Annotated in this window: 786 protein-coding genes, 2 tRNA genes, 20 pseudogenes and 1 riboswitch (2 of these 809 cut by a window edge); of the genes and pseudogenes, 459 read left to right on the top strand and 349 right to left on the bottom strand. The window is 67.0% G+C overall.

The genetic code is table 11. The features are described from left to right. Both WS66_RS10745 and WS66_RS10740 read right to left on the bottom strand, forming a co-directional pair. Positions 1-722 carry the 5' portion of a LysR family transcriptional regulator gene (locus tag WS66_RS10745; protein ID WP_108064670.1) on the bottom strand. It extends 205 nt beyond the left edge of the window, so the window shows 722 of its 927 coding nt (coding positions 1-722); it begins with the start codon at positions 720-722; its stop codon lies off the left edge, out of view. A gap of 205 nt (positions 723-927) precedes the next feature. Continuing rightward, positions 928-1,842, bottom strand: a complete 915-nt coding sequence (locus tag WS66_RS10740; RefSeq protein ID WP_059601206.1) for an NAD(P)/FAD-dependent oxidoreductase — start codon at positions 1,840-1,842, stop codon at positions 928-930. 143 nt (positions 1,843-1,985) lie between these two features. Between WS66_RS10740 and WS66_RS10735 the strand changes: the two genes are divergently transcribed. The 4 genes from WS66_RS10735 to WS66_RS10720 all read left to right on the top strand — a co-directional run bounded on the left by WS66_RS10735 (position 1,986) and on the right by WS66_RS10720 (position 7,895). Then, positions 1,986-2,426, top strand: coding sequence for an RrF2 family transcriptional regulator (locus WS66_RS10735; protein WP_059601208.1), 441 nt, complete (start codon positions 1,986-1,988; stop codon positions 2,424-2,426). A 269-nt stretch (positions 2,427-2,695) separates the two neighbouring features. Continuing rightward, positions 2,696-3,271, top strand: a complete 576-nt coding sequence (locus WS66_RS10730) for a DUF2760 domain-containing protein (protein WP_059601210.1) — start codon at positions 2,696-2,698, stop codon at positions 3,269-3,271. After that, positions 3,268-5,109: an Hsp70 family protein gene (locus WS66_RS10725; RefSeq protein WP_059601212.1), complete on the top strand. Its 1,842-nt coding sequence runs from the start codon at positions 3,268-3,270 to the stop codon at positions 5,107-5,109. The genes WS66_RS10730 and WS66_RS10725 overlap by 4 nt, the downstream gene beginning before the upstream one ends. A 5-nt stretch (positions 5,110-5,114) precedes the next feature. After that, on the top strand, positions 5,115-7,895 hold the full coding sequence (locus WS66_RS10720) for an Hsp70 family protein (protein ID WP_059601214.1): 2,781 nt from the start codon (positions 5,115-5,117) through the stop codon (positions 7,893-7,895). Between the two features lie 152 nt (positions 7,896-8,047). Here the strand turns inward: WS66_RS10720 and ctlX are convergent, their stop codons facing one another. Further along, on the bottom strand, positions 8,048-9,049 hold the full coding sequence (gene ctlX / locus WS66_RS10715) for a citrulline utilization hydrolase CtlX (protein ID WP_059601216.1): 1,002 nt from the start codon (positions 9,047-9,049) through the stop codon (positions 8,048-8,050). A gap of 59 nt (positions 9,050-9,108) precedes the next feature. After that, entirely contained in the window at positions 9,109-10,188 is a 1,080-nt protein-coding gene (locus WS66_RS10710; RefSeq protein ID WP_059601218.1) for an ornithine cyclodeaminase, read from the bottom strand. 295 nt (positions 10,189-10,483) lie between these two features. On the opposite strand from WS66_RS10710, the gene WS66_RS10705 reads away from it, so the two are divergent. Continuing rightward, positions 10,484-10,915: an Lrp/AsnC family transcriptional regulator gene (locus WS66_RS10705; protein WP_059601220.1), complete on the top strand. Its 432-nt coding sequence runs from the start codon at positions 10,484-10,486 to the stop codon at positions 10,913-10,915. Between the two features lie 217 nt (positions 10,916-11,132). Here the strand turns inward: WS66_RS10705 and WS66_RS10700 are convergent, their stop codons facing one another. Beyond that, positions 11,133-12,554, bottom strand: coding sequence for a sensor histidine kinase (locus tag WS66_RS10700; protein WP_059601222.1), 1,422 nt, complete (start codon positions 12,552-12,554; stop codon positions 11,133-11,135). After that, a complete protein-coding gene (locus tag WS66_RS10695) occupies positions 12,541-13,206 on the bottom strand; it encodes a response regulator transcription factor (RefSeq protein WP_059601224.1) in 666 nt (221 codons plus the stop codon). Before WS66_RS10695 ends, WS66_RS10700 begins: the two co-directional genes overlap by 14 nt. A 236-nt stretch (positions 13,207-13,442) precedes the next feature. Here WS66_RS10695 and WS66_RS10690 point away from each other — a divergent pair, with 236 nt between their 5' ends. Both WS66_RS10690 and WS66_RS10685 read left to right on the top strand, forming a co-directional pair. Next, the gene (locus WS66_RS10690) at positions 13,443-14,459 is read left to right on the top strand and encodes an ABC transporter substrate-binding protein (RefSeq protein ID WP_059601225.1); all 1,017 of its coding nucleotides are present in this window, start codon (positions 13,443-13,445) and stop codon (positions 14,457-14,459) included. A 113-nt stretch (positions 14,460-14,572) separates the two neighbouring features. Beyond that, the gene (locus WS66_RS10685; protein ID WP_059601227.1) at positions 14,573-15,892 is read left to right on the top strand and encodes an MFS transporter; all 1,320 of its coding nucleotides are present in this window, start codon (positions 14,573-14,575) and stop codon (positions 15,890-15,892) included. A 150-nt stretch (positions 15,893-16,042) separates the two neighbouring features. Here WS66_RS10685 and WS66_RS10680 read toward each other — a convergent pair whose 3' ends face one another. Continuing rightward, the gene (locus WS66_RS10680) at positions 16,043-17,839 is read right to left on the bottom strand and encodes a sensor histidine kinase (protein ID WP_059601229.1); all 1,797 of its coding nucleotides are present in this window, start codon (positions 17,837-17,839) and stop codon (positions 16,043-16,045) included. Further along, positions 17,836-18,483 (bottom strand): response regulator, encoded by a 648-nt coding sequence (locus WS66_RS10675; protein ID WP_059601231.1) that lies wholly within the window; start codon positions 18,481-18,483, stop codon positions 17,836-17,838. Before WS66_RS10675 ends, WS66_RS10680 begins: the two co-directional genes overlap by 4 nt. 282 nt (positions 18,484-18,765) lie before the next feature. Here WS66_RS10675 and WS66_RS10670 point away from each other — a divergent pair, with 282 nt between their 5' ends. Both WS66_RS10670 and WS66_RS10665 read left to right on the top strand, forming a co-directional pair. Beyond that, positions 18,766-19,218, top strand: a complete 453-nt coding sequence (locus WS66_RS10670) for a hypothetical protein (protein ID WP_059601233.1) — start codon at positions 18,766-18,768, stop codon at positions 19,216-19,218. Positions 19,219-19,320: 102 nt separating this feature from the next. Continuing rightward, on the top strand, positions 19,321-21,339 hold the full coding sequence (locus WS66_RS10665) for an LssY C-terminal domain-containing protein (RefSeq protein ID WP_059601235.1): 2,019 nt from the start codon (positions 19,321-19,323) through the stop codon (positions 21,337-21,339). 179 nt (positions 21,340-21,518) lie between these two features. Here WS66_RS10665 and WS66_RS10660 read toward each other — a convergent pair whose 3' ends face one another. Genes WS66_RS10660 through WS66_RS10650 form a run of 3 tightly spaced genes read right to left on the bottom strand, consistent with a single transcriptional unit; the run spans position 21,519 to position 25,931 of the window. Then, on the bottom strand, positions 21,519-23,999 hold the full coding sequence (locus WS66_RS10660; RefSeq protein ID WP_059601237.1) for a flavin-containing monooxygenase: 2,481 nt from the start codon (positions 23,997-23,999) through the stop codon (positions 21,519-21,521). Continuing rightward, a complete protein-coding gene (locus tag WS66_RS10655; RefSeq protein ID WP_059601239.1) occupies positions 23,986-25,713 on the bottom strand; it encodes a GMC family oxidoreductase in 1,728 nt (575 codons plus the stop codon). Before WS66_RS10655 ends, WS66_RS10660 begins: the two co-directional genes overlap by 14 nt. Before the next feature lie 26 nt (positions 25,714-25,739). After that, entirely contained in the window at positions 25,740-25,931 is a 192-nt protein-coding gene (locus tag WS66_RS10650; RefSeq protein ID WP_059601241.1) for a hypothetical protein, read from the bottom strand. A gap of 144 nt (positions 25,932-26,075) precedes the next feature. Between WS66_RS10650 and WS66_RS10645 the strand changes: the two genes are divergently transcribed. After that, on the top strand, positions 26,076-27,119 hold the full coding sequence (locus WS66_RS10645) for an AraC family transcriptional regulator (protein ID WP_059601243.1): 1,044 nt from the start codon (positions 26,076-26,078) through the stop codon (positions 27,117-27,119). Between the two features lie 76 nt (positions 27,120-27,195). After that, positions 27,196-27,705 carry a GNAT family N-acetyltransferase gene (locus WS66_RS10640; RefSeq protein WP_059601246.1) on the top strand — a complete coding sequence of 170 codons (510 nt, stop codon included), beginning with the start codon at positions 27,196-27,198 and terminating at the stop codon, positions 27,703-27,705. An 8-nt stretch (positions 27,706-27,713) separates the two neighbouring features. On the opposite strand, the gene WS66_RS10635 is transcribed toward WS66_RS10640, so the two are convergent. Both WS66_RS10635 and WS66_RS34665 read right to left on the bottom strand, forming a co-directional pair. Further along, positions 27,714-28,667, bottom strand: coding sequence for a hypothetical protein (locus WS66_RS10635; protein ID WP_059601248.1), 954 nt, complete (start codon positions 28,665-28,667; stop codon positions 27,714-27,716). A gap of 58 nt (positions 28,668-28,725) precedes the next feature. After that, a complete protein-coding gene (locus WS66_RS34665; RefSeq protein WP_006752127.1) occupies positions 28,726-28,848 on the bottom strand; it encodes a hypothetical protein in 123 nt (40 codons plus the stop codon). A gap of 191 nt (positions 28,849-29,039) precedes the next feature. Between WS66_RS34665 and WS66_RS33620 the strand changes: the two genes are divergently transcribed. Together WS66_RS33620 and WS66_RS10630 are read left to right on the top strand one after the other, a co-directional pair. Beyond that, the gene (locus WS66_RS33620; protein WP_151049956.1) at positions 29,040-29,273 is read left to right on the top strand and encodes a hypothetical protein; all 234 of its coding nucleotides are present in this window, start codon (positions 29,040-29,042) and stop codon (positions 29,271-29,273) included. Between the two features lie 77 nt (positions 29,274-29,350). After that, a complete protein-coding gene (locus WS66_RS10630) occupies positions 29,351-30,598 on the top strand; it encodes a YbfB/YjiJ family MFS transporter (RefSeq protein ID WP_059601250.1) in 1,248 nt (415 codons plus the stop codon). 45 nt (positions 30,599-30,643) lie between these two features. Here WS66_RS10630 and hpaC read toward each other — a convergent pair whose 3' ends face one another. Then, positions 30,644-31,189, bottom strand: a complete 546-nt coding sequence (hpaC, locus tag WS66_RS10625) for a 4-hydroxyphenylacetate 3-monooxygenase, reductase component (RefSeq protein WP_059601253.1) — start codon at positions 31,187-31,189, stop codon at positions 30,644-30,646. 331 nt (positions 31,190-31,520) lie between these two features. Here hpaC and WS66_RS10620 point away from each other — a divergent pair, with 331 nt between their 5' ends. Beyond that, positions 31,521-32,153, top strand: coding sequence for a response regulator transcription factor (locus WS66_RS10620; RefSeq protein WP_059601815.1), 633 nt, complete (start codon positions 31,521-31,523; stop codon positions 32,151-32,153). A 33-nt stretch (positions 32,154-32,186) separates the two neighbouring features. Here WS66_RS10620 and WS66_RS10615 read toward each other — a convergent pair whose 3' ends face one another. The 5 genes from WS66_RS10615 to WS66_RS10595 all read right to left on the bottom strand — a co-directional run bounded on the left by WS66_RS10615 (position 32,187) and on the right by WS66_RS10595 (position 36,320). Beyond that, a complete protein-coding gene (locus tag WS66_RS10615) occupies positions 32,187-32,930 on the bottom strand; it encodes an SDR family NAD(P)-dependent oxidoreductase (RefSeq protein WP_059601256.1) in 744 nt (247 codons plus the stop codon). A 56-nt stretch (positions 32,931-32,986) separates the two neighbouring features. After that, a complete protein-coding gene (locus WS66_RS10610; protein WP_059601258.1) occupies positions 32,987-34,111 on the bottom strand; it encodes an amidase in 1,125 nt (374 codons plus the stop codon). Positions 34,112-34,143: 32 nt separating this feature from the next. Next, positions 34,144-34,677: a nuclear transport factor 2 family protein gene (locus WS66_RS10605; RefSeq protein ID WP_059601260.1), complete on the bottom strand. Its 534-nt coding sequence runs from the start codon at positions 34,675-34,677 to the stop codon at positions 34,144-34,146. An 8-nt stretch (positions 34,678-34,685) separates the two neighbouring features. Beyond that, entirely contained in the window at positions 34,686-35,063 is a 378-nt protein-coding gene (locus WS66_RS10600; protein ID WP_059601262.1) for a hypothetical protein, read from the bottom strand. Between the two features lie 63 nt (positions 35,064-35,126). Continuing rightward, positions 35,127-36,320, bottom strand: coding sequence for an acyl-CoA dehydrogenase family protein (locus WS66_RS10595; protein ID WP_059601265.1), 1,194 nt, complete (start codon positions 36,318-36,320; stop codon positions 35,127-35,129). Between the two features lie 140 nt (positions 36,321-36,460). On the opposite strand from WS66_RS10595, the gene WS66_RS10590 reads away from it, so the two are divergent. Then, on the top strand, positions 36,461-38,014 hold the full coding sequence (locus tag WS66_RS10590) for an ATP-binding protein (protein ID WP_059601266.1): 1,554 nt from the start codon (positions 36,461-36,463) through the stop codon (positions 38,012-38,014). A gap of 62 nt (positions 38,015-38,076) precedes the next feature. Here WS66_RS10590 and WS66_RS10585 read toward each other — a convergent pair whose 3' ends face one another. From WS66_RS10585 to WS66_RS10575, 3 genes are all read right to left on the bottom strand, one after another. Beyond that, positions 38,077-38,463: a tautomerase family protein gene (locus tag WS66_RS10585; RefSeq protein ID WP_059601269.1), complete on the bottom strand. Its 387-nt coding sequence runs from the start codon at positions 38,461-38,463 to the stop codon at positions 38,077-38,079. A 65-nt stretch (positions 38,464-38,528) separates the two neighbouring features. Continuing rightward, complete coding sequence (locus WS66_RS10580; RefSeq protein WP_059601272.1) at positions 38,529-39,032, bottom strand: aromatic-ring-hydroxylating dioxygenase subunit beta; 504 nt, start codon at positions 39,030-39,032, stop codon at positions 38,529-38,531. Continuing rightward, a complete protein-coding gene (locus WS66_RS10575; protein ID WP_059601275.1) occupies positions 39,029-40,312 on the bottom strand; it encodes an aromatic ring-hydroxylating oxygenase subunit alpha in 1,284 nt (427 codons plus the stop codon). The genes WS66_RS10580 and WS66_RS10575 overlap by 4 nt, the downstream gene beginning before the upstream one ends. Before the next feature lie 324 nt (positions 40,313-40,636). On the opposite strand from WS66_RS10575, the gene WS66_RS10570 reads away from it, so the two are divergent. The 6 genes from WS66_RS10570 (at position 40,637) to WS66_RS10545 (ending at position 46,486) form a co-directional block, all read left to right on the top strand. Then, positions 40,637-41,971, top strand: a complete 1,335-nt coding sequence (locus WS66_RS10570) for an MFS transporter (protein WP_059601277.1) — start codon at positions 40,637-40,639, stop codon at positions 41,969-41,971. A gap of 49 nt (positions 41,972-42,020) precedes the next feature. Then, complete coding sequence (locus tag WS66_RS10565) at positions 42,021-43,214, top strand: acyl-CoA dehydrogenase family protein (protein ID WP_082728915.1); 1,194 nt, start codon at positions 42,021-42,023, stop codon at positions 43,212-43,214. A gap of 37 nt (positions 43,215-43,251) precedes the next feature. Then, positions 43,252-43,779, top strand: coding sequence for a flavin reductase (locus WS66_RS10560; RefSeq protein WP_059601279.1), 528 nt, complete (start codon positions 43,252-43,254; stop codon positions 43,777-43,779). Positions 43,780-43,782: 3 nt separating this feature from the next. Next, the gene (locus WS66_RS10555) at positions 43,783-44,493 is read left to right on the top strand and encodes a hypothetical protein (RefSeq protein ID WP_059601281.1); all 711 of its coding nucleotides are present in this window, start codon (positions 43,783-43,785) and stop codon (positions 44,491-44,493) included. 67 nt (positions 44,494-44,560) lie between these two features. Beyond that, positions 44,561-45,481, top strand: a complete 921-nt coding sequence (locus tag WS66_RS10550) for a LysR family transcriptional regulator (protein WP_059601283.1) — start codon at positions 44,561-44,563, stop codon at positions 45,479-45,481. An 87-nt stretch (positions 45,482-45,568) separates the two neighbouring features. Then, complete coding sequence (locus WS66_RS10545; protein WP_059601285.1) at positions 45,569-46,486, top strand: LysR family transcriptional regulator; 918 nt, start codon at positions 45,569-45,571, stop codon at positions 46,484-46,486. A 53-nt stretch (positions 46,487-46,539) separates the two neighbouring features. Here the strand turns inward: WS66_RS10545 and WS66_RS10540 are convergent, their stop codons facing one another. Both WS66_RS10540 and WS66_RS10535 read right to left on the bottom strand, forming a co-directional pair. Next, complete coding sequence (locus tag WS66_RS10540; protein WP_059601287.1) at positions 46,540-47,523, bottom strand: PDR/VanB family oxidoreductase; 984 nt, start codon at positions 47,521-47,523, stop codon at positions 46,540-46,542. A 159-nt stretch (positions 47,524-47,682) separates the two neighbouring features. After that, complete coding sequence (locus tag WS66_RS10535; RefSeq protein WP_059601289.1) at positions 47,683-49,080, bottom strand: spinster family MFS transporter; 1,398 nt, start codon at positions 49,078-49,080, stop codon at positions 47,683-47,685. 410 nt (positions 49,081-49,490) lie between these two features. On the opposite strand from WS66_RS10535, the gene WS66_RS10530 reads away from it, so the two are divergent. Further along, positions 49,491-50,621, top strand: coding sequence for a porin (locus WS66_RS10530; RefSeq protein WP_059601291.1), 1,131 nt, complete (start codon positions 49,491-49,493; stop codon positions 50,619-50,621). Between the two features lie 32 nt (positions 50,622-50,653). Here WS66_RS10530 and WS66_RS10525 read toward each other — a convergent pair whose 3' ends face one another. Together WS66_RS10525 and WS66_RS10520 are read right to left on the bottom strand one after the other, a co-directional pair. Next, complete coding sequence (locus tag WS66_RS10525; protein ID WP_059601293.1) at positions 50,654-51,685, bottom strand: LysR family transcriptional regulator; 1,032 nt, start codon at positions 51,683-51,685, stop codon at positions 50,654-50,656. Beyond that, entirely contained in the window at positions 51,682-52,656 is a 975-nt protein-coding gene (locus WS66_RS10520; RefSeq protein WP_059601295.1) for an AraC family transcriptional regulator, read from the bottom strand. Before WS66_RS10520 ends, WS66_RS10525 begins: the two co-directional genes overlap by 4 nt. Before the next feature lie 149 nt (positions 52,657-52,805). Here WS66_RS10520 and WS66_RS10515 point away from each other — a divergent pair, with 149 nt between their 5' ends. Together WS66_RS10515 and WS66_RS10510 are read left to right on the top strand one after the other, a co-directional pair. Beyond that, positions 52,806-53,912, top strand: coding sequence for an NAD/NADP-dependent octopine/nopaline dehydrogenase family protein (locus WS66_RS10515; RefSeq protein ID WP_059601298.1), 1,107 nt, complete (start codon positions 52,806-52,808; stop codon positions 53,910-53,912). Then, positions 53,909-54,919 carry a 3-hydroxybutyryl-CoA dehydrogenase gene (locus WS66_RS10510; RefSeq protein WP_059601300.1) on the top strand — a complete coding sequence of 337 codons (1,011 nt, stop codon included), beginning with the start codon at positions 53,909-53,911 and terminating at the stop codon, positions 54,917-54,919. The genes WS66_RS10515 and WS66_RS10510 overlap by 4 nt, the downstream gene beginning before the upstream one ends. A gap of 134 nt (positions 54,920-55,053) precedes the next feature. Here WS66_RS10510 and WS66_RS10505 read toward each other — a convergent pair whose 3' ends face one another. From WS66_RS10505 to WS66_RS10470, 8 genes are all read right to left on the bottom strand, one after another. Beyond that, positions 55,054-56,391 (bottom strand): MFS transporter, encoded by a 1,338-nt coding sequence (locus tag WS66_RS10505; RefSeq protein ID WP_059601302.1) that lies wholly within the window; start codon positions 56,389-56,391, stop codon positions 55,054-55,056. Between the two features lie 172 nt (positions 56,392-56,563). Next, the gene (locus WS66_RS10500) at positions 56,564-57,610 is read right to left on the bottom strand and encodes an ABC transporter substrate-binding protein (RefSeq protein ID WP_059601304.1); all 1,047 of its coding nucleotides are present in this window, start codon (positions 57,608-57,610) and stop codon (positions 56,564-56,566) included. Further along, positions 57,607-58,758: an NAD(P)/FAD-dependent oxidoreductase gene (locus WS66_RS10495; RefSeq protein WP_059601306.1), complete on the bottom strand. Its 1,152-nt coding sequence runs from the start codon at positions 58,756-58,758 to the stop codon at positions 57,607-57,609. Before WS66_RS10495 ends, WS66_RS10500 begins: the two co-directional genes overlap by 4 nt. Then, positions 58,751-60,190, bottom strand: a complete 1,440-nt coding sequence (locus WS66_RS10490; RefSeq protein WP_059601308.1) for an FAD/NAD(P)-dependent oxidoreductase — start codon at positions 60,188-60,190, stop codon at positions 58,751-58,753. Before WS66_RS10490 ends, WS66_RS10495 begins: the two co-directional genes overlap by 8 nt. After that, positions 60,187-60,534 carry a (2Fe-2S)-binding protein gene (locus WS66_RS10485; RefSeq protein WP_059601310.1) on the bottom strand — a complete coding sequence of 116 codons (348 nt, stop codon included), beginning with the start codon at positions 60,532-60,534 and terminating at the stop codon, positions 60,187-60,189. Before WS66_RS10485 ends, WS66_RS10490 begins: the two co-directional genes overlap by 4 nt. Continuing rightward, on the bottom strand, positions 60,534-61,328 hold the full coding sequence (locus WS66_RS10480) for an ABC transporter permease (protein ID WP_059601312.1): 795 nt from the start codon (positions 61,326-61,328) through the stop codon (positions 60,534-60,536). Before WS66_RS10480 ends, WS66_RS10485 begins: the two co-directional genes overlap by 1 nt. Continuing rightward, the gene (locus WS66_RS10475) at positions 61,325-62,314 is read right to left on the bottom strand and encodes an ABC transporter permease (protein WP_059601314.1); all 990 of its coding nucleotides are present in this window, start codon (positions 62,312-62,314) and stop codon (positions 61,325-61,327) included. The genes WS66_RS10480 and WS66_RS10475 overlap by 4 nt, the downstream gene beginning before the upstream one ends. Then, entirely contained in the window at positions 62,315-63,397 is a 1,083-nt protein-coding gene (locus tag WS66_RS10470) for an ABC transporter ATP-binding protein (protein ID WP_059601316.1), read from the bottom strand. Between the two features lie 294 nt (positions 63,398-63,691). Here WS66_RS10470 and WS66_RS10460 point away from each other — a divergent pair, with 294 nt between their 5' ends. The 6 genes from WS66_RS10460 (at position 63,692) to WS66_RS10435 (ending at position 69,870) form a co-directional block, all read left to right on the top strand. Next, positions 63,692-64,600, top strand: coding sequence for an IclR family transcriptional regulator (locus WS66_RS10460; protein ID WP_059601318.1), 909 nt, complete (start codon positions 63,692-63,694; stop codon positions 64,598-64,600). Between the two features lie 327 nt (positions 64,601-64,927). Next, positions 64,928-66,043, top strand: coding sequence for a porin (locus tag WS66_RS10455; RefSeq protein ID WP_059601819.1), 1,116 nt, complete (start codon positions 64,928-64,930; stop codon positions 66,041-66,043). A 39-nt stretch (positions 66,044-66,082) separates the two neighbouring features. Then, positions 66,083-66,304, top strand: coding sequence for a DUF3311 domain-containing protein (locus WS66_RS10450; RefSeq protein ID WP_059601320.1), 222 nt, complete (start codon positions 66,083-66,085; stop codon positions 66,302-66,304). After that, positions 66,301-67,779 carry a sodium:solute symporter family protein gene (locus WS66_RS10445; protein ID WP_059601323.1) on the top strand — a complete coding sequence of 493 codons (1,479 nt, stop codon included), beginning with the start codon at positions 66,301-66,303 and terminating at the stop codon, positions 67,777-67,779. Before WS66_RS10450 ends, WS66_RS10445 begins: the two co-directional genes overlap by 4 nt. Before the next feature lie 103 nt (positions 67,780-67,882). Further along, complete coding sequence (locus tag WS66_RS10440) at positions 67,883-69,355, top strand: amidohydrolase family protein (RefSeq protein WP_059601325.1); 1,473 nt, start codon at positions 67,883-67,885, stop codon at positions 69,353-69,355. A gap of 131 nt (positions 69,356-69,486) precedes the next feature. Beyond that, positions 69,487-69,870 (top strand): hypothetical protein, encoded by a 384-nt coding sequence (locus WS66_RS10435; protein ID WP_059601327.1) that lies wholly within the window; start codon positions 69,487-69,489, stop codon positions 69,868-69,870. A 107-nt stretch (positions 69,871-69,977) separates the two neighbouring features. Here WS66_RS10435 and WS66_RS10430 read toward each other — a convergent pair whose 3' ends face one another. The 4 genes from WS66_RS10430 to WS66_RS10410 form a co-directional block, all read right to left on the bottom strand. Then, positions 69,978-71,540 carry a methyl-accepting chemotaxis protein gene (locus WS66_RS10430; protein WP_059601330.1) on the bottom strand — a complete coding sequence of 521 codons (1,563 nt, stop codon included), beginning with the start codon at positions 71,538-71,540 and terminating at the stop codon, positions 69,978-69,980. A 526-nt stretch (positions 71,541-72,066) separates the two neighbouring features. After that, entirely contained in the window at positions 72,067-72,837 is a 771-nt protein-coding gene (locus tag WS66_RS10420; protein WP_059601335.1) for an ABC transporter substrate-binding protein, read from the bottom strand. Between the two features lie 151 nt (positions 72,838-72,988). After that, positions 72,989-74,218: a cyanate transporter gene (locus WS66_RS10415; protein WP_059601337.1), complete on the bottom strand. Its 1,230-nt coding sequence runs from the start codon at positions 74,216-74,218 to the stop codon at positions 72,989-72,991. Between the two features lie 249 nt (positions 74,219-74,467). Then, positions 74,468-75,337, bottom strand: coding sequence for a helix-turn-helix transcriptional regulator (locus WS66_RS10410; protein ID WP_059601339.1), 870 nt, complete (start codon positions 75,335-75,337; stop codon positions 74,468-74,470). A 94-nt stretch (positions 75,338-75,431) separates the two neighbouring features. Here WS66_RS10410 and WS66_RS10405 point away from each other — a divergent pair, with 94 nt between their 5' ends. Then, positions 75,432-76,325, top strand: a complete 894-nt coding sequence (locus tag WS66_RS10405; protein WP_059601341.1) for an SDR family oxidoreductase — start codon at positions 75,432-75,434, stop codon at positions 76,323-76,325. Positions 76,326-76,626: 301 nt separating this feature from the next. Here WS66_RS10405 and WS66_RS10395 read toward each other — a convergent pair whose 3' ends face one another. From WS66_RS10395 to WS66_RS10385, 3 genes are all read right to left on the bottom strand, one after another. Further along, complete coding sequence (locus tag WS66_RS10395) at positions 76,627-78,003, bottom strand: FAD-containing oxidoreductase (RefSeq protein ID WP_059601343.1); 1,377 nt, start codon at positions 78,001-78,003, stop codon at positions 76,627-76,629. A gap of 161 nt (positions 78,004-78,164) precedes the next feature. Further along, the gene (locus WS66_RS10390; RefSeq protein WP_059601345.1) at positions 78,165-78,740 is read right to left on the bottom strand and encodes a hypothetical protein; all 576 of its coding nucleotides are present in this window, start codon (positions 78,738-78,740) and stop codon (positions 78,165-78,167) included. Next, positions 78,740-79,204, bottom strand: a complete 465-nt coding sequence (locus WS66_RS10385; RefSeq protein ID WP_059601347.1) for a GNAT family N-acetyltransferase — start codon at positions 79,202-79,204, stop codon at positions 78,740-78,742. The genes WS66_RS10390 and WS66_RS10385 overlap by 1 nt, the downstream gene beginning before the upstream one ends. Before the next feature lie 152 nt (positions 79,205-79,356). Between WS66_RS10385 and WS66_RS10380 the strand changes: the two genes are divergently transcribed. Continuing rightward, positions 79,357-79,995 (top strand): LysE family translocator, encoded by a 639-nt coding sequence (locus WS66_RS10380; protein ID WP_059601350.1) that lies wholly within the window; start codon positions 79,357-79,359, stop codon positions 79,993-79,995. Positions 79,996-80,133: 138 nt separating this feature from the next. On the opposite strand, the gene WS66_RS10375 is transcribed toward WS66_RS10380, so the two are convergent. Further along, the gene (locus WS66_RS10375) at positions 80,134-81,345 is read right to left on the bottom strand and encodes a hypothetical protein (RefSeq protein ID WP_059601352.1); all 1,212 of its coding nucleotides are present in this window, start codon (positions 81,343-81,345) and stop codon (positions 80,134-80,136) included. Positions 81,346-81,804: 459 nt separating this feature from the next. On the opposite strand from WS66_RS10375, the gene WS66_RS10370 reads away from it, so the two are divergent. The 4 genes from WS66_RS10370 to WS66_RS10355 are packed head-to-tail and all read left to right on the top strand — an operon-like array spanning position 81,805 to position 86,886. Next, the gene (locus WS66_RS10370; protein ID WP_059601354.1) at positions 81,805-82,548 is read left to right on the top strand and encodes a DUF3348 domain-containing protein; all 744 of its coding nucleotides are present in this window, start codon (positions 81,805-81,807) and stop codon (positions 82,546-82,548) included. A gap of 10 nt (positions 82,549-82,558) precedes the next feature. After that, on the top strand, positions 82,559-85,606 hold the full coding sequence (locus tag WS66_RS10365; RefSeq protein ID WP_108064648.1) for a DUF802 domain-containing protein: 3,048 nt from the start codon (positions 82,559-82,561) through the stop codon (positions 85,604-85,606). A gap of 3 nt (positions 85,607-85,609) precedes the next feature. Continuing rightward, positions 85,610-86,254 (top strand): OmpA family protein, encoded by a 645-nt coding sequence (locus WS66_RS10360; RefSeq protein ID WP_059601358.1) that lies wholly within the window; start codon positions 85,610-85,612, stop codon positions 86,252-86,254. Continuing rightward, positions 86,251-86,886, top strand: coding sequence for a DUF2894 domain-containing protein (locus WS66_RS10355; RefSeq protein WP_059601360.1), 636 nt, complete (start codon positions 86,251-86,253; stop codon positions 86,884-86,886). Before WS66_RS10360 ends, WS66_RS10355 begins: the two co-directional genes overlap by 4 nt. 29 nt (positions 86,887-86,915) lie before the next feature. Here WS66_RS10355 and WS66_RS10350 read toward each other — a convergent pair whose 3' ends face one another. The 4 genes from WS66_RS10350 to WS66_RS34765 form a co-directional block, all read right to left on the bottom strand. Beyond that, positions 86,916-87,488, bottom strand: coding sequence for an NADPH-dependent FMN reductase (locus WS66_RS10350; protein ID WP_059601362.1), 573 nt, complete (start codon positions 87,486-87,488; stop codon positions 86,916-86,918). Between the two features lie 54 nt (positions 87,489-87,542). Beyond that, positions 87,543-88,220: a histone acetyltransferase gene (locus WS66_RS10345; RefSeq protein ID WP_179955242.1), complete on the bottom strand. Its 678-nt coding sequence runs from the start codon at positions 88,218-88,220 to the stop codon at positions 87,543-87,545. Between the two features lie 523 nt (positions 88,221-88,743). Beyond that, on the bottom strand, positions 88,744-90,027 hold the full coding sequence (locus WS66_RS10340) for an isoprenylcysteine carboxylmethyltransferase family protein (RefSeq protein ID WP_059601366.1): 1,284 nt from the start codon (positions 90,025-90,027) through the stop codon (positions 88,744-88,746). Positions 90,028-90,147: 120 nt separating this feature from the next. Then, a complete protein-coding gene (locus tag WS66_RS34765; RefSeq protein ID WP_059601368.1) occupies positions 90,148-91,380 on the bottom strand; it encodes a collagen-like triple helix repeat-containing protein in 1,233 nt (410 codons plus the stop codon). On the opposite strand from WS66_RS34765, the gene WS66_RS34760 reads away from it, so the two are divergent. Together WS66_RS34760 and WS66_RS10330 are read left to right on the top strand one after the other, a co-directional pair. Next, a complete protein-coding gene (locus WS66_RS34760) occupies positions 91,325-92,182 on the top strand; it encodes a hypothetical protein (protein WP_335672038.1) in 858 nt (285 codons plus the stop codon). The genes WS66_RS34765 and WS66_RS34760 overlap by 56 nt on opposite strands. Positions 92,183-92,560: 378 nt before the next feature. Next, positions 92,561-92,959 carry a carboxymuconolactone decarboxylase family protein gene (locus WS66_RS10330; protein ID WP_059601370.1) on the top strand — a complete coding sequence of 133 codons (399 nt, stop codon included), beginning with the start codon at positions 92,561-92,563 and terminating at the stop codon, positions 92,957-92,959. A gap of 40 nt (positions 92,960-92,999) precedes the next feature. Here the strand turns inward: WS66_RS10330 and WS66_RS10325 are convergent, their stop codons facing one another. The 3 genes from WS66_RS10325 to WS66_RS10315 are packed head-to-tail and all read right to left on the bottom strand — an operon-like array spanning position 93,000 to position 96,455. Continuing rightward, a complete protein-coding gene (locus WS66_RS10325; RefSeq protein ID WP_059601372.1) occupies positions 93,000-93,986 on the bottom strand; it encodes an alpha/beta fold hydrolase in 987 nt (328 codons plus the stop codon). Between the two features lie 7 nt (positions 93,987-93,993). Continuing rightward, positions 93,994-95,556 (bottom strand): flavin-containing monooxygenase, encoded by a 1,563-nt coding sequence (locus WS66_RS10320; RefSeq protein WP_059601374.1) that lies wholly within the window; start codon positions 95,554-95,556, stop codon positions 93,994-93,996. Then, positions 95,553-96,455, bottom strand: coding sequence for an SDR family NAD(P)-dependent oxidoreductase (locus WS66_RS10315; RefSeq protein ID WP_059601377.1), 903 nt, complete (start codon positions 96,453-96,455; stop codon positions 95,553-95,555). The genes WS66_RS10320 and WS66_RS10315 overlap by 4 nt, the downstream gene beginning before the upstream one ends. 88 nt (positions 96,456-96,543) lie before the next feature. On the opposite strand from WS66_RS10315, the gene WS66_RS10310 reads away from it, so the two are divergent. Continuing rightward, positions 96,544-97,200: a TetR/AcrR family transcriptional regulator gene (locus WS66_RS10310; protein WP_059601379.1), complete on the top strand. Its 657-nt coding sequence runs from the start codon at positions 96,544-96,546 to the stop codon at positions 97,198-97,200. Positions 97,201-97,263: 63 nt separating this feature from the next. On the opposite strand, the gene WS66_RS10305 is transcribed toward WS66_RS10310, so the two are convergent. Then, positions 97,264-98,208: a LysR family transcriptional regulator gene (locus WS66_RS10305; protein WP_059601381.1), complete on the bottom strand. Its 945-nt coding sequence runs from the start codon at positions 98,206-98,208 to the stop codon at positions 97,264-97,266. Positions 98,209-98,334: 126 nt separating this feature from the next. On the opposite strand from WS66_RS10305, the gene WS66_RS10300 reads away from it, so the two are divergent. From WS66_RS10300 to WS66_RS10250, 11 genes are all read left to right on the top strand, one after another. Next, entirely contained in the window at positions 98,335-98,979 is a 645-nt protein-coding gene (locus WS66_RS10300; RefSeq protein ID WP_059601383.1) for a glutathione S-transferase family protein, read from the top strand. A 31-nt stretch (positions 98,980-99,010) separates the two neighbouring features. After that, on the top strand, positions 99,011-101,092 hold the full coding sequence (locus WS66_RS10295; protein ID WP_059601823.1) for a pyridoxamine 5'-phosphate oxidase family protein: 2,082 nt from the start codon (positions 99,011-99,013) through the stop codon (positions 101,090-101,092). Positions 101,093-101,216: 124 nt separating this feature from the next. Beyond that, positions 101,217-101,420, top strand: coding sequence for a DUF2970 domain-containing protein (locus WS66_RS10290; protein ID WP_021164122.1), 204 nt, complete (start codon positions 101,217-101,219; stop codon positions 101,418-101,420). A 619-nt stretch (positions 101,421-102,039) separates the two neighbouring features. Continuing rightward, positions 102,040-104,271: a TonB-dependent siderophore receptor gene (locus tag WS66_RS10285; RefSeq protein ID WP_059601385.1), complete on the top strand. Its 2,232-nt coding sequence runs from the start codon at positions 102,040-102,042 to the stop codon at positions 104,269-104,271. Between the two features lie 59 nt (positions 104,272-104,330). After that, positions 104,331-104,942 (top strand): nicotinamide riboside transporter PnuC, encoded by a 612-nt coding sequence (pnuC, locus tag WS66_RS10280; RefSeq protein ID WP_059531890.1) that lies wholly within the window; start codon positions 104,331-104,333, stop codon positions 104,940-104,942. A gap of 36 nt (positions 104,943-104,978) precedes the next feature. Beyond that, positions 104,979-106,187 carry a phosphotransferase enzyme family protein gene (locus WS66_RS10275; RefSeq protein WP_059601387.1) on the top strand — a complete coding sequence of 403 codons (1,209 nt, stop codon included), beginning with the start codon at positions 104,979-104,981 and terminating at the stop codon, positions 106,185-106,187. A 243-nt stretch (positions 106,188-106,430) separates the two neighbouring features. Continuing rightward, entirely contained in the window at positions 106,431-107,741 is a 1,311-nt protein-coding gene (locus WS66_RS10270) for a TolC family protein (RefSeq protein WP_059601389.1), read from the top strand. A 26-nt stretch (positions 107,742-107,767) separates the two neighbouring features. Then, positions 107,768-109,237 (top strand): efflux RND transporter periplasmic adaptor subunit, encoded by a 1,470-nt coding sequence (locus tag WS66_RS10265; RefSeq protein WP_059601391.1) that lies wholly within the window; start codon positions 107,768-107,770, stop codon positions 109,235-109,237. Between the two features lie 56 nt (positions 109,238-109,293). Continuing rightward, positions 109,294-112,506 (top strand): efflux RND transporter permease subunit, encoded by a 3,213-nt coding sequence (locus WS66_RS10260; protein WP_059601393.1) that lies wholly within the window; start codon positions 109,294-109,296, stop codon positions 112,504-112,506. Then, positions 112,506-113,189, top strand: a complete 684-nt coding sequence (gene irlR, locus WS66_RS10255; protein ID WP_059601395.1) for a heavy metal response regulator transcription factor IrlR — start codon at positions 112,506-112,508, stop codon at positions 113,187-113,189. The genes WS66_RS10260 and irlR overlap by 1 nt, the downstream gene beginning before the upstream one ends. Then, positions 113,186-114,613 (top strand): heavy metal sensor histidine kinase, encoded by a 1,428-nt coding sequence (locus WS66_RS10250; protein ID WP_059601397.1) that lies wholly within the window; start codon positions 113,186-113,188, stop codon positions 114,611-114,613. Before irlR ends, WS66_RS10250 begins: the two co-directional genes overlap by 4 nt. A 94-nt stretch (positions 114,614-114,707) precedes the next feature. Here the strand turns inward: WS66_RS10250 and WS66_RS10245 are convergent, their stop codons facing one another. Further along, a complete protein-coding gene (locus WS66_RS10245) occupies positions 114,708-114,992 on the bottom strand; it encodes a DUF4148 domain-containing protein (RefSeq protein WP_059601399.1) in 285 nt (94 codons plus the stop codon). 383 nt (positions 114,993-115,375) lie between these two features. On the opposite strand from WS66_RS10245, the gene WS66_RS34360 reads away from it, so the two are divergent. Beyond that, entirely contained in the window at positions 115,376-115,534 is a 159-nt protein-coding gene (locus WS66_RS34360) for a hypothetical protein (RefSeq protein WP_236872890.1), read from the top strand. A 204-nt stretch (positions 115,535-115,738) separates the two neighbouring features. Here WS66_RS34360 and WS66_RS10235 read toward each other — a convergent pair. Continuing rightward, positions 115,739-116,029 (bottom strand): annotated as a pseudogene (locus WS66_RS10235) (porin); the annotation flags it as partial. Between the two features lie 101 nt (positions 116,030-116,130). On the opposite strand from WS66_RS10235, the gene WS66_RS10230 reads away from it, so the two are divergent. Beyond that, a complete protein-coding gene (locus WS66_RS10230) occupies positions 116,131-116,475 on the top strand; it encodes a DUF4148 domain-containing protein (protein WP_236872936.1) in 345 nt (114 codons plus the stop codon). Between the two features lie 33 nt (positions 116,476-116,508). Next, the gene (locus WS66_RS10225) at positions 116,509-117,006 is read left to right on the top strand and encodes a hypothetical protein (protein WP_236872889.1); all 498 of its coding nucleotides are present in this window, start codon (positions 116,509-116,511) and stop codon (positions 117,004-117,006) included. Positions 117,007-117,016: 10 nt separating this feature from the next. On the opposite strand, the gene WS66_RS10220 is transcribed toward WS66_RS10225, so the two are convergent. Both WS66_RS10220 and WS66_RS10215 read right to left on the bottom strand, forming a co-directional pair. Continuing rightward, entirely contained in the window at positions 117,017-117,742 is a 726-nt protein-coding gene (locus tag WS66_RS10220) for a ZIP family metal transporter (RefSeq protein WP_059601409.1), read from the bottom strand. 154 nt (positions 117,743-117,896) lie between these two features. Next, positions 117,897-119,192, bottom strand: coding sequence for an O-acetylhomoserine aminocarboxypropyltransferase/cysteine synthase family protein (locus tag WS66_RS10215; protein WP_059450495.1), 1,296 nt, complete (start codon positions 119,190-119,192; stop codon positions 117,897-117,899). Between the two features lie 133 nt (positions 119,193-119,325). On the opposite strand from WS66_RS10215, the gene WS66_RS10210 reads away from it, so the two are divergent. Beyond that, entirely contained in the window at positions 119,326-119,994 is a 669-nt protein-coding gene (locus tag WS66_RS10210) for an O-methyltransferase (RefSeq protein WP_059601411.1), read from the top strand. A gap of 108 nt (positions 119,995-120,102) precedes the next feature. On the opposite strand, the gene WS66_RS10205 is transcribed toward WS66_RS10210, so the two are convergent. The 3 genes from WS66_RS10205 to WS66_RS10195 form a co-directional block, all read right to left on the bottom strand. Then, positions 120,103-120,918 carry a nucleotidyltransferase domain-containing protein gene (locus WS66_RS10205; RefSeq protein ID WP_059601413.1) on the bottom strand — a complete coding sequence of 272 codons (816 nt, stop codon included), beginning with the start codon at positions 120,916-120,918 and terminating at the stop codon, positions 120,103-120,105. A gap of 56 nt (positions 120,919-120,974) precedes the next feature. Continuing rightward, a complete protein-coding gene (locus WS66_RS10200) occupies positions 120,975-122,198 on the bottom strand; it encodes an RtcB family protein (RefSeq protein WP_059601825.1) in 1,224 nt (407 codons plus the stop codon). A 62-nt stretch (positions 122,199-122,260) separates the two neighbouring features. Beyond that, positions 122,261-123,400 carry a slipin family protein gene (locus WS66_RS10195; RefSeq protein WP_059601827.1) on the bottom strand — a complete coding sequence of 380 codons (1,140 nt, stop codon included), beginning with the start codon at positions 123,398-123,400 and terminating at the stop codon, positions 122,261-122,263. A 668-nt stretch (positions 123,401-124,068) separates the two neighbouring features. Between WS66_RS10195 and rtcR the strand changes: the two genes are divergently transcribed. Continuing rightward, complete coding sequence (rtcR, locus tag WS66_RS10190) at positions 124,069-125,685, top strand: RNA repair transcriptional activator RtcR (RefSeq protein ID WP_059601414.1); 1,617 nt, start codon at positions 124,069-124,071, stop codon at positions 125,683-125,685. 84 nt (positions 125,686-125,769) lie between these two features. Here the strand turns inward: rtcR and WS66_RS10185 are convergent, their stop codons facing one another. Together WS66_RS10185 and WS66_RS10180 are read right to left on the bottom strand one after the other, a co-directional pair. Then, positions 125,770-126,396 (bottom strand): LysE family translocator, encoded by a 627-nt coding sequence (locus tag WS66_RS10185; RefSeq protein WP_059601416.1) that lies wholly within the window; start codon positions 126,394-126,396, stop codon positions 125,770-125,772. Positions 126,397-126,525: 129 nt separating this feature from the next. After that, positions 126,526-127,434: a LysR substrate-binding domain-containing protein gene (locus tag WS66_RS10180; RefSeq protein ID WP_059601419.1), complete on the bottom strand. Its 909-nt coding sequence runs from the start codon at positions 127,432-127,434 to the stop codon at positions 126,526-126,528. Positions 127,435-127,541: 107 nt separating this feature from the next. Here WS66_RS10180 and WS66_RS10175 point away from each other — a divergent pair, with 107 nt between their 5' ends. From WS66_RS10175 to WS66_RS10165, 3 genes and pseudogenes are all read left to right on the top strand, one after another. Continuing rightward, on the top strand, positions 127,542-128,624 hold the full coding sequence (locus WS66_RS10175; RefSeq protein WP_059601421.1) for a tartrate dehydrogenase: 1,083 nt from the start codon (positions 127,542-127,544) through the stop codon (positions 128,622-128,624). Between the two features lie 195 nt (positions 128,625-128,819). Further along, positions 128,820-130,127, top strand: a pseudogene (locus WS66_RS10170) (MFS transporter); the annotation flags it as partial. Positions 130,128-130,239: 112 nt separating this feature from the next. Continuing rightward, positions 130,240-130,605: a nuclear transport factor 2 family protein gene (locus WS66_RS10165; RefSeq protein WP_059601423.1), complete on the top strand. Its 366-nt coding sequence runs from the start codon at positions 130,240-130,242 to the stop codon at positions 130,603-130,605. A 35-nt stretch (positions 130,606-130,640) separates the two neighbouring features. Here the strand turns inward: WS66_RS10165 and WS66_RS10160 are convergent, their stop codons facing one another. Next, positions 130,641-131,153, bottom strand: a complete 513-nt coding sequence (locus WS66_RS10160) for a shikimate kinase (RefSeq protein ID WP_059601829.1) — start codon at positions 131,151-131,153, stop codon at positions 130,641-130,643. A gap of 325 nt (positions 131,154-131,478) precedes the next feature. Here WS66_RS10160 and WS66_RS10155 point away from each other — a divergent pair, with 325 nt between their 5' ends. Further along, complete coding sequence (locus tag WS66_RS10155; protein ID WP_059601424.1) at positions 131,479-132,285, top strand: hypothetical protein; 807 nt, start codon at positions 131,479-131,481, stop codon at positions 132,283-132,285. 131 nt (positions 132,286-132,416) lie between these two features. Here WS66_RS10155 and argG read toward each other — a convergent pair whose 3' ends face one another. The 3 genes from argG to WS66_RS10140 all read right to left on the bottom strand — a co-directional run bounded on the left by argG (position 132,417) and on the right by WS66_RS10140 (position 136,845). Beyond that, positions 132,417-133,754 (bottom strand): argininosuccinate synthase, encoded by a 1,338-nt coding sequence (argG, locus tag WS66_RS10150; RefSeq protein WP_059601426.1) that lies wholly within the window; start codon positions 133,752-133,754, stop codon positions 132,417-132,419. Positions 133,755-134,083: 329 nt separating this feature from the next. Beyond that, the gene (locus WS66_RS10145; protein ID WP_059601429.1) at positions 134,084-135,154 is read right to left on the bottom strand and encodes an FUSC family protein; all 1,071 of its coding nucleotides are present in this window, start codon (positions 135,152-135,154) and stop codon (positions 134,084-134,086) included. A gap of 158 nt (positions 135,155-135,312) precedes the next feature. Continuing rightward, the gene (locus WS66_RS10140) at positions 135,313-136,845 is read right to left on the bottom strand and encodes a GGDEF domain-containing protein (protein WP_059601432.1); all 1,533 of its coding nucleotides are present in this window, start codon (positions 136,843-136,845) and stop codon (positions 135,313-135,315) included. 597 nt (positions 136,846-137,442) lie between these two features. Here WS66_RS10140 and WS66_RS10135 point away from each other — a divergent pair. The 4 genes from WS66_RS10135 to WS66_RS10120 all read left to right on the top strand — a co-directional run bounded on the left by WS66_RS10135 (position 137,443) and on the right by WS66_RS10120 (position 141,586). Continuing rightward, entirely contained in the window at positions 137,443-138,978 is a 1,536-nt protein-coding gene (locus tag WS66_RS10135; RefSeq protein WP_059601434.1) for an amino acid permease, read from the top strand. Between the two features lie 264 nt (positions 138,979-139,242). Next, positions 139,243-139,488, top strand: coding sequence for a DUF3717 domain-containing protein (locus tag WS66_RS10130; protein ID WP_006761486.1), 246 nt, complete (start codon positions 139,243-139,245; stop codon positions 139,486-139,488). A 240-nt stretch (positions 139,489-139,728) separates the two neighbouring features. Continuing rightward, positions 139,729-140,646, top strand: coding sequence for a LysR family transcriptional regulator (locus WS66_RS10125; RefSeq protein ID WP_059601436.1), 918 nt, complete (start codon positions 139,729-139,731; stop codon positions 140,644-140,646). 112 nt (positions 140,647-140,758) lie between these two features. Beyond that, a complete protein-coding gene (locus tag WS66_RS10120) occupies positions 140,759-141,586 on the top strand; it encodes an alpha/beta fold hydrolase (RefSeq protein ID WP_059601831.1) in 828 nt (275 codons plus the stop codon). Between the two features lie 51 nt (positions 141,587-141,637). On the opposite strand, the gene WS66_RS10115 is transcribed toward WS66_RS10120, so the two are convergent. Both WS66_RS10115 and WS66_RS10110 read right to left on the bottom strand, forming a co-directional pair. Beyond that, on the bottom strand, positions 141,638-141,991 hold the full coding sequence (locus tag WS66_RS10115; RefSeq protein ID WP_059601439.1) for a hypothetical protein: 354 nt from the start codon (positions 141,989-141,991) through the stop codon (positions 141,638-141,640). 376 nt (positions 141,992-142,367) lie between these two features. Continuing rightward, positions 142,368-142,988, bottom strand: coding sequence for a TetR/AcrR family transcriptional regulator (locus tag WS66_RS10110; protein ID WP_059601441.1), 621 nt, complete (start codon positions 142,986-142,988; stop codon positions 142,368-142,370). A gap of 94 nt (positions 142,989-143,082) precedes the next feature. Here WS66_RS10110 and WS66_RS10105 point away from each other — a divergent pair, with 94 nt between their 5' ends. Next, a complete protein-coding gene (locus tag WS66_RS10105) occupies positions 143,083-144,324 on the top strand; it encodes a glycosyltransferase (protein WP_059601444.1) in 1,242 nt (413 codons plus the stop codon). Between the two features lie 16 nt (positions 144,325-144,340). Here WS66_RS10105 and hutC read toward each other — a convergent pair whose 3' ends face one another. After that, positions 144,341-145,036, bottom strand: a complete 696-nt coding sequence (hutC, locus tag WS66_RS10100; protein ID WP_059466626.1) for a histidine utilization repressor — start codon at positions 145,034-145,036, stop codon at positions 144,341-144,343. Positions 145,037-145,531: 495 nt separating this feature from the next. On the opposite strand from hutC, the gene WS66_RS10095 reads away from it, so the two are divergent. The 7 genes from WS66_RS10095 (at position 145,532) to WS66_RS10070 (ending at position 150,152) form a co-directional block, all read left to right on the top strand. Next, complete coding sequence (locus tag WS66_RS10095) at positions 145,532-146,305, top strand: ABC transporter substrate-binding protein (RefSeq protein ID WP_059601446.1); 774 nt, start codon at positions 145,532-145,534, stop codon at positions 146,303-146,305. A 178-nt stretch (positions 146,306-146,483) separates the two neighbouring features. After that, positions 146,484-147,173 (top strand): ABC transporter permease, encoded by a 690-nt coding sequence (locus WS66_RS10090; protein WP_059601448.1) that lies wholly within the window; start codon positions 146,484-146,486, stop codon positions 147,171-147,173. Further along, the gene (locus WS66_RS10085; RefSeq protein WP_059601450.1) at positions 147,170-147,883 is read left to right on the top strand and encodes an ABC transporter permease; all 714 of its coding nucleotides are present in this window, start codon (positions 147,170-147,172) and stop codon (positions 147,881-147,883) included. The genes WS66_RS10090 and WS66_RS10085 overlap by 4 nt, the downstream gene beginning before the upstream one ends. 33 nt (positions 147,884-147,916) lie before the next feature. Further along, positions 147,917-148,684 (top strand): ABC transporter ATP-binding protein, encoded by a 768-nt coding sequence (locus WS66_RS10080; RefSeq protein WP_059601452.1) that lies wholly within the window; start codon positions 147,917-147,919, stop codon positions 148,682-148,684. Positions 148,685-148,754: 70 nt separating this feature from the next. Next, entirely contained in the window at positions 148,755-149,189 is a 435-nt protein-coding gene (locus WS66_RS10075) for a cupin domain-containing protein (protein ID WP_059601454.1), read from the top strand. Between the two features lie 290 nt (positions 149,190-149,479). Further along, positions 149,480-149,617, top strand: coding sequence for an HHHH-motif protein (locus tag WS66_RS34050; RefSeq protein WP_174908495.1), 138 nt, complete (start codon positions 149,480-149,482; stop codon positions 149,615-149,617). Positions 149,618-149,684: 67 nt separating this feature from the next. Beyond that, a complete protein-coding gene (locus WS66_RS10070; RefSeq protein WP_059503738.1) occupies positions 149,685-150,152 on the top strand; it encodes a DUF3761 domain-containing protein in 468 nt (155 codons plus the stop codon). Between the two features lie 124 nt (positions 150,153-150,276). Here the strand turns inward: WS66_RS10070 and WS66_RS10065 are convergent, their stop codons facing one another. Next, complete coding sequence (locus tag WS66_RS10065; protein ID WP_059601456.1) at positions 150,277-151,635, bottom strand: polyhydroxyalkanoate depolymerase; 1,359 nt, start codon at positions 151,633-151,635, stop codon at positions 150,277-150,279. Positions 151,636-151,935: 300 nt separating this feature from the next. On the opposite strand from WS66_RS10065, the gene WS66_RS10060 reads away from it, so the two are divergent. Beyond that, positions 151,936-152,598, top strand: coding sequence for a glutathione S-transferase family protein (locus tag WS66_RS10060; protein WP_059601833.1), 663 nt, complete (start codon positions 151,936-151,938; stop codon positions 152,596-152,598). Positions 152,599-152,642: 44 nt separating this feature from the next. Here the strand turns inward: WS66_RS10060 and WS66_RS10055 are convergent, their stop codons facing one another. The 4 genes from WS66_RS10055 to WS66_RS33615 form a co-directional block, all read right to left on the bottom strand. Then, positions 152,643-153,611: a hypothetical protein gene (locus WS66_RS10055; RefSeq protein ID WP_059601458.1), complete on the bottom strand. Its 969-nt coding sequence runs from the start codon at positions 153,609-153,611 to the stop codon at positions 152,643-152,645. A gap of 106 nt (positions 153,612-153,717) precedes the next feature. Beyond that, entirely contained in the window at positions 153,718-155,361 is a 1,644-nt protein-coding gene (locus tag WS66_RS10050) for a DUF2334 domain-containing protein (protein WP_059601460.1), read from the bottom strand. 12 nt (positions 155,362-155,373) lie between these two features. Further along, on the bottom strand, positions 155,374-155,634 hold the full coding sequence (locus tag WS66_RS10045; RefSeq protein WP_236872888.1) for a hypothetical protein: 261 nt from the start codon (positions 155,632-155,634) through the stop codon (positions 155,374-155,376). Between the two features lie 283 nt (positions 155,635-155,917). Next, positions 155,918-156,055, bottom strand: a complete 138-nt coding sequence (locus WS66_RS33615; protein ID WP_159086537.1) for a hypothetical protein — start codon at positions 156,053-156,055, stop codon at positions 155,918-155,920. A 591-nt stretch (positions 156,056-156,646) separates the two neighbouring features. Between WS66_RS33615 and WS66_RS10040 the strand changes: the two genes are divergently transcribed. Continuing rightward, positions 156,647-158,605: a glycosyl transferase family protein gene (locus tag WS66_RS10040; protein WP_059601462.1), complete on the top strand. Its 1,959-nt coding sequence runs from the start codon at positions 156,647-156,649 to the stop codon at positions 158,603-158,605. Further along, a complete protein-coding gene (locus tag WS66_RS10035; protein ID WP_059601464.1) occupies positions 158,602-160,296 on the top strand; it encodes a bacteriophage N4 adsorption protein A in 1,695 nt (564 codons plus the stop codon). The genes WS66_RS10040 and WS66_RS10035 overlap by 4 nt, the downstream gene beginning before the upstream one ends. A gap of 41 nt (positions 160,297-160,337) precedes the next feature. Here WS66_RS10035 and WS66_RS10030 read toward each other — a convergent pair whose 3' ends face one another. Then, complete coding sequence (locus tag WS66_RS10030; protein WP_236872887.1) at positions 160,338-161,240, bottom strand: hypothetical protein; 903 nt, start codon at positions 161,238-161,240, stop codon at positions 160,338-160,340. Positions 161,241-161,785: 545 nt separating this feature from the next. Here WS66_RS10030 and WS66_RS10025 point away from each other — a divergent pair. From WS66_RS10025 to WS66_RS10005, 5 genes are all read left to right on the top strand, one after another. Continuing rightward, positions 161,786-163,033: a Crp/Fnr family transcriptional regulator gene (locus tag WS66_RS10025; RefSeq protein WP_059601468.1), complete on the top strand. Its 1,248-nt coding sequence runs from the start codon at positions 161,786-161,788 to the stop codon at positions 163,031-163,033. A gap of 23 nt (positions 163,034-163,056) precedes the next feature. Then, positions 163,057-163,821, top strand: a complete 765-nt coding sequence (locus WS66_RS10020; protein WP_059601470.1) for a flagellar motor protein — start codon at positions 163,057-163,059, stop codon at positions 163,819-163,821. 18 nt (positions 163,822-163,839) lie between these two features. Continuing rightward, positions 163,840-164,517, top strand: a complete 678-nt coding sequence (locus tag WS66_RS10015; RefSeq protein WP_059601473.1) for an OmpA/MotB family protein — start codon at positions 163,840-163,842, stop codon at positions 164,515-164,517. 149 nt (positions 164,518-164,666) lie between these two features. Then, positions 164,667-166,529 (top strand): methyl-accepting chemotaxis protein, encoded by a 1,863-nt coding sequence (locus tag WS66_RS10010; RefSeq protein ID WP_059601475.1) that lies wholly within the window; start codon positions 164,667-164,669, stop codon positions 166,527-166,529. A 100-nt stretch (positions 166,530-166,629) separates the two neighbouring features. Further along, a complete protein-coding gene (locus WS66_RS10005) occupies positions 166,630-167,418 on the top strand; it encodes a hypothetical protein (RefSeq protein ID WP_059601478.1) in 789 nt (262 codons plus the stop codon). Between the two features lie 126 nt (positions 167,419-167,544). Here WS66_RS10005 and wecB read toward each other — a convergent pair whose 3' ends face one another. Next, positions 167,545-168,762, bottom strand: a complete 1,218-nt coding sequence (gene wecB, locus WS66_RS10000) for a non-hydrolyzing UDP-N-acetylglucosamine 2-epimerase (RefSeq protein WP_059601481.1) — start codon at positions 168,760-168,762, stop codon at positions 167,545-167,547. A gap of 956 nt (positions 168,763-169,718) precedes the next feature. On the opposite strand from wecB, the gene WS66_RS33610 reads away from it, so the two are divergent. From WS66_RS33610 to glmS (WS66_RS09990), 3 genes are all read left to right on the top strand, one after another. After that, positions 169,719-169,949, top strand: a complete 231-nt coding sequence (locus WS66_RS33610; RefSeq protein ID WP_159086536.1) for a hypothetical protein — start codon at positions 169,719-169,721, stop codon at positions 169,947-169,949. Positions 169,950-170,169: 220 nt separating this feature from the next. After that, the gene (locus tag WS66_RS09995; protein ID WP_059601484.1) at positions 170,170-171,258 is read left to right on the top strand and encodes a hypothetical protein; all 1,089 of its coding nucleotides are present in this window, start codon (positions 170,170-170,172) and stop codon (positions 171,256-171,258) included. A gap of 47 nt (positions 171,259-171,305) precedes the next feature. Continuing rightward, positions 171,306-173,123 carry a glutamine--fructose-6-phosphate transaminase (isomerizing) gene (gene glmS, locus WS66_RS09990; protein WP_059601487.1) on the top strand — a complete coding sequence of 606 codons (1,818 nt, stop codon included), beginning with the start codon at positions 171,306-171,308 and terminating at the stop codon, positions 173,121-173,123. 678 nt (positions 173,124-173,801) lie between these two features. Here the strand turns inward: glmS (WS66_RS09990) and WS66_RS09985 are convergent. Genes WS66_RS09985 through WS66_RS09975 form a run of 3 tightly spaced genes read right to left on the bottom strand, consistent with a single transcriptional unit; the run spans position 173,802 to position 175,815 of the window. After that, positions 173,802-174,299, bottom strand: a complete 498-nt coding sequence (locus WS66_RS09985) for a TPM domain-containing protein (protein WP_059601490.1) — start codon at positions 174,297-174,299, stop codon at positions 173,802-173,804. A 2-nt stretch (positions 174,300-174,301) separates the two neighbouring features. Next, positions 174,302-175,156 carry a TPM domain-containing protein gene (locus WS66_RS09980; protein WP_059601493.1) on the bottom strand — a complete coding sequence of 285 codons (855 nt, stop codon included), beginning with the start codon at positions 175,154-175,156 and terminating at the stop codon, positions 174,302-174,304. Beyond that, entirely contained in the window at positions 175,153-175,815 is a 663-nt protein-coding gene (locus tag WS66_RS09975) for a LemA family protein (RefSeq protein WP_059601494.1), read from the bottom strand. Before WS66_RS09975 ends, WS66_RS09980 begins: the two co-directional genes overlap by 4 nt. A 265-nt stretch (positions 175,816-176,080) precedes the next feature. On the opposite strand from WS66_RS09975, the gene WS66_RS09970 reads away from it, so the two are divergent. After that, positions 176,081-176,506 (top strand): hypothetical protein, encoded by a 426-nt coding sequence (locus WS66_RS09970; protein ID WP_059601496.1) that lies wholly within the window; start codon positions 176,081-176,083, stop codon positions 176,504-176,506. Positions 176,507-176,652: 146 nt separating this feature from the next. Next, positions 176,653-179,100 carry a heavy metal translocating P-type ATPase gene (locus WS66_RS09965; RefSeq protein ID WP_082728917.1) on the top strand — a complete coding sequence of 816 codons (2,448 nt, stop codon included), beginning with the start codon at positions 176,653-176,655 and terminating at the stop codon, positions 179,098-179,100. A gap of 336 nt (positions 179,101-179,436) precedes the next feature. On the opposite strand, the gene WS66_RS09960 is transcribed toward WS66_RS09965, so the two are convergent. Next, positions 179,437-180,414, bottom strand: a complete 978-nt coding sequence (locus tag WS66_RS09960; RefSeq protein WP_059601501.1) for a hypothetical protein — start codon at positions 180,412-180,414, stop codon at positions 179,437-179,439. A 345-nt stretch (positions 180,415-180,759) separates the two neighbouring features. Here WS66_RS09960 and WS66_RS09955 point away from each other — a divergent pair, with 345 nt between their 5' ends. Next, positions 180,760-181,170: a TIGR02594 family protein gene (locus WS66_RS09955; RefSeq protein ID WP_059532397.1), complete on the top strand. Its 411-nt coding sequence runs from the start codon at positions 180,760-180,762 to the stop codon at positions 181,168-181,170. A gap of 63 nt (positions 181,171-181,233) precedes the next feature. Here the strand turns inward: WS66_RS09955 and WS66_RS09950 are convergent, their stop codons facing one another. The 5 genes from WS66_RS09950 to WS66_RS09930 form a co-directional block, all read right to left on the bottom strand. Next, on the bottom strand, positions 181,234-182,682 hold the full coding sequence (locus tag WS66_RS09950) for an efflux transporter outer membrane subunit (protein ID WP_059601504.1): 1,449 nt from the start codon (positions 182,680-182,682) through the stop codon (positions 181,234-181,236). A gap of 16 nt (positions 182,683-182,698) precedes the next feature. Next, the gene (locus tag WS66_RS09945) at positions 182,699-184,273 is read right to left on the bottom strand and encodes a DHA2 family efflux MFS transporter permease subunit (protein WP_059601505.1); all 1,575 of its coding nucleotides are present in this window, start codon (positions 184,271-184,273) and stop codon (positions 182,699-182,701) included. A gap of 13 nt (positions 184,274-184,286) precedes the next feature. After that, complete coding sequence (locus WS66_RS09940; RefSeq protein WP_059601508.1) at positions 184,287-185,378, bottom strand: HlyD family secretion protein; 1,092 nt, start codon at positions 185,376-185,378, stop codon at positions 184,287-184,289. 64 nt (positions 185,379-185,442) lie between these two features. Next, positions 185,443-185,874, bottom strand: coding sequence for a MarR family winged helix-turn-helix transcriptional regulator (locus WS66_RS09935; protein ID WP_059601511.1), 432 nt, complete (start codon positions 185,872-185,874; stop codon positions 185,443-185,445). A 107-nt stretch (positions 185,875-185,981) separates the two neighbouring features. Then, positions 185,982-186,902 (bottom strand): LysR family transcriptional regulator, encoded by a 921-nt coding sequence (locus WS66_RS09930; protein ID WP_059601513.1) that lies wholly within the window; start codon positions 186,900-186,902, stop codon positions 185,982-185,984. A 110-nt stretch (positions 186,903-187,012) separates the two neighbouring features. Between WS66_RS09930 and WS66_RS09925 the strand changes: the two genes are divergently transcribed. The 3 genes from WS66_RS09925 to WS66_RS09915 all read left to right on the top strand — a co-directional run bounded on the left by WS66_RS09925 (position 187,013) and on the right by WS66_RS09915 (position 189,198). Beyond that, complete coding sequence (locus WS66_RS09925; protein ID WP_059601516.1) at positions 187,013-187,441, top strand: MarR family winged helix-turn-helix transcriptional regulator; 429 nt, start codon at positions 187,013-187,015, stop codon at positions 187,439-187,441. A 67-nt stretch (positions 187,442-187,508) separates the two neighbouring features. Then, the gene (locus WS66_RS09920; RefSeq protein WP_059601519.1) at positions 187,509-188,756 is read left to right on the top strand and encodes an aconitase X; all 1,248 of its coding nucleotides are present in this window, start codon (positions 187,509-187,511) and stop codon (positions 188,754-188,756) included. Continuing rightward, positions 188,749-189,198: an aconitase X swivel domain-containing protein gene (locus tag WS66_RS09915; RefSeq protein WP_059601521.1), complete on the top strand. Its 450-nt coding sequence runs from the start codon at positions 188,749-188,751 to the stop codon at positions 189,196-189,198. Before WS66_RS09920 ends, WS66_RS09915 begins: the two co-directional genes overlap by 8 nt. 274 nt (positions 189,199-189,472) lie before the next feature. Here the strand turns inward: WS66_RS09915 and WS66_RS09910 are convergent, their stop codons facing one another. Further along, complete coding sequence (locus tag WS66_RS09910) at positions 189,473-190,555, bottom strand: AraC family transcriptional regulator (protein ID WP_059601524.1); 1,083 nt, start codon at positions 190,553-190,555, stop codon at positions 189,473-189,475. Positions 190,556-190,630: 75 nt separating this feature from the next. Here WS66_RS09910 and WS66_RS09905 point away from each other — a divergent pair, with 75 nt between their 5' ends. Next, positions 190,631-192,664: an NADPH-dependent 2,4-dienoyl-CoA reductase gene (locus tag WS66_RS09905; RefSeq protein ID WP_059601526.1), complete on the top strand. Its 2,034-nt coding sequence runs from the start codon at positions 190,631-190,633 to the stop codon at positions 192,662-192,664. A 199-nt stretch (positions 192,665-192,863) separates the two neighbouring features. Here WS66_RS09905 and WS66_RS09900 read toward each other — a convergent pair whose 3' ends face one another. Together WS66_RS09900 and WS66_RS09895 are read right to left on the bottom strand one after the other, a co-directional pair. Next, entirely contained in the window at positions 192,864-193,268 is a 405-nt protein-coding gene (locus WS66_RS09900; protein WP_059601528.1) for a DUF2471 family protein, read from the bottom strand. A 186-nt stretch (positions 193,269-193,454) separates the two neighbouring features. After that, the gene (locus WS66_RS09895) at positions 193,455-194,348 is read right to left on the bottom strand and encodes a LysR family transcriptional regulator (RefSeq protein ID WP_059601530.1); all 894 of its coding nucleotides are present in this window, start codon (positions 194,346-194,348) and stop codon (positions 193,455-193,457) included. Positions 194,349-194,434: 86 nt separating this feature from the next. Between WS66_RS09895 and WS66_RS09890 the strand changes: the two genes are divergently transcribed. Then, entirely contained in the window at positions 194,435-195,220 is a 786-nt protein-coding gene (locus WS66_RS09890; protein WP_059601532.1) for an NAD(P)H-dependent oxidoreductase, read from the top strand. Between the two features lie 10 nt (positions 195,221-195,230). Here WS66_RS09890 and tssE read toward each other — a convergent pair whose 3' ends face one another. The 6 genes from tssE to tssK form a co-directional block, all read right to left on the bottom strand. Next, a complete protein-coding gene (gene tssE, locus WS66_RS09885; RefSeq protein ID WP_059601837.1) occupies positions 195,231-195,653 on the bottom strand; it encodes a type VI secretion system baseplate subunit TssE in 423 nt (140 codons plus the stop codon). Then, the gene (tssH, locus tag WS66_RS09880; RefSeq protein ID WP_059601534.1) at positions 195,653-198,373 is read right to left on the bottom strand and encodes a type VI secretion system ATPase TssH; all 2,721 of its coding nucleotides are present in this window, start codon (positions 198,371-198,373) and stop codon (positions 195,653-195,655) included. Before tssH ends, tssE begins: the two co-directional genes overlap by 1 nt. A gap of 94 nt (positions 198,374-198,467) precedes the next feature. Then, positions 198,468-198,953 carry an Hcp family type VI secretion system effector gene (locus WS66_RS09875; RefSeq protein ID WP_059601536.1) on the bottom strand — a complete coding sequence of 162 codons (486 nt, stop codon included), beginning with the start codon at positions 198,951-198,953 and terminating at the stop codon, positions 198,468-198,470. A gap of 94 nt (positions 198,954-199,047) precedes the next feature. After that, positions 199,048-200,826 (bottom strand): OmpA family protein, encoded by a 1,779-nt coding sequence (locus WS66_RS09870; RefSeq protein WP_059601537.1) that lies wholly within the window; start codon positions 200,824-200,826, stop codon positions 199,048-199,050. Continuing rightward, the gene (locus tag WS66_RS09865) at positions 200,823-201,578 is read right to left on the bottom strand and encodes a DotU family type IV/VI secretion system protein (RefSeq protein WP_059601839.1); all 756 of its coding nucleotides are present in this window, start codon (positions 201,576-201,578) and stop codon (positions 200,823-200,825) included. The genes WS66_RS09870 and WS66_RS09865 overlap by 4 nt, the downstream gene beginning before the upstream one ends. Beyond that, a complete protein-coding gene (gene tssK / locus WS66_RS09860; RefSeq protein WP_059601538.1) occupies positions 201,578-202,927 on the bottom strand; it encodes a type VI secretion system baseplate subunit TssK in 1,350 nt (449 codons plus the stop codon). Before tssK ends, WS66_RS09865 begins: the two co-directional genes overlap by 1 nt. Positions 202,928-203,505: 578 nt before the next feature. Here tssK and tssB point away from each other — a divergent pair. The 16 genes from tssB (at position 203,506) to tssJ (ending at position 225,173) form a co-directional block, all read left to right on the top strand. Further along, positions 203,506-204,018 (top strand): type VI secretion system contractile sheath small subunit, encoded by a 513-nt coding sequence (tssB, locus tag WS66_RS09855; RefSeq protein ID WP_059601540.1) that lies wholly within the window; start codon positions 203,506-203,508, stop codon positions 204,016-204,018. Positions 204,019-204,091: 73 nt separating this feature from the next. Beyond that, on the top strand, positions 204,092-205,642 hold the full coding sequence (tssC, locus tag WS66_RS09850) for a type VI secretion system contractile sheath large subunit (protein WP_059601841.1): 1,551 nt from the start codon (positions 204,092-204,094) through the stop codon (positions 205,640-205,642). A gap of 79 nt (positions 205,643-205,721) precedes the next feature. Next, positions 205,722-208,073 (top strand): type VI secretion system Vgr family protein, encoded by a 2,352-nt coding sequence (locus WS66_RS09845; protein WP_059601542.1) that lies wholly within the window; start codon positions 205,722-205,724, stop codon positions 208,071-208,073. 20 nt (positions 208,074-208,093) lie between these two features. Further along, positions 208,094-209,065, top strand: coding sequence for a DUF4123 domain-containing protein (locus WS66_RS09840; protein WP_236872886.1), 972 nt, complete (start codon positions 208,094-208,096; stop codon positions 209,063-209,065). After that, positions 209,058-209,822, top strand: a complete 765-nt coding sequence (locus WS66_RS09835; protein WP_059601843.1) for a DUF3304 domain-containing protein — start codon at positions 209,058-209,060, stop codon at positions 209,820-209,822. Before WS66_RS09840 ends, WS66_RS09835 begins: the two co-directional genes overlap by 8 nt. Before the next feature lie 118 nt (positions 209,823-209,940). Then, a complete protein-coding gene (locus tag WS66_RS09830) occupies positions 209,941-210,705 on the top strand; it encodes a DUF3304 domain-containing protein (protein WP_059601546.1) in 765 nt (254 codons plus the stop codon). Positions 210,706-210,823: 118 nt separating this feature from the next. Further along, positions 210,824-211,588, top strand: coding sequence for a hypothetical protein (locus WS66_RS09825; RefSeq protein WP_179955241.1), 765 nt, complete (start codon positions 210,824-210,826; stop codon positions 211,586-211,588). Between the two features lie 118 nt (positions 211,589-211,706). Beyond that, on the top strand, positions 211,707-212,498 hold the full coding sequence (locus WS66_RS09820; RefSeq protein WP_179955240.1) for a DUF3304 domain-containing protein: 792 nt from the start codon (positions 211,707-211,709) through the stop codon (positions 212,496-212,498). Beyond that, on the top strand, positions 212,491-214,728 hold the full coding sequence (locus WS66_RS09815; protein WP_059601552.1) for a DUF2235 domain-containing protein: 2,238 nt from the start codon (positions 212,491-212,493) through the stop codon (positions 214,726-214,728). The genes WS66_RS09820 and WS66_RS09815 overlap by 8 nt, the downstream gene beginning before the upstream one ends. A 65-nt stretch (positions 214,729-214,793) precedes the next feature. Beyond that, entirely contained in the window at positions 214,794-215,051 is a 258-nt protein-coding gene (locus WS66_RS09810) for a PAAR domain-containing protein (RefSeq protein WP_082728919.1), read from the top strand. A gap of 3 nt (positions 215,052-215,054) precedes the next feature. Continuing rightward, positions 215,055-216,356 carry a hypothetical protein gene (locus tag WS66_RS09805; protein ID WP_059601554.1) on the top strand — a complete coding sequence of 434 codons (1,302 nt, stop codon included), beginning with the start codon at positions 215,055-215,057 and terminating at the stop codon, positions 216,354-216,356. Next, positions 216,334-220,122: an ImcF-related family protein gene (locus tag WS66_RS09800; RefSeq protein ID WP_059601556.1), complete on the top strand. Its 3,789-nt coding sequence runs from the start codon at positions 216,334-216,336 to the stop codon at positions 220,120-220,122. Before WS66_RS09805 ends, WS66_RS09800 begins: the two co-directional genes overlap by 23 nt. Positions 220,123-220,130: 8 nt before the next feature. Further along, positions 220,131-221,714: a type VI secretion system protein TssA gene (gene tssA, locus WS66_RS09795; RefSeq protein WP_059601558.1), complete on the top strand. Its 1,584-nt coding sequence runs from the start codon at positions 220,131-220,133 to the stop codon at positions 221,712-221,714. A 9-nt stretch (positions 221,715-221,723) separates the two neighbouring features. Continuing rightward, on the top strand, positions 221,724-223,538 hold the full coding sequence (gene tssF / locus WS66_RS09790; RefSeq protein ID WP_059601560.1) for a type VI secretion system baseplate subunit TssF: 1,815 nt from the start codon (positions 221,724-221,726) through the stop codon (positions 223,536-223,538). Beyond that, positions 223,502-224,641 carry a type VI secretion system baseplate subunit TssG gene (gene tssG, locus WS66_RS09785; protein ID WP_108064645.1) on the top strand — a complete coding sequence of 380 codons (1,140 nt, stop codon included), beginning with the start codon at positions 223,502-223,504 and terminating at the stop codon, positions 224,639-224,641. The genes tssF and tssG overlap by 37 nt, the downstream gene beginning before the upstream one ends. A gap of 13 nt (positions 224,642-224,654) precedes the next feature. Further along, a complete protein-coding gene (tssJ, locus tag WS66_RS09780) occupies positions 224,655-225,173 on the top strand; it encodes a type VI secretion system lipoprotein TssJ (protein ID WP_059601562.1) in 519 nt (172 codons plus the stop codon). A gap of 95 nt (positions 225,174-225,268) precedes the next feature. Here the strand turns inward: tssJ and catC are convergent, their stop codons facing one another. From catC to WS66_RS09765, 3 genes are read right to left on the bottom strand one after another with little or no spacing between them, the layout of a single operon-like run. Next, positions 225,269-225,559 carry a muconolactone Delta-isomerase gene (gene catC, locus WS66_RS09775; protein ID WP_059601564.1) on the bottom strand — a complete coding sequence of 97 codons (291 nt, stop codon included), beginning with the start codon at positions 225,557-225,559 and terminating at the stop codon, positions 225,269-225,271. Positions 225,560-225,602: 43 nt separating this feature from the next. Then, positions 225,603-226,505 (bottom strand): catechol 1,2-dioxygenase, encoded by a 903-nt coding sequence (gene catA / locus WS66_RS09770; protein ID WP_059601566.1) that lies wholly within the window; start codon positions 226,503-226,505, stop codon positions 225,603-225,605. Positions 226,506-226,541: 36 nt separating this feature from the next. Beyond that, positions 226,542-227,675: a muconate/chloromuconate family cycloisomerase gene (locus tag WS66_RS09765; RefSeq protein WP_059601568.1), complete on the bottom strand. Its 1,134-nt coding sequence runs from the start codon at positions 227,673-227,675 to the stop codon at positions 226,542-226,544. A 91-nt stretch (positions 227,676-227,766) separates the two neighbouring features. Here WS66_RS09765 and WS66_RS09760 point away from each other — a divergent pair, with 91 nt between their 5' ends. Beyond that, positions 227,767-228,657, top strand: coding sequence for a LysR family transcriptional regulator (locus WS66_RS09760; RefSeq protein ID WP_059601570.1), 891 nt, complete (start codon positions 227,767-227,769; stop codon positions 228,655-228,657). A gap of 172 nt (positions 228,658-228,829) precedes the next feature. Here WS66_RS09760 and andR read toward each other — a convergent pair whose 3' ends face one another. Beyond that, positions 228,830-229,786 carry an anthranilate 1,2-dioxygenase regulatory protein AndR gene (andR, locus tag WS66_RS09755; RefSeq protein WP_059601572.1) on the bottom strand — a complete coding sequence of 319 codons (957 nt, stop codon included), beginning with the start codon at positions 229,784-229,786 and terminating at the stop codon, positions 228,830-228,832. A gap of 212 nt (positions 229,787-229,998) precedes the next feature. Here andR and andAc point away from each other — a divergent pair, with 212 nt between their 5' ends. From andAc to WS66_RS09665, 16 genes are all read left to right on the top strand, one after another. Further along, a complete protein-coding gene (gene andAc, locus WS66_RS09750; protein WP_059601575.1) occupies positions 229,999-231,288 on the top strand; it encodes an anthranilate 1,2-dioxygenase large subunit AndAc in 1,290 nt (429 codons plus the stop codon). Continuing rightward, entirely contained in the window at positions 231,285-231,773 is a 489-nt protein-coding gene (andAd, locus tag WS66_RS09745) for an anthranilate 1,2-dioxygenase small subunit AndAd (protein WP_059601577.1), read from the top strand. Before andAc ends, andAd begins: the two co-directional genes overlap by 4 nt. Before the next feature lie 16 nt (positions 231,774-231,789). After that, positions 231,790-232,116: an anthranilate 1,2-dioxygenase ferredoxin subunit AndAb gene (gene andAb, locus WS66_RS09740; protein ID WP_039344765.1), complete on the top strand. Its 327-nt coding sequence runs from the start codon at positions 231,790-231,792 to the stop codon at positions 232,114-232,116. Continuing rightward, the gene (gene andAa / locus WS66_RS09735; RefSeq protein WP_059601579.1) at positions 232,106-233,326 is read left to right on the top strand and encodes an anthranilate 1,2-dioxygenase system ferredoxin--NAD(+) reductase; all 1,221 of its coding nucleotides are present in this window, start codon (positions 232,106-232,108) and stop codon (positions 233,324-233,326) included. Before andAb ends, andAa begins: the two co-directional genes overlap by 11 nt. Positions 233,327-233,490: 164 nt before the next feature. Continuing rightward, entirely contained in the window at positions 233,491-234,777 is a 1,287-nt protein-coding gene (locus WS66_RS09730) for a DUF445 domain-containing protein (RefSeq protein WP_059601581.1), read from the top strand. Positions 234,778-235,219: 442 nt separating this feature from the next. Beyond that, a complete protein-coding gene (locus WS66_RS09720; protein ID WP_059601583.1) occupies positions 235,220-236,860 on the top strand; it encodes an acetolactate synthase large subunit in 1,641 nt (546 codons plus the stop codon). Between the two features lie 29 nt (positions 236,861-236,889). Next, positions 236,890-238,323 (top strand): aldehyde dehydrogenase family protein, encoded by a 1,434-nt coding sequence (locus WS66_RS09715; RefSeq protein ID WP_059601585.1) that lies wholly within the window; start codon positions 236,890-236,892, stop codon positions 238,321-238,323. Positions 238,324-238,568: 245 nt separating this feature from the next. After that, positions 238,569-240,152 carry a Na+/H+ antiporter gene (locus WS66_RS09710; protein WP_059601587.1) on the top strand — a complete coding sequence of 528 codons (1,584 nt, stop codon included), beginning with the start codon at positions 238,569-238,571 and terminating at the stop codon, positions 240,150-240,152. Between the two features lie 470 nt (positions 240,153-240,622). After that, a complete protein-coding gene (locus tag WS66_RS09705) occupies positions 240,623-241,756 on the top strand; it encodes a hybrid sensor histidine kinase/response regulator (protein WP_059601589.1) in 1,134 nt (377 codons plus the stop codon). A 120-nt stretch (positions 241,757-241,876) separates the two neighbouring features. Continuing rightward, complete coding sequence (locus tag WS66_RS09695; protein WP_059601590.1) at positions 241,877-243,553, top strand: methyl-accepting chemotaxis protein; 1,677 nt, start codon at positions 241,877-241,879, stop codon at positions 243,551-243,553. Next, a complete protein-coding gene (locus WS66_RS09690) occupies positions 243,553-244,062 on the top strand; it encodes a chemotaxis protein CheW (RefSeq protein WP_239007130.1) in 510 nt (169 codons plus the stop codon). Before WS66_RS09695 ends, WS66_RS09690 begins: the two co-directional genes overlap by 1 nt. Next, positions 244,059-245,474, top strand: coding sequence for a CheR family methyltransferase (locus WS66_RS09685; protein ID WP_059601594.1), 1,416 nt, complete (start codon positions 244,059-244,061; stop codon positions 245,472-245,474). The genes WS66_RS09690 and WS66_RS09685 overlap by 4 nt, the downstream gene beginning before the upstream one ends. A 45-nt stretch (positions 245,475-245,519) precedes the next feature. Continuing rightward, entirely contained in the window at positions 245,520-246,224 is a 705-nt protein-coding gene (locus WS66_RS09680; RefSeq protein WP_059601596.1) for a chemotaxis protein CheW, read from the top strand. Beyond that, positions 246,221-248,536: a hybrid sensor histidine kinase/response regulator gene (locus WS66_RS09675; protein WP_059601599.1), complete on the top strand. Its 2,316-nt coding sequence runs from the start codon at positions 246,221-246,223 to the stop codon at positions 248,534-248,536. Before WS66_RS09680 ends, WS66_RS09675 begins: the two co-directional genes overlap by 4 nt. Further along, on the top strand, positions 248,533-249,552 hold the full coding sequence (locus tag WS66_RS09670; RefSeq protein ID WP_059601601.1) for a chemotaxis response regulator protein-glutamate methylesterase: 1,020 nt from the start codon (positions 248,533-248,535) through the stop codon (positions 249,550-249,552). The genes WS66_RS09675 and WS66_RS09670 overlap by 4 nt, the downstream gene beginning before the upstream one ends. 60 nt (positions 249,553-249,612) lie before the next feature. Then, a riboswitch (Fluoride riboswitch) is annotated at positions 249,613-249,715 on the top strand. Between the two features lie 79 nt (positions 249,716-249,794). Beyond that, a complete protein-coding gene (locus WS66_RS09665) occupies positions 249,795-251,036 on the top strand; it encodes a voltage-gated chloride channel family protein (protein WP_059601603.1) in 1,242 nt (413 codons plus the stop codon). Between the two features lie 87 nt (positions 251,037-251,123). On the opposite strand, the gene WS66_RS09660 is transcribed toward WS66_RS09665, so the two are convergent. Together WS66_RS09660 and WS66_RS09655 are read right to left on the bottom strand one after the other, a co-directional pair. Further along, positions 251,124-251,837, bottom strand: coding sequence for a riboflavin synthase (locus WS66_RS09660; protein ID WP_059601605.1), 714 nt, complete (start codon positions 251,835-251,837; stop codon positions 251,124-251,126). A 116-nt stretch (positions 251,838-251,953) separates the two neighbouring features. Continuing rightward, positions 251,954-253,816, bottom strand: coding sequence for an ABC transporter ATP-binding protein (locus WS66_RS09655; RefSeq protein ID WP_059601607.1), 1,863 nt, complete (start codon positions 253,814-253,816; stop codon positions 251,954-251,956). Positions 253,817-254,300: 484 nt separating this feature from the next. Between WS66_RS09655 and WS66_RS09645 the strand changes: the two genes are divergently transcribed. After that, entirely contained in the window at positions 254,301-255,182 is an 882-nt protein-coding gene (locus WS66_RS09645) for a Dyp-type peroxidase (protein ID WP_059601609.1), read from the top strand. Between the two features lie 101 nt (positions 255,183-255,283). On the opposite strand, the gene WS66_RS09640 is transcribed toward WS66_RS09645, so the two are convergent. Both WS66_RS09640 and WS66_RS09635 read right to left on the bottom strand, forming a co-directional pair. Further along, positions 255,284-255,685: an OsmC family protein gene (locus tag WS66_RS09640; protein ID WP_059466564.1), complete on the bottom strand. Its 402-nt coding sequence runs from the start codon at positions 255,683-255,685 to the stop codon at positions 255,284-255,286. 118 nt (positions 255,686-255,803) lie between these two features. Continuing rightward, positions 255,804-256,724: a LysR family transcriptional regulator gene (locus WS66_RS09635; RefSeq protein ID WP_059601611.1), complete on the bottom strand. Its 921-nt coding sequence runs from the start codon at positions 256,722-256,724 to the stop codon at positions 255,804-255,806. Between the two features lie 467 nt (positions 256,725-257,191). Between WS66_RS09635 and WS66_RS09625 the strand changes: the two genes are divergently transcribed. The 6 genes from WS66_RS09625 (at position 257,192) to WS66_RS09600 (ending at position 263,129) form a co-directional block, all read left to right on the top strand. Further along, positions 257,192-258,253: a helix-turn-helix domain-containing protein gene (locus WS66_RS09625; protein WP_059601615.1), complete on the top strand. Its 1,062-nt coding sequence runs from the start codon at positions 257,192-257,194 to the stop codon at positions 258,251-258,253. Beyond that, positions 258,202-259,518, top strand: coding sequence for an Nramp family divalent metal transporter (locus WS66_RS09620; RefSeq protein WP_059601616.1), 1,317 nt, complete (start codon positions 258,202-258,204; stop codon positions 259,516-259,518). Before WS66_RS09625 ends, WS66_RS09620 begins: the two co-directional genes overlap by 52 nt. Before the next feature lie 80 nt (positions 259,519-259,598). After that, positions 259,599-260,186, top strand: a complete 588-nt coding sequence (locus WS66_RS09615) for a phosphatase PAP2 family protein (RefSeq protein WP_059601618.1) — start codon at positions 259,599-259,601, stop codon at positions 260,184-260,186. 433 nt (positions 260,187-260,619) lie between these two features. Beyond that, positions 260,620-261,408: an SDR family oxidoreductase gene (locus tag WS66_RS09610; RefSeq protein ID WP_059601620.1), complete on the top strand. Its 789-nt coding sequence runs from the start codon at positions 260,620-260,622 to the stop codon at positions 261,406-261,408. Between the two features lie 34 nt (positions 261,409-261,442). Next, positions 261,443-262,459 (top strand): NADP-dependent oxidoreductase, encoded by a 1,017-nt coding sequence (locus WS66_RS09605; RefSeq protein ID WP_059601622.1) that lies wholly within the window; start codon positions 261,443-261,445, stop codon positions 262,457-262,459. A gap of 166 nt (positions 262,460-262,625) precedes the next feature. Then, a complete protein-coding gene (locus WS66_RS09600) occupies positions 262,626-263,129 on the top strand; it encodes a hypothetical protein (protein WP_059601624.1) in 504 nt (167 codons plus the stop codon). 9 nt (positions 263,130-263,138) lie between these two features. Here WS66_RS09600 and WS66_RS09595 read toward each other — a convergent pair whose 3' ends face one another. The 3 genes from WS66_RS09595 to WS66_RS09585 form a co-directional block, all read right to left on the bottom strand. Then, a complete protein-coding gene (locus WS66_RS09595) occupies positions 263,139-264,191 on the bottom strand; it encodes an AI-2E family transporter (protein WP_059601625.1) in 1,053 nt (350 codons plus the stop codon). Positions 264,192-264,422: 231 nt separating this feature from the next. Next, entirely contained in the window at positions 264,423-265,007 is a 585-nt protein-coding gene (locus tag WS66_RS09590) for a BPSL1445 family SYLF domain-containing lipoprotein (RefSeq protein ID WP_059601628.1), read from the bottom strand. Positions 265,008-265,058: 51 nt separating this feature from the next. Continuing rightward, positions 265,059-265,445, bottom strand: a complete 387-nt coding sequence (locus tag WS66_RS09585; RefSeq protein ID WP_059531622.1) for a DUF883 family protein — start codon at positions 265,443-265,445, stop codon at positions 265,059-265,061. On the opposite strand from WS66_RS09585, the gene WS66_RS33605 reads away from it, so the two are divergent. From WS66_RS33605 to WS66_RS09540, 9 genes are all read left to right on the top strand, one after another. Further along, complete coding sequence (locus tag WS66_RS33605) at positions 265,444-265,653, top strand: hypothetical protein (RefSeq protein ID WP_159086535.1); 210 nt, start codon at positions 265,444-265,446, stop codon at positions 265,651-265,653. The genes WS66_RS09585 and WS66_RS33605 overlap by 2 nt on opposite strands. A 456-nt stretch (positions 265,654-266,109) precedes the next feature. Beyond that, positions 266,110-266,463, top strand: a complete 354-nt coding sequence (locus WS66_RS09580; RefSeq protein ID WP_059466554.1) for a YciI family protein — start codon at positions 266,110-266,112, stop codon at positions 266,461-266,463. A gap of 124 nt (positions 266,464-266,587) precedes the next feature. After that, complete coding sequence (locus tag WS66_RS09575; protein ID WP_059466553.1) at positions 266,588-267,007, top strand: YciI family protein; 420 nt, start codon at positions 266,588-266,590, stop codon at positions 267,005-267,007. Positions 267,008-267,042: 35 nt separating this feature from the next. After that, positions 267,043-267,459: a VOC family protein gene (locus WS66_RS09570; RefSeq protein WP_059601629.1), complete on the top strand. Its 417-nt coding sequence runs from the start codon at positions 267,043-267,045 to the stop codon at positions 267,457-267,459. Then, positions 267,456-268,724: an RNA polymerase sigma factor gene (locus WS66_RS09565; protein ID WP_059601631.1), complete on the top strand. Its 1,269-nt coding sequence runs from the start codon at positions 267,456-267,458 to the stop codon at positions 268,722-268,724. Before WS66_RS09570 ends, WS66_RS09565 begins: the two co-directional genes overlap by 4 nt. 283 nt (positions 268,725-269,007) lie before the next feature. Next, positions 269,008-269,430, top strand: a complete 423-nt coding sequence (locus tag WS66_RS09560; protein ID WP_059466550.1) for a rubrerythrin family protein — start codon at positions 269,008-269,010, stop codon at positions 269,428-269,430. Positions 269,431-269,552: 122 nt separating this feature from the next. Continuing rightward, a complete protein-coding gene (locus WS66_RS09555) occupies positions 269,553-270,890 on the top strand; it encodes a heterodisulfide reductase-related iron-sulfur binding cluster (protein WP_059601848.1) in 1,338 nt (445 codons plus the stop codon). Positions 270,891-270,934: 44 nt separating this feature from the next. Continuing rightward, positions 270,935-271,516: a DUF3501 family protein gene (locus WS66_RS09550; RefSeq protein ID WP_059601633.1), complete on the top strand. Its 582-nt coding sequence runs from the start codon at positions 270,935-270,937 to the stop codon at positions 271,514-271,516. A gap of 732 nt (positions 271,517-272,248) precedes the next feature. Continuing rightward, entirely contained in the window at positions 272,249-273,190 is a 942-nt protein-coding gene (locus WS66_RS09540) for a transposase (protein WP_059601634.1), read from the top strand. 121 nt (positions 273,191-273,311) lie between these two features. On the opposite strand, the gene WS66_RS09535 is transcribed toward WS66_RS09540, so the two are convergent. Next, positions 273,312-274,838: a mannose-1-phosphate guanylyltransferase/mannose-6-phosphate isomerase gene (locus WS66_RS09535; protein WP_059601636.1), complete on the bottom strand. Its 1,527-nt coding sequence runs from the start codon at positions 274,836-274,838 to the stop codon at positions 273,312-273,314. Positions 274,839-275,265: 427 nt separating this feature from the next. On the opposite strand from WS66_RS09535, the gene WS66_RS09530 reads away from it, so the two are divergent. The 10 genes from WS66_RS09530 to WS66_RS09485 all read left to right on the top strand — a co-directional run bounded on the left by WS66_RS09530 (position 275,266) and on the right by WS66_RS09485 (position 288,084). Next, on the top strand, positions 275,266-276,639 hold the full coding sequence (locus WS66_RS09530; RefSeq protein ID WP_059601850.1) for an undecaprenyl-phosphate glucose phosphotransferase: 1,374 nt from the start codon (positions 275,266-275,268) through the stop codon (positions 276,637-276,639). 71 nt (positions 276,640-276,710) lie between these two features. Continuing rightward, entirely contained in the window at positions 276,711-278,126 is a 1,416-nt protein-coding gene (locus WS66_RS09525; RefSeq protein ID WP_059531601.1) for a UDP-glucose dehydrogenase family protein, read from the top strand. Positions 278,127-278,166: 40 nt separating this feature from the next. Beyond that, complete coding sequence (locus WS66_RS09520) at positions 278,167-278,610, top strand: low molecular weight protein-tyrosine-phosphatase (RefSeq protein WP_059531598.1); 444 nt, start codon at positions 278,167-278,169, stop codon at positions 278,608-278,610. Further along, positions 278,604-279,782 carry a polysaccharide biosynthesis/export family protein gene (locus WS66_RS09515; protein ID WP_059601638.1) on the top strand — a complete coding sequence of 393 codons (1,179 nt, stop codon included), beginning with the start codon at positions 278,604-278,606 and terminating at the stop codon, positions 279,780-279,782. The genes WS66_RS09520 and WS66_RS09515 overlap by 7 nt, the downstream gene beginning before the upstream one ends. Positions 279,783-279,832: 50 nt before the next feature. After that, complete coding sequence (locus WS66_RS09510) at positions 279,833-282,058, top strand: polysaccharide biosynthesis tyrosine autokinase (RefSeq protein ID WP_059601639.1); 2,226 nt, start codon at positions 279,833-279,835, stop codon at positions 282,056-282,058. A gap of 62 nt (positions 282,059-282,120) precedes the next feature. Continuing rightward, positions 282,121-283,080: a glycosyltransferase family 2 protein gene (locus WS66_RS09505; protein WP_059601641.1), complete on the top strand. Its 960-nt coding sequence runs from the start codon at positions 282,121-282,123 to the stop codon at positions 283,078-283,080. Positions 283,081-283,123: 43 nt separating this feature from the next. Further along, complete coding sequence (locus WS66_RS09500; RefSeq protein WP_059601642.1) at positions 283,124-284,260, top strand: glycosyltransferase family 4 protein; 1,137 nt, start codon at positions 283,124-283,126, stop codon at positions 284,258-284,260. Positions 284,261-284,270: 10 nt separating this feature from the next. Continuing rightward, entirely contained in the window at positions 284,271-285,737 is a 1,467-nt protein-coding gene (locus tag WS66_RS09495) for an O-antigen ligase family protein (protein WP_059601644.1), read from the top strand. Beyond that, positions 285,734-286,918, top strand: coding sequence for a glycosyltransferase family 4 protein (locus tag WS66_RS09490; RefSeq protein ID WP_059601646.1), 1,185 nt, complete (start codon positions 285,734-285,736; stop codon positions 286,916-286,918). The genes WS66_RS09495 and WS66_RS09490 overlap by 4 nt, the downstream gene beginning before the upstream one ends. After that, on the top strand, positions 286,918-288,084 hold the full coding sequence (locus WS66_RS09485) for a glycosyltransferase family 4 protein (RefSeq protein WP_059601648.1): 1,167 nt from the start codon (positions 286,918-286,920) through the stop codon (positions 288,082-288,084). The genes WS66_RS09490 and WS66_RS09485 overlap by 1 nt, the downstream gene beginning before the upstream one ends. A gap of 151 nt (positions 288,085-288,235) precedes the next feature. On the opposite strand, the gene WS66_RS09480 is transcribed toward WS66_RS09485, so the two are convergent. After that, entirely contained in the window at positions 288,236-289,468 is a 1,233-nt protein-coding gene (locus WS66_RS09480; protein ID WP_059601650.1) for an MFS transporter, read from the bottom strand. Positions 289,469-289,624: 156 nt separating this feature from the next. On the opposite strand from WS66_RS09480, the gene WS66_RS09475 reads away from it, so the two are divergent. Beyond that, the gene (locus tag WS66_RS09475; protein ID WP_059532386.1) at positions 289,625-290,095 is read left to right on the top strand and encodes a winged helix-turn-helix transcriptional regulator; all 471 of its coding nucleotides are present in this window, start codon (positions 289,625-289,627) and stop codon (positions 290,093-290,095) included. Positions 290,096-290,188: 93 nt separating this feature from the next. Here the strand turns inward: WS66_RS09475 and WS66_RS09470 are convergent, their stop codons facing one another. From WS66_RS09470 to WS66_RS09460, 3 genes are all read right to left on the bottom strand, one after another. Continuing rightward, positions 290,189-291,646, bottom strand: coding sequence for an MFS transporter (locus WS66_RS09470; protein WP_059601652.1), 1,458 nt, complete (start codon positions 291,644-291,646; stop codon positions 290,189-290,191). A gap of 171 nt (positions 291,647-291,817) precedes the next feature. Next, on the bottom strand, positions 291,818-292,585 hold the full coding sequence (locus WS66_RS09465; RefSeq protein WP_059601655.1) for an AraC family transcriptional regulator: 768 nt from the start codon (positions 292,583-292,585) through the stop codon (positions 291,818-291,820). Positions 292,586-292,611: 26 nt separating this feature from the next. Next, the gene (locus WS66_RS09460) at positions 292,612-292,953 is read right to left on the bottom strand and encodes an FKBP-type peptidyl-prolyl cis-trans isomerase (RefSeq protein WP_059601657.1); all 342 of its coding nucleotides are present in this window, start codon (positions 292,951-292,953) and stop codon (positions 292,612-292,614) included. A 581-nt stretch (positions 292,954-293,534) separates the two neighbouring features. Between WS66_RS09460 and WS66_RS09455 the strand changes: the two genes are divergently transcribed. From WS66_RS09455 to WS66_RS33600, 3 genes are all read left to right on the top strand, one after another. Then, entirely contained in the window at positions 293,535-294,452 is a 918-nt protein-coding gene (locus tag WS66_RS09455) for a metal-dependent hydrolase (protein WP_059601852.1), read from the top strand. A 438-nt stretch (positions 294,453-294,890) separates the two neighbouring features. Further along, positions 294,891-296,354 (top strand): sigma-54 dependent transcriptional regulator, encoded by a 1,464-nt coding sequence (locus WS66_RS09450; RefSeq protein WP_059601659.1) that lies wholly within the window; start codon positions 294,891-294,893, stop codon positions 296,352-296,354. A 61-nt stretch (positions 296,355-296,415) separates the two neighbouring features. After that, complete coding sequence (locus WS66_RS33600) at positions 296,416-296,889, top strand: hypothetical protein (protein WP_159086534.1); 474 nt, start codon at positions 296,416-296,418, stop codon at positions 296,887-296,889. Positions 296,890-297,333: 444 nt separating this feature from the next. Here WS66_RS33600 and WS66_RS09440 read toward each other — a convergent pair whose 3' ends face one another. Next, entirely contained in the window at positions 297,334-298,116 is a 783-nt protein-coding gene (locus WS66_RS09440) for an ABC transporter substrate-binding protein (RefSeq protein ID WP_059601661.1), read from the bottom strand. Positions 298,117-298,350: 234 nt separating this feature from the next. Here WS66_RS09440 and WS66_RS09435 point away from each other — a divergent pair, with 234 nt between their 5' ends. Both WS66_RS09435 and WS66_RS09430 read left to right on the top strand, forming a co-directional pair. Next, a complete protein-coding gene (locus WS66_RS09435) occupies positions 298,351-298,770 on the top strand; it encodes an MbcA/ParS/Xre antitoxin family protein (RefSeq protein WP_059601665.1) in 420 nt (139 codons plus the stop codon). A gap of 2 nt (positions 298,771-298,772) precedes the next feature. Then, the gene (locus tag WS66_RS09430) at positions 298,773-299,471 is read left to right on the top strand and encodes an RES family NAD+ phosphorylase (RefSeq protein ID WP_059601667.1); all 699 of its coding nucleotides are present in this window, start codon (positions 298,773-298,775) and stop codon (positions 299,469-299,471) included. 64 nt (positions 299,472-299,535) lie between these two features. On the opposite strand, the gene WS66_RS09425 is transcribed toward WS66_RS09430, so the two are convergent. Continuing rightward, a complete protein-coding gene (locus tag WS66_RS09425; RefSeq protein ID WP_059601669.1) occupies positions 299,536-300,261 on the bottom strand; it encodes a metallophosphoesterase in 726 nt (241 codons plus the stop codon). 136 nt (positions 300,262-300,397) lie between these two features. Between WS66_RS09425 and WS66_RS09420 the strand changes: the two genes are divergently transcribed. Further along, positions 300,398-301,051: a DUF1345 domain-containing protein gene (locus tag WS66_RS09420; RefSeq protein WP_059601672.1), complete on the top strand. Its 654-nt coding sequence runs from the start codon at positions 300,398-300,400 to the stop codon at positions 301,049-301,051. Positions 301,052-301,180: 129 nt separating this feature from the next. On the opposite strand, the gene WS66_RS09415 is transcribed toward WS66_RS09420, so the two are convergent. After that, on the bottom strand, positions 301,181-301,891 hold the full coding sequence (locus WS66_RS09415) for a class I SAM-dependent methyltransferase (RefSeq protein ID WP_059601674.1): 711 nt from the start codon (positions 301,889-301,891) through the stop codon (positions 301,181-301,183). A gap of 302 nt (positions 301,892-302,193) precedes the next feature. Between WS66_RS09415 and WS66_RS09410 the strand changes: the two genes are divergently transcribed. After that, positions 302,194-303,843: a DUF3459 domain-containing protein gene (locus tag WS66_RS09410; RefSeq protein WP_059601854.1), complete on the top strand. Its 1,650-nt coding sequence runs from the start codon at positions 302,194-302,196 to the stop codon at positions 303,841-303,843. Between the two features lie 39 nt (positions 303,844-303,882). Here the strand turns inward: WS66_RS09410 and WS66_RS09405 are convergent, their stop codons facing one another. The 5 genes from WS66_RS09405 to WS66_RS09385 form a co-directional block, all read right to left on the bottom strand. Next, on the bottom strand, positions 303,883-304,467 hold the full coding sequence (locus tag WS66_RS09405) for a thiamine phosphate synthase (protein WP_059601676.1): 585 nt from the start codon (positions 304,465-304,467) through the stop codon (positions 303,883-303,885). A 22-nt stretch (positions 304,468-304,489) separates the two neighbouring features. Beyond that, on the bottom strand, positions 304,490-305,830 hold the full coding sequence (locus tag WS66_RS09400; RefSeq protein WP_059601678.1) for a hemolysin family protein: 1,341 nt from the start codon (positions 305,828-305,830) through the stop codon (positions 304,490-304,492). Positions 305,831-305,906: 76 nt separating this feature from the next. Beyond that, the gene (locus WS66_RS09395; protein WP_059601680.1) at positions 305,907-306,686 is read right to left on the bottom strand and encodes a sensor histidine kinase; all 780 of its coding nucleotides are present in this window, start codon (positions 306,684-306,686) and stop codon (positions 305,907-305,909) included. A 67-nt stretch (positions 306,687-306,753) separates the two neighbouring features. Further along, on the bottom strand, positions 306,754-307,677 hold the full coding sequence (locus tag WS66_RS09390; RefSeq protein ID WP_059601682.1) for a DMT family transporter: 924 nt from the start codon (positions 307,675-307,677) through the stop codon (positions 306,754-306,756). A 41-nt stretch (positions 307,678-307,718) separates the two neighbouring features. Beyond that, positions 307,719-308,576, bottom strand: a complete 858-nt coding sequence (locus WS66_RS09385) for a LysR family transcriptional regulator (RefSeq protein WP_059601684.1) — start codon at positions 308,574-308,576, stop codon at positions 307,719-307,721. Positions 308,577-308,680: 104 nt separating this feature from the next. Here WS66_RS09385 and WS66_RS09380 point away from each other — a divergent pair, with 104 nt between their 5' ends. The 3 genes from WS66_RS09380 to WS66_RS09370 all read left to right on the top strand — a co-directional run bounded on the left by WS66_RS09380 (position 308,681) and on the right by WS66_RS09370 (position 311,729). Continuing rightward, on the top strand, positions 308,681-309,064 hold the full coding sequence (locus tag WS66_RS09380) for a tautomerase family protein (RefSeq protein WP_059601687.1): 384 nt from the start codon (positions 308,681-308,683) through the stop codon (positions 309,062-309,064). A gap of 139 nt (positions 309,065-309,203) precedes the next feature. Continuing rightward, positions 309,204-310,835, top strand: coding sequence for a CHAD domain-containing protein (locus WS66_RS09375; protein ID WP_059601689.1), 1,632 nt, complete (start codon positions 309,204-309,206; stop codon positions 310,833-310,835). Positions 310,836-310,883: 48 nt separating this feature from the next. Further along, a complete protein-coding gene (locus WS66_RS09370; protein ID WP_059601691.1) occupies positions 310,884-311,729 on the top strand; it encodes a TOBE domain-containing protein in 846 nt (281 codons plus the stop codon). 173 nt (positions 311,730-311,902) lie between these two features. Here WS66_RS09370 and WS66_RS09365 read toward each other — a convergent pair whose 3' ends face one another. The 4 genes from WS66_RS09365 to WS66_RS09350 all read right to left on the bottom strand — a co-directional run bounded on the left by WS66_RS09365 (position 311,903) and on the right by WS66_RS09350 (position 315,032). Then, complete coding sequence (locus WS66_RS09365; protein WP_059601693.1) at positions 311,903-312,604, bottom strand: sulfate/molybdate ABC transporter ATP-binding protein; 702 nt, start codon at positions 312,602-312,604, stop codon at positions 311,903-311,905. 106 nt (positions 312,605-312,710) lie between these two features. Then, positions 312,711-313,388 carry a molybdate ABC transporter permease subunit gene (gene modB / locus WS66_RS09360; protein ID WP_059601856.1) on the bottom strand — a complete coding sequence of 226 codons (678 nt, stop codon included), beginning with the start codon at positions 313,386-313,388 and terminating at the stop codon, positions 312,711-312,713. A gap of 10 nt (positions 313,389-313,398) precedes the next feature. After that, positions 313,399-314,196: a molybdate ABC transporter substrate-binding protein gene (gene modA / locus WS66_RS09355; protein ID WP_059601695.1), complete on the bottom strand. Its 798-nt coding sequence runs from the start codon at positions 314,194-314,196 to the stop codon at positions 313,399-313,401. 140 nt (positions 314,197-314,336) lie between these two features. Then, positions 314,337-315,032, bottom strand: a complete 696-nt coding sequence (locus WS66_RS09350; protein ID WP_059601697.1) for a phosphatase PAP2 family protein — start codon at positions 315,030-315,032, stop codon at positions 314,337-314,339. A 249-nt stretch (positions 315,033-315,281) separates the two neighbouring features. On the opposite strand from WS66_RS09350, the gene WS66_RS09345 reads away from it, so the two are divergent. Next, complete coding sequence (locus tag WS66_RS09345; protein ID WP_059601699.1) at positions 315,282-316,391, top strand: extracellular catalytic domain type 1 short-chain-length polyhydroxyalkanoate depolymerase; 1,110 nt, start codon at positions 315,282-315,284, stop codon at positions 316,389-316,391. An 81-nt stretch (positions 316,392-316,472) separates the two neighbouring features. After that, positions 316,473-316,649: a DUF3563 family protein gene (locus WS66_RS09340; protein ID WP_069228557.1), complete on the top strand. Its 177-nt coding sequence runs from the start codon at positions 316,473-316,475 to the stop codon at positions 316,647-316,649. 108 nt (positions 316,650-316,757) lie between these two features. On the opposite strand, the gene WS66_RS09335 is transcribed toward WS66_RS09340, so the two are convergent. The 5 genes from WS66_RS09335 to WS66_RS09315 all read right to left on the bottom strand — a co-directional run bounded on the left by WS66_RS09335 (position 316,758) and on the right by WS66_RS09315 (position 320,228). After that, positions 316,758-317,177 carry an organic hydroperoxide resistance protein gene (locus tag WS66_RS09335; protein WP_031399791.1) on the bottom strand — a complete coding sequence of 140 codons (420 nt, stop codon included), beginning with the start codon at positions 317,175-317,177 and terminating at the stop codon, positions 316,758-316,760. Between the two features lie 153 nt (positions 317,178-317,330). Next, the gene (locus tag WS66_RS09330) at positions 317,331-317,783 is read right to left on the bottom strand and encodes a MarR family winged helix-turn-helix transcriptional regulator (RefSeq protein WP_059601701.1); all 453 of its coding nucleotides are present in this window, start codon (positions 317,781-317,783) and stop codon (positions 317,331-317,333) included. Between the two features lie 140 nt (positions 317,784-317,923). Next, complete coding sequence (locus WS66_RS09325) at positions 317,924-318,733, bottom strand: BPSS1780 family membrane protein (RefSeq protein WP_059466514.1); 810 nt, start codon at positions 318,731-318,733, stop codon at positions 317,924-317,926. Continuing rightward, positions 318,724-319,722, bottom strand: coding sequence for a homoserine kinase (locus WS66_RS09320; RefSeq protein WP_059601704.1), 999 nt, complete (start codon positions 319,720-319,722; stop codon positions 318,724-318,726). Before WS66_RS09320 ends, WS66_RS09325 begins: the two co-directional genes overlap by 10 nt. 107 nt (positions 319,723-319,829) lie before the next feature. Next, positions 319,830-320,228 (bottom strand): hypothetical protein, encoded by a 399-nt coding sequence (locus tag WS66_RS09315; RefSeq protein ID WP_059601706.1) that lies wholly within the window; start codon positions 320,226-320,228, stop codon positions 319,830-319,832. A 140-nt stretch (positions 320,229-320,368) separates the two neighbouring features. Between WS66_RS09315 and WS66_RS09310 the strand changes: the two genes are divergently transcribed. After that, positions 320,369-321,895 carry an AMP nucleosidase gene (locus tag WS66_RS09310; RefSeq protein ID WP_059601858.1) on the top strand — a complete coding sequence of 509 codons (1,527 nt, stop codon included), beginning with the start codon at positions 320,369-320,371 and terminating at the stop codon, positions 321,893-321,895. Positions 321,896-322,141: 246 nt separating this feature from the next. Continuing rightward, positions 322,142-322,441 (top strand): helix-turn-helix domain-containing protein, encoded by a 300-nt coding sequence (locus WS66_RS09300; RefSeq protein ID WP_059601860.1) that lies wholly within the window; start codon positions 322,142-322,144, stop codon positions 322,439-322,441. A gap of 144 nt (positions 322,442-322,585) precedes the next feature. Here WS66_RS09300 and WS66_RS09295 read toward each other — a convergent pair whose 3' ends face one another. Continuing rightward, the gene (locus tag WS66_RS09295; RefSeq protein WP_059601708.1) at positions 322,586-323,437 is read right to left on the bottom strand and encodes a LysR substrate-binding domain-containing protein; all 852 of its coding nucleotides are present in this window, start codon (positions 323,435-323,437) and stop codon (positions 322,586-322,588) included. 113 nt (positions 323,438-323,550) lie between these two features. Between WS66_RS09295 and WS66_RS09290 the strand changes: the two genes are divergently transcribed. After that, the gene (locus WS66_RS09290; protein ID WP_059601710.1) at positions 323,551-324,207 is read left to right on the top strand and encodes an FMN-dependent NADH-azoreductase; all 657 of its coding nucleotides are present in this window, start codon (positions 323,551-323,553) and stop codon (positions 324,205-324,207) included. A 154-nt stretch (positions 324,208-324,361) separates the two neighbouring features. Here the strand turns inward: WS66_RS09290 and WS66_RS09285 are convergent, their stop codons facing one another. Beyond that, a complete protein-coding gene (locus tag WS66_RS09285) occupies positions 324,362-324,652 on the bottom strand; it encodes a hypothetical protein (RefSeq protein WP_059601712.1) in 291 nt (96 codons plus the stop codon). A gap of 390 nt (positions 324,653-325,042) precedes the next feature. Further along, positions 325,043-325,801 (bottom strand): TIGR00730 family Rossman fold protein, encoded by a 759-nt coding sequence (locus WS66_RS09280; RefSeq protein WP_059601715.1) that lies wholly within the window; start codon positions 325,799-325,801, stop codon positions 325,043-325,045. A 1-nt stretch (position 325,802) separates the two neighbouring features. Here WS66_RS09280 and polA point away from each other — a divergent pair, with 1 nt between their 5' ends. The 3 genes from polA to WS66_RS09265 all read left to right on the top strand — a co-directional run bounded on the left by polA (position 325,803) and on the right by WS66_RS09265 (position 331,460). Continuing rightward, positions 325,803-328,556 (top strand): DNA polymerase I, encoded by a 2,754-nt coding sequence (gene polA, locus WS66_RS09275; RefSeq protein WP_059601717.1) that lies wholly within the window; start codon positions 325,803-325,805, stop codon positions 328,554-328,556. 279 nt (positions 328,557-328,835) lie between these two features. Beyond that, positions 328,836-330,170: an NAD(P)/FAD-dependent oxidoreductase gene (locus tag WS66_RS09270; protein ID WP_059601719.1), complete on the top strand. Its 1,335-nt coding sequence runs from the start codon at positions 328,836-328,838 to the stop codon at positions 330,168-330,170. 414 nt (positions 330,171-330,584) lie between these two features. Beyond that, complete coding sequence (locus tag WS66_RS09265; protein ID WP_059601721.1) at positions 330,585-331,460, top strand: dienelactone hydrolase family protein; 876 nt, start codon at positions 330,585-330,587, stop codon at positions 331,458-331,460. 49 nt (positions 331,461-331,509) lie between these two features. Here the strand turns inward: WS66_RS09265 and WS66_RS09260 are convergent, their stop codons facing one another. Beyond that, entirely contained in the window at positions 331,510-332,379 is an 870-nt protein-coding gene (locus WS66_RS09260; RefSeq protein ID WP_059601723.1) for a sulfurtransferase, read from the bottom strand. 115 nt (positions 332,380-332,494) lie between these two features. Continuing rightward, complete coding sequence (locus tag WS66_RS09255; RefSeq protein ID WP_059601725.1) at positions 332,495-333,601, bottom strand: aromatic ring-hydroxylating oxygenase subunit alpha; 1,107 nt, start codon at positions 333,599-333,601, stop codon at positions 332,495-332,497. Positions 333,602-333,872: 271 nt separating this feature from the next. Here WS66_RS09255 and WS66_RS09250 point away from each other — a divergent pair, with 271 nt between their 5' ends. From WS66_RS09250 to folE2, 4 genes are all read left to right on the top strand, one after another. After that, positions 333,873-334,166, top strand: coding sequence for an exodeoxyribonuclease VII small subunit (locus tag WS66_RS09250; RefSeq protein ID WP_006479428.1), 294 nt, complete (start codon positions 333,873-333,875; stop codon positions 334,164-334,166). Beyond that, a complete protein-coding gene (locus tag WS66_RS09245; protein ID WP_059601727.1) occupies positions 334,163-335,047 on the top strand; it encodes a polyprenyl synthetase family protein in 885 nt (294 codons plus the stop codon). The genes WS66_RS09250 and WS66_RS09245 overlap by 4 nt, the downstream gene beginning before the upstream one ends. Before the next feature lie 80 nt (positions 335,048-335,127). After that, positions 335,128-337,032, top strand: coding sequence for a 1-deoxy-D-xylulose-5-phosphate synthase (gene dxs, locus WS66_RS09240; RefSeq protein WP_059601729.1), 1,905 nt, complete (start codon positions 335,128-335,130; stop codon positions 337,030-337,032). Positions 337,033-337,186: 154 nt separating this feature from the next. Beyond that, positions 337,187-337,996 (top strand): GTP cyclohydrolase FolE2, encoded by an 810-nt coding sequence (gene folE2 / locus WS66_RS09235; protein WP_059601731.1) that lies wholly within the window; start codon positions 337,187-337,189, stop codon positions 337,994-337,996. A gap of 92 nt (positions 337,997-338,088) precedes the next feature. Here the strand turns inward: folE2 and tsaD are convergent, their stop codons facing one another. Continuing rightward, positions 338,089-339,129, bottom strand: coding sequence for a tRNA (adenosine(37)-N6)-threonylcarbamoyltransferase complex transferase subunit TsaD (gene tsaD / locus WS66_RS09230; protein ID WP_059503574.1), 1,041 nt, complete (start codon positions 339,127-339,129; stop codon positions 338,089-338,091). A gap of 131 nt (positions 339,130-339,260) precedes the next feature. On the opposite strand from tsaD, the gene WS66_RS09225 reads away from it, so the two are divergent. From WS66_RS09225 to WS66_RS09190, 7 genes are all read left to right on the top strand, one after another. Continuing rightward, positions 339,261-340,481, top strand: coding sequence for an NAD(P)/FAD-dependent oxidoreductase (locus WS66_RS09225; RefSeq protein ID WP_059601733.1), 1,221 nt, complete (start codon positions 339,261-339,263; stop codon positions 340,479-340,481). 106 nt (positions 340,482-340,587) lie between these two features. Beyond that, the gene (gene rpsU / locus WS66_RS09220; protein ID WP_006479415.1) at positions 340,588-340,800 is read left to right on the top strand and encodes a 30S ribosomal protein S21; all 213 of its coding nucleotides are present in this window, start codon (positions 340,588-340,590) and stop codon (positions 340,798-340,800) included. A gap of 185 nt (positions 340,801-340,985) precedes the next feature. Beyond that, positions 340,986-341,432, top strand: a complete 447-nt coding sequence (locus WS66_RS09215; protein ID WP_059524656.1) for a GatB/YqeY domain-containing protein — start codon at positions 340,986-340,988, stop codon at positions 341,430-341,432. A gap of 72 nt (positions 341,433-341,504) precedes the next feature. Beyond that, positions 341,505-343,376, top strand: coding sequence for a DNA primase (dnaG, locus tag WS66_RS09210; RefSeq protein ID WP_059601735.1), 1,872 nt, complete (start codon positions 341,505-341,507; stop codon positions 343,374-343,376). An 88-nt stretch (positions 343,377-343,464) separates the two neighbouring features. Next, positions 343,465-345,882, top strand: a complete 2,418-nt coding sequence (gene rpoD, locus WS66_RS09205) for an RNA polymerase sigma factor RpoD (RefSeq protein WP_082728921.1) — start codon at positions 343,465-343,467, stop codon at positions 345,880-345,882. Positions 345,883-346,020: 138 nt separating this feature from the next. Next, a tRNA-Ile gene (locus tag WS66_RS09200) sits at positions 346,021-346,099 on the top strand. A gap of 313 nt (positions 346,100-346,412) precedes the next feature. Then, on the top strand, positions 346,413-347,963 hold the full coding sequence (locus tag WS66_RS09190) for a phospholipase D family protein (protein ID WP_059601739.1): 1,551 nt from the start codon (positions 346,413-346,415) through the stop codon (positions 347,961-347,963). Between the two features lie 139 nt (positions 347,964-348,102). Here the strand turns inward: WS66_RS09190 and WS66_RS09185 are convergent, their stop codons facing one another. The 4 genes from WS66_RS09185 to WS66_RS09170 all read right to left on the bottom strand — a co-directional run bounded on the left by WS66_RS09185 (position 348,103) and on the right by WS66_RS09170 (position 354,750). Next, on the bottom strand, positions 348,103-349,938 hold the full coding sequence (locus WS66_RS09185; protein ID WP_059601741.1) for a S53 family peptidase: 1,836 nt from the start codon (positions 349,936-349,938) through the stop codon (positions 348,103-348,105). A gap of 642 nt (positions 349,939-350,580) precedes the next feature. Continuing rightward, positions 350,581-350,982 carry a hypothetical protein gene (locus WS66_RS33595; RefSeq protein WP_159086533.1) on the bottom strand — a complete coding sequence of 134 codons (402 nt, stop codon included), beginning with the start codon at positions 350,980-350,982 and terminating at the stop codon, positions 350,581-350,583. A 153-nt stretch (positions 350,983-351,135) separates the two neighbouring features. After that, the gene (locus WS66_RS09175) at positions 351,136-353,580 is read right to left on the bottom strand and encodes a mechanosensitive ion channel family protein (RefSeq protein WP_059601745.1); all 2,445 of its coding nucleotides are present in this window, start codon (positions 353,578-353,580) and stop codon (positions 351,136-351,138) included. 210 nt (positions 353,581-353,790) lie between these two features. Then, positions 353,791-354,750, bottom strand: coding sequence for an LLM class oxidoreductase (locus tag WS66_RS09170; RefSeq protein ID WP_059601862.1), 960 nt, complete (start codon positions 354,748-354,750; stop codon positions 353,791-353,793). A 1,260-nt stretch (positions 354,751-356,010) separates the two neighbouring features. Between WS66_RS09170 and WS66_RS09155 the strand changes: the two genes are divergently transcribed. Both WS66_RS09155 and WS66_RS09150 read left to right on the top strand, forming a co-directional pair. Beyond that, positions 356,011-356,907 (top strand): NAD-dependent protein deacetylase, encoded by an 897-nt coding sequence (locus tag WS66_RS09155; RefSeq protein WP_059601749.1) that lies wholly within the window; start codon positions 356,011-356,013, stop codon positions 356,905-356,907. Beyond that, positions 356,904-357,545 (top strand): DUF938 domain-containing protein, encoded by a 642-nt coding sequence (locus WS66_RS09150; protein ID WP_059601751.1) that lies wholly within the window; start codon positions 356,904-356,906, stop codon positions 357,543-357,545. Before WS66_RS09155 ends, WS66_RS09150 begins: the two co-directional genes overlap by 4 nt. Positions 357,546-357,560: 15 nt before the next feature. Here WS66_RS09150 and WS66_RS34355 read toward each other — a convergent pair. Continuing rightward, a pseudogene (locus WS66_RS34355) lies at positions 357,561-357,635 on the bottom strand (6-phosphogluconate dehydrogenase); the annotation flags it as partial. Between the two features lie 6 nt (positions 357,636-357,641). Here WS66_RS34355 and gndA point away from each other — a divergent pair. Together gndA and WS66_RS09135 are read left to right on the top strand one after the other, a co-directional pair. Continuing rightward, positions 357,642-359,054 carry an NADP-dependent phosphogluconate dehydrogenase gene (gene gndA, locus WS66_RS09140; protein ID WP_059601753.1) on the top strand — a complete coding sequence of 471 codons (1,413 nt, stop codon included), beginning with the start codon at positions 357,642-357,644 and terminating at the stop codon, positions 359,052-359,054. Positions 359,055-359,254: 200 nt separating this feature from the next. Then, positions 359,255-359,599, top strand: coding sequence for a DUF4148 domain-containing protein (locus WS66_RS09135; protein ID WP_059601755.1), 345 nt, complete (start codon positions 359,255-359,257; stop codon positions 359,597-359,599). A 114-nt stretch (positions 359,600-359,713) separates the two neighbouring features. On the opposite strand, the gene WS66_RS09130 is transcribed toward WS66_RS09135, so the two are convergent. Further along, positions 359,714-360,034, bottom strand: a complete 321-nt coding sequence (locus tag WS66_RS09130; RefSeq protein ID WP_006760526.1) for a hypothetical protein — start codon at positions 360,032-360,034, stop codon at positions 359,714-359,716. A 425-nt stretch (positions 360,035-360,459) separates the two neighbouring features. Between WS66_RS09130 and WS66_RS09125 the strand changes: the two genes are divergently transcribed. Next, positions 360,460-361,194, top strand: coding sequence for a peptidoglycan DD-metalloendopeptidase family protein (locus tag WS66_RS09125; protein ID WP_059601757.1), 735 nt, complete (start codon positions 360,460-360,462; stop codon positions 361,192-361,194). Between the two features lie 48 nt (positions 361,195-361,242). Here the strand turns inward: WS66_RS09125 and WS66_RS09120 are convergent, their stop codons facing one another. After that, the gene (locus WS66_RS09120) at positions 361,243-361,881 is read right to left on the bottom strand and encodes a Pr6Pr family membrane protein (protein WP_059601863.1); all 639 of its coding nucleotides are present in this window, start codon (positions 361,879-361,881) and stop codon (positions 361,243-361,245) included. Positions 361,882-362,112: 231 nt separating this feature from the next. On the opposite strand from WS66_RS09120, the gene WS66_RS09115 reads away from it, so the two are divergent. The 5 genes from WS66_RS09115 (at position 362,113) to WS66_RS09090 (ending at position 367,748) form a co-directional block, all read left to right on the top strand. Then, positions 362,113-362,649 carry a cytochrome b gene (locus WS66_RS09115; protein ID WP_059601759.1) on the top strand — a complete coding sequence of 179 codons (537 nt, stop codon included), beginning with the start codon at positions 362,113-362,115 and terminating at the stop codon, positions 362,647-362,649. A 156-nt stretch (positions 362,650-362,805) separates the two neighbouring features. Continuing rightward, positions 362,806-363,174 carry a DUF2946 domain-containing protein gene (locus WS66_RS09110; protein WP_059601761.1) on the top strand — a complete coding sequence of 123 codons (369 nt, stop codon included), beginning with the start codon at positions 362,806-362,808 and terminating at the stop codon, positions 363,172-363,174. Between the two features lie 83 nt (positions 363,175-363,257). Continuing rightward, positions 363,258-365,384 (top strand): TonB-dependent copper receptor, encoded by a 2,127-nt coding sequence (locus tag WS66_RS09100; RefSeq protein WP_059601763.1) that lies wholly within the window; start codon positions 363,258-363,260, stop codon positions 365,382-365,384. Between the two features lie 231 nt (positions 365,385-365,615). Beyond that, positions 365,616-366,710 (top strand): triacylglycerol lipase, encoded by a 1,095-nt coding sequence (locus tag WS66_RS09095; protein ID WP_059601765.1) that lies wholly within the window; start codon positions 365,616-365,618, stop codon positions 366,708-366,710. A gap of 3 nt (positions 366,711-366,713) precedes the next feature. Then, positions 366,714-367,748, top strand: a complete 1,035-nt coding sequence (locus WS66_RS09090) for a lipase secretion chaperone (RefSeq protein ID WP_059601767.1) — start codon at positions 366,714-366,716, stop codon at positions 367,746-367,748. 9 nt (positions 367,749-367,757) lie between these two features. Here the strand turns inward: WS66_RS09090 and pdxR (WS66_RS09085) are convergent, their stop codons facing one another. After that, the gene (gene pdxR / locus WS66_RS09085; protein ID WP_059601769.1) at positions 367,758-369,278 is read right to left on the bottom strand and encodes a MocR-like pyridoxine biosynthesis transcription factor PdxR; all 1,521 of its coding nucleotides are present in this window, start codon (positions 369,276-369,278) and stop codon (positions 367,758-367,760) included. A gap of 107 nt (positions 369,279-369,385) precedes the next feature. Between pdxR (WS66_RS09085) and WS66_RS09080 the strand changes: the two genes are divergently transcribed. The 5 genes from WS66_RS09080 (at position 369,386) to WS66_RS09060 (ending at position 375,513) form a co-directional block, all read left to right on the top strand. After that, positions 369,386-370,477 carry an ABC transporter ATP-binding protein gene (locus WS66_RS09080; RefSeq protein WP_059601771.1) on the top strand — a complete coding sequence of 364 codons (1,092 nt, stop codon included), beginning with the start codon at positions 369,386-369,388 and terminating at the stop codon, positions 370,475-370,477. Positions 370,478-370,555: 78 nt separating this feature from the next. Beyond that, positions 370,556-371,602 carry an ABC transporter substrate-binding protein gene (locus WS66_RS09075; RefSeq protein ID WP_059601773.1) on the top strand — a complete coding sequence of 349 codons (1,047 nt, stop codon included), beginning with the start codon at positions 370,556-370,558 and terminating at the stop codon, positions 371,600-371,602. A gap of 102 nt (positions 371,603-371,704) precedes the next feature. Further along, entirely contained in the window at positions 371,705-372,961 is a 1,257-nt protein-coding gene (locus tag WS66_RS09070) for an ABC transporter permease (RefSeq protein ID WP_059601865.1), read from the top strand. A 45-nt stretch (positions 372,962-373,006) separates the two neighbouring features. Next, positions 373,007-373,843, top strand: coding sequence for an ABC transporter permease (locus tag WS66_RS09065; protein ID WP_044845306.1), 837 nt, complete (start codon positions 373,007-373,009; stop codon positions 373,841-373,843). A gap of 242 nt (positions 373,844-374,085) precedes the next feature. Continuing rightward, positions 374,086-375,513 carry an MFS transporter gene (locus tag WS66_RS09060; RefSeq protein WP_082728922.1) on the top strand — a complete coding sequence of 476 codons (1,428 nt, stop codon included), beginning with the start codon at positions 374,086-374,088 and terminating at the stop codon, positions 375,511-375,513. A gap of 82 nt (positions 375,514-375,595) precedes the next feature. Here WS66_RS09060 and WS66_RS09055 read toward each other — a convergent pair whose 3' ends face one another. Then, a complete protein-coding gene (locus WS66_RS09055; RefSeq protein ID WP_059601777.1) occupies positions 375,596-377,335 on the bottom strand; it encodes a S53 family peptidase in 1,740 nt (579 codons plus the stop codon). A gap of 700 nt (positions 377,336-378,035) precedes the next feature. On the opposite strand from WS66_RS09055, the gene WS66_RS09045 reads away from it, so the two are divergent. The 3 genes from WS66_RS09045 to WS66_RS09035 are packed head-to-tail and all read left to right on the top strand — an operon-like array spanning position 378,036 to position 379,218. After that, positions 378,036-378,359: an ArsR/SmtB family transcription factor gene (locus tag WS66_RS09045; RefSeq protein ID WP_059601779.1), complete on the top strand. Its 324-nt coding sequence runs from the start codon at positions 378,036-378,038 to the stop codon at positions 378,357-378,359. Then, a complete protein-coding gene (locus tag WS66_RS09040; protein WP_059601781.1) occupies positions 378,359-378,790 on the top strand; it encodes an SRPBCC family protein in 432 nt (143 codons plus the stop codon). Before WS66_RS09045 ends, WS66_RS09040 begins: the two co-directional genes overlap by 1 nt. Continuing rightward, on the top strand, positions 378,787-379,218 hold the full coding sequence (locus WS66_RS09035; protein ID WP_059601785.1) for a DUF1801 domain-containing protein: 432 nt from the start codon (positions 378,787-378,789) through the stop codon (positions 379,216-379,218). Before WS66_RS09040 ends, WS66_RS09035 begins: the two co-directional genes overlap by 4 nt. A 122-nt stretch (positions 379,219-379,340) precedes the next feature. Here the strand turns inward: WS66_RS09035 and acnA are convergent, their stop codons facing one another. The 5 genes from acnA to WS66_RS09010 form a co-directional block, all read right to left on the bottom strand. Beyond that, on the bottom strand, positions 379,341-382,058 hold the full coding sequence (acnA, locus tag WS66_RS09030; RefSeq protein ID WP_059601787.1) for an aconitate hydratase AcnA: 2,718 nt from the start codon (positions 382,056-382,058) through the stop codon (positions 379,341-379,343). A 336-nt stretch (positions 382,059-382,394) separates the two neighbouring features. After that, entirely contained in the window at positions 382,395-383,846 is a 1,452-nt protein-coding gene (locus WS66_RS09025) for a bifunctional 2-methylcitrate dehydratase/aconitate hydratase (protein ID WP_059601788.1), read from the bottom strand. Between the two features lie 22 nt (positions 383,847-383,868). Further along, positions 383,869-384,378 (bottom strand): hypothetical protein, encoded by a 510-nt coding sequence (locus WS66_RS09020; RefSeq protein ID WP_059601789.1) that lies wholly within the window; start codon positions 384,376-384,378, stop codon positions 383,869-383,871. Between the two features lie 223 nt (positions 384,379-384,601). Beyond that, positions 384,602-385,606 (bottom strand): HpcH/HpaI aldolase/citrate lyase family protein, encoded by a 1,005-nt coding sequence (locus WS66_RS09015; RefSeq protein WP_059601791.1) that lies wholly within the window; start codon positions 385,604-385,606, stop codon positions 384,602-384,604. A gap of 184 nt (positions 385,607-385,790) precedes the next feature. Beyond that, on the bottom strand, positions 385,791-386,777 hold the full coding sequence (locus WS66_RS09010; protein WP_044843799.1) for a malate dehydrogenase: 987 nt from the start codon (positions 386,775-386,777) through the stop codon (positions 385,791-385,793). A gap of 288 nt (positions 386,778-387,065) precedes the next feature. Here WS66_RS09010 and WS66_RS09005 point away from each other — a divergent pair, with 288 nt between their 5' ends. The 7 genes from WS66_RS09005 (at position 387,066) to gltA (ending at position 392,990) form a co-directional block, all read left to right on the top strand. Next, positions 387,066-387,890 (top strand): GntR family transcriptional regulator, encoded by an 825-nt coding sequence (locus WS66_RS09005; protein WP_082728923.1) that lies wholly within the window; start codon positions 387,066-387,068, stop codon positions 387,888-387,890. A 170-nt stretch (positions 387,891-388,060) separates the two neighbouring features. Further along, the gene (sdhC, locus tag WS66_RS09000; protein ID WP_059601793.1) at positions 388,061-388,477 is read left to right on the top strand and encodes a succinate dehydrogenase, cytochrome b556 subunit; all 417 of its coding nucleotides are present in this window, start codon (positions 388,061-388,063) and stop codon (positions 388,475-388,477) included. Positions 388,478-388,481: 4 nt separating this feature from the next. After that, positions 388,482-388,850: a succinate dehydrogenase, hydrophobic membrane anchor protein gene (sdhD, locus tag WS66_RS08995; protein ID WP_006399546.1), complete on the top strand. Its 369-nt coding sequence runs from the start codon at positions 388,482-388,484 to the stop codon at positions 388,848-388,850. 3 nt (positions 388,851-388,853) lie between these two features. After that, positions 388,854-390,629, top strand: a complete 1,776-nt coding sequence (gene sdhA / locus WS66_RS08990) for a succinate dehydrogenase flavoprotein subunit (RefSeq protein WP_108064642.1) — start codon at positions 388,854-388,856, stop codon at positions 390,627-390,629. Positions 390,630-390,650: 21 nt separating this feature from the next. After that, complete coding sequence (locus WS66_RS08985) at positions 390,651-391,352, top strand: succinate dehydrogenase iron-sulfur subunit (RefSeq protein ID WP_011658352.1); 702 nt, start codon at positions 390,651-390,653, stop codon at positions 391,350-391,352. A 10-nt stretch (positions 391,353-391,362) separates the two neighbouring features. Then, complete coding sequence (locus WS66_RS08980; protein WP_011355742.1) at positions 391,363-391,635, top strand: FAD assembly factor SdhE; 273 nt, start codon at positions 391,363-391,365, stop codon at positions 391,633-391,635. Between the two features lie 53 nt (positions 391,636-391,688). Further along, positions 391,689-392,990, top strand: coding sequence for a citrate synthase (gene gltA, locus WS66_RS08975; RefSeq protein WP_050011289.1), 1,302 nt, complete (start codon positions 391,689-391,691; stop codon positions 392,988-392,990). Between the two features lie 91 nt (positions 392,991-393,081). On the opposite strand, the gene WS66_RS08970 is transcribed toward gltA, so the two are convergent. Next, positions 393,082-394,047, bottom strand: a complete 966-nt coding sequence (locus WS66_RS08970) for a helix-turn-helix domain-containing protein (RefSeq protein ID WP_059599558.1) — start codon at positions 394,045-394,047, stop codon at positions 393,082-393,084. A 72-nt stretch (positions 394,048-394,119) separates the two neighbouring features. Here WS66_RS08970 and WS66_RS08965 point away from each other — a divergent pair, with 72 nt between their 5' ends. The 6 genes from WS66_RS08965 (at position 394,120) to iaaH (ending at position 400,601) form a co-directional block, all read left to right on the top strand. Continuing rightward, on the top strand, positions 394,120-394,509 hold the full coding sequence (locus tag WS66_RS08965) for a VOC family protein (RefSeq protein WP_059599567.1): 390 nt from the start codon (positions 394,120-394,122) through the stop codon (positions 394,507-394,509). 112 nt (positions 394,510-394,621) lie between these two features. After that, positions 394,622-395,875: a DUF1479 domain-containing protein gene (locus tag WS66_RS08960; protein ID WP_059599557.1), complete on the top strand. Its 1,254-nt coding sequence runs from the start codon at positions 394,622-394,624 to the stop codon at positions 395,873-395,875. A gap of 228 nt (positions 395,876-396,103) precedes the next feature. Then, complete coding sequence (locus tag WS66_RS08955; protein ID WP_059599566.1) at positions 396,104-396,862, top strand: dimethylarginine dimethylaminohydrolase family protein; 759 nt, start codon at positions 396,104-396,106, stop codon at positions 396,860-396,862. Positions 396,863-396,963: 101 nt separating this feature from the next. Then, positions 396,964-397,428 carry an Lrp/AsnC family transcriptional regulator gene (locus WS66_RS08950; protein WP_059599556.1) on the top strand — a complete coding sequence of 155 codons (465 nt, stop codon included), beginning with the start codon at positions 396,964-396,966 and terminating at the stop codon, positions 397,426-397,428. A 111-nt stretch (positions 397,429-397,539) separates the two neighbouring features. After that, positions 397,540-399,057: an amino acid permease gene (locus WS66_RS08945; RefSeq protein ID WP_059599555.1), complete on the top strand. Its 1,518-nt coding sequence runs from the start codon at positions 397,540-397,542 to the stop codon at positions 399,055-399,057. Between the two features lie 122 nt (positions 399,058-399,179). Further along, positions 399,180-400,601, top strand: coding sequence for an indoleacetamide hydrolase (gene iaaH / locus WS66_RS08940; RefSeq protein ID WP_059599554.1), 1,422 nt, complete (start codon positions 399,180-399,182; stop codon positions 400,599-400,601). A gap of 32 nt (positions 400,602-400,633) precedes the next feature. Here iaaH and WS66_RS08935 read toward each other — a convergent pair whose 3' ends face one another. Continuing rightward, entirely contained in the window at positions 400,634-401,539 is a 906-nt protein-coding gene (locus WS66_RS08935) for a LysR family transcriptional regulator (RefSeq protein ID WP_059599553.1), read from the bottom strand. A 138-nt stretch (positions 401,540-401,677) separates the two neighbouring features. Between WS66_RS08935 and WS66_RS08930 the strand changes: the two genes are divergently transcribed. The 4 genes and pseudogenes from WS66_RS08930 to WS66_RS08915 all read left to right on the top strand — a co-directional run bounded on the left by WS66_RS08930 (position 401,678) and on the right by WS66_RS08915 (position 404,513). Next, positions 401,678-403,060 carry an MFS transporter gene (locus WS66_RS08930; protein ID WP_059599552.1) on the top strand — a complete coding sequence of 461 codons (1,383 nt, stop codon included), beginning with the start codon at positions 401,678-401,680 and terminating at the stop codon, positions 403,058-403,060. 8 nt (positions 403,061-403,068) lie between these two features. Then, entirely contained in the window at positions 403,069-403,467 is a 399-nt protein-coding gene (locus tag WS66_RS08925; protein WP_059599551.1) for a hypothetical protein, read from the top strand. Between the two features lie 156 nt (positions 403,468-403,623). Next, positions 403,624-404,175 (top strand): annotated as a pseudogene (locus WS66_RS08920) (Rieske 2Fe-2S domain-containing protein); the annotation flags it as partial. 56 nt (positions 404,176-404,231) lie between these two features. Further along, positions 404,232-404,513: an FAD-dependent oxidoreductase gene (locus tag WS66_RS08915; RefSeq protein WP_269467500.1), complete on the top strand. Its 282-nt coding sequence runs from the start codon at positions 404,232-404,234 to the stop codon at positions 404,511-404,513. A 14-nt stretch (positions 404,514-404,527) separates the two neighbouring features. On the opposite strand, the gene WS66_RS08910 is transcribed toward WS66_RS08915, so the two are convergent. Next, a complete protein-coding gene (locus tag WS66_RS08910) occupies positions 404,528-405,253 on the bottom strand; it encodes a glutathione S-transferase (protein WP_059599565.1) in 726 nt (241 codons plus the stop codon). 127 nt (positions 405,254-405,380) lie between these two features. Then, positions 405,381-405,713, bottom strand: a complete 333-nt coding sequence (locus tag WS66_RS08905; protein ID WP_059599549.1) for a cupin domain-containing protein — start codon at positions 405,711-405,713, stop codon at positions 405,381-405,383. A gap of 274 nt (positions 405,714-405,987) precedes the next feature. Here WS66_RS08905 and leuC point away from each other — a divergent pair, with 274 nt between their 5' ends. The 18 genes from leuC (at position 405,988) to WS66_RS08815 (ending at position 424,686) form a co-directional block, all read left to right on the top strand. Beyond that, on the top strand, positions 405,988-407,397 hold the full coding sequence (gene leuC / locus WS66_RS08900) for a 3-isopropylmalate dehydratase large subunit (protein WP_057923944.1): 1,410 nt from the start codon (positions 405,988-405,990) through the stop codon (positions 407,395-407,397). Between the two features lie 3 nt (positions 407,398-407,400). Continuing rightward, positions 407,401-407,547 (top strand): entericidin A/B family lipoprotein, encoded by a 147-nt coding sequence (locus tag WS66_RS08895; protein ID WP_059450800.1) that lies wholly within the window; start codon positions 407,401-407,403, stop codon positions 407,545-407,547. Between the two features lie 65 nt (positions 407,548-407,612). Next, positions 407,613-408,263 carry a 3-isopropylmalate dehydratase small subunit gene (gene leuD, locus WS66_RS08890; RefSeq protein WP_059599548.1) on the top strand — a complete coding sequence of 217 codons (651 nt, stop codon included), beginning with the start codon at positions 407,613-407,615 and terminating at the stop codon, positions 408,261-408,263. 77 nt (positions 408,264-408,340) lie between these two features. Then, the gene (leuB, locus tag WS66_RS08885) at positions 408,341-409,408 is read left to right on the top strand and encodes a 3-isopropylmalate dehydrogenase (protein ID WP_059524744.1); all 1,068 of its coding nucleotides are present in this window, start codon (positions 408,341-408,343) and stop codon (positions 409,406-409,408) included. A 120-nt stretch (positions 409,409-409,528) separates the two neighbouring features. Further along, complete coding sequence (locus tag WS66_RS34350; protein WP_039319027.1) at positions 409,529-409,648, top strand: hypothetical protein; 120 nt, start codon at positions 409,529-409,531, stop codon at positions 409,646-409,648. A gap of 82 nt (positions 409,649-409,730) precedes the next feature. Beyond that, positions 409,731-410,852: an aspartate-semialdehyde dehydrogenase gene (gene asd, locus WS66_RS08875; RefSeq protein WP_059466419.1), complete on the top strand. Its 1,122-nt coding sequence runs from the start codon at positions 409,731-409,733 to the stop codon at positions 410,850-410,852. Positions 410,853-411,365: 513 nt separating this feature from the next. After that, positions 411,366-413,429 carry a FimV/HubP family polar landmark protein gene (locus WS66_RS08870; RefSeq protein WP_059599547.1) on the top strand — a complete coding sequence of 688 codons (2,064 nt, stop codon included), beginning with the start codon at positions 411,366-411,368 and terminating at the stop codon, positions 413,427-413,429. Further along, positions 413,429-414,241: a tRNA pseudouridine(38-40) synthase TruA gene (gene truA / locus WS66_RS08865; RefSeq protein WP_059599546.1), complete on the top strand. Its 813-nt coding sequence runs from the start codon at positions 413,429-413,431 to the stop codon at positions 414,239-414,241. Before WS66_RS08870 ends, truA begins: the two co-directional genes overlap by 1 nt. Then, the gene (locus WS66_RS08860) at positions 414,238-414,939 is read left to right on the top strand and encodes a phosphoribosylanthranilate isomerase (protein WP_059599545.1); all 702 of its coding nucleotides are present in this window, start codon (positions 414,238-414,240) and stop codon (positions 414,937-414,939) included. The genes truA and WS66_RS08860 overlap by 4 nt, the downstream gene beginning before the upstream one ends. Positions 414,940-414,994: 55 nt before the next feature. Continuing rightward, complete coding sequence (trpB, locus tag WS66_RS08855; RefSeq protein ID WP_059599544.1) at positions 414,995-416,188, top strand: tryptophan synthase subunit beta; 1,194 nt, start codon at positions 414,995-414,997, stop codon at positions 416,186-416,188. 9 nt (positions 416,189-416,197) lie between these two features. Next, a complete protein-coding gene (locus WS66_RS08850) occupies positions 416,198-417,049 on the top strand; it encodes a DNA-methyltransferase (RefSeq protein ID WP_059599543.1) in 852 nt (283 codons plus the stop codon). Positions 417,050-417,137: 88 nt separating this feature from the next. Further along, complete coding sequence (gene trpA, locus WS66_RS08845) at positions 417,138-417,953, top strand: tryptophan synthase subunit alpha (RefSeq protein ID WP_059599542.1); 816 nt, start codon at positions 417,138-417,140, stop codon at positions 417,951-417,953. Positions 417,954-418,017: 64 nt separating this feature from the next. After that, positions 418,018-418,890, top strand: a complete 873-nt coding sequence (gene accD / locus WS66_RS08840) for an acetyl-CoA carboxylase, carboxyltransferase subunit beta (protein ID WP_044843820.1) — start codon at positions 418,018-418,020, stop codon at positions 418,888-418,890. Between the two features lie 100 nt (positions 418,891-418,990). After that, on the top strand, positions 418,991-420,301 hold the full coding sequence (gene folC / locus WS66_RS08835) for a bifunctional tetrahydrofolate synthase/dihydrofolate synthase (protein ID WP_059599541.1): 1,311 nt from the start codon (positions 418,991-418,993) through the stop codon (positions 420,299-420,301). A 29-nt stretch (positions 420,302-420,330) separates the two neighbouring features. After that, the gene (locus WS66_RS08830) at positions 420,331-421,152 is read left to right on the top strand and encodes an SPOR domain-containing protein (RefSeq protein ID WP_059599540.1); all 822 of its coding nucleotides are present in this window, start codon (positions 420,331-420,333) and stop codon (positions 421,150-421,152) included. 6 nt (positions 421,153-421,158) lie between these two features. Continuing rightward, positions 421,159-421,653 (top strand): CvpA family protein, encoded by a 495-nt coding sequence (locus tag WS66_RS08825; RefSeq protein ID WP_059524763.1) that lies wholly within the window; start codon positions 421,159-421,161, stop codon positions 421,651-421,653. A gap of 51 nt (positions 421,654-421,704) precedes the next feature. Continuing rightward, the gene (purF, locus tag WS66_RS08820) at positions 421,705-423,237 is read left to right on the top strand and encodes an amidophosphoribosyltransferase (RefSeq protein ID WP_059599539.1); all 1,533 of its coding nucleotides are present in this window, start codon (positions 421,705-421,707) and stop codon (positions 423,235-423,237) included. A gap of 258 nt (positions 423,238-423,495) precedes the next feature. Further along, positions 423,496-424,686, top strand: a complete 1,191-nt coding sequence (locus WS66_RS08815; protein WP_059599564.1) for an O-succinylhomoserine sulfhydrylase — start codon at positions 423,496-423,498, stop codon at positions 424,684-424,686. Between the two features lie 96 nt (positions 424,687-424,782). On the opposite strand, the gene WS66_RS08810 is transcribed toward WS66_RS08815, so the two are convergent. From WS66_RS08810 to WS66_RS08800, 3 genes are read right to left on the bottom strand one after another with little or no spacing between them, the layout of a single operon-like run. Beyond that, positions 424,783-425,757, bottom strand: coding sequence for an NAD-dependent epimerase/dehydratase family protein (locus WS66_RS08810; protein ID WP_059599538.1), 975 nt, complete (start codon positions 425,755-425,757; stop codon positions 424,783-424,785). Continuing rightward, the gene (gmd, locus tag WS66_RS08805) at positions 425,744-426,790 is read right to left on the bottom strand and encodes a GDP-mannose 4,6-dehydratase (protein WP_059599537.1); all 1,047 of its coding nucleotides are present in this window, start codon (positions 426,788-426,790) and stop codon (positions 425,744-425,746) included. The genes WS66_RS08810 and gmd overlap by 14 nt, the downstream gene beginning before the upstream one ends. 35 nt (positions 426,791-426,825) lie before the next feature. Beyond that, entirely contained in the window at positions 426,826-427,890 is a 1,065-nt protein-coding gene (locus tag WS66_RS08800) for an acyltransferase family protein (RefSeq protein ID WP_059599536.1), read from the bottom strand. Positions 427,891-428,382: 492 nt separating this feature from the next. Between WS66_RS08800 and WS66_RS08795 the strand changes: the two genes are divergently transcribed. Genes WS66_RS08795 through WS66_RS08785 form a run of 3 tightly spaced genes read left to right on the top strand, consistent with a single transcriptional unit; the run spans position 428,383 to position 434,547 of the window. Further along, entirely contained in the window at positions 428,383-430,575 is a 2,193-nt protein-coding gene (locus tag WS66_RS08795) for a hypothetical protein (RefSeq protein ID WP_059599535.1), read from the top strand. A gap of 43 nt (positions 430,576-430,618) precedes the next feature. Continuing rightward, positions 430,619-432,085 carry a flippase gene (locus tag WS66_RS08790; RefSeq protein WP_059599534.1) on the top strand — a complete coding sequence of 489 codons (1,467 nt, stop codon included), beginning with the start codon at positions 430,619-430,621 and terminating at the stop codon, positions 432,083-432,085. Beyond that, a complete protein-coding gene (locus WS66_RS08785) occupies positions 432,082-434,547 on the top strand; it encodes a glycosyltransferase family 4 protein (protein WP_059599533.1) in 2,466 nt (821 codons plus the stop codon). Before WS66_RS08790 ends, WS66_RS08785 begins: the two co-directional genes overlap by 4 nt. Positions 434,548-434,965: 418 nt before the next feature. Here WS66_RS08785 and WS66_RS08780 read toward each other — a convergent pair whose 3' ends face one another. Further along, positions 434,966-436,141: an acyltransferase family protein gene (locus WS66_RS08780; RefSeq protein ID WP_059599532.1), complete on the bottom strand. Its 1,176-nt coding sequence runs from the start codon at positions 436,139-436,141 to the stop codon at positions 434,966-434,968. A gap of 213 nt (positions 436,142-436,354) precedes the next feature. Here WS66_RS08780 and WS66_RS34040 point away from each other — a divergent pair, with 213 nt between their 5' ends. Together WS66_RS34040 and galU are read left to right on the top strand one after the other, a co-directional pair. After that, positions 436,355-436,498, top strand: a complete 144-nt coding sequence (locus WS66_RS34040; protein ID WP_006479318.1) for a hypothetical protein — start codon at positions 436,355-436,357, stop codon at positions 436,496-436,498. Positions 436,499-436,726: 228 nt separating this feature from the next. After that, complete coding sequence (gene galU, locus WS66_RS08775; RefSeq protein WP_047901323.1) at positions 436,727-437,614, top strand: UTP--glucose-1-phosphate uridylyltransferase GalU; 888 nt, start codon at positions 436,727-436,729, stop codon at positions 437,612-437,614. 325 nt (positions 437,615-437,939) lie between these two features. Here the strand turns inward: galU and WS66_RS08770 are convergent, their stop codons facing one another. Then, the gene (locus WS66_RS08770; protein WP_059599531.1) at positions 437,940-439,058 is read right to left on the bottom strand and encodes an acyltransferase family protein; all 1,119 of its coding nucleotides are present in this window, start codon (positions 439,056-439,058) and stop codon (positions 437,940-437,942) included. A gap of 311 nt (positions 439,059-439,369) precedes the next feature. On the opposite strand from WS66_RS08770, the gene WS66_RS08760 reads away from it, so the two are divergent. Beyond that, positions 439,370-439,819 carry an HU family DNA-binding protein gene (locus tag WS66_RS08760; protein ID WP_011548077.1) on the top strand — a complete coding sequence of 150 codons (450 nt, stop codon included), beginning with the start codon at positions 439,370-439,372 and terminating at the stop codon, positions 439,817-439,819. A 231-nt stretch (positions 439,820-440,050) separates the two neighbouring features. After that, on the top strand, positions 440,051-440,338 hold the full coding sequence (locus WS66_RS08755) for an aminoglycoside adenylyltransferase domain-containing protein (RefSeq protein WP_442859287.1): 288 nt from the start codon (positions 440,051-440,053) through the stop codon (positions 440,336-440,338). Positions 440,339-440,642: 304 nt separating this feature from the next. Here the strand turns inward: WS66_RS08755 and WS66_RS08750 are convergent, their stop codons facing one another. The 3 genes from WS66_RS08750 to WS66_RS08740 all read right to left on the bottom strand — a co-directional run bounded on the left by WS66_RS08750 (position 440,643) and on the right by WS66_RS08740 (position 444,086). Next, positions 440,643-441,116 (bottom strand): VOC family protein, encoded by a 474-nt coding sequence (locus tag WS66_RS08750; protein ID WP_059599529.1) that lies wholly within the window; start codon positions 441,114-441,116, stop codon positions 440,643-440,645. A gap of 467 nt (positions 441,117-441,583) precedes the next feature. Next, complete coding sequence (locus WS66_RS08745; RefSeq protein ID WP_059599528.1) at positions 441,584-442,741, bottom strand: porin; 1,158 nt, start codon at positions 442,739-442,741, stop codon at positions 441,584-441,586. A gap of 424 nt (positions 442,742-443,165) precedes the next feature. Next, positions 443,166-444,086 (bottom strand): YihY/virulence factor BrkB family protein, encoded by a 921-nt coding sequence (locus tag WS66_RS08740; protein WP_059599527.1) that lies wholly within the window; start codon positions 444,084-444,086, stop codon positions 443,166-443,168. A gap of 140 nt (positions 444,087-444,226) precedes the next feature. Between WS66_RS08740 and fdnG the strand changes: the two genes are divergently transcribed. The 7 genes from fdnG (at position 444,227) to WS66_RS08705 (ending at position 453,448) form a co-directional block, all read left to right on the top strand. Continuing rightward, positions 444,227-447,298 (top strand): formate dehydrogenase-N subunit alpha, encoded by a 3,072-nt coding sequence (gene fdnG, locus WS66_RS08735; protein WP_082728843.1) that lies wholly within the window; start codon positions 444,227-444,229, stop codon positions 447,296-447,298. A 10-nt stretch (positions 447,299-447,308) separates the two neighbouring features. Next, positions 447,309-448,223 carry a formate dehydrogenase subunit beta gene (gene fdxH / locus WS66_RS08730; RefSeq protein WP_059599524.1) on the top strand — a complete coding sequence of 305 codons (915 nt, stop codon included), beginning with the start codon at positions 447,309-447,311 and terminating at the stop codon, positions 448,221-448,223. Further along, positions 448,220-448,846 carry a formate dehydrogenase subunit gamma gene (locus tag WS66_RS08725; protein WP_059599523.1) on the top strand — a complete coding sequence of 209 codons (627 nt, stop codon included), beginning with the start codon at positions 448,220-448,222 and terminating at the stop codon, positions 448,844-448,846. Before fdxH ends, WS66_RS08725 begins: the two co-directional genes overlap by 4 nt. Before the next feature lie 107 nt (positions 448,847-448,953). Continuing rightward, positions 448,954-449,889, top strand: a complete 936-nt coding sequence (gene fdhE, locus WS66_RS08720) for a formate dehydrogenase accessory protein FdhE (protein ID WP_179955238.1) — start codon at positions 448,954-448,956, stop codon at positions 449,887-449,889. Positions 449,890-449,962: 73 nt separating this feature from the next. After that, positions 449,963-451,402: an L-seryl-tRNA(Sec) selenium transferase gene (gene selA / locus WS66_RS08715; RefSeq protein ID WP_059599521.1), complete on the top strand. Its 1,440-nt coding sequence runs from the start codon at positions 449,963-449,965 to the stop codon at positions 451,400-451,402. Then, positions 451,399-453,324: a selenocysteine-specific translation elongation factor gene (selB, locus tag WS66_RS08710; RefSeq protein WP_059599520.1), complete on the top strand. Its 1,926-nt coding sequence runs from the start codon at positions 451,399-451,401 to the stop codon at positions 453,322-453,324. Before selA ends, selB begins: the two co-directional genes overlap by 4 nt. Before the next feature lie 28 nt (positions 453,325-453,352). Beyond that, positions 453,353-453,448: transfer RNA gene (locus tag WS66_RS08705), tRNA-Sec, on the top strand. An 88-nt stretch (positions 453,449-453,536) separates the two neighbouring features. On the opposite strand, the gene WS66_RS08700 is transcribed toward WS66_RS08705, so the two are convergent. The 3 genes from WS66_RS08700 to WS66_RS08690 all read right to left on the bottom strand — a co-directional run bounded on the left by WS66_RS08700 (position 453,537) and on the right by WS66_RS08690 (position 456,073). Continuing rightward, complete coding sequence (locus tag WS66_RS08700) at positions 453,537-454,304, bottom strand: tyrosine-type recombinase/integrase (protein WP_082728842.1); 768 nt, start codon at positions 454,302-454,304, stop codon at positions 453,537-453,539. 204 nt (positions 454,305-454,508) lie between these two features. Beyond that, on the bottom strand, positions 454,509-455,711 hold the full coding sequence (locus tag WS66_RS08695; RefSeq protein ID WP_059599519.1) for an MFS transporter: 1,203 nt from the start codon (positions 455,709-455,711) through the stop codon (positions 454,509-454,511). Further along, complete coding sequence (locus WS66_RS08690; protein WP_047851969.1) at positions 455,708-456,073, bottom strand: RidA family protein; 366 nt, start codon at positions 456,071-456,073, stop codon at positions 455,708-455,710. The genes WS66_RS08695 and WS66_RS08690 overlap by 4 nt, the downstream gene beginning before the upstream one ends. A 133-nt stretch (positions 456,074-456,206) precedes the next feature. On the opposite strand from WS66_RS08690, the gene WS66_RS08685 reads away from it, so the two are divergent. After that, positions 456,207-457,022: a TrmB family transcriptional regulator gene (locus tag WS66_RS08685; RefSeq protein ID WP_059599563.1), complete on the top strand. Its 816-nt coding sequence runs from the start codon at positions 456,207-456,209 to the stop codon at positions 457,020-457,022. A 216-nt stretch (positions 457,023-457,238) separates the two neighbouring features. Next, positions 457,239-457,565 (top strand): Dabb family protein, encoded by a 327-nt coding sequence (locus WS66_RS08680; protein WP_082728841.1) that lies wholly within the window; start codon positions 457,239-457,241, stop codon positions 457,563-457,565. A 402-nt stretch (positions 457,566-457,967) separates the two neighbouring features. Here the strand turns inward: WS66_RS08680 and WS66_RS08675 are convergent, their stop codons facing one another. Then, entirely contained in the window at positions 457,968-458,759 is a 792-nt protein-coding gene (locus WS66_RS08675) for a DNA-binding transcriptional regulator (protein WP_059599518.1), read from the bottom strand. Between the two features lie 192 nt (positions 458,760-458,951). Here WS66_RS08675 and WS66_RS08670 point away from each other — a divergent pair, with 192 nt between their 5' ends. The 7 genes from WS66_RS08670 to WS66_RS08640 all read left to right on the top strand — a co-directional run bounded on the left by WS66_RS08670 (position 458,952) and on the right by WS66_RS08640 (position 466,871). Further along, a complete protein-coding gene (locus WS66_RS08670) occupies positions 458,952-460,808 on the top strand; it encodes a bifunctional 3-(3-hydroxy-phenyl)propionate/3-hydroxycinnamic acid hydroxylase (protein WP_059599517.1) in 1,857 nt (618 codons plus the stop codon). Between the two features lie 2 nt (positions 460,809-460,810). Further along, complete coding sequence (locus tag WS66_RS08665) at positions 460,811-461,770, top strand: 3-carboxyethylcatechol 2,3-dioxygenase (protein WP_059599516.1); 960 nt, start codon at positions 460,811-460,813, stop codon at positions 461,768-461,770. Between the two features lie 20 nt (positions 461,771-461,790). Beyond that, positions 461,791-462,594 carry a 2-keto-4-pentenoate hydratase gene (locus tag WS66_RS08660; protein ID WP_059599562.1) on the top strand — a complete coding sequence of 268 codons (804 nt, stop codon included), beginning with the start codon at positions 461,791-461,793 and terminating at the stop codon, positions 462,592-462,594. Positions 462,595-462,607: 13 nt separating this feature from the next. Continuing rightward, positions 462,608-463,549 (top strand): acetaldehyde dehydrogenase (acetylating), encoded by a 942-nt coding sequence (locus WS66_RS08655; protein ID WP_059599515.1) that lies wholly within the window; start codon positions 462,608-462,610, stop codon positions 463,547-463,549. A 13-nt stretch (positions 463,550-463,562) separates the two neighbouring features. Further along, positions 463,563-464,582, top strand: a complete 1,020-nt coding sequence (gene dmpG / locus WS66_RS08650) for a 4-hydroxy-2-oxovalerate aldolase (RefSeq protein WP_059599514.1) — start codon at positions 463,563-463,565, stop codon at positions 464,580-464,582. An 89-nt stretch (positions 464,583-464,671) separates the two neighbouring features. Then, on the top strand, positions 464,672-465,928 hold the full coding sequence (gene mhpT / locus WS66_RS08645; protein WP_059599513.1) for a 3-(3-hydroxy-phenyl)propionate transporter MhpT: 1,257 nt from the start codon (positions 464,672-464,674) through the stop codon (positions 465,926-465,928). Between the two features lie 67 nt (positions 465,929-465,995). After that, on the top strand, positions 465,996-466,871 hold the full coding sequence (locus WS66_RS08640; RefSeq protein WP_059599512.1) for an alpha/beta fold hydrolase: 876 nt from the start codon (positions 465,996-465,998) through the stop codon (positions 466,869-466,871). 269 nt (positions 466,872-467,140) lie between these two features. Here the strand turns inward: WS66_RS08640 and hcaR are convergent, their stop codons facing one another. After that, positions 467,141-468,178, bottom strand: a complete 1,038-nt coding sequence (gene hcaR / locus WS66_RS08635) for a DNA-binding transcriptional regulator HcaR (RefSeq protein ID WP_236872885.1) — start codon at positions 468,176-468,178, stop codon at positions 467,141-467,143. Between hcaR and hcaE the strand changes: the two genes are divergently transcribed. From hcaE to WS66_RS08595, 8 genes and pseudogenes are all read left to right on the top strand, one after another. Then, positions 468,159-469,514 (top strand): 3-phenylpropionate/cinnamic acid dioxygenase subunit alpha, encoded by a 1,356-nt coding sequence (gene hcaE, locus WS66_RS08630; protein WP_059599510.1) that lies wholly within the window; start codon positions 468,159-468,161, stop codon positions 469,512-469,514. The two genes, hcaR and hcaE, sit on opposite strands and share 20 nt — an antisense overlap. Next, positions 469,511-470,053 carry a 3-phenylpropionate/cinnamic acid dioxygenase subunit beta gene (gene hcaF / locus WS66_RS08625; RefSeq protein WP_059599509.1) on the top strand — a complete coding sequence of 181 codons (543 nt, stop codon included), beginning with the start codon at positions 469,511-469,513 and terminating at the stop codon, positions 470,051-470,053. The genes hcaE and hcaF overlap by 4 nt, the downstream gene beginning before the upstream one ends. Before the next feature lie 2 nt (positions 470,054-470,055). Next, a complete protein-coding gene (gene hcaC / locus WS66_RS08620) occupies positions 470,056-470,376 on the top strand; it encodes a 3-phenylpropionate/cinnamic acid dioxygenase ferredoxin subunit (protein WP_059599508.1) in 321 nt (106 codons plus the stop codon). Beyond that, a complete protein-coding gene (hcaB, locus tag WS66_RS08615; protein ID WP_059599507.1) occupies positions 470,373-471,194 on the top strand; it encodes a 3-phenylpropionate-dihydrodiol/cinnamic acid-dihydrodiol dehydrogenase in 822 nt (273 codons plus the stop codon). The genes hcaC and hcaB overlap by 4 nt, the downstream gene beginning before the upstream one ends. Beyond that, positions 471,160-472,428 carry a 3-phenylpropionate/cinnamic acid dioxygenase ferredoxin--NAD(+) reductase subunit gene (gene hcaD / locus WS66_RS08610; RefSeq protein WP_236872884.1) on the top strand — a complete coding sequence of 423 codons (1,269 nt, stop codon included), beginning with the start codon at positions 471,160-471,162 and terminating at the stop codon, positions 472,426-472,428. The genes hcaB and hcaD overlap by 35 nt, the downstream gene beginning before the upstream one ends. A 1,096-nt stretch (positions 472,429-473,524) precedes the next feature. Continuing rightward, positions 473,525-473,695: pseudogene (locus tag WS66_RS08605) on the top strand (zinc-binding dehydrogenase); the annotation flags it as partial. Between the two features lie 141 nt (positions 473,696-473,836). Continuing rightward, the gene (locus WS66_RS08600; protein WP_159086531.1) at positions 473,837-474,292 is read left to right on the top strand and encodes a hypothetical protein; all 456 of its coding nucleotides are present in this window, start codon (positions 473,837-473,839) and stop codon (positions 474,290-474,292) included. A gap of 407 nt (positions 474,293-474,699) precedes the next feature. After that, complete coding sequence (locus WS66_RS08595) at positions 474,700-475,011, top strand: hypothetical protein (RefSeq protein WP_059599560.1); 312 nt, start codon at positions 474,700-474,702, stop codon at positions 475,009-475,011. Between the two features lie 120 nt (positions 475,012-475,131). On the opposite strand, the gene WS66_RS08590 is transcribed toward WS66_RS08595, so the two are convergent. Both WS66_RS08590 and WS66_RS08585 read right to left on the bottom strand, forming a co-directional pair. Further along, positions 475,132-475,506: a DUF3564 family protein gene (locus WS66_RS08590; RefSeq protein WP_059599504.1), complete on the bottom strand. Its 375-nt coding sequence runs from the start codon at positions 475,504-475,506 to the stop codon at positions 475,132-475,134. Positions 475,507-475,576: 70 nt separating this feature from the next. Further along, positions 475,577-475,906 carry a c-type cytochrome gene (locus WS66_RS08585; RefSeq protein ID WP_442859286.1) on the bottom strand — a complete coding sequence of 110 codons (330 nt, stop codon included), beginning with the start codon at positions 475,904-475,906 and terminating at the stop codon, positions 475,577-475,579. Between the two features lie 231 nt (positions 475,907-476,137). Here WS66_RS08585 and WS66_RS08580 point away from each other — a divergent pair, with 231 nt between their 5' ends. After that, the gene (locus tag WS66_RS08580; RefSeq protein WP_059599502.1) at positions 476,138-476,359 is read left to right on the top strand and encodes a DUF3562 domain-containing protein; all 222 of its coding nucleotides are present in this window, start codon (positions 476,138-476,140) and stop codon (positions 476,357-476,359) included. Positions 476,360-476,373: 14 nt separating this feature from the next. Here WS66_RS08580 and WS66_RS08575 read toward each other — a convergent pair whose 3' ends face one another. Together WS66_RS08575 and WS66_RS34345 are read right to left on the bottom strand one after the other, a co-directional pair. Continuing rightward, positions 476,374-477,156, bottom strand: a complete 783-nt coding sequence (locus WS66_RS08575) for a helix-turn-helix domain-containing protein (RefSeq protein WP_108064667.1) — start codon at positions 477,154-477,156, stop codon at positions 476,374-476,376. A 401-nt stretch (positions 477,157-477,557) separates the two neighbouring features. Next, complete coding sequence (locus WS66_RS34345; RefSeq protein WP_236872883.1) at positions 477,558-477,902, bottom strand: oleate hydratase; 345 nt, start codon at positions 477,900-477,902, stop codon at positions 477,558-477,560. Positions 477,903-477,992: 90 nt separating this feature from the next. Here WS66_RS34345 and WS66_RS08565 point away from each other — a divergent pair, with 90 nt between their 5' ends. Next, positions 477,993-478,712, top strand: coding sequence for a Bax inhibitor-1/YccA family protein (locus WS66_RS08565; protein ID WP_059599500.1), 720 nt, complete (start codon positions 477,993-477,995; stop codon positions 478,710-478,712). 114 nt (positions 478,713-478,826) lie between these two features. On the opposite strand, the gene WS66_RS08560 is transcribed toward WS66_RS08565, so the two are convergent. After that, positions 478,827-479,006, bottom strand: coding sequence for a hypothetical protein (locus WS66_RS08560; protein ID WP_059599499.1), 180 nt, complete (start codon positions 479,004-479,006; stop codon positions 478,827-478,829). A 334-nt stretch (positions 479,007-479,340) separates the two neighbouring features. On the opposite strand from WS66_RS08560, the gene WS66_RS08555 reads away from it, so the two are divergent. The 4 genes and pseudogenes from WS66_RS08555 to mgtA all read left to right on the top strand — a co-directional run bounded on the left by WS66_RS08555 (position 479,341) and on the right by mgtA (position 483,666). After that, positions 479,341-479,994, top strand: a complete 654-nt coding sequence (locus WS66_RS08555) for a response regulator (protein WP_059599498.1) — start codon at positions 479,341-479,343, stop codon at positions 479,992-479,994. 471 nt (positions 479,995-480,465) lie between these two features. Continuing rightward, positions 480,466-480,687, top strand: coding sequence for a hypothetical protein (locus tag WS66_RS08550; protein ID WP_059599497.1), 222 nt, complete (start codon positions 480,466-480,468; stop codon positions 480,685-480,687). 129 nt (positions 480,688-480,816) lie between these two features. Continuing rightward, a pseudogene (locus WS66_RS34340) lies at positions 480,817-480,927 on the top strand (Crp/Fnr family transcriptional regulator); the annotation flags it as partial. Between the two features lie 201 nt (positions 480,928-481,128). Beyond that, the gene (mgtA, locus tag WS66_RS08540; protein WP_059599496.1) at positions 481,129-483,666 is read left to right on the top strand and encodes a magnesium-translocating P-type ATPase; all 2,538 of its coding nucleotides are present in this window, start codon (positions 481,129-481,131) and stop codon (positions 483,664-483,666) included. A 313-nt stretch (positions 483,667-483,979) separates the two neighbouring features. Here mgtA and WS66_RS08530 read toward each other — a convergent pair whose 3' ends face one another. Next, positions 483,980-484,183, bottom strand: coding sequence for a hypothetical protein (locus tag WS66_RS08530; RefSeq protein ID WP_082728838.1), 204 nt, complete (start codon positions 484,181-484,183; stop codon positions 483,980-483,982). Between the two features lie 368 nt (positions 484,184-484,551). Here WS66_RS08530 and WS66_RS08525 point away from each other — a divergent pair, with 368 nt between their 5' ends. The 6 genes and pseudogenes from WS66_RS08525 to WS66_RS08500 all read left to right on the top strand — a co-directional run bounded on the left by WS66_RS08525 (position 484,552) and on the right by WS66_RS08500 (position 496,135). Beyond that, complete coding sequence (locus WS66_RS08525; RefSeq protein WP_059599494.1) at positions 484,552-485,004, top strand: type II toxin-antitoxin system HicB family antitoxin; 453 nt, start codon at positions 484,552-484,554, stop codon at positions 485,002-485,004. Between the two features lie 61 nt (positions 485,005-485,065). Then, positions 485,066-489,073, top strand: a pseudogene (locus tag WS66_RS08520) (glycosyl transferase); the annotation flags it as partial. Between the two features lie 27 nt (positions 489,074-489,100). Beyond that, positions 489,101-489,858 (top strand): IS5 family transposase gene (locus WS66_RS08515; protein WP_108064602.1). Its coding sequence is split into 2 segments (ribosomal slippage): positions 489,101-489,416 and positions 489,416-489,858, totalling 759 coding nucleotides; the frame shifts between segments, so codons are not numbered across the junction. 87 nt (positions 489,859-489,945) lie between these two features. After that, the gene (locus WS66_RS08510) at positions 489,946-494,487 is read left to right on the top strand and encodes a GH36-type glycosyl hydrolase domain-containing protein (protein ID WP_236872933.1); all 4,542 of its coding nucleotides are present in this window, start codon (positions 489,946-489,948) and stop codon (positions 494,485-494,487) included. 92 nt (positions 494,488-494,579) lie between these two features. Continuing rightward, positions 494,580-494,867: a glycine zipper 2TM domain-containing protein gene (locus WS66_RS34755; RefSeq protein ID WP_335672033.1), complete on the top strand. Its 288-nt coding sequence runs from the start codon at positions 494,580-494,582 to the stop codon at positions 494,865-494,867. Between the two features lie 86 nt (positions 494,868-494,953). Next, positions 494,954-496,135: a DesA family fatty acid desaturase gene (locus tag WS66_RS08500; RefSeq protein WP_059598740.1), complete on the top strand. Its 1,182-nt coding sequence runs from the start codon at positions 494,954-494,956 to the stop codon at positions 496,133-496,135. A 66-nt stretch (positions 496,136-496,201) separates the two neighbouring features. Here WS66_RS08500 and WS66_RS08495 read toward each other — a convergent pair whose 3' ends face one another. After that, positions 496,202-496,381, bottom strand: a complete 180-nt coding sequence (locus WS66_RS08495) for a hypothetical protein (protein ID WP_082728782.1) — start codon at positions 496,379-496,381, stop codon at positions 496,202-496,204. A gap of 413 nt (positions 496,382-496,794) precedes the next feature. After that, the gene (locus WS66_RS08490) at positions 496,795-497,574 is read right to left on the bottom strand and encodes a PRC-barrel domain-containing protein (protein WP_059598813.1); all 780 of its coding nucleotides are present in this window, start codon (positions 497,572-497,574) and stop codon (positions 496,795-496,797) included. A gap of 686 nt (positions 497,575-498,260) precedes the next feature. Between WS66_RS08490 and WS66_RS34750 the strand changes: the two genes are divergently transcribed. Further along, positions 498,261-498,443, top strand: a complete 183-nt coding sequence (locus tag WS66_RS34750) for a hypothetical protein (protein WP_082728783.1) — start codon at positions 498,261-498,263, stop codon at positions 498,441-498,443. Positions 498,444-498,594: 151 nt separating this feature from the next. On the opposite strand, the gene WS66_RS08480 is transcribed toward WS66_RS34750, so the two are convergent. The 4 genes from WS66_RS08480 to WS66_RS08465 all read right to left on the bottom strand — a co-directional run bounded on the left by WS66_RS08480 (position 498,595) and on the right by WS66_RS08465 (position 501,630). Next, positions 498,595-499,314: a Crp/Fnr family transcriptional regulator gene (locus WS66_RS08480; protein ID WP_059598741.1), complete on the bottom strand. Its 720-nt coding sequence runs from the start codon at positions 499,312-499,314 to the stop codon at positions 498,595-498,597. Between the two features lie 557 nt (positions 499,315-499,871). After that, on the bottom strand, positions 499,872-500,144 hold the full coding sequence (locus tag WS66_RS08475; RefSeq protein ID WP_059598742.1) for a hypothetical protein: 273 nt from the start codon (positions 500,142-500,144) through the stop codon (positions 499,872-499,874). A gap of 62 nt (positions 500,145-500,206) precedes the next feature. Further along, complete coding sequence (locus WS66_RS08470) at positions 500,207-500,404, bottom strand: hypothetical protein (RefSeq protein ID WP_059598814.1); 198 nt, start codon at positions 500,402-500,404, stop codon at positions 500,207-500,209. A gap of 689 nt (positions 500,405-501,093) precedes the next feature. Next, positions 501,094-501,630, bottom strand: a complete 537-nt coding sequence (locus tag WS66_RS08465) for a papain-like cysteine protease family protein (protein ID WP_082728784.1) — start codon at positions 501,628-501,630, stop codon at positions 501,094-501,096. 84 nt (positions 501,631-501,714) lie between these two features. On the opposite strand from WS66_RS08465, the gene WS66_RS08460 reads away from it, so the two are divergent. Beyond that, a complete protein-coding gene (locus tag WS66_RS08460; RefSeq protein ID WP_159086530.1) occupies positions 501,715-502,221 on the top strand; it encodes a hypothetical protein in 507 nt (168 codons plus the stop codon). Positions 502,222-502,479: 258 nt separating this feature from the next. Here the strand turns inward: WS66_RS08460 and WS66_RS08455 are convergent, their stop codons facing one another. Continuing rightward, positions 502,480-503,637 carry a DUF4382 domain-containing protein gene (locus WS66_RS08455; protein ID WP_059598745.1) on the bottom strand — a complete coding sequence of 386 codons (1,158 nt, stop codon included), beginning with the start codon at positions 503,635-503,637 and terminating at the stop codon, positions 502,480-502,482. A 336-nt stretch (positions 503,638-503,973) separates the two neighbouring features. Between WS66_RS08455 and WS66_RS08450 the strand changes: the two genes are divergently transcribed. Continuing rightward, positions 503,974-504,186 carry a hypothetical protein gene (locus WS66_RS08450; RefSeq protein ID WP_059598746.1) on the top strand — a complete coding sequence of 71 codons (213 nt, stop codon included), beginning with the start codon at positions 503,974-503,976 and terminating at the stop codon, positions 504,184-504,186. A 48-nt stretch (positions 504,187-504,234) separates the two neighbouring features. On the opposite strand, the gene WS66_RS08445 is transcribed toward WS66_RS08450, so the two are convergent. The 3 genes from WS66_RS08445 to WS66_RS08435 all read right to left on the bottom strand — a co-directional run bounded on the left by WS66_RS08445 (position 504,235) and on the right by WS66_RS08435 (position 506,533). Beyond that, complete coding sequence (locus tag WS66_RS08445; protein ID WP_059598747.1) at positions 504,235-504,537, bottom strand: hypothetical protein; 303 nt, start codon at positions 504,535-504,537, stop codon at positions 504,235-504,237. A gap of 86 nt (positions 504,538-504,623) precedes the next feature. Next, positions 504,624-505,046 carry an NUDIX hydrolase gene (locus WS66_RS08440; protein WP_059598748.1) on the bottom strand — a complete coding sequence of 141 codons (423 nt, stop codon included), beginning with the start codon at positions 505,044-505,046 and terminating at the stop codon, positions 504,624-504,626. Between the two features lie 98 nt (positions 505,047-505,144). Next, positions 505,145-506,533 carry a nucleobase:cation symporter-2 family protein gene (locus tag WS66_RS08435; protein ID WP_059598749.1) on the bottom strand — a complete coding sequence of 463 codons (1,389 nt, stop codon included), beginning with the start codon at positions 506,531-506,533 and terminating at the stop codon, positions 505,145-505,147. A gap of 107 nt (positions 506,534-506,640) precedes the next feature. On the opposite strand from WS66_RS08435, the gene WS66_RS08425 reads away from it, so the two are divergent. Then, a complete protein-coding gene (locus WS66_RS08425) occupies positions 506,641-507,042 on the top strand; it encodes an SDR family oxidoreductase (RefSeq protein WP_236872881.1) in 402 nt (133 codons plus the stop codon). A 31-nt stretch (positions 507,043-507,073) separates the two neighbouring features. Here WS66_RS08425 and WS66_RS08420 read toward each other — a convergent pair whose 3' ends face one another. After that, entirely contained in the window at positions 507,074-508,051 is a 978-nt protein-coding gene (locus WS66_RS08420) for a LysR family transcriptional regulator (protein WP_059598815.1), read from the bottom strand. A gap of 133 nt (positions 508,052-508,184) precedes the next feature. Here WS66_RS08420 and WS66_RS08415 point away from each other — a divergent pair, with 133 nt between their 5' ends. The 5 genes from WS66_RS08415 (at position 508,185) to WS66_RS08395 (ending at position 511,673) form a co-directional block, all read left to right on the top strand. Further along, on the top strand, positions 508,185-508,901 hold the full coding sequence (locus tag WS66_RS08415; RefSeq protein ID WP_059598750.1) for an SDR family oxidoreductase: 717 nt from the start codon (positions 508,185-508,187) through the stop codon (positions 508,899-508,901). Positions 508,902-509,179: 278 nt separating this feature from the next. After that, positions 509,180-509,515, top strand: coding sequence for a putative quinol monooxygenase (locus WS66_RS08410; protein WP_059598751.1), 336 nt, complete (start codon positions 509,180-509,182; stop codon positions 509,513-509,515). Further along, complete coding sequence (locus tag WS66_RS08405; protein WP_059598752.1) at positions 509,512-510,669, top strand: iron-containing alcohol dehydrogenase; 1,158 nt, start codon at positions 509,512-509,514, stop codon at positions 510,667-510,669. The genes WS66_RS08410 and WS66_RS08405 overlap by 4 nt, the downstream gene beginning before the upstream one ends. Positions 510,670-510,753: 84 nt before the next feature. Further along, entirely contained in the window at positions 510,754-511,032 is a 279-nt protein-coding gene (locus tag WS66_RS34330) for a hypothetical protein (protein WP_236872880.1), read from the top strand. A gap of 56 nt (positions 511,033-511,088) precedes the next feature. Next, on the top strand, positions 511,089-511,673 hold the full coding sequence (locus WS66_RS08395; RefSeq protein WP_059598754.1) for a putative glycolipid-binding domain-containing protein: 585 nt from the start codon (positions 511,089-511,091) through the stop codon (positions 511,671-511,673). Between the two features lie 12 nt (positions 511,674-511,685). On the opposite strand, the gene WS66_RS08390 is transcribed toward WS66_RS08395, so the two are convergent. Together WS66_RS08390 and WS66_RS08385 are read right to left on the bottom strand one after the other, a co-directional pair. Next, entirely contained in the window at positions 511,686-512,678 is a 993-nt protein-coding gene (locus WS66_RS08390; RefSeq protein WP_059598755.1) for a sulfonate ABC transporter substrate-binding protein, read from the bottom strand. A gap of 211 nt (positions 512,679-512,889) precedes the next feature. Then, positions 512,890-513,297, bottom strand: a complete 408-nt coding sequence (locus WS66_RS08385) for a DUF427 domain-containing protein (protein WP_059598756.1) — start codon at positions 513,295-513,297, stop codon at positions 512,890-512,892. 393 nt (positions 513,298-513,690) lie between these two features. On the opposite strand from WS66_RS08385, the pseudogene WS66_RS08380 reads away from it, so the two are divergent. From WS66_RS08380 to WS66_RS08320, 13 genes and pseudogenes are all read left to right on the top strand, one after another. Next, a pseudogene (locus tag WS66_RS08380) lies at positions 513,691-514,679 on the top strand (ABC transporter substrate-binding protein); the annotation flags it as partial. 620 nt (positions 514,680-515,299) lie between these two features. Beyond that, positions 515,300-515,482: a Flp family type IVb pilin gene (locus WS66_RS08375; protein ID WP_044843866.1), complete on the top strand. Its 183-nt coding sequence runs from the start codon at positions 515,300-515,302 to the stop codon at positions 515,480-515,482. A gap of 88 nt (positions 515,483-515,570) precedes the next feature. Further along, positions 515,571-516,050 (top strand): A24 family peptidase, encoded by a 480-nt coding sequence (locus tag WS66_RS08370; protein WP_059598759.1) that lies wholly within the window; start codon positions 515,571-515,573, stop codon positions 516,048-516,050. Between the two features lie 20 nt (positions 516,051-516,070). After that, a complete protein-coding gene (gene cpaB / locus WS66_RS08365) occupies positions 516,071-517,111 on the top strand; it encodes a Flp pilus assembly protein CpaB (RefSeq protein WP_059598760.1) in 1,041 nt (346 codons plus the stop codon). A gap of 54 nt (positions 517,112-517,165) precedes the next feature. Beyond that, complete coding sequence (locus WS66_RS08360; protein WP_059598761.1) at positions 517,166-518,548, top strand: type II and III secretion system protein family protein; 1,383 nt, start codon at positions 517,166-517,168, stop codon at positions 518,546-518,548. Positions 518,549-518,562: 14 nt separating this feature from the next. Next, on the top strand, positions 518,563-518,946 hold the full coding sequence (locus WS66_RS08355) for a CpaD family pilus assembly lipoprotein (RefSeq protein ID WP_059598762.1): 384 nt from the start codon (positions 518,563-518,565) through the stop codon (positions 518,944-518,946). 22 nt (positions 518,947-518,968) lie between these two features. After that, on the top strand, positions 518,969-520,192 hold the full coding sequence (locus WS66_RS08350) for an AAA family ATPase (protein WP_059598817.1): 1,224 nt from the start codon (positions 518,969-518,971) through the stop codon (positions 520,190-520,192). After that, the gene (locus tag WS66_RS08345) at positions 520,189-521,625 is read left to right on the top strand and encodes a CpaF family protein (RefSeq protein WP_059598816.1); all 1,437 of its coding nucleotides are present in this window, start codon (positions 520,189-520,191) and stop codon (positions 521,623-521,625) included. The genes WS66_RS08350 and WS66_RS08345 overlap by 4 nt, the downstream gene beginning before the upstream one ends. Then, positions 521,622-522,599: a type II secretion system F family protein gene (locus tag WS66_RS08340; RefSeq protein WP_059598763.1), complete on the top strand. Its 978-nt coding sequence runs from the start codon at positions 521,622-521,624 to the stop codon at positions 522,597-522,599. The genes WS66_RS08345 and WS66_RS08340 overlap by 4 nt, the downstream gene beginning before the upstream one ends. Further along, the gene (locus WS66_RS08335) at positions 522,596-523,540 is read left to right on the top strand and encodes a type II secretion system F family protein (protein WP_059598764.1); all 945 of its coding nucleotides are present in this window, start codon (positions 522,596-522,598) and stop codon (positions 523,538-523,540) included. Before WS66_RS08340 ends, WS66_RS08335 begins: the two co-directional genes overlap by 4 nt. Next, positions 523,537-524,394: a tetratricopeptide repeat protein gene (locus WS66_RS08330; protein ID WP_059598765.1), complete on the top strand. Its 858-nt coding sequence runs from the start codon at positions 523,537-523,539 to the stop codon at positions 524,392-524,394. The genes WS66_RS08335 and WS66_RS08330 overlap by 4 nt, the downstream gene beginning before the upstream one ends. Beyond that, a complete protein-coding gene (locus WS66_RS08325) occupies positions 524,391-524,819 on the top strand; it encodes a TadE/TadG family type IV pilus assembly protein (protein ID WP_059598766.1) in 429 nt (142 codons plus the stop codon). The genes WS66_RS08330 and WS66_RS08325 overlap by 4 nt, the downstream gene beginning before the upstream one ends. Continuing rightward, positions 524,812-525,852, top strand: a complete 1,041-nt coding sequence (locus WS66_RS08320; RefSeq protein ID WP_059598767.1) for a TadG family pilus assembly protein — start codon at positions 524,812-524,814, stop codon at positions 525,850-525,852. The genes WS66_RS08325 and WS66_RS08320 overlap by 8 nt, the downstream gene beginning before the upstream one ends. On the opposite strand, the gene WS66_RS08315 is transcribed toward WS66_RS08320, so the two are convergent. Together WS66_RS08315 and WS66_RS08310 are read right to left on the bottom strand one after the other, a co-directional pair. Then, a complete protein-coding gene (locus tag WS66_RS08315; protein ID WP_059598768.1) occupies positions 525,816-527,078 on the bottom strand; it encodes a glycosyltransferase family 87 protein in 1,263 nt (420 codons plus the stop codon). The genes WS66_RS08320 and WS66_RS08315 overlap by 37 nt on opposite strands. 16 nt (positions 527,079-527,094) lie before the next feature. Continuing rightward, positions 527,095-528,171, bottom strand: a complete 1,077-nt coding sequence (locus WS66_RS08310) for a glycosyltransferase family 2 protein (protein ID WP_059598769.1) — start codon at positions 528,169-528,171, stop codon at positions 527,095-527,097. Between the two features lie 287 nt (positions 528,172-528,458). Here WS66_RS08310 and WS66_RS08305 point away from each other — a divergent pair, with 287 nt between their 5' ends. After that, positions 528,459-528,833, top strand: a complete 375-nt coding sequence (locus WS66_RS08305; RefSeq protein ID WP_059598818.1) for a phage protein NinX family protein — start codon at positions 528,459-528,461, stop codon at positions 528,831-528,833. Between the two features lie 16 nt (positions 528,834-528,849). Here the strand turns inward: WS66_RS08305 and WS66_RS08300 are convergent, their stop codons facing one another. Beyond that, complete coding sequence (locus WS66_RS08300; protein ID WP_059598819.1) at positions 528,850-529,839, bottom strand: ABC transporter substrate-binding protein; 990 nt, start codon at positions 529,837-529,839, stop codon at positions 528,850-528,852. A gap of 151 nt (positions 529,840-529,990) precedes the next feature. Here WS66_RS08300 and WS66_RS08295 point away from each other — a divergent pair. Next, a pseudogene (locus WS66_RS08295) lies at positions 529,991-530,209 on the top strand (MFS transporter); the annotation flags it as partial. A gap of 64 nt (positions 530,210-530,273) precedes the next feature. On the opposite strand, the gene WS66_RS08290 reads toward WS66_RS08295, so the two are convergent. From WS66_RS08290 to WS66_RS08280, 3 genes are read right to left on the bottom strand one after another with little or no spacing between them, the layout of a single operon-like run. Then, entirely contained in the window at positions 530,274-531,452 is a 1,179-nt protein-coding gene (locus tag WS66_RS08290) for a LysR family transcriptional regulator (RefSeq protein ID WP_059598771.1), read from the bottom strand. A 24-nt stretch (positions 531,453-531,476) separates the two neighbouring features. Next, the gene (locus WS66_RS08285) at positions 531,477-532,205 is read right to left on the bottom strand and encodes an aspartate/glutamate racemase family protein (RefSeq protein WP_059598772.1); all 729 of its coding nucleotides are present in this window, start codon (positions 532,203-532,205) and stop codon (positions 531,477-531,479) included. A 22-nt stretch (positions 532,206-532,227) separates the two neighbouring features. Next, on the bottom strand, positions 532,228-533,760 hold the full coding sequence (locus WS66_RS08280; RefSeq protein ID WP_108064637.1) for an NCS1 family nucleobase:cation symporter-1: 1,533 nt from the start codon (positions 533,758-533,760) through the stop codon (positions 532,228-532,230). A 237-nt stretch (positions 533,761-533,997) separates the two neighbouring features. On the opposite strand from WS66_RS08280, the gene WS66_RS33585 reads away from it, so the two are divergent. Both WS66_RS33585 and WS66_RS08265 read left to right on the top strand, forming a co-directional pair. Continuing rightward, a complete protein-coding gene (locus WS66_RS33585; RefSeq protein WP_082728785.1) occupies positions 533,998-534,252 on the top strand; it encodes a hypothetical protein in 255 nt (84 codons plus the stop codon). Positions 534,253-534,446: 194 nt separating this feature from the next. Continuing rightward, the gene (locus tag WS66_RS08265; RefSeq protein ID WP_059598773.1) at positions 534,447-534,995 is read left to right on the top strand and encodes a DUF3005 domain-containing protein; all 549 of its coding nucleotides are present in this window, start codon (positions 534,447-534,449) and stop codon (positions 534,993-534,995) included. Positions 534,996-535,046: 51 nt separating this feature from the next. On the opposite strand, the gene WS66_RS08260 is transcribed toward WS66_RS08265, so the two are convergent. Together WS66_RS08260 and WS66_RS08255 are read right to left on the bottom strand one after the other, a co-directional pair. Further along, the gene (locus WS66_RS08260) at positions 535,047-535,811 is read right to left on the bottom strand and encodes a DUF4397 domain-containing protein (RefSeq protein ID WP_059598774.1); all 765 of its coding nucleotides are present in this window, start codon (positions 535,809-535,811) and stop codon (positions 535,047-535,049) included. Positions 535,812-536,221: 410 nt separating this feature from the next. Then, complete coding sequence (locus tag WS66_RS08255) at positions 536,222-537,529, bottom strand: MFS transporter (protein WP_059598775.1); 1,308 nt, start codon at positions 537,527-537,529, stop codon at positions 536,222-536,224. A gap of 548 nt (positions 537,530-538,077) precedes the next feature. Here WS66_RS08255 and WS66_RS08250 point away from each other — a divergent pair. Beyond that, positions 538,078-538,524, top strand: coding sequence for a MarR family winged helix-turn-helix transcriptional regulator (locus WS66_RS08250; RefSeq protein ID WP_059598821.1), 447 nt, complete (start codon positions 538,078-538,080; stop codon positions 538,522-538,524). A 36-nt stretch (positions 538,525-538,560) separates the two neighbouring features. On the opposite strand, the gene WS66_RS08245 is transcribed toward WS66_RS08250, so the two are convergent. The 5 genes from WS66_RS08245 to WS66_RS08225 all read right to left on the bottom strand — a co-directional run bounded on the left by WS66_RS08245 (position 538,561) and on the right by WS66_RS08225 (position 544,407). After that, the gene (locus tag WS66_RS08245; RefSeq protein ID WP_059598776.1) at positions 538,561-540,840 is read right to left on the bottom strand and encodes a xanthine dehydrogenase family protein molybdopterin-binding subunit; all 2,280 of its coding nucleotides are present in this window, start codon (positions 540,838-540,840) and stop codon (positions 538,561-538,563) included. Positions 540,841-541,042: 202 nt separating this feature from the next. After that, positions 541,043-541,690 (bottom strand): isochorismatase family protein, encoded by a 648-nt coding sequence (locus WS66_RS08240; RefSeq protein WP_059598777.1) that lies wholly within the window; start codon positions 541,688-541,690, stop codon positions 541,043-541,045. Between the two features lie 19 nt (positions 541,691-541,709). Further along, positions 541,710-542,750 (bottom strand): hypothetical protein, encoded by a 1,041-nt coding sequence (locus WS66_RS08235; protein WP_059598778.1) that lies wholly within the window; start codon positions 542,748-542,750, stop codon positions 541,710-541,712. A 47-nt stretch (positions 542,751-542,797) separates the two neighbouring features. Next, positions 542,798-543,628 (bottom strand): alpha/beta fold hydrolase, encoded by an 831-nt coding sequence (locus tag WS66_RS08230; protein WP_059598779.1) that lies wholly within the window; start codon positions 543,626-543,628, stop codon positions 542,798-542,800. A 26-nt stretch (positions 543,629-543,654) separates the two neighbouring features. Further along, positions 543,655-544,407, bottom strand: coding sequence for a maleate cis-trans isomerase family protein (locus tag WS66_RS08225; RefSeq protein ID WP_059598780.1), 753 nt, complete (start codon positions 544,405-544,407; stop codon positions 543,655-543,657). A gap of 298 nt (positions 544,408-544,705) precedes the next feature. On the opposite strand from WS66_RS08225, the gene WS66_RS08220 reads away from it, so the two are divergent. The 4 genes from WS66_RS08220 to WS66_RS08205 all read left to right on the top strand — a co-directional run bounded on the left by WS66_RS08220 (position 544,706) and on the right by WS66_RS08205 (position 549,567). Next, positions 544,706-545,869 carry an FAD-dependent monooxygenase gene (locus WS66_RS08220; protein ID WP_059598781.1) on the top strand — a complete coding sequence of 388 codons (1,164 nt, stop codon included), beginning with the start codon at positions 544,706-544,708 and terminating at the stop codon, positions 545,867-545,869. Positions 545,870-546,088: 219 nt separating this feature from the next. After that, a complete protein-coding gene (locus WS66_RS08215; protein WP_059598822.1) occupies positions 546,089-546,595 on the top strand; it encodes a (2Fe-2S)-binding protein in 507 nt (168 codons plus the stop codon). Beyond that, positions 546,585-549,020, top strand: coding sequence for a c-type cytochrome (locus WS66_RS08210; protein ID WP_059598782.1), 2,436 nt, complete (start codon positions 546,585-546,587; stop codon positions 549,018-549,020). The genes WS66_RS08215 and WS66_RS08210 overlap by 11 nt, the downstream gene beginning before the upstream one ends. A 214-nt stretch (positions 549,021-549,234) precedes the next feature. Continuing rightward, positions 549,235-549,567: a hypothetical protein gene (locus WS66_RS08205; protein WP_059524879.1), complete on the top strand. Its 333-nt coding sequence runs from the start codon at positions 549,235-549,237 to the stop codon at positions 549,565-549,567. A gap of 112 nt (positions 549,568-549,679) precedes the next feature. Here WS66_RS08205 and mmsB read toward each other — a convergent pair whose 3' ends face one another. The 3 genes from mmsB to WS66_RS08190 form a co-directional block, all read right to left on the bottom strand. Further along, the gene (mmsB, locus tag WS66_RS08200; protein ID WP_059598783.1) at positions 549,680-550,570 is read right to left on the bottom strand and encodes a 3-hydroxyisobutyrate dehydrogenase; all 891 of its coding nucleotides are present in this window, start codon (positions 550,568-550,570) and stop codon (positions 549,680-549,682) included. A 309-nt stretch (positions 550,571-550,879) separates the two neighbouring features. Beyond that, a complete protein-coding gene (locus WS66_RS08195) occupies positions 550,880-552,406 on the bottom strand; it encodes a CoA-acylating methylmalonate-semialdehyde dehydrogenase (protein ID WP_059598784.1) in 1,527 nt (508 codons plus the stop codon). A 125-nt stretch (positions 552,407-552,531) separates the two neighbouring features. Beyond that, positions 552,532-553,851: an MFS transporter gene (locus WS66_RS08190; RefSeq protein ID WP_059598785.1), complete on the bottom strand. Its 1,320-nt coding sequence runs from the start codon at positions 553,849-553,851 to the stop codon at positions 552,532-552,534. 156 nt (positions 553,852-554,007) lie between these two features. Between WS66_RS08190 and WS66_RS08185 the strand changes: the two genes are divergently transcribed. Next, entirely contained in the window at positions 554,008-554,961 is a 954-nt protein-coding gene (locus WS66_RS08185) for a LysR family transcriptional regulator (RefSeq protein WP_059598786.1), read from the top strand. A 122-nt stretch (positions 554,962-555,083) separates the two neighbouring features. Here WS66_RS08185 and WS66_RS08180 read toward each other — a convergent pair whose 3' ends face one another. Then, the gene (locus tag WS66_RS08180) at positions 555,084-555,806 is read right to left on the bottom strand and encodes a haloacid dehalogenase type II (RefSeq protein ID WP_059598787.1); all 723 of its coding nucleotides are present in this window, start codon (positions 555,804-555,806) and stop codon (positions 555,084-555,086) included. Between the two features lie 303 nt (positions 555,807-556,109). Beyond that, positions 556,110-556,748, bottom strand: coding sequence for a hydrolase (locus tag WS66_RS08175; protein ID WP_059598788.1), 639 nt, complete (start codon positions 556,746-556,748; stop codon positions 556,110-556,112). 234 nt (positions 556,749-556,982) lie between these two features. Between WS66_RS08175 and WS66_RS08170 the strand changes: the two genes are divergently transcribed. Both WS66_RS08170 and WS66_RS08165 read left to right on the top strand, forming a co-directional pair. Continuing rightward, positions 556,983-557,876 carry a LysR substrate-binding domain-containing protein gene (locus tag WS66_RS08170; protein WP_059598789.1) on the top strand — a complete coding sequence of 298 codons (894 nt, stop codon included), beginning with the start codon at positions 556,983-556,985 and terminating at the stop codon, positions 557,874-557,876. 243 nt (positions 557,877-558,119) lie between these two features. Continuing rightward, positions 558,120-560,369 (top strand): putative bifunctional diguanylate cyclase/phosphodiesterase, encoded by a 2,250-nt coding sequence (locus tag WS66_RS08165; protein ID WP_059598790.1) that lies wholly within the window; start codon positions 558,120-558,122, stop codon positions 560,367-560,369. A 4-nt stretch (positions 560,370-560,373) separates the two neighbouring features. Here WS66_RS08165 and WS66_RS08160 read toward each other — a convergent pair whose 3' ends face one another. From WS66_RS08160 to WS66_RS08150, 3 genes are all read right to left on the bottom strand, one after another. Further along, positions 560,374-561,474, bottom strand: coding sequence for a diguanylate cyclase (locus WS66_RS08160; protein ID WP_059598791.1), 1,101 nt, complete (start codon positions 561,472-561,474; stop codon positions 560,374-560,376). A gap of 55 nt (positions 561,475-561,529) precedes the next feature. After that, on the bottom strand, positions 561,530-562,534 hold the full coding sequence (locus WS66_RS08155) for a chemotaxis response regulator protein-glutamate methylesterase (RefSeq protein ID WP_059598792.1): 1,005 nt from the start codon (positions 562,532-562,534) through the stop codon (positions 561,530-561,532). A 394-nt stretch (positions 562,535-562,928) separates the two neighbouring features. Continuing rightward, the gene (locus tag WS66_RS08150; RefSeq protein ID WP_039357299.1) at positions 562,929-563,153 is read right to left on the bottom strand and encodes a hypothetical protein; all 225 of its coding nucleotides are present in this window, start codon (positions 563,151-563,153) and stop codon (positions 562,929-562,931) included. Between the two features lie 352 nt (positions 563,154-563,505). Between WS66_RS08150 and WS66_RS08145 the strand changes: the two genes are divergently transcribed. The 4 genes from WS66_RS08145 to WS66_RS08130 all read left to right on the top strand — a co-directional run bounded on the left by WS66_RS08145 (position 563,506) and on the right by WS66_RS08130 (position 566,647). Next, entirely contained in the window at positions 563,506-564,195 is a 690-nt protein-coding gene (locus WS66_RS08145; RefSeq protein WP_059598793.1) for a DUF969 domain-containing protein, read from the top strand. Continuing rightward, positions 564,192-565,142 carry a DUF979 domain-containing protein gene (locus WS66_RS08140; RefSeq protein WP_059598794.1) on the top strand — a complete coding sequence of 317 codons (951 nt, stop codon included), beginning with the start codon at positions 564,192-564,194 and terminating at the stop codon, positions 565,140-565,142. Before WS66_RS08145 ends, WS66_RS08140 begins: the two co-directional genes overlap by 4 nt. Positions 565,143-565,185: 43 nt before the next feature. Beyond that, positions 565,186-566,208 (top strand): DUF2891 domain-containing protein, encoded by a 1,023-nt coding sequence (locus tag WS66_RS08135; RefSeq protein ID WP_059598823.1) that lies wholly within the window; start codon positions 565,186-565,188, stop codon positions 566,206-566,208. Between the two features lie 115 nt (positions 566,209-566,323). Then, positions 566,324-566,647 carry a hypothetical protein gene (locus tag WS66_RS08130; protein ID WP_059598795.1) on the top strand — a complete coding sequence of 108 codons (324 nt, stop codon included), beginning with the start codon at positions 566,324-566,326 and terminating at the stop codon, positions 566,645-566,647. A 31-nt stretch (positions 566,648-566,678) separates the two neighbouring features. On the opposite strand, the gene WS66_RS08125 is transcribed toward WS66_RS08130, so the two are convergent. After that, the gene (locus WS66_RS08125) at positions 566,679-567,503 is read right to left on the bottom strand and encodes an IclR family transcriptional regulator (RefSeq protein ID WP_059598796.1); all 825 of its coding nucleotides are present in this window, start codon (positions 567,501-567,503) and stop codon (positions 566,679-566,681) included. Positions 567,504-567,687: 184 nt separating this feature from the next. Between WS66_RS08125 and WS66_RS08120 the strand changes: the two genes are divergently transcribed. The 7 genes from WS66_RS08120 (at position 567,688) to WS66_RS08085 (ending at position 579,193) form a co-directional block, all read left to right on the top strand. After that, on the top strand, positions 567,688-569,343 hold the full coding sequence (locus WS66_RS08120) for a GMC family oxidoreductase (protein ID WP_059598797.1): 1,656 nt from the start codon (positions 567,688-567,690) through the stop codon (positions 569,341-569,343). Between the two features lie 128 nt (positions 569,344-569,471). Then, the gene (locus WS66_RS08115; RefSeq protein WP_059598798.1) at positions 569,472-570,776 is read left to right on the top strand and encodes an MFS transporter; all 1,305 of its coding nucleotides are present in this window, start codon (positions 569,472-569,474) and stop codon (positions 570,774-570,776) included. A gap of 488 nt (positions 570,777-571,264) precedes the next feature. After that, entirely contained in the window at positions 571,265-572,680 is a 1,416-nt protein-coding gene (locus tag WS66_RS08110) for an NAD(P)/FAD-dependent oxidoreductase (protein WP_059598824.1), read from the top strand. Between the two features lie 180 nt (positions 572,681-572,860). Next, a complete protein-coding gene (locus WS66_RS08100; protein WP_059598799.1) occupies positions 572,861-574,282 on the top strand; it encodes an amino acid permease in 1,422 nt (473 codons plus the stop codon). Positions 574,283-574,506: 224 nt separating this feature from the next. Then, positions 574,507-577,443 (top strand): molybdopterin oxidoreductase family protein, encoded by a 2,937-nt coding sequence (locus WS66_RS08095; RefSeq protein ID WP_059598800.1) that lies wholly within the window; start codon positions 574,507-574,509, stop codon positions 577,441-577,443. Between the two features lie 16 nt (positions 577,444-577,459). Continuing rightward, positions 577,460-578,206 (top strand): 4Fe-4S dicluster domain-containing protein, encoded by a 747-nt coding sequence (locus tag WS66_RS08090; RefSeq protein WP_059598801.1) that lies wholly within the window; start codon positions 577,460-577,462, stop codon positions 578,204-578,206. Positions 578,207-578,245: 39 nt separating this feature from the next. Next, positions 578,246-579,193 carry a dimethyl sulfoxide reductase anchor subunit family protein gene (locus WS66_RS08085; RefSeq protein ID WP_059598802.1) on the top strand — a complete coding sequence of 316 codons (948 nt, stop codon included), beginning with the start codon at positions 578,246-578,248 and terminating at the stop codon, positions 579,191-579,193. A gap of 32 nt (positions 579,194-579,225) precedes the next feature. Here WS66_RS08085 and WS66_RS08080 read toward each other — a convergent pair whose 3' ends face one another. After that, a complete protein-coding gene (locus WS66_RS08080) occupies positions 579,226-579,978 on the bottom strand; it encodes an IclR family transcriptional regulator (protein ID WP_059598803.1) in 753 nt (250 codons plus the stop codon). A gap of 186 nt (positions 579,979-580,164) precedes the next feature. On the opposite strand from WS66_RS08080, the gene WS66_RS08075 reads away from it, so the two are divergent. Together WS66_RS08075 and WS66_RS08070 are read left to right on the top strand one after the other, a co-directional pair. Then, positions 580,165-581,154 (top strand): AAA family ATPase, encoded by a 990-nt coding sequence (locus WS66_RS08075; RefSeq protein WP_059598804.1) that lies wholly within the window; start codon positions 580,165-580,167, stop codon positions 581,152-581,154. Then, complete coding sequence (locus WS66_RS08070) at positions 581,151-582,872, top strand: cobaltochelatase CobT-related protein (protein ID WP_059598805.1); 1,722 nt, start codon at positions 581,151-581,153, stop codon at positions 582,870-582,872. The genes WS66_RS08075 and WS66_RS08070 overlap by 4 nt, the downstream gene beginning before the upstream one ends. A 97-nt stretch (positions 582,873-582,969) precedes the next feature. Here the strand turns inward: WS66_RS08070 and WS66_RS08065 are convergent, their stop codons facing one another. The 5 genes from WS66_RS08065 to pdxR (WS66_RS08045) all read right to left on the bottom strand — a co-directional run bounded on the left by WS66_RS08065 (position 582,970) and on the right by pdxR (WS66_RS08045) (position 588,965). Beyond that, complete coding sequence (locus tag WS66_RS08065; RefSeq protein ID WP_059598806.1) at positions 582,970-583,737, bottom strand: sulfite exporter TauE/SafE family protein; 768 nt, start codon at positions 583,735-583,737, stop codon at positions 582,970-582,972. Further along, the gene (gene pta, locus WS66_RS08060; RefSeq protein WP_059598807.1) at positions 583,734-584,768 is read right to left on the bottom strand and encodes a phosphate acetyltransferase; all 1,035 of its coding nucleotides are present in this window, start codon (positions 584,766-584,768) and stop codon (positions 583,734-583,736) included. The genes WS66_RS08065 and pta overlap by 4 nt, the downstream gene beginning before the upstream one ends. A gap of 129 nt (positions 584,769-584,897) precedes the next feature. Continuing rightward, positions 584,898-586,715 (bottom strand): sulfoacetaldehyde acetyltransferase, encoded by a 1,818-nt coding sequence (xsc, locus tag WS66_RS08055; protein WP_059598808.1) that lies wholly within the window; start codon positions 586,713-586,715, stop codon positions 584,898-584,900. Between the two features lie 170 nt (positions 586,716-586,885). Beyond that, complete coding sequence (locus tag WS66_RS08050) at positions 586,886-587,284, bottom strand: nuclear transport factor 2 family protein (RefSeq protein WP_059598809.1); 399 nt, start codon at positions 587,282-587,284, stop codon at positions 586,886-586,888. A 154-nt stretch (positions 587,285-587,438) separates the two neighbouring features. Further along, on the bottom strand, positions 587,439-588,965 hold the full coding sequence (gene pdxR / locus WS66_RS08045) for a MocR-like pyridoxine biosynthesis transcription factor PdxR (RefSeq protein WP_059598810.1): 1,527 nt from the start codon (positions 588,963-588,965) through the stop codon (positions 587,439-587,441). A 271-nt stretch (positions 588,966-589,236) separates the two neighbouring features. On the opposite strand from pdxR (WS66_RS08045), the gene WS66_RS08040 reads away from it, so the two are divergent. After that, positions 589,237-589,593 carry a GNAT family N-acetyltransferase gene (locus WS66_RS08040; RefSeq protein ID WP_059598811.1) on the top strand — a complete coding sequence of 119 codons (357 nt, stop codon included), beginning with the start codon at positions 589,237-589,239 and terminating at the stop codon, positions 589,591-589,593. 44 nt (positions 589,594-589,637) lie between these two features. After that, positions 589,638-591,092: a phosphonoacetaldehyde dehydrogenase gene (gene phnY, locus WS66_RS08035; protein ID WP_108064666.1), complete on the top strand. Its 1,455-nt coding sequence runs from the start codon at positions 589,638-589,640 to the stop codon at positions 591,090-591,092. A gap of 45 nt (positions 591,093-591,137) precedes the next feature. Here the strand turns inward: phnY and WS66_RS08030 are convergent, their stop codons facing one another. After that, positions 591,138-593,375, bottom strand: coding sequence for a TonB-dependent receptor (locus WS66_RS08030; RefSeq protein WP_059607771.1), 2,238 nt, complete (start codon positions 593,373-593,375; stop codon positions 591,138-591,140). A 323-nt stretch (positions 593,376-593,698) separates the two neighbouring features. On the opposite strand from WS66_RS08030, the gene WS66_RS08025 reads away from it, so the two are divergent. Then, complete coding sequence (locus WS66_RS08025; RefSeq protein ID WP_059607772.1) at positions 593,699-594,763, top strand: asparaginase; 1,065 nt, start codon at positions 593,699-593,701, stop codon at positions 594,761-594,763. A gap of 81 nt (positions 594,764-594,844) precedes the next feature. On the opposite strand, the gene WS66_RS08020 is transcribed toward WS66_RS08025, so the two are convergent. Beyond that, positions 594,845-595,819, bottom strand: a complete 975-nt coding sequence (locus tag WS66_RS08020; protein ID WP_059607773.1) for a LysR family transcriptional regulator — start codon at positions 595,817-595,819, stop codon at positions 594,845-594,847. Positions 595,820-595,973: 154 nt separating this feature from the next. On the opposite strand from WS66_RS08020, the gene aspA reads away from it, so the two are divergent. Beyond that, positions 595,974-597,380, top strand: coding sequence for an aspartate ammonia-lyase (gene aspA, locus WS66_RS08015; RefSeq protein ID WP_059607774.1), 1,407 nt, complete (start codon positions 595,974-595,976; stop codon positions 597,378-597,380). A gap of 113 nt (positions 597,381-597,493) precedes the next feature. Continuing rightward, the gene (locus tag WS66_RS08010; protein ID WP_059607775.1) at positions 597,494-598,999 is read left to right on the top strand and encodes an amino acid permease; all 1,506 of its coding nucleotides are present in this window, start codon (positions 597,494-597,496) and stop codon (positions 598,997-598,999) included. Between the two features lie 33 nt (positions 599,000-599,032). On the opposite strand, the gene WS66_RS08005 is transcribed toward WS66_RS08010, so the two are convergent. Next, a complete protein-coding gene (locus WS66_RS08005; protein ID WP_059607776.1) occupies positions 599,033-599,722 on the bottom strand; it encodes an alpha/beta hydrolase in 690 nt (229 codons plus the stop codon). A gap of 488 nt (positions 599,723-600,210) precedes the next feature. Here WS66_RS08005 and WS66_RS07995 point away from each other — a divergent pair, with 488 nt between their 5' ends. The 6 genes from WS66_RS07995 (at position 600,211) to WS66_RS07970 (ending at position 606,349) form a co-directional block, all read left to right on the top strand. Next, positions 600,211-602,604: an MCP four helix bundle domain-containing protein gene (locus WS66_RS07995; protein ID WP_059607777.1), complete on the top strand. Its 2,394-nt coding sequence runs from the start codon at positions 600,211-600,213 to the stop codon at positions 602,602-602,604. Positions 602,605-602,606: 2 nt separating this feature from the next. Then, the gene (locus tag WS66_RS07990) at positions 602,607-603,347 is read left to right on the top strand and encodes a methyl-accepting chemotaxis protein (protein ID WP_082729066.1); all 741 of its coding nucleotides are present in this window, start codon (positions 602,607-602,609) and stop codon (positions 603,345-603,347) included. Beyond that, a complete protein-coding gene (locus WS66_RS07985; protein ID WP_059607778.1) occupies positions 603,344-603,928 on the top strand; it encodes a hypothetical protein in 585 nt (194 codons plus the stop codon). Before WS66_RS07990 ends, WS66_RS07985 begins: the two co-directional genes overlap by 4 nt. 22 nt (positions 603,929-603,950) lie before the next feature. Further along, positions 603,951-604,919: a chemotaxis protein CheX gene (locus WS66_RS07980; RefSeq protein ID WP_059607779.1), complete on the top strand. Its 969-nt coding sequence runs from the start codon at positions 603,951-603,953 to the stop codon at positions 604,917-604,919. Between the two features lie 41 nt (positions 604,920-604,960). Continuing rightward, entirely contained in the window at positions 604,961-605,326 is a 366-nt protein-coding gene (locus WS66_RS07975) for a response regulator (protein WP_059607780.1), read from the top strand. Positions 605,327-605,554: 228 nt separating this feature from the next. Beyond that, a complete protein-coding gene (locus tag WS66_RS07970) occupies positions 605,555-606,349 on the top strand; it encodes an enoyl-CoA hydratase (protein WP_059607781.1) in 795 nt (264 codons plus the stop codon). A 168-nt stretch (positions 606,350-606,517) separates the two neighbouring features. Here WS66_RS07970 and alr read toward each other — a convergent pair whose 3' ends face one another. Continuing rightward, positions 606,518-607,639 carry an alanine racemase gene (alr, locus tag WS66_RS07965; protein ID WP_059607782.1) on the bottom strand — a complete coding sequence of 374 codons (1,122 nt, stop codon included), beginning with the start codon at positions 607,637-607,639 and terminating at the stop codon, positions 606,518-606,520. A 303-nt stretch (positions 607,640-607,942) separates the two neighbouring features. Here alr and WS66_RS07955 point away from each other — a divergent pair, with 303 nt between their 5' ends. From WS66_RS07955 to WS66_RS07920, 8 genes are all read left to right on the top strand, one after another. Beyond that, complete coding sequence (locus tag WS66_RS07955) at positions 607,943-608,314, top strand: MAPEG family protein (protein ID WP_059607783.1); 372 nt, start codon at positions 607,943-607,945, stop codon at positions 608,312-608,314. Positions 608,315-608,987: 673 nt separating this feature from the next. Next, a complete protein-coding gene (gene glnH, locus WS66_RS07950; protein WP_059607784.1) occupies positions 608,988-609,740 on the top strand; it encodes a glutamine ABC transporter substrate-binding protein GlnH in 753 nt (250 codons plus the stop codon). A 67-nt stretch (positions 609,741-609,807) separates the two neighbouring features. Further along, on the top strand, positions 609,808-610,464 hold the full coding sequence (glnP, locus tag WS66_RS07945) for a glutamine ABC transporter permease GlnP (protein WP_059607785.1): 657 nt from the start codon (positions 609,808-609,810) through the stop codon (positions 610,462-610,464). Further along, entirely contained in the window at positions 610,461-611,189 is a 729-nt protein-coding gene (gene glnQ, locus WS66_RS07940; protein ID WP_059237091.1) for a glutamine ABC transporter ATP-binding protein GlnQ, read from the top strand. Before glnP ends, glnQ begins: the two co-directional genes overlap by 4 nt. Positions 611,190-611,209: 20 nt before the next feature. Next, positions 611,210-612,259 carry a C45 family autoproteolytic acyltransferase/hydolase gene (locus WS66_RS07935; RefSeq protein WP_059607786.1) on the top strand — a complete coding sequence of 350 codons (1,050 nt, stop codon included), beginning with the start codon at positions 611,210-611,212 and terminating at the stop codon, positions 612,257-612,259. A gap of 15 nt (positions 612,260-612,274) precedes the next feature. Beyond that, positions 612,275-613,609 (top strand): aspartate aminotransferase family protein, encoded by a 1,335-nt coding sequence (locus WS66_RS07930; RefSeq protein ID WP_059607787.1) that lies wholly within the window; start codon positions 612,275-612,277, stop codon positions 613,607-613,609. Positions 613,610-613,634: 25 nt separating this feature from the next. Beyond that, on the top strand, positions 613,635-614,189 hold the full coding sequence (locus WS66_RS07925) for a carboxymuconolactone decarboxylase family protein (RefSeq protein WP_059607788.1): 555 nt from the start codon (positions 613,635-613,637) through the stop codon (positions 614,187-614,189). A gap of 423 nt (positions 614,190-614,612) precedes the next feature. Continuing rightward, positions 614,613-615,425, top strand: a complete 813-nt coding sequence (locus tag WS66_RS07920; RefSeq protein WP_059607789.1) for a hypothetical protein — start codon at positions 614,613-614,615, stop codon at positions 615,423-615,425. Between the two features lie 114 nt (positions 615,426-615,539). On the opposite strand, the gene ahpF is transcribed toward WS66_RS07920, so the two are convergent. Next, positions 615,540-617,138 carry an alkyl hydroperoxide reductase subunit F gene (ahpF, locus tag WS66_RS07915; protein WP_059607790.1) on the bottom strand — a complete coding sequence of 533 codons (1,599 nt, stop codon included), beginning with the start codon at positions 617,136-617,138 and terminating at the stop codon, positions 615,540-615,542. 125 nt (positions 617,139-617,263) lie between these two features. Next, complete coding sequence (gene ahpC / locus WS66_RS07910) at positions 617,264-617,827, bottom strand: alkyl hydroperoxide reductase subunit C (protein WP_059607791.1); 564 nt, start codon at positions 617,825-617,827, stop codon at positions 617,264-617,266. A gap of 320 nt (positions 617,828-618,147) precedes the next feature. On the opposite strand from ahpC, the gene WS66_RS07905 reads away from it, so the two are divergent. From WS66_RS07905 to WS66_RS07895, 3 genes are read left to right on the top strand one after another with little or no spacing between them, the layout of a single operon-like run. Then, positions 618,148-619,104 (top strand): ABC transporter substrate-binding protein, encoded by a 957-nt coding sequence (locus WS66_RS07905; RefSeq protein WP_059607792.1) that lies wholly within the window; start codon positions 618,148-618,150, stop codon positions 619,102-619,104. Position 619,105: 1 nt separating this feature from the next. Further along, positions 619,106-620,410 (top strand): dicarboxylate/amino acid:cation symporter, encoded by a 1,305-nt coding sequence (locus tag WS66_RS07900; protein ID WP_059607793.1) that lies wholly within the window; start codon positions 619,106-619,108, stop codon positions 620,408-620,410. Between the two features lie 10 nt (positions 620,411-620,420). Continuing rightward, positions 620,421-621,122, top strand: coding sequence for an aspartate/glutamate racemase family protein (locus WS66_RS07895; RefSeq protein WP_059607794.1), 702 nt, complete (start codon positions 620,421-620,423; stop codon positions 621,120-621,122). Between the two features lie 215 nt (positions 621,123-621,337). Here WS66_RS07895 and WS66_RS07890 read toward each other — a convergent pair whose 3' ends face one another. Further along, on the bottom strand, positions 621,338-622,231 hold the full coding sequence (locus WS66_RS07890) for a LysR substrate-binding domain-containing protein (RefSeq protein ID WP_059607795.1): 894 nt from the start codon (positions 622,229-622,231) through the stop codon (positions 621,338-621,340). A gap of 177 nt (positions 622,232-622,408) precedes the next feature. Between WS66_RS07890 and WS66_RS07885 the strand changes: the two genes are divergently transcribed. Genes WS66_RS07885 through WS66_RS07875 form a run of 3 tightly spaced genes read left to right on the top strand, consistent with a single transcriptional unit; the run spans position 622,409 to position 625,381 of the window. Further along, complete coding sequence (locus WS66_RS07885) at positions 622,409-623,575, top strand: branched-chain amino acid ABC transporter substrate-binding protein (protein WP_059607796.1); 1,167 nt, start codon at positions 622,409-622,411, stop codon at positions 623,573-623,575. Positions 623,576-623,592: 17 nt separating this feature from the next. Further along, on the top strand, positions 623,593-624,132 hold the full coding sequence (locus WS66_RS07880; RefSeq protein WP_059607797.1) for an L-2-amino-thiazoline-4-carboxylic acid hydrolase: 540 nt from the start codon (positions 623,593-623,595) through the stop codon (positions 624,130-624,132). Further along, on the top strand, positions 624,125-625,381 hold the full coding sequence (locus tag WS66_RS07875) for a Zn-dependent hydrolase (RefSeq protein ID WP_059607798.1): 1,257 nt from the start codon (positions 624,125-624,127) through the stop codon (positions 625,379-625,381). Before WS66_RS07880 ends, WS66_RS07875 begins: the two co-directional genes overlap by 8 nt. Before the next feature lie 21 nt (positions 625,382-625,402). On the opposite strand, the gene WS66_RS07870 is transcribed toward WS66_RS07875, so the two are convergent. From WS66_RS07870 to WS66_RS07825, 10 genes are all read right to left on the bottom strand, one after another. Next, positions 625,403-626,239, bottom strand: coding sequence for a c-type cytochrome (locus WS66_RS07870; protein WP_059607799.1), 837 nt, complete (start codon positions 626,237-626,239; stop codon positions 625,403-625,405). A 261-nt stretch (positions 626,240-626,500) separates the two neighbouring features. Beyond that, complete coding sequence (locus tag WS66_RS07865; RefSeq protein ID WP_082729067.1) at positions 626,501-627,799, bottom strand: hypothetical protein; 1,299 nt, start codon at positions 627,797-627,799, stop codon at positions 626,501-626,503. Continuing rightward, entirely contained in the window at positions 627,799-629,622 is a 1,824-nt protein-coding gene (gene glmS, locus WS66_RS07860) for a glutamine--fructose-6-phosphate transaminase (isomerizing) (RefSeq protein ID WP_059607800.1), read from the bottom strand. Before glmS (WS66_RS07860) ends, WS66_RS07865 begins: the two co-directional genes overlap by 1 nt. 118 nt (positions 629,623-629,740) lie before the next feature. After that, a complete protein-coding gene (locus WS66_RS07855) occupies positions 629,741-630,229 on the bottom strand; it encodes a hypothetical protein (RefSeq protein ID WP_059607801.1) in 489 nt (162 codons plus the stop codon). Next, the gene (gene pgaC / locus WS66_RS07850) at positions 630,207-631,478 is read right to left on the bottom strand and encodes a poly-beta-1,6-N-acetyl-D-glucosamine synthase (RefSeq protein ID WP_059607802.1); all 1,272 of its coding nucleotides are present in this window, start codon (positions 631,476-631,478) and stop codon (positions 630,207-630,209) included. The genes WS66_RS07855 and pgaC overlap by 23 nt, the downstream gene beginning before the upstream one ends. Further along, positions 631,475-633,568 (bottom strand): poly-beta-1,6-N-acetyl-D-glucosamine N-deacetylase PgaB, encoded by a 2,094-nt coding sequence (gene pgaB, locus WS66_RS07845; protein ID WP_059607803.1) that lies wholly within the window; start codon positions 633,566-633,568, stop codon positions 631,475-631,477. The genes pgaC and pgaB overlap by 4 nt, the downstream gene beginning before the upstream one ends. Before the next feature lie 14 nt (positions 633,569-633,582). Next, on the bottom strand, positions 633,583-636,390 hold the full coding sequence (gene pgaA, locus WS66_RS07840) for a poly-beta-1,6 N-acetyl-D-glucosamine export porin PgaA (protein ID WP_059607804.1): 2,808 nt from the start codon (positions 636,388-636,390) through the stop codon (positions 633,583-633,585). 55 nt (positions 636,391-636,445) lie between these two features. Next, a complete protein-coding gene (locus tag WS66_RS07835) occupies positions 636,446-637,183 on the bottom strand; it encodes a hypothetical protein (RefSeq protein ID WP_059607805.1) in 738 nt (245 codons plus the stop codon). A 75-nt stretch (positions 637,184-637,258) separates the two neighbouring features. Next, complete coding sequence (locus tag WS66_RS07830; protein WP_059607854.1) at positions 637,259-637,681, bottom strand: hypothetical protein; 423 nt, start codon at positions 637,679-637,681, stop codon at positions 637,259-637,261. Between the two features lie 644 nt (positions 637,682-638,325). Then, positions 638,326-639,321, bottom strand: coding sequence for a LysR substrate-binding domain-containing protein (locus WS66_RS07825; RefSeq protein ID WP_059607806.1), 996 nt, complete (start codon positions 639,319-639,321; stop codon positions 638,326-638,328). A 793-nt stretch (positions 639,322-640,114) separates the two neighbouring features. Between WS66_RS07825 and WS66_RS07820 the strand changes: the two genes are divergently transcribed. The 7 genes from WS66_RS07820 to WS66_RS07790 all read left to right on the top strand — a co-directional run bounded on the left by WS66_RS07820 (position 640,115) and on the right by WS66_RS07790 (position 651,361). Then, positions 640,115-641,530 carry a circularly permuted type 2 ATP-grasp protein gene (locus tag WS66_RS07820; RefSeq protein ID WP_059607807.1) on the top strand — a complete coding sequence of 472 codons (1,416 nt, stop codon included), beginning with the start codon at positions 640,115-640,117 and terminating at the stop codon, positions 641,528-641,530. A gap of 64 nt (positions 641,531-641,594) precedes the next feature. Next, positions 641,595-642,536: an alpha-E domain-containing protein gene (locus WS66_RS07815; protein WP_059607808.1), complete on the top strand. Its 942-nt coding sequence runs from the start codon at positions 641,595-641,597 to the stop codon at positions 642,534-642,536. An 8-nt stretch (positions 642,537-642,544) separates the two neighbouring features. Continuing rightward, positions 642,545-643,519: a transglutaminase family protein gene (locus WS66_RS07810; RefSeq protein WP_059607809.1), complete on the top strand. Its 975-nt coding sequence runs from the start codon at positions 642,545-642,547 to the stop codon at positions 643,517-643,519. Positions 643,520-643,612: 93 nt separating this feature from the next. After that, a complete protein-coding gene (locus WS66_RS07805; protein ID WP_059607810.1) occupies positions 643,613-647,047 on the top strand; it encodes a transglutaminase family protein in 3,435 nt (1,144 codons plus the stop codon). 203 nt (positions 647,048-647,250) lie between these two features. Then, positions 647,251-649,857 (top strand): circularly permuted type 2 ATP-grasp protein, encoded by a 2,607-nt coding sequence (locus WS66_RS07800; protein ID WP_059607855.1) that lies wholly within the window; start codon positions 647,251-647,253, stop codon positions 649,855-649,857. Further along, complete coding sequence (locus WS66_RS07795) at positions 649,851-650,891, top strand: transglutaminase family protein (RefSeq protein ID WP_059607811.1); 1,041 nt, start codon at positions 649,851-649,853, stop codon at positions 650,889-650,891. The genes WS66_RS07800 and WS66_RS07795 overlap by 7 nt, the downstream gene beginning before the upstream one ends. A gap of 197 nt (positions 650,892-651,088) precedes the next feature. Then, positions 651,089-651,361 carry a hypothetical protein gene (locus WS66_RS07790; protein WP_059607812.1) on the top strand — a complete coding sequence of 91 codons (273 nt, stop codon included), beginning with the start codon at positions 651,089-651,091 and terminating at the stop codon, positions 651,359-651,361. A gap of 59 nt (positions 651,362-651,420) precedes the next feature. Here WS66_RS07790 and pip read toward each other — a convergent pair whose 3' ends face one another. Further along, positions 651,421-652,353: a prolyl aminopeptidase gene (gene pip / locus WS66_RS07785; RefSeq protein WP_059607813.1), complete on the bottom strand. Its 933-nt coding sequence runs from the start codon at positions 652,351-652,353 to the stop codon at positions 651,421-651,423. Positions 652,354-652,707: 354 nt separating this feature from the next. Between pip and WS66_RS07780 the strand changes: the two genes are divergently transcribed. Next, positions 652,708-653,859, top strand: a complete 1,152-nt coding sequence (locus tag WS66_RS07780) for an acyltransferase family protein (RefSeq protein WP_059607814.1) — start codon at positions 652,708-652,710, stop codon at positions 653,857-653,859. Positions 653,860-653,887: 28 nt separating this feature from the next. On the opposite strand, the gene WS66_RS07775 is transcribed toward WS66_RS07780, so the two are convergent. Further along, on the bottom strand, positions 653,888-654,703 hold the full coding sequence (locus WS66_RS07775; RefSeq protein WP_059607815.1) for a hypothetical protein: 816 nt from the start codon (positions 654,701-654,703) through the stop codon (positions 653,888-653,890). A 402-nt stretch (positions 654,704-655,105) separates the two neighbouring features. Between WS66_RS07775 and WS66_RS07770 the strand changes: the two genes are divergently transcribed. Together WS66_RS07770 and WS66_RS07765 are read left to right on the top strand one after the other, a co-directional pair. Next, positions 655,106-656,587 (top strand): SulP family inorganic anion transporter, encoded by a 1,482-nt coding sequence (locus WS66_RS07770; RefSeq protein WP_059607816.1) that lies wholly within the window; start codon positions 655,106-655,108, stop codon positions 656,585-656,587. 477 nt (positions 656,588-657,064) lie between these two features. Further along, positions 657,065-657,448 (top strand): hypothetical protein, encoded by a 384-nt coding sequence (locus WS66_RS07765; RefSeq protein ID WP_059607817.1) that lies wholly within the window; start codon positions 657,065-657,067, stop codon positions 657,446-657,448. A 39-nt stretch (positions 657,449-657,487) separates the two neighbouring features. Here WS66_RS07765 and WS66_RS07760 read toward each other — a convergent pair whose 3' ends face one another. The 8 genes from WS66_RS07760 to WS66_RS07725 all read right to left on the bottom strand — a co-directional run bounded on the left by WS66_RS07760 (position 657,488) and on the right by WS66_RS07725 (position 667,705). Next, on the bottom strand, positions 657,488-660,001 hold the full coding sequence (locus WS66_RS07760) for an EAL domain-containing protein (RefSeq protein WP_059607818.1): 2,514 nt from the start codon (positions 659,999-660,001) through the stop codon (positions 657,488-657,490). Between the two features lie 413 nt (positions 660,002-660,414). Beyond that, positions 660,415-661,479 (bottom strand): 2-aminoethylphosphonate aminotransferase, encoded by a 1,065-nt coding sequence (locus tag WS66_RS07755; RefSeq protein WP_059607819.1) that lies wholly within the window; start codon positions 661,477-661,479, stop codon positions 660,415-660,417. Continuing rightward, entirely contained in the window at positions 661,479-662,660 is a 1,182-nt protein-coding gene (aepY, locus tag WS66_RS07750; protein ID WP_059607820.1) for a phosphonopyruvate decarboxylase, read from the bottom strand. Before aepY ends, WS66_RS07755 begins: the two co-directional genes overlap by 1 nt. Then, complete coding sequence (gene aepX, locus WS66_RS07745; protein ID WP_059607821.1) at positions 662,657-664,342, bottom strand: phosphoenolpyruvate mutase; 1,686 nt, start codon at positions 664,340-664,342, stop codon at positions 662,657-662,659. Before aepX ends, aepY begins: the two co-directional genes overlap by 4 nt. Continuing rightward, complete coding sequence (locus WS66_RS07740) at positions 664,339-665,106, bottom strand: phosphocholine cytidylyltransferase family protein (RefSeq protein WP_059607822.1); 768 nt, start codon at positions 665,104-665,106, stop codon at positions 664,339-664,341. Before WS66_RS07740 ends, aepX begins: the two co-directional genes overlap by 4 nt. A 36-nt stretch (positions 665,107-665,142) precedes the next feature. After that, positions 665,143-666,144, bottom strand: coding sequence for an HpnL family protein (locus tag WS66_RS07735; protein ID WP_059607823.1), 1,002 nt, complete (start codon positions 666,142-666,144; stop codon positions 665,143-665,145). Then, complete coding sequence (locus WS66_RS07730) at positions 666,141-666,950, bottom strand: HalD/BesD family halogenase (RefSeq protein WP_059607824.1); 810 nt, start codon at positions 666,948-666,950, stop codon at positions 666,141-666,143. Before WS66_RS07730 ends, WS66_RS07735 begins: the two co-directional genes overlap by 4 nt. Continuing rightward, positions 666,947-667,705, bottom strand: coding sequence for a CDP-alcohol phosphatidyltransferase family protein (locus tag WS66_RS07725; RefSeq protein ID WP_059607825.1), 759 nt, complete (start codon positions 667,703-667,705; stop codon positions 666,947-666,949). The genes WS66_RS07730 and WS66_RS07725 overlap by 4 nt, the downstream gene beginning before the upstream one ends. Positions 667,706-668,340: 635 nt before the next feature. Between WS66_RS07725 and WS66_RS07720 the strand changes: the two genes are divergently transcribed. Beyond that, entirely contained in the window at positions 668,341-669,855 is a 1,515-nt protein-coding gene (locus WS66_RS07720; RefSeq protein WP_059607826.1) for an acetyl-CoA hydrolase/transferase family protein, read from the top strand. A gap of 37 nt (positions 669,856-669,892) precedes the next feature. On the opposite strand, the gene WS66_RS07715 is transcribed toward WS66_RS07720, so the two are convergent. Further along, positions 669,893-671,425, bottom strand: a complete 1,533-nt coding sequence (locus WS66_RS07715; protein ID WP_059607827.1) for an MDR family MFS transporter — start codon at positions 671,423-671,425, stop codon at positions 669,893-669,895. 135 nt (positions 671,426-671,560) lie between these two features. Here WS66_RS07715 and WS66_RS07710 point away from each other — a divergent pair, with 135 nt between their 5' ends. Beyond that, positions 671,561-672,001, top strand: coding sequence for a MarR family winged helix-turn-helix transcriptional regulator (locus WS66_RS07710; protein ID WP_059466290.1), 441 nt, complete (start codon positions 671,561-671,563; stop codon positions 671,999-672,001). Between the two features lie 172 nt (positions 672,002-672,173). Continuing rightward, positions 672,174-672,599 (top strand): helix-turn-helix domain-containing protein, encoded by a 426-nt coding sequence (locus tag WS66_RS07705; RefSeq protein ID WP_059607828.1) that lies wholly within the window; start codon positions 672,174-672,176, stop codon positions 672,597-672,599. Positions 672,600-672,686: 87 nt separating this feature from the next. Here WS66_RS07705 and WS66_RS07700 read toward each other — a convergent pair whose 3' ends face one another. Together WS66_RS07700 and WS66_RS07695 are read right to left on the bottom strand one after the other, a co-directional pair. Continuing rightward, positions 672,687-673,565 carry a helix-hairpin-helix domain-containing protein gene (locus tag WS66_RS07700; protein WP_059607829.1) on the bottom strand — a complete coding sequence of 293 codons (879 nt, stop codon included), beginning with the start codon at positions 673,563-673,565 and terminating at the stop codon, positions 672,687-672,689. A 186-nt stretch (positions 673,566-673,751) separates the two neighbouring features. Further along, positions 673,752-675,314 carry a sigma-70 family RNA polymerase sigma factor gene (locus WS66_RS07695; protein ID WP_059607830.1) on the bottom strand — a complete coding sequence of 521 codons (1,563 nt, stop codon included), beginning with the start codon at positions 675,312-675,314 and terminating at the stop codon, positions 673,752-673,754. Between the two features lie 309 nt (positions 675,315-675,623). Between WS66_RS07695 and WS66_RS07690 the strand changes: the two genes are divergently transcribed. Then, positions 675,624-676,049 (top strand): hypothetical protein, encoded by a 426-nt coding sequence (locus tag WS66_RS07690; RefSeq protein WP_082729063.1) that lies wholly within the window; start codon positions 675,624-675,626, stop codon positions 676,047-676,049. Positions 676,050-676,082: 33 nt separating this feature from the next. Beyond that, a complete protein-coding gene (locus tag WS66_RS07685; RefSeq protein ID WP_059607856.1) occupies positions 676,083-676,907 on the top strand; it encodes an SH3 domain-containing protein in 825 nt (274 codons plus the stop codon). Positions 676,908-677,023: 116 nt separating this feature from the next. On the opposite strand, the gene ilvD is transcribed toward WS66_RS07685, so the two are convergent. The 5 genes from ilvD to WS66_RS34660 all read right to left on the bottom strand — a co-directional run bounded on the left by ilvD (position 677,024) and on the right by WS66_RS34660 (position 683,813). Next, complete coding sequence (gene ilvD, locus WS66_RS07680; protein WP_059607831.1) at positions 677,024-678,883, bottom strand: dihydroxy-acid dehydratase; 1,860 nt, start codon at positions 678,881-678,883, stop codon at positions 677,024-677,026. Between the two features lie 265 nt (positions 678,884-679,148). After that, positions 679,149-680,171: an Ldh family oxidoreductase gene (locus WS66_RS07675; RefSeq protein WP_059607832.1), complete on the bottom strand. Its 1,023-nt coding sequence runs from the start codon at positions 680,169-680,171 to the stop codon at positions 679,149-679,151. Beyond that, the gene (locus tag WS66_RS07670; RefSeq protein WP_059607833.1) at positions 680,164-681,756 is read right to left on the bottom strand and encodes an aldehyde dehydrogenase (NADP(+)); all 1,593 of its coding nucleotides are present in this window, start codon (positions 681,754-681,756) and stop codon (positions 680,164-680,166) included. The genes WS66_RS07675 and WS66_RS07670 overlap by 8 nt, the downstream gene beginning before the upstream one ends. A 71-nt stretch (positions 681,757-681,827) precedes the next feature. Continuing rightward, positions 681,828-683,453 carry an APC family permease gene (locus WS66_RS07665; RefSeq protein ID WP_059607834.1) on the bottom strand — a complete coding sequence of 542 codons (1,626 nt, stop codon included), beginning with the start codon at positions 683,451-683,453 and terminating at the stop codon, positions 681,828-681,830. 237 nt (positions 683,454-683,690) lie between these two features. Continuing rightward, complete coding sequence (locus WS66_RS34660) at positions 683,691-683,813, bottom strand: hypothetical protein (protein WP_257792068.1); 123 nt, start codon at positions 683,811-683,813, stop codon at positions 683,691-683,693. 248 nt (positions 683,814-684,061) lie between these two features. Between WS66_RS34660 and WS66_RS07655 the strand changes: the two genes are divergently transcribed. From WS66_RS07655 to WS66_RS07640, 4 genes are read left to right on the top strand one after another with little or no spacing between them, the layout of a single operon-like run. Next, on the top strand, positions 684,062-684,994 hold the full coding sequence (locus WS66_RS07655; protein WP_059607857.1) for a 4-hydroxyproline epimerase: 933 nt from the start codon (positions 684,062-684,064) through the stop codon (positions 684,992-684,994). After that, positions 684,991-686,121 (top strand): NAD(P)/FAD-dependent oxidoreductase, encoded by a 1,131-nt coding sequence (locus WS66_RS07650; RefSeq protein ID WP_059607837.1) that lies wholly within the window; start codon positions 684,991-684,993, stop codon positions 686,119-686,121. The genes WS66_RS07655 and WS66_RS07650 overlap by 4 nt, the downstream gene beginning before the upstream one ends. Further along, entirely contained in the window at positions 686,118-686,351 is a 234-nt protein-coding gene (locus WS66_RS07645) for a 2Fe-2S iron-sulfur cluster-binding protein (RefSeq protein WP_011658575.1), read from the top strand. Before WS66_RS07650 ends, WS66_RS07645 begins: the two co-directional genes overlap by 4 nt. Beyond that, positions 686,348-687,616: an NAD(P)/FAD-dependent oxidoreductase gene (locus WS66_RS07640; protein WP_059607838.1), complete on the top strand. Its 1,269-nt coding sequence runs from the start codon at positions 686,348-686,350 to the stop codon at positions 687,614-687,616. The genes WS66_RS07645 and WS66_RS07640 overlap by 4 nt, the downstream gene beginning before the upstream one ends. 46 nt (positions 687,617-687,662) lie before the next feature. Here the strand turns inward: WS66_RS07640 and WS66_RS07635 are convergent, their stop codons facing one another. Next, entirely contained in the window at positions 687,663-688,607 is a 945-nt protein-coding gene (locus WS66_RS07635; RefSeq protein WP_059607839.1) for a LysR substrate-binding domain-containing protein, read from the bottom strand. A gap of 164 nt (positions 688,608-688,771) precedes the next feature. Here WS66_RS07635 and gtdA point away from each other — a divergent pair, with 164 nt between their 5' ends. From gtdA to WS66_RS07595, 8 genes are all read left to right on the top strand, one after another. Further along, entirely contained in the window at positions 688,772-689,818 is a 1,047-nt protein-coding gene (gtdA, locus tag WS66_RS07630) for a gentisate 1,2-dioxygenase (RefSeq protein WP_059607840.1), read from the top strand. A gap of 108 nt (positions 689,819-689,926) precedes the next feature. Further along, the gene (locus WS66_RS07625; RefSeq protein WP_059607841.1) at positions 689,927-690,625 is read left to right on the top strand and encodes a fumarylacetoacetate hydrolase family protein; all 699 of its coding nucleotides are present in this window, start codon (positions 689,927-689,929) and stop codon (positions 690,623-690,625) included. A 34-nt stretch (positions 690,626-690,659) separates the two neighbouring features. Beyond that, the gene (gene maiA / locus WS66_RS07620; protein ID WP_059607842.1) at positions 690,660-691,301 is read left to right on the top strand and encodes a maleylacetoacetate isomerase; all 642 of its coding nucleotides are present in this window, start codon (positions 690,660-690,662) and stop codon (positions 691,299-691,301) included. Positions 691,302-691,320: 19 nt separating this feature from the next. Next, entirely contained in the window at positions 691,321-692,529 is a 1,209-nt protein-coding gene (locus WS66_RS07615) for a 3-hydroxybenzoate 6-monooxygenase (RefSeq protein WP_059607843.1), read from the top strand. A gap of 76 nt (positions 692,530-692,605) precedes the next feature. After that, positions 692,606-693,967: an MFS transporter gene (locus tag WS66_RS07610; protein WP_059607844.1), complete on the top strand. Its 1,362-nt coding sequence runs from the start codon at positions 692,606-692,608 to the stop codon at positions 693,965-693,967. 121 nt (positions 693,968-694,088) lie between these two features. Then, positions 694,089-694,439: an ArsR/SmtB family transcription factor gene (locus tag WS66_RS07605; RefSeq protein WP_059607845.1), complete on the top strand. Its 351-nt coding sequence runs from the start codon at positions 694,089-694,091 to the stop codon at positions 694,437-694,439. After that, positions 694,429-694,863 carry a YeeE/YedE family protein gene (locus WS66_RS07600; protein WP_059607846.1) on the top strand — a complete coding sequence of 145 codons (435 nt, stop codon included), beginning with the start codon at positions 694,429-694,431 and terminating at the stop codon, positions 694,861-694,863. The genes WS66_RS07605 and WS66_RS07600 overlap by 11 nt, the downstream gene beginning before the upstream one ends. Before the next feature lies 1 nt (position 694,864). After that, positions 694,865-695,287, top strand: a complete 423-nt coding sequence (locus WS66_RS07595) for a DUF6691 family protein (protein ID WP_059607847.1) — start codon at positions 694,865-694,867, stop codon at positions 695,285-695,287. Positions 695,288-695,427: 140 nt separating this feature from the next. Here WS66_RS07595 and WS66_RS07590 read toward each other — a convergent pair whose 3' ends face one another. Continuing rightward, positions 695,428-695,778 carry a hypothetical protein gene (locus tag WS66_RS07590; protein WP_059607848.1) on the bottom strand — a complete coding sequence of 117 codons (351 nt, stop codon included), beginning with the start codon at positions 695,776-695,778 and terminating at the stop codon, positions 695,428-695,430. A 194-nt stretch (positions 695,779-695,972) separates the two neighbouring features. On the opposite strand from WS66_RS07590, the gene WS66_RS07585 reads away from it, so the two are divergent. Then, positions 695,973-697,466, top strand: a complete 1,494-nt coding sequence (locus WS66_RS07585; protein WP_059607849.1) for an aminotransferase-like domain-containing protein — start codon at positions 695,973-695,975, stop codon at positions 697,464-697,466. Positions 697,467-697,610: 144 nt separating this feature from the next. Here the strand turns inward: WS66_RS07585 and WS66_RS07580 are convergent, their stop codons facing one another. The 3 genes from WS66_RS07580 to WS66_RS07565 form a co-directional block, all read right to left on the bottom strand. Further along, the gene (locus WS66_RS07580) at positions 697,611-697,886 is read right to left on the bottom strand and encodes a hypothetical protein (protein ID WP_057928306.1); all 276 of its coding nucleotides are present in this window, start codon (positions 697,884-697,886) and stop codon (positions 697,611-697,613) included. Between the two features lie 299 nt (positions 697,887-698,185). After that, the gene (locus tag WS66_RS07575; protein ID WP_059607850.1) at positions 698,186-698,374 is read right to left on the bottom strand and encodes a helix-turn-helix transcriptional regulator; all 189 of its coding nucleotides are present in this window, start codon (positions 698,372-698,374) and stop codon (positions 698,186-698,188) included. Between the two features lie 428 nt (positions 698,375-698,802). Further along, positions 698,803-699,435 carry a type VI secretion system amidase effector protein Tae4 gene (locus WS66_RS07565; RefSeq protein ID WP_082729065.1) on the bottom strand — a complete coding sequence of 211 codons (633 nt, stop codon included), beginning with the start codon at positions 699,433-699,435 and terminating at the stop codon, positions 698,803-698,805. Between the two features lie 57 nt (positions 699,436-699,492). Here WS66_RS07565 and WS66_RS07560 point away from each other — a divergent pair, with 57 nt between their 5' ends. Beyond that, positions 699,493-700,743 carry an IS256 family transposase gene (locus WS66_RS07560; protein ID WP_059600046.1) on the top strand — a complete coding sequence of 417 codons (1,251 nt, stop codon included), beginning with the start codon at positions 699,493-699,495 and terminating at the stop codon, positions 700,741-700,743. 47 nt (positions 700,744-700,790) lie between these two features. Here the strand turns inward: WS66_RS07560 and WS66_RS07555 are convergent, their stop codons facing one another. The 4 genes from WS66_RS07555 to WS66_RS07545 all read right to left on the bottom strand — a co-directional run bounded on the left by WS66_RS07555 (position 700,791) and on the right by WS66_RS07545 (position 704,944). After that, positions 700,791-701,348 carry a PAAR domain-containing protein gene (locus WS66_RS07555; protein ID WP_059598870.1) on the bottom strand — a complete coding sequence of 186 codons (558 nt, stop codon included), beginning with the start codon at positions 701,346-701,348 and terminating at the stop codon, positions 700,791-700,793. Positions 701,349-701,650: 302 nt separating this feature from the next. After that, the gene (locus WS66_RS33580; protein WP_159086529.1) at positions 701,651-701,803 is read right to left on the bottom strand and encodes a hypothetical protein; all 153 of its coding nucleotides are present in this window, start codon (positions 701,801-701,803) and stop codon (positions 701,651-701,653) included. A 181-nt stretch (positions 701,804-701,984) separates the two neighbouring features. Next, entirely contained in the window at positions 701,985-703,310 is a 1,326-nt protein-coding gene (locus tag WS66_RS07550; RefSeq protein ID WP_236872931.1) for a cytochrome-c peroxidase, read from the bottom strand. Positions 703,311-703,480: 170 nt separating this feature from the next. Next, positions 703,481-704,944 (bottom strand): metallophosphoesterase family protein, encoded by a 1,464-nt coding sequence (locus tag WS66_RS07545; protein ID WP_059598871.1) that lies wholly within the window; start codon positions 704,942-704,944, stop codon positions 703,481-703,483. A gap of 181 nt (positions 704,945-705,125) precedes the next feature. Between WS66_RS07545 and WS66_RS07540 the strand changes: the two genes are divergently transcribed. After that, on the top strand, positions 705,126-705,974 hold the full coding sequence (locus WS66_RS07540) for a class I SAM-dependent methyltransferase (RefSeq protein ID WP_059598872.1): 849 nt from the start codon (positions 705,126-705,128) through the stop codon (positions 705,972-705,974). 90 nt (positions 705,975-706,064) lie between these two features. Here the strand turns inward: WS66_RS07540 and WS66_RS07535 are convergent, their stop codons facing one another. From WS66_RS07535 to WS66_RS07515, 5 genes are all read right to left on the bottom strand, one after another. Next, positions 706,065-706,376: a hypothetical protein gene (locus WS66_RS07535; protein ID WP_059598873.1), complete on the bottom strand. Its 312-nt coding sequence runs from the start codon at positions 706,374-706,376 to the stop codon at positions 706,065-706,067. Positions 706,377-706,434: 58 nt separating this feature from the next. Then, positions 706,435-708,456 carry a BCCT family transporter gene (locus WS66_RS07530; RefSeq protein WP_059598874.1) on the bottom strand — a complete coding sequence of 674 codons (2,022 nt, stop codon included), beginning with the start codon at positions 708,454-708,456 and terminating at the stop codon, positions 706,435-706,437. A 283-nt stretch (positions 708,457-708,739) separates the two neighbouring features. Further along, entirely contained in the window at positions 708,740-709,927 is a 1,188-nt protein-coding gene (locus tag WS66_RS07525; RefSeq protein WP_059598875.1) for a porin, read from the bottom strand. A 120-nt stretch (positions 709,928-710,047) separates the two neighbouring features. Further along, on the bottom strand, positions 710,048-712,468 hold the full coding sequence (locus tag WS66_RS07520; protein WP_059598876.1) for a glycoside hydrolase family 31 protein: 2,421 nt from the start codon (positions 712,466-712,468) through the stop codon (positions 710,048-710,050). Between the two features lie 27 nt (positions 712,469-712,495). Further along, positions 712,496-713,767: an MFS transporter gene (locus WS66_RS07515; RefSeq protein ID WP_059598877.1), complete on the bottom strand. Its 1,272-nt coding sequence runs from the start codon at positions 713,765-713,767 to the stop codon at positions 712,496-712,498. 451 nt (positions 713,768-714,218) lie between these two features. Between WS66_RS07515 and WS66_RS07510 the strand changes: the two genes are divergently transcribed. The 9 genes from WS66_RS07510 (at position 714,219) to WS66_RS07470 (ending at position 724,587) form a co-directional block, all read left to right on the top strand. After that, a complete protein-coding gene (locus tag WS66_RS07510) occupies positions 714,219-715,169 on the top strand; it encodes a MurR/RpiR family transcriptional regulator (RefSeq protein WP_059598878.1) in 951 nt (316 codons plus the stop codon). Next, positions 715,166-716,152, top strand: a complete 987-nt coding sequence (locus tag WS66_RS07505) for an isoaspartyl peptidase/L-asparaginase family protein (protein WP_059598879.1) — start codon at positions 715,166-715,168, stop codon at positions 716,150-716,152. Before WS66_RS07510 ends, WS66_RS07505 begins: the two co-directional genes overlap by 4 nt. Positions 716,153-716,179: 27 nt before the next feature. Next, positions 716,180-718,093: a dipeptide ABC transporter ATP-binding protein gene (locus tag WS66_RS07500; RefSeq protein WP_059598880.1), complete on the top strand. Its 1,914-nt coding sequence runs from the start codon at positions 716,180-716,182 to the stop codon at positions 718,091-718,093. A gap of 129 nt (positions 718,094-718,222) precedes the next feature. Further along, positions 718,223-719,785, top strand: a complete 1,563-nt coding sequence (gsiB, locus tag WS66_RS07495) for a glutathione ABC transporter substrate-binding protein GsiB (protein ID WP_059598881.1) — start codon at positions 718,223-718,225, stop codon at positions 719,783-719,785. 67 nt (positions 719,786-719,852) lie between these two features. After that, the gene (gene gsiC / locus WS66_RS07490) at positions 719,853-720,773 is read left to right on the top strand and encodes a glutathione ABC transporter permease GsiC (protein ID WP_057928296.1); all 921 of its coding nucleotides are present in this window, start codon (positions 719,853-719,855) and stop codon (positions 720,771-720,773) included. A gap of 7 nt (positions 720,774-720,780) precedes the next feature. Then, entirely contained in the window at positions 720,781-721,674 is an 894-nt protein-coding gene (gene gsiD / locus WS66_RS07485; RefSeq protein WP_059598882.1) for a glutathione ABC transporter permease GsiD, read from the top strand. Next, the gene (locus tag WS66_RS07480; protein ID WP_059598883.1) at positions 721,674-722,756 is read left to right on the top strand and encodes a DmpA family aminopeptidase; all 1,083 of its coding nucleotides are present in this window, start codon (positions 721,674-721,676) and stop codon (positions 722,754-722,756) included. Before gsiD ends, WS66_RS07480 begins: the two co-directional genes overlap by 1 nt. After that, on the top strand, positions 722,753-723,580 hold the full coding sequence (locus WS66_RS07475; protein ID WP_059598884.1) for a M55 family metallopeptidase: 828 nt from the start codon (positions 722,753-722,755) through the stop codon (positions 723,578-723,580). The genes WS66_RS07480 and WS66_RS07475 overlap by 4 nt, the downstream gene beginning before the upstream one ends. 227 nt (positions 723,581-723,807) lie before the next feature. Further along, the gene (locus WS66_RS07470; RefSeq protein ID WP_059598885.1) at positions 723,808-724,587 is read left to right on the top strand and encodes an AraC family transcriptional regulator; all 780 of its coding nucleotides are present in this window, start codon (positions 723,808-723,810) and stop codon (positions 724,585-724,587) included. A gap of 463 nt (positions 724,588-725,050) precedes the next feature. On the opposite strand, the gene pcaG is transcribed toward WS66_RS07470, so the two are convergent. The 3 genes and pseudogenes from pcaG to WS66_RS34870 form a co-directional block, all read right to left on the bottom strand. After that, a complete protein-coding gene (gene pcaG / locus WS66_RS07465) occupies positions 725,051-725,644 on the bottom strand; it encodes a protocatechuate 3,4-dioxygenase subunit alpha (protein WP_059598886.1) in 594 nt (197 codons plus the stop codon). A 3-nt stretch (positions 725,645-725,647) separates the two neighbouring features. Further along, positions 725,648-726,355, bottom strand: coding sequence for a protocatechuate 3,4-dioxygenase subunit beta (gene pcaH, locus WS66_RS07460; protein WP_059525082.1), 708 nt, complete (start codon positions 726,353-726,355; stop codon positions 725,648-725,650). A 291-nt stretch (positions 726,356-726,646) separates the two neighbouring features. Beyond that, positions 726,647-726,946, bottom strand: a pseudogene (locus WS66_RS34870) (YiiX/YebB-like N1pC/P60 family cysteine hydrolase); the annotation flags it as partial. A gap of 126 nt (positions 726,947-727,072) precedes the next feature. On the opposite strand from WS66_RS34870, the gene pcaQ reads away from it, so the two are divergent. The 3 genes from pcaQ to WS66_RS07435 all read left to right on the top strand — a co-directional run bounded on the left by pcaQ (position 727,073) and on the right by WS66_RS07435 (position 728,920). Further along, entirely contained in the window at positions 727,073-728,059 is a 987-nt protein-coding gene (gene pcaQ / locus WS66_RS07445; RefSeq protein WP_059598887.1) for a pca operon transcription factor PcaQ, read from the top strand. 134 nt (positions 728,060-728,193) lie between these two features. After that, complete coding sequence (locus WS66_RS07440) at positions 728,194-728,553, top strand: type II toxin-antitoxin system RelE/ParE family toxin (RefSeq protein ID WP_059598893.1); 360 nt, start codon at positions 728,194-728,196, stop codon at positions 728,551-728,553. A 70-nt stretch (positions 728,554-728,623) separates the two neighbouring features. Then, entirely contained in the window at positions 728,624-728,920 is a 297-nt protein-coding gene (locus WS66_RS07435; RefSeq protein ID WP_059598888.1) for an XRE family transcriptional regulator, read from the top strand. Positions 728,921-729,004: 84 nt separating this feature from the next. On the opposite strand, the gene WS66_RS07430 is transcribed toward WS66_RS07435, so the two are convergent. The 4 genes from WS66_RS07430 to WS66_RS07415 all read right to left on the bottom strand — a co-directional run bounded on the left by WS66_RS07430 (position 729,005) and on the right by WS66_RS07415 (position 736,342). Next, entirely contained in the window at positions 729,005-730,279 is a 1,275-nt protein-coding gene (locus WS66_RS07430) for an APC family permease (RefSeq protein WP_059598889.1), read from the bottom strand. 131 nt (positions 730,280-730,410) lie between these two features. Further along, entirely contained in the window at positions 730,411-734,910 is a 4,500-nt protein-coding gene (locus tag WS66_RS07425) for a DEAD/DEAH box helicase (RefSeq protein WP_059598890.1), read from the bottom strand. Positions 734,911-735,353: 443 nt separating this feature from the next. Next, positions 735,354-735,569, bottom strand: a complete 216-nt coding sequence (locus WS66_RS07420; RefSeq protein WP_218928980.1) for a PAAR domain-containing protein — start codon at positions 735,567-735,569, stop codon at positions 735,354-735,356. Positions 735,570-735,778: 209 nt separating this feature from the next. Then, positions 735,779-736,342 (bottom strand): DUF6708 domain-containing protein, encoded by a 564-nt coding sequence (locus tag WS66_RS07415; RefSeq protein ID WP_059598891.1) that lies wholly within the window; start codon positions 736,340-736,342, stop codon positions 735,779-735,781. 143 nt (positions 736,343-736,485) lie between these two features. On the opposite strand from WS66_RS07415, the gene WS66_RS07410 reads away from it, so the two are divergent. Next, positions 736,486-737,577, top strand: a complete 1,092-nt coding sequence (locus WS66_RS07410; protein WP_108064618.1) for an IS630 family transposase — start codon at positions 736,486-736,488, stop codon at positions 737,575-737,577. A 323-nt stretch (positions 737,578-737,900) separates the two neighbouring features. Here WS66_RS07410 and WS66_RS07405 read toward each other — a convergent pair whose 3' ends face one another. The 7 genes from WS66_RS07405 to WS66_RS07375 form a co-directional block, all read right to left on the bottom strand. Next, positions 737,901-738,872: a DUF6708 domain-containing protein gene (locus WS66_RS07405; protein WP_159086528.1), complete on the bottom strand. Its 972-nt coding sequence runs from the start codon at positions 738,870-738,872 to the stop codon at positions 737,901-737,903. An 8-nt stretch (positions 738,873-738,880) separates the two neighbouring features. Beyond that, entirely contained in the window at positions 738,881-739,852 is a 972-nt protein-coding gene (locus tag WS66_RS07400; protein WP_159086527.1) for a DUF6708 domain-containing protein, read from the bottom strand. Positions 739,853-739,860: 8 nt separating this feature from the next. After that, entirely contained in the window at positions 739,861-740,820 is a 960-nt protein-coding gene (locus WS66_RS07395) for a DUF6708 domain-containing protein (RefSeq protein WP_159086526.1), read from the bottom strand. Further along, complete coding sequence (locus tag WS66_RS07390) at positions 740,817-743,618, bottom strand: toxin VasX (RefSeq protein ID WP_059599247.1); 2,802 nt, start codon at positions 743,616-743,618, stop codon at positions 740,817-740,819. Before WS66_RS07390 ends, WS66_RS07395 begins: the two co-directional genes overlap by 4 nt. A 12-nt stretch (positions 743,619-743,630) precedes the next feature. Further along, a complete protein-coding gene (locus WS66_RS07385; RefSeq protein WP_159086525.1) occupies positions 743,631-744,557 on the bottom strand; it encodes a DUF4123 domain-containing protein in 927 nt (308 codons plus the stop codon). Then, entirely contained in the window at positions 744,557-746,677 is a 2,121-nt protein-coding gene (locus WS66_RS07380) for a type VI secretion system Vgr family protein (protein ID WP_059599249.1), read from the bottom strand. Before WS66_RS07380 ends, WS66_RS07385 begins: the two co-directional genes overlap by 1 nt. 438 nt (positions 746,678-747,115) lie before the next feature. Beyond that, positions 747,116-747,640 (bottom strand): metal-dependent hydrolase, encoded by a 525-nt coding sequence (locus WS66_RS07375; RefSeq protein ID WP_059599250.1) that lies wholly within the window; start codon positions 747,638-747,640, stop codon positions 747,116-747,118. Between the two features lie 397 nt (positions 747,641-748,037). On the opposite strand from WS66_RS07375, the gene ggt reads away from it, so the two are divergent. Further along, the gene (gene ggt, locus WS66_RS07370; RefSeq protein ID WP_059599251.1) at positions 748,038-749,759 is read left to right on the top strand and encodes a gamma-glutamyltransferase; all 1,722 of its coding nucleotides are present in this window, start codon (positions 748,038-748,040) and stop codon (positions 749,757-749,759) included. A 74-nt stretch (positions 749,760-749,833) separates the two neighbouring features. Here ggt and WS66_RS07365 read toward each other — a convergent pair. Beyond that, positions 749,834-750,193, bottom strand: a pseudogene (locus WS66_RS07365) (TolC family protein); the annotation flags it as partial. Between the two features lie 216 nt (positions 750,194-750,409). On the opposite strand from WS66_RS07365, the gene ppk2 reads away from it, so the two are divergent. After that, positions 750,410-751,360 (top strand): polyphosphate kinase 2, encoded by a 951-nt coding sequence (gene ppk2 / locus WS66_RS07360; protein ID WP_059599253.1) that lies wholly within the window; start codon positions 750,410-750,412, stop codon positions 751,358-751,360. 94 nt (positions 751,361-751,454) lie between these two features. On the opposite strand, the gene WS66_RS07355 is transcribed toward ppk2, so the two are convergent. Next, positions 751,455-752,060: an IMPACT family protein gene (locus WS66_RS07355; protein WP_239007376.1), complete on the bottom strand. Its 606-nt coding sequence runs from the start codon at positions 752,058-752,060 to the stop codon at positions 751,455-751,457. Between the two features lie 183 nt (positions 752,061-752,243). Between WS66_RS07355 and WS66_RS07350 the strand changes: the two are divergent. Beyond that, positions 752,244-752,522: pseudogene (locus WS66_RS07350) on the top strand (DUF4865 family protein); the annotation flags it as partial. 273 nt (positions 752,523-752,795) lie between these two features. Here the strand turns inward: WS66_RS07350 and WS66_RS07345 are convergent. Both WS66_RS07345 and WS66_RS07340 read right to left on the bottom strand, forming a co-directional pair. Further along, the gene (locus tag WS66_RS07345; RefSeq protein WP_059599325.1) at positions 752,796-754,997 is read right to left on the bottom strand and encodes a glycoside hydrolase family 3 C-terminal domain-containing protein; all 2,202 of its coding nucleotides are present in this window, start codon (positions 754,995-754,997) and stop codon (positions 752,796-752,798) included. Between the two features lie 498 nt (positions 754,998-755,495). After that, a complete protein-coding gene (locus WS66_RS07340) occupies positions 755,496-756,755 on the bottom strand; it encodes an oligosaccharide flippase family protein (RefSeq protein WP_059599254.1) in 1,260 nt (419 codons plus the stop codon). A 579-nt stretch (positions 756,756-757,334) separates the two neighbouring features. On the opposite strand from WS66_RS07340, the gene WS66_RS07335 reads away from it, so the two are divergent. Further along, positions 757,335-759,191: an alpha/beta hydrolase gene (locus tag WS66_RS07335; RefSeq protein WP_059599326.1), complete on the top strand. Its 1,857-nt coding sequence runs from the start codon at positions 757,335-757,337 to the stop codon at positions 759,189-759,191. A 161-nt stretch (positions 759,192-759,352) separates the two neighbouring features. Here the strand turns inward: WS66_RS07335 and WS66_RS07330 are convergent, their stop codons facing one another. Continuing rightward, on the bottom strand, positions 759,353-759,841 hold the full coding sequence (locus WS66_RS07330; RefSeq protein ID WP_236872878.1) for a hypothetical protein: 489 nt from the start codon (positions 759,839-759,841) through the stop codon (positions 759,353-759,355). Between the two features lie 58 nt (positions 759,842-759,899). Between WS66_RS07330 and WS66_RS07325 the strand changes: the two genes are divergently transcribed. From WS66_RS07325 to WS66_RS07310, 4 genes are all read left to right on the top strand, one after another. Then, positions 759,900-761,126, top strand: coding sequence for a polysaccharide biosynthesis/export family protein (locus WS66_RS07325; RefSeq protein ID WP_059599256.1), 1,227 nt, complete (start codon positions 759,900-759,902; stop codon positions 761,124-761,126). Between the two features lie 58 nt (positions 761,127-761,184). Further along, positions 761,185-763,458 carry a polysaccharide biosynthesis tyrosine autokinase gene (locus WS66_RS07320; RefSeq protein WP_059599257.1) on the top strand — a complete coding sequence of 758 codons (2,274 nt, stop codon included), beginning with the start codon at positions 761,185-761,187 and terminating at the stop codon, positions 763,456-763,458. Beyond that, positions 763,455-764,795: an oligosaccharide repeat unit polymerase gene (locus tag WS66_RS07315; protein WP_059599258.1), complete on the top strand. Its 1,341-nt coding sequence runs from the start codon at positions 763,455-763,457 to the stop codon at positions 764,793-764,795. The genes WS66_RS07320 and WS66_RS07315 overlap by 4 nt, the downstream gene beginning before the upstream one ends. Before the next feature lie 87 nt (positions 764,796-764,882). Next, complete coding sequence (locus tag WS66_RS07310) at positions 764,883-766,052, top strand: acyltransferase family protein (protein ID WP_059599259.1); 1,170 nt, start codon at positions 764,883-764,885, stop codon at positions 766,050-766,052. A gap of 140 nt (positions 766,053-766,192) precedes the next feature. On the opposite strand, the gene WS66_RS07305 is transcribed toward WS66_RS07310, so the two are convergent. The 3 genes from WS66_RS07305 to WS66_RS07295 all read right to left on the bottom strand — a co-directional run bounded on the left by WS66_RS07305 (position 766,193) and on the right by WS66_RS07295 (position 769,957). Further along, positions 766,193-767,272 (bottom strand): glycosyltransferase family 4 protein, encoded by a 1,080-nt coding sequence (locus WS66_RS07305; RefSeq protein ID WP_059599260.1) that lies wholly within the window; start codon positions 767,270-767,272, stop codon positions 766,193-766,195. A gap of 27 nt (positions 767,273-767,299) precedes the next feature. Next, a complete protein-coding gene (locus tag WS66_RS07300) occupies positions 767,300-768,448 on the bottom strand; it encodes a glycosyltransferase (RefSeq protein ID WP_059599327.1) in 1,149 nt (382 codons plus the stop codon). Positions 768,449-768,907: 459 nt separating this feature from the next. Then, positions 768,908-769,957 carry a glycosyltransferase family 2 protein gene (locus WS66_RS07295; RefSeq protein WP_059599261.1) on the bottom strand — a complete coding sequence of 350 codons (1,050 nt, stop codon included), beginning with the start codon at positions 769,955-769,957 and terminating at the stop codon, positions 768,908-768,910. A 428-nt stretch (positions 769,958-770,385) separates the two neighbouring features. Between WS66_RS07295 and WS66_RS07290 the strand changes: the two genes are divergently transcribed. Beyond that, positions 770,386-771,675, top strand: coding sequence for a right-handed parallel beta-helix repeat-containing protein (locus WS66_RS07290; protein ID WP_059599262.1), 1,290 nt, complete (start codon positions 770,386-770,388; stop codon positions 771,673-771,675). A gap of 114 nt (positions 771,676-771,789) precedes the next feature. Here WS66_RS07290 and WS66_RS07285 read toward each other — a convergent pair whose 3' ends face one another. After that, a complete protein-coding gene (locus WS66_RS07285; RefSeq protein WP_059599263.1) occupies positions 771,790-773,364 on the bottom strand; it encodes a mannose-1-phosphate guanylyltransferase/mannose-6-phosphate isomerase in 1,575 nt (524 codons plus the stop codon). After that, positions 773,361-773,945, bottom strand: coding sequence for a drug:proton antiporter (locus WS66_RS07280; RefSeq protein WP_059599328.1), 585 nt, complete (start codon positions 773,943-773,945; stop codon positions 773,361-773,363). Before WS66_RS07280 ends, WS66_RS07285 begins: the two co-directional genes overlap by 4 nt. A gap of 1,299 nt (positions 773,946-775,244) precedes the next feature. Here WS66_RS07280 and WS66_RS07265 point away from each other — a divergent pair. Further along, the gene (locus WS66_RS07265; protein ID WP_059599264.1) at positions 775,245-776,636 is read left to right on the top strand and encodes a sigma-54 dependent transcriptional regulator; all 1,392 of its coding nucleotides are present in this window, start codon (positions 775,245-775,247) and stop codon (positions 776,634-776,636) included. Positions 776,637-776,667: 31 nt separating this feature from the next. Here WS66_RS07265 and WS66_RS07260 read toward each other — a convergent pair whose 3' ends face one another. The 6 genes from WS66_RS07260 to WS66_RS07235 all read right to left on the bottom strand — a co-directional run bounded on the left by WS66_RS07260 (position 776,668) and on the right by WS66_RS07235 (position 783,554). Continuing rightward, positions 776,668-779,139: a glycoside hydrolase family 2 protein gene (locus WS66_RS07260; RefSeq protein WP_236872877.1), complete on the bottom strand. Its 2,472-nt coding sequence runs from the start codon at positions 779,137-779,139 to the stop codon at positions 776,668-776,670. After that, positions 779,139-780,194 carry a DUF1839 family protein gene (locus WS66_RS07255; protein ID WP_059599266.1) on the bottom strand — a complete coding sequence of 352 codons (1,056 nt, stop codon included), beginning with the start codon at positions 780,192-780,194 and terminating at the stop codon, positions 779,139-779,141. The genes WS66_RS07260 and WS66_RS07255 overlap by 1 nt, the downstream gene beginning before the upstream one ends. Continuing rightward, positions 780,191-781,162, bottom strand: coding sequence for an amino acid--[acyl-carrier-protein] ligase (locus WS66_RS07250; protein ID WP_059599267.1), 972 nt, complete (start codon positions 781,160-781,162; stop codon positions 780,191-780,193). Before WS66_RS07250 ends, WS66_RS07255 begins: the two co-directional genes overlap by 4 nt. After that, a complete protein-coding gene (locus tag WS66_RS07245; protein WP_059599268.1) occupies positions 781,159-782,355 on the bottom strand; it encodes an acyl-CoA dehydrogenase family protein in 1,197 nt (398 codons plus the stop codon). The genes WS66_RS07250 and WS66_RS07245 overlap by 4 nt, the downstream gene beginning before the upstream one ends. Further along, entirely contained in the window at positions 782,352-782,603 is a 252-nt protein-coding gene (locus tag WS66_RS07240; protein ID WP_059599329.1) for an acyl carrier protein, read from the bottom strand. The genes WS66_RS07245 and WS66_RS07240 overlap by 4 nt, the downstream gene beginning before the upstream one ends. A gap of 168 nt (positions 782,604-782,771) precedes the next feature. Next, a complete protein-coding gene (locus WS66_RS07235; protein WP_179955235.1) occupies positions 782,772-783,554 on the bottom strand; it encodes a Crp/Fnr family transcriptional regulator in 783 nt (260 codons plus the stop codon). Between the two features lie 915 nt (positions 783,555-784,469). On the opposite strand from WS66_RS07235, the gene WS66_RS07230 reads away from it, so the two are divergent. After that, positions 784,470-785,252, top strand: a complete 783-nt coding sequence (locus tag WS66_RS07230; protein WP_059599269.1) for a Crp/Fnr family transcriptional regulator — start codon at positions 784,470-784,472, stop codon at positions 785,250-785,252. A gap of 32 nt (positions 785,253-785,284) precedes the next feature. Continuing rightward, positions 785,285-786,676, top strand: a complete 1,392-nt coding sequence (locus WS66_RS07225) for an undecaprenyl-phosphate glucose phosphotransferase (protein ID WP_059599331.1) — start codon at positions 785,285-785,287, stop codon at positions 786,674-786,676. Positions 786,677-786,758: 82 nt separating this feature from the next. Here WS66_RS07225 and WS66_RS34030 read toward each other — a convergent pair whose 3' ends face one another. Then, on the bottom strand, positions 786,759-786,932 hold the full coding sequence (locus WS66_RS34030) for a hypothetical protein (protein ID WP_170296460.1): 174 nt from the start codon (positions 786,930-786,932) through the stop codon (positions 786,759-786,761). A 343-nt stretch (positions 786,933-787,275) separates the two neighbouring features. Here WS66_RS34030 and WS66_RS07215 point away from each other — a divergent pair, with 343 nt between their 5' ends. Together WS66_RS07215 and polX are read left to right on the top strand one after the other, a co-directional pair. Next, the gene (locus WS66_RS07215) at positions 787,276-787,668 is read left to right on the top strand and encodes a TraR/DksA family transcriptional regulator (RefSeq protein ID WP_059599271.1); all 393 of its coding nucleotides are present in this window, start codon (positions 787,276-787,278) and stop codon (positions 787,666-787,668) included. Between the two features lie 169 nt (positions 787,669-787,837). Then, positions 787,838-789,604 carry a DNA polymerase/3'-5' exonuclease PolX gene (gene polX, locus WS66_RS07210; protein ID WP_059599272.1) on the top strand — a complete coding sequence of 589 codons (1,767 nt, stop codon included), beginning with the start codon at positions 787,838-787,840 and terminating at the stop codon, positions 789,602-789,604. Between the two features lie 15 nt (positions 789,605-789,619). On the opposite strand, the gene ald is transcribed toward polX, so the two are convergent. Then, positions 789,620-790,735 (bottom strand): alanine dehydrogenase, encoded by a 1,116-nt coding sequence (gene ald, locus WS66_RS07205; RefSeq protein WP_059599332.1) that lies wholly within the window; start codon positions 790,733-790,735, stop codon positions 789,620-789,622. Between the two features lie 323 nt (positions 790,736-791,058). Here ald and WS66_RS07200 point away from each other — a divergent pair, with 323 nt between their 5' ends. Beyond that, entirely contained in the window at positions 791,059-791,472 is a 414-nt protein-coding gene (locus WS66_RS07200) for a DUF3995 domain-containing protein (RefSeq protein ID WP_059599273.1), read from the top strand. 234 nt (positions 791,473-791,706) lie between these two features. On the opposite strand, the gene WS66_RS07195 is transcribed toward WS66_RS07200, so the two are convergent. Further along, a complete protein-coding gene (locus tag WS66_RS07195; RefSeq protein WP_059599274.1) occupies positions 791,707-792,066 on the bottom strand; it encodes a hypothetical protein in 360 nt (119 codons plus the stop codon). A gap of 6 nt (positions 792,067-792,072) precedes the next feature. On the opposite strand from WS66_RS07195, the gene WS66_RS07190 reads away from it, so the two are divergent. From WS66_RS07190 to WS66_RS07175, 4 genes are all read left to right on the top strand, one after another. Next, complete coding sequence (locus WS66_RS07190) at positions 792,073-792,810, top strand: gluconate 2-dehydrogenase subunit 3 family protein (RefSeq protein WP_059599275.1); 738 nt, start codon at positions 792,073-792,075, stop codon at positions 792,808-792,810. After that, positions 792,810-794,588: a GMC family oxidoreductase gene (locus WS66_RS07185; protein WP_059599276.1), complete on the top strand. Its 1,779-nt coding sequence runs from the start codon at positions 792,810-792,812 to the stop codon at positions 794,586-794,588. The genes WS66_RS07190 and WS66_RS07185 overlap by 1 nt, the downstream gene beginning before the upstream one ends. After that, the gene (locus WS66_RS07180; RefSeq protein ID WP_059599277.1) at positions 794,585-796,009 is read left to right on the top strand and encodes a cytochrome c; all 1,425 of its coding nucleotides are present in this window, start codon (positions 794,585-794,587) and stop codon (positions 796,007-796,009) included. Before WS66_RS07185 ends, WS66_RS07180 begins: the two co-directional genes overlap by 4 nt. A 211-nt stretch (positions 796,010-796,220) precedes the next feature. Continuing rightward, entirely contained in the window at positions 796,221-797,942 is a 1,722-nt protein-coding gene (locus WS66_RS07175) for a cation:proton antiporter domain-containing protein (protein WP_059599278.1), read from the top strand. Positions 797,943-798,072: 130 nt separating this feature from the next. Here the strand turns inward: WS66_RS07175 and WS66_RS07170 are convergent, their stop codons facing one another. Together WS66_RS07170 and WS66_RS07165 are read right to left on the bottom strand one after the other, a co-directional pair. Further along, positions 798,073-799,965, bottom strand: a complete 1,893-nt coding sequence (locus WS66_RS07170) for a peptidoglycan D,D-transpeptidase FtsI family protein (protein ID WP_059599279.1) — start codon at positions 799,963-799,965, stop codon at positions 798,073-798,075. A 377-nt stretch (positions 799,966-800,342) separates the two neighbouring features. Then, entirely contained in the window at positions 800,343-800,690 is a 348-nt protein-coding gene (locus tag WS66_RS07165; RefSeq protein ID WP_059599280.1) for a DUF3564 family protein, read from the bottom strand. Positions 800,691-801,338: 648 nt separating this feature from the next. Between WS66_RS07165 and WS66_RS07160 the strand changes: the two genes are divergently transcribed. Then, entirely contained in the window at positions 801,339-802,538 is a 1,200-nt protein-coding gene (locus tag WS66_RS07160) for an SDR family oxidoreductase (protein ID WP_059599281.1), read from the top strand. Positions 802,539-802,616: 78 nt separating this feature from the next. Here WS66_RS07160 and hpaR read toward each other — a convergent pair whose 3' ends face one another. Beyond that, positions 802,617-803,057 (bottom strand): homoprotocatechuate degradation operon regulator HpaR, encoded by a 441-nt coding sequence (gene hpaR, locus WS66_RS07155; protein ID WP_059599282.1) that lies wholly within the window; start codon positions 803,055-803,057, stop codon positions 802,617-802,619. A 160-nt stretch (positions 803,058-803,217) separates the two neighbouring features. On the opposite strand from hpaR, the gene WS66_RS07150 reads away from it, so the two are divergent. The 7 genes from WS66_RS07150 (at position 803,218) to hpaI (ending at position 809,134) form a co-directional block, all read left to right on the top strand. Next, positions 803,218-803,907 carry a fumarylacetoacetate hydrolase family protein gene (locus tag WS66_RS07150; RefSeq protein ID WP_059599283.1) on the top strand — a complete coding sequence of 230 codons (690 nt, stop codon included), beginning with the start codon at positions 803,218-803,220 and terminating at the stop codon, positions 803,905-803,907. Continuing rightward, positions 803,904-804,668 (top strand): fumarylacetoacetate hydrolase family protein, encoded by a 765-nt coding sequence (locus tag WS66_RS07145; RefSeq protein ID WP_059599284.1) that lies wholly within the window; start codon positions 803,904-803,906, stop codon positions 804,666-804,668. Before WS66_RS07150 ends, WS66_RS07145 begins: the two co-directional genes overlap by 4 nt. 26 nt (positions 804,669-804,694) lie before the next feature. Continuing rightward, complete coding sequence (gene hpaE / locus WS66_RS07140) at positions 804,695-806,158, top strand: 5-carboxymethyl-2-hydroxymuconate semialdehyde dehydrogenase (RefSeq protein WP_059599285.1); 1,464 nt, start codon at positions 804,695-804,697, stop codon at positions 806,156-806,158. Between the two features lie 64 nt (positions 806,159-806,222). Further along, positions 806,223-807,071 (top strand): 3,4-dihydroxyphenylacetate 2,3-dioxygenase, encoded by an 849-nt coding sequence (gene hpaD, locus WS66_RS07135; protein ID WP_059599286.1) that lies wholly within the window; start codon positions 806,223-806,225, stop codon positions 807,069-807,071. Between the two features lie 29 nt (positions 807,072-807,100). Continuing rightward, the gene (locus tag WS66_RS07130; RefSeq protein ID WP_059599287.1) at positions 807,101-807,493 is read left to right on the top strand and encodes a 5-carboxymethyl-2-hydroxymuconate Delta-isomerase; all 393 of its coding nucleotides are present in this window, start codon (positions 807,101-807,103) and stop codon (positions 807,491-807,493) included. 20 nt (positions 807,494-807,513) lie between these two features. Beyond that, positions 807,514-808,317, top strand: a complete 804-nt coding sequence (hpaH, locus tag WS66_RS07125; protein WP_059599288.1) for a 2-oxo-hept-4-ene-1,7-dioate hydratase — start codon at positions 807,514-807,516, stop codon at positions 808,315-808,317. 10 nt (positions 808,318-808,327) lie between these two features. After that, a complete protein-coding gene (gene hpaI, locus WS66_RS07120) occupies positions 808,328-809,134 on the top strand; it encodes a 4-hydroxy-2-oxoheptanedioate aldolase (protein ID WP_059599289.1) in 807 nt (268 codons plus the stop codon). Between the two features lie 80 nt (positions 809,135-809,214). On the opposite strand, the gene WS66_RS07115 is transcribed toward hpaI, so the two are convergent. After that, positions 809,215-810,006: an AraC family transcriptional regulator gene (locus WS66_RS07115; protein WP_059599290.1), complete on the bottom strand. Its 792-nt coding sequence runs from the start codon at positions 810,004-810,006 to the stop codon at positions 809,215-809,217. 95 nt (positions 810,007-810,101) lie between these two features. Here WS66_RS07115 and WS66_RS07110 point away from each other — a divergent pair, with 95 nt between their 5' ends. Both WS66_RS07110 and WS66_RS34315 read left to right on the top strand, forming a co-directional pair. Further along, the gene (locus WS66_RS07110; RefSeq protein WP_059599291.1) at positions 810,102-810,353 is read left to right on the top strand and encodes a hypothetical protein; all 252 of its coding nucleotides are present in this window, start codon (positions 810,102-810,104) and stop codon (positions 810,351-810,353) included. A 96-nt stretch (positions 810,354-810,449) separates the two neighbouring features. Then, positions 810,450-810,583 (top strand): annotated as a pseudogene (locus WS66_RS34315) (quinone oxidoreductase family protein); the annotation flags it as partial. Between the two features lie 75 nt (positions 810,584-810,658). Here the strand turns inward: WS66_RS34315 and WS66_RS07100 are convergent. The 4 genes from WS66_RS07100 to WS66_RS07085 all read right to left on the bottom strand — a co-directional run bounded on the left by WS66_RS07100 (position 810,659) and on the right by WS66_RS07085 (position 815,912). Further along, entirely contained in the window at positions 810,659-811,732 is a 1,074-nt protein-coding gene (locus WS66_RS07100; RefSeq protein WP_059599292.1) for a porin, read from the bottom strand. A gap of 138 nt (positions 811,733-811,870) precedes the next feature. Continuing rightward, a complete protein-coding gene (locus tag WS66_RS07095; RefSeq protein WP_059599293.1) occupies positions 811,871-812,938 on the bottom strand; it encodes an ABC transporter ATP-binding protein in 1,068 nt (355 codons plus the stop codon). Then, entirely contained in the window at positions 812,931-814,703 is a 1,773-nt protein-coding gene (locus WS66_RS07090; RefSeq protein ID WP_059599294.1) for an ABC transporter permease, read from the bottom strand. The genes WS66_RS07095 and WS66_RS07090 overlap by 8 nt, the downstream gene beginning before the upstream one ends. A gap of 108 nt (positions 814,704-814,811) precedes the next feature. Continuing rightward, complete coding sequence (locus tag WS66_RS07085; RefSeq protein WP_059599295.1) at positions 814,812-815,912, bottom strand: ABC transporter substrate-binding protein; 1,101 nt, start codon at positions 815,910-815,912, stop codon at positions 814,812-814,814. A 125-nt stretch (positions 815,913-816,037) separates the two neighbouring features. Between WS66_RS07085 and WS66_RS07080 the strand changes: the two genes are divergently transcribed. Both WS66_RS07080 and WS66_RS07075 read left to right on the top strand, forming a co-directional pair. Next, positions 816,038-816,712, top strand: a complete 675-nt coding sequence (locus WS66_RS07080; RefSeq protein ID WP_059599296.1) for a response regulator — start codon at positions 816,038-816,040, stop codon at positions 816,710-816,712. A 127-nt stretch (positions 816,713-816,839) separates the two neighbouring features. After that, the gene (locus tag WS66_RS07075) at positions 816,840-818,237 is read left to right on the top strand and encodes a sensor histidine kinase N-terminal domain-containing protein (protein ID WP_442859292.1); all 1,398 of its coding nucleotides are present in this window, start codon (positions 816,840-816,842) and stop codon (positions 818,235-818,237) included. Positions 818,238-818,325: 88 nt separating this feature from the next. On the opposite strand, the gene WS66_RS07070 is transcribed toward WS66_RS07075, so the two are convergent. The 7 genes and pseudogenes from WS66_RS07070 to WS66_RS07040 form a co-directional block, all read right to left on the bottom strand. Next, the gene (locus tag WS66_RS07070) at positions 818,326-819,192 is read right to left on the bottom strand and encodes an MOSC domain-containing protein (protein ID WP_059599297.1); all 867 of its coding nucleotides are present in this window, start codon (positions 819,190-819,192) and stop codon (positions 818,326-818,328) included. Between the two features lie 97 nt (positions 819,193-819,289). Further along, entirely contained in the window at positions 819,290-820,249 is a 960-nt protein-coding gene (locus WS66_RS07065; RefSeq protein WP_059599298.1) for an ABC transporter substrate-binding protein, read from the bottom strand. A 38-nt stretch (positions 820,250-820,287) separates the two neighbouring features. Continuing rightward, positions 820,288-821,471: pseudogene (locus WS66_RS07060) on the bottom strand (c-type cytochrome). 50 nt (positions 821,472-821,521) lie between these two features. Continuing rightward, positions 821,522-822,320: pseudogene (locus tag WS66_RS07055) on the bottom strand (ABC transporter ATP-binding protein). Continuing rightward, positions 822,260-823,024 (bottom strand): annotated as a pseudogene (locus WS66_RS07050) (ABC transporter substrate-binding protein); the annotation flags it as partial. The pseudogenes WS66_RS07055 and WS66_RS07050, both read right to left, overlap by 61 nt. A 36-nt stretch (positions 823,025-823,060) precedes the next feature. Continuing rightward, complete coding sequence (locus WS66_RS07045; RefSeq protein ID WP_059599299.1) at positions 823,061-823,906, bottom strand: class II aldolase/adducin family protein; 846 nt, start codon at positions 823,904-823,906, stop codon at positions 823,061-823,063. 20 nt (positions 823,907-823,926) lie between these two features. Next, the gene (locus WS66_RS07040) at positions 823,927-825,012 is read right to left on the bottom strand and encodes an LLM class flavin-dependent oxidoreductase (RefSeq protein ID WP_059599300.1); all 1,086 of its coding nucleotides are present in this window, start codon (positions 825,010-825,012) and stop codon (positions 823,927-823,929) included. Positions 825,013-825,439: 427 nt separating this feature from the next. Between WS66_RS07040 and WS66_RS07035 the strand changes: the two are divergent. Next, positions 825,440-826,760 (top strand): annotated as a pseudogene (locus WS66_RS07035) (acyl-CoA dehydrogenase family protein). 67 nt (positions 826,761-826,827) lie between these two features. Here WS66_RS07035 and WS66_RS07030 read toward each other — a convergent pair. Further along, a pseudogene (locus tag WS66_RS07030) lies at positions 826,828-827,807 on the bottom strand (LysR family transcriptional regulator). Positions 827,808-827,824: 17 nt separating this feature from the next. Here WS66_RS07030 and WS66_RS07025 point away from each other — a divergent pair. Beyond that, positions 827,825-828,391, top strand: coding sequence for a cysteine dioxygenase (locus WS66_RS07025; protein WP_059599302.1), 567 nt, complete (start codon positions 827,825-827,827; stop codon positions 828,389-828,391). Positions 828,392-828,500: 109 nt separating this feature from the next. Then, positions 828,501-830,126, top strand: coding sequence for a rhodanese-related sulfurtransferase (locus WS66_RS07020; protein ID WP_059599303.1), 1,626 nt, complete (start codon positions 828,501-828,503; stop codon positions 830,124-830,126). 92 nt (positions 830,127-830,218) lie between these two features. On the opposite strand, the gene WS66_RS07015 is transcribed toward WS66_RS07020, so the two are convergent. Next, entirely contained in the window at positions 830,219-831,364 is a 1,146-nt protein-coding gene (locus WS66_RS07015; protein WP_059599304.1) for a glycerophosphodiester phosphodiesterase, read from the bottom strand. 373 nt (positions 831,365-831,737) lie between these two features. On the opposite strand from WS66_RS07015, the gene WS66_RS07010 reads away from it, so the two are divergent. After that, positions 831,738-832,802 (top strand): phytoene/squalene synthase family protein, encoded by a 1,065-nt coding sequence (locus WS66_RS07010; protein ID WP_059599305.1) that lies wholly within the window; start codon positions 831,738-831,740, stop codon positions 832,800-832,802. A gap of 489 nt (positions 832,803-833,291) precedes the next feature. Next, the gene (locus tag WS66_RS07000; RefSeq protein WP_059599306.1) at positions 833,292-834,512 is read left to right on the top strand and encodes a porin; all 1,221 of its coding nucleotides are present in this window, start codon (positions 833,292-833,294) and stop codon (positions 834,510-834,512) included. Between the two features lie 119 nt (positions 834,513-834,631). Here WS66_RS07000 and WS66_RS06995 read toward each other — a convergent pair whose 3' ends face one another. The 8 genes from WS66_RS06995 to pdxR (WS66_RS06960) all read right to left on the bottom strand — a co-directional run bounded on the left by WS66_RS06995 (position 834,632) and on the right by pdxR (WS66_RS06960) (position 842,647). After that, positions 834,632-836,122 carry an efflux transporter outer membrane subunit gene (locus WS66_RS06995; RefSeq protein ID WP_059599307.1) on the bottom strand — a complete coding sequence of 497 codons (1,491 nt, stop codon included), beginning with the start codon at positions 836,120-836,122 and terminating at the stop codon, positions 834,632-834,634. A gap of 10 nt (positions 836,123-836,132) precedes the next feature. After that, the gene (locus tag WS66_RS06990; RefSeq protein ID WP_059599308.1) at positions 836,133-837,287 is read right to left on the bottom strand and encodes an ABC transporter permease; all 1,155 of its coding nucleotides are present in this window, start codon (positions 837,285-837,287) and stop codon (positions 836,133-836,135) included. Beyond that, positions 837,284-838,243, bottom strand: coding sequence for an ABC transporter ATP-binding protein (locus WS66_RS06985; RefSeq protein ID WP_059599309.1), 960 nt, complete (start codon positions 838,241-838,243; stop codon positions 837,284-837,286). Before WS66_RS06985 ends, WS66_RS06990 begins: the two co-directional genes overlap by 4 nt. Then, a complete protein-coding gene (locus tag WS66_RS06980; RefSeq protein WP_108064630.1) occupies positions 838,240-839,205 on the bottom strand; it encodes an HlyD family secretion protein in 966 nt (321 codons plus the stop codon). Before WS66_RS06980 ends, WS66_RS06985 begins: the two co-directional genes overlap by 4 nt. Next, positions 839,202-839,903: a TetR/AcrR family transcriptional regulator gene (locus tag WS66_RS06975; RefSeq protein WP_059599310.1), complete on the bottom strand. Its 702-nt coding sequence runs from the start codon at positions 839,901-839,903 to the stop codon at positions 839,202-839,204. The genes WS66_RS06980 and WS66_RS06975 overlap by 4 nt, the downstream gene beginning before the upstream one ends. A 294-nt stretch (positions 839,904-840,197) precedes the next feature. Continuing rightward, complete coding sequence (locus tag WS66_RS06970) at positions 840,198-840,620, bottom strand: cupin domain-containing protein (RefSeq protein ID WP_059599311.1); 423 nt, start codon at positions 840,618-840,620, stop codon at positions 840,198-840,200. Positions 840,621-840,633: 13 nt separating this feature from the next. Continuing rightward, positions 840,634-841,071 (bottom strand): carboxymuconolactone decarboxylase family protein, encoded by a 438-nt coding sequence (locus WS66_RS06965; RefSeq protein WP_059599312.1) that lies wholly within the window; start codon positions 841,069-841,071, stop codon positions 840,634-840,636. 94 nt (positions 841,072-841,165) lie between these two features. Next, positions 841,166-842,647 (bottom strand): MocR-like pyridoxine biosynthesis transcription factor PdxR, encoded by a 1,482-nt coding sequence (gene pdxR, locus WS66_RS06960; RefSeq protein WP_059599313.1) that lies wholly within the window; start codon positions 842,645-842,647, stop codon positions 841,166-841,168. Between the two features lie 160 nt (positions 842,648-842,807). On the opposite strand from pdxR (WS66_RS06960), the gene WS66_RS06955 reads away from it, so the two are divergent. Together WS66_RS06955 and WS66_RS06950 are read left to right on the top strand one after the other, a co-directional pair. After that, positions 842,808-843,725: a LysR family transcriptional regulator gene (locus WS66_RS06955; protein ID WP_059599314.1), complete on the top strand. Its 918-nt coding sequence runs from the start codon at positions 842,808-842,810 to the stop codon at positions 843,723-843,725. Positions 843,726-843,871: 146 nt separating this feature from the next. Beyond that, the gene (locus WS66_RS06950; protein ID WP_059599315.1) at positions 843,872-844,621 is read left to right on the top strand and encodes an SDR family oxidoreductase; all 750 of its coding nucleotides are present in this window, start codon (positions 843,872-843,874) and stop codon (positions 844,619-844,621) included. Between the two features lie 71 nt (positions 844,622-844,692). Here the strand turns inward: WS66_RS06950 and WS66_RS06945 are convergent, their stop codons facing one another. Further along, entirely contained in the window at positions 844,693-846,348 is a 1,656-nt protein-coding gene (locus WS66_RS06945) for a glycoside hydrolase family 32 protein (RefSeq protein WP_059599316.1), read from the bottom strand. 167 nt (positions 846,349-846,515) lie between these two features. Beyond that, a complete protein-coding gene (locus WS66_RS06940) occupies positions 846,516-848,102 on the bottom strand; it encodes a glycoside hydrolase family 68 protein (RefSeq protein WP_059599317.1) in 1,587 nt (528 codons plus the stop codon). 168 nt (positions 848,103-848,270) lie between these two features. Here WS66_RS06940 and WS66_RS06935 point away from each other — a divergent pair, with 168 nt between their 5' ends. From WS66_RS06935 to WS66_RS06915, 5 genes are all read left to right on the top strand, one after another. After that, positions 848,271-849,305 carry a substrate-binding domain-containing protein gene (locus tag WS66_RS06935; protein ID WP_059599318.1) on the top strand — a complete coding sequence of 345 codons (1,035 nt, stop codon included), beginning with the start codon at positions 848,271-848,273 and terminating at the stop codon, positions 849,303-849,305. Between the two features lie 411 nt (positions 849,306-849,716). Further along, positions 849,717-850,403, top strand: coding sequence for a type 1 glutamine amidotransferase domain-containing protein (locus WS66_RS06930; protein ID WP_059599335.1), 687 nt, complete (start codon positions 849,717-849,719; stop codon positions 850,401-850,403). A 143-nt stretch (positions 850,404-850,546) separates the two neighbouring features. Continuing rightward, on the top strand, positions 850,547-851,656 hold the full coding sequence (locus WS66_RS06925) for an NADH:flavin oxidoreductase/NADH oxidase (RefSeq protein ID WP_059599319.1): 1,110 nt from the start codon (positions 850,547-850,549) through the stop codon (positions 851,654-851,656). A 161-nt stretch (positions 851,657-851,817) separates the two neighbouring features. Beyond that, a complete protein-coding gene (locus WS66_RS06920) occupies positions 851,818-852,888 on the top strand; it encodes an AI-2E family transporter (RefSeq protein ID WP_059599320.1) in 1,071 nt (356 codons plus the stop codon). A 221-nt stretch (positions 852,889-853,109) separates the two neighbouring features. Then, complete coding sequence (locus WS66_RS06915) at positions 853,110-853,484, top strand: hypothetical protein (RefSeq protein ID WP_059599321.1); 375 nt, start codon at positions 853,110-853,112, stop codon at positions 853,482-853,484. Positions 853,485-853,523: 39 nt separating this feature from the next. On the opposite strand, the gene WS66_RS06910 is transcribed toward WS66_RS06915, so the two are convergent. After that, complete coding sequence (locus WS66_RS06910) at positions 853,524-854,318, bottom strand: SDR family NAD(P)-dependent oxidoreductase (RefSeq protein ID WP_059599322.1); 795 nt, start codon at positions 854,316-854,318, stop codon at positions 853,524-853,526. Between the two features lie 160 nt (positions 854,319-854,478). On the opposite strand from WS66_RS06910, the gene WS66_RS06905 reads away from it, so the two are divergent. Next, complete coding sequence (locus WS66_RS06905) at positions 854,479-855,327, top strand: AraC family transcriptional regulator (protein ID WP_059599323.1); 849 nt, start codon at positions 854,479-854,481, stop codon at positions 855,325-855,327. Between the two features lie 296 nt (positions 855,328-855,623). On the opposite strand, the gene WS66_RS06895 is transcribed toward WS66_RS06905, so the two are convergent. The 7 genes from WS66_RS06895 to WS66_RS06865 all read right to left on the bottom strand — a co-directional run bounded on the left by WS66_RS06895 (position 855,624) and on the right by WS66_RS06865 (position 865,520). Further along, positions 855,624-856,229 carry a LysE family translocator gene (locus WS66_RS06895; RefSeq protein ID WP_059599463.1) on the bottom strand — a complete coding sequence of 202 codons (606 nt, stop codon included), beginning with the start codon at positions 856,227-856,229 and terminating at the stop codon, positions 855,624-855,626. Positions 856,230-856,324: 95 nt separating this feature from the next. Further along, positions 856,325-857,773 carry a heavy metal sensor histidine kinase gene (locus tag WS66_RS06890; RefSeq protein WP_059599381.1) on the bottom strand — a complete coding sequence of 483 codons (1,449 nt, stop codon included), beginning with the start codon at positions 857,771-857,773 and terminating at the stop codon, positions 856,325-856,327. After that, positions 857,770-858,465, bottom strand: coding sequence for a heavy metal response regulator transcription factor (locus tag WS66_RS06885; RefSeq protein WP_059599382.1), 696 nt, complete (start codon positions 858,463-858,465; stop codon positions 857,770-857,772). Before WS66_RS06885 ends, WS66_RS06890 begins: the two co-directional genes overlap by 4 nt. Before the next feature lie 21 nt (positions 858,466-858,486). Then, positions 858,487-859,992, bottom strand: coding sequence for an efflux transporter outer membrane subunit (locus WS66_RS06880; RefSeq protein WP_059599464.1), 1,506 nt, complete (start codon positions 859,990-859,992; stop codon positions 858,487-858,489). 5 nt (positions 859,993-859,997) lie between these two features. After that, on the bottom strand, positions 859,998-861,230 hold the full coding sequence (locus WS66_RS06875; protein ID WP_059599383.1) for an efflux RND transporter periplasmic adaptor subunit: 1,233 nt from the start codon (positions 861,228-861,230) through the stop codon (positions 859,998-860,000). Between the two features lie 33 nt (positions 861,231-861,263). After that, positions 861,264-864,512 carry an efflux RND transporter permease subunit gene (locus tag WS66_RS06870; RefSeq protein ID WP_059599384.1) on the bottom strand — a complete coding sequence of 1,083 codons (3,249 nt, stop codon included), beginning with the start codon at positions 864,510-864,512 and terminating at the stop codon, positions 861,264-861,266. 228 nt (positions 864,513-864,740) lie between these two features. Further along, positions 864,741-865,520: a Crp/Fnr family transcriptional regulator gene (locus WS66_RS06865; RefSeq protein WP_059599385.1), complete on the bottom strand. Its 780-nt coding sequence runs from the start codon at positions 865,518-865,520 to the stop codon at positions 864,741-864,743. A 168-nt stretch (positions 865,521-865,688) separates the two neighbouring features. On the opposite strand from WS66_RS06865, the gene WS66_RS06860 reads away from it, so the two are divergent. Next, positions 865,689-867,341, top strand: a complete 1,653-nt coding sequence (locus WS66_RS06860) for an acyl-CoA synthetase (RefSeq protein WP_059599465.1) — start codon at positions 865,689-865,691, stop codon at positions 867,339-867,341. 39 nt (positions 867,342-867,380) lie between these two features. Here WS66_RS06860 and WS66_RS06855 read toward each other — a convergent pair whose 3' ends face one another. From WS66_RS06855 to WS66_RS06840, 4 genes are all read right to left on the bottom strand, one after another. Continuing rightward, the gene (locus WS66_RS06855) at positions 867,381-869,363 is read right to left on the bottom strand and encodes a methyl-accepting chemotaxis protein (RefSeq protein ID WP_059599386.1); all 1,983 of its coding nucleotides are present in this window, start codon (positions 869,361-869,363) and stop codon (positions 867,381-867,383) included. A 139-nt stretch (positions 869,364-869,502) separates the two neighbouring features. Beyond that, entirely contained in the window at positions 869,503-869,934 is a 432-nt protein-coding gene (locus WS66_RS06850) for a YqaA family protein (RefSeq protein ID WP_059599387.1), read from the bottom strand. Between the two features lie 37 nt (positions 869,935-869,971). Next, positions 869,972-871,147 carry a voltage-gated potassium channel protein gene (kch, locus tag WS66_RS06845; protein ID WP_059599388.1) on the bottom strand — a complete coding sequence of 392 codons (1,176 nt, stop codon included), beginning with the start codon at positions 871,145-871,147 and terminating at the stop codon, positions 869,972-869,974. Between the two features lie 124 nt (positions 871,148-871,271). Beyond that, positions 871,272-871,919, bottom strand: a complete 648-nt coding sequence (locus WS66_RS06840) for a LysE family translocator (RefSeq protein WP_059599389.1) — start codon at positions 871,917-871,919, stop codon at positions 871,272-871,274. 285 nt (positions 871,920-872,204) lie between these two features. Between WS66_RS06840 and WS66_RS06835 the strand changes: the two genes are divergently transcribed. Continuing rightward, complete coding sequence (locus WS66_RS06835) at positions 872,205-872,687, top strand: Lrp/AsnC family transcriptional regulator (protein ID WP_006755380.1); 483 nt, start codon at positions 872,205-872,207, stop codon at positions 872,685-872,687. Between the two features lie 273 nt (positions 872,688-872,960). Here WS66_RS06835 and WS66_RS34025 read toward each other — a convergent pair whose 3' ends face one another. Next, positions 872,961-873,104, bottom strand: a complete 144-nt coding sequence (locus WS66_RS34025) for a hypothetical protein (RefSeq protein WP_179955234.1) — start codon at positions 873,102-873,104, stop codon at positions 872,961-872,963. A gap of 244 nt (positions 873,105-873,348) precedes the next feature. Continuing rightward, entirely contained in the window at positions 873,349-875,001 is a 1,653-nt protein-coding gene (locus WS66_RS06830; protein ID WP_059599390.1) for an IclR family transcriptional regulator, read from the bottom strand. A gap of 177 nt (positions 875,002-875,178) precedes the next feature. Between WS66_RS06830 and WS66_RS06825 the strand changes: the two genes are divergently transcribed. The 3 genes and pseudogenes from WS66_RS06825 to WS66_RS34865 all read left to right on the top strand — a co-directional run. Further along, positions 875,179-876,138: an MBL fold metallo-hydrolase gene (locus WS66_RS06825; RefSeq protein ID WP_059599391.1), complete on the top strand. Its 960-nt coding sequence runs from the start codon at positions 875,179-875,181 to the stop codon at positions 876,136-876,138. Between the two features lie 182 nt (positions 876,139-876,320). Further along, positions 876,321-877,688 (top strand): MFS transporter, encoded by a 1,368-nt coding sequence (locus WS66_RS06820; protein ID WP_059599392.1) that lies wholly within the window; start codon positions 876,321-876,323, stop codon positions 877,686-877,688. A 209-nt stretch (positions 877,689-877,897) separates the two neighbouring features. Continuing rightward, positions 877,898-878,116: pseudogene (locus tag WS66_RS34865) on the top strand (MFS transporter); the annotation flags it as partial. A gap of 26 nt (positions 878,117-878,142) precedes the next feature. On the opposite strand, the gene WS66_RS06810 reads toward WS66_RS34865, so the two are convergent. Together WS66_RS06810 and WS66_RS06805 are read right to left on the bottom strand one after the other, a co-directional pair. Beyond that, positions 878,143-879,921, bottom strand: coding sequence for a sensor domain-containing diguanylate cyclase (locus WS66_RS06810; RefSeq protein WP_059599394.1), 1,779 nt, complete (start codon positions 879,919-879,921; stop codon positions 878,143-878,145). Positions 879,922-880,191: 270 nt separating this feature from the next. Beyond that, positions 880,192-880,992 carry an SDR family NAD(P)-dependent oxidoreductase gene (locus WS66_RS06805; RefSeq protein ID WP_059599395.1) on the bottom strand — a complete coding sequence of 267 codons (801 nt, stop codon included), beginning with the start codon at positions 880,990-880,992 and terminating at the stop codon, positions 880,192-880,194. Positions 880,993-881,132: 140 nt separating this feature from the next. Between WS66_RS06805 and WS66_RS06800 the strand changes: the two genes are divergently transcribed. Together WS66_RS06800 and WS66_RS06795 are read left to right on the top strand one after the other, a co-directional pair. Next, positions 881,133-882,092: a GlxA family transcriptional regulator gene (locus WS66_RS06800; RefSeq protein ID WP_059599396.1), complete on the top strand. Its 960-nt coding sequence runs from the start codon at positions 881,133-881,135 to the stop codon at positions 882,090-882,092. A 76-nt stretch (positions 882,093-882,168) separates the two neighbouring features. Continuing rightward, on the top strand, positions 882,169-883,317 hold the full coding sequence (locus WS66_RS06795; protein WP_059599397.1) for an epoxide hydrolase family protein: 1,149 nt from the start codon (positions 882,169-882,171) through the stop codon (positions 883,315-883,317). 102 nt (positions 883,318-883,419) lie between these two features. Here the strand turns inward: WS66_RS06795 and WS66_RS06790 are convergent, their stop codons facing one another. Both WS66_RS06790 and WS66_RS06785 read right to left on the bottom strand, forming a co-directional pair. Beyond that, the gene (locus WS66_RS06790; protein ID WP_059599398.1) at positions 883,420-883,911 is read right to left on the bottom strand and encodes a 2,4'-dihydroxyacetophenone dioxygenase family protein; all 492 of its coding nucleotides are present in this window, start codon (positions 883,909-883,911) and stop codon (positions 883,420-883,422) included. Positions 883,912-884,012: 101 nt separating this feature from the next. After that, positions 884,013-884,969: a LysR family transcriptional regulator gene (locus tag WS66_RS06785; protein WP_059599399.1), complete on the bottom strand. Its 957-nt coding sequence runs from the start codon at positions 884,967-884,969 to the stop codon at positions 884,013-884,015. Between the two features lie 105 nt (positions 884,970-885,074). Here WS66_RS06785 and WS66_RS06780 point away from each other — a divergent pair, with 105 nt between their 5' ends. Both WS66_RS06780 and WS66_RS06775 read left to right on the top strand, forming a co-directional pair. Next, positions 885,075-886,433 carry an aspartate aminotransferase family protein gene (locus WS66_RS06780; RefSeq protein WP_059599400.1) on the top strand — a complete coding sequence of 453 codons (1,359 nt, stop codon included), beginning with the start codon at positions 885,075-885,077 and terminating at the stop codon, positions 886,431-886,433. 49 nt (positions 886,434-886,482) lie between these two features. Continuing rightward, entirely contained in the window at positions 886,483-888,000 is a 1,518-nt protein-coding gene (locus WS66_RS06775) for a CoA-acylating methylmalonate-semialdehyde dehydrogenase (protein WP_059599401.1), read from the top strand. A gap of 132 nt (positions 888,001-888,132) precedes the next feature. On the opposite strand, the gene WS66_RS06770 is transcribed toward WS66_RS06775, so the two are convergent. From WS66_RS06770 to WS66_RS06760, 3 genes are all read right to left on the bottom strand, one after another. Next, a complete protein-coding gene (locus tag WS66_RS06770) occupies positions 888,133-888,507 on the bottom strand; it encodes a COG4315 family predicted lipoprotein (RefSeq protein ID WP_059599466.1) in 375 nt (124 codons plus the stop codon). A 342-nt stretch (positions 888,508-888,849) separates the two neighbouring features. After that, on the bottom strand, positions 888,850-889,782 hold the full coding sequence (locus tag WS66_RS06765; protein WP_059599467.1) for an AEC family transporter: 933 nt from the start codon (positions 889,780-889,782) through the stop codon (positions 888,850-888,852). Between the two features lie 164 nt (positions 889,783-889,946). Continuing rightward, positions 889,947-890,831 (bottom strand): LysR substrate-binding domain-containing protein, encoded by an 885-nt coding sequence (locus WS66_RS06760; RefSeq protein WP_059599402.1) that lies wholly within the window; start codon positions 890,829-890,831, stop codon positions 889,947-889,949. A gap of 397 nt (positions 890,832-891,228) precedes the next feature. Here WS66_RS06760 and WS66_RS06750 point away from each other — a divergent pair, with 397 nt between their 5' ends. After that, a complete protein-coding gene (locus WS66_RS06750; RefSeq protein ID WP_059599404.1) occupies positions 891,229-891,606 on the top strand; it encodes a nuclear transport factor 2 family protein in 378 nt (125 codons plus the stop codon). Between the two features lie 27 nt (positions 891,607-891,633). Beyond that, positions 891,634-891,930: pseudogene (locus WS66_RS06745) on the top strand (cytochrome P450); the annotation flags it as partial. 16 nt (positions 891,931-891,946) lie between these two features. Here the strand turns inward: WS66_RS06745 and WS66_RS06740 are convergent. Further along, a complete protein-coding gene (locus WS66_RS06740; protein WP_059599406.1) occupies positions 891,947-892,747 on the bottom strand; it encodes a helix-turn-helix transcriptional regulator in 801 nt (266 codons plus the stop codon). A 132-nt stretch (positions 892,748-892,879) separates the two neighbouring features. Here WS66_RS06740 and WS66_RS06735 point away from each other — a divergent pair, with 132 nt between their 5' ends. Both WS66_RS06735 and WS66_RS06730 read left to right on the top strand, forming a co-directional pair. Further along, a complete protein-coding gene (locus WS66_RS06735) occupies positions 892,880-894,286 on the top strand; it encodes an APC family permease (RefSeq protein WP_059599407.1) in 1,407 nt (468 codons plus the stop codon). Positions 894,287-894,331: 45 nt separating this feature from the next. Further along, positions 894,332-895,441: a DmpA family aminopeptidase gene (locus WS66_RS06730; protein ID WP_059599408.1), complete on the top strand. Its 1,110-nt coding sequence runs from the start codon at positions 894,332-894,334 to the stop codon at positions 895,439-895,441. Positions 895,442-895,570: 129 nt separating this feature from the next. Here the strand turns inward: WS66_RS06730 and WS66_RS06725 are convergent, their stop codons facing one another. After that, a complete protein-coding gene (locus WS66_RS06725) occupies positions 895,571-895,783 on the bottom strand; it encodes a hypothetical protein (protein WP_059599409.1) in 213 nt (70 codons plus the stop codon). A gap of 157 nt (positions 895,784-895,940) precedes the next feature. Then, positions 895,941-898,124: an FUSC family protein gene (locus tag WS66_RS06720; RefSeq protein ID WP_059599410.1), complete on the bottom strand. Its 2,184-nt coding sequence runs from the start codon at positions 898,122-898,124 to the stop codon at positions 895,941-895,943. 191 nt (positions 898,125-898,315) lie between these two features. Here WS66_RS06720 and WS66_RS06715 point away from each other — a divergent pair, with 191 nt between their 5' ends. Next, positions 898,316-899,263 (top strand): LysR family transcriptional regulator, encoded by a 948-nt coding sequence (locus tag WS66_RS06715; protein ID WP_059599411.1) that lies wholly within the window; start codon positions 898,316-898,318, stop codon positions 899,261-899,263. Positions 899,264-899,403: 140 nt separating this feature from the next. On the opposite strand, the gene WS66_RS06710 is transcribed toward WS66_RS06715, so the two are convergent. From WS66_RS06710 to WS66_RS33575, 3 genes are all read right to left on the bottom strand, one after another. After that, positions 899,404-899,706: a DUF4148 domain-containing protein gene (locus WS66_RS06710; protein ID WP_059599468.1), complete on the bottom strand. Its 303-nt coding sequence runs from the start codon at positions 899,704-899,706 to the stop codon at positions 899,404-899,406. Between the two features lie 222 nt (positions 899,707-899,928). Next, entirely contained in the window at positions 899,929-901,071 is a 1,143-nt protein-coding gene (locus WS66_RS06705) for a porin (RefSeq protein ID WP_059599412.1), read from the bottom strand. Between the two features lie 117 nt (positions 901,072-901,188). After that, entirely contained in the window at positions 901,189-901,377 is a 189-nt protein-coding gene (locus tag WS66_RS33575) for a hypothetical protein (RefSeq protein WP_159086524.1), read from the bottom strand. 3 nt (positions 901,378-901,380) lie between these two features. Here WS66_RS33575 and WS66_RS06700 point away from each other — a divergent pair, with 3 nt between their 5' ends. The 4 genes from WS66_RS06700 (at position 901,381) to WS66_RS06685 (ending at position 905,629) form a co-directional block, all read left to right on the top strand. After that, positions 901,381-901,845, top strand: coding sequence for a VOC family protein (locus tag WS66_RS06700; protein WP_059599469.1), 465 nt, complete (start codon positions 901,381-901,383; stop codon positions 901,843-901,845). A 71-nt stretch (positions 901,846-901,916) separates the two neighbouring features. Then, the gene (gene codA, locus WS66_RS06695; protein WP_059599413.1) at positions 901,917-903,158 is read left to right on the top strand and encodes a cytosine deaminase; all 1,242 of its coding nucleotides are present in this window, start codon (positions 901,917-901,919) and stop codon (positions 903,156-903,158) included. A 178-nt stretch (positions 903,159-903,336) separates the two neighbouring features. Then, positions 903,337-904,671 carry a chloride channel protein gene (locus WS66_RS06690; protein WP_059599414.1) on the top strand — a complete coding sequence of 445 codons (1,335 nt, stop codon included), beginning with the start codon at positions 903,337-903,339 and terminating at the stop codon, positions 904,669-904,671. A 226-nt stretch (positions 904,672-904,897) separates the two neighbouring features. Beyond that, entirely contained in the window at positions 904,898-905,629 is a 732-nt protein-coding gene (locus WS66_RS06685; RefSeq protein ID WP_059599415.1) for a class I SAM-dependent methyltransferase, read from the top strand. Positions 905,630-905,653: 24 nt separating this feature from the next. Here the strand turns inward: WS66_RS06685 and WS66_RS06680 are convergent, their stop codons facing one another. Further along, positions 905,654-907,072 carry a cytochrome-c peroxidase gene (locus tag WS66_RS06680; RefSeq protein WP_059599416.1) on the bottom strand — a complete coding sequence of 473 codons (1,419 nt, stop codon included), beginning with the start codon at positions 907,070-907,072 and terminating at the stop codon, positions 905,654-905,656. Between the two features lie 101 nt (positions 907,073-907,173). Then, positions 907,174-908,847, bottom strand: coding sequence for a phospholipase C (locus WS66_RS06675; protein WP_059599417.1), 1,674 nt, complete (start codon positions 908,845-908,847; stop codon positions 907,174-907,176). Positions 908,848-909,194: 347 nt separating this feature from the next. On the opposite strand from WS66_RS06675, the gene WS66_RS06670 reads away from it, so the two are divergent. Continuing rightward, on the top strand, positions 909,195-910,106 hold the full coding sequence (locus tag WS66_RS06670) for an EamA family transporter (RefSeq protein WP_059599418.1): 912 nt from the start codon (positions 909,195-909,197) through the stop codon (positions 910,104-910,106). A 48-nt stretch (positions 910,107-910,154) separates the two neighbouring features. On the opposite strand, the gene WS66_RS06665 is transcribed toward WS66_RS06670, so the two are convergent. Continuing rightward, complete coding sequence (locus WS66_RS06665) at positions 910,155-910,628, bottom strand: Lrp/AsnC family transcriptional regulator (protein ID WP_006479071.1); 474 nt, start codon at positions 910,626-910,628, stop codon at positions 910,155-910,157. Positions 910,629-910,947: 319 nt separating this feature from the next. Between WS66_RS06665 and WS66_RS06660 the strand changes: the two genes are divergently transcribed. The 6 genes from WS66_RS06660 (at position 910,948) to WS66_RS06635 (ending at position 915,295) form a co-directional block, all read left to right on the top strand. Next, positions 910,948-912,333, top strand: a complete 1,386-nt coding sequence (locus WS66_RS06660) for an amino acid permease (protein ID WP_059599419.1) — start codon at positions 910,948-910,950, stop codon at positions 912,331-912,333. Between the two features lie 43 nt (positions 912,334-912,376). Beyond that, positions 912,377-913,579 (top strand): amino acid aminotransferase, encoded by a 1,203-nt coding sequence (locus tag WS66_RS06655; protein WP_059599420.1) that lies wholly within the window; start codon positions 912,377-912,379, stop codon positions 913,577-913,579. 130 nt (positions 913,580-913,709) lie between these two features. Continuing rightward, positions 913,710-914,108, top strand: coding sequence for a DUF488 domain-containing protein (locus WS66_RS06650; protein WP_059599421.1), 399 nt, complete (start codon positions 913,710-913,712; stop codon positions 914,106-914,108). A 116-nt stretch (positions 914,109-914,224) separates the two neighbouring features. Continuing rightward, the gene (locus WS66_RS06645) at positions 914,225-914,515 is read left to right on the top strand and encodes a DUF1488 domain-containing protein (RefSeq protein ID WP_059599422.1); all 291 of its coding nucleotides are present in this window, start codon (positions 914,225-914,227) and stop codon (positions 914,513-914,515) included. Between the two features lie 16 nt (positions 914,516-914,531). Continuing rightward, positions 914,532-914,771, top strand: a complete 240-nt coding sequence (locus tag WS66_RS06640; RefSeq protein ID WP_059599423.1) for a hypothetical protein — start codon at positions 914,532-914,534, stop codon at positions 914,769-914,771. 170 nt (positions 914,772-914,941) lie between these two features. Further along, complete coding sequence (locus WS66_RS06635; protein WP_059599424.1) at positions 914,942-915,295, top strand: hypothetical protein; 354 nt, start codon at positions 914,942-914,944, stop codon at positions 915,293-915,295. A gap of 18 nt (positions 915,296-915,313) precedes the next feature. Here WS66_RS06635 and WS66_RS06630 read toward each other — a convergent pair whose 3' ends face one another. Continuing rightward, entirely contained in the window at positions 915,314-916,093 is a 780-nt protein-coding gene (locus WS66_RS06630; protein WP_059599425.1) for a helix-turn-helix domain-containing protein, read from the bottom strand. A 17-nt stretch (positions 916,094-916,110) separates the two neighbouring features. Beyond that, positions 916,111-916,262, bottom strand: partial view of a response regulator transcription factor gene (locus tag WS66_RS06625; protein ID WP_059599426.1) — the end only. It continues 256 nt past the right edge of the window; 152 of the gene's 408 nt are visible here — the last part of the coding sequence; the start codon falls outside the window, past its right edge — the gene reads right to left on this strand; the stop codon is at positions 916,111-916,113.

Here is a 916,262-nt window from a genome sequence, read left to right as displayed (position 1 = left end):
AGCCCGGCCAGTGCCCAGTCGGTGATGACGGTGCCGTCGTTCGACGAAAGCGCGCCCGTGACGCGAATCACCGCCGATCGCCTGGATTCGCCCTTGCCATCGCCGGCTTGCGAGAAGCGCCAGCGCGGAACGTCCTCGTCGTTTTCGCGCAGGCACAGGCAGTCGTAGCGGGCGAGATCGGACGGATGGTCCAGTTCGTTGATGCGCCGCGCGTAACCGGGGCTCGCGCACAGGAAGCGCTCGTTGGGCGCGAGCGGATGGCCGATCCACGACGACGACTTCAGGCTGCCGACATGGACGACCACGTCGGCCCCCGACGCGCTGGTCAGCGGACTCTCCGACAGGTGCAGCGAGATTTCGAGCTTCGGATGCGCGCGTTGGACGTCACGCACGATCCGCGCGACGTACTTGCGCCCGAAGCCGAACGGCGCGACGACGCGCAGCGTGCCCTGCACGTCGCCGTGATCGCCGGAAATGTTGGCCGGCAGTGCCTCGACGCGCTCGAGAATCCCGACGGCTTCCTGGTACAGCCGCTGACCCTCGTCGGTCAATGCGATCCCTTTCGGCCGCCGCACGGCGAGCCGGACATTGAGTCGCGCCTCCATCCGCTGCAGGCGGATCGTGACCGCGGGCGGGGTGAGGTCGAGCAGGCGCGCGGCGGATGCCAACGAGTGCGACGCGCCGATCGCGCGCACGAGTCGAAGATCGTCGAGGTCGAGCATTTCGTGTCTTTTAATGCTGATGTTGCCGAGCATTAAACACCACATCGCATGATGAATCCATCGACGCATGTTCGGATATCGACAAGCGTTTGTGAGGATCGACGTGCGGGAATGCCTGCCCGGCGAACGGGGTTGGCGTTGACCGGGCCATCGCGCAGGGAAAGCGGGATGACGCTGCGTCACCCCGCACGCCGCTTCGTTCACTTCACGCGTCGAGCCCGAAAATCAACGACCGATGCGCGCCCACGCCGGCCGCGACGCCGGATGCCGACGCGAACGTCGCATTCGTCATCAGGCTCGACGCATCGCCGGCCGCGAACACACCGGGAACGCTCGTCTGCTTCCACGTATCGACGCGAATCGCCGTGCCCAGCGGCCCGTCGTCGAACGCACAGCCGAGCTGTCGGGCGAGATCGCTCGCCATCTCCGTGCGCGCGCCGATGAACAACGCATCGATCGGCACGACTTTCCCGTCGGCGAGACGCAGCGCGTCGATCCGCGGCGCTTCGCCGAGGATCTCGACGGCCGGCGACCGTTCGATACGCACGCCTCGCGCGGCGAGCAATGCGGCTTCCTCCTCGTTCGCTTCGACTACGCGTTGCGTGAACCACGTCGTCGGTCCCCAGTCCGGAATCAGGATCGCCTGATGCACGGAAAGCGGATGCGTCGCCAGCACGCCGAGTTGCCGGCCCGACACCTCGTAGCCATGGCAATACGGACAATGCAGCACGCTGACGCCCCAGCGTTCCGCGAGCCCCGGCAGCGCGGGCAGTTCGTCGCGGATGCCGGTCGCGAGGATCAGCCGCTCGGCGCTTGCACGGCTGCCGTCCGCCAGTGTCACGTGAAAGCGGCCGTTCGCATCGCGCTCGGCGGTGCGCGCCTCGCCGGCGATCCGCTGCAGGGTCGGATAGGTCGCGAGTTGCGCGGCGGCTTCCGCGACGATCTGCGCAGGCGGCTTGCCGTCCTGCCCGAAAAATCCGTGCGCATGTTCGGCAAAACGATTACGCGGCCGCCCGGCATCGATCACGAGCACGCGGCGCCGCGCGCGTGCGAGCTGCATCGCGGCCGACAGCCCGGCAAAGCTGCCGCCGATCACGATCACTTCATGATGGCTCTGCATGTGTTCACTCCTTTCCTGAATCCGTATCAAGCGAAGAACGTGCTCCGATGGCGGCCAACTCATGAAACACGAGAAGTTGCATGATAGGCCGATGGTATCATTCATGCAACTTCATAAGTTTCGAGAGTGGGAGCCAACCGTCCGTGAGAACCGATAGCCGTTTGTCGCGCATGCTGCATGCGCTGATCCACATGGACCAGGCCGACGGCCCGCTGACGTCGGAGGCGATCGCGGCGATGCTGTGCACGAATCCGGTCGTCGTGCGGCGATTGCTCGGCGGGCTGCGCGACTGCGGCTACGTGCAGTCGGAGAAAGGGCACGGCGGCGGGTGGGCGCTCAGCGTCGCGCTCGACGACATCACGCTGCTCGACGTCTATCGCGCGGTGGGCGAGCCGCCGGTATTTTCCGATCTGGTGGCCGAGGATGCACCCGAATGCCTGGTCGAACAGGCGGTCAACGCGCATCTGTCGGCCACGCTGAAGGAGGCCGAAGCGGTGCTGCTTGCGCGCTTCGGGGAGGTCACGCTCGGCATGCTGTCGCGCGATTTCGAGGCGAAGGCGGCGCGCCGCCGCAAGCCGCGCTGACGCGCCGCAACATCGCGACCGTCACCCGACCGCCACTCTATAGCCGGCAGTCCGACGCATCCGGCGCGGCGCGAAACCCGCGCGCCGCCGCGTTCTGTCCCCCAACTTCTGCCCGGTTTGCCCGCCACAGGGCAAAATACGGGTTTTCCGCACCCGAGAGGGCGCGCCCGAATCATGAGCCAGGCGGTGGCAGTGCGCAATCGCACGCCGCCACCGGGCGCCCAGGCAAGATGCTCGCCGTGTCGCGAGCCCACAGGAGTCCAGACCCCATGCCCGAATCCAACCTGTCCTTCTTCGGCCGGCTGTCGCTGGCCGTCGGCACGTTCTTCTCCGTGCTCGGCAACCGCGAGTTCGCGGCCGGCGTGCTGCGCGTACGCGACGGCGCCCCGGCGCCGGCTGCGCCGGCCCCCGCCGCGGCTCCGGCGCCCGCGCCTGTGAAGGCCCCGGCCCCCGAGTTGCGCGAAGCGAGCCCGCAAGCCGCGCTGCAACTGCTCGGCCTGTTGCAGCGCGATGCGCGCTTCATCGACTTCGTCGAGGAAGACATCGCCGGCTACGCCGACGCCGACATCGGCGCCGCCGCACGCCTCGTGCACGACGGCTGCCGCGCTGCGCTGCGCGAGCACTTCACGATCGTGCCGGTGCGCGATGAAGCCGAAGGCAGCCGCGTGACGCTGCCGGCCGGCTTCGACGCGACGGCCGTGCGCGTGACGGGCAACGTGGTCGGTTCCGCGCCGTTCACGGGTACGGTCAGCCATCGCGGCTGGCGCGTGGCCGACGTGCGCCTGCCGAAGCTGACGGGCAGTCACGACGCATCGGTGGTTGCACCGGCGGAGGTGGAACTGTGAGCGATCCGCGCTATTCGATCGGTATCGACCTCGGTACGACCCATTGCGCGTTGTCGTACGTCGACAGCGCCGCGAGCGACGGCGAAAACATCACGCAGCAGGTGCTGCCGATCGCGCAGCTGACCGCGCCCGGCGCGCTGGAGTCGCGCGACCTGCTGCCGTCGTTCCTCTATCTTCCGCATGAAAGCGAGCTGACGCAGGGCGACCTGACGCTGCCGTGGACGGCCTCGCGCGGCTTCGCGGTCGGCGAAATGGCGCGCACGCGCGGCGCGGGCACGCCAATCCGCCTCGTCTCGAGCGCGAAGAGCTGGCTGTGCCACCCGGGCGTCGACCGCCGCGCGGCGATTCTGCCGAGCGATGCGCCGCCCGAGGTGTCGCGCGTGTCGCCGCTGGAAAGCTCGATCCGCTACCTGACGCACCTGCGCGAAGCGTGGGACCACACGCATCCGGATGCGCCGTTCGTCGATCAGGACGTGACGGTGACGATCCCCGCTTCGTTCGACCCGGCCGCGCGCGAACTGACGGCCGAGGCCGCGCGCGCCGCCGGCTACACGCGGATGACGCTGCTCGAGGAGCCGCAGGCGGCGCTCTACAGCTGGATCCAGAAGAGCGAAGGCGGCTGGCGCAAGCAGGTGCAGGTCGGCGACCTGATCCTGTGCGTGGACGTCGGCGGCGGCACGACCGACCTGTCGCTGATCGCGGTGGTCGAGCGCGAAGGCAACCTGGAACTGCATCGCGTGGCGGTCGGCGAGCACATCCTGCTCGGCGGCGACAACATGGACCTCGCGCTCGCGCACGTGGTCGCGCGCAAGCTCGCGCAGCAGGGCACGCAGGCCGATCCGTGGCAACTGCGTGCGCTGACCTACGCATGCCGCTCCGCGAAGGAAACGCTGCTGTCCGACCCGACGACCGATGCGGTGCCGCTTGTCGTGCCGAGTCGCGGCTCGAAGCTGATCGGCGGCTCGATCCGCACGGAACTGACGCGCGCTGAACTCACGCAGACGATCCTCGAAGGCTTCTTCCCGCAGGTCGATGCGGCCGCGCGCCCGGTGAGCCGCGCGCGCGTCGGCCTGACGCAACTCGGCCTGCCGTATGCGCAGGACGCGGGCATCACGCGCCATCTCGCGGCGTTCCTCGGCCGCCAGGTCGCGGCGCTCGACACGCTCGAAGGCGTGCAGCGCACGCTGCCGCAAGGCGCGACGTTCCTGCATCCGACGGCCGTGCTGTTCAACGGCGGCGTGTTCAAGTCGACGCTGCTCACGCAACGCGTGCTCGATACGCTCAACAGCTGGCTCGCCGCCGAAGGCGCACCGCCCGCACGCCTGCTCGAAGGCGCCGATCTCGATCTGGCGGTCGCGCGCGGCGCGGCTTACTACGGTTACGTGAAGCGCGGCCGTGGCGTGCGCATTCGCGGCGGCACGGCGCGTGCGTACTACGTCGCGATCGAGTCGGCGATGCCCGCGGTGCCGGGGCTGGAGCCGCCGGTGCAAGCGCTGTGCGTCGCGCCGTTCGGGATGGAGGAAGGCTCCGACGCGGCGCTGCCGCCGCAGGAGTTCGGCCTCGTCGTCGGCGAGCCGGTGCAGTTCCGCTTCTTCGGTTCGTCGGTGCGCCGCCAGGACCAGGTCGGCACGCTGCTCGACTACTGGTCGCCGGAAGAACTTCAGGAACTCGAGGAAATCCAGGCGACGTTGCCCGCCGAAGGGCGCACGGTCGGCGAGATCGTGCCCGTGAAGCTGCATGCGCGCGTGACCGAAGCCGGCACGCTCGAACTCGAGGCGATCCCGAGCGGCACGGACGAGCGCTGGAAGGTCGAGTTCGACGTGCGCGGCGCCGCCTGAGCACGATGAAGCGCTATACGGTCGGCATCGACCTCGGCACGAGCAACACGGTCGTCGCGTACGTCGAAGCCGGCTCCGACGCGATCCGCGTGTTCGACGTCGAGCAACTGGTCGGCCCCGGCGCGGTGGCCGCGCAGCCGCTGCTGCCGTCGGTCCGCTATCACCCGGCGGCCGGTGAGCTCGCGGCGGACGCGCTGAGGTTGCCGTGGCAGGCGGCCGGCGCGCGCGACGCGGCCGCCCGTTCGGGTGGCGGCCGTGACGGCGCCGCTGGTGACGCGCTGCCGCCCGTGATCGGCCGCTATGCGCGCACGCTCGGCGCGCAGGTGCCGGGCCGGCTCGTGACGAGCGCGAAGAGCTGGCTGTCGCACGCATCGGTCGACCGGCTCGCCGCGATCCTGCCATGGGGCGCGGCCGACGGCGTCGACAAGGTGTCGCCGGTCGACGCGAGCGCGAGCTATCTCGCGCACGTGCGCGACGCGTGGGATGCCCGTTTTCCCGATGCGCCGCTCGCGAAGCAGGACGTGATCCTGACGGTGCCCGCGTCGTTCGACGACGGCGCGCGCGCGTTGACGGTCGAGGCCGCGCGGCGCGCGAAGCTGCCCGCGCTGCGGCTGCTGGAAGAGCCGCAGGCCGCGTTCTACGACTGGCTGTACGGCCAGCGCGAAACGCTGCGCGACACGTTCGCCGACGCGCGGCGCGTGCTGATCTGCGACGTCGGCGGCGGCACGACCGATCTCACGCTCGTCGATGTCGCACCGGGCGACGGCGGCGAGCCGACCTTTACGCGCGTCGGCGTCGGCAATCACCTGATGCTCGGCGGCGACAACATGGACCTCGCGCTTGCGCGCCTGGTCGAAACGCGGCTGACCGAGCCCGGTACGCGGCTGTCGGCCGCGAGCCTGTCGCAGCTCGTCGAGCGTTGCCGTGCCGCGAAGGAGCGGCTGCTCGGCGACGATGCACCGGCGTCCGTCACCGTCACGCTGCTCGGCGCGGGCAGCAAGCTCGTCGGCGGTGCACGTTCGGCCGAACTGACACGGCAGGAAGTCGAACAGATCGTCGTCGACGGTTTCTTTCCGCAGGTCGAGGCCGGCGAACTGCCGCGCCGCGCGCGGGCGGCGATCGTCGAATTCGGGTTGCCGTATGCGAGCGACCCTGCCGTCACGCGGCACGTCGCCGCGTTCCTGAACCGTCACGCGGAAGGCCCGCTGCCCGACACGCTGCTGCTCAACGGCGGCGTGTTCCGTGCGGGCGCGCTCGCCGGCCGTCTCGCGCAGACGCTCGGCGCGTGGCGCGGCGCGCCGCTCGACGTACTGCACAACGCGCATCCGGACGTGGCCGTCGCGCGCGGCGCGGTGGCGTATGGCCTCGCGCGCGCCGGGCACGCGCCGCGCATCGGCGGCGGTTCCGCGCGCAGCTATTTCCTCGTGCTGGACGACGGTGCCGGCGACGCAGCCGCGCGCGGCGTCTGCCTGCTGCCGCGCGGAGCGGAAGAGGGCCGCGAGATCCGGCTGGAGGATCGTACCTTCGCGCTGCAGCTCGGGCAGCCGGTGCGTTTCCACCTCGTGTCGACGGTGGCCGACACCGCGTACCGTCCCGGCGATCTCGTCGCACTCGATGGCGGCGATTTCGTGCGGCTGCCGCCGATCGCGACGGTCGTCGAGCGGCAGGCGGGCAGCGATGCGCGCGAAACGCCGGTGAAGCTCACCGCGTCGCTGACCGAGGTCGGCACGCTCGAAATGCACTGCATCGCGACCGACGACGCGGCACGCCGCTGGCGGCTCGAATTCCAGTTGCGCGGCGACGCGCCGGCGCACGGCGGCGACGATGCATCCGCGCGGCATCCGCGTCTCGACCAGGCCATCGAACTGATCGAGCGCTCGTTCGGCAGCAAGGCCGCGGACGTCACGCCGAAGGACACGCGCCGGTTGCGCGCGCAGCTCGAACAGGTGCTCGGCCCGCGCGAAGAGTGGGACGTCGCGCTCGCGCGCGAACTGTTCGACGCGCTGCTTGCGCGGGCGCGGCGCCGCCGTCGCTCGGCCGATCACGAACGCGCGTGGCTGAACCTCGCCGGTTATTGCCTGCGCCCGGGCTTCGGCCATCCGCTCGACGCATGGCGCATCGAGCAGCTGTGGCCGCTGTTCGACGACGGCATTCAATACGTGAACGACGGGCAGGTGTGGTCCGAGTGGTGGACGCTGTGGCGGCGCGTGGCCGGCGGCCTCGACGACGATGCGCAGACGCAGGTGCGCGACGCGATCGCGTTCCTCGAACCGTCCGACGACAAGCGGCGCAAGCTGCCGTTCGATCCGGGCAAGGTCGGCCCGGCCGACATGACGCGGCTGTCCGCGTCGCTCGAACGATTGCCCGTCGAGCGCAAGGTCGAGCTGGCCGAGCGCCTGATCGCGCAATTGCAGAAGCCGGCCGAGCGTGCGCTGTGTGCGTGGGCGCTCGGGCGCATCGGTGCGCGCCGGCCGTTCTACGGCAGCGCGCATAGCGTCGTGCCTGCGGAAGTCGTCAATGGCTGGCTCGACGCGCTGTTCGCGCTCGACTGGAAGCAGGTCGAGCCGGCCGCGTTCGCGGCCGCGCAGATTGCCCGGATGACGGGCGACCGTTCACGCGACCTGCCGGACGATACGCGCGACGCGGTGATCAAGCGTCTGTCGGCCGCGAATGTGTCGGCCGCATGGATCGACATGGTGCGCGAAGCGATCGCGTTCGACGAAGCCGACACGGCGCGCGTGTTCGGCGAAACGCTGCCGGCCGGGTTGAAGCTGCTGGCCGGGTGAGTGGCGCGATGTGCTCCGGTATCGTTCGGATACCGGAGCATTTCGCGGCGTTGCCGATGCGGGGTGACGCGCGCCGATTCAATGCCCTTCGAACAAAAAACGGCTGCCGTTGCATTGCATCGGCAGCCGTTTGCGCTTTGTGAGCCTGTCGGTCAGATAGGCGGCGTCGTCTCGCGTGGCAATGCGGCCGACTCCGCGGCGATCGCATCCCGCGCCGCCGCCCGCCGCGCGAGATGAATCCCCGCGAGCATGCAGCGCACCGATCCGCCGGCCAGTTCGATCGTCGGCACGTCGAGCGGCAGCAGCCGCGCGGAGCGCTCGATCACCGCACGCTGGTCAGGTGTGAGGCAATCGAACGCACGTCGTGACAGCGCAAGCACACGCCCGTTGCTTCCCGACAATTCCAGCGTATTGCCTGCGAAGTTCGCGATCTGCGACTGATCGAGTGCGATCACCGCACGTCCCGTTTCGGTCAGGCGTTGCGCGATCTCGACGCGGCGCCGGCCGTCGGCGATCAGGTCGAGGCCGACCATCGCGAACTCCGTCGCGACGCTCATCATCACGTTCGTGTGATAGATCGGGCGCCCGTCGGCGTCGGCCGTATCGAAGCAGATCGGCTCGAAATTGAAATGCGTGCAGAAGCGTTCGAGCGCGACCGGATCGGCACGGCGCGACCGTGCGGTATAGGCGATCCGCGCGACGTGGTCGAGCACCATCGCGCCGGTGCCTTCCAGGAACACGTCGTCGTATTCGAGACCCGAATAGTCGATCACGTCCTGCACGCGATACTCGGCCTTCAGCATCTCGACGATGTCCGCACGCCGCTCGCGGCGGCGGTTCGGGCTGTGCATCGGATACAGCGCGACGTGGCCGCCCGGATGCGTCGAGAACCAGTTGTTCGGGAACACGGAATCGGGCGTGTCGCGCTCGCCGTGGTCGTCGAACACGTGCACGCGCACGCCCGCATCGGCGAGCGTCTGCGCGGCGGCCGTGACTTCGTCGCGTGCGGCGGCGGACACCGACGACGTGTCGGTCGAGCCGCCGCCGGTCGTGCGCTGGAACGCGTTGTCGGCCGCGGTCTGCGGGTTCGGCAGGAAACGGTGCGGCCGGATCATCACGACGGCGGCCGGCGCCTGGATCGATACGAGATTCATGGAAGGCAGGAGCGAAAGGCAGGGAACCGGGCAGCGCACGGGCCGCCCGGCGATGACGGTCAGCGCGCGAATGCGGCGACGGCTTCGGTGACGAACGCCGCGTGACCCTGCGCGATCGCGGCCGGGTCTTCGATCAGCGCGAACAGGTTCTTCGGGTCGACGGCCGGCGGAATCAGCGCGATCTCGACACCGGCGTTGTGCTGCTGCGCGAGCGCGTACAGGTAGCGCAGCGCCGAGTAGTCCTCGAGCGCGAAGCCGACCGAGTCGAACACGGTGACTTCGTCCGCGCGTTCGCGGCCGGTCGTTTCGCGTTGCAGCACGCGCCACAGTTCGGTGACGGGGAAGTCGGCCGGCATCTGCTGGATCTCGCCTTCGATGCGCGACTGCGGCTCGAATTCGACGAACACGCGGCCCGCCTGCAGCACGCCCGCTTCAAGCTCGGTCTTGCCGGGGCAATCGCCGCCGACCGCGTTCAGGTGCATGCCGGGCTCGATCATGTCGGCCGTGACGATCGTCGCGTACGCCTTGTCGGCGGTGACGGTCGTCACGATGTCGGCGCCGCGCACGGCGTCGGCGGTCGATGCGGCGCGCACGACGCGCAATTCAGGGTATGCGGCGAGGTTCTGCACGAGCTTGTCGGTCGCGAGCGGATCGACGTCGAACACGCGGATTTCGTCGATGCCGAGCAGCGTGTGGAACGCGATCGCCTGGAATTCGCTCTGCGCGCCGTTGCCGATCAGTGCCATCGTGCGCGAGTCGGGCCGTGCGAGACCCTGCGCGGCGAGCACCGACGTGGCGGCCGTGCGCAGCGCGGTCGTCAGCGTGAGTTCGGCGAGCAGCAGCGGGTAGCCGGTATCGACTTCGGCGAGCGCGCCGAATGCCATCACCGTGTGCATCCCGCGCGTCGCGTTGACGGGGTGGCCATTCACATATTTGAACGCGAACAGCGACGCGTTCGCGACGGGCATCAGTTCGATCACGCCGTCGCGCGAGTGGCATGCGACGCGCGGCGACTTGTCGAAATCGGCCCACTGCAGGTAATCGGCGCGCAGCGTGTCGACGAGTTCGCGCAGGAACGTCGTGACGCCGGTTTTGGCGATCAGGCGGGCGGTGGCGGGAACGTCGAGGAAGCGGGTCATCGGTCTGTCTCCATTGTCTTTGCCGGTACGGGTGTCCTGGCATTCCGGTCGACCGGGCGATGCTTCGGTGCGGGCGCGGGCTTGCTGAAAAGCGGCGGCACGGCGTATTCGGCCGGTCGATGGAGTCATTATTTCCGGGAGTCGAGCCAACAAAAAGACGGCAAAAGTGGCAGATTTATCGATAGACTTGTCAAAATGCCAGCCATGTCCGGCAGTTTGACAGGTTCGCGCTGGTCGGAATGCGCAGCCTCCGGCACGCTGGCGGCCGGTTCACGCTCAACAGGAAGGCCCCGTCATGATCACGCTCGACGACGTCGACCGGCAGCTGATCGCGCTGCTGCGCGACAACGCGCGACTGCCCGTCGTCACCCTGGCGAAGGAGTTGCGCGTCGCGCGCGCGACCGTGCAGAACCGGCTGACGCGGCTGGAGAAAAACGGCGTGATCGTCGGATATACGGTGCGGCTCAAGCCGGCGGCCGAACGGCACCGGATCCGCGCGCTGATGTCGATCGCGGTGCAGGGCAATCGCGGCGCCGAGGTGGTGAAGGTGCTGCGCGGGCATCCGAATGTCGCGTCGATCCACAGCACCAACGGCCGCTGGGATCTCGTCGCCGAGCTGCATGCCGATTCGCTCGAGCATTTCGATCGCGTGCTCGGCGCGATCCGGCTGATCGACGGCATCGCGAGTACCGAGACGAGCATTCTGCTGTCGACGCACAAGGCGTAGCTATCCAGTTGCATTGCTATTGCTGAAGTTGCGATGCTGCGGATGTCAGGAAACGCGCCGACGTCGACACGTTGTGGTGGCCGTTCTGCGACCGCCAGTATGGACCGGCTGGTGCGCGACATGAGGGGCACAATGCCGACGACGATCGCGACAGCGACGACTGAGCGTCAGTCGCCATGTGGCGTTCGATCGGTCGTGCGTCAGATCCTACGGTAACCTAAGCTTTGCCTGCGCGCTGCGTCGCCGCCCTCGGAAACGTCATCACCACCGCGAACCCGCCGGCGTCCGGAAACGCGAACCCGATGCGCCCGCCGTGCGCTTTCATGACTTCCTGCACGATCGCGAGCCCGAGCCCCGACCCGGTTCGACGCTCGCTGCCGTCCGGCGCGATCCGCACGAACGGCTGCAATGCCGCCTCCCAATGCTCGCGCGGAATCCCCCGCCCGTTGTCGGTGACGGTCAGCGTCACCGCTTGATCCGCGTTGCCCGCGCTGGCGACCGACACGACGATATCGTCTGCATGTCCATGCAGCAGCGCGTTGTGCAGCACGTTCGACAACGCTTCTTGCAGGCTGATCGCATCGCCGTCGATCCACGCATGCGGGGCGTCGCTCGCGAACGCGACGGCCACATCGCGCGTGTCCGCGAGCGGAATCGTGCGGCCGAGCACGTCCTTCGCAAGCGCGACGAGTTCGACGGGTTGCAGCGGCACGACCTCGGTGCGATGAATCACCATCGCATGATTGAGCAACTGCCCCGTGAGGCGGCCGACGTCCGCGCTGGTCGCGCGCAGCGCGTCGAGCCGTGCCGCATGGCGCGCGGGATCGGATTCCCCGTCGAGTAATTCGATCTGCGCGTCGAGCCGCGCGAGCGGTGTGCGCATCTGATGCGCGGCGTCGGCAATGAAGCGCTGCATTGCGTTGATGCGCTCGGCCAGGCGGTGTATCAACCCGTTGATCGAGCCGATGATCGCGTCGATCTCGCTCGGGGTGTCGACGGCCACGGGCCGCAGGTCGGCCGGGTCGCGCGCGGCGATGAGCGTGCCGATCTGCGCGAGCGGGCGCAGGCCGCGCCGGATCGCGAGGCCGCTCGCGCCGATCGCGAGCACGCTCATCAGCAGGATCAGCGTCCACACCTTGATGCTCATGTCGTTCGTGAGCTGCTGGCGCGCGTTGGTGGTTTGCGCAACGGTCACGAGCGCCCAGCCGGGCGTGCTTTCCTCGGGCATGTAGCGCGCGATGGTCGCCGTGCGGATCCGGTGCCCCTGGTAGACGGCGTTCGCGAACGCGGGGCCCTGTTTCGCGGCGGCGAGCGTCGCGGGGCTCGCGAGATCGTTGTAGCCGGCCACGACGACACCGCGCGAATCGACGACCTTGTAGTAGACGAGGTCGTAGCGCGACAGCGTCGACAGCGCGGCGACGGGCGGGTTCAGCGCGAGCACGCCGCCTTGCACGTAGAGGTTCTCCGCGACCTGGATCGACGCGCCGGCGAGCAACTGGTCGTACGCGCGTTCGGCCGCGACGCCCGCGTAGTAGCGCGCGATCACCGCGAGCGCGAGCGCGCCGGTCGCGACGACGAGCGCGATGAACAGCAGCGTGCGCCCGAACAGGGTCTTCGGGAACCAGTCAATGCGCGGCAATCTGATACCCCATCCCGCGCGCGGTGCGGATCTCGACCGAGCTGCCCTGCAGCTTCCTGCGCACGCGTGTCACGTACTGCTCGACCGCGTTCACGGTCGGCTCGTTGCCGAAGCTGAACAGCTGGTTCAGCAGTTCGTCCTTGGAGAAGATCCGCTGCGGGCGGCTTGCGAGAATCTCGAGCAGCGCGAATTCCTGGCGCGACAGCGACAGCGGCTGGCCGTCGAGTTCGGCAAGCCGGCTGCTGCGGTCGATCACGAGGCCGCCGAGCGTCAGCACGTCATTCGCATGGCCGCTGTTGCGGCGCAGCAGCGCTTGCACGCGCGCATCGAGCTCGCGGTAGTCGAACGGCTTCACGAGATAGTCGTCGGCGCCGAGGCCCAGGCCGCTCACTCGGTCGTCGATCGCGGAACGCGCGGTAACGAGCAGCACCGGCGTCGTGCTGCCCGACGCGCGCAGGTTGCGCAGCACCGAGAAGCCGTCGAGGCCGGGCAGGTTCGCATCGAGCACGACGAGGTCGAAGCGCTCGACGCGCAGCAATCCGTTCGCGGTCGAGCCGTCGGTTTCGAGATCGACGGCGTGGCCGAGCCGCGCGAGGCGGCTGCGGATCGCCGCGCCGATTTCGGCATCGTCCTCCACGACGAGAATGCGCATGGTGCCGTTTGCAGGTAGATGAGTTAGGGGTTTTCCCGGGGCCGGGATGTCAGCATTTTCTCAGACTCGCTCGATAACCTGTGTTCAGCCGGAACGAGCGATCACGGCATTAATACCAGAGGAGACGGCAACATGCAGCATGTCACGGGCACGACGAAGGCGCGGCCGAATGCACGGCGAAACCTGACGCGGGCTGCCGCGTCGTCGCTTGCCGCCCGCGGTACGCAGGCGTGCGCATGACGACGTCGCCCCGCCGCCGCGCGTTGCTCGCCGCCGGCCTCGGCATGCTTGCCGCACCGTCGCTGGTGCGCGCGAAGCCGCGCACGGTGCGGATATCGAAAGGCTACGGCGTGCTGTACCTGCCGCTGCTCGTGATGGAGAAGCAGCGCTTGTTCGAGCAGCACGCGGCGCGGCACGGCGTGCGCGAGGTCGCGGTCGACTGGGTGCTGCTCGACGGCGGCAATTCCGTCAACGACGCGATGATGGCCGGCACGCTCGATTTCGCGGGCGCCGGCGCGCCGGGCTTCATCGAGCTGTGGGCGCGGGCACGGGGGATTCCGAACGTCGAGGTGATCGGCATCAGCGGATTGTCCACGACGTCGCTGTCGCTCAATGCGAATCGGCCGGGTCTTGCGTCGTTGCGCGACTTCACGCCGTCCGACCGGATCGCCGTACCGGGCATCCGCACGTCGCTGTCGGCGGTCGTGCTGCAGATGGTCGCGAGCCGCCAGCTCGGCGCGAAGCATTTCGCGCAACTCGATTCGATCACCGTGAACCTGCCGCATCCGCAAGCGATGCAGGCGCTGATCCGCCGCGAGAACGGCGTCACGGCGCACTTCACGTCACCGCCGTTCTCGACCCTCGAGTTGCGGCAGCCGGGCATTCATCGCGTCGTGAATTCGGTCGACGTGCTCGGCCCGCTGACGCTCGACGTCGTGTTCGCGCCGAAGCGGCTCGTCGATACGGAACCCGCGCTGGCCTCGGCATTTCTCGGCGCGCTCGACGAAGCGAACCGCCTGATCGCGCAGGACCCGCGCGCGGCGGCCGCGCTGTATGCGGCCTCGTCGGGTGTCGGCGTGTCGCACGACGACGTGATGCAGATGCTCGCCGCGCCGGACACGCGATTCTCGGTGCGGCCGAACCAGCTGATGGACTACGTCGAATTCCTGTATCTCGCCGGCACGATCAAGGCGAAGCCGCGCGCATGGCACGAGATGTTCGCGCCGATGCTCGACGACTACCGGACCGGCTGATCGCCGCCGTCCGTCGCCGGACCCCGATTTCATCGAACACCCCCGCGCCCGCGCGTGCATCGCGCGCGGCGCCGATTCAACCGACAAGCAACCGATTCACGGAGGAGCCCGCAGTGAATACCACCGAAACCCTGGACCCCGCGTCCGCCGAAGAGCAGCGCATCATGTCGAAGATGGCGCGGCGCCTGCTGCCCATCCTCGTCGTGATGTTCCTGATCGCGTTCATCGACCGGCAGAACGTCGGCTTCGCGAAATTGCAGATGGTGCACAGCCTCGGGATGACCGAGGCCGCGTTCGGTCTCGCGTCGTCGCTGTTCTTCATCGGCTACCTGCTGTTCGAGGTGCCGAGCACGCTCGCGCTGCATCGCTATGGCGCACGCGTGTGGCTTGCGCGGATCATGCTGACGTGGGGCCTCATCACCGTGCTGATGGGCTTCACGACGTCGATGCCCGCGTTCTGTTCGCTGCGCTTCCTGCTCGGGATCGCGGAGGCCGGCTTCTATCCGGGCGTGATCTATTACCTGACGCTGTGGTTTCCGCAGAGCTACCGCGCGAAGGTGCTCGGCATCTTCACGCTGGGCAGCGCGCTCGCGAACATGCTCGGCTCGCTGGTCGGCGGCGTGCTGCTGGGCCTGAACGGCGTGTGGGGGCTCGCGGGCTGGCAGTGGGTGTTCGTGGCGACGGGCATCCCGGCGGTGATCGTCGCGATCGTCGTGTTTCGCGTGCTGCCGGCGTCGTTCCGCGATGCGCCGTTCCTCGACGAACGCGAGAAGCAGATCGTCGCGGCCGCGCTCGAACGCGAGAAGCCGGCGCAGGCCGAGCATGCTCAGCCGTGGAAGGCGCTACTCGATCCGCGCGTGATGCTGTTCGCGGCGACCTACATGCTGATGTCGACGTCGTTGTACGGCGTCACGTACTGGCTGCCGACGATCGTCAAGTCGTTCGGCGTGTCGAGCAGCACGAACGGCTTGTTGAGCATGCTGCCGTGGGCGCTCGCGGTATTGCTGCTGCTGTGGCTGCCGTCGAAGCTGCGCCGCGCGAAGAGCATCCTGCGCACGATCGCGATCGTCGCGGCGCTCGGTGCGCTCGGCTTCCTGCTGAGCCTCGTGCTGCCGTCGACGCCGCTGCGCTTCATCGCGCTCGTGCTCGGCGGTGCGTGCATTCCGCTGCTGTATCCCTGCTTCTGGTCGATGCCGCCGCGCTACTTCACCGGCGCGCGTGCTGCGGCAAGCGTCGCGGCGATCAACTCGATCGGCAACCTCGGCGGCTTCTTCAGCCAGAACCTGATGCCGTTCGCGGGCAAGGTGACGGGCACCGCGTTCGGCCCGATGATCGTGCCGATCGTGTGCCTCGCGCTGCTCGGGATCGGCGCGCTGGTCGCGTGGTCGCGATCGGAGCGGGCGATGTCCAGATCCAACCTGGGACGATGCTGAAAGCCGCACGCGCGGCGATGGAGACCGATCAGGCGAATGGCAGCGCTCGACGAAAACGTTCGAACAACTCACCATCCTGACCGTTCGTCACCAGCGGGAAAGGACGACGACTGACCCCCGCAGCGGCATTCCGCCGCTGCATCCTCACCCTTACCCCTGCGTCCGCGACGCCCCCGGTGCTTCATGCGCGATCGCCACATGCGCCGACGCCACCGGGATGTCCACCTCCACCGTCGTTCCCTCGCCGAGCGTCGTATCGATCCGCAGCGTCCCGCCGACGAGATACGCGCGCTCGCGCAAACCGACCAGCCCGAACGATCCCGACTTGCGCGGCGCACCGGGATCGAATCCCGCACCGTCGTCTCGAATCGTCAGCGTGATCGTCTCGTCACGATAAACGAGCGCCACGGTCGCGCTCGACGCGGCCGCGTGCCGCGCGACGTTCGCGAGCGCTTCCTGCGCGATGCGGAACACGGCCGTCGCATACGGTTCGTCGAGGTGCAATTCGCCCGGCTCGACGTGCAGCGCGCACGCCATGCCGTGTCGGTGCCGGAAATCCTCCACGAGCCATTGCATCGCGGCCGCAAACCCGAGGTCGTCGAGCATCAGCGGGCGCAGGTCCGACGCGATGCGCCGCGTGGCCGTTACCGCGCCGCGGGCGAGCGCATGCATCGCCGCGATCTTGCGCGCCAGCGTCGCATCGTCCTGCGGCACGCGGTCGAGCAGCCATTCGAGATCGTTCTTCAGCGTCGCGAGGGTCTGCGCGAGTTCGTCGTGCAGTTCGCGTGCGATGCGGCGCTGTTCGGCCTCGCGTGCGCTCGCGCTGATCGCCGCGATCTCGCGCAGCTCCTCGCGCGACGCCTGCAGCGCCCGCTCCGCGCGCACGCGCTCCTCGACTTCGCGCCGCAGGTCACGGTTCGACGCGCTCAACTGCGCGGTGCGGGCTGCGACACGCTGCTCGAGCCGTTCGTTCGCCTCGTTGAGCTGCGCGCTCTTCTGCACGACGAGCAGGTGCTGATAGCGCGCGCCGGCCAGCGCGCGCACCGTCTGCGCATGCAGCCGGCCGTTCTCGAACAGCAGCGCGAACAGCACGACGCCGGACGCGACGAGCCCGTAGGTCCGCCCGGCGTAGAAGCCGAGGTCGAAGCGTCCGTGGTTCAGCATCGACGACAGCGCGATGTCGAACAGCCATGCGACGAGCACGATCATCACCCACAGGTCGAGCACGGAATGATGGCGCCGCTGCCGCCACATCAGCACGAGCGCGGCAAGATTCAGCGCCCAGACGACCGCGATCGCGTTCGTCATCGTCGAGGCCATCCGGTTGCCCTGCATGATGCGGGGCAGCAGGTCGTGGCCGGCGGTCGCGAGCAGTGCGAGCGCGCCGGTCGCGCCGGCCGTCAGGACGATGCAAAGCAGGAGCGGAATCGCCGCGCGGCGCTGCTCGAGCGACGGCGGATGCGCGCGCGGGGCCGCGCGCAGCAGCGCGTATGCGGCGACTGCCAGCGGAAAGCCACCGTGCCAGAACAGATAAAGCCACGCGGTGGTCTGTTCACCCGCGCCGAGCAGGCCCGTCGGCGCGAACAGCCCCGGAAAGGTCAGCATGTGCGTGCCGGCCATGAAGCCCGTGAACAGGTAGCCGCCGGCGAGCGCGAGCAGCGATTTCTCGCGCAGGATCGCGTACTGGCCGAGCAGCAGGCCGGCCGTCACCATGTCGTTGACGACGATCGCCGACTGGTACACGGGGATGAAGCCCGACACGTGGGCAAGCGGCATGCCGGCGAACGGCGCGAGGGCGATGAAGATCATGGCCGACACGACGACTGTCGCAATCGCGAGCCGCCGCTCCCGCCGGTCGGGCGGCAGCGACGACATGAACAGGCGCGACGGCTCCGACGTGTCGTCGTCATCGGCCGCGGCCGGGCGGAAGCGCAATGCGGGCATCATGCGTCGTCGATGCCGAGATCGAGATCGTGGCGCATCGCGTAGCGCACCAGCGCGGCTTCGTGCGGCAGCTCCATCTTCTCGAGGATGCGCGTCTTGTAGGTGCTGACCGTCTTCGCGCTCAGCGTGAGGTCCGCCGCGATCCGCGTGACCGTCTGGCCCGCGACGATGCGGCGCATCACGTCGAGTTCGCGCTCGGACAACCGCTCGTGCGGCAGGATTTGGGATGGCGCCCGCATCGTGCGCGCGAGGCTTTCGGCCGCCGACGCGCTCACGTACACGCCGCCGGCCGCGACCTTGGTGACGGCCTGGACGAGTTCGGCGGTCGCGCTGTCCTTCGTCAGGTAGCCGGTCGCGCCGGCCTTGAACGTGCGCGCCGCGTACTGCGTTTCCGCATGCATCGTCAGCACCAGCATGCGCAGCGATGGCACCTGCGTCTTGACTAGCCGGATCAGCTCGATACCGGTCGGCGCGGGCATCGACAGGTCGAGCAGCAGCACGTCGGCGGCGCAACGCTCGGCCAGCGCGAGCGTGGCCGCGCCGTCGCTCGCCTCGCCGACGATCTCGAAACCGCCGGCCGTTTCCAGGATGTGACGCAGTCCGTCTCGCATGACTGCGTGATCGTCAGCCAGAATTACCCTGATCATCTAGCGGCCCTCTTTTGGATGACGCGGCGGCGGTTCTTCCGATCAATATATGCCGCCGAATCGGGAAGTGGTGCTCCCGCGGGACATTTTTGAGACATCTGGGGGTCGAATGTGTCTTGAAGCGAAATAATCGTCGTGAAATGGCTCGGGCGGTAGGGGCAGACGGGGAGGGTATTCCCGAGGAATCGTCACGGCCGGGCAGACGGCGTGCCTCGCGGCCCACCCTGATTCAGGGATAAACTGGTGCCCGATTGCATCGTCCAGACCCGAGGAGCCGCCACGATGATCGATCTTGCCGACATCCTGCCGTCCGCGTTGCCCGCCGCCGTCGCGTGGGCCGACGCGCAGGCGGCTCACGGGCTCGTGCGGGGCGTGCCGCTGACGCCCGCGCAGGCCGACGACGCGCGTACCGTGGGCGTCGCGCAACCGGAGCGAATCCGCGTCGTGGTCGCCGACCGGCTGCCGTTCCCCGACACGCCGGCGCTGGGCGCGATCGCGCGCGACACCGGTCTGCTGTCGCCGGGGACGATCGGCCTCACGCTCGGCCATGCGGTGTTCGTGCTGCGCGGCCACGATACGCGACGCCTGCTCACGCACGAATTCCGCCATGTGCATCAGTACGAGGAAGCCGGGTCGATCGGCGCGTTTCTCGCGCGTTATCTGCACGAGATCGCGACCGTCGGCTACCACGACGCGCCGCTCGAGGCCGACGCGCGGCAGCACGAGTTCGACTGACGCCGCCAGCCGGCGCGAACGCGCACACACGCCTATGAACCTTCCTCACGCCATCGCCGGCCCGATGCGGACCCGTCGCGCCGCCACGCCGCGCGGCCCGCGATGAGCGACACGATCCACGCGTGGCTCAGTGCGATTGGCGCGCACCCGGCGCTGGTGCTGGCGATCGTGTTCGCCACGGCCTGTGCCGAGGCGATCGCGTTGATCGGCACGGTCGTGCCGGCCGGTGCCGTGATGTTCGCGGCCGGCACGCTGATTGGCGCGGGCGCGCTCGACGGCTGGACGGTCGTCGGCGTCGCGGCCGCCGGCGCGATCGTCGGCGACGGGATCAGCTACGAGCTCGGACGCCACTACCGCGGTGCAATCCGGAATGGATGGGTCCGGCTGGGCTACGCGGATGCGTATGCGCGCGGCGAGCAGTTCGTGCTGCGCCACGGCACGAAGAGCATCGTGCTCGCGCGCTTCCTGGCGCCAGTGCGCGCGGTCGTGCCGGTGGTCGTGGGGTGCGCGACGCTGCCGCGCCGGTCATTCTATCCGGTCAACGTCGTGTCGGCGCTGATCTGGGCGCCGGTGCACATCGCGCCGGGCATCCTGTTCGGCGCGTCGGCGCTGCTGGCCGCGGCGATCAGCGTGCGGGTCGCCGCGATTCTGCTGGTGGTCGCCGCGCTGGTCGCGCTCGTGTGGATCGGCGTGCGTGTCGCGCTGCGGCGCGGCTGGCCGCTGCTGCACCACGCGCTCGTCGCGGCCATGTACGCGTGCATACGCCGCTGGCCGCGGTTCGGCGCGCGGGTGCACGACATGTTCGTGCGCGTGCGCCGGCTGCCGGGCGCGGTGCCTGTGTTCGCGCTGCTGTTCGTCGGCTGCGTGTGGCTGTTTGCCGGCATCGTTCAGGACGTCGTCGCGAACGATCCGCTGATGCACGCCGACATCGCGCTGTATGCGTTCCTGCAGAACCTGCGCACGCCGCCCGTGGATGCCGCGATGCGCGCGCTCGCGGTGCTGCACGGGCGCGATACCGGGCTGATCGTCGCGGCCGCGTTTCTCGTCTGGCTGATGATCCATCGCTGCTGGGTGACGTCCGCATGGTGGCTCGCGACGGTCGGCATCGCGGTCGTGCTCGTGCCGGCGTTTGGCGCCGGCTTGCCCGGCACGATGCCCGCGAACCTGCCGCCCGGCGCGTTGCACGTGCCGCTGCCCGACGCCGATGCGGCGTTCGCGATGCTCGCGAGCAGCGGCATCGGCTGGGTGCTCACGCGCGACCGGCCGGCGCTGTGGCGCATCCCGGTCGTGACGGCGGTCGTGCTGTGGATCGTGCTCGGTGGTTTCGCGCGACTGTACGTCGGCGATACGTGGTTGTCGGGCTTGCTCGGCGGCTGGAGCCTCGGGCTCGCGTGGTTCGCGATGCTGGCGGGCGCCTATTCGTACTGGCGCGTGCGCGAGCACGTGCAGCCGCGGGGCGCACTCGTCGCGGTGCTCGTCGTGCTCGCGACGACCGGCGTCTGGACCGTGCCCGCGCAATGGCAGCTCGATCGGGCGGCGCGTCCGCACGTGGGCGACGTCGTCGCGATGACCGTCGATCAGTGGCTGCGGGGCGGGTGGCAGCGCGTGCCGACGCGGCGCTCCGAGATCGGCGGCGATCGCGAGGAATATCTGCCGCTGCAATGGTGCGCGACGTCGGACACGCTCGATCGCCATCTGTCGCTGGCCGGCTGGCAGCGCGCGACGCCGTGGTCGCCCGCCACGACACTGCGCTGGCTGCTGCCGCAGGCGCCGGCCGATGCGCTGCCCGTGCTGCCGCGCTACACGCATGGCCAAAGCACGCGCCGGGTGTTCGTGCGTGTCGATCCGGCCCGTCCGGACAGCCGCCTCGTACTGCGGCTGTGGCGTTATCCGTATGTGCTGCAGGACGCGCTCGGCACGCGGCCGCTGTGGTACGGCGCGCTGTATCGCGAGACGCTGCATCGGCCCGCGCGACTGATGACGATCGTGCGCACGACGACCGTCGACGATGCGGCGACGATCGCGCAGGCGCTGAAGATCGAGCCGACGATCGAACAGCCGCCTGCGGGGATGAGCGCGGCGCCGGCCGCGATGCTGCTCGTGTGGATGGTGCAGCCTTGAAGCGCGTGCGGCGCATCGGGCGTGCGCCGGTTGCGCGGGGACGACGGACAGGTGCAGGCCGACCGTCTTGAGTGCCGCGAGCAGAAGTCGATCGGCTTGCCCCACGCAACGGGCATGTCCATGTGCACGCCGGCCGTGTATTCGCCAGGCGTGAAGCACTTGCCGGCAACGCCGGAACTTCACGGCGTCGTCGCCGTCGCCGCTACCCGCTGCGCAGCAAACCCTGCCAGCGTGCGCAACGCGTCCCGCGCCGAGCGCAGGTAAAACGCCTGCAGATGAAATACGTGCCAGCGCGCGGTATGGATCTCGAGCCGGCACGGCACGCCGCAGGCGAGCGCATGCGTCGCGAGTCGCTGCGCATCCGACAGCAGCACTTCCTGATCGCCGGCCTGCACCAGCATCGGCGGCAAGCCGCGCAGATCGGTGTCGAGCGGGCCGCGCGCCGCAGCCGAGCCTGCGCCGTGATACCAGCGCAACCCCTGCTCGAGCCAGCCGCGCCGGATCATCGGATCGTCGTGGCGGCGCGATGCGAGCGTCTCGCCACCCAGCGTCGGGTCGGTCACGGGCGAGATCAGCAGCAGCGCGGCCGCGGCCGGCTCGCCGCGCTCGCGCAGCGCGATGGCCAGTGCCAGCGCGAGCGCGCCGCCGGCCGAATCGCCCGCAATCACGATCCGGTGCGGCGCGTAGCCCTGCACGCGCAACGCGTCGTATGCGGCCAGCGCGTCGTTCAACGCCGCCGGGCTCGGATGCTCGGGCGCGAGCCGATAGTCGGGTACCCACACCGGCAGGCCGGCTTCGGCCGCGAGCCGGGTCGTCACGCCACGATGGGTATGGGGGCCGCCGAGACAGAACGCGCCGCCGTGCAGGTAGAGGATCGCGCCGCCCGCGTCGCCGTGCTTCGGCGCGATCACTTCGACCGGCACGCCGGCGGCGGACGTCCGGTAGCGCAGCGTGCCGCTCGCACCCGGCATCAGCGGCGACAGCAACGCGACGACGCGGCGCTGCATGCGCGCGCCGAACGGCGGCCCGATCAGCGGCCGGAACGCGACGCGCAGGAAACCGCGCAACGACGCGGCGGCAAGCGCTTCCACGCGGCCGGCGGGCGGCGCGATAACGGTGCCGTGCGTCGGCGTGACGGCGTCGTGTGCCGGCGTGGCGGTGTCGGGCAGCGGCTGCGTGAAGCGGTACGCGGACAGTCCTGTGAAGCGCGTGATCCATCGATAGGTCAGCGTGAAGCCGGGCCAGTTCGTGCTGTTGTGGCCGGACGCATCGACGTACCAGCTCTTGCAGCCGCTCCACACCGAGCCGTCGAGCCGCTGCTGCACGTGCGTGTTGTAGCGTCGGTAGCGGCGCGGATCGACGTCGATCGCGCGTGCGCCGTCGCGCCGCAGCGCGCGCACGCAGCGCATCACGTGCGCGATCTGGCTTTCGAGCATGTAGACGATCGAGTTGTGGCCGAGGTTGGTGTTCGGGCCGTACAGCATGAAGAAGTTCGGGAAGCCCGGCACCGTGAGCCCGAGATACGCCTGCGCGCCGCGTCGCCAGGCGTCGTTCAGGTCGAGGCCGTCGCGGCCGGTGATGCGCATCGGCGACAGGAACGCGGTCGCCGCGAAACCGGTGCCGTAGACGATCGCGTCGACCGGATGATGCACGCCGTCGTCGGTCTCGATGCCGGTCTCGGTCACGCGCCGGATGCGCTGCGTGACGAGCTCGACATTGTCGCGGTCGATCGCGGCGAGGTAGTCGCTCGACAGCAGGATCCGCTTGCAGCCGATCGGATAGTCGGGCGTCAGCCGTTCGCGCAGCGCAGGGTCGCGCACGTCGCGCGCGAGCAGCTTGAGAAACGGCCGGCCGACCGCGACATCCATCAGCCCGTGCAGCCGCGTGAACGCGATCGCACGCGATTCGTAGCGCACGTAGATCGACGCGCGATGCAGCTTCATTGTCCACGGCAGCCGGCGGAACAGCGCCCGCTCCCACGGACGATACGCGCGGTCCGGACGCGGCATCACGTAGGCCGGCGAACGCTGGAACACGACGAGGCGCTCGACGTCGCCGGCGATCGCGGGCACGAACTGGATCGCCGATGCGCCGGTGCCGACCACGGCGACGCGCTTGCCCGCGAGCGGATAGTCGTGATCCCAGTGCGCGGAGTGGAAAGCGCGGCCGCGAAACGTGTCGATGCCGGGCAGGTCGGGCATCGCCGGGCGGCTCAATTGTCCCGTGCCGCTGACGAGCATGGCGGTGCTGAGCGTCGTGCCGTCGGCGAGCGTGACGTGCCACAACCCACGGGCCTCGTCATACTGCGCGCGCTGGACGTCGGCGCCGAAACGCAGATGGCGCGCGAGGCCGTACTTGCGCGCGCAATGCTGCAAGTACGCATGGATTTCTGGCTGCGGCGCGAATACGCGCGACCAGTCCGGGTTGGGCTCGAACGAGAACGAGTACAGATGCGAGGGCACGTCGCACGCGGCGCCCGGGTAGCGGTTGTCGCGCCACACGCCGCCGACGTCGTGCGAGCGTTCGACGATCACGAAGTCGCGAATGCCGGCGTGTTGCAGTGCGATTGCCATGCCGATGCCGGCGAAGCCGGCGCCGATGATGATCGCCGACAGCGGCGCGGCCGGTTCGGCGCAACGGGAGGCTTCAGGCGACGACATGGCGGGTCTCCTCGGTATGAATCGCATCGTGCGAATCACACGATGCAGGAACGGCGTCGCGATGCGCTGGCGCAAGCGCCGCTTCGCATTCCACGTTGGCGGATGATCGTGCCGGCACGCGCCGCACGTCTCGAATCAGGTCGACGGCCTTCTCGGCGATCATGATCGTCGGCGCATTGGTATTGCCGCCGATCAGCGTCGGCATGACGGACGCATCGACGATGCGCAGCCCCGTGACGCCATGCACGCGCAATTGCGGATCGACGACCGCGAGCGCGTCGTGTCCCATCCGGCACGTGCCGACCGGGTGATACACGGTGTCGGTGCGCCGGCGCAGCACGTCGCGGATCTCGTCGTCGGTCGTCACGTTCGCGGTGAACATGTCGCGCGTGATCCATTCGGCGAGCGCCGGTGCTTCCATCAGCGTGCGCGTGAGCCGGAAGCCGGCGACCATGTCGTCGAGGTCGCGCGGATCGTCGAAGAACGCGGGGTCGATGCGCGGCGCGGCGAGCGGATCGGCGCTGCGCAGCGTGACCGAGCCGCGGCTGCGCGGCCGCAGCAGGCACACGTGGCACGACAGCCCGTGACCGGCATGCAGCCGGCGCGCATGATCGTCGACGAGCGCGACGACGAAGTGCAACTGGATGTCGGGTGCATCGAGGCCGGGCCGCGTCTTGAGGAAGCCGCCGCCTTCCGCGAAATTCGACGTCAGCATCCCGCGCCGTTCGCGGCGAAAACGCGCGAACTCGCGCAGCATGCGCAGGCCGCCGCGCGCGGACACGCCCATCGTGTCGACGCCGCGCACGCGGTAGCCGAGGATGAAGTCCGGATGATCCTGCAGGTTGCGGCCGACGCCGGGCAGGTCGGTGCGCACCGGAATGCCGAGCCGCTGCAGTTCGCGGGCCGGACCGACGCCCGACAGCATCAGCAGCTGCGGCGTCTGCAGCGCGCCCGCCGCAAGCACGATTTCGCGCCGCGCGCGCAGCGTGCGAACCTCGCCGCCCTGCCGTACCTCGACACCCGTCGCGCGCGTGCCATCGAACAGGATGCGCAGCACCTGCGCGTGCGTTTCGACCGTCAGGTTGTCGCGGCGGCCGATGTGCGGCAGCAGGTATGCGCGCGCTGCGCTCCACCGCTCGCCGTGCTTCTGCGTGACCTGGTACAGGCCGACGCCTTCCTGTTGCGCGCCGTTGAAGTCGTCGGTGAGCGGCAGGCCGGCCTGTCGCGCCGCTTCCAGGTAGCGCGCATGGAACGGGTTGCCGGTGCGCAGGTCGCTGACCCACAACGGGCCGTCGCGGCCGTGAAAGGCGTCGTCGAAGCGCTCGTTGTGCTCGCTCAGGCGGAAGTACGGCAGCACGTCGTCGTAGGACCAGCCTTCGTTGCCGAGCGCGGCCCAGCCGTCGTAATCGACGCGATGGCCGCGAATGTAGACCATTGCGTTGATCGCGGACGAACCGCCGAGCGCCTTGCCGCGCGGCTGATAGCCGATGCGCCCGCCGAGCCCCGGCTGCGGCACCGTGTCAAAGGCCCAGTTGTTCACGCGGGTCGGCAGCATCACGACCGCGCCGGTCGGCGCGTTGACGATCGCGTTGTCGCCGCGGCCGCCGGCCTCGAGCATGCAGACGGTGACGGCCGGGTCCTCGGTGAGGCGCCCCGCGACGACGCAGCCGCCCGAACCGCCGCCGACGACGATGTAATCGAACGTTGTGCTCATGAAATCGTCTCCCGATGGTCGATGGTTCACGCGCTGCACGCCTGCGCGTGCAGCGGCGGGTCGAAGCGCCTGTCGGACGGCGCGCTGCGGCTGCGGCGCCCGGTGTCGTTGCGGGACTCGTGCCGCGCGCGCGAGCGTGGTCCGCGATGCCAGCGGTCGAATGCGTTGCGCGGGAGTTCGAAGCGGGCGGCGAGGTCGGATGGGCGACTCGGTCGCATGGTGTCTCCTCCGGGGGGCGTTGGCGTCGTTCACGCGACGACTGATGACGCCGATGGTGCGGGCCGCATGGGAAAACACCAATGCTGCTTCGGGACAATTGTTTTAGTATTTGGGCCAAGTCGGCGCTTCGAGGGTTTCTCCGCATGAGCTTCTGGGACTTCACCCGGAGTCCGGCCAGCGCGCGGCTGCTGGTCGATTTCGGCGACGAACGCGGCGTGCCGCGCACGAAGTTGCTGGCCGGCACGGGCCTCGTGGACGCGCAGCTCGACGATCCGAAGGTCGAGGTGACGGCCGCGCAGGAACTGCGGTTGACCGGCAACCTGCTGCGCGCGCTCGGGCGCGCGCCGGGCCTCGGGTTCGAGGTCGGACAGCGCTATCACTTCTCCGCGTACGGCGTGTGGGGCTACGGGCTGATCGCGAGCGCGACCGCGCGCGACGCGCTGGCGCTCGCGATGCGCTTCCTGCCCCTCACGTATGCGTTCACGGTGATCACGTACCGCGAGGAGCCGGAGACGGGGGTGCTGAATTTCGGCGCGCCCGAGCTCGATGCCAGCCTGAGCCGGTTCCTCGTCGAGCGCGACATGGCGGCCGCGGCCGTGCTGCTGCAGGAGATCGGCGGGGGCGATTTCGCGTTGTCGCGCTTCACGATGCAGGCTGCTCGTGCGACGAGCGCGTCCGCTTCCACGCCCGTGCTGCGCATCGCCGGCGTCGAGCCTGCGTTCGGCGCGCGCGCGAACAGCCTTGCATTCGATCGCGCGTTTCTCGATCGGCCGCTGCCGCATGCGAACCCGCTGACGGTTTCGATGTGCGAGCAGATGTGCAGCCAGTTGGTCGACGCGCGGCGCGCGCGGGTCGGCACGTCGGAGATGGTGCGGCAATATTTGACGGCGGCGCCCGGTAACGTGCCGTTCTCGCTCGAGGACATGGCGCGGCTGATGAGCACGAGCCCGCGCACGCTGAAGCGCCGTCTGCAGGAAGAGGGCACGACGTTCCGGGTGCTGCTCGCGCAGGCGCGCGGCGTGATGGCCGAGACGCTGCTCGGCGATGCGCACTTGTCGCTGACGGAGGTGGCCGAGCGGCTCGGCTTCAGCGACCTGTCGAGTTTCTCGCAGGCGTTCAAGCGCTGGTATGGTGTCCCGCCGGGCGCTTATCGCAGCGGCCTGTTGCGCGACGGCGGCCCGCAATGACGCTCCGACGCCGTGTCGCGCCACGCGCGTCGGCTCGCACGCGCGCATTCCCCGATCCCTTCACGAGAGAACCCGCATGATCACGCTTCGCCCGATGACCGAAGACGATTTCCCCCGCTTCTGGCCCACGTACCACGCGATCGTCACCGCGCAGGAGACCTATGCATTCGATCCTGCGGCGACGCGGGAGGCCGCTCGCGCGCAGTGGCTCGACGCGCCGCTCTGCACGTGGGTCGCCGAGGAGGATGGCGTGCTGCTCGGCTCGTACTACCTGAAGGTGAACGCGGCCGGGCCCGGCAATCACGTGTGCAACTGCGGGTATATGGTTGGCGAGGCCGCGCGCGGCAAGGGCGTTGCCCGCCTGATGTGCGAGCACTCGCAGCAGGTGGCGCGCGAACGCGGCTTTCTTGCAATGCAGTTCAATTCGGTGGTCGCGACCAACGAGGTGGCGGTGGCGCTGTGGCAGAAGCTCGGCTTCGAGATCGTCGGCCGCTTGCCGCGCGCGTATCGCCACGCGCGGCTCGGCTTCGTCGATTGCCTGGTGATGTACAAGTGGCTCGGCGACACGGCGGCCGCCGAGGCCTGATTCGACAGTCAGACGGCGAACGCGCCGTCGAACACGATCCGCTCGTCGAACGCGAGCGTGCCGCGCGCGAAGATCAGGTCGAGGTGGTGGCTGCCGTTCGCGCCGCCGCCGAGGCCGAGATGCAGCCCCGGATGGCGTTCCTCGAACCCGGCGTTGCGGCCATACAGCGCACGGATGCCCAGATTCGTGCCGATGCCGAATTCTTCGATGCGCCGGTGATTGTCATGCCGGTCGAGGTACGACGCGAAGTCGCGGCGGAAGCCCGCGTCGTCGCTGTCGAAATCGACGATCAGGCTGTCTTCGACGTGCAGCGTCGCGAGCCGCTCCGTCACGCGGTACTTGATCGCGAACGGCACGGTGCCGAGGAACGTGCCGCTGAATACGATCGAGCCGTGCAGGTCGGTGACGTGCGTCGCGATCTTGCCGGGCACGACGTCGAGATTGCCCATCCCGTCCACGCTCGTCCATTTCTGGTCCGGTGAAAGCGAGCCGGTCAGCGTGTTGCCGGCTTCGTCGATGAAGCGGATCCGCGATGCGCGCGCGGCCGCTTCGATCAGCCGGCCGTTGCGGGCGGCGATGTCATCGAGCGATTCCGCGAACGCTTCGTCGAGATGTGGGCCGTAATCCTTGAACAGTACCGACTTGCTCCAGTGCTCGACGATCGCGGGACGGATCGCGGCCAGGAACGGCGGGCCGCTCGGCGAGGGTGTCGGCAGGCACGACGAGTCGTACAGCAGCACGAACAGATCCGCGCGCGCGAGCGCGGCGGCGATGTCGGCGGGCGGGGTGGTTTCGAGGCAGAGGGTTGTCGCGTCGAACGAGTCGGGCAGGGCGGAAAACGCGCGCAACGCGACGTCGCGGTTGCGGGTGTCGTAACCGACCAGGAGTTTGCCCGTTTCGCCGCGTGCGAGCTTGTCGCGCAGCGCCGGGTGACAGCCGAGCGCGCGGTGCAGGTTCAGCATGCGTGTCTCCGGAAGCGGCGGAAGGGCCGCGGCCCTTCCGCGGGAACGGGCTGGCCGCTCAGACCGGCCAGAGCGCGGTGCCGAACGGCACCACGGCATCCTCGACCATCATGTCGACGGCCTCGGGGTGCGTGTCTTCCTGCATCCAGTCAAGCAATTCGATCTGCCGGGTTTCCTGCATGTCAATTCTCCTGTGGTGAACATGAGCGATTCAACATGAAAGCGCGGTAAAGGGATTACCGCGCTCGTCCGGAATTTTTTGAATGCCGGGCGAGTGGCGTCGATATTAGTCTGATGATTTACCGAATGCAACGCGTTGCATCGTTTTTAGCTGTGGTGTGCTAAACAAGCAGGTTCGCTGCATATCGCGCAATGAAGGCGAATGAATCGGATCGTGAAGGCCGTGGATTAATTGTTTTGAATATCGAGGCCGTCAATGATGAGTTCATTCATGTGATTTATTTAAATTGCGAGTGCAATCGCGTCGATCGTTTCGGTTTTCATCATTCGCGAACGATGCGCACGCGGCTGGCGTTCATGCGAACTGTCCGCCAGCAGTCGACGAGCCGGCTCCGGCGGCTGCCACGATTTTCTGGCACCATCTGACGACTTCGCGTGCGGGCCGCAGCCGCGCGCGCACCGCCGTCCCGGCGGCACGATGCAAACCACGATGGAGACATGCGATGCGCACAGCGCCGCAACCGGAGCACGCCGGCCGAGCACGGCCGCATGCCGGCGCCACCGAATCCGACCGGATGGCAGCATGGCGGCTCGCGATCTGCCTGTCGCTCGGCAGCGCGATCGCGCTCGGCCTCGCGCGCTTTTCGTATGCGTTGCTGCTTCCGCCGATGAAGGTCGATCTCGGCTGGAGCTTCGCGCAGGCCGGCGCATTGAACACCGCGAACGCGGCCGGCTACCTGATTGGCGCGCTCGTCTTCCCGTTCCTGTCTCGGCGCTGGCGCACCGGCACGCTGCTGGCGGCCGGCTGCGCGCTGACCGCGGTGCTGATGGCCGCATGCGGGTTCTCGTCCGGCATGAACGCGCTGCTCGTCGAACGGCTCGCGACAGGCGTCGGCAGCGCGCTGATCTTCATCAGCGGCGGCGTGCTGGCGGCGCGGCTCGCGTCCGCGTCGCCGCGCGATGCGGGGCTGCTGCTCGGGCTCTATTACGGCGGCACGGGGTGGGGCATCGTCGCGTCGTCGCTGCTGGTGCCCGCGACGCTCGTACATCGCACGCACGGATGGCAACCAGCGTGGTTCGCGCTCGCGGTCGCGTGCGTGCTGTTCTCGGCGATCGCCGTGGCGGCGGCGCGTCGCATCGAGCATGCGCACGCGGCACCGGCCGTGCGGCGCGACGGCGCCGCGCCGGCGGCGAGCGCGAGCCCCGCGCGCTTCGCGCTCGCGCTCGCGGGCTACGGACTGTTCGGCGTCGGCTATATCGGCTACATGACGTTCATCGTCGCGCTGCTGCGCGGCACGGGGATGAGCGGCACGGTCGTGTCCGCGTTCTACGTGATGCTCGGCGTCGCGACCATCGTGTCGGCGCGGCTGTGGTCGGGGTTGCTCGACCGGATGCGCGGCGGCCAGGCGCTGGCCGTGCTCAATGCGTTGCTCGGCGTGGCGACGCTGATGCCGGCGCTGTTCGCGCATCCGGCGGCCGCGTTCGCGTCGGGCGTGCTGTTCGGCGCGACGTTCCTGTCGGCGGTCGCGTCGACGACCGCGTTCGTGCGCCACAATCTGTCGCCGGAAGGCTGGGCGAAGGGCATCAGCGCGTTCACGACGATCTTCGCGTTCGGGCAGATCGCCGGGCCCGTCGCGATCGGCTGGGTATCCGACAGCGCGGGGCTCGCGCGCGGGCTCGTGTATTCGGCGCTGACGCTGTTCGCGGGCGCGGCGCTCGCGGCGGGACAGCGCGCGTTGCGCTCGGCGTAGCCCTGCGCGATCGGCGAGCGCGGCACCGTTTTGTTACCCCGACCGTTACCGCACGCAGGCGGTACGCGATACGCGATGGAACGCGCGGCTGAAGTAGATGAGGCTGTCGCCGTCGTTGCGCACGCGAATCGACGTCGCCTCGATGAACATCACCGAATGCGAGCCGACTTCCTTCATGTCGGCGATCGTGCCTTGCAGGCTCGCGAGCGCATCGCGCAGCACGGGCACATCCTGCTCGCCGCGATCCCACACCGGCAGCTCGAAGCGGCGCTCCATCGGCAACTCGGTGAGTCCTGCGAAATGCCGCGCGAGCAGTTCGTGCTCGGCCGGCAGCACGTTGATGCACACATGACGATTGCGCTCGAAGGTCGCATGCATCGCGCTCGACCGGTTCAGGCACACGAGCAGCGTCGGCGGCGCGTCGGTGACGGAACAGACGGCGCTCGCCGTGATCCCGCAGCGGCCGTGCGGCCCCGCGGTGGTGATCACGTTGACGGCCGCGCCGAGGTGGGCCATCGCTTGCCGGAAGGCCTGTTGCGCGGCGGTGGGTTCGGCGCGCGCCGGTTGCGGGGTATCGGTCGGTGCTGACATGGGCGCTCCTGGGTGAATGAGGTGGCGATCGTGCGAGCCGTCGATGCGGCATCGAATCGTCGACGATGCAGCAAGCGTACGCCGCAAAAAGGCCGGCGAACATTCGCACGAGTGACGATGAAGATGGCGTTCCCGCCAACGCATCTAAAGGTTCTACCTAGATGCGCGGCACGGCGCGCGGAAAAAAGTGCGATGGAGCATCGATGCGGCACGTGAAGGGGTATTCAGCGCATTTTCTGCTCGTTATGATGTGCCGCACACCCCGACGAACGACGCCTGCCTCACCCGCGGCGCGTGCGATGCCGATACCGATATCTTGCGAGACACCCCGATGACGTCACCCGCTCCGATCGTATACATCGTCGACGACGACAGCGGCATGCGGACGTCGCTCGCCTGGCTGCTCGAGTCGGTCGGCATCGCGTCCGAAGGCTTCGCGAATGCCGCCGATTTTCTCGCGCGCTTCGACGTGAACCTGGTCGCGTGCCTGGTGCTCGACGTGCGGATGCCGGAGAAAAGCGGTTTCGACGTCCAGGCGGAACTGAACGCGCGCGGCGCGACGCTGCCGGTGATCTTCGTGAGCGGACACGGCGATATCCCGATGTCCGTGCGCGCCCTGCAGAACGGCGCGATCGATTTCGTCGAGAAGCCGTACAACTCGCAGCAGATGCTCGAGCGCGTGCAGCGCGCGTTGCGGCTCGCGCAGCAGCGGCACGCGGTCGGCCAGCGGCACCGCGGGCTGCGCCAGCGGCTCGACGCGCTGACCGCACGCGAGAAGGAGGTGCTGCGCGGCGTCGTCGACGGCAAGGGCAGCAAGCAGATCGCGTCGGATCTGTCGATCAGCGTGAAGACCGTCGACGTGCATCGCGCGAGCATCAAGGAGAAGCTCGGTGCGACGTCGATCGCCGCGCTGGTGCGCGACGTGATGGTCGTGTGGGGGGACGACGGCGACACGCCGCGCTAGATGCACGAATGCGCGCCGTCGCGCGCGCCGCGTTCAACGCATGTATAACCCGCCGTTGATGTCCCAGCACGCGCCGTTCGCGAAATGCGCGTCGCCCGACGCGAGCAGCACCGCCGCATCCGCGACGAAACCGGCCGATCCGAGCTTGCCGCCCGGCAGGCTCGCGAGCACCTGCCGCAGCTTTTCCGGCGCGACGCTTTCGTAGACGATCGGCAGGTCGAGCGGGCCCGGCGAGATCGCGTTGACGGTCACGCCCTGCGCGGCGAGGTCGCGCGCGAACACCTTGGTCAGCGTCAGCGTGCCGCCTTTCGCGGCCGCATAGTGCGCGCCCGTCGCCGAGCCGCCGTTCTGCCCGGCGAGCGACGCGATGTTGACGATGCGGCCCGCGCTGCGTGTCGCGAAGTAGTGGCCGAACACCTGGCAGCCGAACAGCACGCTGCGCAGGTTCACGTCGATCACCTGGTCGAACTGCTCGGCCGTGATCTCCATCGCGGGCACGACCTTCGATGCGCCGGCATTGTTGACGAGCACGTCGATTGCACCCCAGCGCGCGACGAGCGCATCGCGCGCGGCTTCGAAATCGCGTTTCGACGTGACGTCGAGCGGCAGCGCGATCGCGCGTTCGCCGCTCGGGTCGATTTCGCGCGCGTGCGCATCAATGGCGTCGGCGGCGATGTCGGCCAGCGCGACGCGATAGCCGGCCGCGAGGAAGCGTTCGGCGATGACGGCGCCGAGCCCGCGCGCGGCGCCGGTGACGAGGACGACTCGGTCTGACATGGTGCGTGATTCCCTGGTTCGCGGGCGCGTGGCCGAAGCGGCACCCGCATCGTGGTTCATGCGGCAAGCGCCGTTTCGAAGTGTGCCGCAATCGCGCACACCTGTTCGTCCGCGCCCTTGCGCCCGACGATCTGCAACCCGGCCTTCAGCGGTGTTCCGGCGAGCGGCAGCGGCAGGCTGAGCGCCGGATGGCCGCTCAGGTTGAACGGCCGGATCAGCGACGACATCGCGATGACCGATACGCCCTCGCGCGCCTGTTGAAGCGTGATCGGCAACGCGGGCAGCGTCGGCAGCACCAGCACGTCCGCGCGTTCGAGCGCGGCATCGACCTGAGCGGTGAAGCGTGCGCGTACGGCTTCGGCTTGCACGAGCGCGGCCGGTGTCGTCTGCGCGGCCATGCGCAGCCGCGCATCGAGATCCGCGCCGAGCTTGCCGGTGTCGACGAGATGCCCGAATGCGCGCGACGTTTCCGCGTTGATGACGGCGAGCCCCGCGGCGAACGCGGCAGGCAGTTCGTCGAGCGCGACATCGTGCGTGCGCAGGCCCGATGCGCGCACCGCCGCATCGAGCGCGGCGGCGATGGCCGGATCGGCATCGGCGATCACGTGCGCGATCGTGCAACCGGCAACGGGCGCTGTCGCGCGCGTCGGATCGAAGCCCGGTGCAATGGCGGCCATCACGGCTGCGAGCGTGTGGACGTCGCGCGCGAACGGTCCGACGCAATCGAGCGTGGTGTCGGCGGGTGCGACGCCGCGCCGCGACACGCGGCCGAACGTCGGCTTCAACCCGACCACGCCGCAGCAGGCGGCCGGCCCGCGAATCGAGCCGCCGGTGTCGGTGCCGAGCGCGGCGTCGACGACACCGAGCCCGACGAGCGACGCCGATCCGCTCGACGAGCCGCCGGGAATGCGCGTCGGGTCCTGCGGATTGACCGGCGTGCCGGTGGTGTCGTTGATGCCGGTCATGCCGAACGCGAGCTCGTGCATGTTCGCCTTGCCGGCGATCTGCCAGCCGGCGTCGAGCAGCAGGCGGACCACGTCCGCGTGCTGCGCGGCGGGCGGCGCGTCGGCGAGTGCGCGGCTGGCCGCGCGGGTCGGATGGCCTGCGATGTCGATCGTGTCCTTGATCGCGATCGTCGGACCCGGGCCGCCCAGCGTGAAGGTAGCGATGAAGCCTGTCATGGTGCGATGGCGTGGGAGCGGAGTGAAAGGGTTCAGGATTGCGGCGCGGCGGCGAGTGGCCACGGGCCGTCGAGTACGCGCTCGGTGCGGAAATGGCGGATCAGCCAGGTCGCGCCGCCTCCGGCCGGCGCGAAGTCGACGCTCAGCCGCGCGGCGATCAGCTCCGCCGTGCCGTCCGCGTAGCGCGACGCCTGCAGCATGATCCAGCGGCCCCGTGCGCTCGCATGGTCGGCGCCGACGTCGATCGACTCCGACGTCAGGAAATGCAGGTTCGCCGCGAAATGCGGATCGGGCGGCAGATAGCGACGCAGCATCGCGACGATCGCATCCGTGCCTTCTAGGCGGCCGAACTTGCGCGCGTACTGCGGGCCGATGCCTTCCCACACCGCGTCGGCCGTGAACAGCGCAGCGAGCGCCGGGCCGTGGCCGGCGTCCTCGGGCACGTCGCACAGCGCCATGTAGCGCGTGATCGTCGCGCGCACCGCGCGTTCGGCGTCGAGCGCCGCCACGCGCCGTTCAAGCGCTTCGAGCGCCGCGATCGAGCGCGAAGAATCGGGGCCGGTCATCGCGCGCCTCACGCTGCGGGTGTCGCGGCCGGCGGCACGGTCAGCGCGCGGCCGACCCGCGCCTCGATCTTGCCATAGCGCCACAGGTTGTATTCGCCGACCGGCGTCGTGCGGTACAGGTTGCAGACCGCGACCGTCGTGTCGAAGTCGGCGACGTCGGCCATGATGTAGAACGTCCACGGCGCGCCGTCGGCCTGGCCGACCACGAGGCGGTCGTCATCCATCACGCCGAGCACGCGCACGCCGGGCATCGCCTCGACGGCGGCGAGCATCGCGCCATACGCTTGCCACACTTCGCCGATCTTCTCGCGCGGCAGGTCAAAGAAGTTTTGCGACACGCCGCAGCAGAACAGCACGCGCAGCGGCAGCGGATTCGAATCGGACATGACAGGTTCTCCTGAAGAATGCGTTGAGCGGCGTTCAAGCGAATCGATGCGAATCGACGCGGATTACAGATAGCCGGGAAACGGCGTGACGCCGGTGAACACCGCGCCCGCGCCGTCGAAGTTGCCTTCGCCGAGAAACGCGTGCTGCGTGACGACCATCGCGTCGCGCAAGAGGCGCTGCAGTGGATGCGTGCGATAGATCGCGGCCGTGCCGCCGAGGCGGTACGCGCGCTCGACGACGCTCGCGCCTTCGCGTGCGATATGCGTGGCGGCGAGTCTCAGCAGGCTGACCTGCTCGGGCGTGACCGGGTTGCCGGCCAGAATCGATTGCCAGACCGAGTCGGTCGCGTCGTAGAAGAACGCGCGCGCCGAGCGCAGCTGTGCCTCGGCCTTCGCGAGTTCGATGCGGAAATACGCGCGATCGGCGAGGCGCGGCGCGCCGGTGGTCGTCTGGCGGCCGCCCGACATGCGGTTCGCGACGTCGAGCGCCGCGCGGGCCAGCCCGAGGTTGACCACGGCGAGCACCTGCGCCGCATACGCGACGGTCGGATAGCGGTACAGCGGCTCGTCGACGGTCGCCTCGCCGCCGCGCACGAAGGTCCACGCTTCGGGCACGAAGCGGTCGTCGACGCGCAGGTCGTGGCTGCCCGTGCCCTGCATGCCGACCACGCTCCAGTTCTCGACGATCTCGACTTCGGTGGCACGGAACACGGCCGTGCGGGGCCTGTTCGGCGCGGCATCCTGCGCGCCGGGCACCGCGATGCCGACGCCGAGCCAGTCGGCGCCCTTGCAGCCGCTCGCGAACTTCCACGTGCCCGTTACGCGCCAGCCGCCGGGTGCCGCCTGCGCCGGCTGCACGGGGAACAGCCCGCCCGCGAACACCTGGTCGGGGCCGCTCGCGTACAGCTCGGCCTGCGTGGCGAGCGGCAGCGCGGCGAGATAGGCGTTGGCCGAGCCGAAGCTCGCGACCCACGCGGCCGACCCGTCGGCGGTCGCGATCCGCTCGATCATGCCGAGGAACGCGGTGGGCGCGAGCGCATCGCCGCCGAAGCGGCGCGGCGTGCCCGCGCGATAGATGCCGGCCTCCTTGAACAGCGCGATCACGTCGCGCGGCACATGCGACAGGCGGTCGAACTCGTCGCGGCGCGCGGCGACGGTCTCGATCACCGCGTCGAGCGGCGACATACGTGCGGCCGCTTCGCGGACCGCATGCGGCGAGGGGGGCGCGGCGTCGATGGCGAGGGCGGCGTTGGGCATGGCTGTCTCCTGGGGATGGGGTTCGATTGCGGGGATGGATACGGCATGGACCTAGTCTAGAAACGCCGAAAACACGCAGCAATTGGTGCGTAGGGCTGCGTGACTGGTGTCGCTCCGTGCCGGACTAAAGAAATCTTCAGATGCGGGCCGCGCACGCCGGTGCTATGTTGGACATCCGGCCGCGCGACGCCGCGTGCCTTCATCCGGATCCGATCATGAGTTTTCCAGACGAAGACGATTTCCACCGGCTGCTCGACGCATTGACCACCTGCGTGCTGCTGCACGACGCGCATACCAAGGCGATCGTGTGGGCGAATCGCGCCGCGTGCATCGCGCTCGGCTTTTCCGTCGAGGAACTGCTGCCGCTGAAGGCGCCGGACATGACGCGTCCCGAACCGAAATACCAGCGCGAGATCGCCGTGAGTGCGTGGGATCGCGCGCTCGTCGACGGGCCGCAGGTGTACGAGTGGTGTTACCGCTCGCGCACGGGCGTCGACATGCTGTCGGAGGCGACCGCCACTTACGTGCCGCTGCGCGGTCGCGACGTCGTGATGGTGCAGTTCCGCGACATCAGCGCGGAAGAAGCGGTGCGCCAGCAACTGCGCCGCTACGAAGCACGGCTGCGCGAGTTCATGCAGGACCTCGATGAAGGGATCGCGGTCGTGACGCCGCACGGCGGCGTGCAGTTCATCAGCGAGTCGGGCCGCCGCGTGCTCGGGCTCGCACCGGACGAAGCGCTCGGCGAGGTGCTCGACTATTGCAGCGCGGCCGACCGCGACCGGCTCGTCGCGCAGCTGCGCGATGCGCCGTCCGCATACCCGTCCGAGCCGCAGCGTTACCGGATCGTGCGGCGCGACGGCTCGGCGTGCTGGCTGCGCATCCAGTGCCGGCAGGTCGAGATCGAAGGCGATCTCGACGGGCTGCTCGTGCAGTTTCGCGACGTGAGCGACGAAGTGGCGATCGAGGATGCGCGGCGCGCGCAAGCGCGGATGCTCGAATACGCGAGCCGCTACAACGCGATGGGCGAGATGGCGAGCGTGATCGCGCACGAGCTGAGCCAGCCGCTCGCGGCCGTGCGCAACTTCATCGAGGGCGCGGTGCAGCGGCTGAACGCGCGCGGGGCCGTCGACGACGCGATCTGGGGCCTGCGCAGCGCGGACCGGCAGGCCGAGCATGCGGCGCTGATCATCAAGAGCGTGCGCGAGTTCATCGTGAAGCGCGAGCCGGTCGTCGCGCTCGCCGATTTGCGCGAGATCCTCGCTGACGTCGCGTATTTCATCGAGCTGCGCGCGAAGGAGGCGGGCGTGACGGTGACGATCGTGCAGGCCGATGTGCCGCTGCCGATCCGCTGCGAGCGCGTGCTGATCGGGCAGGTGATGCTCAACCTCGCCTTCAACGCGATCGAGGCGTTCGCCGGCTGCGAGCGCGCACCGTGCATGCTGACGCTCGGCACCGCGAACGTCGACGGGCACGCCGAGCTGCGCGCGATCGACAACGGACCCGGTATCGCCGAAGGTGCGCACGATCGGCTGTTCGACGGCTTCTCGTCGTCGAAGGCCGGCGGCAACGGGATCGGGCTGTCGCTGTGCAAGAGCATCGTCACGCGCCACGGCGGGCGCATCGGCGCGAGCCCGGCCGAAGGCGGTGGGCTCGACTGCCGCGTGACGCTGCCGCTCGCCGGAGCGCACGCGTAGCCGCTGCGCTGCATCGCGTGCATCACATGCGTCACGGCAGGGCAGCGACGCGCGGCACACGGTCAGCGCCCCAGCGCCCGCGCGGTCTGTCCGCCGATCCCGAAATCGGTGTTCGGGATGTCCTTGATCATCACGCGCGTTGCCTGCAACGGCGCATCGAGCACGTTCGCGGCAGCGTCGGACAGCGCGGCGATCAGCGCGCGTTTCTGCGCATCGGTGCGGCCGGCGATCAGGATCGCGACGATCACCGGCAGCGACGGCGGCGCGCCGTCGGCGGCCGTGCGCCCGCCGAGGCCGATATGCGTCGCGGGCAATTCGGTGAGCAACACGCGCACCGATTCGATCGGCGCGCTTGTCGCGTCGACGGTCGCGCTGCTGAGCCGCGCAATCAGCTCGGCCTTGCAGGCGTCGTCGTGGCCGGCCGGCAGGAAAACTTCGAGTGTGGGCATGGTCGTCCGGAAAGGTGAAGGTGACCGGTTCACCGTTGCGGATTCGGCGGTGAACCGGCGGCGGCTTACAGCAGGAAGCCGATCGCGCTGAGCGCTTCGGTCGAGTCGATCAGGCGCACGACCTTCTCCGCGATCCGCATCTCGCCGTCCGCATCGACATGCAGCTTGTGCGTGACATTGGCCGCGAACAGCGTCGCGACGCCACGCTTGTATGCGACGACAACCTGCGCGGATTTCAGCTCGACGGTGTCGGCGCTGCCGCTTTCCAGCGTGAAGCGCGACACGGTGCGCACCGTGCGCGCCGCGTCGGACGCCGACGCCGAATAGCCGGACAGCATCCGCTGCACGCGCTTCTCGCGCATGTCGTGGTCGTCGAACACGTAGTTCAGCGTCGCCGCGAAGTCGGTCGCATCGGGATCGATCGGCACCACGTAATCGCCGGCCGGATCCCACAGGTCGAGCCATGCGCGATAGTCGCGACGGTCGAGCATCTCGGCTTCGCGCCACACGAATTCGACCGCGCGGGCGAAGGTCTGCTCGGAAAAAAGGGCGTTGCGGTCATCCATCACTGTTGCTCCATCATTTTTCGCCATTGCTGGTAGGCCTCGCGCATGCCCGTCTCGTCGGTGGCATGCGCGGTCTTTTCGCCGTTCGCGGCGGTTGTCTCGCGGTTCAGCCCGCGGTTCACGAGGATCGGCACGTCGGGGCCCGCATGCGCGCCGCGCTGCACGCGCTCCCAGGCTTCCGCGTCGTCGGGGCTGCCGAAGCCGAACGGGCCCTGGAAGTGCTCGTGGATGCGCAGCCGCTCGCGGTTCGCCTCGTCCGGGCCGCCGTCCATCGCGAGCGCGACGTGGCGGATTTCGGTCTCGTTCGCCGAGATCGGCCGCAGCACGCGGAAGAACGCCATCGATAGCGCGAGGTTCGGAAACAGGTTCAGGTTGAAGCCGACGCCCATCAGCGAGCGCACGATGCGGCGCACTTCGTCCGGCGCGTGGCGCTCGGCGAGCTTCGCCGCGAGCGGCGCGAAGCGCTCGGGCAGCGGCGCGCCGTCGTCTTCGTCGAGATCGATCAGTTCGGGCATGAGCACCGCGAGGCTGTGGCCGTTGCCCAGCGCGCGGCAGAACGCGTCCTCGCTCGTCATGAAACTCGTGATCGCGGCGGCCGTCTCGTCGTCGATCGACTTCATCCACGACTTGTGCACGACGGGGAAGTGATAGAGGTCCGTCGTGTTCTCGAGCTGGATCTTCCAATTGCCCTTGAACCTGAACTTGTGCTCGCCGTTCGCCTTGATCGGGTAGCCGGCACCCTGCTTCATGAACAGGTCGATCCACGGTTTGGCGCCGCCGAGGAAATCCTCGAGCGGTTCGATGGCGTCGTTGAAGCTCGCGAAGATCAGCCCCTGGTACACGCCGACGCGCAGCTTCACGAGCGGCAGGTCGCCCTTCTCGCACACGCCGTCGTAGCCGTCGCCATACGGCAGCGCGCGCAGCGTGCCGTCGAGCGCGTACGACCAGCTGTGATACGGGCACGTGAAGCCTTTCGCGTTGCCCTTGTGCGATTCGCACACGGTCGCGCCGCGATGGCGGCAGCGATTCTGCAGCACGTTGATCGCGCCGGTCTTGTCGCGCACGACGATCACCGGCTGGCGGCCGATCGTCGTCGTGATGAAGTCGCCCGGGTTCGGCAGCTCGCTTTCGTGCGCAACCCAGATCCAGGTGCGGTAGAAGATGCGGTCGAGCTCGGCTTCGAACAGCGCGGGGTCGTGATACATCGCGGGTGCGATGCGGTCGGGCTGCGCGAAGCCGTGCAGCGCGCGGGTGTCGATCGTCTGGTAGGAAATGTCGCTCATCGTCGTCGTGGGGAAAGAGTCGCGAGGAAGTGCGCGTCCGGTCGGGCGGACCTCGCACGGATAACGGGACCAGTTTCGTCGCCGCGTTTTCATCCGTCAAATTGATCTAAAAAAGGCGATCAAATAAGCGCGATGGATAATTAGACGGGCGACTCGCGGCACGGCATGCCCATGCATGCGATTCATGTTCATCATTTTTGGCGGGAATTTGACCGTATTCCGCTGCGCTCTTATCGTGATTCGGACGCAGTGAACAGATTCGATCGCGGACCTGCCGCCCGATGCGGGACAGGCAGGACAACTGAACTTATCCCCCAACACACCATGAACTCACCAGCGCCCCTGTCAGCGGTTTCGTTGCCCGTTTCCCGCAGCACGAGTTCGGTCCGACGCGCGGTCGCGACCGCCGTGCTCGGGCAGGCACTCGAATGGTACGACTTCTTCCTGTACGGGACGGCCGCCGCGCTGCTGTTCGGCAAGCTGTTCTTTCCGGTCGGCAGCGATCCGCTGACCGGCACGATCGCGGCGTTCGGCGGCTTCACGGTCGGCTTCGTCGCGCGTCCGATCGGCGGGCTGCTGTGCGGGCACATCGGCGATCGCTACGGGCGCAAGACCGTGATGATGCTGACGATGTTGACGATGGGCGCGGCGACGGTCGGTATGGGGCTGTTGCCGACCTATCGCGAGATCGGCGTCGCCGCGCCGGTCGCGCTGGTATTGCTGCGCGTGCTGCAGGGGCTCGCCGCCGGCGGCGAGTGGAGCGGCAGCATCCTGCTGATCCACGAGAACGCGCCGGCCGACCGGCGCGGTGCGCTCGCCGCATGGAGCCCGTGCGGCGCGGCGTTCGGCTTCGTGCTGTCGACTGCCGCGTTCCTGCTCGTGCAGCAGCTGCCGGCAGCCGACGTCGAGCGCTGGGGCTGGCGCATCCCGTTCCTCGCGAGCATCGTGCTCGTCGGGTTCGGCCTGTGGATGCGCCGCTCGATCGGCGAGAGCGCGGAATTCGCCGATGCGCGGTCGACACGGAAGTCCAGCGCGACGCCGCTCGTCGACGTGCTGCGCGAATGCCCGCGCGAAGTGCTGACCGTGTTCGGGCTGCGGTTCGGCGAAGGCGCGGTGTCGTACCTGTTCTTCGCGTTCTCGCTCGCGTACGGCAAGTTCATCGGTCTCGATGCATCGTGGCTACTGAGCGGGCTCGTGATCTCGATGCTGCTGATGATTCCCGTGACGCTGCTCGCGGGCCGCCTGACCGACCGGATCGGCCGCAAGCCCGTCTACTTGCTCGGCGCCGTCGCCGTAGTGCTGATCGCGTATCCGTACTTCACGTTGCTGCAGTCGGGCCGCTTCTCGCACGTGATCGTCGCCCTGCTCCTGGCCAACAGCATCGCGATCGGCATTCTCGAAGGTGCGCAGCCGGCGTTCATCAGCGAACTGCTGCCGGTGCACCTGCGGTTCTCGGGGCTCGGAATCGGTCGCGAGATCGCGTCGGTGCTCGGCGGCGGGCTGTCGCCGGCGATCGCGACCGCGCTGCTCGCGCACTACCGCAGCGCGACGCCGATCGTCATCTATCTCGTGCTGCTCGGCGCAATCACGGTCGTCGCAACCTGCATCGCACCGGAAACCCATCCGAAGGCGATGCGCGATGCTGCCCGATCGCGCTGACCGGCGCACCGTCTTTCCTCCATACCTTTCGCCTTTTCAGGACATCACCATGCAAGCTCATTCCGCCATCCGTGCCGTCGTGCCCGACGTGCCCGTGCCGCCGCAACCGGCCGACCGGTCACCTTTGCCTCTCGATACGGTGATCGCCGAGGTCGAACGCCGGCGCGACGAATTCGACCGGCTGTCGCACGTGCCGCGCGACGTGATCGCGATGATGAAACGCGCGAGCATCTTCCGCGCCGGCACGCCGGCGCGCTTCGGCGGCGACGCGCTGCCGCCGCACGTATTTCTCGCGATGCTCGAACGGATCGCGATCGCCGACGGTTCGGCCGCGTGGGTCGCGGCATTCGGCTCGGCCAACACGTATCTCGCCGCGCTGCCGCTCGACACGCAGCGCGCGATCTACGCGGACGGCCCCGACCAGGTGTTCGCGGGCGGGCTTTACCCGCTGCAGCCGGCCCGGCCCGCACCGGGCGGCTACCGCGTGACGGGCCGCTGGCGCTTCGCGAGCGGCTGCAAGGGGGCGGACTGGATCGGTGTCGGCATCGGCGGTGCGCCGGCCGACGGCGGCGCGCCGGGCAAGCCGTTCACGGCCGTGTTTCGCGCCGAGGACGTCGAGATCGTCGAGAACTGGCACGTGGTCGGCATGCAGGGCACCGGCAGTCACGACCTGGCGCTGAACGACCGGTTCGTCGACGCAGCCTGGACGTTCGTGCGCGGCGGCGAGCCGACCGTCGACGAACCGCTGTACCGCTATCCGGCGGTCGCGTACCAGGCGCAGGTGCATGCGGCCGTGAACGTCGGCATCGCGCGCGCCGCGCTGGACCTGCTCACCGCGATGTCGGGCGCGACGAAGACGACCACCGGCGCGCCGCGCCTCGCCGATCGTCCGTATTACCGCGAAGGGCTTGCGAAGGCCGAGGCCGACTGGCGCAGTGCGCGGGCGTTTTTCTACGAGACGGCGGAAGCCGCGTGGGCGTCGCTGGCCGCTGGCCGGCCCGTATCGCCGCAGCAGGCGAACCTGCTGCGCCTGAGCGCGACGCATGCCGCGCAGGTGTGCGCGAAGGTCGTGATGCAGGCCTACCAGCTTGCCGGCACGGCCGCGATCTATCGCGAGAACCGGCTGCAGCAGCTGGTGCGCGATTCGATCGTGGTCACGCAGCACGCGTTTCTCGGCGAGGCGACCTACGACGGCTCCGGCGCCGTGTTTGCCGGCATCGTACCCGTTACGCCGTACCCGTGATCGGCACCACGCCGATTGTTCGCAGCAGGAGCACAAGATGAACGAAGCAACGATCCAATGCGACGTCCGCCAGGATTTTCGCGAGGCGATGTCGCGCCTGCCGGCCGGCGTCAATGTCGTCACCACCGACGGTGCGCACGGCCGCTGGGGCATCACCGCGAGCGCGGTCTGCTCGGTGACCGATATGCCTCCGACGATGCTGGTGTGCATCAACCGCGGCAGCCGCGCGCACGACATCATGCGCGGCAACGGGCGCGTCGCGATCAACCTGTTGCCGTCCGCGTGCCAGGAGGTCGCGAGGACGTTCGCCGGCATGACGCCGGCGCCGGGCGATACGCGCTTCGACGACACGCGCTGGCTGGACGGCAAAACCGGCGTGCCGGTGCTGGCCGATGCGAACGTCAGCCTCGAAGGGCGCATCATCGACAGCAAGTCGGTCGGTTCGCATTCGGTGATGTTCGTCGAGGTCGATCACATCGCGCTGCATGCGGCGGCCGACGGGCTGATCTACTTCGGCCGCGCGTTCCACCGGCTCGCGCATCCGCTGGCCGCGCAGGCGGGGTGACGGATGGAAGTCTGCCTGTTCCTGATCGTCGAACATGGCGCCGATGCCGCCGCCGACGTGCCGCTGGCCGGCATCGGCGATGCCGTGGCGGCGTTGCGCGCCGCGCCCGGGCTCGAGCGGCTGGTCGTCCATCGGCCCGTCGCATTGGCCGCCGACCGCGCCGACCCCGTGGCGCGGCCGCCATCGCCCGCATGCGTGCTGCAAGGCTATTTCGCCGAGCTCGACGCGCTCGAAGCGACGCTTGCGCCGACGGGCGCCGCATACGCCTGCATGGTGCGATGGCAGGCGGCAGCTTGGCGCGTCGCGCAGCAGGCGATGGCCGTGCGCCGGATTCAGGTGGCGGGCCCGGGTGTGGGCCCGGGCGCGCGAAGCTGTACCTTCCTCGTCAGCTATGAAGGCGAGGCCGAGGATCCGAACGCGTGGCTGTCGCATTACCTCGATCGTCATCCGCCGCTGATGGCGCAATTGCCGGGCATCCGCGCGATCGAGATCTACACGCGCGTCGATTACCGGAGCGCGCTGCCGGCGCCGCGTGCGCACGCGATGCAACGCAACAAGGTCGTGTTCGACGATGCCGATGCACTGGCGCACGCGCTGGCGTCGCCGGTCCGCCTGCTGATGCGCAGCGATTTCGATGCGCTGCCGCCGTTTTCGGGCGCGACGCCGCATTTCCCGATGGCGAGCGAAAGTTTTGAGATAACATCGGCCGAGTAGTCTGCGCCGCGTCGCGCGACCGCTTGCCGGTCGTGCCGACGCGCCCCCGCCGCGGCTTGCGAGCGCCATGACCAAATCCCATCCGGTCGTCACCGACCTCAACCTGTTGCGGGTGTTCCTCGCGATTTCGGAGCTGCGCAGCCTCACCGCGGCCGGCGAGCGGCTCGGGCTCACACAGCCGGCCGTCAGCCACGCGCTGCGGCGCTTGCGCAATCTCTTCGACGATCCGCTGTTCGTGCGCACGCCGGCCGGCATGGCGCCGACCGACGTGGCGCGCCAGCTGCACGGCCCGCTGACGCGGGCATTCGGAATCATCGATCTCGCGGTGCAACAGGTCGCGCATTTCGATCCGGCCACGGCCAGCCGCACGTTCCGCCTCTCGATGTCCGACATGTCGGAGTTCTATTTCCTGCCGCCGCTGCTCGCGAAGCTCGCGGAAGTCGCGCCGGGCATTCACGTCGAGATCGCGAGCGCGGCGGTCGAGGCGGTCGGCGCCGCGATGCGCAGCGGCGAGATCGATCTCGCGCTCGGCTACGTGCCCGACCCGGGCCCCGGCTGCGTGAGCGAGACGCTGTTCTCGGACGAGCACGTATGCATGGTTCGAGCAGGCCATCCGCTGCGCAAGCGCGCGCCGACGCAGGAAGACCTGACCGCGCTGCGCTACGTCTACGCGAGCAGCAACGCGACCGGCCACCGCATGGTCGAAAAGTGGCTCGACGAGCTGCACGTCGAGCGCACCGTCGTGCTGCGGTTGCCACATTTCATCGTCGCGCCGGAGATCGTTCAGCACACCGATCTGGCGATCATCTTTCCGCGCAGCGTCGCCGAGCGTTTCAATCGCGGCCGCGCGTTCCGGATCTTTCCGCTGCCGTTCGTGCTGCCGCCGATCGAGATCCAGATGCACACGCACGTGCAGTTCGCGGCGGACCCCGGCATCGCATGGCTGCGCGGTGTCATCCACGAGATGTTCCATCGGCCGGGAGCCTGACAGCGAATTCTCGCCGCCCGCGTAATAATCCGCTTCACTGATTTAGAATGCGTTCACGCATCAATTGGACGAATAGTGGAGGCGGTCATGACATCGGTCGATCATCTCGATCTGAATCTGCTGCGCGTATTCCAGGCGATCGTCGAGGAGCGCAGCCTGACGAAGGCCGGCGAGCGGCTCGCGCTGTCGCAGCCGGCCGTCAGCTATTCGCTCGGCCGGTTGCGTACGCTGTTCGACGATCCGCTGTTCGTGCGCACGCGCGCGGGCATGCAGCCGACGCCGGTCGCGCTCGAACTCGCGGGCATCGTCGGCAAGGCGCTCGACATGGTGCGTGTGGCGCTGCGCTACGCGGAGCGCTTCGATCCGGCGACCAGCACGCGCACGTTCCGGCTGTCGCTGTCGGACGCGGGCGAGATGGCGTACCTGCCGGCGATCTGCCAGGCGCTGCGCGAGCGTGCACCGCGCGTGACGCTGAGCGTGCAGCCGCTGCCGGTGGAGGAGATCGAGGAAGCGTTGCGCGCGAGCCGGCTGGATTTCGCGATCGGCAACCTGCCGGAGCTGATGCCGCGCACTCGTCACCAGGTGCTGTTCGAGGAGACCTACGTTTGCATGACGGGCCGTCGGCGCGGGCTGCCAGGTGGCGCCGCGCTGAGCCTCGACCAGTTCGTGCGCGCCGCGCACGTCAACGTGAAATCGGTCGAGCACAGCCATCACGCGCTCGACGACGCATTGCGCGCGCAGGGCGTGGGCCGCAACATCGCGCTCGAAGTGCCGCATTTCGTCGCGCTGCCGAGCGTGCTGTCGGTCACCGATCTCTATGCGACGCTGCCGAAGCGGCTCGCGCAGATCCTGAACCGCGATAACGCGTTCCGGCTGTACGACCTGCCCGTCACGCTGCCGCCCGCGCCGGTGACGATGCACTGGCACGAGCATTTCCACGAAGACGAGGGCAACGCGTGGATGCGTGCGCTGCTCGCCGAGATAGTCGAGCGGTTCGACGCGTGACGGCTGCGCGGCGCGTGCGCGCCCGCATGTCGGTTCATCCATGCATCAAGGCATCAGAGATCGAGGACGAGCACCGCCGATCGCGCACGCGACACGCAGCAGCAGATCACCGTATTGCTCGCGCGCTCGGCCTTGCTGAGGCAGTGGTCGCGATGATCGGGCTCGCCGTCGAGCACCGGCACCATGCAGGTGCCGCACACGCCTTCGCCGCATGACGTATCGACCTCGATGCCGATCCGCGCGAGTGCGTCGACGATCGACGTGTCGGGTGTGACGCGTACCGACTGCCCGCTGCGCTGCAGGCGCACTTCGAAGCCGTGTGCGGGGCCGGCGCCGGCATGGTCCGCACCGACGGCGGCCGGTTCGGCAGCGAAGCGTTCGAGATGAATCGAATCGTCGGGCAAGCGCGTCGCGGCTGCCGCGACGACTGCATCCATGAACGGCCCCGGGCCGCACGTATAGACGTGTGCGTGCGCATCGACCGATTCGACGCAGCGGCCCAGTTCGGCCGCGAGCGCATCGGGCTCGATGCCGTAGTGAAACGTCACGTGCGACGCGAACGGTTCGGCCGACAGTTCTTCGACGAATGCCGCGTGCTCGCGGCTGCGTGCGAAGTAATGCAACCGGTAACGCGTGCCGCGCTTGTGCAGCGCATAGGCCATCGACAGCAGCGGCGTGATACCGATGCCGGCCGCGATCAGCACGTGCTCGCTTGAGTCATCCGTCAGACGAAACAGGTTGCGCGGCGCGCCGATCGACAGCTCGGCGCCGACGGTCACGTCGTCGTGCAGCGAACGCGAGCCGCCGCGCGACTGCGCTTCCTTCTTCACCGCGAACAGGTAGCTGCCGCGCTCGTCGGGGTTGCCGCACAGCGAGTACTGCCGCGTGATGCCGGACGGCGCGGTGACGTCGATATGGGCGCCTGGTTCGTATGCGTCGAACGGCTGGCCGTCGACGCGCGAAACCCGGAAACAGCGGATGTCCTGCGCCGCGTCGATCAGCGCGTCGATCCGGACTTGGTGGCGGTTCGCTTGCATGGGTAAATCCGTGGGGGAGGAGGAACACGCGGCGCGGCAGACACCGCGCCGTCATGCGATCGAGAATAGGGAGAGGCATCGCATAAATCAAATCGATTAAAAAGCAATGCCTGAATCAGTGAAATGGATGATGGCCAGGCGACCGATTGCGCTCGATGTTCAGCGGGCGGCGATCGCGTTGGCAGCCTCGGCCGCCTGCGGCGCGGCTGCCGATGCATGGCCGCGTTCGCCGTCGAGGCTGCGGCGATAGTGCCGGCACCCGGCTGCCAGCAGCAGCGCGGCGAGCGTGGCCGCCGCTACGTTGACGATCGACATCGAATGGCCGACCGCGGCCGGCGCGCCGAATACGCGATCGGTAAACAGCGCGACCACGGTCGTGCCGATGCCGAGCGCGATCAGGTTCGACACGAGCAGGAACAGCGCGGAGATCTGCGCACGCATCTGGTTCGGCGCGAGCGCCTGCATCGCGGCGGTCGACGTCGGCATCGGAAACGACGCGAAGAACATCGCGACGACGAGCATCGCGAGCGACGCCTGCAGGCTGTCGAGCTGCGTGAACAGCGTCGCGGGAATCGCCATGCATGCGGCACCGATCGCGCCGGCACGCATCGGCGCATCGGTGCGGCCGCGCCGCAGCAGCCAGTCGTTGAGCCAGCCGCCGCAGAACACGCCGGCCGTATTCGCGACGAGCAGCACGATGCCGAGCGTGTAGCCGGCTTCGACGGCCGTCATGCCGAAGCGGCGGATATAGAACGCGGGCGTCCAGCTCAGCAGGCAGTACAGCGTCATCGCGTAGAACGAAAAGCCGAGGTAATGGCACGCGAAGGTTGTGCGATGCGTGCCGACGAAGCGCAGCGAGTCGCGCATGGACACGCGTCGCACGGCGCCCGAGCGATCCTGCGCGAGCCCCTTGCGCTGCGGGTCGCGCACGGTGGCCGCGAACAGCAGCGCGACGAGAATCCCCGGCAGCCCGACGATCAGGAACGTGACCTGCCACGCATGCACCTGCCCGACGACCGGCAGCGTGAACGCGCTCGCGTGCTTGAGCAGCGCGATCACGTAGCCGCCGATCAGGAACGCGACGCCGCCGCCGATGAACGAGCCGAGCGAATACACGGCGATCGCGCGGCCGAGCCGCTCCTTCGGGAAATAGTCGGCGAGCATCGAATACGCGCCGGGCGACAGCGCGGCCTCGCCGACGCCGACGCCCATCCGCGCGACGAACATCTGCACGAAGTGCTGGCTGAACCCGCAAGCGGCGGTCGCGACGCTCCACAGCGCGATGCCGAGCGAGATGATGCGCGGACGCGCGTAGCGGTCGGCGAGATACGCGACGGGCAACCCCATCACCGCGTAGAACAGCGAGAACGCGAACCCGTTGAGCAGGCTGAACTGCGTGTCGGTGAGATGCAGGTCGCGCTTGATCGGTTCGATCATCAGGACGAGCACCTGGCGATCGACGAACGAAAAGACATACGCGAGCATGCAGATGACGACGACATACCATTCGTACGTATAGCGCTTGCCGTCGGCAGCGCGGGCCGTGGGTGCAGACATGCGGATTCTCCAGGAGCGGGCGGTGGAAAAGCGCGGCGCCGGCCTCGCGGGCCGGGTGCCGTCGCGGCGCGAAAGCGTGCGGGTGACACGATTGGAGAGGCAGCGTAGTCGGCCAAATTCGGCCGCCATAGCCGGAGTGACAGCCGCGCCACACTGACATCTACCGACCCGGATAAAGAAAACACCGAGGCCGTGCGCACGGGGCGCCGCGCAGCGCGCGTGCGGCGGGGCGCGTGCGCATCATGCGGCACATCTATAAGCGTTATAGAGCGGATTGCGTCGACGTCCGAAATTGTCGTTCCTAGACTCGGCCCGTTTTTGATCGGCAGCGTTGGCCCTTCGCGGCGAATGCGCTTCACATCAAGCGGCGCGATGCCGACAGGCGCCGCAATCTCTACGGGACGACCAAGATGAACCATCCGAACGGGCGAGCCGACCGGCTTGCCGCACCGCTTGCCATGCTGGCTGCCGCGCTGCTTGCATGCGTATCGCTGCCGGTGGTCGCACAATCGAGCGTGACGCTCTACGGCCGCGTCGATACCGCGATCGAGTACGCGAACGCCGGGCCGAACCACGTGGCACGCATGGGCAGCGGCAACCTGTGGGCATCGCAGTGGGGATTGAAGGGTGTCGAGGACCTCGGCGGCGGCTACGCGACGATCTTCAAGCTCGAGGACGGCTTCAACGCGGCGAGTGGCGCATTGTCGAACAGCAGCGCGCTGTTCGGCCGCGAGGCCTGGGTCGGCATCACGGGGCCGTTCGGTGGCGTGCAGCTCGGCGAGCTCTACACGATCGTGCATACCACGCTCGTCACGTACAGCCTGCCTGGCCTCGGCGCGGGCCTCGCATGGGGCAACGCGACGAACAACTTCGTCGGACCCGCATTCCTGCGCGTGCGCAATGCGATGCGCTACACGTCGCCGCGTTATGCGGGCTTCATGCTGCGCGCGATGGCCGCGCGCGGCACCAACGGCGCGGCCGGCCGGCCGGCATCGCTCGGCGATACGTACGGCGCGGGCCTCAACTACGTGCGCGGCGGGTTGTCGGTCGACGTCGACTACATGCAGCAGAAGTTCAGCCCGGTCGCCGCACCCGCGCTCGGCGACACGAGCCCGGCCGCGAACGGCAACTACACGGTCGGCGCGATCTCGTACGACTTCGACGTCGTGAAGGTCGCCGCGCTGTACATGCGGCATCGCGGCGGCCCGGACGTCGCGGCCGCGATCGACAGCCAGAGCGCGTATCCGCACAGCGACACGATGGAACTCAGCGCGACGGTGCCGATCGGGCGCGCGTCGCTGCTGCTGAGCATCGGCCACTACCGGAAGGTGGCCGACAGCGATGGCAACGCCGATTCGTACGGCATCCGCTTCGACTATCCGTTGTCGAAACGCACGGTGCTGTACGCGGGTGCCGCGATGGTGCGCAACGGCGCACATGCGCGCTTCGTCGTGAACGGCGCGGCGGGCGGCGGCGTCGCGGTCGCCAAGCCCGGCGCGACCGCCAGCTCGATCGTCGCGGGCATCCTCACGTCGTTCTGACCGCCGACGGTTGGCCCTGTCCGCCTGCGCCGCTACGCGCAGGCGGGCGGTTGCGGCGCGAGCCACGCATCGAACGGCGCCTGCCGGCCGATATCGAACAACTCCAGCAGCAGCGCACGCAGCCACCGATGGCCCGGGTCCGCATCGAAGCGCCGGTGCCAGTACGCATTGACCGCCCACTCGCCGGCACCGGCGATCTCGTACAGTGCGCACGGCTGCCGCGCGGCGAACGTGATCGCGATCGTTTCCGGCAGGATCAGCGCATAGTCGCCCTGTTCGAGCAACGCAGGCACCACCATGAAGTCGGGGAGCGCCGCACGCACGCGCGGCATCAGTCCGTGCCGCACGAGCAATTGCATCGACTGCGGATGCGCGGACACCGCGACGAAGCGCAGCGTGTCCGGCGCGTCGCCGTCGAGCACGAAATCGTCGGGCAGCGCGACGCGCTGCGCGGTGCGGCGCGGCATCAGCAGCACGCAGCGCTCGTGCAGCAGCGCGGTGCGCTGGAAGTGGCTCGACGCGTCCGCGAAATGTCCGAGCGCGAAATCGATGCGGCCCGATTCGAGCGCGACGTTGAGCTGGCATTCGTCGACGTGCAACGTCTCGATCACCGCGCCCGGCGCGCGCCGGTCGAATTCCGCGAGCAGCGTCGGCAGGAACGCGCTCGCCGCGAAGTCGCTCATGTGCAGCCGGAACACGCGCTGCGTGCTGTCTGGCGCGAACCGCGAGCCTTCGTCGAGCACGTCTTGCAGGATCGCGAGGGCCTTGGCGACCGACACGGCGAGCCGTTGCGCGCGCGGGGTCGGCTCGACGCCGGTGCCGGTGCGCACGAACAGCGCGTCGCGAAACATCAGCCGCAACCGCCCGAGCGCGTAGCTGACCGACGGCTGCGTGACGCCGAGCCGCAACGCCGCACGGCCGACATGCCGCTCCGTATAGACCGCGCGAAACGTCTTCAGCAGATTCAGGTCGAGGTCCTGCACGCGCAGGCCGTCGGGCGCGTCCGCGTCGTGCGGCGCGGCTTCATGGCGGGCTGGCGGCCGGCCGGTGGCGGAATGCGTCATCGTGCTTGCCTCGCGGTGACGGAAGGTGCGTGGCCGTAACGCCGCGCGTAGGCCTTCGCGAAATGGCCGAAGCCATGAATGCCGTGCGCGAGCAGCACGTCGGTCACGCTGCGTGCGTCGCCGCGTTCCAGCGCGGCGTGCACCGCGGCCAGCCGGCGCTCGCGCACGTATGCGGCCGGCGTGGTGTTCAGGAACGCGCGAAATGCGTGCTGCAGCGTGCGCGGCGCGACGCCCGCGACGGCTGCCAGCGCGGTGAGCGCGAGCGGGTCCCCCAGATGCGCGTCGACGTGGTCGCATGCGCGGCGCACGTGCGCCGGCAGCGGCGGCGTGCCGCGCGCCAGCGCAGCGCTGTACGAATGCGGCAGGTGCGTGAGCAGCAGCGACATCAGCCAGGCGGTGAGATCGGCGCCGAATGTCGTCGTCGACGCGCCGATGTGCGGCTGTGCGCCGAGCCGGCACAGGTATTCGAAGGTCGGCAGCACGAGCGCGACGCCCGTGCCGTTGCCGCCGGCGGCAAGATCGAACTGCAGCGGCCGCGTGAGCGTCGCGTGCAGCATGTCCCGCAGCTTGCGTTCGAGTGCGCCGCGTTCGAGTCGCAGCACCAGGTTGCGGCAATCGGGACTCGTGCACAGGCGGCTCGCGCGCGCCGGCGACGACACGGTCAGCTGGCCCGGGCCCGCCCGCGCGACGCCATCGCCGGCCCGCAGTTCGCACGCGCCCGACAGCGTCAGCCGGAACAGGAAATGATCGGCATCGTCGCCGAAATCGATGCGCGTTTCGCGGCCGTAGCAGAGTTCGAGCAGCGCGCCGTGCTGCAGCGGCACCTCATACAGCTCCGCATGAAAGGGATCGCGGCCGCGCGCGGCCATCCGGTGCGGCCCGAGCCGGTGCGCGACCGCGCGTTCGACTTCGTCGGGCGCATGCAGCGTGCCGAGCCGGTTCGGTGCATGTCGGGAGAGCGCGATATCCATATGGTGGCCTCGTATTGGATGCGTGAGCGCGGCGGCGTGCGTGTTGTTGCGATTGCGTTGCGCGAACGGGCGTGCCGTTGCGCGTTTCGAAGCGACGCGATATGCGCCACCGCGTAGTCTCGGAACCATTCACTCACCGGGAGACAACGATGAAGGTATGTGTACTGGGCGGAGGCCACGGCTGCCATGCGGCCGCGATCGACCTGTTTGAGAAGGGCCACGACGTGACGTGGTGGCGGCGCGACCGCGAACCGCATGCGCGGCTGCGCGAGCTCGGCGTGTTGCACGTGACCGACTATCGCGGCAAGCGCGCGGTGCCGCTCGGCGACGCGCCTGGCGCGATCCGCCTGACCGACGATCTCGCGGCCGCGCTGCGCGGCGCGCGGCTCGTCGTGGTGCCGCTGCCGGCCGTTTCGCACGACGCGCTCGCCGCGCAGGTCGCGCCGCTGCTCGAGGACGGCCAGGTCGTGTTCCTGCCGCCCGGCACGTTCGGCAGCTTCGTGTTCGCGCGCGCGGCGGCCGACGCCGGCAACCGTGCGCGCGTTGCGTATGCGGAGACGGGCACGCTGCCGTATCTGGTGCGCAAGCACGGTGAGAACGCGGTCGTGATCAGCGCGTATGCGACGCGCCTGCCGACCGGCGTGTTTCCCGCGAACGCGGCCGGCTGGGCGTTCGACGTGCTCCGCGCGGGCTATCCGCCGGTCGAGCCGGTCGAGGATGCGCTGTCGGGCGCGCTGATGAATGCGGGCCCGGTGATCCACCCGCCGCTGATCCTGATGAACGCCGGGCCGCTCGAACACTTCGACGCGTGGGACATCCACAACGAAGGCACGCAACCGTCGATCCGCCGCGTGACGAACGCGCTCGACGCAGAACGCATCGCCGTGCGCGAAGCGCTCGGCTATCGCGCGCCGCATTTCCCGCTCGCGGACCACTATGCGACCGACGGCGACGAATGGATGTACGGGCGCGGCGCGCACGGCAAGCTGACCGACAGCGGCGACTGGCGCGAGAAGATCGATCTGTGCACGCATCGCTACATGCTCGAGGACACCCGGCTCGGGCTGTCGTTCATCGTGTCTTGCGGGCGTTGGGCGAACGTGCCGACGCCCGTTGCGCAGGGGCTGCTGAGCGTCGCGTCGGCGGTGACCGGGCGCGACCTGTATGCGCAAGGCCGTACGCTGGACGGGTTCGGCCTTGCCGCCCTGTCGCGCGATGCGATGCGCGCGCTGCTCGATGCGGGATACGCCGCATGACGCCCGCCACCGACGTGACGCGCGTGCACGTGCTCGGCGCCGGACGCATGGGGCAGGGGATAGCGCTCGTCTTCGCATTCGCGGGCCTCGACGTGACGCTGATCGACTTCAAGCCGCGCGACGCGCAAGGATGGCGTGTGTTCGAGGATCGCACGCGAGGCGAGATCCTGCGGCCGCTGCATGCGCAGGTCGCGCTCGGGCGTATCGACGACACGCAGGCCAGGGCCGTGGTCGCGCGTATCGCACTGGTCGCGCGAGACGGCGCGGCAGACGCCGTGCGCGGCGCCGGCATCGTGTTCGAAGCGCTGCCCGAAGTGCTCGATGCAAAGGTCGACGCGCTGCGCTGGCTGGGCGAGCATGTCGATGCGTGCGCAACGATTGCGTCGACGACGTCGACGTTCGTCGTCACCGAGCTGCAGCGCCATGTTGCACACCCTGAACGGATGCTGAACGCGCACTGGCTGAACCCGGCGTTGCTGATGCCGCTCGTCGAGATCAGCCGCAGCGGCGCGACCGATCAACGGGTCGTCGATGCACTGGCCGCGCTGCTCGAGCGCGTCGGGAAGAAGCCGGTGATCTGCGGGCCGGCGCCGGGCTACATCGTGCCGCGCATCCAGGCGCTCGCGATGAACGAGGCCGTGCGCATGGTGGAAGAGGGTGTCGCGAGCGCCGAGGACATCGACACCGCGATCCGCACCGGCTTCGGCCCGCGCTTCGCGGTGCTCGGGCTGCTCGAGTTCATCGACTGGGGCGGTTGCGACATCCTGTACTACGCGTCGACGTATCTCGCCGGCGAAATCGGCCCGCGCTTTGCGCCGGCCGACAGCGTCGTGCGCAACATGGAAGCCGGGCGCGACGGCGTGCGCACGGGGGCTGGCTTCCACGACTATGCGGACGTCGACGTCGCCGCGTACATGCGGCAGCGGCTTGGCGAGTTCGGGCGCTTGCTCGATCATCTGGGGCTGGCGCCGGTGTTCGACGGCGCGGGGCGGGCATCGGGTATGTAGCCGTCGCGGCAGGGCCGCGTGGGCGCCGGGCGGTGCTGGCAGGGTGGGGATGCCTGCGCCGCACGACGCGCTGCTGCATCGGCCACGGCCGGCTGGCGCACGTGGCCCGACCTGCGTGCGGGCGCGCCGCACGCTCACGCCCCGTCGCCGTGCGAATCGCCGGCCCGCACGACGCGCGTCTCGCGCATCGCGCATAGCGTCACGACCGTCACGAGGCCGAGCGCAACGAGGAACAGCGACACAGGCCACGAAGCCTGGTAGCGCGCGAGCAGCGCGGTCGCGATCAACGGCGACATCCCGCCCGCGAAGATCGACGCGACTTCATGACCGAGCGCGACGCCCGAATAGCGCACCTCGGTGCTGAACAGCTCGCCGACCAGCGCGGGCAGCGTGCCGATCATCGCGCCGTGGCTCACCGCGGTTCCGACCGTCAGCGCGAGCCACACGAGCGGCGTCGCGCGCGTGTCGAGCAGCCAGAAGAACGGGAATGCACACGCGATGAGGCTCAGCGCGCCGATCAGGTACACGGGCTTGCGGCCGATCCGGTCGGACAGGCGGCCCCACGCGAGCATCGCGGCCATCTCGACGACCATCGCGATCATCACGCCGGTCAGCATCACGCCGTTCGGGATGCCGACATATCTGCCGTAGACGAGCGAGAACGCGAGGAAGATGTACGCGCCGCCGTTTTCGGCGACACGGAGCCCCATCGCGAGCAGGATTTCCTTCGGATGGCGGCGGAGGCATTCGACGACCGGTAAATGCGTGTGCGCGCCGCGCTTGCCGGCCTGCTCGTAGTCGCGGCTTTCCGGCAGGTGGCGGCGGATATAGATGCCGATCGCGAAGATCGCGATGCTCGCGAGGAACGGCAGCCGCCAGCCCCAGGTGCGGAACGCGTCGTCGGGCAGTGCCTGTGCGGCGAGAAACGCGGCCGACGACAGCACGAAGCCGCCGCCGACGCCGAGCTGGCTCCACGCCGCGTAGTAGCCGCGCTGCTCGGGCGGTGCGTTCTCGCTGATCATCAGCACACCGCCGCCCCATTCGCCGCCGGACGCGATGCCTTGCAACAGCCGCAGCACGACGAGCGCGGCCGGTGCCCACAGGCCGACCTGCGCGTAGGTCGGCAGCAAGCCGATCGCGAACGTCGACGCGCCCATGATCAGCAGCGTCCACACGAGCGACGCCTTGCGGCCGTAACGGTCGCCGACATGGCCGAACACGATCCCGCCGAGCGGCCGCGCGACGAAGCCGAGCGCGAACGCCGCGAACGCGGCGAGGCTGCCAGCGAGCGGCGACGCGCCCGGTGGAAAGAACACGTGGCCGAACACGAGCGCGGCGGCCGTTCCGTAGACAAAGAAGTCATACCATTCCATCGCGTTGCCGGCGACGGAGGCGATGACGATTCGGCGAAGCTGCCGGTCGGCGAGCGGCCGGGCGGCGCTCGGGGACTGCACGGTGTCGGTCGGGTACATGGCGGACTCTGAAGGGGGCGGGTGCGTGCCGTCTCTGGAACGCATGCGGCACTGCGGGCTAGTGTTGTCGGCGCCGCCGCCCCGGTCAAATCCGCAGAAAAAGGGGAGTGTCATCACTCCCGCAAATGATGGTCGCGGCGCGCACGGCCGTGCCCGCGCGCGCCGACGCCTGTTAACGCTCGATCTGCCGGTTCCAGCGCGTGTCCCACTGCGCGCGGCGCGCGTTGATCGCCGTCCAGTCGACCACCGTCACCTTGCGCACCAGATCGTCGACGTTGCCGAGGCTTTGCTGCATCGCGGCGGGCATCTTCGCGAGACGGTTGGTCGGGATCTGCTTGCCGGCCTCGGCCGCCTTCGTCTGCGCCGGCGCGGACAGCAGGAACTGCGCGAGCTTCTGGGCCAGTTGCGGATCCGGGTTGTTCGCGACCACGCACAGGTCGACGAGCAGCAGCACCGGGCCTTCCTTCGGGGTCGCATACGCGACCGGAATGCCCTTGTCCTGCAGGTCGCCGACGCCGGTCGGCGTCAGCGGGAACAGGCCGGCCTCGCCGGTCTGCACCATCTCGGAGATCTTCGCCGAGTTCGGGATGTACTCGACGACGTTCGGCCCGACCGTGCTCGCCCACTTGCTGAAGCCGGGCTCGACGTTCTGTTCGTTGCCGCCGAGCAGCCGGTTGATCGCGAGAAATCCGTGCAGCCCGAACGTACTGCTCGACGCCGACTGGAACACGACCTTGCCCTTGTATTTCGGATCGGCGAAATCCATCCACGACGTCGGCGGCGCCCAGCCTTTTTCCGCGAACAGTTTCTTGTTGTACGCGATGCCGGTCATCCCGAGCTGCACGCCCGCGCCGACGTCATCCTTCATCCGCGCGAACGGGTACAGCTCCTTCAGCACCGGCGAATCGTCGAGCTTCTGGCACACGCCGAGGCTGACCGCGCGTGCCATCACGCCGTCGTCGAGGAAGGCGACGTGGATCTGCGGCTTGTTGCGGTTCGCGAGCAGCTTCGCGAGCACGTCCGATGACGTGCCGGGTACCACGACGACCTTCACGTTATTCGCCTTCTCGAAGTCGGGCAGCACCTGGCTCGTGTAGGCCTTTTCCATCGGCCCGCCGTTCATGCCGACGTAGATCGTCTTCGTTTGCGCGAACGCGGGCGCGCCGGCGCCTGCGATGCAGAGGGCGGCAGCCGCCGCGATCGTTCCGAGCAGTTTCATCGTTGGGTCTCCTCTTGACGGAAAGGGGCGGTCGGCATGGTTCGCGGTGCGAAGCGGCCGATCGAGAATGCATCGAGTGGCGTGGCGGTTTCGCCGGTCGTGACGAGATCGGCGAGCACCTCGCCGACGCCCGGCGCGAGCAGGAAACCGCCGCCGGAAAAGCCGAACGCATGCAGCAGGTTCGGCGTGGTGCGGCTCGCGCCGATGATCGGGTTGTGGTCTGGCGTGCAGCCTTCGACGCCGCTCCACGTGCGGATCAGCAGCGCGTCGCGCAAGGCGGGCAGCAGCGCGCACGCATCGCGCATCACCGAGCGTGTCGTATCGACCGACGGCTGGCCGAACTCGCCGTCGCCGCTGCCGCGCCCGCCGCCGATCACGCAGTTGCCGCGCGCGACCTGCCGCGCGTACACGCCGCCGCCGTACACGCCGAGGTTGTGCGTGATGAACGGCGGCAGCGGTTCGGTCACCCACATGTTCGGATAGATCGGCTCCATCGGCACGGCTTCGCCGAAGCGCTCTGCGATCGTGTTCGCCCAAGCGCCGGCCGAATTGATCAGCCACGTTGCGGTGCGTGCGCGGTCGCCCGCATGAACGTGAAAGCGCGTGCCGTCGTACCGGACATCGTCGACCGGCGCGTGCTCGAATACGTCGGCGCCTGCCGCGCGGGCAGCACGCGCGAACGCGGGCGACACGACGCGCGGGTTCGCGTGTCCGTCGGTCGCGCACAGCGAGCCGCCGACCGCCGCGCGGCCGAGCCACGGATAGCGGCGACGGAACGCATCGCCGCGCAGCACCTGCAGCGGCAGGCCGTGCTCGCCGGCGAGCGCCGCATAGGCGTCGAGTGCATCGAGATCGGCGTCGCTGCGCGCGAGGCGCAAATGGCCCGACACGACGAACTCGCCGTCGATGCCGATCAGCTCCGGCAGGCGATCCCAGATGCGGCGTGCGCGCAGCGCGAGCGGCAGCTGTTCGGCCGGGCGGCCCTGGCAGCGCACGCCGCCGTAGTTCACGCCGCTCGCCTGTGCGCCACAGTCGCGGCGCTCGAACAGGGCGACGCGCAAGCCGCGCCGCGTCAGTACCAGCGCGGCCGATGCACCGACGAGCCCGCCGCCGACGATCGCGACGTCGTAGTGGCGAAGTTCATTCATCGCGCGCCTCGTCGGGAATCGCCGCGACATCGTCGCCCGCGAGCGCGGCGGAGATCGGAAACGGCTTCACCGGCGGTTGCGCGCGCAACCGACCGACGTCCGCGAGCGAGCGGCCGGTTTCCGCGGCGAGCACGAGTGCGGTCGCGTCGCCGCACATGCGGCCCTGGCAGCGGCCCATCCCGGCGCGTGTCAGCGCCTTCAACCGATTCAGCTCGGTCGCTTCGCCGCCGCGAATGCAGCGTCGCAGCGTACCCGCGTCGATTTCCTCACAGCGGCACACGATCGTGTCGTCCGGGCAGCGCGCGGCGAGTGCGGCGGGCGGCGCGAACGCTGCTTCGAGGCCCGCGCGGAACGTGCCGAGCCGGGCGAGCGTGCGTTCCAGCATCGCCGCGTCGGGTTTGCCGGAACGCGCGGGCGACGGCGTCTCGATGCCCGCATCGTCGAGTAGCGCCAGTGCCGCGCGTCGCCCGGACGCCTCGGCCGCGTCGGCGCCTGCGATGCCGGCACCGTCGCCCGCGACGTAGATGCCGTGCACCGACGTGCGGCCGGCCGCGTCGCGTTCTGGCAGCCATGCGTGGTTGAGCGGATCGAAACGGAACCGGCAGCCGGCGAGATCCGCAAGCTGCGTTTCCGAACGCAGCCCGAAGCCGAGGCCGAGCGCATCGCAGTCGAGCAGCCGCGGCGGCGCGTCACCGCCGGCCGCGCGCCAAGCGAGTCCCGTCACATGCCGCTCGCCGAGCACGCGCTCGAGCGTGACGCCCGTTTCGATCGCGACGCCGTGCGCGCGCAGCCAGCCGAGGTAGTAGAGCCCCTTCGCGAACGTGGACGGCATGCGCAGCAGCGCGGGAGCGGCCGCCGCCTGCTGGCGCAGCGGGCTCGTGTCGAGCACCGCCGCGACCTGCGCGCCGGCCTTCGCGTACTGGTAGGCGACGAGGTACAGCAATGGTCCCGTGCCCGCGAACACGATGCGGCTGCCGATCGCGCAGCCCTGTGCCTTCAGCGCGACCTGTGCGCCGCCGAGCGTGTAGACGCCGGCGAGCGTCCACCCCGGCACCGGCAGCATGCGATCGGTCGCACCGCTCGCGACGATCAGGTGCGAGAACGGCACGGTCGTCTCGCGGCCGTCCTGGAGCGCGTCGACGCGGCCCGCGCCGCACGCCCATGCGAGCGTGTTCGGCCGGTAATCGACGTGCGGCAGCAGCGCGGCCATGGTCCGGTGCACGGCATTGGCCTTCGCGGCCTCGAAGCCGTACAGTACGCGCTTGCCGCGCGCGAACGCACCGTCGGCCGGCGGTTGACGATAGATCTGTCCGCCCCAACGCGCGTTCTCGTCGATCACGACGGGGCGCAGCCCCGCGTCGACCAGCGCCTCGGCCGCGCGCACGCCGGCCGGTCCCGCGCCGACGATCACCGGTCGCAATGCGTCGTTCATGATGCATCTCCGGCTGCGGCGGGCTGCGCGCCGGTGAGAATCCGCATGCCGTCGACGATCGGCGTCGAGCATGCGCGCACGCGTGCGCCGGCCTCGGTGCGCACCCAGCAGTCCTGGCACGCGCCGATCAGGCAGAAGCCCGCGCGCGGCTTGCCGCTGAACTCGCTCACGCGCACACGGCGCTGCGCGACGAGGATCGCGGTAAGCACGGTGTCGCCGGCGAGCGCGTGCGCGGGTCGGCCGTCGAGCGTGAACGCGACGGCGTCGCGCTCGCGTTCGGCGATGCGCACGAACTGCGCGCCGTCGTCCGCGATGCCGGTGGAACGGGAAACGGAAGTCGTCATCAGTGTTGGCCGATCAGGATGCGGTTCAGGCCGTACACGCGATCGAGCAGCAGCATCGCGCCGGCGGTGATGAAGATGACGAGCGCCGACACCGACGCCATCATCGGGTCGATCGATTCGGTCGCGTACATGTACATGCGCACCGGCAGCGTGACCGTCTGCGGCGACGTGACGAAGATCGACATCGTCAGTTCATCGAAGCTGTTGATGAACGCGAGCAGCCAGCCGCCGGTGATGCCGGGCACGATCATCGGCAGCGTGATGCGGCGGAACGTCGTCCACGGATCGGCGCCGAGCGAGCACGCGGCCTGTTCGATGCTGCGATCGAGGCCGGTGACGGATGCGAGCACGAGCCGCATCACGAACGGCGTGATGACAATCATGTGCGCGAGCACCAGCCACGCGAACGAGCCGGTCGCGCCGATCAGCGCGAAGAACCGCAGCAGCGCGATGCCGAGCACGAGGCCGGGGATCACGAGCGGCGACAGCAGCAGGCCGTTCAGGAACGCGCGGCCGGGAAATGCCGCACGGCCGATCGCGAGCCCGGCGGGCAACGCGATCGCGAGCGACAGCGTCGCCGACGCGAACGCGAGCTTCACGCTGTTGGCAAATGCGGTGACGAAGTCCGGATAGTCGAGGATCGCGCGGAACCAGCGCAGCGACAGGCCGTGCGTCGGCAGCGTCAGTGTTTCGTCGGGCGTGAACGCGACGAGCACGACGATCACGAGCGGCGCGAGCACGAACAGGATCACGAGCGTGTGGAACGCCAGGGCGAACGGGCCGTTCTTTCTCATCGGGAAGCGCCTCCGAGGCTGCGCGCATAGCGGCGTTCGAGCACGCGGTAGTAAGTGAGCATCACGACGAGGTTCGCGACCAGCAGCAGCACCGCGATCGTCGCGCCGAGCGGCCAGTTCAGCGAGCCGAGGAATTCGTCGTAGACGGCGGTCGCGGCGACCTTCAACCGGCGTCCGCCGAGCAGGCCCGGAATCGCGAACGCGCTCGCCGACAGCCCGAACACCATCAGGCTGCCGGACAGCACGCCCGGCATCAGCTGCGGCACCACGATGCGGCGCAGCGTCGTGAACGGCGACGCGCCGAGCGACAGCGCCGCGTGCTCGGTCTGCGGATCGAGCCGCTGCAGCGCGGTCCACACGGGGATCACCATGAACGGCAGCATCACGTGCACCAGCGCGATCACGATCGCGAACGTCGTGTATTCGAGCTTGTACGGCCCGAGACCGACGAGCCCGAGCGCCTGGTTCACGAGCCCGCTCGTGTTGAGCAGCATGCTCCAGCCGAACGCGCGCACGACGACCGACACGAGCAGCGGCGCGAGGATCGCGAGCAGGAACAGCGAGCGCCACGGGTCGCGCATTTTCGACAGCACGTACGCTTCGGGCGTGCCGATCGCGACGCAGATCGCGGTGGTCAGCGCGGCGATGCCGAACGTGCGCGCGAAGATCGTGTGGAAGTACGACGAGCCGAGCACCTCCGCGTAGTTGCCGAACTGGAACGCAGCAATCGGGCCCGTGGCCGGATCGTAGCGGTAGAACGTGAGCGCGAAGGTCATCGCGAGCGGCACGAGCACGAGCGCGGCGAAGAGCAGGAACGCGGGCGCGCACATCAGCCACAGGGGCGCATGGGCGCGCCATGACGCACGCAGCGTGCGGCCACCGGTGGCGCGGAGCGGCGCCGTATCGACCGAAGCAGCGGCTCCGGCCGATTGCGCGAGCGCGGCCGGCGTGCCGTCGGTCGGGAGCGGTCGGGCAGGCTGTCCCATTCAGGCCTCCCGCCGCATCACGCGCACCGCGTCGCTGTGCCAGTCGACGCCGACCGGCGCACCTTCCGAGAGCGGCTCCGCGCCTTCGTTCTGGCAACACACGAGCACTTCTCCGAGCGCGCTGTCGACGCGGTACAGCCACTGGCTGCCGAGGAAGAAGCGGCTCGTGACCGTCGCGGCGAAACGGCCCGCGCCCGGCGCGCACAGTCGCAGTTTTTCAGGGCGGATGCACACCGACACGGCGTCGCCGATGCGCACGTCGCGCTCGCGCGCCGGCAGGTGCGCGGTGCGGCCCGTCTCCGCGAGATCGTGGCCGAGGTCGATGCGGATCGCGTCGCCGTCGTTCGCGACGATGGTGCCGGGCAGCAGGTTCGCCTTGCCGATGAACTGCGACACGAAGTGGTTCTCCGGGCGCTCGTACGCGCGGTACGGCGTATCGGTCTGCGTGATGCGGCCGGCTTCCATCACGACCACGCGATCGCTGATCGACAGCGCTTCCGATTGATCGTGCGTGACCATGATCGTCGTCGTGCCGATCTTGCGCTGGATGGCGCGCAGTTCGAACTGCATCTCTTCGCGCAGCTTCGCGTCGAGGTTCGACATCGGCTCGTCGAGCAGCAGCACCGGCGGTTCGATCACGACCGCACGCGCGATCGCGACACGCTGCCGCTGGCCGCCGGACAGTTCGCGCGGAAAGCGGTGCGCGAGCGCATCGAGACGCACGAGCGCGAGCGCCGCGCGGATGCGCTCGGCGCGTTCCGCCTTGTCGACGCCGCGCATGTCGAGGCCGAAGCCGACGTTTTCCGCGACGCTCATGTGCGGAAACAGCGCATAGCTCTGGAACACGATGCCGAGCCCGCGGCGGTTCGGCTTCATGTGCGTGATGTCCTGACCGTCGAGCGCGATGCGGCCGCGCGTGACGTCGACGAAGCCGGCGATCATCTGCAGCGTCGTGGTCTTGCCGCAGCCCGACGGCCCGAGCAGCGACACGAATTCGCCTTGTTCGACCGACAGGTTGACGTCGGCGACGGCGGTGAGTTCGCCGAACGATTTCGTCAGATCCGTAAGCGTGAGAAACGACATGGGGAGCTCCGGGTTCGCACACCGGATGGCCGGTGCGTCATTGACGCGGACTCTAGCCAGCCATATTGTCGAGCGTCAATTTCGAATTCTGCTCAGCGGGATGAATTTCTGAGAAATTCCGACTGGCGGAATACTTTTGAGCATGGAAGAAAAATCGTTCCGTTGAATGAAGGCTGGCCAGGCGGTGAAAAGCGCACGTCAATCCCGTGCACACCCGGATGCCCGACGCATTTCGGCGGCACGACAATGGCGTCTGGCATATTCCGTTCAATGAAATCATCGAGGAGAACTCGCATGCAGGAACCGCATTCGCGCGGAACGTCGCGTGCCGCACGCATGCCGTCCCCGGACGAGGACGCCGCTGCCGATGCCGCCGATGCTGCCGATGCGGCCGGCGCGCCGGGCACCGGCATGCTGCAGCGCGCGTTCGCGATCCTGCGCGCGCTGGCCGGCATGCAGCAGGACGGCGTGCGCGTCACGCACCTCGCGAAGGCCGTCGGCCTCACGCAAGGCACGGCGCACCGGATCCTGCAATCGCTGATCGCGGAGGGGATGGTCGAACAGGACGAGCAGTCGAAGCTGTACCGGTTGAGCGTCGACTTCTTCGCGCTCGCCGCGCTGGCCGGCAACCCGAGCAGCATGCGTACGCTGTGCCGGCCCGCGCTGCTGCGGCTGTGCGCGAGTCTCGGCGAGACGATCTTCCTGCTCGTGAAGAGCGGCTTCGACGCCGTGTGTCTCGATCTGTGCGAAGGGCCGTTCCCGATCCGCTCGTTTACCGGCGACATCGGCGGGCGCATCGCGCTCGGCGTCGGGCAGGGCAGCCTCGCGATCCTCGCGTTCCTGCCGGAAGCCGAGCGCGAGGAAGTGATCCGCTTCAACGTGCCGCGCATTCGCGGCTACGGCGTGCTCGACGAGGTGTACCTGCGCACCGAGATCGAACGCGTGCGCCAGCTCGGCTATGCAGGGCGCAACAGCGGCGTGCTCGACGGGATGGCCGGCGTCGCGGTGCCGATCCTCGACCGCACCGGTTATCCGGTCGGTGCGCTGAGCGTCGGCACGCTGGCGTCGCGCCTCGGTGACGACCGGATGCCGATGGTCGTCGAACTGCTGCGGCGCCAGGCCGACGCGATCGGCCCGCGCACGAACCCGTTCGATGCCGCATTGCGGCGGCCGATGCACGGGCTATCCGGGAAAACCGCGTAGCCGCCGCATAGCCGCATCACGCGTCGCCGTTTCGTCAGCTTGCACGTGCCATTCACGTCTGAGCAAAGTGCGCCACGTCACGCGGGCCTCGATGCTTTCTGTTTGCTTGCAGTCGCGCGCTTTTCCCGCCCACCTCCGCTTCGTCCGTCTCCATTCGATTTTCAACTGCCGGCCAGTTGAACATTTCATTTCTTGATGCGATTGCGGCTGGATACCATCCAGCCACTGTCCATACAAGCCGACCGGCGCGTATGGCCAGCATCGAGAAAACACAACACAACATCGACAAGACGGTTTGGAGAGGAGAAGACGGAGATGGTGCGAACGATGGGCAGGAAGACGGGCGTCGCGTGCATGAGCGCGGCCATTGCGATGATGTTCGCCGGCGCCGCGCATGCGCAGTCGACGGTGACGCTGTACGGGATCGTCGACGCCGGCGTGACCTACACGAACAACGCGAAGGGCCATGCGCTGTGGCAGTTCACGGGCGGCAACGAATCGGGCCCGCGCTGGGGCTTGATCGGCACCGAGGATCTCGGCGGCGGCCTGAAGGCGAACTTCCGGCTCGAGAACGGCTTCAACGTCGCGAACGGCGCGCTCGGGCAGGGCGGCCGGATGTTCGGCCGCTCGGCATGGGTCGGCCTGAGCGGCGCGAGCTGGGGTGCGGTGACGCTCGGTCGCCAGTACAACTCGACGCAGGACATCCTCGGTTCGCTGCAGATGAGCAGTTTCCTCGCGCAGTACTCGACGCATCCGTTCGATAACGACGACATCAACAACACGTTCCGCACCAACAACGCGGTCAAGTACGTGTCGCCGACGATCGCGGGCCTGCAGGCGAATTTGATGGTCGGGTTTTCGAACTCGACGGGCTTCTCGAACGACAACACGTGGAGCGCGGGCGTCACGTATGCGAACGGGCCGCTGAACGCGGGTGCCGCCTATGCGCGCGTGAACCATCCGGCGGCCAGCGCGACGGGCGCCGTCGCGTCCGACAACTACTACCCGGGCTCGGCGTCGGTGTTCGGCGCCGGCCTGTCGAACGCGGTGCGCCAGCAGATCTGGGGCGCGGGCGGCAGCTATGCGATCGGGCAGGCGACGCTCGGGCTGCTGTACACGGGCTCGAACTTCGGCCAGGCGACGGGCGGCGCGCTGCGTTTCAGCAATTACGAAGGCAGCGTGCGCTACCTGATCACGCCCGCGTTGATGGCCGCGGCCGGCTACACGTATACGAAGGTCGCGCGCGGCGGGGACGACGGTCACTACCAGCAGGTGTCGGCCGGCGTTCAGTACCTGCTGTCCAAGCGCACCGACGTGTACGTGAACGGCTTCTACCAGAAGGCGTCGTCGGGTGTGGGCCATGCGTGGATCGACGGCACCGACGGCCCGTCGTCGACGACGTCGCAGGTGGCGGCGGTGGTCGGCATCCGCCAGAAGTTCTGATGCCCTGACGCGTTCGCGCGTCTTCCGGAGGAGACATAGATGAAATTCAAACTGTTGCTGGCGGCGTTGCCGTTCGTCGGGATGTACAGCGGCGGCTCGATCGCCGAGGTGCGGCCGCTGCTGTTCGGCCTGCCGTTCCTGCTCGTATGGAACCTGATCTGGATGGCGGCGACCGCCGCGATCCTCGCGATCCTGTTCCACCTCGACGAGCGCGGCGAGGGCCATCAGGCCCGCGACGGCCGCACGGGAGACGCGCGATGAACGCATCGATCCTCATCATCGCGGCGTTCGCCGTGTTCGCGCTCGCGATCGGCGTGATGGCACGGCGCGGCCGCAAGCTCACGCTCGAACAGTGGGCGGTCGGCGGGCGCGGCTTCGGCTCGCTGCTCACGTTCCTGCTGATGGCCGGCGAGGCGTTCTCGACGTTCTCGTTCCTCGGCGCGAGCGGCTGGACCTACAGCAAGGGCGTGCCTGCGTTCTACATCCTGTCGTACGGCTGCCTCGCGTTCGTGATCGGCTACTGGATGCTGCCCGCGGTGTGGCGCTACGCGAAGGAGCGCGGGCTCGTGTCGTTCGCCGATTACTTCGCGTCGAAGTACGACAGCCGCGCGATCGGCGTGCTGGTATCGGTGGTGGCCGTGTTCGCCATGGTGTCGCTCCTGATGATCCAGCTGCGTGGCCTCGGCGTGATCGTGTCGGAGATGTCGTACGGGCTGATTCCGCAATCGGCCGCGATCTGGATCGCCGCGTCGTTGATGGCGGTCTACATGGTCGTGTCGGGCATTCACGGCTCCGCGAGCATCGCGATCTTCAAGGACGTGCTGATCCTCGCGATCGCGATCTTCCTCGGCCTGTACCTGCCGATGCACTATTACGGCGGCCTCGGCGAGATGTTCGCGAAGATCGACGCTGCGCATCCCGAACTGCTGCGCATGCCCGAGCACGGCTTCAACCTGAGCTGGTACAACTCGACGATCCTGCTCACGTCGCTCGGCTATTACCTGTATCCGCACGGCTTCACCGCGATCTACGTCGCGAAGGACGAACGCGCGCTGCGCCGCAACGTGATCCTGATGCCGCTGTACCAGGTGCTGATCGCGTTCCTGTTCCTCGTCGGCTTCGCGGCCGTGATGACCGTGCACGGGCTCGAAGGCGCGCAGACCGACCTCGCGCTGCTGCGCCTCGTGAAGCAGACGTTCCCCGCGTGGTTCGTCGGCATCGTCGGCGGCACGGGCCTGCTGACCGCGCTGGTGCCGGGCTCGCTGATCATGCTGAACGCATCGACGACGATCGCGCGCAACATCTACCGCGATGGCTTCGCGCCGAATGCGACCGATCGCGAGGTGACGAGCGTCGCGCGAATCGCGCTGCCGATCTTCACGCTGGTCGTCGTCTACTTCGTGCTGCGCGGCGGTGCCACCTTCGTCACGCTCGCGATCTTCTCGTCGAGCCTGCTCACCCAGCTCGTGCCGATGCTCGCGTCGAGCTTCCTGAAGCGGCCGTTCGGCACGCGGGAAGGGGCATTCGCCGGGATCGTCGCCGGTGCGATCGTGATCGCGATGACGAACTACTACGGCGTGACGCTCGCCTCGCTGTTCCCCGGCGCATCGAGCACGTTGACGTCGATCAACCCCGGGCTGGTCGCGCTCGCCGTGAACGCCGTCGTGTTCATCGCGATCAGCGCGGCGCAGCGCAAGCTGAAGGCGCGAGTGGCGGCACCCGTCCGCTCCGCATGACGTCACGATCGACATGCCGCCGTCGAGCCGCCGGGCAGCCGCCCGGCGGTTTTTCCGTTCGGCGGCCCCCTAACCATTTCGCATTCCAACAGGACACCAGGCGATGACGACCGAGGACAAAGCCGACGACCGGCGCGAAGCAATCGATACGCTGATCGCGAACGGCTGCGTGATCACGATGGACCCGCAGCGGCGCGTGATTGAGAACGGCGCGGTTGCCGTGAAGGGCGATCGCATCGTCGCCGTTGGCGACACCACCGGGTTGCAGGCGCGTTTCCGTGCCGCGCGCACGATCGACGCGCGCCGCAAGGCCGTGCTGCCGGGCCTGATCGATTCGCATGCGCACGCCGGCCACGCGATGCTGCGCACGATCGGCGGCGCGGACGGCGATGCGTGGTCGGCCGCGGCCGAGACGATCTATACGCGCGCGTCGGACGAGGCGTTCTGGGAAACCGAATCACACCTCGCGGCGCTCGAACGGCTGAAGGCCGGCGTGACGACGGGCGTGTCGCTGCTCGGCGGCGGCAACTCGATCATGCGCGTCGACGATCCCGTCTACGCGCGGCGCCATTGCGATGCGGTCGTGCGCACCGGCACGCGCTCGATCGTGGCGGTTGGCCCGTCGCGCCCACCCGCGCCGCGCGCGTACACGCGCCACGGGCCGGACGGCAGCGAGACGCGCGACGTCGATTTCGACACGATGTACGACGTGTGCGAGCGCATCGTCGACGCATGCCATGGCGATGCCGGCGGCCGGATCCGGATCGCGCTCACGCTGCCGGTGTACGGTCCCGAGCACGACCCCGAAGTCGCGCGGTACGAGCGCGACTTCCGCGACCAGGCGGCGCGCTACGGCGCGCTGGCGCGCGCACGCGGCCTGACGTTCACGCAGGACGGGCATCGCGCGGGCACGCTCGCGTTCGCGCATCGCGAACTCGGGCTGCTCGGCCCGACGTCGTTCATGTCGCACAGCATCGACCTGACCGACGACGACATCGCGGCGTGCGTCGAAACCGGCACCGCGATCGTCCACAATCCGAGCGCGATCATGTCGATCATCGGCCGCTGCCCGGTGCCCGAGCTGATCGATGCGGGGGTGACCGTCGCGATCGCGTCCGACGGCGCGGCGCCAGATCGCGGTTACGACATGTTCCGACACATGTGGCAGTGCATGCACTACCATCGCCGCCACTTCCGCGACCCGGACGTGCTGCCGCACGGCAAGGTGCTGGAGATGGTGACGATCGACGCGGCGAAGGCGCTGTCGCTCGATCGCGAAATCGGTTCGCTCGAAGCCGGCAAACTCGCCGACGTCATCCTCGTCGATCTGTTCCGCCCGCACATGATGCCGATGAACATGCCCGTGTATCGCGTGACGTGTTTCGCGAATGCGGCCGACGTGTGCATGACGATGGTCGGAGGACGCGTGCTGATGGAGGATCGCCGCGTGTTGTCGGTCGACGAGAACGAGATTCTCGAGCGCGTGACGACGGTCGCGGAGACGATGATCGCGCGCAGCGGGTTGCGGCACCTGCTCGATGAGCCGAAGACGCTGTGGGGGCGCAGTCGCTACTGAACGCCGCCGTGGCGGCAGTGGTTTGCGCGGTGCAATGACGGCGAGGTCGGCCCGGTTCGGGCCGGGTTTTTTTCTGGTTTCGCCGCCGACGGACATGCTAGGATTTCCGTCAAACAACTCCGGAGACTGCTATGCCGTTCATCTGCGAAAACGTTGAATGCCGCGCCGTGCTGGCTCGCGGTCAGGTCAAGCCCAGTCGCGAAGAAGCGGGGTGGTGTTTCTACTGCCCGGACTGCAAGGCCAGGAACGAGTTGACGATTGCCGGCGTGCCGGACGGTCCTGTCGAGTGGCATCAGCCGGAGAGAGCCAGTCCCCCGCACAAGGTCGTCGCGACGGCGCGCCCGCTGGAAGACGGCGGGTTCGCAGCCCATCTGCGCGTTCAGCGGGCGCTCGCCGTGAAAGGAACCTACGCGGCCGAAGAGCGCTGGGAGCAGCTCGGCGTATTCCCCGACGCGCAGGAGGCCGTCGCGCACGCGAAGTCCTTCGCGATGGACCTGCTGGCACGGGCGGCCTAGGCGCGAGCGGCCCGCCGGGCGATCCAGATTTTGCCGGCAACGACACCGGGCCGCGGCTCGGGTGTCGTGCCGCGCCGGCAGGCCCGACACCGGTCGGGCCGGTCACATCACGCCGCCGCCACATCTCGAAGACGGAATTGCGCGACGGCATCGCTCAGTCGTGCGCTCTGATCCTCGAGCGACAGCGCCGCGGCGGCTGCTTCTTCCACCAGCGCGGCATTGCGCTGCATGGTCTGCTCCATCTGGATGACCGCGGCATTCACCTGCTCGATGCCGGCGGATTGCTCGTCGAATGCGATGCTCGTTTCGCCCATGATCGCATTCACGCGCTCGACCGCGGCGACGAGATCGTTCATCGCCGAGCCGGCGAGTGCGACGAGGCCGCTGCCGTCTTCGACGCGCTGCGCCGAGTGGCCGATGAGTTCGCGAATCTCCTTCGCCGCCGACGCGCAGCGCTGCGCGAGCCCGCGCACCTCGGTTGCCACCACGGCGAAGCCACGCCCCTGTTCGCCCGCGCGTGCCGCTTCGACCGCGGCATTCAACGCAAGGATGTTCGTCTGGAATGCGATGCTTTCGATCACGCCGACGATGCCGGAGATCCGCGTGGAGCTGTGCGAGATCGCCGACATCGTTTCGACGACGCGCTGCATCGCGTCGCCGCCTTTCGATGCGATGCCGGCCGCGCCTTGCGCGTAAGTGCGCGCATCGCGCGCGTTGTCCGCGTTCTGCCGCACGGTCGCCGTCAGCTGTTCCACGCTCGCCGCCGCCTGCTGCAGCGACACGGCCTGCTGCTCCGTGCGCGCGGACAGGTCGACGTTGCCGCTCGCGATCGTGCGGACGTCGCCGACGATCGTCTCCGTGCTCGAGCGCACCTGATTCACGGTTTCGACGAGGCCGTCCTGCATCCGCTTCAATGCATTCAGCAAATACGCCATTTCGTTTTCGCCGGGAATGACGACCGTGCCGGTCAGGTCGCCTTTCGAAATCCTGTCGAAATGCGCGACGGCGAGATGGATCGGCGTGATGATCGCTTTCGCGAGCACGCGCTGCGCCAGGAAGCCGACGATCAGCGCGAACAGCGCGACCGCCACCATGGCCCACACGATCCGGTGGAAGCGCTCGCCGGCCGCGTCGTAGCGCGCCTTCTGGCGGGCGACCTGAAACGATTCGAGCGCGTCGATCGCTTCCTGGTAGGCGGTGAAGAGTGCCGGCGGCGCGGTGCGGTGCGTGTCGAGGAAGTCGAATGCGTTGTCGTGATCGAGTTGCGACATCGCCTTCAGGAACACCTGGTCGAGCAGCGTGCGACGGCGATTGCGCAGTGTGTCGAACAGCGTTTGCTCGTCGGCGTCGCGCGTGTGCAGGCGCGTGTACGCGTCCAGTTCGTCGTCGCTCTGCTTGAGGAGCGTGTGGAGCTGCGCGATTTCCGCCTTCGCGGGCTGGCCGGCGCTGATGATCTGCGCGACGTCGCTCACGCGTTCGCGCAGCACGAGCATGCGCTCCGAGCTGGTTTTCAGGTGCAGCAGCGACGCGGTGTCGTCGCGGTACATCGCTTCGAGCGAGCCGTTGCCCGCGTAGAGTGCGGCGATGCACGCGCCGACGACCAGCACGAGCAGCGCCGTATAGCCGGCGATGGTCGCGACGAGCCCGCCGCGGATGGTGAGTTTTCGCATGACGTTCCCTTGCCGGCGGCCCGACGGGCGGCCGACGGCGGATGTGGATTCCGGATCACGAACGACGACGGCGCGCCGCGTCGAAATGCGGGGCGCCAGGGTTGCGAACGGGTTAACGGCAGGCGCGGCGCGGAGGTTTTATCTGCACGCGACACGAATCTGGACGAATGCGACAGAAGGGCGGCGGTGGAGGGCGGATACGTTGCCGTGGTGAACGGCGTGCCGACGGCCGAGGCACGCATCGCCGCCGCGAAGCGACGCGCACTCGCCGCTGGCGATCGCGAGCGGGCGGGATGCGCTGGGCACGGCCGTCGTGCGTTCGCCGTCGTCCGTTGCGGTCATCGCGGGGCATCGTTCGCGCCACATGTCGATCGCGCGGTGGTCGTCAGACGATCGAGCGGCGCAATTGCACAGGCGGCTGGTCAAAAAGAACTTCGCGGACCGGTTGCTGAAAGCAGGAACGGGGCATCGCGCTCGCGCGCGACGCCCCTTCGCATCGGCGGGCGGCCGCAGCCGCTCGCATCCGTCAGTTGTAGATATCGAACGAGAAATACTTCTTCGCGATTCGCTGATACGTGCCGTCCTGAATCAGGCTCGCGAGCGCCTGGTTGATCTGCGTGCGCAGCGCGTCGTCATCCTTGCGCACGCCGATCGCGGAGCCGACGCCGAGCGTCTTCGGATCGTGCAATGGCGGCCCCGCGAATTCGAAGTTCGCTCCCTTCGCCGTCTTCAGGAAGCCGAGATCGGCCTGCACCGACGATTGCAGCGACGCGTCGAGGCGGCCCGCAATCAAATCCTGATAGACGAGATCCTGCGTCTGGTACGTGCGCACGATGACGCCCTTCGGTTCCCAGTACGTGCGCGCATAGGTTTCCTGCGTCGACCCCTGCTCGACGCCGACGCTCTTGCCGGCCAGCGACCCGGCCGTCGGTTGCAGGTTCGAGCCGCGTCGCGCGACGAGGCGCGGCGGCACGTTGTTGATCTTGTCGGTGAACGCGATCTGCGCGAGGCGCTTCTCGGTCACGCTCATCGACGACAGCACGCCGTCGAACTTGCGCGCCTTCAGCGCGGGGATCATCCCGTCGAAGGCGTTCTCGACCCACACGCAGCGCACCTTCATCCGTTCGCAGATCGCGTTGCCGAGATCGATGTCGAAGCCGACGAGCTTGCCGTCCGGTGCGAGCGATTCGAACGGCGCGTAGCTGGGATCGACGCCGAGGCGCAGGACGGCCGGGTCTTTCGCGGCGGCGGCGCCTGCCGTCAGCGCAAGCGCGACGGCGATGACGAGCTTTTTCATGATTGTCTCCATGATCGATTGTTGTGGTGTGCGGTGAAGCGAATGTGCGGCCGGTGGGCATGACGGCCCGCGCCCGGCCATGCGCGGGCGGCTGGACGAGCGCCGGCGGATGCCGGCGATCGTCCGGATCGGGGAATCCGGTGGTTCGGTGTCAGTGCGCCGCGCTGGCGATGCACGCCATGCTGCGCCGATAGCCGTCGGGAGAGAACGCGGCGTTCAACGCGGCCATCAATGCGATCACGCCGACATGCAGCCACCACGCGATCGCGAAGCCGCCGCCCGCGTCGCGCAGCCAGCCGATCAGCCAGGGGCTCGCGGCGACGATCAGGAAGCCGATGCCCTGCACGAACGCGGCGAGCGCGCCCGCGAGCCGCGCATCGGGCAAGTGGTCGAGCGTGACGATCAGGCTCATCGAGAAGAATCCGCCGAGCCCGACGCCGACGCTCGCGACCGACAGCCACGGCGCGAGCGCGGGCACCGTCGCGAAGCCGACGAAGCCGACCGCCTGCAACGCGAGCGTGAGCCACAGCACGGGGCGGCGATCGTGCGAGCGTTTCGCGAGCAGCGGCATCGCGAGCGCGCCTGCCGCCTGGAACAGCGCCATCCAAGCGAGCAGGTTGCCGCTCGCCTGCGAGCTCATGCCGACGCTGTGATAGAACGCGGGCAGCCACGCGACGAGGCTCGCGTAGCCGCTGTTGCTGAGGCCGAAGAACAGCGCGAGTTGCCATGCGCGCGGAATCCGGGCGAACGCGGTGACGGGCGCCGATACCGTCGCGGCATGCACCGCGTCGCGCGGCGCCTTCGCGCGCCACAGCGCGAGCGTCACGAGCGCCGGAACGGCCCAGACGGCGAGCGACAGATGCCAGCCGCCGTGCGCGGCGAGCCACGGGCTCGCGACCGCGCCGAATGCGCCGCCGCCGACGAGCGCCGCCGAATAGAGCCCCATTGCGAGCGGCAGCCGGTCGGCGAACCAGCGCTTGGCGAGGCCCGGCGCGAGCGACTGGACCACCGCGACGCCCGCACCCGCGACGACCGCCGTGACGACCAGCCCGGTGCTGTTTCCGGTCCACAGCCGCGCGATGCAGCCCGCGGCGATCAGCGCCAGCGCGGTGGCGAGCGCGCGCTGCTCGCCGACGTGTCGTGCAAGCCCGACGCCGACGCCGGCGACGACGCCCATCAGCACGAACGGCAGCGTGGTCAGCAGCGCGGCCGCGCGGAAACCGAGGCCGGTGTCGGCACGCACGATGTCGAGCACGGGGCCGAATGCGGTCAGGAACGGACGCAGGTTGAGGCCGGCGAGCACCAGCAACGCGAGTGCGCCGCAGGATACGGAAGCCGTGTGCGGGCGGGAAACGGCTTGTGCGGTGCCGGGGTCGGTCATCGGAATGCTCCAGGGGCCAGTGGCCTTGTGATGCGATGCCGAAAGGGTAAAGGCGTGCTTACCCAGGTGAAAATTAAATATTCGACTGGGTGTCAGTGCGGAATGTGATGGCGGGGCGCGGCGTGACGGGGCCCGATGGGCGACGCAGTCGGGGCGGGCGGCGTGGCGCCGGCGCATGGGCGGCGTGGCCGTTTCGGGCGCGGCGCCGGGTGCGAATCCGGGAGCGGCTCCGGGCGCAGATTCGACACGCTAGGCGGCCGGCACGTGCGGTCCGTCGTCCCGTTCGCGGGCCTTTTCACGCGCGGCGACGAGTGTCCGGATGCGCGCACGATCGGCCGGCGTCGCCGGCGTGAAGATCACGAGACTCAGGTCGGGGCGGCCGGTCACCGAGAACGCCGAGTATTCGAGCGCGATCCGGCCGGCTCGCGGGTGACGAATCTCCTTCGTCCCTTCGTCATGCGAATGAATGTCGCGGTCGCGCCACATCGCGTCGAACTCGGCGCTCGTCGCGCGCATCTCGTCGACGAACGTTTGCACGGCCTGCGTCGCCCCGCCGCGCGCGATGTCGGCGCGAAACGCGCCCACCGCGAACCGCGCGACGCGTTCCCAGTTCTGCTGCGCGTAGCGCACCCCGGCATCGACGAAGATCAGCCGCAGGATGTTGCGCGCGGGCGGCGGCAGCGTCGCATAGTCGGTCAGCGTCGCGGCGGCCGCGTCGTTCCACGCGACGACGTCCCACGTCGCCGTGCGCACGATCGCGGGGCTGGCGTCTAGCGAATCGAGCACGTGCTGCAGGCGCGGCGTGACATCGCTGCTCGCGTGATAGCGCACCTCGGGCGGATGGCCGAGGCCGATCAGGAACAGATGCTCGCGTTCGGCGTCGTTGAGCAGCAGCGCGCGGGCGAGCCGGTCGAGCACGTCGGCCGACGGCGCGCCGCCGCGGCCCTGTTCGAGCCACGTGTACCACGCGGCGCTCACGTGCGCGCGCTGCGCGACTTCCTCGCGCCGCAGGCCCGGCGTGCGGCGGCGCGCGACGGGCAGCCCGAGCGCGGCCGGATCGAGTTTCTCGCGGCGGTCCCGAAGGTACGCGCCGAGCAGGTTGTCGGATGCGTCAGCCATAGCCTGTTAGTTCGTTTACCGGTAAACCGTCACGTCTTCACCGCGCGCGACGGTCGACAGATAGTAAGCCTCTCGTTCATTCGGAGGTGTCGAAATGCGTGTCTTTGTAACGGGAGCGTCGGGCTTCGTCGGCTCCGCGGTCGTTGCCGAACTCGTGGCCGCCGGGCATGCGGTGCTCGGTCTCGCGCGGTCCGACGCGGCCGCTGCGGCGGTCACGGCCGCGGGCGCCGATGTCCATCGCGGGTCGCTGGAGGATCTCGACAGCCTGACGCGCGGCGCTGAGGCCGTCGACGCGGTGATCCACACGGGATTCAATCACGACTTCTCGCGCTTCGCGGAAAACTGCGAGCTCGACCGCCGCGCGATCGAGACGATCGGTGCGGTGCTCGCCGGGTCGGCGCGGCCGCTGGTCGTCACGTCGGGCCTCGCGCTCGTCGCGCCCGGCCGGGCGGCGACGGAGGACGATCCGCATGTGCCGGTGTCGGCGACCTATCCGCGCGCGTCGGAAGCGACGGCGGCGGCGCTGGACGCGCGCGGCGTATGCGCGTCGGTCGTGCGCCTGCCGCCGTCCGTGCACGGCGACGGCGATCATGGCTTCGTGCCGCGCCTGATCGCGTTCGCGAGGGAGAAGGGCGCCTCGGCGTATCTCGGCGACGGCGGCAACCGCTGGCCGGCCGTGCACCGGCTCGATGCGGCGCGCGTGTACCGGCTCGCGGTCGAACGCGGCGCGCCCGGCGCGCGCTATCACGCGGTCGACGATACGGGCGTGCCGTTCCGCGAGATCGCGGAGGTGATCGGCCGCCGGCTGAACGTGCCGGTCGTGTCGAAATCGGCCGCGCAAGCCGGCGAGCACTTCGGCTGGTTCGCGATGTTCGCGGGAATGGATGCGCCCGCAACGAGCGAGCGCACGCGGGCGTCGCTCGACTGGGCGCCGGTGCAGCCGCGGTTGCTGGCCGACATCGACCGGCCGCGGTACTTCGAGACCTGATGCGCGAATGCGCGAGGCGTGCCGTCGTTACCGACCGGCACGCCTGGCGCCGCAACGTTCAGACGGTCACGACGATTCTGCCGACCTGCGCGCCGGCTTCCATGCGCCGACGGGCCTGGGCGATGTCGTCGAACGCGAACGGCTCTCTTCGCACACGGTTCGACGCCGGGGCGCCGCGCGCAACGCACGCAACGCACGCAACGCACGCAACGCACGCAACGCACGCAGCGCACGCAGCGCACGCGCGGACCGGACGCGCGGGAAGCGGATGCGCGCCCGCCGGTCGCGCCTCATTCGCGCCTCATTCGACCGGATGCAGGTCCTGCAGCAGCGTCGGCACGAGCTCCGACACGGTCGGGTGAATGTGCATCGCGCGGCTGATCGTCGTGTACGGCGCGCCGGCGGCCATCACGTCCAGCAACCCGTGCACGACTTCGTCGCCCGTCACGCCGAGGATCGACGCGCCCAGGATCGCGTGGTTGTCCGCGTCGACGATCACCTTCATGAAGCCCTGGCTCTCGCCTTTTTCGACCGCGCGGCCGACCCGCGTCATCGGCCGCGTGCCCACCAGCAGCCGGCGGCCGGTCTGCCTCGCTTCCGCGAGCGTCATGCCGACGCGGCCGAGCGGCGGGTCGATGTACATCGCGTACGCGGTGATGCGGTCGGACACCTTGCGCGGATCGTCGTCGAGCAGGTTGGCCGCGACGATTTCGTAGTCGTTGTACGCGGTGTGCGTGAATGCGCCGCGTCCGTTGCAGTCGCCGAGCGCCCAGATGCCGGGCACATTGGTGCGCAGCTGGTCGTCGACCGTGATGTAGCCGCGCGCGTCGACCGCCACGCCTGCCTGCTCGAGCCCGAGATCGTCGGTGTTCGGCACGCGGCCGACCGCGAGCAGCAGGTGCGAGCCCGCGACCTCGCGGTGGCCGCCCGTGCAGTCGAGGCCGACCACGACGCCGTCGCCGTCGCGCCGTGCGGTCAGGCAGTTCGCATCGAGCTGCACGTCGATGCCTTCGTTCGCGAGAATCTCGTGCACGGCTTGCGAGACGTCCTCGTCCTCGCGACGGATCAGGCGCGACCCTTTCTCGACGATCGTGACCTGCGCGCCGAAGCGGCGGTACATCTGACCGAATTCGAGCCCGACGTAGCTGCCGCCGACGATCACGAGATGCTCGGGCAGGAAGTCGACGTCCATCATCGTCGAGTTGGTCAGGTACGGCACCGAGTCGAGGCCCGGCATCGGCGGGATTTGCGCGCGCCCGCCGACGTTGATGAAGATGCGGCCGGCTTCGAGCACTTCGTCGCCGACGCGTACCGCGTTCGCCCGCTCGAATCGGGCATGACCCTGAAACACGGTGGTGTTGTCGAGCCCCCGCACCCATTGCTCGACGCCGTGGTTCGAGCGGCCGGAGATCTGGTCCTTGCGCGCCTTCACGGCCTTCATGTCGACGCTGACGGTGCCGACCGACACGCCGTATTCGGCCGCACGACGCGCAAGCTGCGCCGCGTACGCGCTCGCGATCAGCGTCTTGGTCGGAATGCAGCCGGTGTTCACGCAGGTGCCGCCGAAGCGGCCGCGCTCGATGACCGCGACCTTCATGCCGGCGCCCGCGAGCCGCGCGGCGAGCGGTGGACCGGCCTGGCCCGTGCCGATGACGATCGCGTCGAAGTGTTGCGTCATGACGTCCTCCTGCGCTGGTTCAACGTGGGAAGGGTGGCGCGCAAGACGCATGCCGCGTCGGCGCGCGCCCGAACGGCGACGAGCGCTTATGGTAGACCGGTTGGCGGGGGGAGGCGAGTTGCGTCGATGCAAGCGGCGGAGCCTCGTTCGCCCACGGTTTTTCAGTCCGTGCGCCGCCATTGGCCGAACGTCACCGGCCGGTGCGCATCGGCGCGCATGACGGTGACTTCGTCGGGCTTGTCGTCGAGCGGAAACGATTCGGTGTAGATCTCGCTGGAGAACAGCCAGCCGTGGGTGCGCGGGTCGTAGCGGAACGTCACGTAGTCGCTCCAGTGCTGTCCGCACGCGACGAAGTTCTGCACGGTGAAATAGCGGCCTTTCACCGAGAGGCCGCTGTCGGCGGCGTCTTCGGGATCGAACGGATCGCACTGGCCGCCTTCGTTCGCGCGCAGGACCACGTGGTCGTTGCGCGCGGCGAGCCGGTACGCGTGATCGGGCCGTTCCTCGAAGATCAGCAGCGGGCGGGGCGACGGCTGCCCGCGCGAATCGGCCGCGCGATGCACGACGACGAGAAAGCTGCGCCGTCCGTCGCCGAGGTCCGGCCCTTCCTGCGCGACGAACGGCTGGTAGCCGGACGGCAGTTGCGTCGCGATGGATTGCGGCAGGCCGTCGGCCCGTGCGCCGGACGACAGCGCGGCGAGCAGCGCGAGGAGGGCACGGTGCGCGCTCGTGCCCATCACAGATCCCGCCCGAGAAACTCGGTGCCGGGCACCGGATTGAACGCAACGGGCGGTGCCGGCGTGAAGCCGAGCGAACCATACAGTTGCCTTGCGGCGACGAATTCCGGCAGCACGTCGAGACACATCCGCGCATAACCGGCCGCCTTCGCGTCGCACAGCAGCCGCTCGACGAGCTGGCGGCCGACGTTCAGCCCGCGCGCTTCGGGACGCACGTACACGCGCTTCATCTCGCACGTCGTCGCGTCGATTTCGCGAAACGCCGCGCAGCCGACCACGCGCCCGGCGCGCCACGCGAGCAGCAATTGCCCGCGCGGCGCCGCGTATTTGCCCGGCAGCGCGGCGAGTTCCGGCTCATAGTCCTGGAACGCGAGGCTGACCGTGGGGCTCGCGATGTACTCGCGGAAAATCGCTTCGACGACGGCGGCATCGTCGGGATAGCGGGCGGCGCGAATCTCGATCATGGGGGTGTGGCGCGATGGCGGGAACGGCACCCAGCATAGCAGTGCGCGGATGCTTCCGGCGGCCCGCGAAGCGTGCCAGAATCGTCGACTTCACCGTCGGGAATCGACACGCAGGCGCCGGCGCTTCGGCGTCGCTGATCAAGGAGACTTCGATGACTGCATCGGCTGCCGTACTCGCCATTCTGGCCGCGCTGTGGCTTGGCGCGATGATTCCGGGCCCGAGTTTCGTGCTGGTCGCCCGCAATTCGATCGGGCTGTCGCGCCGCGACGGGCTGGCGACCGCGCTCGGCATGGGCGTCGGCGGGATCGCGTTCGGCGGCGTCGCGCTGGCCGGGCTCTACACGCTGCTGCAGGCCGTCGAATGGCTGTACGTGGGACTCAAGCTGGCGGGCGGCGCCTACCTGATCTACATGGCGTCGAAGATCTGGCGCGGCGCCGACAGGCCGATCGCGATGGAAGATGCGCAGGCCGTCGTCGCCGGCAGCGCGCGCAAGTCGTTCTGGATCGGCCTCACGACCCAGCTCAGCAACCCGAAGACGGCGATCTGGTACGGCAGCATTTTCGCGGCGCTGTTGCCGCAGCATCCGCCGCTCTGGTGCTACCTGGCGCTGCCGCCGCTCGTGTTCGGCGTCGAATTCGGCTGGTACACGATCGTCGCGCTGTGCTTCTCGACCCGCCGGCCGCGCGAACTCTACCTGCGCGCGAAGAAGTGGGTCGACCGCGTCGCGGCCGGCGCGATCACGCTGCTCGGCCTGCGGCTGATCCTGAACGCGCCGAAGGCGGGGATCTGACGGCAGGCGGTGTCGCCGGGGGCGCGCCGCCGTTGCATTCCTGACAGGCATGCCGCCACGGCCGCTCATTCCGGCACATGGCGTGGCGGGCGCAGCCACGGCCCCGAATCACCGCGCCCTGCGCGCGCCAAGCGCGCGTCAAGCCGCCGGAAACCGTTCGAGCAGCGCCGCGAACCGCGCGTCATCCGGAAACGCCGTCACTTCATACCGCACCGGCCGGTGCGCGGTGGCCGTCATCAGGTCGCCGCATGCGTCCCGCAGCGCGGCCATCGGCACGTGGGCCGACTGCCGCGTCGCTTCACGATAGAGCACGACGATATCCGTCTCGGGCAGCAGCGTCGGCACGCCGTCGCTCCACACGCCGACGCTGAACAGCTCGCCGTTCTGCCGCCGGTACACGGTGTACGACGCCACGAAGACGTCGGTGCCGTCCCGCTTGTGCAGATCGTCCAGCAGCGTCCGCTGATCCTGATAGTCGCCCGCGAGTTCGTCCACGCGCAGCGCGTGCAGCTTGGCTTCCAGCCCTGCCGGGACGAAATTCCGCCACGCGGCGCCGTCCCAGCGCAGCATCAGCGGCGGCAGCGGACGCGGCTGCGCGCGCGCCTGTTCCGCGAGTTCGACCATCGTCGCGAGCCCGGCCGCGTTGCGGTCGCCGGTGAGCAGCAGCACGGCCCGGTTCGGCGCCATCACCACCGGCGCGCCGGAGATCGGCTGGCGGTGCAGCAAGTCGGTCAGCAGGAGCCGCGCCGCGTCGTAGTAGTCGCCGAACTGCGAAACGAACACGCCGTCGCGCAACGCGGCCCACGGCGCCGACGACGCACCGCGCAGGTTGTCGATCGCGATGTCGCATGCGTCGTCGAAGCTGACGCCCCATTCGGCGAGCCGCGCGCTCGTCAGCCGCGCGACGCTGAATTCGCCGTCATACGCGATGCCGATCTCGAGGTTCTCGCACAGCGTCCGGAACGCGACCTCCGACGCGGCGGGCTGTCCGGCGAGCTGCAGCGCGACCGTGCCGCGCTCGGTCGCGCTGCGGATCACGGGGCGCAGCCGTGCGCGGACGTCCGCGAAGTTCGCCGGAATCTCGTGCTGCATCATCGCGCTCGCCTGGCGCTGCAGCGTCGCTTCGCGCTCGGCCGGCTTCGCGTCTGCATAGTCGCGGAACAGGTTGTGCAGGTTGATGATGTTCGACGGGACATCCGCTTGCACGAGACGGCCCTTGTCGTCCTCGTGAAGCCACTCGCGCGTGTCGCCGGTCGCGCGCAGCGCGGCGATCAGGCGGTCGGCGAAGTCCTGCCGGGTAGGCGGTTTGCTGAAGCGCTCGCGCAGGCGCGCGACGAAGTCGGAAAGCATCGTGAGCGGTCGGGCAGGCCCGTCTGTTATCAGTCGTTGTCATGGGCGGCGGCGCCGGTCTCCCGGGGCGCCGCCTGCGTCCCGCGGATATCGGCCGGATATCCATGGTGCGGGCGGCCCGCGCGCCGGCTGCAGGGCGGCGCGGGCCCGCATCGGGCACGAATCGGGGGCGAATCGCGCGGCGGGTGTCGCGATGGTACCGCACGTCCGTGACGGAATCGTATGCGGGCGAACAGGATGTCTGGCGTGAACCGGCGCCCGCCGGGGCTTCGGAAGGCGTCCGGATGCGTGGCCGGCGCCGCGCCGGCGCACCGGGAAACCCCTGCGATCGGCCCGCGAGCCTTGTGCTGCGGGCGTTCGCGCCGGTTGCGCGGCGTACCGGGCCGAGCCGCTTCCGCGATTCTGGCGGTCGACCTCCCGACGACGTGTAAACTGCTGCCTTTTTTGACGGTTTGCAGCATGGTGCAAGCACCCCCGCGCCCGGCAATGAGCGGCCCGACGCTCGTCCGGCTGCTCGCGCGCCTGACCGATGCCGACGTCGCGGAATCCCGGCTGACGCTGTCGGACCGCCTGAGCCAGTGGCTCGGCTGGACCGACGCGATCACGCTGTCGTCCGCGCTGAATGCGAGCCCGCCCGGCGTCGCGGCCGGCGTGCGTGGTTACGACGCGGAGCGTGACTGCGCGCGCGTGCGCCACGACCTCGCGCAGGCGATCACGGCCGCCCTCCGCCCGCGCACGCGGCGGCGTCCCGGCGAGTTGCCGCCGCCGTCCGCCGACACGGCCGACTTCGCGGATTTCCGCCAGAGCTGTCTGTCGCTCCAGCAGGAAATGGAGACCGCGATCGGCCAGTTGCGCGGCCGCTTGCGGGTCGCGGTCGCCGCGCGCTCGTCCGGGATGGCGCGGCTCGCGACGCTCGACGCGATCATGGAGCGCGTGCTCGGCGCGCGCGAGCGCAGCCTGCTGTCCGCCGTGCCCGCGCTGCTCGGTACGCGCTTCGAGCGGCTGCGCGACGCGGAACGGCAGGCACTGGCCGACGCGCAAGCGGCGGCCGATGCCGAGGGCGACGCCCCGCCCGCCGCGGCGATCGTGCCCGGCACGTGGCTCGACACGTTCCGCAACGAGATGCAAAGCATCCTGCTCGCCGAACTCGAAGTCCGGTTTCAAACGGTAGACGGGCTGCTCGCGGCCCTTCGTACCTGCTAATCCCTACGCTATGTCCAGAATTCGTCTTGATCTCGTTGTCTTCATCGCCGGTCTGCTCGCAGTGTGCTGGATCGGCATCGGCTATGTCGCGTCGAACCCGCTCGCGACGGCCGTCACCCTGCTGATCGGCGCGTGCTACGTCGCCGGTGCGTGGGAACTGCAGCGCTACCGGCAGGCCACTGTCACGCTGGCGCGCGCGGTAGCCGGCCTGACCGAACCCCCGGCGACGCTCGACACGTGGCTCGATACGCTGCCCCCGGGCCTGCGCGGTGCCGTGCGGGCACGCGTCGAAGGCGCGCGCGTCGCGCTGCCGGGCCCGTCGCTCACGCCGTATCTGGTCGGCCTGCTCGTGCTGCTCGGCATGCTCGGCACGCTGCTCGGGATGGTCGTGACGCTGAAGGGCACGGGCGCCGCGCTCGAAAGCGCGACCGACCTCGACGCGATTCGGGCCTCGCTGATCGCGCCGGTGAAGGGTCTCGGCTTCGCGTTCGGCACGTCGATCGCGGGTGTCGCGACGTCCGCGATGCTCGGGCTGCTGTCCGCGCTCGTGCGCCGCGAACGGCTCGACGCGGGCCAGCAGCTCGACGCGAAGATCGCGACGACGCTGCGCGTGCATTCGTCCGCGCACCAGCGCGACGAATCGTTCCGGCTGCTGCAGCGCCAGGCCGACGTGATGCCGGCGCTGGTCGACCGGTTGCAGACGATGATGACGACGCTCGAGGCGCGCAGCGTCGCGCTGCACGATCGCCAGATCGAAAGTCAGCAGACGTTCTTCGATCGGACCGAGCGCGCGTATGCCGGCCTGGCATCGAACGTCGGCGACGCACTGAAGGAAAGCGCCGCCGAGAGCGCGCGCGTGGCCGGGGCCGCGCTGCAGCCGGTCGTCGCGGCGACGATGACGGGGCTCGCGCAGGAGATGGCCGCGCTGCGCGACACCGTGACGAGCGCCGTGCAGCGTCAGCTCGACGGGCTGACCGACGGTTTCGAGAAGACCACCGGGAACGTGACGGCCGTCTGGAACCGCGCGCTCGACGAGCAGCGCCGCGCGGGCGATGCAGTCGCGCAGCAGTTGCAGACGACGCTCGGCCAGTTCACCGACACCTTCGCGCAGCGTTCGACGGACCTGCTCGACGGCGTCGCGACGCGCCTCGAATCGACCGAAAGCCGGCTGTCCGACGCGTGGCGCGATGCGCTCGCGCGCCAGGAACAGGTCGGCGAGACGCTGGCCGGCCAGCATGCGCACGCGCTCGGCGAAGCCGCCGCGACGTTCGAGCGGCATTCGAGCGCGGCGCTCGCCGCGATGCGCGAGTCGCATGCGGGGCTGCAGACGCAACTGGCCGCGCGTGACGAGGAACGCCTGTCTGCGTGGAATGCGTCGCTGGCCGCGATGGCAGCGAAGCTCGGGGACGAATGGCAGCGCGCGGGCGTGCATAGTGCAGGCCGCCAGCAGGAAATCTGCGATGCGCTGGCGCAAACGACGCGCGATCTCACCGCGCAAGCGTCCACGTTCGAGCAACGCTCGGCCGACCTGCTGTCGACGATTCGCGAATCGCACATGGGCCTGCAAACGCAACTGGCCGCGCGCGACGAAGAACGTCTGGCGGCATGGAACGATTCGCTGGCCGCGATGGCAGCGAAGCTCGGCGACGAATGGCAACGTGCGGGTGTGCATAGTGCAGGCCGCCAGCAGGAAATCTGTGATGCGCTCGCACAAACGACGCGCGATCTGACCGCGCAAGCGTCCACGTTCGAACAACGCTCGGCCGACCTGCTGTCGACGATTCGCGAATCGCACACGGGCCTGCAAACGCAACTGGCCGCGCGTGACGAAGAACGTCTGGCGGCATGGAACGATTCGCTGGCCGCGATGGCAGCGAAGCTCGGCGACGAATGGCAACGTGCGGGCGTGCACAGCGCGGGCCGTCAGCAGGAAATCTGCGACGCGCTCGCACAAACGACGCGCGATCTCACGGCACAAGCGTCTAAGTTCGAACAACGCTCGACCGACCTGCTGTCGACGATTCGCGAATCGCACACGGGCCTGCAAACGCAACTGGCCGCGCGTGACGAAGAACGTCTGGCGGCATGGAACGATTCGCTGGCCGCGATGGCAGCGAAGCTCGGCGACGAATGGCAGCGTGCGGGCGTGCATAGCGCGGGCCGTCAGCAGGAAATCTGCGACGCGCTCGCACAAACCACGCGCGATCTCACGGCACAAGCGTCGACGTTCGAGCAACGCTCGACCGACCTGCTGTCGACGATTCGCGAATCGCACGCGAGCCTGCAAACGCAGCTGGCCGCACGCGACGAAGCACGCCTGTCCGCATGGAACGACTCGTTGGCCGCGATGGCCGCCACGCTGCGCGACGAATGGGCGCAGACGAGCGCACAGGCCGCGGCGCGCCAGCAGGACATCTGCGACACGCTGACCCGCACCGCGAACGACATCACCGCCCAGGCGCAGGTGCACGCGAGCGACACGATCAACGAAATTTCGCGCCTCGTGCAGGCCGCGTCGGAAGCGCCGAAGGCCGCGGCCGACGTCGTCGCCGAACTGCGCCAGCGCCTGTCCGACAGCATGGTGCGCGACACCGCGATGCTCGACGAGCGCAGCCGCCTGCTCGCGACGCTCGAGACGCTGCTCGGCGCGGTCAACCACGCGTCGACCGAACAGCGCACCGCGATCGACGCGCTTGTCAGCACGTCGGCCGATCTGCTCGACCGCGTCGGCGCGCGCTTCAACGACACCGTCGATGCCGAAACGCGCAAGCTCGATTCGGTGGCCGCACAGGTCACGGCGGGAGCGGTCGAGGTCGCGAGCCTCGGCGATGCGTTCGGTGCGGCCGTGCAGGTGTTCGGCGAATCGAACGACAAGCTGCTGAACCACCTGCAGCGCATCGAGGCCGCGCTCGAGAAATCGCTCGCGCGCAGCGACGAGCAGCTCGAGTATTACGTCGCGCAGGCGCGCGAGGTGATCGACCTGAGCATGATGTCGCAGAAGCAGATCGTCGAGGACCTGCAGCAGATCGCCGGTCGGCGGGCATCGGTCGGAGCGTAACGCATGCACGACGAAATCGACGACGGCGCGCCGTCCGCGCCGGTGTGGCCCGCGTTCGCCGACCTGATGTCGGTGCTGCTCGGCGCATTCGTGCTCGTCCTCGTCGGCGTGATCGGCATGCAGCTGCAGCTCACGTCGAAGCTCGAGGAAGCCGTGCGTGCGCGCCAGCAGGAGGCGCAGCAGCGCAAATCGCTCGAGGAAGCGCTCGCCGGGCCGCTCGCGGCCGGCCGCGTGACGCTCGTGAACGGTCGGATCGGCATCAGCGGCAGCGTGCTGTTCGCGCTGAATTCCGACCAGCTGCAGCCCGAGGGCCGCGATCTGCTGAAGACGCTCGCCACGCCGCTGGCCGCGTACCTGAAGACGCGCGACGAGATCCTGATGATCAGCGGCTTCGCCGACGACCAGCAGGTGCGCGCCGGCAACCGCCAGTTCGCGGACAACTGGGAACTGTCGGCCAAGCGCGCGCTGACGGTCACGCGTGCACTGATCGACGCCGGCGTGCCGGCGCCGTCGGTGTTTGCGGCTGCGTTCGGCTCCGAGCAGCCGGTCAGTTCGAATGCGGACGATGAAGGCCGCGCGAAGAACCGCCGCGTGGAGATCGCGCCGGTGCCGCGCAAGACCGCATCGAACGGAGGGCGGGCGAAGTGACGGACGACGTGACGCACGTCCGCGCGACGCTCGACGCGTGGCGCGAGCAGGGCGCCGACCGGCTCGATCCGGTGCGCTTTCATCGGCTCGACGCGCTGGAGAGACGCGCGGCCGCGCTCGACGGCGACGCGCGCGCCCTGCTCGATGCACGGCTCGCGACGCTGCTGGAAGCGTTTGCGGAGATTGTCTCGCGAGCCGGCGAAACGTCAGCCGCGAGCGGGACGGCGCAAGCAACCGCACCGGCGCCCGCGCGCAGCCTGCTCGGCGGGCTCGTCGAGCAGCTCGCGCGCGATGCGCAGGCCGACAGGCGCGGGATCGATCCCGCGCTGATCGATTACTTCCGCACGATGTGGTCGAAGGTCCGCACCGAACAGCAGTATCGCCAGTCGCTCGACCAGGTGCCGCGCAACGCGGGACCGCTCAATTCGAACAGCCTCGTGCATCGGTCGCTCGCGACGATGCGCGAGTTGTCGCCGGAATACCTGCAGCAATTCCTGTCGTACGTCGATGCGCTGGCGTGGCTCGAGGATCTCGCCGGCGGCGGCGCGCAGCCCGAGAAGGAAGCGCCGCGCGCGAAGGGCGCGAAGCCCGCGAAACCCGCGAGGAAGACCACGCGCGCCAAGGCGCGATAACACACGCTTTCAGCCACGCCGGTCGTCGCCTAGCGACCCGGCGCCTGTGCGTCGATCGCCGCGCGCAGTGCATGCAACGCGTCGGTCAGCGCCGACGCGAACGGCGGATGCGCGGCGATGCCCGCAGCGTCGAGCTGGCTGCCGAGGATCGGCAGCGTGATCGACGCGCGCTCGACGATGCGCGCCGACATGACGAACAGCGTTTCGCGCAGCGCCGCGTCCGCATGCGTCGCGCGCGGCGACGCGTTCAATACCGCGACCGGCTTGTACACCACGGCTTCGCATCCCACGACCCAGTCCAGCGCGTTCTTCATCACACCCGTCACGCCGTGCGCGTATTCCGGGCTCGCGATCAGCACGCCGTCCGCGGCGTTCAGCCGCTCGATCAGGTCGCGCACCGCGGCCGGCGATGGATATTCGGTATCGGGATTGAACAGCGGAAACTCACCGAGACGATCGAAGCGCGTGATGCGCATCCCGCGCGGCGCGACGCGTGCGGCTGCATCCAGCAGCGCCACGTTGTACGACTGCGCGCGAAGGCTGCCGCACAGCGCGACGATGTCGATGCGGCGCTCGGAATCGGTTCGGGGTTCGGTGACCATCGAGGAGCGTAGGGAATGGTGGCTTGCGCGGCGACGCCGCGCGGCTCCGACGGATTATCGCATCGGTGCGTGAGCGACGTGGCGCGCGTTCGCGACGCCGCGCAGGTGATGCCATTCGCGTCCTTCCCGCGGAAACGTCACGTCCTGACGCGCCGCGGCGAGCGTATCGATCATCCCGGTTGCGCGTGCCAGGTCGCCAAGTGTCCATCCGTTGCCGAGCAACAGCCGGCGCGTATGCAGCGCACCGTACACGTCGTCCGCGACGGCTTCGCCGAGATAGCGCAGCGCGCGGCCTTCGACGTCGACGAAGCCGTGCCGGTAGTCGTGCGCGAGCGCGGTCCACAACTGCGCCGCGCCGATCGACTGACGTGCGCCGCTGATCAGGCACAGGCCCGCGTCGAGCCCCCATCGATACAGCGTCGTCGCGAGCCCCTTGCGTTGCGCGGACCCGCGCAGCCGCGTATGCGGCGCGCGCAGGTAGCGGTCCGCGCGGCGCGGCAGTTCGGGGAGCCGGTTGAAGATCGTGTAGCCGGCGAGCTGCCGGGCCGACGGATCCTCGACGTAAAGGAAGTATTCGCCGTCGGCCTCGCGGTGGCGGACGACCAGGCCCGAGTCGCCGAGCGCGACGGCCGGCAGGCCGTGCAGGCGATGGCCCGGCTGGTGCAGACGCGCGTAGAGCGTGTCGAGTTCATCGTCGATGTCGTGCTGGGAATGCTGTACGTCGATACGCATGGCAAAAGGCGCCCGTCCCGGGCGCATCGGGAAAGAGGTTCATCGCAATGGGAAAGGAAGTGGCAGCGGCCCCCGGGCTCGGCGAGCGAGCCGGGGCCGCGAATCAGCTGGGGATGTGCTGGAAACCGGCGGCGATCGCGGCGAGGCCCGCGATGCAGAGTGTGAACAGGATCAGGACTTTGTGGATCACGCCTCTCTCCTCATGAACGCGCGGCGCCGAAGGGCGGTGCCGCGGAGACGGTGACGGCGGGCATGGCCCGCGCGCAGACGGTCAGCACCATACGCGACGGGCACAGGGCGGGCAACCGGACTGCGGGAGAAAAGCGACGAAACGCGGGGAATCGGGGTGTTTCGCGACAATTGGTCGCAAGGGGGCTCGGTGCGATCCTGAGCTTGCGCGTTGCCGTTCGACTTCAGGTGTATCCGCTCAGGAACACGTGCGAAATCTCCTCATTTTTTCGCACGCGTTCCGCCGGGCTTCCATGATCGAGGCGCTCATCGAACCGATGATCGCGAGACCGCCTCACACCGCCCGCCGCCCCCCGAACGCCTGCCTGATCCGCGCGAACAGCCCATGCTGCGCGATCCACTCGGCATACGCGCGATAGTCAGGATCGCGCATCAAATGCCGCTCCTCCGTCTTCGCCCGCGTGTAGTAGATCAGGTTGACCGCGACGAGCCCCGCGCAGTGCATCAGCCCGACCTGCCAGCCGAGCGGCTCGACGAACGGCACCGACACCATCCAGTACGACAGGTTCTTCGTGATGTATGCCGGATGCTTCGTGAAGCGGTACGGGCCCGACGTGATGATTCCGCGGTTCGTGAGGTTCGAGAACCGCAATCCGAACGAGATCGTCGATAGTGCATAGGTCATCAGCAGCAGGATGATCACCGCACCCCAGATCACGCGCAGCGTCGGCGCGGACAGCAGCCAGTTGTCCCAGAACAGCGAACCTTCGTAGCGGATGTAGTTGTTCGAGATCAGCGACCAGAACGGCTGGTAGCACATCAGCGCGGCGACCCAGCCGAGCGTGGTCGGCTCGACGGTGCGCACGTGGCTGTCGAGGATGCGGAACGTGCACAGGTAGCCGACCGTGCCGAACATCAGGTCCATCGTGAACGACAGGTCGTACAGGAACACGAAGGTCGCGATCGTCATCGGCGCGTTCACGGCGTGCGCGAGCGACGCGCTCAGGTGATCGGCGTCCTTCGACAGGTAGACGGTCATCAGCGGCAGGAAGAACGCCTTCACGCCCCAGCCGGCGAGCATCTCGCGCACGGGCTGCCAGCTCGCGGGCTGCTCGTGACGGAACAGGAAGCGGCCCCACAGCAGGTACGCGTCGTCGGTTTCGCGCTGGTGGCGATCCATCCACGCGAAGTAGAACGGCGCGGCGACGATCACGTACGGCGCGAGCGAGCGCAGCAGCGACCAGAACGGCAGGTAGAACGCGCCGTGATATTCGGGCAGGAGCCAGTAGATGACGCCGATGCCTGCGTAGATCGACGTCAGCGCGCCGAGCCGCGTCGCGACACGGGCGAGCCCGAGCGGGCGCACGGCCTGCCGCGACAGTCCCGCGCTCGCGCGCAGGTAGACGCGCGAGATGAAGATTTCGTGCAGCGCGATCGTGCCGATGATCGCGAGGCTCGCGATGACCGCACGGGCGGCCGCGTCGAGGCCCGGCTGGTCGCGCGTTGTCCACAGCGTGAACAGGCCGGCCGCGATGCCGAGCAGGCCCGCGCGGAATGGCGTGGCGGAACGGGGCGGGCGGTCCTGGACCGCGGCGATGCCGTCGATGGTGGAGTTCATGATCGGATCCTCGTCGGGATGACGGCCGGCGCCCCCGCCTGGCGGGTGACGCCGGCCATCGGCCGGGCTTTGGTTTGGTATCTGCCCGGCCATTGGCCTGTGGTTCTGATACGTGAAGCGTTACTTCTTGGGGGTGGTGCCGCCGAGCAGACCGCCGAGCAGGTTCGTCACCGGCGCCAGCAGGTTGGTCGCGCCAGCCGTGCTGCCGCCGTTCGAACTGCCGGTCAGGCCGGCGGTGACGGTGCCGCTGCCGGACGGCGTCGTCACCGTGCCCGCCGCGCCGCTCGGGCTGGCCGTGCCGACTGCGCCGAGCGTGCCGGCTGCAGAGGTCAGCGAACCCGTCAGCGTGCCGACCGGGCCGTTCGTCAACGCACCGCCGAGGTTGCCGGTCAGGCCGCCGCCCGGCGTCGTGACCGTGCCGGTGAGGCTTGCGCCGAGCGGCGTCAGCGAGTTGACGAGGCCGGTGATCGGCGCGAGCAGGCCGCCGACGCCCGAGCCGCTGGTGCCGCTGGTACCGCCCGTGCCGCTCGAACCGAGGCCGCCGAGCGCGCCCGTCACCGTGCCGAGCAGGCCGGTGATCGGCGCGAGCGGGCCGCCGCTGGTGCCGCTCGTGCCGCTGGTGCCACCCGAGCCGCTCGAGCTGCTGCCGCCGCCGAGCGCACCCGTCAGCGAACCGAGCAGGCCCGTGATCGGCGCGAGCGGATTGGTGCCGCTGCTGGAGCTGCCGCTGCCGCCGGACAACAGGCCGCCGGCCGATGCCACGGTGTTGCCGAGTTGTGACACGCTGTTGCCGGCGCCCGTGCCGACCGGGTTGCCGGTCGCGCTGCCGATCTGCGAACCGGCGAGGCCGAGGCCGCTGCCGAGCGTGCTCAGCAGGCCGTTGAGCGGGGCGCCGAGCAGGGTGACACCGCCGAGGGTCTGCGTCGCGCCAGGCGTCGTGACGCCGCCGGTCAGCGTATTCGTGATCGGGTTGATCACGCTGCCGAGCTGCGTCTCGAGTTGCTGGACCGGTGCGCTGTTCAGTGCCGTGTTCAGCGCCGATGCGGTCGAGTTGACGGCCGTGCCGACCGTGTTGACGAGGCTGCCGACCAGGGTCGTGGCCGGCGCGAGCGGCGACAGCGGGCCGGTGCCGAGGCTCGTCACCGCGTTGCCGAGGTTGTTGACCGCGCTGCCGGCGCCGGTCAGCAGACCGGTGGTCGACGTGAGCGTCGGGCCGAGCGGGTTCGGCGACACGCCGATCGAGCCGAGGCCGGCCGCGACGCCGTTGCCGAGCGACTGCACGCCGTTGCCAAGGCTGGTGACCGCGTTGCCGATGCTGGTGGCCGTCGTCGGGTTCGTGCCCGGAACTTGCACGCCGCCGATCTGCGAACCGCCGTTCGCGACCGTCGTGCCGAGTGCCGTGACGAGCGTGCCGGTTTGCTGGAGGACGTTGCCGAGCGGGGTGACGTTGGTGCCGGAGGTGCCCGACGTGCCGGAGGTGCCCGACGTGCCGGAGGTGCCTGACGTGCCGGAGGTGCCCGACGTACCGGAGGTGCCTGACGTGCCGGAGGTGCCCGACGTACCGGAGGTGCCCGACGTGCCGGAGGTACCCGACGTACCGGAGGTGCCCGACGTGCCGGAGGTGCCCGACGTGCCGGAGGTACCCGACGTACCGGAGGTGCCCGACGTGCCGGAGGTACCCGACGTACCGGAAGTGCCCGACGTGCCCGAAGTACCGGAAGTGCCTGACGTACCGGAGGTGCCCGACGTGCCGGAAGTACCCGACGTGCCGGAGGTGCCCGACGTACCGGAGGTGCCCGACGTGCCCGACGTACCGGAAGTGCCCGACGTACCGGAGGTACCCGACGTACCGGAAGTGCCCGACGTGCCGGAAGTGCCCGACGTGCCTGAAGTGCCCGACGTACCGGAGGTGCCCGACGTACCGGAAGTGCCCGACGTACCGGAGGTGCCCGACGTACCGGAGCTACCCGACGTACCGGAGCTACCCGACGTACCGGAGCTACCCGACGTACCGGAGGTGCCCGAGGTACCACCGCCGGACGTACCCGACGAGCTCGGCTTGATCGACGGTGTGACCGGTCCGTCGACCGAGCCGCAACCGTACAGTGTGAGCAGCGACAGGACGGCGAGCGATACTGCCGTCTTCTTCAAGTAATGGTGCATGGTGGCCTCGACATTGGAAGTTGTGTCCGGGCCATCACTGCAAATTCCGCGCCATGACACCTTTCGCGCAATGCGTCAGCGCATTGTTGTGGGAATCGGGAATATCGGCGCGATTTAAACGGAGGAATGGCGGTTTCGCGCGACGGAGACGCCAGACCTGCCGACGCGCTCGCCGTGATGTTCCCGTAAGGAACCGTAACGCCGGGCCGGATGTTACGTAGCGTTCGACCCGACGTTCCGTGTGTGACGTGGCCGGCCGCGACCCGAGGCCGGCGTCTTTGACGAAACGCCCGTGCGCCGGGAACATGACGTGAACCAACCCGGCCGCGGGCGACGCCGAAGCGGCCACGACTCGAGACAGGGACACGACATGAGCGAACAGGACAGGGAGCAGGGCAAGGCGCGCCGCACCGAGGTGATGGGCGAGGCGTTCGTCGAGCGCGCGATGCGCGACCTCGACGGTTTTTCGCGTCCGTTGCAGAACTGGCTGAACGAGCACGCGTGGGGCAGTACGTGGCAGCGCGGCGGGATCGACCTGAAGACGCGCAGCCTCTGTACCTGCGCGATGCTGGCCGCGCTCGGCCGCAGCACGGAGCTGAAGGGCCACGTGCGTGGCGCCCTCAACAACGGCGCGAGCCTCGTCGAGATTCGCGAGGTGCTGCTGCATAGCGCGCTGTACGCGGGCGCGCCGGCGGCGGTCGAGGCGTTCCGCAGCGCGCGCGAGGTCATGACGGAGCTCGGGCTGTCGCTGCCCGACGACGAAGCCTGACCGGCACACGGCGCATCCCGGCCGTCAGGCCCGCCGACGATCAATGCTCGACGTGCGTGCCTTGCGTCGGCGCCTCGACCGGCGCGGCGGCGACTTCGAGCAGCCAGTCGGCCGTCGCGTCCGGAATCGTGACCGGCAGCATGTGCCCGCCCTCGACGACCTTCAGCCGCACGCGCGCCGACTTCCGCGCCAGCGCTTCGCCGTGCGTACGCCAGTTCAGGATCGGATCGGCGCGGCCATACAGCACGTCGACCGGCAACGAGAGGTCCGCGTAGCGGCGCTCCATCGCAGGGAGGTCGACGGGCGCCGACAGCAGGTCCGTCGCCGTCGCGTAGAACACGTGCGGCCGCAGCCCGAGCAATCCGCCGCCCTTCACCGGGAAGTCGCGCGGCACGGCTTCCGGCGCGAACACCTGGCTCACGGCCTTGCGGCCGGTCAGGATCGTCAACGGGATCGCGAAGGTCCACGACACGAAGCGGCGCACCAGCGGCGACGGCAGCATCAGCGGCTTGAACGGCGCCGGCGGCTCGGTCTGCTCGTGCGACAGCGGTGCGATCAGCGCGAGCCGGCTGACGCGCTCCGGATGATTGAGCCCGACCGCGAGCGCGATCGCGCCGCCGAGCGAGTGACCGACGAGCACGGGCCGGTCGAGCTTCAGCGCGTCGATGAACGCGGCGACCGTGCGGGCCTGCGCGAACACGTTCGCCTGCGAACTGGCGCCGCGCAGCGAGCGGCCGGCGCCGGGCCGGTCGACGAGGATCACGCGATGGTGCTGCGCGAGCCGCGTGAGCGGCAGGTACGCGAAGTTGCGCCACTGCCCGGCGAGCCCGTGCACGAACACGAGCGGCGGGCCGCTGCCGTATTCGACGTAATGGATGTGGTCGCCGCCGATGTCGACGAAGCGGCCTTCGGGCGGAAACGCGCGCGTCACGCGGCGCGCGACGTAGCCGGAAAACAGCGCAAGCGCGGCGAGCACCGCGACGACGCCGAGCAGCACGTTCTGGATCAGGTGGAGCGTATGGGTCATGTCGGCCTCAACGGGATTCGAGTACGGGTTCGGCAACCGGCGCGGCGGCCGGGCCGGCTTTCGCGCGGCGTTCGAACTGCATCGCCGAATCGGCGAGCCCGCTGAACTTCAGCGACGCGAGATCGAGCACGTAGTTCTGATGGAATTTCCAGGGCTTGCGATGCCCCTGCTTCGGCAGGATGCCGGCCGCGCGCTGGATGTAGCCCGAGCTCAGGTTCACGGCCGGCACGTCGCCGAGGTCGCCGGCGCCGAGCCGCGGCACGCAGGTGTCGTAGCCGTTCGCGCGCATGTGGTTCAGCAGCCGGCACACGTAGCGCGCGATCAGCTCGGCCTTCAGCGTCCACGACGCGTTCGTGTAGCCGAACGACGACGCGAGGTTCGGCACGTCGCTGTACATCATTCCCTTATACGACACGGTCTGCGGCAGATCGACCGCGCGGCCGTCGACCGTGACGCGCGCGCCGCCGAGCATCTTCACCTTCAGACCGGTCGCGGTGACGATCACGTCCGCGTCGAGTTGCTGGCCGCTCTTCAGCTTCAGGCCGGTCGGCGTGAAGCGCTCGATCTCGTCGGTGACGATCGAGGCGCGGCCCGCACGGATCGACTTGAACAGGTCGCCGTTCGGCACGAGGCACACGCGCTGGTCCCACGGCATGTAGCGCGGCGTCAGATGCTTCGCGACGTCGAAGTCGGGGCCGAGCTGCTTGCCGGCCGCGCGGATGATGAACCGTTTGGTCTGCTCGGGCTTGCGGCGCGACACGTTGTACAGGTACATCGTCAGCAGTACGTTCTTCATGCGCACGATCCGGTGCGCGAGCCGCGACGGCAGCACGCGGCGCAACGCGTTCGCGATCTTGTCGCGCGCAGGCAGCGACACGATGTAGGTCGGCGAGCGCTGCAGCATCGTCACGTGTTTCGCATCGGCCGCCATCGACGGCACGAGCGTGACGGCCGTCGCGCCGCTGCCGATCACGACGACGCGCCGGTTTGCATACGACAGGTCCTTCGGCCATTGCTGCGGATGCACGATTCGGCCTTCGAACGAGTCCATGCCGGCCCAGTCGGGCAGGTAGCCGCCGTCGTAGTCGTAATAGCCGCTGCACATGTAGAGGAAGCGGCACGTGTAGGCGAGCGTGTCGACCGCGCCGTCGCGCGTGCGCTCGATGCGTACCGTCCAGCGTGCGCGGTTCGAATCCCAGTCGGCCGCGACCACCTTCTGGCCGTAGCGGATCATCTTGTCGATGCCGTGCGCGCGCGCGGTGCCGTGGATGTAGTCGAGGATCGTCTGGCCGTCCGAGATCGCCTTGTCGCTGTGCCACGGGCGGAAGCTGTAGCCGAGCGTGAACATGTCGGAATCCGAACGGACGCCGGGATAGCGGAACAGATCCCAGGTGCCGCCGATCGCGTCGCGCGCCTCGACGATCGCCACGCTCGCATACGGGCAGCGCTGCTTCAGGTGATAGGCGGCACCGATGCCGGACAGGCCGGCGCCGACGATCAGCACGTCGAGGTCGCGGTTGTCGCCGCAGGCGGACGGCGCATCGCGCCGGTCGGTCGTCGTCGAGGTCATGCGGCGTCCTTGGTCGGTGTGGTCGGGAGCGCGGCCGGTGCATTCGTGCGGCCGAGATTGCGTGCGCGGGCACGGCGCACGTGGCGCAGCACCAGCCGCTGGTAGCCGGCGCCGAGCAGGCGCGCGAGCTTGTCGAGGCGGCGGGCATCGGCGCCGACCAGCACGCGGCGCGCGTTGCGCTCGACGCCGGCGAGGATCTGCCGAGCGGCATCGTCGGCCGTCGTCGCGTTGATCAGGCGATTCGCCTGACGGCGGTGGGTTGCTTCGTCCTGGCCCGTGAGCGCGCGGATGCTGGTGTCGACACGGCTCGCGTCGACGATGTTGGTCGCGACGCCGCCCGGATGCACGCAGGTCGCGCTGACCGGCGCGCCGTCGAGTTCGAGCTCCATCCGCAGCGCCTCGGTGAAGCCGCGCACGGCGAACTTGGTCGCGTTGTACGCGCTTTGCGTTGGCATCGCGACGAGCCCGAACAGGCTCGACGTGTTGATCACGTGCCCGTCGCCCGACGCGCGCAGATGCGGCAGGAACGCCTGCGTGCCGTGCACGACACCCCAGAAGTTGATGCCGACGATCCATTCGAGATCGGCGATGCGCGCGGTCTCCGCGCTCGCGGCCAGCGACACACCCGCGTTGTTGAAGATCAGGTTGACCTTGCCGTGTTCGGCGCGCACGAAATCGGCCCACGCGAACACCGCATCGCGATCGGCGACGTCGAGCCGACGCGTGCTCGTGCGCACGCCGTGCGTCGCGCACGCGGCCGCTGTGCCGGCGAGCCCGACCTCGTTGACGTCGGCGAGCGCGACGTCGCAGCCACGCCGCGCAAGCTCGACCGCGAGGCTGCGTCCCATGCCCGAACCGGCGCCCGTGATCGCGGCGACCTTGCCGGAAAAACCCTTCATCCGTCGTTCCTCCCGTTCCGCTTGCGCTGCGTCGGCGGCGCGCTTATTGTGGTGTTGTTCGTCACCACTTTAGTTTTCGGGTGTCCTGATGTCAAATAGCGAAATGGAGAAAGCACTCGAAACGGAAAAACGGGGCCGGGCATACGGCGGCGTGGCGCCCGAGGTGCGGGCCGCCGAGCGGCGCGATGCGCTGATCCGTGCGGCGACGCGCGTGTTCGGCACGGTCGGCTTCCGCAAGGCGACCGTGCGGTCGATCTGCCAGGAAGCGAAGCTCAACGACCGCTATTTCTATGCGGCGTTCGACAGCACCGAGGATCTGCTGCGCTGCACCTACCTGCATCACGCGCAGCAGTTGCACGACGCGGTCGAGCGGGCGGTGGCCGAGCGCGGCGGCGATTTGCGCGAGCGCATCGATGCGGGGCTCGCCGCATTCTTCGGATTCCTGCGCGACCCGTGCGCTGCGCGCGTGCTGCTGCTCGAGGTGATGGGCGTGAGCGCCGACACCGACATGACGTATCAGCGGATGCTGATCGACTTCGGCAAGCTGATCATGGCGATCGGCGCGACGGGCGAGGCCGTGACGCCCGCCGAGCGCACCGAGCAGCGGCTGGTCGGGCTCGCGCTGGTCGGCGCGATGACGAACGTCGGCGCGGCGTGGCTGCTCACCGGCTATCGCGACCCGGAGGCGCAGATGGTCGCGAGTTGCAGGAAGGTGCTGCTGGGGACGTTGCGGGAAGCGGGCTAGGATGCGGCGACGAACGGACTTGCGCGATTCGCATCCGGTTGCGTCGCAAAGCCATCCGACGCTTCACCTTCTCGAGCGTTTCGATCGTGCCGCCATCACTGACCGCGCGTCCCCGATCCTCGCCTTCATCGCATCGATGAACGCACGCACCTTCGGCGAAGGCAACCGCGTCGACGGATACACCGCGTGAATCCCGGCCCGCGCCGAGCGCCATGCGGGCAGCAGCCGGACGAGCCGGCCGGCCGCGACATCCTCCGCGATCGAGAAATCCGTCAGGAGGCCGAAGCCACCGCCCGCGAGCGCGATTGCACGGCAGGCCGTCGCCGTGTTCGACACGACCGGCGCGATGCAGCGCACCGACGCGTGGCCGCCGCTCGCGTCGTGAAGCTCGAGCGTATGCGGGCGCGACAGCGTCGACAGCATCACGAACGGCAGCGCGGCGAGCGCGTCCGGATCGCGCGGCAGCCCGTGCCGCGCGACGAACGCGGGGCTCGCGACCAGCCACTTCTCGTACTCGCCGAGCTGCACCGCGCGATAGTTCGAATCCGCGAGGCGGCCGATGCGGATCGCGACGTCGAGATTGTCCGCGACCAGATCGACGATGCGGTCGTTCGCGATCAGCTCGACGTCGAGGCCCGGATGCGCGTCGCGCAGCGCGACGATGGCCGGCGCGACGACCAGCGAGCCATAGTCGATCGGCACGCTCACCCGCAGCGTGCCGCGCAGCGGCCCCGTGTCCGACGATACCGCGTCGAGCGCGCTTTCGGTCGCGCGCACGATGTCGCGGCATGCATCGTAGAACGCGCGCCCCGCATCGGTCACGCTCAGCCGGCGCGTGGTGCGTACCAGCAGGTTCGCGCCGACCTCTGATTCGAGGCGCTGCATGTGCGTGCTGACGACCGTTTTCGCGAGACCGAGCCGTTCGGCCGCGGCCGTCAGCGAGCCGGCATCGACCACCGCGACGAAGATCGCCAGCCGGTTCAGGTTCACGTCGCGCAGATCGGCCATCGTCGATTGTCCTATGGGAGAGGATAATGTTTCAGCGATTATCCGTCTTCTGGGCGTGAACGGCGAGCGCTACGCTGGGGCCGTTCGTCGCCGATTCCCGGCGGCGCGAGATCCAGGAGCCTTTCCATGCCCGCCGCCAGCAAGCCCGCCCGTCCGGTTCGTGTCTATTCGTTTCCGTTGTCGGGGCACGCGCATCGCGTCCGGCTGTTCCTGTCGCTGCTCGGGTTGCCGTTCGAGACGATCGACGTCGACCTCGCGGCCGGCGCGCAGCGCGAACCCGCGTTCCTCGCGCTCAATCCGTTCGGCCAGGTGCCGGTGATCGACGACGACGGCACCGTGCTCGCCGATTCGAACGCGATCCTCGTCTATCTCGCGAAGCGCTACGGCGACGCGCACTGGCTGCCCGACGATGCCGCCGGCGCGGCGACCGTGCAGCGCTGGCTCTCGTACGCGGCCGGGCCGATCGCGTCCGGGCCGGCCGCCGCGCGGCTCGTCACCGTGTTCAGCGCGCCGCTCGATCACGACGCCGCCAAGCGCACGGCCGCGAAGGTACTCGCGGTGATCGACGGCGAACTCGCCGGCAAGCCGTTCGCCGCTGGCGCGCAGCCGACGATCGCCGACATTGCCGCCTACACGTACATCGCGCACGCGCCGGAAGGCGGCGTGTCGCTGGAACCGTATCCGCACGTGCGCGCGTGGCTCGCCCGCGTCGAGGTCCTGCCGGGTTTCGTCGCGATGCCGCCGACCCGCGCCGGCCTGCTTGCTGCCTGACGCGAAGACGCGCCTTTACCGGGAGAACGCGATGACCACGCCGACCGCCGCCGTACCGGGCTGGGAACTCGACGTTGCGCCGTTTCATGCGGGCGAACTTGCCGTGCAGCAGCGCGCGGGCGTGACGGAGGCCGCGGGCACGGCCGGCCGGCGCGGAATTCGCCGCTTCATGCCGGACCAGCACCGGACGTTCTTTGCGCAGTTGCCGTTCTTCGTGCTCGGCGGCGTCGATGCGGGCGGGCAGCCGTGGGCGACGCTGCGGGTCGGGATGCCCGGTTTCGTGACGGCGCCGGACGCGCGCACGCTGCGCATCGACGGCGATGCGCTGCCCGGCGATCCGCTGGCGGGCGCGTGGCAGCCGGGCGCGCCGCTCGGCGGGCTCGGGATCGAGTTCGACACGCGCCGGCGCAATCGCGTGAACGGCATCGTGCGCGCGGTAGACGGCGGTGCGCTGACGATCGCGGTCGAGCAGAGCTTCGGCAACTGTGCGAAGTACATCCAGGGGCGCAAGCCGACGTTCGTGACGCGCAAAGGCGATGCGCTCGGCGAGGCCGACGTGTCGGACCGGTTGACCGATGCCGACCGCGCGCTGCTCGCGCAGGCCGATACGTTCTTCGTCGCAAGTGCGAACACGTCGGCCGGTGCGGGCGCCGCGCGCGGCGCGGACGTGTCGCATCGCGGCGGTATGCCGGGCTTCGTGCGCGTCGACGACGCGCAGACGCTGACGACGCCCGATTTCAGCGGCAATCGCTTCTTCAACACGCTCGGCAACCTGCAGCACGATCCGCGCGCGGGGCTGCTGTTCGTCGACTTCGACAGCGGCGACCTGCTGTATGTCGCCGCGCGGGCGGAGATCGTGTGGGACGGGCCGCTCGTCGCGTCGTTCGACGGCGCGCAACGGGTCGTGCGGTTTCATGTGCGGGAAGTGCGGCGCATGCGCGGCGTGCTGCCGTTCCGGTGGTCGGCGGTCGAGCGGGCGCCGCAGTTTGCGGGGATGGCGGGGGCCGCGAGCGCGGGCGGGGCGGCGGCGGCGTCTGTCTCATCGTCGGCATCGGCTTCTGCTTCAGCATCGGCATCGTCATCGCCCTCCACCTGGCGCCCACTGCGCATCGCGAAGATCGTCGACGAAGCGCGCGCGATCCGCTCGTTTCATTTCGAACCGGCAGATGGCGGCGCGTTGCCGGCCTACGAAGCCGGTCAGCATCTGACGCTGCGCGTCGCGCTGCCGGACAGCGATGCACCGACGATCCGCAGCTACACGCTGTCCGATGCGCCCGGCGCGTCGCATTACCGGATCACCGTGAAGCGCGAAGGACGTGTATCGGCCTGGTTGCACGACCATGCGCGCGCCGGGATGACGATCGACGCGCAGATGCCGCGCGGCCGCTTCACGTTCGACGTCGCGAGCCCGCGTCCGGCCGTGCTGGTGTCGGCCGGCATCGGCATTACGCCGATGATCGCGATATTGCGCCACGCGCTGGCCGACGACGCGCCGTCGCGCCGCGTGGTGTTCGTGCACGGCGCGCGTGATACGGCCGATCGGCCGTTCGCGACGGAACTGACGCGCATCGCGGACGCCGACGCCCGCGTATCGCTGCACTGGTTCGACAGCCGGCCGCAGCGCGACGGCGCGGCGCGACCGGGCCGCATCGACGTCGCGCAACTGAAGCGCATCCTGCCGTTCGACGACTACGACTTCTACCTGTGCGGGCCGTCCGCGTTCATGCGCGATTTGTACGACGGATTGCGCGCGCTGAACGTGCCGGACGAGCGGATCCGCTTCGAGGCGTTCGGGCCGTCGAGCGTCGTGCGCAGCGTGGCCCGCACGGCAGCGGCGGCGGTGGCAAGCATGCCCGTCGTGTTCCGCCGCTCGGCGCGCGACGCCGCCTGGACCCCCGCGGACGGTACGCTGCTCGAATTCGCCGAAGACCAGGGGGTGGCGGTGCCGTCCGAATGCCGGTCGGGGGCGTGCGGTACGTGCGCGACGCGCGTGCTGTCCGGTGCGGTCGATTACGTGCAGCCGCCCGATGCGACGGTCGAACCCGGCTGCGCGCTGCTGTGCGTCGCGCGGCCAGCGGAAGGTGCCACGGAGCCGCTCGTGCTCGACCGCTGAACAACCCATGCGACATGCCGCCGCAGACGGCCTGCTGCGTGAAAAGCGCGCGCATCTGCTTCTTTTTTCGGATGCCGGTCGGATCGACGATAGCGTCAACCGATTCGATGAAAGGAGCATAACCATGAAACTGCTCGGCATGATCAAGCTGGTCCTGTGGAGTTTCTTCGGCGTACGAAACAGCAAGGCGCACGCCGCCGATCTCGCGAACGTCAACTACACGTTGTTGCCGTTCGTGGCGATCGTGCTCGCGCTGCTCGTCGGCGCGGTCATCTACGGTGTCGTGCATCTGGTCGTCGATCCGACCGCGACGATGCAGGGGTTCTGACCGACCGCCGAATCGCGGGCGGGCGAACGTTCCCGCTCCGGTTTCCGGCCGCGTGACCGGCACGTGACTGTGCCGGTCATCGACATGGCCGCGCACAACGCCAGTCACGCGCACATCAACACCGTCGCCGTGCCGCGTGAGTCGCGCGGTTTCCGTTCCCGCCTTCCACGCCTCCGATTTGCCCGATTCCAGGGCGGTCGGCCCTGCCCGGGGTAAAATGCGCGCCGCGCCGCGATGTCGTGCGCGACGGGCACGCCGCCGTTCCAGCGAATGGCGCGCGCAAGTACGTCGCGCCCGTGACGGGGCGTTCGAAGCGTCCCCCCGCATGACAAGACCGCGCGATGCCGCCGTCCGCCCGACACGCCCCCGACGAAGCGGTCGACGGCTGTGTCGTTGCCCGGCGCGTCATCGTCATCCGATGTCCCATCCTGCGCTTTCCCGAACGATCGGCACGCATGCGGCCCGATCGTCCGACTCGTCTGGCGAATGTCGTGTCGACGTTCGTGCCCGGCGGCCGCAGGGACCGTTGCGGATTCTTGCGCGAGGTCGCGCTTCGCGGCTGCATAACGAGTTTCGAGTGTTTCGACAGGGTCGAGTGGCGAGTTTTCCATCCAGAACAATGACGGTGAATAGAACAACAGCGGCGCCCGCACGGCGGCGGCGCACGAAGGCCGGGCTTGGCGTCGGTCTCGGCATCACGCTTTTCGCGGCGCAGGCCGCTGCGGCACAGGGCGACGCACTGGCGCCGGACGCCGATGCGGCCGGCAGCGCCGCGCTACCGACGATCACGGTTACCGGCGCGCGCGGGAACACGTTTCGTGCGCGCGAAGCATCGGTCACGGGGCTCGACGATGCGCCGCTGCGCGACACGCCGGCGTCCGTCAACGTCGTCACGCGCGCGCAGATCGACGACCAGCAGGCGAAGCGCCTGAGCGACGTGGTGCGCAACGACGCATCGGTCGTCAACGACTACGCGCCGGTCGGCTATTTCGAAGGCTTCGCGATCCGCGGCTTCCCGGTCGATCTCGCGAGTGCGATCCGGATCGACGGTCTGACGGTGTCCGGCGAGCAGAACGTGCCGCTCGAGAACAAGGAGCGCGTCGAGATCCTGAAAGGGCTGGCCGGCATCGACAGCGGCGTGGTCGCGCCGGGCGGCGTGATCAACTTCGTGACGAAGCGCTCGGCGAACGTCGCGAGCGTGACGGGCGGCGTCGACAGCCGCGGCTCGACGTCGGCGGCCGTCGATCTCGGCCGCCGCTTCGGCCCCGACCATCAGTTCGGGTTCCGGATCAATGCCGCGAAGGAGAACATGCACTCGTACATCGACGGCACGAACGGACGGCGCACGTTCGGCTCGATCGCCGCCGACTGGGACATCAGCCCGCGCGCGAGCCTGCAGCTCAACGCCGAATTCCAGCAGTGGATCCAGCGCTCCGCGCCCGGCTACCAGTTGCTCGGCGGCACCGTCGTGCCGTCGGTCAAGACGACGTCGAAGGCGCTCGGCACGCAGCCGTGGGCGAAGCCGGTGACGACCGATGCGCTGAACCTGAACGCGCGCTTCGACTACCAGTTCAACGACGACTGGAAGGCGTATGTCGCGGCGGGCCGCAGCCGCACGATGATCGACGACAACAGCGCGTTCGCGTACGGCTGCTATTACGCGGCGAGCTGCGCGGCCGGCACGACGTCGCCGTTCTTCTTCGGCGCGAACGGCGACTACGACGTCTACGACTTCCGCAGCCCCGGCGAATACCGTCGCAACGACGACTTGCGTGCGGTGACGACGGGCAAGTTCGCAACGGGCCCGCTGCGCCATGAACTGACGCTCGGCGTGAGCGTGCAGCGCCGCGTCGTGCACATGGCGAACGCCGTGTACGACTATGTGGGCAGCGAGAACGTCTACGGGCCCGACGTCGCGTTCGCGCCGTCGCCGAATACGGCCGGGCCGTCGTATCCGCAGCTCGATTCATGGCAGTACGGCGTGTTCGGGCTCGACCGCATCAGCATCGGCGAACACTGGCAGGTGCTCGCCGGCGGCAAGGAAGTGCTGCTGCGCCAGCGCAGCTGGAGCAGCCTCGACGGCGAGGCGACGCACACCGATCGCTCGGTGTTCCTGCCGCAGGTCGCGCTCGTCTACAAGCCGGTGAACGTGCTGTCGCTGTACGCGTCGTACAGCAAGGCGCTGTCGCTCGGCGACCAGGCGCCGGTGCGCGCGACCAACGCGTATGCGTTCCTGCCGCCGGTCGAATCGCACCAGTTCGAGCTCGGCGCGAAATACGACTGGCTCGACCGGCTGAGTCTGACGGCCGCCGTGTTCTCGATCAGCAAGCCGTTCCAGTTCGCCGATCCCGATGCGTCCGGCACGAGCTATACCTTCGTGCAGCGCGGCACGCAGCGCCACCAGGGGATCGAGCTCGGCGCGGCCGGACGGCTCACGGAGCGGCTGTCGCTGACGGCGAGCGTCGCGGCGATTCGCGCGCGCGCGTACGATTCGGGGTCGCCGGCGTACGAAGGGCACCAGATCATCAACGTGCCGGCGCTGCGCGCGTCGCTGTATGCGGACTACGCGGTACCGGGCGTCGCGGGACTGAACATGCTCGGCGGCGTCGAATACAGCGCGGGCCGCAACGCGAACGAAGAGGGCACCGCGCGCGTGCCGTCGTGGTTCGTGTTCAATCTCGGCGCGCGCTACACGACGAAGATCGCGGGCCATCGCACGGTGCTGCGAGTGTCGGTGGACAACCTGTTCAACAAGTTCTACTGGCGCGACGCGGGCGAGCAGCAGGGCGACGCGTACCTGTTCCCGGGCGCGCCGCGCACCGCCCGCGTATCGTTGACCTATGATTTCTGATCGTCCGGACCCGGCCGCGTGATGCGCGGCCCCGGCAGCCAACCAGGAGAGTACAGACGATGTCCCCACTCGAAATCGCCGGCGTGATCGTCAGCGCGCTCGCGATCTGGCTGACCGCGAAGCGGCGCATGCTGTGCTGGCCGGTCGGGCTCGCGTCGGTCGCGCTGTACGGCTGGATCTTCTTCGACGCGAAGCTGTATTCCGACATGCTGCTGCAGGGCGCGTTCGCGGTGCTGCAGGTGTACGGCTGGCGCCGCTGGATCGCGCAGCGTACGCTCGAGGCGAGCGGCGGCGCGGCGCCGGCAGGCGACGTCGCGCCCGTCACCGGCGTGCGGCCCCGGCAGATGTTGCCCGACCTGATCGCGGCCGTTGTCGGCAGCGCGCTGCTCGGCGGAATGATGGCGCGCTGGACCGATGCGGCGCTGCCGTTCGTCGATGCGTCGCTGACCGCGTTCAGCCTCGTCGCGCAATACTGGACCGCGCGGCGCTACATCGCGTCGTGGGGGTTGTGGATCGTCGTGAACGTCGTGTACGTCGGGATGTTCGTGTTCAAGGAACTGTATCTGACGGCCGGACTCTATGCGCTGTTCATCGCGCTCGCCGTCATCGGCTGGCGCGACTGGAGCCGGACGGCCGACGCGCTGCGCGCAACGGCAAGCCCGGCGGGCTGATTCACGGGCCGATTCAACTACGGAGCTGCGTCGTCCATGACATTTCCTCTCGAGCCGAACGCGCCTGCGTCGCGTGACGCTGCCGCCGCGCGGGACGTCGCCCCGCCGCAATTCGGCGTCGACGGCGAGCAGGCCGAACGCGACTGGCCGCTGATGACGCACAACGAAGTCGCGGGCGTGCTCGCGCGGATCGATGGCGTCGGCGCGCCGGCGCGGCTTGCGTGGCACAGCCCGCGGCCGTTCTCGGCGGCCGTGCTGGTGCGCACGACAGACGAGCGCACACTGTTCGTCAAGCGTCATCACGTGAGCCTGCGTGATGTCGCCGGGCTCGAGGAAGAGCACCGCTTCATCGCGCATCTGCGTGAACGCGGCATTCCGGTTGCCGACGTGCTCGCCGGTCGCGACGATGCGACCGCGTTTGCATCCGGCGACTGGACCTACGAAGTGCACGCGGTCGCGCCCGGTGTCGACGCGTATCGCGGCGTGATGTCGTGGCAGCCGTTCACCCATGCTTCGCATGCGTACGCGGCCGGCCGCGCACTGGCCGAACTGCATCGCGCGTCGGCCGGCTACGATGCGCCGGCGCGGCCCGTGCGCACGCTGTTGTCGAGTTTCCGGGTGCTGTCGTCCACCGATCTGGCGGGCGCGCTCGAACGCTGGGTCGATGCGCAGCCGCTGCTGGTGCGCGCGCTCGGCACGCGCGACTGGCGTGGCGCTGTGGCGGATGCGATCGGCCCGTATCATGCGCGCCTCGTGCCGCTGCTGCCCGCGCTGCCGCCGCTGTGGACGCACGGCGACTGGCATGCGTCGAACCTGCTGTGGACCGATGCCGGCCCCGGCGCGCGGGTGCGCACGGTGCTCGACTTCGGCCTGTCCGATCGCACGTGCGCGGTGATGGACGTCGCGCTGGCGATCGAGCGCAATGCGATCGACTGGATGGCGCCGGCCGATGCGCGCCGCATCGAATACGCGCACATCGATGCGCTGCTCGACGGCTACGAATCGCTCGAACCGCTGAGCGACGATGCGTACGCGGCGCTGGTCGCGATGCTGCCGATCGTGCATGTGGAGTTCGCGCTGTCGGAGGTCGCGTATTTCGGGTGCATCATCGACGCCCCGGCGATCGTCGACATCGCGTACGACGGCTACCTGCTCGGGCACGCGCGCTGGTTCGGCGAACGCGACGGACGACACCTGCTCGACTGGCTGGTGCAACGCCGGCGCGCGAAGCGGGGCAGCGTGTAACGCTGCGTGCCGGACATTGACGAGCCGGCAGTGTCGGCTGGCCGGGCTTCGTTTTTCTTCCGCGCGGCGATCGCACCGCACATTCACTGAAATCCACTGATCTACGAAGCGGATCCTGCTGCCGCAGGACGCCGCACGTCCGCACTCCGTCGCATTCAACATGACGGAATTGTCATCTTCGGCTCATGTTCGCACTGCACCCGATCCGTAGCATCGGTGCGAACCGTTATCGCAGAACCGAACATGCTCAAGCTCACCCTCGCCGCGGCCGTCGTCTTCGCGACGGCCGCGACGGCCCATGCGCAGTCGCTGCAGGTCGCGGCACCGGCCCAGGCCTTGGCCCCGACGGCTTCCGGTGCCGCGCCGCCGTCCGACACATCTTCTTCCCCGTCGCTGACGCTGTCCGACGCGCTCGCGGCGGCAGCCAGCAACAACCCGGCACTGCGCGGCGCGCGTGCGGACGTCGATGCATCGGCCGGCGCGCTGATGCAGGCCGGCGCACGTCCCAATCCGGAAGTGTCGTTCCTGCAGGAAGGCTTCAGCCGCGCGGAACGCACGTCGACCGCGCTGATCAACCAGACTCTCGAGCTCGGGGGCAAGCGTCGCGCGCGGCTCGACGTCGCATCGTACAGCCGGGAGGCCGCGAACGCGTCGCTCGACGAGCAGGTTGCCGCTGTGCGCGCCGATGTGATCGCGGCGTTCTACGGATTGCTTGCCGCGCAGCGGCAACTTCAGGTTACCGAAGAGTCGGCCGCGATCGCCGCGCGCTCGGCGGACCTCGCGGGGCGCCGCGCGCAGGCCGGCAAGGTGTCGCCGGTCGAGGCGACCAAGGCGCAGGTGGCGGCGGCCGGCGTGCAGATCGAGGTGACGACCGCGCGCGGCCGTGTCGACGTCGCGCGCGAGAAGCTGAATGCGGCGATGGGTGAAGCGCGCGGCGACCGGCGCGTCGCGCTCGGCGATCTGGAAACGGTGCCTGCGGTCGAGCCGCTGTCGGCGCTGACCGCGCAGCTCGAAGACGCGCCGCTCGCCCGCGTCGCGCGTGCGGAGATGCTGCGCTCGAACGCGGCCGTGTCGCTCGAACGCGCGCGGCGTATTCCCGACGTGACGGTCAGCGCCGGCGTGAAGCGGGTGACGACCGGCGGCGTGCCCGACAACCAGGCGGTCGTCGGCGTGTCGATTCCGATTCCGCTGTTCGACACGAACCGCGGCGCGCTGCTCGAAGCGACGCACAAGGCCGAGCGCGCAAATGCCGATCTCGACCGCGAACGTACGCGGCTGCGGCTCGAACTTGCACGGGCGTATGCGAATTTCGACGCGGCGGCGCAGGAAGCGCGGCGGCTGAAGACCGACATCCTGCCTGGCGCGCGGCGCGCGCTCGATGCGATGTCGCGTGGCTACGAGCTCGGCAAGTTCAGCTTCCTCGACGTGCTCGACGCGCAGCGCACGCTGTTCCAGGGGCAATCGCAATACGTGCGCGCGCTCGCCGACGCGCATGCGGCCCGCGCCGACATCGGCCGGCTCGTCGGGACGCCGCTCGCGGCCGTCGCGCAATAGCCGCGCTTCTTACCTGAAGGATCATCATGTCACGCAGCAGAATCTTCATCATTGCGGCGGCCGTGCTCGGCGGCGTCGGGATCGTGCTCGGCGCGCTCGCCGTCACGCGAGGCAGTGTGTCCGCCCCCGCGGGCACCGAAGCCGCACAGGCGGCCGACGGCGTTGGCACCGGCTCGCACGGTGGCGTCGTGCTCACGCGCGGCAAACTGTCCGTCGAGATCGTGATGACGGAAAAGCCCGGCGACGCGCGGCTCGTCGTCTATCCGTTCGTCGACGGCAAGCCGGTCGACACGGGCGTTGCCGTGTCCGGCACGCTGGTGCGGTACGACCGCTCGCACGAACCGATGCGTTTCGACGCGGCAGGCCAGAAGTTCGTTTCGGCGCAGTCGATCGCGAAGCCGCACGTGTTCGACGCGACGATCGACATTACGGCGGGCAACCAGGCCGCGTCGTTCCCGTTCGCCCGCGCGGACGGCGCGATCGCGCTGACCGACGCGCAATTGCGGACGTCGAAGATCGCGCTCGCGAAGGCCGGCCCCGCGCAGATCGCCACGCCGTTCCAGCTCCCGGGCGAGATCAAATTCAACGAGGATCGCACCGCGCACGTCGTGCCGCGCGTGGCCGGCATCGTCGAACAGGTGTCGGTGTCGCTCGGGCAGAACATCGCGAAGGGGCAGGTGCTGGCCGTGATCGCGAGCACCGATCTCGCGGACCGTCGCAGCGAACTGCTGACCGCCGAACGCCGGTTGTCGGGTGCGCGCGCGACCTATGAACGCGAACGCACGCTGTGGCAGGAGCGCATCTCGGCGGAACAGGACTACCAGCAGGCGCAGGTTCAGTTGCGCGAGGCCGAGATCGCCGTGCAGAACGCGCGGCAGAAACTGGCCGCACTGAACGCGCCGGCGGGCGCGGGCGCGCTGAATCGCTACGAGTTGCGCGCGCCGTTTGCGGGCACGATCGTCGAGAAGCATGCGACGCCCGGCGAAGCGATCGCGGCCGACGCGAGCATGTTCGTGATCTCCGACCTGTCGACGGTGTGGGCCGAGATGGCCGTGCCCGCGCAGCGGCTGAACGACGTGCGTGTCGGCCGCGACGCGACCGTCAGCGCGACCGCATTCGAATCGCGCTCGAGCGGCCCGATCGCTTACGTGGGCTCGCTGCTCGGCGAACAGACGCGCACCGCGCCCGCGCGCGTCGTGCTGCCGAACCCGGACGGCGTGTGGCGGCCGGGAATGTTCGTGAACGTGTCGGTCGACGCGGGCAAGCAGGCCGTTGCGCTCGCGGTCGCGAGCGACGCGCTGCAAGACGTCGACAGCGTGCCGTCGGTATTCGTGCGCTCGCCGAAGGGCTTCGTCGCACAGGCCGTCGAGACGGGGCGGCGCGACGAACGCGCGACCGAAGTGCTGAAGGGGCTCAAGCCGGGCCAGGAATATGTGGCCTCGAACAGCTTCGTGCTGAAGGCCGAGCTCGGCAAGGGGAGTGCGGAACATGAATGAACGTCACGCACCGACGGCCCACGCAGTGGCCGGTCCCCGCCTCAAGGAATCCTGCCATGTTTGAACGCCTGATCCGCTTTGCGATTGCGCACCGCTGGCTCGTGATGCTGGCGATCGCGGCCGTGGCCGCGCTGGGCGTGTTCAGCTACCAGAAGCTGCCGATCGATGCGGTGCCCGACATCACCAACGTGCAGGTGCAGATCAACACGGCCGCGCCCGGCTACTCGCCGCTCGAGGCCGAGCAGCGCATCACCTACCCGGTCGAGACGGTGATGGCCGGGCTGCCGGGCCTCGAACAGACGCGCTCGATTTCGCGCTACGGGCTGTCGCAGGTCACGGTGATCTTCAAGGACGGCACCGACATCTATTTCGCGCGGCAGCTCGTCAACGAGCGCATCCAGGAAGCGAAGGACAAGCTGCCGGCCGGCATCGCGCCCGCGATGGGACCGACGTCGACCGGCCTCGGCGAGATCTACCTGTGGACGGTCGAGGCCGACGCCACCGCACGCAAGCCCGACGGCACGCGCTATACGGCGGCCGACCTGCGCGAGCTGCAGGACTGGGTCATCCGGCCGCAGCTGCGCAACGTGCGCGGCGTGACCGAGGTGAACTCGATCGGCGGCTACGTGAAGGAATACCGCGTCGCGCCCAATCCGGCGAAGCTGATGTCGTACGGGCTGACGCTCGCCGACGTCGTGCGCGCGCTGGAGCGCAACAACGACAACGTCGGCGCCGGCTACATCGAAAAGCGCGGCGAACAGTATCTCGTGCGCGTGCCGGGCCAGGCGCGCACCGTCGACGACATCGCGAACATCGTGCTGACCAACGTCGGCGGCGTGCCGGTGCGGATGAAGGAGGTCGGGCAGGTCGACATCGGCCGCGAGCTGCGTACCGGCGCCGCGACGTCGAACGGCGAGGAGGTCGTGCTCGGCACGGTGTTCATGCTGATGGGCGAGAACAGCCGCTCCGTTGCGAAGGCCGTCGCCGCGAAGATGGAGGACGTGAACCGCACGCTGCCGGCCGGCGTGAAGGCGATTCCCGTGTACGACCGCACGGTGCTCGTCGAGAAAGCCGTCGCGACGGTGAAGAAGAACCTGCTCGAAGGCGCGGTGCTGGTGATTGCCGTGCTGTTCCTGTTCCTCGGCAACATCCGCGCGGCGCTGATCACCGCGCTCGTGATTCCGCTGTCGATGCTGATGACTTTCACCGGCATGGTCAACGCGAAGGTGAGCGCGAACCTGATGAGCCTCGGTGCGCTCGACTTCGGGATCATCGTCGACGGCGCGGTGGTGATCGTCGAGAACTGCGTGCGGCGGCTCGCGCATGCTCAGTCGGCGGTCGGGCGGCCGCTCACGCGCGACGAGCGCTTTTCGGAAGTGTTCGGCGCGTCGCAGGAAGCGCGGCGCGCGTTGATCTTCGGGCAACTGATCATCATGGTGGTGTACCTGCCGATCTTTGCGCTGACCGGCGTCGAAGGCAAGATGTTCCATCCGATGGCCGTGACCGTCGTGATGGCACTCGCGGCCGCGATGGTGCTGACCGTCACGTTCATTCCGGCGGCCGTCGCGTTGTTCATCGGCGAGCGGGTCGAGGAGAAGGAGAACCGGCTGATGGGTTGGGCGCGGCGCGCGTACGAGCCGGTGCTCGCCGCGTTCATGACGCGCCCCGCGCGCGTGATGCTCGGCGCCGGTGCGATCGTGCTGGCAACGCTCGGGCTCGCGACGCGGCTCGGCAGCGAGTTCATCCCGAGCCTGAACGAGGGCGATCTCGCGGTCGCCGCGCTGCGGATTCCCGGCACGAGCCTGTCGCAGTCGGTCGAGATGCAGAAGGCGATCGAGAAGACGTTGAAGGCGCGCTTCCCGGAAATCGAGCGCGTGTTCGCGCGCACCGGCACGGCCGAGATCGCGGCAGATCCGATGCCGCCGAACCTGTCTGACGGCTACATCATGCTGAAACCGGCCGACCAGTGGCCCGACCCGAAGAAGCCGCGCGATCGGCTCGTGCGCGAGATCGAGGCGGCGCTCGCGGAACTGCCGGGCAACGCGTACGAGTTCTCGCAGCCGATCCAGCTGCGCTTCAACGAGCTGATCTCGGGCGTGCGCAGCGACGTCGCGGTGAAGATCTTCGGCGACGACATGGCGGTGCTGAACCAGACCGGCGAGCAGATCGCGGCCGCGCTGCAGAAGGTGCCGGGCGCTTCCGAAGTGAAAGTCGAGCAGACCACCGGCCTGCCCGTGCTGACCGTCAACCTGGACCGCGACAAGCTCGCGCGCTACGGCGTGACGGTCGCCGACCTGCAGGATACGGTGGCCGCGGCCGTCGGCGGGCAGAAGGCGGGGACGCTGTTCCAGGGCGACCGGCGCTTCGACATCGTCGTGCGGCTGCCGGACGAGCTGCGCTCCGACATCGAGGCGATCAAGCGGCTGCCGATCGCGCTGCCCGCGCCGGCCGCGGGCGCCAGCGCGCCGCTCGCGCAGGCGCCGTACGTGCCGCTTGCCGAACTCGCGACGATCGAGGTCGCGCCGGGCCCGAACCAGATCAGCCGCGAGGACGGCAAGCGGCGCGTCGTCGTCAGCGCGAACGTGCGTGGCCGCGACGTCGGCTCGTTCGTCGCCGACGCGCGCGAGCAGCTGCAGCAGGACGTGCGCGTGCCGGCCGGCTACTGGGTGTCGTGGGGCGGCCAGTTCGAGCAGTTGCAGAGTGCGAGCGAGCGGCTGAAGCTCGTCGTGCCGCTCGCGCTGTTCATGGTGTTCGTGCTGCTGTTCGTGATGTTCAACAACGTGAAGGACGGGCTGCTGGTGTTCACCGGCATTCCGTTCGCGCTGAGCGGCGGCGTGGTGTCGCTGTGGCTGCGCGGGATTCCGCTGTCGATCACAGCCGCGGTCGGCTTCATCGCGCTGTCGGGCGTTGCCGTGCTCAACGGCCTCGTGATGATCTCGTTCATCCGCAACCTGCGCGACGAAGGGATGCCGCTCGACGCGGCCGTGCGCGAAGGCGCGCTCACGCGGCTGCGGCCCGTGCTGATGACCGCGCTCGTCGCGTCGCTCGGCTTCCTGCCGATGGCGTTCGCGACCGGCACCGGCGCCGAGGTGCAGCGCCCGCTTGCGACGGTCGTGATCGGCGGTATCCTGTCGTCCACGGCGCTGACGCTGCTGGTGCTGCCGGTGCTGTACCGCGTGAGCCACGCGGTGTCGTGGCGCGCGGTCTTGCGCGGCGGGTTCGGCGCGGGCGTGCTGCGGCGGCTGGGTTTCTTCAAGGGTAATGCGTGATGCGAATTCTGATTGTCGAGGATGAACCGAAAACGGGCGCCTATCTGCGCAAGGGCCTGACCGAAGCCGGCTATGTCGTCGACTGGGTGGAGGACGGCATCACGGGCCAGCACCAGGCCGAGACCGAGGAGTACGACCTGCTCGTGCTCGACGTGATGCTGCCGGGGCAGGACGGCTGGACGCTGCTGCAGAACCTGCGCCGCAGCAAGTCGACGCCCGTGTTGTTCCTCACCGCGCGCGACGACGTCGGCGATCGCGTGAAGGGGCTCGAACTCGGCGCCGATGATTACCTGGCCAAGCCTTTCGACTTCGTCGAACTCACCGCGCGCATCAAGTCGATTTTGCGGCGCGGCCAGCCGCGCGATTCGAACACGCTGCGCGTGGCCGATCTCGAACTCGACCTGACGCGCCGCAAGGCCACGCGGCAGCGCGACACGATCCTGCTGACCGCGAAGGAATTCGCGCTGCTGTGGCTGCTGATGCGTCGCGAAGGCGAGATCCTGCCGCGTGCGACGATCGCGTCGCAGGTGTGGGACATGAACTTCAACAGCGATACGAACGTCGTCGATTCCGCGATCCGGCGACTGCGCTCGAAGATCGACGACGCCTATGAACCGAAGCTGATCCACACCGTGCGCGGGATGGGCTACGTGCTCGAAGTGCGCAACGGCGCGGCGAAATGATCGCGCGCCTGCTGCCGCGCACGCTGCGCGGACGCCTGACCGCGCTGATCATCCTGTCGACGTCGGTGATCCTCGCATCGAGCGGCGTCGCGCTGTACGAGGCGTTGAGCAATCGCATCGAGACGACGGCGGCCGAGCAGATGGCCGGTATTTCGGCCGCGCTGGGCACGCACCTGGCGGAGGCGCGTTCGACGGCCGACGTCGCGCGCAACCCCGATATGTGGGTCGACCAGTTGCATGGGCATCCGAACATGGACCTGGCGATCTACGATGCGGCCGGCACGCGCATCGTCGGCACGCCGGGATTCCGGACCTACGCGCCACTGCTGTCGACGGATGCGGGCCGCCTCCCGGTATTCGTCGCGCCGCCCGGCGTGCGGCACCAGTATCTGGTGATGACCGTGCCGCTCGCCGGCGCGGGCGCGCCCGTCGTGCGCGTCGCGGTGCAGTACGACCGCAGCACCGACATGCTGCTGCTGCGCACGCATGCCTATACGATCGTCGTGATCGAGGTGTTCGGCGTCGTGCTGGCGGCCGCGATCGCATACGGCATCGCCGCGCTCGGGCTGAGCCCGCTTCGGCGCTTCGCGGCGCGGGCCGAGCAGATGTCGACGAGCCGCCTGGCCCATCCGCTGCCGGAACTCGATACGTCAGGCGAGCTGAAGGAGCTGGAGCATGCGTTCAACGGGATGCTTGCTCGCCTGGACGAATCGTTTACGCGGTTGAGCCAGTTCTCGTCGAATCTCGCGCACGACATGCGCACGCCGCTCACGAACCTGCAGGCGGCCGCGCAGGTCGTGCTGTCGCAGCCGCGTAGCGCGGACGAATACCGGAGCGTGATCGAGTCGAGCATTGACGAGTATCAGCGGCTGTCGAGGATGATCGAAGACATGCTGTTCCTCGCGCGCTCGGAGCAGGCCGGCACGTCGATCGACGTGCGGCGGCTCGATGCGGCCGAGGAAGCCTCGCGTGTCGCCGGCTATTACGAGCCGCTTGCGGAGGATGCGGGTGTGTCGGTGAAGGTCGACGGTTACGCATGGGTCGATGCGGATCTCACGCTGTACCAGCGCGCGTTGAGCAACCTGCTGTCCAATGCGCTGGCGTACGCACCGCGCGGCAGCGTCGTGACGATCGATTGTTCGGAACAGGCCGGCGCGACGACGATCGCCGTATCGGATACGGGGCCGGGCATCGATGCGCAGCATGTCGCGCGGATTTTCGAGCGCTTCTATCGCGTCGATCCGTCGCGGCACAACTCGGCGTCGGGGACGGGCCTCGGCCTCGCGATCGTCCGGTCGATCATGAACAATCATGGCGGCGAATGCGGCGTCGACAGCGATCCCGGCCGGCGCACGACATTCTGGCTGCGCTTTCCGCAGCGGCCGCCGGTCGCGCCGAACACGGTGCCGGCGGCCCATGCTTGAGATCGCACGCCGGCACGGCCGCGCGTTCGCTGCGATACGGCAGCGCGCGGCACGCTGCCTGCGATTGCGCGGCAGCGCCCGCGCCTGACCGCCATCAGCGGGTCGCGAGGCTGTCGTGATTGTCGGCCTGCGGCGCCTTCTCGCCGGCATGTACCGAAAGCCCGTGAAGCTCCTTGTTGCGCGCGACGATCTCGCTGGCCGGCGGGTACTGCGTCTTGCTCGTCGGCACCACGCCGTCGTGCTGCGCCTGCTTCAGTTCGTTGATGACTTGTGCGCGGGTCTTGCCCTGCGTTTGAGTTTGCGCGAACGCGGCTTGCGAGGCGATGCCGAGCGACAGCGTCGCGGTGACGAACAGGGCAGCGAGTTTGACCGTTTTCATTGAGTTCTCCTTGGTGAGGCCGCCGGGTGGCGATCCATGGACCCAGTATGCGAAAACAGCCGAGCGTGACGGTGATCGGCAGATGAAAAATCCGTCAGATTGCGTGGCGGCGTGTGCAACGTGCGGGCCGCGCCGACATGACGCAATCGTCATGTTCGGGTCATGCGTGCGATGAGCGGAAAGCGGAGCATGGCGCATGCCGACGGCCGATGGTGTCGACGGCATGCGCACCGTTCGCCGCGCCGGCATGGAAGGCGGGCGGTCTCGTTTCGACTTTCGTTCCGGACCCAACCGTGGATCGCCTCGCCATTCGCCTGTCGTTGTTTGCCCTGCTGATTGCCCCGTTGGTCGCCGGTTGCGCTTCATCCCGTCCCGATACCGGAATGGCCGGATCGTCCGCACCGAAGGCCGAGCGCAATTCAGTGCCGACCGGCCTGATGCCCGGCGAGCAGATCGACTATGCGGGGCATCGCTGCGGCAATCCGAACTTCTACGTGAAGACCCATCCGTGCCTGTTCCCGAAACGCAACGTCACGCGTTGATCCGTCAGGCGTACGAAAAAAGGCCCGGCACACGCGGTGTCCGGGCCGAACGCGTAATCGTGCCGTGTGACAGCGATCCGCTTGCGTGGATTGCAACGGGCATCGCCCGTCGCGCATTCGATCGTAGCGACACGATCCATCGCGAACCTGATCGGAAGATGAAATTTTCGTCACGTATGTGCCCACGCGTTGCCGCTGTCCCGATCAGAAGCGATGGCGCAGCCCGAGATTGACGGTCCGTTGCGTGCGCGTGCCGTCGTAGCCGTAGGAGCCGATCGACGCCTGCGCCGTCTGCGTGCCGTCGTCGAACGTGCGTTGCTCGACGTTCGCGCGTTGCCACGCGCCGACCGCATAGAGATCGGTGCGTTTCGACAGCACGTAGTCCGCGCCGGCGGACACCTGGTGATAGGTAGCGCTCGTATCGCCACGGGCTTTCGTGTAGCGGTAGCCGACGCCGATGAGCAGGCTCGCGCTCGCCGGATAGTTGAAGAAGCCGCTGTCGTCCGCGCGTCATGCGTGCCGAAGCATCCCGTTGATTTGCTTCGCACTACGATCAATGGAGAAGCGCGCGATGACGAAATCGTCATCCTGTGTTCATGATCGCGCACCGCCGCCGGATCAATCTTGGAACTCACGTTACCCATTCCGGACAAGGAGCCAATTTCATGAACATGCGACGACCCCTGATTTCGATCGCCATTGCCACGCTGTCGATCGCCGCTTTCTCGCAGTCGGTCACCGCGCAGTCCAGGACCCGGCAGGAAGTGCGCCAGGAAATGCTGCGCGCCCGCCACGACGGCGTGATCCCGAGTCCGAAGCACGACTATCCGCCGAGCCCGGCCACCATCGCCCGCAATCAGGAAATCCATCGCTCGACGGTGCATCGCGGCGAATCGGCGCCGGTCGTCGATGCGCATGACGACAGCTTCGCGGTGCGTTGATATTTTTGCGAGGAGGAGTGGACGATGCGCAACATGATGAAAGCGATCCTACTGGCCGCGTGCCTGACGACGACGGGCGCGATGGCGGCCGGCTGGCCGGAACGCGCGCTGTCGCATGCGCCGGAGCACGACATCGGCCGCCGCGCCAGCGAACGGATGCGCTGCGAGTTCGCGACCGTGCCGGCGGGCGAGTGGAGCGCGACGTTCACGCGCGGGCAATGCGAAGTCGGGAACGGGCAGCTGACTTTGCTGCCCGCCGCTGCGGGCGCTGCGCCGGCTCCGCTCACCGAGCAGCGGATCGTGCTTCGCGAGGTCCGTACCGCGTCGCATCAGTCGCGCAAACTGAAGGAGCAACTGCAACTGACCACGCGTGACGAAGTGATCGCGCTGAACGTGCTGACCGACGACGGCAGCCGCAAGTCGCGCGAACATGCGATCGACCTGTGGGCCGCATTGCGCAACGAGGGCGTGACGCCCGTCAACGGCACGCGCATCGTCGATACGTATCCGACGGCCGCGACGACGTGGTGACGCTCGCGCTTCAGCCGGCCTTCACCGAACCTTCGATCAGGAAGAACACGATGAAGCCGATGAAGAATGCGGCGGTTGCAAATGGCGTCTCCGGCACTTCGTGTGCTTCGACCAGCAGTTCCTCGGTGACGAGGTAGAGCAGCGCGACCGTGCCGAGCCCGAGCAACGCCGCGTAGAGATTCGCCGGCAACCCCGCGAACACCGCATTGCCGGCGACGGCAGCGATACTCAGCAGCGCCGCCAGCGCAACGGGCACGACGATCGCGAGCAAGCGGCCGACGCCTGCCGAAGCCAGCACCGCACTGACCGATAGCGCGAGGAACAGCACTTCGAGCGTCAGCGCGATGGTCAGGATGATGCCGCTTTCGTCGCTCGCGGAGAACGCGATGCCGAGCACGAGGCCGTCGACGACGAGATCGATCGCGGTGACGAGGATCAGGCTGACCGGTAGCCGCGCGTCCTCGAAGCGCGTTTCGACCGCGCCGGACAGCGCACGGATCGCGAGCATCAGCGCGAGGCCGAACACGAAGCCGACGACGACCGGAAACAGCGCGTGCGCGCGGTCCTGCGGCAGCAACTCGAGCGCCGCCGCCGCGAACACGATGCCGCCGGTGAAATGCTGGATGACGCTCGACGTTTTCGGGCCCGGTGCGCGCCATGCGGCGGCGAGGGCGCCGAAGCAGGCCGCCAGCAGCGGCGGTAACGTGAGCAGCGCGAGCTTCGCGGTCGGTGTCATGGGGCCTCGGCAGTGGAGCGCGCCGCAGCGGGCGCTGCAGCGCACGGCGGTTTCGTGCCGGGCGTCGCCCCGGCATCAACCGGGGATTGAACACCTTGAAGCCGCTTCAAGGTCAAGACATTTGAAGCGGGCGTGTCGGCACGCCCGCGTCGGGTCACAGCTGCGCGAGCGCCTGGTCGAGATCGGCGAGCAGGTCGTCGATGTGCTCGATGCCGATCGACAGCCGCACCGTTTCCTCCTTCACGCCGGCCTTCGCGAGTTCGGCCGGCGACAGCTGGCGGTGCGTCGTCGAGGCCGGATGCGTGGCGAGCGATTTCGTGTCGCCGATGTTGACGAGCCGCGTGAACAGCTTCAGCGCGTCCTGGAACTTCGCGCCGCCGTCGCGGCCGCCCTTCACGCCGAACGTCAGGATGCCGGGCGCGCGGCCCGACAGGTAGCGCGCGACGAGCGGATGATCCGGGTGATCGGGCAGCCCCGCGTAGTTCACCCACTCGACGTGTTCGTGGCGCGCGAGATGCTGCGCGATCTTCAGCGCGTTGTCGCTGATGCGCTCGACGCGCAGCGCGAGCGTCTCGATGCCCTGCAGGATCTGGAACGCGTTGAACGGCGAGATCGCCGCGCCCATGTTGCGCAGCGGCACGACCCGCGCGCGCCCGATATAGGCGGCAGGCCCGAACGCTTCCGTGTACACGACGCCGTGATAGCTGACGTCGGGCTCGTTGAGCCGCTTGAAGCGGTCCGCGTGCTGCGCCCACGGGAACTTGCCCGAATCGACGATCGCGCCGCCGAGGCTCGTGCCGTGGCCGCCGAGATACTTCGTCAACGAGTGCACGACGATGTCCGCACCGTGTTCGAACGGGCGCAGCAGGTACGGCGACGGCACCGTGTTGTCGACGATCAGCGGGATCCCGTGGCGATGCGCGACTTCCGCGAGCGCGGCGATGTCGGTCACGTTGCCGAGCGGGTTGCCGACCGATTCCGCGAAGATCGCCTTCGTGCGCGCGTCGATCAGCGGCTCGAACGACGCCGGGTCGCGCGGATCGGCGAAGCGCGTCGTGATGCCGTATTGCGGCAGCGTATGCGCGAACAGGTTGTAGGTGCCGCCGTACAGCGAACTGGCGGACACGATGTTGTCGCCGGCTTCGGCGATCGTCTGGATCGCGTACGTGACGGCAGCCTGGCCCGACGCCAGCGCGAGCGCGCCGATGCCGCCCTCGAGCGCGGCGATCCGCTGCTCGAGCACGTCCGTTGTCGGGTTCATGATTCGCGTGTAGATGTTGCCCTGGACCTTCAGGTCGAACAGGTCCGCGCCGTGCTGCGTGTCGTCGAATGCGTACGCAACGGTCTGGTAGATCGGCACCGCGACCGCGCGCGTGGTCGGGTCGGGGCGATAGCCGCCGTGCACGGCGATGGTTTCGAGGCGCCAGTTCGAAGAGGCCTGATCGGTCATGGGTGCTCCGTCTGTTGTTGTCGTGGTCGAGCGATTATAGGAGCAGGTGCGCGGCTGCCCTTAGAACGAATGGTTGGTTGCTTATGGGGCCGTCGCGCATAGAATGCGTTTTTCCGCAGACGAAGGGTGCGCGATGGATCAGAATCAGTGGAACAGGGTGGATGCGTATTTCTCCGCGACGCTCGTGCCGTCCGACGACGTGCTCGACGCCGCGCTTGCGGCCAGCGACGCGGCCGGGCTGCCCGCGATCAACGTCGCGCCGAACCAGGGCAAGCTGCTGCAACTGCTCGCGACGATTCGCGGCGCGCGGCGCATCCTCGAAGTCGGCACGCTCGGCGGCTACAGCACGATCTGGCTCGCGCGCGCGTTGCCGCCGGGCGGCACGCTCGTGACGCTCGAACTGAACCCCGAGCACGCGAAGGTCGCGACGCGGAACATCGCGCGCGCCGGGTTCGCGGAAGCGGTGTCGGTGATCGTCGGCAGCGCGAAAGACAGCCTCGCGCGGCTCGTCGATGCGGGCGAGGCGCCGTTCGACTTCATCTTCATCGATGCGGACAAGGACAACAACGCCGTGTATCTCGACGCGGCGTTGAAGCTGTCGCGGCCGGGCACGGTGATCGTCGTCGACAATGTGGTGCGCGGCGGGCGCGTGGCCGATCCGGACAATCGCGAGCCCGATGCGGTCGGCGTGAGGGAAGGGTTCGCGCGTCTCGCCGCCGAGCCGAAGCTCACGACGACAGCCGTGCAGACGGTCGGGCAGAAGGGCTGGGACGGGTTCTCGATTTCGATCGTCGGCGATTGAGGTGACGGCGGCGCGCGTGTGCGGCGCGCACATTGCTCACCGGCCGCGGCCGGGCGCGTCCCGATGCGGAAACGGCGCGATGCCTGCGGGCATCGCGCCGTTCGTTTTTCACCGACCGTCGACCACGTCGCGCAGGAACCTGTCGAGCATCGCGACGTCGCCCCACGGTCGCTTGTATTCGCGATCGTGTTCGGCATCCGCGAGCATCGTCTCGACGAGCGCGTGGATCGCGGGTCGGCATGGCCCGTATTCGCTTTCGTTCGCGCTCATCTTCAACGCGAGCAACGCATCGAGTTCCGCGCGCACCGCTGGTTCGTGCACGGTGCCGTCGACGAGCGCCGCGAAGCGCATCGGCGGCATGCCGAGCCCCATGTCGATCCAGCGCACTGCGAGCAGCGGCCGAAGCACGTACAGGTACTTCTTGTAACGCACCGTGTCGCCTTGCAGGTAGCCGCGAAAGTTCTTCTTCGCCATCGCGAGGTAGTGATGGCGCCCGCGCACCGGCGAGAAGAACGCCGACGCCAGCGACCTGAGCCGCGGCGCCCAGCGCGCGTCTTCGCGATACACGACAGGCGAGTCGAGCCATTCGAGCAGTGTCGGGTTCGACCGGCGCAGCAGTTGCAGCGCCTTGCGCAACTCCCAGCCGCTTACGTCGAGCTCGTCGTCGAGTGGCCGCTCGATCACGTCGCGTTGCGGTTCGACACTCAGGTACCAGTCGCGCCGGTGCACGTACACGAAGCGCACGTCGTAATCGCTGTCCGGCGATGCGAAGCCCCAGCCGCGGCTGCCCGATTCGCATGCGAACAGCACGCTCACGTCGTGGCGGCGCTCGACTTCCGCGAGTTCCGCCATCACGCGCGCACGCACGGCCGGGTCGACCGGATGTGCGCTGCGCTCGGTTGTCATTGCCTTTTCCGTTTTCATTCTTGTCGTTTCCCTTTCATTGCGCGCGGCCGCCCGGCCTTCGGCCGCGCGCCGCGCTATCCTTTCACGCACACCACCTGGCGCAGCGTGTGCACCACTTCGACGAGGCTGCGCTGTGCCGCCATCACCGCATCGATGTCCTTGTAGGCCATCGGAATCTCGTCGACGACACCCGCGTCCTTCCGGCATTCGACGCCGCGCGTCGCTCTCACCTGGTCGTCGACCGTGAAGCGGCGCTTCGCCTCGGTCCGGCTCATCGAGCGGCCGGCGCCGTGGCTGCACGAACAGAAGCTCTCCGGATTGCCGAGCCCGCGCACGATGAAGCTCTTCGCGCCCATCGAGCCCGGAATGATCCCGAGCTGCCCCTTCTGCGCGGACACCGCGCCCTTGCGGGTCACGAGCACGTCCTCGCCGAAGTGGCGTTCGCGCTGCACGTAGTTGTGGTGGCAGTTCACCGCGTGCTCGTCGACCGCGAACGGTTTCGCGATCACGCCGCGCGCCGCACCGATCACCGCGTCCATCATCGCCTGCCGGTTGCGGCGCGCGTAGTCCTGCGCCCAGCCGACCGCTTCGACGTAATCGTCGAAGTGGCGGCTGCCCTCGGTGAAATACGCGAGGTTGCGATCTGGCAGGTTCGCGACGTGCTGTCGCATGTCGGCCTGCGCGAGCTCGATGAACAGGCTGCCGATCGCGTTGCCGACGCCGCGCGAGCCGCTGTGCAGCATGAACCACACGCGATCGGCTTCGTCGATGCACACCTCGATGAAGTGATTGCCCGTGCCGAGCGTGCCCAGATGCGCATAGTGGTTCGTCTTCTCCAGCTTCGGATACTTGTCGACGATCCGCTGAAAGCCCGGCAGCAGCGACTTCCACGACTCGGTCACGGCGGCCGGCGTGCGATCGCCCCATGCACCCGGATCGCGGCGCCCCGGCACGCGGCCGTGCGGCACCGCGCGTTCGATCGCGCTGCGCAGCCCGCCGAGCGAGTCCGGCAGGTCGGACGCCGTGAGCGTCGTGCGCGCGGCCATCATCCCGCAGCCGATGTCGACGCCGACCGCGGCCGGAATGATCGCGCCTTTCGTCGGGATCACGCTGCCGATCGTCGAGCCCTTGCCGAGGTGGACGTCCGGCATCACCGCGACGTGCCTGAAGATGAACGGCATCTGCGCGGTGTTGCGCAATTGCGCGCGCGCGTCGTCCTCGACCGCGACGCCTTGCGTCCACATCTTCACCGGCTTGCCGTTCGCCAGTTCCATCACCTGATAATCCATGTCAGTCATTTGCTTCACCTGAGTCATTCTTGCGGCGCGGCACCCATGCGCCGCGCCGTTTGCTTCGAGCATCACGCGCCCTTGATGCTGACGAGTCCGTTCAGCACCTGGTCGAGGCCGCCGAACACCGAGATGCGGTCGATCCGTTCCGCGACGCGCTCGAGCGTTTCCAGCTCCTTGAGCCGCAGCGCGGTCGGGTTCTCTTCCATCACCTTCGCGGTGTTCAGCAGCGAACGCGTCGCCGCCGTTTCCTCACGGCGTCGGATCACGTTCGCCTGCGCGGCCTTTTCGGCCTCGACCACCTGCGCGAGGATCGTCTTCATGTCGCCCGGCAGCACGATATCCTTCACGCCGACGCTGCGCACGTCCACGCCCGATTGCTCGAGCCGCGGGCGCACCTGGGCAATCACGATGTCGTCGATCGCCTGCTTGTCCTCCAGCAGCTCGTCGAGCGAGCGCGTGCCGACCGCCGCGCGCAGCGCGAACTGCAGTTCGCGATACAGATGTTCGACCGGCTTCTGCAACTGGCCGAACGCATGCAGCACGTTCGCATAGCGCCACGTTGCCGACAGGTTCAGCCGCAGCGCGACCTTGTCGCGCGTCAGGATTTCCTGGCCGGCGACTTCGAGCGCCTGCAGGCGCAGGTCGACGAGCTCGACCGCGACATCGCGGTTGAAGCGCCAGAACGCTGCGACACCCGCATCCAGCAGCCGCTCGATCTTGCCGTCGATCTTCAGCACACCGACGTGATACGCCGGCACCTGCGCGAGCAGCACGCCCGTCAGGCCCGCCACGCCGCGCGCACGCAGCGCCGGTTGCGCGATGCGCTTCGCGAGCGCGGCCGGCAGCATGCTGTCCTGCGCGAGGTCGACGCGCTCCAGCCGATGGGCGATGAGGCCGCGCCAGTACAGCCGGCGCGTGCCGGGCGGCAGGATCTCGACGAGCACGTCGTCTTCGTAACGCAGGCCCGCTTCGTCGTCGGCCAGATCCATCGCGACGAAGTGTTGCGCGAGCACGTCCTGTGCGTCGTGACGCAGGTAGTCGGCCAATGCCGCGTCGGCGAGCGGCGCGTCGAGACGCGTGGCCTGCACCGACAGACGCTTGAACGGATCGAAGGCCTTGAACACGCCCGGTTCCAGCACCTTCACGAAATCGCCCTCGTTCATCAGCAGCGCGCGTTCGTTCTTTTTCACCACGTGACGCTTCCACATATTCTTGTCCTTTTCTTCAATGGCCGCCGGGCGACACGCATCGCACGGATCGGGGTGCGACGCGATCGGGCGGGCGGCGCGTGGGTCCGGCGCGGCTGCACGCGGCGACGCATCCTGCATCGCGTCGTCGAGCGCATTCGCGCGGGCCGTCCGGCCGCCCGGCCGATCGTGCGGAACCGCAACCGGTCCGACGCGCGGCGGGCCTGTCGGCCCGCACCGGCGGGTACTGCTTCTATCGACAGACCGTCCTTGCGGACGGGGTTCGGACGGGATTCGAACCCGCCACACACCGGCTCGCGCCGGCTGCTCCACCTGAATGAGCTTCCGAACAGTGGGCGCTCCGGGATTCGAACCCGGACAAGGCTGCCTCGCGCGCCCCTTTGCCTTCATCTGTCCATGGCGGCATGCGCTGCCGCGACGAACCAGGTTCGGCGGCGGCGCACCAGCAGGGCTTTGTGAACCCTGGCTCGCGGGCCAGCGGGACATCCGGCGTCTTCTATTTAGCGAGGAGCGTGCCAGCGGGCGGGGCAGGCTGCGGGGAATGCGATCAAGACTTTGAAGAGAAAGGACAATTCATGATTTCCGATGATTGCGGAGGGAAGGCCGCCGTATCGCATCGTCGCCGAGTTCCGATACAATCGGATCGTTTTTTATCCCATGAGATAAACATGCGCAAGACCGTCGCCATCGGCTTTCTCGGCACCGTGCTCGACCAGGGCGGCCGTGCGCCGCGCCGCTACCGCAAGTGGCGGCCGACGGTGTCGCTCTGCATGCAGCCGGACTTCGCGATCGACCGGCTCGAGTTGCTGCATCCGCCTGACTACGCGCGCCTCGCCAATCAGGTGCGCGACGATCTTGCGAACCTGTCGCCGCATACCGAGGTGCGGCTCACGCCGGTCACGATCCACGACCCGTGGGATTTCGAGGAGGTCTACGCGACGCTGCACGACTTTGCGCGCGCCTATCCGTTCGACCTCGACCGCGAGGACTACCTGGTCCACATCACGACCGGCACGCACGTCGCGCAGATCTGCTGGTTCCTGCTGGCGGAGGCGCGCTACCTGCCCGCGCGCCTCGTGCAGACGGGGCCGCCGAAGCAGACAGACGAGGGGCCGAGCGGGCCGGGCACGGTGTCGGTGATCGATCTCGACCTGTCGCGCTACAACCGCATCGCACAGCGCTTCACGCGCGAGCGCGACGAGACGGTGTCGTTCCTGAAGGCGGGCATCGCGACGCGCAACGCGCGCTTCAACGCGCTGATCGAGCAACTGGAGCGCGTGGCCGTGCGCTCACGCGCGCCGATGCTGCTCGTCGGTCCGACGGGCGCCGGCAAGTCGTTTCTCGCGAAACGGGTGTACGAACTGAAGCGCGGCCGCCATCGGCTCGCGGGGCCGTTCATCGAGATCAACTGCGCGACGCTGCGCGGCGACGCGGCGATGTCGACGCTGTTCGGTCACGTGAAGGGCGCGTTCACCGGCGCGCAGTCCGCACGTGCGGGCTTGCTGCGCGCGGCGGACGGCGGCCTGCTGTTTCTCGACGAAATCGGCGAACTCGGGCTCGACGAGCAGGCGATGCTACTGAAGGCGATCGAGGAGAAGCGCTTCCTGCCGGTCGGCGCGGACGTCGAGGTGGCCAGCGATTTCGAGTTGATCGCCGGCACGCACCGCGATTTGCGGCAGATGGTGGCGGCCGGCACGTTCCGCGAGGATCTGTATGCGCGGATCAATCTGTGGACGTACGACTTGCCGGGGTTGGCGCAACGGCGCGAGGACATCGAGCCGAACCTCGAATTCGAGCTCGATCGCTTCGGCCGCGAGCAGGGCGAGCAGGTGCGGTTCAACGTGGAAGCGAAGCGGCGCTATCTCGCGTTCGCGGCATCGCCGCGCGCGGCATGGGCCGGCAACTTCCGCGAGTTGTCCGCATCGGTCACGCGGATGGCGACGCTCGCCGATGCGGGGCGGATTACCGAGACGATTGTTGAGCAGGAGGTCGAGCGACTGACGCGCACGTGGTCGCAGCCGGGCGGCGCAAGTGCGTCGGACGGATGCGTCGACGCGGTATTCGGCGCGCGTGCGGCGGAACTCGACCTGTTCGACCGCGCACAGCTCGAACGCGTGCTCGACGTGTGCCGTGCATCGGCGAGCTTGTCGGAGGCCGGCCGCGCGCTGTTCGCGGTGTCGCGGCAGAACAAGAAGCAGCCGAACGACGCGGACCGGTTGCGCAAGTATCTGGCGCGGTTCGGGCTCGATTGGGACGGCGTGCGGGACGCGCTGGGCGCGAGGTAGTCAGGCGGGCGCCGCATTCAACCGCTCACGCGCGGCAGGCCGTCGAGATCGCACGCGAGCCAGCCGGCCGCGCCGGCGCGCGCGTCAGCGCTGCTGGACCGCGACGCGCAGCCCGAGCGCGATGAAGATCGAGCCGATGATCTTCCCCTGCCAGCGCGTGAGCCACGCAAGCCGCTTCACGAGGCGGCCGAGCGGGCGGATCGAGCACGCGATCAGCGTCGTGTAGAGCGAGCTGAGCACGACGAAGATCAGCCCGAGCACCGCGAACTGCACGAACGTCGAGCCGCGTTCCGGATGCACGAACTGCGGCATGAACGCGAGGAAGAACAGCGCAGTCTTCGGGTTCAGGACTTCGGCGGGAATCGCCTGCAGGTACGCCTTCAGCGGCGTGACGGGCGACACCTTCGGCAGCGACGGATCGGACGGCCTGTCGAGCAGCGCACGCACGCCGAGGTAGATCAGGTACGCGGCGCCGACCACCTTCACGACGTTGAACGCGAGCGCCGACGTCATCAGCAGCGCCGACAGCCCGACCGCCGCGAACAGCGTATGCACGAAGTCGCCGCTCGCGACGCCGAGCCCGGTCAGGATGCCGGTCTTGCGGCCGCCCTGCACGGTGCGGCTCAGCACGAGCAGCACGGCGGGGCCGGGAATCAGGAACAGACCCAGTACGACGGCGGTGAAGGTGGTCAGCGTGGTCAGGTCGAACATGGCGGCTCCGGCAAGGTTGGCGCAGCGGCGAGCGATGATGCGGCGGCGCAAATTTCCCGATCATTCAGTGGTCGATTCGCCAGAATATCAGCGTTTCGGGGCACCCATGCCCGCTCCGCCCGCCGCCCGTCACCCGCCGAGCTCCTCCGCCAGAAAATCCACAAAGGCCCGTATCCGCGCGGACATCTGATGCCGCTGCGCATACACCGCATAAATATCCGCGCTTGGGGTCTCGTAGTCCGGCAGCACGACGACGAGACGCCCGTCGGCCAGATAGTCGCGAATATCCCACTCGGCGCGCATCAGGATCCCGTGTCCGTCGAGCGCCCACTTCACCGCGATCTCGCCGTCGTTCGTCGTCAGGTTGCCGTTGATCCGCACGGCTTCCGTGTTGCGCGCCGCGCCGCGTCCGCTCGTCAGCCGCCAGATCCCGTAGCCTTCGTCGCCCTGCCGGATGCCGATGCAGTTGTGCCGCGTCAGCTCGTGCGGCGTGCCCGGTGTCCCGTGTCGCGCGATATACGCGGGCGCCGCGCACAGCAGCCGCCGGTTCGGCGCGAGGCGCCGCGCGACGACGCGCGTATCGGGCGGCTCGCCGAAGCGGATGCACACGTCGAACGCGTCGTCGGTGAGCGGCGGCGGCATCACCGACAGCTGCAGCTGCACCGACACCTCCGGATAGCGCGCGACGAAGCGCGAGATCGCCGGGCCGACGTGGCTGCGTCCGAAGCCGAGCGTCGCGTTCACGCGCAGCAGCCCCTTCGGCCGCTGCTTCGCGCTGCCGAGCAGTTCGCCCAGCTCGTCCATCTGATCGAGGATCCGGCGCGCGTAGTCGAGATACACGTCGCCCTCGGGGGTCAGCATCATGCGCCGCGTCGTGCGGTTGACGAGCGTCACGCCCGCGCGCCGTTCCATCTGCGTGAGCCGCTTGCTGACGGCCGCCGCGGTCAATCCGAGTTCGCGCGCGGCCGCGCTCAGGCTGCCGGACGCGGCCAGCGTCGAGAAGAAGGCGAGATCGGCCGGCTGGACGGTATCCGTCATGACGGGATTCGTGAATTGAAGTTAAAGATGCTTTGAGTCTAGCACCGGTTCCCGCACTTCCAGTTGGGTAAAGTGCCTTCACGCTCACGATCAATCGAGGATGTGGCATGAAGACCTACCGTATCGCGACCATTCCCGGCGACGGCATCGGCAAGGAAGTGGTGCCGGCCGGCAAGCAGGTGCTGGAAGCGCTGGCTCGCGGCAGCGACCGCTTTGCGTTCGAGTTCGAGGATTTCGACTGGGGCGCCGATTACTACCGCCGGCACGGCGTGATGATGCCGGCCGACGGCCTCGATGCGCTGCGCGGCAAGGACGCGATCCTGTTCGGCTCGGCGGGCGACCCCGACGTGCCCGATCACGTGACGCTGTGGGGCCTGCGCCTGAAGATCTGCCAGGGCTTCGACCAGTACGCGAACGTGCGCCCGACGCGCATCCTGCCCGGCATCGATGCGCCGCTGAAGCGCTGCGGGCCGGACGACCTGAACTGGGTGATCGTGCGCGAGAACTCGGAGGGCGAATACGCGGGCGTTGGCGGCCGCGTGCATCAGGGTCATCCGATCGAGGCCGCGACCGACGTGTCGATCCTCACGCGTGCCGGCGTCGAACGCATCATGCGCTTCGCATTCCGGCTTGCGCAGTCGCGTCGGCGCAAGCTGCTGACCGTCATCACGAAGAGCAACGCGCAGCGTCACGCGATGGTGATGTGGGACGAGATCGCGAAGCAGGTCGCGCAGGAATTCCCCGACGTCACGTGGGACAAGGAACTCGTCGATGCCGCGACCGCGCGCATGGTGAACCGCCCGGCGTCGCTCGACACGATCGTCGCGACCAACCTGCACGCCGACATCCTCAGCGATCTCGCCGCCGCGCTGGCCGGGAGCCTCGGCATCGCGCCGACCGGCAACATCGATCCCGAGCGCCGCTATCCGTCGATGTTCGAGCCGATCCACGGCTCCGCGTTCGACATCATGGGCAAGGGCCTCGCGAATCCGGTCGGCACGTTCTGGTCGGTCGTGATGCTGCTCGAGCATCTCGGTGAAACGGAAGCCGCGGCGCGCGTGATGCAGGCGATCGAGGCGGTGACAGCCGATCCGTCGCTGCATACGCGCGATCTCGGCGGCAGCGCGACGACCGCGCAGGTGACGGCGGCCGTCTGCGAGCGCGTCGCGCACGCGGCGGTCGCAGTCTGACGGCAGCACGGACTGCGACGGTAGCGCGCGTGCGCAGCCGGCCGCCTTCCGTTCACCGCTCACCGGATTTTCCTGCCCGCGACTCGCGCATTCGACGTGAGCCGGGCGCCGGCGCACACGATTCGTCGTGACGCCGGCAAGCACCCACGGGGCTCGTGCGGACAGCGTGCGGCCCGACCTCGAAGGAGGAGACACATGCAAGCGGATCTGGAAACCCGCGTCGCGCGGAAACTGATGTGGCGCATCATTCCGTTCGTGATGCTGCTTTACTTCGTCAGCTTTCTCGATCGCGTCAACGTCGGCTTCGCGGCGATGACGATGAACAAGGCGATCGGCCTGTCGCCGACTGCGTTCGGACTCGGCGGCGGCCTGTTCTTCATCGGCTACTTTCTCTTCGAAGTGCCGAGCAACCTGATTCTCCATCGTGTCGGCGCCCGCATCTGGATCGCGCGCGTGATGATCACGTGGGGCATCGTGTCGGCGGTGTCCGCGTTCGCGGCCGGGCCGACGAGCTTCTACGTGCTGCGCTTCCTGCTCGGCGTTGCGGAAGCCGGTTTCTTTCCCGGCATCATCCTGTACCTGAGCCTGTGGTTTCCCGCGAAGCAGCGCGCAGTGGCCGCCGCGTGGTTCATGGCGGCCGCGCCGATCTCGACCGCGATCGGCTCGCCGCTGTCGGGCGCGATCATGCAGATGCCACCGATGTTCGGCCTCGCCGACTGGCAGATGCTCTACATCGTCGAGGCGCTGCCCGCGGTCGCGCTCGGCTTCGTCGTGCTGAAGTGCCTGACCGATGCGCCGTCGAAGGCCGCGTGGCTGCAGCCGGACGAGCGCGACTGGCTGATCGCGAAGCTGAAGTCCGAGGCCGACGCGCGGCACACGCATGCCGGACACACGGCCGGCGCGTGGCAGGCGCTGCGCGACCCGCGCGTGCTGGCGCTCGCGCTGATCTACTTCGGTACGTCGGCGGGCCTCTATACGCTCGGCCTGTGGGCACCGCTGATGGTCAAGCAGTTCGGCTTCACCGCGTTGCAGACGGGCTTGCTGACCGGCATCCCGAGCATTGCCGCGGTGGTCGCGATGATCGGATGGGCACGACATTCGGATCGCAGCGGCGAGCGCACCTGGCACGTCGTGATTCCGTGCGTGCTTGCCTGTATCGGCTTCGTGTTCGCGGGGCAGGCGAACACCGCGCTCCTGACCGTGCTCGCGCTGGTCGTCGTCAACATCGGGATCAGCGCCGCGAAGGCGCCGCTGTGGGCGATGCCGAGCGCGTTCCTGTCAGGCGCCGGCGCGGCCGCGGGGATCGCGATGATCAACTCGATCGGCAACCTCGGCGGGTTCGTCGGGCCATTCGCGATCGGCTGGCTCAAGCAGTTGACGGGCGGGTATGCGGCCGGGCTGTACGTGGTGGCGGGCACGCTCGCGGTGTCGGCGGTCGTCACGCTGCTGCTGAGTCGCAAGGGGGCGCGCGAGCAGGGCGTGTCGGGGGTGCGGCAGCAACATTGGGCGCGCGCATGCGAGCCGCGGCGAGTGCGCGGAAGCCGTGCGGCCGCTGATACACTGGGGCGCACGGGCCGGCATTCACGCCGCGCCCGATATGGAGACGACGAGCCGCATGGAACCCATCACCGACGCATTCGCGCGGCACTTCGCGCAGGAATGGATCGACGCATGGAACGCGCACGATCTCGACCGCATCCTGTCGCACTACGATGACGCCTTCGTCATGCATTCGCCGATGATCGTGCGGATCGCAGGCGAGCCGAGCGGATGCCTGCATGGCAAGGCGGCGGTGCGCGCGTACTGGGCGAAGGCGCTGCAACTCATTCCGGACCTGCGTTTCGAGTTCATTGCGGTGCTGGCGGGCGTGGACAGCGTCGCCATTCACTATCGCGGCGCAAACGGACGCGGCGCGGTCGAGGTGTTCCGCTTCGGAGCCGGCAATCGCGTGAACGAGGCATTCGCCCACTACGCGGCGTGACGCGGTGCCGCGAATCGTTCGCCGGGGCGTTGCCGCTATGCGCGCGACGCGTGGACGCGTTGCGCAATCTCTCGCGCGCATGCATCCACCGATGCTTTCGACGTATCGATCACGCAATCGCTGAATGCGCGCGCCGCATACCCTTCCCGATACATCTCGGCGATACGTTGCCGCTCCCATTCCGTCAGCACCCGCGTGCCGCGATCCGACGCCGCGATCGCCTCGGGCGGCGCGAGCGTGACGACGATCAACCGTGCATCACGCGCATCGCAGGCCGCGCGCAGCCGTGCGAATTCGGCTTCGCCGATCGGATAGGCGATCACCAGATGACGTTCTCCGGCCTGCGCGATCTGCGTGACGAGGCGCTCCAGCGCGATCGCCCACTGCACGTCGAACGGTGCGTCTTCGGGGGCAGCGTGATCGTCGCCGTCGATGAAGCACGCATCCGGCAGCACGCGGGCGAGCGCGCGACCGATCGTCGTCTTCCCGCTGTTGATCGGGCCGTTCAGGTGAATGACGGTGAGAGGCGGGTTTGCTCGAGGAATCATGAAGGCGTGCTGGATCGGAACGCCTGCATTGTGCCTCGACATGCAATCTGTTTGTAATGCCGAAGCGATTAGAAAAATTATTCGACGAAGCGCCCTAAAGAAACCTTGACCCCCGCCGTTACCCTTTCTCGGTAGCTCACCAAAGTATCACTCGAGCCGCACGACAATTGCCGGGCGGCGCTGCGCGCGTCCGATTACAGCTTCGACGCCTACGGTCAGGTCATCAAACAACAAGCATACGGCCGACTCGCGCGCAGCACCTTCACGCGCCACGTGCGACGGCTCGGCGAAAGCGTTCCGTCAACAACAAAAAGCCACTCACTGCATGAAGAACTCATCCAAAGCCACCCTGTTCGGTTGCGGCCTGCTCGTGACGCTGCTGTCCGGCTGCGTCACGTTGCCGAACACCGACATGAAGCCCGAAGCACGTCAGAAGCTGCATTCGATCGCGATCCTCGAAGTCAACGAGCCGAAGCGTGTCGCGGTCGTCAATATCGGCGGCGCGGCGGGCGGGTTCGGCCTGATCGGCGCGCTCGCGCAAAGCGCCGTCAACGCGAGCCATACGAGCACCTATACGGATCACGTGGCGGCCGGCAAGATCGTGTTCGCGCCGGACATCGTGGACGGCGTCACGGGCCGCCTTACCAGCAACGGCTATCAGGTCGTGAAGCTGGACGGTCAGAAAGTGAAGCTCGCCGACGACGGCAAGTCGGACGACTACTCCGCGATCCAGACCGACGCGGATGCCATCATGAACGTATGGTTCACGTCGTTCGGCTATATCTCGCCGCCCAACCAGCCCGATTACATTCCGTGGGTGGTCGTCCGCGCGCGCATTCTCGACGCGAAGACGAAGCAGGACATCTATTTCAAGACGTTCGCGTGCGGCTACGACATCAAGTCGAACAGCGTCCACATCGACAGCGATTTCGCCTATACGTACGGCAGCTTCAGCGATCTCGAGAAGAATTTCGACAAGTCGGTGGAAGGGATCAAGTCGTGCGAGAAGTCGGTCGCGGACACGATCGGTCAGGATCTGGCACGCACGCCGGCGGCTGCGGCTGCGGCTGCGACGACGACTGCGGTTGCGACGACTGCGACTGCGACCGGGACGGCCACGGCATCGAAATGATCCTGATGCGACTGCAGGATCGTCGTGATGCGCGTTCCGAATCCGGCAGTGCCTGAAGAAAGGCGGGAGGGGAGTGCTGCATGCGGCCGGGCGGTTCTTACGCCGCCCGGCCGCTCGCGAAAACGGCTTGCTTACTCGCCGCTATCGCCCTTGATCTGCGGCAACGCCGACGATTCACCCGGCGTGAGCAAACCGACCTGCGTATAAACGCGCAGCTTGTCGCGCGTATCGGTGATGTCGAGGTTGCGCATCGTCAGCTGGCCGATCCGGTCGCGCGGCGAGAACGTCGACGCCACCTTCTCCATCGACAGGCGTTCCGGCTGATACGTGAGGTTCGGCGACTTCGTGCTCAGGATCGAGTAGTCGTTGCCGCGGCGCAGTTCGATCTTCACTTCGCCGGTGATCGCGCGCGCGACCCAGCGCTGCGCCGTTTCGCGCAGCATGATCGCCTGCGGGTCGAACCAGCGGCCCTGGTACAGCAGGCGGCCGAGACGGCGGCCGTTCTCGCGATACTGCTCGATCGTGTCTTCGTTGTGAATGCCGGTGACGAGACGCTCGTACGCGATGTACAGCAGCGCGAGGCCCGGGGCTTCATAGATGCCGCGGCTCTTCGCCTCGATGATGCGGTTCTCGATCTGGTCGCTCATGCCGAGGCCGTGGCGGCCGCCGATGCGGTTCGCTTCCAGCAGCAGTTCGACCGGGTCCTTGAACTCGACGCCGTTCAGCGCGACCGGCTGGCCTGCTTCGAAGCGCACCGTCACTTCCTCGGCGGCGATCTTCACGTCGTCGCGCCAGAACGCGACACCCATGATCGGGTTCACGATCTTGATGCCGCTCTCGAGGCTTTCCAGATCCTTCGCCTCGTGCGTCGCGCCGAGCAGGTTCGAGTCGGTCGAATACGCCTTCTCGGCCGACATCTTGTACGCGAAGCCGGCCTGGTTCATGAATTCGGACATTTCGGCGCGGCCGCCGAGTTCGTCGATGAACGTCTGGTCGAGCCACGGCTTGTAGATCTTCAGATCCGGGTTCACGAGCAGGCCGTAGCGGTAGAAGCGCTCGATGTCGTTGCCCTTGTACGTGCTGCCGTCACCCCAGATGTTGACGCCGTCTTCCTTCATCGCGGCGACGAGCATCGTGCCCGTCACGGCGCGGCCGATCGGCGTCGTGTTGAAGTACGTGACGCCGGCCGTCGTGATGTGGAACGCGCCGCTTTGCAGCGCGGCGATGCCTTCGGCGACGAGCTGCGCACGGCAGTCGATCAGGCGGGCGCCGGCTGCGCCGTATTCGATCGCGCGTTTCGGGATCGCGTCGTAATCGTCTTCGTCGGGCTGGCCGAGGTTCGCCGTATATGCGTACGGGACGGCGCCCTTCAGTTTCATCCAGTGCAGCGCGGCGCTGGTGTCCAGGCCGCCGGAGAAGGCGATACCGACCTTCTGGCCGGTCGGGAGGCTTTCGAGAATCGTGCTCATAGGAATTACCGTGGATTGAAGCCGGTGGGATCGTATTTCGCGGAATATGCGAGTATCGGCTGTCCGGGAAGTTGGGGCAAGACCTGATTTTCGCGCCAATACGTCGTCGGGCCTGTCGCGGCGGGCCCGGCGGGCGGCGAATCAGGCGGAGAACGCCGCGCAAACCGGTGCCGAGCGGCGGCCGAAACGGTCGCGGCCGAGCGCCGTCGCGGGCCGTGCTTCCGGGGCCGGATCGGCTGAAGGGCGGGGCAGCCGCCGTCGGGATGCGAGCCCGCCGCGCCGAAAGGATTATGAAAGATTTTGGCGTGAAGCCCGGCGTCCCGCGACCTTCAGATATTCCACGCCGGCGCGGTATCGAGCAGTTTCTCACGCAACTGATCCACTTCGCCGGCCAGCTTGGCCGTGATCGACACGTAGCCCGACAACTGCGGCGGAGGCATGTCGTGCGGCGGCTCGGCCGGCCGGCGGCGCGCCGCGAGCCGGCTCGGCGTGCCGACCTTGAGCGCGCGGCTCGCGCCGACGAGCGTGTCGCGGATGCGCCGGTTCACGGCCTTCATTTCGTAGCGCATGTATTCGCGGGCAGTCACGTCGTCGCGGGCCGGCACCGTGCTCGACAGGATCTCCAGGTAGCCGATGCACAGGCGCAGGCTGCGCTGGATCGCTTCGAGGTGCGTGACCGAGATCTCGCATTCCTTCGACACCGACGGCATCAGCGAACGCAGCTGCACCAGCAGTGCGCTCAGCGCGGCCATTTCCTTCAGGTGCGCGTCGTCGCTCACGCGGCGGTCGCCCGCGAGCCGCGTATGCACGGCCGCGCACGCGCGCAGCGCATCGGCGAGCTTGTAGCGCCACGAGTAGGTCGCGTAGAGCGGCAGCGCGAACGAGAACGCCAGCGCGATCGCGATGCCGGTCAGGACGTTTACCGCGCGCCACAGGCCGTCGACGATCTCGTTGTCGCCATGCCCGGCGACGATCACCATCGTGATCGCCGACAGCAGCGCGATGTAGCCGGCCTTGCCGATCGCGTGATACGCGCAGAATCCGCACGCGATCGCCATCAGCAAGTAGATCGCGAACGGCGCGTGCAGCACGGAGTAGAGCAGGATCAGCCCGAGCCCCGCGAGCGCGCCGATCGACGTGCCGAGCGCGCGCTCGGCCGCCTTCTTGCGGATGTTCCCGTGGTGCTGCAGCCCGCCGACGACGATCAGCACGGTGATCGTCGACCATTCGCCGTGCGGCACGCGCAGCCCGGTGGACAAGGCGATCGACACGAGGATCGCGAGCGCGACGCGCGCCGCATGGATCAGCTTCGCGTGCCGGTAGCGGCGGTAAGGGTCCAGCAGGGGACGGAGGGCGTGGCGCAGGAGCGACGGCAGTCGGGCAGGAAGCTGGGCGGTCATGACGGAGCGGAGATGGCCGGCGGGGTGGCCGGAATACGCGCGGGCGGCCCGCGCGGGCCGGCGCCGCGCCGCACGCGCAGCTGACGTAACGCTAGCCGAACGCGCGCGGGCTGTCCACGGCGACGCGGTGCGGGCGCCGCTGGCCGCCGGCCGCCGCGTTACGCGTCGACGGTGTTCGTCTCGGCGTTCGATACGCGATTGCGTCCGCCGGACTTCGCGCGGTACAGCGCCTCGTCGGCCTGCCGCAGCAGCGTCGCGGCGTCGATGCGCCCGCCGGCGGCGGTCGCGGCGCCGATGCTCGCCGTCACGTGGCCGTACGGGCTGCGGCCGTGCGCGATGTCGAGCCCGGCGATCGCGCGGCGGATCCCTTCGGCGACGGTCGCCGCGCCCCGCGCATCGGTGTCCGGCAGCGTGACGACGAATTCCTCGCCGCCGTAGCGCGCGACGTGGTCGCTGTCGCGGCGCAGGCAGCGCGACGCCGATTGCGCGACGCGGCGCAGCACATCGTCGCCGGCGAGGTGGCCGTAGTAGTCGTTGAACGCCTTGAAATGATCGACGTCGACGAACAGCACCGACAGCGGGCGGCCGCTGCGCGACGCGCGCAGCGCTTCCTTCGCGAGCACCGTGTCGAACGTGCCGCGGTTGTCGAGCCCGGTCAGTGAATCGGTGTGCGCGAGCCGGTACAGCTTCGACTCGGCGATCTGCCGGCGCTTGAGTTCGCGCGACAGCGCGAGCGAGCCCCACGCGATGAACACGGTAAACAGGGCCATCAGCACGGCGGTCCAGATCGTGCGATGGCGCCACGACGCGTAGATGTCGATCTCGGCGGGCGCGACGTCGACGACCAGCGGCAGATTCGCGAGATGCTTGTAAACATAGATGCGCCGCACGCCGTCGATCGCGCCGACGCCCGTCAACGCGCCTTCGCTGCTGCGCTGCGCCTCGATGAAGAGCGGGGCGTTGTGAAGGTCGAGGCCGACCACGCGCGCATCGAACGGCAGGCGGGACACGAGCGCGCCGTTGTCCTCGACGATCGCCGCGCTGCCGTGCTTGCCGACCGCGAGACCGTCGAGCAGCGCGCGGAAGTAGTCGATGCTGAGCGTGCCGACGACGATCCCTCCGAAGCGGCCATCGGCCAGCGTGATCCGTCGGCTGAGCGCGATCGTCAATGCGCCGCCGCGCAGCCGGGACGCATAGGGCCGGCTGATGAAGAGGCCCTGCGCGAGCCGGTCGCGATGCACGGCGAAATATTCGCGGTCGGCAAAATTGCCTTGTCGCGGCGGCGATTCGGCCGAATCGATCACGATATTGCCGTGCGGATCCATCACGAAAATGGCGCCGAGATACGCGCCGCTCGCGGCGCGGTCGAACAGCAGCCGGTGACGCTGGTGCGGCGGCAAAGCCATCAGTTCCGGATCGGCGAGGCCGTCGACGACGTTTTGCAGCGACAGATCATACAGTTCGATATTGCGGGAAATATCGCGCTCGATCAGCAGCATCAGGTTGCGCGCATTTTCGACCGCATGATCGTATGCGTCGTGGCGTGCCTCGATTAAAAGCGACGTCGAGAGTCCCCAGCTGAACAGGAGCAGCATGATGCCCGCGACGAGTACGCCGCGGGGCGACAGAATGCGTGCCACGGCCGACGCGGTATGACGGCGCGCCGTGGCGAGCGGCGTGTGTGGCTTCATCCTCGGGGGTGGGCGGCGGAAATTTGCGTCGTAGACGATTCCGCGCAGTGATTAATTCGCATTAACCGGCATTATCTCGCGAATCCCGGAATTTCGCCGCGTGATGCAAAACATGCATGCGCCGATCGCGATTCGGAACGATTACACACCATTACTGTGAGCCGGGTGTCAGTTTGATTTGAATCAATTGTGAGTGGCCGGTATTTTGTCTGATTATTAGCGGCGCTTGCGGATCGATTTGTCGTTTTAATACAGGATCGGGCGATTGCGCCGGGACGATTACGCCTTGCACGGTTCGCCATCGCGGATGACCACTCGAATGGCATGACCTGTACCGCGCAACCCGCAGCCGTGCCGCCGTCTCGTCGCCCCGCCGTGTCCAACTTGTTGATTCTGCTGCGTCTGCATGCGGCGGCGGGGCGTTCGGCGCTCAGCTGCCCCCGCAGCGAATCAGGTAGAATCCGCGCTTCGCCGCAGGCGCCCGGCGCGCAACGCGTATCGGGGCCGCATCGAATGCATCGCAGCAGGCGGCGCGCCGCGCCCCGATCCCGCATGCGCCGGCTCCGGATGCCGGCCCGCTCAACGTTCGTCTCGTTTATGTCCGCAATTCCGAATTCCGACCAACCCGGTTCGTCCGCGAACCCACCCAAGCTTCATCGCGCGCTGAAGGCGCGCCATCTGACGATGATCGCCATCGGCGGCTCGATCGGCACGGGCCTGTTCGTCGCGTCCGGCGCGTCGATCTCGCAGGCCGGCCCTGGCGGCGCGATGGTCGCGTACATGCTGATCGGCCTGATGGTCTACTTCCTGATGACGAGCCTCGGCGAAATGGCTGCGTTCATGCCGGTGTCGGGCTCGTTCGCGACCTACGGCGCGAAATACGTCGACGAAGGCTTCGGCTTCGCGCTCGGCTGGAACTACTGGTACAACTGGGCCGTGACGATCGCGGTCGAACTCGTCGCCGCGCAGCTCGTGATGCACTACTGGTTCCCGGACGTGCCGGGCGTCTGGTGGAGTGCCGCGTTCCTCGGCGTGATGTTCCTGCTCAACGCGCTGACCGTGCGCGGCTTCGGGGAAGCCGAATACTGGTTCGCGCTGATCAAGGTCGTCACCGTGGTTGCGTTCATCGGCGTCGGCCTGCTGATGATCTTCGGCATTCTGAAAGGCGCGCCGGGCAACGGCTGGGGCAACCTGACGATCGGCGACGCGCCGTTCGCGGGCGGCCTGCCGGCGCTGATGGGCGTCGCGATGATCGCGGGCTTCTCGTTCCAGGGCACCGAGCTGATCGGCGTCGCGGCCGGCGAATCGGAGAACCCGCGCACGACGATCCCGCGCGCCGTGCGTCAGGTGTTCTGGCGCATCCTGCTGTTCTACGTGCTGGCGATCTTCGTGATCGGCGTGCTGATTCCCTATACCGATCCGAACCTGCTGAAGAGCGACGTGACCGACATCGGCGTGAGTCCGTTTACGCTCGTGTTCCGCCACGCGGGCCTCGCGTTCGCTGCCGGCGTGATGAACGCGGTGATCCTGACGGCCGTGCTGTCGGCCGGCAACTCGGGCATGTACGCGTCGACGCGGATGCTCTACAACCTCGCGACGGAAGGCCGCGCGCCGAAGCTGTTCGCGAAGCTGTCGCCGGGCGGCGTGCCGCGCAACGCGCTGTACGCGACGACCGCCGTCGGCGCGCTGTGTTTCTTTACGTCGCTGTACGGCGACAAGACGGTGTACCTGTGGCTGCTGAACACGTCGGGGATGACGGGTTTCATCGCGTGGCTCGGCATCGCGATCAGCCACTACCGGTTCCGCAAGGGCTACGTGACGCAAGGCTACGCGGTCGACCAGCTGCCGTACCAGTCGAAGTGGTTCCCGTTCGGCCCGCTGTTCGCGTTCGTGCTGTGTCTCGTGATCGCGCTCGGCCAGGACTATCAGGCGTTTCTCGCGAATCGGATCGACTGGGCGGGTGTGGCCGCGACCTACGTCGGCATTCCGCTGTTCCTCGTCGTGTGGCTCGGCTACCGGCTCCTGAACAAGAGCCGCTTCGTGCGTTACGAGGACATGGAGATCGCACCGTGGGTCGCCGCGAGCCGCGGCGCGCAGCTGCAGCGCGTGGAGAACCGCGAAACCGCGGGCTGATGCCGGCGCGGCACGCGGCCGCGCGATGGCGCAACGAAACGGGAAGCCGCACGCTTCCCGTTTTTTTTGTCCGCTTTCCCCTGCACGGGGTCAAAGCCGGTTATATTGCCCGACCCTACCGGGCCACACGGCCCGGCCGGCGCGACGAGCGCGGCGCGGATCGGGCATCCGGCGCGTGCCTCTCGCGGCGGCCGGCGGCGCCCGGCGTTTCCATCGTTCCGCCGCGCCGGCACGGCCCGCGGAGCGCGCAACCCAGAGGAATCCATGAGTGCATCACCCGCCGAGCGGAAGGCCGGACCCGTTTCCATCGTGCGAATCGAAGCCGCGATCAACGCGTGGCGCGAAGTGTATCCGCCGGCGCCGGACGGCGAGGACGGCTACGCGCTCGACGCCGGCAGCAACTGCCTGGCCGAGCTGTACGGCGCGATGATCTGCTATCGGCTGCCGGACGTGCCGCTCGACTCGTTGAGCGACGCGCAGCGCGATGCGCTGTACGCGACCGAGGCGTGATGCGCGGTCGAGACGCTGCCGCGACGCGGCGTCGATGAAGAAACGGGAAGCCTGGCGGCTTCCCGTTTTGCTTTGCGCGGTGCCGGACGCGAGGGCGGCACGACGCTGCTCGCGCCGGTTTCGGCGCGGGCTGAGGTATCGTCATGGCATCGGGATCGGGCGATCACGGAACGACCGGCTCGGCACGCGTCTGCGCGGGGCCGAATGAACGTCCGTTGCCGGTCCGGGAGGGATCGAAAAATGGAGTTGAGACATCTCCGCTACTTCGTCGCGGTTGCCGAGGAGCGGAATTTCACGCGTGCGGCCGAGCGCCTGCACATCGCGCAGCCGCCGCTCAGCCGGCAGATCCAGCAGCTCGAGGAGGCGCTCGGCGTGCCGCTGTTCGAGCGCAACGCGCGGCCGCTGAAGCTGACCGACGCGGGGCGGTTCTTCTATTCGCACGCGGTGCAGCTGCTCGCGCAGACGACCGAGCTCGAATCGATGACGAAGCGGGTCGGCAAGATCGAGCGCAGCATGTCGGTCGGGTTCGTCGGTTCGACGCTGTACGGGATGCTGCCGAAGATCATCCGGCGCTTTCGCAGCGAGTATCCGGCCGTCGAGCTGAGCCTGCACGAGATGTCGACGATGGACCAGATCAAGGCGCTGAAGGAAGGGCGCATCGACGTCGGGTTCGGGCGCATCCGTCACGAGGATCCGAGCGTGCGGCGCGTCGTGCTGCGCGAGGAGCGGATGATCGTCGCGCTGCCGGTCGGTCACGTGCTCGACGGCGCGAAGCCCGTGCTGTCGCTGCACGATCTCGTGAACGACACGCTGATCATCTTCCCGAAGGCGCCGCGGCCCAGCTATGCGGACCAGGTGCTCGCCGCCTTTCACGATCGCGCGTTGCAGCCGCGCAAGATCTACGAGACGCGCGAACTGCAGATCGCGCTCGGACTCGTCGCGATGGGCGAGGGCGTGTCGGTCGTGCCGCACAGCGTGTACGGCCTGAAGCGCGACGATATCAGCTACAAGCCGCTCGACGACCCGAACCTCGTGTCGCCGATCATCATGAGCATGCGGATGCTCGACGAATCGGAGGACATCCGCGCGATGCAGGCGCTGATCTACCGGCTGTACGACGAAGCGCAGATGGAGTATCTGCCGCCGCAGCCCGAATGAGCGTGCGGGCGGTGGGGCCTTGCTTGACGTCGCGTGGGTCGCCGGGCCACCATCGTCGGCATTCGATGCGGCCCGCCCGCGTGCGGCCGCCTTCATGCAGACGACGACACACATGACTGAAATCGTGACCGAGGAGACCTGGGTCGAGACGCCGCAAGGGCGTCTCTTCGCGAAGCGCTGGCGCGGCGTGCCCGCGCGGGCACCGGCTGCACCTACGCCCGTCGCACCTGCGCCGGCCGCACCGATCGTGCTGCTGCACGATTCGCTCGGCTGCGTCGAACTATGGCGCGACTTCCCCGCGCAACTCGCGCGCGCCACCCGGCGCGACGTGATCGCATACGACCGGCTGGGCTTCGGGCGGTCCGATCGTCATCCGGGGCAACTCGGCATGACGTTCGTGCGCGACGAGGCCGATCACGGATTCCATGCGCTGCTCGAGCGGTTCGGCATCGATGCGTTCGTGGCGTTCGGGCACAGCGTCGGCGGCGGCATGGCGGTCGGATGCGCGGCCGCGTATCCGGCACGTTGTCGCGCACTGGTGACGGTCTCCGCGCAGGCGTTCGTCGAGGATCGCACGCGCGACGGCATTCGCGAGGCGGGGCAGCAGTTCGACGCGCCCGGCCAGCTCGACCGGCTCGCGCGTTATCACGGCGACAAGGCCGAATGGGTGCTGCGTGCGTGGGTCGACACGTGGTTGTCGCCGGCGTTTCGCGACTGGAGTCTCGACGACGAACTGCCGCGCGTGCGTTGCGCGACGCTCGCGATTCACGGCGAGCAGGACGAATACGGGTCGGACGTGCATCCGAAACGGATCGCCGCGCGCGTCGCGGGGCCGTCGTCGTTCCTGCTGCTCGACGGATGCGGACACATGCCGCATCGCGAGCGGACCGACGACGTACTCGCGGCCGTGGCGACGTTCCTGCGCGACGCGCTCGCCTGAACGCCCGGGCGCCGGCGCGCGATGCAACCGGCGGGCCCGGCCCGCCGGTGCTCAGAACGACAGCTGGATTGCGAGGTCGACGGCGAGAATCGCGATCGAGCAGCCGATGCCGAGAACCACGTTCGGCAGCCGGTGTTCGAAGTCGCGATTGTCACGGCGCATCGCGGCACCGAGCAGGAAGACCGCCTCGACGACGATCTGCAGCCCGACGAACAGCAGCATCAGCAGATACTCGTAACCCATCTGCTTGAACACGGCGAATTGCATCCCGTGATCGCGGATCCATTGGCCGACGCGCAGCAGTTCGTAGACGAACAGCAAGGCGGGAAACAGGTAGCTGATGAAATACGTCGGCGCGGTGGCGTGCCGTAGTTCGAGGTGGAAGTGCGGATGCGTGGTAGCCATCAGGAAGCCCTCCTTGCAACGCATGATTGCGGTCGCGACGGCGGCGCGACGACGTGCGGACTAAGGGATTGCCCGAGGCATCGTGCGCGGTCGTACGGCACCAGCATACTGCTGCGCGGGAAATTTGGCATCCCGTCCGTGCGATCGTTGTAAAAATCCCTCCGCATCACGCGATGCCTTCAACGGTCGCCGCTCGTGGTGCGCGGTGTGTCCGCCGGCTGCGTGTCGCCGGCAGTGCCGGGCACCTGCCGTTCCCGATGGCGTTCCGGATCGCCGGCCGGCGCGCGGTGCGCTCGACGTGCGCGCGAATGGCGTGAGCGCGGTGCACGTCCGATGCGGACGCATCTTCCCGACCGTGCGTCGCCTGCGCGGGCGCTCACGCTTTCGCGTGCGCGCCTTCGACGAACAGCTTCGCGACCGACCGGAATTCCCGCTTCAGCGACAACCCCGGCACGGTCAGCCAGCGCAGCATCGCCGCGAGATACAGGTGATGGAACCACGTGGCGAGCTGGTCGGCCGCCAGCGCGGGGTTCAGTTCGCCCGTCTGCTGTCCGGCCGCGATCAGTTGCTGCCACACGAGCGCGATGTCGCCGCCGCCATTCTCCCCGCTTTCCGCTTGCGCCACGCCGATGCTCAGGAACCGATGCCGCAGGTATGCGAGCAGATACACCGGATGCTGTTCGCACCATGCGGCCGACGCGTCGAGCACGCAGGCGATCCGCGACGCGAAGGTCTTCCGTCGCGCGACGTCGCGCTGCAGGTGCGCGAGGTCGCGCGCGAGTTCGCCTTCGAGCCAGTGCGCGAGCACGGCCTCCTTCGTCGGAAAGTGGTTGTACAGCGTACGTTTTGCGACATCGGCCTGCGCGGCGATCTGTTCCATCGTCACTGCGTCGTAGCCGTGCGCATCGAACAGGCGTGCGCCGGTGTCGGCGAGATGCGCGAGCATCTGGATGCGCTTGCGTGCGCGGCGGCCCGGATCGTCGGTCGTCGTTGGCATGGTTCGGTATCGACTTAAAGTGCACGAATTGCATTAGTATACGACGTGCACTTTTATGAATCCACTCGCCTGCATCATGCAGGAGGAGCCACGCATGAAGCTCGTCATCGCCACTTACGGCACCGAAGGCGACACGCGCCCGCTCGCGGCGCTCGGCCGCGCGCTGCTGGATGCCGGCCATGAGGTCCGGTTGCTGGCCGACGTCGCGACGCTCGGTTCGGCCGCCGCGCTCGGCGTGCCTTGCGAGCCGCTGTCCGGCGACATCCGCGCGGCGATCGCGCCGGATGGTGCGTTGTCCGAAGCGGTGCGCTGGCGCGGCGGTTTCAACGACACGTCGAAGGCGCTCGCGGCGATCGCGAATGCGAACACGGCGGCATGGATGCGCGAAGTCGCCGCCGCATCGGCCGGTTGCGATGCGATCCTGGTGTCGGGGCTGGCGTCGTTCGTCGGGCTGTCGGTTGCCGAGTATCGCGGCGTGCCGGCGATCGGTACGGGGATGATCCCGATCACGCCGACCGCGACGTTCGCGTCGCCGTTTCTGCCACCCGGCAAGGTGCCGCGCTGGCTGAATCGCGCGAGCCACCGGTTCGTGAACGCGCTGCTGTGGGACGCGTTCAGGCGGGCGACCAATGCGGCGCGCGCCAGCATTTGCGGACTGCCGCCGCGCCGGGCCGTATGGACCGATCATCCGATGCTGTACGGCGTGTCGCCCGCGCTGCTGGCCGATCCGGCCGACTGGCCGTCGCATGTGCTGGCATGCGGTCAATGGCGCGTCGACGCGCCTGCGTGGACGCCGCCGCCCGCGCTGTCGAGCTTTCTCGACGCGGGCGATCCGCCCGTGTATATCGGCTTCGGCAGCATGGCCGGGTTCGACCGGGCCGCGATGGTCGACGCGCTGTTGCAGGCGCTCGACGGCCGGCGCGCGTTGTTTTATCCGGGCTGGAGCGGCATCGATGTGTCGATGCTGCCGGCGCACGTGTGCGTGATCGGCGAGACGCCGCACGACCGGTTGTTTCCGCATGTATCGATGGCGATCCATCACGGCGGATCGGGGACCACGCATTCGGCCGCGCGGGTGGGCATTCCGTCGGTCGTCGTGCCGTTCGCGGGCGATCAGTTCTTCTGGGCGAGCCGGCTGCAACGCGCCGGTGTGGCCGATGCGCCGGTGGCGGGGCGGCGTGTGGACGCCGCGGCGCTTGCACGCGCGATCGCGTTCGCGGCACGAGCCGACACGCAAGCGCGTGCCGCCGAACTCGGTGCGCGGATCGCGCGGGAGGACGGGGTGGGGCTGGCGGTTGGCGCGATCGAGCGCTGGGGGCGCCCCGGCGTGCGCTGAACGCGTTCGCCCCGCGTCAGAAATGCCCGGTGAACCGGTAGCGACTGCCCGGATGCCACAGATTGGCCACCGACGCGACCATCCCTTGCGACCACGTGCGCCGATGCAGCAGCAGGCACGGCTCGCGTTCGTCCGTCGTCAGGTGCCGGCGCGTTGCCGCATCCGGCATCGCAGCCTCGATCCGGTATTCGACCCGCTGCAGCGGCGCGACGCGCGTCAGGTACTGGTTCGGCGTCGTCGTCGTGAAGTCCTGCAGCGCGTATTCGGGTGCGCAGGCCGGGTTGACCCAGCGCTCCTCGAGCTGCACGGGCGTGTCGTTCTCGAAGTGCAGCACGCGCGAATGGAAGATCGGGCTGCCGGTGTCGAGCTGCAGCTCGTCGGCGAGCTTCGCGTCGGCGACGGCCGCGCCGACCTCCAGCACCTGCGCACGATACGCATGGCCGCGCGCGGCGACTTCATCCGAGATGCTGCGGATCGCGACCAGTGTCGATTCGTATTTCGGCGACGCGACATACGTGCCCGAGCCGCGCGTGCGCGTGAGCACCTGTTCGGCCGTCAGCTCGCGCAGCGCGCGGTTGACCGTCATCCGCGCGACGTTGAATTCGCGCGCGAGCTCGTTCTCCGACGGCACCTGGTCGCCTTCCGCCCACTCGCCCGCATGAATGCGCGCGAGGATGAAGTCCTTGATTTCCTGATAGATCGGTGTGGTCATTGCATTGCTGTTCAAGAGACGGCGGCCGCATGCCGTCGCGGGCCGGCCTTCGTGCGGTGTTCGGGCGGAGTGTACCGGGTTCGACGCGGTGCGGGCCTGACTGTGGGCCCGGGATTCGGGTTATTCCGGCCTGCATCCGGAGCGCCGGTCGGGGGCCGGCAGGGGTCGTCCGGATCGCGGCCACCGCGTCGGCGAGCGCGACAGGCGGAAAAGTATAGACAAATGCAGACTCGACGACGACATGTCGAAGCCGCACAGAAAGCTGGATTTTATCTGCATGTAATCTGTAGCGAATTGAAATATAAGGGAAATTCGCTCATGGAAACAATCCGCCGACAATTAGAGATAAACACGGATTGCTGGCAGTGACCTGAAAAAGGCAAAGTTGTATGTACAACTTCGGAGGTCACCGGACAGGCGGCTTCCGGGTTGGAAGGGTTCGCGGCGGCGACGCCCGACCGGACCCGTGCCCAGTTCGCCTATGACAGGAACGCCATGAAGAAACTCGCGCTCAGTATTGCCCTTGCCTGCCTCGCGGTCGGTGCCCACGCCAAGGATTGGTCGACGATCCGGTTTGGTGTCGACGCCAGCTATCCGCCGTTCGAATCGAAGGACGCAAGCGGCAAGGTCGTCGGCTTCGACGTCGATCTCGGCAACGAGATCTGCGCACGGCTGAAGGCGAAATGCGTGTGGATCGAGAACGACTTCGACGGGATGATCCCGGCGCTGAGGGCGAAGAAGTTCGACGGCGTGCTGTCGTCGATGTCGATGACGCCGGCGCGCGCCGAGCAGATCGCGTTCTCCGACAAGCTGTTCAACACACCGACGCGCCTGGTCGCGAAGAAAGGCGCGAACCTGCAGCCGACGGCCGAATCGCTGAAGGGCAAGTCGGTCGGCGTCGAGCAGGGCACGATCCAGGAAACCTACGCGAAGGCCTACTGGGCGCCGAAGGGCGTGCAGGTCGTGCCTTACCAGAACCAGGACGGCGTGTACCAGGACCTGATGTCCGGCCGCCTCGACGCCGCGCTGCAGGACGCGGTGCAGGCCGACCTCGGTTTCCTGAAGACGCCGCGCGGCGCGAACTTCGAATTCGCCGGCAAGGACATCGACGATCCGAAGACGCTCGGCAACGGCGCCGGCATCGGGCTGCGCAAGGACGACGCCGACCTGAAGGCGAAAATCGACCACGCGATCGCCGACATGATCAAGGACGGCACGTACAAGAAGCTCGAGAAGAAGTACTTCGCATTCGACGTCTACGGCGGCTGACCGTCGATGCGGCGCGCATCCGCTGCGGCGCGCCGTGTCGTGTCGGTTCCCGGGTGCCGCTTGCTTCGCATGACGCGTCCGGCTTGATGAGCGGACGACATCAGGTAATGCGCAGATATCGTTTGATGCGCGGGTAATGGCTATTGACAATCCAGCCACATCGTTCTGGATCCCAAACATGATCTTCCAAGGATTTGGCCCGCTGTTGTGGGCCGGCACGGTCGAGACCGTGAAGCTCGCGGTGCTGTCGCTCGCCGCGTCGCTCATACTGGGCCTCGCGGGCGCGGGCGCGAAACTGTCGACCAACCGCGTGCTCAGGTCGGTCGGCACGTTCTATACGACGCTGATCCGTGCGGTGCCCGATCTCGTGCTGATGCTGCTGCTGTTCTACGGGATCCAGATCCTGCTGAACGACGCGACCGACCTGCTCGGCTGGGACCAGATCGACATCGATCCGTTCGTTGCCGGCGTCGTGACGCTCGGCTTCATCTACGGCGCGTACTTCACCGAAACGTTCCGCGGCGCGTTCCTCGCGGTGCCGCGCGGCCAGCTCGAAGCCGGCTTCGCATACGGGATGAGTGGCTGGCGCGTGTTCCACCGGATCATGTTCCCGCAAATGATGCGCTTCGCGCTGCCGGGCATCGGCAACAACTGGCAGGTGCTCGTGAAGGCCACCGCGCTCGTGTCGATCATCGGCCTCGCCGATGTCGTGAAGGCGTCGCAGGACGCCGGCAAGAGCACGCTCGACTTCTTCTTCTTCACGCTCGCGGCGGGTGCGATCTACCTCGCGATCACGACGGTGTCGAACGTCGTGCTGCACCACCTCGAGAAGCGTTATTCCGTGGGCGTCCGGAGGCTTGCACTGTGATCGAACTCATCAGCCAGTACTGGCAAAGCTATCTCTACACCGACGGCTACCGCTTCAGCGGCCTGGCGATCACGCTGTGGCTGCTGGTCGTGTCGATCGCGCTCGGCTTCGCGCTGGCCGTGCCGCTCGCGATCGCGCGCGCGTCGTCGAACCGCTGGATTTCCGGCCCCGTGTGGCTCTATACGTACGTGTTCCGCGGCACGCCGCTCTACGTGCAGCTGCTGATGTGCTACACCGGCATCTACAGCCTGCAGGTCGTGCACAACCACGTGCTGCTCGACACGTTCTTCCGCAACGCGATGAACTGCACGCTGCTCGCGTTCGTGTTGAACGAATGCGCGTATGCGACCGAGATCTTCGCGGGCGCGATCAAGGCGACGTCGGCCGGCGAGATCGAGGCCGGGATGGCTTACGGGATGTCGCGCTTCAAGCTCTATACGCGCATCATCCTGCCGTCCGCGCTGCGCCGTTCGCTGCCGAGCTACAGCAACGAAGTGATCCTGATGCTGCACGCGACGACGCTCGCGTTCACCGCGACCGTGCCCGACATCCTGAAGGTCACGCGCGATGTCAACTCCGCCACGTACATGTCGTTCCAGGCCTATGGCATCGCGGCCGTGCTGTACGCCATCGTCGTGTTCGCGCTCATCTGGGCGTTCCGCAAGCTCGAGACGCGCTGGCTCGCGTACCTGTCGCCGCGCGGCCATTAACGCATTCGCAAGATTCGCAAGGAAGGACCAAGCATGTACAAGCTCACCGTTGACAACCTGCACAAGAAATTCGGCGACAACGAGGTGTTGAAGGGCGTGTCGATGAAGGCGAAGGCCGGCGACGTGATCAGCATCATCGGCTCGAGCGGCTCCGGCAAGAGCACGTTCCTGCGCTGCATCAACTTCCTCGAGCAGCCGTGCTCGGGGCAGATCACGATCGGCAGCGAGCCGATCGAGACCACGCGCGACCGCAACGGCTCGCTGCGCGTGGTCGACCAGAAGCAGCTGCAGCGCATGCGCACGAAGCTGTCGATGGTGTTCCAGCACTTCAACCTGTGGGCGCACATGACGGTGCTCGAGAACGTGATCGAGGCGCCGATGGCCGTGCTCGGGATCGGCAAGGAAGAGGCCGTGGCGCGGGCGCGCAAGTATCTGGAGAAGGTCGGCCTCGCGCCGCGCGTCGAAGGCATGTATCCGTCGCACCTGTCGGGCGGACAGCAGCAGCGTGTCGCGATCGCGCGTGCGCTCGCGATGGAACCGGAGGTGATGCTGTTCGACGAGCCCACGTCGGCGCTCGACCCGGAACTCGTCGGCGAAGTGCTGAAGGTGATGCAGAAGCTGGCCGAGGAGGGCCGCACGATGGTCGTCGTCACGCACGAGATGGGCTTCGCGCGCACCGTGTCGAACCACGTGATCTTCCTGCACCAGGGGAAGATCGAGGAAGAGGGCGATCCGCGGGAGATTCTCGTCAATCCGAAGAGCGAGCGGCTCGGGCAGTTCCTGTCGGGCCGGCTCAAGTAAGCGGGCGCTGCTGCGGCCTGGAACGCTAAATGCTTGTCCCGGAAGACGCTTTCGATCGAGGAGCACCGCGATGAGCACGCCGACCCCTACCGCGTTTTCCCACGTGAGGCCGCAGGACACCGCGTATCAAGGCGAAGGCCTGCGCGACTTCTTCCTGTATCGCGATCTCGGCATCGCGGCCGCGACGAACGGCAAGGTCGTCGCGCAACTCGTCAGGGCGAATCATGCACCGGCGGCGGGCACCGGCTGGCACCGTCACGAGGCCGAGTTCCACATCGTGATCATGCTGAAGGGCTGGGCGCGCTTCATGTACGGCGACCGCGAGACGCTGGTGAACGCCGGCGACTGCGTGCACCAGGCACCGGGAATCGTGCATTACCTGTTCGACTATTCGCCCGACATGGAGTATCTGGAGATCGTCGGGCCGGCCGATTTCAAGTCGATCGACGTCGACGGGCCATGCGAAGTGCCTGCGCCGACGCCATGGGGCGACGCGGGCGCGTAGCCTCCGCTGTTTCGCACGCGAGGCATCCACGTGCCTGTGAAAGACCGCCTTCGGGCGGTTTTTTTATTGATCTTGTGGACACCTCGTCCTGCTTCGGTCATTCGATATCCAAAGCATTCGCCGTGTAATGAAATGGAAAGAACTGACGGTTGTTTGTCAGTCACGCGTGACGTTTCGTTACACGCTGTCAAAGATCGTCAATTCGACACGGGTGCGGTGCACGGCGCATCGGCGGCCGGCGTTAAGGGGATAACAGCCGGAGCGCCGGCTGGCTTACCCAGGAGAATGTCATGACCCGCATCGCGAAGATCCTGACCGTGACGGCCGTCGCCTGCGCTGTGCTCGTGCCGGCGCTGGCCGAAGCCCATTCGCACCGCGTGTGCCATTTCGATCACCACCATCACCGCGTGTGCCGCTGGGTCCGTTGACCCGCGGCGCGGTATTCCCGCATCGCGTCGGGACGTTGTTCCCATTCAGGCAAATCAGGAGAGGACTATGAAAAAGACGATGTTGATCGCCGCGCTCGTCGCGGGCATGGGCATGTCGATCGGTGCGTTCGCACAGGTTCCGGCCAGCGCGCCGGCCGGCACGACCGGGCTGTGCAAGGACGGATCGTTCTACTCGGGCGCGTCGAAGAAGGGCGCATGCGCCGGTCACAAGGGCGTGAAGACGTGGTACGGCGCATCGTCGGCAGCCGCGGCCAGCGCACCGGCCGCAGCCCCCGCGACCGCGGCTTCCGCTTCCGCCGCATCGGGCGCGGCACCGGCGAAGAGCGCGCCCGCGACGACCGCGGCAGCGGCGCCCGGCGGCGGCGCGGGCAAGGTGTGGGCCAACGACAGCACGAAGGTCTACCACTGCTCGACCGACAAGTACTACGGCAAGACGAAGCACGGCAGCTACATGTCGGAAGCCGATGCGAAGGCGAAGGGTTACCACGCATCGCACGGCAAGGCCTGTTCGTAATATCGACGGCATGCGCGAGCCCTGGCCGCTCGCGCACTGACCGACATCGCGCCCCGCCATCCGTGCGGGGCGATTCGTTTGCAGCGCCGATGTGCCGCGTACATCGCTGCCGTACCGCGCGCGTTCAGTGCACGCGATCGGATTGCGTCGCGGTCGCCGCCGCATCGTGATCGGCCGCGCGCGCGTCGAGCAATGACCGCAGCGTCACGTAGTGCGCGCCGCTCGCTCCGCCGTCCGTATCGGCGCTGCGATCGTACGGTTCGTTGTCATGGATCGTCGCACGTACGATCGGATAGATCTGCGTTTCCCAACGGCTGCCGTTGAACACGCCATAGTGACCCACGCCCGTCTGCACGTGGTGCGTTTTCAGGTAAGGCGGCAATCCCGAACACAGCTCCTGCGCGGCCACTGTCTGGCCCACGGCGCAGATGTCGTCCTTCTCGCCCTCGATCGTCAGCAGCGCGGTGCGGTGGATCGCCGCCGGTTCCACCAGCCGGTCGCCGACCATCAGTTCGCCGCGCGCGAGCGCGTATTGCTGGAATACTTTCTCGACCGTTTCCAGATAGAACTCCGCGGTGAGATCGGCCGTCGCGAAGTATTCGTCATAGAAGTGGCGCAGCGTGTCGGCTTTCGCCAAGTCGCCTTTCGCACGCTCGTAGTAGAGGTCGGCAAACGAAGCGGCATGGCGATCGGGATTCATCGACATGAACGCGCCGACCTGCACGAAGCCCGGATACACGCAACGCTGCGCGCCGACGAAGCCCGGCGGCACGACACTGATCAGGTTGCGCGCGAACCATTCGATCGGCCGGCTCGTGGCGAGCGCATTGACTTTCGTCGGATTCACGCGGCAGTCGATCGGCCCCGCCATGAGCGTCAGGCTCGCGGGTTGGGTCGGATCTCCGCCGGCGGCCATCAGCGCGACTGCCGACAGCGCGGCGACGGTCGGCTGGCAGATCGCGAGCACGTGCGCGTCCGGGCCGATCTGGTGAATGAAATCGATCACGTGCCCGACGTATTCGTCGAAGCCGAAACGCCCGGCCGAAAGCGGGATGTCTCGCGGGTTGTGCCAGTCGGTGATGTACACGTCGTGATCGGCCAGCATCGTGTCGACGGTGCCGCGCAGCAGCGTCGCGAAATGCCCGGACATCGGCGCGACGATCAGCACCCGCGGCTGGCGCGCAACCGGCCGCGCCTTGCGGAAATGCAGCAGCGTGCCGAACGGCGTGGCCGCCGCGGCTTCCTCGACGATCGGCACCGATTCGCCGTCGACGACGACCGACGCGATGCCGAACGGCGGGCGCCGGTGCGAGAACGCGCAGCATTCGAGCAGTTCGCACAGCGCGTCGACCATGCGGCCCGTCGGCGTCGACGTGGCGGGCGGCCACATCGACATCGTCGCGCGTGTGGCGGCCGCCCATGCGCGCGCCGGACGCAGGCATTCGGCAGACCATTGGTAGAACGGATAGGCAAGCAGGTTCATGGTCGTCGCTCGTTGCGTCACGTTGCATGGAGCGAGGCAAGCCGTATGCCAGCATGCGGCTGGCACGCGCGTTGCACGCGGTTCGCAAACACGGCGATTCACACGGCGACCCATGTGGCTCCGTGCAGCCGGACGACCGAACGCCACGCGCAACTGCAGCGGTTCGGGGTAACGGCCGTGCCGCCACACCGTGCGGCGGTGCGCCAGTTCGGCGAACGCGCCGCACTGGCGTGGTGCGGTTCGCGTGGCGCGGCGCGCTTTCGGTGCAGGGGCACGAACGGCAATCAGCAGGAGAGCGACATGGATGCTACCGGACGGACGACGTTGACCATCAGCAGCCGCAACTACTCGTCGTGGTCGATGCGCGGCTGGCTGCTCGCGAGGTTGAGCGGGCTCGTGTTCGAGACCGTCAGCGCGCCGATCGACGCGGCATCGCGCGCGGAACTGCTGCTGCTGTCGCCGTCGATCCTCGTGCCGTGCCTGACGCACGACGGCAGCAGGGTGTGGGACACGCTTGCGATCGCCGAATATCTGAACGAGATCCGGCCGCAGGCGCAACTGTTGCCCGACGACCGGCATGCGCGCGCGCATTGCCGGTCGATCTGCGGCGAGATGCATTCCGGTTTCAGCGCGCTGCGCTCCGCGCTGCCGATGAACCTGCGCGCGCATTTTCCCGGTTTCCGGATTTGGTCGCGTGCGCAGCACGACATCGAACGCATCGTGACGATCTGGCGCGATTGTCTGGCCGCATACGGCGGCCCCTGGCTGTTCGGCGAGCGGATCGGTGTCGCCGATGCGATGTACGCGCCGGTCGTCACGCGATTCCTGACCTACGACGTGAAACTCGAACCCGATATCGCCGAATACTGCATGCGGATCCTCGCGCATCCGTTCGTCGCGGAGTGGATCGATGCCGCGAAAGCAGAGCAGGAAGACATCGACGAACTGGACATGGAGTTCTGACGCGCGACGCACTTTCGTTCCCTGAGCCAGGCGCGGCAGGATCGTCAGGGCGTCGTTGCGGCGGGCCCGGATGCGGGCGGCCTGGGCGTGCCGGTGACGAGTGCTCGGGTGAGATTGTCCGACACATAGTGCGGACCGTCGAACAGATAGACCTGATAGCCCCGGTAAGCCGCCAGCTGCTTGCCCAGTTCCTCGGCGGTGGCCGGCCGGAATCCACCGTGCTCGCCGGGCCGGAAGGCTTCCGCGATCACCCGTACACGTCGTTTCCCCAGGCGCGAGGCCAGCTCGTCGGCGTAGGTGCGCGCGACGTACGGTTCGCGCGCATAGACGCCGCAACCGTCCTGGAAGAATACGCCGACGTCCGGAGGAAGCCAGGATGAGAGCCAGTCGGCCAGCGCTTTCCCGCCGATATTGGTCTGGTCGTACACGCTCACCCACAGCGGCCGCGGCAGCCGCTTCAGGATCTCGACGAGCCTGGGCGCATCCTGCCAGGTCGGATCGATTTCGACCGGGAAGTAGTAGCCGGTGACATGCAGCGGAACGTGCGCGCGTGCCACTTGCGCTGACTGGTCCGCCAGTGTCGACAGATGGGTACGCGCCCGCTTTTCGTCCTGATAGCCGGCCAGGCCCAGAATGACGTTTTCGGCCCACGGCTCGCGGCCGATGCGGGCCCAGTCCGGAAGCTGCGCCGCGGAGCGGATGCCCGTGCCGGGTACGTACGCGGTGTCGTCGACGACGCTCCACTGGATCAACAGATCGTGTACGCCGAGCATCTGCCAGTTCCCGACCGGACGGGTCGTCGCGTTGTCCACCTGCCAGACGATGCCGTCGGCCTGCACGTCGTGTGGCGTCCAGCTACACGCGGCCATGACGAGCGACGCGCCGATGGTCACGAGCGTCGCCGTGCGCGACGCATGCGGCGCGGGCGAGCGCCGGTGCGCCCGGCTTGCGCGCCGGAACCGGTCCATACGCTGTCGAATGCCGCGCAAGGCCCGGATGGCGTACGTGATCATCGCTGCCTCCCCCGGGAGCGTTCCCGCGCGTCATCGTAGCCGACCCCATGCAAATGTGCGACCCGCATCACCGCAGCGGGTCGCACGAGGCTTTCGCCGGCGCGTGTCACTTCGCCGTCGTGCCGTCCACCCACGTATAACCGAGGTTCGTAATGCCGGTGATCAGACTCTGGAAGTCCTTGTAGGCCGGCAATTTGAGATCGGGCTCGAGCCAGTACGGGTGGAAGAAGAACGACGCGAAGCCGTCCCGCACCGCCAGGCCGTACTGCGCGTTGGTGACGAGTTGCTGCCATGTGTACGAGATGCACGAGAACGGGTCGATATTGCAGATGTTGTACTGGATGCTGCCCAGGTTCTCCGGAATGATTCGCTCTCCGTAGTAATCGGAATTGATGATGTACGGGAAGAACTGCCCGGCCGAAAAGTCCTGGTTGGCCGCTCCCGTCCCGAGTTGCGGATTGGTCGACGTGTAGTAGACGGCCCGCTGGAACGTGGTCGGGAAGGTCTGCGCCGTGGCCGCCGCTGCGTTCGGCGACATTTGGTACTGCGGCGCAGCCCAGCCGACTATCTTGTAGCCGTTGAGCGTGAACTCGAGCAGGCCGTCGGCCATTCTGCCTTTCGCCCACTGCACGGAGTCCTCGTCGACCGGACGATTCTGCACCGCATACCAGAACTCAAAGTCGCTGCCGCTGACTGCGGTCAGAAGGTTCGGTGTCGAGTCGTACTGGTGCGTGTAGCCGTGCATCACGATCGAGCCGCCGCGCAAGAGTGCATAGTTCAGCGCACTCTTGAGGCCCGTTGCCTGCGCGAGGTGAATCGTCTCGGAAACGCCGCCGTTGTAATACCCGTTCGGATCGGTATATAGCGGGATGGTCGCCATCGTGAACTTGATCTTCTTCGAGTGCAGGTAGTCCGTCAGCTGTTTCATCGAACTCGTCGTCGTATATGCGTCGAGATCCTCGAGACGAACGAGCGCACGGTGATTCACCGGTGCATTGGTCTGCAGGATGTCGTGCAGGATGTCGCAGATCACCAGGTAACGATCCGTCGGGCCGATGTACGAGAACGGTACGTCCGCGAAATACCAGAGCTTGCCCGAGCGAACGATATACGGCGTGGTGGCGCCGCTCTGGCTGTTCTTCATGGTGACGAGCACTTGCGCCTTGGTGGTGTCGACGACCTGGGTCAGTCCGACATCGGGGTCCGCTTCGATGGCGCCCGTCGATGCGTTATATGCGTAGTACTTGACCATCGACAGGTTCTTGTACGTGACCGTGTCGTAGAAGCCGGGGTTCGGATTGCTCGACGAAGGCGTCGCGTTCATCCCGGCAAGGCCCAGGAAGCTGAACCCGAAGGTCTGGTTGAACGTATAGGCCGTGTTCCAGGCGAGCTGCCACAGGTTGTACTTGAACCAGACGACGGTCTTCGTGGCGGTCATCACGTCGCTCATGAACGCCGCCGGAATCGGATTGTTGTAGTAGTCGCCGATGTAGAACGTGGCATCGTGGCTGCCGATCATGCCGGCCGTGTAGTTCTGTATCGGCACCATGTCGACCGTCGTATTGAAGTGGCCGAGCAGGTTCCTCAACATGATGCTGTACATCAGGCCGAGCTTCGAATACGGGTCGTTCGACGGGTTGTCGTACAGCACGAGCGTATGGGCGGTGGTGGCCTGCGCGTGTGCCGTGCCCGGCAACGTCATTTGCGCGAGTCCGGCAAGCAGTGCTATGACGATCAAGATCTTCTTCATGGCCGTTTCTCCCTAGTCACGTTCAACGTTGCCGTTGTTCTTCTTGACGAGCTTCCTGTTGAACTTGGGGCGCCCCGTCTCTTTGTATGCCTTGTCCCAATCCTCGTCGGACATGCCGGCCTTCACATTGGCCTGGGCGGAGCCGATCGGCAGCGGCGGCGGCTTGATCTTGCCGGTCGACGACTGGTTCGTCTGCTGCGCACTCGCTTCCTGCGTCGCGCCGATGACGACGAGCGCGGGGGCCAACGCGACGAGTAGCCCGACGGCGCTCAACCCGTTTCGAAAAGATTGATTGCGATGCGAAGGCATGATGTTCATCCTTTGATATGCAAATTGAGTTCATCTCGTTTACGAAACGAGCCTGCCGAAGTGCCATTCAGCATTCAGAATCGGGGTGTTATGTCGTTTCTTTTGCGCGCTTGGTACCGGATGAAAATACGCAACCGGATCGTCCTGTATTCAAGCTAAATCCGTACCATCCGCCGCAAATGAGCACCAGGCCGACACGCCGAAATCGGCACGTCTCGACTGTCTGAAATTTGTTTCGATAAACGTTTCACGCATGCAACGCGGCCGCTGTCGCGTATTCCGTCCAGCGAATTCGTCGAGCTTGTTCGGACGATTCAGGGAAAACCAGTTGCGCGCTGCGCGCCGCATACTGCAACGCGGAAATCGGGCCGGCCAGCTTGCACATGCAACAGAGATTCGGATACCGGATCGTTTCGTTGGACGACGCTCATTCCGGTCACTGGCTGCCGAACCGCGTGATGCCGCGCCGATCTCGGCAACCAGAGCGCGGTGTTCGACCGGCCATCGTGCGTTCATCGGTTGGCTCGACAGCGTGTTTCAGCACTGAAACGTTTGGACCGGATTCGATTCGGCAATCGCGCGACGCCCGCGCCAGGCCTCCGAAGGCCAAGGGTGGCGCGACGATGGCGCACGACTTGCTTGAAGAGCTGTGCGAGGGGAAGGCGGCGCACGGGGCGCACTGCGCGGCGCCGGATCGGAAACGGCTGCAAGCGTCGGCGAATGCAGGGGCGCAGGCAAGCAAGCGAGGGAAACCGGCTGTCAAAAGTCATCCACTGAACACGTTGCATTTTTACTGATGTTACGTGGTCGTATCAATAACGCTCGATGCGTCACCGAGTCTTTTGGGTGCGACAGGAGTCGATGTGGCGCTGGCCACGAAGTGGACGTGACGGGGTCGACGGGGACGGGCGAGATTCGTCTTACGTTGGTGCGGCGGAGAGGAAGCACGAACAAGAAACGAACGCGGAAAAAAGTGATGGATAATATGATATGGAGTACGTATTTATATGCGCTCAACATTGTCGCCATTGTGACCGCCATCGTCATCCTGGTCAGCACGCTGGATGACCTCACGCTGGATGCCTGCTACTGGTCGTTTGAACTCGGTCGAATCTTGCGACGCGAGAAATCGCAGACTGTCGATATCGGCATGCTGCGCGCGCTGGACGAGCGCCATCTGGCACTCATGGTGCCGGCGTGGAAAGAGTATGACGTGATTGCCAAGATGATCGAGAACACGCTGGCGACTCTCGAGTACGAGCGCTACGTCATCTTCGTCGGCACCTACCACAACGACGCTGAAACCACGGCGGAAGTCGAGCGGATGGTCCGCCGGTATCCGGGCAGGGTGACGCGCGCAACGGTCATGAACGATGGGCCGACCTGCAAGGCCGATTGCCTGAACTGGATCATCGAAACCATCCTGCGCTACGAAGAAGTCCATCACGTCCGGTTCGCGGGCGTTGTCATGCACGACTGCGAAGACGTCATTCATCCGGTCGAACTCAAGTACCTCAATCATGCGGTAGCGGAAAGCGATCTGGTCCAGCTCCCGGTTCTGTCCTTGCCGCGAAAATGGAACGAGTTCGTCGCCGGCTGCTACCTCGACGATTTCAGTGAAACGCACCAGAAGGACGTGCCGGTGCGCGCCCGCTTGACCGGCGTGGTGCCGGGCGCGGGCGTTGCATCGTGCTATAGCCGGCGTTCGATCGAAGCGGCGATGACGGAGCGCGACGGTTGCCCGTTCAACACGAGTTCGCTGACCGAGGACTACGACTTCAGCTTCCGGTTGAGAGATCTCGGCATGAAGGAAATGTTTGCCTGCTTTCCGCTCTCGGGCCTCGTGCGCGATGATGGCGGTGAGCGCGCGGGGTCCGACGCGGACAATCGAAACCTGCTGGCCACGCGCGAATATTTCCCGAAGACGTTTCGCACCGCTTACCGGCAGCGAGCGCGCTGGATCCTCGGCATCGCCTTCCAGGGCTGGGAGCAGCTCGGCTGGAAGGGCGACCTCCTCACCCGCTACATGTTCTTCCACGATCGAAAAGGCATCTTGACGTCGCTGTTTTCAGTGGTTGCCTACGGCGTGCTGCTCAATTTCGTGTTGCTTGCCGTCCTTCAGAAAAGCGGCCACATCATCCCCGCCGGCACCCACGTGTTGATGGCCGGTGCATGGGTGACGCCGCTGCTTTGGATCAACACCGTCATGCTGTTCGCCCGCGCCGGTCAGCGCTTCCACTTCGTCAGCAAGTTGAATGGGCCACTCCAGGGGTTGTTGTCGATCCCCAGGATGTTCGTGAACAACCTGATCAATTTCTGCGCGGTGAGCCGCGCGTGGCGCATCTATGTCGGCCACCTCGTGAGCGGCAGGCCGATCGCGTGGGACAAGACCAGTCATACCTATCTGTCGAACGAAGAACTCGGAAAGGCGCGGCGCAAGATCGGCGAGATCCTGGTCGGTTGGGGCGTGGTTTCTCTGGAGCAGTTGCAAGCAGGGCTCGAGAAACAACTGACATGCGGCAAGCGGCTGGGCGAACTGTTGCTCGAATGCGGCGCGCTTTCCACCGAATCGCTGGCCGACGCGATCGCCGAGCAGGCGGACCTGCCGCGCGTGAGCCTGGGCAACGTCGCGGTAGGCCATTTTGCGGATTCGCTGGCCTTCGAACTGCAGTATGCGTATCGCGCCGTCCCGTTTTCGACCGCGGACGACGGGACACTCAATGTTGCGGTCGGGCGCCCGCTCACGCAGGACGAACAGGACGTCGTGCGGCGCGGTGCCAGATCGAACGTCGCCTATTTCATCGCTTGCGATACCGAGATTGCCGCCGAACTCGCGCGGCACTCGCGCTTCGTCGACATCGCCCGGCTGCGCGACGGCGACGACGGGACGCCGCCGGCATCTCCGGCCAAAAGGCCGTCGGGAGAACAGGCATGAAGCGCTCGACACGTCCGATCCCGGCCGGCCTCACGCGGTGCGCACGGCTGAGTGCCCTGGCCCTCGCCATGTCGCTCGCCTGGCAGGTGCCGGCATCCGCCGCCCAGCACCTTACCGCCAAGGCCTACCGGCTCGCCGACGGCGCATACAAGGCGATCAATGCCGGCGACCTGCCGCGCGCGGAAGCGTATGCGTCGCGCGCCGTCAAGATTCAGCCGGGGAGCGAGCAGCTCGGGCTGCTGCTCGCGGATGTGTACCGGCGCGAAGGAAAAGTCGACGAAGCGGACGCGATGCTGGAATCGCTGAGCGTCCGTTTTCCGGCGAGCCCGACGGTGCTGGCGCAGCATGGCTACCTGGCGCAGCGGCAGATGCGCTACGACGTTGCGTGCCGCGATTTCTCGGCCGCCGTCGCGACCGGAAAATGGAGCAGCGAGCAGCAGCGCAACTTGCGTCTCGCATGGTCGGACAGCGCGCTCGCGGCCAATCGCCCGCATGAAGCTGGCGTTGCACTGGTGCCGCTGGCCGATGAAAAATCGGCCGTGATCCAAGTGCGCATCGCGCAACTGAGCCTGCAGGCCGGCGATCGCGAAAGCGCCATCCGCATGGCGGAGCTGGCGGCGAGCGATGCATCGACGGATGCGGAACGCAACATGGCTGCGTCGATCGCGGCGCAGGCGCGGCAAGTCGATCCGCCGCCGCAGACGCCGATCGACGATAGCGCCCAGCAGAAGCTGCAGCACGCCTATGACCTCGTGCGCGAACACAAGGATCGCGAGGCGCTAGACGCATTTCAGGAGGGTTTCGCCGGCGGCGCCGGCAACGCGATGAACTACGCGGACGCCGGCTATACCGCCAAGCGGATCGGATTGAACGAGCAATCCGTCCAGCTGTTTGAACGCAGTCTCGATGCCGATGAAAACGAACACGCGTTCGATACGCAGCGCAAGTTCGGCTATCGGCGGGAAGTCGAACAGCTGGAGCGCACCTGGGGTTTCGTGCTGAGTGCGCCATACCAGTCGGCCGCGTTCGGCCCGCAAGGCACCATCAACGTGCTCCAGCCGGGTGTGGAGGTGTACTGGCAGCCGCCGAAGATCGGCTATCAGAACGGCCGTATTTTCCAGTTCTTCGTGCGCGGATATGGCACGGCCTACGACGGCAGCGGCAACGTGACCGGCATGCCGACCGTGCAAGGGTCGGTGGGTGCGCGCTACAAGCCGATACCTGACCAGAACGTGGTGGTGACCGCCGAGCGGCTGTTCCATGTCGGCAGCCTGTCGATGACGGACTGGCTGATGCGCCTGGGCTATTCGTCGGAGGCGGGCACCGATCTGCGGGTGACCGAACCGAGCTGGCGGAGCTGGCAGGCTTATGTCGAGGGGGCGTATTTCATCAAGGCGGGCCGCTACATCATCTATTCGGAACTGCGCTACGGGCATACGTGGCGTCTGTCGGCGCTCAGCGACCGGCTGACCATCTACCCGCACGTCGCGGTGGCAGGCGATCACGACAATCGTCAGCCGGACGAGACGGCAATCGGTGCGGGGCCCGGCGTCCAGATCAGGTACTGGTTTCGCGAAGGCAGGTATACCGCGCCGGCGAGCTATCTCGACGTGACGGTGCAATATCGTTTTCCGTTGACGTCAGCGGCACGCGCACGTGGTCTCGTGGTACGCGCGACATTATGGTTCTGACCGACTGCGCTGACGCTGGAACGACTTGCGGATGAGCCCGATCAGTTGGGCGACTTCAGCGTGATGATGGTTTGACGCAACAGCTGGAAGTACGAGCTTGTGGAATACGGGACCATCTGCTCGACGTAGTTCCACCAGAAGAATCCACCGATGAAACGCGGATCGGTCATGCTGTTGACCATCGGGTAATAGGTCTTGATCAGATTCTGCTGCACCGACGCAGGCGCGGAAATTTCCGATGTGCCGATTTCGCCGAAGCCGACCTTCGCGTTCGGGAAGATGCTTTCCAGTGCCGCGAAATCGCTATTCCACGACGGATTGAGCCCCGGGCAATCCTGATACGGGTAGTAGCTGAACAGCGCGTAGTCGGCCTGTTGGCGCACCGTGGCCGGCAGGAAAGCCGTCGGCCAGGTCTTCCAGTAATCCTGCGGCTTCTCCCAGCAGTTGTTGCCCTTGCTGTCGTCGTTGTAGTACAGCGTGATCGCGGTCTTGCCACCGTTCGATTTGACGATCGTGTTGGCCGCGGCGACCATCTGGCCGATCTGCTGCTCCTGCGAATTGACCGTGGTGTTCGAGCCGCTCGGATTGGGGCGCAGCCATTCGCCGTTGATTTCGTTGGCGATCTCCCACACGTCGACCGTGTTCTTCAACTGCGACACGAGTTCCTGCGTTCGCGCCTTGTAAGTCGCGAGATCCGTCGGGAAATAGTAAGAATCGTAGACCTCGCCCATCACGTACGCGACGGCGTGCAGGCGTAGCAGCGGCGCGTAGTAGTCGGCGGCCGACGTGCCCGGATCGAACACGACGCGCACGGTCGGCCGGTACGGCAGGTTCTGCAGCGACGCGATGATCGCATTCAGCTTCGTCAGATCGTCGAGCGTAACGCCGTAGACCGGATTCTTCAGCGGTTCGACCTGGGCGCTGGCGGATTGGGACAGGGGCATCAGCCCGGCATAAGCAACGCATGCGGCAATGGCCGTGCGCGAGATAGTTTTCGTCAGTTTAATCAAAACTTCATTCCGTCCTAAAGTAAGAAGAAGCGGGATTTTAGACGAAAATAAAAGGTAATTATCGGATGATATGGGGTATAAAGGGGCCGGATAATGCGCTGGAGAAGCCGCGTCCGCAGGCTGCGGCAAGATAAAGGCAGCATCCCGAAACGAATGCCGGCGACACCGATCCGGCCGGTTGGCCAGCTGAACGGGAGGCTCCGTCGCTGCGCGGTTGCGCCTTGCGCGCCTCACGCGCCGCACGGCCATCGCCGTGCTGTCGATCGGCGGCGCACGGTTGCAGATGCATCGAATGGAATCTTCCGACGAAGCGCGTCCGGTCGCAAACGTTTCACCTTGATTTGCGATGAAAACGAGCGCGAATTCCCTAAAGGATGCTGGTCCCGATGACGTTAAGCGGGCACGGGGATGACTGTCGATCGCATGCATGCGACATGCGACGCGCAGTCCGCAACAACCAGCGCAGCAGGGGAATCGACTTGAACCGTCAGCAAGCTTGGACGCGCACGGCCGCGCCCGGCGAAATCATCTATTCGGAGGGCTTCGCCGGCGAGCCCGTCATTTTTCTGATCGCCGACGGCAAGGTCGAGCTGTCGACGCGCTGCGAAGACAAGCGCGTCGTCGTCGCCACGCTCGGGCGCGGTGAGTTCTTCGGCGAATCGGCGCTGCTGGCATCCGAGCCGCGCGCGCATACCGCAAAGGCGCTGTCGTTCTGCCAGCTCACGGTCGTGCCGGCCGCGCTGCTCGACGAGGAAATCGAGCACGTGTCCGCGCTGCTGCGGCATATCGTGCGCACGATGATCCGGCGCGTGAAGCGCAAGGACGACCAGCTCGCGACCTATACGCACGCGGACTTCATGCCGGGCGTGCTGTCGTACGCGCATGTGCTGTCGCTCATGGCGGGCGCCGACACGCGCGGCGCGGACGACGCGTGGTCGCGGCGGCCGATGCAGGCGCAAGCGGCCGAGGCATCGGTGCCGCTCGCGGACGTGATTCGCCGCTGTCGCGCGATCGCCGGCCATTCGCGCCCGCACGTGCTTGCGATGCTGCGCCGCATGGAGAAGCTCAATCTCGTCACGATCGAAGCCGCGCAGGCCGACCATGCCGGCGGCGCGGCCGATTACACGGCGTCATCGGATGCGCGCCAGGTCGTCACGTTCGATGCCGCGCGCGTGGTCGATCGCGCGCAGCAGGTCGCCGATCACGATCTCGACCTGTCGATCAACAGCGAGCTCGAACTGATCGAACTGGCCGATCTCGAGGCGCTGATCGGCGTCGACCGGAAGTTGCTGCTCAACAAACTGTCGCACGGCGAGATCGCCGACGAGGTGTTCGCGTTCCGCAAGTCGAAAGTGCTCGGTTACGTCGAGCAGAAAGGCGTTGCGTATTTCTCGCGGCGCAGCCCGCGCGCCGGCGGCGACGTGCGTGCGCTCGAGGATATCGTGTGGGTCGATCAGCGAACGCTGTTCGACGTGATCAGCGCATTCGATACCTACGATCTCGCAAAGCTGATCGCGAGCCTCGACGATCGCGCGGTGGCCGACAAGTTGTTCTCCGTGATGACGGAAGCGCGGCGCAACGAGGTGTCGTGGGTGATGCGCCGTGAGCTGAAGCTCGACCCGATCGAGATCGAAGAGATCGAACGGCGCGTGCTCGATGCCGTGCGTGCGGCCAAGGCGCCGGCGGCAGGTGCGGCGCCCATGCCGCTGGCTTCATCCGACGCGTGACGCGCGACCCGACGGAGACACCTATGGACTTGTTGACCCTGGCCGGCGTGCTGCTCGGCGGCGCGGCCATCGTGTTCGGCTTCGCCCTGGAAGGCGGACATTTTTCGACGCTGTTCCAGTTCGAGGCGCTCGTGATCGTGCTCGGCGGTACGCTCGGCGCGGTGATGATCCAGAACACGTGGGCGCGGTTCTTCGATGCGGTGAAACAGTTGCGACTCGCGTTCGTGCGTGCGCAGGAAGTCGACCGCAAGGACCTGACCGACCTGCTGGAGTGGGGCGATCGCGCGAAGCTCGACGGGTTGCTCGCCTTCGAGTCGATGGACGTGAGCGGCATCCATCCGTTCGCGCGGCGCGGGCTCGAACTGCTCGCGAACGGCGTGTCGACCGCCGTGCTCGAGGACGCGCTGCACCGCGAGCTCGACGCATACGAGCGCAGCCGGCTCGCGGCCGCGCGCGTGTGGCACCAGGCCGGCGGTTATGCGCCGACATTCGGCATTCTCGGCTCGGTGCTCGGGCTGGTCCAGGTGACGAGCCACATTCTCGAACCGGCGCAGCTCGGGCCGGGCATCGCGGTCGCGTTCATCGCGACGCTCTACGGCCTTGCGTTTGCGAACCTCGTGTTTCTGCCGCTCTACGGCAAGCTGCGCGCGCAGATCGACAGCGAATTGCGTTTCCGCAAGCTCTATCTCGACGGGCTGCTCGCGATCTCGCGCAAGGAATCGCCGCATACGATCGAGACGCGGCTGACCGGCGACGTGCGCGGCCGCGCGGCGGAGTCCCTCGCATGACGCACCGGGAGCTTCGACATGACCGCTCGAACTGACGGCGCGCGGGCGGGCTCGGCCGCCGCCGATCGCGACGACGAAGCCGAAGGCACGCAGTCCGGACGCTGGCTGATTTCCTACGCGGATCTCATCACGACGCTGATGGTTCTGTTTCTCGCGCTGTACGTGCTGCAGCTCGCGAAATACAACGCGCTCGACGCGCGCTATCAGACGCTCGCGCGGCACGACAGCGGGACTGCGAGCGCGCCGGGCGCAGCGATGCCCGAGCGTGCCCCCGCATGGCTGGCATCGCTCGACGCGCTGAAGTCGAACGGGCGCATCTCGCTTGTGCGCGCGCCGCACGGCATCGAGATCGGCATCGACGCGAAGGTCCTGTTCAACGTCGGCGATGCACGTTTGCTGTCCGATGCGACGCCGGTGCTGAGCCAGATCGCGCAGGCGCTGAGCGAGCATGCGACCGGCGACATTCTCGTCGAAGGGCACACCGACAGCGTGCCGATCGCGAATGCGAAATACGAATCGAACTGGGAGCTGTCGTCCGCGCGGGCGGGCAGCGTGGTGCGCTATCTGGCCGATCGCGGCGTCGCACCTCACCGGCTCGCCGCGATCGGGCGGGCCGATACGCAGCCGCTCGTCGCGGGCGACGATGCGGCCGCGCGGGCGCGCAACCGGCGCGTGACGATCTTCGTCGCGTATTGAGCGTGCGAGCCTCGACAGGCGCGCGACGGTTATCCGTCAACGACATATCGGATCCCGCATGACGAACATGTGAACCCGGCGATGCGATTCCGCGCGCGCCTGCCGATAACCCAAGCTGGCTCAGACCGAGCGGTTATCGAGGGTTCCCCATGCATTTCTGGCGCACGCTGTCCATTCAGAACAAGCTGGTTCTCAGCATGACGAGCTGCCTGCTCGTGTTCGTCGCGATCTCGAGCGGGTTGAGTGTCCGCCTGATCGGCAACGCCGTGCGCGATCGCGTCGTCCGCGAAGAGCTGCCGACGGCCGTGAGCGGCATCCGCGCCGACGTGCAGCGGCAGATGGCCGGGCCGATCGCCGCGTCGCGCGTCCTCGCGCGCGATGCGTTCCTGCTGCAATGGGAAGCCGACGGCGAGCCCGACGCCGGCACGCGCAGCTGGACCGAGCTGGCGAGGAACGTGAAGGACGAGCAGAAGGCGGCGTCCGTGCAGTGGGTGTCGGTGAAGAGCGGCAACTACTACAACGAGGCCGGCCTGCAGCGGAAGGTCACCGACAACGATCGCTGGCTCGCGACCTTCCTCGCGTCGGGCAAGACCTACGAAGTGAACATGGATCGCGAGGTCACGGCCGGCGGCTACATGATGTTCATCAACAGCCGCGTGGAACTCGACGGCACGCCGGTCGGCGCGACCGGCATGAGCCTGTCCGTCGATGCGCTCGCGAAGGGGATCGCCGCGTACCGGATCGGCAATACCGGGTTCGCGTTCCTCGTGCGGCCCGACGGCGCGATCATGATGCATCGCGATACGTCGCTGATCGACGGCAAGCACTTCCTGAAGGACGAACCGGGGCTGCCCGGTGATGCGTCGTCGACGCTGCTGGCCGGCAAGCCGTATGCGTACCTGAGCTACGACGGCGACGGCGGTGCGCGCTTCATTGCGACGTCGTTCATTCCGGAACTGAATGCGTATGTGGTCGTCGAAGTGCCGCAGGCCGAACTGCTCGGCCCGGTGACGCGTGCGATTCGCAGTGCGGCGCTGGTCGCCGCGGTCGCGGGCCTCGGCGTCGCGCTGATCGTGATCTGGCTGGTCGGACGCGCGATCGCCGCGCCGATCCGCCGCGCGGCGACGCTGCTGTCGGAGATCGCGAGCGGCCAGGGCGACCTGACGCGCCGGATGACGGTCGAGAGCGAGGACGAGATCGGCCAGCTGTCGGACGCGTTCAACCGCTTCGTGTCGTCGTTGTCGACGCTCGTCCACCGCATTCGCGCTGCGTCCGCGTCGATCGCGACCGGATCCGCGCAGATCGCGTCGGGCAATGCGGACCTCAGCGAGCGGACCGAAGGGCAGTCGAGCAACCTCGAGCGGACGGCTTCGTCGATGGAGGAAATCACGGCGGTCGTGCGCAACAACACCGAAACCGCGACGACGGCCGCGAAGCTGATCACCGGCGCATCCGATACGGCGACGCGCGGCGGGCACGTCGTGGGTGAAGTCGTGACGACGATGGAGCAGATCAGCGATGCGTCGCAGCGGATCTCCGAGATCATCGTGATGATCGACAGCATCTCGTTTCAGACCAACATCCTCGCGCTGAATGCGGCGGTCGAGGCCGCACGCGCCGGCGAGCAGGGACGCGGGTTCGCGGTCGTTGCGTCGGAAGTGCGCAACCTCGCGCAGCGCAGCGCGCAGGCGGCGAAGGAGATCAAGGCGCTGATCGAGCACAGCGCGGGGACGGTGAACGCCGGGTCGCGGCTCGTCAGCGAGGCCGGGAAGGTGATGAGCGACGTCGTATCGCAGGTGCAGGGCGTCAGCGCGATGATGAGCGAGATCGCCGAGGCGAGCCTTGAACAGAGCGCCGGCATCGACCAGATCGGCGACGCGGTGCAGTCGCTCGATCAGATGACGCAGCAGAATGCGGCGCTGGTGGAGGAAAGCGCGGCGGCAGCGGAAAGCCTGAAGCAGCAGGCGGCGGAACTGACGCGGCTGGTATCGGCATTCAAGGTTGATGAATGAAGCGCGCACGACGTTAGAATGATGTGCTTCTCAGGGACGTCGGCCGCGGGATCACGGCAGACGTTTTCGCTGTCGGCGCGGGATTCGGTACGTCATAAAAATGAAGCGCATTTCAAGACTGAAGGTCGGGGTAGGGGCGGTGGTGGTCGCGGCGGCGCTCGCCGCAGTCGGGGCGAAGGTGATCGCATCACCGGCGGATTCGTATCTTGCTTATCGGAAGAAGGCCGCGGCGGCCGTGGCGGCGGCGCGAACGGAAGATCGGCCGAGTGTCGACCGACAGTACACGGCCGACGTGAATGCACGGCTCGCCCGGCTCATCGGCACGGTGCGGGCGAAAGGGTTTGCCACGAAGGCGGCGGGCACGGTGCAGAGCGTCGGCCCCGTCGACGGGGTGCCGCCGGGGCCGGACGGGCTGGCCTTCAAGTCGGCCGACGGCAAGACGAATCTCGTCGTGACGACGGTTCCCTTGCTGAAGGCGTGGGCGAGCACGGCGGACGCGGGCATCAAGCCGACTGACGACGTGGCCGCGATTCTCGACAATGACACGCTTTACACGGACGTATTCAGCGACGACGCCGCTGCGTTTCGCTTCGCCGAGTTGCCCGTCAAGCGGCAGCCGGCCGACGGCGTGGTGAAGGCATGGCTGCTGGGTGAAAGCCAGGACGGCGTGCCGGACGGGCCGAACACGCTGGCCGTGTCGGTCCGGCAGGGCGAACGGGTTTATATCCAGTGGAAGAGCGTGACGCTGCGCCCGATCGTGGCGTGCAGCGTGGGGCGCGTGCCCGAGGACGCGCGGCGGGCGTGTTTCGCCAGGCAGGTGGTGTCACAGCGGATCTACCCGCGGCTCGTCGCACTGGCGCAATCGATGGCCGATGCCGTGGTCCGGTAGCGGCCGGCAGCGGACGGCGTTCGCACGGCGCGATTCGACGGCGAGGGACGTCGGTTCGCATCCGGCCAATGACGGGCGGCGACATCGCGCGTCGTCGCCCGTCGGCATATCGTCCGATGACCGGATTCAAGGCGACCGCAACGCCTGCAACCCCAGCGTGAGCGCGTTGAACGGCATCTCGGCGGCCCCCAGCGAAAAGCTCGTCGCCTTCGCAGTCGCGCCCGGCGAATGCATCAGCGCGTGAACGATCCGCTCGCTCGCATGGCCGTCGCCATACGGATTGCTCGCGCGCGCCATTTCCTCGTACGCGCTTTCGCTGTCGAACAGCCGCGACGCCTCCCAGACGATTCGCTCCTGGTCCGTGCCGACGAGCCGCGCGGTACCGGCCTGGATCGCTTCGGGTCGCTCGGTCGTCTCGCGCGTGACGAGCACCGGCTTGCCGAGCGCGGGCCCTTCCTCCTGGATGCCGCCTGAATCGGTGATGATGAAATGCGAGCGCGACATCAGGAATACGAACGAAAGATATTCCTGCGGCTCGATCAGGTAAATATTCGGCACGCTGCCGAGCAGCGCACGCGCCGGCTCGCGCACGTGCGGATTCAGGTGCAGCGGATAGACGAACTGCGCATCGCGATAGCGGTTCGCGAGCGTGCAGAGTGCCTCGCAGAAATGCCGGAACGGCTCCCCGAAGCTCTCGCGGCGATGGCCGGTGATCAGCACGACGCGGCGGGACGGATCGAGAAAAGGAAAGTGCGCGGCGACCTTGTCGTTGAGCACGGAATCGTGGTCGAGCATGCGTTTGACGTCGTGCAGCGCATCGATCACGGTGTTGCCCGTCATCACGACCGCACCGACCGGCACGCCTTCGCTGAACAGGTTGTCGCGTGCCTGGCCGGTCGGCGCGAAATGCCATGACGACACCGCATCGGTTACGCGGCGATTCAATTCCTCCGGCCACGGCGACCAGATGTCGCCGCTGCGCAGTCCCGCTTCCACGTGTCCGACCGGCAGATAGCGGTAGAACGCCGCGAGACTGACGGCCAGCGTCGTCGTCGTGTCGCCGTGCACCAGGACGACGTCGGGGTGAAAGTCGTCGAAGACGATCCCGATCGCCTGAAGAATGCCGGTCGTCACGTCGGTCAGCGTCTGGCTCTGGCGCATCAGATTGAGATCGTAGTCGGGCTTGATGTCGAACAAGGTGAGGACCTGATCAAGCATTTCCCGATGCTGGGCGGTAACGCACACACGGGCGTCGACATCCTTGCGCGACTTCAGCGCGCGGACGAGCGGCGCCATCTTGATGGCTTCCGGCCGGGTCCCGAATACAAGCAAGATCTTCTTCATCGTTTTCCTCGTTGAGCATCTTCGCGCCGGAAGCCCCGGCATCTGGCGCCAAGCTTGGTTGCAGGCGACCCGTCCCGTCCCCGCGTGCGGCCGCGCCGGCCGGCATCGGCCGCGCGACATTCAGCGATGTGGCGGGGCGAGCGCACCGTTCTTGTCCGCGCGGTCTCCGCCACGCAATCGTCGGACTACGGCCGTCACCGTTGTCTGTTCAATCACGTCATGAGTGTTCCTCGCTGTGTAGATCGCCACGTCTGCCGGTCAGGTTGTGCACGTCATCGCGTCGCGGCGCACTTGTACCTGTTGCTGCTACCGATAGAGCAATATTCAAACCAGCGGCCCTGTGAGCGGGCCAGAGTCGCTTCGCAAACGTGGATTGCCGCGGAACGTTTCATAATTGCTACGAGCGCAGTCGCGGCGCTCTGCAATGACGCGGATAAACATCTGACCGTTCGCTACATCGCCCCGGTCATGCGATTCGAAGCATGGCGACTTGCGTCGCCCAGCAGCTGAAGATAGAACTGCATGCGCCGTTCCAGGCGCCTCGAATCATTTCGATATGCGAATTTTGTATGGAAAATATGCGGGACATCTTCGGATTTCCGGCACTGTCTCTGTGCGAATGCTTCTCCCGACGCATCGGGTCGTGCGCATCGCTGGACCCGGCCGGCGAGAAACGTTGCGCATCTGTAACGCAAGCCCGGGACGGGTCGTCTCGACCCGCACGATGACGGATCGACGAGCAGGTACTTGCCGAACAGAGGCCATGCAACGACTCCCCGCAGCGGTTGGTTTACCGAAATGGTGTCGCGCGAGGCATTCGTGTTCGGCAGGCGGAAGATCCCCACTTGCGAAGGACGCGAACGCTGATTCGCAGGTGAATCAAAAACTCGCGATCCGTGTCGGGTGTGTGTCGATCGAGCATGCGCAGGCCCTTGCACCACGCGGCGGGGCGATTCATGGCTCACCGCTTGCTTGTTTCAAGAGGACGGGCCTGCCCCCACGCGTTCGAGCGGCGACGAAAGGACGGGAAGATCAATACGACGAATCCGGCGGGCGAGGCGGCATGCGCCGAGCTGGTCGGCGTGCATGTCGCGCTTGATCGCACATCGCGGCCGGTAGCCGACGCGCTTGGGTCTGCCGAACGACGGTTCACGACGGCGGGCATTGCGGTGACCGGATCGCACTGACACCACGGCGCACGGTCCTTGAACGGGAAAAGGGAGGAAGACGTGTCATGTGTGGCATCGTCGGCGCGGCCGCGCAACGGGACATCGTTCTGATTCTGACTCGGGTTCACCGGCGCCAAGGTGAGCGGAGCCACACCGTCGACACATTCGCCGGGCGCGACGCGGCCTACGTCGCGTTTGGCGACGATTGCGCAGGACTGCCGCGCAGGAGCCCCCGATCATGAAATGGCCCGCGCTTTTTCCGGATGCACGCGTGTGCGTGGCGGTCGCCGTCAGGCTGTGCCGCGCGTGGCACGTTGCCTGTTGCGTCGCCGCGTGTTGCTCCGTGCTGCACGCGGGCGCGGCCGAACTCCAGCTCGACGGGCTGTATCAACGCCCGGACGGCGCGATCACCGTGCGCCTGAACGGCGCCGGCATCGATCCTTATTTCGCGGCGAAGGCACTGCTTGCCGCCGCCGACACCCGCATGGATGCCCGTCAGGCGGCGCTCGCATGGATCGCATGGGTGTTGCCGCGCCAGCGTCTGGACGGCGGCTTCGATCGCTATTGTGTGAAGGCCGGACAGGTCAGCCCGTGCGCGGAAGCCGACGCGGACGACGCGATGTTGGCGACCTGGATCGAACTGCTCGCGCGCTTTGCGCCTCCCGACGGGATGCCGGCCGCATGGGAGCTCAGCCTGAGCCGATCCGGCGTGCATCTCGATACGCTGCTCGACAAGACGAGCGGCGTCTACGAGATCTCGTCGTCGCTGCACGTCGCGCTGCTGATGGACAACGTCGAGGTGCACAGCGCGTTCCAGGCACTTGCCGCGTATTACGTGCGCCGTGCCGAGTACGCGCGCGCGGCTCCCTGGAGCCAGCGTGCCGACCGGCTTTCGGCGGCGATCCTCAAGGTGTTCTGGCGCGGCCCGCAATCCGGCTTTCGGGCGAGCACGCAGAAGATCGGCGACACGAGCTTCTATCCGGCGAAAGTCGCGCAGATCTTTCCTATCCTGTCCGACATCCACGTGCCAGACCAGTCGAACGAGACGATCTATGCGCAGTGGATGCAGAAGTACGGCAAGACCTGGATGCAACTCGCCGGCTCCGATTTTCCGTGGGGGCTGATCGCGCTGGTCGCGTTCAAGATGAACGACTGGAGCACCGTCGCCTGCTGGTATGCGCGATCGGGCCCGTATCGACACGGCACGCACTGGAACGTAATGGAGGAGGCGCTTTACCTGGCACTCGAAAGCCGGACGGCCGAGCCGCTCGCACACGCTCAATGCGGTTTCACGACGACGTCGGCAACGGTGACCGGATCGCGCTGACGTAATGGCGCATAGTTCATGATGGAACAAAGGGAAGGAGACGTGTCATGTGTGGCATCGTCGGCGCGGTCGCGCAACGGAACATCGTTCCGATTCTGATTGAAGGTTTGCGCCGCCTCGAATATCGCGGCTACGATTCATGCGGCGTGGCGACCGTCGTCGACGGGCAGGCGCGCCGAGAGCGCAGCGTGTCGCGCGTCGCCGATCTCGACGCGCACGTGCGCAGTGCCGGGCTGTCCGGCAGCACCGGCATCGCGCACACCCGGTGGGCGACGCATGGCGCGCCCGCGACCTGCAATGCACATCCGATCTTCTCGCGCGACGAAATCGCGCTCGTGCACAACGGCATCATCGAGAATCACGAAACGTTGCGCAGGCAACTTTCTGACGAGAACTACCAGTTCGATGGCCAGACCGATACGGAGGTCGTTGCCCATCTGATCCACAGCAAGTATCGCGGCGATCTGCTCGCCGCCGTGCGCGATGCGACGTCTCAGCTGCACGGCGCCTACGCGATCGCGGTGTTCAGCAAGCATGAGCCGCAGCGGCTGATCGGCGCGCGGGTGGGATCGCCGCTCGTCGTCGGCCTGAAGGATGACGAATGCTTTCTCGCGTCCGACGCGCTCGCGCTCGCCGGCATCACGGATCGCTTCATCTTTCTCGAGGAAGGCGACATCGTCGAACTGACGCCGGGCGGTGTGCGAATTCTCGAACGCGGCGGCACGCCGGTCGATCGCCCGATCCAGACCGTCTCGTCGGCGCAGGCCGCGGTCGAGCTCGGGCCGTACCGGCATTTCATGCAGAAGGAAATTTTCGAGCAACCTCAGGCCGTGGCCGCGACGATTCCCGATGCCGGGCTGTTCGATCCGGCGATATTTGGCCCGGATGCCGCGCGCGCGTTCGAACAGATCGACAACGTGCTGATTCTCGCGTGCGGCACGAGTCACTATTCCGGCCTGACCGCGCGCCGCTGGCTCGAGACGATCGCGCGCCTGCCCGCGCAGGTCGAGATCGCGAGCGAATACCGTTACAGCGACGCGCTCGCGCTGCCGAATACGCTGGTGGTCAGCGTGTCGCAATCCGGCGAGACTGCCGACACGCTCGCCGCGCTCAAGTTTGCACAGGCGCTCGGCCACATCGATACGCTGGCGATCTGCAACGTGCCGACCAGCGCGATGATGCGTCAGACCGGCCTGCGGTTCCTCACGCGCGCGGGCCCGGAAATCGGCGTCGCGTCGACCAAGGCGTTCACGACGCAGCTCGTCGCGCTGTTCATACTCGCGGTGACGCTCGGCCGGCTGCGCGGCTACGTCGACGATGCGCAACTCGCACGTTATACGACGCAGTTGCGACGGCTGCCGAGCGCGCTCGAGGATGTGCTCACGCTCGAACAGCAGATCGAGCGCTGGGCTGCGGAATTTTCGCGGCACGAGAACGCGCTGTTCCTCGGGCGCGGGCTGCATTACCCTATCGCGCTCGAAGGGGCACTGAAGCTGAAGGAGATTTCGTACATTCACGCGGAAGCGTATCCGGCCGGCGAACTGAAGCATGGGCCGCTTGCGCTCGTCACGCACGCAATGCCGGTCGCGACGATTGCGCCGAACGACGCGCTGCTCGAGAAGCTCAAGTCGAACATGCAGGAAGTGCGGGCGCGGGGCGGGCAGCTATACGTATTCGCCGATGCCGATACGCGGATCGACAACGGCGAAGGCGTGTCGGTACTGCGAATGCCGGATTACTACGGGCTGCTGTCGCCGATCCTGCACGTCGTGCCGCTTCAGCTGCTCGCGTATCACGCCGCTTGCCTGCGCGGCGCGGATATCGACAAGCCGAGGAACCTGGCGAAATCGGTGACGGTGGAGTAGCGGGTGGTGCGACGTCGACGAGACTGCCGAGTTGCATCGATTTCCGTTACGGGGCCTCGTTTCGGTTTCGGTTACAGAGGCTCCTGCCTGGCGATGAGCGTTGCCCGACAAGGCGTAACCAGAATTAATGTCAACGGGTTAGCCAGCGACGTCGCTGGCGAAGGCCCAACCGTCAAGGTGCGGTTCACAAAGAAACAAGGCGCTCCCGTACGCGTTGTTTCAGGCGATGCATCCCGATGCGGCGGCAGCCATTCGCGAAGGCGACTTTCAGAAGAAGTACTACCTAAGTCATCAACACGTGGCAGAGCAGCTAAAGCTTGCCGCCCCAAAAGTGTAAGGCTCTACGGGACTACGTCGACGTGGATCCGAACCCGGCAAACATGCTGGTGTTCGAGTGTGGTAGTCAGCGACATCCGAGGTACTCGGACAATGCGTTACGCAAGCTGCAGGAAGCGAATACTGCAGAAAGCGTCGAAAACGCTTGGCACAAAAAAACGATAGTCAGCCACCTCGGCGGACGGCAATCCGTTGCACTCTCCTTTACACCTTACTGGCAAAGGAGTTTGGCCCGAATTGACGGACAGGACAACGCGCGATCGGGAAGGCAACAAGACATCTCTTGGGCGCTGATGCTGCCAATTTCCGCCCGAGAAGAGAACCGATGTCGAGCGTCGGAACTCACATCACGACGGGCGCACTCGAAAGATCATCGAGCCGCGGGCCGTGACGTGGAAAGTGTTTTTGCAGCAGCTCGGTCACCTGCTCGATACCTCGCAGAACACCGGACCGATAATGGCCTTGCCGGAAGTGCGCCTCCATGGCCTGGCAAATCGCTTCCCATTCGCGGCCATCCACCTTGGCGTGGATGCCTCGGTCCGCGACGATTTCGACGTCGCGGTCCGCAAGAAGCAGGTAGATAAGAATGCCGTTGTTGTGCTCCGTGTCCCAAACCCGGAGGTCCGAGAAAACCTCGATGGCGCGGTCCCTCGCAGATGTGCCCTTCAGCAATGCGCGGATGTGCAGCGCACCCTCTACAGCAAACCTGACTTGACCTACGTGCGCGCGATGACTCATACGTACAGCCTCTTCAATAGCGATAAGCTCCCGCCGTGAGAATGCGCTGTTGACCCGCCAGTGGGTCGTGAAGAGATGCCGGAACAGGCGTTTCAGGTCCATGCTCACCACCGTCCCGATGCGCCACCGCCGCCGAAGCCTCCGCCGCCTCCGCGAAAGATGTCGCGATTCGAATCACGACCGAAACGGCCACCGCTACCGCCAATGAAGCGCCCACCCGCCGCTCCCATCCCGCCGCCCAGCAACGTGAAGAGCAGCGCCATCAGTCCTGCCGCGATGGCGATAAAGAGCGCCCCCGACAAAACCCATGCGAGCACTCCGACGACTCCGCCCGTAACGGCTGCACCCGGCAGTCTCCCGAGCATGGCGCGCAGAAGGCCGCCCGCCATGACCGTCAGGAGGAAGAGGACCGGAAGCAACCGTCCGGCGCCGTCGCTCGTCTGATGTCGCCGCTGCGGCGGAGGTAACTGCTCGCCGCTGGTGACGCGCATCATGTCGTCGACGCCGGCAGTGATGCCGCCGTAGAAGTCTCCGTTTCGGAACCGCGGAACTATCGCCTCGTTGATGATGCGATTGCTCGTCGCGTCGGTGAGCACGCCTTCGAGGCCGTATCCGACCTCGATTCGAAGCGTTCGGTCGTTCTTGGCGACAATCAGGAGCGCGCCGTCGTCGACATTCTTGCGCCCAAGCTTCCATTGCTCGACGACTCGCATCGAATACTGTTCGATGGTTTCGGGCTCCGTGGTCGGAACGACGAGAACTGAAATCTGCGCTCCTCTTTTCGCCTCGAACTCTTTCAACGTCTTCTCAAGGCTGGCCATCTGGTCGCTGGTCAGGGTTCCAGTCTCATCGGTTACTCTCGATGTCAGCGGCGGGACAACGACGTCGGCATGGGCGCAGGCAGCCCCCAAGACAAAGAAAGCCAAGACGACGGCCGTCGCCAGCCGGAACACGTTCAATTGGAACCCCTGCCTGCAGATGCCGGCGTCGAACCGAAGTCGACCCGCGGCGGTTTGGAAATCTCGGCTTCGTTGCTCACCGAGAAGTTGGGACGTTCCAGATAGCCGAATGCCTTTGCAGTCAAATTGTTCGGGAAGGAGCGTACCGTCGTGTTGTACGTCTGGACGGCGCGAATGTATCGATTGCGGGCCACGGCAATGCGATTTTCCGTACCCTCGAGCTGCGCCTGCAGGTCGCGGAAGTTCGCATCCGACTTCAATTGCGGATAGTTCTCCGATACCGCCAGCAGACGTGACAGAGACGACGTGAGCTGCCCCTGTGCCGCTTCAAACTTTGCGAAAGCCTGCGGGTCGGCAATGAGTTCGGGCGTGGCGCGAATCGAACCCACTTGCGCCCGGGCCTCAGTCACACGGACCAGCACTTCCTTTTCCTGGTCCGCGTACCCCTTCACTGTGTTGACGAGGTTGGGAACAAGGTCGGCACGCCGTTGATACTGATTTAGAACTTCTGACCAACTGGCCTTCACCTGTTCGTCTTCGCTCTGGATGGCGTTATAGCCACACCCTGAGAGAGACAGCAGGCTCAGCGCCAATGCGCCTGTCAGAAGTGCGCGGGCCAGACGGCGCCGTGTGGAGATTGCTGAGAAATATGTCGACATGGACGCGCCTCTGTCCTGTATTCCCCGGCATTCCGCCGCTCACCGGTGCACTGCCTATCGTAAGTAGCTGGGCGGTCGCAGGGTTGATGCACGTCAATGCTGCATTGTCGAGCGTGCCCGGAGTGATGCACCGTCTCGGTCGCATGTCGGCTCCACGGCCGCGCTACATATGAAAAATTCGGTGCGTGATCCGTTGAGCCACGTCAAGCCATCGAAGGGGCGTCGGCATAGAGTGATTCTAGGGTTCGACCAGCGCTCGAGAACCATGCTCACGGAGAACAAGGCGGCATTCCCGCAAAAACTCGCAATTGCAATTGCGACCGTTAGCCTGGTCAGTGCCGTTGCAATCGCTGGTGCGCCGGCGGCCGCCGACGATGCCCGTCATCCGAACAAAGCAGCCGAAAAAGCGCCGATCAAGTCAAACCGCGAAGCGGACGACCAAATGCAGGCCATGCGCGTCATGCACGAAAAGATGACGAACGCCAAGACGCCTCAAGAACGCGTTGCCCTGATGGACGAGCAAATGAAAGTCATGCAAAACGGCATGTGCATGATGGAAATGACGAGTGCTTACTCGTCCAGTATGCCGATGTCATCGCGGCAGGGGAGTATGGAAATGCGCATGGATATGATGCAGATGATGATGCCCGACACATTGCTCCGTCGTCGGTGGCGCCCTCTGATGATTTGACAATATAGTACGCACTGTACGCAACCGAGGTACCGGCTAGCCTCGGTAAAGGTAACTCACGTCGTAGCACGGCCGTCACGTCAATATCGAACGCGCAGGGCGAAGAGCCTCGATGGAAGCGGAACGGGTGAGCAAAGGAGCGTCAAATGAGCGGCCAACCCGGCGAAGACAAGCTTGATCAACCACGGATTTCTGAGCACTTGTCATCGGGCGAGCATCACGCACGCGAGACGGACAAGCACGGCCATTCCGCCGGCCACGGACACGACGCGCATGCGCCTCACCAACATGGCCAGGATGAGCACGTTCGACCCGCAGATTCGCTTCGCGACCCCGTCTGTGGAATGACGGTGGCCGACGAGTCAAGCTTGCGCTGCGAACACGATGGCAAGTGGTACGCGTTCTGCAGCCAGGCTTGCTTGACGAAATTCCAGGCTGCGCCGTCCAGGTACGTCGAGCCCTCGACCATTGCGCAGCCACGAGCAGTGCCTGAGAGCACCATCTACACGTGCCCGATGCACCCGGAAATTCGCCGGGACCATCCTGGGCAATGTCCGAAGTGCGGCATGACGCTGGAGCCGGTTCTGCCCGGTATCGACGAAGGCGAGAATCCGGAACTGGTCGATTTTCGACGCCGATTCTGGTGGACGTTGCCACTGACAGTCATCGTTTTCGTGCTGGCGATGTTTGGCCATCGCCTGCGATTGATGGGAGCCGGCACCGAAAGCTGGGTTGAGTTCCTCATCTCCACGCCAGTCGTCCTGTGGGCGGGCCTTCCGTTTTTCGAGCGGTGCATGCGCTCATTCGTGAACCGCAGCCCCAACATGTGGACGCTCATCGGGCTCGGGACGGGGTCGGCCTATATCTACAGTGTCATCGCCACCATCTTCCCCGGCGTGTTTCCTGAAACGTACCGTGCGCACGGCCGGGTCAGCGTGTATTTCGAAGCAGCGGCAGTCATCATTTCGTTGACGCTTCTGGGGCAGTTGCTCGAACTGAAGGCCCGCTCGCAAACATCCGCGGCCATCAAGGCGCTGCTCGGGCTCGCACCCAGGACGGCCCGACGCATCAGCCCGGATGGTTCCGAGGAAGACATTCCGTTGTCCCATGTGCATGTGGGAGACCTGCTTCGCGTGCGGCCAGGCGAGAAAGTCCCCGTGGACGGCGTAGTGACGGATGGCTCGAGTTCGCTCGACGAGTCCATGATTACCGGCGAACCGATTCCCGTCACGAAGCGCGTTGGCGACCACGTCATCGGCGCAACGATGAACGCGACAGGCAGTCTCGTCATTCGCTCGGAAAAGGTCGGCTCCCAGACTGTCTTGTCGCAAATCGTGCAGATGGTCGCGCAGGCGCAGCGGTCCCGTGCCCCGCTGCAGCGTATGGCCGACAAGGTGGCCGGCGTGTTTGTCGTCGGCGTCGTCAGTGCCGCTCTTCTGACATTCTTCGTGTGGGGCATCTTTGGGCCGGAGCCCAGCTGGGTGTTCGGTCTCATCAATGCGGTGGCGGTGCTCATCATTGCTTGCCCCTGCGCGCTGGGGCTTGCGACGCCAATGTCCATCATGGTTGCAAGCGGCAAGGGAGCCACAACCGGGATTCTCTTTCGAGATGCGGCCGCGATCGAAAATCTGCGCAAGGTCGATGTGCTCATCGTCGACAAGACGGGGACGTTGACGGAGGGGCGTCCAGCGTTCGAGCGAGCCGTGGGCACAAACGGATACACGACCGACGAAGTACTTCGTCTGGCGGCGAGTCTCGACCAAGGTAGTGAGCATCCGCTTGCTGCGGCCATCGTTGCGGCTGCCCGTGAGAAGAAGCTGACTTTGGATCGCACGGAAAATTTTGAATCCGCTACGGGTATCGGCGTGAGAGGACTTGTCGCCGGCAGGAAACTTGCGCTTGGCAACACCGCGCTGATGCAGACTGACGCGGTATCCGTCGAATCGCTGGCCAGGGAGGCGGACGGCATGCGCGCGCAAGGCGCCAGTGTCATGTACTTGGCGGTCGATGGCAGTTTGGCCGGACTGCTGGCAGTCGCGGACCCGATAAAGACGACAACGCCGGAAGCGCTTTTGACGTTGAAGGAAAACGGCATTCGAGTCGTGATGGCGACCGGTGATGGTGTAGTCACTGCCAAGGCCGTGGCCGGAAAGCTCGGCATCGACGAATTCCATGGCGAGGTGAAGCCTGCAGACAAGCTCAACCTGGTGACACGGCTTCAGCAAGCCCGGCACGTTGTCGCAATGGCCGGCGACGGCATCAACGACGCCCCCGCGCTTGCCAAGGCCGATGTCGGCGTGGCCATGGGAACAGGCACGGATGTGGCGATGAGCAGCGCTCAGGTGACCCTCGTCAAAGGCGACTTGCGCGGTATCGCGCGTGCTCGAGAGCTGTCCGAGGCAACCGTCGCGAACATGAAGCAAAATCTTGGCTTCGCGTTCGTATACAACGCACTCGGGGTTCCGCTGGCGGCAGGGGTACTTTATCCATTCACCGGTTTGCTGCTTTCGCCGATGATTGCCGCACTTGCAATGAGTCTAAGCTCCGCTTCGGTCATTTCGAACGCACTGCGACTGCGCAACGCGAAGATTTAGCTTGTCACGCAGCTTGCGGCGGTCGCATAACGACAGCACACCTTTCGTCGCAGTGGGCCGTCCGCGCAGTTCCCACTAGTATCGTATGTAACCCGAACTATTGGAAAAGCGAGTGTTCGGATGTTCGCGGTGCACACGCAAGCATGCGTTGGATTGGACGTCTTCGGGCCCGGTCACGCAGGTCATTGATTTGCCTATAGCGCTCGGGCGCAATCAGAACCAGCGGTGACGCGTAACCAGAATTAATGTACCTCGGGAGATCACTCGGCGCGCGGCGGAGCGGTCCCGTGACGGCAGCGGCGAACGAAGGCGATTCATGCGCGATCGCCCGCGCCGTTACGATTCCGGGTTGAAGGCAGACGTGTCGCCGTCGATCCGGAACACAATCGGATCGCGTGGATAGTGCTTGATGTCCGGAGAGAAATCGTACTTGCCCTCGGTCCAGTAGTACGCGAAGGAGACGAGCAGAATCGCCAGCGAAAATGGCAGCGACAGGCGCCCCCATGTCCAGAAGGCAAGCAGCCCGAGTGCGGCGACGATCGCAAAATAGATCATGGCTGGGCGTCGCGCCTTTGCGAGCGGCTGCCACGTTTCGGGATGAATTCCTGCGGCAATGAATGCGCTCGGATTGAAACGCAACCCCTGATGTGCGAGGCCGCACAGCAGTGCGACAAGCAATTCGTGACGATTCTTGAAGCGAATGCAGCGAATGGCGTCGTGGGCGTCGTAATCCACGAGGCTCGTGCGCAGTGTGTATCGCTTCGCCGGTTCGCGCTTCCCACTTTGTCGCCAGAACTGGAAGTTCGCCGCGCTCATGGTCACTCGGGAAGGCGGGTTGAAGTCAACGTCGCAGCACATGTCCTCGTTCCGCACGACTTCACGCCATTCGATGCACCGTTCCTGCTGCAGGGCCGCCTGGTCCGAGTGCTTGCCGACGCCATATCGGAAGCCGGTTGCGTCGACTTGAAACCAGCCGCCGATATTCATCGTCGCGCGAATCACGATCACCACCGCCCAGGCGAGGCAGGCCAGAATGCAAAGCCATAGAACGAAACCGATGAACCCGGCTCGCGAGGAGGATGCATCGTCGAATGGCGCAACGAGCAATCCGGCGAACATCGTGCCGAAAAACAGCATGAAACCGATATTCAGCAGATAGGTATTGAACCGATCTGGAATTCCTTTGCATGTCGGTATCTGTCGAAGGTGTGCAGGCAGCGTGATGACTCGCGGTTTTGCGCTTGTGTCCGGGGCGAATTGCTTCGACGCGTCGTCAGGGCGGGGCGGCAACGCGTCGTCCGAGCGGGTAGTCATGGCGCGTGGTCCCTTGTTCGTAGGATGTGTTTTGGAAATCGGCGAATCGTTCGGATGGTAATCGATCTGGCGGAACGGCTCGCACCGGAATCAGGGTTCCCTGCACGAAGGCAAAAGAATCCGGCCGATTGTTTTCTTCTGTGTCGGAAATCCGGAAAGTCGACTGCGTTAGTTGTGACGGCGGAACCCCAATGCTCGACCGGTACGCTCGGGGCGACCCGAACCGACACCGCCATACCCACGCCTTCGTGCGAAGATTGAGCGATATTCCACCCGCATTCCATCGAGACCGTCGTGATCCGATCGAACCCCGAGGGCAACCCGCAAGCCGGCCATCCGCCGTGGATGGCCGTCGCACTGGCCGAGCTGGGCATTCGCCGCTTCCCGCCCGGCAGCATCAATCCGCGCATCGTCGAGTACAACAACCACACGAACCTCGTCGGCTACGACGACAAGATTTCGTGGTGCTCGTCGTTCGTCAACTGGTGCATGACGCATGCCGGCATACGCGGCACGGGGTCGGCGCTCGCGCGTTCGTGGCTCGAATGGGGGCGGCCGCTGGAGCGCCCGGTGTACGGTTGCATCGCGATTCTGACGCGCGACGACCCCGTGAGCTGGAAGGGGCACGTCGGGTTCTATCTGCGTCACGACGACGAGCGTGTCCACCTGTTCGGCGGCAATCAGCTGGAAGAGGTGCGCGAACTTGCGTATCCGGTGAGCGAGGTGATCGGTTACCGGTGGCCGGACGCGGGCTGATCGCGCCGCACGCCCGGCCGCCCGCGCACGGACGACGGCGCCGGCGTCGCACGGCGGTCGCGGTCAATCCTGCGCGGCGGTGGCAGCGGCGGCCACGGCCTGCGCTTCACCCGCCGCCTCGTTCCTGCTCCACCCGCCGCCGAGCGATCGATACAACGCGACCGCCGCCAGCGCATGCTCTCGCCGGACCTGATTGAGCGCATCCGAATCCCGCAGATACACTTCCTGCGCCGACAGCACGTCCAGAAAATCCGTCGCGCCGCCCTTATAGAGCTGGTTCGCCAGCCCGAGCGCCTTGTCCGACGCCGAGAGTGCGCTGTCGAGGCGCCGCGTCGCTTCATCGCTGCTGCCGAGGTTCGCACGCGCATCCTCGACTTCCCGCAGCGCCTGCAGCATCGTCTGCCGCAACCCGAGTTCCGACTCGCGCATTCGGCTTTCGCTTTGCGTGATGTCGGCGGTGATTCGCCCCGCGTTGAAGATCGGGCTCGTCGCGCTCAACGCCGCGCTGAACAGGTTGTCGGTCAGCGTCGGCAACCCGAGATACGACGCGGCCAGAATCCCGTCCGTCAGGTTCAGCGAGAACTTCGGATACCGCTCGGCCTTCGCGGCGCCGACCTGCGCCGCGCGCCGCTCGACCTGTGCGTAGGCGGTGAGCACGTCCGGCCGGCGCAGCAGCGCCTGCGATGGCAGCGTGGCGGGCGACCCGGCAGGCGGCGCCGGAATCGCGCCGGCCTGCGCGAGCATGATCCGGTCGTTCGACTCGGGCGTGCGGCCCGAATACACGGCGATCAGGTTGAGCTGATGCGCGATCTGCGCGCGCGTCGGCGGAATTCGCGCTTCGAGCGCATCGAGCTGGTTCTGCGCGCGCGTGACGTCGAGCTCCGTCGACAGCCCGAACGCCTGCCGCTTGCGCGTGAGTTCGAGCGCATGCCGGCGGATCGCCGCGTTGTCCTGAAGGATCTTCAGTTCCTGCTGCGCCCAGCGCAGGTCGACATAGGCCGAGGCCGCATCGGCCGCGAGCGCGAGCCGCATCGCGTCTTCCGCGTGCTTTTGCCCGACCAGCCCGGCCTGCGCGGCCAGCAGGTCGAGCCGTTCGCCGCCGAACACGTCCGGCGACCAGCTCAGCGCGAGTCCCGCGCCGGCCTGCCGCACGTAGCCGAGCGGCGGCGGCGTATTCTGGCGCGCGTCGGACGCACGCGCGGTCGCGTCGAGTTCGGGCAGCAGCACCGCGCGCTTCTGCACGGTCAGCGCCTGCGCCTGCTTCACGCGTTCGGCCGCGGCCTGCAGATCGAGGTTGCCGTCGAGCACGGTCGCGATCAGCCGGTCGAGCACGGGGTCGTTGAACTGCGCCCACCATGCGGCGGCGTCGATGTCCGCACGCGGCACGTCGGTGTCCCACGCGGCGGGCGCGAGCGATTGCACGGAATCGTGCAGCGCCGGGTGCTGCGCGGGCTGCACCGCACACCCTGCGGCGAATGCGCTGACGGCCAGCGCGACGAGTAGCTTTTTCATGATGACGACCTTGGCTTCAGTGCGCGTCCGGCGGCGGCGCGTTCAGGGTGATGGGACGGGAAAACGCGACGGCAACCAGAGCGACCACGAAGCACAGCGACAGCGCGTAGTACGCATCCGCGTAGGTGAGCGTCAGCGCTTCGCGATAGATCAGGCGATGCAGGTTCGCGAGGCCGGCCTGCGCGGTATCGAGCGTGTTGCCGGCCACCGAGGTCCAGTACGCGGCCTGGCGGTCGAGCAGCGACGCGACCTGCGGCTCGCCCGCGCTCACGTGTTCGTTCAGGCGCAGGTAGTGGAAGTTGAGCCGGTCGTTGAGCATCGTCGCGCTCACCGCGATGCCGATCGCACCGCCGAGGTTGCGCATCAGGTTGAACAGGCCGCTCGCCGACTTCAGCCGCGACTGCGGCAGCGAGCCCAGTGCCATCGTGACGATCGGCGGCACGCTGAATTGCTGGCCGATGCCGCGCAGCGCCTGCGGCAGCAGCAGCTCCCGCCAGCCCCAGTCATGCGTGATCGGCGTGTACAGGTAGCAGCCGAGGCCGAAGCAGATCAGCCCGAACACGAGCAGCACGCGCATGCTGAAGTAGCGTGCGGCGAATGCATACGCGCAGAGCGCGAGCAGCTGGAACGCACCGACCGACAGCAGCGCGATGCCGATCTGCAGCGAGCTGAACGCGCGCACCTGCGCGAGAAACAGCGGTGTCAGGAACACGGTGACGAAGATCCCGATGCCCGTCACGAACGACAGCAGGCTGCCGATCCCGAAGTTGCGCACGGCGAGCGCGCGCAGGTCGACGATCGGGTCTTCCGCGGTCAGTGCGTGCACGATGAACAGGAAGCCGCAGATGCCGGAGATCCACGCGCAGATGACGATCGCATCGTCGCTGAACCAGTTCTTGCGCGGGCCTTCTTCCAGCACGTATTCGAGGCAGCCGAGGAAGCCCGACATCAGCGCGATGCCGAGATAGTCGCCGCGCTTGATGAGGCTGAGATCGGGTTCGTCGATGTGCACGTAACGCGGCACCAGCGCGGCCACTGCGATGCCCGGCACGAGATTCAGGTAGAACAGCCAGTGCCACGACCATTGATCGGTGATCCAGCCGCCGATCACCGGCCCGATCGCCGGCGCGAGCGACGCGAGCGCGCCGATCGTCGTCGACGCGATCAGCCGCTGCTTGCCCGGAAACAGCACGAACGCGGTCGTGAACACGGTCGGGATCATCGCGGCGCCGAGCGCGCCCTGCAGCCCGCGGAACAGGATCATCGAGTTGATGTCCCACGCGAGCCCGCACAGCATGCTCGTGATCGTGAAGCCGACGGCCGACGCGACGAACAGCCAGCGCGTCGACATCACCCTCGACAGCCAGCCCGACATCGGGATCACGATGATCTCGGCGATCAGGTAGGCCGTCTGCACCCAGGACAACTCGTCCTGGCTCGCGGACAGGCCGCCGCCGATGTCGCGCAGCGACGACGCGACGATCTGGATGTCGAGCGTCGCCATGAAGAAGCCGACGCACATCAGCGCGAACGCGAAGACGCGCTGCTTCGTCGGCTGCGACGCGGGGTCGCCGGAAAAGGCGGTGGTCATCACAGGCTCCCGTTCAGTTCGCGTGGTCGGTATGCACGGTCACGACCGCGGAGAGGCCTGGACGCAGCACATGCTCGATGCCCGGCTGCGGATCGAGATGCACGCGCACCGGCACGCGCTGGACGATCTTCGTGAAGTTGCCGGTCGCGTTCTCGGGCGGCAGCACGCTGAAGGTCGCACCGGTCGCGGGCGCCAGGCTGTCGACGCGGCCGTGCAGGCGCGTGCTCGACGCGTCGAGCGCGACGTCGACGCGATCGCCGGCGCGCATCTTGCGCAGCTGGTCTTCCTTGAAGTTCGCGTCGATCCACAGCCCGGACACGGGCACCACCGTCAGCAGCGGCACGCCGACGTTGGCGAGCATCCCGACGCGGCCCGTGCGGTTGCCGACGTAACCGTCGACGGGCGAGCGGATCGTCGTGTACTCGACGTTGAGCGCCGCGACGCGTTGCGCGGCGAGTGCCGTGTTCACGCGGGCCCGCGCATCGGTGAGCTGCGCGCCGAGCACGTCCAGCTGCCGCTTCGATGCGAGCAGCGCGGCGTCGCTGCGCGCGACGGCCGCATCCGCCTTCGAATAATCGGCATCCGCGCGTTCGACGATCTGGTTCGACACCGCATCGGATTTCACGAGCTCGCGGTAGCGCACACGGTCGGACGACGCACGCGTGAGCTCTGCCGACGACGCATTCCTGTCCGCGGCATGCTGGCCGATCACCGCGTATTGAAGTTGTTGCTTCGCTTCGAGTTCGGCCACCGCGGCGCGCGCGCTGTCGACTTCGGCAGTCGCCTGCGCGAGCTTCGCATCGTAGTCGCGCGCATCGAGCTGCACGAGCACGTCGCCGGCCTTCACGCGCTGGTTGTCGGTCACGAGAATCTTGTCGACGAAGCCGTTTACCTTCGGCGCAAGCACCGTGACGTCTCCGCCGACGTATGCGTCGTCGGTGCTTTCCTGGAAGCGCAGCACGAACAGCCAGTCGAGCGCCGCGGCCGCGACTGCGACGACGACGGCGGCCACCGCGATGCGCATCCACGGCACGCGGCGCTGCTGCCTTGCCGGCCGGTCGGTTGTGGCTGCCTCGCGGGAGGCGGCGGCTTGGGTCGTTTCCATCGAATCACCTATGTATATGCACTTACTGAAGCGACCGACGATGCGTCGCCGATCGGGGAGGGGGTTAGCGTTCCGGGAGGTTGTGCGTGATCCGGAACAATTCGTCTCTGAGGCGGGCGGCCTGCGCCGACCCGAACCGCTGCTCGAACGCCTCCTGCGCGGCGAGCCAGTGCACCTGCGCTTCGGCGATCTTCGTTTCGCCTTGCGCGGTCAGCGCGAACGTCTGGCGGCGGCACCGCGGCTCGATCCTGCCGGTGACCAGCGCCGCGCCGACCAGCGGCTTGAGCGCGCGCAACAGCGCGGTGCGCTCGATCACCAGCACCGCCGACAGCATCGCCATCGTTACGCCCGGGCGCTCCCGCAGCAGCGCGAGAATGCTGTACTGCGACGGCGTGACGCCCGCCCGCGACAGGTAGCGCTCGTAGAACTGCGAGATTCGCCGGGCGGCTTGCCGGACCGCGAAGCAATCGTCATCGGTAAGCGTGGTCTTGTGCATGTGCACATGTTAGGTGGCAGAGCGGGCGGAAGCGAGTGGCGGTGCGGGATCAGATTGGTGCCGTGGCTGTACCAATCGACGATGGAACGGCGCGTTTTTGCGCCGGATCAGGCAGCGGCCGGAACAATCCCGCCTTGGCGGTCGCAGTACGCGGCCGTGTAGTCGATGAACGCCTTGACCTTCGCCGGCAGCAGCGCGCGGTTCGCGTAAGCGAGCTTGATTTCGACGAACGCGTCGACGAGGTCGGCACCGTCGAGCAACTGCACGAGCGCGCCCGACGCGAGCTCTGCTTCGACGAGCGTTCTCGGCACGACGCCGATACCGAAGTCATGCATCACCATTTCGCGGTTGAAGACGGGGCTGTTCGACGAGATGTCGAAGCTCAACGGCACGACCAGCGTGTCACCGTCGACGCGGAACGACAGCGCGGGCCGGCGCAGCGACGGCGACATCGGGATGAACGCATGACCGGCGAGGTCGGTCGGCGTTTCGGGACGCGCATGCGTGCGCAGATACGCGGGCGTCGCGACGATCACGACGGGTATGCGTTCGACCAGCCGCACGACGGTCGTCTCGCTCGTCAGCATGTACGGCACGACGATGCCTATGTCGTAGCCTTCGCCGACGAGGTCGACCGGGCGCTCGGTCAGCGTGACGTCGAGGCGCACCTTCGGATGCGCGGCCTTGAAGCCGGCGATCAGCGGTACGAGCCGGTTGAGCGCGGCCGTCGTGTGCGCGACGAGGCGCAGCAGCCCCTCGGGCTCGCGCGTGTGCGACTGCGCCTGCGCTTCCAGCGAATCGAGTTCGTCGAGCACGGCCGCGCAGCGTTCGTAGATGCGCTCGGCGGTCTCGGTCAGCGAGACCTGGCGCGTGGTCCGGTGCAGCAGGCGACTGCCGAAGCGCGCCTCCAGATCCGCGACCGCCCGCGACACGACCGGCCGCGCGAGGCCGTGCATGTCGGCGGCGCGCGTGAAGCTGCGCATTTCCACCACCGACCGGAAGATCCGCAGCTTGTCGATGTAGTCCATGTCCGTCTCCTCGAGGCGATGGCGGGGCGCCTGATGCACGCGGCCGGCCCGGCCATGTTACGGCGGAGTGTACATTGACTTTATGCATATGCACATATAAATTGCCGATCATGAACGATATCCAGATCGCCCAGGCCTGCAATTGCCTCGCGCTGCGTCAGGCGGCGCGCTTCGTCACGCAACTTTACGAGCGACATCTGGCCCCGGTCGGCGTCACGCCCGCGCAGTTCTCGATCATGGCGAATCTGTCGCACCGGCCCGGCCTGGTGATGAGCGAACTCGCCGACACGCTGGTGATGGATCGCACGACGCTGTTGCGCGCGCTGAAGCCGCTGCAGCGCGACGGCTTTGTTGCCGCGGCCGCATCCGAGCACGACGCGCGCGCGCACGCGCTCAGCCTGACGAAGCTCGGCGAGCGCACCTACGCGCAGGCGAAAGTCGCGTGGCAGGCCGCGCAGGACGAGTTCGAGACGCAGTTCGGCCGCGGCCGCGCCAAGGCACTGCGCGACGAGCTGTTCAGCCTGACGGCGCAGCGATAGGCGCAACGCGCGCGGTAGTATGACAAAAGCGATCCGGATCCACCGGACGAGACACGAGGAGTCCCCCATGCTGCAGTTGAGCGAGCGCGACGATGCGATGTTGCGCGGCGCATTCGGCGACGGCGTCGCGCGCGCAATGCGCATCGTCGCGCGCACGGCCGACGTCATGTCGGCGCCGCACCTGATCGACATCACGTCCGCGCATATCGACGGCTGTCTTTACCACGGCCAGACCAGCCTCGACTTCGTCGAATATTTCGTCGACACCGGCGCGCAGGTCGCGGTGCCGACCACGCTGAACGTCGGGTCGCTCGACCTGATCCATCCCGAGCTGTATCACGGCGACCGCACGATCCAGCGCGACGCGCAACGCCTGATGGACGCGCATCTCCAGCTCGGCTGCGCGTCGAGCTTCACGTGCGCACCGTATCAACTGAAGAATCGTCCGCGCCTGGGCGAGCAGATCGCGTGGGCCGAATCCAATGCGATCGTGTTCGCCAACTCGGTGCTCGGCGCGCGCACCAGCCGCTACGGCGACTTTCTCGATCTGGCCGCCGCGATCACCGGGCGCGCGCCGTATGCGGGGCTGCACGTCGAATCGAATCGCGCGGCACGGATCGTGTTCAACGCGCCGGACTTCGGCAACCGGCCGTCGCGCGACATCTACTTCGCGGCGCTCGGATTGCTGATCGGCCGGATCGCCGGTGCAACCGTGCCGGCGATCGTCGGGCTGCCGGCCGACACCACCGAAGACGAACTCAAGGCGCTCGGCGCGGCCGCCGCATCGAGCGGCGCGGTCGCGCTGTTCCATGCGGTGGGCGTCACGCCCGAGGCGCCGACGCTCGACGCCGCACTGCACGGGCAGGCGGCGCAGCGAACCGTCGATGTCACGATGGCCGATCTCGACGAGATCCGCCGCACGCTGAACCACGGTGCGGCCGGCGATGCGCTCGTCGCGGTCGCGCTCGGCACGCCGCACTTCTCGCTGGCCGAATTCCGCACGCTCGACGCGCTGCTCGACCAGTTCGACGGCAAGCCGAAGTGCGATTTCTACGTGAACACGAGCCGCTTCATCCTGTGGGAACTGGACGAGCTCGGGCTTGCCGGCAAGTTCGACGCGCGCGGCATCCAGATCGTCGTCGACACCTGCACGTACATCACGCCGGTGATGAAACAGCTGTCGGGCCTGGTGATGACGAACTCGGGGAAGTGGGCGTCGTACGCGCCCGCGAACATTGGCGTCACGGTGGCGTACGGCAGCATGCGCGAGTGCGTGCGCTCCGCGTTCGAGGGAAAGGTGCGATTCGATGACTGAAGCAATGGTTCGGAAACTGACGGGCGATACGCTCGTGCCGGGCAGCGCATGCGCGAAGACGATCGTGCTCGACAAGCCGCTCAGCTTCTGGGGCGGCTACGACTCGGGCGCGGGGCGGATCGTCGATCGCGGGCATCCGCAAGCGGGCGCGAGCCTGGCCGGCCGGATCATGGTGATGCCGCACGCGAAGGGATCGAGTTCGAGCAGCAGCGTGCTCGCGGAAGCGGTGCGCAATGGCACGGGGCCGGTCGGGATCGTGCTGAAGGAGCGCGACCTGATCATCTCGATCGGCGCGATCGTCGCCGCCGAACTGTATGCGATCGCGGTGCCGGTGGTGTGCGTGAACGATGCGGTGTACGACGCGATCGTCGCCGCGACGGGCGATGTGCGGATCGAGGCAGGCGAGGGTGACGGCTGCGCGCGGATCGACGTCGGCAGCTGACGCGTCACGCGCTCGCCGGCTCGGAGGAAGCGGGTGCGCGGCGGATCTTCCCGCACGAGCGACAGCGCATTTCTTGCCGGCCGGTCGTGCGGGCCGCCGGATTTCGGACCATACAATCAGGCTGAACGGTGAACGGTGAACGGTGAACGGTGAACGCCGAACGCCGAACGCCGAACGCCGAACGCAGGATCGTGCTCGGCACGAAGCGGCCGATTGCCGTTCGACCCGACGATGAAATCCCGACGGGGCGCGTAGTGCCGCCTGCGTTCGCCGGTCATTCGCGCGTGGTTGCGGCGGCCGCTTCCCGATAGGCGCTCGGCGTCTGCCCGGCCCAGCGCCGGAATGCCCGCGTGAAATTCGCCGGATCGGTGAACTGCAGCCGCTCGGCGATCGTCTTCAGGTCGAGATCCGACGCGGACAGCAACTGCTTCGCGTCGCGAAACCGCGCTTCGTCGAGCAGTTGCCGGTAGCTCGACCCGGCTTCCTCGAGCCGGCGCCGCAACGTGCGCGTCGACACGAGCAGCGCGTCGGCGAGCGCCTCCGGACTTGAATAGTTGCCGGCCGTTCGCGCCAGTTCCGCGCGCACGCGCCCGACGAGATCGCCTTCCTCCTGACGCACCTGCGCATACTCGCGCTCGACCTGCACGAGCGCTTGCCGGTGCGCGACTTCGTCGGCGAGCGGCAGCGGCCAGTCGAGTACGTCGCGGGCGATCCACAGCGCGTTCGCCGCACAGCCGAATTCGACCGGCGGCAGCTGGTCGCGATAGCGTGCGAAGTAATCGGGCTGCGGCCATGCGAAGCGCAGCGCGATCGGCGGCGATGCGCGCCCGGACCACTGCGAGATGTTCTGCGCGAGCCCCGTCAGCACGAACTCGAACATCACGTGATGTTGCAGCACCGGGCTTGCCTGCACGCCGTGCAGTTCGAGCGTCGCGCCGTGTTCGTCCTCCGCATAGGTCAGCCGATACTGGCGGTTGCGCATCCGGAAGTAGCGCTGCGTGACGACCAGTGCTTCGCGGATGTCCCGCGCGGTCAGCGTCGCATAACCGAGGAAGCCGTGCACGGTCGGCTTCAGCAGCAGCCCGAACGCGAGCCCGATGCCCGGATCGCCGCCGATCTCGATCGCGTTGAGCACGAGCCGGCCCCATTGCGACGGCGCGACGCGCGCGTCCGGTTCGGCCAGCACGGCGTCGCGCAGCCCGGTTCCCGCGCGCACGGCGGCCGGATCGACGCCGCGCTCGGCGAGCGCCTGCAGCAGCAGGCGCGTATAGGCGACCGGAATCGTCGGCCGGCGTAGCCCGAGGTGGTCCTTGCGTGACGGGGAGGTCATGTCGATTTGGCCGGAAATGACAAGCATTATGGCTGTTTGCCCCCTCACGTTCAAGGCGGCGCGCGGCCTACGATGGACGTATCGATTATCGGCAGACTCACCATGACGACTTCCTTTCCCCACCTGCTCGCGCCGCTCGACCTGGGCTTCACCACGCTGAAGAATCGGGTGCTGATGGGCTCGATGCACACGGGCCTCGAGGACAGCCGCAAGACGCTGCCGCGGCTCGCCGACTATTTCGCCGAACGCGCGCGCGGCGGCGTGGGCCTGATCGTGACCGGCGGCTTCGCGCCGAACGTGGCCGGCTGGACCAAGCCGTTCGGCGGCACGCTGATGACGTCGGCCGGCGCGCGGCGCCATCGCGTGATCACCGATGCCGTGCATGCGGACGACGGCAAGATCGCGCTGCAGATCCTGCATACCGGCCGCTACGGCTACCACCCGTTCGCGGTCGCGCCGTCGAAGATCAAGTCGCCGATCTCGCCGTTCGCGCCGCACGAACTCAGCGCGCGCGGCGTCGAGCGGCAGATCCGCGCGTTCGTCCGCTGCGCGCAGCTTGCGCGCGAGGGCGGCTACGACGGCGTCGAGATCATGGGCTCCGAGGGCTACCTGATCAACCAGTTCATCTCGATGCATACGAACAAGCGCAGCGACCAGTGGGGCGGTTCGTACGAGAACCGGATCCGGTTGCCGATCGAGATCGTCGAGCGCACGCGCGAGGCGGTCGGCCGCGACTTCATTCTGATCTACCGGCTGTCGATGCTCGACCTGATTCCGGACGGCAGCGACTGGAGCGAGACCGTGCAGCTCGCGAAGGCCGTCGAGCGCGCGGGCGCGACCATCATCAATACCGGGATCGGCTGGCACGAGGCGCGCGTGCCGACTATCGCGACGTCCGTGCCGCGCGGCGCGTTCGCGTGGGTGACGAAGAAGATGAAGGGCGAGGTCGGCATTCCGCTCGTGACGACCAACCGGATCAACCGGCCCGAGGTGGCCGAGCAGATTCTCGCGGACGGCTGCGCGGACATGGTGTCGATGGCGCGCCCGCTGCTCGCCGATGCCGAGTTCGTCGTCAAGGCCGCGCAAGGCCGGGCAGACGAGATCAACACCTGCATCGGCTGCAACCAGGCGTGTCTCGATCACGCGTTCAAGAACAAGATCGCGTCATGCCTGCTGAACCCGCGCGCATGCCACGAGACCGAGCTGGTTTATACGCGCGTGCAGCAGCCCAAGCGGATCGCGGTGGTCGGCGCCGGGCCGGCCGGGCTCGCGTGCTCGACCGTGCTCGCGCAGCGCGGCCACCACGTCGACCTGTTCGACGCGGCGCCGGAGATCGGCGGCCAGTTCAACATGGCGAAGCGGATTCCGGGCAAGGAGGAGTTCGACGAAGCGCTGCGTTATTTCGGCCGTCAGGTCGAGCTGACCGGCGTGAACCTGCACCTGAATCGCCGCGTCGACGCGAGCGACCTGATCGCCGGCGGCTACGACGAGATCGTGCTCGCGACCGGCGTGGCGCCGCGCGACCCGAAGATTCCCGGCCAGGATGGGCCGAACGTGCTCAGCTACATCGACGTGCTGGCTGGCGGGCAGCCGGTTGGCCAGCGTGTCGCGGTGGTCGGCGCCGGCGGCATCGGCTTCGACGTCGCCGAATATCTGGTGCAAGGCGGCGAGTCGCCGACGCTCGATCTGGAAGAGTGGAAAGCGGAGTGGGGCGTGACCGATCCGGCCGCGACGCGCGGCGGCGTGACGCGCGCGCAGGTCGCGGCGCCGGCTCGCGAAGTGACGCTGCTGCAGCGCAAGGCCGCGCCGCTCGGCAAGGGGCTCGGCAAGACGACCGGCTGGATTCACCGCGCGACGCTGAAGATGAAGCAGGTGAAGATGATCGGCGGCGTGAACTACGAACTGATCGATGCGCGCGGGTTGCACGTATCGTACGGCGAGCAGCGCACCGATCATGAACTGATCGAAGCCGACACGATCGTGCTGTGCACGGGGCAGGAACCGCAGCGCGCGCTGCTTGCGCCGTTGCAGGCGGCCGGACGCTCGGTGCATCTGATCGGTGGTGCGGAACTGGCCGCCGAGCTCGATGCGAAACGGGCGATCGATCAGGGATCGCGGCTCGCGGCGCGGCTGTAACGGGCGTCGTTCCGGGTTGCGAAGCGGCGGAGTGCGTCACGCGGCGATGGCCCGCCTGCGCGACGCCTCGCGACTTCCCGCGCGGTGATTCATTCGACGTGCCGGGGCATGCGGACAATCTGGAAAGGATGCACCGCGTCGCCATGCAACGTGGCGACGCGATTCTGGCAGAACACCATTCGCCACTGGCCGGCGGACGTCAGGCCGCTTCGGCCCGCTCTTCCTCTTCCGCTTCCAGCATCGCCTTGACGATCAGGTAGACGGCCGGCAGGTCGTCGTCGTCGCGACGCCAGTCGACCGGTTCCTCGACATCCGCCGCGACCAGCCGGCTATCGCGCAGGCGGATGAACGCATCGACGACGGTCGGATCGTTGCGGCTCAGGAAACCGGTATTCGAAAACGCGAGTTCCTCGACGTTCAGCAGCGCCTGCCAGCTCATTGTGCGGACGGCGGCTGGATGCGTGCGGCGTCGCAGGCCGAGCGCGCGTTGCGCGGGCCCGCCGACGACACGCTGTAGGTCGACGACTGCCCGCTGCGCGGCACGCTCGAAGTGCGCGGGGTTGAAGCCGGGTTGCTCGGGATCGAATGCGGATGACTGGAACATGGTCGCCTCACAAAAGTCCGTCCGTCATGGGTGACGGAATTCGGGTCAAATGGTGCAAAAGCACTGTAAATATATACAGTGTTCGAGGCGGTTTCAAGTCCTGAATGCATGTCTGTTTGCCGGCACGGGGGCGAGCGCGGCGGCGACGCTGCCCGACGCGCGCACCGCGCGGCTTTCGCGAACGATTTACACCGACGCCGCGATCGTCTCCCGCAACCACCGATGAGCGGGATCGCGATGCACGCGCTCGTGCCAGAGCATCGACATTTCGTAGCCGGGCACCTCGACCGGCGCTTCCACCACGCGCAGCGCGGGCACGTCGCGCACCAGCCGCTCGGGCAGCATCGCGACGAGATCCGTGCTGGCGACGGCCGACATCACGAACAGGAAATGCGGAACGGACAGCACGACACGCCGCGCGGCGCCCGCCTTCGCGAGCGTTTCGTCGGTCACGCCGATGAAGCCGCCCCCGTCGGGCGACACGATCACGTGTTCCAGCGCGCCGAACTGCGCGAGCGTCGGGCGCCGCTTCAGCTTCGGATGCCCGGCGCGGCCGACGAGCACGTAGCGCTCGACGAACAGCGGCAGGCGCCGCATCCCCTCCGGCGAACCTTCTGTCGTGTGGAAGGCCAGGTCGATGCCGTTTCGCTCCGCGTCCTGCCCGATGCGCGGCGGTACGAGCTCGACGACGGCGAGTCGCGTCGCGGGGGCGGCCGATCGCAACGTGTTCAGCGCGGGCAGGACGATCGTCGATTCGCCATAGTCGGTCGCGGCCACGCGCCACGTGTTCGTCGCGATTGCTGGATCGAACGGCGTGGCCGTCAGCACCGCGCGTTCGACGGCTTCGAGTGCATCCCGTAGCGGCGCGCGCAGCGTTTCCGCGCGCGCGGTCGGCCGCATCCCGCGCGGCCCCGGCAGCAGCAGCGGATCGCCGAACAGATCGCGCAGTTTCTGCAACTGCACGCTGACCGACGGCTGCGACATGTTCAGTTTCTCGGCCGCCCGCGTGACGTTGTGCTCGGCGAGCAGCACGTCGAGCGTGACCAGCAGGTTCAGATCCAGTCGTCTGAGATTGTTCATGGCTATACCTGGAATATCCGGAATTCATTTCCAATATACCGTCGGCGACGGCATCCTGCAGTCATTCAATCAACGGAGTGACGAACATGAATGTGCTGATCGTTTATGCCCATCCGGAACCGCGTTCGCTGAACGGCGCGCTGCGCGACTTCGCGGTCGAGCATCTCCAAGCCGCGGGCCATGCCGTGCAGGTGACCGATCTGTACGCGATGAACTGGAAGGCCGCGTTCGATGCGCATGACGTGACCGACCGTGCGCCCGACGCGCGCTTCGATCCCGCGCTCGATTCGAAGCGCGCGTTCGAAACGGGCACGCAGCGCGACGACATCGCGCGCGAACAGGCCAAGCTGAAGTGGGCCGACGCGGTGATCCTGCAGTTTCCGCTGTGGTGGTTCTCGATGCCGGCGATCATGAAGGGCTGGGTCGAGCGCGTGTATGCGTATGGCTTCGCGTACGGCGTCGGCGAGCATTCCGACCAGCATTGGGGCGACCGTTACGGCGAGGGCTCGCTGGCGGGCAAGCGGGCGATGGTGATCGTCACGACGGGCGGCTGGGAGTCGCACTACAGCGCACGCGGCATCAACGGGCCGATCGACGACGTGCTGTTTCCGATCCAGCACGGGATCCTGTATTACCCGGGGTTCGACGTGCTGCCGCCGTTCGTGATCTACCGGACGGGGCGGATGAACGACGTGCGCTTCGACGAAACGCGTGCTGCGCTCGGCAAGCGTCTGGACGAACTGTGGACCGCGCAGCCGATTCCGTTCCGGCGGCAGAATGCGGGCGACTACGAGATTCCGGCGCTGACGCTGAAGGCGGAGATCGCGCCGGAGAAGGTGGGGTTTGCGGCGCATCTGGCGCACGGGCGGTGAGGATGTGCGATCACGACCGGTCGATGCGCCGTTCGACGCGCAGGCGGCCCGGCGGTTCAAAATAGGTGCCGAAGCGCACGAGCCCGGTGTTCTTGAGATGGCATGTCATCTCGAAGCTGACCAGGATGCCGGGATCGCGATTGTCGACGATCCCGACGTCGATCGAACGGATGCGCGGCTCGTATTTCAGTAGCGTGGCTTCCATCTGCTGCTTGAGCAAATGCGCCGACGCGGGCAATGCCTTGTAGATATTCGTGAGGTCGGGCAGCCCGTAGTCGGGCAGGTGCTTGAGCGCGCCGGCCCGCGTATTGAGAATGCGGCGCACGTTCTGTTGAACGCTCAGGCATTCGAGCGTCCGGTCGCTGTAAGCGCCGATCGGCTCGCCGTCGATCTGGCCGAGCAACATGTCGTAGAGGGACGGGCTGGCGGTCATCAGTGGCTCCATCGCGTGGCGCTGCCGTCGACCTTCGCCGGCACGTCGACGAAATTGATCGTCAACGCGCCTTCGGCCGTCGAGGACAACGAGATCTGCCGTGGCGTGATACCCGACGCCATCCGGGCAAGCAATTCGCGGGAAACGACCGGCAGCACGCGCTGGTTCAGGAACGCGTCGACACTGCGTGCACCGGATTCCCGAGACACGCAGTGCCGCGCAATCGATTCGACCAGATCGTCCGCGTACGTCAGTGTCACGGCATGTTGCCGGTGCAGGCGTCCGGCGATCTTGTCCAGTTTGATCCGCACGATCGACGCGAGCGTCGCGGCATCCAGCGGCCGATAGACGAGCGTCTGGAAGCGCGCGAGCAGCGCCGGCTGAAAATGCGCGACCAGTTGCGGATGAATGGCTTCACGCAACGCGGCCTGCGTGATCGACGCATCGTCGGCCGTCGCCTCGTCGGCCGTCGCCTCGTCGATCTGCGTGCTGCCGAGATTGGACGTCATCACGATCACGCAGTTGCGGAAGTCGATCTCGCGCCCCTCGCCGTCGCGCATCGTGCCGCGATCGAATACTTGATAGAAGATGTCGAGTACGTCGCGATGCGCCTTCTCCACTTCGTCCAGCAGCACGACGCTGTAAGGGCGCTGACGCACGGCTTCGGTGAGAACACCGCCGCGGCCGTACCCGACGTAACCGGGTGGCGACCCCTTGAGCTGCGACACAGTGTGCGCTTCCTGGTACTCGGACAGGTTGATGGTCGTCAGCGCAGCTTCGCCACCGAACAGCAGATCGGCGAGCGCCAGCGCGGTTTCGGTCTTGCCGACGCCGGATGGCCCCGCCAGCAGGAACACGCCGAGCGGCGCGTGTTCGCTCTTCAGCCCGGCCTTGGCGGTGCGCAGGCTCTCCGCCAGCGCGTCGATCGCGTCGTCCTGTCCGACCACGCGTGTCGCGAGCGTCGACTCGAGTGCGAGCAGGCGCAGCAGTTCGTCCTCGACGAGATTGCCGACCGGCACGCCCGTCCATTCGGCGACGACGCGTGCGATGGATTGTGCGTCGACGTCGGGGGAGATCATCGGCGCTTTGCCCTGAATCGTCGACAACGCGTCGAGCGTGTTGGAAACGGCTGTCGGGTCGGGCGCCTGCTCGGTCGAGCCACGGAGGGTGCGCAGGATGCCGACGAGTTCGCGTTCTCGCATGTACTGGCCGAGCAGTGCATCGGCGGTGTCGCGCACGTCTTCGTGTTCCGAGTCGATCGCGACGTACCGCCCGGCGACGTCGGCAATGCCGGCGCGGGCGTCCGCATCGAGCGCGGCGCGCTCCAGTTCGAGCGCCGCCAGCGTGGCGCGCGCCTGCTGCAGTTCCGCCGGCGGTACGTCGAGCGCCATCCTCACGCGCGCGGCCGCCGTATCGATCAGATCGACGGCCTTGTCCGGCAGTTGCCGGGCCGGAATGTAGCGGCGCGACAGCCGCACGGCCGCGACGATCGCCTCGTCGCGGATGTGGACATCATGATGCTTCGCATAGCGGCTCGCGAGCCCGCGCAGCATCAGGCAGGCTGCTTCGTCGTCCGGCTCGTCGACCTTGATGACCTGGAAGCGCCGTTCGAGTGCGGCATCCCGTTCGAAGTATTCCTTGTATTCGGCCCACGTGGTGGCCGCGATCGTGCGCAGCTCGCCGCGCGCGAGCGCCGGCTTGAGCAGGTTGGCCGCGTCGGCGCCGCCCGCCGCGTTCCCTGCGCCGATCAGCGTATGCGCCTCGTCGATGAACAGCAGGATCGGTGTCGTCGAAGCGCGTACCTCGTCGATCACGTTCTTCAGCCGTTGCTCGAATTCGCCTTTCACGCCTGCCCCGGCCTGCAGCAGCCCCAGATCGAGCGTGAGGATGCGTGTGCCGCGGATCGTTTCCGGCACGTTGCCATCGACCACGCGCAATGCGAGTCCTTCGACGAGCGCGGTCTTGCCGACACCCGGTTCGCCGACCAGGATCGGATTGTTCTTGCGGCGGCGTGCGAGCACATCGATCATCTGGCGGATCTCGCGATCGCGTCCGAAGACGGGATCGATTTCGCCGCGACGCGCCTTGTCGGTCAGGTCGAGTGCGAAGCGGGCGAGCACGTCATGCTCGATCGTGCGCGCGGGCGCGTGCGGCGCGGAGGAGGGGGTCGTCGCCGTTCCGTCGCCCGGCAGCGTGTCGACCGGGGCGGTTTCGCGTGTCGACACGGGTTCGTGAACGGCGTTTTCGCAAGATAGTCTTCCGAGCCGGGGCAGCACGCGCCGGATTTGCACACTGGGGATTGACAGCAACGGCCAAGCCCGCTGGGTGCGCAGCACGTGCGGCGCGTCGACGATAGCCTGCAGCAGATGTCCGGAGCGAATGGTGCTGTCGGGGTCGTCGGCCATCGCATGCGTCCACGCATCCTCGATCACCGTCGCGAGTTGCCGCGACAGCGTCGGCATGTCGCGCAGCGTGCGGGGCATGCGGTCGATCACGTCGAGCATGGCGTCCCAGACGGCGTCGATGTCGAGGTCGTAGTGGCGCAAAAGCGCGGGAATGTCGCCGTCGTCTGCTTCGATCAGCTTCAGCACCCAGTGCTCGACCGTGATTTCATCCGCGAGCCGAGTCTGGCAAAGACTCGCGGCGGCCTCGAGCGCACGCGTACAGTGGGGATTGAGGCGACGAATGAGATGGGAAGCGTCCCGGAGAGGCGGCGTCATGTCGGTAGCGGATCACGAAGGGAAGAGGGCGGGCGCCCGGAGCGGCGGAATCCCGCCGTGCAAACACGAAGGATTCCGCCAGCAGGTCAGCACATCAGGAACGTTCGTTCCAGGTGTCCTTGTGGATGATGTTGCCGTCCTTGTACGACCACGTGATCGTCTCGTAACGCAGTTCCACGTCTTCGAGATGGTTGTGCTTCTCGTAGTCGGGGTTCTTGATGTCGAGCATCTTCGGCTTCACTGCCACGATCTTCACGTTGTCGAGCTTCGTGTTGAAGTACTCCTTCTCCTTGCCCGCATCGTCGATGCGGTACCACTTGATCTCGACCGACTTCAGCGTCTGGCCGGTCGTCACGGCCTTGTACAGGTATGGCGTGGACGCGTCCGTTTCCTTCGTCAGCGTGATCGGCTTGTGCACGCGCGTGCCGGTCAGCTTGCCCGTATTGCCGTCGGTCGGGATGTGCACACCATGATCGAACGCAACCAGTTCGATGCTCCCTTCACGATCCTGTACGGTCACCGAACCCTTGATGTCCGCGCCACCGTCGTCCTTGAGCCACATGTAGGCCGGAATTGCCATTCTTTCACTCCTTCTTCTTCGTACTGCGAATCGCCGGAACCGGAGCCCGGCGCTGACAAGCCCGGGGCGGTCGCCCCGGGAACCCAAATGCGTATTACTTCACGGTGCTGGTCGGGATGACCGGCGCCGGTGTATCGGGGACGAGCGTGATTTCGACTCGGCGATTCTTCGCCCGCCCTTCCGGGGTGGCGTTGTCCGCGACCGGCCGCGTATCGCCGTAGCCCTGGATCGCGAACTGTGTCGGCGGGATGCCGGATGCATCGACAAGCCAGTCACGCACGGCCGAAGCGCGATCGATCGACAGCTTCAGGTTGCGATCGGGACGGCCCTTGTCGTCCGCGTAGCCTGCGATCAGCACGCGCTTGCCGGGGTGGGTCTTGATCAACTGGAGCGCATCGACCATCGCGCGCATCGTGCCGGTCTTGAGCTGTGCCTTGCCGCTGTCGAACAGCGACATGCTGTCCAGCGTGACGACGGTGGGCGGCGGCGCGGGTGGTTCGTACGAGGCGATCGCCTCGTTGAGGATCGGCAGCAGCGCCGCGCCCCGGTAGGTGCCGAACGATAGCCGAAGCGGAACGCCGACGCGCGCGTACCCGTCGAGCTGATCGCGGTCCGACGCAAGGGACCCGAGCGCATCGCGCCTTGCCGCGTCCCGCGTGGCCGGGATACCGTTGTAGCGTTCGAGATGCTCGCCGATGCGTGTCATCAACGCAGCGTTGTTCTTCGCGGCTCCGCAGATGGCGGCGATTGCGGCGCAGGCGACGATCGCAACGACGTGCGCGACGGCAATGAGGCGGGGAGATCGCCGCGGCTGGCGCGGCACCGCGTCGATCAGCGGCTGCGGCAATGGCCAGGGCAGCGGCGATGCAGGCAGTGCGGCCGGGGTGATACCGGTCAGGTCGCGCACTTCACGTTCCCATGGTTTGCCCGGGCCGGTTGCCGGGCCATGGTCGATCCAGCAGGCGCCGAACAACGGCCAGGGAGATGCGGGCTGGCGTCGGTCCGTCAGCGTGTCGAACACGCTGCGCCGGGTCCACCCGATCATCGACGCGATTCCGGTGGCGCGTGCCGCGATCGTCGGGCCGCTGTCGGCATGGAGGGCATCCGACTCGGCTGCATCGATTGCGGTGTCGAAGCGGTGCATGTCGACGATTGCCGATCCCGTCGACATGCCATACCACTGGGCAGCCGATTCACCGGCCACAGGCGTGGCAACGGCATTCGCGTCCGAGAGCCGCTGGTAGATGGCGACGTAGCCCGGCAGCGACGTGCCGAGCATGCGGCACGCATCCGCCACGGCCTGCCGAGTCACGCGCAGCGACTGCGACAGCGTATCGTCGTTCGCATGAAGGCTCGGTGCGACCGACAGCACGATGCAATCGGGCGCATGGCCGTCTCGCCACTGGCGGACCGCCACGGCCAGCCGGGGGAGGTCCTGAGGTCGATCGGCGCGCAACCAGATTGCGCCGTCGCCGACATGGACGAAACGCGACCGGGCCGCATCGCGATTGAACAACGCGGACAGGCCGTCACCGGTGACGAGCGCGAGCGGCATTCTCGTGCGCAATGCGACAGGCAGGTCGGCTGTCGCCGCGCCGAGTTGCGCAATCACGTGCGCGTTCCGTTCGCGGGCTCGCGTCAATGTGCGCGAATGCCACCAGAGGATCAGCGCGGAGAGTGCGACGACGATCGCGACCCATCCCCACAAGACGCCGCGATCGAGGGGCAAAATCCATCCGATGACGGCCAGCGCCAATGCAGCAGACAGCGTCACGACCGTGCTCAGCGGATAGCCCAAGCCCGACAGGGCTGCACGTGCGGCATCGGAATCGGTGCGGGTCGCCGTCGATGGGAGCGTGGTGTCCGAAGTCACGGCTGTTTCACTTTCTGGACGAGTCGTGCCAGTTCCGCATCGAGAATGCGATCCCACGCGAACCAGACGAGTAACGCGATTACGCAGGCCATTCCCGCGATCGCCCATGGCGACAGGCTCCTGAGACGGTCGATCAGTCGAGTGTTCGAGCGATCGGTGACGAACCCCGGCCGTGCGGCCGGTCGCAACCGATCGATCTGCGCTACCAGCGCGGCGATCAGTGCGTGACGCTTTGCCTCGCCGTCGCGGGCGTCGGCCGGCGAGCCGGACCGGGCAGCATAGCGGCCGCGGAACCCCAGGCCGAGAACGACCGCATAGCATTCGAGCAGGTCGACGTTCGGAACCGGTTCGCGCATCCGGTACTCGAGCCGTTCGTACACGCGCGTACCGGCGTCGTGAGTGCCGAATCGGTCGACCTGCAGCGGCGTGGATTCCCAGTTCGCCTTGTCGGAAGCCGACAAGTGCCGCAGTGCGGTTTCGTCGATCAGCCCGCACTGGGCGACGACGGCGTCATCTCGTACGTCCGCGGCGATGCCTTGTTCATCGAGCGCAGTCGCGAACTGTGCGACAAGCAGACGGCACTGCTGACGCAGGCTTGCAGCGTTGTCGACCTGGCCGCCGTTCGACAGGTGAGTGACGAGCAATGCGGTATCGCGCAGCAGCGCGCGCATCGACGGTCGATGGATGTGACCGGGTGATGGATCGCGTGCAAGCAGCGCAGCTTTGTGACGCGTGGAGACGACGGCATTCATCATCGCAGCACCGCATACAGTTCGAGCGACGCGTCGGGAATCGAGGCGGGCAGATAGATCTGGCAAGCGCGGGCGGCGATCATTCGCGCATGCGCGGCGTCGTGCGCGTCAAGCGCGAAATAGTGGTTGTCCAGTCGGACCGGTATGGCGCCGGGTACTCGCTGCACGGCTTTGAGCGGAATTCCCGCCACGGCGGAATTGACGATGTGCTCGACGTCATCCGGCGCGCCGATCTTGCAAAGACGTGGAAACTGCTCGATCAGCTCGAACGCCGGCAGCGCGGCGTTGACGGACAGATACCAGTCCGCAGCATCTTCGACGATGCGTTCGTCCCGGAACCGACCGACCCAGGTAGTCGGCGTCGTATGGGAGAGCCCGATCGAGACGACACGTGACGGAATAATCGCATCGAGCAGATCGCGGATCAGCGATTCGAGCGTCGCGAAGACGTCATGGGCAATCGCATGGTCGTAGGGCGGAATGTCGGTAAGCGAGACGCGCGTCGAGAACGTGGACAGCGAACCGGCCAACTGCGCGAGTACCTGGTACAGGCGATCGGTCGGCTGCCCCGGGTGCGACGCGAGGAAGCGCAGGTGCGGCCAGGCCTGGTGAATGCAGTGCAGGAGCCAGAAGAGCTGAACGTCCGCGACACCGTACTCGGCTACCTGCTCGATGCGCTCGCTGCGGCGCGTACCGAGGAGCGCGCTTTTGGCGGCGAGGATATCGGCGATTCGCTGGATGCGCTCGATATGCAGCGTGTGGCCGGACAGCGTCAGACATGGCGGGACGTATCGGCGATCGACCTGAAACTGCCCGCTCGTCGTGCGCGTCAGACGTGCGATCGGACATACGGTGTCGTCCGTATGCGATTCGGAGCCGAACAACAACCGTACGGCATGGCGCTCGGCGGCGATTTCGGTCTCGCTTGCGCCATTCAGGTCCGTCACCTTGACGAACTCGCGATACGTGCGGCGTGGGCGGGCCAGCGCCGTTTCGTCGAAACGGCAGTTGCTGCCGTTCGCGTCGGGTAGTGCAAGTGCAGCCAGCACGTCGATGCGCTGGGCATCGGCGGGAATTTCGCCGACGAGGTCGCGCGCGGGCGGCAACGCATCTGCGACGGTCGTGTCGATTGGCGTACCGTCGGGGAAGCGCAATTGCAGCCGGGTGAGCTTCAGGCGACCCGAAGCCAGTGCCTCCTCGTCGACGTCGACGCTCAGCGTTCCCCAAGGAGCAACGGTGGTCGCCGAAGCCAGTTGTTGCAGCGCGAACCCGTTCCAGCGCTCCTGCTGCTGGAAATGCTGCTGCGTAAGAATCAGCCCTTCATGCCAGAGCGGTTTGTCGATCCGCATGGTGTGGTCAATACCGATGTAGGAATTATGAGGCGCCGATTCTATACGTCGTTTTCTGCTTTCGTATACCCCGCTTTTTGGAATTTGTTGAAAAGTGTCTCGGTTAAATTGAGATAAGTGTGGTGTTTATTTTGAGATTTGTTGGATGGGGGTGTTTCCCGGGTGTGGAGTGTTGATGTATGGTCTTTTTATTGAGATTTCGAGCTCATATTTACTTTGGATATGTTCATGTAAATCAATGGCTTGTGGTGTTTAATTGGATTTATTTTATAACGATTGATGGAGGGTGTTTAGGTATCGGTGTGCGTGTTTTGATAGGTGGATTGGAGTCGGACTTGTCTTATTTGGGTGAGGTATTGTTTTGTCAATTTTAGATTATTCGAGTTTCGTGTTTACTTGCCGATAGGGGGCATGATATTTTCTGCCGCCTGAGTCGAATATCGGACCGCGAATATCCGACTCGGTCGTTCGTCGATGCACGTTGCGGGGCTCGGCACGGGCGGGGCGGACGACGGAGCATCCGTGGTCGTGGGTGCGTGTCGCGGAATCTTCAAGCTTTCTGAGATAAGGAGAACGAATTGGATAGCTTTCAGCGAGAGATCCCGAAGAGCCGGGTGTCGATCACCCTCGATCTGCACACGGGCGGGGCGCAGAAGAAGGTCGAGTTGCCCCTGAAGCTGCTGGTGGCCGGTGACTTCAGTGCCGGGCGCGAGCAGGCGCCGCTCGCCGAGCGCAAGAAGATGAACATCGACAAGAACAACTTCGATGCCGTGCTGGCCGACTACGCGCCGGATCTCAAGATCGCCGCGAGCAACACCCTGGCTGGCGACGGTTCGGAGCTGCCCGTCAACCTGTCGTTTCGGTCGATCAAGGATTTCGAGCCCGAGCAGGTCGCGCGCCAGATTCCGGAGCTGCAGGCGCTCCTCGCGATGCGCAATCTGCTGCGCGACCTCAAATCGAACCTGCTCGACAACGGCACGTTTCGTCGCGAGTTCGAGAAGGTGCTGAAGGACGACAGCCTGTCCGCGAAGCTGCGCGGCGAGCTCGCGCAGATCGCGACTGCCGCGACGCAGCCGGAAGGGCATGCGTGAACGGCGCTGGGCAAAACGCGCGTTCAGCGCATTCCGCAACATCGTAACGAATCGACCGCAGACAGGATTCGACATGAAATCGACTGAAACCCAGCAGAGCGGCACGACCGAGACCGTCGTGCTGGACGCCCCGCACGGGGATATCGACAGCGTCTATGCGTCGCTGTGCAGCAAGATCAACCTGAAGCCCATCAGCGAAGCGCGCCCGCTCGAGGCGTTCCGCGACAACGACATGCTGTCCGAGGCGTCGGCCGATGAGCGGATCGCGCGCGGGATGGGAGCGTTCCTCGAACTCGTCGCGAACGCGAGCCAGCCGGTGGACCGCCTCGACAAGTCGCTGCTCGATTTCCATATCGGCCAGATCGACCGGCAGATCAGCCGCCAGCTCGACGCCGTGATGCATACGTCGGCATTCCAGGCGCTCGAAGCACGCTGGCGCGGCCTGAAGATGCTCGTGAGCCGCACCGATTTCCGCAAGAACGCGCGCATCGAAGTACTGGACGTGTCGAAGGACGCGCTGCAGCGCGACTTCGACGATACGCCGGAACTGATCCAGAGCGGCCTGTATCGGCTCACCTACATCGAGGAATACGATACGCCGGGTGGCCAGCCCATCAGCGCGATGATCAGCGACTTCGAGTTCGCGAATTCGCCGATGGACGTTGCGCTGCTGCGCAACATCTCGAAGGTGGCGGCTGCCGCGCATATGCCGTTCATCGGCTCGGTCGGGCCGGCGTTCTTCGGCAAGCAGTCGATGGAAGAAGTGGCCGCGATCCAGGATATCGGCAACTACTTCGATCGCGCCGAGTACATCAAGTGGAAGAGCTTCCGCGATACCGACGACGCGCGTTACGTCGGCCTGACGATGCCGCGCGTGCTCGGCCGCCTGCCGTACGGCAAGGACACGGCGCCGGTGCGGGCGTTCAACTACGAGGAGGCCGTCAAGGGCCCCGATCACGACAAGTACCTGTGGATGAACGCGTCATTCGCGTTCGCGGCGAACATGGTGCGCAGTTTCGTGAGCAACGGCTGGTGCGTGCAGATCCGCGGGCCGCAGGCGGGCGGCAAGGTCGAGGACCTGCCGGTTCATCTGTACGACCTCGGCACCGGCTACCAGCCGAAGATCCCGACCGAAGTGCTGATCCCGGAAACGCGCGAGTTCGAGTTCGCGAATCTCGGTTTCATCCCGCTGTCGTTCTACAAGAACCACGACTTCGCGTGCTTCTTCTCCGCGAACTCGGCGCAGAAGCCGGCGTTGTACGAGACCAAGGAAGCGACCGCGAACAGCCGCATCAATGCGCGGCTGCCGTACATCTTCCTGCTGTCGCGCATCGCGCACTACCTGAAGCTGATTCAGCGCGAAAACATCGGCACGACCAAGGATCGTCGTCTGCTTGAGCTCGAGCTGAACAACTGGATCAAGGGGCTCGTGACCGAGATGAAGGATCCGGGCGACGAGCTGCAGGCGTCGCATCCGCTGCGCGAGGCGAAGGTGACGGTCGAGGATATCGAGGACAACCCGGGCTTCTTCCGGATCAAGCTGTTCATCGTCCCGCACTTCCAGGTCGAAGGGATGGACATCGGGCTGTCGCTCGTGTCGCAGATGCCGAAGGCGAAGAACTGATCTGTCGTGTGATCCCGATCCGCCGGGGTGACGATGGTTGCCCCGGCGGCAGCGTGTGGTTGTGCAACCGAGAGAGTCGATGTCGATGATTTTGCCTACGCAGGCTTATGAGTTGAAGCTGGCGCCGCATCCGGCGCCTTTCTCGATCCTGAAGTTCACGGGGCTGGACCGCGTGAGCCAGCTTTATCGATACGAGATCGAATTCACAAGCCCGGCGGCGGGGATTCCGATGGAGCAGGTGCTGGGACGGCTGGCGAAGTTCATTGCGGACCCGGTCGATCCGGACATGGATTACTTGCGGAAGATGTTCGGGGAGAACGCGGCGCAGTTCAGCGCGAAGCCGGCGGCGTATACGGTGCACGGCGTGATCACGCAGTTCGACGAGCTCGAGACGTCGGCGGACGAGACGCGCTACCGGGTCGTGCTGGCGCCGACGCTGGCGGATCTCGATCGTGGCGTGACCAGTCGGCTGTTTCAGAAGCAGTCGGTCGAGGAGATCGTGACCGACACGCTGCGACATTACGGATACCGAGCGGGTGTCGATTTCCAGTTCCAGTTGCGCGGGCAATACAAGCGTCGCGAGTACGTGACGCAGTATCACGAGACGACGTTTGCCTTCATTCAGCGCATTTGCGCGGAAGAGGGCATCTGGTTTCGCTGGGAGCAGAAGAAGGATCGCGCGGTGGTCGTGTTCGGCGACGACCTGGACGCGTATGCGCGCAAGCAGCGCACGGTACCTTATCGGCGGGACTCGGGCCTCGAGAGTGTCGGTGCCGAGGCGATCAAGACGCTCGGGCGCGAGATGAAGCGCGTGCCGGAGGCGGTGCGGTTGCATGACTACAACCATCGGCAGGCTGAGGTGTCGTTGCTTGTCGAGGAAAACACGGCACGCGACGACAAGACGACGAACGCGGTCGACTATCGCTGGGGCGAGCATTACGAGACACCTGAAGAGGGTAAGCAGATTGCTCGGCTGCGGCACGAAGCGTATCTAGCCGGGCAGATTACGTTCAAGGGGACGGGCAATCCGTTCTGGCTCGAAGCCGGCGAAGTGATGCGGATCGAGCCGAATCCGGCCGATGCGAAGCACGGGGTTTTCATTACTTCGGTTGAGTCACACGGCGGGCGGAGCGAGTCGTACTGGGTGGCATTCGAGGGGATTCCGTCGGATCGCGTATGGCGCACGTCGATGGCTTCGGTTTCGCGGCCGGTGGTCGACGGGATTCTGCCGGCGCGGATTACGTCGCCGGGCAACTACAAGTATGCGTATCTGACCGAGCAGGGCTGGTACGTGATCAAGCTACCGTTCGATCTGGATGAATGGAGCCCGGGTGGGACGAGCCGGCCGGTGCGGTTTGCGAAGCCGTATAGCGGAGACAACTACGGGCATCACTTTCCGTTGATCGACGGGGCGGAGGTGGCGATCGTCCATACGGACGGCGATCCGAACAGGCCGGTGATCATCGGGGCGATGCATGACAGCGTGCATCCGGATCTGGTCAACAACCTGAACCATACGCGGAACCTCATTCGGACGGCTGCGCGGAATGAGTTGCGTATGGAGGATAAAGACGGGGTTGAGCATATTCATCTGACGACGCCAACTCAGACCAGTGAGCTGAATCTCGGGCATATGGTCGACGATGCCCGTAACGAACGAGGTCAGGGGGCCGAGCTACGTACCGACGGGCATCTTGCAGCGCGTGGCCCGAAGGGCATGCTGTTGAGTACCGAAGCGCAGTTTGGAGCCGCGGGGCACCAACTCGACATGAAAGACGCGCAGGGGCAGTTGCAGCGGGCGATCGATCGCATGGAGTCGCTTTCCGAGGCAGTGCGAGCGGCAGAGGCGACCGTTGCCGAGTTGCAGCAACAGAAATCGTTCTATGCGGAAGCACTGGACGGCTTGAAGCGCGCTGCAATTCTTGCGAGTGCACCGTCAGGTATCGGGCTCACGTCCGGGGAGCATTTGCAGGTCAATGCGGACCGGAATTTGATCGCGACGGCCGGCGGGAATTTCGACGTCGGAATCATGCGGAACTTCACCGTTGCGGCGGGAAGACAGGTATCGCTCTTCGCGCAAGCACAGGGGGTGCGGGTCACAGCCGCCAAACAGGATGTCGTCGTCCAGGCCCGCACGGGTGCGATGTCGCTGTCGGCGTCGAAGGACATGAACTTCACCAGCACCGATGGAGCGATTCTCGCAGCCTCGAGCGGTGCGCTGACGCTGACAAGCGGTGGCGCGTATCTCAAGATCGATGGCGGCAACATCGAACTCGGATGCCCGGGGGATATCACGCTCAAGTGCGGAAATTTCCACTGGACTGGCCCTGCCTCGCTTTCGGCTCCTCTGCCAAGTATGCCCATTGGGCCATGCAAGGAGTGTTTGCTGGATGCACACCGTGGTGTCGAAGCCATGACGGAGGTCGCGTGATGACCGGAACGGAGCTTGTCATGTCAACCGGTGACTCGGACGTGGCATGGGAGGTGTGGCGTAATCGATTGTCGGCGCAATTCGAGGCGTTCGATGCGCAGGACGTTTCGGCGTACTTGTACATACTTGCTGATGCGCGCGCCAATCCGGACCTCGACAAACTGCTGGTTCACGTCCCGAGGCTTGAATGGCGATCGCTGTGGGACGGCACCGTTCTCGAGTCCTATACGGACATTGCCCCCTATCTGATTGCGATCGATCGCTTCGCATTTGATGATCCGCGCGACCTGCAGAGTCGGCTTGTCCGCCGGCTCTGGAGAGAGTCGAGCGGATTGCACATGCTGACGTGGATATGGTCTCCGTTACCGATTCGGTCTCTGGCCGAGCATTTTCGATCGTTCTGCCGTTACTCGACGCCAGACAAGCGTGCGTACTTCTTGCATTTCTACGACAACCGGATTCTTGGCCGGTTGCGGGCAGTCTGGAGCGCAGAACAGGCTCAGACATTTCTCTTGCCGTGTGCCGAGATTTGGCATCGCGATCGTGAATTGAACGAGATCGTATGGCGTAACGATGCGGGTGCGGTCGATGCGGTCGCCGAGGGAGAACAGGTGATGACAGCCGAGCAACATATGGCGTTGCTGCAGCTCGGTCGTGCCGACAAGCTCGCGATGCAGTTGCGCACGATGTATGGAGCGATGCTCGATGAGTTCACGGATTTGACGCTATATCAACGTGTTTCGGAACAGCTGGAACGTGCAAGTCGATACCGTATAGCTGACGATGACGACCTCTTGAACTACGTTTCAAAAGGTGTCGTCATTGCGCCGCTGTTCGATGAACATCCAGTGATTCGGGAGCGGTTGGCTCGCGCGATGCTCGGTGAGCAGACGTTTAGGGATGCGTTGAGTTGTATCGATGCTGATGTCTTGCGGGAGGTATTTCGAATGGCCTCGGATTCCGAGAATGCTGGAGAGGCCTCGCATGACTAGACGGCTCTTTGCCTTATTGACTGTAGCGTTGGCGCTGGCTGGATGTGACGCCTTCTCATCCGAGCCAACCTACCGTGGAGTCAGCATCATGGGGCTCAACTACACACCGTTCAATCTGAGCGATTTCACGATTCGTGACAAATACGGCAACCGAGCGAGTGGAGGGGGCGACCTGCCGCCGGGCGCTGGCGCTGGAAGGTTGAGCTGTTGCTACAAGTTGAAGGGAACGGATTTCACGGTTGAGTGGGAAGTCTATGACGCGGATGAAGCGATCAAGGATCTATATGCACCCATCAGGAAGATCCACAAGACGACAGGGGTCAAATTTTCCGCGGCAAAGGTCAAAGGCGGAGCAGGGGAGGACGTGCTTGCCGTGCACTTTTATCCGGACGATCACATCGAGTTTGAGATTCGTAACGACATGAGTGGATCGAGGATCTCCTATGCGAAAGTCTATCACTGGTTCCAAACCAAATACGGGAAAGCGGCCAACCCCGATGATGCGGACATGGCTGTTGCGTTCAGACGCACCGCACGTGTTGCGGCACAAGGCTGGTTGAAGTATCGCCTGACTGATACGACCGATCTTGAGCAGTACGTGTACTACACGCAACTCGTTAATCCCAAGTTCGATGAGCATCTGACCGTGCAGCAGATCTCGAAGAAGACGAACAGCCAGCCAGGCGCCTTCGGTGCGGCGATGCAACGCCTGCCAGATGATGTTGTGCAAGAGATGAAGCAAGGTCGATTTGAGTAGGCATTGTTTCGCGATGAGTATCAGTCATCCGAGTCGGCACTGCTCTGATCAGACGAACTCGTTTTCGAGATGAAGTTGACGAGATGGATTGTGTTCTTGAATCTGAGGTATTCCAGTAATGATTAAACGGCTTGCCATCTTGCTCGCTGTCGTATTGACGTTAGCCGGCTGCGATGCGTTTTCATCCGAGCCGACCTACCGCGGAGTCAGCCTCATGGGGCTCAATTACACACCGTTCAATCTGAGCGATTTCACGATTCGTGACAAATACGGCAACCGAGCGAGCGGAGGGGGCGACCTGCCGCCGAGTGCTGGCGCTGGCAGCTTAACTTGCTGCTACAAGCTGAAGGGAACGGACTTCACGGTGGAGTGGGAAATCTATGACGCGGATGAAGCGATCAAGGATCTATATGCACCCATCAGGAAGATCCACAAGAAGACAGAGATCAAATTTCCGCCGACGAAAGTCAAGGGCGGAGCAGGGGAAGACGTGCTTGCCGTGCACTTTTATCCGGACGATCACATCGAGTTTGAGATTCGTAACGACATGAGTGGGACGAGGATCGATTACACGGAAGTGGATCACTGGTTTCAAACAAAATACGGAAAGGCGGCTAACCCGGATGATGCAGATATGGCCGTAGCGTATCGACGCACGGCGCGTGTCGCGTCACAGGGGTGGTTGAAGTACCGCTTGACTGATTCAACGGATCTTGAGCAGTACGTGTACTACACGCAACTCGTCAATCCCAGGTTCGATGAGCATCCGATCGTGCAGCGCATCTTGAAGGAGACGAACGGCCAGCCGGGCGCCTTCGGTGCGGCGATGCAACGCCTGCCGGATGCCGTTGTGCAAGAGATCAAGCAAGGTCGATTTGAGTAGGCGTTGTTTCGTGATGAGTATCAGTGATCCGAGTCAGCACTGCTCTGATCAGACGAACTCGTTTTCGAAATGAAGTTGACGTGATGAATTGTGTTCTTGAATCTGAGGTATTCCAGCAATGATTAAACGGCTTGTCATCTTGCTCGCTGTCGTATTGACGTCAGCCGGCTGCGACGCGTTTTCATCCGAGCCGACCTACCGTGGAGTCAGCATCATGGGGCTCAACTACACACCGTTCAATCTGAGCGATTTCACGATTCGTGACAAATACGGCAACCGGGCGAGCGGAGGGGGCGACTTGCCGCCGGGCGCTGGCGCTGGCAGCTTAACTTGCTGCTACAAGCTGAAGGGAACGGACTTCACGGTCGACTGGGAGATATATGACCAAGACGAGTTCATGAAAAATCCGTACTCGCCGATCAAGAAGATCCGCAAAACGACAGAGGTCAAATTTCCGCCGACGAAAGTCAAGGGCGGAGCAGGGGAGGACGTGCTTGCCGTGCACTTTTATCCAGACGATCACATCGAATTTGAGATTCGGAACGACATGAGCGGATCGAGGATCTCCTATGCGAAAGTCGATCACTGGTTCCAAACCAAATACGGGAAAGCGGCCAACCCCGATGATGCGGACATGGCTGTTGCGTTCAGACGCACCGCACGTGTTGCGGCACAAGGCTGGGTGAAGTATCGCCTGACTGATACGACCGATCTTGAGCAGTACGTGTACTACACGCAACTCGTCAATCCCAAGTTCGATGAGCATCCGATCGTGCAGCGGATCTTGAAGGAGACGAAAGGCCAGTCTGGCGCCTTCGGTGCGGCGATGCAACGCCTGCCAGATGCCGTTGTGCAAGAGATCAAGCAAGGTCGATTTGAGTAGGCGTTGTTTCGTGATGAGTATCAGTCATCCGAGTCAGCGCTGCTTTGATCAGACGAAGTCGTTTGCGAGATGAAGTTGACGAGATGGATTGTGTTCTTGAATCTGAGGTATTCCAGCAATGATTAAACGGCTTGCCATCTTGTTCGCTGTCGTATTGACGTTAGCCGGCTGCGACGCGTTTTCATCCGAGCCGACCTACCGAGGAGTCAGCATCATGGGGCTCAACTACACACCGTTCAATCTGAGCGATTTCACGATTCGTGACAAATACGGCAACCGGGCGAGTGGAGGGGGCGACCTGCCGCCGGGCGCTGGCGCTGGAAGGTTGAGCTGTTGCTACAAGTTGAAGGGAATGGATTTCACGGTCGACTGGGAGATATATGACCAAGACGAGTTCATGAAAAATCCGTATGCGCCGATCAAGAAGATCCATAAGAAAACCGAGGTCAAATTTCCCGCGACAAAGGTCAAAGGCGGAGCGGGGGAAGACGTGCTTGCGGTGCACTTTTATCCGGACGATCACATCGAGTTTGAGATTCGTAACGACATGAGTGGATCGAGGATCTCCTACGCGAAAGTCGATCACTGGTTCCAAACCAAATACGGGAAAGCGGCCAACCCGGACGACGCGGACATGTCCGTGGCCTTTAGGCGAACGGCGCGTATTGCGTCACAAGGCTGGTTGAAGTATCGCCTGACTGATACGACCGATCTTGAGCAGTACGTGTACTACACGCAACTCGTCAATCCGCAGTTCGACGAGCATCCGATCGTGCAGCGGATCTTGAAGGAGACGAAAGGCAAGCCGGGTGCCTTTGGTGCGGCGATGCAGAGCTTGACTGATGTAGTTGTCGGAGAAATCAAAAGTAACCGCTTTGAGCGAGACACCGCGAGAGGGCAGCATGACTGATAAGAATCCCCCGGATCCGTCCGATCGAACCCCGCCGGAAGTGCGGGCTGCAATCGGGGAGAATCAGAAGGCGTATCCGAAAGACGACTGCATTCCGTGTGGTGCCGTGATACACATCGGCTTCTTTTTTGATGGGTTTGGCCGTCATCGTGACTACGATGAAAAGAATACGTCTCGATACTCGAACATATGTCGACTCTGGGAGGCCCATCGTGATAACGAAGACCCACGCCGGGAACAAGAGCCAAACCAATTTTGGTACCCCCTCTACTATTCTGGGCTGGGAACCGAGTTGAATGAGGAGGCCAGGAAAGGTCAGATCGTCTCCGCTGTATTCAAGCTTGGGAAGCAAGGGGCCGACGCAGCAGGTTCGATCGCAGTTAGCGCAGGCGAGAACGTAACGGGCGTGAAACGGCTACCCATCAATCCGAAAGACACCATGACGGAAGGGCTCAAGAAGGGGCTCAAGGAGTTTTCGTATCGGCCGATCGTGAAGTCGTTCAAAGACTTGGTCGACTCCGTCGAATCAGCGCCACGCAATATCGGGCGAGTGTTGCAATTGCAACGCGACAACCGCTGGGTTCGACGCGGCCGTGCCGCCACTCGCGCAATTCTTTACGATGCGAAGAGGAATTTTCTGTCGACTGCGCAGAGTGCCGCCAAGTCGGTGTTCTTTGGCGTGGTGATTGATTCGATTCCATGGTTTCGTGATAACCGCGCTGTCGCACGGGTATTTGGAACGGGCGTCCAGGACCGGCTGGTGGCCGCGATGAAGCAGTTTGAGAAATCGATCGAAGACGTCAAGCAGAAAATGCCGAAGGTCCAGCGAATCCAGGTATCCATCTTCGGTGCGGATCGTGGGTGTGTTAACGCTCGGGCGCTGGCGAACGAGTTGACTCAAAGATACAAGCGTCCGAGCGATACGAAGCTGGCTTATACAGATCCCAAAGATCCCAATCAAACCGCCATTCCGATCGAAATCAAGTTTCTCGGGCTGCTGGACGCCGTGTCTTCGGTGATGGAAGAAAACAAGCTGCTGGGAATCGTGCCGGTGCTCGGTCTGCTCAAGCAAAACTACGGGGATCGCGAGCTATCGGTACCCGCTTCGGTACAGCGATGTGTGCACTTTGCGGCGGCTCACGAACTCCGGTTTTATCAGCGGCTCGATAGCCTCGAGAAAACTCGTGGACTGCAGTACCTCTATCCAGGAACCAGCGAAGACATTACGGGCGGAGCGCCGCCTGGTACGCTCGGTGCACGTGCGGAACTGCAGCGCGTCGTTTTGCGCGACATGCTTAACGAGGCGGTTTCACATGGTGTCGTGCTCGATACGATGGAGAATCTGTTCAAGTTCAAGGGTGAGACGTTCGCGAAATTTACCCTTGCAAAACCCATCTCCGACGGCAAAACCTCCTACAAAATCGGAGAGCTGATCGATGCCTACCGGCAGATGGTTCCCTACGTCGCGCGTCTGAATTTCGTCGAGCACATGCAGATATTCCTGCGCTGGATGGCGGTTCGCTATCAGTCTCCCGCGTTTCGCGCAACCGTGACGAGTCGCTTCGACGATCTCGCCTCTCGGCACCGGGAGCGTCTTAAGGAGCGCAACGACGCGGAGGCGGCGTATATCGCACTGCGTAATCAGCGACCACCAGCCGATAGCGTGACGCTCGGCAAAGCTTTGGCTCGCTGGCAGGATTCGGTCCTGCCGGAGATGCTTTCCAATCGCGATGCAGGTGTCGAAAAGGACCGCCCATCCGTGGGCGTCTGGGAACGCATCCAAAGCGAATCCGAAGAGCTGATGCGGCGCGATTCCCAGCAAACCGGGCTGCAGCAATCGGCCAATCGCATACGTAAAATGGCTCAAGAGGGGGCGTTGCCTTGGGACGCCGACCCGGAATTCAGCGCATCGATGATCGAGGCCTGGATGATGACGCCGGAACAGGAGACGCTGATCCAGGCGTGGAAGATGGGCCTGAGCGGCAAGAATCCGCTGCCACCCAAAGTCATGGCGCTGTTCGACCTGCTGGTTCACGACACGATGCTGACGAGCTGGCACGACCACGTGCTGTCGTCGACTCTGTACTTCCAGACACGTGCAATCGACACATTCGGAAGTAGCGATTACGTCAGCGAAGAAAAAAAGCGCAAGCGCGACGAAAAGCATGGCGAGCGTGTCAGGAAGGCCAGCGAGGCGATGACGCCCGCTGCCCGGTTGCCGGGGCGCTGACAACTCAGTATCAATCTCTCACTGTCGAATTGCAGTGACGACATCAGTTTATTTCGGGGGTACATATGGCGGGTATCGTTCGCGTCGGCGACAGCCATACCGGCGGTGGCCACGTAACAGCCGGGTCAGACACGCGCTTTTTCATGGGGCGTCCGCTCGCTCGGCTTCACGATCCCGTGACCTGCCCGCGGCACGGCGACAACCGTATTGCAACCGCAACGTCGGGTGCATTCGATGATGGTCGCGAAGTCGCCCAGCATGATGACTTGTGCCAGTGCGGCTGCCGTTTGATTTCTTCTCTTCCGAATAGCGGGCGCAGTTAAGCAATGGCACTCGATTTCTCGTGCCTCCCGCCTGAGAAGCCGCTTCCTGATGGAGCGCCGTCGCGGGTTCTCTGGTTGGCGGTGTTCATCGTGCTGACGGCGGTCGGCGTATTGGCCGTGCTGATGCTCTGGCCCGAGGATGAGCCGACTCACACGCCGTGGTTCTGGGTATGCGTGTCCGTATATCCGACGGTTTTTTCCGCCTTCTTCGTGTCGCGGCGCTATCGGGCGTACGAGCTCGAACGCGCGAACGTTCAGGCCTGGAACGATGCAAGCAGGAAGTACAACGCGCAGGCCTTTGCGCGAGAGAGCGTGCCTATGCTTGTCCTGGCAACGGCTGCGCGTGTAACCGCGGACGATACGGAAAACGGTATCGACCGGATCGTCGACGGAACGATGAAGTTGCGTGCCAAGGCTTCGGCGCAGAAAGAGAACGAAGCGGTTTCAGCAAGATGGCTTGACCCGATTGAAGCTCGCCTGGCCGCCGACGATCGGGAGCGCCACGAAGAGGTTCTTGAATGGCTGTACGAGCGACTGCTGAACGACTTGAAGAAAACCCTGCATGCACTTCCTGCGGATCTGCCGATGCGCGTCTTGCTCGATATTTCCGGGTATGTCGGAGAGTCCGACCTGATGGAGCGATGGCGGAAGAAATGGAGGCACCACAAGTTGCGCGTTGCGAGAATGGACCGCGCACCCGAATCGCTCGGCTTGATGGCGGTCGACTCGTGGCTTGACGATCCGAACGGACCGTTGCATCAGCACGCGGTGTTACTCATATCCGTGGTGCTCAACAGAGTGATTGCCGAGCCGCCGCCACCCGGGTCGGCCGAGGCTGGCGTGGGAATGTTGCTGGTTTCCGAGGCGCTTGCGTCGCGTTTCGAATTGCGCCCGATCGCTGCGCTCCACCGTCCCCGTCGAGCCGGTCACGACGATCTTGATCATGCGCTTACCTACGGGCTTCGTTGGGGCAGCGCCGAGCCGGATGCCATCGGAGCGCTGTGGATGAGCGGATTCGACAGTCGAGCGGCGGGTTCCTTGCGTACGGCGTTAAGCGCGGGCCGTCCGGTAGGAGAGAGCGACGAAGCCGTGCCGGAGTTCGAACTCGATCGAATTGTCGGCATGGCGGGAGCCTCGGCAGGATGGCTGGCCGCAGCTTGCGCAATACATATGGCCGGTCAATCGCCAAAGCCGCAACTGGTCGCGCAGCGCGACGAAGACCATATGTCCGTCGCGGTCGTGACGAACGTGGACAACGCATCAACAACATACGTACTTCCGCATGAACCGGATATTCAAACTTGATCTGTTCGGAGCCCTTGCTTTCGTCGTCGTTCCTGGGGGGATCGTATGGATGCGACCGCACTGGCTCGGCCTGTCCGAGGCGGATCGAGGATTGGCGCTCGCCATTTTGTGCGCCATATTCGTGGCACTCTTGTTGATTTTCAGCTTCAATGATTCGTCTCGGCCGGCCAATGGCTGGCGTGCCGTGAAGAAGTGGGTCAATGATCGCACTCGTCGCACGCCTGCTCCGTCGGGAAGCGGGCCGACGGTCAATGCCGAAACCCGCGCCGAATCGCTCAAGCAAATTCAGAGGGAGAGGCACGGATGGCAATGGCGGTATCGCGATCGCTGGGTGCTTGTTGCGGGTGACTATCCGGTCATTCGGCGGCTTGCGCCCGGGTTGGCCGACACCGGCTACGCGATTCTCGGCAATACGGTCATGCTGTATGCGCGACAAATTGACGACAAACTCGACACGGAATGGCTCGATCGGATTCGTCGCCTGCGTCGTCGGCGTCCGATCGACGCGATAGTGACCGTTACTCGCCAACGAAGTTCCATGGATGCATCGATCGAGGTGGATGAGCTCGCTGCACGACTTGCTCGCCATGCACGCGCGTTGCGCTGGGCCGCACCGGCGTATCTTCTGGATGTGACGGATTTCGGCAGCGAACGCGCCGGCCCGGATGAAGCGATGGGCTTCACATGGGCGAACACACGCTTGAGCGAGGAGGTGATCGACGAATCGCTGCGAAATCTCGTCGACAATCTCTCGGACACCGGCGTCGTGCGCCTCGCGGCGAATGCCAACGATCGTTACCCAGCCGAGCTGGCGCAGCATGTTTCGAGGTTGCGCGGAGCGATATCCGACGTGCTGCGTCGAACCGCTGAATCCACCATTTCGAGACATACGCTTCACGGCTTGATGTTTGCGCCGCTATTCAAAGAGCGGGCCCTGATGTCTCCAGATTTCGATTTTCCGAATGGCGATTCGAATGATGGTGACCCAACGACCGATCCTCAACCCCGAACCCTCTGGCAAACCATCGCCAACCACAGCCGCAAGGTTCACGGCCGCCGCGTCGGCTTTTCGCTGTCGACCACGGCAGCCTGGATGACGACCGCCCTGTTCGGCTGCTGGTTTGCCGGCATGCTGCTGTCCGGCTTCGTCAATCGCGCGACGATCGGGAGCGCAACGGAGGCGGTCGCAAAGCTCGCCGGACCTCAAGATCCGACGCAGTCGCTACAAACGCTGACCGATCTCAACCGGCAAATGGACACGCTTGAAATCCGCCAGCGCGCTGGTGCACCGTTGACCGCCCGTTTCGGCCTGAACCGCGATCACGCGCTGCTCGATGCCCTCTGGCCTTCCTACGCCGAAGCCGCAAATCGCATCCTCGTCGGCCCGATCCGCCAGAAGCTCGAAGCGAGACTGCATCAGCTCGCATCTCTGTCCGACGCGGAAATCGCCAGCGGCGGCGATGCTCAGGTACAAGCCGCTTACGACACGCTCAAGACCTACATGATGCTCGCCAAACCCGAGCGGGCGGCAGCCGCCTTCCTGATGCCACAACTTGTCGCGACGTCCGCTCCCGTACGCACGATCGATTCCCAACTGTCGAAGGGCCGCTGGGAAGACCTTCGTCAGCAAGCGATCTCATTCTTTGCCAATCACATCGGGCGCGGCGGCGCGTCGAACCGAACCGCGCTCGCGATTGTCCCGGACGGCAGCCTGATCGCGTCGACCCGCCAGACGATCATCGGTGTCCGAGGCATCCAGAACTCCGGCGACGCGATCTACCAGCAAATCATCGACGAAGCGACACCGAAATACCCGCCGCTATCGCTCGCAACGCTGCTCGGCGACGCGGCATCGCAATCCTCTGCCGGCAGTGCAACGAGCCGCGGCCTGTTCGGCACGACCGCGACCGTACCGGGCGTATTCACGCGCGCCGCGTGGGAGGAACGGATCTCGAAGGCAATCGACGAAGCCGGCGAGCAACGCGATGTGGCGAGCGACTGGGTGCTCTCCGACACCAAGGTTGCCCACGCGTCGCCTTCGACATTGAAGGCTGATTTGCGCCAGCGCTACTTCGACGATTACGCGCGAGCATGGGGACTTTTCCTCAACAGCCTGCGTTGGCAACCTGCACCGACGCTTTCTGCCACTGCCGACCAGCTGACGTTGCTGGGCGACCCGCAACGCTCGCCACTCGTCGCATTGATGAATGCGATCGTCTACCAGGCGGGTACGGGCGCCAATGCACAGTCGCTGTCCGACACGCTGATCAGCAAGGCGCAGCAACTGGTTGGCGCCGATGAGAAGGATCCGTCGAAGCAGGCAAAGCCTCAGCTTGCACCGCTTGCCGCCGCGTTCAACCCGATCCTGCGTCTGACCGGTAGCGATCTCACTTCCGGGGCGCCATCCGGCGGCAAGGGCAACACACCGCTGCCCGCAACCGGCGACCTGAGCCTGGCACGCTATCTGGAGCGGATCACGGCGATGCGCCTGAAGACGTCGCAGATCGTCTCCAGCACCGATCCTGACGCGATCGCGCGTCTGGCCGCGCAATCCGTGCTGCAGGGCAAGACGTCCGATATCGCCGACAGCCGAGATTACGCGAGTCGAGTCGCGGCGAGCCTCGGTGAACAGTGGTCCGGCTTCGGCGCACTGTTCCGCGCACCGTTCGATCAGGCGTGGCAGGTCATCCTGCAACCGGCAGCTTCGAGCCTGAACGAAATCTGGCGCACCGCGATCCTCGCCGACTGGAACAAGACGTTCGGTGGCCGCTATCCGTTCGCGGACTCCGACAACGATGCATCGCTTCCCGAGATGGCCCGCTTCATGCGGCCGGACAGCGGCTTGATCGCGCAGTTCGTGGCATCGCAACTGGCCGGTGTCGTCGAACGCCATGGCGACCGATGGGTCGCTGCGCAGGGAGCCGATACCGGCGCATTGACGATCGATCCGGCTTTTCTCAACGGCCTGAACAAGCTTACGCGGACGTCGACGGTGCTGTTCCCGTCCGGCGATGCAAGCGTGCGCTACGAACTGCGGGCCGAGCCGACGCCGGGCGTCACCGACATGCGATTCGTGCTGTCCGGCCGCGAACTGCATTACTTCAACCAGAAGCAGGAATGGACACCATTCGAATGGCCTGGCCAGTCGCTCGAAAACCTGTCGCATATCGAATGGCAGACGGAGCAGGGCGGCTTGCGCACCGCGTTCGATTCGCAGGGTCGCTTCGGTTTCATTCGGCTGCTCGAGCGCGCAAAGGTCGCACAGCAGGACAACGCGCGCTATCTGCTGACCTGGACACCCGACACGAGCCAGAGCCTCCCGCTCAAGGTGCAGTTGCGCAGCGAAGCAGGTGGTGGCCCGCTCGAGGTTCTCCAGTTGCGGAATTTCACGTTGCCGCCTCGCGTTTTCGTGACGGGATCTCGAAACGCAGGGCCGCGGGCGTCGACGATCGGCCCGCCGCCGTTGCCGGCATCGGCGATCGCGGCTGCGAAGCATGCGGCTGTCCCGCTACCGCCGGGGCTTCCGGGTGGGCACCCCTTGCCGGATGTGGCCAAGCCGGCGACGACGGAGTCGGCGGCCAGTCAACGCAGCACGCCTGAACTCGCTCAGGCGAAAACGCGAGCCGCCAAGTCCGGCGCGACGAACCAGACACCGGCGCCGACGGCCGCGATTTCGTCATTGGCGGCCACTTCAGGACTTTCCGATTCCCCATCGAGCCCGTTCGGGCACGCCCTGATGCTGCTGGGCGACGCATTCGTTTTCTGAGGCCTGCCATGACGCTTGCCAATTTTATGAAGACTCTCGTTAGCGGTCCCCGCATCGATTCGCTCCAGCAAGCACGGACGGAATCCTGGGCCACATGGGTTGCGCCGGTTCCCGGCGAGCATGCATGCGGACGTGATCCCGGCTACGAAGACGCGTTCTTCGAACTGAAGGACGAAGCCGGCAAGCTGTCGGGAATCGATGATGGGTTGATCGTCCGCGCATGTGAGCACCTGCTCAAGGAGACCGGCAAGGATTTGCGCCTCGCCGGCTACTACGCGTTCGCACGGCTGCGGCAGGACGGCCCGGCCGGATTCGCCGACGGGCTCGAACTGGCCGCCGCGCTCGTCGACCGGTTTGGCGAGGACGCATTACCCGCTCGTCACGAAGCGAAGAAGGCCGCGCTTGAAATGTTGGCGACTGCGCGTGTGATCGAGACGCTGGATAGCCGTGGTGACTTTCTGCCGTCCGATCTGGAACGCACCTTAGCCGCTCTCGACGTACTCGTGATGCGGACGGCGGCATGGCCTGATGCTGCCCGTCCGAATCTGCAGTCACTCGTATCCCGCTTCGAGAAAAAGGAAACGCTGGCACGCGGCGTCGATCCCGGCGTCGCGATGCCGCCTATGCCAACCGCAGGCAAGTCGTTGGCCGGATCGATCGTGTCGACACGCGACCTGCTCGATCAAGCGCGCGCGATGTCGGCGTGGCTACGGGATCAGGAAAACGGCTACTTGCCTTCGGTACGCGTCGTGCGAAGCATTCGATGGGACACGTTGCACGACGTGCCGCCGTCGGACGCCGCGTCGCATACGCGTCTGGTGCCGCCACGTGCCGAATTGCGTCAACAGATGAAACGCCTCGTTTTGCAGAAGCACTGGCACGAGCTACTGGAGCGTGTCGAGGGCGCGTTCATGGAAGGCGTGAATCACCTGTGGTTCGACCTGCAGTATTTCCAGCACGTCGCGCTCGACCACGTCGGTACGCCGTACAGCACGTGGCGAGAATTGCTGCGCGCCGACTTCGCGCTTTTCCTCGAACGATTGCCAGGCATCGAACGGCTGGCATTCAGCGACGGCACGCCATTCGCCGACGACACGACACTCGAATGGATTGCCCGGCATGCGGTCGTGCGCAACCTGGAAGCGGGTGAGACGGTTGCGCCGCTGCCTGTTTCCGCAGATAGCGAGAACGATGCAGCGGGCGACTGGCCGGAGATCGAAACCCAGGCCCGCGAACTGGCCGCCCGTGAAGGTATCGAGGCGGCTTTCGCCTGGCTCGAAGCACTGCCCGGCATGAAAACCGACCGACATCGCTATTTGCAGCGGCTCGTGATGGCTCGCCTGGCCGACCATGCCGGCCGCCACGATGCGGCGCTCGCGCTCCTTGCCGAGCTCGACGGAGCCACCCGCTCGCTGCCGCTGATGCGCTGGGAGCCGGCGCTGACGTTTGAGGTCAAGCAACAACTGGTCAAGGCATTGAAAGCGATGAGCAGCCGCAAGGATGCCGACAAGCCGGCGCTCGGCCGCCGCATCAGCGAGCTGCATGCGGAACTCACGGTACTCGATCCCGCCCGCGCATTGACCCTTTCGTAACGGATTCCCATGGACAACAACGATCCCATCCTGCGCTACTACGAAGCAGAAATGCGTTACCTGCGCGAATCCGGCAAGGAATTCGCGAAGGCGCACCCCGACCGTGCGCGTTTGCTCAATCTCGACCGCGTCGGAGATCGCGATCCGTACGTCGAGCGTCTATTCGAAGGCTTTGCCTTCCTGACGGGCCGACTTCGGCAGAAGCTCGACGATGAACTGCCCGAATTGACCGAAGGGCTCGTCAGCCTGTTGTGGCCGCACTATCTGCGGATGATTCCGTCGCTGTCGATCGTCGAACTGACGCCGTTTGCGGAGAAACTGCAGAAGACGGTGGTCGTGCCGGCCGGCGTGCCGGTGCGTTCCGCGCCGATCAACGTGCCTTCCCCGGACGGCGCGGAAAGCGTGGCGCAGCAGACGGTGCAATGTCTGTACCGGACGACGCAGGCCGTTGCGCTGCAGCCGGTCTCGATCACGCATGCCGGGCCTGCGGTGCTGCACGACGGGCGATCGGTGATTCGTGTCGGCTTCGCGTTGCAGGGATCGGCGCTGCGCAAGGAGACGGATCTGTCGCGGCTGCGTCTCCATCTGAATGCCGATCTGCCGACCGCATTCGCGATGCATCTTGCGTTGACGCGCCAGGTCGATGCAATTTACTGGCGTGTTCCGGAAATACGTGATGGCGAAGCCGTGCCACTTCCGGGCGTCAAGATCGAGGCGGCGGGATTTTCGACGGAAGAACGGCTGTGGCCCAAGGCCGATGCAGCGTTTTCCGGATATCAGCTGTTGCTCGAATACTTCACATTCCGCGAAAAATTCCTGTTCGTCGATCTGTGCGGGCTGGATGTCTCGACACTTCCCGAAAAATCGATTCGCTTCGAACTGGAAATCCTCCTGAACGACGCCTATCCGTCGGACCATCGTTTCAACGCGGAGAACGTGCGACTGTTCTGTTCGCCAGTCATTAACCTGTTCGAACTGGATGCCGAGCCGATCGAGATCGATCATCACGAAACCGAATATCGCGTCGTGCCGGCCGGTCATCAGGGCGAGCATGTCGAAACATATTCGGTCGATGCGGTCGTGACGTTCGATCACGATACGGCCGAGCGATACGACTATGTGCCGTTCGCGACGTTCCGGCACCGCGGTGGCATGCTGCGGCACGAGGCGCCTGAACGCTATTTCCACACGCGCGTGCGCTCCGGGGTATCGGGACTCCACGAAATGTGGGTCGTTCTAGGCGGCCATGCGTGGGAGACGATGGATACGCTGCCAGAGGAAAGCCTGTCGCTGCGCGTGACGGGCACGAACGGACTGCTGCCGCGCAAGGGGCTGCGCGAGGCGAGCCTCGACGAGCTGGCGGCCAGCACGCCGAACGTCGCAGGGGTGCGCAATCTCGTATCGCCGACATTGCCGCTGTATCCGCCGACGGAAGATCGTTTCCAGTGGCGTGTGCTGTCGCATCTTGCACCGAATTTCCTGTCGATGATGAACGCGGAGGTGTTGCGTGGCGCTTTGGCACTGTACGACTGGACGAACGAGGAACTGAATCGGCGGCGACTCGCCGGCATCCTGCATGTGTCGCAGGACATGATCGAGGAAGTGTCGGGCGGCGCGGTCGAGCGCGGTGTACTGATCGAGGTCACGCTCGATGCGCATGCGTTTTCCGGCGAGGGCGACGTGATGCTGTTCGGCGAGTTGCTGCACCGGTTCTTCGGCGCGTATGCGGAAATCAATCTGTTCACGAAGCTGGTGGTCGTCAGCCTACCGTCCCGCGCGCGGACGGAATGGCCGCGCAGCAAGGCTCAGCGGGCGCCGCTATGATGCCCTCGATTGATCGGGCGGGCGCTGAAGTCGCTGCGTCGAAGGGACGGTCGGCGTTAGCCATGACGCTGTTCGAGGGAGCGCCGACTATGACTTTCATGCAGTTCTGTCGTCTTCTGGAGGCGTGCATGCCCGAACGTCCCGGGTTCGGCACGCGCGATACGCCGGAGCATGAGCCGGTGCGGTTTCGGCCGCGTCCGCACTTGGGGTTTCCGGCTGGTGAGGTGGCCGCTGTCGAATTCGACGACGAGCACGTCGATGCGCCGCCGACCGTGCGCACGACCTTCATGGGGCTTTACGGCGTCGATGCAGCCATGCCGTCGCACATGATCGACGAGATCGTGTTGCGGGAGGAGGGGCATGAAGCGGTCGAGGCTTTTCTCGATCCGTTCAATCACCGCGCGGCGACGCTGCTGTATCGCGCATGGAAGAAGTACCGCTATCCGGAGCGCTTTCGGGCCGGCGGTGTCGACGATTATTCGCAAAGCCTGCTGTGTCTGGCGGGATTCGGATGGGGCGACAAGCCCCAGCGGGCGGGTCTGCCGAATTCGCGGATGCTTGCGCTATTGGGGTTGTTGATTCAGCGCACGCGCACGTCGGAAGGGCTGGCCGGTGTAGTGGCGCTTGCCGTGCCTGGGGCCGATGTTCGCGTCGACGAGTTCTGGGCGGTGACGACGAGTGCCGGGCGACCGAACCCGTTGACGTCGGTGAAGCCGGATGCGAAGTGCAGCGGACTCGGGGGCGGTTACGTGCTCGGCAGGCGTCTCGCCTATCGCAGCCGGGCGGTGCATTTGACGTTGCGACCGACCGATGCGCGGCAGGCTCAGGATTTGTTGCCGGGCGCATGGCTGCATCGAGAGGTGATGGCATTCATCCAGCTGTATGTCGGCATCAAGGCCGATGTGCATGTGCGGATGGAAGTGTCGTCGCGGTTCGTTCCGCGTCCTGTCGTCGGGATCGTACGAGTCGACCCGGCGCCGCGGCTCGGCTGGACGACGGTGTTGCCGTCAGCCGACGATCGCCTGATCAACATCGCGTTGGGCATCTATGAGGCGTTCCCCGTGCCGCAACCCAACCCGCATCTCGTGCCGCGCACGATCTGATTCCGGAGTCTTCATGTTCTATCGAATGAGTGCGGCCACTGCTGCCGCCGTATTGCTGCTGTCGGGGTGTGGCGCTTGGCAGTCGGTATCGGATGCGTCGTCGAATGCATACCGCGCGGTGTTCTTCAAGCAGGTCAAGGTGCTTGATGTCGATCTGACTGCACGCTCGGCGCTGAACCCGGACGACGCGGGACGACCGACGTCGGTTGCCGTTCGCGTCTATCAGTTGAAGGATCGCAAGATGTTCGATGCGGCGTCGTATGACGATCTGTTGAAGAACGATCGGACCGTGTTGGCCAAGGATCTGCAAGCGGTTATGTCGACTGTTGTGAGCCCCGGGGCGTCGTCGAGCTTGTCTCAACCGATGCAACGAGAGACGGTGTATGTGGCGATTGTCGCGTTGTACCGTGTCCCCGGCGCCGCCGAAGATTGGAAGCGCATCATCGAGAAAAAGAGGCTTGATCCGGATGCGCCTCTACGTATCGGATTGATGTCGAATGGACTTCAGATGACGGGAGATATCCTCAAGTGAATGGGGCTACGGGTCATCGAGACAATCGGGGCGGGAAACTGCGGGGAAGTGGCGACCCATGCGCCGGATAACCGGCGGCACGGGTCGCACGGAAATCACCGATCGTCGTCGCGAATGGACGACGGATGCCGGCACAGCGCCCGCACCTCCATCTCCATATACGGAAACAACGGCAGTTGGCTCAACAGGTCATGCAGCTGCTGCACGCTTTCCACATCGAAAATACTCACGTTCGCATACTGCCCCGCGATACGCCACAGATGCCGCCAGGTCCCTTCGTTCATGAGCCGCTGGCACATCGCCTTCTCTTCGGCCTTCAGCGTGGCCGCCTTGACCGGATCCATGTCCGTCGGCAGACGGACGGTCATTTCCACATGAAACAGCATCCTGTGCTCCTTGCGTTGTCGATTCGTCGAACGGGACGGCCGCTCAGGCCTGCGCCCGTGCCCGCGCGACTTCGCTCGCCGGCACGTCCTGCTTGTCCTTGAGCAGCGAGAAATCGAAGTCGATCAGCGCGAACGGCCCGTCGATGCCATACGGCTTGCCTTGCGCGCCCTCGGCCTGCTTGACCTTCGGGATCAGCCCTTCGCGGGTCGCGAATGCGAAGTCGTCCCAGATGTGCGGGTCGCCTTCGATGTTGATCTGCGTCGTCAGCTTACGATATCCGTCCGCGGAAACGAAGAAGTGGATGTGCGCCGGACGATGGCCGTGGCGGCCGAGCTGGTCGAGCAGCTGTTCGGTCTTGCTGCCCGGCGGCACGCTGTAGCCGACCGGCAGCACGCTGCGGAAGCTGTAGCGGCCCTCGGCATCGGTGCGGATCGAGCGGCGCAGGTTGAACGCCGGCTGCGACTGATCGAAGTACGAATAGTTGCCCAGATGGTTCGCGTGCCACACCTCGACGAGCGCATTCGCGATCGGCGCGCCGTCCTGACCGAGTACCTGACCGCGCATGATCAGCGTCTGGCCCGGATCGGTGCCGTCGTCGAGACGCGCATGGCCGACCGATTCCGGCGCGCCCGCGACGTACAGCGGCCCTTCGATCGTGCGCGGCGTGCCGCCCTGGAAGCCGGCTTTCTCCTCGGCCTCGTCCATGCGCACGTCGAGGAAGCGCTCGAGGCCGAGCCCCGCGGCGATCAGCCCGAATTCACGGCCGGCTTCGTTCAGGAAGTTGAGCGCGGTCCAGAACTCGCTCGGCTGCACGTCGAAGTCTTCGATCGTGTAGCAGATGTCCTTCACGATCCGGTTGACGATCGCGCGCACGCGCGGGTTGCCGGGCTTTTCCGCGGCGTCGTCGAAGGTTTTCAGCAGGGCGTCGATGGCTTGCTTGTTCATCTGTGTCTCCGGTTTCGGTTGTCGTGTCATGCGGGATCAGCGGGCGTCGCGTCGCATCCGTTCGATGCGGGCCCAGTCGAAGGTGATGCCGAGGCCGGGCGTCGCCGGCAGGTGCAGCTTGAAATCCTGGTAACGCAGCGGCTCGACGAGGATTTCCTCGGTGAGCAGCAGCGGGCCGAACAGCTCGGTGCCCCATTTCAGCGAGCCGAACGTGCTGAACAGTTGCGCGGACGCCATCGTGCCGGCCGCGCCTTCGAGCATCGTGCCGCCGTACAGGTCGATGCCGGCGGCCGACGCGATCGATGCGACACTCGCCGCACCGAGCAGGCCGCCCGATTGCGCGATCTTCACCGCGAACACGTCGGCCGCGCGGTCCTGCGCGAGCGCGAATGCATCGACGGGGCCGTGCAGCGCCTCGTCGGCCATGATCGGAATCTGCGCGAGCTGCGTGAGGCGCTTCAGCCCCGCACGGTTGGTCGCCGCGATCGGTTGTTCGACGAGGCTCACGCCGGCCTCCGCGAGTCGGGCGCCCGCGCGGATCGCGTCGGTTTCGGTCCATGCCTGATTCACGTCGACGCGGACGTCGCCGCGCTCGCCGAGCGCGCGCTTGATCGCGATCACGTGCGCGACGTCATCGTCGACCGCATTCGAGCCGATCTTCAGCTTGAACGCGCGATGGCGGCGCGCGTCGAGCATCGCCTCGGCTTCCGCGATGTCGCGTTGCGTGTCGCCGCTCGCGAGCGTCCACGCCACGTCGACCGCATCGGTCGTGCGGCCGCCGAACAGCTCGGACAGCGGCACGCCGAGGCGGCGCGCCTGCGCGTCGAACAGCGCGGTTTCGAGCGCGCATTTCGCGAACCGGTTGCCCTGGAACAGTTTGCGCGCACGCGCCATCGCGGCGCCGGGGCGCGTCGCGTCCATGCCCTGCAGCAGCGGCGCGAAGTAGGTGTCGATGTTGACCTTGATGCTCTCGGGGCTTTCCTCGCCATACGCGAGACCGCCGATCGTGGTCGCTTCGCCGACGCCCTCGATACCGTCCGTGCATCGAACGCGAACCAGCACGAGGGTCTGGCAATTCATCGTGGCGACCGACAGTTTGTGGGGCCTGATCGTCGGCACGTCGACGAGCAGCGTCTCGACGCGTTCGATGGTGGCGGTAGTTGCTATCATGCGATTCCTCCTGTTGGTGCACATGGTAGGAATTTCCGCCGAGCGGCGTCCAACACTCTTTCCGACTACTTCCATACCTTTGAGGCATGAAATGGAATTGCGCCAGCTCCGGTATTTCATCGCCGTCGCGGAGGAAATGAACATCACGCGGGCGGCGGAGCGCCTGCACATGACGCAGCCGCCGCTGAGCCGCCAGCTCCAGGCGATCGAGGACGAGGTCGGGCTGCCGCTGTTCGAGCGCGGCGCGCGGCCGCTGAAGCTGACCGACGCGGGCCGCGTGTTCTATGCGCAGGCGACGCGCGTCGTCGAACAGGCCGACGAGCTCGGCCCGCTGACGCGGCGGCTCGCGCAGTTGTCGGAGCGGATCGTGATCGGCTTCGTGCCGTCGACGCTCTACGGCGCGCTGCCGGACGTGATCCGCGCGTTTCGCGAGGCGCACCCGGGCGTCGAGCTGTCGCTGATCGAAATGTTCACGCTCGAGCAGCTCGGGGCACTGAAAGGCGGGCGGATCGACGTCGGGTTCGGCCGCCTGCGTTTCGACGACGACCAGCTCGTGCGCGAGGCGCTGATCGAGGAAAAGCTGATCGCGGCGCTGCCGGTCGGGCATCCGCTCGCCGATCCGGGCCGGCCGTTGACGCTCGCGGACATCGCGAACGAGACGCTGATCGTCTATCCGAGCACGCCGCGGCCGAGCTTCGCGGACCAGCAGTTGTCCGCGCTGCGCGACGGCGCGCTCGTGCCGGCGGCCGTGCACGAGGTGCGCGAACTGCAGACGGCGCTCGGGCTCGTCGCCGCGCAGGTGGGCGTGTCGCTGGTGCCGGAGAGCGTGGAAGGCGTGCGCGTGAAGGGCGTCGTCTACCGGCGGCTGCCGGAACCCACGGCGACGTCGCCGATCATCATGAGCCGCCGGCTGCACGGCGAAAGCGCCGCGACGACCGCGTTCTGCGCGATCGCGCGGGAGATGATTGCGCCGGCAGCGTAGGGGCGGTATTTCCGTACTGGCCGCAACTAACGGTCAAATTCGGCGTGCCAGGCCGAATGCGGAGCGGGTGTCGCGATGCGATGTCATCTGCCGCTGATGCAGGCGGACAGCGAGCCGGCAAGCCGACCCGGCCGGCAACCGGCAAGCCGACGTCCCCGCTACCACTTACCACTTACCGCTTCCCGTCGAGCGTCTCCGAAGGCGATTCGCCGAACTTCTCCCGGTACGCGATCGCGAATCGCCCGAGGTGCGTGAACCCGCAATCGAGCGCGATATCGGCGATCCGTCGCTCGGACACCGACCCGCGCAGCAACTCCCGCGCATGCTCGAGTCGCGTCGCGCGCAGGTATTGCATCGGGCTCATTCCGCGGAACTGCAGGAAGGCGTCACGCAGTGTCCGCTCCGGTACGTTGGCGGCCTGGACGATATCGATGAGCTGCAACGGCTGCGCGTAGTGTGCGTTCACGAACTCCTGCGCGCGCCGCACGAAGCCCGGCGCGGGATCCTGGCGCGCGCTCGGTACCGACGGCGGGTGGCCTTCGATCAGCAAATCGATCAGCAGATGCTCGAGCTGCGACGCGACGCGCGGGTTCGCGTTCGCCCGTTCGAGCAGCGCCGGCGAGCGGGCGACGAGCATCAGCTGCTGGCGCCACGCGGTGAGCGCGGCATCGCTGATGTGCAGCACGGGGTCGAGCATCGCGCGCGGGTCGCCGGTCAGCGAACCGACGGTCGCGGCATCGATGCGCAGCACGAACTGCTCGCAATCGGCGGACAGCACCGCGTCGAAGCGCTCGCCGGGCGCGCACAGCACGCCGGTCTGCCCGTCGACGCCGAGCCGGCGCCCCATCGCGTGGACTTCCGCCTGCCCGGACAGGCAGAACATCAGCAGGTAATAACCGTCGACGGCGTCGACCTGCACGCGCATCGCGTCGCCGAACGCGATGGTGCCGATGCCGAGCCCGCCGAGCCGCACGAAATCCATATGCGATGCGCCTTGCACGCGGCCGCTCGGCAGCAGCGCGTGCGGCTGCATCACGCGCGAGATCCGCTCGCGCGTCTCGTCGAGATCGCGGGATTCGAACAGCCGGTGCGCACGCAGCGCAAGCGGCTCGAACGACGTTGGGGACATGGGCATCGGCCTTGGTATGAACGACGGGCGCTTCGATCCGACGAATGGGTCGGGATCGCGCTCGGGTCGCGTGTGTCGCCATGCTAGCGCAGAAATCCGCCGAAAGTGGATATTGCGCCGCCGCAATCGCACTTTCCGGATAGACGCCGAATTTTAGCTTTTCAAAAATCGGCTCCATGCAATCAACGAAACGGAACCAGAAGGAGTCCGACATGGAGCAGACAGAATCGCCCGTCGTATTCGCCGCGCGTGACGACGCGTCCGATGTGCGCTTTCCGCACGACGACGGCTCGCGCGTGCCGTACAAGGTGTTCAGCTCGCAGGCCGTCTACGATCGCGAGCAGGAACGCATCTTCCGCGGGCCGACATGGAACTTCGTCGCGCTGGAAGCGGAAATCCCGAACGCCGGCGACTTCAAGAGCACGTTCGTCGGCGACACGCCGGTCGTCGTCACGCGCACCGAGGACGGCACGCTGTCCGCATGGGTGAACCGCTGCGCGCACCGCGGCGCGCAGGTGTGCCGCAAGTCGCGCGGCAACGCGAGCTCGCACACGTGCGTCTATCACCAGTGGAGCTTCGACAACCAGGGCAACCTGCTCGGCGTGCCGTTCCGGCGCGGCCAGAAGGGGATGACCGGGATGCCGGCCGACTTCGACCCGAAGCAGCACGGGCTGCGCAAGCTGCGCGTCGACAGCTATCGCGGGCTCGTGTTCGCGACGTTCAGCGATGAAGTGGCGCCGCTGCCCGACTATCTCGGCGAGCAGATGCGTCCGTGGATCGACCGGATCTTCCACAAGCCGATCGAGTATCTCGGCTGCACGCGCCAGTATTCGAAGTCGAACTGGAAGCTGTACATGGAGAACGTGAAGGATCCGTATCACGCGAGCATGCTGCACCTGTTCCATACGACCTTCAACATCTTCCGCGTCGGGATGAAGGCGCGCTCGATTCCGGATGCGAACCACGGGCTGCACAGCATCATCACGGTGACGAAGACGAACGACGACACGTCGGCCGCGTACAAGCAGCAGAACATCCGCTCGTTCGACGAGGGCTTCCATCTGGAAGACGAATCGATCCTCGATCTCGTGTCGGAATACGACGAGGACTGCACGAACCATATCCAGCCGATCTTTCCGCAGCTCGTGATCCAGCAGATCCACAACACGCTGGTCGCGCGCCAGATCCTGCCGAAGGGGCCGGACAACTTCGAGCTGATCTTCCACTTCTTCGGCTACGCGGACGACACGCCCGAACTGCGCGCGCTGCGCATCAAGCAGGCGAACCTGGTCGGGCCGGCCGGCTACATCTCGATGGAAGACACGGAAGCGACCGAGCTCGTGCAGCGCGGCACGGTGCGCGACGCCGACGCGACGTCGGTGATCGAGATGTCGCGCGGCAACCCGGATCAGCAGGACACGGTGATCACCGAAAGCCTGATCCGCAAGTTCTGGGTCGGGTACCAGAAGCTGATGGGCTATCGAAGCGGGAGCGCGCAATGATGGAAAACCTGACGGAAGACATGAAGACGTGGTTCGAGATTTACATGCTCCAGAACCGCTACATCGGCCACCTCGACAACGACCGGCTCGAACACTGGCCGGAAATGTTCACCGAGGACTGCACGTACGAGATCGTGCCGAAGGAGAACGCGGATCTCGGGCTGCCGGTCGGGATCGTCCACTGCACGAACCAGCGCATGCTGCGCGACCGCGTGGTGTCGCTGCGGCACGCGAACATCTTCGAAGAGCACACGTACCGGCACATGACGTCGGGGCTCACGATCGTTGCGGAGCGCGACGGCGAGATCGACACGGAGAGCAACTACGTGGTCGTGCAGACGCGCAGCAACGGCGAATCGAACGTGTACCAGGCCGGCAAGTATTACGACACGGTCGTGCGCACGCCCGACGGGCTGCGCTACAAGACCAAGCGCGTGATCTACGACACGTCGCGCGTGCAGACGCTGCTCGCCACCCCGATCTGACAGCCAAGGAAACGACATGACCGAAGCAACGCTCGCCGAATGGCATCCGCTGGGCGCATTCGACGAATTCTCCGAAGACGAACCGGCGGCGCGCGTCGCCGGCCAGAAGCCGATCGCGGTGTTCCGGATCGGCGACGAACTGTTCGCGATGCACGACCTCTGTTCGCATGGTCACGCGCGGCTGTCCGAAGGCTATGTGGAAGACGGTTGCGTCGAATGCCCGCTGCACCAGGGGCTGATCGACATTCGCACGGGTGCGCCGAAGTGCGCGCCGATCACCGAGCCGGTGCGGACTTATCCGATCCGGATCGTCGACGGTCAGGTGGAAGTCAATGTCGGGTGACCCGTTCGTGATCGTCGGTGCCGGCCATGCGGCGCGGCGCACGGCCGAGGCGCTGCGCGCGCGCGACGCCGACGCACGCATCGTGATGATCGGCGCGGAGCGCGAACTGCCGTACGACCGGCCCGCGCTGTCGAAGGACGCGCTGCTGGGCGACGGCGGCGAGCAGCGCGCGTTCATCCGCGATGCGGCATGGTACGACGCGCAGCGCATCGAGCTGCGGCTCGGCACGCGCGTCGATGCGATCGAGCGCGATGCGCAGCGTGTGCGGCTCGACGACGGCGCGACGTTGCCGTTCGCGCGCCTCGTGCTCGCGACGGGTTCGCGCGTGCGTGCGTTCGGCGGGCCGGTCGACGAAGGCATCGTCCCGCATTACGTGCGCACCGTTGCCGACGCGCGTGCGTTGCGTGCGCAGCTCGCGCCGGGGCGCCGCGTGGCGGTGCTCGGCGGCGGCTTCATCGGCCTCGAGGTGGCGGCCGCGGCACGCCAGCTCGGTTGCGACGTGACGGTGATCGACCCGGCCGCGCGCTTGCTGCAGCGTGCGTTGCCGGAAGTCGTCGGCGCGTATGCGCGGCAACTGCATGACGCGCGCGGCGTGGTCTTCCAGATGGCGACGCTGCCGCGCGCGATTCGCCGCGCACCGCGCGGCGGCGCGATCGTCGAGACCGATCGCGGCGACGTGCAGGCCGATATCGTCGTGGTCGGCATCGGCGTCGTGCCCAACGTCGAACTCGCGCAGGCGGCCGGCCTCGAGGTCGACAACGGTATCCGTGTCGATGCGGGATGCCGGACGGCCGATCGCGCGATCTTCGCGGCGGGCGAGGTGACGATGCACTTCAATCCGCTGCTCGGGCGCCACGTGCGGATCGAGTCGTGGCAGGTCGCGGAGAATCAGCCGGCGGTCGCGGCCGCGAACCTGCTGGGTGCGGACGAAACGTATGCCGAGCTGCCCTGGCTGTGGTCCGATCAGTACGATTGCAACCTGCAGATGCTCGGGCTGTTCGGCGGCGAGCGAACGATCGTCGTGCGTGGCGATCCCGCGAGCGGGCCGTTCACGGTGTTCGGGCTGGACGACACCGGGAAGATCGCTGCGGTGGCGGCGGCGAACCTGGGGCGCGACATCGGTGCATCGCGGCGCCTGATCGCGGCAGGCGCCGTGCCGGATCCGGTGAAGCTCGCCGATCCGGCGGTGAACCTGAAGACCTTTCTCTGAGGCAGTGCGCGAACGCGGCCGGCGCGGCCGTGTTCGCGCCGGGTAGCTGAAACGTCGAGCGTGACCTGTTCCGGACAACCTTTCCGGCTCGGGCAACGCGCGCGGGTTTGTCGCGGGCCGGCGATCGGTGCATATTAGCGGCATTGCCGTTTCACCGGTCGCCCATGACGCCAGACAAAGCCCTCGAACTGAAACGCAGCAAGCGCCGCGCGCTATGGCTGCTGCTGGCCGCGGTCGCGGTATTCGTCACGACGATCCTGCTGCCGCGCGGCCCGTGGGTCGACGGTTTCAAGGCGGTGGCCGAGGCCGCGATGGTTGGCGCGCTCGCCGACTGGTTCGCGGTCGTCGCGCTGTTTCGCCGCGTGCCGATTCCGTTCGTATCGCGCCACACCGAAATCATCCCGAAGAACAAGGACAAGATCGCCGACAACCTCGCGGTGTTCGTGCGCGAGAAATTCCTCGGTCCCGACGCACTCGTCGCGCAGATCCGCCAGCACGATCCCGCACGGAAACTCGGCGCATGGCTCGGCGAGCCCGCGAACACCGACGCGCTCGGCGGCTACGTGACGAAGCTGATGAGCTTCGCGCTCGACATGACCGACGATGCGCGGATCCAGTCGTTCGTCCACGACGCGTTCCGCGCGGTGATCGACCGCATCGACCTGTCGCAATCGCTGGGCGCGATCCTCGACACGCTGACGAAGGACGGCCGCCACCAGGCGTTGCTCGACGATGCGATCGAGCAGGTAGTCGACGTGCTCGACAAGGAGGAGAACCGTGAAGTGATCGCGGGCTTCATCGTCGAATGGCTGAAGACGCAATACCCGAAGGTCGAGAAGATCATGCCGACGCAGTGGTTCGGCGAGAACGGCGCGCGCATGCTGGCGAGCGCGGTGAGCCGCGTGCTCGAGGGCGTGGCGGCCGATCCGGAGCACGAGTTGCGGCAGCGCTTCGACCGCACGGTCGTGCGGCTCACCGAGCGGCTGAAGCATGACCCTGCGTTCATCGCGAAGGGTGACGAGATCAAGCGCTACATTCGCGACGGCGACGCGTTCAATGACTATGTGCGCGATCTGTGGGACCAGTTGCGCGCATGGCTGAAGGCCGATCTCGCGCGGCCCGATTCGACGCTGCACCGGCAGGCCGCGACGCTCGGCGGCTGGCTCGGCGCGCGGCTCGCGCAGAGCCCGGCGCTGCGTGCGTCGCTGAACGAGCACATCGAGAAGGCCGTGCACGATATGGCGCCGGATTTCGCGGATTTCCTGATGCGTCACATCCGCGATACGGTGCGCAACTGGGATGCGCGCGAGATGTCGCGGCAGATCGAGTTGAACATCGGCAAGGACCTGCAGTACATCCGCATCAACGGCACGCTGGTCGGCGGGCTGATCGGGCTCGGGCTGTATCTGGTCTCGCTGGTGCCGCGCTGGGCGACGGCGTGGCTGCATTGATGCGGGCGCGGCCGGTCGGTTGTCCGGACACTGAACGTGGCGCACGGCAGGGCATGGGTCGCAGTATGTAAGCCATGGTTTACATGTTGGGTGAATGAAATCGGCGTGCCTCCGACAATACGGTACGGCCGCGCGCGCCGTTTGACGTCGAATTGACCGTCAGGCCGATCCTTTCGCGCGGCCGGACCCGGCCATTCGGCCGAAGTCGGAATTCCGCGAATCCGTCTACAATCAAAAACGTCCTTGCCGCCCGTGCGTGCTTGCCGCGCGCGGGCGAATCCGTTTGTCCTCCTGCACAGGGAGGCGCCGCCGTGCGTTGCGCGGCGGGCAGTGCCGTGGTCAGTGTCCAGTAGGTAAAGCGTCCGCGTGCCGTAGGCCGGCGCGCGTTCTGAACGTCGCGCGCCCGTAAGCCGGGCAGGCGGCATCAACCGAGAGTCCCCCCATGAAAGCATCGGATCTGTTCGTGAAGGCGCTGGAAGCCGAAGGTGTCGAGTACGTGTTCGGCATCCCCGGCGAGGAAAACCTCGATCTGCTCGAATCGCTGCGGCGATCGAAGATCAAGCTCGTGCTGACCCGGCACGAGCAGGCGGCCGGGTTCATGGCTGCCACCTACGGCCGCCTGACGGGCCGCACCGGCGTGTGTCTCGCGACGCTCGGGCCAGGCGCGACCAACTTCGTGACGGCTGCCGCCTATGCGCAGCTCGGCGGCATGCCGATGCTGATGATCACCGGGCAGAAGCCGATCAAGTCCAGCAAGCAGGGTCACTTCCAGATCGTCGACGTCGTCGGCATGATGCAGCCGCTCACGAAGTTCACGCGGCAGATCGTGTCGATCGGCAACATTCCGTCGGCGGTGCGCGAGGCGTTCCGTCGCGCGGAGGAGGAGCGCCCGGGCGCCGCGCACCTCGAACTCCCGGAGGACATCGCGCACGAGGAGGGCGACGGCAAGCCGATTCCGCGCAGCTACAGCCGGCGGCCGGTGGCCGAGGAGAAGGCGGTCGCGCACGCGGTCGACGCGATCCAGGCCGCGCGCCACCCGCTGTTGATGATCGGCGCGGGCGGCAATCGCAAGACGACCTGCAAGATGCTGCTCGAATTCGTCGACAAGACGGGCATCCCGTTCTTCACGACCCAGATGGGCAAGGGCGTGATCGACGAAACGCATCCGCTGTGGCTCGGCAACGCGACGCTGTCCGACGGCGACTTCGTGCACCGCGCGATCGAGCATGCGGACTGCATCATCAATGTCGGCCACGACGTGATCGAGAAGCCGCCGTTCTTCATGCGCACGGACGACAAGACCGTGATCCACGTGAACTTCCTCGGTGCGCAGGTCGATCCCGTCTACTTCCCGCAGATCGAGGTGGTCGGCGACATCGCGAACGCGGTGTGGCAGATGAAGGAGGCGATCGCGCCGCAGCCGCATTGGGATTTCGCCCGCTTCGCGATGATCAAGGAGCATTTCGACGCGCATCTGGCGAAGGGCCAGCACGACCCGCGCTTCCCGATGTACCCGGTGCGGATCGTGAACGACCTGTACAACGCGCTGCCGACCGACGGGATCGTCTGCCTCGACAACGGGATGTACAAGATCTGGTTCGCGCGCTACTGGCGTGCGCACGAGCCGAACTCGCTGCTGCTCGACAACGCGCTCGCGTCGATGGGCGCGGGCCTGCCGTCGGCGATCGCGACGAAGATCGTGCATCCGCAGCGCAAGGTGATCGCCGTGTGCGGCGACGGCGGCTTCATGATGAATTCGCAGGAACTCGAAACCGCCGTGCGACTGAAGCTCGACATCGTCGTGATGATTCTGCGCGACGATGCCTTCGGGATGATCCGCTGGAAGCAGGAGAACATGAACTTCCCCGATTTCGCGATGACGCTGCAGAACCCCGATTTCGTGTCGTATGCGCAAAGCTACGGCGCGCACGGGCATCGCGTCGAAGCGGCCGACGATCTCGAGCCGCTGCTGCGCGAGTGCTTCTCGTCGCCTGGCGTGCACGTGATCGACGTGCCGATCGACTATTCGGACAACGAGCGCGTGCTGAACCGCGAGATCAAGCGGTTGTCCGCGCAACTCTGAATTCCCCGTTCACAGGAAGGAGTCGTTCCATGCTGAAGGAAACCTATCCGTACTATCTGGCCAACGAAGCCGTCTACGCGAACACCGATCTGGAAGTGACCGACAAGTTCAGCGGCAAGGTCGCGACGCGCGTCGCGCTCGCCGACGCGAAGGCGATCGATGAGGCTATCGGCGCGGCGGTCGGCGCCGCGAAGCCGATGCGCGAGTTGCCGGCCTACAAGCGACAGGCGGTGCTCGACCATTGCGTCGCGCGCTTTCGCGAGCGTTTCGACGAGCTGGCGGAGGCGCTGTGCATCGAGGCCGGCAAGCCGATCAACGATTCGAAGGGCGAGGTGACGCGGCTGATCGATACATTCCGTGTCGCGTCCGAGGAGTCGGTGCGCATCGACGGCGAGGTGATCAACCTCGAGATCTCGGCACGTGCGCAAGGCTACACCGGCTATACGCGGCGCGTGCCGATCGGCCCGTGCTCGTTCATCTCGCCGTTCAACTTCCCGCTGAACCTCGCCGCGCACAAGGTCGCACCCGCGCTGGCCGCAGGCTGTCCGTTCGTGCTGAAACCCGCGAGCCGCACGCCGATCGGCGCGCTGATCATCGGCGAGGTGCTCGCCGAAACCGACCTGCCGAAGGGGGCATTCTCGGTGCTGCCCGCACATCGCGACGGCGCGGACCTGTTCACGACCGACGAGCGTTTCAAGCTGCTGTCGTTCACGGGTTCGCCGGCCGTGGGCTGGGCGCTGAAGGAGAAGGCCGGGAAGAAGAAGGTCGTGCTGGAGCTCGGCGGCAACGCGGCGGCGATCGTCGACGCGGATCAGCTCGAGCAGCTCGACTACGTGGTCGAGCGTCTCGCGTTCGGCGCGTATTACCAGTCGGGCCAGAGCTGTATCGGCGTGCAGCGGATCCTCGTGCATGCGGACCTGTACGACGCGCTGCGCGACAAGCTGATCGCGAAGACGCGTTCGCTGAAGATGGGCGATCCGAAGGATCCGTCGACGTTCGTCGGCCCGATGATCTCCGAATCCGAATCGCGCCGGCTGTCCGGCTGGATGGAGGCGGCCGTCGCGGCGGGCGCGAAGATCGTCGCGGGCGGCAAGGTCGACGGCGCGATGTTCGAGGCGACGCTGCTCGAAAACGTCGGTCGCGAACAGGACCTGTACCGCAAGGAGGCATTTGGTCCCGTCGCGATCCTCGAGAAGTTCGAGCGCTTCGACGATGCGCTCGCGCGCGTCAACGACAGCGACTTCGGGCTGCAGGCCGGCGTGTTCACCGATTCGCTCGCGCATGCACAGCGCGCGTGGGACGAGCTGGAGGTGGGCGGCGTCGTGATCAACGACGTCCCGTCGTTCCGCGTCGACAACATGCCGTATGGCGGCGTGAAGGATTCGGGGCTCGGCCGGGAAGGGATCCGTTACGCGATCGAGGACATGACCGAGCCGCGCCTGATGGTCGTGAGGCGCCTCTAGCGCGAAGGGACGCGGCATGACGGCACGCGGGCAGGCGAGAACGCAGGCCCGCGTGCCGTTTTCGTTTCGGCGTGCACCGAAGGGCGCGGCGCCGCCCGCGCGGTGCGCCATCGTGACGGCACCGCGTGCCGTGCTCGCCGAACGCGCTCGACTGCGCGCATCGCATCGTGATGTAATCGCGCGAATTGGCCAACCGGGGTACGACATCGGCTGGCGTGCGCATTCATTCTTCACGAGATCGATTCATGTCTCCTGTCTCGGCATTCAAACTGGTTCTGTTGTCATTCCTCGCGATCGTCGCGCTCGAATGCATCGCCAAGCGGCTGCGATTGCCGCCCGCGGCCGCGCTGCTGATCGGCGGCATCGGCATCGCGTTTATTCCCGGCCTGCCGCCGATCAACCTCGATCCGGAGCTCGTGCTGCTCGTGTTCCTGCCGCCGCTGCTGATGGACGGCGCGTATTTCTCGGTGTGGGAGGAGTTCAAGCACAACGTCGGCGGCATCCTGATGCTCGCGATCGGCGCGGTGGTGTTCACGACGTTCGCGGTCGGTTTCGCCGTGCACTGGGTCGTGCCGTCGCTGCCGTGGGCCGCGTGCTTCGCGCTCGGCGCGATCGTGTCGCCGCCCGACGCGGTGGCCGCGAAGGCCGTGCTCGAACGCGTCGCGCTGCCGCGCCGGCTGATGGTGCTGCTCGAAGGGGAAAGCCTGTTGAACGACGCGGCGGGCCTGGTGCTGTTCCGCTTCGCGGTCGCTGCCGCGCTGACGGGTGCGTTCAGCCTCGAGCACGCGGTCGTGCGCTTCGCGGAACTCGGGCTCGGCGGCGTCGTGGTCGGCTTCCTGGTCGGAAAGCTCGTCGTGTGGTTCCTGAAGCTGCTCGATGACGACTATCTGGTGATCACCGTCGCGGTGATCGCCGGCTGGATCGCGTACATCGCGGGCGAGATGGTCGAGGTGTCGGGCGTGATCGCGACGGTCACGGCCGGCATGATCGTCGGCTGGCATCAGCACGAGGTGTTCTCGGCGGCCGTGCGCACGCGCGGCACCGCGTTCTGGCAGGTCATCGTGTTCCTGCTCGAAGCGCTGGTGTTCGTGCTGATCGGGTTGTCGCTGCGCGGTGCGATCCACCGGCTCGGCGGCTTCGAGCAGGTGCTCGCGACGATGGTCCCGCCGGTGCTCGCGGTGCTGGTGGCGGTGGTCGTGTCGCGCTTCGTGTGGATCTATGCGGTCGAGGCGCTGAAGATGCCGGTGCGCGGGATCATTCGGCGTGGTGTCGCACCCGACTGGAAGGCCGCGACGATCATGAGCTGGGCCGGGATGCGCGGGGTCGTGACGCTGGCGATCGCGCTGTCATTGCCGGAGGCGATGCCGGGCCGCGACGTGATCCTGGTCGCGTCGTTCGCGGTGATCCTCGTCACCGTGCTCATGCAGGGCACGACCATCGGGCCGCTGATCCGGCTGCTGCGCCTGCCTCAGCGCGAAGAGCGCGCCGCGCATCACCTGACCGAGCCGCAGGCGTGGGCGCATATCGAGGCTGCGCAGCTCGCGGCGATCCAGCCGCTGGTGCGCGACGAGAGCGGCAAGGTGATTCACCCGCGCCTGCTGGAGCAATACACGTATCGCGCGGAACTGACCGAGCGGGCGAAGAACGAGCCTGCTTATCCGGCGGAGGTACGCATCGCGCACTACGACGTCGTGCTGGCCGCGATCAAGGCCGGGCGTGTGGAATTGTTGCGCCTGCATCGTTCTGGCCGCATTCACGACGAGATGCTGCACATGCTCGAGCGCGATCTCGACCTGCAGGAAGTGTCCGCGCAGCACGCGCGCGGGTAACTGGCCGCGCAAATCGGGTTGGGCGCGCGGTGCCGCGAGCCTTCGCGTCGCGCCGATCCGGTCGCGGCGCGCGATTTTCCCCCTCCATCTCTGCCGATTCCATCGCATCGGAATCCGGCCCCAAAACGTTCGATACGACGGCTTGCAGCGCATGCAAACCTCGTGGCGCCGGCTGCGCAAACGTTATCGTCTTTCGCGTCCGGAAATGATCTGATTTAACTAAATCCCGCTCTTTCACCATATTTGGCAAAACTAAACCGGAAGGAGATAGATGCTGTGTTCTAATTTCATTTAGAATCAGCCGGTTATCTTTATTGAGAGAAAGCGCGCGGAGGTAATGCGACCGTCGTCGGGGTGAAATCGGCGTTCGGATCCCCGCGAGGCAATGCCGACAGGCCAGATCGGCAGCAATAGGCGGATTTCTTCGCCGCCATATTTAAGATGGCGTCCAAGTCGGATAAACAACTCCTATGAAAGAATCAATTGGAGATTTGGCGTTTGAAACGGTATTTATGAAAGAATCCGGCGGTGAAAATGCGCTGGATTGTCTCGAGTCCGGGCTATCGGTTCTGCTCGTCGACGATCAGCCGTTCGTCGGCGAGGTGATCCGCCGCGCGCTGCGCAGCGAGCACGATATCGACTTGCATGTGTGCACCGACGCACATCGGGCGATGGCGGTCGCGCGCGACGTGAAGCCGACGGTCATCCTGCAGGATCTCGTGATGCCGGAAATCGACGGCCTCGATCTCGTTCGCGCGTGGCGCGCGAACACCGAGACCGCACGCGTGCCGATCATCGTGCTGTCGGCGAAGGAGGAGCCGATCGTCAAGCGCGAGGCGTTCATCGCCGGCGCGAACGACTACCTCGTGAAGCTCCCGGACGCGATGGAGCTGACCGCGCGCATCCGCTATCACTCGAATTCGTACCTGATGTCGCGCCAGCGCGACGAAGCGCTGGATTTCCTGTCGCACGACATGCGTTCGCCGCAGACGTCGATCCTCGCGCTGCTCGAGGTCTACCGGACCGAGCACGGCGACATGCCGCCGATCATGGAGCGCATTGCCGGCCACGCACGGCGCGCGCTCGCGCTCGCGGACGGCTTCATCCACCTGACCCGCGCGCAGTCGGAACGCCGCGCGCACGAGGTCCTGAGTCTGAACGAGATCGTGCTCGACGCTGTCGACCAGCTGTGGGAGAAGGCGGCCGGATTCGGCAGCCGGGTCGTTGCCCACGTGCCCGACACCGAGTGCGTGACGATGGGCGACCGCATGATGCTCACGCGCGCGGTCGCAAACCTGATCGACAACGCGCTGAAGTACGGCCCGGCCGGCACGGACGTGCACTGCACGCTGAGCGACGACGACGGTGCGTGGCTGATCGGCGTCGAAGACGCCGGCTCCGGCATCGCGCCCGAGCAACGCACGGCCGCGACCGAGTCGTTCGTGCGGCTCGAATCCGTGCATGGCGCGGCGCGCAGCGGCTTCGGCCTCGGGCTTGCGTTCGTCCGCGCGACGGCCGCACGGCATCGCGGCCAGATCCTGATGCGCAATACGGTGCGTGGCTTCATGGTCGCGCTTCGGCTGCCGGCGCAAGCGGACCGATGATTTCGCGGCGCGGCCCGGTGCCGCGCTGCCCGAGAGACCCCGATGCGCTCGTGGCGCGCCGTCCGGCGCGCGGGCGGGCGCGGTTTTTTCAACGCTGATTCTAGAAAGCCCATAACGAACATGGCCACCGTGACGCCCCGCGCGACCAATGAAAGCCTGCACCCGACGATCGGCGCCGCCCGGCTGACGCTCGGCAACCGTATCCTGTTCAGCTTCGGCGTGCTGTTCGTGCTGATGCTGGTGACGGCCGGCGTGTCCTACGAGCGCCTGCGCGCGATCAACGCCGAGGCCGTCAGCATCGAACACGACTCGCTGCCGGGCGTGTATCTGGCGGCGTCGCTGCGCGGGACGGTCAATGAATCGTTCGCGATGCTGCAGCAGGCGACGTTCGTCGATACCGATCCCGAACTCGTGCAGCGTGATTTCGCGAGGATCGGCGAGACGCTCAAGGAGGTCGAGTCGCTGTCGGTCGATTACCAGAACACGACGTTCCGCGATGACGACCGCCAGCGCTTCGCGGCGTTTCGCGGCGCCTTCGACCGCTATCTGCCGCTGCTGAACGACGCGGTGCAGAAGAGCCGCGTGTCGCGCGAGGAGGCCGTCGCCGCTTATGCGAAGGTGCAGCCTGCGTGGGCCGAGGTCGTGCGCAACGCGAATATCCTGGTGCAGGAAAACCGCAAGTTCGCCGACCAGTCCGCGAAATTGATCCGCCAATCCGGGCAGGACACCGAGATCGTCCTCGCGACCGCGCTGGCGATCGTGCTGCTGTCCGCGCTGGGGCTGGGCTACGGGCTGTACCGTTCCGTCACCGTGCCGATGGCGCGGCTCGTCGAGGTGCACGACGTGATGCGCACCGGCAACCTGACGCGCCGCCTCGACCTGCGCCGCCGCGATGAGTTCGGCACGCTCGAGTCGGGCTTCAACCGGATGGCCGACGAGCTGACCGAGCTGGTCGCGCGCGCGCAGCAGTCGTCGCTTCAGGTGACGACGTCGGTCGCCGAAATCGCGGCGACGTCGCGCGAGCAGCAGGCGACCGCGAACGAGACCGCGGCGACGACGACCGAGATCGGTGCGACCTCGCGCGAGATCTTCGCGACGTCGCGCGACCTGCTGCGCACGATGAACGAGGTGGCCGGCGTGGCCGAGCAGTCGGCGACGCTCGCGGGCGTGAGCCAGAGCGGCCTCACGCGGATGGGCGAGACGATGCGCAGCGTGATGGACGCGGCCGGTTCGGTGAACGCGAAGCTCGCGATCCTCAACGAGAAGGCGCTGAACATCAACCAGGTCGTCGCGACGATCACCAAGGTGGCCGACCAGACCAACCTGCTGTCGCTGAACGCGGCGATCGAGGCCGAGAAGGCCGGCGAGTACGGCCGCGGCTTCGCGGTCGTCGCGACCGAGATCCGCCGCCTCGCCGACCAGACGGCGGTGGCGACGTACGACATCGAGCAGACGGTGAAGGAGATCCAGTCGGCCGTGTCGGCGGGCGTGATGGGGATGGACAAGTTTTCGGAGGAAGTGCGCCGCGGGATGCTCGACGTGCAGCAGGTCGGCGGGCAGCTGTCGCAGATCATCGCCGAGGTGCAGACGCTCGCACCGCGCTTCCAGATGGTCAACGAAGGGATGCAGACCCAGGCGAACGGTGCCGAGCAGATCACGCAGGCGCTGTCGCAACTGTCGGAAGCCGCGCAGCAGACGGCCGAATCGCTGCGCCAGTCGTCGCAGGCGATCGACGACCTGACGCTCGTCGCGAACCAGTTGCGCACCAGCGTGTCGCGCTTCAAGGTCGACGCGTGATGCGCGCCGAGGCGCACGGCGGCGCGCACGCGCTGTTCCTGATGTTCGAGCTCGACGGCGAGCGCTATGCGCTCGATGCCGCCGACATCGACGAGGTGCTGCCGCTTGCGACCACCAAGGCCGTACCCGGCGCGCCCGAATGGATTGCCGGGTTGCTGATGCGCGGTGGTCAGCCCGTGCCCGTGATCGACGTGCCGATGCTGGCGCTCGGACGGCGCGCGCATGCGCTGCGCTCGACGCGGCTGGTGATGGCTCGCTATCGTGTCGGGCAGCTCGACCGCGATCGCGTGATCGGCCTGATCGTCGAACGCGCGACGCAGACGCTGCGGATCGACCGCACCGCGTTCCGCGCCAGTGGCGTATCGACCGCGCGCACGCGCTGGCTCGGGCGCGTCGCGAACACGCCCGACGGGATCGTGCAGCAGGTCTCGGTGTCCGACCTGATCGACGACGTGGCGCGCCTGTATCTGTTCGACGACCTGCCGGGCCACGGAGGGGCATCCGCATGAAAGAGTCCGATTCGCGATTTCGCGGCTGGCTGCTGCGCGAGACCGGCATCGACCCCGATTCGCTCGGCAACGATTTCCTGAGCCGCGCGCTGACGGAGCGCGTGCAGGCGCTGCAGGGCGACGGCGAGCGGCTGCCGTCGGCGGCGCGGCCGCCCGTCACGCCGGAAGCGCTCGACGCCTACTGGCAGCAGCTCAACGCGTCGGCCGACGAGCGGCGCGCGCTGATCGAACTGTTCATCGTGCCGGAGACGTGGTTCTTCCGCGATCGCGAGGCGTTCGCGACGCTCGCGCGGCTCGCGGCCGAGCGGCTTGCCGCGATGCCCGGGCGCGTGATCCGCGTGCTGAGCGCGCCGTGCTCGACCGGCGAGGAGCCGTATTCGGCGGCGATGGCGCTGCTCGACGCCGGGCTCGATCCGGCCAGCTTCACGATCGACGCGATCGACCTGAGCGCGCGCGCGATCGAACAGGCGCGGCTCGGCTGCTACGGGCGCAATGCGTTTCGCGGCACGACGACCGAGTTCCGCAGCCGCTACTTCACGCCGGTCGCCGACGGCTGGCTGCTCGACGAGCGCGTGCGCGCGTGCGTGCAGTTTCGCCAGGCGAATCTGGTCGAGCCGGGCTTCGACACGGGCATCCGCTACGACTTCGTCTTCTGCCGCAACGTGCTGATCTATTTCGACCGCGACGCCCAGGACCGCGTGATCGATTCGCTCGAAAGCTCGCTCGCCGACGACGGCATGCTGTTCGTCGGCCCCGCCGAAACGGGCGTCGCGATGCGGCACGGGATGCGCTCGGCGCGCGTGCCGCTGGCGTTCGCGTTTCATCGCGCGTGCGGTGGTGCCGCGGCGGACGGCTATGCGGCACCGATGCCCGCGATCGCGCCGTACCGGCGCGGCGAGCGCTTCGCTGTGGTGCCGCCGGCCGCGACGCGCCCGCTGCTGGCCGTCGTGCCGCCGACGTGGAGCGATGCCGCGCCGTCGCGCGCCGCGTTCACGCCGGCCGAGCGCCCGACGGCGCCCGAGCCGCGGGCCGACTGGCGCGTCGACTCGCCGGCCCATGTGGCCAACGTGGCCGAGATGCCCGCGAAGGGGGCGCCGGTCGCCGACAGCGCCGCACCGACGCTCGAGGAAGCGCAGGCGCTGGCCAATGCGGGCGCATTCGACGAGGCCGAGCGCGTGCTCGCGCAGTTCTCCGCGCACGCCGGGCCGCACGCCGACGCGTTCTACCTGAACGGGCTGATCGCGGATGCGCGCGGGCGCGTCGCGGAAGCGGGCGACTTCTACCGGAAGGCGCTGTATCTGCGGCCGACGCACCACGAAGCGCTGACGCATCTCGCGACCTTGCTCGACGTCGGCGGCGACGGCGCCGGCGCGCGATGGCTGCTCGAGCGTGCGCGGCGCTCGGCCGGATAACGAGAATACGGGTTGGGAGCCGACATCGGGATGACCGAGGAAAGAATGAACCGCGACGCCGTTGCCACTGACGACACCACCATCGGCGTCGACGATTGCTGGAACCGGATTGGCACACGCGGCGATCGCTCGTGCGAGCGGCTGGCCGACTGCCTGCGCTGCCTGAACTGTCCGGTCTACGCGTATCACGCGGCGAAGCTGCTCGAACGCCCGCTCGCCATCGCCGAGATGGCCGACGCCACGCAGCGGATCAGCGCGTTCGACGCGACCCGCGCGCACGGCAAAGACGATACATGCCAGGCGGCGCTGGTGTTTCGCGTCGCCGACGAATGGCTCGCGCTGCCGATTGGCGTGCTGCGCGAGATCGCCGGCACGCGCCCGATCCATTCGCTGCCGTATCGCCGGCATTCGGCCGTGCGCGGCGTGGTCAACATTCGCGGCACGCTGCGCATCGCGATCTCGATCGGCGCGCTGCTCGGCCTCGACGCGGGCAAGGGGGGCAACGGCGGTGGCGACGGCCGTTTCACGCGGCTGCTGGTCGCCGCGCACCAGGGCGAGCCGGTCGTGTTTCCGGTCGACGAAGTCGAGGGCGTGCTGCGCTTCGGCGCATCCGAATGGGTGCCGGTGCCGGCGACGGTCGGGCGCGCGAGCGCCGGCCTGTCGCGCGGCGTGCTGTCGTGGCGTGGCAAGTCGGTAGGCCTGCTCGACGACGATCGGCTGTTCGACGCCGTGACACGGAGCATGCGATGAGCGGCGATGACGATCTGAGCCACCTGTCGCTGCTCGAGCTGTATCGCGAGGAGACGCGCACGCAGACCCAGGCGCTGTCGGAACGCCTGCTCGCGCTCGAATCGGGCGAGCCCGACTCCGTCGCGCTCGAGGCGTGCATGCGCGCCGCGCATTCGCTGAAGGGTGCCGCACGCATCGTCGGCGTGCCGCTCGGTGTCGACATCGCGGGGCGCATGGAAGAATGCTTCGTCGCCGCGCAGGCCGGCACGATCGCGCTGACGGCCACGCACATCGATGTGCTGCTCGCCGGCGTCGACCTGCTGGTGCGCGTCGCCGATCCGGAGGCGCAGCCCGTGTCGTCGACCGAGATCGAGGCGTTCGCGCTGGCGCTGACAGGTGCCGACGGCGCGCACGCGATGCCGGCCTCGGCCCCGGCGTTCGCGCCGCCGCCGGCACCGCCGTTCGTCGTGCCGCTTCGCGAGCACGACGGCGCCGCGAACGAATCCGTTGGGGCCGGCGCCGCGGTGCCGCCGCTCGCGGTGTCGGCGGCCGTGCCCGATCCGGTCCAGGCGGGCCGCGCGGCCGGCGCGGGTGCAATGCGCCGCGTGCGGGCCGATACGCTGAACCGGCTGCTGAGCCTGTCCGGCGAGTCGCTCGTCGAATCGCGCTGGCTCAAGCCGTTCGCGGAGTCGATGCTGCGCGTGAAGCGTGCGCAGCGCGATGCGGCCCGGTCGCTCGATCTGTTGTACGAACAGTTTGCCGACGATCTCGACGCGGGCGTGCTCGCGTCGGTGAACGAAGTGCGGCACATGCTCAACGACCTGCAGCGCTCGCTCGCCGAGCGCATGGACGAATTCGATCGCTTCGAGCGGCGCAGCACGCACATCGCCGAGCAGCTGTACGACGAGGCGCTGCAGTGCCGGATGCGGCCGTTCGGCGACGCGACGCGCGCGTATCCGCGCATCGTGCGCGATCTCGCGCGCTCGCTCGGCAAGCAGGTGCGTTTCTCGATCGTCGGCGAAGGCACGCAGGTCGATCGCGACATCCTCGACCTGCTCGACGCGCCGCTCGGCCACCTGCTGCGCAACGCGATCGATCACGGCGTCGAATCGCCCGACGCGCGTCGGGCGCGCGGCAAGGCGGCCGAGGCGAGCGTCACCCTGGAGGCGCGCCACAGCGCCGGCTCGCTGCTCGTCAGCGTGATCGACGACGGGCCGGGCGTGGACATGGACGCGTTGCGCGCGGCGGTCGTGCGCCAGCGCCTGACCGACGACGAGACGGCCGCGCGGCTGTCCGATCCCGAACTGCTCGAATTCCTGCTGCTGCCGGGCTTCTCGATGCGCGATGCGGTGACCGACGTGTCGGGGCGCGGCGTCGGCCTCGACGCCGTGCAGGAAATGGTGCGCGGCGTGCGCGGCGCGGTGCGCATCTTCAACGAGCCTGGCGCGGGCATGCGCTTCGTGCTGCAGCTGCCGCTCACGCTGTCGGTGATCCGCAGCCTGCTGGTCGAGGTCGGCGGCGAGCCGTACGCGTTTCCGCTTGCGCACGTGCGCCGCACGCTCGAACTCGCGCACGACGATATCGACGTGCTCGAAGGGCAGCCGCATTTCCCGTTCGATGGCCGGCGCGCAGGCCTCGTCGCCGCACACCAGTTGCTCGACGCGGGCGAGCCCGACGTCGCCCGCACGAGCACGGCGGTCGTGGTCGTCGGCGGGGAACCCGAGCTGTATGGCGTCGCGGTCGACCGCTTCCTCGGGGAGCGGATGCTCGTCGTGCAGCCGCTCGACAGCCGCCTGCACAAGATCCAGAACATCGCGGCCGGCGCGCTGCTCGAGAACGGCGACCCGGTGCTGATCGTCGACGTCGAGGACCTGATCCGCTCGGTCGACAAGCTCGTGCGTGGCGGGCAGCTCGCGCGGCTCACGCGTGATCCGCAACTCGCGCTCGTCGATCGCCGCCGCCGCGTGCTCGTCGTCGACGATTCGCTGACGGTGCGCGAGCTCGAGCGCAAGCTGCTGGAAAAGCGCGGCTACGACGTGACGGTCGCGGTCGACGGGATGGAGGGCTGGAACGCGGTGCGCAGCGACGCGTTCGATCTCGTCGTCACCGACGTCGACATGCCGCGCATGGACGGCATCGAACTCGTCACGCTGATCAAGAACGACCCGATGCTCAAGCGCGTGCCGGTGATGATCGTGTCGTACAAGGATCGCGACGAGGATCGCCGGCGCGGGCTCGATGCCGGCGCCGATTACTACCTCGCGAAGAGCAGTTTCCACGACGAGGCGCTGCTCGATGCGGTGCACGACCTGATCGGGGACGCACGCGGATGAACATCGGCATCGTCAACGATCTGCCTCTGGCCGTCGAGGCGCTGCGCCGCGTGCTCGCGCTGCGCACGGACCACCGCGTGCTGTGGGTCGCGACCGACGGCGACGAGGCCGTGGATTTCTGCATTGCCCATCCGCCCGATCTCGTGCTGATGGATCTCGTGATGCCGAAGGTCGACGGCGTGGAGGCGACACGGCAGATCATGGCGCGCGCGCCGTGCGCGATCCTGATCGTGACGGTCAGCGTCAGCGCGAACACGTCGTCGGTCTACGAGGCGATGGGTGCCGGCGCGCTCGATGCGGTCGACACGCCGACGCTCGCGCTCGGGCTGTCGACCGACGCGTCGCCGCAGGCGCTGCTCGCGAAGATCGACCAGATCGGCCGGCTGCTCGAAAGCCGGACCGTGACGCTCGTGCCGCCCGGCCCGGCCCCCACGCGCCGCTTGCCGACGCTCGTCGCGATCGGCGCGTCGGCGGGCGGGCCGACCGCGCTTACCGCGCTGCTGCGCGCGCTGCCGGCCGATTTTCCGGCTGCACTCGTGATCGTGCAGCACGTCGACCAGGCGTTCGCGGTCGGCATGGCGGAGTGGCTCGACGGCTATACGCAGTTGCCCGTGCGTGTCGCGGGGGAGGGCAGTGTGCCGCGGGCGGGCGAGGTGCTGCTCGCGGCGACCAACGATCACCTGTACATGTCGCCGCGCGGCGTGCTCGGCTATACGCGGCATCCGGCCGAGACGCCGTACCGGCCGTCGATCGACGTGTTCTTCAACAGCGTCGCCGACGGCTGGCAGGGCGACGCGCTCGGCGTGCTGCTGACCGGAATGGGCCGCGACGGGGCGCTGGGGCTGAAGGCGATGCGCGCGAAGGGTTGCTACACGATCGCGCAGGACGAGGCGACGAGCGCCGTCTACGGGATGCCGAAGGCGGCCGCGGCGATCGGTGCCGCATCGGCGATCCTGCCGCTCGAGCGAATCGCGCCGCAGTTGATCTCGCGCGTGACGCGCATGCCGCGCGACTGACGGCGCGCGGCGGCCCCGGCGGGGCTGCATTGCGCGCGCCGCGCGGCGTCGCGTACAATTGCCGCCTGCGGAGATGGCATGCCTCCCTGCGGTCGATCCCGGCGCGTCGCGCGCGGCTCGGCCCTCAACCGCCGGTGACCCGGCTGATGATGCCTGCGTGTTCCTGGGTCGTCAGGAGGTCGCAGGCCGTCCTTGCGGTATTCTGCCGCCCAGGTTTTGATGTCCCGTCGAATCTGGAAATCATGTTTTTCTCGACTTCTGCCGATTTTTTCGCGACCGTGCGCTACGTGTGCCGCTGGCTCGCGCTCTCCGCCCTGCTTGGTGCGCTGGCCGGCACGGCTTCCGCGTGGTTCCTGATCGCGCTCGAGTGGGCGACCGGCACGCGTGTCGCGCATCCGTGGCTGTTGTGGGGACTGCCGGCAGCCGGTTTCGCGACCGGCTGGGTCTACCACCGGTTCGGCCAGTCGGTCGCGCGCGGCAACAACCTGCTGATCGACGAAATTCACGACCCGAAAGCGCTCGTGCCGAAGCGGATGGCGCCGCTCGTGCTCGTCGCGACCGTCGTCACGCACCTGTTCGGCGGGTCGGCGGGCCGCGAGGGCACGGCCGTGCAGATGGGCGGCGCGCTCGCCGATCGCGTCACGCACCTGTTCCGGCTCGATCGCGAGCACCGGCGCGTGCTGCTGATGGGCGGCATCGCGGCCGGGTTCTCGTCGGTATTCGGCACGCCGCTCGCGGGCGCCGTGTTCGGGCTCGAGGTGCTCGCGATCGGCCGCGTGCGGTACGACGCGCTGCTGACCTGCGTCGCGTCGGCGATCGTCGCGGACATCGTGTGTCGCGCGTGGGGCGTGCATCACACCGTTTATGCGATTCCGTTCGTGCCGGCCGTGTCGGCCTCGGGGTTGATCGCGACGGTCGTCGCGGGTGTCGCGTTCGGCGTCGTCGGCCGGCTGTTCGCGTTCGCGACGCATGCGCTGAGCGCATGGTTTCGCCGCGTCGTGCGCTACGCGCCGCTGCAGCCGGTGCTCGGCGGCGCGCTGGTGGCGGTGGCCGCCACCGTGCTGAAGGTGCCGCAGTATCTCGGGCTCGGGATCCCGACGATCGAGGCCGCGTTTCAGGGGCCGCTGCCGGCTTACGATTTCGCGGGCAAGTTCGCGTTTACCGTCGTCACGCTCGCGTCGGGATTCAAGGGCGGCGAAGTGACGCCGCTGTTCTATATCGGCGCGACGCTCGGCAACGCGCTCGGCCAGGTGCTCGCGCTGCCGGTGCCGGTGCTCGCGGGGCTCGGCTTCGTCGCGGTGTTCGCAGGCGCGGCCAACACGCCGGTCGCGTCGACGATCATGGCGATCGAACTGTTCGGCGCGGATATCGGCGTCTATGCGATCGTCGCCTGCGTGGTCGCCTATCTGTTTTCCGGACACGCGGGGATTTATCGATCGCAGCGGGTGGCGGTGGGGAAGGGGGCGCGGGTGGAGGCGGACTGACGGCGCGGGCGGGGCGGCCGACCTCGGTGTGTCGACGGAAACGGACACCCGGTGATCGCGCCGATCACCGGGAACGGGGGACGTCCGTCACGCCTTCGGCAGTTTCGCGACGTTGCGCGCGAGCAGTTCCTCGATGTCGATGCCTTTCTCCGCGAGCAAGGTCGTCACGACACCGGTCAGTTCCCCGAGCGTTTCCTTGACCGACTCTCGGATCGTATCCACGACGACCTGGGTGCTGCGCTCGATCTCGATATTGACCTTGTCGTTGACGCCTTTGGCGTCGAAGGTGGTCGCGCGTCGCGTTTCGGGAATCAGCCAGACTTCGAACCAGCCTTCGTCGCGATTGACGTCCGATACGGTGAGGCTGCAGCCGTTGATCGCGATATAGCCCTTCGCGAACACATAGCGTTTGAAATCGGCCGGCACGCCGATGCGGATCATCCGGTTGTGTTCGGACGACGCGATATGCAGGATGGTCCCCATGAAGTCGACGTGACCGGACAGCGGATGCCCGCCGATTTCCGCGCCGTCCTTCGCGGCCCGTTCCACGTTGACCCGGGCGCCGGTCGTCAGGTCGGCCAGCGTGGTGATTCTCAGGCTTGGCAACATCACGTCGAAGTCGATCAGCAGCGGCGAGTGGATGGTCGTCACCGTCAGGCAGACGCCGTCGACCGAGACGCTCGCGCCGATCTCGATGTCGGTGGTGAACCGCTCGGGGAATTCGATGCTGAACGTTCTCAGTTCGCCGTGATCCTTGATGGCCTTGATGACGCCAACACCCTGAACAATGCCTGTAAACATGATCCGCCTTTGGTCGCAAATTGCCTGGCCGGTATGATAAGTGATCGCGGAGGGTGGCGTCGGGGCCGGAAGCGCGGTGGCAGTGCACCGCACGTCCGGCCGCAACCGGGTTGCCATCAAGCCTCCGCCGGCTGCCCCCGCGGGCCGGCATCGCCGTCGACCGCGCGCGGCGGCGAATCGATCAGGCCCTTCGCCAGCTCCAGCGCCTGCCGCTCGAACAACCGGCGATAAATCCCGCCGTCGATGCGGATCAGCGCGTCGTGGTTGCCTTCCTCGATCACCTTGCCGCGATCGAGCACGAGCAGGCGGTCGAGCGAGCGCACCGTCGACAGCCGGTGCGCGACGACGAGCGTCGTGCGGCCGACCATCAGCCGCTCCATCGCCTGCTGGATCAGCACCTCGCTTTCGCTGTCGAGGCTCGACGTCGCTTCGTCGAGGATCAGGATCGGTGCATCCGCGAGGAACGCGCGCGCGATCGCGACGCGCTGGCGTTCGCCGCCGGACAGCTTGATCCCGCGCTCGCCGACGAGCGTGTCATAGCCGTCCGGCAGCGCGACGATGAAGTCGTGCGCGCTGGCGAGACGCGCGGCGCGTTCGATCTCCGCACGGCTCGCGTCGGGGCGCGCATACGCGATGTTCTCCGCCAGCGTGCGGTGGAACAGCACGGGCTCCTGCTGGACGATCGCGATCTGGCTGCGCAGCGAATCCTGCCGCACCTGCGCGATATCCTGGCCGTCGATCGTGATGCGGCCGCCCGACACGTCGTACAGACGCTGGATCAGCTTGATGAACGTCGTCTTGCCCGACCCGGAATGGCCGACGAGGCCGACACGCTCGCCGGGCGCGATGCGCATCGAGAAGTCGTCGTACAGCGGCACGGGATGGTTGCCGTAACGGAACGTCACGTGCTCGAAGCGGATCTCGCCTTGCCCGATCCGGATCGCCGGCGCGCCGGGACGATCGTCGATGCCGAGCGGCTGGCGCTCGAGCGCGACGAGCTCTTCCATGTCGTTGACCGAGCGCTGCAGGTTGCGGATGTGCATGCCGACGTCGCGCAGGTAGCCCTGAAGCATGAAGAACATCGTCAGCGAGAACGCGATGTCGCCGACGCTCGCTTCGTCGTTCGCCCACAGCCGCAGCGCGACGCCGATCATCGCCGCCTGCATCGCGACGAGCATCGCACCCTGCAGCCCGCCGTTGAGCGTGCCGCGTACCCACGTGCGGCGCGTGCGCTGGCGCCACTTGCCGATCACGCGCGCGAGCCGCGCTTCCTCGCGCGTTTCCGCGCCGAACGCCTTGACGACCGCGTTGCAACTCACCGCGTCCGCGAGTGCGCCGCCCATGCGCGTGTCCCACATGTTGCCGAGCCGCGCGGCCGGCGCGACGATGCCGAGCGACACGGTGACCGTCACCGAGATGTACAGCAGCGAACCCGCGCCGACGACGAACCCCATCACCGGCCAGTGCGTGCCGAGCAGCACCGTCGCCCCGACGAGCATCGTGACCGACGGCAGCAGTGCGATCAGCACGGTGTCGTTCAACAGGTCGAGCGCCCAGATCCCGCGCGTGATCTTGCGCACGGTCGACCCCGCGAAGCTGTTCGCGTGCCAGTCGGTCGAGAAACGCTGCACGCGATGGAATGACGCGGCGGCGATCTCGCTCATCATCTTCAGCGTAAGCGTAATGATGTTCAGATAGACGCCCTGCCGCAGCAGCGTCGCGCCGATGCCGAGCGCGGCGAGCGTGCCGAACGCGACGACGGCCGAATGCCACGCGGCGGCGCGGTCGGTCAGGCCGATCGACAGCGCATCGACGAGGCGCCCGGCGAACAGCGGCGTGAGCACGTCGGCAAGCGCGCCGAGCAGCGCCAAGGTCGTGATCGTCGCGATGCGTACCGGCTGCTTGCGCCAGTAGCGGAACGTGAAGCCGAAGACGGCCTGGAATGCCTGGCCGCCCTGATGGGTGGTTTTTCTGGTCATGTATCGTTGCCCGGCGCATCGCGCGACGGGACTTTCCGGTTCGGAGAACGTCGAAAACGCAACAGTCCGGCCGCGCGGACGACGCGGGCGAAACGAAACGGACTGTCGGAAAATGCGCGGGCCGTCGAGTTAGCGGAGCACTCGGGAGCCGGCGCGGACGACGGGCTGGATCAGCCGCGCCGTGGGACCACGTTCGGGAAGGCTGCTGGCATTCGGAACATCTGCACCTCCCTGAAGTGAACGGTTGAAAGGACGCCGAAAAGACGTGAAGGGATTTTATCAGCAGTGCCGGAGTCGCCGCAACGTCTGACGAATGCCGCGTTGCAGCGTCGATACGGTTAGTATTCAGGGTTTCGGCCCTTTTTCATGCGGATTCCGCGGTGCGGTGCCGCACGGGTCGGCGAGCCGCATCGATTACACTTTGCCGTTGCGCGCCGGCCGCTGCGGCCCCGCGGATTCACCCCGATACATTCCTGAGGAAACGATGAGCGACGTTCAGCAAGGCATCCTGGCTCCGATCGACACGGCGGCCCGATACCTCACTTTCACGATTTCGAACAACGGCAACGTGGCAGCGGCGCTGAGGGCTTTGCGCGAGCTCGTCGACGGGCGCGACACGGTCGCGGGCTTCGGACAGGCGCTGGCCGCACACCTCGGGCGTTCGGTCCCGGGCCTCACCGAATATCCGGCGTTCGCGGTGAACGATCGCACGCTGCCGATCACGCCGGCCGACGTCTGGGTCTGGCTGCGCGGCGACGATCGCGGCGAGCTCGTGCTGCGTGCGCGGACGATCGAACGGGCGCTTGCGCCGGCGTTCGCGCTGCAGGACGCGGTCGACGGGTTCCGCTATTCGAACGATCGCGACCTGTCGGGTTATGAGGACGGCACCGAGAACCCGAGCGGCGACGACGCGCTGGCCGCGGCGATCGTCACGGGGCAGGGCGCGGGTCTCGACGGTTCGAGCTTCGTCGCGGTTCAGCAATGGCTGCACGACTTCGACCAGATGGAGCGCATTGCGTCCGGCGACATGGATCACATCATCGGTCGCCGCCGCTCGGACAACGAGGAACTCGACGATGCGCCCGAGTTCGCGCACGTGAAGCGCACCGCGCAGGAGAGCTTCGAGCCGGAGGCGTTCATGCTGCGTCGTTCGTCGCCGTGGTCCGACGCGCGCCGCGCGGGGCTCTACTTCGTCGCGTTCGGCCGTTCGTTCCGCGCGTTCGACGTGCAGATGCGCCGGATGAGCGGCGCGGACGACGGCATCGTCGACGGCCTGTTCCGTTTCACGCGACCGCTGACGGGCGCGTATTTCTGGTGCCCGCCGGTGAAGGACGGCAAGCTGGACCTGTCCGCGCTCGGACTGTAAACGCCGGACGACATTCGCAAACGGGCGGGCCGCGCATCATGCGCGGCCCGCCCGTTTCACTTGTTGCGTATCGATCGTGTGCGGCGCGGTGCGTCGTCCCGTCAGTTCAGCGTCGTTTCGATGCGCGTGCCGCGCTTGATGAACAGCGTCACCGGCGTCTTCTCGCAGATTTCCGCAAGCCGCTGGCGCTGCGCATCGTCGAGCGGGCCGTCGAGCGTCACGACGCGGCGCACGTATTGCTGCCCTTCGCGATCGGCGTGCAGTTCGGTGCGCACGTCGATGCGCACGGCCGGCCACGTCTTGCGCTGCATGTACATGCGCAGCGTCGCGGCCGTGCATTGCGCGAGGCCGGCCAGCACGAACTCGAACGGCGCCGGCCCGAGGCCCTGTCCGCCTTCGCGCGGCGCTTCGTCGCCGGTCAGCGCGTGCGTGCCGGCCTGCAGCTGGACGACGTAGTCGGGTGCGTCGGCGGCGAGGGTGGCGGCAGCATGGATGAGCGGCATGGCAAGAACTCCGGCAAGCAGGGAAAGAGGCGGCCGCGACGATGCGGCGTACGAGCCGCCAGCATACCGTCTCGCGGAAAATCGTGGGCGCTGTGCGCGTCGGCGGGGCTCGCCAGGATCAGCCGGCGACGCCGGCACTGCGGCGCACGAGCATGGCGACGCGTTCGCGCACCCACTGGTGCGCGCGGTCGGTTTCGCGCGACTCGTGCCAGTACGCGAGCAGCGGAAACGGCTTGAGCCGCAGCGGCAGCGGCTGCACGGCGATCGGCAGCATCGCCGCCATGCGCAGCGCATACGTGCGCGGCAGCGTCAGCAGCAGGTCGCCCGTCGCGGCGATCTGGCAGGCGGCGAAGTAATGCTGGCAGACGAGCTGGATGTGACGGAGGCGTCCGTCGTTGCCGAGCAGCACGTCGAGCGATTGCGGTTCGCCGAGCGACGACACCGCGACATGCCCTGCGGCGAAATAGTCGCCGCGCCGCAGCGGACCGCCGGTCAACGGATGATCGTGCCGCATCGCGACGACGAGCGAATCGTCGAGCAGATGTTCGGTCGCGATGCGCGGACCGGTCTGCACGCGTCGATCGACGACCAGATCGAGATTGCCTGACGCGAGTTCGCGTTCGATGTCGTGCACCGCGATGCGGCGGCTCACGAATCGCAGGCCCGGCGCTTCGTCGGCGAACGCGGCGACGATCTGCGGCAGCGCGATCGATTCGAGCACGTCGCGAATGCCGACCGCGATGCTCAGGTCGAGCGTCGCCGGGTCGAATGCCGACGGGGCGCGCACGGCGCGTTGCAGGCCGGCGAGGTGAAGCTGCACGTCCGCGATGATCGTGCGCGTGCGCTCGGTCGGCACGACGCGGTTGCCCTGGCGGACGAACAGCGGGTCGTCGAAATGCGTGCGCAGACGGTTGAGCGCATGCGTGACTGCCGGCTGCGTCAGGTGCAGCGCACGGGCGGCCGCGCCGATGCCGCCGTGCACGTAGACGGCATCGAGCACGCGGAACAGGTTCAGGTCGAGACGATGATCGGCGGGCACGGACGAAGTCGGCGTGGTGGACGGTGGAGCGATTCTACGGGATGCGCGAACAACGGAACGCGGGTGCGTGCATCAGAGCGACGATCGATGCCGTTCGATGCGTGTCGATGACGATCGAGCCGATACGTGCGTGCGCGCATCCGATGCGCGACGCGAATCATGCGCACGATGCGAGCCTGCCCATCGGCATGCGCATTTGCGCGCGGCCGCACCAGCGGTCGGCGACAGCCTGTTGAAATCCGCCATCATACTGTCCCGGTCTGCCATTTCATGCCAAAGACACGACCCGTTCGGCTAAGATGCCGTCGCTTCATATTTCGAAATAGCCGTCGCTGTCGCACGAGTTCAAACCAAATATAAGCCTGACAGTTCGACGGTATTACAAGAAGTCGAAAAAGTCCGGGGGCTTGGCAGTGGAAGCAGCAGATCAGAGGTGGGTCGTAATCTATTTGAGTACGGGGTTTTCCTTGGCGCAGGCCGCGCGCCTTGGCGAGGCCTTCAACCTGGCGAATCGCCTGCACGCGTTCAGTGCGGATTACGAGTTGAAGTACGTATCGGAAAGCGGGGGGTTGCTGCAGTCGTCGTCGGGCGTGCAGATCGCCGCCGATCCGCTCGGCGACGAGCACGGCCCTCGTGCACTCGCGTTCATTCATCTTCATGGCGACCGCGCGTCGATCAACTGGAACGATGCATTGCGGCGTCGCCTGAGCGACATCCGCCGGCATGCGCGATGGATCGTCGATGCGATGGACCTGTCGACGCTCGCGGCGTCGCAGCGGCAGACGGATGCCGGTCGCGCGCGAACCGGTCGCGCGCGCGGCGCGGCGGCCACGATCGAACTGCAGGCAGGCGAGGCCGACGTGTTCGCGGCCGTGCTCGACATGTTCCGCGCCGATCTCGGCGACAGCGCCGCGCAGGAGATCGCCAGCAACCTGATGCGGCCGGTCGAGCAGCGCTACGCGCAGTCGATGTGGGCGTTTCGCGAGCTGAGCGCGAGCCCGTCGATCAGGATGTCGGCGCAACGGCTGCGCGCGCAGAGCGCGAACCGCATTTCGATCGCGGAAGTCGCCCAGACAGCCGCGATGAGCGAGCGCAATTTCCTGCGGCGCTTCAAGAAGGAAATCGGCGTGACGCCGACCGAGTTCGTGCAGCACGTGCGGCTCGAGCGCGCATGCCACATGCTGATCCACACGACGCTGCCGGCCGACAAGGTCGCGCGGCGCACGGGCTTCGGCAGCGGCGAGCGTCTGGCGAAGCTGTTTCGCCAGCGCCTGCAGGTGTCGCCGACCGAATTTCGCGTTGCCGAGCGCGAGCGGATCCTGACGAACGGCGCCGGCCCGGCCGATCCGCAACTCGTGCCGCGGCCCGCGAAATCCGGCGGCGAGCGGGCGAGCCGGGGCGCGCGTGTCGATGCGCGGGAGAAAACGGGGCGGATGACCGTAAAATCACCGTGTCGCGATCACGATCCCCGGTTTCCATGCCCTTGCTCCCCACTACCGCCACCGCCCCCTTCTGCCCGTCGGAAGTAAAGGGCAGCATCACGATCGACGCCGGCGCGTCGCGCTGGATGAAGCTCAAGCGCTTCTTCGGCCCGGGCCTGCTGGTCGCGATCGGCTACATGGATCCCGGCAACTGGGCCACCGACATTCAGGCCGGCTCGCAATTCGGCTATTCGCTGCTGTGGGTCGTGGCGTTCTCGAGCCTCGCCGCGATCTTTCTGCAGATGCTCGCCGCGCGGCTCGGCCTCGTCGCGGGCAAGGATCTCGCGCAGGCCAGCTACGACCGCTATGGCCGCTTCGGCCGCATCGTGCAGTGGGTGACCGCCGAGGTGTCGATCATCGCGTGCGACATCGCCGAAGTGCTCGGCTGCGCGCTCGCGTTCAAGCTGCTGCTCGGCGTACCGCTCGCGTGGGGAATCGTGCTCACCGCGCTCGACACGGTGATCGTCCTCGGGCTGCAGGGCAAGGGCGTCCGGCAGATCGAGGCGATCGTGCTCGGGCTGATCGCGACGATGGCGTTCTGCTTCGTCGCGCAGGTCGCGATCACGCCTCCCGACTGGCATGCGGTCGCGGCGGGGCTCGTGCCGGGCGATCCGGGCCATGACCGCAAGGACGCGATCGTGCTCGCGCTCGGCATCGTCGGCGCGACGATCATGCCGCACAACCTGTATCTGCATTCGTCGGTCGTGCAGACGCGTCATGTCGTCGGCGGCGCGCGCGGCCTGATCCGCGACACGCTCGCGCTGGTGCGGATCGACACCTGCGTGTCGCTGTTCGTCGCGATGCTCGTCAATGCGGCGATCCTGGTCGTCGCGGGTGCGGCGTTCCATGCGACCGGCCAGCACGACGTGACCGACATCGAACAGGCGTACCGGCTGATCACGCCGATCGCGGGCGGCGCGGCCGCGCTGCTGTTCGGCATCGCGCTGCTCGCGTCGGGGCAAAGCTCGACGCTGACCGGCACGATCGCCGGCCAGGTGATCATGGACGGCTTCCTGCACACGAAAATCCCGTGCTACCAGCGCCGGCTGATCACGCGCGGGCTCGCGCTGATGCCCGCGCTGATCGGCGTGCTGTGGCTCGGCGAGAATTCGGTCGGGCAACTGCTCGTCTGGAGCCAGGTGCTGTTGAGCCTGCAGTTGCCGTTCGCGATGTGGCCGCTGATCCGCTCGGTGAGCGATCGCGACACGATGGGCGAGCATGCGATCGGCCGCAGGATGCAGGTTGCAGCGTGGACGCTGTTCGCCGTCATCACCGGCACGAACCTGCTGTTGATTACGGGTGTCGCGGCTTGATACAGCCTGTCACAGGCTGAAACAGGCGCGTGGCGCGCGTGCGTTAAACTGCGCGTTTTGCCAGCCGTTCGACGTCCGTTATGTGGAGTGAAATCAGCAACATCGGCGACGCCGCGCTGACCCTGCCGGTCGCGCTGACCTGCGCGGTCTGGCTCGCGTTGTCCGACTGGCGGCTCGCGGTGCGCTGGATCGTGCTGCTCGCGGCCGGCATGAGCCTGGTCGGGGCGACCAAGATTCTCTATGCGGGCTGCGGTGTCGAAATTCCGCAGTTCGACTTCCGCGTGATCAGCGGCCATACGATGCTGTCGACGTCCGTGTGGACCGTCGCGCTGTCGATGCTGTGGCAGGCCTTCCGTGCCGGCAAGGTGCCGGGTGTGGCGGCGGGCCTCGCCGTCGGCGCGGTGACGGCCGTCGCGCGCGTCTTCGACCATTCGCACACGATTCCCGAAGTCGTCGTCGGCTGGCTGCTCGGCGCGCTGGTCGCGCTGGTGTTCCTGCGGATCTACGACCGGTCGCACAAGCGCTCGCTCTCGCCGCGCATCGCAGCCGTCTGCCTGCTCCTCGTGTCCGGCATCGCGTACGGGAATCGCGCGCCGTTCCAGCAGATGATCGATACGCATTCCCCGCAGTTCTGCGCATTCATGCGCACGTCCGGCAACGGGTCCTGATGGCCGTTCTTTCCGGGGCGTCAGCGCCCCCGGTGTCACGGTGTCAGGTGAGGTGGTCACCCGCGGTGGCGGCACCTCCGACTCTCATCCCGTTCTTTCCTCGTCATTGTCAAAATCCGGCGTTCTGCCTTCATTGAATCGATATTCGCGGTGATTCCGGCGCGCGGCACAGGCTCGTCCCGTCGCCCGGAGATACGAAGGTCATGAACCGTGTCTATGACCGGGCATTACGAATATTCATTTCATCGATCGCCGGCAATCGCGTACGCTGGCGTTCGTTCGATCGTGGCCGCAGCGGCGGCTTGCCCGATTTGTCCGGCGCGGTGCGGCCGGCTCGCTATACTCGCGCAAACCATGCGGCGGTCGGCCGGCGCACGGCAACCGCCGTCGCGGCACCGGTCCGCCTCGACGATTCACGATAGGAGCAGGTTCCATGACAGTCGTTTCCCCGCGCCTCGCAGGCAAGTGCGCGTACATCACTGGTGCCGCCGGTGGCCTTGGCCGCGCGATCGCGCGCCGGATGGTCGAGCAGGGCGCGCGCGTGTTCCTGACCGACATCGCCGACGCGGCGGTGCTCGACGCGTTCGTGCATGAACTCAACGCGGGGCACGCGGCGCCGGTCGCGTTCGCGGCCACCCAGGACGTGCGCGACGAGGCGCGCTGGCAGGCGCTGCTCGCGCAGGCGAACGCAGCGATGGGCGGGGTGTCGGTGCTCGTCAACAATGCCGGCGTCGGGTCGATCGGCGCGCCCGCGCAGCTCCAGCTCGACGAATGGCGGCGCGTGATGGCGATCAACGTCGAGAGCATCGTGCTCGGCTGCAAGCACGCGCTGCCGTACCTGGGCGCAAGCCGTCCTGCGTCGATCATCAACATCTCGTCGGTGGCCGCGTTCAAGGTCGAGCCGGATTTCACGGCGTACAACGCGTCGAAGGCCGCGGTCGCGTCGCTGACGAAGTCGGTCGCGATCGACTGCGCGCGCCGCGAGCTCGACGTGCGCTGCAACTCGATTCACCCGGCATTCATTCGCACGGGCATCGTCGAGCCGCTGTTCCAGTCGCTCGGCGAACGCGATGCGACGCGCAAGCTCGCACGCGGCATTCCACTGCGCCGGCTCGGCGATCCGGACGACGTCGCGCATGCGGCCGTCTATCTGGCATCCGACGAAAGCCGCTTCGTGACGGCCGCCGAACTCGTGATCGACGGCGGCATGTGCGCGGTCTGACGCGCATCGACGACAACAACCGGAGGAGAACATCATGTCGACACCCGTGAACCGCCAGCTGCTTCTGAAGACGCGCCCGGAAGGGCGGGTCGGCCGCGAACACTTTTCGCTCGTCGAAACGCCGGTGCCGGCGCTCGCCGACGGCGAAGTGCTCGTGCGTGTGCTGTATCTGTCGATGGATCCGACCAACCGCGTATGGATGAGCGACGTGCCGCAATACCTGCCGCCCGTCGCGATCGGCGAAGTGATGCGCGCGCTCGGCATCGGGCGCGTGGTCGCATCGCGCCATGCGGGTTTCGCGCCAGGCGATCTCGTACAGGGGCTGGTCGGCTGGCAGGACTATGCGGTCGTGCCGGCCGACCAGGCCGCGCAGCTCGTGAAGCTGCCCGCGCAGTCGGGCCTGCCGCTGCCGACGCTGCTCGGCGCGTGCGGGATGAGCGGCCTGACTGCGTATTACGGGCTGACCGACATTGCGCCGGTGCAGCCCGGCGAGACGCTCGTCGTGTCGGCGGCGGCCGGCTCGGTCGGTTCGATCGCCGGCCAGATCGGCAAGATCCACGGCGCGCGCGTGGTGGGGATCGCGGGCGGCGCGGACAAGTGCCGCTACCTGACCGAGACGCTCGGCTTCGACGCGGCCGTCGACTACAAGGCCGACGATTTTCGTCAGCAGCTCAAGGCAGCGACGCCGGACGGCGTGCATGTGAACTTCGAGAACGTCGGCGGCGAGGTGATGCGCGCGGTGCTGTCGCGGATGGTGATCGGCGGGCGCGTGGCGCTGTGCGGCGTGATCTCGAACTACAACAGCGGCCGCGCAGCGGACGACGTCGGCGTGCTGATCTCGAAGCGGATCACGATGCGCGGCTTCCTGATCCTCGACTACCGCAAGAGCCGCGAAGCCGTGCAGACGCTCGCCGGATGGCTGCGCGACGGCCGGCTCAAGGCCGAGGAAACCGTCGCCGACGGGCTCGAGAATGCGCCCGACGTGCTGAATCGCCTGTTCGACGGCGACCATCGCGGCAAGCTCGTGCTGCGCGTCGATCCGGACGCATGAGCTGCCGCGCTGACGCGGGTTGAGTCTGCATAGTCCGGGATCAATTTAGGACGTATCCCATATATCGTTCCGGCCGCTCTCCTTAAAGTGATTGCCAGCAAACGGCGGCGTGACATGCGCGTCACGCCGCCGTTTTTCATTTGCACGGCAAAGCGGGAGGCGAAACATGCAAACGAAGACGGGGCAGGCAGCACCGGCGGCGGTGCGCGATCGAACGAAGCGGTGCATCGACGCCAGACTGCGGAGCGTCGCAGCCGGGTTCGGCATCGCATTCGCGATGTCGGGCGCGGGTGCGGCTGAGCCGGTGCACGCGAACGGCATCGTGCGATTCAGCGGTGCGCTCGTCGATCTGTACGACGTGAGATTCGACGCGCCGTCGATCGGGGCGTCAAGCAGTGCGACCGCGGCGACACTCCGGTTCGATGCGCATGGCCGGCGCCTGCCCGGCGCGCATGTGGCGCTCGTGGAACTGGATGGCCAGCCGCTTTCGCGGCCCGCGGGAGCGGAGGTTCGCGCGACATGGCGCGATGCGCGCGACGATCGAATCGTGCCGCTGGATTCGGGGCGCGCGTATCGTGTCGGCCCGTATGGCGGCGTGCTGACGGTCGCGGGGCCGGACATGGAAACGGGCGCCGTGGCGCCCGTCGTGATCAGGATTCGACATCCGTGACGCGTTGCGTCATTCGTCCTGTTCGGCACGCGCGTAAATATCCCAGCTCGCCATGAACAGCGCAGCGACGAGAGGTCCGATCACGAAGCCGTTGATGCCGAACAGCGCCATCCCGCCGAGCGTCGAGATCAGCACGACCCAGTCGGGCATCTTCGTGTCCTTGCCGACGAGGATCGGGCGCAGCAGGTTGTCGACGAGGCCGATCACGCCGACGCAGAACGCGACGAGGATCACGCATTTCCAGATCGCGCCGATCGCGAGGAAGTAGAGCGCGGCGGGCACCCACACGAGGCTCGCGCCGATCGCCGGCAGCAGCGACAGGAACGCCATCAGCGCGCCCCACAGCACGACGCCCTCGATCCCGAGGATCCAGAAAATCAGGCCGCCGAGCGCGCCCTGCACGAGCGCGACCGCGATGTTGCCCTTCACGGTTGCGCGTACCACCGTCGTGAACTTCGCGAGCAGCAGGTTCTTGTGCTCTTCGTCGAGCGGCATCGCGCGGCGCACGCGGCGGCCGATCTCGCCGCCGTCGCGCAGCAGGAAGAACACCATGTACAGCATCACGCCGAAGCTGACGACGAACTGGAACGTGTTCTGGCCGATGCTGAGCGCCTGGGTTGCCGCGAACTGGCTGATCTGCGCGGCACCGTCGGTCAGCTTCTTCTGGATGCCGGGGATGTTGGTCAGCCCGTATTTCTGCAGCAGGTTCTGAATCGACGTCGGCAGCGCGTGAATGATGTCATGGAAGTACTGCGAATAATTCGGTTGCGCGCTCTTCAGCTCCTGGTACACGTACGCGATTTCCTGCACGAGCGTCGCCGCGACGAATACGAGCGGCAGGATCACGATCAGAATGATCAGCGACATCGTCACGAGCGCGGCGAGGTTGCGCCGCTTGCCGAAGCGCGCGGCAAGCCAGCGCTGCACCGGCTGGAACAGGATCGCGAGAATGGTGCCCCAGAAGACGGCGCCGGAGAACGGCGCGAGTATCCAGCACAGTCCGACGGTGACCGCGAACAGCAGGAAATAGAAGAATTTTTGGTGATCGTGTCCGCTTTCCATGGATGGTTCGCGCAGATTGATGCGTGGTTTGATTGAATCTCGTTGCCTCGGGCGCGATCGGCTCGCGAACGTCACGGGTTCGCGGCGAAGCGCGCGCAGGGCGGCCCGATGGGCAGTATGCCCGCAAAGGTGCCGCCATCATAGCCGCCGCGCGCGGCGCACGCGAAAACGCCGCGACCGGAGTCGCGGCGTCGCCGGGAAGCAAATCGGCCGTGGGGCCGTGTCGACGCGTCAGATGTGGAGCCGGGTGATCTTGGTGCCGTTGACCGACAGGTCGCCCATCAGGCCCGCGTTGGTCAGGATAAGCACCTCGACTGGAGCGGTGGCCGTATTGGAGTCGACCGCACCGTTCGCGCCGACCTTCACGACCGCGACGGAGGCGTCGGCGCCGGCCGACCAGCCTTCGGACTTGCGGAACGAGTCGAGCGCATCCTGCGTCATGAACAGGAACACGATGGCCTTCGATTGCGCACCGGCCTGCAGGCCCACCGACAGCGACGACGTGTTGTAGTAGCCGACGGTGCTGCCGCCGACACGCAGCGCACCGTTGCCGGACTGGCCGCCGACAATGAAGCCGGCCTGCAGCACGTTCGGGAACACGAGCACGCCGCGCGATTTCGCAACGAGCTCACGCGAGCCCGGCACCGTCGAATAGAGGCGCGACAGCGTCGCGTTCACGCTCGCATCGATCGACTCGCGTTTCGACGCGCTGGCCGATGCGTTGTCGGGTTTGTCGGGCGTGGTGGTGCAACCGGCAAGGGCGAGACTGCCGAGCATGACGGCGGCGGCGGCTTTCAGGGCGAGAGACTTCTGCATGGCGTTTCTCCTTCGTTGTCGGGTTGAGAACGGATGGGCGGCCAGCCCCGTTCAACGGCGGGCAAGCAGCAGGCCCGCGACGAACGCGAGGCCCGCGACGACGCCCGCCGTCTGCCACGGGTTGTCGTGTACGGCTTGCGACACGCGCTCGGCCGAATCGCGCAGCCGGGCGGCCGCTGAGCCCGACGCGTAGTCGAGCGTGCTGCGCGCTTCGTCGAGCCGTGACTGCACGCGCTTGCGCAGCGCGGCGATATCGCCGTCGCCGTCGTTCTTCAGCAGGTCTTCCAGTTCATCGACCAGCCCGCGCAGATCGTCCGATACGTCCGCATGCAGGTCGCGGGCGGCCGAGCGCGCCGAGCGTCCCACGCGCCGGCCGGTACGACGGATATCGGACAGGCCGCGGTCCAGCTTGTGTTCGATCGAGTCAGTGAGCGCCATGATGTTTATCCTCCTTGGATTTGATTTGCTGGCCGGATTTGCAGGCCAATTTGAAGATAAGACCAATCCCAGCAACCAATGTGATTCACATCAGCCAATTGAGTTTCGAGACAAATTTTCAATTCGTCGGCAAGTTTCCCGGGAAGCCCCGCGCGACTGGGCGGGGCGGTGGTTGAAAAAATTTCGCGCATCGGGCGAAACGGCGTAGCGAGCCGTTGCGCGACATGAAAGTCCGGTAAATATGGCGTCGCGCGATGCGTCAGGTAAATAGTGCCGTTGCATCTGCCAGACCCATGCAATTGCACTAGTCGTCCATTTCTTCGTGGAGCAGGGTTTGTGCCCGCGACGGCTCAGGCGGCACTGTCGTCGAGCGCCAGGTCGATGACGACTGGATTCGAGCGCGCGCAGCGGAGAGGACGAGCGACGCGGCAAGCATGAGCGGCGGCAGGCGTGACAAGGCGCGCTCCACGAGAAGAAAATTCGAAGGTTCGTGCAAGCATCCTGACGGCAACATCGCGTGTTGTGATCGAATTGGCCATCAGGCCAGTGCCGAACGGCCAACGATGACGGCAGGGCCGGCCAAGGCTGCTACGCTTCGCATCTGACACGTCGTTCCGGCCTGCGATCCGAACGCTTGCGCGCACGGCCCCCACAGGAGAATTCCATGTCCTACATGCTGTTGATTGTCGAACCGACCGGCCAGCGCGCCGAACGCACGCTCGAAGACGGGCAGGCGCTGTACGCGCGAATGGTCGATTTCGCGGAGACGCTGAAAGCGCGCGGCGTGCTGCGCGGCGTCGAGTCGCTGGAGCGCTCCGAACGCGCGACGCGCGTGCAGGTGCGCGAAGGCGAGACGCGCCTCGTCGACGGCCCGTTTGCCGAGGCGAAGGAAATGGTCGGCGGCTTCTTCATCGTCGACGTCGACACGCGCGACGAAGCGATCGAGATTGCGCGCCAGTGTCCGGCCGCGCAGTGGTGCACGGTCGAAGTGCGCGCGGTCGGCCCGTGCTTCCTGTGACAGCTGCGTCTCGGTATTTACCCTGATTCGTCGCGCGGCACGTCGATCCTGCGGTCTGCCGCCCGTCGTCCGGATAAGGCGCCGATGAGCGGACGCCCTTTTCACCGATGACAAGGAGTGAGCGATGCGATTCATGATCATGATCCGGGCGAACGCCGTCAGCGAATCCGATGCGTTGCCGGACAACCGGCTGGTCGAGGCGATGACGGTCTACCACGAGGAACTGGCCAGGGCCGGCGTGCTGCTCGATGCGAACGGCTTGCGGCCGAGCGCGCGCGGCTGGCGCGTGCGGTACACCGGCGGCAAGGGCACGGTAGTCGACGGCCCGTTCGCGGAGACGAAGGAATTGATTGCCGGCTACACGTTGATCCAGGTGCGCTCGCGCGACGAGGCGCTCGAATGGACGCGCCGGTTTCCCGCGCCGTTCGGTGCCGAAATGGACTGCGAGATCGAGGTGCGGCCGTTGTTCGAGCTCGACGACCTGACACCGAGCGACGCGGTCGAGCGGTTTCGTGATCTCCACGTCGGCCGCACCCACGCCTGATTCTGCGCGAATCCAATCTCACCGGAGCATCCGTCATGCACAAGATGGTTTTCATCAACTTGCCCGTGGCCGACCTGCCGCGCTCGAAGACGTTCTACCAGGCACTCGGCTTCGAGGTCGTGCCGGCCTATACCAACGAACAGGCCGCCTGCATCAAGATCAGCGACACGATTTTCGCGATGCTGCTCGTGCGGCCGTTTTTCCAGACCTTCACCGGCAAGACCATCGTCGATCCGGCGACGCAGGTGCAGGTGCTGTCGTGCCTGTCGTGCGACAGCCGCGCCGAGGTCGACGCGATCGTCGCGAAGGCGCTCGCGGCCGGCGGGTCCGCGCCGCAAGCGCCGCGCGAGTATCCGAACATGTACGGCCACGGATTCGACGATCCGGACGGTCACGCATGGGAGCTGATGGCCATGCCGCTGGATGCGTCCGCCCAGGGGCAGGCGTCGTGACGCGTGAGGCGACTCACCGTGCGATCGAAGCGGTCTGGCGGATCGAGGCGCCGAAGATCATTGCCCGCGCCGCGCGCGTGGTGCGCGACGTCGGCGTGGCCGAGGAGCTCGCGCAGGACACGCTCGTCGCGGCGCTCGAGCACTGGCCCGTCGACGGTGTACCCGACAACCCGGCCGCGTGGCTGATGACGGCCGTGAAGCGGCGCGCGCTCGACCGGGTCCGGCAGGAGTCGCTGCATGCGGCGAAGCGCGACCAGCTCGGGCATGAAATGGACGCGCTCGAAGCGCATGTCGTCCCCGACATCGCGGACGCACTCGCCGATGCGAGCGCCGACGATATCGGCGACGACCTGCTGCGGCTGATCTTCACGTCGTGCCATCCGGTGCTGTCGACCGATGCGCGCGTTGCGCTGACGTTGCGGCTGCTCGGCGGGTTGACCACGAGCGAGATCGCGCGCGCGTTCCTGTCGCCCGAGCCGACGATCGCGCAGCGCATCGTGCGCGCGAAGCGCACGCTCGCGGCGGCGCGCGTGCCGTTCGAGGTACCGGCCGCCGATGCGCGGCCCGCGCGGCTCGCGTCGGTGCTCGAAGTGATCTACCTGGTGTTCAACGAAGGCCATGCGGCGACCGCGGGCGACGACTGGACGCGCCCGGCGCTGTGCGACGAGGCGCTGCGTCTCGGCCGCGTGCTGGCGGGGCTGGTGCCGGATGAAAGCGAAGTGCTCGGGCTCGTCGCGCTGATGGAACTGCAGGCGTCGCGCATGCACGCGCGGACCGATGCGCAGGGGCGGCCCGTGCTGCTGCTCGACCAGGACCGCAGCCGCTGGGATCCGCTGCTGATCCGGCGCGGCCTCGCCGCGCTCGAGCGGGCGACGAAGCTCGGGGGCATGCGTGGCCCGTACGCGCTGCAGGCCGCGCTGGCGGCGTGCCATGCGCGCGCGCGGCACGCATCGGAAACAGACTGGGCGCAAATCGTCGCGCTCTACGACGCGCTTGCGGAAGTCGCGCCGTCGCCGGTCGTCGAGCTGAACCGCGCGGTGGCGGTGGGGATGGCGTTCGGGCCCGCCGCGGCACTGGAAATCGTCGACGTGCTGCGCGACGATCCGGCGCTCGCCCGCTATCACTGGCTGCCGAGCGTGCGTGGCGACCTGCTCGCGAAGCTCGGCCGCGCCGACGAAGCGAAGGTCGAGTTCCGTCGTGCGGCGGAGTTGACCCGGAACGAACGCGAAAGGGAATTGCTGCTGAAGCGTGCGACGGATGCGTGACGCATGACGAGCGACGCCGGTGCGAGTGCACCGGGCGTCGCGCCGGAAGCCCGGAAGCCGAATCTCGAGCGAAACGCCGACCCACCCGGCGACGCGCCCATCAACTTGTCCCTTATTCCCGCCCTCCGCTATCGCGCGGATTGAAAAAGCCTATTGGGGGATGCGAACGCCAGCGCCTAGATTAAAAGGCACGAAGCGTGCGCGTCCGGCATACGCTTCGTGCCCCACATACATCATCGGCCAGGCTTCGCACGCGGCCGCGCCGGCTCGAACGGAGGCACACATGGCTCAACTCAAGGGCAGCAAGACCGAAGAGAATCTGAAGGCCGCATTCGCGGGCGAATCGCAAGCGAACCGGCGCTATCTGTATTTCGCTTCGAAGGCCGACGTCGAAGGCCAGAACGACGTCGCCGCGCTGTTCCGCTCGACTGCCGAAGGCGAAACGGGCCACGCGCACGGCCACCTCGAATACCTGGAGGCAGTCGGCGATCCGGCGACGGGGCTGCCGTTCGGCTCGTCGCGGCTGAACCTCGAATCGGCGATCGCCGGCGAGACGCACGAATACACCGACATGTATCCGGGCATGGCGAAGACGGCGCGCGACGAAGGCTTCGACGAAATCGCGAACTGGTTCGAGACGCTCGCGAAGGCAGAACGCAGCCACGCCAACCGCTATACGAAGGCGCTCGACGCACTCGTCGACTGACGCGGGTCCGGCAGCAAGGCAGCACGGCCCGGCCGGACATCCGCGGCCGGCCGTGCGTCGATCGCTGCCCGCATCACGCGGGCGGCGAGTCCGCGCGCATGCGCGCCACGCTGGAGCGCCCCATGCCACACAAGGAAGGCAGTCTCGAAGCCCCGACGCGGCATCCGCTCGACTGGCAGTCCGAAGCGTTCTACGACCAGGCCGCGATCGATGCGGAAATGACGCGCGTGTTCGACATCTGCGCCGGGTGCCGGCGCTGCGTGTCGTTGTGCGGCGCGTTTCCCACGCTGTTCGATCTCGTCGACGAAACGCCGATGGGCGACATCGAGGAAGTGCCGAAGGACGCGTTCGGCAAGGTCGTCGACCAGTGCTACCTGTGCGACCTCTGCTACATGACGAAATGCCCGTACGTGCCGCCGCACGCATGGAACGTCGACTTCCCGCACCTGATGCTGCGCGGCAAGGCAGCGCGCTACAAGCGCGGAGAGGCGCCGCTGCGCGACAAGGTGCTGTCGAACACCGACGCGCTCGGGCATTTCGCGGGCATTCCGATCGTCACGCAGACGGTGAACGCGGTGAATCGTACGCCGCCGGCGCGTCACGCGCTCGAGGCGGCGCTCGGCGTCGATCGCAACGCATGGCTGCCGGAGTTCGCGCCGCGCAAGTTTCGGCGTGCGGCGAAGCGCTCGGACGGGCTGCCGGTACGTGACGGCGAACGCACGCCCGGCAAGGTCGCGATCTACGCGACGTGCTACGTGAACTTCAACGAGCCGGGTATCGGCCACGACCTGCTTGCGATCCTCGCGCACAACGAGATCCCGTACGAGCTCGTCACGCGCGAAGCGTGCTGCGGGATGCCGCTCCTCGAGCAGGGCAACCTTGCGGGCGTCGCCGCGAAGAAGGCTGTGAACATTCCGGTGCTGGAGCGTTATGCGCGCGAAGGCTATGCGCTGATCGGCGCCATCCCGAGCTGCGTGCTGATGTACAAGAGCGAACTGCCGCTGATGTTTCCCGGCGACGACGCCGTGCGCGCGGTGGCCGATGCATTCTGGGATCCGTTCGAATACGTGATCGCGCGGCATCGCGACGGTTTGCTGAAGACCGACTTCAAGCAGGGCCTCGGCACCGTGTCGTATCACGTGCCGTGCCACGCGCGTGTGCAGAACATCGGCCGCAAGACGGCCGACACGCTGTCGCTCGTGCCCGATACGCGCGTGAACGTCGTCGAGCGCTGCTCGGGGCACGCGGGCACGTTCGGCGTGAAAAAGGCCTTCCATGCGGACGCGATGCGGATCGGTGCGCCGGTGTTCAAGGCGATGGCCGAGCCGAAGCCGGATGTCGTGTCGTCGGACTGCGCGCTCGCCGGGCATCACATCGTGCAGGGCATCGACGAGAAAGGGTTGCCCGCCGCGCCGCTCGCGCATCCGCTGACGCTGCTGCGCCGCGCGTACGGTATCTGAAGCGGCCGCTCCACGAAGACATCGACGCTATCCAAGGACACGCCATGACGCTGACCCGCGACTCGCTGCTGACGCTCGAAGCGTACGCGAAGATCCGCAAGACCGAACACGCGCGGCTCGTCGCGTACAAGCGCCGCCGCGCGGTGGCGCTGGGCAACCATCTGCGCCTGCTGTTCGAGGACGAGACCACGATCCGCTACCAGATCCAGGAAATGCTGCACATCGAGAAGATCTTCGACGAGGCCGGCATCGAAGGTGAACTGGAAGCCTATCTGCCGCTCGTGCCCGACGGCACCAACCTGAAGGCAACGCTGCAGATCGAATACGAGCACGAGGCCGAACGGCGGGCGGCGCTCGCGCGGCTGATCGGCGTCGAGGATCGCGTGTACCTGCGGGTCGACGGGCACCCTGACGTCTATGCGATCGCCGACGAGGATCTGGACCGCGACAACGCGGAGAAGACCTCGGCCGTGCATTTCGTGCGCTTCGAACTGGGCGAGCCGATGCGCGCGGCGCTCAAGGGCGGCGCGACGCTGTCGATCGGCTGCGATCACCCGGCCTACACGATGCCGCCGCAACGGGTGGACGCGGACGTCGCCGCGTCGCTGGCCGGCGATCTGCGCTGATGCGTGCGGCCGGGTGCCGCTTTTCGTATCGCGCGATTCCCCATCGTTCCGACCCGGAACGCGGCGCCCGATCGTCGCGCCCGCCGCTGTCGGCCGTCTGCTACGCCGAGGATGTAACAGACCCGTCGACGCTTGCATGCCGGGAAACGATGTGCATCGACCCGCGATCGCTTTCACTACTCGCAGAGAAACAATAAAAAGATTGTGCACGGGGAAAATTCAGTTCAATCGAGTTTGAACGATTTACCGATCCGTGAATATCTTGTTACGAATTTTTCCCTGATTTACCGATTTTCGGCGGCAATTCCCGGAATTGTTTCAGGCAAGGGTCGGAACAAATCGGGCGGCCTGCCGGTTGGGCCGCATCCGCACCCCGCAGAGCCCCGCCAGACGGGGCTTTCCAGCACCCCGCATAACGATCGCGTAAAAAAATTCAAGCGTAAATGGATTGCGCATCCATGGCAGGTTGTTTCAGTGCGTAACATTAAGTCATTGTCATATTGAGATAAACCCTGAGGATGGTATGCTTCGTGCACAAAAATTCCCACATTGGAGTGAGACCGTAGTTTGTGCGCCATTGCCGTGAATGGCGGCACCGTGAAAGTGCGGTGTCGCACCGGCATGCACAACGACCGGATAACCATAATGTGCAACCGGGCCGCCCCGTGACGCGATGCGTGACGACGGCGCCGACAATCGCAGCCCCGGCCTGGCTGCGTGGAGAAATCGACTATGTTCTTCGATGAGCTTAACGATGAAGAGTGGTTTCGACTTTCAACGCTGATCGCCGATGAACCCATTCGGCTGAACCGTCGAGGCCGTCCGCGAGCCGAACCGCGCGTTGTCGCCAACGCGGTTCTCTGGATCCTGACGACCGGTGAAGCGTGGTCCAAACTGCCCGGGCGCTATCCGTCCGGGCCGACGTGCCGTCGCCGCTACGAGGAGTGGCTCGCGAACGGCACGCTGCTGCAGATGATCGACGTGCTGACCCAGTTCAGCGGGCGCACGTTCGCGTACGTGCCGCCGCCGCCGGTGCCGGTCGCACCGGCATGCCGCGCGGAGCCCGTGCCCGACAACGACCGTCTGCGCGGCGTGTTCTGGCAGAACCCCGAGTCGTGGCAACTGCCGGTCGCTGAGGCAAACGTTTGGGATGGCGAGGGCGCGACGCTGACCGCGATGCCGAACGCCGCCGACGACGCGTCGCGCGGTGCATCGTTCGCGGTGCCGGGCGCGCAGCCCGCGGGGCTGCGTCACGGGCGTCCGTCCGCCGCGAGCTTCGCCGCGGCCGAGCCGCAAGTCGACGAATACCGTGGCTATACGATCTGCGGCAGCGCGCAACCGGTGCAGAACCTGATGTATCGCGCGTGGGCCGAGATCACGCAGGACGACCGGCGCGTCGAGCGCTCGGGCCTGATCGGCCCGCGTTTCACCGATGCGGAGGAAGCGGAGCAGTACGCGCTCGACTGGGCGCGTCAGTGGATCGATCGCCATGGGGCGAGCGACGAACCGGTGCGTGCGCCGCAAAGCGAGGTGCTGGCCGGCCTGTCCGAGCTGGCACGTGCCGAGTCGGACATCAAGCGCTTCATCGCCGAGCGTCGTGCGGGCGCGTTGTCCGAGAGCCGCAACGACCCCGTGCAGGCGGACCGCCGCGAATACGCGTATCGCGTAGGTTGATCGTCGTCCGAACGAAAACGCGCGGGTCGTCGTCCGTCACGACGCCCGCGCGTTTTTTTGTCTTCGGCATGCCCGTGATGCCGGGTGCACCGTCGAGACGGCGCGCCCGGCAGGCGTGGCATCACTGGCGACCGTAGGTATCGTCGAAGCGGACGATGTCGTCCTCGCCGAGATACGCGCCCGACTGCACTTCGATCAGCTCGAGCGGCATCTTGCCCGGGTTCTCGAGACGGTGCGACACGCCGAGCGGGATGTACGTCGATTCGTTTTCCGACAGCAGGAAGGTTTCGTCGCCGCGCGTGATGCGCGCGGTGCCGCGCACGACGATCCAGTGTTCGGCGCGGTGATGGTGCATCTGCAGCGACAGTCGTGCGCCCGGCTTCACGACGATGCGTTTCACCTGGAAGCGCTCGCCCATGTCGACCGAGTCGTAATGACCCCACGGGCGATGGACCTTGCGATGATCGGTCGCTTCCGCGCCGCGTTCGGCCTTGATGCGCCCGACGATCTTCTTCACGTCCTGCACGCAGGATTTGTCGGCGACGAGCACGGCGTCCGGCGTTTCGACGACGACGAGATTGCGCGTGCCGACACACGCGATGAGCCGGTGTTCCGAATGCGCGAAAGTCGATTCGGCGTTTTCGAACAGCACGTGGCCGCGGCCGACGTTCTCGGCTTCGTCCTTCGGCAGGATCTGCCAGATCGCGTCCCACGAACCGACGTCCGACCAACCCGCGTCGAGCGGCACGACGACGCCTTCGCACAGCTGCGGCAGGTTCACGAGCCGCTCCATCACTGCGTAGTCGATCGAGTTCGACGGCGACGCGGCGAACGCGTCGCGGTCGACGCGGAAGAAGTCGCCGTCGTCCTTGCCGCCTGCGACGGCCTGTTCGCACGCTGCGAGGATCTCGGGTTCGAGCTGGCGGATCGCGTTCAGCCACACCGACGCGCGCACGATGAAGATCCCGCTGTTCCACCAGTATTCGCCGGACGCGACGTACTGCTGCGCGAGTTCGAGATGCGGCTTCTCGACGAAGCGGTCGAGACGGCGCACGTCGAGGTTGCCGGTAGCGGCGTCGCCGAGCGGCGCGCCGACGCGGATGTAGCCGTAGCCCGTTTCGGCACGGCCCGGCACGATGCCCATCGTCGCGATCTTGCCCTGGGCGGCGCAGTGCACGCCGGCCGCGACGGCCGCATGAAAGCGCGGCTGGTCGGCCACCGCGTGGTCGGCCGGCATCACGGTCATCACGGCATCGCCGCCGCCGGCGACGATCCGCAGCGCGGCGAGCGTCAGCGCGGGCGCGGTGTCGCGGCCGAGCGGCTCGAGCATGATCGATGCACGCTTGCCGGTCAGGCGCAGTTGCTCGGCAGTCGTGAAGCGGTGATCCTCACCGCACACGATCAGCACGTCGTCGTTCAGCGGATGACCGGTCGCGAGGCCGTCGAGCCTCAGCGCGGTGGATTGCAGCAGCGAATGATCGCCGAGCAGGCCGATCAGCTGTTTCGGATAGTGTTCGCGCGACATCGGCCACAGACGCGTGCCCGAACCGCCTGCAAGGATCACCGGCTGCACCGCGACCCGCGTCGCGGCGTCGGTTGCGGCGGAAGAAGAAGGGCGCGTATCGGCTGCCACGGCCGGAGCATTCATGATGACACTCTCCTCGATTGAAGTCAGTGCCTGTTTGTAGCATGAAGTAAATCGACAATAAAACCGGGGCGATTTGCGCGATATTCGAAGCGCACATGTCAGGAAAATTTTTCTTCGATGGCACGCGATGCAAATAAAAAAATAAAAAATAATTCGACGAATCGGGCTGGAGCCCCGTCCTGAAAAGGGCTCGTGGGAACCGTAAAGTTCTCGAAAAAATCCCGATTCACGATCGATTCGGGAAAACGTGCCGATTTAATTCGGAAATGTCGCGGCAAGAATTTCCGATTATTTTTCGAAATACTTGAGCGCTTGAGGAGCGATTTTCTTGTCGCTTCAATAGCGTCATGCAACGTTTGAATCGAAGGTGCGGCACGGGCTGCACGAGGAGCTGTTCGGCAAACGCCTGTTCAAAGAGGAAGCGGACATGTTGAGCGTGCTGGCGAGAGTCATCGATATTGCGATGGTCGTGTTGGGGGCGTTGATCGCCGCCGCGCTGCACGGCGGCAGCATCTGGCTCAACGACCTGCAGCGCACGACGGTGCTGTTCGACTGCCTGCTGGTCGTCGTGTTCTTTCCGGCCATCGGCATTTACCAGTCGTGGCGCGGCAAGCGTCTCGTCGGTCTGGTGGGGCGCGTCGCGTTCGCGTGGCTGGTGGTCGAGCTCGCTGGCATCCTGATGAGCTTCAGCTTCCACCAGTCGGGCGACCTGTCGCGACTGTGGCTCGGTTACTGGGCGCTCGTGACGATGGCGCTGCTCGCTGGCTCCAAGGCTTGCGTGCACGTCGTGCTCCGGCAACTGCGCCGCGGCGGCTACAACCTGAAGGCAGTGGCGATCGTCGGCGGCACGCCGGCGGCGCGGCGGCTGATCGCACAGATGCGGGCGCGTCCGGAAGCGGGCTTCAACCCGGTGTGCGTGTACGACGAAAGCGAAGTACCGGGCGAAGTCGCGCTCGACGACGTGCGCATCGAGCGGCAGTTCGAATCGCTGGTGTGGCTGGTGCGCAGCCGCGCGATCAGCGAGCTGTGGCTCACGCTGCCGATCACGGAGGAGCGCCGGATTCACCAGATCGTGACGGTGTTCCGCCACGACTTCGTGAACATCCGTTTCATTCCGGACGTGCGCACGCTGTCGTTCTTCAACCAGGAAGTGGTCGAGGTGCTCGGCGTGCCGGCGATCAACCTCGCGGCGTCGCCGATCACCGACGTGCGGATCCTGCCGAAGTTCGTGTTCGACCGGCTGTTCGCACTGGCGGCGCTTACCGCGCTCGCACCGGTGATGCTGCTGATCGCATGTCTGATCAAGCTCACGTCGCGCGGGCCGGTGTTCTTCCGCCAGAAGCGCAAGGGCATCGACGGCCACGAGTTCGAGATCTACAAGTTCCGCTCGATGAAGGTGCATCAGGAAGTCGCGGGGCAGGTCACGCAGGCCACCAAGAACGACACGCGTGTGACGCCGGTCGGCCGCTTCCTGCGCCGCACGAGCCTCGACGAACTGCCGCAGTTCATCAACGTGCTGAAGGGCGAGATGTCGGTCGTCGGTCCGCGTCCGCATGCGCTTGCGCACGACGACATCTACAAGGATCTGGTGAAGGGTTACATGTTCCGCTACCGGATCAAACCGGGCATCACCGGCTGGGCGCAGATCAACGGCTTTCGCGGCGAGACCGACCAGATCGAGAAGATGATGGGACGCGTGAAGCTCGATCTGTACTACATGCAGAACTGGTCGTTCTGGCTCGACATCAAGATCGTCGTGCTGACGCTCTGGAAAGGCTTCACCGGCAGCAACGCTTACTGACGCGGTTTCGTTCCGCGCAGACACTCCGGTTTCACGAATTTCGAATCATTGGTCACGAGGTCCGACACATCATGAATCTGACTATCATCGGCAGCGGTTACGTAGGTCTTGTCACCGGCGCCTGTCTCGCCGACATCGGGCACGACGTGTTCTGTCTCGACGTCGATCAGGCAAAGATCGACGTCCTGAACAACGGCGGCGTGCCGATCCACGAGCCGGGCCTCAAGGAAGTCATCGCGCGCAACCGCGCGGCCGGCCGCCTGCGCTTCTCGACCGACATCGAGGCCGCGGTCGCGCACGGCGACGTGCAGTTCATCGCGGTCGGCACGCCGCCCGACGAGGACGGCTCGGCCGACCTGCAGTACGTGCTCGCGGCGGCGCGCAACATCGGCCGCTACATGAAGGGCTTCAAGGTGATCGTCGACAAGTCGACGGTGCCGGTCGGCACGGCCGAGCGCGTGCGCGCGGCGGTGGCCGAGGAACTTTCGAAGCGCGGCGGCGACGCCCCGATGTTCTCCGTCGTGTCGAATCCGGAATTCCTGAAGGAAGGCGCGGCGGTCGACGATTTCACGCGGCCGGACCGCATCGTGATCGGCTGCGACGACGACGTGCCGGGCGAGCGCGCGCGCGAACTGATGAAGAAGCTCTACGCGCCGTTCAACCGCAACCACGAACGCACGCTGTACATGGACGTGCGCTCGGCCGAATTCACGAAATACGCGGCGAACGCGATGCTCGCGACGCGCATCTCGTTCATGAACGAACTGGCGAACCTGGCCGACCGCTTCGGCGCGGACATCGAGGCGGTGCGCCGCGGGATCGGTTCCGATCCGCGCATCGGCTATCACTTCCTGTATGCGGGCTGCGGCTACGGCGGCTCGTGCTTCCCGAAGGACGTCGAGGCGCTGATCCGCACGGCCGACGAGCACGGCCAGTCGCTGCAGATCCTGAAGGCCGTGTCGTCGGTCAACGCGACGCAAAAGCGCGTGCTTGCCGACAAGATCGTCGCGCGCTTCGGCGAGGACCTGACGGGCCGCACGTTCGCCATCTGGGGGCTCGCGTTCAAGCCGAACACCGACGACATGCGCGAGGCACCGAGCCGCGAGCTGATCGCCGAGCTGCTGTCGCGCGGCGCGCGCATCGCGGCGTACGACCCGGTCGCGCAGCAGGAAGCGCGCCGCGTGCTCGCGCTCGATCTCGCGGATCACCCGAGCTGGCTCGAGCGTCTCACGTTCGTCGACGACGAGGCGCAGGCCGCGCGCGATGCCGACGCGCTCGTGATCGTCACCGAATGGAAGGCGTTCAAAAGCCCGGATTTCGTCGCGCTCGGCCGTCAATGGAAATCGCCGGTGATCTTCGACGGCCGCAACCTCTACGAGCCGGAGACGATGAGCGAGCAGGGCATCGAATACCACCCGATCGGCCGCCCCGGCTCGCGTCAGGCCGTCGCCGCCCGCGTGCCGGGCGCCGCGCGCGCGAACGCGTGACCCGCGCGTCGCCGTTACCCATAACCCGAATCGAGACGCCATGTTCCGGAACATCCTGATCGTCTGTCATGCGAACGTCTGCCGCAGCCCGGCGGCGGAATTGCTGTTCAAGTCGCACGCGGCGTCGCGCGGCGGCCCGCGCGTGACGTTCCACTCCGCCGGCGTGCGTGCGAACGACGGCGACGGCATCGATCCGGTGATGCGGCAACTGCTCGCCGAGCGCGGCGTCGATGCGACGACGCACCGGTCGCGGCGGCTGTCGCGCCGGATCGTGCGCGACGCCGACCTGATTCTCGTCAGCGAGCGCGAACAGATCAAGGCCGTCGAATCGGTCGATCCGTTCGCGCGCGGCAAGGTTCACCTGCTGGGCAAGTGGGAGGACGCCGAGATCGCGGATCCGCATGGCGGCCCCGAGGCCGACTATCGCGAGAGCTACTCATTGATCGAACGTCTGGTTCAAGGATGGCTGCAAAAACTATGCTGAAACGTCCCATGCGCCCGCTGGCGCTCGCCGTCGCGATGACGACCTTCCTGTCGGCCTGCGCGACTGCGCCCGGCAACTATCTCGACTCGTCGAACCTGAAGGACGAAGGCCGGCAAGGTCAGGCCGAAACCTATCCGGTTCATTACATCGACGCGAAGCTGGTGATGGATCAGCTGCAGAAGCAGCAGGTCGAACACCCGCTGCCGCCGGGCCGTTACACCGATCCGTCGCAGTACGTTTACCGCATCGGCCCGCAGGACATTCTCGGCGTCACCGTGTGGGACCATCCCGAGCTGACGACGCCGCAGGGCCAGTCGTTCTCGAGCGGCGGCAACACGACGCAGACGATCGCGGGCGCGCTGCAGCAGCCGTATTCGTCGTCGCTGCCGGGCCAGGCCGATCCGTACGGTCAGACCGTGGCCGCCGACGGCACGATCTTCTTTCCGTTCGTCGGCCGCATCCACGTGGCGGGCAAGACGATCGCGCAGACGCGCGACGAGTTGGCCACGCGCCTTGCGCGCTACGTGAAGAATCCGCAGCTCGATGTGCGCGTGCTGTCGTTCCGCAGTCAGAAGGTGCAGGTGACGGGCGAGGTGAAGACGCCCGGCCCGCTCGCGATGAGCGACGTGCCGCTGACGCTCGTCGACGCGATCTCGCGCTCGGGCGGCTCGACCGCCGAGGCCGACCTGCAGCGCGTGCGCCTGACGCGCGACGGCAAGCTCTACACGCTCGACGCGAACGGCGTGCTCGACCGCGGCGAAGTGAAGCAGAACGTGATGCTGCAGCCGGGCGACATCGTCAACGTGCCGGACCGCAGCGACAGCCGCGTGTTCATCATGGGCGAGGTCAAGACGCCGGTCACGGTGCCGATGCTCAAGGGCAGGCTGACCATCGCCGACGCGCTGACGGCCGGCGGCGGCATCCTCGACACCGATGCGAACCCGCGCAAGATCTACGTGATGCGCGGGATGCGCGACAACCCGACGAAGCCGGAAGTGTTCCGTCTCGACATGACGCAGCCGGATGCGCTGATGCTGTCTAGCCGCTTCCCGCTCCAGCCGCTCGACGTCGTCTACGTCAGCACGGCCGGCTCGGTGCAGTTCAACCGTGTGCTGCAGCAGGTGCTGCCGACGATCCAGACGATCTTCTACATGCGGCAAATCACGCGCTGATAGCCCGCCGGGGTGGCGTCTGCCCCCCGGCACCACTCAAGCGGGAACGAATGGTGAACACGCAAGCAAAACACGCCTACGCGGATCTGACCGCGAAAACCGAGGAAGAGGACGTCGTCCTCGGCCAGCTGCTCCAGGTGCTGATGGACGACATCTGGCTGCTGCTCGGCATCGCGGTGACCGTCATTGCGCTCGCCGGCCTCTACTGCTACATCGCGAAACCGGTGTACCAGGCCGACGTGCACGTGCGGGTCGAGAGCAACGACAACACGTCGCAGGCGCTCACGCAGACGCAGACGGGAGCGGCGATCAACAGCGGCCCGCAGCAAGCGCAGACCGACGCGGAAATCGAGATCATCAAGAGCCGCGGCGTCGTCACGCCGGTCGTCGAGCAGTTCAAGCTGAACTTCTCGGTCGTGCCGAAGACGATTCCGCTGCTCGGCAGCCTGTCCGCGCGCGTCGCGACGCCCGGCGAGCCTTCGCGCGCGTGGTTCGGCCTGCGGTCGTACGCATGGGGCGGCGAAGTCGCCGACATCGACACGATCAACGTCGTGCCCGCGCTCGAAGGCAAGAAGCTGACGCTGACGGCCGGTCCGAACGGCACCTACACGCTCGTCGACGCGAACGGCAGCCGCCTGCTGTCGGGCCGTGTCGGCGAATCGGAGCAGGGCGGCGGCGTGACGCTGCTGGTGCAGAAGCTGGTCGCGCGTCCGGGCACGCAATTCACGGTGGTCCGCTACAACGATCTCGATGCGATCACCGGCTTCCAGTCGGGCATCCAGGTGTCCGAGCAGGGCAAGCAGACAGGCGTCGTGCAGATCTCGCTCGAAGGCAAGGACCCGGACCAGACCGCCGCGATCGCGAACGCGCTCGCGCAGTCGTACCTGAACCAGCACGTGATCGCGAAGCAGGCCGAAGCGACCAAGATGCTCGACTTCCTGAAGGGCGAGGAGCCGCGCCTGAAGTCCGATCTCGAGCGGGCGGAAGCCGCGCTGACGCAGTATCAGCGCACGTCCGGCTCGATCAACGCGAGCGACGAGGCGAAGGTCTATCTCGAAGGCAGCGTGCAGTACGAGCAGCAGATCGCGGCCCAGCGCCTGCAGCTCGCATCGCTCGCGCAGCGCTTCACCGATTCGCACCCGATGGTGATCGCCGCGAAGCAGCAGCTCGCGGAACTGCAGGGCGAGAAGGACAAGTTCAGCAACCGCTTCCGCAGCCTGCCGGCGACCGAAGTGAAGGCCGTCCAGCTCCAGCGCGACGCGAAGGTCGCCGAGGACATCTACGTGCTGCTGCTGAACCGCGTGCAGGAGCTGTCGGTGCAGAAGGCCGGCACGGGCGGCAACATCCACCTCGTCGATTCCGCGCTGCGCCCGGGCGCCCCGGTCAAGCCGAAGAAGGTGCTGATCCTGTCGGCCGCGGTATTCCTGGGCCTGATCCTCGGCACCGGCGTCGTGTTCCTGCGCCGCAACCTGTTCCAGGGCATCGAGGATCCGGATCGCGTCGAGCGCACGTTCAACCTGCCGCTGTACGGGCTGGTGCCGCAAAGCGCCGAGCAAGTGAAGCTCGACGCGATGGCCGAGAAGGGCGGCGGCCGCGCGCGGCCGATCCTCGCGAGCCTGCGTCCGAAGGACCTGAGCGTCGAAAGCATGCGCAGCCTGCGCACCGCGATGCAGTTCGCGATGATGGATGCGAAGAACCGCGTGATCGTGCTGACCGGCCCGACGCCGGGCATCGGCAAGAGCTTCCTGACGGTCAACCTCGCGGTGCTGCTCGCGCATTCGGGCAAGCGTGTGCTGTTGATCGACGCCGACATGCGTCGCGGCATGCTCGACCGTTACTTCGGCCTCACCGCGCAGCCGGGCCTGTCCGAACTGCTGAGCGATCAGTCGCCGCTCGAGGAGGCGATCCGCGAGACGCCGGTGCAGGGCCTGTCGTTCATCTCGGCCGGCACGCGCCCGCCGAACCCGTCGGAGCTGCTGATGTCGACGCGCCTGCCGCAATACCTCGAAGGGCTCGGCAAGCGCTACGACGTCGTGCTGATCGACTCGCCGCCGGTGCTGGCGGTGACCGACGCGACCATCATCGGCCGCATGGCCGGCGCGACCTTCCTGGTGCTGCGCTCGGGCATGCATACCGAAGGCGAGATCGCCGACGCGATCAAGCGCCTGCGTACCGCGGGCGTCGATCTGGAAGGCGGGATCTTCAACGGCGTGCCGCCGAAGGCGCGCGGCTACGGCCGCGGCTATGCGGCCGTCCACGAATACCTGAGCGCCTGACGGCATTGCACGAAACCGGGCCGGCGTGCGCAGCGCCGGCCCGGCCGACTGGAGAACCCTCGATGAAAATTTCCGTGCTCGTTCCGACCTACCGGCGTCCCGCCGACCTCGCGCGCTGCCTGCTGGCGCTGCAGCGCCAGCAGCGGCTGCCCGACGAGGTGATCGTCGTCGCGCGCCCGGAGGACGATGCCACGCACGAGCGCCTCGCCGATCCATCGGTCGGCGGCATGCTGCCGCTGCGGATCGTGCCGGTGGACGTGCCGGGGCAGGTCGCCGCGCTGAACAAGGGGCTCGACTCGGCGAGCGGCGACATCGTCGCGATCACCGACGACGACGCGGCGCCGCGCGCCGACTGGCTCGCGCGCGTCGAAGCCGTGTTCCTGGCCGACCCGCGCGTCGGTGCGGTCGGCGGCCGCGACTGGGTGCACGAGAAGGGCCGCGTGCTCGACGAGTCGCGCGAGCTCGTCGGCCAGCTCACGCTGTCCGGCAAGATCGTCGGCAACCATCATCTGGGCGTCGGCGGCGCGCGCGAAGTCGACATGCTCAAGGGCGCGAACATGAGCTACCGCCGCGCCGCGATCGAACGTCTGCGCTTCGACACGCGGCTGCGCGGCGCCGGCGCGCAGGTGCACAACGACATGGGTTTCAGCATGCAGGTGCAGCGTGACGGCTGGAAGCTCGTCTACGACCCGGCGATCGCGGTCGATCATTTTCCGGCCGAGCGTTTCGACGACGACCGGCGCGATGCGGCATCGCTGAATGCGATCAGCAACGGCGCGTACAACCTGCACCTGATCCTGCGCGAGCATCTGCCGCCGGTGCGGCGCGAAATCGCTTGGTGGTGGTGGACGCTGATCGGCACGCGCGTCTATCCGGGCTTCGCGCACGTGCTGCTGTCGCTGCATACCGCGCGGCGCGACCGTGTGCGCGAGCACTGGCGCGCGGTGCGCCGCGGCGCACGCGATGCGCGCCGCGCCGACCTTGCCCCCCATCGTGCGGCGATGCCGCCGGTGACGTCTTGAACGGGCTGCGCGCACGACGCGCGGCCATCCCCGGAGGGCTTGCATGAATTCCACGAAGGTTCACGTCCACCTGTTCTACGGCGCCGATCCGCGTACTTACCGGAAGGGCGAGAACATCGGCTGCCTGTACGGCTATCACCACGCGGAATCCGACGAATTCCGGCTGACCTATTCGCAGGACCGGCGCGAGAACCGCGTCGCGAGCCTCGTGCGCCGTGCGCTGAAGGCGGCGCTTGGCTTCGACGTCGTGCATGCGTGGCGCAATCGCGCGGCGTTGTTGGGCACCGACGTGATCTGGACGCACACCGAGCAGGAGCATCTCGCCGCCGCGCTGATCCTGAAGCTCGCCGGCGCACAAGGCAAGCGCCCGCTGCTGCTCGCGCAGAGCGTGTGGCTGTTCGACAAGTGGAACACGTTCGGCGGCCCGCGCCGCTGGCTGTACCGCAAGCTGCTCGCGCGCGCCGACGCGCTGACGACGCTCGCCCGCGACAACGCCGAGCTGTGCCGCCGCTTTCTCGGGCGCGAGGCCGAGTTCGTCTACTACGGGCTGAACACGCAGGACTTCCCGCTCACCGAGCCGCAGCAGTGGCAGCCGAACCGGCCGCTGCGGATCGCCGCGATCGGCAACGACCGCGACCGCGACTGGCGCACGTTCCTCGCCGCGTTCGGCGGCGACGAGCGCTACGACGTGCGGCTCGCGACGCGGCGCCGCGTGCCGCGCGAGTGGCATGCACCGAACGTGAAGATCGGCTCGGCGTCGGGCCTCGCGAAGCAGCACGAACTGTACGCGTGGGCCGACGTGATCGTCGTGCCGCTGCGGCCGAACTTCCACGCGTCGGGCATCACGGTGATGCTCGAGGCGGCGGCGGTCGGCAAGCCGATGATCGTGTCCGACGTCGGCGGGCTCAGCGACTACTTCCCGCACGATACGGCCGCCTACGTGCCGGCGTTCGACGCAGCGGCGATGCGCCAGGCCGCCGATCGCTTCGTGGCCGATCCGGCCGCCGCGCTCGAATGCGCGCGTGCCGCGGCCGCGTGCCTGCGCGAGCGCGACCTGACCACGCAGGCGTTCGCCGAACAGCACGTGCGGATCACGCGCGACATGCTGCGCCGGCGTCGCACGCCGGCGGCGGCCGGTCTCGCGATGCCGCTCGCGGATTCGCGCCCGTCGTCGCGGTGAGAACGGATCGATGAGTACGATTGCCGCCGAACGCGCACCGTCGCGCAGCCGCAGCCGGTTGCCCGAACCGAAGCACTGGGTCGGGCAGGCGGGGTTGTGGACGTTTACCGCCGCGCTGATCGCCATTCACCAGGGCAAGGTGCTGACGCTCGCGTTTCCGGTGCTGGCCATCGCGGTCGGCATCTGGCTGTATTTCAAGAGTCCGGCGCGCTACGTCGGCTTCATGTGGTGGGTGTGGTTCCTGAGCCCTGAAGTTCGACGTCTCGCCGACTGGTCGAAGGGCGCGTTCACGCCGACGAGCCTGATTCAGGTCGCGCCGCTCGCGGTGACGATGATCGCCGGGTTCGGGCTGCTCAGGCATTACCGCGTGCTTGCGCAGCGGCGCGGGGTTCCCGTGCTGCTGATGCTGTTCGGGCTGACGTATGCGTATCTGGTCGGGATCGTGTCGAGCGGCGTGATGGCCGCGACCTACGACCTCGCGAACTGGGTGTACCCGGTGCTGATCGGCTTTCACATCATGGTCAACTCGCGCGACTATCCCGAGTACCGCGACGTGCTGCTGTCCACGTTCATGTGGGGCATGCTCGTGATGGGCGTGTACGGCGTCGTGCAGTACTTCGTGATGCCGCAGTGGGACGTGCTGTGGATGATCGGGTCGGACATGGGTTCGCAGGGCGAGCCGGTGCCGTACGGTGTCCGCGTCTTCAGCACGATGAACTCGTCGGGGCCGTTCGCGTTCGCGATCATGGGCGCGCTGGTGTTCGTGTTCGCCGCGCCGCAGAAGGTCCGCTGGCTCGCGGGCGCCGCCGGCTTCGTGTCGTTCGCGCTGTGTCTCGTGCGCTCGACCTGGGGCGGCTGGGTGATCGCGCTCGCGATCCAGCTCGTGCAGTCGAGCAACCGCGTGCGGATGCGGATCCTGATCAGCGGTGTCGTGCTGGTCGGGCTATGCGTGCCGCTGCTGACCGTCGGCCCGGTGGCCGACCGCCTCGGCGCGCGCCTGCAATCGATCACGAACCTGAAGGACGACCGCAGCTACGACGACCGCAACAAGTTTTACGCGACCTTCGCGCAAACGGCGTTCACCGACGTCGCCGGCGAGGGGATGGGCGCGACCGGCGCGTCCACCAAGCTGTCGAGCGACAGCGGCGAGCTCGGCAAGTACGGCAGCTTCGACAGCGGCGTGATGAACGTGCCGTTCGTGCTCGGCTGGCCCGGCACGCTGCTGTACCTGTCGGGCGTCGTGATGCTGCTCGCCCGCACCCTGCGCGCGGCGTTCAAGCTGCGCAAGGACAAGTTCGTCGGCGCATGCCTGAGCCTGTGCCTGTCGGTGTTCGCGATGCTCGTGTTCACGAACTCGCTGATCGGCACGGGCGGCCTGCTGCTGTTCACGGCCATTTTTTCAATACTATCCGCGGCGCACTGGCAGAAGGCACAGCGCCTGCTGGCCGCCGCGCGTTCACGGGGAGGCGACCATTGAGAATCGCGATCGTCACGCACGTCGTGCGACATAACGACGGGCAGGGCCGCGTCAATTACGAAATCGCGCGCGCGGCGCTGGCCGAGAACTACGAGGTCACGCTGGTCGCGTCGCATGTCGCGCCCGAGCTGCTTGCCGACCCGCGCGTGCGCTGGGTGCCGGTGAAGGTCGGCGGCTTCTGGCCGTCGAATCTCGTCAAGCAGCAGGTGTTCGCGCTGAAGAGCGCGTGGTGGCTGCGCGCGCATCGCAGCGAGTACGACGTGCTGCACGTGAACGGCTTCATTTCGTGGATCAAGGCCGACGTGAATACCGCGCACTTCGTGCACGGCGGCTGGTTCAAGAGCCCGTATTACCCGTTCGGGCTGACGAAGGGGCTGTGGTCGGCCTACCAGTACGTCTACACGCGCGTGAATACGGCGCTCGAGCGCTGGGCGTACCGGCGTTCGCGCGCGATCACGGCCGTGTCGCAGAAGGTGGCCGACGAGATCGCCGGGCTCGGCATCGACAGCGGCAAGATCAGCGTGATCTACAACGGCGTCGACGGCAGCGCGTTCGCCGGCGCGCAGGCCGATCGCGCGGCGTTCAAGCTGCCGGACGATGCGTTCCTGCTGCTGTTCGTCGGCGACCTGCGCACGCCGCGCAAGAACCTCGGCACCGTGCTGAAGGCGCTGACGAAGCTGCCGGCGAACGTCCATCTCGCGGTGGCGGGCTATCTGCCCGGCAGCCCGTATCCGGACGAGGCGCGCGCGCTCGGCATCGATTCGCGCGTGCATTTCCTCGGTCTCGTGAAGAACATGCCGACGCTGATGCGCTCGGTCGACTCCTACGTGTTTCCGTCGCGCTACGAAGCGATGAGCCTGTCGCTGCTGGAAGCCATGGCGGCCGGGCTGCCGGTCGTCACCGCGCGCACCGCCGGCGGCGCCGAAATCATTACGCGCGACTGCGGGATCGTGCTGGAGGACCCCGACGATCCGGACGCGCTCGCGCAGGCAATCGGCTCGCTCGCGGCGTCGCGCGACTCCTGTCGCGCGATGGGCGACGCGGCCCGCGAACTGATGACCCGTTTCGGCTGGGCCCACATGGGCGCCCAGTATGTCGCGCTCTACCGGCGCATCGGCCAACCCTCGCAGCCGTCCGCCTTCGAGCGGGTCGAGCATGCGGTTACGCAGGAGCAGTCGTAATGTCCCAATCTTCCCGGCCGATCAAATCGTTGCAGATCGGCATGCACTGGTTCCCCGAACGCGCGGGCGGCCTCGACCGGATGTACTACTCGCTCGTCGGCGCGCTGCCCGGTGCGGGCGTCGAGGTGCGCGGGCTCGTTGCCGGCTCGCCGAAGGTCGCCGACGACACGGGCGGTGCGATCCAGGGCTTCGGACCCGCGTCGCAGCCGCTTGCGCGCCGCATGCTCGCCGCGCGCCGCGCGTTGCGCGACGAGATCCGCAGCGAGCGTCCGGACGTGATTTCGTCGCACTTCGCGCTGTACACGTTCCCGGGCCTCGACGTGACGCGCGGGATTCCGCAGGTGTCGCATTTCCAGGGGCCGTGGGCCGACGAAAGCCAGGTCGAGGGCGCCGCGTCGCTCGGGCAGCGCGCGAAGCGCTATCTCGAACAGGCCGTCTATACGCGCTCGTCGCGCCTGATCGTGCTGTCGCAGGCGTTCGGGCAGATCCTGACGAACCGCTACGGCATCGATCCGTCGCGCGTGCGCGTGATTCCCGGCTGCGTCGATACCGCGCAGTTCGATACGCCGCTCACGCCGGCCGAGGCGCGGCACAAGCTGCAACTGCCGCAGGACCGGCCGATCGTGCTGGCCGTGCGCCGGCTCGTGCGGCGCATGGGGCTGGAAGACCTGATCGACGCGATCGGTCTCGTCAAGCACCGTCACCCGGACGTGCTGCTGCTGATCGCCGGCAAGGGCAAGATCGGCGAGGAACTGCAGCAGCGCATCGACGACGCGGGGCTGCAGGACAACGTGAAGCTGCTCGGGTTCGTGCCCGACCATCATCTCGCGGCGCTGTACCGCGCGGCGACGGTCAGCGTCGTGCCGACGGTCGCGCTCGAAGGCTTCGGGCTGATCACGGTCGAATCGCTGGCGTCCGGCACGCCGGTGCTGGTGACGCCGGTCGGCGGGCTGCCGGAGGCGGTGGCCGGGTTGTCCGACGATCTCGTGCTGCCGTCGACGGGCGCGGATGCGATCGCGGAAGGGCTCGGCGGCGCGCTGTCGGGCGCGATCACGCTGCCGGACGAGGCCGCGTGCAAGCGCTACGCGCGCGAACATTTCGACAACGCGGTGATCGCGCGACGCGTCGCCGGCGTGTACGAAGAGGCGATCCAGGCGGCGGGGTAAGCGAACGCGGCACGCCGCCGCGACGGTCGGGCCGGCGCACGCGCATGCGTCCGGTCCGCATGCCGGCCGCTCGATCCGGGCGAGCCGGTTTATTTCGTTCCGTGCGAGGCACGCCGCGATTCGCGCTCTATGTTCGACACTTCGACACGCGTCATGCACGCCGGAGCGTCACGGCCCATACGGCGAATGCACCCACGCTGACCGCCGCCCCGAGCCCGCAGACGCCGATCCATCCGGCGTGCGCATACATCATCGTCGACGCAATCGCGCCGAGCCCGCTGCCGACTGAATAGAACAGCATGTAGCACCCGACAAGGCGCGCGTGCGCATCGGGCCGCGCGCCGAGGATCATGCTCTGGTTCACGACGTGGACGGCCTGCCCACCGACGTCGAGCAGCACGATGCCAACGACCAGCAGCGCGATCGACGTACCGGCGAACGCGAGCGGCAGCCACGAGAGCGCGAGCAGCGCGAGCGCGGTGCCGGTCGCGGCTTCGCCGAGGCCGCGATCCGCGAGCCGGCCGGCGCGCGCGGCGGCTGCCGCACCCAGCGCGCCGACCAGACCGAATGCGCCGATCTGCGTATGCGACATCGCATGCGGCGGTGCGCTCAGCGGCAGCACGAGCGCGCTCCAGAAGATGCTGAACGCCGCGAACAGCAGCAGTGCGATCGCTCCGCGCACACGCAGCACACGCTCGTCGCGCAGCAGCGTGACCATCGAACCGAGCAGCGCCGCGTAGCCGATGCGCTCGCGCGGCGCGTCCGCATCGGGCAACAGCCGCACCAGCACGACCAGCATCGCGATCGCGAGCGCGCCCGACACCAGATAAACCGCTCGCCAGCCGGCGACATCCGTGACGACACCCGCGAGCGCGCGCGCGGCGAGCAGGCCGATCACGACGCCGCCCTGCGCCGCGCCGACCACGCGGCCGCGCTCGCCGGCGCCTGCAAGCGCGGCCGAGCAGGCGATCAGCCCTTGCGTCATCGCGGTGCCGAGCAGCCCGACCGCGACCATGCCGGCCAGCAATGCGATGCGCGTCGGCGAGGCGGCCACGCCGATGCATGCCGCCGTCAGCAGCAGAAGTTGAACGGTGATCAGGCGTTTGCGGTTCAGCAGGTCGCCGAGCGGCACGACGAACAGCAGCGCGAGCGCGCAGCCGAGTTGCGTCGCGGTGATGACGCCGCCGACCGCCGCCTGCGATACGCCGAAGTCATGTGCGATCGAGTCGAGCAGCGGCTGTGCGTAGTACACGTTCGCGACGCTCGCCGCGCAGCAGACGGCGAGCAGCACGACGCGCGCCGTCGACACCCGCGAGACGGCGATCGGACGAGCGGTGCGCGACGTCGCGTTCGACGCGACCGTTCCTGAACTGGGTGATTCCATGGGGTGTCTCACGCTCACTCAAGTGGTTGCAATTTGAAACTAGTGCGAGTGTAGGAAAAGTGGTTTTAAAATGCAACCTGTGTGACGGCGGGCGATGGGCCCGCGCACGGACGGCCGGCGGCCCGCGAAGGCGCCGGCGCGACAGCGGAGAGCAATATGGCCAGGCAGAAAAGTCTCGCGGATTCGCCGTGCCCGGTGGCGCGGGCGACCGATATCGTCGGCGATCGCTGGGCATTGCTGATCGTGCGCGATGCGTTCGACGGCGTGCGCCGGTTCGGCGATTTCCGCGCGAGCCTCGGCGTCGCGAGCAACATCCTGTCGGACCGGCTCAGGATGCTGGTGGACGCTGGCGTATTCGAAGTCGTGCCCGCGTCGGACGGCAGCGCATATCAGGAGTACGCGTTGACGAAGAAGGGCGAGGGGTTGTTTCCGGTGATCGTGATGTTGCGGCAGTGGGGCGAGGCAAACCTGTTCGAGCGCGGCGAGCCGCATTCGGTGCTGGTCGAGCGCAAGACGGGCCGGGCGATCCGCAAGCTTGCGCTTCGGCACGACGACGGCCGGCCGCTGAAGGCGGCGGAGACGGTCGTGCGGAAGGTGGGCGACGAGGGGGGCGGGACGCGGGCGTGAGTGTTCGTTCGCCACGGGACGCAAGAACCGATCGTGTCCGCTTCGCGGCGTCGACGCACCGGTCACGCGCCCGATGACGGCCGACCGCACCGTTCAATCGGCTGCCGACGCCGCGCGACGCGCACCGGATGCACCGCGATGCGCAGCCGGCCTGACCAGCGTCGCGAGCAGCGCGGCCGCGACCAGCAGCCCGGCCGATACGCCGGTTTCGACATGCAGGCCCTCGACGGTCTGCCACGCGGCGCCGCTGCCCGCGACCGCGCCGAACGCGGCGACGCCCATCGCGCCGCCGGTCTGTCGTGCGGTGTTCAGCACCGCCGATGCGATACCCGCGCACTCGTGCTCGACCGACGCGAGCACGGCCGTCGTCATCGCCGGCACCGCGAAGCCCATGCCGGCCGGAATCAGCAGGAACGGCACGAGCAGCAGCGGCAGCGGCGTCGACGCATCGATGAAATGCAGTGCGCCGTAGCCGAGCGCGGCAACCAGCGCGCCCGCGAGCATCGGCGCGCGCGGGCCGTGACGCGCGACCGCACGGCCGCTCGCGAGGTTCGCCAGCAGGAAGCCGCCCGTGAGCGGCAGGAACGCGAGCCCCGCCTGCCACGCCGATTCGCCGCGCACGCGCTGCAGGTACAGCGCAAGCACGAACACGGTGCCGTAGTACGTGAGGTTCACGCAGATTCCGAACAGGACAGCCGCGCTGAACGTGCGGCGGCGGAACAGCGACAGCGGCAGCATCGGCATCGCGGTGTGCGACTCGACCGCGACGAACGCGAGCCCGGCCAGCGCCGCGAGCGCGAAGCCGCCGGCGACGACCGGATGCGTGAAGCCGAGCGGTTGCCATTCGATCACGGCGGCGGTCAGCGCGGTCAGCATCGCGATCGCGATGAGCTGACCGCGCAGGTCGAGTGCCCGCACGGCGCGCACGGGCGTCGTCGGTTGCTTCGATGCAGCGCCGATGTGACGCGCGGGCACCCATGCGAACGTGGCCGCCAGCCCCGCCGCACACAGCGGCAGGTTCACGAGAAAGATGCCGCGCCAGCCCCATGCTGAGATCAGCAGGCCGCCCACGACCGGGCCGGCCGCGATCGAGATCGAGCCCGCGGCAGTCCACCAGCCGACGGCACGGGCGCGCAGAGGCGGATCATGCCGGCACGCATCGTTGAGCAGTGCGAGCGAATTCGGCAGCATCGCCGCGGCGCCGACGCCTTGCAGCGCGCGGGCCGCGATCAGCATCGCGGGCGCGATGGCGGCGCCGCACGCAAGCGACGCGAGTGCGAACAGCACGAGGCCGACGACGTACATGCGGCGTGCGCCAAAGCGGTCGCCAAGTGCGCCGCCCGACAGCATCAGCACCGCGAACGCGAGCGTATACGCATCGACGACCCACTGCAGGCCGGCGACCGGCAGATGCAGATCGCCGGCCAGATGCGCGAGCGCGATGTTGACGATCGTTACGTCGAGTTGCGTGACGACGAAGCCGATGCTGACGGTCGCGACGATGCGGGCGAGCCCGTGCTGAAAGGCGGCGGAGCGGGTGGTCGTGTCCATGCGCCCATCGTAGGACGCGACGGGCGGGCGACGTTTCAGGGAGGCGTGAAGCATCGATGCCGTCGCGATGTGGCCGGCTTGCCGGCCGCAGCGCGACAGGGGAACGGAGGCCGTGAGGCTCAGCGAGCCGTGACACGGCTTTCCGGCACGCCGGGCGACGCGCGTGAGCGCTCAGTGCCGCTCGCCGCGCCAGCGCCCCGGCGCGACGCCGAAGCGCTTCTTGAAAGCGTGCGTGAAGGTGCTCTGGTCGGCGAAGCCGACCATGCCGGCGATGTCGACGAGCGGATGGCGGCCGTCCGCCAGCAGCACGACGGCGGCGTCGAGCCGCAGCCGCTGCAGGTAGCGATGCGGGGTTTCGCCGAACGCGTCGACGAACAGTTGATGAAAGCGGCGCATTCCGTAACCACAGTGCGCGGCGAGATCGGCGATGCGCAGTGGTTCCGCAAGCCGCGCGCGCAGCCAGCGGTCGATGCGCGCGAAATCCAGGCCCGCCGCGGGCGCGGCGAGGCCGGCATCGTCGAGCAGCGCGTCGCACAGACGCGCGGCGGCCTGCCACTGGAAGCGATGCGCGCGCTGCGTGTCGCCGGCTGTCCCGTCGAACTGCGCGGCCGCCGCCGCGACCTGCGCGACGAGCGACGTGAGCGCCGGGTCGATCGACACGGCACGCGCGCTGCCGAACAGCCGCTGGGGCACCGCGAGCGACGCGGCGGGCAAGTCGAGCACGAGCTGGCGATTCTCGCCGAGGCCCGAGTAATCGTGGCGCGCGCCGGCCGGAATCAGCCACGCCGCGTGCCGGTCGATGCGCTGGCCGACGCCGTCCACAGCCATCACCATCGCGCCGTCGACGCCGATCACGACCTGATGAAAGTCGTGCACGTCGGATGCTTCGCACGTGTCGTAACGGCGCAGCGCGATGGCGGGAGACGGGATGCGTTCCATCGGAAGGACGTCGGCCGACGGCGTCGTCAGACGGCGAGCAGTTCGACTTCGAACACGAGCGTCGCGTTCGGGGGGATCACGCCGCCTGCGCCGCGCGGACCGTAGCCGAGTTGCGGCGGGATCGTCAGGCGACGCACGCCGCCGACCTTCATGCCCTGCACGCCTTCGTCCCAGCCCTTGATGACCATGCCGCCGCCGAGCACGAACGCGAACGGGTCGTTGCGGTCCTTGCTCGAATCGAATTTCTGACCGTCGGTCAGCCAGCCCGTGTAGTGGACGCTGACGGTCTGGCCGGCTTGCGCTTCCGCGCCGCTGCCTTCGGTCAGGTCTTCGATTTTGAGGCCCGATGCGGTCGTGGTGACAGACATGACTTCTCCTGAAAGGGGTTGGGTAAAACCGCTATTGTAGGCGAGCGGGCAGGGGGCCGCCTTACGCGACAAGCGCCCCGCGGCATGCCGATCGCGCGCCGGCCGCGGTGGTGGTCATGCATTCCGCCTGAAACGCGAATGGAACGCGCGTTTGAATTTTTCGCGAACCGGATCGACGGGGTTGCGCCGCGCGAACGGGGCGCGCGTATGAATCGGTGCCACCCGGCTGCTCGGCGTCACGTCGGGCGGCACCGCGTGATCCCGCGAAACGCCCGTCGCGCGGGGTGTGTGTGCCGATTTCGGCGCGTGCGTGCGCCGTCTGGCTGCCGGTCGCGTCCCGGCGTGCGCGTTCGAATCCCGGCGCGCCCGAATGCCGCTCGAACCTCGTTTTTTCCGCGCTGCCGACCGTGCCCTGTTTGGAAGCGCGCGTCTACCGCGCGGCTTGCGCGCAGCGCCGGCCGGCGCCTATCTTTACAGTTATCGATGTCAAGATTTCGGCGTTGCGCGATGCGCTGCCCGGGCCCGCGCCGACAAGGCCGCGACGGCTGGCGGGCCGCCCGAAAACCAGGAGAACGACGAACATGAAGTCAGCCGCTTCAGCCATTGCAGCCGAGGTGATGCCAGTGCGCCGCGACTTGCGCTTCGACCTGCCGGTCGAGCGCGCGAAGGACTGGCATGGGCTCGGCCCGCACGTGACCCACTTCTTCAACGCGCTGTCGCTGCTGTTTCCGGCCGGCGAACGCTTTTTCATGGATTCGGTGCGCAATTATCGCGACCGGATCGACGACCCGGTGCTCAAGCGGCAGGTGCTCGGCTTCATCGGCCAGGAGGCGATGCATACGCGCGAGCATGTCGAATATAACGAGCTGATGCAGGCCAACCGCCTGCCCGCGCGCAAGCTCGACAAGCGAGTATGGACGGTGCTCGGCTTCATGAAGCGCACGCTGCCGCATTCGGTGCAGCTCGCGCACACGGTCGCCGCCGAACACTACACGGCGATGCTCGCGGACTGGCTCCTGCGCGACCCGACGCGCCTGGACGGCTCGGTCGAAGGCTACCGGCAGATGTGGCTGTGGCATGCGCTCGAGGAAACCGAGCACAAGGCCGTGTCCTACGACGTGTGGAACGCCGTGATGAAACCGGGCCTGCGCCGCTACCTGATCCGCGTCGGCGTGTACCTGGTGACGACGCTGACGTTCTGGCCGACCGTGTTCCTGATGCACGTGACGCTGCTGTCGCGCGATCGCGACATCAGGCATCGTGTGCGCGGCATGCTGCGCATGATTGCATTCCTGTACGGGCCGCGCCGCGGGCTGTTCCCGCGCATCGCGGGTGAATGGCTGAGCTTTTTCCGGCCCGGCTTCCATCCGTGGGACCACGACAATCGCCACCACCTCGCGCGCGTCGATACGCTCGCCGCCGCCTACGGAGAACACGACGGCGCGTCGGCCGGACGCGGCCGCGCGAACGCACTCGCGCCGCTCGCATCGGGGCGCTGACGCCGCCACGCCGCGCGGCACGTGTTGCGTTCGTGCATCATCCCCACTTCTTCTGACGATTGACCGGCGTCAAGCGGAAAACGGTTGCGCGAGCGCGTGCCGGCGCGGCCGCCGGGGCCGCGCCGGCGCCTGCCGCCGGGCCGATTCCACGTGCCCGGCGCCGCGCGCCGCACCCGCGCGCCCGCACCGGCGCGGCTTCGCGCGCCCGATATCCGTACGGCCATGTTTTCGCAGCCGCCTCGCCACCGGGATATCACCCATCTAGCCGCGCACCGGCGGCACCGATATACCGTTCATGAAAGGATCCGCCCGGCGCGCGATTATTGCCCGGGGGGATTTTATTCGGACGGAAATGCGGCCAATATGTCGGTTCGATCGAGGTCCTTCGGATGCGGCGGCGAGCCGGCGCACGATACCAACGCCAAGCGGGGAACAACGATGGTTGCAAGGTCACCCGACGCAAGCGGGACGGCGGCGTCCGAGATGCCGCCCGTGTCCGTTACCGCTCCCGAGGCTGGGCGCAAGCTGTTCGTCATCATGCGTTCGCCGGACGAGCCGTTGCTGGCGCAACTGCGGGAGCTCGGCTGGGACATCTCGGTCGCGAAGACGGCCGGCGCAGCGCAGAACATGACGTCCGGCGTGAATGTCGCAGCCGGGCTCGTCGATTTCTCGGGCTTCACGTCGCGCGACTATCCCGCGCTGAAAGCGTGCCTGAGCCAGCCGGCGATCGGCTGGATTTCCGTCGCGCAGGCCGGCATCACGATCGGCGTTGCCGTGCGCGAACTGATCCGCAGCTATTGTTTCGATTACGTGACGCTGCCGTTGCCGTACGAATGGATTTCGCACGTGCTCGGCCATGCGCGCGGGATGGCCGCGCTCGATCGCGTCGACGGCGCGGCGTACGCGGCGTCGATCGGCGAGCACGGGATGATCGGCAACTGCGAAGCGATGCAGCAGCTGTTCAGCACGATCCGCAAGGTCGCGAAGACCGACGCGAGCGTGTTCATCTCCGGCGAGTCGGGCACCGGCAAGGAGCTGACGGCGCTCGCGATCCACGAGCGCTCGGTGCGTGGCAAGGGGCCGTTCGTCGCGATCAACTGCGGCGCGATTCCGCATCACCTGCTGCAGTCGGAACTGTTCGGCTACGAGCGCGGCGCATTCACCGGGGCGAACCAGCGGCGCGCGGGCCGGATCGAATCCGCGAACGGCGGCACGCTGTTTCTCGACGAAATCGGCGACATGCCGATCGAAAGCCAGGCGAGCCTGCTGCGCTTCCTGCAGGAAGGGAAGATCGAGCGGCTCGGCGGCCAGGAGTCGATTCCGGTCGACGTACGGATCATCTCGGCGACGCACGTGGATCTCGACGGCGCGGTCGAAGCCGGACGCTTTCGCGCGGACCTCTATCACAGGCTCTGCGTGCTGCGCATTCACGAGCCGCCGCTGCGTGCGCGCGGCAAGGACATCGACATCCTCGCGCATTACGTGCTGCAGAAATACAAGGCCGACAGCGGCCGCAAGATCAGCGGCTTCACCTCGGCCGCGCTCGACGCGATGCGCCGCTACGAGTGGCCCGGCAACGTGCGCGAGCTGATCAACCGGGTGCGCCGCGCGATCGTGATGGCCGAGAGCCGGCTGCTGACACCGCACGACCTCGGGCTCGAGGTCCCGGGCGAAACGGAGCCCGTGACGCTCGAGCAGGCGCGTTCGCTCGCCGAGCGCACCGCGATCGAAAACGCGCTGCTGCGCAACGATCACCGGATCAACAAGGCCGCCGCCGAACTCGGCATCTCGCGCGTCACGCTTTACCGGATGATGATCGAGCACGGGCTCAACGACCACGACAACAACGGCGGAAAGGACGGCGTGCCGCCCGACGACGCCGACCATCAGCGAGTCGGCTGAACGACGGCGGGAAGCGTCCACGGCCGTCCCGTGCGCGGGCGTCCGGCGCCATGTAAAGAGCGTGAAACGTTTCGTGCCGGCGGCCACCCGGATCGACCCGGCAAACGTGCGCGGCGGCGTGCCGCCCGTGCCGGGAAAATATTCCGGATCGTCCGCGCGCCTTGTCCGGCAAGGCATCGCCGCCACACGGGCGCGCCCGCTTGCGCCACGCATGTTTCAGTTTCGCAACGTCCTGCCTGCCCCGCCCGTTCCGGTCGCGGGCTTGTCCGATGAAAGCCTTGTGCGGCCGGCCCGGAACGAAGCTGGCCCGCTCCTTGCGGAGTTTGAGGTGCGAAAGTCGATGACGTGGCGTCCGGCCGGTCCGGCAGCGAACCATGCGAGGACCGGCAAGGACGCAGTCCACGGGGATGACCGGACGGACGGGCAGCATAGCCCTGCTCCGAACGGCATGGGCCGTCATCGACGGATCGTCGGGGCGCCGGCTGTGTCCGGTTGCCGGTACAAGCTACGGATCGAATACGGGGTAGAAAAATGACGAACGATCGCCACACGCAGCGGCCGGCAGGCCGCGATCGCAGTGATTCGACCCATCGCCGGTCGACCGCGCATCTTGCTGCCGGCCGGCATGCGTCGACAGGCCACCTCTCCGCGCCCGGTGCGAGGCGGATCCGGCTGATACCCGGTCATCCGCGCCGGGCCGGCGCTTTCTCGCTCGCCAACCCGATCCGCATGGGGATGTGCACGCGGGCACCGGTTCCCCGGCGCCCGATCTTCGCTTATTGACGACGTCGAGCGCCTGTTGTCGCCAGAGCAGGTGATCCGTTTGCAATGCGAATGACGTGCGGCGTCCGGATGCGCGATACGGACGATGAACCGGCACGACGGCGAACGTCAGGGAGGCGTCGCCGTCCGGCGAGCAGGGGAGGGGCGGTCAGACCGCGCGCGACGGGTATCGCACCCGTCCGCGCGCGGCGCCGCTTCAGCCGCCGTAGATGTCGAAGTCGAAGTACTTCGACGCGAGCCGCTTGTACGTGCCGTCCTTGACCATGTCGAGGATCGCGCGATCGATCTTCGCCTTCAGGTCGGTGTCTTCCTTGCGCAGCCCGATGCCGGCGCCGATGCCGAGCACCTTCTCGTCGACGAGTTCGGGCCCGACGAACTGGTAGCCCGCGCCGCGCGGCGACTTCAGGAACCCGATCGCGGCCTGCACCTCGTCCTGCAGCGCGGCGTCGAGGCGGCCCGACGTCAGGTCCGCATACACGCCGTCCTGGTTCTGGTACGACACGACGTTCGCACCCTGCTTCGCCCAGTACGCCTTCGCATACGCTTCCTGCGTCGTGCCCTGTTCGACGCCGATCGACTTGCCTTTCAGCGATTCGGCCGTCGGCAGCAGCGGCGAACCCTTCTTCACGACGAGCCGCGTCGGCTGGTTGTAGATCTTCGTCGTGAAGCCGATCTGTTCCGCGCGCTGCGGCGTGATCGACATCGACGACAGCACCGCGTCGAACTTCTTCGCCTTCAGCGCCGGGATCATCCCGTCGAAATCGTTCTCGAGCCACACGCACTTCGCCTTCAGCCGTGCGCAGATCTCGTTGCCGAGGTCGATGTCGAAGCCGACGAGCTTGCCGTCGGGCGCCTTCGATTCGAACGGCGCGTAGCTGGCATCGGTGCCGAAGCGCAGCGTGGTCCAGTCCTTCGCGACGGCGGGGCCTGCCGATACCGCGAGCAGGGCGATCGAAACGGCGGCAATCAGTATCTTCATGGTGGTTCCTTGGCGTGGTCTATCCGGTTCTGGGCGACACGGTTGCTGCGGGGGACGCGCCGCGTCCCGGTGCGCTGTCCGCACGGTCATTAACGCAGAAAATAAAATAACAGTCCAGAATGGACAAAAAATATCGATCCTTCGGACGGAATGCCGACGCCTTGGGGGGCGACCCTTGCAAAAATGCGAAAATGGACTAATCTTGTTAGTAAATTCGTTTCGAGACTAACGATCATGTCACAGCCCGCTTTCGATTCGCATTCCGCCCCGCGGCAGGCCTCGGTCGCGCGGATGTCGGCGGCCGGCCTGCGTGCGTTCTTCAACATCGCGCGCGACTGGGAGCTGACGATCGACGAACAGATCGTGCTACTCGGGTCGCCCGGCCGCTCGACGTTCTTCAAGTGGAAGGCCGCGCCTGAATCGGCCCGCCTGCCGCGCGATACGCTCGAGCGGCTATCGCTGCTGCTCGGCATCTACAAGGCGCTGCAGATCCTGCTGCCGCAGCCGGCCGCGGCCGACACCTGGGTCAAGCGGCCCAACGACGCCGCACCGTTCGGCGGCAAGCGCGCGCTCGACCGCATGCTCGCCGGCAACGTCGGCGACCTGGTTGCCGTCCGTCAATATCTCGACGCGATGCGGGGTGGCTGGGCGTGACGATGCCGATTGAAGAAGTACAACACTGGCCCACGACCGTCGTCGACTGGGCACCTGCCTATCGCGTGATTCCCACCCGTTTTCCGGCCATCAACCTGTTCGACCGCGTGGCGGCCGCCGAGGATTTCGACGCGCTCTATGCGCTGGAATCGCTGACCAACGACCGGATCCGCAACGAAGTCGGCACGCTCGACCTCGTGCCGCCGGCCGAGCGTCGCTACGGCCCGGGTTGGGGGCCGATCATGGCCGCGTTCACGCACCTGAATCCGCAGGGCAGCCGCTTTTCCGACGGCAGCTACGGCGTGTTCTACTGCGGACGGTCGCGCGATACGGCGATCGCCGAGACGCGCTATCACAGCGGGCTGTTCCTGGCCGCGACGAAGGAGGCGCCGATGCGCCAGCAGATGCGGCTGTACACGGTGTACGCGCAGGGCGACGTCGCCGACGTGCGCACGTGGCCGCAGCGCAGCCCGGGGCTGCTCGATCCGCTCGACTACAGAGCCGGGCAGGCGCTCGGCCGCGCGGTGCGCAATGCGGGCGGCGCGGGGATCGTCTATCCGTCGGTGCGCGACCCGCGCGGCGAGTGTCTCGCGGCGTTCCGCACGACGTTGCTGCGCGACTGCCATCACGCGGCGTATCTCGAATACAACTGGAACGGTTCCGCGATCGATGCGGTGTTCGAACTGAACCAGGTCGGCTAGCCAGCGCGTCGGGCATGCCATGAACGCTGCCGGCCCCAAGCCCCGTCATTGGCGTGATCAGGCTTTAAGGCAGCGGCAGGTCGCCCGCATGACGTGCGCGCGCGTCGGCCTGGGTGAGCGACCACGTCTCGCCCGTGCGCGGCTCGACGATCGTCAGGCGTCCGGACGGTGCGAACGCGCCGGTGTCGATGAACCATTGCGCGCCGATGCGCTGCGGCGCGCGCACGGGCGTGTGGCCGGTGCAGGTCAGCGACAGGCCGGCCTGCCGGGCCGGGTCGGCGAGCCCCTGCACGAGGTCGCGCCCCCAGATCAGCCGCTCGCGCACGTCCGGCGAATAGCTGCCCGTGTCGAGTTCGGCATCCGAACCGAAGAATTCCGCATGCAGCACGTTGAAGCGCGCGGGGCCGTCGCCGATCACGCGCACGAGCGGTAGCGCGTCGACGCGTGCCGCATGCGCGTGCAGCCGTTCCGGCGGAAGATCGGCGCCCCAGTCGCCGCCGATTCCGCGCCACGCGTCGGGCGACAGCTTGCCGCGCGACACGAGGCTCAGCACTTCTTCGTGATTGCCGCGCACCACGTGGCACCACGGGCGGTCCAGCAGCTCGAGCGCGGTTTCGGACGCGGGGCCGCGATCGACGAGATCGCCGACCGAGAACAGCCGGTCGCGAGCCGGGGCGAAGCCGATGTCGTGCAGCAGCGCGCGCAGCACATCCACGCAACCGTGCAGATCGCCGACGACGAAGTCGCGGCCGGCCGCATTCGCGGGATGATGGCAGAGGACGGGAGTCATCCCGATATCTTAGGCGCTCACGCCCATCGCGACGTCATGCAGGAATCGCGATAATCGGGGCGGTACCGCCCGGCACGGCGCAGCGGGCCGTTCGCACGCCGGCTGAACCCTTTCCATCCGCTTTCGGAATCGTACGATGACGCTGTATCCGCAGGTGTTACGCAATCGGCCGCGCATGGTCGCGGCCTTCGCCGCCGGCGTGCTGTGCGCGGTGCTGCTGCCGTGGCAGTTGAGGCCGACCGCGCGCGCGCTGATCGGCTGGGATTGCACGATCTGGCTGTATCTCGTGCTGATGTGGGTGCGCATGGTCACCGCGCATCATCACCAGGTGCGCGAGATCGCGATCCGCGAGGACGAGAGCGCGACGACCGTGCTGACGGTCATCTGCATCGCGACGGTCGCGAGCGTCGCCGCGATCGCGATCGAACTCGCGACCGCGAAGAACGTGGGCTTTCGCGCCGGGCTCGGCCATTACGCGGTCACGGGCGCGACGCTGTTCGGCGCATGGTTCCTGATTCCGACGATCTTCACGTTGCACTATGCGCGGCTCTATTACGGCTCGCCGAGCGGCGATCGCGCGCTGCGGTTCCCCGACCGCAACCCCGAGCCCGATTACTGGGATTTCCTGTATTTCGCGTTTACGCTCGCGGTCGCGTCGCAGACGGCCGACGTGTCGCTCGCGAACCGTTCCGCTCGGCGCGCGGTGCTCGCGCAGTCCATCCTGTCGTTCTACTTCAACATGGCCGTGCTCGGGCTGTCGATCAACGTCGCGGCAGGGTTGTTGAGCTGACGCGGGTGACTCGAGCCGTTCGTAAGGACTGCCACGCTCGAGCGTGAGGCGGTCGGCGGCGCGCGCGTGGATCGCTTCGAGAAAGCGCGCGATTGCCGTGTGCGTGCCGCCTCGCGCCGTTGCTCGTTGTCACGCGCCGCGCCGCACCGCGATCCACGCGCCCCAGAACAGGCTCGAGAAAAAGCGCAGCGGCGCATCGAAGCCCGCATCGTGCAGCAACGCGAACACGGCTTCCTCGGCAGCCGGCGGATCGGCGCCCTGCAGGATTTTCGCCAGCTGCGCACGCACAGCGTCGGGCGTCGCGCCCTTCATCCGCCAGCGCTGTTGCCACGCGTCGAGCAGGCGAGGGTGGTCCGCATAGCGGCGATAGTTGCCCGCGATCACGAGCGGTGCGCCGGGCTTCAGGCGGCGCGCGATCGCGTCCAGCAGCGCGACCTTCGCCGCGTCGCCGGGAACGTGATGCAGCACGCCGATCAGCGTCGCGCCGTCGAAGGCCGGCGCATCGGGCAGCGCATCGACGCCGGCCTCGACGAATTGCGTGCGTGCGGCAAAACCCGCCGCTTCGACGTTGGCACGCGCGAGCGCGAGCATCGGCGCGGACGGATCGACGGCCGTGAACTGCCAGCCGGGTTCCAGGGCCGCGGGTACGCAGATTTCCTGCCCGGTGCCGCCCGCTCCCACGACGAGGAGCCGCGCCTGCGGCACACCGATCGCCGACGCCAGCATGCACGCGGCCAGCTCGTGGCACGCGTCGTAGCCGGCGAGTGCGATGCGGGATTGTTCGGCATATTCGTGCGCGCGTGCCGGATCGAACTTCGCGGCGCTGGCGGGGAGCGACATGGCGGATTCCTCGGGTTCGGGCGCGGACGGGGTGCCCACGCGCATCGCACGGAGCGTAAGCGCGGGTCGGCCGCGCAACAAGGCGAGCGGCCGTTCCGGTATGCGGACTACCCGACTCGGCGCGCCACATGCGCAACCATTGACGGGGTCGATTCGCATTAAAAAATGTGAGGAGTCGATGCATCGCGGCCGTGAAACCGGCGCATACTTTTCTTCCCCCCTGCCTGGCCGTCGCATGCCGGGCCCCGATGCGCCGCGTCGACCGCGCGGCCATGCCGCTCGGCACGCACGAGGAGCGCATGATGTCAGATTGTCCGCACGATCCGTATGCGCAGCACTACATTCACTGCCTGCCGTCCGGCGCGCAGCCCTGCGGCGCGCTCGGCACGTCGCCGCGCACGCATTTCCGCGTATGGGCACCGGGCAGCACGCATGTTCAGCTCGAACTCGATACCGGTATGGGCCCGACGCTCGTCCCGATGACGGCGGCCGGTCCGCACTGGTTCGAGGCGTTCGTCGAATGCGGTGCGGGCGCGCGTTACCGTTATCGGCTCGACGACGTCACGTCGATTCCGGATCCCGCATCGCGTTCGCAACCCGACGGGCTCAACGGCCCGAGCGAGGTCGTCGATCCGCGCGCATTCACGTGGCGCAACACGTTCTGGCGCGGACGTCCGTGGGAGGGCATTGCGCTGTACGCGATTCGTCCGCACGCGGTCGGCGGCTTCGAGGGCGTGCGCCGCCGGTTGCCTCAGCTTGCCCGTCTCGGCGTGACCGCGCTGGAGGTGCTCGCGTCGCCGCACGACAGCCTGCCATTCGCGCCGCTCGCGGCGGAGGGCGGCCCCGACGCACTGAAGGCGCTGATCGACGATGCGCACGGCTACGGTCTCGCGGTGCTGCTGGAGCTCGATTACGCGCGCTTCGGCAGCGGCACCGACGCGCTGCGTCATTACGCGGCACCATTCTTTCATACGCGCGACGATCCGCTGCAGGTGCCGCCGCTCGCGCTCGACCATCCGGAGGTTTGCGACTTCTTCTGCGACAACGCGCTGTACTGGATCGACGAATACCGTTGCGACGGCTTGCGGCTGCGCGAGGCCGACCGGATCGGCACGTCGTGGCTGCGGGAGATCGCCGATCGCGTGCGCGCGGCCGTGCCGGCCGACCGAATGATCCACCTCGTGCTCGGCAGCGAGCGTCATCCGGTGCATCTGGCCGATACGCATTTCGATGCGCAGTTGAACGGTTGCGGAGAACGTGCGCTGCATCGGCTGACGGGGCGCGACGTGTCGGTGCACGAAGGGATTTCGCCGAACCAGTCGATCCACACGCTTGCTCGCGCGCTGACCGCGGCAGGCGCGGCATTCCAGCCGGCCACGGCGGGCGACGGTCCAGGCGCCGAAGGGTTGTCGCTCACGTCGCTGGTGCTGTCCGACGGCGCATGGCGCGAAAGCGAGCATGGTGACCACGAGCAAACTCCCGACCTCGCGGCGCTTGCGCTATCGCTGCTCACGCCGCAGATCCCGCTGATCTTCGACGAAACCGCGCGCGATGTCGATCGTGCGCATTTCGTGCAGTCGGCGCTCGCGGTGCGCGCGAAGCTGATTGCGCCGCGGCTGTCCGATTGCCGGCCGCAGGACGCGCATGCGCTGAAGGCGAGCGGTGACGGGGACGCCGATGCGCTGCTTGCATCATGGCGGCTCGCCGATGACGAGACGCTGACCATCGCATTGAACCTGTCGCCCGACGCGGTGCCGTTCGATGCGCCGAGCGGGCAGGTCGTGTTCGAGACGCCGGCACGCGCACGCGACCGGGTCGATGAAGGGGAGTTGCCGCCGTATTCGCTCGTCGCGTGGCTGACGGGCGACGTCAACCGGTACGCGCTGACGCACGACGTGCGCCGGATCGACGGCAGCGCACGGCACGCAATGCGTCCCGTTCCGGGCGCATGATGCCTGCGGCCGGCCGGATGCTGGCGCACCCGGCCGCACTTACCAGAAGCTGCGAATGCCCGCGACGCCGTACGCGCCGTGGCGGCGCGCTTCGTCGAGATGCGCGCGTGTCATGCCGCCGAGCGCATAGACCGGCATCGCGGCCTGCACGGCCAACGCGGCGAATCGCGTCCAGCCGAGCGTCGGCGCGCCGGGATGGCTGAGTGTCGGCAATACGGGCGACAGCGTGACGAAATCCACGCCCGCGCGCGCGGCCAGCACGAGATCGTCGGCCGCGTGGCATGCGGCCGACATGAGGCGCGCGGCCGGCAGCGGCCGTTGCGCGACCGCGCGCAGCGCGGCGCCGTCGAGGTGCCAGCCCGCGCCGTCGAGCTGCATCACGCCCGCCACATCGATCGGCCCGTTGAGCATCAGTTGCGCGCCGGCCGCTGCGCAGCGCGCGAGCGCATCGGCGGCCAGCCGCGCGAACGCGTCTGCATCGAACGACTTCACGCGCAACTGCACGAGCGTCCCGCCGCGCGCCAGCACGGCCGACAGCCTGTCGAGGAATGCGTGGCAATCGGCGGCCGACGCGGACGCCGGCTCCGGCGTGATCACGTAGCAGCGCGGCAACGTCGGACTCATCGCGCGCGGCGAGCGGCGGCCGTCATTCGTCCGCCTCCTTCGCGATCTTCGGGTAGACGCGCACCAGCACGATGCGCGGCCCGTTCATCTTCTTCACGACGACGTCGAAGCGATCGAACGACACGCGCTGCCCTTCGGTCGGCAAATCGTTGAGCGCCTGGATCACGAGGCCGCCGACCGATTCCGCGCGCCCTTCGTCGATGTCGATGCCGAGCGCCTGCTCGAGCGACACGACGGGCAGGCTACCCTTGCCCATCAGCGTGCCGTCGTCGAGGCGGCTCCAGTCCGCATCGCCCTGGCGGAACTCGTCGTGGATCTGGCCGACCAGCGCGCCGAGCAGGTTGTCGAGCGTCAGGAAGCCGATCGGCTTCTCGCCCTTGTTGCCGACCAGCGCGAAGTGCGGCGCGCCCTTGCGGAAGCGGCGGAACAGGTCGAGTGCCGGCGTGTCGGGCTTCACGTACTGCACAGGGCGCACGTAGTCGGACAGGTCCTCGAGCGCAGCCCCGGCATGACGCGCGAGCAGCAGGTCCTTCAGGTGGATCAGCCCGCTCACCTCTTCGCGCGACGCATCCTCGAACAGCGGATAGCGGCTGAAGCGATGCCGCGCGACGATCTCCATGTTGTCGGGCAGCGGCAGGTCGCGGCGCAGGCCGATCATTTCATGGGCCGGCCGCATCAGGTCCGATACCGTCATCGACGAGAAATCGAGCGAATGCGCGAGCGTGTTCCACTCGTCGTTGGAGTACGTGCCGCGGGCCGGCTGAGCCGCGTTGCCCGCGCTGCGGCGGCTGCGCAGGATCAGCTTCAGCTCGTCGGTCGAGTAGTGCGCATCGCCGCCGTGGTCGGCCGACAGCCCCGCGAGCTTCAGCACCGCATTCGCGCTGCTGTTGAGCACCCAGATCGCCGGATACATCGCCCAGTAGAACGCGTAGAGCGGCAGCGCGACCCACAGGCCGACCTTTTCCGACTGGCGGATCGCCATCGATTTCGGGGCGAGCTCGCCAACCACGATGTGCAGGAACGAGATCAGCGAAAACGCGAACACGAGCGAGATCAGGTGGACGATGCGTTCGGACTGCACGCCGATCAGGTCGAGCAGCGGGCCGATCAGTTCCGCGAACGCCGGCTCGCCGACCCAGCCGAGGCCGAGCGACGCGAGCGTGATGCCGAGCTGGCAGGCGGACAGATAGGCGTCGAGCCGGCCGTGCACGATGGCGAGGATGCGCCCGCGCAGGCCGTGCTTGCGGGCAAGTGTCTTGACGCGCGTCGCGCGCAGTTTGACGAGGCCGAATTCGGCTGCGACGAAAAACCCGTTCAGGGCCACCAGGAACAACGCGCCGATGAGCGCGAAGATCTGTAACAAAGAATCGCTCCAGTCATGAAAGGCCCATCAGTATAGGGCCTGAAAGTGAAGTGTAATGAGTCGGGCTGCCGATCGCTTACACCTGCGCCTCGCAGGGGACGCAGAGCGAGAGGGTGGCGGCGGAGTTGTCGGCGAACGGGGTGTGGGTGAAGGTGCCGCCGTGCGCGAGGGCGACACGCTGGCACAGCGCGAGCGTCCCGGCGACGCGCTTCGCGTCGCGCGCGCGCAGCATCTCGTGGCGGGCGAACGGTTCGAATGCGTGCGGCAGCGCGGGATCGGCGAGGGCGTCGGCGTTCACGTCGCAGGTGACGTGCGCGACGCACAGCGCGCCGTCGCGCGTGCATGTGAGGGTCACGCGACTACCGGCGGCGCTGGCTTCGACGGCCGTCGTCAGCATCGTCCAGAACGCCTGCGCGATGCGTTCGCGATCGGCGGTCAGCGACGGTTCGCCGTCGGGCAGCGTCGCGTCGATGGTCACCCGCCGCGCGTCGGCGAGCGCGAAGCGCACCAGCGCAAGCGTGTCGTCGAGCAGCGGGCGCAGCGCGAACGGCTGCACGGCGATCGCGAGTGTGCGCGTTGCGGCGCGCGGCGCGTCGAGCACGTCGTCGATCAGCGCGACCTGCTGGTCGATCCCTGCGCGGATGCCAGCGAGCGCGCGTTGCAGGTTCGGGTCGGCACCGGCGAGCTGGCGCTCGAGCACGTACGCCCAGCTGTGCATCGCGTTCAGCGGGCTGCGCAGGTCGTGCGATGCGGTGGACAGCGCCTGGTCGCGCAGGAACAGCGCCGCCTCGGCGGCATAGTGCGCTGCGCGTTCGCGCAGGAGGTCGGCGGCGGGATCGACGGAATTGGACGTCACGGAGCTGGCCTGTCGGAAGCGGTTGGCATGAAAAACACGCGAACCGCCATTATAGGGATCGCGCGTGTCACGCCGGCAGCGCGTCCTCGTCCTTTTTCCGGGCGTCGCCGTTCGGCAGCAGCTGGCAGGCGAGCAGGCCGGCCAGCATGAGCGCGCAGCCGACCAGCGCGCGCAGCGTCAGCGTCTCGCCGAGCGCGGCCCAGCCCGCGATGGCCGCGAACACGCCTTCCATGCTGAAGATCACGGCCGCGTGCGCGGGCGCCGCATCGCGCTGCGCGACGACCTGAAGCGTATAGCCGACGCCGACCGACAGCAGCCCGCCGTACAGCAGCGTCGGCAGCGCGCTGCGCAGCATCGCGACGCTGACCGGCTCGATCACGAGGCCGGCCGCGAGGCACAGCGCGCCGCACGCGACGAACTGCAGGAACGCGAGCACGAGCGGATCGTGCCGCTTTGCGAAATGGCCGACGGCCATCACGTGCGCGGCGATGATCACGGCGCCCGCGAGCTGGAACCAGTCGCCGTAGAGCACCGAGAAATGCTCGTCGATGCTGAGGAAGTACAGGCCGATCGCCGCGAGCAGCGCGCCGAACCACGTGCCGGCGCCGATCCGGTGGCGCGCGAACACGCCCATCAGCGGCACGATCACGACGTACAGCGAGCTGATGAAGCCCGCGTTCGCGACCCGTGTGTACTGCAGGCCGAACTGCTGCAGCGAGATCGATACGGCGAGCAGCCCGCCGAGCGCGAGGCCCGGCGCGAGCAGCGCCGGCTCGCGCCGAATCGCCGCGAGCTGTGCGCGCGAGCCCGCGTTGAACGTCAGCAGCGGGATCAACACCAGTGCGCCGAGCAGGAAGCGCAGCCCCGTAAACAGAAACGGCCCGATCACGTCGAGGCTCAGTCGTTGCGCGACGAACGCCGAGCCCCAGATCGCGGCGGCGGCGAGCATCAGCAGGTTGGCACGGAGGTGCTTGCGGGCTTCGGGCTTCATCGGAATTCTTCGGAAGATTGCGAACGGCGGAACCGACCAGTTTACGCCGAGATTGCAAGACTGTCGGAAAACCTTCGGAGTGCGGCCGCCGCGCGGGCGTCGCGCACCCGCGAATACAGCACGACCTGCGAGTGCGGCAGCGGTGGCAAGCCGAATTTCGCGCCGACGTCGACCAGCGTGCGCGGCGCGACGCGACGCGCCAGCGGACAGACCGCGAGCCCGGCTGCGGCCGCCGCCGTGACCGCTGCGACGCCGCCGCCCGTAAAGCGCTCGCGCCACGGCCGTCCGGCATGCTCGAGTGCGCGCAGCGCGGCGGCCCGCACGCCGCAGGGCCCGGCCAGCACCGCGAGCGGCAGCGGCTCGCCGGCGCGCGGCGCCCAGTCGGGCGCGGCGAGCCACGCGAGCGGTTCGGTAAACAGCAGCGTGCCGTCGTCGCGCGGAGGATCCTCGCCTGGTTCGTGCCGCACGATCGCCGCGTCGAGCCGCCTTTCGTCGTATTGCACGATCAGGCTCGCCGACGTGCCCAGGTGCATTTCCAGCGACAGCCCGGGATCCTGCCGGTGCAGGCTCGTCAGCACGGCCGGCAGGTCGGGCACCGCAACGTGTTCGCTGACGCCGAGCGACAGGCGGTGCGTGCCGGCCGAAATCGCGCCGAGCGCCTGATCGTGCGCGTCGAGCAGCGCACGGGCGGCGGGCAGGAAGTTCTCGCCGTCAGCGGCCAGCTTGACGACGCGCGGCGTGCGCGCGAGCAGCGGCTTGCCGAGGTGCGTTTCGAGCCGTTTCAGCTTCAGGCTGACGGCCGATTGCGTGGTGCCGAGCGCGTCGGCGGCGCGCGTGAAGCTCGCGAGATCGGCGACCAGCACGAACGCGCGCACCGCATCGAGGTCGAGGACTTTCATTTCAAACGTAAATGGATGAAATATTGATTGATGACTGTTAATTATAGTCAGGCGCACCTAACCTGACGTTTCCATTTTTCAACGTCACCGAAAGGAGCAGGATCATGCCGTTCACCCGTATCGCAATGCGCGAAGGCAAACCGGCCGCCTACCGTGCGGCGCTCGTCGACGGCGTGCATCGCGCGCTGATGCACACATTCAACGTGCCCGAGGACGACATCTTCATGGTCGTGACCGAGCATTCGGCCGAGAACTTTGTGTTCGGCCGCCACTACCTCGACATCGAACGCAGCGACGATCTCGTGATGATCCAGATCACGGCGAACAACACGCGCACGCTCGAGCAGAAGCAGGCGCTGTACCGGACCATCGCCGAAAACCTCGCGCAGCAGCCCGGCGTGCGGCCGCAGGACGTATTCATCGGTCTCGTCGAAGTGCTGAAGGAGGACTGGTCGTTCGGCAACGGCATCGCGCAATACGTCGTCTGATACGTCGTTTGATGCGCGACAGGCGCGACAGGGCCAGGTCGTCTCCCGCGCGATTTTGCGGCGTGTACTATGGAAGCTGCTTTACGGGCGACGCCGGCGCGGACGATGCGCCGGCGATTCTTCATGTGCAGGAGCCTCCATGTCGCGTGTGCTGGAAATCGTGTTGTGCCTGTCGCTGGAAGGTTGGCCGGTCAAGACGGGAAGCCGGGCCCGTGGCGAGCAGCGCGACTTCGGTGCCGAACTCGTCCGTGCTTGGCGGATCTGCCCGCAGGTGCGGATGCGGCGCGGCCAGGAGCGCGTGACGATCGAGCCGTGCCAGGTCGAGGAAGCCGAGACGAACCCCGGCGAGTGCTGGTGGACGTGGATCGAGTCGAACGCGCAGGGGCGGCGGGTCGTCGCGTCGCGCACGAAGGCATTCGCGCCCGGTGTCGTGGCGCGTGAGTTGTTCGATGCCGAGCATGCGGGCATCGTCGTGGCCACGCCGGCGTCGGTGCCGATCGCCGATTCGGAATCCGCGGAGGCCACGGGCGACGGCGACCGCGTGACGGCCGGCGCCGTCGACGAAGCGGCGGTTGCCGCATCGTCGGCGCCGGCACCGCCGCGGCTCGTCAGCGAGCGGCGGCGCGGGCGCTGGGCGGACGACAGCGGCGTGGTGGTCGAGATGACGCTCGACGACATCACCCTGCACGGCGGCACCGAGCCGCCGCGCCGCCATGTCGAGCTGCGCCTCGCGGCACCCGACTGGGAAACCGCCGCCGCACGCATGGCCGCGCTGCGCGCGCTGTTTGCCGCCGCGCGCGAGCTCAGCGGCGCATGGCCCGCGTTCGTGCAGCTGACCAGCGTGATCGATCGCGCGTGCGCGGGCGAGCCTGCCGTCGCCGGGCCGGTCAAGGCGCAACTCGTCGACCTGACCGGCATCCGCACGCAGCGGGCAGCGCTGTTCGCGCTGTCGGGTGACATCGCCGCGCAATGGCTCGGCAACGAGGGCGGCGTGCTCGACCGCGACGATCCCGAATTCGTGCACCAGATGCGCGTCGCGCTGCGGCGGCTGCGTACGCTGATGCGCTTCTTCCCGCGTTTCGCGGACGATCAATGGCAGAACACGTTCGGCGTCGACTTGAGCTGGCTTGCGGCGTTGCTCGGCACGGTGCGCGACTGGGACGTGTTCTCGACCGAGAGCCTGCCCGCGCTGATCGCGGCCGACGGCGGCAGCGCGGACTGGGACGGCACGCTCGACGCCGCGCGCGTACAGGCGATGGCCGCGCGCGTCGAACTGCGCCAGGCGCTGCATTCGGCGCGCTATGCGCGACTGACGCTCGGGTGGCTCGAGTGGCTGAGCGGGCTTGCGCTACCGCCGACCGATGCCGACGACGATGCACCGTCGCTGCGGCGTCACGCAACCAAGCGCGTGCGGCGGCTGTTCGGTCACCTGTATGCATCGCCGTCGCTCACGTCGCTCGACACGGCCGCGCGGCACCAGGTGCGGATCGACACGAAGCGGCTGCGCTACGCGCTCGAATTCTTCGCGTCGCTGGCATCGCGCCGCACGCGCAACGAAACGGTCAAGACGCTCGCGCGCGTGCAGAGCGTGCTTGGCGAGGCGAACGACACGATCGTCGCGCTGCATCATCTCGAGCAACTGGCGGCGCCCGCTTACCAGCTGGGTTTCGTGCGCGGCTACGGCGCCGCACTCGAGCAACGCGCGGCGAGGGACGCCGAGACGCTGCTCGCGAGCCTGCGCCCGCCGAAGCTGGATGGCAAGCCGCGTTGAGCGGCGCGCGCTCACTATAATGGCCCCCCGTTTTCTTGAGACAGACCGATGAGCGACGCGTCGCCTCCTTCCTCTTCTGCCGGACCGCTCGAGCTGGGCGGCGAACTGTGGCTGCGCGCGGGCGAGCAGACGCTCGGCGGCGCCACCCGCATCGCGCTGCTCGCCGCGATCGGCGACACCGGGTCGATCACGCGCGCGGCGAAGGCCGTCGGCCTCAGCTACAAGGCCGCGTGGGATGCGATCGATACGATGAACAACCTGGCCGGCGAGCCGCTCGTGACGCGCTCGACGGGCGGCAAGGGCGGCGGCGGCACGACGCTGACGCCGCGCGCAACGTCGCTGATCGCCGCGTTCCGCACGATCGAGCGCGAGCATCGCCGCTTCATCGACGCCGCGAGCGCGGCGGTGTCCGGTTTCGACGTCGACTGGGCACTGATCGGCCGGATCGGGATGAAGACGAGCGCGCGCAACCAGTTGTTCGGCAAGGTCGAGTCGATCGTGCGCGGCACGGTGAACGACGAGGTGACGCTCGTGCTGCCCGGCGGGCAGGTGATCGTCGCGGTGCTGACGCACGAAAGCGCCGATGCGCTCGGCCTGCGGCCGGGCGCGGATGCGTGCGCGCTCGTGAAGGCGTCGTGGGTCGTGCTGGCCGTCGACGACGAAGGCGGAGCCGAAGCGTCGCTGAAGGTATCCGCACGCAACCAGTTGCACGGGACGGTCGGAACCGTCGCGGCGGGCGCGGTGAACAGCGAGGTGACGCTGGCGCTCGACGGCGGCGGGACGCTCACGGCCGTGGTCACGAACGACAGCGTCGGGGCGTTGCAACTCGACGCCGGCCGGCGTGCGATCGCGCTGTTCAAGGCATCGAGCGTGATTCTCGCGGTGACGGGCTGATCGCGCGCGGCGGCGGTGTGGGCCGTTTCCGGCGATGACCGTGGGCGGGCGAGGCGAAACCGGCGCCGCCCAACGTACGCGAGGCGCCGGCTTCGATCCCGTTTTCAGCTTGTGCCGCCAGTGCGGCTTCTCTCAGGTCAAACGTGGCCGCTTGGGCCACCGCCTTCGCGCGATCAGGTGACGCGCGTCGGCCACTCGGCGTGCGGCGTGGCGGCCTGCACGCGTCCTTCGCTCAATTGCACGACCTGGTCGCCGAATGCGGCGACGTCGTCGGGGTCGTGCGTGATGAGCACCATCGGGATATCGAGCCGCGCCTGCAGTTCGGCGAGCTCGTGGCGCATGCGCTGGCGCATCGCGCCGTCGAGTGCCGCGAACGGTTCGTCGAGCAGCAGGATGCGCGGCTGCGCGACCAGTGCGCGGGCAAGCGCGACACGCTGCTTCTGTCCGCCCGACAGCTGCGACGGGAATTGCCCGGCGAGCGTGTCGAGTTCGAACGCATGCAGCCAGTATGCGACTTCGGGCGGCACGGTCTTCGCACGCGGATTGCGCAGGCCCGACGTGAGCCCGAACGCGATGTTCTGGCGCACGTTCAGGTGCGGAAACAGCGCATAGTCCTGGAACAGGTAGGCGACGCGGCGCGCACGGGTCGGCACGTCGATGCCGCGCGCGGAATCGAACAGCGGTTCGCCATTCAGCGCGATCGTGCCTTCGTCGGGCGACAGCAGGCCGGCGATCGCCTGCAGCGTCATGCTCTTGCCTGCGCCGGACGGCCCGAACAGCACCACGCGCTGCGTGGCGGCCGTGAACGACACGTCGAGCGTGAAGCGGCGCTCCGCATTCATGTAGGTCTTGCGGATGTCGACGGCGACGCTCATGCCGGTCTCCGTCGTGCCGCGCCGCGCGTGCGGGAAGCCGATCGCGCGACGGCAAGGCGTTTTGCCGCGACCCGTGAGGCGCGGCGGTACGGATGCGGCAGGCGCGTCATGTCAGCTGGCTCCGCCCGGCGCGCGACGGCACGAGCCAGCCGGTCGCGAGCAGCACGAGCACGCAGGTGATCGACGTCACCAGCACGAGGAAGTTGGCCGTGCTGTCGTCGCCGGCCTGCACCGCCGCATAGATCGCGACCGAAAGCGTCTGCGTGCGGCCGGGCAGGTTGCCGGCGATCATCAGCGTCGCGCCGAATTCGCCGAGCGCGCGCGCGAAGGCGAGCAGCGCACCGGCCAGGATGCCGCGCGTGGCGAGCGGCAGCGTCACGCGGAAGAACACCGCGGCTTCGCCGAGCCCGAGCGTGCGTGCCGCGCGCTCGAGATGCGGATCGACGCTTTCGAACGCCGTGCGCGCCGATTTGAGGATCAGCGGGAACGCGACGACCATCGATGCGATCACCGCGCCCTGCCACGTGAAGACGAGTTCGATGCCGAGCTTGTCGAGCCATGCGCCGAACACGCCGCGCCGGCCGAGCAGCACGAGCAGGTAATAGCCCAGCACCGTCGGCGGCAGCACGAGCGGCAGCGTCAGCAGCGAATCGACCACGTCGCGCATCGGCGAGCGCCAGCGCGCGAGCAGGAAGGCGGCGGCGACGCCGAGCACGATGTCGAGCGCGGTCGCCCAGCCGGCGACCTTCAGCGACAACAGCAGCGGCACCCAGGCGTCCTGCATCATGCTGCGCTCACTTGCCCGCGGGCTTGAAGCCGAACGTGGCCAGCACGGCCTGGCCCTGCGGCGACGCGACGAAGTCGATGAACGACTGCGCCTGTGCGGCATGGCGGCTGTCCTTGACCACCGCGATCGGATAGGTGATGGCCGTCTGCGTCGGCACGGTCAGCACCACCTTCACGCGGCCCGGCATGATCGCCGCGTCGGTGCCGAATACGAAGCCGGCGTCGACTTCGCCGCGTGCGACGTAATCGAGGCTCTGGCGCACGTTGGCGGCCAGCACGCCCTTCGCGCTGACGGCGTCCCATACGCGTGCCGCACGCAGCGCGCCTTCCGTGTAACGGCCGACCGGCACCGACGCCGGGTCGCCGTACGCGATGCGCTTCACGCCGGGCGCCGTCAGGTCGTTCAGCGACGTCGGCGCGGCGACGTCGCTGTCGGCCGGCACGATCATCACGAGCGAGTTCGCCGCGAAATCGCGGCGCGTACCCGGCACGATGACCTTTTCGCCGACCGCACGATCCATCGCCTTCTGGTCGGCCGATGCGAACACGTCGGCCGGCGCGCCCTTGGCGATCTGCTGCATCAGCACGTCCGACGCGCCAAAGTTGAACAGTACCTTGGTGTCCGGATGCTGCTTCTGATAAGCATCGCCGACGGCCTTGAACGCATTCGTCAGGCTTGCCGCCGCCGACACGACCAGTTCGTCGGCAGCGGAAGCCGGCCCGCTGAACGAGACGGCTGCGGCAAGCGCGGCGAGCGGCAGCAGGCGGAGCAGGGTGCGGCGAAGCGGGCGGACGGTTGAGCGCATGGACTGGTCGTTCGAATGGAATGGTTGGAACCGTAATCGTAATATAGGGCGGGTTATAACGCTCGACATACCGTTCATGCGACCGCGCGCATGAAATCTTCAGGCCTGAATGGCGACGGGAATGACGTGCGCGCGGCCCGTCACGCGTGCAGCAACGGCGGCGATCCGGTGCGGTGCAGCGACGACGGCTGATATGCGGGCCGGTAGTTGGGATTGGCTTTCCAGCGGGCGCGGACGAACGGCCGCTCGTGCCCCGACAATTCCAGCGCCACCCTGGTGACCCAGCGATGCGACGGCACCGTGACGCCGTGCAGCGCGACGGTGACGAGCGCGAGGCTCACGACGACCGCCGGCACCGACCAGCGGTGCGGCACTGCGTGCCACGAGCCGGCGATGAATGCCAGCGCGGCGATCGCGCCGACGATGCAGCCGGTGATCGATTCGGACGGCGAATGCGCGTCGAGCGCGACGCGCGACACGCCGACCGCGATGCCGGCCGCGAGCCCGAGCGCGATGCCGGCGATCCGCACCGTCGTGCGCGTGCGGATCAGCGCGAGGAAGATCGCGACGGGATAGACCGACGTCGACAGCATCGCGTGGCCGCTGAATCCCGTGAAGTCCCATGCGCGGATGCCGACGCCCCAGCCGAGGAATGCGATCTTGGTGAGCGCGACGACCCCGATCGCGACGGCGAGCACGCCGAGCCACGCGGCCGCGCGCTGCCACGAGTAGCCGAGCGCGAGCCACACGGCGATCGTGATCGCGAGCGGCAAGGTCAGTCCGGCGCCACCGAACGCGGTGATCGTGATCCACAGGTGAGAGGACAGGTCGAACATCGGGAGAGGAACGAGCAGAGGCGGGACGAATGCTTAAATCAACGCACGAGCCGGAGAGAACGACTACAACGGATACAAGCGGCTAAACCCCAGTATAGCGCCGCGTATGCTCGAGGCCCGTTTTTTGCGCCGCGGGGGAACTATCCGCGTGCAGGAAAAATCCCATAAACAATGCTATGGTGCATTGCACAAAGTCGAACGATCCACCGAGTGTTGTATCCCTATTTTTCCTGAACGCGAGCCCGATCGATGACCAAAAGTCTGACGAAGGTATGGCTGGGCGGCATGAAACGTATGCTGTCTCCGGCTGCCAAACGAGCGGCACGTGATGCACAGCGTATCGCGCGCGATACGCTCGAGGCCGCCGCGTCGCCCGCCGCAACCGATCTGTCCCCGCCGCGTGAGTCGCGCGTGCGGCCGCGCGCGGCTGCATGGGCGGCCGGCGAGTGGACGCGCGGCGAGCATCCGATGGCGCCCGCGCTCGGTCGCCTGGTCCAGCAGCTCGCCTACGGGCTGTACGTTCCACCTGGCCGCCGGCGCGGTGCGATACCGCTCGTGGTGATGCTGCACGGCTGCCAGCAATCGGTCGACGAGTTCGCGCAGGGCACCCGGATGAACCTGCTGGCCGACAAGCATGGCTTCGCGGTGCTGTATCCGGAGCAGTCGCTGCGCGCGCACGCGCACGGCTGCTGGCACTGGTACGAAGACACCGACCGCGCGGGGCGCGGCGAGGCGGACGCGGCCGCCTCGCTCGTCGACGCCCTCGTCGACGAGCACGGCTTCGACGCATCGCGCGTCTATGTCGCCGGGCTGTCGGCCGGCGCGGGCCTGGCAGCACTGCTCGCGCTGCACCACCCGGATCGCTTCGCGGCTGTGGCGCTGCACTCGGGCCCCGCGCTCGGCGAGGCGAATTCCGGGATCAGCGCGATGGACGTGATGCGGCGCGGCCTGCGGCAGAACCCGGCCGCGGTGGTCGACACGCTGGTCGATGCGGGGGCGTATCCGGGCATGCCCGTGTTGATCGTGCAGGGCGACCGGGACCATGTCGTCGCGCCGAAGAATGCGGACCAGTTGATGGTGCAGTTCATGCGCCTGAACGGGCTCGCGGACAGCCGCGGCGCACTGCGCGGCGGCGAGCGTGTGGAAACGCGCGAGGCTGGCGCGCAGATCACCGACGTGCGTCGCGATGGCGAGTCGATCGTGCGGCTCTGTCACGTGAAAGGGCTCGATCATGCCTGGGCGGGCGGTGACGAAGCGGTGCCGTTTCATGCGGCGGTCGGTCCCGATGCGAGCGCGATGATCTGGTCATTTTTCGAAGAAAATCGGCGCACTGTGGCGACCGAACGACGCACCGTCTGATCGACGCTGGCCAAAGCCTAGGGTTTTCCCTATAATTCGGGAAAACCCTAGTCAAAGAACCTTTGGATTGCGAGATCAAACATGTACCTGCTGAGCCACCTCTTCCTGATGTTGACCAAGAACGCTGAAAAGGCCGCGAAAGAGCGCGCCGATGCCTATCTGGCCGAAGCAACCGACATCTACGATCTCGAATTCCGCATGCGCAAGATCGATCGCGAAGCGGCGATGAACCGTCCGTTCTCGTTCGGCTCGCGTTAAGCAGCGCAGCGCGGGCCGGCTCACCAGCCGGCCCGGCGAATCACGCAAAAGGGCGTGTGTGGCGAGCAGCCGCACACGCCCTTTTTGCATTCGGCGCCGCGCGTTGCGTCAGACGACCGTCAGGCGCACCGGCACGTTGTTGCGGGTCGCGTTCGAGTACGGGCACACGTGGTGCGCCTTGTCCACCAGCGCCTGTGCGTCGGCCTTGTCGAGCCCCGGCAGCGACACGCGCAGTTCGATGTCGAGCCCGAAGCCGCCGGCGTCGTTCGGGCCGATGCCCACTTCCGCGGTCACTTGCGTGTCGGCCGGCAGCGCCTGCTTGTTCTGGCCGGCGACGAACTTCATCGCGCTCAGGAAACAAGCCGAGTAACCTGCGGCAAACAGCTGCTCCGGGTTGGTACCTTCCGCGCCCGTACCGCCGAGCTCGCGCGGCGCGGCCAGCTTCACTTCCAGCTTGTTGTCGGCGGATACCGCGCGGCCGTCGCGGCCGCCCGTGCTGGTGGCGCTGGTCTTGTACAGAATGTTCATGGTGCAGCTCCTGTCGGAAGAATGGTAGGAAGCGGTCCGGTCGGACGGGGTGTCGCCGGCCACGAAAGAAATATAGAACACAAATGATTTGTGTGCAAATGAAATTTGGAAAAAAGCCCGGCAGTGCCGGGCATGTTTGAGATCGACGTGCCGTCAGCCTTCGTTGGCGGCCGACAGTGCGTTGCGTAATTGCTGGAGATCCGCGCGCAGCCTGACCAGGAACTCGGGCGTTTGCTGCATCGCGCAAAAGAGATCGGCTGGCACCGAGCGCGCCTTGAGCTTCAGCGCTCGGCCTTCCGTCGTCACGCGCACGTTCACGACGCGCTCGTCGGTCGCACTGCGCACGCGTTCGACGTAGCCGAGCGCCTCGAGCCGCTTCAGCAGCGGTGTGACGGTGGCCGGGTCGAGGTCGAGGCGGGCGGCGATATCCTTCACCGCGATATCGTCACGTTCCCACAGCACGAGCATCGCCAGATATTGGGGATAGGTCAGCGACAGCTTGTCGAGCAGCGGCTTGTATGCCTTCGTCATCGCATGCGAAGTCGAATAGAGCGCGAAGCACAGTTGCTCGTCGAGCGTCTGGGGCAGCGGGGGCAGGCGGTCCATGATTCGGGTGGCGCGGCGGACGCGCTAATGATTTGCATGCAAATTATTTTGCGCGCAACGGATTCGATTGAACAGGGGGCAGCGTGAAGGTTGGGGCGGCCGGCGGCGTGCGCCGGCCGAGTCTGCGTCAATGGCCCGGCTCAACGGCCCGAGGCGGGCGTTGCGGCCCCTGGTTCCTGCACGCCGAAGCAGCCGCGATAGGTCGCATAGAACGAGCAGTACATCATCGTCACGATGATGATCGTCACCGGCATCATGATCGTCAGCACGTAGGCGCCGGCGCCGAGCGCTTGCAGCAGCAGCGACAGGCCGAACGACGTGCCGAGCGCAACGCCGAACCACAGCAGCCCGTACACCACGAATGCGCCGCGATTGCGCCAGCAACTGACGATGCTGAAGAACAGCGCCTTGGCGGGCGGGATGTCGTGCCACGCGGTGAGCACCGGCGCGAACCAGAACAACATCGCGACCGGCGCGTAGAGCAGCGTCGCCAGCAGCAGGGCGCCGAGCGTGCCTTGCGCGGCAAGCGCTTCCGGCGTCGGGCTCGTTTCGCTCGTCGCGCCCAGCATCATGGTGAGCAGCCCGCCACCGTCCACGATGGACGATGCGGCGAACACCAGCACCATCAGCGCGACGTAGACCACGCCGAGCACGAGCAGCCGCTGCGTCGTCACGGAGCCGTACGAGCGAAAGCCGTCGATGAGGATCGTCGGCATCACCGGCTTGCCGGCCACCGTGTCGCGGCACGCGGCCATGAAGCCGACGGCGATGCCGGGGATGAACAGCAGCGGCAGCGCCGCGCCGATGACGGGCACCATCGACACCAGCGTGATCGCCAGCAGGTACGTGAAAAACAGCGTGATGAACGCGAGCGGGTTCCGGCGGAACAGCCAGATACCTTGACGGAACCAGACATAGCCCGCTTTCGCGGGCACTTCGATCAGTTGCATGCGGTATGGGTCTCGGGAAGCGCGGGCGTGTGGGCGATACGCTCACGCAGGATGCGTTCGAAATGACCGGGGTCGTGCGGTTTGAGCATTTCGGCCGCGCGCGGCAGGTAGAAGTCGTACAGGCGCGACACCCAGAAGCGGTACGCGCCCGCGCGCAGCATGTTGCTCCAGTGGCGGCGCTCCTCGGCCGTGAACGGCCGGACCGTCTGGTACGCGCGCAGCAGCGCGTCCGCGCGCGCGACGTCGAGCACGCCCGTCGCGAGGTCGACGCACCAGTCGTTGACGGTCACCGCGACGTCGAACAGCCATTTGTCGCAGCCCGCAAAATAGAAATCGAAGAAGCCGCCGAGCCGGATGTCGTGACCGGTGCCGGGCGCCGCGTGCGCGAACAGCACGTTGTCGCGGAACAGGTCGCAGTGGCACGGGCCGCTCGGCAGCGCCGCGTAGTCGTCCGACGAGAAGAACGCGGTCTGGTGCGCGAGTTCGTCCTCGAGCAGCGTGCGCTGCGCGTCGGAAATGAACGGCACGATCGCCGGCACGTTCTCCTGCCACCACGGCAGGCTGCGCAGGTTCGGCTGGTGGCGCGCATAGTCGCGCCCCGCGAGGTGCAGGCGCGCGAGCATCTGCCCGACTTCGATGCAGTGTTCGACCCCCGGTGTGAGTTCGGCGGCGCCGTCGAGCTTCGTGACGATCGCCGCCGGCTTGCCGTGCAGTTCGCCGAACAGCGCGCCGTCGTCGCGCGGGACCGGATCGGGCACCGGCACGCCGTGGCTGGCCAGATGGCGCATCAGGTCCAGGTAGAACGGCAGCTGTTCCGCCGTCAGCTTTTCGAAGATCGTCAGGACGTATTCGCCGCGCGTCGTCGTCAGGAAGAAGTTGCTGTTTTCGATGCCGGACGGAATGCCGCGGAACGCCAGCACGTCGCCCAGTTCGTAGTGGCGCATCCATTGCGCGAGATCGGAGTCGGAAACAGCGGTGAAAACGGCCATGCGAGATGCGTCTGGTCAGTTGTCGGCACGCGCGCGGCATGCGGCGCGACAGGAGGTGAAGGGAAAGCCGGCGCGCCGCGTCGGGATCGACGCGGCGCGGCAGGAAATCAGTAGCGGAGGTTGACCGACGGCAGGCGCGTAATCGGGACGCCCGCGTCATGCGGCTTCGGCGAGGTGTCGAGCGTCGAGCTCATCTGGTAGCGCGTGCCGAAGTTCGACTTCACGTCGATCTCGACCGGCTTGCCGCGATCGCGATACTCGGTGACCTCGGTGCCGTTCTTGCTCTTTTCATGGAAGCTCGGCGTGCGACGAATGTCGGCGAAGTCGACTTTCGACGTGACTTCGGCGCCGGGCCGGTTGATCTTGCGGAGATCGGGCAGGCCGGCGGCTTCGTTGGCCTCGGCCCGGGCCTGCGTGTCGGCGTCGGGCGTGCCGCCGGCGGCGTAGGCGGCGGCAAACGTGCCAGTGAGCACGGCGGCAGCGGCGACGAGAATGAGCGGCTTCATGATGAGTCTCCAGTGAACCTTTGGATTTTAGCAAATACTGCGCGCGGCCCGGCCCTCGCGTGCAAGCGGCGTGCGAGCGGGCGGCCATGAGCGTGACCGGGTTCCGTGGTAATGTCGTCCGATCAGACGAGGTGATGAAAATGAAGAACGATTTGAGCCGCCGGCATCGGGTGCTGACGCCTGAGAGCCCGCCCGTCGAAGCATTCGACGATTCCGTCGCCGCCGTCGCGCGGCTGTCGGCCATCTACGACACCAATACCGGCTTCCTGCGCGACGCGTTCGCGCGTTATCGCCGCCATGAATCGATCACCGAGCACGTGCGCGCGTGCTACCCGTTCGTGCGGATTCGCACCGACGTCAACACGCACGTCGATTCGCGCCGTTCGTACGGCTTCGTCGCGGGCCCCGGCGTGTTCGAGACGACCGTCACGCGTCCCGACCTGTTCGCGAACTACTATCGCGAGCAGCTGCGCCTGCTGTCGAAGAACCACCATGTGAAGATCGAGATCGGCGTGTCGTCGCAGCCGATTCCGGTTCACTTCGCGTTTCCCGAAGGCATTCACCTCGAAGGCGAGCTCGACCGCGACCGGCTGCTCGCGATGCGCGACATCTTCGACACGCCCGACCTGTCGTACCTCGACGACCGCATCGTCAACGGCACGTTCGAGCCGGCACCCGGCGAGCCGCATCCGCTCGCGCTGTTTACCGCGGCGCGCGTCGACTTCTCGCTGCACCGGCTGCGTCACTACACGGCGACATCGCCCACGCACTTCCAGAATTACGTGCTCTACACGAACTACCAGTTCTATATCGACGAATTCGTGAAGCTCGGCCGCACGCTGATGACGGAAAGCACCGATCCCGACGTGCGCGCGTACCGCAGCCAGTACAGTTCGTTCGTCGAGCCGGGCGACGTCATCACGTACAACGCGAACCTCGGCAGCGAGCCGGCCGAGGGCGCCGCGCCGCCGCGGCTGCCGCAGATGCCCGCGTATCACCTGAAGCGCGCGGATGGCAGCGGGATCACGATGGTCAACATCGGTGTCGGTCCGTCGAACGCGAAGACGATCACCGATCACATCGCGGTGCTGCGTCCGCATGCCTGGGTGATGCTCGGTCACTGCGCGGGCCTGCGCAACACGCAGCGCCTCGGCGACTACGTGCTCGCGCACGGTTACGTGCGCGAGGATCACGTGCTGGATGCGGACCTGCCGCTGTGGGTGCCGATCCCTGCGCTCGCCGAAGTACAGCTCGCGCTCGAACGCGGCGTGGCCGAGGTCACCCGTCTCGAAGGCGCCGAACTGAAGCGCGTGATGCGCACGGGCACGGTCGCGAGCGTCGACAACCGCAACTGGGAACTGCGCGATCACCGCGAGCCCGTGCAGCGGCTGTCGCAGAGCCGCGCGATCGCGCTCGACATGGAAAGTGCGACGATCGCCGCCAACGGTTTCCGTTTCCGCGTGCCGTACGGCACGCTGCTGTGCGTCTCGGACAAGCCGCTGCATGGCGAGCTGAAGCTGCCGGGCATGGCCGACACGTTCTATCGCGGCCAGGTCGACCAGCATCTGCAGATCGGCGTGAAGGCGATGGAGATTCTGCGCACGAACGGGCTCGACAAGCTTCATAGCCGCAAACTTCGGAGCTTCGCGGAAGTGGCGTTTCAGTAATAAGCCCTTGCGGTATAAGGCTCCCCGGATGATCCGGGGAGCCTTCGCGTCCAACATGGGCGGCGGTGTCTAACTTGAACGTGTCAATGGAACGGGTTGAACGCGTTCTACTTCACGTGATTTCGTGTGGTGCGCCGTCATGCTTTCGGTCGTGTGGCCGGCCAATGAATGCGCTGCCGCGGCCCCCCGCTGCCGCTTCAGATCGGTCAGTGCTTTCGCCCACAGGTCGTGGAAGTGCGTGCCGATCTGAACGCACGTACCAACATCCGAATCATCAACGGGTCGGACGGAGCACCGGCCTTTGTGGTGATCCCCTACGCGGACTACATGGCGCAGCACGAAGTGATCAGCGCCACAATTGACGGGGCGACGCCCCTGCGCGCATGGCGCGAACATCTGAAACTGACGCAGGCCGATATCGCGGCCCGACTCGGCATCAGCCAGTCCGCATACGCGCAGCAGGAGCGAAGCGAGAAGCTGCGCAAGTCGACGCGCGAGAAGGTCGCCGCCGCGCTTGGCATCACGGCCGCGCAGCTCGATTTCTGACGCGCGGTCAGCCGCGAAAGAAAGCCGCCAGACACTACGGTGCTGGCGGCTTTTTTAGGGTTCTTCGTGGAATTTCGTGAACCGATGACGATGCGTATGCTTCTGGCCGCGAAAATCCCAACCGTGTCGCCGCGATGACCGTGGTCATCCTTTGTGCGCGAATGCCAGCACGATCGCGTTGCCCAGTTCGTCGACAACCCTGGTCGACGCGCCCGGCGCCGCGAACATCGTGAATTCGACATCGGGCAGGGCCGGCAGGCCGGCATCCGGCGGGATCGCACGCAAGCCGTGCGCAAGTTGTGTGTGCACGATCGGTGTCACCGCAAAGCCCGCGTGCGCGGCGGCGCACAGGCCGGCACCGCTCGGGCACACGAGCACGATCCGGTAATCCACGCCCGCGCGGGCCAGTGCTGCCAGCGAGGCCTCACGATACGGGCAGGGTTCCGGCAGCAGCGCAATCGGCACCGGTACGCCAGGCGTGAGCGTCATCCAATCTGCACCGGCCCACACAAGCGGCTCGCGCCAGAGCACGCGTCCGGTGGGCCCGTCATGGCAGCGTCCACCCATCACCACATCCAGTTCACCGTGATCCAGCGCCTGGAGCAATTCGCCCGGGATACCGACTCTGATGCTGAATGCGATGCGCGGGTACCGCACGGCAAACGCCTGTATCACATGCATCAGCCTGACATTGGCGAGGTCTTCCGACAGCCCCACGCGGATCGCGCCTGCACTCGGTTCGCGTAGCAGTTGCGCGCGCGCGTCCTGATTAAGCGCGAGGATGGCGCGCGCGTAACCCAGCAGCAGTTCGCCGTCCACCGTGAGCGTGACCGAGCGCGTGGTGCGCACGAGCAGGTCACGGCCGGTCTGTTTTTCCAGGCGCCGCAGATGCGCGCTGACCGCGGACTGCGTCAGATTCAGACGGGCCGCGGCATGCGTGAACCCGCCTTCCTGGACGACGGCCACGAAAGAGCGCAGCAAAACGGTATCGAACATGACATGCCCCGAAATACAGTGCGAATGCTACTGAGTACCGCGATGATACTTCGTTTATATTTTGAATCGAACTATGTTCTGATGAGGGCCGTCAACCCGTCAGGAGTCGTTTCATGTCGACCTTGCTGCATATCGAATCCTCCCCGCGCAAGTCGCGGTCCGCATCACTCGACGTTGCGCGCGCGTATCTGGAAGCCTGGCGCAACGCGCATCCGGAGCGTCGGGTCGACGTGCTCGACTTGTGGGCGACGCCATTGCCGGAGCTCGACGGCGATGCGCTCGATGCCAAATACGCGGACTTGAGCGGTACACCGCTCAGCGAAGGCCAGCAGCAAGCGTGGGCAGGTTTCCGGCAGCTGGCGCAGCGGATGCACGACGCGGATACGCTGCTGTTCTCCGTGCCGCTGTGGAATTTTTCCATCCCATACAAGCTCAAGCATTTCATCGACGCCGTGTCCCACCGCGGCGTCCTCTTCTCATTCGACGAGCGTGGGTTAGCGGGATTGCTGAACGGCAAGAAAGCAGTCGTGATCTATGCGAGAGGCCTCGACTATTCAAGGCAATCGAGCACGCCTGCCGAGTCGTTCGATTTTCAGCGACCGTTTCTTGAAGCGTGGCTGCGCTTCATCGGTATCACCGACATCGAATCGATCATCGTCGAGAAAACGCTGTTCGGACCTGAAGTCGATCACGCGGGCAGAGAGGCTGCGCGCAAACGGGCGGTGACGCTGGTACACGCAGCATCAGCATCGGCTTCGGTTGATGGCTGAACTGGCCAATGGCTGGAGACCGCCGAGCACCGACGGGCGAATGCCGCGCAAGCCGCGGGCGTAACGACAAAGGCCGCACGCGAACTTTCGTTCACGTGCGGCCTTGTTCTTTGTCCTGCGGTGCGCGACCCCGATCGACCCCGCACTCAGATGCTCAGCACTCACCCTTCTTCGCGTGTCCCGGCGGGCAATGGTAGCCGCCGTGACCGCGATGGCGCTGATGATCTTCCCACTCGCGACGCTCCCAGTAGCGGCGGCCGTCCCAGTAACGATCGCCGTGCCAGCCGATCACGACCGCAGGCCCCGGAGCGACCGCGACAGGCGCGGGCGCGACGACGACCGGCGCGGGCGTGCCGATGTTGACGTCGACGTTGACGGCTTGGGCGAGGCCGGACAGCGAAAGACCGAGGCCGGCGAAGGCGAGGGCGATCAGCGAGCGTTTCATGTTGTTTTCCGTGATGTCGTTGTCAAAAGGCCGGCGCGACGCGATGGACGCGAGGGGGGATCGTTCCACCGGGGGACGCCACGCCGACGAGATGCAGTGTGCAGGCGCCACGCGAAAAAGGCGAGACGGGTTTGTTACGTCGGATTGACGTCAGGTGCGCCGGCCGGATCGATGACAGGCCGCATGATTTGACAATGGCGGGCCACGCATGGGAGGCGTCGACCGCATTGCGCGATGCAGGCTGCCCGGATTTGACATTCGCCGGCGCGCGGCTGCGCGGCGGGATTAATACGGCGTTACAAAATGACGCGCGACGGGTGGCGGAACTACCGTGCCTGCCGCGCGGGAGACGCGACGCCGGCCGCGAGGCCGGCCATCGCACCGATCGAATTACAGATAGAACATGCGGTCTTCTTCGGGCCGCGGCGGATGGTCTTCGCCGTCCGCGCCTTCTTCCTCGCCGCTGTCCTCGTAGAACGCGAGCACGGCGTCGAGCACCTGGTCGGGATCGTCGATCACCTGCATCAGATCCATGTCTTCCGGATTGATGAGGCCCATCGGAATCAGCTGGTCGCGGAACCATTGCAGCAGCCCCTGCCAGAACGTGCTACCCACGAGAATGATCGGCACGAGGCGCGACTTCTTCGTCTGGATCAGCGTGAGCACCTCGGACAGTTCGTCGAGCGTGCCGAAGCCGCCCGGCATCACGATCACCGCGTCGGAGTTCTTCACGAACGTTACCTTGCGCGTGAAGAAGTGGCGGAAGCGCAGCGAGATGTCCTGGTAGTGGTTGCCCGCCTGCTCGTGCGGCAACTCGATGTTCAGGCCGACCGACGGCGCCTTGCCGGCGTGCGCACCCTTGTTCGCGGCTTCCATGATGCCGGGGCCGCCGCCGGAGATCACAGCGAAGCCCGCGTCGGACAGCTTGCGCGCGATCTGCACGGCCAGCTTGTAGTGCGGCGTGTCGGGCTTGAGACGGGCAGAACCGTAGATGCTGACGGCCGGTCGGATCTCCGACAGGTACTCGGTCGCCTCGATAAACTCTGCCATAATCGTGAACATCTGCCACGATGCGCGCGCCTTCTTGGCCGTCGCGCGTTCTTGATCTGCGAGCGAACGCAGACTCGGAATCACTTTTCTCTTGTTCATAATGCCTGAAGAACGAAATCTGGAAGGTAAGACCCTGCTATTGGTTGACGGTTCGAGCTATCTGTATCGGGCTTACCATGCGATGCCTGATTTGCGTGGCCCTGGCGGGGAGCCGACCGGAGCGCTCTACGGAATCATCAACATGCTGCGCCGTATGCGCAAGGAAGTCAGTGCAGAGTATAGCGCTTGCGTGTTCGATGCAAAGGGCAAGACGTTCCGTGACGACCTTTATGCCGACTATAAGGCAAACCGTCCGTCGATGCCGCCCGATCTTGCACTGCAGGTCGAGCCGATTCACGGCGCGGTACGAGCGCTCGGCTGGCCGCTGCTGATGGTCGAGGGCGTCGAGGCCGACGACGTGATCGGCACGCTCGCGCGCGAAGCCGAGCGGCACGGGATGAACGTGATCGTGTCGACCGGCGACAAGGACCTCGCGCAGCTCGTCACCGATCACGTCACGCTCGTCAACACGATGACCAACGAGACGCTCGATCGCGGCGGCGTGATCGAGAAGTTCGGTGTGCCGCCCGAGCGGATCATCGACTATCTCGCGTTGATCGGCGACACCGTCGACAACGTGCCCGGTGTCGAGAAATGCGGGCCGAAGACAGCCGTGAAATGGTTGTCGCAATACGACAGCCTCGACGGCGTGATCGAACATGCAGGCGAGATCAAGGGCGTGGTCGGCGACAACCTGCGCCGCGCGCTCGACTTCCTGCCGCTCGGCCGCAAGCTCGTGACCGTCGACACGGCCTGCGATCTCGCACCGCATCTCGAATCGATCGAAGCGTCGCTGAAGAGCGATGGCGAAGCACGCGACCTGCTGCGCGACATCTTTGCGCGCTATGGCTTCAAGACGTGGCTGCGCGAAGTCGACAGCGCGCCCGCCGAAGGCGGCGGCGCCGACGCGCCGGAAGGCGAGCCGGCACAGGTGGTCGCGGCGGACATCGTCCGTGAATACGACACGATCCAGACCTGGGAACAGTTCGATGCATGGTTCGCGAAGATCGATGCGGCCGCACTGACCGCGTTCGACACCGAAACGACCTCGCTTGATCCGATGACCGCGCGGCTCGTCGGCCTGTCGTTTTCGATCGAGCCGGGCAAGGCCGCGTATCTTCCGGTCGCGCACCGCGGCCCCGATCTTCCCGAGCAGTTGCCGATCGACGACGTGCTCGCGCGCCTGAAGCCGTGGCTCGAATCGGCCGACCGCAAGAAGGTGGGCCAACACCTGAAGTACGACGCGCAGGTGCTCGCGAACTACGACATCGCGCTGAACGGTATCGAGCACGACACGATGCTCGAATCGTACGTGCTCGAATCGCACCGCACGCACGACATGGACAGCCTCGCGTTGCGTCATCTGGGCGTCAAGACGATCAAGTATGAAGACGTGGCCGGCAAGGGCGCGAAGCAGATCGGCTTCGACGAAGTGGCGCTCGAGCAGGCCGCCGCGTACGCCGCCGAAGATGCGGACATCACGCTGCAGCTTCATCATGCGCTGTATCCGCAGGTTGCGCGCGAACCGGGCCTCGAGCGTGTGTATCGCGAGATCGAGATGCCGGTGTCGCTCGTGCTGCGCAAGATGGAGCGCACCGGCGTGCTCATCGACGACGCACTGCTGCAGGCGCAAAGCAGCGAGATCGCGACGCGTCTCATCGAGCTCGAAGGGCAGGCGTACGAACTGGCCGGCGGCGAATTCAATCTCGGCTCGCCGAAGCAGATCGGGCAGATCTTCTTCGAGAAGCTGCAGTTGCCGGTCGTGAAGAAGACGCCGAGCGGCGCCCCGTCGACCGACGAAGAAGTGCTGCAGAAGCTGGCCGAGGATTACCCGCTGCCGAAGCTGCTGCTCGAGCATCGCGGGCTGTCGAAGCTGAAGTCGACCTACACCGACAAGCTGCCGCGCATGGTGAATCCCGCAACGGGCCGCGTGCACACGAACTACGCGCAGGCCGTCGCGGTAACGGGCCGCCTTGCGTCGAACGATCCCAATCTTCAGAACATTCCGGTGCGCACGGCCGAGGGCCGGCGGATCCGCGAGGCGTTCATCGCGTCGCCGGGTCACCGCATCGTGTCGGCGGACTATTCGCAGATCGAACTGCGGATCATGGCGCACATTTCGGGCGACGCGTCGCTGCTGCGCGCGTTCTCGCAGGGCGAGGACATCCACCGCGCAACGGCCGCCGAAGTGTTCGGCGTGACGCCGCTGGAAGTCAACTCCGACCAGCGCCGGATCGCGAAGGTGATCAACTTCGGGCTCATCTACGGGATGAGCGCGTTCGGCCTCGCGTCGAACCTCGGCATCACGCGCGATGCGGCGAAGCTGTATATCGACCGCTATTTCGCGCGCTACCCGGGCGTCGCGCAGTACATGGAGGACACGCGTGCGGCCGCGAAGGAAAAGGGCTATGTCGAAACCGTTTTTGGCCGCCGCCTGTGGCTGCCGGAGATCAACGGCGGCAACGGCCCGCGCCGTCAGGCCGCTGAACGTGCGGCCATCAATGCACCGATGCAGGGCACGGCTGCCGACCTGATCAAGCTGTCGATGATCGCGGTGGACGACTGGCTCACGCGCGACCACCTCGCATCGCGGATGATCATGCAGGTGCACGACGAACTGGTGCTCGAGGTGCCCGACGACGAACTGTCGCTCGTGCGCGAGAAACTGCCGGAAATGATGTGCGGCGTGGCGAAGCTGAAGGTGCCGCTGGTCGCTGAAGTGGGTGCCGGCGCGAACTGGGAAGAGGCACACTGACGCACCCCCGCGTGATTCCCGCGTCCCGCGGCATATTGTTGCAGGGATGCTGAATATCGAGATGGTTTGCTTGTGGTCAACGCGCAAGCTCCCGGACAATGCATGTCAGTCAGGTCATTGTCGCGGGGGCAGCGCGCCCCGCGTTCCGGGATCGGCGCATCGAAGTGTTTCGAACTGCACATCGATGATGTCCGAACCGGTTAATCCAGCGGGCGGCGCGAACGCATCGCGTCTGCATCGTCCGGCGGCAGCAGTTTCGAATCGCAAAGGGGGAATCGGATGCATCGGATCATCATCGTAGGCGGAGGCGCGGGCGGCCTGGAACTGGCGACGCGGCTCGGCGATCGTTACAGCGCGCGCGGCAATCGTCCCGCGCGTGCGCTTGTCACGCTCGTCGACCGCAATCCGACCCACATCTGGAAGCCATTGCTGCACGAAGTCGCGGCCGGCAGCATGGACCCGTTCACGCAGGAACTCGAATACGCGGCGCAGGCGCGCTGGCATGGCTTCGAGTTTCAGCAGGGCGAACTGACGTCGCTCGATCGCGCGGCGAAGCGCATCACCCTGTCGCCCGTCAACGACAGCGACGGCGAGGAGCTGCTGCCGGCGCGCGACCTGGAATACGACACGCTCGTGATCGCGATCGGCAGCACGACGCATTTCTTCGGCGTGCAGGGCGCGGCCGAAAACGCGATTGCGCTCGATACGGTCGGCGAGGCCGAGCGCTTCCGCAAGCGCCTGATCGCCGCGTGCATGCGCGCCGAGCACCAGGCGCCGGCGCAGCCCGCGCCGGGAGCGCCGGACGAGCCGCGCATCCAGGTGGTGATCGTCGGCGGTGGCGCGACGGGCGTCGAGTTGTCCGCGGAACTGCGCAACACCGCGCAGGTGCTGTCCGTCTATGGGCTGCACAAGCTCGACCCGCAGCACGACGTCGGCATCGTGCTGATCGAATCGGGGCCGCGGATTCTGCCTGCGCTGCAGGAACGCGTATCGACCGCAACGGCCGAGTTGCTCGAAAAGCTCGGCGTGCGATTGATGCTTGCGGAGCGCGTGACCGAGGTCGCGCCGGGTTTCGTGCATACCGCGAGCGGCAAGTCGGTGCGCGCGGATCTCACGGTCTGGGCGGCCGGCATCAAGGCGCCGTCCGTGCTGTCGAATCTTGACGGCCTGCAGGTCAACAAGCTCGGCCAGCTCGACGTGCGTCGCACACTGCAGACCTTCACCGACGACAACGTCTTCGCACTCGGCGATTGCGCGGCATGCGTATGGCCCGGCAACGAGCGCAACGTGCCGCCGCGTGCGCAGGCCGCGCACCAGCAGGCGAGCTTTCTGCTGAAGGCGATCGGCTGCCGGCTCGACGGACGTCAGCTGCCCGAGTTCACATATCGCGATTTCGGTTCGCTCGTGTCGCTCGGTCACTTCAGTGCGGTCGGCAACCTGATGGGCGGCCTGATCGGCGGCAACATGCTGATCGAAGGGCTGTTCGCGCGCTTCATGTACATGTCGCTGTACCGCCTGCACATCGCGGCGCTGCACGGCTATCCGCGCATGATGCTCGATACGTTCGCGCACTGGCTGCGCCGCACGACGCTGCCGCGCGTCAAGCTGCACTGACCGCGCGGTTCGTGCTCCGACGGGCAGGGAACGCGTATCGAGCGCGTTTCCTGCCCGTTGTCGTTTCAAGTGCGGTTGACCCCGGATTCGCGCACCGGCCTGTTTATTGCGCATCGTTTCGTTTCAATCCGTGGACATTCGAGCGCGCGACGGCGCTCGCCACATGCGTGCCCCGCATGGACTTGCCGGGCCGGGGCGCCGCGGTTGTCGATACCGTTGGATGCCACCGTATGACACCGTCGTAATCGAGTCTTACACATCTGACAGTTGACGCGACAACGGATTATTGGGCATCTTGTCCGGGTTTCCGCTTGCGGCGGGGTGCCAACCGCCGCGACATCCGCGCCGTCCGCCGGCATGACGCCGGGTCGAGTCCCTGGCCGCGACGGCGGTGCCCAATCGAGGAGTGCATTCATGTTGAAACCCGAAGTCGACAGCCTGGTTCCCCACGTTCCGTTCTCGCGCCGCAAGTTCATGCAGGCCGCGCTGGGCGGCACCTTCGCGGCGGCCGTGCTGCCTGTGTCGGCGCAGACGATCACGACCGACAGCACCGGGCTGGACGTCGACACCATCGAGATCCGCTCGGGCGACGCGAGCATCCCCGCGTATCGCGCGCAGCCGGTCGACAAGACGAACCTGCCGGTCGTCATCGTGATCCACGAGATCTTCGGCGTGCATGCGCATATCGCCGACGTCTGCCGCCGCTTCGCGAAGCTCGGCTATCTGGCGATCGCGCCGGACCTGTTCGCGCGCCAGGGCAATGCGTCGAAGTATCCGACGATGAAGGAGCTTTTCGACAACATCATCAGCAAGGTGCCTGACCGGCAGGTCACCGAGGATCTCGATGCGGCCGTCGCGTGGGCCGGCAAGAACGGCGGTGACCTGTCGCGTCTCGGCGTGACGGGGTTCTGCTGGGGCGGCCGCCAGGCGTGGCTGTACGCGGAGCATAATCCGCACGTGCGCGCGGCCGTCGCATGGTACGGGTTCGTCGAGGGCAAGACCGACGAGATGACGCCGTTCAATCCGGTCGATCATGCGTCGTTGCTGAAGGTACCCGTGCTCGGGCTGTACGGCGAGAAGGACACGAACATCACGCAGGCGTCGCTCGCGGACATGCGCAAGGCAATCCAGACGAGCGATTCGAAGCTCGCGCGTCAATCGGAGATCGTCGTGTATCCGGATGCCGGCCACGCGTTCTTCGCCGATTATCGGCCGAGTTACGTGAAGGGCGACGCCGAGGACGGCTGGAAGCGCGCGATCGAGTGGTTCCACAAGTACGGCGTGATGTGAACGACAAGGCGGCAGATGCCGCCGCCTTGTCGTCGCGCCGCGCAGGTGCTTACGGGTTCGGGCCGGTCGCGATCGGACGCGACGGATCGGCGCTCCATTCGCTCCACGAGCCCGGATACAGCGACGCGCCATGCAGCCCCGCGATTTCGAGCGAGAGCGCGTTGTGGCATGCGGTCACGCCGGACCCGCATTGCAGGATCACGCTGTTCGGTTCGGTGCCGGCCAGCAGCGTGGTGAATGTCTCGCGCAGCTCATGGCCGGTTTTGAAGCGGCCGTCGGCGGCCAGGTTGTCCTTGAAGAACCGGTTGCGTGCGCCGGGAATGTGGCCGCCGACACGATCGATCGTTTCGTTTTCGCCGCGATAGCGATCCGGTGCGCGCGCATCGATCACGACGCGCGTGGCCGACGTCACGTTCGCGAGCACGGCTGCCGCGTCGACCGTCGATTCGAGCGGGGTCGTCGCGCGGAAGTCGCCGGCGGCCGGATGCGGCACGTCGGTGGTCAGCGGCTGGCCGGCCGCTTCCCATGCCTGCATGCCGCCGTCGAGCAGCGCGACGGAATCGTGCCCGAGCCAGCGCAGCAGCCACCAAAGCCGCGCCGCATAGGCGCCGCCTTGTGCGTCATAGGCGATGACCTGCTGGCCCTGCTTGACGCCGCGGCTGGCGATCAGCGTCGCGAATGCGTCGCGGGTCGGCAGCGGATGGCGCCCGTTGGTGCCGGTCTTGCGGCCGGACAGGTCGCGGTCGAGATGGAGATACTGCGCGCCGGGGATATGGCCGGCCGCATAGGCGGCTTCGCCTGCGCCCGGATCGACGAGGTCGAAGCGGCAGTCGAACACGGCGACGCTGCCCGGCGCCGCGGCCAGCCGCTCGGCGAGATTGGCTGCGGAGATGAGTGTGGTGTAGTGGGTGTGTGGCATGACGGCTCCCTGGAGTGCAAACGGCCTGATACTCCAAGTCTAAACAAAAAAAGACGGGCCGAAACCCGTCTTTTGATATGCCGAATGCCATGCGGCGCTGGCGCGCCGCGCACGGTCAGATGTCGCCGAGGTGGCGGCGCAGGAACTCGTGGAAGTGCTGCATGCCGTCTTCCATCGGGCTCTGGTATGGCCCGACCTGCGATTCGCCGCGCGCCATCAGTGCACGGCGACCCGCGTCCATCCGCATCGCAATTTCGTCGTCCTCGATGGCCGTTTCCATATAGGCTGCGCGCTCGGCCTCGACGAACTCGCGTTCGAACAACGCGATTTCCTCGGGGTAATAGAACTCGACGATGTTGGTCGTCTTCTGCGGCCCGCGCGGAATCAGCCACGACACGACGAGCACGTGCGGATACCACTCGATCATCAGGCCCGGGTAGTAGACCATCCAGATCGCGCCGAACTCCGGCGGCACGCCGTTGCGGAACTTGAGCACCTGCTCGTGCCACTTCTGGTAGGTCGCGCTGCCCGGTTTCGCGAGGGCGTTGTGCACGCCGACCGTCTGCACGCTGTACCAGTCGCCGAACTCCCATTTGAGATCGTCGCACGACACGAAGCTGCCGAGGCCCGGGTGGAACGGGACGACGTGATAATCCTCGAGGTAGACCTCGATGAACGTCTTCCAGTTGTAATCGCACTCGTGCACTTCGACGTGATCGAAGTGATACTCGGAGAAGTCGAAGTGATGCTTCGTGCCGAGGTTCGCGAGATCGCGCGCGACGTTGCGGCCTTCGGCCTCGAACAGCAGCCCCTGCCAGTTCTGCAGCGGGCTCTTGCCGAGGTTCAGGCACGGCTTGTCGGGGAAGTGCGGCGCGCCGAGCAACTGGCCTTCCAGATCGTACGTCCAGCGGTGCAGCGGACACACGATGTTCTGCGTGTGGCCGCGCCCGTTCAGCATGATCGCCTGCCGATGACGGCACACGTTCGACAGCAGTTCGATCTGGTTCGCCGGGTTGCGGACCAGCACGCGACCTTCCATCTCGGACGGCAGCGCAAAATAATCCCCCGCCTCGGGCACCATCAATTCGTGCCCGACGTAACGAGGTCCTTTCTTGAAGAGGGTTTCGATCTCGCGCTCAAGGAGCGCCTCATCGAAATATGCAGTGACTGGAAGCTGGCTGTGGGCCGACTTCAACTGAAGCGCATCGCTCAGATTGGACATTCCCACTCCCGGTGTTAGCGTGAAAGCAGTGAACAACCCAACCATCGAAAAATCGATTTAGGGAAACGGGGAATTATACCCGGTTCGCCTCGCAAGGCTAGGATTAAGTGCCTGATTTGTGTCAATTTTTTGTCGGGAGACAATCGGGGTGCGCACCCCGTGTGTCGAAGATGGGGCCGGAAGATGTGCCGGGCTGCCCACGTCGGCAGATCGGAGAATTCTCTTTTGCCGTAGAATGTCCGACTTGTTTTGAAATTTGACACCCTCGTCCATGGCGAAAACCGCATCCCCAGGCGCCACGCCGCCCGGCAATGGCACCGAACCGTTGCCGGACAATTATGAGATGGCGCTCGCGGAACTCGAGACGCTGGTTGCACGGATGGAAGGCGGCGCGTTGAGCCTCGAGGATTCACTGGCGGCGTATCGCCGCGGTGCGACCCTCGTTGCGTTTTGCCAACAGCAGCTCGAGAAAGTGGAGCAGCAGGTTCGCGTGCTGGACGGCGCGACCCTGAAGCCGCTTTCGTCCGGCACGGCCGCCACGGACGGCGAAGACGACGATCTATGACATTCGAACAATGGATGCGGTCCGTGCTCGACCGTGTCGAGGACGCACTCGGCCACTATTTGCCGGCTGATAATGTGGTGCCCACGCAGCTTCACGAAGCGATGCGTTATGCGGTCCTCGGCGGCGGCAAACGCGTTCGCCCGCTGCTGTGCCATGCAGCAGGCGAACTGACCGGCGCGACCGAAGCGGCGCGCAACGCAGCGGCGGCGGCGCTGGAGATGATCCACGTTTACTCGCTCGTGCACGACGACATGCCGTGCATGGACGACGACGCGCTGCGACGCGGCAAGCCGACCGTGCACGTGCAGTATGACGAGCCGACGGCGCTGCTGGTCGGCGATGCGCTGCAGTCGCAGGCATTCGTCGCGCTGACCGACGCCGTGGCACTGACTCCGGTGCAGCAGGCTGCGCTCGTGCGCGAGCTCGCGCTGGCGAGCGGCTCGATCGGCATGGCCGGCGGGCAAGCGATCGACTTGGCGAGTGTCGGCCTCAAGCTGACGCGCGAACAGCTCGAGACGATGCACCGGATGAAGACGGGCGCGCTGCTGCGTGCCGCCGTGCGGATGGGCGCGCTGGCCGGCGACACGCCGTCGGCGGAAGCGATGGCCGCGCTCGACGTTTACGCGGGCGCCGTGGGTCTGGCCTTCCAGGTCGTCGACGACATTCTCGACGTCACGACCGATTCGGCGACGCTCGGCAAGACGGCAGGCAAGGATGCGGCGAACGACAAGCCGACCTACGTATCGATCCTCGGCCTCGACGCATCGCGTGAGCTCGCGGCCCAGCTGCGCGCCGAAGCGCACGATGCGCTGAAACCGTTCGGCGCACGCGCACAGCGTCTCGCCGAACTTGCCGACCTGGTGGTGAACCGGGTCAGCTGACGCGAAGCCCGCCGCTGCGCACACGCTACGGTGCGTGCAATAGAATGCGGGCGCGTTTGATTTCCTACAATGGAACGACGATGTACGACTTGCTGAAAACCATCGACGACCCGGCGGATCTGCGCCGCCTCGATCGTCGCCAACTCCAACCGCTCGCGGATGAACTGCGCGCGTTCGTGCTCGACAGCGTGTCGAAGACGGGCGGCCATCTGTCGTCCAACCTCGGGACGGTCGAGCTGACGATCGCGTTGCACTACGTGTTCAACACGCCGAACGACCGGATCGTCTGGGACGTGGGTCACCAGACCTACCCGCACAAGATCCTGACGGGCCGCCGCGACCAGATGCATTCGCTGCGCCAGTACGGGGGCATCTCGGGTTTCCCGCGCCGCAGCGAGTCCGAATACGACACGTTCGGCACCGCGCATTCGAGCACGTCGATCTCGGCGGCGCTCGGGATGGCGATCGGCAGCCAGCTGAACGGCGACGACCGCTTCTCGATCGCGGTGATCGGCGACGGCGCGATGACGGCTGGCATGGCATTCGAGGCGATGAACAACGCGGGCGTGTCGGAGGATGCGAAGCTGCTCGTGATCCTCAACGACAACGACATGTCGATTTCGCCGCCGGTCGGCGCGCTGAACCGCCATCTCGCACGCCTGATGTCGGGCCGCTTCTACGCGGCCGCGCGTGCGGGCGTCGAGCGCGTGCTGAGCGTCGCGCCGCCGGTGCTCGAACTCGCGCGCAAGCTCGAGGAGCACGCGAAGGGCATGGTCGTGCCGGCCACGCTGTTCGAAGAGTTCGGCTTCAACTACATCGGCCCGATCGACGGTCACGATCTCGATTCGCTGATCCCGACGCTGCAGAACATCCGCGAACTGCGCGGCCCGCAATTCCTGCACGTGGTGACGAAGAAAGGCCAGGGCTACAAGCTCGCCGAAGCCGATCCCGTGCTCTACCACGGCCCCGGCAAGTTCAACCCGGCAGAAGGCATCAAGCCGTCGGCCACGCCCGCGAAGAAGACATACACGCAGGTGTTCGGCGAATGGCTGTGCGATGAAGCCGAGCGCGATTCGCGCGTCGTCGGCATCACGCCCGCGATGCGCGAAGGCTCGGGCATGGTCGAGTTCGAGAAGCGCTTCAAGGATCGCTACTACGACGTCGGCATCGCCGAGCAGCACGCGGTGACGTTCGCGGGCGGCCTCGCGACCGAAGGGCTGAAGCCCGTTGTCGCGATCTACTCGACGTTCCTGCAGCGTGCGTACGACCAGCTGATCCACGACGTCGCGCTGCAGAACCTGCCGGTCGTGTTCGCGATCGACCGCGCGGGCCTCGTCGGCGCGGACGGTGCGACGCACGCGGGCGCGTACGATCTCGCATTCATGCGCTGCATTCCGAACATGACGATCATGGCCGCGTCCGACGAGAACGAGTGCCGCCAGATGCTGCACACGGCGCTTCAGCAGCCGAACCCGACCGCGGTGCGTTATCCGCGCGGCGCGGGCACGGGTGTGGCGACGGTGAAGGAATTCACCGAAATTCCGCTGGGCAAGGGTGAAGTGCGTCGCCGCACGTCGCAGCCGGAAGGCAAGCGCGTCGCGATCCTCGCGTTCGGCACGATGGTTGCTCCGTCGCTTGTGGCCGGCGAGGAGCTCGATGCAACGGTCGCGAACATGCGCTTCGTGAAGCCGGTCGATGCCGCGCTCGTGCGCGAACTCGCCGAGACGCACGACTACCTTGTCACGGTCGAGGAAGGTTGTGTGATGGGCGGCGCGGGCTCGGCCTGCGTGGAAGCCCTGATGGAGAGTGGGGTTATCCGACCCGTACTACAATTGGGTCTCCCTGACCAGTTCGTCGATCACGGCGACCACGCAAAGCTGTTGTCGCAATGCGGCCTCGACGGCGCGGGCATCGCGAAATCGATTCGCGAACGCTTCCTCAACGCGGCGGCCGATGTCGCCGGTCAGGCGAAGCGCGTCGCATAAGCTGGCGCCGCCTGCGGGCGGCGTCGGTGCGACTGGCGCAACCGGTCTACATTGATGCGGAAAACATGGGCCTGCGGGCCCATGTTGCTTTTCCGGCTGCCGCATGAAGCGGCGTGCGCGTCGTCGGACGCGCGGCTTACAAGGATTGAAAAAGATGAACCAGATGAATCCCGCCTTCGTGATGCCCGACGTGCAGAGCACGGTGGATACCCGCCAGATTCCGATTCAGCGCGTGGGCGTGAAGGCGGTCCGGCATCCGTTGACGGTGTGCACCGAGAGCGGCGACGTGCAGCCGACCGTCGGCGTCTGGAATCTCGACGTGCGCCTGCCTGCCGATCAGAAGGGCACGCACATGTCGCGCTTCGTCGCGCTGCTCGAGGAGAATCGTGCGCCGCTGACGGTCGAGCGCTTCCGTGCGATGCTCGCGTCGATGCTCGAGAAGCTGGAAGCCGAGGCCGGCCGCATCGAGGTCACGTTCCCGTACTTCGTGAACAAGACGGCACCGGTGTCGGGTGTGCAGAGCCTGCTCGACTATGAAGTGACGCTCGCGGGCGAAAGCCGCAACGGCGAAGCGCGCCTGTTCCTGAAGGTGCTCGTGCCGGTGACGAGCCTGTGCCCGTGCTCGAAGAAGATCTCGCAGTACGGTGCGCACAACCAGCGCTCGCACGTGACGATCGACGCCGAGCTCGCGGCCGACCTGCCGGTCGAGGCGCTGATCCGCATCGCGGAAGAAGAAGCGTCGTGCGAGCTGTGGGGCTTGCTGAAGCGTCCGGACGAGAAGTTCGTCACGGAGCGTGCGTACGAAAATCCGAAGTTCGTCGAGGATCTGGTGCGCGACGTCGCGCAGCGTCTCGATGCGGACGACCGCGTCGTCGCCTACGTGCTCGAAGCCGAGAACTTCGAGTCGATCCACAATCACAGCGCGTATGCGCTGATCGAACGCGACAAGCGGCACGCTGCGTGACGTTGTGCCGCTGTAACGGAAAAGGCCGCTCGATCGAGCGGCCTTTGTGTTTTGGCTGGTGATTTCCGGTGCGTGCCGGTGCGTCGTGCGAATCAGCGTGCGAGCGACGCGAGATCCCAGCGCGGTTTCACCGTGAACGCGTAGTCGGCGTTCGCCTGCTCGGGCCAGCGGCCGAGCCGCAATGCGCCGGCAAGCGCGATCATCGCGCCGTTGTCGGTGCAGAGCGCAAGATCCGGATAGTGCACGTCGAAGCCGCGCTTGGCCGCGGCGGCCGACAGCGCGGCCCGCAACTGGCGGTTCGCGCCGACGCCACCCGCGACGACGAGGCGCTTGAGCTTCGTCTTCTTGAGTGCGGCGAGCGACTTCGCGACGAGCACGTCGACGGCCGCGTCGACGAAGCCGCGCGCGAGATCGGCCTTCGCGCGTTCGAGCGCTTCGCCTTCGAGTTTTGCCGCCTCGAACTTCTTCATCTGCGTGAGCACGGCCGTCTTCAGGCCGCTGAAGCTGAAGTCGAGATCGCCCGAATGGAGCATCGGGCGCGGCAGCACGACGGCGCCCGGCGTGCCCGTTTCCGCGAGCTTCGACACTTCCGGGCCGCCCGGGTAGCCGAGGCCGATCAGCTTCGCCGTCTTGTCGAATGCTTCGCCGGCCGCGTCGTCGAGCGTCTCGCCGAGCGTCTCGTACACGCCGACATCGGTCACGCGCATCAGCTGCGTGTGGCCGCCCGACACCAGCAGCGCGATGAACGGGAACGGCGGCGGTTCGTCGACGAGCAGCGGGGACAGCAGGTGGCCTTCGAGGTGATGGATGCCGACGGTCGGCTTGTTCCATGCCAGCGCGAGCGCATTCGCGATGCTCGCGCCGACCAGCAGCGCGCCGGCGAGGCCGGGGCCTTGAGTGAATGCGATCGCGTCGATGTCTTCGCGGCGCGTGCCGCTTTGCGCCATGACTTCCTCGAGCAGCGGCAGCGCGCGGCGGATGTGGTCGCGCGATGCGAGCTCGGGCACGACGCCGCCGTATTCGCGGTGCATCGCGATCTGCGAATGAAGCGCATGCGCGAGCAGGCCGCGCTGCGTGTCGTAGAGCGCGAGGCCGGTTTCGTCGCAGGAGCTTTCGATGCCGAGAACGAGCATGGGTAGAGGCGGTGCGAGCTGCGTTGAGCGCGCCGCACAAAGGTAAACGTAACCGCAAATTATAGCAGGCGAGGGCCTGCCGCCGCTGGGGTGCGGCCCGGGTGCGCTGCCAGGCAGGTACAATCCGCGCCATGGAAACTTACGATATCGCCGTGATCGGCGCGGGCGCCGCCGGGATGATGAGCGCCGCAGTCGCCGGGCAACTCGGCCGCCGCGTGGTGCTGGTCGACCACGCGCCGCGGCTCGCCGAGAAAATCCGCATCTCGGGCGGCGGCCGCTGCAACTTCACGAATCTCCATGCGGGCCCCGACAATTATCTGTCGTCGAATCCGCATTTCGCGCGCTCGGCGCTTGCGCGCTACACGCCGCGCGACTTCCTCGGGTTGCTCAAGCGCCATCACGTCACCTGGCACGAAAAGCACAAGGGGCAGCTCTTTTGCGATCACGGCAGCGACGCGATCATCGACATGCTGAAGCACGAATGCGATGCGGGCGGGATTGCCTGGCGCCGGCCGGTGGCCGTCGACGCGGTGCGCCACGCGCCGGCCGACGGCTTCACGCTCGACACGCAGCAGGCGGGGTCGATCCGCGCACGCGCGCTGATCGTCGCCACCGGCGGACTGTCGATCCCGAAGATCGGCGCGACCGACTTCGGCTACCGGCTCGCGAAGCAGTTCGGCCACAAGCTCGTCGATACGCGGCCCGCGCTCGTGCCGCTCACCTTTGCGCAGCGGGACTGGGAGCCGTTCGCGGCGCTGTCCGGCGTGTCGCTCGAAGTGCGCGTGTCGACCGGCGACAAGAAGCACGGCGGCGAATTCGTCGAGGATCTGCTGCTGACCCATCGGGGCTTGTCGGGCCCCGGCATCCTGCAGATTTCCAGCTATTGGCAATCCGGCGACCCGATCCGCATCGACCTGCTGCCGCAGCGCGACGTGGTGGCCGACCTGCTCGACGCGAAGCGCACGTCGAAGCGCCAGATCGGCTCGCTGCTCGCGGACTGGGTGCCGTCGCGCCTCGCTCACGTCTGGCTCGACACGCATCGCGTCGCGGCGGACGCGCGGCTCGCGGACCTGCCCGACAAGATGCTGCGTCAGATCGGCGATGCGCTGTCCGGCTGGACGCTGACGCCGAACGGCACCGAGGGCTACAAGAAGGCCGAGGTGACGAAGGGCGGCGTCGATACGCGTGAACTGTCGTCGGCGACGATGATGAGCGCGCGGGTGCCGGGGCTGTTCTTCATCGGCGAGGCGGTGGACGTGACGGGCTGGCTCGGCGGCTACAACTTCCAGTGGGCGTGGGCATCCGGCACGGCGGCCGGGCAGGCGGCGGCGGAGTTTGCGCGGGGCGCCTGACACGGCTGCGCGGGCTCCCCATTGACGGGGGCCGGCCCTTATGTCTTTGCGCGGCGCTCTGCTATACTTGCAAGTCTTCCCTGCAAACCTTTATTCGTGTCGGATCATGACGATCATTCGCGTTAAAGAAAACGAGCCGTTCGAAGTCGCCATGCGCCGCTTCAAGCGCACGATCGAGAAGAACGGTCTGCTGACCGAGCTTCGTGCGCGGGAGTTTTACGAGAAGCCGACCGCCGAGCGCAAGCGCAAGAAGGCTGCCGCAGTGAAGCGTCATTACAAGCGGATCCGCAGCCAGACGCTGCCGAAGAAGCTGTACTGAACGATTGAGCGCCGCGCGATTCACCGAGCGGCGCACCGGCGACCTCCGCACGATCGGCCTCGATCTGGGGCTGCGAGTCGCCGATGCCGGATTCGAGCAACCCGCTTGAGACTTAGTCCCAAGCGGGTTTTTGTGTTGACGCCCGTTCGCGGGCGTTGAAGTCACGTTTCCATCCCGGGTGCAAGATGAGTTTGAAAGAGCAGATCAGCGAAGACATGAAGGCCGCGATGCGCGCGAAGGAAAGCGAGCGTCTGGCGACGATTCGCCTGCTGATGGCCGCGATCAAGCAGCGCGAGGTCGATGATCGGGTGACCCTCGACGACGCGGGCATCACCGCCGTGATCGACAAGATGATCAAGCAGCGCAAGGACTCGATCAGCCAGTTCGAAGCCGCAGGCCGCGACGATCTCGTCGCGAAGGAACAGGCCGAGCTGACCGTGCTGGGCGCCTACATGCCCGCGCAGCTTTCGGACGCCGAAGTGGCTGCCGAAGTCCAGGCCGCTGTCGCGGCAACGGGCGCGGCCGGCCCGCAGGACATGGGCAAGGTGATGGGCGTGCTGAAGGGCAAGCTTGCCGGCCGGGCCGACATGACGGCCGTTTCCGCGCAGGTCAAGGCCGCGCTGTCGAAGTAAAACCCGCTTCCCGGCGCGCCGCATGCGCGTGCGCCGGGGCGTCGTATTGTCTTTTTTTCGCTCGATCCCACGGTGATTCCGCATTCGTTCCTGCAGGATTTGCTGAACCGCGTCGATATCGTCGACGTGGTGGGCCGGTATGTGCAGCTCAAGAAGGGCGGCGCCAACTTCATGGGGTTGTGCCCGTTCCATAACGAGAAGAGCCCGTCGTTTACCGTCAGCCCGACCAAGCAGTTCTATCACTGCTTCGGCTGCGGCGCGCACGGCACGGCGATCGGTTTCCTGATGGAGCATGCGGGGCTCACGTTCCCGGAAGCCGTGCAGGAGCTCGCGCAATCGGTCGGACTGACCGTGCCGCACGAGCCGTCCATGCGCGGCGGAGGCGGTGCGGGTGGCGGTGACTATCCGGCGCCCGTGTCGAAATCGGTCGCGACCGCGCTGTCCGACGTGATGTCCACCGCGTGCGACTACTACCGCAAGCAATTGCGCGGCGCGACCGTTGCGATCCAGTATCTGAAGAACCGGGGCCTGACCGGCGAGATTGCCGCGCGCTTCGGGCTCGGCTATGCGCCGGACGGCTGGCAGAACCTCGAAACCGCGTTCCCGGACTACCGCGACGACTCGCTCGTCGAATCCGGGCTCGTGATCGTCAGCGAGAAAACCGATGCACAGGGCGTCGCGCGACGCTACGACCGGTTCCGCGAGCGGATCATGTTCCCGATCCGCAACGTGAAGGGGCAGGTGATCGGGTTCGGCGGCCGCGTGCTCGGCAGCGGTGAGCCGAAGTACCTGAATTCGCCCGAAACGCCACTGTTCAACAAGGGCAGCGAGCTGTACGGGCTGTTCGAGGCGCGCCTTGCGATCCGCGAGCGCAAGTACGTGCTGGTCGTCGAAGGCTACATGGACGTCGTCGCGCTCGCGCAGCTCGGCTTCCCGAACGCGGTCGCGACGCTCGGCACGGCGTGCACGCCGATCCACGTGCAGAAGTTGCTGCGTCAGACCGACACGGTCATTTTCAGCTTCGACGGCGACTCGGCCGGCCGGCGTGCGGCGCGCCGCGCGCTCGAGGCGTGTCTGCCGCATGCGGCGGACAACCGGACGATCCGATTCCTTTTCCTGCCGTCCGAGCACGATCCGGACAGCTATGTACGCGAATTCGGCGCGGACGCGTTTTCCGAGCAGGTCGAGCGCGCGATGCCGCTGTCACAATTTCTGTTGAACGAAGCAATTGCCGGCAAGGCGCTCGACCAGCCGGAAGGTCGAGCGAAGGCGCTGTTCGACGCGAAGCCGCTGCTGCAGGCGCTGCCGGCGAACGCGTTGCGCGCGCAGATCATGCACATGTTCGCCGACCGGCTCGATATCCCGTTCGAGGAAGTCGCGGCGCTGTCGGATGTCGATGCGCGCATCGCGGCGCCAGCGCGCCAGGCGCCCGCGCGCAGCGAGCGGCGGCGTGTGACGGACAGCGAAAAGCGCGCGTTGCGTACGCTCGTGATGCATCCGCGGATCGCGTCGCAGCTCGACGACGAACAGCTTGCGACCCTGCGCGCGCTGCCGCGGATCGGCGAGCTGTTCGCCGAAGTCGTCGAGCATGCGCGTGCGCTGGGCGACGGCGCGGAGTTCCGGCTGCTGTCGGATGTCCTGCGGACGTCCTCGAACGGCGCGACTTACGAGGAAATCTTCCGCGAAATTCTGGACTATGATGAAAACGTCCGCGATTTGCTGTTACAGAATCCGGAAGACGAGACGGTGCCCGAGCGGCAGCGTGAACAGGAACGGATCGCGGGGGAGGAACTGCAGGCCGCGGTGCTCAAGATGCGCTATGACGCCTGCTGCGACCGGCTCGATCGGCTTGCGCGGCAGTCCACCTTCACACCTGAGGAACTGGCGGAATTGACGGAATTGAACCAGCAGCGAACCGACATGAAGCGTCGGCTCGGGCTGTAGGCGGCCGGGGCGTCAAGAGAGGGCGCCCCAGCGTGCTATAATATAAGGTTTCCAGCGGTTTGTTTTCTAAGCAGAGGCGAGATTCGCGATGGCAAAGACGACAGGCGGAAAGAAAGCAACAGGCAAGGGCTCGACGGAGCCGACCACGAAGGTCACAGCGGCCAAGTCTGCTTCTTCCACCAGGACAGTGTCTTCAGCCACGTCAGCCCCGGCAGGAAAGAAAACCGCGGCCGGCACTGCTCAGGCTGCGCCGGCGCCGGCAGCCAGAACACGGGCTGCCGCCAGACCCGACTCCGGGCCGGCCAAGCCGGCGGCGAAGCGGGCAAGTGCGAAAAGCGCAAGGGACACGACTGCCGCCGCGGACGAAACGGCAGTACGTACTACTCATGCACCCACGGTTCAACCGGCTGTCGTCCAGCAGCCGCGAGTCGATATAGCCGGTACGGCGAACTCCATGACCAAAAAGCTGAACGAAGTATCCGTCGATGACGACGCAAATCAGAGCGACGAGCAGCCCGCAGCCGCGGCTGCCCCGGGCAAATCCAAGGTGCGCGATCGTCGCGCCAAGGAAAAGGCGCTGCTGAAGGAAGCGTTCGCGACGAGCACGCCCGGCACGGCCGAGGAGCTCGAAGAGCGCCGCGTGAAGCTGCGCGCGCTGATCAAGCTCGGCAAGGAGCGTGGCTTCCTCACGTATGCCGAAATCAACGACCACCTGCCGGACAACTTCACCGAGACCGAAGCCCTCGAAGGCATCATCGGCACGTTCAACGACATGGGCGTGGCGGTTTACGAGCAGGCGCCGGACGCGGAAACGCTGCTCCTGAACGACAACGCGCCGGCCGCGTCGTCGGACGATGAAGTCGAGGAAGAAGCGGAAGTCGCGCTGTCGACCGTCGATTCGGAATTCGGTCGCACGACCGATCCGGTCCGGATGTACATGCGCGAGATGGGCACGGTCGAGCTGCTCACGCGCGAAGGCGAAATCGAGATCGCGAAGCGGATCGAGGACGGCCTGCGCCACATGGTGATGGCGATTTCCGCGTGCCCGACGACGATCGCCGACATCCTCGCGATGGCCGAGCGCGTCGCGAACGAAGAGATCCGCGTCGACGAACTCGTCGACGGCCTGCTCGATCCGAATGCTTCGGACTCCGCCGATACGGACGGTTTCTCGGCGAAGGAAGCCGAAGCGATCGAGAACGAGGACGAGGAAGCCGAAGAGGAAGAGGAAGAAGAGGAAGAGGAGGACGATGACGGTGCCGCCCAGGCAACCGCCAACGCCGCCCAGCTCGAAGCCCTCAAGCGCGCATCGCTCGACAAGTTCTCGCAGATCAGCGAGTGGTTCGACAAGATGCGCCGCGCGTTCGAGAAGGAAGGCTACAAGTCGAAGTCCTACCTGAAGGCGCAGGAAACGATCCAGACCGAACTGATGACGATCCGCTTCACCGCGCGTACCGTCGAGCGTCTGTGCGACACGCTGCGTGCGCAAGTGGACGAAGTGCGTCAGGTCGAGCGCCAGATTCTGCACATCGTCGTCGACAAGTGCGGCATGCCGCGTTCGGAATTCATCGCGCGCTTCCCCGGCAGCGAGACGGATCTCGACTGGGCCGAGAAGATCGCGGCCGAAGGTCATTCGTACAGCGCGGTCCTGTCGCGTAATATCCCGGCGATCCGCGAACAGCAGCAGCGTCTGCTCGACCTGCAGGCGCGCGTCGTGCTGCCGCTGAAGGACCTGAAGGAAACCAACCGCCAGATGGCGGCCGGCGAACTGAAGGCGCGTCAGGCGAAGCGTGAAATGACCGAGGCGAACCTGCGTCTCGTGATTTCGATCGCGAAGAAGTACACGAACCGCGGCCTGCAGTTCCTCGACCTGATCCAGGAAGGCAACATCGGCCTGATGAAGGCGGTGGACAAGTTCGAATACCGTCGCGGCTACAAGTTCTCGACCTATGCAACGTGGTGGATTCGCCAGGCCATCACGCGTTCGATCGCGGACCAGGCGCGCACGATCCGTATTCCGGTTCACATGATCGAAACGATCAACAAGATGAACCGCATCTCGCGGCAGATCCTGCAGGAAACCGGTCTCGAGCCGGATCCGGCAACGCTCGCCGAGAAGATGGAGATGCCGGAAGACAAGATCCGCAAGATCATGAAGATCGCGAAGGAGCCGATCTCGATGGAAACGCCGATCGGTGACGACGACGATTCCCATCTCGGCGACTTCATCGAGGACAACAACACGGTCGCGCCGGCGGATGCCGCGCTGCATGCAAGCATGCGCGACGTCGTGAAGGACGTGCTCGATTCGCTGACGCCGCGCGAGGCGAAGGTGCTGCGGATGCGCTTCGGTATCGAGATGAGCACCGATCACACGCTCGAGGAAGTCGGCAAGCAGTTCGACGTCACCCGCGAGCGGATCCGTCAGATCGAGGCCAAGGCGCTGCGCAAGCTGCGTCACCCGAGCCGTTCCGACAAGCTGAAGTCGTTCCTCGAAGGGAACTGATTTCCAGCATCTTACTTGCGAACGCCGCCGGTATCCGCGTGATGCCGGTGGCGTTTGTCCTCTTTAGCGTCTTTGTTGTTACAATGCCGGCCCGGCTTGGTTGCCGGAGTGGCGTGTAGCACACGTTGCTTCTTGTCTGGGCCCCTAGCTCATGCTTGGTTAGAGCAGCGAACTCATAATTCGTTGGTGCCGGGTTCGACTCCCGGGGGGCCCACCAGATTCCCTTCCAAGGCTATCCAAGGAAGTCTCGAAACCCGCGACGCCGCAAGGCTTCGCGGGTTTTTCTTTTGCGTGCTGCCTGAATGTGTCGAGCGTGTTGAATGCGTTCACGCCGGCGTCGCGTGTCGCATCGCCGCCACCGGGAAAACGCGCGGAGCGTGCCGTGCCGATATCAATCGAAGTATGCTGTAGCGCGGTCGGCGCGCATGATCGAGAATCGTCGAGTGCGCGAACCGCAGGGCAGCGCCGCGTTCCGTCCGGCAGCCAGAACAAACACAAACAGACTTCGCCCGACAGTGGGGGCGGCCATCATGATCACGTTGCGTTCGTGGAGTGCGATTCTGTCGTTGCTGATGCTTGCCGCATGCGCCAGCCTGCCGCCGCAGGCCGGTCGCGCGCCAACGCACGCATTCACCGATACGGAAACCACGCGCCTCGGCGTCGCATTCCGCCAGCAGGCCGACGCCCATCCAGGGCAGGACGCGTTTCATCTGCTGCGCGATCCCGTCGATGCACTCGATGCGCGCGTGCTGCTCGCCGATCGCGCGGACCGCTCACTGGACCTTCAGTACTACATCTGGCACGACGACCTGACCGGGCACGAGCTCGCGGATGCGATCATCCGTGCGGCCGATCGCGGGGTTCGCGTGCGCGCGCTGCTCGACGATCTCGGGACGAATGCGGACGACCAAAAGCTGCTCGAGATCAGTTCGCATCCGAACATCGAGATCCGGCTCTTCAATCCGGTCGCCACACGCCACTTCAAGAAGATCGGCACGGTGCTCGAATTCTCCCGCGTCAACCGGCGCATGCACAACAAGGCGATGATCGCGGACAACCAGGCGGCGATCGTCGGCGGCCGCAATATCGGAGACGAATATTTCGGCGCGTCGTCGATGCTGGAGTTCGGCGATCTCGATGTGGTCGTGCACGGCCCCGTCGTGAACGACATCTCGACCGAATTCGATACGTTCTGGAATTCGCCGTATGCGTATCCGATCGATGCGCTGGTCGGGCACGACGCGGGGCCGGGCGGCCTCGACCGGGAGCGCGAACGGTTGCGCGATTACCTGCGCGCGATGGAGGACAATCCGTACGTGCTCGAGGCGCGACACAGGCTCGACCAGATCGTGCACGGGCAGGGCACCGAGCTGTCCTGGGGCCAGGCGACGGTCCTGTACGACGATCCGGCGAAGATCGCACGCTCGCCGAAGGACAGCGACGGGCACCTCATGCCGCAACTGCGCGCACTCGCGTTGCGGCCCGAGCAGGAGCTGCTGATCGTGTCGCCGTACTTCGTGCCGGGCAAGGACATGGTCGAACGGCTGCACGCGCTCACGGCACGCGGCGTGCGCGTGACGATCCTGACCAACTCGCTCGCATCGACCGACGTCGCGGCCGTGCATGCCGGCTACCGGCGCTATCGGCGTGCGCTGCTGGAAGCCGGCGTGAGGCTCTACGAACGGCGGCCGTCCGGCGACAAGAGCATTTCGAAGCAGGTCATCATCGGCTCGTCGCGTGCTTCGCTGCATGCGAAGACCTATGTGTTCGATCGCAAGAGCATCTTCATCGGATCGATGAATCTCGATCCGCGCTCGCTGAATCTCAATACCGAGATCGGCGTTTACTGCGAGAGCCCGGCGATTGCGTCGGAAGTCGCGGCGGACCTGGAGCCGCGGCTCGATCAAATCGCGTGGCGAGTCGAATCGAGGACCGACCCGGCCGGGAAGGGGCGGCTCAAGTGGATTCAGACTGACGCGGACGGGAAAGTGACCGAACTCGATCACGAACCGGAAGTATCGGCGGCGCGGCGCATGGAAGTGTGGTTTCTGGGCTTGTTTCCGATCGAATCGCAGCTGTGATTTCGCTTGCCCGCGACGACCACGGGCGGCGTGTGCCGACGCGCAGCGTCGATCCGGAGGCCGTGCGCGCACTGGCGCTGATGCGGCTCCGGACGCGCAAAACGACCCGCACCCGGAAGCCGCACCATTCATCGCGCGATCAGCGCGCGAAATCAGACGTGCTCTGGATGAACGTGTTCAGCTTCGAGATGTTCACGCTGCCGAAGCCCGTCGTCGCGTCCCAGCCGGCCTTCGCCTTGTAGCCGTACGTGCCGCTGCCGTTGTTGCCGGACGTCACGTCGTGCACCAGCGCCGCATTGCTCGGAAAGTACTTGTAGATGCTCGACGCCGGGAATCCGAGCGCGTTGTTGTTGGCCGATTGCAACCGCGCCCAGATGCCGGTGAAGATCGGTGCGGCGAGGCTCGTGCCGCCTTCGTTGTTCAGGTAGCCCGAGCCCCAAAGCGTGTCGGACGTCTGGCCGTTCACCACGAGGATCGCGCCGGTACGCAGGTCGGCGTCGAAACCGACGTCCGGCAGTGCGCGCTTGGTCGACCCGGTGAGGCTCGACGATTGCCACGACGGCGCCGCTTCGTACTTGCTGTAGCCGCCGCCCGTCGACCATACGGTGCCCGGCTGCCAGCTCGGATCGTTCCACACGATTTCGCTGTTGTATGCGTTGGTCGACGTGTTGGTGAATAGCGTCGTGCCGCCGACCGCGATCACGTACGGCGACGTCGCTGGCTCGCTCACCGTGTAGGTCGAGCGCGACGGCGTGCCGCTCGCGCATTCGTACGCGCCGTGGTCGCCGGCCGATACGGAGAAGGTCTGACCTTGCGCGATGGCTTGCTTGAAGATGGTGTCGTCGGTCGCCTGCGAGCCGGTGCTGTACGCGGACGATTCGCACACGCCGAGCGACACGTTGATGACCTTCGCGACGTTGTCGCTCACCGCCTTGTTGTATGCGGCGGTGATCGCGGTGAGCGACATCGACGGCGCCACGTAGAACACGACCTGCTTCACGCTGCCGCCGGCGGCGCCGACGATAGACTGGCTGTCGAGGTTCCATTCGACGGTGCCGGACGTATCGGTGTACGAACTACCTGACGGACCCGTCTGCACGACGCTGCTGCTGATCGTGCCGAGGCCGTTGTTGGCGGCGAACGTATTGAGGTCGCTGACCGTCTGCGACAGGTCGCCTTCGGAGATGATGCCGACGGTGGTTTGCGAGGCCGTCGGCGTGCCGTCGCCGCCATAGAGCGACGAGAATTCCGTCGGGTAGTGCGGCACCGCGGATGCGCCTGCCGGAATCGTCAGGTTGCTGGTGTTGCCTTGCGGTTTGCTGCCCGCGCCGGTATGCATGAGCTCGACGTTCTGCAGCCCCAGCACGGCACCGACGATGCCTGAGATTGCGTTCGGCACCTGCGCGGCATCGGTGTTCGCGTAAACGTTGCGGCCGTTTCGCGTGAAGCGCTTGAGCGTCGTGCGGAACGCCGATTTGACCGTTGCCGCGGTGCCCGACGCGGACACGAGCAGGCGGTTCGGCGCAACGACGATGTTGACGAAGCCGGCCTGGCGCAGGTGCGCGACGACGGAGGCAACCTGCTGGTCGGTCGGCGCGTATTGCGCGGCGAACTGCGCCGACGTGAGGAACTGCTTGTAGTGCGGCGAGCCGGGTGTATGCAGATCGTGCAGGTACTGGTCGAGTTGCGCTTCGCTGCGCAGGTTCAGCCCGAGCACGATGTCGACCGATTCGCCGGGCGCCATCTCGGTGGCAGCCGCGGCAGCGGCGGCGGTACTGGCCGCCGGCGCGCCGGCGGTACTGCTGCTTTCACCTTGCTGGACGAGCGGCAGGAATCCCTTGGTGCGCGTTTCCGTCCAGCCGGCGGCCGGTGCGGCATGGGCGGCCGTCATGCCGAACGAAGCGGCTGCTGCTGCGGCGAAGGCGAGCTTGGCGATGCGGATGTGCTTTAGTTTCTTGTCTGCAACCTGATTCATTTTGAATTACCCCTCCGGTTGAACATCGAACTGCACGAACAACAACGGTCGACGGCGGCGCGGATCGTGCGCCGCCGATATCCGCCGCGCTCGCGCGGATGGCGCGGACGCGACGGGGCCTTTCGCCCGACCCGGATGGGTGGTGATCCTCCGGGGGCGAAATGCTGGAATGCTCGGTAACGGGGGCGCTGCGCCGCGATGCGACCCGGCCGCGCCGGCAGGCCTGATGCAGGCGAGCTAGAGCAAAAGTTTCGGTATCCTGCTCATCTGGTTCGGTCCTTCGGCCTGCTGCCGGACGGCAGCTGCCCAATGAATGCATCGGGATGTTGCATGCGCCAACGGAAGAAGCGACGGTCGGCGGCGAGAACTTCGGTGCGGCGGAAGCGAGAGATGCGTTGAGCGGGAACGATTGCGTGGTCTGCAGTTCGTCGGATTGCTTGCATCGGACGGTATCAAGAACGAAAGTTCGGTGTCAAACTTTTTCTGATTATATGAAACAAAGTTAAATAGAATTGGATGAAATGTTTTTGAAAAGTCATGAGGTATTTTGTAATTTTAAAACCATAAACCGAGTGCAATTTCAGCTCCGTCCTTCGGATAATTCTCGATTCGATTCGTAATGCACGAACCGTATTCGAGAAATCATTCGAATCTCCCGTGCCCGTTTTCCGTCCCGGAACGCAGGGTTCGACGCGCGTCGGGCGCGTCCGGCGAGTCAACCTGATCAGATCGACGGCTCGTCGCGAGCAGTCCAGCCAGCGACAGCGTCTCGAGAACGGGGTGGGTCGGCGCATCGTGATGGATCGCATCGCGCGGCGAAGCGACCGGATGACACAACGTGTCGACGATCAGCACGGCGACAACCAGTTGCGCGCGATGAGTCCGTTCGGCCAGTTGACGGTATTCCACCTCGTGCCGCGTTCCACGCTGCAACTGCTCGATTGGGATCGTTCTAGCGGTGAAGGTGCCGCGCGCTGCTGGTGGCGACCATTGCGGATCAGACGCGGGTTCTGCGCGAACACTGGCATGTGCCGCGCGGCGCATCGGGTGGCGAGCGGGCCGCCCCGGCGAATGCGGCGAAGCGCGTTCTGCGCGCGATGAAAACCGCCGCGCGTCGAGCGCGGCTATCGGTCGTTCGATGGCACGGGCACAGGCACGGCGCGACGCGCGGTGGCCGGGTCAACGGCATCCGCACGATCAGTCCGGCTTGCGCTCCGGTGCAGCACGCGGTGGCGGCTCGGCGACCGGGGTGCCGGCGGTAGGGCCACCATTCTCATCGTTCTCGGGCGCCACGGGCCGCGAACCGTCGTCATACGCGACGAGGCTGCGCTGCGGATTCGCGATCCGGATTCCGCGTTCGCGGAACAGCACCGCGATGCGCCGGTTGAATTCGCGCTGCACACCCCAGCGCGCCGAGTCCTTGCACTGGATCTGTCCGACCAGCGCGATCGTCGCGCCGTCGACCTGGTCGATGCCCCAGTAGCTGAAATCCGACAGGATGCCGTCCTTGTAATTCGGATCGTCGCGCAACGCGGCGCCGATGTCCTTCAGCGTCTCGATCGCGCGATCGATGTCCTGGCCGTACGCGATGCTGACCTTGACGGCTGCGTTGCCGAGCCCGCGATTCGTGTTGTTGACGGTCGTAACGGAACTGAACGGGATCGTGTACAGCGACCCGTCACCCGCGCGCAGCCGCACGGTGCGGATCGACAGGTATTCGACCGTGCCTGACACGCCGGCGAGCGTGACCCAGTCTCCCACCTGCATCGCGTTCTCCATCAGCAGGAAGATCCCGGTGATGAAATCCTGCACGAGCTTCTGCGAGCCGAAGCCGAGCGCGACGCCGAAGATGCTGGCGCCGGCGAGCAGCGGACCGATGTTCACGCCGATTTCGCTGAGGCCCGTCAGCACGACGACGAGCGCGATCATGATGAACAGCAGCGAACGCAGCATCGGCAGCAGCGTGCGCAACCGCGCCGCGCGCACGAGGTTGCCTTCGTGTGTCCACTGCTGCAGGCGGCGCTCGATCGCGATGTTCGCGGCTTCCCATACGATCAGCGCGACGACGGCCGCGATCGCGATCGTGATCAGCGCCGACGCGAGCCGATGGCCGATCGTGCCGGTCTGGAAGGCGTGGAAGATCGGCACGCCCCAGATCTGCAGCAGCACCACGACGGTCGCGACGGCGATCACCGCCGACACGATCTGGCGCACCAGCGGGTAGTAGCGGTACGCGTGCAGGTGGACCAGCGTGCGATCGTCGTCGCGGCGCTGGAACAGTCGAGCGAGCGCACCGAACACGACGATCGACACGATCCGCATGCCGATCATCGCGGCGATCGAGCGGCCGCCGAGCGTGATCAGCACGCGGTAGCCGTTGTGGACGTCGAGCGCCCAAACGAACCACAGCGCCATCACGACGAATACCGAAACGGGCGCCCACGCGTCGGCGAGCGCGTTGCCGATCATCGTGAAGGCCGGCAGATCGTCGCCGGCCGCGCGGATGCGGGCGGCGACCGGCTGGCGGCACCTGAGAATCAGCGCCGAGATCATCACGTGGCCGACGAGCGCGACGGCTTTCAGCAGCGCGACGTGACCGGCGTCGCTGAGGCCGAAGCTCGCGGCGATCTCGACCGCGGCCGTGCAGACGCCGACGACGATCGCGATCCGCGCGATCGAGCGCTGCGCGATCGCGGCCCATGCGTCGCTGACGTGCAGCAGCCGCAATTGCGGCGCATCGGGCTGGAAGAACAGCCGGCTGACAATCGTCACGAGGCGGCAGATCACGTAGATGTCGATCAGCGATTCGAGTGCGGTTTCGGTCGGCGTGCCGGCGCCGTCGAGCACCGACATCGTCAGGCTCGCGACGCCGATGAACGCCAGCAGCGGCACCACGCGCAGCGCGAGGCTGACCAGCGCGCGCGGCATCCGGCGCAGCAGCGTGGTGTGGCGCCGCGCATGGCCACGGCCTTGCGACGACGCATCGGGCGCGGCGGTGCCGTCGGCGCCGGCGCTGGCGTCGGCCGGCGCTGACGGGCTGGCGTCGTCCGGCCCGGCTGGCTCGGGCTCGGCCCGACGCGACGATTCGGCCCGACGCGTGCCCATGGCGGCCAGCGCGCGCCACAGGAGCCGCTTCGCGAACCATTCGACGACGAACGCGGGCACGAGCACGGCGAGGATGACCAGGATCGCGCGCGTGAGGTCCGCGCGTTCGTCGGTTCGCACCAGCCGCTCGTGCCACCAGCGGCCGACGGAGCCGACATCGAGCAGCGAGCGCAGCGATTCGTTCAGCGCGGCGCCGATTTCACCGGCCCAATGTGCCCCCTGCCGGACGAGCATCGACGCGAGCCCGTTCGTCGTGAGCGCGGCTGGGGCGGCGGATGCCGCGCTGGCCGGTGTCGCGGCGCTCGCCGGAAGCGCGGGCGTGCTCAGCACGCCGACGGCCGCGATCGCGCGCAACGTCGTTTCGACCTGCTCGCGCTCGCGTGGATTTTGCAGGACGGAGAGGGCCTGCTGCGCCTGTTGCGGCGTCAATGCAGGCACGGCGCCGGAGGCCGCCGATGGGGCGGCTGGTGCAGGGGTAGCCGCGTGGGCGATCGATACGACGGCGGCGAGCAGCCAGCCGAGCAGGAAATGTCGCATGGGGAGGCGTGCGGGCGCACATCGAAATGTGGCCCGCCGGTCTGGACGATGGACGGAAGTTAACATGATCGCGAACGGACCCGAATAGTTCCGCCGACGAACATTCGCTTGCGACGTGGCGGGTCGGGAACGAAACGTGCTCGCCGGCACATCGATTCGGTGCAAACCACGACTGCGGCTACATGCGGCGAACTCTGGATTCCTGATGAATCAGCCCTGCTCGTCGTGAAAGATCGGCAGCACGTGCTCGGCGATTTCCTCGATGACCTCGCGCACGGGCCGGTCCGAGCCGGGATTCAGCGTGACGTGGTGCGTGCCGGCTGCGCGCATGTCCCGCAAGATGCCGACCAACGCATTCCGTCCGGTCGCGTAGCCGAGCGACAGCGCGCGGGCCGGCGCATCGCGATTCGCATCGAGATCGAGCCGCATCGACACGCCGAACGCGCGAAAGCCCGGTTGAGCGAGCCGGTCGACGGCCGCGCGCCACATCGAATAACGAGAACGCTGCGTGTCCGGATCGCGGTGGTACGTCATCCAGCCGATCGCGTTCCGAGCGATCCAGTCGACGCTTTGTCCGCCCGAACCGACCGCGAGCATCGGCACCGCGGCATCGCCGCGCGGCAGCAGCGTGAAGTCGGGCGCGTCCGGCGGTGTTTCGTCGGGCAGCACGCGAGACGGCACGCCGAGCGCGGCCGCAACGATGTCCCAATGCCGGCGATACCGGTCGCGCCGCGTTTGAGCATCGACGCCAAACGCCGCATATTCGGGTGGCCGGTCGCCGGAGCCGAGGCCGAGGATGAAGCGCCCGCCGGACAGCGTCGCGACAGACAGCGCGCCTTTCGCAATATGCAGCGGATGTCGCAGCGGCAGCACGATCGCGCCGCTGGCGAGCACGATCCGGCGCGTGCGCGACGCGAGCGCGCCGAGCAGCACCCACGGATCGAGGTGCCCGACCGGGTCGGGATAGTCGGCGCTGTTCAGCGGTACGTCGCGAATCCACAGTGCGCGAAAGCCGAGCGAATCGGCCCGCGCCGCGAGTTCGAGCTGCTCGTTGAAATCGGCGACGGTCCGGCCGCTGCGCAGCAGCGGCAGCGTCAGGCCGATCGACAGCCGCTCGGCCGAGAAGATGCGCTGCGCGACGTCGGCGCGGCCGGAGGCGGGCAGGGGCATGTCCATTCCTTGAAGACGGGGCGAAGCGGGCGCGCTCCGTACGGTGTTCGCATGCTAGCGTGTTTGCACGACGCTTGCGACGCGCGGCGAGCGATACACGGCGGCATCGGCGGGTCCGGCATGATCGGCGCCTTCGGTCATCGGGCAATCAATCGGCATGAACTGACCTTGGCAAGTGTTGGTCGGTCTCGTGGCGGGCACGGTGCTGTTCGTGTTCGGCGGCGCTCGCACGGTTGAGGCGACGCACGCCGATCTATGCAGGACCGCCGAGGAGTCGGGCATCACGGCGGGCCTCCGGGATGGGTTGCCTCGGATCACGTGCGCGCTCGACCACGCATGCGCGGCCAGGGGCGGGCGATTGTAAGCGGATCGTCGGGTGTCGTGCAGGTGCAGACGTCTCGCCGGCGCACACGTCACATTCCTGCAACACCGGCGCCGCGCCCGCCCGCCGATCGCGCGCGCCGTTTCCCGTCGTTTCACTTTCGAAACGTTCACGCATTTCTGTCGCCGCTCGATCTGCATCGGGGTCACTTCACCGGCCGCGCCGCCTTGCGCCGCGAAGCATGGTGCGCTCCTTGCATATCTGTGTGTGCCGTGAGCGCGATCGCCGGCGCGGTAGAGGGCCGGCCATCGCTTCAGTGGGTCGGACGCATCGAAGACGGGGACAAGAGAATGAGAACAGACCGAATCGCAACGTGTCGTGTTGCAAAAATGAATCGCCGACCTGCCCGAGAATTCGTTTCGCCGTTGATTGCGGTGACATGAGCGTGCGGCTTTTCGTTCCATCCGAACAATCCGGGTTCGTTCCGAACGACGACGTGCAGGCGTGACGCACCAGGCCGACCGGTGCCAGTCGGCCGTCGGGGATGAACCGCCGAGCACGTGGATGGGCAATCAATCATGAGATATGGATCGTCATGCCGACGCGCGAAACGCCTGCGTGCCGAGCGCGACGCATGCGTGTGCCTGCCGCACGCACCGCCGCGCGGCGATCCGCCCGACATCGGGAAATCGAAGGTGTAGTCCAGGGGAAAGGTCCGCCGGCGGCGCCGCGGTGGATCCGACGACATTGTGCTGTCAGTTGATCCACTACCCCGATGGATCAATTGTTGGAGCGCCCATCGCCATGTGGTCGATGGGCGTCTTTTTTTGCTGCGCCGGTGTCGCGCACGCCGCCGGCCCGATCGCCCGGCGTTCTGTATCATGTGCTGGCGCGCTGGCCGCACGGCTTGCCACCGCGCCCGATCACGCGCCGCCAACATGAACGACATCGCCTTGCCCGACCCCTCATCCGCCAGCCTCGATCCGGCCGCGCTCGATGCGCTGCACGCGTTCGTCGAGCGCCATCCGCAGCTGCTCGTGCTGACCGGTGCAGGCATCAGCACGGATTCCGGCATTCCCGGCTATCGCGACCGCAACGGTCAATGGATGCGCTCGCCGCCGATCCAGCTCCACGAATTCCTCGGTTCCGACATCGCGCGCCGCCGCTATTGGGCGCGCAGCATGATCGGCTGGCCCGTGGTGGGCCGTGCGCGGCCGAACCGCTCGCATGTCGCGCTCGCGCGGCTCGGCGGCACCGGCCGGATCGAGCGCCTCGTCACGCAGAACGTCGACGGGCTGCACCAGCGTGCAGGCAGCGGCGACGTGATCGAACTGCATGGCGGCATCAACGGCGTCACGTGCCTCGATTGCGGCGCGCATCACGCGCGCGCGACGATCCAGACCCTGCTCGAAACGGACAACCCCGAGCTGCTGGGCACACAGGCGGAACCCGCCGCCGACGGTGACGCGCACCTCGAATGGGCCGCGCTCGACACGTTCCGCATCCCGGCCTGCCCGGCCTGCGGCGGGCTGCTGAAGCCGGCGGTGGTGTTCTTCGGCGAGAACGTGCCGCGCGAACGCGTCGCGCTGGCGTCGCAGGCGCTCGATGCGGCCGATGCGCTGCTCGTCGTCGGCTCGTCGCTGATGGTGTATTCCGGCTACCGGTTCTGCGTGTGGGCCCAGGCGCAGAACAAGCCCGTCGCCGCGTTGAACCTCGGCCATACGCGCGCCGATCCGATGCTGACGCTGAAGGTCGAGGCGCGTTGCGCGCCCGCGCTCGACGCGCTGAACGCGCGGCTGGGCGTCGCCGGCGGCGCGCCGGAGCACGCATCGTGACCGGGCCGACGTCCTCGCCCGATCCGTCCGCGCGGTTGTCGGCGCCGGCGGCCGAGCGCAATCGCGGGCCGATCCTCGACGTGCTGCGTCGCGTGCTGCCGGCCAGCGGCGACGTGCTCGAGATCGCGAGCGGCACCGGGCAGCATGCGGTCCATTTCGCGCAGGCGCTGCCGGCGCTGCGCTGGCAGCCGAGCGATCCTGACGCACACGCGCGCCGCTCGATCGCCGCGTGGGTCGCGCATGCCGGCCTCGCGAACCTGGCCGAGCCGCTGGCGTTCGACGTGCGCGATGCGTCGTGGCCGGCCGCGGCGTTCGACGCGATCGTCTGCATCAACATGATCCACATCTCGCCGTGGGCCTGCACCGACGCACTGTTCGCCGGCGCGTCGCGCGTGCTGCGTCCGGGCGGCGTGCTGTTCCTGTACGGACCGTATCGCCGCGAAGGCCGGCACACGGCGCCGTCCAACGAAGCGTTCGACCAGCAGTTGCGCAGCCGCGACCCGTCGTGGGGCGTTCGCGATCTCGAGGCGGTCGTCGCGCTCGGCCTCGACCGCGGGCTCGACTGCATCGAGGTCGTCGAGATGCCGGCGAACAATCTGAGCGTTGTGTTCAGGCGCCTGCCGCACGCGGAGCAGTGACACGCAAGCGCGCATCGCAGCCGGGTTTCCACTATCCTTTCGCCTGTGCGCGCGACCCGGTTCGGTCGCGCCCTGTTTTTTCCGGAGAATTGACTAATGGGCAAACAAGCAATCGGTGTGATCGGGCTCGCGGTGATGGGCCGCAATCTCGCACTCAATATCGAGAGCCGCGGTTACGCGGTGTCGGTGTATAACCGCAGCCGCGAGAAAACCGACGAACTGATCGCCGAATTCCCCGGCCGTAATCTGGTACCGACCTATACGCTCGAAGAGTTCGTCGCGTCGCTCGAGACGCCGCGCCGGATCCTGATGATGGTGAAGGCCGGCGAAGCGACCGATGCGACGATCGCATCGCTCAAGCCGCTGCTCGAGAAGGGCGACGTGCTGATCGACGGCGGGAATACGCACTTCACGGACACGATCCGCCGCAACCAGGAACTCGCGCAATCGGGCCTGCACTTCATTGGCACCGGCGTGTCCGGCGGCGAAGAGGGCGCGCTGCGCGGCCCGTCGATCATGCCCGGCGGCCAGCGCGACGCGTACGACCTGGTCGAGCCGATCCTCAAGCAGATCGCCGCGAAGGCGCCGTCGGACGGCGAGCCGTGCGTCGCGTACATGGGTCCGGACGGTGCGGGCCACTACGTGAAGATGGTCCACAACGGCATCGAATACGGCGACATGCAGTTGATCGCCGAAAGCTATGCCGTGCTGAAGGACGTCGCGGGCCTGACCAACGACGAACTCGGCGCGGTGTACACCGAGTGGAATCAGGGCGAGCTCGACAGCTATCTGATCGAGATCACGTCGAAGATCTTCGGCAAGAAGGACGAAGAAACCGGCAAGCACCTCGTCGACGTGATCCTCGATCGCGCCGCGCAGAAGGGCACCGGCAAGTGGACGAGCCAGAACGCGCTGGATCTGGGCGTGCCGCTGCCGCTGATCACCGAGTCGGTGTTCGCGCGCGTGCTGTCGTCGTTGAAGACCGAGCGCGTCGCGGCCAGCAAGATCCTGTCGGGCCCGGCCGCCGCGTCGTTCGACGGCGATCGCGCCGCGTTCGTCGAAGCGGTGCGCCGCGCGCTGTACCTGAGCAAGGTGATCTCGTACGCGCAGGGTTTCGCGCAACTGCGCATGGCGTCCGAAGAGTATGGCTGGAACCTCGATCTCGGGACGATCGCGAAGATCTTCCGCGCGGGCTGCATCATCCGCGCGCGATTCCTGCAGAAGATTACCGACGCGTACGCGAAGGATCCGGCGCTCGCGAACCTGCTGCTCGACCCGTATTTCAAGGACATCGCCGCGAATTACCAGGCGTCGCTGCGCGACGTCGTGGTGGCTGCCGTAAAGGCAGGCGTGCCGGTGCCGGCGTTCGCGTCGGCGGTCGCGTACTTCGACAGCTACCGTTCCGAGCGGCTGCCGGCGAACCTTGTGCAGGCGCAGCGCGACTTCTTCGGCGCCCATACGTTCGAGCGTACCGACCGGCCGGGCAGCTTCCACGCGAACTGGTCGTGACCGGCTGGCGAGGACGGTATTGTTGCGAAATTCTATTCTTTGAGTAGGGTTTTTCGTTCCCGGATCCCGAAATTGTTGGCTCCGAGGAAACAGTGTTTTCGTTCTTTCATGGTTTTCCCTAGGTGATCTCGGGACTAAACTTTGTTCAATCGCTGCAGACATGGTGTGTGCGGCGGAGCAAAAAAATCCCGGAGGTAATCATGAAATCGCTGATCGCAACGTTCGCTGCTGCTGCTGTCCTCGCCGTTCCTGCCGTCTCGTTCGCCCAACAGAACGCCCCCGTCACCCGTGCGCAGGTGAAGGCCGAACTGGCCCAACTGCAACAGGCCGGCTACAAGCTCGGCAGCGACCGTACCGACTACCCGGCAAGCATCCAGGCAGCTGAAGCCCGTGTGAACCCGCAACAGAACGTGGCCGCTGCCGATACGAGCGGCTACGGTGCGCAACCGGCCGCTCAGCAGGAATCGGGCGCTCCGGCGGCCGCCAGGATCGGCTGGCAGGTCAAGCGCGTGTCGGATGGTGCACCGGTCTACAAGGGTCGTTAATCGTCATCGATCGCCGGCCGCATGTGCGGCCCGATGCGACCCCACGCAGTACCCGCAGCCCGTCGTTCCGCATCACGGAACGACGGGCTGTTTTCATTGGCGGCACCCGTCGTGTCAATGCAGCGGCCGTGGCCCGCGGCCGATGTCCCGGAACAGCGCGTCAGCCGGCTCCAGCGCCTGCAGCCAGGCCTCGTCGTAGCCGCTCAGCGTGTCGAGCGCGTCGCGCAGCCGCTCGATCGCGAGCACCGGCAGCTCGACGCTGTGCCGGGTGGCGCCGCTCAGGTGCGCGACGCTCGCCAGTTGGACGAGTGCGTCCGCTGCTTCGGCGACGTCCGTCGCGAACAACAGGTGCCGGTTGAGTAATTCGACGAGGCCGCTGGAACCGGCGAAATCCTCGGCGTTGAGCTGCACGGACAGAAACGTCGCATTGTTCATGGTTTTCTCCTCGTTATCGCTGGATCGTGCGGTGCACCTCCGAGTATAGGAGGCGGCCGGCAGCGGGGCGGCAGTCATCGGTGCGACACGGCTGGCGGCCGTGGAACCGTGGCCCGAAGCCTCTGGACGCCCCGCGCGATGCGGCTCGCGGCCCGCCGACACACGTCAGCGATACCGCAAGATTGTTGCCGGATCGGGCGCCTGCCGCGGTCCTGTCCACGACAGATGGTATCTTTGACGGCCGGGGCGATACGAAAATGGCGCGAAAAAGGGGCTGATGAGCCCGTTCGCGCCGACGTCCCGCTGTGGAAACTGACGGCCGCGAGAGCGGTCGGATACTGGTTGGTCCGGCCCCCTGGCCGGACATCGTGCGTCGCACGCCGGAGGGCGGTGGGCGGCGCAACGACGCAAATCCGGGAGGACCCTTGAGAAAAACGATTCCGATCCACGATGCACTGGCGCGCTGGTTGCCGCAGGCGGCGCTCGTCGCCGCGGCCGCCGTGCTGACGGGCTGTACGATGACGCCGTGGACCGACAGCTGGCAGCCGGTACGACCGTCGACGCCGGCGTCGGTCGCCACGCCGGGCGTGATTGCCGGCTATTACCGCGTGAATCCGGGCGACACGCTCGCCGGCGTCGCCGCCGCGTACGGGCAGCGCGTTCAGGACGTGGCCAGCTGGAACCACATGTCGCCGAATGACGCCCTGTCGCCCGGCCAGGTGCTGCGCGTCGCGCCGCCGCCTGCCTCGACCTCGCTCGGGCAGGTGCCCGCCGCGGCCGCGCAACCGGGCTCGCTGGCCTGGCCGGCCACGGGCATGGTTGCCGCGCCATTCGTGGCCGGCAAGACGCGCGGCATCGTGATCGCCGCGACCGGGCCCGACCGTTCGGTGCGGGCCGCGGCAAACGGGCGCGTGGTCTATGCCGGGTCTGGCGTCAAGGCATACGGCCCGCTCGTGATCCTGAAGCACGACAACGGGCTCATCACGGCCTACGGGCACAACGGCAAGCTGCTCGTCAACGAAGGCGACGCAGTGCGTGCGGGCCAGCCGGTCGCCGAGATGGGCAACGATGCGAGCGGTCGCGCGACGTTCGAGTTCGAAGTCCGGCAGAACGGCAAGGTCGTCGATCCGATGAACTTCCTGCCGCGCAACGGCGGCTGACGCGCCGCGTCACGACGTGTGCGCCGCGCGGCGCACACGTTCCCGTCTTCACCCTTCCTCGAGCTCCGCGGTGCCGGACTGCCGCGCACGATTGCCGAGCCAGCGAATGCCCAGCGCGAGTCCCGCCGCGCCGAGCGCGATCAGCGAACACTGGATCGCGACCGGCAGGTACCCGTGCGGCCGCGGATCGACGAACGGATAGGGATACCAGTTCTCCAGCGCGCCGCGCACGAGCGTATAGCCGAGATAGACGACCGGAAAACCGAGCCACGCGAACGCGCTGCGCCACGCGATCGGCGAGCGCGGTTCCACGTACAGCCAGTCGCACAGCACCACGAGCGGCACGATCCGGTGCAGGACCCAGTTGTTGAGGGCCGGCGTGACGTGGCGCAATGCATCGAGCCGGGCGAGCAGCAGCTCGTAGACGATCGCGGTGATCAGCATGTAGAGCACGGCGGCGCCGCGCATCGATTCGTAGCGGGCCGAGCCGGGACGCGTGACACGCGACAGCCCCACGACCAGCATGGCCGAGGCATAGAGGCTGCTCAGTTGCGTGAAGTAACTGAGGTAGTTGCCGAGATGGACGGCAGGCATGCCCCAGTAGCCTGCGACGCTGTGCAGCGTGGTCGACACCGCGAGCAACGCGGCGATCAGCCGGTAGGCTGCAACGAAGAACGCTTTGCTCATGATGCCCGCGCAACGTCGCACCAAAGCTTCATCCTGCCACAGCCGCAGGCCCGCGCGATTCGGACTTTCCATATGCGGGCCAGTGGCCGGGCCGCGCGGATTCCTCGGATATTTGATCCGGTCGCACAACGATGGTCGCGCGTGAGGCTACAATCGGGGCAACCGCCGGGGTGCCGTCAGCCGCGGCGTGTGTCTGCCCCGCATACCACATGAGAAATTTCGAGACACAGCATGAAAAACATCCTCGCGAAACAGACGCGCTACAGCTCACCCGCGATCTTCTTCCACTGGGCCATCTTCCTGCTGGTGGCGCTGACCTATCTGGCCATCGAGATTCGCGGACCGAAAGGCAGTGACAGTCGCGTGTTCTGGATGAACGTGCACCTGCTGGCCGGTACCTTCGTGCTCGTGCTGTCGGTGCTGCGCGTGCTATGGCGGATGATCAGCCGCGTGCCGGAAGCCATTCCGCAGACGACGCTGCTCAAGTGGATGTCGAAGCTCGCGCATTTCGCGCTGTACGTATTCATCATCGCGCAGCCGCTGCTCGGCATCATGCTGGTCAACCTGGGCGGCAAGCCCGTGTCGCTCGACTGGATCGGCGTGTCGTTCACGCTGTTCGGCCCGGACAAGGCGCTGCGGCCGACGATCAAGGAAGCGCACGAACTGATCGGTAACGCGTTCTACTTCGTGATCGGCCTGCATGCGCTGGCCGCGCTTTACCACCACTTCATCCGGCGCGATGACGTGCTGCGACGCATGGCACCGTGATTGCCGCGCGCTGAAGTCGCGCAGCAGCCGGGGGCGCATGGTTGTATCGACAACCATGCGCCCCCGGTCCGTTTACCGCAATGCGCGACTGGCCATCGCGGCGAACATTCTGTAACATCTCGGCTGCTTTTACATTCCGCTTACGCATCGCCGCGCATGCTGCACCGACATCGTCACCTGACCGCCTGGCTCGGCGTGTTCGCGATCTGGCTCGCGATCGCGGCACCGCTGGTGTCGCAGTGGCGCATCGCGCAGGCGGCCACCCCCGACGCAATCGTCTGCAGTGCAGAACATGGTGCACACCGCGCGCCCGATGCGGGCCGCGCGCAGGACCATGCACTGCATCTCGATGCGTGCGGCTATTGCGGCTTCTTCGCGCACAGTCCCGCGATCGGCGGCGCGGCCGCCGTATCGTTCGCCTTCGTCCCCCCTCATGCCGTTTCCGCCACCGCGCCGCATGCGGTCGCGGCACGCGCCGACCGCTATCCGCGCGCGTACCCACGCGCACCGCCCGAGCGCGCCTGACGCGCTGTCTTCCGTTCCATTCATCGCCGATATCCGTGCGGTCTGTCGAGGTCGCGTGGAGGGCGTCACTCGGGCTTTCGATCATGACCATTCTTTCCTTGCGCGCGCCGAGGGCGGCGCGCCATTCCCGTGCGCGGCGCGTGCCGCGCATGCTGAAACTCACTGTTCCCGCGCTGGCCGTCGGCGCGATGACCGCGGCCGCGACCGAATCCGCGCAGGCCGCCGGTGCGCCGACGAACGACGCGGCCGCGCTGCTGCCGCCCGTCGAGGTCGTTGCGTCGCCGCTGACGACACCGCTCGTCGTCGTCACGGATCCGAAGACGCCGCGCCAGCCGCTGCCGGCGAGTGATGGCGCGGACTACCTGAAGACGATTCCCGGCTTCACGTCGATCCGCAGCGGCGGGACGAACGGCGACCCCGTGCTGCGCGGGATGTTCGGGTCGCGGCTGAACATTCTCGCGAACGGGATGCCGACGCTCGGCGCGTGCCCGAACCGGATGGATGCGCCAACCTCGTATATCGCGCCGGAAAGCTATGACAAGGTCACCGTCGTGAAGGGCCCGCAAACCGTGCTGTACGGTCCCGGCGCATCGGCCGGCACCGTGCTGTTCGAACGCGTGACGCCGCGTTTCGACCGCCCCGGCATGCGCTTCGACGGCAGCCTGGTCGGTGGATCGTTCGGCCGCAACGACCAGAACGTCGATGTGACGGCCGGCACGCCGGATGTCTACGGCCGCGTGACCGCGAACCATGCACATGCGCAGGACTACGAGGATGGCAACGGCAACACCGTGCCGTCGCAATGGGACAAGTGGAACGCGGACGCGGCGCTGGGCTGGACACCCGACGATCACACGCGCGTCGAACTGACGGCGGGCACCGGTGACGGTTATGCGCGCTACGCGGGGCGCGGCATGGATGGCGCGCATTTTCGCCGCGAGACGTTCGGCCTCTCGTTCGACAAGCGGCATCTCGGCGACGTGCTCGACCGGATCGAAGCGCGCGTGTACTACAACGAAGCCGACCACGTGATGGACAACTACACGCTGCGGCAGCCCGACCCGACCAGCAGCATGCCGATGCGAATGGCATCCGAGGTGCGGCGCCGCACGCTCGGTGCGCGGGCGGCCGCGACGTTCCGTTTCGGCGACGACTTCAAGCTCGTGACCGGCGTCGATGCGCAGTCGAACCGGCTCGATGCCCGCTCGGCGATGGGGCGACAGAACTACGGCGACCAGCCGTGGGATGCGCAGGCGACGATGTGGAACGCGGGCGCGTTCGGCGAGCTGACGTGGTATGCGAGCGATGCATCGCGCGTGATCGGCGGCGCGCGGGTCGACTACGCGAGCGCGCGCGACAAGCGTACGACGACGAGCGGGATGATGGCGAGCAAGCCGAACCCGACCTTCGACGACGATCGCGCGCGCGTGCTGCCGAACGGTTTCGTGCGGTACGAGCGCGATCTCGCGGCGCTGCCGGTCACGTGGTACGCGGGGATCGGTCACGCGGAACGCTATCCGGACTACTGGGAGCTGTTCTCCGCGAAACGCGGGCCGGCCGGTTCGATCAACGCGTTCTCGGCGGTGCAGCCGGAGAAGACCACGCAGCTCGACATCGGCGCGCAGTACAAGAGCGACCGGTTCGATGCGTGGGTGTCGGCCTACGCGGGATATGTGCAGGACTACATCCTGTTCAACTACGCGGCCGGGATGATGGGTCCGACCACGCAGGCGACCAACGTCAACGCGCAGATCATGGGCGGCGAAGCCGGCGTGTCGTGGCGGCCGGTCGCACCGCTGCGCGTCGAGACGTCGCTCGCGTATGCGTGGGGGCGTAACGCGACGAGCGGCGATCCGCTGCCGCAGATGCCGCCGCTCGAGGCGCGCTTCGGGCTTGAGTATACGCACGGCGCATGGTCGGCCGGCGGTCTGTGGCGGGTCGTTGCACCGCAGCATCGCTATGCCCTGAACGAAGGCAATGTGGTGGGCAAGGACTTCGGTCCGAGCGCCGGCTTCGGCGTGCTGTCGCTACATGCGCAGTACAACGTCAGCAAGAAGGTGCAGATCTCGGTCGGCATCGACAACGTGCTGGACAAGGCCTACACCGAGCACCTGAACCTTGCCGGCAACGCGGGCTTCGGCTATCCGGCGAACGCGCCGGTGATGGAGCCGGGGCGCACGGCATGGTTGCGTGTGAGCGCGAAGCTGTAACGCGCGGCGCGCGTGTGCGATGCAGCATGCGCATGCGTGAGCGCAGCCCCGCCCGAATGGGCGGGGCGCGTCAACCGATTAGAGAACCGTATCTAGTCAGGGCGCAAACGTTCGCGACTCGTGATTCACTCCCGCATTCGACGCACACGTTGCCCGCGACCGTTCGCGACCTGCCGTGCGCGTCGAACCGATCTCATTCGCACCGGCAACACAATAATCAGGAGAACAAGCATGGCCAGATCGATGCGTTCCAGGGTGGTGGCAGGGGCAGTGGCTTGCGCGATGAGCGTTGCGCCGCTCGCGGGGACGACCGCGCTGATGACGCTCGCGACGACGCACGCGGCGATGGCGGCAACCGCGCCGGCGGACGACTACGCGACGACGCGTTATCCGATCATCCTCGTGCACGGGCTCACCGGCACCGACAAGTACGCGGGCGTGCTCGAGTACTGGTACGGCATCCAGGAGGACCTGCAGCAGCATGGCGCGACCGTCTACGTCGCGAACCTGTCGGGATTCCAGAGCGACGACGGGCCGAACGGGCGCGGTGAACAACTGCTCGCTTACGTCAAGTCGGTGCTTGCCGCGACCGGTGCGACCAAGGTGAACCTGGTCGGTCACAGCCAGGGCGGCCTCACGTCGCGCTATGTCGCGGCCGTCGCACCCGATCTCGTCGCGTCGGTGACGACGATCGGCACGCCGCATCGCGGCTCGGAGTTCGCCGACTTCGTGCAGAGCGTACTCGCCTACGATCCGACCGGATTGTCGTCGTCGGTGATCGCAGCGTTCGTCAATGTGTTCGGGATCCTGACGAGCAGCAGCAACAACACCAACCAGGACGCGCTCGCCGCACTGAAGACGCTGACGACTTCCCAGGCCGCCACGTACAACCAGAATTACCCGAGCGCGGGCCTCGGCGCGCCGGGCAGCTGCCAGACGGGTGCGCCGACGGAAACCGTCGGAGGCAATACACACCTGCTGTATTCGTGGGCCGGCACGGCGATCCAGCCGACCATCTCCGCGTTCGGCGTGACGGGCGCGACGGATACCAGCACCATTCCGCTGATCGACCCGGCAAACGCGCTGGACCTGTCGACGCTTGCGTTGTTCGGCACGGGCACGGTGATGATCAATCGCGCCTCGGGCCAGAACGACGGGCTCGTGTCGAAGTGCAGTGCGCTGTACGGGAAGGTGCTGAGCACGAGCTACAAGTGGAACCATCTCGATGAGATCAACCAGTTGCTCGGCGTGCGCGGCGCGAATGCGGAAGATCCGGTCGCGGTGATCCGCACGCATGCGAACCGGCTGAAGCTCGCGGGCGTGTGATCGATGACGGCACGTGAAGGACGCGCGCCGCTCGCGCGACGCGTTGCGGTCTACGGCGCGGTGGGGCTGGCGGCGATCGCCGGCGTCGCGATCTGGAGCGGCACGGCATCGCAGCGCGGCGCCGACGCGGTGCATGTGTCGGCCGGCGCGGCAGTGCTCGGCGGCACGAGCGCCGCACCGCCGCAGGCCGCATTGCCCGCGAGCGCGGGACTGCCGCCGCCGCTTGACGGTTCCAGTGCGCCGAGGCTGCCGCTCGATGCCGGCGGCCATCTCGCGAAGTCGCGCGCGGTGCGCGATTTCTTCGACTACTGCCTGACCGCGCGGAGCGACCTGAACGCGGCCGCGCTCGATGCACTCGTCGTGCGCGAGATTGCCGCACAGCTCGACGGCACGGCCGCGCAACCCCAGGCGCTCGACGTCTGGCATCGATATCGCGCGTATCTCGACGCGCTGGCGAAGCTGCCGGAGGCGGGCGCGGTCGACAAGTCCGATCTCGGTGCGCTGCAGCTCGCGCTCGATCAGCGCGCGTCGATCGCGTCGCGCACGCTCGGCGATTGGAGCCAGCCGTTCTTCGGCGCGGAGCAGTGGCGGCAGCGCTACGATCTCGCGCGGCTGAAGATTGCGCAGGACCGCACGCTGACGGATGCGCAGAAGGCGGAGCGGCTCGCGGCGCTCGCGCAGCAGATGCCCGCCGACGAACGCGCGGCGCGGCAGAAGGCCGACCGGCAGCAGGCCGCGATCGACCAGATCGCGCAGTTGCAGAAGAGCGGGGCGACGCCCGATGCGATGCGCGCGCAACTGACGCAGACACTCGGCCCCGAAGCCGCCGCGCGCGTCGCGCAGATGCAGCAGGACGACGCATCGTGGCAGAGCCGCTACGCTGACTATGCGGCGCAGCGTGCGCAGATCGGCGCGGCCGGATTGTCGCCACGGGATCGCGACGCGCAGATCGCCGCACTGCGGCAGCGCATGTTCACGAAGCCCGGCGAAGCGATGCGCGCGGCGTCGCTCGACCGCGGCACGGCTGCCGCGCAGTGACGCACGCGGTCATGCCGCGCGCGTGAAGTGCCGCGGCAGATGCTGTTCGATGGCAGCCGCGAGCGTGTCGAACGCGGGGCCGATGCCTTCGTGCGCGACGCACGCATAGCCGAGCAGCAGCCCGCGCCGCGCGGTGTCCAGGCTGCTGTAGTAGCTGGTCAGCGGGCGCACGATCACACCCGCGTCGAATGCGCTTTGCGTGACCGCGCGATCGTCGCACGTGTCGGGCAGGCCGAGCACCAGATGCAGGCCGGCCTCGTCGCCCATCACGGGCAGCGCATCGCCGAAGCGCGCATGGATCGCATCGATCAGCAATTGCCGGCGCTCGCCGTACAGCGTGCGCATCCGCCTGACGTGTGAAGTCAGGTGCCCGTCCATGATGAATTCGGCGAGCACGGCCTGCTGCATCAGCTGGCCCTCGCGATACAGTTCCGACAACCCGGTGCGAAACGTGTCGACAAGATGCTCCGGCACGACCATGTAACCCATCCGCAGGCCCGGGAACAGCATCTTGCCCAGGCTGCCGACGTAGATCACGCGGCCGCCGTCGTCGAGCCCCTGCAGCGACGCGAGCGGGCGGCTGCCGTAGCGGAATTCGCTGTCGTAGTCGTCCTCGATGATCCAGCAGCGATGCTGGCGCGCGTACTCGAGCAGCATCCGGCGCCGTGCGAGGCTCATCACCATCCCGAGCGGATACTGGTGCGACGGCGTGACAAGCACGAGCCGCGGCGGATGCTGCATGTCGCTCGCGCTCGGATCGATGCCTTCCTGGTCGACCGGCACCGGCGTGAGCGCGAGGCCGGTCGCCTGCAGCACGCTGCGCACGCCCCAGTAGCACGGCTCCTCGACCCACGCACGATCGCCGATGTCGGATAGCAGCCGCACCGCGAGGTCGATCGACTGGTGGATGCCGGTCGTGATGATCACCTGGTCCGGCGAGCATTTGACCGAGCGCGCGACGCGCAGGTAGTCGGCGAGCGCACGGCGCAGCGGCCGGTAGCCGCCGCCCGGCGAATAGGTCAGCAATTCGGGATTCGCTTCTTTCCACAGGCGCGCCTGCAGGCGGCTCCATGTCCGGCTCGGGAATTCCGACACATCCGGCACGCCCGGCATGAACGCGCCCCACTGGCGCCGCGACACGCCCGCATGCTCGATCAACTGCCGGCCCCGCATCGACAGGCTGCCTTGCGCGTCCTGCTGCGCCGCCGCACCGGCGTCGGACGGCGGCGCGGCGCCCGGCACGCGGATCGCGGCCGCGTCCGGGCGCGTGTCGGCCACGTAGGTGCCGCTCCCGGTCGTCGTCAGCACATAGCCTTCGGCCGTCAGCTGGTCGTACACGTGCAGCACGGTATTGCGCGCGATCGACAGGTCTGCCGCAAGGGTGCGCGAACTGGGCAGCTTTGTCCCCGGCCCTAATTCTCCGGTAAGAATCGCTTGCTGCATCAGTTGCAGCAACTGCCGGTACATCGGCTCGGACGAGCTGCGGTCGAGACGGGCGGAGAGCCAGTCGGCCAGGATCACGGTATCCAAAGTGGTCCTACTAGGAATATTGAAATGGTTCCCTATTGTAGAACCGTACGCACCGTATAGTGGGTTCATCTCAAAAACGTTTGTCGCGCAGCAAGGGGACAGCCACGATGAAGTCCGATGATGTGATCGTCAGCTTTCGCGGCGTGCGGAAGACCTACGACGGGGAGACGCTGGTCGTCAAATCGCTCGACCTCGATATCCACCGAGGGGAATTCCTGACGCTGCTCGGGCCCTCCGGCTCGGGCAAGACCACCTGCCTCATGATGCTGGCGGGCTTCGAGTTTCCGACGGGCGGCGAGATCCGCCTCGACGGCGAACTGCTGAACACCGTGCCGCCGCACAAGCGCAACATCGGCATGGTGTTCCAGAACTACGCGCTGTTTCCGCACCTGACGGTCGAGCAGAACGTCGCGTATCCGCTCTCGGTGCGCAAGCTGCCGGCGGCCGAGCGCGCGGAGCGCGTCGCGCATGCGCTGAAGATGGTGCAGATGGAGCGTTTCGCGAAACGCTATCCGGCGCAGTTGTCGGGCGGCCAGCAGCAGCGCATCGCGCTCGCGCGGGCGCTCGTGTTCGAGCCGAAGCTCGTGCTGATGGACGAGCCGCTCGGCGCGCTCGACAAGCAGTTGCGCGAACACATGCAGTACGAACTGAAGGCGCTGCACGAGAAGCTCGGCGTGACCTTCGTCTACGTGACGCACGACCAGGGCGAGGCGCTGACGATGTCCGATCGCGTCGCCGTGTTCGACAAGGGCATCGTGCAGCAGCTCGATACCGTCGATCGCCTGTACGAATCGCCGTGCAATGAATTCGTCGCGAACTTCATCGGTGACAGCAACCGGCTGCGCGGCACCATCGCGCGCGTCGACGGCGAATTCTGCGAATTCCGGCTCGACGACGGCACGCAGCTCGTCGGTCGCCGCATCGGCGACGCAGCTGAGGGCGCGCCGGCCGTCGCGTGCATCCGCCCCGAACGCATGAGCCTCGCGAACGGGCACGCGAACGGCACCGCCAACCGCGTGACCGGCGAAGCGCGCAGCCTCATCTATTTCGGCGATCACGTGCGCATGCGCTGCGCGCTGCCCGGCCAGGACGAATGCTTCGTGAAGGTGCCGCTCGGCACGGGCGCGCTCGATGCGTTCTCGCCCGGCGCGCCGGTATCGCTCGCATTCGCGCCCGAGCATCTGCGCATATTCGCCTGACGCAAGGTTTTCCCGCTTTATCGCAGCACGTCGTCAACAACAACTGCCCACTTCCACCACGAGAGGAGAGGAACCATCATGAACGGAGCAAGCTCTACCGCGCGTCGCACTGCGCTCGCACTGGCGCTCGCCGTCGTCGGCGCATCGGCCACCGCGGCCGAACTCACGGTCGTCAACTTCGGCGGCGCGAACGGCGACGCGCAGAAGGCCGCATTCAACCAGCCGTTCGAAAAGGCGACCGGCAACAAGGTCACGGCCGTCGAGTACAACGGCGAGCAGGCGAAAGTGAAGGCGATGGTCGAGGCGAAGCACGTCAACTGGGACGTGGTCGAAGTCGAATCGGGGGACCTGAACCGCGGCTGCGACGAAGGGTTGTACGAGAAGCTCGACTGGTCGAAGATCGCGAAGAAGTCCGACCTGATTCCCGAATCGCCGCAGGTGTGCGGCGTCGGCTTCTTCGTGTGGTCGACCGCGCTGTCGTACAACGCGGACAAGCTGAAGACCGCGCCGACCGGCTGGGCCGATTTCTGGAACGTGAAGAAATTCCCCGGCAAGCGCGGCATGCGCAAGGGCGCGCGCTACAACCTCGAGTTTGCGCTGATGGCCGACGGCGTCGCGCCGAAGGACGTGTACAAGGTGCTCGGCACGAAGGCCGGCCAGGACCGCGCGTTCAAGAAGCTCGACGAGCTGAAGCCGTACATCCAGTGGTGGGAAGCGGGCGCGCAGCCGCCGCAGTTCCTGGTGGCCGGCGACGTCGTAATGTCGACCGCGTACAACGGCCGTATCGACGCCGCGCAGAAGGAAGGCAAGAACCTGAAGGTCGTGTGGAACGGCAGCATCTACGACCTCGACTACTGGGCGATTCCGAAGGGCTCGCCGAACAAGGCGCTGGCCGAGCAGTACATCGCGTACACGCTGACGCCGAAGCCGCAGCAAGGGTATGCGCAGCACATCGCGTACGGCCCCGCGAACGTCGCGGCGATCAAGTCGCTCGACGCGAAGACGCTCGCGAACCTGCCGAACTCGCCGGCCAACGGCAAGAACGCGGTGCTGGAGGACATCGGCTTCTGGACCGACCACAGCGACGAGCTCGAGCAGCGCTTCGCCGCGTGGGCGACGAAGTAACCGCTACTCAGGTGTCCTGATGCAACCTGCCGCGCGGCGCATCGATTGCGTCGTGCGGCATTCCGCCGGATCGAGCCCGGCCGGAGAGAACCGTTGAACACGATGACGATCGCTCCTTCCTCGCCGTCGTCAGCCGCGCTCAAGCGCGAGCTGAAGGCCGCCGAGGCCCGCAAGCGCACGATGGCGTTGCTGCTGATCGCGCCGCTCGCGATCTTCCTGCTGCTCATTTTCGTCGTGCCGATCGGCACGCTGCTCACGCGCGCGGTGCAGAACCCCGAGATCGCGACCGCGCTGCCGAACACGATCGCCGCGCTGTCGGGATGGGACCGCAAGGCGCCGCCGGCCGACGCCGCGTACGTCGCGCTCGCGGCCGACATGACGAAGGTCGCCGACAGCGAGGCGATGGGCGCACTCGCGCGGCGCCTGAACACCGAGATTCCCGGCTACCGCTCGCTCGTCGCGAAGACGGCGCGCGCGATGCCGCTGAAAGGCGACAACGACGCGGCACTGACGCCCGCGCAAACGCGCGCGAAACTGATCGACCTCGATTCGCGCTGGGGCGACGTTGCGTACTGGCAGTCGATCGCAAAGAACGGTAGCCAGCTGTCGCCGTTCTACCTGCTCGCCGCGCTCGACCACAAGCAGGACGGCTTCGGCCAGATCGTGCAGGCCGATCCCGATCAGTCGATCTATCTCTCGATCTTCGGCCGCACGTTCGTGATCGGCGTCGCGGTCACGCTGTTCGCGCTGTTGCTCGGCTATCCGCTCGCGTACTGGATCTCGACGCTGTCGGAGCGCCGCGCGAACCTCGTGATGATCCTCGTGCTGATTCCGTTCTGGACCTCGGTGCTCGTGCGCGTCGCCGCGTGGATCGTGCTGCTGCAGAGCGAAGGGCTCATCAACACGGCACTGATCGGCAGCGGGCTGATCTCGCATCCGCTGACGCTGCTGTTCAATCGCGTCGGCGTGTACATCTCGATGACGCACATCCTGCTGCCGTTCATGATCCTGCCGCTCTACAGCGTGATGAAGTCGATCCCGCCGACTTACCAGCGTGCGGCCGTGTCGCTCGGCAGCCATCCGTTCGCCGCGTTCTGGCGCGTGTACGTGCCGCAGACTTATCCGGGCGTCGGCGCCGGCGCGCTGCTCGTGTTCATCCTGGCGATCGGCTACTACATCACACCCGCGCTGCTCGGCGGGCCGAGCGACCAGATGATCAGCTACTACGTCGCGTACTTCACGAACGTGACGATCAACTGGGGCATGGCGTGCGCGCTCGGCGGGCTGCTGCTCGCGGCGACGCTGGTGCTGTATGCGGTGTACGGGCGCTTCACGCGCACCAACGTGAGCCTCGGCTGAGCGCCCGGGCAGCAACACGCAACGAAACGGGAAGAGATGCCGACCATGAAACTCGCCAGGCCGCTATTCGCGCCGCACATGTCGTTCGCCGAGCGCGCGTGGTATGTCGCGCTACGCGTGCTCGTCGTGCTGACGCTGCTGTACCTGATCCTGCCGGTGCTTGCCATCGTGCCGCTGTCGTTTTCGTCGAGCACGTTCCTCGTCTATCCGATTCCGGGCTTCTCGACGCGCTGGTACGAGAACCTGATCGCATCGGACGAGTGGCGGATGGCCGCGAAGAACAGTTTCATCGTCGCGCCGTCGGCGACCGTCGTCGCGACCGTGCTCGGCACGCTCGCCGCGATCGGCCTCACGAAGGCGGACTTCCGCGGCAAGGGGCTCCTGATGGCCGTGCTGCTGTCGCCGATGATCGTACCTGTGGTCGTGGTCGGCGTCGGCATGTACCTGTTCTTCGCGCCGCTCGGCCTCGCGAATACCTACACGGGGCTGATCGCCGCGCACGCGGCGCTCGGCGTGCCGTTCGTCGTGACGACGGTGGCCGCGACGCTGCAGGGCTTCAACCAGAACCTGGTGCGTGCGAGCTTGTCGCTCGGCGCGAATCCCGTCACGACGTTCTTCCGCGTGACGCTGCCGGTGATCGCGCCGGGCGTGATGTCGGGTGCGCTGTTCGCGTTCGCGACGTCGTTCGACGAAGTCGTCGTCACGCTGTTCCTCGCGGGCGCGGACCAGACGACGCTGCCGCGCCAGATGTTCACCGGCATTCGCGAGAACATCAGCCCGACGATCGCCGCGCTCGCAACGATCCTGATCATCTTCTCGACGAGCCTGCTGCTCGCGCTCGAATGGCTGCGCGGCCGCAACGCGCGACGCGCGGTGTCTTGACGGCCGGAACCACAGCGGCCGCCGTATCGTCGATCGTTGCGGTCTCAACGATACCGCGCACTCGACGCGGCGCACGGAAGCTTTCGTTTCGCTGACTGGCGACGCGGTTGCCTGCACGCTCGATGAGGCTCTGCAACAATACGGCTCGCGATGCCGCGCGTTCCGTTCTTGCAGCAGGGGGTGCCCGGTGCCGCGCCGCTCAATCCGCGACGCCGCGCGTCGCCAGTCAGCCGAGCCTCATCTTGTCCGAATTCGCATCCCCTGCCGGCGCCCGGGAGCCGGCCGTCAACTGGCGCGCGATGTCCGCCGTGCTGCTGGCCGTCGCGCTCGCGACGCTCGACACGGCAATCGCGAACACCGCGCTGCCCGCGATCGCCACCGACCTGCACGCGTCGCCGGCCGCGTCGGTGTGGATCATCAACGCCTACCAGCTCGCGATGGTCGCGACGCTGCTGCCGTTCGCGTCGCTCGGCGACATCGTCGGTCACAAGCGCGTGTATGTCGCGGGCCTCGCGGTGTTCACGCTCGCGTCGCTCGGCTGCTCGCTCGCGGCGACGCTGCCGCAGCTGACAGCGGCGCGGATCGTGCAGGGCTTCGGCGCGAGCGCGATCATGAGCGTGAACGTCGCGCTGATCCGCAACCTGTTTCCCGCGCACCGGCTCGGGCGCGGCGTCGGCTTCAACGCACTGGTCGTCGGCGTGTCGTTCGCCGTGGGGCCGACGATCGCGTCGCTGATCCTGTCGGTGGCCGCATGGCCGTGGCTGTTCGCGGTGAACGTGCCGCTCGGCGTGCTCGCGCTTGCCGTGGCGATTCCGTCGCTGCCGAAGACGGCGCGCGGCAAGCATGCATTCGATCCGCTCGCCGCGCTGTTCAACGTGATCACGTTCGCATCACTGATCTTCGCGCTCGGCGAATTCGCGCAGCGCGGGCCGCTGTCCGTCGTGTTCGCGGCTGCCGCGGTCGCGCTCGCGTTCGGGTCGCTGCTGATCCGCCGCCAGGCCGGGCACCCGGCACCGATGCTGCCGGTGGACCTGTTCCGCCGGCCGGTGTTCACGCTGTCCGCGCTGACGGCCGTGTGCGCGTTCGCCGCGCAGGGGCTCGCGTTCGTATCGCTGCCGTTCTACTTCGAAACCGTGCTGCATCGCGACGCGGTGGAGACTGGCTTCCTGATGACGCCATGGTCGGCGATCGTCGCGCTCGCCGCACCGATCGCGGGCCGGCTGTCCGATCGTTATCCTCCCGGATTGCTCGGCGCGATCGGGCTCGCACTGCTGAGCGCGGGAATGGTGTCGCTCGCCGCGCTGCCGGCGGCGCCGAACGTCGTCGACATCGGCTGGCGGATGATGCTGTGCGGCGCGGGCTTCGGCTTCTTCCAGTCGCCGAACCTGAAGGCGTTGATGTCGAGCGCGCCGCCCGAGCGCAGCGGCGGCGCGAGCGGCATCATCGCGACCGCGCGGCTGATCGGGCAGGCGACCGGCGCGGCGCTCGTCGCGCTGTCGTTCGGGATCGCCGGGCGTCACGGGCCGACGCTCGCGCTGATGCTCGGTGCGGGCTTTGCCGGCGCCGCGAGCGTCGCGAGTGGGCTGCGGCTCTTCGCGCCGTCGCATCGGGCCGGCGCGCCGGTCGCATCGGTCGCGGCGACGCCGGCGAAGGAGCGGGCGACGGAGTAGCGCTCCGTGCGCGACCGCTGCCCGAGAGTTTCCCGGCCGGCGCGCGGCAAACGACCGCCGCGCGCCGGCCTTCGCATCACGCTCAGAAGCCGCCCGTCTGGATCAGCTTGTTGAGGTTCGCGATGTTCAGGCTGCCGAAGCCGGTCGTCAGATCCCAGCCGGTGCCTGCGTTGTAGCCGTACCCCTGATAGCCGTTGTTCCCCGACACGACGTCATAGCGCACGAGCGACGGGTTCGACGGAATGTCCGCATAGAACTTGCCGGCCGGGAAGCCGAGACCCGTGCCGTTCGCCGCGAGCAGACGCGCCCAGAAACCGGTGAAGATCGGCGCGGCGAGGCTCGTGCCGCCGATCTGCTGCAGCTGGCCATAGTTGTAGATGTACGCGCCCGTGCTTTGCGCGGCGTCGAACGACACGTCGGGCAACTGACGATTGCTGCCCGACTGCCACGCCGGTGCCGGGAGGACCGTGCTGACGCCGCCGCCCGTGGCCCACAGCTTGCCGTTCCCGTCGAGGCCTTCGTTCCACACCGTTTCGTTCGAGAATGCGCCCGCGGACGTGGTGTACAGCGTCGTGCCGCCGATCGCGAGCACGTGCGGCGACGCAGCCGGCCACGACACCGTGTAGTTCGCGCCGTCCGGATAGCCGCGGTTGTTGCACTCGTACACGCCTTCGTCGCCCGACGATACCGAGAACGTCTGGCCCTGCGCGGCAGCCGTCGTGAAGATCTGCTCTTCGGCGTCGATCGTGCCGTCCGCGTTCGCGTCGGTTTCGCACCAGCCGAGCGACACGTTGATCACCTTCGCGGTGTTGTCCGACACCGCGCGGTTGAACGCTTGCGTGAGGCCCGTGTTGCCTGAGGCGTTCAGGTCCGCCATGTAGAACACCAGCTTGCCGACCTGGCCGCCGGCCGAGCCCACGATCGACTGGCTGTCGAGATCCCATTCGCCCTGGCCGTCCTGGTCGTCGCTGTAGCTGCCGCTCGTGCCGGTGCCGTTGGTCTTGACGGTCTGGGTCGTGACCGTGCCGTAACCGTTGCTCGACGTGAACTGCTTCAGGTCCTGCAGTGTCTGCGACACGCCGCCGATCGTGATGATGCCGACGGTCACGCCGGCCGCGGTCGGCACGCCGGTCGCGTTGTAGAGGCCCGGGAATTCCTTCGGATAGTGGCCGGTGGCCGTGCCGGCCGCGAGCGCCTGCGGCTTCGCCACGTTGCCGACGCGCAGCATCGGATGCGCACGCGCGACGTTCTGCAGCCCGAGCACCGAACCGACGACGTCGCCGAGCGCGCGTGGCACCTGGGCGGTCGATGCGTTCGCGAAGCCCGAGCGGCCCGCGTACTGGAAGTGCACGAGCGACGTGTTGAACGCGGTTTTCACCGTTCCTGCCGTGCCGCGCGCGGACACCAGCAGCCGGTTCGGCGCGACCTCGATGTTCACGAAGCCGCTCTTGCGCAGATAGTCGACGACCGACTTCACCTGCGCGTCGGTCGGCGCGTAGCTGGCGAGGAACTGCTCGTGCGTCAGGTACTGGCGGTAATGCGCGTTGCCGGGCCGGTTCACGTCGTGCGCGAGCTGCTTGAGCTGCGCGGCATTGCGCAGCTTCAGGCTGACGACGACGTCGGTCGTCTCGCCGGCCGCGAGTTCGAGCGACGGCGCCGCGCTGCGCGCCATCAACTGCGGGCCGGTCAGAAAGGCCTTCGTGTGGGTATCGACCCAGTCCGTCGTCGCGTGTGCGGCGCCGGCGGCGAGCACGAGCGGCCACACGCATGCAAGGCGGCGGGGCGACGGAAGGGGCAGGGCAAACCGGGCGTTCCTTTTCATCGGGAGTCCTTTTTAGGAGAGACGACGTTGCTGGAGCCTCCGGCCCTTGTGGGGCCGCGAGCGGTGACGAGCGTAGGGCGTCGGTGCCGTTCCGGTAGCTGCCAGTTTCCATAGCTGTCAGTTCTGACATCGGCGTGTTCGCGCGCATGCGCCGGCGTCGTCGATACACGCGGCATCGATGCCGGAAAAGGGAACCGGTTCGCGACGCGATCGCGCTGCGGTCGACGACGTTTGCACGCACGACTCGTTCGTTGCGGGTTCGGAATGCGCGCGATTGCGGAGCGAATCGCCGCGAGAGCGCTTCGCGTGCGATCGGGCGCGGGTGCGCCGCGCGTTGCACTATGTGGTCAGGTGCCGCCATGATGGCAACGCGACGCCGCCGCGACGCGCGGATGCACAAAAAAGGGGCCGGTCGATCGCGAGCGTTTCCCGAACTGTGGAACAGCCCGTAGCCGAGTCTTGCAGCGTGCTTTCGGTGCGCGGGTCAGGTGAGCGGATTAGAGGAAATACTCGAATGCGGGCGATGGCGCCGACTCGGCGCGCGCCGGATGTCCATCGCGAGCCGGTTCGTTGCCGCGCGGCTCGCTCCGGCGAACGAGCGCGCTTCGGGATCGAACGATGTCGCAGCGAAACGCCTCCTTGACGCATTTCGTTCGGCGGCTATTCTTCAATCCATAACCAACGGGTTATTAATCAGGACATGCAACGCGCTCACGACATGCTTTTCAGGACACTTGCTGATCCGACGCGCCGCGCGCTCTTCGAGCGGCTGTGCGAGGAGGGCGAGTTGACGGTCGCCGCGCTCACGGCCCATGCGGGCGTGTCGCAGCCGGCAGTATCGAAGCATCTGGGCGTACTGAAGCAGGCCGGGCTCGTGAGCGACCGTCACGAAGGCCGGCAGACGCACTACAGCGCGCAGCCGCAGGCGCTGACTCCGTTGATCGACTGGACCAGCCAGATGGCCGGCTTCTGGCAGACCCGGTTCGACGCCCTCGAAGATCTGCTCAAAAGGATGGATCAGTAATGAACCAGGCCACTACCGAAACGCGCTCCGTCGTCGTCGAACGGGAGCTGTCGCATTCGCCGGAGAAGATCTGGCGTGCGCTTACGCAACCGCACCTGATCGAGGCGTGGCTGATGCAGAGCGACTTCGAGCCCGTCGCGGGCCGCGCGTTCAGTTTCCGCGCGGACTGGGGTTCGGTCGACTGCACGGTGCTGACGATCGAGCCGCAGCGCGTGCTGTCCTATACATGGGCCGCGTATGGCCTGGAAAGTGTCGTCACGTGGACGCTCACGCCGACGCCGGGTGGCACGCTGCTGCGCATGGAGCAGGCCGGCTTCCGCGCAGATCAGGAACAGGCGTATCGCGGCGCGCAGCACGGCTGGGTACGGTTCTTCGAATCGCTCGAACAGGTGCTGGCGCGGCCCGATGGAGAATCGGAGGCCGGGGCATGAGCGCATCGGACCTGGAGCCGTCGGCACGCATCGACGCGCTGATCGCGGGAATCACCGACTGGCGAGGCAAGACGTTCGCCGAGCTGCGCGAGACGATCCTTGCTGCCGAAGACGGCATCGTCGAGGAATGGAAATGGATGGGCAGCCCGGTGTGGTCGTGCGACGGGATGATCGCGGTCGCGAATGCGCACAAGGGCAAGGTGAAGCTGACGTTCATGCACGGCGCACAGCTGCCCGATCCTGGCGGGCTGTTCAATGCGGGCCTCGAAGGCAATGCGCGGCGCGCGATCGATTTCCTCGAAGGCGACCGGATCGACAAGCGGGCGCTGAAGGCCCTCGTGCGCGCGGCGATCGAATACAACCGCACCCACCTGAGGAAGAACACGCGAGGAGCGGGCGCGAAGGCGCGCGGCGGCAAGGCGGCGTGACACGCCGGACAAGCGACGGCATCGCGTAGCGAGCAGGCAAAAAAAGCCCGACACGAGGTCGGGCATCCAAATCGGCCGCAACCGCCCGCGAGGCGGCTGCGGCACCTGCAACGGCAGGGCGCTTACGCTGCGAGCAGCGAGCGCAGCACGAACGGCAGGATACCGCCGTGCTTGTAGTAGTCGACTTCGATCGGCGTATCGATGCGCAGCAGCACCGGTACGCGGGTCGCTTCGCCGTTCTTGCGGTGGATCACGAGCGTGACGTCCTGCTGCGGCTTGAAGTCGTCGCCGAGGCCTTCGATGTCATAGGTCTCCTCGCCGGTGATGCCGAGCGACTGGACGCTGTCCGAGCCCTTGAACTGCAGCGGCAGCACGCCCATGCCGACCAGGTTCGAGCGGTGGATCCGCTCGAAGCTGCGTGCGATCACGGCCTTCACGCCGAGCAGTTGCGTGCCCTTCGCCGCCCAGTCGCGCGACGAGCCCGTGCCGTACTCTTCGCCCGCGAACACGACGGTCGGCGTGTCGGCCGCGACGTACTTCATCGCCGCATCGTAGATCGACAGCTGTTCGCCGCTCGGTTGATGAATCGTCAGGCCGCCTTCGACGCGCGTGCCGTCGGCCTTCACCGGGATCATCAGGTTCTTGATCCGGACGTTCGCGAACGTGCCGCGCATCATCACGTCGTGGTTGCCGCGGCGCGAGCCGTAGCTGTTGAAGTCGGCCTTCTGCACGCCGTTTTCCTTCAGCCACTTGCCTGCCGGCGAGTCTTCCTTGATCGAGCCTGCCGGGCTGATGTGGTCGGTCGTGACCGAGTCACCGAAGATGCCCAGCGCGCGCGCGCCCTTGACCGTCGGGATCGAATCCGCCGGCTCCATCGAGAAGTCGTTGCCGAAGAACGGCGGCTCGGCGATGTAGGTCGACTTCGGCCAGTCGTAGACCTGGCCCGTTTCGCCCTCGATCTTGCTCCAGAGGTCGCCCTTCTTGGTCAGCTTCGAGTAGTTGTCCTCGAACTTCTTCGGGTCGAGTGCGAACTTGAGCAGCGCGTGGATTTCCTCGCTCGTCGGCCAGATGTCGCCGAGGTAGATGTCGTAGCCGTCCTTGCCCTTGCCGACCGGCTCGGTCATCAGGTCGCGCGTGATGTTGCCGGCGATCGCGTAGGCGACGACCAGCGGCGGCGACGCGAGGAAGTTCGCGCGGATGTTCGGGTGGATACGCGCTTCGAAGTTGCGGTTGCCCGACAGCACCGCAGCCGCGACGATGTCGTTCTTCGTGATCGCTTCGTTCAGTTCCGGCGTCAGGTCGCCCGCGTTGCCGATACAGGTCGTGCAGCCGTAGGCGGCGACTTCGAAGCCGAGCTTCGCGAGGTAGGGCAGCAGGCCCGTCTTCGTCAGGTATTCGGTGACGATGCGCGATCCCGGCGCGAGCGACGTCTTGATGTGCGGCGCGACGGTCAGGCCGGCTTCGACGGCCTTCTTCGCGAGCAGGCCGGCGGCCAGCAGCACGCTCGGGTTCGACGTGTTCGTGCACGACGTGATCGCGGCGATCAGCACGTCGCCGTTCTTCACGTCGACGCCGTTGCTCGTCGTGTACTGCGCGTTCAGGTCGTCCGCCTTCTTCGCGAAGCCGTTTTCCGCGACCGGCTTCGAGAACAGGTCGGTGAACGTCGACTTGACGTTGCCGATCTCGATGCGGTCCTGCGGGCGCTTCGGGCCGGCCAGCGACGGGGCGACCGTTGCCAGGTCGAGCGTCACCGTCTTCGTGTAGTCGATGTCGCCGGCCTTCGGGATGCCGAACAGCTTCTGTGCCTTGAAGTAGTTTTCGAACGCGGCGATTTCGGCCTTCGTGCGACCGGTGCCTTCGAAGTACTCGATCGTCTTTTCGTCGACCGGGAAGAAGCCCATCGTCGCGCCGTATTCCGGCGCCATGTTGCCGATCGTTGCGCGGTCCGGCAGCGACAGCGACTTCGTGCCTTCGCCGAAGAACTCGACGAACTTGCCGACGACCTTCTCCTTGCGCAGCATTTCGGTGATCGTCAGCACCAGGTCGGTGGCCGTCACGCCTTCGCGCAGCTTGCCCTTCAGCTCGACGCCGACGACGTCCGGCGTCAGGAAGTACACCGGCTGGCCGAGCATGCCGGCTTCCGCCTCGATGCCGCCCACGCCCCAGCCAACCACGCCGATGCCGTTGATCATCGTCGTGTGGCTGTCCGTGCCGACGAGTGTGTCCGGGTAGTACACGGTGTCGCCGCCGTCCGTCTTCTTGTGGACGCCGCGCGCGAGATACTCGAGGTTCACCTGGTGGACGATGCCGACGCCCGGCGGCACGACCTTGAACGTGTCGAACGCCTGCATGCCCCACTTCATGAACTGGTAGCGCTCGTTGTTGCGCTGGAATTCCAGCTTCATGTTCAGGTCGAGCGCGTCCTTCTGGCGGAAGTAGTCGATCTGGACCGAGTGATCGACGACGAGATCGACCGGGACCAGCGGCTCGATCTTCTTCGGGTTCTTGCCCGAACGCTCTGCCACACCACGCATGGCCGCGATGTCGGCGAGCAGCGGCACGCCCGTGAAGTCCTGCAGCACGACGCGCGACACCACGAACGGAATCTCGTCGACGCGCTTCGCGGTCGGCTTCCAGTTCGCGAGCTGCTCGATGTGTTCTTCGGTGATCTTCTTGCCGTCGTAGTTGCGCAGCACGGACTCGAGCACGATACGGATCGACACCGGGAGGCGCTCGATCTTCGTCTTCAGTTCCTTGCCGAGCTGCGGCAGCGAGTAGAACTTGCCTTTGCCGGAACCGCTGTCGAATTCCTTGAGGGTCTTGTGGAGATTGTGGGCCATGGTGATTTTCCTGGGTTTAAGGCTAGGAAACAAAGAGTCCTGTAGATGACCTGGGGGCTGTTTGCGGATGAAACGGACATGCGTTGCCCCGAGAAAGGCCGCTCGCGAGGACTGCGACGCAGCGAACACTGGACGTATTCGCAAGGAGCGTGACGCAGCGAGCGGCCTGTCTCGGGGCAACCCCAAATTTAAACTTTATTCCACGGGAATGCCCCAAATCGGCCGCATGACGGCGTCGTTCGTCACTTGTTTGGCACGGCCAAACGGCGCTCATCACTTCTTGTCCTGCGGCCGATTTGGGGCATTCGCATGTCCGTTTCATCCGCAAACAGCCCCCTATATCACATACAAGTCGACGTACTCATCGACCGGCATCGCTTCGAGCTTTGCCTGGTCCAGCGACACGTCGAGAATCGCTTGTTGCTGCTTTGCCGGGAAGCGCCGGGCGAGGTTGGTTCTGAACTTCTCGACCAGGAGCGGGATGCCGTCCGCACGGCGTCGCTGATGACCGATCGGGTATTCGACCGCCACTTCGGCAAGCTTCGACCCATCCGCGAATTCGATCGTCAGCGCATTCGCGATCGATCGTTTGGCCGGGTCATGGTAATCCTTCGTGAACTGCGGATCCTCGACGCACACGGTTTTTGCGCGCAGCGCGTCGATGCGCGGATCGGCGGCGACCGTGTCTTCGTAATCGGCCGCGGTCAGCCGGCCGAACAGCAGCGGCACGGCGACCATGTACTGGATGCAGTGGTCGCGGTCGGCCGGATTGGAGAGCGGACCCTGCTTGTCGATGATGCGGATCGCGGCCGCATGCGTGCGGATCGTGATCCGGCTGATCTCGTCGGTCGTGCGGCCGGCCGCGGCGAGCTGCGCGTGCAGCGTCAGCGCGGCCTCGGCGGCCGTCTGCGCATGGAATTCGGCGGGGAACGCGATCTTGAACAGCACGTTCTCCATCACGTACGTGCCGTACGGGCGCTGGAAGCGGAACGGCTGCCCGTCGAACAGCACGTCGTAGAAGCCCCAGGTTTTCGCGGTGAGCGCCGACGGGTAGCCCATTTCACCCGTTTTCGCGATCAGCGCGAGGCGCACCGCGCGGGACGTCGCGTCGCCGGCCGCCCACGACTTGCGCGAACCGGTGTTCGGCGCGTGGCGGTACGTGCGCAGCGCCTGGCCGTCGACGAATGCGTTGGATACCGCGTTGATCAGCTCGTCGCGCGTGAGTCCGAGCAGGCGGCCGACGACGGCCGTCGACGCGACCTTGACGAGCAGCACGTGGTCGAGCCCGACCGCGTTGAACGAATTTTCGAGTGCGAGGCAGCCCTGGATCTCGTGGGCCTGGATCATCGCGACGAGCACGTCGCGCATGGCAAGCGGCTTCCTGCCGGCCGCGACGGCCGTGCGGGACAGCCAGTCGGCGGTCGCCAGAATTCCGCCGAGGTTGTCGGACGGATGGCCCCATTCGGCGGCGAGCCAGGTGTCGTTGAAGTCCAGCCAGCGGATCATCGCGCCGATGTCGAAAGCGGCCTGGACGGGATCGAGCTGGAAGGACGTGCCGGGCACCTTCGCGCCGTTCGGCACGATCGTGCCGGGCACGACGGGGCCGAGCAGCTTGGTGCAGGCAGGGTAGGACAGCGCCTCGAGTCCGCATCCGAGCGTATCGATCAGGCAATGACGCGCCGTCTCCAGCGCGAGCGCGCTGTCGATTCCGGTGTTCAGCACGTAGTCGACGATATCGACGAGTACCGTATCCGGAGCAGGGCGGACGTTGGAGACCGGGGCGGACATCGAGGGGCCGGGGGAAACGTGCTTAGTTCGTTGCCGGCTTCAGCTCGTTCGACTGCGTCGGTGCCGGCGTGCCTTGCGCCATTTCCGACGTCACGCACTCGTCCGCGAGGCGCTCGCCGCCGTTTGCGTCGGAGAACAGCATCGCCTTGCTCGGAATCACGACCAGCTTGAAGCCAGCTGCCGGATCGTAGAACGTGTCGGCGCCCGTCGTCGTGGCCTGACGCGGCAGCTTGTAGTTCTTCTTCGCCCAGTGAACCGTGACGACCTGGTCGCGCTTCATGTCGCCGGCGAGGTCGAACGACAGGCCTTCCTTACAGGCCCACTTGACCGCGCCGTCCGGTACCGGATCGACCTTGGCAGCGGCACGCGCCTGCGCCTTCTTGCTGCGCGGGATGATGCGCTTGGCCGGCGCCGGGCGCTTGGCCGTCTTCTTCGCGGTCGTCGCCGTATCCTGGGCGAACGCGCTCGGAGCTGACACCAGCATCATGGCGGACAACGCGCCGATGGCGGTAGCGATCAGGAGTTTCTTCATGGAGTCAGAACCTTTCGATAATCAGTTGACAAGGGCCGGCGGCAGACACCGTCGGCCGGTTTGAAACTGCACGCGCCCCGGAAGCGCGCAGCGGCCGCTATTTTCACCTATTTGGCCGCGCATATTTCAGGTTTTCGGGCTCCGTTACGTTTTTTGTCGTTTCGCAAACCTGTCTCGGGTTCACGCTCCGGTGATTCGATGAAATGCGTGTGTCGGCGCGCGCTCACCGCCCGTCTCCGGCGGGCGGGCCGAACAGCGGCGCAGCCTCGGCCGGCACCGGCTGGCCGGTCGCCCGCGCGCGGCGCAGCACCGACCAGTAATAGCGGTAGCTCGCGCGGTCGTGCAGTGTATCGCCGTGGCGCGTCGGGCCCCAGTTTGCGGCCTGCGCGGCCAGCAGGATCTCGGCGGCCAGCGCGACTTCATCGGTGCGCGGCGCGAATGCGTCGACGATCGGGCGGATCTGCGCGGGATGGATGCTCCACATCCGCGTGAACGCGAACTCGTCGCGCGCGCGGCCCGCGTCGCCGGCGACGACGGCCATGTCGCGCACTTCCGTCGTCACGTTGTGCGATGGCGTCTTGCCGTGCGCGTGGCAGGCCGCGGCGATTTCCAGCTTCGCGCGGCGCACGAGCGGGTGGTCGAACTGGCCGGGCGAGCGCATCGCCGCATCGGGAATCGCGCCGTGATGCGCGGACACGAAGTCCATCAGCCCGAAGCTGAGCGTGCCGACCAGCGGCAGCGCGGCGAGGCTGGCCGCCTGCGCAAGCGCGCCGTGCGTCTCGACCAGCACGTCGACCGGGATCGGCTGCGCGAGACCGAGCTCGCGGCGCGTGCCTTCGATGAACGCGACCATCTCGGCCGCGTCGGCGGCGCTCGCGATCTTCGGCAGCGTGACGTAGGCCGGCGCGCGCGCGGCGCGCAGCACGATGCGCACGTCGTCGCGCCAGTGGGGGTGGGAAAAGTCGTGGATGCGGACGCCGACACGCCCGAAGCGGTTCTCGGCGCTGCCGAGGAATTCGGCGACGAGTTCCGCGTGCGCGGCTTCCTGGCCGACGGCCGCGCCGTCCTCGCAGTCGAGCGTGATGTCGAACACGGGGCCGAGTTCGGCCTGGAGCGCGAGCGACTTGCGCATCAGCTTCTCGCTGCCCGCGTAGTGATCGCAGCAGGGCAGGATCGCGGGCGGGGACGCCCCGTCGTACAGCACTTGTGCAGGAGTGAGCGCGGACATCTCTTCTACGTCAAGGAGGCGGGCAACGTGGAGAAAATCGGATTCGGGCGCGTTCTGGGCCGGCGCGCGGGGCGCCTGGAGCGGCAAAACGTGCCCGGATCGGATCGGGCGGCGGGGCCGGCTGCCGGCCCGCCGCCCGTGCCGTGACCGGGCCGCCCGCAGGCGGCCAGGCCGTGCAGTCTGCTTAGTTCTTCAGCAGGTGGGCGACGCCATCGCGCTCTTCGAGCAGCTCGGCCAGCGTGCCGTCCATCTTCTCGCGCGAGAACGCGTCGATTTCCAGGCCTTCGACGCGCTTGTACTCGCCGTTTTCGCACGTGACGGGCACGCCGTAGATGATGTCTTCGGGGATGCCGTACGAGCCGTCCGACGGGATGCCCATCGTGACCCACTTGCCGTTCGTGCCGAGGACCCAGTCACGCACGTGGTCGATCGCCGCGTTCGCTGCCGACGCTGCCGACGACAGGCCGCGCGCTTCGATGATCGCCGCGCCGCGCTTGCCGACGGTCGGGATGAACGTGTCGCGGTTCCACACGTCGTCGTTGATCAGCTTCAGCAGCGACTCGCCTTCGACGGTCGCGAAGCGGAAGTCGGGGTACATCGTCGGCGAGTGGTTGCCCCACACGGCGAGCTTCTCGATCGATGCGACTGGCTTGCCCGACTTCGCTGCGAGTTGCGACAGCGCGCGGTTGTGGTCGAGGCGCAGCATGGCCGTGAAGTTCTTCTTCGGCAGATCCGGTGCCGACTTCATCGCGATGTACGCGTTGGTGTTCGCCGGGTTGCCGACGACCAGCACCTTCACGTCGCGGCTCGCGACTTCGTTCAGCGCGGCGCCCTGGACCGTGAAGATCTCGGCGTTCGCCGACAGCAGGTCCTTGCGCTCCATGCCCTTCGAGCGCGGACGTGCACCGACCAGCAGCGCGACGTCTGCATCCTTGAATGCAACCTTCGGATCGTCGGTGATCACGACGCCCGCGAGCAGCGGGAACGCGCAATCGTCGAGTTCCATCACGACGCCTTTGACGGCGGCTTGGGCTTGCGGGAGGTCGAGCAGTTGCAGGATGACCGGCTGGTCCTTGCCGAGCAGGTCGCCGTTCGCGATGCGGAACAGCAGGGAGTAAGCGATTTGACCTGCGGCGCCGGTGACGGCAACGCGCTTTGCGGGCTTAGCCATTGAAAATCTCCAGGACGGGTGAAGCGGTGGACGCTAGGCAAAACGCCATTCTATGCGCGTTACGCGTAGCGTTGCATTGAAGCAGGGCGGAGGACTCGCGAAAGGCAGACGCGGTGAACCTGGAGACGGCCGTGGCACGTAGCCGGGGACGCGATTTGCACCCGCGAACCCTTGCTCGCCCCGGAGTGTAGGAGCCGACGGGCCCAAAGTCAAACGGTATCATATGTCTTATATAAGACAGATGTTTTGCGGAATTTGAGTGGACGGAAAAGCGCGGTTTGTGATGAAATGCGCGCCATGACATCGAACCAGGCGAACAACGCGAATCCGACCGGCGCAGGCGGCCCAGGGCAGCCGGGCGCGGCCGATTCCGTGCCGGCGCCTGTCGCGTCGCCGTCGCCGACCTTCAGCCCGTTATACCAGCAGATCAAGTCATTGATCACGCAAAGCCTGGAGTCCGGCGAGTGGAAGCCGGGCGAAATCATTCCGAGCGAAGTGGAGCTCGCGGCCCGTTACAAGGTCAGCCAGGGCACCGTTCGCAAGGCGATCGACGAACTGGCCGCGGAAAACCTCGTGGTCCGGCGGCAGGGCAAGGGCACTTTTGTTGCGACGCACAACGAAGATCGCGCGCAGTTCCGCTTCCTGCGTCTGCTGGCCGACGACGGTGCCGAGCATCCGCACGTGAGCCGCCTGCTCGAATGCCGTCGCCTGCGCGCGCCGGCCGAGATCGCGCGGCAGCTCGAGCTGAAGCCGGCCGACCCCGTCGTGCAGGTGCGCCGCCTGCTGGAGTTCGAGAACGAAGTGACGGTGCTGGACGAGATCTGGCTGCCGGGCGCGATGTTCCGCGGGCTCACGTTCGAGCGGCTGAGCGAGTACAAGGGGCCGCTCTACGCGATGTTCGAGACGGAATTCGGCACGCGGATGATCCGCGCGACGGAGAAGATTCGCGCGGTGGCGGCGGAGCCGGCGGTGGCCGACCTGCTGCACGTGCCGGCCGGTTTTCCTTTGCTATCGGTCGAGCGCGTGTCCTATACATACGGAGACCGGCCGGTGGAAGTGCGACGCGGCTGGTATGTCACAACCGGGTATTACTATCAGAATGACTTGAGCTGACGACGTATCGGCACAAGCAGCGTGTGCGCGTACTCCCCATGTTCGCGTAGCACGTTTCGGGCCGCCTTTATTCCCGTTCGCGTAATGATCCAGAGCAGACTTTCGCTGCAGCGCGATATAAAAAGGCGCTAAAATCGCGGATTAGTGTGACAACATAGTAGGGGTCTAGCATGACTGACGCAGTAAGAAAGCCGAGGCCGGAATACCGGAACATCGGATTCGGCGATATCACGATGAAATATCGCATGCCCTTGGCGGCGATATTGTCGATTCTCCATCGAGTCAGCGGCGCGCTGCTGTTCCTGTTCCTGCCGTTCCTGCTGTTCCTCTTCGACCAGAGTCTCACCTCCGAGCTCAGCTTCGAAGTCTTCAAGGCTTTCCTCTCCAACATCGTCGTCAAGCTGATCGTCCTCGCGCTGTCCTGGGCGTTCCTCCACCATTTCTGCGCCGGCATTCGCCACCTGCTGATGGACGTCAACCACGACGCCGTCTCGAAGGAAGGCGGCAAGCGGACGGCCGTCGTCGTCTTTGTCGTCTCGATCGCCCTGACGATCGCCATGGCACTCAAACTGTTCGGAGCATTCTAAGAAAATGGCAGCCAATAACCGAATCGGCTCGAAGCGCCTCGTCGTCGGCGCTCACTACGGCCTGCGCGACTGGCTCGCGCAGCGCGTCACCGCCACGATCATGGCGGTCTACACGGTCATTCTGCTCGTCCTGTTCTTCGGCGCGCACGACTTCTCGTACGAAGGCTGGGCATCGATCTTCTCCGCGCAATGGATGAAGCTCGCGACCTTCGTGACGCTGCTTTCCCTCTTCTACCACGCATGGGTCGGCGTGCGCGACATCTGGATGGACTACGTGAAGCCCGTCGGTGTGCGCCTGCTGCTGCAATCGCTGACCATCGTCTGGCTGCTCGCATGTGCGGGCTACGCCGCGCAGATTCTCTGGAGAGTGTAAAGAATGGCTGCAATCAAAACTTCCCTGCCGCGCCGCAAGTTCGACGTGGTGATCGTCGGCGCGGGCGGCTCGGGCTTGCGCGCAGCGCTGCAACTGTCGCGTGCGGGCCTGTCGGTCGGCGTGCTGTCGAAGGTGTTCCCGACCCGTTCGCACACGGTGGCCGCACAAGGCGGCATCGGCGCGTCGCTCGGCAACATGAGCGAAGACAACTGGCACTTCCACTTCTACGACACGATCAAGGGTTCCGACTGGCTCGGCGACCAGGACGCGATCGAGTTCATGTGCCGCGAAGCACCGAACGTCGTGTATGAACTGGAACACTTCGGCATGCCGTTCGACCGTAATGCGGACGGCACGATCTACCAGCGTCCGTTCGGCGGCCACACCGCGAACTACGGCGAGAAGCCGGTCCAGCGCGCGTGCGCGGCCGCCGACCGTACCGGTCACGCGCTGCTGCACACGCTGTACCAGCAGAACGTCGAGGCGAAGACGCAGTTCTTCGTCGAATGGATGGCGCTCGACCTGATCCGCGACGCGGAAGGCGACGTGCTCGGCGTGACGGCCCTCGAGATGGAGACGGGCGACGTCTACATCATGGAAGGCAAGACGACGCTGTTCGCGACGGGCGGCGCAGGCCGGATCTTCGCAGCGTCGACCAACGCGTTCATCAACACCGGCGACGGCCTCGGCATGGCCGCGCGCTCGGGCATCGCGCTGCAGGACATGGAGTTCTGGCAGTTCCACCCGACCGGCGTGGCCGGCGCGGGCGTGCTGATCACCGAAGGCGTGCGCGGCGAAGGCGGCATCCTGCGCAACGCGAACGGCGAGCGCTTCATGGAGCGCTATGCGCCGACGCTGAAGGATCTGGCGCCGCGTGACTTCGTGTCGCGCTCGATGGACCAGGAAATCAAGGAAGGCCGCGGCGTGGGTCCGAACAAGGATCACGTGCTGCTCGACCTGTCGCACATCGGCGCCGAGACGATCATGAAGCGTCTGCCGTCGATCCGCGAAATCGCGCTGAAGTTCGCGAACGTCGATGCGATCAAGGAACCGATCCCCGTCGTCCCGACGATCCACTACCAGATGGGCGGCATCCCGACCAACATCCATGGTCAGGTCGTCGGCACGTCGCGCGGCCACAAGGATCCGGTCAACGGCTTCTACGCAGTGGGCGAGTGCTCGTGCGTGTCCGTGCACGGCGCGAACCGCCTCGGCACGAACTCGCTGCTGGACCTCGTGGTGTTCGGCCGTGCGGCCGGCAACCACATCGTCGAGCACGTGAAGAACCAGAAGGAACACAAGCCGCTGCCGGCCGATGCAGGCGAATTCTCGCTGGCGCGTCTGAACAAGCTCGACAAGTCGGCCTCGGGCGAGTACACGCAGGACGTCGCCAACGACATCCGCGCGACGATGCAGAAGCACGCAGGCGTGTTCCGCACGTCGGCACTGCTGAAGGAAGGCGTCGATCAGATGGCCGGCCTGAAGGCGCGCGTGGAAAGCATCCACCTGAAGGACAAGTCGAAGGTGTTCAACACCGCGCGCGTCGAAGCGCTCGAACTGGAGAACCTGATCGAAGTCGCGCGCGCGACGATGGTGTCGGCGGAAGCGCGCAAGGAAAGCCGCGGCGCGCACGCCCACAGCGATTACGAACACCGCGACGACGACAACTGGCTGCGCCACACGCTGTGGTACAGCGAAGGCGATCGCCTCGACTACAAGCCGGTTCAAATGAAGCCGCTGACGGTCGACTCCGTGCCGCCGAAGCCGCGCACGTTCTAAGCCGAGTCAAAGGAATCCGAAATGGCAAAACGCATTTTTGAAGTCTACCGCTACGATCCGGACAAGGACGCGGCGCCGCGCATGCAGACGTACGAGCTCGAGATCCAGCATGAACGCATGCTGCTCGACGCACTGGTGAAGCTGAAGGCCGTGGACGAGACGCTGTCGTTCCGCCGCTCGTGCCGCGAAGGCGTGTGCGGTTCGGATGCGATGAACATCAACGGCAAGAACGGTCTGGCGTGCCTGACGAACCTGAACGACCTGCCGCAGAAGATCGTGCTGCGTCCGCTGCCGGGCCTGCCTGTCGTGCGCGACCTGATCGTCGACATGACGCACTTCTTCAACCAGTATCACTCGATCAAGCCGTACCTGATCAACGACGCGCCGCCGCCGGAGAAGGAACGCCTCCAGTCGCCGGAAGAGCGCGACGAGCTCGACGGCGTGTACGAGTGCATTCTGTGCGCGAGTTGCTCGACGTCGTGCCCGAGCTTCTGGTGGAACCCGGACAAGTTCGTCGGCCCGGCCGGCCTGCTGCAGGCGTACCGCTTCATCGCGGACAGCCGCGACACGGCCACCGGCGAGCGCCTCGACAACCTGGAAGACCCGTACCGTCTGTTCCGTTGCCACACGATCATGAACTGCGTCGACGTTTGCCCGAAGGGCCTGAACCCGACGAAGGCGATCGGCAAGATCAAGGAACTGATGGTTCGCCGCGCGGTTTAAGGCCGGTGCAATGAGCGACGATTCGCATCAATCCGACCCGCACCGTCGCGCGCGCCTCCGCTGGCGCGCGCGGCGGGGTCTGCTGGAAAACGACATCATCTTCGAGCGTTTCTTCAGCAGATACGAGCATGACCTCACCGATGCAGACGTAGGCGCGTTGTCGCGCCTGCTCGATCTGAGCGACAACGACCTGATGGACTTGCTCCTCGCGCGCAAGGAACCAGAAGGCGACCTAGACAGCCCGGACATTCACCGGCTGTTGGAGATGCTGCGCAACGTGTAATGCGTTACGCCCGTTATCGAATCCCGTTTCTTTATTTCGATTGAGGATGTGCCATGACTCCGTCTGATGTTAAAGCCACGCTATCGTTCAGCGACAACTCGCCGAGCGTCGAAATGCCGATCTACAAGGGTACGATGGGCCCGGACGTGATCGACATCCGCAAGCTGTACGGCCAGACCGGTAAGTTCACGTACGACCCGGGCTTCATGTCGACGGCAGCTTGTAATTCGGCGATCACGTACATCGACGGCGACAAGGGCGAACTGCTGTACCGCGGCTACCCGATCGACAACCTCGCGCAGAACGCAGACTTCCTCGAGTCCTGCTACCTGCTGCTGAAGGGCGAACTGCCGAACGCGGCGCAGAAGAAGGAATTCGTCGACACCGTCACGAAGCACACGATGGTGCACGAGCAGATGCACTTCTTCTTCCGTGGCTTCCGCCGCGACGCGCACCCGATGGCGGTGCTGGTGGCGGCCGTCGGCGCGCTGTCGGCGTTCTATCACGACTCGCTCGACATCAACGATCCGCGTCACCGCGAAGTGTCGGCGATCCGCATGATCGCGAAGCTGCCGACGCTCGTCGCGATGGCGTACAAGTTCAGCATTGGTCAGCCGTTCGTTTATCCGAAGAACGAACTGTCGTACAGCGCGAACTTCATGCACATGATGTTCTCGAACCCGTGCGAAGAGTACAAGGTCAACGACGTGCTCGTCCGCGCACTCGACCGTATCCTGATCCTGCACGCCGATCACGAGCAGAACGCATCGACGTCGACGGTCCGCCTGGCCGGCTCGTCGGGCGCGAACCCGTTCGCATGTATCGCTGCCGGTATCGCATGTCTGTGGGGCCCGGCGCACGGTGGTGCGAACGAAGCCGCGCTGAACATGCTCGAGCAGATCGGTTCGCCGGACAACATCCCCGAATTCATCAAGCAGGTGAAGGACAAGAATTCGGGCGTGAAGCTGATGGGCTTCGGTCACCGCGTGTACAAGAACTACGACCCGCGTGCGAAGCTGATGCGCGAAACGTGCTACGAAGTGCTGAACGAACTCGGCCTGCACGACGACCCGCTGTTCAAGCTCGCGATGCAGCTCGAGAAGATCGCGCTGGAAGACGAATACTTCGTGTCGCGCAAGCTGTACCCGAACGTCGACTTCTACTCGGGTATCGTCCAGCGCGCGCTGGGCATCCCGACGTCGATGTTCACGTGTATCTTCGCGATGGCACGTACGGTCGGCTGGATCGCACAGTGGAACGAAATGATCGCGGATCCGGAACAGAAGATCGGCCGTCCGCGTCAGCTGTTCATCGGCGACACGCCGCGCGAAGCGAAGCCGCTCAACGCACGTTAAGTCGTGCGCGGCGCGAACGGCTGCAAGGCCGCTAGCGCCGGGCAATCGCAACGCCCCGACACCCCGGTGGGTTTATCCCGCCGGGGTGTTTTCATTTGTGCGCCGGATTCGCGCGACGCTCCAGCGACGGCGGCCGCGTGTCGAGCGCCGGCGCGTCTTCGTCGGGCGCGTGGCCGTGCTGCAGGAAGAACTGCCGGTACGCGCCCGGCGTCATTCCGCGCGCGGCGAGGAACTGGCGGTTGAAGTTCGCGGCATTCGGAATGCCGCAGCGCGCGGCCACTGTCGTGATCGGCCAGTCGGTGCCGACGAGATGACGGCATGCGTGCGCAAGCCTGAGCCGTTGAACGTAGCGGCCGACGCTTTCGCCGAGATGCCGGACAAACAGGCGCTGCAACGTGCGCTCGGACATGTGCGCGGCGGCGGCGAGCGCATCGATGCGCAGCGGTTCGTGGAAGCGCCGGTCGATCGCATCGAGCACGCGATCAAGGCGCTCGGCTTCGGGCGCGGCCGCGTCGGCGCGCGGTGTCGTGCCGTCGGGCCGGCCGTACGCATGCGCGGTGGCGAGCGGCTCGCCGCCTGCTTCCGCGAGATCGGCGAGCGTGTCGAGCGCGGCCGCGAGTCTTACGCGCGGAGCGGGATCGAGCAACTGCGGCAGCCGTGCGCGCATCGCGCGGGCCGTGTTGGTGTCGAAGCGCAGGCCCGGCGCCGCGCGCCGCAGCAGCGAGCGCAGCGGCGCGTATTCGGGGCAGCAGTCGGCGAGCCGCCGTGCCCAGTCGCCGTCGAACCAGACGACGAGCGCGACCTCGGGCGCATCGCGATCGATGCGCGCATTTGACGACCAGGTGTGCGGCAGGTTCGGCGGCACGAGCACCAGATCGTCGTCCGCGTAGCGCGCGACGTGATCGCCGATGAAGCGCTGGCCGCGGCTGTTGAGCGTCAGCGTCAGTTCGTATTCCGGGTGGCGATGCCATTCGAACGGGATGCGCGCGAGCTGGCGGTGATACACGCGGATCGAACAGCCGGTGGCGAACGTCACATGCTCGTATTGCGGCTTCATCGCGATCTCCGGTCGAGCGAGGCAACGCGCCGTGGCATGATCGTGATCGATCGTCACGACGGGAGCGATGCCATGTTTTCACATGTTTGCGTAGGCGTCAGCGATACCGCGCGCGCGTACGACTTCTACGCGCCGCTGTTCGCGGAACTCGGGCTGCGTCTGAAGTTCAGCGAGCCGGACGGTTGGTCGGGCTGGATGCCGGCCGATACCGACCGGCCGCTGTTCTTCTTCGGCCCGCCGCTCGACGGCCTCGCGCCCGAACCCGGCAACGGCCATACGATCGCGTTCGCCGCTCCGACGCGCGCGCAGGTCGACCGCTGTCATGCGCTCGCGCTGCAGCAGGGCGGCACCTGCGACGGGCCGCCGGGCCTGCGGCCGCACTATCACCCCGACTACTACGGCGCGTATTTCCGCGACCCGGACGGCAACAAGCTGTGCGTGGTCTGCCATCGTTCCGAGTAGCGAGTGATTGTCAGGATTGTATCGATAGTTGACCGGATAGTGTCGATGACGGCGACGCGTCGGCCGTACGCTGAATGCTCACCACGACACACGATTCAGCGAGGAGACGACGATGCACCTGACGATTGACGATCTGCCGACCGCGATCCGCACGGCAAAAAGGGCGCTGCGCGCCGATTTGCCCGGTTGCGCGGCCACGTTCCGCGAGCTGGAGGGTGACATCGCTCGGCAGGTCGACGCGATCCGCCGCGCGCACGCGCAAGGCCGCGACGTGATTCCGGTGCTGCGATTCGCGGATATCGCGAACGGCACCGCCGATCAGCAGGTGGTCGCCGCGATCCGTACGCATGGCGCGGCGGTGATCCGCGGTGTGTTCGACGCACAGCAGGCGCGCGACTGGAACGACGAGATCGGCGCCTATTTGGATGCGAACCGCTTCGCCGAGCGGCTGCATGCACGTGCCGAGGACCGTTATTTCGGCAACCTCGCGTCGGGCAAGCCGCAGATCTACGGCGTCTACTGGTCGAAGCCGCAGGTGGCCGCGCGCCAGTCGCCGGCCCTCACGCAGGCACGCGTGTTCCTGAACCGCCTGTGGCGTCATGCAGACGGCCCGCGCAGGCATTTCGATCCCGACCAGGTGCCGGCCTACGCGGACCGGATCCGCCGCCGGCCGCCGGGCTCGACGTCGCTCGGACTGTCGCCGCACGTCGACGGCGGTTCGGTCGAACGCTGGCTCGGCGCGAATTTCCGGCAGGTCTATCGCCACGTGCTGGCCGGCCGCTGGCGCGATTACGATCCGTTCGACGCCGCGTTCCGCCCCGACGTCGAGGAAATTCCGTCGCCGGCCGTGTGCTCGATGTTTCGCACGTTCCAGGGTTGGACCGCGCTGACGCCGCAAGGGCCCGGCGACGGCACGCTGCAGCTGATCCCGGTCTCGAACGCAATGGCGTACGTCGTGCTGCGTGCGCTGCAGGACGACGTCGCCGACGACGACCTGTGCGGGGCGCGTCCGGGGCGCGCGCTATCGATCTTGCCCGAATGGCATGCGCTGCTGCTCGACGCGCTGGTGCCGATCCCGCACATGGAGCCGGGCGATGCGGTGTTCTGGCACGGCGACGTCGTGCATGCCGTCGAGGATGCGCATCGCGGCAGCGGCGACAGCAACGTGATGTACATCGCGGCCGCGCCCGGTTGCGCGAAGAATGACGCGTACCTGCAGCGCCAGCGGCTCGCGTTCCTGCGCGGCGACAGCCCGCCCGATTTCCCGGCTGACCATTTCGAGGTCGATTTCGACGGACGAGGCGGCGAGGGCAATCTGACGGCGCTGGGGCGTGCGCAAATGGGGTTCGTGCCTGTCGCTGCATAACGGACGCAGCGGACGAGTCAGCCGCTCCGCTACCCGCGCACGGCGCGTTTGCGCCGCGCACGCCAGCCGTCTGCCGAATCCGCTGCGTCCCGCCTGCAATTCGACGCGATCGGCTGCGGGCACGCCCGAATTCGACGCGAATTGCGCAATTTGGCTTCCGATAATGGTCCGGACACAACGCAGCTGCCCCGTGCGCCGCACGGGGGCAGCGTGACCATGGAGGAGTCGATGCAATTCACGCAAGCGATCGTTCGCCGTCCCGCGCCGTCCTGCGGCGCGGGTCTCACCACCGCCGCGCTCGGCGCGCCCGACTACGACAAGACGCTCACGCAGTTCCACGCCTACTGCGACGCGCTGCGCGGCCTCGGCGTCGAACTGACCGAACTGCCGCCGCTGGACGCGTTCCCCGATTCGCACTTCGTCGAGGACGTCGCCGTCGTCACCCCCGAATTCGCGGTGATCACGCGCCCCGGAGCACCCGCGCGGCGCGGCGAGACGGCACACATCGAAGCAGCGCTCGGCGCGCATCGCGATCTGCTGCCGATGCAGGCGGGCCGCCTCGACGGCGGCGACGTGATGCAGGTCGGCAAGCGCTTCTACATCGGCCTGACGGGCCGCACCGATGCCGAGGGCATCGCCGCGTTCGAGTCGCTGGTGTCGCGCTACGGCTATGCCGTTGTCGCGGTGCCGGTCGGCGCCGGCCTGCATCTGAAATCGGTGGTCAACGCGCTCGGCGACGACACGCTGCTCGTGACCGAGGCGCTGGTCGAGCATCCGGCGTTCGCGGACTATCGCCGGATCGCCGTCTCGGCCGTCGATGAATACGCGGGCAACACGTTGCGCGTGAACGGCACGCTGATCACGCCGGCCGGCTATCCGCGCGTGCACGACGCGATCGGCTCGCTCGGACTGCCGCTGCATGTGATCGACACGAGCGAGTTCCGCAAGATGGACGGCGGCCTGACCTGCCTGTCGCTGCGCTTCTAGCCGATTGGCGCGCGGCCGCTTCAGCCGGATAATGTGGCCCCCGCGCGGAACTGGAGGAGATGCTCCGCGCACCAGCCACGACCCGACCGGAGCGAACGCCGATGACCGACAAGAAGATGCAGCTCGACAAGATCGACCTCCGGATCCTCGACATCCTGCGCACCGACGGACGGATCTCGTACCGGAAGCTGTCGGAGCTCGTGAACCTCACGCCGCGCCCATGCCAGGCCCGCGTGGAGCGGCTCGAGGCGCTCGGCGTGATCGAAGGCTATCGCGCGGTGATCAAGGCGCCGCGTGCGGCCAAGCCGATCGTCGTGATCGCGCAGATCGTGCTGGCCGACCACGGGCGTTCGCAGGCGCCGTTCGAGGACGAGATGCGGAACAACCCGGCGGTGCTCGACTGCTGGCTCGTCAGCGGCACGTTCGATTTTCTGGTGCGGCTCGCATGCGAGGATCTCGACGAATACCGGCGGATCGCGAACATGTGGCTGGAGAGTCCGCGGTTCCGGATCGAGAAGATCGTGACGACGGCCGAGTTGCAGGCGATCAAGCGCAGCGTCGTCTGACTCGGCCGTGCGGCCCGGCGTGCAGGACTGGTTTTCGACGCGAATAACCGGGCTGATCGATTGGTATTCCGAATCAATCGGAGCGGCCCGAATCCAATCAAGGTGAACACTATGGATGCTTTGCAAGCGGCAGTGGAGACGGCCGCGCCGTCCGGGACGGCGCTGAAGCGCCGGCTGCAGAGCCGCCACATCGCGATGATCGCGATCGGCGGCTCGATCGGCACGGGGCTGTTCGTCGCGTCGGGCGCGTCGGTCGCGCAGGCGGGGCCGGGCGGCGCGATCGCCGCGTATGTCGCGATCGGGCTGATGGTCTACTTCGTCGTCACCGGGCTCGGCGAGATGGCGGCGCTGATGCCGGTGTCGGGCTCGTTCGCGATCTACGGCGAGAAGTACGTCGACGAAGGCTTCGGCGTCGCGCTCGGCTGGACCTACTGGTACAGCTGGGCAGTGACGATCGCGATCGAACTCGTCGCCGGGCAGATCGTGATGCGCTACTGGTTTCCAGCCGTGCCGGGCGTGTGGTGGGGCGCCGGGTTCCTGGTGCTGATTTTCCTGCTGAACACGCTGTCCGTGCGCGGCTTCGGGGAATCCGAATACTGGTTCTCGCTGATCAAGGTCGTCACCGTGATCGCGTTCATCGCGGCGGGGTTGCTGATCGCGGCGGGCCTGCTCGGCAACGGGCATCCGGTCGGCTGGCGCAACTTCAGGACCGGTGATGCGCCGTTCGTCGGCGGCGTGCACGCGATGATGAGCGTCGCGCTGATCGCGGGCTTCTCGTTTCTCGGCACCGAGCTGGTCGGGATCACGGCCGGCGAATCGGAAAACCCGCGCAAGACGATCCCGCGCGCGGTGAAGCAGATCTTCTGGCGGATCATGCTGTTCTACGTGCTCGCGATCTTCGTGATCGGCCTGCTGGTGCCGTACACCGACCCGAACCTGCTGAAGAGCGACGTGACCGATATCGGCGTGAGCCCGTTCACGCTCGTGTTCAGCCATGCGGGCTTTCCGCTCGCCGCGGGCGCGATGAACCTCGTGATCCTGACGGCCGTGCTGTCGGCAGGCAACTCCGGCACGTATGCGGCCACGCGGATGCTGTACAACCTCGCGGCGGAAGGCCGTGCGCCCGCGATGTTCGCGACGCTGTCGCCGGGCGGCGTGCCGCGCAACGCGCTTTACGCGACGATGGCGGTGGGCGGGCTGTGCTTCCTCACGTCGCTGACCAACAACCAGCGCATCTATCTGTGGCTGCTCAATACGGTCGGCATCACCGGCTTCATCGCGTGGCTCGGCATCGCGGTCTGCCACTACCGGTTCCGCAAGGGCTTTCTGAAGCAGGGCTACCGGCTCGATCAACTGCCGTATCGCGCGAAGTGGTTCCCGTTCGGGCCGCTGTTCGCGATCGCGATCTGCATCGTGATCTCGCTCGGGCAGGATTACCAGGCGTTCTTCGCCGCCCGCATCGACTGGATGGAAGTGTTGTCGATCTATGTTTGGATCCCGCTGTTCGTCGCGATCTGGTGGGCGTATCGCCGCGCGCGCAAGAGCCGGCTCGTGCGGTACGAGGAGATGGAGATCGGGCCGTGGCTGACGCGCCCGGTCGGTGACGCGGAGGAAACGCGCGAGCGGTAGGCGCGCGGCGCATCGTGTGCGTGCGGCCGCGGGCCGGGATACCATCGCGTTCGCGCAGCGTGTCGGAGAGGGCCTCCGGCACGTTGCGCGTTTCCCGATCGATTCCGCGTCCAGCACACAACATGACAACACAGCCGACCCGCGTTTCTTCCCCTTCATTCGTTTCCGCCGCGTGCGTGCACGAGCTTGCCGATGCCGTGCGCACGGCCGAGCGCCGCGCTGTCGACCTCGCCGACGACGCGCTCGCGCGTCTCGCGGCGATCGCGCCGCTCAATGCGATGGTGCACGTCAATGGCGAACTCGCGCGCCGCACGGCCGAGCACGTCGACGCGCGCGTCGCCGAAGGCGCCGCGCTGCCGCTTGCCGGCGTGCCTTTCGTGATCAAGGACAACCTCGATACCGCCGGGATGCCGACGCTCGGCGCGAGCCCGGCGGTGCGAGGCTACCGGGCGGCCGCGGACGCGCTGACCGTGCGGCGCCTGCTTGACGCCGGCGCGGTGCCGCTCGGCAAGGCGAACATGCATGAGCTCGCGTTCGGCATCACGAGCGGCAACCGGCACTTCGGCGCAGTCGGCAATCCGCATGATCCGCGGCATATCGCCGGCGGGTCGAGCGGCGGCACGGCGGCGGCCGTCGCGGCCGGTATTCCGTTCGGTCTCGGTACCGACACGGGCGGCTCGGTGCGGATTCCGGCCGCATTCTGCGGTGTCTACGGATTGCGGCCGTCCGCGCAGCGCTATTCGGCGCACGGCGTGCTGTCGCTGTCGCCCACGCGCGACACGGTGGGGCCGATCGGTCATGGCATCGACGATCTGCTGCTGCTCGACGCGGTGCTGACGCGCGACGACAGCACGGCGACCGCACCCGAATGGCCGCAGTTGCGCATCGGTGTGCCGGGTGCACCGTACTTCGACGAGCTCGATCCGGGCGTCGCTACTTGCATCGAGCGTGCGCTCGCGTCGTTCGCGGCGGCCGGCGCGACGCTCGTGCCGTTGCCGGCGATGCCGCTGCACGACGCCAGCGAAGCATGCGGCTTTCCGCTCGTGGGATACGAGGCAAACCGATACTGGCGCCGTTTCGCGACGGAACGGCTCGGCATCCCGTTCGACATGTTCGTCGAGCGGATCGCGAGCGACGACGTGCGCGCGATCTTCCGTTCGTTCGTGTCCGCGCCGGTCGATGCGCAGACCTATGCGGACGCGATCGCGTGCCGTCAGCGTCTCGTGCGCTGGTACGACGACGCGTTCGGTACGCCGGTCGACTGCATCGCGATGCCCACGGTGCCGGGCGAGCCGCCGTCGCTCGACGACACGGCCGCGATGACCGCTGCGCAGGATGCGGCGCTATTCGCGCGCGTCGTACGCCAGACTTCACCGGCGACGCTCGCCGGCGTGCCGTCCGTCTCGATCCCGGCCGGACGCTCCGCGCAAACGGCGCTGCCGGTCGGGCTGATGCTGGAAGGGCCATGGGGCGGTGATCGCCGTCTGCTCGCGATCGCCCGGCGGATCGACGCGCTGCTGCGGGACGATGCGGCGCGCGCGTGAGTCGCCGCGCTCCTGCCGCGTTCACGCCGCGTTCAGGCGAGATATGCCTTCATGAAGTCGACCCATGCACGTACTTTCTGCGGCACGTGCGGGGTCGACGGGTACAGCGCATAGACCGCCTGCGGCGGAAACCGGTAGCCGGGGAGCGCATCGACCAGCGCGCCGCTCGCGAGATCGTCGCGCACGAGCCATTCGGGCAGCAGTGCGACACCGCTGCCCTGCCGCGCGAGCACGCGCAGGACCGACGCGTTGTCGACCACGACGCGCGGCTTGGCGCCGGGCCGGAACGCGTGCGGGTTGCCGTCGCGATCGGCGAGCGGCCACGTGGCGATGCGCTCGAGCCGCGTATGGCCGAGCTGCGGCAGCCGGGCGAGCGTGTCCGGCGACTCGATGTGCGACAGGCCGGCCGCGGCGAGCAGTGACGGCGCGATAACGGGTCGCACTTCGTACGTCGCGAGGCACGCGCCGCGGTACGGCAGATCCTGGAACTGTTCGAGGCGACCGAGCCGGATCGCCACGTCGACGCGCTCGCGCACCAGGTCGACCTGCGATGCATGCGTTTCGAGCCGCACGCGCAGCGCGGGATGCCGCTGCATGAACGAGTGCAGTGCGGGGGCGACGACCATCGTCCCGTACTCGACGGTCGACGTCACCCGCAGCACGCCGTGCATCCCGCCATGCTCGCTGCGCGCATCCTCGATCGCGCTTTCGGCTTCCTCCAGCACGCGCAGGCAGCGCGCATGGAAGCGCTCGCCCGCGTCGGTCAGCTCGACGCGCCGCGTGGTGCGCGTGAGCAGGGTGACGCCGAGCTCGGCTTCCAGTTGCTTGATGTTGAAGCTCACCGCGGCCCGGGCCTGGTTCAGCTGGGCAGCGGCGGCCGTAAACGACCCTGCTTCCACGACGGCGCGGAAGACGGCGAAACGATCGAGACTCACCATGGCGTGTCGGATACGAGACGGAAAACCGACATGGTGCCCTGATTGTCAAAATTTTTCGACCAGTCTTGCCGTCCGGCCGGGCTTATCGACGTGCGCGGCGAACCTTACACTGCGGCGTTTCGTTCGTTTTCCGCCGCCATGACCGATCGCTCGAAAATCGCCGCCGTCTACCTGCTCGGGTTCGCGATCGATCTCGCCAACATGTTCGTCATCAACGCCGCCTATCCGACGATCCAGCGCGAGCTGCACGCGTCGATCGCGCAACTGGCGTGGATCGGCAACACATACGTGCTCGGGCTGACGGTCGTGATCCCGCTCGGCACGTGGCTCGCGCGACGCTTTGGCGAGCGCCGGCTGCTGATCGCGTCGCTGCTGCTGTTCGCGCTCGGCAGCCTCGGCGTCGGCCTGTCGGCGTCGATCGGCGCACTGCTGGCATGGCGGCTGATCCAGGGGCTCGGCGGCGGATTGCTGATCCCGGTCGGGCAGACGATGGCCTATCGTGCGTATCCGCCCGATGCGCGGGCGCACCTGACGTCGATCGTGATGATGGTCGCGCTGCTCGTGCCGGCGCTGTCGCCGGCGCTGGGCGGCGTGGTCGTGGATCGCGTGTCGTGGCGGGCGATCTTCTTCGGCATGCTGCCGCTCGCCGCGGTCACGAGCATGCTCGCGTTCGCGTGGCTGCCGGCCGACGAACCGGATGGCAGCCCGCCGGCGCTCGACGTGCGCGGCCTCGGGCTGAGCGTCGTGGCGCTCGTTGCGCTGCTGCTCGGCCTGACGTTCGCGGGACAGCCGGGCGCGGGTCGCGACGCGTTCGTTGCGCTCGCGATCGCGCTCGTCGCCGGCGGTGCGTATGCCGCGCACGCGCGCCGGGCTGCTGCGCCGCTGCTCGACCTGCGCCTGGTTGCGCAGCCGCTGCTGCGGATCGGGCTGATCGTCTACCTGTGCGTGCCGGGCGTGTTCACCGGCGTGAACCTCGTCTCCGCCCTGTATCTGCAGAACGCGCTCGGGCTCAGCGCGACGCACACGGGTGCGCTGATGGTGCCGTGGGCAATCGCGTCGTTCGTCGCGATCGCGACGACGCGCCGCTGTTTCCCGAAGTGGGGGCCGAAGCCGCTGTTCGTGTGCGGGATCGCGATCGACGCGCTTGGGATCGTGTTGCTCACGACCCCGCTTGCCGGTTTCGAGGCCGGGCGCGTACTCGCGTTCGTCGCGATGGGGCTTGGCGCCAGCATGTGCACGAGCACGTCGCAAAGCGCGGCGTTTCTGGATGTCCCCGCCGCGCGAATGGGCGACGCGAGCGCGCTCTGGAACATCAACCGGCAACTGAGCTTCTGCCTCGGCGTCGCGGTGCTGGGCAGCGCGTTGAACTTCCTGCTGTCGCTGCACGGGGACGACGGGCCGCTGCCGTACCGGCAATGTTTCGGCCTGGCCACCCTGGCGACGCTGCTGCCGCTGCCGTTCGTCGCGCGCCTCGCCGCGCACCGTGCGCCCGCCGGGCGTGCGGCTTCTCAACGTTCGTGAGTTTCGAGATGAATTCGTCAAACCCGTTTTTCCAGGAAGTGGTCGACGCACACGTCGACATCGAGCAATGGTTGTCCGGCAGCGCGGCGCGCGACGGGCTCGCGCCGCTGCTCGCGCGGTTTTCGCGGGACTTCTCGATGATCTCGCTGCACGGCCATGCGCTCGACTACGCGGATATCGACATCCTGTTCTCGCGCGGCTTCGGCGCGCGACCCGGCCTGCGGATCGCGATCGACGAACTGCACGAAGTGAGCGCGTGGCAGGATGGCGCGACGATCGCCTATCGCGAGACGCAGACCGACGCGGCAGGGCGGCGAACCGTGCGCCGTTCGACCGTCGTGTTCGCGCGCGACACGGATGGCCGCATCGGCTGGCTGCGCCTGCATGAGACGCCGGTGACGGGCTGACCGTTACCCGTATCGCCTGCCGCCCGTTGCGCGGCGGCAGGCACACGCTCCCCCGAGCGGCATACCAACCAGAACCTGAGAGATGACAATAAAAGCAATCGACATTGCGCGTCGCGAGGACGCGCGGCCGCATCGCGTCCGCAGTCGGGGCCGCGCATGACGGCACCATCGTTCACCGATGCGGTGGCTTCGCTCGTGCGCGATACCGAGGTGCACAAGGACCTTTATCTGTCGCCGCGCATCTTCGAGCTGGAGATGCGCCATCTGTTCTGGAACACCTGGGTCTATGTCGGCCACGTCAGCCAGATTCCGGCCACGGGCGACTACGTGACGACGACGATCGGCGCCGAGCCGGTCGTGATGGTGCGCCACGTCGACGGTTCGGCGCGGGTGCTGCACAACCGCTGCTCGCACAAGGGCACGCAGCTCGTAACGGATGCCTGCGGCAACACGGGCACATTCTTCCGCTGCCCGTACCACGCATGGTCGTACCGGACCGACGGCAGTCTCTACGCGATTCCGCTGCGGCGCGGCTACGAAAACACGGGCTTCGAATCGTGCGAGGCGAGCAAGGGCATGCAGGCGGTCGGCGCGAGCCATGAGCATCGCGGTTTCGTGTTCTGCCGCCTCAGTCAGTCCGGTGTCGATTTCGATGCGTACTTCGGCAACGCGCTGTCGTCGCTCGACAACCTCGTCGATCGTTCGCCGCACACTTGCGTCCGCTCGACGACGATTACGCGCGCAATGTCACGAGCCACGACTGGTTGTCGGACCGCTATGCGCTCGGGGCATTCAAGTTGAACTATCCGGGCGAGGACATTCACTCGCAGGCGCTGTTTTATCAGTTCCAGACGGCCGCCGATCCGTCGTCGGACCGAGGCATCTACCTGGCCGGCTGCTGCTGCTCGTTCACGGGCGGTTGGATCGAGGGCGCGGTGCAGACCGCGATCAACGCGGCGAGCGCGGTGATCCGCAGTCTCGGCGGGACGCTCGCCGACGGCAATCCGCTCGACGCGATGCGTAGCCGCTATCGCTACGGCGACTGACGTGGCGTCCGGCGCTACCGGTCCAGCTCCGGATAGTGCCGGAAGATCCCCATGTCGTTGAACGGGATGCGGCGTGCCGACGCCAGATAGCGCGCGACGGGCGGATGCCGTGCAACGCGGTCGTGCAGGCCGACGAGCCCCGCGACCTTGCGCTCCGCGCGCTGCATCGCCTTCGGGAACGCGTAGCGCAGCCCTTCGATCAGCTGGAAGATCGACAGGTCCGCATAACTGAGCGCGCCGCCGGCGATATAGCCGCCTTTGTACGGATTCTGCTCGAGCACGCGATCGAAGTAGCCGAGGAACTTCGGCAGGCGGTGCGCGAGGAAATCGGCCGCGCGCTCGGCGGCCTCGGCTTTCTGGTCCTCGTAGTACAGGCCGCTGCCGATCGGGTGATGCGTGTCGTGGATCTCGGTGACGAAATCGGCGACGGTCAGCTGGAGTTGATGCACCCACAGCCGTCCGGCTTCGTCGTCGGGCGCGAGCCCGAGCCGCGCGCCGAGAAACAGCAGGATGTTCGCGGTCTGTCCGACGAGCACATCGCCGGCCTTCAGGAACGGCGGCGCGAACGGCACGCATTCGGTCTTCGTGCTGTCCATCAGCCGCATCATTGCCGATACGCCCATGCCGCGCCCCGATTCGCGCGCCACGTCGACATAGTCGGCCTCGGCCGCCTCGAGCGCGAGCCGCACGTATTCGCCGCGGCCCTGGATCTCTGGCCAGTAATAAAGTTCGTATCGCATGCCGTGCTCCTGTCCGGTCGATGCGCCGGGCGATGCGCGCATCGTGATGGCGGGGAGGGCGGCCGCACCGCCCGTTGCGAATAGACAGTCTAGGAGATCGTGCGGGAAGCGCGGCGCTTGCCGCGCGTCACGCACCGCGCTCGTCGCGTTCGCCGCCTTCGGGGCCGTAGAAGAACACCCAGGTCGAGAAATCGTCGGAGAAACCGACGAAACGGTGCGACGCGAAGGCGGGGACGAACAACACGTCGCCCGTCGCGACGCTGCATTCGCGCCCGTCGACGACGAAGCGGGAGGTGCCGGCGGCGATCACGTAGACCTCGTCGCGCGTATGCGGCGTCTGCAGGTCCTCGCCGCGCGGACGGTACAGCTCGACGTCGAGCGTGCCGTGGCGAAACAGCGTCGTGAACAGCGTGCCTTCGTCGTCCAGGCGGGCAAGCGATGGGTTGATGCCGAGCTTCATCGTCGTGGGCTCCGGGTCCGGACCGTTGGGACGTGCGAATGCACGTCGTCCCATCGTATGCCGGAACCCGCCTCGAGGCGAACATCGCCAGTGCGGGGCGTCGCGGCGTCCGATGCCGCAGTTTGGCTGGTAATGCCGATACAGGTATTGGCACTACCAGCCAAACCACTGTTTTTAATGGGTTTTTTCGCGTCTGGCCTGCGCCGTGGCGCGTTCTGCGTGGCATAATCGACCGCATCCGCAAGGCTTGTAGTCACAACGACCCCGCATACCCATGGCACAGACTCTCTACGACAAACTGTGGAATACCCACGTCGTCCACACCGAGGACGACGGCACGGCATTGCTCTACATCGACCGTCAGCTGCTGCACGAAGTCACGAGCCCGCAGGCGTTCGAAGGGCTGAACGTCGCGCACCGCCCGGTGTGGCGCATCAGCGCGAACCTGGCCGTGTCGGACCACAACGTCCCGACCACGGATCGCAGCCACGGCATTGCCGATCCGGTCTCGAAGCTGCAGGTCGACACGCTCGACGCGAACTGCGACGCCTTCGGCATCACGCAGTTCAAGATGAACGACGTACGCCAGGGCATCGTGCACATCATCGGGCCGGAGCAGGGCGCGACGCTGCCGGGCATGACGATCGTCTGCGGCGATTCGCACACGTCGACGCACGGCGCATTCGGCGCGCTCGCGCACGGTATCGGCACGTCGGAAGTCGAGCACGTGCTCGCGACGCAAACCTTGCTGCAGAAAAAGAGCAAGAACATGCTCGTGAAGGTCGAGGGTGCCCTGCCGCGCGGGTGTACCGCGAAGGACATCGTGCTCGCGATCATCGGCAAGATCGGCACGGCCGGCGGCACGGGCTACGCGATCGAATTCGGCGGCTCGACGATCCGTGCGCTCACGATGGAAGGCCGGATGACCGTCTGCAACATGGCGATCGAAGCCGGCGCGCGCGCGGGCATGGTCGCCGTCGACGACACGACGATCGACTACCTGAAGGGCCGTCCGTTCGTGCCGACCGGCGCGGAATGGGATCAGGCCGTCGAGTACTGGCGCGAATTCAAGTCCGATGAAGGCGCGCAGTTCGACCGCGTCGTCGAGCTGAACGCGGCCGAGATCGTCCCGCAGGTCACGTGGGGCACGTCGCCGGAAATGGTCACGTCGATCGACGGTCGCGTGCCCGATCCCGAGCGCGAGAAGGATCCGGTCAAGCGCGACGCGATGGAACGCGCGCTGGCTTACATGGCGCTCGAGCCGAACACGCCCATCGAGTCGATCAAGGTCGACAAGATCTTCATCGGTTCGTGCACGAACGCGCGCATCGAGGACATCCGCGCGGCCGCGTACGTCGTGAAGAAGCTGAATCGCCGCATCGCATCGAACGTGCGCCTCGCGATGGTCGTGCCGGGCTCGGGCCTCGTGAAGGCGCAGGCCGAGCGCGAAGGCCTCGACAAGGTGTTCACGGATGCGGGCTTCGAATGGCGCGAGCCGGGCTGCTCGATGTGCCTCGCGATGAACGCCGACCGGCTCGATCCGGGCGAGCGCTGCGCATCGACGTCGAACCGCAATTTCGAAGGCCGGCAGGGCGCGGGCGGCCGCACGCACCTGGTGAGCCCCGCGATGGCGGCGGCGGCGGCGATCGAAGGCCATTTCGTCGACATTCGCAAGCTGGGGTAACGCGTGACGGCATCGAAGCTCATCGCGCGGCTGGTTGCCGCGCTGGCACTCGCGGGGCTGGGCTTCGGCCTTGCGGGCTGCAATACCGTCCGAGGCTTCGGCCAGGACGTCAATGCCGCCGGCAACGCGCTGCAGCGCGCCGCGGAGTGACATCCGCCGAGAATTTGTCGATGTGCGCCGGCTGAATGCCGGCCCCTCAACCGGATAGACGGATCATGGAAAAATTCAATGTGCATACCGGCGTCGTGGCGCCGCTCGATCGCGAGAACGTCGACACCGACGCGATCATCCCGAAGCAGTTCCTGAAGTCGATCAAGCGCACGGGCTTCGGTCCGAACGCGTTCGACGAATGGCGTTACCTCGATCACGGCGAGCCGGGCCAGGACAACTCGAAGCGCCCGCTGAACCCGGATTTCGTGCTGAACCAGCCGCGCTACCAGGGCGCATCGGTGCTGCTCGCACGCAAGAACTTCGGCTGCGGCAGCTCGCGCGAGCACGCGCCGTGGGCGCTGCAGCAGTACGGCTTCCGCGCGATCATCGCGCCGAGCTTCGCCGATATTTTCTTCAACAACTGCTACAAGAACGGGCTGCTGCCGATCGTGCTGACCGAGCAGCAGGTCGATCACCTGTTCAACGAGACGTACGCGTTCAACGGCTATCAGCTGACGATCGACCTCGACGCGCAGGTCGTACGCACGGGCGACGGCCGCGAGTATGCGTTCGACATCACCGCGTTCCGCAAGTACTGCCTGGTGAACGGTTTCGACGACATCGGCCTGACGCTGCGTCACGCGGACAAGATCCGCCAGTTCGAAGCCGAGCGGCTCGCGAAGCAGCCGTGGCTCAACAACAAGCTGGTCGGCTGAGATTGCCTCCGGGCGGGCGCGCGCATGAGGCGCGCTCGCCGACCTGCCATTCATACCTACCCAGTCAGGAATAACGCATGAAGATTGCAGTGCTGCCCGGCGACGGCATCGGTCCGGAAATCGTCAACGAAGCGGTCAAGGTGCTGAACGCCCTCGACGAGAAGTTCGAACTCGAACAGGCGCCGGTCGGCGGCGCGGGCTACGAGGCGAGCGGCCATCCGCTGCCGGACGCGACGCTGAAACTCGCGAAGGAAGCCGACGCGATCCTGTTCGGCGCGGTCGGCGACTGGAAGTACGACTCGCTCGAGCGCGCGTTGCGCCCCGAGCAGGCGATCCTCGGTCTGCGCAAGCATCTCGAGCTGTTCGCGAACTTCCGTCCGGCGATCTGCTATCCGCAACTCGTCGACGCGTCGCCGCTGAAGCCCGAGCTGGTCGCGGGCCTCGACATCCTGATCGTGCGCGAACTCAACGGCGACATCTACTTCGGCCAGCCGCGCGGCGTGCGCGCTGCTCCCGACGGCCCGTTCGCCGGCGAGCGCGAAGGCTTCGACACGATGCGCTATTCGGAACCGGAAGTGCGCCGCATTGCGCACGTCGCGTTCCAGGCCGCGCGAAAGCGCGCGAAGAAGCTGCTGTCGGTCGACAAGTCGAACGTGCTCGAAACGTCGCAGTTCTGGCGCGACATCATGATCGACGTGTCGAAGGAATACGCTGACGTCGAGCTGTCGCACATGTACGTCGACAACGCGGCGATGCAGCTCGCGAAGGCGCCGAAGCAGTTCGACGTGATCGTGACCGGCAACATGTTCGGCGACATCCTGTCGGATGAAGCGTCGATGCTGACGGGCTCGATCGGCATGCTGCCGTCGGCGTCGCTCGACAAGAACAACAAGGGCCTGTACGAGCCGTCGCACGGTTCGGCGCCGGACATCGCGGGCAAGGGCATCGCGAACCCGCTGGCGACAATCCTGTCGGCCGCGATGCTGCTGCGCTACTCGCTGAATCGCGCGGAGCAGGCCGATCGCATCGAGCGCGCGGTGAAAACGGTGCTCGAACAAGGCTATCGCACGGGCGACATCGCGACGCCGGGTTGCAAGCAGGTCGGCACGGCGGCGATGGGCGACGCGGTGGTCGCTGCGCTGTAACGCGCACGGCAATGCAGTAGTGCAGTGAATTGTGGAAAGGGCGCGAACGGGCCGCGAAATCGGCCGGTTCGCGCGTGGTTGGCCGTTGTGCGGCCAACCGGCTTTGTGTAGACTCGAACGATGGCGCTGATTTCCCTGATCTCCCCGGTCCTGAAACTCCACGGCAACACTGCCCGTGCGGGTACGCGCGCCATCGTCATCACGAAAACCATTACCACGAAAACGATCATTAAACGCTGATCGTCCGTCGTGCCCGCCTGTTTCCCCGCGCGGTCACGCCGGGGGCGGAAATGGCGGGGAAGCTCCATTCAAAGGGTTAGTCATGAACGTAGGTCTCGTAGGTTGGCGCGGCATGGTCGGCAGCGTGCTGATGCAGCGCATGCAGGAAGAAGGTGATTTCGACCTGATCGAGCCGGTGTTTTTCAGCACCAGCAATACGGGCGGCAAGGCGCCGTCGTTCGCGAAAAACGAGACTACGCTCAAGGACGCGACCAACGTCGACGAGCTGAAGAAGTGCGACGTGATCATCACGTGCCAGGGCGGCGACTACACGAACGACGTGTTCCCGAAGCTGCGCGCGGCCGGCTGGAACGGCTACTGGATCGACGCTGCGTCGTCGCTGCGGATGCAGGACGACGCGGTCATCATCCTCGATCCGGTCAACCTCGACGTGATCAAGGACGCGCTCGTCAAGGGCACGAAGAACTTCGTCGGCGGCAATTGCACGGTCAGCCTGATGCTGATGGCGCTCGGCGGCCTGTTCCGCGAGAACCTCGTCGACTGGATGACGGCGATGACCTACCAGGCCGCATCGGGCGCGGGCGCGCAGAACATGCGTGAACTGCTGTCGCAGATGGGCGCGCTGCACGGTTCGGTGCAGGAACAGCTCGCCGATCCGGCTTCCGCGATTCTCGACATCGACCGCCGCGTGCTCGCGACGATGAACAGCGATGCAATGCCGACGAGCCAGTTCGGCGTGCCGCTCGCGGGTTCGCTGATTCCGTGGATCGACAAGGATCTCGGCAACGGGATGTCGAAGGAAGAGTGGAAGGGCGGCGCGGAAACCAACAAGATCCTCGGCAAGCCGGCCATGGGCGAGCCGGGTTCGATCCCGGTCGACGGGCTGTGCGTGCGGATCGGCGCGATGCGCTGCCACTCGCAGGCGCTGACGATCAAGCTGAAGAAGGACGTCCCGCTGGACGAAATCAACGGCATCCTCGCGTCGGCGAACGACTGGGTGAAGGTCGTGCCGAACGAGCGCGAAGCGTCGATGCGCGACCTGTCGCCGGCGAAGATCACCGGCACGCTGACGGTGCCGGTCGGTCGCCTGCGCAAGCTCGCGATGGGCGGCGAATACCTGTCGGCGTTCACGGTCGGCGACCAACTGCTGTGGGGCGCGGCCGAGCCGCTGCGCCGCATGCTGCGCATCCTGCTCGACAAGTAAGAATCGGGCTGCGCCGCGCGCGCCCCGTCGGCGCGAGACGCGAAACGCCTGCCAGCCCTTCGCGGGGCGGCAGGCGTTTTTTTATTGGTTGGCGCCGCGGCATACGCGCGAAAACCCCGAGACGCTTGTGAGCGGGACGGGACGCGATCTATACCGACATGAATTCATGTCGGGGGCGATGCGGTTGCCACAATTTTCATTGATTGATGATCCATTTTTGATAAAACTGCCGTGCGCGATTGATGGTGAGGATCGGCGTGGCCGTCGCGCGATTCGCGCGCCGGCGGTGCGGTGCGGGTAGCAGTCGCGCCGATGCGCCGGCATGGACGGCCGCATCCGCCGGCGACGAATTCGGCCGGAACCCGATCGCGTGAAGTAAACTATGCGGTTACGACGCGCGGAGTCGCCAAAAGCGTCGCGTTCAGCGCGACGCTTTTGCATTTCTGCGGCGATTTTATTGACGCTTCCCTACGCGAATCCGAGCCGCGCCCGCGCGCGGCGATTGAGTCTACGATGTCCCGAATTTCCTTGTTTCCGCGTCAGTCCCGTCTGTCGCGCGCCGTGCGTGGCGCGCTGGCGATCCTGGCGCTCGGCGCGGCCGCGTCGGCCTGGGCGACCGGCGCCGTCGAACTGCCGGCTTCCGCCGCAGGCGGTCCCGCGCCGCTTACCGTGACGGTCCAGCCGGGCCAGTCGTTGAACGATCTCGCGAAGGCGGCCACGCAGTCGCACGATCCGGGCGTGCTCGCGCGCGCCGGACGCGCATTGTTCGACGCCAACCCGCAGGCATTCATGAAGCGCGATCCGAGCCGCCTGAAAGTCGGCGCGACGCTGACGGTGCCGGCGCTCGACGCGACGGGCGCGGCGCTCGCGGCGCTCGCGGCGGCCGGTGCTTCCGGTGCGTCGGCAGTATCCGCGGTGGCCGCCGCGTCGGGTACGGTCGCGGCTGCGCAGCATGGTGCGTCCGCGCCGCATCCGGGGTCGGCCGTGCAAACGGCGCCGGCCGCACCGGCTGCGCACGCGGCACCGGTCAGCGGTGCAAGCGTCGCGGCGGCGGTCGTGGCAGGGGCGTCGGCTTCGACCGGCGCGTCCGCAGCATCCGCCGCGCATGGCGCGTCGACGGTCGAACCGGTTCAGCCGGCCGCGCCTGCGGCCGGTGCGAGCGGGCCGCACGTGTGGAGCGGCGCGATTCAGTCCGCGACCCCGTCGTCCGCGAGCGATGCCGCCATCCCGCCCGCGCAGGGCGGCCCGGCTCAAGGCATGCACGAACCATCCGCGGCGGCACCCGTCGCGGGCGCATCGCAGCCGCGGCCGTCGAGCCTGCAGCAACTGCTCGCGCTGAAGAACCGCGTGCTGATGGAGCTGCAGAAACACGGCATTGGCAAGCCGGCCGCGACGAACAACGTTGCACTCGCGCCAGCGCCTGCTGCCCCGCGTCCCGCTGCGAATGACGGCGCATCTGCTGCCGCGTCGTCGCCCGCCGCGAGCGAGGCGGCGTCCGGCGTGGCCGCCAGTGCGGCGCAGCCGGCATCGGCACCCTTGCAGCCGGCCGTGCCCGTGGTGGCGACGCCGTCCGCGCGTGGTTCCGAACAGATCGACTGGCGCCCGGCTGCGGCGGCCGGCGCGGTTGTTGTCGTTCTCGCGGCCGGGTTTGCGTGGCGCAAGCGCCGGAAAGCGCGGCGCGCCGATGCGTTCACTCCGGAATCCGGCGGGGCGGCTGCTTCGGACACCAGCGCCTCGTCGTCCGTCGAACCCGTGTCGCCGATTCTTCCCGAGACGCCGGTCGCACGCGACGCAGCCGCCGATGTGAATCTCGTTTCGGCCGCTGCGGTAGCGGCAGAGGTGGCCGAAACGCGCGATCTCGACGGACCGTCGTCGTCGGAAGCGGCAACGACGCAAGACGATCAACAGGAAGCGCCGGCCGCGCCTGCCGCGCTGGCGGGCGCCGCAGAGGCGGCACCGCACGACGCGCAGCCCATCGCGGAGACACCCCCGGGTGAGCCGATCGAAGCACCTGCCGCGCCGGCGACGCACGACGCGCAGCACGCGGCGCTGATGCAGAACGCGATCAGCGCGCTGAACAGCCTCGACATGCCGCTGCCGCCGCGTACGGCGGAAGAGCCGGCCGCCCCGGAAGATCAAGCCGAAAGCGATCGAATCGCAACTAACGGTCAACCCGCATCGCACCCGCCCGTTGGTGCGAACGATCCGGCACCGGAACACCCGGCCGACCAGGACGACGAGTTCGACTGGGATCCGGATGCGGCAACGCCCGCGCCGCACGCGGGTGGCGCATCCGCGCCGTCGTCGCTGCCGCCGCTCGGCGGCGCGCAGTTCGGTGCGTTGAAACTGGATTTCGATCTCGACCTGCCGTCCGCGCCGGGCGCCGTGCTGCCCGCACTGACACCGGAAGAGCTTGCGCGGATCGCGCGCAACAAGCTGGATCTCGCATCCGAGTACGTCGAGCTGGGCGACCTGTCCGGCGCGCGCACGCTGCTGCAGGAAGTCGTCGATGCGAACGACGCCGCGACGCGCGACGATGCGCGCGCGCTGCTCGCGAAACTGGCGGACGAGGCGTGATGCGGATCGCGCTGGGGATTCAGTACGACGGCGCCGCGTTCTGTGGCTGGCAGGCGCAGCCGCACGGCAAGACCGTGCAGGACGCGCTCGAGCGCGCGCTCGGCGAATTCGCGTGCGTGCCGTTGCATACGACGGTCGCGGGACGGACCGATACGGGCGTGCACGGGCTCGGGCAGGTCGCGCATTTCGACACGGACCTCGACCGCGCGGATTTCTCGTGGGTGCGCGGTACCAACGCGTTCCTGCCGCCGACCGTTTCCGTGCAGTGGGCGAAGCCGATGCCGGACACGTTCCATGCGCGTTTCTCGGCGTTCGAACGCACCTACTACTACGCGCTGTACGTACATCCCGTGCGCTCGCCGATGCTGGCTGGCCGGGCGGGCTGGATCCACACGCCGCTCGACGACGACGCCATGCGCGCCGCCGCCGCGCACCTGATCGGCGAGCATGACTTCTCGTCGTTCCGGTCGTCGGAATGCCAGTCGAAAACGCCGGTCAAACACCTGTACCAGATCGACGTGCGGCGTGCGGGCCACTTCATTCATTTCCGCTTCCGCGCGAACGCGTTCCTTCACCACATGGTGCGCAACCTGATGGGCTGCCTCGTCGCGGTCGGCCGCGGCCGCTACCCGGCGGACTGGCTCGCCGACGTGCTGGCCGGGCGCGACCGCAATCTCGCCGCGCCCACGTTCATGGCCGACGGGCTGTACCTCGCTCATGTCGGCTACCCGGCGGAATTCGCCGTCCCGCCCGCGCAGCTCGGCAGCGTGCCGTGGAGCAGCGTCTGGGCCGACCTGGACCCACAACCATGACGAATCACGCCGTGTCTTCTTCGACTCCCGCCGCGAGTGGCCTCGCACCGCGTACGCGCATCAAGCTGTGCGGCCTGTCGCGGCCCGAGGACGTGCTGCACGCCGCCGCGCTCGGCGCCGACGCGATCGGCCTCGTGTTCTATCCGAAGAGCTCGCGCGCGGTGTCGATCGCGCAGGCAGCCGAGCTTGCACGCCTCGCGCCGCCGTTCGTGTCGGTGGTCGGACTGTTCGTGAACGCGACCGAAGCCGAGATCGACGCGGTCGTGCGCGACGTGCCGCTCACGATGCTGCAATTCCACGGCGACGAGACGCCCGCGCAGTGCGATGCCCTCGGCCGCGCGGCGCGCCTGCCGTGGTTGCGCGCGGTGCGCGTCGGCCCCTCGACGCAGCCGGCCGATTTGGTAGAATCGACTCTTCATTATTCGAAAGCGCGCGGCCTCCTGTTCGACACCCTGGTGCCGGACTACGGCGGTAGCGGCAAGGTCTTCGATTGGTCACTTATTCCCGCAGAGCTCGCGCATCGGGCCGTTTTGAGTGGTGGCTTGAACGCGCAAAACGTCGGTGATGCGATCCGCCAGTTGCGTCCGTTTGCTGTCGATGTCTCGAGCGGCATCGAAGTGGACGGCGCGAAGGGCGTGAAGGATCACGCCCGGATGGCGGCGTTCGTACGCGCGGTGCGCGAAGCGGACGCCAGGTGATGCAAGCCGGTGCGGCCCCGACAGCGGGGCGCGCCGACCGATCGAGAGTGACACCATGTACAACCTTCCTGATGATCACGGCCACTTCGGCCCGTATGGCGGCGTGTTCGTCGCCGAAACGCTGATTCACGCGCTGGACGAACTGCGCGCGGCGTATGAAAAATTCCGTCATGACCCCGATTTCGTCGCCGAGTACGAGCGGGAACTGAAGTATTTCGTCGGTCGTCCGTCGCCGATCTATCACGCGCAGCGCTGGAGCGAGATGCTCGGCGGCGCGCAGATCTACCTGAAGCGCGAGGACCTGAACCACACCGGCGCGCACAAGATCAACAACGTCATCGGCCAGGCGCTGCTCGCGAAGCGGATGGGCAAGAAGCGCGTGATCGCCGAGACGGGCGCCGGCCAGCACGGCGTCGCGACGGCGACGATCTGCGCGCGCTTCGGGATGGAGTGCATCGTCTACATGGGCGCCGAGGACGTGCGCCGCCAGGCCGCGAACGTCTACCGGATGAAGCTGCTCGGCGCGACGGTCGTGCCGGTCGAATCGGGTTCGCGCACGTTGAAGGACGCGCTGAACGAAGCGATGCGCGACTGGGTCACGAACATCGAAAGCACGTTCTACATCATCGGCACGGTCGCGGGCCCGCACCCGTATCCGGCGATGGTGCGCGACTTCCAGCGCGTGATCGGCGACGAGTGCAAGGTGCAGATGCCGGAACTCGCCGGCCGGCAGCCGGACGCGGTGATTGCGTGCGTCGGCGGCGGCTCGAACGCGATGGGCATCTTCTATCCGTACATCGACGACACGTCGGTGCAGCTGATCGGTGTCGAAGCGGCCGGCGACGGCCTCGACACGGGCCGTCACGCGGCGTCGCTGATCGCCGGCAGCCCCGGCGTGCTGCACGGCAACCGCACGTACCTGCTGCAGGACGACAACGGCCAGATCATCGAGACGCATTCGGTGTCGGCCGGGCTCGACTATCCGGGCGTCGGTCCCGAGCACGCGTGGCTGAAGGACAGCGGCCGCGCGCAGTATGTCGGCATCACCGACGAAGAGGCACTGAAGGCGTTCCACGACTGCTGCAGGATCGAGGGGATCATCCCCGCGCTCGAGTCGAGCCACGCGATCGCGTACGCCGTGAAGCTCGCGCCGACGTTGTCCAAGGACAAGATCCTCCTCGTCAACCTGTCGGGCCGCGGCGACAAGGACATGCACACGGTCGCCGAGCGATCGGGCATCGCGCTCTGACCCCGACCGATGCGTGACCTGATCGAACAACCGGGCGGCGGCGCCGCGAGCGAAGCGGAGGCGGTGCAGTCTGCCGTCGCCGTGCCGTGCGCGTTGCCGTCCGGGATCGAGCTGCACAACCGCGATTTCATGTCCGAAGCCGCGCGCCTGCCGGATGCGTCGATCGACCTGATCGTCGCCGATCCGCCGTACGGGCTCGGCAAGGACTATGGCAACGACTCGGACAAGCGCTCGGGCGACGATTTTCTCGCGTGGACGCGCGAGTGGCTCGAACTCGCGATCCCGAAGCTCAAGCCGAGCGGGTCGATGTACATCTTCTGCACGTGGCAGTACGCGCCGGAAATCTTCAGCTTCCTGAAGACGAAGCTCACGATGGTCAACGAGATCATCTGGGACCGGCGCGTGCCGAGCATGGGCGGCACGACGCGCCGTTTCACGTCGGTGCACGACAACATCGGCTTTTTCGCGGTTTCCAGGGCGTATTACTTCGATCTCGATCCGGTCCGCATCCCGTACGACGCCGACACGAAGAAGGCCCGCTCGCGCAAGCTGTTCGAAGGCAGCAAGTGGCTGGAGATGGGCTACAACCCGAAGGACGTCTGGTCGGTCTCGCGCCTGCACCGGCAGCACGCGGAGCGCGTCGATCATCCGACCCAGAAGCCGCTGGAAATCATCGAGCGGATGGTGCTCGCAAGCTGCCCGCCGGGCGGCCGCGTGCTCGATCCGTTCATGGGCAGCGGCACGACCGCGGTGGCCTGCGCACGGCAGGGGCGCGACTTCGTCGGCTACGAGATCAACGAAAGTTATTGCGCGATCGCGCACGAGCGCGTGAACGCGCTCGCCACGCCGGCGTGCGCGTGAGTCGCGCCGCCGCTGTGCCGATCGCTGCTTTGCATGGAACCGGAGTAAGCGCTGAAGCGCTTACTCCGGTCGACAAAGGAAAATTGCCATGAATCGTATCCAGCAGACCTTCGCCGCACTCGCCGAACAAGGCCGCAAGGGCCTGATCCCGTTCATCACGGCCGGCGACCCCGATCCCGCGAAAACCGTCGAATTCATGCACGCGCTCGCCGAAGGCGGCGCCGACGTCATCGAGCTCGGCGTGCCGTTCTCGGACCCGATGGCCGACGGCCCGGTGATCCAGCGCTCGTCGGAGCGTGCGCTCGCGCGCGGCGTCACGCTCAAGAGCGTGCTCGCCGACGTGAAGCGCTTCCGCGAGACCGACCAGAAAACCCCCGTCGTGCTGATGGGTTATGCGAACCCGATCGAGCGGATGGGTGTCGACACGTTCGCGACCGAGGCGCAGGCGGCCGGCGTCGACGGCGTGCTCGTCGTCGACTATCCGCCCGAGGAAGCGGGCGTGTTCGCCGAGAAAATGCGCGCCGCGCAGATCGATCCGATCTTCCTGCTCGCGCCGACGTCGACCGACGAACGCATCGCCGACGTGGGCAAGATCGCGAGCGGCTACGTGTACTACGTGTCGCTCAAGGGCGTGACCGGCGCCGGAAATCTGGATGTTTCGAGCATTGCGGGTAAAATCCCGGCCATCAAGTCGCGCGTGCCGGTTCCGGTGGGCGTCGGCTTCGGCATCCGCGACGCCGAAACGGCGCGCGCGGTGGCCGAAGTGTCGGACGCCGTCGTGATCGGCAGCCGGCTGGTGCAACTGCTCGAGAGCGCCGCGCCGGAAGGCGCCGTCGCCGCGCTGAAGACTTTCATCGCCGAGCTGCGCGCCGCCCTGGACGGCGCCGGCAAGACGGCGCGATAAACACAACACAGGAAGCGGGAACGGGCCGGTCGGCCCGCCCCGCCACGGAACAGGAAACCATACGATGAGCTGGCTCGACAAACTGTTGCCGCCGAAGATCAAGCAGACCGACCCGAAAAGCCGCAAGGGCATTCCGGAAGGCCTGTGGGTCAAGTGCCCGTCCTGCGAGGCCGTGCTGTACCGCAACGACGTGGACGCGAACCTGCACGTGTGCCCGAAGTGCGATCACCACATGCGCATCGGTGCGCGCGAGCGTCTCGACGGGCTGCTCGATCCGGAAGGCCGCTATGAAATCGGCCAGGAAATCGTGCCGGTCGACTCGCTGAAGTTCAAGGACAGCCGCAAGTACCCCGATCGTCTGAAGGAAGCGATGGACGAAACGGGCGAGACCGACGCGATGGTCGTGATGGGCGGCGCGATCCATACGCTGCCCGTCGTCGCTGCCTGCTTCGAGTTTTCGTTCATGGGCGGCTCGATGGGCTCGGTCGTCGGCGAGCGTTTCGCGCGCGGCGCGCAGAATGCGCTTGAGCAGCAAGTGCCGTTCATCTGCTTCACGGCGTCGGGCGGCGCACGGATGCAGGAAAGCCTGCTGTCGCTGATGCAGATGGCCAAGACCACCGCGATGCTGACCAAGCTGGCAGAGGCCAAGCTGCCGTTCATCTCGGTGCTGACCGACCCGACGATGGGCGGCGTGTCGGCGAGCTTCGCATTCCTCGGCGACGTCGTGATCGCCGAGCCGAAGGCGCTGATCGGCTTCGCCGGCCCGCGCGTGATCGAGCAGACGGTTCGCGAGAAACTGCCGGAAGGCTTCCAGCGCGCGGAATTCCTGCTGAAGACGGGCGCGATCGACATGATCGTCGACCGCCGCAAGATGCGCGACGAGATCGCGCAATTGCTCGCGCTGCTGCAGCGGCAACCGGCCGACGCGCTGGCCTGATTGGCGCGAGGTTGTGAACACTGCGCGTCGCCTGGCTTCAGCGTCAGGCGGCGCGCTTCGTTTTTTGGCGTAGTGGCGGTCCCGATCCAGATTTGAACCGATGAGCACTTTTCCCACTCTCGACGCGTGGCTTTCGCATCTCGAACGCGCGCACCCGGTCGGCATCGACATGGGCCTCACCCGCATCGGGCAGGTCAAGGCGGCGCTGCAGCTCGAATTCGCGTGCCCCGTCATCACCGTCGGCGGCACGAACGGCAAGGGCTCGACCTGCGCGTTCCTCGAGACGATCCTCGTGCGCGCGGGCTACAAGGTCGGCTGCCATACGTCGCCGCACCTGCTCGAATTCGGCGAGCGCGCGCGCGTGAACGGCCAGCAGGTCAGCGACGCCGAGCTGCTGCCGCACTTCGAAGCCGTCGAGGCAGCGCGCACGTCGCTGCCCGAGCCCGTGTCGCTCACGTACTTCGAATTCACGACGCTCGCGATCCTGCACCTGTTCGCGTCGCGCGGGCTCGACGCGGTGATCCTCGAAGTCGGCCTCGGCGGCCGGCTCGATGCGGTCAACATCATCGATACCGATTGCGCGATCGTCACGAGCATCGACATCGATCACACCGAATACCTCGGCGACACGCGCGAGAAGATCGCCTTCGAGAAGGCGGGGATCTTCCGTGCCGGCAAGCCGGCGATCTGCGGCGATCCGGCCGCGCCGCAAACGCTGATCGATCACGCCGAAGCGATCGGCGCCGACCTGTGGCTCGTCGGCCGCGATTTCCGCTACGAGGCGCAGGCGGGCGCCGAGCGCCAGCAGTGGAGCTACCTCGGTCGCGAGAAGCGCTACCCGGCGCTCGCGTATCCGGCGCTGCGCGGTGCGAATCAGCTGATCAATGCATCGGCCGCGCTGGCCGCGCTCGAGGCGCTGCGCCCGGTGCTGCCGGTGTCCGCGCAGGACATCCGGCTCGGGCTCGCCAACGTCGAACTGCCGGGCCGCTTCCAGGTGCTGCCCGGCAAGCCGGCGATCGTGCTGGACGTCGCGCACAACCCGCATGCGGCGGCCGTGCTCGAGCAAAATCTCGGCAACATGGGCTTCTTCCCGTACACATACGCGGTATTCGGTGCAATGCACGACAAGGACATCGACGGCGTGTTGCGGCACCTGAAGGGCGAGGTCGACCACTGGTGCGTGACCGACCTGCCGCTGCCGCGCGCGGCGAGCGCGGAGCAGCTCGAAGCCGCGCTGCGCAAGGTCGGCGTGGAGGAGGGGGCCGATTCGAGCGTGACGCGGTTCGCGTCGCCCGCCGAAGCGTTTCGCGATGCACTAAAAAGAGCATCCGAGAATGATAGAATCGTGGTTTTCGGCAGTTTCCATACGGTGGCAGGTGTGATGGCCTACCGGAAATCGCAGCAACACTGACTGACGGGCAGTTTCGGACTCAGCCATTCATGGGAATTTTCTCGTTCGGCAAGAAAGACGACGACGCGCCCCCGCGGCGCGGCGGTCGTACCGGGGCCTCCCGGAACGTGCGCACGGAGCGCACTGAACGCGTCGAGCGACGCACGCGCCGCACCGAGCGTCCGGAATCGGACGCACTGCTCCTCGATCCGACCCTTCCAGAAAAGCAACGCGCCCGCCGGCGTCTCGTCGGCGCGATCGCGCTCGTCGTCGCCGCGGTGATCGTGCTGCCGATGGTGCTCGATTCGCACCCGAAGCCGGTGACGGACGACATCGCGATCGACATCCCGAACCGGCCCGCGCATCAGGCGGTCGCGCCGCGCGACGACGACGCGTCCGACGTGCAGGCGGGCGTCGCGCATGACGAGCCGCCGGCATCCGATGTCGCCGTGGCGGCCGTGCCCGCGCCGGCGGCCAAGGATGCGGCCAAGCCGGCCGCGAAGCCCGATACCACGGCCCCGACGACCACGGCGAATGTGGCGCCGCCGAAGCCCGCTGCGAAGCCGGCCACGGCCGCACCCGCGCCGAAGCCGGCGCCCGCGACGGTCGCGAACGCCGATGCAGCGGCCGACAGCGGCGACGCATCGTCGGCCGGTGCGCGCTTCGCGGTGCAGCTCGGTTCGTTCAAGGACGACACGACGGCCCGTTCGTGGGCCACCAAGTTGAAATCGGCGGGGGTGCCCGCATATGTCGAGCATCGCAAGCAGGCGGACGGCAGCACGGCTACACTGCTGCGTGCCGGCCCGTTCGCGGATCGCGCGGCGGCGTCCGCCGCGATTGCGAAGGTGCGCGAAGCCGGACTCACGCAGTAACGTGCGATGCTGACGGCTTTCGACTACGCTGTATTGGCGGTGATCGCGTTGTCCGCGCTGCGTGGCGCGTGGCGCGGTTTCGTCTCGGAGATTTTCGGGCTGATCGGCTGGATCGCGGCGATTGCGATCGCGGCCCGCTATGTCGGACTGGTGGTGCCATATATCCCGGCGAACTGGCCGGGCGGCGCGCTGACACAGTGGGTGCTGGCGTTCGCGCTGATCGTGATTGGCGTGGTGTTCGTCGCGGGTGTCGCGAACGCGCTGTTGTCGCGGATCGCGCAGGCGACGGGCCTCGGCGGAGTCGATCGCTCGCTGGGCATGATGTTCGGGCTCGTCCGCGGCTGCGTGCTGGTGGTGCTGCTGGTCGCGGCGGCCGGGCTGACCGAATTGCCCAAACAGGATTTCTGGCGCAATGCGCTATTGCGTCCTTTCGCCGAACAGGGCGTGCATGAGCTGAAGCAGCTCCTGCCCGACGGCATGGCCCAGTACGTACGCGTGTGACGACGCGGCCGGGCAGGACGGAACCGATTTTGTCATTCTGAAGGACATGCCATGTGCGGCATCGTAGGCGTTATCTCCCAATCCCCGGTCAATCAGCTGATCTATGACAGCCTGCTGCTGCTGCAGCATCGCGGTCAGGACGCAGCGGGCATCGCGACGGCGGACGGCAGCAATTTCCACATGTACAAGGCCAACGGCATGGTGCGCGACGTGTTCCGCACGCGCAACATGCGCAGCCTGCCCGGCACCTTCGGCATCGGCCAGGTCCGCTATCCGACGGCCGGCTCGGCGTCGAGCGAAGCCGAGGCGCAGCCGTTCTACGTGAACGCGCCGTTCGGGATCATCCTCGCGCACAACGGCAACCTGACGAACTGGGAACAGCTGAAGGACGAGATGTTCCGGATCGACCGCCGGCACATCAACACCAATTCCGACAGCGAAGTGCTGCTCAACGTGTTCGCGCACGAGCTGCAGCTGTCGACGACGGGCCTCGAGCTCGATCCGGCCGCGGTGTTCAAGGCGGTCGCGGGCGTGCATCGCCGCCTGCAGGGCTCGTACGCGATCGTGTCGCTGATCGCCGGCTACGGCCTGCTCGCGTTCCGCGATCCGTTCGGCATTCGCCCGCTCTGCATCGGCAAGCTCGAGACCGAACACGGCACCGAGTGGATGGTCGCGTCGGAGTCGGTGGCGGTCGAAGGCATCGGGTTCGAATTCGTGCGCGACGTGCAGCCGGGCGAAGCGATCTTCATCGACAAGGCCGGCAATTTCCACAGCCAGCAGTGCGCGGAGAACCCGACGCTGAATCCGTGCATGTTCGAATACGTGTATCTCGCGCGTCCGGATTCGTGCCTCGACGGCGTGCCCGTCTACAACGTGCGCCTGCGCATGGGCGACTACCTCGCCGAGAAGATCAAGCGCGAGCTGCCGAACGTGCCGATCGACGTCGTGATGCCGATTCCCGATTCGTCGCGTCCGGCCGCGATGCAGGTCGCCGCGAAGCTCGGCGTCGAGTATCGCGAAGGCTTCTTCAAGAACCGCTACGTCGGCCGCACCTTCATCATGCCGGGCCAGGCCGTGCGCAAGAAGTCGGTGCGCCAGAAGCTCAATGCGATGAGCATCGAGTTCAAGGACAAGAACGTGCTGATCGTCGACGACTCGATCGTGCGCGGCACGACCTCGCACGAGATCGTGCAGATGGCGCGCGATGCGGGCGCGAAGTCGGTGATCTTCGCGTCGGCGGCACCGCCCGTGAAGTTCCCGAACGTGTACGGCATCGACATGCCGACGCGCGGCGAGCTGGTTGCCCACGGCCGCACCGACGAGGAAGTCGCGAAGATCATCGGCGCCGACCACCTGATCTACCAGGACGTCGACGACCTGCGCCGCGCGGTGCGCGACATCAACCCGAAGCTCGAGCAATTCGAGGCGTCGTGCTTCGACGGCAACTACATCACCGGCGCCGTGACGCCCGAGTACCTCGATGCGATCGAGCGCGCGCGTCTCGCACCGGCGTCGCAGGCTGATCGCGACACGGCCGGCGATGCCGCGCGTTCGCAGATGAACCTGCAACTGTCGGTCGAGTGATGCAGCCGCACGCTTCCGACGAAGCGTGATAGGATGTCGCCGTGCGTCGATTTGATTCAGCTTGCGGACGCGGGGCGACTTCCCAAAACAGCTAAAGCGAAGGCCGGCGGCAGCCGGCCCGAGTCGATCGCTGTCGTACCGCACCGAAGCCCGCTGATGCCGACGCATAGCGGGCTTTTTGTTTTGGCCTGATTTTGTGGCTGGGTTCGCGCCCGAAGCATGACCTGCGACGCGACCCTCGAATACGGAAAACGGAACATGGACGACTCCCTCAACTTCGACACGCTCGCCGTGCGCGCGGGCACGTTGCGCAGCAACTTCAACGAGCATTCGGAAGCGCTGTTCCTCACGTCGAGCTTCTGCTTCACGAGCGCGGCCGAGGCGGCCGAGCGCTTCGCGAATTCGGAAGACTATTTCACCTATTCGCGCTTCACGAACCCGACCGTCACCATGTTCCAGGATCGTCTCGCCGCGCTCGAAGGCGGCGAGGCCTGCATCGCGACGGCGTCGGGCATGGCCGCGATCATGTCGGTCGTGATGTCCGCCCTGCAGGCGGGCGATCACCTCGTCAGCTCGCGCAGCCTGTTCGGCTCGACGCTCGGGATGTTCTCGCAGATCTTCAGCAAGTTCGGCATCGCGACGACCTTCGTCGATCCGACCGACCTGAACGCATGGCAGGAAGCGGTACGGCCCGAGACGAAGATGTTCTTCCTCGAAACGCCGTCGAACCCGTTGACCGAACTCGCCGATATCGAGGCGATCGGCAAGATCGCGAAGGCCGCGAACGCGCTGTTCGTCGTCGACAACTGTTTCTGCAGCCCGGTGCTGCAGCAGCCGCTGAAACTCGGCGCGGACGTCGTGATGCACTCGGCGACGAAGTTCCTCGACGGGCAGGGCCGCGTGCTCGGCGGCGCGCTGGTCGGCTCGAAGGAATTCATCATGGGCAAGGTGTTCCCGTTCGTGCGCAGCGCGGGGCCGACGCTGTCGGCGTTCAACGCGTGGGTGCTGCTGAAGGGGATGGAGACGCTGTCGCTGCGCGTCGAGAAGCAGTCGGCGAACGCGCTGGAAATCGCGCGCTGGCTCGATTCGCATCCGGCCGTCGCGCGCGTGTTTTATCCCGGGCTCGAATCGCATCCGCAGCACGAACTCGCGAAGCGCCAGCAGAAGGCGGGCGGCGCGATCGTGTCGTTCGAGCTGAAGGGCGACACGCCGGAGCAGCAGCGCGCGAATGCGTGGCGCGTGATCGACAGCACGAAGCTGATCTCGATCACCGGCAACCTCGGTGACACGCGCACGACGATCACGCATCCAGCGACGACGACGCATGCCCGCATCACGCCGGAAGCGCGTGCGGCCGCGGGGATCACCGAAGGGCTGATCCGCCTCGCGGTCGGCCTGGAAAACGCGGGCGACCTGCGCAACGATCTCGCGCGCGGTCTCGCGGGCTGAGCGCGGCGGCAGGTTACAGGGCCGACATGACGACGGGCCGCTCGATCTGATCGAGCGGCCCGTGTTTTTTGGCCGGCGCCGCGCGCGTTGACGCAATCAGCCGGCGTGCCCGGCCTGCGCGGGCCGATGCTCGTCACGCATCGCTTCCATCATCCAGCGCAGCGTGTCGTCGAGCGGCGTCACCGGAAGCTCGCCCACCGCGCGCCGCAGCTTGTCGCGCGACCCGCTCAGGCGCTTCACTTCGTTGTGTCGGACGAAACGTGGATCGATCGTCACGTCGATCACGTAGCCGGCGATCCGCGACAGCATCGCCAGCACTTCCTTCAGCGAATACGCGCGCTCCGAGCAGACGTTGAACGTCTCGCCGGCCGGCGCGGTTTCGAGCAGCTTCAGATAGGCGGTCGTCACGTCGCGCACGTCGGAGAAATCGCGGCTCACGTCGAGATTGCCGAGCGAGATGCGCGGCGCATTGCGCGCATAGTGCGACACGAGTTTCGGCAGCAGATACGCCTCGTCCTGGCCGACGCCGGTGTAGTTGAACGGCCGCGCGATCACGATTGGCAGGCGGTCGGCCCACAGCTTCGCCGCGTATTCCATCGCGAGCTTGCTGACCGCATAGTCGTTCGCGGGGGCGGGTGAGACGGTTTCGTCGAGCACGCCGGCCGTCGAATTGCCATAGATGTTCGCGCTGCTGGCGAGCAGCACCGCCGACGGGCGGCGATCGAGACCCGCGAGTGCGGCCAGCAGGTTGCGCGTGCCGACGATGTTGACCGCGTAAGTCTGCGACGGCTCGTCCTGCGCGACGTGTGCGCGCGCAGCCAGATGCACGACCGCATCGGGTCGCGCATCGGTGGCCGCCGCGCGCATCGCCTGCGCGTCGAGCAGGTCGACCGGCAGCAGCGTGCAGTTCGCGAACGCCGGATCGTCCGGCCGCGCCGCGCCGGGCGCAACGGTGCCCCACACGTCGTAGCCGGCCGCCTCGAGCTGCTGCGCCATGTAGCGGCCGGTGAAGCCGGTCAGGCCCGTGACGAATGCGCGGCGCGACGAGCGTCCGGCATCAGTACGTGTCATGGTGACGATTCCGCGTCAGGTCCGCTTCCACCATCATCTGGCAAAGCTGCTCGAGCGTCGTTTCCGGCGCCCAGCCGAGCTTGGATTTGGCCTTGTCCGCGCAGCCGATCAGCAGGTCGACTTCGGCAGGGCGGTAGAACTTCGGATTCACTTCGACGAGCACGTCGCCGTTCGACGCGTCGAGGCCGCGTTCCTGTTCGCCCTTGCCGGTCCATTCGATCTGGTAGCCGGCCGCCGCGAACGCCATCTGCACGAAGTCGCGGACGGTCTCGGTGCGGTTGGTCGCGAGCACGTAGGTGTCGGGCTCGTCGACCTGCAGCATTCGCCACATCCCTTCGACGTATTCGAGCGCGAAGCCCCAGTCGCGCTTGGCGTCGAGGTTGCCGAGCTCGAGTTTGGTCGCCTTGCCGAGCTTGATCTTCGCGACGGTGTCGGTGATCTTGCGCGTGACGAACTCGCGGCCGCGCAGCGGCGATTCGTGGTTGAACAGGATGCCGCTGCAGCCGAACAGGTCGTAGGACTCGCGGTAGTTCACGGTCATCCAGTGCGCGTACAGCTTCGCGACGCCGTACGGGCTGCGCGGGTAGAACGCGGTCGTCTCCGTTTGCGGAATGGCCTGCACCTTGCCGAACATCTCGGACGTCGATGCCTGGTAGAAGCGCGTCTTCGGGCTGACCACGCGGATCGCCTCGAGCAGGTTCAGCGGGCCGATGCCGGTGACTTCGGCGGTCGTCGCCGGCTGATCGAACGACACGCCGACGAAGCTCTGCGCGGCCAGGTTGTACAGCTCGTCGGGCTGCGTGCGTTCGAGCAGCCGCAGGCTCGAGCCGGCATCCGTCAGGTCGTGCTCGACGAGCGACAGGTTCGGGTGCGTATCGACGCCGAGCTCGGCGATACGCCAGAAGTTCACCGAGCTGGTGCGGCGGTAGGTGCCCGTGACTTCGTAGCCCTTGTCGAGCAGCAGCTTGGTCAGGTAGGCGCCGTCCTGCCCGGTGATCCCCGTGATGATGGCCTTCTTGCGAGTTTGGCTCATGGCAATGTCCTGGTCGAATCGATGGATTGAGAAAGTCAGGCTGTCGTGCGCACGGTGGCGGGCACCGTGGCGCGTGCGGGGCCGCGCGTCAGGCGCCGCTCAAAGCCGTACCAGCTCACGGTGGCGTACGCGAGCGTGATGGCGAGGGCGAGCGCGGCCGTGACGAAGCGGTTCAGGTGCAACGGCCACAGCGCGTACAGCACGCTCAGGTGAATCAGGTAGACGGTGTAGCTGACGGTGCCGACGTACACGAGCAGCGGGTTCGTCAGCACGCGCTGCACGAGGCCGCGTCCGCGCAGCGCGATCACGACGATCGACGTGCACAGCAGCAGCGAGATGCTGTAGAGCGCGGCGTTCGACAGCGGCGTGTTCGCCGCGCGGAAACGCGGGAACGACAGGTGCAGCCAGCCGAGGATCGCGAGCGACACGAGCGCGCCGACGATCGCGAGCGGATAGAACGGCTCCAGCGCGCGCCGGTCGCGGCGCAGCACGATCGCGAGCAGCGCACCCGCGGCGAGCAGGTCCATGCGGAACGGCGTCAGGTAGTAAATCGGCCAGAACGAATCGAACCACGGCGTCGCGATCGCGCGCAGCACGGGCGCCGCGACGATCAGCGCGGCGGCGATCCACAGCAGCGCTCGCTCCGAACACCACAGCACGACGAACGGCCAGAAGATGTAGAACTGCTCCTCGACGGCGAGCGACCACAGCACGTTCAGGCTGTCGTGGCCGATGCTGCCGAGCGACAGTCCGATGTTGGTCGAGAAGAACGCGAACCACGGCCAGTGCGGCAGCCAGCTCGCGCCGAACAGCAGCGTCGACACGATCAGCAGCAGCACGTACGGCGGCAGGATCCGGCGCACGCGGCGCGCGTAGAAGTGGCTGAAGTACGACTGTCCGCGCGCCTTGCGATCGAGCAGGATGCCGGTGATCAGCAGGCCGCTCAGCACGAAGAACAGGTCGACGCCCATCCATAGCGGCGCCTTCAGCGCGTGCTGGAGGAACACGGCGCCGACGGCGATCGCGCGCAGCCCGTCGAGCTGCACGATGCGGCCGTGTTGCGGCGGGGCGAGGTCGGTGGTGCGCGAGATGCCCGTCATCGCGCCGCTCCTTCGCGACGCGCGGCCGATGCCGCGGCGCGCCGCGCATCCGATGCGTGAACGTAATGCATGCGTTTAAATGAAATATTGAATCGAAATCGATTCTAGGGAAAAGAAATCGGCAAAAAAACGCATGTCATTTATCCGGCTGAAAACATTCGAATGCCGGTTGTTTCAATCGCGACATGAAAGGTTTGCAGGCTACGCGCCCCGGCGCGCGGGCCGGAGCGGCATTTTCTACGGATCGCCGCGCGAAAGGCGGTCGATATTTCCGCTTTGTCAGGCCAATTTCTCGTTGTTCCGGCTCGATATTTCAGCTCGAAACATCCCCAAATATTTCCAAATTTCTTGTGATTATTTTTGCTTGTAACCTGCATCGCGACGTTTGAAACCTATTTAGCGACAGGGCATCAGGCCGGGCAGCATGCCGCGGCGCCAGTCGCTTCCGTATCGAGTCTGGAGAGCGCATTGCGACGTCTGATTCTGGTTGGCATGACGGTATGCTCGGCGCTGTCCGCGAGCGCCGCTTCGGCTGAAACCGTGTTGCCCGCGACTACGTCGTGGATCGGCAACACGTTCGGCTATGGCGACGGCAGCTGGACGCAGATCGACATTCGCGCGATCGCGGTGACACCCGACGGCAAGGTGTATACGAACGCGCCGTGGGACGAGAGCGGCGCCGAGGCGAGCGTCTACCAGGACGGGAAGATGCTCGGCTTCGCCGGCGGCACGCACGGCTGGGGGAACCTCGGCGGCAACGCGGTCGCGGTGAACGGCAAGTATGCGTACGTCGCGATCGGCGTGGGCAACGAGCGCGGCCATCTGCAGTCGCCCGGCATCTGGCCGGACAAGGGCAAGCAGTGGTTCGGCATTTCGCGCCGCACGATCGGCGACATGAAGCAGCCGGCGCCGTTCCGCGCGGCGCCGCAGGTTGCGCATGGCGGGCGTGCCGATGCCGGTCGCGCGCGGATGGCCGCCAGCTTCATGATGGTCAACGAGGTGCCGGCCCCGGCCCGGTCGGAAGTGGGCGAGGCGAAGGCGGAAGTCGGTGGCCTCGCGGCCGACGACAAGACGCTGTTCGCGACGAATCCGTCGCACGACGCGGTGGACGTGTACGACGCCGAGACGATGCAGAAGAAAGGCGCGTGGAGTGCGCACGAGCCGGGCCGCATCGCGCTCGCCGGCGACGGCACGCTGTGGCTGCTCACCGATACGATCGGCGGGCCCGCGCATCTCGTGCACGTGCGCGCGGACGGCCGCAAGCTCGACGACGCGCCGCCGCTGCCGGAAGGTACCGATGCGGTGGACGTGGCGGTCGACGCGAAAGGGCGCGTGCTCGTCGCGGACAACGGGCCGCGCCAGCAGATCCTGATTTTCTCGAAAGGCGGCAAGGGCTATGCGCCGTCGGGCACGCTCGGCGAGCGCGGCGGAATCTTCGCGGGCCCGGTGCCTGGCCGTCCGGGGCCGCAGCGCTTCAACGGGCTGACGGGCGTGGGCGTCGATCGCGCCGGCAACATCTATGTGTCGATGAACGGGATCGGGCCGCGCCACGACACGATCGGGGCTGGGCTGGGCGCGGTGCTGGAAAGCTACACGCCGGACGGCAAGCTCCGCTGGCAGGTGCAGGGGCTGCTGTTCGTCGACGGCGCGTGGCTCGACCCCGCGCGGCCGAACAGCATGTATACGGGCAACAAGCGCTTCGAGCTCGACCTGTCGAAGCCGCCGGGCCAGGACTGGAAATATGTCGGATTCCTGTCGAACCGCTTCAAGTATCCGGACGACCCCGTGTTCCACACGGACCAGTATCCGGGCATGCCGATGGCGCGGCGCGTCGACGGCCGCACGTTCCTGTACCTGACCGACATGTACGCCGATCACCTGAAGATCTACCGCTTCGATGCGAAGCGCGACGGCGAGGTGGCGATTCCGTCGGGCCTGATCGCGGGCCGCGCGCGGCCGGTCGACAAGGTGCCGAACAAGCCGCCGGGTGGCGACTGGATCTGGCGCGACGCGAACGGCAACGGCCGGCTCGACGAGGACGAGTTCACGACCAACACGACGGGCAAGGCGAAGGCGGGCGGCTGGGGCTGGTGGGTCGACACGAAGGGCGACATCTGGCGCACGAGCGACGTGCGCGGCATACACCGCTTCCGTTACGGCGGTATCGACAAGGCCGGCAACCCGATCTACTCGTACGACAAGGTCACGACCTATCCGATGCCGCAGCCGTTCACGCAGCTGCGCCGCGCGATCTACGAGCCGCAGACGGACACGCTGTACGTGACGGGCTACACGGCCGACGCGCCGCCGCAGCCGGGCATCAACAAGGAAGTCGGCCGCGTGCTGGTGCGCTTCGACAAGTGGTCGACCGGCTCGCCGGTGGTGCGCTACACGGTCGCGCTGCCGTGGCAGCTCGACGCGAAGCCGATCCTCGACCTGATCGGCATCACGGTCGAGGGCCGCTACATCTTCACGGTGGAGCCTGTCGGCAAGATCCACGTGTACGACAAGGAAACCGGCAAGGAAGTCGGCGTGATGAGCCCGGGCGCGGAGGTCGGCAAGGCGTCAGGCTGGGTCGACGTGCCGTTCGGCATTAGCGCGTTCCGGCGCGAGAACGGCGAATACCTGGTGTTCGTCGAGGAAGACGCGCGCGGCAAGGTGCTGATGTATCGCTGGAAACCGTGACGGGCGGCGCGCCGTCGTCGTTGGCGTCACACAAGGCAGAAGCATGGACAAAGGCATACTCAAGAACGTTTCGATCAACTTCATCGGGCTGATCCTGCCGACCTTCGTGTCGCTGGTGACGGTGCCCGCGTATATCCACGCACTGGGCGTCGAACGCTACGGCGTCGTCAGCCTCGTGTGGACGCTGATCGGTTATTTCGGGATCCTCGATCTCGGGATGAGCATGGCCGCGCAGAACCACATCTCGAAGGCGCTCGCGAGCGGCAACGCGGACGAAAGCGCGCGGGTCTTCTGGAGCGCGTTCTGGCTGAACCTGGGCACCGGTATCGTTGGCGGCCTGCTGATCTATTTCGGCGCGTTCGTCTACACCGCGTATTTCACGAAGGTGTCGGCGGCGATGCAGCACGAGGTGTATCTCGCGTTGCCGTGGCTCGCGCTCGCGATTCCGCTCGCGAACGTGTCGTGGGTGTTCGCCGGCGCGATCAACGGGGCCGAACGGTTCGGCGTGTTCAACACGAACCAGACGATCGGCACGTTCCTGTTCCAGTTGCTGCCGCTCGGCGCCGCATGGTGGATCGCGCCGAACCTGCAGACGGTGCTGGCCGCGGCCGTCGTCGCGCGGCTGATCGCGGCGGTGATGCTCGGTCACGCAAGCATCAAGGTGCTCGGGATCCGGCGCATCGATCCGCCGCAGTGGGGCACCGCGAAAGGGCTGTTCAACTTCGGCGGCTGGATGCTGATCGCGAGCACGACGAGCATGATCGCCGACACGCTCGATCGCGTGATGCTCGGCGCCGGCATGGGCGCGAAGTTCGTCACCTATTACACGGTCCCGCAGAACCTCGTCACGCGGCTGAACATGCTGCCGAACGCGCTGGTGCGCACGCTGTTTCCGCGCCTGTCGGCGGTCGGCCGCGAGCATGCCGACGCGCTCGCGCGCCAGTCGCTCGAATTCCTGAATGGCGTGTTCACGCCGGTCGGCATCATCGCGATCTTCGCGCTCGCGCCGTTCCTCACGTTGTGGGTCGGCGCCGATCTCGCCGCGCATTCGGCGCCCGTCGGGCGCGTGCTGGTGATCAGCGTATGGCTCGTCGGCCAGGCGAGCGTCACGCGGATCCTGATCCAGTCGCAGGTCAATCCGGCACGGGCGGCGTTCGCCGGGCTCGTCGAGATGCCGTTCTTCGTCGGCGGCCTGTGGTTCGGCATTCATCACTTCGGGCTGATCGGCGCGGCGGTGGTCGTCGCGACCCGCGCGCTGGTCGATTACGGTGTGCTGCTTTACCTGTCGGCGATCCGGATGCGCGCGATCGTGCTCGACATGCTCGCGCATCTCGCCTTCCTGCTCGCGAGCCTGTTTCTCGCGCAAGCGTGGTCGGGGCTCGGTGAGTCGATCGGCCTCTGCGCGGTCGTGCTGGTGCTGAACCTTGCGTGGTCGTTCACGATGACGCCGGCCCTGCGCGCGCTGGTGCGCGACCTGTTCGTCCGTCTCAATGCGAGGAAAACCGTATGAATCGCGATCTGGCGGAACACGCCATCCTGAACCTCGCCACGGCCGGTGCCGCCGTGGCCGAAGCCGGCGACACCGCCGCGCTGCGCCGGGCCGAACCGGCCGCACCGGCGGGCGCACGCGATGCGTCGCGCCCGCTGCGCGTGGCGATCGTCCACGACTGGCTCGTCACGTACGCCGGCGCCGAGCGCGTGCTCGAACAGATCGTCGCGTGCTTTCCCGACGCGGACCTGTTCAGCCTCGTCGATTTTCTCGACGATCGCGCATTCGTGCGCGGCAAGCGGGTGACGACCTCGTTCATCCAGAAACTGCCGTTCGCGCGCACCAAGTACCGCAGCTACCTGCCGCTCATGCCGCTCGCGATCGAGCAGCTCGACGTGTCGGACTACGATCTCGTGATCTCCAGCAGCCATGCGGTCGCGAAAGGCGTGCTGACCGGGCCGGACCAGATGCACATCAGCTACGTGCATTCGCCGATCCGCTACGCGTGGGACCTGCAGCACCAGTATCTGGAACAGTCGAACCTCACGCACGGGCCGAAGTCGCTGCTCGCGCGGATGATCCTGCATTACATCCGCAACTGGGACACGCGCACCGCGAATGCGGTGGACGGCTTCGTCGCGAACTCCGCGTTCATCGCGCGGCGCATCCGCAAGGTGTATCACCGCGACGCGGCGGTGATCTTCCCGCCGGTCGACGTCGACGGCTTCTCGCTGAACGAGGCGAAGGACGATTTCTACCTGACCGCGTCGCGGATGGTGCCGTACAAGAAGATCGACCTGATCGTCGAAGCGTTCTCGCGCACGCCGGAGCGCAAGCTCGTGGTGATCGGCGACGGCCCCGAGATGCAGAAGATCCGCGCGAAGGCCGGCCCGAACGTCGAGATCATGGGCTATCAGCCGTTCGCGGTGCTGCACGACCGGATGCGGCGCGCGAAGGCGTTCGTGTTCGCGGCCGAGGAAGATTTCGGGATCTCGGTGGTCGAGGCGCAGGCATGCGGCACCCCCGTGATCGCATACGGCAAGGGCGGTGCGCTCGAGACGGTGCTCGAACCGTGCTCGCACGCGAATCCGACCGGGCTGTTCTTCGACGAACAGACGCCGCACGCGATCGTCGCGGCGGTCGACGATTTCGAACGCGCGCCGCAGCGCTTCACGCCGCACGCGTGCCGCGCGAATGCGGAGCGCTTCTCCGCCGACACGTTCCGGCGGCGCTTTCTCGACTACGTGGAGGCGGCGCTGCCAGGCTCGACCGCGCAGCGCGGCACGGCCGTCGCGCCGATGCCGCCCGCGCGCGGCCCGGCGACGCTCGTGCTGGACCAGAGCGGTGTGCTCGGCGGCGCGGAGCTGTCGCTGCTGGAGATCATGAAGCACATGCGCGCGAACGCCGACGTGGTGCTGTTCGACGACGGCCCGTTCCGCGCGGCGCTCGACGAGATCGGCGCGCGCGTCGACGTGCTCGACCAGGGCGCGCTCGCCGGGGTACGCAAGCAGGGCGGCGTGTCGGCCGGCGCGTTGAAGCAGCTTTTCGCGCTCGTGCGGGACGTCGCACGGCGCGCACGCCGGGCCGAGGTGATCTACGCGAACACGCAGCGCGCGATGGTGGTCGCGGCGCTGGCCGGGCGGCTCGCGCGCAAGCCGGTGGTCTGGCACCTGCGCGACATCGTCAGCGGCGACCATTTCGGCAGCAAGCAGCTGATGGCGATCAAGTACTGCGCGCGGTTCGGCGTCACGCGCGTGATCGCGAACTCCGACGCGTCCGCGCAGGCATTCCGTGCGCTGACGGGCTTCACGCCGCAGCACGTCGACGTCGTGTTCAACGGCATTTCGGCCGAACCGTTCGACGCGCTGGACACGACCAGCCAGGCCGCGCTGCGCGCGCGCTTCGGCTTGCCGGAGCACGCATGGCTGGTCGGCTCGTTCAGCCGCCTCGCTCACTGGAAGGGGCAGCACCTGCTGCTGGAGGCCGCGGCTCGTCATCCCGAGATGCACGTGGTGCTGGTCGGCGCACCGCTGTTCGGCGAGGACGAATATGCGGCGCAGCTGCACGAGATCGTCGCGCGTCACGGGATGGACGATCGCGTGCACTTCCTCGGCTTCCAGCGCGACGTGGCCGCGTGCATGAAGGCGGTCGACGTGGTCGCGCATACGTCGATCACGCCGGAGCCGTTCGGGCGCGTGATCGTCGAGGGCATGCTCGCACGGCGGCCGGTGGTTGCGGCCCACGCGGGCGGAGTCGTCGAGATCATCGAGGACGGCGAAAACGGGCTGCTGTGCGAGCCGGGCAATGCGGCCGCGCTGGCCGATGCGCTGGGCAGGCTGCGGCACGACGCCGCGCTGCGCGAGCGGCTCGTCGCGAGCGGGCGGGCGACCGCGGTGCGCCGGTTCGGCACCGAGACCTATGTGGAGCGGGTCGAGAAGGTCCTCGCGGATACGGCGAAGGCCGCGAAGGCGAAGAAGCGGTAGGTGCGGTGCGGCGGCGCGAATCGACGCCATGCGCCGGGAAACGGGCCCTCATGCGGCGGTGTGCTGCATGAGGGTTCCGCTTTTTGGGCGGGCGGGAGCCTGATACGCGTCAGGCGCGGGTTGCCGGAGGCGAGCTGGTGATGCGTTCGCGCACGGGGCCTTGGGGGAACCCTCGCCGTCTGGATCGGCATTGCTTCACGGAACGCCGTGAGGCCATGCGGTGAGGCCGGCGAGGGGGCGGGCGATGCGACGGGTAGTGCAGCCGCCCGGGCGGCGTGTGACGCCGCATGTGCACTTCGGTGCCTCATACCAGCCGCACCCGACGCGCAAATGCATCCCCCGCGCGCGTCACGCCCATGAAAACGCCCCCGCACGACTCGAGGCCGCGCGGGGGCAGGGCGCGCCGGTAATGGCGCGCTCAGACAGCCCGTTCGGGTGCCGGTGCCACGACGCGAGCCGCGCGCGTCGGCTTCAGGCTGGCCGACCACATCATCGCAGGGCGTTCGAACAGCCGGTAGAACACGTAGGCGACCGGAATCGCGGCGGCCATGAACGCGATCGACGGCCAGATCGACAGTTGCAGTTCGGAGTGGAACAGCACCGAGCCGAGGCAGACGAACAGCGGCAGATGGATCAGGTACAGCGAGTAGCTGAAGTCGCCGAACCAGCCGAGCACGCGCGAGAGCGGCGTCGGGCGCGGCGGGCAGGCGAGCGCGCGGTACAGGAAGCACGCGAAGCCGGCAGCCCACAGCTGGAACGCGCCGTACTGGCCGAAATGGAACGCGCCGCAGCCCGCGACCAGCAGCGCGGCGGCCGCGAGATACCAGGCGCGCGACGGCACGGCGGCCGTGCCGCGCGCCGGCTGCGCGCGCACATCGGCGATCCACGCGCCGACCGTCCAGGACAGCCAGTAGGACGTGAAGAACTGCAGGTCGTGCCGTTCGAGCAGCCACGCCGACGCGACGTTGACGATCGCGACGGCCGCCACGATGGCCGGCATGCCGATCCGGCGGCGCAGCGCGAACAGCAGCGGGTAGATCGCATAGAACTGCACTTCGAGCGACAGCGTCCAGAGCGCGCCGTTCGACCCGTACGTGTAGCCGGCGACGCCCTGCAGCGAGAACAGGTTCACGAGGAACGCGGTGAGGCCGACGTCGCGGATCTTGTGGCTGACCGGCGCGATCTGCAGGCTGACCGCGTCCATCGCGAGCGTGAACAGCAGCGCGGCGAGCAGCACCGGGTAGATGCGCGCGAAGCGGCGCGCCCAGAAGTTCGGCGCGTCGAGCCGGTACGCCGGGTTGGCCGCGAGCTTGAGCGCCGCGTTGCGGTGGATGCAGTAGCCGCTGATCACGAAGAAGATCGGCACGCCGGCGGAGCCCCACGCGAACGGGAAGGTCAGGTAGCCGGCGATCACGCTCGGGTTCAGCGCATGACCGTAAGCGTGATGGAAGCTCTGCATGCCGACCCAGACGACCTGGCGGCAGTGGAAATAGGCGACGAGCAGCGCCGCGAACCCGCGCATCGCGTCGATCACGTGTTCCTTGTGGTCGGCGACGGGTGGCGCGGTCAAAGACGATCCGCTGAAAGCTTGCATGCGATTCGATTCCTTGCGACGGATGAAGGGGATGGTCCAATCGTAATGCGCAAGAATTCGATCGAATGAATAAAAAAATCTCGCCGGGAAATAATGATGTTTCAGATGGTGGTTTTATTCCGGTCTGAAAGCGGTTCGGTCGCCACCACAATTATTTGCCGATTTTTTTCTGATAGCTTGAAGCTCCAGTTGATTGATGCAAGGAGCGGCAAGATGGACATGCATTGGATCGCGAGCGCGGCAGTACTGCTGGTCATGGCCGTGCTGTCGGCGTACCGCGAGGCGCTGAAGAACGAGCCGATTCGCCCGGGCCTCGAGCGGGGCGGCGTCCCGTATATCGAGGAATTCGAATCGTAAGAATTTGTATCCGGAAAATCGGTAATTTGTTTATGTTTCGGCACTGGGTTCGGCAATATCGACCGGGTGCGCGGATTATCCATTTTCCGGAAACATGGGCAATAGGTCCATATCGAAAATGAGCGGAGTGGAATTGGCCGTGCCGCCGGTTCTCGATATGCCGTTCGAAAAATAATCGCGCCGGGTCGTCCAGTGACGCGGCGCAGTCAACGCAACCAGGATGCGAACATGTTGAAAGTCACCAAGGCCGTGTTCCCCGTCGCCGGTCTCGGCACGCGGTTCCTCCCGGCAACGAAGGCGAGCCCGAAGGAGATGCTGCCCGTCGTCGACAAGCCGCTGATCCAGTACGCGGTCGAGGAAGCGATCAACGCAGGTATCACCGAGATGATCTTCGTGACCGGGCGCAGCAAGCGCGCGATCGAGGATCACTTCGACAAGTCGTACGAGATCGAGGCCGAACTCGAGGCGCGCGGCAAGGAAAAGCTGCTCGAACTCGTGCGCGGCATCAAGCCGAGCAATGTGAACTGCTTCTACGTGCGCCAGCCGGAAGCGCTCGGTCTCGGCCACGCGGTGCTGTGCGCGGAAAAGCTCGTGCACGGCGAGCCGTTCGCGGTGATTCTCGCCGACGACCTGCTGCACGGCGAACAGCCGGTGCTCAAGCAGCTCGTCGACGTGTTCGACCACTATCACAGCTCGGTGATCGGGGTCGAGACGATCCCGCGCGAGGACAGCCGCTCGTACGGTGTCGTCGAAGGCCGCGAGTGGGAAGAGGACATCATCAAGCTGTCGGGCATCATCGAGAAGCCGGCTCCGGAAGACGCGCCGTCGAACCTCGGCGTGGTCGGCCGCTACGTGTTCATGCCGACGATCTTCGATCACCTGCGCAAGCTCAAGCCGGGCGCCGGCGGCGAGTTGCAGCTGACCGACGCGGTCCAGACGCTGCTCGCGAACGAACAGGTGCTCGCGTATCGTTACTACGGCACGCGTTTCGATTGCGGCAGCAAGATCGGCTACCTCAAGGCGACCGTCGAACTCGCGCTCCAGCATCCGGAAGTGAGCCGCGAATTCGAGGCGTACCTGCGTACCTGTCTGCCCGCGCTGGCTGCTGTCGCATAAGCAGCCGCGCTGCTCCGTTGTTTCAGGTGGTGGTTGTTCCGTTGGCCCCGGCTGCCTCGTGCGTCGGGGCTTTTTTGCGTGTGGACGAAGCGCGGGCGTGCGGCGGCGGGTGAGCGGCGATGCTGATTTCGGGCGCATTCCAGCGGGTGCGTGCGCGACGATTCTGGTATGCCGCCAGACGTTGAGGTCGGCTCGAGCGCGCGTTGCGCGTTGCGCCGGATGCCGGACATCGCGGTGATGAAACCGGTGCCGACGCGCCGGTCGCTTGCGGCCTGACGAGCGACGGTTGCTTCCCGGCTGCGTGGCGTCCGAGCCGGTATCGCGCTCAGCGCGGCGACGTGCTCGGCCGCGCGACGAAGTACCGGTCCAGCATCGCGGCGATCGGCTTCTTGAAGTCGAGCAGGCGCTTTTCCAGATAGCGCCACGACAGATGGGCAAGCAGCACGGCGAGCGCGAACTGCAGCAGTTCAGGCAGCAATTCCCGGACGATTGCGGGCATCGGCACGTGCGCGAACAGCGCGGGCATCTCCCCGAAACGTGCCGGAATCAGGTTGTGGAACAGATAGAAGCCGTAGCTGATCGTGCCGAGATAGACGAGCGGTGCCCAGTCGAGCAGTGCCACGGCCGGATGGTCGGGTTCGGTGACGATCCACAGCATCAGCGCGCCGAGTGACGCGGACAGGCCGAGATCCGCGAGCCCCGTGACGACGTCCGGCAGCATCGTGAACGCGGGCAGTGCGAGGAAGAACACGACGCCGGCGGCGCCTAGCCAGCCGGGCGGAATGCGGCGGACGACGTCCTGGCCGCGATCGGCGAGCGTCATCGCACCGACGCCACCCAGCGCGATCAGCGCGAAATTCCACGGGGAAAACGCGTAGATCAGCACCGGCGATGCGTCGACCGCGTAGAGCGCGAGATGCGCGAACGCGCAGAGCGCGACGGCCGCGACGCCGAGCACGACGTGGCGTGCGGCCGGCACCGCGAGCAGCGTGAGCGGCGCAATCAGATAGAACTGCTGCTCAACCGCGAGGCTCCAGAAGTGCGACGTGGCGCCCGGCCAGCCGTCCTTGACGACACCGATCCAGTAATTCGACAGGAACGTGGCGTGCCACGCGAGCCCGAGATCGACGCCGCGCTGGTAGAACAGCGCGTGCGCGATCGCGAGCGCGGCGAGCAGCAGGTAGTAGACGGGAAAGATCCGCAGCGCGCGCTTCGCGAGAAACAGCGCCAGCGCATGGCGGCGCGTCATCGCGCCGCACTCGATCGCCTGACGATTGCGATGCAGTTCGCCGACGATCAGGAATCCGCTGATGAAGAAGAACGTCCACACACCGAGCTTGCCCACGTCGACAGCGAGGACGTGGCCCTTGTGGGACAGGAAAACGAGGATGACGGCGATGGCTCGCAGGCCGTCGAGTCCTTTGACGTATCTGACTTCGCGCATGAAGGCATCCGGGGCACTGAGCGAAGTCAGTATAGGTGCGCAAATATCGAACGTAATTCGCGATCGGACGCGTTTGGACGTATACGTGAAGGCGTTTTTCGATGCCAGGGTCTGTTTGCGCATGCGCGTTCCAGGCGTAAACAGACGCTGGCGTGCCGTCGAAGTCGGTCGCGCGCAACAAAACCTGCGGGAAACCCCGCGAAAACGCATAAAAGTACTCCACGAAGCGTCAAGGCGCTTGTAGAATCCGGCGTTGAAGCGCGCGCGTTGCACGCTTCGTGTATCCAACGACCACACCTGGTAGGAGAAACATGGCGACTTCCGCAAAAAAGGTGGCCAAGAAGGCTGCCGCACCGGCCACCAAGAAAGTGGCTGCCAAAAAGGCTGCGCCCGCGAAGAAAGTAGTGGCCAAGAAGGCTGTCGCGAAGGCAGCACCGGCTGCTCCGACGCCGCTGAAGGACAAGTTCACGAAGGCATCGCTCGCAACGCACATCGCTGAGCGCGCAGCTGTCGAAGTGAAGGCGGTCAAGGCAGTGCTCGTCGCACTCGAGAACGTCGTGCTGGGCTCGGTTCACAAGAAGGGCGCAGGCGAGTTCACGCTGCCGGGTCTGCTGAAGATCACGGCGCAAGTCGTGCCGGCGAAGAAGAAGCGCTTCGGCAAGGATCCGTTCACGGGCGAAGAGCGCTGGTTCCCGGCAAAGCCGGCCAGCGTGCGCGTGAAGGCACGTGCGCTGAAGAAGCTGAAGGACGCGGCTGCGTAATGCCGCGTAACGGTCGCCGAATGCGGCGGCCGTTGCGATGTCCGACGGTCCCCGTACGCGAAAGCGTGCGGGGATTTTTATTGCGCCGCGCAAATCGCGCGGTCGCGTCGGCATCGCATGGCGCGGATACGGCATGACGTGATGCGCATCCGGTGTTGCGGGCCGCTTGCACGGATGGCCGGATCGTCGTGTTCGTGCCGGCGCGCGGCTGTGCATCGCCACGCGTTGTGCGTGTGTCGCGCGGGTATCGTCGAGCCGGCGTGCGTCGATCACGATCTGGCGATTCTGTTGACCGAGGTGCGGCAGCACGACGTTGCGCTGCGCGGGCCGCGCGCGGCCGCATGGTTCGACGCGGTGCCCGCAAGCGACTTCGTCGCCGCGCTCGTCGCCACGGTTGGGCAGTGGGATGCCGAGCCGGACTGGCGCGGCGACGAATGCAACGTCGTGCTCGCGCTCGCACGCATCTGGTACAGCGCCGCAACCGGCGGGATCGCGCCGAAGGATGTCGCCGCGACGTGAGCGCCGGCGCGCCTGCCCGACACGTACCGGCCCGTCCTGTCGGCCGCGCGTACCGTCAATCTGCGCGGCCGCGGTGAGGGTGCCGACACGCTGTTGTCGGGCGAACCGGGCGCCGCATTCGTGCGTTCCGTGCGACGGATCGTCGAAGCCATGTCGTCGGCGTAGCAGCGCGCGAACGGCCGCTGCCCGCGATTGCATCGCGGTGCGAGGCAACCGCGTCGACGACCGCGATCACGCGCGTATCGCACGCGCTCCACAGGCGTGCCGATGCCCGCGCGAAGGAGGCCGCAGCGAGCGTGCTTCGTCAGCCCGCCGTGCCGGCGTAGGCGGCCTTCAGCGTGGCGACGTCGAACTTCGTCATCTGCATCATGGCCGCGGCCACGCGCGCCGCCTTGGCCTCGTCGCGGTCGGCCATCATCGGGATCAGCGCGTCGGGCACGATCTGCCATGAGACGCCGAAGCGGTCACGCAGCCAGCCGCAGCCGTCGGCCGTGCCGCCGTTGTCGAGCAGCGCGCTCCAGTAGCGGTCGAGTTCCGTCTGGTCGGCGCAACTGACCATCAGCGAGATCGCGTGGTTGAACGTCTCGGTGCGCGGGTGGCTCATCGCGATGAACGGCTGGCCGAACAGCTCGAATTCGACCATCCGGGTGCCGCTGGTGCCCGCTACCGCCGTGACGCGCACGACGCGCGAGTTCGGGAAAATGCCGGCGTAGAAGGCCGCGGCTTCTTCGGCTTCCGTCGCGTACCAGAGGAACGGCGTGATCTTCTGAATCGTCATGGAGCGTCTCCTGTCGGATGTCGATGAGGGACGGCGCAATCTGCGTGCCGCCATCGATACGACGGACGAAGGCCGTCGAAATCGACACGTCGAAGCATAGTGCTTCGCGTCACGGCATCGAAATCGGCTGGGCACGGACAAGCATCCGTTGCGATGACGGATCCCGTTGTCACGCGTCAAGAGGGATATGGGATGGTCCGCGTGGTGACGCGCGCCTGACCGGCCGTATGCAGCCGTCGGACAGCAAGGGGTGTCCGGATGCCTCCGGACAGGCTTCCAGCGCGCGACAGGCGGCTCAGGAACCGCTCCCGGCCGGTTGCCGTACCCAAGTGCCGACCGCGGCCATCGCCCGCCACGGCGCCGCCGGCAACGGACGAAAAAAAACCAGCCATGGCCGAAGCCGGTGACTGGTTTTGCAGTTCGGCGACATGGCGTCGGAGACGCCATGCACACCGGAAACGTACTTCTTAGAACTTGTGGCGAATGCCGACCGCGACCAGCTCGGCCGAGCTCTTGCCGGCGAAGCCGTACGAAGCGATCGACGCTTGCGCGCTCTGCTGCACGCCGTCGACGAGCTGCGTACCGCTCGCGTGCTGGTATGCGCCAACCAGGTAGACGTCCGTGCGCTTCGACAGCGAGTAGTCTGCGCCAACGCCGACTTGGTGGTACTTCGCCGACGTGTCGCCGCTCGCCTTCGTGTACGAGTAGCCGAGGCCCAGCAGCAGCGGCGGCGTGACCTGGTACGTCGCGAAGCCGCGGATCGTGTTGTACTTCTCGGTCGAGCCGAAGCCCGAGAATGCGTCCGGCTTGTACTGTGCGTTGCTGTAGCCGATGCCGAAGGTCACCGGGCCGAGGGCATACTGGCCTGCGACTTGCGCGATGGCGATCGACTTCGCCGTTGCGTAACCCGAGTTGATCGGGCCGTCGAAGATCGCGTCGGACGTCGTCGAACCCCAGCCTGCGCGGCCGACAGCCGTCGTCGGCGACGGGTTGGCTGCGTAGAAGTAGCCTGCTGCAACGCCGACCGGGCCGTTGTTGTATGCAGCTGCGACCGACCACGTCTGGCCCGAACCCGTCTTGCCTGCAACGCCGCCGAGGGCGTACATGCCTTCGACCTGGAAGCCTGCCCAGACCGGCGACGTGTACTTGATTGCGTTGCTGACGCGCAGCGAGTTGTCGTTGTTGTCGACGTCGCCCGGCGTTGCCATCACGCTGCCGAAGTAGTTGTCAGCCGTGACTGCCTGGACCAGGTCGACCAGCGGGTCGTACTGGCGGCCGAGCGTCAGCGTGCCGTACTGGTTGCTTTCGAGGCCGACGTATGCCTGACGACCGAACATGCGACCGCCCTGGCCCAGGTGGCCGGTGCCCGGATCAAAACCGTTTTCCAACTGGAAGATCGCCTTCAGGCCACCGCCGAGGTCTTCAGCGCCTTTCAGGCCCCAACGGCTGCCTTGCAGGTTGCCCGACAGCATTTGCCACGAGTTGTTGGCTTCGCCGTTGTTGCCGTGAACCCATGCGATCGACGTATCGATCACGCCGTACAGCGTGACGCTCGATTGAGCGTGAGCAGCGCCGGCGGCGCCCAGCAGGGCGAGCGAGAGGGTCGAGAGTGCGAGTTTCTTCATCGTTGAGTATCTCCACGCAAATGAATCGTCATTCGTTATTTGTTGCGGATTGGAGAATAGCTCAGTGCCATACATGCAAGAAAGCTTAAAAAATAAAGTGTCTCGAAAAGGTAACAGCGGGGAAAAGTCCATATATATCAAGCACATCAAGGACTGTTCCTCTTTTTGAAATAGTTGACAATTGCTGCGCTGCGATTGTTGCGGCGGGTGATGCGCCCGGCAGGAGAAGGGCAAGTTTCGCGGGTTCGCGCACGGAAATCGAGGCATGCAAACGTTTGCCTTCGCAGCGCGCATCGCCTGCCTATGTAAAGAGCGCATCAACCTGCAGGAATGCCCGGCGGGGCCGGGTGGTTGCGCAAAGGGCGGCGGTCGCGTAGGGCGGCGATACGATGCGCGCGGTGCGCGGGAAGCAATACGTGGGGATTCAGTCGCCGCTTGCGCGATCCCTCTGTGCGGACACGGCCGCATCGCTGCCGCCGCGCCGATGCGCATCGCCGCGCGCGGCCGCGAATTCCGCGCCGAGCAACAGCACGGCCGCCGAGAAGTACAGCCACATCAGCAGGACCGCGAACGATCCGGCCGCGCCGAACGCGCTTGCCGTGCCCGCATGCGCGAGATACAGCGCGAACAGCTTCTTGCCGCCCGAGAACAGGATCGCGGACACGATCCCGCCGGTCATCGCGTCGCGCCATGCGACGCGCGCATCGGGCAGGAACTTCATCAGCGCGGCGAACGCGCCCGCGAGCACCGCGATGCCGACGAAGAACTGCAGCAGGTTGGTGATCGCGACGTACGGCGAATCGCCGAGCAGCCAGGTGCCGATGAACGTGATCGCGGTATCGAGCACGAGCGACACGATCAGCAGGAACGCGACGCCGAGCACGAGTCCGAACGAGATGAGCCGCACCCGCACGAGCCCGAGCATGCTCGACCAGCGGTTTTCCGTGCTCGGCCAGATCACGCTCAGCGCGGTGTTCAGCGACGCGAACGTCGCCGATGCACCGATCGCGAGCGCGGCGAACGAGATCAGCGTCGCGATTCCGCCGCTCTCGCCCGCGCGATGGGCGTTCTGCACGATCGTCTGGATGCTGGCCGCTGCGTCGTCGCCGATCAATTGATGCGCCTGCTCGAATACCTGGCCGCGCGCGGCGTCGTCGCCGTAGAACCAGCCGGCCACGGCGATCACCATCACGAGTGTCGGCGCGAGCGAAAAAGCGGAGAAGAACGCGATGCTCGCGGCCATCGCCGAGCAGCGGTGGGAGGAGAAACGCTTGAAAGCGTTGAGCGCCCAGTTGGCCTGCTGTTGCGCGAGGCGGGTAGCTTCGGACGTGATTTGTCGTTTCATGACGGTTCGGTTGCGCGCTGATCGCCGGACATCGGTGGATCAGACAAATCGGTATTGATCCGAGGATTGCATCATAGTTGCGCTCAATGTCTATAATTCCTTTCAGTTTCACCTCACCCCACAAAAACGCCGAGACCATCATGCTACAAATGTCCAGGCGCCAGTTCCTGAAGGTGACGGCCACGTCGCTTGCCGGATCGAGTCTTGCCCTGATGGGCTTTTCTCCGACGGAAGCGCTCGCCGAGGTCCGACAGTACAAGCTGGCGCGCACAGTCGAAACGCGCAACACCTGCCCTTATTGCTCGGTGGGTTGCGGCATCCTGATGTACAGCCTCGGTGACGGCGCGAAGAACGCGCAGCCGAGCATCATCCATATCGAAGGCGATCCCGACCATCCCGTCAATCGCGGCACGCTGTGCCCGAAGGGCGCGAGCCTGATCGACTTCATCCACAGCCCGAACCGCCTGACGCATCCCGAATACCGGGCGCCCGGCTCGGACAAGTGGGAACCGATCTCGTGGAACGACGCGCTCGACCGGATCGCGAAGCTGATGAAAGCGGACCGCGACGCGAACTTCGTCGAGACGACCGATGACGGCGCGAAGGTCAACCGCTGGCTGACCACCGGCATGCTGGCCGCGTCGGCGGGCAGCAACGAAGTCGGCTACCTGACCCACAAGACCATCCGCAGTCTGGGGATGCTCGCATTCGACAATCAGGCGCGTGTCTGACATGGCCCGACGGTGGCAGGTCTTGCCCCGACGTTTGGCCGTGGAGCGATGACGAACCATTGGGTCGACATCAAGAACGCGGACGTGATTCTCGTGATGGGCGGCAATGCAGCCGAGGCCCATCCGTGCGGTTTCAAGTGGGTAACGGAGGCGAAGGCGCAACGCAAGGCGCGGCTGATCGTCGTCGACCCGCGCTTCACGCGTACGGCCTCGGTGGCCGACTACTACGCGCCGATCCGCACCGGCACCGACATCGTCTTCCTGGGCGGTGTGATCAACTATCTGCTGACGAACGACAAGATCCAGCATGAGTACGTGAAGAACTACACGGACTTCTCGTTCATCGTGCGCGAGGATTTCGCGTTCAACGACGGCATCTATTCCGGCTACGACGCGGAGAAACACGCGTACCCGGACAAATCGAGCTGGGACTACGAACGCGGCGACGACGGCTTCGTGAAGGTCGACCCGACGCTGCAGCATCCGCGCTGCGTATACAACCTGCTCAAGCAGCACTACGCGCGCTATACGCCGGACATGGTCCAGCAGACGTGCGGCACACCGAAGGAGAAATTCCTGAAGGTGTGCGAAATGCTCGCGACGACGGCCGTTCCGGGCCGCGCCGGCACGGTGCTGTACGCGCTCGGCTGGACCCACCATTCGATCGGCTCGCAGATCATCCGCACCGGCGCGATGGTGCAGTTGCTGCTCGGCAACATCGGCATCGCGGGCGGCGGGATGAACGCGCTGCGCGGCCACTCGAACATCCAGGGGTTGACCGACCTCGGGCTGATGTCGAATCTCTTGCCGGGCTACATGACTTTGCCGATGCAGGCCGAGCAGGATTTCGACGGCTACATCAAGAAGCGCGCGCAGCAGCCGCTGCGGCCGAACCAGCTGAGCTACTGGAAGAACTACAAGGCTTTCCACGTCAGCTTCATGAAGTCGTGGTGGGGCGACGCGGCGACCGCCGAGAACAACTGGGCCTACGACTACCTGCCGAAGCTGGACAAGCAGTACGACCTGCTGCAGGCGATCGAGCTGATGAATGCCGGCAAGATGAACGGCTACATCTGCCAGGGCTTCAACCCGCTCGCGGCGGCGCCGTCGAAGGTGAAGACGGCGGCAGGCCTCGCGAAACTGAAATGGCTCGTGATCATGGATCCGCTCGCGACCGAGACGTCCGAATTCTGGAAGCCTCACGGCGACTTCAACGACGTCGATGCGTCGAAGATCCAGACCGAGGTGTTCCGTCTGCCGACCACGTGCTTCGCGGAGGAAAGCGGCTCACTCGTCAGTTCGAGCCGCGTGCTGCAATGGCACTGGAAGGGCGCGGAGCCGCCGGGCGTGGCGAAGAGCGACCTCGAGATCATGGCGGGGCTGTTCCTGCGCATGCGCAAGATGTACCAGACGGACGGCGGCAAGTATCCGGATCCGATCGTGAACCTGACCTGGCCGTATGCGAACCCGGAAAGCCCGACTCCCGAAGAGCTCGCGATGGAGTTCAACGGCCGTGCGCTCGCCGACTTGCCCGACCCGAAGGATCCGGCCAAGACGCTCGTGAAGAAGGGCGAGCAGCTCGCCGCGTTCGCGCAGTTGAAGGACGACGGCACGACCGCGAGCGGCTGCTGGATCTTCTGCGGTGCCTGGACACAGGCCGGCAACCAGATGGGGCGGCGCGACAACTCGGACCCGACCGGCATCGGCCAGACGCTGAACTGGGCGTGGGCATGGCCCGCGAACCGGCGGATTCTGTACAACCGCGCGTCGTGCGACGTGAGCGGCAAGCCGTTCGACCCGACCCGCAAGCTGATCGGCTGGAACGGCAGCGCGTGGAAGGGTGCCGACGTGCCGGACTTCAAGGCGGACGAACCGCCGGAGAACGGGATGGGGCCGTTCATCATGAACCCGGAAGGCGTCGCGCGCTTCTTCGCGCGCGCGGCAATGAACGAAGGTCCGTTCCCCGAGCACTACGAACCGTTCGAGACGCCGCTTGCGGCGAATCCGCTGCACCCTGACAACGCGCGGGCGCTGAACAACCCGGCTGCCCGCGTGTTCCCGGACGACCGCGCGTCGTTCGGCAAGGTGTCGGAGTTCCCGCACGTCGCGACGACTTACCGGCTGACCGAGCATTTCCACTACTGGACCAAGCATGCGCGGCTGAATGCGATCATCCAGCCCGAGCAATTCGTCGAGATCGGCGAAGATCTCGCGAAGGAAGTCGGCGTCGCGCACGGCGATCGCGTGAAGGTGTCGTCGAAGCGCGGCTACATCGTCGCGGTCGCGCTCGTCACGAAGCGGATCAAGCCGCTGACGATCGAGGGCAAGAAGGTCCAGACGGTCGGTGTCCCGTTGCACTGGGGCTTCAAGGGTCTCGCGAAGCCCGGCTATCTCGCCAATACCCTGACTCCGTCCGTAGGCGACGGCAACTCGTACACCCCGGAATTCAAGTCGTTCCTGGTGAAGGTCGAAAAGGCGTAAGGGGGAAGAGATGGCATTGCAATCGCTGGATATCAAGCGCGTCTCGGCCACCACGACGCCACCGCCCACGGTGCGCGAAACGGTGACCGGGAGTGTCGCGAAGCTGATCGACGTATCGAAGTGCATCGGCTGCAAGGCATGCCAGACGGCATGCATGGAGTGGAACGACCTGCGCGACGAGATCGGCACCAACGTCGGCGTGTACGACAACCCGGCCGACCTGACCGAGCACTCGTGGACGGTGATGCGGTTCTCCGAATACGAGAACCCGGCGGGCGACCTCGAGTGGCTGATCCGCAAGGACGGCTGCATGCATTGCGAGGATCCGGGCTGCCTGACGGCGTGTCCGTCGCCGGGCGCGATCGTGCAGTACAACAACGGAATCGTCGATTTCCACGAGGAGAACTGCATCGGTTGCGGCTATTGCGTGACCGGCTGCCCGTTCAACGTTCCGCGGATCTCGAAGAAGGATCATCGCGCGTACAAGTGCACGCTCTGCTCCGACCGTGTCGCGGTCGGCCAGGAACCGGCCTGCGTGAAGACCTGCCCGACGGGCGCGATCGTGTTCGGCACCAAGGAGGACATGAAGCAGCACGCGGCCGAACGGATCGAGGACCTGAAAGAGCGCGGCTTCGAGCATGCGGGGCTGTATGACCCGCAGGGCGTCGGCGGCACGCACGTGATGTACGTGCTGCACCACGCGGACAAGCCGTCGCTGTACCACGGGCTGCCCGACAATCCGTCGATCAGCCCGATGGTGAAGCTGTGGAAGGGCATCGCGAAGCCGCTCGCGGTCGCCGGTCTCGCGCTCACCGCGCTGGCCGGATTCTTCCACTACACCCGGGTCGGTCCGAACGAGGTCAGCGAGGACGAGGAAGCCGCCGCACGCGACGAGGCGCGACGCATCAAGGAGGACGGAAAATGAAGCACGACGACCCCAACCTGATCGTCCGCTACTCGGCGAACGAGCGCACGAACCACTGGATCACCGCGATCACGTTCGTGCTGCTCGCGCTGTCCGGGCTCGCGCTGTTCCATCCGTCGATGTTCTGGCTCACCGCACTGTTCGGCGGCGGCCAGTGGACGCGGATCCTGCATCCGTTTGTCGGCCTCGTGATGTTCGTGTCGTTCGCGATCCTGGTGGTGCGCTTCTGGCACCACAACGCGCTCGACGCGGACGACCGGCAGTGGCTGAAGCAGATCGGCGACGTGCTGACCAACCAGGAAGACAAGCTGCCGCCTGTCGGGCGCTATAACGCCGGGCAGAAGCTGCTATTCTTTACGTTGGTGGCGTGCCTGCTGCTGCTCCTGCTGTCGGGAATCGTGATCTGGCGGCGCTACTTCTCGTTCTACTTCCCGATCGGGGTGATCCGCGCGGCCGCTGTCGTGCATGCCGTGGCGGCCTTCGTGCTGATCGCGAGCATCATCGTGCACATTTACGCGGCGTTGTGGGTGAAGGGCTCGATCGGCGCGATGGTGCGCGGCACCGTCACGCTGGGCTGGGCTCGCAAGCATCACCCGAAGTGGTTCCGTGAAAGCGTGAAATAACGCACCGGAGCGGGGTGGCTCGCCGATCGCGGCGGGCCGGCCCGTCCACCGTCGGAACCGCCCGAAGCGCCGACCTGTCGGCGCTTGTTTATTTGGAAGACATTTTTGTGACACAACGCATTCTCGAACCGACCGAGATCTCGGCACTCGATCATTCGGCCATCCCGCGCTTTCGCCTGCCGGAGCGCGCCACCGCGTTCTCGGCCCGCGCCGCGCGGCTGCGCAAGCTGGCCGACCTGAACCCGATCAGCGGCTACCTGCGGCTGATGGCCACCGTCGCCGATGCGCAGCACGCGACGCTGCAGACGCTGGAGCTGCCGCTGCCGTCGAAGGAAGCGATCGCACGTGCTCAGCAGCATTCGATGCCGCTCGTGCCGGCGCTCGACGGCGAGCGCGACCCGCGCTGGCGCGCCGTGCTGTACGAACTGCTCGACCGGGTCGAAGGCGCCGGGCTGGTCAACCCGCAGCTCGCGAAGCTGCTCGACCGGCTGCGCCTGATGGCGCCCGCCGAACTCGACGCGCAGGCCGACGCGGTCCTCGCGCTGCGCTTCGCCGAAGTCGACCCGGCCACCGCGCCGTTCCTGATGGCGGCGCTACAGGTCGTCTGGACGGATCTCGCCAGCCGCGTTTCGCCGGCCGACGTCCCGTACCTCGACCAGCCGGGGTTGTGCCCCGTGTGCGGCACGCATCCGGTCGCGAGCGTCGTGCGGGTCGGCGGCCAGTACCAGGGCTACCGCTTCCTGCAATGCGGGCTGTGCACGACCGAGTGGCACATGGTGCGCACGAAGTGCTCGCATTGCGACTCGACGAAGGGCATCGCGTATCACGGGATCGAGGGTGGCAGCGAAGCCGTCAAGGCCGAATCGTGCGACGAGTGCAAGACCTATCGCAAGATCGGCTATCAGGACAAGGACTACGAGTTCGAGCCGCTGGCGGACGACCTCGCGAGTCTCACGCTCGACCTGTTGATGAACGAGGCCGGCTACCAGCGCAGTTCGCCGAACCCGCTGCTGTGGCCGGACGTCTCGCGGGAAGCGGATTGACGGCAGTCGCCGGGGCGGTGCGCGAGCGCCGGTGCCGGCCGACTGCGAAGCATGAGACTGGAGCCACCACGACGTGACCGAACCGGGTTTGAATGAACTGAATGCCGTGCTGGCGCGCGTGCCGTCGGTCGAGCGTGTGCTGTCGTCGGCGCCGCTGCAACCGCTGCTCGCCGACTATGGCCGCACGCGCGTGCTGAACGCAGTGCGCGCCGAGCTCGAACGCTGGCGTACCGCCGCGCAGCACGATCCGGCGGCTGCCGAACCGCTCGACGAGCCGCGCATCGCCGCGGCCGTCGCGCGCACGCTGGCCGCGCAGAGCGCGGGCGCGGTGCGTCCCGTGTTCAACCTGACCGGCACCGTGCTGCACACGAACCTCGGGCGCGCGCTGTTGCCCGACGACGCGGTGCGCGCGGTGGTCGACGTGCTCACGCGGCCGGTCAACCTCGAATTCGATCTGGCCACGGGCCGTCGCGGCGATCGCGACGACCTGATCGACGATCTGCTGTGCGAACTGACGGGCGCGGAAGCCGCGACCGTCGTCAACAACAACGCGGCGGCCGTGCTGCTGGCGCTGTCCGCGCTCGCGACGAAGCGGGAAGTCGTCGTGTCGCGCGGCGAGCTGGTCGAGATCGGCGGCGCATTCCGCATCCCCGACATCATGAGCCGCGCGGGCGCAAGGCTGCGCGAGGTCGGCACCACCAACCGCACCCATCTGCGCGACTACGCGGACGCGATCGGCCCGCGCACCGCGCTTCTGATGAAGGTGCACTGCAGCAACTACGCGATCAGCGGCTTCACGAAGGAAGTGACGCTGGCCGAACTCGCGCCGCTCGCGCGCGAGTACGGGCTGCCCGTCGCCGTCGATCTCGGCAGCGGCACGCTCGCCGATCTGTCGCAATGGGGCCTGCCGCACGAGACGACAGTGCAGGAGACCGTCGCGGCCGGCGCGAACCTCGTCACGTTCAGCGGCGACAAGCTGCTCGGCGGGCCGCAGGCCGGCCTGATCGTCGGCGATCGCGCGCTCGTCGCGAAGATCAAGAAACATCCGCTCAAGCGCGCGCTGCGCGTCGGCAAGCTGACGCTCGCCGCGCTCGAACCCGTGCTGCGGCTCTACCGGGCGCCGGAGTTCCTGCGCGAGCGACTCACCACGTTGCGCCTGCTGACGCGGCCGCAGCGCGATATCGCCGAGGCCGCCGAACGTGTGCGCCCGGCGTTGCAGGCCGCCCTCGACAGCGGTTTCGACGTGACGGTCGAGCCGATGTTCAGCCAGATCGGCAGCGGTGCGCTGCCGGTCGATCAGTTGCCGAGCGCCGGGCTCGTCGTGCGCACGTCGGACGGCAAGCGCGGCGGCCGTGCGCTCGCGCAACTCGAAAAGAAACTGCGCGAATGGCCGCGTCCGGTGATCGGCCGCATCGCCGACAATGCGCTGCGGCTCGACCTGCGCTGCCTCGAAGCGGCAGATGAAGCGGCATTCGTCGCGCAATGCGTGCAGGTCGCGGGGCCGGCTGCATGATCGTCGGAACCGCAGGGCACATCGACCACGGCAAGACGACCCTGGTGCGCGCGCTGACGGGCGTCGATACCGACCGCTTGAAGGAAGAGAAGGCCCGCGGCATCTCGATCGAACTCGGTTATGCGTATACGTCGCTCGAGAATGGCGACGTGCTTGGCCTGATCGACGTGCCGGGCCACGAGAAGCTGATTCATACGATGGCGGCCGGCGCGTGCGGAATCGACTTCGCGCTGCTCGTGATCGCCGCCGACGACGGCGTGATGCCGCAGACCCGCGAGCATCTCGCGATCCTGCAACTGCTCGGCATCACGCATGGCGCGGTCGCGCTGACGAAGTGCGATCGCGTCGACGCCGCACGCCTGTCGGCGGTGCGCGACGAGATTGCCGCGTGGCTGCACGGCACGACGCTCGACGGCGCGCCGATCTTCGAAACCTGCGCGACGCGCGCGGACGATCCGGGTGTCGCCGCATTGCAGCGTCATCTCGCCGATGCGGCGCTCGCGTGGCGTGCACGCCGCGACGACGGCCTGTTCCGGCTCGCGGTCGACCGCGTGTTCACGCTCGCCGGGCAGGGCACCGTCGTGACGGGTACTGCGTTCGCGGGCCGCGTGGCGACCGGCGACACGCTCGCGATCGTGCGCACCGGCGCCGCCGCGCGCGTGCGCAGCATCCATGCGCAGAACCGGCCGGTCGGCGCGGGCCGCGCGGGCGAGCGCTGCGCGCTGAACCTGGCCGGCATCGACAAGGCGGACGTCGAGCGTGGCGATACCGTCGCGGATGCGCGGCTCGTCGCGACGTCGCCGCGTCTCGACGTCGACCTGAAGTTGCTGGCCGATGCGGGGCTCACGCTGACGCACTGGGCGCCGCTGCACGTGCATCTCGGCACGCTGCATCGCGTCGCGCACGTCGCGCTGCTCGACGGCGATACGCTCGCGGCCGGCCAGCAGATGCGCGTGCAACTGGTGTTCGACGAACCCGTATTTGCGCTGCCGGGCGATCGCTTCATCGTCCGCAATCCGCAGGCGACGCGCACCGTCGGCGGCGGCCGCGTGCTCGACCCGTTCGGTCCCGCACGCAAACGCCGTACGCCCGCGCGTCGCGCATGGCTCGACGCATTGGCGGCATGGCTCGACGAAGGGCGGCTCGATGCACTGCTTGCGCAGGCGCCGCTCGGTATCGCACGCACGATGCTCACGCACCTGACGGGCTTCGCGCCCGGCGCGCTCGCGTTGCCGGACGATGCCCTGGCGATCGGCCAGCGCGAGCGCGCGTCGAACGACGGCGCGGTGATCGCGCGCGCACACTGGCATACGCTGCAGGCGCGGGCGATCGACACGCTGCGCGCGTATCACGAGCGCATGCCGGACGAGCAGGGGCTCGATGCGGCGCGCCTGCGGCGAATGGCGGCGCCGCTTGTCGGCGATGCGCTGTGGCGTGCGCTGGTCGATGCGCTGGTGGATGGCGGGGAGGTTGCGCGAAGCGGGCCGTGGCTGCATCTGCCGTCGCATTCGGTGAGTTTCGATGCGCGCGAGGAAGCGCTGGCGCGGCAACTGCTGCCGCTGATTCGTGCGGGGCGCTTCGATCCGCCGTGGGTCCGCGATCTGGCGCGCGACACGGGCGCGGCCGAGGATGCCGTGCGCACGCTGCTGCGCAAGCTCGCGCGACGCGGCGACGTGCAGCAGGTCGTGCGCGACCTGTTCTATCACGCGGATGTCGTGCGCGAGCTGGCCGGGCTGGTGGCGCTTCTCGCCCCGACGCGCGGCGGCGGGCTCGATGCGGCGACGTTTCGCGACGCGACCGGGCTCGGCCGCAAGCGCGCGATCCAGATTCTCGAATTCTTCGATCGGGTTGGGTATACTCGCTTCCACCGCGATCTTCACTTCCTGCGGCCTGACAGCGGTTGGGTGGGTATACAGGCGTAGGCGCTCGTCGTTCTTTTGTTTTTCCCACGGAAGGCATTCGTATCCGGTGGTACGGCCGGACTTCAAATCCGGTTGGGGGTGTCAGACACTCCCGGGTAGGTTCGACTCCTGCTGCCTTCCGCCACATGGGTTTTCGGCGATTCAGGGCACTCCAAACAGAGGCCCCGAATGCACGGGGGTGTGGGTTTTTCTGCCCGATTCGTGCAGCCGAGTCACGATCGCCCGATCTTCTTGACGGCTTCCGCGAGCCGATCGGTGACCAGGTGGGCATATCGCTTGGTCGACGTAGTCGTCTTGTGCCCCAGCACTCCGGCGACCGTGTATAGGTCGATTCCTGCGTTGATCATTTCTGACGCGGCACTGTGCCTCAGGTCGTGGAAGCGAGCGTCGAGATGGCCTGATTTGCGGCGCGCCTTGATCCATTCGTCTTTGATTTTCCAAGCCGGGACGGTGAACTTGACCCGGCGCGCGATCACCGCGATGCGGGGATGAATCGGGATCAGCCGCGGGCGGCCGTTCTTTGTCGTGCCGAGGGAGAACCCGTCTTTGGTCGGGATGGCACGAAGGATTTCGCTCATGCGCATCCCGGAATAGAACGCGGTACGGATTGCAGCTCGAGTTTGTCGGTGTGAGCACGCTTTCGCAATCTCTAGCATTTCGCGACGCCCTTTATAGACGTGACGCTCTTCGCTCTGTCTCGGGACGACCATTTTTGCGGTTTGATCGTATTCGAGCTTCCCGATCTTGTGCGCGTACTTAATCGCCGCCCGAAGATACCCGAGCGTGTTGTGAATCGTCCCGTCGGTGCTCGGCTTCTTCGGCTGGCCCTGACGGTCGACGTTCGAACGCATGTACCCGGCGAAACGGATCGACCAATCGTATAGATCCAACGCGTCCTGGTCCTCGTACTCCGTCGCGTACTTTGTCCGAATTTGCAGGCGCGCCTTTCGATCTTTCCACTCGGAGCTCTTATCGTTCACGTGGACAGCGTCAGATGGTCTGACTCAGTTCGGCCATGAAGAGGCGTTCGCAGTCACCCCGCGAGCGCCTGCTTACCGGCCGAGTCCGGCCGTTTGCGGTTTTCCTGTCGACCTTGGCGCGACGACTTCGAATCGTCCGCATGCTCAAGCTCTTCGGGCGTGATCGGGAGCGCCGTACCGGTAACGTTGTTGCCGTAGTCCCTGCTATAGATGGCTATAGGGTGATTGGCTGCGAGGTTCCAACGGGATGGCGCTAATGGAAGCAGCGGTCGCTGCCGCAGTGGCCGCGATGACGGTGATTGCGCTCCAACCAACGTTCGCTACGATTGTCCCCGCGATGGCCGTGCCGACGGCGCCAGCCGCGTAATAGAGCGTGAGGTACGCGGCGTTCAATGAGCCGGAGCGTGCCGGGTTGATGGTGACGATGCTTGCCTGGTTTGCCACCTGTGCAGCGAAGCATCCAGCATCGAAAACAGCCAGCGCCGTCGCCAACCAGGCTGGGTGGCCGAGCGCCGAAGTGAGTGAGATTGCCGAGAGTGCTGCCACTGCCAGTCCGATGAGAGTAACTGCACGGCTACCGAAACGGTCCGCGAGGCGACCGGCTATGCGAGTGACGAAGAGTCCGAGGACGCCGGCAAGGCTGTAGAGCCCGATGGCAGCTGCGCTCAGACTGTACGGTGGAGCAGCCAGTCGGATAGCAAGGCCGACCCAGATCAGGTTGAAGGCGAAAAACCAGAGCATGCCAGCGCAGGTACGTCGGCGTAGTTGTGCCGATTCGCGCAGTAGCAATGGAATCGTACGCAATGTGGCGAGGTATCTGCCATGCCAGTGTGGTCGTTCTGCGGGCAGGAAAGACCGCGCGCACAGCGCTGCAAGAATCGCGAACCCGGCGAAGACGAGGAGCGCGCCACGCCATCCACACCAACGGGTCAGAAGTCCCCCAACAAACCGACTGAGCAGGATTCCCGCCGAGATGCCAGCGGATATGGCGCCCATACTGCGTGCTCGGTTGTCGCGTCCTGCGTGTTTGCCGACGACAGCGCTGCATTGAGCCGCAACTGTCGTGGTTGCGCCGACAAGGATGAAACAACCGATCAACACGGCCGGGCTTTGTGCTGCGGCTGCGAGAACCAGGGCAAGCGCGAGTGCCCCCATCTGTCCAGGGATGAGTGCCCGCGGGCTGACCCTATCGACCAGCGGAACCAGTAGCACCAGTCCCAGGAGGTAGCCAATCATCGTTGAAGACGCGACCGTGGTGATGAGCGTAACGGGAACGCTGAAGTCGCGTGCGACATCGGACAGCGCTGGCTGTATGGCGTAGTCGTTCGCGATGGCTCCGCCGGCGGCAATGGCGAGTACCGCGACTGCGGTACTCGATACCCGCGCATTCCTGTCACCGGCGTTCACTTCTTCGTCCTGACCGCGACGGCTTCGACTTCGACCAGGATCGTGTCCTCTACGAAAGGCAGGGCGTGCACTAGCGAGAACGCCGGGCGGATTTCACCGTAGACCTCACCGTGAGCGCGGGCTGCGTCTTCCCAATGCTCGAAGTCCGAGACGACCAGGCGGCTCTGGACAACATCAGAAAGGGAAAAACCGCTGTCGGTGAGCACTTTCTCGATGGTTGCCAGCGCATCGCGGGTCTGCGAGTACACATCCGATCCTTTGCCTGCGGTCCCCGAGATATAAATCGTGTCGTTCAGGACTACTGCCCGTGAATATCCGACCTTGGGCTCCCACGGGGAACCCGTGCTGATGAGTTGACGCATGCTGAACCTTCCTCTCACAATGGTTTGGACAGAATAACTACTTGGGTAGTAGTCGAAGACGATTGTATACTACTGAGGTAGTTAATCAAGTGCCATGGTCGTTATTCAGGTAGCCAACAGGAAAGGTCAACGCATGACCGCAGACTCCGAGCTGATCGCCTCCCTAACCCGTCTGGGTTTCACGCAATACGAAGCGCAGGCGTATACGGCGCTCGTCGGCCAGGCTCCGATTACCGGTGCCGAGGTTGGTCGGAGGGCCGCCATGCCACCCTCGAAGGTCTACGAGACGCTGACCCGTCTTGAAGCGAGGGGGGCGGTGCTGGTCAATCGGTCCGAACCAGTCCGCTATGCGGCCGTGCCTCACACAGCGCTGCTGGATGAATTGCGTACGCGTTTCAATGCCGATCTCGACTCGGCGGCGGCGGCGCTTGATCGCCTGCCGGTGCAGCAGGAACCTGGTCTAGTTTGGTCACTTAGTGGCAGGGAGCCCGTCGTTCAGGCCTTTGCACGCACCATCGCGAATGCGAAAGCGAGTATTTTCGCGGGCATTTGGGATGAAGAACTCGACGAGCTGGGGCCGTTGCTTGAAGCGGCAGCCGCACGAGGGATTGACACCCATGTAGCCATCTACGGTACTAAAGCCCTAAATGGTCCCCATACGTACGACATGGCCGAATGCGGCGCCAGTGCCAGGCTGAGACTCTCAGGCCGACGCCTGGCCGTGATGGTTGCCGACGACAACGATGCTGCAGTGGCAGAGTTCGGTGACCGTACGCCGGATCAAGCCACCCTCACCACCAACCCGGTTATCGCTCTGCTTGCAGTTGAGTACATCAAGGCCGACATCAGTGGGCGTCTCATGATTAATAGCATGACGCCGGCCGCGTATAGGAAACTTCTGGCCACACCTGACATGCAGGCAATGCTTCGTCCCGTCGCGAACCAATAGCCATCGACTGTCTCTTCGCAACAGATTCAGTGGCCGCTGTAGTGTTCATTGAAGACGATCAAGTTGACGTAGCGAATGGCCGGGAAGGGTTGCGGATTCAACCCGTCGATGAGGTGACGTCCAAGCAATCTCAGACCTGATCTGACTCTGACCGAGAGGTCAGGTCTAGACCTACACACATTAGCGCATACCGGCGCGTGTCGGGAAGGCCGCGTCATGATGAAGCACATTGTGACGTTTCGAAAGTTCGCCGACGTGCGGCGGCAAGCCGAACTGGATCGGCCGATCTGCAGGGACTATGTGCTGGAGTCGTCTTTAGATAGCCAAGCCGACTTGGAGCGCTATCTGCCACATCCGTCGCACGTGTCGCTGATTCAGGCGCTCAAGACCTACTTCGAATGGGTCGCTTGCGACTACACGTTCGAGTACGGCTGGCGGTATCGACACAGCGTGACTCGGCGGAAACGCCGTCCCCACAGATCTCCAGCCGCTCGATTGACAATCGAGTGGGTATTGGGCGACGCGAGCACACTTGCTTCGTGACTGCTTATCTCCTTGTGCAGGGATACTTCCGACTGTCGGTCGTCTGTTGTGTAAGCGCGACACAAGGTGCCAAAAACTGACGATCTGATCCGGCGTAGGTTTTGGCGTAGGTCAGTCGATAGGAGTATTGTTAGACAAGGCCGATGCATTATTTCGAAGAAAACGAATAGTCAAAATTTGGTTCATCGCGGATTACCGGGGAACGCGGCGCGGATCTTGAGGAAGAAGTATTCCTCGTCGCGGTACCCGTAGGCCCAACGCTTGATGTGTAGAAGTTCAGACGCGTTACGGCGGGCCGAATCTCTCCGGCCGCCACACTGGCGAGCGAATTCCGCCGATGTGATCTGCGAAATTCTTGCTGGCCAGGATCACAGCGGCGTATCGGCTAGCTACCACCACCTGCTAATTCCCCGGTGCATCGAGCGCGCTCGTCATTTCCTGTGCGGCGTGCTGCAGCGAAGGCAGAAAGCGTTTCACGGCCTCGGCCGGATTGATCGCGTGCTCGAGGTAGATCACGTTCAGCGCCGCCATCACCCGATCATGCGCGCTGACCGCGACGGCGAGCGAGCCGATTTTGCGTTGTTCGGTCCAATCCCCATGGTTCGATCCGAAACCATCGGCGCGCGTCCGCCGCACAAGATTGCGGATGAATGCGTCGTCCGACGCGAGTTGCTGCTGTTGTTCACCGCCGGCACCGGCGCGTAGCAGGTCGAGAATATCCTCGCGCTCCGCATCCTGGCACGACGCGAAGTAGATGCGCCCCGATGCCGTCAGCAGCATCGGCAGCCGGCGCCCGACCATCGAACGATGAAACGACAGCGGGCTGAAGCGATGCGTCGTCTCGCGAATGATCATCGAATCGCCGTCGGGTGTCGTCAGGTCGGACGGCCACACGATGCGTTGCAGCAGCCGCGCCATGATCGGTGGCGCGACGGTGGCGATGTGCTCGTCGTCGGTGAATCCTTCGCTCAGCTCGCGCACGCGCAACGTCAGACGAAACGTGTCGTCCGACTCGCTGCGCCGCACGAATCCGCCTTCCACCAGCGTTTCCAGCAACCGCCGCACGGTCGTGCGGTGCAGCCTCGTGACTTCGCTCAACTGCTGGCTCGTCGCGCGACCGTTCTCCAGCGCATTGAGGGCCTGCAGCACCTGCAGGCCGCGCGACAATCCTCGGACATTTGCGTACTTGCTCATCGAAAAATGTATTAAAAATCAACGATGTGCAACCCTTGCACATTTGGTTGAAATTGTTGAGCGGGTGTCTCTCGCTCCCTAGACTTGTCTCCATCCCGCCGCCACACGACGCGACACGGAACCCGCGACGTGCCCCGGCCGGAATCCATCGGCATACGCAGCGACCACCGAGTCGCGCGAGGAAGGAGACACATGAATCCCTCACCCAGTCCCACCACGCATCGCGACCGGCGCGACCCGCTTTCCACCGACGTCGCAATCATCGGCGCCGGCCCGGTCGGCTTGATGATCGCCAACATTCTGGGCCTTCAGGGCGTGCGTGTCACGCTGATCGAGAAGCTCGAACGGATCATCGATTACCCGCGCGCCATTGGTCTGGATGACGAAGCATTGCGCGTGTTCCAGTCGATCGGCCTGGCCGACGAACTCGTGCCGCACACGACGCCCGATCACTGGATGCGTTTCGTGACGAAGGACGGTCACTGCTTCGCATCGATCGAGCCGCGCACCGACGAATTCGGGTGGCCGCGCCGCAACGCGTTCATCCAGCCGCTCGCGGATCGCGTGCTCCACGAAGGCCTCGCGCGTTTCCCGCATGTCCAGGTGCTGTTCGGACACAGCGTTGCATCGTTCACGCAGGACGCCGACGGCGTCAGCATCGACGTGGACGATGCGAATGGCGAACGCCGGACCGTGCGCGCAGCGTACATGGTCGGCGCGGACGGCGGCAACAGCTTCGTGCGCCGCGTGCTGAACGTGCCGTTCGAAGGGCGCACGAAGCCGAACCAGTGGATCGTCGTGGACGTGCGCAACGACCCGATCGGCTCGCCGCACATCTATCTGCATTGCGATCACGAACGGCCGTACGTGTCGGCGGCGCTGCCGCACGGCATTCGCCGCTTCGAGTTCATGGTGATGCCGGGCGAGACCGAGGAAGAACTGTCGAAACCCGAGAACATGGCTGCACTGATTCGCAAGGTGGTTGCGGATCCGGATGCAGTCGACTACATCCGCAAGCGCGTCTATACGCACAATGCGCGTCTCGCGTCGACGTTTCATGTGGGCCGCATCCTGCTCGCGGGTGACGCCGCGCACATCATGCCGGTGTGGCAGGGGCAGGGTTACAACAGCGGAATCCGCGACGCGAACAATCTCGGCTGGAAGCTCGCGATGGTCGCGCGGGGGCTGGCAGACAGCCGGCTGCTCGAAACCTATACCGTCGAGCGCCGCGCGCATGCGCGTTCGATGATCCATCTTTCCGAAGTGGCGGGCGATATATTCGCGCCGACGACACGTTTCGGCGCGCGCTTTCGCGACACCTTCGTGCGTGCGCTGACCCTGTTCCCGGCGGTGAAGCGCTACTTCGTCGAAATGCGCTTCAAGCCGATGCCGCGTTACGAGGCGGGCGCGGTACTGCTGCCCGCGCATGCGCCCAGGCGCGGCTGGCTTGCCCGCGTGCTCGACCGATCGGGCAATTCCGCACCGGGCCGGCTGCTCGGCCTGATGAGCGAAAAGCGCGATTCCTTGATCGGCCGGCTCGCGTACGGTCGCGATCCGTTTGCCGCGTCGCCGGTCGGGCGCATGTTCATCCAGCCCCGCGTGCGGCAGCCCGAGGGCCGCACCGTGCTGCTCGACGACGCGATCGGCACCGGTTTCGTCCTGCTGGGCTGGGGCGCGGATCCGACCTTCGGCATGACGCCGCAGGCGCGTGCGTTGTGGGCGCGGATCGGTGGCCGCTTCGTGATCGCGAAGCCGGACGCCCAGCTCGCTTACGCCGACGACGTGCCCTCGGACGTGCTCGCGATCGGGGACGAGACGGGCCGGCTGAAGGACTGGTTCAGCCGTCTGCCGGAGTCGGTCGTGCTGCTGCGTCCCGATCGTTTCGTTGCGGGCGTATGTACGCCACAGCAGGTGTCTTCGGCCATTGTCGCGCTCGCGGGAAAGCTAGGCATGACGGCAGGCGCGCGGCACGAACACGGCGACGTTGCGCCATCCTCGCAGGGCCCGGTGCGCGATCGCGATGCCCTCACACACGTGGCAGGAGCATGAGCATGCCGATTCATCTCGAATGTCTTTCCCATACGCCGCTGCACGGCTACTTCGATCCGGCGCCCGACGTGGTTGCCGAAGTCGAGCGCATCGGCCGGGCCGCGCGCGAACGCGTCGAGCGTTTCCGGCCGGACCTGATCGTCGCTTTCGCCCCCGATCATTTCAACGGATTCTTCTACGACATGATGCCGCCGTTCTGCATCGGCGCACGCGCCGACGCGATCGGTGATTTCAAGAGCCTGGCCGGCACGTTGCCGGTGCCCGGCGATCTCGCGCACGGGCTGGCGGAAAGCGTGCTGGCCGCCGACGTCGATGTCGCGCTGTCGTACCGGATGCAGGTCGACCACGGCTGCGCGCAGGCACTCGAAGTACTCACCGGCGGACTCGATCGCTATCCGGTGATCCCGGTATTCATCAACTCCGTCGCGCCGCCGATGGCGACGCTGCGCCGCGCGCGTTTGCTGGGCGATGCGATCGGTCGCCAACTCGCGCGCACCGACCGCCGCGTGCTGGTGGTCGGCTCGGGCGGCATCTCGCACGAGCCACCTGTACCGGAACTGATCGGCGCGACGGCCGAAGTGGCGGAGCGGCTGATCGCCGGTCGCGATCCGTCGGCCGAGTCGCGCGCGGCGCGCCAGGCGCGTACCGTGGCCGCCGCCCGTTCGTTTGCCGCTGGCGACAGTCCGCTGCATCCGCTCAATCCCGAATGGGATCGCGCGTTCCTTGCCAGACTCGCATCCGGCGAATTGACAGCGCTGGACGGCGTGGCCAACGACGCGATCACGCGCGACGGCGGCAAGTCCGCGCACGAGATCCGCACATGGGTCGCCGCATTCGCCGTGCTCGCCGCGTATGGCCCGTACCACGCGTCACTCGACTACTACCGCGCGATTCCCGAATGGATCGCGGGTTTCGCCACCATGCACGCCACGCCGTCGACCGCCGTCGCGGCGCTGGCGTGACAGAACTCCAGGAGACCTCGATGTCCAATTCGAACCTTGTGACGACACTGGCCGCGCGACTGAGCGAAGCCGAGGCGTCGCTCAGCACGATCGCGCCGCTGCGCGGCGAGGCCGCCGCGGGCGGCATCCCGCTCGACGCGATGACGATGGCCTACGCGGTGCAGCAGGCCAACGTCGACCGGCGCGTCGCGAACGGCGAGCGCATCGTCGGCCGCAAGATCGGCCTGACGTCGCTCGCGGTGCAGGCACAGCTGGGCGTCGACCAGCCCGATTTCGGCGCGTTGTTCGCGAGCATGGCTTGCGGCGACGGGGCGCCGATTTCGCTCGCGCAACTGATCCAGCCCAAGGTCGAAGCGGAGATCGCGCTCGTGCTCGATCACGACCTCACGCAAGACCGGCACACGTTCGTCGACATCCTGCGCGCGAGCGCGTATGCGCTCGCCGCGATCGAGGTGGTGGACAGCCGCATCCGCGACTGGGACATCCGCTTCGTCGACACGGTCGCCGACAACGCATCGAGCGCGCGCTTCGTGGTCGGCAGCCGTCCGGTACCGCTTTCCCGGCTTGATCTGACGGGCTGCGCGATGACACTGGCCCGCGATGGCGAAGTGCTGTCGAAGGGCAGCGGCGCCGCCTGCCTCGGCAATCCACTCAACGCTGCCGTGTGGCTGGCCGACCGGATGGTGCAACTCGACACGCCGCTGCGCGCCGGCGACGTGGTGCTGACCGGCGCGCTCGGTCCGATGGTCGCCGTCCGCGAGGCCGGCACCTATGTCGCGCAGATCGACGGGCTCGGCAGCGTCCGGGCAACTTTCACGGCTTAACTCAGGAACTCGCATGGCTTCCGAAAAACTCAAGGCTGCGATCATCGGCTCCGGTAACATCGGCACGGACCTGATGATCAAGATCCTCCGTCATGGCAGGCATCTGGAAATGGCGGCGATGGTCGGTATCGACGCGAACTCGGACGGTCTCGCGCGCGCCGCGCGACTGGGTGTCGCGACCACGCACGAAGGTGTCGAAGGGCTCACGCGTCTGCCGGTATTCGACCAGATCGATTTTGTGTTCGACGCGACGTCCGCAGGCGCGCACGTTCGCAACGCAGCGCTGCTGCGCACGCTCAAGCCGTCGATTCGCATGATCGATCTGACGCCCGCCGCGATCGGTCCGTACTGCGTGCCGGTCGTCAATCTCGACACGCACATCGACGCGCCGAATGTGAACATGGTCACGTGCGGCGGCCAGGCGACGATTCCGATCGTCGCGGCTGTGTCGCGCGTCGCGAAGGTGCACTACGCGGAGATTGTCGCGTCGATCAGCAGCAAGTCGGCGGGCCCCGGTACGCGCGCGAACATCGACGAATTCACCGAAACGACGTCGAAGGCGATCGAGGTGGTCGGTGGCGCCGCGAAGGGCAAGGCGATCATCGTGCTGAACCCGGCCGAGCCGCCGCTGATGATGCGCGACACGGTCTATACGCTGTCCGACCTCGCGTCTCGCGCGGAGATCGAGGCGTCGATCGAGGACACCGTCGCGAAGGTGCACGCGTACGTGCCTGGCTATCGACTCAAGCAGAAGGTGCAGTTCGACGAGATTCCTGCGAGCGCACCGATCCGTATTCCGGGCCTGGGAACATTCAGCGGCCTGAAAACGTCGGTGTTCGTCGAAGTGGAGGGCGCCGCGCACTACCTGCCTGCCTACGCGGGCAATCTCGACATCATGACTTCCGCCGCGCTCGCGACCGCCGAACGCATGGCGCAGGCGCGCGTGAGCGCGTAAGGAGCAAACGGCGATGAGCAAGAAACTGTATATCTCCGACGTGACGCTGCGCGACGGCAGTCACGCCATTCGACACCAGTATTCGATCGCGAATGTGCAGGACATCGCGCGTGCGCTGGATGGCGCCAGGGTGGACAGCATCGAGGTCGCGCACGGCGACGGCCTGCAAGGATCGAGCTTCAACTACGGCTTCGGCGCGCACACCGATCTCGAATGGATCGAGGCGGTAGCGGACGTCGTCGAACACGCGAGGATCGCGACGCTGCTCTTGCCGGGCATCGGCACGATTCACGACCTGAAGGCCGCGTACGACGCCGGCGCGCGCATCGTGCGTGTCGCGACGCACTGCACCGAGGCGGATATCTCGAAGCAGCACATCGAATATGCGCGCGAACTCGGCATGGACACGGTCGGCTTCCTGATGATGAGCCATATGACGACGCCGGAGAATCTGGCCGTCGAGGCGAAGAAGATGGAAAGCTACGGCGCGACCTGCATCTACGTCGTCGATTCCGGCGGCGCGCTGACGATGTCGGACGTGCGCGACCGGTTCCGTGCGGTGAAGGCGGTGCTGAAGCCCGAAACGGAAACCGGCATGCACGCGCACCACAACCTGTCGCTCGGCGTCGCGAACTCGATCGTCGCTGTGGAGGAAGGCTGCGACCGGATCGATGCATCGCTCGCGGGAATGGGGGCGGGCGCCGGCAATGCGCCGCTCGAAGTGTTCATCGCGGCGGCCGAGCGGATGGGCTGGAACCACGGCACCGATCTCTACGCGCTCATGGATGCCGCCGACGACATCGTGCGACCGTTGCAGGACCGTCCGGTGCGCGTCGACCGCGAAACGCTCGCGCTCGGCTATGCGGGGGTGTATTCGAGCTTCCTGCGTCACTCGGAAGCGGCCGCGAAGAAGTACGACATCAGGACCGTGGACATCCTCGTCGAACTGGGCAAGCGCCGCATGGTGGGCGGCCAGGAAGACATGATCGTCGACGTCGCGCTCGATCTGAAGAAGCGCAGCGAAGCCGCATAGGAACGGACGGCCGGACCGCGCACGACGCGGTTCGATACATGACATCCGCCGGCAAGAGCGGCCTGCATATCGATTATTGGAGACTTTGAATGAATGCGTCACGAAACGAAGGCGATACCGCGCGACATCGACGCACGGGACACGCGACGATCATGTTGTGCCTCGCGATTGCGTTGCTCGAAGGGTTGGACCTGCAATCGGCGGGGGTGGCTGGCCCGCGCATGGCGAAGGAGTTTTCGCTCGCCGTCGCGCAGATGGGCTGGGCGTTCAGCGCGGGCGCGCTCGGCCTGCTTCCGGGCGCTGCGCTCGGCGGCCGGCTGGCCGACCGGTTCGGCCGAAAGCGCGTGCTGATGTGGTCGGTCGCGATGTTCGGCCTGTTCTCGCTCGCGACGACGCAGGTCTGGAGCTTCGAGAGCCTGCTCGTTGCGCGACTGATGACGGGCTGCGGGCTCGGCGCTGCGATGCCGAACCTGATCGCGCTGTGCTCTGAAGCGGCGGGCCCGCGGCAGCGCGGCACGGCGGTCGGCGCGATGTACTGCGGGATGCCGTTCGGCGCGGCGATCGCCGCGGTGATCGGCATCGCGAGCGCAGGCGATGCGAATTGGCGTCACGTGTTTTACGTCGGCGGATTCGGGCCGCTCGTCATGGTGCCGCTGCTCGGGATGTTCCTGCACGAGTCACGGCAGTTCGTGGCGACCCGGTCGACCGTGGCGGGCCATGTCGCCGGCCTGCCCGGCGTGAGCGACGCGCTGTGGCGACACGGCCGCGCGCGTACGACCATCGCGCTGTGGATCAGCTATCTCGGCACGCTGGTCGTGTTGTATTTCCTGATGAACTGGCTGCCGTCGATGGTGCTGTCGCGCGGACTGACACGCGTGCAGGCCAACGTCGTGCTGATGATGTTCAACATTGGCGGCGGTATCGGGGCCGTCGCGATCGCGACGCTGATGGACCGCTTTGGACGGCGCGGCACGGTGATCGGCATGTATGTCGGCGTCGCTGTCGCGCTGACCACGCTGGCGAGCGCGGGCGGCGCGACGTCGATGGCGATCGGCGGTTTGCTGTGCGGGCTGTTCCTCGTCGGCGGCCAGTCGGTGCTGTATGCGCTGGCCGGCCATGCGTATCCGACCGAAGTGCGCGGCACGGGCGTGGGTGCGGCCGTTGCGGTGGGGCGGCTCGGTTCGATTTTGGGGCCGCTGGTGGCAGGGCAGTTGTTCGCGCTCGGTCAGAGCCCGTCGATGCTGGTGTCGGCGAGCATCCCGCTGATCGTGATCGCCGCAGTGGCGGCGTTGACGGTGGTGGGCGCGTTCGCGCGGCAGCGCACGGGCGAGCCGCAGCGCGTGTAGCGATTCGGGCGGGCCGCGCGCGTGGCCCGCGATCGAGATCATTCATTTTTTCGGAAAGGACATCATCATGACTGCGACGACATCACCGATCACGGAAGCGTCGACGAGCCAGTTTGCCCGCGTGAAGGACGGCGACCTCGAACTGCGGATCCACTATAACGACACGGGCGCCGGACCGACCGGTGAGACGGTCGTGATGCTGCATGGTTCGGGTCCTGGCGCGAGCGGCTGGGCGAACTTCAACCGCAACGTCGAGCCGCTGGTCGCGGCCGGCTATCGCGTGATCCTGATGGACTGCCCGGGCTGGAGCAAGAGCGATCCGATCGTCTGTGCGTCGTCGCGCTCGGAACTCAACGGCCGCGTGCTGAAGGGGCTGCTCGACGTGCTCGATATCGAGCGCGTGCATATTCTCGGCAATTCGATGGGCGGGCATAGCGCAGTTGCGTTCGCGCTCGGCAATCCCGGGCGCGTGGGCAAACTCGTGCTGATGGGTGGCGGCACCGGCGGCCCGAGCAACTTCGCGCCGATGCCGACCGAAGGCATCAAGCTGTTGCAGGGGCTGTATCGCGAGCCGACGATCGAGAACCTGAAACGGATGATGAACGTGTTCGTCTATGACTCGAGCGCGCTGACGGACGAGTTGATGAAAGCACGCCTCGACAACATGCTCGCGCGGCGCGATCACCTCGAGAACTTCGTGAGGAGCCTCGCGGCCAATCCGAAACAGTTCACCGACTACGGCCCGCGGTTGGGCGAGATCGCGGCGCCGACGCTCGTGATCTGGGGGCGCGACGATCGGTTCGTGCCAATGGATACCGGCCTGCGGCTCATCGCCGGAATGCAGAACGCTCAACTGCATGTGTTCAACCGGTGCGGGCACTGGGCGCAGTGGGAGCATGCGGACGCGTTCAACCGGATGGTGGTCGACTTTCTGCAGCATTGAGTGCAGCGATGCGAGCACTGCTTTCGAACGGCATTTCACCGATCCGGGGCTTGCGCGTCGGCCGGATCGTCGCGTTGGCCTCGATTCGGATCACAACGATCGCTTCCGGCCATTTCCGCGGCGATCCCCCCTCGGGGGCGTTGTGGTCCGGTTCAACGGGATGATGGCGGCTCGTCTTTCGCGCGGCCACCCATGATCCTGCGTAGTTGCGCACGATCCCGCCACTTCGAATGCGCTGGGCGCGATCTTCGTCCGACAGCGCATCGTGTTCAGTCGTGGTGGCTGAAGGTTGCGCGGCGCATCAGGTCCACGAGGGCGCCCAGCTCCCGGGAATGCGGCTCCGCGCGCGTGACCATCAGCAGATCGATGCGGGGCGCTGGACCGGCAAGCGCGCGGCAGCACATCGATTCACCAACCAGCGCCGCGACGTACGCCGGCAGCAGGGCAACGCCGAGCCCCATCCCGACGAGGTTCAGGTTCAGCAGGATGTTCGTCGCGACCTGCACGACATCCGGGTCGATCCCGTGGTCGGTGAAGTACCGGTCGACGATGTCGTACAGCTGCCCCGCGTAGGCCGGATTGGTCTGGATGAACGGCTGGCCGTCGAGCATCGCGGGTGCGATGCGCGCATGCGCGGCGAGCGGGTGATCGGCCTGCATCAGCACGATGAGCGGTTCGGTTAGCACTACTTCTGCATGCAGATTCGGCGCCTGCACGGGCCGACGCATGAACGCGATGTCGATGTCGCCACGCAGCAGCGCGTCCTCCTGTTCCATCGTCGGCATGCTCCGCAGTTCGACGTGCACACCCGGACACTGCATCCGCAGCTTTGGCAGGATCGCCGGAAAGATGGCCACTTCCGCTGCCGGCACAAATCCGATTCTCACCGTCAGTGCTTGCCGCCGGCCCGTTTGACGTGCCCGTTCGACAGCGCGATCCGCCTGCGAGAGCACCAGCCGCGCTTCCGCAAGGAACACGTGGCCCGCTTCGGTCAGCTCGACCTTACGCTTCGAGCGCTCGAGCAGCCGCGTGCCGACCTCGTCCTCGAGATCGCGAATCTGTTGGCTCAGCGACGGCTGTGCGGTGTGCAGCCGTTGCGCGGCGCGCGTGAAGTTCAGCTCGTCGGCGACGGCAACAAAATATCGTAAGTGTCGGAGTTCCATTCGGCTGTCATCGCCAAAACGTCTAACGGCAAACAAACAAACTATTTCACAACGAACGCACGACCGACGATCATCCTCGCGTGCCTGTCCGTATGGAACGGATGGTGCCACGGAGGAGACGCAAATGACAGAGAAGCTTGACATCGACGCACTGGTCGACGCACGCAACGGCCGCGTGGCGTCGTCGATCTATACCGATCCGGCGATCTACTCGCTGGAGCTCGAACGCATCTTCGGACGATGCTGGCTGTTCCTCGCGCATGTGAGCCAGATTCCGAAGGCCGGTGATTTCTTCAACACGTACATGGGCGAGGACCCCATCGTCGTCGTGCGGCAAAAGGACGGCTCGGTGAAGGCATTCCTGAACCAGTGCCGGCACCGCTCGATGCGCGTGAGTTTCGCCGACTCCGGCAATGCGCGCTCGTTTACGTGTCCGTATCACGGCTGGTCGTACGGCACGGACGGCGCGCTGATCGACGTGCCACTTGAGGCTCGCGCGTTTCCGCATGGCCTCTGCAAGCAGCATCTCGGGCTGCAGAAAGTCACACGGGTTGCGATCTACAAGGGGTTGGTGTTTGGTAACTGGGACGCCGATGCGCCGGATCTCGACGCCTATATGGGCGACATGGCATGGTATCTCGATGGCGTGCTGGATCGCCGGGAAGGCGGCACCGAGATCGTGGGCGGCGTGCACAAATGGGTGATCGACTGCAACTGGAAATTCCCGGCCGAGCAGTTTGCGAGCGACCAGTATCACGCGCTGTACTCACACGCGTCGGCGATCGAGGTGCTCGGCGTGAAGGCCGGTGCCGGCGACAAGGCCCTCGGTGCGGGGCAGACCGCGCGCCCCGTGTGGGAGACCGCAAAGGACGCCCTGCAGTATGGTCAGGCCGGCCACGGCAGCGGCTTCTTTTTCACCGAGGAGCCGGACGCGAACGTATGGGTCGACGGTGAAGTGTCCCAGTATTTCCGCGATACATATGAAGAAGCGGAGGCGCGCCTGGGGACGGTGCGCGCGCGCCGTCTCGCGGGCCACAACAACCTGTTCCCGACGATGTCCTGGCTGAACGGCACCGCGACCTTGCGCGTGTGGCATCCGCGCGGCCCGAACCAGGTCGAGGTGTGGGCGTTCTGCATCGCGGACAAGCAGGCGTCGGACGAAGTGAAGGCCGCATTCGAGCGCAGCGCGACACGCGCGTTCGGCCCGGCCGGCTTCCTCGAGCAGGACGATTCGGAGAACTGGGTCGAGGTGCAGAAAGTGCTGCGCGGCAACCGCGCGCGCAAGACGCGGCTCTGCGTCGAAATGGGCCTGGGCGGCGAGCGTGTGCGCACGGACGGCATTCCGGGCATTACCAACTACATCTTCTCGGAAACGGCGGCGCGCGGGATGTACCGCCGCTGGGCCGACCTGTTGCTGTCTGACAACTGGGGCGAAGTCGAGCGCCGGACGCGCGAATATGAACAGGAGCTGCTGAAATGAACGACGCCGCCACGATCGAACGGGTGCCCGTGACAGCGGGGCTGCATCACGACATCACGCAGTTCTTGTATCGCGAGGCCGACTGCCTCGATACATGGCGCTTTCGCGACTGGCTCGCGCTGCTGAGCAACGACGTGCAGTACACGATGCGCACGACCGTCAACGCCCAGACGCGCGACCGCCGCAAGGGCGTTCAGCCGCCCACCACGTGGATCTTCAACGACACGAAGGCGCAGCTGGAGCGCCGCATCGCACGGCTCGAGACGGGCATGGCGTGGGCTGAGGAGCCGCCTTCGCGCACGCGGCATCTGCTCGCGAACGTCCGGGTCGAACCGACCGACGCGCACGGAGAATACAACGTGTACGTCAACTATCTGCTGTACCGCTCGCAGAAGGAGCGCGACGAGACGTTCTATGTCGGGGCGCGCCGCGACCGCGTGCGTCGTGCGGACGACGTCGGCGATTGGCACATATGCCGCCGAGAGATCGTGCTCGACCAGGCAGTGCTGTCTTCCCATAACCTCAGCGTGCTTTTCTGATCATGGCTCGAATCCTCGTAGGACCCATCGACGCGCTCGCCGACGGCGACGCGACGCGCGTCAACGGTGCACACGGCGCGATCGCGGTGTTTCGCGTGCAGGGCACGTATTACGCACTGTCCGATCGCTGCACGCACGGCAACGCGTCCATGTCCGACGGCTATGTCGAAGACGATGCGACTGTCGAATGTCCATTGCATGCCGCGCGCTTTTGCCTGAAGACCGGTGCGGCGCTGTGCCAGCCTGCGACGGACGCATTGCGTACGTTCCCGGTCGTCGTCGACGCCGGTGCGCTGTACGTCGACGAGCCGGAGCTCGCATGAGCTGGCTCGATGGAGACGTCGCGCTGATCACGGGCGGCGGGTCGGGCCTCGGGCTCGCGCTCGTCGAGCGCTTTCTCGCCGAAGGCGCGCGGGTCGGCGTGCTCGAACGTTCGGCGGAAAAAGTCGCCGCATTGCGTGCGCGCTTTGGTGCGGATATCGAAGTGGTGTGCGGCGACGTGCGCGTGTACGACGACAACCGGCGCGCGGTGGACGCGACCGTCGAGCGTTTCGGCAAGCTCGATACGTTCGTCGGCAACGCCGCGCTGTGGGATCACGGCGCGGGCCTGCTGGGCCTGTCACCGGAAAGGCTCGACGCCGGGTTCGACGAATTGTTCGCGGTCAACGTGAAAGGGTACCTGCTGGGTGCGAAGGCGGCTGCAGACGCGCTGGTGGCATCGCAAGGCAGTATGATTTTCACGCTGTCGAACGCGGCGTTCTATCCGGGCGGCGGCGGTCCGTTGTATACGGCGAGCAAGCATGCCGCGGTCGGTCTGATTCGCGAGCTGGCGTACGAGCTTGCGCCGCACGTGCGCGTGAACGGCGTCGGGCCGTGCGGAATGGCGAGCGACCTGCGTGGCCCCGACGCACTTGGACAGTCGCAGCAGCGCATCATGGATACGCGGACCCCGGAGGCGATCGCCAGTATTCTCCCGCTGCAGTTTTTTCCAGCGCCGGCGGATTTCACCGGACCGTTCGTGCTGCTTGCATCGCGTGCGAACAATCGCACGCTATCCGGTGTGATGATCCAGGCCGACGCAGGCCTCGGCGTTCGCGGGATCCGTCATGTCGCTGGAGGCCTCGATGTCGCTCGACCGTGAAGCGGGTGGTGCGGCCGGCGAGGCCGCCTGCGTGATCGTGGGCGCGGGGCAGGCGGGCACGACCGCGGCAGCCGAGCTCCGGCGGCGCGGCTTCGACGGACCGGTCGTGCTGATCGGCGATGAACCGCATGTGCCTTACGAGCGACCGCCGCTGTCGAAAGAGGTGTTGCTGAAACCGGATGGCGCGTGCATTGCGCTTCGTCCGGAGACGTTCTACGCCGACCAGCGGATCGAGCGCAGGCTCGGCACCCGCGTCACGGCGATCGATCCGGCGCAGCGCACGCTGACGTTTGCCGATGGGACGCTGCTCGAATTCGGCAAGTTGCTGCTGGCGACAGGGGTGCGGGTCAGGAGGCTGCCGATGCTCGACCGTCTGGGCCCGGGTGTGCATACCTTGCGTACACTCGACGACGCGCATGCGTTGCGTCGAGCGCTTCAAGGCGGCACGCGGCTGTTGATCGTTGGCGGTGGCGTGATCGGGATGGAAGTCGCATCGAGCGCGATCGAGCTTGGGGCCCGGGTGACGGTGATCGAGCAGGCACCAGACGTGATGGCGCGCTGCGCGCCGTTGCCGGTGCGTTCACATTTGCTCGCGCTGCATCGTGCGCGGGGCGTGGATGTGCGGACCGGAGTGAAGCTGCTCGACGCGGCGCGCAACATCGATGGGTTCGTGTTGACGCTCGAAGATGGCACCGCCGTACGTGGCGATGCCGTTGTTTACGGGATCGGCGTCGAACCGGACGATGCGCTCGCGAGGGATGCCGGCCTGCGCACGGACGGCGGGATTCTCGTCGACTCTGCTTGCCGGACGTCGCATCCGGACATCTTCGCCGCAGGCGACAATACGGCCGAAGTAGACCCACGCGGTGGCCCGCCTCTGCGTCGGGAAAGTTGGGATAACGCAAATCGACAGGCCGTGCGTGCGGCCTCGGCGATGCTCGGTGAGCCGGATGACTTACCGCAGATGCCGTGGTTCTGGACCGATCAATGTGGCGTGAACCTGCAGTTCGCAGGCGACATGACAGCCTCCGAGTGGATCGAGCGTGGTGATCTCTCCGGATCCGCGTGCGTGCTGTTCGGATTGCGCGACGGGGTGGTGACGGCTGGTGTGACGCTCAATCGCGGGCGCGACATGCGCTTCGTACGTACCCTAATCGAGCGACGCGCCAGGCTCTCGGCGGACGTCCTCAGCGATTGTGCACAAGATCTGCGTGCGCTCGCGAATAATGTGTGACGTAGAGCGAACTGGTCCGTGATTTCGTCGGCGAGGCATATCGTGAGGTGCGGTAGCGCTATTGAGGTCGACCGCATGCCGTGGGACGCTGCGCCTCCGCCAGTCTATTATCCCGTCACGGTATTTTGGGCGGCGCGCGCTTCATCTCCGTCCACAGCGGAGAGCGCGCTTCTGGTGTTGGCATTCGAGATATACCGAGTGGCGTGAGCCGACCGTGCAGGCGGCACCGGGACGGGCCACGGGGCGGTGGCACAGCTGCACGGACGGCGTTTCAATCGGGGCGAGCGTGCGGGTTGCCCAAGAGGGTCGGGGGATGCGCTTCGTTCGGACGTGTCCTGCTGTAGTGCGAATGCCGCGCTTACGCGCCGCTGATTCTCGGGCACGCCTTCGATCTGCGCGCGATCGGCATCATTGAGGTTCTCGCCCGGCGTGGCAGTTGGCGAGCCGATCGGATTGCGGAACTGCGTCCGTGACAGCACTACGTTTGGCGGTCCGGCATAGCTTTGGCTACGCTCGACATGAATTTTTGACTTGACATAAATGTATCTCTCGCCGGATCGCATTCCCGCATCGTACCGGCTTGTGGGGAGCGTCCCGAACGCAGGCGAGTCCGTGAAGGTAGAGTTTTTTGTTGAATTTTTGCGGGAAACTGCTCAGCCGCCGTTTCTCATCAGGGCGTTGCGGCTGATATTGGATTGCCGCTGAGCTCAATATGGGTAGGATTGTGGGTAGGAGGCTATCTGCGATTGCGGGAGTCTTACCTGGCGGATCCGTGCGAGCGATGATCAGAGTCTGCTGCCTTCCGCCACATGGGCCTTCCGGCCTGTTCCGATCTCTTCCGGTGACGTCCTCTGCATCGCTGATTTCAAAGCGTTTTGCGGGTGGCGGCGTGCTTGCGGCTACCGTTGCCGTCCCGCACGATTTCCTCACGAAGGATGGGTCGCGATGTGGGTTCGTGGGTTGGGAGGGCGACATGGCTGGACGACGGTTGCATCGACTCAGCGCGCTGCGGGTCGCGGAGGCGGTGGCCTCTATATGCAGATCGCGTGTTGATTTTCACCGAGGCCGCATCCACGGTAGGTCAATTCGTCATGCTTATCAAAGCGGGTGGATCATCATGATCTATCCCGACTGGAACCGGCTCGAGGTTGCGCGCCGGTTCGGCGCAACCGACTGCATCGACGCTCGCGCGGGCGACACGGCCGGCGAGATCATGACCTTGACCGACGGGATCGGCGTCGACTGCGCGATCGAGGCGGTCGGCATCGCCTGGCGCGAACGGGGGGGCGCTGCGAGTCGTCGACGGCGCAGTCGGGCAATCCGGGCGGCGCCGCGTTTTTTCTAGGGACAGCCGGAGCCGCGCCAGCGCTTGATAAAAGTCAACGCTGCGGATTCCGAAGCTTCGAAGATGAACGTGTGGCTTCGCCTGCCGCGTTCGATGGTTTCGTGCGGCAGGCGGCGCGGGCGGGTGCAGAACCCGGTCTGCCGTCTTGCAGGCCGCCGCCGCGGCATCCGGCGCGCAGTGCCGGGCAGCGTGGCCGTGCGGTTCCCGCGCGTGGCCGACTGTCCGGTGCCGATAATTTCCGCGGCCCGGGCTACCCATGAGGATGCCTTAAAGGTCGTAGTCGTCATCCCTTTCCAGGAGAGCGGCATGTTTCCCAACGATTTGCGCCAGTGTTTTGCCAACGTTGCGATCTTCGCGTCGCAAGCCGGGCTCATCGCAACGGTGCACGCCATGCTGGCCCACGACGGCTGGGCGCGCTATGTCGGCATGCTGTCCTGTTGTTCGGGCGTCGGGGGATTGATCGCGATGCGGCGGCCGGCGATCCCGCGAGTCGTGCGGGTCCGGCGCGATCGCCAGTAGCCGGATGCCTGATGGCGCCCGGGATGAAACCGCCCCGGCTTTCGTGCGGGTCCAGCCGTGTGTGGCGCCGAAAGTCCGGTTGTCCGACCCGCGCACCGATCGGGCCTGCGGCTGTTGCCGGTGCGGATCGCCGATGCCGGCACCGTCTCCAGCTGAACGAGCCGGCGGCGGGATGCCGCCGCGCTGCCGGCCGGCTGGATGCTCGGCACCGACTTCGCGAGACCGGCGCGGGTTGGCGGGCAGCGTGCGGCGATGTCCGTCGCTTGACTCATATCAACGATGCAGAGCCAGCGCCACGGAAGATGGATGCACGAAATCGGGCATTGCGAACGCACCACACTGAAGATGAAGAACCGGCTCTCGCCGTCAATCGGTGCGATCAACAGGAGCGGAACATGGGAATCGGGATGCAGATCGCTTACTTCGGCTTCGCCGGGTCGGCTCGGCTGGAGGCGGAAGCGAGCATCCAGCTGATGCGCCTCGAGCCGTTCTGTACGCAACTGGCCGGCTGCCATCTCGCGATCGAGGCCATGGGCATGTCGGCCCGCGAGCCGACGTATGACGTACGACTCGATCTGATCACCCGCAACGGGGAATTCCGTCCCGTTCCGCATATGACGGGCGCGGATCCCTTGGAGGCGCTGCAGCGGGCGTTCGATCTTGCGGAGCGGCAGCTCGCCGGGACCGCAACCGCCGAAACCCACGAGAACCCGCGCTGACACGTTCCGCGCATCGGACGCGATTCGCCGTGGCACGACGCTTCGGTCCGCCGCGGTTCGCCTGGCGTGAGTCGATCCGCCAGGGCGACGGGGGCGGCGCAGCCGGCGCCGCTGGTCCGGCTAATCTTCTTCGTCGCCCGTGAATATCTCGTGCTCCGGGATCTCCGCCGTATCGTCGACACACTGCACCCGCCATTCGCCAGGCACGGGCGCCTGCCGGGCATCGCGCAGCCAGCGCGCGATGCCGGCCTGGCCTTCGAACGGCGCGGACGATGTGTCGAGGCTGAAATCGTCGAGCCAACACAGGGCGCTGGCGTTGTCGGGGCCCGTCATCAGGGTGGCGCTGCCGTCGCGGACGAGCGTCCCCCACGCGGGCAGGTCCATCCCCGCATGACCTTCGCGCGACCAGCGGCCCATGGCCGTGTCGATCCAGAGAATGGCATAGGCGGAAGGGTTATCGCAGGCGAAAGTATCGAGATGCAGGGTGATTCGCACGATGGGCTCCGAATCGATGAAGGAGGGCGGCCGCCGTCACCGGCGGCCGACGTTTTTGCTGGCTCATGACTCAGCGAGTCAACGTATGCGCGTGCCAGGAGGACAGCGAGCCGCCACGCTCGGCGGGCAGCCGCATCGCGGTGTCGCCCCAGTGCGCGCGGCCGCCCAGTTTCAGCTTGTTCGCGAGCAAGTCCTCGACACGCGGTGTGTCCCGATACCGCTCCGCGATCTGGTGTAACGACGGTGCGAGGAACGACATGTCGGCGGTGTGGCAGAACATGCATTGATGCGGGTCGACGAGCGCGGCGGGCGCCGGCACCTGGGCGGACGCCGTCCCAACCGCGAGCCACGCGAGTGCGGGCAGGTCTCCCGGCATGCGTGTCACAGGAGCGCTCGCCATCGCGCGGTGTCCGGCAAGTTGTCCGATCCAGTCTATGCGTGGTCCCAGGTCGGCGATTGACGCAAGTCAAACTCCGGAACACCCTCGCCGGCCGGCTGGATCCGCGGCCGGGGCCGCGCGTCGATCCGGGGCTTGTTGACTCACGTCAAGCGCGGTGGCGCTGCCGCGCGTTTGAATGGATTCAGCCAGGACGACCGTGGATGAAGGCCTTGGCCTTGCGGGAGGGCGGTGATGAACCAGGATCGGTTGTTCGCGTCGTTGGCGGCCTTGGCGCGCGACCTGTCGATTTCGGATGACGCGTTGCGACGGATGCTCGACGACGAAATCGCGACGCTGACGAAAGATGCCCGCGTGCATGATTACCTGCGGATATTCGCGATCCGTCGCCTGAGCCTGCGCATGCGGTCGCCGGACGCTACAGGCCGGTATCCGGGCCCGAAACCGGGAGGATAGGCGGCGGCCAGCGCTCAGACGCGCGCGAGCCCGGCCAGATCGATGATATGGATCTGCTTGCCGTGCGGCGCGATCAGTCCGTCGCGCTGGAATTTCGACAGCATCCGGCTGACCGTTTCGAGCTTGATGCCGAGATAGCAGCCGATCTCCTCGCGCGTCATGCGCAGGTTGAAATCCGCCGACGAATAGCCGCGCGCCTTGAAGCGTTCGGACAGGTTCAGCAGGAACTCCGCGACTCGCTGTTCCGCCGACATCGTGCCAAGCAGCATCATCAGGCCCGACTCGCGCACGATCTCGCCGCTCATCATCTTGTGGAGATGGTGCTGCATCGACCGCACCTTGGCGCAAACCTTCTCCAGCTGGCCGAACGGGATGATGCAGACCGTGCTGTCCTCCAGCGCGATCGCATCGCCGTTGTGACGCCCGCTGCACACGCCGTCGAGACCGAGCGTTTCCCCGACGATCTGGAATCCGGTCACTTGCTCCTGGCCGTCGCGATGCATGACGATCGTCTTGAATGAGCCGGTGCGGACCGAATAGAGGCTATGGAACGTATCGTGCGCGCGGAACAGCGACTCGCCCCGCTTGACCGAGCGGGTCGTGCAGACGACCTCGTCGAGGATGGCCAGGTCTGCATCGTCGAGTTCCGCCGGCATGCACGCCGAACGGACCGAGCAGGTCGAGCAGCGCGTGCCGGGGTGCTTCACTCGCTCGTCCCGATCGACGGGATGAAGTGCGAGCGTCATCCCGTACGCGACGGCGGGACGGGCATTTTCGCGGGCTGGGGCGGTCAGCATGATCTGCTCCTCGTCACTCGGTCGGGTGCGGCGCCACTGCATGGATGGTGCGTCATGCAGTGGCGCGGTCGATCTGGCCGAAAAATTCGTTCCTGGTCATGTGCCGGCCGTGCACAGGTCGGAATCTGGCGATCCAGTCTGCGCGACGGCCGCGATCCGGTACGCGGAACAACGGTGCTGCGCCATTGTCGCGCGACGCTGGCGACGGCATGATCGGCGCCCGGACCTCTATATGGATCATTATGGTTCGCGCGCGGTCGGACCGAAATCGGCAGGGATGGAAAGTCACGTAGGGTTTGGAGAACGGCTGTAGGAGGATGCTGACAACGGCTGCGGCGGTTGAAAACCCTCGTTGGCGTCGCCCGGGTGCTCCAGCGTGGGCAAGCGCTTGCCGTCGGCTGTCAGATGCTGTCCTGGTCGTCGAACCGCGAGTGCTGCATCGCATGACGCTCGAGCGCCGCATCGTGCGACATGGCGCCGTCCCGGATCAGAAAGGCTGCCGCTGCCATTGATGCGATGCCGCCGCCGACCAGATAGAACCGGCTGCTGTCCGGATCGATGCCGGCCGCGCGTTGGCGAGCGGCTCGATCCGAATCCTGTGTGCTGCGTTGCATGGAAAAGCCCTTGGGAAGATTGGTTGAAACCTCTGTCGACGTTCGAGGACGCCGTATCGCGCTGCTGCAATTCGCAAGCGCGCGAGGCCCTGTAATGCGGGTACGGCGCCGGATGGGCTTGATGTGAGTCAAGGTGCTCGGTTGCCCGAGGGGCGAGATTGAGCATGGGCGTGGCCAGGACGAAGCACGGCCGCCACGACTGCGATCCGAGGAGAATCGACGATGGGAAACGACTTTCGACAGGGGGCGCGAGCAGAAGAGTCGCCGCGCGTATTGGGCGACGACGACGTCGGCCTTCGGCAGTATGTGCGGCGCATCTACAACTATATGGCCGGGGGCCTGGCGCTGACGGGTGCCGTTGCGTACCTCGGCGCGTCAACCGGGTTTTACCGGTCGATCGCCGGAACACCCGTCTTCTGGGTGCTGCTGCTCGCACCGCTGGCGCTGGTCATGTTTCTGAGCTTCCGCATCGAGCACATCAGCTTCGGCGCGGCGCAGATCAGTTTCTGGGCCTACGCCGCGCTGGTCGGGCTCTCCCTTTCCGGCATCTTCCTCGTGTATACGGGCGAGAGCATTGCGCGCGTTTTCTTCATCAGCGCGGCCACGTTCGGTGCAACGAGCCTCTATGGCTACACGACACGGGCCGATCTCTCGCGCTTCGGCTCCTTTCTGTTCATGGGACTGATCGGCATCATCATCGCGGGGGTCGTGAATCTCTTCCTGGTTTCGTCGGCGCTGCAGTTTGTCGTTTCCGTGATCGGCGTGCTCGTGTTCACGGGACTCACCGCGTACGACACGCAACGCATCAAGCGCATCTACATAGCGGACGAAGAATACGAGATCGCCGGCAAGAAGGCGATCCTGGGGGCGCTTGCGCTCTATCTCGACTTTCTCAACCTCTTCCTGATGCTGATGCGGCTCTTTGGTAATCGCCGCAGCTAGGCGAGCGGTGGCGGCCAGGGGCAGGGGGCCGTACGACAAGCCCCGGCGGGATCACCGCCGGAGCAAACAGGCGCCGGGATGAATCTGGCCCGGCCACCCGACACCGGTCGCACATTACGTCGGTTTGGTTTGAACGTTGACGCCGCCCAACGCCTCGAGCGCGGCGAGTCGGGCATTCACCAGCTCTGCATGCAGCTTGATCGCCCGGATCAGAAATTGCACATCCTCGTTTTCGCTTTTCGAAGCAAGGTCATCAAATTCGGCCCATAGCTCATTTATCCGTTCGGTGCGCATGGCGACCTCCTTTGGCGTGTATAGATGACGTTGTACGGCAGGCTGGAATACCCTTGACGCCGTATGAACAGCATCGGCACGTGCCCGTCTTGCGTGCTGATCTGGATCAAGGGGACGCCACTTCGGGGGATCGCTCGATATTCGGCACCGGATTCGACGGACCCCTGCCTCGCCCTAGGTGCGTGTGTCGCGGCGCTCGGCCCGTGCCGCCGGACTTTGTACGGCAGCGTGCAGACGAGACGCATTCCCGATCCCATGCTTTAAAACAAATCAGTGCCAGTAAATCGACCGCCATCGCGGGTTGGTTCGCTTACCGAATGAATGAGTGTCTGCCATGATCAAAATGGTGATTTCCGATGCGCATGCCGTCATGCGGGCAGGTGTGCGTAGCGTCCTCGTGGAGGTTGACGACGTCGAGGTCGCCGGTGAAGCCACAGATGGCGCCGGCACGCTCGAACTCGTGAGCGCTGTGAAGCCGCGCGTGTTGTCGCTCGGATTGGCGATGTCCGGTATTCACGGGGTCGAACTCATCAGGAAAATCAAGAAGGAGCATCAGGAGGTTCGGGTGCTCGTTCTGACCGCGCAGTCCGAACAGACCCATGCGGTGCGGGCGTTCAGGGCCGGGGCTTCGGGATATCTTTCGAAGACTTGCTCGCGGTCGGACCTGATCGACGCGGTTCGAAAGCTTGCCGACGGTGGGGTATACGTGAGCACGATGGTGGGCGATCTGCTGGCGCAAGTCACCAACGGCGACAGTGAGGCGCTCGCACATCATCGCCTGACCGCGCGGGAGTTCGAGATCCTGGTCGGCCTGGCATCAGGACAATCCATTTCGCAGATGGCCGGAAGCCTGGACCTCAGCATCAAGACAGTCAGCACATACAAGTCGCGCATTCTGGAAAAACTGGACCTGAATAACGAATCAGACATGGTTCGCTTTGCGCTACGCCACCAGTTGCTGGATCTTGGTGTTGACGGAAGCCGTTAAAAGGACCGGGAATCGTCCGCGTGGAAGCGCATCGCTCGCTAACGTCGAGATGCGGAGCCGCCGTGCGATGCACGATCGTTCTTGAGTTCGATAATGGCAATGGGAGTGCGGTGAGGGGTGCGCAGGTCATGCGGTTTCACAGGGCCACAGAGGAAGTGGAGTGGTCAACTCATCCCGGACGCTGCATTAAGCTTTTCTTCCGCAAAAGCGGGCGGCAGTCCGTCGTTGAACTGATGGGGCCGTATCCAGTTGTACCGGTTTCAGGAGTAGTACGGCGACGAGAATTCGACTGCAGTAAACCGCAGCGGTAATGACCGGCTGCCGTCCGGATAAATTGTGGCGCAAAATTTGCGCACGGGTCCCCGCCCTGAAAGAAGCCGAGAGCGACTCGGCATCTATCTGTCTGGAATCAAGGTGATGTTCCTGATCGCCCGGAGTGATAGGATGACAAAATATGAATGAAGGGCCATCATGGACGATCTCATATTCAGTACAACAACACATTGCGCACGCATTCGTGTAATGGAATCTGCTCACGGTACGTTCCGGGGATATGTGTATCTGCGCCGCGCCGCTGAAGGGCCGAACGATGATTCCCCATACCAGACTGATACTGACAGAGAGCAGTACGATCTCGCGCTGGAAGACGCCAAGATCCTCGCGCAACGTCTGCTTCGCGAACTCGAGTCCTAAGCGCAACGCCTCGGGTCGCCGGAGCATGTGGTAGAGGCTGCATCACGAGTGACGTGCGTCTGGTCAGCAATCCATCATCGAGAATCATTTTCTGGCAGCATTGCCGGAAGCAGATCCCGTGCAAATTTCGCACGCGTCCTGAAAGACGAGTTCCGCCAGGGCGCGTCGGTGCAGCGACTGTTGTTGCGCTACATCCAGGCGCTCATCACTCAAGTGGCGCAGACTGTTGATTTGCATCGAATCCTGACCCTCCATGGGTCAAGATTTGGTACAAATCAACAGTCATAGATCTCCGGGAATCCATCGACAAGAACCGCAACAGACGGGCTGCTGCTCACGGCGAACCTCGGGGCCGTGACAGCCTCTTGTGCTGACGTGTGGACCTCGAGCAGTCTTCGGTTGCCTGGCGCGAACGCGCAGTTTCCGCAGAAGGTATACGCAATGGATCAGCCGGGATCTTACTTTTGGAACCAGCCTTCTGCGGCACTCCAGGCCCGTTTAGCATCATCGGGTGAGGGCTTGAGCCAGTCGGAAGCACGCCAAAGGGCAGTGCGCTTCGGCCCCAATACACTGCGCTCGCGGGGTGAACGATCCCTGTTGCTACAGTATCTGAACCACTTCAGGAATCCCCTCGTGATGATCCTGCTCGCCGCCAGTGCCGTGTCGGCGCTGACTGGCGAGGTCACCGGATTCGTGGTCATTTGGGTCATCGTTCTTGTCAGCGTGACCCTGGATTTCGTTCAGGAGTATCGGGCCGGGCGGGCTGCGGAACAGCTCAAACAAACGGTTGCCGTTCGCGCAACGGTGATACGCGATGGACATCCACAGGACGTGCCGATCGCCACGCTGGTTCCTGGCGATGTGGTTCTGCTCACCGCTGGCGATCTCATGCCGGCCGATTGCCGCTTGATCGAGGCTAAGGATTTCTTTGTCAACCAGGCGTTGCTGACAGGCGAATCTTACCCAGTTGAGAAACATGCAGCCGACCTCGCTGAGCCGACGGGCGACCTCAGTCAGGCCGAAAACGCCGTCTTCATGGGAACGTCCGCCATAAGCGGGATGGCAAGGGCGATGGTGTGCCAGATTGGTTCGGATACCGCCGTTGGCAGCATCGCCGATTCGCTGGTGGAAAAGGCTCCGCCCACGGCTTTTGAGCTGGGTACGCATAGTTTTGGCATGCTGATCATGCGCCTGACCGTGCTGCTGGTGCTTTTTGTGTTTCTGGTCAATGCGGTCTTCCATCGCCCCTTCCTGGAGTCGTTTCTGTTCGCTATCGCGCTTGCGGTCGGGCTGACGCCGGAACTCCTGCCGATGGTGGTTACAGTAACGCTCTCGCGCGGCGCACTGCGCATGGCCCGGCAGCATGTCATCGTAAAGCAGCTCGCTGCGATTCATAACCTCGGCAGCATGGACGTGCTGTGCACCGACAAGACCGGCACGCTGACCGAGGCACGCATCCATTTGGAACGGCATCTGGATGTGCAAGGGCGAGACAGCGCGCAGGTGCTGCAGTTCGCTTACCTCAATAGCTATTTTGAAACCGGCCTCAAAAGCCCCCTGGACGCCGCCATCCTTGAGCACACCGAGATCGAGGTCGGTCATTGGCGCAAGATCGACGAAGTGCCGTTCGATTTCGAGCGCAGGCGTGTGTCGGTGTTGCTCGATGATGCCCAGCAGCGGTTGCTGGTGGTAAAGGGCGCGCCGGAGGATATTCTCAGACTGTCCACACAATACGCGCGTGGAGAAGCACTGGCGACGCAACCTCTGGATGAAGCCACGCTGGCGACCGTCCAGGCATTGCACGACAGTCTTGAGCGAGAAGGCTTCAAAGTGCTTGGCATCGCGTGGCGATCGGTCGCGTCGGACTGCGTGCACGCGGTACTGAGTGACGAAACCGAGCTGATCTTTGCCGGCTTTGCGGCCTTCCTGGATCCCCCTAAGCCCAGCGCGTCCAAGGCGCTCAAAGAGTTGGCGGACATCGGCGTGGACGTCAAGATCGTCACCGGTGACAGTGAGCTGGCCACCCGACACGCGTTTACACAACTTGGCGTACCAGTCACGGGGGTACTCACCGGCAACGAAATCCAGCAAATGGACGATGCCGCACTAGCGGTGCAGATCAAGAAGGCGAACCTGCTTTGCCGCGTCACGCCCGCGCAGAAAAACCGCGTCATCTTGAACCTGAAAGCCCAAGGACATACCGTCGGTTATCTTGGCGACGGGATCAATGACGCACCCTCGCTTCATTCCGCGGACATCGGTATTTCGGTCGATAGCGCGGTAGACGTGGCCAAGGCGGCGGCAGCGATGATCTTGCTGCGGCAAGACTTGAACGTATTGCGTGCTGGCGTGCTGGAGGGCCGACGGACCTTCGCCAACATCATGAAGTACATCATGATGGGAACCAGCTCGAATTTCGGCAACATGTTCAGCATGGCGGGCGCAACGATGTTTCTCGCCTTTTTGCCGATGCTGCCGGCGCAGATTCTCCTCAACAATCTGCTTTACGATGTTTCGGAATTGCCTATTCCGATGGATAACGTAGACGACGATTTTCTTGCTCATCCCAAGCATTGGGATACGAAGTTCATTCGAAATTTCATGTGGGTGGTCGGGCCAGTGAGCTCGGTCTTCGATTTCTTGACGTTCTTCATCATGCTGAAGGTGTTCAATGCGGGCGAGGCACTATTTCACACGGGCTGGTTCATTGAATCGATTGCCACTCAGGTGCTGGTGATATTTATCATTCGAACGCAGGGCAGTCCGTTCAAGAGTCGGCCAAGCCGTGTGTTGACAATTACCTCGCTCGCGGTCGTGCTGATCGCCGGTGCATTGCCCTTCACGCCGGTTGCAGCGCTTTTCGGCTTCGTCGCACCCCCGCCGCAGTTCTTCCTGATTCTACTGGCAATGCTGCTCTGCTATTTGGTCGCGGTGGAATGGATTAAACAATTGTTTTACCGATTTTTTGCCGCGCATTGATCCGGCGCAACACGACTGCGGCCTCTGGTTTTCCGATAGCCAGGGTCGTCGACATGCGGTCTCACTTCTATGCTGCCGTCTTGAGCGTCGGCGCCGAAGTCGAATCGGTCACGTCGTGCCCGGCAATTGCCAATGCCAGAACCGGGTTCAGGCTGTCCACCATCGAACTCGGAATCAGAATCGACCGAGCGCCGTTCATCGTGACGGGCGACGTGCAAAGGTAAAAAGCCGGCGTTTCGGCCGGCTTCCCGTTCCGCCTTGCTGGGGCGGCTCCCCGTTCTGTTTGAGCGCGAGGAGGTTGACTACGGAAACGTTACAGGGTCGATAGAAAACCCATGCCGAGACGTTTCCTTGCGTCGGAAATATATCGTCTGGGCGTGACGGCTTTCCACAAAAGGGGATAGCGCTTTTTTCGCTGCTGACCCACGACCGGCATGCCGTCGTCGGTTGCGCGCGCCTCAGCCTGTTCTTGTTGGTTGTCCTTGGTATTTTTTTCTCGCTTCGGGTGATCTTTCATCAAACGGCTCCGTCAGGGAATCGCGTTGCGTCATGGTTCAGGCATGTACTGCTTGAGTCGAATCAAACAGCGCAGACGATATGGGGCGAAACGGGGGCGCAACGGCCTACGTCCATCATGACGTCTCCCTCGTCATGAAGTCCACGGTCCATCGCCAATCTGCGCGTGAACTACCACCATGCGTCTGCCCGCTTCGGCAGTCGGTACGCTGCCGTACATGGCCGATGGAGTATATGGGCGTGCGGGATCGCGCCCCTCGCGCCTCAAGCGCGATCAAACACGCCGCGCAGACTGTTCTTCAGCGTACAGATTCGTCGAGCCCCGCCATGCATGATGACTTTCGTTGCATTTTCCGTCAGGAGCGCGTCATGAAATATCCGGTCTATATCACGCGGCGCGGGAATCCTCGCTATCACGGCGCGCTTCCGGATTTTCCGGAAATCGATGTGGAGGGTGACTCGTATGACGAGTTGCTGGTGGCTGCGGCGCGACAGGTCAGGGCCTACTATGACCGTTCCGAGCGTCTTGTACCGCCGCCGACCACGGATATGTCGATATTGCAGGCGTCGGATATCGACGTGGGTGATGGAATCTGGCGGTTCTTCGATATCGACCTGACCGGCATGACCTCGAGTTCCGTGAGGATCGAGCTGTGCCTACCGAAATGCATTGTGCGCGACATCGACCTGAAGGCGAGCGCGCTGCACACGACTCGCGATGCATTCGTGTCGATGGCGTGTGCGAATGCCACCGACCGATCTGTACCGCACGTCGCGGTGCGTTTCGAACCCGACGTGAAATCGCTGTCGGAAGCGGTTTGACGGTGCGACGCTTCGTGCGTGAAGCCTGGGCGGATGGAGTGGTCATTCGGGAGAAGGGGCCTTGAAGATTCCCGTTGCGCGTGTTTCGCGACGCCGGACATCGCCATGGAGCAATGCACGGCCGATTCGCGAGGAGTTCCTCGGGGATGAACGGCTGGCGCAGCATGCGGGAAGTCTGGCGCGTGCGCAGAAGGTAGTTCCCGGGGCGGCCTCTGGCCCGTCTCTGGCGACGCGGCTGAAGGACAACGCGGATCATCTGCTGAACGCGTACCGGAATACCGTGGCCGCAGACGCGCGCGGCGAAGAAATCACGCCGGCAGCGGAGTGGCTGCTCGACAACTACTATCTCGTCGCGGAGCAGGTGCGGCAGATCCGCGACGATCTTTCCCCGCGCTATTACCGGCAACTCCCCAAGCTCGGCAACGGGCCGTTTGCCGGTTATCCGCGCGTGTTCGAGATCAACTGGTCGTTCATCGCCCACACGGACAGCCGTTTCGATCCCGATATGCTATGCCGGTTCATGCTTGCCTATCAGGCCGTGGAACCGCTGACGATCGGCGAACTGTGGGCGGTGGCGATCACGTTGCGGATCGTGCTGATCGAAAACCTGCGGCGACTCGCAGATCAGATCATCGACGACCGGCGCGCGCGGCTCGACGCCGACGCACTTGCGGATCGCCTGCTGGGCGAACGCGGGCATGCGCGGGTGGAGGCCGAGCCGCTCGTCACCCGTTACGAACAGGCCGTATTGCACGATGCGTTCGCGGTGCAGCTGATTCAGCGGCTGCACGATCCCGATCCGGCCGTCGCGCCGGCACTGGCGTGGCTGCATCGGCACCTGGCGGCACGCGGCGCGACGCCGGATCAGATCGTCGCCTCCGTCAACCATCAGCAGGGCGCAGCCAGTCTGACCGTGCGCAACGTGATCACCAGCATGCGGCTGATTTCGGAAGTGGACTGGACCGTTTTGTTCGAGCGCATCAGTCTGGTCGATCAAGTGCTGCGTAATCACCCGGGCTTCGCGGAGATGGATTTCCCCACGCGTAACCTGTATCGCGACGCGGTTGAAGTGCTTGCCCGTGGCGCACCCGTCAGCGAACTCGAGATTGCCCGCCGCGTCGTCGCCGATGCGGCGGCGCAGGGGACGCGCGGCACGCTGGCCGCGGGTGCCGTGCCGGGGCGCGAGACGGATCCGGGTTACTACCTGCTGGCGGACGGCCGCGCCGCATTCGAGGCGGAGATCGGCTATCGGCCGCCCGTTGCGTTGTGGTTGCGACGCCTGACGCGCCGCGCCGGTCTCGCCGGCTATCTCGGTCGTATCGGGCTAATTGCGGCACTGCTGCTGACGGCCATGCTGGCGTGGCTGACTCGCATCGAGCCGCCCGGCCACTGGCTGATCTGGCTCGGCGTCGCCGGCCTGCTACCCGCGCTGGATGCCGCGGTCGCGCTCGTCAATCGCAGCGTGATGCGCGATGTCGGCGCGAAGATCCTGCCCGGCCTCGCGTTGCTTGACGGCATTCCGCCGGACCTGCGCACCCTGGTCGCGGTGCCGGTGCTGCTGACGACGAAAGCGGCGCTCGCCGAGCAGATCGAGCAACTGGAAATTCATCACCTGTCGAGCCCCGATGGCACGCTTTACTTCGCACTGCTCTCCGACTGGGTGGATGCGCCCACCCCGCACACCGACAGCGATGACGGGCTGCTGGCATTCGCGGTGGCGGGTATCGACCGGTTGAATGGCCTTTATCCGGCGGCGCCGGGGGAGAGCGAACGCTTTCTGCTGCTGCACCGCAAGCGCGTGTGGAATGACGGCGAACGCTGCTGGATGGGCTGGGAGCGCAAGCGCGGCAAGCTGCACGAGCTGAACCGGCTGCTGCGCGGGGCGTCGGACACGACGTTCGTCGCGCCGGGAGGCCGACCGCCGCGCGTGCCGCCTGACGTGCGCTACGTGATTACGCTCGATGCCGATACGCGGCTGCTGCGCGATACCGTGCGGCGCCTGGTCGGCAAGATGGCGCACCCGCTCAACCGGCCGGTATTCGACCCGGCGAGCCGGTGCATCGTCGAAGGCTACGGTGTGCTTCAGCCGCGCGTTGCGTCGTCCCTCGCGAACGGCGACGAGGGGTCGCTTTTTCAGCGCGTGTCGTCGAGCGCGCACGGCATCGATCCTTACGTGTCGGCCGTGTCGGACATTTATCAGGACCTGTTCGACGAAGGCTCCTATGCGGGTAAGGGCATCTACGACGTCGATGCGTTCGAGGCGGTGCTCGCCGGCCGTGTGCCGGAGAACACGGTGCTCAGTCACGATCTGTTCGAAGGCATTTTCGCGCGGGCCGGGCTGGCGTCGGATGTCGAGGTCGTCGAAGCGTCGCCGTCGCGCTACGACGTCGCGGCGGGACGCCTGCACCGATGGGCGCGCGGCGATTGGCAACTCCTGCCATGGTTGATCTTCGGCCACGAACCGCTGACGGCGGTCGGCCGCTGGAAGATGCTGGACAACCTGCGCCGCACGCTCACGGCGCCCGCCATGCTGATCGCGCTGCTGGCCGGATGGATGCAGCCGCTCCCCGTATCGCTCGGCTGGAGTGCCTTCGTGCTAGTGACGATCGCGCTGCCGTTCCTGTTGCCCGTAATGAGCGGACTGGTGCCGCGCTGGCGGCGCACGCACGTGAAGATGACCACGCGCAGCGTGCTCCATGCGTGGTCGACGGAGCTGCAGTTCGCGCTGACGCGGTTCGGCCTGTCGATCGTCATGCTGCCGCAGCAGGCGTGGTCGATGGGCGACGCGATCGCGCGCACGCTGTTTCGCTTGGGGATCAGCCATCGCCACCTGCTCGAGTGGACCACGGCGGCCGAAGCCGGCGCGCGCGACCGCCGGACCCTGGCGTCCACCTATCTGCAGATGCGTGGCGGCTTGACGCTCGCGCTGCTTGGCGCGACCGCCAGTCTGATGGTGGGCTGGCGCGTCGATCGTCATGCGGGCTGGCTGACCGCCCCGTTCGCGCTAGTCTGGCTCGCGGCGCCCGCGATCGCCTACTGGTTGAGCCGCGCACCGCGGCCGGCGGGCGAGTTGGCGGTGACGCCGCACGATGCGCGTCAACTGCGGCGCGACGCGCGCCGGACCTGGCGTTATTTCGAGACATTCGTGACGGCCGACGATCAGATGCTGCCGCTGGACAATTTCCAGGAGAACCCGAAGCCCGTTTGTGCGCACCGGACTTCGCCCACCAATATCGGGCTGTACCTGTTGTCCGTCGTCAGCGCCCGCGAGTTCGGCTGGCTTGGTACGCTGGATGCGGTGTCGCGTCTGGAGGCGACGCTCGCGACGATGCGGCTGATGTCGCGCTATCGTGGCCATTTCTACAACTGGTACGACACGCGCGACCTGCGGCCTCTCGAGCCGCGCTATGTGTCGACGGTCGACAGCGGCAATCTCGCCGGGCACCTGATCGCGCTCGGCAACGGTTGCCGGGCGTGGGCGAATCAGCCCGCTGGCGTGGGACGGCAGGCCGCGCATGAAGGGATCGGCGATACGCTGGCGCTGTTGCGCAAGGCCGTGTGCCGGGATGGCGACGCCCGGACGACCTTGCACGGCGAATTCGAGCGGGCCGCCACCGAACTGGAGGACATGCTCGCCGCGACGGAATGGAACGCGATCACGATCCTCGCTGCGACAGTCGCCGATGTCGCGCGCGCGCTGATGGACGAGATCGGCCGGGTGCGAGGCGGCGACGTCGACGACGTGTTGTTCTGGGCGCAGGCGCTGGAGCACGTGGTGCAAGGGCATTGCCGTGACGCGACGCGCACGCCGGACGAGGCGGACGTGCTGAACAAGCGTCTTCAGGCGCTGGCCGATACTGCGTTGCAGATGGCCTATGCAATGGAGTTCGGTTTTTTGCTCGACCCGGTGCGCAACCTGCTGTCGATCGGCTACGCGGTGGCGGATGGACGGCTCGATCCGGGCAACTACGATCTGCTGGCGTCGGAGGCTCGCCTGGCGAGTTTCGTCGCGATCGCGAAGGGCGATGTTCCGGCGCGCCACTGGTTCCGGCTAGGGCCTGTTCACACTACATAGATTTAAGGATATGCTTCGGAGATGGAAATCTCCGAAGCCCAATTCAAACAGATCGAACATTGCTTGCCGCGACAGCGGGGTAATGTGAGCCTGTCGAACCTGCAAGTGCTCAACGCGATCCTCTATGTTGCCGAGCACGGGTGTAAATGGCGCGGCCTGCCGCCACGTTTTGGCCGCTGGCACACGATCTACACGCGCATGAACCGCTGGTCTCGCAACGGCGTCCTGGACCGAGTGTTCACGGAGTTGCAGCGCGCACAGATCATCCGCGTTCGAATTGAAGCGGTGTCGCTGGATAGCACGATCGTGAAGGTTCATCCTGACGGTACCGGTGCGTTAAAAAAAATGGACCCCAAGCCATCGGCAAATCTCGCGGAGGATGGACAACCAAGATTCATATGGTTGCCGCGGATGCTCGAACAGCCATAACGTTCGCACTGTCTCCCGGTCAGGCCGGCGATGCGCCGCACGGCCGTGCACTGCTCGAACGCCTGGGACCGCCGAATCGACCGCTGCATCTATTGATGGACAAGGCGTACGAAGGAAACGAAACCCGGCAACTCGCGCTCGATCTCGGCTTTATCCCTGTCGTTCCTCCGTTGAGCACGCGCGTCGAGCCTTGGGAGTACGACCGGGAAATGTACAAACGTCGCAACGAAGTCGAGCGGTTGTTTCGCCGGTTGAAGGGCTTTCGTCGCATCTTCTCCCGCTTCGACAAACTCGATTTGATGTTCATTGCTTTTATCAACTTTGCCCTGATCGTCGAAGCCCTGCGCTAGTGTGAACACGACCTAGGCCGTCTGGCGACGCCGATCGGGCACGGCGCGGCGTTGATCTCATGGTCGGGATCGATGTTCGAATACCTGATGCCGTCGCTCGTGATGCGCGCGCCGGACAGCAGCCTGCTTGCACGCACCAATCACCTGGTGGTGCGACAGCAGATCGCCTATGGTGACGGGCTGCGCCTGCCGTGGGGCATGTCCGAGTCGGCATACAACACGCGCGACATCGAGCTGATCTATCAGTATTCGAGCTTCGGCGTGCCGGAGCTGGGGCTCAAGCGCGATCTCGACCAGAATCTGGTGGTCGCGCCCTATGCGACCGCGCTTGCGGCGATGGTCGCGCCGCATGCCGCCGCGTGCAACTTCGAACGGCTGCGTACGGCCGGCGCGTGCGGGCGCTTCGGCTTCTACGAAGCGCTCGACTATACGCCCGCGCGCGTTCCGGAAGGCATGCCGGTTGCCATCGTGCAGGCATTCATGGCGCATCACCAGGGCATGTCGATCGTGTCGATCGCCAATGCGTTGCTGGGCGGGCGCATTCGCACCTTCTTCCATGCGGAACCGGCCGTTCGAGCCACCGAGCTGCTGTTGCAGGAGCGGGTGCCGGGCCGGGTCGCGGCAGGGAGGCCGCGGGTCGACACGCGCCCCGCCGGCAGGATGCATGGGATCGATGCCGGCGTCGCGCGGCGCCTGCTGTCCGCGAACGATCCCACCCCCGTCACGCATCTGCTGTCCAACGGCCGCTACGCCGTGATGCTCACGGCCGCGGGGTCCGGCTACAGCCGTCGCGACGATCTGGCCGTTACGCGCTGGCGGGAGGACGCGACGCGCGACGATTGGGGCAGCTATCTGTATCTGCGAGACGCCGAGAACGGCGACGTCTGGTCGGCCACGTGGCAGCCCACTGGCGTGGTACCGGACAGCTACGACGTGACGTTCACCGAGGATCGCGCCGAGTTCGTGCGTCGCGACGGCACCTTGACGACGTCGCTCGAGGTGGTGGTATCAGCCGAGGACGATGCAGAGGTGCGTCGGGTGTCGGTGGCCAACACGGGCACCCGGCCGCGCGTGATCGAATTCACGTCGTACGCGGAAATCGTGCTCGCGCCAGCTGCCGCCGATCACGCGCATCCCGCATTCTCGAAGCTGTTCATCGAGACCGAGTACATGCCGGCGTCCGGCGCCATTCTGGCGACGCGCCGCAAGCGCGCGCCGAACGAGACGGAGGTGTGGGCCGCTCATCTGGCCGTGACCTCCGGCGAAACCGTCGGCGCGGAAGAATTCGACACCGATCGATTGCGTGTCATCGGACGCGGACGCAGCGTTCGCTTGCCGCTTGCGCTGACCGAACGGCGTGCGCTGAGTGCTTCCGAAGGCGCGGTGCTGGACGCGGCGTTCACGTTGCGGCGGCAGCTGCGGATCGAGCCGGGCGCGAAGGCGAGCATCGTCTACTGGACCATCGTCGCGGATTCGCGCGCGCAGTTGCTCGATCTGGTCGACAAGCATCGCGACGGTGAATCGTTCGCGCGCGCGGCGATGCTCGCGTGGACCCAGGCGCAGGTGCAACTGCGGCACAGCGCGGTGAGCCTCGACGAGGCCGCGTTGTTCCAGCAGCTGGCCGGATACATGCTCTACAGCGATGCGTCGATGCGGCCGGGCTCCGCCGCGCTGCTGCGCCATGCCGCGGCGATATCGGCGGCGGGTGGCGTGGGCGCGTCGCCGTTATGGACGCATGGCGTATCGGGGGATCTGCCGATACTGCTTGTCCGGATCGACGACATCGAGCACATCGCCATGGTGCGGCAGTTGATTCGCGCGCACGAGTACTGGCGAATGAAGCGGCTCGAGGTCGATCTGGTCATTATCAACGAGCGTGCGGCGTCGTATGTGCAGGATTTGCAGGCGGCGCTCGAAGGGCTGGTGCGGCCCCGGCAGCCGCCGGGCGAAGCCGGACGCGGCAATATTTTCGTCCTGCGCGAGGACCTGATGGCGGTGGCGGCGCGCGCACTGTTTCCGGCCGTTGCGCGGGCCGTGCTCGCCGCGCGCAACGGCCGGCTGGTGGACCAGTTGCGGCGCCTCGCGGCTTCGCCGCTGCCCGCGCGCCCGGATGCCGCGAGCCCGCCGCTGCCACCGCCCGCGATTTCTCCACCGAAGGGCGCACGGGCCGGCGCCGGTCTCGAATACTTCAACGGCATCGGCGGTTTCGCGCGCGGCGGCCGCGAATACGTCGTGATCCTGCAGCCCGGTCAATGCACGCCGATGCCGTGGGCCAACGTCGTCGCGAATCCATCGTGCGGCTTCCTGATATCGGCGGAGGGGGGCGGCTATACCTGGGTGACGAACAGCCGCGAGCATCCGCTGACGCCATGGTCGAACGACCCGGTCACCGATCCGCCGAGCGAAGTGTTCTACATCCGCGACGACGAGACTGGCGTGCGCTGGGGGCCGCAGGCGGGTTCCATCGGCGACGACGCGCCGAGCGCGAGCGCTTTCGTGGCGAGTCATGGCCAGGGCTACAGCCGGTTTGCGCATTCCGCCGCCGATGTCGCCGTCGAGTTGCTGCAGTTCGTGCCGCTGGCCGATCCCGTCAAGATTTCCCGCCTGAGCTTGCGCAACCTGTCGGACCGGCCCCGCCGGCTGTCCGTCGCAATCTATGCGGAGTGGGCGATGGGTGCGTCGCGCAGCGCCTCGGCGCCGCACACCGCGAGCGAGATCGATCCGCCCACCGGCGCGCTGTTTGCCCGCAACGACTGGAGCCAGGTGTATCGCGGCAGAGTGGCGTTCGCCGATCTATGCGGCCTGCAAACCTCGTGGAGCGCGGACCGGCGCGAGTTCATCGGCCGTAATGGCATCCTGAGCGATCCTGCCGGTTTTCCGGGCAGGGCCGGCGCGTCGCCGTTGTCGGGCCGCGTCGGCGCCGGGCTCGACCCGTGTGCCGCGTTGCAGACCACGGTCGATCTCGAACCCGGCGGCAGCGTGGAAATCGTCTTGCTGCTCGGCGAAGGCGCCGACGCGGCAACGGCGCGACAGTTGATCGCGCATTACCGTCAGGCGAATCTCGACGCGATATTCGCCGCCGTGACGGCGTTCTGGGACGAGACGCTCGGCGCCGTTCAGGTCGAAACGCCTGATCGTGCGATGGATCTGATGCTGAATCGCTGGCTGCTGTACCAGACGCTGTCGTGCCGGATCTGGGCGCGTGCCGGCTTCTATCAGGCGAGCGGCGCGTACGGTTTTCGCGATCAGCTGCAGGATGGCATGGCGCTCGCGGTCGCCCGCCCGGCCCTGACGCGCGAGCATCTGCTGCGGGCGGCGGCGCGCCAGTTTCCCGAGGGCGACATGCAGCACTGGTGGCTGCCCGAAAGCGGCAGCGGCGTCCGCACGCGGATCTCCGACGACCGGGTCTGGCTCGCCCATGCGGTTGCGTACTACGTCGACGTCAGCGGCGACCGGGCGATTCTCGATGCGTCGATTCCGTTCATCGACGGACGACCGCTGGCCGCCGACGAGCAGGACGCGTTCTTCATCCCGCGCATCTCGGAGACGAGCGCGTCGCTGTTCGAGCATTGCGCGCGCGGGTTGGAGTGCAGTCTGGCGCATTTCGGCGAGCATGGTCTGCCTCTGATCGGCACGGGCGACTGGAACGACGGCATGAACCGGGTCGGCGAGGCCGGACGCGGTGAAAGTGTCTGGCTCGGGTGGTTCCTGCATGCGACGCTCACGGCGTTCGCCCCGCTCGCCACGGCGCGCGGCTCGGGCGAACTGGCGGCGCGCTGGCTGACGCGCGCCGACGCGTTGCGCGACGCACTCGCCGATGCGGGGTGGGATGGCGCGTGGTATCGGCGCGGCTACTTCGACGACGGCACGCCGCTCGGCTCGGCCGGCAACGCCGAATGTTCGATCGACTCGATCGCGCAGTCGTGGAGCGTGCTGTCGGGCGCGGCGGACCCGGCGCGCGCCGCGCAGGCGATGGGCGCGCTGGACGCGCGACTGATCCGCCGCGACGATGGCCTGGCGTTGCTGTTCGCGCCGCCGTTCGATCGTTCGCCGGTCGATCCCGGCTATCTCAAGGGCTATCCGCCGGGCATCCGGGAAAACGGCGGCCAGTACACGCATGCGGCCACGTGGTCGGTGCTCGCGTTCGCGCAAATGGGCGACGGCGATCGCGCCGCGAATCTGTTCGCACTGCTCAATCCGATCAATCGCAGTCGCACGCGCAGCGGCGCGAATCGCTATCGGGTGGAACCATACGTGGTTGCGGCCGACGTCTATTCGGTCGCGCCGCATGTCGGCCGGGGCGGGTGGACCTGGTACACCGGCTCGGCGGGCTGGCTGTATCGCGCGGGCGTCGAAGGCCTGCTCGGCCTGCGCAAGCATGGCGACATGCTGTCCGTTCAACCGTGCATCCCGCGGTCCTGGCCGGGCTTCAGGGCCACGCTGCGTCACGGGGCGGCGCACTACGACGTCGTGGTCGAGAATCCCGACGCCGTCAGCAGCGGCGTGTCCAGCCTCGTCGCGGATGGTGTGCGGCTCGCCGCCGGCGAAGTGGCGGTACGACTCGTGGACGACGGCCGGCGCCACCGCGTGGTCGTGACGCTGGGGGCGGCGCAAGCGGTGCTTCTGTGAGGCGACAGGCCGGCATCCGGGCCGGTACGTTAGCGGACGGACTGCGCGCGATGTACCGCCCATCATGAAGCGACGTCCCGAATTTCATCGGGATGTCGGCGCATGGGCTTCCGTGCATCGTGCCGGATTGGACGGCGCGGCGGCAACCCGAGGGGATGATCATGAGAAAGCTACATTCCGTGGCAGTCGAGATGGCGATAGTCACGTTGACGATTGTCGTGCTGGCGGGTTGCGGCGGTATGTCTCGCCGCGGAACGGATACCGTGATCGGGGCGGGCGTCGGTGGCGTCGCCGGCGCGGTCCTGACGGGCGGCAGTGCGTTGGGCACGGTGGGCGGCGCGGCCGTCGGCGGCGTTGTCGGCAACCAGGTCGGGAAATAGGCCGGCCGAACGGTAGGGAATCGGCACGCGCACTCGCCGTCACGGCGAAGCGCGTGGATACGGGCGTGACCCGGAGTGCGACCGGTATGTCGGCATTTCTCCTGAACGGCGGGCTGAGGCTGTCCTGGTGGCAGCTTGCGTGGGTCGTGTTCGCGCTCACGCACGTCACCATCATCAGCGTGACCGTGTACCTGCACCGCTGTCAGGCGCATCGGGCGCTGGATCTGCGCCCGTGCGTCAGCCACTTCTTCCGGTTCTGGCTGTGGTTGACGACCGGCATGCTGACCATGCAGTGGGTCGCGGTGCATCGCAAGCATCACGCGAGGAGCGAGACCCCGGAGGATCCGCATAGCCCGCGAACCCGTGGCCTCGCGACCGTGCTGCTTCGCGGCGCGGAACTGTACCGGGAGGAAGTGCGGAACGAGGAAACGCTGCGCCGGTATGGATCGGGCACGCCGGACGACTGGCTCGAACGCCACGTCTATGCCCGCTATCCGAATCTCGGCGTCGGGCTGCTCGCCGTGATCGACGTCGGGCTGTTCGGGCTCCCCGGCGTGGCGGCATGGGCGATCCAGATGATGTGGATTCCGTTCTGGGCCGGCGGCGTGATCAACGGTTGTGGCCACTTCAGCGGTTACCGGAATTTTGCGACGCCCGATGCGAGCACCAACCTCTTCCCGTTTGGCATCCTGATCGGCGGGGAAGAACTGCATAACAATCACCACGCATACGTGACGTCTGCCAGGCTGTCGAACCGATGGTTCGAGTTCGACATCGGCTGGCTGTACATCCGCCTGCTGGCGGCGTTGAGACTGGCGACCGTTCGGCGCGTCGCAACGAAGCCGCGCCTGCTCCCGAACAAGGCAGTGGTCGACGACGCAACGCTGCAAGCGGTCATCCGCAACCGGCATGCGGTGATGGCCGCTTATGCGCGCATGCTCGAACCCGCCTGCCGGCGGGAGTTGCGCCGCATCAAGGACATGAGCTGCGACGACAAGCGCGCGTTCGCGCTCGCCATGAAACGCTGGCTGCGCCAGGCCTGGGGCCATCGGGGCAAGCCCGATCTGCGGGCGCTGACGAGCCCCAATGCCAACCGGCGAATGCGCGTGTACGTCGATATGTACGAGGCGTTGCTCGAGCTATGGACGTGGTCACACGCGTCGCACGAGCAATTGCTGGTTCAGTTGCAGGATTGGTGCCGTTGCGCGGAGCAGAGCGGCATCGAGGCGATCGCCGATTTCTCGATGCGCTTGCGCCGGTATGCGTGATTATCCCGAGCCGCCCGCGACCTGCGATACAGGACACCGGCGTGCCATGGCGTGTGCACGTGCCGCTCATTTCGCCCGATTGTCGGGGCGCAAATAGCGCCACTTGCTCGCATTCGAATTGATGCCGGCATCCTGACGGATGCGCCTTTCGGACCGCTCGATGTCGGCGCGGGCGAGATCTTCCCGCTGCTTTTGCCGGGTCGCCTGATCGCGTTGATCAAGTGGTGTGCCTGAATGTTGTTTCATAGATCCTCCTGACTGGAGCGTGCCGTGTATCGATATCGACCACTGCCGCGAATGCGTGCAGACACAGAATGGGCGAGAAAAAGGGGGGAGTCGGTACGATGCCGTGCAGTGGCGGTTAGCGTCGCTTCAAATCTTCATGCAGATGCTTTTCAGCGATGTCCGCCGTGACCCGCGTGCGCCCGGTACTTTGCCGGACAGACTCCACGCTCGCGCTCGTCCACCTTGAGATCGAAAGAGTCGATGCACGTGACGAACCGGGTGCATCGAGCACGTGGCCCGCATGAAGGAGCTGGGCAACTTACGTCCCGGCTGCTCCGGCATTCGAGATGCGGCACGGCATATTTCGACGCGAACGGCGCGTGCGCGTGTCGAGGCTGGCGGGTTGCGTTGGCTGCGCCTCGCGCGGGTCTGCGTTACCGGTCTGCGTTCCAGTAGCCATGCTTGCCGTAGAACTCATGCAATTCGATTTCGTAGCTTCGATGAACGAGCTGCGAATCGTCGTAGAGAGGGCTCCGGCGGATTGCATCGCGCGTGAGCGTGGTCGATACCGTTTTCGTTGACCAGTCCACGTGGTCGAGCCAGTGGGTCGCGATCAGCACTTCCTTGCCGGTCGACCACCAGCTCGACGTGTCGATCGCCAGGTAGCGGATCACCCACGCTTCGTCGTCGTAAATGAAGTCCGACACGTGGCCGATATGTCCGTCCGTGGCTTCGAGCCGATATCTGTCGACCTCGCCGGTGCTATGCAAATGCGTATCCGCCGGTGCGCTGGACGGCGCGGTGCCCGAGAAAAGCGGATCGCCCGCTTCAGGGTCCTGTGACGGCCCCACGGGATCGAAAGCCGGGTACGCGCCCATTCCCCAAAGGTTTGGCCCGCCCCAGTAAGTCGGGTAGTTGTAGTAACGCAGGATCTCGACTTCGTGCTGGCGGGATACCGGCTTGTGCGTGTCCAGATTCGGGCTATCTCTCACTTGCTGTTGCGTCAGGTTGACATATAGCGTGCGGAACTCGGCATGCGTGACGGAATACGGCGAGATCAGCACCTGCCTGTCGTGCAGCCAGTCGCCCGTCTCGACGACGAGGTAACGGATGCACCAGTTGTCATCGTCGAAGTAGGCCTGGTGGATGTGCCCGATATCGCCGTCCTTCGCTCGAACCGTGTCGCCGTGCAGCTTTCGGATGCTTCGCAACATGATGTCCTCGCCAGAGCAATGCCCGGCGCTTTGCTGATCCGGCCGACATGCCTGCCGTGCGGTGGCATCCAGCCGTTCGTCCGCCGATGCGGAGCGTTTCTTGCCGAGCGCGTCCCCTCGGATGGCCGGCATATTTGAAACGCTACACGCGACGAATGGCCGATGCGGTACGAAACCGTACAAAGCGCGAACGGAGGCAATAGGTCGGCCCTCCTGCAGGCATGTCGCGACATCCAACCTGACGCTACCATGAGGATGGCGAATAAGTTAGGGTTGACACGTTGATGAGCTACCGGGCCTCATTGGGGCAGCGGCGAATTCGGTCAGGTGGCATAGCTCTACGCGCGACGCGCGGGCTCAGTCTGTCCGATGCCGACGGTTTGTCGGTGCGCGTGAGGAGCGGAACCGGAGCGGCTCCGGAGCGTGCGCGGACCGGCTGCGTGTTTGTCAGCGCGGTCCGGCTGAGCCGAGGTCCCGGTCGATGCGACGGCAATGCGAAGCCGCGAGCGTGTTCGTCCCGCAATGTCCGGTGTGTTGCGGCGAAACACGCGCATGCCCGGCGGAATATTCAGATCGGGCCTATGCTGGCGTTGTGACCGGCGGCATTCCACGCTGGCGTGTTGTCAGCACGCAGCCCGTCGAATCCGGGCCAGCCTCATCCGGCACTCAGCTCCACGGAGGTGGATATGCGCAGCAGGTATCGAGAGCAGCATACGAATGGTGGCAAGAGCGAACGCAATGTCGACGAGGCGGTCGAGGGGACGTTCCCCGCCAGTGATCCGCCGTCGATCGGCGGTGTCACCCGGATGATTTCCCGCCCGGCCCATCGAAAGCATCACCGGAAGTCGCACCACATCAAGCACCGATAGCGCAGGTTGCGCGGCGCGGGTTGGCGCGTTGCGTGACCGGGCTACTGGGTAGCCTGAATGTAGCTAATCAGTCTCGTCGACAGCGCGAAGGTGTCGATCCTCCGGTTTCGCGCCTTCGGGAGCGTCACGGAAATTTGCGGTGCGATAGCGGCTAGAGTCGCTTCAGATCGGGAAGCAGGCGATCGAATTCGCGTTTGACCACTCCATAGCATTCGCACACGCGCTTTTCGAGTCCGGGGCGGTCCAGCACTTCGATATGGCCGTAGTTGTAGCGGATGAGGCCTGCGTCTTGCAGCTTCAATGCCGCTTCCGTTACTCCCGACCTGCGCACGCCCAGCATGTTGGCGATCAGCTCCTGCGTCATGCGCAGCTCGTTCGAAGGCAGGCGGTCGAGGCTGAGCAGCAGCCAGCGGCACAGTTGCTGATCGATCGAGTGATGCCGGTTGCACACCGCGGTCTGGGCCATCTGCGTGATGAGCGCCTGGGTATAGCGCAACAACAGGCGTTGCATCGAATTGCCGCGCCGGAATTCTTCCTTCAGGATGCGCGCGTCGAGCCGGTAGGCTTGCCCCGCGCTTTGTACCACGGCGCGGCTCGGCGTCGTTTCGCCGCCCATGAACAGCGACACGCCGATCATGCCCTCATGGCCGACGATCGCGATTTCAGCGGAAGAGCCGTCCTCCATCACATACAGCAGGGAAACGATCGACGTGGTCGGAAAATAGACGTGATGAAGCTGGCCACCCGACTCGTACAGCACGTTTCCCAACGGCATGTCGACAAGGGTCAGGTGAGGGGCGAGGTGATCTCGTTCATCTTCTGGCAGCGCGGCAAGCAGGTGATTTTCGGCAATGGGCGGGTTGTCCAGCATGCGTGGCTCCTGCGCTCGCGCGCGGCTGACGATGGAGAATCCGGCCGATATGGGCGCAGCGGGAATTGGCGGGACGGGGCAACCATCATACTTTACCGATCCGACGACCGGACAGGATGGTGGGGCAATGCGTCCTTTTTTTTCGATGAGTTCGGAATGACCGTTCGAATGCGAATCTACCTTCAAGAATTATAGTGTCGGCACATGTCTCATCAAGGTTGCGCGCTCTCGATACGGCACCGATATTTCACTGCGCGGTTGACGGAAAATCGTGGTCGCGCACGCGTGCGCAGCGTCGACCGCGGAAGATACGCGTCGATGAATCGGGTGCGTCGGTGTTCAGCGTTCAGGTGGGGGTACGTCGAGGCGGTGGATCCAATCGAAGCGCGCGAAGCCGGAGGGAACGCGAGGCACTGGCGATATCATGCCGCTTACGAATGCCATTGAAAGTCTGATCACGCAACTGCGCAAGATCATCAAGACGCGTGGTCACTTCCCGAATGATGAGGCGACTGCGAGCGACATCCGATTGACGGAGTGCCCGCAAGCTGGGCGCTTCATTTCCGGCGCCGCAGTCGATTTAGAAGCTCGAGCGCTACCATGTCAGCATCGTTGTTCATCATCTCCGCTCGCAGCAGCAAACCGCCGACACGAACGGCCGCATCCCAGCTCGCCTCCGACATCGTCTGGTGATTGGTGGCCAGTTGCTCGGCGAGAGCAAGTAGCGCCGTCATCGTTCCCGGCTCGCCGGACGTTCGGCACTCTTCATGCCCTGCAACTAGCTGGAACAGAGCTAGAATCGATTCGGCAGTGATGGGAGGGGTGGCCATATGATCCTTATACGCCCTTTATCCTTGCCGGGCGAACTTTCAAGTCTGGCCCTTGAGCTCGCCTAGTATCGCCGCGCGTACCCTTCTCGATACAGAGTCGCACCGATAGACGTCAGCAGGGCGATGTCTTCCTCGCTCAATGTGTTCCATGCCTCTGCCAGCCAACCAGCAAAGCCTGCGCAGGCGTGGTCCATGTCGACCATCGCTCTTCCTTCGGCGTTCAGTTGTTCGAAAACAGTGATCACATCGTGGGGAGTCATGAAGTGCTCCTGATGAGCTTCCAGCATACTCGGTATCCAGTCCGGCGCCACCTAAATCGACCGACGCAGTTGATGTCCACGCTGAATTGACCCATCGGGGACGCGATATGCATATCGGCAAATGCGGGCTTCGACGCCATGTGTATTCACTACCTGTACGCCATTCGTGATTGCCGTCTGTGGGGAGGCCGCCAATGTTTTGAAACGGCACTTGCCATGCTTGGTGAATCACCCAGGCAGGTCGGCACGCCAGCTCCGGCTGATGCGGACATTCATGCAGGGGTAGACAATGGCCGATGCGATGCAGCGGTATAGGAGCGAACTGTCCGCAGCCACGCGCGGCAGAGGTGCACCGGCTTCTATTTGCCCTGGAAGTAGCGTGAAGCAGGCCACTGTGTTCCTCCCAGAACGTTAGCAAGACCTGTTGCATGCTGACTGGCACGAGGAGACAGCCGGCGTTCAGGTCAACGGCGTTTGCTGGCTCCGCCCGGATTGCGCTGGATCGAGTTTGACGGTAGCGACGACGGTACCTCGACAGAACTCGTCTTGAGATATCGCGCGTTGGTGATTATTCATAGAAGGCGTGCGATGATGCTCCAGTGCACGCGACCCAAAGCCGACAACAGCCGACTGAATTTATCGGTATCGTGGACGGGGTCGTCATTGCCCGACTGCGCGGAATGGAGTACTTAATAGTGCGTCTTGAGTGAGCCCTTCACCAATAAGCAATTGTCGTGGGGGCCCAGTGCGCTGCGGAACATTTTTATATCCATGGTCTTTGCGGCCGGCTCCCAAGGGTCGTTGTAAAAGACAACTGTATCCTTGACTCCAGTCACGACGATGGCATGCTGCTGCCCCATGTGGAAGGCGCCGCCGGCCCAGATTGGACCGTATCTCCATAGAGCGTCTTCCAACCATTCCGTTGTGACTTCTGTTTTGAATGGCTTCGGGGGATCGAGGGCCATGAGGCCCTCGACACGGATAAGCTTCGAGATGGACGCTTGGGCCATCCCCTGATCCTTGCGCCATACATCCGGTAAGCCAAGCCGTGGCCCTGGACGAAAGTAATATGAAACCATGCACGCGGCTGCGTACCAGCAAGCCATGTCTCCATGTGGTTGCGGGCCTTTGCCGTCGCCCTTGTCGAGCGTCAGCCACTCACCGTCGGAATTTCTTCGTTGCCCGACGAGAGGCACAGTAAGTAACCGATAGTTCGGGCGCTTCATTCCTGATCTCCCGAGCGATGCTATGTGCTGAAGAATAGGAAGTATTGCAACGCGAAGCAACGGCGGGACTCAACTCGCACCGCGATGCGAATTATTCAATTGCTGCAGAATAGCGCGTCGTGCGCTGTCCCATTGCAGCGTCGTGGCAAGGATCGGTTCCGCTACGATGAGCACGCCCAGGATTTTGAGCCAGAGGATCAGGCGCGCGTTCGCGACCATACTCCCATCAGCGCTGTCGTGACGATTCGGCGCGACTTCGTCAACACGCAAGGGCCACGACGGTGGGGTGTTGTTTGTGGCGAAGAGCGCGTCCAGGCGGTCTGGCCGATCCGGTCGATGTTCGCGCTGACTCGTAGCGAGCAAAGCGCATGGTCCTTGCTCCAGACGACAAGCACTTCGGAAATCGTCTCATCGCAGCCGGCCGTAGGCGGAACGGTCCTTCCCGGGCTTAGACGCGAGATCGACGCGATGGATCTCCGCATCGCCCGGATTGCGACCGTCAGCGGCCGGTTGATCACGGCCGCCGAGATGGTGATCGTGGCAGGCGCGGCGTTGACCGGGCTCGCTGCGTACCCGTTGCGGCAGCGTTGAAAATAGAAGGCCCGCGATACGCGGGCCTCGTGCAATCAGCAATTGCCTTTCTTTGCCTGTCCGGGCGGGCAGAACCCGTTCCTCGGTCCGCCTTGCGGCGCAATGACCACCGGTGGGCCCGGCACGTATGCGACGCACCCGCTGAGCGCGCCGACCACGCTCGCCGCTGCAAGCAATGCGATAACCCCTTTCTTCACTTCGTTCTCCCGTTTATTGAGGAAAGGGCCGTGCGGCCCTTTCGATGATGCTGCCGACGCGTCAGAAGCTGAAATTGACGTTCGACTGGCTGGTCGTTGCGTTGACGTTCGTCGATTGCGTTGCGCCCGACGCTGCGTCCGCCTCGATCGTATATTGTGCCGCGGCACCCGGCGACGCAGCCAGCGCGACCGGCAGCGAGCCCGAGTAAGTGCCGACGATCGGCGCGGCCGTGGGTACATTGAGCGCATAGGCGCCCGTATCCATGTTCGCGTTGATCGACGTGATCTCGTACGCGTTTGCATCGACGGTCTGCAATGCACGCACGAACGCGTCGGCGCTTGCCGTCACCGTGCCGCTGACCGTGCTCATCGTCGATGCCGGCAGCGTGATCGGCGCGTTCGACGCCGACACCGCCGTGGTCGTGTTCACGACGACAGGAACCGAGCGCACGATGCCTGACGCGAAGTTGTTCTGCACGATCACGACGTCGTAGTTGCCTTGCGTCGAGCTCTGGATCAGCGGCGACAACACGAACTTCCCGGTACCGTCGGCAACCGTGCCGCGGACCACCTTGCCGCCTTGTTCCGCATACACCGTCGCGCCTGCTTCGGCCGATGCGACGTAACCGGAGATCGCACCGCTCACGACGGTCGGGATCGCGGTGACGACCGGCTTCAGTGCGTACGTGCCGTTGCCGCGCTGGACGATCGACTTGCACGCGTCGAAGTCGAGCACGAGGTCGACGAGCGTGTTCGGCTGAACCGTGAAAGGCTGGATGATCTTGTAGCCGCTTTGCGTTGCGCTCGGCGTCGCGAGCGCCTGTTCCGTGCCGCCGGTCGGAACGACCGAGTTCGCGAGGGTATTGCCCTGGTTCTGCGCGAGAACCAGGCGGACCTGTTGATACTGGCCCGCCGGCAGCGCGGTCTGACCGATATCGGCGAGCACGCCGTTGGTCAGCGACAGCAGGTCGATCTTCTGTGGTGTCGCCAGCGTGATCGTCGACCAGCCGGCGTCGTTGTCGGAGGCATTCCCATTCGCATTGACGCGGACCTGCGAGACGGTTATGTAGACATGATCGAAGCCGCATGAAGGCGCATCGGTCATCGCGACATGCAGCGTGCCGGTTTGCGGGCTGCCGCCATCACCGCCGCCGCATCCTGCGAGCGCCAACGGCACCGCTGCCGCACATAGTGCGGCCTTCCAGAACGTCTTGTTCATTGTTTTGTCCCCCTCCGAATTTATTGTGGGTGCAACGAAGCATAGCGTCGGGAAGTGCCCACAGTATGGGCAGTTTTGAAACGAACCGTAAATTCTGCGTCGGAGCGTAAGGACTGACGCTTCTCGATCGGTATTCGCGATGCAAGGGCAGGTAATGCAGTTCGCGGCGAATGAATCACGTCCGGGAACACGGCCCGTTTCGCGATCGGCGAAAACTTGATCGGTGAAAGCACTGAATCCGCCCCGATTATTTCGCCGCTATAGTCGAAGCACGAACGGTAGTCGCGTGCGCCATGCGCCGCCACCGTTCAGGTAACGACTGTAGACGGGTGCTGTATGAAAAACACAATCGAAAAGACCACCGGACCGGTGTGGGGTGTGGCGGCAGGCGTAATCCTGGCTGCCGCGGGACTGAGTCTCGGCATTTTCCCGAAATCGCTGAACAGCATGGGAACCGTAAACGACTTCATGGCATCCGGCGTCGCGATGCTGGGGATCTTCCTCGTCGTCTATTCCACGCACGAACTACGACGAAAACGCCTGAACTGAGCGTCGGGGCACCGTCTCCGCGCCGAACGCTCCAGGCCGACCGCCGGCTCAGGAATGCGCGCGCCCGTCGGCGGAGCCGGAATCGACCAGCAGGTCGTCGACGATGATTTCGCCGGCCGCCCGGCCCGCGCGCAACGCGTTAAGGGTGTCGTCGAACAGGCGGCCGCCATCGTCGCCGAGCCGGACCGGCGCCAGCAGGCGCGGCGCGCAGCCGGCCGCGCGAACCTGTACGACCGCCACGAACCCGAACCGAAGCGTGGCGGGTGGCGGCGCGTGGTCGCGCGGTTCGTCCAGCCGGAATTCGCAGCGGACATCGATGGTGTATCCGCGGTAGGTGTACGCACTGTTCATCTGCAGCTCGCTCGGAAGGGAACGCGACGACGGACCGTGGGCGCATGATATCGGCTCGTGCGAGCCGGTGGGGATGGGGTGTCTACCTACTTGAGGATTTCGTGCCGGTAGACGAGCTCGACGATGCGCTTCGTCGGGATGCTCGCGCGCAGCGCATCGACATTGTCGATACGAAACCACTTGCACGTCTCGATCTCGTTGCTGGCCTGGGCCGTATGCTCCGGGCCGACTTCCGCGAAGAACACATGGTGCACCTTCGCGAGCCCCGTGAACTGCATCGAATAGACGAGATTCTGGCCGACGATGCCGGTTTCTTCCAGCAGTTCCCGATGTGCAGCCTCGAGCGGCGTTTCGCTGCGCTTGATCGTGCCGCCGGGCAACGCCCAGCGCGACGATACGCGCGCAACGAGCAAGACCTGTTCTTCGCGGTAGCAGACGACGGTTGCGCGTTCCTTGACGGGAACCGCACTGGCTTCCGGCGTATTCGTGGAGACGGGAGCTTGAGGCATGATCCGATTCTAGCGAGAGTCGGCCGCCCGTCCAAGCGGGAGCCGCCGAGCGCGCCGCGGCCCGTCGGTCGGGCCGCGTTGCGATGGAATCCGTAGCGTTACTTCTGTTCCGGCAAGAACCAGTTCATCACGAGCGCGCAGATGCCGCCCGTCGCGACGCCCGATTCCAGCACGTTCTTCAGTGCATGCGGCAGGCTGTTCAGGATATCCGGCACTTGCGACACGCCGAGGCCGAGCGCGAGCGACACCGCGATGACCAGCAGCGCACGGCGATCGAGATGGACGCCGGACAGGATGTTGATGCCCGATGCGGCCACCGCGCCGAACATCACCATCGCCGCACCGCCGAGCACGGGCTCGGGCACGGCCTGCAGCGCGCCCGCGACGACCGGGAACAGGCCGAGCACCACGAGCATGCCCGCGATCCAGATGCCGACGTAGCGGCTCGCGACGCCGGTAATCTGGATCACGCCGTTGTTCTGCGCGAACACGGAGCTCGGGAACGTGTTGAACACGCCGGCCAGCAGCGAGTTCGCGCCGTTCACGAGCACGCCGCCCTTGATCCGTTGCATCCACACCGGTCCCTCGACCGGCTCCTTCGAGATCTTGCTGGTGGCGGTGACGTCGCCGATCGCCTCGAGCGACGTGACGAGGTAGATGATCAGCATCGGCACGAACAGCGACCACGAGAAACCGATGCCGAAGTGCAGCGGCGTCGGGACCTGGAACAGCGCGGCCTGATGCACGCCGGTAAAGTCGAGGCGGCCCAGCACCGCAGCCGCGGCATAGCCGATCACGAGCGCGATCACGAGCGCGGTGCTGCGCACCCACACGATCGGCACGCGGTTCAGCAGGATGATCGTGCCGAGCACGAGGCACGACAGCGTCAGGTTCTGGGCGCTCGCGAACGTGCCGTTGGCCATCGCGCCGTAGCCGCCGCCCATGCTGATCAGGCCGACCTTGATGAGCGTGAGGCCGATCAGCAACACCACGATGCCGGTGACGAGCGGCGTGATCAGGCGCTTCACGAACGGCAGGATGCGCGACACGCCCATCTCGACGAACGAACCGGCGATCACGACGCCGAAGATCGCGGCCATCACGGTCTCGACGGGCGTGCCCTGCTTGACCATCACGCTGCCGCCGGCGATCAGCGGGCCGACGAAGTTGAAGCTGGTGCCCTGCACGATCAGGAGGCCGGCGCCGAGCGGACCAAAGCGCTTGCACTGCACGAAGGTCGCGATACCGGAAATCACCAGCGACATCGACACGATAAGGGTCGTATCGCGGCTCGATACGCCGAGCGCCTGGCAGATCAGCAGGCCGGGCGTGACGATCGGCACGATGATCGCCAGCAGGTGCTGGAGCGCGGCGACGAAGGCGACCATCGGCGCGGGCCGGTCATTGGGGCCATAGACGAGGTCGCGCGACGAATCGGCGTCGTCGGTGCCGTGGGAGGCAGATCGGGCGGGGGAGGCGGGTTGCATGGCGAGCGGGCCGGACAGGATGGAAAGTGCGGCATTTTAGCCGAAGGGCCGGCTGGCGCCCCCGGCGCGATGCAATGGTCGGGATTCGGGAAAGCGGTGCCGGATCCGTGTCGTCGAGTGCGCGGCGCCGCCCCGGTTTGTCGGCGCGTGCGGCCCGGCGGGCGCGCCGGCGGACAGCTGGCGGGCAACTGGCGGACCGTCCGTCCGGGCAGGGCACGTCGGTCATCGCGGCCGCCGTGCGCGGCGTCGAGGCGCTGGCACAGTCGCTTGCGCTGGAGCTCAGGCCGATTCGCGTGAACGTCGTCGCGCCCGGTTTCGTCGACACGCCGCTGTACGACGCATTCGGCCCGCAAGCGCGCGACGCGATCCTCGGCGGGGCCGCGTCGTCGTTGCCGGGCGGCCGCGTCGGTCGCGCCGATGAAGTCGGGGAAGCGATCGCGTTCCTGCTGGGCAACCGCTTCATGAATGCCGAGATCCTGCACATCGACGGGGGCGGCCGGCTGGTGTGAGGCGCGGGCGTTGCGTGCGGATCGTGATGCTTCAGTCGGCGGCGCCCGTTTGCGTGCCGCGCGCCCGTGCGCGCGGTGCGCGGGCCGCCGGATACGCGCGTTTGCACACGTCGATGACGACATCGCGCAGACGGCGATGCACCGGGTCGCGCTGCATCCGCGGATGCCAGAGCGCGGAGATCAGGATCTCGGGCAGCCGGACCGGTATCGTGAAGGTGCGCAGCCCCAGCGCGTCCACGAGCCCCGGCGTGAATGCGTTGCCGAGGCTCGAGCGCGGCACGAGCGCAATCAGGTCGGTGCCGGCCGCGACGCGCATCGCATCGGGATAGCCGGGCACCACGACCTGAACGACTTGGGCGGGCGCGAGCGTGCCTGCCGGACCGTTCGCCGGCCCGCCGAAGTCGCCGAGCTGCGATGCGATCACGTGACGGCAGGCCGCGTAGCGCGCAGGCGTGATCCGGGCCGCCGCGAACAGCGGATGCCCGGCGCGTGCCACCGCGACGTGTCCGTCGTGAAAGAGCTCGCGCGTGTGCAGTTCGGGCGCGTCGTCGCCGCGCTTGCCGATTTCCAGGTCGACCGTGCCGTCGCGCAGCGGCCCCGGATCGCGGTCGAGCCTGGCGACGAAACGCATGCGCACACCGGGTGCGATTTCGCTGATCGCGGCGACCACCGGGCCGGCGAGCATGTCCATGAACGACGCCGCCGCACGAATGGTGAACGTGGACGACAGCGTGGCCATGTCGAGATCGGCCGTGGCCGGACGAAGCACGGCCCGGGCATCGCTCGCGATGGCATGCACGCGATCGCGCAACGCCGATGCGTGCGGCGTCGGCACGAGCCGGCGTCCGGCGCGCACGAGCAGCGGGTCGCCCGTGGCGGTGCGCAGCCGCGTGAGCGTGCGGCTCATCGCGGAGGTGCTCAGTCCGAGCCGGCGCGCGGCGCCGGTCACGCTCCCTTCGGTCAGCAGCACGTCGAGCGCGGTGACGAGGTTCAGGTCGATGTCGTCCATCCGGACAGCATACGGCATCGCACGCCGTGACAGGGCGTTTAATGCAACTATTGATTGAGTTCGGTGCGTCTGGTGCATGTGAAGGTGCACGCCTATAGTGGCTGGATGACGAACGCCGGCAAAGGTGAAATCCATGCAATCGACTTTATCGAACCCCAGGACACCATCGATCCTGCTCGTCGCGGCCTCGCGCGGCCTCGGGCTCGCGATGGCGGAACAGTTCCTGAACAAGGGCTGGCACGTCACCGGAACCGTGCGCGCGGCATCGGGGCGCACGCAGCTGCACGCGCTCGCCGAACGCTTCGACGGACGGCTCGAGGTCGAGACGCTCGACATCTGCGAGCCGGAACAACTGACCGCGCTGCGCGCGCGCTTGTCGGGCCGGCGCTTCGACATGCTGTTCGTGAACGCCGGCACGACCAACGATCCGAACGAAACGATCGGCGAAGTCACGACCGACGAATTCGTGCGCGTGATGATCACGAATGCGCTGGCGCCGATGCGCGTGATCGAGGCGCTGCAGGATCTCGTGACCGCGGACGGCCTGACCGGCGCGATGTCGTCGGGGCAGGGAAGTGTCGCGAACAACGTGAGCGGAATGCGCGAGGTCTACCGCGGCAGCAAGGCCGCGCTGAACCAGTTCATGCGCAGTTTCGCGGCGCGCCAGGCCGGCACGCCGCGCGCGATGGTGCTGATGGCGCCGGGCTGGGTCCGCACGGAACTCGGCGGGCCCGATGCGCGATTGACGATCGACGAAAGCGTGCCGAGCCTCGTGAACGTGTTGATCGAGAAGCAACGGCGCGCGGGGCTCGAATACCTCGATTACCAGGGGCGCACCGTGCCGTGGTAGCGGCCGGAGCAGCGGCGCGCGTGACGCGGGCAAAGCCGGCCGGCCAGGGCATCGCGCCGGCATGCGACGAACCTGCCGCGAACCCACCGCGAACCGGTCGCGCGGAGCGCTGCCGCCGCGTGCGTGACGATGCGCTGCGCGCACGGCGCCGATTCAATACAATGCGACGTCTGGGCGTCGGCATCGTGTCGGGCCGCCGACCGCCACCTTCGACGAGCAACCGCGCATTGTGGAATGACGACCCGTCATGACGGGCGCTGGCGAATACGGAGCGCAGCATGAACGAACCTTACCTGCAGGTCATCGCGCATTTCTTCGCGAAACCCGGCAACGGCGACCGCGTGATCGAACTGCTGGCCGAACTCGCGCCGGCCACGCGCGCCGAGCCGAAAAACCTCGACTATGCGTACTTCCGGTCGCCGGTCGATCCCGACCACATCGTGATCCTCGAGCGCTACAGCGAAGCCGACGGCCTCGACGTCCATCGGGAAACGCCGCATTTCCAGCGGATCGGTGTCGGCGCGATCATTCCGCTGCTCGATCGCCGCGACGTGACGCGCTACATGGTGCAGCCGGACACCGGCACGGCGACGCCACCGGGAGACGCCCGATGAACCCGTTTCAATTCCGTACCGTTCCGACGCAGATCGTCGAATTCGGCGCCGCGCGCCGGCTCGGCCCGCTGTTGCGCGAACGCTTTCCGGCGCTCGCGCGGCTATGCGTCGTCACGGACGCGTTCCTGCATCGCAGCGGCGTGCTTGCGCCCGCGCTGGAGAGCCTCGCCGCGCACGGCTGGCAGGTGACCGTGATCGACGACGTGATCGCCGATCCGCCCGAGCACGTCGTGCTCGAGGCGACCGCGCGGGCGGTGGCGGCCGATGCGGAAATCGTGCTCGGCCTCGGCGGTGGTTCGTCGATGGACGTCGCGAAGCTGATCGCGGTGCTCGCGCCGGGGCGGCAGGCGCTGGCCGACATGTACGGCGTCGACAAGGTTGCAACGTCGCGTCTGCCGCTCGTGCAGATGCCGACGACGGCCGGCACCGGCTCCGAAGTGACGGCCGTGTCGATCGTCACGGTCGGCGAGGCGCGCAAGATGGGCGTCGTGTCGCCGCACTTGTTCGCGGACGTCGCGATCCTCGACGCCGAGCTGACACTCGGTCTGCCGCGCGCGGCAACGGCCGCGACGGGCATCGACGCGATGGTGCATGCGATCGAGGCCTATACGTCGTCGAGGCTCAAGAATCCGGTGTCCGACATGCTGGCCGTGCAGGGATTGACGCTGCTGTCGCGCAACCTGCTGAAGGCCTGTGACGACGGCCGCGATCGGCACGCGCGCGAAGCGATGCTGGTCGGCGCGATGTTCGCCGGCCAGGCATTCGCGAACGCGCCGGTCGCGGCCGTGCATGCGCTGGCCTATCCCGTCGGCGGCATTTTCCACGTGCCGCACGGGCTGTCGAACGCGCTCGTGCTGCCGCATGTGCTGCGTTTCAACGCACCGGCTGCCGCGCCGCTGTATGCGGAGCTCGCGGCGATCGTCGCGCCGTCGGCGAGCGGTAGCGACGAAGCGAGGACGCAGGCGCTGATCGACGAGATCGATCGCCTGATCGTTGCGACGGGCATTCCGCGCACGCTGCGCGAGGTCGGCATCGGCGAGGGCGACCTGCCGAGGATGGCGTCGGACGCGATGCTGCAGACGCGCCTGCTCGTGAACAATCCGCGCGAAGTCACGGAAGCCGATGCGCTGGCGATCTATCGGCAGGCGTGGTGATGCGGCGCGCGTGACTTGCCGCGCGCGAGCGCATTGACGCAGGCCTGTGCCTGCACGACGCCGATGCCACCGCAGGCCAGGATCGTGTCGAACATCGGACGCCAATGGCTCGTCGTCCTCACCGTCTGGGTCCGCGCGTATTCGAGCTTGTTGTCTTCGCTCTGCAGCGGCAACTGCTCGTTCGCGAAGATGCCCTTGACGCGGATGAAACGGGTGCTCCACCAGGTCGGCCTTCGTTGCGATCGGGCCGAAGCGGTCGAGACAGGCGGGGGCGGCCACGAGCACGCGGTCGACTGTGCCGAGCGGATGCGCGAGGAACCGATACTCGGTATTGGTTCGGCGGCACGCGCCAAAGGCGCATGAGATCACCGATACCGTGAGCGAAAATCCGGTTCATGCAATCGACGGGAGACGACGACATGACGCAACGGGACGAAGCAGCGCGCACGCGATGCGTCGCGTGGCAGGTCACGCAGACCTGGCACGCGGCGGAATGGTGCCGGCTCGTCGAGACGCGCGCGGGCATCGACCTGTCGGGCGCGGTGGCGGGCGCGATCGACGGCACGCCGTTTCGCGTCGACTATACGATCGCGTGCGGCGCCGACTGGCTGACGCGATCGGTGCACGTGACGGTCTGGCTCGGCGCAGCGCCGGCCCGGCGATTCGCAATCGAGCGCGACGCGGGGCGCTGGACGATCGACGGCGTCGACGCGCCGGCCCTTGCGGGCGCGACCGACATCGATCTCGGCTTCAGTCCGTCGACCAATACGCTGCCGATCCGGCGTCTCGGGCTGGCGGTCGGCGCGTCGGCCGTCATCCACACGGCCTGGCTGCGATTTCCCGCGTTCGAGATCGTGCGCGGCGAGCAGCGCTATACGCGCACGGCGGAGCACGTTTACCGCTACGAGAGCGGCACGTATGCGGCCGATATCGCGGTCGACGATGCGGGCCTCGTTACCGATTACGACGAGTGGCGGCGGACCGGCGCGACGTGTTCGCCCTGACGCGACGCAGCGTCAGCGCGCGTTGGCCACGGTCACCTTGCCGGGAATGAGCTTCAGTGCGCTGAACGCGTCGGCGATGTTCTGCTGATACGCGAGCGTCGCATCGGTGACGGGCTGCACGCCATAGCCGGTGCGCTTGAGCGCGACTTCGAGCGTCGGCGCGTCGAGGCCGACGAGCGGCGACAGTTGCGCGGCGACTTCCTGAACGTGGTCGCGTCCCCAGCGATCGACCGCGTCGACTTCGTCGAGCAGCGTGCGCAGCACCTGCGGCTGCGCGACGGCATACTTGCGCGCGGCGAGGTAGTACTGTGTGTTGCGCACGAGCCCGTCGCCGTTCGCGACCACGCGTGCGCCGAGCTGCCGTTCGGCGGCCGCCAGGTACGGATCCCAGATCACCCACGCGTCGACGCTGCGCTGCACGAACGCGGCGCGTGCGTCGGCGGGCGTCAGATAGATCGGCTGGATGTCGGCATACGTGAGGCCCGCGTGCTCCAGCGCCTTCACGAGCAGATAGTGGACGTTCGAACCCTTGTTGAACGCGACCTTCTTGCCGCGCAGCTGCGCGACGGTTCGGATCGGCGAATCGGGCAGCACGACGATCGCCTCGCCGTGCGGCGCGGGCGGTTCGTTGCCGAGATAGACGAAATCGACGCCCGCGGCCTGCGCGAAGATCGGCGGCGTCTCGCCGACCGTGCCGACGTCGATCGCGCCGGCGTTCAGCCCCTCGAGCAACTGCGGGCCGGCCGGGAACTCGAGCCATTGGACCGTCACGCCCTGGCTCGCGAGCCGCTTCTCGAGCGTGCCGCGCGCCTTGAGCACGACGAAGTTGCCATATTTCTGAAAACCGATGCGCAGCCGCTTGTCGCTGCCCTGCGCCAGTGCAGGCGTGCCCGCGAGCGGGCCGAGCGCGAGCCCGGCCAGTCCGGCGGCCGCGCCGTGCAGCCACTGGCGGCGTCGCGGATTTGCCGGGGTCGTTTCAAGATCTGCGTACGGTGTGTCGTTCATCGAGGCGTCCTGCTGACGGGTTCACGGAAGCGCGCTTGCGGCGCGACCGGCACAGGACGCAGCCGGATGCGTGCGCTGCGCGCGGCCGGCCGGCCCGCGCCGGATGCACGACGATACGGCCGCGCGAATCGGCGGCCAACCAATGAATCCGCATATGCAAATCAGCGGCCGGACGATACGTGAACGACGAGCCGGCAGGGCGTCGCCGCACTCAATCGGTGCCGAGCGGGCTTTCCTCGATCGAGTCGACGCGATCAGGGTAAAACGCGAGGTGCGCGCGAATCGATTCGACGGCCGGGTTCGGATGCTCGTACGTCCACACCGCGTTGGTCGCGCGTTCGCCGCCGACGGGAATCGAGTAATACGCGCAATCGCCCTTGTACGGGCAGTACGTCGCATGGTCGGTGCGTTGCAGCAGCGCCATGTCGGCGTCCTCGCGCGGAACGTACAGTACGACCGGATAGCTGGCCTCGCGCAGCGCCAGCGCGTGGCGCGTATCGGCGACGATCTTGCCGGCCACCTTGACCACGACGCGCGATGGATGCGGTTCGATCGTGATCGGGTGATCGGGGCCCGGAGACTTCACCGGACGAGAGGGCGTATCGTGGCTGATCGACATCGTGGGTCCTCCAGGAAGGGGAAGCGCGCCGACGGGCACGCCGTGCCGCAACGTGCGCGCGGGCGAATCCCCGCGCGCCGGTGCTGGCGTTGACCAACCGATACGATGCGCCAATTCCGGAGAGCCTGCAGGGGGCCGGAAGGCATTGCGCGAATGGCGTCGCTGCATGACGCACAACGGCGGCGCATGGCAGCCGGAATTCGCCGGCATGTCCTCGACGCTCGCGCGGACATCTTCATGCAGCGGCAGCGGGATGCATCCGCTGCGACAAGCAACGCGGAATTAATTGGTAAGCGATCGGCGGGCGGCGCGCGAAGATAGGCGGTCGTCATTTGCATGACAGTCCTTTGATCGCCACCATGAAGATGCCATTCGTCTCGTTCGCCGCGCATCGTCGGGACGGGGCCGTTCCAGCTGCGCGCGTACCAGAAGGACGCGACGATCCGTTACGACGCGAACCCCGACTACTGGAAGCCGGACGACGTGAAGCTCGCGCATCTCGTGTTCGCGATCACGCCCGATCCGGCCGTGCGGTTGCAGAAGCTCACCGCGGGCGAGTGCCAGGTGTCGGTGTTCCCGCGGCCGGCCGATCTCGAGACGGTGCGGCGTGATCCGAAGCTGACGCTGTTTTCGGGGACGGGCTTCAACGTCGGCTTCGTCGCGTACAACACGCAGCATCCGCCGCTCGATCGTGTCGACGTGCGGCGCGCGCTCGACATCGCGATCGACAAGACGGCGATCATCAAGACCGTATTCAACGGCGACGCGACGATGCGACGAACCCGATGCCGCCCGCGCAATGGTCGTACAACCCGCGCCTGAAGGACGCGCCGCGCGATCCGGCCGCAGCGAAGGCGCTGCTCGCGCAAGCAGGATTCCCGAACGGTTTCGACCTGACGCTGTGGGCGATGCCGGTGCAGCGCCCGTACAACCCGAACGCGCAGCTGATGGCGCAACTGATCCAGCAGGATTGGGCGAGGATCGGCGTGCGCGCGAAGATCGTCAGCTACGAGTGGGGCGAGTACAACCGCCGCGCGAAACGCGACGGGCAGCACGACGCGATCCTGTACGGCTGGTCGGGCGACAACGGCGACCCCGACAACTGGCTCGGCACGCTGCTCGGCTGCGACGCGGTGCACAGCAGCAACCTCGCGAAGTGGTGCAATGCGGATTTCGAGCGGCTCGTCGGTGCGGCACGCACGAACGCGGACGTCGCGAAACGCACGTCGCTTTACGAGCAGGCCCAGGTCGTGTTCAAGAATCAGGTGCCGTTCACGCCGATCGCGACATCGATCGTGTCGCTGCCGATCTCGAAGCGCGTGCACGGGGTGACGTTCTCGCCGCTCGGCGGGCACCGGTTCGACGGTGTCTGGCTGGATTGAGGAAGGGAAGCCGGCGCGCGTGCGCCGGCTGTCGCCGCGGAGGTCGGTTCCGTGCGATCGCGGCGTGCAATATTTTCCTGATCGTGCTGGCGTGCACGAAAAGAATGCCGGGCAACGCACGCGAGAGTTTGTTCTGAATTCGCAAATGCGGCGCGCGCTTCATTTCGAAAAACTGAATAAAAATCATCGAATTGCACGGCGGTAAAAATGACGCGTCCGGGTATTAACATTCTTACTTCGAGCCGTGACTAGTCTGCCGCTCCACAAGGAAAAAGCGGTAAATGACGTGCGCGTATTTCATCGCTGACGTGCTCCGCCCATAAATGCATTCCGACGCCAAATTATTTGAATTCATCCAAAAAATTGTCTATACCCTAGACGAATTGGCGTGATCCGCATCGTGTCAATGCGGCCTCGCGAAAGACGCGCGAATGTAGCGGCCAATGCCGTTGCCGTACACCGCACGTGCAGCGATCGAATGGATTGCGGGGAATGCGCACGGCCGATGCCGGGGCCGCCGCATGAGTCACGAATGGGGGAACGCCGTGCGCACCACCCCGTGTAACACCGCGTCATTACATTCAACGGTCGATCACCGACCCCGCCACACGGAGGTTGTCATGCTGCAATACGTCAAGACCTTGCTGCGCGATGAACGTGGTGTCAGCTCGCTCGAATACGCGGTTCTGGCCGGCATCGTCGTTGTCGCACTGGCGGCGGTCGGGGTGATTCTCAGCAGCACGTCCGGCGGCTTGCCGGCCGTGTTCACCGCGCTGATCAACAAGGTCACGGCGTTGATCTGATCTCCTGAACCCGCGCGCCGTCGGCGGACACACGGATCCGCAGCGGTACGACGTATCCAGCCGGGGCGCGCCGACGGACGGCTCTCCGATGCTCTTTCTCGTACAGTCGGCGGCGACGCTCGTGCTGGCGTTGCTCGCGACGCAGGACCTGCGCGAGCGGCGCTTGTCCAATGGCGCCGTGCTGGCGTTCGCGATGCTGTATCTGATCGCGGCGGCACTCGCGCGCGACGGGCTCGCGCAACTCGCCGGTCACGTGGCGACTGCCGCGGCGATGCTGTTGCTGTTTGCCGGCTTGCATCATGCGGGCTGGATCGGTGGCGGCGACGTGAAGCTGGCGGCGGCGGTGTTCCTGTGGACCGGCCCGACGCTCGCGTTCCCGGTGTTGACGATCGTCGCCGCGAGCGGCGCCCTGTACGGCGTCGCCGCGCTCGCGGCCGTCGCATGGCGGCGTCATACCGCGCCGGCACGTGCGATCGCGCCGCGCGGCGTGCCGTATGGCATCGCGCTCGCGCTCGGCGGCGCGCTGGCCGTCTGGGTGCCGTTTCCTCACGCCGTTTCGCTTACCTAGGCCGGGGGACGCGCGCCGCCATGCCCAAACCCCTGAGAATGGCCGTGCTGATCATCGCCGCCGCGATCGGCGCGTTCATCCTGCGCCAGCTGTATGTCGCCGCGTCCACGCCGTCGGCGCCCGGCGAAGCGGCCGAGGTGAGCGTGCGCGTCGCTGCGGCGGACCTGCCCGAAGGGCTGCTGTTGCGCGACAACGATCTCGCGTGGAAGCGCATGCCGCGCACGCAGGTGCCGGCCGGTGCGTTCGTCGAGTCGCAACCGGGCGCGGACCTGAAAGGCGCGCTGCTGCGCAACCGTGTCGACGCCGGTGCGCCGATCCGCGCGGACAACGTGATTGCGGCCGGCGCGCCGGATTTTCTCGCGGCCGCGCTGCAGCCCGGCATGCGCGCGATCTCGGTGCCGGTCGACGACGTGTCGGGCAATGCGGGGCTGATCCAGCCGGGCGACTTCGTCGACGTGGTGCTCACGCAGGAGATCGGCGGTTCCGCGACGACGCCCGGCACGTTCGAAGCGGAGACGGTCGTGCGGCGCGCGCGCGTGCTCGCGGTCGGCTCGGAATTCCAGCGTGCGAAGACGCCCGCGAGCGCGCCGGACGTGCCGGTCCGCGCGCGCACGGTCACGCTCGAGGTCGCACCGCGCACCGCCCAGGTCGTGCTGGTCGCGACGCGCCTCGGCTCGCTGTCGCTGGCGTTGCGCAGCTTTGCGACGAGCGATCGCCGCCAGGCGGCGGGCGGCGACGAACAGGAGCCCGATACGCCGCCGGTGTGGGCCGGCGACGTGTCGCGCGCGGCCCGCGACGCGGCGCGGGCACCGTCCGGGAGAACGGACGGCGGCGCGCGGCCGCCATCGCAGGGCAATACGGTCGTGATCTATCGCGGCTCGTCGGTCGACGACGGGTCGCGCGGCAGCGGCATCGGCACGCCGGGCTTGCCGCCGCTGCCGTCCGGTTGGCCGAGCATGCCAGCCACGCCAGGCATGCCGGTTGCGCCGGCTGCGCCTGCGGGCGGCAATGCCGCCGCGGACGCAACGGCGCACGCGCCGCGGGCGTCCGTGCCGCAGTGACGGGATGACGATTCGGGCTGGCCGCCCGGCGGCCGGCATTTGACGGGAAGACGCATGGTGCGCATGGTTCGTTGGATCGCTTTCTGGTGCCTGGCCTGCATCGTCGCGCCGGGCGTCGCGCTCGCGCAGCGCGCGCAGGCGGCGGACGTCGGCGCGGCGTTGTCGATTGCGACGGGCAAGGGCGAGATGCTGTCGCTGTCCGAACCCGCGACCGCGATGTTCGTCGCGGACCCGAGCATCGCGGACATCCAGGTGCCGTCGCCGCGCACCGTGTTCGTGTTCGGGAAGAAGGCCGGCACCACCACGCTGATCGCGCTCGGTGCGAACCATCGACCGATCCTGCGCCGCACGGTGATCGTGCAGGTCGACACCGCGTCGCTGCAGGCGGTGCTCGACAGCCGCTTTCCGCAATTGAAGCTGTCGGTGTCCGGCGCGCCGGGCTCGCTGATGGTGTCGGGCAAGGTGCCGAGCGCAGCCGACGCGGACGCCGTGATGCAGTCGCTCACGCCTTATCTCAACGACAAGGAAAAGATCGTCAACCGGCTCACGCTGTCGCGCCCGATCCAGGTGAACCTGCGCGTGCGCGTGACCGAGGTGAGCCGCAACGTCACGCAGCAGCTCGGCATCAACTGGAGCTCGCTCGGCGCGGCCGGCAACTTCGTCGGCGGACTGTTCAACGGGCGCACGCTGATCGATCCGACGACCAAGCTGTTCAACCTGTCGCCGACCGGCGCGTATTCGATACTCGGCGGTTTCCACGCGGGGCGCTGGTCGATCGACGTCGTGCTCGATGCGCTCGACCAGGAAGGGCTGATCACGATGCTGGCGGAGCCGAATCTCACCGCGATGTCCGGGCAGACCGCGAGCTTCCTCGCCGGCGGCGAAATTCCGATTCCGGTCGCGCAGGCCGGCACCACGACCGGCGCGATCACGGTCGAGTTCAAGCCGTTCGGCGTGTCGCTCGATTTCACGCCGACCGTGCTCGCCGACAACCGGATCAGCCTGAAGGTGCGGCCGGAGGTGAGCGAAATCGATACGAGCAACAGCGTGACGACGGGCGGCGTCACGGTGCCGGGACTCTCCGTGCGACGCGTCGACACGACGGTCGAGCTGTCGAGCGGGCAGAGCTTCGCGATCGGCGGGCTGCTGCAGAGCCAGACGGCGGATACCGTGTCGCAGATCCCGGGGCTCGGCCGGCTGCCGATCATCGGCCGGCTGTTTTCCTCGAAAAACTTCCAGGACAACAAGACCGAGGTCGTCGTGATCGTGACGCCGTACATCGTGCAGCCGACGGGCCCCGGCCAGCTCGAGCAGGCGCTCGACACCGTCGCGCGGCCGAGCAGCGATCTCGAGTTCGCGATCCAGCGCAATCTCGGGATCGACCTGCTGTCGGGCGACACGCCGCGCCTCGTCGGCGCCGCGGGCTTCGTGTACTGACCGGAGGAGCGCGCATGCGAATTCGAACCATCGTCTTCGTCCTGTTGCCGCCGGCGCTGGCGGGCTGCCTGTCGGCGCCGCCGCCGATCAACCTGCCCGATGCGCGCGCGATCGGCTTCGACGGCGTGCACGCGGTGCCGCCCGACTGCGCGAAGCTGATGCAGCCGTCGCATCTCGTCGATGCGGGGTTCGGGCGGCCCGGCGTGCCGTTCGGCTGCGCGACCTACACGAATCTCGCGACGATGCTCGCGCGCCCGGAGGACCTCGTCGCGCCCGTGCCGTACGGCGGCGCGGACGCGCAAGTCGCGGCCGATGCCGTGCGCCGCTACGTCGAGGATCGCGTGAAGCAGCCCGTACCCGACAAGACGTTGACGACGACCGGCTCGCCCGGCCATTGACCCACTCCCGATGCGAAGCGCGATGCCGCCCATGAACGTCCTCGACCGCCAGAACGCCAAACGCGCCGCCGCAGCCGGAGCGGCGGATCTCGTCGCGGTCGTGTCCGATGCCGGCAGCGAAGACGTGATCCGGCGCGTCGCACAGGATCTGTCGATCACGCGCGCCCATGTGCAGCCGGGCAACTGCGACGACGCGATCCGGCTGTTGCAGCAGCACGAGCGCTCACCGCGCCAGCTGATCGTCGACGTGTCGGATTCGGTGCTGCCGGTATCGGACCTGATGCGGCTCGCCGACGTGTGCGATCCGTCGGTGAGGGTCATCGCGATCGGCACGCAGAACGATGTCGGGCTGTTCCGCAACCTGCTCGGCATCGGCGTGCAGGACTACATCGTGAAGCCGCTGACCGTCGAGTTGATGCGGCGCGCGCTGACCGCGACGGAATCGGTCGTGCAGGCGCGCACCGGCAAGATCGTCTCCTTCGTCGGCGCGCGCGGCGGTGTGGGCGCGACCACGATCGCGGTGAGTCTGGCGCGCTGCCTGGCGGGCGAGAAGCGCCGCCGCGTCGCGTACGTCGACCTCAACCTGCATGGCGGCGGCGCGAACTCGATGCTCGGGCTGTCGAGCAACAACGGGCTGATCGAATTGCTGAACATGGACCAGCGTCCCGACGACGCGTTGTTCGACCGCATGTTCGTCACGAAGGGCGACCGCCTGCACGTGCTGTCGGCCGAACTGGCGTACGGCGAGGACGCGCCGCTGCGCGACAATGCGCTCGCGTTGCTCGTCGACATGCTGAAGGACCGCTTTCACTACGTGCTGTTCGACGCGGGTATCCGCGCCGGCAAGCTGTTCGAGGACGCGCTGGGGGTATCCGATCTCGTCTATATCGTCGCCGACCGCTCGGTGCACGCCGCGTACGAAGCCGCGCGGCTTGCGCGCTTCGTGAAGGAGCTGCCCGGCGATCGGCTGCTGTCGATGATGCTGAACAACCCGCTCGAACCGGTCAACGGGCGCGTCGCGCAGACCGACTTCGAGGACGCATTCGGCGGCGTGAGGCTGCGCGAGCTGCCGCACGAGCCGCAGCCGCTCGCAGTCGCCGAGAACCTCGGCGAACCGATCGAGCGCGCGAAACATCATGGCTTCCTGGACGAGATCCGGTTGCTTGCGAACGGCATCACCGGCGAATCGATGGCCGTCGCCGAGCCGTGGTACGCGCGCTTCGTCAAATGGAGAAAGGGATCGTGACGTTCGGTACCCGCAAGCAGTCGACGCCGGACCGTGCGCCGGCAGAAGCGCCCGCCGCGCCGCGCGACGGCGCGCCCGGATCGGACCCAAGCGCGAGCCCAGGCACGGGTCCGACCGCGAGCCCGGCGTCCGCATCCGCGCGCGCGCTCGCTGCGGCCGATACCCAGGAGGCGCTCATTCGCTCCGGCAAGTTCGATGCGATTCGCAACGCGGTGTTCTCGTCGATGAACATGTCGGCGGCGCTGATGAAGACGCGCGACGAAGTGCGTGCGGGCATCGAACAGGTGGCCGCGCACACCGTCGAGCGCGAACGTCTGAAGATCACGACGGGCGAGCAGGTGCTGATCGTCGACGCGATCCTGAACGACATGTTCGGTGTCGGGCCGATCGAACCGCTGCTCGCCGACGACACTGTCTCCGACATTCTCGTGAACGGCCCCGACCAGGTGTACGTCGAGCGCGCAGGCCGGCTCGAACTCACGCCGCTGAAGTTTCGCGACAACGCGCACGTGACGAGTGTCGCGCAGCGGATCGCGGCGGCGGTCGGGCGTCGCGTCGACGAAAGCAGCCCGATGGTCGACGCGCGTCTCGCCGACGGCAGCCGCGTGAACGTGGTCCTGCCGCCGATCGCGATGCGCGGCGCGTCGATCTCGATCCGCAAGTTCGCGAAGCGCGACATCACGCTCGCGCGCATGGCGCACCAGGGCAATATCTCGCACGGGATGCTGCAGGTGCTGAAGGTCGCGTGCGCGTGCCGGCTGAACATCGTGATATCGGGCGGTACCGGTTCGGGCAAGACGACGCTGCTCAACGCGCTTTCGCAACATATCGAGGAGCACGAACGGATCGTGACGATCGAGGACGCGGCCGAGCTGCAACTGCTGCAGCCGCACGTCGTCAGTCTCGAGACGCGGCCGGAGAATACGGAAGGGCTCGGCGGGATCTCGCAGCGCGACCTCGTGCGCAACGCACTGCGGATGCGGCCCGACCGCATCATCCTCGGCGAAATCCGCGGCGCGGAGGCGTTCGACGTGCTGCAGGCGATGAATACGGGACATGACGGCTCGATGACGACGATCCATGCGAACTCGCCGCGCGACGCGATCAGCCGGCTCGAAAGCATGGTCATGATGGCGAACGCGAACCTGCAACTGCTGTCGATCCGGCGCCAGATCGCGAGCGCCGTGCACCTGTTCGTGCAGGTCGAGCGGATGCGCGACGGCGTGCGCCGCGTGACCCGGATCACCGAGATCGTCGGGATGGAGGGCGAGGTGGTGATCACGCAGGATCTGTTCGCGTTCCGCCAGGGAGACGACACCACGCGGGACGTGGTGAAGGGCGTGTTCGAAGCGTCGTCGCTGCGGCCGGCGTTCGCGCCGCGCGCCGCGTACTACGGTGTCGAGGACGCGCTTTCCGAGGTATTCCGGCAATGAGGGGCGCGGATCTGTTCGCGATCGGCGCGTTCGTCGTGATCCTCGCGGCGGGCCTCGCGCTGTCCGCGTTGCTGGAGCGTGCGCGCCATACGCCGGAGCAGCGCATACGCGCGCGGATGCGGCACCTTGCGCCATCGCTGGCCGGCCGGGAGGCCGGTGCGGCCGCGGCGCCCGGCGTCGCGCTGTTCAACCTGCCGCGCCGGCAAAGCCGCGCGAGCGCGTGGCTGCAGCGTTATGTGACGCGCGTGCGTGCGGTCGGCGGCGAACGCGGGATGCGGATCGTCGTCGCCGGCACGCTCGCCGGAGCGATCGCCGCGATCGTGGTGGTGGAGCTCGTCGCGCTGCCGCGCGTAATTCATCCGCTGATCTACGTCGGGCTGCCGCTGGTGACGATGCGCGCCAGCTACCGCGCGCTGGTCGAGCGGTTCCGGCTGCGCTTTCTCGAAGCGTTCCCGGACGCGATCGATCTGATCGTGCGGGCGGTGCGCGCGGGCATTCCGGTCACGCAGGCGATCAGCACGGTCGGCGACAGCGCGGCGGAGCCGGTGCGCTCGACCTTCCGCACGATGGGCGACAGCCTGCGCGTCGGCGCGGATCTGAAGGACGTGCTGACGCTCGCGGCGGACCGGCTGATGATCGCGGACTTCTCGTTCTTCACTGTCTACCTGCTGCTGCAGCGCGAGACGGGCGGCAGTCTCGGCGAAACGCTCGACGAGTTGTCGAGCATCATCCGCACGCGCCGCGACATCCGCCTGAAGACGCGTGCGTTGACCGCCGAGGGGCGGATCACGACGAAGATCATTTCGGCGGTGCCGTTCGTGATGATCGGTGCGCTGTTTCTCGTGAATCGCGCGTATGTGATGCTCCTGTTCGACACGCATGCCGGACGCGTGATGCTGACGATCGCCGCGGTGCTGCTGACGATCGGACTGCTGACGATTCGCAAGATCTCGAAACTGGATACCGCGCGATGACGATGTCGATGCTGGCCGCCCGCGGCCTTGAACTTTTGTTGTTGCTCGCGTGCGTCGCGGCGGCGCTCGTGCCGCCCGGCGGCGGCACACGCCGGCGGATCGCGGAGCGTGTGCAGCAGGCGGCCGGGCAACGTTCGCTGTCGCTGGCGTCGGGGCGGCTGCAGCCGGGCGAGGTGCGTCAGGACCTGACGCGGCGGCTCGCGCAGCTCGGTGAGCGGCTGCCCGTGCTCGACCCGATGCAGCGCGTGAAGCTCGGGTTGCAATTGACGCGCGCGGGTTTTCGCGAGCGGCGTGCGGTGTCGTCGATGATCGGCATCAAGCTGAGTTGCGGCGTGCTGTTCGCCGGCATCGCGATCGTGTTCAGCCCGTACATTCCACGCTTCGGCGAATACCTCGTGATCCGGGCGCTGGCGATGGTCGCCGCGTTCGTGATCGGCGTGATTGTGCCCGAATACGTGCTCGGCGCGATGATCCGACGGCGCCGGCGCATCATCTCCGCGTGCTTTCCGGATGCGCTCGACCTGCTCGTGATCTGCACGATGGCCGGCAACAGCCTCGTATCGGGCGTGCGACGTGTCGCGCGCGAACTCGAGCGCATTTGCCCGCCGCTCGCCGACGAGCTGAAGGTGTGCGCGGACGAGCTGACGCTGAGCGGCAACGTAGCCGAAGCGCTCACGCACTTTGCGATACGCGTCGACTTCGCGTCGGCGCGATCGCTTGCCACGACGCTCACGCAATCGCAGCGATTCGGCACGCCGATCACGCAGGCGCTGCGGACGCTGTCGCGCAGCGAGCGGACCGAGCAAATCGTCGCGCTCGAGGAACAGGCCGCGAAGCTCGCGCCGAAGATCACGCTGCCGATGATGCTGTTCATCCTTCCGACGGTCGGCCTGATCGCGGCGGGCCCGGCGGCGATCCGCCTGCTCGAGGTGTTCAAATGACACGATCCGTCTTCCGTGCGTTCGCGTTCGCGGCCGTGTTGCCGGTGCTGGCCGGCGGCTGCGCGCCAGGCATCCAGACGCGGCCGGCGCTGTCGCACAAGAGCGACGACCCGCAGGCCGAATTGCGCATTGCCGATAGCGCGCTTGCCGGCGGCAACGTCGATCTCGCGTCGACGCTGTACGAGAAGGTGCTTGCCCGGCATCCCGATTCGCTCCCGGCGCGCCTGGGGCTCGGCGACGTCAACTACCGTGCCGGCGATCTGGAGCGCGCGCGGATTCTCTACGAGCAGGCACGGCAGCAGGCACCCGCCGAACTCGGGCCGCAGATCGGGCTTGCGCGGGTCGCGTTGCGGCAGCGTCGGCTCGACGAGGCCGCACGGCGCTACCGTGACCTGCTGGCCGCGCAGCCGAACCTTCCGCTCGCGGCGGAAGGGCTCGGCACGGTGCTCGATCTTCAGGGCCGCCACGCGGACGCGCAGGCCGTGTACCGGGATGCGCTGCGCGCGCATCCGGACGCGCAGGGGCTGCGCGTCGACCTCGGGCTCTCGCTCGTGCTGAGCAACCGGCCGCGCGAGGGTGTGAACGTGTTGCTCGATGTGGCCGGGCTGCCCGATGCGCCGTGGCAGGCGCGCCAGAATCTCGCGTTCGCGTATGGCGTGCTCGGCAACACCGATTCGGCGAAGAAGCTGCTGTCCGCGGATCTGCCCGCGTCGGCGGTGGCTGACAATCTGCGCGTGTACCAGACAGTGCGCGCGCGACTCGCGTCGCGCCCTGCGTCCGCCGCCGCACGCCCGTCGACGGGCGCCGCGCTCGAGCCGCGCGCGGTGGCGCACGCCGTGGAGGCCGGAAAATGACACGCGGGGCGATGGGCGCGCGCCGCGCGCGCGGCGTCGTATCGCTCGAATTCGTGCTGATGCTTCCGTTCCTGTTGATGGTGCTGATCGGCATCATCGACACGAGCCTGCTGCTATGCGACAAGGCCGTCATCACGAACGCGAGCCGCGAAGCCGCGCGTGCCGGCGTCGTGCTGCGTGTGCCGATGCTGACCACGGCACAGATCGCAAGCGTCGCATCGAGCTACACGCAGAACAGCTTGATCACCGGCGGCACCGCGACGACGCCGACGGTGACCGTGACGCAGGCGAACGGCACGACGTCGGGCACCGCGCTGACGGTGACGGTAACCTACACATATTCGGGGCTGGTGCTGGGTTCGGCATTCAGTGCGCTGACCGGCCCGGTGACGATCTCGGCCAGCTCGGTGATGCTCTATGAATGACGCAGCCGACACGCCGGGGATCGGCGCAGTGCGTGAGCGCGGTTCCGTCGCGCTGTTCTTCCTGATGTTCCTGATTCCGCTGCTCTCGTTCGGCGCGCTGGCGATCGACATCGCGTGGGTGGCCACGGTACGCAACCAGCTGCAGAACGCCGCCGACGCGGCCGCACTTGCGGCGGCCGACGCGATGATGTCGCCGAGCGGCGGCGCGCTGAACTGGTCGCGGGCCGCGCCGGCTGCGAACGGTGTGATCGCGCAGAACGCGGCGGCCGGCGCACCGCTGGCGACCGGCGCGGTGACGACCGGGTACTGGAACGTGACGCGCAGTCCCGCAACGATGCAGCCGACCACGATCACGCCCGGCTCGTACGACGTGCCGGCGGTGCAGGTCACGGTATCGCGCGCGCCGGGTGTGAACGGCGGCTCGATTCCGCTGCTGCTCGGCGGGCTGCTCGGCATTGCCGGCGCGTCCGGCAGCGCGACCGCGATCGCGGTGCTCGCCGCGCCGGGCGGGGTCGCGGCGGGTGGGCTCTTTCCGGTCGCGATCGACCAGTGCGTGTACAAGCAGTACTGGAACACGCTGACCAATCAGCCGCTGATCAATCCGCTGACGGGTTTGCCGTACGAGTTTGCGATCACGAACGGCCAGACTTATGGCTCGCTGTGCATGGGCGGCCAGTGGACGTCGTTCCAGTCGACCGCGAGCGACACGACGACGATGGGCGGCCTGATGGTGACCGGCAATCCGACGACACTCAATATTGGCGACAGCATTTATCTCGCGACTGGTGTGAAGGCGACGCTCTACACGTCGGTGCCGGTCGGCACGACGGTCGTGCTGCCGGTCGTTACGCAGACGGCAAGCAGCACCAACGTGCCGATCGTCGCGTTCGCGGCGTTCCACATCGATGTGTCGCTCGGCGGCTCATACAAGTACATCCAGGGGCACTTCGTCGCCGGCGTGAAAATGACCGGCGTCGCGACGGGCGTCGGGCCGTACTACGGTGTATACGTGCCGCCGCGGCTCGCGCTGTGAGCGTCGTGGCGCGTGCGGCGCAGCAGCACGAGCAGCGCGAAGAGCGTCACGGCCGGGCCGATCTGCGGCAGTTGCAGCCACGGGTTCAGGTATTCGGCGATCGGCAGCGCCCACATCAGCGCGATCGCGGTCTGTTCGCCGCGCAGCCAGCCGTCGCGCCAGCCGATCGACAGCATGCAGGCGATCGCGATGGCGAGCCATGTGAGTTCGTAGTGCCACAGGTACGGGTTGGCCACGAGCGTCGCGACCGTCAGCACGGTCGCGCGCACGCGGGTGTCGCGCGACTGCGTCCATGCGATGCAGGCGGCCGCGATCGTAATCGCGGCGATGCATGCATGTGCCGCATACGCGGCGCCGAGCGGCACGCCCGAGAGCCGGAACGCCGCGAACGGCGTCGGCGACGCGAGCCAGAACACGACACCGTGTTCGAGAACGATAGAGCGTGCGAGGCCCGCGCTGGCGACGAACTGGCGCCACGACTCGATGCCGCAGACCAGGACGCTCAGCGCGACGAACGTGCCGGTGGCGAGCGCAGCCCACGCGATCGTGCGCCATGCGCGTGTCGCCACCAGCACGAACGGGAACAGCAGCGCCATCTGCGGCTTGACGGACAGCAGTCCGATGCAAAGCCCCGCCAACATCGGCCGCCGCTCGGCCCAGTGGACGGCCAGCGCCGCGCACGATGCTGTCACGAACGTGTTTTGCCCGAGTGCCGCGGTGACGAACACGCACGGCGCGACGGGCAGCGCAACCATGCCGGCGCGCCATGCGCCGGGAATCATGCCGAGACGGGATACGCGCCACGCGGCGAGGCCGAGCACGGCGACGCCGAACGCGACGAACAGCGGATAACCGAGTGCGAAGCGCAGCAGCGCCAGCGGCGTCACGAGCAACAGATAAGTGGGCGGGTACAGCCACGGGGCGAAGGCGTCGCGACGAAGGTTGGGGAACAACTCGGCCGACAGCCGCGAGAATACCGAGAAATCGTATGCCTGCGAGGGCGAGCCGTGCAGCATGACGTACGACGCGGACCAGAACACCGAGAAGTCGGCGCCGACGCGTGAGAGGACGCCGCCGTGTGCATGACGCACGACGGATATCCAGATCGCGATGAACAGCGCGGACAGCGCCAGCATCAGCATGCTGTACAGGACGACGCGTCGCGGTGTGAGCCACGCGACGACCGGGCGCTCCGCCGAGCGCAGCGATTGCCGGGGAATGTCCAATTGCCGCTGCCCGGTTCTACTTGAACGACGCTTTGCGAGCGGCGGCGCCGGTTGCCGCCGGCAGCGCCGTCCGGCGACGTGCCGAGTTTGCACGCTTCATCGGGAACTGCAGTAGCTTCGATGCCGGCTGCCCGGCGGCATCGCGCTCGGCACGGTAGCGTCGCCTCACGAGATAGACGGGGCGCTGCTTGGACTCGTGATAGATCCGGCCGAGGTATTCGCCGATCACGCCGATGCCGATCAGCTGGATGCCGCCGACGAACAACACGACGGAAATCAGCGACGGGTAGCCATGCACCGGATTGCCGAACAGCAGCGTTCGCACCACGATGAAGGTGCCATACACGAGTGACAGCATCGCGAACGTGAGGCCGACGTAGGTCCATACGCGCAGCGGAACGGTGCTGAAGCTCGTGATGCCCTCGAGCGCGAAGTTCCAGCGGCGCCATCCGGAGAACTTCGAGCGGCCGCCACTGCGCGGCGCGCGCGTGTATTCGACGATCGCGGTGCGAAAGCCGACCCACGCGAACAGCCCCTTCATGAACCGCCGCCGCTCCGGCAGCGCGCGCAGCGCATCGACGACCTCGCGATCCATCAGGCGGAAATCGCCGACGTTTTCCGGCATTTCGACTTCGGACAGCGCATTGTGCACGCGATAGTAGAGCGTCGCCGCCGCGCGCTGCAGGTACGGATCGCACATCCGGTCGGTGCGTTTCGCGGCGACGACTTCGGCGCCGCCGCGCCAGTGTTCGATCATCGCGGGAATCAGCGCGGGAGGGTCCTGCAGGTCGGCGTCGATCAGGATCACCGCGGCGCCGGCGGCCTCGTCGAGGCCCGCGGTGAGCGCCGCTTCCTTGCCGAAGCGGCGCGTGAGATCCACGACGTGCACGCGCGGGTCGCGGCCGGCGACCGTGACCAGCCGGTCGAGCGTGCGATCGCGGCTGCCGTCGTTGATGCAGACGATCTCGAAGCGGACCCCGGCGATCGACTCGAGAACGGGCAGCGTTTCTGCAAAGAATGCGTCGATCGTTTCCTCTTCGTCGTGAAACGGCACGACGAGCGATATCAGCGGCTTCCTGGCGTGCGTGGACATGCTGCGGTCCCCCGAGAGATCCGGCCTGCGCTGCACCGTATGATTCCGGTTGTCTGTGCCGAACGCGCGCGGCCCGGTTCGGCGTGAAGTCGGTTCCGGCCTGCTCGTCCACTGCGTAGCGGACGACGGGCGTTGCGTTCATTGTAGGCAGGAATCGCCGATTCGTAACACGTATCGGTTGAGTTGCGCGCCGGACTGGTTCACCGGGGAAGACATCGGACGGCGGTTGTCCGCGAATCGCACGCGGTGGCGCTAGGATGACGTTTTCGAGACCGCTGGAGGGCGCGATGCAGGTTCAGGACCTGGCCGGTGCGCCGCTCGATTTCTGGGTGGCGATGGCGGAAGACCTCGGCGCGCCGCGCGTCGACGCCGCGGGGTGCACGATCATTCGCAAACCGGGTGGCATGCCGGTGCCGTATGCGCCGTCGTCGTCGTGGGCGGACGGCGGCCCGCTGGTCGAGCGCTTGCCGTTCGGCGCGTTCGAGCGCGACGGCGGGCACGGCGCGTGGCGCGCGGTGCTGCATCGGGCCGTGCCGGCGGCGGGCGAGCGCTGCACGTTCAACCAGTCGGGGCCGACGCTGCTGGTCGCCGCGATGCGCACGCTGGTCGCGTCGACGTTCGGCGACGACGTGCCGGATCTCGACATGTCAAAGCCGCGTTGAGCGCGCGTGAAGCCGGTCATGCGGCCGACAGGTTGCGTACCGCGATCGACGCGACGTCGACGCGCTTTGGCAGGATCGCGTCCGCGGCTGCGCGGTCGGCGACACGCTGCAGCACGTCGATATCCGCGCCGGTGACGCCGCGCTGCGCGAGCGCCGCCCGGCGCACGATGTCGGCGGCCGCATCGCGCGGCAGACGCGTGAGCGACGCATAGACGGCCGCGTAATCGACAGGGTGCGACAAGGCCCACTGGCCGGCGCGCGCCAGCCGCGCAAGCACGTCCGACAGCGCCGCGCGCTTCGATCGATCGGCGAGCGTGTCGACCGGCGACGTGAGGAACGCGAGCCCCGAATTGATCCCGCTGCCGTCGCGCACGATGCGCGCACCGCGCCGCACCACGTGCCCGTAATACGGATCGAAGGTCGCCCAGATGCCGATCTGCTTCGCCTCGAACGCGGCGAACGCATCGACCGGCAGCACGAAGCGCACGTCGACGTCGCCCGGTGCGAGGCCATGTTCGCGCAGCGCGCCGTACAGCTGGTATTGCGAGATGCTGCCGCGCGCCGACGACACGACGACGGTGCGCCCCTTCAGGTCGGCGACGGTCCGCACCGGCGAATCGGGCTGCACGACGATGCCGAGCGACGCCGGTGAGCCGACGCGCGTCGCGACGATCCGCAACGCCGGATCGCCGAGCGCGGCCGTCAGGACGGGCAGGTCGCCGGCCGGCGCGAGATCGATCGCGCCCGCGCGCTGCGCTTCGAACAACGGTGCCGCGCCCTGGAAATTCGCCCAGCGAAACCGGTACGGCACGCCGTCGAGCACGCGTGAGGCGTCGGCCAGCGCACGCAGGCCGCCGGCCTGATCGCCGAGCACCAGGGTGACGTTCGACAGGTCGGGGTCGGCCGCGCGCACGGGCAGTGCGGCGCTGCCGAGCAGCGGTGCGGCGGCCAGGGCGGCCACGCGCAGCAGGGCGCGGCGGCGGGCCGGGGCGGGGGAAGAAGTCATCGACGGCGGGTCCTCGGTGATCCGCGCGCACGCCGCGCGGCTGCCGGGCAGGTTACGGAATCGGTTTCGCGCCGGCAAACATCGAATCGCGAAATGCTTATTCGTTTATTCGCGTGAGTGCGGTGCATGGCGGCGGGGAGAGGCCGAGGCCGCGGCTGCCCCGGCGCCGTTCATGTCGAGCCTGCTGGCCGGCGATCTCGCGCAGGCGCTTGCGCACGTGCCGCCGTCGGCCTCGCGTACGCTCGCGAATGCGGCGCCCGTGGCCTGTGCGCGCGGATTCGCCGCCGCGCTGACGGCGAGCGGCGTGCTCGCGCTCGCTGCCGCCGCCATTGCATGCAAATTGCTTGCGCAACCGATGCGCGATGCGTGACGCATGCCGCGATGCGCGCACCCCCCCGTTGCACGCGACGGCGCCGAGCCATCGAGCGTGCGATTCAGCGCGGCTTCGTCGCGAGGCGATGGATGCGCGCCGCGCGCGCGACGCGCGATTGCCGCGATGAACCGCAATGCGTCGCCTGCCGGCGGCGTGTGCGCCGCGTCGCTTCGGGCGGGGCATCGGCAATCGGCGCGTTCGTTCGCGTGTCCGCATCCGCGTCCACGTTCGCGGCGACCGCCGCAACGGACGGCTGTGCGGCCTCCGCGTCGAGCCAGCTGCGCGTCGCTTCGGCGATCAGTGCGCGCAGCCAGCGCACGCCGTCGGCGCATGATCCCGCTTCGTTCCACGTCATCCGGTACACGATGTCGGGCGGCTCGGCCGGCAGCGCAACCGCGCCGAGCGGCAGCAGCTTCGCGTAGTGGCGCGCGAGCCGGTACGTGGTGGTCAGGATCAGGTCGGAGCGCACCAGCGCATGCGCGGCGAGTTCGAAGTGCGGCAGCGTGACGACGATCCGCCGCTGCAGGCCGACGCGTTCGAGCTGCCGGTCGATCGCGCCGGATGCTTCGAGCCACGACGGCGTCGGGCACAGCTGCGGCGCCTGCGCGAATTCGGCGGCCGTCATCGCGCCACGCCGCGCGAGCGGATGCGTCGCGCGCATCAGGCACACGACGCGATCGTCGAACAGGTCGTCCTGCCGGAACCGGGACGAGCGGGCGGGACGGTTGTCGATCACGACGTCGAGCTCGCCATCGGCGAGTGCCCGTTCGTCGTCGAAGCCGTCGCCGAGCGGATGGAACACGAGCTGCGCGTTCGGTGCGCGTTCGCGGAACAGCGCGACGAGCTTCGGCACGAACAGCACGTTCAGGTAGTCGGGGCAGCCGATCCGGTAGGTGCGCACCGACGTGCGCGCGTCGAAGGTCGGCTGCTGGATGCGGATGAAGTCGATCACGCGCAGCGCGTTGCGCAGCGGCTCGATCAGCCGCGCGCCGAACTCGGTCGGCACCATCCCGTAGCGGCTGCGCACCAGCAGCGGATCGCCGAGCAGCGTGCGCAGGCGCTTGAGCGCGGCGCTCGTCGCCGGCTGCGACATGTTCAGCCGCACGGCTGCGCGCGACACGGTGCGCTCGGTGAGCAGCACGAGCAGGATGCGCATCAGCCGCGCGTCCAGCACGTCGAGCGCGCCCGTTGCGTCGGACGCGTCGAGGGCAAGGCCGTTCGGCTCCGGTGCGTCCCGCATGTCGCTACGCGTTTGCGCGGCCCGTCATCTGGCGAAGGTGCCCGGCCAGCCGACGATCCGCTTCGGACGCGGCGGCGCATACGTGCGCAGCTTCGACGTCTTCAGCTTCAGTCGCACCAGCGACTCGGCGAGGGCGACTGCGGCCGACACGCCGTCGACAACGGGCACGCCCGTGCATTCCTCGATCTGCCGGTCGAGGCCGGCCATCCCGCCGCAGCCGAGGCAGATCACTTCCGCGTGATCGTCCTTCACCGCGCGCGCGGCCTGGTCGACGATCGACTCGATCGCGCGGGCCGGGTTCTCCTCGAGTTCGAGCACCGCGAGACCGCTCGCGCGCACCGACGCGCAACGCGCATCGAGTCCGGCGAGCTTCAGGCGATCCTCGATCAGCGGCACCGTGCGGTCGAGCGTCGTGACGACCGAATAGCGGTGGCCGAGCAGCATCGCGACGCTCGCGGCCGCTTCGGTGATGTCGACGACGGGCACCGTCAGCAGTTCCTGCAGCCCTTCGCGGCCGTGTTCGCCGTAGCCGGCCTGGATCACCGCGTCGTATGGCTCGTCGTAGCTCAACACGCGGTCCATCACGGCGATCGCCGCGAGGTAGCTCTCGAAGTTGCCCTCGACCGACTCCGCGCCGAAGCGCGGCGTCAGCCCGACGATCTCCGTGCCGGGCGATGCGGCGGCGCGCGCTTGCGCGGCGATGGCGTCGGTGATCGATTCGGTCGTGTTGACGTTGACTACCAGGATTCTCATCGGTGCACTCCGTATGCTGCGTTCAGTGTCGGGCGCAGGCGACCGCGATGTGTTCGCCCGAGCGCTCCTCGTATTGCCGTTTGCGATCGGCCGTCAGCCAGTACACGCTGCCCGCGATGGCCGCGCCGAGCAGCCAGGAGAACGGCGTCATCGCGCTGAAGGCCGGCACGACGGCGAGCGTGATCGAGATCAGCGCGGACGGCACGAGGGCCGCAAGCGCCTTGCGGTTCACGCCGCGCGTATGGAAATAGGCGCCGGTCGGCGCTTCGGTATAGAGATCCGGCACGTTCACGCGCTGCTTGCGCACGAGCCAGTAGTCGACCGTGATGATGCCGTACAGCGGGCCGAGCAGCGCGCCGAGGCCGGACAGGAAATAGACGATCACGACCGGGCTGTTGTACAGGTTCCACGGCAGGATCAGCACCGCGACCGTCGCGCTGATCAGGCCCGCGCGGCGGAACGTCAGGCGGTGGGGCGCGAGGCTCGTCAGCACGAAGGCCGGCGCGACGAAGTTCGCCATGATGTTCACCGCGACCGTCACGATCAGGAAGGCGAGGCAGCCGAGCACGAGGAACAGCTTGTTCGGCACCGTCGCGATGATTTCCGTCGGGCTGTGGATGATCTGGCCGTTCAGCTTGAACTGCGCGCCCGCGAGCACGAAGCTGATCGCCGCGAACACCAGAATGTTCACCGGCAGGCCCCAGAAGTTGCCGACCCGCACCGTCTTCGCACTCGGCGACGAGCGCGCGAAATCGCAGAAGTTGAGCACCAGCGTGCCGTAGATCGCGAGCCACAGCGCGCCGCCCGCGAACACCTCGATCCACATCTTCAGGCCGGTCATCGGCTTGCCGATCGACATTGCAAGATGGCCGCCGGTGCGGCTGAACATCCATGCGGCGAGCGACAGCGTCGTGACGAGAATGACCGGGCCGGCGAGCCCCTCGTACTTGCGGACCATCTCCATCCCGTAAGCGAGGATGCCGATCTGCACCAGCCAGATCGCGACGAACGTGATCCAGCCGAGCGTGGACAGCCCGAGGATCGCATCCTGGTCGAAGGCGGCGAGGCCTGGCCAGATCGCGGTGAGCAGCACGCGCAGCACGACCGATGCGAGATAGGTCTGGATTCCGAACCATGCGATCGCGATCACCGCGCGGATCATCGCGGGCAAGAGCGCGCCGTAGATGCCGAAGCTCATCCGGCTGATCACCGGGAACGGCACGCCGGTCTTCTGGCCCATGTAGCCGGTGAGGTTCATGAAGCAATACACGAGCACGGCGCCGATCGCGAGCGACGCGAGCATCTGCCAGCCCGACAGGCCGAGCGCGAACAGGCCGATCGCGAACGAGTAGTTCGCGATGTTGTGCACGTCGTTGGTCCACAGCGCGAAGATGCTGTAGCGGCCCCAGGTGCGGCCCTCGGCCTTGGTGGGCGCAAGGTCGGAATTGTGTAGTCGCGGGCTCAGCGCGGGATCGCGCGTGGCCCTATCGGTTCGATGCAATGCGTCGTCCGCGCCGGGCACGATGCCCGCGCGGTGGGTGGCTTCCAGTTGCACGCCGTGTCTCCTTCCATGTGCGGGGCGCGAACCGGCAGCGTGTGCACGCAGCGCGGGCCCGGCCGCCGTGGACGTTATGTCTCGGATTTGTTCGCGAGTATGGGCGGCGGGCACGGCGATGGGAAATTAAATATTCGGGTAGGCGTCATTTGAAAAATGAATGGGGCTGGATCGGCGGCGAGGCATGCGAATTGCGTATTGGCGGGCTCCATCCACATCGACATCAGCGGAGGTGTCATGCAGCGATATTCCATTCGTCACGTATCGCGGGCCGTCTTCGCCGGCATCCTGATCGCCGGTCTGGCAGCGGGTGCGGGTTGTCAGAAAAAGAGCGACACGGGCACCGGCGCGAGTTCGGACACGAGCGCCACCGGCGGCATGGCGCCGGCGCCGTCCACCGCACCGTCGGGCATGCCGGGCAGCGGCGCGGCCGGCGGCGAGGCGAGCATGCCGGGCGCGGCATCCGCGCCAACGGGCGCAAGCGGCGGCTGATCGGCGGGTGCGCGCGGCGTGCGCGGGCAGGTTGCCCGTGTGCCGCCGTGACGGCATTGCGGCTCGGTACGTGCGTCCCAGGACGCGCGGACAGTGCGCCGCGCGTGAAAGATTTGCAAGGACCGTTGTAGCGATTCCCGGCGCGGCGCCGGCATGCGTCATGCCGGCGCACGCCGTCGGGAGCAGGAGGTGCGATGCAGAACGCGGAATCGAATCCAACCCCGGAACAGCAGCGAGAACAGATCGAGAAGAGCCCGGTGAAGACGCCGGCGGCCGGCGACATGCCGGATGCGGCGACCCAGGCTGCCGAGGTCGCGAAGCGGCCGCTGACGCCGGAGGCGGTCGCGGCGAAAATGCCGACCGGCCTGCCGCCGATCGACGTCGACGCACATGCGGTCGACAGCGGCGACCCCGTGCGTCGCGCGGCCGGCCGGATCGTCACGCTGGACAACGCCAATATGGCGATGACGGACAACACCGTCGACGTCGACGGCAAGGGCCTGGAGGCGCGCGCAGGCGCGACCGAGTGGCACGACAACGTGATCTATTCGAACGCGTCGCTCGACGACGCGGTCGACACGCCCGACGAAGGGCTCGGCGGGATCGAGAGCCGGCCGGGCGGTAACGTGCCGCAGATCGCGACGCGGCCGGGCTGGCGCGTCCAGTATGTCGGCGACGTCGATGTCGAGCATGGCGACAGCACGCGGGCTGAGCACGTGATCCGCCTCGAGCGGACCGACTGACGTATCGACGGGTGCCGGGCGGACCGCCGGCCGGCGGTCCGCCGATGGCCATTACTGCGGGCCGAGTTCCTGCGCGGACGTGTCCGCATCGTTGCCTTGCGCGACGAGCACGTGGACGTCGTTCGGTGTCACGTCGCCGATGCCGCCCGACGGAATCGTCACCAGCAGCCAGTCGGCGTTGTTGTTGATGCTCACGGGCGCGGTCTTCAGGATCGGCGTCTTGCTGCCGGCCGTCGTGACGATCACCTGGTAGCTGCCGCCGTTCAGGTAGATCGAATCCTGTCCGGAGGCCGGCACGGCGTTCTGATATGCCGCGCCCGCCAGCGTCGGGCTTTGCGCGTTGATGTCGGTGCCGGGAGGCACGACGTACACGTCGACGTTCTGCGCGTTCGGCGACGCGTTGAAGCTGCGCACGCGCGCCTTGTCGGACAGGAGCTTCTTGTCGAACGGATCATCGATCACCGAAATCGCCGACGACGTGCTGGGCAACGCGATCGTGGTGTAGTGATGGCCGTTCGCCGCGCCGAAGGATTGCGACGCGACCGTCGCGGTCGTGCCCGAGATGTCGTAGCTTGCGGTCGTCGTTCCCGAGTCGATGTCGTGATAGCGGGTCACGCCCTTGTACGCGACACCCGACGCGTCGACCTTCGCATTCAGGTAGTAATCGAGATTCGGGCCCGCCGGCACCGCGTTGATGAAGCGCGCCTGCGGTTTCGAGATACCGAGTTCGGTGCCGACGTCGTTGCCGTCTCCGCCGCATGCCGCGAGCACGGAAATGACCGAGCACAGGGCCACTATCGTTCGAATGGATTTCATTGTCGTCCTCTCGTTCAGGGAGCCTGGTTGCGATGCGGTGTTGCCGCGCGAGGCATCGCGCGGTACGCAGCGCCGGATTGAAGGAAGGAATTGCCGTCCGCCGGGGTGGCGGGCGCACGGATGTCGCAAGCGACGTGCCCGCGCGACGGAATCGGCGCGCGCGCCCGTATGGCGAAGGTGTGGCACGCAGTGCCGTTGCGTGCCGTGCCGGATCGTGCGAGTCCGGGTTGCATGCTTGTAAAAAGGCGATGCAACCAGCGAGAGAGCGACGCGCGCCGCAAGGGCGTTTCAAACGTCGTCCGTTGTGCGCTGCGGGCGACGATTTTCGCGCATATCGTTGCGTGCGCATCGATATGAGGAGAATCGTGCAGTCGCGCGACGACCTGGCGCCGCCGCGCGCGTGATGTGCATCAGCGATTCACGAGCTTCGCCGGATACGCGAGCGCGAGTGCGCAACCGACCAGCATGCATGCGGCGAAGGCATACAGTCCCGCGCTTTGCGAATGGAACGTGTCGCGCAGCCAGCCGATGAAGTAAGTGCTGCCGAAGCCGCCGAGGTTCGCGATCGAGCATGCGAACGCGATCCCGCCGGCCGCGGCCGAGCCCTTCAGGAACGTGGACGGCAACGCCCAGACGACCGGCATCGCGGCGGCCGCGCCCGCGTTGATCAACGAGAACAGCAGCACGGTCGCGAGCGTGCCGTGCGACGACGCGGCGGCAAGTGCGAGCGCGACGGCCGACACCAGGAACGGCACGACGATATGCCAGCGGCGCTCACGCGCACGGTCGGAGCTCGCGCCGCAATAGAGCGTCGCGAGAACGGCCGCGGCATTGGGGATCACCATCAGCCAGCCGATGTGATACGCGTCCTTCACGCCGGTGTCGCGCAGGATCGTCGGCAGCCAGAAGCTCACCGCATACAGCCCGAGCAGCACGCACAGGTCGATGAGACCGAGCGCCCACACCCTCGGGTCGGTGAATGCACGGCCGAGCGCATGGCTCTTGTTGCCGGACGGGTCGGCGTCGAGGTTCGCGCGCAGCGCGCGCTTTTCGTCGGCGTTCAGCCAGTGCGCGGTTTCGATGCCGTTGGGCAGCCAGCGCAGTACCGCGAAGCCGAGCAGCACCGACGGCAATGCCTCGAGCAGGAACAGCCACTGCCAGCCGCCGAGCCCGTGCGCGCCGTCGAACGCGCGCATGATCCAGCCGGAAATCGGGCTGCCGATCATGCTCGACAGCGGCAGGCCGACCATGAACAGCGCGACGATCCGCGCGCGGCGCGCATCGGGATACCACTGCGTCAGGTACAACAGCACGCCGGGCAGGAAGCCGGCTTCGGCGGCACCGAGCAGGAAGCGCACGACGTAGAACTGCATCGGCGTCTGCACGAACATCGTCGCGCCCGACAGCAGGCCCCACGTGATCATGATCCGCGCGATCCACATCTTCGCGCCGACGCGCTGCAGCACCAGGTTGCTCGGGACTTCGAACAGGATGTAGCCGCCGAAGAACAGGCCGGCGCCGAGCCCGTACACGGTGTCGCTGAACTTCAGCGCGTCGAGCATCTGCAGCTTCGCGAGCCCGATGTTGATGCGGTCGAGATAGGCCGCGAAATAGCACAGGCAGAACAGCGTGATCAGGCGCAGCGTGACCTTGCGGTAGAGCGCGCCGTGCAGCGTGTCGTCGGCGGAGACGGCGGCGCTCGGGTGTGCGGTAGACATGGGATTGCCCCTGTTCGAATGTGACGGATGAAGTGGGTGGCCGTTCGACGCGAGCGAAGATTCACCGCGCGCTGGAGTCTGTATAGCACGCCAATTACATAGCGTACACACTAGAAAATACGGAATCGCACAGGCATGAAAACGGATGGATGAAGATCGCTCGATGGGCCGGATAAACCTCATGTTTTTCGAGGAATTATTCGGAAAAATGCACGTATCTCCGTGAGCGTCATGAACGGGTCGGGATGCACGAAATTCGTGCGTATGCACTCAAAAGTGAAGTGTATGCACGCAAGTGCTCCGGCGCTGCGCATACGTGCGTCCGGCTTCGTGCATCCGGCGACCCGCCGAACGGCGCGAATGGCTGGCCCCGCGGTGCGATTTTCGTGAGCGGGCCTGCACGGTCGGGCAATCGTCAGGTGAAAGACGGAAAGGGCGCGACGAACCTGACGTACCGCAAGGAAGCGGCCGGCGCGCGAACGATCGTGCCGATTCGAGGGTGTACACTGCTTGCCTTTCTCATTCATGCCGCGCGGGCCCTCATCTTCATGGCGTCTTCCAAGGATTCCTACGACTTTCACGACCAGGTCGGGCACCTGCTGCGCCGCGCCTACCAGCGGCACGTTGCGATCTTCCAGGAAGCGATCCCCGATTCGGACCTGACGGCCGCGCAGTTCGTCGCGCTGTGCGCGGTCAAGGAAAAGCAGGCGTGTTCGCTGAACGACATCGTCAAGGCGACCGCGATCGACCAGGCGACGATCCGCGGCGTCGTCGATCGGTTGAAGACGCGCGCGCTGATCGAGGTGCTGCCCGACCCGAACGACGGCCGCAAGCTGATCGTGCGCGCGACCGCGGCAGGCCTCGCGCTGATCGACCGCACGGTGCCGTTCGCGCGGCAGGTGACCGAGCGCACGTACGGGCCGCTCAATCCGGGCGAGCGCGTCGCATTGCAGTATCTGCTGCGCAAGATGATGGAGGCCGACGGCGACGCGTAACGCGCGGCGCGGCCCGGCTCTCGACGCATACCACCCTTACACGGCGCGTGCTGGGACAGGCGCTTTCCTACCGGGAAGCCGGCCGGCCTCGCGAAGCGCGGCGCGCACCGTTTCGGGCGTGAACGGCGGCGCGTAGAAGCGCACGCCGGTCGCGTCGAACAGCGCGTTCGCGACGGCGGCGGGCCCCGGCACCGACGCCGATTCGCCCGCGCCGAGCGGCGGCTCGCCTTGCCGCGGCATCAGCACCACGTCGACCTCCGGCACTTCGTCGAACGTCAGGATCGGATAGCTTGCCCATTCCCGCGACGCGACCTTGCCTTCGGCAAACCGCACACGCTCCTTCAGCGTGCGGCTCAATACCTGGATCACGTTGCCGTGAATCTGGTGGCGCACGCCGTCCGGGTTGATCATCGTGCCGGTGTCCTGGCCGACCGTCACGCGTTCGATGCGGATTTCGCCAGACACGCGATCGACGCTCAGGTCGACGATCCATGCGGACCATGCCGCGCCGAAACCGGGGAAGCGACTGTGCACGTAGCGCGCATACGCGACGCCGCGTCCGCGCACGACGCGCAATCCGTCGTGTTCATGGTTGCGGCCCGCACGCGGCGTCCAGCCCGCGCGATCGGCCACGGCCTGCAGCAGTTCGCTCGCGCGCGTGTCCTTGAGATGCCGAAGCCGGAACGCGAGCGGATCGATGTCGACCAGCGCCGCGCATTCGTCGACGAACGCGTCGTGCGCGAACGAGTTCGGCAACGCCGACACGCCGCGCAACCACGATGCGCGCACGAGCGGCGCGAGATCCTCGCAGACTATGCGACGGTTCGGGCTTTCATACGGCGACACGGCCGTGCGGTCGCCCATCTCGAATACGCGCGGCTCGGGCGCGATCGCGCCGGTCAGAAGCGTCGCGAGCAGCGGCGCGTCGTTCGACGGATAGCGGGTCGTGAAGTCGTAGCCCAGCAGGCGGCCGTCGCGTGTCACGGTGCCCGTCACCCGCATCAATTGCCCGGCGCCCTTCGGTTCCCACAGATGTTCGTCCGCGCGTGACAGTTGCACGCGCACCGGACGGCCGACCGCGCGCGACAGCAGCAATGCGTCGCCGCATACGTCGTCCGCGCCGTTGCGGCCGTAGCAGCCGGCTGCTTCCATTCGCACGATGTCGAAATCGGCCTCGTCGCGCGCCACGAGCGTCGCGAGGTCGTAGCGCAGCGATACGGGGTTCTGCGTGCCGGACCATACGGTGATCCGGCCGTCGCCCGGCGCGCGATAGTCGGCGAGCGCGCACGACGGGCCGATCGAGCCGTGCATCTGGAACGGCCAGGCATAGGTGCGCGACACCGTGATCGTGTCGGGTTGCGTGCGTGCCGCGTCGACGTCGCCTTCGTCGAGCAGCACACGGCGTTGCGCGGGCGCGGCGGCGATCGCGGCCGCGGGCGTATCGAGCGGCGGCAGCGCGGGATGCGGCCGCCACGTGACGCACAGCTGGCGCGCCGCGCGGATCGCGTGTTCCTCGCGCTCGGCGACGACGCCGACGAAATCACCGATCGCGACGACCGCGACGAGCCCCGGCACGTCGGCGACCGACGCGCGATCGACGTCGACCAGCGACGTGCCGACGAACGCGCCGCTGTCGTGGCCCGCATACGGCGGCCGCACGACGCGGCCATGCAGCATGCCCGGCACGCGCATGTCATGCACGAACGTGAGCTGGCCCGTTGCTTTCGCGGGCAGGTCGACGCGCGGCGACGATCGGCCGACGATCCGGTAGTGGGCGGGGTCCTTCGTGCGGGCGCTCGGATCGAGCATCAGCGTGACGCGGTGCCCCGCGACGAGCGCGGCGAACGTCGCGGCGTGCCCGTGTGCCGGCGCGGAGATCGTTCCGTCGTCGATGCTCAACTGCGCGAGGTCGACACCGAAACGCTCGGCGGCCAGCGCCAGCAATGCGTGCCGTGCCTGAGCGGCCGCGCAACGCAGCGGCGTCGCGGAAATCTGGATTGTCGCGCTCGCGATGGTCGGACCCTGGTTCGGTGTCGCGGCCGTATCTCCGAGCACCATCGTCACGCGCGCGGGCGGCACGTCGAGTTCCTCGGCAACGATCTGCGCGAGCGACGTGCGAATGCCGGTGCCGAGATCGACGTGGCCGTTGAACGCGAGGATGCGTCCGTCGTCGAGAATCGCGACGAACACCTCAGGCAGCGCCGGCACGTACGACGACAGGCTGCCCGGTTGGCCGGGCGCCGGCTTGACGGGCGGCGCGGGTGGCCGGAGCACGGTCAGGCAGCCGTCGCGCGCAAGCAGTTCGGAGCGGTTCACGATCGAGGTGTCCTGTCGGGGAGGGGAGGTCGGCGGGCGCGCGGGCTTTGGTGCGCGAACGCGGCGTGCCGCGCGCGGGGTGACGGCCTGGGCTTGCGCGACGGCGCACGCGGTCAATCTAGGTCGCCAAAACCTCAGCGTCAATCACGGGCGGGTGAGGGTGCGGGCGACGGCCGGGCCGCCGCCCGCGCGGCGCGGCGGCTCAGCGCGCACGCACGTCATCGATTGCCGCGATCGCATCGTCGAGCGGCATCACGGCCGCGTATTTCTGCTGCATGTCGAACAGGTTCGCGTCGTGCGGCGCAATCGCGCGATCGCCGACGCAATCTGCGATCACGAGCGGACGGAACCCGTGCGACATCGCGTCGACCACGCTCGCGCGCACGCAACCGCTCGTCACCGCGCCGGCAACGAGCAGTGTTTGTACCGCACGCTGCGTGAGCCAGGGTGCGAGCTGCGTGCCGAAGAACGCCGACGGCACGGTCTTGCGCACGACGAGTTCGCCGGCGGCGGGCGTGAGTTCGGGCACGATCGCGCTGTTCGGATGGTGCTCGGTCAGCGTCGCCATGCCCGGCACCTTCAGCGAGAACACGTTGTCGTCGCTGCCGTCGTCCGCATACACGATGCGGCTGTGCGCGACCGGCCAGCCGCGTTCGCGCGCGAGCGCGAGCGCCCGCGTCGTGCGCGCGATCGCCGGCGCGATGTTGCCGCCGCCGAACGTCGCGGGATCGGCGAAGCCGACCACGAAGTCGACGATCAGCAGCCCTATGTTGCCGTGCGGCGGCAGCGGCGTGCCGAAACCCTGCTGGCGGTAGACGTTCGCTTCGGCGTGGTGGGAAAGATCGGTCATGGTGTCGGGCACTCGTCTGTCAGGCGGGTTGATCGGTCACGCGGCCTTCGCGCACGACGGTCTCGCCGTCGAGTTCGACCGTACAGCGGCGCAGCGGGATGTCGATATGGCAGGTCGTCGTGCGGCTGCCGCCGCCTTCGTTGTTCGGGCCGAGCGAGAACAGGAAGTTGCCTTCGAACGCGCGCGCATCCATCCCGATCGTCGCTTCGCGGTCGTACAGGCCGAGCGTCGACCAGCGGGCGCGCGGCTGCAACCCCCAGCCGATGTGCGAGATCGCATAGCCTTCGGGGTCGGCGAAGGTTTCCATGTAGTCGCGCAGCAGGTCGGCGTCGACGCCGCCTTCGATGCGCGTTGCGTAACCGCCTTCGACGGTCAGCGCGATCGGCTCGCTCACGTAGTGCTTCTGAGGCAGCAGGATGTCGCCGCGGTCGATCACGATCGTGCCGCGTGCGGTGCGGTCGTTCGGGTAGGTCAGCGCGAAGCCGCTCGGCCAGTGGTCCCAGCGGCCCGGCGCGTCGACGAAGCCGTATTCGGCCGTCGGCGGAAACTCGCCGAGCGGGCATACCAGCGCGGTGCCGGCGGCCGACGTCACGCGCATCTCGCGCGCGGCAGCGATTTTTTTCGCAGCGGCGAGCACACGCGTACGGTCGGCCAGCGTCGGCACCATGCGCACCAGCACCTCGGGCGGCTCGACCGCGAGCAGGATCTTCGTGCCCGCTTTCAGGATGTCGTGCTGTTCGGGCGAGAACAGCAGCGTCATCAGGTCGAGCACGAGGTCGCTCTCGCGCAGCGCGGCGATCGCGGCCTTGTTGCCGGTCAGCGGCGTCGTGCCGAGATACGCGAGCGGGTCCCGGCTGAACGCTTTGTCGCCATTGACGGGCGGCAGGTCGAGCCGGTTGACGATCGCGCCCATCGATTGCGTCGCGATCAGCGCGCACGACAGCGTCTGCGGATGGGTGGCCGCGCTCGTCAGGATCGTGACGGTCTGGCCCGGTTCGAGGCGCGACAGCGTGAGGACCTGCTTCCACGCGTCGATCAGTTGGGTATCGCTGACTGGCATCGTCGGCTCCGGTAAAGGCGTGAGAGAAAGGGGCGGGCGCCGCGCGATCAGGCCGCGAGCGGCGCGCCGAGGAAATCGCGGAACGCCGCGTAGAAGCCCGCCGCGTTGTCCCACGGAATCATGTGGCCCGCGTCGGGCACGCGCACGTGCCGCATCGACGGCGTCGCGCGCTGCAGTTCGGCGACGTCGTCGTCGCGCACCACGTCGCCGCGCTCGGCCGTGATCAGCAGCGACGGCACGGTCAGTCGCGCGGCATCCGCGTGGAAGTCGTCGGTGTGGAAGCCTTCGTATGACGTGCGCACCGCGCGCTCGTCGCAGGTATGCAGCCATTCGGCGCGCAGTTGCAGTTCGGCATCGGTCCAGGTCGGGCAGAACGCGCGCATCCCTTCGGCGTCGGTGCCGGCGCGCGCGAGCGCCATCGAGTCGATGTACCACGGCAGCTTGCCCGGATAGTCGCGGCGCTTCGGGCCCGACACCGGGGGATCGACGAGTACGACCGACTCGAGCCCGCCGATGCCGCGCAGCGCCGCGCGCGCGGCGATCCGCGCGCCCATCGAATGGCCGACGAGGCTCGTGCGCGGCAGGCCGAGTGCGGCGACGAGCGCCGCGACGTCGTCGGCCTGCGCGTCGAGGCCGTAGTCGAGCGACGGCGACGCGTCGGACAGCCCGCGGCCGCGCACGTCGAGCACATAGGTGTCGAACGCCGCGCCGAACACGTCGCCGACGAAGCCCCACGTGATCGCGGGGCTCGTGATGCCGGGAATCAGCACGATCGCGGGGCGCGACGCGCGTGCGCCCGTCGCGCCGCCGTAGCGCAGATAGTGCTGGCGGATGCCGTTCGCGCGGACGTTCGCGCCGTACAGGAAAGTCGAGGGCATGGAGAGGCTCCGAAGTGGCGGGATGCTCAGTACGCGCCGGACAGCAGCGCGCCGGCGCCGGGTACGACCGGTTCGAGATCGAGTTCGCGCAGCATCGCGTAGGTCGTCGCGATCGCGGCCGTGATCACGGGCTTGCCCGTCATCGCCTCGACCTTCGCGACCGCCGGCAGCGACGGCATCTGCACGCACGCGGACAGGACGATCGCATCGGCGTCCTGGTACGGCAGCGTCTTCACGATGTCCGGCAGGCGTGCCGGGTCGTGGCGGCCGACTTCGAGGTTGTCGGGAATCTCGAGCGCGCGGTACGCGATCACTTCATAGCCTTCGTTGCGGATGTAGTCGACCACGAGTTCGGTCAGCGGCAGCATGTACGGCGCGACCACCACGATGCGCTTCGCGCCGATCACCTTCAATGCGTCGACGAGCGCGCCCGCGCTCGTCAGCACGGGCGCCTGCGCGCCGTTGTCCGCCGTGTGCTTCGTGAGGCGCGCCTGAGACACGCGGTGATAGCCGTGGCCCATCGCCATGATCGCGACGAGGCACGCGTAGCCGAGCACGTCGACGCGCGCATCGCTCAGCTCCACCGCGCAGCGGTCGGATTCGGCATCCATCGCCGCGAGTTCTTCCTTGACGACCTTCTTCATCCGCATCCGGCTCGAGTGATACGTGAAGCGCTCGGGCCGGATCGCCTCGCGCAACCGCAACATGGCGGGAATCTCGGTTTCCATCGTCGTGTTGGAACTCGGCACGATCTGGCCGATGCGGTAGATCTTGTTCATGACGGGAGGCTCCGTGTCGGTAAGAGTGGGGCGGCACGCTGGCGCGAGATCGCCTAGTTTCGAGCAAAGTCTAGTGTGTACATTTGAAAATGACAATGGATCAAAAAGATTTTCGTCCGGCCACCATCGTTGATGGGTGCATTAATTCGCGAATTTATTGGTGTTTTCCCGAATAACTGGATTGCCAAAAACAATCCGCTTGTCCTGAATAAATGGAGTGTGTACGCTACATACACGCCATTCAATCCGCCCGTTCTCGTACCGCGTTCGGCGACGGGCTCACGATCAGGAGATCCGCATGAGCAAACCCCGTATCGCAATCATCGGCGCCGGTCTCGGCGGCACGGCCGCCGCGGCGCTGCTGCAGCGCCGCGGCTACGATGTCGCGCTGTACGAGCAGGCGCCGGCGTTCTCGCGCCTCGGCGCGGGCATTCATCTCGGCCCGAATGTGATGAAGATCATGCGGCGCATCGGCTGCGAGGACGCGCTGGAGAAGATGGGTTCCCATCCGGATTGCTGGTACAGCCGCGACTGGCGGACGGCCGACGTGCTGTCGAAAATTCCGCTCGGCGACTACGCGCGCACGACCTATGGCGCGAGCTACCTGACCGTGCATCGCGGCGATTTCCATGCGTTGATGACGCAGGCGGTGACGCCCGGCACGATCCGCTTCGGCAAGCGGCTCGCGTCGGTGGAGGACACCGGCGACGCGGTGCGCCTGACATTCACCGACGGCAGCGTCGAGACGGCCGACATCGTCGTCGGCGCGGACGGCGTGAATTCGCGGATCCGCGAGCATCTGCTTGGCGCGGAACCGCCGCGCTATACGGGCTACGTTGCGCATCGCGCGGTGTTCCCGGCATCGCTGCTCGGCAACAAGCCGTACGACATGTGCGTGAAGTGGTGGTCGGAGGATCGTCACATGATGGTGTACTACGTGACCGAGAAGCGCGACGAGTACTACTACGTGACGGGCGTGCCGCAGGCCGAGTGGCCGGAAGGCGTGTCGATGGTCGACAGCAGCCGCGATGAAATGCGCGAAGCGTTCGCGGGTTTCCATGCCGACATCCAGCATCTGATCGACGTGTCGCCCTCGATCACCAAGTGGCCGCTGCTCGAACGCGACCCGCTTCCGTTGTGGAGCCGCGGCCGTCTCGTGCTGCTGGGCGATGCGTGTCATCCGATGAAGCCGCACATGGCGCAGGGCGCGGCGATGGCGATCGAGGATGCGGCGATGCTCGCGCGCTGTCTCGACGAAGTCGGCATCGGCGATCACGCAGGCGCGTTCGCGCTGTACGAGGCAAATCGCGCGGCACGCGCGTCGAAGGTGCAGCTCGTGTCGCACAACAACACGTGGCTGCGCACGAACGAGGATCCGTCGTGGGTGTTCGGCTACGACGTGTTCGACGTGCCGCTCGTGTCGCCGTCGCCGTCGCGCGGCAACGTGGCGGCTGTCGCCTGACACGCGCCGTGTCCGAGCCGGATGCCACGCCGCCGTATCGTCGATCGATGCCACGCCGCCGTATCGTCGATCGATGCGGCGATACGCGCGCATTTCGGCGTGTTATACCTGAGCGCTGTGCGCGACGCCGGCCATCGCGAGCCGGCGGCCGTGCCCGCCGCCGGCCCCAGGCATCGGCCCGCCGGTCTTCCGGCCCGCGCCCCCATTCCGGACCCGTTCATGTCCCATCCCGCTTCCCCGTCGCGGCCGCTCGCTTTTCGCGTGAACGGCATGCCGCATACGTTCGACGCAACCGCGCCTGACGCGCCGCTGCTGCTGATCCTGCGCAACGACTGCGCGCTCAACGGCCCGAAGTACGGCTGCGGATTCGGGCAGTGCGGCGCGTGCACGGTGCTGGTCGACGGGCAGGCCACACGCGCGTGCGTCGTGCCGGCCGCCGCCGCGCACGGGCGCGACGTGACCACGCTCGAAGGGCTCGGCGCGCGCGAGGCGCCGCATCCGATCCAGCGCGCCTTCATCGACGAGCAGGCCGCACAGTGCGGCTATTGCCTCAACGGGATGATCATGAGCACGAAAGCGCTGCTCGACCGCAATCCGTCGCCGGACGATGCAGCGATCCGCGACGCGCTGCGCTTCAATCTTTGCCGCTGCGGCACGCACCTGGAGATCATCCGCGCGGTGCATCGGGCCGCGCGCTATCTGCGGGACGACGGCGATGAAGCATGACCCGAGCGTGCTCGCGCAGCCCGAAACGGATGCTGGCGATGTGCGATGCGATGAAGTGGCGGTGGGTTCGGCGCGGCGTGCGGACGACGCGGCGCGCATGCATCGCGCGCGTTACGAGTGGCCGATCGGCGATGCGCGCGCGCAGGCGTCGTTCGATGTCGAAACACGGACCGCCGCCGACGGCCGGATGACGACGTGGCGCTATCGCGCGCAGGCCGGCACGGTGGCGGACGCGCGGCGCGCGACGGCGGAGGGCGGGGCGTCGACGCCATCGTCGCCGTTCGTCTATCGACATGCGCAGACGTCGATCGAGATGGCCGACACCCACTACACGATTCCCGGCCACGCGCACGCATTCGCGCGCGAATCGTTCGTCGACGAGCTGGCCGGTGCGCTGAAGCGCGATCCGGTCGCATTGCGTCTGCAGCATCTCGATGCGTCGCGCGATGCAGGGCCGCGCGAGATTATCCGGATGGTCAGCGAACGCGCCGCGTGGGGCGAACCGGCGACGGCGCGCATGCCTGACCGCTTGAGCGGACGCGGCTTCGCGTTCGACGGTGCGGGTGCGTCCGATGCGTTGTCCGCGGACGAAAACCCGCAAGCCGATGCGGGCGGTGACAACGCTCCCCACTGGTCCGCGTGGGTCGTCGATCTCGACGTCGATCGCGCGACGGGCGACGTCGCGGTGCGCCGCGTCGTCGCCGGGCAGGGCGCGGGCGAACCCGGGCAGGCGTCGATGGCGGGCTTGCCCGCGTGGCAGATCGAGGCGGCGATTTCGCGCGTGATGGGCGCGCGGCTGTCCGCACGGCCGGCGCATGACGAGACCGGCGGCGATGTCGCGCCGGATGCGATCGCGCATGAACTCGTTGCGTTCGACGACGCCGCGCCGGGCGCGGATCGCATCCGGTCGCTGTCGGCATACGATGCGCAACGGATCGAGCAGGCCGCTGCGCCGGCCGCGGCTGCGATCGCGAACGCGCTGCATGACGCGACGGGCGTGCGTTTTCGCGCGCCGCCGTTCGATGCCGCGCGCATTCGCGAGGCACTGGCCCGGCCGGCGCCGGTCGATTCAGGTGCGAGCCATTCCGGCACGCCGCGTCGTGCGTCATCGCGCTGGCGCCGCTGGCTGGCCGGTGGCGGCGCGGGCGGGGTGGTCGGCGGGCTGATCGGGCTCGCGTGCGCGATCCTGCCGGGCCCGGCGCCGATTGCGCCGGTCGCGACGGGCGGCGCGGACAGCGCGATGTGGAGCGCGGCGACGCTCGAACGCGGCCGCCTGATTGCGCTCGCCGGCGATTGCGCGGTCTGTCATACCGCGCCCGGCGGGGCGCCCAACGCGGGTGGTCTCGCGCTCGACACGCCGTTCGGCACGATCTACACGACCAACATCACGCCCGATCCGGAAACCGGCATCGGCGCATGGTCGTATCCGGCGTTCGCGCGTGCGATGCGCGAAGGCATCGGCCGCGACGGATCGCATCTGTATCCGGCATTTCCGTACACCGCGTTCGCGAAGCTGAGCGAGCCCGACCTGCTCGCGCTCTATGCCTATCTGATGTCGCAGCCGCCGGTGACGCATGCACCGCCGAAGACGAAGCTGCCGTTCCCGCTCGACCAGCGGCGCCTCGTCGCCGGATGGAACTGGCTGTTTCACGATGCGCGGCCGTTCGCACCCGACCCGGCGCGCTCCGCGACGTGGAATCGCGGCAAGTATCTGGTTGACGGCGCCGGGCACTGCGGCGCGTGCCACACGCCGCGCAACGCACTCGGCGCGGAACAGGGCGGGCGCGCGTACCTGGCCGGCGGCGAGGCCGAGGGATGGGTCGCGCCGCCGCTCATCGCGTCGCCGGCGTCGCCGGTGCCGTGGACCGAAGGCGCGCTGTTCGACTACCTCCGCACCGGTTTCTCTGCCCAGCACGGCGTCGCGGCCGGGCCGATGGCGCCGGTCGTCGCGGGGCTCGCGGCGCTGCCCGAATCGGACGTTCGGGCGATCGCGCATTATCTGACGTCGCTGTCACCGCCCGTCGATGCGGCCATGGCGGCCGACGCGGCGACCCGCCGTGCGCACGGTGCGGAAGCCGTCGCGACACTCGGCCTCGAGAGCGGCCGGCGTGCGTTCGATGCCGCGTGCGCGGTGTGTCACGCGGAATCGGGCGGGGTCGGGCATTTCGGCGTGCGTCCGCTGATGGGGCTCAACACGAGCGTCAGCCAGGCGGCGCCCGACAACCTGCTGCGTGTGCTGCACGACGGGATCGACCATCCGGCCACCGACGCGCTCGGCTACATGCCGGGCTTCCGCGACGCGTTCGACGACCGGCAGATGGCCGAGCTCGCCGCATATATCCGCGCGCGCTACGCGCCCGGTCAACCGGCGTGGCAAAACCTGGAGGAGGCCTCGGCGAGAATCCGGCAGGCGCGCTCGCACTGACCGGCGCACGTGAAGAAGGCGCACGGCGGTCGGGAAAAGCGACTCACGGGGCAACGCCAGGCGCGACGCGGCCCGTAAATCTTGCCTGGATCACCCATCGTTTAACCATTCGAAACAATGTGTTCACCGAAAAGGGCATGATCTCCGGCAATCGGGCAGGCATACTGTCGCCTATGTTGCTCAATGCCGTCGAATCGACGTGCGCTTGCCTCCCATGTCCATCCCTGTACCTTTTCGATCCCTGCGAGGGTTGACCATCGCGGCCGCTGCATGCTTGCTCGCCGCGTGTTCGACCGCTTCCGACGTGACCACGACGTCGAACCCGAACGTCTTCACCGTGACGACGCGCACGCTCGGCGTGTCGACGACGTGGGCCGACGCCCATGAAAAAGCCGTCAACGAAGCGACCAACTATTGCACGCAGCGCGGCATGCGCGCGAGCCTGAAGCAGGAGTCCGTGACCGGCGGCCGCCGCGTCGACGCGCGCTCGGAACTCGCGTTCGAGTGCCATCCGACCTTCGAGACGGCGTCGAACCCGCGCGGATAAGCGCCGCGTCGCCCGTGCGGCCGCGGCCTGCGCGCCCGCGCTGCTCCGGAAGTGAATCGACCCGCGGTGCCATTGATGGGCATCGCGGGTCGGCGCACGTCCGTCGGCCGCGTTACGCGGGGTGCGCTTCGTACAGCTTCACGCAAGCGGAGAAGTCGAGCGTGCCGAGCCCCTGCTGGCTCATCGACTGATAAAGCTGCTGCGCGAGCGCGCCCATCCACACCGGTTGCCGTGCGCTGCGCGCGGCTTCGGTCGCGAGCCCGAGATCCTTCAGCATCAGGTTCGCGGCGAAACCGCCCGAGTAGCCGCGCGCGGCGGGCGCCGCGTCGTTCACGCCCGGGTACGGGTTATATGCGTCCGAGCTCCAGCAGCGGCCGGTCGACGTGTTGATGATGCCGGCCAGCACGGCCGGATCGATGCCGAGCGCGGCGCCGAGCGCCATCGCTTCCGACACGCCCATCATCGAGATCCCGAGCAGCAGGTTGTTGCAGATCTTCGCGATCTGCCCGGTGCCGGTGCCGCCGCAGTGCACGACGTTCTTCCCCATGTCGAGCAGTACCGGGCGGATGCGCTCGAACAGCGCGCCTTCCGCGCCGACCATGAAGGTCAGCGTGCCGGCCTGCGCGCCGCCGGTGCCGCCCGACACTGGCGCATCGGCGAGCGGGAAGTCGCGTTGCGCGGCGGCGTCGGCCACTGCGCGCACGGTGCCCGGATCGATCGTGCTGCAGTCGACGAACGTTGCGCCGGCGCGCGCGCCGGCCAGGACGCCGTCTTCGCCGAGATAAACCGCGCGCACGTGCTGCGCGGCCGGCAGCATCGTGATCACCAGCGACGCGCGGGCGGCCGCCTCACGCGGCGACGCGGCCGCCGTCGCGCCCGCGCGCGTCGCGGCGTCGACTGCGTTCGCGTCGAGGTCGAACACCGTCAGGGCGTGTCCGGCCTTGAGCAGGTTGGCGGCCATGGGGCCGCCCATGTTGCCGAGTCCGATGAATGCAATTTCCATGTACAGGCTCCAGTGTCGACCGGACTTGGCGCTTTAGCGCCTAGTCCGGTCCCATGCTTCGCGGTCGACCGGACTTGGCGCTTTAGCACCTAGTCCGGTCCCATGCTTCGCGATCAACCGAACTTGACGCTTCAGCGCTTGGTCCGGTCCCATGCTTCGCGATCGACCGAACTTGACGCTTCAGCGCTTGGTCCGGTCCCATGCTTCGCGGTCGACCGAACTTGGCGCTTCAGCGCTTGGTCCGGTCCCATGCTTCGCGATCAACCGAACTTGACGCTTCAGCGCTTGGTCCGGTCCCATGCTTCGCAATCAGCGCAGCGCGATCGTCGTGTTCACGCCGCCGGCCGTCGCGTCGTCGTCGAACCAGCGCGCGGTGACCGTCTTCGTCTGCGTGTAGAACTGCACGACCTGCTTGCCGTACGGGCCGAGATCGCCGAGCTTCGAGCCGCGCGAGCCGGTGAAGCTGAAGTAGGGGACCGGCACCGGGATCGGGATGTTGATGCCGACCTGGCCGACGTCGATCTCGCTCTGGAACTTGCGCGCGGCCGCGCCGCTCTGCGTGAAGAGGCCGACGCCGTTGCCCATCGGGTTGCGGTTCACGAGCGCGATCGCTTCGTCGAGCGTGTCGACTTCCATCACGACCACCACCGGCCCGAAGATTTCTTCCGTGTAGATCGACATGTCGGTCGTCACGCCCGAGAAGATCGTCGGGCCGACGAAGTTGCCTTGCTCGTAGCCGGGCACCTTCACGTCGCGGCCGTCGAGCAGCAGCGTCGCGCCTTCCTTCACGCCCGCGTCGATCAGCGACAGGACGCGCGCCTTCGCCGCCTTCGACACGACCGGGCCGACGTCCGTGCCGGATTCGGCGCCGGCGTTGACCTTCAGCGCCTTCGCCTTTTCGACCAGATCGGGCAGCCAGTCGCGCGCGTGGCCGACCAGCACGACGACCGACGTCGCCATGCAGCGCTGGCCGGCCGCGCCGAAGCCCGCGCCGACCAGCGCGTTGATCGACTGCTCGCGATGCGCATCCGGCAACACGACCGCGTGGTTCTTCGCGCCCATCATCGACTGCACGCGCTTGCCGTGCTGGCTGCCGAGGTTGTACACGTGCGTGCCGACGCGCGTCGAGCCGACGAACGAGATCGCCTTGATGTCCGGGTGCGTGCAGAGGCGATCGACCACCGTCTTGCCGCCGTGCACGACGTTCAGTACACCTTGCGGCACGCCGGCCTCGATCGCCAGTTCGACGAGCTGCATCGTCGACAGCGGATCCTGTTCGGACGGCTTCAGCACGAACGTGTTGCCGCACACGATCGCCATCGGGAACATCCACAGCGGGATCATGCCGGGGAAGTTGAACGGCGTGATGCCCGCGCACACGCCGATCGGCTGGCGCAGCGTGTAGGTGTCGACGCCGCCCGCGACGTTCTCCGCGAATTCGCCTTGCTGCAGCGTGCCGATCGAGCATGCATGCTCGACCACCTCGAGGCCGCGGAAGATGTCGCCCTGCGCATCGGGCAGCGTCTTGCCCTGCTCGGCCGTCAGCGTGTGCGCGATCCGTTCGAGATTGCGGCGCACCAGATCCTGGAACTTCAGCATGATGCGCAGCCGCGCGCCGATCGGCGTCGTCTTCCAGGTCTGGAAAGCGCGCTGCGCGGACGCGATCGCGGCATCGACCTCGTCGAGCGTCGCGTACGGCACGCGGCCGATCACTTCCTGCGTCGCGGGGTTGACGATGTCGCCCCATTCGGCGCTTTGCGAATCGACGAACGCGCCGTCGATCAGCAGCTTGGCGGTGGGCAGGGCGAGGGTGGTCTGGGGAACTGCGGCGTTCATGGAACTCTCCGGGAAACGATGGTGCGACGAAAAAGGGGTGGCTTGCGTCCGTCGCGCGTGCAGCCACGGCGGACGGCAAGTCGTATGGAAAACCGGGTAAAAACGGGCCGGCGTGCGTCGATGCGTTATGTACGTGCCGGCCGCATCAGTGCGGTACACACGAGCGCGAACACACCGAAGCCGACGAGGTACGCGATCACGTAGTGCGGCTGGCCGCCGCCGGCCTTGAGCAGCGACGTCGCGATCATCGGCGCGAAGCCGCCGCCGATCACGCCGGCGAGCTGCACCGACAGCGAGATGCCGCTGTAGCGGATCTCCGCGGGGAACTGCTGCGCGAACAGCAGCGACTCCGGTGCATAAAGAATCGGGAACACGACGCCGAGGCCGAGCACGATCGCCCACCATGCGTACGACGTCTGCTGCGTGCCGAGCATCAAGAAGAACGGTGCCGCGAACGCGCACATCAGCACGAGGCCGATCGCGAACATCCGGCGCTGGCCGATGCGGTCGCTGAGATGCCCGCACAGCGGCATCGTGACGAGCGACAGCGCCGCGCCGGCCGTGATCGCGTGCAGCATTTCGGCCTTCGGCAGATGCAACTGCTGCGTTGCATAGGCGAGCGCGAACGTGACGACCATGTAGAACCACGTGTTCTCGGCGGCGCGCGCGCCGACGATCGTCAGCACCTCGCGCGGATGGCGACGCAGCGCGGCCGTCACCGGCGACTTCTCGGCCTTGCCCTGGCGCTGCATCTTCTCGAAGTCCGGCGACTCGGGCACCTTCGCGCGGATGAACCAGCCGAGGCCGACGAGCGCGATGCTCGCGAGGAACGGCACGCGCCAGCCCCACGACAGCATGTCGGCTTCCGGCAGCGCGGCCACCGCGGCCATCGCGACCGACGAGAGGATCAGCCCGAGCCCGACGCCCGTTTGCGGCAGGCTGCCGAACAGCCCCTTGCGACCCTTCGGCGCGTGTTCGACGGCCATCAGCACCGCGCCGCCCCATTCGCCACCGACCGCCATCCCCTGCAGGAAGCGCATCGCGATCAGCAGGGCGGCGGCCCAGTAGCCGATGCGGTCGTACGACGGGATCAGCCCGATGATCATGCTCGGCACGCCCATCAGCAGCAGCGTGATCATCAGCATCGACTTGCGGCCGATGCGGTCGCCGAAGTGGCCGAATACGATGCCGCCCATCGGCCGCCCGATGAAGCCGACCGCGAACGTGCCGAACGCGGCGAGCGTGCCGACGACGGGGTCCAGCGACGGGAAGAAGATGCGGTTGAACACCAGCGCGGCGGCGGTGCCGTAGAGGAAGAAGTCGTACCACTCGATCGTGGTGCCGGCCATGCTGGCCCAGCCGGCCAGCAGGTAGTGCCTCGCGGTGCGGGCGGGGGCCGGCGTCGCGACGGCTGCATGCTCATCGAGGGTGGATCGTGTCTGCATGGTGTCTCCGTATTTTTTGCCCGCGGCTCATGGTCCGCAGGTCACGGTCGAGTATAGTTATGCGCAGATCCACAATGTACCGACAAGAAAACCGGTTGGATGTGCATTTATGCATATCGACGGCCGGCCCGGAGATTCCTGTCTTTTTTCCCGCAGATGCGACACGCCACCGAGCCGGTTTCCGGCAACCTGAACTGGGACGACCTGCGCTTCTTCCTCGAAGTCGCCCGCACGCAGCGCGCGAGCGGGGCGGCGAAGCGTCTCGGCGTCGACTACACGACCGTCGCGCGGCGCATTCGCGCGCTCGAGGCCGCGATGGGCACGCTGCTATTCGACAAGTCACGCTCCGGCGGTTTCACGCTGACGGCCGAGGGGCAGCGGCTCGTCGCGTATGCGGATGCGATGGAGACGACCGTGCAGTCCGCGTGCGACCAGGTCGCGAATACCGGCGAGGCGTTGTCGGGCCACGTGCGGATCGGGTCGACCGAAGGGTTCGGCTGCTTTTTCCTTGCGCCGCAGCTTGCGCGGTTTCGCGTCGAGCACCCGCACGTGACGGTCGATCTGCTGCCGGTCCCGCATTTCGTCAACCTGCCGAAGCGCGAGGCCGACCTGGCGATCACGCTCGAGCGGCCCGAACGCGGGCCTTACGTGGTCACGAAGCTGTGCGACTACCAGTTGCGGCTCTATGCGACGCGCGACTATCTGGCGAACCACGCGCCGATTACCTGCACCGACGATCTCGCGCACCATGCGTTCATCAGCTACGTCGACGATCTCGCGTTCAGCAGCGAGCTGCTGTACCTGGAGCGCGCGGTGCCCGGCGCGACCGCCGGATTGCGCACGACGAGCGTGATCGCGCAGGTGTTCGCGGCGTTGCAGGGCGGCGCGCTCGCGATCCTGCCGTGCTTCATGGCGGCCACGCAGCCGGCGCTGGTGCCGGTGCTGCCGGACGACGTGGTGGTCACGCGGTGCTTCTGGCTGACGTGTCGCGAGGACCTGCGCAAGCTGCGCCGCGTGACGGCGCTGTGGGATTACCTGCGCGCGGCGGCGGACGCGAATCGGGCATTGCTGATGGGAGAGTCGGAGCAATTGCGATTCGTCGGGGATTGAGCGCGGCGGTGCGTCACGGGCCAACCGTCCCGTGTCGATCAGCTACGACGACGAACGTAACCGGGCCGCGGTGACGCTTGCACGTTTACGTCGCGAACGCCATCCGGGCACCTGGCCGTGCGTCAACCCGGACAACCGAGCCGGTCCGCGAGTTCGTGCAGGTCCTTGACGTCGAAATCCCACGCGCCGTCGGCTTTCAGATCCGTCGTCTGGTTCGGCCCGTGTTCGGTCGGCCGCAGCACGAACGCGGTCGCGAGCCCCAGTTGCCGCGCGGCGGCCAGATCGCCGTTGTGCGCGGCGACCAGGCACAGCTCGGCCGGCGCGACGCCCAGAATCTCGACCGCTTCGGTATAGACCTTCGGCGACGGCTTGTACGCGTGCGCGACTTCGGCGCCGAGAATCGCGTCCCACGGCAGGCCGCCGTGTTTCGCGACGTCGACCATCAGCCGGATGTTGCCGTTCGACAGCGGCGCGATCATGTAGCGCTGTTTCAGCCGCTGCAGCGCCGCGACGGAATCGGGCCATGGATCGAGCCGGTGCCACGCGAGGTTGAGCGCGTCGATCTCCGCGTCGGGCACGCCGTCGATCCCGTAGCGGTCGAGCGTGCGCACGAGGTTCTCGCGATGCAGTACGTCGAGCCGCACGTAGCGCCTGCGCCCGCTGCGGATTTCCTCCATCGACGGCGAATATTCGCGGCGCCATGTATCGGCGAATTCGAACGGATCGCGATCCGGCGCATGGCGCGCCAGGAACGTGGCGGCTTCGCGCGCGACGCCGTTTCTCCAGTCGACGATCGTTCCGAACACGTCGAAAACGAGCGCCTTGATGTCGGCAGGGTTCGTCATGGGATTCCGTGCAGGTCGGTCGGGGGAGGCGATGCGCGGCGGGGTGGCAACGCGCGACGCCGGTTCGAACGACATTGGAGCACGTATCCGCGAACGCGGCTGGCCGTGTCGTCGCGAGTGAAGCGCGCGGTGCGGCATCGAAGGTGCCTGGGAGGGGGGGCACGGCGTCAGACGCGGATCTCGGGGCCGCGCTGGAGGCGGCTTACCCGTCGGCGAGCTACCCGCCCGGGCCGACCGGCTCGGGCGGGTCAAGTCACGCAGCGCGCGCTTGCGGCCGCGACGCGTATCGGGTCCGCGCCGGAATCAGTTCTTGTCGTACGCGAACTGGATGCCTGCGGTGCCGCCGGTTTCGATGAACAGTTTCATGAACGCGGGAACGGTTTCACTGCGCGCCCAGTCGCGCTGCAGCTCGCAGAACAGCTGCGCGACGCTGATCATCTGGCCGCCGGCCTGCTCGATGCGACGCAGCGCGGCCTCGTGCGCGGCGACCGACGTGCCGCCGACCGCGTCGACGACCACATAGACTTCATAGCCGGCCTTCAGCGCGTCGAGTGCCGGGAAGGTCAGGCATGCCTCGGTCCACAGCGCGGTCATGATCAGTTTCTTGCGGCCGGTGGCCTCGACGGCCTTGCGGAACTCGACGTCTTCCCACGAGTTGATGCTGGTGCGGTCGTAGGTCGGATAGCCTTCGAGCGCGGCGCGCAACTGCGGGATCGGCGGCTTGTTCAGGCCGGTCTTCACGTTGACGGTCGAGTGGACGATCGGCAGGTTGTACGCGACCGCGGCCTTCGATGCGCCGACGATGTTGTTGATCAGCAGCTGGCGATCCATCGACGCGATGGAGTTCACCTGGACCGGCTGGTAATCGATGACGATGAACGCCGCGTTCTGCGGGGTGAGCAGGTGGTCGTTCGCGGGATCGCGAATCGGTTCGCTTGCCATGGTTGCCTCCAGAGACAGAGCAGGAAGTGGGAGAAATCCCGACGGTCCGGGGGAGTGCCGCCGTGGCGTCGGGATCGTCGTCGCGGCGGTACGCCCGTGCCGTCGCAGACGTCCGATGCGGCTGCACGGCGGCCGAATGCTGCCGGCTTGGCCATCGTATAACGATGCTATTCGCGCAACAAACTGGTTTCCAGCCCCTTAAAATGCCGTCAGTGTTCTATGGGTGGAACAATCATGGATGACCTGAACGACCTCTACTATTTCGTGAAGGTGGTCGAGCACGGCGGATTCACGCAGGCGGGGCGCGTGCTGAATGTCCCGAAGTCGACGCTGAGCCGGCGCATCGCCGCGCTGGAAGCGCAATACGACGTGCGGCTGCTGCAGCGGACGACGCGTCATTTCACGGTCACGGAAACCGGCCGCGAATTCTACGAGCGCTGCCTCGCGGTGCTGGTCGAAGCCGACGCGGCGCGCGAGGTGATCGAGCGCCGGCACGCGGAGCCGCGCGGGATCGTCCGGGTGAGCTGCCCGACCGCGCTGCTCGAATATCGCGTGAGCGAGCTCATCGCGCGCTTCATGGCGATCCATCCGGCGGTGCACGTGCATCTCGAAGCGACGAACCGCCGCGTCGACCTGTTGAGCGAAGGCTTCGACCTGGCGCTGCGCGTGCGTTTCCCGCCGCTGGAGGACAGCGACCTCGTGATGCGGATCCTCGGCGACAGCCCGCAGCGGCTGGTGGCCGCGCCGCAGTGGCTGAACGGGCGCGCCGTGCCGACCGAACCGGCCGAGCTGGCCGGCGAACCGAGCCTCGATTGGGGGCCGCCGCGGCATCATGTGTGGCAACTGATCGGGCCGAACGGCGAGCAGGCGCAACTGCGCCATTACCCGCGCTACATCTCCGACGACATGCACGCGTTGCGCGACGCGGCGATGCACGGCGTCGGCATCGTGCAGCTGCCGTGCATGGTCGTCGAGGACGCCCTGCGCGACGGCACGCTGATCGACGTGCTGCCGGGGTGGGCGCCGAAGGGCGGCGTGATTCACGCGGTGTTTCCGTCCCGGCGCGGGCTCCTGCCGCGCGTGCGGTTGCTGATCGACTTCCTCGCCGAACATATCCGCAAGGACTGACGGCGGCGCAATCATCTGACGAATCGGGTTCCGGCGGCAGGCCGGCCGCGACCGCGCGTAAGCACTGATGCGCAGCGACGCGCAGGGCTGCACGGATTGGTGTTAAATGTATTTTGGTGCGCATCAGGGGCGCGCCGGAATGGGGACGCACCGGGGTCGCTAAGCCCGGCGCGGAAAACGGCACGAAGCATCGCTCACGAATCGGGCGCATCAGACCCGGTCGAACTGACGGCAGGATTCAGCTTGAATACCGAACCGCAAAGTTCTCGCTACAGCCTCGGCCTCGCGGCGGAAGTGCTCGCGTCCGAGCAGAGCGTGCTGAGGCTGATCACGCGCAACACACCGCTGCCGGAACTGCTCGTCGAAGTATGCCGGCGCGCCGAGGCACTGCTCGGCGACGGCGCCTCGTGCACGATCCTGCTGCTCGACGCGGACGGCGTGCACGTGCACGTCGGTGCCGCGCCGTCGCTTCCCGCGCAGTACAGCGCGGCGATCGACGGGGCATCGATCGGGCCCGCCGCGGGCTCGTGCGGCACGGCGATGTACGAGCGGCGGATGATCGCCGTCGAAGACATCGAAACCGATCCGCTGTGGGCCGACTTTCGTTCGCTCGCGTTGCCGCTCGGCCTGCGTGCGTGCTGGTCGGTGCCGTTTCTGGACGACTCGGGCACCGTGCTCGGCGCGTTCGCCGTCTATCACCGCACGCCGCGGCGGCCCACCGACGCGGAAACCGACCTGTTGCGCGATATCGGCAACAGCGTCGGCCTCGCGGTGCATCAGGACTCGATCGCGCGGCAGCTCGTGCGCAGCGAGGAACATCACCGCCTGGTCGTCAACAGCCTGAACGAAGGGATTCTCGTCGTGTCGCCCGACGGCGTGGTGGTCGCGAGCAATCCGAGCGCGAACCGGATGATGCGCGTGAAGGGCGACCTCGTCGGCCGCCGCCTGTCGACGGTGATCCTGTACAAGCTGTACGAGGACGGCACGCCGGTCGCGCCCGACGACTGGCCGAGCCGGCGTGCGTTCACCACGGCCATGCCGCAGCTCGACTACACGGTCGGCTTCGGGCTCGCCGACGGCGACGTCATCTGGGTGCGCGGCAACGCGGTGCCGATCGTGAAGCTGGGCGAGACGCAGCCCGAATCGGTGCTCGTGTCGTTTCACGACATCGGCCCCGTGCGCGAAGCGCAGCAGCAACTGCGCTACCTGGCGACGCGCGATGCGCTGACGGGCCTCTACAACCGGCGCTGGCTCTCCGACCGGATGCGCGAGCTGTTCGGCGCGCGCGATGCGGCGGCAGGGGCCGCGCGTGTCGCGATCCTGTTCATCGATCTCGTCGGCTTCAAGAAGGTCAACGACACGGCCGGGCACGACGCCGGCGACACGCTGCTGCGCAGCGTCGCGGCGCGCCTCGCGGCCTGCGGGGGCGGGCGCCATTCGCTCACGCGCGTCGGCGGCGACGAGTTCGTGATCCTCGTCGACGATTGCGACGATCCCGACGCGCTCGCCGTGCTCGCGCGCGAGGTGATCGACACGATCGCGAAACCGTTCGCGATCGCGAACAACGAGTATTGGCTCGGCGTGTCGATCGGGATCAGCGTCGCGCCGCGCGACGGCGACGATGCGGCCACGCTGATGCGCAACGCCGATTCCGCGATGTACGACGCGAAGCAGCGCGGCCGCAACCACTTCACGTTCTTCACCGCGCAGTTGAACCTGCGCCTGCAGCGCCGCTTCGCGATCGAGCAGTCGCTGCGGCGCGCGATCGCCTCGGATGCGCTGCGGCTGGTCTACCAGCCGGTCGTCGACGCGCGCAGCGGCCGCACGGTCGGTGCCGAAGCGCTGCTGCGCTGGACGAGCCCGGAGCTCGGGCCGATGTCGCCTGCGGAATTCATCCCGGTCGCGGAAGATTCCGGGCTCATCGTCGCGATCGGCCAGTGGGTGCTCGAAACGGCCTGCCGGCAGGCCGCCGAATGGCGCCGCACGATCGCACCCGACCTGATGCTGTCGGTCAACCTGTCGCCGCGGCAGTTCCACGATGGGCTGGTCGAATCGGTCGACCGCTGCCTCGAACAGACGCGGCTCGATCCGGGCGCGCTCGAACTGGAGATTACCGAAGGACTGCTGATGAACGACACGGACACGGTGCTGCCGATGCTCGAGGCGCTCACGGACATGAACGTGCGGATCTCGGTCGACGACTTCGGCACCGGTTATTCGTCGCTTGCGTACCTGAAGCGTTTTCCGCTGCACAACCTGAAGGTCGACCGTTCATTCGTGTCGGGCGTGCCCGATCATCGCGACTCCGTCGCGATCACGCAGGCCGTCGTCGCGATGGCGCATTCGCTCGGGATGAAGGTCACGGCCGAAGGCGTCGAGACCGAGGCGCAGTCGTGGTTCCTGCAGCAGATCGGCTGCGACATGCAGCAGGGTTACCTGTTCGGCAGGCCGCTCGATCCGGCCGACTACGCACGCCGGCTCGTCGCCGTCTAGGGGTTCACGCGAAACCGCCGCCGTCCGGTGGGGTAGCGGGAGCCGGCGGTGCGGGCGGCGCATCGACCTCGACGCGATTCTTGCCGTCGTGCTTCGCGCGGTACAGCGCGCGATCGGCCGCCTCGATCAGCGACGTCGTCGGCAGGCTGGCGGCCGGCACGATGCTCGCGCCGCCGATGCTGATCGTCACGTGGCGACCCGTCGACGAATGCGCGTGCTCGAGCCGCAGCGACTCGACCGCGAGGCGGATCTTCTCGCCGAGCAGCCGCGCGGCGCCCGGCGACGTGGCCGGCATCACGACCGCGAACTCCTCGCCGCCGAAACGCGCGGCGAGATCGCCGGACTGCCCGAGACAGCGTTCGATGGTGGCCGCGACCTGTTTGAGCACGCCGTCGCCCGACACGTGGCCGTACGTGTCGTTGTACAGCTTGAAGTTGTCGACGTCGATCATCAGCAGCGACAGCTCGCTGCGCTCGCGCGTGCCGCGCCGCCATTCGGCGGCCAGATATTCGTCGAGATAGCGGCGGTTCGACAGCCCGGTGAGGCCGTCCGAATGCGTGAGGCGCCGCAGCTCGAGATTGGCCTCCAGCAGTTGCTGCTGCGATTGCCGCAGCGCGCGATAAGCCTCGTCTCGCTGAAGCAGGTTCATGTACGAGCGCGAGTGATAGCGGATCCGCGCGATCAGCTCGATGCGGTCCGGCAGTTTCACGAGGTAGTCGTTCGCGCCGGCCGCGAACGCGGCGCTCTTGATCACCGGCTCTTCCTGCGTCGACAGCACGATGATCGGCACGTCGCGCGTCGCCGGATTCGCGCGGTACGCCTTCACGAGGCTCAGCCCGTCGGTGCCGGGCATCACGAGATCCTGCAGGATCACGGTCGGCCGCGTCTCGATCGCGGTCGCCAGCGCGTCGTCCGAGCGCGGGCAGTAGTGGAAGTCGATGCCGTCCTCGTCGACGAGCGCGCGCCGGACGGCTTCCGCGACGATCGTCTGGTCGTCGACCAGCAGGACCATCGCGGGGGCGTCGGCATGCGGCGCAGGTGTCGCGTGCGCGGCGTCGAACGCCGCATGCAGGCCGCCGGGCGCGCGGGTGAAGTCGCTAGTCATGATTGATGCAGGGTTGCGCCAGGGCAGCGATGGGTGTGACAGGGTTTCATCGGGATCAGATCCGCGCGAGTGCCACCAGCTCGCCCGCGATGCGCTCGAGCGGCAGGATCGCGCGCGCGGCGCCGAGCGTCGCGGCCGCCTTCGGCATGCCGTAGACGGCGCTGGTCGCCTCGTCCTGCGCGATCGTGTGACAGCCCTTCATTCGCAGTGCCTTCAGGCCGATCGCGCCGTCGCGTCCCATGCCGGTGAGCAGCACGCCGATCACGCGGCCCGGCCAGCGCTCGGTCAGGCTGTTGAAGAACACGTCGACCGACGGCCGGTACGGCGTGGCGGCCGGTTCGCGCGTGTATTCGAGCGTGCCGGTGCGCGTGATGCGCAGGTGATCGTCGGTCGCCGCGAGCAGCGCGACGCCCGGCTGAGGGCGGTCGCCTTCGTGCGCGACGCGCACGGTCAGCGGCGTCTGGCCGTCGAGCCATTGCGCCATTCCTTCGGCGAACGCGCGGTCGACGTGCTGGACGATCACGATCGGCGCGCTGAAGTCGGCCGGCAGGCTGCCGAGGATCGACGCGAGCGCGCCGGGGCCGCCGGCGGACGCGCCGATCGCGATCAGGGGGCCGCCGCTCGCGCGCGAGGCCGTGCCGACCGCGCGGACACCGCCGGGCGCCTCGAGCAGCCGGCCGATCTGGTCGATCTTCGCGAGCAGCGGCTGCGCGGTGTCGCCGCCCGTGGCTTCGCCGAGGCGCGGCGTGTCGACCGCATCGAGCGCGCCGGCGCCCATCGCTTCGAACACGCGCCACGCGTTCGCGCCGATGCAGCTCGTCACGATCAGGATCGCGCACGGGCGGCTGGAACGCATGATCCGCCGCGTCGCCTCGACGCCGTCGAACTTCGGCATGATCAGGTCCATCAGCACGACGTCCGGCGGTTGCGCAGCGCACAGTTCGACGGCCTGCGCGCCGTCGGTCGCGACCCACAGCACGCGATGCTCGGGCCGGCGCGCGAGCGCACGGCGCATCGCCTCGACGGCAAGCGGGAGGTCGTTGACGATGCCGATGTTCACAAGCGGGATACTCCGGTCGGTTCGTAGTGTTGGATGTGGGCCGGGTTCATGAAAGGCAGCGCCGGTCGGCGCCGCCGAACGGCATCGGCGGGCGGACGGCACGGAATTCTTTTGGACTGGCGACGCCCCGAATGCTGTCATGCGGCGCGAGCGGCGGCAATCGAAAAAATTGCGCATTGCGTCGGTTCCGACCCTTTCCTCTATGGCCAGGTGGCATTTCGTGCCGCCCGGGAGGCCGGACGGCGATGTGCCGGATGATGCGGCAGCGCGGCAATTCGTCGCCGACGCGTTCGTGACGGCGGGAAGGGCGGCGCCCGGCACGGGCGCACGCGCAGGCACCGGCGAGCCGGCCGCGAGCAGGCCGGCGCACCGCGCCCGGTGCGCGTTCAGTCGTTCAATGGCTGCGGGCGTACCCCTGGATCAGCGCGCGCATCATCCCTTCGACCGTTGCGTCGAGCAGGTCGGCTTCCTGCTCCGATTCCTCGACGAGCGCGGCATAGGCGGTCGCGAGCGTCACGCGATCGACTTCATGGCGTTGTTCCATCAGCGTCACCATCCCGTCCTTCGCCAGATGAGCGGAGAACGCGCGGCTGCCGATGGTCTGGAATACGTCAATCATGGCGGCTCTCCCGAACGTTGCGATGCCTTCCAGTGTAGTCGGCGCACCGACGCTCCGCCATGCGCGGCGGGGCGCGGGCCGGCCCCGGCACGCCGGCCGGAATCGTGCGTGCCGCGCGCGCGTTGCCGCCACCCGCCGCCCGCCGCCCGCCGCCCGCCGCGAATCGTCCCGCCGAAACACCCCGGACACACGGGCGACGCAACGTGGCGTTGATTTCAACGTTTACCCGAAGCCTCAAATTGTCGACTTTTTATCGATAAAGTCTCGTGTTAGATTTTTCCGCCTGAAGCCGGTCGAAACCGGGCGGGCGGCGCGCCTTCACGGCGCCGCGCATCCATCACAAGGAGGGGCAATGCTGGTGCTGATTGGGGTGCCGATCGTCGTGATCGGTTTCGCGCTGCGCTTCAACGCGCTGCTGGTGGTCACGATCGCGGGGCTTGCGACAGGGCTGGCGGGCGGGCTGAATCTCGTCGACATCGTCAGCGCGTTCGGCAAGGCGTTCACCGAAAACCGCTACATGGGGCTGATCTGGCTCACGCTGCCGGTGATCGCGCTGCTCGAGCGCAACGGGCTCAAGGAGCAGGCGAAGCGGATGATCTCGCGCGTGCAGGCGGCCACCACGGGCCGCGTGCTGATGCTGTACTTCGTGCTGCGCCAGGTGACGGCCGCACTCGGCCTCACGTCGCTCGGCGGCCATGCGCAGATGGTGCGGCCGCTGATCGCGCCGATGGCCGAGGCCGCCGCCGTCAACCGGCGCGGCGAGCTGCCGGAGTCGGTGCGCCAGCAGATCCGCGCACACGCGTCGGCCGCCGACAACGTCGCCGTGTTCTTCGGCGAGGACATCTTCATCGCGATCCAGTCGATCCTGCTGATCAAGGGCTTTCTCGAGCAGAACGGGATCTCCATCGAGCCGCTGCACCTGTCGGTGTGGGCGATTCCGACCGCGATCGCCGCGCTGCTGATCCACTGCGCGCGCCTCGCGCTGCTCGACCGCCGGCTGGCGCGCGGCTGCGGCCTGCTGGCGCAGGAGGGCGCGCGATGATCGGCCTCGAATCGCTGTACACGCTCGCGGGGCTGATGTTCGCCGCATTTGCATTCTTCAACCTGACCGATCGCACGAACCCGCGCCGCGTCGTCAATTTCGCGTTCTGGGCGATCTACGCGCTCACGTTCCTGTTCGGTGCGCTGCTGCCGCATTTCGTGACGGGCTGCCTCGCGATCGCGCTCGCGGTCATTGCCGGCTCGGGCAAGCTCGGGCGCGGCAAGTCCGACGAAGCCGGGGAGGCCGCGGCCCTGCGACGCGAGACGCTCGCACAGCGTTTCGGCAACAAGCTGTTCCTGCCGGCGCTGCTGATTCCGGTCGTCACGCTGATCGGCACCTTCGCGCTGAAGCACGTGCCGTTCGTCGACCCGAAGAGCGTGACGCTGATCTCGCTCGTGCTCGGCACGCTCGTCGCGTTCGCCGTCGCGCTCGCGATGCTGCGCGATTCGCCGGTGCATGCGGTGAAGGAGGCTCGCCACACGATGGACGCGGTCGGCTGGGCCGCGATCCTGCCGCAGATGCTCGCGGCGCTCGGCGCGCTGTTCGCGGTCGCGGGCGTCGGCGGCGTGGTGTCGGGGCTCGTGAAGGAGTGGGTGCCGATCGATTCGCCGTTCGCGGTGGTCGCGGCCTACACGGTCGGCATGGCGCTGTTCACGATGATCATGGGCAACGGCTTCGCTGCGTTCCCGGTGATGACGGCCGGCATCGGCCTGCCGCTGATCGTCCACCAGTTTCACGGCAACCCGGCGATCGTCGGCGCGATCGGGATGCTGAGCGGCTTCTGCGGTACGCTGATGACGCCGATGGCCGCGAACTTCAACATCGTGCCGGCGGCGCTGCTCGAGCTGAAGGACAAGAACGGCGTGATCAAGGCGCAATGGCCGACGGCCGTGCTGCTGCTGGCCGTGAACACGCTGCTGATGTACGCGTTCGCTTTCCGCTTCTGAGTCCGCTTGTGACTCCGCTTCTGACCCGATGGACGAGATGCTCATGACCGACCGACTCACACCCGAACTCGCCTCGACATTCGCGTCGCTCGCACTCGCGCACCTGACCCGCGAATACCCGAACAAGCTCACGCATTCGCTCGAAGGGCCGCACGACGTGCAGGCGCCGCGCGCGCTGCACCCGATCTTCTACGGCAGCTACGACTGGCACTCGTGCGTGCACGGCTACTGGCTCGTGCTGCGCATGCTCGAACGCTATCGGGCCTTGCCCGAGGCCGAGCGAATCATCGCGATCGTCGATGCGCACTTCACCGATGCGAACGTCGCCGGCGAGCGCGCATATCTCGCGCTGCCGCACAACGCCGGCTTCGAGCGGCCGTACGGCTGGGCGTGGCTGCTCGCGCTCGCCGCGCAGCTCGAGCGGCTCGCGCTGAAGGGCGCGCTGCCGCAGGCCGCGCGCTGGGCAAAGACGATGGCGCCGCTCACCGACCTGTTCGTGGCGCGCTTCGAAACCTTCCTGCCGAAAGCGACCTATCCGCTGCGCGTCGGCACGCACTTCAACACCGCGTTCGCGCTGGCGCTCGCACTCGACTTCGCGCGCGACACGCAGCGCGACGGGCTTGCGGCGCTGATCGTCGATACCGCGAAGCGCTGGCACCTGAACGACGTCGCCTGCCAGGCGTGGGAGCCGTCGGGCGACGAATTCCTGTCGCCGGCGCTGATGGAGGCCGAGCTGATGCGGCGCGTGTTGCCGGCCGCCGAATTCGACGGCTGGTTCGCGCGTTTCCTGCCCGATCTTGCGCGCGGCGAGCCGGCGACGCTGTTCGAGCCGGCAACGGTCAGCGATCGCAGCGACGGCAAGATCGCGCACCTCGACGGGCTGAACCTGAGCCGCGCGTGGTGCCAGCGTTCGCTCGCCGGCGCGCTGCCGGAAGGCGATGCGCGACGCGCGAAGCTGCTCGGTGCGGCCGACCGGCATCTCGCGAGCGCGCTCGCGCACGTGGCCGGCGACTACATGGGCGAGCACTGGCTCGCGACGTTCGCGGTGCTCGCGCTGGAGGCGTAGCGCGCGAAACCCCGCCGGCGGCAAGGTCTTCGGCGCGCGGCTATACTCGCCGCTCGGGCCGTATCGCGCGGCATGCGTTGCGCGATGCGGCCATCCGTTTCGCTGCCGCCTCGCCATGGACAAGCTCATTTCCTATATCGCCGCGATCCACGGGCTCGCGGGCCCGGTATCGATCGTGTCGCATGCAACGTCGCACGAGCGCTGGACCGACGACGATGTCGAGGTCACGCGCGACGAAACCGAATACCGCTTCGACAACGGCGCGATCGTGCGCCGCTCCGTCGAGCAGGACCGCGCGCCGTCCGATCTGCTGTGCGCCGAATGCTGGATCGATTACGACGTGCTCCGCCATCCCGATGCGCAACCGATCGGCCCGACGCGGATGACGTTCGACAACGCATGCCGTGAAACCTTCTGGCTGCGTTATCACCTTGCGTGACCGCGTGACCGCGTGACCGCGCACAGCCTCGTCAACCCGGCGGCGCGCCATCGCTCGCATGCAACAGCGGCGCGAGCCGCGTAGCCGCCTCCCGCATCTTCGGCACGTTCTCCAGTAAATCGTTGAGTGTCGCGCGCGCGGTCGGCGCATGCACGGCGAGCGCCGCGAGCACGCGACCGCTTGCGGCATCCTTCACAGGCACCGCAACTGCCACCATTCCGCGCACGAATTCCTCGTTGTCGATCCCGACGCCGCGCGCCGCGAGCCGGTCAAGCTCGGCCGCGAGCAACTGCGCGTCGGTCAGCGTCCGGTAGGTCATCTTCTTCAGCGTGAGCCGCGCGAGCATCGCGTTGCGCTCCAGCGCATTCATCTGCGACAGGAACAGCTTGCCGCTCGCCGTGCAATGCAGCGGCACGCGCATGCCGGGCCGCATCTCCAGCCGCAGCGGCTCGGTCGTCTCGACGCGTTCCACATACAGCACCGTGTCGCCATCGAGCGCGGTGAGGTTGCAGGTTTCGCCGAGCACGTCGACGAGTGCACGCAGCACCGAGCGGCAGCCGCGCGTGAAGGTGTTGTTCGACAGCGCCGCGAGCGCGAACTGCGCGGCACGCGGGCCGAGCGCGATGCCGCGGTCGTGGCCGCGCGAGTCGGGCATGTGGATCACGTAGCCGCGCGTTTCGAGCGACTCGATCAGCCGCAGCAGCGTCGCTTTTGGAATGCGCAGCCGCGCGGCGAGCTGCGACAGCGTGTACGGCTGCCCGGCCGACGCGAGCGCTTCGAGCACGGCGAGGGCGCGCAGGACGCGCGCGTCGTCGGCGAGCGCGCCGTCGGGCGGCGCGGGGGCGGTTTCGCGCATGTGTCTCCTCCGTCGGGATCGGCGTGCGTCCCGGGATGGTATGCGATGGAAATGAAACGAATTGAACGGTTTTTGTACCACATTCGCGCCGTGGACAATAAATCGGCTTGTATGCGTTCCGTGTGCTCAATAAATTTGGACAAAACATACCGGATTTTTCCAATACCCCGGGACGGAGACACGTATGACACGCAGCTTCGACTATGTGGTGGTTGGCGCGGGATCGGCCGGTTGCGTCCTCGCCAACCGGCTGTCCGACGGCGGCCGCCATACGGTGTGCCTGCTGGAAGCAGGCCCCGCCGACCACTACATGTGGATCCACGTGCCGATCGGCTACGGCAAGACGATGTTCCACCCCGTGTACAACTGGGGCTTCCACACCGATCCCGATCCGAACATGCACAACCGCCGCCTGTACTGGCCGCGCGGCCGCACGCTCGGCGGCTGCAGCTCGATCAACGGGCTGATCTACGTGCGCGGGCAGCAGCAGGACTACGACCACTGGGCCGCGCTCGGCAATCGCGGCTGGAGCTGGCGCGAGTGTTTGCCGTATTTCCGCAAGCTCGAACACAACACGCTCGGAGAGGGGCCGACACGCGGCACCGGCGGCCCGCTTTGGGCGTCCGTGATCCGGCAGCGGCACGAACTCGTCGATGCGTTCGTTGCCGCATCGAACCGGCTCGACGTGCGCACGGTCGACGATTTCAACACGGGCGACCAGGAAGGCGTCGGCTATTACCAGCTCACCACGCGCAACGGACTGCGCTGCTCGACGGCGGTGGCCTACCTGAAGCCCGCGCGCGGGCGGCCGAACCTGCATGTCGAAACCGATGCGCAGGCGCTGAAGGTGCTGTTTGACGGCGCGCAGGCGTCCGGCGTGCGCTATGTCCAGCATGGCAAGGTTCGCGAGGTGCGTGCGTTGCGCGAGGTGATCCTCGCGGCCGGCGCGCTGCAATCGCCGCAACTGCTGCAGGTGTCGGGCGTCGGGCCGGCCGCGCTGCTGAACCGGCACGGGATTCCGGTCGTCGCCGATCGCGCGGGCGTTGGCGAGAACCTGCAGGATCATCTGCAGATTCGTCTGATCTACGAAGTAACGAAGCCGATCACGACCAACGACGAACTGCATTCGTGGGTCGGCCGCGCAAAGATGGGGCTGCAATGGGCGCTGTTCCGCGGCGGCCCGCTCGCGATCGGCATCAATCAGGGCGGCATGTTCTGCCGTGCGCTGCCGGACGAATCGGCGACGCCCGACGTCCAGTTCCATTTCTCGACGCTGTCGGCCGATTCGGCGGGCGGCAGCGTGCATGCGTTTCCCGGCTGCACGTATTCGATCTGCCAGCTGCGGCCCGAATCGCGCGGCACCGTGCGAATCCGCACCGACGATGCGCGCGACGCGCCGTCGATCCAGCCGAACTATCTCGACACCGAGCGCGACCGCCGCACGACGGTGGCCGGCGTGCGCTTCGCGCGGCGCGTCGCGGCGGCCGAGCCGATGGCGCCGCTGATGAAGCGCGAGGTGCGGCCGGGCGCGGACGCGCAGACGGACGACGAACTGCTCGAGTTCTGCCGCGAATACGGGCAGACGATCTTCCATCCATCCGGCACCGCGAAAATGGGCGTCGCGAGCGATCCGCTCGCGGTCGTCGACGAGCGGCTGCGCGTGTACGGCACGCGCGGGTTGCGCGTGGTCGACTGCTCGATCATGCCGACCCTCGTATCGGGCAATACCAACGTGCCGATCGTGATGGTCGCCGAGAAGGCGTCCGACATGATCCTCGAGGATGCACGCGCGGCCGATCGCGGCCGCAGCGCTGCACCGGCCGCCGAGGCGCTCGCGTAAGGCATCGCCGCCCATCCACCCGCGCGGCCCGTGCTCCTGCGCCCGGACGGCCGCCGCGCGTTTATCGATGCCCCCGCCGGCACGGCGCCGGGGCAGGTTGCGGCGCATCCTTACCTGGAGAAGCTCGCATGGCAATCGATTCCCGGGTCGTCCGACGCGTGGCCGCGGCCAGCGTGATCGGCGCGACCGTCGAGTGGTACGACTTTTTCCTGTACGGCGTGGTCGCCGGCATCGTGTTCGACAAGCAGTACTTTCCGGCCGGCGACGCGTTCGTGTCGACGATGCTCGCGTATGCGACGTTCGCGGTCGGCTTCGTCACGCGGCCGCTCGGCGGCCTGCTGTTCGGCCATCTCGGCGACCGCGTCGGGCGCAAGTCCGCGCTGATCCTGACGATGCTGATCATGGGTGTGTCGACGGCCGGCGTCGCGTTCCTGCCGACCTACGCGCAGATCGACATGTGGGCACCGGTGCTGCTGCTGACGCTGCGCGTGCTGCAGGGCATCGGCCTGGGCGGCGAGTGGGGCGGCGCGGTGCTGATGGCCTACGAGTACGCGCCGCCGCACCGGCGCGGGCTGTATGCGAGCCTGCCGCAGATCGGGCTCGCGATCGGGCTGTGTCTCGCGGCCGGTGTGGTCGCGGCGCTGTCGCGTGCGTTGCCGGACGCCGCGTTCCTCGCGTGGGGCTGGCGCGTCGCGTTCGCGGCATCGCTGCTGCTCGTCGCGGTCGGCTTCTACATCCGCACGCGCGTGGCCGATACGCCCGAATTCGTCGCGCTCAAGCGCCAGCGGCGCGATACGAAGCTGCCGGTCGTCGAACTGCTTGGAAATTATCGGCAGGCGATCCTGCTCGGGATGGGCGCGCGGTATGTCGACGGCGTGTTCTTCAACGTGTTCGCGGTGTTTTCGATCGGCTACATGACGCGCAACCTGTCGATCTCGCGCGGCGACGCGCTGCTCGGCGTGATGTGCGCGGCGGTCGTGATGTGCGTGTTCATCCCGGTGTTCGGCAGCCTGTCGGACCGGCTCGGTCGCGCACGCGTGTACCGGTGGGGCGCGACCCTGTGCGGGCTGTCGGTGCTGCCCGCATTCTGGCTGCTGCAGACGCAATCGACGAACCTGCCCGCCGTGTGGCTCGCGCTGGTGATCCCGTTCGGGATCTTCTACGCGATGGCCTACGGGCCGGAGGCCGCGCTGTTCGCGGAGCTGTTCGACGCGAACGTGCGTTATACGGGCATCTCGTTCGTCTACCAGGTGTCGGGCATCTTCGCGAGCGGCCTGACGCCGATCGTCGCGACCGCGTTGCTGCGCGTGAACGGCGGGGCGCCGTGGCTCGTCGGGGTTTACGTGATGTTGTCTGCACTCCTGTCGATCGTGTCCGCGCGGGCGATCGAGAAGCGCGGCGGCGTGGCCGGCGTCGCGGCGCGCGCGATGTGACGGCGGGCTGGGTGGACGGGATGGGGGGCGGCGCGGGGTCGTACCGGCGGCGCGGTCGTCGGTCGGTGCCGCGACCGTGCCGCTGACCGTTGCCGTCGGCCGGTCAGCCGGTTGTCCGATGCGGCACGCCGTTCGGCGTCCCGGTTGCCTCGCGGTGCCGCGCCCGCGCCGCGATCGCAGCCGATCGTCGCCCGCCGCCGGTCGCCTGCTGTTGTCCGCCACTCGGCCGCCCGCGCGCTGGTCCAAGCGAATCCGGTCCACTGGCCCTACCTGTGAAAAATCGGCCTGCCTACACTTTCCTCGACAGATCGCCGCATTGAAGCATCTGCACACGATCGACCCGAAGAGAACGATCAGGAGACAGGCATGACCAACACGCAGTCGGCAGCATTCGCCCGTGCGGCGAGCGCGCGCCCCGCATCAGTCAGTCGAATCGCCTCGTGCGCCCGTTGCGGCGCGGCGGGCACGCCAGCGTCGGAGGTCTGACCATGTCGACCTCATCCATCGAACGCACCGCGAGCGCCTTCGACGGCGGCCGGCCGAACGATACGCGTTACGACCCGACCTACGATCCGCTCGTGTCGCCGGGGCCCGGGTGCGGCAAGCAGTACGCGCCGACCTACTGGGTCGCGACCGCCGGCACCCCGCCGCCCGACGACGGCCCCGTCACGCGCGATCTCGATGTCGACGTCGCGATCATCGGCGCCGGCTATACGGGCCTCGCGACCGCGCTGTGCCTCGCCCGGGACCACGGCATCAAGGCCGTCGTGCTCGAAGCCAACCGCACGAGCTGGGGCTGCAGCAGCCGCAACGGCGGGCAGGGGCAGAACGCGTCGGGCCGGCTGTCGCGCTCGCAGTGGATCGAGCGCTGGGGCAAGGACGTCGCGCTGAAGATGCACGACGAGATCCTCGAAGGCTTCGAGCACTTCAAGTCGCTCGTGTCGGAAATCGACTGCGACCCGCAGCCGGGCGGCCATTTCCTGATCGCGCACCGTCCGCGCATCATGGCGAAGCTCGCGGCCGAGGCGAAGGTGTGGAAGGACGTGTTCGGCTATCCGTCGGAGCTGCTGAGCGCGGAAACCTTCCGCCGCGAATTCATCAACGACCACGAGGCGGCCGGCGCGCTGCACGAGCCGGAAGGCATCGGCATCCATGCGCTGAAGCTCGCGTTCGGCTACCTGCGCCTCGCGCGCGAAGCCGGCGCGAAGGTGCATACGAGCAGCCCCGTGCTCGGCTTCGAGACGATCGACGGCGTGCATCACCTGCGCACGCCCGGCGGCGTCGTGCGGGCCCGCGCGGTCGGCATCGCGACCGGCGCATACACCGCGCAGACGCTGCATCCGTCGCTGCGCAGCAAGGTGATGCCGATCCTGTCGAACTCGATGGTCACGCGCCCGCTCACCGACGCGGAGATCGACGCGTGCAATTTCCGCACGACGCAGGTGCTGACCGATACGCGCACGCTGCGCTTTTACTACCGGTTCCTGCCCGATCGCCGTCTGCAGATCGGCAGTCGCAGCGCGATCACCGGCGACGATGCGCCGAACCCGCGTCATCTGGAATTGCTGAAGGATGGGATGGCGCGCAAGTTTCCCGCGCTGCGCGGCGTGGAGATCGATTATTCATGGTGGGGGTGGGTCGACGTCAGCCACGACATGATGCCGCGCGTGTGCCAGCCCGACCCGCGGCAGTCGGTGTACTACGCGCTCGGCTACGGCGGCAACGGCGTGTCGTACTCGCAGCAGGCCGGCCGCAGGCTGGCCGAGCAGATCGCGGGGAAGGGCGTACGCCAGACCCTGCCGATCTTCACGTCGCCGCTGCCTGGCCACCCGTTCGCGCCGTTCCGGCGCATCGGGCAGCGGATGCTCTACCTGTCGTACTTCAGGAATGACGAAAAGCCCTGAACGCAGTGCTCATCGCCGGGCGTGACGTAACCCGCGCCGGGCTGTCCAACACAATAAAAGCAACTGAAATCCGTGCGGCCGGGGCTGCAGGCGCCCCTGCACGCGCCGTCGCCGGCGGCGCCCGCGCTCACCCGACGGTGGCAAGCGGGCGGCGTCCGGACAACTGGATATGGAGAAGACATGCAACCCTCGAACCAGAGTGACCTGAAGTGTGGGCTCAAGCAGCGCCACATGACGATGATCGCGCTTGGCGGCGTGATCGGTGCCGGGCTGTTCGTCGGCAGCGGTGTGGTGATTCAGCAGACCGGGCCGGCCGCGATCCTGTCGTTCCTGATCACGGGCGGGCTCGTCGTGCTTGTGATGCGGATGCTCGGCGAGATGGCCTGCGCGATGCCGGCCGTCGGTTCGTTCTACGAATACGCACGGCTCGCGTTCGGCAACTGGCGTGGGCCCGGCAAGATGGCGGGCTTCCTGACCGGCTGGATGTACTGGTATTTCTGGGTGATCGTCGTCGCGCTCGAAGCGGTGGCCGGCGCCAAGCTGATCCAGTTCTGGCTGCCGGATACACCGGCGTGGATCATCAGCCTGGCGCTGCTGGTCGTGCTGACGCTCACGAACCTGATCTCGGTCGGCAGCTACGGCGAATTCGAATTCTGGTTCTCGTCGATCAAGGTCGGCGCGATCATCGTGTTCCTGTTCCTCGGCGGCCTCTACGTGCTCGGCCTGTGGCCCGCGTCGATGCACACGACGGCCGTGCTGCCGACGCTGCTCGGCCACGGCGGCTTCATGCCGCTCGGCATCGGGCCGGTGATGAGCGGGGCGGTCGCGGCCACCGGGTTCTACTTCGGCGCTGAAATCGTCACGATCGCGGCGGCCGAGGCCAAGGAGCCGGCGAAAGCGGTTGCGAAGGCCACCAATTCGGTGATCACGCGCGTGCTGGTGTTCTACGTCGGCTCGGTCGCGCTCGTCGTCGCGCTGGTACCGTGGAATTCGCATCAGATGGCCACGCCGTACGTGAGCGCACTCGAAGTGATGGGCCTGCCGGCCGCGGCCAACGTGATGAACGCGATCGTGCTGACGGCGGTGCTGTCCGCGCTCAACTCGGGCCTCTATGCGGCGTCGCGGATGCTGTTCGCGCTGACCCGCCACGGCGACGCGCCGGCCGCGCTCGCGAAGGTCAACAAGCGCGGCGTGCCGGTGCGCGCGATCCTGCTCGGCACGGTGTTCGGCTACGTGTCGGTGGTGATGTCGTACGTGTCGCCCGATACCGTGTTCGCGTTCCTCGTCAATTCGTACGGCACCGTCGCGCTGTTCGTGTACGTGCTGATCGCGTTCTCGCAGCTGCGCCTGCGCAAGCGTCTCGATCCGGTGGCTGCCAGCAAGCTGCGCGTCAAGATGTGGGCGTATCCGTATTTGACCTGGGTCGCGATCATTGGCATGGTCGGCATCCTCGTCGCGATGGCGTTCATCCCGGACCAGCGCAAGCCGCTGTGGCTCGGCGTCGCCAGCCTCGGTGTGCTGGTCGTCGCCTACGGGCTGACGCGCCGCAGCCGCCGCGAGCATCTCGACGACAGCGAACTGCTCGCCTATCCGCCGCGGTAATGCGCGGCCACGCATGACGCCGAAGGCCCGGCATGCAAGCCGGGCCTTCGCGCATGCGGCTGCCGGCCCGATCCGATGGATTGCTGGCGCAACTATCGGGCCGGCCGATAGCACCGATCAGAGGATGCGACTTTATGTCGGCCGCGTGCCGGCATAGCATGAACGAACCGATTCACGGGTGCGCCCCGGCAGGGCGCGCCCTCATCCGCGAACGAGGACAGACGATGGAACATCGGGCACGCGAGCGCGACGAGCAGGCCGAGATCAAGACGACGACGTGCTACATGTGCGCATGCCGCTGCGGCATCCGCGTGCACCTGCGCGACGGCGAGGTGCGCTATATCGACGGCAATCCCGCGCATCCGCTGAACCAGGGCGTCATCTGCGCAAAAGGTTCGTCGGGCATCATGAAGCAGTATTCGCCCGCGCGGCTCACGCAGCCGCTGATGCGCAAGCCGGGCGCCGAGCGCGGCGACGCGCAGTTCGAGCCGGTGTCGTGGGACGTCGCATTCGACGTGCTCGAAAAGCGCCTCGGGCACCTGCGCGCTACCGACCCGAAGCGATTCGCGCTGTTTACCGGCCGCGACCAGATGCAGGCGCTCACCGGCCTGTTCGCGAAACAGTTTGGCACGCCGAACTATGCGGCGCATGGCGGGTTCTGCTCGGCGAACATGGCGGCCGGGATGATCTACACGATCGGCGGCTCGTTCTGGGAATTCGGCGGCCCCGATCTCGACCACGCGAAGCTGTTCTTCATGATCGGCACCGCGGAAGACCACCATTCGAATCCGCTGAAGATCGCGCTCGGCAAGTTCAAGCGCGCGGGCGGCCGCTTCATCGCGATCAATCCGGTGCGCACCGGCTACGCGGCGATCGCCGACGAATGGATTCCGATTCGTCCCGGCACCGATGGTGCGCTGTTCATGGCGTTGATGCACGAGCTGATCGCGCGCAACGCGTTCGACCTCGAATTCGTGTCGCGCTTCACGAATGCGGCCGAGCTGGTCGACCAGCGCGACGGCGCCGACACGTTCGGGCTGTTCGTGCGCGACGCCGGCGCGCCGGAGGTCAACGCGCTGTATCCGCAGAACCGGATGTGGTGGGACACGAAGACGAACCGCGCGGTGCTGCATCACACGGAAGGCGCGGAGCCGGCGCTCGACGGCCGCTATACGCTCGACGACGGCACGCCCGTCGCGCCGTCGTTCACGCTGCTGCGCGAACAGGTGGCCGAGTGCACGCCCGAATGGGCGGCCGACATCACCGGCATCGCGGCCGACACGATCCGCCGCCTCGCGCGCGAGATGGAGACGGTCGCGCGCGACCACGCGATCGAGCTGCCGGTGCGCTGGACCGATTCGTGGGGCAAGGAGCACGCGTCGGTGAAGGGCGTGCCGATCGCGTTCCATGCGATGCGCGGGCTCGCCGCGCATTCGAACGGCTTCCAGACGATCCGCGCGCTCGCCGTGCTGATGTCGCTGCTCGGCACGATCGACCGGCCGGGCGGCTTCCGGCACAAGGCGCCGTATCCGCGCGCGGTGCCGCCTTCGGCGAAACCGCCGAACGACCCGGCGCAGATCAGGCCGAACACGCCGCTTGCCACAGGCCCGCTCGGCTGGCCCGCTGGCCCCGAGGACCTGTTCGTCCATCCGGACGGCACGCCCGCGCGGCTCGACAAGGCGTTCTCGTGGGAATACCCGCTCGCGGTGCACGGGCTCATGCATTCGGTCATTACCAATGCATGGCGCGGCGATCCCTATCCGATCGACACGCTGCTGATCTTCATGGCCAACATGGCGTGGAATTCGTCGATGAACACGACGGAAGTGCGCAAGATGCTGGTCGACAAGCGCGACGACGGCGAATACCGGATTCCGTTCCTCGTCGTGTGCGATGCGTTCGCGTCTGAAATGACGGCGTTCGCCGACCTGATCCTGCCCGACACGACTTACCTCGAGCGGCATGACGTGATGTCGGTGCTCGATCGGCCGATCTCCGAATTCGACGGGCCGGTCGACTCGGTACGCGTGCCGGTCGTGCCGCCGACCGGCGAATGCAAGCCGTTCCAGGAAGTGCTGATCGAGCTCGCGAGCCGGCTGAAGTTTCCGGCCTTCACGACGGCGGACGGGCAGCGCAAATACCGCGACTATCCGGATTTCGTCGTCAACTTCCAGACCGCGCCCGATTCGGGCACCGGCTTCCTGATCGGCTGGCGCGGCAAGGACGGCGACAAGGCCGTCGTCGGCGAGCCGAACCCCGACCAGTGGAAGCGTTACGCGGAGAACAACTGCGTGTACCACCACCGGTTGCCGGAGCCGCTGCAGTACATGCGCAACTGCAATGGCCCGTACATGCAGTGGGCGGTCGACAACGGGATGCGCAAGTTCGGCGTGCCGATCGTGATCCAGCTCTACTCGGACGTGATGCAGAAATTCCGGCTCGCCGCGCAGGGCCGCACGTCGGGCCGCCAGCCGCCCGATCATCTGCGCGAGCGCATCGCACGCTATTTCGATCCGCTGCCGTTCTGGCATCGCTCGCTCGAAAGCGGGCTGACCGATGCGAGCCGCTATCCGCTCGCGGCGCTCACGCAGCGGCCGATGGCGATGTACCACTCGTGGGATTCGCAGAACGCGTGGCTGCGGCAGATCCACGGCGAGAACCATCTGTTCGTGAACCCCGTGACGGCCGCCGCGCAGCAGATCGACGACGGCGCGTGGATCTACGTCGAATCGCCGTGGGGCAAGGTGCGTTGTCGCGCGCGCTACAGCGAGGCCGTCGAGCCCGGCACCGTCTGGACCTGGAACGCGATCGGCAAGGCAGCCGGCGCGTGGAACCTCGGGCCGCAAGCGGGTGAGTCGCAGCGCGGCTTCCTGTTGAACCACGTGATTACCGACGAGTTGCCGGACGCGGCGCGCGACGGCGCACGCCTGTCGAACTCCGATCCGGTCACGGGGCAGGCCGGCTGGTACGACGTGCAGGTGCGGATCTATCCGGCCGAAGCCGATGCGGCCACGACCTTGCCGCAGTTCGCGCCGATGCCGGCGCTGCCGGGCACGCCGCGCGTGCTGCAGCGCGTGCAGGCATATTTCGCGGGAACCGGCGCATTCGCCGCGCGGCTGCGGCGCGCGACGTCGGCCGGCCCTCAGTCTGACGACCGCTGATCGAAGGAGCGCAACCATGACCCAGATGGCCCTCGTCATCGACCTGAACGTATGCGTCGGCTGCCATGCCTGCGTAACGAGCTGCAAGGAATGGAACACGTCGGGCGAAGCCGGCAGTCTCGCCGATCTGCGCCCGTACGACGACGATCCGTCCGGCACGTTCTTCAACCGCGTGCAGACCTACGAAGCGGGTGTGTTCCCGATGACCGACACGATCCACTTCCCGAAATCGTGCCTGCACTGCGAGGATCCGCCGTGCGTGCCGGTATGCCCGACCGGCGCGAGCTACAAGCGCAAGTCGGACGGGATCGTGCTGGTCGACTACGACAAGTGCATCGGCTGCAAGTACTGCGCGTGGGCGTGTCCGTATGGCGCGCGCGAGCTCGACGAAGGCCGCAAGGAGATGACGAAGTGCACGCTGTGCGCGGACCGCATCGACAACGAAACGCTGCCCGAACGCGACCGGAAACCGGCCTGCGTGCTCGCATGCCCGACGTCGGCGCGGCTGTTCGGCGATGTGCACGATCCCGAATCCGACGTGTCGCGTGCGATCCGCGAACGCGGCGGCTACGCGCTGATGCCCGAATGGGGCACGCGACCGTCGAACCATTATCTGCCGCGCGTGAAGACCGAAGCGTCGTGCGGTTGCGGGAGTAGTGGCGGGTGCGGCAGCGCGTCGAACGGCCGTGACGAGGACGCGTCGTTCGAAGCCCGCGCGGCGCGCGGCGACATCGATCTCGTGTCGCTCGCGACGCAGCGCTGAGCGCAAGGCCCTTCATTCATACGAAAAAACGGAGTTCCCATGCGCCCAGCCTTTTCGGTCGTTTTTCTCACCACACTGTGCGGTGCCGCACAGGGCCTGCTGCTGACGCTCGTGACCGTCGAGGCACTTGCGCGCGCGGCGGGCGTCGATATCGCTGCGTCGTTCTACGTGACGGGTGCCGCGCTGTCGGTCGTGCTCGGCGTGCTCGGCCTGTTCGCGTCGTTCTTCCATCTCGGCCACCCCGAGCGCGCATGGCGCGCGATCGCGATGTGGCGCACGTCGTGGCTGTCACGCGAATGTATCGCGCTGCCGGTGTTTCTCGCGTGCGCGTTCGCGTATGGCGCGGCACACCTGTTCGGCTGGCCCGGCACGTTGCTGATCGGCGCGGCGGGCGCGCTCGCAAGTGTCGTTCTGTTCGTGTGTACCGCGATGATCTACGCGTGCCTGCGGTTCCTGCAGGAATGGGCGAGCCCGCTGACGCTCGTGAACTTCGTGCTGCTCGGCTGCGCGTCGGGCTGCACGCTGGCGACGGCTTGCGCCGCGTGGCTCGCGCCGGCGCTGGTCGGCCGGCTCGCCGTGGCCGCGTGCGCGCTGACGCTCGCCGGTGGCGTGGCACGGCTCGCGTCGCTTGCGCGCAATGCCCGGTTGCGGCCGAAGTCGACCGTGCAGAGCGCGACCGGGATCCGCCATGCGAAGGTCGAACAGAAGTCGCGCGGCTTCACGGCCAGCGCGTTCAATACGCGGGAGTTCTTTCACGGGCAGGGCAACGGCACGCTGCGCGCGGTGAAGGCCGGCTTCCTGATCGGCGCGTTCGCGGTGCCGTTCGCGCTGACCGGCGCGGGCGCGCTCGCACCGACGTCGGTCGCGGCGGCCGTCGCGCTCGGCGCCGCGTTCGTGATCCAGTATGTGGGGCTCGTTGCGGAACGCTGGTTCTTCTTCGCGGACGCGCGGCATCCGCAGAACATCTACTACCAGCGCGCGTCATGACGTTGCGTGCGCGCCGCCACGCCGTGCGGGAACTAGAACGTTTGAGCGAGCGCGCCGGCCGCTTCCTGCAGGCGCGGCACGTGGTCGAGCAGACGCGACAGCGGCGCGCGCGACACGGGCGCATGCACGGCGACCGCGGCGATGCACGTGCCGTCGTCGCCGACGATCGGCGCCGCGATGCACACGATGCCCGCGACGAATTCCTCGTTGTCGATCGCGACGCCCTTGTGTGCGGTGCGGTCGAGTTCGGCTTCGAGCAGTTCGGGATCCGAGATCGTATTCGGGGTGTAGCGCGGCAGCGCCAGCGCGCGCACCAGCGCGGCGCGTTCGTCGCGCGGCAGCAGCGCGAGCAGCAGCTTGCCGCTGGCGCTGCAGTGTGCGGGCACGCGCGAGCCGGGTTTCAGGTCGAGCCGCAGTGGCCAGTCGGCCTCGACGCGGTCGAGATAGACGACTTCCGTGTCGTGCAGCATGGTCAGATTGCAGGTTTCGCCGAGATCGGCGACGAGCCGTTCGAGGATCGCGTGGCGCAGCCGGCGCGCGCCCGCATGCAGCATCACGCCGGTGCCGAGCCTCGCGAGGCGCGGGCCGATCGCGTACGCGTTCTTGCGGCCCGGCTCGCGGATCACGAGGCCGCCGGCTTCGAGCGACGCAAGCATCCGGTGCAGCGATGCCTTCGGGATATCGACGTCGCGCGCGAGATCGGCGAGCGACACGGCATCGCCGGCCTGGACGAGATGTTCGAGCAGCGCGAAGGCGCGCAGCGTGGGCGTATCCGCGGGCAGCATGGCAGGCGTTCCGGAAACTGGACTGCGGCCATTGTACCGAACGGCCCGGCAGGCCGGCCGGGCGGGGCAGTGGGCTCATTGACTCGGTCCGAACTTTCGGCAACGGAACGAATCGTTCCGTAAACACGGCTGGCGCGGGTGTGAGGATCGATGCCTGCGCGATCAGCAACGACAGGAGCGCAACGCATGGATGGGGTGGCGAACAAGCCGGACTGCATGGTGTCGGTCCGTGAACGCTTCGGGTTCGATTCGGACCTGATGGTGCCGGCGTTCAGCGCGCGCGACGATCACGTGCCCGATATCGACGACGCCTACCGTTTCAACCCGGACGTCACGCTCGCGATCCTCGCGGGATTTGCGTGCAATCGCCGCGTGCTCGTGCAGGGGATGCACGGCACCGGCAAGTCGACGCATATCGAGCAGGTCGCGGCACGGCTGAACTGGCCGTGCGTGCGCGTGAACCTCGACGGCCACATCAGCCGGCTCGACCTCGTCGGCAAGGATGCGATCGTCGTGCGCGACGACGTGCAGGTGACCGAATTCCAGGAAGGGATCGTGCCGTGGGCGCTGCAGCGTCCGGTCGCGCTGATCTTCGACGAATACGATGCGGGGCGGCCCGACGTGATGTTCGTGATCCAGCGGATTCTCGAGCGCGACGGCAAGTTCACGCTGCTCGACCAGAACCGCGTGATCCATCCGCATCCGTCGTTCCGGCTGTTCGCGACCGCGAACACGGTGGGGCTCGGCAACCTGAACGGTCTCTATCACGGCACGCAAATGCTCAACCATGCGCAGATGGATCGCTGGAACGTGGTCGCGACGCTCGACTACCTGCCGCGCGACGAAGAAATCGGCATCGTGTGCGCGCGCGTGCCGGAACTCGCGGACGAAGCCGGCCGCCCGCTGCTCGAATCGATGGTGAGCCTCGCGGAGCTGACGCGCAACGGCTTCGCGACCGGCGACCTGTCGACGCTGATGTCGCCGCGCACGGTGATCAACTGGGCCGAGAACTGCCAGATCTTCCGCGATCCGGCGCTCGCGTTCCGGCTCACGTTCCTGAACAAGTGCGACGACGCCGAGCGGCCGGTCGTCGCCGAGTATTACCAGCGCTGTTTCGGCGAGGAGCTGGCGGTCGCGTCGCGTGCCGGCAGTGGCGAGCCGGGAGCGGGGCGGTGAGCGCCGATCGCGACGCCGCGCGCCGTGCATCGGCGCGCGAAGCGCTGGGCGCGTCGACCGTGCGTGCACTGACACGCGACGCGGCGCTGCATTACCGTGCGGGCCGCGTGTGCCGCGACCTGCGGCCACTGCCGATCCATGCGCCGCACCTGCGCGCGCAGGCGGCCGACGACGATCTCGCGTCGTGGCGCGGCGCGGCCGACGGCGCCGCGCTGCGCATCCTGCATTCCGATGCGGACCTGCATCGCGCGTTGTCCGGCGACGATCCGGTCGAACGCGTGCTGTTCGAAATGCTCGAGCAACTGCGCTGCGAATCGCTGGCGCCACCCGCCATGCGCGGCGTCGTGCAGAACCTGCGCCATCGTTTCGACACCTGGTCGCGCGCGTTCCATCGGTCGGGACAGGCCGATACGCATGTCGGAATCCTTGTTTACACGGTCGCGCAGATCGCATGGTCGCGGCTGACGGGGTGGCCCGTGCTCGAGGAGACGGAAGACCTGATCGAAGCGTCGCGCGCGGCGATCGTGCCCGAGATCGGCGTGCAGCTCGCGGGGCTCAAGCGGTGCCGGCACGATCAGCGCGCATTCGCGGAACATGCGTTGACGCTCGCGAAGCGCATTGCATCGATGATTCGCGATGCGCGCGCGGCCGTCGTGGAAACGGAGACGCAAGACGCGCGCGAGCAGGACGATGCGCTGACGAATTTCTCGCTGTGGGTCGATTTCGACGACACGGGCATCGACCTGCCGGCGCTTGTGGAGACGGGTGACAGCGCCGTGCTGCAGGGCGGCGATGCCGTCTACCGTGCGTATACGACGCGTTACGACCGCGAGTTCCGGCCGGCCGCGCAGATCCGCGCGGCACTGCTGCGCGAGTACCGCGACCGGCTCGACGGCCAGGTCACCGCGCAGCGGATCAACGTCACGCGGCTCGCCCGTATGCTGCGTGCGGCGCTCGTCGTGCCGCAGGCCGACGGCTGGTCGTTCGGCGAGGAACATGGCCGCCTCGACGGCCGCCGGCTCGCGCAGCTCGTCAGTTCGCCGGCCGAGCGGCGGCTGTTCCGGCTCGAACGCGTGCGGCCGCATGCCGATTGCGCGCTCGCGTTCCTGGTCGACTGTTCGGGATCGATGAAGACGTGGATCGACGGCGTCGCGCTGATGGTAGACACGCTGGCCCGCGCGGGCGATGCCGCCGGTCTCGCGACCGAAGTGCTCGGCTTTACGACGCTCGCATGGAACGGCGGCCGCGCGCGGCAGGACTGGCTCTCGCGCGGCAAGCCGCGCCATCCGGGCAGGCTCAACGAAACCGGCCACCTGGTGTTCAAGGATGCGGACACGCGCTGGCGGCATGCGCGCACGGGTATCGCCGCGCTGTTCAAGGCCGATCTGTTCCGTGAGGGTGTCGACGGCGAAGCGGTCGAATGGGCGTGCGCGCGGCTTGCGGCGCGGCCGGAGGCGCGCAGGATCCTCGTCGTGATTTCGGACGGCAGCCCGATGGACGGTGCCACGGCGCTCGCGAACGATCCGTTCTACCTCGACAACCATCTGAAGCAGGTGGTCTCGCGCCAGGAGGCGGCCGGACGCGTCGAAGTGCTCGGGCTCGGCGTCGGGCTCGATCTCGGCCCGTATTACCGGCACCGGCTCGCGATCGACCTTGCATCAGCGCCGGACATGAAGCGGCTCGTCGAAATCGCGCGCTGGATCGGCGCGCGGCGATGAAGCAGGCGACGGCCTGCAAGGCGGATGCGGCAACACGCACGCGTCTCGACCGAATGCCGTATGCAGGCCGGTTCGCTGCGGCACGCGCCGCGCGGCATCACGCGCCGCGCAGCAGCGGCGGCAGCGACGTCGCGATCAACCCGATGCCGATCGCCATCAGCACGCCGAACGCAAGCCGACGCAGCGCGACCGGCGACAGCGGCGGCGGGTAGTGGCGCGCGGCGACCGTCGTCAGCATCACGACCGGCGTCGCGATCGCCGCCAGCAGCCAGATGTCGCGATCGAGCTGGCCTTCGCACGCGCTGTACAGCACGCGGGTGGCCGAGGTCGTCGTAAACAGCACGATCAGCGCGCAGCGGATCTGCACGAGCGTCAGCGGTTGCCGGTAGAACTGGAAGATCAGCGGCGGCCCCGACACGCCGAACATCCCGCTCAGCAAGCCGCCGAACAGGCCGCTGACGAAGAAGCTGCGGTTGTCCGAGCGCTCGGTGAGCGGCGCCGGACGCAGCGCCGCACTCAGGCCGCCGTACAGCACGACTGCGCCGAGAATGAGCTGCAGCAGGTCGGCCGCCGAGCGGCTCAGGCATTCGAGCAGCAGCACGCCCGCGACGACCGACGGCAGGATGCCGAGCGTCGCCGCGCCCACCGCGCGCCAGTCGATGTGATGCAGCCGGCCGGGCAGCGCGGTCGCGCCGTTCGCGAGCGACACGACGCTCATCAGCGTGGCGACGGTGGCGAGCGGCGCGAGACCGAAGCCGCTCGTCGCGCCCATCACGATCATCCCGAGCCCGAAGCCGGTGACGGTCTGGAAATAGCTGCCGGCGCCGATCACCGCGATCAGGATCGCCAGTTTGTCGGCTGTCATGCGTGTGCGGCCTCGCCCGTCGCGGCGCGCTGCGCGGCCGCCTGCGCCTGCACGGTGGTTGCGGCGATCACGTGATACACGTCGTCGGCGCTGCAGCCGCGCGACAGGTCGTTCGCGGGCCGGCGCAAGCCTTGCAGCAGCGGGCCGACGGCCTTTGCGCGACCGATCCGCTCGGCGAGCTTGTAGCCGATGTTGCCGGCTTCGAGGCTCGGGAACACGAGCACGTTCGCGTGGCCGCCCACCTGCGAATGCGCGATCTTGCGCTCGGCGATTTCCGCGACGATCGCCGCGTCGAGCTGCACGTCGCCGTCGATCGCAAGCGCCGGGCGCAGTTCGCGTACCTGCGCGGTCGCGGCCGTCACCTTGTCGACCGCCGCGTGATGCGCGCTGCCACTCGTCGAGAACGACAGCATCGCGACACGCGGTTCCTCGCCGAGCAGCGCGTGCGCGCTGTCGGCGGCGGCCATCGCGATCTCGGCGAGCTGATCGGCATCCGGATCGACGACCAGCGCACAGTCGGAGAAGATCAGTCCGCCCTTGATCGTGTGAAACGGTTCGCACAGCATCATCAGGAAGAAACTCGATACGATCCGGAACGCGGGATCGACACCGATCAGCTGGATCGCCGCGCGCACGACGTCGGCCGTTGCATGCACGGCGCCCGCGACCGAGCCGTCCGCATCGCCGAGCCGTACCATCAGGTTCGCATGGCAGAGCGGATCGAGCACCGCGTCGCGCGCGGCATCGGCCGTCATGCCCTTGCGCTTGCGCAGCGCATGCAGCGCGTCCGCATAGGCATCGCGTTGGGCGGCGCTGGCCGGATCGACGAGTGTCATGCCGTCGAGATCGATCGCGTCGCGCGCGGCCGCCGCGTGGATCGCCGCACGGTTGCCGACGAGCACGATGCGGGCGATGCCGTCGCGCGTTGCGCGCGCGGCGGCCTGCAGCACGCGCGGATCGTCGGCTTCGCACAGCGCGATGCGCATCGGCTGGCGGCGCGCGGATTCGAGAATGCGGTCGAGGGCTTTCATCGTTCGCTCGGATAAGAAAGGAAAAACGGCCGGATGCGGCGGCCCGCACGGGGCACGGCGTCCGGCCGGAGGGCCGGCCGCGCGAGAGGGGCGCGCGACCGGCAACGGGGGTGCGTCAGCGACGCGGCATTACACGTAGTCCTTGTACTTGTCGAGCATGCGAACCGGCTTCGACAGCGCATCGCGACGGAACGGATCGCCGAGTTCACGCGTGCACATGATCTCGATGATCGTGGTCTTGCCTTCGTTCATCTGCATGTCGATGGCACGCTTGAGGGCCGGGCCCACGTCCTCGAGGCGGTCGACCGTGATCCCTTCGGCGCCCATCGCACGCGCGATCGCCGCGAAGCTCTGGTTGTCGAGTTCGCCCGCGACGAAGCGGCGGTTGTAGAAGTCGACCTGGTTCTTCTTCTCCGCGCCCCACTGGCGGTTGTGGAACACGACGGCCGTGACCGGGATGTTGTGGCGCACGCAGGTCATCGTTTCCATCAGGCTCATGCCCCACGCGCCGTCGCCCGCATACGACACGGCCGGGCGGTGCGGCGCGGCGACCTTCGCGCCGATGATCGTCGGGAACGCGTAGCCGCAGTTGCCCCAGCTCATCGCCGCGAAGAAGCTGCGCGGCTTGTTGAAGCGCAGGTAGCTGTTCGCGACCGAGTTGATGTTGCCGATGTCGGTCGACACCATCACGTCCTCGGGCATCGCCTTCTCGAGTTCGCGCAGCACCTGGCGCGGATGCAGGTACTGGCCGCCGCTGAACGGCTTCTCGTGCTTCTGCTCCTCGATCATGTCGAGGCTGAATGCGTCGCGCTCGTGCGTCCAGTCGTCGAGTTCCTTTTCCCACGCGGCCTTTTCCGTCGCGATCTGGTCGGCGCGCTCGCCGCGCGAGCCATCGCACACGAGCGTGCGGCCTTCGAGGCGTTGCGTGAGTGCGATCGCCGCGGCCTTCGCGTCGCCGCAGATGCCGACCGAGATCTTCTTCACGAGGCCGAGCATCTTGTGGTCCGCGTCGATCTGGATGATCTTCGCGTCCTTCGGCCAGTAGTCCATCCCGTGCTGCGGCAGCGTGCCGAACGGCCCGAGGCGCGAGCCGAGCGCGATCACGACATCGGCGCGCGACAGCAGTTTCATCGCGGCCTTCGAGCCCTGGTAACCGAGCGGGCCGCACCACAGCGGATGGTTCGCCGGGAACGAGTCGTTGTGCAGGTAGCTGTTGACGACCGGCGCGCCGAGCCGTTCGGCGAGCGCCTTGCATTCCTCGATCGCGTCGGCCATCACGACGCCGCCGCCCGAGATGATGACTGGGAACTTCGCCTGCGCGATCAGCGCGGCCGCGTCGTCCAGGCTCTGTTCGCCGCCGGCGCCGCGGTCGAGCCGGCGCGGTTGCGGAATCTCGACCTTGACCTTGCCGTAGAAGTAGTCGCGCGGGATGTTCAACTGCGTCGGGCCCATCTCGGCCTGCGCGCGGTCGAAGCAGCGCGCGGTGAATTCGGCCATCCGTGCCGGGTGCGTGACGTGACCCTGGTACTTCGTGAATTCCTGGAACATCGGCAGCTGGTTCGCTTCCTGGAAGCCGCCGAGGCCGATGCCCATCGTGCCGGCTTCCGGCGTGACGATCACCACCGGGCTATGTGCCCAGTACGCGGCCGCGATCGCGGTCACGCAGTTGCTGATGCCGGGGCCGTTCTGGCCGATCACGACGCCGTGGCGACCCGACACGCGCGCGTAGCCGTCGGCCATGTGGCCCGCGCCCTGTTCGTGCACGACCGGGATCAGGCGGATGCCGGCCGGCGCGAAGATGTCCATCGCATCCATGAACGCGGAGCCCATGATGCCGAACATGTCGGTCACGCCGTTGGCCGCGAGGGTCTCGACGAAGGCTTCGGACGGTGTCATGTCCTGCGGACCGTTGGCCGATGCACGCAGGGAAGTGGATTGCTCGCTCATGGGTTGTCTCCGATTGTTCAATTAACGGAACGTCTTGTTCCAGATGCTATTTGCTGGGGAAGGCCGGTCAAGTCATTCCGCCCGCTGTCGGCGAATGTGGAATGAAATGAAATGATTCGTTTCAAAATGCGCGCGGAGGCGGTGGCCCGAGTGGCGCGCGAGGCGCACGCTCAGGCCGGCTGTTTCGGCCGTTCCTTGCGGAACGCGCGCTTGACGGCGATCAGCCCGTCGCGGAATTCGAACAGGTCGCAGCCTTCGGCCTCGATGCGCCAGCCTTCGGCGTGCGTGCCCGTGAACACCCACTCGGAGACGCCGCGCTCGCCGGCGACGGTGTGGCGACCGTGACCCCAGTGCGCGTCGGGGAAGGTCTTGAACACGGCTTCGAACGCGGCGCGTACCGCGTCGCGGCCGACGAAGCGCGTGCCGTGGATGTCGGGGCCGCCGGCCGCGTCGAATACGCAGTCCTCGGTCATGAAGCCCATCAACGCGTTGGCGTCGTGCCGGTTGAATGCTTCGGAAAATGCCGCGAGCGTGGCGGCCGTGACGGGGGCGGTGAGCGTGTCGGACATAACGTGTCTCCTGTCGAATGATGGGCGGTGCGCAAGGCGCTGGCGCGCATGCGGCACGCGGTATCGACACGTTAGTGAGCGCTCGTTTTTGGCGGTAGCGCCAGTCGGGAGGTTTCGCTTGGGCCAGGGGGCGTGACCGGCTGGCGCGATGCGTTCAGAGGCTCGGCTTCTGCGCCTGCACACATTGCGCGAGTGCCCGCACCCCCGGCTCGATCCGCTCCAGAGGAATCGCGGAAAACCCCATCCGGAAGCATCGACGCGCGTTGCTGTCGTCGTTCATGAAGAACACGCCGCCAGGTTCGATCAGAATTCCCGCCTCCTGGGCGTCCACCGCGAGCCGCGCCGCGTCGAGCCATGGCGGCCCCTCGACCCAGCACGACGCGCCGCCCGTCACCGGCACGTAGCGCGCTTCCGGCAAGTGCGCGTCGAGCGCGGCCATCAGCGCCTGCGAGCGCTCGCTGTACGCATGCGCGAGCCGGCGCAGCAACGCGTCGTGATGGCCGAGCGCGAGAAAGGTTGCGAACGCCCGCTGAATATACGCAACCGGATGGCGCACCATCAGCCGCCGCAGCGCCCGCAACTCGCGGATCAGCTCGCGCGGCCCGACCACGTAGCCGAGCCGCAACCCCGGCGCGAACGTCTTCGACAGGCTGCCGACGTAGATCACGCGGTCGGCCGTGTCGAGGCTCTTCAATGCCGGATGCGGCGTGCCGGAGAACGTGTTTTCGCTCTCGTAGTCGTCCTCGATGATCACGAAGTCATGCTGCTGCGCGCAATCGAGCAGCGCGCGGCGGCGTTCGACCGGCATCGTCGCGGTGGTCGGGCACTGGTGGCTCGGCGTCACGTACACGTAGTCGCAGCGCGAGAGCGTGTCGCCGAGCGCATCGGGTGCGATCCCGTGGCCGTCGACCGGCAGCGGCAGCAGCCGCGCGTCGCGGTTCTCGAAGATGTTGCGCGCATCCGGATAGCCGGGGTTCTCGAAACCGACCGTCGTGTGCTTGCCGCACAGCAGGTCCGCGATCAGGTAAAGCGCCTGCTGGCAGCCGTTCGTAACGACGATCTCGTCGGGCATCGCGAACACGCCGCGCCGCGGCAGCACGCGCGTGCGGATCTGCTGGATCAGCGATTCGTCGTCGCGTTCGATCAGGTCGGGGGCCCAGTTGCGGATCTCCATCACCGACAACGCCTTCAGGCAGCATTCGCGCCAGTCGTTGGTTGGAAACAGCGACTGGTCGAACTGCCCGTAGATGAACGGAAATTCGTAGTGCTGCCAGTTTGCGGGCTTCACGATGTTGCGCTGCCTCGACGGCGGATGCGTGATGCGCTTTTCCCAGGCGGGGCGTCCGGGCACGTCGTCGCCACCGGCGGGCAGCGCGCCGGCCCGGGCCTGCGCGAAGCCGGGCACGCCTTCGAGCATCTTCGGGTTCACGAAGTGCCCGCTGCGTTCGCGCGAGATCAGGTAGCCCTCTTCGACGAGCATCTGGTACGCGAGCACGACGGTGTTGCGCGCGACGCCGAGCTGGTCGGCAAGCTCGCGGCTCGACGGCAGCGCGGCATCGGGGGCGAGCTGGCCGTCGAGGATCGCGGCCACGAGCATCCGCCGGATCTGGTCCTGCAGGCTCGACGCCGACGACCGCCGGAACTGCTGGGCCCATAAGGCGGTCGGGGTACGACTCGACATGCTTCCTCCTGTGATCGGTACGGGAAACGCGAGGCGGTGCGCGTGGTGTGCACGTGGCCCGCGAGTGGCGCGGTTTCGCGAGAATACGCGCGTCGCGCCGCGGATGTGGACTCAATGAAATGTGTTGTCTGGCACTACTGCGCGCCGACGTGGCAAGACGATACTCAACTCGTCGCGCCCGGACGATCCGGATAACTCCCCGGTACGCGGGCGCAGGAGGGCGTGCGGGCATCGCGTTCGCCTGCAGCGTGATGAAAAGGAGAGGGACGCCATGCACGTCGTCGTGTTCAGGGATCGCTGCGAGCGCGTGATCCGCATCGTGTTCGACGATGCAGGCAAGACGTTCGTCGCGTATCGCGACGGCGACGCGATCGGAGAACTCGACATCGATGACGCAGGTGGCGGTGATGGCCGATCGCCGTCGCTCATGCGGCTATACGTCGAACCCGCCTACCGGCGCAGCGGCATCGCGCACACGCTTCTCGCGTGCGCGGCGCGTGAATTCGGGCAGCCGATTCGCATCGACGCCGGTGCGCGTGCATGGCCCGCTACGCCGGCGTGGTCGACGCTGTGCCGCTGCCTCGAATACGAAGGATTGGTCGTGGTGCGCCAGGCCGCGCTGCATTAACCGAAAGCGTGGCCACGATCACGCTGCACCAGGAAGGAGACGACATGAGCACGGTCCTGAAGCCGATTCCCGCATCCGACGTGCGGCACGAAGCGTTGCGCATCGACGGGCAGCGCGTGTGGCGCGACGCAGTCATCGACGTGCGCAACCCGTACGACGGAACGCTCGTCGGCACCGTGCCGAAGGCGACGCTCGATGACGTGCGATGCGCGTTCGCCGCCGCGCGTGCATTCCGGCCGACGCTCACGCGCCACGAGCGTGCGGCGATCCTGCGCCGCGCGGCCGACATCGTGCGCGCGCGCACCGTCGAGATCGCGTCGCTGATCACGGCCGAGGCTGGCCTGTGCATCAAGGATTCGACGTACGAAGCCGGGCGCGTTGCCGACGTGCTCACGTTCGGCGCGGGCGAGGTGCTGAAGGACGACGGGCAGATCTTCTCGTGCGATCTGACACCGCACGGCAAGAAGCGCCGCGTGTACACGCAGCGCGAACCGCTGCTCGGCGTGATCTCCGCGATCACGCCGTTCAACCATCCGATGAACCAGGTCGCGCACAAGGTCGTGCCGTCGGTGGCGACCAACAACCGGATCGTCGTGAAGCCGTCGGAGAAGGTGCCGCTGTCGTGCTATCTGTTCGCGGACATCCTGTATGAAGCCGGCCTGCCGCCGCAGATGCTGCAAGTGCTCACCGGTGACCCGAAGGAGATCGCCGATGAGCTGATCACGAATCCGGCGATCGACCTCATCACGTTCACCGGCGGCGTATCGATCGGCAAGTCGATCGCATCGCGAATGGGCTACCGGCGCGCGGTGCTCGAACTCGGCGGCAACGATCCGATCATCGTGATGGACGACGCCGATCTCGACGAAGCAAGCACGCTCGCCGTGTCGGGCTCGTACAAGAACTCGGGGCAGCGTTGCACCGCGATCAAGCGCATGCTCGTGCACGAGACGGTGGCCGATCGCTTCACCGAGCTGGTCGTCGAGAAAACGCGCGCGTGGTCGTACGGCAATCCGTCCGATCCGTCGGTGGACATGGGCACGGTGATCGACGAGGCCGCCGCGACGTTCTGCGAGCAGCAGGTGAACGACGCGATCGCGCGCGGTGCGCGGCTGCTGGTCGGCAACGTGCGCGACGGTGCGCTGTATTCGCCGACGGTGATCGATCGCGTGACGCCCGACATGCCGCTCGTGAAGTACGAGACGTTCGGCCCGGTGTCGCCGATCATGCGCTTTCGCGACATCGACGAAGCAATCCGGATGTCGAACAGCACCGACTATGCGCTGTCGTCGTCGGTCTGCACGAACCGCTTCGACAACATCACGCGCTTCATCACCGAGCTGGAAGTCGGTAGCGTGAACGTGCGCGAGGTGCCGGGCTACCGGCTCGAACTGACGCCGTTCGGCGGCGTGAAGGATTCGGGCCTCGGCTACAAGGAAGGCGTGCAGGAGGCGATGAAGAGCTTCACGAACGTGAAGACGTATTCGCTGCCGTGGTGAGCGAGGCGGGGAGGGGCGTACCACGCCCTCCCGCCGTCAATGGCGTTACTGATAGAAGTTGAGCGTGACCATCGCCGAGCGGCCCGGCGCCCACGTCGCGTAGATCGGATACGCGCTCGCGTAATACTTCTTGTCGAACAGGTTCTGCACGTTGAGCTGCACGTCCATCGTCTTGTTCACGCGCCAAGTCGCGGCCGCGTCGAAGCGCGCGTAGCCGGGCGTCCATTTCTTCGTCGTCGCGGATACCGACGCGTAGGTCTGGCTCATCACCGTCGCACCGGCGCCGAGCGTGAGCTTCGGCATCACGTCGTAGCTCGTCCACAGCGTGAAGTTGTGCTTCGGCACCATCACCATCGGCAGGCCCGATGCGCCCGGGCTGCCGGGGCCCGCGTCGGTCGTGATCGCATTCAGGTACGAGTAGCCGCCGAACACGTGCCACTTCCGTGTCAGGTTGCCCGCGAAGCCGAATTCGAAACCGCGCACGCGTTGCTTGCCCGCGTTGACCGTGTGACCAAGGCCGTCGCTGACGCGCGCATTGGTCTTCTCGGTCTGGAACAGGGCCGACGTCAGCGACAGCTGGTCCTGCAGCACGTCCCACTTCGCGCCGATCTCGATGTTGCGCGAGCGCTCGGGTGCGAGGTCCTGGTTCGTCGCGGTGATCTGGTCGGTGCCGCCGCCGAGGCCGCCGTTCGACCCCGGCGGGTTCGACGACGTGCCGTACGACGCATACAGGCTCACGTTGGTCACCGGCTTGAACACGAGGCCGAACTGGTAGCTGAACAGGTTCGATGTGTTCGACAGGTCGGCCACGCCGGCCTGCTTGCCGGTCGTGTCGTAGCGGTCGAAGCGCAGCCCGGTGTTGAACTGCCAGCGCTCGGACAGCTTCACGGTATCGAAGATGTACGCGGACACCGTGTCGGTGCGCGTGTTCGTCGTCGGGCCGGGGAAGCTCTTGTCGCCGTTCAGCACGATGCTGCCGGTCCACGGCATGTTCGGGTTCCAGCCGCCTGCGAGCGGCGTGCAGTTGCCGGCCACCGAGCAGGGGCCGCCCGAGCGGATGTTGTGGCCGGCCGAATCCGACACGAGGTAGCCCTCGTAGCGCGCCTGTTCGTGGCTGAACTCGACGCCGGCCGTCATCGTGTGCTTCATGCCGAACAGGCTGGCGCTGCCGGTCACCTCGGTCTGGTTCGAGAAGCCGTTGAGCGCGTACTTGCCGCTCTTCGCCTGCAGCGCGAGCATGTTCGGGTTCGACGCGAGGATCTGCGGATTCGTCGCGACGTAGTCGAGCGTCGAGCGCCCGAACATCGTCGTGTTCTTCAGCTTCCAGTCGTCGTTGATCTTGTGCTCGACGCGCACTTCGGCGGTGTCCGTCTGCCCGTAGCGGTAGTCGCGCGTGTTCAGCCCGAAGAACTGCCCGCGATCGGTCGGCACCGGCGTGCCGCCCGTCGAACGGAACGGCACGCTGAAATCCGGCATGTCGTACGTGTTCATGTGGTAGTAGCTGACCGTGACCGTGGTCGGCGTGTTCAGCCCGAACACGATCGACGGCGCGACGCCCCAGCGCTTGTTGTACACGTCGTTGCGGCCGGCCTGGTTCGCGTCGTGACCCATCACGTTCAGGCGCACGGCCGTCGTGTCGTTGATCTTGCGGTTCGCGTCGACCGTCGCGCGCTTGTAGCCGTCGGTGCCGAAGCCGATGCTGCTGTTGATGAAGTCGTCGTTCTTCGGCGTCTTCGTGACGATGTCGATGCTGCCGCCGACCGAGCCGCGGCCCGCATAGACCGAATCGGGGCCCTTGATCACGCTGATCTGCTCGACCGCGAAGGTCTCGCGGTTCTGCAGCCCCGAGTCGCGCATCCCGTCGACGAAGATCGAGTTGCGCGATTCGAAGCCGCGGATCACCGGGCGATCGGCCGACGGGTTCGCGGCGGCGTCGCCGCCGAGGAACGTGATGCCCGGCACCGAACGCAGCGCATCCGCGAACGACGTGACGTTCTTTTCCTTGATCAGCTGTTCGGGGATCACCGTGACCGAGCGCGGCGTGTCGAGCAGCGGCGCGGTGAACTTGTACGACGGCGAGCGCTTCACCTGCAAGTCCGACAGCGCGGACGACTGGACCGCGATCGTCGGCAGCGTCGCCGACGTATCGGCGGCGGCCGGCTGGGCGGCAGGGGAGGCGGGTGCGGGAGCCGTTTCGGCGGAAGCGAGCAGCGGCGTCAGGAAAACGGAGCAGGTCAGTGCTGACACGAGGGCACGGGGCCTCGTCTTGAACTGGGCAGGCATGGCGAGAGGCAGCGGAAGTATCGGTGATCGGATGCGTCGTCGCGATGCCGGCAGGCAGACCCGGGACATCGGAAAACGTCAATGTAAATGAAAATGATTCGCGTTAGCGATCGCAATTCTACGAATTATTACGAGATATGTAAACGATCGAATGGTCGTTGTACTGAACCGGTCAGACTTGCGTGGCGGGCGCGATGGCTTTGCGTGCTGCGCAATACCGCTTTCCACGGGGCGTCCGGCTCGACCCGGCGGCAGAATCGATACACTGCCGTACCGGTTGCACGGGCCCCGGCAATCAGGCCCCGACGAAGGAGACAGGACAGATGGACACTCAACGCGCAGCGGTCGTGACGTACCGCGGCAATGCGATCGAGAACACGCACGTCGCCGATGTGGCGGTGGTGGATGCAGGCGGCAGGCTGCTGTTCCGGCTCGGCGATCCGTTCCGGATGACGCTCGCGCGCTCGGCAGCGAAGCCGGCCCAGGCGCTGTCCGTGATCGAGACGGGCGCGCCCGAGCGGTTCGGCTTCGACGAAGCGGACATCGCGCTGATGTGCGCATCGCACAGCAGCGAGGAGCGGCACATCGCGCGCACGCGGGCGATGCTGGCGAAGGTCGACGCGCAGGAGTCGGATTTGCGGTGCGGCGGCCATGCGCCGTTGTCGGACGCGGTGTACCGGTCATGGATCAAGCGCGACTACACGCCGACCGGCGTGTGCAGCAACTGCTCGGGCAAGCACGTCGGGATGCTGGCCGGTGCGCGGGCGATCGGCGCTGCGATTGCCGACTACCATCTGCCGGCGCATCCGATGCAGATGCGTGTAAAGCAGGTGGTCGCCGATGCGTGCGGCCTGCCCGACGACGAGGTCGACTGGGCGATCGACGGCTGCAACCTGCCGACGCCGGCATTCCCGCTCGACCGCCTCGCGCGTCTTTATGCATCGCTGGCGGACGGTGCGGATAAGGTTGAAGCCGGCGGCGCGGCGATGACCGATCGCGTGCGCGCGCTGGCGCGCATTCATCATGCGATGACGGCCCATCCCGAGCTGGTCGCCGGAGAAGGGCGCTGCTGCACGGTGCTGATGGAGGCCTTCGAAGGGCAGGTCGTCGGCAAGCTCGGCGCGGATGCGTGCTACGGGATCGGCGTACGCGCATCGGCGCGCACGCGGGAACTCGGCGCCGACGGCGCGCTCGGCATCTCGGTGAAGATCGAGGACGGCAACATCGACGTGCTGTACATGATGGTCAGCGAACTGCTCGAACGGCTGCGGATCGGCACGGACGCGCAGCGCGCGCGGCTCGCTGCGTTCCACCGGCCGCGGATGCTGAACACGCAGGGCGTCGAGATCGGCCACGCGACATTCCCGTTCGAACTGCAGCCGGCCTGACGGGGGCGGTCGTGCCGATGCCGCGTGCCTGACGTGCATGCGGCATCGGTGCGGGCTTGCCGGCCAGCGCGACGGCAGCCGCTACGCGCCCGCGTCGCGAATCTTCGTCAGCTCGACCGCCGACAGCTCGCCGATGTGCGCGAGATGCTCCGCGAGGAAGTCCCTCAGCACGCGCAGCTTTGCCGAGCTGCGCCGGTTCGCCAGATACGCGATGTAGATGTAGTCGCCCGTGAGCTTGTTCTGCAGCCGGTAGCGCGGCAGCACGGCTTCGAGCCGGCCGCTCGCGAGCAGGTCGCGCACCAGCCAGATCTCGAATTCGGCGATGCCGAGGCCCGCGCAGGTCGCGTCCAGCAGCAGTTCCGAATGATCGGTGACGAGGTTGCCGGCCGGCAGCACGCTGTGCCGTGCATCGCCGCGCACGAGCTCCCAGCGCGGATCGCCCTCGGGGTGCACGTAGCGCAGGCAGTTGTGATGCTGCAGGTCGTCCGGCGTCGCGGGGCGCCCGCTGCGATCGAGGTAGCCGGGCGTCGCGCACAGGATGCTGTCGTTGCGCGACAGCCGGTGCACGACCAGGTTGTCCAGGTAGTTCTCGCCTTCGTGAATGTCGAGGTCGAAGCCGCCGGCGACGAGGTCGTTGTGGTTGTCGGTGAGCCGCACGTCGAGCTGGATCGTCGGGTAGCGCGCGAGAAACGGTGCGATCAGCGGCGCGAGATGACGGCGACCGAAAGCGACCGGTGCGGTGAGCTTCAGCGGGCCGCTCGGCTGTGAATTGAGCTCCGCGACGACGCGCAACGTGTCGTCGAGATCGGCGATCAGCGTGACCGCGCGTTCCAGGTAGATGTGGCCGGCCTCGGTCAGCGTCACGCTGTGCGTCGAGCGATGCAATAGCGCGACGCCGAGGGCGTCCTCGATCGCCGTGATCTTGCGCGCGACCGTCGACGTCGACACGTGCATCTCCTTCGCGACCGCGGAAAAGCTTCCCATTTCGACGACCCGCACGAACGCGCGCATCGCGCCGAGGTGATCGATGCCGGTGTCTCTCGTCATTGTTTTCATTCGTCCCTCGCTGTTGCGTCACACGCAAAACCGCTTTCGATAATACAGAAGCGAGGTTCTTTATGCAAAGGCATAGAATGCGATCCCGTCGCACGGGGAAGCGGTGAACGCAGCCGGTTTCCTGCGACGGCAGAGACAATTCAGGAGGGGCACCATGACGGAAAACGGCTTCCGCGTCGAGGCAGATCTTTTAGGGAAACGAAGCATTCCGGATTCGGCGTATTACGGCGTCCATACGCTGCGCGCGAAGGAGAACTTCAATATTTCGGGGCGCACGATCGCGTCGCTGCCGTACCTCGTCATGGCGCTCGCGGCGGTGAAGGAAGCCGCTGCCGATGCGAACTGCGAGCTCGGGCTGCTGCCGGACGCGTATCGTGACGCGATCGCCGCCGCCTGTGTCGAGATCCGCGAAGGCCGGCTGCACGATCAGTTCGTGGTCGACATCATCCAGGGTGGGGCCGGCACGTCGACCAACATGAACGCCAACGAGGTGATCTGCAACCGCGCGCTCGAAATCATGGGGCATGCACGCGGGCAGTACGAATACCTGCATCCCAACGAGCACGTCAATCTTGCTCAGAGCACGAACGACGTCTATCCGACCGCGATCCGGATCGCGACCTGCTTCGCGGTCGAGCGTCTGCTCGACGCGATGGCGCACCTGCGCGATGCGTTCGCGGAGAAGGCCGACGCGTTCTCGGGCCTCCTGAAGCTCGGCCGCACGCAATTGCAGGATGCCGTGCCGATGACGCTCGGCCAGGAATTCTCGACCTACGCGGTGATGGTGACGGAAGACATCGCGCGCCTGCAGGAAGCCGGCTGGCTGATGCGCGAGATCAATCTCGGCGCGACTGCGATCGGCACCGGCATCACCGCGCATCCGCAGTACGCGGAGAAGGCGCTGGCCGCGTTGCGGCGCATCACCGGCCTGGACCTGAGCACCGCCCCGAACCTGATCGAGGCGACGCAGGACTGCGGCGCGTTCGTGCAGATCTCCGGCGTGCTGAAGCGGATCGCGGTCAAGCTGTCGAAGATCTGCAACGACCTGCGGCTGCTGTCGAGCGGCCCGCGCGCGGGGTTCGGCGAAATCAACCTGCCGCCGGTGCAGGCCGGCTCGTCGATCATGCCGGGCAAGGTGAACCCGGTGATTCCGGAGGTCGTGAACCAGGTCGCGTTCGAGGTGTTCGGCAACGACCTGACGGTGACTTTCGCGGCCGAGGCCGGACAGCTCCAGCTCAACGCGTTCGAGCCGGTGATCGCGAGCGCGCTGTTCAGCAGCTTCAGCCACCTGACGGCCGCGTGCACGACGCTCGCGGACCGCTGCGTGAGCGGCATCACCGCGAACCCCGAACGGCTGCGCGAAACGATGGAGCGCTCGGTCGCGCTCGCGACCGCGCTGAACCCGTACATCGGCTACAAGCGCGCGACTGCCGTGGCCGCCGAAGCACACGAGAGCGGCAAGTCGATCCGCGAGGTCGTGCTGGATCACCAGCTGATGACCGCCGCACAACTGGACGAAGCGTTGCAGCCCGAAGCGCTGATCCGCCCGCGCACGTACTGATTCCGGCCGTGCGGCGCCGGCGCAAGCCGCCGGCGGGCCGCGCGCGGCCGTTCCCGCAGCGTCCTGCCGACGGGCGCGACACATCAACACACATCAAGAAACGGAGACATACCATGAAGCAAGCCAGCGAGCGCCCGGTCGACCCGGCCGGCGGCGCCGATCCCCGTCATGCCGACCGCGATGCGATGTTCGCGTCCCACGAGTCCGGCTACGAGCAGAAGTTGAAGCCGCGACACGTGCAGATGATCGCGATGGGCGGTGCGATCGGCACCGGCCTCTTTCTCGGCGCGGGCGGCCGCCTGCAGAGCGCGGGGCCCGCGCTCGCGGTCGTGTATCTCGTGTGCGGCGTGTTCGCGTTCCTGATCATGCGCGCGCTCGGCGAGCTCGTGATGCACCGGCCGACCAGCGGTTCGTTCGTGTCGTACGCGCGGGAGTTCATGGGCGAGCGCGCGTCGTTCGTCGCGGGCTGGATGTACTACCTGAACTGGGCGACCACCGGCATCGTCGACATCACCGCCGTTGCGATCTACATGAAGTACTGGGCCGTGTTCACCGACGTGCCGCAATGGGTGTTCGCGCTCGGCGCGCTGGGGATCGTGTCGGTGATGAACATGATCGGCGTGAAGGTATTCGGCGAGATGGAGTTCTGGTTCTCGATCGTCAAGGTCGGAACGCTCGCGCTGTTCCTCGCGATCGGCGCCGTGTTTCTCGCGAGCGGTCATCCGGTCGCCGGGCAGATGCCGGGCCTGCACCTGATCGCCGACCACGGCGGGATCTTTCCGCATGGCATCTTGCCGGCCGTGCTGATCGTGCAGGGCGTCGTGTTCGCGTATGCGAGCATCGAGCTCGTCGGCGTCGCGGCGGGCGAGACCGCCGATGCGCGCAAGGTGCTGCCGAAGGCGATCAACAGCGTGATGTGGCGCATCGCGCTGTTCTACGTCGGCTCGGTCGTGCTGCTGACGATGCTGCTGCCGTGGACCGCGTACAGCGCGCACGAAAGCCCGTTCGTCACGTTCTTCAGCAAGCTCGGCGTGCCGTACGTCGGCACGGTGATGAACGTCGTGGTGTTGACCGCCGCGCTGTCGAGCCTGAACTCCGGCCTCTATTCGACCGGACGCGTGCTGCGTTCGCTGGCAATGGGCGGCTCGGCGCCGCGCTTCGTGTCGCGGATGAACGCGCGCGGCGTGCCGTACGGCGGGATCCTCGTCACGGTCGCGGTCAATGCGATCGGCGTGCCGCTGAACTACATCGTGCCGGCGCAGGCGTTCGAGATCGTGCTGAACATGGCGTCGCTCGGGATCATCACGACCTGGGGCTTCATCGTGATGTGCCAGATCCTGTTCCGCCGCGCGGTCAATCGCGGCGAGCTGAGCCCCGTGTCGTTCCGGATGCCCGGCGCGCCGTTCACGTCGTGGCTCACGCTCGGGTTCCTGGTCAGCGTGCTGGTGCTGATGGCGTTCGATTACCCGGGCGGCACGTGGACCGTCGGGATGATCCCGCTCGTCGTGCTCGCGCTCGTGGTCGGCTGGAAGCTGGCGAAGCGCGGGGCCGCGCGGGAAGCGGCGGCTGCCAATGCCGTCGGCGCGCCGCTCGGCGTTGATCCGGCGAGCAACGTCTGACGATACGCACGGGCGGGTCGACCGCCCGTGCGCTCAGTTCAATCCGGTGCGTGCGCCGACCCAGCGGCCGAAGTCGCCGGCCATCTCCGCCGTGAGTTCGTGGCCGGCGTCGTAGAGGCGCGTGTCGTGCGCGACGCCGAGCGCCGTCAGCTTCGCGTCGGCGGTTTCGGCCCACGCGACCGGCAGCTTGTCGTCGAAGCGGCCGTGCATCACCAGCGCGTGGAGCGCGCTCAACGCATCGCGCGATGCGATCAGCGGATCGATCTCCGGCAGGATGCGGCCGCACAGCACCGCGAACGCCGCGACGTCGGCCGGCGACGTGAGCGCGACGCTCGCGCTCATGATGCCGCCCTGGCTGAAGCCGGCGATCACGGTGGGCAGTGCGGCGTGTTCGTTGTCGGTGCCCCGGGCGCGCAACGCGCGCAGCAGCGCGATCAGCTGGACACGGCTCGCATCCGCGCGGGCCGCATCGATCTCGGGGCCGTTCGGGCCGAAGCGCACAGGAAACCACGCTTGCTGGCCGGGGCCGAACGTCAGCGGGCCGCGCACGAACGCGATTTCGATGCGCGGGTCGATCGTGCCGGACAGGTTCAGCAGGTTAGTTTCGTTCCCGCCGACGCCATGCAGCAGCAACAGGCGGCCCGCCGGGCGGCCGGCGGCCGGGCGCAGCAGGTACTTGAGGCCGGATTCGGAGTCGGTGGTCAGCGGCAGGACGTCGGTCATTGCAAGGGTCCGGTGGGGAAGTGATCCGATAGTCTAGAGCGCGCGGGAGGGAAGGTGAATCGCCGGATGGCGATTGATTGTTTCCTGGCTGGAATGAATCGGCTGCCATTCACCCATGTCGACGCGGCGCGCGAATCCGGCCGCGCAGCAGAAGGTGCATAACCGATTCGATTCGCGGATAATGCGCAAACGTTTTACCGGTATTCAACCGGATTGAATTACGGATCGCAAATAAAAGAATGAATATCCGGATTCGATTTATCGAGGCCGCCAGGCAGGCCCGTCGGGCCGTCAAGGCCAGAGGTTAACGGCCGATTCGAGAAAAACTTTAGGATTTTCTCGTCGCAATTGATCATTGCGATTTCCTCAACGACCGATTGATTTTCAGTCATCGGACGGTCATACACCATCCCCGATAATGCGGCGCTCACATTCTTTCAATAGACAAAAGGGCGATCGAAGCCGGATCGCTGCGGGGAGCTGTACTCATGACCATTCGTCATCGCATTACGCTGCTAGTCGTCCTGACGTTTTTCGCGCTGTCCGCGATCGGCGTGTACGCCGTGTACCAGACACGCAAGAGCGCGTCCGAGGTGCGTCAGGTTACCCAGGGAATCGTGCCGAGCGCGCTCGCGTCGGCGGATCTCGTCGCCGACGTGAAGAACATCCAGATCGCGACGATGACGCTGGTGTATGCGCCCGACGCGAACACCGCCGCGCAGGCGGGTGACGAGCTGAAGGCGAAGCAGGCCGCGCTGCGCGCGGCGCTCGACGCACAGGCGAAATCGGCGGTCGGGCAGGCGCAGCAAGGGCTCGTCGAGCAGGCCAAGGACAGCGCGGCGAACTACTTCGCGGCGATCGGCGACACCGTGAAGATGAAAGCCGACGGCAAGCCCGAGATGGCGCAGGCGTACCTGTTCGCGAACGTCGCGCAGTATCGCGACGAGCTCGAGAGCATCGTCGACACGCTGCGCGTCGAGAAGAACCGCCAGAAGGACGACGCGATCCGCGCGCTGAACGGCATGCTGTCGACGACGGCGACCGCGATCGCGGGCGTCGCGGGCACGGTGGTCGTGCTGCTGACCGCGCTCGGCTTCGTGCTGTATCGCCAGATCACGCGCCCGCTGATCGGGATGCAGACGGCGATGAGCGAGATCGCGACGAGCCAGGACTTCACGCGTCGCGTGCCGGTGGGCCGGATGGACGAGATTGGTCATTCGATCGTCGCGTTCAACGGGATGATCGAGAAGATCCAGGAGAACGCCGCGCAACTGAAGCAGAAGACGGCCGACATCCAGGCGATGCTGCAGAACATGCAGCAAGGGATCCTGACCGTCGTCGAAGGCGGCGTCGTGCATGCGGAGTATTCGGCTTACCTCGAGACCATCTTCGAGACGAGCGACATCGCCGGCCGCGACCTGATGGCGCTCGTGTTCGACGATTCGAGCATCGGTTCGGATGCGCGTTCGCAGGTCGACGCGGCCGTGCATGCGTGCCTCGGCGAGGACAGCATGAACTTCGCGTTCAACGAGCACCTGCTCGTCAACGAAGTCGCGAAGCGGATGCCGGACGGCCGCGAGAAATGGCTCGACCTGAGCTGGTCGGCGATCACCGACGAGACCGACACGGTCGTGCGGCTGATGCTGTGCGTGCGCGACGTGACCGAGATCCGCGAGCTGACCGCGCAGGCCGGCGAGCAGCAGCGCCGGCTCGAGATGATCGGCGAGATCCTGTCGATCAGCCAGGACAAGTTCCACGACTTCGTGCACAGCGCGAAGGGTTTCCTCAGCGAGAACGAGCGGATGATCCGCCAGCACGAACGCGCGGATCACTCGATCGTCGCCGCGCTGTTCCGCAACATGCATACGATCAAGGGCAATGCGCGCACGTACAGCCTGCAGCACCTGACCAACATCGTGCATGAGGCGGAGCAGGCGTACGAATCGCTGCGCCACGCGGACGGCGGCCCCGAGTGGAACCGCGATGCGCTGATGGACGATCTGGCCCGCGTGCGCGAGGCGGTCGAGCACTACGCGACGATCAACGCGGTCACGCTCGGCCGCCAGGGCGAAGCGGCGCAGCACGGCGGTGCCGACTACCTGATGGTCGAGCGCGCACACATCAGCGAGAGCCTGCGCATGCTCGACGGCGCCGATCCGGCGAACGCAAGCGACTGGCACGCGGCGCGCGATTCGGTGCGCCGCCTGCTGAGCCAGTTCGGCACGCAGGGCATCGGCGATGCGCTGGGCGGCGTGATCGAATCGCTGCCGTCGCTCGCGGCCGAACTCGGCAAGCCGGCGCCCGTCGTGCATATCGACAGCAACGGCCATCGCGTGCGCAGCGAGATCGGCGCGACGCTGAAGAACGTGTTCATGCATCTGCTGCGCAACGCGATCGACCACGGGATCGAAACGTCGGAAGAGCGGCGCGCGGCCGGCAAGGCGCCGGCCGGCAAGATCGACATCGCGGTCGATGTCGAGAATGACACGTTGCGTTTCGTGCTCGGCGACGACGGCCGCGGCCTCGCGCTCGACCGGATTCGCGGGATCGCGCGCGAGCGCGGCTGGTTCGACGCCGGCGCCGAAGCCGCGCTGACCGATGAGGCGGTGGCGGAGCTGATCTTCCGTCCGGGGTTCTCGACCGCGCGTGCGGTGACCGAAGTGTCGGGGCGCGGCGTCGGGATGGACGCGGTGCGCAACTTCCTGAAGCGCGACGGCGGCGACATTGCGCTGCGCTTCACCGACGATCGCACGGGCTCGCCGTATCGCGCGTTCGAGACGATCGTGTCGCTGCCGGCGCGTTTCGCGGCGGACGGTGGTGCGGTGCAGGACGTGGGGCAGCCGGCCCGCGCCGGCATCGCGAACGTCGACGCAACGGAGTGATCGTGCAAGCGTGGATGATTCCGGTCGGCGCCGCGCTGGCGGGCGGCGTGGCCGCCGCGGTGATCGCCGCGATCGTGGGCCGCATTGCGCGCGCGCGGCTCGTTGCCGCGATGACGCGCGAAGCGGACGCATTGCGCGATGCGCTCGGCGCAGCCGACGCGCGTGCCGTTGAAGCACTTGCGGCGCATGCCGAGGCGGCCGACGCATGGGCACGCCGCGAGGCGGAGCTCGAGCAAACGCTGGCGCGCGAGGCGGCCGGCACCGGCGAGCAGCGCGACGCGCTGCAGGCGCTCGCGGCCGAGCGCGCCGCGCTGTCGCAGCATGCGACGAAGCTCGCGGACGAAGCCGCGCGACTGCGCGGGCTGGCCGGCACGTTCGAGCGCTGGCACGAGCAGATGATCTCGCTGACCACGCAGAACCAGGACATGCGGGCGAAGAACCAGGAGCTGTCGTCGATCGTCGCGCACGTGTCGATCGTGTCGCTGAACGCGTCGATCGAGGCCGCGCGCGCCGGTGCGGCAGGGCGCGGCTTCTCGATCGTGGCGAGCGAGGTGCGCGGGCTCGCCGCGCGTTCGCAGCAATTGTCGAACAGCTATCGCGACAGCCTGAATCGCAACGATCTCGTGACGGCCGCGACGTTCCAGGACATCCAGGCCGGCGGCAAGATGATCACGGCCGCGCTCGCGACGCTCGAGACGCTGGCCGGGCAGTTGCACGCGCGACTGGAAGGAGCGGCGGCGTGATCAGTGCGCAGGCCCGGGCCGGCTTCGAACGGATCTTCTTCGACGCGGCGCGCACGCGGCTCGCGTCAGGCGGTGCGTGCGAGATCCGGCAGGCCGCCGGCGATGCGCACGACGCGTCGCACGATCCGTCACGCGCGAGGTCGCGGGCGACGCCGAAGCTCGCCGAACACGTCGTCGTACTGACGATCTCGGCGCTGCACTTCCGGCTGCTGCTCGCGCTGCGCTTTCGCGACGACGATCCGACGCGCCGCCATTTCGCCGCGGCCGCGCCGGGCGCGAGCACGCAGCGGCCGCTGACCGAAGCGTTCATGGAAGTCGCGAACCTGTGCTGCGGCGCGATCAACCAGGCGCTGACCGCACCGTTCCCCGATCTCGGGATGTCGACGCCTTACCTGCTGAGCGGCGCGAGCGTCGATTACCTGCCGGCGCTGAACCCCGATCACGTGGCCGCATACGACGTGACGCTCGACGGCGACGTGAGGATCGGCGCGACGCTGTGCGTGTGCGCGAACGCGCCGGTCGACTTCCAAGTGCCGGAAGCGGCGAGCGTGGACACGGGCGGCGAGCTCGAATTGTTTTGACCGATTCAGAGGATTTCGCGAGATGAACGTAGACCAACCCGTCAGCAAGGTGCTCGTGCTCGACGACAGCCGCGCGCATGCGGCGACGATCAAGCGCTTCTGCGACGAGCACAACCTGGTCGGCCTGACCGTGCGGCGCAACCGGCTGCTCAAGGTGCTGCGCTCGAACATCGATCTCGGCGCGATCCTGCTCGCCGAGGACTACGGCGGCTCGCCGGCCGAGAGCGCGATCATCGCGACACAGATCGACGCGCTGCGGCCCGAGCTGCCGATCATCCTGCGTCGCGTGTCGGATGCAGCGGACGCATCGCGCGACGGGCTGCCCGATGCGCTCGCGCGCGTCGCGTGCGCGGCCTACGCCGCAGACGACCTGACACCGCTCAAGCGCGCGATCGACGAATACCTGTTCGGACGCGACTACCCGAATGCGCTCGTGCGCGGCATCGCGGAGATCACGGAGGCGCGGCTCGACAGCCTGTTCCCGGGCATGACGATCGAGTGCGACCGGCCGTGCATCGTGCGCGACCAGATCATCTTCGGCGAGGTGTTCAGCCTGATCGCGCTGGAAAGCGCGTGGTGCCGCGGCTACATGCTGCTGCAGACGAGCGAGCAGCCGCTGCTCGACATGATCGGCGGCACTCGCGACGACGGCCGGGCACCCGATTTCCGCGACGTGAACAGCATGCTCGGCGAGTTGACCAATCTCGTGTGGGGCGCGTTCAAGAACCGCTATCTCGGCGACGCGGAGGCGCTCGCGCGCCATCCGGTGCAGGTGCCGCTCGTCGTCAATCACAAGCAGAAGTTCATTTCGTTCGGCGGCGACTGTCCGCAACTCTGCTTCAAGTACCGGATGACCGATCCCGCCTCGGGGCGGTCGGTGCGGCTCGACCAGCGCTTCGTGTTCAGCCTGAGCTGGTCCCCGGAGGATTTCCGCGAATTGGTGCAGGACGTCGGGCCGATGGTCGAATCGGGCGAACTCGAACTGTTTTGAATATCGACTGTTGAAGTCGGCAACAACGAAAGGGAAAGACGATGGCAAAGATTCTGGTGGTCGACGATTCGGGCACGGTGCGCGACGAAGTCGCGGGTTTCCTGCGCAATCACGGGCTCGACGTCGCGACGGCGGTGGACGGCAAGGACGGGCTCGCGAAGCTCAAGGCGACGCCCGGCGTGCGCCTCGTGATCAGCGACGTGAACATGCCGAACATGGACGGCCTGACGATGGTCGAGAAGATCCGCGGCGAACTGGCGAACACGTCGGTCAACATCGTGATGCTGACGACCGAAAGCAGTCCGGCGATGAAGGAGCGGGGCAAGGCCGCCGGCGTGAAGGGCTGGATCGTGAAGCCGTTCAAGGGCGACGCGGTGCTCGACGCGCTGAAGAAGCTCGCGGGCTGAGCGCGCACGCGGGCGATGCGTCACCGCTAAGCGGCAATCAACGCGCAGCCGGCGCGGCCTTCGCTTCGCGGTGAGGCGGCGTGCAAGCCGGCTTCGCCGGCCGGTCGGCTCCGCTGGACGCCGCGCGCAATGTGGAGGACGATTCGTGATCATGTCGATCGCGAATCCGGGCGTGTGCCGCCCGTGCTACCGGTTCGCGCTCGATCGAACCCCGTCGAGCGGAGCATCATGGAATCCCGTCACGAAACACCCGAGCCGATCCTGTTGCGCGACGTGCGCGACGGCGTCGTCACGCTGCGGCTGAACCGGCCGCAACAGTTCAACGCGTTGTCGGAGGCGATGCTGGCGAGCCTGCAGGACGCGTTCGATTCGCTGGCCGCCGATCCGCACGTGCGTTGCGTCGTGCTCGCCGCGGCGGGCAAGGCGTTCTGCGCGGGCCACGACCTGCGGCAGATGCGCGCCAGGCCCGAACTCGATTACTACCGCGCGCTGTTCGCGCAATGCAGCCGCGTGATGCTCGCGATGCGCGCACTGCCGGTGCCGGTGATCGCACGCGTGCACGGCATCGCGACGGCTGCCGGCTGCCAGCTCGTCGCCGCGTGCGATCTCGCCGTCGCAGCCGACACCGCGCGCTTCGCGGTATCCGGAATCAACGTCGGGCTGTTCTGTTCGACGCCTGCCGTCGCATTGAGCCGCAACGTGTCGGCGAAGCGCGCGTTCGACATGCTCGTCACCGGGCGTTTCGTCGATGCGGCGACGGCTGCTGCCTGGGGGCTCGTCAACGAGGCCGTGCCCGAGGACGCACTCGACGCGGCCGTCGCGCGCAAGGTCGCTGAGATCGTCAAGAAGAGCCCGGCGGCCGTGCGTTACGGCAAGCAGATGTTCTACCGGCAGCGCGAACTGCCGCTCGACGACGCGTACGCGTTTGCGGGCGACGTGATGGCGCGCAACATGATGGAAGAGGATGCCGGCGAGGGGATCGACGCGTTCCTGGAGAAGCGCGAGCCGGTGTGGCGTTCGTAGGCGCGCGCCCCGGATGTGCATGTCGAGCGGCGCGCAAGAGCCGTAGCCAACGCGTTTTTTCCGGCTCGGGTTTCCGGTCCGCCGGAACGCAAACGGGCCGCCCGAGGCGGCCCGCAAGTGAAGCGGCATGCGCGGCGGCGCGCTAGTGCGCCGCGGCATCGGCGTCGATCAACGCCCGTAGCTGCCCGTGTGCAGCGCCGGCTGCACCGCCGACGCGCCGGGCGGCACGGTCACGACCGGCACGCGCAGCGCGAGTGCGCACATCAGCTCGTAGCCGATCGTGCCGCTGGCTTCCGCGACGTCGTCGACCTTCACCTGATCGCCCCACAGCTCGACGCTCGAGCCGATGCCCGCGTTCGGGCACGGCGTCAGGTCGACGGTCAGCATGTCCATCGACACGCGGCCGACGACGCGCGTCATCACGCCGTCCACCGCGATCGGCGTGCCGGTCGGCGCGTGGCGCGGATAGCCGTCCGCGTAGCCGCATGCGACGACGCCGATCCGCATCGGCTGGTCTGCCTTGAAGCGACGGCCGTAGCCGACCGTTTCCTCCGGCGCGATCGTCTGCACACCGATGATCTTGCTCGTCAGCGTCATCGCGGCCATCAGTGGCGTGTCGGCGATGTGCCGCGCCGCGCCGGTCGGCGACGCGCCGTACAGGATCGTGCCGGGCCGCACCCAGTCGCGATGCGCGCGCGGATGCCACAGCACGGCCGCCGAATTCGATGTCGAGCGCTCGCCCGGAATCCCTGCCGTGGCCGCATCGAACTGCTCGAGCTGCCAGTCGACTTCGCCTTCGTCGGCGTTCGCGAAATGCATCATCAGCGTGATCTTGCCGATCGACGGCGCGGCCGCCGCGCGTTCCCACGCGGCGCGGAATGCGTCGGGCCGGTAGCCGAGCCGGTTCATCCCGGAGTTCATCTTCAGCTGGATGTCGATTGGCTGCCGCGGCTTCGCGGCAATCAGCAGGTCGAGCTGCGCGTCGCAGTGCACGGCCACCGTCAGCCGGTGGCGATCGGCCAGTTCGACGTCGGCCGGCTCGAAGATCCCTTCGAGCAGCAGCACCGGCTTGTCCCAGCCGAGCTCCCGCACGCGCACGGCTTCGTCGAGATCGAGCAGCGCGATGCCGTCGGCAGCCGCGAGGCCCGGATAGATCCGCTCGATCCCGTGACCGTATGCGTTGGCCTTGACCACGGCCCACACGCGCGATTGCGCGGCGGTGCGGCGGATGAAGTCGAGGTTGTGGCGAATGGCGTCGGGACGGACATGGGCGACGATGGGACGGGGCATGGGCGGGCTCGGGTCGAAAGTCGTTCGGCGCGCGCGGCGGCGCGGCGCGGGTAAGCAGGCTGGCGCGGTAACGCGCCGAGCCAGTGTTGATCGCTATCTTATTGGTGTTCGACCAGTTTTAATTAACGTTTTTATCGGCGATTTGGTGGAAATTGTTGCGCCGGATCCTTGCCGCCATAGCGTTCGGCAGGCTGCCTTGCCGAGGCTCCCGTCTAGAAAACCGGTGCGCGAACGGCCCGACGCAATGCTAAGCTCTGCGCGACCCTGTCATTGATCAATGTAATCATAAAGGAGGAGACTTTGATGACGACGTCCCAGATTTGCCTGTTCATCGTGGCGCTGTTGCCGTTCCCGATGACGTTCCTGGCCAAGGCCCGCAAAGGCTACGACAACCACGCGCCGCGCGAGTACCTGGCGAGGCTCGAAGGCTGGCGCGCGCGGGCGCAGGCCGCGCACCAGAATGCCTGGGAAGCGCTGGCGCTGTTTACGGCCGCATTGGTCGTCGCATGGCACAACGGCGCGAATGCGCATCACGTCGACCAGCTCGCGATGGGGTTCGTCGCGATTCGCGTCGTCTATGCGCTGATGTACCTGCTGAACTGGGCGTCGCTGCGCTCGCTCGTGTGGTTCGCGGGGATGGCGTGCGTCGTCGCGCTGTTCTTTGCCGCGCCGTGACGAGAGGATGAACGGGGGCGCCCGCGCCGGCCTGGCGCGCGGGCTCGCTACGCACCGCCCGCGCCGCGCGCGTGACTGTCGTTGGATGCGGGCGCAACGATCTTCGCGAGCTGGAACGGCAGGTTGGCCGTCGCGGCGCCTGCGCGCGCTCGAGAAGGAGCCGGTGACGGTGGCGGTACACGCCGTTCGTTGAGCCTCGCCGGCGGTGGCCGGCATCACGATCGCCGCGGTGCCGGTGCGCATGGGGCCTTCCGGTCGCGCCGAATGACCGGGCGTGCGCCCGTCCGATCATGCGGCGGCGCACACCATCGTTGTCGTCGCGCGCGAGCCGGCACGGCGACACGTCCACCCGCCGCGGTGACGGCCGCGCCACACGTTCCCCGCTTCCACGCCATTGCCCCCTCGCCGCGCGGCGCAATCCCGCAGCACATTCCCGCCGCAGCTGCCGCACGCCCGTCCGCGCACACCTTTCCTCCGATCGATCCCGTCCGTCCGGCTCGGGTTTCTCTCAATGCATTTTTCTGTTGAGTATTTTTTTGTTGTCGTAGTATCCGTGTTGACAACACTTGTTGCACTACGGTTTAATTCAACATCGCATGTTGCGGTGCGGCTTGATGTCGTCGTTCCCCGGCCAGCCGGCCGGTCACATCGCTCAACCATGCGGAGAAAAGTCATGAGTCGCCGTTCCTTCCTGAAAGCCGTCGCGGTGGTTGCCGCGCTCGGCGCCAGCATCGCGCACGCGGATACCAAGACGCTCGTCGTCGGGACCGATACGTCGTTCATGCCGTTCGAGTTCAAGCAGGGCGACAAGTACGTCGGCTTCGATCTCGACTTGTGGGCGGAGATCGCAAAGGACCAAGGCTGGAAATACACGATCCAGCCGATGGATTTCGCCGGCCTGATCCCGGCGCTGCAGACCCAGAACATCGACGTCGCGCTGTCGGGGATGACCATCAAGGAAGAGCGGAAGAAGGCGATCGACTTCTCCGCGCCGTACTACGACAGCGGCCTGGCAGCGATGGTGCAGACGGACAACACGACGATCAAGTCGATCGACGACCTGAACGGCAAGGTGATCGCCGCGAAGACGGGCACCGCGACGATCGACTGGATCAAGGCGCACCTGAAGCCGAAGGAGATCCGCCAGTTCCCGAACATCGACCAGGCGTACCTCGCGCTCGAGGCCGGCCGCGTCGACGCGGCGATGCACGACACGCCGAACGTGCTGTTCTTCGTGAACAACGAGGGCAAGGGCAAGGTGAAGGTCGCGGGCCAGCCGGTCAGCGGCGACAAGTACGGGATCGGTTTCCCGAAGGGCAGCACGCTCGTGCCGAAGGTCAACGCGTCGCTCGTGAAGATCCGGGCCGACGGCCGCTACGCGCAGATCTACAAGAAGTGGTTCGGCGCCGAGCCGCCGAAGATGTGAGCGTGACGGCACAGCATGGCGCGGCGCGGGTGGCCGCGCCGGTCTTGAATCGGACGGGGAGCGACACGTGAATTTCGATTGGTCTGCGATCTGGGCGGCGTTGCCGGACCTGATGGACGGGGTCCGGTTGACGGTGTTCATCGCATTTTTCGGGCTGGTGGGCGGATTCGTCGTCGGGATGATCGCGGGCATGTTCCGCGCATACGGACCGAAGGCGATGAACGTGCTCGCACAGGTTTATATTGAACTGATCCGCGGCACGCCGATCGTCGTGCAGGTGATGTTCCTGTACTTCGCGTTGCCGCTGCTCGCGCATATCCGGATCGACGGCCTGACGGCCGCGATCATCGCGATCACGGTGAATTCGGGCGCGTATCTCGCGGAAGTGGTGCGCGGCGCGCTGCTGTCGATCCCGAAGGGGCTGACGGAAGCGGGGCTCGCGATGGGCCTGTCGATGCCGCGCGTGCTGCTGAAGGTGGTCGGGCCGCTCGCGTTCCGGCGCCTGATTCCGCCGCTCGGCAACCAGTGCATCGTGAGCCTCAAGGACACGTCGCTGTTCATCGTCATCGGCGTCGGCGAATTGACGCGCAAGGGGCAGGAAATCATTGCCGGCAATTTCCAGGCGGTCGAGATCTGGACCGCGGTGGCTGTCATCTACCTGCTGCTGACCGGCGCGATGACGCTGACGCTTCGGCTCGTCGAAAAGAGGATGCGGATCTTATGAGCATGATCGAATTCCAGAACGTGTCGAAGAGCTTCGGCCATGTGCCGGTGCTGAAGCATATCGACCTGAAGATCGACGCGGGCGAGGTGGTCGTCGTGATCGGTCCGTCGGGCTCGGGCAAGTCGACGATGCTGCGCTGTATCAACGCGCTCGAGAAAATCACCGGCGGCGAGCTGCTGGTCGACGGCCAGAGCGTGCGCGGCAACGCGACGACGATCCGCAACATCCGGCTCGAAGCGGGCATGGTGTTCCAGCAGTTCAACCTGTTTCCGCAGATGACCGCGCTCGAGAACGTGATGTTCGGGCCGATCCAGGTGCGCGGTGCATCGCGTGCCGATGCGCGCGACCAGGCGATGGCGCTGCTCGACAAGGTCGGCCTCGAATCGCGCGCGAATCATTACCCGTCGGAGCTGTCGGGCGGCCAGCAGCAGCGCGTCGCGATCGCACGCGCGCTCGCGATCCGGCCGCGGCTGATGCTGTTCGACGAGCCGACGTCGGCGCTCGATCCGGAATTGCGCCACGAAGTGCTGAAAGTGATGCAGGATCTCGCGACCGAAGGGATGACGATGATCGTCGTCACGCACGAGATCGGCTTCGCGAAGCGGGTCGGCACGCGGTTGCTGTTCATGGATCAGGGCGGCATCGCCGAGGACGGCCATCCGGTCGACCTGATCGACCGGCCGCCGACCCCGCGCCTGAAGGAATTCCTGAAACACGTGTCCTGAACGAAACCGAACCATCCGACATGCCGCTTTCCCTGTCTCCCGTCATCGCCGGCGCGCCGTTCGACATCGGCGTGCGCCTCGGCGAGCTTGCCCGCCCCGTGTTCGATGCGTACATGCAGCAGAGCAGCGCATGGCAGGCCGTGCGCCGCTGGCGCAGCCATCCGTTCGTGGCCGCGCTGCGGCAGGCCGCGCTGGCCGCGTACCCGGAACTCGTCGCGGAGCTGGACGGGATCGCGGCAGGCGTCGGCTGGCCGGCCGAGGACATCTTTCTGTGGAACTGCCGCGGCGAACTGATCCATCACGCGCCGGACGGCTGCACGACGCTCGCCGCACGCGACGCGCACGGCACGCGCTGGATCGCGCACAACGAGGACGGCGATCCGTACCTGCGCGAGCGCTGTCTGCTGGTCGACGTGCAGCCGCAGGGCAAGCCGGGCTTCATCAGTTTCTATTACCCGGGCTCGCTGCCCGGGCATACGTTCGCCGCGAACCGCGCCGGCATCGCGCAGGCGATCAACAACTTGCGGATCCGCACGCCGGCGGCGGGCGTGCCGCGGATGATCCTCGCGCGCGCCGTGCTCGACGCGACGTCGCTCGATGCGGCCGTCGACGTGCTGCGCACGCATGCGCGCGCAAGCGGCTTTCACCACACGCTCGGCGCGACCGGCGATACGCGGCTCCTGAGCATCGAGGCGAGCGTCGCGCGCTGTTCGGTCGTCGACGTTGCGCGTCTTGCCGGTCACGCGAATCATCTCGTGCATCCGGGGTGCGAGGGCGAAGCGCAGATCGTCACGCAATCGTCCGGTGATCGTCAGCGGCGTGTCGATGCGCTGACGCCGGGCATCGACGCGATCGACGAAGCCGCGCTGCTGCGCGTGCTCGGCGACCGCGCACCGCAAGGGCTACCGATCTATCGCGACGATCCGGCCGACCCCGACGATGAAAACACGCTGGCGACCGCCGTGTTCGCGATTCGCGACACCGCGATCGAATTCGCCATTCACCAGCACGGCACGCAGCGCTTCGCGACGCGCATCGTGCCGCCCGCGCTCGCGCGCAGCGCGTCCTGATTCATGAGGCAACGCATGACGACCGTTTTTCATCGCGCTCCACGCGCCACCTTGCCCGTCGCCGTCGCAGGCGACGGCATCGAGATCATCGATTCGACCGGCAAACGCTACATCGACGCGTGCGGCGGCGCGGCCGTATCGTGTCTCGGCCACAGCAACCAGCGCGTGATCGATGCGATCAAGCGGCAGGTGCAGCAACTGCCGTACGCGCATACGTCGTTCTTCACGACCGACGTGGCGGAAGACCTGGCCGACCGGCTCGTCGAGGCCGCGCCGGCCGGTCTCGAACACGTGTATTTCGTGTCGGGCGGATCCGAGGCGATCGAAGCCGCACTGAAGCTCGCGCGCCAGTATTTCGTCGAGAAGGGCGAGCCGCAGCGTCGCCATTTCATCGCACGTCGCCAGAGCTATCACGGCAACACGCTCGGCGCGCTCGCGATCGGCGGCAACGCATGGCGGCGCGAGCCGTTCCTGCCGCTGCTGATCGAAGCCCATCACGTGAGCCCGTGCTACGCGTATCGCGACCAGCAGGCGGGCGAAACCGACGAAGCCTATGCGGAGCGCCTGGCTGACGAGCTGGAGCAGAAGATCGTCGAACTCGGTGCGGAAAACGTCGCGGCATTCGTCGCGGAAACGGTGGTGGGCGCGACGGCCGGCGCGGTGCCGCCGGTGCGTACCTACCTGAAGAAGATTCGCGCGGTGTGCGACAAGTACGGCGTGCTGTTGATCCTCGACGAAATCATGTCGGGGATGGGGCGCACCGGGTACCTGTTCGCGTGCGACGAAGATGGCGTCGCGCCCGACCTGCTGACGATCGCGAAAGGGCTCGGCGCAGGGTACCAGCCGATCGGCGCGACGCTGGTGAGCGATCGTATCTACCGGACGATCGTCGACGGATCGGGTTTCTTCCAGCACGGCCACACGTATCTCGGTCATGCAACGGCCTGCGCGGCCGCGCTCGAGGTGCAGCGCGTGATCGCCGAGGAGAAGCTGCTCGACAACGTGAAGGTGCGCGGCGAGCAACTGCGTGCGTCGCTGCGCGAGCATTACGGTGCGCATCCGCATGTCGGCGACGTGCGCGGCCGCGGGCTGTTCGTCGGCGTCGAGCTCGTGCGCGATCGCGACAGCAAGGCGACGTTCGATCCCGCGCTGAAGCTGCATGCGGCGGTCAAGCGCGAGGCGATGCAGCGCGGCCTGATGGTGTATCCGATGGGCGGTACGATCGACGGCGTGCACGGCGATCACATCCTGATCGCACCGCCGTTCGTCTGCACCGCGCAGCAGATCGACACGATCGTCGAACGGCTGTCCGGCGCGATCGATGCCGCGCTCGCATCGGCCGGCGCGTGAACCACGACCTCACCCAATCCTCACCATGACCGACAGACTGCCTCCCTTCGATCCCGCATCGGCCACCGACGAGCAGAAGGCCGTGCTCGCCGACATTCTCAGCGGCCCGCGCGGCAACCTGAACGGGCCGTTCCTCGGCTGGATCGCGAGTCCCGAACTCGCGCAGCACGCGCAGCGGCTCGGCGCGTTCTGCCGCTATCGCACGGGTTTGCCGTTGCGCCTGTCGGAGCTCGCGATTCTCGTGACGGCCGCGCGCTGGCGCTCGCAGGCCGAGTGGCACATCCACCATCCGATCGCGCTCGATGCCGGTGTGCCGGCCGCCACGGCCGACGCGATCCGCCGTGGCGTCGAGCCTGCGTTCGAATCGGACGACGATGCGCTGATCCATGCGTTCGCGACCGAGCTGTATGACACGCGGCGCGTGAGCGACGCGACGTTCACGCGCGCGCAGGCGCGTTTCGGCCACGAGATCGTCGTGAACCTCGTCGCGCTGCTCGGCTATTACGCGCTCGTGGCGATGACGCTCAACACGTTCGGTATGCGCGCGGACGGCCAAACTGATCTACCGTTTCCGGAATAATCGCCGCTTGCGCGTGTGTCGGCGGCCTGCCGCGCGCGCGTTCCGATTGCGTCGAAAAGCCGGTCTGTACGGGATTTTTGGCGTGTTGGCACAGGCTGAGCGGCATCCTCGCGACGTCTTGCCGACGCACGTCGCACCGCCTGCACTTCAGCGCAGGAAGTTTCCCCCGCGCCGTCCGATGAAATATCGCCAGGCGCTACGCATCAACGACGCGGGCGACCTCACGGGCGGGCTCAATCGTGCATTCAAGTACCCGTGTGTGCGATTCGCGATGTCGAACCGTCTGACGATAGGGCAGCGCGGTGTTGCGAGGCCTCACCGCTCTGGGGTCGACATCAATGAAACCAATTGTATTCGTGCGGGATCAGCCGCGATCGCACGCGTATGATGGCTTGTTCACGTCGATAAGATCGGTGAGCAAGCATGACTAGTACCCGTAAGACATTGATGATCGCCGGCGGCCTGCTGGTTGCCGCGGCTGGCACAGGCTACGTGATGCTCCTGCGTGCAGACCACCGCGCGATCGCGGAGGCCGGCATCGGCGACTCCGCGACCCCTGCCGCCGCCGTGACGGCGGCGAACGACGGCCACACCGCGCAAGGCGCGATCGCGCCGCCTGCGGCGGTCGCCGTCCCTTCCGCGCATATGGACGAGGCCGTCCCGCAACCAGCGGCCGTACGGCCGCCATCCGCGGCCTCTGCGCGCACGAGCGCGGCGCCGGCATCCGCTGCCGTCGCGCCGGTCGTCGCCGCGCCGGCGCCACCGGCGAAGACGAGTGCGCCGCCGCCGACCGTCCACGTCGTGACCGTCGAGCCGGAGGATGCGACCCCGCCGAAAGCCCAGGCCGCTCAGCCGGCGAAGGCACCGGTACAAGCGGCGCAACCCGTGCAATCGACACCGCCGGTCCAGGCGACGCAGGCGGCTCGGCCGAGTCAGCAGGCGGAGCAGCCGACGCAGCGCGCGGCGCGCAAGCGCGACGGGCTCGAGCGGCACGCGGCCGCGACACCCGCGATGAAATCCGAAACGCCTGAAACCGCCGCACTCGTGCGGGAATCGGCAAAGCTCGATCCGTCGTTGCCGCCGCCGCAATACGTGGCGACGCCGAGCGCCGATCGACAGCACGCGTCGACGGGCGCGAATCCGGTTGCCGCCGCGATGACCGATCAACTGGTCAGGCAGTCGAGCAACTTCAAGTCGACTACACCGGTGAGTGCCGGGCCCGGCGGGGCTCAGTGAGAACGGAGCGGCCGCGCTCGCGCAGCGCCGCTCGACGCCGGATGAAAAAGGGCCCCGCACGCCGACCAGGGCATGCGGGGCCAAGAGAGACTAGCCTGTGTGGTGCGTCGCGCGTTACGCGGCGATCGCCTCTTCGGCCTGCGGCGCGTCGGCGGTAGCCGGCGTCGCGTCTTGCCGGATCAGGTGATCGAACGCGCCGAGCGATGCCTTCGCGCCTTCGCCCACCGCGATCACGATCTGCTTGAACGGCACCGTCGTCACGTCGCCGGCGGCAAACACGCCCGGCACCGACGTCGCACCGCGCGCATCGACGACGATCTCGCCATGCTTCGACAGTTCGATCGTGCCTTTCAGCCATTCGGTGTTGGGCACGAGGCCGATCTGCACGAACACGCCTTCGAGATCGACGCGCTTCGTTTCACCCGAACGCAGGTCCTTGTAGACGAGCCCGTTCAGCTTGCTGCCGTCGCCAGTCAGTTCGGTCGTCTGTGCCTGCGTGACGATCGTCACGTTCGGCAGGCTGCGCAGCTTGCGCTGCAGCACTTCGTCCGCGCGCAGTTGCGCGCCGTATTCGATCAGCGTGACTTCCTTCACGATGCCGGCCAGATCGATCGCGGCCTCGACGCCCGAGTTGCCGCCGCCGACCACCGCGACGCGCTTGCCCTTGAACAACGGGCCGTCGCAGTGGGGGCAGTATGCGACACCACGGTTGCGGTATTCGCGCTCGCCCGGCACGTTGATTTCGCGCCAGCGCGCGCCGGTCGCGAGAATGATCGTCTTCGCCTTCAGCACCGCGCCGTTCGCGAGGCGGATCTGGTGCACGTCGCCCGGGATCAGCGCGTCGGCGCGTTGCACGTCCATGATGTCGACGTCGTACTGCTTCACGTGCTGTTCGAGCGCCGTGGCGAACTTCGGTCCCTCCGTTTCCTGCACCGACACGAAGTTCTCGATCGCCATCGTGTCGAGCACCTGGCCGCCGAAGCGCTCGGCGACGACGCCCGTCGCGATGCCCTTGCGCGCCGAGTAGATCGCGGCGGCCGCACCGGCCGGGCCGCCACCGACGATCAGCGTGTCGAACACCGGCTTGTTCTCGAGCGACTTCGCGGCGCGGGCGCTCGCACCCGTGTCGAGCTTCGCGAGGACTTCCTTCACGCTGCTGCGGCCCTGGCCGAACGATTCGCCATTCAGGAACATCGTCGGCACGGCCATGATCTGGCGCGCTTCGACCTCGTTCTGGAACAATGCGCCGTCGATTGCGACGTGGCGAATGCGCGGGTTGATCAGCGACATCACGTTCAGCGCCTGCACGACTTCCGGGCAGTTCTGGCACGACAGCGAGAAATACGTCTCGAACGCGTAGTCGCCGTCGAGCGCGCGGATCTGTTCGATCACGTCGTCGTCGAGCTTGAGCGGATGGCCGCCCGTCTGCAGCAGCGCGAGCACGAGCGACGTGAATTCATGGCCCATCGGGATGCCGGCGAAGCGGATGCCGGCCGGCTTGCCGGGTTCGCCGATCGAGAACGACGGCTTGCGCTCGGCATCGTCGCGGCGTTCGGTTACGGTCACGCGCGACGTCAGCGACGCAATCTCGTTCAGCAGCGCAAGCAGTTCCTGCGATTTCGCACTGTCATCGAGCGACGCGACGAGTTCGATCGGGCGCGTGATCTTTTCGAGGTACGCCTTCAGTTGGTTCTTGAGACTGGCGTCGAGCATGGCGTTTCGGATTCCGTATTGATGATTCTGTTCGGGCACGTCGTGCCGGAGGAGGGTGCGGGCCGCACGAAGCGGCCCGCATTCGCGTGACGCGCGCGCCTCGTGCGAGGCGCGCGGCGCGATCGTCAGATCTTGCCGATCAGGTCGAGCGACGGGGTCAGCGTCTCCGCACCCGGCGTCCACTTGGCCGGGCACACTTCACCCGGGTGCGCCGCGATGTATTGCGCGGCCTGCACCTTGCGGAGCAGTTCGCCTGCGTCGCGGCCGATGCCGTTGTCGTGGATCTCGCACAGCTTGATCTCGCCTTCCGGGTTGATCACGAACGTGCCGCGCAGCGCCATCCCTTCTTCCTCGATCAGCACGTCGAAGTTGCGCGACAGCGTGAGCGTCGGGTCGCCGATCATCGGGTACTTGATCTTGCCGATCGTCTCCGACGTGTCGTGCCATGCCTTGTGCGTGAAGTGCGTATCGGTCGACACGCCGTAGATTTCGACACCCAGCTTCTGGAATTCCGCGTAGCGGTCGGCGAGGTCGCCCAGCTCGGTCGGGCAGACGAACGTGAAGTCGGCCGGGTAGAACACGACGACGGACCACTTGCCCTTGAAGTTCTCTTCGGACACGGGCACGAAATCGCCGTTGTGGTATGCGGTTGCCTTGAACGGTTTGATTTGGGTGTTGATGATCGGCATCTTGCGAGTTCCTTTGCTTGGGTGTTGATGAAGTGTTGCCAGTATCCGGGTTCACCCCTGGCTTGTGAAATTGCTTGTATCAATCCGCGGCATCGGGAATTTCTATCTGCTTCCGGCCCTGTCGCGGCGGGCCGGCCAGTCGGCCCGTGCCATCCGGGCCGGGCCTTCCGGCGGATTTCGGCCGGCCGGCGCTTCTGACACATTGGGCGTGCGGGAGGGCGCGGCGCCGGGCGACGGCGACGCGCCCCGCGCAAGGGCCCGGCGCCCGTTCGCCACGAACGGTTGCGCGGTCGTCAGACACTCTCCGTCCCACTGCCGCCATGAATCTCTATTCCGGATGCGCGATGCGTGCACTGCCTGCATGGTTCCGCGAGATCGTTCCCGAGGGGCGATGCCTGCATCGGCTCTTGCGCGGTGCGGCCTGCGCACTCGTGACCGTGTCGTGCGCCGCGCCGGCGCTCGCCCTCGATGCCTCCGCGCCGGCCGCGACGGCGACGCCGGCCACCACGTCGACCGGGCTCGTGCAGATGCCCGACGGGCGGCTGCTCGCGCCCGAGTTCGCCCGCATCGTCACGCGTGGCACGCTCGTCGTCGCGGTGCTCGGCGTCGATCAGCCGCCGTTCTTCATGTCGCGCAACGGCGCATTGGCGGGCGTCGACATCGATCTCGCCGACGAACTCGCGAAAAAGCTCGGCGTGTCCGTGCAGTTCGACCGCGATGCGCGTACCTTCGACGACGTCGTTCAGCTGATCGCGACCGGGCAGGCCGACGTCGCGATCAGCAAGCTGTCGCGCACGTTGCCGCGTGCGCAGATGGTCCGCTTCAGCACGCCGTACATCAACCTGCGGCGCGCGCTGCTGATCAACCGTGTCAGCTTCGCGGAACTCGCGAAAGGGCGCCCGCTGCCGGAAGTCGTGCGCGATTACCGCGGCACGATCGGCGTCGTCGCCGGGTCGGCCTACGCGGAATACGTGCGCACCGACTTCCCGGCTGCGCGGGTGCGCACCTACCCGAGCTGGCCGGCGACGCTCGACGCACTGAACACCGGCGCGGTCACGGCCGTGTATCGCGACGAACTCGCGATCAAGCTCGTGATGCAGGACGACCCGACCGCGCCGATCCGCTTGCGCGTCGCGACCTTCGACGACCTCACCGACGCGCTTGCCGTCGGCGTGCCGGTGTCCACGCCGACGCTGCTCGCGTTCGTCAATCAGTTCCTGGCCGAGCGCAGTAGGCGGCTCGACGTGAAATCCTTGCTCGACGCGATGGGCCGCTGACATGAACATGGACGAGAACATCAGGATCATGCCCCGCATCGCGCGGCTGCATGCGCTCGCGATCCATCCGTTGACGGTGTTCGGCAGCCTCGCGCTCGGGATCATGGCGGGCGTGCTGTGGCCGGCCGCCGCGCCGAAGTTCGACTACGTCGGCCAGGTGTACGTCGGCCTGCTGAAGATGACGGCGCTGCCATTCATGACGGCCGCCGTGATCTTCAGCCTGCAGCGACTGCTGCGCGATGGCAGCGCGTCGGATCTCGTGATGCGCGTGATCGCGATCTTCGGCTGCGCGTCGGTGTTCGTCGTGGCGGTCGGCGCGGTCGTTCTGGTCGCGATGCGGCCGGGCGAGCATCTGTCGAACGCGACGCTGAAGGCGTTCGGCGCGCTGGTCGGCAGCGACGGTGCGGCGAGCGACACCGTGATGACGCTGTACGGCACCGATCCCGCCGAGAAGTCGTCGGGCCTTGCCGACATGCTGATCGCGCTGGTGCCCGGCAACTTCTTCGCGGCGCTCGCGAGCGGCGACACACTGAAGGCGCTGGTGTTCTCGCTGTTCTTCGGCTTCGCATCGGGACGCGTGCCGGCGAGCATCTCGGCGGCGCTAAGCCAGACGCTGGAGACCGTCTATTTCACGTGCCAGAAGATCATGCACTGGCTCGCGTATCCGACGCCGATCGTGCTGTTCTGCGGCGGCGCCGCACAGATCGGCACGTCGGGATTCGGGCCGCTCGAGGCGATGGTCCGCTTCGTCGCCGCGTTCGCCGTCGTCGCGCTCGTGCTGATCGCGGCCGCGATCGTCGTGATCTGGAAGCGCTCGGGCGCGACGCTGGCCGAGACGCTCGCCGGGTTGCGCACGCCGTTCGCGATGGCGCTCGCCACGCGCAGCAGCGTGGCGTGCATGCCGAGCATGATCGAATGCCTGGCCGACGGCTTCGGCTTTGCCCGCGCGCGCGTCGAGTTGGTCGTTCCACTTGCCGTGTCGCTGCTGCGCGTCGGGCCGATGGTTTATTACGCGAGCGCGACGCTGTTCGTCGCACAACTCTACGAACGGTCGCTCGGCCCCGGCGAGCTTTGCGTCGTGCTGGTCGCGTCGGTGCTCGCCGGATTCGCGTCGACGGGCACGTCGGGCGTCGTGACGGTGTCGCTCGCCGGCATGGTGTGCGCGGCGCTGCACCTGCCGTTCGAGGCCGCGTTGGTGTTGTTCGCGGCGATCGATCCGTTTTGCGAAATATTTCGGACGCTGTTGCTGGTGATCGGCAACTCGGCCGTCGTATCCGCGATCTGCGCGCGGCCGCCGCGCGCGTGAAGGAGGCGTCATGGCACTCGTCGGCGTACTGGGCGGAATGGGGCCGCTGGCCACGGTCGACTTCATGCATCGCGTGATTTGCCTGACTCGCGCGCGTTGCGACCAGGAGCACCTGCCGATGATCGTCGCGAACCTGACGCGAACGCCCGATCGCTCGCGCGCGATCATCGACGGCGGGACCAATCCGCTGCCGGCGCTGCTCGACGGCATCGCGCTGCTGAACCGCTGCGGCGTCGACGTGATCGCGATTCCGTGCAATTCGGCGCATCACTGGTATGCACCGCTGCGCGAACACAGCGCGGCGCCGATTCTGCATATCGTGGATGCGTCGGTGGCCGCGTTGCCCGCAGGCGTGCGGCGCGTCGCGGTGCTCGCCACGGGCGGCACGCTGGTGTCGGGCTTCTACCAGACGGCGCTGCGTGCACGCGGGTTCGAGCCGGTGATGCCGGGCGTGGCCGCGCAGCGCGATATTGCCGCGTGCATCGCGGCGGTCAAGGCGGGGAAGATCGCTGCGTCGGTGCGGTGCCTGTCGCGCGCGCTCGATGCACTGGCAAGACGGGACGTGGGCGTCGCGGTGATGGGCTGCACGGAAATTCCGATCGCGGCGCGCGCGTTGCCCGATGCACCGTTCGCGCTGGTCGACAGCACGCAGGAGCTGGCGCGCGCGACGGTCGCCCATGCGGTCGAGCGCGGATGGGGGAGGGCGGTGTGACGCAACGGCGGGCGGTGGTACGCGCGACGCACCGCGCCCGCCAGATCCGTCAGGGTGCGCGCACGTCGGGTTCGATGACGGGGAAGGCCCACATGTCGCGCGATACGCGCAGCAGGCGGTTCACTTGCGTGGATGCCCGGACGATCGCATCGGACAAGCGGATGCGGCGCGCCTTGTGAATCGTGCGAAGGCCCGCCTGCGAGCGGCCCGCGCGCTTATGCAGCCATCCGCCTGAGCCATTCAGCCAGCCGTCTCGCGCCGTCCGGCATGTCCGCATCCTCGCGCGTGCACAGGTAGTAGTCGCGCCCGTCGTCGAGCGCGTGGTCGAACAGCTTCACGAGTTCGCCGCTCGCCAGTTCGCGCTGGACCAGCGGCGCGCGCAGCAGCGCCGCGCCGAGATCCGCGCGCGCCGCGCTCAGCGTCAGTTGGCCGTCCTCGAACATCGGTCCCACCGCGTGCGACACGTGCCGCACGCCGGCGCCCTGCAGCCAGTTGACCCAGGCGCTGCGATCCTCGTCGTGCACGAGCGGCGCCCGCGCGAGATCGGCCGGTGTGCGGAACGGCCCGTGGCGCTTCAGGAACGACGGGCTGCACATGGGCACCATCGCGCCCGGCAGCAGCCGCTCGCAGCGGTAGCCGGGCCAGTCGCCGGTGCCGAAGCGGATCGACAGGTCGGACGCGTCGCTTCGATAGTTGCGGTGATGCGCATACAGCACGGTCACGTCGACATCGGTGTTGTCGGCGAGGAACGCGTGCAGCCGCGGAATGAACCAGCCGATACCGAGCAGCGGAATCAGGCTGATCGTGATCTGCCGCAGCGACGACCGGTCGCGCACGAAGCGCGTCGCGCTGCGCAGCACCGAGAACGCGGCGCTGATCGAGCGGTAGTAGTCGCGCCCCTCATCGGTGAGCGCGAGCAGCCTGCCTTCGCGCACGGTCAGCGGCGTCTGGATGAACGCTTCGAGCAGCTGCAGCTGGTGGCTGACCGCGGACGGCGTGATGTCGAGCTCGTGCGCCGCCGCGGTGACCGAGCCGAGACGCGCGAATGCCTCGAACGCGCGGACGGCGCGTAGCGGTGGATCGTGAGGCAATTGTTCGATATTTTTCATGTGTCGAATTTTATCGAAAAATCAGGGTGAACCACAACACGAAAATATCCCGTATTTACAGGGGATTACGTTATTGTGTCGGGAATGGCATAAGCATCCAACAATTGAGTATTTGGGGTGCTGATGATGAATATTTAATATTTTTCATGTCTTGAGCCAAATCACCGATCCCCGCACATGAAAATCGCTTTTCTCCCCGCCGGCCTCGCATTCTCCGCGGCCGCGCTGATCGCCGCCGCTCCCGCCTACGCGCAGTCCGCGCCGCAGACCATCCTGATCGGTCTCGCCGCGCCGCTCACCGGCCCGTCCGCGCGGATCGGCAAGGACTTGCAGAACGGCGCGCAGCTTGCGATCGACGACGCGAACGCGAAGCATCCGAGCATCGGCGGCAAGCCGGTCGTCTACAAGCTCGTCGCGGCGGACGATCAATCCGATCCGCGCACGGCCGTCGCGGTCGCGCAGCAGCTCGTCGACCAGCACGTGATCGGCGTCGTCGGTCACTGGAACACGGGCTGCAGCGTGCCGGCGTCGCGCATCTACCGCGATGCGGGCATTCCGCAGATCGCGCCGGCGTCCACCGGCCACCCGTACACGCAGCAGGGCTACGCGACGGCCTTCCGGATCATGGGCCACGACGATGCGGGCGGCAACTTCACCGGCGCCTATGCGGTGAAGACGCTGAAGGCGAAACGCATCGCGGTGATCGACGATCGCACGTCGTTCGGCGCGGGGCTCGCCGACCAGTTCATCAAGGGGGTGCAGGCGAACGGCGGCACGATCGTCGATCGCCAGTACGTGAACGACAAGACGACCGACTTCAGCGGCGTGCTGACCGCGATCAAGGGCAAGCGCGCGGATCTCGTGTTCTTCGGCGGGCTCGACGCGCAGGCCGCGCCGATCGCGCGCCGGATGCGCCAGCTCGGCGTGAACGCGCCGCTGCTCGGCGCGGGCGGCTTCGTGAGCCAGACCTTCCTGTCGCTCGCGGGCAAGGACGGCGACGGCGTGACGGCGCTCGAACCGGGCTTGCCACTCGACCGGATGCCGGGCGGCAAGGCGTTCGACGCGCAGTACCGCGCACGCTTTCACGCGCCGATCGAGCTGCACGCCCCGTTCGCGTACGACGCGGCTGCCACGCTGATCGCGGCCGCGCAGAAGGCCGGCACGACGCAGCCGGCGAAGCTGGTCGCGGCCGTGCACGCGATCGACCGGCCCAGCGTGACCGGCCGGGTCGCGTTCGACGCCGAAGGCAATCTGAAGGACCCTGCGTTCACGATCTACCAGGTGCGCGGCGGCAAGTGGACCGTCGTCGACGTGCTCGGCGGCGCGCACCCCGCAACGAAATGACGACGGAGACGAATCCCATGACCAACTCGACACATGCATCCACGGCGGCACCCGAGGACACGCGGCTCGGCATCCTCGCGCGGCGCCGCATCGAAGCGGAAATCATCAAGCCGATCTACGAGATCATGAAGCGCGAATTCGGCACCGAGCGCGCGCAGGCCGTGATCGCGGAAGCCGTGCGCGGCGCGGCCGTCGACGCGGGCCGCACGTTCGCCGCGCAGGAGCCCGGCGGCACGAGCGTGCGATCGTTCGTCGCGCTGCAGGTGCTGTGGGAGAAGGACGATGCGCTCGAGGTCGAGGTGCATCGCGCGGACGATGCGCACTACGACTACGACGTGCATCGCTGCAGCTACGCGGAGATGTATCACGCGATGGGGCTCGGCGAGATCGGCCACCTGCTGAGCTGCGCGCGCGACAGCTATTTCATCCAGGGCTATGCGCCGGACATCGCACTCACGCGCACGAGCACGATCATGCAGGGCGGCAAGCGCTGCGATTTCCGTTATGCGCTGCAGGCGGCGCCGCGCGACGATGCCCCGGAGGCCGGCAATGCGTGACGATCTCGCGGACGCGCCGCGCGTCGACGGCGCGCGGCTGTGGGCGTCGCTCGAACGGATGGCGCAGATCGGCGCGACGCCGAAGGGCGGCGTCTGCCGTCTCGCGTTGACCGACCTCGATCGCGAGTCGCGCGACCTGTTCGTGCAGTGGGCGCAAGACGCCGGCTGCACGGTGCGCGTGGACCGGATGGGCAACGTGTTCGCGCGCCGCGCGGGCCGCAATCCCGACGCCGCGCCGGTCATGACCGGATCGCACGCCGATTCGCAGCCGACCGGCGGCCGCTACGACGGCATCTACGGCGTGCTCGGCGGCCTCGAGGTCGTGCGCGCGCTGAACGATGCGGGCATCGAGACCGAGCGCCCGATCGACGTCGTGATCTGGACCAACGAGGAAGGTTCGCGCTTTGCGCCGGCGATGATATCGGCCGGCGTGTTCGCGGGCGTCTATCCGCTCGAATACGGGCTGTCGCGCACCGACGGCGCAGGCAGGACGATCGGCGAGGAACTCGCGCGAATCGGCTACGCGGGCGTCGAGCCCGTCGGCGGCTATCCGGTGCATGCGGCGTACGAGCTGCATATCGAACAGGGCGCGATTCTCGAACGGGCCGGCAAGACGATCGGCGTCGTGACGGCCGGGCAGGGGCAGCGCTGGTACGAGGTGACGCTGACGGGCGTCGACGCGCACGCGGGCACGACGCCGATGGAATTCCGGCGCGACACGCTGGTGGGTGCCGCGCGGATGATCGAATTCGTCGATGCGCTCGGCCGTCGTCATGCACCGCACGCGCGCGCGACGGTCGGGATGATCGAGGCGCGGCCGAATTCGCGCAACACCGTGCCGGGCGGCTGCTTCTTCACGGTCGAGTTTCGTCATCCTGACGATATGGTGCTCGACGAGCTCGATACGGCGCTGCGTGCGGAACTGGCGCGCGTCGCGGCCGACGCCGGCCTCGGTGCGCGGATCGAGCAGATCTTCACGTACCCGCCGGTGCCGTTCGCGCCGCGCTGCATCGACGCGGTGCGTGATGCGGCCCAGGCGCTCGGGCTGCCGCACATGGACATCGTGTCCGGCGCGGGTCACGACGCGTGCTACATCGCGCGCGTCGCGCCGACCGGCATGATCTTCGTGCCGTGCGTCGATGGCCTGAGCCATAACGAGGCCGAGGCGATCACGCCGGAATGGTCGGCGGCGGGCGCCGACGTGCTGCTGCACGCGGTGTTGCGGAGCGCGCAGGAACCGGGCGCGTGATGCGCGCGTGACGGGCGCGGCTTACTTGCCCGCCTTGCGCCGCGCCATATACGCGAGATACGCGACGATCTGGTCGAGCTCCCGGTCGCTCAGCTGATCGGGCGGAAACGCCGGCATCACGCGGCCCGGCCAGTCGCGCACCGATGCCGGGTTGCGGATGTAGCGGCGCAGCGCGGCGGGCTGGAAGTAGTCGACCGGATTCATCGGCGCGTTCAGGTCGGGGCCGGCATGGCTGCTGCCCGCGCCGTCGAGGCGATGGCACGCGAGGCATTGCGTGACGAACAGGCGCTGGCCCGCACGGGCCGGATCGTTCGCCGGCAGCGCCGGATCGACGGCGAGCGACGGCCAGCGCGCGAGCGGCGACGATTCGATCGTGATGCGCACGATCTGATATGGCCACTGCTCGCCGCGCACCGACGATGCGTCCGGCCCGAGCCAAACCAGGTAGAACGGCCCGGCGCTGACCTGCTTGCCGGGCAGCTTCGGCCACGGATGCGCGGGGTCCTCGATCGCGAGCCACGCGACGGCGCCGGCCGGCGCACGGCGGCGCGCGAGATCCAGCGGCAGCTGCGCGGCGAAACCGTCGGCCGCGCGCGTTTCGAGCACGCCGTTCGCGGGAAGCGGCGTGTCGCCGAGCAGCGCGGCGAACGGCACCGCGCGGAACGTCATCGGCCGGCCGTACGCAATGTCGTGCGGCACGTGGATGTCCGTTGCGTCGACGCGCGCGAGCAGCGCCTGGCGCGTCAACACTCGAGGCGTGCCGTCGGTCTCGAGTTCGAGCGCGTCCTGCGCGGACGCGCGCGTCGCGATCAGGCACACCGTCATCAGCAACAGCGAAAACCACCGGCGCTTCAGCATTCGTTCTCCGTGGGGGCGTACCGGCGGCGGCAGGGGGCGAGCACGCGGCCGATGGATGGAATCGGGCGACAGTCTATCCGGTACGCGCGGCGCTGGCGACTTCGACGCGGGATCGGCGCAGTGGCAGGGATCGCGCCGGCCGGTGGCAGCGTGCGGGGGGCTATCCAGTTGCCCGACGCGTGCGGGATCGCGTTGCGCGATTCGGCTGGTGGCTCAATCCCACGGGGCGTCCGTGTCGGTCCGGAGCCGTTCGTGTCGCGGTCAATGCGTCGAACACTGCGCGTCGGCCTTCGGCAAAGGCGTTGCCCGTGCCGTGTCGAAATCGGCCTCGCGCGTCCCGGACGGCGTCAGCGACACGAAATGCATCGTCCCGCCGCGTGCCGTGAACCCGGCGATGCCGGTCGAGCCCCACGGAATCGGCGAGCGCTGCGCGCCGCTCACCGACATGCCGGTTGGCGAAAGCGCCAGCGTCAGCAGTCGTCCGTCGCGGGTCGGCACGTACGCATGCGTGCCGTCGACGGCGATCCCGGATTCCCGCACCGACGCGGGCAGGCAGTCGAGCGTCGCGAGGCGGCGGCCGTCCGGGTCGATCAGCGTCGCGACGCCGCGATTGTCCGCCGTCGTCGTGACGACGACGAAGCGGTCGATCGCCGGCACGTAGGCAGACGAATACACGTAGTACTGGATCGCGTCCCTCAGCGGCCCGAGCTTGTCGAGCTTCGCCGTGACCGGATCGAACATCGCGTATTCGAGCGTCGCATCCGTGCTGCCCTCGATGTATTTTTGCCAGACGAGCAGCGCGCGGTGCGGCGAGCCGGCGACCACCGGCCACCATTCTCGATGGTGCGGCGCGACCGGCACGTGATTCAGCACGCGTCCGTCGGCATCGTAGGTTTTCACGTAGACGCCGTTGCCGGTGCCGAGGTTGTCGACGCCGCCGCCGTCGATCCAGTCGGCGGAATAGAACACGACGAAGCGTTCGCCCACCGAGGCGACATGCCCGGAGTGACCGCCCGCCTCGACGTCGTTCGGGTAGGGCTTGATCGGCTTGAGGTCGCGCCGATAGACGCCATAGCGCTGGCTGACCTCCTGCGGCGCATTCCAGCCGTCCTCGAACGTGACGAAGATATCGCCGCGCGGATTCTGCGCGATCGACACGGGCTCCTGCGCTTCCGGACGGCTGATGAATGGATGGACGCGCAGCAGACGCGGCTTGCCCGGCAGCCATTCGCCGACGTACACGTCGTGCGGCCAGTTGCCGTTGCGCCGCGCGCCGCGCGGCACGATGCCGGAGCTGCTGAAGAACACCCAGCGCCGGCCGGCGCCTGCGTCGGCCACGCCGATTCCGTGCATGAAGCGCCGCGGGTCGCCGCTGTCCTGCGGCGATGCGGGCGCGTGCACGGTGACGGTGTGCACGACCGGCGTGCCGGCAAACGCGCGTGTCGGTGCCGCGACGGCGCAACACGCGCCGCAGAGTACGGTCGCGACACGCCACGCGGCGGCGCGCTCGCCCGCATGCGAGCGCACGGTGGCGACCTGCGTCGTGACCGGCCGTTGCATCATTCGACGGTGACCGATTTCGCAAGGTTGCGCGGCTTGTCGACGTCGGCGCCGCGCGCGCACCCGACGTGATACGCGAGCAGCTGCAACGGGATCACGTTGACGATCGGCGACAGCGCGTCGCCCGATTCGCGCACGCGGATCAGGTGCGTGTCGCGGTCGGCGTCGATCTCGAGATGATGGCCCGCGAGCACGTACAGCCGTCCGCCGCGTGCGCGCACCTCGGCCATGTTGGACTTCAGCTTCTGGAAAAGGCGGTCGTCCGGCGCGATCGTGACGACCGGCATCGCACTCGTGACGAGTGCGAGCGGGCCATGTTTCAGTTCGCCGGCCGGATAGCCTTCGGCATGGATGTACGACACTTCCTTGAGCTTCAACGCACCTTCCAGCGCGATCGGATAGTGAATGCCGCGCCCGAGGAACAGCGCGTTCTCGGTGCGCGCGAACTTCGCGGCCCAGCCCATGATCTGCGTTTCCAGGGCGAGTGCGTGACCGATGCGCGCTGGCAGTTCGTGCAGTTTCTTCAGGTGCATCGCGACATGCGCCGCATCGAGCCGGCCGCGTTGCTGCGCGAGCGTCAGCGTCAGCACGAACAGCGCGACGAGCTGCGTGGTGAACGCCTTGGTCGATGCGACGCCGAGCTCGATGCCGGCGCGTGTCAGGAAGCTGAGTGGCGCGCCGCGCGCGATCGAGCTGGTCGCCACGTTGCAGATCGCCATCGACAGATCCTGGCCCATCGCGCGCGCGCGCTCGATCGCGCCGATGGTGTCGGCGGTTTCGCCGGACTGCGAAATACCGACGACCAGCGTGCGCGGATCGGGCACGGTGTCGCGGTAGCGGTATTCGCTCGCGATCTCGACCTGCGCCGGAATGCCCGCGATGCCCTCGAGCCAGTATTTCGCCGTCAGGCCCGCGTAGTAGCTGGTGCCGCAGCCGAGCAGCAGCACGCTCCGGGTCTTCGACAGCAGCGCACGCGCGCTGTCGCTGCCGCCGAACAGCGCGGGCGAGATCGCGTCGATGCCATCGATCGTGGCGGCGATCGCCTTCGGCTGTTCGAAGATCTCCTTCTGCATGAAGTGCTGATACGGGCCGAGCGCGGCGTCGTTATCGCGCGCCTTGACCAGGCACAGCGGACGCTGTACCGCGCTCCCGATCGCGTCGACCACGTCGATGCGGTCCGGCGTGATCAGCGCGACGTCGCCGTCTTCCAGGTAGACGAAGCGGTCGGTCAGGTCGCCGAGCGCCGCGCAGTCCGACGCGAGGTAGTTCTGTTCGGCGCCGATGCCGATCACGAGCGGCGAGCCGGCGCGCGCGGCGACGAGGCGCTGGGGCTCGCGCGCGCTCAGCACCGCGATCGCATACGCGCCGTGCAGCCGCTTGACGGCATGCCTGACCGAATCGAACAGGTCGTCGCGATAGAGGCTGTGGATCAGGTGCGCGATCACCTCGGTGTCGGTCTCGCCGCGAAACGTGTAGCCGCGCTCCTTCAGTTCGGCGCGCAACGCATCGTGGTTTTCGATGATCCCGTTATGTACGACCGCGATCGTGTCGCCCGACATGATCGGATGCGCGTTCATTTCCGACGGCGCGCCGTGCGTCGCCCAGCGCGTGTGCGCGATGCACGTCTGCGCTTCGAGGCCCAGCGTCAGCACGCGGTCCTGCAGGTCCGCCACGCGCCGCAGCGTGCGTTCGCTGCGCAGGCGGCCTTCGTCCTGCACGGCGATGCCGCACGAATCGTAGCCGCGATACTCGAGTCGGCTCAGTGCATTGACCAGTTGCGGCACCTGATTGTGCAGGCCGCTTGCTCCGACGATTCCGCACATGATTCACCTCGTCTAAAGGAAGTTGCCGGCCGACGCGCGACACGCGACGGCGCGAATTCGGGAGCGGTGTCGCGTCGCGCGGCATGCATCGCGTCAGGCGCGGCGCGTCTCCGCTGACTTATTCGCGGGGCTGCGGCCCCGCGTGGGCTACCCATTCGATGCCGGAGATCGAGCCGTTCGCGTCGTGGGACGCGACGAGAATGCGCGTCGTGCGCCGCGCGCCGCGCCGGCGGGCGCCCGCGAGCGCGGTCGGTGGCACCGAGCGCGTCTTCACGCTGGCCGAGCGCCGCAGCATCTTCGATGCGCGCAACCGGTATGCGAGCGGATGCACGACGCGTCCCGCGATCAGCCACGTGACGATCGTGCCGGCGATCAGCGCGATGCTCGTCACGTAGAACACGATCTGCTCGATCGGCATCTCGGCCTGGTTGAACGGCAGCAGGTAGCGGTACGTGTAGATGCAGATCGACGCCCACACCCCCCCGACCAGCGCGGGCCGCACGAGGCGGAACCACGCGACGAGCACGGGCCCGACGACGCCGCCGTGTTCGGCGATCAGTTCGCTCGGGGCGCGCAGGGAAAGGTCAATAATCGGTGCGTTCTTCATGTTGAATGCCTCGGTCGGGACTGACCCAAACGGCGCGCTTGCCGCGGCCCCGCAATACGACGGCGGGCAGGGCGACGACGGTGGTGACCATGCTGATCAGCCAGAACGCGACGGGGTACCAGACGGTGTCAAGGAAATACATCAGGAGTTTTTCGTCGTAACGACGATCGATCATGCTGCCGACGATCAGCTGCAGGATGCAGGTCGCGACCAGCAGCATCCCGTGCCAGTGCGGCACCACGGACACATGCCAGTCCTGCGGAAGCGGGTAGACGACGTCGACCAGCGCGAGCAGCAGGATGAACGACATCGAATAGGCCCACGCGATGCCGATCAGATACTCGACGAACAACGGCCACATCATCATCTGCGTCGGTCGCGCGAGCGTGCCTGCGTACTTGAGCAGCACCTGGATGCCGCCCTTCGCCCAGCGCAGCCGCTGCCGGTAGAGCCCCTTCAGCGTCTCGGGCATCAGGATCCAGCTGAGCGCGTGCGGCTCGTACACGACGCGCCAGTCGCGGCACTGCAGTTTCCAGCTGATGTCGATGTCCTCGGTCAGCATGTCCGAGCTCCAGTAGCCGACATCGGCGAGTGCGGTCTTGCGGAACATCGTGATCACGCCCGACACCGTGAAGATGCGGCCGTACACCTGCTGCGTGCGCTTGATCAGCCCGACGATCGACGAGAATTCGCCGACCTGCATGCGCCCCAGCAGCGACGTGCGCGTGCGGATGCGTGGGTTGCCGGTGACCGCGCCGACGCCCGGATCCGTCAGGAAATGCTCGAGCATCCAGCCGATCGCGTCATGCGCGAGCAGCGCGTCGCCGTCGATGCAGAGCAGGTATTCCGCATTCGATACCGCCGCCGCGGTGGTGAGCCCGACCGCCTTGCCTTCGTTGCACGCGTGATGGATCACGAGCAGCCGCGGGATCTCGACGGCCAGCTCGTTGAGGATCTCGCCCGTGCGGTCCTTGCTGCCGTCGTTGACTGCGATGATGTCGTAGTTCGGGTAGTCCATCGCGTTCAGGTGGCGGATCACGCTGCGCGCGTTCGCCGCCTCGTTGAAGCACGGTACGACGATCGAGATCTTCGGGATGCCGCTCGCCGCGATCGTGCGCGTCGACAGCTCGCGGCCTTCCTCGAGCAGGAAGTAGTGAACGACGCCGCCGATCATCCACAGGTACGACATGAAGAACGGGTAGTAGAAGACGAAATCCTGCAGGCGCTGAATGATGTTGTGGGTGGTCATGGCGTCTTGGTTCCCTGCGCGTGCTGCATCTGCATCAGCGCGTTGATCGAGGTCGGATCGAGGCGCGACTTCAGCGACATCACGTCGCGCATCGCGTCGAGCTCCGGCTGGCCGTTCAGGAAGTTGTCCGGGTAGTAGCCGAAATTCACCGCGCCCTCGCTGCGCAGCCGCCGCATCTGCGCGAGCAGCGTGCGGGCCGGCACGTCCTTGTGCGCGTGCCAGTCGTACGACTGCAGCTCGAACACGGTGCGCTGCAGGCCACGCTGCTTCGCACGGACGGCACGCACGAGCTGGTCCAGCCAGCCTTCGGGATCCTTCGCCTGCTCCATGTACGGCATCGCCATCAGCGCGACGTAGTCGTAGTTGGCAAGGAAATCGTCGTAGTTCTGCGCGTACCACGCTTCCGACTCGGGCTTGAGCACCGGCATCGCGAAGATGTTGCGCGCGCTCAGCACGTCGCCCACGTTCTGGTGCGCCAGCACGATCTGTTCGAGCTGGTGTGTCAGGTCGATCAGGTAACGCGACTTCTGGCGCGTCCAGCGTTTCATCAGGTCGGGGTTCTCGCGGATCTTGCCGACGTCGGCCGGCAGCCCCCATTGCGAATAGGTCTGCAGCGCATGCCGGCCCGCATCCTCGTAGTCGTCGAGCACGGCGTCGTCGCTGAACAGGATGCCGCTGAACGACGCGTGCTTGCTGAGGTCCTCGTAGATCTGCTGGATCATCAGCCGCGCTTCCGGATCGAACGGGCTCAGCCGGAACACGCGGGTGCCGTTCTCGCGGGCCGGCGCGCCGCCGTATGCGCTGACGGCCTCGAGCCCCTGATGCTTGCCCGGCGGCGGCCGGAACGCGAGCACCGGCATCCACGCGTACACCTGCACGTTGGAGCGCGTGTTCAGCTGCCACGCGGCGCGCGAGAACAGGTCCGCGCGCATCGGCAGGTGCCGATTCGGGAAATACACCGCTTCGGCCACGCCCGTGCCTTTCGGGTCGGCACAGGCCTGCAGGTACACCGATTTCGGCTGCATCCGGTAGATGCGCTCGACCAGCTTGCCGAGATTCGCCTCCTGCCGCGCGGGATCGGGATCGTAGACCTGGTCGAGATCGACCTGCACGATGCGCTCGGGCACGTCGACGTCGCCGCGGTTGGACGCCGGCTCGCGCATCGAGCGCTCGAACCCGCCGATGTCGACGTCGTACATCATCAGGATCCGCCTCAGCCGGTCCAGCGGCACGTCCGGCGTATTCGGGCCGGCATCGAGGCTGAACTGGATGTCCATGCCGAGCGACGTCGATATCTTGCGCACGGGCTGGTTTTCCGCGCCGTATGGCCACACCATCGAGCGTGCAACGATGCCGGTGTGTTCGCGGATCTGCCGCACGCATGTCTGCAGGTCGTCGTGCACGCGTGCTTCGAATTCGGCGTCGGTTTCATAGCGCTTCTCGTTCTGCAGGTAGAGGTGGGACGTGGTCGCCGGCAACTCGTTGCCTTGCGGATTCGCGACCGCGCCGTGATGGAGGTTGTGGGTGTGGCAGCCGAGTTCGACGAGGTGCGACTGGCCGACCTTCTGCACCTCGTCCCACGACATGAAGTAGTCGCGCGGCACCTGGATCTTGTCGCTGATGCGGATCGGTGTATCCAGCGGCGCATCGATCCACGCCGTGACGATGCCCATCACGGCCGGATACTTGAAGCGTTCGAGCAGCGGCAGCACTTTCGTGTAGTGGCTGCGGTAGCCGTCGTCGAACGTGAGGAGCACCGCGCGCGGCGGCAGCGGCTTGCCGCCGTGCCGCGATTCCTCGATCTGCCTGACCGTGATGGTGTGGTAGTTGTTGGTCTGCAGCCATGAAAAGATCGCGGTCAGCGTGCCGGTGTCGACCGCGAATGGGTCGACCATCGCCGACGCGGAGGAAAACGACGCCATCAGGTTGTCGCGCACGTCATGCATGCAGATCACGCGAAACGTCTTGCCGTCGGCCGGGTCGGACGGCGGCAGCAGGTCGATCATCCGGGCGTTCGACACGCCCGGGAACAGCGAACAGGCGGCGAACGTGCCGAGGCATCCGCACATGAAGGTCCGTCTGGTTTGCATTCGCGATCTCCTTGCTAGAAAGGCAGGTTGACCGACATGAAGCCGGTTTCGGAGCGCTCGCGCTGGCCGTCGTACGCGTGGCTGCTGACTTCGACGCCATAGCTCAGCGTGATGTCGTGCTTGAACGTCCACGCGTGCTCGAGGCGCGCGCTCCACAGCGGGCTGGTGCCGAAGCCGCGCTCGTTGTACACGCCGCCCGACACCGATACGCGCTGCTGCAGCGCCATGTCGCCCTTCTTCCACAGCATCAGCTGGTGCATGACTGTCGCGGCGGCCGCATAGTCGCGGCCCGGGCTGAAGTAGGGCGCGTCCTGGCGCGTGTTGCTGTCGGTGCCGAGGTCCAGCGATACGTTGACGAGCTGGTTGGCGGTCGTATACACGCGCTGCGTGGCGGTTGCCGAGATCTCCTGGTGCAGGTTCGAATCGCTGTAGCGGCTCACGCCGTAGCTGAGCTTGACCTCGCGACGGTCGTTCTGCCTGTACACGACCGAGACGTTCGCGGAGCGGCCCCAGATGTGCGCGGCATACGCCTTCCACGGCAGCGAGTTGTCGTTGGTGTCGAGCCCGGCGCTGACCGTCCAGTAGTCGTTCAGCGCGTACGCGATCGACCCGCGGCCGCCGGTTCGGCCGTCCGAGCCGAACGAGTGCGTGACTTCGCCCTGCACGGTGAGCGGCCCGTGCCGGTAGTCGCCGCCGACACCCGTGCGCGTGCGGCTGACGTTGCCGGAGTCGGTCTGCGCGTAGCCGAAGAACGTGTGCGAGAAGACGCGCCAGTTGTCGCCGAACGGTTGCGAGTACACATAGCTGTCCGACGTGAAGCTGTTGTCGGCCAGCGCGCCGTTGCCGTGCTCGTAACTCAGGTCGGTCGTGAACACGGGGCTGCGGTATGCCTTGTAGTCGCGCTTGAAACCGCGCACGGCGCCGCTGTCCGGAAATACGTCGTCCAGAGTCTGGTCGACGTACTTCGCGGTCGCGTAGTCGTCCGCCGTGAGCGCCGCGCGGCCGAGGCCCGCCAGCATTTCGACGCTGTCCGGGTGGTCGGTCAGCGAAGCGCGATACATCGCGATCGCCTGGCGCGGATGCGCCTGGCCCGACACCGCGTCGGCATGCGCGGCACGGATCTCCGCGTTGAACGGCACCTGCTGCTCGAGCTGCTCGAGCGCGGCGATCCCTTCGTCGACGCGGCCTGTGTAAATCAGGTATTGCGCGCGCAGCCGGTAGTAGCGCAGAAAGTCGCTTTCTTCCGGACCGTAGTTGCGCACCTCCTTGGCCGGCGGCAGCGACTTGCCGATGTCGTCGAGCACCTGCTGCGCGTCCGCCGCGCGTCCCTGGTCGACGTACGACCAGAACAGCCCTTCGCGCAGTTCGATCGGACGCGTGCGCGCGCCGTACTGGAAGCCGCGGGTCGCGCGGTCGGTCGGCGCCGCGGTCGCCTGCTGCAACGCGCGCTGGTACACGGCGTTCGCGTTGGCCGGTTCGCTCAGGTAGAGGTAGGCGTCGCCGACGGCCGCCAGCGCGTCGATCGAGATCTCCGCGTCGGGCGGAATCGTCTCGAACGTCGCGACGGCCGTCTTCATGTCGCCGCGCGCTGCAAGGGCGACGGTGCGGTCGCCCGCGAGCGCCGTCCTGACCGGCGAATAATCGGGCGTGGCCGGCATCCGCTTGTCGAGGTCGTCCGCCGCGCGCAGCGCGCTGTCGAGGCCGTCGAAGCGGTCGGAACTCGTCATCGAGCGGGATTTGTCACGTCCGCCGCGCACCTGCTGGCGAATCGCCAGTTCTTCCAGTTGTGCGACGTCGACGGCGGAGAACGCATCGGGCCGTGCCTTCGCTTCTTCGAGCGCCTTGATCGCGCCGCCGCCCGCCGCGAGGCCGAACACGTCGTTGCGCACGGTCGCGACGTCGGCGGTACGCAGGTTCGGCGCCTGCGCATTCGGCGTTTCGACGTCGGGGCCTTGCGATCGTTGCGTCGGTTCGCCGGGCAGCTGGACGCCGGGCGTCTGTGAATTCGGCGCCTGGGACGACGGGGGCGGCGAGCCCGGTGTCTGGGTAACGGGCGCAGGCGAGCCCGGCATCGGGGTGCCGGAGGCCTGCGCGGTTTGCGTCGGCGCATTCGGCGGCGCGGTGGTTGCGGCCTGCGCAGGTTGCGGCGGCTCCGGCGAGTGCGCGACCGGGACGGATGAACTGGACGCAGGTGTGCCGGGCGTTGTCGCCGTAGTTTGCACGGGTGTTTCGGGCGGCTGCGGGTTCGCGGCTTGCGCGATCCCGATCGGCGCGTCCGATGCATGCGCGACGGGTGCCGGCGCGTTTGACGGCGTGGTGTCGGATGCCTGGGTCGGCTGCATCGGGGCACTCGGCGTCGGTTCGGCCGGTGGCGGCCTGCTCTGCGGCGTGGTATCGATCGCCTGGGCGATCTGGATCGGCACGCTCGACGGCTGCGCGCCCGGCGCCGGTTCGCTCGGCTGCGCGACGTCCGGGTTCACCACGACCGTGGTCGGCATCGTCTGCGGTTGCGCATCCGACGCTTGCGCGATCTGCATCGACGCATCCGATGCCTGCGCGATGGGCGTCGGCGCTTGCGGGGGCAGGGCGCTCCGACCCTGGGCGACCTGCGGCGACGCCGCCGTCGGTTGCATGTCGGGCGACAGCGCATCCGGCGCGCCGCGGGCGCCGGCGATTTCGCTCGCGCCGCCCGGTTCCGCGTCGCCTTCGGCGGCAAGGCAGGAGCCGGACGCAACGAGCAGCAACAGCAATGGCGCATGCAGGAGGATCCGTCGGTTGGGCGGAGCGGCGATGGTGCATTGTTGTCTACGATTGTTGGCCACGATGTCTCCTCACTCTGAAGCGATCACATCGGTTGCACGCCCGGCGACGCCCGGTTCACAGGCGATTGCGGATCGCTTGTCCGAGCAGCGCGCGAGATTCGCTATTCGTCGGGTCGATGGCGAGCGCGTGGCTCGCGTTCTGCTCCACGCAATTCCATTCGTCGACCCGTGCGCACCAGCGCGCCCGGGCCAGTGCGCGTGCGCCTTCCAGTTCGTCGTGCGTGATGCTGGTGGCCTCTATGTGCGCCGAATCGGCGATATACGATTGCGGCTGCCGTCGCGGCGTGCGGTCGGTGTGTTTTTCCGTGCGCGCCAGCGTCTGCGAACGCGACGTCCGGTGCGTGTCGCCGGGGCGCGCCGCGCGGCCGCTGGCCGCGAGCGTCGTGGACGGCACGTGCGCGGAGTGCGGGTGTTTCGCGGCGGCGCGGGCGGTCGTTCCTGGCGGCACGGCCGGTGCTGCCGCGGCCGACACGGCAGGCGTTGCCGACGCATACCGCGTGCCCGGCACGGCAGGTGTAACCGGCTCGGCCTGCGCGATGGTCGACGCCGTGTCGGAGGCGTTGGCCGTGGCGGTCGCGATGGCCTCGCGATACTTTCCGACGGCGGTGCCGATCATGCCGGCGATGTCGTGCGTCATGGTTGCATGGCCGACTTCCGCGTCGCGCTGGACGTACGCAAAGCCGCCAAAGATCGCGGCAAACGCAATGATGCTGAGCGCCGCATTCTTTCCGGGGCCCCAGGCAGGTTTCGGCTGACGGTTGGGCGAGCCGTCCGGTCGTTCTGCACGAGTCATTCAATCCTCCTCGATTCGACGGATTGCAATGCACGAAGCGAGCACGTGCCAGCGCCACGCGGATTCGACTGACGTTCACCACCGCAACTGCGTGGCGAGTGCGCCCGTTTCGACGACCGCGAACTGGGTGGCGCCCTGATAAGTCCCTTCGACCCGATAACTGGCATCGGGCACGCTGAACAGGCAGCGTGGCCCCGTTGCCTTGAATTCGACGAGCACGCGTCCATGCCGTCGCAGCCGCACCTGCACGTTCGACAGCGGTTGCCCGCTGGCGCCCGATACGAACGAAACACCGAGGTTGTAAGGACGGCCGTCGGGGGGAAGCGGCGCCGTACCGTCGATTCGCGCGTCGCCGCAGATATACGAAATCACGTATCGGCCGGAGCCGGGGTCGGACGCGGGTGCCGGGGCCTGGGTCTGTGCCACGGCATTGATGCAGAGTGCGGATACGGCGATGCCGAAGAGCGGGCGAGCATGCTGTTCAAACGAGGAAGACATTGCAACCTCCATCCGAAATCGCTGGGAGCGCATTTATTCCGATTTGAAATTGGCGACGTTCTTTTCGCGACATGGTATTGATACACGATGGATTTTGAACAAACAACCGCGTGTGGCCCGAATGGGACATGCTTTAAATGTCCTATTTAAATGGGATTTGTTATAATTCGACAAAATGAATTGAAACTGAACAAAGTCGATATTGCCGGACATGAAATTTGCTCACCGGTCGCAATGACCATTTCGCAAATTTGAGACGTAAGTGGTATCGAAGTTTGTGCCGAAAAATAACGACTGATAAAAGGAAGACTTGCCTCCGCCATCGAGGCATCACGATGAATCATGGAACGTGTGGTCAGGTAAATCGAAAGGGCTGGTATGACGTTTTTGGCGATAATGTCGTTACATGAAAATCGAAACTTTTGATGTGATGTGTAACGGCGTATTTCCATCATGCGAGTCGGCAATTTACTCGGATTCGCAAACGTTTGGCAGTATTGCGGAATTGATCGAGCGTACGGAACGTATATTGAAGACGAATCGGGATAATAAAATGGTTCGCGATGGCGAAAATGGAATACGGGAGCGCCGCGCGGATTGCATCCGCGCGGCGCTCCGGCGAGTCGGGCGATGAGGGAAGGGTGTTACCGGCTGCCGCCGGCGCTGCGGCGCGCGATGCGCACGGCCGGCTCGATCGACTGCTCGGCCGCACGCGTGCCGTCGGCCGCGACGCGCGGGCGGTTCATGATGTAGGTCCACAACTGTTCGGCCGCGAGCCCGCGCTTGCGCGCGGACCGGTACAGGCGAATCTCGAGCTCGGTGATCCAGTCCGCCGAGCCCGCACGAACGAGCGAACCATCCGCGAGCTCTTTCGCCACGCAGCTTTCGGGTAGCCAGCCGATGCCGTGCCCGGCCACGACCATCCCCTTCAACGCCTCGGACATGTGCGTCTCGAAGCACCGGTGCAGCGCATACGATTCGGACGCATTCAGCAGCAGCATCTCGACGACGTTCCCGAGGAACGCACCCGACGAATACGCGAGGAGCGGCAGCGGCGCGTCCGGCGTGCCGGGCAGTTCGAATACCGGCTTGCCGCGTGCGTCGGGCGTCGACACCGGCAGGATCCGCTCGACGCCGAGCGTGACGAACGGGAAGTGGTTCGGATCGAGCACGATCGGCAGTTGCGGATGGTGATAGCCGAGCAGCAGGTCGCATTCACCTTCGACGAGTTGCTGCACGCCTTCGGGCACGTTCACCGCGTTCACGCGCGCGGTCACGTGGCCGACTTCGCCGTTCAACTGCTTGAGCCATTCGGGGAACAGCGTGAACACGAGCGTATGCGCGACGGCGAAGCGCACGACCTGGTCGCTTGCCGCGAACTGGTCGTAGCCGTTCACGAGGTTGCGTGCCGCATACATGCTGCGCAGGATGTCCGCGGCCAGCCCGCGGAACATCTGCCCGGCCGGCGTCAGCGTGATCGGGTTGATGCTGCGGTCGACCAGCTTCGCATCCATCCATGTTTCGAGTGCGGCGATTCGTCTGCTGAATGCCGACTGCGTGAGGTGCCGATGACGCGCGGCCCGGGAAAAGCTCTTGGTATCCGCAAGGCTCAGGAAATCTTCCAGCCACTTTGCTTCCATGTTGATCTTCGCTTTTTATAGTCGGCGCCGGAAGGCGGCGGCGCCATTTCACTGAACCGGTTTTGTAGCGTACCGCGCCTCGCGCATCGGAGCCGATGTTTTTTTTCGATCGGTGTCAGTCGAAATATGCATGGGCGTTGTCGGCGGTATTACGGCTACATACGGTTGAGGTGCCGGACCCGGCTAACTGGTTAGTTCACCGCGTCGAACTGCCCGACTTGCCGCAGACGGTACTTCCCCCCAGGGCCGGCCGCGCACCTGCGCGCGCCGGCTCGCCTTTCCGCTATTCCGCCCGGGCAACCGAAGGATGTGGCGCAATCCCCGTCGCGGTGCAGGGCGGGCCGCCGCAACGGGCCGCCGACGCCGCGTCGCGTTTCGCTGCGGTGCGGCAAAACCGGGCGGGAAGGTGGCGGGGCGCGGGCGACCGCACGGCGGCGGGAAGCCCTGCCGACGCGGGCGCGGGACCGCTGCCGGCCGGCAGCGCGGTAATCGAGGCGGCGCGCCGGGCGGGGAAGGAATGGTGCAGTGCAGATTGCACAGTCGTGACACGCAGGGGAACTATGTTTGACAGGCGCGGTGCAGCAGAAGCCGTGCGCGGGCATGGCACGCCTCTGGCGCGTCCTGCGTCGCGCGCATCGCACCATCATGGTGCGGCATGCCGCGGGGGCGTGCCGGCTGCGCGACAAAGGGGGGAACCTGAGGGGATATCGCAAGGCACGTTCCTTGCAAGGCAGTCAATACGCCGGTCCGGCATGCGCAATGCCGGGGAAAACGATCGATGGAGAAAAGATCGATGAAGCCATTCGATGAAATGCTGCAATCCGGCGACATGGTGAGGGCGCCTTACGCGCGCCTCAAGCAGTGGCTCGACACGCAGAATCCCGCGAGCCTCGCCCAGAAAGCTCACGACGCGGAAGGCGTGTTCCGCAGGACGGGCATCACGTTCGCCGTGTACGGCGACGCGCAGGCAGCCGAGCGGCTGATACCTTTCGATATCGTGCCGCGGATCATCTCGGGCGCGGAATGGAGCCGGCTGTCGCTCGGCATCGAGCAGCGCGTGATGGCGCTCAACGCGTTCCTCGACGACATCTACCACCGCCAGGAGATCGTGCGCGCCGGCATCGTGCCGAAGCACCTGATCGCGCACAACGAGGCGTTCATTCCGGAGATGATTGATTTCCGGCCGCCCGGGAATGTTTACACGCATATCATCGGCGTCGACATCGTGCGCACCGGCGAGAACGAGTTCTACGTGCTGGAGGACAACGCGCGCACGCCGTCGGGCGTGTCGTACATGCTGGAAAACCGCGAGACGATGATGCAGCTCTTCCCCGAGCTGTTCCAGCAGGTCAAGGTGCGCCCGGTCGAGACCTATCCGCAGATGCTGCGGCAGTCGCTCGCGGCCGTGTGCCCGCCGGGCGGCAACGCCGACAACCCGACCATCGCCGTGCTCACGCCCGGCATCCACAACTCCGCGTACTACGAACATTCGTTCCTCGCCGACCAGATGGGCGTGCACCTCGTCGAGGGCAGCGACCTGCAGGTGGTCGACGGCCGCGTCGCGATGCGCACCACCGAAGGCTTCCGGCCGATCGACGTGCTGTACCGCCGCGTCGACGACGCGTTTCTCGATCCGCTCACGTTCCGCCCCGATTCGGTGCTCGGCGTGGCCGGGATCATGGACGTCTACCGCGCCGGCAACATCACGATCGCGAACGCGCCCGGCACCGGCATCGCCGACGACAAGGCGATCTATTCGTACATGCCGGAGATCGTCGAGTTCTACACGGGCCGCAAGGCGTTGCTGGAGAACGTGCCGACCTGGCGCTGCGGCGAGGCCGACAGCCTGAAATACGTGCTCGAGCATCTCGACGAACTGGTCGTGAAGGAAGTGCACGGCTCCGGCGGCTACGGGATGCTGGTCGGTCCGTGTGCATCGAAGACCGAACTCGAGGCGTTCGCCGCGAAGCTGCGCGCGCGTCCCGCGAACTACATCGCGCAACCCACGCTGGCGTTGTCCACGACGCCGATCCTGACCGAAGCCGGCCTCGCGCCGCGCCACGTCGACCTGCGGCCGTTCGTGTTGGTGTCGGACCGGATCCGCATCACGCCGGGCGGGCTCACGCGCGTCGCGCTGCAGGAGGGATCGCTCGTCGTCAACTCGAGCCAGGGCGGCGGCACCAAGGACACCTGGGTGCTGGCCGACTGAGCCGGGCACGACCGCGCGCGCCGCAGCCGGCGCGCGAACCGAACGAAGACGGAGTGGACACGAGATGCTTCTGGGACGAACTGCGAGCGGTCTCTACTGGATGTACCGCTATATCGAGCGCGCGGAGAACATCGCGCGCATCGTGGATGCCGGGCTGCGGATGGCGCTCACGCGCACGTCCGACGCGCCGGCCGAATGGTCGTCGGTGCTGGTCAGCTCGGGCGCGGACGACGGCTATCGTCAGAAGTACGACGCATATGCCGCCGATACCGTGACCGACTACCTGCTGCGCGACCGCGACAACCCGTCGAGCGTGCTGTCGTGCATCGAGGCCGCGCGCTCGAACGCGCGCATGGTGCGCACGGCGCTCACCCGCGAGGCATGGGAAAGCGTGAACGGCGCATGGCTCGCGCTGCGTCACGCGCTCGCGCAGCCGGTGCCGGAGAGCGGACTGCCGGCCGTGCTCGACGAAGTGAAGCGTGAAACCGCGCTGATCCTCGGCAGCTTCTACAGCACGATGCTGCGTAACGAGATCTTCGATTTCGCGCAGATCGGCGCGTTCGTCGAGCGCGCGGACAACACCGCGCGGATCATCGACGTGAAATACCACCTGCTGCTGCCGTCGGTGTCGCACGTCGGCACGATCCTCGACAACTACCAGTGGGAGACGATCCTGCGCTGCGTGGCCGCGCACCGGTCGTACCGCTGGGTGTACGACGTGCAGTACAAGCCGATGAACATCGCCGACTACCTAATCCTGAACGGCCGCATGCCGCGTTCGCTGCGCTATTGCTACGGGCGCGTGGTGTCGAGCCTGAATCTGCTCGCGAAGGATTACGGCGTGACACACCCGTGTCACGACACGGCCACGAAGATTCTGCAGATGCTGTCCGACACCTCGGTCGAGCGGATCTTCAAGAGCGGCCTGCACGAGTTCCTGACCGACTTCATCGGCCGCAACAACAGCCTCGGGATCGATATCGCCCAGGCCTACAACTTCGACTGAGACTTGCCATGCGACTCGCCATCCGACACATCTCGCGTTATCAGTTCGACGATCAAGCCACCCATGCGCTGCAACGGCTGCGGCTGCGCCCGCAATCGGGCCCCGGGCAGACGGTGCGCGCGTGGCAGGTCACGATCGAAGGCGTCGAGCCGGCGCTGTCCTACACGGACGGGCTCGGCAACCGGATCGACCTCGTGCGCCACGACCGCGGCGCGAAGAACGAGATCGTCGTGATCGCGGCCGGCGTCGTCGAGACGCAGGACCGCGCCGGCATTCTCGGCAACCCCGAGGGCTATGCGCCGCCGTGGATCTTCGAGCGCGAGACCGCGCTCACGAAGGCCGGCGACACCGTGCGCGAACTCACGCAGGCGCTGCCGATCGAGCCGCACAGCCTCGACGCGCTGCACTGGCTGATGACGGAAGTGCACGGCCGCATCGCGTACGCGCCGAACCTGGCCGACGCGCCAGTCGACGCCGAAACCGCGCTGCAAAGCGGCGAGGGCACGAGCCGCGACCACGCGCATGCGTTCATCGCGGCTGCGCGTGCACTGAAGGTGCCCGCGCGCTACATCTCGGGCTACGTGCTCGCCGACAGCGCGATGCAGCGCATCGCCGACGCGAAGCAGAGCGCGGCGGGCGACGAGGAAGAGGAGGCGCTCGCGCTGCAGAGCGGCGACGGCATGCAGCAGGCGCTCGGCGCATCGCACGCCGCGCAGTCGCAGGGCTTGCCGCAGGCGGCGCTCGGCGCACAGCCGCAGGCCGCCGCGCTGATGCAGCAGCCGGCAGGTCATGCGTGGGCGGAGGCCTACGTCGAAGGGCTCGGCTGGGTCGGCTTCGATCCGTTCATGAACCGCTGCCCGGACGAGCGCTACGTGCGCATCGCGGTCGGCCTCGACGCTCGCGACGCACAGCCGGTGACGGGGCTCGGCGCGAGCACCGTCGGCATCGAGATCAGCGTCGTGCAGTCGCCGGAACTGGTCTGACGCACCCCTTCGTCGAATCCGCCGTGCCGTGCCGCCGCAGCGACGGCGACGCGGCGCGCGCGGCCGGCCCAACCCGAACCGAGCGGCTCTCCCATGCCCATCCACGTCGCGCTGCATCACACCACCCGCTACCGCTACGACCGGCCCGTCAACCTCGGCCCGCAGATCGTGCGGCTGCGGCCCGCGCCGCACTGCCGGACGCCGATCGTCGCGTATTCGATGACGGTCGAGCCCGCGCAGCACTTCATCAACTGGCAGCAGGACCCGTTCTCGAACTATCTCGCGCGGCTCGTGTTTCCGGAACGCACCGAACACTTCGAGATCACGATCGACCTGGTTGCCGAGATGTCGGTGTACAACCCGTTCGACTTCTTTCTGGAAGCGAGCGCGGAGCAATATCCGTTCAACTATGACGATGCGCTGAAGACCGAACTCGCGCCGTACCTCGCGTGCGATCCGCAGACGAGCGCGGCGCCGCTGTTCCGCGCGTATCTCGACGGCGTCGACCGCACGCCGGCCGGCACCGTGAACTTCCTCGTCGCGCTGAACCAGCAGCTGCAGCACGACATCGGCTATCTCGTGCGGATGGAGCCGGGCGTGCAGACGCCCGAGCAGACGCTGAAACTCGCATCCGGGTCGTGCCGCGACAGCGCGTGGCTGCTCGTGCAGCTGTGCCGCCACCTCGGCATCGCCGCGCGCTTCGTGTCGGGCTACCTGATCCAGCTCACGCCCGACGTGAAGGCGCTCGACGGCCCGAGCGGCACGTCGGTCGACTTCACCGACCTGCACGCGTGGTGCGAGGTCTATCTGCCGGGCGCGGGCTGGATTGGCTTCGATCCGACCTCGGGCCTGCTCGCTGGCGAAGGGCACATCCCGCTCGCGTGCACGCCGCAGCCGACCAGCGCCGCGCCGGTCGAAGGGCTGATCGACGAGTGCGAAGTCGCGTTCGAACACGAGATGGGGGTGACGCGCGTGTACGAATCGCCGCGCGTGACGAAGCCTTATACCGAGTCGCAGTGGGACGCCGTGCGCACGCTCGGCGCGCAGGTCGACGGCGCGCTGACGGCCGGCGACGTGCGGCTCACCCAGGGCGGCGAGCCGACCTTCGTGTCGATCGACGATCGCGACGGCGCCGAGTGGAACACCGATGCGCTTGGCCCGACCAAGCGCGGCTACGCGACCGAACTCGTGCAGCGGCTGCGCGCCGAATATGGCGAAGGCGGCTTCCTGCATTTCGGGCAGGGCAAGTGGTATCCGGGCGAGCAACTGCCGCGCTGGGCGCTGTCGATCCTCTGGCGTGCCGACGGCCAGCCCGTGTGGCACGATCCGTCGCTGTTCGCCGACGAGCGCGAGCCGTCCGCATACACGACTGACGACGCGAAGCGCTTCATCGACGCGCTGGCCGCGCGCCTCGGGCTGACCGACGAATTCATCCTGCCCGGCTACGAGGACGTCTGGTACTACCTGTGGCGCGAGCGCCGGCTGCCGGTCAACGTCGATCCGTTCGACTCGCGCCTCGACGACGAACTCGAACGCGCGCGGCTGCGCAAGGTGTTCGACCAGCAGCTCGACAGCGTGGTCGGCTACGTGCTGCCGGTCAAGCGCACGGACGACGCGCCGGACCGCGATCGGTCGGGCCTCGACGGCCCGCGCTGGCAGACGGGCCCGTGGTTCTTCCGCGACGAGCGGATGTACCTCGTGCCCGGCGATTCGCCGATGGGCTATCGGCTGCCGCTCGATTCGCTGCCTTGGGTCGCCGGCGCCGACTATCCGTACCTGGTCGAACGCGATCCGTTCGCGCCGCGCGACGCGCTGCCGGACGCGGCCGCGTTCCGTGCGCGTCATGCGGGCACGGCCGACGCGCCGCACTACCTGGCCGGCGCGCATCGCGAAGCACCCGTGCAAACGGTCATGCAGTGGCGCGGCGACGGCACGGCTGCGGGGGGACGGCACGCGCATGGCGCGCCGGACGCGCAGCGCCGCCCCGAGCGCTTCGAATCGGCCGCGTGGATCACGCGTACCGCGCTGTGCGCCGAAGTGCGCAATGGCATCCTGTACCTGTTCATGCCGCCGCTCGCCGCGCTCGAGGACTATCTCGACCTGCTCGCCGCGATCGAGCTGACCGCGCACGCGCTCGACGTGAAGCTCGTGCTCGAAGGCTATCCGCCGCCGCGCGACGCACGGCTCAAGCTGCTGCAGGTCACGCCCGATCCCGGCGTGATCGAGGTGAATATCCACCCGGCGAAGAGCTTCGACGAACTCGTCGGCCAGACCGAATTCCTGTACGACGCTGCCTGGCAGTCGCGTCTTTCCAGCGAGAAGTTCATGGTCGACGGCCGGCACGTCGGCACGGGCGGCGGCAACCACTTCGTGCTCGGCGGCGCGACGCCGGCCGACAGCCCGTTCCTGCGCCGCCCGGACCTGCTCGCGAGCCTGATCGCTTACTGGCACAACCATCCGTCGCTGTCGTACCTGTTCTCGGGGCTGTTCATCGGCCCGACGAGCCAGGCGCCGCGCGTCGACGAGGCGCGCAACGACCTGGTCTACGAGCTCGACATCGCATTCGCGGAAATCCAGCGCAACAAGCTGCTGTACGGGCAGGACATGCCGCCGTGGCTCGTCGACCGCGTGCTGCGCAACCTGCTGATCGACGTGACGGGCAACACGCACCGCAGCGAGTTCTGCATCGACAAGCTGTATTCGCCCGATTCGTCCACCGGCCGGCTCGGCCTGCTCGAACTGCGCGCGTTCGAGATGCCGCCGCATGCGCGGATGAGCATCGTGCAGCAACTGCTGCTGCGTGCGCTGGTCGCGCGCTTCTGGGCCGCGCCGTACACGACGCCGCTCACGCGCTGGGGCACCGCGCTGCACGATCGCTTCATGCTGCCCGCGTTCCTGAAGATGGATTTCGACGACGTGCTGGCCGAGCTGCGCGACGCCGGTTTCGCGTTCGACCCGGCCTGGTTCGCGCCGCACTTCGAATTCCGTTTCCCGCTGTTCGGCCAGATCGCGGTGAACGGGATGCAACTGTCGCTGCGCGGCGCGCTGGAGCCGTGGCACGTGATGGGCGAGGAGGGCGCGCCCGGCGGCACGGTGCGCTATGTCGATTCGTCGGTCGAACGGCTCGAAGTGCGCGTGACCGGGCTGAACGACAACCGCCACGTGGTGACCGTCAACGGCCGCGCGCTGCCGCTGCAGCCGACCGGCACCGTCGGCGAATATGTCGCGGGCGTGCGTTACAAGGCATGGGCGCCGCCGTCGGCGCTGCACCCGACCATCGGCGTGCATGCGCCGCTCACGTTCGACATCGTCGATACGTGGCTGCAACGCTCGCTCGGCGGCTGCCGGTATCACGTCGCGCATCCGGGCGGGCGCAACTACGCGACGTTCCCGGTCAACGCGTACGAGGCCGAGAGCCGCCGGCTCGCGCGCTTCGTCGCGATGGGGCACACGCCGGGGCGGATGGACGTGTCGGCCGCCGCGCCCAGCCGCGAATTTCCGTTCACGCTCGATTTGCGACGGCCCTGATCGTCGGATGAAAGGACGGACGACGATGCGCGGTTCGCGACCTCCCGGCGCGCCGGCCGGAGTGCTAGGATGCGGGCTGAACGCGGCCGTCCGCCGTGCCCGGCCGCCGGTGCGGCGGCGCGCGGGCGCGTCCGCCCCCTGACGACGGAACGATATCGACCGTGCCGCCCATTCACCCCGACGATCTCGCCGACGCCGACGCGATGCCCACGCTCTTCGATACCGGCGCGCAGCCGGATGCCGCGGAACTGGCCGCCGCGCTCGCGGCGCCGGCCGCGGCCGGCCGCTACGACGAACTGCGCGGCAGCGCCGCCGGCCTCACCGCGCCGCTGCTCGCACCTGCATGGCGCAGCTTCTTCACGTCGATCGGCAGCGACGGCGTGGCCGACCTCGACCGCCGCGCCGACGCGCTGCATCGGCGCATGCGCGAGAACGGCCTGTTCTACCAGTTGCACGAGCAGCGCGCCGGCGACGGCGCGGCCGGCCCGTGGTCGCTCGACCTGCTGCCGCTGATCGTCACGCCCGAAGACTGGGTCGCGATCGAGCGTGGCGTGCTGCAGCGCGTACGGCTGCTCAACGCCACGCTGGCCGATCTGTACGGGCCGCAGACGATCCTGCAGCGCGGGCTGTTGCCGCCCGCGCTCGTCACGGGCCATCCCGGCTACCTGCGCGCGATGCGCGGCGCACGCGTGCCGGGCGATACGTGGCTGCATGTCGTCGCGTTCGATCTCGCGCGCGGCCCGGACGGCCAGTGGCGGATCGTCGCGCAGCACACGCAGGGCGCGGCCGGGCTCGGCTACCTGCTCGAAAACCGGCTGATCGTGTCGCGGCTCTTTCCGCGCGGGTTTCGCGGACTGCGCGTGCAGCGGCTTGCGTCCGCCTACCGTGCGCTGCTGCAGAGCATGCAGTCGCTCAGCCCGGCCGCGAAGAATTCGCGGATCGTGCTGCTGACGCCGGGGCCGCGCAGCGCGACCTACTTCGAGCATGCGTATCTCGCGCGCTACCTCGGCCTCACGCTCGTCGAGGGCGGCGACCTGACCGCGCGCGACAACCGAGTCTTCCTGAAGACGCTGCGCGGGCTCGAACCCGTGCACGGAATCCTGCGGCGCGTCGACGACGCATGGCTCGATCCGCTCGAACTGCGGCCCGATTCGCTGCTCGGCGTGCCGGGGCTGCTGCAGGCCGTGCGCGCGGGCAACGTGCTGCTCGCGAATGCGCCGGGCTCGGGCTTCCTCGAATCGCCGGGCGTGCTCGGTTTCATGCCTCGCCTCGCGGAAGGGCTGCTCGGAGAAACGCTGACGCTGCCCGCCGTGCATTCGTGGTGGTGCGGCGAGGCGGCAGCCTGCGACGACGCGCTGCCGCAGCTCGCGCGCAGCATCGTGAAGCCGTCGTATCCGCCCGACGTGCAGGCCGGCGGCGCGTTCGACCCGGTGATCGGCGCGCGGCTCACGCCGGCGCAGCTGGCCGAATGGCGTGCGCGAATCCTGGCCCGGCCCGAGCATTACACGGTGCAGGCCGACCTGCCGCTGTCGCAGGCGCCGACCTGGCCGGGACACGACGCGCCCGACGGCGCCGGCGGCGCGCGCATCGTGCCGAAGCCGCTGCTGCTGCGCGTCTTCGCGCTCGCCGATGGCGCGCAACGCTGGCGGCTCCTGCCGGGCGGGCTGTCGCGGGTCGGCACGCGCGATACGCTGTTCAACGCGCCGATGCCGCGCGGCGGCAGCACCGTCGATACGTGGGTGATGACCGAAGGCATCGTCGATTCGACGACGCTGCTGCAGACCCGTCTCGGCCCCGACGATCTGGTCGAGCGCCCGCGCGCGATCGCGAGCCGCGCGGCCGAGAACCTGTTCTGGCTCGGCCGCTACACCGAGCGCGCGACCAACCTGATGCGTCTTGCACGCGCCGCGCTTGAGCGGCTGCGCGGCGAGGACGACGTCGACAGTCCCGCGCATCTGGAGTTGATCGACAGGCTGTGCCGCGACACGGGGCTGATCGCGCCCGACGCGCCGAACGCCGTCGATGCGCCGCGCGCGTTCCAGCACGCGCTCGCGACGTCGCTGACGCGCGGCGCGGACCGTACCTCGGGCATCGCGTCGTGCCTGTTCGGGATGCGCGCGGCCGCCGCCGCGATCCGCGAGCGGCTGTCGAGCGATCAGTGGCGGCTGATCGACGACGCGACGCAACTGTTCGCCGACAGCGCCGATCATCCGGAAGCCGAGGAGCAGATCGGCAACGAGGCGCTGCAGCTGCTCGAGCGGCTGGGACTGCTGCTCGGCGCGATCACCGGCGCGCAGACCGACAACATGACGCGCGACGACGGTTGGCGGCTGCTGTCGATCGGCCGGCAGATCGACCGGCTGGACTTCCTGTGCAGCGTGCTGAAGTTCGCGTTCGACGAAGGCGCGGTGCACCGGCAGGACGGCTTCGAACTCGTGCTGGAGCTGTTCGACAGCACGATCACGTTCCGCTCGCGTTTCCAGCGCGGTTTCGACGTCGCGCCGCTGCTGTCGCTCGTGGTGCTCGACACCGACAACCCGCGCTCGCTCGGCTGGGTCGTGCAGGCGCTGTGCGGCCGGCTGACGAAGGTCGAGCGCAGCGAGGGCTATGCGCTGTCCGAACTGGCCGAGACGATTCCGGACGTGCCCGCGTGGTCGCTGCACGAGCTGTGCGAAACCGGCGACGACGGCCGGCACGGCAAGCTGCTCGATGCGCTCGACGCGACCGTGAAGGCCGTGTGGGAGCTGTCGAACCGGATCGGCGAGCGCTATTTCAGCCACGTGCGCGAGGCGGGCCGGACGCTATGGTGACGACGAAACACGCGGCGAAAGCGCCGTCCGGTTCCGGTAACGGACGACAGGCCGCGGCACCGGCATCGGCCGCGCCGGCCGCTGGGGCGCCCGGCCGCGTACTGCGCGTCACGCACGACACCGAATACCGCTACGCCGCACGCGTCGAATCCGCCCAGCACCAGGCGCGTCTGCAACCGCTCGCGACGCGGCGCCAGCAGGTGCTGTCGTTCGCGCTCGACATCGAGCCCGCGCCGGAATCGATCTGCACGGAAATCGACGCATTCGGCAACGCGCGCGCATCGTTCGCGCTGAACCAGCCGCACGATGCGCTGCTCGTGCGCAGCCGCAGTACGGTGTGCGTGACGCCGCCCGTGTGGTCGCTCGGTGCGCGCGGCGCGCCGCCGCCCGCGATCGCGCATCCCGACGGAAAACACACGACTGCATGGGAAGCCGTGCGCGACCGCTTGCGGTTCCGCGCGGGGCAGCCTTACGACGCGGCGAGTGAATTCGTGTTTGCTTCGCCGCACGTCGCGTGCGATCCCGAACTCGCCGCGTATGCGGCCGCGAGCTTCACGCCGCAGCGGCCACTCGTGCAGGCCGCATGGGACCTGATGCGGCGCGTGCACGCCGATTTTGCGTACACGCCGAACAGCACCGACATCACGACGTCGGCACTCGATGCGCTGCGGTTGCGCAAGGGCGTCTGCCAGGATTTCGCGCACGTGATGATCGGCGCGCTGCGCTCGCTCGGGCTGGCTGCGCGTTACGTGAGCGGTTATCTGCTGACGCAGCCGCCGCCCGGGCAGCCGCGATTGATCGGCGCGGACGCATCGCATGCATGGGTCGAGGTGTACGACCCTGCGTGGCCCGAGGACGACGGCTGGCTGCAGCTCGATCCGACCAACGACCGTGCACCGGGCGACGACTACGTGATGCTGTCGATCGGCCGCGACTACGCGGACGTGACGCCGCTGCGCGGCGTGATCCGCGGCGGCGGCGCGGATCAGGAACTGAAGGTCGGCGTGACGGTCGAGCCGCTCGATACGCCGTAAGCCACGCGGCATGATCGGGCCGGCGCCGCGCTCGCCGGCCTTTCAAGCATTTAAGTCTTCGTTAATTCTGCGCGCCTAGCATGGGGATGCCGGCGAACGGACCGGCCCCTGGTCCGGCGCCGGCGGCACGCACGGGTGCGTCGACGTCACGGCGCCGCGCCGTCGCGCGTGGTCATTCCCTTGCAACGGCGGCAGACATGATCAAGAACTTCGACTACACGCTCGGCAACGAGACGATCGCGCTCTGCGCGAGCTTCGGCGCGGGCCCCGCATTCCGTCGCGTGCTGGTGAGCCGCGCGGATTCGATGGAGACGCTCGTGGTGCTCGACGCGCGCGGCCTGTCGGGCCTGCTGAAGGTGGCGACCGAGCAGCCGGAAGGATTGCTCGACGATGCGATCCGCAAGGTCGGCGACGAACAGCTCGTCGAGCGCGCGATCAGCGGCCGGACGATCGTCGAAGCCGCGCTTTGAGCGGGCGGCGCGTGCAGGCCGGTGTTGCCGGCTGCAACGCGCCGCTTGGGCGTGGCAGCTTACGCGGCGAACCGGTCCGTCGCGGCGAGCAGTGCCTTCAGGATGCCCGGTTCGTTGTACGCGTGCCCGGCGTCCGGCACGATCTCGAACGTCGCGTCGGGCCATGCCTTCGCGAGGTCCCACGCGGTGCGTGCGGGCGTCGCGATGTCGTAGCGGCCTTGCACGATCACGCCCGGAATGCCGGCGAGGCGATGCGCGTCGCGCAGCAACTGGCCTTCGTCGACGAAACCGCGGTTCACGAAGTAGTGGTTTTCGATTCGCGCGAACGCGAGCGCGTAGTGGCCGTCCGCGAAGTGCGCGGCCAGCGCCGGATCGGGCAGCAGCGTGATCGTGCGGCCTTCCCAGATGCTCCATGCGCGCGCGGCTTCGAGCTTCGCGGCTTCGTCGTCGCCCGTCAGCCGGCGATGGTACGCGGCCATCAGGTCGCCGCGCTCGGCCTCCGGAATCGGCGCGAGGAAGTCCTCCCACAGATCCGGGAACAGCCACGACGCACCTTCCTGGTAGTACCACAGCAACTCCGCGCGGCGCATCGTGAAGATGCCGCGCACGACGAGCGCGCTCACGCGCTGCGGGTGTGTTTCCGCATAGGCGAGGGCGAGCGCGCTGCCCCACGAGCCGCCGAACACGAGCCATTGTTCCGCGCCCACCATCTCGCGCAGGCGCTCGATATCGGCCACCAGGTCCCAGGTCGTGTTGTTGTCGAGGCTCGCGTGCGGCGTCGAACGCCCGCAGCCGCGCTGGTCGAACAGCAGGATGTCGTAGCGCTCGGGATCGAACAGGCGGCGATGGTCGGGGCTGCAGCCGGCGTCCGGGCCGCCATGCAGGAACACCGCCGGCTTGCCGGACGGGTTGCCGCAGCGCTCCCAGTAGATGCGGTGGCCGTCGCCGGTATCGAGGTGGCCGTGGGCGTAGGGTTCGATCGGTGGGTACACAGGCAGGCTCCGGGTGAGGGTCGGCAGGAGGGCGGACGAGGCACGGGCCGGTGTGCGATCGGAATCCCGCAGCGCCGGTATCGCGGATATTGCGGCGCCGCAAGATTCGTTGTGTCGGCATCGGACCGGCCGCCGCCGGACAAGGCTTGTCATTATGCCCATTCATTCCGGCCGCCGTGCGCCGGCCGGCACCGGGCGTGCGGCGCGGTATTTCGGCCGACAGGCGTACCGAAATTTTTTGAAGCAATTTCGTTCCGATATTTTTCAGACAAAATCCCGGCGACATATCGGCGAGCCGGTCGCGGGCGCCGGCCTTCATACCGTTCCTCCACCGTGCCAACGGGAAACGAGCCGATGAACCATCGCGTCAAGCAGCTGACCGGGTTGCGCGCCGTCGCGGTCACGATGGTCGTCGTCGGCCATGCGGAGCACGTGCTGCCGGGCGGCTATACGGGCTGGTTCGCGCCGCTGCGGCTGATCGCTGACGGCCGGCTCGGCGTGCTGATCTTCTTCGTCCTCAGCGGCTTCCTGATCACCAACGTGCTGCGCGCCGAATTCACGCGCACCGGCGGGATCGCACTGACGTCGTTCTACGTGCGCCGCGCGTTGCGGATCTGGCCGGCCTGCTACGTGTATCTCGCGACCGTCGGCGTGCTTGCCATCGCCGGCTGGCTCGACGTCGATCGCCATCAGTGGCTGTATGCGGCGCTGCATCTGTGGAACTACTCGGCGTGGTTCGGGTTGACCGGCGACAACGCGCTGCATCCGGCCGGCGCGTGGTATCTCGGCCATTTCTGGTCGCTCGCGCTCGAGGAGCAGTTCTACTGGTTCTGGCCGCTGCTGTTCGTGTACGGCACCCGCCGTCGCGGCACCCGCTGGCTGGCCGCGCTGATCCTGGCCGTGCCGCTGGTGCGCGCGCTCACGTATTTCGTCGCGCCGGCGCTGCGCGGCCAGCTCGGGATGATGCTGCATACGGGCGTCGATCCGATCCTGATCGGCTGCTACGCGGCGCTCAACCGCGAACGGATCGAAGCATGGATCCGCTCGTGGCGCGGCGAGACGCGCATCGTGACGGCGCTCGTCTTCATCGTGCTGTTCGGGATGCCCGTTGCCGAGCATCGGCTCGGTGGCTTCTGGAATGCGACCTACGGCGTGACGCTCGAGGCCGCGCTCATCGCTATCGTGATCGTCGTGCTGAATTTCCGCAGCGAGTTCTGGTGCGCGCGGTGGCTGCGCGCCGCGCCGGTCGTGTTCGTCGGCACGATCTCGTTCAGCCTGTATCTGTGGCAGCAGCCGTTCGCGAATCCGGATCTGGCCGTTCCGCACGCGTTTCCGCTCGGGATCGTGTGGTCGCTGCTGGCCGCGACAGCGAGCTATTTCCTCGTCGAGAAACCGTTCCTTCGGCTGAAGGATCGCTACACCGCGCGCGAGACGCGACGCATGCGCGACGATGCACTGCGGATGCCGGTGCAGACCGACGCGATCGGGCCGAAGGTGGCGGAGTAGGCGGGCGTGGCGTGCGCTGCCTGCGGCTTCACTTGAAACGCTTCAGCGCCTCGGGTGAATACCAGAAGGTCCGGAACATGTCGATCCCGTACGACTTGCCGTCGTATCTGACGATCGTGCGTGCGGTTCGCTTGCCCGTATCCGAGTAGTTGCCGTCTGCGCGCTTCGTCTCTGTGACGTGTGCGGCGATCGACAGGTTGGCGAAGCCGTGGCGCGACGCTTGCTCGACGGCGATTGTCATCTTCGCGTCTTCGCTGCGAGCGTCGCCCGCGCCGGCGCCGCACGCGTCGCCCTCGACGCTGACCCAGCCGTACAGGTTGGTGCCGAATACCGGGCGGATGCGATTGCTCTCGCGAACCCACAGCGTCAGCTCTTCGCTTGCGTTCGCATCGGGGCAGCTCGGCCCGCGTGCGCTGCTCGTGAAGACGATGCCGAACGCACGCACGTCGCGCGACAACCGGTACGGCGCGGTATCGATGCGATAGCTGTTCGGGCCGACTTCCGTGGCGGCATCTTCCTCGACGATCGACTGCTCGGCCGCGACGACCTTGCCGCCCTCGACGAGCGCGACGACCTGCAGCTTGCTGCTGTCGTCTGGGTTCTTGCTCTTCGGCAGCGAATCGAACGCGATGGCCGCGATCGTCGTCTGCGGCGCGTTCGGCATGACCTTGCATGCCGATGCGATAACGAGCTGGTCCGCGCCACGCGTGGCGTCCGCGATTCCGGCCCAGCGGGCGACGGCCGTGACGGCGGCGGCGTTGCAAGGCTGATCGCCGGCAGCCTGAACCAGGGGAGAGGCTGCGAGCGCCAGAAGCGGGGCGAAATGGAGGATTCTCGGGGGCATGTGGGGGATGGTGTTTTGGGTGGTGGATTTCGTTGAACGGCCATGAGCAGTCGGTCAGGGCAAGCGCATGAGTTGCCGCGTCGCGGCCGCAGCGATCGGGTGCTGGACAGCGACCGGCTCTGGAAGTACCATATTGCGTCGCAGCAGACCTGCTGCCATCTCCTTCCTCTTCGATACCTATGTAACTGTCCGCGAACCCTCATCGATCAAACAGCCTGACCGACAGGGGTTCGCGGACCGTCGGCGTCGCACTGCACATCGTCAGTGCCAATGACGCCTGCACCGTCAGATTTGACCTTCACTCGCCATCAGGCGGGGGCATGCCGTTCCTGATCGGTTCCCTCCAGCGAATACCTCGCGGCCGGCCTGTGCTTGCATTTTCGTTTTCCTACAGACCTTCCAATGAACAAACGAACCTTCACAGAAGAGTGGTTCTCCAATGCTCGCGCGGATGTACTGGCGGGCATCGTTGTCGCCCTCGCACTCATTCCTGAGGCGCTGGCTTTCTCAATTATCGCTGGCGTTGACCCGAAAGCTGGCCTCTACGCTGCGTTCAGCATTGCGGTGGTCTCCGCGATTGCAGGCGGCCGCCCTGCCATGATTTCCGCTGCGACGGGCGCAGTGGCGCTTGTCATCGTCTCCCTAGTCAAAAATCATGGCGTCGAATACGTGCTTGCAGCGGGCATTTTTGCGGGTGTATTGCAGATCGGCGCGGGGCTCCTGAGACTCGGTGGACTAATGCGTTTCGTGTCCAGGTCCGTCATCACCGGCTTCGTCAACGCATTGGCGATCCTCATTTTCATGGCGCAGTTGCCACAACTGCAAGGCGTTCCGCCCTACGTCTACCTGATGGTCGCCGGAGGTCTCGGAATCATCTACCTTTTGCCTCGCTTGACCAAAGCCGTTCCTTCGCCATTGGTATGCATCATCGTTCTGACCGGCATCTCGATGGCGATGCACCTAAAGTTGCGCACGGTCGGCGACATGGGATCATTCCCTAACGAGTTGCCGATTCCAGCATGGCCCAAGGTGCCGCTCTCATTCGAAACGCTGAAAATCATCTTTCCATATTCCCTCGCCGTTGCCGTCGTCGGTCTGCTGGAGTCACTGATGACCGCAGCCATCGTTGATGACTACACCGATACGCCAAGCGATAAAAACCGCGAATGCCGGGGGCAAGGCATCGCCAATATCGCGGCGGGAATCCTCGGCGGTATGCCTGGATGCGCAATGATCGGCCAAACCGTGATCAATGTGAAATCGGGAGGAAGGGGACGGCTCTCGACGTTCGTCGCGGGCGCTTTCCTTCTTGTGCTGGTGGTTTTTCTGGGGCCTTGGGTCAAGCAGATTCCGATGGCGGCGCTGGTCGCAGTAATGATCATGGTATCTATCAGCACGTTTAGCTGGCGCTCGATGCGAAACCTCCGTTCGCATCCAAAGAGCTCATCGGTCGTCATGATTGCGACGGTCGTAGTGGTCGTTGCAACTGGCAACCTCGCAATTGGCGTGCTCGTTGGTGTTCTGCTGAGCGCGCTCTTCTTCACGGCAAAGGTTCGTCAGATCATGGTGGTTGAGTCATCATTGAACGAACGGTCGGGCGAGCGCCGGTACGTTGTGCGTGGACAGGTCTTCTTCGCTTCCTCCGAGGCGCTGGTTTCGGAGTTTGATTTCCATGAGCGCGTACGGTCGGTACAGATTGATCTATCCCACGCGCATTTCTGGGACATCACCGCAATCGACGCGCTTGACCGCATCGTGAATAAATTTAGGCGTAACGGTATCGCCGTCGATCTGCATGGCGTGAACAGGGCGAGCGCGACAATGATCGAAAAATACGCAACGCATGATAAAGAGTCTCCGACTCACTATGAACCGTCGCATTAAGACGCTTGCCGGATAAAACGCGGCGCAGCAATGGTGACAGTTGAACGGCGGGGCTTACCGCCGCCGTAGCCCCTTGGGAAAACCCTTCAAGAGCTTTCGACAGACCGCTATGCGGCACAGCAGGTGGCCGTTGTGGGTCGTTTTGAGCCGGTAACGGACCATCGGGGAGGTATCCGACAGCGCCCGTTTCGGCCACTACGACCCATGCACGACCGGCGCCCGCATTGGCGCTTAAACGCCGGAGTGCCGCTCGCGGCGATACGCTCGAAACTCGTTCTGCGATTTGCCGCACCCAGTTGTTTTCCCCACCGTACCTCCGGTGCAGCAAAATGCGTGTCCTGTTGCTCGGGCGGCCACGATGAGTGGCGCACTGGAACGCGTGCCTCCCGACCGCGGCGTCTTGCGCGGTCCGGATTCGAGGCACCTGCCTGGATGCGGCCCGTGCGATGATTTGCCATGACTGACACGAGAGATGGAATGACGACTACATTCGACGAGGCGACAACGGCGGCGATCGCCGCGTTTGCCCAATTGGATTTCCACACGGCTGTGCAAGCGATGCGCGCCGAAGCCGATTACGACCGCGAACGAGACCAGTGGATCTCGCGCTATATCGACGAACACGGCGGCGGCGCGGACGATGCAGAATACGACGCCCTGCACGCGCAGGCCCAGGCAACCCCGGAATACGCGCAGTTCATCGACGCGGTTCGCCGGGAAATCCTGGAATACTTCGGCGTGACCGACGATCAGCTGGACAACATGGTCCTGCTGCGCGATGACGACAGCGATGAGCTTTGGGCGGAAGTCAACCGGCAGCGGAGCGCGCTCGGAACCGGTGAAGTGCGTGGAGATCTGTGAGCGCTACTTGCAGTCGCATGTGCCCGCTGCCGGGAAGGCTCACTCCACCAGCAATTTCGCGCTGTGGTGCGACAAGATCCCGACGAACTGGTCGGCGGGCTGTGGCCGCGCGAACAGGAAACCCTGCCCCTGATGGCAACCGATCTCCTTCAGGAAGGCCAGTTGTTTTTCCGTCTCTACGCCCTCCATCACGACGTCGAGCCCCAGCGCGCGGCCCATCGCAACGATCGCGCGCACGATCGCGTCGTCCGTGCTGCCCGAACCGCAGTCCCTGAGGAACGACTGATCGATCTTCAGCGTATCGACGGGCAGATCCTTCAGATACACCAGCGACGAATATCCCGTCCCGAAATCGTCGATCGCCAGGCTGATCCCCCGGATCGCCAGTTCGCGCAGCAGGATGCCGATTTCCTCGCGGGTGTTCATCGCCATGCTTTCGAGCAGCTCGAGCTGTAGGCACTCGGTCGGCAACGTGGTTTCGCTGAGGATGGTCGTCAGGTCGCTGAGAAAATGGTCGGTAAGGCATTGCCGTGCCGACACGTTCACCGCCACACGTCCGAACTCGAAGCCCTCGTCGAGCCAGCGGCACGCCTGGCGGCAGGCTTCGTGGAGCACCCACCGGCCGATCGGGACGATCAGCGCGGACCGCTCCGCGAGCCCAATGAAGTCACCCGGCGGTACCAGCCCCCTGCGTGGATGCAACCAGCGCAGCAACGCCTCCACGCCGACGATCCGGCCGCTGGCCAGATCGAATTGCGGCTGGTAGAACAGGCGGAATTCATTCTGCTCGAGCGCGCGGTGCAACTCGCCGAGCATATCCAGCTGCTCGATCGCCGACGACGTCATCTTGCTCTCGAAGAACTGGAACACGTTCCTGCCGCGACTCTTCGCGCCGTACATCGCCTGGTCCGCGAGCAGGATCAAGTGCTCCGCCTCGATCCCGTCGTCCGGATAGATGCTGATGCCGATGCTCGGTGTGACGAAGACCTCGCGACCGCCGATATCGATGGGCCGCGCCACTTCGTCCAGCAGCCTGCGCGCAATGCGCCCGACGTCGCGGACGTCGTCGAACTCCTCGAGCACGAGCGCGAATTCGTCGCCGCCCATGCGTGCCACAGTGTCGTTCGCGAGCACTTCCGCGACGATGCGTCCCGCGACGATCTTCAACACCTCATCGCCGGCGTTGTGGCCGAGCGTATCGTTGACCAGCTTGAAGCGGTCGAGATCGAGGTACATCACCGCGACCTTGCGACCGAGTCGCTTGGCCTGGACGATCGCGTGCGCGAGCCGCTCCTCGAACAGCGCCCGGTTCGCGAGATTGGTGAGCACGTCGTGCGTGGCGAGATAGCCCAGCCGTTCCTCCGCCTGGCGCCGCTGCGTGATGTCGGAAAAGATTGCCGCGTAGTGGGATATCTCGCCTGCGTTGTCGCGAATGCTGGTGATCGTCAGGTATTCGAGAAACAACTCGCCGGTCTTGCGGCGATTCCAGATTTCGCCTTGCCAGTGGCCGTCGGTGGTCAGCGAATGCCACAGCTGCTTGTAGAATTCGGGCGTCTGGCGCCCTGAACTCAGCAGGCCCGGGTTGCGCCCGATCACTTCGTCCTCGGTGTACCCGGTCAGGCGCGTGAAGGCCCGGTTGACGCGCTCGATCTTCGCATGCCGGTCGGTCACCATGATGCCTTCGAGCGCCGATTCGAACACCCGATCCGCCATGCGCAGGTTGAAGCGGGCGAGACCCAGCGCTTCGTCGCGCTCGCGCAAGGCGCTGCGCAGCTCGTTCGCGTATTCGTGCTCGATGCTCTTCAGCACGTCCGCGAAACAGAGCAGCCCGGTGAGCTTGCCATCCTCGTCCTGGATGCCGACGTGGCGCATGTTGTGCTCGGTCATGAAGCGCTGCGCGGCATACAGACTCTGCCGGGCGGACAGCATCTGCAGCGGCCTGCTGGCGAAGGCCCCGACCGCGCCTTGGGCCCCGCCGTTCGCCAGGAGCCGGACGACGTCCCGTTCGGTCAGGATGCCGCGCTCGCCGTCGTCGTAGACGACGAGGATCGCATCGAGCTGTTGCGTGCGCATCTGCGCGATGACTGCATGCAGCGCGGCATGCTCGGGCACGACGACGGGCGGATGGACGGAGATCGATTCGATCGGCTTCAGGTGGAGGAAGAATTCCGGCCCCTGGTTCACGACGACGTCGGTCTGCGTCAGCACACCGATCGCGGCGCCATCCCGGACCACCACGAAGTGCCGCACGCCCGACTGCGTGAACTTCATCGCAGCTTCACCCAGCGGCGTACTTGCCTCGAGCGTCAGCACCGGATGGCTCATCACCTCGCCGACCGGCCGATCGAGCCCGCGCGGATCGTCGCCGGCCGACAGTGCATCGTGCTCGGTCCAGATCCCGACGACCTGGTCGTCCTGCATCACGACGATCGAGCTGCAGTGCTCGGCGAACATGCGTCGTGCGACCTCTCGCACCGGCGTGGCAGGTGCGCAAGACAGAATCTGACGCGCGACCAGGCGCGCAATCGGGACATCGTAACTGTTCGGATACATTCTCTAACCAACACGAAAAACCTTGCCGGCGCATTGCGATCCGGCAACCTGCGGGCTCGTCTGCGGCGGCAGGCAAGATCCGATGTCGCTCGCCTCGAATGGTTGCATACTCATCGAGCTCGCAAGCGGGGTATTGCCCCGTCGTTCGAGGCGGCGAGCGCGGTGCCGTGACCGTCGGCACCACATTCGGCGGTCGCACGCCCAGTGCATCCAGACGCGGAAGCATTGCCCTCCCAAGGGCAGCCACCCTGCGTTAACGACAGGTTCGGACAAGAGTTGAGTGCCGTGACGACATCCGTGCGGCGTGGCGGCAAGTCGAACGGCTGCGGGCAAGGTGGCCGGTCGATACTCCCGCTACTTCTCGAACAACAAAAAAGGCCCTTGCGGGCCTCTGATGGACGAAGGAGCAACGCTTATTGCGTCAACGCTGTAAACCCTTCCAGCAACCGCTCGACATCGGCCGCGCCAATCGCGCCCATCGTCGAAATCCGGAACAGTTCTTTCGACAGCCCGCCTTGCCCCGCATAAATGACGAAGCCGCGCGCCTTCAGGCCGTCGTGCAGCGTCTCGTACGTGACGCCCTGCGGCAGCCGATACGCGCGCAGCACGACCGACGATGCGCCTTCGGGCAGCACGAGCGGCATTCCGCGCGCCGCGAGCCCGGCCTGCGCCTGGTCGGCGAGCGCCTTGTAGTGCGCATGACGCGCACGCCAGCCGCCGGCTTCGTCGAACTCGCGCAGCGCCTCGACGAGCGCGTAATACGCGTGCACGGACGGCGTGAACGGCGTGTTGCGCTGATCCTGCAGCTTCGCCAGACGGCCGAGGTCGAGGTAGTAGGTCCGGCTCGCGGCCTTCGCGAGCGCGCTGCGGCGCACGATCACGAACGCGGCACCCGGCACGCCGTGCAGGCACTTGTTCGCGGTCGCGGCGACCGCGTCGATCACGCCGCCGGCAAAATCGATCGCTTCGGCGCCGAAGCTGCTGACGCCGTCGACGAGCATTTTCACGCCGCGTGCGCGGCACACGTCGGCGATCGCGCCGAGGTCGTTCAGCCGGCCGGTCGTCGTTTCGTGATGAATCACCGCGACGTGCGAATAACCGCCCGCGTCGAGACGCGCGGCGATCTGCGCGAGATCGGGTGCTTGCATCCATTCGTGCTTCAGCACGTCGTGCGCGATTCCGTACTGCGTCGCGATCTGCGTGATGCGCTCGCCGTACACGCCGTTCTCGATCACGAGAAGCTTGCCGTCCTGCGGCACGAGCGCGGCGATCATGCTTTCGACGGCGGCGGTGCCCGAGCCCGTCATCAGCACGGCGGCCCATTCGGCCGGATCGAGCGCGTAGGCGGCGACGAGGCGCGCACGCGCTTCATCCTGCAGATCGAAGAATTCGCTTTCGCGATGGCACAGGTCGGGTTGCAGCAGGCTGCGGCGCACGCGTTCGGTGAGCGTGACGGGGCCAGGGTTCAGCAGCAGCATCAATGGGCTCCTTCAACGTGGGCTTCGGTCTGCGCGGCGCCGATGTGCCGCATCAGACGGGTCTTGACCTCGACCGGCGTGACGGTCGGGCGGGGCAGGCCGTCGGGCACGCCCGTGCGGATCGCCACGCGCACGAACTGCACGCCGTCGGCTTGCGTCGCGAGCGTCGCATCGAGAACGTCGAGCGTATCGCCTTCGACGGCCGACGCGTAGCCACACGCGGCCGCGACGCCCGCGAACGACACATGCCGCGACACGGTTGCCTGGCCGCCGGTCGATTCGTGCGCGCCGTTGTCGAGCAGCACGTGCGTGAGGTTGGCCGGACCGTAGGTGCCGAGCGTCGCGAACACGCCCATGCGCATCAGCGCGGCGCCGTCGCCGTCGACCGCAACGACACGCAGGTCGGGGCGCGCGAGCGCGAGGCCGAGCGCGAGCGGCGTCACGCAACCCATCGAGCCGACCATGTACAACTGGTTCGGGCGATCGTCGATTGCGTAGAGTTCGCGGCCGCAGAAGCCGGTCGATGCGAGCACGACGGTCGAATCGACCGGCGTGTGCGCGATCACGCGCTGCAGCGCGTCGTGACGGGTCGGCCATGCGGCGGGCGCTTCGGCGTGCGATGACGACTGCGCGGCGACATGCGCACGCGGCTGCGCGGCCGGGTTCGCCTTCAGCTCATACGGCGCGACGCTGCCTTTCTGCATCACGAGCGCGTACGGGCGGCCCGTTGCGTCCATGTGCGCGATCGCGCGGTCGAGTGCCGGGCCGACCTGTTCGGGGTCGGTCGGGAACGTCTCCCACGGGATCTCCATCGTGTCGAGCATCGCCGGCGTGATCGGCCCCATCAGCGCGTGCTGCGGCTCGTCGGCCACGCCCGGCTGGCCGCGCCACGTGACGATCAGCAGTTGCGGCAGGCGGAACGTCCAGGTCAGCGACGTCAGCGGGCTCACCGCGTTGCCGAGCCCCGAGTTCTGCATCATCGCAATGCCGCGCTTGCCGCCGAGCGTCGCGCCCGCGATCAGCGCGACCGCGTCGCCTTCGTTCGCGGCCGACACGTAATTCAGCGTCGGGTCCTGCAGCACGTAATTGATGAACGGCGTCAGGTACGAGCAGGGCACGCCCGCGTACCAGTCGAAGCCGCGTTCGCGCGCGGCCTCGACGAACTGGGCCGCTTCGATCATTGCGCGCCCCCGTTGCCGGCACCCGGCTCCGACAGCGGCGTCTGGCCGTGCGCGAAGTCGCCCGCGCGGCGGAAGTCTTCGAGATCGTTGACGCCGCGCCAGTGGCCGTGCACGTACTGCACCTCGATCTTCTCGCCGGCGGCGATCAGTTCGTTGAGCAGGGACGGGATGTCGAGCGTGTCGAAATCCGGGCGCGCCTGCAGCGTGGCGAGCATCGCCTTCAGGCGATCGACGCCTGCGCCGCGCACGTTCAAGAGGCCGATCCAGCGGCCGTGCGGCGTGCCTGCGGCGACGTCGCTCGATACGCGTTGCAGATACGTCTTCTGGCCGAACAGGCCGCGATCGTCTACCGCCGAGCAGAGCGCGAAGTCGCGCACGCTCTGGTTGGTCTCCGTGAGCGACGAATCGACGACGACGCTGAACTCGGCCTCGCTCTCCGCCAGGTCGCGCAGGATGTAGCTGCGGAACAGCAGGTCGCCGTACGAGACCACGGTGTCGCCCGTCAGGCGTTCGGCCGCGCATGCGAGCGACGCGAGTTCGCCCGTCTGCGCATGGCGCTCGTTGACGACGAGCTTGATGCCCGACGTGTCGATCGCGTCGGCGCGATAGCCGCCGACCACGGTGATGTCGTTCACGCCGTGCTTCTTGAAGCCGTCGACGAGCCAGCGCAAGAGCGGCTTGCCGGCGACCGGCAGCATGACCTTGGGCTTGTCTTCGGTCACGGCTTCGAGGCCCTTGCCGCGGCTCGCGGCGAGCACGATCGCCGCGTTCGACGCGCGCGACGACGACGACAGGTAGATGCGCTCGGCTGCCGAGTATTCGTCGGCGTCCTGCAGGCGGAAGATTTCGTTGACCGACGCGACGCGGTCCTCGACGTTGATCAGCGTCTGGTTTTCGTGGATTTCGCGTGCGACGGACTGCATCGCCGATGCCGACGCACGGATCAGGTGGTTCGCCCAGATCACGGTGCTGATACCGGCCTGGCGGAACACGTCGGTCGGCGTGCTGTAGTACTTGGTCGGCACGATCACGAGCGGCGCCTTGCCGCTCCATTCGCGCGCGAACTGCAGGATCTCGTCCGGGCGCGACAGCTTGCTGTGGATCAGGATCGCGTCGGCACCGGCTTCCGCATACGCGTTCGCACGGCGCAGCGCCTCGTCCATCCCCCAGCCTGCGATCAGCGCCTCGACGCGCGCGACGATCGAGAAGTCGGGATCGCTCTGCGAATCCTTGCCGGCCTTGATCTTGCCGCAGAACTCGTCGATCTCCGCGAGCGGCTGGCGCTCGCCGTCGATGAAGCTGTTCGTCTTCGGGAACTGCTTGTCCTCGATGCACACCCCGGCGATGCCGCGCTGCTCCAGCTTCTTCACGAGGCGGCGCACGTTGTTGAAGTTGCCGTAGCCGGTGTCGCCGTCGAGCAGGATCGGCAGGTCGCTCGCGTCGGCCATGAACTCGAGCACGTCGACGACCTGCGTCCAGCTCGCTTCGTTGTTGTCGCGCACGCCGAACTGCGCGGAGATCGCGAGGCCCGATGCCCAGATCCCCTTGAAGCCGGCTTCGCGGACGATCCGTGCCGACAGGCCGTTGTGCGCTTCCATCAGGAATTCGAGGTCGCTGCTGACGAGCATGCGGCGCAGGCGTGCGCTGCGCGATTCGGAGAAGTTGGGTTCGCGTGCGTTCATCGTGCGGCTCCTGCGGTCGTGCGTTGAATCAGGGGGAGAATTTCTTGTGTGGCGCGTGCGACGTCGTTCGGGAAGTCGATCTCGATCCACGGCGAGCCCGTGACGTCGGCGACGTCGAACGAATGACCGCCTTCGAGCAGCAGGTCACGCACGGCTTCCTCGTGCGGCATGTTCGCGCGGCCGCTGTCGACGTAGCCCGCGACGATCGTCGCGAGGCGGCGCGCGGTGCCTTCGGTGAAGCGGAAGAAGCCGACCGACTCGCCGATCGTGTCGTACTCGAGGTCGACCGCGAGCTGCTTGCGCAGCTCGACCGGCACGCCGTTCTTCAGGCACAGCTTGACGGGCTCGTCGCCGGCCTCGAAATCGCGATCGATCAGCAGGCGGTCCACCGACTTGTCCGGATCGGCTACCAGCGCGTGGAGGATGTTCTCGTCGTACAGCACGTCGGCGTCCATCAGCAGCACGTCGCCGCCGCGCGTCATCGCATCGGCGACGGTGTGCACGGTCAGCACGCTGCCGAGGTCGTAGCGCTCGTTCAGCACGATCTCGGCGCTGCGGCCGAGGCGCGTGAGTTCCTGTTCGACCTTCCCGGACTGGAAGCCGAGCCCGAGCACGATTTCATCGACGCCGGCGGCGTCGAGCACGCGCAGATGGCGCTCGAGCAGCGACACGTCGTCGAAGCGCAGCAGGCACTTCGGGAATTGCGCCTCGGGCGGTTGTTGCAGGCGCAAGCCTAGGCCTGCCGCAAGAATGATGGCTCGCATGGGTTCTCCAACCAAAAAGCCGACGGATCTGAACGATCAGTCGGCGATGGGCTGCGGCGCGCGGCGCCGCTGCCAGTTTCTTTCACTGAAATGCAGATAGAGCAGGCCGGGCAGGCCGAGCGCGAGTTCGCGCGCGCGCTTCGCGAGCGACAGCGCGAGCGCCGCGTCGGGCGGCAGGCCGACCAGCGGGGCGAGCAGCAGGTAACCGCCTTCCTGTGCGCCGAGCGAGCCCGGGATCGCGAATGCCGCACCGCGAATCGCCTGGCCGACGCTCTCGAGCAGCAGTGCGTCGAGCCAGCTGACCGGGTGCCCGAGGAAGTGCAACGCGAGCCACACTTCCGCCGTGCCGACGATCCAGCCGACGAGGCTCAGTGCGAAGGTCTTCGCAACCTTCGCACGATCGCGGTACAGCGCGCCGACGGCGTCGTCGATCGCGTCCGCGCGGGTTGCGAGCGACGACCAGTCGCGCGGGCCGAGCAGCTTCGACGCGAGACGCAGCCCGCGGCCGAACAGCCCGCGCCGCTGCGCCACGTAGAACGCGACGGCGAGGGCGCCGAGCACGCCGGTGGCGATCAGCGCCGGCGTGCGCAGGTGGGCGACGGACTCGTGCGTCGCATACAGGCTGAACGTGGCGATGCCGATCAGCGCGAACGCCATCTGCGCGAGCGCCTGCATCGTCGTGCTGACGGTGACCGCGGCGGCTGCATCGGCCATCCGCGTGCCGCGCTGCGCGAGGTGGCGCACCATCAGCACCGGGCCGCCGATCTGCCCGGCGGGCAGCAGGCTGTTCACCGATTCGCCGACCCAGCGCGCGCGCAGCGCGTCGCCAAGCTCGGCGCCCGGCTGGCCGTGGCGGAACATCACCGAGATCGCCAGCGCGTCGATCACGAGCGGTACGACGTGGAATGCCGCGACGAGCGCGAGGCCCCAGCCGGCCGCGAGAAACGTCGACGCGACGGCGCCGACGCCCTGCCACGCGAGCAGGGCGACGAACAGTGCCGTTCCGAGGGACAGCAGGATCAGGCCGGCGCGTGTCATGACCCGGTCGACCGTCGCGTGGCCAGCTGCTTGAACACCTGGCGGAAACCGAAATACGCGATCGCGTCCTTCATGTTCGAGATGAAGCGCTTCCACGGCCGCATGCCGGGGTTGGTCACGTATTCGAAGGTGAGCGACACGCGCGTCTCGTTCTGGCCGAGCGGCGTGACGCGATGGCGCAGCTTGTCGCCGTCGAACAGCACGATGCCGCCGTCGGCGATCTGTACGGAGCCCGGCTCGTCGGGCACGTCCGGATTGCGCGTATGCAGTTCGTAGTCGAGCCGGCACGACGATTCGTCGATCACGCCGATCAGCAGCGTGTAGCGGCGGCCGTCGTAGTACGACGTGTCGTAGTGCCAGCCGATGTGGTCGCCCGGCTTCGTGTAGTAGTACAGCGCGTACGCGTGCGGATCGTCGTCCGGCGACAGCATCAGCTTGTCGCCGGTGATCTTCTCGAGGAAACCGATCAGCGCCTTCGACCGGTACAGCTCGGCGATGTACGGCGCCTGTTCGTCGATCGTGTGCCGGCTCACGCTGCCGCCCTGCTTGTGGCCGGGCAGGTAATTGCGGTTCAGGCCCGCCTGCATCGCGCGGGCGGCGGCCGCGAGCTTCGCGTGCGCGTCGGCCGGGAGGAATGCGTCGAGGTACAGGAACGACCCCTGGCGCGTGTAGTCGCCGCGCAGGCGCGCGAGGTCGAGACGGCCGACGCAGTCGGCCACGGTGCGATCGGGATCGGCCGCTGCCGCGCGCGCAGGCGCGGGGCGTGCCGGGCTCAGCACGGAGTCGTCGCGCGTGCTAGGAGTCATTTGGAAGCCTGGATTTCAGTTGAACTTTGAGCGCCCCCGGACCGGTCGCTGCGCGCCAGGCCCCCCGAGCGGGACACGAAAACCTGGGGCTGCTCGGTGTTTTCGTGCGGAAGGTTGCCGCGCCGAACGATGCGCCACCAGTCGATCACGACCCACGCGGCGAACAGCGGGGCGCCGATCGATGCCGCGAGCAGGAACGGCTGGACGCCGTCGACGAGCGTCACGATCGGCAGCAGGTAGAGCACGTCTTCCGTCTCGAAGCCGCCGGCGAACGCCTGCTTGGTGCCGGCCTTGCCGGCGATCGATTCGATCCGCATGCGCAGGAAGAAGATCAGCGCGACGGCTGCGCCGGCCAGCGCGCCGAGCAGTACCGGCGACGCGGCCATCTGGCCGCCCTGGGCGACGATGCCGACGCCCATGCTGACGAACAGCGCGACCGTCACGAGCGCGTCGGCCGCGAGGTCGTAAAAGTGACCGATCTTGCTGGACTTGCCGCTGATGCGCGCGAGTTCGCCGTCGGTGTGGTCGACGAAGTTCGACAGCACGATCAGGAATGCGCCCGCGTTGCTCCAGCCGAAGCCGCCTTGCGCAAGGCACCAGGCACCGGCGAGGCCGATCAGCAGACGAAGGGTGGTGAGGTGATTCGGGGTAACGGGCGTGTCGATCAGCGGCCGGACGAGCGCGCGCGCGAGCCGTGCATCCCAGGTGCGCGGCAGGGGCGGTTCGGAACGTGTAGAGGTTTTTCTTTGGTCCATCGGCGAAATATATACGGAATTGTAATTTGTTGCTTTTTGTTCGACCAATGTCCTGACATACGGGAGTGTTATCGCGCATTCCGGACATCGGCAGGTTGCAAACCGGATGCGCGACACGGCGTTCGCACAGGCGGACCTCACCTGATCCAGTGTGGTTCGCATCACGCGGCTGTCAAGGGCGGACGGGCCTTGCGCGCGGGTTTGGCGGCGATTCGCACGCGTCGGAGCGTTGATGTGCATCAGGCCTGCAAAAGCCGCGTCGGGCGACAATCAGCCGCGTCGATCGACGACCGGCCGTCGCATGCGGATTCTTCGCGTTGATGTGACTAATCTGGAAAGGTATCGATCGATTGACGTTCAGCCGTTCGTAATTTTCGCGCGGCAAACTGGCGGTCCGCTTTCGCGCACCTTTCGGATGCATGCGTTCGCGGCTGTCACAGAACTGTCGTTCGATACCCGGTGCATTCAGCAAGTATCTTTTGCATCCAGCGGACATTTCGCGGCGATGACGTCTGCGATACTCCGACCGTGCCCGTGGTGCCGGGCCGCCCCTCGCGGCCCCAAGGGCTTCGCGTCGCTCAGGAGACACCCCCCCGCGACGTCAACGACAGACCAAAAGCGTCAGATATACAGCCATGTCTTCTTCACGCATCCTCGCTCCCGCCCTGCGTTCGCTCGTCCGCACCGCCGACGAAGCCGCCGCGCTGATCCGTCCCGGCATGACCGTCGCCATGAGCGGCTTCACCGGCTCGGGCTATCCGAAGGCCGTGCCCGCCGCGCTCGCCGCCCACATCGACGCGGCCCACGCGCGCGGCGAGGACTTCCGGATCAACGTGCTGACGGGCGCATCGACCGCGCCGGAACTCGACGGCGCGCTCGCCCGCACCAACGGCATCTCGATGCGCCTGCCGTACCAGTCCGACCCGACGCTGCGCGACAAGATCAACGCCGGTGAAGTCGACTACCAGGACGTCCACCTGAGCCACGTCGCGCAATACGCATGGTTCGGGCTGTACGGCGACCTCGACGTCGCGATCGTCGAAGTCGCGGGCATCCGCGAGGACGGGCTGCTGATTCCGTCCGCGTCGATCGGCAACAACAAGACGTGGCTCGAGCAGGCGAAGCACGTGATCCTCGAAGTCAACTCGCGCCAGCCGCTCGGTCTCGACGGGATGCACGACGTCTATTACGGCACCGCGCTGCCGCCGCACCGCAAGCCGATTCCGCTGACGAAAAGCGACGACCGGATCGGCGAGCCGTACCTGCGCTGCCCGGCCGAGAAAATCGTCGCGATCGTCGAGACCGACGCGCCGGACCGCAGCAATGCGTTCTCCGCGCCGGACGCCACGTCGAAACAGATCGCGCATCAGCTGATCGACTTCCTGCGCCACGAAGTGAAGCGCGGCCGCCTGCCGGAAAACCTGCTGCCGCTGCAGTCGGGCGTCGGCAACATCACGAACGCGGTGCTCGCGGAACTGAGCTCGGCTGGCTTCTCGAACCTGACCGCATACACCGAAGTGATCCAGGACGGCATGCTCGACCTGCTCGACGACGGCACGCTGAGCTTCGCGTCGGCCACGGCGCTGTCGCTGAGCCCGGCCGCCGTGCAGCGATTCGCCGACGAGATCGCGACGTTCCGCGAAAAGATCCTGCTGCGCCCGCAGGAGATCAGCAACCATCCGGAACTCGTGCGCCGCCTCGGCTGCATCGCGATGAACGGGATGATCGAAGCCGACATCTACGGCAACGTGAACTCGACGCACGTGATGGGCACGAAGATCCAGAACGGCATCGGCGGCTCGGGCGACTTCGCCCGCAACGGCTATCTGTCGTGCTTCATGTCGGCCAGCACTGCGAAGGGCGGCGCGATCTCGCGGATCGTGCCGATGGCGAGCCACGTCGACCATACCGAGCATGACGTCGCGGTGGTCGTCACCGAGCAGGGGCTCGCCGACCTGCGCGGCCTGTCGCCGAAGCAGCGCGCACGCAAGATCATCGCGACCTGCGCGCATCCCGACTACCGGCCGATGCTCGAGGACTACTTCGAGCGCGCGTCGCGCGAGAGCTTCGGCAAGCACACGCCGCACCTGCTCGCCGAGGCGCTGTCGTGGCACGAACGCTACGTGCGCACCGGGACGATGAAGGCCTGACGTTGCGGCCCGCGGCGGGCATGCGCCCGTCGCATCGTCAATCCATCGCCGCGTGCGCGATGTCGGCGCTCGCCGTTTTCTGCGGCGGGCGGATCAGGAACAACAGCGGGATCATCAGCAGCGTCGCGACGAACATCAGCTTGAAGTCGTTCAGGTAGGCGATCATCGCGGCCTGCTGGTTGATCGTGCGGTCGAGCAGCGCGATGTCGACGTGGCTGCCGGCCATCGCCTGCACGGCCGGGTCGAACGGCGTGATGTGGGTCGCGAGGTCGGCATGCGCGACCTGCGTGTTGCGCGTCATCAGCGTCTGTACGATCGAGATGCCGATACTGCTGCCGATGTTGCGCATCAGGCTGTAGGTGGCCGTGCCGTCCGCGCGCAGCTCCGGCTGCAGCGTCGAGAACGACAGCGCGCTCAGCGGCACGAACACGAGTCCCAGCCCGAAGCCCTGGACCACCCCGGGCCACACGATGTCCGCCTCGGACAGCACGATCGTGTACTGCATCATCTGCCACAGCGCGAGCGCGGAAATCGCCAGCCCGGCGAACAGCAGCGCACGCGCATCCACGTATTTCAACAAGCGCCCGACGAACAGCATCGCGATCATCGTGCCGGCGCCGCTCGGCGCGGTGACGAGGCCCGTCGTCGCGACCGGATAGCCCATCAGGTTCTGCAGCATCGGCGGTAACAGCGCGCGCGTCGCGTACAGCACCGCGCCGACGACGAAGATGAACAGCGTGCCGGTCGCGAAGTTCGGGTCGCGCAGCAGCTCCGACTTGAAGAACGACGCCTTGCCGACGGTGGCCGTATGCACGAGAAAGAATGCGAAGGCGAGGGCGGCGACGAGCGCCTCGATGCGGATTTCGTACGAGCCGAACCAGTCGAGCTGTTCGCCGCGGTCGAGCATCGCCTGGAACGCGCCGATCGCGAGCGCGAGCGTCGCGAAGCCGAACGCATCGAATTTCACGTGCGGACGCGGCGCGCGCGCCGGCAGGAAGGTCAGCACGCCGGCCAGCGCGAACGCGCCGATCGGCACGTTGATGAAGAATACCCAGCGCCAGTTGTAGCTGTCGGTGAGCCAGCCGCCGAGCGTCGGGCCGAGGATCGGGCCGACCATCACGCCCATCCCCCAGATCGCCATCGCCTGGCCCTGTTTCTCGCGTGGATTGATGTCGAGCAGGATCGACTGCGACAGCGGCACCAGCGCGGCGCCGAACACGCCCTGCAGCAGCCGCGCGCCGACGATCTGCACGAGCGACTCGGACAGCCCGCACAGCGCGGACGCGATCGTGAAGCCCGCGATCGAGAGCGTCAGCAGCCGCTTCATGCTGAGGCGATCGGAAAGCCAGCCGGTCAGCGGCGTCGCGATCGCCGCGGCGACGATGTAGGAGGTCAGCACCCAGGTGATTTCGTCCTGCGACGCGGACAGCGTGCCCTGCATATGCGGTAGCGCGACGTTCGCGATCGTGCTGTCGAGGGTCTGGATCAGCGTCGCGAGCATGATCGACAGGGTCAGCATCGGCCGGTTGAGGGCGGGCGGCGAGGCGGCGTCGGCGGCGGCGGGATTCAAGCGGGGTGTCTCCGTGGGGCAGTCGCCGTGGGCGGCGATCCGGTATGGCTCGAATTATAAGCACGCTTATTATATTCGTGCTCATCGCTTGACCCGAGCCGCGGGCGATTTCCGGCCTGCCCCTATAATCGCCGCATGGACAAGACTTACGAGAACCGGATCGGCTACCTGATTTCCGATGTGGCCCGTCTGCAAGGACGCCTGTTCGACCGACGCGCGAAGCGCCTCGGACTGACGCGCGCGCAAAGCCGCGTCCTCGCATACCTGACGTGGAAGGGCGAGATGAATCAGGCACGGCTCGCGGAATGGCTCGAGATCACGCCGATCTCGCTGACGCGGCTGCTCGACCGGATGGAAGGCTGCGGGTGGATCGAACGCATCGCGAACGACGACGATCGCCGCGCGTTCGTGATCCGGCTGACCGACAAGTCGCGTGACATCTTTCCGCAGATGCTGGAGGTGGGCGACACTGTCACCGACGACGGGTTGCGCGGCTTCACGCGCGACGAGCGCGACACGCTCGTGCGCCTGCTCGGGCGCGTGCGCCACAACCTGATCGACAGCGGCGGCGAATGAACGCGGTGCGCGGTGCTCGACGACCCAGCGCCGCCAGCCCGAACGGTCGCGGCGACGCGGCGTGTCGGGACGTCGGGACGCGCGTCGGTTTCGGCGGGGGCATGGCGGTCCAGGCTTGTGTCGAACGAGTCGAGCGGCCATGTTGCAACTTCAAGTTCACTCGAGATCGAGCATGAGCCGTCTGGATATCGCCGAAGTCGCGCGCCGCTCGGGATTGCCCGCGTCGACGCTGCGCTACTACGAGGAAAAGGGATTGATCGCGCCGAACGGCCGTCACGGGCTGCGGCGCCAGTACGACGAGTCGGTGCTGGAGCGTCTTGCGCTGATCGCGCTCGGCCGCGAGGCCGGCTTTTCGCTGGACGACATCCTCGCGATGTTCGGTGCGGACGGCCGGCCTGCGATCGATCGCGCGAAGCTCGACGACAAGGCCGACGAGCTCGATCGCACGATCCGCCGTCTCGGCGCGGTGCGCGACGCGTTGCGGCACGCGGCCGTCTGCCCGGCGCCGAGTCATCTCGAGTGTCCGTCGTTCCGCAAGCTGTTGCGCATCGTGGCGCATCGTCATCCGGCGCGCCGCACGAAGACGGAAGGCGCGTAAGCGGTCAGGCGTTCCGGTTTGTCGAAGCGTGGGCGCTCGAGCGTGCCACGGGGCGGCCGTACTGCCGCGGCTGGCCTCCCGAGCGACTCATCCCGCGTAATACACGCGGCATTCCATCTCGCGTCCGCGCACGATGCGTTTGCCGACGAGCGAGCCGAGCGTTTCGGTGACGACGGTCCGCTGGTTCTCGCATTGCAACGCATCGTAGAAGTAGAGCGCGACCCAGTCCGCGGTGCGACCGGACGCCTGCGGACGCACGGGATACGGGCACAGCGCGGTGAAATGCCAGCCGCCTTTCGTCATGTGCATCACGGGCGGCTGAATGCTCACGTCCGCGTTCAGGCGACGTGACACGAGCGTGGGCAGGATGCCGGCGGCGGCCTTGTTGCGGTACAGGCGGTCGATGTAAAGCAGCAGTTCGACCGGCGGCTCGGTGCCGAGGCTGGCGTCGCGCGCGTGGCCTTGCCAGCGCCGGCGCCGGCTCAGCACGTCGTCGAGCGCCGCGCGGATGCCGGCCGCGCGCCGCGGGCCGACGCCCGGAATCGCATCGAGTCGGCCGCTGCGGGCCGCGCGTTCAAGCTCCTCGAGCGTATCGATGTGCAATTGGTCGTGAATCCGCAACGCGAGCGCGTGGCCGATGCCCGGCACGGCTTCGAATGCGGACGTGCGCTCCGCGTCGCCGCGCAGCCGGTCGAGCAGCCGCCAGCGTCCCGTCACCAGCAGTTCGGCGATCGCCTGTGCGACGCCCGTGCCGATTTCCGGCAGTGCGCCGAGCGCATCGACGCCGCCCGCGTCGAACCGCGTGCGGATACCGTCTTCGAGCGACTCGATCGTATCGGCCGATGCGCGGTAGGCGGCCACCCGATAAGGATTCGCGCCCTGGTCGGCAAGCAACTGCGCGGCCTCGCGCAAGCAGGCCGCGATCTGCCGGTTTTCCTCGTGTGTTTGGCCGATGGTCGTTTGCATGTGCGGAGCCTGGAGATGTGCAAACGGAACGGACCCGGTGCGCAACGCCCCGGGTCCAAGTGTTATTTCAGCACATTGTCACGGCAAGCGACGAGCAAAATTTGATGCGCATCAATGGCAAACGTTGCACGGGCGGGACCGGTCCGCGCACGTTCGTGCCGGCGTGCGGCACGAACGCGCGACCCGTTACGCGTCGAGGAACGACTGCGCGCCCTCGGCCTCCGCGGCCATGCGCAGCGTGGCGAGCGCGCGCTTCTCGATCTGCCGCACGCGTTCGCGCGACATCCCCGCGTCCTGCGCGATCGCGTCGTAGGTGTCGGGTTCGGCACCGCCGAGGCCGAACCGCCGGCGCAGCACGTCAGCCTCGGCCGGCGTGACCGAGCGCAGCAGCGACGTCACGCATTCGCGCATGCGCGTGTCCGCCAGACGCTCGAACGGGCTCGCCGATGCCTGGTCCTCGAGGAGGTCGACCAGTCCGGTATCCGCGTCGGGCAGCGGCGTGTCGAGCGACAGCGGCTCGGCCGGCAGCGCGAGCACCGCGCGCAACTTGTCCTCGGCGAGCCCGGTCTCGGCGGCGAGTTCGGCCGGCGTCGCGCGGCGGCCCGTGCGCTGGCGCACGCGCAGCGCATGGCGTTGCACGCGCTGGTACTGGTCGCCGACGTGCACGGGCACGCGGATCGTGCGCGAGCGGTCGGCCACCGCGCGCGCGACCGCCTGCCGGATCCACCAGGTCGCGTATGTCGAGAACTTGAAGCCGCGCCGGTATTCGAATTTCTCGATCGCGCGCATCAGGCCGAGGCAGCCGTCCTGCACGAGATCGGGCAGGTCGACACCGCGGTTCATGTACTTGCGCGCGATCGACAGCACGAGGCGCAGGTTCGCCTCGAGCATCGCGCGCGTACCGTCACGCACTTTTTGCTGGCCGTCGCTCAGTGCGGCGCCGAGCGCGCGCCGCGCGACCGGGTCGAAGCACGCGGCGTCGGCGCACGCGGGGGCGTCCGTCCCGGCTGCGACCGGTGCGGCGGCGAGTGCGCGCAAGACGCGGCTCGCTTCGTCGACGGCCGGTGCAACCCATGCGAGCGAACCGAGCAGCGCGGCCAGACGGTTACGCGCGTCGCGATACTCGGCCGAACGGCAGCCCTGCGCGTGCAATGCGTCGCGCACGGCCGCAATCGCGTCATACAGCGTGTCGTAGCGCGCAGGTGCCGGCGTGTCGCCTCCGCCGTCGTCGACGTCATCGCCTTCGTTGGCGGCCGCGCCGGTTGAACGCGTTGCGGCATGGCGCGCCAGCAGCGCCTCGACGGCCGCCGGATAGCCGGCGAGCGCGTGCAGGATCTGATGGCGGCCCGTTTCGATCTCGCGGGCAAGCACGATTTCCTCCTCGCGCTTGAGCAGCGGCACCGCATGGATGCGCCGCATGTAGAGCGCGAGTGGATCGGTCGATGCACCGGTGCCGCGGGCGAGATCGCCGAGCAGCGCGCGGCCCTCGTCGAGGGCGTCGCGATCGACGTCGACCGGTGCCGCGCCCGCGAACGGCGCCGGCGCGGCGGGTTCGTCGAGCACGGCGATGCCGATGTCCGCAAGCGCGGCGCGCACGACGTCGAGCGCGTCGGGGCTGTCGCTTTCCGGCGGCAGCGCGTCGACGAGGTCGGCGTGCGTCAGATAACCCTGTTCGCCGGCAAGCGCCAGCAACTGGATGATCGGATCGAGGGGCGTGTCCGCCCGAAGCGTGGGGCGTGGCGTAGTCATGTCGATGGCGGCGCGAGCCGCGTTCCTGTCAGGGCGGGCCGAAGTCCGCGGGTTTCAGGCTCCCGGGGGCCGCGAACGCCCGTCCGCGCCGGCCAGCCTGACTCGATATCCAACTTGAGGGCATTTGCGCCAACTTCAACGCCGGTGCGGCTGACGCGCGAGCATGCGGCATGCCCGCTCGGTCGCGCCCCGTTCTTCGTTGCCGCGAAACAAAAAGTAACGGATCAAACCCGCAGAAATATGCAGGGGACGTAAGCTAGAGTCAGGCGCGCGCCACGCGGCGACGCGCCATTCCCTGCGGAGCCTCGAATGAACCCGATTCCCGCTGCGCGGCCTGCCGTCATGGCGCTGGCCATGCTCGCGCTGAGCGGCTGTTATTACACCGGCCCATACGGCTATGCGCCGCATTACGCACCCGTGCCTGCCACGGTGTCGCAGCGCGAGATCCCGGTGGCGCCGGCAGCCGCCGGACCGGTTGCGCCTCCGACGCCCGCGGTGCCGCCCCCGGCAGACGATAACACCTACGTACCGGCCCCGGTGTATCTCGCGCCGGCCTACGTGCCTTACCCGGCCTACTATCCCACGTACTACCCGGGCTGGTATGGGCCGCCCGTCTCGATTGGCCTCGGTTTCTGGGGGCATTGGGGCGGCGGCTACCGGGGCGGGTACTGGCACCGTCCGTGGGGCGGCGGCCACTGGGGAGGCGGCCATTGGGGCGGGGGCCATCGACACTGAATGACGCGCGGTGGCACCGCGCGGGAGAGCATCATGAGCAACACGATCATCCGCAGTCTCTGCGTCGTCCTGTTCGGCATCGCCGCGGTGCCGGGCGTCGCCGACGCGCAAAGCAGCGCCTACACGAACTCGCCGGCCGAAATCTATGCGGGGCCGGCACCCGATTATCCGGTCGTCGCACAGATTCCGCCCGGCACCGCGCTGGACGTGTTCGGTTGCCTGAGCGACTACTCGTGGTGCGACGTCGCGCTGCCTGGCGTGCGCGGCTGGATCGACGCGGAGCAGCTCGACTATCCGTACCAGGGCAATTACGTGCCGTTGCTCGAATATGGCGCGATCATCGGCGTGCCGGTGACCGGGTTTGCGATCGGCGCGTACTGGGATCGCTATTACCGCCATCGGCCGTGGTTTCACGATCGCGACCGCTGGGAGCGTCGTGCCGAGCCGCGCATCGGCCCCGGCGGGATGCCGCCCGCCTACGGGCACCCGCAGCAGGGCGGGCCGATCCAGCGCGCGCCGGGCGGTGCGCCACCGGAGCGGCATGATGCGCGGCCGTCGGCCACGCGTGGCGGCTGGAACGGCCCGAACCGCGCGCCGGCGCCGCAGGCCGCGCCCGCGCCTGCGCCGATGCCCGGCGCTCGTCAGCCCGCGCCGCCGCCGGCGCAGCCGCCCGCCCCCAGCGGGGGCGCGGCGCGGATGATGGCGCCGCCGACGTACCAGCAGCGCGGCGGTGGTGGTTACGGCGCACGGCCGCAAGGCGGTGGAAACAGCGGTGGGAATCACGGCGGCGGCGGTAACCGCGGCGGCGGCGGCGGCGGTGGAGCCGGATGGGGCGGCACCGACGAGTTTCGTCATTGATCGATTGGCGGCACGAGTGCCGCTGCTTCGGGCCGGCGCCGGACGAAAAAAAGCCGCTCCGGAGAGCGGCTTCTGGTTCACGCAGGCGGGCCGTTCGCGCGGCCCGTCGCCCGGTGTCAGTCGTCGAGCAGCGACAGGTCGCGCACGGCGCCCTTGTCGGCCGACATCACCAGCTTCGCATAGGCCTTCAGCGCAGCGGACACCTTGCGCGGGCGCGGTTGCGCCGGCTTCCAGCCCTTCGCGTTCTGCTCTTCGCGGCGACGCGCGAGTTCCTCATCCGACACCAGCACGTCGATCGTGCGGTTCGGGATGTCGATGCGGATCCTGTCGCCGTCGCGTACGAGGCCGATCGCGCCGCCCGCTGCCGCTTCCGGCGAGCAGTGACCGATCGACAGGCCAGACGTGCCGCCCGAGAACCGGCCGTCCGTCAGCAGCGCGCATGCCTTGCCGAGGCCCTTCGACTTGATGTAGCTCGTCGGGTACAGCATTTCCTGCATGCCGGGGCCGCCCTTCGGGCCTTCGTAGCGCACGATCACCACGTCGCCGGCCTTGACCTTGTCGTTCAGGATGTTCTCGACCGCTTCGTCCTGCGATTCGGTCACGTGAGCCGAGCCCTCGAACACGAGGATGCTTTCGTCGACGCCGGCCGTCTTCACCACGCAGCCGTCGAGCGCGATGTTGCCGGTCAGCACGGCCAGGCCGCCTTCCTTCGAGAACGCATGCTCGTACGAGCGGATGCAGCCTTCGGCGCGGTCGAGGTCGAGGCTCGGCCAGCGCGTGTTCTGGCTGAACGCGACCTGCGTCGGGATCCCGGCCGGGCCGGCCAGGTAGAACGTGCGGACCGCTTCGTCTTCCGTGCGGACGATGTCCCACTGGTCGAGCGCATCCTTCAGCGTCGGCGCGTGCACGGTCGGCACGTCGGTGTGCAGCTTGCCGGCGCGCTCGAGCTCGCCGAGGATCGCCATGATGCCGCCCGCACGGTGCACGTCTTCGATGTGGTACTTGTTCGTGTTCGGCGCGACCTTGCACAGCTGCGGCACGATGCGCGACAGGCGATCGATGTCCTTCATCGTGAAGTCGATGCCGGCTTCCCGCGCGATCGCCAGCAGGTGCAGGATCGTGTTGGTCGAACCACCCATCGCGATGTCGAGCGTCATCGCGTTCTCGAACGCCTTGAAGCCGACCGAGCGCGGCAGCACGCGCATGTCGTCCTGCTCGTAGTGCTGGCGGGTCAGCTCGACGATGCGGCGGCCGGCGCGCTTGAACAGCTGCTCGCGATCCGCGTGCGTCGCGACGACCGTGCCGTTGCCGGGCAGCGACAGGCCGAGCGCTTCGGTCAGGCAGTTCATCGAGTTCGCGGTGAACATGCCCGAGCACGAGCCGCAGGTCGGGCAGGCCGAGCGCTCGACTTCGGCGACGTCGGCATCCGAATACGACTGGTCGGCCGCGATCACCATCGCGTCGACGAGGTCGAGCTTCTTCAGTTCGACGGTCTTGGTGATCGGGTTCGCGAGGCGCGTCTTGCCGGCTTCCATCGGGCCGCCCGACACGAAGATCACCGGGATGTTGAGGCGCATCGCGGCCATCAGCATCCCCGGCGTGATCTTGTCGCAGTTCGAGATGCACACCATCGCGTCCGCGCAGTGCGCGTTCACCATGTACTCGACCGAGTCGGCGATGATGTCGCGGCTCGGCAGCGAATAGAGCATGCCGTCATGGCCCATCGCGATGCCGTCGTCGACCGCGATCGTGTTGAATTCCTTCGCGACGCCGCCGGCGGCCTCGATCTCGCGCGCGACGAGCTGGCCGAGATCCTTCAGGTGCACGTGCCCGGGCACGAACTGCGTGAACGAGTTGACGACCGCGATGATCGGTTTCGAGAAATCGTCGTCTTTCATGCCGGTGGCGCGCCACAGCGAGCGCGCACCTGCCATGTTGCGGCCGGCGGTGGAGGTTTTGGAACGGTATGTGGGCATGATGATGGCTGAAGAAATATCGCGGAAAAGGGTGGAGGCACGGGAATAGAGGCCTCTCGCGCGCCCGTGCGAACAACCTCTTGAGCTGCGCCCTGGGCAAACCCGACGATTATCCCACAGCCGCCGGGCGTGCGGCGCCCGCAGGCGCGGGCGTGCGGGCGCCGGGTGGGGCGCCAGGATGCGGGCGCGGGACACGCCGGTCGAACCGGACGACGGCTTCATCGCCCGTCCTGCCGGCGATGACGCCGCGCCTCGCGATCGTGCGTCAGTCGAGCAGCGTCAGGATTTCGTCGTACAAGGCTTTCGGAATCCGCACGCCGTGCGCGATGCTGCGCGCGCGGGCGTCGAAGCGCCGTTGCGACGGCAGCCGCGCGCCTTGCCCGGTGATCGACGCGAACATCCGCTCACCGCGCGCGAGGCCCGCGTCGAGGTCGTCGCCGAGGAACACCTTCGGGTCGAACGCGATCACGAGCTCGCCGTGGCACGGTGTCGCGCCGACGCCTTCGTCGAAGTCCATCGACTCCTGGCTCGTCATGTCGCCGATCAGCGCGCCGCCGAGCAGCTCGACCATCGCCGCGAGCGCCGAGCCCTTGTGCCCGCCGAACGTGCGCATCGCGCCCTGCAGCGCGGCCTTCGGATCGGTGGTCGGCTGGCCGTCGGGGCCGATCGCCCAGTGCGGCGGGATCGCCTTGCCCTGTTTTGCATGCAGCTCGATGTCGCCGCGCGCGATCGCGCTCGTCGCGAAATCGAATACGAACGGCACGCCGTCCGGGCGCGGCCATGCGAACGCGATCGGGTTCGTGCCGAACACCGGCTCGCGGCCGCCTTCGGGCGCGACCCAGCTGTGGCTCGGGTTCATCGCGATGCCGACCAGCCCCTCGGCGGCGATCGCCTCGACCTCGGGCCACAGCGCCGAGAAGTGGTAGCAGTGGTTGATCGCCATCGCGGCGATCCCGTGCTGCTTCGCCATCTCGACGAGCACCGGCAGGCCGGTTTCGAAGCTCAGCAGCGAGAAGCCGCGATGGGCGTCGACCGCGACGATCGACGACGATAGCCGGCGCAACGTCGGCACGGCTTGCGGGTCGACCTTGCCCTTCTTCAGCGAGCGCACGCACACGAGCAGCCGGTACACGCCGTGCGAGTGGCACTCGTCGCGCTGGCCCTGCGTGATCACACCCGCGATCGCCCGCGCGTGCGCATCGGACATCCCGTGGTGCGTCAGCACCCGCAGCGCGAGCGCATGGACCTCATCGAGCGACAGGACGACTTCGGCGAGCGGCTCAGACATCGCGCGCTTCCCGCGGTGCGGGCACGCCGTCGATGCGTTGCGGCACGTTCAGCGGGTTGCCGTTGCGGATGGCGTCGGGCAGCAGCGCGTCCGGTACGTCCTGGTACGACACGGGGCGCAGGAAACGCTCGATTGCGCGTGCGCCGACCGACGTCGTGCGCGTGTCGGACGTGGCCGGGAACGGGCCGCCGTGCACCATCGCATGACCGACCTCGACGCCCGTGCCGAAGCCGTTGACGAGAATGCGGCCGGCCTTGCGCTCGAGCGTCGGGCGCAGCGCGGTGAACAGCGCGGCGTCGCCGTCGGCGAGATGCGCGGCGATCGTCAACTGGCCTTCGAGCGATTTCAGCACGCGGTGCAGCGTGTCGGCATCGGGGCAGCGCACGATGAGCGACGCGGGGCCGAACACTTCGTCGCGCAGTTCGGGGTGGGCGATGAATGCGTCCGCCGAGGTCGCGAACAGCGCCGCGCGCGCCTGGTAGCGGCTGCCTTCCATGCCTTGCGCCAGCAGTTTGACCGCGTCGTGCTTGCTCAGCGCGGCCACGCCTTGCGCATAGCTCGCGTGGATGTGCGGCGTCAGCATCGTCTGCGCGGCGCTCGCCTGCAGGGCGGTGGCCGCCGCGGCTTCGAACGCGCGCAGCGCGGGGCCGTCGACCGCGAGCACGAGGCCCGGGTTGGTGCAGAACTGGCCGGCGCCGAGGGTGAGCGATGCGACGAACTGCGGCGCGATTGCGTCGTGGCGCGCGTCGAGCGCGGCCGGGAACAGCAGCACCGGGTTGATCGAGCTCATTTCCGCATAGACCGGAATCGGCTCGTGGCGCGCGGCCGCGATGTTCATCAGCGCGACGCCGCCGCGGCGCGAGCCGGTGAAACCGACGGCCTTGATGCGCGGATCGGCGACGAGCGCCTGGCCGATTTCGCGCGACGCGTCGAACAGCAGCGAGAACACGCCGGCCGGCAGCCCGCATTCGCGCACGGCCTGCTGGATCGCGCGGCCGACAAGCTCGGACGTGCCCGGATGCGCGGAGTGCGCCTTGACGATCACCGGGCAGCCGGCGGCGAGTGCCGACGCGGTATCGCCGCCCGCGACCGAGAACGCGAGCGGGAAGTTCGACGCGCCGAATACGGCAACCGGCCCGATCGCGACGTTGCGCAGGCGCAGGTCGACGCGCGGCAGCGGCTTGCGGTCCGGGCGAGCCGGATCGATGCGCGCGTCGACGTAACCGCCGTCGCGCACGAGCGACGCGAACAGCGCGAGCTGGCCGACCGTGCGCCCGCGTTCGCCTTCGATGCGTGCGCGCGGCAGGCCCGTTTCGGTGACGCAGCGCTCGATCAGGTCGTCCCCGAGCGCCATGATGTTGCGGCCGATCGCATCGAGAAACGCGGCGCGCTGCTCGGGGCGCGTCTCGCGATACGTGTCGAAGGCTTCGTCGGCGAGCGCGCAGGCCGTCTCCAGGTCGTGCAGGCTCGCGCCGCCGAACGCGGGTTCGAGCGGTTCGCCGGTTGCGGCGGCGATCGCGTGAAGGGTGCCGTTCTGTCCGGCGATGGCCGACTGGCCGATCAGGAGCTGACCTGTGAGTTGCATGGGTTTTCCTCGGAAAATGCGGGGCCGGGCGTGGTGCACCCGGCCGGAGTGAAATGGGGAACGCGGGTGTGTCAGTCTTCGTCGTCGTCGAGCTGCAGCTTGTCGGAACGGATGCCGGTGTTGGCGCCCCAGTAATAGATGACAAGCGCGACGGCCGCGACGACGACCGTGTCGTACGGATGCGCGAGCTGGCCCGTGCCGCCGAAGCCGCCGAAGTACGACAGCACGATCATGGCCGCATAGAACGCGATCAGCCACGCGGACGAACGCACCTGCTCGGCGAGGCTCAGGTGCGCGGTCGGCACCCAGCGGCGGCACGCGAGATAGATGACGAACATGACGATCTGCAGGCCGAGCAGCCAGGACACCGTGCCCCAGCCCGACCAGTAGACGATCAACGCGGCGATCACGAACGACGCGGGGCCGGTGATGCCGAACGCCACCGCGCGGAACGGCCGCGGCAGGCCGGGCGCGGTGCGGCGCAGCGCGGCGACCGACACGGGCGCGACCGCATAGCTCAGCACCAGCGCGGCGGACACGATGTTGATCAGCGCTTCCCACGACGGGAACGGCATGGTCCAGAAGATCGCGAGGCCGAACGTGAGCCACAGGCCCGCACGCGGGATGCCCGATGCTTCGTCGACGCGCGTGAACACCTTGAAGAACGTGCCCGTCTTCGCCCAGCCATAGACGACGCGCGGCGTCGCGTTCATGTAGATGTTGCCGCAGCCGCTCGGCGAGATCATCGCGTCGGCGACCACCATCACCGCGAGCCAGCCCACGCCGAGCGCGAGCGCGATGTCGCGGTACGGCAGCGAGAAGGCCTTGCTCACGTCGTGCCAGCCGGCGGCCAGCATGTCGGTCGGGATGCTGCCGATGAACGCGAGCTGCAGCAGCACGTAGATCAGCGTGGACAGGAGGATCGAGAGGATCAGCGCGATCGGGATCGTGCGCTGCGGATTCCGCACTTCGCTCGCGACCGACACGATCGGCGTGAGGCCGAGATACGCGAAGATGATGCCGCCGGCCGACACGGCCATCTCGATGCCCGGCATGCCGAACGGCGCGAAACCGTGCGCGGTGAGGTTGGCGGGCTTGAAGAACGTGAACAGCACCGCGATCACCGACAGCGGCACGATGAACTTGAAAATGCTGATGATGTTGTTCGCCTTCGCGAACGTCTTCACGCTCGAATAGTTCAGATAAAAGAAGAAGCACAGGAGCGCGGCCTGCACGAGCCAGCCGATCGTCGTCGGGTCGCTCGATCCCGCCTTGGTGAGGCCCGGGAACCACGCTGCAGCATACTGGCGCGCGGCGACCACTTCGATCGCGATCAGGCTCGAGAACGCGATCAGCGTGATGAAGCCCATCAGGTAGCCGAGCAGCGGGCCGTGCGAGAACACCGGGTAGCGAACCACGCCGCCCGCACGCGGCAGCGCGGCGCCGAGCTCGCAGTAGACGATGCCGAGCAGCAGCACCGCGAAGCCGCCGAGCAGCCACGAGAAGATGCCGGCCGGGCCGGCGATCGTCGACACGTGACTCGCGGCGAACAGCCACCCCGAACCGAAGATTGCACCGAGGCCGATGAACGTCAGGTCGGTCAGCGACAGCTGCTTCTTGAACTTGCCGTGACCGCCGTCGGCGGGCACGGAGCGGGAAAGCGGGACGGACGGGTGTGTGTTGCCTTGACCTGGCATAGGTTTGTCTCCTGGGAAATATCGGGGCAGGCGTGGCTTGCGCCGCGCTCCGACGAGCCGTGGCGCAACACCTGCCGGCCGGCGTGAGACCGGTTCGAACGGCCGCCGGGGCGGGCCGGGGCCTGTTCAAGTGCGGCGCAGGCTGGCGCCGCGGCGAACGGGCCCGTGCCGGCCATGCCGGACACGGAAATGGCGATGCAACAGGGGGAGGCCGTTGCACCGCCGGGGGGAAATCGGTCAGCGGTTCGCGCGGTTCCGTTCGGCGCGGTGCGCGGCGTCGAAAGCGATGGAAGCGCCCGGTACGAACCGGTTGCTGAGGGCGGGGAAAACTCCGGTCAGCTGGATGGCGTTTCGGCTCACTGCAATCTCCTGCTTCGTATCGGCCGACGACAGGCGCGTCGACGTGCAACCAGTATCGCCGTGCAAACACCCATCACGCTTGAGCCGTATCGCGGAGCAAAATGACGAAATCGGCACAGTGGCCGCAAGGGTCGCGAAACGCGTTCCGGACTATGCCGATTTCGTCGCCGTCCTCATCGAAAAGCCACAAGCGAATGGACGCGTGACGGAGGAAGCTATGCTCCTTTCCCCACTTCGGACGGCTCATGATGAAGCGCATCCAGATCATCGATTCGCACACGGGCGGCGAACCCACGCGGCTCGTCGTGTCCGGCTTCCCCTCGCTCGGCAACGGCACGATGGCCGAGCGCCGCGACGTGCTCGCCCGCGAGCACGATCGCTATCGCACCGCATGCATTCTCGAGCCGCGCGGCAGCGATGTGCTGGTCGGCGCGCTGCTGTGCGAACCCGTGTCGCCGGAGGCCGCGGCCGGCGTGATCTTCTTCAACAACAGCGGTTATCTCGGAATGTGCGGGCACGGCACGATCGGCGTCGTGCGCACGCTGCATCACATGGGCCGCATCGAGCCGGGCGTGCACCAGATTGAAACGCCGGTCGGCACCGTCGAGGCGACGCTGCACGATGACCTGTCGGTCAGCGTGCGCAACGTGCTCGCGTACCGCCATGCGAAGGCCGTCGACGTCGATGTGCCCGGATACGGTCCCGTGAAGGGCGACATTGCGTGGGGCGGCAACTGGTTCTTCCTGATCAGCGATCACGGCCAGCGCGTGGCCGGCGACAACGTGGCGGCGCTGACCGCCTATTCGTCCGCGGTGCGTGCAGGGCTCGAACGCGCGGGCATCACCGGCGCGAACGGCGGCGAGATCGACCATATCGAACTGTTCGCGGACGATCCCGAGCACGACAGCCGCAGCTTCGTGCTGTGCCCGGGCCATGCGTACGACCGTTCCCCGTGCGGCACCGGCACGAGCGCGAAGCTCGCGTGCCTCGCGGCCGACGGCAAGCTCGAACCGGGCGTCGTGTGGCGGCAGGCGAGCGTGATCGGCAGCGTGTTCCAGGCGAGCTACGCGCAGGCCGACGGCGGCATCGTGCCGACGATTCGCGGCAGCGCGCACCTGAGCGCGGAAGCGACGCTGCTGATCGAGGAAGACGATCCGTTCGGCTGGGGCATCGTGTCGTGAGCGAGACCCGGACCGACGTCGTCGTGATCGGCGCCGGCATCGTCGGCGCGGCGTGTGCGCATGAGCTCGCGCAGCGCGGGCTACGCGTGCTTGTCGTCGACGACGCGAGCGGCGGTGCGACCGGCGCCGGCATGGGGCACCTCGTCGCGATGGACGACAACGCGGCGGAGCTCGCGCTGAGCCATTACTCGATCGAATTGTGGCGCGCGCTTGCCGGCGAGATGCCCGAAGGCTGCGCTTACCGCAACTGCGGCACGCTGTGGCTCGCGGCCGATGCGCACGAGATGGACCTCGCGCGCACCAAGCAGGCGACGCTCGCCGCGCATGGCGTGGCGGGCGAGCTGATCGACGCGGCGACGCTCGCGGGGCTGGAGCCGATGCTGCGCGCGGGCCTCGGCGGCGCGCTGAAGATCCCTGGCGACGCGATTCTCTATGCGCCCGTCGCCGCGAGCTGGCTGTTGCAGCGCGCGCCGGGCATCACGTTGCGGCGCGATTGCGCGGTGGCGGTCGACGGCCCGAGCGTGACGCTCGCGAGCGGCGACACGCTGCGAGCGGAGCGCGTCGTCGTCGCGAACGGCGTCGCCGCGCGCACGCTGCTGCCCGAATTGCCGCTGCGCCCGAAGAAGGGTCATCTGCTCATCACCGATCGCTACCCGGGCCAGGTGTCGCACCAGCTCGTCGAGCTCGGCTATGCGGCGAGCGCGCACGCGAGCGACGGCACGTCGGTCGCATTCAACGTCCAGCCGCGGCCCACCGGCCAACTGCTGATCGGCTCGTCGCGCCAGTTCGACACCGAGGACACGCGCGTCGAGCCGCCGGTCCTCGCGCGCATGCTGCGCCGCGCGGCCGGGTACCTGCCGGATCTGGCCGACCTCAACGGAATTCGCGCATGGACGGGCTTCCGTTCGGCGAGCCCCGACGGTCTGCCGCTGCTCGGCGAGCATCCGGCGCGGCCGGGCGTATGGCTCGCGGTCGGGCACGAAGGGCTCGGCGTGACGACCGCGCCGGGCAGTGCGCGGCTCGTCGCCGCGCTGATGACCGGCGAACGGCTGCCCATCGACATCGAACCGTATTTGCCGGGACGTTTCCTGACGACGTCCCCCGTAGCCGGAGCGCTTTCTTCATGATCATTCATCTGGACGGCCGCGCGCTGACGGTGGCCGACGGCGCGACCGTCGCGGCCGCCGTCGCGGCGAGCGGCGACGACACGACGCGCGTGTCGTGCACGGGTGCGGCGCGCGCGCCGTTTTGCGGTATGGGCATCTGCCAGGAGTGCAGGATGACGATCGACGGCCGTCGTCGTCTGGCTTGCCAGACGCTGTGCCGCGACGGGATGCGGGTGGAGCGCACGCGATGAAACAGGAACGACTCAGCGTCGACATCGCCATCGTCGGCGCGGGCCCGGCCGGATTGTCGGCCGCGCGGGCCGCCGCACGAAGCGGCGCGACGATCGCGATCGTCGACGACAACCCGCGCGCAGGCGGGCAGATCTGGCGCCAGGCGGCAGCCGCCACGCCGGTGCCGGCCGCGGCGGAACGCCTTGCCGTGCTGCGTCAGCCGAACGTCACGCATCTGGCGGGCACGCGCATCGTCGCCGAGACGCAGCCGGGCACGCTGCTGCTGGAGGACGACGAGCGCGGGTTCCTGCTCGAATTCCGCACCCTGATCGTGTGCTGCGGCGCGCGCGAGCTGCTGCTGCCGTTCCCCGGCTGGACGCTGCCGGGCGTGACCGGCGCGGGCGGCCTGCAGGCGCTGATCAAGTACGGTCTCGACGTGCGCGGGCAGCGCACCGTGATCGCCGGCAGCGGCCCGCTGCTGCTCGCGAGCGCGGCGACGGCCCGTCAGGCCGGCGCGCAGGTGTCGCACGTGCTCGAACAGGCTGCGTGGAGCGCTGTTGCCGGTTTCGGCGCGGGGTTGTGGCGCTGGCCGTCGAAACTCGCGCAGGCCGCGAAGCTCGTCACGGCCGCCTATCGGCCCGGCGCACACGTCGTCGAAGCGTTCGGCGACAAGCGGCTCGAACGCGTGCGGATCCGGCAGGGCGAGCGTGAATTCGAGGTCGACTGCGACCGGCTCGCGTGCGGTTTTGGCCTCGTGCCGAACACCGTGCTGCCGAGCCACCTCGGCTGCCGGATCGAGAAGGGCGCGGTCGTGGTCGACGCGCACCAGCGCACGAGCCGCGACGGCTGTTTCGCCGCAGGCGAGTGCACGGGTGTCGGCGGCAGCGAACTGGCGATGGTCGAAGGCGAGATCGCCGGCTGCGCGGCCACCGGGCAGACGGCACCGCTGGCCGCGCTGATTGCGCAGCGCGCGCGCTGGCAGGCATTCGCGGACGCGGTGCGCGAACGCTTCGCGATCCGCGAGCCGATCCGCCGGCTCGCGCAACCCGATACGCTGCTGTGCCGATGCGAGGACGTGCGTTTCGACGCGGTCGCGCCGGCGCCGGGCTGGACGGCCGCGAAGCTGCAGACGCGCTGCGGAATGGGCGCATGCCAGGGCCGCGTGTGCGGTGCGGCCGCGCAGGCGTTGTTCGGCTGGACGCCACCGGTCCCGCGCACGCCGCTCGTGCCCGCGCGGGTCGGCACGCTGATGCTGGACGACACGGTGTCCTGCGACGGCCCCTGACGCGCCACGGTGAAACGGCCCGGTTCATGCCGGGCCGCCGCGCCGCTCATTCCACCTTCACTTTCTCCCATCCGCCCACCTGCGGCGCCGCACAGGCACGCAGGCACTCGATCGCGGCGGCCACGGCCGCGCGATTCGCGCTGTCCGGATGCCAGTACATCGACACCGCGCCCTGTCCCTCGAGCCGCATCGGCAGGATGCGGATCGCGTTCAGTTGCTCGAAGCGCCGCGCGGCACGATGCGACGCGACGCCCAGCAGGTCGGTGTTGTTCAGCAGCGTGAGGTTCAGGATCGACGAATTCGATTCGACGCAATGCGGCGGCTGCACGCGGCCGGCGGCCGTCAGCGCGACCTGCAGCGCGTTGTGCACCGGTGTGCCGGACGGCCAGACGATCCACGAGTGGGCCAGCACCTCGTCCCAGCCGACAGCGGCCGCGCCGACGAGCGGATGATCGGGCCGCGCGACGAACACCACCGGATCGACGTACAGCGCTTCGGCGTGCAGATGCGGATCGACGGACGCGGAGCCCGAGCGGCCGACGACGATGTCGAGTTCGCCGCGCGCGAGTTGCGGCATCAGCTGGTTCATCGTGCTCTCCGCGAGCCGCACCTGCGCGCGCGGCATCCGCTTCAGCAACTGCGATACCGCGAGCGGCACGGTATCGGCCGCCGCGACACCTGACGTGCCGATCGTGACCAGGCCGCTGCCGCCTTCACGCAACGCGGCCATGTCGTCACGCGCGACGTCGAGCTGCGCCTCCACGCGGCGCGCGTGCTCGATCAGCGCATCGCCGTAGGCCGTCGGCCGCAGGCCGCGCGCGTGCCGTTCGAACAGCGGCAGCCCGACGTCTTCTTCCAGTTCCTTCAGCCATTTCGACAGCGCGGGCTGGGTGGTCGCGAGCGCCGCCGCCGACTGGCTCAGGTTGCCCGTGCTGGCCAGGCTCAGCAGCACCTGGAGGTGCCGCAATCGCAGCCGGTAGGTCCAGTCCATCGCGTGCTCCGTGTCGGAAGGTATATCAAAAATAATATGGATTAGATGATTTCGCCATTTTACCGGGTATGTCTGCGTCGAATATAAATGCGCTGACGGACCGAAGCACGCGGTCCCCGACCCGACACAGCGCCGACCGCGATCGGCTGCACCAAGGAGACATCATGACCAGCCGACACCCGGATACGTCGCGCGCCGACTATTACGCACTGATCGCCGAACAGCGCCTCGCGCCGTTGTGGGAGTCGCTGCACAACCTTGTGCCGAAAGCGCCGCAGCCGGCCGCGCAGGCCGCGATCTGGAAGTACGCGCAGGTGCGCGACCTGGTGATGCAGGCCGGCGGCGTGATCAGCGCGGAAGAAGCCGTGCGCCGCGTGCTGGTGCTGGAGAACCCGGGGCTGCCCGGCAAGTCGAGCATGACGCCGAGCCTGTACGCGGGCCTGCAACTGATCCTGCCGGGCGAGATCGCGCCGAGCCACCGGCATACGCAGTCGGCGCTGCGCTTCATCATCGAGGGCAAGGGCGCGTGGACCGCGGTGAACGGCGAGCGCACGACGATGCATCCGGGCGACTTCATCATCACGCCGTCGTGGGCGTGGCACGACCACGGCAACCCGTCGGCGGAAGACGGCGGCGAGCCGGTCGTGTGGCTCGACGGGCTCGACATCCCGCTGGTCGGGAACCTCGACGCAGGCTTCGCGGAGAACTACCCGGAAGCCGAGCAGCCCGTCAGCCGCGCGGAAGGCGACAGCTTCGCGCGCTTCGGCCACAACATGGTGCCGGTGCGCCATCGCGCGAGCGATCCGACGTCGCCGGTGTTCAGCTATCCGTATGCACGCACCCGCGAGGCCCTTGACGCGGTGTACCGCAACGGCGAACTCGACGCGTGGGACGGCGTGAAGCTGCGCTACGTCAATCCCGCGACGGGCGGCTGGCCGATGCCGACGATCGCGACCTTCATGCAGTTCCTGCCGGCCGGTTTCGACGGCCGCACGTATCGCAGCACCGACGCGACGATCTACTGCGTCGTCGAAGGTAGCGGCACCGCGTACATCGGCGGCGACGCGTTCGCATTCGAGCCGCACGACATCTTCGTCGCGCCGTCATGGGCGCGGTTGCGGCTGGCGGCCTCGTCCGACAGCGTGCTGTTCAGCTATTCCGACCGGCCGGTGCTGTCCGCGCTGAACCTGTTGCGCGAAGCGCGCGACTGACGCCGCCGATTGGCCCGATTGGCCCGATTCTCCCGATATCCCCGATTCGTCCGGTGCGCCGCGAAGGCGGCGCGCGGTCCTTCCTTCATGCCTACGCTGGAGCCGTTCATGACTTATGTTTTCCCGCCCGAAGCGCCGGTGGCGCTTCCCGTCGCCGGCAGCGACGCCCGCTTCGCGGTACGCCGCGTGTACTGCGTCGGCCGCAACTACGCGGCCCATGCGCGCGAAATGGGCTTCGATCCCGATCGCGAACCGCCGTTCTTCTTTTGCAAGCCGGCCGATTCGATCGTGCCGGTTGCCTACGACGAAACGCTCGATTTGGCGTATCCGTCGCAAACGCAGAACTACCACTACGAAGCCGAACTCGTCGCGGTGATCGGCAAGGGCGGTTCCGACATTCCGCTCGAGCGCGCGCTCGAGCACGTTTGGGGTTATGCCGTCGGCCTCGACATGACGCGCCGCGACCTGCAGATGAAGATGCGCGAGATGGGCCGTCCGTGGGAAATCGGCAAGGCGTTCGACCGTTCCGCGCCGATCGGCCCCGTGCATCCGGCGAGCGAGGTCGGTCATTTCGAGCAGGCCGGCCTGTGGCTGACGGTCAACGGCGCGACGAAGCAGAAGAGCGACGTGTCGCACCTGATCTGGTCGGTCGCGGAAACGGTGGCCGACCTGTCGAAGTTCTTCCGCCTCGAGCCGGGCGACGTGATCTTCACCGGCACGCCGGAAGGCGTCGGCCCGGTGGTCAAGGGCGACGTGATGAAGGTCGGCGTCGAGCGTCTCGGCGAATTGGCCGTGCGCGTGGTCTGAAGCGCGTTCTTCGATTTCCTCGAAAGGTCACATCGTGCAACTGCATAGCTTCTTCAACAGTTCGACATCCTATCGGGTACGCATCGCGCTCGCGCTGAAAGGACTGCCGTACGACACGCTGCCCGTGAACATCCGCACGGACGAGCACCGCGAGGCTGGCTACGTCGCGCGGGTGAATCCGTCGGCGTCGGTGCCGGCGCTGGTCGATGGCGATTTTCGTCTCGGCCAGTCGCTCGCGATCATCGATTACCTCGACCAGATTCATCCGGCGCCGCGGCTGATTCCGCTGGAACCGCGGCAGCGCGCACGCGTGCTGGAACTCGCGACGCTGATCGCGTGCGACATCCATCCGGTCAACAACCTGCGCGTGCTGCGCTACCTCGACAGCGAACTGCAGGTCACGCCGCAGCAGAAGCGTGCGTGGTACCGGCACTGGATCGCGGAAGGCATGGCCGGCGCCGAGCGCCTGCTCGCACGCGCGGGCACGGGCCCGTGGTGTTTCGGCGCGGCGCCGACGCTCGCCGACATCTGCCTCGTGCCGCAGGTCGCGAATGCGCTGCGGATGGATTGCGACCTGAGCGCATATCCGCGCAGCCTCGCGGTTCATGAACACGCGCGACGCGAGCCGGCGTTCGAAGCGGCGCAGCCACAGCGGCAACCGGACTACGTCGCGTAACACGAAGGAGGAGACAGACATGGGCGAGACAAACATGACAGGCCGACGCGTACTCGTGATCGGCGGCGGCATCGGCGGGCTCGCGACGGCGCTGGCGCTCGCGCGCCAGGGCATTCGCGTGAAGCTGCTCGAACAGGCCGCGCAAATCGGCGAGATCGGCGCGGGCATCCAGCTCGCCGCGAACGCGTTCAATGCGCTCGACGCGCTGGGCGTCGGCGAAGCCGCGCGCGGGCGCGCGGTGTTCACCGACCGGCTGCAACTGATGGATGCGGTCGATGCGCGGGAAGTCGCGTGCATCGATACGGGCGCTGCGTATCGCGCGCGCTTCGGCAACCCGTATGCGGTGATCCATCGCGCGGACATCCACCTGTCGATCTACGAGGCGGTCAAGGATCATCCGCTGATCGAATTCCGGACCGGCACGCAGGTGTGCGGGTTCGAGCAGGATGGCAACGGCGTGACCGTGATCGACCAGCATGGCGAGCGTTATCGCGCCGACGCGGTGATCGGCTGCGACGGCGTGAAGTCCGCGATCCGGCAGGCGCTGATCGGCGACGCGCATCGCGTGACGGGGCACGTCGTGTACCGCGCGGTCGTCGACGTCGACAACATGCCGAAGGATCTGCAGATCAATGCGCCGGTCGTGTGGGCTGGCCCGCATTGCCATCTCGTCCACTATCCGCTGCGGGGCGGACGGCAATACAACCTCGTCGTCACGTTCCACAGCCGCGAGCAGGAAACCTGGGGCGTGCGCGACGGCAGCAAGGAGGAAGTGCTGTCGTACTTCGACGGCATCCATCCGCTGCCGAAGCAGATGCTCGACCGGCCGACGTCGTGGAAGCGCTGGGCGACCGCCGATCGCGACCCGGTCGAACGCTGGAGCGCGGGCCGCGCGACGGTGCTCGGCGACGCCGCCCATCCGATGACGCAATACATTGCGCAGGGCGCGTGCCAGGCGCTCGAGGATGCGGTGACGCTCGGCGCGGCCGTCGCGCGGACCGATGGCGACTTCGAGGCCGCGTTCGCGCTGTACGAACACGTGCGGATTCCGCGCACCGCGCGCGTGCTGTATTCGGCGCGCGAGATGGGACGGATCTATCACGCGAAGGGCGTCGAGCGGCAGGTGCGCAACGCGCTGTGGGTCGGACGCACGCAGGCGCAGTTCTACGACGCGCTCGACTGGCTGCACGGCTGGCGTGCGGAGGATTGCCTGAAGACCGTCGCCTGACGCGCTTCAGCCCGGATCCGGCGGCGCGCATTCCAACGACATCGCGCGCGACCGCCTTCATGGAGGAGACATCATCATGGCCGATACGCTGTCCATCGACGTCAGCGAATGGATCGACCGGCATCGCGTTGCGCCGTTTCAGGTCGCGATCGTCGTGCTGTGCTTCCTGATCGTCGCGATCGACGGTTTCGACACGGCATCGATCGGATTCATCGCTCCGGTCATTCGCGCGGAATGGGGGCTGTCGCCCGCGCAGCTCGCGCCCGTATTCGGCGCGGGGCTCGCCGGGCTGATGGCCGGCGCGCTCGTGTTCGGGCCGTTCGGTGACCGGTTCGGCCGCAAGCGCCTGCTGCTCGCCTGTGTCGCGTGCTTCGGCATCGCGAGTGCGGCGTCGGCAAGTGCGGGCGGCTTGAACGAACTGATCGCGTGGCGCTTCGTGACGGGCCTCGGGCTCGGCGGCGCGATGCCGAACGCGATCACGCTGACGTCCGAGTATTGCCCCGCGCGGCGGCGCTCGCTGCTCGTCACGACGATGTTCTGCGGCTTCACGATCGGCTCGGCGCTCGGCGGGCTCGCGGCCGCGTCGCTGATCGAACGAGACGGCTGGCGCGCGGTGCTCGTCGTCGGCGGTGCCGCGCCGCTGCTGCTCCTGCCGGTGCTCGCGTGGCGACTGCCGGAATCGGTGCGCTACCTCGTCAACACCGGCGCGTCGCGCGAGCGAATCGCGGCGATGCTCGCGTGCATCGCACCGGCCCCGCAACTCGTGCACGCGTCGTTCATCGTGCCGCGCGGCAAGCCGGCCGGGTCGCCGCTCGGCCGCCTGTTCGCCGCCGACCTGCTGCGCGGCACGCTGCTGCTGTGGCTGACGTTCTTCATGAGCCTGCTCGTCATCTACCTGCTGTCGAGCTGGCTGCCCACGTTGTTGCGCACGACCGGCGCGACGCTGCAGACGGCCGCGCGCGTGACCGCGATGTTCCAGGTCGGCGGCACGCTCGGCGCGATCGTGCTCGGCTGGCTGATGGACCGCTTCGATCCGCATCGCGTGCTCGCGTGCAGCTATGCGGCGGCGGGCGTGTTCGTCGCGGCGATCGGGGTGCTGGCCGCGTCGCCGGCGGGCGCGGCACTGGCCGTGTTCGCGGCCGGCTTCTGCGTGTCGGGCTCGCAGGTCGGCGCGAATGCGCTGTCGGCCGCGTTCTATCCGATCGAATGCCGGACCACGGGCGTGAGCTGGGCGAACGGAATCGGCCGCGGCGGATCCGTCGTCGGCTCGATGGCGGGCGGCGCGATGCTCGCGATGGGGCTGCCGCTGCCGACCGCGTTCGCAATCGTCGCGGTGCCGTGCCTGATCGCCGGGATCGCAATGCTAGTGCTTGGCGCGGTCCGGGCTGGCGCGAGGCGCGCGACGGCAGCCGAGGCAATTGCCGGCGAGCAGGCATAGTGGAGGCGGGGGGGCGGCCATTGCCGATGGCACCGTCCTCTGACGGTACCGAACGAAAGCACGAATCTACATTATATAAATGTATATAATGTAGATTCGTTAATCGTATTCCGTCACCCTCATGAACGCCGACCCTTCCACCGGGCTGCCCCAGCCCGACCAGATGCGCGCCGCCGCCGAATCGGCATGCGCGTTGCTCAAGGTGCTGTCCAATCCTGACCGGTTGCTGCTGCTGTGCGAGCTGTCGCAGGGCGAACGCTGCGTGAGCGATCTCGTGGCGCGGCTGGATATCCGCCAGCCGACGCTGTCGCAGCAGCTCGGCGTGTTGCGGGACAACGCATTGGTCCGCACGCGCCGCGAAGGCAAGAACATCCACTATTCGCTCGACAGCCCGGCCGTGATCGCGGTGATGGGCGTGCTGTACGAACAGTTCTGCGGCACGGCCGCGAAGGGGGCGCGCCATGCAGCTTGATCTCCTTCATTTCACGCCGTGGCTGTCGCTTGCAGGTGGTGTGCTGATCGGGCTTGCGGCGGCGTGGCTCGTTGCGTTCAACGGGCGGATCGCCGGGATCAGTGGCATCGTCGGCGGCTTGTTCACGGCCGGTGCAGCTGAGCGCGACTGGCGTGCCGCATTCGTCGCCGGGCTGATCGCCGCGCCGCTGATGATGCGTATCGCCGGTGTCGCCGCGGCGCCGCAGGTCGATGCGGGCTGGGGCGAGTTGCTGGCGGCCGGCCTGCTGGTCGGGATCGGTACGCGCTATGCGGGCGGTTGCACGAGCGGTCACGGCGTCTGCGGGCTGTCGCGCGGTGCGGCGCGATCGATCGTCGCGACGGCGGTGTTCATGGTCGCGGGGTTTGCGACCGTATTCGTGCGACGGCACGTGATCGGAGGCTGACATGCAGGCAGGATTCGCGTTTCTGGCGGGGCTGCTGTTCGGCGCCGGGCTCATCGTGTCGGGGATGGCCAATCCGCAGAAAGTGCTCGGCTTTCTCGACCTGGCAGGCCGCTGGGATCCATCGCTCGCGTTCGTGATGGCCGGCGCGATCGGCGTTGCCGTGTTCGCGTTCGCTTGGGCGAAGCGTCGGACGCGGTCGTTGCTCGGCCTGCCGATCCAGTGGCCGACCGTGCGGACGATTACCGTGCGCCTCGTCGCAGGGAGCGCCGTGTTCGGCATCGGCTGGGGGCTTGCCGGGTTCTGCCCCGGGCCGGCAATCGTGTCGATCGGACTCGGGTCGGTCAAGGGCATCGCGTTCGTCGTCGCGATGTTGATCGGGATGGCGTTGTTCGAGTGGATCGAGCGCACGCGGAAGGGGCGGTAGCTGGGTGGGGTTGCTGCGGGCGAAGTTGTCGGCTCGGTCGAGTCGACCCGGCGCGGCGCCGGGACAAGTTCACGCTCGTTGCCGGGGGGGGGCGACACGGCGATTACATGACGATATCGGCGATGACGCGAGCCGCCGCGTCAGGGTTGCTCGCGCACTTGCCGCTCGCCGAGTAACTGCGCGGACACCCGGTGCAGCCATGCGCGCCACACCGAGAACACGCCGGACCGAGCCTCGGGTTCCGCGACGGTTGCGGCGACCGGCCCGACACCGGCTGCGGACAATGCCACGTGACCGGCTGTCTCGATCGTCAGGCATTCGCCTTCGTCGAGCACGCGGCGAACGTAATGCGGCGTATCGGGTAACCAGTCGAGCCCGCCGTGACGCAACGTGACCGCGAGCGCGCCGTCGAGCACGATGACCTGGCTGTCCTTGTCGAACCACGCAAAGTGGCTTTGCCCGGCGTCGAGCCGGATCTCTTGCGTCCGCATGGCGAGTCCTTTTCCTGGTTGCGCGGCCCGGCGACGGCGGGGCGACAGCGTGCAATCAGGTTAAGGAAACGCGTGCGGGCAGGACAGATTCAGGGGACGGGAATCTGTTACGGTGCAGGCGACGATCTTGATCCTCTGTATCGGTGTGTTTCCCCTGAATCTGTATCTGGCGTGCGCTGGGGCGCGCGGGCACGATGACCCGCATGACGCTCATCACAGACTCGTTCCGAACACCGTTGCCGATGGCCGGCGAGCCGCTTTACGAACGACTCGCCGAGCATTACCGCCGCATCATCGCGGCGGGTACCTTGTCGCCCGGCGACCGGATGCCGTCCGTACGCGCATTCATGGCACAGCACGGCGTGAGCCTGTCGACCGCGATCCAGGCATTTCGGCGGCTCGAGGATACAGGCTGGTGCGAAGCCCGGCCGCGCTCGGGCTATTTCGTGCGGCGGCGCGCGGCCGCCGTGCTCGATACGCTGCCGGAAAGCGACGGCTCGCCGCTGAGCGTCGAGCCGCCGTTCGCGGGACTGCATGAACGCGTGTCGCGCGTGATCGATCGCGCGAATGCGATGCCCGATGCGCTGAATCTCGGCGGCGCGTCCGCGCTGGCGACGCTGTATCCGGCCGAGCGCCTGCAGACGCTGGCGATCCGGTTGCTGCGGCGCAAGCCGACGCTGCTGACCGACGCGGGGCCGGTTGGCGGGTCGCCCGAATTCCGGCAGACGATGGCAAAGCGCGCGCTGTCGTACGGCGTGGCCGTGTCGCCGGACGACGTGATGTCGACGAGCGGCGGCGTCGATGCCGTGAATCTCGCGCTGCGCGCGGTGGCACGCCCCGGCGACACGATCGCGATCGAATCGCCGGCCTTTTTCGGCTTGATCCAGCTGCTCGAAAGCCTCGGGCTGCGTGCGCTCGAGATCCCGGCCAGCCCGACGACCGGACTGTCGATCGAAGCGCTCGACGTGGCGCTGACCGCGTACCCGGACATTCGGGCCGTGGTCGTCGTGCCGAATCTGCAGAACCCGCTCGGCAGTGTGATGCCCGACGAACGCAAGGCCGCGCTGGTCGCGCTGTGCTCGCGCCGCGGCGTGGCCGTGATCGAGGACGAGCCGTATCGCGAGCTCGTGGAAGCGCCGCAGGTGGTGAAGCCCGTGAAGGCATGGGACCGTGACGGCACGGTGATCTATTGCCCGTCGTTCAACAAGGTGCTGGCGCCCGGGATGCGGCTCGGCTGGATGAGCGCGGGCCGCTGGCACGCGCGCGTGAAGATGCTCAAGTTCGCGCACAGCCGGCACAACGCCGCGTTGCTGCAGGCCGTCGCGGCCGAATTCGTCGGCTCGGGCGCGTTCGATCGCCACCTGCACCGGTTTCGCGAGCAACTGCGCGTGCAGCGCGATGTGACGATCGATGCGATCGCGCGCCATTTTCCGGCCGGCACGCGGATGAACCGGCCGCCCGGCGGCATGCTGCTGTGGATCGCGTTGCCGGACGGCGTGCGTTCCGAAGCATTGTTCGATGCCGCGCTGGCACGCGGGATAAGGATCGCGCCAGGCGCGATCTTTTCGAACTCCGACCGCTTTGACGCGTATATCCGGCTTGCCTGCACGCGGGTGTTCGACACGGCACACGAAGCGGCGATCGAAACGCTCGGCCAGCTGATACGCGACGCGGCGGCCGCCGCGTAAGCGGGACAGGTGTGGAGCGGGCCCGCGCGTTGGCTACCGGGCTGGGCGGTCGTGACGGGGGCACGCGCCGGCCGATCCGGCACGCCGCGTTCACCCTGGACGGCCGCCGCGCGGCGACGCGCCGACGATACGATTTCGGCGATTTCATCGGCTGACCGCATGCGCGGCGAGGTGCTGGCGGATCAGCGACAGGTAGCGATCGCCGACCGAGAAGTCGCGTGCGGCACGCGGCCGTTCCGCCTGGCGTAGCGTGGCCGGCGCGCTCATGCCCAGGTACCGGCATACCGCCGACGGGAAAGGCTTGCGTGTATGCCCGAGCTGGCGCGCCGCGCGCTCGACGCGGGCGTCGCCAACCTGCGCACGCAGCCATGCCAGCACTTGGCGATCGGTGTCGTTGACGATACGGACCAGATGTTCCACTTTAAACAGGGACCCTTGTTGCATAAGGCTCTCCGGGGTGTTTTCGTCGATATGTCAGGTCTGGCTACCACTGTAGCTACCATGAAAGGCCGCGCTGGACCTGGAGCCACCAACCAGTGGTGTCGACGGTAGCGCCGAGCTTCGTGCTGCCGCCTCAAATACTGGTTGGTTATACAGCTGGTTATCCATACAGTATTTTGGGCAAAGCGGGTTGTCAAGCGCAATGTCGAGCTATGAGTGGGCTCAGGGGGAGATGAGGCGGGAGGGCGGCGCTCGGGTCCGAGCGCCAGAGGGGAGAGTTAAGCTGCGTCCGTGCCGGCCATGATCGCTTCGACGCTTTCGGCGGTGATACCGCTGAAGCGCTCCCCGATCTTGACCAGTTTCAGCTTCCCCTTGTCGACGAGGCCGTAGACGGTGGTTCGGGAGATGCTGAGCATATCCATGACCGCCTTGATGCGATACAGCTTCTTCGACGTGGTGGTTTCCACGTTCGCCCTAGTGTGGTGGTGGCCTGAGCGCGTGTGGTATGGAGCGCTCAGGCACGTCGCAACACAATCTAGGTGACTATCGTATAGTCGTCGGCGTCAGCCGAAGAGGCCCAACGACGGTACTGCGTAGGTAGCGAGATAGAGCAACACGACGAATAGCGTCACAACGGCAAACACGGTGCCCCATCTCCGATTCGACCATCGCTTATAGGCGACTGCGTTCAACGCGCAGAACACGATGGCAGGCCACAGTAGCAGTCCTAGCGTCGTCAGGAAAAAGGCGGCATGAGAGCCACAATGCTCCAGGTCGTTACAGCCGGTTGAATGTGAGGGAGGCGTTGGCCAGTGCATGTGGCTGAATGTGTAGCCTGACACCCATGTGACCAGCAAGCCCCACACGAACCCCAACATCGCAAGCCCGATACGCTTCATTTCACTTCCCAAAAAAGGATTTCTTTCGAGTTGGCTAGATCGGAGAACGCGTTGTCTCGTCGACCGCGAAGCCAGGACAACGGATTGGGCATTGATGACATGCCAACGCGGAACCGTAGAAACGACGCCCAGTTGGGCGTCAGCGTGTCCTTGTTCCACAAGTCGATGTGACCGCCGCTAAGGTTATCGGAAGAATCACCGTCTTGTCGCCAGTAACCAAAGAAGTAAATGATCCCCGTTCGGCCTTTCACTTTGCTCTGCCAATCTGCGCCAGTAATGTTCTCCGGTTTGCCGAGTCCCAACAAAGGTTGCAGTTTCAACCACTCTGCAAGCTCATAAGCACGGGTTGCCGTAGGCTTGTCATTAAGCATGAGACGGCCCAACACTTTCTTTCCAGGCATGGGCTTTACGACCTTCTGCGAAAACGACTTCATATCGCTTCCTATGTTGTGAAAGGTCACGCTCATGCGGATGGCACACTGGTTCTCATACTGACCTGTCTTATCGTCGTATGGATCTTTGCTCGGGTAGGCGTTCCAAAGCTCTTGAAACGTAATTGAGTTCAATTGAGTTGGCTTGACCGAGTCACGCGTACTGTTCGAGCGTACCTTCAGCGGTTTGTTTGGCATGGTTGGGCCTGTCAGTAATTTCGTGTTCAAGGCATATGATCCTCCCCAGGAGAACCTATGCCTCGCAAACCGAAAACCCCACCGGTAGAGCTACCGGCGATTCCCGCTGAACTGCTTGAACAATTCGGCAACGGCCCGATGACGGCCGAAGCGATCAATGCCGCGACGCTAGCCCTCAAGAAGGCGCTGATCGAGCGAGCGCTGGGCGGTGAGATGAATCACCACCTCGGCTACGCGCCGGGCGCGGCAAAACCGGCCAGCGTGACGAACCAGCGCAACGGCCGTGGCGCCAAGACGGTTCTGACCGAAGACGGACCGATCCGCATCGAAGTACCGCGCGACCGCGACGGCAGTTTCGAACCACTGCTGATCCCCAAACACGAACGACGCTTCACGGGCTTCGACGACAAGATCGTTGCGATGTACGCACGGGGCATGACCGTGCGCGAGATTCAGGGCTTTGTGCTGGAGCAGTACGGCACGGAAGTTTCGCCCGAATTCATCAGTTCGGTGACCGATGAGGTCATGGCCGAAGTGACGGCCTGGCAGGCCCGGCCACTCGAACCGATGTATCCGGTCGTATTCTTCGACGCGCTGCGCGTGAAGATTCGCGAAGACGCCGTCGTGCGCAACAAGGCCGTCTATCTGGCACTGGGCATTCTGCCCGACGGCACGCGTGACATCCTGGGCCTGTGGATCGAGAACACCGAGGGCGCCAAGTTCTGGATGAAGGTATTCAATGATCTGAAAACACGCGGCGTGGGCGACATCCTGATTGCCGTGACCGACGGCCTCAAGGGCATGCCCGAAGCACTTGCGGTGGTGTTTCCGGCCACGACGCTGCAAACCTGCATCGTCCACCTGATCCGCAACAGTCTCGATTACGCGAGCTGGAAAGACCGCAAGTCCCTCGCTGCTGCGATCCGCCCGATCTATACCGCCCCGAGCGCTGAAGCCGCGCAGGCCGAGCTGGATGCGTTTGCTGACGGTCCGTGGGGGCAGAAATTCCCGCCGGTCAGCACGGCGTGGCGCAACGCCTGGGATCGCGTGATTCCGTTCTTTGCGTTCCCGCCGGGCGTGCGCAAGGTGATCTACACGACGAACGCCATCGAGAACATCAATTCGCAGCTACGCAAGATCATCAAGACCCGAGGTCACTTCCCGACCGATGATGCCGCGACGAAACTGATCTGGCTGGCGCTGCGCAACATCACTGCCGATTGGGGACGTGCCGCTCACGACTGGAAGACAGCGATGAACCAATTCGCTATCCTCTACGAGGACCGGTTCGTTCGACCATCCGTGTGAATCTCAACCCCGCCTTGAACACGGAAATTCTGACACCCCCGGCATGGTTAAGCCGCATTCTGCTTGGCGATTGCGTCGTCACCCCAGTAGACCGTATAGTCGTCGGCGCTGTGGCCCGTATGGACGCGCGGTAACATGCCGCTTGCGTCGAGACGTCCTTGGAACACACGACCATCCGTTGTCTCGATGTAGTAGGGGTAGCCTGCCGGACCATCAGCCGTCGCCTTTACTTGTTCGTCGTACGGCTCGACCAAGTTGGACGCAATAGCGTCAGCAGCGGCGAAACCAGAAGAGGTGTGCTGACCGCAACCACCTAGGTTGTCGTCGCACCATGACTCACCACTAAGCGCAGCAATAATGCGCGGTGGCCTCGGGCATTTGCACATTACGATGTCGCCATCCAGGGCAACTTCCGCTAAGAACTGTAAGCGGTAAGGTCCCCCGGACTTGGCAATGACGCCGTTGCTCTTACAGGCGGTGCAAAATGCTTGACCTCCGATCAGGGCGACTTGATGACCCATGAATGTCATCGGTGGTCCATCCGCAGGTAGAACGGTGCCACCACTGGACAATACGTCGCCCACAGACGCGATTCTTCTTTGCATTGTTTTCCCCACTCAGAAACCACGATCTTAGTCGCGTGGCTGCGCAATTTATCTCAGTATTCCTGAGGGGCGCTATATCCTTCTTTTCAATGAGTGGTTGATCACGCGATGGAAACCTTGAGGTTCATACAACCGAGGATGGTTTCCAAACCCCGTTGCCGAGCGCTTCAGCATGTCGGCAGCTTTTGCACCGGTCAGATCGACGTCGGCGCAATCCCCGAGCGTCGGTTGCAAGCCGTCTTGCAACCACGGGATGTAATCGCATGGTCGAACAGGACCGTGATCGTCGTCAGCACTCGATTTCAGGCGCTCCACGATTTCCCGCTGGTTTCAAGCATGTAGATGATGTCGGCTGGCGTGGCCTTTCGAGCTTCCAGTGAACCGAGGTTCGGATTCACCATATTCTCGATGGCCCAGTTCAGGATGTAGATCGACCCTTCGGCGAGAATGACCATCGCCTTTCCCTTGTAGCCGTCACAAAGCTGGCGGACGGTCAGCGCGAAGGCCGTACGGGCTTTCTCCGTCTTCTTGTCGGCGGCAGGGTCCTCGACCTTGTCGATCTTCGCTCGGAACGCGCGAGCAGCCTTCCTGGCGGCCGCAAGCGGGCGCGCATCCGCCTGGACGTTCGGTCCGCGTTCAGCGCACCGGCGCCGGTGTGCGGGCAGCAGGCGATCCGGTAATCCGGGCGGCAGGCGCGGCGGGCGGGACGATGTTCGCGTAGCGCGCGTCGGTCAGCGTGCCGAGGAACGCGACGATGTCGTCGATTTCCGAGTCGGTGAGTGCGGGCTGCATGCCCGGCCGGCGGTTCATCGGCGTCGAATTGACGTTGATGTTGCCGCGATAGGCGGCCGGCACGTCGTCGAACGTCCTGGCGCCGTGATACCAGTAGCCCGGGTCGGTCGAGCGCGTGTTGTAGAACGCGACCGCGTCGCGCAGCGTCGTGAACACGCCGTTGTGCATGAACGTCTGCTTGACCGCGACGTTGCGCAGCCCCGGCGTACGCAGATAGCCACACCATTGCGTCGGCTCGGGCCAGCGCAGCCGTGCTGCCGTGTCGCACAGGCCGTTGTCGAAATGGCGCGGATCTCGGTTCGCGGGCAGCGCGCGGTTGCGCGGCACCGCGATCGCGTCGTAGCCGAAATCGGTGAAGAGCGAGCGCTCCGGCCGGCTCGACGTCTCCGTCAGCGTATGGCAACTCATGCAGTTGCCCTTGTCAGGATTGCGGAACAGCGCCAGGCCGCGCATCTCGGCCGGCGCGAGCGGCTTGCGCGTGCGCAGGTACGCGTCGAAGCGCGACGTGAACGGCGCCATGTCGTCGCTCTGCAGATACGCCTCGACGGCCGAGCCCAGCGCGCGCACCAGCTGTTCGGGGTCGCGCCGCACCGATGCGCCGAAACGCGCGGCGAGATCGTCCGCCAGTTCGGTGCCGTCGACCTTGCGTAGGAGCGCGGCCGGCGATCGATTGTTCATCTCGTTCGGATCGAACAACGGCCCGCGGATCTGTTCGGCGAGCGTGTCCGCGCGGCCGTCGCTGAAGAGGCCGCCGAACGGCGACGGCGCGGGCGCGTCGTCATCCTGGTAGAAGTGGCGGCGTGGCACGTAGCGCACGTAGAGCAACGACGGCGCGTTGCGCACGCTGAAGCGCCCGTGGCGGCTGCCTTCCGGCACGCCGGGCCCCGCGAGCGAAGCGGCCGACAATGTCGGCGCGAATGCGCGTCCCGGATCGTGGCAGCCCGCGCACGACATGCCGCGCGGCTCGGACAGCCGCGGATCGAAGAAGATCCGGCGGCCCAGCGCGACGAGCGTCGGATCGGGCGCGAAACGGGCGGCTGCGGCGTCGACCTTGCCGGTCACCTGCGGCGTGCCGTTGCCGATCGTGCCGACGACACGCGACGGCACACCGGGAAGAAGGATCGTCTCCGACGGTGTGGCATGGGCCGCGAGCGCCGCGCCGGCGAGCAGGGTGGCGGCAAGCACGCGTACCGTCCGGCCACCGCCGGCGACCGGAACCGAAGCGCAAACCCGATGCTCGGCAGCGGTCACCGACGAAACCGTCTGCATCCGCGAGCCGGCCATCCGTCGCCGGCGGCCGGTCGAATTCGTCAGATCATCACTCAATCGAACTTCGTCACTCACGGCGCGATGAACCCCGTCTTGTCGCATGCGAGCGTGTTGCCCGACTGGTCGCACGACGCGAGCAGCTTGCCGGCCGCCGAATACGCATGGAACACCCAGCCCGTCGCCGGCGCCGCGCGTCGCTCCATGATCAGGAAACCGAAGCTGTTGTGGTGTGACAGTCGTTCGATCACGGCGCCCGGCGCGGGCGTCAGGCCGGCCGGGAATGGATCGGGCAGCGCGACGTCGAGGTTGTCACCACCGTTGCCGGATACGATCGTCGCCGGATGCCCGGACGAGAAGTTGATCGCCTGGAAATCGTGCACGTGCCCGTGCAGCGCGACCTGGATGCCGGGCGGATAGTACGCCTGCGCGTTCAGGCTCGCCATCACCGACTGCAGCGCGAGGTTGCCCGGCGCCGGCGTGCTGCCGGCGATCGGCGCGAATGCGAGGATCGGATGGTGGTTCGTGAAGATCGTCGTCGACATGCCGGCCTTCGACGCGAGCGACGCGACCGTCTGGAACTGCTTCTGGTAGATGCGGAACTGCGCATCGGTCGTCTTCAGCGGATTGCGACCGACCTTTGCGGTGTCGAACACGATCACTTGCGTGCCGCCGCCGAGCGACACCGCATACGGATCCGAGTAGTTCGCGTCGTCGTCGTTGGCCGGATCGTCGCACGAACGGGCTGCCGAATACGGGTGCGGATCGAGGAAGCGGTACCAGCCCTGTCCAGCCCGTGCGCATTCCTCGTGGTTGCCGCGCACGACGACCCACGGCGCCTTCGCGAACAGCGGCGCGGCCGGGCGGAACAGGTCGGCCTGCCACGTATCCCAGCCGTAGCCCCACGGGCTGTCCTTGCAGCCGGCGATGTCGGGCGGGCACGCGTTTTCGCGGTAGTGATAGTCGCCGACGTGCAGCACGAGGTCCGGCGACAGCTTCGCGACGCTCGCCGCGATCGTGTCGAACGGCCAGACCGTCGCGTCGTTGCACGCCTGCCATGCGTTGTCGGCCTTCTTCATCCGGCAGCCGGTGTCGGCGATGATCGCGATGCGCTGCGGCTGCGCTTTCGGCAGCGGCAGCGCGCGGCCCGCGACGCTCGCCGTCTGTGCATCGGTGGGCAGCATCGCTTCGCAGACCGACACCGGGAAGCTCGACGGTTTCGAGTCGGCCGGGGCGCTCGCCGTCGGACGTTGCGCGATGGTCGCGGCGCCGGCACGCAGCGTCATGCGCGACAGCTTGCCGTCGACGGACAGCTGCGGACACAGCGGATCGCTCGCGGACACGGGGCTGTAGTTGGTGACCACGCGTGCGATCGCCTGGTTCGCATCGCCGATCTCGACCCACGCGGCCTGAACGTTGATCGCGGCACTGGCCGGGTCGGCGGGCGTATCGATGTGATTCGAACACGCGGACAGCGCCGCGAGGGCAACAAGCGGAGCGCAGCGCACGAACAGCGCGCGGGAGAGGAGTCGTCGCATGGGAGGCACCGTAGGAAAGCCGTCAACGATACGGAACGCGAATGTAAGAATTGTGAAGGATGGGGTGCGAAGGCCGACGCGTCGCGCGAGTCGTGCCGCGTTCGCAGCCTTGACCTCAAGCCGGCTTGAAGCAGCATAGTCCGGATCACGGTCAACGATGCGGACAAAAGGAGAATCGACGATGGAAGGAAACCGGACAAACGAAGCGCAGTCTGCGCTATGGAATGGCCCGTCGGGGCTGGCATGGGTCGACGCGCAGCGCTCGCTCGACCGGATGTTCGAGCCGTTCGAGACATTGCTCGCGGATGGGGCGGTGGCGGCGTCCTCGAGCAGCGTGCTCGACGTCGGCTGCGGCACCGGCGCGGTGACGCTCGCGATCGCACGGCGGATTGGCGCGCACGCGCACTGTACGGGCCTGGATATTTCGGCGCAGATGATCGCCGCTGCACGGGCACGCGTCGAACGCGAGGGCGTTGATGCCGACTTCGTGCATGCCGATGCGCAGACGCATGCGTTTGCGCCGGGGCAGTTCGATCTGATCGTGTCGCGCTTCGGTGTGATGTTCTTCGACGATCCGGTGCAGGCCTTCGCGAACCTGCGGCACGCGGCGCGCCCGAACGCGCAACTGCGATTCGTCGCATGGCGCGGCGCCGCCGACAATCCGTTCATGACGACGGCAGAGCGTGTCGCGGCGCCATTGCTGCCCGCCATGCCGGCGCGGCAGCCGGGGGCGCCGGGACAATTCGCGTTCGGCGACCGGCAACGGATCGCGTCGGTATTGTCGGACAGCGGCTGGGCCGACATCGCGATCGAGCCGATCGATATCGCGTGCGCGTTGCCGGTGTCCGAGCTGGACGACTACATCGCGCGACTGGGGCCGGTCGGGCTCGCGCTTCGTCAGGTGGAAGACGCGACGCGCCGGCGCGTGATCGATACGGTTCGCGCTGCGTTCGGGCGCTATGTGCAGGACGCGAACCTGTGCTTCGACGCGGCGTGCTGGCTCGTCACCGCGCGGGCGCCGTCTGCATGATGCATCGGGAAAATGGCGGCAGCCCGTTGTTCGGCATGCGTGTTGCCGTTCATGCGTGACGAGGCTGCGGCGCCGTGCAAAAGGCAGGTATCAGTCGCGCCTCGCACGCAACATCAGCCAGGCGCAGCTGGCCGCCACGAGCGCGAGCCCGAGCAGCACCGCCTCGACGCCGAGTGCGAAACCGGGCGGCATCTCGCCGCTGTTCGGCACGGGCGACAGGTTGGCGGTGATCGCGATCGCGCCGCCGGCCAGCAGCGCGATGCAGAAGATCCAGTAAACCTTGCCGCGCGGTGCGGCGGTGCGGATCCGCCACAGCGCAAGGCCGACGCCGCCGAGGTAAAGCACCGCGAGCGTCGCGAGCGCGATGAAGTCGCCGGTGCGATTGTTCAGGAGGCTGCTCATGGCATGGCTCCGTCGGCTGCCGCGCGTCGGCTCGATGAGAGGAACGCGGCGGTCGGATTCATTCGGCCTCCGTTGCGTGTCCCGGCGCGCGGCTCAGCAGATGCGTACGCTGGTCGGCTGCGAGCGAGACGTAGCGTTCGTATTGACGCAGTACGTCAGCGATCAGTTCGTCGCCGCGCAGATATTCGATGTCGTAGCCGAGCCGGCCGTCCTCGAAGAACGTGACGATGCCGTACACGTGCGGACGCTCGGCATCCGGCTCGGCCGCTTCGCGTACCAGGAAGGCCGCCGCGGATTTGGCCGTCACGCGCGCGCCGTAGACGAAATCGCGGTGTTCCGCGGTCGGCATGGTCAGCCGCACTGCGTCGTCGCTGTCGCGCTGCACGTGTGCGTCGACGCCGCCCGAACGCAGCTCGTCGGCGACCTTGCGTAGCGCGGGCTCGACGGTTTCCGCGACGAACTGGCGTGCGTCGGCTTCGGTCGTCTGCCGCAGGATGTGGGTCAGGCGATGGCGCCAGTGCTGGCCGGTCCAGAAGCTCGTCGCGGGCGCGACGTCCTGGGAATAGTGCGCGCGATCGGCCGCGAGCCCGCGCCACAGCCCGTAACAAAGCGCGAGCATGATCAAGGCGACCGGCAATGCGGCGATCAACGTCATCGCCTGCAGCGCGCCGAGCCCGCCCGCGACCAGTAGCACGGCCGCCGTCACGCCCAGCAGCACAGCCCAGAACAGCCGCTGCCAGACCGGCGAATGCGCGGTGCCGCGCGTCGCGATCTGGTCGATCACGAATGCGCCGGAATCGGCGGACGTGACGAAGAACACCGCGATCAACACGATCGCGACGATCGACAGCAACTGCGGAAGCGGCAGGAAATCGAAGAAACGGAACAGCAACGCATCGACACTGCCGGCCGTTTGCGCGAGCGCGCCGGCCGCGCCATGCGTGTCGAGCCAGATCGCGCTGTTGCCGAACACGGTCATCCACACGAGATTGAATGCGGTCGGCACGAGCAACACACCGATCACGAACTGGCGGATCGTGCGGCCGCGCGAGATGCGCGCGATGAACATGCCGACGAACGGTGACCACGATACCCACCATGCCCAGTAGAGGATCGTCCAGCCGCCGAACCAGCCTTCCTCGCGCGGCGGCGCGTACGCATAGGTGCGGAACGACAGGTCGACGAGATTCGACAGGTACTGGCCGATGTTGTCGCCGAGCGCGCGCAGCAGGAACGACGTCGGGCCCGCGACGACCACGAACGCGAGCAACAGGAACGCCAGCAGCAGGTTCAGCTCGGACAGCCGCCGCACGCCCTTGTCGAGACCGCTCGCGGCCGATGCGCCGGCCAGGATCACGACGATCACGACGAGCCCGATGCGAAACGCGTTGCCGCTCGTGTCCCAACCGGCGACCGTATGCAGGCCCGCGCTCAACTGCATCACGCCGTAGCCGAGCGTCGTCGCGATGCCCGCGACCGTGCCGACCAGCGCGAACGCGTCGACCGCGTGGCCGATCCAGCCGTTCACGCGCTCGCGCAGCACCGGATACAGGCCGGAGCGCAGCGTCAGCGGCAAGTTGTAGCGGAATCCGAAATATGCGAGCACGAGCCCCATCAGCCCGTAGATCGCCCACGCATGAAAGCCCCAGTGGAAGAAGGTCATCAGCATCGCCTCGCGCGCGGCGGCCGGCGTGCCGGGGTCGACGGTCGGCGGCTTCAGGAAGTGCTGCATCGGCTCGCCGACGCCGAAGTACATGAGGCCGATGCCCATGCCCGCCGCGAACAGCATGGCTGTCCACGACAGGAAGCTGAACTCGGGCTCGGCGTCGTCGGGGCCGAGCCGGATGTTGCCGAAGTCGCTTGCCGCGATCAGCACGAGGAACACGAGGAACGTGGTGACGGCGAGTACGTAGAACCAGTCGAAGCGCGCGACGACCCATTGCTGGCCGGAGGAGAAGAGCGCGCCTGCTTCGTTCGGGCGCAGCGCGCACACGACGAGCAGTGCACCGATGACCGCGAGCGCGGGCAGCACGACCTGCGGCTTGAATGTCGTGCGGGGCGAGGAACGGGAATCTGGCATGGCTGGCATCCAGTTGTGGGCGCAACGAGGCGCGACGCCGCCCGGCGCGCATGGCGCGCGACGGACCCTGATACGGCGTGCGCCGAGTGTACCGCGGTGTCAGGACTGCATGAAGGGATATGCAGCAGGGATAAGCCTGACGAATTGTAAGGTATCGGGGCGATCGCGAAAACCCGCACGCTGCGCGCTGCGTGCGAAAGAGGTCGACGCCGAACGTCAACCCGCGCCCCGGACGATGCCGGATCGTCCGGGGCTCGAGCAGGGGAAACGCAGCCGTACGGGTTCAGAACGTCATGGCGATCCCGGCCATGCCGACGAACTGGCCGCGCGTCGTCGACGGCGTGAGCTGCTGCGAATCGCCGACGATCGGCGCCGCGTCGACGATATGGCCGGCACCCAGCGCGCCGAGCGTCCGCCCGCTCGAATGCGTGTACGCCTGCAGCGCATAGAGCGTCGTGCGCTTCGACAGGCTGTACGACTCCTTCAACGAATACTGCTGGTAACGGGCCGCGTCCGACACGCCGTTCGCCTTCGACGCGAGCGTGTACGCGAACGCGCCGGCCACCGAGAAGGTCGGCGTGAAGCGGTACGCGGCGAGCGCGCCGTAGGTGTTGAACACGGCCGTGTCCGTGAACGCGGAGCCGTTGCCGGGCAGGTACTTCACGTTCGAGTAGTTGAGGCCCATCGTCAGGTTGCCGAGCGTGTAGTTGCCGGCCGCTGCGACCTGCTCGACGGCCTTCGCGGTCAGGTAGCCCTGGTTCAGCACGGACACCGCGAAGCTGCCCGAAGCCGCGGTCGCCGGATTGAGGAAGCCCGCCGACGAGCCCGAGCTGTTGATGCGCAGGTAGCCGGCCGCGATCCCGACCGGCCCGTTCGCATAGCGCAGCGCGGCGCTGAACGTGTTGCCCTTGCCGGTCGCGCCGGCGATGCCGCCGAACGCGTACATCGCGCTCGCGGTCAGCCCGGAGAAGGTCGGCGACGTGTAGGTGACGGAATTGTTTACGCGGATCGTCGTGTCGAGCCCGTCGATGTCGCCCGGATGCGCGCCCGTCGCGCCGGTCAGCCAGCTGCTCGACGCGTACGGGCCGACCAGCAGGAAGTACGGCGTGTACTGGCGGCCGGCCGTCACCGTGCCGTAATGATCGTTGCGCAGCCCGACGAAGGCCTGGCGGTTGAAGATCGTGCCGGCGGCGGCTTGCGCGCCGGTGTTCAGGTTGAAGCCGGATTGCAGGTCGAAGATCGCGTGCGTGCCGCCGCCGAGATCCTCGTCGCCGCGCAGCCCGAACTTCGACGCATACAGGTTGCCGTCGCGCATGTAAATGTTCGAGTGGCCCTGCTGGTTGTTGACGTACGCGAGCGAATCGTCGACCACGCCGTACAGCGTCACGCTGCTCTGCGCATGGGCGGCGGAAGCGCCGAGCGACGCGGCCGATAAAATCAGGATTGCAGAATAGTGATGCGATGCTTTCATTGACGATCTCCAAGTCTCTTCAGGGGCGGGAGGCTGATCGGCCTCCTCTTTGGTGGAGGGGCGGGCCGTGTGCGCGGCCCGCCCGATCTGAGGGTTCGGCGTTGTCCCGCGCTTGCGCGGTCAGTCGTCGAGTGCCACGACGACGCGACGCCACGCGCCGTCCCGCGCATCGTGTTCGACGCACGCACCGCGCACGGCAAGCGCGCCCTGCAGCGATGCCGGCAGCAGGATCTCCACGCGCTCGGCAGGGCGGTTCATGCGACCATCCCAGCGGACCGACACGCCGAGTTCGCCGGACGCCGTGCGTCCGGTCTCGACACGCCACAGCCCGTATTCGCCGTCGCGCCACGCTTCCGTTTCGCCGTCGTCCTCGACGCACTCGCCGTACGCAACGCCGTCCTCGATGCGCGGCGCGACGAGGAAGCCGCGCGTGTCCGCGCGTGCGCCGAACCGTTGCTCGGCGACGTTCAGCGGCAGCACGCGGCCTTCGCGCAACAGCATCACCGGCGTGTCGAGCGGCGCGGGCAGCGTCACGTTCGCGCCGCCGTCGAACGACTGCGCGCTCGCGCAGCACAGCCAGCGCGCACCGGACGGCAGGTAGACCTCGCGCTCCGTGCGGCCCGGCTCGACGACCGGCGCGACCAGCAGCGCGTCGCCGAGCATCATGTCGTCGCATTCGTCGTAGCAGCGCGGGTCGCCGGGGAAGTCGCCGAAGGTCGGCCGCAGCACCGGCTCGTAGCGCGTGGTCGACAGCCACAGCAGGTGATAGAAGTAAGGCAGCAGCCGGTAGCGCTGCTTGAGCAGCGACGCGATCCGCGCGGTGATCTCCGGATACATCCACGGTTCGTTGACGGTTCCGTCGTCATTCCACGAATGGATGCTGAAGCGCGGCATGAAGATGCCGAACTGCACCCAGCGCAGCAGCAGCTCGGGCGACGGGGCGGGGCCGGAGAAGCCGCCGATGTCGTGACCGATGTTCGACACGCCCGACAACGCGAGCCCGAGGCCCATCTTCAGGTTGTAGCGCAGCGTTTCCCACGACGTGTAGTTGTCGCCGGACCAGGTCTGCACATAACGCTGCATGCCCGCGCCGCCGGAGCGCGACACGAGGAACGGCCGCCGCGCCGGCGCATGTGCGCGCTGTGCGTCGCGCGACGCGCGCATCATCAGCATCGTCTGCAGCACCTTCGCCTCGCGTGCGGGAAACGGCTGCCCGAAGCCGTGCGCGATTGCGTCGGGCGACCAGATCTCGTATTCGTTGTTGTCGTTCCACGTCGACTCGATCCCGTAGTCGAGCAGCGCCGACGTGACCTGCTCGCGCCACCAGTCGTAGGCGTCCGGTTGCGTGAAGTCGAGATACGCGCCGACCTCGTCCCAGAATTGCACCCATGCCGGTTCGCCGGATGCCGAGCGGATCAGCAGCCCGCGCCGCGCGGCGTCGTCGAACGCCGGGTGGTCGCGCAGCAGGCACGGCTTGATGTTCGCGCACAGGCGGATACCGTGGTCGCGGTAGTGCTTCACGAAACCCTTCGCGTCGGGAAACTTCTCGCGGTTCCAGTTGAACACGTAGCGCTTCTCGCCGATCGACGTATAGCCCGACGACAGGTGGAACGAATCGCACAGAATGTCGTGCGATTCGCACCGCTCGACGAACTGGTTCATCTGCCGCTGCGCGTCCGGCGCGTCGGTGTAGCTCATCGTCGAGCCCGAATAGCCGAGCCCCCATTTCGGCGTGCGCGCGGGGCGCCCGGTGAGCCACGTGAAGCGCCGCGCGGCCGTGAGCGGCGTGTCGGGCGACGCGATGAAGTAGTAGTCGAGATCGCCGTGCTCGGCGACGAAGTAGCGGTAGAGCCCGTGGTAGTTGTCGAGCTCGCGGCCCATGTCGAACGCGCAATCCGACAGCGTGTCGTAGAACAGCCCGAAGCCCTGGCACGCGCCTGGCGACCACGTGACATAGAACGGAATGTGCTTGTAGAGCGGGTCCGTGTGCTTTGCGCTGTAACCCATCGCGTCGATGTTGCGCATCTCGAAGCGCGCGCCGGTGCGGTCGAGGTCGCCCGCGCGCTCGCCGAGACCGAACACCTTGTCGCCGCGCTCGCGAGCGACGTAGTGATAGGCGCGATCGTCCCACCAGCCGAAGTTGTACGCTTGCGTCGCGCGATCGGCGAGCACGACGCGCCACGCGCCGTCGGCGCCGCGCATCGACCACGTGCAATGGCCGCCTTGCCGGCTTACCGTGAGGCGGATCTGCGCGGTTTCGATGCGCACGCCGCCGTCGTCTTCGACGAAGTCGTAGGCCGGCTGCGCGAAGCCGCTCAGGTCGAGACGGTCGCGCCCTTCGAGCGGCACGTCGTCGAGGCCCGGCGCGATGGTCCAGGTGCGCGGGTTGCGCGCCGTCGCGTCGGGCAGCACGCGCACGCGCACGATGTCGTCCTCGAGCACGAAGATCTCGAGCGTCGCGTCCGCGTCGGACGCGAGCAGCACACGGTTCGCCTGCCGGTCGGCGACGTGGAACACGGGCGGATGAAGAAGCGAAGTCATGTAAGCGATTCCTGGTGAAGACGGAGGTCAGGCGTGCTGCGCGAGCAGGCGCTCCTGCTTCGACTGCCCGCGAATCAGCACCGCGAGCAGCGTGACGCCGATGATGTCGAACAGGCCGAGGCACGCGAACAGCGGTGCGTAGCCGATCTTGTCGGCGAGCGCGCCGACCAGCAGCGAGAAGCCGAGCCCGCCGATCCATGCGGCCATGCCCGCAAAGCCGCTGGCGGTGCCGACTTCCTCGGGATCGAACACGTCGGCCGACAGCGTGTTGACGAGCGCGGAGATCATCTGGTGCGCGAAGCCGCCGACGCAGAACAGGCCGATGGCCGTGTACGGCGACGACACGAGCCCGATCATCGCCGGCCCCAGCATCAGCACCGCGCCGAGCGCGACGCCGGCGACGCGCGACCACACGAGCGGCAGCCTGAACCGGTTCGCGAGGTACGGCGACAGATAGCCGCCGGCGATGCCGCCGAGATCGGCCGCGAGAAACGGCATCCACGCGAACACGGCGATCTGCGCGAGCGCCATGTGGCGTTCGGTGGCGAGGTACAGCGGAATCCAGAAACTGAAGGTCTGCCACGCGGGTTCCGCGAAGAAGCGCGGCAGCGCGATCGCCCAGAAACGACGCGCGGTGACGACGTCGCGAATCCGGCGCTTCGACGCGGCCGGCATCGTGGCCTGGCCGTCACGGATCAGCGTGCGCTCCTGTGACGTGATGCGCGGATGATCGGCCGGCGACCGGTACTGCGTGTACCAGAGCGCGGCCCACACGAAGCCGAGCGCGCCGGTGACCATGAACGCGGATTGCCAGCCGAATCGCATCGACAGGAACACGACGAGCGGCGGCGCGATCGCGGCGCCGAGCGACGTGCCCGCGTTGAAGTAGCCGACCGCGACGGATTTCTCGCGATCGGGAAACCATTCGGCGACGGCCTTCATCCCTGACGGAATCGCGGCGGCCTCGAACAGCCCGAGCAAGCCGCGCAGGATGCCGAGCGACAGCCAGCCCGACGCGAAGCCGTGCGCGACGCCGACCACCGACCACAGCATCGCGAACAGCGCGAACCCGACCCGCAGGCCGATCAGGTCGACGATGAACCCGCATACCGGCTGCATGATCGTGTAGCCGATCTGGAACGCCCCGACGATATACGAGTATTGCTGCGTCGAGATCGCGAACACCTGCTTCAGTTCCGGTGCGAGCACCGCGAGGGAATTTCGCGCGAGGTAGTTGAGGATCGTGCCGAGACATACCAGCACGATGATCCACCAGCGCAACGCCTTGACTGTTTTCACTGCTGTCTCCTGAGCCATGCAAGTCGCCCGGCTGGGGCGTCTTATGCGGTCATATTTGTACGATGTCCGATCTTCATGGGCGGCCGATTCACCTGGCTTCTACCGGAATTGGCGCATTCGATCGAACATTTCGCTGCTGTTGAAAGCCAATGTTATCTGACGACTGATCATTTTCGAGCATCCTATGTTCGAATTCGAATCAGGTCAACGTGAATCTGCATTCGAACGAACATCCTCGGGGTATTCCCGATAGGTTCGCGGACGGGATCCTCGATGCGTTGCGCGACGAGGGCGGCGAATGCCGGCTGGACGGCGATCGAGCGGTCGTCGCACGACCAACTGCATCAGGCGGGTCCGGCAGGGGGGCGTGGGAACCCTGATGAAAATTTATTTTTTTCCAGTCGGCAGATTGTGTAAATTGATTTTCATCAACCTTGCAAAACCATTCGCAATGACGCCTCTCGTTCCGCACGATGCCAGTCACGAGGAATCCGCGATCGCGGAGCGCATCGCCTCGGCCATGCCGCGGATGACGCCGATCCACCGCCGGATGGGCGAGTTCGTGCTCGCGAATCCGTTTCGCGCGGCGACGATGCGGATCGACGAGCTGGCGCAGGCCGTGAACGCGTCGATCGCGACCGCGAACCGCTTCGCGAAGGCGCTGGGTTTCGACGGCTATCCGGCGATGCGCGCGGCGCTCGTGCGCGGCTTCGAGGCGACGCTCGGCCCGGTCGAGCGGCTGCGTTCCGCGCAGGAGCAGGAACAAGAGCAGGGCGTGCGCGGCGCAGCGTGGATCGACGCGGTGTTCGACCAGGCCGTCGCGAACATCGAGAACACGCGTGCGCAGCTGGATGCGGCCGACGTCGAGGCGGCCGTCGAGGCGATCGTCGGCGCGCGGCGCGTGCTGATTCTCGGCGCCGGTTCGAGCGCGTTTCTGACCGGGCTGATGGAACACGGATTGTCGGTGTGTCACGACAACGTGCAGTCGCTCGCGTTGCTCGGGGGACCGTCGCATGCGGCGCGGCGCCTGTATACGGCCGACTCGCGCGACCTCGTGATCGCGCTCGCGTTTCCGCGCTACGTCAAGGACACGATCGAGCTGGCCCGCCGCGCGGCCGCGCGCGGCGCGCGCGTGCTCGGCATCTCCGACGGGCCCGGTTCGCCGCTTGCACCGATCGCGTCGCTGAATCTGTACGTCAAGGCCGAACGGCGTTTCGCGGCCACGTCGGAGGCGGCCGTGCTGACGATGATCGAGGCGCTGATCGACGCGGTCGCGCTGCGCACGCACCGCTCCGCGAAGTCCGCCGCCGAAATGACCGAATTCCTGTTGCCGTGGCTGATCCACCCGCAAGCGGTGCCGCCGGCCGCCACCCCTTCTTCCTCCGGTACGAAAAAATCATGACTTCACCCGCGATCGTCGCGATTCATGGCGGTGCAGGCACGATCCTGCGCGATGCGATGGACACCGACACCGAACGCCAGTACCGCGCCGAACTCACCGCGATCCTGCTGGCCGCTCAACAGGTGCTCGCCGATGGCGGCAGCGCGCTCGACGCCGTGACCGTCGCGGTGCGGCTGCTCGAGGACTGTCCGCTGTTCAACGCCGGGCGCGGCGCCGTCTATACGGCCGAAGGCAAACACGAACTCGACGCGGCGGTGATGGACGGCACGACGCTCGCGGCCGGCGCGATCTGCTGCGCGACCCGCGTGCGCAATCCGGTGCTCGCCGCACGGCGCGTGATGGAGGCGAGCGAGCACGTGCTGCTGGCAGGCGCGGGCGCCGACGCGTTCGCGGCCGCACAGGGCCTCGAACTCGCCGAGCCCGGCTACTTCGACACCGAGGCGCGTCATGCACAGTGGGTCAAGGCGCGCGCGGCGGCCGGCACGATGCTCGATCACGATGCCGCGACCTTCGCGTTCGGCGCCGGGCAGCCGGCCGAGCCGCTCGATCCCGATCGTAAGCACGGCACGGTCGGCGCGGTCGCGTGCGACGTGCACGGCCATATCGCGGCGGCGACGTCGACCGGCGGCATCACGAACAAGCAGCCCGGCCGCGTCGGCGATTCGCCGATCATCGGCGCCGGCTGCTATGCGGACGACGCGACCTGCGCGGTATCCGCGACGGGCACCGGCGAGATGTTCATCCGGCTCGCGACCGCGCATGACGTGGCCGCGCAGATGGCCTATCGCGGCGCATCGCTCGCCGATGCCGCGCACGACGCCGTGATGAACAAGCTGTCGCGCCTGGCCGGGCGCGGCGGGATCGTCGCGGTCGACGCGCATGGCAACGTCGCGATGCCGTTCAACACGGAAGGGATGTATCGCGGCTACGCGCGCGTCGGCGAGACGCCCGTGGTCGGCATCTATCGCGACGATGCGGCCTGATTCCGGATCGTACGAGGAGACCTTCGCATGACTTCGAGCCGAACCCCGTCCGCGCTGGTGCTGCCGGAGCAGCGCGTCGTCGCCGTCGACGACCTGTCGGTCATGTTTCGCCGCGAAAACGCGACGTTCGATGCGGTGCGCAACGTGTCGTTTCACGTCGATCGCGGCGAGACGCTCGCGATCGTCGGCGAGTCGGGCTCCGGCAAGTCGGTCACGTCGCTCGCGCTGATGCGGCTCGTCGAACATGGCGGCGGCGAGATCACGAGCGGCCGGATCGCGTTGCGGCGTCGCGGCGGCGCGCTCGTCGACCTCGTGCAGGCGAGCGCGGCGACGATGCGCGGGATCCGCGGCGCGGACATCGCGATGATCTTCCAGGAGCCGATGACGTCGCTGAACCCGGTATTTACGGTCGGCGACCAGATCAGCGAGGCGATCGCGCTGCACCAGTCGAAGAGCGCGACCGAAGCCCGCGCGGAAGCGTTGCGGCTGCTCGATCTCGTGCGCATTCCGGAGGCGCGCCGCGTGTTCGCGCGCTATCCGCACCAGTTGTCCGGCGGGATGCGGCAGCGCGTGATGATCGCGATGGCGCTGTCGTGCCGGCCCGCGCTCCTGATCGCCGACGAACCGACGACCGCGCTCGACGTGACGATCCAGGCGCAGATCCTGCAGCTGATCCGCGGCCTGCAGGACGAAATGAACATGGGCGTGATCTTCATCACGCACGACATGGGCGTGGTCGCCGAGGTGGCCGATCGCGTGCTCGTGATGTATCGCGGCGAGAAGGTCGAAGAGGGCGAGTCCGAACGCATTTTCGCGACGCCCGCGCATCGCTATACGCGTGCGCTGCTCGCGGCCGTGCCGCGGCTCGGCTCGATGCAGGGCACCGATAACCCCGAGAAATTCCCGCTGCTGAAGGTGGACGGCGCGAGCGCGGCCACGCCGGCATCTGCCGCGAACGACGCGGTCGCGGCCCCCGTCGCCGGGCAGCCGCACGTCGATCCGGCCGCGCCGCCGATCCTGCGCGTGCGCGATCTCGTCACGCGGTTTCCGGTGAAGAGCGGCGTGTTTGGCCGCGTGTCGCAATACGTGCACGCGGTCGAGCGCGTGAGCTTCGAGCTGCGCGCGGGCGAGACGCTCGCGCTCGTCGGCGAATCCGGCTGCGGCAAGTCGACCACCGGCCGCTCGCTGCTGCGCCTCGTCGAATCGCAGAGCGGCTCGATCGAATTCGACGGCCGCGACATCAGTGCGATGAAGGGCCATGACCTGCAGGCGCTGCGCCGAAACATCCAGTTCATCTTCCAGGATCCGTTCGCGTCGCTGAACCCGCGCCTCACGGTCGGTTTCTCGATCATGGAGCCGCTGCTCGTACATGGCGTCGCGAGCGGCCGCGAAGCGCAGGCGCGCGTCGACTGGCTGCTCGAGAAGGTCGGCCTGCCACCGGAGGCCGCACGCCGCTATCCGCACGAATTCTCGGGCGGCCAGCGTCAGCGGATCGCCATCGCACGCGCGCTCGCGCTGAATCCGAAGGTCGTGATCGCCGATGAATCGGTGTCGGCGCTCGACGTGTCCGTGCAGGCGCAGATCGTGAACCTGATGCTCGACCTGCAGCGCGAGCTGGGCGTCGCGTATCTGTTCATCTCGCACGACATGGCCGTCGTCGAGCGCATCAGCCATCGCGTCGCGGTGATGTATCTCGGCCAGATCGTCGAGATCGGCCCGCGCCGCGCGGTGTTCGAGGCGCCGCAGCATCCGTACACGAAGAAGCTGATGAGCGCGGTGCCGGTGGCAGACCCCGCGCGCCGGCATGCGCCGCGCCAGCTCGCGGCGGACGAGATTCCGAGCCCGATCCGCGCGGTCGGCGACGAGCCGATCGTCGCGCCGCTCGTGGCGGTCGGCCCCGATCATTACGTCGCGACGCATCGCGTCGGCGGCGCGTATTGATTGCACGGCGAGGCGGATATGGACCGCAGCTGCGCACGCGCCAGGCAACGGCGTCATTTTCCCGAGCGGATGCAGTCACGCCGCGATTTCCACCACGCGTTACCGAATCATCCACAGGAGCCAGACAAAATGAACAAGTCGCATTCGTTCCCGATGTTCCGTCCGCGCGCGTTGTTCGCCGCGGGGGCAGGCGCGCTCGCGCTGTCGGTCGCCGTGCCCGCGTTCGCGCAACAGAACGTCGTGGTCGCCGTGTACTCGACGTTCACGACGATGGACCCGTATGACGCGAACGACACGGTGTCGCAAGCTGTCGTCAAGTCGTTCTACGAAGGGCTGTTCGGCTTCGACAAGGACATGAAGCTCGTCAACGTGCTCGCGACGAGCTACCAGGCGTCGCCCGATGCGAAGGTCTACACGGTCAAGCTGCGCCCGGGCGTGAAGTTCCACGACGGCACGGATTTCAACGCCGAGGCGGTGAAGACGAACTTCGACCGCGTGACCGATCCGGCGAACAAGCTGAAGCGTTACGGGCTGTTCCGCGTGATCGAGAAGACCGAGGTGGTCGATCCGATGACGGTGCGCTTCACGCTGCGCGAGCCGTTCTCCGCGTTCATCAACACGCTCGCGCATCCCTCGGCGGTGATGATTTCGCCGGCCGCGCTGAAGAAGTGGGGGCGCGACGTGTCGCTGCATCCGGTCGGCACGGGCCCGTTCGAGTTCGTCGAATGGAAGCAGACCGACGACATGAAGGTGAAGAAATTTGCCGGCTACTGGAAGAAGGGCTATCCGAAGGTCGATTCGATCGACTGGAAGCCGGTGGTCGACAACAACACGCGCGCCGCGTTGCTCAAGACCGGCGAGGCCGATTTCGCGTTCACGATCCCGTTCGAGCAGGCCGCCGACCTGAAGAGCAATCCGAAGGTCGATCTGATCGAGCGGCCGTCGATCATCCAGCGCTACATCTCGCTGAACACGCAGAAGAAGCCGTTCGACAATCCGAAGGTGCGTGAAGCGCTGAACTACGCGGTCAACAAGGAAGCGCTCGCGAAGGTCGTGTTCGCCGGCTACGCAACCCCGCAGACGGGCGTCGCCCCGGTGGGCGTCGAATACGCGACCAAGCTCGGGCCCTGGCCGTACGATCCGGCGAAGGCGCGCGCGCTGTTGAAGGAGGCCGGTTATCCGAACGGCTTCGAGTCGACGCTCTGGTCCGCGTACAACCATTCGACGGCGCAGAAGCTGATCCAGTTCGTCCAGCAGCAGCTCGCGCAGGTCGGCGTGAAGGTGCAGGTGCAGGCACTCGAGGCCGGCGAGCGGGTCGCGAAGGTCGAGAGCGCGCAGGATCCGGCGACGGCACCGGTGCGGATGTACTACAGCGGCTGGTCGGCCTCGACGGGCGAGGCGAACTGGGCGCTGTCGCCGCTGCTCGCGTCCACGTCGGCGCCGCCGAAGCTCTACAACACCGCGTACTACAAGAACGGTGCGGTCGACGACGATCTCGCGAAGGCGCTCGAGACGACCGACCAAGCGAAGAAGGCCTCCCTGTACGCCGACGCGCAGAAGCAGGTGTGGGCCGACGCGCCGTGGATCTTCCTGGTGCAGGAGAAGATCGTCTATGCGCGCAGCAAGCGCCTGCACGGTATGTACGTGATGCCGGACGGCTCGTTCAACTTCGACGAAATCTCGGTGAAATGACGGCGATTCGCCCGTTGTGCGGCGCCGGCGGCGCGAGCTGCCGGCGCGCTGATTCGATCGGTGCCCCATGCTGAATTTTCTCGTCAAACGCCTGTTCGGCCTGCTGCCCACGCTCGCGATCGTCGCGGTGCTGGTGTTCCTGTTCGTGCACCTGCTGCCGGGCGATCCGGCGCGGCTCGCGGCCGGCCCGGAAGCCGACGACGCGACGGTCGCGCTCGTGCGCGCCGATCTCGGGCTCGACCGGCCGCTGCCGGCGCAGTTCGCGAACTTCTTCGTGAAGATCGCGCACGGCGATTTCGGGACGTCGACGCGCAGCAAGCGTCCGGTGTCGACCGAGATCGGCGAGCGCTTCATGCCGACGCTGCTGCTGACGCTCGTCAGCATGGTCTGGGCGACGGCGTTCGGGATGGCGATCGGGATCGCGTCGGCGGTATGGCGCAATCGCTGGCCCGATCGCCTCGGGATGACGATCGCGGTCTCGGGCATCTCGTTTCCGGCGTTCGCGCTCGGCATGCTGCTGATGGAGATATTCTCGGTGAAGCTCGGCTGGCTGCCCGTCGTGCCGGACGGCACGTGGAAGAGCTACGTGCTGCCGTCGCTGACGCTCGGCGCCGCGGTCGCGGCCGTGATGGCGCGCTTCACGCGCGCGTCGTTCGTCGAGGTGCTCAACGAGGATTACGTGCGCACCGCACGCGCGAAGGGTGTGCACGAGCCGATGGTCGTGCTCAAGCATTGCCTGCGCAACGCGATGATCCCGGTCGTCACGATGATGGGGCTGCAGTTCGGCTTCCTGCTCGGCGGCTCGATCGTCGTCGAGGCCGTGTTCAACTGGCCGGGGCTCGGGCGCCTGCTGGTCGACGCGGTGACGATGCGCGACTACCCGGTGATCCAGGCGATCGTGCTGCTGTTCTCGCTCGAATTCATCCTGATCAACCTGACCGTCGACGTGCTGTACGCGGTCATCAACCCGACCATCCGGTTCAAGTGAGGCGCGCATGAACGCGACTGTCCAGCCCGCGGCGTCGGCCGCATCGAGCGCGATCCGCACGCCGTGGCGCGAATTCTGGCGCAAGTTCCGCAAGCAGACCGTCGCGCTGGTCGCGGGCGGTTTCGTGCTGGGGCTCGTCGTGCTCGCATTCGTCGGCCCGCACATCGTGCCGTTCGATCCGGAGAACTATTTCGACTACGACGCGCTGAACGCCGGTCCGTCGGCCGTGCATTGGTTCGGCGTCGACTCGCTCGGCCGCGACATCTTCAGCCGGATCGTCACCGGCACGCGCATCTCGCTCGCCGCCGGCTTCTTCTCGGTCGCGCTCGGCGCGCTCATCGGCACGTTCTTCGGGTTGCTCGCGGGCTACTACGAAGGCTGGTGGGACCGCATCACGATGCGCGTGGCCGACGTGCTGTTCGCGTTCCCGGGGATCCTGCTCGCAATCGGCGTGGTCGCGATCCTCGGCAACGGGATGGTCAACGTGATCTGCGCGGTCGCGATCTTCAGCATTCCGGCGTTCGCGCGGCTCGTGCGCGGCAACACGCTGATGCTCAAGCACATGACCTACGTGGAAGCCGCGCGCAGCATCGGTGCGTCGGACTGGACGATCATCATGCGGCACATCCTGCCGGGCACTGTGTCGTCGGTCGTCGTGTACTTCACGATGCGGATCGGCACGTCGATCATCACGGCCGCGAGCCTGTCGTTCCTCGGGCTCGGCGCGCAGCCGCCGACGCCGGAGTGGGGCGCGATGCTCAACGAGGCGCGCGCCGACATGGTGACGGCGCCGCACATCGCAGTCTTCCCGAGCCTCGCGATCTTCCTGACCGTGCTCGCGTTCAACCTGCTCGGCGACGGACTGCGCGACGCGCTCGACCCGAAGCTGGAGCGGCGCTGATGCGTGCGGTTCCGATGTGGGGCACGACGCTGCCGGCCGGGCCGCGCGGCACGATTGCCGACGTGCCGGGCGTGACGGTCGGCCATGCGACGCTCGATGCCGGCGACGTGCAGACCGGCGTCACCGTCGTGAAGCCGCATCCGGGCGACCCTTACCGCAGCAAGGTGCCGGCCGGCGCGGCCGTGATCAACGGCTTTGGCAAGAGCGTCGGGCTCGTGCAGGTCGACGAACTCGGCACGCTCGACACGCCGATCGCGCTGACCAACACGTTCGGCGTCGGCGCGGTCGCACAGGCGCAGATCCGCGCGGCGATCGCGAAGAATCCGCACATCGGCCGCGACTGGCCGACCGTCAACCCGCTCGTGTTCGAGTGCAACGATGGCTATCTGAACGACATCCAGGCGTTCGCGGTGACGGCCGCGCATTACGAAGAAGCCTGCAATACCGCGGCGCGAGACTTCGCACGTGGCGCGGTGGGCGCCGGGCGCGGGATGTCGTGTTTCGACCTGAAGGGCGGGATCGGCTCCGCGTCGCGCGTGGCCGTCGCGGCCGGCAGGCCGTACACGGTCGGCGCGCTGGTGCTCGCGAATTTCGGCCGGCTGCCGATGCTGACGCTCGGCGGCGTGCCGCTCGGGCGCATCGTCGCGCAGCGGCGTGCCGCCGCGGACGCGCAGGCGGCGGCGCCGGAGCAAGGCTCGATCATCCTGCTGCTGGCGACCGATGCGCCGCTCGACGCGCGGCAACTGTCGCGGCTCGCCCGTCGCGCGGGCGCGGGGCTCGCCCGCACCGGTTCGGTCTACGGGCACGGCAGCGGCGACATCGCGCTCGCCTTTTCGACCGCGTACACGATCGCGCACGATGCATCGACCATCGCGCTACCGGCCCTCGTGGCCGATGCGGCGCTCGATCCGCTGTTCATGGCCGCGGCCGAGAGCGTCGAGCACGCGATCGCCGACGCGCTGCTGCAGGCCGTGACCGTGACCGGGCGCGACGGCCACGTGCGGCAATCGCTGCGCGACGCGGTGCCCGATCTCGATCGGTTATTCAACGAAGGTGACGAAGGACGTCCGATCCATTCATGAAGATACTCATCTCGACCGACATCGAGGGTGTCGCCGGCGTGTTCGCCATCGAGCAGACGCGTGCCGGCAATCCGGAATACGAACGTGCGCGCCGCTGGATGACCGCCGAGGCGAACGCGGCGATCGAAGGCGCGTTCGCCGGCGGCGCGCAGGCCGTCTGGGTCAACGATTCGCATGGCGGCTTCCGCAATCTGCTGCCCGACGGGCTCGATGCCCGTGCCCGCGTCGTGCTCGGCAAGCCGCGCACGCTGGGGATGATGGCGGGCCTCGAACAGCAGCCCGACCTCGTGTTCATGATCGGCTTTCACGCGAAATCGCAGACGCGCGGCGTGCTTGCGCACACCATCAACAACTTCGCGTTCACGCAGGTGTGGCTGAATGGCGTCGAGCTCGGCGAAGCCGGGCTGTACGGCGCGCTGGCGCGCGAATATGGCGCGCACGTCGCGCTGGCGTCGGGCGACGACGTGTTCGCCGAGGAAACCCGGCCGTTGTTTCCGGACGCGCGTTTCGAGACGGTCAAGACGGCCGGCGGCGCATCGAGCGGCGACACGCTCACGCCGGCAGCGTCCTGCGCGCGCATCGCGACCGCCGCACGCGAAACGGTCGCGCACGCGCTGTCGTCCGGCTGGCGCGCGGGAGCGCATCGGCCCGCGCCGGCTGCTTGCACGCTGCGCGTGCAGACGGCCGCGCTCGCCGATCTGTTCTGCGTGCTGCCGTCGCTCGAGCGGGTCGATGCGGTGACGCTGCGCTTCGACGGGCCGTCGGTCGAGCACGTGGTGCGCACGCTGAACAGCCTGTCGGCCATGTCGTTCATGCTGCGGTGATGCGTGCCGATCGGATGCCGGACCGCGATCTCGTCGCCGAAATCCGCGTCGGTCCACGCCCCACGAGATGAAACGTATTGGGCATCTCCGCTCCGATGAAGTCGCTATCCGGCCGATTCGGCCGTCGGGTCTCGCGGCCGTCCGGTCGCGCAAGCGTGGAGCGGATCGTAGACCGATCGAAGGTGCCCCGCCTTCGCTGTCGGGTCACTCATGATGGAATTCGGGCCTTGAGAAATACGCTGCTGGATCCCTACGAACATATTCCGCGTAGCGTCGTGGCGACCGCCAACGACTACGCGGCGGGTACGACGTTTCCGGAGCAGGCGCACGGGCGCGGGCAGTTCGCGTTTGCGTCGCGCGGCACGATCAGCGTGTCGACGCCGCACGGCCGCTGGCTGGTGCCGCCGCAGCGCGCATGCTGGGTGCCGGCCGGTGTGCGGCACGAAATGACGATGACCGGGCCGGTCACGATGCTCAACGCGTTCGTGTCCGAAGACGCGGCCCGGGCCGCAGGGCTGTCGGACCAGTGCGGCGTATATGGGGTGTCGCCGCTCCTGCGACAGTTGATCGACGATGCGATCGACCTGCCGGCGATGTACGACGTCGACGGTCGGGCGGGCAAGCTGATGGCGCTGCTGATCGCGGAAATCGCGCAGATGCCGCGGCTGTCGCTGCACGCGCCGCTGCCGACCGATGCGCGCCTAGGGAAGATCTGTCGGCATCTGTTCGCGTCGCCGTCGATCGCGGCCGATCTCGACCGGATGGCGACCGATGTGGGCGTGAGCCGGCGCACGTTTACGCGGCTGTTCCGCGCGCAGACCGGTATGAGTTTTGCCGCGTGGCGTCAGCAGGTCTGCATGTTGGCGGCAATTACACGGCTGAGCGACGGGCAGCCGGTGACGCGTGTCGCGCTCGATCTCGGATATGCGAGCGCGAGCGCCTTTACGTCGGCGTTTCGCCGCATTCTCGGCGAAACGCCGAGCCGGTATCTGGAGGCGCGCCGCTAGCCGGAACCGATACGGCGGCGGGGCGCGGTGCAGTGCTTCGGTCATGGACGAAAAAAACGCGCCTGCCAGGTTTCGGTCAGACGCGCTTAAAGGCACTCGGTTAGAAAAAATGCGCGACAGCCAGTGGGGCCATGTTCGCGCATCGAGTCGTGAAATTATTGCTTGATCCGATTCAATTCCGTCAGTGGACTGCGGATAGCGAAGCATACGCCGCATAACGCACAAACGATATCGCGCGGCCTCAACGATTCATGTGCGGTCGCAGCATGCGTTTTAATCGCACGTTCGATTTCGGGGTCTGAAGCAGGCAACCGCGAGCGTTCGACGATCATGACCGGACGTGCTGCGGCGCGGCATCGAATGTTGGCGCCCGAAAACGAAAACCGCCGCGCGCCGCGATACCTGTTGGTATCGCGCCACGCGGCGGTTCGGTGCGATCAGCCGGCCGGCGCCGGCTCGCGCGTCACACGTCGAAGAACACGGTCTCGTCCGGCCCCTGCATGTGGATGTCGAAGCGGTACACGACGGGCCGGCCCGGTTGCGCGTCGCGCTTCGCGACGAGCGTCGCGCGGCGTTCGGCCGGCACCAGGTTCAGCACCGGATCGGCCGCGTTCGCGGCAGCTTCGTCGTCGAAATACACGCGGGTGAACGCGTGGGTCAGGATCCCGCGCATCATCACGGTCACGTTGACGTGCGGTGCTTCGTCGGCGGTGATGCGGCCAGGCTTCACCGTCGGTACGACGAAGCGGTTCTGCACATCGGTGCCCGTGCCGACGCGTGCGAAGCCCGTGAAACCGGACTTCGCGATGTCGTCACGCGACGCGGGATAGCGACCCGCCGCGTCCACCTGCGTGAATTCGAGCACCGCGTCGCTGACGACGTTGCCGTCGCCGTCGAACACCTGTCCGACCAGGAGCACGTGCTCGCCTTCGGCCTCCGGCGTGGCGATCGCCGGCGTGAACAGGCTCTTCAGGTCGTAATCGTATTGCTGCGGGCACAGGCCGTACGCGAAGTACGGGCCGACCGTTTGCGAAGGGGTTTGCTTCAGCGTCGTCATGGTTCAGCGCTCCATCGGGGTAGCGTCGCGGCCGCGCAGCACGATGTCGAATTCGTAGCCGAGCGCATAGCCTTCTTCGGTGATGTCCATCGAGAAGCGCGAGATCAGGCGGTCGCGCGCCGCTTCCGGCGTGCCCTGGAAGATCGGGTCGTACGCGAGCAGCGGGTCCCCGGGGAAGTACATCTGCGTGACGAGGCGCGAGCCGAAGTAGTCGCCGAACAGCGAGAAATGGATGTGATTCGGACGCCACGCATTCGGATGGTTGCCCCACGGATAGGCGCCGGGCTTGATCGTCAGGAAGCGGTAGCGGCCTTCGGCGTCGGTCATGCAGCGGCCGGCGCCGAGGAAGTTCGGGTCGAGCGGCGCGTCGTGCTGGTCGACCTTGTGCACGTAGCGGCCGGCCGCGTTCGCCTGCCATACCTCGACGAGCGTGTTGCGCACGGGCTTGCCGCCTTCGTCGAGCACGCGGCCGGTGACGACGATGCGCTCACCGAGCGGCTCGCCGTTCTTCACGGCGTTCTTCGTCAGGTCGTGGTCGAGCGCGCCGAGATCCTCGGCGCCGTAGACGGGCGCGAACTGGTCGCGCAGCTTTTCCTTCAACGGGATCATCGGGCGCGTCGGGCCGCGCTTCACCGACGAACGGTACTCGGGGTGGACATACGCGGGATGCGACGGCCAGTCGCGCGGCGTGAGGATCGTGGGGGAATCCATCGGGCGTCTCCTGTTAGGTATTTCGCGAAGTGGATGGCAAGACTTTAGTCAATCCGGAAAGTTATGAAAAATGAACTTTTTTAGCGAATTGCATAACCATTCGTTATGTTCTGAGGCGCCAGTGAAAATCCGGCGGACGGGCCGCCTGTCGGGCGGAAAAAGCGATCGGGCTTCGCGTCGTCGATGACGACGCCACGCACGGCCCTCCAGCCAGCCCGTCGCTGCTTTCTTGTGTTTCGTTGTTGTTATCCGGTATCCCCGGGCGTGCCCGTCGTTCGTCAGGCGTGTCCGTCGGGCGGGATCGAAGACGATTCCGTCGAATTCGAGCGATAGCGTGCCGGTGCGCAGCAGCGCGGCCGGTGTCGCGGTGCGGTCGGCGCCGAGCACGTCGCTCACGTAGTTCGCGCAGAACCCGCGCTGCGCCAGCAGGTCGACGCGGCTGCCGAGCCGCGCGTCGATCCGCCGTTCGGCCGGCGCGTGCACGTTGCGCTCCGCGTCGGTGCTCGGTGCCACGACGCGGCGGCCCAGCGCGATGCGTTCGCCGTCGGCACGGCTCGGGCAGAAGCGCGGCACGGCTCTGCTGATCGCGAAACGGATCAGGGAGCCGACCGGATTCCCCGCGCTGCGGCGTCGTGCGTGACACCACGCCGAATGCTTGGGTCTTTCCGGAAAGTTATGCAAAATGGCATTTCATTGCCACTCGCATAACTGCTCGTTATGAATAACCGTATCGCCGACGGCCGCGTCAAGTTCCGGCACCTGCAGTGTTTTCTCGCGGTCGCGCAACTGGGCGGCGTGCAGAAAGCGGCCGAAAGCCTGTCAATCACGCAGCCGGCCGTGTCGAAGACGATCGCCGAACTGGAGTCGATCCTCGGCGTGAAGTTGTTCGAACGCGGGCGGCACGGCGCGCAGCCTACCCGCGAAGCGCAACTGTTCATCCCGCATGCGAATGCGTGCGTGCTGGCGCTGCGGCAGGGCGTCGGGCTGCTCGCGCGCGAGGGCGGCGCGGCTGCGGCGACGCTCGAAATCGGCATGCTGCCGACGGTTGCGGCATCGCTCGCACCCGCGCTGATGAAGGCGCTGACCGCACGCTGGCCGCGCATCGTGGTGCGGATCGCGACGGCCGCGAATGCCGAGCTGCTCGAGCGCCTGAAGGCCGGGACGATCGAATGCGCGATCGGGCGCCTGTCGGAGCCGGAGCGGATGATCGGGCTTGCGTTCGAGCAGCTGTACAACGAACCGCTCGTCGCGGTCGTGCGCGCCGGCCATCCGCTGCTGGCGAGCGCCGCGCCGGCTGCCGAACTCGCTTCCTACCCGGTCGTGCTGCCGCCGTACGGCACGCTGATCCGCCAGTCGGCCGAGCACCTTCTCGGCGCATGCGGCGCGCCGCCGCTGGATTCGTTCATCGAGGTGCTGTCGGTGTCGGTCGCGCGCGCGCTTGCGCTCGAGAACGACGCCGTGTGGTTCGTGCCGCTCTATGCGGCCGAATACGACCTGTCGGCCGGTGCACTCGCGCGGCTGGCGCTGCCGTCCGCGGGCACCGACGAGCCGGTCGGGCTCATCCTGCGCACCGATGCGCAACCGTCGCCCGTCGCCCGGACGTTGATCGACGCCGTGCGCGAGATCGCGCAGGCGCGGTTCGGCGATGCGCTCACCCGTCGCACGCCCCGCGGCGCGCGCAAGCCGGCTCGTCGCGCGCGTTGAGACACCGGGCAGGGCGTGGGCGGGTGGTGTCCGGCCGTCGTTGTTTCACCTCCATTCGTTAGCCGTTCGGTCAGTAGCGGGCCTCGTCATGCTTGGCATATCGTACCGTTTTTGATACGCTCGATGACACGACGATGGCGAGACAGCAGATTCAGATCACGCTCGGCGTGCGGTTCTTCCGCACCGCGCGTGGTAACGAGCCGGTGCGCGAATGGCTGGAGGCGCTCGGGCAGATCGAGCGCAGGATGATCGGCGAAGAGATCAAGACCGTTCAACTCGGCTGGCCGCTGGGCATGCCGCTGGTCCGGAAGATGTCGGCGGATCTTTGGGAAATCCGCGTGATGCTGCCGCGGCGAAGCGCGCGCGTGCTGTTCACGATCGTCGGCGACACGATGGTGCTGCTGCATGCGTTCTTCAAGCAGTCGCAGGCCACGCCGTCCGACGATCTCGACGTGACCGTCGCGCGGCTGAAAGCGCTGACGCGCGCCATCTGAATTCCCCCGGCCGCGCCGCCACATGAGATCGGCGATGGGTCGGCCGGCAACGCCATGCACTGGAGTACTCATGACGACCACGAACAACCCGCATATCGGCAGCGACTTCGACACATTCCTCGAGGATGACGGCCACCTCGAAGCGGCCACCGCCACCGCGATCAAGCGCGTGATCGCGTGGCAGATCGGGCAGGAAATGAAGGCGCAGCACATCACGAAAACCGCGATGGCCGCGCGGATGAAGACCAGTCGCGCCGCGCTCAACCGGCTGCTCGACGAAACCGATACGAGCCTCACGCTCGCGACGCTCGCGAGCGCCGCCACCGCGCTCGGCAAGCGGCTCAGCTTCGAACTCGTGCCGGCCTGACGCGCCGGGCGAAGCGGCGCGCGGCGGGCCGGTGCATCGCGGCGACGGGCGCACGCTCGTCCGCACACGGGCAACGGCGCGCGATCACGTGCGCTGTCCGGCCATCCGCAGATACAGCAGCGCACCGCCGGCGAGCAGCAGCGGGCACAGGAAATACCATCCGGTCGTCAGGAACAGCCCGGCGACGGCGACCAGCGAAATCCACGCGCAGCGATACGCGATGCCGCCGCGCGGCAGCAGTTTCAGCGCGGCGGCCGCGCCGAGCCCGTACACCATCACGAAGCATCCGGACGTGACGAGCACGAGCGGCTTCGGCCCGACGTTCGAGAGCGTCGTCGCGGCCAGCGCGACGGCCGCCAGCAGCGCGATCACGCCGAGGCTGCGGCGCGGCACGCCGCCGACCTGGCTGCCTTGTGCGAGCCACGCCGGCAGTGCGCCGTCGCGCCCGAGCGCCGCGCCGAGCTTGGCCGCGCCCGCGAAATACGCATTCATCGTGCCGAGCGTGAGCAGCAGCGCAGCCGCGGCCGCCAGCACCTGCGCATGACCGCCGATGCCGCCCGCGATCAGTTCCGCAAGCGGCGCACCGGACGCGCCGGCCGACGGCCCGAGCACCGTCACGCTCGCGGCCGCGACCGACAGATACAGGAAGCCGACGACCACGACGGCGATGCCGGCCGAACGCGGCATGTCGTGCGCGGGGCGGCGAAATTCGGCCGCGAGGTGCGTGATCGCTTCCCAGCCCGCGAAGCTCCACACGAGCAGTGCGGCAGCCTGACCGACCGCGAGCCACCCGTGCGGCGCGAACGGATGCAGGTTCGCCGTGCGCGCATGTGGCGCGGATGCGAGCACGGCGGCCAGCAGCAGCGCGACGAGCAGCGCCGACAGCACGAGCTGCATGCGGCCCGACACCGTGACGCCGAACGCGTTCGCGGCCGACACCGTCCCGATCAGCGCGGCAGCCGTGACGATGACCGTCGTATGCCCGCCGCCCGTGACGGCCGCGACGTACGCGCCACCGAACATCGCGGCGGCCGGCGCACCGGCCGGCACCGCGAAATAGAAACACCAGCCGACGATCGCCGCGGCCTTCGGCCCGAACGCGCGTCGCGCGTAGGTCGATACGCCGCCCGCGTCCGGATAGCGCGCGCCGAGTGCGGCGAAGGTGGCTGCAAGCGGCCCCGACAGCACGACGAGCGCGGCCCATGCAAGCAGCGACGCAGGGCCTGCGACCTCGGCGGCGAGCGCGGGCAACGCAATCACACCGGTGCCGAGCACCGCGCCGATATACAGCGCGGCACCCTGGAAAATCGTCAGCGAGCCCGCGTGATGAGCGGCGGGCGAATCGGCATGCGAGGACATGAAGGGCAGTCTCCGGAAGGCTTGTTCTGGGCGCGGTCGGCCGCGCGGTGAATCGCTCGATGCTACCCGAACGGGCGCGGCGATGCGGCGCGGCGTTCAGTAGTCCGCGACGTGCCGCGTGTCAGCCGATGTCAGTAGCGGCGAGCGAGCCGCAGCCGCGCATCCTCGCGTGCAGCGGGCGGCAGCTCGGGCACGTAGTGGAACGTGCCCGATACGAGCGACGCGACCGGCACGCCATCGCGGAACAGCACGCGATTGCCGGCCAGCGCGGGCACCTTGTCGCCGGGCAACAACGTGCCGGCAAGGTTCAGCGGATCGGCGCCCGTCACGCACACGTACTGGCCGTCGCCCGGTTGGCGACGCAGTTCGCGCAGGATCGGGATCGCTTCCGGCAGCGCGAACTGCTCGCCCGCGAGCCCCGCGACGAAGCGTCCGCCGCGAATCTCGCCGCGCGCTTCGAGACGTTGCAGCACGCGCACGAGTTCGCGCCAGCTCGGCAGCCAGTCGGCCTCGCGTTCGAGCAGCCGCCAGAACACCACGCCGTAGCGGCGCAGCAGCGTCCAGGCGATATGTTCGAGTGCGTCGGGATCGGTCGCGGCCGGGCCGCGCTTCGGTGCGGGCGCATCGTCCGGTGCCGAGGCGCGTTGCACGAGCGCCCAGCGGCCGGCGTCGTCCATCCCGCCGATCAGCGCGCCGCCGCGTCGCGTGCGCGGCGCATACGTCGCGCTGCGCTTGACCGCGGGCTTCAACAGCGCGCGCAGCCCGGCGAAGCTGTCCGCATTCACGAGGCCGGCCGACACGAGTTCGCCGAGCGCCTGTTCGAGTTCGACGGGCAGCATGTGCAGTTCGTCGAGCAGCGCGTCGAAGAACATCGCACCGTGCGTGGCGAGTGCGTCGCGTACCTGCGTCGCGCGCGTGGACAGCGCCGGTTGCGGATCCGCGTCGCGCAGCGCCTGCCATGCACCGAGGTGGCGGCGCGGCAGCAGCACGACTGGCGTCGTTTTCACGGGGGCGCCGGCCGCGCGGGCCGGGGCGCCGATTCGGGTCCACACGAGCTTGCCCGAGCGGCACAGCTCGTCGAGGCCGCCTGCCGTGTAGTCGGTCAGGCGCGCGGGCAGCAGCGCGTCTTCCCATGCGCTCGCCGCAGCTTCGTAGCCTTCGAGCTGCGTGACGACGGCCGCGAGCGCGTCGCGGCCCGTGCCGCGCGTGTCGGGCGTCAGGTGCTGCCAGTGGAACAGGAAGCGCATGAAATCGGCGCGCTCGACCGGTTCGATCTCGCGGCGCAGCCGCTTGACCGTGTAGCGATGAATGCGGGCGAGCAGGTGGCGTTCGCACCATTCGTCGGTCGTCGCGCCCGGTGTGAAGCGGCCGCGCATCACGTAGCCTTCGCGCTCCAGTGCCGCAAGCGCGGTTGCGACCTGCGCGGACGGCAGGCCGAGTGGCCGTGCGATCGCGTCGAGCATCAGCGGCCCAAAGCCGGTCAGCCGCGCGCGGATCACATCGACGAGCGCGGCATCGGCTTCCCATGGTTGCGCGCAGGCCGCGGGCACCTTCAGCGCGGGCGCGACGCGTGCGTCGGGGTGCAGCGCGCGCATGCAGACCAGCCGTTCGACCGGCACCCACACCGCTGCGCCGTCCGGCGTGACGAGTTTCGTCGCGCGCCGGCGTTCGGCCAGTTCCGCGAGCCGCTCGGGCCAGCCTTCGTGCGCGCGCGCTTCGCTGTCGGCGACGCAAGCGAGCGTGAGCAGTGCATCGTGCATTTCGTCGGCATCGCGCACGAGCGGCCATGCTTCGTCGCGCACCGCGTTGATCGCGTCGGCGTCGAGCGCGCCGAGATCGTCGGCCGATTCGGGATCGCTCCAGCGGCGCGACTGCACGGCCTGCGTGCGGCGCTCCTCGAGCGGCGCGTCGTCGAGGAACGCATAGGGCTTCGCGTTCAGTATCTCGGCCGCCAGCGGCGACGGCGCGGGCAGGTCGCGCGCGATCAGCTCGATCGCGCCGCTTTCGATCCGGCGCAGCAGCGCGAGCCAGCCGTCGGTATCCATCGCGTCGTGCAGGCAATCGTCGAGCGTCTGGTCGACGAGCGGATGGTGCGGGATCTCGCGTTCGCCGACGATGTTCTCGAGGCACGCGACCTGGTCGGGGAACACGGTCGCGAGCAGGTCCTCGCTCTTCATCCGCTGCAGCTGCGGCGCGGTGCGCCGGCCGCCGGTGAAGCGCGGCAGCGCGAGCGCGGTCGTCGCGTTCCAGCGCCAGCGCACGCCGAACATCGGTGCGTCGAGCAGCGCCTGGACCAGCACATGCTCGGCGCTGGCCGAGCGGAGGTAGCGCCACACTTCGTCGAGCGCGAAGCTGTGCGCGAGCGACAGCGACAGAATGATCGCGTCGTCGGTCGCGGCCGCCTGCAGCTCGAAGTTGAAACTGCGGCAGAAGCGCTTGCGCAGCGCGAGCCCCCACGCGCGGTTGATGCGGCTGCCGAACGGTGAATGGATCACCAGCTGCGTGCCGCCCGATTCGTCGAAGAAGCGCTCCATCACGAGCGTGTCCTGCGTCGGAAGTGCGCCGAGCGCCGCGCGCGTGCGCGCGAGGTAGTCGACAATCTGGCGGGCCGCATCGGGCGACAGATGGAGATCGTCGACGAGCCAGCGCAGCGCCGGAGCGAGACGGCTTTCGGCCGGTTCGATCGCGGTGCCGACGGCATCGTTGGGCGAATCGGCGGCGGCACGGGCTTGTGCCGCTTGCCTGGCGTTGCCGCGCGTGCCCGTCTTGCCGGCCGCGTCGCCGCTCGTGTGCTTGCGTCCACTGGCCTTCGCGGGCCGATCGCCTTCGGCGAGCAGCCCGTCGAGCCGCGCGCGCAGCCGGCCGACCGCCGCCGACAATTCGTCGCTGCGCCCGGGCGCCTCGCCGAGCCAGAACGGAATGCTCGGCGACTGGCCTTGCGCATCCTCGACACGCACGCGGCCCGTTTCCACGCGAATGATCCGGTACGACTGGTTGCCGAGCTGGAACACGTCGCCCGCGAGGCTCTCGATCGCGAAATCCTCGTTGACCGTGCCAACCTGGATGCCCTGGGGTTCCAGCAGCACCGCGTAGTCGGCCATGTCGGGAATCGTGCCGCCCGACGTCGTCGCGGTCATCATCGCGTTGCGGCGCCCGCGCACCGTGCCACCGACCACGTCGCGATGCAGATACGCCCCGCGCACGCCGCGACGGCTCGTGAAGCCTTCCGCGAGCATCTTCATCACGTCGTCGAAGCGTTCCCGCGACAAGCGTGCATACGGCGCGGCGCGCGTGAAGCTCGCGTACAGCGCGTCCTCCTGCCATTCCGCGCAGGCGACTTCGGCGACGATCTGCTGCGCGAGCACGTCGAGCGGCGCTTCGGGGATCCGCAACGCGTCGAGCTCGCCGCGTTGCACGCAGTCGAGCAGCGCCGCGCATTCGACCAGCTCGTCGCGCGACAGCGGGAACAGGCGGCCCTTCGGCACGCCGCCGACATGGTGTCCCGAGCGGCCGACGCGCTGCAGGAACGGCGCGATCCCGCGCGGTGAACCGACCTGGCACACGAGATCGACGTCGCCGATGTCGATGCCGAGTTCGAGCGACGCGGTCGCGACGAGCAGTTTCAATTCGCCGCGCTTGAGCCGCTGTTCGGCTTCGAAGCGATGCTCCTTCGCGAGACTGCCGTGATGCGCCGCGATCGCGTCCTTGCCGAGACGGTCGGCGAGATGGCGCGCCATTCGCTCCGCGGTGCGTCGCGTGTTCACGAACACGAGCGTCGTGCGATGCGCGGCCGCGAGCGCGGCGATGCGGTCGTACACCTGTTCCCACACGTCAGTCGCCATCACCGGTTCGAGCGGCACGTTCGGCAGTTCGAGCGCGAGGTCGCGCTCGCGCGTGTGGCCCGTGTCGACGATCGTGCAGTCGCGCGGCGCGTCGGCCGGGCCGCCGACCAGGAAACGCGCGACCGCGTCGATCGGTTTCTGCGTGGCCGACAACCCGATGCGCGGCAGCGCGCGGCCGGTCAATGCGTCGAGGCGTTCGAGCGACAGCGCGAGGTGGCTGCCGCGCTTGGACGATGCCAGTGCGTGAATCTCGTCGACGATCACCGAACGCACGTTCGACAGCATCTGCCGCCCCGACGTGGACGACAGCAGCACGTATAGCGATTCCGGCGTCGTCACGAGGATGTGCGGCGCGCGCTTGCGCAGCGCCGCGCGTTCGGCCTGCGTGGTGTCGCCGGTGCGCACGGCGGTGCGGATCGCCGGCACCGGCAGGCCGAGCTGCGCGAGCGACTCGGCGATGCCGGCGAGCGGCGCATCGAGGTTGACGTGAATGTCGTTCGACAGCGCCTTCAGTGGCGACACATAGACGACGAGCGTCGCGTCGGGCAGCGCGCCGTCGTGCGCGAGCGCATCGCGCACCAGCTCGTCGAGCGCGCACAGGAATGCGGTAAGCGTCTTGCCGGAGCCGGTGGGCGCGGCGACCAGCGTCGAGCGGCCGGCCTTGATGTGCGGCCACGCGAGCGCCTGCGCGCCGGTGGGCGCGGCGAACGTGCGCCGGAACCACGCGGCGACGGCCGGGTGGAACACGTCGAGCGCACTGGCGGCAGGGCGGGTAGCGGTGACGTCCATCGGAGCGTTGAATTGGGGTGCGAGCGCGTGGGCGGCGCGCGTCAATCGCCAGTGTGCCAGACGTCGCGTGTGCGTGCCGGGCAGGCGTGTCGGCGGTTCAAACGTTGATCATACGTCACGCAAGAAGCCTGAATCGTCATCGCTCGGAAAGCCAAGCGGTTCACTCACTACCAACGAGCTAGCCGTCGAGCCGTCCAAATGTCCGGAGCTTGGCTGACCCCCACGCTTCGCCCTTGGGAAGTATTTTGTCCTGTCTATTTTTCCTGTCTTAGCCATGTCTTACTCACGTACCAACGATTGATTTGGATGCCGAATCCGCCGCAGAAAATCGGATGAAATTGCCCTTGATGATCAAAAAATACCGGGGCGTGAAGGTAGTTGGCATGACCTGTTCGTGACGATAGTTACCGTTGAGCCGCGGCGAGGCATCCGCGATGCCCGACCTACACCTTGGCGTAGTGCCCGGTGCATGACGACATCACATAGCAGCCACAGGCCAGTTGTGCGGGCTCGAAAATCAGCGGGCGCCCATCACACAGTGCAAATTGATCGCCGCCGGATACCAGCGGGAATGTCCCGTTATGCGTGGGACATTCTGCCTTGTCGCCCATGAGGCATTGCGGGACACCGTCCACCGGAAAGCCGGTGGCTTCTATCATGGTGCCTCCACCGGAATGACGGTCTCCCAAGCGAATCGCTCCATTAGCCATAGTTCGAGGCTCCTCTTTTGTTTCCCGTACCGGACGCTTGCTTCGGTAATCGGGTGGTTGCATGTCATCCTTTCCGCATCACTTCGCCGATCTTCCACGTGAGCAAGCATCAGGACGCGCTTTCAACAGGTCACGCAGGGGCACGTAGCGACATCGGGTTAGGTCTCGTCGTCGTCCGCTAAGCCACAAAGCGCGTCGATCTCGTGCGGGAACCGCGCGTAAGGCACGTTGTATTCGATGACCTCGGCGAGGCTGTCAGGAAAGACCATGCAGACGAGCCAGATCAGCTTGCCGAGCACGAGCCAGGGCTTGCGCAGCCAGTCTTTGGCGGTGGGCAGGTCGGTGCGGAACTTGGCGGCCCAATCGCGGTAACAGCGCAGGAAGGTCTGCTTGCGTGACAGGCGCGGCGGCACCGGCGGCGGCTTGGGCAGCGCACCCGCGCCTTCGTCCATGAAGAGTTGCAGATAATCCCAAAGCTGTTTGGCAGATGCGCCCTGGTCGCGCCAGCCCAAATTACCGCAGGACGCGCAGATTTCCTGCGGCGGGGTGCGTTCCGTGTCGATGCCGATCAGGTAGAGCGGATAGCGGTCGGAATAGCCTGCGGTACTGACGAGCGGGACGTATCCGGCGAAGGCTTGGAGGGCGTCCCAGTCGAGCGCTGTGAAATGTTCATCGTAGGGACTGACGACATAGAGCTTTCGTGTGCCGCGGTGGAGGCGCACGAAGCTGCCACGGAAGCGGCCAGAAGAGCCGCGAGCAAGCAGATATAAAACGCCGGCGATGAATACAGCTAGTGTCCCGTTCCGTTGTTAACTGGTCTATGTTCGCGTAGCATGTTGACGTCAACGGAACGGGAGACGTCAGCATGGTGATGGGACGACCGAAGGCGGAACTGGTGCTGAGCGAAGACGAGCGTTCGCAACTGATGTCGATAGCGCGCTCTCGCTCGATTTCGGCTGCGCTGGTCTCGCGGGCGCGCATCGTGCTGGCGGCGGCTGACGGCGAGCCCAATAGCGCGATCGCGCAACGCCTGCAACTCACGCGTGCCACGGTGGGCAAGTGGCGTCTGCGGTTTCTGGATCAGCGAATCAACGGACTCTACGACGAAGTACGTCCCGGCAAGCCACGCACCATCGACGACGAACGGCTGGCCCAACTGATTCACAAGACCCTGCACACGAAGCCGGCAGATGGATCCACTCACTGGAGCGTGCGCACGATTGCCGCCGAAACCGCCATCTCGCCGACGAGCGTGCACCGTTACTTCAAACTGCTGGGTCTGCAGCCGCACCGAAGTGAAAGCTTCAAGCTCTCGACCGATCAGTTCTTCATCGAGAAACTGCGCGATGTGGTCGGCTTGTACCTCAGTCCGCCGGAGAACGCTCTGGTGCTGTGCGTGGACGAGAAGAGCCAATGTCAGGCGCTCGAGCGCACGCAACCCATGCTGCCGATGGGTTTCGGCTACGTTGAAGGCGTCACTCACGATTACGTCCGTCATGGCACCACGACGCTGTTTGCCGCCCTGAATGTGCTCAATGGCGCCGTGCTCGCTACCTGCAAGCCGCGTCATCGACATCAGGAATTCCTGTCGTTTCTGCGCGAAATCGACAAGGCCGTGCCAGCCGAACTCGACGTGCACTGCATCGTCGACAACTACGGCAGTCACAAGCATCCGAAGGTCAAGGCGTGGCTGGCGGCACGCCCCCGCTGGCATATGCATTTCATTCCCACCTACAGTTCGTGGCTCAACCAGGTCGAACGCTTCTTTGCGCTGATCACCGACAAAGCGATCCGTAGAGGCTCGTTCGGCTCGGTCAAACAACTGGTCAAGCGAATCGATCAATTCGTTTCCCACTACAACGAAAACTGCAAACCGTTCGTCTGGACCGCCTCAGCCGATTCCATCCTCGAAAAGCTGCATCGACTTTGCTCGCGAATCAGCGGAACAGGACACTAGCATGGACATACCAATTGGATACGTAACAAGTCCCCAAGTCATCGGAGCGTCTACCACATAGAGGCCCAAAGCGGAGATCCCGAGGCACGCTATAGCTACAACGCCAATTCCACTGGCATATACGTTCCGCGAAATGTTGCCTTGGAGTTCCAACTCGACGCATTGGTCGTTCACGCGTCGTACGCCCAGTTCCTGCTGTAGCAGGTCAGGCGTGCTGGGGATGGCGTGGCGCTCCGGTGTGCCACGCCGCAAGCGGGTGGCGCCGATAAGCAGGCTGGTAGGCAGGCGCTGGAGGGGCGGAGTAGCTTGCCACATGTCAGCCCTCATGCATCAACGCGCGGTGGTTCCGCCGCTTCTTCGTCAGCCAAGCCACAGAGCTTATCGATCTCGCTCGGAAACTGCGCATAGGGCACGTTGTATTCGATGACCTCGGCGAGGCTGTCAGGAAAGACCATGCAGACGAGCCAGATCAGCTTGCCGAGCACGAGCCAGGGCTTGCGCAGCCAATCCTTGGCGGTGGGCAGGTCGGTGCGGAACTTGGCGGCCCAATCGCGGTAACAGCGCAGGAAGGTCTGCTTGCGTGACAGGCGTGGTGGTACGGGCGGCGGCTTGGGCAGCGCATCCGCGCCTTCGTCCATGAAGAGCTGCAGATAATCCCAAAGCTGTCGGGCAGATGTGCCCTGGTCGCGCCAACCCAAATTGCCGCAGGACGCGCAGATTTCCTGCGGTGGAGTGCGCGCCGTGTCGATGCCGATCAGGTAGAGCGGATAGCGGTCGGAATAGCCTGCGGTACTGACGAGCGGGACGTAGCCGGCGAAGGCCTGGAGGGCGTCCCAGTCCAGCACCGTGAAATGTTCATCGTAGGGACTGACGACATAGAGCTTTCGTGTGCCGCGATGGAGGCGGGCGAAGCTGCCTCTGAAGCGACCAGCAAAATTCCGGAAGCAGTAGTACATCGCGACTGCGATCGCAACAGTGACGAGGAATCCAAACAGAAGTTGGCCCCACGCAGGGGGCGAACCTGTCGACGCATCTAGGAACCAAAGTGAGATAACCCCGCCTATTCCAACAAGTAGGGATATTCCAATAAAGCTTGCGTAGACGTTCCGCACGATATTGCCTTGAAGCGCCAGCTCGACGCATTGGGCGTTCACGCGCCGTACGCCCAGTTCCTGCTGTATCAGGTCAGGCGTACTGGGAATGGCGTGGCGATCCGGTGTGCCACGCCGCAAACGGGTGGCGCCGATAAGCAGGCTTGTAGGCAGGCGTCGGAGGGGCGGGGTAGCTTGATGCATGTTAGCCCTCATGCTTCAACGCGCGGTGGTTCCGCCGCTTCTTCGTCAGCCATGCCACAGAGCTTATCGATCTCGCTCGGAAACTGCGCATAGGGCACGTTGTATTCGATGACTTCGGCGAGGCTGTCAGGAAAGACCATGCAGACGAGCCAGATCAGCTTGCCGAGCACGAGCCAGGGCTTGCGCAGCCAGTCCTTGGCGGTGGGCAGGTCGGTGCGGAACTTGGTGGCCCAATCGCGGTAACAGCGCAGGAAGGTCTGCTTGCGCGACAGGCGTGGTGGTACGGGCGGCGGCTTGGGCAGCACATCCGCGCCTTCATTCATGAAGAGCTGCAGATAATCCCAAAGCTGTCGGGCAGATGCGCCCTGGTCGCGCCAGCCCATATTGCCGCAGGAGACGCAGATTTCCTGCGGCGAGGTGCGCGCCGTGTCTATGCCGATCAAGTAGAGCGGATAGCGGTCGGAATAGCCTGCGGTACTGACGAGCGGGACGTAGCCGGCGAAGGCCTGGAGGGCGTCCCAGTCCAGCGCTGTGAAATGTTCATCGTAGGGGCTGACGACATAGAGCTTTCGCGTGCCGCGATGGAGGCGCACGAAGCTGCCCCGGAAGCGGCCTGAAAAGTTTCGGAAGCAGAAGTACAGCGCGACGGAAGCGGCAACGGCGATACAGGGCATAAGGAAGAGCAGGCCCCATACATCAACGGTAATTGGGGGCGTCGATATCGACCAGAAATAGACCGCTCCTCCCATCCCAACGAGCAGAAATTTGCCGATAGAGCTTGCCCACACATCCCGCACGATGTTGCCTTGAAGCGCCAACTCGACGCATTGGTCGCTCACGCGCCGTACGCCCAGTTCCTGCTGTAGCAGGTCAGGCGTGCTGGGGATGGCATGGCGATCCGGTGTGCCACGCCACAAGCGGGTGGCGCCGATGAGCAGACTGGTAGGCAGGCGTCGGAGGGGCGGGGTAGCTTGATGCATGTCAGCCCTCATGCTTCAACGCGCGGTGGTTCCGCCGCTTCTTCGTCAGCCATGCCACAGAGCTTATCGATCTCGCTCGGAAACCGCGCATAGGGCACGTTGTATTCGATGACCTCGGCGAGGCTGTCAGGAAAGACCATGCAGACGAGCCAGATCAGCTTGCCGAGCACGAGCCAGGGCTTGCGCAGCCAGTCTTTGGCGGTGAGCAGGTCGGTGCGGAACTTGGCGGCCCAATCGCGGTAACAGCGCAGGAAGGTCTGCTTGCGTGACAGGCGCGGCGGCACCGGCGGCGGCTTGGGCAGCGCACCCGCGCCTTCGTCCATGAAGAGTTGCAGATAATCCCAAAGCTGTTTGGCAGATGCGCCCTGGTCGCGCCAGCCCAAATTACCGCAGGACGCGCAGATTTCCTGCGGTGGAGTGCGTTCCGTGTCGATGCCGATCAGGTAGAGCGGATAGCGGTCGGAATAGCCGGCGGTACTGACGAGCGGGACGTAGCCGGCGAAGGCCTGGAGGGCGTCCCAGTCCAGCGCCGTGAAATGTTCATCGTAGGGGCTGACGACATAGAGCTTTCGTGTGCCGCGATGAAGGCGCACGAAGCTGCCTCTGAAGCGACCTGCAAAATTCCGGAAGCAGTAGTACATCGCGATGGTGATCGTAACAGTGAGGAGCACTCCAAAAAGCAGATGGCCCCAATTTGTCGACTTATCCAATGCTCGGAGAGAGACAGCAAGCCCCGCGCCAACGAGTAGCGCTTTGCCGATAAAGCTTGCCCACACATCCCGCACGATGTTGCCCTGAAGCACTAATTCGACGCACTGGGAGTTCACCCGCCGTACGCCCAGTTCCTGCTGTATCAGGTCAGGCGTACTGGGAATGGCGTGGCGATCCGGTGTGCCACGCCGCAAACGGGTGGCGCCGATAAGCAGGCTTGTAGGCAGGCGCTGGAGGGTGTTGGGGGAGCATTTCATTTGGGAGGCCTGACGGGGGTCAGTTTGGCAGGATCAATGGTCGGAGAGAGCCAGCCGGACGAGGTAAAGACCAAGGGCTCGGGCGCACCAGGCTGTTCCACGCCGATCGTTGGCAGTTTTTGCGGATCGGGGCGGAAGAAATACTTCAACTCGACTTGGGCATCCTTGTGCATGGCAATGCGCCAGCCACGTTCCACGCCCACGCTAGCGGTGAGCGGCCCGATGATGTAATGGCTTTCGAGGTTGATCAGGGCGCCCGGACGCGTCAGTGCGCTGTTCGCGTCGATCTTTTCCAGCGGCTGCCCGCGCAAGAGCACTCGTAAATTGGTCTGGAGGTCATCCATCGCGTAAGTGGCGGCGACGGTGCAACGCAGCCGCAGGATGCCGGCGATACCATGCTCCGGTTCCCACGCGGCACCGATTTGAGGGCTGTATTGCAGGCTATGCCAGGCTTCCAGCTCCTGCGCCAGCGAGTAGCGCGGCGTGAGGACTCCCCAGGCGGAGTGGCTGAGCAGGATTTCCACCGGGCCGTGTTGCGTCGTGTCCGCCCGAATCGTGTAATAGGCAACGGTCCCCACAGTCAGGATGAAGATCAGCGCCCAACCGAAGGGCGTAATGCCAAGAGTCCAGAGGGGGGCGGCGGTGCCGGCTAGGGCTGCCAAGCTGGCTGTGCCGCCTGCTGCGATTGCGAAGGCTGAGACGCCGCCAAACAGGGCGGATTTCAGATACATAGCGGCTTGTTCGGGGTTGGCTTGGTTTCCGGCCTTGATGCTGCGCACACCGTCGGCCACGGCGAGCACCGCGGCGCCCAGCGATCCAAATACGGTGGTTCCCCACTTCAATCCGAAGACCTTGAGGACTTTAGCCAGTGCCGTGTTGCCACTTCGAGATGCGATCAAAGAGACGCTGACTGTCGTCACTTCCAGGCTCGCTCCGATCAAGGCAAACCCAGAACCAAAAGCGGATAGGACGGTTGTGACATTGTTGTCCTCTCGCAAATCCCTAATCGCATTCCTCATCCCCCAAATCGCCAACCCACCCCCGATCCACGTAAAGCCGAACCCCACCGGCCCCCGCAAGCGCTTGAGATTGCGCAGCAAGGGGTTGCCGGACGGATCCATCGGCCTGGGCTGCCCGATGACATGAGCGGTACCCACCGTTTCAAATTCCCACACGTCGACCTGTTCGACCATCGAGACGCGCGTGGTGCCTGGCTTTAGGCCTGGCGCGGTATCGACCTGGACTCTCCAACGGGTCTCGCGATCCTGGAAGCTTGCATAGCCCTGCACCTCCAGACTCCATGCGAGGTACTGGTCGCGGGATACCGAGCGGCAGCCGAGCACGCACGCGAAGCGGCGTTCGGCCAGATGACGCCAGCGCCTGACCTGGATATCGGCCTTCTCCAGGGGGGCGGTGGCGACATAGGAATAGATGAGCCGCGCGAGCATGTCCGTGACGACGGTGCCGGGCCGCTCGTCGAGCATCTTGTCCACTACGTCGAAGACGCCCCTGGCGAGGGTGAGCGGCGTGGCAAAGCGATTCATGAGCGGTTCGTCGCCCGCGCTCAGGGCTTGCCACAGCGGGCTGACTTCCGGCGGCTGCTCAATGATCCTCGCCAGTTCGGCCCGACCGCCCTCCGTGTGCACGGCGGCGGCGAGGCAGTTCAGCACGGCGATTTCGAAGTCGCGGGCATTGTCGGCGCACGACAGGTCAAACAGCTTGAACGCTTTGCCGACGAGCAGGGACGCGTCTACCAGCTTGACCCATGCAGCGACGTCAGCGCCAGTTTTGTCGACCGGGACTTGCAACGCTTTCAGTGCTTTCTCATAGGTCGGCCGGAAGGCGCGTGCGCCCTTGAGGTCGACGAGTTCGCGCTGACGTTGGAGTGCATGTTGGGTGTCCGGCGTCTGGGCCTGCCGTTCGGCATAGGTGAAATAACCGTCGATCAGCGCGGCGCTTTGAAGCCGGTGCTTGCTGGCCTTCTGGTAGTTGTCGCGCTTTTGCACTTCCAACGCGCAGAGATGCCCCAGCTCGCTGGCGATACCGATGGGGTCCTGCAATGCCACCGCCAACGGCGGCGTGTCCTTGCGCGGCACCAGCGCAATGTGCATGGCGCTGAGAATACGGGCGTAGTCGGGCTTGTCGGTTCGGAGCTTGATCTCGCTCCACGGGTAGTCTAGTGCCACACCCGACACGGAAGCGATGAGTTCCGGTGTGGCGTTGCCCAGCAACACCGCATCGAACACATGACGTTGCTCGGGGCCGCCACCGGGTTTCACGGTCGTCGCCAAGGCGTCGCGCAGCCCACCCTCGTTGGTTTCGATCCACCAGAGCGTGCCGTGCGTCAGCAGCGTGTCGCTGACCATCACGTAGACGGTATCGGCGGTGCCCTTGTCCGGCGCCAGCAAATAAGGGGTCGCGCGTGTCTCGTCGGGACGCGCCACGCGGCCGGGCGCATCGTCGTTATAGTCCGCGGCAGTCCACTTGATGGGCGCGAAACGCACGTCGGCTGTCACCTTGTAGTGCGTCGTCATCATGCGTCCACCTTGATAAAAGAACAGATAGACGTAGGTGCCAGGGCGCAGCACGCGCAGGCCATAGGCCTTGCCACCTTGCAGCGCAGGGTAGCCGGCCACACTGAGCTTGGGATAGGCCTTCGCATCGTATGGCTGGTCCGCAATGCCGTAGCGCAGCGGATAGAGGGGAATGCCATGCTCGCAGGGCGGTGCGGATAGGCTGTCGCAGGTTTTGGCGTTGGGGCTGTCCGGTTGCACGGCCCGCTGGAGGCGATTTGTCATGGCGGCGTGTGCTTAGAAGGTGAGGGACGCAATCTGGGTCAGACGCGCCGTGATGGCAAACAGTCTTGACATGCCGTGGTCTTCGCGCCGGTTCAGCAGCGCATGCACGGTTTTGTCCTCAACGAAAGGCTCGCGTGGATAGCGCAGCCGCAGTTCCATGTAGTAGCGGATATCGCATTCCAGCCGGAAGCCGAACTGATGCGCTTCATCGGCGAACGTCGCCAACGACCGACGCAAGACAAGCTGCGCGTCGGCAGGAGCGTAGGCGGGGAAGCGTCGCGTCAGCGTATGAGCAAACTCGCGCATGAACCACGCACGTCCAGCCAGGTTCAACGCGGCTTCGTCGCTTGGCGTCAATGCGAGGTGATGATCGATCGACAACGGTGGCGCCTTGCGATCAGGCGCATCGGCACGCAGCCAAGTGTCGGTTTGCGTTTCACCGTCGTGCCAGATACAAGCTTCAATCGGACCGAACAGTTGGGCGCGCTGGTCTTCGGGCAGTGCCTCGCAGCATTCTTCGAGTGCGCGCGTGATGTGCAGGCCGAATGCGACGGGCCATCCGTCCGCAGCGATAAACTGATGCAGCCCCTGCACGTGGCTGACCAACACGTTTTCATCATTCGGTCCAAGCAGAATCACGCCAGCTTGCCGGGGTATCCAGGTCGCGACGGCATGGGCCAGCAGCGCCGCATCCAGTGGGACCAGTAATGGACCGTGGCGATAGCCGGGAAGCGCGTACTCCAGCGGCGTATCGCGCCATACCCAGCGGTAGTCGAAGCCATGGATGGTCGCGATAACTTCTTCCTCCAACGCTTCGCTATGCGCGCCGCTGAGCAAGAGCCATGGTCGTGGACCGGATTGCAAAGCCGACCAGGCCGGTTCGGCGATGGCGCGCACGACGTGGCGTGGCCAGCCTGCGTCGATGGTGTGCGGTTCCATCAAGCTGCTCCTTTACCGCAGGGGCAGGGTTTGCGCGGGCAGGTGCCGTCTGCGCGCATCGCACAGGCACGATCCATGGGCAGGCCGGTGTTAGGGGTGCCGGCGATGCCCAGCGCATTGCCGCGCCCGCCCGTTTGCAGGCGCAACGGTCCTTCGAGCTTGATCGCGATCCCGCTGATCGTGATTCCGGATGCATCGATACGCAGCGTCCCACCGGGACCCCTGATGACGATGGCGTCGGCGGCGCCCAGTTCATAGACGCGGGTTTTTCGGCGAATCGCCTGACCGGCGGCCAATTGAGCATAGCCTGCGACCTCTTCCTCGAGATGTCCGCCAATCGTGATCGAGTGGTTGGCGGTGGTCGTGTCGTGGCGGTGGTTGCCGACTTCTTCGGTGCGGTCTTTGCCGATACGGACAGTGTGATTACGCTCGATGGCAAGGAAATCGTCTTGGCCGATCTGATGCCGCCGGTCCCGACCGATCGTCACCTGTTCGTCGTTGCCGACCGTTTCCTTGCGGTCGTGGCCGATGGCGACGGTTTCATCATGTTCGACGTTTTCGCTACGGTCATGGCCGACGAAGGTAGTTTCGTCATGGTTGACGTGAATGCTCTGGTCTTTCTGCGCGTGGACGAAGATTTCTTCCTGATCCTTCTCGTCCTCGAAGCGCAGCTCGTTGAAGCCGTCGCCCTTGTGGGTCTTGCTCTTGATGGTCATGCGCGTCTTGTGGCGCGGCAGCTCGTAGGGGGGTAGCTGCGTAGCCATGAACGTACGCCCGATGATGATCGGCTGGTCGGGATCGCCGTTGACGAAAATCACCAGGACTTCCTGCCCGATGCGCGGGATGGCGATGTGCCCCCAAGTGGCGCCGGCCCAGTTCTGGACGGCGCGTACCCAACAGGAGCTGTGATCATCGAACGTACCGCGGCGATCCCACGGAAACTGAATTTTTACCCGCGCCCACTCATCGCAAAAAATTTCTTCGCCTTCCGGGCCGACCACTGTCGCCGGTTGCGGGCCATCGATGCGGGGCTTGGGCAAGGGCTCCGGCCGCCATTCCACGTCATCCGGCACGAGTTCGGCGGTGTAGCTGTAGTGGGTGCCCTGTTCCGCACCGACGCTGTCTTCTTCCAGGCTGGTGTGCTGCACGCCGCGGTGGCGCATGCGAATGACGCGCCAGCCGCGGTTCCACGCGTCACGCGGGTGATCGGTCAAATCGAAGGCCAAGCCTGGCTGGAGACGTGCGTCATCGCCTTCCACTGTGGCCACCTTGGCGTCGCGCCGATGTCCGCGCAGGCGATTCAGGGTGAACGGCGTTCCAGCCGCATCTTGCTTGTATCTCCCGGGGTAGTCGAAACGCTCGTAGTGATCGCCTTGGTGTTCCAGGTCAGATGCCCGTGGCGAGTGTTCCTGGTTGTAGCGCGGGTGGGTAAAAACGTAGTCGCGCTGGGTTTGCTGGGCGGTGCGGACGTTTTCTGTGTATCGGAACCGCCGCAGCGCGGGTTCCGGCTGGTCGCCGCCGGCCATTGGGTTATACAAGACGGGACCGCCTTGAATTCCTCCGTAAATCCAGAGCCGGTCACAATAGATCAGCTTATGTTCGTTCTCGGTATGCAGAAAGCCGTGGACGAAGCCTTCTTCCCGTGCGATGCGCTCCAAAAAGTAAGCATGGGTGTCGCCGGCTTGTACGCAATATTCACGGGTGAGATGTTCGGTCGAGTCGTCAAAGTCGACGTGCACGATGCGCTGTTCTTTGAGCACCCTGGCGATGATTTGGGGGACTGTTTCGGCCTGGAAGGCCCGCCAGTCGGAGCCGAGTTCGAGGCGGGCGAGTTCCGGTTCGACCACCGCGTAGTAGAACGTTCGCCGGAAGCCGGTTTCACCTTGCTCGAAACTCGAAACGACGCCATGTACATAACGCACAGGCGCGTCGCTCTGCCAGATAGTGAGTGCAGCCGGGCAATCCAGCACTTTGCCGAAGTCGACGGCCGGATCGGCGCTGACGAGTGTCAGCCGTAACCGATACCCTTCGGACAGACCCTCGTCGAGGTCGAACTCGACGACATCAAGCGGGACATCGCCGACCTTCAACGTAAAACGCACATTGGATTGCGCGGCCATCGTCAGGTGTCCATTCCTTATCTGAACTGAAGCGACGCACTTCGTGCATGCCTCAAGTTTCTGGCGGCATCACAGCGGGATGGATCAATCCATCGTGCGCGATGCCGGTCGATGTGGTGCCGTGATATGGATGCCCATGGGGCACGTTACCGGTGGGAATGGTGGGCCGTGGAGGCGCCACGCGTCTATGAGACGGATCCGAAAATGGGTGCCGTATAAGGCTTGCCTCATTTCGATGCAAAAAGGCGGCGATGGCTAATGGGCTTCACGGAACTTGCGCGTGTATCGGCGAGTTGCCGACGGCACGCCAGCATGAGCACGCAGGCGTGGTGAAGCGGTGTGCTTAGCCGACGTGTGAGTTGACCCGATATTTAAGCGAACGGAAAGTTGCATGCGCGTGGGCATGCCGATAGCGCATCGAATTGCGCCAAATTGCAACTAAACGCGATGCAACCAGCCAAGCCAGTGCTCGAGCAGCGGTGCACGCGTCCACAGCGACTGCGCGAGCCACAGCGTGCCGCCCCATGCGGCGGCCACGACGATCAGGTCGCAATGCCCGCTGTTCCACAGGTTCAGTGAATGGCGCCGCCAGATCCACGGCACGCCGAGCGGATTCGGCCAGTCGGCGAGCAGATGCATCACGCCGCCGCACGCGAAGCCGAACAGCGGCGCGGCCCACAGCGGATGCGGATGATGGATGAGCCCGTGCCACCCGAGCGCGAGCAGCGCGATCCAGCCGATGCCCCAATGCGTGACGGTGCGGTGCGTGATCCACAAGCGGCGCTTGCGGGTCCACCAGGCGACTTCGAGCCAGTCGGGCGCGGTGCCGCCCGCGACGCCCGCCGCGAACGCGGCGAACATGCCCAAATGCCACGGGCCCGTGGCGCCGGTTTGTGCGACGAGGACGGCGGCGGCAACGCCGGCCGCGAAGCCGGACGCATGATGCGCATTGTGTGATGCCATAGGAAGCGAGACGAAGAAACGTGAAGCTGCGCGTGCAAGAAAAAATGATGCGGCGCGAAAGCGGGGCGCTATCTTCGCAGATCGTCCGTTGCAGTGGGAGCGATGCTTGCAGATTTTTTTGCACGGACTGCGCGGCGTGCCGCGCAGTTCGCAACTTTCGGTTTTGTGCGCTGCGTGATGCTGCGTATCGCGTGCAATTTCGACCGATCCACCGGCCTGTTTTGACACCTCGACGTGACCACGCGCGCACAACGCATGCGCTTTCGTTGCACGTCATGTGTTCGACCCTTTTTGTCCCCCTATACTACGAAACCGGAGATGGCCGTCGGCACGCCGGCGGTCGTGAGCGGAACAGGTGCCTTTCCTGCCTGAAGGAGATCCACATGGGAGACATGCAATGACTATGCTGAATCGCTTCAAATCATCCGCTGTCGTGCTTGCGACGGTGGCCGGCATCGGTTTCCTGCCGAACGCGCCGGCCTATGCGAAGGGCCCGCAGCCGGCGGTCCTGACGAGCGCGGCGGTCGCCGTGGCCGACAAGTACAGCGCGGACGCCGCGGAGCGGATCTTCAAGGAAGGCGGCAACGCGATCGACGCGGCCGTCGCGATCGCGTTCACGCTCGCCGTCACGTATCCGGAAGCCGGCAACATCGGCGGCGGCGGCTTCATGACGATCTACAAGGACGGCAAGCCATACTTCATCGACTACCGCGAGCGTGCCCCGCTCGCCGCGACGAAGGACATGTATCTCGACAAGGACGGTAACGTCGTCAAGGGCATGAGCCTGTATGGCCCGCGCGCGGTCGGCGTGCCGGGCACGGTTGCGGGCATGTGGGAAGCGCAGAAGCGCTTCGGCAAGCTGAAGTGGAAGCAGGTGCTCGCGCCGGCGATCCACTATGCGCGCGACGGCTTCGTCGTCGACGAACAGCTCGCGCAGCGCGGTGTCGACGCATCGAAGGAGTTCGGCGGCAAGACCAACTTCGACAAATATTTCTCCGGGCTGAAGGCCGGCGTGAACTTCAAGCAGCCGGATCTCGCCGACGTGCTCACGCGCATCGCGAACGACGGCGCGGAAGGTTTCTACAAGGGGAAGACGGCCGAGCTGATCGCCGCATCGATGAAGACTGGCGACGGCAACGGGCTGATCACCACCGAGGATCTCGCGCAATACCGTGCGGTGTGGCGCCAGCCGGTGCAGGCGAAGTGGAACGGCTATGACGTGATTACCGCGCCGCCGCCGAGCTCGGGCGGCATCGGCCTCGTGCAGCTGCTGAAGATGAAGGCGGACCTCAAGCAGGACTTCGAGGGCGTGAAGCTCAACTCGCCGCAGTACATCCACCTCGTCGCGGAAATCGAGAAGCGCGTGTTCGCCGATCGCGCGCAGTATCTCGGTGATCCCGACTTCTACAAGGTGCCGATCGCGCAGCTGACCGACGACGCATACATTGCGAAGCGGGCGGCCGAAGTCAACACGAAGGAGCCGTCGGATACGAAGAGCGTGCAGCCGGGCCTCGGCACGACGATGCCGGAGAAGGCTGAAACGACGCACTTCTCGGTCGTCGACAAATGGGGCAACGCGGTGTCGAACACGTACACGATCAACGGCTATTTCGGCTCGGGCGTGATCGCCGACGGCACCGGCATCGTGCTGAACGACGAGATGGACGACTTCTCCGCGAAGCCGGGCGTCGCGAACATGTTCGGCGTGGTCGGCAGCGATGCGAATGCAATCGAGCCGAAGAAGCGCCCGCTGTCTTCGATGTCGCCGACGATCATGACGAAGAATGGCAAGGTGTCGCTCGTGATCGGCACGCCGGGCGGCTCGCGGATCTTCACGTCGATCTTCCAGGTGATCAACAACATCTACGACTTCAAGATGCCGTTGAAGGAAGCCGTCGGCGCGATGCGTTTTCACCATCAGCTGCTGCCGCCGAACACGATCTTCTGGGAGCCGTACCACCCGATCGAAGGCGAACTCGCGAAGCAGATCGAGGCTCGCGGCTACACGCTGAAGGGGCAGGACTTCAGCGGCGACATCCAGGTGATCAAGATCGACGGCAAGACGCCGGAGGCGATGGCCGATCCGCGCGGACGCGGGGTCACGCGGATCATTCACTGACGAAGGCGGCCGGATGCGCGACCGCCGCGGCGGTCGTGCCGCTGCGTGTCGCCTGACGCTCGGCCCCGGTCGTTCGCCGCGTTGCTTTCGAGGAAGCTGTCCACCGCGATCAGCGACGGCTCGTCCAGCGTGCCGCGCACGCTTTTCAGCGTCAACTGCAGCTTGAGCACATCGAGATAGCGGTCGAACAGCTTCTGCCGGATGCCCGAGATGTCGCGCCGCAGGTTCAGCGTTTCATACGTCGTGCCGTAGCCGACCCGGTGCGCTTTCATCGACGCTTCGTATGCGAGCCGCGCCGCCTGCAGCGACTGCCGCAGCGCACGCATGCGCATGCCGACCGATTCGAGCGCGGACAGCGCCTCGCGGTGATCGGTGCTGAATTGCTCCTCGACTTCGCGCAGCCGGTTGCGATACGGCTCGGTCACGTGTCCGGCTTATCCCGTTGCATAAGAAGACCACGCTTGACATTCGGCCAGCCGGACCGGACGCTGGCGTCCAACACCTTCAACATTTCCCCGAGCCCGGTGCTGGCGAGCGTGCCGCTCGGATTCCGCTTCTGAGGGGCGGATCGGCCCCTTTTTCATCAATTTGACGCGAGACACTGGGATAATGGTGGAGTTTGGCTGCGTCAATTGAAGGAAGGAGGCCGCATGGACGATAACGATTCCCGCACCGAGACCGACAACTTCACCGATACGGCATCGCTCGATTCGCGCCGGCGCCGTTTCGAGGAAGACCTCGTCGACGCGTACGACGAAGAACTCGAAATGGAGCTCGACGACCGCCGCTTCGACAACGACGAGGATCTGCTGTTCTCGGCGGAGCGCCGGGAAGCGCGCAAGCAGTATTTCCGCGAGCTGTTCCGGCTGCAGGGCGAACTCGTGAAGCTGCAGGACTGGGTCGTGAGCACGGGGCACCGGCTCGTCGTGATTTTCGAGGGGCGCGACGCGGCAGGCAAGGGCGGCGCGATCAAGCGCATCACGCAGCGCCTGAACCCGCGCGTGTGCCGCGTGGCGGCGCTCCCGGCACCGAGCAACCGCGAACGCACGCAATGGTATTTCCAGCGCTATGTCGCGCATCTGCCGGCCGGCGGCGAAATCGTGCTGTTCGATCGCAGCTGGTACAACCGCGCGGGTGTCGAGCGCGTGATGAATTTCTGCACCGACGATGAATACGAGGAGTTTTTCCGCTCGGTGCCCGAGTTCGAGAAAATGCTCGTGCGCAGCGGGATCCAGATCGTCAAGTACTGGTTCTCGATCACCGACCACGAGCAGGAGCTGCGCTTCCAGAGCCGGATCGAGGATCCGCTGAAGCAGTGGAAGCTGAGCCCGATGGACCTCGAGAGCCGCCGTCGCTGGGAAGCGTACACGGCCGCGAAGGAAGAGATGATGCTGCGCACGCATATTCCCGAGGCGCCGTGGTGGGTCGTACAGGCGGTCGACAAGAAGCGCGCGCGGTTGAACTGCATCCACCACCTGCTGACCCAGGTGCCGTATCACGAGGTGCCGCGGCCGACGATCGATCTGCCGCAGCGCGAGCACCATGAGGACTACATTCGCCGTCCGACGCCGGACAGCATGATCGTCCCTGACGTCTATTGAGCGGTTCGGGCCGGCTGGGTCGACCACTGAGGCGCGCCGTGCAATGCGGCGCGCATCATCCCCGGATCGGGAATGCGGCTTGGTTGCCGTAATTTCACAGGTCGGGGAAGCCCGAGCGCCCCTGCGTCAAATCGAACAGTTCGGTCTTGGCAGCCGCCTCGGCCGTTTCCGGCAGCTTGATCACGAGCCTCACCGTCATCCCGTACGCGCTGTCCACCAGCTCGTAACCCGCCTGCTCGATCCAGCGGCGCACGCGTGCCTCGTCCGGGTAGCCGATTTCGATCGCGAACCGCGCGTGGCGAATGCGTTCGACGCGCTCGGCATCGAGCAGCGCCGAGGCGATCGCATCCGTATAGGCGCGCACCAGGCCGCCCGCGCCGAGCTTCACGCCGCCGTAGTAGCGGACGACCGCGCCGAGCACGCCGTCGAGATCGTGATGACGCAGCACTTCGAGGATCGGCCTGCCGGCGGTGCCCGACGGCTCGCCGTCGTCGGACATGCCGGACTGGCCGCCGGCAAGCAGCGCCCAGCACACGTGGGTGGCCGTCGGGTGCTCGTCGCGCAGGCGCTGCAACGCCTGCATTGCGGCTTCGCGGTCCTCGACGGGGATCGCGAATGCGATGAAGCGGCTCTTGCGGATTTCGAGTTCGGTTGTGCGGGAAGCGGATAAGGTGTAAGTCACGTTGATCGTCGTCGGCATGCACGGGGCATGCAATGGCTTGCCCGCATTGCGGGCGCTTTCTGTCGCGGCCGAGGTGAACGCGGTGCATGGTTCGGCATGCGCGTGGCTGGCCGATGAACGGGACGGCCACGCGGCGGCGTCAGACGAAGGATACCGCGAGTGGGCGCGACGGCGGTGAAACCTCTCGCGACGCGCACCGAAATGGGAGCGGGATTCGGCACGGACGATGGCTTCCAGGTCGTGACGGACAGCTTCGAGCGGCCGTCGATCGAGGTCCAGGTTGCGCTCGACGCGCGCAAGGGGCGTGCATCGACGGCGGGCTTCGTTCGACTCGAGACCGTCGACATCGCTGCGGATGCCGATCTCGAAGCGACATTTGCACGGGAGATTGCGTGCAATCGCGAAGCGGCGGCTCAGCCGGGCGTCTTGGCGGCCGCCGTCAGCATCGAGTCGGCGCACCGGAAGGTGACGCGGGCGCTCGTGTCGGAGCACGAGCCGGGGGACGGCGGCGCAGGCACCGTGTATCAGGTGCTGCATCTCGCGCGGCCGTTGCTGGAGACGCTCGAAGGGAGCGAGTGCCGATGCGGTTGCCGCGCATCAGGCGGACGTGGTGCCGTGGATCGTCGCGCTCGCGACGCTGCTGGCGCTGGTGCTTCGATAGCCGAAGCAGCAGTCGGGCGCGCGAGTGTCCGGCGTACGGAAAGCGGAAGCGCCGCAACTGACGAGCGCGGCGCTTCCGATCACTTCCGCGGCTCAGCTCCCCTGCAGCCGGATATCGCGCGACGATGCGCCCACATACACCGTCCCGCCCGGCACGACCTTCCATCCGTTGCGCGACGTGTCCCACACGCTCTGCATCCGCGGCGACACGGTCACGCGTACATGCCGCGCCTCACCCGGATTCAGCCGGATCTTTTCCCAGCCGACCAGCCGCTTCGGCGGTTCGTCCTTGTACGGCACGCCGAGATAGACCTGCGGCGTTTCCGCGCCGGCGACGCGGCCGTCATTGCGCACGGTAAACGCGACGCTCAACGAACCGTCGCGTTGCCGCGACACCGACAGGCCCGAATACGCGAAGTGCGTGTACGACAGCCCGTAGCCGAATTCGAACATCGGCTTGATGTTGCGCGCGTCGTACCAGCGGTAGCCCATGTTCAGCTTCTCCGCATAGACGGGATCGTTCTCGAACGCGCCGTTTTGCCCCCACGTCGGCGAATCCTGGTCGCGCGCCGGGAACGTGACAGGCAGCTTGCCGGACGGATTGACCGCGCCGAACAGCACGTTCGCGATGGCCTTGCCGCCGCCCTCGCCGGGATACCACGCCTCGACGATCGCCGACACGTTGTCCTTCCACGGCATCAGCACCGGATTGCCGCTCTGGACGACGACGATCGTGTGCGGATTCGCACGCGCGACGGCTTCGACGAGCGCATCCTGGTTCGACGGGTTCGCGAGGCTCAGGCTTTGCAGATCGCCGAAGTCCTCGCCGGCCGGCTGCGCGACCACGACGATCGCGACATCCGAGCGGCCCGCGAGCGCCGCGGCCTGGTCGATTTCCTGCTGCGTGTACGCGCGGAACGGCGACTGCTGGTCGCTGTTGCCCGCGAACGTGACCCGTGCCGCCGGCGCGAGCGCGCGGATCGCCGCGACGATCGGCACGTCGACCTTGAGCCACGGATTGCGCCACCAGCTGCAACCCGTCGACGACCCGAACGTCAGCCCGCCGCAGCCCGCGAACGAACCCGTCACCGGATCGCGCGTGTTGCCCGAGCCGCCGCCCGACAGCACGGCCGCGTCGGCATGGCCGCCGATCACGGCGATGCGCGACAACCCCGCGGCGGCCAGCGGCAACTGGTTGCCGTCATTCTTCAGCAGTACGATCGACTGCTCGGCGACCCCCTGAGCGAACCGGTTCGCGGCCGCGAAATCGATCGCGCCGCCGCCCTTGGCCGGATCGTCCATCACGCCGACGCGAATCATCACGGCCAGCTTGCGGCGCACCATGTCGTCGAGGCGGGCGGTCGACACGGAGCCGTTCGAGATTGCCTGCTTGACGGCGGCTGGCGTCAGGTAGACCGACGGGCCGACGTCTTCTTCCTCGTCGAGCCCGGCGTTGATCGCGGCCGCCGTGCTGTGCGTCGCGCCCCAGTCGGATTGCACCTGGCCCTGGAAGCCCCATTCGTTCTTCAGCACGTCGTTCAGCAGGTGATTGTTTTCGCAGGCGTACGTGCCGTTCAGGCGGTTGTAGCTGCACATCACGCTGCCGGGCTGCCCGCGTTTCGCGGCGATCTCGAACGGCAGCAGGTAGAGTTCGCGCAGCGTGCGCTCGTCGATCTGCGTGTTCCCGCCCATCCGGCCGTGCTCCTGTTCGTTGCCGGCATAGTGCTTGATGGTCGCGATGACCTTCTGCCGCTGCGTCGCGAGCGTGCGCTCCGCGAGCAGGTCGCCGGCGAGCAGCGGATCCTCGCCGAGATACTCGAACAGCCGGCCACCGCGCGGCTCGCGCGCGAGGTTGGTGCCGCCGCCGAGACCCATGCCGAACCCTTGCGCGCGCAACTGAATCGCGACCTGCTTGCCGTAGTCGTACGACAAGCGGCGATCCCAGCTCGCGGCGACGGCGATCGTCGCGGGGAAGGTCGTGCTCGCGAGCGACGTGCTGCCGGAGCCGGTCGCCGAGTCGACCATGTTGAGATCGGGAATGCCGAGTCGGGGCACACCCTGGATGTAGCCGGCGCCGCCGCTCGGCACCTTCGACATTTCGTATTGCGAATGGATGAACTGTAGTTTCTCGTCGAGCGTCATCTTGCGCACGAGGAGGTCGGCGCGCCGCTGCACGGCGGAAGACGCGAACGCGTCGGCCGCGTCGCCTTGTGAACTGAAATCGGCGTTGCCTGCATAGGCGCTGGTGCAGAGGGTCGCCGCCAGCACGGTGGCCGGCCAGAGTGTGTCCCGCATGTTGCTCTCCATGATCGTATTGCTCGTTGTTCGGATGATGTCTGGAGCTGCGCACGCCCGGTGGATTCGCACCGGACGCCTTCGGCTGGCGATGCAGGGTGGTTGCGCGTCGGCATGCCAGGCCAGGCGGGGAATCGTTACGGCCGGTTGGGCCCGATCGAACAACGCGGACGGCGACGCGGACCGTCCGACACTGCCGAATCGGATGTAGCGATTCTCTGCAGCGACCAATCGTACGAATGTAGTTTGACTACAGCATCGGTGTTTCTACCGATACGTATGATCTTTTTTCGATGCGATTGCTTGGCGTGGGGAAAAGACGGTCATCGTTCCCGATCCGGCGTGTGCGGCGGAGTAAGAAGTACCTGCGCGCGAGGGGCTGGCGGGGAGGGAGGTGCGGAGGTGCGTGCCCGCGCGATGCAGTTCGTTGCGCGCGCATCGAACGGAATGTCGTCGGATTCCGGCCGCCCGGGGGGGCGGGGCGGCACGAACGGTCCGCTAGCCGCGCCGCGCGACGGGACTGCCGGGCATCGGTATGCCGGCGCGATAGACGACGGTTGCAAGCGCCGCGGCGACGGCAGCCTCGGCCGTCAGCACGGCGGCGGCGGCGCCCACTTCGGCGAAGTACTTCGCGAGCACAGGCACGAGTACGATGTTCAGAATGCCCGATGACATGAGCACTCGCGTGAATTCGGACTTCATCCCGAGCGGCAGCATCGTCTGCACACCGAAGAGGTCGGTCATCCCGGCCATGAATGGAATGAAGGCCATCCACCGCAGAACCAGGACCGTCGGTTCGTACGAAGGCCCGTACAGGATGCGCACGGCGAGCGGCGCGCCGAAGAAGATCGCGAGCGAGATACCGAGCACCATCGCGACCTGCACGACGAACAGCTTGCGCAGGAAGGAAAACGCGTCGTTTCGCGCATGCCGCATCAGATAGCTGATGCGCGGATAGGTGGCAGCCTTCAGCGGCTGGAGCATGCTGAGCGCAGCGCGGATCAGCTTGTCGCCGGCGGCGAAATAGCCGGCCGCGACGTTGCCCGACACGAAGCCGAGCAGCACGGTGTTGGTCGACGCATAGAACGCGATCGACGTCGATGCGAGGAACACCTGCCAGCCGCCTTTCAGCGATTCGGCGATGTCGGCGAAACCGACGCGAACGAAGTCGATTTCGCGCTGGGCATACAGATAGACGGCCAGCACGAGCGCGGACAGCGTCGGGACGGCGGCGTTGACGATCATCGCGCGGTCGATGTCGGCCGGGCTGTGCACGAGCGCGAACATCGCGGGCAGGCTCAGGATGCGGCCGATGAACAGGATCACGCTCAGCGCGCGCAACTTCTCCATGCCCTGGAAATACCAGCCCGGCGTGAACGCCACGCCGGCCACCATCCCGAAGCCGATCAGCAGCAGGTCGCGGTCCTCGCCGAAGCGGCCGACGAGGACGATCAGCCCGACCAGCGCGATGAAACAGATCACCGCGATGCCGATCTGCGCATACAGCGTCGCCCAGAAGATGCGGGAGCGTTCTGCACGGTCGTCGCGCGCGAGCGCGATGCGCGGCGTGGCGGTCAGGTCGAAGCTGTAGCTCGTGCAGTTGGTGAGGTACGCGATGACCGCCAGCGAAAACGCGAGCTGCCCGTAGCCTTCCGGGCCGAGCGCATGCGTGAGCAACGGTGCGATCAGCAGCGGCACCGCATACATCGAAATCTGCAGCGTCAGCAGCAGCAGGAAATTCTTCTTGAGGTTTGACATTCGCTTGGTCGGCGCCGTGGGTGTCGCTTGGCGGCGGCGTGCGGGCCGCCGTGCGCTCGCGCGGCCGGTCGGCGCTGACCCGGCTGCGTGGGTTCGCGGCCCGTTTCGGCAGGCGCCGGCTTCGTCCGGCGATGCCGGACACGGCCACATCGTATGGCGGTCATGATACGGGCCGAGCGGGACGACTGTGTTCGCGAGCCTACCTTTCGAGGATTCGGTACGCATGGGCGGCGCGAATCGCGACAGCGCGGGCCTCGTTGTATCGCTGCAGTGATGAATGCATTTGTAAGCTGGCGCACCGAAGAACGCTCGGGCCGAATGCTCTAATCGAACGACTGTTTTGGTTCGTGGCGGAAAGGCTTGACGACGACTCGGGCCGGCAACCTGCCGTCCCCGGCAGCGGGACCAGGACAACGCATCGCGAAGGTCGAACAAGTCGCGCAGGGGCGCGGCGAAGGTCCGTTGCCAGAAGGCCGTGCCTGGTAGCGCAGTCACATGATCGTGGAGTGGCCGATTCCGGTGGAGCCGCCGGAACGCGCGTCCGCGTCCGATAAAAAATACCGATCCGAGGAGTACCAATTGAAGCCGATAACGTTCGGCAGCTGCGTGGGGTGGCTGCACGAAGGACAGACGAAACAAGGCGTGATCCTGTGCGAATCGCTGGGTCACGAGGCTTCGTGGACGCACAAGCTCATGCGGGCGATCGCTGAGCGGCTGGCCCACGAGGGCCTCACGGTATTGCGATTCAGCTATCCGTGCACCGGCGACTCGGCGGGCGACGATCGCGACGCCGGTCGGCATGCCGCGAGCATCGCCAGCATTCACGATGCGATCGACCTGCTGCGCGATCAGGCTGGCGTCACCGCGCTGACGCTGGTCGGGATCCGCGCAGGCGCGCTGTTCGCGATGCTGGCCGCCGCGGGTGTCGGCCCGCGCCCGGCGCCGCACGTCGACGCGGTGGTAGCGCTGGCACCGGTGGTGCGCGGCCGCGCCTACCTGCGCGAGCTGTCGTTCGTGCATCGCCAGTGGCTCGATACCACGTCGCCCGCAATTCGCGTCGCGCATCGCGACGAACCGTGCATGAACGTGCTCGGGCATCGCTTTCCCGCCGATTTCGTCGAGGCGCTGAAGGCGGTCGATCTGTGCGACGTCGTGCGCGACGCGCCGACGTTGCCCGGCGCGATGTTGCTGATCCAGCCGGATCAGGGCGACGGGCCGGCATTGCGTGAAGCGTTGCTCGAGCGCGGCGTGGACGTGGCGAGCGATCCGTTCCGCGAATGGCCGACGACGATGCAGGACGGCACGCGCTCGCGCTTGCCGCTCGCGGCGATCGACACGCTCGCGAACTGGATCGCCGAACGCGCGCCGGGGAGGCCGACTGGCGTCGAGACCCCGTCACGAGCGGATCCGACGTGGAATGGAGAATCGGCCGTCGCGCTCGACTTGCACGACATGACCGAGCAGGTCGTCGCGGTCGGTCCGGACCGGCTGGTCGGCGTGCTGTGCCGTCCCGCCGACACGCGGTCGGCGAATCCGGTGGGGCCGGCTGTCGTGATCGCGAACACGTCGACGAATCCGCGCAGCGGCGAAGGGCGCTTCAGCGTGCGCCTCGCGCGCACGCTGGCACGCGCCGGCGTGACGACGCTGCGGATCGACGTGCATGGCGTCGGCGATAGCGGGCCCGCTGCGCTGGACGATCAGTCGGGCGTCGTGTATTCGGCGCAGTCGAGCGACGACGTTGCCGCTGCCGCGGACTGGCTGCGCGCCCTCGGTCACCCGGAGGTCGCCGCGGCCGGCATTTGTTCCGGCGCCTATGCCGCATTGCATGCGGCCGTGAAGACGCCGTCGCTTGGCGGCGTGATCGCGATCAATCTTGCCCGCTTCGTCTGGCCGGCCGGGCTCTCGCTCGAGTCGGTGCAGAAGCAGCGGAACAACTCGGTGCGCGGCTACTGGCTGTCGGTGCGCGACTGGCAGAAGTGGAAGCGTCTTCTGCGGGAACGGCGCGACCTTCGGCCGATCGTGCGGGCAGTGGCCGCGAATGCGATCGCGCGGGTCAGCGTGCCGGCGAAGGAACTCGCCGCGCGCGTCGGCTGGAAGCCGGGCATCGGCACGCCACGCGGCGTGATGCACGCGCTTGCGCAGCGCAATGTATGGACGACGCTGGTGTACGGCGCGCTCGATCCCGGCATCGACGATGTCCGGCGGCACTTCGGCGCAATCGAGTGCGCGTTCCGGCGCTCGCGTCACGTGCGTCTGCACCTCGAGCCGCAGGTCGACCATGCGGTGTACGGCGCGGTGGGCACGGACATCGTGATCGACCTGTGCATGCAGGCGCTGGGCCGCGACTCGGCCCGGCCGGTCGCGCGCGTCGCCGATCCGGCTGCACCCGACGCGGCCGCGCGATCGTACGCGAGCGTGTCGGTCGGGCGGTCGTGATGCGTGCTGCGTCGCACGCGTAGGGCGCTTCGGGGTGCGATCCCCGTTACCTATGAAGATCGGCGTTCGGTGGGGTCCCTCACAGACGCGCCGTTCGCCGTGGTGTCCAATCCCGTATCGGTCATCGCCGGTCACGCCGCGGCATGACCGGCCGGGATGCGTCAGTCCGGATCGCCCGGTTGCTCATAGGGCGACTTCGCATAGGGCGACTCGTACAACCTGTCGCTGCGCCATACGTCGGCGGCGGGTGCGCTGACCACTTGCGGGCGATGCGGCCGCCCCGGCACGAGCGGCCGACGCAGCATGCCACGGGCGCGCGTATCGGGCTGGACGGTGGCGCTGGCGGCGGGACGCCCGAAGGCTGGCGTCGCGGCCCCGGAGGCGGTTGCAGCGGGATCGGCGGCGTCGCTTGTCGCGGCGGCTTGCGCGGAACGTTGCAGCGGTGCCGGCGGAAGCACCGCCGACGATGCGAACACCGGCGCGTCGGCCGCGACGGCGGGCAACGTCTGCGCATTGACGGCGCAGGCAATGCCGGCCGAGACGATGCAGACGAGTGACGAAAGCGACGAAGAGCAGTTCATGACGAATCGTACGGAATGACGTGCGGTGTAGAGGGAGGCGCGGCACTGCGATGCGAGCCGCGCCGGCAAGCGTAATGCCGGAACTCGCCGCGTTCGGCGGGTTACCACACAGTTTTGGAAGGGCACGATGTCAATCACTACGCAACCCGAATCGACGCCAGGGACGCCGCGGCCACGCGTGGCAGGCACCCGTCGCGCACCGTGGCTGTCGCGCATGGCGATCGTGGCGGCCGCGTGCGCGTTGAGCGCATGTGTGCTGTCGCCGGGCATGACGTATCGGGCGCCTGCCGACCGTGACGCGAATGCGCGCGTGAGCGCCGATGCGTCGGGCGCGGGTGGCCTCGACGGCGTACAGAACGTGTCGAGCGAGGAGCTGATCGAAATCACGCCGGCATTCGTCGCGCAACAGCATGCGGGGCAGCATGCCAATGTCGACGCGGAAATCCGCCAGCTGTTCGCCAAGCCGAAGCCGTACGCGATCGGCCCCGGCGACGTGCTCGGCATCGTCGTGTGGGACCACCCCGAATTGAACCTGCCGACGACGCAGACGACGGGCGGCGGCGACGGTGTCGGTGCCAGTTCGGTTGCGACCGGCTACACGGTCGACGCCAACGGCAACGTGCAGTTCGCGTATGCGGGACTCGTGCACGTGGCAGGGTTGACCGAGGCGCAGGCGCGCGCGCTGCTGACGAAGCGGCTCGGCGAATACGTGCGCAAGCCGCAGATCGCGCTGCGCGTGCAGACCTATCGCAGCAAGCGTGTCTATCTCGATGGCGAGGTGCGCACGCCGGGCCTGCAGATCGTCAACGACATGCCGATGACGCTGCCCGAGGCGATCGACCGCGCGGGCGGCTTCACCCCGACGGCCGACCGTTCGCAGGTCTCGGTCACGCGCGGCGACAGGACCGTGAACGTGAGCCTGCCGGCGCTGATCGCCGCGGGCGTCAACCCGTCGAACATCCTGCTGCGCGATGGCGATCTCGTGCGCGTGCGCGCGGCGAGCGACGCGAAGGTGTTCGTGCTCGGCGAGGTGTCGCGGCCCGCGACGCTGACGCTGACCGACGGCCGGATGAGCCTCGGCGAAGCACTCGGCGACACGGGCGGCGCGAGCCAGTACACGTCGGACGCGCGCCAGGTGTTCGTCGTACGTCGCGGCCCGGACAACCGTCCGCGGGTGTACCACCTCGACGGCAGTTCGCCCGCGTCGTTCGCGCTGGCCGACCAGTTCCCGCTCGAGCGTCGCGACGTCGTGTTCGTCGATGCGTCGCCGTTGGTGCGCTGGAGCCGCGTCGTCAACCTGCTGATTCCGTCGTCCGCGCAGGGAGCGCTGACGGCCAAGGCGATTTCGCCGTGACACTCGTGACCCATTTCGTCATCGCGACCGCGCGTCGCGCCTACGGGACTGATGCCGTATGACTTCTTCGACCCTGCCCGACCCGCACAGCGGGCCCGCCCTGCGGCCGTCCTATCCGGTGCGCCGCTACTGGGGCATGCTCTACGGCGGCCGGCGCCTGATCCTCTGTACCGCGCTCGCGGGCGCGTTCATCGGCGCCGTGTATGCGCTGTGTGCGGCCCCCGTCTACCGGACCGACATCCTGTTCCAGGTCGAGCAAAGCCCGACCGACTCGAAATCGACGTCGCCGACCGGCGATCCGTCGTCGGTGTTCGACCTGAAGACGGACGCGTCGACCGAGATCGAAGTGCTGAAATCCCGCGCGGTGCTCGATCGCGCGATCGACAGCACCAATCTGGCCGTCGACACACGGCCGCATTATCTGCCGCTGATCGGCTGGCGGTTCGTGAACGCGGCCGACGGGGTGTCGTCGCCGTTGCCGGGCGGCTACGTGTACGGCGCCGAGCGCATCGACGTGCCGACCTTCGACGTGCCCAAGCGCCTGCTCGGCAAGCGGTTCGCACTGACCGTCGGTGACGACGGCGCCTACACGCTGCAACGGACCGGCTGGTTCGGCCGAACCGGCCCGGCATGGCAGGGGCGCATCGGGCAGCCGCTGCATGTCGAGACGGCGCTGGGGCCACTCGACATCTTCGTTCGCGGCGTGGCCGGCAAGCCCGGCGCACGCTTCGACCTGACGCGCTACAGCGACGAGGAGGCGACGGCCTGGCTGCAGAAGAACGCGTTGATCTCGGAGCGCGGCAAGCAGTCGAACATGGTCGGCGTGACGCTCGACGGCACCGATCCCGTGCACGACAGCCGTGTGCTGAACGCGATCGGCGACGCGTACCTCGCGCAGAACACGCAGCGCAAGTCCGAGGCGGCCGACAAGCTGATCCGCTTCATGGACGCCCAGTTGCCGCAGCTCAAGGCGCAGCTCGAAAAGGCGGAAAGCCGCTTCAACGCATTCCGGGCCTCGCACGGGACGGTCAATACGAGCGATGAGGCGCTGGCGTTGCGCCAGCAGTCGGTCGACATCGAGACGCGCGTGCAGACGCTGCAGCAGCGGCGCGAGGAATTGCTGACGCGCTTCATGCCGAAGCATCCGGCCGTGGTGGCCGTCGATGCCCAGCTCTCCGACGCGCAGCGTTCGCTCGACACGACGCGCAAGCAGATTCAGCAATTGCCTGCCGTCGAACAGGGCGTGCTGCAGCTGCAGCGCGATGTGGCCGTCGACACCGCGCTGTACACGAACCTGCTCAATACGCGCCAGCAGATGATCCTCGCGCGGGCCAGCAAGACCGGCACCGTGCGGATCGTCGATACGGCGAAGGTCGCCGAGCAGCCGATCGGCCCGCATCGCGGGGTCGCCGTGATCGCCCTGCTGCTGGTGGGCCTGCTGGCAGGCGCGGCGATCGTGGTCGTCCGGCAGCGGATCGTCGGCACGATCGGCGATGCCGAGGAAATCGAATGGACGACGGGGCTGCCCGTGTTCGCGACCGTGCCGCACAGCCCGAACGCGGCGCAAGCGGAGTTGCGCCCGAAGGCCGGACGGCGCGGCGCGCGCGCGCCGGTTCCGCCGGTTGCCGTGCAGGACGCGGCGCTCGAAAGCCTGCGCAATTTCCGCGCGGCGCTGCAGCTGTCGATGCCGGACGCGTCGAATCCCGTCGTGCTGATCTCCGGGCCGACGACGGGTGTCGGCAAGTCGTTCGTCGCCGCGAATATCGCGTCGCTCGTCGGCGCGGCGAAGCGACGCGTCCTGCTGATCGATGCCGACCTGCGCAAGGGATCGCTGCACGAGCGGTTCCGCTACAGCCGCGCACCGGGCCTGTCCGACGTGGTGGCAGGCACCCACAGTCTCGACGAGGCGATCAAGCGCGGCGTCGTGCCGGGTCTCGATTTCATCGCGATGGGCAGCGTCGTGCCCGATCCGGGCGAACTGCTGCTGCAGCCCGCGCTCGCCGAACTGATCGAGCAGCTCGCATCGCGCTACGACATGGTCGTGATCGACGGACCGCCGTTGCTGCCGGTGGCCGATGCGCTGGTGCTCGGCCGCCTCGCGGGAACCGTGTTCCTCGTCGCGCGCAGCGGCGTGACTACGCTCGCCGAACTCGACGAAAGCGCGCGACGGCTCGAACACGCGCATATCGACGTGCGCGGTGTGGTCCTGAACGATTACAAGGGCGCGCCGGGACGGTACGACTACGGCTATACGGATACGAACACGCATCAGGCCGCGTCCGGGTATGCGGGGGTGATCGCGCCGCGGCAACGGGTGGAACGGGTGTCATGAACCGGCGAGCGGGCGGCGCAGGGGGCGGGCCGCGACAGCGCCCCGCGACGATGCGCAGGATGGCGCGCGTGCGCGATGCCGCGGGCGGCTATACGGGCTATTGGTGGGAAGATCCGGCGCGCCTCGTGCTGATGTTCATCCTGCCGTTGTACGGATTGCTGTCGCTCAGCTTGCTGGGAGATCAGAAGTCGATCGCGCGGATCTACTTCGATGGCTACTACACGTTTGTCGGCGCGCTGTTCCTGATGGTGGCGATGGCAGCGGCATGGCTCGCGACGACCGAAGCGCGCACGCGGCGAGGGCCGCCGCCTGCCGCGGTCGAACTGTCGCCTCGCGTGCTCGATGTCGTGTTCGCTCTTGCGCTGTTCGGCTATGCCTTGCTGCTGAGCGGCATCGTCACGCATCCTGCACTGCTGGTCGCGTTCGTCCGGGGTGAAGCGAATGCATACGACATGCTTGATCTGAAAGGGCGCATCACGGGCCTCAGCACGTTCACGCAGGCGACCGCACCGTATGTTGTCCTGTATTTCTATGTGTTCAGGAAACCGGTAAAGGGGCTGAATCGCTACAAGATCTACTTCGCCGTGCTCGCGGTGCTGACGCTGCTGCGCAGCTTCATCTTCGCCGAGCGGCTCGCGCTGATCGAAATGGTGATGCCGCTTGCGCTCATGGTCGTGCGATTTCGGCTCGGCGGCCGGTATTCGCGGTTGTTGACGTTCGGCCCGTATGCGGCGATCCCGCTGCTGTTCGGGCTGTTCATCGCGAACGAGTACAACCGGTCGTGGGAAGCCTATTACGTCAACATCTACGACAACCTGTTCGATTTCGCACTCGAACGTCTCGGTCTGTATTACTCGACGTCGTTGAATAACGGCGCGGGAATACTAAGTGTGCTGGGCTGGGGCCAGGGCCACCCGATGTTCACGTTCGACTGGTTGCTGCGCTTCCCCGTCATCGGCGCGACGTTGCAGCCGTGGCTCGACTCGGGAGACAGCATCAACCTGTTCCTGAACGGCTACGCCGATCCGGAGTTCAATAATCCGTCGGGGATTTTCGTTCACTTCTACGAGTGGGGCTGGTTCGGTTTGCTCGACGCACTCGTGCTCGGGTGGGTGGTCGGCCGCAGTTATGCGGGCTGGCGGAGCGGGAACGGGTTCTGGTGCTGCGCACACGCGGTACTGTTCGTGTCAGTCATGGAAATCATGCGGACCCCGAACCTGTTCAGCGGACGGAATTTCGTGCCGGTCGTACTGCTGATCTTCGTATTCCACTGGTTCGCCAAGGCTCGGGCACGCGAGAATCGCGCCGCGGACATCGATCCAGTGTTGTCGCGATAACAGCGAGGGTCGTGCGGTACGGGGCATGCGACCACTTTGTAGATTGCCGGGTCCCAAAGCCAATATTTCCCGGAGCCACCACTTTTCATGGCTATTCACAAGCAGAAGTTTGAAATTCTGGACGGGTTGCGCGGCATTGCGGCAATCAGCGTGATGTTCATGCATTTCCTTCAGGATCTGCCGATACCGATACTGCAGAGCGCGTATCTTTCGGTGGACGTTTTTTTCATGCTGAGTGGATTCATCCTGACGCAGGCTTACGGCGAAAGACTGCGTCAGGAATCGTGGTGGGGCGAGTATTTGAAGCGACGAGTGATACGCCTGTATCCGATGATATGCATCGGGCTCACGATCGGACTCGTGAGCCTCGTCGTCATGCGTATCCACTCGTCGGCGGCGTTTTCGTTCGGTAACCTGGCGGCAGCTTCCGGGCAGAACTATTTTTTCGTTCCGTATCTCGGTCGTTTCTCCGTGTCGGGCTTCGTCGGCGCGGCGAATCACGGCTTGCCGGCAGTCGATGACCCAGGGGTGTTTCCTCTGAATCCGCCTGCATGGTCGCTGTTCTTCGAGCTGTTCGCGAGTGTCGTCCTGATCGCGGCGTTCAGGATGAATGCGCGGAATCTGCTGCGACTGGCGTATGCATGTCTCGGCGCTTTCGTCGTGTATGGGTGGCTCGTGGGCCTCGACAACGACAAGCTGACCGTCATCCTGAATCAGGGTTGGTCGGCCGATAACTTCATCGGCGGATTCTTCAGGGTCGGCTACGGGTTCCTGCTGGGCGTTGCGATCGGGAAGATGCACGACGCCGGTCTCCCGGTCAGGCCGCACTGGTTCGTCGCCGGGCTCGTCAGGAACGACTACATGCTGTTTGTCGCTTTCCTGCTGATGGTCGTGTTTCCGACGTCGATCAAGGGAATCTACGCGCTTGCCGTGCTGATGTTTATCGCGCCTGCGCTGGTTTATCGGGGCGCCATGCTGGCTCCGAGCGGCAAGGTGATTGCACGTATCAGTGCATTCCTCGGCTGGATCTCGTACCCGCTCTATTGCGTGCATTATCCGATCGGAAGGCTGGTGTTCGCGTATGCCCCGCATGGCGACATCCACGTTGTCAGAACGGCGATTCTTGCCGCGGGCGTTTCGATCGTCGCCGCCGCCGTCCTCGCGAAATTCGTCGAGGAGCCGATCAGGTCGCATCTCGGCAAGCGCCTGTTCGGAAATCGACGGGCTGCGGCCGGCAGCACGGTCAACGTTGCGTAACTGCGCCGATTTGCCGAGCATGCCGGCCGCCGGTGGCGCGACTGCGTGAAACTGCGCGTCTCGGCCGGGTCGCCGGGCATCGCATGAGGGCAGGGCGTGTCGATCCGTTCCTTTCCCGACGGCCACACGCCGCGATCGCCCTACAGTGACTCGAAGATCTCCTTCATCATCTCGGCACTTCGGCTCCAGCGATATTTCTCGGCGTGCAGGCTTCCTTTACGTTTGAGCTCGGCCCTGAGCTCAGCGGAATCGAGCAGGCTCCGCAACTTCTGCGCGATATCGTCCTGCGAATACGGATCGCAGTACAGCGCCGCATCGGCACAGACTTCCGGCAGTGCGGCCGATTGACCGACGACCGCCGGACAGCCATATCGCATCGCCTCGAGCGGCGGTATGCCGAAGCCTTCGTAGATCGACGGGTAAAGGAAGCACGCCGCGTTCTGGTATAGCGCCTTCAGTTGCTCGTCGCTGATGTAGCCTACGTACTTGATGTTCGGTTCGGCCGCCGAGAGATGATCCTGCTTGCCGAACACGGTGGTGTTTTGCATACCGACGATCACGAGATCGACGGACGGATCGTTGATCTGCCGGAACGCCGCGATCAGGCGGCCGAAGTTCTTGGTGGGGTTCATGCTGCTGACCGCGAGCACGAACCGGTCCGGCGTCAGCGCGTGCTTGTCGAGCACGCTCATGTCCGGTTCCAGGGCATCGAGATGATCCGCGCCAAGTGGCACGACGCTGATCTTGTCGGCGGAAACGCCGCAGTGATGCGCGAGGCGATCCCGCGAGAAACTGGAGTTGGTCAGCACGCAAACGGAGGTTCGCGCGAGAATCCAGAACATGATTCGGTACCACATGCGAAACGGCCGCGAGAAATGCGCGGGCGTGTCGAACACCGCCGCGTCGTGCATGTAGATGATCTGGTTGCCGATGAAAATGGATGCCGAATTGCTGAGATTGACGATGCAGCCGCGGCGCGCGAACAACGGGAGAACCAGTTGCTCCCAGACCACGCCCTTGTAAAACCCCACCTTGACCGTCTTCGCGCCGCTTATCTCGACGCCGGGCTGCGGCGGCACCAGCACGGTCACCGGCTCCTGCGGCTGAAACTTGATCAGTGCGGCGATCAGTTCGCGCGCGACGCGTTGCACGCCGGTTGTTTTCTGCGTCGTGAATCGTCCGTTGTATACGAGTTGCTTCGATTTCTTGAAAGCGGTCATGTCGATAAGGGAATGTCGAAATCGGAATCAGGCTTTGACGTGATCCGGTACAACCGGCTTGAAGTCGCGCGTGTCGACACGCGGCTCGTCGGTGTCGAGTCCGTAAAGACCGCGCCACTGACGGAAGATCGCGTTCATCGAAAATCGCTGAATCGCCCGCTGCCGGGCAGCCGCACCCATTTCCTCGCGAAGCTGCCGGTCGTCGCGGAGCAGGCTCAGATATGCGGTCATCTCGTCGGCGTTCGACGCGACGTAGCCGGTCACGCCGTGAATCACCACGTCGCGATTGCCCACGACGTCCGTCACCACGGCCGGTATGCCGGCGACCTGCGCTTCGATCAGCGCGACCGGCATGCCTTCCCAGCGGGAAGTCTGGACGTAGATGTCCAGTTCCGATGTCAGCGCGAGCGCACGAGCGCGAGTTACCCAGCCGCTGCAGACGACGGCGCGGCGCTGGACGGGATCCGGAATCTCGGCGGCGTCGCCGCCGATCCAGAGAAACTCGACGTCCGCGCCATGCAGCTCGTCGGCGAGGCGTACGAATGCTTCATGATTCTTCTGGAACGACGCGCGACCGCTCATCCCGATGACGACCTTGTGATCGTCGCGCGTTCGACGCGGTGGAATCTCCGCCGCATTCACGCCGTTTTCCACCAGGACCGCCGACTTCGCCCGGACCTTTTCCCTGATCTCGGCGAGTTCGCTGCCCGAGCACGCGACGATGGTTCCGCCGATATGCGCCGCGATGCGTTCGAAGTTCAGGTAGGCGTACTGCTTCATGCGCGATACGTCGCGGCGCAGGAACGAGAGTCCGTGCGGCGAGTAGAGGACCCTCGCATCCGGGGCGGCGATCCGGGCGGCGACTCGCCCCAGCACGCCGGCCTTCGACGAGTGCAGATGAATCGCGGTCGGCTTGCAGTCGCGCAGGTTACGGACCAGCGAACGCAAGCTCCGCAGGTCCTGTTTGATGCTCACCTCGCGCGCCATGTCGACGTACGTGAGCTTCACGTCGGGCAGGAACAGCGTTGAAAAATCGGTCGGGGTTTCCGGTCGGATCGAATGCAGCACCGTCACGTCGACACCGGTTGCCGCGGCATGGTTCGCGAGATGGGTCAGCATCGACAGCACGCCGCCGCCAAATGCCTCGGCAATATGAACGATCTTTTCTTTGGTCATCTTCGGGTCCAGCGATCCGATCGCACATTCATCGCCCATCGTGACGATGAGCAGCCTGAAAATCGTGCGGTCTCGGTGTCCGGTTCGTTAAACTATGCATTCCTGATTGATAAATGCATGGCAGTCTTGGCCATTGGATCCTGCTGTCGCGGTCGCATGTGTGAGCTGGCGAGGCGGCCCGGTGATTTCAGCCGATGCAATATCGGGTAGACGTTGCCGGCGCGCACCGAACACGATGCTGCACGAAGCATCCATGTCGCGTTCTACGTGGCGGCTAGATTCCTCGGAACATCGGACGCCGGCGTTCGACTACGACGACTGGAGACGAGAACGCGGCGAAATCCGGTCAGTGCGCGTGAATCCACTGGTCCGGATCATTGTGCAGCGCATGCGCGACCCACTGGGTGCGATGGCTTACCGAAGGCGCGATTCGGCGCCGGAAGCGCGGGTCCCGCGCTGCTATCGAGCGTCGGCGCGACGACCGGATGATTTGCGCACGCGTGCGAGAGGGTTGGAGATGTAGCGAATCGCGCGGTTGCTGAGCGTTGCTGACGGCAGCAGGCATGCGAGTGACAGCCCGGCGACGGCCACCTTCTTGGCAGGACCCCAGAACGGATTGCGGAGCACGGTTTGCCAGTAGCGCCCGGATTCGCACAGGAACCAGCGCCAGCGTCGCACGAGCGGCGCGTGATATAGGGTGCTGGCGAAGCGGGCCTTTTCGATCGCGAAGTCGAGCGGCGCGATCGGTAACGCCTCGTGCAGCCGCGTGCCGGCGATCATGCGCAGCGTCGACCACCGGCGTTCTGCCTTCTGCGCGCCTGTCGCGGCGTCTTCCGAATTGGTGAGGGCAAGGGCTGGCGTGTCGTCGGCCGGGCACGTATCCGGCTGCTGATGCACGCGATAGCCGCCGAGCGTTGCATCGATCATGTGCACGTTGCCGAGCAACGCGATACCGTAGATCGCGTAGAAGTCGGCGCCATGCAGGTTGTCCGGGGTGACGGGCACCGGAAAGATGCGCTTGAGCGCATCGACCCGATATGCGTTGCCCGATGCTGGCGGCGACGGGTACAGCCAACCCGCGCGCAGCAGGCGGCCGCAATCGGTGTCGACGGCTGACTGCGGCACGCTCGCCCCGGTCATCGCACCGTCGCGTGCGATCACGTCGAGCCGGAAATGCACCTTCACGAAGTCGCCGGACGCGAACGCTGCCAGCACGCGGGTCGCTGCGTCGTCATAGAGCAGGTCGTCCGCGTCGAGCAGAATGACGTAGCGCGTCGTGACGTGCTCGAGCGCGCGGTTGTATGCGGCGACCTGACCGCGATTCTCCTGAAACACCGCCGTCACGCGCTCGCCGTACGAGCGAATGATGTCGCGCGAATCGTCGGTGGAGCCGTCGTCGACAACCAGCACGCGTACATCGTGCGCGGTCTGTGCGAGCGCCGAATCGATCGCGTCGCGCAGGTACGCGCCATGATTGTAGTTGCAGATTGCGATGGTCAGGTCGGTCATGAACGGGTGCTGAACGAGCGAAGGGCGGGCGATCCGGGTGCGGCGCGCGTGGTGCTCTCCCGGGCGCACTGCACGTCGGGACCACGACGCCGGATCGGGTGCGGCCGGTGCCTTTGGGCGATGCCGTAGCACGGTCGCGTCGCGTGATGGCCATGATACGCGTCGTCGATCGGCAGTCGGTTCGCGAGCCTACCGTTCTGCGATTCGCTTCAAGAGAAGCGCGATGGTCAACGGCACGCGAGATCGCGCCGCGAGAGCGGGGTGCATTGGTCTGTTGACGCACCGAAACCCGGCTGTTTCGAATGGTCTAATCGAACGTATCTTATCGCCCGCTTTTGGCGGTATCACGGGCAGGCAACCAGGCCGGCATGCCGTGTTCGGGTGCGCCAGCCGACGCGCACGAAGTCATTCGAGGGAGCAGATTCGATATGCGTAGATCGCAAAGCCCGTTTCTCGCATGCGCGGCGATCGCCGGCATGTGCATGGCAGGCGGCCCGGCGTGGCCGGGTAGTGCCGTGGCGGCAGTCGGTACGCCCGCACCGGGCGCGCTTCATGCGAACGTACCGGATGCGTACGTTCGTCCCGCCGCGGACGCGGGGGATCAGACCGACACGCTGCAGCGTGCGCTGGACGCGTTGCAGCCGGGCCAGCGACTGATATTCGCGCCGGGGCGGTACGTGATCGGCCGCTCGCTGGTCGTGCGGCAGCCGAATGTGGTGTTGTCGGGCTACGGCGCGACGCTGATCGCGACAACTCCAGACGACCAGACGATCGAGATGCGCGGCGACGGTACGACACTCGTCGGCTTCCGGCTCGCGGGAACCGGCACGACGCGGCTCACGACGCCCGCGTCGACGAAGGTCGAGGTAACGGGGCGCGGCGTGCAGGTCCTCGACAACGTGGTCGACGGCGGCGCTGGCGCCGGCATCTTCGTGTTCGGCGGCGCGGACGTCGCGATCGTCGGCAACGAGGTGCTGTCGACGCTGGCGGACGGCATTCACATGACGCACGGCTCGCACAACGTACTCGTGCAAGGCAACGTCGTGCGCGGCACCGGCGACGACATGATCGCCGTGGTGAGTTACCTGGCGGAAGGCGTGCTGACGCGCAACGTGCTGATTACCGGCAACTCGCTGGAGGGCAATCCGTGGGGCCGGGGCATCACGGTGGTCGGCGGTGCGAACGTCACCATCTCGAACAACATCGTGCGCAACGTGCAGGTGAGCTCGGGAATTCTCGTCGCGCAGGAAGACAGCAACCGCACCGCCGGCTCGTCCGACATCCGCATCGAGCGCAACTCGATCGCGGATATCCAGACCGCGACGGGGCGGCCCGATCCGCGCCCGATCACACGGCAGGCGGCGATCGAGGTCAGCACGTGGTCGGGTTCGGTGTCGCGCGTGACCGTGATCGGCAACCGCGTATCGCACGCGCGATTCGACGGCATTCGTCTGTGGGGAAACGTGTCCGGCGTACGTATTGCGGACAACCAACTGTCAGAGATCGGCGGAATGCCGGTCCGGATCGACCCTGCGCACGATTGCGCGGCCGGCCGGCCGACGACGGCATCGGGAGGGCGAGCGAAGGGCACGCCGTGTGCGGCCGCGCTTCAGTCACTGTCGGCCGCGAGTGACGCGGTCGGCGCGGATACGTCGTTGTTGCCGCGCGTGCGCGAGTCCGTCCGGCAGGCGCGCTGGTCGCAAGGCGGAATCGACTGATAGTGCGTCGCGTGGGACGCCGGTTTGCGGCGGCACGCGGTGAACGGACCGCCGTCGCTTGATCGCGCGGCGGTGCCCGTCATCGTCGAGCGCGCCGCCGCGATCGGCATGCGCCTACCGGATGACGCCGCGTTCCGCGACTTCCTCGTCCGGTTCGCGCGAGGCGAGCGACGCGCGCTGCGGCGCGGTCTCGACAACCGGCCGCCCATACAGATCGTCGAACCGCACGATATCGTCTTCGCCGAGATAGTCGCCCGACTGCACCTCGATGATCTCGAGCGGAATCCGGCCGGGATTCTCGAGACGGTGGACCTCGCCGACGGCGATGTAGGTCGATTCGTTCTCGCTGAGCAGAAAGGTTTCGTCGCCGCGCGTGACCTTCGCGGTACCGCGCACGACGATCCAGTGCTCGGCACGGTGATAGTGCATCTGCAGCGACAGCCGCTTGCCGGGCTCGACGACGATCCGCTTCACCTGGAACCGCTCGCCGAGATCGATCGAATCGTAGTATCCCCACGGCCGCTGCACCTTGCGGTGTTCGCTTGCCTGCGGGCGCTGCTCGGTCTTCAGGCGCGCGACGATGTTCTTCACGCGCTGCACGTCGTGCTTGTTCGCGACCAGCACCGCATCGGGCGTCTCGATCACGACGACGTCCTTCATCCCGACGCACGCGATCAGCCGGCCTTCCGAGCGCACGAAACTGTCCTGCGTATCCTCGAACACGATCGGGCCGCGCGCGACGTTGCCCTGATCGTCCTTCGGCATGATTTCCCAGATCGCATCCCAGGTGCCGACGTCCGACCAGCCCGCGGAAAGTGGGACCACGATGCCTTCGATGCCGAGTTCGGGGTTCTGCGCGAGGCGTTCCATGACCGCATAGTCGATCGAGTCGGACGGACAGGCGTCGAAAGCCGCCGCGTCGATTCGGAAGAACGGGTCCTCTGCGGTGCCCGCGCGCCATGCCGCGTCGCAGGCCGCATGGATGTCGGGTGCGAGCGTGCCGATCGCTTTCAGCCAGATCGATGCGCGCGTGATGAAAATTCCGCTGTTCCACCAATAATCGCCCGAATGCAGGTAGCGTTCGGCGAGGGCGGCGTTCGGTTTCTCGACGAACCGCCCGATTGCATGGCCGCCTTGTCCGCCGAGGCGCCCGGCGCGTGGTTCGCCGACCTGGATGTACCCGTAGCCGGTTTCCGCGCGGCGCGGCAGCACGCCGAGGGTGACGATCGCGCCTTCCTGTGCGTAGCGCGCCGCGCGTCCGATCGTCTCCTGGAATGCGGCGACGTCGCCGATCACATGATCGGCCGGCATGACCACGAGGATGGGGTCGTCCGCAAGCGCGCTGGCGTCGAGCGCCGCGAGCGTCAGCGCAGGTGCCGTGTTGCGCGCGGCCGGTTCGAGCAGGATACGGGGAGGCGCCGCGCGCCCGAGCACCTGAGCGGCGCTCATGATGCGATGCTGTTCGCCGCATACCAAGAGCAGCGTGTCGCCGAGTGCCGCGTTCGCGATGCCGTTCAGGCGGCGCGCGGTCGACGACAGCGGCGATTCGTTCGAGGTCAGCTCGATCAACTGCTTCGGATACTGCTCTCGCGACAACGGCCAGAGGCGCGTGCCCGAACCGCCGGCGAGAATGACGGGCAGGATGCAGGGCAGCTCCGGTTCGGGAACCGGGCGAAGGGTGGCGCTCATCGATTGACTCCGGTATCGGCGGACAGCCGGTTGTGTGCGCAGCCGTCGACGCGCGCGTCCTCGTCTCGCGATCGCGTCGCGGAGAGGCTCCGCGACAGGAGCTGGCGCAGCGCGCCGGCGGCGCGGCCTGCCGGCCGGACGAGACCGACGAACGGCGCACCCTGTTCCAGATAGGGGCCGTAAGCCTTGCGGAATCCGAAACGCTTGTAGAAAGCCTGGCGCTGTGCGGGCACGTGCGTGCGCACGGACACGTCGGGCCATGCGGCTTGCGCGGCCGTGAGCGCGCGCTGCATCAGTTGCTCGAGGGTGCGGTCGTCGCGACATGCCTCGCTCGTCAGTACCTTGTCGATCACGACGTCCGGATCCGCGTCGTCGCCGGGGAGTACGCGCGCGTAGGCGACGACTTCCGTCGTGTCGCCCCTGTGCATGCACGCGAACACGTGCAGCGCATGCGCATCCTTGCCGTCGATGTCGAGATGCGTGTACGCGTCCTCGACCACCAGCACCGCGTTTCGCGAGCGCAGGATTGCGTAGAGATCGATGGCGCTCAGATGTTCGAATTCACAACAATGCCATTCCATGATGCTGTCCTCGTGTGAAGCCTTCAGCACGCCGGGCCGCATCAACGCGTTCGTTGCGTGCGGCCCGACCATATCCATGATGCGGATGCGGCGCGCGGCGGTCTGTTCGAAAGCGTACTCACGCTCCCGTTACTCCTGTTTCGCGGGGCCGATGCCGGCTGCGCAAGGCGTGCCGCGAACGGGGCAATGTGCGGTAGCACACGGTGGCCGTATGGCGGTTTTCCCATAATTGACGCATCGCGACGGCCCGCTGCGAAACGCGCAGCGAGGTCGTCCGCATCGAACGAAATTGAAGGACCCGGGGGCCTTGCTTGAAGATTGAGATCGTTCATGGCGGGCAGGTCGCGCATCGCGATCGGCTGTCGCTCGCACGCCACCGTCTACCGCATCGCCGATTTCCTCGCGGTGCGCGCATCTTTCATCTGGCCGCGATCATTTCGCCGCGCCGGCCAACACGCGCATACTTGCCATTCCGCGCTGCCCGACTCTTTTGGCGCTGCGCGCGGGCTTGCGCCAGCGCCGAGCCTGTCGCATCGGCATGCCCGCAGCGACCGGAGATGGCGCGACAGGCATGGACCTCATGCTGCATCGCGGCAGGAGCCGGACGATCCGGCCGGCCGCTTCGTTACGATGTTGTAACGGGCGCGCCCGGTTCACCCGCGTTCGATGTGTCACGCCGGCGTCGCGCTGGACGCGCGATTACCGACGCACGAAACATGTTGTCCGGACTTTTTGTGCGATTCAGGCGAGAATCGCGGGCAATGGGAGGCACCGATCTTGCAGAAAAGTGGGATTTGCCACCGATTGACAGGAATGGTCGTAGATAATCAAATCTGAGTCGCTAAATGCGCGCCGCGACGGCGGAGCGGCAGCGTAATGGCCTGAATTGTTATTTATCTTTTGGTAACAAGGCCATCTCGATACGGGGTGTAAATTCAGGAGCAGATGAAATGAGGTCACCATTCCGGAAGCGGGTTGGCGGCCATCCGGTTCAGCATCGGGCGCGACTGTCGTGTACGACGCGACGCAAATGCGGACGAAATTTCCGTTTGCCGACGCGCTCCGCCTGACGGCGCGTCGCATGAAAGCCGGAACGCCTCGGCTCCCGTGGCCGCGCGTTCCCTTCGAGTTCGATGACAACGAGGCCGGATAACATCCGGCTCGACCTCCGGGGGCTCTCGCCTTGTGCAGTTTCGATCTTCGCCAAAGCTGCGGAAACGCAGTGCGGACAGGCGGCCATGCGCCGCCGACCGCAGCGCACGCGAACGATTCGCGGAGTGGAGAAAGTGATGGTTCGTTATGAATATGCCAATAGCGCGCGATAACAGCGCAGGCGGGGGGAGGACTACCGTGCAGCGTCCTCTGATTTACTGGACCCAGTCGCCGTCCGTCATGCTGCGCAAGGAGCTTGCTCGGCGCGACTGGAAAGTGACGGTCGTTGCACACGCAAACGAATTGCGCGACACCTCCGGCGAAATCACCTGCGGCATCCTCGACCTGAGCGGCGGCCACGCCGACGCGATCGGCAGCATCGCGTCGACTTGCGCGTCGATGCGCGATGTCGTATGGGTCGCGCTCGTCGAAACCGGCCAGACGGCCTCGCCGAACGTGCGCGCACTGTTGCGCGACTATTGCTTCGACTACATCACGTTACCCGCGTCGCACCAGAGAATCGCCGATACGGTCGGCCATGCGTACGGAATGGAATGCCTGTTCGCGCGCGATCGCGAAGCCCTCGAATCGCGGGAGCACGGCATCGTCGGCACCTGTAGCGCGATGCTGCGGCTGTTCGATACGGTGCGGCGCTTCGCGCGCACCGACGCACCGGTGTTCGTGTTCGGCGAAACGGGAACCGGCAAGGAGCTGACGGCCGTCGCGATCCATCGTCATTCGGAACGGCGCAACGGCCCGTTCGTCGCGGTCAACTGCGGTGCGATCCCGCCCCACCTGCTGCAATCGGAACTGTTCGGCTACGAGCGCGGCGCGTTTACCGGCGCGAACGCACGCAGGATCGGCTACGTCGAGGCCGCGAACGGCGGCACGCTGCTGCTCGACGAAATCGGCGACCTGCCGCACGAGAGCCAGGCGAGCCTGCTGCGCTTCCTGCAGGAGGGCGCGATTCATCGCCTCGGCGGCAGCGATCCGGTGCCGGTCGACGTGCGGATCGTCTCCGCGACCCACGTCGACCTGCGCGAAGCGATGGAAGAAGGGCGTTTCCGCGCGGACTTGTTCCACCGTCTTTGCGTGATGCGCATCGATCAGCCGCCGCTGCGTGCGCGCGGCAAGGACATCGAGCTGCTCGCCCATCACATGCTGGAACGCTTTCGTGGCGACGCGCGCCATCGTGTGCGCGGCTTCTCGACGGATGCGATCACGGCGCTCTACAAGCACGACTGGCCGGGCAATGTCCGCGAACTGATCAACCGCGTGCGGCGCGCGGTCGTGATGACGGAAGGGCGCCTGATTACCGCGCAGGACCTCGAGCTCGAATACTGTCTCGACGCCGCCTCGCCGTCCGTTGCCGATATCCGCAAGTCGATCGAACGTGAAGCGATCGAATCCGCGCTGCTGCGCACGCGCGGACGCGTCGCCGCTTCCGCGCGCGAGCTCGGTGTGTCGCGTGCAACACTCTATCGCTGGATGGAAGCGTACGGAATCGAGCGGCCGCGTGGCACGGGATCGTCGGACTGACGTGTGCGGGCGGCCGTGCGGTCCGGTCGCGTCAGCCGGCCAACGCGGCGCGCACGGTTCGTGCGGCGTTGACCGCGCGGATCTCGACGGTCGGTGGCGCACCGGCGGCCGGATGGCCGCCGGCGTTATCCTGCGGCACGAGCGCGACGCGTGCCGGCGTGCCGGGCGCGAGATCGAACCAGTCGTCGCGCGGCACGAAGCCCGGTGCGTCGATCTGCACGTGACGCGCGACGTGGCGCGTATCGATGTCGACGTGCCATGTGTCGCCGGTGCGCGACACACATGCCTCGATGCCGGGTTCGCGGCGGGCGAACACGGCCGGGTGCGTGCGGGACGGGAAGTAGAAGGCCTGCGACAGCAGCGTGCCGTCCTCGGCGCGCAGCGTCGCGACGACGGTATCGTGCTCGCACGGGCCGAAGCGATACGCGTAGGTCCAGTCGAAGAAGCGGCCGAGCAATTCGGCCGAATCGAGCCGCACCGTGCCGTGTGCGGCGATCCGGAGCGGCCCGCCGGCCCGCGCGACCGGCGTGCGGCCGTCGCGCAGCGCGACCAGCTCGACGGCTGCCGACAGCGGCGCCGGCCGCTCGTTGATCACGTGCACGTCGAGCCCGTTCAGCCCTTCGTCGACAAGCAGGACCTGCACCGGTTGAAGTACCTGGCGCAGCGCATACCATGCCGATTTCGGCCGATGCGTCGCATCGAGCAAGCCCCATCCGGCGCCCGCCATCACGTCCTGGAACTGCCAGACGAGCGCACCGGCGCAGCGTGAGCCGGTGCGCCGCCATTCCGAGAACGTGTCCCGCATCAGGTCCGCGATCACCGCGCGCGACAGCTCGAAGTAACGCGACGGGTCCTCGCGCCGCAGGCGGTCGGGCGCCACGTCGTACAACGTCTGCAGATAGTGATCGCGAATATCGTCGAAATCCCACGACGTGCCGGGATCGCGCGGCACGGCCGCTTTCCAGCGCGGCTCGTGTACGCCCGGCCAGCCGAGGCTTGCGAGCATCGCATCGCACGGCACGTTCGCGAACGCGAGGCATTCGCTTGCGAAGCGCACGTCGGCGCGACGCGCGTCGTCGAGCGGGCGAAGGTACGCGCCGACGCCATAATAGTGCGACACGCGTTCGCGCGGCATGAACGGCAGCACGCCGCCGTCGGGCGAGTCGGGGACGTAAAGCGCGTCGGGCCGTCGCTTCGCCACATGGCCGGCGAGGCGCTCGGCGGTCAGTTCGAGGAAGCGCTGTTTCGGCCCGAGCCCCGACATCGCGGCCTGCTGCGCGATCTCGCTGCCGCCGCACAGCACCGCGAGCGATGGCGACGCACGGTGGCGCGTGAGGAACTGTTCGACTTCGCGATCGACGGCGTCCGCGAACGCGTGATCGTCGAGCGCGTAGTCGAAGTTCGCGAACATGAAGTCATGCCAGACCAGCAGTCCGAGCCGGTCGCACCACGCGTGGAATGCGTCGGCCTCGTACGCCATCGTGCCGCCGACGCGAATCATGTTGAAGCCTGCGTCGCGCGCGTGTCCGAGCAGCCGGCCATAGGTTGCGTCGTCCGCGTGCAGTGCGAGCGGTGCAGCGCTGCTCCAGCAAGCACCGCGCGCGAACACGCGTACGCCGTTCACGCGCACGCCGAACCCTTTGCCGTCGTCGCCCGCGTCCTGCTCGATCGTGCGAAAACCTGTCGCGCCGAGCGACCGTCGGTCGGCGCCGATGTGTAATGCGACGTCATAGAGCACCGGTTCGCCGTGCGTGTGCGGCCACCAGCGGCGCACGTTCGGCACCGCGACGCTCGCGTGCAGGCGGCTGACGCCGCTGCGCTCGAGCGTCGCGTGGTGCTCGCCGCACGACAGCCGGGCCGTGAACGCCTCGGGCAGCGGTCCGGCAAAAGCGAGTTCCGCGTCGAGCCAGCCGGTGTCGCCGTCGATGCGCGCATGCAGGTCGCAATGAACGAGAACGGGGCCGTCGGCCGGATCGAGCACGTCGACGGGCCGCCACGGTCCGGTCGGCACGCAGCGCGGAAACCAGCCGGGCATGTGCCCGAGCAGCGACGTGCGAACGGTGCGCAACGTCGCCGGTTCGGCCAGACGCGTGCGCCAGCGTGCACGCCGCGGTGCGCGCACGTCGCGCAGGTGCGGCGCGAGGGCGCGGAAGCAGACGGTCAGCCGATGCGTGCCGTCGAGCGACACGGGCACGTCGTGCGCGACGAACATGCTGTCCGAGCGCAGGATCGGCGTGTCGTCGAGCCATGCTTCGGCGAGTGTCGCGAGGCCGTGAAAGCGCAACACGCGCGGCCCGTGCCCATGCAGTTCGACGCGATACCAGTGGTCGCGCTCGGCGAGCGACGCCGTGTCGTGGTGCCGTCCGGCCAGCGCGAGCGCTTGCGCGACCGTGCCGGGGACGGGGGCGGCGACCCAGCCGTCGGCGGGAAGATCGAGCGGCCCGCGCGCGGCGCCGGCGGCCGTGGCGAGCATCGACCACGCGAGCGCGGCTGGGGCGCGCATCACCGCATCAGCGGCACGGGGGCCGCGTCGCCGCGAACGGGTGCCGCGTGCTGAAGCGGCGGGGTGATCTGCCGCGCGCAGTCGATCAGGTCGGCGTAAGCCGCTTCGATCGCTTCGAGCGTCGCGTCGCCGCGCTCTTCCTTGCCGCGCGCGCAGGCCCGCGCCAGCCGGAACTCGAGCACCATCGCCTCGGACGCGATGCGGTCGCAGGCGATGCGAATCTCGGCGAACGGTCCGACGCAGCCACTTGCCTGCAGCCAGCGCGCGTAGTGGCCGAACAGTTCGAAATTCGCGCCGAGTTGCCGCACCGAATTGAACGAGTACGCGTGGAACCGTTCGAGCGGGGAGACGGCGAGTGATTTCGCATCGATCTGCAACTGGCGCCGGAACATCGTGACCGGATTGACGACCGGCAGGCGGCGCAGATGGCGCTGCAGCGACGCGAGCGAGGCTTCGCACAGTGCGCGCTCGTCAAGCGGCGCGAAACGCCGCTTCGCGCACTCGACGTAAGGCGGCAGCGGCATCGGCGAACCGCCGCCGACGAGGCCGTCGTAGTCGATATCCTCGGCCACGTAATAGCCGCTGTTGTGGAAGTAGCCGATCTGGCGGCGCGTGCGATCGATCGCGTCGATACCGATCGTCGTCTTCGTATGCTGCGTGCGGTAGCTGCTGCCGCGCGTGTCCGGCAGGAACCACGCGTCGACTTCGACGATCATCAGGTGACCGCGCGCCACCTGCGTCTCGATGTGCTGGTCGAGCGGCTCGTAGATGGAGTGTTCCTGCACGACGATTCCGTAAAGCCGCTCCAGTTCGTCGTGCGGAAACTTGAAGAACGTGAACTGGTCGCCCTCGAAATCGAGTGCGATCGTAAACGGCAGTGCCGCGTACGGATTGAGGCCCCACCACCGGAGCACCTCGAGCCACATGTCGACGTAGCAGTTGGTCTGCTTCCAGACCATCTCCTGACTGTGCAGCGGGTGCGGCCGGTAGTGGCGTGCGCGGTGGCGCACGTCCTCGAACGACGCATCCTCGCCGTCGCGGGACACGAATTTCATCGCGTACCCCACAGCACGTCGCGAACGTCGGCAGGCCATGCGTCGATGTCGAAACCATGATGACGGAACAGCGCGAGCGTCAGCCGCTCGAGGCCGAAGCCGACACAGCCCGTGTGCGCGACGTCACCCGTTGCAGTGCGGATGTCCCACAGCAACCCGAAGTGATCCATGTGGTAGTTGAAGCTCAGGCACGCGGTCTGGCGATCGTCGTGCTCGATCGGGATCAGAAGCTCGAACTTCAGGTTCTGCTCGCGCTGGCTGTTCGCGACGATCTTGCCGCCGCGCCCGAAGAACGGATCGTTCGCGAGATCGATCGCGTTCGGCAGGCGCAGCGCCTCGATCATCCGCGTGCCGCGCTCCATCCACGTCGCGCGGAACGCGACGATCTGCTCGGGCGTGCCGATCTGCACGTATTCACGCATCCGGAACAACTGCATGCGGGTCGGGTCGAGCGACGGCTCGTGGCGGAAGCAATACGAAAACACGTCGACGATGCGGCCGTGGTCAGGCAGTGCACCCGCGCGCGCGACGACCGGATAGACCGGGTAGCAGGCGGCCGGCGTCATCACGACGTAAGTCGGCTTCTGGCTTTCGGTCCAGTCCTCGCCGCGGTCGAGGCACTGCAGCACGCGCTGGTGACGCTGTTCGTCGCCGCAGAACGCGTGCACGCTGCCCGCGAGTTGCGGGAAGCTCTTCATGTATTCGCTGCGCTCGAATTCGGTGCGGCTCATCGCCGGCGGGAAGCGCAGCACTTCGGCCTGCTGGTCGGCGCCGAGGCGCGTGACGAAGGCGTCGAGCGCCTCGACGACGCGCTCGAACCGTTCGCTGCGGCCGAACAGGCCCTGGATGCCGGTCGACACGAGCAGGCCCGCATCGATCAGCTCGTCGCGCAGCGGATTGACGCCCGCGCGGTCGAGCGGCGCGTCGGACGGGGTGGCGGCGGAGGGCACGGACAGGCGGTCGTTCACGAATGGATCTCCAGCGTCGCGGGACGCAATGCGAGCAGCAAGCTCGCGGTATTGGCGGCAATGCGGTCGTTGCTGATCATCAGCGGCGCCGCGTGCAGGTCGCGCAGATGGCGGCCGATGCTGAACGGCGTGCCGTGCTTGTAGCCGGCCATCCCGCAGATCATCATTGCCTGCTGTGCGACTTCGAGCGCGGTCGACGACACATAGGTCTTCAGCGTGTTGATCTCGGCAGCCCAGGCCATGCCGGCCGACCACGAGCGGGGCGACGCGCTGGCATAGAGGCGCAGGACGTTGTCGACGCGGGCCTGCATCGCCTGCATCAGCGCAAGCGATTCGGCGATGCGCCGCGACGCGGGCGACGGCGCGCCGTCAGTCTGGCGCGCCTGCGCGCGGAAGAACTGATGCGCGCGATGGAACGCATCGCCGGCCACGCCGATCCACACCGCCGCCCACAGGATGTGCGAAACCGGCACCATCGTCTGTTCGGCGATCTGCGCGAACGGCACGGGCAGGCATTGCTCGGTCGCGCCGTGTGCGTCGAGCACGAAGCCGTTGCTGCACGTTCCGCGCATGCCGAGCGTGTCCCATTCGCCGCGGCGCGTGAGCGTATAGCCGTCGCGCAGCAGGGTAACGAGCACCTGGTCGGACGCCGGCGCGTCGGCGTCGCGCCGCGCGGTCGCGAGGATACCGTCCGCATAGTCGCCGTACGAGATCGTCGGCGCGGACTTGTGCAGCCGGAATTCGCCGCCGTTGGTCGCGAGCGCGCACTGGCTCGCGCGCAGGTTGCCGCCGACGCCGTCTTCCGACGTCGCCGACGCGAGCAGCCACTGATGGCGCACGAGCTGCTGCAGGAACAGCTTGTGCCAGCCCTGGTCGGCAGCGTGATTGACGATGCAGGCGACCTGGATCTGATGCATCGCGAACACCATCGCCGACGATGCGCAGGCCTGGCCGAGGATCGAGCATGCCGATGCGATGTCGGCCAGCGATGCGCCGGCGCCGCCGAGCTGGGCCGGGACCATTGCGCTCAGCAGGCGGCGCGCGCGCATGGCCTCGATCGCTTCGACGGGGCAGCGCGCGTCGCGATCGACCGCATCCGCGTGCTGGGCGGCGATTTGCGCGACCGCGCGCGCGGCCTCGTCGAGCCGGCGCGCATCGTCGTCGGCCGCGAGTTCGGGAAGCAGCGCGCTCATGCGGAATGCTCGGAGCGTTGCAGCGTAGCGATCGTGTCCGCGAGCGCGTCGATGCTGCGGAACAGATTGCGGTTCAGCATCTCGTCGGGAATCTCGATGTTGAACTGCTTCTCGATCGCGAGCATCAACTGGATCGTGTCGAGCGAGGAGAGGCCCGCTTCGTAGAGGTCGTCCCTGTCACCGATCGAATCGATCGCGGCTTCGAGGTGGGCAACGTGCTTGAGGATGGTTCTGATTTCGTTTTTCACGTGCTGCTCCGGCGTATGTGATGTCGTCCGCACGGTCGGACGCGCGCAGCGCGCTGACATCCCCCCGGCAGTCCGGCATCAGTAGACCATTCGCAAGCACGGCGTTCTGTACGCCACCCTACAATCGGCTGACTCGGATCGCACGCGTGCGCTGAAACGGCGTGCGCATCACGCGCGTGCCGCGGCGGTCACGCTCGAGTCGGCGGACAGGATGCGCTTCATCTCGTCGCGCACGATTGCGCGGCAGCCGCATGACATTTTCTCGAGGCCCGCAAGGTCGGCAAGCTCGATCGAGCTCCGGTACTGTCGAATCAGGCCGAGTTTCTGAATCTCGCCGGCTGCGTCCGTGACCGTCTCGCGACGCACGCCGAGCATCTGCGCGAGCATGCTGTGGGTGACCTGGATCTCGATGCTGCGCGACCGGTCGTAGGCAAGCAGGAACCATCTGCATAACTGATGTTTGAGCACGTGATGGCGGCTGCAGAACGTGATCTGCGATACCTGGGCCATCAGCAGCCGCACGCAGACAAACACCAGGTGGCGAATCACCGGCGACGCATCGAAAGCGGCGGCGAAGATGCGTCGGTCCAGCCGGTAGACGAAGCCGTCGCGACATGCGACGGCACGGCACGGCATCCGGCCGCTGCCGCCGATCACGTCGTCGCATACGACACTCTCGCTGCCGATCTCGGCAACTTCCAGCGTCATGCCGCCGGACGAAACGTACTGCAGCGAAATCGCCGTCGTGACGGGCAGGTAAACCGCGGTGAGCGTTTCGCCGGGCTCGCACAGCACCTGGCCCGATTTCAGGTGAACGAGCTGAAGATTGGCAATCAGCGTGGCGCGTTCCTCGCGGTCGAGGGCCGCGAGGAACCGGTTGGCGTCGAAGCTGTGGGAGAGCTCGATCATGCCGTTCGCGTGGGCGACGGCGTCATTGGCCTGGTGGGTCACGGCGCATCCTCGTAGGGGGCGGTCGCACGTCGCGCGGCGGTATCCCGGGGGATTTAGCACGCGCGTGCGGATTTGTGTTCGTCGAAATTCGAATGACGATCGCGGGAAAAGGCTAGCACGCAATTGAATTCGATAAATTGCGCACTACGTCACTTCACAAAGTTTGACGATTCAACGTAAATGAAAATGTTATATGGATTTGAAGATCATGCTCTGAAGAGTTAATCGCGTTGATATGGATCGACGGATAAGTCGAGAATTCGATGTCGATCCGGAATCAATCGAGAAGTGACAGGTATCGTACATGTAAAACATTAAGAATGCATCTAGCATTATTTGACAATCGAGATTGCGGTTGTGAATTTATCAATCGAATCATGTGGTTATGTGGGTTATGTGCGTTCGCTTACAAAGCCGTAAATTAATGTGTAGATTCATATTTGAGACAGTTTCAAACGATCATTCGAGGTGCCGTGAACCGCCCAGGCGCCATGCGAGACATCACGGAAACAATTGAAAACGGCCCGTAAGTATTTGAACGATAAGCTTCGCGCGCCGCTGCTGGCGCCGCCGTGCACTCGGTGATCATTGATCAGTCGAATCGCTTCCTGTGTCCACTGTGGTAGAGGGTGTCCGAAAATGAGACGCTTTTGACAGTTTTCAGTTGGTAATTCGGCGGGGCTAAATCGCCGGTCATTTATATATTAAGGATGAGGCGGGTATTGGCACGTAAATCGCTTATTGAGATGGGCGCATCGAAACGGGACGCCCGATTCGATCCGGCGGCGTGAAGCCGCAGGTTGATTGGATGGAGGGTTGTGGGCCGCAACCCGCGTCGCCATCCGGACGCGCATCACGATAACGAGTTCCGCTGACGCAGCTGCATGCGGCGCGGAAGACAAATGGGATACAGACATGCTTCATCTTCACTCGAGCTACTCGGCGAATGCCATCCTCGATGCCCTCCCGGAGGACAGCATCCGTGCCATCGCACCGCACCTCGAACTGGTCAGGATCAAGGCCGGCATGCTCGACCGTGTCGGGGAACCGATGCGCCATCTGCATTTCCCGACGACCGCCATGATGTCGGTGCAGCACCTGATGGAAGACGGCGCGATGGTCGAGGTTGCCGTGGTCGGCCGCGAAGGTGTGGTCGGCCTGGCGACGCTCGTCGGCGGCACCTCGGTATCGAACCGCATCGAAGTCCGTATCGGCGGGATGGCCTACCGTGTGCCGACCTGCGTGATGCGCGCGGAATTCGAACGTTCGCCGGCGACGTATCGGCTGTTGTTGAACTACTGCCAGGCGATGATGGCGCAGATTTCGCGCAGCGCGTTGTGCAACCGCCATCACTCGGTCAGCGAGCAGTTGAGCCGCTGGCTGCTGCTCGCGCATGACCGGATCGACGGCGACGAACTGGCCGTCACGCAGCAGACGATCGCGAACATGCTCGGCGTGCGTCGCGAGGGGGTGACGGAAGCAGCCGGCAACCTGCAGGAAGCCGGGCTGATTCGTCAACGTCGCGGCCGCATCACGGTGCTCGATCGCGACAGCCTCGAGCGCCAGGCGTGCGAGTGCTACGAGCTGATTCGTGCGGACTATCGCCGGCTGCTCGGCACGCGTGCCGGCGTGCGATCGATGCCGGTGCGATCGCGCATGCACGATGTGCACGGCGGATTCCCCGCGCACGGTGCGTGACGATGCATGCGACGGCGGGTGGAACGAATACGATGCGGCGCGCCGCGATCGCCGCGGCCGATGCCGCGCTCGTGCTGGCAGGCGCGCTCGCCGCGCAGGCGGTGATGGGACTCGCCTGGCGCGATCTGTCGGACGCGCAGCGCGGCGCGATTGCATTGCTGTGCGCGTTGACGGTCGCGCTGTTGCCGCGCAGTGTGCGCTTGTCGCGCGGCGCGGCATCGTCGCATGACAGCGGCACCGTGCTGACGCGCACGATGATCGCCGTTGTGTGCGTGGGCATGCTGACGGTGGCTGGCACGATGTGGATCATGAACCGCGGCGGCACGGTCACGACGCGCTGGATTGCGCGGACGGTGCTGTCCGGCGACGCGGCACTGCTGCTTGGCAGGCTGGCACTGTGCGCGCTGGCGATCAAGCGGGGCGATCGGCGCGCGCGGCAGCGGCGGGTCGCGATCGTCGGCGCGACCGCTTACGGACGGGTGGCGATCGAGCGCATGCAGCGCGAGCCTGCCGGCCCGTTCGCGGCGGCCTGCGTGTTCGACGACGACGCGCCGGCCTCGGCAGCCGCCGACGGAATCGGCGGCGTCCCGGTGATCGGCGACTGGGGCGCGCTGCGGCGCATGATCCGCGGCGGCGAGATCGATGAAGTGTGGCTCACGCTGCCGATGTCGCACGAGTCGCGCATTCAGCGCATCGTGCGCGAATTGCGCGACGAGTTCGTCGAGTTGCGACTGTTGCCTGACGTGCGGCAGATGGCGGTCGTCGAGCGATCCGCGACCGATGTGCTCGGCATGCCGGCAATCAACCTCGCGACCACGCCGCGTTCCGCTCCGGAACTGTGGGCGAAGTTCGCGTTCGACCGGATGTTCGCGGTCGCCGTGCTGATCCCGCTGCTGCCGCTGCTTGCGGTGCTGGCGGTCGCCGTGAAGCTGTCGTCGCCGGGGCCTGTCTTGTTCAGGCAGCGCCGCAAGGGTGCCGATGGTCGCGAGTTTCACATCCTCAAGTTCAGGACGATGCGCGTGCATCGCGCACAGCCCGGTGTCGTACGGCAGGCATCGCGCAACGACGCGCGCATCACGCCTGTCGGCGCGTTCCTGCGGCGCACGTCGCTCGACGAGCTGCCCCAGTTCTTCAACGTGTTGTTCGGCCAGATGTCGGTGGTTGGCCCGCGTCCGCATGCGATCGAACACGACGACTTCTACCGGCAACTGGTCGACTGCTACATGTATCGCTATCGCGTACGGCCGGGGATCACCGGATGGGCGCAGGTGAACGGCTATCGCGGCGAGACGCGCAAGGTCGAGGCGATGGCCGCGCGTGTGAAGTTCGATCTGTTCTACATGCAGAACTGGAGCTTCTGGTTCGACATGAAGATCATCCTGATGACGGTCGTTCGTGGCTTCGTCGGGCGTAATGCATTTTGATGAACAGGATTGCGAAGTATTATGCGCGGTTCATTCGTCGTCGATGCGATGCTCCACGCAACGGCGCACCTGAAACCGCGCGTCAACCGTCCGACGGCGGCTGAGCGGCCGCCGGCGACGCGGTGGGCGTGACGGCGGGGCTGGCATCGGGCGCGGCTTGCGCGCTCGACGGCTGGATGGCGTGCTGGATCGTCGGCACGACCATCGTCGGGAACAGGGCCGCAAGGGCCACCCAGATGACGACGCCGAACAACATGACGTTCTCCCGGAAAGCCGCGGATTCACCGCGCATGCTTTCAATCTACGTCGCAACTTTTTACAGGGGATTGATCGACCTCAACGGCGGCTGCGTCAGACGAATGCGGGCGTGCCGGATTATCGCGTCGGTCCCCGGTTTTTCGCGCGCATGGTGCGGGCGCTGACGACGGTCAACACATGCGTGTGCATTGGGTTTATGCTGCGTCGAATGCGTCCGGCGCTTCGTGCGGCCGGGCGCGCATCCGGGCGCGGCGAGCCGGGCGTTCCGGCCCGCCGCGCACCGGCGCGACAACCGCGCGCCGCATGCGCTTTGCGCGGAACCCGGAAAAGGAGAGACGGCGATGGCGCTCGATCGAGAACAACGGCAGACGCTGCAGCGGCGCCTGACCGAGAGCGAGCTGGCGTTGCGGGCGAACATCCGGACGAGCGAGGACCAGCGCGCGTCGGAGTCCTATGCGGAGCTCGCCGGCGCGGCGCCGGACGAGGGCGACGAGGCGAACGCCGATCTGTTCGTCGACATGGATCACGCGCTGATCGGAATGAAGCTGGCCGAGTTGCGTGCGATCGGGCGCGCGCAGCAGCGCATCCGCGACGGCAGCTACGGCGAATGCATCGATTGCGATGCGCCGGTCGGCTACGCGCGGCTGCTCGCGCGCCCGACTGCCGAGCGTTGCACGCATTGCCAGTCCCTGTACGAGCGTCGCTACGCGACGACGCCGCGCGCATCGCTCTGATGTATCGGCGCAGGAGCCGCGCAGGCCGCATGCCTCGCGCGACATGACACGGGCAATCGGTGCAGGATGATCAACGGGCGCCCGTCGTCGTCGACATGCGGCGCCGGGCGGGCAGAGGCCGCCGCACCAGCGCACGGCGCCATCCACGTGGGAGGGAGCCACGCCGACCATGCCGATCCACAATGCCGAGTGTGCGGCCGTCTTCGCCGAAATCGCCGATATGCTCGAGATCCAGGGCGCCAACCCGTTCAGGGTGCGCGCCTATCGCAACGCGGCACGGACGATTGCCGATTACGGGCGCGACATTCCGGCGATGCTCGCGAGCGGCGGCGATCTCGGCCGGATTCCATCGATCGGTGCCGATCTCGCGGCTAAGCTGCGCGAGATCGCCTCGACCGGCACCTGCGAACTGCAGCAAACGCTACGCCATGCGCTGCCGCGCGCGATCGTCGAACTGCTCGACGTGCCGGGGCTCGGCGCAAAACGAGTCAAGGCGCTGCATGACGCACTGCACGTCGAGTCGCTCGAACAGCTACGCGTCGAAGCGAAGAGCGGGCACGTGCGCGCGCTGCCGGGTTTCGGCGCGAAGACCGAAGCCCATCTCCTCGACGCGATCGACGACCGCCTGAAGCGCGAGCCGCAACGCTTCCTGCTGCCGGATGCCGCGCAATCGCTGATGCCGTTGCTCGAGCGTCTGCGCAAGGTGGCCGGCGTCGGGGAAGCGGTGCCGGCGGGCAGTTTTCGCCGCAACCGCGAGACGGTCGGCGACCTCGACATCCTCGTGACGGCGCGCGATCCGGCCGCGGTGGCCGATGCGTTCGTCGGCTACGGTGAAGTCGCGCGCGTGCTCGCGAACGGCAAGACGCGTTCGAGCGTCATGCTCGGCAACGGGCTGCAGGTGGACCTGCGCGTCGTCGATGCCGACGCGTTCGGTGCCGCGCTCGTCTATTTCACGGGATCGAAGGCGCACAACATCGCCCTGCGCAGGATCGCGCAGGCCGGCGGCCTTAAGATCAACGAATACGGCGTATTCCGCGGCGACGAGCGGATCGCGGGCGCGACGGAGGCATCCGTCTACGAGGCGATCGGTCTTCACTGGGTGCCGCCCGAGTTGCGCGAGGACCGCGGCGAGATCGACGCGTCGCGCGCGGGCACGCTGCCGGCGCTGGTCGAGCGCAGGCACGTTCATGGCGATCTGCATGCGCATACCAGGGCGTCGGCCGGGCGCGACAGCCTGCGCGCAATGGCGGATGCGGCCCGGGCCCGCGGGCTCGCGTATCTGGCCGTCACCGATCGCGCACCGGATACGCAAGGTGGCCGAGCCGATCGCGACTGGCTCGTGCGGCAGGTCGACGAGATCGACCGCCTCAACGCGTCATTCGACGACTTCGTGCTGTTGAAGGGTGTCGAGGCCGGCATTCGCGAAGACGGCAGTCTCGACGTGCCCGACGACGTGCTTGGGCGCCTCGACCTCGTCGTCGGCGCGGTGCGCGACGGCTTCGACCTGACAGGCGACGCGCAGACCGGGCGAATCCTGCGTGCGATGGATCATCCGTATTTCACGATCCTCGCGCATCCGACCGGCCGGCTGCTCGGCGAACGCGACGCATGCGAACTCGACGTGCCGCGTGTGCTCGCCGCAGCCGCCGCGCGCCGCTGCTTCGTCGAACTCGATGGCGACCCGCGACGGCTCGATCTGCCGGACGTCTGGTGCCGCGAGGCCGCGAAAGCCGGTGTCGCCGTGGCGATCGGCTCGGACGCACGGTGCGCCGACGATCTGGACAACCTCGAATACGGTATCGGCCAGGCGCGGCGTGGTTGGCTCACGCGGCACGACGTGCTCAACACGCGCACGCTCGCGCAACTGCGGCCGCTGCTGGCGCGCACGATGCGCGCCAGCAGCGCGTCGAAGCGCGGGCGCCCGAAGGGCGCGTGACGGCGCACGCCGAAGTCAGGCCAGCACGTCTTCCGCTGGCACGTACGGCAGGCCGAGCGCCAGCGCGACGGCCTCGTAGGTGATGCGGCCGTCGCACACGTTGAGGCCCGCGCGCAGATGGGGATCGTCGGCCATCGCGCGTTTCCAGCCCTTGTCGGCGAGCGCGAGCGCATGGCCGAGCGTCGCATTGTTCAACGCGAACGTCGACGTGCGCGCGACCGCGCCGGGCATGTTCGCGACGCAGTAGTGCACGACGCCGTCGACGACGAAGGTCGGCTGCGCATGTGTCGTTGCATGCGATGTCTCGAAGCAGCCGCCCTGGTCGATCGCGACGTCGACGACGACGGCACCCGTGCGCATCGTCGCGATCATGTCGCGCGTGACCAGCCGCGGCGCCGACGCGCCCGGCACGAGCACCGCGCCGATCACGACGTCGGCGTCGCGCACGGCTTCGTCGATCGTGTGCGCGTTCGAGCAGACGGTCGCGATCCGGTTCGCGAAGACCAGGTCGAGCTGGCGCAGCCGGCCCACGTTCGTGTCGAGCACGGTGACGCGTGCGCCGAGGCCGACCGCCATCTGCAGCGCACCGGTGCCCACCACGCCTGCGCCCAGCACCACGACGTGCGCGGCCGGCACGCCGGGCACGCCGGCCATCAGCACGCCGCGGCCGCCGCGCGGGCTTTCGAGGTGCGTCGCCGCGACCTGGATCGACATGCGTCCCGCGACCTCGCTCATCGGCGCGAGCAGCGGCAGCCCGCCGCCGGGGCCCGTCACGGTCTCGTACGCGATGCACACCGCGCCGGACTTCACCAGCGCTGCCGCCTGCTGGGGATCGGGCGCGAGATGCAGATACGTATAAAGAATCTGTCCGCGCCGCAGCATCGCGCACTCGGCCGCCTGCGGCTCCTTGACCTTGATGATCATGTCGGCGCGCGCGAAGACGTCGCGCGCGTCGTCGCACAATGTCGCGCCGGCGGCAGTGTAGTCGTCGTCGTGCAGACCGATCGCGGTGCCCGCGCCGCGCTGCACGAGCACGCCGTGGCCATGACGCGTGAGTTCGCGTGTGCCGGCCGGCGTGAGGCCGACGCGGTACTCGTGATTCTTGATCTCCTTCGGCACACCGATCAGCATGAGTCGCCTCCATGGGTATTCGTCATTGTTGTCGTGCCCGAGCGCGCCGGCGAACGGCACGTATGCGACCGCTGCGCATGCACGGTTCGAGTGCCGTACTGGAATAAAAGGGTAGTGGTGCCCGGAGGGAAGTCAAGCGGCGGCCGGTGCGACGGTGCGCGCGCATTGCATCGCAGCACGCGGCGTGGCGTATTGCGACCGGACGTCGCAATGCATGCGGCACGTGGTTTGGGTATCGTCTCGTGTTGCGCGGAACGGAGCCGCGTGCTGCCGGAGCCGTTCCGGCTGGATCACGACACGATGAGACAAGGAACCTTACCGAGATGAGCGGCGCGTATTTCAGCGTGCCGACGCTTTGTGCGATTGCAATCGTTCACGTCTACTGGGCGTTCGGCGGACGGTTCGGCAAGCGTGCGGCCATTCCGGAACAGGACGGGGTACCGCTCCTGCGGCCGACCATGCTCGGCACGCTCGCCGTCGCGACGGCGTTGCTGGCCGGCGCATGCGCGGTGGCGTCGCGCGCCGGCTGGCTGTGGCCGAACCTGTATCCCGGCGCGATCGCGCTCGCGATCGTTGCGCTCGCATTGATCTTCGCGGTGCGCGCGGTCGGCGATTTCCGCTACGTCGGCTTCTTCAAGCGGGTGCGCGGGTCGCGTTTCGCGCAGATGGACAGCCTGTGTTACTCGCCGCTGTGCGTGGCGCTCTCGTTGTCGATCGCGTCGATGCTGTGGTCGTGATGAGCGTCGCGCCTGGCGCGGCAGCCAGTTTGCAGCGCGCGGCGCCCTGACGCCCGTCGCGGCGTCGCGATGGAACGCGCGGAGTGGGCGAAGCCCGCGCATCGCGCCACCGTGGTGAGCGTCGACACGACCCGCGCCACGGCTCTTGCGCATTCCGGAAAACGATTTCCTCATTATTGCGGTTTTCGATGTAATGAATTGCATTGAACCCTTTGGAAATGGAACCGGTTCCATTTATAATTCGCGGCGTTTGTCGTCGGGCCCGGAATGAGGGTCGTGCACGATGCGCTTGCCGTCGGCCAGCGCGGCGTCTAAGTTGAACAGGGCCATGGCGATGAAGGGCAGATGCGGGCGGCAAGCCGGTACCTGCCCGATGATCAGACCCGCGAAGAGGTCGAACCCGCAGCGCGCCGGAACCGGCGCGCTGCGCGGCTGCATGACGGCGCCACCGCGCAGCGCGTGGCGTGCGCCCGCATCGAGGTTGTTCGCAACGCCGCAAGAACAGGACGGCCGGCCGCGCGCGGCAAGGCTGCCGTGCCGGGCATGCCGCATGCGGAATGCGGGCCCCGAACCACGTTCCACAACGATCACCATCCGACCATGTCCACGCCACCCGACAAACCCAATTCGCGTCGCCGCTTCCTGCGCACGTCGGTCGCGCTCGTGCCGATCGCGTCGGTCGCCGGTTGCGACCTGCGCTCGTCGTCGTCCTCGACCACGGCCGGCAATGCCTCCACAGCGCCGGCCGGCGGCGAACGCGCGCCGTACAAGCCGACCTTCTTCGATGCGAAGGAGTGGGCGTTCGTCCAGGCCGCCGTCGACCGGTTGATCCCGGCCGACGCCGAAGGCCCCGGCGCGCTCGAATCCGGCGTGCCCGAATTCATCGACCGCCAGATGGAAACCCCGTACGCACACGGCGCAACGTGGTACATGCAGGGGCCGTTCCAGCAGGGCGTGCCCGAGCTCGGCTACCAGCTCAAGCTCGTGCCACGCGACATCTACCGGCTCGGCATCGCGGCGGTCAACCGCTATTGCGAAAAGGCCCATGGCAAGGTGTTCGCCGATCTCGACGCGCCGACTCGCGACACCGTGCTCGGCACACTCGAAAAAGGCGGCGCGCAGATCGACGACGTGCCGTCCGCCGTGTTCTTCGGCCAGTTGCTGCAGAACACGCGCGAAGGCTACTTCTGCGATCCGGTGCACGGCGGCAATCACGACATGGCCGCGTGGAAGATGATCGGTTTTCCGGGCGCGCGCGCCGACTTCATGGATTTCGTCAACCAGAACGGCAAGCCGTACCCGTACGGCCCCGTCTCGATCAACGGGGAGCGCAGCTGATGGCCGCAGAGAAAAAGCCGCATGTCGATGCGGTGATCGTCGGCTTCGGCTGGACCGGCGCGATTCTCGCGAAGGAACTGACCGAAGCGGGCCTGAACGTCGTCGCGCTCGAGCGCGGCGAGTATCGCGACACCTACCCGGACGGCGCGTATCCGAACACGATCGACGAGCTGACCTACAACGTCCGCAAGAAGCTGTTCCTCGACCTGTCGAAGACGACCGTGTCGATCCGCCACGGCGTGCAGGACACCGCGCTGCCGTACCGGCAGCTCGCCGCGTTCCTGCCGGGCGAGGGCGTCGGCGGCGCGGGGCTGCACTGGTCGGGCGTACATTTCCGGATCACGCCGGAAGAGCTGCGCCTGCGCAGCCACTACGAAGAGCGCTACGGCAAGAAGTTCATCCCGGAAGGGATGACGATCCAGGACACGGGCGTGACCTACGACGAGCTCGAGCCGCATTTCGACTTCGCCGAGAAGGTGTTCGGCACGTCGGGGCAGGCGTACAAGGTCGGCGGCAAGGTGGTCGGCGACGGCAACGTGTTCGAAGCGAACCGCAGCGACAACTTCCCGCTGCCCGCGCAGCTCAATACCTATTCGGCGCAGCGCTTCTTCGACGCGGCCAAGTCGCTCGGCCTGCATCCGTACCGGCTGCCGTCGGCGAATACGTCGGGTCCATACACGAACCCGTACGGCGTGCAGATGGGCCCGTGCAACTTCTGCGGCTACTGCAGTGGCTACGCGTGCTACATGTACTCGAAGGCGTCGCCGAACCTGAACATCCTGCCGGCGCTGAAGCAGGCGCCGAACTTCGAGCTGCGCTCGAAGTGCCACGTGTTGCGCGTGGACCTCGACGACACGAAGAAGCGTGCGACGGGTGTCACCTACGTCGACCCGGCCGGCCGTGAAGTGCACCAGCCGGCCGATCTCGTGATCGTCGCGGCGTTCCAGTATCACAACGTGCACCTGCTGCTGCTGTCGGGTATCGGCAAGCCGTACGACCCGATCTCGGGCGAAGGCGTGGTGGGCCGCAATTTCGCGTACCAGAACCTGTCGACGATCAAGGCGTTCTTCGACAAGGACACCTTCACGAACCCGTTCATCGGCGCGGGCGGCAACGGCGTCGCGGTGGACGACTTCAACGCGGACAACTTCGACCATGGCCCGCTCGGCTTCGTCGGCGGTTCGCCGCTGTGGGTGAACCAGGCCGGCGTGAAGCCGATCAGCGGCATTGCGACGCCGCCGGGCACGCCGCAATGGGGCGCCGCGTGGAAGAAGGCCGTGAAGGACAACTATGCGCACACGATCTCGATGGATGCGCACGGCACGAACATGTCGTACCGCGATGTCTACCTCGACCTCGATCCGACCTATCGCGATTCGTACGGCCAGCCGCTCTTGCGGATGACGTTCGACTGGAAGGACAACGACATCAAGATGGCGCAGTACGTGACAGGGCAGATGAAGAGGATCGCGGAGGCGATGGGGCCGAAGGCGATCGGCGTGTCGACGCGCGAGTTCGGCAAGCACTTCGATTCGCGCGCATACCAGACGACGCACCTGGTCGGCGGCGCGATCATGGGCACCGATCCGAAGACGAGCGTGCTGAACCGCTACCTGCAATGCTGGGACGTGCACAACGTGTTCGTGATGGGCGCGTCGGCGCTGCCGCAAGGCATCGGCTACAACCCGACCGGGATCGTCGCGGCGCTGGCCTACTGGTCGGCACGCGCGATCCGCGAGCAATACCTGAAAAATCCCGCTCCGCTGGTGACCGCATGAAGAGGACAGTGAACCACCACAACGCCGCGCGCCGAATTTCCCCGCTGCGGCGCGCACTGGCGATCGGCACGGCATGGGCGGCGTTCGGTCTCGCGGGCGGGGCGGCCTTCGCGCAGCCGGCGGTGCCGGCTGCGGCTTCGGGCCCGACGGCGGCACCGGCGGCACAATCGGCCGACGCGAACCTCGTCAAGCGCGGCGAATATCTTGCCCGCGCGGGCGACTGCATCGCATGCCACACTGCAAGCGGCGGCAAGCCGTTCGCGGGCGGGCTGAAGTTCGACACGCCGATCGGCGCGATCTATTCGACCAACATCACGCCGGACCCGAAGACGGGCCTCGGCGGCTGGACGCTCGACGACTTCACTCGCGCGGTGCGCGAGGGCGTCCGCAAGAACGGCGACACGATGTACCCGGCGATGCCGTACCCGTCCTACGCGCGCCTGAGCGACGACGACGTGAAGGCGCTGTATGCGTACTTCATGCACGGCGTCACGCCGGTCGAACGCGAAAACCGCGCGGTCGACATCGTGTGGCCCCTGTCGATGCGCTGGCCGCTGATGTTCTGGCGCAAGCTATTCGCGCCGGCGCCGAAGCCGTTCGATGCGGCGTCGTACACCGATCCGGTGGTCGCGCGCGGCGCGTATCTCGTGCAGGGTCTCGGTCATTGCGGCGCGTGCCACACGCCGCGTGCGGCGACGATGCAGGAGCGCGCGCTGACCGATGCGGGCGGCCTCGACTTCCTGGCCGGCGGCGCGGCGATCGACGGCTGGGTGCCGACGAGCCTGCGCGGCGAGCCGCGCACCGGGCTCGGCACGTGGAGCGAATCCGAGATCGTGCAGTTCCTGAAGACCGGCCGCACGCTGCGCACGGCCGCGTTCGGCGGGATGACGGACGTGGTCGGCCACAGCATGCAGCACTTGAGCGACAACGACCTTACCGCGATCGCGCGCTACCTCAAGACGCTGCCGCCGCGCGTGCAGGGCGAGCAGCCGCACATGTACGACGCGGCCGCGGCGAAGGCGCTGCAGACCGGCGACGCGAGCAAGCCGGGCGCCGCCGTCTATCGTGACAACTGCATGGCGTGCCACCGCAGCGACGGCCACGGCTACACGCGCGTGTTCCCGGCGCTCGCCGGCAACCCGGTCGTGCAGGGCGAGGATCCGACGTCGCTGATCCACGTCGTGCTGGAGGGCAGCGCGCTGCAGGGGACGCACACCGCGCCGTCGACCTTCACGATGCCGCCGTTGGGCTGGCGCCTGTCGGACCAGGAAGTCGCGGACGTGTCGAACTTCGTGCGCACGAGCTGGGGCAATACGGGCACGGCGATCACGGCCGCGCAGGTCGCAAAGGTGCGCAAGAGCACGCCGTCGACGCGGCCGGAGCCGCCGCCGGGCGCGCGGTTCCCGCAGGCGTCGCGCTGACGCACGCGGCGGGACGCCGGTCGCCGCCCGATCGATCCGCCTCGCGCCGCCGGCCGGCGCGTGGGGGCGCGTTCCGGCTGCCCGGGGTAGTACCCCCGCAATGGCGGGCCACCGCGTGAATTTTTCGCGGTGGCCCGCCATTTTTCCATCTCATCCCTTATCCTTCCATTCTTGAACCTTACTAAATAGTTACAAGAACTCGGGAGGGGGGATGCCTCATGACGTCAGCCTGATTGCGTTGCTCGCGGCCGGTTTCGGTCTCGCGATGATCTTCGGTTACCTCGCGTCACTGCTGAAAATGCCGCCGCTCGTCGGCTATCTGCTCGCCGGGATCGTGATCGGCCCCGGCACGCCCGGTTTCGTCGGCGACCTGTCGCTCGCGCAGCAACTCGCGGAAGTCGGCGTGATGCTGCTGATGTTCGGTGTCGGCCTGCATTTCTCGCTCGGCGATCTGCTCGCGGTGCGCAAGATCGCCCTGCCGGGGGCCGTCGTCCAGATTACCGTCGCAACGTTGCTCGGCGGCGGGCTCGCGCTCACGTGGGGCTGGAGCCTCGGTGCGGCGCTCGTGTTCGGGCTCGCGCTGTCGGTCGCGAGCACGGTCGTGCTGCTGCGGGCGCTCGAGGGGCGCGGGCTCGTCGAGACGGTGAATGGGCGCATCGCGGTCGGCTGGCTCGTCGTCGAGGATCTCGTGATGGTGCTGGTGCTCGTGCTGCTGCCGCCCGTCGCGGGGCTGCTCGGCGGCACGCCGCCCGGCGATGCGCACGCGGCCGGCGGTAGCGTGTGGGGCACGCTCGGCGTCACGATGCTGAAGGTCGCCGCGTTCATCGCACTGATGCTCGTGGTCGGCAAGCGCGTGTTCCCGCGCATCCTGTGGCTCGTCGCGCGCACCGGTTCGCGCGAGCTGTTCACGCTGTGCATGATCGCCGCGGCGGTCGGCATCGCGTTCGGCGCGGCGAAGCTGTTCGACGTGTCGTTCGCGCTCGGCGCTTTCTTCGCCGGGATGATGATGCGCGAGTCGGAGTTCAGCCGGCGCGCGGCCGACGAGACGCTGCCGCTGCGCGACGCGTTCTCGGTGCTGTTCTTCATTTCGGTCGGGATGCTGTTCGATCCGACGGTGCTGCTCACCGAGCCGCTGCACGTGATCGAAGTCGCGGCGATCGTCCTGATCGGCAAGACGCTCGCGGCGGTCGCGCTCGTGATCGCGTTCCGCTATCCGCTGAACACCGCGCTGACGGTCGGCGCGGGCCTCGCGCAGATCGGCGAATTCTCGTTCATTCTCGCGGGGCTCGGTCGTGCGCTGGGGCTGCTGTCGGCCGAAGGGCAGAGCCTGATCCTCGCGGTCGCGTTGATCTCGATCGCGATGAACACGCTGCTGTTCGCGATGATCGATCCGGCGCTCGCGTGGATCCGCAAGCATTCGGCATTCGCGCGCAAGCTCGAGGCACGCGACGATCCGCTCGCCGCGCTGCCGATGTCGACGCCGCAGACGCACCTGACCGGGCAGGTCGTGATCGTCGGCTACGGCAAGGTCGGCACGCGGATCGCGCATGCGCTGGACGAGCGCGGCATCGCGTATGTCGTCGTCGAGCAGAATCGCGAGCTCGTCGAAAAGCTGCGCGCGGACGGCGTCGCCGCCGTGTCGGGCGACGCGATCGAGCCGGTCGTGCTCGTGCAGGCGCATATCGCGCGCGCCGGGATGCTGGTCGTCACGCTGCCGGACGTATTCGACGTGCGGCAGATCGTCGAGATCTCGCGCACATTGAACCCGATGCTGGAGGTCGTGCTGTGCACGAACAGCAGCGAAGAGGCCGCGTTGCTGTCGAGCGAGGGTGTCGGCACCGTATTCATGGGCGAGAGCGAACTCGCGCGCGGAATGACCGAGCACGTGCTCGGCAGGATGGTGAAGCCGGTGGCGGATGCGCACGCGCACTGACGGTCGCGCGGCCGGGTTCGCGCGGGTGGCGGGATAGTGTCGGCCAGCGGAAAGCGGGCGTGCCGGGAATTCGGCACGGCGAACAGTCGACCTGTTCGCCTCGCGCGGCGCCCAGTGCGCCACGGCGGCTTCAGCCTGCCGCCGCCTTCGCCGGTACGGCCGCGCCGGATTGCGCGGCCGTTTTCACGGGGGCCGATGCCTTCTGCTCGCCCGCCGTATTCGGTTGCGCCGTGGCCTTCGGCGCCGCGACGGTCTTCTGCGGTGCGGCCTTGACCGGCGCATTCGGCGTCGGCTCGACCGGTGCGTCGGGCGGCACGCCGAGCAACTGCAGCGAGCCGCTCGTGACCGACGAGAACACCGGGCCGGCCACCGTGCCGCCGTAATAGCCCTTGCCGCGTGGCTCGTCGATCATCACCGCGACGATCAGGCGCGGGTTGCTCATCGGCGCCATCCCCGCGAACAATGCGCGGTACTTGCCCTTCGCATAGGTCGCGCCGACCTGCTTGCGCGCCGTGCCCGTCTTGCCGCCGATCCGGTACCCGTCGACGCGCGCGCGGCGCCCCGTGCCGCCTTCGCCGACGGCCGACTCGAGCATCGCGCGGATCGCCGCCGCGGTTTGCGGCGACGTCACGCGGTGGCCGCGATGGGCATTGATCGTCTGCGGGTCGGAGCCGTTCTTCAGCAGCGACACCGGGTGCAGCGTGCCGTCGCCCGCGTAGGCGGTGTAGGTCTGCGCGATCTGCAGCAGCGACATCGACAGCCCGTAGCCGTACGCCATCGTCGCCTGCTCGATCGGCCGCCAGCGCTTGTAGCCGCGCAGGCGGCCCGACGCGACGCCCGGGAATGTCAGCTCCGGCGCGCGGCCGATCCCGTATTCCTGGTATTTGTTCCAGATCGTTTCGGCGGGCAGGTTCAGCGCCAGCTTCGCGAGCGCGACGTTGCTCGACTTCTGCAGCGCCTGCGAGACGGTCAGCGAGCCGTGGTTCGACGTGTCGTGGATCACGGCCGGGCCGATCTTGTAGGTGCCGGGCGATGTGTTGATGATCGTGTTCGGCGTGACCTTGCGCTCGTCGATCGACAGCGCGACGACGAGCGGCTTGATCGTCGAACCCGGCTCGAACGTGTCGATCACCGCGCGGTTGCGCAACTGCTGGCCCGTCAGCCGGGCGCGGTCGTTCGGGTCGAAGGTCGGGTAGTTCGCGAGCGCGAGGATTTCGCCGTTCTGCGCGTCCAGCACGACCACGCTGCCGGCTATCGCGTTGTTCTCGAGCACCGCAGCCTTGAGCTGGCTGAACGCGAGCTGCTGGATTCGCCGGTCGATCGTCAGTTCGATCGTCGCGCCGTGCTGCGCGGGCACGAGCGGACGCGTGTCGGACACGATGCGGCCGAGCCGGTCGCGGATCACCTCGCGCTGCCCGGAGGTGCCCGACAGCCGCCCGTTCGCCGCGAGCTCGACGCCTTCCTGGCCCTTGTCCTCGACGTTGGTGAAGCCGACTACGTGCGCGGCCGATTCGCCCTCCGGATAGAAGCGCTTCGAGTCGGCGATCTGCGTGATGCCGTCGATCTCGAGCTTGTCGAGCCGGCTCGCGGTGTCGGCGTCGATCTGCCGCTTGAGCAGCACGAACGTGCGGTCGTTGCGCAGGCGGCGCTTCACTTCCGCGAGCGGCATGTCGAGCAGCTTCGCGATCTGCGGATAGTCGATTTCGGCGACCTGTTTCGGATTCGCCCAGATTTCATACGTCGACAGGCTGACCGCGAGCATCGCGCCGTTGCGGTCGACGATGCGCCCGCGCATCGCGTCGAGCTCGATCGTGCGCTGGTAGCGCTTCTGGCCTTCCCCGACGTAGAAATCCTGGTTCGCGACCTGCACCCAGAAGGCGCGTCCGATCAGCGCGGCGAAACCGAGGGACACCATGATCACGACCAGCTTCGAGCGCCACATCGGCAGGCGCGACGCGAGCATCGGATGCTTGGTCGCGGCGGCGTATGGATCGGCGGGATGGGTCTTCTTTTTCACGCTCATGCAAGGGCCGGGTCGGGCCGCCGGACGGCGGCAAGTCAGTTGGAATAATGCGATTGTAATAAATGAGTAAACATCATGTGGGGAAAGTATGTTTCGGCCCCATAAAAGGTTTGCGTTTCCGTCCGGGCACGGTCCGAAGAAGGGGAGCGCGGCGAAATGGCAATGCGGCCTGACGTACGTGTGCCGACGGAGCCGGGAGGGATGGGCGGAGCGTTGTTACCGCCGCCGCGGTTCGATTAACCCGGCCCCGATTAATTAAGGGTCCGGAAAATAAAAAGGCGCCTCGAAGAGAGGCGCCGTTATTCGTGAATATCTAAATGAATATCGCGGAAACTGGAATAAACCCGAAAACCGCAGAGGATTGCCGTCAAAAATACCTATCGCGCGACGGAAATAAATTCATGATATTCCGGCTCCGCCGTGGAACGATCGACCGCCTGCAGACGCCATGCGCCGTCGGGGTGCTCGCCGGCGAGCACAGCCGGACCTTGTTCGCGCTGCGTCGCGCTGAACGACAGCCCCTTCAACTGGCATACGGCATTCCCGCTGTCGGCCGCGCAGAGGGCCATTGCGCCTTCCACGTCCCGGACCTTGCCCCAGCTCGGAAGATCGATTCCCTGGTGTGCCTCGCGTGACCACAGCCCCTCATCGGTATCGACCCAGAGCACCGCGAAGGAGTGACGGGTTGCCGACTCGCTGCCATTAATCCGAATAGTGAGGCGCATTGGATCGTCTCCTGAAGAAAATGACACATTCGACCGTTTTGGTTTGACCAGTCTAGATAGACTGCCGTGAAACGCAAGTGATAATCCGCAATAAATCCGAATTGCACCAATAGGCGTTTCCCGATGAAACGACGTCTGACGATCCGCCACGATCGTGGCGGAGCGCGCAAACGCAAGCGCAGCATGATCCGCGCGCCGCGACCGGAACCTGGCGTGTCCCGGACATGCGATGACCCGGGAGAGGCCGCGTCGAAGTGTCGCGTCGAAGCGAGGGCCCGACGCGCATCGGCCATCCTGCCACGGAAGCACTCGCATGCTGCCCGACCGGACGTTTCGATGATTTGACCGCCCGGCCGGTTCGACACACTCCGACATTCGCATACAAATCCGCACACTTTCACGAAACTTTCAGGACAGACTTGCGGGCGATCAGGCCCCACACTTGGATCTTCCGATCCTGCGCCGCGGACGCCTGTCCGTGGCGGGCCGCCGCCGCCTCGTGCCAGAGACGCGATCGACGCGATCGCGGGCCGCAGCCCGATCGGGATAACCGGGGCGAGCGTCGGCCCCGGCCCGGCCGACAGCCGTGCGCCGCTCCGCGATCCGGGGCGGCCGCGGCGTCCGGCCGATTCTTCGAAGGAGACTATCGTGCTGATCTGGAAAACCGCGTTGTCGCTCAACTGGCGCACGAGCCTCGTGTCGCCGGCCAGCGCACCGGTCGCGGCGGCCAACGTCGGACGGCTGGTGCTCACCGGCGCCACCGGCTTCATCGGCAGCACCGTGCTGACGGCGCTCGTCAACGCCGGGTTGCTCGAGCGCATCGTGTGTGTCGTTCGTGCGGAGCATCGCGCCCACGCGGTCGCGCGTTTGCGCGAAGCGGCGTTGCGCGCGGGGCTCGCGCCGTACTGGGCATCGCGTCTCGGCGACGCGAACGTGGTCGTCGGTGCGCTCGGCGACGTGTGGCAGGGCACCGACGCGTCGCGTCTGGCCGGCGCGACGCACGTGATCCATTGCGCGGGCCATGCGTCGCCGGCCGACGGTTCGCACCTGCAGGCCGACATCGCCGATTCGCTGCGCTTTGCCGAGCGCTTCGCGCACGCGCCGCAGCTGCAGCGTTTCGTGTACGTCGGCACCGCCTATGCGCACGCGGGCCGTGGCGGGATCGTGTACGAGGCGTCGGCGGGCGACGCGGCGCAGGGCGGCGACGGGTTGCACGGCGCGGTGCTCGCGGCGGACTACCTGCAAGCGAAGGCCGAAACGGAGCAGCGCCTGCGCGCGCTCGGGCTGCCGCTCGTCGTCGTGCGTCCGTCGCACGTCGTCGGTCATACGGTGCTCGGCACGCGGCCCGCACCGAATTCGTTCTGGATGTTCCGCGTCGCGCACGCGGCGCGGCGCTTTACCGCGCGGCCGATGACGCGCATCGACATCGTGTCGGTCGACGATGTCGCGCGCGCGACGATGCTGCTGGCCGTGAAGCCGACGCTGATGCACGACGTGTACCACGTGTCGGCCGGCGACGAGGCGCCGCAGGTCGCGCAGATCGTGCGCGCGATGGACGAGGCGGCCGGCATGACGGGCGCGCCGCGCTACGCGGCCTGTGCGCCGGCCGAACTGCCGCTCGTGGTGCGCGATGTGCTGGGGCGGTCCGATCCGGCGCTCGAACGCGTGATCGGCCGCGCGTTGCAGCGGTGCGCGGAGTTCGCGATGGTCGATCGCGTGTTCGACAACCACCGCGTGCGCGACGAAATCGATTTCGAGCCGCTGCCGTTCATCGATTACGTCGAGGAATGCATGCGCACGTCGCGCGGCGTCGCGGTGACGGACCTGATGCGCGGCGCGCTGCACTGACGGCCCGCGCGATGCGGGGCCTGCCGATTCCCGGGGGCCGGTTCGTCGCCGCTCGCGGCGGTCCGGCGGCGGCAGGCCCTACGACGCGCTGCCGAGTTCGATCAGCCGGTCGAGCGCCCGGTAGATGTCGTCCAGGCCGTCCTGGCCGAAACGCGCTTCAAGCTGACGATATTGCTCGTCGATGCGCGGACCGATTTCCGTGACCAGTTTCCTGCTTTGCGGCGTCAGGCTCACCAGCAGCCGGCGCTGATCTTCCTGCGCGCGGGTGCGCGTAATCAGGCCGTCGCGCTCCATGCGTTCCAGCACGCCCGTGAGGCTTGGGCTCAGAATGCAGCAGCGGCGCGCGATCTGTCCCGCTTCGAGCGCGTGCGCCGGCTCGCCGTCGAGCACGCGAATGATCCGCCATTGCTGTTCGGTCAGCGCGAATTCCTTGAGAATGGGCCGGAACAGGCACATCAGCGTTTCGCGGGCCTCGAGCAGCAGCATGGCCAGGTTGCGATGGTCGAGCGTACGGTTCATCGGGGTGGGTAGAGGTGCAGAGGACGGGGACGCATCAATCTTAACAGCCGGTGGGAATGAATTTCGTGTGTCAGGGTAATCGAGGTTGCGAGCCTTCGATTGTTTACTTAAGATGTTAAGTATTGACGATGCGCCGCGACGCGCGGCAGGGGAATGACGCATGGAGCTGTCCTGCATGACCGCCGCGGCGCCGCCGCTGCCGGTCGCCATCGGTACCGTCTACGGTGCGCTGCTCAACGAGCGCGCCGCACTCGACTCGCTCGGCGACGCCGTGCACGCGCCGCCTTACGGCCGTCCGCCGCAGGCACCGATCCTTTACATCAAACCGGCCAACACGCATGCGGCCGACGGCGCGGCCGTCGTGGTGCCGGCGGGCATCGATGCGTTGGAGATCGGCGCGTCGGTGGCCGTCGTGTTCTCGCGGCGTGCGACGCGCGTGCCGGCCGCGCAGGCGCTCGACCACGTGCACGGCTTCACGCTCGCGAGCGACGTGTCGGTTCCGCACCGCGATTACTACCGTCCGGCCGTGCGCTTCAAATGTCGCGACGGTTTTTGCCCATTGGGCCCGGCGATCGTGCCGGCTGCTGCGCTCGGCGACATCGACGCGATCGGCCTGACGGTACGGATCGACGGCAGCACCGCGGTGTCCGCATCGACCGTCACACTGATCCGCCCTGTGCGCGAACTGATTGCCGACGTGACGGCGTTCATGTCGTTCGACGCGGGCGACGTGCTGCTGCTCGGCGTCGCGGGTGGCGCACCGCTTGCCCGCGCGGGAAGCGTGGTGGAGATTACCGCTGCCGGCATCGGCACGTTGCGGCATACGTTGATTGCGGAGGAAGCACGATGAAGACGGCGCGCGTGATCTACAACGGCGCACTGCATGCGGCCGAACCGGCCAGCGACGGCGCGATCCGCCTCGACACGGGGCGCGTGCTCGCCGAGGACGCGGTGACGTGGCTGCCGCCCGTCGCGCCGCGCACGACGTTCGCGCTCGGCCTCAACTACGCGGACCACGCGAAGGAACTCGCGTTCAAGGCACCGAGCGAGCCGCTGATTTTCCTGAAGGGGCCAAACACGTTCATCGGTCATCGGTCGCGCACCGTGCGCCCGGCGGACGCGACGCACATGCACTACGAGTGCGAGCTGGCCGTCGTGATCGGCCGCCCGGCGCGCAACGTGAGCCGGGCGCGGGCAATCGACTACGTTGCCGGCTACACGGTCGCGAACGACTACGCGATCCGCGATTACCTCGAAAACTACTACCGCCCGAACCTGCGCGTGAAGAACCGCGACACCTGCACGCCGCTCGGGCCCTGGCTCGTCAGCCGCGACGAGATCGGCGATGCGGGCGGCCTCATGCTGCGCACGACGGTGAACGGCCGGGAGACGCAGCGCGGCAGCACGCGCGACATGATCTTCGACGTACCCGCGCTGATCGAGCACATCAGCGGTTTCATGACGCTCTCGCCGGGCGACCTGATCCTGACCGGCACGCCGGAAGGGTTGGCCGACACGAAGCCGGGCGACGAGGTGGTGACCGAAATCGAAGGGATCGGCCGGCTCGTGAACACGATCATCGGCGAAGCAGACTACTATCGCGCCGGCTGAGCCCGTCGCCCAAGGAAGGAGAGCACATGACCATCAAGCACTGGATCGACGGCCGCGAAGTCGAGAGCCGCGAGACCTTCACGACGCTGAATCCCGCGACGGGCGACGTGATCACCGACGTCGCATCGGCCGGCGAGGCCGAAGTCGACGCGGCCGTGCGCGCGGCGAAGGAAGCGTTCCCGAAATGGGCGAACACACCCGCCAAGGAGCGCGCGAAGCTGATGCGCAAGCTCGGCGAGCTGATCGAGAAGAACGTGCCGATGCTCGCCGCGCTCGAGACGCAGGACACGGGCCTGCCGATCGCACAGACGAGCAAGCAGCTGATTCCGCGCGCGTCCGAGAACTTCAACTTCTTCGCGGAAGTGTGCGTGCAGATGAACGGCCGCACGTATCCGGTCGACGACCAGATGCTGAACTACACGCTGTACCAGCCGGTCGGCGTGTGCGCGCTGGTGTCGCCGTGGAACGTGCCGTTCATGACAGCGACGTGGAAGACGGCGCCGTGTCTCGCGCTCGGCAACACGGCCGTGCTGAAGATGTCGGAGCTGTCGCCGCTGACGGCCGACCAGCTCGGCCGGCTCGCGCTCGAGGCTGGCATTCCGCCGGGTGTGCTGAACGTCGTGCAGGGCTACGGCGCGACCGCCGGCGACGCGCTGGTGCGCCATCCGGACGTGCGCGCGGTGTCGTTCACGGGCGGCACGGTCACGGGCAAGCGGATCATGGAGCGCGCGGGCCTGAAGAAGTATTCGATGGAGCTTGGCGGCAAGTCGCCGGTGCTGATTTTCGACGATGCCGATTTCGACCGCGCGCTCGACGCGTCGCTGTTCACGATCTTCTCGATCAACGGCGAGCGTTGTACCGCAGGCTCGCGGATCTTCGTGCAGCGCACGATCTACGATCGCTTCGTGCAGGAATTCGCGCGCCGCGCGAACAATCTGGTGGTCGGCGACCCGTCCGATCCGGCGACGCAGCTCGGCGCGATGATCACGCGCCAGCATTGGGAGAAGGTGACCGGGTATATCCGGATCGGCGAGCAGGAAGGCGCGCGCGTGGTGGCAGGCGGCGCGGACAAGCCGGCCGGTCTCGCCGAGCATCTGCGCAACGGCAACTTCGTGCGCCCGACCGTGTTCGCGGACGTCGACAACCGGATGCGCATCGCGCAAGAGGAAATCTTCGGACCGGTCGCGTGCCTGATCCCGTTCGAGGACGAGGAAGAAGGTCTGCGGCTCGCCAACGACACGTCCTACGGGCTCGCGTCGTACATCTGGACGCAGGACGTCGGCAAGGTGCATCGCCTCGCGCGCGGTATCGAGGCCGGGATGGTGTTCGTGAACAGCCAGAACGTGCGCGACCTGCGCCAGCCGTTCGGCGGGGTGAAGGAGTCGGGCACCGGCCGCGAGGGCGGCGAGTACAGCTTCGAGGTGTTCGCGGAGATCAAGAACGTGTGCATCTCGATGGGTTCGCATCACATCCCCCGCTGGGGCGTGTAACTGGCGCGGGTCGTTCCGCCGCAGGAACACCGCCGGAACGCCAGAACGATACGGAGACTTAACGATGGGCAAACTGTCCCTCGCCGCGAAGATCACGCACGTGCCGTCGATGTACCTGTCGGAGTTGCCCGGCAGGCATCATGGCTGCCGCGAAGCGGCGATCCGCGGCCATCAGTTGATCGGTGAGCGCTGCCGCGCGCTCGGCGTCGACACGATCGTCGTGTCGGACGTGCACTGGCTCGTCAACGCCGGGTATCACGTGAACTGCAATGCGCGGTTCGCGGGCACGTATACCAGCAACGAACTGCCGCATTTCATCCGCGACATGGAGTACGCGTATCCGGGCAACCCGGCGCTCGGCCGCCTGATCGCCGAGACGGCCAGCGCGCGCGGCATCGCGACGCGTGCGCACGAGATCGACAGCCTCGAACTCGAATACGGCACGCTCGTGCCGATGCGTTACATGAACAGCGACCAGCACTTCAAGGTCGTATCGATCGCGGGCTGGTGCATGTGGCACACGCTCGACGAAAGCCGGCGCTTCGGCGAGGCGCTGCTCGAGGCGATCGGCAAGAGCGATTCGAATGTCGCATTCCTCGCGAGCGGTTCGCTGTCGCACCGCTTCAACGACAACGGCAGCCCCGAGGAATCGATCCACCAGATCAGCCGCGAATTCTTCCGGCAGGTCGACCTGCGCGTGGTCGAGCTGTGGAAGCAGGGCGATTTCAGGACCTTCTGCGCGATGCTGCCCGAATACAACACGCATTGCCACGGCGAAGGCGGCATGCACGACACGGCGATGCTGCTCGGCCTGCTCGGCTGGGATCGCTACGACAAGCCCGTCGAGATCGTCACCGACTATTTTGCGAGCTCCGGCACCGGGCAGATCAACGCGATCTTCCCGCTCGCCTGAGCGCCTCATCACCTATCAGGAGCGTTGCCATGCCACACATCGTCGTCGAGTACACCGCGAACATCCGCGACGACGCGCGCATTCCCGCGCTGCTGCGCACGATCAACGCGACGCTGATCGCGCAGGGCGGCGTGTTCCCCACGGGCGGCATCCGCTCGCGCGCGATCGAGCTGCAGGACTACTGCGTTGCTGACGGCACCGAGGACGACGCGTTCGTCCACGTAACGCTGAAGATCGGCTCGGGTCGCAGCGACGAAACCAAGAAGGCCGCGTGCGACGCGTTGTTCGACGCGATCAAGGCGCATTTCGCCGAACTGTACGCGAAACGTTACCTCGCGTTGTCGATGGAGCTCACCGAGTTCAGCGAAAGCGGCTCGTACAAGCACAACAACATCCATGCCCGCTACAAGCGGGCCGGCTGAACCCCATTCCCGATCCGACCATGCTCGAACCTGCCCTCATCGATCAGCTCGCCCGGCGCCTGCACGACGCCGAGCGCGCGCGCACGCAGATCCGCCAGATCTCGCTCGACCATCCCGACATCACGATCGACGACGCCTATGCGATCCAGCGCGCGTGGGTGAACCTCAAGCTCGCGGAAGGCCGCACGCTGAAAGGGCACAAGATCGGCCTTACGTCGAAGGCGATGCAGAACACGTCGCAGATCGACGAACCTGATTACGGCGCGCTGCTCGACGACATGTTCTTCGACGACGGCGGCACGATTCCGACCGGGCGCTTCATCGTGCCGCGCGTCGAGGTCGAACTCGCATTCGTGCTCGGCAAGCGGCTTGCCGGCCCGAACTGCACGATCTTCGACGTGTACGACGCGGTCGACTACGTGGTGCCCGCGCTCGAGATCATCGACGCACGCAGCCAATCGATCGACCCCGACACGAAGCGGCCGCGCAAGGTGTTCGACACGATCGCCGACAACGCGGCCAATGCGGGCGTCGTGATCGGCGGGCGCCCGGTGCGGCCGCAGGACGTCGACCTGCGCTGGGTCGCGGCGATCATGTCGCGCAACGGCGTGGTCGAGGAAACGGGGGTCGCGGCCGGCGTATTGAACCATCCGGCCAATGGCGTCGCGTGGCTCGCCAATCGGCTGGCGCGTTTCGGCGTCGCGCTCGAGCCGGGGCAGATCGTGCTGGGCGGCTCGTTCACGCGACCGTGCGCGGCGCGGCCGGGCGACACGTTCAGTGTCGACTATGGTCCGCTCGGGACGATCCAGTGCCATTTCGAGTGAGGGGCGCGCGATGCAGATTCCGCCGAATGTCTTCAAGCGCGCGCTCGGGCGCGGCGATGCGCAGATCGGGCTGTGGCTCGGGCTCGCGAATCCATACAGCGCCGAAGTCGTCGCCGGCGCCGGGTTCGACTGGCTGCTGATCGACGGCGAGCATGCGCCGAACACGGTGCCGACGATTCTCGCGCAGTTGCAGGCGATCGCGCCGTATCCGTCGCATGCGGTCGTGCGGGTGCCGTGGAACGATCCGGTGATCGTCAAACAGGTGCTCGACCTCGGCGCGCAGACCTTACTCGTGCCGATGGTGCAGAGTGCCGATGAAGCGTGCGCGGCGGTGGCCGCGACGCGTTATCCGCCGCACGGGATTCGCGGGGTCGGTAGTGCGCTTGCGCGCGCGTCGCGGTGGAATCGCGTTGGGGACTACCTGCATCGCGCGAACGACGAGATGGCCGTGCTCGTGCAGGTCGAGACGCGCGCCGGGCTCGATGCGATCGACGCGATTGTGCGGGTCGACGGCGTCGATGGCGTGTTCATCGGGCCGGCGGACCTCGCTGCCGATCTCGGGCATCTCGGTAATCCGGGGCATCCCGATGTGCAGGCTGCGATCGACGGCGCGATCCGGGCGATCAAGGCGGCAGGGAAGGCGCCGGGCATTCTCAGCGCGGACGAGGCGGCGGCGCGTCGGTATCTCGAAGCTGGGGCGTTGTTTGTTGCGGTCGGCGTGGATACAACGCTGCTGGCGCGGAGTGCGGAGCGACTGGCGGCGCGATTCAAGGGGAACGGCGGCGAGGCGGCGAAGAATGGGGATGGGACGTATTGACGAATGGCGGCGGCAGGCGTTTTCCGTCTACCGGACGCTTGCCTTCCGTCCCATGGTTTCCCATTTGCCAAGGGCCGCGCTCATTCGTCTCCGCGTCGCCCTGTTTCCATATACCTCCCCGGCGTCGTCCCCAACGCACGCTTGAACATGTCGATGAACGCGCTCACATTGTCGTACCCGAGATCGAGCGCGATCGTCGTCACCGGCACGCCGTCGGCAATGCTCTCCAGCGCCCGCAGCAGCCTGGCCTGCTGACGCCACCGGGCGAACGTGAGCCCCGTCTCCGCGACGAAGCGACGGCTCATCGTCCGCGCGCTGATCCCGGCCCATTCGGCCCATTCCTCGAGCCGCCGGTTGTCCGCGAGATCCGCGGCAAGCGCATCGGTGATCCTCATCAGCTGCGGATCCCGCGGCCGCACCAGCCCCAGCGCCTCGACCTCCGACGACGCGATTTCATCGAGGATCACATCGGCGATCCGCGTCTGCGCGGCATCCAGGTCCGCATTCCCCCAACTCGCCGCGCGCTGCACGGCTTCGCGCAGCAGCGGCGTCGTGCGGATCGCGCGCGGGGTGTCCGGCAGTACCGCGCAGCGCGCTTCGGCGACGAACGCCGACCAGCCGGCAATCGGCCCGAACGAACGCAACGAATGCCGGCAGTGCGGCGGAATCCAGATCGCATGGATCGCCGGCACGACCCAGTCCTGATCGTCGAGGCCGATCGTCAGCAGCCCGCTCAGCGCGCCGACGAGCTGTCCGCGCGCGTGCGAGTGGGATGGCGTCACGCGCGGATCGCGTTGCGACATGACGGCAGCGACGACGAACGGGCCGTCGTCGGACGTGACGAATCGGGCGGGCAGGAGTGGATCGGACATGGCCGGATATCGGTATCGAATGGCCGTTATACCGGAGATCGGCCGGATTCGCACGCCTACACTGCGACCATCGATGACAACCGGAGTACGACACGATGCGAGCCGAACAGATGCTTCCCGACCATGCCAACCGGATCGAGGCCGACGGAACGACGATCCGCAAGGGCACGGTTGGTGCGTTCCTGGTCAACGCGCGGGTGCTGACCGACCCGAACGCCGCGCCCGCCGAACGGGCGCGCGCGGAAGTCGACACGACCGATGCATTGCCCGCCTTACGCGCGCTTGGCCTGTTCGACGTGCTGGAAGTTCGCGATCCGGCGCTGCGCGCGTGGCTGGACGCACGCTGACGCGCACCGGAACCGTCGATCGAGATCCCCGGTTGAAGGGGCCACCGTGAAAGCAGCAGTCGTAACGGGCGCCGGCGAGCGCCCCGTCATTGCTCGGCGCGGGCGCTCGAGCCACATTTCCGCACAGGCGCGGATGTCGTGCTCGACTGTCTGTGGGGGGCAGCGCGCAGGCGCTGCTGGTTGCCGCGGCGAAAGCGACGCCCGATGACCGCCGGCTGCGTTTCGTGCAACAACCAGGGGCGGGGCGGCCAGTCGAGGCCCGGCGACGCGGCGCGCAACGTCTGCGCCGCCACCCGCCGTCAGACTCAGAACCGCTGCTGAATCCCCGCCGTCACGCCGACCTGCGTCGTGCCGTAGCCCGCGAAATCGCGCGAAACGCCGACCTTCTGGTCATGCTTCGCGATCGCAAACGCGCCTGCCGCGTACAGCACCGTGCGCTTCGACAGCGCGTAGTTCGCGCGCACCGACACCAACGTCGGATCTGCATCGCTGCCGCCCTTGACGTTCTGGTGATAGACAGCGGCGATCAGCGAGAACGTCGGTGTGAACTGGTACGACCCGCCGACCCAGTACGTGTCGCTCAACTGGTTCGCCGCAGTGGTGCGAAACGTGCGCTTGTAGTTGCGATAGCCGGCCATCGTTTTCAGGTTGCCGAAGTCGTAGCTCAGGCCCGCGTGGATGCCCTGGATGTAGTTGACGGTATCGGCCGGCGTGACGCTGTCGGCCGCGCCGTTCTGCCGGTCGAACGTGAGCACCGCCGCGAACGGACCGGTCTCGTAGCCGAGCGCGAAGTCGTATTTCGAGCTGGTCTTCACGCTGCCCGGCACGTTGCCGAAGCCGTACATCGCGCCGAACTTCACGCCGCTGAATTCACCGTCGTAGCGCACCGCGTTAGACGAGCGCGTGAACATGCCGTCCTTGCGGCCACCCGTCGCCATCGACGACGTCGCCCACGAGTAGTTCTGCGCATAACCCATCGGGTCGAACGGCAGCATGTAGTCGTACGTGACGGTGTAGTTGCGGCCGAGCGTCAGCTCGCCCCATTTTCCTTTCAGGCCGACCGTCGCGCGGCGCGCGAAGATCGAGTCGGGGCCGTCGTCGAACGCTCCGTTCGCGAGATCGATGCCGCTTTCGAGGCGGAACACGGCTTTCAGCCCGCCGCCGAGATCCTCGACGCCGCGCAGGCCCCAGCGCGACGTATTCTTGTTGCCCGATTTCAGCTTGACGGAACTGCCGCCTTCCGGTGCCGCATGGTTCGTGTATTCGATGCCGGCATCCATGATCCCGTACATCGTGACCGACGACTGCGCGTGCACGGCCGGCGCGGCGATGCAGGCTGCGGCGGCCGAGCTGGTGAGGAGTGCTGCACGAAATTTCATTGACGGTGTCTCCTGGTTTATTGTGGGTTGGGTGAAACGGGTGTGATGCGGTCGCGGCCAACGCCGGAAAGCGTTCGCCGGACCAGCCGGTCATTGCCTTGCTCGACGTGCGCGACGGCGCGCAGGCCGCCGCGCGGGTCAGCCCGCTTTCGCGAACGCCCAGCAGTCGTTGGTCGGGAATTCGATCCAGTGCTTGCCGGCCGCGCGCGGCACGTGGCCGAACGCGCGCAGGCGCATTTCGCCGCAATGGAACAGGTATTCCCAGCGATCGCCGAGATACATCGACGTGACGAGATCGGCCTGCAGCCGGTTCGCGCCCGGGCCGTCGGCGACCTGCACGCGTTCGAGGCGGATCACGGCATGCACGTCCTGGCCCGGTGCGAACGCGTCGCGGGCCAGCGCCTGCAGTTCCCAGCCGTCGCCGGCGAGCGTCACGCGTTCGCCGTCGACGGCGGCGACGCGTGCGTCGATGCGGTTGTTGCTGCCCATGAACTCGGCCGTGTATAGCGAGCGCGGCGCGCCGTACAGCTCGGCCGGCGTGCCTTCCTGTTCGATGCGGCCATTGCGCAGCAGCAGGATGCGGTCGGACATCGCCATCGCTTCGGTCTGGTCGTGGGTCACGCAAAGCGCCGACAGCCCGAGCGACACGATCAGCTCGCGCAGCCACGCACGCGCTTCCTCGCGCAGCTTCGCGTCGAGGTTCGACAGCGGCTCGTCGAGCAGAATCACCGGCGGGTTGTAGACGAGCGCGCGTGCGATCGCGACGCGCTGCTGCTGGCCGCCCGACAGCTGATGCGGAAAGCGTTCAGCGAGATGGCCGAGCCCAAGCTGATCGAGCGCGGTCTGCACGCGGCGTTTCTGTTCGGCGGGCGCGACGCGCCGCAGCTTGAGCCCGTAGCCGACGTTCTCGGCCACGGTGCGGTGCGGCCACAGCGCGTACGACTGGAACACGAGGCCGAGCGAACGCTGTTCGACCGGCAGATCGACGCGCTGCGCGCCGTCGAAGAACACGCGGTCGTCGAGCTGGATGCGGCCGTCGGACGGCTGTTCGAGGCCGGCCACCGCGCGCAGCAGCGTGGTCTTGCCGCTTCCCGATGCGCCGAGCAGGCACACGACTTCGCCAGCCTTCAGTTCGAACGACACGCCCTTGAGGATCGGGTTGGCGCCGTAGCTGAGATGCAGGTAATCGACGATGAGCTTATCCATGAAGTTTCACTCCGAAGCGCAGGGCCACGCCGAGACCGGCGCCGACCATCGCGATGTTGATGACAGAGAGCGCGGCAACCTGGTCGACGGCGCCGGTCGCCCATAGCGACACGAGCAGCGCGCCGATCACTTCGGTGCCGGGCGACAGCAGGTAGACGGCGGTCGAGTATTCGCGCTCGAAGATCATGAAGATCAGGAGCCACGCGGCGAGCAGGCCGAAACGCACGAGCGGCAGCGTCACGTCGAGCGACACGCGGCTGCGCGTCGCGCCGACGCTGCGGCCGGCTTCCTCGAGCTCGGGGCCGACCTGCAGCAGCGCGCTTTGAATGAGCCGCATCCCGTATGCGAGCCACACGACCGTGTACGCGATCCAGATGCTCCACATCGAGTTCTTCAGCTCGCGCAGGCCCGGGACGAACAGGAAGATCCAAAGGAACGCGAGACCGGCGAGCAGGCCGGGCACCGCACGCGGCAGCAGCACGAGGTAGTCGAGCAGCTTGGTCGCCCAGTCGGGGCGGCGATGGCCGGCAAACGCGACGAGCGAATAGAAGCCGATCGCGAGCGCGCCGCCGATCACGCCGATGCCGAGCGTGTTGATGATCGCGCGCACGAGGTTGTCCTGCTCGAACAGCTCGATGAAGTTCGACAGCGTCAGCACTTCGGCGAGCGCGACGCCTTCGCCCCAGTTGGTGACGAATGCGCGCAGCACGATGCCGGAGATCGGCACGATCACCGTCAGCATCAGCCACAGCGCGACGATCGCGAGCGCAACCCAGCGCCATACGCCGAGCGGCAGTACCGTCGCGCGGCCGGCCTTGCCCTTCACGGTGACGAAACGGTTCGCGGTCTTCAGCAGGCGGCGCTGCAGCAGCACGAGCGGGAACGTGATCGCGACGATGCACACCGCGACCGCGGCCATCAGGTGATACGACGGCACGCCGAGCTTGTTGGTCAGCTTGTACAGGTAGGTCGCGAGCACGAGGTGGCCTTCTGGATCGCCGAGCACGAGCGGCAGCCCGAACACTTCGAAGCCGAGGAAGAACACGAGCACGCCGGCGAACAGCAGTGCGGGCATCGTCATCGGCAGGCTCACGTCGAGCGCGACGCGGAACGGGCGGGCACCCGTCACGCGCGCGGCTTCCTCGACGTCCGAGCCGAGGTTGCGCAGCGCGGCCGACGAGTACAGGTACACGTGCGGAACGTGCGTGAGGCCGACGATCACCGTGATCGCGAAGATCGAGTAGACGTTCCAGGGTACGTTCTGCGCCCCGAACAGTTCCTTGAACCACACCGAGTAGAAGCCGACCGGGCCGGCGGCGACCACGTAGCCGAACGCGAGCACCATCGGCGACACGAAGACGGGCGTGAGCAGCAGCGGTTCGAGCCAGCGGCGGCCGGGCAGGTCGGTGCGCACCATCAGGAACGCGAGAATGCCGCCGAGCGGGATCGAGATGAACAGCATCCCGCCGGCGATGATGAACGAGTTCTTTACGGCCGACCAGAAGTCCGGGTCGGTGAAGATGAAGCGGAAGCCTTCGATGCCGAGCGTCTTGTTCGCATCGAAGAACGGCGCGGACAGCAGGCTCTGAAACAGGATGAAGCCGAGCGGCAGCGCGACCGCGACGGTGAGCACCGCGACGACGATCCAGCGCAGCATGCCGGCGAGCGGCTGCAGGCTGTTGGCCGGCAGCGCGGGGATCGCGCCGCCGGAGCCGGTGGTGGGCGGAACGGCCGGCGCCGTTGCCCGTGTGCTGGTTGAAAGCATGAGTTCGCCCCTGCGGCCATCCGGATGGCCGCCTCTAGGAAGTCGGTAAGGGGAAGGGGGCGCCCGCGCGATGCGCCGCGGGCGGCCCGTGGTCAGCTGCTCAGCCGATCAGCGCTTGATCGCCTGCTGCCATTGCTTCAGGAACGCAAGCCGCTTCGACTGGTCGAGATAGACGAGCAGGCCGGTGCCGATCTGGATCGGCTTCAGCGAATCGCCGAGTTCCTTCGTGAGGCTCGCGGCCGACGTTTCGCCGGTCACGTCCGCACGGATCGCGTACAGGTTCGCCTGATTCGCGATCAGCGTCTGGCCGCGCTGCGACAGCAGGTAGTCGACCCACAGCTTCGCGGCGTTCGGGTTCTTCGCCTTCTTCGAGATCGTGGCCAGGCGGCTCACGACTTGTGTGTAGTCCTTCGGAAACACGTAGCCGATCGACTTGTCCTTCTTCGCCTTCGCGTACGCATACGAGCCGATGATGTTGTAGCCGATCAGGTTCTCTCCGGACGAAATGCGCTCCATCATCGCGCCGGTGCTCGACTGCAGCTTCGGGCCGGTCGCGCCGATCGCCTTCACGAGCTCCCACGTGACCTTCTCGTTCACGTGCGCGTCCTGCGTCAGGTAGTTGAAGCCGACGCCCGACTTTTCGATGTCGTAGGTCGTGACCTTGCCCTTGAACTTGTCGGCCTGCGTGGTGAGCAGCTTGATCAGGTCGGCGCGCGTCTTCGGCACCTCGTTCTCGGGGATCAGGCGCTTGTTGTAGACGATCGCGAGCGGTTCGAACGTCGTGCCGTACGCCTGCTTCTGGTATTGCGCCCATTGCGGCACGTTCGCGCTTTCGGGCGAATCGTACGACGCCATCAGGCCGTCGTTGACGAGCTTGACCTGCAGGTCCATCGCGGAGCTCCACAGCACGTCGGCACTCGTGCTGCTCGCCGCGTTTTCGCTGATGTAGCGGTTGTACAGCTCGGTGCTGTTCATGTCGTTGTATTCGACCTTCACGCCGTACAGGCTTTCGAAGTCCTTGATCAGCGGGCGCACGAGGCCCGTGTCAGTCGTCGAGTAGACGATCAGCTTGCCTTCCTTCTTCGCGGCGTCGACGACACCTTGGTAGTTACCCGGATACCCGGCCGGGACCTGCGCGACGGCGGCGCCGGCGGCGGTGCCCAGGACGATCGCCAGCGCGGCGGTGAGCTGCTTCGGTGCAAACGGCATGTCTTCCTCCAGTGATGCGTGTGTGTTGTTCGAGTGACGCGGATGTTAATTGCGAGGCACTTTCAGCCTGCTTTCATTTCGGTTCACAATAGCGTCCTTTGTGTCATGGATTTCCCGAGGTCCCCATGCGTGTGCTGCTCGTAGAAGACAACCCGAACCTGGCGCAGTCGCTGAACGACGCGCTCAGCGCCGCGCGCTTCGCGGTCGATCACATGGCGGACGGGGAGGCGGCGGATCACGTGCTGCGCACGCAGGACTACGCGCTGGTGATCCTCGATCTCGGGCTGCCGAAGCTCGACGGGCTCGAGGTGCTGCGTCGGTTGCGCGCGCGCCGCAATCCCGTGCCGGTGCTGATCCTGACCGCGCACGGCTCGGTCGAGGACCGCGTGAAGGGGCTCGATCTCGGGGCCGACGACTATCTCGCGAAGCCGTTCGAACTGACCGAGCTGGAGGCGCGTGCCCGCGCGCTGATCCGGCGCAGCCTCGGCCACGAGCATTCGCGGGTCGCATGCGGGCCGCTTTCGTATGACAGTATCGACCGCAGCTTCCATCTCGCCGGCGAAGCGCTGCCGCTCACGCCGCGCGAGCGCTCGGTGCTGGAGGTGCTGATCCTGCGCAACGGTCGCGCGATCAACAAGGAGACGCTGTCGGAGAAAATCTTCGGGCTCGACGAGTCGGTCAACGCGGACGCGATCGAGATCTACGTGTACCGGCTGCGCAAGAAGCTGGAAAACACCGGCGTCGCGATCGTCACGCTGCGGGGGCTCGGGTATCTGCTCGAAGCGAAGGCCGCCGGATGAACCCATTCCACGCTCGCTGGCTTTGCACGGGACCGGAGTGTGCGCTGAAGCGCAATGCCGGATCGACACGTTCGCTGCCTTCGGAGGGGGCGCATGCCGTGCCTGGGGCGCCCCAGCGGGAGACATGATGATCCGCCGACCGAACCTGCGCACGCAAGTCGCGCTGTGGCTGCTGCTGCCGCTGCTCGGGCTGCTCGCGCTCGACTCGTGGCTCACGTACCAGCGCGCGATGAGCGCCGCGCACGTCGCGTTCGACCGCACGCTGTCGTCGTCGCTGAAGTCGATCCGCGAAGGCGTGCGGCTCAACGACGGTGAGATCGAGGTCGACCTGCCGTATCTCGCGCTCGAGATGTTCGAGTCGGGCGACGGCGGCAAGATCTACTACCTGATCCGCGAGGACAACGGGCACACGATCACCGGCTATCCGGACCTGCCGCTGCCGCCGGGTGACGGCGCGCTGTTCGTCACGCGCTATTACAACGTCGTCTATCGCGGCGAGCAGCTGCGCATGGCCGCGTTGCGTGTGCCGGTGCACGACGTGCCGACCGCGCAGACACGCATCGTGTGGGTGATGGTCGGCGAAACGATCGAGGGACGCCAGGCGCTCGCGCGCGAAATCCTGATGGGCTCGCTGCTGCAGGAAGGACTGCTTGTCGTGCTCGCGCTCGGGATCGTGTGGCTCGGCGTCGGGCGCGGGCTGCGGCCATTGAACCGGCTGTCCGCGAAGGTCGCCGCGCGTACCGACGGCGATCCGACGCCGCTCGACACCGGCGGCATGCCGAGCGAGCTCGCGCCGCTCGTCGAGTCGATCAACCAGTACATCGGCCGCACGCAGCAGATGCAGGTCGCGCGGCGGCGTTTCTTCGCGGACGCGGCCCATCAGCTGAAGACGCCGCTCGCGGCGGTGCAGGCCGGCGTCGAACTGGCATTGCGGCCGGACGAGCAGCCGCGCGTGAACGTGCACTTGCGGCGCGTGAACGGCGCGGTGCGGCAGGCCGCGAAGATCATCCAGCAACTGCTGTCGCTGTCGCGGCTCGATTCGGACAGCGGCCTTGCGGTCGCGCACCAGCCGGTCGCGTTGCATCGGCTGGCGCGCAGCGTGACGCTCGACTGGTCGCCGGTGGCGCGGGCGCGCGACATCGATCTCGGCTTCGAGCACGAGGCCGACGTCGACGTGCATGGTCAACCGGACCTGCTCGGCGAAATGATCGGCAACCTGATCGACAACGCGATCCGTTATTCGGGCGACCGCGCGGTAATCACGGTGCGCGTGTCGCGCGACGGCGAGCATGCGCGGCTCGACGTGATCGACAACGGGCCGGGCATTCCGGCGGATGAGCGCGACGCGGTGTTCGAGCGCTTCCATCGTGGCAGCAAGACGCAGACGGTCGAAGGTACCGGGCTCGGGTTGTCGATCGTGCGGGAAATCGCGCGCGTGCATCAGGGCAGCGTGACGCTCTCCGATGCGGCGGACGGCGGGCTGATCGTGACGGTGATGCTGCCGACGGTTCGGGCGGCGCAGTAGCCGGCACGGCGATCGACGCAACCGAGGTGAATGGCGGCGGAGGGCGGCGACGGAAACGATATGCCGTCCGCCGCTTCGACCGATCCGCTCAGTCGCCGAACCCGATCTCCGCTTCGAGCGACTGCCCGACTTCGAGCCACGCGCCCGCGCCTTCGACGACGATTGCGTTGATGCCGAATGTCAGCGCGTCGTCGTAGTTCGGATGCGCGCGATAGGTCTGCATCGTGTCGGTCGGCTCGTGCGGCCATGCCGGATCCGGCGCGCCGGTCACCTGGTCGATCGTCGGCATCGGGCAGCGCGTGCACAGCTTCACGAGGCGTAACCGCACGCGCGTCGCGCCTTCCGCGTCGAGATGCTCGACGAAATCCTCTTCGTACGCATCGAGATCCGACACGACGATGTTCGGGCGGAAGCGGTTCATCGGAATCGCTGGCGCGCCTTTCGCGACGAGCTTCGCGTTCAGGTCGTCGAGCGACGGCTGGCCGATCACGAGCAGCGGGTAGCCGTCCGCGAACTGCGTGTGCGTGTCGATGTCGCCGGTCCATTTGCGGTTGCAGCCACGGCGCGACTCGGCACCGAAGCGCGCGAGCTTCAACGGCATGCCGAGGAATTCGGTGAGCCACGCGGCCGTCTCGGCGCCCGTGTCGATCGCGTCGACGGTGTCGCGCCAGACGGTCGCGGCCATCTTCGGCGTGGCGGGTGTTGCATCGCCGTCGAGCGGCGTACGGATCTCGGGCATGCCCGGCGCATTCAGCACCAGCGCATCGTGCTCGAGCGCGGTGCGGATCAGCGCGAGGCGCGGGTGCGTGCGCTGCGTGATCATCATCCCGTCCGGGGTGGTGATCAGCCAGTGGCGGTCGTACGCGAGGCCCGTTTCGAGCAGCTGTGCGCGCGACAGCGCGATGCCGGCGCAGGATTTGATCGGATAGACGAAGAGTTCGGAGATGGCTGGCATGACGCTGGCTGACGAAGGCGGGATGGTCGAATCGCGATTGTGCCAGATCATGCGAAAGCCGTTTGGGCGGTTGCAGGCCGCCGCGCCGTGCGGCCGGTCACGCCAGCGGAAAGCCGAGGTCGAAGGTCGTGCGGACGTCGAGCGGCTGGCGCAGCAGCCCGGCCTTCAGGTAGAAGTCGGCCGTGCGTTGTTGCCCGGCGATCACCGTCGCGTCGAGCGGCAGCCACCGCGTGTTGCGGCGCTCGAACTGCAGCTTCGCGGCAGCCGGCGGGATGCCGACGATGCGCGCGAGCGTCGCGGAATACGCGTCGACGTGCCGGTACGACCAGGCCTGCGCGCGCACGACGCGTTGCAGGAAGTCGCGCAGCACGTCGCGCTTCGACGCGATCGCCGCGTCGGTCGCCGCGACGTAGCTGAGGCCCGACCACAGGCCGCGGCCGTTGACGAGCACGCGTGCGCGGCCGCTCGTTTCGGCGAGCGCGGTATAGGGTTCCCACGTCGCCCACACGTCGATCGAACCGGTTGCGAGCGCAAGCATCGTGTCGGCCGGCGGCAGGAAGCGGAACGATACGGCATCGGGCGGCAGGGCTGCGGCTTCGAGCGCCTTCAGCGTGACGAAATGGCCGATCGAGCCGCGCGTGGTGCCAATGCGCTTGCCTTTCAGGTCGGCGGCGTCCTTCAGCGTCGCATCGGGCCGCACGAGCAAGGCGGTGCCGTACGGGTCGGACCGGTTCGCGCCGATCACCTTGATGCGCGCACCCGATGCGAGCGCGAAGATCACCGGCGCGTCGCCGATCGGTCCGCAGTCGACGGCCGCCGCGTTCAGCGCTTCGGCCAGTGGCGCGGCGGCCGGGAATTCGGTCCATGCGATGTCGTAAGCGAGGCCGTTCAGTTCGCCGGCTGCTTCGAGCAGCGCGCGCAGCCCGCCCTTTTGGTCGCCGGCACGCAGCAGCGGTCGCGTGCCCGATTGCGCGTGCAATGCGGTCGGAGCCACGCCGACGGTGGCGGCGGCGAGGGCGCTCGCTTGCGCGAGGAAGTGGCGTCGGGTCGGATTCATCGTGAAGTTCGGTCGATTGGAGGAAACGGTTCAGAGATTCAATGCGCAAGCCCGGCCTGCACGTCGCGCACCGGTTCAGCGTCCACACGCAGCAGCAGCGCGGTCAGCGGATCGACGTTCGCGGGGGCGGCGGAAGGCCGCGCGGTCGCATCCGAGCGGCACAACAAATCGTCGGCCGACCAGCCCGCGCTGCCAGGCAACGCGCGCGCCCGCAGCCAGCCGCGCCGGTCGGCAAGCAGTTGCGTGCCGCCGAACGTCTCGGGCGACACGCCAGCGATCGTCGCGAACGCTTGCCATGCACCGGGCGTCGACGCGACGCAGTTCGCGCGCGAGCCGGTGGCCGGTGGCGCGGGCGTGTCGCCGGCAGTGACGAGCAGCGTCTGCCAGCGCGGATCCTCCGTCGGCGGCGCGCTGCCCGGCGCGAGCGCAACGATGCGCACGCGCTGGCCTTCGCGCCAGCGCTCGAGCGGCTGCGGCGCGGCGCTGCCGCAACGCACGTCGAGCGCAGGCAGCGGAACGGGCACGGGCCATGCACCTTCCGCCTGCGCGCCGCTGCCGGCCGACAGCGCCTTCAGGTAAGCGAGCATGGCCCACGTGTCGCCGGGGCCGAGCGTCGTGGCAAAGCCCGGCATCGACGACGCGCCGCGCGCGTCGTGCGTACCGTGCCGCACGCGCCAGTACAGTTCGCCTTCGAGCCGCCGGGCGAGCAGCGTGCCCGCGAAGGTCGGCGGCCAATGCGCGAGCGTTGCCGCGAGCGGTCCTTCGCCGCGGCCGTCCGCGCCGTGACACGCCGCGCAATGCCGCGCACATACAGGTGTGCACCGCGCATCACGTTCGCGACAGAAAGCGGCGCGGGGTTGCGCTGGAAACTGGTCGGCACCGCGGGCGCGAGCCACAGCGACGCCGATGGCCACGGCGCGAACCACGCGACCGCCAGTGCGGCGATTGCCGACGCCGCTCGCCACTTGCGCGAAACGAGCGCGATGCAGACCAGCGCCACGGCGAGCGCGGTTGCCGCGCAGGCGAACGCAAGCTGCCGCGTGAGCCCGGCATCGATGCGCAGCGTTTCAAGCGCGATCCGATGCGCCCAGGGCCACGCGGCCTGTCCGTCGGCGTCCCCGGTCAGGCCGGCCGCATGCAGTGCCCGGGCGAACGCGATCTGCGCGCGATACAGCAGTTGCAGGAACACGAGCGCCCAGTCGGCGAACGGCGGTGCATTCATCGGCGCGGCCTTTGCCGTGCGCGGGCCATCCCGCTGGCGGCACTCGGCATCTACCAGCTCGAATCGAGTCCGAGATGCCGCAGCGCTTCGTGGCGCAGTTCGGCGAGACGCGGGTCGCCGCGATGGCGCGGATAGGGCAGGTCGACACGCAGTTCCGCGACGATCCGTGCGGGACGCGGCCCGAACACGATCACGCGTTGCGCGAGAAACAGCGCTTCCTCGACATCGTGCGTGACGAGCAGCGCGGAGAACCCGTCGCGTTGCCACAGCGCGGTCAACTCGGCCTGCATCGTCAACCGCGTCAGCGAATCGAGCTTGCCAAGCGGCTCGTCGAGGATCAGCAGGCGCGGATCGTTGACGAGCGCGCGGGCGAGCGCGACACGCTGCGCCATCCCGCCCGACAGCTGATGCGGAAACACGTTCGAGAATTCCTGAAGGCCGACGCGCGCGAGCGCATCGTCGACGCGATGCTGCGCGGTGCGCGCCACGCCACGCCACGCCACGCGCCTCGAGGCCGAGCGCGACGTTCGCGCGCACGCGGCGCCACGGGTAGAGCGTCGGATCCTGGAACACGACGATGCGCGACGGATCGGGCCTTTCGATCGGCACGCCGTCCTGCACGATTGCGCCTTGTCGCGCGGCGTCGAGGCCCGCGACGAGCCGCAGCAGCGTCGATTTTCCGCAGCCGCTCGGGCCGAGCAGCGCGACGAATTCGCCGGCCGCGACCGACAGCGTGACGTCGTCGAGCACCGACAGCGGGCCGCCGGGGCCGTCAAACGCATGGCTCACGCGGCGGCCGCCGGCCGGTCGTTGCGCACGAGGTCGCCGCGCGCGCCGATCACGCAGCACACCTTGCGCGCGTATTCGCCGGACAGGTTCGTCGCGAGTTCCGTATACGCGCCGTTGCTGCGCTTCTCGAGGAGATAGAGATTCGGGTCGCCGTCGGCGATCGCCTGGATCTCGCCCTTGTCGACCGCGACGCCGGGCAGATCGGCCGGATACTGCCGCCACGTGATGTCGCGTTCGGGATCGATGCCGTTCTTCGCGAGCAGGATCGAGAAGAAGTGCTTGCCGGGCGCCGCGAGATCGCTGACGCCGACCGTCTTGCCCTTCAGCGCCTGCAGCGTCGTCACGCCGGCCGTCTTCGCGCCGAGCAGCCGCACGCAGCCGCCGTGCGAGCTGCCGATGATCGTCACGTCGAAGCCGGCTTCGAGCGGCTTCAGCCAGCGGTGGATCATCCCGACCGCCGCGTCGGCTTTGCCGGTCGCGATCGATTCGAGCAACTGATCGGTCGATCCGCTGTAGTTGACCAGCTCGACCTTCAGACCGTTCTTCTCGAAGAAGCCGTTCTCCTGCGCGACGACGATCGGCGTCAGGCAGAACGCGTTCTGGTTCCACGCGAACGTGAGCTTCTTCAGCGGCGGCGCGGACCACGCGTTGCGGCCCAGCGTGATCGCCGGCGCGGCGAGCGCGGCGGCGCCGGCCGCGCGCAGCAGCCGGCGGCGCTTGTCGTCATGGGCGCCGGTCGGCGCGGGGGCGGTGGTATCGGTCATCGTGTGGTCTCCGGTTCCGGTCGTGCGCAAGGGCGTTCAGTCGAGCAGGTCGGGTTCGTCGGCGACGACGCCTGCGAACAGGCTGTCGAACGCGTGCAATGCGCCGTCGGGGCCACCGATCTGGCCGTGCGTGTGTCGCGCGGTCGCGTGGTCGATCGGTTGCGGCGTGCCGGCCGCTTCGGCCAGCAACTGCGTGTGCGCGGCGTTGTCGAGCGCGATGTACCACCACGCGGCGGCCTCGACCGTCGGGCCGGCCGTCAGGATGCCGTGGTTCTTCAGGATCACGCCCTTGTGCGTGGTGCCGTCGGGCTTCGCGAGCGCGCCCGCGATCCGTGCGCCTTCGCTCGTGTCGACGACCATGCCCGTGAAGTCGTCGAACAGCGCGTGATCCTCGTAGAACACGCACGCGTCCTGCGTCAGTGGATCGAGCGGGCGGCCGAGCGTCGACCATGCCTTGCCGTAGGTCGAATGCGTGTGCGCGGCGGCGACGATGTGCGGATGCGCGTCGTGAATCGCCGCGTGGATCGCGAACGCGGCCTTGTTCAGCGGCCGGTTGCCGATCGCGGTTTCACCGCGTGCGTTGACGAGCAGCAGGTCCGATACCTTGATCCGCGAGAAATGCACGCCGAGCGGATTCACCCAGAAGTGGTTGGGCAGTTCGGGGTCGCGCGCGGTGATGTGGCCGGCGAGGCCCGACGCGAAGCCGAAACGCGCAAACAGGCGGAACGCGGCCGCGAGCCGCTCCTGCCGGTGGCGGCGCTCGGCGGCGACGTCGACGCGCGGCGCGGGCGGGTCGAACCAGAAATGCTGGCGCGGCGTGTCGGCGAGGACGAGGCCCGACGCGGTGCGTGCGGGCGATGACGAAGCCAGGACGGCGGACATGGTCGGCGTCTCCCTTTGGGTCAGGCCGCGCGGCGTGCCGCGTCGCGTGCCGCGACGGCGCTGCGCACGCGCGGAATCAGTTCGCGACCGTAGTCGATCGCGTCTTCGAGCGGATCGAAGCCGCGGATCAGGAACGTCGTCACGCCGAGGTCGTAGTAGTCGAGCAGCGCGTCGGCGACCTGTTCGGGCGTGCCGACCAGCGCGGTCGAATTCGAGCGTGCGCCGGTGAGCTTCGCGATCTCGGTCCACAGCCGCTTGTCGACGCGCGAGCCGCGTTCGGCCGCGGCAAGCAGGCGCCGCGCGCCTTCGCTTTGCTGCGGGCCGCCGGTGCCGAGGCCGGCCGCTTCGCGCACGCGGCGCGTTTCGTCGAGGATCCGGTGCGCGCGCGCCCATGCTTCGTCTTCGGTCGCCGCGAGGATTGGCCGGAACGACACGGAGAAGCGCACCTGCCGGCCGTGCTTCGCGGCTTCGGCGCGCACGCGGGTCGTCAGGTCGCGCACCTGGTCGAGCGATTCGCCCCACAGCGCATAGACGTCCGCGTGCTTGCCGGCAACTTCCAGCGCCGCTTCCGAGGCGCCGCCGAAGTAGATCGGCACGTGCGGCTGCTGGAACGGCTTCACCTCCGAAAAGCCCTGCGTGAAGCGGTAGTGCGCGCCGTCGTGATCGAACGGCTGCGTTTCGGTCCAGATGCGGCGCAGGATGCCGAGATATTCGTCGGTGCGTGCGTAGCGTGCGTCGTGGTCGAGGAAGTCGCCGTCGCGCTGCTGCTCGCTGTCCGAGCCGCCGGAGATGAAGTGCACAGCGAGCCGGCCGCGGCTGAACTGATCGAGCGTCGCGATTTGCCGAGCGGCGAGCGTCGGCGCGGTGAAGCCCGGCCGATGCGCGAGCATGAAGTGGATGCGCTCGGTCGCGGCGGCGGCGAACGCGATCGTCAGCGTCGCGGACGGGCCGGTCGAGTGGTGCGGGACGAGGATCCGGTCGAAGCCGGCCGTTTCATGTGCGCGGGCGAAGTCGCGCACGTAATCGGGGGCGACGACGGGGCCGGCGGGCGGATGGATTTCCGACTGCTTCTGGCTCTGGATCATGCCGATGAATTCGACGCTCATCTGGGTCTCCGATGCAAGGACGGCCCCACGCGGCCAGCAACGGTTGGCGGGGGCGGGAATGGAGCGCAGATTACCGCCGGGATCATGCGGAATGGAAATAATCAATCCCGAATTGAATATCAGATTTGCATGGTTTGGCCGCGTGTGCATTGCGCATACGCTGTGGGCTCGCGATGGAGATGAAAGGGAGCGGGGCTTCCGCGCCGGGCAGGCACCGGATCCGCATGCGGTCCGGGATGTGCGGTCCGGTTCGAATGCCGATGCGTGCGCACGCATGCGCGGCAAACGTCCGCGAACCGGCACGCGAGTGCGCAACCGCAACCGATCGCCGTCGGCTTCACGCGCCGCCGCACCGTCCGCCAATCGATCTCCGCCATTGCCGCCGTTGCGTTACCCCGCTATCCAGTCACCGAGGGAACCCGTACCGATGTCCGCCAGACTTGCTGCTTCCTCGCCGCTACCGCCGCAGTCGTCGCTGCGCCATCTGCCTGCCGACGATGCGCGCGTCGCGGCGCTGCTCGAGCGTCTTGCGCCCGAACTCGCCGCGGACGCCGCCCGCAACGACGTCGACGGCCGCTTCCCGCACGAGAACTTCGCGCGACTGCATCGCGCCGGGCTGATCGCGCAGGTCGTGCCGCGCGAGCATGGCGGCGCGGGCGCGACGCTGGCGCAGGCGAGCCGGATCGTGGCCGCCGTCGCGCGCGCCGATCCCGCGACTGCGCTGGCGCTGGTGCTGACGATGACGTATCTGCAGCATCGCGCGCTCGGCCGCGCGGACAACCGCTGGCCCGCGCACGTGCGGCGTGCGGTGTTCGACAGTGCGGTCGCTGAAGGCGCGCTGATCAACGCGTTGCGCGTCGAACCGGCGCTCGGTTCGCCGTCGCGCGGCGGCCTGCCCGAAACGATTGCGCGTCGCGACGGCGACGGCTGGCGCCTGTCCGGCCACAAGCTGTACAGCACCGGCATTCCGGCGCTGCGCTGGCTCGCCGTATGGGCACGCACCGACGAACCCGAGCCGCGTGTCGGCGTATTCCTCGTGCCGCGCGAGCGCGATGTGGAGGACGACGCAGGCATCCGCGTGATCGAAAGCTGGAACCACCTGGGCCTGCGCGCATCGGGCAGCCACGAGGTCGTGTTCGACGACGTGCGGCTGCCCGCCGATCATGCGGTGGACGTGCGCGCGCCCGATGCGTGGGCCGTATCGGCCGCGAGCCATGCGGATGTCGACGCGCAGGCTGACCAGCAGGCGTGGATGGTCGCGTTGCTCGGCAGCCTCTACGATGCGGTGGCGCGCGCGTCACGCGACTGGCTGCTCGAGTTCGCGACGACGCGCGCGCCGAGCGGGCTCGGGGCACCGCTCGCGACGCTGCCGCGCATGCAGGAGGCCGTCGGCGAGATCGAAGGGTGCTTGCACACGAACCGCGTGCTGCTCGACGAGCACATCGCCCGCACCGACGGTGACGACGAGCGGCCTCGTCAAGCGAACCGTGACGGAGCAGGCGATCCGCACGGTCGAGCACGCGTTGAAGCTGTCGGGCAATCACGGGCTGAGCCGCCACAATCCGCTCGAACGTCATTATCGCGACGTGCTGTGCAGCCGCGTGCATACGCCGCAGGACGATGCGATCGCGGTCGCCGCCGGGCGTGCCGCGCTCGACGCCGCGGCGCGAAGCGCAACCGAGAACGCCAGCGCGGAGGCTGGCGGGACGTCACGCGGCACACCGGCTTCCGGTCGAAGCGATGCGTGAGAGGGGCCGCATGACGGCCGGCGCAAACGGGACACCGCGGTGCCGGCGTCGCAGGCCTCGGTCAAGCTCAAGCGGCTTCGTCGTGCGCGGCGGCATCCGCGGGCAGTGCGAATGCCGCGCGCGCATGCGCGCCCACGGCGGCGAGCGGCGCCGCGAAGCGTGCGGCGTCCTGCCGGTGCAGCAGCCACAGATCGATCTGCGGCTTGAAATCGGCGAGCGGCACGATGTCGACCGCATCGCGCAGCGGGCTGCCTTCGACGAGCGGCATCGGCATCAGCCCGATGCCGATGCCGTTCGCGACGCTCTGCAATTGCAGGTCGCGACCATATGTGTCGAGCGTGACGGGCATCGGCAGCCCCTGCGCGTCGAGCGCGCGGCGCAGGCCCGCACGAAAGCCGCAGCCGTCGGGATTGAGCACCCAGCCGCGCGCATGGCAGTCGGCGAGCCGGTAGCTGCGGCGCGGCCAGTCGCCCTTGCGGCCGACCGCGACGAGCCGGGTGGCCAGCAGCCGTTCGCCCTCGACGTGCGGCGGCAGCACCATCTCGCGGGCCAGAAACACCAGCGCCGCATCGAGTTCGCGGCGCGCGACGCGCTCGACGAGCATGCCGCCCCAGGCGGTCGTGACTTGCGTGGCGAGCGCTGGCCATTGCCCGGCGATCCGCGCGATCAGGCCGGGCAGCATCAGTTCGCCAAGCCCTTGCGTGAGGCCGACGCGGAATTCGCCGGCGGGCGGCCGCTGGCCGGCCGTCAGTTCGCGCAGCGCATCGACCTCGCGCAGGATCGCGCGGCACTGCGCGAACACCTGCAGCCCGATGTCGGTCGGGCGCGGCGGTTTCGTGTTGCGGTCGAGCAGCGTCGCGCCGAGCGCTTCCTCGAGATTCTGCACGCGCCGTGTGATCGCCGGCTGCGTCATCCCGAGCTCGGCCGCGGCCTGGCTCAGCGTCTGACAGCGGACGACCGCTGCAAAAGCGTCGATATCGCTAATTTTCATGTTTGTTCTGCATGATCTTTCGGGTGATCATGACGATTCATCATATTCGGCATCATATTCGAGGAGGCAGCCGATGAGTACGCTTTCGTTGCATCAGACGCCGCTGCGTCCGTTCGTCGACGGCCTGGGCGCGCTGCTCGCGTCCGGCGCGAACGAGGCGCGCATTCTCGACGAGGGCGGCGCGCTGCTTGCCGCACTCGTCGCGCACGACGACTGGCTGCCCGACGCGTTCGCGCAGCCCGATCCCGAGCGCTACCGCCAGTACCTGCTGCATCTCGATCCCGACGATCGGTTCTCCGTCGTCAGCTTCGTGTGGGGGCCTGGCCAGACGACGCCGATCCACAATCACACGGTGTGGGGGCTGATCGGCATGCTGCGCGGCGGCGAGTTTTCGCAGCCGTACCGGTTCGACGCGACCGGCAGGCCGGTGCCGTCGGGCGATGCGGTGCAACTGCGGCCGGGCGACGTCGAGGCCGTGTCGCCGAGCATCGGCGACGTCCATCGCGTGACCAACGCGTTCGCCGACCGGGTATCGATCAGCATCCACGTGTACGGCGCGAACATCGGCAAGGTCGAGCGCGCGGTGTTCCTGGACGACGGCACCGTGAAGCCGTTCGTGTCCGGCTATTCGAACGTGTGACGCCGCACGTCGCGAGCGTTCAGTTGCGAGCGCACGCCCGCGGCCTCGGGCTTCAACCGTTTTCCGTTTGCTTTTTTCACCGACTTCAACAGAATCCGACAGAGACATCGTGACGCAATTCGTTGATTCCACTTCCCGTTTCCCCGTCGCGTCGTACCAGGACGTACGCGCGCGCCTCCTGGCCCGCGACGAGCTCGCGCTGATCGACGTGCGCGAGGAAGATCCATACGCGCAGGGCCATCCGCTTTGGGCTGCCAACTTTCCGCTGTCGAAGCTCGAACTCGACGCGTGGACGCGCATTCCGCGCCGCGACACGCCGATCGTCGTGTTCGGCGAAGCCGGCGGCGAGGATCTCGCGCCGCGCGCGGCCGCGAAGTTCGCGCAGCTCGGCTATACCGACGTGCGGCTGCTCGACGGCGGTCTCGCGGGCTGGCTCGCCGCGGGCGGCGAGCTGTTCATCGACGTGAACGTGCCGAGCAAGTCGTTCGGCGAGTGGGTCGAGGCCGAGCGCCATACGCCGTCGCTGTCCGCGCAGGAAGTGCAGGCGCTGATCGACGAAAAGGCCGATGTCGTGATCGTCGACGCGCGCCGCTTCGACGAATACCAGACGATGAACATCCCGACATCGACGAGCGTGCCGGGGGCGGAACTCGTGCTGCGCGTGCGCGCGCTCGCGCCGAACCCCGCAACCCGGGTCGTGGTGAACTGCGCGGGCCGCACGCGCAGCATCATCGGCACGCAATCGCTCGTGAACGCAGGGCTGCCGAACCCGGTCGCGGCACTGCGCAACGGCACGATCGGCTGGACGCTCGCGGGCCAGACGCTCGAGCACGGCGCCGCGCGACGCTTTCCCGACGACGTCGAACCCGCGCAGCGCGAGGAAGCCCGTCGCGCCGCGCGCGCGGTGGCCGAGCGCGCCGGCGTGCCGCGCATCGCGCTCGCGGACGTCGCGGCGCTCGACGAGCCGGGCCGCACGCTGTACCGCTTCGACGTGCGCATGCCGGAGGAATACGAGGCCGGCCATCTGCCAGGCTTCCTGGGCACGCCGGGTGGCCAGCTTGTACAGGAGACCGACCATCACGCGCCCGTGCGCGGCGCGCGAATCGTGCTCGCCGACGACGACGGCGTGCGCGCGGACATGACCGCGTCGTGGCTCGCGCAGATGGGCTGGGACGTGCGCGTGATCGAGCCGGCCGGCACGGCGGCCTTCACCGAGCGCGGCCAGCCGCCGCGCGACGTGCCGGCGACGCCGCAGGTGACCGAGGCGTCGCCCGCAACGCTCGCGGGCTGGCTGAAGGAGGCGGCCGCGGGCGAGGTCGCGATCGTCGACGTGACGACCAGCGCGAACTACGTGAAGCGCCATATCCCCGGCGCGTGGTTCGCCGTGCGTGCGCAGTTGCGCGACGCGCTCGCCGCGATCCCGCCGGCGAAGCGCTATGTCTTCACGTGTGGTTCGAGCCTGCTCGCGCGGTTCGCGGCGGACGACGCGCGCGCGTTGCTGCCGGCTTCCGCGGCGATCACGGTGCTGACCGGCGGCACCGCCGCGTGGATCGACGCGGGGCTGCCGCTCGAGCACGGCGAGACGCATCTGGCGTCGCCGCGCGTCGACCGCTACCGGCGCCCGTATGAAGGCACGGACAACGCGGCCGCCGCGATGCAGGCGTATCTCGACTGGGAATACGGGCTGGTCGACCAGCTGAAGCGCGACGGCACGCACCACTTCCGCGTGATCTGACCGCGACGCGGCAACCGGTGTGCGGCACGACATGCGCCGCGCCCGGTTGCCGCGCGCTCAGTGGCGCATCGCATCCGGCGCGTTCAATCCGCTCAGCGCTTGAACGTATCGACGGCCGCGCGACCGACGGCGGGATCGTCGGTGAAGAAGCCGTCGATGCCCGCGCGCAGGTACGCCTGGATCTCGCGCACCGAGCCCGCGGTGTTGCGCGTGGCCGGCGTGCCGCCGTCCTTCAGCGACGCGGGCAGGAAGTTGTTCTCCGGACGGAACGTGTACGGATGCACGACGAGGCCGGCTTCGTGCGCGTAGCGCACGTACGGCGTCGGCTGCTGCAGCGTGCCGTCGGCGGCGACCGCGATGATCGATGTCTTGTACGGGCCGACGCCGTTCGCATAGGACGCGATCTCGCGCATTCCGTCGCGCGTCGACAGGTCACCGTAGGTGCGCTTGTCGTTCGCCTTCACGAAGTCGTACGGGCGCTGATCGGCTTCGTCCATCAACTGCACGAGCTTCCAGTTCGGCTGGCTCGTCTTGATCCGGTTGCGGATCGTCTTCAGGTTCGCCACTTCGAACGACTGGATGTAGACGGTCGCCGTGCGTGCCGTGTACGGATCCTTCAGCAGCGCATCGACGAGACGGTCCTCGAGCGGCAGGCCGATCGACTGGAAGTAAGTCGGGTGCTTGGTTTCCGGATACAGGTGGATCGTGCGGCCGGTCTGCGCGGCCATCTGTTTCGCGAGCGCGACGATCTCGTCGAAGGTCGGAATCTCGAACTGGTCGTTGTACGCGGTGTTCGCCGGGCGGACCTGCGGAATGCGCTCGCGGGCACGCAGCGTCTTCAATTCGGCGACCGTGAAGTCCTCGGTGAACCAGCCGGTCAGCTGCGCGCCGTCGATCGTCTTGGTCGCCTTGCGGCTCGCGAACTGCGGCAGGGTCGACACGTTCGTCGTGCCGGAGATTTCATTCTCGTGGCGCGCGACGAGTACGCCGTCGCGAGTCGAGACGAGATCGGGTTCGATCACATCCGCGCCGTCCTCGATCGCCTTGCGGTACGACGCGAGCGTGTGTTCGGGGCGCAGCGCGCTCGCGCCGCGATGACCGACCACCTGGACCTTCGCGGAGATCGGCTGCGTCGGATCGGATGCCGACACGTCGTCACCGCCGCAGGCGGCGAGCAGGAGGGCGGCGGCACAGGCGAGCGGGATGCAGCGCAGGGCGGTCGGGCGCGTGAAGAGCATGGTGGAGAACCTTCGAAACGGAAGTCGGTGAAAGGGCGGTCGTTCCGGCGGGTGCGGCCTGTCTCTGCGGGCCGCGCGGGATCGAACGGGACGCGATCGTCGCATCGGATAATTACATATATATTACTTGTGCCTTTCTTTTTCGTTTCCGCTCAAAACGCACGGGATGGCCTGATAGCGCAACCGTGCGTGCGGCGCGATCCGGCCGTCGCCGGGAGCCGGCGCGCCGGATGCACTAAACTTGCGGGACTTTTGCATCGCCGGGCCGGGCCGACGCCTACTCGCGCGCGACGATGCGGCGACTCGCGGGCCGGCGCGGGCGCCCGGCGACAGCGTGCGTCCGGGGCCCGCGCCGGCCGATTTTTACCGACCCATGACGACTCATACCGATCCCGCCTATCTGCTCGGCGACCTGCTGAAGAACGTTTCCCGCTCCTTCTACCTGACGCTGCGCGTGCTGCCCGACGGCATGCGCGACCCGGTCGGCCTGGCCTATCTGCTCGCGCGCGCGGCCGACACGATCGCCGACACGGCGCTCGTCGCGCCCGATCGCCGTGCGGCGCTGCTGACCGACCTGCGCGACGAGGTCGAGCGGCTCGGCGACGGCGCAGCGCTGTCGCGTGCGCTTGAGGAGGTGACGCGGATGCAGACGGATTCGCACGAGCACGTGCTGCTCGGCTCGATGCAGCCGATGCTCGCGCTGCTGCGCGCGCAGCCGGAGGCGGATCGCGCATCGATCCGCAAGGTCGTCGCGACGCTGACGTCGGGGATGGAGTTCGACCTGCGCACGTTCCCCGACGAACAGTCGGGGGAGGTCGCGTCGCTGCCGGATCGCGACATGCTCGATCGCTACACCTATCTGGTCGCCGGCTGCGTCGGCGAATTCTGGACCGACATGACCGGTGCGCACACGCGCGCCGCGCGCGGTTGGGACCTGGCGGACATGCGCGAGAAGGGCATTCGATTCGGCAAGGCGCTGCAGATGACCAACATCCTGCGCGACTGCGCGAAGGACCTGCGGATTGGCCGCTGCTATCTGCCGGACGACGTGCTGTCCGCGCACCGCGTGGGCGTCGCCGACCTGATGTCGCCCGACGCGTCGGCGCGCGCGCGCGGCGTGCTGGTCGACCTGCTGCGCGTGGCGCTCGATCAGTATCGCGACGCGTGCCGGTACACGCTGGCGATTCCGCGCCGCTTCGTGCGTCTGCGGCTCGCGTGCCTGTGGCCCATCATGATCGGCCTCGAAACGCTCGAACTGCTGGCCGGCCATGACGCGTGGCTCGATCCGGCGAGGCCGGCGAAGGTGCCGCGCAAGCGGATCTACCGGATCATGGCGTCGTCGCTCGCGCTCGTCGGCTCGAACGCGGCGATCCGTGCGCGCATGAACGCGCTCGTCGACGCAGTGAACACGCGGATCGGGCAGGCGTCCGCGCGCTGAGTTGCGCTGCACGATGCCGGCGCGACAGGCGCGGGCATCGCCCTCGGCCCGCGTTCGCCGGGCCACTCCCGTCTGATTCTCCCCACACGGACTGAAACGTTTACACGATTTCGCTTCCCGAAACGTGGGTGTCATGAATGTCAGCGATCCTGCGCGGCGGCGTGAATCGCGGCACCAGCCGAGGTCGCGCTTTTGTAAGAAGGTTGTTGCCGAAGGCGTCTGACGACATTGGACGGTCGCGATGCACCAGTAAAAATGTAAAGCTAGGGTTTTCACCGGGAAATGCCGGAGAGGCCCACCGCGTAAGCGTTTTCAGGTGTTATGTAACCGTTTGGTGAACCCCCTGCGTTGCGTCGATCATACGATGACCGACTGCACATGTTGGGAAACGATTGGTAATCCGTCAGAATCGCACCGGCATGTACTCGCACATGTGTCAGTCATAAAACCACACCAGAAAAGAAATCATTCTTTGAGGACGGAGAATCAATGAAAAAGCGCGTCGCTTTCGCCATGACGGCAGTGGGTCTCGCAGCCGCTACCGCCGCCCACGCCCAGAGCAGCGTTACCCTGTACGGTATCGTCGATAACGCTATCGCTTGGCAGAACAACTCGTCGGCTACCAGCGCGGTTTCGGGTGGTCACTCGAAGGTGCAGATGGCCACCGGCATTTGGGCAGGCAGCCGCTTCGGCCTGAAGGGCAGCGAAGATCTCGGCGGCGGCACGAAGGCGATTTTCCAGTTGGAAGCCGGCTTCAACGCGAACAACGGCTCGTCGCAATGGACGAACGGCATCTTCACGCGTCAGGCGTGGGTGGGTCTGACCAACGCGACGTACGGTACGCTGACGGCCGGCCGCCAGTACACCGCGTATTACACGCTGCTGTCGCCGTATAGCCCGACGACCTGGCTGACCGGTTACTACGGCGCGCACCCGGGCGATATCGACTCGCTCGACACCAGCTATCGCACGAACAACTCGCTCGTCTATATGTCGCCGAAGTTCTACGGCTTCACGGTCGGCGGTTCGTACTCGCTCGGCGGCGTGGCGGGCAGCTTCAACCGCGGCTCGACCTGGAGCGCGGCGGTCCAGTACCAGAACGGCCCGGCAGGCATCGCGGTCGGCTATCAGCGCGTCAACAATGCGACGCTCGGCGGCGGCGTGTGGGGTGCGAACTCGACCTCGCAAAACGGTCTGGATTCGAGCGGCAACGGCGCGGAGCAGGCCGTATCGTCGATCAACGGTGGCTACAAGACGGCACAGTCGCAGCAACGCGTCGCCGTGACGGCCGGCTACCAGTTCACGCCGGCGTGGGACATCTCGGTGTCGTACTCGAACGTCCAGTACATCCCGGGCACGCAGTCGGCATTCCGCAACACGGCGATCTTCAACACGGCAGGCGCCGTGCTGCACTGGAAGGCAGCGCCGCAGTGGGACTTCGCGGCAGGCTACTCGTACACGCGTGCGACCGAATCGAACGGCGTCTCGAGCTCGGCCAAGTACCATCAGGTCACGCTGTCGCAGTACTACAGCCTGTCGAAGCGCACGGGTTTGTACGCGGTTGAAGCGTACCAGCACGCCAGCGGCAACACGATCAGCGGCCTGACCGGCGGCATCGTCAATGCAACGACGTCGATCGGCGACGGCGTGGGCGCGGGTTCGAAGCAGAACCAGATCGCTGCCGGCGTCGGCATGATCCACCGCTTCTGATGTCGCGCGGCGCGCAAGCGCCGCTCACGGCATGCGGTATGAAAAAACCGGCCTTCGGGCCGGTTTTTTTTCGCGGGTGCGTGCCGCGCGCATCGCGCGGGCACACGTCGTCCCGATCGTCACCGGGTCGAATCGTCCGACCAGTTCCCCGCCAGCGACTGAAACAGCGCCGCCGTATCGGCAAGCCGGTCGGCCTGCGCGCGCGTGCGATCGAGCGCGGTCTGCAGTGCCTGCCGCTGCGCATCGAGCAGCGCGAACGTGCTGATCCCGCCTGCCGCGTAACGGTCGCCGGCAATCGCGTTGCCGGCCGCCGCTTCCCGTGCGGCCGTGTCTCGTGCCTCCAGCTCCGCCGCATCGTGTTCGACCGCGCGCATTGCGTCGGCGACCTGCTGGAGCGCCAGCAGCACGGTTTCCCGATAGCTTGCGAACGCGGCATCGTATGCGGCTTCGGCCGCGCGCTTCCTCGCGCGCAGTTCGCCGCCATGAAAGAGCGGCTGCGTCAGGCCGAGACCGACATTCCAGACATTGAGCCCGCTCACGATATCCGCGATGCGCGTGCGTTCCGAACCGATTCCCGCCGAAATCGAAAAACGCGGATACAGGTTCGCGGTCGCCACGCCGACGTTCGCGCTTGCCTGGTGCAGCACGGCCTCAGCCGCGCGGATGTCGGGCCGTTCGCGCGCGAGCGTCGACGGCAGCGCGACCGGCAGCGTGTGCGGCAGCGCGAGCGCATCGAGCGTGAGGTCGGGCAGTGCGGCGTCGGATGGCGGCGCGCCCAGCAGGATCGCGAGCCGGTGGCCGGCCTGCGCGAAGCGGGCCGCGAGCGGCGGTAGCGAGGCCTGCGTCTGCGCGAGCAGCGTGCGCTGCGCATGCACGTCGGCCTGCGATACGCCACCCGCCGCGAAGCGCGCTGCGACGATGCGCAACTGCCGCGCCTGCGCGTCGACGAGCTCACGCGTGAGCGCGATCTGCTGCGCGAGCGACGCCCGCAGGATCGCGGTCGCGACGACGTTGCCCGCGAGCGTCAGGCGCGCGGCGTCGAGCGTGTATGACTGATAGTCGACCTGGGCGCGCAGCGCTTCGAGCGCGCGCCGGTTGCCGCCGAACACGTCGAGGACGTACGACACGCTCACCGACGCGTCGTACAGCGTGAACGGCCCCGGATTCGGCACGTTGGCGGGCAGCCCGAACGCAGCGATGTCGACTTTCTGGCGCGTGGCGGACACGTTCGCGTCGACGCGCGGCAGCATCGTCGCGCCGGCTTCCGCCGCATGGTTCTGTCGTGCTTCGTCGAGCCGCGCGCGGGCCTCGGCGAGTGTCGGGCTGTTTTGCCACGCGGTATCGACGAGCCGGTTCAGCGGTTCCGAGCGGAACTCGGTCCACCAGTGTCGCGGCGTGTGCGCAGCTGATGCGAACGTCTGCGCGCCGCCGGTCGGGCCACCGGCGGCTACCGTCGTGACGGGCGGTTCATCGCGCGTGTACCGCTGCGTGGCCGGCGCATCGGGTATGCGGAAATCCGGCCCGGCCGCGCAACCGGCGACGAGCAGTGCAGCAGCGGCCAACGTCAAGCAGCGGGCGGTGTGGGCGGCGCGACGCGAAGCCGGTTTCATCGCGCGGCCCCTAGTCGAGCGTGCGCCGGTAGAAGCGCAGCGCGATGCCCATCACCACGAGCGTGAAGAGCGCGACGGGCCACACGGACGGCCACAGGTCGGCCCAGCCGTTGCCTTTGAGCAGGATGCCGCGCACAAGGCGGTTGAAGTAGGTGAGCGGCAGCAGGTTGCCGATGAACTGTGCCCACTTCGGCATCCCGGCGAACGGGAACATGAAGCCCGACAGCAGGATGTTCGGCAGGAAGTAGAACACCGCGAGCTGCATCGCCTGCAGCTGGTTCTGCGCGAGCGACGACAGCGTGATGCCGACCGTGAGGTTCGCCGCGATGAACAGCAGCGCGGACAGGTAGATCGCGAACAGGCCGCCGACGAACGGCACGTCGAAAACGTAGCGCGCGGCCGCGAGGATGATCGACACCTGGATCAGCCCGATGAACACGTACGGGACGATCTTGCCGGTCATCACCTCCAGCGGCCGCACCGGTGTCGCCAGCAGATTCTCCATCGTGCCGCGCTCGCGTTCGCGCGTGATCGCGAGGCCCGTCATCATCACCATCGTCATCGTCAGGATCACGCCCATCAGGCCCGGCACGACGTTGTACTGCGTGATGCCTTCGGGGTTGTACAGCCGGTGCAGCACGACGTCGAACGCGGCCGGGCGGCCGTTCAGGTGCGCAAGCGGCCCCGTCAGGTCCTTGTCCGCGACGGGCCGCACGAGGCCCGGCAGCGCGCCGATCGCCGACGCGGTCGCGACGGGATCGGTCGCGTCCGCCTCGACGAGCAGTGTCGGGCGCTCGCCGCGCAGCAGCCGCTTCGAGAAATCGGCCGGCACGCTCAGCACGAACTGCACGTCGCCGCGGGCGAGCGCATGCCGGCCGGCCGTCTCGTCGGGCAGCGTCGCGACGATGTCGAAGTACGCGGAATTGCGCATCGCGGCGATGAAGCTGCGTGCGAACGGGCTCGAGTCGGCGACGATCACCGCGGTCGGCAGGTGCTTCGGGTCGGTGTTGATCGCGAAGCCGAACAGCGCGAGCTGAATGATCGGCACGCCGACGATCATCGCGAACGTCACGCGGTCGCGGCGCAGCTGCAGGAATTCCTTCAGCACGATGCTCCACCAGCGCGCGACCGAGAACGATTCGCGCAGGCCCGCCCACGCGTTCATGGCGATGCTCCGCCGGGCGGCGCGGATGCGCGGCCCATCATGTAGATGAAGACGTCTTCGAGCCCGGTGTCGATCGGCGCGACCTGCAGCGGTACGCGCCCGTCGGCCTGCGCCGCGACCTGCGCGAGCGTCGCGTCGAGCAGCGCGCGATCGCGGCCGCTCACGTGCAGCGCGGAACCGAACACGACGGTTTGATCGACGCCCGGCATTGCGCGCAACCGCGCGGACAGTTCGGTCAGGTGCCCGCCGGTGATCGTACGCGTCGACAGGTGCTGCGATGCGACGATCTCCGCCGACGTGCCCTGCGCGAGCAGTTCGCCGGCCGCGATGTACGCGAGCTTGTGGCAGCGTTCGGCTTCGTCCATGTAGTGCGTGCTGACGAGTACCGAGATGCCTTGTGCGGCCAGCCGGTGCAGTTCTTCCCAGAAGTCGCGGCGCGCGGCCGGATCGACGCCGGCGGTCGGCTCGTCGAGCAGCAGCAATTCCGGCTCGTGCAGCATGCACGCGGCTAGCGCGAGGCGCTGCTTCCAGCCGCCGGACAGCGCGCCCGTGAGCTGGTCCGCACGGCTCGCGAGGCCGAGCCCGTCGAGCGCGCGGGCGACCGCGGCCCGGCGGTTGGGCATCCCGTATACGCGTGCGACGAAATCGAGGTTCTCGCGGATCGACAGGTCTTCCCAGTACGAGAAGCGCTGCGTCATGTAGCCGACACGCCGCTTGATCTGCGCGCTGTCGCGCACGATGTCGTAGCCGAGGCAGGTGCCGCTGCCCGAGTCGGGCGTGAGCAGGCCGCACATCATGCGGATCGACGTCGTCTTGCCGCTGCCGTTCGGCCCGAGAAAGCCGAAAATCTCGCCGCGCGCGACGCGCAGCGAGACGTCCTTCACGACGTGCTTGTCGCCGAAGCGCTTGTTCAGGCGATCGACGTCGATCGCGTACGGAGCGGCCGGCGCGTTCAACGCATCCTCACGGCGACGGGCTGGCCCGGGTGCAGCTTCGGCGCGTCGGCGACGGCGGGGCGCGCTTCGATCATGAACACGAGCTTGGTCCGGCTCTCGTTGCTGTAGATCACGGGCGGCGTGTATTCGGCCTCGCGCGACACGTAGGTGACGCGCGCGGGCACGTCGGCCGCGCAGCCGTCGCAGCGGATCGCGGCGGTGCGCCCCGGCGCGATCGATGCGATGACGGCTTCCGGCACGAAGAAGCGCACCTTCAGGTTCTGCGGTGGCAGCATCTGCACGACCGGATTGCCGGCCTGCACCCATTCGCCGACGCGATACAGCGTGTCGTACACGCGCCCGGCGGCGGGCGCGGCGACGCGTTTCTGGTCGAGCTTCCATTGCGCTTCGGCAACCGCCGCCTGCGCGGCATCGACTTGCGCGGCCTGGGCGGCCACCTGCTGCGCGCGTCCCGGCAGGCGCGCGACGTCGACCTGGTTCTGCAACTCGCGGACCTGCGCGGCGGTGGTCTGCGCGGACGTGCGCGAATCGTCGAGCTGCTGCTTCGACAGGCCGCCGGCCGCGTACTGGCGTTCGTCGCGCGCGCGTTGCGCGGCGGCCCGCGCGGCCTGTGCGATGGCCTGCGCGAGCTGGGCACGCGTGACCGCGACTTCCGGCGGCCGCTTGCCGGTCTGCAGGTCGGCAAGTTGCGCGCGTGCGGCCGCGAGCTGATGCTGCGCCTGCAGCAATGCGGCCGTTTCGTTGACGGCTTCGAGCGAGAACACCGGCATGCCGGCCGCGATGGCCTGGCCGCGTTCGACCGACAACTGCGTCAGTGTGCCCGCTTGCGACGACGACAGGTACACGAATTCGCCTTCGACATAGCCCTGGTAGGTCGCGACGTCGTTCGCCGGCCGTCCGCAACCGGCGAGCAGCGCGACGGCGGCGGCCAGTGCGAGCGGCAGCGGGCGGGACACGTTCACGACGGCCTCCGCGGCGAATGCGCGCTGGCATCCCGTGTGGCGGCGGGCGGTGGCTGCAGGCCGGAACCGAGCAGCGCGCGGACGTGGCGATGCAGCACGTCGCGATCGATCGGCGGCAGGCCGCGCGCGCTTTGCCACAGCTTCGCGGTGGCGAGCGGCAGCATCACGAGCGCGATGATCGAATGGAACAGGAATGCGGGTTCGAGCGCGGGGTTCAGCGTGCCGGCCTGCTGCGCGGCGCGGATGCGCTCGGCAAAGCGCCCGACGTGCTCGAGCGGAATGCGCCGCAGCATCCGCTCGCGCAGCAGCCCGCCTTCATGGACGATCTCGCGCAGCCAGATCGACGGCAGCCACGGCATGCGATGCGTGACGTCGAAGAAGCGGTCGACGAGTTCGGCGACGAGCGCGAACGGATCGTTTTCGATCTGCGGCTCGGTCGGCCGCCACACGAACGCGATGACCTGCGCGAGCCGCTCCTCGACGATCGCATCGAGCAACTGCTCGCGATTCGTGAAGTAGTAATGGACCATCGCCGACGTGACGCCTGCGGCCGCGGCGATCTGCGCGACCGTCGTCGCCGCGATGCCACGCTCGGCGAACAGCTGCATCGCGACGTCGAGCATGTGGTCGCGCAGGTCGAAGTCGTCCGCCGACGGGCGGCGCCCGCGCGGCCTGGCGACGGTGGATTTCGCGTTCATGCAGACGACGCTAATTGATGAGTTAGTTAATTTCAAGGAAGGGTTTTTGCCCGCATTGATCGAGATCAGGCGTGCGCCGAATGGCGGTGCGGACGAGCGGGGACGCGGCGCGGCGGCACGCCGTGTGCCGGCGGCGGAGTGTAGGGAGCGGCTACTGGGGAAGCGAGGGGAACCGGTGGAGGAATGGGGGGAGCGGCCGCGCCAAAGGCTGGCGAGGAAGCCGCGCGTCGCGGGCGGGGAAGCCGGCAGCACGGCAGGGGTGCGCCCGACACGGCACGCACCCCGGAAACGTCGTTACTGATCAATCGGCGACTTCAACGGCTGGTGCTCGCCCGTCAGCCCGAACACGACGAGTTGCGCGGGCTCGGTCGCGCTCGCATTGCGCGACACCTGATGGCGCGAACCGGGCGGCTCATACCAGCCTTCGCCGGCGCGATAGCGGCGCACCGGGCCGCCGTTCACCTGCGATAGCACTTCGCCTTTCGACACGACCGCGAACACCGAGCCGAGGTGCCTGTGTGCTTCGGACGCCTGACCAGGCGCATAGTCGACGGTGGCGACGACGGCGAGCTTGCCGGGCGCTTCGGGCACGGCCTGCTGCATGATCGCGTGCACGTTGTCGCCGGCGTCGTGCGCACGGGCGGCGGCCGGCAGCGCGGCGACGAGCGCGAGCGACGTGCACAGCATCGCGCGGCGGAGCGTGGAGCTGGAGCGCATGATCGTCGTCTCCTTACTCGGGCATCTTGCGAAACGCGATCGCGAAGCGGTTCCACGTGTTGATCGTCGCAATCAGCATCGACAGCTCGAACAGCTCGGTGTCGCTGAAGTGCGGCTTCACGGCTTCCCAGACGGCATCCGGCACATGGTTGTCGGCGACCAGCGTCAGCGCTTCGGTCCACTCCAGCGCCGCGCGTTCGCGCTCGGTGAAGAACGGCGTTTCGCGCCACACGACGACCGTCGCGAGGCGGCGATCGGTCTCGCCTCCTTTGCGCGCATCGGTGGTGTGCATGTCGACGCAGAACGCACAGCCGTTGATCTGCGACGCGCGCAGCCGGACCAGTTCGGCGAGCGGCTTCTCGATCGAGCTTTTCGCGATGAATTCCTCGGCGTTGCGCATCACCTTGATTGCGTTCGGGCTGGCGGTATAGAAGTTCAGGCGCGGTTGCATGGCAGGTCCTTTTTCGGTTGATGCGCACGGTGGCGCGACAGGACCCACTTTAAGCGTGCCACTGGCCTGCTTGAATGGCCAATTCCGGGAAAATTCAGGTAACCAGTGCGGCGCCGCCGACGCTGCCCGAGTCCAGCAGCGCGGCCAGTTTCGCGAGCGCGGTGTCGATGCGCAGCGCGTCGATCCCGCCATAGCCGAACAGCAGCCCGGCGCGCGCCGCCGAGCCGACGTGGAACGCTGCGATTCCGTACAGGCCGATGTCGTGCTCGCGGGCGGCACGGACCAGCGCGGCTTCATCGAGCCCCGGTTTCAAGTGCGCGGCGAGGTGGATGCCGGCGGTCGGCACGATCGGGTCGAACCACGGCGCGAGGCTGCCGCGCAAATGCGCGAGCAGCATCTTGCGGCGCGCGTCGTAGTGCTTCTGCACGCGCCGCAGATGCCGCGCGAAATCGCCTTCGTGCATGAAGCGCGCGAGCGCCGCCTGCGTGAGTGTGCAGGTATGCCAGTCGACGATCTGCTTCGCCTTGGCGAGCGCGCCGCGCAGCGCGCGCGGCGGAATCGCGTAGCCGATGCGCAGTTCGGGAAAGATCGTCTTCGAGAACGTGCCGACGTACGCGACGAGGCCCGTGCGGTCGAGGCTCTTGAGCGACTCCACCGGCCGGCCTTCGAAGCGGAATTCGCCGTCGTAGTCGTCCTCGATGATCACCGCGCGGCGGCGCAGCGCCCATTCGAGCAGCGCGACGCGCCGGTCCAGCGTCATCGGCATCCCGAGCGGGAACTGGTGCGACGGCGTCACGTAGACGAGGCGTGCGTCGTCGGGCAGCCGCTCGACGATCAGGCCGTGCGCATCGACCGGCACGCCGATCACCGTCGCGCCGAGCGACGCGAACGCCGCGCGCGCCGGCGGATAGCCGGGATTCTCAACCGCGACGACGTCGCCCGGCCGCACGACCACGCGCGCGATCAGGTCGAGCGCCTGTTGCGCGCCTTGCGTGACGAGCACGTCGTCCCAGCCGCACGCGACCGCGCGGCTGAACGCGACGTAACGCGCGATCGCGCCGCGCAACTGTGGATCGCCGGCCGGGTCGTGGTACTGGCCGGGGCCGCGCGCCTGCTGGCGCAACGCGTGATGCAGGCAGCGGCGCCACGCGTCGAACGGGAACAGCGTCTTGTCGGTCACGCCGCCGCGGAAGTCGAACGCGGGCGTGTCCTGCGGCGCGGGCATCGCGAGCGCGTCGGGCAGGTCGTTCCACAGCGCGCGTGCGTCGACGGCATGGACGGGCGGTGTGGCCTCGACGAGCGACGGCGTCGAGGCCGCCGCATGCGGAACCCGCGCGAGGCCGTCGGCGACGAACGTGCCGTCGCCCGCGCGCGTGTTCAGGAAGCCCTCGGCGACGAGACGCTCGAACGCGTCGAGCGTCGTCTTGCGCGACACGCCGAGCTGCTTCGCGAGATCGCGCGTCGACGGCAGCCGGGCGCCGCCTTCGAGCCGCCCGTCGACGATCGCGGTGCGCAGTTGCCGAAAGATTTGCCCGGTCAGGTCGTGACGGCCTTCGATGCGGATCGCGATGTCCATCGCAGTGGTTACTCCGAATAAGGCGATTTGATGCCGATGAGCATACCGGAAGTTCGTGGCCGGCCCGGCATCCGCCGAACACAGGGGCGCGGCGCCATTCGATTGGACCGCCGCCCGCCGGTGCCTTACGATCCATCACAATCCACGACCGGAGTGCCCCATGCTGTCCGAAGACGAACTCGCGCTGCTCGATGCGATCCGCGCCACCGGCAGCCTGTCGCGGGCGGCCGCGCGGCTCGGCAAGGCGCCGTCGACGGTGTCGCACGCCGCGCGACAGCTCGAAACGCGTTTCGACGCGCTGCTGTTCGACCGGCGCGGCTACCGGCTGCAGCTCACGCCGGCCGGCCAGCTGCTGACCGACGAGGCGTCGCGCCTCGCGCTGGACGTCGCGCGGCTCACGCAGCGCGTGCGGCAGGTCGCGAGCGGCTGGGAGGACCGGCTGTGGATCGTCAGCGACGAGGTGCTGGAGTTCGATACGCTGCTGCCGGTCGTCCGCGCGTTCGATGCGCTCGATTCGGGCGTGTCGCTGCGCTTCACGTACGAAGTGCTCGGCGGCACCTGGGAAGCGCTGCGCGACGGTCGCGCGGATCTGGTCGTCGGCGCGACCAACGAGCCGCCGGCGATTCCGGGTTTCAAATGGTTCGAACTCGGCGCGATGGAATGGGTGTTCGCCGTATCGCCGCGCCATCCGCTGGCCGCGGCAAGCGAGCGACTGACCCGCGACGCGATCTGCGCGTATCGCGCGGTCGTCGTCGCCGATTCGTCGCGGCGGGCCGTCGGCCGCGCATACGGGCTGCTCGGCGGGCAGGCGGTGCTCGCGGTGCCGTCGATGCGCGCGAAGATCCTCGCGCAGCGCGACGGGCTCGGCGTCGGCTGGGTGCCGCGCCGGCGGGTTGCGTCGCTGCTCGCGCGCGGCGAACTCGTCGAGAAGGAAACGGCCGATCCGCGCGAACCGAACGTGCTGTACGTCGCGTGGCGCGGCGACCGCGAGGGCCGGGCGCTGCAATGGTGGCTGGAGCAACTGCGCGAGCCGCGGCTCGCGCAGCGTCTGCTCGACGGGATCGACGTGGTCGGCTGAGTGCGTCAGCCGCGCAACGCACGGAAAAGTCCCGACAAACACGTTCGATGATTTCGAACATGTCTGCCGCGCCGGTCGTACGGCAAGGCCGCGCGCCGCGCGCATCCTGTGTTCACGGTCAACTCACCGGTTCAAAGGAGAACATCATGCAACGCTTCGAAGGAAAAACGGTACTCGTCACGGGCGGCAACAGCGGCATCGGCCTGGCGGCCGCACGGGCATTCGCGGCCGAAGGCGCGCGGGTCATCATCACCGGTCGCGACGAGCAGACGCTCGCCGCCGCGCGCGAGTCGCTCGGCGACGGCGCGCTCGCGATCCGCAACGAGGCCGGCAGCGTCGCGTCGGCCCGCGCCCTGGCGGACGCGATCTCGGCCGCAGGCGCGCGGCTCGACGCCGTGTTCATCAACGCGGGCGTCGCGAAACTCGCGCCGTTCGCCGACAGCGACGAGGCCATGTGGGACCTCGTGTTCAACACCAACGTGAAGGGCGCGTATTTCCAGATCCAGTCGCTGGTGCCGCTGCTGAACCGCGGCGCGTCGATCGTGATCAACGGCTCGATCAACGCGCACATCGGGATGCCCGGCTCGTCGGTGTACGCGGCGAGCAAGGCGGCCGTCAATTCGTTCGCGAAGACGTTGTCGACGGAGCTGCTGCCGCACGGCGTGCGGGTGAACGTGGTGAGCCCCGGCCCGGTCCAGACGCCGCTGTACGGCAAGCTCGGGCTCGACGCGGCGACGCTCGACGAGACGGCCGAGAAGATCAAGGGGCTCGTCCCGATCGGCCGGTTCGGCACGCCGGACGAAATCGCGTCGACGGTGCTGCACCTGAGCGCGCCGGAGTCCGCGTTCATCGTCGGCGCGGAAATCATCGCGTCGGGCGGGATGGGTTTGCTCTGAGCGCGTCACCGGCGGGGTTGCGCGACCCGACGCGATGTCGGGCGGTGCAGCCCCGCCGTTCGATCGCATCGCTAGCGCGATGCACAGGCGTCGCGGACTTCGTCGGCCCGATCGCGTCCGTGGAGCTGCGTCACCGTCACCCCCGAGAACGCCGCGCTGCCGTGTTCGGCGAAGACGGCCACGCGGTCCGCATCGGGCGGCGGAAAGATCAGGTCCGTCAGCGCGACGCGGCCGCCGTTCGCGAATACCTCGACCGACCCGCGATCGACGACGATTTCGAGCCGCAGTTGCCCGTGCTCGAGCGGCAGATCGACGATGTGCTCGCGGCTGAACGTGCCGGCGAAATCCGTCGTGCCGGAGCGCGAGCGGTCGAGCGTCAGCGTGCGCTTTGCCGTGTCGTACACGATCCGGGTGCCGATCGAGCCATCCGCCGATCCCCGGACGATCAGACCCGCGCGGGCCGCGCGCTGCGGCGCGATCGTCACCGTGATGCGCTGGACGATGCCGCGCGTGGCGTCCGACAGCGCGCGGGTGGCGGACTCGACGTTCAGGTTGCCTTCATGCACGGCGGGCCGCCCGTCGGCCCACGCATCGAACGCGGCGGCCGGCGTCACGACGAGCGTCGGTTCGCCGCCGATCGTCTTCAGCGCGAACTCGCGCGGCAACGTCGCCGCGCCGCGCCAGGGCGCCGTCGGCGCTTTCGCCGCGTAATCCCAGTTGCTCATCCATGCGATCGCGACAGGCCGCGCGCCCGGCGCGCCGGAGAACGTGCCGGCGGCGTAAAAGTCGGCGCCGTGATCGACCCAGCGGAATCGCGCGGGATCGGAACCAGCCGGCGCGACGTGGTCAGGCGTGAACGTGCGACCGTCGAAGTCGCCGACGAAATACATCGCGCCGGAGCCGCCGGCGATCGACCACGGGTTGACGTTGACGATCATCACCCACTTGATGTGTCGCGGATCGTCGTCGACGGGCAGCGGCACGAGATCGGGCATTTCCCACAGCACGCCCGCATGCGGCACGTCCGGCAGCGTGAAGTCGCTCAGGAACGACCAGTGGATCAGGTCGTCGGACCGATAGAGCTTCACGACCTGCGCGTCCGCGACGACGGTCGTCATCAGCCAGTAGCGTCCCGGCGCGTACCACGACACTTTCGGGTCGCGGAACTGCTTCGACTCGGGATCGAGCGTGAGCACGGGGTTGTGCGCGTAGGGCCGCCACGTCGCGCCGTGATCGAGGCTGTACGCGAGCGATTGTGCCTGCGTGCCCGGTGCGTGACCGGAGCCTTCTTTATAGACGCTCGTGTAAAGCGCAACCAGCGGCGTGTCGCCCGGCGCGCCGAGGCCGGACGTGTTGCGCGTGTCGGCGACGATCGAGCCGGAGAAAATTTCCTCCGTCGCGTTCGCGCGCATCGCGACCGGCTGCTCGCGCCAATGGACGAGGTCGGTGCTGGTTGCATGGCCCCACGACATGTTGCCCCAGTCATGGCCGAGCGGGTTGTACTGATAGAACAGGTGATAGCGGCCGTTCTCGTAGACGAGGCCGTTCGGATCGTTCATCCAGTTGCGTTGCGGCGTGTAGTGCACGGCCGGCCGCCATTGCGGCGTGCCGGGTTCGGGCGGTGCGTCGCAGGGCGCGGCGCTGGCGTGCGTGCAGGCCGCGCTTGCCGTACACGCGAGCAGCAGCCGGGCAATCCGGAGGGAAAAGCGAAAAAACGTCGATCTCATGCGGGGTTCCGTGCTTCGGCGCGCGAAGCGGGAAAGGAGGGTGCATGCCGCTTGCAACGGCAGCATGCGCGATTCTGCGAAGGAGGGAGGCGGCACACACGCGACACGCGCGATGTGCGCCGCCTCGACGCTGGCGGGCGGTGCCCGCCGCGTCCGTAGCGGACCCGTTACGGACGGGTGCCGGGGCCGCCGTTGTGGTCGGCGCCCGTCGCCGGCAGGTTTGCCGGGATGTCGCCGTAGCCGCCGAGGCCGCTACGTCCGTACGCGCGGTCGACCGCCGTCGACGTGCCGCTGATGTTCACCTTCACCGTCGGCGCGAGCGTGCCGCCGCGACGCGGGCCGATCGCATCGATGAACGACTCGACGAGCCCGCCCGGCATCACGTAGTGCGAATACGACTGGAATTCGCGCGGATTCTGGTTCGGGTCCTGCGAATACGGCGCGCCGGCCGGTGCGGAGAAGTCGGTCGGGTTGCCGAGCACGAGGCCGCTGCCGCCGTTCAACGGCAGGAAGTCGCTGCGGATGCCGTTGCCGACGAAGCCGTAGACACCATCCGGCCCGTCGACGCCCGCGGCCATCGTCGTGCGGTGGCTGATCGTGAACAGGTAGTACTTGCCATCCTTCAGATAGATCTGCGGGCGCTCGGTCTGGTCGTCGACGCAGTTCGCCGACAGGATCGGCGGCAGGAACTTCCATTCGGTCAGTTGCGGATTCGTCGCGACCGCCAGGCCGACGTTGGCCTTTTGATACACTGCGCCCGAGTTCATGACGGCGTTGAGGTCTTCCCGCTGCGGATCGTTCGGCGCGTAGCCGAGGTCGGCCTCGGTGCAGGTCCGGGCGCCGCGCTGGCCGCCGGTGTTGCCTTCGAACACCATGTAGGTCTTGCCCGGATGCGCGGGGTCGGTGAACACGAACGGATCGCGGAACGAGAAATAGGTGTTCTGCTGGCCGGTCTGGTAGTAGTTGCCGTCCGGTTGCAGCAGCGCCTTGTGATCGTCGAAGCCGCTGAACCACACGTGCTTGTCATCGGCATGGATGTGGCCGTCGGCGCGCGTGATGATCGCCTGCGGCGGCGTGATGTCGGCGCCGCCGGGCGCCGAGCGGTTGAACGAGGTCGCGGTGTAGTAGAGGCTGACGTTGTCGCCATGCGTGAGGCGCGCGGAACCCGACCATTCGGCGTTGTTGGTCATCGGCGACGTGCCGAACACCTTGGCGCTCGCGCCGTCCGGGAACAGATGGCCGCCCCAGGTCCAGCCGCCGTTCGCGGGACGCTGCGACGCGGGAATGCCGGCACGGCGATAGAAGAAGCCGATGCGCGCATGGACGTGGCGGTCATCGAACGTGTAACCGGCGTGCGGATCGGCCGTGAGCGAGAAGATCACCTCCCAGCCCTTGTAGCTGAGCTGGTTCGCGCGCAGGTCGGCCAGCGGCCAGGTATCCCAGACCCATACGTTCGAGTTGATCAGCGGGAAATCCTGCGGGATGTCCGGCATCGTCAGCGACTGCGGCAGCGAGTTCTTGTCGGCGCCGGCCGTGTGCGACTGCGCGACGATCTGGCGGATGTCCGCGCGGGTCCAGCGCATCGTGAAGTTGCCTTCGGGATCGTAGGCCTGCTGCGTATGCGGCGTGGGGGCGGGGGCGCCGGTGCTCTGCGCGTGCGCGACGGACGACGCGGACGCGAAGGCGGCCAGTGCTGCGCCAGCGAACAGCAAACGTTTGGCCGCGGTCGCGCGGCAAAAAGGAAAGTAAGTCATGACGGCGTTGTTTCCGTTTGCGGTGAAAAGGAACTGCTGAGGTGGTATCGGCATCCAAACCGGTTTGGATGCTATTTCAAACCGGTTTGGACGTCAAAAGATAAATATTTGACGGTAATAACTACCATTCGGAAATAATTGCCGCCGCGAGCGGGTTGAACGAATGGCATGCACAACGCGAGGAGCGACGTGAAGGTGAATCTGAAGGCGCTGTCGGATGCGCTCGGACTGTCGCGCACGACGGTCAGTCGGGCGCTGAACGGCTACGACGATGTGAGCGAGGCGACCCGCGAGCGCGTGATGAAGGCTGCGCGCGAACTCGGTTATGTCGCGGATCCGACCGCACGGCGGCTGGCGACGGGGCGTGCCGATACGATCGGCATCGTGTATCCGTTCGGAGCCGGCGATCTGGGGGACCCGCGCTTCGGTGAAGTCGTCTCGGGCATTACCGAGCGGCTCGGCGAGCGCAATCTCGACTTCATCATCGCGGCCGCGCGGCCGAACGCCGAACTCGACACGTATCGCCGGCTCGTCGACGGCAGGCTCGTGGACGGGCTGATCGTCGCGCGCACGCTGGTTGACGATCCGCGCCTCGCGTACCTGCGCTCGAATGCGTTTCCGTATGTCGCGTACGGCCGTACGCAAACCGCGGAGCCTTACGCATGGTTCGATTTCGACAACGAAGCGGGCGCGCGCGATGCGGTGCGGCGTCTGATCGGCTTCGGCCATCGCCGCATTGCGATGATCAGTGCGCCGCTGTCGCTGAATTTCGCGATGCAGCGCCGCGCCGGCTACCTCGCGGCGCTGCGCGAAGCCGGGATCGAACCCGATCCGGCGCTGCTCGTCGAGGGTCCGTTTACGCGCGACGGCGGGCAGCAGGGCGCACAGGCGCTACTCGCGCAGGCGGAACGACCGACTGCGCTGCTCGTCGACAACAACATCTCGGGCGGCGGCGCGTTCCGGGCGCTGGTCGACAGCGGCTTGCGGCTGGGGCGGGACATGTCGCTCATCGTCTATGACGGGGTGCCCACGGAGGTCGCGTATCCGCGTCGGGTGACGGCGGTGGTGCAGCCGACCGGACATGCGACGGGGCGTGCGCTGGCGGACCTGATGCTGGGCTTGCTCGCCGACGGCGTTCGCGAGCATCGGCTCGAAATGCCGATGATCGAGGCAGGCGATACGGACGGGCCGTTGCACGGCTAGCCACGACGGCGGCGCGCGGCGGCGGGGCGATCGGCAACGAGCGTTGCGGGACGCGCTCCGGCGCAAAAGCCATGACGGCGGCAGGGCTGAATGCCAGATCTCTAGACGACCGGTCTAATTGATGGCTATCATCCGGCCTCATGAATGCGACGTCGTGCCTGCCAACGGACGCGAAAATGCCACATCGCGCTGCGATGCTTGTCGTGCAGGCGTGGTCGTCGATTTTTTTCGAGCCAGTTATAGACGACTGGTCTAATAGAGTCTGGCAATATTTTTTGTGCGGAGCTGGCACGTTGACGTGTGCCAGCGGCCTAACCGGCAAGCGTGCCGTCGTTGCCGGCACGTGGCGTGCGCCGCGTTGGCCGCCGCCGTGACGCGGCCCCGTTCCCCCATTTCGAAGGAGTGTCGATCATGAAGATTCTGGTTGTCCTGACCTCGCACGACACGCTCGGCGACACCGGCAAGAAGACCGGCTTCTGGCTCGAGGAGCTGGCCGCGCCGTACTACGCGTTCAAGGATGCGGGCGTCGAGCTGACGCTCGCGTCGCCGAAGGGCGGCCAGCCGCCGCTCGACCCGAAAAGCAGCGATCCGGCCGCGCAGACCGACGCCACGCGCCGCTTCGACGCCGATCCGGCGGCCAAGGCCGCGCTCGCGGCCACGCGCAAGCTGGCCGACGTGTCGATCGACGATTACGACGCGGTGTTCTATCCGGGCGGCCACGGCCCGCTGTGGGATCTCGCCGAGGACCTGCACTCGATCGGCCTGATCGAGCGCGCGCTGGCGGCGGGCAAGCCGGTTGCGGCCGTGTGCCACGCGCCGGGTGTGTTGCGCCACGTGAAGGATCCGAAGACCGGCGAGTCCGTCGTGCGCGGCAAGCGTGCGACGGGCTTCACCAACAGCGAGGAAGCGGCCGTCGAGCTGACGGAAGTGGTGCCGTTCCTCGTCGAGGACATGCTGAAGACCAACGGCGCGCAGTTCGAGCGCAGCGCCGACTGGGCGCCGCATGTCGTCACCGACGGGCTGCTGATCACGGGGCAGAACCCCGCGTCGTCGGAGCCCGCTGCCGAGGCGCTGCTCGCGAAGCTTGGCCGTCAGTAAGCCGGCGCGGTGCCGGCATGACCGGCACCTGGCCGTGCCGTCGTCGGGCGCATCCGGCCCGGCGACGACCCGAACCGTTCCGTCGTGCGCACCGCACGACGGCTCATCCAGTCGTTTCGCAGAACCAAGCAAAGGAGTGGTGGATGTCTGCCTTGTTCGAACCGTTCAAACTCAAGGATGTCACGCTGCGCAACCGCATTGCGGTGCCGCCGATGTGCCAGTACGTCGCCGAAGACGGCGTCGTCAACGACTGGCATCACGTGCATCTGGGGGGCATCGCGCGCGGCGGCGCGGGCCTCGTGATCGCGGAGGCGACGGCCGTGTCGCCGGAAGGCCGTATCACGCCGGGCTGCGCCGGCCTGTGGACCGATGCGCAGGCCGAGGCGTTCGCGCCGTCGGTCGCGGCGATCAAGGCGGCCGGCGCGGTGCCGGGCATCCAGATCGCGCATGCGGGCCGCAAGGCGAGCGCGAACCGTCCATGGGAAGGCGACGACCACATCGCCGACGGCGATCCGCGCGGCTGGCAGACCATCGCACCGTCGGCCGTACCGTTCGGCGCGCATTTGCCGAAGATGCCGCGCGCGATGACGCACGACGACATCGCACGCGTGCAGGCCGACTTCGTCGCGTCGGCCAAGCGTGCCCGCGACCTCGGCTTCGAATGGCTCGAACTGCACTTCGCGCACGGCTATCTCGGCCAGAGCTTCTTCTCCGTGCATTCGAACCAGCGCGACGACGAGTACGGCGGCTCGGCCGAAAACCGCGGCCGTTTCCTCGTCGACACGCTGAAGGCCGTCCGCAAGGTCTGGCCGGAGCACCTGCCGCTGACCGCGCGTCTCGGCGTGATCGAATACGACGGCCGCGATGAAGAGACGCTCGCCGAATCCATCGCGCTCACGCAGCGGATGAAGCAGGAAGGCCTCGACATGCTGAGCGTGTCGGTCGGCTTTTCGGTGCCCGACGCGCGTATTCCATGGGGCCCGGCGTTCCTCGCGCCGATCGCGGAACGCGTGCGCCGCGAGGCCGGCATGCCGGTGTCGTCCGCATGGGGGATCGACACGCCTCAACTGGCCGAGCGCGTCGTCGCCGAACAGCAGCTCGACCTCGTGATGGTCGGCCGCGCGCATCTGGCCGATCCGCACTGGCCGTACTACGCGGCCAAACAGCTCGGCGTCGAGCGTCCGTCGTGGACGCTGCCTGCGCCGTACGCGCACTGGCTCGAACGCTATCGCGTCGCCGACAAGGTGGCCTGAGCGCACGTCGCACCGCACGGCGCGCGCGACGTGCGCGGCACGCATTTGACAATGCTTGGCATCGCGTCCGCGTGCCGTGGCGGTATCGATGGATAGAATGGCGGTTCGCACCGGCCTTTGGCCCATGCGAACCGCCATTTTTTCATTTCGACAGAGGTGCCATGCGCGCACATGTCTCGCCTTCCCCCGATTCCGCCGCGCGGCCGCGTGCCCAGCAGATCGCCCGCGCCGTGCTGTATGCGGCGTTGTTGGTGCTCGCGCTGTGGGTGATCCGCGATTTTCTTCCCGCTATCGCGTGGGCATGCGTGATCGCGATCGCGCTGTGGCCGTTGCTGGAACGCTTCGAATCGGGCAGCTGGTTTCGCGACCGGCCGACCCTGATCGCGACCGCGATCACCGCGGGCGTGTCGCTGCTGGTCGTGCTGCCGATCGCCATTGCGCTCGGTCAGGCGATCTCGCAGGCGCACGACCTGCGCATCTGGCTGCATTCGATCCAGGACAACGGCATTCCACTGCCGGACGTCGTCGGCCGGTTGCCGTACGGCGCCGCACAGATCACTGAGTGGTGGCAGGCCAATCTCGGTCATCCGCTGCACGCGGGCACCGCGATGCATGGCGCGAGCGGCGAGCGGTTCATCGCGTTCGGCCGGCAGTTCGGCACGAAGCTCGCGCATGCGCTGTTCGAGTTCGGCTTCATGCTGGTCACGCTGTTCGTGATCATCAGGGCCGGCCACAAGTTGTCGGGCGCGTTGCTGCAGGGCGCGCGGCGTGCGTTCGGCCGCGGCGGGGCGGACCTGATCGAACGGATGGTCGCGGCCGTGTACGGCACGGTGACGGGGCTGGTCGTCGTCGGGCTGGGCGAGGGCGCCATTCTCGGCGTCGCGTATGCGCTCGCGGGCGTTCCGCACGCGGCGCTGCTCGGCCTCGTCACGGCCGTCGCCGCGATGCTGCCGTTCTGCGCGCCGATCGTGTTCTGCGGCGCGGCGCTCTGGCTGTTCGTGCAGGGCGCGACCGCGTGGGCCGTCGTGGTGCTGGCGCTCGGCTTCGTGGTCGTGTTCGTCGCCGAGCATTTCGTGCGGCCGGTGCTGATCGGCAGCTCGACCCGCCTGCCGTTCCTGCTCGTGCTGTTCGGCATCCTCGGCGGCGCCGAGTCGTTCGGCCTGATCGGACTGTTCGTCGGCCCGGCGCTGATGACGGTGCTGACGATGCTGTGGGCCGAGTGGGTCGCCTGACGACGAGCCTCGTTGCGCAGTTCCGGGCCATCGGCGCAACGGCATTGACGCCCGTGCGGGCCCGCGCGGCGCCCCATGTTTCGCGACGATCGGGCGTGCGCCGGGCCGCGCCGAGCGCGACGTCGGACACAAGTCTCTACATTTCTTTTCGATCCGGACCCAAAGGTCTAGTAGCATGGGGCTTTCGATCACGCCGGCACGGCGCAGCAGATTTTCCAAGCATGCGATTGATTCCGATGTCCCGTCGCGCAGCGACATTGTCGCTGGCCGCCAGTTGCCTGATGCTGCACGGTTGCGCGTGGTTCGACTCGTGGCTGCCGTTCTCGTATTCGCGCACGCCGCTGGCGCGGGCCGCGTCGCGGCACGGCGCGACGCGCGCCGACGTCGTCCGCGCGGGCGGCAACCCGCGCAGCGTATGGATGGTCCGTAACGGCAGCGGCGTCTGTTACAACTACTTCATCGAGCACGGCAACGATCACCGGGCGTACTTCGTCGTGTTCGACAAGGCCGGCGCCGTCACGCAACACGGCTTCGATACCTGCATGGACGCCGACCGCAAGGGCACGCTTCAGTCGGACAAGGCGGCTTCGCGGTAGCGCAGCCGCCATGCGCCGTGCGAGCGTGTCACGCAGTCGTCACGCTATCGTGTCGACCACGCCGCCGTCTACGCGCAACGCCGCGCCCGTCGTGGCCGAGGCCTGCGGCGAGCAGACATACACGACCATATTCGCGACTTCCTCCGTCGTAGCCGGGCGCTGGATGATCGAGCTCGCGCGCTCGCTGCGAACGAAATCCACCGCGACGTCGTCGATGCTGCGGCCCGTTGCGTCGGCCGTTTCCTTCAGGAGCGCGCGCACGCCTTCCGACATCGTCGGCCCTGGCAGCACGGAATTGACGGTCACGTTGGTTCCGGCCGCGAGTTTCGCGAGGCCGCGCGCGATCGCGAGCTGCGCGGTTTTCGTGAACCCGTAGTGAATCATGTCGACCGGGATGTTCAGGCCGGATTCCGACGAAATGAACACGACGCGGCCCGTGTTGCGCGCGAGCATCCCCTTCAGATAGTGCCGCGCGAGACGCACGCCGGACATCACGTTCATCTGGAAGTAATGTGCCCATTCGTCGTCGTCGATGTCGAAGAACGCCTTCAGCCCGTAGATGCCCGCGTTGTTGACGAGGATGTCGGCCTCCGGCGTGTGCTGCGTGACGCGCGCGACGCCGGATGCGTCGGCCAGGTCGGCGGCGACGCCGTCGATGTCCGCGCCGGGTACCGCGCTGCGCAGCTGTGCGAGCGCGGCATCGACCGACTTTTCGCTGCGTCCGTTGACGACGACACGTGCGCCGGCCTGCGCGAGCCCTTTGGCGATCGCCAGCCCGATGCCGGCGGTGGAAGCGGTGACGACCGCGGTCTTGCCTGTCAGATCGATGTGCATGAATGTACCGGTTGGAAGAGGGAACGGGAAACGCCGCAGGGGCCGCGGCGGCGGAATTCATAGCTTAGGCGATCCGGCCGCGAAGTGTCGTGTCGCGGTTGCATCGCGCAGCGCAGTCTTGTACGGTGTGCGTTCGCCGTCCGATCCGGGAGCCCGTCGCGTGAGCCGTTCCGCCAACCCCCTCGCTGTGCCGTCGCCGTTCTGGCGCGACGCCGCGCTGCCGTTCATCGAGGCGCGCACCGTCGACGACGGCCGGACGTTCTGCTACGCGAAGCACACGCACGACACGTTTTCGCTCGGCGCGATCGTCGGCGGCACGAGCACCTACCTGAACGGTGCGACGAAGGAACGCGTCGGGCGCGGCGTGCTCGTGATCATCGATCCGGAGCAGGTGCATGCGTGCAATCCGTATGGCCCCGACGCATGGGCGTACCGGATGGTCTATGTCGACGTGCCGTGGCTCGCACGGCTGCAGCATGCGCTCGGGCGTGACCCGAACAGCGATTTTCACGGCTTTTCGCCAAAGTGGACGGAACGACGCGACCTGTTCGCGCAGTTCGGCGGCTTTTACCGCACGCTCGTGGCACCCGGCATCGATCCGCTTGGCAAGGAAAGCGCGGCGGTCGAATTCTTCACGCGGCTGCACGGCGCGCTCGATCGCGAGTTGCCCGTCGATACGCGGCGCGGGGCCGACAACGCGAAGCTCGCCCGCGCGGCCGACTACATCGCTGCGCATTGCCGTCAGGCCGTCACGCTCGATGCGATCTGCGCGGCCGCCGACCTGTCGCCGTCCTACCTGATCCGCGCGTTCAACGCCCGCTACGGGATGACGCCGCATGCGTTCCTGGTCGACCGTCGCGTGCAGTACGGCCGCGCGGAACTGCGCCGCGGCCGGCCAATCGCCGAGGTCGCGCTCGATGCGGGCTTTGCGGACCAGGCGCATTTCCAGCGCGCATTCCGGCGCATCGCGGCCGCCACGCCGGGGCAGTATCGAAGCGCCGCGAGTTGACCGGCGAACCGTGGGGCGGTGCCGGCGTCGCAGACCGCAGACCGCAGACCGCAGACCGCAGACCGCAGACCGCAGACCGCAGACCGCAGACCGCAGACCGCAGACCGCAGACCGCAGACCGCACACCGCACACCGCACACCGCACACCGCACACCGCACACCGCACACCGCACACCGCACACCGCACACCGCACACCGCACACCGCACACCGCACACCGCACACCGCACACCGGCGACGGCCCGTGTCATCGGTCGCCGGCGGCACGCGCGCCGCGACCACACATCGAAAACGGCACTAAACATCGAGCAGATAAAGCGCGCTGCCCGCGAGCAGCAGCGCCATCGCGCGGTTGAACAGCCGCATCCGCCGCGCATTCGCGAGCCAGTGCCGCAGCGACGCACCCGCATACCCCCAGCAGGCGATCGACGCGAAGCAGATCACCAGATACAGCGCCGCGAATTGCCACACCTGCGCGCGATCGCCATCGGCCGCATACGCGCCCATCGCGGCCACGCACGCAAGCCACGCCTTCGGATTCAGCCATTGCATCGCCGCGCCGGCCGCCGCCGACGGGCCGGCGACGTTTGGCGCGTCCGGATCGGCCGGATCGGCCGACAGCCGGCCGTCGTCGAGCGCCAGCCGCAGCGCGAGGTAAAGCAGGAACGCGATCCCGGACCATTGGGTGGCCGTGGTCAGCATCGGCCAGCGCGCGAGCGCCGCGTGCAGCCCGAGGCCGATCAGCAGGAACAGCGCGACGAAGCCGAGCGTCGCGCCGGCCGCATAGCGCAGGCTCGCGCCGAGACCGTGGCGTGCGCCCGCGCCGAGCGCGACGAGGTTGACGGGACCGGGCGTGATCGACGACGCCAGCGCGAACGCGGCCATCGAAACCAGCATGCTCATCATGTGTCTCCATGCGAATGTGAAAGTCGCATCGAGACTAAAGAAGCCGCGCATGTCCGTATTGAAGAAAACTGCCCTCGGCGGCGCGGGCGCCGTCAGTGCACCGCGCGCGGCGCGTGCGCCGGCCGCAGCGCGTGCGGGTCGCCCGCGTCGGCCGCGCGCAGCGGGCCGACGCTGCACAGCTGCGTCGACACCGAGAAGCCGAACGTATTGACGCCGCCGGAGCACGCGACGAACACGCTGCCGCCGTGCATCTCCGCGACGGCCTTGACGATCGACAGCCCGAGCCCGTGGTTCTCCTTGCTGTTCGCGCGCGCTTCCTCGAGCCGGTAGAAGCGCTCGAATACGTGCGAGCGCTGCACGGGGTCGATCGGTTCGCCGGGGTTGGCAACCGACACGTCGACGAGCGTGTCGCGCGGCGTGATCGTCACGTTCAGCGTCGCGCCGGGCGCCGAATGCTGGATCGCGTTGATCAGCAGGTTCGTCATCGCGCGGCGGAACAGCGACGGGTCGACGGCTGCGTGCGCATCGCCGTGCAGTTCGGCGCGCAACTGCGCTTCGTCCAGCGGAATCTCGAGGAAGTCGAGCATGCGCCGCACTTCGTCGGCGAGCGACACGTGCTTCAGGTCGGTCGCGCGCTCGCCGCGATCGCTGCGCGACAGGAACAGCATGTCGTTGATGATGACGCGCAGCCGTTCGAATTCCTCGAGGTTCGACTGCAGCGTCTGGCGCATCCGGTCGACCGAGCGGTCGCGGCTCGTCAGCGCGACCTGGGTCTGGCCGATCAGGATGCTGATCGGCGTGCGCAATTCGTGCGCGACGTCCGCGTTGAACGCCTCGAGCCGCGCGTAGGTCTGCTGGATGCGCTCGAGGGCGCCGTTGAACGATGCGGCCAGATCGCGCAGCTCGGTCGGCAGCGCGTCGGTGTGCAACCGCTGGCGGCGGTTGGTGGCGTTGATCGCCGCTGCGTCCTGCGACAGCCGTTCGAGCGGCGCGAGCCCGAAGCGCGCGACCGCGCGGCCCAGCAGCAGCGTCACGACGGTAGCGATCGCGATCAGCGCCGCGAGCGTCCACACGAAACGGCGCAGCATCCGCTGCGTACGCTCGCACGACGACGCGACGATCAGCTTCAGATCGGGGCGCTCGCCGCTGCCCGCGATCGGGACGGTCTTCGTCATCACGTCGTAGCTGCTGTGGTTGAGCGCGTACTGCTGGAACGCACCGAACGGCTTGCCGACCGGCATGCCGTCGACCGGATGACCGAAGCGGAAGGCGGCGTCGGGGCTGTCGACCTGGTAACGCGTCGACCCGTCGGGCGGCTCGAGGTCGGCGAGCTTTTCCTGCATCAGGCGGCCGCGCGCGGCCGTGGTCGCGTGTGACACGATCATCTGCGCGACCTTCGCGCGCGTGTCGATCGTCGCGCGCAGTTCGGCAAACAGCTGGCGCTCCATCATCACGAACAGCCCGCAGCCGACCAGCGTGAACACGAGCAGCGACACGATGCCGAACATCGCCGACAGACGCAGGGTGATCGAGCGTTTCATGCGTGCCTCTCGTTGTCGGCGTCCTCGCGCGCCTCGAGCACGTAGCCCATGCCGCGGATCGTGTGCAGCAGCTTCTCCGCGAACGGGCCGTCGAGCTTCGCGCGCAGGCGCTTGATCGCAGTCTCGACGACGTTCGCGTTGCTGTCGAAGTTCACGTCCCATACGAGTTCGGCGATCGTCGTCTTCGACAGCACCTCGCCGCTACGCCGCGCGAGCACGCCGAGCAGCTGGAATTCCTGCGCGGTCAGGTCGAGGCGCGTGCCGTCGCGGGACGCGCGCCGGCCGATCAGGTCGACGCGCAGGTCGCCGATCGAGATCAGCGTCGATTCCTGCACGCGCGCGCGGCGCGTCAGCGCGCGCAGCCGCTCGATCAGCTCGAGGAACGAGAAGGGCTTGGTCAGGTAGTCGTCGGCGCCGCCGCGCAGCCCGCGCACGCGATCGTCGACGCGGTCGCGCGCGGTCAGCATGATCACGGGCGTCTGCTTCTGCGCGCGCAACGCGCGCAGCACGCCGAAGCCGTCGAGCTTCGGCAGCATCACGTCGAGCACGACCACGTCGTATTCGAATTCGACGGCCTTCCACGCGCCGTCCTCGCCATCGAGCGCGGTGTCGACGACCCAGCCTTCCTCGGTCAGGCCGCTCTTCAGGTATTCGACGACTTTCGGTTCGTCTTCGACGATCAGGACTTTCATGGGTTTGTCCTTGTAACCGGGTTAGGGGCCGACGCTCGCGGCGCGCGGGAGGTTTGCCGTCGCGACGTCGGTCGGCGTGGCGCCGCCGGTCGCGCCGCCGTCCCAGCCGCCGCCGAGCGCCTTCGCGAGAAACACGACGAGCGCCGCGCGCTGGCCCTGGATCTGCACGGCCTGGCGCTCGCTCGACAGCAACTGCTGCTGGGCGGTCAGCACGTCGATGAACGGCGTGAGGCCGCCCGCATAGCGATCCTGCGCGAGCGACACGAGCTTGCGCGCGTCGTCGACGGCCGCTGACGCCTGCTGCGCGGCTTCGGCCAGCACCGCCAGGCCCGTCACCGCATTTTGCACTTCCTGGAACGCGGTGAGCACGGTCTGCCGGTAGCTGGCCTGCGCGGCGGCATAGCCGGCCTGCGCGAAATCGACGCCGGCCTTCAGCTTGCCGCCTTCGAACAGCGGCTGGCTGACCGACGCGCCGACCGACCACAGCAGCGCCGGCACCGTGAACAGGCCCGCGAAGCGCGTTGCATCCCAGCCGATGTCCGGCGACAGCGTGATGCGCGGGAAATACGCGGCGCGCGCGACGCCGATCTGCGCGTTCGCGGCCGCCATCGCGCGTTCGGCCGACGCGACGTCGGGGCGCCGCTGCAGCAGGTCGCTGGGCATCCCGGTCGGCAGCGCGGGTGCGTTGATCGCCACCACGCGCGGCGGCAGCGAGAATTCGGGGGCCGGCGTGCCGACCAGCGTCGCGATCGCGGTTTCGACCTGCGCGCGCTGCTGGATCAGCAGCTGTGCCTGCGTGCGCGTCGCGTCGAGCTGCGCGCGTTGCTGCAGCAGATCGAGGCCGGACACCGCGCCGAGGTCGTGGCGCGTGCTCACGTAGTCGAGCGCCTTCTGCTGCAGCTCGATCGAGCGCGTGACGACGTCGATCTCGGTGTCGAGCTCGCGCAGCGCGAAGTAGCTCGACGCGAGATCGGCGGTCAGCACGAGGCGCGCGTTCGCGAAATCGTCGCGCGCCTGCTCGGAGCTGGCCTGCGCGGATTCGACGCTGCGCCGCACGCGGCCGAACAGGTCGAGTTCATAGCTGGCGCTTGCACCGACCTGGATGTCGTTCTGGACGGTCGACGTGCTCCGCGTCGCGTAGTTGGTCTGCGGCCGGTCGGCGGAGATCTTGAAGCGCTGGCCGCTCGCGTTCAGGCCGACGGCCGGATACTGCGCGGACGCGACCGACGCGAGCGTCGCCTTTGCCTGGTCGTAGCGTGCGGCGACGGCCTTCAGGTTCTGGTTGTTGCGCAACGCGTCGGCTTCGAGCGCGTCCAGCTGCGCGTCGCCGAAGGCGGTCCACCAGGCCGGATCGAGCGGCGCACGGGCCGGCGCGGCCGGGTGCCAGTACGCGTCTGCCGGGTCGAGCCGCCAGGCGACCGGCGTCTCGACGGCGGGGCGCCGGTAGTCGGGGCCGACCGTGCAGCCGGCAAGGGCCGCGACCGCGACGGCGGCCAGGAGCGCGGCGGGGCGCAGGCGGGCGCGCATCGCGCTCACGACTTCGCTCCCGCGGCGGCGGACGCCGGCTTCACGACCGGCGGCGCCTGCACGATGACGGCGTCGCCGTTCGCGAGTGCATCGCTCGGGTTCGCGACGAGGCGGTCATTCGGCGTGAGCGGGCCGTCCACTTCGAGCGTCTGCCCGATCGTGCGCGCGATCGCCACCGCCTTCAGGCGCACCTGGCCGTTCGCGTCGACGGTCGCGACGGTCGGCCCTTCGGCGCGGAACAGCAGCGTGTTGGCCGGAATCTGCAGGCGACCGACCGGCGTCATCGGCAGCGTCGCCTGCACGTATGCGCCGGGCAGCAGCCGTCCGTCCGGGTTCGGCAGCGTGATCTCGATCTGCAGCGAGCGTGTCGCGACGTCGATTGCCTGGGACGTGCGCGTGATCGTGCCGTCGAAGGTCTGGCCAGGCAGCTCGGCCTGCGCGACGCTGACGTGCTGGCCGACCTTGATTTGCTGCGCATACGCCTGCGGCACCTGCACATACAGGCGCAGCCGGTCGGCCTGCACGACCGTGAACAGCGAGCGGCCCGCGTTGCCGGAATTGACGAGGTCGCCGACGTCGACGTTGCGCTGCGTGACGATCCCGTCGATCGGCGCGACGATGCGCTGGAAGCCCTTCAGTTCGGTGAGCCGGCGCATGTTCGCATCGGCCGCCGCGAGGTTCGCGCTGCCCTGGTTGAACGCGCCTTGCCGGTCGTCGAGTTCCTGCTGCGACACCGCATCGCGCTGGCGCAGTTGCTGCGCGCGGTCGAACGACGTCTTCGCGAGTGCGAGCGCCGCCTGCGCCTGCTGACGCTGGGCGGTGGCCTGCGCGAGTTCCTGGTTGAGCTCGGGCGTGTCGAGCTCGGCGAGCAGTTGCCCCTGCTTCACGTGCGCGCCGATGTCGGCCTGCCAGCGCAGCACGTAGCCGCTCGCGCGCGCATAGATCGGCGCCTCGACGAAGCCGCGCAGCGTGCCGGGCAGCGTGAGCTTGCCGCCGGTGGCCGCATCGACCGGATGCACGACGTTCACGTACTGGCGCGTGTTCTGCTCGGCCACTGCGTCGAGCCGGTTGCGGTTCAGCACGTTGACGACGATCGTGCGCGCGGCGCCCGCGGCCAGCAGCACGCCGACCACGATCAGCACGATCCGCCCGCGCCGCGACACCGACGTGCGCGTCGGCAGGTGCATGCCGTGTTCGTCCACCTGGATGCCGACGGAGCTGTGATGTTTCTCTTCCATGAATTGACCGGGTCTAGAGGCTAGGGGCGAAAGTCAGCGTCCGGCCTGGCGCACGCGCCGGCGGGCCAGCCGCGAATGCACGCCGCCGAACACGAGCGGCACGAACAGCAGCGTCGAAACGGTGGCGAACAGCAGGCCGCCGATCACCGCGCGGCCGAGCGGCGCGTTCTGCTCGGCGCCCTCGCCGAGACCGAGCGCCATCGGCACCATCCCGATGATCATCGCGAGCGCCGTCATCAGCACCGGGCGGATCCGCGTCGCGCCGGCCTCGAGCGCGGCCGTGAGCGGCGGCGCGCCGGCGGCGAGGCGTTGGCGCGCGAACGACACGACCAGGATGCTGTTCGCGGTCGCGACGCCCACCGTCATGATCGCGCCCGTCAGCGCGGGCACGCTCAGGTGCGTGCCGGTGATGAACAGCATCCACGCGATGCCGGCGAGCGCGGCAGGCATCGCGCTGATGATGATCAGCGGATCGAGCCACGACTGGAAATTCACGACGATCAGCAGGTAGACGAGCACGATCGCCATCGCGACGCCCGCGCCGAGACCGATGTACGACGTGCGCATCGTCTCGACCTGGCCGCGCACCGTGAGGTCGGTGCCGCGCGGCAGCGTCGCGCGCGCGTCGGACACGATCCGGTCGATCGCGCCCGCGACCGAGCCGAGGTCGCGGCCCTCGACGCTCACGTACAGGTCGATCGCCGGGCGGATGTTGTAATGCGTGATCACGGCCGGGTTCGAAACGGGGTGGATCTGCACGAGGTTGCCGAGCAGCTGCAGCGGCATGCCCGTGCGCCCGCTCGCGGAAATCGGCGTGCCGAGCAGGTCGTCGATCGACGCGATGTCGTATTGCGGGGTCTGGATCTGCAGCGGGTACTGGACGCCGGTGCGCGGGTTGATCCAGAACGACGGGGTCGTCTGGGAACTGCCGGACAGCGAGATCAGCATGTTCTGCGCGACGTTTTGCGCGGAGAGGCTGAGCTGCTGCATGCGCGTACGGTCCATGTCGGCCACCAGGGTCGGTTCGTCGTTGCGCTGCAGCACGTGCACGTCGACGGCGCCGGGGATTTGCCTGATCTTTTTCATCAGGCTGCTCGCGATAGCCATGTTACTCGCGAGATCGTTGCCGAGCACCTGCACGTCGATCGCGGCCGGCTGGCCGAAGTTGAGGATCTGCGTGATGATGTCCGACGGCTGGAAGAAGAACTCGACGCCGGGGAAGCGCTGCGGCAGCAGCGTGCGCAGCGTCTGCACGTAGTGCTGGGTCGAGCGATGGCCGGGCTTCAGCGCGATCATCAGTTCGCCGTCGAGCGTGCCGATCGTGCCGCTGTTGCTGTACGACAGGTTGATGCCGCTCACCGGCAGCCCGAGGTTGTCGACGATCGCGCCGAGTTCGTCGGGTGGCACGGCTTCGCGGATCACGCGCTCGACCTGGTCGGCGAGGCGCGCGGTTTCCTCGATCCGGTAGCCGGTCGGTGCGCGCATGTGCAGCCGGATGTTGCCGGAATCGGCGTTCGGGAAGAAGTCGCGGCCGAGCACGAACACGAGGCCGGTCGACAGCAAGCAGAAGCCGAGGAAGCACGTCGCGTAGAAGCGGCGGCGCACCAGCAGGATGCTGAGCAGCACGATGTACCACGCGCGCAGCCGCTCGAACGCGGCGTTGAACGCGTGATGGAGGCGCGCGAAACGCGACGTCGAGTGGTCGGGGCCGGTGGTGGCCTGCTGCGGGCGGAACAGCAGCATCGCGAGCGTCGGCACGAGCGTGCGCGACAGCACGTAGGACGCGAGCATCGCGAACACCACGGCTTCGGCGAGCGGCACGAACAGGAAGCGCGCGACGCCCGTCAGGAAGAACATCGGCACGAATACGATGCAGATGCACAGCGTCGATACGAACGCGGGCACTGCGATCTCGCCCGCGCCTTCGAGAATCGCATCGTGCAGGTTGGTGCTCGACGAGGACCCCGGCGCGCCCTCCGGTCGCGGCCCCCCGAGGGGGCTGCCCGGCTCGCCAGGGTCGGCCCGGCGCGTGCCGAGATGCAGGTGCCGCTCGATGTTCTCGATCGTGACGGTCGCGTCGTCGACCAGGATCCCCACCGCGAGCGCGAGCCCGCCGAGCGTCATGATGTTGATGGTCTCGCCGAGCGCGGAGAGCGCGATCAGCGACGTGAAGATCGACAGCGGAATCGAGATCGCGATGATCAGCGTGCTGCGCCAGTTGCCGAGGAACAGCAGGATCATCATCGCGGTCAGCACGGCCGCGATCAGCGCCTCGCGGATCACACCCTGCACGGCGGCGTTGACGAACACCGACTGGTCGAACAGCGGCGTGATCGTGAGCCCTTCGGGCAGCGTCGGAATCACCTTCGGCAGCAACGCCTTCAGGTCCGACACGACCTTCAGCGTCGACGCGTCGCCGGTCTTCAGGATCGACATCAGCACGCCACGCTGGCCGTTCTGGCGCACGACGTTGGTCTGCGGCGCGAAGCCGTCGCGCACCGACGCGACTTCGCGCAGGTAGGTCGTCGCGCCGTTGACGGTTTGCACCGGCAGGCCGTTGATGTCGGCGACCGTGTCGGCCGACGCGTTCGTGTCGATCCGGTATTCGGTCTGGCCCATCTTCGCGGTGCCGGTCGGCAGCACGAGGTTCTGCGCGTTGACCGCGTTGACGATGTCGGCGGGCGTGAGGCCCTTCGCGAGCAGCGCCTGCGGGTCGAGGTCGATCGCGACCACGCGCGTGCGGCCGCCGTACGGAAACGGGATCTGGGCGCCCGGGATCGTGATCAGTTGCGGGCGCAGGAAGTTGAGCGCGATGTCGGCGAGCGACTGTTCGCTGAGCGTCTTGCTGGATAACCCGAGCTGGATCACCGGGATGCTCGACGCGGAATAGGTGATCACGAGCGGCGGCGTCGCGCCCTGCGGCATCTGCCGCACGATCGCCTGCGCGGACGAGACCGTCTGCGCGATCGCCGTCTGCACGTTCGCGCCGGGCTGCAGGAACACCTTCACGACCGCGATGCCGGGCAGCGAGGTCGACTCGATGTGCTGGATGTTGTTGACGGTCGTCGTCAGGATCCGTTCATGGACGGCCGTGATCCGGTTGGTCATCTCCTTCGCGGAGAAGCCGTTGTAACTCCAGATCACGCTGATGACGGGAATGTTGACCGCCGGCAGGACGTCGACAGGCGTGCGCATCAGCGCAAGCGGGGTGGCCAGCACGATCATGATGGCCATCACGATGAACGTGTAGGGGCGCCTGAGCGCGAGACTGACGATCCACATGGAGGCAGCGGGACAGGCGGTGATCAGGCGTCGGTGAAGGGAACCCGAATGATAGGCGTCGGGGCGGAACGGGTCACTGGCGCGAAACTGGCGGAATTGTCAGGTTGGGGCGGGGCAACGAAAGGCCGATTCATCGGATGAAAGGCGCGCGGGCGCAGGCACCCGGAAACCGCCGCCGTCCCGTATGCGGATGCCGCATCGACGACGGTTCCACTCATCCGGCGTCGCTCAGATCTGTTCCATCCCGACCCGCGCCAGCGCGGCCAGATCGACGACCTCGATCTGGTTGTACGCGAGCCGCAGCACCCCGAGTTTCTCGAGCTGCTGCAACGCCTGGTTGATCCGCTGCCGCGACACGCCGACGAGCATCCCCAGTTCCTCCTGCGAGATCGCGAGGGACGGACCGGTGTCCGGGTACAGCGCAGGGTTGAACAACTGCGCGAGCGCCTGCGCGACGCGCGCGTCGACGTCGAGCAGCCGGCTGTTCTGGATCGACGCGATGAACTCGCCCATCCGGTTGTTCAATTGATGGATCACGAAGCGCGTGAACGGCAGGCTGGTGTCGAGCAGCGCATGGAACGTGTCGACCGGGACGAACAGCACGATCGAGCGCTGGACGGCGACGACTTCGTACTTGCGCAGCTCGCGCTTGATCACGCTGCCTTCTCCGAACCAGCCGCCCGACGGCACGCCGGAAAACGTGCAGCCGCGCCCCGACGCGTTGAAGATCGCCAGCTTGAGCAGTCCGCGATGCACGCCGATCCAGTATTCGGACGGCGCGAGCCGCTGCGCGATCACGTCGCCGGCTTCGTGCCGTTCCGCATGGGACTGCGCGAGCACCAGCGCCTGGTGTTCCGGCGCCAGCGTGCGGAACCACGCGCACTGGCCGAACAGCGCGGACAGGGCGGGCAACGGCCCCGGTTCGAGCGGCGCGTCGGCCGGCGGGTCGGCCGGTGAGTGTTCCGGCGGAGCGGCCGCGTCGGGCGGCGCAACGGAGTGATCGTGCATGGGTGCGGGTTTGCGAGGATAGGGATAACGCGCAGCGTTCATCGGGCACTCTGTCGTTTCGATGACAGACGGCTCACAATAGCGCCCGTTAGGCTATCGGCAATTGAACCACATCAAAACCGATCGGGGTGCATGCACGCCGGCCGGCAGAAAACGGGAGACAGGATCATGACGCAGATGTTCGAGGCCGGACTCGGCCGCCGCGAGGCCAACTACGTGCCGCTCACGCCGATCGACTTTCTGGTCCGCGCGGCCGAAGTCTACGGCGAGCGCCTCGCGATCGTGCACGGCGACGTGCGGCGCACGTGGGGCGAGACCTACAAGCGCGCGAAGCAGCTCGCGAGCGCGCTCGCGCGGGCCGGCGTCGCGCGCGGCGAGACGGTCGCGGCGCTGCTGCCGAACATCCCGGCGATGGTCGAGGCCCACTTCGGCGTACCGATGGCCGGCGCCGTGCTGAACACGATCAACACGCGGCTCGACATTTCGTCGGTGCTGTTCATGCTGCGTCACGGCGAAGCGAAGGTGCTGATCGTCGACACCGAATACGCGGAGCTCGCGCATCGCGCGGCGCTCGAAGTGCCGGGCCTGAAGATCGTCAGCGTCGCCGACGCGATGCCGGCCGACCCCGCGCGCTTCGCGGGCGCGACCGACTACGAAGCGTTCGTCGCGGGAGGCGACCCGGACTACGCATGGACGTCCCCCGCCGACGAGTGGGAAGCGATCGCGCTGAACTACACGTCCGGCACGACCGGCGACCCGAAGGGCGTCGTCTATCACCATCGCGGCGCGTATCTCGCGGCGATCAGTAACATCCTCGAATGGGACATGCCGAAGCACGCGGTGTATCTCTGGACGCTGCCGATGTTCCATTGCAACGGCTGGTGCTTCCCGTGGGCGGTCGCGGCGCGCGCGGGCGTGAACGTCTGCCTGCGCAAGTTCGACGCGAAGACGGTGTTCGACCTGATCCGCCGCGAACGCATCACGCATTACTGCGGCGCGCCGATCGTGCAGAGCGCGATGGCGAATGCACCGGCCGAGTTCCGCGCGGGCATCGATCACACGGTGCACGCGATGGTCGCCGGTGCCGCGCCCGCGCCGGCCGTGATCGCGAAGATGAAGGAGATCGGCTTCGACCTGCTGCACGTGTATGGATTGACCGAGGTCTACGGCCCGGCGACCGTGTGCGCGAAGCAGGCGCACTGGGACGAGCTGCCCGACGACGAGCGCGCGCGGCTCAATGCGCGGCAGGGCGTGCGCTATCACCTGGAAGCGGGCGCGACGGTGCTCGACCCGGACACGATGGCGCCGGTGCCGGCCGACGGCGAGACGCTCGGCGAGATCATGTTCCGCGGCAACATCTGCATGAAGGGTTACCTGAAGAACCCGCACGCGACGGACGAGGCATTCCACGGTGGCTGGTTCCATACGGGCGATCTCGGCGTGCTGACGCCGGACGGCTATATCCGCATCAAGGATCGCCGCAAGGACATCATCATTTCCGGCGGCGAGAACATCTCGAGCATCGAGGTCGAGGACGCGCTGTACCGGCATCCGGCCGTCGAGGTCGCGGCGGTGGTCGCGATGCCTGACCCGAAATGGGGCGAGGTGCCGTGCGCGTTCGTCGAACTGCGCCACGGCATGAGCGCGACCGAGGAGGAGATCGTCGCGCACTGCCGGCAGCTGCTCGCGGGTTTCAAGGTGCCGAAAGTCGTGCGCTTCGGTGAGTTGCCGAAGACGTCGACCGGCAAGATCCAGAAATTCCAGCTGCGCAACGCGGTCGGGTCGGACAAGGCGATCGACCTGGCCGGGGACAAGAAGTAATCGACGCGACCGGGCAGTTGCCCGGCCGTTCGCCGTGCGTCACGCGTCGCGGGCCAGCCGGAACACGCTGACGGCTTCCGACAGTTGCGCGGCCTGGTCGCGCAACGCGACGGCCGCGCGTTCGGCATCCGAGATCAGCGTCGCGTTCTGCTGCGTCGCCTCGCCGATCTGCGTGATGGCCTGATTCACCTGCTCGATGCCGGTCGACTGCTCGCGCGACGCGGCGCTGATCTCGCGGATCAGCGTGCTGACCTGATCGACGCGCTGGACGATGTCGCGCATCGTGCCGCGCGCGGCGTCCGCGATCCGATAGCCCTGTTCGACGGTCGTCGACGATTCGGCGCTCAGCGCGTCGATTTCCTTGACCGCGGCCGCGCTGCGCTGCGCGAGTGTGCGCACTTCGGCCGCGACCACCGCGAAGCCCTTGCCATGCTCGCCCGCGCGCGCGGCCTCGACGGCAGCGTTCAGCGCCAGGATATTGGTCTGGAACGCGATGCCTTCGATCGTGCCGGTGATGTCGGCGATCCGGCGCGTCGCACGGCCGATGTCGTCCATCGTCGCGGCCACGCGTTGCACCGCCGTGTCGCCGTCGGTCGCGGCGGCCGATGCGCCGGCGACCAGCGCGTTCGCCTGCGCCGCGTGTTCCGCATTCTGCTGCACGGCGGCCGTGATCTGCTCCATGCTGGCTGCCGTCTGTTCGACGCTGCTCGCCTGCGTCGCGATCCGCGCCGCGATGTCGCCGCTGCCGGCCGCGATGCCGACCGTGCCGCGCGCGATGTCGGACGAGCTGCTGCGCACCTGTGCGACGATCCGCGCGAGGCCGTCGCCGATTCCGTCGACCGCCTGCACGAGCCGGCCGATCTCGTCGTTGCCCGCCGCGCCGCGCGCGGCGGCGCCGTCGCGGATGCGGATGCTGAGGTCGCCGGCCGCGAAGCGTTCCGATGCACGCGCCGCCGCATCGAGCGGTCGGCTCACCACGCGTCGCACGACGACGAGGAACAACGCCGCGAACGCCGCGACGAGCACGGCCGCGATCATCAGGAAACGGTTGCGGACGGTGCGCATGCCCGCCAGCAGTTCGTCGTCGAGCGCGATGCCGCCGACCAGCCACTGCCATTGCGGAATCGTCGTGAACGACACGAATTTGGCGGTGGGCGCGGCGTCGTGCGCGGCCGGATCGGCCGACGTGTAAGCGAGCCGGCCCTGGCCGGCGGCGAGCATCTGCGTGTATGGCGCGCGCGCGTCGTCCGCGCGCTGGCCGGCCGCGTCGGGATGGACGACGAAGGTGCCGCGCGATGTACCCGGCGACGCATCGAGCACGAAGTAATAGCCGTTTTCTCCGATCTTCAACGCCCGGATGCCGTCCTGCACGACTTGCAGCTCGGCACCGACGTCGAGGCCGACGAACAGCGCGCCGATCACGCGACCCGTCGCGTCGGTGACGGGCTTGTACTGCGTGATGTACGGCCGGCCGAACAGTTTCGCGAGGCCCGTATAGCTGCGTCCGGCGACGAGCGGCGCGTAGGCGGGGCCCGCGCGATCGAGGCGCGTGCCGACCGCGCGCGAGCCGTCCTGCTTCTTCAGCGACGTCGTGATGCGGACGAAATCGTCGCCGTCGCGCGCGAAGATCGTCGCGATCGCGCCGCTTTTCTTCAGGAACTGGTCGGGGATCGCGTAATCGAGGTCGAGCGGCTGGCCGCCCGCGGACAGTGTCGGCGCGGCGACGCCGCCGATGTCGACGGTGCGGGCCGGGTCGAGCGCGAAATCGGCCGGCAGGAAACTGGCGAACAGCGCCATCGCGCGGGTGGCTTCGGCGGACAGCGCCTTGTCGAACATTTCGACCATCGCACGGATCGACTGCTCCTTGTCCGCGATGCGCGCATGGGCCTCGTCGGCGAGTTGCTGGCCGGCGAAGTGGGCGAGTGCCCATGCGAAGGCGGTAAACAGCAGCGCGACGAGCACGCACGCCAGCGCGGCCAGGCGCGCGCCGACGCTCGCCCGGCCCAATTGGATCAATCTCATAGGAATCCTGAGTCGAGAGGGAGAGAGGCGGAACGCACGCGCCACCGCATACCGTAAGGAATACGGCAGCTTCGGTGAATTCTTTAGCGGTGCGAAGCCGGAGGGGGCGAGCAGGTTCGCCCGACGTAGGCGGGCAGCGTCAGTGCATCACGAGCCACGCGACGGCCAGATACCGCCCGACCTTCGCGATCGTGACGATCGCGAGGAAGGTCGGCAGCGGCTCGCGGAGCACGCCGGCGACCATCGTCAGCGGATCGCCGACCACCGGCGCCCAGCTCAGCAGCAGCGACCAGCGGCCGTAACGCGCATACCAGCGCTCGGCGCGCGCGAGCGCGGCCGGCTTGACCGGGAACCAGCGGCGGTCGCGGAAGTGCTCGATGCCGCGGCCGAGCGCCCAGTTGACCACCGAGCCCGCGACGTTGCCGACGCTCGCGACCAGCAACAGCGCCCATACGGGCTCGCGTCCGGCGAGCAGCAGGCCGGCGAGCACGGCTTCGGACTGGAGCGGCAGCAGGGTCGCGGCGACCATCGACACGGCGAACAGGCCGCCGTAAGTGAGCAATTCGGACATCGCGCGATTGTACCGGCCGCGCGTCGGCCGGCACCGGTCACGCGGCGGCGTCGGTGCCGAACAGCAGGTGCGAGATCACCGACTTGTCGACCGGTTCGTCGTTGAGCGTGCTGGCGAGCAGTTCGCCCGCGAGCTGCTGCGGCGAGAACACCATGTCCGGCTTCAGCAGGCGCAGCCGCTCGAGGTTGCGTTGCTGGTTCACGAGCGCGACGGTACGCACCGTCGACGCGATCTCGCGGATCGCGAGGATGATGAACGCATTCTCGGCATCGTCGGAACGCAGCGCGAGCACCGCGCGGGCCGTTGCCGCGCCGGCGCTTTCCAGCACCGCGTGGTCGGTGGCGTCGCCGACGATCAGGTCGGTTCCGCCCGCATAGTTGTGCTCGACGCCGGCCGGCACGATGACGGTCACGGCGTAGCCGCGCTTGCGCAGTCCCTCGTGCACTGCATGCGCGACGGGCGTCGCGCCGACGATCAGGAAATGATGCTTGCGGATCACGTTCGAAATGCCTCCCTTGACGATCCGTTTCAGGTTGCCGCCGATCACCGGCCCGACGACCGCGCTGATCGACGTCGCGAACACCGTGATGCCGAGCACGATCACCGATGCGGTGAAGAGGCGCGCGGTGGGCGCGTGCGGCACGATGTCGCCGTAGCCGACCGTCGACATCGACACGATCGAGAAGTAGACGGCCGTGGCGAGGTCGTGGACCGGCGGCGTGAATTCGTCGCCGAGATACAGCACGCCGAAGGTCGCGTAGATCAACAGCGACACGATGCTGAGCAGCGCGAACAGGCTGCTCGCGGCGACGCTCGCGCGGTCGAAATGGCGCCAGTAGTAGATCAGCGTGACGGCCAGCACGGCCGTGTACATGAACACCGCGTTGCTGCGGTAGCCGCCGAGGATGCTGATCGCGGCGGCCGCGACCAGCAGCAGGATCGACAGCACCCACGCGACGCGCGCACGCAGCACGATGCCGATGGCCATCGTCGCGAGGCCGGCCGCGACGACGACCTGCGGCAGCACGACGAGGCCCGCGTTATCGACGAGATTCAGCGCGTCGGTGAGCCACGCACGATGCACGCCGAGCTTCGCATGGGCGACGACGGGGCGCAGCACCATCAGTGCATCGAGCGCGAGGAGGAGAGCGAGATACCAGTGCAGGCCGATCGGCGCGAACAGCCGCCGCAGGCGGGTAGTGACGTGCTTCATGCAATCACCCGGTCGAGCCGGGCATGTCCAACGAACCAGCCGCTACCCTAAAGCATTCGGCGATCGGCTGCTTTTTCGCGGGGCGCGCGGGTGACCCGGCACCTGCGCGTGCGGCCGCGCGGTCTCAGTTCCAGCCGACCATGATCGCGCCCATGCCGACCAGCAGCCCGCCCGTCACCCGGTTCATCGCGCGCATCCGCGCCGGGCGCCGCAGCGCATGGCTCAGCCGGTGGGAGAAGAGCGCCATCGACGCAATGCCGCCGGCGAACAGCAGCGCGAAGGACGTCGCGAGCAGCAGGAACTGCGCGTTCAGGCTCCAGTCTGCGCTCGGAACGATGAACTGCGGAAAGAACGACGGAAAGAACAGCAGCGTCTTCGGGTTCAGGCCGGAGGTGGCGAGGCCGCGCCAGAACAGTGCGCGTCCGCTGTCGGTGTCGTCGGGTGCGGCGCAGCCGGGCTGGGTCGACGCGGCGGGCGCGGTGAGTTGCGCGCGGCCTAGCCATTGCTTGCCGCCGAGCCACACGAGGTAGGCGGCGCCGGCCCAGCGCAGCACGTTCAGCGCGTGCTCGTCGAGATGGACCAGCGAATTCAGGCACAGCGCGGTCAGCGCGAGCTGCAGCAGCACGGCGAGCGTGCCGCCCCATACGCACGGCAGCGCGCGGCGCCAGCCGGTGCGCAATGCCTGGTTCATCGTGAGGAGGTTGACGGGGCCGGGGGCGTAGATGAGGACGGCGGACGCAGCGAGGAACGACAGATAGAGCCTGAACGACATGACGGGAGGTGCGGAAAACGAAGGATCGGGCGCCGGCCCGTGCAGCCGGATAGGCGCGCGGGAGGCGGGACATTGCATGCCTGCGTGTCCGGCGCCGCAACTCGTGATTGCGGTCGTGCGTCCCGGTGCGACGGGGTTGTCGCGGGGAGCGTGCCGGACAACAGGCATGGAGAAAATGTATCAAGCGAGCCGGTTAAAAGGCTTCCTGTTTTCCAGTAAAGCACGCCCGAAACCGGAATACTGTTCAGATAGAATGCCGATTTACAGTAGAAAATTCTTTACGTCATGGCTACCCGCGAACGCACGCCGAAAACCCTCGACAACCAGGACCGCAAGATCCTCGGTGCACTGCAAAAGAACGCGCGTCTGTCGAACGCCGAACTGGCCGAACAGATCGGCATGTCGACCACCGCATGCTGGAACCGCACGCGGCAGCTCGAGCTCGACGGTTACATCGACGGCTACGTCGCGCTGGTCAACCAGCGCATGCTCGGCTACGCGGACATCGTGATCCTCGAAGTCACGCTCGATCGCCACGAGGACGACGCACTCGCGCGTTTCGGCGCCGAACTCGCGGCGCTGCCCGAAGTGCTCGAGGCCTACCTCGTGTCGGGCGAATACGACTACTGGATCAAGGTCGCGGTGGACGGCACGGCCGGCTATGAGCGCTTCCTGCGCGAGAAGCTGTACCGGATTTCGAGCATCCGCCATAGCCGCTCGATGTTCGCGCTGCGGTGCATGAAAGACGTGCCGTCGATTCAGGTGTGACGACAGGGGAGATGGGCCGCGGATCGTCGTGACGACGAGATGCGCGGTTGTGCCGAAGCAGAGTGGTAATCGGGCTGTCGCGTCGAGTGGGCGCGGCCCGGAGCCGGAAACAGGCGGGAAATGCCTGCGGGGCGGTAAAACGGATGAATCTTCCGCGGGCCTTTGCGGCCTTCATCCGTCACGCCGATGCCGGGCGCGGTGGCCTTGCGGTGCGCTTCCCGGCAGGCGGGTCGGACGGATGGCGTGCCACCGGCCGGCGGCGTGACGCTGCGCTCAGCGCGGCAGGCGTGCGTGCGCTTCAGCGATGACTTCGCAGTTCTCGAGGTGCAGTGCCCATGCTTCTGCAAGCAGCTCGCCAACACGTGCGAGCCAGCCAGCGGATTGGGTGGAACGATCGGAGACATTAGACGTTTGCATGACGAAGCCCCATGTAGGTGGCGAGTTAGGGATAACCCTAATGATAGAGAAGTATCGCCGCGTTGTGAAATGCGATTTCGTTATATGAGAATTACTGACAGTTTCTGTTGCTGCTGCGCAACATGAATTGCGCCTGCTTCCGCGTGGCGGACAGGCGTAACGAGGCCGTGGCGAGCACGGCCGCGCATTGACGGACGGAAAGGGATGTCAGGCGGGGAGAAAGGGGGCGGCAGCCGAGCGGCGCTTACCCGCCGATCCATCCGAAGCGCCACGACAGGCGGCGCGTCGCGGCGAGCAGCGCATGCGCGAGTTCGCTCTCCGGCCCGCGCGGGAAGCCGCGCGACGAACCGATGATCGCGATCACGAGCCGGATGCTGCCGGTGTGATCGAACACGGGCGCGGCGATCGTCCCGATGCCCGGCACCGGTGCATCGAACGCGAAATCGAGCTCGTCCGCGCGGATCGTCGCGAGCCGCGCGCGGAATGCGTCGTCGATCTGCGTCGCGCGGCCGGCGAGGCGCACCGGCTCGTCGGTCAGCAGGCCGGCCAGCACGTCGTCGGACATGCCGGCCGCGAAGATCCGCCCTATCGCGGTATTCACGAGCGACATCACCGTGCCGACCTGCAGGCTCACGTGCTGCGGCCGGGCGGATTCCTCGAGGCGGATCACGGTCGGCCCGAGCGGCCCGAGCGTCGCGGCAGCCACGCTCATGTCGGTCGCGGCCGCCAGCGCGACGATCTCGGCTTCCGCATCGCGCGTCGGCGACACGCGCTGCATCGCGATCAGGCCGAGCGCCTGGGCGAGCGGCCCGCCGCCGAAGCAGCCGGCGTCGTCGCGGCTCAGCAGGCCGATCTTCTGCAGGCTCACCAGATGCGGAAATGCCTTCGCGGCCGGCATGCCGGCCGCCGCCGCGAGGTCGCGCAGCGGCAGTGCACGACCCGCCGAGACGAGCGCCAGCAGCAGCTCGCCCGTGCTGTCGAGCGCGTTGATGCCGCGTTGCGCTTTCGTATCGTCGGCGAGCGCGGGCGGCATGCGCTGCGTGGCCGGGAGCATGCCCGGCGCGATCGGCCGCGCATCGCGTCCCGCGCCGAGCGACGCAGTGGCTTGCCGTGCCGCGTCGCGCAGCGCCGTCGCGATCGGGCCGTCCCATCCGACATCGATCGATCCGGTCGAGCCGATCACCGTCAACGCGAGTTGCAGGCGTCCGTCCGCGTCCAGCACCGGCACGCACATCGCGCTGACGCCGGGGCTCGGCCGGTCCACGCCGCGCTCGATCCCGCGCGCGCGGATCGCGTCGAGTTCGGCCTGCCACGCGCCGGCGTCGGACGTGGGCTGGACGCCTTCCGCGCCGGCGAGCGTGTCGCCGGCGCCGGCCTGGCTGGCCGCCATCGCGTCGAGTTGAGCGGGGTCGCCGAACGCGCGGAACACTCGGCCGGTTGCCGTCGTGTCAAGCGACATCACCGATCCGACGTGCAGGTTCACGTGCAGCGGATAGCCGCCATGCTCGATGCGCACGATCGTGGGCCCGAGCACGCCCGGCACCGACAGCGCGACGCTCAGGCCGACCGCTTCCGCGAGCCGCGCCGCGTGCGGCAGCGCCGCGCGATAGGCGGGCTGGCGTTCGATCGACATCAGCCCGAGCCGCAGCGACAGCGGCCCTGGCTCGTAGTTGCCCGTGAGCGCGTCGCGTTTCACGAGCGCGAGCCGCGTCAGGCTGACGAGATAGGTGTGCGCCTGCGCGGTCGACAGGTCGGCCGCGGCCGCCAGCTCCGACAGCCCGAGCGGCTTGCGCCGGCGCGCGAGCGCGTCGAGCAGCCGGCCGCCGACCTCGACGCTCTGGATCCCGCGCTGCGCCTTGGGCGGCGCGTCGTCCGCGCTGACTTCATGGTTCTGCACGCGATGAATCTTCCGTTGACGAAACCCCGCATGGTATCCGACGCCATTTGACGCGCCAGCCCACAGGTTTACCCGCATTAGACAATAGCAAGCGACTTTGTCATTGACAAATAATCGTCGCAGGCAGATGATCCGTTCACTCCCCTCAACACATGGCTCGCAGCCACGGAACGCAACATGGCCAAAGCATTCGCCTCCCAAGCCGATCTGGAAGAGAAGAAAGTCACCTGGACGCAGCTGTCCGAGAACGCGTACGCGTACACCGCCGAAGGCGATCCGAACTCGGGCGTGATCATCGGCGACGACAGCGTGCTGATCGTCGACACGACCGCGACGCCCGCGATGGCGCAAGACCTGATCGCGAAGATCCGCAGCGTGACCGACAAGCCGATCAAGCACGTCGTGCTGTCGCATTACCACGCGGTGCGCGTGCTCGGCGCGTCCGCGTATTTCGACGAAGGCGCGCAGCACGTGATCGCGAGCCGCGGCACGTACGAGATGATCGTCGAGCGCGGCGAGGCCGACATGAAGTCGGAGATCGAACGCTTTCCGCGCCTGTTCGCGGGCGTCGAGACGGTGCCGGGCCTGACCTGGCCGACGCTCGTGTTCGAGCGCGAGATCACGCTGTTCCTCGGCAAGCTCGAAGTGAAGATCATGCACGTCGGCTCGGGCCACACGAAGGGCGACACGATCGTCTGGCTACCGTCGCAGAAGGTGCTGTTCTCCGGCGACCTGGTCGAATACGACGCGGCCTGCTATTGCGGCGACGCGCAGCTCGAACAATGGCCGGCCACGCTCGAGGCGCTGCGCGCGCTCGGCGCGGAAAAGCTCGTGCCCGGCCGCGGCCCCGCGTTGCTGAATCCGGCCGAGGTCGACAAGGGCCTCGACTACACGAAGGACTTCGTGACGACGCTGCTCGCGCAGGGCCGCAAGGCCGTCGAGCGCAAGCTCGACCTGAAGGCGTCGATGGCGCTCACGCGCGAAGCGATGGATCCGAAGTTCGGCCACGTGTTCATCTACGAGCACTGTTTGCCGTTCGACGTGTCGCGCGCGTTCGACGAGGCGAGCGGCATCACGCATCCGCGCATCTGGACCGCGCAGCGCGACAAGGAAATGTGGGACGCGCTGCAGGACTGAGCGGCTCACCGCGGCGCGGCGTCCAGGCGGGCGTCGTGCCGTTTTACTGAAGGCGCCTGAACGACGGCGGCATAGGGCCGCGGTTCACGGTGCCGGCTTCCGGTCTCACAAGAATGCAGGGCGCACGTACGCCCTCGGAGACTGCTGCGCGCTCGAATCGCGCGGCCCGTTTGGAGAGAGACATGCCCCGATCGCTTCCCGCCGAAGCGACGATCGCGCACGCGAGTGTTGCGGCGTCGGCTTCCACATATGAATCCACACCGGCGTCGGACGCCGGCGACGCGCTGCTGTTCCGCAAGATTGCATGGCGGATCGTGCCGTTCCTGTTCCTCTGCTACGTCGTATCGTTCCTCGACCGTATCAACATCGGCTTCGCGCAGTTGCAGATGAAGCACGACCTCGGCTTCAGCGATGCGATGTACGGCCTCGGCGCCGCGGTGTTCTACGTCGGCTACGTGTTCTGCGAGGTGCCGAGCAACTTGCTGCTCGCGCGCTTCGGCGCGCGCCGCACGTTCACGCGGATCATGCTGCTGTGGGGCATCGCGTCGACCGGGATGATGTTCGTGTCGCAGCCGTCGCATTTCTACGTGCTGCGCTTCCTGCTCGGCGTGTTCGAGGCCGGTTTCTTTCCCGGCATCGTTCTGTACCTGACCTACTGGTTCCCCGCGAACCGCCGCGCGGCGGCGATCTCGGTGTTCTTCGCGGGCGTCGCGGTGGCCGGCGTGCTCGGCGGCCTGATGTCGGGCTGGATCATGCGCGACATGAGCGGCGTGCTCGGGCTCTACGGCTGGCAGTGGATGTTCGCGATCGAAGGTGCGCCGGCGATCGTGCTCGCGTGCTTCGCGTTTGCCTATCTCGTCGACCGGCCGCAGGACGCCGCGTGGCTCACGTCCGACGAAAAGGCGCGCGTCGCCGCGCTGTGCGGCGACGGCCGTGCGCACGGCGCGCACGACACACGCAGCCTGATGGCCGCGCTCGCGAACCCGCGCGTCTACCTGTTCGCGTTCGTCTACTTCTCGCTGACCTGCGCGTCGCTGACGCTCAATTTCTGGATGCCGCTGATGATCCGCGACTTCGGCGTGACCGACGTCGTGGCCGTGAGCCTCTACACGGTCGTGCCGAACGCGGTCGGCGCGGTGGGGCTGATCCTTATCGCGCGCCGCTCGGACCGCACCGGCGAGCGCCGCAAGCACTTCGCATGCTGCACGATCGGCGGCGGGCTCGCACTCGCGGCGCTGACGCTGCACCTGCACAGCTTCGCGGCGATGCTTGCGTGCCTGTCGATCGCGGCGACGCTGATCTTCGCCGCGCTGCCGATCTTCTGGGCCGTGCCGACCCGCTATCTGTCGGGAAATGCGGCCGCGGCCGGGATAGCGCTGATCAGCAGCATCGGGATCACGAGCGGCATCGTCAGCCCGTGGGTGATCGGGCTGATCCGCACGCGCACCGGCAGCATGGATCTCGCCGTGTACCTGCTGGCCGCGCTGCTCGCGCTGAGCGGCGCGGCGCTGATGCTCGGCGTGAAGGGCGAACCCGCGCGGCGGGCCTGAACCACGGCCGGGCGCTGCATCCGGGCCGGCGGCGACCGGCGTTGCGTGTCCTGTCGGCTCCGTATTCGCCTCCATCGAGGAGACGATCGATGTCAGCCCATCTTCAAGCGGACGCCGCGCATCCCGTTGCATCCGCGGCGCGCCCGTCGGTTAACGACGCGCTGTACCGCCGCATCGGCGTGCGGATCGTGCCGTTCCTGTTCATCTGCTTCTCCGGCGCCGGCGCGGCGGGCGGGATCGCGCTGATCAGCAGCGTCGGCGTATCGAGCGGGATGATCACGCCGTGGATCGTCGGGATGATTCGCACCCGCACCGGCAGCATGGACTCGGCGATGCTGATGATTGCGGCGTTGCTGGCCGCATGCGCGGTCGCGATGCTGCTGGGCGTGCGCGCGACCTCGCGTGACGCGGCGCTCGCGTCGCGTTGACGGGTGTGCACCGGCGCGGTGCGCGGCTAGGGTCGATACACCTCGATCCGGTTGCGGCCGCGTTCCTTCGCGACATACAGCGCCTTGTCCGCGCGCGATAGCGCCTGGTACGCGCCCAAGTCGGACGTCCGCATCGCGTCGATGCCGATGCTGACGGTCAGCGCAAGCACCTGGTCCTCGTGCACGAGCCGGGAATCGGCCGCGCGCTGCTGCACGCGCCGCGCGAGGGCGCACGCCGCATCGATCCCGGCGTGCGGCAGCACGATCGCGAATTCCTCGCCGCCGATGCGCCCGACGATGCCGTCCGGCCCGATTTCCGTGAGCAGCAGCCGCGCGAAATGCCGGAGCGCGCGATCGCCGAACGGATGTCCCCAGCGGTCGTTCAGCGCCTTGAAGTGATCGAGGTCGAGCATTAGCACCGCGGCGTCCTGGCCGGTCGCGCGCACGTGGCGCAACGCGGCTTCACCTTGCCGCATGAACGCGTGGCGGTTCGACAGTTCGGTCAGGTGATCGGTCGTCGCCATCCGGTGCAGCTCGGTCTCGATGTGCTTGCGCTCGGTCGCATCCGTGATGAAGCCGTGCCAGACCGTGCCGCCGTCCGGCATGCGTTGCGGCCGTGCGTCGCCTTCGCGCCAGCGCATCCCCTGGTCCGGCAGCAGCACGCGGTATTCGAGCCGCCACGGTGCCAGGCGCTCGGCCGACGTCAGCAGCGACTGGCGGTAGGCGACCAGATCGGCCGGATGAATCCGGGTCTCGACCGCATCCGCGTCGTGGGCGATCTGCTCGGGCGTCAGTTCGTAGATGTCGCGCACACCCGCGCTCGCGTACGAAAAGAACCGGCGACCGTCGGCGGTCTGCCGCAGCTGGAACACGAGACCGGGAACCTGATCGGTCAGGTTCGTCACGAGCGTGACGGAGTCGCTCAGCCGGCCGGCGAGTTCGCGCAGCGCGGTGATGTCCGTGGTCGTGCCGACCATGCGCAACGCCCGCCCGTTGCTGTCGCGGGAGATGACCTTGCCGCGGCTGCAGATCCATTTGTACGTGCCGTTCTTGCAGCGAATGCGGTGCTCGACCGCATAGCTGTCGGTGCGGTTTTCGAAATGCGCAATCATCGCGGCCTTCACGTCGGCGACATCGTCCGGGTGCAGCCGTTCGTACGCATCCTCGATCCGGCTCGTCAGTTCGTGGGGCGCGTAGCCGAGCAGCGCCTTCCAGGCCGCCGAATAATGGATCTCGCCGGTTTCCACGTTGCGATCCCACACGCCGGTGCCGCTTTCGGTCAGCGCGAGCGTGGTCAGCGCGCTGCGTTCCGCGACGATGCCGAGCTGTTCCTGCAGCGCGGCCTGCGCGTTCGCGCGGGCGATCGCGTGTTCCGCGAGCGTGGCGAGGTCATGCAGGAAAGCGCGTTGCGCGGCGTCGAGCATCAGGCCCGCGTCGCCGACGATACACAGTGCGCCACGCGTGGTGCCGTCGGCCGCAATCAGTTCGCAGGCCGCGACGACATGCGGTGCGTCGAGCGGCAGGCCACCCGCATCGGGGGTGATGAATCGCCGATCGGGCGCCGAGGTGCGCTCGACACGCGGCGGGAAGTGCACGGAAGAAAGCGTGGCGGGCAGCGTCCCGTCGGACGCGACCACATGCTGTGTGCCGGCTTCGGCGTAAGTGACGAACGCGCCGGCCGTGCCGACGTGCGCGCGGGCGAGACGGCACACGGTCTCGAGTTCGGGCAACGGCGCGAGCGCCGGGCGATCGTCGGCGGGAACGCGAGAGGAGGCGGGTGTGTCGCCGGCCCCGGAGGTGAACATTCGGAACCGCATGGTTGAATTCCGCGACGGTCGATTGCGCCGATGATCGGACGAATGCCGCGTGGCGCTGCTTCGGGAGTTGCAATCGCGAAGCTTATCGTCGCGGGAAATGCGTGGCAAGCGGGGCGCAACCAGCTTTGGCGGGAACGCAACGCAGGGTACGGAATGTGTCACGGCGTCGACGGCTGCGGTGGCGCAAGCGCCGTCGACGCGCGTCGATTCGGGAGCGTCGCGCCCGGACAGCACGGGCGCGACGCGGGCACTGCCCGACTAGCGCGCAAACGCGTAGCGCGGCGCAGGCGAATCCGTCGACAGGTGCGGCGCCATCGTGCGGCGCGCGGCCTCGTACGCATCCCATTCGTCGGCCGCGTGCAGCGACGGAATCGTCACGAGTTCGCCGCGATCGAAGCCGACCAGCGCTGCGTCGACCAGATCGGAGGCCGACATCACGATCTCCTTCGGCAGGTGTTCGAGCGGCAGGCCGCCGGTCTGCCAGAAGTCGGTGGCCGTCGCGCCGGGCAGCACGGCCTGCACCTGCACGCCGTGGTCCGCGAGTTCGTGGTGCAGCGACTGGCTGAACGCGAGCACGAATGCCTTGCTGCCGCCGTAGACGCCGTTGAGCGTTTCCGGTGACAGCGCGACGATCGACGAGATGTTGATCACGGCGCCGCGCCCGCGCGCCACGAAGCCGGGTACGGCGGCATAGGTCAGGCGCATGAGCGCGGTCACGTTCAGGTCGATCATCCGCGTCATCGCGTCGACGTCGCTGTCGAGCAGCGACGCGTGCGTGCCGACGCCCGCGTTGTTGACGAGCAGCGTGATGCTCGCGTCCTGCTTCAGCTTCGCCTCGACGGTGGCGAGCGCCGCGCGGTCGTCGAGGTTCGCGCCGACGATCTCGACGCTGCGCTGCGTGTCGTTCGTGATGCGCTCGGCAAGCGTGGCCAGCCGGTCGCGGTTGCGTGCGACCAGGATCAGGTCGTAGCCGCGGCGCGCGAGGCGGTCCGCATAGATCGCGCCGATGCCGGACGATGCGCCGGTAATGACGGCGGTACCGCGATGTGCTTCAGTCATGATGTCGCTCCATGTCGAGGAAAGGGTGAGTGCGTGAAGGCATTCTGGCCTCGAATCGCGGCGACACAAATGACGTAGATGGGTATGATTTAGGACATCGGGTTGGTCGTGACGATCATGTCCCGGCACTGGAGATACGCATGCACCGCATCGGCTTTCTGATCAGCGACGGCTTCCAGATCATGGCGCTCGCCGCGCAGTCGGTGTTCGAGTACGCGAACATGGGCGTGGGCGAGCCTTTCTACGTGATGGACAACTATTCCGTCGACGGCGGCGACGTGCGTTCGTCGCTCGGATTGCCGGTCGCGACGCGCGCGCTGCGCGGGCGGATCGACGTCGATACGTGGATCGTCGCGGGCGTCAACGATCCGCTCGCGTCGCCGGCGCCGGCCGGCGTCGTCGCGTTCCTGCGGCGCGCGAACGCGCGCGCGCGGCGGATCGCCGGCATCTGCACGGGCGCGTTCGTGCTCGCCGAGGCCGGGCTGCTGGCGCAGCGCCGCGCGACGACGCATTGGGCGTACGGACGCGACATGCAGAAGCAGTTCCCGGACATTCGTGTCGAGGAGGACCGGATCTACATCGTCGACGGCCCGATCTGGACGTCCGCCGGGATGACGGCCGGCCTCGACCTGGCGCTCGCTATGGTCGAGAAGGATCTCGGCCCGGACGTCGCGCGCTCGGTCGCGCGCAAGCTCGTGATGCACCAGCGTCGCGCGGGCGGGCAGTCGCAGCATTCGGAAATGCTGGAGCTCGCGCCGAAATCGGACCGGATCCAGAATGCGCTGAACTATGCGCGGCAGAACCTCGGGCGCGCGCTGACCGTCGAGGAACTGGCCGAGGCCGTCCACCTGAGTCCGCGCCAGTTCAGCCGGGTGTTCACGCTCGAAACCGGGCAGTCGCCGGCGAAGGCGATCGAGCGGCTGCGGCTCGAGGCCGCGCGGCTGATGATCGAGCAGAGCCGGCATTCGCTCGATGTGATCGCGAAGGAGAACGGTTTCCGCGACCGGCGCCACCTGCGCGATGCGTTCGTGCGCGGCTTCGGCGTGCCGCCGCAGGCCGTGCGGCGCGACGCGCGGGCGGACGCGCGCGAAACGGGCTGACGCTCGCGGGCGCGCGCCGCCAGCGCGGGTCTGAAAAATCGCGCAGAATCTCCGGCGTTCCTCGCGAGGAGACACCATGCACGCGGCCCCGTTCAACATTGCGATTCCCGATCACGCGCTTGATGACCTGCGTCGGCGCCTGCGCGACATGCGCGCGCCGGTGCTGACACCCGCCGCGCCGTGGCAGCAGGGTGTGGATGGCGCGTGGCTGCGCGAACTGGTTGCGTACTGGGGCGACCGCTTCGACTGGCGTGCGGCGGAGCGGGCGCTGAACCGGCAGCCGCAGTTCGTCGCGGACGCAGGCGGGCAACGCGTGCATTTCATCCATCGGCGTGGGGCGGGGCCGAAGCCGTATCCGCTCGTCATCACGCACGGCTGGCCGGGCTCCGTATTCGAATTCGACGTGCTGATCGATCGCCTGTGCGATCCGGCCGCTTTCGGCGGCGATCCGCACGACGCGTTCGACGTCGTCGCGCCGTCGCTTCCCGGCTTCGCGTTCTCACCAGCGCCCGCGGCACCCGGCATGTCGGCATTTCAGGTCGCCGACTGCTGGGCGACGTTGATGTCCGGGCTCGGATATCGCCGCTTCGGCGCGCAAGGCGGCGATCTGGGCGCAGGCGTGTCGATTGCGCTCGGCGCGCGACATCCCGATGCGGTAGACGGTATCCATCTGAACTACCTGCCCGGCAGCTACGAGCCTCCGGTCGACGCGGCTTCGCCGCTGACCGAGGACGAACGGGCCTTTGTGACGCAGCGTGGAGAGTGGGCTGCGCTGGAGGGCGGATACGCGCATCTGCACATGACGAAGCCGCAGACGCTGGCCGTCGCGCTCAACGATTCGCCGGCCGGGCTGGCCGCGTGGATCGCCGAGAAATTCCGCGCGTGGAGCGATTGCGATGGCGACGTCGCAAAACGGTTTTCGCACGACACGCTGCTGACCGGAATCTCGCTCTACTGGTTTGCCGGTTGCATCGGCTCGTCAATGCAGATGTATTGGGAAAACCGGCTGCAGCCGATGCGCTTCGCGGCCGGGCAACGAGTGGCGGCGCCCGTCGCGTTTGCACGCTTTCCGAAGGAAATCAGTCGTCCGCCGCGCCGCTGGCTCGAACGGGTGTTCGACGTCGTGCAGTGGACCGACATGCCGAGCGGCGGCCATTTTGCCGCGATGGAAGAGCCGGAACTGCTGGCCGACGATATTCGGCGATTCTTCCGGCGTTTCCGGTAACGCCGCCCGGGGGCGGCCAGGCTGGCGAAGTGCGCCGGCGGCCATGCGCGCGTTGGCGAGTGCCGGCACCGTGCGGATCCTGACGCGACGATGTCGCCTGTCTTACCGCGTGACGAACGGCGCCGCATCGTGCGGCGCGGTGCGCGCATGCTTGCGCTGGCGCAGCAGCGCGACGCGGCAATTCTCGCGCGCGGTCTCGCGGCCGTCGTCGTCGAGCAGAACCAGATCGCCGCGCATCACGTTGAGCGTGATCACGTCGTCGCCGGGCGCGCCGAGCGTTTCCGGCGTATGCACCGACCCGGCCGGTTCGAGCACCGTCGAGCCAGCCTGCGCGATCCATTCGTACTCGCGGTAGCGCCACGCCCCCTGCAGCGTATGGACGAAGACCTCGCCGTCGTGGCGATGGCGCGGCAACGTGCCGCCGGCCGGCATTTTCAGCAGCGCGGTCAGCGTGTCTTCCGCCGCATTGATATGCAAATACTTGATCGCGAGCCCCGGCAGGTCGGCGCTCATCGGCAGCCACGGCAGCGCATCGCCGGGCAGGCACGAAATCGGCGGCAGGTCGTTGGGGAGCGGGGCGGACGGCTGCGTCATGGCGGGAGGCGGAGTGGAAACGGGAAGTGCGCATTATCGCAGAGCCGGATCGGGCCGCAGCCCCTCGTCGGACGGCGGCGCCAGCGAAGCCTAGACCCCGGCTACACGTCGGCGCCCGGCCGCGCCGCGGCATGTGCGGCTTCGAGGCACGACTGGAACAGCAGCGCGGCCCGCGACGGCCGCGGCGAGCGGCGCAGCAGGCTCACGAACCGGCACCGGTAGTTGAAGCGGTGCGGTGCGATCGGCTGCATCAGCCCCTTGTTTTCGAAGCTCTCCGCGTAATGGTCGGGCAGGAAGCCGAGATAGCGGCCGGACAGGATCAGCGTCGCGATCGATTCCTGGTCCGATGCCGTCGCGCTGCGCGTGAGCTTCGCGCGATGGCTCAGCTCCATGTTCGGCGAATGGAAGCCGAGCCCGGCGAACGCGTGGTTGCGGATCGTCGTCCACGTGAGCTTGCCGTGCGGTGCGTCAAAGAGCGGGTGCTGGCGGCCGCAGTACAGCAGCATTCGCTCGTCGAACAGTTCCGAATATACGAGGCTGCCCGAGCTGCGGTGCGCGGGGATGATCCCGACCTGATAGCTGCCGTCGATGATCCCGCGCTCGACCTCGTTGATCGACGCGACATGCAGGTTCAGCGCGACGTCGGGCGCTTCGTCCGTGAACTGGCGGATCGCGTCGCCGAGCCGCGCGTTCGGGTTGGTGGCCGTCTTGTCGAATACGGCGACGTGCAATTCTCCGCCCATCTTGTCGTGAATGCCGTCTATTCTGCTTCTAAATGCTTCCATCGACGCGAGCAGTCGCAGCGTTTCCTCGTAGACGGTCTGCCCCTCGGCGGTCAGCGTGAAGCCCGCGCGGCCGCGCCGGCACAGCACGAGGCCGAGGCGCGTTTCCAGGTCCTTCACGTGCCGGCTGATCGTCGAGATGCCGATATTCAGCTCGAGTTCGGCCGCCGCCATCCCGCCGCACTGCACGACGCCCTTGAAGACCCGCAGCAGCCGCAGATCCATGTCGCTGAGTTGCCCGAGCAGCGCGCGGCTCTTCGGTTTCTTTGCTTGCATAGTTGCGCAAGTGAACATTGATATTGCGATATTGAAGAGACTAATTGGCCTCCCGACAATGCGCAACATCATCACAAGAAGGAGGGGCGCGCCGCGCCGACCGACATGACCGATACGATCACCGCCAGCCAGCAGGACGAGACGAACATCCGCACCGACGCCGCCTGGCTCGACGCCCACTGGATGCCGTTCACGGCGAACCGCCAGTTCAAGTCCGACCCGCGCATGATCGTGTCGGCCAAGGGCGCGTATTTCACGGATGGCGAAGGCCGCAAGATCTTCGACGGCCTGTCGGGCCTGTGGTGCACGGGCCTCGGTCACGGCCGCACGGAAATCACGGAAGCCGTGAGCCGCCAGGTCGCGCAGCTCGACTACGCGCCGGCGTTCCAGTTCGGCCACCCCAAGTCGTTCGAGCTCGCGAACAAGATCAAGGACCTGACGCCGGCCGGCCTCGACTACGTATTCTTCACGGGCTCGGGCTCGGAAGCGGCCGACACGTCGCTGAAGATGGCCCGCGCGTACTGGCGCGCCAAGGGCAAGGGCACGAAGACGCGCCTGATCGGCCGCGAGAAGGGCTATCACGGCGTGAACTTCGGCGGCATTTCGGTCGGCGGGATCGGGCCGAACCGCAAGCTGTTCGGCCAGGGGATCGACGCCGACTTCCTGCCGCACACGCAGCTCGCCGAAAACAAATTCTCGCGCGGGATGCCCGAGCACGGCGCGGAGCTGGCCGACCGCCTGCTCGACCTGATCGCGCTGCACGACGCATCGAACATCGCGGCCGTGATCGTCGAGCCGTTCTCGGGTTCGGCGGGCGTGGTCGTGCCGCCGAAGGGCTATCTGAAGCGCCTGCGCGATATCTGCACCGCGCACGACATCCTGCTGATCTTCGACGAAGTCATCACGGGCTTCGGCCGGGCCGGCGCGATGACGGGCGCCGACGCGTTCGGCGTGGTGCCGGACATCATGAACTTCGCGAAACAGGTGACCAACGGCGTGCAGCCGCTCGGCGGCGTGATCGCGACGAAGGAAATCTACGACACGTTCATGGCCGCGGGCGGCCCCGAGTACATGCTCGAGTTCCCGCACGGCTACACGTACTCGGCGCACCCGGTCGCGTGCGCGGCCGGCGTCGCGGCGCTCGACCTGCTCGTGAAGGAAGACGCGGTGGCCCGCGTGCGCGATCTCGCGCCGCATTTCGAGGCGGCCGTGCACGGGCTGAAGGGCCAGCGCCATATCACGGACATCCGCAACTACGGCCTCGCGGCCGGCCTGACGATCGCGGCACTGCCGGGCGAGCCGGCACGGCGCCCGTACGAGATCGCGATGCGCTGCTGGGCGAAGGGCTTCTACGTGCGCTACGGCGGCGACACGATCCAGCTCGCGCCGCCGTTCATCTCGGAGAAGCGCGAGATCGACAACCTGGTCAACGCGCTGTCCGACGCGCTGAACGAAGTGGACTGAGCCGCGGCCCGTTCCCTGCGACAACCGAATTCACGACAGAGCCAGAAACATGAAACACGACAGCAATGTGACCTCCACCGTCGGCCACCTGATCGACGGCAAGCGCGTCGACGGCGGCAGCCGCGTCCAGCCGGTGTTCGACCCGGCCACCGGCGAATCGCACAAGAGCGTCGCGCTTGCCGACAAGCTGACCGTCGAAGCCGCGATCGCGTCCGCGCAGGCCGCGTTCCCGGCGTGGCGCAACACGCCGCCGCTGAAGCGTGCGCGCGTGATGAGCCGCTTCAAGACGCTGCTCGAGGAACACGCGGACGAGCTGTGCGCGCTGATCACCGCCGAGCACGGCAAGGTGCTCGCCGACGCGATGGGCGAACTGCAGCGCGGGATCGAGAACGTCGAATACGCGACCTACGTGCCCGAGCTGCTGAAGGGCGAGCACAGCAAGAACGTCGGCCCCGCGATCGATTCGTGGAGCGAGTTCCAGGCGCTGGGCGTCGCGGCCGGCATTACGCCGTTCAACTTCCCGGTGATGGTGCCGCTGTGGATGTGGCCGATGGCCGTCGCGTGCGGCAACACATTCGTGCTGAAGCCGTCGGAGCGCACGCCGTCGTCGACGCTGCGCATGGCCGAGCTCGCGCTCGAGGCTGGCCTGCCGCCGGGCGTGCTGAACGTCGTGAACGGCGACAAGGAAGCGGTCGACACGATCCTGACCGACCCGCGCGTGAAGGCGGTGAGCTTCGTCGGCTCGACGCCGATCGCCGAATACATCTACTCGACCGGCTGCGCGCACGGCAAGCGCGTGCAGGCGCTCGGCGGCGCGAAGAATTTCGCGGTCGTGATGCCCGACGCCGACATCGGCAACGCGGTGAATGCGCTGATGGGCGCCGCGTACGGCTCGTGCGGCGAGCGCTGCATGGCGATCCCGTTGGTCGTCGCGATCGGCGATGAAACGGGCGACAAGGTCGTCGCGGGCCTGAAGGCCGAGATCGAGAAGATGAAGGTCGGCCCGGGCAACGGCGCGGGCGTCGACATGGGCCCGCTCGTCACGCAGCAGCATTTCGAGAAGGTGACGGGTTTCGTCGACGCGGGCGTGGAAGCGGGCGCGACGCTCGTCGTCGACGGCCGCGGCGTGAAGGTCGACGGCCACGACGGCGGCTACTACCTCGGCCCGTGCCTGTTCGACAACGTGAAGCCCGGCATGCCGATCTACCAGCACGAGATCTTCGGGCCGGTGCTCGGCGTGATCCGCCTGAAGTCGCTCGACGAGGCGATGGCGCTGATCGACGCGCACGAATACGGCAACGGCACGTGCCTGTTCACGCGCGACGGCGAAGCGGCGCGCTACTTCAGCGACAACATCCAGATCGGCATGGTCGGCATCAACGTGCCGCTGCCGGTGCCCGTCGCGTACCACTCGTTCGGCGGCTGGAAGCGCTCGCTGTTCGGCGACCTGCACGCGTACGGCCCGGATGCGGTGCGGTTCTACACGAAACGCAAGACGATCACGCAGCGCTGGCCCTCGGCCGGCGTACGCGAAGGGACGGTGTTCAGCTTCCCGTCGAACCGCTGACGCGCGATCCGGCCGCGACGCGACACGCGCCGGCCGGCGTAAAGACGCACAGGCCCGCCCGGTCGATGACCGGGGCGGGCCTTTTTTGCACGTGCGGCGGCCGTGCCGACCCGGAAGACGGCGAAGGTGCGCTTACGGCGCGACCACGTGCCACACGTTCTTGAAGTTGTCGCCGTTGCGATCGCCCTGTTTCATGTCCTTCGAGAAGAAATACAGCGGCTTGCCCTTGTAGGCCCATTGCGGGCTACCGTCGCCGCGCTTGACGATCGTGTAGGGGCCGACCGGGACGTCGGTCGCGCTGGCCTTGTACGGCGGCCAGAACGATTCGCATTGGCCCGTGCATGCGCTGGTGCCGGCGTTGGGCTTGTCCTTGTCGAATACATAGACGGTCATGCCGTTCGCGGCGACGAGCGCGCCGTTTTCGACCTTGGTGATCGAGCCTTGAGCCGAGGCGGAAACGGACGCCATGGCGAGCACGGCGGAGCTGACGAGCAGCACGGCTTTCATGATTACCTCCTTGTAGTCCGGTGGGCGGCGCAGCCGCACGCATGGCCGGGCGTGCACGCGACTGCGGGGAATGGTGCCGGAACGCGGCGCCGTGGCCGCCGGTGCGAGCGACGTGAAGTCGAATGGCGGAGGCACGGACGCGCTTCATTCACCATAGGCGGTTTTTGGCAGGGCTGCGAGAAGAACCGGGGGCACATCGGCGATGCGTGTGTCTCGCGCAACGACGCGGCAGTTGCGCGCGTGCGGCGGGATTCGCCATCCGTCCCCGAACCTTCGCGAGTTGAACTGGCCCCTGCGGCCGCGCGTCCACGACGGAAAGCGACATGCCGAGGTGCCGGGCCGTCAGCGCAACACCGGCGCCGACCCAAGCGCCGTCAGCACGGCCGGCATCGCGAGCGCGGCGGCGATCGTCTGGAACGCGGTGATGCCGGCCATCAGCGGCGCGTTACCGCCGAGCTGGCGGGCCATGATGTACGACGAGGACGACGTCGGCAGCGCCTGGAACAGCAGCGCGATGGTCAGTGCGGCATCGCCGAGCCCGAACAGGCGGCCGGCCGCGAGTGTGGCGAGCGGCATCGCCATGAACTTGAACGCCGACGCGATGCACGTCGGCTGCATCCATTCGCGCGCCGCGTCGAACTTCAGCGCGGCGCCCACGCACAACAGGCCGAGCGGCATCGAGGCGGCGCCGAGCGCGCGCACGGCCGGTTCGACGGCGGCCGGAAACGCGATGCCGGCAACTTGCATCGCGATCCCCAGCGCGCACCCGACGACGAGCGGATTCGACAGGATCTGACGCACGAGCGCCCACGCGCCGAGCCGCGTGTCGCCGTAGCGCGCGAATACCAGCACGCACATCAGGTTCACGGTCGGCACGATCGCCGCGACGCACACGGCCGCGAGCGCGATTCCGTGCGCGCCGAAGAGTCCGGCGGCGAGTGCGGTGCCGACATAGTTGTTGAAGCGCACTGCGCCCTGGAATACCGACGTGAACCCGGCGCCGTCGACCGACACGAAACGGCGGACCAGCAGAAGCAGCATCGAGACGAACACGGTCGAGCCGACCAGCGCCGCCGCGAGCGGCAGGACGGGCAGCGCTTGCAGCCGGGCATTCGCGAGACCGTTCGCGAACAGCGCCGGCAGCAGCACGTAGTAGCACAGCCGCTCGGCGTGCGGCCAGAACGCATCGCCGATGAAGCCCGTGCGCCGGAGGCCGTGGCCGAGCGCGACCAGCAGCGCGACCGGCGCGAGCGCGAGCAGGATCGGGCCGATCATCGACGCGCCTTCAGGCGACACGGGCGGGACGGCAGGCACGCGGAGCAGCGGAACGAAGCGGGAATCCATCCGGCGGGCAACATGGCGGCACGCAATCGAAAGAGTGACGATGCCGCCAAGTTAACACGCGGATGCAGCAGGAATAATGGTTAATTATCGGGTGTTCAATGAGAAATTCTCATCGATGACGCGGTGACTTCGGCGGCCAGCGCACGCGCGAAACGCTCCGCCGGCCGCGACTGGTGTTCGAGCAGCACGACCGCGCGGCCCATCTGCGGCTGGCCGAACGGCAGGCGCGTGACGGGCGGCAGTCGCGCGAGCGTCGAGTCGGGGAGCGCGACGATCGCCGCGCCGAGCCCGCGCGCGACCATCCGCGCGATCGTCTCCGCGCTGTCGAGCACCATCTCCTCGCGCACGCGCACGCCGATGCGGCGCAACTCGGCGGCGATCATCCGGCCGGCCCACGCCTGCGCGTCGAAGCGGATGAACGGCAATTCCTCGAGCAGCGTGCCCGCGTCGCGCTCCGCATACTGCGGCGGCGCGAGCAGCCAGAAGCGGTCTTCGTACAGCGTGGTCCAAGTCAGTTCCGCCGGATGCGGGCGCACCGGGCGCGTCGTGATCGCGGCGTCGAGTTCGCCGGCGGCGATGCGGTTCGCCAGTTCGGCCGACATGCCGGCCGATACGTGCACGCGCAACGATGGGTGCGCCGCGCGCAGCGCGAGCAGCGCATCGGGCAGCGGGCCGGACAGCGCGGTCTGGATCGCGCCGATCCGCAGGCGGCCGACGAGCTTCTTCTCGTCGCTGAGCGCATCGGGAATCCGGTCGACCATCGCGAGCACCTGCTCGGCCTGCGCGACGAGGATGTTGCCGGCTTCGGTGAGCACCGGCTGGCGGCGCGAACGGTCGAACAGCCGGACGTTGTATTCGCTTTCGAGCGTCTTGATCTGCAGGCTCACGGCCGATTGTGTGAGCCCGATCGCTTCGCCGGCGCGTGCGAAGGTTCGGTATCGGGCGATCGCGACCAGCGTTCTGAATGCGCGTAGTGACATGGACTCGATGAGGTGGGCGGCCGGGGCCGGCACGCGGATTGCTCGATGATGCCGGCGGCGCATGCAAGACATGCCGGTCGCGGCGCCGATGACCGCCGAAGCCGGCGGCCCGGCCGGCACGCTGGCGGACATCATGCCCGTGCGTGCGGAAACGGGCAACGGGCAGCCGCGGCATCGGTGCTCGCGGCGGAAAGCGTGGCGTGGCGTGGCACGGCGCGTGCAGGCGGCCGCGGCGATCGCCCGGTGCGGGTTTTCGTGAATGGCATCGAGTCGGGCAAGCGCGCATAGCTGCATGCGCGGGCGGTCGTGGTCGTTCGTGCCGCCCGCATGCGTTTGATCGATGCCTCGGGGTGACGCGGGCTGTCGCGTCGGCCCCGCCCTTCGCGGAGTAACGACGATGACAGACGACCCCGGTGACGTTGCGCGAGCAAGCTATCGCGCGTATGTCGACAAGGACCGCGACGCGATCGAAGCGCTGATCGCACCAGACTTCCATTTCACGAGCCCGCTCGACAACCGGCTCGACCGCGACACGTATCTGGCGCGCTGCTGGCCGAACAGCGCGATGCTTGCCAGCTTCGCGTTTGTCGACGTCGCCGTGCACGGCGAATACGTGTTCGTCGTGTACGAAGCCGACACGACTGCGGGCAGGCGGTTCCGGAATGCGGAGCGGTTGCGTGTCCGCGATGGCCGGATCGTCGAGGCCGAGGTGTATTTCGGCTGGTATGTGCCGCACCAGGCGCCAGAGGGCGGGTTCATCGAATCGGGCGGCTGATGCGTGACGGGCAGCGGCCCGTCATACCCAGAGCCGGTACATCCAGAACGATTCGTCCTCGGCGAAGCGTCGCCGATTCCGCGCGGCGCGTACATGCCGTTCGGCACGGGGCCGTGCGTGTGCCTCGGGCAGCATCTGGCGATGACGGAAATGACGGTGGTGGCGGCCATGATCCTGCAGCGCCATGAACTATCAGTGCCGCCCGGCATGGCGGCACCGCGCGCGACGCTGAACGTGACGCTGAACGTGACGCTGCGGCCGACGCGCGCGCTGCACCTGGCGATCGCGCCGACGCGGTCGGCGGCGAACGTCGCATCGTCATGACGCGGCGGAGTCGCGCTCAGCCCGCCGCATCCTCCCCGAGTGCCTGAATGAACCGCGAAAACAGCTCCGGCTGCGACGAGATCCCGAGCTTCGCGTAAAGATGGCGCCGATGCACCTTCACCGTCTCGGGTGAAATCGCCAGCCGCTCCGCGATCGCCTTCGACGAATTGCCGCGCAGCACCATTCTTGCGATCGACATCTCGCGATCGGTCAGCACGCCCGCGCCGAAGCGCGCGAGCGCCTGCTCGACGCGCGCCCCGAGATCGTCGTCGGGCGTCGTGCGCGCGGCATCGCCCACCAGCCGCCAGTGCTGCCGGATCGTCGCGAGCACCCACGGCATCGCGGCCGTCAGCTTGCCGAGCGGCTCGACGTCGAAGCGCGCGGACGCGCCGAGCGACAACGACAGCAGCGTGTCGGGGTCGGGCCGCACGAGGATCTGGATCTCGTCGTCGCCCACCGCGTCGCGGAAGTAGCTCAGGAAATACTCGCTCTGCCGGAACAGGTCGGGCGCGACTTCCTCGAGCCGGTAGCAGCCGTCGGCGAGCCCGTCGTGCGCGGCTTGCAGGAATGGATCGAGCAGATATAACCCATTGAGGTAAAGCGGCACCGGCGACGCGCTGTCGGAGCCGCCCGTGTCGTATTCGTCGAGCACGAGCGGCACGCCGTCGCGGCCGATCGCGGTCGCGAGCGCGTTGTCGAACGGCACCATTTCGTTGAGCAGCAGCACCAGGAAGCGCCAGAAGCGCGGCTCGCCCAGATGATCGATCGCGCGGCCAAGCGCCTGGTGCATCGCGAATTCGGAGAAAAGTCGATCCATACCACCACCGAAGGGTGTAACACGAAGGGGGAATAGCGGTCCTGAATTTGGCTTCCTAGACTGCCACGCAATCAATCGGGCCCGAGTATGGGTGTTCAAAAAAGAGCAGGGTAGGAGCAACAGGAGAACGAAATGGCGATGATGTCGGAATCGACGGGCACGCTGCAAGCGACGCCTGCCACGGAAGACGCGCCGCGCGCGTTGTCGCAGACGCTCAGCGTGCGCGACGCGGTGATGATCACCGTGTCGGGCGTGACGCCCGCAAGTTCGATCTTCGTGATCGCACCATTCGCGATTCAGCAGGCCGGCAGCGGCGCGGTGCTGTCGTTCCTGCTCGGCGGCGTGCTCGCGCTCGCGTTCGCGCTCTGCTACGCGGAGCTCAGCGCCGCGCATCGCAGCGCGGGCGGCGAATATGTGATGGCCAAACGTGTGTTCGGCACGCTGCCCGGCTACCTGACGTTCATCACGGTGCTGTCCGTCAGCGTATTCATCCCGGCCGTGCTCGCGAGCGGCGCCGCGCCGTATCTGAACAATGCGCTCGGCACGCACTTCGGCAATCAGTCGGTCGCGCTCACGATCGTGCTGCTCAGCTACGTGCTCGGCATGCTGAACATCAAGACGAATGCGTGGATCACCGGCGCGTTTCTCGTCGTCGAGATCGGCGTGCTGATGCTGATCGCGGGGCTCGGATTCGGCTCCCCGCATCGCGGCGCCGACGCACTGATGGCGCCGGTCGTCGCGAGCGGCAATGCGCTGGTGCCGGCCACGCTCGCGGCGATCGTGCCCGCGATCGGCACGGCGATCTTCTGCTACAACGGCTTCGGCTCCGCCGCCTATCTCGCTGAAGACCTGCGCGGCGGCAACCGCAACGTCGCGAAGGCGGTGATCTATTCGCTGCTGGTGATCCTCGTCGTCGAACTGATTCCGCTCACCGCGATCGTGCTCGGCGCGCCGTCGCTGACGGAGCTGACGAAGAGCGCGGACCCGATCGGCTATGTCGTGCGTTCGCTGAGCAACCCGGCGGTGTCGCGCGTGGTCAGCGGCGGGATCTTCCTGTCGGTGTTCAACGCGATCATCGCGATCGTGATCACGATGGGGCGCCTGCTGTACAGCAGCGGCCGCCATGCGCTCTGGTCGCGCACCTGCAACCGCGCGTTCTCGACGATCCATCCGCGCTTCGAGTCGCCGTGGCTCGCGACGCTCGCGCTGGCGGTGCCGTCGTCGGGGCTGGTATTCGTGTCGAGCCTCGACGAGCTGACCGCGTTCACGGTCGACCTGCTGCTGCTGATCTACCTCGTCGTCGGGCTGGCCGCGCTGGCGAGTCGCCTTGTGCGCCGCGACGTCGAGCATCACTACCGGATGCCGCTGTGGCCCGTGACGCCGCTCGTCGCGGTCGCGGGCGCCGCGTACACGCTCTACACGACACTGGCGACGGCGACCAAGCCGACCGACCTGATCATCATCGGCGGGCTGCTGGTAGCCGCGCTCGCGATGTATGCGGTCTGGGCGCGCCACAGCGATGCGTTCCGCTCGCTCTGACCATTTCGACACACCGAACCATTGAAAGACGGGAGGAATTGCATCATGCGCACGAGGGATCTCGGCATCCGCGTCGGACTCGGCACGCCGGGCCGCTTCAACGCGATCACGGACGTACCGGGTGTGCGGGTCGGACATTGCACGCTGAACGTCGAGAACGGCGACGCGTCGATCCGCACCGGCGTCACCGTCATCGAGCCGCGCGCGGGCGCGGCGCACGATTCGCCGTGCTTCGCGGGCGTCCATGTGCTGAACGGCAACGGCGACGCGACCGGGCTCGAATGGATCCGCGAAGCCGGCCTGCTGACGACCCCGATCGCCTATACGAACACGCACAGCGTCGGCGCGGTGCGCGATGCGCTGGTCGCGAACGAGCGCGAAGCCGCGGCCGGCCGCGTGTACTGGTGCATGCCGGTCGTCATGGAAACCTACGACGGCCTGCTCAACGACATCTGGGGGCAGCACGTGAGCGCCGCGCACGTGCTGCGCGCGCTGGCCGCCGCGCAGTCGGGGCCGGTCGCCGAAGGCGGCGTGGGGGGCGGCACCGGGATGATCTGCCACGAGTTCAAGGGCGGCATCGGCACCGCGTCGCGCGTGGTCGCGGCCGACGCGGGCGGCTGGACCGTCGGCGCGCTCGTGCAGGCGAACTACGGCGTGCGCGAGATGTTGCGCGTGGCAGGTTATCCGGTCGGCGAGGTGTTGCGGCACGTGCATTCGCCGTTTCGCACACCCGATGCACAAGGCGAGGCGGGGATGGGTTCGATCGTCGTCACGATCGCGACCGACGCGCCGCTGCTGCCGCACCAGTGCACGCGCCTCGCGCAGCGGGCGAGCGTCGGGTTGGCCCGCGTCGGCGGCGGCACCGAGGATTCGAGCGGCGACATCTTCCTGGCGTTCGCGACGGGCAACGACGGGCTGCCGGCCGCGAACTACGGCAGCAAGGGCGCGCCGACGACGGCCGTGAAGATGGTGAACAACGACCACATCTCCGCGCTGTTCGTCGCGGCGGCGGAGGCGGTGGAGGAGGCAATCGTGAATGCGCTGGTCGCGGGGAGCGACGTCGAATCGCGCGGCGCGCGGGTCGAAGGGCTGGGGCAGGCGCGTTTGCTGGATGCGTTGCGCGAAGTGGGGTGGCGGCCGGGGCGCGGCGCCTGAAACGGCATGCGCCGCTTCAATCGAAGCGGCGTGGCGGACAGTGTCGTTGCGGCGATCGGCCGGCGCGTCGTGCGCGCGCGCATGCGTTGCGTGCGCGGCGGGCCTGGCCGTGGCGACGCGGCGTCATGCTCAGCTGCCGAAGTAGACGTTGCAGAAGCTGACGGGGCCGACGCATGCGTTCGGGTCTTCCTGCTTCGATTGCGCACGATCGGCGCGGCCCGCGGCCTGGACGGCTTCGGCGCGGTTCGCCGGTTGCTGCGCGACGTCGGCCGGCGCGGGCTGCGCATGCGCGACAGCGGCGGTGAGCGACAGGGCAACGAGGGCGAGGTGCAGCGGCTTCATTTGGGTTTCTCCTGGTTCAGTGCCAGTCTCGCTGGCAGTGAGGAAACTATAGGCTCGCACTGCTTAAAGATTAATCACCGCGGGTGCAGAGCTTATTTCCAATCGGAACAAGGATGAGGTTGCGCGCGCATCGATTGCCGTCGATCGCCGCCGACGGTCAATGACGATGGCGATTGAACGGTGCGTCCTTGTCCAGGAGCGCGCTGCGGATGAAGTGCAGGCAGCCGATGATGCGCTGCATGCGATGGCGTTCGTCGGGCACCGCGTACCACGCGTGCAGCGTGTGCTGGGCGGCTCGGATCGCCAGATTCACCGATTTCAGCGTGCGCGCATGGTGGGCCGGCGTCGGATCGTCGAAGAATCGCGGCAGCTCGCGTAGCACCGCATCGATCGATGCGGTCCAGTGCAGCGTCTGCGGCGGTTTCGATTCGCAGAACCCGTGCAGCTCGTCGCGCAGGTCGATCACCGCATGGCCGACTTCGAGCGTCGACAGCATCCAGCGCAGCGCGTCGCGATGATGCCGCGTGCGCTTGACGAGCAGCGTGCGCAACTGCGCCATCAGGTCGTGCGTGCTCGACTGGAAGCGTGCCGCGAGGCCGTCGCGCGTGCCTTCGCACGCGAGCGTGACCTGGCGGCGCAGGTCGTGCGCGATACGCGATGTGAGCCACGGCATGTGGGTCGGAAACACCACGGCGAACACGATCGAGCACGCGAGCATCGCGACGACGACGGCGAAACCGTTGTTGATCAGCACCTCGGGCGTATACGCGATCGCGTTGTCCGGGCCCGCGAGCAGGCAGAAGAACACCGCGAAGCCGATCCCGTAGCCGGACAGGCCCGGACGCATCGCGAGAAACGCGCCGAGGCCGAGCACCGGCGCGAGCGTCGCACACAGCAGCGGAAAGCCGTCGATGTTCGGATAGACGTAGCACAGGAACACATAGCCGACGGCTGTCGCGAATGCCGCGCCGACGCCCATCTGCGCGACGAATTTCGGCGCCCGCGGCGACGTCGAGCTCAGCGCGCATGCAATCGCGGTGGAGATGACGGCGAGCGGGCCGCTCGGCCATTCGGACGCGATCCAGAACGCGCTCATCGCGCCGACGGCGACGAGCGTGCGCAGGAACGTGAAACCGACGAAGAACGAATTGGTCTTCACCGCGTAGTGCGTGACCGAGCGTTCGAACGCGTGATCGTCGCGGTCGAGCGATGCGTTGGTGTCGGCATAGCCGAGATACTCGCCGATGAAGCGATACATCAGCTCGATCGCGGTGTCGAAGTCGAGCAGGCCGCCGGCCGCGTGATCCTCGATCTCGCGGCGCGACGCGCGCGCGGCCTTCGGCAGCGCGCCGTGAAAGCGGCGCAGTTCGAGCAGCGCGCCGGTGGTCGACGCGATCCCGCGCTGCCGCTCGTCGCGCAACGCGGTCACCCGCTGCGCGAGCGCATCGATGTGCGGCGCGAGCGCGTCGAGCACTGCGTCGGACCGGTTCGCGCGCAAGCGTTTGACGAGCTGGTGCAGCGCATGCAGGCGCGTGCACGCATTCATGAACTCGCTGTTCAGGCGCGCGAGCCGGCGGCTGCGCGCGCGAATGTGCGGATCCTCGAACGACGCGAACGCGCGGTTGGCCTCGAAGCCGACGATCTCGTCGACGAAATCGGCGAAGCGCCGCTCGAAATCGCCGCGTGCGAGGTCGCCCGACAGCGCACCGGCCGCGAATGCCGCGAACTTCACATGACGGGCGGTCAGCGAGCGCATCAGCGCCTTCGCGGAACTGAGCGGAAGAATCAGCGCACTGACCGCGCCGGAGCATGCGATGCCGAGCGCGACTTCCGCGGCGCGCGTGAGCGCGGACTGGAACAGCGTCTGCGGCGTCGTCACCGCGGGCAGGCCGATCAGCGCGGCCGTGTAGCCGGCGAGTACGAACCCGTACCAGCGGAAATGGCGGTTGCGGACCGCGAGCGCGATGCAGCCGCCGATCCACAGCGTGATGCCGGCCATGTACAGCTCAGGCTGCTGCGCGAACAGCCCGCCGAGCGCGAGCGCGGCGACGAGGCCGGCCGCGGTGCCGAGCACGCGGTAGAAGCTCTTCGCGAACACCATCCCCGACAGCGGCTGCATCAGCACGAACACGGTCGTCATCGCCGTGCGCGGCTGCGACATCTCGAGCCGCATCGCGATCCCCATCGCGAGCAGCGCGGCGAGCACGGTCTTGGCGAGGTGCAGCCAGATCAGCCCGTCGCTTGCGGCCCAGTCGCGCGCGGCGCCGCCGAGCGGATCGAGCCAGGTTCTCCATCGTGCCGGTTCGATGGAAGGTCGCTCGCTCGCAGGTTGTGGCTTCATGAAGAAAGAGGGGGCGCGTGCGGTGTCGCGGCGCGTCCGGACGGGTCCATTCGACTGATGAGGCGCCGATTGTAGGAGTGCGGCGCGCGGGCATTAACGCAGCTGCAGGGAAACGATAGTTGCAGAGCGCGTAACAATCTGTCGCATCTGCTGGAGGAAAATAGCGGCTCCGCTACAGGTGGCTCACAGGTATGGATACCCTACAAAACATGCGGGTGTTTACGCGCGTCGTCGAGACCGGCAGTTTCACCGCGGCCGCGCAATCGCTGAATTCGACGACGGGCGCGATGTCGCGCGCGGTGTCGGAACTCGAGGCGCGCCTGCGCACTCGTCTGATGAATCGCTCGACACGCCGCCTCGCGCTGACGTCGGCCGGCGAAAGTTATCTGCGGCGCTGCCGCCAGATCCTCGCCGACGTCGATCGCGCCGAGGAAGAGGCGAGCTGCGCGCACGAGCGGCCGGCCGGCGTGCTGCGCATGCACAGCTTCGCGAGCGTCGGCCATCACTACGTGATGCCCGCGCTCACGCGCTACCACACGCAATTTCCGGACGTATCGATCGAGCTGTCGCTGTCGCAGCGCATGCCCGACCTGTTCGACGGCACGAGCGACATGGCGGTCGTGACCGCGTCGTCGCTGCCCGATTCGGAGCTCGTGTCGCACCTGCTTGGCTCGACCTTCAGCATCCTGTGCGCGTCACCCGAGTATGTGAAGCGCCACGGCGCGCCGGCGCGCCCGCAGGATCTCGGCGCGCATGCGTGCCTGACGCTCTGTACGCCGGCGTTTCCGACCCACGAATGGGTGCTCGAAGGTGCCGAGGGTGTCGAGCAGATTCATGTCGCCGGGCCGGTGCAGACCAACACGGCCGAGTCGCTCGCGCTTGCGATTCGCGACGGCATCGGGATCGGCATGCTGCCGCTGTACTCGGCGATCGACGCGTTGCAGGACGGCACGCTCGTGCGTGTGCTGCCTGGTCACATCCTGCAGAAGATGAACGTCTATGCACTGTATCCGTCGCGCCGCTTCGTCGACGCGAAGGTACGCACCTGGGTCGAGATGCTGCGTGCACAGGTGCCGGGGATGATCGCGCACGACGTCGAGATGCTGAACGCGATCGAGCGGGAACCGCAGGCCGCCTGAGGGCGAATACAGAAAGAAAAGGATGGCCGCGTGCCGGACGGCACGCTGTCCGGCCGCATCCATCGTCACGGACCGGTTTGCGCGATATGCGCCGCGCCCGCAGGACATGCGTCGTGCGGGCGCGGCGAGGCGTCATGCATTCACAGCGCGGGCTTGACGGCGACGCCCGATTCGGTTGCGCCCGCACCGGCCGGGCCATATGCGGTATGCGCGGCCTTGTGCTCGGCGAGCCGTTTTGCCGCCAGGCGCTCCTGCGCGGCCATGATGTCGTCCGGATAGTTGCCGGCGTCGCCGAGCGACGGGTTGTAGCCGACCGATTCGAGGTCGTAGAGCTCCTGCAGCACCTGTGCGCGCGTGACGGGCGACTTGGCGGACTGAGCGAACGACAGGGCCGGTGCGGCAAGCAGGACGGCAGCGGCGGCGGTAACGACGAGCGATTTCACGATGTTCTCCTGTAGGCGGGGGTGAGGCCGGTCCGGCGATCGATGCGTGATCCGAACCATTGATGCCAGTCTATGCAGCGCGCGCCGGCACAAAAACCCCGATTCCAGGCAAGCAGATTTCCAGATGGAACAACACTGACGCACGTCGCCCGCGCTGCACGAACCCGTCCGTCAAGACAGGTTCGCGGCTGGCGGGCGACGTGCGGTCCTGCGGCGCCGAACTCAGAAGCGCGTGCGCATGCCGATCGTGCCGACGATCTGGTTCGCGGTGCTCGATGCGCCGCCAGACGTGTTGATGAACGCCTGGTAGCCGCGGCCCGACGCATGCTGATACATCGCTTCCGCATACAGGTCGGTGCGGCGCGACAGTTTGTACACCGCCTGCAGGTCGACCTGGTGCCACTTCGGATCGGTGCCGTGCTTGCTGTCCGGATTCGACACGCTGGCGTCCGTGTACACGTACGCGGCGCCGAGGCTGACGGCCGGCGTCACCGCATAGCGCACGTTCACGTCGTAGTTGTTGAACGCGACCTGGCCGGTGGAACCGAACGAGCCCGAGTTGTCGTACTGCGAACGCGTGTAGACGAAGCCGACCGTCGCCGGACCGAACACGTAGCTGACGCCGCCGCCGTAGCTGCGCATGCGGTCCGCGCCCACCGACCAGCCGCCCTGGCTCACGCTCTTCGCTTCGGCCACGTCGGTCGCACCCGGGCTCGCGCTCGTCGAGCCCTTCGTGCCGTTCATCTGCAGGTAAGCACCGGCCAGCTTCAGCGGGCCGTTCGTGTAGCTCGCCGCGACGCTGTACGCGCGGTTGCCGGCGAAGTTCGTCGAGTTCGAGAAGCCGTACAGCGCGCCGACCTTGAAACCCGCGATCGTGTCGCTCGTGTACTTCACCGCGTTGTTGATGCGCACCGAGTGGTTCAGGTTGTCGTTGTCGAACGGGTGCGCGAAGCCGGTATCACCGAAGTCGCCCGACGTCGCGGACAGCGGCGCGACGAAGTCGACCATCGTGTCGTACTGGCGGCCGAGCGTCAGCGTGCCGTAGCCGCTGCTGGTCAGGCCGACATACGCGTGGCGGCCGAACAGCTTGCCGTCCTGGCCGAGCGCGCCGTTGTTCACGTTGTAGCCGTTCTCGAGGACGAACAGCGCTTTCAGACCGCCGCCGAGATCTTCCGTGCCGCGCAGGCCGAAGCGGCTGCCGTTGACGGTGCCGCTGGTCATGCGCCACAGCGACGCGCCGCCCGCGTTGTTCGTGTATGCGATGCCGGCATCGATCAGGCCATACAGCGTGACCGAACTCTGTGCATGCGCGAGCGGGGCGAACAGCGCGGTGGCGGATGCGGCGGCAATCAGGGTTTTCTTCATGTAACTGCTCCTGCGTGTGGGACAAGTGACTAAAGTTCGGCGCCAGTGTAGGGGCGGGGTCGCGCGATGACGGCCGCCGGCGCGCGAGCGCACCGTTGCGAGTTGCGCAAGAGTGCGTCACACGGCGTTCACAAATCGATGCGGAGGCCGGATGGCGTGCGTTTTCGTCGACGGCGCGACGCGAAATGCCGGGTGGCCGCGTTCGCCGTGTCGCGCATTGACAACACGCGCGTCGCCGGCGCGGGAGTTGATTGCCGCGCCGCGCGCGTGGAGAATGAGCAGACCAATGCCGAGATCCGGAGACATCCGATGACCACGCCTCGCCGTCCGTCGTTCAGTTCCGCGCTGTGCTACCGCAACCCGAAAGCCGCGCTGGCATGGCTCGAACGCGCATTCGGCTTCGAGCGCTCGATCGTCGTCACCACGCCGGAAGGCGACATCGCGCATGCCGAAATGAAATTCGGCGATAGCCTCGTCATGATCGGCGGCGCGTGGGCCGACTTCATCGCCTCACCGGAAGACACCGGCGACCGCAACACGCAGCACGTCCACGTGCACCTTGCCGACGACGCGGACATCGACGCGCACTGCGAGCGCGCGCGTGCGGCCGGCGCGGAGATCCTGCAGGCGCCGGCCGACCAGTTCTACGGCGATCGCGTATATCGCGCGCGCGATCCCGGCCGGCATGTGTGGACGTTCGGCAAGCACGTGCGCGACGTGACGAACGACGAGATGCGCGCGGCCACCGGCCTGACGATCGAGGATTTCAAATAAGCGCGGCACGCATCGCCGGAGCCGGTTTTCCCCACCACGCGGCGCTCGCGCCGCATGACGCCTGGACCCACATGAACCTCTTCAATGCACGCCTGCGCGGTCGCGACGGGCTGTTTACGATCGGCATCGACGGCGACAGGATCGCGCGGATCGACGCGCAAGCCGCGCCGGTCGCCGCTGTCGGCGTCGACGATGTCGATGCGGGCGGCCGTCTCGCGATTGCTCCGCTCGTCGAACCGCACATCCATCTCGACGCGGTGCTCACGGCCGGCGAGCCCGCCTGGAACATGAGCGGCACGCTGTTCGAGGGAATCGAGCGCTGGTCCGAACGCAAGGCGACGATCACGCACGCGGATACGAAGACGCGCGCGCATGCGGCGATCGGCATGCTGCGTGATCACGGCGTCCAGCACGTGCGCACTCATGTCGACGTCACCGATCCGACGCTGGCCGCGTTGAAGGCGATGCTCGAAGTGAAGGACGAAGCGCGCGGGCTGATCGACCTGCAGATCGTCGCGTTTCCGCAGGAAGGCATCGAGTCGTTCGACGGCGGCCGCGCGCTGATGGAGCAGGCGATCGAGCTTGGCGCGGACGTCGTCGGCGGAATTCCGCATTTCGAGAACACGCGCGAGCAGGGCGTCAGCTCGATCCGGTTCCTGATGGATCTGGCCGAGCGCACCGGCTGCCTCGTCGACGTGCACTGCGACGAGACCGACGATCCGCATTCACGCTTTCTGGAAGTGCTCGCGGAAGAAGCGCGCGTGCGCGGGATGGGCGCGCGCGTGACGGCGAGCCACACGACCGCGATGGGTTCGTACGACAACGCATACTGCTCGAAGCTGTTCCGGCTGCTCAAGCGCGCGGGACTGAATTTCGTGTCGTGCCCGACCGAGAGCATCCATTTGCAGGGGCGCTTCGATACGTTTCCGAAGCGGCGTGGCGTCACGCGCGTCGCGGAACTCGATCGCGCGGGGCTGAACGTGTGCTTCGGGCAGGATTCGATCAAGGATCCGTGGTATCCGCTCGGCAACGGCAACATCCTGCGCGTCCTCGATGCCGGCCTGCACATCTGCCACATGATGGGCTACCAGGACCTGCAGCGCTGCCTCGACTTCGTGACCGATCACGGCGCGACGACGATGCATCTCGGCGACGGCTACGGGATCGCGGTCGGACGGCCGGCGAATCTGGTCGTGCTCGACGCGGACAGCGACTACGAAGCCGTGCGCCGGCAGGCGAAGGCCACGCTGTCGCTGCGCCACGGGAAGGTGATCATGCGACGGGAGCCGGAGCGCGTCACGTATCCGGAGTAGTGCGATCGCGTTGTTGGCGGCACGCGCCGCCGTGGATTGCCGTCACTCATGTATTCACAAATTGCATGAGTTGATCAGAAAAATACGTTTGTCTCATGAGAGGCCGAAGCCTACGATGCGGTCCTGACGGCGGCGTGCATGGTGCGCGCCGTCGTGTCGATCCTCGTTCGCCGACCTCATGCGCCTCGATCTCCCGTCCGCTCCCGCTTCTTCTTCGCCGTCGACCAGCCCGTTCGCGCGGTTGGCTGCCGTCACGATCCTGACCGGCGTTGGCGCGGGCGTCGGCGGGATGCTGCTCGCGCTGCTGCTGCACGCGATCCAGCATGTGGCCTACGGTTACGGCCTGGCGCACCTGGTCGGGGCCGAGAGCTTTCTCGCGGGTGTGACCTACGCCGAGCCGCTGCGCCGGCTCGCGGTGCTCATCGTCTGCGGGCTCGTCGCGGGCGGCGGCTGGTGGGCGCTTTACCGGTTCGGCCAACCGCTCGTCAGCATCCGCCGGGCCGTTCGCGCAGCCGATCCGCGGATGCCGTTCGTCAGCACGACGGTGCACGCGCTGCTCCAGATCGTCACCGTCGCGCTCGGTTCGCCGCTCGGCCGCGAAGTCGCGCCGCGCGAGATCGGCTCGCTGCTGGCCGGGCGGCTCGCGCGTTGCGCGGGGCTCTCGCCCGCCGATTGCCGGCTGATGGTCGCGTGCGGCGCGGGCGCCGGCCTCGCGGCCGTCTACAACGTGCCGCTCGGCGGTGCCGTGTTCGTGCTCGAAGTGTTGCTCGGCACGTTCGAACTGCGCGCGCTGGTGGTGGCCGTCGTCACGTCGGCGATCGCGGCGGCCGTCGCATGGATCGGGCTCGGCAACGAACATCAGTACACGGTGCCCTCGTTCGCGCTGAGCACGCCGCTGGTTGCATGGTCGATCGTCTGCGGGCCGCTGTTCGGTTTTGCCGCGTACGGCTTCGTGCGGCTCACGACCCGCGCGCGGGCGGATGCGCCGAAGGGTCGCCTGCTCCCCGTGCTCTCGCTGGTCAACTTCGCGGTCATCGGCGTGATGGCGATGTGGTTTCCGCAACTGCTCGGCAATGGCAAGGGGCCAGCTTCACTGGGTTTCGACGGCACGCTGACGCTCGGCCTCGCAGCGACGCTGCTCGTGCTGAAGGTGCTGATCGAGGCGGCCAGCCTGCGTGCGGGTGCCGAGGGCGGGCTCCTCACGCCGGGCCTTGCGAACGGCGCGCTGCTGGGCGTCGTGCTCGGTGCGGTGTGGAGTCTCGTGTGGCCGGGGGCGTCGATCGGCGGATGCGCGCTGATCGGCGCGACCGCGTTCCTTGCCGCGTCGATGCAGATGCCGATCACGGCCGTCGTGCTGCTGCTCGAGTTCACGCGCGTGAATCACGACAGCCTGGTGCCGATGCTGCTGGCCGTAGCCGGCTCGCTGGTTGCGTACCGGTTCGCGCAGCAGCTGGCGGAGCGGCGGATGGTTGCCGCTGCAACCGTCGGCACGCCGGCGACGGCGGCCCGGTAGCCAGCCCGCGCCGCCGCAATCCTTCCCGTTTCCCGGCTTCCGCGCAGGCGCTTGGCGCCGATCTCGGCTGATGCCGCTTCACGGACTGCAGCGCTTCCATATCGCCGCCGGCGTGGCGAGGTGCGGTCAGCTCGCAGCCTTTCATGAATGATCGGCACCTCGAACGTCGCCAGCGGCACCCCGGTCGTGCAGAATCGAGCCTCCGATTCCCGCCCACGGATGCCGCATGACCGATCCGAACGAACCATCCGCCCGCCGCGCGTATGCGAGCTTCGCGCAACGGTACGCGGACATCGCGCCGACCAAGGCGCACAACGCGCTCTACGAGCGCCCGGCGACGATGGCGCTGCTCGGCGACGTCGACGGGCTGATGGTCCTCGACGCCGGCTGCGGACCCGGCATCTGCAGCGAGCACCTCGCGCGCCACGGTGCGACGGTTCATGCGTTCGACATCACGCCCGAGATGGTCGCGCTCGCGAGAGCGCGCTGCGCGGGGCTCGCGGTCGACGTCGCCGAGGGCGATCTCGCCGCGCCGCTCGACTGGCTGCCCGACCACGCGTTCGACACGATCCTGTGTTCGCTCGCGCTCGACTACGTGCGCGATCTCGCGCCGACGTTGCGCGAATTCAGGCGTGTCGCGCGGCCAGGCGCGACGCTGGTGTTCTCGATGGCGCATCCGATGCGGGACTGGATGGACGAGCGTACGCGCGGGGACGGCACGTACTTCGATACGAGCCGTTTCGGCTTTCACTGGTCGGGTTTCGGCGAACCGAAGCCCTATGTCGAAGCATGGCGCCGGCCGCTTGCCGACATCCTGAACGCGCTCGCGGACGCCGGCTGGCGGCTCGAGCGATTCGTCGAACCGACGCCGCTGCCGACGATGAAGGCCGTGTCGGAGCGGCTCCATGCGGAGCTGTCGCTGGCCCCGGCCTTTCTCTGCATCCGCGCGCGCCGCTGACGAAGCGCGGCGGATCGCCGAGGCTCAGCGTGCCGGCTCGTCGGTCAGCGTGCCGAGAAACGCTTCGATATCCTTGATGTCCTGCGCGGTCATCGCGGGCTTGTCGCCGGGTTTGCGGTTGAACGGCGCATCGGTCACATCGACGTTCGCGCGGTACTTCGGCGGAATGTCGTCATATTCGTCGACCTTGCCGTCCGCGCCGCGCGAATAGAACTTCTGCGGCGAGATGCTGCGCTCGTTGTAGAACGCCATCACCTGATCGAGCGTGTGGAACACGCCGTTGTGGAAGAACACGTGGCGCGTCGCCGCGTTGCGCAGCGTCGGCGTGAGGAACATCGCGCAGTACTGCGTCTGGTCCTTCAGATCCTCGCGGAACGGCCCGCACACGCCGAGATCGTGGAACGCCGGGTTGCGGTTCTGCGCGAGCGCCATGTTGCGCGGCGCGCCGAGCGCCTCGTACTGGTAATCGGTAAACATCGGCGGCAAGCCGTCCTTGCCGGGCTTCGACAGGTGGCAGCCCGCGCAATTCGCCTTGTCCGGATCGTTGAAGAGCCGCAGCCCGCGCAACTCGGCCTGCGTCAAGCGTGCACGGCCTTCGAGCCAGCGGTCGTACTTGCTGTTGTACGGATGGAACGACGGATCCTCGACCTGATAGCGCGCGATCGCGAACATCGCCTCCGACACCACAAGTTGCGGACTGGAGAACACGCGCGCGCCGAACAGTTGCTCGAACTGCGCGCGATGCGACGACTGCGCGAGCTTGCGCGCGACGTCGTCGATGCTCGCATTCGCCATCTCGACCGGATTCAGCAGCGGCCCGAACGCCTGCTGCTGCAGCGTATCGGCGCGGCCGTCCCAGAACATCCCGCCCTGCGGCACGAGCTGCGGCGCGGCCGACGTGCCGGCCACCTTCTGCGCCTTGACGACGCCGGCCGCCGATGCAGCCTGCTGAGCGACGCTCGGCGCGGCGTCGTTTTCGCCCGCATCGGGGCCGATGCTGAAGTTCGGCTGACGATACAGGTACATCAGCGACGGCGGCGGGCGGTAACCCTGCTGCGTCATCGCGAGGCCGCCCGGCTGCACGTCGAGCCCGTTCGGCGGCCCGTACGCGTGATCGGGGCTATGGCACGACGCGCACGACTGCTTGCCGGATGCCGACAGCGACGGATCGACGAACAATGCACGCCCGAGCTGCGCGACGGCGGACAGCGGCTGCGCGGCCGGGCGCTGCAGCGCGACCGGATGCGGATTCGCGCCCGTCCAGTCGGCGACGACCTCGCCGATCGCCGCCGGCGTGCGGGCCGGAAACGCGATCGCGAACGCGCCGTAGCCGAGCACGGCCGTGCCGAGCACGAACGCCGCGCGGCGCACCGCGCGGGCAGGGGAACGCGGCGCGGCGGCGCCGGATGCGTCGGGAGACGGGAACGCGGGACGGGCTGTCATGCTGTCGGTCGAAAGTCGGGCACCGCGTGGAAGCGGCGCATCAAATGGAAACGGCCGGCGCACGATGCGCCGGCCAGCGGCTACCGGTTACGCGATGCCGGTCAGATCGACGGCGCCGCGCTCAGCACGGTGCCTTGCGTCGGATCGAGATACAGCGGCGCCGTGTTCGGCTTCGACGCGAAGTCGAACAGCCCGCGCAGGTCGCCTGCCGTGGCATCGAACGAACCGCCGCCGATGCGCTGGCCGCCGAGCCAGTTGTCCTCGATGAAGCGCACGACCGATGCCTGGTCGATCATCGTGTGATCGACGTAGTTCTGCTTCGCATACGGCGAGATCACGACCAGCGGGATGCGCACACCCGGGCCGCAGCGGCCGTTCACGGTGCCGCCGTTCACGCCTGTGGTGCCACCCGAGCCGCATACGCCGTTGCCGTTCAACTGGTCGACCGCGTCGGACGACGAATGCGTCGGCGCCGTGTATGCGTGGTCGTACCAGCCGTCGGAGTCGTCATACGTGACGATCACGGCCGTGTTCTGCCAGTCCGGCTGCTGCTGCAGGAAGTTGACGACCTTCGTCACGAACGCCTGCTCGTCGAGCGGATCCGAATAGCCCGCGTGCGCGTCCTGCGCGGCCGGTGCCTTCAGGAAGCTGACCGACGGGAAGTTGCCGGCCTTCACGGCCGCGAAGAAGTCGTCGCTGTCGTACTGGTGGTTCGCCGGCTCGGCCGTCTTGCCGTCGGCTTCGAAGCTGGAACCGATCGCCGCGACGCTACTCGGCCGCGTGTGCTGCGGGTTCGCGGTCGACGCGTAGTACTGGAACCAGTTGTGGTGCGGGATGTAGTCGGCCGTCGCGGCGTTCACGGCAGTGGCGACGGTGCTGCGGCTACAGCCGGTCGTGCCGTTGCTGTTGGTCGTCGACAGGTTGAAGCCGCCCATGAAGCCGCCCCACGTGATCTTTGCGCCGTTCAGCAGGTCGCCGATGTTCTTGCCGCTCATCATCGCCTGGTCGGTCGTGCTCGAGCACACGTCGTAGCCCGGGTCGACATCGTTGATCATCGTGAAGCCGCCCTGGCCGTCTTTGATGTAGTACGACGTGGCGGCGAGCGTCGACGGCTGCTTCGACGTCTTGACGATCTGCATCCCGTTGGTCTGGCCCGACACGACGTTCAGCGCGCCCGGCGTCGACGGGCCGTAGACCGTCGTATACGCGTTGTCGCTCATCGCGAAGCGCTGCGCGTAGTTCCACAGCGCGGTCACGGTGTTGCCGTCGAAGTAGCCCATCACCTGGCCCTTCGTGCCGAACGCGCCGGCGCCGCCGGACGAGCCCTTGCCCGTGTATTTCGGGAACAGGTCGGCGAGGCCGTTGTCCTCGGCCTGCTGCTCGGCCGTGTACGCGTGGTTCTGGTCGGCGGTCGCGGCTTGCGTGCGGTCGAGGCGGAACGGGTTCGCGGCGTCGGTGCCGTTGGCCGTGTTCGTGAAGTTCGGGTTCGCGGTGAGCAGCGTGCCCGTCAGCCCGTTGATCGTTGGCGTGCCGGATTTCGCGGTGAACGCCGGTTCGCCGGACGGGTTCGACGCATTCGGATAGGTGCCGAAGTAGTGGTCGAACGACACGTTTTCGCCGTAGATCACGACGACGTGCTTGATCGGCGTGGCGGTCTGCAGCGCATCCTGCGACGACACGGCGGGCGTCGACGAGGGATCGTCGCTGCCGCCGCAGGCGAACAGCGCAAGCGCCGCGCCGGCGCACGCGGTGACGAGCAAGGCTTGACGGAACATCGGGACACTCCAGGTAGGTTTTCGATGGTGGATAGCGGCCCCGTCGCCATGTCGGTTCGGCGCGGCGCTCGCGATAGAGCACCGGCATTGAAACAGCCTGATATGAAGATACGGGGGCGGAACGGTTTCGCGACGGTTGCGCCGCGGTATCGATTTCATTACGGCGCGAGGCGGCGCGAAAGAAAGCGGAAAGGGACGGAGCGGATGCAACCTGGGCAACATAGTCGGCGATCGGTGCCGTCACCGCCGCGGATGTCGCGCCGGGCGGGCGACGGCGCGCGGCGGGCCGGTTCGTCCGGGATGCCGGGCCGCCTACTTTTTTGACAATCGCGTGACGGATTCATACGATGGTTGGCCCGCGGCGACGATTTCGCGTTGCCGGCCGTCAGCGAGTATTCAGCGTGCCGATCCCCGTTCTGTTTGCCGTCCTGTGTGCCGCCTTCCTGCATGCGTCCTGGAATGCGCTCGTGCGCAGCAGCGGCGACCGGCTGCGCTCGGCTACGGTGCTGCAGATCGCGATCGGGCTGTTCGCGCTGCTGCTCCTGCCGGCCGCCGCCCCGATCACGCCCGCGAGCTGGGCCTGCGTCGTCGCATCTGCGGTGATCCACGTCGTCTATACGCTGTTGCTGGTGCGGGCTTACGAGCACGGCGACCTCACCGTCGCGTACCCGGTCGCGCGCGGGACCGCGCCGCTGCTCGTCACGCTGGGCGCGGCGGTGTTCGCGGGCGAGCGCCTGAACGCGGGCGCGCAATGCGGGCTCGTGCTGATCTGCGCGGGCATCTTGGCGATCGGGCTGGAGCGAGGCCGCGGCGCGCGGCACCGGATGACGCAGGTGTTGCCGACCGCGTTCGCCACCGGCGTATCGATCGCCGCGTACAGCGTGGTCGACGGGATCGGCGTGCGGGAAAGCGGCAGCACGGTCGGTTATACGGCGTGGATGTTCGTGCTGACCGCGTTGCTGATGGCCGTGTACTACCGGCTGCGCGCGGGGCCGCTGCGGCTCGCGCAGGATGTCGGCGAAACGGCGAAGGCCGCATGCGGTGGCGTGTTCGCGGCGCTTGCGTACGGCATCGTGATCTGGGCGATGGATCGCGCACCGATGGGCCCGGTGTCGGCGCTGCGCGAAACGAGCGTGGTGTTCGCGGCGTTGATTGCCCGCGTGTATCTCGGCGAGCGGCTGACGCCGCGTCGCGCGGCCGGATGCATGGTGATCGCGGGCGGCGCGCTGCTGATCAGCGCGTTCGAGGCGGTGCGCTGAGCGCGGCAGCCGAGCATTGCGTCGCCCGGGCGGTCGCGCAGTGCCGTGTCAGCTTTCCACCGGCATCGCACTCGTGCACTTGATCTCGTCGAGGCACACGCTGGAATGCACGCCGCTCACGCCGGGGATTCGCATCAGGGTTTCGAGCAGGAACGTGGACAGCCCCTTCAGGTCGTGCGCGACGACCTTCAGCACGTAGTCGATATCGCCCGTCACCGAGAAACATTCCTGGATCTGCGCGAGATCCGACACGAGCTTCTGGAACTTCGACAGGTCGCGGATATGCCCGCGTTCCATCGTCACATGCACGAACGCGGTGACGCCGAACCCGAGCGTGTCGGGGCACAGGCGGGTCTCGTAACGGCGGATCGCGCCGATTTCCTCCAGCCGCCGGTGGCGTCGCAGCGTCTGCGCGGGCGACAGGCCGACGGCTTTCGCGAGGTCGAGGTTCGACGCGCGGCCGTTCTCCTGCAGCACCGACAGCAAGTGGCGATCGATGCGATCGAGAACCGGTTCAGGCATTTTTGTTTCCTCATCTGTCTCCCGGATGCAATCTTATCTCATAATGTAGGGTTTGCATGAGCGGGTTACGCAACCCGATTTCGCTGCCGCGACGCTAAACTGACGCCGGATTTTCGTGTGCGCCCGCAGCAATGCGGGCGAGGGCGACGGTCGGCGGCCGGTCTGGCGGGCCTGCCGACAGGAAACGGGTGTTGCCGCGCGAAGATTGCAGTCCCCAACCCGGCGGCTCCACGAACGGCCGCCGGCACAGCAAAACAGCGCCCGGCACACCGAGGCGCGCCGCACCGCTTCCGGCGGCGGCGGGCAGAATGGAGAAGACATGGTTTCTGGAAACGAGAAGGACGGCCTGAAGCGGGGGCTGAAGAACCGGCACATCCAGCTGATTGCGCTCGGCGGCGCGCTCGGCACGGGGCTGTTCCTCGGCATTGCGCAGACGATCAAGATGGCCGGCCCGTCCGTGCTGCTCGGCTATGCGGTGGCCGGCATCGTCGCGTTCTTCATCATGCGCCAGCTCGGCGAGATGGTCGTCGACGAGCCGGTCGCCGGCTCGTTCAGCTACTTCGCCGACAAGTACGTCGGCCACTTCACCGGCTTCCTGTCCGGCTGGAACTACTGGGTGCTGTACATCCTCGTCAGCATGGCCGAGTTGTCGGCCGTCGGGATCTACGTGCAGTACTGGTGGCCGGGTGTGCCGACCTGGGTGTCGGCGCTGGTGTTCTTCGTCGCGATCAACCTTCTCAACCTGGCGAGCGTGAAATCGTACGGCGAGACCGAATTCTGGTTCTCGATCATCAAGGTCGCCGCGATCGTCGGGATGATCGGCTTCGGCGGCTGGCTGCTCGCGAGCGGTCATGCGGGGCCGGAGGCGAGCATCGCGAACCTGTGGCAGCACGGCGGCTTCTTCCCGAACGGCGTGTCGGGGCTCGTGATGTCGATGGCCGCGATCATGTTCTCGTTCGGCGGACTGGAGCTGATCGGCATCACCGCGGCCGAGGCCGACGATCCGAAGCACAGCATTCCGCGCGCGACCAACCAGGTGATCTACCGGATCCTGATTTTCTACATCGGCGCACTGGCGGTGCTGCTGTCGCTGTATCCGTGGGAAAAGGTCGTCACCGGCGGCAGCCCGTTCGTGCTGATCTTCCACGCGCTGAGCAGCAACGTGGTCGCCAACGTGCTGAACGTGGTCGTGCTGACGGCCGCGCTGTCGGTCTACAACAGCGGCGTGTACAGCAACAGCCGGATGCTGTTCGGCCTCGCGAAGCAAGGCAACGCGCCCAAGGTGCTGTGCTCGGTGAACAAGCGCGGCATTCCGCTCGCCGCGCTCGGCGCGTCGGCGCTCGCGACCGGCGCGTGCGTGGTGGTCAACTACTTCATGCCGGGCAAGGCGTTCGAAGTGCTGATGGGCCTCGTCGTGTCGGCGCTGATCATCAACTGGGCGATGATCACGCTGATCCACCTGAAGTTCCGCCAGGCCAAGCGCATCGCCGGAGAGCAGACTTCCTTCCGTAGTCTGGGCTATCCTTTCACGAATTACCTGTGCCTGGCGTTCATGGCCGGCATTCTCGTCGTGATGTACCTGACGCCGGATCTCCGCCTGTCGGTGTACCTGATCCCCGTATGGCTCGCGGTGCTCGCGATCGGGTATCGCTTCCGTCAGAAGAATGCGGGCTACGCGATCCGCGACGGCGCGTCCGCCGGCTGACACGGGCACCACGACCACTCTTCCAAACGAGACCGACATAGCCATGTTCGAACACATCGACGCGTACCCGGGCGATCCGATCCTGACGCTCAACGAGAACTTCCAGAAAGATCCGCGCGATCAGAAGGTCAACCTGAGCATCGGCATCTATTTCGATGCCGAAGGCCGGATTCCCGTGATGGGTGCCGTGCGCGAAGCCGAAACCGTGCTGCAGCGCGACCTCGGCCCGAAGCCCTATCTGCCGATGGTCGGCCTGGCCGCCTATCGCGACGCCGTGCAGGCGCTCGTGTTCGGCGCCGATCATCCGGCGCGCGCGGCCGGCCGCATCGCGACCGTGCAGACGCTCGGCGGTTCGGGCGCACTGAAGGTGGGCGCCGATTTCCTGAAGCGCTACTTCCCGGACGCGCAGGTGTGGCTCAGCGACCCGAGCTGGGAAAATCACCGCTTCATCTTCGAGCGTGCGGGCTTCACGGTAAACACGTACCCGTACTACGACGAAGCGACGGGCGGCCTGAAGTTCGACGCGATGCTCGCGACGATCGACGCGCTGCAGGCGCGCAGCATCGTGCTGCTGCACGCGTGCTGCCATAACCCGACCGGTGTCGATCTCGACGAAGGCCAGTGGGAGAAGCTGATCGACGTGATCGAGGCGCGCGGGCTGCTGCCGTTCGTCGACATGGCGTACCAGGGCTTCGGCGCAGGCCTCGACGCGGACGCGTTCGCGGTGCGCGAACTGGCCCGCCGCGGCGTGCCGGCGCTCGTCGCGAACTCGTTCTCGAAGAATTTCTCGTTGTACGGCGAGCGCGTCGGCGGCCTGAGCGTCGTCTGCGAGGATGCGGCCGCGGCCGAGCGCGTGCTGGGCCAGCTGGCCGGCGCGGTGCGCTCGAACTACAGCAACCCGCAAACCTACGGCGCCAAGGTCGTGGCGACCGTGCTGAACACGCCCGCGTTGCGCAAGCAGTGGGAAGAAGAACTCGCCGCGATGTGCCGCCGCATCGCGCGGATGCGCCAGTCGATCCACGACGGCCTGCGCGACCACGTCAGCGGCGAAGCGCTGACGCGCTACGTGAAACAGCGCGGGATGTTCACGTACACGGGCCTGACCGAATCGCAGGTCGACGCGCTGCGCGAAGTGCACGGCGTGTACATCCTGCGTTCCGGGCGCATGTGCGTCGCGGGGCTGAACGATTCGAACGTCGGCATCGTCGCGGACGCGATCGGCAAGGTGCTGAAGAGCGGCGTCTGACGGCGCGCCCGCGGGCGCACGATCGCATCGCCGAAACCGGCTGTCTCCGTCGTGGAGGCAGCCGGTTTTTTCTTGCGCGGCGGCGGCGCGGCGGTACGATGGCGCATCGAACGCATGATGAAGGAGCGGCATGGCTATTCGAATCGTACGGCTCGGCACGCCGCGCACGGCCGGCGAGGGCCTGCGGATCGGCACGGTGCGGCGACCGCCGCGCGGCGTTCCCAAGGCGGAATTCGCATCGCGCGACTACTATGATGTATGGCTGCCGACGCTGTCGCCGAGCCCCGAGCTGGTCGCGCAGGCGCAGGCTGCCGAAACCGACGCCGAATGGCGCGCGTTCACGCGCCACTTCCGAGCGGAAATGGCGCATGGCGACGCGCCGAAGGTGCTGGACCTGCTCGCCGCGTTGTCGGCGACGAGCGCGTTTTCGATCGGCTGCTACTGCGAGGACGAGCGCCGCTGCCATCGCAGCGTGCTGCGCGAACTGCTGGCGGAGCGCGGTGCAGCGATCGATGCGGATGCGGGCTGAACCGCCGTCGGGCGGCGCGACGGTGCGCCGCCGCGTGAGGCACAGCGAACCGGTTGACGTGGGTCAAGCGTGCGGCGGCGTGGGCCGTTATGCTCACGTCATGAATCGTCTCGACGATGACAGGCGCACAGATGCTGATAGCCTTTCCACCAGAACCGCCCGAATATTGCGCACGCGATCTGGTCGTCGCGTTTTCGGCGCTCGTCGACGGCCGCTGCGTGCAGTGCGCGATCACGGCCGAGGCGCTGGAAGACCATTTCGGTGCGCCGTCGCTGCTCGAGCGGGATTTGCTGCATGCGTTCGAAGCGCACCGTTCGGCGATCGAGGCGATGGCGCGACGGATGCTCGACGAAATCGGCGGCCGGCCGGTGTTGCTGCACAGCGGTCACTTTCGGATGGGTGATTGATACCGCAGGAGGAGGCATGACACTGCAAGGCACGATTCATGAGCGCGACTGGTCGGTCGAGATCGAGACGCGGCGGTGTGAATCCGGCGAGTTCCGATGTCGTGTGTCGGTCGAGCATGGCACCGGGCCAGCGCGCTTTCACCACACGTTCGAGCACAGTCATGCGTACCCGACCGAGTACGAGGCGGCGATCGAAGGGTTGCGGGCCGGGATGACATGGATCGAAATGAAGGCGTCGCAGACATTCAACGTTTGAACCGTATCGTGCCGATGGACGGGCGAATGCAAAGCTGCCAGGGCAGTAATCGCCGCGGCCGTCATCGCGCTGCGTGAAGCAGGATCGTGCCGCGTGTGGGACACCGAGGCACGGAGACACAGGAACAGGCAACGCCGTCGACGAGCGGCGACCGCGTCAGGAGAAGCGCCATGGGCGTGGGCATGCAGATCGTCTGCGTCGGATTCGCAGGTTCCGCTGCGCTGGAAGCAGAAGCGGCGGTGCAACTGGTGCGGCTGGAACGATTCCGCGCACGGCTGGAGGATTGCCGTCTGGTGATCGAATTGCGCCCGCGCGTGGACGGCGGCCAGACCTACGACGTGCGGCTCGAGCTGGCCATGCGCGGCCGCTCGCCGGTATCGCTGCCGTGCAGCACTGGCGACGACGTGATCGAGGTGCTTGGCCGCGTGTTCGCGCTGGCCGAGCAGACCCTGTCCGTATCGCAGGCGGGCGAATCCGGGGCGGTCGTGCTGCATGCGCTCACGCCGGGCGCCACCGCGCAATGACGCGCGACGCGCCGTGCGTCACACTTGCGCGAGCGCCTGCGCGTCGATGATCCGCACGCGCTTGCCGCGCGTCTCGACGAGTGAATCCCGATGAAACCGCGAGAACATCCGGCTGACGGTCTCGAGCTTCATGCCGAGATAGCAGCCGATCTCCTCGCGCGTCATCCGCAGGTTGAATTCCGATGCCGAATAGCCGCGCGCCTCGAAGCGCGACGACAGGTTCAGCAGGAAATGCGCGACGCGCTGCTCGGCCGACATCGTGCCGAGCAGCAGCATCTGGCTCGACTCGCGGACGATCTCGCTGCTCAGCATCTGGTAGAGGAAATGCTGCATCGGCTTCATTTCGCGGCATGCCGCCTCGAGCGCGCCGAACGGGATGACGCATACGACGCTGTCCTCGAGCGCGATCGCGTCGCAGCAGTGCTGGCCGCCGCCGATGCCGTCCATGCCGAGCGTTTCGCCCGCGATCTGGAAGCCGGTCACGTGCTCGCGGCCGTCGCGATGCATCATTACCGTCTTGAACGAGCCCGCGCGCACGGCGTAGATGCTGTGAAATGGATCGTCGGTTCGGAACAGCGCGTCGCCTTGGCGAACCTGGCGCGTCGAACAGATGATCGCGTCCAGTCGGCCGTATTCGGCGGCGGTCAGGTGCGGCGGCAGGCACAGCGAGCGCATCAGGCAAGCCGAGCAGCGCGCGGCGGGGTGTTTGGCGCCGTCGTTACGTGAGACCGCGGGAAGCGGAATCGTTGGCCGAGGCGCGACGGATGGGGCGGCGGCGCAGGCGGTGGCTGTGGACATGAGTCACTCCGGCTCGGTCAGGGGCGGTGCGCACGAGCGCGCACCAGGGATTCGATGACGTGGCATGCGGCGTCGAATTCGGCGGTCTTGTCGAAGAAGTAGTCCGCTCCCGCCGTCGCACATGCCTCCCTGAATGCCGGCGCCGAATGGTTCGTCAGCACGATCGTGA

This window comes from Burkholderia sp. LA-2-3-30-S1-D2 (assembly GCF_001523915.2).
GTDB lineage: Bacteria > Pseudomonadota > Gammaproteobacteria > Burkholderiales > Burkholderiaceae > Burkholderia > Burkholderia diffusa.
Note: the sequence above shows the minus strand (reverse complement) of the source record. Positions and strands in the feature narration are given on the sequence as shown.

What these genes read in the sequence shown, in the direction of transcription:
- WS66_RS10740 (WP_059601206.1), bottom strand. Translation starts at nt 1,842, where the DNA reads ATGCAGAGCCATCATGAAGTGATCGTGATCGGCGGCAGCTTTGCCGGG.
- WS66_RS10730 (WP_059601210.1), top strand. Translation starts at nt 2,696, where the DNA reads ATGCCCGAATCCAACCTGTCCTTCTTCGGCCGGCTGTCGCTGGCCGTC.
- WS66_RS10720 (WP_059601214.1), top strand. Translation starts at nt 5,115, where the DNA reads ATGAAGCGCTATACGGTCGGCATCGACCTCGGCACGAGCAACACGGTC.
- ctlX (WP_059601216.1), bottom strand. Translation starts at nt 9,049, where the DNA reads ATGAATCTCGTATCGATCCAGGCGCCGGCCGCCGTCGTGATGATCCGG.
- WS66_RS10710 (WP_059601218.1), bottom strand. Translation starts at nt 10,188, where the DNA reads ATGACCCGCTTCCTCGACGTTCCCGCCACCGCCCGCCTGATCGCCAAA.
- WS66_RS10705 (WP_059601220.1), top strand. Translation starts at nt 10,484, where the DNA reads ATGATCACGCTCGACGACGTCGACCGGCAGCTGATCGCGCTGCTGCGC.
- WS66_RS10695 (WP_059601224.1), bottom strand. Translation starts at nt 13,206, where the DNA reads ATGCGCATTCTCGTCGTGGAGGACGATGCCGAAATCGGCGCGGCGATC.
- WS66_RS10690 (WP_059601225.1), top strand. Translation starts at nt 13,443, where the DNA reads ATGACGACGTCGCCCCGCCGCCGCGCGTTGCTCGCCGCCGGCCTCGGC.
- WS66_RS10680 (WP_059601229.1), bottom strand. Translation starts at nt 17,839, where the DNA reads ATGATGCCCGCATTGCGCTTCCGCCCGGCCGCGGCCGATGACGACGAC.
- WS66_RS10675 (WP_059601231.1), bottom strand. Translation starts at nt 18,483, where the DNA reads ATGATCAGGGTAATTCTGGCTGACGATCACGCAGTCATGCGAGACGGA.
- WS66_RS10670 (WP_059601233.1), top strand. Translation starts at nt 18,766, where the DNA reads ATGATCGATCTTGCCGACATCCTGCCGTCCGCGTTGCCCGCCGCCGTC.
- WS66_RS10665 (WP_059601235.1), top strand. Translation starts at nt 19,321, where the DNA reads ATGAGCGACACGATCCACGCGTGGCTCAGTGCGATTGGCGCGCACCCG.
- WS66_RS10660 (WP_059601237.1), bottom strand. Translation starts at nt 23,999, where the DNA reads ATGTCGTCGCCTGAAGCCTCCCGTTGCGCCGAACCGGCCGCGCCGCTG.
- WS66_RS10655 (WP_059601239.1), bottom strand. Translation starts at nt 25,713, where the DNA reads ATGAGCACAACGTTCGATTACATCGTCGTCGGCGGCGGTTCGGGCGGC.
- WS66_RS10650 (WP_059601241.1), bottom strand. Translation starts at nt 25,931, where the DNA reads ATGCGACCGAGTCGCCCATCCGACCTCGCCGCCCGCTTCGAACTCCCG.
- WS66_RS10645 (WP_059601243.1), top strand. Translation starts at nt 26,076, where the DNA reads ATGAGCTTCTGGGACTTCACCCGGAGTCCGGCCAGCGCGCGGCTGCTG.
- WS66_RS10640 (WP_059601246.1), top strand. Translation starts at nt 27,196, where the DNA reads ATGATCACGCTTCGCCCGATGACCGAAGACGATTTCCCCCGCTTCTGG.
- WS66_RS10635 (WP_059601248.1), bottom strand. Translation starts at nt 28,667, where the DNA reads ATGCTGAACCTGCACCGCGCGCTCGGCTGTCACCCGGCGCTGCGCGAC.
- WS66_RS34665 (WP_006752127.1), bottom strand. Translation starts at nt 28,848, where the DNA reads ATGCAGGAAACCCGGCAGATCGAATTGCTTGACTGGATGCAGGAAGAC.
- WS66_RS33620 (WP_151049956.1), top strand. Translation starts at nt 29,040, where the DNA reads ATGAAGGCGAATGAATCGGATCGTGAAGGCCGTGGATTAATTGTTTTG.
- WS66_RS10630 (WP_059601250.1), top strand. Translation starts at nt 29,351, where the DNA reads ATGCGCACAGCGCCGCAACCGGAGCACGCCGGCCGAGCACGGCCGCAT.
- hpaC (WP_059601253.1), bottom strand. Translation starts at nt 31,189, where the DNA reads ATGTCAGCACCGACCGATACCCCGCAACCGGCGCGCGCCGAACCCACC.
- WS66_RS10620 (WP_059601815.1), top strand. Translation starts at nt 31,521, where the DNA reads ATGACGTCACCCGCTCCGATCGTATACATCGTCGACGACGACAGCGGC.
- WS66_RS10615 (WP_059601256.1), bottom strand. Translation starts at nt 32,930, where the DNA reads ATGTCAGACCGAGTCGTCCTCGTCACCGGCGCCGCGCGCGGGCTCGGC.
- WS66_RS10610 (WP_059601258.1), bottom strand. Translation starts at nt 34,111, where the DNA reads ATGACAGGCTTCATCGCTACCTTCACGCTGGGCGGCCCGGGTCCGACG.
- WS66_RS10605 (WP_059601260.1), bottom strand. Translation starts at nt 34,677, where the DNA reads ATGACCGGCCCCGATTCTTCGCGCTCGATCGCGGCGCTCGAAGCGCTT.
- WS66_RS10600 (WP_059601262.1), bottom strand. Translation starts at nt 35,063, where the DNA reads ATGTCCGATTCGAATCCGCTGCCGCTGCGCGTGCTGTTCTGCTGCGGC.
- WS66_RS10595 (WP_059601265.1), bottom strand. Translation starts at nt 36,320, where the DNA reads ATGCCCAACGCCGCCCTCGCCATCGACGCCGCGCCCCCCTCGCCGCAT.
- WS66_RS10590 (WP_059601266.1), top strand. Translation starts at nt 36,461, where the DNA reads ATGCGGGCCGCGCACGCCGGTGCTATGTTGGACATCCGGCCGCGCGAC.
- WS66_RS10585 (WP_059601269.1), bottom strand. Translation starts at nt 38,463, where the DNA reads ATGCCCACACTCGAAGTTTTCCTGCCGGCCGGCCACGACGACGCCTGC.
- WS66_RS10575 (WP_059601275.1), bottom strand. Translation starts at nt 40,312, where the DNA reads ATGAGCGACATTTCCTACCAGACGATCGACACCCGCGCGCTGCACGGC.
- WS66_RS10570 (WP_059601277.1), top strand. Translation starts at nt 40,637, where the DNA reads ATGAACTCACCAGCGCCCCTGTCAGCGGTTTCGTTGCCCGTTTCCCGC.
- WS66_RS10565 (WP_082728915.1), top strand. Translation starts at nt 42,021, where the DNA reads ATGCAAGCTCATTCCGCCATCCGTGCCGTCGTGCCCGACGTGCCCGTG.
- WS66_RS10560 (WP_059601279.1), top strand. Translation starts at nt 43,252, where the DNA reads ATGAACGAAGCAACGATCCAATGCGACGTCCGCCAGGATTTTCGCGAG.
- WS66_RS10555 (WP_059601281.1), top strand. Translation starts at nt 43,783, where the DNA reads ATGGAAGTCTGCCTGTTCCTGATCGTCGAACATGGCGCCGATGCCGCC.
- WS66_RS10550 (WP_059601283.1), top strand. Translation starts at nt 44,561, where the DNA reads ATGACCAAATCCCATCCGGTCGTCACCGACCTCAACCTGTTGCGGGTG.
- WS66_RS10545 (WP_059601285.1), top strand. Translation starts at nt 45,569, where the DNA reads ATGACATCGGTCGATCATCTCGATCTGAATCTGCTGCGCGTATTCCAG.
- WS66_RS10540 (WP_059601287.1), bottom strand. Translation starts at nt 47,523, where the DNA reads ATGCAAGCGAACCGCCACCAAGTCCGGATCGACGCGCTGATCGACGCG.
- WS66_RS10535 (WP_059601289.1), bottom strand. Translation starts at nt 49,080, where the DNA reads ATGTCTGCACCCACGGCCCGCGCTGCCGACGGCAAGCGCTATACGTAC.
- WS66_RS10530 (WP_059601291.1), top strand. Translation starts at nt 49,491, where the DNA reads ATGAACCATCCGAACGGGCGAGCCGACCGGCTTGCCGCACCGCTTGCC.
- WS66_RS10525 (WP_059601293.1), bottom strand. Translation starts at nt 51,685, where the DNA reads ATGACGCATTCCGCCACCGGCCGGCCGCCAGCCCGCCATGAAGCCGCG.
- WS66_RS10520 (WP_059601295.1), bottom strand. Translation starts at nt 52,656, where the DNA reads ATGGATATCGCGCTCTCCCGACATGCACCGAACCGGCTCGGCACGCTG.
- WS66_RS10515 (WP_059601298.1), top strand. Translation starts at nt 52,806, where the DNA reads ATGAAGGTATGTGTACTGGGCGGAGGCCACGGCTGCCATGCGGCCGCG.
- WS66_RS10510 (WP_059601300.1), top strand. Translation starts at nt 53,909, where the DNA reads ATGACGCCCGCCACCGACGTGACGCGCGTGCACGTGCTCGGCGCCGGA.
- WS66_RS10505 (WP_059601302.1), bottom strand. Translation starts at nt 56,391, where the DNA reads ATGTACCCGACCGACACCGTGCAGTCCCCGAGCGCCGCCCGGCCGCTC.
- WS66_RS10500 (WP_059601304.1), bottom strand. Translation starts at nt 57,610, where the DNA reads ATGAAACTGCTCGGAACGATCGCGGCGGCTGCCGCCCTCTGCATCGCA.
- WS66_RS10495 (WP_059601306.1), bottom strand. Translation starts at nt 58,758, where the DNA reads ATGAATGAACTTCGCCACTACGACGTCGCGATCGTCGGCGGCGGGCTC.
- WS66_RS10490 (WP_059601308.1), bottom strand. Translation starts at nt 60,190, where the DNA reads ATGAACGACGCATTGCGACCGGTGATCGTCGGCGCGGGACCGGCCGGC.
- WS66_RS10485 (WP_059601310.1), bottom strand. Translation starts at nt 60,534, where the DNA reads ATGACGACTTCCGTTTCCCGTTCCACCGGCATCGCGGACGACGGCGCG.
- WS66_RS10480 (WP_059601312.1), bottom strand. Translation starts at nt 61,328, where the DNA reads ATGAGAAAGAACGGCCCGTTCGCCCTGGCGTTCCACACGCTCGTGATC.
- WS66_RS10475 (WP_059601314.1), bottom strand. Translation starts at nt 62,314, where the DNA reads ATGGGACAGCCTGCCCGACCGCTCCCGACCGACGGCACGCCGGCCGCG.
- WS66_RS10470 (WP_059601316.1), bottom strand. Translation starts at nt 63,397, where the DNA reads ATGTCGTTTCTCACGCTTACGGATCTGACGAAATCGTTCGGCGAACTC.
- WS66_RS10460 (WP_059601318.1), top strand. Translation starts at nt 63,692, where the DNA reads ATGCAGGAACCGCATTCGCGCGGAACGTCGCGTGCCGCACGCATGCCG.
- WS66_RS10455 (WP_059601819.1), top strand. Translation starts at nt 64,928, where the DNA reads ATGGGCAGGAAGACGGGCGTCGCGTGCATGAGCGCGGCCATTGCGATG.
- WS66_RS10450 (WP_059601320.1), top strand. Translation starts at nt 66,083, where the DNA reads ATGAAATTCAAACTGTTGCTGGCGGCGTTGCCGTTCGTCGGGATGTAC.
- WS66_RS10445 (WP_059601323.1), top strand. Translation starts at nt 66,301, where the DNA reads ATGAACGCATCGATCCTCATCATCGCGGCGTTCGCCGTGTTCGCGCTC.
- WS66_RS10440 (WP_059601325.1), top strand. Translation starts at nt 67,883, where the DNA reads ATGACGACCGAGGACAAAGCCGACGACCGGCGCGAAGCAATCGATACG.
- WS66_RS10435 (WP_059601327.1), top strand. Translation starts at nt 69,487, where the DNA reads ATGCCGTTCATCTGCGAAAACGTTGAATGCCGCGCCGTGCTGGCTCGC.
- WS66_RS10430 (WP_059601330.1), bottom strand. Translation starts at nt 71,540, where the DNA reads ATGCGAAAACTCACCATCCGCGGCGGGCTCGTCGCGACCATCGCCGGC.
- WS66_RS10420 (WP_059601335.1), bottom strand. Translation starts at nt 72,837, where the DNA reads ATGAAAAAGCTCGTCATCGCCGTCGCGCTTGCGCTGACGGCAGGCGCC.
- WS66_RS10415 (WP_059601337.1), bottom strand. Translation starts at nt 74,218, where the DNA reads ATGACCGACCCCGGCACCGCACAAGCCGTTTCCCGCCCGCACACGGCT.
- WS66_RS10410 (WP_059601339.1), bottom strand. Translation starts at nt 75,337, where the DNA reads ATGGCTGACGCATCCGACAACCTGCTCGGCGCGTACCTTCGGGACCGC.
- WS66_RS10405 (WP_059601341.1), top strand. Translation starts at nt 75,432, where the DNA reads ATGCGTGTCTTTGTAACGGGAGCGTCGGGCTTCGTCGGCTCCGCGGTC.
- WS66_RS10395 (WP_059601343.1), bottom strand. Translation starts at nt 78,003, where the DNA reads ATGACGCAACACTTCGACGCGATCGTCATCGGCACGGGCCAGGCCGGT.
- WS66_RS10390 (WP_059601345.1), bottom strand. Translation starts at nt 78,740, where the DNA reads ATGGGCACGAGCGCGCACCGTGCCCTCCTCGCGCTGCTCGCCGCGCTG.
- WS66_RS10385 (WP_059601347.1), bottom strand. Translation starts at nt 79,204, where the DNA reads ATGATCGAGATTCGCGCCGCCCGCTATCCCGACGATGCCGCCGTCGTC.
- WS66_RS10380 (WP_059601350.1), top strand. Translation starts at nt 79,357, where the DNA reads ATGACTGCATCGGCTGCCGTACTCGCCATTCTGGCCGCGCTGTGGCTT.
- WS66_RS10375 (WP_059601352.1), bottom strand. Translation starts at nt 81,345, where the DNA reads ATGCTTTCCGACTTCGTCGCGCGCCTGCGCGAGCGCTTCAGCAAACCG.
- WS66_RS10370 (WP_059601354.1), top strand. Translation starts at nt 81,805, where the DNA reads ATGGTGCAAGCACCCCCGCGCCCGGCAATGAGCGGCCCGACGCTCGTC.
- WS66_RS10365 (WP_108064648.1), top strand. Translation starts at nt 82,559, where the DNA reads ATGTCCAGAATTCGTCTTGATCTCGTTGTCTTCATCGCCGGTCTGCTC.
- WS66_RS10360 (WP_059601358.1), top strand. Translation starts at nt 85,610, where the DNA reads ATGCACGACGAAATCGACGACGGCGCGCCGTCCGCGCCGGTGTGGCCC.
- WS66_RS10350 (WP_059601362.1), bottom strand. Translation starts at nt 87,488, where the DNA reads ATGGTCACCGAACCCCGAACCGATTCCGAGCGCCGCATCGACATCGTC.
- WS66_RS10345 (WP_179955242.1), bottom strand. Translation starts at nt 88,220, where the DNA reads ATGCGTATCGACGTACAGCATTCCCAGCACGACATCGACGATGAACTC.
- WS66_RS10340 (WP_059601366.1), bottom strand. Translation starts at nt 90,027, where the DNA reads ATGAACTCCACCATCGACGGCATCGCCGCGGTCCAGGACCGCCCGCCC.
- WS66_RS10330 (WP_059601370.1), top strand. Translation starts at nt 92,561, where the DNA reads ATGAGCGAACAGGACAGGGAGCAGGGCAAGGCGCGCCGCACCGAGGTG.
- WS66_RS10325 (WP_059601372.1), bottom strand. Translation starts at nt 93,986, where the DNA reads ATGACCCATACGCTCCACCTGATCCAGAACGTGCTGCTCGGCGTCGTC.
- WS66_RS10320 (WP_059601374.1), bottom strand. Translation starts at nt 95,556, where the DNA reads ATGACCTCGACGACGACCGACCGGCGCGATGCGCCGTCCGCCTGCGGC.
- WS66_RS10315 (WP_059601377.1), bottom strand. Translation starts at nt 96,455, where the DNA reads ATGAAGGGTTTTTCCGGCAAGGTCGCCGCGATCACGGGCGCCGGTTCG.
- WS66_RS10310 (WP_059601379.1), top strand. Translation starts at nt 96,544, where the DNA reads ATGTCAAATAGCGAAATGGAGAAAGCACTCGAAACGGAAAAACGGGGC.
- WS66_RS10305 (WP_059601381.1), bottom strand. Translation starts at nt 98,208, where the DNA reads ATGGCCGATCTGCGCGACGTGAACCTGAACCGGCTGGCGATCTTCGTC.
- WS66_RS10300 (WP_059601383.1), top strand. Translation starts at nt 98,335, where the DNA reads ATGCCCGCCGCCAGCAAGCCCGCCCGTCCGGTTCGTGTCTATTCGTTT.
- WS66_RS10295 (WP_059601823.1), top strand. Translation starts at nt 99,011, where the DNA reads ATGACCACGCCGACCGCCGCCGTACCGGGCTGGGAACTCGACGTTGCG.
- WS66_RS10290 (WP_021164122.1), top strand. Translation starts at nt 101,217, where the DNA reads ATGAAACTGCTCGGCATGATCAAGCTGGTCCTGTGGAGTTTCTTCGGC.
- WS66_RS10285 (WP_059601385.1), top strand. Translation starts at nt 102,040, where the DNA reads ATGACGGTGAATAGAACAACAGCGGCGCCCGCACGGCGGCGGCGCACG.
- pnuC (WP_059531890.1), top strand. Translation starts at nt 104,331, where the DNA reads ATGTCCCCACTCGAAATCGCCGGCGTGATCGTCAGCGCGCTCGCGATC.
- WS66_RS10275 (WP_059601387.1), top strand. Translation starts at nt 104,979, where the DNA reads ATGACATTTCCTCTCGAGCCGAACGCGCCTGCGTCGCGTGACGCTGCC.
- WS66_RS10270 (WP_059601389.1), top strand. Translation starts at nt 106,431, where the DNA reads ATGCTCAAGCTCACCCTCGCCGCGGCCGTCGTCTTCGCGACGGCCGCG.
- WS66_RS10265 (WP_059601391.1), top strand. Translation starts at nt 107,768, where the DNA reads ATGTCACGCAGCAGAATCTTCATCATTGCGGCGGCCGTGCTCGGCGGC.
- WS66_RS10260 (WP_059601393.1), top strand. Translation starts at nt 109,294, where the DNA reads ATGTTTGAACGCCTGATCCGCTTTGCGATTGCGCACCGCTGGCTCGTG.
- irlR (WP_059601395.1), top strand. Translation starts at nt 112,506, where the DNA reads ATGCGAATTCTGATTGTCGAGGATGAACCGAAAACGGGCGCCTATCTG.
- WS66_RS10250 (WP_059601397.1), top strand. Translation starts at nt 113,186, where the DNA reads ATGATCGCGCGCCTGCTGCCGCGCACGCTGCGCGGACGCCTGACCGCG.
- WS66_RS10245 (WP_059601399.1), bottom strand. Translation starts at nt 114,992, where the DNA reads ATGAAAACGGTCAAACTCGCTGCCCTGTTCGTCACCGCGACGCTGTCG.
- WS66_RS34360 (WP_236872890.1), top strand. Translation starts at nt 115,376, where the DNA reads ATGGCCGGATCGTCCGCACCGAAGGCCGAGCGCAATTCAGTGCCGACC.
- WS66_RS10230 (WP_236872936.1), top strand. Translation starts at nt 116,131, where the DNA reads ATGATCGCGCACCGCCGCCGGATCAATCTTGGAACTCACGTTACCCAT.
- WS66_RS10225 (WP_236872889.1), top strand. Translation starts at nt 116,509, where the DNA reads ATGATGAAAGCGATCCTACTGGCCGCGTGCCTGACGACGACGGGCGCG.
- WS66_RS10220 (WP_059601409.1), bottom strand. Translation starts at nt 117,742, where the DNA reads ATGACACCGACCGCGAAGCTCGCGCTGCTCACGTTACCGCCGCTGCTG.
- WS66_RS10215 (WP_059450495.1), bottom strand. Translation starts at nt 119,192, where the DNA reads ATGACCGATCAGGCCTCTTCGAACTGGCGCCTCGAAACCATCGCCGTG.
- WS66_RS10210 (WP_059601411.1), top strand. Translation starts at nt 119,326, where the DNA reads ATGGATCAGAATCAGTGGAACAGGGTGGATGCGTATTTCTCCGCGACG.
- WS66_RS10205 (WP_059601413.1), bottom strand. Translation starts at nt 120,918, where the DNA reads ATGAAAACGGAAAAGGCAATGACAACCGAGCGCAGCGCACATCCGGTC.
- WS66_RS10200 (WP_059601825.1), bottom strand. Translation starts at nt 122,198, where the DNA reads ATGACTGACATGGATTATCAGGTGATGGAACTGGCGAACGGCAAGCCG.
- WS66_RS10195 (WP_059601827.1), bottom strand. Translation starts at nt 123,400, where the DNA reads ATGTGGAAGCGTCACGTGGTGAAAAAGAACGAACGCGCGCTGCTGATG.
- rtcR (WP_059601414.1), top strand. Translation starts at nt 124,069, where the DNA reads ATGCGCAAGACCGTCGCCATCGGCTTTCTCGGCACCGTGCTCGACCAG.
- WS66_RS10185 (WP_059601416.1), bottom strand. Translation starts at nt 126,396, where the DNA reads ATGTTCGACCTGACCACGCTGACCACCTTCACCGCCGTCGTACTGGGT.
- WS66_RS10180 (WP_059601419.1), bottom strand. Translation starts at nt 127,434, where the DNA reads ATGACGGATACCGTCCAGCCGGCCGATCTCGCCTTCTTCTCGACGCTG.
- WS66_RS10175 (WP_059601421.1), top strand. Translation starts at nt 127,542, where the DNA reads ATGAAGACCTACCGTATCGCGACCATTCCCGGCGACGGCATCGGCAAG.
- WS66_RS10165 (WP_059601423.1), top strand. Translation starts at nt 130,240, where the DNA reads ATGGAACCCATCACCGACGCATTCGCGCGGCACTTCGCGCAGGAATGG.
- WS66_RS10160 (WP_059601829.1), bottom strand. Translation starts at nt 131,153, where the DNA reads ATGATTCCTCGAGCAAACCCGCCTCTCACCGTCATTCACCTGAACGGC.
- WS66_RS10155 (WP_059601424.1), top strand. Translation starts at nt 131,479, where the DNA reads ATGAAGAACTCATCCAAAGCCACCCTGTTCGGTTGCGGCCTGCTCGTG.
- argG (WP_059601426.1), bottom strand. Translation starts at nt 133,754, where the DNA reads ATGAGCACGATTCTCGAAAGCCTCCCGACCGGCCAGAAGGTCGGTATC.
- WS66_RS10145 (WP_059601429.1), bottom strand. Translation starts at nt 135,154, where the DNA reads ATGACCGCCCAGCTTCCTGCCCGACTGCCGTCGCTCCTGCGCCACGCC.
- WS66_RS10140 (WP_059601432.1), bottom strand. Translation starts at nt 136,845, where the DNA reads ATGAAGCCACACACGCCGCTCGCCACGGCGCGCCGTCATACCGCGTCG.
- WS66_RS10135 (WP_059601434.1), top strand. Translation starts at nt 137,443, where the DNA reads ATGTCCGCAATTCCGAATTCCGACCAACCCGGTTCGTCCGCGAACCCA.
- WS66_RS10130 (WP_006761486.1), top strand. Translation starts at nt 139,243, where the DNA reads ATGAGTGCATCACCCGCCGAGCGGAAGGCCGGACCCGTTTCCATCGTG.
- WS66_RS10125 (WP_059601436.1), top strand. Translation starts at nt 139,729, where the DNA reads ATGGAGTTGAGACATCTCCGCTACTTCGTCGCGGTTGCCGAGGAGCGG.
- WS66_RS10120 (WP_059601831.1), top strand. Translation starts at nt 140,759, where the DNA reads ATGACTGAAATCGTGACCGAGGAGACCTGGGTCGAGACGCCGCAAGGG.
- WS66_RS10115 (WP_059601439.1), bottom strand. Translation starts at nt 141,991, where the DNA reads ATGGCTACCACGCATCCGCACTTCCACCTCGAACTACGGCACGCCACC.
- WS66_RS10110 (WP_059601441.1), bottom strand. Translation starts at nt 142,988, where the DNA reads ATGCCAACGACGACCGACGATCCGGGCCGCCGCGCACGCAAGCGCATC.
- WS66_RS10105 (WP_059601444.1), top strand. Translation starts at nt 143,083, where the DNA reads ATGAAGCTCGTCATCGCCACTTACGGCACCGAAGGCGACACGCGCCCG.
- hutC (WP_059466626.1), bottom strand. Translation starts at nt 145,036, where the DNA reads ATGACCACACCGATCTATCAGGAAATCAAGGACTTCATCCTCGCGCGC.
- WS66_RS10095 (WP_059601446.1), top strand. Translation starts at nt 145,532, where the DNA reads ATGAAGAAACTCGCGCTCAGTATTGCCCTTGCCTGCCTCGCGGTCGGT.
- WS66_RS10090 (WP_059601448.1), top strand. Translation starts at nt 146,484, where the DNA reads ATGATCTTCCAAGGATTTGGCCCGCTGTTGTGGGCCGGCACGGTCGAG.
- WS66_RS10080 (WP_059601452.1), top strand. Translation starts at nt 147,917, where the DNA reads ATGTACAAGCTCACCGTTGACAACCTGCACAAGAAATTCGGCGACAAC.
- WS66_RS10075 (WP_059601454.1), top strand. Translation starts at nt 148,755, where the DNA reads ATGAGCACGCCGACCCCTACCGCGTTTTCCCACGTGAGGCCGCAGGAC.
- WS66_RS34050 (WP_174908495.1), top strand. Translation starts at nt 149,480, where the DNA reads ATGACCCGCATCGCGAAGATCCTGACCGTGACGGCCGTCGCCTGCGCT.
- WS66_RS10070 (WP_059503738.1), top strand. Translation starts at nt 149,685, where the DNA reads ATGAAAAAGACGATGTTGATCGCCGCGCTCGTCGCGGGCATGGGCATG.
- WS66_RS10065 (WP_059601456.1), bottom strand. Translation starts at nt 151,635, where the DNA reads ATGAACCTGCTTGCCTATCCGTTCTACCAATGGTCTGCCGAATGCCTG.
- WS66_RS10060 (WP_059601833.1), top strand. Translation starts at nt 151,936, where the DNA reads ATGGATGCTACCGGACGGACGACGTTGACCATCAGCAGCCGCAACTAC.
- WS66_RS10055 (WP_059601458.1), bottom strand. Translation starts at nt 153,611, where the DNA reads ATGATCACGTACGCCATCCGGGCCTTGCGCGGCATTCGACAGCGTATG.
- WS66_RS10050 (WP_059601460.1), bottom strand. Translation starts at nt 155,361, where the DNA reads ATGAAGAAGATCTTGATCGTCATAGCACTGCTTGCCGGACTCGCGCAA.
- WS66_RS33615 (WP_159086537.1), bottom strand. Translation starts at nt 156,055, where the DNA reads ATGTGCAAGCTGGCCGGCCCGATTTCCGCGTTGCAGTATGCGGCGCGC.
- WS66_RS10040 (WP_059601462.1), top strand. Translation starts at nt 156,647, where the DNA reads ATGGATAATATGATATGGAGTACGTATTTATATGCGCTCAACATTGTC.
- WS66_RS10035 (WP_059601464.1), top strand. Translation starts at nt 158,602, where the DNA reads ATGAAGCGCTCGACACGTCCGATCCCGGCCGGCCTCACGCGGTGCGCA.
- WS66_RS10030 (WP_236872887.1), bottom strand. Translation starts at nt 161,240, where the DNA reads ATGCCCCTGTCCCAATCCGCCAGCGCCCAGGTCGAACCGCTGAAGAAT.
- WS66_RS10020 (WP_059601470.1), top strand. Translation starts at nt 163,057, where the DNA reads ATGGACTTGTTGACCCTGGCCGGCGTGCTGCTCGGCGGCGCGGCCATC.
- WS66_RS10015 (WP_059601473.1), top strand. Translation starts at nt 163,840, where the DNA reads ATGACCGCTCGAACTGACGGCGCGCGGGCGGGCTCGGCCGCCGCCGAT.
- WS66_RS10010 (WP_059601475.1), top strand. Translation starts at nt 164,667, where the DNA reads ATGCATTTCTGGCGCACGCTGTCCATTCAGAACAAGCTGGTTCTCAGC.
- WS66_RS10005 (WP_059601478.1), top strand. Translation starts at nt 166,630, where the DNA reads ATGAAGCGCATTTCAAGACTGAAGGTCGGGGTAGGGGCGGTGGTGGTC.
- wecB (WP_059601481.1), bottom strand. Translation starts at nt 168,762, where the DNA reads ATGAAGAAGATCTTGCTTGTATTCGGGACCCGGCCGGAAGCCATCAAG.
- WS66_RS33610 (WP_159086536.1), top strand. Translation starts at nt 169,719, where the DNA reads ATGGCTCACCGCTTGCTTGTTTCAAGAGGACGGGCCTGCCCCCACGCG.
- WS66_RS09995 (WP_059601484.1), top strand. Translation starts at nt 170,170, where the DNA reads ATGAAATGGCCCGCGCTTTTTCCGGATGCACGCGTGTGCGTGGCGGTC.
- glmS (WP_059601487.1), top strand. Translation starts at nt 171,306, where the DNA reads ATGTGTGGCATCGTCGGCGCGGTCGCGCAACGGAACATCGTTCCGATT.
- WS66_RS09985 (WP_059601490.1), bottom strand. Translation starts at nt 174,299, where the DNA reads ATGGACCTGAAACGCCTGTTCCGGCATCTCTTCACGACCCACTGGCGG.
- WS66_RS09975 (WP_059601494.1), bottom strand. Translation starts at nt 175,815, where the DNA reads ATGTCGACATATTTCTCAGCAATCTCCACACGGCGCCGTCTGGCCCGC.
- WS66_RS09970 (WP_059601496.1), top strand. Translation starts at nt 176,081, where the DNA reads ATGCTCACGGAGAACAAGGCGGCATTCCCGCAAAAACTCGCAATTGCA.
- WS66_RS09965 (WP_082728917.1), top strand. Translation starts at nt 176,653, where the DNA reads ATGAGCGGCCAACCCGGCGAAGACAAGCTTGATCAACCACGGATTTCT.
- WS66_RS09960 (WP_059601501.1), bottom strand. Translation starts at nt 180,414, where the DNA reads ATGACTACCCGCTCGGACGACGCGTTGCCGCCCCGCCCTGACGACGCG.
- WS66_RS09955 (WP_059532397.1), top strand. Translation starts at nt 180,760, where the DNA reads ATGGCCGTCGCACTGGCCGAGCTGGGCATTCGCCGCTTCCCGCCCGGC.
- WS66_RS09950 (WP_059601504.1), bottom strand. Translation starts at nt 182,682, where the DNA reads ATGAAAAAGCTACTCGTCGCGCTGGCCGTCAGCGCATTCGCCGCAGGG.
- WS66_RS09945 (WP_059601505.1), bottom strand. Translation starts at nt 184,273, where the DNA reads ATGACCACCGCCTTTTCCGGCGACCCCGCGTCGCAGCCGACGAAGCAG.
- WS66_RS09940 (WP_059601508.1), bottom strand. Translation starts at nt 185,378, where the DNA reads ATGGAAACGACCCAAGCCGCCGCCTCCCGCGAGGCAGCCACAACCGAC.
- WS66_RS09935 (WP_059601511.1), bottom strand. Translation starts at nt 185,874, where the DNA reads ATGCACAAGACCACGCTTACCGATGACGATTGCTTCGCGGTCCGGCAA.
- WS66_RS09930 (WP_059601513.1), bottom strand. Translation starts at nt 186,902, where the DNA reads ATGGACTACATCGACAAGCTGCGGATCTTCCGGTCGGTGGTGGAAATG.
- WS66_RS09925 (WP_059601516.1), top strand. Translation starts at nt 187,013, where the DNA reads ATGAACGATATCCAGATCGCCCAGGCCTGCAATTGCCTCGCGCTGCGT.
- WS66_RS09920 (WP_059601519.1), top strand. Translation starts at nt 187,509, where the DNA reads ATGCTGCAGTTGAGCGAGCGCGACGATGCGATGTTGCGCGGCGCATTC.
- WS66_RS09915 (WP_059601521.1), top strand. Translation starts at nt 188,749, where the DNA reads ATGACTGAAGCAATGGTTCGGAAACTGACGGGCGATACGCTCGTGCCG.
- WS66_RS09910 (WP_059601524.1), bottom strand. Translation starts at nt 190,555, where the DNA reads ATGCTTGTCATTTCCGGCCAAATCGACATGACCTCCCCGTCACGCAAG.
- WS66_RS09905 (WP_059601526.1), top strand. Translation starts at nt 190,631, where the DNA reads ATGACGACTTCCTTTCCCCACCTGCTCGCGCCGCTCGACCTGGGCTTC.
- WS66_RS09900 (WP_059601528.1), bottom strand. Translation starts at nt 193,268, where the DNA reads ATGTTCCAGTCATCCGCATTCGATCCCGAGCAACCCGGCTTCAACCCC.
- WS66_RS09895 (WP_059601530.1), bottom strand. Translation starts at nt 194,348, where the DNA reads ATGAACAATCTCAGACGACTGGATCTGAACCTGCTGGTCACGCTCGAC.
- WS66_RS09890 (WP_059601532.1), top strand. Translation starts at nt 194,435, where the DNA reads ATGAATGTGCTGATCGTTTATGCCCATCCGGAACCGCGTTCGCTGAAC.
- tssE (WP_059601837.1), bottom strand. Translation starts at nt 195,653, where the DNA reads ATGACCGCCAGCCCGTCCCTCTACGACATGTTGCTCGGCCAGATCGAC.
- tssH (WP_059601534.1), bottom strand. Translation starts at nt 198,373, where the DNA reads ATGACGCCGCCTCTCCGGGACGCTTCCCATCTCATTCGTCGCCTCAAT.
- WS66_RS09875 (WP_059601536.1), bottom strand. Translation starts at nt 198,953, where the DNA reads ATGGCAATTCCGGCCTACATGTGGCTCAAGGACGACGGTGGCGCGGAC.
- WS66_RS09865 (WP_059601839.1), bottom strand. Translation starts at nt 201,578, where the DNA reads ATGAATGCCGTCGTCTCCACGCGTCACAAAGCTGCGCTGCTTGCACGC.
- tssK (WP_059601538.1), bottom strand. Translation starts at nt 202,927, where the DNA reads ATGCGGATCGACAAACCGCTCTGGCATGAAGGGCTGATTCTTACGCAG.
- tssC (WP_059601841.1), top strand. Translation starts at nt 204,092, where the DNA reads ATGAAATCGACTGAAACCCAGCAGAGCGGCACGACCGAGACCGTCGTG.
- WS66_RS09845 (WP_059601542.1), top strand. Translation starts at nt 205,722, where the DNA reads ATGTCGATGATTTTGCCTACGCAGGCTTATGAGTTGAAGCTGGCGCCG.
- WS66_RS09840 (WP_236872886.1), top strand. Translation starts at nt 208,094, where the DNA reads ATGTCAACCGGTGACTCGGACGTGGCATGGGAGGTGTGGCGTAATCGA.
- WS66_RS09835 (WP_059601843.1), top strand. Translation starts at nt 209,058, where the DNA reads ATGACTAGACGGCTCTTTGCCTTATTGACTGTAGCGTTGGCGCTGGCT.
- WS66_RS09830 (WP_059601546.1), top strand. Translation starts at nt 209,941, where the DNA reads ATGATTAAACGGCTTGCCATCTTGCTCGCTGTCGTATTGACGTTAGCC.
- WS66_RS09825 (WP_179955241.1), top strand. Translation starts at nt 210,824, where the DNA reads ATGATTAAACGGCTTGTCATCTTGCTCGCTGTCGTATTGACGTCAGCC.
- WS66_RS09820 (WP_179955240.1), top strand. Translation starts at nt 211,707, where the DNA reads ATGATTAAACGGCTTGCCATCTTGTTCGCTGTCGTATTGACGTTAGCC.
- WS66_RS09815 (WP_059601552.1), top strand. Translation starts at nt 212,491, where the DNA reads ATGACTGATAAGAATCCCCCGGATCCGTCCGATCGAACCCCGCCGGAA.
- WS66_RS09810 (WP_082728919.1), top strand. Translation starts at nt 214,794, where the DNA reads ATGGCGGGTATCGTTCGCGTCGGCGACAGCCATACCGGCGGTGGCCAC.
- WS66_RS09805 (WP_059601554.1), top strand. Translation starts at nt 215,055, where the DNA reads ATGGCACTCGATTTCTCGTGCCTCCCGCCTGAGAAGCCGCTTCCTGAT.
- WS66_RS09800 (WP_059601556.1), top strand. Translation starts at nt 216,334, where the DNA reads ATGAACCGGATATTCAAACTTGATCTGTTCGGAGCCCTTGCTTTCGTC.
- tssA (WP_059601558.1), top strand. Translation starts at nt 220,131, where the DNA reads ATGACGCTTGCCAATTTTATGAAGACTCTCGTTAGCGGTCCCCGCATC.
- tssF (WP_059601560.1), top strand. Translation starts at nt 221,724, where the DNA reads ATGGACAACAACGATCCCATCCTGCGCTACTACGAAGCAGAAATGCGT.
- tssG (WP_108064645.1), top strand. Translation starts at nt 223,502, where the DNA reads ATGGCCGCGCAGCAAGGCTCAGCGGGCGCCGCTATGATGCCCTCGATT.
- tssJ (WP_059601562.1), top strand. Translation starts at nt 224,655, where the DNA reads ATGTTCTATCGAATGAGTGCGGCCACTGCTGCCGCCGTATTGCTGCTG.
- catC (WP_059601564.1), bottom strand. Translation starts at nt 225,559, where the DNA reads ATGCTGTTTCATGTGGAAATGACCGTCCGTCTGCCGACGGACATGGAT.
- catA (WP_059601566.1), bottom strand. Translation starts at nt 226,505, where the DNA reads ATGAACAAGCAAGCCATCGACGCCCTGCTGAAAACCTTCGACGACGCC.
- WS66_RS09765 (WP_059601568.1), bottom strand. Translation starts at nt 227,675, where the DNA reads ATGATAGCAACTACCGCCACCATCGAACGCGTCGAGACGCTGCTCGTC.
- WS66_RS09760 (WP_059601570.1), top strand. Translation starts at nt 227,767, where the DNA reads ATGGAATTGCGCCAGCTCCGGTATTTCATCGCCGTCGCGGAGGAAATG.
- andR (WP_059601572.1), bottom strand. Translation starts at nt 229,786, where the DNA reads ATGTCCCCAACGTCGTTCGAGCCGCTTGCGCTGCGTGCGCACCGGCTG.
- andAc (WP_059601575.1), top strand. Translation starts at nt 229,999, where the DNA reads ATGGAGCAGACAGAATCGCCCGTCGTATTCGCCGCGCGTGACGACGCG.
- andAd (WP_059601577.1), top strand. Translation starts at nt 231,285, where the DNA reads ATGATGGAAAACCTGACGGAAGACATGAAGACGTGGTTCGAGATTTAC.
- andAb (WP_039344765.1), top strand. Translation starts at nt 231,790, where the DNA reads ATGACCGAAGCAACGCTCGCCGAATGGCATCCGCTGGGCGCATTCGAC.
- andAa (WP_059601579.1), top strand. Translation starts at nt 232,106, where the DNA reads ATGTCGGGTGACCCGTTCGTGATCGTCGGTGCCGGCCATGCGGCGCGG.
- WS66_RS09730 (WP_059601581.1), top strand. Translation starts at nt 233,491, where the DNA reads ATGACGCCAGACAAAGCCCTCGAACTGAAACGCAGCAAGCGCCGCGCG.
- WS66_RS09720 (WP_059601583.1), top strand. Translation starts at nt 235,220, where the DNA reads ATGAAAGCATCGGATCTGTTCGTGAAGGCGCTGGAAGCCGAAGGTGTC.
- WS66_RS09715 (WP_059601585.1), top strand. Translation starts at nt 236,890, where the DNA reads ATGCTGAAGGAAACCTATCCGTACTATCTGGCCAACGAAGCCGTCTAC.
- WS66_RS09710 (WP_059601587.1), top strand. Translation starts at nt 238,569, where the DNA reads ATGTCTCCTGTCTCGGCATTCAAACTGGTTCTGTTGTCATTCCTCGCG.
- WS66_RS09705 (WP_059601589.1), top strand. Translation starts at nt 240,623, where the DNA reads ATGAAAGAATCAATTGGAGATTTGGCGTTTGAAACGGTATTTATGAAA.
- WS66_RS09695 (WP_059601590.1), top strand. Translation starts at nt 241,877, where the DNA reads ATGGCCACCGTGACGCCCCGCGCGACCAATGAAAGCCTGCACCCGACG.
- WS66_RS09690 (WP_239007130.1), top strand. Translation starts at nt 243,553, where the DNA reads ATGCGCGCCGAGGCGCACGGCGGCGCGCACGCGCTGTTCCTGATGTTC.
- WS66_RS09685 (WP_059601594.1), top strand. Translation starts at nt 244,059, where the DNA reads ATGAAAGAGTCCGATTCGCGATTTCGCGGCTGGCTGCTGCGCGAGACC.
- WS66_RS09680 (WP_059601596.1), top strand. Translation starts at nt 245,520, where the DNA reads ATGAACCGCGACGCCGTTGCCACTGACGACACCACCATCGGCGTCGAC.
- WS66_RS09675 (WP_059601599.1), top strand. Translation starts at nt 246,221, where the DNA reads ATGAGCGGCGATGACGATCTGAGCCACCTGTCGCTGCTCGAGCTGTAT.
- WS66_RS09670 (WP_059601601.1), top strand. Translation starts at nt 248,533, where the DNA reads ATGAACATCGGCATCGTCAACGATCTGCCTCTGGCCGTCGAGGCGCTG.
- WS66_RS09665 (WP_059601603.1), top strand. Translation starts at nt 249,795, where the DNA reads ATGTTTTTCTCGACTTCTGCCGATTTTTTCGCGACCGTGCGCTACGTG.
- WS66_RS09660 (WP_059601605.1), bottom strand. Translation starts at nt 251,837, where the DNA reads ATGTTTACAGGCATTGTTCAGGGTGTTGGCGTCATCAAGGCCATCAAG.
- WS66_RS09655 (WP_059601607.1), bottom strand. Translation starts at nt 253,816, where the DNA reads ATGACCAGAAAAACCACCCATCAGGGCGGCCAGGCATTCCAGGCCGTC.
- WS66_RS09645 (WP_059601609.1), top strand. Translation starts at nt 254,301, where the DNA reads ATGAGCGACGTTCAGCAAGGCATCCTGGCTCCGATCGACACGGCGGCC.
- WS66_RS09640 (WP_059466564.1), bottom strand. Translation starts at nt 255,685, where the DNA reads ATGCCGCTCATCCATGCTGCCGCCACCCTCGCCGCCGACGCACCCGAC.
- WS66_RS09620 (WP_059601616.1), top strand. Translation starts at nt 258,202, where the DNA reads ATGCCCTTGCTCCCCACTACCGCCACCGCCCCCTTCTGCCCGTCGGAA.
- WS66_RS09615 (WP_059601618.1), top strand. Translation starts at nt 259,599, where the DNA reads ATGTGGAGTGAAATCAGCAACATCGGCGACGCCGCGCTGACCCTGCCG.
- WS66_RS09610 (WP_059601620.1), top strand. Translation starts at nt 260,620, where the DNA reads ATGACAGTCGTTTCCCCGCGCCTCGCAGGCAAGTGCGCGTACATCACT.
- WS66_RS09605 (WP_059601622.1), top strand. Translation starts at nt 261,443, where the DNA reads ATGTCGACACCCGTGAACCGCCAGCTGCTTCTGAAGACGCGCCCGGAA.
- WS66_RS09600 (WP_059601624.1), top strand. Translation starts at nt 262,626, where the DNA reads ATGCAAACGAAGACGGGGCAGGCAGCACCGGCGGCGGTGCGCGATCGA.
- WS66_RS09595 (WP_059601625.1), bottom strand. Translation starts at nt 264,191, where the DNA reads ATGGAAAGCGGACACGATCACCAAAAATTCTTCTATTTCCTGCTGTTC.
- WS66_RS09590 (WP_059601628.1), bottom strand. Translation starts at nt 265,007, where the DNA reads ATGCAGAAGTCTCTCGCCCTGAAAGCCGCCGCCGCCGTCATGCTCGGC.
- WS66_RS33605 (WP_159086535.1), top strand. Translation starts at nt 265,444, where the DNA reads ATGATGTTTATCCTCCTTGGATTTGATTTGCTGGCCGGATTTGCAGGC.
- WS66_RS09585 (WP_059531622.1), bottom strand. Translation starts at nt 265,445, where the DNA reads ATGGCGCTCACTGACTCGATCGAACACAAGCTGGACCGCGGCCTGTCC.
- WS66_RS09580 (WP_059466554.1), top strand. Translation starts at nt 266,110, where the DNA reads ATGTCCTACATGCTGTTGATTGTCGAACCGACCGGCCAGCGCGCCGAA.
- WS66_RS09575 (WP_059466553.1), top strand. Translation starts at nt 266,588, where the DNA reads ATGCGATTCATGATCATGATCCGGGCGAACGCCGTCAGCGAATCCGAT.
- WS66_RS09570 (WP_059601629.1), top strand. Translation starts at nt 267,043, where the DNA reads ATGCACAAGATGGTTTTCATCAACTTGCCCGTGGCCGACCTGCCGCGC.
- WS66_RS09560 (WP_059466550.1), top strand. Translation starts at nt 269,008, where the DNA reads ATGGCTCAACTCAAGGGCAGCAAGACCGAAGAGAATCTGAAGGCCGCA.
- WS66_RS09555 (WP_059601848.1), top strand. Translation starts at nt 269,553, where the DNA reads ATGCCACACAAGGAAGGCAGTCTCGAAGCCCCGACGCGGCATCCGCTC.
- WS66_RS09550 (WP_059601633.1), top strand. Translation starts at nt 270,935, where the DNA reads ATGACGCTGACCCGCGACTCGCTGCTGACGCTCGAAGCGTACGCGAAG.
- WS66_RS09540 (WP_059601634.1), top strand. Translation starts at nt 272,249, where the DNA reads ATGTTCTTCGATGAGCTTAACGATGAAGAGTGGTTTCGACTTTCAACG.
- WS66_RS09535 (WP_059601636.1), bottom strand. Translation starts at nt 274,838, where the DNA reads ATGAATGCTCCGGCCGTGGCAGCCGATACGCGCCCTTCTTCTTCCGCC.
- WS66_RS09530 (WP_059601850.1), top strand. Translation starts at nt 275,266, where the DNA reads ATGTTGAGCGTGCTGGCGAGAGTCATCGATATTGCGATGGTCGTGTTG.
- WS66_RS09525 (WP_059531601.1), top strand. Translation starts at nt 276,711, where the DNA reads ATGAATCTGACTATCATCGGCAGCGGTTACGTAGGTCTTGTCACCGGC.
- WS66_RS09520 (WP_059531598.1), top strand. Translation starts at nt 278,167, where the DNA reads ATGTTCCGGAACATCCTGATCGTCTGTCATGCGAACGTCTGCCGCAGC.
- WS66_RS09515 (WP_059601638.1), top strand. Translation starts at nt 278,604, where the DNA reads ATGCTGAAACGTCCCATGCGCCCGCTGGCGCTCGCCGTCGCGATGACG.
- WS66_RS09510 (WP_059601639.1), top strand. Translation starts at nt 279,833, where the DNA reads ATGGTGAACACGCAAGCAAAACACGCCTACGCGGATCTGACCGCGAAA.
- WS66_RS09505 (WP_059601641.1), top strand. Translation starts at nt 282,121, where the DNA reads ATGAAAATTTCCGTGCTCGTTCCGACCTACCGGCGTCCCGCCGACCTC.
- WS66_RS09500 (WP_059601642.1), top strand. Translation starts at nt 283,124, where the DNA reads ATGAATTCCACGAAGGTTCACGTCCACCTGTTCTACGGCGCCGATCCG.
- WS66_RS09495 (WP_059601644.1), top strand. Translation starts at nt 284,271, where the DNA reads ATGAGTACGATTGCCGCCGAACGCGCACCGTCGCGCAGCCGCAGCCGG.
- WS66_RS09485 (WP_059601648.1), top strand. Translation starts at nt 286,918, where the DNA reads ATGTCCCAATCTTCCCGGCCGATCAAATCGTTGCAGATCGGCATGCAC.
- WS66_RS09480 (WP_059601650.1), bottom strand. Translation starts at nt 289,468, where the DNA reads ATGGAATCACCCAGTTCAGGAACGGTCGCGTCGAACGCGACGTCGCGC.
- WS66_RS09475 (WP_059532386.1), top strand. Translation starts at nt 289,625, where the DNA reads ATGGCCAGGCAGAAAAGTCTCGCGGATTCGCCGTGCCCGGTGGCGCGG.
- WS66_RS09470 (WP_059601652.1), bottom strand. Translation starts at nt 291,646, where the DNA reads ATGGACACGACCACCCGCTCCGCCGCCTTTCAGCACGGGCTCGCCCGC.
- WS66_RS09465 (WP_059601655.1), bottom strand. Translation starts at nt 292,585, where the DNA reads ATGGAACGCATCCCGTCTCCCGCCATCGCGCTGCGCCGTTACGACACG.
- WS66_RS09460 (WP_059601657.1), bottom strand. Translation starts at nt 292,953, where the DNA reads ATGTCTGTCACCACGACCGCATCGGGCCTCAAAATCGAAGACCTGACC.
- WS66_RS09455 (WP_059601852.1), top strand. Translation starts at nt 293,535, where the DNA reads ATGAAGTCAGCCGCTTCAGCCATTGCAGCCGAGGTGATGCCAGTGCGC.
- WS66_RS09450 (WP_059601659.1), top strand. Translation starts at nt 294,891, where the DNA reads ATGGTTGCAAGGTCACCCGACGCAAGCGGGACGGCGGCGTCCGAGATG.
- WS66_RS09440 (WP_059601661.1), bottom strand. Translation starts at nt 298,116, where the DNA reads ATGAAGATACTGATTGCCGCCGTTTCGATCGCCCTGCTCGCGGTATCG.
- WS66_RS09435 (WP_059601665.1), top strand. Translation starts at nt 298,351, where the DNA reads ATGTCACAGCCCGCTTTCGATTCGCATTCCGCCCCGCGGCAGGCCTCG.
- WS66_RS09430 (WP_059601667.1), top strand. Translation starts at nt 298,773, where the DNA reads ATGCCGATTGAAGAAGTACAACACTGGCCCACGACCGTCGTCGACTGG.
- WS66_RS09425 (WP_059601669.1), bottom strand. Translation starts at nt 300,261, where the DNA reads ATGACTCCCGTCCTCTGCCATCATCCCGCGAATGCGGCCGGCCGCGAC.
- WS66_RS09420 (WP_059601672.1), top strand. Translation starts at nt 300,398, where the DNA reads ATGACGCTGTATCCGCAGGTGTTACGCAATCGGCCGCGCATGGTCGCG.
- WS66_RS09415 (WP_059601674.1), bottom strand. Translation starts at nt 301,891, where the DNA reads ATGTCGCTCCCCGCCAGCGCCGCGAAGTTCGATCCGGCACGCGCGCAC.
- WS66_RS09410 (WP_059601854.1), top strand. Translation starts at nt 302,194, where the DNA reads ATGTCAGATTGTCCGCACGATCCGTATGCGCAGCACTACATTCACTGC.
- WS66_RS09405 (WP_059601676.1), bottom strand. Translation starts at nt 304,467, where the DNA reads ATGAGTCCGACGTTGCCGCGCTGCTACGTGATCACGCCGGAGCCGGCG.
- WS66_RS09390 (WP_059601682.1), bottom strand. Translation starts at nt 307,677, where the DNA reads ATGAAGCCCGAAGCCCGCAAGCACCTCCGTGCCAACCTGCTGATGCTC.
- WS66_RS09385 (WP_059601684.1), bottom strand. Translation starts at nt 308,576, where the DNA reads ATGAAAGTCCTCGACCTCGATGCGGTGCGCGCGTTCGTGCTGGTCGCC.
- WS66_RS09380 (WP_059601687.1), top strand. Translation starts at nt 308,681, where the DNA reads ATGCCGTTCACCCGTATCGCAATGCGCGAAGGCAAACCGGCCGCCTAC.
- WS66_RS09375 (WP_059601689.1), top strand. Translation starts at nt 309,204, where the DNA reads ATGTCGCGTGTGCTGGAAATCGTGTTGTGCCTGTCGCTGGAAGGTTGG.
- WS66_RS09370 (WP_059601691.1), top strand. Translation starts at nt 310,884, where the DNA reads ATGAGCGACGCGTCGCCTCCTTCCTCTTCTGCCGGACCGCTCGAGCTG.
- WS66_RS09365 (WP_059601693.1), bottom strand. Translation starts at nt 312,604, where the DNA reads ATGAGCGTCGCCGTCGACATCCGCAAGACCTACATGAATGCGGAGCGC.
- modB (WP_059601856.1), bottom strand. Translation starts at nt 313,388, where the DNA reads ATGCAGGACGCCTGGGTGCCGCTGCTGTTGTCGCTGAAGGTCGCCGGC.
- modA (WP_059601695.1), bottom strand. Translation starts at nt 314,196, where the DNA reads ATGCGCTCAACCGTCCGCCCGCTTCGCCGCACCCTGCTCCGCCTGCTG.
- WS66_RS09350 (WP_059601697.1), bottom strand. Translation starts at nt 315,032, where the DNA reads ATGTTCGACCTGTCCTCTCACCTGTGGATCACGATCACCGCGTTCGGT.
- WS66_RS09345 (WP_059601699.1), top strand. Translation starts at nt 315,282, where the DNA reads ATGACCAAAAGTCTGACGAAGGTATGGCTGGGCGGCATGAAACGTATG.
- WS66_RS09340 (WP_069228557.1), top strand. Translation starts at nt 316,473, where the DNA reads ATGTACCTGCTGAGCCACCTCTTCCTGATGTTGACCAAGAACGCTGAA.
- WS66_RS09335 (WP_031399791.1), bottom strand. Translation starts at nt 317,177, where the DNA reads ATGAACATTCTGTACAAGACCAGCGCCACCAGCACGGGCGGCCGCGAC.
- WS66_RS09330 (WP_059601701.1), bottom strand. Translation starts at nt 317,783, where the DNA reads ATGGACCGCCTGCCCCCGCTGCCCCAGACGCTCGACGAGCAACTGTGC.
- WS66_RS09325 (WP_059466514.1), bottom strand. Translation starts at nt 318,733, where the DNA reads ATGCAACTGATCGAAGTGCCCGCGAAAGCGGGCTATGTCTGGTTCCGT.
- WS66_RS09320 (WP_059601704.1), bottom strand. Translation starts at nt 319,722, where the DNA reads ATGGCCGTTTTCACCGCTGTTTCCGACTCCGATCTCGCGCAATGGATG.
- WS66_RS09315 (WP_059601706.1), bottom strand. Translation starts at nt 320,228, where the DNA reads ATGAAGCCGCTCATTCTCGTCGCCGCTGCCGCCGTGCTCACTGGCACG.
- WS66_RS09310 (WP_059601858.1), top strand. Translation starts at nt 320,369, where the DNA reads ATGAAGAACGATTTGAGCCGCCGGCATCGGGTGCTGACGCCTGAGAGC.
- WS66_RS09295 (WP_059601708.1), bottom strand. Translation starts at nt 323,437, where the DNA reads ATGTTCGATACCGTTTTGCTGCGCTCTTTCGTGGCCGTCGTCCAGGAA.
- WS66_RS09290 (WP_059601710.1), top strand. Translation starts at nt 323,551, where the DNA reads ATGTCGACCTTGCTGCATATCGAATCCTCCCCGCGCAAGTCGCGGTCC.
- WS66_RS09285 (WP_059601712.1), bottom strand. Translation starts at nt 324,652, where the DNA reads ATGAAACGCTCGCTGATCGCCCTCGCCTTCGCCGGCCTCGGTCTTTCG.
- WS66_RS09280 (WP_059601715.1), bottom strand. Translation starts at nt 325,801, where the DNA reads ATGAACAAGAGAAAAGTGATTCCGAGTCTGCGTTCGCTCGCAGATCAA.
- polA (WP_059601717.1), top strand. Translation starts at nt 325,803, where the DNA reads ATGCCTGAAGAACGAAATCTGGAAGGTAAGACCCTGCTATTGGTTGAC.
- WS66_RS09270 (WP_059601719.1), top strand. Translation starts at nt 328,836, where the DNA reads ATGCATCGGATCATCATCGTAGGCGGAGGCGCGGGCGGCCTGGAACTG.
- WS66_RS09265 (WP_059601721.1), top strand. Translation starts at nt 330,585, where the DNA reads ATGTTGAAACCCGAAGTCGACAGCCTGGTTCCCCACGTTCCGTTCTCG.
- WS66_RS09260 (WP_059601723.1), bottom strand. Translation starts at nt 332,379, where the DNA reads ATGCCACACACCCACTACACCACACTCATCTCCGCAGCCAATCTCGCC.
- WS66_RS09255 (WP_059601725.1), bottom strand. Translation starts at nt 333,601, where the DNA reads ATGTCCAATCTGAGCGATGCGCTTCAGTTGAAGTCGGCCCACAGCCAG.
- WS66_RS09250 (WP_006479428.1), top strand. Translation starts at nt 333,873, where the DNA reads ATGGCGAAAACCGCATCCCCAGGCGCCACGCCGCCCGGCAATGGCACC.
- WS66_RS09245 (WP_059601727.1), top strand. Translation starts at nt 334,163, where the DNA reads ATGACATTCGAACAATGGATGCGGTCCGTGCTCGACCGTGTCGAGGAC.
- dxs (WP_059601729.1), top strand. Translation starts at nt 335,128, where the DNA reads ATGTACGACTTGCTGAAAACCATCGACGACCCGGCGGATCTGCGCCGC.
- folE2 (WP_059601731.1), top strand. Translation starts at nt 337,187, where the DNA reads ATGAACCAGATGAATCCCGCCTTCGTGATGCCCGACGTGCAGAGCACG.
- tsaD (WP_059503574.1), bottom strand. Translation starts at nt 339,129, where the DNA reads ATGCTCGTTCTCGGCATCGAAAGCTCCTGCGACGAAACCGGCCTCGCG.
- WS66_RS09225 (WP_059601733.1), top strand. Translation starts at nt 339,261, where the DNA reads ATGGAAACTTACGATATCGCCGTGATCGGCGCGGGCGCCGCCGGGATG.
- rpsU (WP_006479415.1), top strand. Translation starts at nt 340,588, where the DNA reads ATGACGATCATTCGCGTTAAAGAAAACGAGCCGTTCGAAGTCGCCATG.
- WS66_RS09215 (WP_059524656.1), top strand. Translation starts at nt 340,986, where the DNA reads ATGAGTTTGAAAGAGCAGATCAGCGAAGACATGAAGGCCGCGATGCGC.
- rpoD (WP_082728921.1), top strand. Translation starts at nt 343,465, where the DNA reads ATGGCAAAGACGACAGGCGGAAAGAAAGCAACAGGCAAGGGCTCGACG.
- WS66_RS09190 (WP_059601739.1), top strand. Translation starts at nt 346,413, where the DNA reads ATGATCACGTTGCGTTCGTGGAGTGCGATTCTGTCGTTGCTGATGCTT.
- WS66_RS09185 (WP_059601741.1), bottom strand. Translation starts at nt 349,938, where the DNA reads ATGAATCAGGTTGCAGACAAGAAACTAAAGCACATCCGCATCGCCAAG.
- WS66_RS33595 (WP_159086533.1), bottom strand. Translation starts at nt 350,982, where the DNA reads ATGCGCCGCGCGGCACATGCCAGTGTTCGCGCAGAACCCGCGTCTGAT.
- WS66_RS09175 (WP_059601745.1), bottom strand. Translation starts at nt 353,580, where the DNA reads ATGCGACATTTCCTGCTCGGCTGGCTGCTCGCCGCCGTCGTATCGATC.
- WS66_RS09170 (WP_059601862.1), bottom strand. Translation starts at nt 354,750, where the DNA reads ATGCCCCTGCCCGCCTCCGGCCGCGCCGACGTCGCGCAGCGCATCTTC.
- WS66_RS09155 (WP_059601749.1), top strand. Translation starts at nt 356,011, where the DNA reads ATGAACGACATCGCCTTGCCCGACCCCTCATCCGCCAGCCTCGATCCG.
- gndA (WP_059601753.1), top strand. Translation starts at nt 357,642, where the DNA reads ATGGGCAAACAAGCAATCGGTGTGATCGGGCTCGCGGTGATGGGCCGC.
- WS66_RS09135 (WP_059601755.1), top strand. Translation starts at nt 359,255, where the DNA reads ATGAAATCGCTGATCGCAACGTTCGCTGCTGCTGCTGTCCTCGCCGTT.
- WS66_RS09130 (WP_006760526.1), bottom strand. Translation starts at nt 360,034, where the DNA reads ATGAACAATGCGACGTTTCTGTCCGTGCAGCTCAACGCCGAGGATTTC.
- WS66_RS09120 (WP_059601863.1), bottom strand. Translation starts at nt 361,881, where the DNA reads ATGAGCAAAGCGTTCTTCGTTGCAGCCTACCGGCTGATCGCCGCGTTG.
- WS66_RS09115 (WP_059601759.1), top strand. Translation starts at nt 362,113, where the DNA reads ATGAAAAACATCCTCGCGAAACAGACGCGCTACAGCTCACCCGCGATC.
- WS66_RS09110 (WP_059601761.1), top strand. Translation starts at nt 362,806, where the DNA reads ATGCTGCACCGACATCGTCACCTGACCGCCTGGCTCGGCGTGTTCGCG.
- WS66_RS09100 (WP_059601763.1), top strand. Translation starts at nt 363,258, where the DNA reads ATGACCATTCTTTCCTTGCGCGCGCCGAGGGCGGCGCGCCATTCCCGT.
- WS66_RS09095 (WP_059601765.1), top strand. Translation starts at nt 365,616, where the DNA reads ATGGCCAGATCGATGCGTTCCAGGGTGGTGGCAGGGGCAGTGGCTTGC.
- WS66_RS09090 (WP_059601767.1), top strand. Translation starts at nt 366,714, where the DNA reads ATGACGGCACGTGAAGGACGCGCGCCGCTCGCGCGACGCGTTGCGGTC.
- WS66_RS09080 (WP_059601771.1), top strand. Translation starts at nt 369,386, where the DNA reads ATGAAGTCCGATGATGTGATCGTCAGCTTTCGCGGCGTGCGGAAGACC.
- WS66_RS09075 (WP_059601773.1), top strand. Translation starts at nt 370,556, where the DNA reads ATGAACGGAGCAAGCTCTACCGCGCGTCGCACTGCGCTCGCACTGGCG.
- WS66_RS09070 (WP_059601865.1), top strand. Translation starts at nt 371,705, where the DNA reads ATGACGATCGCTCCTTCCTCGCCGTCGTCAGCCGCGCTCAAGCGCGAG.
- WS66_RS09065 (WP_044845306.1), top strand. Translation starts at nt 373,007, where the DNA reads ATGAAACTCGCCAGGCCGCTATTCGCGCCGCACATGTCGTTCGCCGAG.
- WS66_RS09055 (WP_059601777.1), bottom strand. Translation starts at nt 377,335, where the DNA reads ATGAAAAGGAACGCCCGGTTTGCCCTGCCCCTTCCGTCGCCCCGCCGC.
- WS66_RS09045 (WP_059601779.1), top strand. Translation starts at nt 378,036, where the DNA reads ATGCAACGCGCTCACGACATGCTTTTCAGGACACTTGCTGATCCGACG.
- WS66_RS09040 (WP_059601781.1), top strand. Translation starts at nt 378,359, where the DNA reads ATGAACCAGGCCACTACCGAAACGCGCTCCGTCGTCGTCGAACGGGAG.
- WS66_RS09035 (WP_059601785.1), top strand. Translation starts at nt 378,787, where the DNA reads ATGAGCGCATCGGACCTGGAGCCGTCGGCACGCATCGACGCGCTGATC.
- acnA (WP_059601787.1), bottom strand. Translation starts at nt 382,058, where the DNA reads ATGGCCCACAATCTCCACAAGACCCTCAAGGAATTCGACAGCGGTTCC.
- WS66_RS09025 (WP_059601788.1), bottom strand. Translation starts at nt 383,846, where the DNA reads ATGTCCGCCCCGGTCTCCAACGTCCGCCCTGCTCCGGATACGGTACTC.
- WS66_RS09020 (WP_059601789.1), bottom strand. Translation starts at nt 384,378, where the DNA reads ATGAAGAAACTCCTGATCGCTACCGCCATCGGCGCGTTGTCCGCCATG.
- WS66_RS09015 (WP_059601791.1), bottom strand. Translation starts at nt 385,606, where the DNA reads ATGTCCGCGCTCACTCCTGCACAAGTGCTGTACGACGGGGCGTCCCCG.
- WS66_RS09010 (WP_044843799.1), bottom strand. Translation starts at nt 386,777, where the DNA reads ATGGCTAAGCCCGCAAAGCGCGTTGCCGTCACCGGCGCCGCAGGTCAA.
- WS66_RS09005 (WP_082728923.1), top strand. Translation starts at nt 387,066, where the DNA reads ATGCGCGCCATGACATCGAACCAGGCGAACAACGCGAATCCGACCGGC.
- sdhC (WP_059601793.1), top strand. Translation starts at nt 388,061, where the DNA reads ATGACTGACGCAGTAAGAAAGCCGAGGCCGGAATACCGGAACATCGGA.
- sdhD (WP_006399546.1), top strand. Translation starts at nt 388,482, where the DNA reads ATGGCAGCCAATAACCGAATCGGCTCGAAGCGCCTCGTCGTCGGCGCT.
- sdhA (WP_108064642.1), top strand. Translation starts at nt 388,854, where the DNA reads ATGGCTGCAATCAAAACTTCCCTGCCGCGCCGCAAGTTCGACGTGGTG.
- WS66_RS08985 (WP_011658352.1), top strand. Translation starts at nt 390,651, where the DNA reads ATGGCAAAACGCATTTTTGAAGTCTACCGCTACGATCCGGACAAGGAC.
- WS66_RS08980 (WP_011355742.1), top strand. Translation starts at nt 391,363, where the DNA reads ATGAGCGACGATTCGCATCAATCCGACCCGCACCGTCGCGCGCGCCTC.
- gltA (WP_050011289.1), top strand. Translation starts at nt 391,689, where the DNA reads ATGACTCCGTCTGATGTTAAAGCCACGCTATCGTTCAGCGACAACTCG.
- WS66_RS08970 (WP_059599558.1), bottom strand. Translation starts at nt 394,047, where the DNA reads ATGAAGCCGCAATACGAGCATGTGACGTTCGCCACCGGCTGTTCGATC.
- WS66_RS08965 (WP_059599567.1), top strand. Translation starts at nt 394,120, where the DNA reads ATGTTTTCACATGTTTGCGTAGGCGTCAGCGATACCGCGCGCGCGTAC.
- WS66_RS08960 (WP_059599557.1), top strand. Translation starts at nt 394,622, where the DNA reads ATGCACCTGACGATTGACGATCTGCCGACCGCGATCCGCACGGCAAAA.
- WS66_RS08955 (WP_059599566.1), top strand. Translation starts at nt 396,104, where the DNA reads ATGCAATTCACGCAAGCGATCGTTCGCCGTCCCGCGCCGTCCTGCGGC.
- WS66_RS08950 (WP_059599556.1), top strand. Translation starts at nt 396,964, where the DNA reads ATGACCGACAAGAAGATGCAGCTCGACAAGATCGACCTCCGGATCCTC.
- WS66_RS08945 (WP_059599555.1), top strand. Translation starts at nt 397,540, where the DNA reads ATGGATGCTTTGCAAGCGGCAGTGGAGACGGCCGCGCCGTCCGGGACG.
- iaaH (WP_059599554.1), top strand. Translation starts at nt 399,180, where the DNA reads ATGACAACACAGCCGACCCGCGTTTCTTCCCCTTCATTCGTTTCCGCC.
- WS66_RS08935 (WP_059599553.1), bottom strand. Translation starts at nt 401,539, where the DNA reads ATGGTGAGTCTCGATCGTTTCGCCGTCTTCCGCGCCGTCGTGGAAGCA.
- WS66_RS08930 (WP_059599552.1), top strand. Translation starts at nt 401,678, where the DNA reads ATGACCGATCGCTCGAAAATCGCCGCCGTCTACCTGCTCGGGTTCGCG.
- WS66_RS08925 (WP_059599551.1), top strand. Translation starts at nt 403,069, where the DNA reads ATGAATTCGTCAAACCCGTTTTTCCAGGAAGTGGTCGACGCACACGTC.
- WS66_RS08910 (WP_059599565.1), bottom strand. Translation starts at nt 405,253, where the DNA reads ATGCGATACGAACTTTATTACTGGCCAGAGATCCAGGGCCGCGGCGAA.
- WS66_RS08905 (WP_059599549.1), bottom strand. Translation starts at nt 405,713, where the DNA reads ATGAAGCTCGGCATCAACCCATCGCTTGCCCGCCTGGACGACGAAGGC.
- leuC (WP_057923944.1), top strand. Translation starts at nt 405,988, where the DNA reads ATGGCACAGACTCTCTACGACAAACTGTGGAATACCCACGTCGTCCAC.
- leuD (WP_059599548.1), top strand. Translation starts at nt 407,613, where the DNA reads ATGGAAAAATTCAATGTGCATACCGGCGTCGTGGCGCCGCTCGATCGC.
- leuB (WP_059524744.1), top strand. Translation starts at nt 408,341, where the DNA reads ATGAAGATTGCAGTGCTGCCCGGCGACGGCATCGGTCCGGAAATCGTC.
- WS66_RS34350 (WP_039319027.1), top strand. Translation starts at nt 409,529, where the DNA reads ATGGCGCTGATTTCCCTGATCTCCCCGGTCCTGAAACTCCACGGCAAC.
- asd (WP_059466419.1), top strand. Translation starts at nt 409,731, where the DNA reads ATGAACGTAGGTCTCGTAGGTTGGCGCGGCATGGTCGGCAGCGTGCTG.
- WS66_RS08870 (WP_059599547.1), top strand. Translation starts at nt 411,366, where the DNA reads ATGTCCCGAATTTCCTTGTTTCCGCGTCAGTCCCGTCTGTCGCGCGCC.
- truA (WP_059599546.1), top strand. Translation starts at nt 413,429, where the DNA reads ATGCGGATCGCGCTGGGGATTCAGTACGACGGCGCCGCGTTCTGTGGC.
- WS66_RS08860 (WP_059599545.1), top strand. Translation starts at nt 414,238, where the DNA reads ATGACGAATCACGCCGTGTCTTCTTCGACTCCCGCCGCGAGTGGCCTC.
- trpB (WP_059599544.1), top strand. Translation starts at nt 414,995, where the DNA reads ATGTACAACCTTCCTGATGATCACGGCCACTTCGGCCCGTATGGCGGC.
- WS66_RS08850 (WP_059599543.1), top strand. Translation starts at nt 416,198, where the DNA reads ATGCGTGACCTGATCGAACAACCGGGCGGCGGCGCCGCGAGCGAAGCG.
- trpA (WP_059599542.1), top strand. Translation starts at nt 417,138, where the DNA reads ATGAATCGTATCCAGCAGACCTTCGCCGCACTCGCCGAACAAGGCCGC.
- accD (WP_044843820.1), top strand. Translation starts at nt 418,018, where the DNA reads ATGAGCTGGCTCGACAAACTGTTGCCGCCGAAGATCAAGCAGACCGAC.
- folC (WP_059599541.1), top strand. Translation starts at nt 418,991, where the DNA reads ATGAGCACTTTTCCCACTCTCGACGCGTGGCTTTCGCATCTCGAACGC.
- WS66_RS08830 (WP_059599540.1), top strand. Translation starts at nt 420,331, where the DNA reads ATGGGAATTTTCTCGTTCGGCAAGAAAGACGACGACGCGCCCCCGCGG.
- WS66_RS08825 (WP_059524763.1), top strand. Translation starts at nt 421,159, where the DNA reads ATGCTGACGGCTTTCGACTACGCTGTATTGGCGGTGATCGCGTTGTCC.
- purF (WP_059599539.1), top strand. Translation starts at nt 421,705, where the DNA reads ATGTGCGGCATCGTAGGCGTTATCTCCCAATCCCCGGTCAATCAGCTG.
- WS66_RS08815 (WP_059599564.1), top strand. Translation starts at nt 423,496, where the DNA reads ATGGACGACTCCCTCAACTTCGACACGCTCGCCGTGCGCGCGGGCACG.
- WS66_RS08810 (WP_059599538.1), bottom strand. Translation starts at nt 425,757, where the DNA reads ATGACACGTACTGATGCCGGACGCTCGTCGCGCCGCGCATTCGTCACG.
- gmd (WP_059599537.1), bottom strand. Translation starts at nt 426,790, where the DNA reads ATGAGCCAAACTCGCAAGAAGGCCATCATCACGGGGATCACCGGGCAG.
- WS66_RS08800 (WP_059599536.1), bottom strand. Translation starts at nt 427,890, where the DNA reads ATGACGGGCATCTCGCGCACCACCGACCTCGCCCCGCCGCAACACGGC.
- WS66_RS08795 (WP_059599535.1), top strand. Translation starts at nt 428,383, where the DNA reads ATGACGGTATGCTCGGCGCTGTCCGCGAGCGCCGCTTCGGCTGAAACC.
- WS66_RS08790 (WP_059599534.1), top strand. Translation starts at nt 430,619, where the DNA reads ATGGACAAAGGCATACTCAAGAACGTTTCGATCAACTTCATCGGGCTG.
- WS66_RS08785 (WP_059599533.1), top strand. Translation starts at nt 432,082, where the DNA reads ATGAATCGCGATCTGGCGGAACACGCCATCCTGAACCTCGCCACGGCC.
- WS66_RS08780 (WP_059599532.1), bottom strand. Translation starts at nt 436,141, where the DNA reads ATGCAAGCTTTCAGCGGATCGTCTTTGACCGCGCCACCCGTCGCCGAC.
- WS66_RS34040 (WP_006479318.1), top strand. Translation starts at nt 436,355, where the DNA reads ATGGACATGCATTGGATCGCGAGCGCGGCAGTACTGCTGGTCATGGCC.
- galU (WP_047901323.1), top strand. Translation starts at nt 436,727, where the DNA reads ATGTTGAAAGTCACCAAGGCCGTGTTCCCCGTCGCCGGTCTCGGCACG.
- WS66_RS08770 (WP_059599531.1), bottom strand. Translation starts at nt 439,058, where the DNA reads ATGCGCGAAGTCAGATACGTCAAAGGACTCGACGGCCTGCGAGCCATC.
- WS66_RS08760 (WP_011548077.1), top strand. Translation starts at nt 439,370, where the DNA reads ATGGCGACTTCCGCAAAAAAGGTGGCCAAGAAGGCTGCCGCACCGGCC.
- WS66_RS08750 (WP_059599529.1), bottom strand. Translation starts at nt 441,116, where the DNA reads ATGACGATTCAGAAGATCACGCCGTTCCTCTGGTACGCGACGGAAGCC.
- WS66_RS08745 (WP_059599528.1), bottom strand. Translation starts at nt 442,741, where the DNA reads ATGAAGAAACTCGCACTCTCGACCCTCTCGCTCGCCCTGCTGGGCGCC.
- WS66_RS08740 (WP_059599527.1), bottom strand. Translation starts at nt 444,086, where the DNA reads ATGAAACGACAAATCACGTCCGAAGCTACCCGCCTCGCGCAACAGCAG.
- fdxH (WP_059599524.1), top strand. Translation starts at nt 447,309, where the DNA reads ATGGCATTGCAATCGCTGGATATCAAGCGCGTCTCGGCCACCACGACG.
- WS66_RS08725 (WP_059599523.1), top strand. Translation starts at nt 448,220, where the DNA reads ATGAAGCACGACGACCCCAACCTGATCGTCCGCTACTCGGCGAACGAG.
- selB (WP_059599520.1), top strand. Translation starts at nt 451,399, where the DNA reads ATGATCGTCGGAACCGCAGGGCACATCGACCACGGCAAGACGACCCTG.
- WS66_RS08690 (WP_047851969.1), bottom strand. Translation starts at nt 456,073, where the DNA reads ATGCGTCAACTCATCAGCACGGGTTCCCCGTGGGAGCCCAAGGTCGGA.
- WS66_RS08685 (WP_059599563.1), top strand. Translation starts at nt 456,207, where the DNA reads ATGACCGCAGACTCCGAGCTGATCGCCTCCCTAACCCGTCTGGGTTTC.
- WS66_RS08680 (WP_082728841.1), top strand. Translation starts at nt 457,239, where the DNA reads ATGATGAAGCACATTGTGACGTTTCGAAAGTTCGCCGACGTGCGGCGG.
- WS66_RS08675 (WP_059599518.1), bottom strand. Translation starts at nt 458,759, where the DNA reads ATGAGCAAGTACGCAAATGTCCGAGGATTGTCGCGCGGCCTGCAGGTG.
- WS66_RS08670 (WP_059599517.1), top strand. Translation starts at nt 458,952, where the DNA reads ATGAATCCCTCACCCAGTCCCACCACGCATCGCGACCGGCGCGACCCG.
- WS66_RS08665 (WP_059599516.1), top strand. Translation starts at nt 460,811, where the DNA reads ATGCCGATTCATCTCGAATGTCTTTCCCATACGCCGCTGCACGGCTAC.
- WS66_RS08660 (WP_059599562.1), top strand. Translation starts at nt 461,791, where the DNA reads ATGTCCAATTCGAACCTTGTGACGACACTGGCCGCGCGACTGAGCGAA.
- WS66_RS08655 (WP_059599515.1), top strand. Translation starts at nt 462,608, where the DNA reads ATGGCTTCCGAAAAACTCAAGGCTGCGATCATCGGCTCCGGTAACATC.
- dmpG (WP_059599514.1), top strand. Translation starts at nt 463,563, where the DNA reads ATGAGCAAGAAACTGTATATCTCCGACGTGACGCTGCGCGACGGCAGT.
- mhpT (WP_059599513.1), top strand. Translation starts at nt 464,672, where the DNA reads ATGAATGCGTCACGAAACGAAGGCGATACCGCGCGACATCGACGCACG.
- WS66_RS08640 (WP_059599512.1), top strand. Translation starts at nt 465,996, where the DNA reads ATGACTGCGACGACATCACCGATCACGGAAGCGTCGACGAGCCAGTTT.
- hcaE (WP_059599510.1), top strand. Translation starts at nt 468,159, where the DNA reads ATGACAGAGAAGCTTGACATCGACGCACTGGTCGACGCACGCAACGGC.
- hcaR (WP_236872885.1), bottom strand. Translation starts at nt 468,178, where the DNA reads ATGTCAAGCTTCTCTGTCATTTGCGTCTCCTCCGTGGCACCATCCGTT.
- hcaF (WP_059599509.1), top strand. Translation starts at nt 469,511, where the DNA reads ATGAACGACGCCGCCACGATCGAACGGGTGCCCGTGACAGCGGGGCTG.
- hcaC (WP_059599508.1), top strand. Translation starts at nt 470,056, where the DNA reads ATGGCTCGAATCCTCGTAGGACCCATCGACGCGCTCGCCGACGGCGAC.
- hcaB (WP_059599507.1), top strand. Translation starts at nt 470,373, where the DNA reads ATGAGCTGGCTCGATGGAGACGTCGCGCTGATCACGGGCGGCGGGTCG.
- hcaD (WP_236872884.1), top strand. Translation starts at nt 471,160, where the DNA reads ATGTCGCTGGAGGCCTCGATGTCGCTCGACCGTGAAGCGGGTGGTGCG.
- WS66_RS08600 (WP_159086531.1), top strand. Translation starts at nt 473,837, where the DNA reads ATGAACGTGTGGCTTCGCCTGCCGCGTTCGATGGTTTCGTGCGGCAGG.
- WS66_RS08595 (WP_059599560.1), top strand. Translation starts at nt 474,700, where the DNA reads ATGCAGATCGCTTACTTCGGCTTCGCCGGGTCGGCTCGGCTGGAGGCG.
- WS66_RS08585 (WP_442859286.1), bottom strand. Translation starts at nt 475,906, where the DNA reads ATGGCGAGCGCTCCTGTGACACGCATGCCGGGAGACCTGCCCGCACTC.
- WS66_RS08580 (WP_059599502.1), top strand. Translation starts at nt 476,138, where the DNA reads ATGAACCAGGATCGGTTGTTCGCGTCGTTGGCGGCCTTGGCGCGCGAC.
- WS66_RS08575 (WP_108064667.1), bottom strand. Translation starts at nt 477,156, where the DNA reads ATGCTGACCGCCCCAGCCCGCGAAAATGCCCGTCCCGCCGTCGCGTAC.
- WS66_RS08565 (WP_059599500.1), top strand. Translation starts at nt 477,993, where the DNA reads ATGGGAAACGACTTTCGACAGGGGGCGCGAGCAGAAGAGTCGCCGCGC.
- WS66_RS08560 (WP_059599499.1), bottom strand. Translation starts at nt 479,006, where the DNA reads ATGCGCACCGAACGGATAAATGAGCTATGGGCCGAATTTGATGACCTT.
- WS66_RS08555 (WP_059599498.1), top strand. Translation starts at nt 479,341, where the DNA reads ATGATCAAAATGGTGATTTCCGATGCGCATGCCGTCATGCGGGCAGGT.
- WS66_RS08550 (WP_059599497.1), top strand. Translation starts at nt 480,466, where the DNA reads ATGGACGATCTCATATTCAGTACAACAACACATTGCGCACGCATTCGT.
- mgtA (WP_059599496.1), top strand. Translation starts at nt 481,129, where the DNA reads ATGGATCAGCCGGGATCTTACTTTTGGAACCAGCCTTCTGCGGCACTC.
- WS66_RS08530 (WP_082728838.1), bottom strand. Translation starts at nt 484,183, where the DNA reads ATGAAAGATCACCCGAAGCGAGAAAAAAATACCAAGGACAACCAACAA.
- WS66_RS08525 (WP_059599494.1), top strand. Translation starts at nt 484,552, where the DNA reads ATGAAATATCCGGTCTATATCACGCGGCGCGGGAATCCTCGCTATCAC.
- WS66_RS08510 (WP_236872933.1), top strand. Translation starts at nt 489,946, where the DNA reads ATGCCGTCGCTCGTGATGCGCGCGCCGGACAGCAGCCTGCTTGCACGC.
- WS66_RS34755 (WP_335672033.1), top strand. Translation starts at nt 494,580, where the DNA reads ATGTCGGCGCATGGGCTTCCGTGCATCGTGCCGGATTGGACGGCGCGG.
- WS66_RS08500 (WP_059598740.1), top strand. Translation starts at nt 494,954, where the DNA reads ATGTCGGCATTTCTCCTGAACGGCGGGCTGAGGCTGTCCTGGTGGCAG.
- WS66_RS08495 (WP_082728782.1), bottom strand. Translation starts at nt 496,381, where the DNA reads ATGAAACAACATTCAGGCACACCACTTGATCAACGCGATCAGGCGACC.
- WS66_RS08490 (WP_059598813.1), bottom strand. Translation starts at nt 497,574, where the DNA reads ATGTTGCGAAGCATCCGAAAGCTGCACGGCGACACGGTTCGAGCGAAG.
- WS66_RS34750 (WP_082728783.1), top strand. Translation starts at nt 498,261, where the DNA reads ATGCGCAGCAGGTATCGAGAGCAGCATACGAATGGTGGCAAGAGCGAA.
- WS66_RS08480 (WP_059598741.1), bottom strand. Translation starts at nt 499,314, where the DNA reads ATGCTGGACAACCCGCCCATTGCCGAAAATCACCTGCTTGCCGCGCTG.
- WS66_RS08475 (WP_059598742.1), bottom strand. Translation starts at nt 500,144, where the DNA reads ATGGCCACCCCTCCCATCACTGCCGAATCGATTCTAGCTCTGTTCCAG.
- WS66_RS08470 (WP_059598814.1), bottom strand. Translation starts at nt 500,404, where the DNA reads ATGACTCCCCACGATGTGATCACTGTTTTCGAACAACTGAACGCCGAA.
- WS66_RS08465 (WP_082728784.1), bottom strand. Translation starts at nt 501,630, where the DNA reads ATGAAGCGCCCGAACTATCGGTTACTTACTGTGCCTCTCGTCGGGCAA.
- WS66_RS08460 (WP_159086530.1), top strand. Translation starts at nt 501,715, where the DNA reads ATGCGAATTATTCAATTGCTGCAGAATAGCGCGTCGTGCGCTGTCCCA.
- WS66_RS08455 (WP_059598745.1), bottom strand. Translation starts at nt 503,637, where the DNA reads ATGAACAAGACGTTCTGGAAGGCCGCACTATGTGCGGCAGCGGTGCCG.
- WS66_RS08450 (WP_059598746.1), top strand. Translation starts at nt 503,974, where the DNA reads ATGAAAAACACAATCGAAAAGACCACCGGACCGGTGTGGGGTGTGGCG.
- WS66_RS08445 (WP_059598747.1), bottom strand. Translation starts at nt 504,537, where the DNA reads ATGAACAGTGCGTACACCTACCGCGGATACACCATCGATGTCCGCTGC.
- WS66_RS08440 (WP_059598748.1), bottom strand. Translation starts at nt 505,046, where the DNA reads ATGCCTCAAGCTCCCGTCTCCACGAATACGCCGGAAGCCAGTGCGGTT.
- WS66_RS08435 (WP_059598749.1), bottom strand. Translation starts at nt 506,533, where the DNA reads ATGCAACCCGCCTCCCCCGCCCGATCTGCCTCCCACGGCACCGACGAC.
- WS66_RS08420 (WP_059598815.1), bottom strand. Translation starts at nt 508,051, where the DNA reads ATGGACGACATCGACCTGAACCTCGTCACCGCGCTCGACGTGCTGCTG.
- WS66_RS08415 (WP_059598750.1), top strand. Translation starts at nt 508,185, where the DNA reads ATGCAATCGACTTTATCGAACCCCAGGACACCATCGATCCTGCTCGTC.
- WS66_RS08410 (WP_059598751.1), top strand. Translation starts at nt 509,180, where the DNA reads ATGAACGAACCTTACCTGCAGGTCATCGCGCATTTCTTCGCGAAACCC.
- WS66_RS08405 (WP_059598752.1), top strand. Translation starts at nt 509,512, where the DNA reads ATGAACCCGTTTCAATTCCGTACCGTTCCGACGCAGATCGTCGAATTC.
- WS66_RS08395 (WP_059598754.1), top strand. Translation starts at nt 511,089, where the DNA reads ATGACGCAACGGGACGAAGCAGCGCGCACGCGATGCGTCGCGTGGCAG.
- WS66_RS08390 (WP_059598755.1), bottom strand. Translation starts at nt 512,678, where the DNA reads ATGAACGACACACCGTACGCAGATCTTGAAACGACCCCGGCAAATCCG.
- WS66_RS08385 (WP_059598756.1), bottom strand. Translation starts at nt 513,297, where the DNA reads ATGTCGATCAGCCACGATACGCCCTCTCGTCCGGTGAAGTCTCCGGGC.
- WS66_RS08375 (WP_044843866.1), top strand. Translation starts at nt 515,300, where the DNA reads ATGCTGCAATACGTCAAGACCTTGCTGCGCGATGAACGTGGTGTCAGC.
- WS66_RS08370 (WP_059598759.1), top strand. Translation starts at nt 515,571, where the DNA reads ATGCTCTTTCTCGTACAGTCGGCGGCGACGCTCGTGCTGGCGTTGCTC.
- cpaB (WP_059598760.1), top strand. Translation starts at nt 516,071, where the DNA reads ATGCCCAAACCCCTGAGAATGGCCGTGCTGATCATCGCCGCCGCGATC.
- WS66_RS08360 (WP_059598761.1), top strand. Translation starts at nt 517,166, where the DNA reads ATGGTGCGCATGGTTCGTTGGATCGCTTTCTGGTGCCTGGCCTGCATC.
- WS66_RS08355 (WP_059598762.1), top strand. Translation starts at nt 518,563, where the DNA reads ATGCGAATTCGAACCATCGTCTTCGTCCTGTTGCCGCCGGCGCTGGCG.
- WS66_RS08350 (WP_059598817.1), top strand. Translation starts at nt 518,969, where the DNA reads ATGCCGCCCATGAACGTCCTCGACCGCCAGAACGCCAAACGCGCCGCC.
- WS66_RS08340 (WP_059598763.1), top strand. Translation starts at nt 521,622, where the DNA reads ATGAGGGGCGCGGATCTGTTCGCGATCGGCGCGTTCGTCGTGATCCTC.
- WS66_RS08335 (WP_059598764.1), top strand. Translation starts at nt 522,596, where the DNA reads ATGACGATGTCGATGCTGGCCGCCCGCGGCCTTGAACTTTTGTTGTTG.
- WS66_RS08330 (WP_059598765.1), top strand. Translation starts at nt 523,537, where the DNA reads ATGACACGATCCGTCTTCCGTGCGTTCGCGTTCGCGGCCGTGTTGCCG.
- WS66_RS08325 (WP_059598766.1), top strand. Translation starts at nt 524,391, where the DNA reads ATGACACGCGGGGCGATGGGCGCGCGCCGCGCGCGCGGCGTCGTATCG.
- WS66_RS08320 (WP_059598767.1), top strand. Translation starts at nt 524,812, where the DNA reads ATGAATGACGCAGCCGACACGCCGGGGATCGGCGCAGTGCGTGAGCGC.
- WS66_RS08310 (WP_059598769.1), bottom strand. Translation starts at nt 528,171, where the DNA reads ATGTCCACGCACGCCAGGAAGCCGCTGATATCGCTCGTCGTGCCGTTT.
- WS66_RS08305 (WP_059598818.1), top strand. Translation starts at nt 528,459, where the DNA reads ATGCAGGTTCAGGACCTGGCCGGTGCGCCGCTCGATTTCTGGGTGGCG.
- WS66_RS08300 (WP_059598819.1), bottom strand. Translation starts at nt 529,839, where the DNA reads ATGACTTCTTCCCCCGCCCCGGCCCGCCGCCGCGCCCTGCTGCGCGTG.
- WS66_RS08290 (WP_059598771.1), bottom strand. Translation starts at nt 531,452, where the DNA reads ATGCGGGACGCACCGGAGCCGAACGGCCTTGCCCTCGACGCGTCCGAC.
- WS66_RS08285 (WP_059598772.1), bottom strand. Translation starts at nt 532,205, where the DNA reads ATGAGAATCCTGGTAGTCAACGTCAACACGACCGAATCGATCACCGAC.
- WS66_RS33585 (WP_082728785.1), top strand. Translation starts at nt 533,998, where the DNA reads ATGCAGCGATATTCCATTCGTCACGTATCGCGGGCCGTCTTCGCCGGC.
- WS66_RS08265 (WP_059598773.1), top strand. Translation starts at nt 534,447, where the DNA reads ATGCAGAACGCGGAATCGAATCCAACCCCGGAACAGCAGCGAGAACAG.
- WS66_RS08260 (WP_059598774.1), bottom strand. Translation starts at nt 535,811, where the DNA reads ATGAAATCCATTCGAACGATAGTGGCCCTGTGCTCGGTCATTTCCGTG.
- WS66_RS08255 (WP_059598775.1), bottom strand. Translation starts at nt 537,529, where the DNA reads ATGTCTACCGCACACCCGAGCGCCGCCGTCTCCGCCGACGACACGCTG.
- WS66_RS08250 (WP_059598821.1), top strand. Translation starts at nt 538,078, where the DNA reads ATGGCGTCTTCCAAGGATTCCTACGACTTTCACGACCAGGTCGGGCAC.
- WS66_RS08240 (WP_059598777.1), bottom strand. Translation starts at nt 541,690, where the DNA reads ATGACCGATCTTTCCCACCACGCCGAAGCGAACGTCTACCGCCAGCAG.
- WS66_RS08235 (WP_059598778.1), bottom strand. Translation starts at nt 542,750, where the DNA reads ATGCCAGTCAGCGATACCCAACTGATCGACGCGTGGAAGCAGGTCCTC.
- WS66_RS08230 (WP_059598779.1), bottom strand. Translation starts at nt 543,628, where the DNA reads ATGCCCTCGACTTTCCTGTACGGCGCGAACGTCCGCGCGAACGGCATC.
- WS66_RS08225 (WP_059598780.1), bottom strand. Translation starts at nt 544,407, where the DNA reads ATGAACAAGATCTACCGCATCGGCCAGATCGTGCCGAGTTCCAACACG.
- WS66_RS08220 (WP_059598781.1), top strand. Translation starts at nt 544,706, where the DNA reads ATGAGCAAACCCCGTATCGCAATCATCGGCGCCGGTCTCGGCGGCACG.
- WS66_RS08215 (WP_059598822.1), top strand. Translation starts at nt 546,089, where the DNA reads ATGTCCCATCCCGCTTCCCCGTCGCGGCCGCTCGCTTTTCGCGTGAAC.
- WS66_RS08210 (WP_059598782.1), top strand. Translation starts at nt 546,585, where the DNA reads ATGAAGCATGACCCGAGCGTGCTCGCGCAGCCCGAAACGGATGCTGGC.
- WS66_RS08205 (WP_059524879.1), top strand. Translation starts at nt 549,235, where the DNA reads ATGTCCATCCCTGTACCTTTTCGATCCCTGCGAGGGTTGACCATCGCG.
- mmsB (WP_059598783.1), bottom strand. Translation starts at nt 550,570, where the DNA reads ATGGAAATTGCATTCATCGGACTCGGCAACATGGGCGGCCCCATGGCC.
- WS66_RS08195 (WP_059598784.1), bottom strand. Translation starts at nt 552,406, where the DNA reads ATGAACGCCGCAGTTCCCCAGACCACCCTCGCCCTGCCCACCGCCAAG.
- WS66_RS08190 (WP_059598785.1), bottom strand. Translation starts at nt 553,851, where the DNA reads ATGCAGACACGATCCACCCTCGATGAGCATGCAGCCGTCGCGACGCCG.
- WS66_RS08185 (WP_059598786.1), top strand. Translation starts at nt 554,008, where the DNA reads ATGCGACACGCCACCGAGCCGGTTTCCGGCAACCTGAACTGGGACGAC.
- WS66_RS08180 (WP_059598787.1), bottom strand. Translation starts at nt 555,806, where the DNA reads ATGACGAACCCTGCCGACATCAAGGCGCTCGTTTTCGACGTGTTCGGA.
- WS66_RS08175 (WP_059598788.1), bottom strand. Translation starts at nt 556,748, where the DNA reads ATGGCAAGCGAACCGATTCGCGATCCCGCGAACGACCACCTGCTCACC.
- WS66_RS08170 (WP_059598789.1), top strand. Translation starts at nt 556,983, where the DNA reads ATGGATGACCTGAACGACCTCTACTATTTCGTGAAGGTGGTCGAGCAC.
- WS66_RS08160 (WP_059598791.1), bottom strand. Translation starts at nt 561,474, where the DNA reads ATGACTAGCGACTTCACCCGCGCGCCCGGCGGCCTGCATGCGGCGTTC.
- WS66_RS08150 (WP_039357299.1), bottom strand. Translation starts at nt 563,153, where the DNA reads ATGATTGACGTATTCCAGACCATCGGCAGCCGCGCGTTCTCCGCTCAT.
- WS66_RS08145 (WP_059598793.1), top strand. Translation starts at nt 563,506, where the DNA reads ATGCTGGTGCTGATTGGGGTGCCGATCGTCGTGATCGGTTTCGCGCTG.
- WS66_RS08140 (WP_059598794.1), top strand. Translation starts at nt 564,192, where the DNA reads ATGATCGGCCTCGAATCGCTGTACACGCTCGCGGGGCTGATGTTCGCC.
- WS66_RS08135 (WP_059598823.1), top strand. Translation starts at nt 565,186, where the DNA reads ATGACCGACCGACTCACACCCGAACTCGCCTCGACATTCGCGTCGCTC.
- WS66_RS08130 (WP_059598795.1), top strand. Translation starts at nt 566,324, where the DNA reads ATGGACAAGCTCATTTCCTATATCGCCGCGATCCACGGGCTCGCGGGC.
- WS66_RS08125 (WP_059598796.1), bottom strand. Translation starts at nt 567,503, where the DNA reads ATGCGCGAAACCGCCCCCGCGCCGCCCGACGGCGCGCTCGCCGACGAC.
- WS66_RS08120 (WP_059598797.1), top strand. Translation starts at nt 567,688, where the DNA reads ATGACACGCAGCTTCGACTATGTGGTGGTTGGCGCGGGATCGGCCGGT.
- WS66_RS08115 (WP_059598798.1), top strand. Translation starts at nt 569,472, where the DNA reads ATGGCAATCGATTCCCGGGTCGTCCGACGCGTGGCCGCGGCCAGCGTG.
- WS66_RS08110 (WP_059598824.1), top strand. Translation starts at nt 571,265, where the DNA reads ATGTCGACCTCATCCATCGAACGCACCGCGAGCGCCTTCGACGGCGGC.
- WS66_RS08100 (WP_059598799.1), top strand. Translation starts at nt 572,861, where the DNA reads ATGCAACCCTCGAACCAGAGTGACCTGAAGTGTGGGCTCAAGCAGCGC.
- WS66_RS08095 (WP_059598800.1), top strand. Translation starts at nt 574,507, where the DNA reads ATGGAACATCGGGCACGCGAGCGCGACGAGCAGGCCGAGATCAAGACG.
- WS66_RS08090 (WP_059598801.1), top strand. Translation starts at nt 577,460, where the DNA reads ATGACCCAGATGGCCCTCGTCATCGACCTGAACGTATGCGTCGGCTGC.
- WS66_RS08085 (WP_059598802.1), top strand. Translation starts at nt 578,246, where the DNA reads ATGCGCCCAGCCTTTTCGGTCGTTTTTCTCACCACACTGTGCGGTGCC.
- WS66_RS08080 (WP_059598803.1), bottom strand. Translation starts at nt 579,978, where the DNA reads ATGCTGCCCGCGGATACGCCCACGCTGCGCGCCTTCGCGCTGCTCGAA.
- WS66_RS08075 (WP_059598804.1), top strand. Translation starts at nt 580,165, where the DNA reads ATGGATGGGGTGGCGAACAAGCCGGACTGCATGGTGTCGGTCCGTGAA.
- WS66_RS08065 (WP_059598806.1), bottom strand. Translation starts at nt 583,737, where the DNA reads ATGACAGCCGACAAACTGGCGATCCTGATCGCGGTGATCGGCGCCGGC.
- pta (WP_059598807.1), bottom strand. Translation starts at nt 584,768, where the DNA reads ATGAAAGCCCTCGACCGCATTCTCGAATCCGCGCGCCGCCAGCCGATG.
- xsc (WP_059598808.1), bottom strand. Translation starts at nt 586,715, where the DNA reads ATGAGCGAGCAATCCACTTCCCTGCGTGCATCGGCCAACGGTCCGCAG.
- WS66_RS08050 (WP_059598809.1), bottom strand. Translation starts at nt 587,284, where the DNA reads ATGTCCGACACGCTCACCGCCCCCGTCACGGCCGCCACGCTCGCGGCA.
- pdxR (WP_059598810.1), bottom strand. Translation starts at nt 588,965, where the DNA reads ATGTCGAGTCGTACCCCGACCGCCTTATGGGCCCAGCAGTTCCGGCGG.
- WS66_RS08040 (WP_059598811.1), top strand. Translation starts at nt 589,237, where the DNA reads ATGCACGTCGTCGTGTTCAGGGATCGCTGCGAGCGCGTGATCCGCATC.
- phnY (WP_108064666.1), top strand. Translation starts at nt 589,638, where the DNA reads ATGAGCACGGTCCTGAAGCCGATTCCCGCATCCGACGTGCGGCACGAA.
- WS66_RS08030 (WP_059607771.1), bottom strand. Translation starts at nt 593,375, where the DNA reads ATGCCTGCCCAGTTCAAGACGAGGCCCCGTGCCCTCGTGTCAGCACTG.
- WS66_RS08025 (WP_059607772.1), top strand. Translation starts at nt 593,699, where the DNA reads ATGGACACTCAACGCGCAGCGGTCGTGACGTACCGCGGCAATGCGATC.
- WS66_RS08020 (WP_059607773.1), bottom strand. Translation starts at nt 595,819, where the DNA reads ATGAAAACAATGACGAGAGACACCGGCATCGATCACCTCGGCGCGATG.
- aspA (WP_059607774.1), top strand. Translation starts at nt 595,974, where the DNA reads ATGACGGAAAACGGCTTCCGCGTCGAGGCAGATCTTTTAGGGAAACGA.
- WS66_RS08010 (WP_059607775.1), top strand. Translation starts at nt 597,494, where the DNA reads ATGAAGCAAGCCAGCGAGCGCCCGGTCGACCCGGCCGGCGGCGCCGAT.
- WS66_RS08005 (WP_059607776.1), bottom strand. Translation starts at nt 599,722, where the DNA reads ATGACCGACGTCCTGCCGCTGACCACCGACTCCGAATCCGGCCTCAAG.
- WS66_RS07995 (WP_059607777.1), top strand. Translation starts at nt 600,211, where the DNA reads ATGACCATTCGTCATCGCATTACGCTGCTAGTCGTCCTGACGTTTTTC.
- WS66_RS07980 (WP_059607779.1), top strand. Translation starts at nt 603,951, where the DNA reads ATGAACGTAGACCAACCCGTCAGCAAGGTGCTCGTGCTCGACGACAGC.
- WS66_RS07975 (WP_059607780.1), top strand. Translation starts at nt 604,961, where the DNA reads ATGGCAAAGATTCTGGTGGTCGACGATTCGGGCACGGTGCGCGACGAA.
- WS66_RS07970 (WP_059607781.1), top strand. Translation starts at nt 605,555, where the DNA reads ATGGAATCCCGTCACGAAACACCCGAGCCGATCCTGTTGCGCGACGTG.
- alr (WP_059607782.1), bottom strand. Translation starts at nt 607,639, where the DNA reads ATGCCCCGTCCCATCGTCGCCCATGTCCGTCCCGACGCCATTCGCCAC.
- WS66_RS07955 (WP_059607783.1), top strand. Translation starts at nt 607,943, where the DNA reads ATGACGACGTCCCAGATTTGCCTGTTCATCGTGGCGCTGTTGCCGTTC.
- glnH (WP_059607784.1), top strand. Translation starts at nt 608,988, where the DNA reads ATGAGTCGCCGTTCCTTCCTGAAAGCCGTCGCGGTGGTTGCCGCGCTC.
- glnQ (WP_059237091.1), top strand. Translation starts at nt 610,461, where the DNA reads ATGAGCATGATCGAATTCCAGAACGTGTCGAAGAGCTTCGGCCATGTG.
- WS66_RS07935 (WP_059607786.1), top strand. Translation starts at nt 611,210, where the DNA reads ATGCCGCTTTCCCTGTCTCCCGTCATCGCCGGCGCGCCGTTCGACATC.
- WS66_RS07930 (WP_059607787.1), top strand. Translation starts at nt 612,275, where the DNA reads ATGACGACCGTTTTTCATCGCGCTCCACGCGCCACCTTGCCCGTCGCC.
- WS66_RS07925 (WP_059607788.1), top strand. Translation starts at nt 613,635, where the DNA reads ATGACCGACAGACTGCCTCCCTTCGATCCCGCATCGGCCACCGACGAG.
- WS66_RS07920 (WP_059607789.1), top strand. Translation starts at nt 614,613, where the DNA reads ATGACTAGTACCCGTAAGACATTGATGATCGCCGGCGGCCTGCTGGTT.
- ahpF (WP_059607790.1), bottom strand. Translation starts at nt 617,138, where the DNA reads ATGCTCGACGCCAGTCTCAAGAACCAACTGAAGGCGTACCTCGAAAAG.
- ahpC (WP_059607791.1), bottom strand. Translation starts at nt 617,827, where the DNA reads ATGCCGATCATCAACACCCAAATCAAACCGTTCAAGGCAACCGCATAC.
- WS66_RS07905 (WP_059607792.1), top strand. Translation starts at nt 618,148, where the DNA reads ATGAATCTCTATTCCGGATGCGCGATGCGTGCACTGCCTGCATGGTTC.
- WS66_RS07900 (WP_059607793.1), top strand. Translation starts at nt 619,106, where the DNA reads ATGAACATGGACGAGAACATCAGGATCATGCCCCGCATCGCGCGGCTG.
- WS66_RS07895 (WP_059607794.1), top strand. Translation starts at nt 620,421, where the DNA reads ATGGCACTCGTCGGCGTACTGGGCGGAATGGGGCCGCTGGCCACGGTC.
- WS66_RS07890 (WP_059607795.1), bottom strand. Translation starts at nt 622,231, where the DNA reads ATGAAAAATATCGAACAATTGCCTCACGATCCACCGCTACGCGCCGTC.
- WS66_RS07885 (WP_059607796.1), top strand. Translation starts at nt 622,409, where the DNA reads ATGAAAATCGCTTTTCTCCCCGCCGGCCTCGCATTCTCCGCGGCCGCG.
- WS66_RS07880 (WP_059607797.1), top strand. Translation starts at nt 623,593, where the DNA reads ATGACCAACTCGACACATGCATCCACGGCGGCACCCGAGGACACGCGG.
- WS66_RS07875 (WP_059607798.1), top strand. Translation starts at nt 624,125, where the DNA reads ATGCGTGACGATCTCGCGGACGCGCCGCGCGTCGACGGCGCGCGGCTG.
- WS66_RS07870 (WP_059607799.1), bottom strand. Translation starts at nt 626,239, where the DNA reads ATGCTGAAGCGCCGGTGGTTTTCGCTGTTGCTGATGACGGTGTGCCTG.
- WS66_RS07865 (WP_082729067.1), bottom strand. Translation starts at nt 627,799, where the DNA reads ATGCAACGGCCGGTCACGACGCAGGTCGCCACCGTGCGCTCGCATGCG.
- glmS (WP_059607800.1), bottom strand. Translation starts at nt 629,622, where the DNA reads ATGTGCGGAATCGTCGGAGCAAGCGGCCTGCACAATCAGGTGCCGCAA.
- WS66_RS07855 (WP_059607801.1), bottom strand. Translation starts at nt 630,229, where the DNA reads ATGAAGAACGCACCGATTATTGACCTTTCCCTGCGCGCCCCGAGCGAA.
- pgaC (WP_059607802.1), bottom strand. Translation starts at nt 631,478, where the DNA reads ATGACCACCCACAACATCATTCAGCGCCTGCAGGATTTCGTCTTCTAC.
- pgaB (WP_059607803.1), bottom strand. Translation starts at nt 633,568, where the DNA reads ATGCAAACCAGACGGACCTTCATGTGCGGATGCCTCGGCACGTTCGCC.
- WS66_RS07835 (WP_059607805.1), bottom strand. Translation starts at nt 637,183, where the DNA reads ATGACTCGTGCAGAACGACCGGACGGCTCGCCCAACCGTCAGCCGAAA.
- WS66_RS07830 (WP_059607854.1), bottom strand. Translation starts at nt 637,681, where the DNA reads ATGTCTTCCTCGTTTGAACAGCATGCTCGCCCGCTCTTCGGCATCGCC.
- WS66_RS07825 (WP_059607806.1), bottom strand. Translation starts at nt 639,321, where the DNA reads ATGGAAGCAAAGTGGCTGGAAGATTTCCTGAGCCTTGCGGATACCAAG.
- WS66_RS07820 (WP_059607807.1), top strand. Translation starts at nt 640,115, where the DNA reads ATGAAGCCATTCGATGAAATGCTGCAATCCGGCGACATGGTGAGGGCG.
- WS66_RS07815 (WP_059607808.1), top strand. Translation starts at nt 641,595, where the DNA reads ATGCTTCTGGGACGAACTGCGAGCGGTCTCTACTGGATGTACCGCTAT.
- WS66_RS07810 (WP_059607809.1), top strand. Translation starts at nt 642,545, where the DNA reads ATGCGACTCGCCATCCGACACATCTCGCGTTATCAGTTCGACGATCAA.
- WS66_RS07805 (WP_059607810.1), top strand. Translation starts at nt 643,613, where the DNA reads ATGCCCATCCACGTCGCGCTGCATCACACCACCCGCTACCGCTACGAC.
- WS66_RS07800 (WP_059607855.1), top strand. Translation starts at nt 647,251, where the DNA reads ATGCCCACGCTCTTCGATACCGGCGCGCAGCCGGATGCCGCGGAACTG.
- WS66_RS07795 (WP_059607811.1), top strand. Translation starts at nt 649,851, where the DNA reads ATGGTGACGACGAAACACGCGGCGAAAGCGCCGTCCGGTTCCGGTAAC.
- WS66_RS07790 (WP_059607812.1), top strand. Translation starts at nt 651,089, where the DNA reads ATGATCAAGAACTTCGACTACACGCTCGGCAACGAGACGATCGCGCTC.
- WS66_RS07780 (WP_059607814.1), top strand. Translation starts at nt 652,708, where the DNA reads ATGAACCATCGCGTCAAGCAGCTGACCGGGTTGCGCGCCGTCGCGGTC.
- WS66_RS07775 (WP_059607815.1), bottom strand. Translation starts at nt 654,703, where the DNA reads ATGCCCCCGAGAATCCTCCATTTCGCCCCGCTTCTGGCGCTCGCAGCC.
- WS66_RS07770 (WP_059607816.1), top strand. Translation starts at nt 655,106, where the DNA reads ATGAACAAACGAACCTTCACAGAAGAGTGGTTCTCCAATGCTCGCGCG.
- WS66_RS07765 (WP_059607817.1), top strand. Translation starts at nt 657,065, where the DNA reads ATGACGACTACATTCGACGAGGCGACAACGGCGGCGATCGCCGCGTTT.
- WS66_RS07760 (WP_059607818.1), bottom strand. Translation starts at nt 660,001, where the DNA reads ATGTATCCGAACAGTTACGATGTCCCGATTGCGCGCCTGGTCGCGCGT.
- WS66_RS07755 (WP_059607819.1), bottom strand. Translation starts at nt 661,479, where the DNA reads ATGCTGCTGCTGAACCCTGGCCCCGTCACGCTCACCGAACGCGTGCGC.
- aepY (WP_059607820.1), bottom strand. Translation starts at nt 662,660, where the DNA reads ATGATCGAAGCGGCCCAGTTCGTCGAGGCCGCGCGCGAACGCGGCTTC.
- aepX (WP_059607821.1), bottom strand. Translation starts at nt 664,342, where the DNA reads ATGAACGCACGCGAACCCAACTTCTCCGAATCGCGCAGCGCACGCCTG.
- WS66_RS07740 (WP_059607822.1), bottom strand. Translation starts at nt 665,106, where the DNA reads ATGCGAGCCATCATTCTTGCGGCAGGCCTAGGCTTGCGCCTGCAACAA.
- WS66_RS07735 (WP_059607823.1), bottom strand. Translation starts at nt 666,144, where the DNA reads ATGACACGCGCCGGCCTGATCCTGCTGTCCCTCGGAACGGCACTGTTC.
- WS66_RS07730 (WP_059607824.1), bottom strand. Translation starts at nt 666,950, where the DNA reads ATGACTCCTAGCACGCGCGACGACTCCGTGCTGAGCCCGGCACGCCCC.
- WS66_RS07725 (WP_059607825.1), bottom strand. Translation starts at nt 667,705, where the DNA reads ATGGACCAAAGAAAAACCTCTACACGTTCCGAACCGCCCCTGCCGCGC.
- WS66_RS07720 (WP_059607826.1), top strand. Translation starts at nt 668,341, where the DNA reads ATGTCTTCTTCACGCATCCTCGCTCCCGCCCTGCGTTCGCTCGTCCGC.
- WS66_RS07710 (WP_059466290.1), top strand. Translation starts at nt 671,561, where the DNA reads ATGGACAAGACTTACGAGAACCGGATCGGCTACCTGATTTCCGATGTG.
- WS66_RS07705 (WP_059607828.1), top strand. Translation starts at nt 672,174, where the DNA reads ATGAGCCGTCTGGATATCGCCGAAGTCGCGCGCCGCTCGGGATTGCCC.
- WS66_RS07700 (WP_059607829.1), bottom strand. Translation starts at nt 673,565, where the DNA reads ATGCAAACGACCATCGGCCAAACACACGAGGAAAACCGGCAGATCGCG.
- WS66_RS07695 (WP_059607830.1), bottom strand. Translation starts at nt 675,314, where the DNA reads ATGACTACGCCACGCCCCACGCTTCGGGCGGACACGCCCCTCGATCCG.
- WS66_RS07690 (WP_082729063.1), top strand. Translation starts at nt 675,624, where the DNA reads ATGAACCCGATTCCCGCTGCGCGGCCTGCCGTCATGGCGCTGGCCATG.
- WS66_RS07685 (WP_059607856.1), top strand. Translation starts at nt 676,083, where the DNA reads ATGAGCAACACGATCATCCGCAGTCTCTGCGTCGTCCTGTTCGGCATC.
- ilvD (WP_059607831.1), bottom strand. Translation starts at nt 678,883, where the DNA reads ATGCCCACATACCGTTCCAAAACCTCCACCGCCGGCCGCAACATGGCA.
- WS66_RS07675 (WP_059607832.1), bottom strand. Translation starts at nt 680,171, where the DNA reads ATGTCTGAGCCGCTCGCCGAAGTCGTCCTGTCGCTCGATGAGGTCCAT.
- WS66_RS07670 (WP_059607833.1), bottom strand. Translation starts at nt 681,756, where the DNA reads ATGCAACTCACAGGTCAGCTCCTGATCGGCCAGTCGGCCATCGCCGGA.
- WS66_RS07665 (WP_059607834.1), bottom strand. Translation starts at nt 683,453, where the DNA reads ATGCCAGGTCAAGGCAACACACACCCGTCCGTCCCGCTTTCCCGCTCC.
- WS66_RS07655 (WP_059607857.1), top strand. Translation starts at nt 684,062, where the DNA reads ATGAAGCGCATCCAGATCATCGATTCGCACACGGGCGGCGAACCCACG.
- WS66_RS07645 (WP_011658575.1), top strand. Translation starts at nt 686,118, where the DNA reads ATGATCATTCATCTGGACGGCCGCGCGCTGACGGTGGCCGACGGCGCG.
- WS66_RS07640 (WP_059607838.1), top strand. Translation starts at nt 686,348, where the DNA reads ATGAAACAGGAACGACTCAGCGTCGACATCGCCATCGTCGGCGCGGGC.
- WS66_RS07635 (WP_059607839.1), bottom strand. Translation starts at nt 688,607, where the DNA reads ATGGACTGGACCTACCGGCTGCGATTGCGGCACCTCCAGGTGCTGCTG.
- gtdA (WP_059607840.1), top strand. Translation starts at nt 688,772, where the DNA reads ATGACCAGCCGACACCCGGATACGTCGCGCGCCGACTATTACGCACTG.
- WS66_RS07625 (WP_059607841.1), top strand. Translation starts at nt 689,927, where the DNA reads ATGACTTATGTTTTCCCGCCCGAAGCGCCGGTGGCGCTTCCCGTCGCC.
- WS66_RS07615 (WP_059607843.1), top strand. Translation starts at nt 691,321, where the DNA reads ATGGGCGAGACAAACATGACAGGCCGACGCGTACTCGTGATCGGCGGC.
- WS66_RS07610 (WP_059607844.1), top strand. Translation starts at nt 692,606, where the DNA reads ATGGCCGATACGCTGTCCATCGACGTCAGCGAATGGATCGACCGGCAT.
- WS66_RS07605 (WP_059607845.1), top strand. Translation starts at nt 694,089, where the DNA reads ATGAACGCCGACCCTTCCACCGGGCTGCCCCAGCCCGACCAGATGCGC.
- WS66_RS07600 (WP_059607846.1), top strand. Translation starts at nt 694,429, where the DNA reads ATGCAGCTTGATCTCCTTCATTTCACGCCGTGGCTGTCGCTTGCAGGT.
- WS66_RS07595 (WP_059607847.1), top strand. Translation starts at nt 694,865, where the DNA reads ATGCAGGCAGGATTCGCGTTTCTGGCGGGGCTGCTGTTCGGCGCCGGG.
- WS66_RS07590 (WP_059607848.1), bottom strand. Translation starts at nt 695,778, where the DNA reads ATGCGGACGCAAGAGATCCGGCTCGACGCCGGGCAAAGCCACTTTGCG.
- WS66_RS07585 (WP_059607849.1), top strand. Translation starts at nt 695,973, where the DNA reads ATGACCCGCATGACGCTCATCACAGACTCGTTCCGAACACCGTTGCCG.
- WS66_RS07565 (WP_082729065.1), bottom strand. Translation starts at nt 699,435, where the DNA reads ATGCCAAACAAACCGCTGAAGGTACGCTCGAACAGTACGCGTGACTCG.
- WS66_RS07560 (WP_059600046.1), top strand. Translation starts at nt 699,493, where the DNA reads ATGCCTCGCAAACCGAAAACCCCACCGGTAGAGCTACCGGCGATTCCC.
- WS66_RS07555 (WP_059598870.1), bottom strand. Translation starts at nt 701,348, where the DNA reads ATGCAAAGAAGAATCGCGTCTGTGGGCGACGTATTGTCCAGTGGTGGC.
- WS66_RS33580 (WP_159086529.1), bottom strand. Translation starts at nt 701,803, where the DNA reads ATGGTCATTCTCGCCGAAGGGTCGATCTACATCCTGAACTGGGCCATC.
- WS66_RS07545 (WP_059598871.1), bottom strand. Translation starts at nt 704,944, where the DNA reads ATGCGACGACTCCTCTCCCGCGCGCTGTTCGTGCGCTGCGCTCCGCTT.
- WS66_RS07540 (WP_059598872.1), top strand. Translation starts at nt 705,126, where the DNA reads ATGGAAGGAAACCGGACAAACGAAGCGCAGTCTGCGCTATGGAATGGC.
- WS66_RS07535 (WP_059598873.1), bottom strand. Translation starts at nt 706,376, where the DNA reads ATGAGCAGCCTCCTGAACAATCGCACCGGCGACTTCATCGCGCTCGCG.
- WS66_RS07530 (WP_059598874.1), bottom strand. Translation starts at nt 708,456, where the DNA reads ATGCCAGATTCCCGTTCCTCGCCCCGCACGACATTCAAGCCGCAGGTC.
- WS66_RS07525 (WP_059598875.1), bottom strand. Translation starts at nt 709,927, where the DNA reads ATGAAAGCATCGCATCACTATTCTGCAATCCTGATTTTATCGGCCGCG.
- WS66_RS07520 (WP_059598876.1), bottom strand. Translation starts at nt 712,468, where the DNA reads ATGACTTCGCTTCTTCATCCGCCCGTGTTCCACGTCGCCGACCGGCAG.
- WS66_RS07510 (WP_059598878.1), top strand. Translation starts at nt 714,219, where the DNA reads ATGACGCCTCTCGTTCCGCACGATGCCAGTCACGAGGAATCCGCGATC.
- WS66_RS07505 (WP_059598879.1), top strand. Translation starts at nt 715,166, where the DNA reads ATGACTTCACCCGCGATCGTCGCGATTCATGGCGGTGCAGGCACGATC.
- WS66_RS07500 (WP_059598880.1), top strand. Translation starts at nt 716,180, where the DNA reads ATGACTTCGAGCCGAACCCCGTCCGCGCTGGTGCTGCCGGAGCAGCGC.
- gsiB (WP_059598881.1), top strand. Translation starts at nt 718,223, where the DNA reads ATGAACAAGTCGCATTCGTTCCCGATGTTCCGTCCGCGCGCGTTGTTC.
- gsiC (WP_057928296.1), top strand. Translation starts at nt 719,853, where the DNA reads ATGCTGAATTTTCTCGTCAAACGCCTGTTCGGCCTGCTGCCCACGCTC.
- gsiD (WP_059598882.1), top strand. Translation starts at nt 720,781, where the DNA reads ATGAACGCGACTGTCCAGCCCGCGGCGTCGGCCGCATCGAGCGCGATC.
- WS66_RS07480 (WP_059598883.1), top strand. Translation starts at nt 721,674, where the DNA reads ATGCGTGCGGTTCCGATGTGGGGCACGACGCTGCCGGCCGGGCCGCGC.
- WS66_RS07475 (WP_059598884.1), top strand. Translation starts at nt 722,753, where the DNA reads ATGAAGATACTCATCTCGACCGACATCGAGGGTGTCGCCGGCGTGTTC.
- pcaG (WP_059598886.1), bottom strand. Translation starts at nt 725,644, where the DNA reads ATGACGACGCTGAAGCAAACCCCTTCGCAAACGGTCGGCCCGTACTTC.
- pcaH (WP_059525082.1), bottom strand. Translation starts at nt 726,355, where the DNA reads ATGGATTCCCCCACGATCCTCACGCCGCGCGACTGGCCGTCGCATCCC.
- pcaQ (WP_059598887.1), top strand. Translation starts at nt 727,073, where the DNA reads ATGAATAACCGTATCGCCGACGGCCGCGTCAAGTTCCGGCACCTGCAG.
- WS66_RS07440 (WP_059598893.1), top strand. Translation starts at nt 728,194, where the DNA reads ATGGCGAGACAGCAGATTCAGATCACGCTCGGCGTGCGGTTCTTCCGC.
- WS66_RS07435 (WP_059598888.1), top strand. Translation starts at nt 728,624, where the DNA reads ATGACGACCACGAACAACCCGCATATCGGCAGCGACTTCGACACATTC.
- WS66_RS07430 (WP_059598889.1), bottom strand. Translation starts at nt 730,279, where the DNA reads ATGTCCTCGCATGCCGATTCGCCCGCCGCTCATCACGCGGGCTCGCTG.
- WS66_RS07425 (WP_059598890.1), bottom strand. Translation starts at nt 734,910, where the DNA reads ATGGACGTCACCGCTACCCGCCCTGCCGCCAGTGCGCTCGACGTGTTC.
- WS66_RS07420 (WP_218928980.1), bottom strand. Translation starts at nt 735,569, where the DNA reads ATGATAGAAGCCACCGGCTTTCCGGTGGACGGTGTCCCGCAATGCCTC.
- WS66_RS07410 (WP_108064618.1), top strand. Translation starts at nt 736,486, where the DNA reads ATGGTGATGGGACGACCGAAGGCGGAACTGGTGCTGAGCGAAGACGAG.
- WS66_RS07405 (WP_159086528.1), bottom strand. Translation starts at nt 738,872, where the DNA reads ATGCATCAAGCTACCCCGCCCCTCCGACGCCTGCCTACAAGCCTGCTT.
- WS66_RS07400 (WP_159086527.1), bottom strand. Translation starts at nt 739,852, where the DNA reads ATGCATCAAGCTACCCCGCCCCTCCGACGCCTGCCTACCAGTCTGCTC.
- WS66_RS07395 (WP_159086526.1), bottom strand. Translation starts at nt 740,820, where the DNA reads ATGAAATGCTCCCCCAACACCCTCCAGCGCCTGCCTACAAGCCTGCTT.
- WS66_RS07390 (WP_059599247.1), bottom strand. Translation starts at nt 743,618, where the DNA reads ATGACAAATCGCCTCCAGCGGGCCGTGCAACCGGACAGCCCCAACGCC.
- WS66_RS07385 (WP_159086525.1), bottom strand. Translation starts at nt 744,557, where the DNA reads ATGGAACCGCACACCATCGACGCAGGCTGGCCACGCCACGTCGTGCGC.
- WS66_RS07380 (WP_059599249.1), bottom strand. Translation starts at nt 746,677, where the DNA reads ATGGCCGCGCAATCCAATGTGCGTTTTACGTTGAAGGTCGGCGATGTC.
- WS66_RS07375 (WP_059599250.1), bottom strand. Translation starts at nt 747,640, where the DNA reads ATGGCATCACACAATGCGCATCATGCGTCCGGCTTCGCGGCCGGCGTT.
- ggt (WP_059599251.1), top strand. Translation starts at nt 748,038, where the DNA reads ATGACTATGCTGAATCGCTTCAAATCATCCGCTGTCGTGCTTGCGACG.
- ppk2 (WP_059599253.1), top strand. Translation starts at nt 750,410, where the DNA reads ATGGACGATAACGATTCCCGCACCGAGACCGACAACTTCACCGATACG.
- WS66_RS07355 (WP_239007376.1), bottom strand. Translation starts at nt 752,060, where the DNA reads ATGCCGACGACGATCAACGTGACTTACACCTTATCCGCTTCCCGCACA.
- WS66_RS07345 (WP_059599325.1), bottom strand. Translation starts at nt 754,997, where the DNA reads ATGCGGGACACACTCTGGCCGGCCACCGTGCTGGCGGCGACCCTCTGC.
- WS66_RS07340 (WP_059599254.1), bottom strand. Translation starts at nt 756,755, where the DNA reads ATGTCAAACCTCAAGAAGAATTTCCTGCTGCTGCTGACGCTGCAGATT.
- WS66_RS07325 (WP_059599256.1), top strand. Translation starts at nt 759,900, where the DNA reads ATGTCAATCACTACGCAACCCGAATCGACGCCAGGGACGCCGCGGCCA.
- WS66_RS07320 (WP_059599257.1), top strand. Translation starts at nt 761,185, where the DNA reads ATGACTTCTTCGACCCTGCCCGACCCGCACAGCGGGCCCGCCCTGCGG.
- WS66_RS07315 (WP_059599258.1), top strand. Translation starts at nt 763,455, where the DNA reads ATGAACCGGCGAGCGGGCGGCGCAGGGGGCGGGCCGCGACAGCGCCCC.
- WS66_RS07310 (WP_059599259.1), top strand. Translation starts at nt 764,883, where the DNA reads ATGGCTATTCACAAGCAGAAGTTTGAAATTCTGGACGGGTTGCGCGGC.
- WS66_RS07305 (WP_059599260.1), bottom strand. Translation starts at nt 767,272, where the DNA reads ATGACCGCTTTCAAGAAATCGAAGCAACTCGTATACAACGGACGATTC.
- WS66_RS07300 (WP_059599327.1), bottom strand. Translation starts at nt 768,448, where the DNA reads ATGACCAAAGAAAAGATCGTTCATATTGCCGAGGCATTTGGCGGCGGC.
- WS66_RS07295 (WP_059599261.1), bottom strand. Translation starts at nt 769,957, where the DNA reads ATGACCGACCTGACCATCGCAATCTGCAACTACAATCATGGCGCGTAC.
- WS66_RS07290 (WP_059599262.1), top strand. Translation starts at nt 770,386, where the DNA reads ATGCGTAGATCGCAAAGCCCGTTTCTCGCATGCGCGGCGATCGCCGGC.
- WS66_RS07285 (WP_059599263.1), bottom strand. Translation starts at nt 773,364, where the DNA reads ATGAGCGCCACCCTTCGCCCGGTTCCCGAACCGGAGCTGCCCTGCATC.
- WS66_RS07280 (WP_059599328.1), bottom strand. Translation starts at nt 773,945, where the DNA reads ATGGAATGGCATTGTTGTGAATTCGAACATCTGAGCGCCATCGATCTC.
- WS66_RS07265 (WP_059599264.1), top strand. Translation starts at nt 775,245, where the DNA reads ATGAATATGCCAATAGCGCGCGATAACAGCGCAGGCGGGGGGAGGACT.
- WS66_RS07260 (WP_236872877.1), bottom strand. Translation starts at nt 779,139, where the DNA reads ATGCGCGCCCCAGCCGCGCTCGCGTGGTCGATGCTCGCCACGGCCGCC.
- WS66_RS07255 (WP_059599266.1), bottom strand. Translation starts at nt 780,194, where the DNA reads ATGAAATTCGTGTCCCGCGACGGCGAGGATGCGTCGTTCGAGGACGTG.
- WS66_RS07245 (WP_059599268.1), bottom strand. Translation starts at nt 782,355, where the DNA reads ATGAGCGCGCTGCTTCCCGAACTCGCGGCCGACGACGATGCGCGCCGG.
- WS66_RS07230 (WP_059599269.1), top strand. Translation starts at nt 784,470, where the DNA reads ATGCTTCATCTTCACTCGAGCTACTCGGCGAATGCCATCCTCGATGCC.
- WS66_RS07225 (WP_059599331.1), top strand. Translation starts at nt 785,285, where the DNA reads ATGCGGCGCGCCGCGATCGCCGCGGCCGATGCCGCGCTCGTGCTGGCA.
- WS66_RS34030 (WP_170296460.1), bottom strand. Translation starts at nt 786,932, where the DNA reads ATGTTGTTCGGCGTCGTCATCTGGGTGGCCCTTGCGGCCCTGTTCCCG.
- WS66_RS07215 (WP_059599271.1), top strand. Translation starts at nt 787,276, where the DNA reads ATGGCGCTCGATCGAGAACAACGGCAGACGCTGCAGCGGCGCCTGACC.
- polX (WP_059599272.1), top strand. Translation starts at nt 787,838, where the DNA reads ATGCCGATCCACAATGCCGAGTGTGCGGCCGTCTTCGCCGAAATCGCC.
- ald (WP_059599332.1), bottom strand. Translation starts at nt 790,735, where the DNA reads ATGCTGATCGGTGTGCCGAAGGAGATCAAGAATCACGAGTACCGCGTC.
- WS66_RS07200 (WP_059599273.1), top strand. Translation starts at nt 791,059, where the DNA reads ATGAGCGGCGCGTATTTCAGCGTGCCGACGCTTTGTGCGATTGCAATC.
- WS66_RS07195 (WP_059599274.1), bottom strand. Translation starts at nt 792,066, where the DNA reads ATGGTGATCGTTGTGGAACGTGGTTCGGGGCCCGCATTCCGCATGCGG.
- WS66_RS07190 (WP_059599275.1), top strand. Translation starts at nt 792,073, where the DNA reads ATGTCCACGCCACCCGACAAACCCAATTCGCGTCGCCGCTTCCTGCGC.
- WS66_RS07185 (WP_059599276.1), top strand. Translation starts at nt 792,810, where the DNA reads ATGGCCGCAGAGAAAAAGCCGCATGTCGATGCGGTGATCGTCGGCTTC.
- WS66_RS07180 (WP_059599277.1), top strand. Translation starts at nt 794,585, where the DNA reads ATGAAGAGGACAGTGAACCACCACAACGCCGCGCGCCGAATTTCCCCG.
- WS66_RS07175 (WP_059599278.1), top strand. Translation starts at nt 796,221, where the DNA reads ATGCCTCATGACGTCAGCCTGATTGCGTTGCTCGCGGCCGGTTTCGGT.
- WS66_RS07170 (WP_059599279.1), bottom strand. Translation starts at nt 799,965, where the DNA reads ATGAGCGTGAAAAAGAAGACCCATCCCGCCGATCCATACGCCGCCGCG.
- WS66_RS07165 (WP_059599280.1), bottom strand. Translation starts at nt 800,690, where the DNA reads ATGCGCCTCACTATTCGGATTAATGGCAGCGAGTCGGCAACCCGTCAC.
- hpaR (WP_059599282.1), bottom strand. Translation starts at nt 803,057, where the DNA reads ATGAACCGTACGCTCGACCATCGCAACCTGGCCATGCTGCTGCTCGAG.
- WS66_RS07150 (WP_059599283.1), top strand. Translation starts at nt 803,218, where the DNA reads ATGGAGCTGTCCTGCATGACCGCCGCGGCGCCGCCGCTGCCGGTCGCC.
- WS66_RS07145 (WP_059599284.1), top strand. Translation starts at nt 803,904, where the DNA reads ATGAAGACGGCGCGCGTGATCTACAACGGCGCACTGCATGCGGCCGAA.
- hpaE (WP_059599285.1), top strand. Translation starts at nt 804,695, where the DNA reads ATGACCATCAAGCACTGGATCGACGGCCGCGAAGTCGAGAGCCGCGAG.
- hpaD (WP_059599286.1), top strand. Translation starts at nt 806,223, where the DNA reads ATGGGCAAACTGTCCCTCGCCGCGAAGATCACGCACGTGCCGTCGATG.
- WS66_RS07130 (WP_059599287.1), top strand. Translation starts at nt 807,101, where the DNA reads ATGCCACACATCGTCGTCGAGTACACCGCGAACATCCGCGACGACGCG.
- hpaH (WP_059599288.1), top strand. Translation starts at nt 807,514, where the DNA reads ATGCTCGAACCTGCCCTCATCGATCAGCTCGCCCGGCGCCTGCACGAC.
- hpaI (WP_059599289.1), top strand. Translation starts at nt 808,328, where the DNA reads ATGCAGATTCCGCCGAATGTCTTCAAGCGCGCGCTCGGGCGCGGCGAT.
- WS66_RS07115 (WP_059599290.1), bottom strand. Translation starts at nt 810,006, where the DNA reads ATGTCCGATCCACTCCTGCCCGCCCGATTCGTCACGTCCGACGACGGC.
- WS66_RS07110 (WP_059599291.1), top strand. Translation starts at nt 810,102, where the DNA reads ATGCGAGCCGAACAGATGCTTCCCGACCATGCCAACCGGATCGAGGCC.
- WS66_RS07100 (WP_059599292.1), bottom strand. Translation starts at nt 811,732, where the DNA reads ATGAAATTTCGTGCAGCACTCCTCACCAGCTCGGCCGCCGCAGCCTGC.
- WS66_RS07095 (WP_059599293.1), bottom strand. Translation starts at nt 812,938, where the DNA reads ATGGATAAGCTCATCGTCGATTACCTGCATCTCAGCTACGGCGCCAAC.
- WS66_RS07090 (WP_059599294.1), bottom strand. Translation starts at nt 814,703, where the DNA reads ATGCTTTCAACCAGCACACGGGCAACGGCGCCGGCCGTTCCGCCCACC.
- WS66_RS07085 (WP_059599295.1), bottom strand. Translation starts at nt 815,912, where the DNA reads ATGCCGTTTGCACCGAAGCAGCTCACCGCCGCGCTGGCGATCGTCCTG.
- WS66_RS07080 (WP_059599296.1), top strand. Translation starts at nt 816,038, where the DNA reads ATGCGTGTGCTGCTCGTAGAAGACAACCCGAACCTGGCGCAGTCGCTG.
- WS66_RS07075 (WP_442859292.1), top strand. Translation starts at nt 816,840, where the DNA reads ATGATCCGCCGACCGAACCTGCGCACGCAAGTCGCGCTGTGGCTGCTG.
- WS66_RS07070 (WP_059599297.1), bottom strand. Translation starts at nt 819,192, where the DNA reads ATGCCAGCCATCTCCGAACTCTTCGTCTATCCGATCAAATCCTGCGCC.
- WS66_RS07065 (WP_059599298.1), bottom strand. Translation starts at nt 820,249, where the DNA reads ATGAATCCGACCCGACGCCACTTCCTCGCGCAAGCGAGCGCCCTCGCC.
- WS66_RS07045 (WP_059599299.1), bottom strand. Translation starts at nt 823,906, where the DNA reads ATGTCCGCCGTCCTGGCTTCGTCATCGCCCGCACGCACCGCGTCGGGC.
- WS66_RS07040 (WP_059599300.1), bottom strand. Translation starts at nt 825,012, where the DNA reads ATGAGCGTCGAATTCATCGGCATGATCCAGAGCCAGAAGCAGTCGGAA.
- WS66_RS07025 (WP_059599302.1), top strand. Translation starts at nt 827,825, where the DNA reads ATGAGTACGCTTTCGTTGCATCAGACGCCGCTGCGTCCGTTCGTCGAC.
- WS66_RS07015 (WP_059599304.1), bottom strand. Translation starts at nt 831,364, where the DNA reads ATGCTCTTCACGCGCCCGACCGCCCTGCGCTGCATCCCGCTCGCCTGT.
- WS66_RS07010 (WP_059599305.1), top strand. Translation starts at nt 831,738, where the DNA reads ATGACGACTCATACCGATCCCGCCTATCTGCTCGGCGACCTGCTGAAG.
- WS66_RS07000 (WP_059599306.1), top strand. Translation starts at nt 833,292, where the DNA reads ATGAAAAAGCGCGTCGCTTTCGCCATGACGGCAGTGGGTCTCGCAGCC.
- WS66_RS06995 (WP_059599307.1), bottom strand. Translation starts at nt 836,122, where the DNA reads ATGAAACCGGCTTCGCGTCGCGCCGCCCACACCGCCCGCTGCTTGACG.
- WS66_RS06990 (WP_059599308.1), bottom strand. Translation starts at nt 837,287, where the DNA reads ATGAACGCGTGGGCGGGCCTGCGCGAATCGTTCTCGGTCGCGCGCTGG.
- WS66_RS06975 (WP_059599310.1), bottom strand. Translation starts at nt 839,903, where the DNA reads ATGAACGCGAAATCCACCGTCGCCAGGCCGCGCGGGCGCCGCCCGTCG.
- WS66_RS06970 (WP_059599311.1), bottom strand. Translation starts at nt 840,620, where the DNA reads ATGCGCTCCAGCTCCACGCTCCGCCGCGCGATGCTGTGCACGTCGCTC.
- WS66_RS06965 (WP_059599312.1), bottom strand. Translation starts at nt 841,071, where the DNA reads ATGCAACCGCGCCTGAACTTCTATACCGCCAGCCCGAACGCAATCAAG.
- pdxR (WP_059599313.1), bottom strand. Translation starts at nt 842,647, where the DNA reads ATGGACATCGCGATCCGCATCGAAGGCCGTCACGACCTGACCGGGCAA.
- WS66_RS06955 (WP_059599314.1), top strand. Translation starts at nt 842,808, where the DNA reads ATGCTGTCCGAAGACGAACTCGCGCTGCTCGATGCGATCCGCGCCACC.
- WS66_RS06950 (WP_059599315.1), top strand. Translation starts at nt 843,872, where the DNA reads ATGCAACGCTTCGAAGGAAAAACGGTACTCGTCACGGGCGGCAACAGC.
- WS66_RS06945 (WP_059599316.1), bottom strand. Translation starts at nt 846,348, where the DNA reads ATGAGATCGACGTTTTTTCGCTTTTCCCTCCGGATTGCCCGGCTGCTG.
- WS66_RS06940 (WP_059599317.1), bottom strand. Translation starts at nt 848,102, where the DNA reads ATGACTTACTTTCCTTTTTGCCGCGCGACCGCGGCCAAACGTTTGCTG.
- WS66_RS06935 (WP_059599318.1), top strand. Translation starts at nt 848,271, where the DNA reads ATGCACAACGCGAGGAGCGACGTGAAGGTGAATCTGAAGGCGCTGTCG.
- WS66_RS06930 (WP_059599335.1), top strand. Translation starts at nt 849,717, where the DNA reads ATGAAGATTCTGGTTGTCCTGACCTCGCACGACACGCTCGGCGACACC.
- WS66_RS06925 (WP_059599319.1), top strand. Translation starts at nt 850,547, where the DNA reads ATGTCTGCCTTGTTCGAACCGTTCAAACTCAAGGATGTCACGCTGCGC.
- WS66_RS06920 (WP_059599320.1), top strand. Translation starts at nt 851,818, where the DNA reads ATGCGCGCACATGTCTCGCCTTCCCCCGATTCCGCCGCGCGGCCGCGT.
- WS66_RS06915 (WP_059599321.1), top strand. Translation starts at nt 853,110, where the DNA reads ATGCGATTGATTCCGATGTCCCGTCGCGCAGCGACATTGTCGCTGGCC.
- WS66_RS06910 (WP_059599322.1), bottom strand. Translation starts at nt 854,318, where the DNA reads ATGCACATCGATCTGACAGGCAAGACCGCGGTCGTCACCGCTTCCACC.
- WS66_RS06895 (WP_059599463.1), bottom strand. Translation starts at nt 856,229, where the DNA reads ATGAGCATGCTGGTTTCGATGGCCGCGTTCGCGCTGGCGTCGTCGATC.
- WS66_RS06890 (WP_059599381.1), bottom strand. Translation starts at nt 857,773, where the DNA reads ATGAAACGCTCGATCACCCTGCGTCTGTCGGCGATGTTCGGCATCGTG.
- WS66_RS06885 (WP_059599382.1), bottom strand. Translation starts at nt 858,465, where the DNA reads ATGAAAGTCCTGATCGTCGAAGACGAACCGAAAGTCGTCGAATACCTG.
- WS66_RS06880 (WP_059599464.1), bottom strand. Translation starts at nt 859,992, where the DNA reads ATGCGCGCCCGCCTGCGCCCCGCCGCGCTCCTGGCCGCCGTCGCGGTC.
- WS66_RS06875 (WP_059599383.1), bottom strand. Translation starts at nt 861,230, where the DNA reads ATGGAAGAGAAACATCACAGCTCCGTCGGCATCCAGGTGGACGAACAC.
- WS66_RS06870 (WP_059599384.1), bottom strand. Translation starts at nt 864,512, where the DNA reads ATGTGGATCGTCAGTCTCGCGCTCAGGCGCCCCTACACGTTCATCGTG.
- WS66_RS06865 (WP_059599385.1), bottom strand. Translation starts at nt 865,520, where the DNA reads ATGCACGATCACTCCGTTGCGCCGCCCGACGCGGCCGCTCCGCCGGAA.
- WS66_RS06860 (WP_059599465.1), top strand. Translation starts at nt 865,689, where the DNA reads ATGACGCAGATGTTCGAGGCCGGACTCGGCCGCCGCGAGGCCAACTAC.
- WS66_RS06855 (WP_059599386.1), bottom strand. Translation starts at nt 869,363, where the DNA reads ATGAGATTGATCCAATTGGGCCGGGCGAGCGTCGGCGCGCGCCTGGCC.
- WS66_RS06850 (WP_059599387.1), bottom strand. Translation starts at nt 869,934, where the DNA reads ATGTCCGAATTGCTCACTTACGGCGGCCTGTTCGCCGTGTCGATGGTC.
- kch (WP_059599388.1), bottom strand. Translation starts at nt 871,147, where the DNA reads ATGAAGCACGTCACTACCCGCCTGCGGCGGCTGTTCGCGCCGATCGGC.
- WS66_RS06840 (WP_059599389.1), bottom strand. Translation starts at nt 871,919, where the DNA reads ATGTCGTTCAGGCTCTATCTGTCGTTCCTCGCTGCGTCCGCCGTCCTC.
- WS66_RS06835 (WP_006755380.1), top strand. Translation starts at nt 872,205, where the DNA reads ATGGCTACCCGCGAACGCACGCCGAAAACCCTCGACAACCAGGACCGC.
- WS66_RS34025 (WP_179955234.1), bottom strand. Translation starts at nt 873,104, where the DNA reads ATGCAAACGTCTAATGTCTCCGATCGTTCCACCCAATCCGCTGGCTGG.
- WS66_RS06825 (WP_059599391.1), top strand. Translation starts at nt 875,179, where the DNA reads ATGGCCAAAGCATTCGCCTCCCAAGCCGATCTGGAAGAGAAGAAAGTC.
- WS66_RS06820 (WP_059599392.1), top strand. Translation starts at nt 876,321, where the DNA reads ATGCCCCGATCGCTTCCCGCCGAAGCGACGATCGCGCACGCGAGTGTT.
- WS66_RS06810 (WP_059599394.1), bottom strand. Translation starts at nt 879,921, where the DNA reads ATGTTCACCTCCGGGGCCGGCGACACACCCGCCTCCTCTCGCGTTCCC.
- WS66_RS06805 (WP_059599395.1), bottom strand. Translation starts at nt 880,992, where the DNA reads ATGACTGAAGCACATCGCGGTACCGCCGTCATTACCGGCGCATCGTCC.
- WS66_RS06800 (WP_059599396.1), top strand. Translation starts at nt 881,133, where the DNA reads ATGCACCGCATCGGCTTTCTGATCAGCGACGGCTTCCAGATCATGGCG.
- WS66_RS06795 (WP_059599397.1), top strand. Translation starts at nt 882,169, where the DNA reads ATGCACGCGGCCCCGTTCAACATTGCGATTCCCGATCACGCGCTTGAT.
- WS66_RS06790 (WP_059599398.1), bottom strand. Translation starts at nt 883,911, where the DNA reads ATGACGCAGCCGTCCGCCCCGCTCCCCAACGACCTGCCGCCGATTTCG.
- WS66_RS06785 (WP_059599399.1), bottom strand. Translation starts at nt 884,969, where the DNA reads ATGCAAGCAAAGAAACCGAAGAGCCGCGCGCTGCTCGGGCAACTCAGC.
- WS66_RS06780 (WP_059599400.1), top strand. Translation starts at nt 885,075, where the DNA reads ATGACCGATACGATCACCGCCAGCCAGCAGGACGAGACGAACATCCGC.
- WS66_RS06775 (WP_059599401.1), top strand. Translation starts at nt 886,483, where the DNA reads ATGAAACACGACAGCAATGTGACCTCCACCGTCGGCCACCTGATCGAC.
- WS66_RS06770 (WP_059599466.1), bottom strand. Translation starts at nt 888,507, where the DNA reads ATGAAAGCCGTGCTGCTCGTCAGCTCCGCCGTGCTCGCCATGGCGTCC.
- WS66_RS06765 (WP_059599467.1), bottom strand. Translation starts at nt 889,782, where the DNA reads ATGATCGGCCCGATCCTGCTCGCGCTCGCGCCGGTCGCGCTGCTGGTC.
- WS66_RS06760 (WP_059599402.1), bottom strand. Translation starts at nt 890,831, where the DNA reads ATGTCACTACGCGCATTCAGAACGCTGGTCGCGATCGCCCGATACCGA.
- WS66_RS06750 (WP_059599404.1), top strand. Translation starts at nt 891,229, where the DNA reads ATGACAGACGACCCCGGTGACGTTGCGCGAGCAAGCTATCGCGCGTAT.
- WS66_RS06740 (WP_059599406.1), bottom strand. Translation starts at nt 892,747, where the DNA reads ATGGATCGACTTTTCTCCGAATTCGCGATGCACCAGGCGCTTGGCCGC.
- WS66_RS06735 (WP_059599407.1), top strand. Translation starts at nt 892,880, where the DNA reads ATGGCGATGATGTCGGAATCGACGGGCACGCTGCAAGCGACGCCTGCC.
- WS66_RS06730 (WP_059599408.1), top strand. Translation starts at nt 894,332, where the DNA reads ATGCGCACGAGGGATCTCGGCATCCGCGTCGGACTCGGCACGCCGGGC.
- WS66_RS06725 (WP_059599409.1), bottom strand. Translation starts at nt 895,783, where the DNA reads ATGAAGCCGCTGCACCTCGCCCTCGTTGCCCTGTCGCTCACCGCCGCT.
- WS66_RS06720 (WP_059599410.1), bottom strand. Translation starts at nt 898,124, where the DNA reads ATGAAGCCACAACCTGCGAGCGAGCGACCTTCCATCGAACCGGCACGA.
- WS66_RS06715 (WP_059599411.1), top strand. Translation starts at nt 898,316, where the DNA reads ATGGATACCCTACAAAACATGCGGGTGTTTACGCGCGTCGTCGAGACC.
- WS66_RS06705 (WP_059599412.1), bottom strand. Translation starts at nt 901,071, where the DNA reads ATGAAGAAAACCCTGATTGCCGCCGCATCCGCCACCGCGCTGTTCGCC.
- WS66_RS33575 (WP_159086524.1), bottom strand. Translation starts at nt 901,377, where the DNA reads ATGTCTCCGGATCTCGGCATTGGTCTGCTCATTCTCCACGCGCGCGGC.
- WS66_RS06700 (WP_059599469.1), top strand. Translation starts at nt 901,381, where the DNA reads ATGACCACGCCTCGCCGTCCGTCGTTCAGTTCCGCGCTGTGCTACCGC.
- codA (WP_059599413.1), top strand. Translation starts at nt 901,917, where the DNA reads ATGAACCTCTTCAATGCACGCCTGCGCGGTCGCGACGGGCTGTTTACG.
- WS66_RS06690 (WP_059599414.1), top strand. Translation starts at nt 903,337, where the DNA reads ATGCGCCTCGATCTCCCGTCCGCTCCCGCTTCTTCTTCGCCGTCGACC.
- WS66_RS06685 (WP_059599415.1), top strand. Translation starts at nt 904,898, where the DNA reads ATGACCGATCCGAACGAACCATCCGCCCGCCGCGCGTATGCGAGCTTC.
- WS66_RS06680 (WP_059599416.1), bottom strand. Translation starts at nt 907,072, where the DNA reads ATGACAGCCCGTCCCGCGTTCCCGTCTCCCGACGCATCCGGCGCCGCC.
- WS66_RS06675 (WP_059599417.1), bottom strand. Translation starts at nt 908,847, where the DNA reads ATGTTCCGTCAAGCCTTGCTCGTCACCGCGTGCGCCGGCGCGGCGCTT.
- WS66_RS06670 (WP_059599418.1), top strand. Translation starts at nt 909,195, where the DNA reads ATGGTTGGCCCGCGGCGACGATTTCGCGTTGCCGGCCGTCAGCGAGTA.
- WS66_RS06665 (WP_006479071.1), bottom strand. Translation starts at nt 910,628, where the DNA reads ATGCCTGAACCGGTTCTCGATCGCATCGATCGCCACTTGCTGTCGGTG.
- WS66_RS06660 (WP_059599419.1), top strand. Translation starts at nt 910,948, where the DNA reads ATGGTTTCTGGAAACGAGAAGGACGGCCTGAAGCGGGGGCTGAAGAAC.
- WS66_RS06655 (WP_059599420.1), top strand. Translation starts at nt 912,377, where the DNA reads ATGTTCGAACACATCGACGCGTACCCGGGCGATCCGATCCTGACGCTC.
- WS66_RS06650 (WP_059599421.1), top strand. Translation starts at nt 913,710, where the DNA reads ATGGCTATTCGAATCGTACGGCTCGGCACGCCGCGCACGGCCGGCGAG.
- WS66_RS06645 (WP_059599422.1), top strand. Translation starts at nt 914,225, where the DNA reads ATGACAGGCGCACAGATGCTGATAGCCTTTCCACCAGAACCGCCCGAA.
- WS66_RS06640 (WP_059599423.1), top strand. Translation starts at nt 914,532, where the DNA reads ATGACACTGCAAGGCACGATTCATGAGCGCGACTGGTCGGTCGAGATC.
- WS66_RS06635 (WP_059599424.1), top strand. Translation starts at nt 914,942, where the DNA reads ATGGGCGTGGGCATGCAGATCGTCTGCGTCGGATTCGCAGGTTCCGCT.
- WS66_RS06630 (WP_059599425.1), bottom strand. Translation starts at nt 916,093, where the DNA reads ATGTCCACAGCCACCGCCTGCGCCGCCGCCCCATCCGTCGCGCCTCGG.